The sequence below is a fragment of the Specibacter sp. BI4 genome (assembly GCF_056680095.1).
Window position 1 is genome coordinate 113,247 of sequence record NZ_CM155265.1, and the last position, 920,197, is coordinate 1,033,443.

General features: G+C 63.7%; 819 protein-coding genes, 11 tRNA genes, 6 rRNA genes, 1 other RNA gene, 6 pseudogenes and 5 riboswitches (1 of these 848 running past the window's edge). Of the genes and pseudogenes, 425 read left to right on the top strand and 418 right to left on the bottom strand.

Going from position 1 to position 920,197, the window contains the following annotated elements; genetic code table 11:
- From AC1L6K_RS00630 to AC1L6K_RS00665, 8 genes are all read right to left on the bottom strand, one after another.
- On the bottom strand, positions 1-660 hold the 5' portion of the coding sequence (locus AC1L6K_RS00630) for an MFS transporter (RefSeq protein ID WP_480950826.1). 684 nt of this gene lie to the left of the window's left edge; only the first 660 of its 1,344 coding nucleotides appear in the window; it begins with the start codon at positions 658-660; its stop codon lies off the left edge, out of view.
- Positions 635-1,765, bottom strand: coding sequence for a 5-oxoprolinase subunit C family protein (locus tag AC1L6K_RS00635; RefSeq protein ID WP_480950827.1), 1,131 nt, complete (start codon positions 1,763-1,765; stop codon positions 635-637). Before AC1L6K_RS00635 ends, AC1L6K_RS00630 begins: the two co-directional genes overlap by 26 nt.
- The gene (locus AC1L6K_RS00640) at positions 1,762-2,478 is read right to left on the bottom strand and encodes a 5-oxoprolinase subunit B family protein (RefSeq protein ID WP_480950828.1); all 717 of its coding nucleotides are present in this window, start codon (positions 2,476-2,478) and stop codon (positions 1,762-1,764) included. Before AC1L6K_RS00640 ends, AC1L6K_RS00635 begins: the two co-directional genes overlap by 4 nt.
- A 1-nt stretch (position 2,479) precedes the next feature.
- Positions 2,480-3,268 (bottom strand): LamB/YcsF family protein, encoded by a 789-nt coding sequence (locus AC1L6K_RS00645; RefSeq protein ID WP_480950829.1) that lies wholly within the window; start codon positions 3,266-3,268, stop codon positions 2,480-2,482.
- Positions 3,269-3,456: 188 nt separating this feature from the next.
- Positions 3,457-4,272, bottom strand: a complete 816-nt coding sequence (locus AC1L6K_RS00650; RefSeq protein WP_480950830.1) for an ABC transporter permease — start codon at positions 4,270-4,272, stop codon at positions 3,457-3,459.
- Positions 4,273-4,274: 2 nt separating this feature from the next.
- Positions 4,275-5,198, bottom strand: a complete 924-nt coding sequence (locus AC1L6K_RS00655; RefSeq protein WP_480950831.1) for an ABC transporter permease — start codon at positions 5,196-5,198, stop codon at positions 4,275-4,277.
- Complete coding sequence (locus AC1L6K_RS00660; RefSeq protein ID WP_480950832.1) at positions 5,195-6,313, bottom strand: ABC transporter ATP-binding protein; 1,119 nt, start codon at positions 6,311-6,313, stop codon at positions 5,195-5,197. The genes AC1L6K_RS00655 and AC1L6K_RS00660 overlap by 4 nt, the downstream gene beginning before the upstream one ends.
- Positions 6,314-6,361: 48 nt before the next feature.
- Positions 6,362-7,441, bottom strand: a complete 1,080-nt coding sequence (locus AC1L6K_RS00665) for an ABC transporter substrate-binding protein (RefSeq protein WP_480950833.1) — start codon at positions 7,439-7,441, stop codon at positions 6,362-6,364.
- A 306-nt stretch (positions 7,442-7,747) separates the two neighbouring features.
- On the opposite strand from AC1L6K_RS00665, the gene nac reads away from it, so the two are divergent.
- Positions 7,748-8,662 carry a nitrogen assimilation transcriptional regulator NAC gene (nac, locus tag AC1L6K_RS00670; RefSeq protein WP_480950834.1) on the top strand — a complete coding sequence of 305 codons (915 nt, stop codon included), beginning with the start codon at positions 7,748-7,750 and terminating at the stop codon, positions 8,660-8,662.
- Between the two features lie 103 nt (positions 8,663-8,765).
- Here nac and AC1L6K_RS00675 read toward each other — a convergent pair whose 3' ends face one another.
- Positions 8,766-9,443 carry a 4-carboxy-4-hydroxy-2-oxoadipate aldolase/oxaloacetate decarboxylase gene (locus AC1L6K_RS00675; protein ID WP_480950835.1) on the bottom strand — a complete coding sequence of 226 codons (678 nt, stop codon included), beginning with the start codon at positions 9,441-9,443 and terminating at the stop codon, positions 8,766-8,768.
- Between the two features lie 31 nt (positions 9,444-9,474).
- A complete protein-coding gene (locus AC1L6K_RS00680; RefSeq protein ID WP_480950836.1) occupies positions 9,475-10,683 on the bottom strand; it encodes an aspartate transaminase in 1,209 nt (402 codons plus the stop codon).
- A gap of 241 nt (positions 10,684-10,924) precedes the next feature.
- On the opposite strand from AC1L6K_RS00680, the gene AC1L6K_RS00685 reads away from it, so the two are divergent.
- The 3 genes from AC1L6K_RS00685 to AC1L6K_RS00695 all read left to right on the top strand — a co-directional run bounded on the left by AC1L6K_RS00685 (position 10,925) and on the right by AC1L6K_RS00695 (position 12,562).
- Complete coding sequence (locus tag AC1L6K_RS00685; RefSeq protein WP_480950837.1) at positions 10,925-11,506, top strand: hypothetical protein; 582 nt, start codon at positions 10,925-10,927, stop codon at positions 11,504-11,506.
- 13 nt (positions 11,507-11,519) lie between these two features.
- Positions 11,520-11,903, top strand: coding sequence for an RNA-binding S4 domain-containing protein (locus AC1L6K_RS00690; protein ID WP_480950838.1), 384 nt, complete (start codon positions 11,520-11,522; stop codon positions 11,901-11,903).
- A gap of 200 nt (positions 11,904-12,103) precedes the next feature.
- Positions 12,104-12,562, top strand: a complete 459-nt coding sequence (locus tag AC1L6K_RS00695) for a UPF0158 family protein (RefSeq protein WP_480950839.1) — start codon at positions 12,104-12,106, stop codon at positions 12,560-12,562.
- 136 nt (positions 12,563-12,698) lie between these two features.
- Here the strand turns inward: AC1L6K_RS00695 and AC1L6K_RS00700 are convergent, their stop codons facing one another.
- The 6 genes from AC1L6K_RS00700 to AC1L6K_RS00725 form a co-directional block, all read right to left on the bottom strand.
- Positions 12,699-14,372: a ribonuclease J gene (locus AC1L6K_RS00700; protein WP_480950840.1), complete on the bottom strand. Its 1,674-nt coding sequence runs from the start codon at positions 14,370-14,372 to the stop codon at positions 12,699-12,701.
- Positions 14,373-14,620: 248 nt separating this feature from the next.
- Positions 14,621-15,670, bottom strand: coding sequence for an LLM class flavin-dependent oxidoreductase (locus AC1L6K_RS00705; RefSeq protein WP_480950841.1), 1,050 nt, complete (start codon positions 15,668-15,670; stop codon positions 14,621-14,623).
- A gap of 99 nt (positions 15,671-15,769) precedes the next feature.
- The gene (locus tag AC1L6K_RS00710; RefSeq protein WP_480950842.1) at positions 15,770-15,913 is read right to left on the bottom strand and encodes a hypothetical protein; all 144 of its coding nucleotides are present in this window, start codon (positions 15,911-15,913) and stop codon (positions 15,770-15,772) included.
- 213 nt (positions 15,914-16,126) lie between these two features.
- Positions 16,127-17,872, bottom strand: a complete 1,746-nt coding sequence (locus tag AC1L6K_RS00715; protein WP_480950843.1) for an ABC transporter ATP-binding protein — start codon at positions 17,870-17,872, stop codon at positions 16,127-16,129.
- Complete coding sequence (locus tag AC1L6K_RS00720) at positions 17,872-19,710, bottom strand: ABC transporter ATP-binding protein (RefSeq protein WP_480950844.1); 1,839 nt, start codon at positions 19,708-19,710, stop codon at positions 17,872-17,874. Before AC1L6K_RS00720 ends, AC1L6K_RS00715 begins: the two co-directional genes overlap by 1 nt.
- A 473-nt stretch (positions 19,711-20,183) precedes the next feature.
- On the bottom strand, positions 20,184-21,191 hold the full coding sequence (locus AC1L6K_RS00725; protein WP_480950845.1) for a 1-aminocyclopropane-1-carboxylate deaminase: 1,008 nt from the start codon (positions 21,189-21,191) through the stop codon (positions 20,184-20,186).
- 175 nt (positions 21,192-21,366) lie between these two features.
- Here AC1L6K_RS00725 and AC1L6K_RS00730 point away from each other — a divergent pair, with 175 nt between their 5' ends.
- Positions 21,367-22,008 carry a GntR family transcriptional regulator gene (locus AC1L6K_RS00730; RefSeq protein ID WP_480950846.1) on the top strand — a complete coding sequence of 214 codons (642 nt, stop codon included), beginning with the start codon at positions 21,367-21,369 and terminating at the stop codon, positions 22,006-22,008.
- A 100-nt stretch (positions 22,009-22,108) separates the two neighbouring features.
- On the opposite strand, the gene AC1L6K_RS00735 is transcribed toward AC1L6K_RS00730, so the two are convergent.
- The 5 genes from AC1L6K_RS00735 to AC1L6K_RS00755 all read right to left on the bottom strand — a co-directional run bounded on the left by AC1L6K_RS00735 (position 22,109) and on the right by AC1L6K_RS00755 (position 27,263).
- Positions 22,109-23,248, bottom strand: coding sequence for a Gfo/Idh/MocA family protein (locus AC1L6K_RS00735; RefSeq protein ID WP_480950847.1), 1,140 nt, complete (start codon positions 23,246-23,248; stop codon positions 22,109-22,111).
- Positions 23,245-24,033: a ThuA domain-containing protein gene (locus AC1L6K_RS00740; protein WP_480950848.1), complete on the bottom strand. Its 789-nt coding sequence runs from the start codon at positions 24,031-24,033 to the stop codon at positions 23,245-23,247. The genes AC1L6K_RS00735 and AC1L6K_RS00740 overlap by 4 nt, the downstream gene beginning before the upstream one ends.
- A gap of 105 nt (positions 24,034-24,138) precedes the next feature.
- Positions 24,139-24,999, bottom strand: coding sequence for a carbohydrate ABC transporter permease (locus tag AC1L6K_RS00745; RefSeq protein WP_480950849.1), 861 nt, complete (start codon positions 24,997-24,999; stop codon positions 24,139-24,141).
- Positions 25,000-25,008: 9 nt separating this feature from the next.
- The gene (locus tag AC1L6K_RS00750) at positions 25,009-25,974 is read right to left on the bottom strand and encodes a carbohydrate ABC transporter permease (RefSeq protein ID WP_480950850.1); all 966 of its coding nucleotides are present in this window, start codon (positions 25,972-25,974) and stop codon (positions 25,009-25,011) included.
- Between the two features lie 62 nt (positions 25,975-26,036).
- Positions 26,037-27,263 (bottom strand): sugar ABC transporter substrate-binding protein, encoded by a 1,227-nt coding sequence (locus AC1L6K_RS00755; RefSeq protein ID WP_480950851.1) that lies wholly within the window; start codon positions 27,261-27,263, stop codon positions 26,037-26,039.
- A 297-nt stretch (positions 27,264-27,560) separates the two neighbouring features.
- On the opposite strand from AC1L6K_RS00755, the gene AC1L6K_RS00760 reads away from it, so the two are divergent.
- Positions 27,561-28,577: a LacI family DNA-binding transcriptional regulator gene (locus tag AC1L6K_RS00760; protein ID WP_480952663.1), complete on the top strand. Its 1,017-nt coding sequence runs from the start codon at positions 27,561-27,563 to the stop codon at positions 28,575-28,577.
- Positions 28,578-28,586: 9 nt separating this feature from the next.
- Here the strand turns inward: AC1L6K_RS00760 and AC1L6K_RS00765 are convergent, their stop codons facing one another.
- Positions 28,587-29,105: a MarR family winged helix-turn-helix transcriptional regulator gene (locus tag AC1L6K_RS00765; protein ID WP_480950852.1), complete on the bottom strand. Its 519-nt coding sequence runs from the start codon at positions 29,103-29,105 to the stop codon at positions 28,587-28,589.
- Positions 29,106-29,230: 125 nt separating this feature from the next.
- Here AC1L6K_RS00765 and AC1L6K_RS00770 point away from each other — a divergent pair, with 125 nt between their 5' ends.
- Together AC1L6K_RS00770 and AC1L6K_RS00775 are read left to right on the top strand one after the other, a co-directional pair.
- Positions 29,231-29,401, top strand: a complete 171-nt coding sequence (locus AC1L6K_RS00770) for a hypothetical protein (RefSeq protein WP_480950853.1) — start codon at positions 29,231-29,233, stop codon at positions 29,399-29,401.
- Positions 29,398-30,063 (top strand): NADPH-dependent F420 reductase, encoded by a 666-nt coding sequence (locus AC1L6K_RS00775; protein WP_480950854.1) that lies wholly within the window; start codon positions 29,398-29,400, stop codon positions 30,061-30,063. Before AC1L6K_RS00770 ends, AC1L6K_RS00775 begins: the two co-directional genes overlap by 4 nt.
- Positions 30,064-30,086: 23 nt before the next feature.
- Here the strand turns inward: AC1L6K_RS00775 and AC1L6K_RS00780 are convergent, their stop codons facing one another.
- Complete coding sequence (locus AC1L6K_RS00780) at positions 30,087-30,626, bottom strand: OsmC family protein (protein WP_480950855.1); 540 nt, start codon at positions 30,624-30,626, stop codon at positions 30,087-30,089.
- Between the two features lie 35 nt (positions 30,627-30,661).
- A riboswitch (SAM riboswitch) is annotated at positions 30,662-30,777 on the bottom strand.
- Between the two features lie 133 nt (positions 30,778-30,910).
- Here AC1L6K_RS00780 and AC1L6K_RS00785 point away from each other — a divergent pair.
- Positions 30,911-32,548 (top strand): ABC-F family ATP-binding cassette domain-containing protein, encoded by a 1,638-nt coding sequence (locus tag AC1L6K_RS00785; protein ID WP_480950856.1) that lies wholly within the window; start codon positions 30,911-30,913, stop codon positions 32,546-32,548.
- A gap of 116 nt (positions 32,549-32,664) precedes the next feature.
- On the opposite strand, the gene AC1L6K_RS00790 is transcribed toward AC1L6K_RS00785, so the two are convergent.
- On the bottom strand, positions 32,665-33,453 hold the full coding sequence (locus AC1L6K_RS00790; RefSeq protein ID WP_480950857.1) for an SDR family NAD(P)-dependent oxidoreductase: 789 nt from the start codon (positions 33,451-33,453) through the stop codon (positions 32,665-32,667).
- 332 nt (positions 33,454-33,785) lie between these two features.
- Here AC1L6K_RS00790 and AC1L6K_RS00795 point away from each other — a divergent pair, with 332 nt between their 5' ends.
- Positions 33,786-34,364, top strand: coding sequence for a hypothetical protein (locus AC1L6K_RS00795; protein ID WP_480952664.1), 579 nt, complete (start codon positions 33,786-33,788; stop codon positions 34,362-34,364).
- A complete protein-coding gene (locus AC1L6K_RS00800; protein ID WP_480950858.1) occupies positions 34,361-35,947 on the top strand; it encodes a GMC family oxidoreductase in 1,587 nt (528 codons plus the stop codon). The genes AC1L6K_RS00795 and AC1L6K_RS00800 overlap by 4 nt, the downstream gene beginning before the upstream one ends.
- A 48-nt stretch (positions 35,948-35,995) precedes the next feature.
- Here AC1L6K_RS00800 and AC1L6K_RS00805 read toward each other — a convergent pair whose 3' ends face one another.
- Positions 35,996-36,784, bottom strand: a complete 789-nt coding sequence (locus AC1L6K_RS00805) for an IclR family transcriptional regulator (protein WP_480950859.1) — start codon at positions 36,782-36,784, stop codon at positions 35,996-35,998.
- A gap of 158 nt (positions 36,785-36,942) precedes the next feature.
- Positions 36,943-37,263, bottom strand: coding sequence for a putative quinol monooxygenase (locus AC1L6K_RS00810; RefSeq protein WP_480952665.1), 321 nt, complete (start codon positions 37,261-37,263; stop codon positions 36,943-36,945).
- 757 nt (positions 37,264-38,020) lie between these two features.
- On the opposite strand from AC1L6K_RS00810, the gene AC1L6K_RS00815 reads away from it, so the two are divergent.
- Complete coding sequence (locus AC1L6K_RS00815) at positions 38,021-39,421, top strand: NAD(P)-binding domain-containing protein (RefSeq protein ID WP_480950860.1); 1,401 nt, start codon at positions 38,021-38,023, stop codon at positions 39,419-39,421.
- A 230-nt stretch (positions 39,422-39,651) separates the two neighbouring features.
- The gene (locus AC1L6K_RS00820; RefSeq protein WP_480950861.1) at positions 39,652-40,113 is read left to right on the top strand and encodes a hypothetical protein; all 462 of its coding nucleotides are present in this window, start codon (positions 39,652-39,654) and stop codon (positions 40,111-40,113) included.
- A gap of 84 nt (positions 40,114-40,197) precedes the next feature.
- Here the strand turns inward: AC1L6K_RS00820 and ccsB are convergent, their stop codons facing one another.
- The 5 genes from ccsB to AC1L6K_RS00845 form a co-directional block, all read right to left on the bottom strand.
- A complete protein-coding gene (ccsB, locus tag AC1L6K_RS00825; RefSeq protein WP_480950862.1) occupies positions 40,198-41,298 on the bottom strand; it encodes a c-type cytochrome biogenesis protein CcsB in 1,101 nt (366 codons plus the stop codon).
- Entirely contained in the window at positions 41,298-42,917 is a 1,620-nt protein-coding gene (gene resB, locus AC1L6K_RS00830) for a cytochrome c biogenesis protein ResB (RefSeq protein WP_480952666.1), read from the bottom strand. Before resB ends, ccsB begins: the two co-directional genes overlap by 1 nt.
- 103 nt (positions 42,918-43,020) lie before the next feature.
- Positions 43,021-43,776, bottom strand: coding sequence for a cytochrome c biogenesis CcdA family protein (locus AC1L6K_RS00835; RefSeq protein WP_480950863.1), 756 nt, complete (start codon positions 43,774-43,776; stop codon positions 43,021-43,023).
- A 16-nt stretch (positions 43,777-43,792) separates the two neighbouring features.
- A complete protein-coding gene (locus AC1L6K_RS00840) occupies positions 43,793-44,380 on the bottom strand; it encodes a TlpA family protein disulfide reductase (RefSeq protein ID WP_480950864.1) in 588 nt (195 codons plus the stop codon).
- A gap of 120 nt (positions 44,381-44,500) precedes the next feature.
- Positions 44,501-45,163, bottom strand: coding sequence for a histidine phosphatase family protein (locus AC1L6K_RS00845; RefSeq protein ID WP_480950865.1), 663 nt, complete (start codon positions 45,161-45,163; stop codon positions 44,501-44,503).
- Positions 45,164-45,327: 164 nt separating this feature from the next.
- Between AC1L6K_RS00845 and AC1L6K_RS00850 the strand changes: the two genes are divergently transcribed.
- From AC1L6K_RS00850 to AC1L6K_RS00860, 3 genes are all read left to right on the top strand, one after another.
- On the top strand, positions 45,328-45,885 hold the full coding sequence (locus tag AC1L6K_RS00850) for a YceI family protein (protein WP_480950866.1): 558 nt from the start codon (positions 45,328-45,330) through the stop codon (positions 45,883-45,885).
- A gap of 131 nt (positions 45,886-46,016) precedes the next feature.
- On the top strand, positions 46,017-46,730 hold the full coding sequence (locus tag AC1L6K_RS00855) for a hypothetical protein (RefSeq protein ID WP_480950867.1): 714 nt from the start codon (positions 46,017-46,019) through the stop codon (positions 46,728-46,730).
- Positions 46,731-46,947: 217 nt separating this feature from the next.
- Positions 46,948-47,658, top strand: coding sequence for a hypothetical protein (locus tag AC1L6K_RS00860; protein WP_480950868.1), 711 nt, complete (start codon positions 46,948-46,950; stop codon positions 47,656-47,658).
- A gap of 42 nt (positions 47,659-47,700) precedes the next feature.
- On the opposite strand, the gene AC1L6K_RS00865 is transcribed toward AC1L6K_RS00860, so the two are convergent.
- Positions 47,701-48,444: a redox-sensing transcriptional repressor Rex gene (locus AC1L6K_RS00865; RefSeq protein WP_480950869.1), complete on the bottom strand. Its 744-nt coding sequence runs from the start codon at positions 48,442-48,444 to the stop codon at positions 47,701-47,703.
- Between the two features lie 197 nt (positions 48,445-48,641).
- Positions 48,642-48,995, bottom strand: a complete 354-nt coding sequence (locus AC1L6K_RS00870; protein WP_480950870.1) for a glutaredoxin family protein — start codon at positions 48,993-48,995, stop codon at positions 48,642-48,644.
- Between the two features lie 184 nt (positions 48,996-49,179).
- Here AC1L6K_RS00870 and AC1L6K_RS00875 point away from each other — a divergent pair, with 184 nt between their 5' ends.
- Complete coding sequence (locus AC1L6K_RS00875; RefSeq protein ID WP_480950871.1) at positions 49,180-49,992, top strand: HAD family hydrolase; 813 nt, start codon at positions 49,180-49,182, stop codon at positions 49,990-49,992.
- A 115-nt stretch (positions 49,993-50,107) separates the two neighbouring features.
- Here AC1L6K_RS00875 and AC1L6K_RS00880 read toward each other — a convergent pair whose 3' ends face one another.
- The 29 genes and pseudogenes from AC1L6K_RS00880 to AC1L6K_RS01020 all read right to left on the bottom strand — a co-directional run bounded on the left by AC1L6K_RS00880 (position 50,108) and on the right by AC1L6K_RS01020 (position 87,027).
- Positions 50,108-50,206: a 30S ribosomal protein bS22 gene (locus tag AC1L6K_RS00880; RefSeq protein WP_074712200.1), complete on the bottom strand. Its 99-nt coding sequence runs from the start codon at positions 50,204-50,206 to the stop codon at positions 50,108-50,110.
- 114 nt (positions 50,207-50,320) lie between these two features.
- Positions 50,321-50,557: a helix-turn-helix domain-containing protein gene (locus tag AC1L6K_RS00885; protein WP_480950872.1), complete on the bottom strand. Its 237-nt coding sequence runs from the start codon at positions 50,555-50,557 to the stop codon at positions 50,321-50,323.
- Positions 50,558-50,753: 196 nt separating this feature from the next.
- Entirely contained in the window at positions 50,754-51,884 is a 1,131-nt protein-coding gene (locus tag AC1L6K_RS00890) for a 3-deoxy-7-phosphoheptulonate synthase (RefSeq protein WP_480950873.1), read from the bottom strand.
- Positions 51,885-52,085: 201 nt separating this feature from the next.
- The gene (locus AC1L6K_RS00895) at positions 52,086-53,096 is read right to left on the bottom strand and encodes an acetylxylan esterase (protein ID WP_480950874.1); all 1,011 of its coding nucleotides are present in this window, start codon (positions 53,094-53,096) and stop codon (positions 52,086-52,088) included.
- 327 nt (positions 53,097-53,423) lie between these two features.
- A complete protein-coding gene (locus AC1L6K_RS00900) occupies positions 53,424-54,683 on the bottom strand; it encodes an NAD(P)/FAD-dependent oxidoreductase (protein ID WP_480950875.1) in 1,260 nt (419 codons plus the stop codon).
- Positions 54,684-54,784: 101 nt separating this feature from the next.
- On the bottom strand, positions 54,785-56,197 hold the full coding sequence (locus tag AC1L6K_RS00905; RefSeq protein WP_480950876.1) for an amino acid permease: 1,413 nt from the start codon (positions 56,195-56,197) through the stop codon (positions 54,785-54,787).
- Positions 56,198-56,489: 292 nt separating this feature from the next.
- Positions 56,490-58,001, bottom strand: a complete 1,512-nt coding sequence (locus AC1L6K_RS00910) for a rhamnulokinase (RefSeq protein ID WP_480950877.1) — start codon at positions 57,999-58,001, stop codon at positions 56,490-56,492.
- The gene (locus tag AC1L6K_RS00915; protein WP_480950878.1) at positions 57,998-60,097 is read right to left on the bottom strand and encodes a bifunctional aldolase/short-chain dehydrogenase; all 2,100 of its coding nucleotides are present in this window, start codon (positions 60,095-60,097) and stop codon (positions 57,998-58,000) included. The genes AC1L6K_RS00910 and AC1L6K_RS00915 overlap by 4 nt, the downstream gene beginning before the upstream one ends.
- A gap of 2 nt (positions 60,098-60,099) precedes the next feature.
- A complete protein-coding gene (rhaI, locus tag AC1L6K_RS00920; RefSeq protein ID WP_480950879.1) occupies positions 60,100-61,266 on the bottom strand; it encodes an L-rhamnose isomerase in 1,167 nt (388 codons plus the stop codon).
- An 87-nt stretch (positions 61,267-61,353) separates the two neighbouring features.
- On the bottom strand, positions 61,354-61,959 hold the full coding sequence (locus tag AC1L6K_RS00925) for a histidine phosphatase family protein (protein ID WP_480950880.1): 606 nt from the start codon (positions 61,957-61,959) through the stop codon (positions 61,354-61,356).
- Between the two features lie 53 nt (positions 61,960-62,012).
- Entirely contained in the window at positions 62,013-62,891 is an 879-nt protein-coding gene (locus AC1L6K_RS00930) for a sugar phosphate isomerase/epimerase family protein (protein ID WP_480950881.1), read from the bottom strand.
- Positions 62,892-62,942: 51 nt separating this feature from the next.
- Positions 62,943-64,367 (bottom strand): FGGY-family carbohydrate kinase, encoded by a 1,425-nt coding sequence (locus AC1L6K_RS00935; protein ID WP_480950882.1) that lies wholly within the window; start codon positions 64,365-64,367, stop codon positions 62,943-62,945.
- A gap of 3 nt (positions 64,368-64,370) precedes the next feature.
- Positions 64,371-65,147: a class II aldolase/adducin family protein gene (locus AC1L6K_RS00940; RefSeq protein WP_480950883.1), complete on the bottom strand. Its 777-nt coding sequence runs from the start codon at positions 65,145-65,147 to the stop codon at positions 64,371-64,373.
- Positions 65,144-66,220 carry an ABC transporter permease gene (locus AC1L6K_RS00945; protein ID WP_480950884.1) on the bottom strand — a complete coding sequence of 359 codons (1,077 nt, stop codon included), beginning with the start codon at positions 66,218-66,220 and terminating at the stop codon, positions 65,144-65,146. Before AC1L6K_RS00945 ends, AC1L6K_RS00940 begins: the two co-directional genes overlap by 4 nt.
- Entirely contained in the window at positions 66,217-67,251 is a 1,035-nt protein-coding gene (locus tag AC1L6K_RS00950; protein ID WP_480950885.1) for an ABC transporter permease, read from the bottom strand. Before AC1L6K_RS00950 ends, AC1L6K_RS00945 begins: the two co-directional genes overlap by 4 nt.
- Positions 67,252-68,799: a sugar ABC transporter ATP-binding protein gene (locus AC1L6K_RS00955; RefSeq protein WP_480950886.1), complete on the bottom strand. Its 1,548-nt coding sequence runs from the start codon at positions 68,797-68,799 to the stop codon at positions 67,252-67,254.
- Between the two features lie 136 nt (positions 68,800-68,935).
- Positions 68,936-69,970 (bottom strand): autoinducer 2 ABC transporter substrate-binding protein, encoded by a 1,035-nt coding sequence (locus tag AC1L6K_RS00960; RefSeq protein ID WP_480950887.1) that lies wholly within the window; start codon positions 69,968-69,970, stop codon positions 68,936-68,938.
- 44 nt (positions 69,971-70,014) lie between these two features.
- On the bottom strand, positions 70,015-71,517 hold the full coding sequence (locus AC1L6K_RS00965; RefSeq protein ID WP_480950888.1) for a rhamnulokinase: 1,503 nt from the start codon (positions 71,515-71,517) through the stop codon (positions 70,015-70,017).
- Complete coding sequence (locus AC1L6K_RS00970) at positions 71,514-72,332, bottom strand: DeoR/GlpR family DNA-binding transcription regulator (RefSeq protein WP_480950889.1); 819 nt, start codon at positions 72,330-72,332, stop codon at positions 71,514-71,516. The genes AC1L6K_RS00965 and AC1L6K_RS00970 overlap by 4 nt, the downstream gene beginning before the upstream one ends.
- Before the next feature lie 256 nt (positions 72,333-72,588).
- A complete protein-coding gene (gene gdhA, locus AC1L6K_RS00975; RefSeq protein WP_480950890.1) occupies positions 72,589-73,929 on the bottom strand; it encodes an NADP-specific glutamate dehydrogenase in 1,341 nt (446 codons plus the stop codon).
- 163 nt (positions 73,930-74,092) lie between these two features.
- Positions 74,093-74,953: an ArsR/SmtB family transcription factor gene (locus tag AC1L6K_RS00980; protein ID WP_480950891.1), complete on the bottom strand. Its 861-nt coding sequence runs from the start codon at positions 74,951-74,953 to the stop codon at positions 74,093-74,095.
- A 109-nt stretch (positions 74,954-75,062) separates the two neighbouring features.
- Positions 75,063-76,139 carry a GDSL-type esterase/lipase family protein gene (locus AC1L6K_RS00985; RefSeq protein ID WP_480950892.1) on the bottom strand — a complete coding sequence of 359 codons (1,077 nt, stop codon included), beginning with the start codon at positions 76,137-76,139 and terminating at the stop codon, positions 75,063-75,065.
- 28 nt (positions 76,140-76,167) lie between these two features.
- Positions 76,168-78,690: a DUF7937 domain-containing protein gene (locus AC1L6K_RS00990; RefSeq protein ID WP_480950893.1), complete on the bottom strand. Its 2,523-nt coding sequence runs from the start codon at positions 78,688-78,690 to the stop codon at positions 76,168-76,170.
- 33 nt (positions 78,691-78,723) lie between these two features.
- The gene (locus AC1L6K_RS00995; protein WP_480950894.1) at positions 78,724-80,748 is read right to left on the bottom strand and encodes a hypothetical protein; all 2,025 of its coding nucleotides are present in this window, start codon (positions 80,746-80,748) and stop codon (positions 78,724-78,726) included.
- An 80-nt stretch (positions 80,749-80,828) separates the two neighbouring features.
- Entirely contained in the window at positions 80,829-81,959 is a 1,131-nt protein-coding gene (locus AC1L6K_RS01000) for an ABC transporter permease (protein ID WP_480952667.1), read from the bottom strand.
- Positions 81,945-82,511: pseudogene (locus AC1L6K_RS01005) on the bottom strand (ABC transporter ATP-binding protein); the annotation flags it as partial. The pseudogene AC1L6K_RS01005 and the gene AC1L6K_RS01000, both read right to left, overlap by 15 nt.
- Positions 82,512-82,589: 78 nt before the next feature.
- Positions 82,590-83,225 (bottom strand): annotated as a pseudogene (locus AC1L6K_RS01010) (FHA domain-containing protein); the annotation flags it as partial.
- The gene (locus AC1L6K_RS01015) at positions 83,222-85,270 is read right to left on the bottom strand and encodes a protein kinase domain-containing protein (protein ID WP_480950895.1); all 2,049 of its coding nucleotides are present in this window, start codon (positions 85,268-85,270) and stop codon (positions 83,222-83,224) included. The pseudogene AC1L6K_RS01010 and the gene AC1L6K_RS01015, both read right to left, overlap by 4 nt.
- 608 nt (positions 85,271-85,878) lie before the next feature.
- Positions 85,879-87,027, bottom strand: a complete 1,149-nt coding sequence (locus AC1L6K_RS01020; RefSeq protein ID WP_480952668.1) for an acetoin utilization protein AcuC — start codon at positions 87,025-87,027, stop codon at positions 85,879-85,881.
- 175 nt (positions 87,028-87,202) lie between these two features.
- Here AC1L6K_RS01020 and AC1L6K_RS01025 point away from each other — a divergent pair, with 175 nt between their 5' ends.
- The 5 genes from AC1L6K_RS01025 (at position 87,203) to AC1L6K_RS01045 (ending at position 91,029) form a co-directional block, all read left to right on the top strand.
- Positions 87,203-88,579 (top strand): TrkH family potassium uptake protein, encoded by a 1,377-nt coding sequence (locus tag AC1L6K_RS01025; protein WP_480952669.1) that lies wholly within the window; start codon positions 87,203-87,205, stop codon positions 88,577-88,579.
- A 40-nt stretch (positions 88,580-88,619) separates the two neighbouring features.
- Positions 88,620-89,258, top strand: a complete 639-nt coding sequence (locus AC1L6K_RS01030) for a potassium channel family protein (protein ID WP_480952670.1) — start codon at positions 88,620-88,622, stop codon at positions 89,256-89,258.
- Between the two features lie 62 nt (positions 89,259-89,320).
- Positions 89,321-89,818, top strand: a complete 498-nt coding sequence (locus AC1L6K_RS01035; RefSeq protein WP_480950896.1) for a methylated-DNA--[protein]-cysteine S-methyltransferase — start codon at positions 89,321-89,323, stop codon at positions 89,816-89,818.
- The gene (locus AC1L6K_RS01040; protein WP_480950897.1) at positions 89,819-90,385 is read left to right on the top strand and encodes an RNA polymerase sigma factor; all 567 of its coding nucleotides are present in this window, start codon (positions 89,819-89,821) and stop codon (positions 90,383-90,385) included.
- A complete protein-coding gene (locus AC1L6K_RS01045) occupies positions 90,385-91,029 on the top strand; it encodes a methylated-DNA--[protein]-cysteine S-methyltransferase (protein WP_480950898.1) in 645 nt (214 codons plus the stop codon). Before AC1L6K_RS01040 ends, AC1L6K_RS01045 begins: the two co-directional genes overlap by 1 nt.
- 62 nt (positions 91,030-91,091) lie before the next feature.
- Here AC1L6K_RS01045 and AC1L6K_RS01050 read toward each other — a convergent pair whose 3' ends face one another.
- Positions 91,092-91,697: a TetR/AcrR family transcriptional regulator C-terminal ligand-binding domain-containing protein gene (locus AC1L6K_RS01050; RefSeq protein WP_480950899.1), complete on the bottom strand. Its 606-nt coding sequence runs from the start codon at positions 91,695-91,697 to the stop codon at positions 91,092-91,094.
- Positions 91,698-91,781: 84 nt separating this feature from the next.
- Between AC1L6K_RS01050 and AC1L6K_RS01055 the strand changes: the two genes are divergently transcribed.
- Complete coding sequence (locus tag AC1L6K_RS01055) at positions 91,782-92,522, top strand: SDR family oxidoreductase (RefSeq protein WP_480950900.1); 741 nt, start codon at positions 91,782-91,784, stop codon at positions 92,520-92,522.
- Between the two features lie 125 nt (positions 92,523-92,647).
- Here AC1L6K_RS01055 and proC read toward each other — a convergent pair whose 3' ends face one another.
- The 7 genes from proC to AC1L6K_RS01090 form a co-directional block, all read right to left on the bottom strand.
- Complete coding sequence (proC, locus tag AC1L6K_RS01060; protein WP_480950901.1) at positions 92,648-93,484, bottom strand: pyrroline-5-carboxylate reductase; 837 nt, start codon at positions 93,482-93,484, stop codon at positions 92,648-92,650.
- 395 nt (positions 93,485-93,879) lie between these two features.
- Positions 93,880-94,725, bottom strand: a complete 846-nt coding sequence (locus tag AC1L6K_RS01065; RefSeq protein ID WP_480950902.1) for a sugar phosphate isomerase/epimerase family protein — start codon at positions 94,723-94,725, stop codon at positions 93,880-93,882.
- A 6-nt stretch (positions 94,726-94,731) separates the two neighbouring features.
- Entirely contained in the window at positions 94,732-95,718 is a 987-nt protein-coding gene (locus AC1L6K_RS01070; protein ID WP_480950903.1) for a Ppx/GppA phosphatase family protein, read from the bottom strand.
- 171 nt (positions 95,719-95,889) lie between these two features.
- A complete protein-coding gene (locus AC1L6K_RS01075) occupies positions 95,890-99,297 on the bottom strand; it encodes a family 20 glycosylhydrolase (protein WP_480950904.1) in 3,408 nt (1,135 codons plus the stop codon).
- 303 nt (positions 99,298-99,600) lie between these two features.
- A complete protein-coding gene (topA, locus tag AC1L6K_RS01080; RefSeq protein ID WP_480950905.1) occupies positions 99,601-102,381 on the bottom strand; it encodes a type I DNA topoisomerase in 2,781 nt (926 codons plus the stop codon).
- Between the two features lie 137 nt (positions 102,382-102,518).
- On the bottom strand, positions 102,519-103,268 hold the full coding sequence (locus AC1L6K_RS01085) for an MgtC/SapB family protein (RefSeq protein WP_480950906.1): 750 nt from the start codon (positions 103,266-103,268) through the stop codon (positions 102,519-102,521).
- A gap of 143 nt (positions 103,269-103,411) precedes the next feature.
- Positions 103,412-105,040 (bottom strand): DUF7059 domain-containing protein, encoded by a 1,629-nt coding sequence (locus tag AC1L6K_RS01090; protein WP_480950907.1) that lies wholly within the window; start codon positions 105,038-105,040, stop codon positions 103,412-103,414.
- A gap of 185 nt (positions 105,041-105,225) precedes the next feature.
- Between AC1L6K_RS01090 and srmL the strand changes: the two genes are divergently transcribed.
- Positions 105,226-106,344: a PheS-related mystery ligase SrmL gene (gene srmL / locus AC1L6K_RS01095; RefSeq protein ID WP_480950908.1), complete on the top strand. Its 1,119-nt coding sequence runs from the start codon at positions 105,226-105,228 to the stop codon at positions 106,342-106,344.
- A 155-nt stretch (positions 106,345-106,499) separates the two neighbouring features.
- On the opposite strand, the gene trhO is transcribed toward srmL, so the two are convergent.
- Positions 106,500-107,393, bottom strand: coding sequence for an oxygen-dependent tRNA uridine(34) hydroxylase TrhO (trhO, locus tag AC1L6K_RS01100; RefSeq protein ID WP_480950909.1), 894 nt, complete (start codon positions 107,391-107,393; stop codon positions 106,500-106,502).
- A gap of 75 nt (positions 107,394-107,468) precedes the next feature.
- Between trhO and AC1L6K_RS01105 the strand changes: the two genes are divergently transcribed.
- The gene (locus tag AC1L6K_RS01105) at positions 107,469-108,182 is read left to right on the top strand and encodes a GNAT family N-acetyltransferase (protein WP_480950910.1); all 714 of its coding nucleotides are present in this window, start codon (positions 107,469-107,471) and stop codon (positions 108,180-108,182) included.
- A 24-nt stretch (positions 108,183-108,206) separates the two neighbouring features.
- A complete protein-coding gene (locus tag AC1L6K_RS01110) occupies positions 108,207-110,537 on the top strand; it encodes a DEAD/DEAH box helicase (protein ID WP_480950911.1) in 2,331 nt (776 codons plus the stop codon).
- Between the two features lie 79 nt (positions 110,538-110,616).
- Here AC1L6K_RS01110 and AC1L6K_RS01115 read toward each other — a convergent pair whose 3' ends face one another.
- The 7 genes from AC1L6K_RS01115 to ssd all read right to left on the bottom strand — a co-directional run bounded on the left by AC1L6K_RS01115 (position 110,617) and on the right by ssd (position 116,417).
- Positions 110,617-110,991 carry an Rv3654c family TadE-like protein gene (locus AC1L6K_RS01115; RefSeq protein WP_480950912.1) on the bottom strand — a complete coding sequence of 125 codons (375 nt, stop codon included), beginning with the start codon at positions 110,989-110,991 and terminating at the stop codon, positions 110,617-110,619.
- Complete coding sequence (locus tag AC1L6K_RS01120; protein WP_480950913.1) at positions 110,978-111,595, bottom strand: TadE family type IV pilus minor pilin; 618 nt, start codon at positions 111,593-111,595, stop codon at positions 110,978-110,980. Before AC1L6K_RS01120 ends, AC1L6K_RS01115 begins: the two co-directional genes overlap by 14 nt.
- Before the next feature lie 28 nt (positions 111,596-111,623).
- On the bottom strand, positions 111,624-111,944 hold the full coding sequence (locus AC1L6K_RS01125) for a DUF4244 domain-containing protein (protein ID WP_480950914.1): 321 nt from the start codon (positions 111,942-111,944) through the stop codon (positions 111,624-111,626).
- A gap of 333 nt (positions 111,945-112,277) precedes the next feature.
- Positions 112,278-112,901 (bottom strand): type II secretion system F family protein, encoded by a 624-nt coding sequence (locus AC1L6K_RS01130; protein WP_480950915.1) that lies wholly within the window; start codon positions 112,899-112,901, stop codon positions 112,278-112,280.
- Positions 112,902-112,903: 2 nt separating this feature from the next.
- Positions 112,904-113,794 carry a type II secretion system F family protein gene (locus tag AC1L6K_RS01135; RefSeq protein WP_480950916.1) on the bottom strand — a complete coding sequence of 297 codons (891 nt, stop codon included), beginning with the start codon at positions 113,792-113,794 and terminating at the stop codon, positions 112,904-112,906.
- The gene (locus AC1L6K_RS01140) at positions 113,791-115,194 is read right to left on the bottom strand and encodes a TadA family conjugal transfer-associated ATPase (protein ID WP_480950917.1); all 1,404 of its coding nucleotides are present in this window, start codon (positions 115,192-115,194) and stop codon (positions 113,791-113,793) included. Before AC1L6K_RS01140 ends, AC1L6K_RS01135 begins: the two co-directional genes overlap by 4 nt.
- Complete coding sequence (gene ssd, locus AC1L6K_RS01145; protein WP_480950918.1) at positions 115,191-116,417, bottom strand: septum site-determining protein Ssd; 1,227 nt, start codon at positions 116,415-116,417, stop codon at positions 115,191-115,193. Before ssd ends, AC1L6K_RS01140 begins: the two co-directional genes overlap by 4 nt.
- 120 nt (positions 116,418-116,537) lie before the next feature.
- Here ssd and AC1L6K_RS01150 point away from each other — a divergent pair, with 120 nt between their 5' ends.
- Positions 116,538-118,268, top strand: a complete 1,731-nt coding sequence (locus AC1L6K_RS01150; protein ID WP_480950919.1) for a bifunctional 3'-5' exonuclease/DNA polymerase — start codon at positions 116,538-116,540, stop codon at positions 118,266-118,268.
- Positions 118,269-118,345: 77 nt separating this feature from the next.
- Here AC1L6K_RS01150 and AC1L6K_RS01155 read toward each other — a convergent pair whose 3' ends face one another.
- Genes AC1L6K_RS01155 through AC1L6K_RS01165 form a run of 3 tightly spaced genes read right to left on the bottom strand, consistent with a single transcriptional unit; the run spans position 118,346 to position 121,397 of the window.
- Positions 118,346-119,041: an NUDIX hydrolase gene (locus tag AC1L6K_RS01155; RefSeq protein ID WP_480950920.1), complete on the bottom strand. Its 696-nt coding sequence runs from the start codon at positions 119,039-119,041 to the stop codon at positions 118,346-118,348.
- Positions 119,038-119,856, bottom strand: a complete 819-nt coding sequence (gene nth, locus AC1L6K_RS01160) for an endonuclease III (RefSeq protein ID WP_480950921.1) — start codon at positions 119,854-119,856, stop codon at positions 119,038-119,040. The genes AC1L6K_RS01155 and nth overlap by 4 nt, the downstream gene beginning before the upstream one ends.
- A gap of 11 nt (positions 119,857-119,867) precedes the next feature.
- Positions 119,868-121,397, bottom strand: a complete 1,530-nt coding sequence (locus AC1L6K_RS01165) for a hypothetical protein (RefSeq protein WP_480950922.1) — start codon at positions 121,395-121,397, stop codon at positions 119,868-119,870.
- A 345-nt stretch (positions 121,398-121,742) separates the two neighbouring features.
- On the opposite strand from AC1L6K_RS01165, the gene acs reads away from it, so the two are divergent.
- Positions 121,743-123,719, top strand: coding sequence for an acetate--CoA ligase (gene acs / locus AC1L6K_RS01170; protein ID WP_480950923.1), 1,977 nt, complete (start codon positions 121,743-121,745; stop codon positions 123,717-123,719).
- A gap of 127 nt (positions 123,720-123,846) precedes the next feature.
- On the opposite strand, the gene AC1L6K_RS01175 is transcribed toward acs, so the two are convergent.
- From AC1L6K_RS01175 to AC1L6K_RS01190, 4 genes are read right to left on the bottom strand one after another with little or no spacing between them, the layout of a single operon-like run.
- Positions 123,847-125,241, bottom strand: a complete 1,395-nt coding sequence (locus AC1L6K_RS01175; RefSeq protein ID WP_480950924.1) for a GntP family permease — start codon at positions 125,239-125,241, stop codon at positions 123,847-123,849.
- A 24-nt stretch (positions 125,242-125,265) separates the two neighbouring features.
- Complete coding sequence (locus AC1L6K_RS01180; RefSeq protein WP_480950925.1) at positions 125,266-125,901, bottom strand: bifunctional 4-hydroxy-2-oxoglutarate aldolase/2-dehydro-3-deoxy-phosphogluconate aldolase; 636 nt, start codon at positions 125,899-125,901, stop codon at positions 125,266-125,268.
- Complete coding sequence (locus tag AC1L6K_RS01185; protein ID WP_480950926.1) at positions 125,898-127,583, bottom strand: N-acyl-D-amino-acid deacylase family protein; 1,686 nt, start codon at positions 127,581-127,583, stop codon at positions 125,898-125,900. Before AC1L6K_RS01185 ends, AC1L6K_RS01180 begins: the two co-directional genes overlap by 4 nt.
- Positions 127,584-127,586: 3 nt before the next feature.
- Positions 127,587-129,017: a type III PLP-dependent enzyme domain-containing protein gene (locus AC1L6K_RS01190; RefSeq protein ID WP_480950927.1), complete on the bottom strand. Its 1,431-nt coding sequence runs from the start codon at positions 129,015-129,017 to the stop codon at positions 127,587-127,589.
- 217 nt (positions 129,018-129,234) lie between these two features.
- Here AC1L6K_RS01190 and AC1L6K_RS01195 point away from each other — a divergent pair, with 217 nt between their 5' ends.
- The 3 genes from AC1L6K_RS01195 to AC1L6K_RS01205 are packed head-to-tail and all read left to right on the top strand — an operon-like array spanning position 129,235 to position 131,431.
- Entirely contained in the window at positions 129,235-130,272 is a 1,038-nt protein-coding gene (locus AC1L6K_RS01195) for a sugar kinase (RefSeq protein ID WP_480950928.1), read from the top strand.
- Positions 130,269-131,030 carry an IclR family transcriptional regulator gene (locus AC1L6K_RS01200; RefSeq protein ID WP_480950929.1) on the top strand — a complete coding sequence of 254 codons (762 nt, stop codon included), beginning with the start codon at positions 130,269-130,271 and terminating at the stop codon, positions 131,028-131,030. Before AC1L6K_RS01195 ends, AC1L6K_RS01200 begins: the two co-directional genes overlap by 4 nt.
- Entirely contained in the window at positions 131,027-131,431 is a 405-nt protein-coding gene (locus AC1L6K_RS01205) for a RidA family protein (protein ID WP_480950930.1), read from the top strand. The genes AC1L6K_RS01200 and AC1L6K_RS01205 overlap by 4 nt, the downstream gene beginning before the upstream one ends.
- A 142-nt stretch (positions 131,432-131,573) precedes the next feature.
- On the opposite strand, the gene AC1L6K_RS01210 is transcribed toward AC1L6K_RS01205, so the two are convergent.
- The 3 genes from AC1L6K_RS01210 to AC1L6K_RS01220 form a co-directional block, all read right to left on the bottom strand.
- The gene (locus AC1L6K_RS01210; RefSeq protein ID WP_480950931.1) at positions 131,574-131,972 is read right to left on the bottom strand and encodes a rhodanese-like domain-containing protein; all 399 of its coding nucleotides are present in this window, start codon (positions 131,970-131,972) and stop codon (positions 131,574-131,576) included.
- Between the two features lie 62 nt (positions 131,973-132,034).
- Entirely contained in the window at positions 132,035-133,054 is a 1,020-nt protein-coding gene (locus AC1L6K_RS01215; RefSeq protein ID WP_480950932.1) for a LacI family DNA-binding transcriptional regulator, read from the bottom strand.
- A 14-nt stretch (positions 133,055-133,068) separates the two neighbouring features.
- Entirely contained in the window at positions 133,069-134,271 is a 1,203-nt protein-coding gene (locus AC1L6K_RS01220) for a Gfo/Idh/MocA family protein (RefSeq protein ID WP_480950933.1), read from the bottom strand.
- Between the two features lie 192 nt (positions 134,272-134,463).
- Between AC1L6K_RS01220 and AC1L6K_RS01225 the strand changes: the two genes are divergently transcribed.
- The 4 genes from AC1L6K_RS01225 to aroQ all read left to right on the top strand — a co-directional run bounded on the left by AC1L6K_RS01225 (position 134,464) and on the right by aroQ (position 138,308).
- Positions 134,464-135,399 (top strand): carbohydrate ABC transporter permease, encoded by a 936-nt coding sequence (locus AC1L6K_RS01225; RefSeq protein ID WP_480950934.1) that lies wholly within the window; start codon positions 134,464-134,466, stop codon positions 135,397-135,399.
- Positions 135,400-135,410: 11 nt separating this feature from the next.
- Complete coding sequence (locus AC1L6K_RS01230) at positions 135,411-136,379, top strand: carbohydrate ABC transporter permease (protein ID WP_480950935.1); 969 nt, start codon at positions 135,411-135,413, stop codon at positions 136,377-136,379.
- Between the two features lie 64 nt (positions 136,380-136,443).
- A complete protein-coding gene (locus AC1L6K_RS01235; RefSeq protein WP_480950936.1) occupies positions 136,444-137,781 on the top strand; it encodes an ABC transporter substrate-binding protein in 1,338 nt (445 codons plus the stop codon).
- A 68-nt stretch (positions 137,782-137,849) separates the two neighbouring features.
- Complete coding sequence (gene aroQ, locus AC1L6K_RS01240) at positions 137,850-138,308, top strand: type II 3-dehydroquinate dehydratase (RefSeq protein ID WP_480950937.1); 459 nt, start codon at positions 137,850-137,852, stop codon at positions 138,306-138,308.
- Between the two features lie 9 nt (positions 138,309-138,317).
- On the opposite strand, the gene AC1L6K_RS01245 is transcribed toward aroQ, so the two are convergent.
- A complete protein-coding gene (locus AC1L6K_RS01245; RefSeq protein ID WP_480950938.1) occupies positions 138,318-139,538 on the bottom strand; it encodes a MarP family serine protease in 1,221 nt (406 codons plus the stop codon).
- A 199-nt stretch (positions 139,539-139,737) separates the two neighbouring features.
- Between AC1L6K_RS01245 and AC1L6K_RS01250 the strand changes: the two genes are divergently transcribed.
- Positions 139,738-140,415: a Crp/Fnr family transcriptional regulator gene (locus AC1L6K_RS01250; protein ID WP_038465875.1), complete on the top strand. Its 678-nt coding sequence runs from the start codon at positions 139,738-139,740 to the stop codon at positions 140,413-140,415.
- Positions 140,416-140,614: 199 nt separating this feature from the next.
- Here AC1L6K_RS01250 and AC1L6K_RS01255 read toward each other — a convergent pair whose 3' ends face one another.
- From AC1L6K_RS01255 to sp36, 3 genes are read right to left on the bottom strand one after another with little or no spacing between them, the layout of a single operon-like run.
- Positions 140,615-141,559 carry an NUDIX hydrolase gene (locus AC1L6K_RS01255; protein WP_480950939.1) on the bottom strand — a complete coding sequence of 315 codons (945 nt, stop codon included), beginning with the start codon at positions 141,557-141,559 and terminating at the stop codon, positions 140,615-140,617.
- Positions 141,543-142,028, bottom strand: coding sequence for a RidA family protein (locus tag AC1L6K_RS01260; protein ID WP_480950940.1), 486 nt, complete (start codon positions 142,026-142,028; stop codon positions 141,543-141,545). Before AC1L6K_RS01260 ends, AC1L6K_RS01255 begins: the two co-directional genes overlap by 17 nt.
- A gap of 2 nt (positions 142,029-142,030) precedes the next feature.
- Positions 142,031-142,186, bottom strand: coding sequence for a Sp36 family protein (gene sp36, locus AC1L6K_RS01265; protein ID WP_480950941.1), 156 nt, complete (start codon positions 142,184-142,186; stop codon positions 142,031-142,033).
- Here sp36 and AC1L6K_RS01270 point away from each other — a divergent pair.
- The 6 genes from AC1L6K_RS01270 (at position 142,185) to AC1L6K_RS01295 (ending at position 149,589) form a co-directional block, all read left to right on the top strand.
- The gene (locus AC1L6K_RS01270; RefSeq protein ID WP_480950942.1) at positions 142,185-144,449 is read left to right on the top strand and encodes a transglycosylase domain-containing protein; all 2,265 of its coding nucleotides are present in this window, start codon (positions 142,185-142,187) and stop codon (positions 144,447-144,449) included. The two genes, sp36 and AC1L6K_RS01270, sit on opposite strands and share 2 nt — an antisense overlap.
- A 12-nt stretch (positions 144,450-144,461) precedes the next feature.
- On the top strand, positions 144,462-145,412 hold the full coding sequence (locus AC1L6K_RS01275; RefSeq protein WP_480950943.1) for a metallophosphoesterase: 951 nt from the start codon (positions 144,462-144,464) through the stop codon (positions 145,410-145,412).
- Between the two features lie 217 nt (positions 145,413-145,629).
- Positions 145,630-145,703 (top strand) — tRNA-Pro (locus AC1L6K_RS01280).
- 126 nt (positions 145,704-145,829) lie between these two features.
- Positions 145,830-146,192, top strand: a complete 363-nt coding sequence (locus AC1L6K_RS01285; RefSeq protein ID WP_480950944.1) for a zinc ribbon domain-containing protein YjdM — start codon at positions 145,830-145,832, stop codon at positions 146,190-146,192.
- A gap of 33 nt (positions 146,193-146,225) precedes the next feature.
- Positions 146,226-148,226, top strand: a complete 2,001-nt coding sequence (locus tag AC1L6K_RS01290; protein ID WP_480950945.1) for a DUF6541 family protein — start codon at positions 146,226-146,228, stop codon at positions 148,224-148,226.
- A gap of 121 nt (positions 148,227-148,347) precedes the next feature.
- Positions 148,348-149,589: a helix-turn-helix domain-containing protein gene (locus tag AC1L6K_RS01295; RefSeq protein ID WP_480950946.1), complete on the top strand. Its 1,242-nt coding sequence runs from the start codon at positions 148,348-148,350 to the stop codon at positions 149,587-149,589.
- A gap of 91 nt (positions 149,590-149,680) precedes the next feature.
- Here the strand turns inward: AC1L6K_RS01295 and AC1L6K_RS01300 are convergent, their stop codons facing one another.
- Together AC1L6K_RS01300 and purD are read right to left on the bottom strand one after the other, a co-directional pair.
- Complete coding sequence (locus AC1L6K_RS01300) at positions 149,681-150,613, bottom strand: phosphoribosylaminoimidazolesuccinocarboxamide synthase (protein WP_480950947.1); 933 nt, start codon at positions 150,611-150,613, stop codon at positions 149,681-149,683.
- Positions 150,614-150,628: 15 nt separating this feature from the next.
- On the bottom strand, positions 150,629-151,921 hold the full coding sequence (gene purD, locus AC1L6K_RS01305) for a phosphoribosylamine--glycine ligase (protein WP_480950948.1): 1,293 nt from the start codon (positions 151,919-151,921) through the stop codon (positions 150,629-150,631).
- 496 nt (positions 151,922-152,417) lie between these two features.
- On the opposite strand from purD, the gene AC1L6K_RS01310 reads away from it, so the two are divergent.
- The 7 genes from AC1L6K_RS01310 to purM all read left to right on the top strand — a co-directional run bounded on the left by AC1L6K_RS01310 (position 152,418) and on the right by purM (position 159,914).
- Positions 152,418-154,598 (top strand): LPXTG cell wall anchor domain-containing protein, encoded by a 2,181-nt coding sequence (locus tag AC1L6K_RS01310; protein ID WP_480950949.1) that lies wholly within the window; start codon positions 152,418-152,420, stop codon positions 154,596-154,598.
- A gap of 138 nt (positions 154,599-154,736) precedes the next feature.
- The gene (locus AC1L6K_RS01315) at positions 154,737-155,249 is read left to right on the top strand and encodes a hypothetical protein (RefSeq protein ID WP_480950950.1); all 513 of its coding nucleotides are present in this window, start codon (positions 154,737-154,739) and stop codon (positions 155,247-155,249) included.
- A gap of 34 nt (positions 155,250-155,283) precedes the next feature.
- Positions 155,284-156,288 (top strand): asparaginase, encoded by a 1,005-nt coding sequence (locus tag AC1L6K_RS01320; RefSeq protein WP_480950951.1) that lies wholly within the window; start codon positions 155,284-155,286, stop codon positions 156,286-156,288.
- Between the two features lie 69 nt (positions 156,289-156,357).
- Positions 156,358-156,711 (top strand): sterol carrier family protein, encoded by a 354-nt coding sequence (locus tag AC1L6K_RS01325; RefSeq protein ID WP_480950952.1) that lies wholly within the window; start codon positions 156,358-156,360, stop codon positions 156,709-156,711.
- 65 nt (positions 156,712-156,776) lie between these two features.
- A complete protein-coding gene (locus AC1L6K_RS01330) occupies positions 156,777-157,100 on the top strand; it encodes a hypothetical protein (RefSeq protein WP_480950953.1) in 324 nt (107 codons plus the stop codon).
- 77 nt (positions 157,101-157,177) lie between these two features.
- Entirely contained in the window at positions 157,178-158,743 is a 1,566-nt protein-coding gene (purF, locus tag AC1L6K_RS01335; protein ID WP_480950954.1) for an amidophosphoribosyltransferase, read from the top strand.
- 22 nt (positions 158,744-158,765) lie between these two features.
- Entirely contained in the window at positions 158,766-159,914 is a 1,149-nt protein-coding gene (purM, locus tag AC1L6K_RS01340; protein ID WP_480950955.1) for a phosphoribosylformylglycinamidine cyclo-ligase, read from the top strand.
- 263 nt (positions 159,915-160,177) lie between these two features.
- Here purM and AC1L6K_RS01345 read toward each other — a convergent pair whose 3' ends face one another.
- The gene (locus AC1L6K_RS01345; RefSeq protein WP_480950956.1) at positions 160,178-160,408 is read right to left on the bottom strand and encodes a DUF3073 domain-containing protein; all 231 of its coding nucleotides are present in this window, start codon (positions 160,406-160,408) and stop codon (positions 160,178-160,180) included.
- A 325-nt stretch (positions 160,409-160,733) separates the two neighbouring features.
- On the opposite strand from AC1L6K_RS01345, the gene AC1L6K_RS01350 reads away from it, so the two are divergent.
- Positions 160,734-162,896, top strand: a complete 2,163-nt coding sequence (locus AC1L6K_RS01350; protein WP_480950957.1) for a DNA polymerase III subunit gamma/tau domain-containing protein — start codon at positions 160,734-160,736, stop codon at positions 162,894-162,896.
- 96 nt (positions 162,897-162,992) lie between these two features.
- On the opposite strand, the gene clpB is transcribed toward AC1L6K_RS01350, so the two are convergent.
- Together clpB and AC1L6K_RS01360 are read right to left on the bottom strand one after the other, a co-directional pair.
- Positions 162,993-165,608: an ATP-dependent chaperone ClpB gene (clpB, locus tag AC1L6K_RS01355; protein WP_480950958.1), complete on the bottom strand. Its 2,616-nt coding sequence runs from the start codon at positions 165,606-165,608 to the stop codon at positions 162,993-162,995.
- A gap of 195 nt (positions 165,609-165,803) precedes the next feature.
- The gene (locus AC1L6K_RS01360; RefSeq protein WP_480950959.1) at positions 165,804-166,865 is read right to left on the bottom strand and encodes a 2,3-butanediol dehydrogenase; all 1,062 of its coding nucleotides are present in this window, start codon (positions 166,863-166,865) and stop codon (positions 165,804-165,806) included.
- A gap of 255 nt (positions 166,866-167,120) precedes the next feature.
- Between AC1L6K_RS01360 and AC1L6K_RS01365 the strand changes: the two genes are divergently transcribed.
- The 3 genes from AC1L6K_RS01365 to AC1L6K_RS01375 all read left to right on the top strand — a co-directional run bounded on the left by AC1L6K_RS01365 (position 167,121) and on the right by AC1L6K_RS01375 (position 168,613).
- Positions 167,121-167,900, top strand: coding sequence for a MerR family transcriptional regulator (locus AC1L6K_RS01365; RefSeq protein ID WP_480950960.1), 780 nt, complete (start codon positions 167,121-167,123; stop codon positions 167,898-167,900).
- A gap of 102 nt (positions 167,901-168,002) precedes the next feature.
- Complete coding sequence (locus AC1L6K_RS01370; protein WP_480950961.1) at positions 168,003-168,413, top strand: hypothetical protein; 411 nt, start codon at positions 168,003-168,005, stop codon at positions 168,411-168,413.
- Positions 168,410-168,613, top strand: coding sequence for a helix-turn-helix transcriptional regulator (locus AC1L6K_RS01375; protein ID WP_480950962.1), 204 nt, complete (start codon positions 168,410-168,412; stop codon positions 168,611-168,613). The genes AC1L6K_RS01370 and AC1L6K_RS01375 overlap by 4 nt, the downstream gene beginning before the upstream one ends.
- Before the next feature lie 235 nt (positions 168,614-168,848).
- Here the strand turns inward: AC1L6K_RS01375 and AC1L6K_RS01380 are convergent, their stop codons facing one another.
- From AC1L6K_RS01380 to AC1L6K_RS01390, 3 genes are all read right to left on the bottom strand, one after another.
- Entirely contained in the window at positions 168,849-169,892 is a 1,044-nt protein-coding gene (locus tag AC1L6K_RS01380) for a hemolysin family protein (RefSeq protein WP_480950963.1), read from the bottom strand.
- The gene (locus tag AC1L6K_RS01385; RefSeq protein ID WP_480950964.1) at positions 169,885-171,246 is read right to left on the bottom strand and encodes a hemolysin family protein; all 1,362 of its coding nucleotides are present in this window, start codon (positions 171,244-171,246) and stop codon (positions 169,885-169,887) included. The genes AC1L6K_RS01380 and AC1L6K_RS01385 overlap by 8 nt, the downstream gene beginning before the upstream one ends.
- A 184-nt stretch (positions 171,247-171,430) precedes the next feature.
- Positions 171,431-172,120 carry a ubiquinone/menaquinone biosynthesis methyltransferase gene (locus AC1L6K_RS01390; protein ID WP_480950965.1) on the bottom strand — a complete coding sequence of 230 codons (690 nt, stop codon included), beginning with the start codon at positions 172,118-172,120 and terminating at the stop codon, positions 171,431-171,433.
- 128 nt (positions 172,121-172,248) lie between these two features.
- Here AC1L6K_RS01390 and AC1L6K_RS01395 point away from each other — a divergent pair, with 128 nt between their 5' ends.
- Positions 172,249-173,121, top strand: coding sequence for a DUF4031 domain-containing protein (locus AC1L6K_RS01395; RefSeq protein ID WP_480950966.1), 873 nt, complete (start codon positions 172,249-172,251; stop codon positions 173,119-173,121).
- 62 nt (positions 173,122-173,183) lie between these two features.
- Here the strand turns inward: AC1L6K_RS01395 and AC1L6K_RS01400 are convergent, their stop codons facing one another.
- The gene (locus AC1L6K_RS01400; protein WP_480950967.1) at positions 173,184-173,561 is read right to left on the bottom strand and encodes a RidA family protein; all 378 of its coding nucleotides are present in this window, start codon (positions 173,559-173,561) and stop codon (positions 173,184-173,186) included.
- A gap of 185 nt (positions 173,562-173,746) precedes the next feature.
- On the opposite strand from AC1L6K_RS01400, the gene AC1L6K_RS01405 reads away from it, so the two are divergent.
- From AC1L6K_RS01405 to AC1L6K_RS01415, 3 genes are all read left to right on the top strand, one after another.
- Positions 173,747-174,136, top strand: a complete 390-nt coding sequence (locus tag AC1L6K_RS01405; RefSeq protein WP_480950968.1) for a VOC family protein — start codon at positions 173,747-173,749, stop codon at positions 174,134-174,136.
- Positions 174,137-174,355: 219 nt separating this feature from the next.
- Positions 174,356-174,805, top strand: coding sequence for an ASCH domain-containing protein (locus tag AC1L6K_RS01410; RefSeq protein WP_480950969.1), 450 nt, complete (start codon positions 174,356-174,358; stop codon positions 174,803-174,805).
- A gap of 374 nt (positions 174,806-175,179) precedes the next feature.
- On the top strand, positions 175,180-175,839 hold the full coding sequence (locus AC1L6K_RS01415) for a pentapeptide repeat-containing protein (RefSeq protein WP_480950970.1): 660 nt from the start codon (positions 175,180-175,182) through the stop codon (positions 175,837-175,839).
- A 71-nt stretch (positions 175,840-175,910) separates the two neighbouring features.
- On the opposite strand, the gene AC1L6K_RS01420 is transcribed toward AC1L6K_RS01415, so the two are convergent.
- On the bottom strand, positions 175,911-176,384 hold the full coding sequence (locus tag AC1L6K_RS01420; protein ID WP_480950971.1) for a hypothetical protein: 474 nt from the start codon (positions 176,382-176,384) through the stop codon (positions 175,911-175,913).
- 146 nt (positions 176,385-176,530) lie between these two features.
- Here AC1L6K_RS01420 and AC1L6K_RS01425 point away from each other — a divergent pair, with 146 nt between their 5' ends.
- From AC1L6K_RS01425 to AC1L6K_RS01435, 3 genes are all read left to right on the top strand, one after another.
- Complete coding sequence (locus AC1L6K_RS01425) at positions 176,531-177,730, top strand: sensor histidine kinase (protein WP_480950972.1); 1,200 nt, start codon at positions 176,531-176,533, stop codon at positions 177,728-177,730.
- Positions 177,700-178,353, top strand: a complete 654-nt coding sequence (locus tag AC1L6K_RS01430; RefSeq protein ID WP_480950973.1) for a response regulator transcription factor — start codon at positions 177,700-177,702, stop codon at positions 178,351-178,353. The genes AC1L6K_RS01425 and AC1L6K_RS01430 overlap by 31 nt, the downstream gene beginning before the upstream one ends.
- A gap of 105 nt (positions 178,354-178,458) precedes the next feature.
- The gene (locus AC1L6K_RS01435; protein WP_480950974.1) at positions 178,459-180,087 is read left to right on the top strand and encodes a sialidase family protein; all 1,629 of its coding nucleotides are present in this window, start codon (positions 178,459-178,461) and stop codon (positions 180,085-180,087) included.
- A 164-nt stretch (positions 180,088-180,251) separates the two neighbouring features.
- On the opposite strand, the gene AC1L6K_RS01440 is transcribed toward AC1L6K_RS01435, so the two are convergent.
- Complete coding sequence (locus tag AC1L6K_RS01440) at positions 180,252-180,764, bottom strand: PspA/IM30 family protein (RefSeq protein WP_480950975.1); 513 nt, start codon at positions 180,762-180,764, stop codon at positions 180,252-180,254.
- A 9-nt stretch (positions 180,765-180,773) separates the two neighbouring features.
- Positions 180,774-181,349: a hypothetical protein gene (locus AC1L6K_RS01445; protein WP_480950976.1), complete on the bottom strand. Its 576-nt coding sequence runs from the start codon at positions 181,347-181,349 to the stop codon at positions 180,774-180,776.
- Positions 181,350-181,514: 165 nt separating this feature from the next.
- Here AC1L6K_RS01445 and AC1L6K_RS01450 point away from each other — a divergent pair, with 165 nt between their 5' ends.
- From AC1L6K_RS01450 to AC1L6K_RS01465, 4 genes are all read left to right on the top strand, one after another.
- Positions 181,515-181,916: a YccF domain-containing protein gene (locus tag AC1L6K_RS01450; protein WP_480950977.1), complete on the top strand. Its 402-nt coding sequence runs from the start codon at positions 181,515-181,517 to the stop codon at positions 181,914-181,916.
- A gap of 87 nt (positions 181,917-182,003) precedes the next feature.
- Positions 182,004-182,237, top strand: coding sequence for a hypothetical protein (locus tag AC1L6K_RS01455; protein ID WP_480950978.1), 234 nt, complete (start codon positions 182,004-182,006; stop codon positions 182,235-182,237).
- Positions 182,237-182,827, top strand: coding sequence for a HutD/Ves family protein (locus AC1L6K_RS01460; protein ID WP_480950979.1), 591 nt, complete (start codon positions 182,237-182,239; stop codon positions 182,825-182,827). Before AC1L6K_RS01455 ends, AC1L6K_RS01460 begins: the two co-directional genes overlap by 1 nt.
- 6 nt (positions 182,828-182,833) lie before the next feature.
- A complete protein-coding gene (locus AC1L6K_RS01465; protein WP_480950980.1) occupies positions 182,834-183,670 on the top strand; it encodes a PhzF family phenazine biosynthesis protein in 837 nt (278 codons plus the stop codon).
- A gap of 250 nt (positions 183,671-183,920) precedes the next feature.
- Here AC1L6K_RS01465 and AC1L6K_RS01470 read toward each other — a convergent pair whose 3' ends face one another.
- Complete coding sequence (locus AC1L6K_RS01470) at positions 183,921-185,594, bottom strand: DEAD/DEAH box helicase (protein ID WP_480950981.1); 1,674 nt, start codon at positions 185,592-185,594, stop codon at positions 183,921-183,923.
- Positions 185,595-186,016: 422 nt separating this feature from the next.
- Here AC1L6K_RS01470 and trmB point away from each other — a divergent pair, with 422 nt between their 5' ends.
- The 7 genes from trmB (at position 186,017) to AC1L6K_RS01505 (ending at position 199,071) form a co-directional block, all read left to right on the top strand.
- Positions 186,017-186,961: a tRNA (guanosine(46)-N7)-methyltransferase TrmB gene (gene trmB, locus AC1L6K_RS01475; protein WP_480950982.1), complete on the top strand. Its 945-nt coding sequence runs from the start codon at positions 186,017-186,019 to the stop codon at positions 186,959-186,961.
- A 333-nt stretch (positions 186,962-187,294) separates the two neighbouring features.
- Positions 187,295-191,008 (top strand): nitrate reductase subunit alpha, encoded by a 3,714-nt coding sequence (locus AC1L6K_RS01480; RefSeq protein WP_480950983.1) that lies wholly within the window; start codon positions 187,295-187,297, stop codon positions 191,006-191,008.
- Positions 191,008-192,723, top strand: coding sequence for a nitrate reductase subunit beta (gene narH / locus AC1L6K_RS01485; RefSeq protein WP_480950984.1), 1,716 nt, complete (start codon positions 191,008-191,010; stop codon positions 192,721-192,723). Before AC1L6K_RS01480 ends, narH begins: the two co-directional genes overlap by 1 nt.
- Positions 192,720-193,340 carry a nitrate reductase molybdenum cofactor assembly chaperone gene (gene narJ / locus AC1L6K_RS01490; protein ID WP_480950985.1) on the top strand — a complete coding sequence of 207 codons (621 nt, stop codon included), beginning with the start codon at positions 192,720-192,722 and terminating at the stop codon, positions 193,338-193,340. The genes narH and narJ overlap by 4 nt, the downstream gene beginning before the upstream one ends.
- A gap of 3 nt (positions 193,341-193,343) precedes the next feature.
- Positions 193,344-194,090: a respiratory nitrate reductase subunit gamma gene (gene narI / locus AC1L6K_RS01495; RefSeq protein WP_480950986.1), complete on the top strand. Its 747-nt coding sequence runs from the start codon at positions 193,344-193,346 to the stop codon at positions 194,088-194,090.
- A gap of 71 nt (positions 194,091-194,161) precedes the next feature.
- Positions 194,162-195,397 (top strand): nitrate/nitrite transporter, encoded by a 1,236-nt coding sequence (locus AC1L6K_RS01500; protein WP_480950987.1) that lies wholly within the window; start codon positions 194,162-194,164, stop codon positions 195,395-195,397.
- A 191-nt stretch (positions 195,398-195,588) separates the two neighbouring features.
- Complete coding sequence (locus AC1L6K_RS01505) at positions 195,589-199,071, top strand: DEAD/DEAH box helicase (RefSeq protein ID WP_480950988.1); 3,483 nt, start codon at positions 195,589-195,591, stop codon at positions 199,069-199,071.
- Positions 199,072-199,175: 104 nt separating this feature from the next.
- On the opposite strand, the gene AC1L6K_RS01510 is transcribed toward AC1L6K_RS01505, so the two are convergent.
- The 4 genes from AC1L6K_RS01510 to dnaK form a co-directional block, all read right to left on the bottom strand.
- A complete protein-coding gene (locus AC1L6K_RS01510) occupies positions 199,176-199,616 on the bottom strand; it encodes a heat shock protein transcriptional repressor HspR (RefSeq protein WP_480950989.1) in 441 nt (146 codons plus the stop codon).
- An 87-nt stretch (positions 199,617-199,703) separates the two neighbouring features.
- Entirely contained in the window at positions 199,704-200,690 is a 987-nt protein-coding gene (locus tag AC1L6K_RS01515; protein WP_480950990.1) for a DnaJ C-terminal domain-containing protein, read from the bottom strand.
- Between the two features lie 102 nt (positions 200,691-200,792).
- A complete protein-coding gene (locus tag AC1L6K_RS01520) occupies positions 200,793-201,350 on the bottom strand; it encodes a nucleotide exchange factor GrpE (RefSeq protein ID WP_480950991.1) in 558 nt (185 codons plus the stop codon).
- A 2-nt stretch (positions 201,351-201,352) separates the two neighbouring features.
- Positions 201,353-203,227 (bottom strand): molecular chaperone DnaK, encoded by a 1,875-nt coding sequence (gene dnaK, locus AC1L6K_RS01525; protein ID WP_480950992.1) that lies wholly within the window; start codon positions 203,225-203,227, stop codon positions 201,353-201,355.
- 309 nt (positions 203,228-203,536) lie between these two features.
- On the opposite strand from dnaK, the gene AC1L6K_RS01530 reads away from it, so the two are divergent.
- From AC1L6K_RS01530 to pabB, 6 genes are all read left to right on the top strand, one after another.
- Complete coding sequence (locus tag AC1L6K_RS01530; RefSeq protein WP_480950993.1) at positions 203,537-204,394, top strand: methyltransferase domain-containing protein; 858 nt, start codon at positions 203,537-203,539, stop codon at positions 204,392-204,394.
- Positions 204,395-204,442: 48 nt separating this feature from the next.
- Positions 204,443-205,063 carry a LysE family transporter gene (locus AC1L6K_RS01535; RefSeq protein ID WP_480950994.1) on the top strand — a complete coding sequence of 207 codons (621 nt, stop codon included), beginning with the start codon at positions 204,443-204,445 and terminating at the stop codon, positions 205,061-205,063.
- Between the two features lie 126 nt (positions 205,064-205,189).
- Positions 205,190-205,654: a hypothetical protein gene (locus AC1L6K_RS01540; protein ID WP_480950995.1), complete on the top strand. Its 465-nt coding sequence runs from the start codon at positions 205,190-205,192 to the stop codon at positions 205,652-205,654.
- Positions 205,655-205,744: 90 nt separating this feature from the next.
- Entirely contained in the window at positions 205,745-206,110 is a 366-nt protein-coding gene (locus AC1L6K_RS01545; RefSeq protein WP_480950996.1) for a hypothetical protein, read from the top strand.
- 84 nt (positions 206,111-206,194) lie between these two features.
- Positions 206,195-206,698, top strand: coding sequence for a low molecular weight protein-tyrosine-phosphatase (locus AC1L6K_RS01550; protein ID WP_480950997.1), 504 nt, complete (start codon positions 206,195-206,197; stop codon positions 206,696-206,698).
- Positions 206,699-206,752: 54 nt separating this feature from the next.
- A complete protein-coding gene (pabB, locus tag AC1L6K_RS01555; RefSeq protein ID WP_480950998.1) occupies positions 206,753-208,918 on the top strand; it encodes an aminodeoxychorismate synthase component I in 2,166 nt (721 codons plus the stop codon).
- A 116-nt stretch (positions 208,919-209,034) separates the two neighbouring features.
- On the opposite strand, the gene cls is transcribed toward pabB, so the two are convergent.
- Positions 209,035-210,513: a cardiolipin synthase gene (cls, locus tag AC1L6K_RS01560; protein ID WP_480950999.1), complete on the bottom strand. Its 1,479-nt coding sequence runs from the start codon at positions 210,511-210,513 to the stop codon at positions 209,035-209,037.
- Between the two features lie 190 nt (positions 210,514-210,703).
- Positions 210,704-211,219: a hypothetical protein gene (locus tag AC1L6K_RS01565; protein ID WP_480951000.1), complete on the bottom strand. Its 516-nt coding sequence runs from the start codon at positions 211,217-211,219 to the stop codon at positions 210,704-210,706.
- A 445-nt stretch (positions 211,220-211,664) separates the two neighbouring features.
- Between AC1L6K_RS01565 and AC1L6K_RS01570 the strand changes: the two genes are divergently transcribed.
- The 6 genes from AC1L6K_RS01570 to AC1L6K_RS01595 all read left to right on the top strand — a co-directional run bounded on the left by AC1L6K_RS01570 (position 211,665) and on the right by AC1L6K_RS01595 (position 216,300).
- Positions 211,665-212,207 carry a transposase gene (locus AC1L6K_RS01570; protein ID WP_480951001.1) on the top strand — a complete coding sequence of 181 codons (543 nt, stop codon included), beginning with the start codon at positions 211,665-211,667 and terminating at the stop codon, positions 212,205-212,207.
- Positions 212,208-212,941: 734 nt separating this feature from the next.
- Positions 212,942-213,412 carry a hypothetical protein gene (locus AC1L6K_RS01575; protein WP_480951002.1) on the top strand — a complete coding sequence of 157 codons (471 nt, stop codon included), beginning with the start codon at positions 212,942-212,944 and terminating at the stop codon, positions 213,410-213,412.
- Positions 213,413-213,989: 577 nt separating this feature from the next.
- The gene (locus AC1L6K_RS01580; protein ID WP_480951003.1) at positions 213,990-214,340 is read left to right on the top strand and encodes a hypothetical protein; all 351 of its coding nucleotides are present in this window, start codon (positions 213,990-213,992) and stop codon (positions 214,338-214,340) included.
- Between the two features lie 55 nt (positions 214,341-214,395).
- A complete protein-coding gene (locus tag AC1L6K_RS01585; protein WP_480951004.1) occupies positions 214,396-214,668 on the top strand; it encodes a hypothetical protein in 273 nt (90 codons plus the stop codon).
- Positions 214,669-214,728: 60 nt separating this feature from the next.
- Positions 214,729-215,340, top strand: a complete 612-nt coding sequence (locus AC1L6K_RS01590; RefSeq protein ID WP_480951005.1) for an HdeD family acid-resistance protein — start codon at positions 214,729-214,731, stop codon at positions 215,338-215,340.
- 9 nt (positions 215,341-215,349) lie between these two features.
- Positions 215,350-216,300: an aminodeoxychorismate lyase gene (locus tag AC1L6K_RS01595; protein ID WP_480951006.1), complete on the top strand. Its 951-nt coding sequence runs from the start codon at positions 215,350-215,352 to the stop codon at positions 216,298-216,300.
- On the opposite strand, the gene AC1L6K_RS01600 is transcribed toward AC1L6K_RS01595, so the two are convergent.
- The 3 genes from AC1L6K_RS01600 to AC1L6K_RS01610 form a co-directional block, all read right to left on the bottom strand.
- Positions 216,263-216,913, bottom strand: a complete 651-nt coding sequence (locus AC1L6K_RS01600; RefSeq protein ID WP_480951007.1) for a Pr6Pr family membrane protein — start codon at positions 216,911-216,913, stop codon at positions 216,263-216,265. The two genes, AC1L6K_RS01595 and AC1L6K_RS01600, sit on opposite strands and share 38 nt — an antisense overlap.
- Before the next feature lie 95 nt (positions 216,914-217,008).
- A complete protein-coding gene (locus AC1L6K_RS01605) occupies positions 217,009-218,295 on the bottom strand; it encodes an alpha/beta hydrolase (protein ID WP_480951008.1) in 1,287 nt (428 codons plus the stop codon).
- Positions 218,296-218,377: 82 nt separating this feature from the next.
- Positions 218,378-220,891: a bifunctional lysylphosphatidylglycerol flippase/synthetase MprF gene (locus tag AC1L6K_RS01610; protein WP_480951009.1), complete on the bottom strand. Its 2,514-nt coding sequence runs from the start codon at positions 220,889-220,891 to the stop codon at positions 218,378-218,380.
- 251 nt (positions 220,892-221,142) lie between these two features.
- Between AC1L6K_RS01610 and AC1L6K_RS01615 the strand changes: the two genes are divergently transcribed.
- From AC1L6K_RS01615 to AC1L6K_RS01630, 4 genes are all read left to right on the top strand, one after another.
- The gene (locus tag AC1L6K_RS01615; protein ID WP_480951010.1) at positions 221,143-222,564 is read left to right on the top strand and encodes an alanine--tRNA ligase-related protein; all 1,422 of its coding nucleotides are present in this window, start codon (positions 221,143-221,145) and stop codon (positions 222,562-222,564) included.
- A gap of 137 nt (positions 222,565-222,701) precedes the next feature.
- Positions 222,702-222,822, top strand: a riboswitch (SAM riboswitch).
- A 104-nt stretch (positions 222,823-222,926) separates the two neighbouring features.
- Positions 222,927-223,187, top strand: a complete 261-nt coding sequence (locus AC1L6K_RS01620; RefSeq protein ID WP_480951011.1) for a DUF1737 domain-containing protein — start codon at positions 222,927-222,929, stop codon at positions 223,185-223,187.
- Entirely contained in the window at positions 223,184-223,576 is a 393-nt protein-coding gene (locus AC1L6K_RS01625) for a rhodanese-like domain-containing protein (RefSeq protein WP_480951012.1), read from the top strand. The genes AC1L6K_RS01620 and AC1L6K_RS01625 overlap by 4 nt, the downstream gene beginning before the upstream one ends.
- Before the next feature lie 108 nt (positions 223,577-223,684).
- Positions 223,685-224,896 (top strand): O-succinylhomoserine sulfhydrylase, encoded by a 1,212-nt coding sequence (locus AC1L6K_RS01630; protein WP_480951013.1) that lies wholly within the window; start codon positions 223,685-223,687, stop codon positions 224,894-224,896.
- Here the strand turns inward: AC1L6K_RS01630 and AC1L6K_RS01635 are convergent.
- Both AC1L6K_RS01635 and AC1L6K_RS01640 read right to left on the bottom strand, forming a co-directional pair.
- Positions 224,889-225,344: a hypothetical protein gene (locus tag AC1L6K_RS01635; RefSeq protein ID WP_480951014.1), complete on the bottom strand. Its 456-nt coding sequence runs from the start codon at positions 225,342-225,344 to the stop codon at positions 224,889-224,891. The genes AC1L6K_RS01630 and AC1L6K_RS01635 overlap by 8 nt on opposite strands.
- Before the next feature lie 132 nt (positions 225,345-225,476).
- Complete coding sequence (locus AC1L6K_RS01640) at positions 225,477-227,009, bottom strand: UDP-N-acetylglucosamine 1-carboxyvinyltransferase (RefSeq protein WP_480951015.1); 1,533 nt, start codon at positions 227,007-227,009, stop codon at positions 225,477-225,479.
- A 248-nt stretch (positions 227,010-227,257) separates the two neighbouring features.
- Between AC1L6K_RS01640 and AC1L6K_RS01645 the strand changes: the two genes are divergently transcribed.
- Positions 227,258-228,301: a LacI family DNA-binding transcriptional regulator gene (locus AC1L6K_RS01645; protein WP_480951016.1), complete on the top strand. Its 1,044-nt coding sequence runs from the start codon at positions 227,258-227,260 to the stop codon at positions 228,299-228,301.
- A gap of 109 nt (positions 228,302-228,410) precedes the next feature.
- Here AC1L6K_RS01645 and AC1L6K_RS01650 read toward each other — a convergent pair whose 3' ends face one another.
- The 9 genes from AC1L6K_RS01650 to AC1L6K_RS01690 all read right to left on the bottom strand — a co-directional run bounded on the left by AC1L6K_RS01650 (position 228,411) and on the right by AC1L6K_RS01690 (position 238,594).
- A complete protein-coding gene (locus AC1L6K_RS01650) occupies positions 228,411-229,364 on the bottom strand; it encodes an L-lactate dehydrogenase (protein ID WP_480951017.1) in 954 nt (317 codons plus the stop codon).
- Positions 229,365-229,487: 123 nt separating this feature from the next.
- Positions 229,488-230,753, bottom strand: coding sequence for a glycoside hydrolase family 32 protein (locus AC1L6K_RS01655; RefSeq protein ID WP_480951018.1), 1,266 nt, complete (start codon positions 230,751-230,753; stop codon positions 229,488-229,490).
- A gap of 77 nt (positions 230,754-230,830) precedes the next feature.
- Positions 230,831-231,718: a carbohydrate ABC transporter permease gene (locus tag AC1L6K_RS01660; RefSeq protein WP_480951019.1), complete on the bottom strand. Its 888-nt coding sequence runs from the start codon at positions 231,716-231,718 to the stop codon at positions 230,831-230,833.
- 10 nt (positions 231,719-231,728) lie between these two features.
- Positions 231,729-232,679: a carbohydrate ABC transporter permease gene (locus AC1L6K_RS01665; RefSeq protein WP_480951020.1), complete on the bottom strand. Its 951-nt coding sequence runs from the start codon at positions 232,677-232,679 to the stop codon at positions 231,729-231,731.
- On the bottom strand, positions 232,679-234,073 hold the full coding sequence (locus tag AC1L6K_RS01670) for an extracellular solute-binding protein (protein ID WP_480951021.1): 1,395 nt from the start codon (positions 234,071-234,073) through the stop codon (positions 232,679-232,681). Before AC1L6K_RS01670 ends, AC1L6K_RS01665 begins: the two co-directional genes overlap by 1 nt.
- A gap of 190 nt (positions 234,074-234,263) precedes the next feature.
- Entirely contained in the window at positions 234,264-235,061 is a 798-nt protein-coding gene (locus tag AC1L6K_RS01675) for an energy-coupling factor transporter transmembrane component T family protein (protein WP_480951022.1), read from the bottom strand.
- Positions 235,058-236,677: an ABC transporter ATP-binding protein gene (locus AC1L6K_RS01680; RefSeq protein ID WP_480951023.1), complete on the bottom strand. Its 1,620-nt coding sequence runs from the start codon at positions 236,675-236,677 to the stop codon at positions 235,058-235,060. Before AC1L6K_RS01680 ends, AC1L6K_RS01675 begins: the two co-directional genes overlap by 4 nt.
- 2 nt (positions 236,678-236,679) lie before the next feature.
- Positions 236,680-237,324 carry an ECF transporter S component gene (locus AC1L6K_RS01685; protein ID WP_480951024.1) on the bottom strand — a complete coding sequence of 215 codons (645 nt, stop codon included), beginning with the start codon at positions 237,322-237,324 and terminating at the stop codon, positions 236,680-236,682.
- A gap of 46 nt (positions 237,325-237,370) precedes the next feature.
- Positions 237,371-237,488: riboswitch (TPP riboswitch) on the bottom strand.
- A 122-nt stretch (positions 237,489-237,610) separates the two neighbouring features.
- On the bottom strand, positions 237,611-238,594 hold the full coding sequence (locus tag AC1L6K_RS01690) for a plastocyanin/azurin family copper-binding protein (protein WP_480951025.1): 984 nt from the start codon (positions 238,592-238,594) through the stop codon (positions 237,611-237,613).
- Positions 238,595-239,027: 433 nt separating this feature from the next.
- Between AC1L6K_RS01690 and AC1L6K_RS01695 the strand changes: the two genes are divergently transcribed.
- Entirely contained in the window at positions 239,028-239,288 is a 261-nt protein-coding gene (locus AC1L6K_RS01695; RefSeq protein ID WP_480951026.1) for a DUF4235 domain-containing protein, read from the top strand.
- An 86-nt stretch (positions 239,289-239,374) separates the two neighbouring features.
- On the opposite strand, the gene mnhG is transcribed toward AC1L6K_RS01695, so the two are convergent.
- The 6 genes from mnhG to AC1L6K_RS01725 are packed head-to-tail and all read right to left on the bottom strand — an operon-like array spanning position 239,375 to position 245,789.
- Complete coding sequence (gene mnhG / locus AC1L6K_RS01700) at positions 239,375-239,737, bottom strand: monovalent cation/H(+) antiporter subunit G (protein ID WP_480951027.1); 363 nt, start codon at positions 239,735-239,737, stop codon at positions 239,375-239,377.
- Positions 239,734-240,000 carry an MrpF/PhaF family protein gene (locus AC1L6K_RS01705; protein ID WP_480951028.1) on the bottom strand — a complete coding sequence of 89 codons (267 nt, stop codon included), beginning with the start codon at positions 239,998-240,000 and terminating at the stop codon, positions 239,734-239,736. Before AC1L6K_RS01705 ends, mnhG begins: the two co-directional genes overlap by 4 nt.
- Positions 240,001-240,005: 5 nt before the next feature.
- Positions 240,006-240,653: a Na+/H+ antiporter subunit E gene (locus tag AC1L6K_RS01710; RefSeq protein WP_480951029.1), complete on the bottom strand. Its 648-nt coding sequence runs from the start codon at positions 240,651-240,653 to the stop codon at positions 240,006-240,008.
- On the bottom strand, positions 240,650-242,278 hold the full coding sequence (locus AC1L6K_RS01715; protein WP_480951030.1) for a Na+/H+ antiporter subunit D: 1,629 nt from the start codon (positions 242,276-242,278) through the stop codon (positions 240,650-240,652). Before AC1L6K_RS01715 ends, AC1L6K_RS01710 begins: the two co-directional genes overlap by 4 nt.
- Entirely contained in the window at positions 242,275-242,817 is a 543-nt protein-coding gene (locus AC1L6K_RS01720) for a Na(+)/H(+) antiporter subunit C (RefSeq protein ID WP_480951031.1), read from the bottom strand. Before AC1L6K_RS01720 ends, AC1L6K_RS01715 begins: the two co-directional genes overlap by 4 nt.
- Positions 242,814-245,789 (bottom strand): Na+/H+ antiporter subunit A, encoded by a 2,976-nt coding sequence (locus AC1L6K_RS01725; RefSeq protein WP_480951032.1) that lies wholly within the window; start codon positions 245,787-245,789, stop codon positions 242,814-242,816. The genes AC1L6K_RS01720 and AC1L6K_RS01725 overlap by 4 nt, the downstream gene beginning before the upstream one ends.
- Positions 245,790-245,999: 210 nt before the next feature.
- Between AC1L6K_RS01725 and AC1L6K_RS01730 the strand changes: the two genes are divergently transcribed.
- Positions 246,000-247,325, top strand: a complete 1,326-nt coding sequence (locus AC1L6K_RS01730) for an MFS transporter (RefSeq protein ID WP_480951033.1) — start codon at positions 246,000-246,002, stop codon at positions 247,323-247,325.
- Between the two features lie 77 nt (positions 247,326-247,402).
- On the opposite strand, the gene dcd is transcribed toward AC1L6K_RS01730, so the two are convergent.
- On the bottom strand, positions 247,403-247,978 hold the full coding sequence (dcd, locus tag AC1L6K_RS01735; RefSeq protein ID WP_480951034.1) for a dCTP deaminase: 576 nt from the start codon (positions 247,976-247,978) through the stop codon (positions 247,403-247,405).
- 156 nt (positions 247,979-248,134) lie between these two features.
- Between dcd and AC1L6K_RS01740 the strand changes: the two genes are divergently transcribed.
- From AC1L6K_RS01740 to AC1L6K_RS01755, 4 genes are all read left to right on the top strand, one after another.
- A complete protein-coding gene (locus AC1L6K_RS01740; protein WP_480951035.1) occupies positions 248,135-248,620 on the top strand; it encodes a cation:proton antiporter regulatory subunit in 486 nt (161 codons plus the stop codon).
- Positions 248,621-248,627: 7 nt separating this feature from the next.
- Positions 248,628-249,806: a cation:proton antiporter gene (locus AC1L6K_RS01745; RefSeq protein WP_480951036.1), complete on the top strand. Its 1,179-nt coding sequence runs from the start codon at positions 248,628-248,630 to the stop codon at positions 249,804-249,806.
- Positions 249,807-249,982: 176 nt separating this feature from the next.
- Positions 249,983-250,333: an SHOCT domain-containing protein gene (locus AC1L6K_RS01750; RefSeq protein WP_480951037.1), complete on the top strand. Its 351-nt coding sequence runs from the start codon at positions 249,983-249,985 to the stop codon at positions 250,331-250,333.
- Positions 250,334-250,498: 165 nt separating this feature from the next.
- Positions 250,499-250,569: transfer RNA gene (locus AC1L6K_RS01755), tRNA-Gly, on the top strand.
- A 101-nt stretch (positions 250,570-250,670) separates the two neighbouring features.
- Here AC1L6K_RS01755 and AC1L6K_RS01760 read toward each other — a convergent pair.
- Positions 250,671-252,566, bottom strand: a complete 1,896-nt coding sequence (locus AC1L6K_RS01760; protein WP_480951038.1) for a L,D-transpeptidase family protein — start codon at positions 252,564-252,566, stop codon at positions 250,671-250,673.
- Positions 252,567-253,160: 594 nt separating this feature from the next.
- Here AC1L6K_RS01760 and AC1L6K_RS01765 point away from each other — a divergent pair.
- From AC1L6K_RS01765 to AC1L6K_RS01780, 4 genes are all read left to right on the top strand, one after another.
- Positions 253,161-253,469 carry a hypothetical protein gene (locus AC1L6K_RS01765; RefSeq protein WP_480951039.1) on the top strand — a complete coding sequence of 103 codons (309 nt, stop codon included), beginning with the start codon at positions 253,161-253,163 and terminating at the stop codon, positions 253,467-253,469.
- 183 nt (positions 253,470-253,652) lie between these two features.
- A complete protein-coding gene (locus AC1L6K_RS01770; protein ID WP_480951040.1) occupies positions 253,653-253,787 on the top strand; it encodes a hypothetical protein in 135 nt (44 codons plus the stop codon).
- A complete protein-coding gene (locus AC1L6K_RS01775) occupies positions 253,784-254,947 on the top strand; it encodes a N(5)-(carboxyethyl)ornithine synthase (RefSeq protein ID WP_480951041.1) in 1,164 nt (387 codons plus the stop codon). The genes AC1L6K_RS01770 and AC1L6K_RS01775 overlap by 4 nt, the downstream gene beginning before the upstream one ends.
- A gap of 96 nt (positions 254,948-255,043) precedes the next feature.
- On the top strand, positions 255,044-255,472 hold the full coding sequence (locus tag AC1L6K_RS01780) for a very short patch repair endonuclease (protein WP_480951042.1): 429 nt from the start codon (positions 255,044-255,046) through the stop codon (positions 255,470-255,472).
- 1 nt (position 255,473) lies between these two features.
- Here the strand turns inward: AC1L6K_RS01780 and AC1L6K_RS01785 are convergent, their stop codons facing one another.
- On the bottom strand, positions 255,474-256,784 hold the full coding sequence (locus AC1L6K_RS01785) for an MFS transporter (RefSeq protein ID WP_480952671.1): 1,311 nt from the start codon (positions 256,782-256,784) through the stop codon (positions 255,474-255,476).
- 166 nt (positions 256,785-256,950) lie between these two features.
- Here AC1L6K_RS01785 and AC1L6K_RS01790 point away from each other — a divergent pair, with 166 nt between their 5' ends.
- Together AC1L6K_RS01790 and panD are read left to right on the top strand one after the other, a co-directional pair.
- Positions 256,951-257,811: a LysR substrate-binding domain-containing protein gene (locus AC1L6K_RS01790; RefSeq protein WP_480952672.1), complete on the top strand. Its 861-nt coding sequence runs from the start codon at positions 256,951-256,953 to the stop codon at positions 257,809-257,811.
- Positions 257,812-257,898: 87 nt separating this feature from the next.
- Positions 257,899-258,315 (top strand): aspartate 1-decarboxylase, encoded by a 417-nt coding sequence (panD, locus tag AC1L6K_RS01795; RefSeq protein WP_480951043.1) that lies wholly within the window; start codon positions 257,899-257,901, stop codon positions 258,313-258,315.
- A gap of 124 nt (positions 258,316-258,439) precedes the next feature.
- On the opposite strand, the gene phnF is transcribed toward panD, so the two are convergent.
- Complete coding sequence (gene phnF, locus AC1L6K_RS01800) at positions 258,440-259,189, bottom strand: phosphonate metabolism transcriptional regulator PhnF (RefSeq protein ID WP_480951044.1); 750 nt, start codon at positions 259,187-259,189, stop codon at positions 258,440-258,442.
- A 154-nt stretch (positions 259,190-259,343) separates the two neighbouring features.
- On the opposite strand from phnF, the gene phnG reads away from it, so the two are divergent.
- The 15 genes from phnG (at position 259,344) to AC1L6K_RS01875 (ending at position 274,087) form a co-directional block, all read left to right on the top strand.
- Complete coding sequence (gene phnG, locus AC1L6K_RS01805; protein WP_480951045.1) at positions 259,344-259,829, top strand: phosphonate C-P lyase system protein PhnG; 486 nt, start codon at positions 259,344-259,346, stop codon at positions 259,827-259,829.
- Entirely contained in the window at positions 259,826-260,464 is a 639-nt protein-coding gene (gene phnH, locus AC1L6K_RS01810; RefSeq protein WP_480951046.1) for a phosphonate C-P lyase system protein PhnH, read from the top strand. Before phnG ends, phnH begins: the two co-directional genes overlap by 4 nt.
- On the top strand, positions 260,464-261,585 hold the full coding sequence (locus AC1L6K_RS01815; protein ID WP_480951047.1) for a carbon-phosphorus lyase complex subunit: 1,122 nt from the start codon (positions 260,464-260,466) through the stop codon (positions 261,583-261,585). Before phnH ends, AC1L6K_RS01815 begins: the two co-directional genes overlap by 1 nt.
- On the top strand, positions 261,582-262,454 hold the full coding sequence (locus tag AC1L6K_RS01820) for an alpha-D-ribose 1-methylphosphonate 5-phosphate C-P-lyase PhnJ (RefSeq protein ID WP_480951048.1): 873 nt from the start codon (positions 261,582-261,584) through the stop codon (positions 262,452-262,454). The genes AC1L6K_RS01815 and AC1L6K_RS01820 overlap by 4 nt, the downstream gene beginning before the upstream one ends.
- Complete coding sequence (gene phnK / locus AC1L6K_RS01825) at positions 262,451-263,263, top strand: phosphonate C-P lyase system protein PhnK (RefSeq protein ID WP_480951049.1); 813 nt, start codon at positions 262,451-262,453, stop codon at positions 263,261-263,263. Before AC1L6K_RS01820 ends, phnK begins: the two co-directional genes overlap by 4 nt.
- A 5-nt stretch (positions 263,264-263,268) precedes the next feature.
- Positions 263,269-264,012 (top strand): phosphonate C-P lyase system protein PhnL, encoded by a 744-nt coding sequence (gene phnL / locus AC1L6K_RS01830; RefSeq protein WP_480951050.1) that lies wholly within the window; start codon positions 263,269-263,271, stop codon positions 264,010-264,012.
- A complete protein-coding gene (locus AC1L6K_RS01835) occupies positions 264,009-264,686 on the top strand; it encodes a DUF1045 domain-containing protein (protein WP_480951051.1) in 678 nt (225 codons plus the stop codon). Before phnL ends, AC1L6K_RS01835 begins: the two co-directional genes overlap by 4 nt.
- Entirely contained in the window at positions 264,686-265,864 is a 1,179-nt protein-coding gene (locus AC1L6K_RS01840; protein ID WP_480951052.1) for an alpha-D-ribose 1-methylphosphonate 5-triphosphate diphosphatase, read from the top strand. The genes AC1L6K_RS01835 and AC1L6K_RS01840 overlap by 1 nt, the downstream gene beginning before the upstream one ends.
- Entirely contained in the window at positions 265,861-266,421 is a 561-nt protein-coding gene (gene phnN / locus AC1L6K_RS01845; RefSeq protein ID WP_480951053.1) for a phosphonate metabolism protein/1,5-bisphosphokinase (PRPP-forming) PhnN, read from the top strand. The genes AC1L6K_RS01840 and phnN overlap by 4 nt, the downstream gene beginning before the upstream one ends.
- A 155-nt stretch (positions 266,422-266,576) precedes the next feature.
- Positions 266,577-267,515, top strand: a complete 939-nt coding sequence (locus tag AC1L6K_RS01850; protein WP_480951054.1) for a phosphate/phosphite/phosphonate ABC transporter substrate-binding protein — start codon at positions 266,577-266,579, stop codon at positions 267,513-267,515.
- 83 nt (positions 267,516-267,598) lie between these two features.
- Entirely contained in the window at positions 267,599-268,402 is an 804-nt protein-coding gene (locus AC1L6K_RS01855) for a phosphonate ABC transporter ATP-binding protein (RefSeq protein WP_480951055.1), read from the top strand.
- The gene (phnE, locus tag AC1L6K_RS01860) at positions 268,403-270,130 is read left to right on the top strand and encodes a phosphonate ABC transporter, permease protein PhnE (RefSeq protein WP_480951056.1); all 1,728 of its coding nucleotides are present in this window, start codon (positions 268,403-268,405) and stop codon (positions 270,128-270,130) included. It abuts the gene before it with no gap.
- Between the two features lie 202 nt (positions 270,131-270,332).
- Positions 270,333-271,259 carry an AEC family transporter gene (locus AC1L6K_RS01865; RefSeq protein WP_480951057.1) on the top strand — a complete coding sequence of 309 codons (927 nt, stop codon included), beginning with the start codon at positions 270,333-270,335 and terminating at the stop codon, positions 271,257-271,259.
- 91 nt (positions 271,260-271,350) lie between these two features.
- Positions 271,351-272,943: a helicase HerA-like domain-containing protein gene (locus AC1L6K_RS01870; protein WP_480951058.1), complete on the top strand. Its 1,593-nt coding sequence runs from the start codon at positions 271,351-271,353 to the stop codon at positions 272,941-272,943.
- A gap of 94 nt (positions 272,944-273,037) precedes the next feature.
- The gene (locus AC1L6K_RS01875; RefSeq protein WP_480951059.1) at positions 273,038-274,087 is read left to right on the top strand and encodes a hypothetical protein; all 1,050 of its coding nucleotides are present in this window, start codon (positions 273,038-273,040) and stop codon (positions 274,085-274,087) included.
- Positions 274,088-274,154: 67 nt separating this feature from the next.
- Here AC1L6K_RS01875 and AC1L6K_RS01880 read toward each other — a convergent pair whose 3' ends face one another.
- The 6 genes from AC1L6K_RS01880 to rpmB form a co-directional block, all read right to left on the bottom strand.
- Entirely contained in the window at positions 274,155-276,065 is a 1,911-nt protein-coding gene (locus tag AC1L6K_RS01880) for an NHL domain-containing thioredoxin family protein (protein ID WP_480952673.1), read from the bottom strand.
- Positions 276,066-276,121: 56 nt separating this feature from the next.
- Positions 276,122-278,464, bottom strand: a complete 2,343-nt coding sequence (locus tag AC1L6K_RS01885) for a bifunctional copper resistance protein CopD/cytochrome c oxidase assembly protein (protein ID WP_480951060.1) — start codon at positions 278,462-278,464, stop codon at positions 276,122-276,124.
- Between the two features lie 166 nt (positions 278,465-278,630).
- On the bottom strand, positions 278,631-278,912 hold the full coding sequence (locus AC1L6K_RS01890) for an HU family DNA-binding protein (protein ID WP_038465691.1): 282 nt from the start codon (positions 278,910-278,912) through the stop codon (positions 278,631-278,633).
- A gap of 483 nt (positions 278,913-279,395) precedes the next feature.
- On the bottom strand, positions 279,396-279,701 hold the full coding sequence (gene rpsN / locus AC1L6K_RS01895; RefSeq protein ID WP_038465689.1) for a 30S ribosomal protein S14: 306 nt from the start codon (positions 279,699-279,701) through the stop codon (positions 279,396-279,398).
- A 4-nt stretch (positions 279,702-279,705) separates the two neighbouring features.
- Complete coding sequence (gene rpmG / locus AC1L6K_RS01900) at positions 279,706-279,873, bottom strand: 50S ribosomal protein L33 (RefSeq protein WP_038465687.1); 168 nt, start codon at positions 279,871-279,873, stop codon at positions 279,706-279,708.
- Positions 279,873-280,109: a 50S ribosomal protein L28 gene (rpmB, locus tag AC1L6K_RS01905; RefSeq protein WP_444531459.1), complete on the bottom strand. Its 237-nt coding sequence runs from the start codon at positions 280,107-280,109 to the stop codon at positions 279,873-279,875. Before rpmB ends, rpmG begins: the two co-directional genes overlap by 1 nt.
- Before the next feature lie 415 nt (positions 280,110-280,524).
- Here rpmB and AC1L6K_RS01910 point away from each other — a divergent pair, with 415 nt between their 5' ends.
- On the top strand, positions 280,525-281,241 hold the full coding sequence (locus tag AC1L6K_RS01910) for an NADPH-dependent F420 reductase (protein WP_480951061.1): 717 nt from the start codon (positions 280,525-280,527) through the stop codon (positions 281,239-281,241).
- A gap of 50 nt (positions 281,242-281,291) precedes the next feature.
- Here the strand turns inward: AC1L6K_RS01910 and AC1L6K_RS01915 are convergent, their stop codons facing one another.
- Together AC1L6K_RS01915 and AC1L6K_RS01920 are read right to left on the bottom strand one after the other, a co-directional pair.
- Entirely contained in the window at positions 281,292-282,068 is a 777-nt protein-coding gene (locus AC1L6K_RS01915) for an SGNH/GDSL hydrolase family protein (protein WP_480951062.1), read from the bottom strand.
- 132 nt (positions 282,069-282,200) lie between these two features.
- Complete coding sequence (locus AC1L6K_RS01920; protein WP_480951063.1) at positions 282,201-284,114, bottom strand: ABC transporter ATP-binding protein; 1,914 nt, start codon at positions 284,112-284,114, stop codon at positions 282,201-282,203.
- 102 nt (positions 284,115-284,216) lie between these two features.
- Between AC1L6K_RS01920 and AC1L6K_RS01925 the strand changes: the two genes are divergently transcribed.
- Complete coding sequence (locus AC1L6K_RS01925; protein WP_480951064.1) at positions 284,217-284,693, top strand: MarR family winged helix-turn-helix transcriptional regulator; 477 nt, start codon at positions 284,217-284,219, stop codon at positions 284,691-284,693.
- A gap of 158 nt (positions 284,694-284,851) precedes the next feature.
- Here AC1L6K_RS01925 and AC1L6K_RS01930 read toward each other — a convergent pair whose 3' ends face one another.
- The 7 genes from AC1L6K_RS01930 to AC1L6K_RS01960 all read right to left on the bottom strand — a co-directional run bounded on the left by AC1L6K_RS01930 (position 284,852) and on the right by AC1L6K_RS01960 (position 291,301).
- Positions 284,852-285,265, bottom strand: a complete 414-nt coding sequence (locus tag AC1L6K_RS01930) for a VOC family protein (RefSeq protein WP_480951065.1) — start codon at positions 285,263-285,265, stop codon at positions 284,852-284,854.
- 85 nt (positions 285,266-285,350) lie between these two features.
- Positions 285,351-286,355, bottom strand: a complete 1,005-nt coding sequence (locus AC1L6K_RS01935; RefSeq protein ID WP_480951066.1) for a siderophore-interacting protein — start codon at positions 286,353-286,355, stop codon at positions 285,351-285,353.
- A complete protein-coding gene (locus tag AC1L6K_RS01940; RefSeq protein ID WP_480951067.1) occupies positions 286,352-287,287 on the bottom strand; it encodes an ABC transporter ATP-binding protein in 936 nt (311 codons plus the stop codon). Before AC1L6K_RS01940 ends, AC1L6K_RS01935 begins: the two co-directional genes overlap by 4 nt.
- A 1-nt stretch (position 287,288) precedes the next feature.
- On the bottom strand, positions 287,289-288,395 hold the full coding sequence (locus AC1L6K_RS01945) for a FecCD family ABC transporter permease (protein ID WP_480951068.1): 1,107 nt from the start codon (positions 288,393-288,395) through the stop codon (positions 287,289-287,291).
- Positions 288,392-289,501, bottom strand: coding sequence for a FecCD family ABC transporter permease (locus tag AC1L6K_RS01950; protein WP_480952674.1), 1,110 nt, complete (start codon positions 289,499-289,501; stop codon positions 288,392-288,394). Before AC1L6K_RS01950 ends, AC1L6K_RS01945 begins: the two co-directional genes overlap by 4 nt.
- A gap of 65 nt (positions 289,502-289,566) precedes the next feature.
- Positions 289,567-290,622: an ABC transporter substrate-binding protein gene (locus AC1L6K_RS01955; protein ID WP_480951069.1), complete on the bottom strand. Its 1,056-nt coding sequence runs from the start codon at positions 290,620-290,622 to the stop codon at positions 289,567-289,569.
- Between the two features lie 187 nt (positions 290,623-290,809).
- Positions 290,810-291,301 (bottom strand): MarR family winged helix-turn-helix transcriptional regulator, encoded by a 492-nt coding sequence (locus tag AC1L6K_RS01960; RefSeq protein WP_480951070.1) that lies wholly within the window; start codon positions 291,299-291,301, stop codon positions 290,810-290,812.
- A 139-nt stretch (positions 291,302-291,440) separates the two neighbouring features.
- On the opposite strand from AC1L6K_RS01960, the gene AC1L6K_RS01965 reads away from it, so the two are divergent.
- Entirely contained in the window at positions 291,441-292,091 is a 651-nt protein-coding gene (locus AC1L6K_RS01965; RefSeq protein ID WP_480951071.1) for an NADPH-dependent F420 reductase, read from the top strand.
- Positions 292,092-292,265: 174 nt separating this feature from the next.
- Here AC1L6K_RS01965 and AC1L6K_RS01970 read toward each other — a convergent pair whose 3' ends face one another.
- Positions 292,266-292,709, bottom strand: a complete 444-nt coding sequence (locus tag AC1L6K_RS01970) for a Fic/DOC family protein (RefSeq protein WP_480951072.1) — start codon at positions 292,707-292,709, stop codon at positions 292,266-292,268.
- A 208-nt stretch (positions 292,710-292,917) separates the two neighbouring features.
- Positions 292,918-293,922, bottom strand: coding sequence for a glutathione S-transferase family protein (locus AC1L6K_RS01975; RefSeq protein WP_480951073.1), 1,005 nt, complete (start codon positions 293,920-293,922; stop codon positions 292,918-292,920).
- Between the two features lie 309 nt (positions 293,923-294,231).
- Here AC1L6K_RS01975 and AC1L6K_RS01980 point away from each other — a divergent pair, with 309 nt between their 5' ends.
- Genes AC1L6K_RS01980 through AC1L6K_RS02000 form a run of 5 tightly spaced genes read left to right on the top strand, consistent with a single transcriptional unit; the run spans position 294,232 to position 299,265 of the window.
- Positions 294,232-295,371 (top strand): ABC transporter ATP-binding protein, encoded by a 1,140-nt coding sequence (locus tag AC1L6K_RS01980; RefSeq protein WP_480952675.1) that lies wholly within the window; start codon positions 294,232-294,234, stop codon positions 295,369-295,371.
- Complete coding sequence (locus AC1L6K_RS01985) at positions 295,371-296,069, top strand: ABC transporter permease (protein WP_480951074.1); 699 nt, start codon at positions 295,371-295,373, stop codon at positions 296,067-296,069. The genes AC1L6K_RS01980 and AC1L6K_RS01985 overlap by 1 nt, the downstream gene beginning before the upstream one ends.
- Positions 296,066-296,827, top strand: coding sequence for an ABC transporter permease (locus AC1L6K_RS01990; protein WP_480951075.1), 762 nt, complete (start codon positions 296,066-296,068; stop codon positions 296,825-296,827). The genes AC1L6K_RS01985 and AC1L6K_RS01990 overlap by 4 nt, the downstream gene beginning before the upstream one ends.
- A 32-nt stretch (positions 296,828-296,859) precedes the next feature.
- Positions 296,860-297,807: an ABC transporter substrate-binding protein gene (locus AC1L6K_RS01995; protein WP_480951076.1), complete on the top strand. Its 948-nt coding sequence runs from the start codon at positions 296,860-296,862 to the stop codon at positions 297,805-297,807.
- Between the two features lie 9 nt (positions 297,808-297,816).
- The gene (locus AC1L6K_RS02000) at positions 297,817-299,265 is read left to right on the top strand and encodes a dihydrolipoyl dehydrogenase family protein (protein ID WP_480951077.1); all 1,449 of its coding nucleotides are present in this window, start codon (positions 297,817-297,819) and stop codon (positions 299,263-299,265) included.
- 174 nt (positions 299,266-299,439) lie between these two features.
- On the opposite strand, the gene AC1L6K_RS02005 is transcribed toward AC1L6K_RS02000, so the two are convergent.
- The 4 genes from AC1L6K_RS02005 to AC1L6K_RS02020 all read right to left on the bottom strand — a co-directional run bounded on the left by AC1L6K_RS02005 (position 299,440) and on the right by AC1L6K_RS02020 (position 304,550).
- The gene (locus AC1L6K_RS02005; RefSeq protein ID WP_480951078.1) at positions 299,440-300,075 is read right to left on the bottom strand and encodes a TetR/AcrR family transcriptional regulator; all 636 of its coding nucleotides are present in this window, start codon (positions 300,073-300,075) and stop codon (positions 299,440-299,442) included.
- Between the two features lie 4 nt (positions 300,076-300,079).
- Positions 300,080-301,264 carry an FAD-binding domain gene (locus tag AC1L6K_RS02010; protein WP_480951079.1) on the bottom strand — a complete coding sequence of 395 codons (1,185 nt, stop codon included), beginning with the start codon at positions 301,262-301,264 and terminating at the stop codon, positions 300,080-300,082.
- A gap of 341 nt (positions 301,265-301,605) precedes the next feature.
- Entirely contained in the window at positions 301,606-302,898 is a 1,293-nt protein-coding gene (locus AC1L6K_RS02015) for a CAP domain-containing protein (RefSeq protein ID WP_480951080.1), read from the bottom strand.
- Positions 302,899-303,413: 515 nt separating this feature from the next.
- A complete protein-coding gene (locus tag AC1L6K_RS02020) occupies positions 303,414-304,550 on the bottom strand; it encodes a serine hydrolase domain-containing protein (protein WP_480951081.1) in 1,137 nt (378 codons plus the stop codon).
- 121 nt (positions 304,551-304,671) lie between these two features.
- Here AC1L6K_RS02020 and AC1L6K_RS02025 point away from each other — a divergent pair, with 121 nt between their 5' ends.
- Both AC1L6K_RS02025 and AC1L6K_RS02030 read left to right on the top strand, forming a co-directional pair.
- Positions 304,672-307,869: an alpha-mannosidase gene (locus AC1L6K_RS02025; RefSeq protein ID WP_480951082.1), complete on the top strand. Its 3,198-nt coding sequence runs from the start codon at positions 304,672-304,674 to the stop codon at positions 307,867-307,869.
- Between the two features lie 121 nt (positions 307,870-307,990).
- Complete coding sequence (locus tag AC1L6K_RS02030) at positions 307,991-309,934, top strand: acyl-CoA dehydrogenase family protein (protein ID WP_480951083.1); 1,944 nt, start codon at positions 307,991-307,993, stop codon at positions 309,932-309,934.
- Between the two features lie 64 nt (positions 309,935-309,998).
- Here AC1L6K_RS02030 and AC1L6K_RS02035 read toward each other — a convergent pair whose 3' ends face one another.
- From AC1L6K_RS02035 to AC1L6K_RS02055, 5 genes are all read right to left on the bottom strand, one after another.
- Positions 309,999-310,424, bottom strand: a complete 426-nt coding sequence (locus tag AC1L6K_RS02035) for a universal stress protein (RefSeq protein WP_480951084.1) — start codon at positions 310,422-310,424, stop codon at positions 309,999-310,001.
- Positions 310,425-310,546: 122 nt separating this feature from the next.
- On the bottom strand, positions 310,547-313,414 hold the full coding sequence (locus AC1L6K_RS02040; RefSeq protein ID WP_480951085.1) for an FAD-binding and (Fe-S)-binding domain-containing protein: 2,868 nt from the start codon (positions 313,412-313,414) through the stop codon (positions 310,547-310,549).
- Positions 313,415-313,634: 220 nt separating this feature from the next.
- Positions 313,635-314,144: an acyl-CoA thioesterase gene (locus AC1L6K_RS02045; RefSeq protein ID WP_480951086.1), complete on the bottom strand. Its 510-nt coding sequence runs from the start codon at positions 314,142-314,144 to the stop codon at positions 313,635-313,637.
- On the bottom strand, positions 314,141-314,761 hold the full coding sequence (locus AC1L6K_RS02050) for a GntR family transcriptional regulator (protein WP_480951087.1): 621 nt from the start codon (positions 314,759-314,761) through the stop codon (positions 314,141-314,143). The genes AC1L6K_RS02045 and AC1L6K_RS02050 overlap by 4 nt, the downstream gene beginning before the upstream one ends.
- Positions 314,762-314,846: 85 nt before the next feature.
- Positions 314,847-315,467, bottom strand: coding sequence for a GNAT family N-acetyltransferase (locus tag AC1L6K_RS02055; protein ID WP_480951088.1), 621 nt, complete (start codon positions 315,465-315,467; stop codon positions 314,847-314,849).
- A gap of 182 nt (positions 315,468-315,649) precedes the next feature.
- On the opposite strand from AC1L6K_RS02055, the gene AC1L6K_RS02060 reads away from it, so the two are divergent.
- Positions 315,650-316,120 (top strand): hypothetical protein, encoded by a 471-nt coding sequence (locus tag AC1L6K_RS02060; protein ID WP_480951089.1) that lies wholly within the window; start codon positions 315,650-315,652, stop codon positions 316,118-316,120.
- A gap of 29 nt (positions 316,121-316,149) precedes the next feature.
- Here the strand turns inward: AC1L6K_RS02060 and AC1L6K_RS02065 are convergent, their stop codons facing one another.
- Positions 316,150-316,692 carry an acyl-CoA thioesterase gene (locus AC1L6K_RS02065; protein ID WP_480951090.1) on the bottom strand — a complete coding sequence of 181 codons (543 nt, stop codon included), beginning with the start codon at positions 316,690-316,692 and terminating at the stop codon, positions 316,150-316,152.
- A 44-nt stretch (positions 316,693-316,736) separates the two neighbouring features.
- Positions 316,737-317,237, bottom strand: coding sequence for a DUF456 domain-containing protein (locus AC1L6K_RS02070; RefSeq protein ID WP_480951091.1), 501 nt, complete (start codon positions 317,235-317,237; stop codon positions 316,737-316,739).
- Between the two features lie 236 nt (positions 317,238-317,473).
- On the opposite strand from AC1L6K_RS02070, the gene AC1L6K_RS02075 reads away from it, so the two are divergent.
- The gene (locus AC1L6K_RS02075; RefSeq protein ID WP_480951092.1) at positions 317,474-318,898 is read left to right on the top strand and encodes a DUF2079 domain-containing protein; all 1,425 of its coding nucleotides are present in this window, start codon (positions 317,474-317,476) and stop codon (positions 318,896-318,898) included.
- A 91-nt stretch (positions 318,899-318,989) separates the two neighbouring features.
- On the opposite strand, the gene AC1L6K_RS02080 is transcribed toward AC1L6K_RS02075, so the two are convergent.
- The 3 genes from AC1L6K_RS02080 to AC1L6K_RS02090 form a co-directional block, all read right to left on the bottom strand.
- On the bottom strand, positions 318,990-319,691 hold the full coding sequence (locus tag AC1L6K_RS02080; RefSeq protein ID WP_480951093.1) for a biliverdin-producing heme oxygenase: 702 nt from the start codon (positions 319,689-319,691) through the stop codon (positions 318,990-318,992).
- Between the two features lie 108 nt (positions 319,692-319,799).
- Positions 319,800-321,074 (bottom strand): MFS transporter, encoded by a 1,275-nt coding sequence (locus tag AC1L6K_RS02085; RefSeq protein ID WP_480951094.1) that lies wholly within the window; start codon positions 321,072-321,074, stop codon positions 319,800-319,802.
- Between the two features lie 54 nt (positions 321,075-321,128).
- Positions 321,129-322,181, bottom strand: coding sequence for a Gfo/Idh/MocA family protein (locus AC1L6K_RS02090; protein WP_480951095.1), 1,053 nt, complete (start codon positions 322,179-322,181; stop codon positions 321,129-321,131).
- A 34-nt stretch (positions 322,182-322,215) separates the two neighbouring features.
- Here AC1L6K_RS02090 and AC1L6K_RS02095 point away from each other — a divergent pair, with 34 nt between their 5' ends.
- The 4 genes from AC1L6K_RS02095 to AC1L6K_RS02110 all read left to right on the top strand — a co-directional run bounded on the left by AC1L6K_RS02095 (position 322,216) and on the right by AC1L6K_RS02110 (position 325,734).
- Positions 322,216-322,602, top strand: a complete 387-nt coding sequence (locus AC1L6K_RS02095; RefSeq protein ID WP_480951096.1) for a helix-turn-helix domain-containing protein — start codon at positions 322,216-322,218, stop codon at positions 322,600-322,602.
- 139 nt (positions 322,603-322,741) lie between these two features.
- Positions 322,742-323,545, top strand: a complete 804-nt coding sequence (locus AC1L6K_RS02100) for an alpha/beta fold hydrolase (protein ID WP_480951097.1) — start codon at positions 322,742-322,744, stop codon at positions 323,543-323,545.
- Positions 323,546-323,704: 159 nt separating this feature from the next.
- Positions 323,705-324,340, top strand: a complete 636-nt coding sequence (locus AC1L6K_RS02105) for a GerMN domain-containing protein (RefSeq protein WP_480951098.1) — start codon at positions 323,705-323,707, stop codon at positions 324,338-324,340.
- Positions 324,341-324,399: 59 nt separating this feature from the next.
- Complete coding sequence (locus tag AC1L6K_RS02110) at positions 324,400-325,734, top strand: aminotransferase-like domain-containing protein (RefSeq protein ID WP_480951099.1); 1,335 nt, start codon at positions 324,400-324,402, stop codon at positions 325,732-325,734.
- Positions 325,735-325,857: 123 nt separating this feature from the next.
- On the opposite strand, the gene AC1L6K_RS02115 is transcribed toward AC1L6K_RS02110, so the two are convergent.
- The 4 genes from AC1L6K_RS02115 to AC1L6K_RS02130 all read right to left on the bottom strand — a co-directional run bounded on the left by AC1L6K_RS02115 (position 325,858) and on the right by AC1L6K_RS02130 (position 330,818).
- Positions 325,858-327,273, bottom strand: coding sequence for a dihydrolipoamide acetyltransferase family protein (locus AC1L6K_RS02115; protein WP_480951100.1), 1,416 nt, complete (start codon positions 327,271-327,273; stop codon positions 325,858-325,860).
- 12 nt (positions 327,274-327,285) lie between these two features.
- Complete coding sequence (locus tag AC1L6K_RS02120; RefSeq protein ID WP_480951101.1) at positions 327,286-328,260, bottom strand: alpha-ketoacid dehydrogenase subunit beta; 975 nt, start codon at positions 328,258-328,260, stop codon at positions 327,286-327,288.
- A complete protein-coding gene (pdhA, locus tag AC1L6K_RS02125) occupies positions 328,257-329,531 on the bottom strand; it encodes a pyruvate dehydrogenase (acetyl-transferring) E1 component subunit alpha (RefSeq protein WP_480951102.1) in 1,275 nt (424 codons plus the stop codon). The genes AC1L6K_RS02120 and pdhA overlap by 4 nt, the downstream gene beginning before the upstream one ends.
- 165 nt (positions 329,532-329,696) lie before the next feature.
- A complete protein-coding gene (locus AC1L6K_RS02130; protein WP_480951103.1) occupies positions 329,697-330,818 on the bottom strand; it encodes a histidinol-phosphate transaminase in 1,122 nt (373 codons plus the stop codon).
- A 66-nt stretch (positions 330,819-330,884) separates the two neighbouring features.
- Between AC1L6K_RS02130 and AC1L6K_RS02135 the strand changes: the two genes are divergently transcribed.
- A complete protein-coding gene (locus AC1L6K_RS02135) occupies positions 330,885-331,313 on the top strand; it encodes a phage holin family protein (protein WP_480951104.1) in 429 nt (142 codons plus the stop codon).
- Between the two features lie 29 nt (positions 331,314-331,342).
- On the opposite strand, the gene AC1L6K_RS02140 is transcribed toward AC1L6K_RS02135, so the two are convergent.
- Positions 331,343-332,935: a hypothetical protein gene (locus AC1L6K_RS02140; protein WP_480951105.1), complete on the bottom strand. Its 1,593-nt coding sequence runs from the start codon at positions 332,933-332,935 to the stop codon at positions 331,343-331,345.
- A 92-nt stretch (positions 332,936-333,027) separates the two neighbouring features.
- Positions 333,028-333,423 carry a hypothetical protein gene (locus AC1L6K_RS02145; protein WP_480951106.1) on the bottom strand — a complete coding sequence of 132 codons (396 nt, stop codon included), beginning with the start codon at positions 333,421-333,423 and terminating at the stop codon, positions 333,028-333,030.
- A gap of 138 nt (positions 333,424-333,561) precedes the next feature.
- Here AC1L6K_RS02145 and purB point away from each other — a divergent pair, with 138 nt between their 5' ends.
- Complete coding sequence (purB, locus tag AC1L6K_RS02150) at positions 333,562-335,004, top strand: adenylosuccinate lyase (RefSeq protein WP_480951107.1); 1,443 nt, start codon at positions 333,562-333,564, stop codon at positions 335,002-335,004.
- Positions 335,005-335,123: 119 nt separating this feature from the next.
- Here purB and AC1L6K_RS02155 read toward each other — a convergent pair whose 3' ends face one another.
- Positions 335,124-335,579 (bottom strand): hypothetical protein, encoded by a 456-nt coding sequence (locus AC1L6K_RS02155; protein WP_480951108.1) that lies wholly within the window; start codon positions 335,577-335,579, stop codon positions 335,124-335,126.
- 238 nt (positions 335,580-335,817) lie between these two features.
- Here AC1L6K_RS02155 and AC1L6K_RS02160 point away from each other — a divergent pair, with 238 nt between their 5' ends.
- Entirely contained in the window at positions 335,818-336,240 is a 423-nt protein-coding gene (locus AC1L6K_RS02160; protein WP_480951109.1) for an acyl-CoA thioesterase, read from the top strand.
- A 33-nt stretch (positions 336,241-336,273) separates the two neighbouring features.
- Here the strand turns inward: AC1L6K_RS02160 and AC1L6K_RS02165 are convergent, their stop codons facing one another.
- Positions 336,274-337,476, bottom strand: a complete 1,203-nt coding sequence (locus AC1L6K_RS02165) for an aminotransferase class I/II-fold pyridoxal phosphate-dependent enzyme (protein WP_480951110.1) — start codon at positions 337,474-337,476, stop codon at positions 336,274-336,276.
- 112 nt (positions 337,477-337,588) lie between these two features.
- Between AC1L6K_RS02165 and AC1L6K_RS02170 the strand changes: the two genes are divergently transcribed.
- Complete coding sequence (locus AC1L6K_RS02170) at positions 337,589-338,245, top strand: peptidyl-tRNA hydrolase (protein ID WP_480951111.1); 657 nt, start codon at positions 337,589-337,591, stop codon at positions 338,243-338,245.
- Between the two features lie 733 nt (positions 338,246-338,978).
- On the opposite strand, the gene rlmN is transcribed toward AC1L6K_RS02170, so the two are convergent.
- Positions 338,979-340,247, bottom strand: coding sequence for a dual-specificity RNA methyltransferase RlmN (gene rlmN, locus AC1L6K_RS02175; RefSeq protein WP_480951112.1), 1,269 nt, complete (start codon positions 340,245-340,247; stop codon positions 338,979-338,981).
- 199 nt (positions 340,248-340,446) lie between these two features.
- Between rlmN and AC1L6K_RS02180 the strand changes: the two genes are divergently transcribed.
- Complete coding sequence (locus AC1L6K_RS02180) at positions 340,447-341,457, top strand: YdcF family protein (RefSeq protein ID WP_480951113.1); 1,011 nt, start codon at positions 340,447-340,449, stop codon at positions 341,455-341,457.
- 70 nt (positions 341,458-341,527) lie between these two features.
- On the opposite strand, the gene AC1L6K_RS02185 is transcribed toward AC1L6K_RS02180, so the two are convergent.
- Positions 341,528-341,719 carry a hypothetical protein gene (locus AC1L6K_RS02185; protein ID WP_480951114.1) on the bottom strand — a complete coding sequence of 64 codons (192 nt, stop codon included), beginning with the start codon at positions 341,717-341,719 and terminating at the stop codon, positions 341,528-341,530.
- Positions 341,720-341,834: 115 nt separating this feature from the next.
- On the opposite strand from AC1L6K_RS02185, the gene AC1L6K_RS02190 reads away from it, so the two are divergent.
- The gene (locus tag AC1L6K_RS02190) at positions 341,835-342,527 is read left to right on the top strand and encodes a GntR family transcriptional regulator (RefSeq protein ID WP_480951115.1); all 693 of its coding nucleotides are present in this window, start codon (positions 341,835-341,837) and stop codon (positions 342,525-342,527) included.
- Positions 342,528-342,585: 58 nt separating this feature from the next.
- Complete coding sequence (locus AC1L6K_RS02195) at positions 342,586-343,797, top strand: MFS transporter (protein WP_480951116.1); 1,212 nt, start codon at positions 342,586-342,588, stop codon at positions 343,795-343,797.
- Positions 343,798-343,834: 37 nt separating this feature from the next.
- Here AC1L6K_RS02195 and AC1L6K_RS02200 read toward each other — a convergent pair whose 3' ends face one another.
- Together AC1L6K_RS02200 and AC1L6K_RS02205 are read right to left on the bottom strand one after the other, a co-directional pair.
- Positions 343,835-344,221: a DUF1304 domain-containing protein gene (locus AC1L6K_RS02200; RefSeq protein ID WP_480951117.1), complete on the bottom strand. Its 387-nt coding sequence runs from the start codon at positions 344,219-344,221 to the stop codon at positions 343,835-343,837.
- 24 nt (positions 344,222-344,245) lie between these two features.
- Entirely contained in the window at positions 344,246-345,994 is a 1,749-nt protein-coding gene (locus AC1L6K_RS02205; RefSeq protein WP_480951118.1) for a pyruvate dehydrogenase, read from the bottom strand.
- Between the two features lie 217 nt (positions 345,995-346,211).
- Between AC1L6K_RS02205 and AC1L6K_RS02210 the strand changes: the two genes are divergently transcribed.
- The gene (locus AC1L6K_RS02210) at positions 346,212-347,708 is read left to right on the top strand and encodes a mannitol dehydrogenase family protein (RefSeq protein ID WP_480951119.1); all 1,497 of its coding nucleotides are present in this window, start codon (positions 346,212-346,214) and stop codon (positions 347,706-347,708) included.
- Between the two features lie 35 nt (positions 347,709-347,743).
- On the opposite strand, the gene xylB is transcribed toward AC1L6K_RS02210, so the two are convergent.
- Together xylB and AC1L6K_RS02220 are read right to left on the bottom strand one after the other, a co-directional pair.
- On the bottom strand, positions 347,744-349,210 hold the full coding sequence (xylB, locus tag AC1L6K_RS02215) for a xylulokinase (RefSeq protein WP_480951120.1): 1,467 nt from the start codon (positions 349,208-349,210) through the stop codon (positions 347,744-347,746).
- Positions 349,207-350,160 carry a sugar-binding transcriptional regulator gene (locus AC1L6K_RS02220; RefSeq protein ID WP_480951121.1) on the bottom strand — a complete coding sequence of 318 codons (954 nt, stop codon included), beginning with the start codon at positions 350,158-350,160 and terminating at the stop codon, positions 349,207-349,209. Before AC1L6K_RS02220 ends, xylB begins: the two co-directional genes overlap by 4 nt.
- A gap of 126 nt (positions 350,161-350,286) precedes the next feature.
- Between AC1L6K_RS02220 and AC1L6K_RS02225 the strand changes: the two genes are divergently transcribed.
- From AC1L6K_RS02225 to AC1L6K_RS02240, 4 genes are all read left to right on the top strand, one after another.
- Positions 350,287-351,675 carry an ABC transporter substrate-binding protein gene (locus tag AC1L6K_RS02225; protein WP_480951122.1) on the top strand — a complete coding sequence of 463 codons (1,389 nt, stop codon included), beginning with the start codon at positions 350,287-350,289 and terminating at the stop codon, positions 351,673-351,675.
- 71 nt (positions 351,676-351,746) lie between these two features.
- Positions 351,747-352,622, top strand: coding sequence for a carbohydrate ABC transporter permease (locus AC1L6K_RS02230; protein WP_480952676.1), 876 nt, complete (start codon positions 351,747-351,749; stop codon positions 352,620-352,622).
- Between the two features lie 3 nt (positions 352,623-352,625).
- Positions 352,626-353,513 carry a carbohydrate ABC transporter permease gene (locus tag AC1L6K_RS02235; protein WP_480951123.1) on the top strand — a complete coding sequence of 296 codons (888 nt, stop codon included), beginning with the start codon at positions 352,626-352,628 and terminating at the stop codon, positions 353,511-353,513.
- 4 nt (positions 353,514-353,517) lie between these two features.
- Complete coding sequence (locus tag AC1L6K_RS02240; RefSeq protein WP_480951124.1) at positions 353,518-354,567, top strand: NAD(P)-dependent alcohol dehydrogenase; 1,050 nt, start codon at positions 353,518-353,520, stop codon at positions 354,565-354,567.
- A 27-nt stretch (positions 354,568-354,594) separates the two neighbouring features.
- Here AC1L6K_RS02240 and AC1L6K_RS02245 read toward each other — a convergent pair whose 3' ends face one another.
- The 5 genes from AC1L6K_RS02245 to AC1L6K_RS02265 are packed head-to-tail and all read right to left on the bottom strand — an operon-like array spanning position 354,595 to position 357,512.
- Positions 354,595-355,014: a hypothetical protein gene (locus AC1L6K_RS02245; RefSeq protein ID WP_480951125.1), complete on the bottom strand. Its 420-nt coding sequence runs from the start codon at positions 355,012-355,014 to the stop codon at positions 354,595-354,597.
- Complete coding sequence (locus tag AC1L6K_RS02250; RefSeq protein WP_480951126.1) at positions 355,011-355,358, bottom strand: DUF6204 family protein; 348 nt, start codon at positions 355,356-355,358, stop codon at positions 355,011-355,013. The genes AC1L6K_RS02245 and AC1L6K_RS02250 overlap by 4 nt, the downstream gene beginning before the upstream one ends.
- Positions 355,351-356,031: a TetR/AcrR family transcriptional regulator gene (locus AC1L6K_RS02255; RefSeq protein WP_480951127.1), complete on the bottom strand. Its 681-nt coding sequence runs from the start codon at positions 356,029-356,031 to the stop codon at positions 355,351-355,353. The genes AC1L6K_RS02250 and AC1L6K_RS02255 overlap by 8 nt, the downstream gene beginning before the upstream one ends.
- A gap of 55 nt (positions 356,032-356,086) precedes the next feature.
- Positions 356,087-356,359, bottom strand: coding sequence for a MoaD/ThiS family protein (locus AC1L6K_RS02260; protein ID WP_480951128.1), 273 nt, complete (start codon positions 356,357-356,359; stop codon positions 356,087-356,089).
- Positions 356,360-356,387: 28 nt separating this feature from the next.
- The gene (locus AC1L6K_RS02265; protein ID WP_480951129.1) at positions 356,388-357,512 is read right to left on the bottom strand and encodes a WD40/YVTN/BNR-like repeat-containing protein; all 1,125 of its coding nucleotides are present in this window, start codon (positions 357,510-357,512) and stop codon (positions 356,388-356,390) included.
- A 318-nt stretch (positions 357,513-357,830) separates the two neighbouring features.
- Here AC1L6K_RS02265 and AC1L6K_RS02270 point away from each other — a divergent pair, with 318 nt between their 5' ends.
- From AC1L6K_RS02270 to AC1L6K_RS02280, 3 genes are read left to right on the top strand one after another with little or no spacing between them, the layout of a single operon-like run.
- Positions 357,831-358,145, top strand: a complete 315-nt coding sequence (locus AC1L6K_RS02270; protein ID WP_480951130.1) for a metal-sensitive transcriptional regulator — start codon at positions 357,831-357,833, stop codon at positions 358,143-358,145.
- Between the two features lie 4 nt (positions 358,146-358,149).
- Entirely contained in the window at positions 358,150-358,377 is a 228-nt protein-coding gene (locus tag AC1L6K_RS02275; protein WP_480951131.1) for a heavy-metal-associated domain-containing protein, read from the top strand.
- 39 nt (positions 358,378-358,416) lie between these two features.
- Positions 358,417-360,792, top strand: coding sequence for a heavy metal translocating P-type ATPase (locus AC1L6K_RS02280; protein ID WP_480951132.1), 2,376 nt, complete (start codon positions 358,417-358,419; stop codon positions 360,790-360,792).
- Here the strand turns inward: AC1L6K_RS02280 and AC1L6K_RS02285 are convergent.
- Positions 360,766-361,836, bottom strand: coding sequence for an EamA family transporter (locus AC1L6K_RS02285; RefSeq protein WP_480951133.1), 1,071 nt, complete (start codon positions 361,834-361,836; stop codon positions 360,766-360,768). The two genes, AC1L6K_RS02280 and AC1L6K_RS02285, sit on opposite strands and share 27 nt — an antisense overlap.
- A 72-nt stretch (positions 361,837-361,908) precedes the next feature.
- Between AC1L6K_RS02285 and AC1L6K_RS02290 the strand changes: the two genes are divergently transcribed.
- The gene (locus AC1L6K_RS02290; RefSeq protein ID WP_480951134.1) at positions 361,909-362,490 is read left to right on the top strand and encodes a CGNR zinc finger domain-containing protein; all 582 of its coding nucleotides are present in this window, start codon (positions 361,909-361,911) and stop codon (positions 362,488-362,490) included.
- 169 nt (positions 362,491-362,659) lie between these two features.
- Here the strand turns inward: AC1L6K_RS02290 and AC1L6K_RS02295 are convergent, their stop codons facing one another.
- The 5 genes from AC1L6K_RS02295 to AC1L6K_RS02315 all read right to left on the bottom strand — a co-directional run bounded on the left by AC1L6K_RS02295 (position 362,660) and on the right by AC1L6K_RS02315 (position 367,832).
- Entirely contained in the window at positions 362,660-363,451 is a 792-nt protein-coding gene (locus AC1L6K_RS02295; protein ID WP_444532287.1) for a carbohydrate ABC transporter permease, read from the bottom strand.
- A gap of 101 nt (positions 363,452-363,552) precedes the next feature.
- Positions 363,553-364,548 carry a carbohydrate ABC transporter permease gene (locus tag AC1L6K_RS02300; RefSeq protein ID WP_480951135.1) on the bottom strand — a complete coding sequence of 332 codons (996 nt, stop codon included), beginning with the start codon at positions 364,546-364,548 and terminating at the stop codon, positions 363,553-363,555.
- Positions 364,545-365,963: an N-acetylglucosamine/diacetylchitobiose ABC transporter substrate-binding protein gene (gene ngcE / locus AC1L6K_RS02305; RefSeq protein WP_480951136.1), complete on the bottom strand. Its 1,419-nt coding sequence runs from the start codon at positions 365,961-365,963 to the stop codon at positions 364,545-364,547. The genes AC1L6K_RS02300 and ngcE overlap by 4 nt, the downstream gene beginning before the upstream one ends.
- Positions 365,964-366,103: 140 nt before the next feature.
- Entirely contained in the window at positions 366,104-366,877 is a 774-nt protein-coding gene (locus AC1L6K_RS02310) for a sugar isomerase domain-containing protein (protein WP_480951137.1), read from the bottom strand.
- A complete protein-coding gene (locus tag AC1L6K_RS02315) occupies positions 366,861-367,832 on the bottom strand; it encodes a MurR/RpiR family transcriptional regulator (protein WP_480951138.1) in 972 nt (323 codons plus the stop codon). The genes AC1L6K_RS02310 and AC1L6K_RS02315 overlap by 17 nt, the downstream gene beginning before the upstream one ends.
- Positions 367,833-367,924: 92 nt before the next feature.
- Here AC1L6K_RS02315 and AC1L6K_RS02320 point away from each other — a divergent pair, with 92 nt between their 5' ends.
- Complete coding sequence (locus AC1L6K_RS02320; protein WP_480951139.1) at positions 367,925-369,034, top strand: N-acetylglucosamine kinase; 1,110 nt, start codon at positions 367,925-367,927, stop codon at positions 369,032-369,034.
- Positions 369,035-369,125: 91 nt separating this feature from the next.
- Here the strand turns inward: AC1L6K_RS02320 and AC1L6K_RS02325 are convergent, their stop codons facing one another.
- From AC1L6K_RS02325 to dnaB, 4 genes are all read right to left on the bottom strand, one after another.
- On the bottom strand, positions 369,126-369,488 hold the full coding sequence (locus tag AC1L6K_RS02325) for a hypothetical protein (RefSeq protein WP_480951140.1): 363 nt from the start codon (positions 369,486-369,488) through the stop codon (positions 369,126-369,128).
- Positions 369,489-369,562: 74 nt separating this feature from the next.
- Positions 369,563-370,171 carry a hypothetical protein gene (locus AC1L6K_RS02330; protein ID WP_480951141.1) on the bottom strand — a complete coding sequence of 203 codons (609 nt, stop codon included), beginning with the start codon at positions 370,169-370,171 and terminating at the stop codon, positions 369,563-369,565.
- Positions 370,172-370,180: 9 nt separating this feature from the next.
- Positions 370,181-371,554, bottom strand: coding sequence for an MATE family efflux transporter (locus tag AC1L6K_RS02335; RefSeq protein WP_480951142.1), 1,374 nt, complete (start codon positions 371,552-371,554; stop codon positions 370,181-370,183).
- Between the two features lie 41 nt (positions 371,555-371,595).
- On the bottom strand, positions 371,596-372,975 hold the full coding sequence (gene dnaB / locus AC1L6K_RS02340; RefSeq protein WP_444532274.1) for a replicative DNA helicase: 1,380 nt from the start codon (positions 372,973-372,975) through the stop codon (positions 371,596-371,598).
- A 562-nt stretch (positions 372,976-373,537) separates the two neighbouring features.
- Here dnaB and AC1L6K_RS02345 point away from each other — a divergent pair.
- Positions 373,538-374,014 carry a DUF1801 domain-containing protein gene (locus AC1L6K_RS02345; protein ID WP_480951143.1) on the top strand — a complete coding sequence of 159 codons (477 nt, stop codon included), beginning with the start codon at positions 373,538-373,540 and terminating at the stop codon, positions 374,012-374,014.
- Positions 374,015-374,071: 57 nt separating this feature from the next.
- Here the strand turns inward: AC1L6K_RS02345 and rplI are convergent, their stop codons facing one another.
- From rplI to rpsF, 4 genes are all read right to left on the bottom strand, one after another.
- Entirely contained in the window at positions 374,072-374,521 is a 450-nt protein-coding gene (gene rplI / locus AC1L6K_RS02350) for a 50S ribosomal protein L9 (protein WP_480951144.1), read from the bottom strand.
- 15 nt (positions 374,522-374,536) lie between these two features.
- Positions 374,537-374,776 carry a 30S ribosomal protein S18 gene (gene rpsR / locus AC1L6K_RS02355; RefSeq protein WP_003800144.1) on the bottom strand — a complete coding sequence of 80 codons (240 nt, stop codon included), beginning with the start codon at positions 374,774-374,776 and terminating at the stop codon, positions 374,537-374,539.
- 94 nt (positions 374,777-374,870) lie between these two features.
- On the bottom strand, positions 374,871-375,482 hold the full coding sequence (locus AC1L6K_RS02360) for a single-stranded DNA-binding protein (RefSeq protein ID WP_480951145.1): 612 nt from the start codon (positions 375,480-375,482) through the stop codon (positions 374,871-374,873).
- 62 nt (positions 375,483-375,544) lie between these two features.
- Positions 375,545-375,850: a 30S ribosomal protein S6 gene (rpsF, locus tag AC1L6K_RS02365; RefSeq protein WP_459321999.1), complete on the bottom strand. Its 306-nt coding sequence runs from the start codon at positions 375,848-375,850 to the stop codon at positions 375,545-375,547.
- Between the two features lie 574 nt (positions 375,851-376,424).
- Here rpsF and AC1L6K_RS02370 point away from each other — a divergent pair.
- From AC1L6K_RS02370 to AC1L6K_RS02380, 3 genes are read left to right on the top strand one after another with little or no spacing between them, the layout of a single operon-like run.
- A complete protein-coding gene (locus AC1L6K_RS02370; RefSeq protein WP_480951146.1) occupies positions 376,425-377,882 on the top strand; it encodes a DUF3375 domain-containing protein in 1,458 nt (485 codons plus the stop codon).
- Positions 377,879-378,607 (top strand): DUF4194 domain-containing protein, encoded by a 729-nt coding sequence (locus tag AC1L6K_RS02375; RefSeq protein ID WP_480951147.1) that lies wholly within the window; start codon positions 377,879-377,881, stop codon positions 378,605-378,607. Before AC1L6K_RS02370 ends, AC1L6K_RS02375 begins: the two co-directional genes overlap by 4 nt.
- Positions 378,604-381,897, top strand: a complete 3,294-nt coding sequence (locus tag AC1L6K_RS02380; protein ID WP_480951148.1) for an ATP-binding protein — start codon at positions 378,604-378,606, stop codon at positions 381,895-381,897. Before AC1L6K_RS02375 ends, AC1L6K_RS02380 begins: the two co-directional genes overlap by 4 nt.
- Before the next feature lie 248 nt (positions 381,898-382,145).
- On the opposite strand, the gene rrf (AC1L6K_RS02385) is transcribed toward AC1L6K_RS02380, so the two are convergent.
- The 8 genes from rrf (AC1L6K_RS02385) to AC1L6K_RS02420 form a co-directional block, all read right to left on the bottom strand.
- Positions 382,146-382,262, bottom strand: a 5S ribosomal RNA gene (rrf, locus tag AC1L6K_RS02385).
- Positions 382,263-382,494: 232 nt separating this feature from the next.
- Positions 382,495-385,667: ribosomal RNA gene (locus AC1L6K_RS02390) — 23S ribosomal RNA — on the bottom strand.
- Positions 385,668-386,222: 555 nt separating this feature from the next.
- Positions 386,223-387,760: ribosomal RNA gene (locus AC1L6K_RS02395) — 16S ribosomal RNA — on the bottom strand.
- Together the 16S, 23S and 5S rRNA genes form the textbook arrangement of a ribosomal RNA operon.
- A 2,470-nt stretch (positions 387,761-390,230) precedes the next feature.
- A 5S ribosomal RNA gene (gene rrf, locus AC1L6K_RS02400) occupies positions 390,231-390,347 on the bottom strand.
- Between the two features lie 232 nt (positions 390,348-390,579).
- Positions 390,580-393,752: ribosomal RNA gene (locus AC1L6K_RS02405) — 23S ribosomal RNA — on the bottom strand.
- Positions 393,753-394,307: 555 nt separating this feature from the next.
- Positions 394,308-395,845, bottom strand: a 16S ribosomal RNA gene (locus tag AC1L6K_RS02410).
- 477 nt (positions 395,846-396,322) lie between these two features.
- On the bottom strand, positions 396,323-396,697 hold the full coding sequence (locus AC1L6K_RS02415; protein ID WP_480951149.1) for a phage holin family protein: 375 nt from the start codon (positions 396,695-396,697) through the stop codon (positions 396,323-396,325).
- A 1,051-nt stretch (positions 396,698-397,748) separates the two neighbouring features.
- Positions 397,749-397,831: transfer RNA gene (locus tag AC1L6K_RS02420), tRNA-Leu, on the bottom strand.
- Positions 397,832-398,231: 400 nt separating this feature from the next.
- Between AC1L6K_RS02420 and AC1L6K_RS02425 the strand changes: the two genes are divergently transcribed.
- The 7 genes from AC1L6K_RS02425 to pknB are packed head-to-tail and all read left to right on the top strand — an operon-like array spanning position 398,232 to position 407,983.
- A complete protein-coding gene (locus AC1L6K_RS02425) occupies positions 398,232-399,059 on the top strand; it encodes an FhaA domain-containing protein (protein ID WP_480951150.1) in 828 nt (275 codons plus the stop codon).
- On the top strand, positions 399,056-399,541 hold the full coding sequence (locus AC1L6K_RS02430; protein WP_480951151.1) for an FHA domain-containing protein FhaB/FipA: 486 nt from the start codon (positions 399,056-399,058) through the stop codon (positions 399,539-399,541). The genes AC1L6K_RS02425 and AC1L6K_RS02430 overlap by 4 nt, the downstream gene beginning before the upstream one ends.
- A 2-nt stretch (positions 399,542-399,543) precedes the next feature.
- On the top strand, positions 399,544-401,316 hold the full coding sequence (locus tag AC1L6K_RS02435; protein WP_480952677.1) for a PP2C family protein-serine/threonine phosphatase: 1,773 nt from the start codon (positions 399,544-399,546) through the stop codon (positions 401,314-401,316).
- Positions 401,313-402,707, top strand: coding sequence for an FtsW/RodA/SpoVE family cell cycle protein (locus tag AC1L6K_RS02440; RefSeq protein ID WP_480951152.1), 1,395 nt, complete (start codon positions 401,313-401,315; stop codon positions 402,705-402,707). The genes AC1L6K_RS02435 and AC1L6K_RS02440 overlap by 4 nt, the downstream gene beginning before the upstream one ends.
- Complete coding sequence (locus AC1L6K_RS02445) at positions 402,704-404,158, top strand: penicillin-binding transpeptidase domain-containing protein (RefSeq protein ID WP_480951153.1); 1,455 nt, start codon at positions 402,704-402,706, stop codon at positions 404,156-404,158. Before AC1L6K_RS02440 ends, AC1L6K_RS02445 begins: the two co-directional genes overlap by 4 nt.
- Positions 404,155-405,978 carry a protein kinase domain-containing protein gene (locus AC1L6K_RS02450; RefSeq protein ID WP_480951154.1) on the top strand — a complete coding sequence of 608 codons (1,824 nt, stop codon included), beginning with the start codon at positions 404,155-404,157 and terminating at the stop codon, positions 405,976-405,978. Before AC1L6K_RS02445 ends, AC1L6K_RS02450 begins: the two co-directional genes overlap by 4 nt.
- A 52-nt stretch (positions 405,979-406,030) precedes the next feature.
- Positions 406,031-407,983, top strand: a complete 1,953-nt coding sequence (gene pknB, locus AC1L6K_RS02455; RefSeq protein ID WP_480951155.1) for a Stk1 family PASTA domain-containing Ser/Thr kinase — start codon at positions 406,031-406,033, stop codon at positions 407,981-407,983.
- 39 nt (positions 407,984-408,022) lie between these two features.
- On the opposite strand, the gene AC1L6K_RS02460 is transcribed toward pknB, so the two are convergent.
- Positions 408,023-408,661: an anthranilate synthase component II gene (locus AC1L6K_RS02460; protein WP_480951156.1), complete on the bottom strand. Its 639-nt coding sequence runs from the start codon at positions 408,659-408,661 to the stop codon at positions 408,023-408,025.
- Between the two features lie 168 nt (positions 408,662-408,829).
- Positions 408,830-409,609, bottom strand: a complete 780-nt coding sequence (locus AC1L6K_RS02465) for a class E sortase (RefSeq protein WP_480952678.1) — start codon at positions 409,607-409,609, stop codon at positions 408,830-408,832.
- 261 nt (positions 409,610-409,870) lie between these two features.
- Between AC1L6K_RS02465 and AC1L6K_RS02470 the strand changes: the two genes are divergently transcribed.
- Positions 409,871-410,125: a cell division protein CrgA gene (locus tag AC1L6K_RS02470; protein WP_480951157.1), complete on the top strand. Its 255-nt coding sequence runs from the start codon at positions 409,871-409,873 to the stop codon at positions 410,123-410,125.
- Here AC1L6K_RS02470 and AC1L6K_RS02475 read toward each other — a convergent pair.
- From AC1L6K_RS02475 to AC1L6K_RS02485, 3 genes are all read right to left on the bottom strand, one after another.
- Positions 410,122-410,418 carry a hypothetical protein gene (locus AC1L6K_RS02475; RefSeq protein WP_480951158.1) on the bottom strand — a complete coding sequence of 99 codons (297 nt, stop codon included), beginning with the start codon at positions 410,416-410,418 and terminating at the stop codon, positions 410,122-410,124. The genes AC1L6K_RS02470 and AC1L6K_RS02475 overlap by 4 nt on opposite strands.
- Positions 410,419-410,718: 300 nt before the next feature.
- Positions 410,719-413,376, bottom strand: a complete 2,658-nt coding sequence (locus AC1L6K_RS02480; protein ID WP_480951159.1) for a LuxR C-terminal-related transcriptional regulator — start codon at positions 413,374-413,376, stop codon at positions 410,719-410,721.
- Positions 413,377-414,026: 650 nt separating this feature from the next.
- Complete coding sequence (locus tag AC1L6K_RS02485; protein ID WP_480951160.1) at positions 414,027-414,395, bottom strand: GNAT family N-acetyltransferase; 369 nt, start codon at positions 414,393-414,395, stop codon at positions 414,027-414,029.
- Between the two features lie 545 nt (positions 414,396-414,940).
- Here AC1L6K_RS02485 and AC1L6K_RS02490 point away from each other — a divergent pair.
- Positions 414,941-415,492, top strand: coding sequence for a flavin reductase family protein (locus tag AC1L6K_RS02490; protein ID WP_480951161.1), 552 nt, complete (start codon positions 414,941-414,943; stop codon positions 415,490-415,492).
- A gap of 63 nt (positions 415,493-415,555) precedes the next feature.
- Here AC1L6K_RS02490 and AC1L6K_RS02495 read toward each other — a convergent pair whose 3' ends face one another.
- Both AC1L6K_RS02495 and AC1L6K_RS02500 read right to left on the bottom strand, forming a co-directional pair.
- Positions 415,556-416,224 (bottom strand): rhomboid family intramembrane serine protease, encoded by a 669-nt coding sequence (locus AC1L6K_RS02495; RefSeq protein ID WP_480951162.1) that lies wholly within the window; start codon positions 416,222-416,224, stop codon positions 415,556-415,558.
- A 277-nt stretch (positions 416,225-416,501) separates the two neighbouring features.
- A complete protein-coding gene (locus AC1L6K_RS02500; RefSeq protein WP_444532767.1) occupies positions 416,502-417,044 on the bottom strand; it encodes a peptidylprolyl isomerase in 543 nt (180 codons plus the stop codon).
- A 109-nt stretch (positions 417,045-417,153) separates the two neighbouring features.
- Here AC1L6K_RS02500 and AC1L6K_RS02505 point away from each other — a divergent pair, with 109 nt between their 5' ends.
- Positions 417,154-418,185, top strand: coding sequence for a hypothetical protein (locus AC1L6K_RS02505; RefSeq protein ID WP_480951163.1), 1,032 nt, complete (start codon positions 417,154-417,156; stop codon positions 418,183-418,185).
- Between the two features lie 88 nt (positions 418,186-418,273).
- Here the strand turns inward: AC1L6K_RS02505 and AC1L6K_RS02510 are convergent, their stop codons facing one another.
- The 12 genes from AC1L6K_RS02510 to dnaA form a co-directional block, all read right to left on the bottom strand.
- Positions 418,274-419,155, bottom strand: a complete 882-nt coding sequence (locus AC1L6K_RS02510; RefSeq protein WP_480951164.1) for a DMT family transporter — start codon at positions 419,153-419,155, stop codon at positions 418,274-418,276.
- Between the two features lie 142 nt (positions 419,156-419,297).
- Positions 419,298-419,373, bottom strand: a tRNA-Ala gene (locus AC1L6K_RS02515).
- Between the two features lie 40 nt (positions 419,374-419,413).
- Positions 419,414-419,551, bottom strand: a complete 138-nt coding sequence (locus tag AC1L6K_RS02520; protein ID WP_480951165.1) for a DLW-39 family protein — start codon at positions 419,549-419,551, stop codon at positions 419,414-419,416.
- An 18-nt stretch (positions 419,552-419,569) separates the two neighbouring features.
- Positions 419,570-419,643 (bottom strand) — tRNA-Ile (locus AC1L6K_RS02525).
- A gap of 130 nt (positions 419,644-419,773) precedes the next feature.
- Positions 419,774-420,316 carry a DUF3566 domain-containing protein gene (locus tag AC1L6K_RS02530; protein ID WP_480951166.1) on the bottom strand — a complete coding sequence of 181 codons (543 nt, stop codon included), beginning with the start codon at positions 420,314-420,316 and terminating at the stop codon, positions 419,774-419,776.
- Positions 420,313-422,967: a DNA gyrase subunit A gene (gyrA, locus tag AC1L6K_RS02535; protein ID WP_480951167.1), complete on the bottom strand. Its 2,655-nt coding sequence runs from the start codon at positions 422,965-422,967 to the stop codon at positions 420,313-420,315. Before gyrA ends, AC1L6K_RS02530 begins: the two co-directional genes overlap by 4 nt.
- A gap of 70 nt (positions 422,968-423,037) precedes the next feature.
- Positions 423,038-425,137 carry a DNA topoisomerase (ATP-hydrolyzing) subunit B gene (gene gyrB / locus AC1L6K_RS02540; protein WP_480951168.1) on the bottom strand — a complete coding sequence of 700 codons (2,100 nt, stop codon included), beginning with the start codon at positions 425,135-425,137 and terminating at the stop codon, positions 423,038-423,040.
- A 327-nt stretch (positions 425,138-425,464) separates the two neighbouring features.
- On the bottom strand, positions 425,465-426,055 hold the full coding sequence (locus AC1L6K_RS02545; RefSeq protein WP_480951169.1) for a DciA family protein: 591 nt from the start codon (positions 426,053-426,055) through the stop codon (positions 425,465-425,467).
- Positions 426,048-427,295 (bottom strand): DNA replication/repair protein RecF, encoded by a 1,248-nt coding sequence (recF, locus tag AC1L6K_RS02550; RefSeq protein ID WP_480951170.1) that lies wholly within the window; start codon positions 427,293-427,295, stop codon positions 426,048-426,050. Before recF ends, AC1L6K_RS02545 begins: the two co-directional genes overlap by 8 nt.
- 21 nt (positions 427,296-427,316) lie before the next feature.
- Positions 427,317-428,204 carry a phosphogluconate dehydrogenase (NAD(+)-dependent, decarboxylating) gene (gnd, locus tag AC1L6K_RS02555; RefSeq protein WP_480951171.1) on the bottom strand — a complete coding sequence of 296 codons (888 nt, stop codon included), beginning with the start codon at positions 428,202-428,204 and terminating at the stop codon, positions 427,317-427,319.
- Between the two features lie 77 nt (positions 428,205-428,281).
- Positions 428,282-429,406 (bottom strand): DNA polymerase III subunit beta, encoded by a 1,125-nt coding sequence (dnaN, locus tag AC1L6K_RS02560; RefSeq protein ID WP_480951172.1) that lies wholly within the window; start codon positions 429,404-429,406, stop codon positions 428,282-428,284.
- 462 nt (positions 429,407-429,868) lie between these two features.
- The gene (gene dnaA / locus AC1L6K_RS02565; RefSeq protein ID WP_480951173.1) at positions 429,869-431,323 is read right to left on the bottom strand and encodes a chromosomal replication initiator protein DnaA; all 1,455 of its coding nucleotides are present in this window, start codon (positions 431,321-431,323) and stop codon (positions 429,869-429,871) included.
- Between the two features lie 562 nt (positions 431,324-431,885).
- Between dnaA and rpmH the strand changes: the two genes are divergently transcribed.
- The 8 genes from rpmH (at position 431,886) to AC1L6K_RS02605 (ending at position 437,365) form a co-directional block, all read left to right on the top strand.
- Positions 431,886-432,023, top strand: coding sequence for a 50S ribosomal protein L34 (gene rpmH / locus AC1L6K_RS02570; RefSeq protein ID WP_044569795.1), 138 nt, complete (start codon positions 431,886-431,888; stop codon positions 432,021-432,023).
- Positions 432,024-432,078: 55 nt separating this feature from the next.
- Positions 432,079-432,504 carry a ribonuclease P protein component gene (gene rnpA / locus AC1L6K_RS02575; RefSeq protein WP_480951174.1) on the top strand — a complete coding sequence of 142 codons (426 nt, stop codon included), beginning with the start codon at positions 432,079-432,081 and terminating at the stop codon, positions 432,502-432,504.
- Entirely contained in the window at positions 432,501-432,896 is a 396-nt protein-coding gene (yidD, locus tag AC1L6K_RS02580) for a membrane protein insertion efficiency factor YidD (protein ID WP_480951175.1), read from the top strand. Before rnpA ends, yidD begins: the two co-directional genes overlap by 4 nt.
- 18 nt (positions 432,897-432,914) lie before the next feature.
- Positions 432,915-433,883: a membrane protein insertase YidC gene (gene yidC / locus AC1L6K_RS02585; RefSeq protein WP_480951176.1), complete on the top strand. Its 969-nt coding sequence runs from the start codon at positions 432,915-432,917 to the stop codon at positions 433,881-433,883.
- The gene (locus AC1L6K_RS02590) at positions 433,883-434,410 is read left to right on the top strand and encodes a Jag family protein (protein WP_480951177.1); all 528 of its coding nucleotides are present in this window, start codon (positions 433,883-433,885) and stop codon (positions 434,408-434,410) included. Before yidC ends, AC1L6K_RS02590 begins: the two co-directional genes overlap by 1 nt.
- A gap of 84 nt (positions 434,411-434,494) precedes the next feature.
- Positions 434,495-435,133, top strand: a complete 639-nt coding sequence (rsmG, locus tag AC1L6K_RS02595) for a 16S rRNA (guanine(527)-N(7))-methyltransferase RsmG (protein ID WP_480951178.1) — start codon at positions 434,495-434,497, stop codon at positions 435,131-435,133.
- Between the two features lie 116 nt (positions 435,134-435,249).
- Entirely contained in the window at positions 435,250-436,263 is a 1,014-nt protein-coding gene (locus AC1L6K_RS02600) for a ParA family protein (protein WP_480952679.1), read from the top strand.
- 88 nt (positions 436,264-436,351) lie between these two features.
- A complete protein-coding gene (locus tag AC1L6K_RS02605; protein WP_480951179.1) occupies positions 436,352-437,365 on the top strand; it encodes a ParB/RepB/Spo0J family partition protein in 1,014 nt (337 codons plus the stop codon).
- A gap of 3,500 nt (positions 437,366-440,865) precedes the next feature.
- Here the strand turns inward: AC1L6K_RS02605 and AC1L6K_RS02610 are convergent.
- The 7 genes from AC1L6K_RS02610 to AC1L6K_RS02640 all read right to left on the bottom strand — a co-directional run bounded on the left by AC1L6K_RS02610 (position 440,866) and on the right by AC1L6K_RS02640 (position 450,823).
- A complete protein-coding gene (locus AC1L6K_RS02610; protein WP_480951180.1) occupies positions 440,866-441,003 on the bottom strand; it encodes a hypothetical protein in 138 nt (45 codons plus the stop codon).
- A gap of 1,096 nt (positions 441,004-442,099) precedes the next feature.
- Positions 442,100-444,208 carry an HNH endonuclease signature motif containing protein gene (locus AC1L6K_RS02615; protein ID WP_480951181.1) on the bottom strand — a complete coding sequence of 703 codons (2,109 nt, stop codon included), beginning with the start codon at positions 444,206-444,208 and terminating at the stop codon, positions 442,100-442,102.
- 1,076 nt (positions 444,209-445,284) lie between these two features.
- Positions 445,285-445,611 (bottom strand): thioredoxin, encoded by a 327-nt coding sequence (gene trxA / locus AC1L6K_RS02620; protein WP_480951182.1) that lies wholly within the window; start codon positions 445,609-445,611, stop codon positions 445,285-445,287.
- Positions 445,612-445,627: 16 nt separating this feature from the next.
- Positions 445,628-446,608 (bottom strand): thioredoxin-disulfide reductase, encoded by a 981-nt coding sequence (trxB, locus tag AC1L6K_RS02625; protein WP_480951183.1) that lies wholly within the window; start codon positions 446,606-446,608, stop codon positions 445,628-445,630.
- 100 nt (positions 446,609-446,708) lie between these two features.
- Positions 446,709-448,115 carry an ABC transporter substrate-binding protein gene (locus tag AC1L6K_RS02630; protein WP_480951184.1) on the bottom strand — a complete coding sequence of 469 codons (1,407 nt, stop codon included), beginning with the start codon at positions 448,113-448,115 and terminating at the stop codon, positions 446,709-446,711.
- A 133-nt stretch (positions 448,116-448,248) separates the two neighbouring features.
- A complete protein-coding gene (gene murJ / locus AC1L6K_RS02635) occupies positions 448,249-450,189 on the bottom strand; it encodes a murein biosynthesis integral membrane protein MurJ (protein ID WP_480951185.1) in 1,941 nt (646 codons plus the stop codon).
- A 94-nt stretch (positions 450,190-450,283) separates the two neighbouring features.
- Positions 450,284-450,823, bottom strand: coding sequence for an NUDIX hydrolase (locus AC1L6K_RS02640; RefSeq protein WP_480951186.1), 540 nt, complete (start codon positions 450,821-450,823; stop codon positions 450,284-450,286).
- 127 nt (positions 450,824-450,950) lie between these two features.
- Here AC1L6K_RS02640 and AC1L6K_RS02645 point away from each other — a divergent pair, with 127 nt between their 5' ends.
- From AC1L6K_RS02645 to AC1L6K_RS02660, 4 genes are all read left to right on the top strand, one after another.
- Positions 450,951-452,441, top strand: a complete 1,491-nt coding sequence (locus tag AC1L6K_RS02645; RefSeq protein WP_480951187.1) for a CCA tRNA nucleotidyltransferase — start codon at positions 450,951-450,953, stop codon at positions 452,439-452,441.
- A gap of 40 nt (positions 452,442-452,481) precedes the next feature.
- Positions 452,482-453,111, top strand: coding sequence for a histidine phosphatase family protein (locus AC1L6K_RS02650; protein WP_480951188.1), 630 nt, complete (start codon positions 452,482-452,484; stop codon positions 453,109-453,111).
- A 109-nt stretch (positions 453,112-453,220) separates the two neighbouring features.
- Positions 453,221-454,702 carry a glycosyltransferase 87 family protein gene (locus AC1L6K_RS02655; protein WP_480951189.1) on the top strand — a complete coding sequence of 494 codons (1,482 nt, stop codon included), beginning with the start codon at positions 453,221-453,223 and terminating at the stop codon, positions 454,700-454,702.
- Positions 454,695-456,152: a phytoene desaturase family protein gene (locus AC1L6K_RS02660; protein WP_480952680.1), complete on the top strand. Its 1,458-nt coding sequence runs from the start codon at positions 454,695-454,697 to the stop codon at positions 456,150-456,152. Before AC1L6K_RS02655 ends, AC1L6K_RS02660 begins: the two co-directional genes overlap by 8 nt.
- Positions 456,153-456,312: 160 nt before the next feature.
- Here the strand turns inward: AC1L6K_RS02660 and AC1L6K_RS02665 are convergent, their stop codons facing one another.
- The 3 genes from AC1L6K_RS02665 to AC1L6K_RS02675 all read right to left on the bottom strand — a co-directional run bounded on the left by AC1L6K_RS02665 (position 456,313) and on the right by AC1L6K_RS02675 (position 458,682).
- Entirely contained in the window at positions 456,313-456,696 is a 384-nt protein-coding gene (locus AC1L6K_RS02665; RefSeq protein ID WP_480951190.1) for an META domain-containing protein, read from the bottom strand.
- Between the two features lie 91 nt (positions 456,697-456,787).
- On the bottom strand, positions 456,788-457,492 hold the full coding sequence (locus tag AC1L6K_RS02670) for an ABC transporter ATP-binding protein (RefSeq protein ID WP_480951191.1): 705 nt from the start codon (positions 457,490-457,492) through the stop codon (positions 456,788-456,790).
- A gap of 53 nt (positions 457,493-457,545) precedes the next feature.
- Positions 457,546-458,682, bottom strand: coding sequence for an ABC transporter permease (locus AC1L6K_RS02675; protein WP_480951192.1), 1,137 nt, complete (start codon positions 458,680-458,682; stop codon positions 457,546-457,548).
- 189 nt (positions 458,683-458,871) lie between these two features.
- Here AC1L6K_RS02675 and AC1L6K_RS02680 point away from each other — a divergent pair, with 189 nt between their 5' ends.
- The 4 genes from AC1L6K_RS02680 (at position 458,872) to AC1L6K_RS02695 (ending at position 463,785) form a co-directional block, all read left to right on the top strand.
- Positions 458,872-460,170, top strand: a complete 1,299-nt coding sequence (locus AC1L6K_RS02680; protein ID WP_480951193.1) for a sensor histidine kinase — start codon at positions 458,872-458,874, stop codon at positions 460,168-460,170.
- Positions 460,167-460,817: a response regulator gene (locus AC1L6K_RS02685; protein WP_480951194.1), complete on the top strand. Its 651-nt coding sequence runs from the start codon at positions 460,167-460,169 to the stop codon at positions 460,815-460,817. Before AC1L6K_RS02680 ends, AC1L6K_RS02685 begins: the two co-directional genes overlap by 4 nt.
- Before the next feature lie 310 nt (positions 460,818-461,127).
- Complete coding sequence (locus AC1L6K_RS02690) at positions 461,128-462,450, top strand: C40 family peptidase (RefSeq protein ID WP_480951195.1); 1,323 nt, start codon at positions 461,128-461,130, stop codon at positions 462,448-462,450.
- A 507-nt stretch (positions 462,451-462,957) separates the two neighbouring features.
- Complete coding sequence (locus AC1L6K_RS02695) at positions 462,958-463,785, top strand: OmpL47-type beta-barrel domain-containing protein (RefSeq protein ID WP_480951196.1); 828 nt, start codon at positions 462,958-462,960, stop codon at positions 463,783-463,785.
- Positions 463,786-463,893: 108 nt separating this feature from the next.
- Here AC1L6K_RS02695 and AC1L6K_RS02700 read toward each other — a convergent pair whose 3' ends face one another.
- The 6 genes from AC1L6K_RS02700 to AC1L6K_RS02725 form a co-directional block, all read right to left on the bottom strand.
- Complete coding sequence (locus AC1L6K_RS02700) at positions 463,894-464,643, bottom strand: response regulator transcription factor (RefSeq protein ID WP_480951197.1); 750 nt, start codon at positions 464,641-464,643, stop codon at positions 463,894-463,896.
- Entirely contained in the window at positions 464,636-465,946 is a 1,311-nt protein-coding gene (locus AC1L6K_RS02705) for a sensor histidine kinase (RefSeq protein WP_480951198.1), read from the bottom strand. Before AC1L6K_RS02705 ends, AC1L6K_RS02700 begins: the two co-directional genes overlap by 8 nt.
- 92 nt (positions 465,947-466,038) lie before the next feature.
- On the bottom strand, positions 466,039-467,262 hold the full coding sequence (locus AC1L6K_RS02710; protein ID WP_480951199.1) for an ABC transporter permease: 1,224 nt from the start codon (positions 467,260-467,262) through the stop codon (positions 466,039-466,041).
- Positions 467,259-468,140: an ABC transporter ATP-binding protein gene (locus tag AC1L6K_RS02715; RefSeq protein WP_480951200.1), complete on the bottom strand. Its 882-nt coding sequence runs from the start codon at positions 468,138-468,140 to the stop codon at positions 467,259-467,261. Before AC1L6K_RS02715 ends, AC1L6K_RS02710 begins: the two co-directional genes overlap by 4 nt.
- Positions 468,141-468,276: 136 nt before the next feature.
- The gene (locus AC1L6K_RS02720) at positions 468,277-468,981 is read right to left on the bottom strand and encodes a response regulator (protein WP_480951201.1); all 705 of its coding nucleotides are present in this window, start codon (positions 468,979-468,981) and stop codon (positions 468,277-468,279) included.
- Positions 468,978-470,426, bottom strand: coding sequence for a sensor histidine kinase (locus tag AC1L6K_RS02725; protein WP_480951202.1), 1,449 nt, complete (start codon positions 470,424-470,426; stop codon positions 468,978-468,980). The genes AC1L6K_RS02720 and AC1L6K_RS02725 overlap by 4 nt, the downstream gene beginning before the upstream one ends.
- A gap of 116 nt (positions 470,427-470,542) precedes the next feature.
- On the opposite strand from AC1L6K_RS02725, the gene AC1L6K_RS02730 reads away from it, so the two are divergent.
- Together AC1L6K_RS02730 and AC1L6K_RS02735 are read left to right on the top strand one after the other, a co-directional pair.
- Positions 470,543-472,225 carry an ABC-F family ATP-binding cassette domain-containing protein gene (locus tag AC1L6K_RS02730; RefSeq protein ID WP_480951203.1) on the top strand — a complete coding sequence of 561 codons (1,683 nt, stop codon included), beginning with the start codon at positions 470,543-470,545 and terminating at the stop codon, positions 472,223-472,225.
- 97 nt (positions 472,226-472,322) lie between these two features.
- Complete coding sequence (locus AC1L6K_RS02735) at positions 472,323-473,522, top strand: MFS transporter (RefSeq protein WP_480951204.1); 1,200 nt, start codon at positions 472,323-472,325, stop codon at positions 473,520-473,522.
- Between the two features lie 42 nt (positions 473,523-473,564).
- Here the strand turns inward: AC1L6K_RS02735 and AC1L6K_RS02740 are convergent, their stop codons facing one another.
- Positions 473,565-475,148, bottom strand: a complete 1,584-nt coding sequence (locus AC1L6K_RS02740; protein WP_480951205.1) for a fatty acyl-CoA synthetase — start codon at positions 475,146-475,148, stop codon at positions 473,565-473,567.
- 222 nt (positions 475,149-475,370) lie between these two features.
- Complete coding sequence (locus AC1L6K_RS02745; protein ID WP_480951206.1) at positions 475,371-476,036, bottom strand: phosphatase PAP2 family protein; 666 nt, start codon at positions 476,034-476,036, stop codon at positions 475,371-475,373.
- Positions 476,037-476,261: 225 nt separating this feature from the next.
- Here AC1L6K_RS02745 and AC1L6K_RS02750 point away from each other — a divergent pair, with 225 nt between their 5' ends.
- The 6 genes from AC1L6K_RS02750 to AC1L6K_RS02775 all read left to right on the top strand — a co-directional run bounded on the left by AC1L6K_RS02750 (position 476,262) and on the right by AC1L6K_RS02775 (position 482,966).
- Positions 476,262-477,233, top strand: coding sequence for an ABC transporter ATP-binding protein (locus tag AC1L6K_RS02750; protein ID WP_480951207.1), 972 nt, complete (start codon positions 476,262-476,264; stop codon positions 477,231-477,233).
- 2 nt (positions 477,234-477,235) lie between these two features.
- Positions 477,236-478,141, top strand: coding sequence for an ABC-2 transporter permease (locus tag AC1L6K_RS02755; RefSeq protein ID WP_480951208.1), 906 nt, complete (start codon positions 477,236-477,238; stop codon positions 478,139-478,141).
- Positions 478,142-478,183: 42 nt separating this feature from the next.
- Positions 478,184-479,467, top strand: a complete 1,284-nt coding sequence (locus AC1L6K_RS02760) for a sensor histidine kinase (protein WP_480951209.1) — start codon at positions 478,184-478,186, stop codon at positions 479,465-479,467.
- 11 nt (positions 479,468-479,478) lie between these two features.
- Positions 479,479-480,192: a response regulator gene (locus AC1L6K_RS02765; protein WP_480951210.1), complete on the top strand. Its 714-nt coding sequence runs from the start codon at positions 479,479-479,481 to the stop codon at positions 480,190-480,192.
- Positions 480,193-480,283: 91 nt separating this feature from the next.
- Positions 480,284-481,591: a M18 family aminopeptidase gene (locus tag AC1L6K_RS02770; RefSeq protein ID WP_480951211.1), complete on the top strand. Its 1,308-nt coding sequence runs from the start codon at positions 480,284-480,286 to the stop codon at positions 481,589-481,591.
- Between the two features lie 124 nt (positions 481,592-481,715).
- Positions 481,716-482,966, top strand: a complete 1,251-nt coding sequence (locus AC1L6K_RS02775) for a low temperature requirement protein A (RefSeq protein ID WP_480951212.1) — start codon at positions 481,716-481,718, stop codon at positions 482,964-482,966.
- Here AC1L6K_RS02775 and AC1L6K_RS02780 read toward each other — a convergent pair.
- The gene (locus AC1L6K_RS02780; RefSeq protein ID WP_480951213.1) at positions 482,963-483,613 is read right to left on the bottom strand and encodes a DUF1345 domain-containing protein; all 651 of its coding nucleotides are present in this window, start codon (positions 483,611-483,613) and stop codon (positions 482,963-482,965) included. The two genes, AC1L6K_RS02775 and AC1L6K_RS02780, sit on opposite strands and share 4 nt — an antisense overlap.
- Positions 483,614-483,620: 7 nt before the next feature.
- Positions 483,621-487,391: a TM0106 family RecB-like putative nuclease gene (locus tag AC1L6K_RS02785; RefSeq protein WP_480951214.1), complete on the bottom strand. Its 3,771-nt coding sequence runs from the start codon at positions 487,389-487,391 to the stop codon at positions 483,621-483,623.
- A gap of 161 nt (positions 487,392-487,552) precedes the next feature.
- Between AC1L6K_RS02785 and AC1L6K_RS02790 the strand changes: the two genes are divergently transcribed.
- Positions 487,553-489,079 (top strand): TIGR01777 family oxidoreductase, encoded by a 1,527-nt coding sequence (locus tag AC1L6K_RS02790; protein WP_480951215.1) that lies wholly within the window; start codon positions 487,553-487,555, stop codon positions 489,077-489,079.
- Positions 489,080-489,105: 26 nt separating this feature from the next.
- Here the strand turns inward: AC1L6K_RS02790 and AC1L6K_RS02795 are convergent, their stop codons facing one another.
- From AC1L6K_RS02795 to AC1L6K_RS02805, 3 genes are all read right to left on the bottom strand, one after another.
- Positions 489,106-489,810 carry a hypothetical protein gene (locus AC1L6K_RS02795; protein WP_480951216.1) on the bottom strand — a complete coding sequence of 235 codons (705 nt, stop codon included), beginning with the start codon at positions 489,808-489,810 and terminating at the stop codon, positions 489,106-489,108.
- 67 nt (positions 489,811-489,877) lie between these two features.
- The gene (locus AC1L6K_RS02800) at positions 489,878-491,209 is read right to left on the bottom strand and encodes an MFS transporter (protein WP_480951217.1); all 1,332 of its coding nucleotides are present in this window, start codon (positions 491,207-491,209) and stop codon (positions 489,878-489,880) included.
- Between the two features lie 60 nt (positions 491,210-491,269).
- Positions 491,270-492,157 (bottom strand): LysR family transcriptional regulator ArgP, encoded by an 888-nt coding sequence (locus AC1L6K_RS02805; RefSeq protein WP_480951218.1) that lies wholly within the window; start codon positions 492,155-492,157, stop codon positions 491,270-491,272.
- Between the two features lie 64 nt (positions 492,158-492,221).
- Between AC1L6K_RS02805 and AC1L6K_RS02810 the strand changes: the two are divergent.
- A pseudogene (locus tag AC1L6K_RS02810) lies at positions 492,222-492,848 on the top strand (LysE/ArgO family amino acid transporter).
- A gap of 18 nt (positions 492,849-492,866) precedes the next feature.
- Here the strand turns inward: AC1L6K_RS02810 and AC1L6K_RS02815 are convergent.
- From AC1L6K_RS02815 to AC1L6K_RS02880, 14 genes are all read right to left on the bottom strand, one after another.
- The gene (locus AC1L6K_RS02815; RefSeq protein WP_480951219.1) at positions 492,867-493,274 is read right to left on the bottom strand and encodes a hypothetical protein; all 408 of its coding nucleotides are present in this window, start codon (positions 493,272-493,274) and stop codon (positions 492,867-492,869) included.
- 120 nt (positions 493,275-493,394) lie between these two features.
- On the bottom strand, positions 493,395-494,528 hold the full coding sequence (locus tag AC1L6K_RS02820) for a GmrSD restriction endonuclease domain-containing protein (RefSeq protein WP_480951220.1): 1,134 nt from the start codon (positions 494,526-494,528) through the stop codon (positions 493,395-493,397).
- Positions 494,529-494,854: 326 nt separating this feature from the next.
- Complete coding sequence (locus AC1L6K_RS02825) at positions 494,855-495,676, bottom strand: HAD family hydrolase (RefSeq protein WP_480951221.1); 822 nt, start codon at positions 495,674-495,676, stop codon at positions 494,855-494,857.
- Positions 495,673-496,842 carry a cysteine protease StiP family protein gene (locus AC1L6K_RS02830; RefSeq protein ID WP_480951222.1) on the bottom strand — a complete coding sequence of 390 codons (1,170 nt, stop codon included), beginning with the start codon at positions 496,840-496,842 and terminating at the stop codon, positions 495,673-495,675. The genes AC1L6K_RS02825 and AC1L6K_RS02830 overlap by 4 nt, the downstream gene beginning before the upstream one ends.
- Complete coding sequence (locus AC1L6K_RS02835) at positions 496,839-498,437, bottom strand: phosphoribosyltransferase domain-containing protein (RefSeq protein ID WP_480951223.1); 1,599 nt, start codon at positions 498,435-498,437, stop codon at positions 496,839-496,841. The genes AC1L6K_RS02830 and AC1L6K_RS02835 overlap by 4 nt, the downstream gene beginning before the upstream one ends.
- Positions 498,434-499,660, bottom strand: coding sequence for an HpcH/HpaI aldolase/citrate lyase family protein (locus AC1L6K_RS02840; RefSeq protein ID WP_480951224.1), 1,227 nt, complete (start codon positions 499,658-499,660; stop codon positions 498,434-498,436). The genes AC1L6K_RS02835 and AC1L6K_RS02840 overlap by 4 nt, the downstream gene beginning before the upstream one ends.
- A 54-nt stretch (positions 499,661-499,714) precedes the next feature.
- Entirely contained in the window at positions 499,715-500,758 is a 1,044-nt protein-coding gene (locus tag AC1L6K_RS02845; protein ID WP_480951225.1) for a hypothetical protein, read from the bottom strand.
- A gap of 9 nt (positions 500,759-500,767) precedes the next feature.
- Complete coding sequence (locus AC1L6K_RS02850) at positions 500,768-501,319, bottom strand: TerD family protein (RefSeq protein ID WP_480951226.1); 552 nt, start codon at positions 501,317-501,319, stop codon at positions 500,768-500,770.
- On the bottom strand, positions 501,307-501,864 hold the full coding sequence (locus tag AC1L6K_RS02855) for a hypothetical protein (RefSeq protein WP_480951227.1): 558 nt from the start codon (positions 501,862-501,864) through the stop codon (positions 501,307-501,309). Before AC1L6K_RS02855 ends, AC1L6K_RS02850 begins: the two co-directional genes overlap by 13 nt.
- Positions 501,865-501,899: 35 nt before the next feature.
- Positions 501,900-503,093, bottom strand: coding sequence for a toxic anion resistance protein (locus tag AC1L6K_RS02860; RefSeq protein WP_480951228.1), 1,194 nt, complete (start codon positions 503,091-503,093; stop codon positions 501,900-501,902).
- A 125-nt stretch (positions 503,094-503,218) separates the two neighbouring features.
- Entirely contained in the window at positions 503,219-503,800 is a 582-nt protein-coding gene (locus AC1L6K_RS02865; RefSeq protein ID WP_480951229.1) for a TerD family protein, read from the bottom strand.
- A 100-nt stretch (positions 503,801-503,900) separates the two neighbouring features.
- Positions 503,901-504,482, bottom strand: coding sequence for a TerD family protein (locus AC1L6K_RS02870; RefSeq protein WP_480951230.1), 582 nt, complete (start codon positions 504,480-504,482; stop codon positions 503,901-503,903).
- 81 nt (positions 504,483-504,563) lie between these two features.
- The gene (locus tag AC1L6K_RS02875) at positions 504,564-505,157 is read right to left on the bottom strand and encodes a TerD family protein (protein WP_480951231.1); all 594 of its coding nucleotides are present in this window, start codon (positions 505,155-505,157) and stop codon (positions 504,564-504,566) included.
- Between the two features lie 48 nt (positions 505,158-505,205).
- Positions 505,206-506,324, bottom strand: a complete 1,119-nt coding sequence (locus AC1L6K_RS02880; protein ID WP_480951232.1) for a DUF475 domain-containing protein — start codon at positions 506,322-506,324, stop codon at positions 505,206-505,208.
- 483 nt (positions 506,325-506,807) lie between these two features.
- Here AC1L6K_RS02880 and AC1L6K_RS02885 point away from each other — a divergent pair, with 483 nt between their 5' ends.
- Positions 506,808-507,842: an adenosine deaminase gene (locus AC1L6K_RS02885; RefSeq protein ID WP_480951233.1), complete on the top strand. Its 1,035-nt coding sequence runs from the start codon at positions 506,808-506,810 to the stop codon at positions 507,840-507,842.
- 64 nt (positions 507,843-507,906) lie between these two features.
- On the opposite strand, the gene AC1L6K_RS02890 is transcribed toward AC1L6K_RS02885, so the two are convergent.
- A complete protein-coding gene (locus tag AC1L6K_RS02890; RefSeq protein ID WP_480951234.1) occupies positions 507,907-508,647 on the bottom strand; it encodes a LysE family translocator in 741 nt (246 codons plus the stop codon).
- A gap of 105 nt (positions 508,648-508,752) precedes the next feature.
- On the opposite strand from AC1L6K_RS02890, the gene AC1L6K_RS02895 reads away from it, so the two are divergent.
- The 4 genes from AC1L6K_RS02895 to fdhA all read left to right on the top strand — a co-directional run bounded on the left by AC1L6K_RS02895 (position 508,753) and on the right by fdhA (position 511,393).
- Positions 508,753-509,208 (top strand): Lrp/AsnC family transcriptional regulator, encoded by a 456-nt coding sequence (locus tag AC1L6K_RS02895; RefSeq protein ID WP_480951235.1) that lies wholly within the window; start codon positions 508,753-508,755, stop codon positions 509,206-509,208.
- Between the two features lie 37 nt (positions 509,209-509,245).
- On the top strand, positions 509,246-509,374 hold the full coding sequence (locus AC1L6K_RS02900; RefSeq protein WP_480951236.1) for a hypothetical protein: 129 nt from the start codon (positions 509,246-509,248) through the stop codon (positions 509,372-509,374).
- A gap of 63 nt (positions 509,375-509,437) precedes the next feature.
- A complete protein-coding gene (locus tag AC1L6K_RS02905; RefSeq protein ID WP_480951237.1) occupies positions 509,438-509,956 on the top strand; it encodes a mycothiol transferase in 519 nt (172 codons plus the stop codon).
- 225 nt (positions 509,957-510,181) lie between these two features.
- Positions 510,182-511,393, top strand: a complete 1,212-nt coding sequence (gene fdhA, locus AC1L6K_RS02910; protein ID WP_480951238.1) for a formaldehyde dehydrogenase, glutathione-independent — start codon at positions 510,182-510,184, stop codon at positions 511,391-511,393.
- 93 nt (positions 511,394-511,486) lie between these two features.
- Here the strand turns inward: fdhA and AC1L6K_RS02915 are convergent, their stop codons facing one another.
- From AC1L6K_RS02915 to AC1L6K_RS02925, 3 genes are all read right to left on the bottom strand, one after another.
- A complete protein-coding gene (locus AC1L6K_RS02915) occupies positions 511,487-513,013 on the bottom strand; it encodes a stealth conserved region 3 domain-containing protein (RefSeq protein ID WP_480952681.1) in 1,527 nt (508 codons plus the stop codon).
- Positions 513,014-513,138: 125 nt separating this feature from the next.
- The gene (locus tag AC1L6K_RS02920; RefSeq protein WP_480951239.1) at positions 513,139-514,551 is read right to left on the bottom strand and encodes an FAD-binding oxidoreductase; all 1,413 of its coding nucleotides are present in this window, start codon (positions 514,549-514,551) and stop codon (positions 513,139-513,141) included.
- Between the two features lie 152 nt (positions 514,552-514,703).
- The gene (locus AC1L6K_RS02925; protein WP_480951240.1) at positions 514,704-515,126 is read right to left on the bottom strand and encodes a hypothetical protein; all 423 of its coding nucleotides are present in this window, start codon (positions 515,124-515,126) and stop codon (positions 514,704-514,706) included.
- A 349-nt stretch (positions 515,127-515,475) separates the two neighbouring features.
- On the opposite strand from AC1L6K_RS02925, the gene AC1L6K_RS02930 reads away from it, so the two are divergent.
- The 3 genes from AC1L6K_RS02930 to AC1L6K_RS02940 all read left to right on the top strand — a co-directional run bounded on the left by AC1L6K_RS02930 (position 515,476) and on the right by AC1L6K_RS02940 (position 518,266).
- The gene (locus AC1L6K_RS02930; protein WP_480951241.1) at positions 515,476-516,351 is read left to right on the top strand and encodes an ABC transporter permease; all 876 of its coding nucleotides are present in this window, start codon (positions 515,476-515,478) and stop codon (positions 516,349-516,351) included.
- Between the two features lie 67 nt (positions 516,352-516,418).
- A complete protein-coding gene (locus AC1L6K_RS02935; protein WP_480951242.1) occupies positions 516,419-517,444 on the top strand; it encodes an ABC transporter substrate-binding protein in 1,026 nt (341 codons plus the stop codon).
- Positions 517,445-517,453: 9 nt separating this feature from the next.
- Positions 517,454-518,266 carry an ABC transporter ATP-binding protein gene (locus AC1L6K_RS02940; RefSeq protein WP_480951243.1) on the top strand — a complete coding sequence of 271 codons (813 nt, stop codon included), beginning with the start codon at positions 517,454-517,456 and terminating at the stop codon, positions 518,264-518,266.
- Between the two features lie 12 nt (positions 518,267-518,278).
- Here AC1L6K_RS02940 and AC1L6K_RS02945 read toward each other — a convergent pair whose 3' ends face one another.
- Positions 518,279-518,992: a TetR/AcrR family transcriptional regulator gene (locus AC1L6K_RS02945; protein WP_480951244.1), complete on the bottom strand. Its 714-nt coding sequence runs from the start codon at positions 518,990-518,992 to the stop codon at positions 518,279-518,281.
- A gap of 147 nt (positions 518,993-519,139) precedes the next feature.
- Between AC1L6K_RS02945 and AC1L6K_RS02950 the strand changes: the two genes are divergently transcribed.
- The 3 genes from AC1L6K_RS02950 to AC1L6K_RS02960 are packed head-to-tail and all read left to right on the top strand — an operon-like array spanning position 519,140 to position 523,015.
- Positions 519,140-520,522: a flavin monoamine oxidase family protein gene (locus AC1L6K_RS02950; protein ID WP_480952682.1), complete on the top strand. Its 1,383-nt coding sequence runs from the start codon at positions 519,140-519,142 to the stop codon at positions 520,520-520,522.
- 50 nt (positions 520,523-520,572) lie between these two features.
- On the top strand, positions 520,573-521,511 hold the full coding sequence (locus AC1L6K_RS02955; protein WP_480951245.1) for a universal stress protein: 939 nt from the start codon (positions 520,573-520,575) through the stop codon (positions 521,509-521,511).
- Positions 521,498-523,015, top strand: coding sequence for an APC family permease (locus tag AC1L6K_RS02960; RefSeq protein ID WP_480951246.1), 1,518 nt, complete (start codon positions 521,498-521,500; stop codon positions 523,013-523,015). Before AC1L6K_RS02955 ends, AC1L6K_RS02960 begins: the two co-directional genes overlap by 14 nt.
- Positions 523,016-523,159: 144 nt before the next feature.
- On the opposite strand, the gene AC1L6K_RS02965 is transcribed toward AC1L6K_RS02960, so the two are convergent.
- Positions 523,160-523,549, bottom strand: coding sequence for a DUF5997 family protein (locus AC1L6K_RS02965; RefSeq protein ID WP_480951247.1), 390 nt, complete (start codon positions 523,547-523,549; stop codon positions 523,160-523,162).
- A gap of 63 nt (positions 523,550-523,612) precedes the next feature.
- On the opposite strand from AC1L6K_RS02965, the gene AC1L6K_RS02970 reads away from it, so the two are divergent.
- Entirely contained in the window at positions 523,613-524,431 is an 819-nt protein-coding gene (locus AC1L6K_RS02970; RefSeq protein ID WP_480951248.1) for a substrate-binding domain-containing protein, read from the top strand.
- A 112-nt stretch (positions 524,432-524,543) separates the two neighbouring features.
- Here the strand turns inward: AC1L6K_RS02970 and AC1L6K_RS02975 are convergent, their stop codons facing one another.
- Positions 524,544-524,810, bottom strand: a complete 267-nt coding sequence (locus AC1L6K_RS02975) for a hypothetical protein (RefSeq protein WP_480949953.1) — start codon at positions 524,808-524,810, stop codon at positions 524,544-524,546.
- Between the two features lie 294 nt (positions 524,811-525,104).
- Between AC1L6K_RS02975 and AC1L6K_RS02980 the strand changes: the two genes are divergently transcribed.
- The 8 genes from AC1L6K_RS02980 to AC1L6K_RS03015 all read left to right on the top strand — a co-directional run bounded on the left by AC1L6K_RS02980 (position 525,105) and on the right by AC1L6K_RS03015 (position 533,708).
- Positions 525,105-526,109: a proline racemase family protein gene (locus AC1L6K_RS02980; protein WP_480951249.1), complete on the top strand. Its 1,005-nt coding sequence runs from the start codon at positions 525,105-525,107 to the stop codon at positions 526,107-526,109.
- 183 nt (positions 526,110-526,292) lie between these two features.
- Positions 526,293-527,510 (top strand): sensor histidine kinase, encoded by a 1,218-nt coding sequence (locus tag AC1L6K_RS02985; protein ID WP_480951250.1) that lies wholly within the window; start codon positions 526,293-526,295, stop codon positions 527,508-527,510.
- A 432-nt stretch (positions 527,511-527,942) separates the two neighbouring features.
- Positions 527,943-528,611 (top strand): response regulator, encoded by a 669-nt coding sequence (locus tag AC1L6K_RS02990; RefSeq protein ID WP_480951251.1) that lies wholly within the window; start codon positions 527,943-527,945, stop codon positions 528,609-528,611.
- 155 nt (positions 528,612-528,766) lie between these two features.
- Positions 528,767-528,973, top strand: coding sequence for a hypothetical protein (locus AC1L6K_RS02995; protein WP_480951252.1), 207 nt, complete (start codon positions 528,767-528,769; stop codon positions 528,971-528,973).
- A gap of 350 nt (positions 528,974-529,323) precedes the next feature.
- The gene (locus AC1L6K_RS03000) at positions 529,324-530,490 is read left to right on the top strand and encodes an NAD(P)/FAD-dependent oxidoreductase (RefSeq protein ID WP_480951253.1); all 1,167 of its coding nucleotides are present in this window, start codon (positions 529,324-529,326) and stop codon (positions 530,488-530,490) included.
- Positions 530,483-530,743, top strand: coding sequence for a (2Fe-2S)-binding protein (locus AC1L6K_RS03005; protein ID WP_480951254.1), 261 nt, complete (start codon positions 530,483-530,485; stop codon positions 530,741-530,743). The genes AC1L6K_RS03000 and AC1L6K_RS03005 overlap by 8 nt, the downstream gene beginning before the upstream one ends.
- Positions 530,740-532,239 carry an FAD/NAD(P)-dependent oxidoreductase gene (locus AC1L6K_RS03010; protein WP_480951255.1) on the top strand — a complete coding sequence of 500 codons (1,500 nt, stop codon included), beginning with the start codon at positions 530,740-530,742 and terminating at the stop codon, positions 532,237-532,239. The genes AC1L6K_RS03005 and AC1L6K_RS03010 overlap by 4 nt, the downstream gene beginning before the upstream one ends.
- On the top strand, positions 532,236-533,708 hold the full coding sequence (locus AC1L6K_RS03015) for an aldehyde dehydrogenase (NADP(+)) (protein WP_480951256.1): 1,473 nt from the start codon (positions 532,236-532,238) through the stop codon (positions 533,706-533,708). Before AC1L6K_RS03010 ends, AC1L6K_RS03015 begins: the two co-directional genes overlap by 4 nt.
- Positions 533,709-533,711: 3 nt before the next feature.
- Here the strand turns inward: AC1L6K_RS03015 and AC1L6K_RS03020 are convergent, their stop codons facing one another.
- From AC1L6K_RS03020 to AC1L6K_RS03035, 4 genes are all read right to left on the bottom strand, one after another.
- Positions 533,712-534,716, bottom strand: a complete 1,005-nt coding sequence (locus AC1L6K_RS03020; RefSeq protein ID WP_480951257.1) for an NADPH:quinone reductase — start codon at positions 534,714-534,716, stop codon at positions 533,712-533,714.
- Between the two features lie 102 nt (positions 534,717-534,818).
- A complete protein-coding gene (locus tag AC1L6K_RS03025) occupies positions 534,819-535,928 on the bottom strand; it encodes a GTP pyrophosphokinase (RefSeq protein WP_480951258.1) in 1,110 nt (369 codons plus the stop codon).
- A 111-nt stretch (positions 535,929-536,039) separates the two neighbouring features.
- Positions 536,040-537,059 carry a LacI family DNA-binding transcriptional regulator gene (locus AC1L6K_RS03030; protein WP_480951259.1) on the bottom strand — a complete coding sequence of 340 codons (1,020 nt, stop codon included), beginning with the start codon at positions 537,057-537,059 and terminating at the stop codon, positions 536,040-536,042.
- Positions 537,060-537,162: 103 nt separating this feature from the next.
- Positions 537,163-540,060 carry a discoidin domain-containing protein gene (locus tag AC1L6K_RS03035; RefSeq protein ID WP_480951260.1) on the bottom strand — a complete coding sequence of 966 codons (2,898 nt, stop codon included), beginning with the start codon at positions 540,058-540,060 and terminating at the stop codon, positions 537,163-537,165.
- Positions 540,061-540,386: 326 nt separating this feature from the next.
- Between AC1L6K_RS03035 and AC1L6K_RS03040 the strand changes: the two genes are divergently transcribed.
- The 17 genes from AC1L6K_RS03040 to AC1L6K_RS03120 all read left to right on the top strand — a co-directional run bounded on the left by AC1L6K_RS03040 (position 540,387) and on the right by AC1L6K_RS03120 (position 556,572).
- The gene (locus AC1L6K_RS03040; protein ID WP_480951261.1) at positions 540,387-541,325 is read left to right on the top strand and encodes a carbohydrate kinase family protein; all 939 of its coding nucleotides are present in this window, start codon (positions 540,387-540,389) and stop codon (positions 541,323-541,325) included.
- A 52-nt stretch (positions 541,326-541,377) separates the two neighbouring features.
- The gene (locus AC1L6K_RS03045; protein WP_480951262.1) at positions 541,378-541,908 is read left to right on the top strand and encodes a YbhB/YbcL family Raf kinase inhibitor-like protein; all 531 of its coding nucleotides are present in this window, start codon (positions 541,378-541,380) and stop codon (positions 541,906-541,908) included.
- Positions 541,909-541,951: 43 nt separating this feature from the next.
- Positions 541,952-542,761 carry an HAD family hydrolase gene (locus tag AC1L6K_RS03050; protein WP_480951263.1) on the top strand — a complete coding sequence of 270 codons (810 nt, stop codon included), beginning with the start codon at positions 541,952-541,954 and terminating at the stop codon, positions 542,759-542,761.
- 18 nt (positions 542,762-542,779) lie between these two features.
- Positions 542,780-543,562 carry a glycerophosphodiester phosphodiesterase family protein gene (locus AC1L6K_RS03055; protein ID WP_480951264.1) on the top strand — a complete coding sequence of 261 codons (783 nt, stop codon included), beginning with the start codon at positions 542,780-542,782 and terminating at the stop codon, positions 543,560-543,562.
- A gap of 39 nt (positions 543,563-543,601) precedes the next feature.
- A complete protein-coding gene (locus AC1L6K_RS03060; RefSeq protein WP_480951265.1) occupies positions 543,602-544,717 on the top strand; it encodes a glycerate kinase in 1,116 nt (371 codons plus the stop codon).
- 463 nt (positions 544,718-545,180) lie between these two features.
- The gene (locus tag AC1L6K_RS03065; RefSeq protein ID WP_480951266.1) at positions 545,181-546,347 is read left to right on the top strand and encodes a branched-chain amino acid ABC transporter substrate-binding protein; all 1,167 of its coding nucleotides are present in this window, start codon (positions 545,181-545,183) and stop codon (positions 546,345-546,347) included.
- Between the two features lie 99 nt (positions 546,348-546,446).
- A complete protein-coding gene (locus AC1L6K_RS03070; RefSeq protein WP_480951267.1) occupies positions 546,447-547,340 on the top strand; it encodes a branched-chain amino acid ABC transporter permease in 894 nt (297 codons plus the stop codon).
- Entirely contained in the window at positions 547,341-548,459 is a 1,119-nt protein-coding gene (locus AC1L6K_RS03075) for a branched-chain amino acid ABC transporter permease (RefSeq protein WP_480951268.1), read from the top strand.
- Positions 548,456-549,241: an ABC transporter ATP-binding protein gene (locus AC1L6K_RS03080; RefSeq protein WP_480951269.1), complete on the top strand. Its 786-nt coding sequence runs from the start codon at positions 548,456-548,458 to the stop codon at positions 549,239-549,241. The genes AC1L6K_RS03075 and AC1L6K_RS03080 overlap by 4 nt, the downstream gene beginning before the upstream one ends.
- Positions 549,241-549,951: an ABC transporter ATP-binding protein gene (locus AC1L6K_RS03085; RefSeq protein ID WP_480951270.1), complete on the top strand. Its 711-nt coding sequence runs from the start codon at positions 549,241-549,243 to the stop codon at positions 549,949-549,951. Before AC1L6K_RS03080 ends, AC1L6K_RS03085 begins: the two co-directional genes overlap by 1 nt.
- Complete coding sequence (locus AC1L6K_RS03090; RefSeq protein WP_480951271.1) at positions 549,941-551,002, top strand: proline racemase family protein; 1,062 nt, start codon at positions 549,941-549,943, stop codon at positions 551,000-551,002. The genes AC1L6K_RS03085 and AC1L6K_RS03090 overlap by 11 nt, the downstream gene beginning before the upstream one ends.
- 185 nt (positions 551,003-551,187) lie before the next feature.
- Complete coding sequence (locus AC1L6K_RS03095) at positions 551,188-552,093, top strand: dihydrodipicolinate synthase family protein (protein ID WP_480951272.1); 906 nt, start codon at positions 551,188-551,190, stop codon at positions 552,091-552,093.
- A gap of 35 nt (positions 552,094-552,128) precedes the next feature.
- Positions 552,129-553,130, top strand: coding sequence for a proline racemase family protein (locus AC1L6K_RS03100; protein ID WP_480951273.1), 1,002 nt, complete (start codon positions 552,129-552,131; stop codon positions 553,128-553,130).
- Positions 553,127-554,416 (top strand): aconitase X, encoded by a 1,290-nt coding sequence (locus AC1L6K_RS03105; protein ID WP_480951274.1) that lies wholly within the window; start codon positions 553,127-553,129, stop codon positions 554,414-554,416. The genes AC1L6K_RS03100 and AC1L6K_RS03105 overlap by 4 nt, the downstream gene beginning before the upstream one ends.
- Positions 554,397-554,894 carry an aconitase X swivel domain-containing protein gene (locus tag AC1L6K_RS03110; RefSeq protein WP_480951275.1) on the top strand — a complete coding sequence of 166 codons (498 nt, stop codon included), beginning with the start codon at positions 554,397-554,399 and terminating at the stop codon, positions 554,892-554,894. The genes AC1L6K_RS03105 and AC1L6K_RS03110 overlap by 20 nt, the downstream gene beginning before the upstream one ends.
- Complete coding sequence (locus tag AC1L6K_RS03115; RefSeq protein ID WP_480951276.1) at positions 554,891-555,844, top strand: ornithine cyclodeaminase family protein; 954 nt, start codon at positions 554,891-554,893, stop codon at positions 555,842-555,844. The genes AC1L6K_RS03110 and AC1L6K_RS03115 overlap by 4 nt, the downstream gene beginning before the upstream one ends.
- Positions 555,845-555,903: 59 nt before the next feature.
- Positions 555,904-556,572, top strand: a complete 669-nt coding sequence (locus tag AC1L6K_RS03120) for a GntR family transcriptional regulator (RefSeq protein WP_480951277.1) — start codon at positions 555,904-555,906, stop codon at positions 556,570-556,572.
- 38 nt (positions 556,573-556,610) lie between these two features.
- Here AC1L6K_RS03120 and AC1L6K_RS03125 read toward each other — a convergent pair whose 3' ends face one another.
- Positions 556,611-557,930, bottom strand: coding sequence for a uracil-xanthine permease family protein (locus AC1L6K_RS03125; RefSeq protein WP_480951278.1), 1,320 nt, complete (start codon positions 557,928-557,930; stop codon positions 556,611-556,613).
- A 68-nt stretch (positions 557,931-557,998) separates the two neighbouring features.
- On the bottom strand, positions 557,999-558,310 hold the full coding sequence (locus AC1L6K_RS03130; RefSeq protein WP_480951279.1) for an ArsR/SmtB family transcription factor: 312 nt from the start codon (positions 558,308-558,310) through the stop codon (positions 557,999-558,001).
- A 53-nt stretch (positions 558,311-558,363) separates the two neighbouring features.
- Here AC1L6K_RS03130 and AC1L6K_RS03135 point away from each other — a divergent pair, with 53 nt between their 5' ends.
- Positions 558,364-559,287 carry a cation diffusion facilitator family transporter gene (locus AC1L6K_RS03135; RefSeq protein WP_480951280.1) on the top strand — a complete coding sequence of 308 codons (924 nt, stop codon included), beginning with the start codon at positions 558,364-558,366 and terminating at the stop codon, positions 559,285-559,287.
- A 56-nt stretch (positions 559,288-559,343) separates the two neighbouring features.
- On the opposite strand, the gene pgm is transcribed toward AC1L6K_RS03135, so the two are convergent.
- Positions 559,344-560,987, bottom strand: a complete 1,644-nt coding sequence (gene pgm / locus AC1L6K_RS03140) for a phosphoglucomutase (alpha-D-glucose-1,6-bisphosphate-dependent) (protein ID WP_480951281.1) — start codon at positions 560,985-560,987, stop codon at positions 559,344-559,346.
- 167 nt (positions 560,988-561,154) lie between these two features.
- On the opposite strand from pgm, the gene AC1L6K_RS03145 reads away from it, so the two are divergent.
- Positions 561,155-561,742: a DUF4190 domain-containing protein gene (locus tag AC1L6K_RS03145; protein WP_480951282.1), complete on the top strand. Its 588-nt coding sequence runs from the start codon at positions 561,155-561,157 to the stop codon at positions 561,740-561,742.
- 91 nt (positions 561,743-561,833) lie between these two features.
- Here AC1L6K_RS03145 and AC1L6K_RS03150 read toward each other — a convergent pair whose 3' ends face one another.
- Positions 561,834-563,312 (bottom strand): peptide MFS transporter, encoded by a 1,479-nt coding sequence (locus AC1L6K_RS03150; RefSeq protein ID WP_480951283.1) that lies wholly within the window; start codon positions 563,310-563,312, stop codon positions 561,834-561,836.
- A 101-nt stretch (positions 563,313-563,413) separates the two neighbouring features.
- On the opposite strand from AC1L6K_RS03150, the gene AC1L6K_RS03155 reads away from it, so the two are divergent.
- The 3 genes from AC1L6K_RS03155 (at position 563,414) to AC1L6K_RS03165 (ending at position 565,083) form a co-directional block, all read left to right on the top strand.
- Positions 563,414-563,740, top strand: a complete 327-nt coding sequence (locus AC1L6K_RS03155; RefSeq protein WP_480951284.1) for a rhodanese-like domain-containing protein — start codon at positions 563,414-563,416, stop codon at positions 563,738-563,740.
- A gap of 51 nt (positions 563,741-563,791) precedes the next feature.
- On the top strand, positions 563,792-564,733 hold the full coding sequence (gene pheA, locus AC1L6K_RS03160; protein ID WP_480951285.1) for a prephenate dehydratase: 942 nt from the start codon (positions 563,792-563,794) through the stop codon (positions 564,731-564,733).
- Between the two features lie 176 nt (positions 564,734-564,909).
- Entirely contained in the window at positions 564,910-565,083 is a 174-nt protein-coding gene (locus AC1L6K_RS03165) for a hypothetical protein (RefSeq protein WP_480951286.1), read from the top strand.
- A gap of 12 nt (positions 565,084-565,095) precedes the next feature.
- On the opposite strand, the gene AC1L6K_RS03170 is transcribed toward AC1L6K_RS03165, so the two are convergent.
- Complete coding sequence (locus tag AC1L6K_RS03170) at positions 565,096-566,163, bottom strand: diacylglycerol/lipid kinase family protein (RefSeq protein ID WP_480951287.1); 1,068 nt, start codon at positions 566,161-566,163, stop codon at positions 565,096-565,098.
- A 51-nt stretch (positions 566,164-566,214) separates the two neighbouring features.
- On the opposite strand from AC1L6K_RS03170, the gene serS reads away from it, so the two are divergent.
- Both serS and AC1L6K_RS03180 read left to right on the top strand, forming a co-directional pair.
- Positions 566,215-567,492 (top strand): serine--tRNA ligase, encoded by a 1,278-nt coding sequence (serS, locus tag AC1L6K_RS03175; RefSeq protein WP_480951288.1) that lies wholly within the window; start codon positions 566,215-566,217, stop codon positions 567,490-567,492.
- A 140-nt stretch (positions 567,493-567,632) separates the two neighbouring features.
- Positions 567,633-568,478 (top strand): HAD family hydrolase, encoded by an 846-nt coding sequence (locus AC1L6K_RS03180; RefSeq protein WP_480951289.1) that lies wholly within the window; start codon positions 567,633-567,635, stop codon positions 568,476-568,478.
- A 140-nt stretch (positions 568,479-568,618) separates the two neighbouring features.
- Here AC1L6K_RS03180 and AC1L6K_RS03185 read toward each other — a convergent pair whose 3' ends face one another.
- The 3 genes from AC1L6K_RS03185 to AC1L6K_RS03195 all read right to left on the bottom strand — a co-directional run bounded on the left by AC1L6K_RS03185 (position 568,619) and on the right by AC1L6K_RS03195 (position 570,601).
- Positions 568,619-569,311: a hypothetical protein gene (locus AC1L6K_RS03185; protein WP_480951290.1), complete on the bottom strand. Its 693-nt coding sequence runs from the start codon at positions 569,309-569,311 to the stop codon at positions 568,619-568,621.
- A complete protein-coding gene (locus tag AC1L6K_RS03190) occupies positions 569,283-569,909 on the bottom strand; it encodes a hypothetical protein (protein ID WP_480951291.1) in 627 nt (208 codons plus the stop codon). The genes AC1L6K_RS03185 and AC1L6K_RS03190 overlap by 29 nt, the downstream gene beginning before the upstream one ends.
- Before the next feature lie 200 nt (positions 569,910-570,109).
- The gene (locus AC1L6K_RS03195; RefSeq protein WP_480951292.1) at positions 570,110-570,601 is read right to left on the bottom strand and encodes an inorganic diphosphatase; all 492 of its coding nucleotides are present in this window, start codon (positions 570,599-570,601) and stop codon (positions 570,110-570,112) included.
- A gap of 183 nt (positions 570,602-570,784) precedes the next feature.
- Between AC1L6K_RS03195 and AC1L6K_RS03200 the strand changes: the two genes are divergently transcribed.
- On the top strand, positions 570,785-572,257 hold the full coding sequence (locus tag AC1L6K_RS03200; protein ID WP_480951293.1) for a D-alanyl-D-alanine carboxypeptidase/D-alanyl-D-alanine-endopeptidase: 1,473 nt from the start codon (positions 570,785-570,787) through the stop codon (positions 572,255-572,257).
- Between the two features lie 21 nt (positions 572,258-572,278).
- Here AC1L6K_RS03200 and AC1L6K_RS03205 read toward each other — a convergent pair whose 3' ends face one another.
- From AC1L6K_RS03205 to AC1L6K_RS03240, 8 genes are all read right to left on the bottom strand, one after another.
- Positions 572,279-573,727 carry a CotH kinase family protein gene (locus AC1L6K_RS03205; protein WP_480951294.1) on the bottom strand — a complete coding sequence of 483 codons (1,449 nt, stop codon included), beginning with the start codon at positions 573,725-573,727 and terminating at the stop codon, positions 572,279-572,281.
- A 55-nt stretch (positions 573,728-573,782) separates the two neighbouring features.
- Positions 573,783-575,399 (bottom strand): carbohydrate-binding domain-containing protein, encoded by a 1,617-nt coding sequence (locus AC1L6K_RS03210; RefSeq protein ID WP_480951295.1) that lies wholly within the window; start codon positions 575,397-575,399, stop codon positions 573,783-573,785.
- Between the two features lie 10 nt (positions 575,400-575,409).
- The gene (locus tag AC1L6K_RS03215; protein ID WP_480951296.1) at positions 575,410-576,195 is read right to left on the bottom strand and encodes a polyphosphate polymerase domain-containing protein; all 786 of its coding nucleotides are present in this window, start codon (positions 576,193-576,195) and stop codon (positions 575,410-575,412) included.
- Positions 576,195-576,827, bottom strand: coding sequence for a DUF4956 domain-containing protein (locus AC1L6K_RS03220; RefSeq protein ID WP_480951297.1), 633 nt, complete (start codon positions 576,825-576,827; stop codon positions 576,195-576,197). The genes AC1L6K_RS03215 and AC1L6K_RS03220 overlap by 1 nt, the downstream gene beginning before the upstream one ends.
- Before the next feature lie 38 nt (positions 576,828-576,865).
- Positions 576,866-577,975 (bottom strand): GtrA family protein, encoded by a 1,110-nt coding sequence (locus AC1L6K_RS03225; protein ID WP_480951298.1) that lies wholly within the window; start codon positions 577,973-577,975, stop codon positions 576,866-576,868.
- A gap of 6 nt (positions 577,976-577,981) precedes the next feature.
- Positions 577,982-579,037, bottom strand: coding sequence for a phosphodiester glycosidase family protein (locus tag AC1L6K_RS03230; protein WP_480951299.1), 1,056 nt, complete (start codon positions 579,035-579,037; stop codon positions 577,982-577,984).
- A gap of 65 nt (positions 579,038-579,102) precedes the next feature.
- Entirely contained in the window at positions 579,103-580,632 is a 1,530-nt protein-coding gene (locus tag AC1L6K_RS03235) for a sensor histidine kinase (RefSeq protein WP_480951300.1), read from the bottom strand.
- On the bottom strand, positions 580,629-581,375 hold the full coding sequence (locus tag AC1L6K_RS03240) for a response regulator transcription factor (RefSeq protein ID WP_480951301.1): 747 nt from the start codon (positions 581,373-581,375) through the stop codon (positions 580,629-580,631). Before AC1L6K_RS03240 ends, AC1L6K_RS03235 begins: the two co-directional genes overlap by 4 nt.
- 205 nt (positions 581,376-581,580) lie before the next feature.
- On the opposite strand from AC1L6K_RS03240, the gene AC1L6K_RS03245 reads away from it, so the two are divergent.
- The 13 genes from AC1L6K_RS03245 (at position 581,581) to panC (ending at position 594,122) form a co-directional block, all read left to right on the top strand.
- The gene (locus tag AC1L6K_RS03245; RefSeq protein WP_480951302.1) at positions 581,581-582,777 is read left to right on the top strand and encodes a zinc-dependent metalloprotease; all 1,197 of its coding nucleotides are present in this window, start codon (positions 581,581-581,583) and stop codon (positions 582,775-582,777) included.
- Positions 582,778-583,968, top strand: a complete 1,191-nt coding sequence (gene tilS, locus AC1L6K_RS03250) for a tRNA lysidine(34) synthetase TilS (RefSeq protein WP_480951303.1) — start codon at positions 582,778-582,780, stop codon at positions 583,966-583,968. It begins immediately after the preceding gene.
- A gap of 53 nt (positions 583,969-584,021) precedes the next feature.
- Positions 584,022-584,573: a hypoxanthine phosphoribosyltransferase gene (gene hpt, locus AC1L6K_RS03255; RefSeq protein ID WP_480951304.1), complete on the top strand. Its 552-nt coding sequence runs from the start codon at positions 584,022-584,024 to the stop codon at positions 584,571-584,573.
- 262 nt (positions 584,574-584,835) lie between these two features.
- Positions 584,836-586,911 (top strand): ATP-dependent zinc metalloprotease FtsH, encoded by a 2,076-nt coding sequence (gene ftsH / locus AC1L6K_RS03260; protein ID WP_480951305.1) that lies wholly within the window; start codon positions 584,836-584,838, stop codon positions 586,909-586,911.
- Positions 586,912-586,988: 77 nt separating this feature from the next.
- On the top strand, positions 586,989-587,570 hold the full coding sequence (gene folE / locus AC1L6K_RS03265) for a GTP cyclohydrolase I FolE (protein WP_480952683.1): 582 nt from the start codon (positions 586,989-586,991) through the stop codon (positions 587,568-587,570).
- Positions 587,571-587,581: 11 nt separating this feature from the next.
- Positions 587,582-588,574, top strand: a complete 993-nt coding sequence (gene folP / locus AC1L6K_RS03270) for a dihydropteroate synthase (RefSeq protein ID WP_480951306.1) — start codon at positions 587,582-587,584, stop codon at positions 588,572-588,574.
- Positions 588,571-589,017, top strand: coding sequence for a dihydroneopterin aldolase (gene folB / locus AC1L6K_RS03275; protein ID WP_480951307.1), 447 nt, complete (start codon positions 588,571-588,573; stop codon positions 589,015-589,017). The genes folP and folB overlap by 4 nt, the downstream gene beginning before the upstream one ends.
- Entirely contained in the window at positions 589,014-589,538 is a 525-nt protein-coding gene (gene folK / locus AC1L6K_RS03280; RefSeq protein WP_480951308.1) for a 2-amino-4-hydroxy-6-hydroxymethyldihydropteridine diphosphokinase, read from the top strand. Before folB ends, folK begins: the two co-directional genes overlap by 4 nt.
- Before the next feature lie 94 nt (positions 589,539-589,632).
- The gene (locus tag AC1L6K_RS03285) at positions 589,633-590,148 is read left to right on the top strand and encodes a DUF3180 domain-containing protein (RefSeq protein WP_480951309.1); all 516 of its coding nucleotides are present in this window, start codon (positions 589,633-589,635) and stop codon (positions 590,146-590,148) included.
- Positions 590,141-590,662, top strand: coding sequence for a PH domain-containing protein (locus AC1L6K_RS03290; RefSeq protein ID WP_480951310.1), 522 nt, complete (start codon positions 590,141-590,143; stop codon positions 590,660-590,662). Before AC1L6K_RS03285 ends, AC1L6K_RS03290 begins: the two co-directional genes overlap by 8 nt.
- Positions 590,659-592,176 carry a PH domain-containing protein gene (locus AC1L6K_RS03295; RefSeq protein ID WP_480951311.1) on the top strand — a complete coding sequence of 506 codons (1,518 nt, stop codon included), beginning with the start codon at positions 590,659-590,661 and terminating at the stop codon, positions 592,174-592,176. The genes AC1L6K_RS03290 and AC1L6K_RS03295 overlap by 4 nt, the downstream gene beginning before the upstream one ends.
- Positions 592,166-593,086 carry a Rossmann-like and DUF2520 domain-containing protein gene (locus AC1L6K_RS03300; protein WP_480951312.1) on the top strand — a complete coding sequence of 307 codons (921 nt, stop codon included), beginning with the start codon at positions 592,166-592,168 and terminating at the stop codon, positions 593,084-593,086. The genes AC1L6K_RS03295 and AC1L6K_RS03300 overlap by 11 nt, the downstream gene beginning before the upstream one ends.
- A gap of 85 nt (positions 593,087-593,171) precedes the next feature.
- Positions 593,172-594,122, top strand: coding sequence for a pantoate--beta-alanine ligase (gene panC / locus AC1L6K_RS03305; RefSeq protein WP_480951313.1), 951 nt, complete (start codon positions 593,172-593,174; stop codon positions 594,120-594,122).
- Between the two features lie 154 nt (positions 594,123-594,276).
- On the opposite strand, the gene AC1L6K_RS03310 is transcribed toward panC, so the two are convergent.
- The 3 genes from AC1L6K_RS03310 to uriH are packed head-to-tail and all read right to left on the bottom strand — an operon-like array spanning position 594,277 to position 597,640.
- Positions 594,277-595,218, bottom strand: coding sequence for a ribokinase (locus AC1L6K_RS03310; protein ID WP_480951314.1), 942 nt, complete (start codon positions 595,216-595,218; stop codon positions 594,277-594,279).
- Positions 595,215-596,651, bottom strand: coding sequence for a uridine transporter UriT (gene uriT / locus AC1L6K_RS03315; protein WP_480951315.1), 1,437 nt, complete (start codon positions 596,649-596,651; stop codon positions 595,215-595,217). Before uriT ends, AC1L6K_RS03310 begins: the two co-directional genes overlap by 4 nt.
- Positions 596,648-597,640 carry a uridine-preferring nucleoside hydrolase UriH gene (uriH, locus tag AC1L6K_RS03320; RefSeq protein WP_480952684.1) on the bottom strand — a complete coding sequence of 331 codons (993 nt, stop codon included), beginning with the start codon at positions 597,638-597,640 and terminating at the stop codon, positions 596,648-596,650. Before uriH ends, uriT begins: the two co-directional genes overlap by 4 nt.
- Positions 597,641-597,874: 234 nt before the next feature.
- Between uriH and AC1L6K_RS03325 the strand changes: the two genes are divergently transcribed.
- The gene (locus AC1L6K_RS03325) at positions 597,875-598,921 is read left to right on the top strand and encodes a LacI family DNA-binding transcriptional regulator (RefSeq protein WP_480951316.1); all 1,047 of its coding nucleotides are present in this window, start codon (positions 597,875-597,877) and stop codon (positions 598,919-598,921) included.
- A 123-nt stretch (positions 598,922-599,044) separates the two neighbouring features.
- Positions 599,045-600,493, top strand: coding sequence for a lysine--tRNA ligase (lysS, locus tag AC1L6K_RS03330; RefSeq protein ID WP_480952685.1), 1,449 nt, complete (start codon positions 599,045-599,047; stop codon positions 600,491-600,493).
- A 43-nt stretch (positions 600,494-600,536) separates the two neighbouring features.
- On the opposite strand, the gene AC1L6K_RS03335 is transcribed toward lysS, so the two are convergent.
- A complete protein-coding gene (locus tag AC1L6K_RS03335) occupies positions 600,537-600,701 on the bottom strand; it encodes a hypothetical protein (protein ID WP_480951317.1) in 165 nt (54 codons plus the stop codon).
- 51 nt (positions 600,702-600,752) lie between these two features.
- Between AC1L6K_RS03335 and AC1L6K_RS03340 the strand changes: the two genes are divergently transcribed.
- The 7 genes from AC1L6K_RS03340 (at position 600,753) to dhaM (ending at position 607,731) form a co-directional block, all read left to right on the top strand.
- Positions 600,753-601,085: a histone-like nucleoid-structuring protein Lsr2 gene (locus tag AC1L6K_RS03340; RefSeq protein WP_480951318.1), complete on the top strand. Its 333-nt coding sequence runs from the start codon at positions 600,753-600,755 to the stop codon at positions 601,083-601,085.
- A 238-nt stretch (positions 601,086-601,323) separates the two neighbouring features.
- Positions 601,324-603,816 (top strand): ATP-dependent Clp protease ATP-binding subunit, encoded by a 2,493-nt coding sequence (locus tag AC1L6K_RS03345; RefSeq protein WP_480951319.1) that lies wholly within the window; start codon positions 601,324-601,326, stop codon positions 603,814-603,816.
- A gap of 182 nt (positions 603,817-603,998) precedes the next feature.
- Complete coding sequence (locus AC1L6K_RS03350; protein ID WP_480951320.1) at positions 603,999-604,733, top strand: TMEM175 family protein; 735 nt, start codon at positions 603,999-604,001, stop codon at positions 604,731-604,733.
- A gap of 9 nt (positions 604,734-604,742) precedes the next feature.
- Positions 604,743-605,291, top strand: a complete 549-nt coding sequence (locus AC1L6K_RS03355; protein ID WP_480951321.1) for an amino-acid N-acetyltransferase — start codon at positions 604,743-604,745, stop codon at positions 605,289-605,291.
- A gap of 65 nt (positions 605,292-605,356) precedes the next feature.
- The gene (gene dhaK, locus AC1L6K_RS03360; RefSeq protein ID WP_480951322.1) at positions 605,357-606,358 is read left to right on the top strand and encodes a dihydroxyacetone kinase subunit DhaK; all 1,002 of its coding nucleotides are present in this window, start codon (positions 605,357-605,359) and stop codon (positions 606,356-606,358) included.
- Entirely contained in the window at positions 606,359-607,006 is a 648-nt protein-coding gene (dhaL, locus tag AC1L6K_RS03365) for a dihydroxyacetone kinase subunit DhaL (protein WP_480951323.1), read from the top strand.
- Complete coding sequence (dhaM, locus tag AC1L6K_RS03370) at positions 607,003-607,731, top strand: dihydroxyacetone kinase phosphoryl donor subunit DhaM (RefSeq protein ID WP_480951324.1); 729 nt, start codon at positions 607,003-607,005, stop codon at positions 607,729-607,731. Before dhaL ends, dhaM begins: the two co-directional genes overlap by 4 nt.
- Positions 607,732-607,770: 39 nt before the next feature.
- On the opposite strand, the gene AC1L6K_RS03375 is transcribed toward dhaM, so the two are convergent.
- A complete protein-coding gene (locus tag AC1L6K_RS03375; RefSeq protein WP_480951325.1) occupies positions 607,771-608,718 on the bottom strand; it encodes an HhH-GPD family protein in 948 nt (315 codons plus the stop codon).
- 89 nt (positions 608,719-608,807) lie between these two features.
- A pseudogene (locus tag AC1L6K_RS03380) lies at positions 608,808-608,987 on the bottom strand (helix-turn-helix domain-containing protein); the annotation flags it as partial.
- Positions 608,988-609,534: 547 nt separating this feature from the next.
- On the opposite strand from AC1L6K_RS03380, the gene AC1L6K_RS03385 reads away from it, so the two are divergent.
- Complete coding sequence (locus AC1L6K_RS03385; protein WP_480951326.1) at positions 609,535-610,197, top strand: hypothetical protein; 663 nt, start codon at positions 609,535-609,537, stop codon at positions 610,195-610,197.
- A 31-nt stretch (positions 610,198-610,228) separates the two neighbouring features.
- On the opposite strand, the gene disA is transcribed toward AC1L6K_RS03385, so the two are convergent.
- The 5 genes from disA to AC1L6K_RS03410 form a co-directional block, all read right to left on the bottom strand.
- On the bottom strand, positions 610,229-611,299 hold the full coding sequence (gene disA, locus AC1L6K_RS03390) for a DNA integrity scanning diadenylate cyclase DisA (protein WP_480951327.1): 1,071 nt from the start codon (positions 611,297-611,299) through the stop codon (positions 610,229-610,231).
- Positions 611,300-611,481: 182 nt separating this feature from the next.
- Positions 611,482-612,903 carry a DNA repair protein RadA gene (gene radA / locus AC1L6K_RS03395; protein ID WP_480951328.1) on the bottom strand — a complete coding sequence of 474 codons (1,422 nt, stop codon included), beginning with the start codon at positions 612,901-612,903 and terminating at the stop codon, positions 611,482-611,484.
- 88 nt (positions 612,904-612,991) lie between these two features.
- A complete protein-coding gene (locus tag AC1L6K_RS03400; protein WP_480951329.1) occupies positions 612,992-614,110 on the bottom strand; it encodes an FUSC family protein in 1,119 nt (372 codons plus the stop codon).
- A gap of 64 nt (positions 614,111-614,174) precedes the next feature.
- Entirely contained in the window at positions 614,175-614,663 is a 489-nt protein-coding gene (locus AC1L6K_RS03405; protein ID WP_480951330.1) for a MarR family winged helix-turn-helix transcriptional regulator, read from the bottom strand.
- A gap of 1 nt (position 614,664) precedes the next feature.
- Positions 614,665-616,362: an MDR family MFS transporter gene (locus AC1L6K_RS03410; RefSeq protein ID WP_480952686.1), complete on the bottom strand. Its 1,698-nt coding sequence runs from the start codon at positions 616,360-616,362 to the stop codon at positions 614,665-614,667.
- Between the two features lie 347 nt (positions 616,363-616,709).
- Here AC1L6K_RS03410 and pstS point away from each other — a divergent pair, with 347 nt between their 5' ends.
- The 4 genes from pstS to pstB are packed head-to-tail and all read left to right on the top strand — an operon-like array spanning position 616,710 to position 620,708.
- Positions 616,710-617,828 carry a phosphate ABC transporter substrate-binding protein PstS gene (pstS, locus tag AC1L6K_RS03415; RefSeq protein ID WP_480951331.1) on the top strand — a complete coding sequence of 373 codons (1,119 nt, stop codon included), beginning with the start codon at positions 616,710-616,712 and terminating at the stop codon, positions 617,826-617,828.
- A 21-nt stretch (positions 617,829-617,849) separates the two neighbouring features.
- Positions 617,850-618,797, top strand: coding sequence for a phosphate ABC transporter permease subunit PstC (gene pstC / locus AC1L6K_RS03420; protein WP_480951332.1), 948 nt, complete (start codon positions 617,850-617,852; stop codon positions 618,795-618,797).
- Positions 618,797-619,903, top strand: coding sequence for a phosphate ABC transporter permease PstA (gene pstA, locus AC1L6K_RS03425; protein ID WP_480951333.1), 1,107 nt, complete (start codon positions 618,797-618,799; stop codon positions 619,901-619,903). The genes pstC and pstA overlap by 1 nt, the downstream gene beginning before the upstream one ends.
- Before the next feature lie 25 nt (positions 619,904-619,928).
- On the top strand, positions 619,929-620,708 hold the full coding sequence (gene pstB, locus AC1L6K_RS03430) for a phosphate ABC transporter ATP-binding protein PstB (RefSeq protein WP_480951334.1): 780 nt from the start codon (positions 619,929-619,931) through the stop codon (positions 620,706-620,708).
- Positions 620,709-620,944: 236 nt separating this feature from the next.
- Here the strand turns inward: pstB and AC1L6K_RS03435 are convergent, their stop codons facing one another.
- The 3 genes from AC1L6K_RS03435 to AC1L6K_RS03445 form a co-directional block, all read right to left on the bottom strand.
- On the bottom strand, positions 620,945-621,955 hold the full coding sequence (locus AC1L6K_RS03435) for an inorganic phosphate transporter (protein ID WP_480951335.1): 1,011 nt from the start codon (positions 621,953-621,955) through the stop codon (positions 620,945-620,947).
- 3 nt (positions 621,956-621,958) lie between these two features.
- Positions 621,959-622,576 (bottom strand): DUF47 domain-containing protein, encoded by a 618-nt coding sequence (locus tag AC1L6K_RS03440; RefSeq protein WP_480951336.1) that lies wholly within the window; start codon positions 622,574-622,576, stop codon positions 621,959-621,961.
- Between the two features lie 194 nt (positions 622,577-622,770).
- Positions 622,771-623,418 (bottom strand): hypothetical protein, encoded by a 648-nt coding sequence (locus tag AC1L6K_RS03445; RefSeq protein ID WP_480951337.1) that lies wholly within the window; start codon positions 623,416-623,418, stop codon positions 622,771-622,773.
- A gap of 213 nt (positions 623,419-623,631) precedes the next feature.
- Between AC1L6K_RS03445 and AC1L6K_RS03450 the strand changes: the two genes are divergently transcribed.
- Positions 623,632-623,704: transfer RNA gene (locus AC1L6K_RS03450), tRNA-Lys, on the top strand.
- Between the two features lie 478 nt (positions 623,705-624,182).
- On the opposite strand, the gene AC1L6K_RS03455 is transcribed toward AC1L6K_RS03450, so the two are convergent.
- Positions 624,183-624,833 carry a cysteine hydrolase family protein gene (locus AC1L6K_RS03455; protein ID WP_480951338.1) on the bottom strand — a complete coding sequence of 217 codons (651 nt, stop codon included), beginning with the start codon at positions 624,831-624,833 and terminating at the stop codon, positions 624,183-624,185.
- A gap of 101 nt (positions 624,834-624,934) precedes the next feature.
- On the opposite strand from AC1L6K_RS03455, the gene AC1L6K_RS03460 reads away from it, so the two are divergent.
- From AC1L6K_RS03460 to AC1L6K_RS03475, 4 genes are read left to right on the top strand one after another with little or no spacing between them, the layout of a single operon-like run.
- Positions 624,935-625,768: a hydroxymethylpyrimidine/phosphomethylpyrimidine kinase gene (locus AC1L6K_RS03460; protein ID WP_480951339.1), complete on the top strand. Its 834-nt coding sequence runs from the start codon at positions 624,935-624,937 to the stop codon at positions 625,766-625,768.
- Between the two features lie 54 nt (positions 625,769-625,822).
- Positions 625,823-626,158, top strand: a complete 336-nt coding sequence (locus AC1L6K_RS03465) for a GNAT family N-acetyltransferase (protein WP_480951340.1) — start codon at positions 625,823-625,825, stop codon at positions 626,156-626,158.
- A complete protein-coding gene (locus AC1L6K_RS03470; protein WP_480951341.1) occupies positions 626,159-626,920 on the top strand; it encodes an SDR family NAD(P)-dependent oxidoreductase in 762 nt (253 codons plus the stop codon). It begins immediately after the preceding gene.
- A gap of 58 nt (positions 626,921-626,978) precedes the next feature.
- A complete protein-coding gene (locus AC1L6K_RS03475; RefSeq protein WP_480951342.1) occupies positions 626,979-627,377 on the top strand; it encodes a hypothetical protein in 399 nt (132 codons plus the stop codon).
- A 535-nt stretch (positions 627,378-627,912) separates the two neighbouring features.
- Here AC1L6K_RS03475 and AC1L6K_RS03480 read toward each other — a convergent pair.
- From AC1L6K_RS03480 to AC1L6K_RS03510, 7 genes are all read right to left on the bottom strand, one after another.
- The gene (locus tag AC1L6K_RS03480; RefSeq protein ID WP_480951343.1) at positions 627,913-629,517 is read right to left on the bottom strand and encodes an MFS transporter; all 1,605 of its coding nucleotides are present in this window, start codon (positions 629,515-629,517) and stop codon (positions 627,913-627,915) included.
- 181 nt (positions 629,518-629,698) lie between these two features.
- The gene (locus AC1L6K_RS03485) at positions 629,699-629,974 is read right to left on the bottom strand and encodes an HPr family phosphocarrier protein (protein ID WP_480951344.1); all 276 of its coding nucleotides are present in this window, start codon (positions 629,972-629,974) and stop codon (positions 629,699-629,701) included.
- A gap of 65 nt (positions 629,975-630,039) precedes the next feature.
- Positions 630,040-631,758 carry a phosphoenolpyruvate--protein phosphotransferase gene (locus AC1L6K_RS03490; protein ID WP_480951345.1) on the bottom strand — a complete coding sequence of 573 codons (1,719 nt, stop codon included), beginning with the start codon at positions 631,756-631,758 and terminating at the stop codon, positions 630,040-630,042.
- A gap of 30 nt (positions 631,759-631,788) precedes the next feature.
- On the bottom strand, positions 631,789-633,906 hold the full coding sequence (locus AC1L6K_RS03495) for a PTS fructose transporter subunit IIABC (protein WP_480951346.1): 2,118 nt from the start codon (positions 633,904-633,906) through the stop codon (positions 631,789-631,791).
- A gap of 1 nt (position 633,907) precedes the next feature.
- Complete coding sequence (locus AC1L6K_RS03500; protein ID WP_480951347.1) at positions 633,908-634,870, bottom strand: 1-phosphofructokinase family hexose kinase; 963 nt, start codon at positions 634,868-634,870, stop codon at positions 633,908-633,910.
- A complete protein-coding gene (locus AC1L6K_RS03505) occupies positions 634,867-635,655 on the bottom strand; it encodes a DeoR/GlpR family DNA-binding transcription regulator (protein ID WP_480951348.1) in 789 nt (262 codons plus the stop codon). Before AC1L6K_RS03505 ends, AC1L6K_RS03500 begins: the two co-directional genes overlap by 4 nt.
- A 310-nt stretch (positions 635,656-635,965) precedes the next feature.
- Positions 635,966-638,038 carry a PhoX family protein gene (locus AC1L6K_RS03510; RefSeq protein ID WP_480951349.1) on the bottom strand — a complete coding sequence of 691 codons (2,073 nt, stop codon included), beginning with the start codon at positions 638,036-638,038 and terminating at the stop codon, positions 635,966-635,968.
- A gap of 151 nt (positions 638,039-638,189) precedes the next feature.
- On the opposite strand from AC1L6K_RS03510, the gene AC1L6K_RS03515 reads away from it, so the two are divergent.
- The 3 genes from AC1L6K_RS03515 (at position 638,190) to AC1L6K_RS03525 (ending at position 640,595) form a co-directional block, all read left to right on the top strand.
- Positions 638,190-638,831 (top strand): alpha/beta hydrolase, encoded by a 642-nt coding sequence (locus AC1L6K_RS03515; protein WP_480951350.1) that lies wholly within the window; start codon positions 638,190-638,192, stop codon positions 638,829-638,831.
- A 205-nt stretch (positions 638,832-639,036) separates the two neighbouring features.
- On the top strand, positions 639,037-639,486 hold the full coding sequence (locus AC1L6K_RS03520; protein WP_480951351.1) for a DUF2871 domain-containing protein: 450 nt from the start codon (positions 639,037-639,039) through the stop codon (positions 639,484-639,486).
- 182 nt (positions 639,487-639,668) lie between these two features.
- On the top strand, positions 639,669-640,595 hold the full coding sequence (locus AC1L6K_RS03525) for a hypothetical protein (RefSeq protein ID WP_480951352.1): 927 nt from the start codon (positions 639,669-639,671) through the stop codon (positions 640,593-640,595).
- A gap of 281 nt (positions 640,596-640,876) precedes the next feature.
- Here AC1L6K_RS03525 and AC1L6K_RS03530 read toward each other — a convergent pair whose 3' ends face one another.
- On the bottom strand, positions 640,877-642,166 hold the full coding sequence (locus AC1L6K_RS03530; RefSeq protein ID WP_480951353.1) for a DUF445 domain-containing protein: 1,290 nt from the start codon (positions 642,164-642,166) through the stop codon (positions 640,877-640,879).
- A gap of 22 nt (positions 642,167-642,188) precedes the next feature.
- Here AC1L6K_RS03530 and AC1L6K_RS03535 point away from each other — a divergent pair, with 22 nt between their 5' ends.
- The 4 genes from AC1L6K_RS03535 to AC1L6K_RS03550 all read left to right on the top strand — a co-directional run bounded on the left by AC1L6K_RS03535 (position 642,189) and on the right by AC1L6K_RS03550 (position 646,106).
- Positions 642,189-643,058 carry a glycerophosphodiester phosphodiesterase gene (locus AC1L6K_RS03535; RefSeq protein WP_480951354.1) on the top strand — a complete coding sequence of 290 codons (870 nt, stop codon included), beginning with the start codon at positions 642,189-642,191 and terminating at the stop codon, positions 643,056-643,058.
- Between the two features lie 14 nt (positions 643,059-643,072).
- Positions 643,073-644,938 carry a glycoside hydrolase family 15 protein gene (locus tag AC1L6K_RS03540; protein ID WP_480951355.1) on the top strand — a complete coding sequence of 622 codons (1,866 nt, stop codon included), beginning with the start codon at positions 643,073-643,075 and terminating at the stop codon, positions 644,936-644,938.
- Between the two features lie 68 nt (positions 644,939-645,006).
- Complete coding sequence (locus AC1L6K_RS03545) at positions 645,007-645,798, top strand: AzlC family ABC transporter permease (RefSeq protein WP_480951356.1); 792 nt, start codon at positions 645,007-645,009, stop codon at positions 645,796-645,798.
- A complete protein-coding gene (locus tag AC1L6K_RS03550; RefSeq protein WP_480951357.1) occupies positions 645,795-646,106 on the top strand; it encodes an AzlD domain-containing protein in 312 nt (103 codons plus the stop codon). Before AC1L6K_RS03545 ends, AC1L6K_RS03550 begins: the two co-directional genes overlap by 4 nt.
- Here AC1L6K_RS03550 and AC1L6K_RS03555 read toward each other — a convergent pair.
- Entirely contained in the window at positions 646,083-646,790 is a 708-nt protein-coding gene (locus AC1L6K_RS03555) for a DUF5684 domain-containing protein (RefSeq protein ID WP_480951358.1), read from the bottom strand. The genes AC1L6K_RS03550 and AC1L6K_RS03555 overlap by 24 nt on opposite strands.
- A 112-nt stretch (positions 646,791-646,902) precedes the next feature.
- Between AC1L6K_RS03555 and AC1L6K_RS03560 the strand changes: the two genes are divergently transcribed.
- From AC1L6K_RS03560 to AC1L6K_RS03580, 5 genes are all read left to right on the top strand, one after another.
- The gene (locus AC1L6K_RS03560; RefSeq protein ID WP_480951359.1) at positions 646,903-647,235 is read left to right on the top strand and encodes a thiamine-binding protein; all 333 of its coding nucleotides are present in this window, start codon (positions 646,903-646,905) and stop codon (positions 647,233-647,235) included.
- A gap of 72 nt (positions 647,236-647,307) precedes the next feature.
- The gene (locus tag AC1L6K_RS03565; protein WP_480951360.1) at positions 647,308-648,612 is read left to right on the top strand and encodes a glycosyltransferase; all 1,305 of its coding nucleotides are present in this window, start codon (positions 647,308-647,310) and stop codon (positions 648,610-648,612) included.
- 54 nt (positions 648,613-648,666) lie between these two features.
- Positions 648,667-649,335, top strand: a complete 669-nt coding sequence (locus tag AC1L6K_RS03570) for an O-methyltransferase (RefSeq protein ID WP_480951361.1) — start codon at positions 648,667-648,669, stop codon at positions 649,333-649,335.
- 34 nt (positions 649,336-649,369) lie between these two features.
- Entirely contained in the window at positions 649,370-649,897 is a 528-nt protein-coding gene (locus AC1L6K_RS03575; RefSeq protein WP_480951362.1) for an N-acetyltransferase family protein, read from the top strand.
- Positions 649,898-649,943: 46 nt separating this feature from the next.
- Positions 649,944-650,813, top strand: coding sequence for a spermidine synthase (locus tag AC1L6K_RS03580; protein ID WP_480951363.1), 870 nt, complete (start codon positions 649,944-649,946; stop codon positions 650,811-650,813).
- A 3-nt stretch (positions 650,814-650,816) separates the two neighbouring features.
- Here AC1L6K_RS03580 and AC1L6K_RS03585 read toward each other — a convergent pair whose 3' ends face one another.
- Positions 650,817-652,259, bottom strand: coding sequence for an amino acid permease (locus tag AC1L6K_RS03585; RefSeq protein ID WP_480951364.1), 1,443 nt, complete (start codon positions 652,257-652,259; stop codon positions 650,817-650,819).
- Positions 652,260-652,451: 192 nt separating this feature from the next.
- On the opposite strand from AC1L6K_RS03585, the gene AC1L6K_RS03590 reads away from it, so the two are divergent.
- Together AC1L6K_RS03590 and hutH are read left to right on the top strand one after the other, a co-directional pair.
- A complete protein-coding gene (locus AC1L6K_RS03590) occupies positions 652,452-653,297 on the top strand; it encodes an IclR family transcriptional regulator (protein WP_480951365.1) in 846 nt (281 codons plus the stop codon).
- A gap of 207 nt (positions 653,298-653,504) precedes the next feature.
- A complete protein-coding gene (hutH, locus tag AC1L6K_RS03595; protein ID WP_480951366.1) occupies positions 653,505-655,076 on the top strand; it encodes a histidine ammonia-lyase in 1,572 nt (523 codons plus the stop codon).
- A 192-nt stretch (positions 655,077-655,268) separates the two neighbouring features.
- Here hutH and AC1L6K_RS03600 read toward each other — a convergent pair whose 3' ends face one another.
- The gene (locus tag AC1L6K_RS03600; protein WP_480951367.1) at positions 655,269-655,580 is read right to left on the bottom strand and encodes an ArsR/SmtB family transcription factor; all 312 of its coding nucleotides are present in this window, start codon (positions 655,578-655,580) and stop codon (positions 655,269-655,271) included.
- A 104-nt stretch (positions 655,581-655,684) separates the two neighbouring features.
- Here AC1L6K_RS03600 and AC1L6K_RS03605 point away from each other — a divergent pair, with 104 nt between their 5' ends.
- The 4 genes from AC1L6K_RS03605 to AC1L6K_RS03620 all read left to right on the top strand — a co-directional run bounded on the left by AC1L6K_RS03605 (position 655,685) and on the right by AC1L6K_RS03620 (position 661,376).
- Positions 655,685-656,776, top strand: a complete 1,092-nt coding sequence (locus AC1L6K_RS03605; protein ID WP_480951368.1) for an NADH:flavin oxidoreductase/NADH oxidase — start codon at positions 655,685-655,687, stop codon at positions 656,774-656,776.
- A gap of 51 nt (positions 656,777-656,827) precedes the next feature.
- The gene (locus AC1L6K_RS03610) at positions 656,828-657,496 is read left to right on the top strand and encodes an SDR family oxidoreductase (protein ID WP_480951369.1); all 669 of its coding nucleotides are present in this window, start codon (positions 656,828-656,830) and stop codon (positions 657,494-657,496) included.
- Between the two features lie 119 nt (positions 657,497-657,615).
- Entirely contained in the window at positions 657,616-659,346 is a 1,731-nt protein-coding gene (locus AC1L6K_RS03615; RefSeq protein ID WP_480951370.1) for an ABC transporter ATP-binding protein, read from the top strand.
- The gene (locus tag AC1L6K_RS03620; RefSeq protein ID WP_480951371.1) at positions 659,346-661,376 is read left to right on the top strand and encodes an ABC transporter ATP-binding protein; all 2,031 of its coding nucleotides are present in this window, start codon (positions 659,346-659,348) and stop codon (positions 661,374-661,376) included. Before AC1L6K_RS03615 ends, AC1L6K_RS03620 begins: the two co-directional genes overlap by 1 nt.
- 123 nt (positions 661,377-661,499) lie before the next feature.
- Here AC1L6K_RS03620 and hutG read toward each other — a convergent pair whose 3' ends face one another.
- Positions 661,500-662,453 carry a formimidoylglutamase gene (hutG, locus tag AC1L6K_RS03625; protein WP_480952687.1) on the bottom strand — a complete coding sequence of 318 codons (954 nt, stop codon included), beginning with the start codon at positions 662,451-662,453 and terminating at the stop codon, positions 661,500-661,502.
- 416 nt (positions 662,454-662,869) lie between these two features.
- On the opposite strand from hutG, the gene AC1L6K_RS03630 reads away from it, so the two are divergent.
- From AC1L6K_RS03630 to AC1L6K_RS03640, 3 genes are read left to right on the top strand one after another with little or no spacing between them, the layout of a single operon-like run.
- Positions 662,870-663,775 (top strand): ABC transporter substrate-binding protein, encoded by a 906-nt coding sequence (locus tag AC1L6K_RS03630; protein WP_480951372.1) that lies wholly within the window; start codon positions 662,870-662,872, stop codon positions 663,773-663,775.
- Between the two features lie 3 nt (positions 663,776-663,778).
- Positions 663,779-664,771: an amino acid ABC transporter permease gene (locus AC1L6K_RS03635; RefSeq protein WP_480951373.1), complete on the top strand. Its 993-nt coding sequence runs from the start codon at positions 663,779-663,781 to the stop codon at positions 664,769-664,771.
- On the top strand, positions 664,768-665,535 hold the full coding sequence (locus AC1L6K_RS03640) for an amino acid ABC transporter ATP-binding protein (protein WP_480951374.1): 768 nt from the start codon (positions 664,768-664,770) through the stop codon (positions 665,533-665,535). The genes AC1L6K_RS03635 and AC1L6K_RS03640 overlap by 4 nt, the downstream gene beginning before the upstream one ends.
- A 136-nt stretch (positions 665,536-665,671) precedes the next feature.
- Here the strand turns inward: AC1L6K_RS03640 and AC1L6K_RS03645 are convergent, their stop codons facing one another.
- Complete coding sequence (locus AC1L6K_RS03645) at positions 665,672-667,126, bottom strand: NCS2 family permease (RefSeq protein WP_480951375.1); 1,455 nt, start codon at positions 667,124-667,126, stop codon at positions 665,672-665,674.
- A 320-nt stretch (positions 667,127-667,446) separates the two neighbouring features.
- Here AC1L6K_RS03645 and AC1L6K_RS03650 point away from each other — a divergent pair, with 320 nt between their 5' ends.
- The gene (locus AC1L6K_RS03650; RefSeq protein WP_480952688.1) at positions 667,447-667,974 is read left to right on the top strand and encodes a copper resistance CopC family protein; all 528 of its coding nucleotides are present in this window, start codon (positions 667,447-667,449) and stop codon (positions 667,972-667,974) included.
- Positions 667,975-668,055: 81 nt separating this feature from the next.
- On the opposite strand, the gene AC1L6K_RS03655 is transcribed toward AC1L6K_RS03650, so the two are convergent.
- The 3 genes from AC1L6K_RS03655 to AC1L6K_RS03665 form a co-directional block, all read right to left on the bottom strand.
- Positions 668,056-668,679 carry an FAD-binding protein gene (locus AC1L6K_RS03655; RefSeq protein ID WP_480951376.1) on the bottom strand — a complete coding sequence of 208 codons (624 nt, stop codon included), beginning with the start codon at positions 668,677-668,679 and terminating at the stop codon, positions 668,056-668,058.
- 74 nt (positions 668,680-668,753) lie between these two features.
- Positions 668,754-670,073 (bottom strand): D-arabinono-1,4-lactone oxidase, encoded by a 1,320-nt coding sequence (locus tag AC1L6K_RS03660; RefSeq protein WP_480951377.1) that lies wholly within the window; start codon positions 670,071-670,073, stop codon positions 668,754-668,756.
- On the bottom strand, positions 670,070-671,368 hold the full coding sequence (locus AC1L6K_RS03665; protein WP_480951378.1) for a type III PLP-dependent enzyme domain-containing protein: 1,299 nt from the start codon (positions 671,366-671,368) through the stop codon (positions 670,070-670,072). Before AC1L6K_RS03665 ends, AC1L6K_RS03660 begins: the two co-directional genes overlap by 4 nt.
- 210 nt (positions 671,369-671,578) lie before the next feature.
- On the opposite strand from AC1L6K_RS03665, the gene AC1L6K_RS03670 reads away from it, so the two are divergent.
- On the top strand, positions 671,579-672,583 hold the full coding sequence (locus AC1L6K_RS03670) for a universal stress protein (protein ID WP_480951379.1): 1,005 nt from the start codon (positions 671,579-671,581) through the stop codon (positions 672,581-672,583).
- Between the two features lie 126 nt (positions 672,584-672,709).
- Here AC1L6K_RS03670 and AC1L6K_RS03675 read toward each other — a convergent pair whose 3' ends face one another.
- Both AC1L6K_RS03675 and AC1L6K_RS03680 read right to left on the bottom strand, forming a co-directional pair.
- Positions 672,710-674,203, bottom strand: coding sequence for a C40 family peptidase (locus AC1L6K_RS03675; RefSeq protein WP_480951380.1), 1,494 nt, complete (start codon positions 674,201-674,203; stop codon positions 672,710-672,712).
- A gap of 164 nt (positions 674,204-674,367) precedes the next feature.
- Entirely contained in the window at positions 674,368-674,775 is a 408-nt protein-coding gene (locus AC1L6K_RS03680; protein WP_480951381.1) for a metallopeptidase family protein, read from the bottom strand.
- Between the two features lie 217 nt (positions 674,776-674,992).
- Between AC1L6K_RS03680 and AC1L6K_RS03685 the strand changes: the two genes are divergently transcribed.
- The 3 genes from AC1L6K_RS03685 (at position 674,993) to AC1L6K_RS03695 (ending at position 675,400) form a co-directional block, all read left to right on the top strand.
- A tRNA-Glu gene (locus AC1L6K_RS03685) sits at positions 674,993-675,065 on the top strand.
- 119 nt (positions 675,066-675,184) lie between these two features.
- Positions 675,185-675,258, top strand: a tRNA-Asp gene (locus AC1L6K_RS03690).
- Between the two features lie 66 nt (positions 675,259-675,324).
- Positions 675,325-675,400: transfer RNA gene (locus tag AC1L6K_RS03695), tRNA-Phe, on the top strand.
- An 81-nt stretch (positions 675,401-675,481) separates the two neighbouring features.
- Here the strand turns inward: AC1L6K_RS03695 and AC1L6K_RS03700 are convergent.
- Entirely contained in the window at positions 675,482-676,159 is a 678-nt protein-coding gene (locus tag AC1L6K_RS03700) for an alpha/beta fold hydrolase (protein WP_480951382.1), read from the bottom strand.
- 177 nt (positions 676,160-676,336) lie between these two features.
- On the opposite strand from AC1L6K_RS03700, the pseudogene AC1L6K_RS03705 reads away from it, so the two are divergent.
- The 11 genes and pseudogenes from AC1L6K_RS03705 to AC1L6K_RS03755 all read left to right on the top strand — a co-directional run.
- A pseudogene (locus AC1L6K_RS03705) lies at positions 676,337-676,732 on the top strand (Asp23/Gls24 family envelope stress response protein); the annotation flags it as partial.
- 155 nt (positions 676,733-676,887) lie between these two features.
- Complete coding sequence (locus AC1L6K_RS03710) at positions 676,888-677,079, top strand: hypothetical protein (protein WP_480951383.1); 192 nt, start codon at positions 676,888-676,890, stop codon at positions 677,077-677,079.
- A complete protein-coding gene (locus AC1L6K_RS03715) occupies positions 677,076-677,558 on the top strand; it encodes a hypothetical protein (RefSeq protein WP_480951384.1) in 483 nt (160 codons plus the stop codon). The genes AC1L6K_RS03710 and AC1L6K_RS03715 overlap by 4 nt, the downstream gene beginning before the upstream one ends.
- On the top strand, positions 677,555-678,130 hold the full coding sequence (locus tag AC1L6K_RS03720; RefSeq protein ID WP_480951385.1) for a hypothetical protein: 576 nt from the start codon (positions 677,555-677,557) through the stop codon (positions 678,128-678,130). Before AC1L6K_RS03715 ends, AC1L6K_RS03720 begins: the two co-directional genes overlap by 4 nt.
- The gene (locus AC1L6K_RS03725; protein WP_480951386.1) at positions 678,127-678,747 is read left to right on the top strand and encodes a hypothetical protein; all 621 of its coding nucleotides are present in this window, start codon (positions 678,127-678,129) and stop codon (positions 678,745-678,747) included. The genes AC1L6K_RS03720 and AC1L6K_RS03725 overlap by 4 nt, the downstream gene beginning before the upstream one ends.
- 66 nt (positions 678,748-678,813) lie before the next feature.
- The gene (locus AC1L6K_RS03730) at positions 678,814-679,110 is read left to right on the top strand and encodes a hypothetical protein (RefSeq protein WP_480951387.1); all 297 of its coding nucleotides are present in this window, start codon (positions 678,814-678,816) and stop codon (positions 679,108-679,110) included.
- Positions 679,111-679,472: 362 nt separating this feature from the next.
- Positions 679,473-680,771 carry an ABC transporter substrate-binding protein gene (locus AC1L6K_RS03735; RefSeq protein ID WP_480951388.1) on the top strand — a complete coding sequence of 433 codons (1,299 nt, stop codon included), beginning with the start codon at positions 679,473-679,475 and terminating at the stop codon, positions 680,769-680,771.
- 177 nt (positions 680,772-680,948) lie between these two features.
- On the top strand, positions 680,949-681,980 hold the full coding sequence (locus AC1L6K_RS03740) for a carbohydrate ABC transporter permease (RefSeq protein ID WP_480951389.1): 1,032 nt from the start codon (positions 680,949-680,951) through the stop codon (positions 681,978-681,980).
- Positions 681,977-682,867: a carbohydrate ABC transporter permease gene (locus tag AC1L6K_RS03745; protein WP_480951390.1), complete on the top strand. Its 891-nt coding sequence runs from the start codon at positions 681,977-681,979 to the stop codon at positions 682,865-682,867. Before AC1L6K_RS03740 ends, AC1L6K_RS03745 begins: the two co-directional genes overlap by 4 nt.
- Before the next feature lie 3 nt (positions 682,868-682,870).
- On the top strand, positions 682,871-683,140 hold the full coding sequence (locus AC1L6K_RS03750; RefSeq protein ID WP_480951391.1) for a hypothetical protein: 270 nt from the start codon (positions 682,871-682,873) through the stop codon (positions 683,138-683,140).
- A 141-nt stretch (positions 683,141-683,281) separates the two neighbouring features.
- A complete protein-coding gene (locus tag AC1L6K_RS03755) occupies positions 683,282-684,292 on the top strand; it encodes a LacI family DNA-binding transcriptional regulator (protein WP_480951392.1) in 1,011 nt (336 codons plus the stop codon).
- A 79-nt stretch (positions 684,293-684,371) separates the two neighbouring features.
- Here the strand turns inward: AC1L6K_RS03755 and AC1L6K_RS03760 are convergent, their stop codons facing one another.
- Both AC1L6K_RS03760 and AC1L6K_RS03765 read right to left on the bottom strand, forming a co-directional pair.
- The gene (locus AC1L6K_RS03760) at positions 684,372-685,214 is read right to left on the bottom strand and encodes a DUF8083 family protein (RefSeq protein WP_480951393.1); all 843 of its coding nucleotides are present in this window, start codon (positions 685,212-685,214) and stop codon (positions 684,372-684,374) included.
- A 3-nt stretch (positions 685,215-685,217) separates the two neighbouring features.
- Positions 685,218-686,021: an exodeoxyribonuclease III gene (locus AC1L6K_RS03765; protein ID WP_480951394.1), complete on the bottom strand. Its 804-nt coding sequence runs from the start codon at positions 686,019-686,021 to the stop codon at positions 685,218-685,220.
- 670 nt (positions 686,022-686,691) lie between these two features.
- Here AC1L6K_RS03765 and AC1L6K_RS03770 point away from each other — a divergent pair.
- The 3 genes from AC1L6K_RS03770 to AC1L6K_RS03780 all read left to right on the top strand — a co-directional run bounded on the left by AC1L6K_RS03770 (position 686,692) and on the right by AC1L6K_RS03780 (position 689,724).
- Entirely contained in the window at positions 686,692-687,903 is a 1,212-nt protein-coding gene (locus AC1L6K_RS03770; protein WP_480952689.1) for a quaternary amine ABC transporter ATP-binding protein, read from the top strand.
- Positions 687,903-688,757, top strand: coding sequence for an ABC transporter permease (locus AC1L6K_RS03775; RefSeq protein WP_480951395.1), 855 nt, complete (start codon positions 687,903-687,905; stop codon positions 688,755-688,757). The genes AC1L6K_RS03770 and AC1L6K_RS03775 overlap by 1 nt, the downstream gene beginning before the upstream one ends.
- A 76-nt stretch (positions 688,758-688,833) precedes the next feature.
- Positions 688,834-689,724: a glycine betaine ABC transporter substrate-binding protein gene (locus AC1L6K_RS03780; protein ID WP_480951396.1), complete on the top strand. Its 891-nt coding sequence runs from the start codon at positions 688,834-688,836 to the stop codon at positions 689,722-689,724.
- A 142-nt stretch (positions 689,725-689,866) separates the two neighbouring features.
- Here AC1L6K_RS03780 and AC1L6K_RS03785 read toward each other — a convergent pair whose 3' ends face one another.
- Both AC1L6K_RS03785 and nadE read right to left on the bottom strand, forming a co-directional pair.
- Complete coding sequence (locus AC1L6K_RS03785) at positions 689,867-691,618, bottom strand: AMP-binding protein (protein WP_480951397.1); 1,752 nt, start codon at positions 691,616-691,618, stop codon at positions 689,867-689,869.
- 72 nt (positions 691,619-691,690) lie between these two features.
- A complete protein-coding gene (gene nadE, locus AC1L6K_RS03790; RefSeq protein ID WP_480951398.1) occupies positions 691,691-692,512 on the bottom strand; it encodes an ammonia-dependent NAD(+) synthetase in 822 nt (273 codons plus the stop codon).
- 62 nt (positions 692,513-692,574) lie between these two features.
- On the opposite strand from nadE, the gene pyrE reads away from it, so the two are divergent.
- On the top strand, positions 692,575-693,141 hold the full coding sequence (pyrE, locus tag AC1L6K_RS03795; RefSeq protein ID WP_480951399.1) for an orotate phosphoribosyltransferase: 567 nt from the start codon (positions 692,575-692,577) through the stop codon (positions 693,139-693,141).
- An 87-nt stretch (positions 693,142-693,228) separates the two neighbouring features.
- Here the strand turns inward: pyrE and AC1L6K_RS03800 are convergent, their stop codons facing one another.
- Positions 693,229-693,477, bottom strand: a complete 249-nt coding sequence (locus AC1L6K_RS03800; protein ID WP_480951400.1) for an SCO4226 family nickel-binding protein — start codon at positions 693,475-693,477, stop codon at positions 693,229-693,231.
- A 130-nt stretch (positions 693,478-693,607) separates the two neighbouring features.
- On the opposite strand from AC1L6K_RS03800, the gene AC1L6K_RS03805 reads away from it, so the two are divergent.
- Positions 693,608-694,234 (top strand): thymidine kinase, encoded by a 627-nt coding sequence (locus AC1L6K_RS03805; protein ID WP_480951401.1) that lies wholly within the window; start codon positions 693,608-693,610, stop codon positions 694,232-694,234.
- Between the two features lie 22 nt (positions 694,235-694,256).
- Here the strand turns inward: AC1L6K_RS03805 and AC1L6K_RS03810 are convergent, their stop codons facing one another.
- Positions 694,257-694,943 carry a GNAT family N-acetyltransferase gene (locus tag AC1L6K_RS03810; RefSeq protein ID WP_480951402.1) on the bottom strand — a complete coding sequence of 229 codons (687 nt, stop codon included), beginning with the start codon at positions 694,941-694,943 and terminating at the stop codon, positions 694,257-694,259.
- Positions 694,944-694,947: 4 nt separating this feature from the next.
- On the opposite strand from AC1L6K_RS03810, the gene AC1L6K_RS03815 reads away from it, so the two are divergent.
- Positions 694,948-695,922: a hypothetical protein gene (locus AC1L6K_RS03815; protein ID WP_480951403.1), complete on the top strand. Its 975-nt coding sequence runs from the start codon at positions 694,948-694,950 to the stop codon at positions 695,920-695,922.
- A 72-nt stretch (positions 695,923-695,994) separates the two neighbouring features.
- Here the strand turns inward: AC1L6K_RS03815 and AC1L6K_RS03820 are convergent, their stop codons facing one another.
- Positions 695,995-696,789: an HAD-IIA family hydrolase gene (locus tag AC1L6K_RS03820; protein WP_480951404.1), complete on the bottom strand. Its 795-nt coding sequence runs from the start codon at positions 696,787-696,789 to the stop codon at positions 695,995-695,997.
- 170 nt (positions 696,790-696,959) lie between these two features.
- Here AC1L6K_RS03820 and AC1L6K_RS03825 point away from each other — a divergent pair, with 170 nt between their 5' ends.
- The 3 genes from AC1L6K_RS03825 to AC1L6K_RS03835 all read left to right on the top strand — a co-directional run bounded on the left by AC1L6K_RS03825 (position 696,960) and on the right by AC1L6K_RS03835 (position 699,178).
- Positions 696,960-697,577, top strand: a complete 618-nt coding sequence (locus tag AC1L6K_RS03825; protein ID WP_480952690.1) for a TrmH family RNA methyltransferase — start codon at positions 696,960-696,962, stop codon at positions 697,575-697,577.
- Positions 697,578-697,729: 152 nt separating this feature from the next.
- Positions 697,730-698,752 carry a class II fructose-bisphosphate aldolase gene (fbaA, locus tag AC1L6K_RS03830; protein ID WP_480951405.1) on the top strand — a complete coding sequence of 341 codons (1,023 nt, stop codon included), beginning with the start codon at positions 697,730-697,732 and terminating at the stop codon, positions 698,750-698,752.
- Positions 698,753-699,178, top strand: coding sequence for a DUF3151 domain-containing protein (locus AC1L6K_RS03835; RefSeq protein WP_480951406.1), 426 nt, complete (start codon positions 698,753-698,755; stop codon positions 699,176-699,178).
- Between the two features lie 113 nt (positions 699,179-699,291).
- On the opposite strand, the gene AC1L6K_RS03840 is transcribed toward AC1L6K_RS03835, so the two are convergent.
- A complete protein-coding gene (locus AC1L6K_RS03840) occupies positions 699,292-700,113 on the bottom strand; it encodes a DUF2249 domain-containing protein (protein WP_480951407.1) in 822 nt (273 codons plus the stop codon).
- Positions 700,114-700,277: 164 nt separating this feature from the next.
- Between AC1L6K_RS03840 and AC1L6K_RS03845 the strand changes: the two genes are divergently transcribed.
- From AC1L6K_RS03845 to AC1L6K_RS03855, 3 genes are all read left to right on the top strand, one after another.
- Positions 700,278-700,964, top strand: coding sequence for a helix-turn-helix domain-containing protein (locus AC1L6K_RS03845; protein ID WP_480952691.1), 687 nt, complete (start codon positions 700,278-700,280; stop codon positions 700,962-700,964).
- A 122-nt stretch (positions 700,965-701,086) separates the two neighbouring features.
- Entirely contained in the window at positions 701,087-702,145 is a 1,059-nt protein-coding gene (locus AC1L6K_RS03850; protein ID WP_480951408.1) for a hypothetical protein, read from the top strand.
- Complete coding sequence (locus AC1L6K_RS03855) at positions 702,142-704,898, top strand: multicopper oxidase domain-containing protein (RefSeq protein ID WP_480951409.1); 2,757 nt, start codon at positions 702,142-702,144, stop codon at positions 704,896-704,898. The genes AC1L6K_RS03850 and AC1L6K_RS03855 overlap by 4 nt, the downstream gene beginning before the upstream one ends.
- Before the next feature lie 47 nt (positions 704,899-704,945).
- Here AC1L6K_RS03855 and AC1L6K_RS03860 read toward each other — a convergent pair whose 3' ends face one another.
- Positions 704,946-705,746: an SDR family oxidoreductase gene (locus AC1L6K_RS03860; RefSeq protein ID WP_480951410.1), complete on the bottom strand. Its 801-nt coding sequence runs from the start codon at positions 705,744-705,746 to the stop codon at positions 704,946-704,948.
- Complete coding sequence (locus AC1L6K_RS03865) at positions 705,743-706,300, bottom strand: MarR family winged helix-turn-helix transcriptional regulator (RefSeq protein WP_480951411.1); 558 nt, start codon at positions 706,298-706,300, stop codon at positions 705,743-705,745. Before AC1L6K_RS03865 ends, AC1L6K_RS03860 begins: the two co-directional genes overlap by 4 nt.
- Before the next feature lie 344 nt (positions 706,301-706,644).
- On the opposite strand from AC1L6K_RS03865, the gene AC1L6K_RS03870 reads away from it, so the two are divergent.
- From AC1L6K_RS03870 to AC1L6K_RS03880, 3 genes are all read left to right on the top strand, one after another.
- On the top strand, positions 706,645-707,937 hold the full coding sequence (locus AC1L6K_RS03870) for an adenylosuccinate synthase (RefSeq protein ID WP_480951412.1): 1,293 nt from the start codon (positions 706,645-706,647) through the stop codon (positions 707,935-707,937).
- Positions 707,938-708,328: 391 nt separating this feature from the next.
- On the top strand, positions 708,329-709,135 hold the full coding sequence (locus AC1L6K_RS03875; RefSeq protein ID WP_480951413.1) for a carbon-nitrogen hydrolase family protein: 807 nt from the start codon (positions 708,329-708,331) through the stop codon (positions 709,133-709,135).
- Positions 709,136-709,203: 68 nt separating this feature from the next.
- Positions 709,204-709,716 (top strand): SUKH-4 family immunity protein, encoded by a 513-nt coding sequence (locus AC1L6K_RS03880; protein WP_480951414.1) that lies wholly within the window; start codon positions 709,204-709,206, stop codon positions 709,714-709,716.
- A 74-nt stretch (positions 709,717-709,790) separates the two neighbouring features.
- Here the strand turns inward: AC1L6K_RS03880 and AC1L6K_RS03885 are convergent, their stop codons facing one another.
- The 7 genes from AC1L6K_RS03885 to AC1L6K_RS03915 form a co-directional block, all read right to left on the bottom strand.
- Positions 709,791-710,285, bottom strand: coding sequence for a CoA-binding protein (locus tag AC1L6K_RS03885; protein ID WP_480951415.1), 495 nt, complete (start codon positions 710,283-710,285; stop codon positions 709,791-709,793).
- On the bottom strand, positions 710,282-711,631 hold the full coding sequence (locus AC1L6K_RS03890) for an O-acetylhomoserine aminocarboxypropyltransferase/cysteine synthase family protein (protein WP_480951416.1): 1,350 nt from the start codon (positions 711,629-711,631) through the stop codon (positions 710,282-710,284). The genes AC1L6K_RS03885 and AC1L6K_RS03890 overlap by 4 nt, the downstream gene beginning before the upstream one ends.
- A complete protein-coding gene (gene sfnG, locus AC1L6K_RS03895) occupies positions 711,631-712,809 on the bottom strand; it encodes a dimethylsulfone monooxygenase SfnG (RefSeq protein ID WP_480951417.1) in 1,179 nt (392 codons plus the stop codon). The genes AC1L6K_RS03890 and sfnG overlap by 1 nt, the downstream gene beginning before the upstream one ends.
- A gap of 137 nt (positions 712,810-712,946) precedes the next feature.
- Positions 712,947-714,965 carry an acetate--CoA ligase gene (locus tag AC1L6K_RS03900; protein ID WP_480951418.1) on the bottom strand — a complete coding sequence of 673 codons (2,019 nt, stop codon included), beginning with the start codon at positions 714,963-714,965 and terminating at the stop codon, positions 712,947-712,949.
- The gene (locus tag AC1L6K_RS03905) at positions 714,962-715,768 is read right to left on the bottom strand and encodes an ABC transporter permease (RefSeq protein WP_480951419.1); all 807 of its coding nucleotides are present in this window, start codon (positions 715,766-715,768) and stop codon (positions 714,962-714,964) included. The genes AC1L6K_RS03900 and AC1L6K_RS03905 overlap by 4 nt, the downstream gene beginning before the upstream one ends.
- Positions 715,768-716,805, bottom strand: a complete 1,038-nt coding sequence (locus AC1L6K_RS03910) for an aliphatic sulfonate ABC transporter substrate-binding protein (RefSeq protein ID WP_480951420.1) — start codon at positions 716,803-716,805, stop codon at positions 715,768-715,770. Before AC1L6K_RS03910 ends, AC1L6K_RS03905 begins: the two co-directional genes overlap by 1 nt.
- A 56-nt stretch (positions 716,806-716,861) precedes the next feature.
- Entirely contained in the window at positions 716,862-717,692 is an 831-nt protein-coding gene (locus AC1L6K_RS03915) for an ABC transporter ATP-binding protein (protein WP_480951421.1), read from the bottom strand.
- Positions 717,693-717,698: 6 nt separating this feature from the next.
- Positions 717,699-717,810, bottom strand: a riboswitch (SAM riboswitch).
- 113 nt (positions 717,811-717,923) lie between these two features.
- Between AC1L6K_RS03915 and AC1L6K_RS03920 the strand changes: the two genes are divergently transcribed.
- Positions 717,924-718,340, top strand: coding sequence for a CoA-binding protein (locus AC1L6K_RS03920; RefSeq protein ID WP_480951422.1), 417 nt, complete (start codon positions 717,924-717,926; stop codon positions 718,338-718,340).
- A gap of 62 nt (positions 718,341-718,402) precedes the next feature.
- On the opposite strand, the gene AC1L6K_RS03925 is transcribed toward AC1L6K_RS03920, so the two are convergent.
- Positions 718,403-719,608, bottom strand: a complete 1,206-nt coding sequence (locus tag AC1L6K_RS03925) for a cobalamin-independent methionine synthase II family protein (RefSeq protein ID WP_480951423.1) — start codon at positions 719,606-719,608, stop codon at positions 718,403-718,405.
- 11 nt (positions 719,609-719,619) lie between these two features.
- A riboswitch (SAM riboswitch) is annotated at positions 719,620-719,734 on the bottom strand.
- A 219-nt stretch (positions 719,735-719,953) separates the two neighbouring features.
- Between AC1L6K_RS03925 and AC1L6K_RS03930 the strand changes: the two genes are divergently transcribed.
- From AC1L6K_RS03930 to AC1L6K_RS03945, 4 genes are read left to right on the top strand one after another with little or no spacing between them, the layout of a single operon-like run.
- The gene (locus tag AC1L6K_RS03930; RefSeq protein WP_480951424.1) at positions 719,954-720,880 is read left to right on the top strand and encodes a polysaccharide deacetylase family protein; all 927 of its coding nucleotides are present in this window, start codon (positions 719,954-719,956) and stop codon (positions 720,878-720,880) included.
- A 59-nt stretch (positions 720,881-720,939) separates the two neighbouring features.
- Entirely contained in the window at positions 720,940-721,575 is a 636-nt protein-coding gene (locus AC1L6K_RS03935) for a dihydrofolate reductase family protein (protein WP_480951425.1), read from the top strand.
- A complete protein-coding gene (locus AC1L6K_RS03940; RefSeq protein WP_480951426.1) occupies positions 721,572-721,976 on the top strand; it encodes an MmcQ/YjbR family DNA-binding protein in 405 nt (134 codons plus the stop codon). Before AC1L6K_RS03935 ends, AC1L6K_RS03940 begins: the two co-directional genes overlap by 4 nt.
- Positions 721,960-722,538, top strand: coding sequence for a DUF1990 family protein (locus tag AC1L6K_RS03945; RefSeq protein WP_480951427.1), 579 nt, complete (start codon positions 721,960-721,962; stop codon positions 722,536-722,538). Before AC1L6K_RS03940 ends, AC1L6K_RS03945 begins: the two co-directional genes overlap by 17 nt.
- 106 nt (positions 722,539-722,644) lie before the next feature.
- Here AC1L6K_RS03945 and purL read toward each other — a convergent pair whose 3' ends face one another.
- From purL to purS, 3 genes are read right to left on the bottom strand one after another with little or no spacing between them, the layout of a single operon-like run.
- Positions 722,645-724,954 carry a phosphoribosylformylglycinamidine synthase subunit PurL gene (purL, locus tag AC1L6K_RS03950; protein WP_480952692.1) on the bottom strand — a complete coding sequence of 770 codons (2,310 nt, stop codon included), beginning with the start codon at positions 724,952-724,954 and terminating at the stop codon, positions 722,645-722,647.
- Positions 724,955-724,963: 9 nt separating this feature from the next.
- The gene (gene purQ / locus AC1L6K_RS03955) at positions 724,964-725,716 is read right to left on the bottom strand and encodes a phosphoribosylformylglycinamidine synthase subunit PurQ (protein ID WP_480951428.1); all 753 of its coding nucleotides are present in this window, start codon (positions 725,714-725,716) and stop codon (positions 724,964-724,966) included.
- A gap of 2 nt (positions 725,717-725,718) precedes the next feature.
- The gene (purS, locus tag AC1L6K_RS03960; protein ID WP_444531570.1) at positions 725,719-725,970 is read right to left on the bottom strand and encodes a phosphoribosylformylglycinamidine synthase subunit PurS; all 252 of its coding nucleotides are present in this window, start codon (positions 725,968-725,970) and stop codon (positions 725,719-725,721) included.
- A gap of 347 nt (positions 725,971-726,317) precedes the next feature.
- On the opposite strand from purS, the gene AC1L6K_RS03965 reads away from it, so the two are divergent.
- Positions 726,318-728,975 (top strand): exo-alpha-sialidase, encoded by a 2,658-nt coding sequence (locus AC1L6K_RS03965; RefSeq protein ID WP_480951429.1) that lies wholly within the window; start codon positions 726,318-726,320, stop codon positions 728,973-728,975.
- Between the two features lie 110 nt (positions 728,976-729,085).
- Positions 729,086-730,069, top strand: coding sequence for a GDSL-type esterase/lipase family protein (locus tag AC1L6K_RS03970; RefSeq protein WP_480951430.1), 984 nt, complete (start codon positions 729,086-729,088; stop codon positions 730,067-730,069).
- Here the strand turns inward: AC1L6K_RS03970 and AC1L6K_RS03975 are convergent.
- The gene (locus AC1L6K_RS03975) at positions 730,066-730,983 is read right to left on the bottom strand and encodes a 3-methyladenine DNA glycosylase (RefSeq protein ID WP_480951431.1); all 918 of its coding nucleotides are present in this window, start codon (positions 730,981-730,983) and stop codon (positions 730,066-730,068) included. The genes AC1L6K_RS03970 and AC1L6K_RS03975 overlap by 4 nt on opposite strands.
- Before the next feature lie 4 nt (positions 730,984-730,987).
- On the bottom strand, positions 730,988-731,500 hold the full coding sequence (locus tag AC1L6K_RS03980) for a MarR family winged helix-turn-helix transcriptional regulator (RefSeq protein ID WP_480951432.1): 513 nt from the start codon (positions 731,498-731,500) through the stop codon (positions 730,988-730,990).
- 117 nt (positions 731,501-731,617) lie between these two features.
- Here AC1L6K_RS03980 and AC1L6K_RS03985 point away from each other — a divergent pair, with 117 nt between their 5' ends.
- Both AC1L6K_RS03985 and AC1L6K_RS03990 read left to right on the top strand, forming a co-directional pair.
- On the top strand, positions 731,618-731,842 hold the full coding sequence (locus AC1L6K_RS03985) for a hypothetical protein (RefSeq protein ID WP_480951433.1): 225 nt from the start codon (positions 731,618-731,620) through the stop codon (positions 731,840-731,842).
- A gap of 120 nt (positions 731,843-731,962) precedes the next feature.
- Positions 731,963-732,187 carry a hypothetical protein gene (locus AC1L6K_RS03990; protein WP_480952693.1) on the top strand — a complete coding sequence of 75 codons (225 nt, stop codon included), beginning with the start codon at positions 731,963-731,965 and terminating at the stop codon, positions 732,185-732,187.
- A 123-nt stretch (positions 732,188-732,310) separates the two neighbouring features.
- On the opposite strand, the gene AC1L6K_RS03995 is transcribed toward AC1L6K_RS03990, so the two are convergent.
- Positions 732,311-733,597 carry an aspartate kinase gene (locus tag AC1L6K_RS03995; protein WP_480951434.1) on the bottom strand — a complete coding sequence of 429 codons (1,287 nt, stop codon included), beginning with the start codon at positions 733,595-733,597 and terminating at the stop codon, positions 732,311-732,313.
- 299 nt (positions 733,598-733,896) lie between these two features.
- On the opposite strand from AC1L6K_RS03995, the gene AC1L6K_RS04000 reads away from it, so the two are divergent.
- Both AC1L6K_RS04000 and AC1L6K_RS04005 read left to right on the top strand, forming a co-directional pair.
- The gene (locus AC1L6K_RS04000; protein ID WP_480951435.1) at positions 733,897-734,862 is read left to right on the top strand and encodes an ABC transporter ATP-binding protein; all 966 of its coding nucleotides are present in this window, start codon (positions 733,897-733,899) and stop codon (positions 734,860-734,862) included.
- Positions 734,859-736,073 carry an ABC transporter permease gene (locus AC1L6K_RS04005; protein WP_480951436.1) on the top strand — a complete coding sequence of 405 codons (1,215 nt, stop codon included), beginning with the start codon at positions 734,859-734,861 and terminating at the stop codon, positions 736,071-736,073. Before AC1L6K_RS04000 ends, AC1L6K_RS04005 begins: the two co-directional genes overlap by 4 nt.
- Here the strand turns inward: AC1L6K_RS04005 and AC1L6K_RS04010 are convergent.
- A complete protein-coding gene (locus AC1L6K_RS04010) occupies positions 736,070-736,960 on the bottom strand; it encodes an alpha/beta fold hydrolase (RefSeq protein WP_480951437.1) in 891 nt (296 codons plus the stop codon). The genes AC1L6K_RS04005 and AC1L6K_RS04010 overlap by 4 nt on opposite strands.
- Before the next feature lie 75 nt (positions 736,961-737,035).
- Between AC1L6K_RS04010 and AC1L6K_RS04015 the strand changes: the two genes are divergently transcribed.
- A complete protein-coding gene (locus AC1L6K_RS04015) occupies positions 737,036-737,569 on the top strand; it encodes a TetR/AcrR family transcriptional regulator (protein ID WP_480951438.1) in 534 nt (177 codons plus the stop codon).
- 110 nt (positions 737,570-737,679) lie between these two features.
- On the opposite strand, the gene ilvD is transcribed toward AC1L6K_RS04015, so the two are convergent.
- Positions 737,680-739,575, bottom strand: coding sequence for a dihydroxy-acid dehydratase (ilvD, locus tag AC1L6K_RS04020; RefSeq protein ID WP_480951439.1), 1,896 nt, complete (start codon positions 739,573-739,575; stop codon positions 737,680-737,682).
- 99 nt (positions 739,576-739,674) lie between these two features.
- On the opposite strand from ilvD, the gene AC1L6K_RS04025 reads away from it, so the two are divergent.
- Entirely contained in the window at positions 739,675-740,547 is an 873-nt protein-coding gene (locus tag AC1L6K_RS04025) for a helix-turn-helix transcriptional regulator (protein ID WP_480951440.1), read from the top strand.
- Positions 740,548-740,585: 38 nt separating this feature from the next.
- Here AC1L6K_RS04025 and recR read toward each other — a convergent pair whose 3' ends face one another.
- The 3 genes from recR to ffs all read right to left on the bottom strand — a co-directional run bounded on the left by recR (position 740,586) and on the right by ffs (position 744,867).
- Positions 740,586-741,185, bottom strand: coding sequence for a recombination mediator RecR (recR, locus tag AC1L6K_RS04030; protein ID WP_480951441.1), 600 nt, complete (start codon positions 741,183-741,185; stop codon positions 740,586-740,588).
- A gap of 81 nt (positions 741,186-741,266) precedes the next feature.
- Positions 741,267-744,689 (bottom strand): DNA polymerase III subunit gamma and tau, encoded by a 3,423-nt coding sequence (locus AC1L6K_RS04035; protein ID WP_480951442.1) that lies wholly within the window; start codon positions 744,687-744,689, stop codon positions 741,267-741,269.
- 82 nt (positions 744,690-744,771) lie between these two features.
- Positions 744,772-744,867, bottom strand: an RNA gene (ffs, locus tag AC1L6K_RS04040) — signal recognition particle sRNA small type.
- Positions 744,868-745,078: 211 nt separating this feature from the next.
- Here ffs and AC1L6K_RS04045 point away from each other — a divergent pair.
- The 3 genes from AC1L6K_RS04045 (at position 745,079) to AC1L6K_RS04055 (ending at position 746,297) form a co-directional block, all read left to right on the top strand.
- On the top strand, positions 745,079-745,255 hold the full coding sequence (locus AC1L6K_RS04045) for a hypothetical protein (protein WP_480951443.1): 177 nt from the start codon (positions 745,079-745,081) through the stop codon (positions 745,253-745,255).
- A 380-nt stretch (positions 745,256-745,635) separates the two neighbouring features.
- Positions 745,636-745,723: transfer RNA gene (locus AC1L6K_RS04050), tRNA-Ser, on the top strand.
- Positions 745,724-745,817: 94 nt separating this feature from the next.
- Positions 745,818-746,297 carry a glutathione peroxidase gene (locus AC1L6K_RS04055; protein ID WP_480951444.1) on the top strand — a complete coding sequence of 160 codons (480 nt, stop codon included), beginning with the start codon at positions 745,818-745,820 and terminating at the stop codon, positions 746,295-746,297.
- Between the two features lie 111 nt (positions 746,298-746,408).
- Here the strand turns inward: AC1L6K_RS04055 and AC1L6K_RS04060 are convergent, their stop codons facing one another.
- Positions 746,409-747,323 carry a Cof-type HAD-IIB family hydrolase gene (locus tag AC1L6K_RS04060; RefSeq protein ID WP_480951445.1) on the bottom strand — a complete coding sequence of 305 codons (915 nt, stop codon included), beginning with the start codon at positions 747,321-747,323 and terminating at the stop codon, positions 746,409-746,411.
- 130 nt (positions 747,324-747,453) lie between these two features.
- On the opposite strand from AC1L6K_RS04060, the gene AC1L6K_RS04065 reads away from it, so the two are divergent.
- Both AC1L6K_RS04065 and AC1L6K_RS04070 read left to right on the top strand, forming a co-directional pair.
- Positions 747,454-747,753 (top strand): type II toxin-antitoxin system VapB family antitoxin, encoded by a 300-nt coding sequence (locus AC1L6K_RS04065; RefSeq protein WP_480951446.1) that lies wholly within the window; start codon positions 747,454-747,456, stop codon positions 747,751-747,753.
- Positions 747,746-748,636, top strand: coding sequence for a LytR C-terminal domain-containing protein (locus AC1L6K_RS04070; protein ID WP_480951447.1), 891 nt, complete (start codon positions 747,746-747,748; stop codon positions 748,634-748,636). Before AC1L6K_RS04065 ends, AC1L6K_RS04070 begins: the two co-directional genes overlap by 8 nt.
- A gap of 81 nt (positions 748,637-748,717) precedes the next feature.
- Here AC1L6K_RS04070 and AC1L6K_RS04075 read toward each other — a convergent pair whose 3' ends face one another.
- The 3 genes from AC1L6K_RS04075 to AC1L6K_RS04085 are packed head-to-tail and all read right to left on the bottom strand — an operon-like array spanning position 748,718 to position 750,868.
- Complete coding sequence (locus tag AC1L6K_RS04075; protein WP_480951448.1) at positions 748,718-749,344, bottom strand: TetR/AcrR family transcriptional regulator; 627 nt, start codon at positions 749,342-749,344, stop codon at positions 748,718-748,720.
- Between the two features lie 58 nt (positions 749,345-749,402).
- Positions 749,403-750,665 carry a type II toxin-antitoxin system HipA family toxin gene (locus AC1L6K_RS04080; protein ID WP_480951449.1) on the bottom strand — a complete coding sequence of 421 codons (1,263 nt, stop codon included), beginning with the start codon at positions 750,663-750,665 and terminating at the stop codon, positions 749,403-749,405.
- Positions 750,662-750,868 carry a helix-turn-helix domain-containing protein gene (locus AC1L6K_RS04085; protein ID WP_480951450.1) on the bottom strand — a complete coding sequence of 69 codons (207 nt, stop codon included), beginning with the start codon at positions 750,866-750,868 and terminating at the stop codon, positions 750,662-750,664. The genes AC1L6K_RS04080 and AC1L6K_RS04085 overlap by 4 nt, the downstream gene beginning before the upstream one ends.
- A 317-nt stretch (positions 750,869-751,185) precedes the next feature.
- On the opposite strand from AC1L6K_RS04085, the gene AC1L6K_RS04090 reads away from it, so the two are divergent.
- Together AC1L6K_RS04090 and AC1L6K_RS04095 are read left to right on the top strand one after the other, a co-directional pair.
- Positions 751,186-752,487, top strand: coding sequence for an MFS transporter (locus AC1L6K_RS04090; protein ID WP_480951451.1), 1,302 nt, complete (start codon positions 751,186-751,188; stop codon positions 752,485-752,487).
- 6 nt (positions 752,488-752,493) lie between these two features.
- Positions 752,494-753,483 carry a 2-hydroxyacid dehydrogenase gene (locus AC1L6K_RS04095; protein WP_480951452.1) on the top strand — a complete coding sequence of 330 codons (990 nt, stop codon included), beginning with the start codon at positions 752,494-752,496 and terminating at the stop codon, positions 753,481-753,483.
- 73 nt (positions 753,484-753,556) lie between these two features.
- On the opposite strand, the gene AC1L6K_RS04100 is transcribed toward AC1L6K_RS04095, so the two are convergent.
- The 5 genes from AC1L6K_RS04100 to AC1L6K_RS04120 form a co-directional block, all read right to left on the bottom strand.
- A complete protein-coding gene (locus AC1L6K_RS04100) occupies positions 753,557-755,002 on the bottom strand; it encodes a DUF5129 domain-containing protein (RefSeq protein WP_480951453.1) in 1,446 nt (481 codons plus the stop codon).
- A 107-nt stretch (positions 755,003-755,109) separates the two neighbouring features.
- Positions 755,110-756,327 carry a Wadjet anti-phage system protein JetD domain-containing protein gene (locus AC1L6K_RS04105; RefSeq protein WP_480951454.1) on the bottom strand — a complete coding sequence of 406 codons (1,218 nt, stop codon included), beginning with the start codon at positions 756,325-756,327 and terminating at the stop codon, positions 755,110-755,112.
- The gene (locus AC1L6K_RS04110) at positions 756,317-759,697 is read right to left on the bottom strand and encodes an ATP-binding protein (RefSeq protein WP_480951455.1); all 3,381 of its coding nucleotides are present in this window, start codon (positions 759,695-759,697) and stop codon (positions 756,317-756,319) included. The genes AC1L6K_RS04105 and AC1L6K_RS04110 overlap by 11 nt, the downstream gene beginning before the upstream one ends.
- On the bottom strand, positions 759,694-760,380 hold the full coding sequence (locus AC1L6K_RS04115; protein WP_480951456.1) for a DUF4194 domain-containing protein: 687 nt from the start codon (positions 760,378-760,380) through the stop codon (positions 759,694-759,696). Before AC1L6K_RS04115 ends, AC1L6K_RS04110 begins: the two co-directional genes overlap by 4 nt.
- Positions 760,377-761,819 (bottom strand): DUF3375 domain-containing protein, encoded by a 1,443-nt coding sequence (locus tag AC1L6K_RS04120; protein ID WP_480951457.1) that lies wholly within the window; start codon positions 761,817-761,819, stop codon positions 760,377-760,379. Before AC1L6K_RS04120 ends, AC1L6K_RS04115 begins: the two co-directional genes overlap by 4 nt.
- Positions 761,820-762,340: 521 nt before the next feature.
- On the opposite strand from AC1L6K_RS04120, the gene AC1L6K_RS04125 reads away from it, so the two are divergent.
- Positions 762,341-763,585 (top strand): acyl-CoA dehydrogenase family protein, encoded by a 1,245-nt coding sequence (locus AC1L6K_RS04125; protein WP_480951458.1) that lies wholly within the window; start codon positions 762,341-762,343, stop codon positions 763,583-763,585.
- 467 nt (positions 763,586-764,052) lie between these two features.
- On the opposite strand, the gene AC1L6K_RS04130 is transcribed toward AC1L6K_RS04125, so the two are convergent.
- Positions 764,053-764,544 carry a cupin domain-containing protein gene (locus AC1L6K_RS04130; protein ID WP_480951459.1) on the bottom strand — a complete coding sequence of 164 codons (492 nt, stop codon included), beginning with the start codon at positions 764,542-764,544 and terminating at the stop codon, positions 764,053-764,055.
- Between the two features lie 67 nt (positions 764,545-764,611).
- Between AC1L6K_RS04130 and AC1L6K_RS04135 the strand changes: the two genes are divergently transcribed.
- The gene (locus tag AC1L6K_RS04135) at positions 764,612-765,229 is read left to right on the top strand and encodes a TetR/AcrR family transcriptional regulator (RefSeq protein ID WP_480951460.1); all 618 of its coding nucleotides are present in this window, start codon (positions 764,612-764,614) and stop codon (positions 765,227-765,229) included.
- A 58-nt stretch (positions 765,230-765,287) separates the two neighbouring features.
- On the opposite strand, the pseudogene AC1L6K_RS04140 reads toward AC1L6K_RS04135, so the two are convergent.
- Positions 765,288-765,680: pseudogene (locus AC1L6K_RS04140) on the bottom strand (SDR family NAD(P)-dependent oxidoreductase); the annotation flags it as partial.
- A gap of 105 nt (positions 765,681-765,785) precedes the next feature.
- On the opposite strand from AC1L6K_RS04140, the gene AC1L6K_RS04145 reads away from it, so the two are divergent.
- The 3 genes from AC1L6K_RS04145 to AC1L6K_RS04155 all read left to right on the top strand — a co-directional run bounded on the left by AC1L6K_RS04145 (position 765,786) and on the right by AC1L6K_RS04155 (position 768,392).
- Positions 765,786-766,328: a hypothetical protein gene (locus tag AC1L6K_RS04145; RefSeq protein WP_480951461.1), complete on the top strand. Its 543-nt coding sequence runs from the start codon at positions 765,786-765,788 to the stop codon at positions 766,326-766,328.
- Between the two features lie 700 nt (positions 766,329-767,028).
- Positions 767,029-767,499 carry a hypothetical protein gene (locus AC1L6K_RS04150; protein WP_480951462.1) on the top strand — a complete coding sequence of 157 codons (471 nt, stop codon included), beginning with the start codon at positions 767,029-767,031 and terminating at the stop codon, positions 767,497-767,499.
- 107 nt (positions 767,500-767,606) lie between these two features.
- Positions 767,607-768,392, top strand: a complete 786-nt coding sequence (locus AC1L6K_RS04155; protein ID WP_480951463.1) for a TM2 domain-containing protein — start codon at positions 767,607-767,609, stop codon at positions 768,390-768,392.
- Between the two features lie 100 nt (positions 768,393-768,492).
- Here AC1L6K_RS04155 and AC1L6K_RS04160 read toward each other — a convergent pair whose 3' ends face one another.
- Positions 768,493-768,918: a PLDc N-terminal domain-containing protein gene (locus AC1L6K_RS04160; RefSeq protein WP_480951464.1), complete on the bottom strand. Its 426-nt coding sequence runs from the start codon at positions 768,916-768,918 to the stop codon at positions 768,493-768,495.
- 84 nt (positions 768,919-769,002) lie between these two features.
- On the opposite strand from AC1L6K_RS04160, the gene AC1L6K_RS04165 reads away from it, so the two are divergent.
- A complete protein-coding gene (locus AC1L6K_RS04165) occupies positions 769,003-769,344 on the top strand; it encodes a DUF4229 domain-containing protein (protein WP_480951465.1) in 342 nt (113 codons plus the stop codon).
- 1 nt (position 769,345) lies between these two features.
- On the opposite strand, the gene AC1L6K_RS04170 is transcribed toward AC1L6K_RS04165, so the two are convergent.
- The 5 genes from AC1L6K_RS04170 to AC1L6K_RS04190 all read right to left on the bottom strand — a co-directional run bounded on the left by AC1L6K_RS04170 (position 769,346) and on the right by AC1L6K_RS04190 (position 773,447).
- Complete coding sequence (locus AC1L6K_RS04170) at positions 769,346-770,224, bottom strand: 1,4-dihydroxy-2-naphthoate polyprenyltransferase (protein ID WP_480951466.1); 879 nt, start codon at positions 770,222-770,224, stop codon at positions 769,346-769,348.
- A gap of 116 nt (positions 770,225-770,340) precedes the next feature.
- Positions 770,341-771,483 carry an AMP-binding protein gene (locus AC1L6K_RS04175; RefSeq protein WP_480951467.1) on the bottom strand — a complete coding sequence of 381 codons (1,143 nt, stop codon included), beginning with the start codon at positions 771,481-771,483 and terminating at the stop codon, positions 770,341-770,343.
- Between the two features lie 20 nt (positions 771,484-771,503).
- Entirely contained in the window at positions 771,504-772,460 is a 957-nt protein-coding gene (locus AC1L6K_RS04180; protein WP_480951468.1) for a 1,4-dihydroxy-2-naphthoyl-CoA synthase, read from the bottom strand.
- Between the two features lie 61 nt (positions 772,461-772,521).
- A complete protein-coding gene (locus AC1L6K_RS04185; RefSeq protein WP_480951469.1) occupies positions 772,522-772,956 on the bottom strand; it encodes a VOC family protein in 435 nt (144 codons plus the stop codon).
- Between the two features lie 56 nt (positions 772,957-773,012).
- Positions 773,013-773,447: a DoxX family protein gene (locus AC1L6K_RS04190; RefSeq protein ID WP_480951470.1), complete on the bottom strand. Its 435-nt coding sequence runs from the start codon at positions 773,445-773,447 to the stop codon at positions 773,013-773,015.
- Positions 773,448-773,875: 428 nt separating this feature from the next.
- Here AC1L6K_RS04190 and AC1L6K_RS04195 point away from each other — a divergent pair, with 428 nt between their 5' ends.
- The 7 genes from AC1L6K_RS04195 to AC1L6K_RS04225 all read left to right on the top strand — a co-directional run bounded on the left by AC1L6K_RS04195 (position 773,876) and on the right by AC1L6K_RS04225 (position 781,941).
- The gene (locus AC1L6K_RS04195) at positions 773,876-774,328 is read left to right on the top strand and encodes a DUF6357 family protein (protein WP_480951471.1); all 453 of its coding nucleotides are present in this window, start codon (positions 773,876-773,878) and stop codon (positions 774,326-774,328) included.
- A 9-nt stretch (positions 774,329-774,337) separates the two neighbouring features.
- The gene (locus AC1L6K_RS04200) at positions 774,338-774,946 is read left to right on the top strand and encodes a GNAT family N-acetyltransferase (protein ID WP_480951472.1); all 609 of its coding nucleotides are present in this window, start codon (positions 774,338-774,340) and stop codon (positions 774,944-774,946) included.
- Position 774,947: 1 nt separating this feature from the next.
- A complete protein-coding gene (locus AC1L6K_RS04205) occupies positions 774,948-775,646 on the top strand; it encodes a tyrosine-protein phosphatase (protein ID WP_480951473.1) in 699 nt (232 codons plus the stop codon).
- A gap of 122 nt (positions 775,647-775,768) precedes the next feature.
- Complete coding sequence (locus AC1L6K_RS04210; protein WP_480951474.1) at positions 775,769-776,236, top strand: hypothetical protein; 468 nt, start codon at positions 775,769-775,771, stop codon at positions 776,234-776,236.
- A 105-nt stretch (positions 776,237-776,341) separates the two neighbouring features.
- On the top strand, positions 776,342-778,744 hold the full coding sequence (gene secA2, locus AC1L6K_RS04215) for an accessory Sec system translocase SecA2 (protein WP_480951475.1): 2,403 nt from the start codon (positions 776,342-776,344) through the stop codon (positions 778,742-778,744).
- Positions 778,745-778,813: 69 nt separating this feature from the next.
- Positions 778,814-779,377, top strand: a complete 564-nt coding sequence (locus AC1L6K_RS04220) for a dihydrofolate reductase family protein (protein ID WP_480951476.1) — start codon at positions 778,814-778,816, stop codon at positions 779,375-779,377.
- Positions 779,378-779,487: 110 nt separating this feature from the next.
- A complete protein-coding gene (locus AC1L6K_RS04225; RefSeq protein ID WP_480951477.1) occupies positions 779,488-781,941 on the top strand; it encodes a glycosyl hydrolase family 95 catalytic domain-containing protein in 2,454 nt (817 codons plus the stop codon).
- Here AC1L6K_RS04225 and AC1L6K_RS04230 read toward each other — a convergent pair.
- Genes AC1L6K_RS04230 through AC1L6K_RS04240 form a run of 3 tightly spaced genes read right to left on the bottom strand, consistent with a single transcriptional unit; the run spans position 781,938 to position 787,725 of the window.
- Positions 781,938-783,461, bottom strand: coding sequence for a glycoside hydrolase family 43 protein (locus tag AC1L6K_RS04230; RefSeq protein ID WP_480951478.1), 1,524 nt, complete (start codon positions 783,459-783,461; stop codon positions 781,938-781,940). The two genes, AC1L6K_RS04225 and AC1L6K_RS04230, sit on opposite strands and share 4 nt — an antisense overlap.
- Positions 783,458-785,698 (bottom strand): alpha-xylosidase, encoded by a 2,241-nt coding sequence (gene yicI, locus AC1L6K_RS04235; protein WP_480951479.1) that lies wholly within the window; start codon positions 785,696-785,698, stop codon positions 783,458-783,460. Before yicI (AC1L6K_RS04235) ends, AC1L6K_RS04230 begins: the two co-directional genes overlap by 4 nt.
- A complete protein-coding gene (locus tag AC1L6K_RS04240) occupies positions 785,695-787,725 on the bottom strand; it encodes a beta-galactosidase (protein ID WP_480951480.1) in 2,031 nt (676 codons plus the stop codon). The genes yicI (AC1L6K_RS04235) and AC1L6K_RS04240 overlap by 4 nt, the downstream gene beginning before the upstream one ends.
- Before the next feature lie 162 nt (positions 787,726-787,887).
- Between AC1L6K_RS04240 and AC1L6K_RS04245 the strand changes: the two genes are divergently transcribed.
- On the top strand, positions 787,888-788,901 hold the full coding sequence (locus AC1L6K_RS04245; RefSeq protein ID WP_480951481.1) for a LacI family DNA-binding transcriptional regulator: 1,014 nt from the start codon (positions 787,888-787,890) through the stop codon (positions 788,899-788,901).
- On the opposite strand, the gene AC1L6K_RS04250 is transcribed toward AC1L6K_RS04245, so the two are convergent.
- From AC1L6K_RS04250 to AC1L6K_RS04260, 3 genes are read right to left on the bottom strand one after another with little or no spacing between them, the layout of a single operon-like run.
- Complete coding sequence (locus tag AC1L6K_RS04250; protein ID WP_480951482.1) at positions 788,898-789,842, bottom strand: carbohydrate ABC transporter permease; 945 nt, start codon at positions 789,840-789,842, stop codon at positions 788,898-788,900. The genes AC1L6K_RS04245 and AC1L6K_RS04250 overlap by 4 nt on opposite strands.
- Entirely contained in the window at positions 789,839-790,894 is a 1,056-nt protein-coding gene (locus AC1L6K_RS04255; protein WP_480951483.1) for an ABC transporter permease, read from the bottom strand. The genes AC1L6K_RS04250 and AC1L6K_RS04255 overlap by 4 nt, the downstream gene beginning before the upstream one ends.
- The gene (locus AC1L6K_RS04260; RefSeq protein ID WP_480951484.1) at positions 790,891-792,564 is read right to left on the bottom strand and encodes a type 2 periplasmic-binding domain-containing protein; all 1,674 of its coding nucleotides are present in this window, start codon (positions 792,562-792,564) and stop codon (positions 790,891-790,893) included. The genes AC1L6K_RS04255 and AC1L6K_RS04260 overlap by 4 nt, the downstream gene beginning before the upstream one ends.
- A gap of 276 nt (positions 792,565-792,840) precedes the next feature.
- Between AC1L6K_RS04260 and AC1L6K_RS04265 the strand changes: the two genes are divergently transcribed.
- Positions 792,841-793,722 (top strand): glycoside hydrolase family 3 N-terminal domain-containing protein, encoded by an 882-nt coding sequence (locus AC1L6K_RS04265; RefSeq protein ID WP_480951485.1) that lies wholly within the window; start codon positions 792,841-792,843, stop codon positions 793,720-793,722.
- Positions 793,723-793,738: 16 nt separating this feature from the next.
- Positions 793,739-795,760: a glycoside hydrolase family 3 C-terminal domain-containing protein gene (locus tag AC1L6K_RS04270; RefSeq protein ID WP_480952694.1), complete on the top strand. Its 2,022-nt coding sequence runs from the start codon at positions 793,739-793,741 to the stop codon at positions 795,758-795,760.
- Here the strand turns inward: AC1L6K_RS04270 and AC1L6K_RS04275 are convergent.
- Both AC1L6K_RS04275 and AC1L6K_RS04280 read right to left on the bottom strand, forming a co-directional pair.
- Positions 795,757-796,707 (bottom strand): hypothetical protein, encoded by a 951-nt coding sequence (locus tag AC1L6K_RS04275; RefSeq protein WP_480951486.1) that lies wholly within the window; start codon positions 796,705-796,707, stop codon positions 795,757-795,759. The genes AC1L6K_RS04270 and AC1L6K_RS04275 overlap by 4 nt on opposite strands.
- A gap of 145 nt (positions 796,708-796,852) precedes the next feature.
- Complete coding sequence (locus AC1L6K_RS04280; RefSeq protein WP_480951487.1) at positions 796,853-797,611, bottom strand: M50 family metallopeptidase; 759 nt, start codon at positions 797,609-797,611, stop codon at positions 796,853-796,855.
- A gap of 235 nt (positions 797,612-797,846) precedes the next feature.
- Between AC1L6K_RS04280 and AC1L6K_RS04285 the strand changes: the two genes are divergently transcribed.
- From AC1L6K_RS04285 to AC1L6K_RS04295, 3 genes are read left to right on the top strand one after another with little or no spacing between them, the layout of a single operon-like run.
- Complete coding sequence (locus AC1L6K_RS04285; protein ID WP_480951488.1) at positions 797,847-799,529, top strand: ATP-binding cassette domain-containing protein; 1,683 nt, start codon at positions 797,847-797,849, stop codon at positions 799,527-799,529.
- A gap of 40 nt (positions 799,530-799,569) precedes the next feature.
- Complete coding sequence (locus AC1L6K_RS04290) at positions 799,570-799,857, top strand: hypothetical protein (protein WP_480951489.1); 288 nt, start codon at positions 799,570-799,572, stop codon at positions 799,855-799,857.
- A complete protein-coding gene (locus tag AC1L6K_RS04295; RefSeq protein ID WP_480951490.1) occupies positions 799,857-800,504 on the top strand; it encodes a GDSL-type esterase/lipase family protein in 648 nt (215 codons plus the stop codon). The genes AC1L6K_RS04290 and AC1L6K_RS04295 overlap by 1 nt, the downstream gene beginning before the upstream one ends.
- 10 nt (positions 800,505-800,514) lie before the next feature.
- On the opposite strand, the gene AC1L6K_RS04300 is transcribed toward AC1L6K_RS04295, so the two are convergent.
- Together AC1L6K_RS04300 and AC1L6K_RS04305 are read right to left on the bottom strand one after the other, a co-directional pair.
- Positions 800,515-801,426, bottom strand: a complete 912-nt coding sequence (locus AC1L6K_RS04300; protein WP_480951491.1) for a serine protein kinase RIO — start codon at positions 801,424-801,426, stop codon at positions 800,515-800,517.
- A 170-nt stretch (positions 801,427-801,596) separates the two neighbouring features.
- Positions 801,597-802,322, bottom strand: coding sequence for a hypothetical protein (locus AC1L6K_RS04305; protein ID WP_480951492.1), 726 nt, complete (start codon positions 802,320-802,322; stop codon positions 801,597-801,599).
- A gap of 122 nt (positions 802,323-802,444) precedes the next feature.
- Here AC1L6K_RS04305 and pta point away from each other — a divergent pair, with 122 nt between their 5' ends.
- Genes pta through AC1L6K_RS04320 form a run of 3 tightly spaced genes read left to right on the top strand, consistent with a single transcriptional unit; the run spans position 802,445 to position 806,268 of the window.
- Positions 802,445-804,553: a phosphate acetyltransferase gene (gene pta, locus AC1L6K_RS04310; protein WP_480952695.1), complete on the top strand. Its 2,109-nt coding sequence runs from the start codon at positions 802,445-802,447 to the stop codon at positions 804,551-804,553.
- A complete protein-coding gene (locus tag AC1L6K_RS04315; RefSeq protein WP_480951493.1) occupies positions 804,553-805,695 on the top strand; it encodes an acetate/propionate family kinase in 1,143 nt (380 codons plus the stop codon). The genes pta and AC1L6K_RS04315 overlap by 1 nt, the downstream gene beginning before the upstream one ends.
- Before the next feature lie 9 nt (positions 805,696-805,704).
- Entirely contained in the window at positions 805,705-806,268 is a 564-nt protein-coding gene (locus AC1L6K_RS04320; RefSeq protein WP_480951494.1) for a GNAT family N-acetyltransferase, read from the top strand.
- A 22-nt stretch (positions 806,269-806,290) separates the two neighbouring features.
- On the opposite strand, the gene AC1L6K_RS04325 is transcribed toward AC1L6K_RS04320, so the two are convergent.
- Positions 806,291-808,498 (bottom strand): S9 family peptidase, encoded by a 2,208-nt coding sequence (locus AC1L6K_RS04325; RefSeq protein ID WP_480951495.1) that lies wholly within the window; start codon positions 808,496-808,498, stop codon positions 806,291-806,293.
- Positions 808,499-808,739: 241 nt separating this feature from the next.
- Between AC1L6K_RS04325 and AC1L6K_RS04330 the strand changes: the two genes are divergently transcribed.
- The 3 genes from AC1L6K_RS04330 (at position 808,740) to paaZ (ending at position 812,711) form a co-directional block, all read left to right on the top strand.
- The gene (locus tag AC1L6K_RS04330; RefSeq protein WP_480951496.1) at positions 808,740-809,561 is read left to right on the top strand and encodes an enoyl-CoA hydratase/isomerase family protein; all 822 of its coding nucleotides are present in this window, start codon (positions 808,740-808,742) and stop codon (positions 809,559-809,561) included.
- Positions 809,558-810,469 (top strand): 3-hydroxyacyl-CoA dehydrogenase family protein, encoded by a 912-nt coding sequence (locus tag AC1L6K_RS04335; RefSeq protein WP_480951497.1) that lies wholly within the window; start codon positions 809,558-809,560, stop codon positions 810,467-810,469. The genes AC1L6K_RS04330 and AC1L6K_RS04335 overlap by 4 nt, the downstream gene beginning before the upstream one ends.
- 67 nt (positions 810,470-810,536) lie before the next feature.
- On the top strand, positions 810,537-812,711 hold the full coding sequence (gene paaZ, locus AC1L6K_RS04340; protein WP_480951498.1) for a phenylacetic acid degradation bifunctional protein PaaZ: 2,175 nt from the start codon (positions 810,537-810,539) through the stop codon (positions 812,709-812,711).
- Here paaZ and AC1L6K_RS04345 read toward each other — a convergent pair.
- The 3 genes from AC1L6K_RS04345 to paaI all read right to left on the bottom strand — a co-directional run bounded on the left by AC1L6K_RS04345 (position 812,702) and on the right by paaI (position 815,964).
- Positions 812,702-814,750 (bottom strand): HNH endonuclease signature motif containing protein, encoded by a 2,049-nt coding sequence (locus tag AC1L6K_RS04345; protein WP_480951499.1) that lies wholly within the window; start codon positions 814,748-814,750, stop codon positions 812,702-812,704. The two genes, paaZ and AC1L6K_RS04345, sit on opposite strands and share 10 nt — an antisense overlap.
- A gap of 137 nt (positions 814,751-814,887) precedes the next feature.
- On the bottom strand, positions 814,888-815,502 hold the full coding sequence (locus AC1L6K_RS04350) for a TetR/AcrR family transcriptional regulator (protein WP_480951500.1): 615 nt from the start codon (positions 815,500-815,502) through the stop codon (positions 814,888-814,890).
- 24 nt (positions 815,503-815,526) lie between these two features.
- On the bottom strand, positions 815,527-815,964 hold the full coding sequence (paaI, locus tag AC1L6K_RS04355; RefSeq protein ID WP_480951501.1) for a hydroxyphenylacetyl-CoA thioesterase PaaI: 438 nt from the start codon (positions 815,962-815,964) through the stop codon (positions 815,527-815,529).
- A gap of 232 nt (positions 815,965-816,196) precedes the next feature.
- On the opposite strand from paaI, the gene AC1L6K_RS04360 reads away from it, so the two are divergent.
- From AC1L6K_RS04360 to AC1L6K_RS04390, 7 genes are all read left to right on the top strand, one after another.
- On the top strand, positions 816,197-816,718 hold the full coding sequence (locus tag AC1L6K_RS04360) for a hypothetical protein (protein ID WP_480951502.1): 522 nt from the start codon (positions 816,197-816,199) through the stop codon (positions 816,716-816,718).
- A gap of 73 nt (positions 816,719-816,791) precedes the next feature.
- On the top strand, positions 816,792-817,859 hold the full coding sequence (gene paaA, locus AC1L6K_RS04365; RefSeq protein ID WP_480951503.1) for a 1,2-phenylacetyl-CoA epoxidase subunit PaaA: 1,068 nt from the start codon (positions 816,792-816,794) through the stop codon (positions 817,857-817,859).
- Between the two features lie 2 nt (positions 817,860-817,861).
- Positions 817,862-818,200 (top strand): 1,2-phenylacetyl-CoA epoxidase subunit PaaB, encoded by a 339-nt coding sequence (gene paaB, locus AC1L6K_RS04370; protein ID WP_480951504.1) that lies wholly within the window; start codon positions 817,862-817,864, stop codon positions 818,198-818,200.
- 107 nt (positions 818,201-818,307) lie between these two features.
- Positions 818,308-819,168 carry a 1,2-phenylacetyl-CoA epoxidase subunit PaaC gene (gene paaC, locus AC1L6K_RS04375; RefSeq protein WP_480952696.1) on the top strand — a complete coding sequence of 287 codons (861 nt, stop codon included), beginning with the start codon at positions 818,308-818,310 and terminating at the stop codon, positions 819,166-819,168.
- A 5-nt stretch (positions 819,169-819,173) separates the two neighbouring features.
- The gene (gene paaD, locus AC1L6K_RS04380) at positions 819,174-819,725 is read left to right on the top strand and encodes a 1,2-phenylacetyl-CoA epoxidase subunit PaaD (RefSeq protein WP_480951505.1); all 552 of its coding nucleotides are present in this window, start codon (positions 819,174-819,176) and stop codon (positions 819,723-819,725) included.
- Positions 819,725-820,948 (top strand): 1,2-phenylacetyl-CoA epoxidase subunit PaaE, encoded by a 1,224-nt coding sequence (gene paaE, locus AC1L6K_RS04385; RefSeq protein WP_480951506.1) that lies wholly within the window; start codon positions 819,725-819,727, stop codon positions 820,946-820,948. Before paaD ends, paaE begins: the two co-directional genes overlap by 1 nt.
- Positions 820,949-820,957: 9 nt before the next feature.
- Positions 820,958-821,755 carry an enoyl-CoA hydratase/isomerase family protein gene (locus AC1L6K_RS04390; protein ID WP_480951507.1) on the top strand — a complete coding sequence of 266 codons (798 nt, stop codon included), beginning with the start codon at positions 820,958-820,960 and terminating at the stop codon, positions 821,753-821,755.
- Between the two features lie 118 nt (positions 821,756-821,873).
- On the opposite strand, the gene AC1L6K_RS04395 is transcribed toward AC1L6K_RS04390, so the two are convergent.
- Both AC1L6K_RS04395 and AC1L6K_RS04400 read right to left on the bottom strand, forming a co-directional pair.
- Positions 821,874-822,707: an SDR family oxidoreductase gene (locus AC1L6K_RS04395; protein WP_480951508.1), complete on the bottom strand. Its 834-nt coding sequence runs from the start codon at positions 822,705-822,707 to the stop codon at positions 821,874-821,876.
- On the bottom strand, positions 822,704-824,422 hold the full coding sequence (locus AC1L6K_RS04400) for an FAD-binding oxidoreductase (RefSeq protein ID WP_480951509.1): 1,719 nt from the start codon (positions 824,420-824,422) through the stop codon (positions 822,704-822,706). The genes AC1L6K_RS04395 and AC1L6K_RS04400 overlap by 4 nt, the downstream gene beginning before the upstream one ends.
- A 17-nt stretch (positions 824,423-824,439) precedes the next feature.
- Here AC1L6K_RS04400 and AC1L6K_RS04405 point away from each other — a divergent pair, with 17 nt between their 5' ends.
- The 3 genes from AC1L6K_RS04405 to AC1L6K_RS04415 are packed head-to-tail and all read left to right on the top strand — an operon-like array spanning position 824,440 to position 827,554.
- On the top strand, positions 824,440-825,057 hold the full coding sequence (locus AC1L6K_RS04405; protein ID WP_480951510.1) for a TetR/AcrR family transcriptional regulator: 618 nt from the start codon (positions 824,440-824,442) through the stop codon (positions 825,055-825,057).
- Positions 825,054-826,655, top strand: coding sequence for a glycerol-3-phosphate dehydrogenase/oxidase (locus tag AC1L6K_RS04410; RefSeq protein ID WP_480951511.1), 1,602 nt, complete (start codon positions 825,054-825,056; stop codon positions 826,653-826,655). Before AC1L6K_RS04405 ends, AC1L6K_RS04410 begins: the two co-directional genes overlap by 4 nt.
- A complete protein-coding gene (locus tag AC1L6K_RS04415) occupies positions 826,652-827,554 on the top strand; it encodes a diacylglycerol/lipid kinase family protein (protein ID WP_480951512.1) in 903 nt (300 codons plus the stop codon). Before AC1L6K_RS04410 ends, AC1L6K_RS04415 begins: the two co-directional genes overlap by 4 nt.
- Here AC1L6K_RS04415 and AC1L6K_RS04420 read toward each other — a convergent pair.
- Both AC1L6K_RS04420 and AC1L6K_RS04425 read right to left on the bottom strand, forming a co-directional pair.
- Positions 827,551-828,171, bottom strand: a complete 621-nt coding sequence (locus AC1L6K_RS04420) for a hypothetical protein (RefSeq protein ID WP_480951513.1) — start codon at positions 828,169-828,171, stop codon at positions 827,551-827,553. The genes AC1L6K_RS04415 and AC1L6K_RS04420 overlap by 4 nt on opposite strands.
- 43 nt (positions 828,172-828,214) lie before the next feature.
- Complete coding sequence (locus tag AC1L6K_RS04425; RefSeq protein ID WP_480951514.1) at positions 828,215-829,003, bottom strand: isocitrate lyase/PEP mutase family protein; 789 nt, start codon at positions 829,001-829,003, stop codon at positions 828,215-828,217.
- Positions 829,004-829,080: 77 nt separating this feature from the next.
- Between AC1L6K_RS04425 and AC1L6K_RS04430 the strand changes: the two genes are divergently transcribed.
- A complete protein-coding gene (locus AC1L6K_RS04430; protein ID WP_480951515.1) occupies positions 829,081-830,277 on the top strand; it encodes an MFS transporter in 1,197 nt (398 codons plus the stop codon).
- A gap of 55 nt (positions 830,278-830,332) precedes the next feature.
- Positions 830,333-831,520 (top strand): serine hydrolase domain-containing protein, encoded by a 1,188-nt coding sequence (locus tag AC1L6K_RS04435; protein ID WP_480951516.1) that lies wholly within the window; start codon positions 830,333-830,335, stop codon positions 831,518-831,520.
- Here the strand turns inward: AC1L6K_RS04435 and AC1L6K_RS04440 are convergent.
- Entirely contained in the window at positions 831,517-832,422 is a 906-nt protein-coding gene (locus tag AC1L6K_RS04440; protein WP_480951517.1) for a phosphatase PAP2 family protein, read from the bottom strand. The two genes, AC1L6K_RS04435 and AC1L6K_RS04440, sit on opposite strands and share 4 nt — an antisense overlap.
- Positions 832,423-832,496: 74 nt before the next feature.
- Here AC1L6K_RS04440 and AC1L6K_RS04445 point away from each other — a divergent pair, with 74 nt between their 5' ends.
- Together AC1L6K_RS04445 and menD are read left to right on the top strand one after the other, a co-directional pair.
- Positions 832,497-833,471 carry an o-succinylbenzoate synthase gene (locus AC1L6K_RS04445; RefSeq protein WP_480951518.1) on the top strand — a complete coding sequence of 325 codons (975 nt, stop codon included), beginning with the start codon at positions 832,497-832,499 and terminating at the stop codon, positions 833,469-833,471.
- Between the two features lie 71 nt (positions 833,472-833,542).
- On the top strand, positions 833,543-835,282 hold the full coding sequence (gene menD / locus AC1L6K_RS04450; RefSeq protein ID WP_480952697.1) for a 2-succinyl-5-enolpyruvyl-6-hydroxy-3-cyclohexene-1-carboxylic-acid synthase: 1,740 nt from the start codon (positions 833,543-833,545) through the stop codon (positions 835,280-835,282).
- 115 nt (positions 835,283-835,397) lie between these two features.
- Here menD and AC1L6K_RS04455 read toward each other — a convergent pair whose 3' ends face one another.
- The 4 genes from AC1L6K_RS04455 to AC1L6K_RS04470 all read right to left on the bottom strand — a co-directional run bounded on the left by AC1L6K_RS04455 (position 835,398) and on the right by AC1L6K_RS04470 (position 839,635).
- Positions 835,398-836,201 carry an amino acid ABC transporter ATP-binding protein gene (locus AC1L6K_RS04455; RefSeq protein ID WP_480951519.1) on the bottom strand — a complete coding sequence of 268 codons (804 nt, stop codon included), beginning with the start codon at positions 836,199-836,201 and terminating at the stop codon, positions 835,398-835,400.
- Positions 836,198-837,121, bottom strand: coding sequence for an amino acid ABC transporter permease (locus AC1L6K_RS04460; RefSeq protein ID WP_480951520.1), 924 nt, complete (start codon positions 837,119-837,121; stop codon positions 836,198-836,200). The genes AC1L6K_RS04455 and AC1L6K_RS04460 overlap by 4 nt, the downstream gene beginning before the upstream one ends.
- 51 nt (positions 837,122-837,172) lie before the next feature.
- Complete coding sequence (locus AC1L6K_RS04465; protein WP_480951521.1) at positions 837,173-838,108, bottom strand: ABC transporter substrate-binding protein; 936 nt, start codon at positions 838,106-838,108, stop codon at positions 837,173-837,175.
- Positions 838,109-838,288: 180 nt separating this feature from the next.
- Positions 838,289-839,635, bottom strand: coding sequence for an isochorismate synthase (locus tag AC1L6K_RS04470; RefSeq protein ID WP_480951522.1), 1,347 nt, complete (start codon positions 839,633-839,635; stop codon positions 838,289-838,291).
- 114 nt (positions 839,636-839,749) lie between these two features.
- Here AC1L6K_RS04470 and AC1L6K_RS04475 point away from each other — a divergent pair, with 114 nt between their 5' ends.
- Genes AC1L6K_RS04475 through AC1L6K_RS04485 form a run of 3 tightly spaced genes read left to right on the top strand, consistent with a single transcriptional unit; the run spans position 839,750 to position 842,932 of the window.
- The gene (locus tag AC1L6K_RS04475) at positions 839,750-840,478 is read left to right on the top strand and encodes a demethylmenaquinone methyltransferase (RefSeq protein WP_480951523.1); all 729 of its coding nucleotides are present in this window, start codon (positions 839,750-839,752) and stop codon (positions 840,476-840,478) included.
- A 16-nt stretch (positions 840,479-840,494) separates the two neighbouring features.
- The gene (locus tag AC1L6K_RS04480) at positions 840,495-841,832 is read left to right on the top strand and encodes a geranylgeranyl reductase family protein (protein WP_480951524.1); all 1,338 of its coding nucleotides are present in this window, start codon (positions 840,495-840,497) and stop codon (positions 841,830-841,832) included.
- Positions 841,829-842,932: a polyprenyl synthetase family protein gene (locus AC1L6K_RS04485; protein WP_480951525.1), complete on the top strand. Its 1,104-nt coding sequence runs from the start codon at positions 841,829-841,831 to the stop codon at positions 842,930-842,932. The genes AC1L6K_RS04480 and AC1L6K_RS04485 overlap by 4 nt, the downstream gene beginning before the upstream one ends.
- 129 nt (positions 842,933-843,061) lie before the next feature.
- Here the strand turns inward: AC1L6K_RS04485 and AC1L6K_RS04490 are convergent, their stop codons facing one another.
- The 4 genes from AC1L6K_RS04490 to AC1L6K_RS04505 all read right to left on the bottom strand — a co-directional run bounded on the left by AC1L6K_RS04490 (position 843,062) and on the right by AC1L6K_RS04505 (position 846,186).
- Positions 843,062-844,054, bottom strand: coding sequence for an endonuclease domain-containing protein (locus AC1L6K_RS04490; protein WP_480951526.1), 993 nt, complete (start codon positions 844,052-844,054; stop codon positions 843,062-843,064).
- Between the two features lie 331 nt (positions 844,055-844,385).
- Positions 844,386-845,009, bottom strand: coding sequence for a hypothetical protein (locus tag AC1L6K_RS04495; RefSeq protein ID WP_480951527.1), 624 nt, complete (start codon positions 845,007-845,009; stop codon positions 844,386-844,388).
- 62 nt (positions 845,010-845,071) lie between these two features.
- On the bottom strand, positions 845,072-845,491 hold the full coding sequence (locus AC1L6K_RS04500; RefSeq protein WP_480951528.1) for a hypothetical protein: 420 nt from the start codon (positions 845,489-845,491) through the stop codon (positions 845,072-845,074).
- Positions 845,492-845,541: 50 nt separating this feature from the next.
- Positions 845,542-846,186 (bottom strand): trimeric intracellular cation channel family protein, encoded by a 645-nt coding sequence (locus AC1L6K_RS04505; RefSeq protein WP_480951529.1) that lies wholly within the window; start codon positions 846,184-846,186, stop codon positions 845,542-845,544.
- A 116-nt stretch (positions 846,187-846,302) separates the two neighbouring features.
- Here AC1L6K_RS04505 and AC1L6K_RS04510 point away from each other — a divergent pair, with 116 nt between their 5' ends.
- From AC1L6K_RS04510 to AC1L6K_RS04575, 14 genes are all read left to right on the top strand, one after another.
- Complete coding sequence (locus AC1L6K_RS04510; RefSeq protein WP_480951530.1) at positions 846,303-847,244, top strand: ABC transporter ATP-binding protein; 942 nt, start codon at positions 846,303-846,305, stop codon at positions 847,242-847,244.
- Between the two features lies 1 nt (position 847,245).
- Positions 847,246-848,466 (top strand): ABC transporter permease, encoded by a 1,221-nt coding sequence (locus AC1L6K_RS04515; RefSeq protein ID WP_480951531.1) that lies wholly within the window; start codon positions 847,246-847,248, stop codon positions 848,464-848,466.
- 6 nt (positions 848,467-848,472) lie between these two features.
- Positions 848,473-849,933: an MFS transporter gene (locus AC1L6K_RS04520; protein WP_480951532.1), complete on the top strand. Its 1,461-nt coding sequence runs from the start codon at positions 848,473-848,475 to the stop codon at positions 849,931-849,933.
- Between the two features lie 75 nt (positions 849,934-850,008).
- The gene (locus AC1L6K_RS04525) at positions 850,009-850,704 is read left to right on the top strand and encodes a sirohydrochlorin chelatase (protein ID WP_480951533.1); all 696 of its coding nucleotides are present in this window, start codon (positions 850,009-850,011) and stop codon (positions 850,702-850,704) included.
- A gap of 221 nt (positions 850,705-850,925) precedes the next feature.
- Positions 850,926-851,861, top strand: coding sequence for a thioredoxin domain-containing protein (locus tag AC1L6K_RS04530; RefSeq protein WP_480951534.1), 936 nt, complete (start codon positions 850,926-850,928; stop codon positions 851,859-851,861).
- Between the two features lie 177 nt (positions 851,862-852,038).
- On the top strand, positions 852,039-853,802 hold the full coding sequence (locus tag AC1L6K_RS04535) for a nitrite/sulfite reductase (RefSeq protein WP_480951535.1): 1,764 nt from the start codon (positions 852,039-852,041) through the stop codon (positions 853,800-853,802).
- The gene (locus AC1L6K_RS04540; protein ID WP_480951536.1) at positions 853,799-854,515 is read left to right on the top strand and encodes a phosphoadenylyl-sulfate reductase; all 717 of its coding nucleotides are present in this window, start codon (positions 853,799-853,801) and stop codon (positions 854,513-854,515) included. The genes AC1L6K_RS04535 and AC1L6K_RS04540 overlap by 4 nt, the downstream gene beginning before the upstream one ends.
- Positions 854,512-855,462, top strand: a complete 951-nt coding sequence (gene cysD / locus AC1L6K_RS04545; RefSeq protein ID WP_480951537.1) for a sulfate adenylyltransferase subunit CysD — start codon at positions 854,512-854,514, stop codon at positions 855,460-855,462. Before AC1L6K_RS04540 ends, cysD begins: the two co-directional genes overlap by 4 nt.
- Positions 855,462-856,859, top strand: coding sequence for a sulfate adenylyltransferase subunit 1 (locus AC1L6K_RS04550; protein ID WP_480951538.1), 1,398 nt, complete (start codon positions 855,462-855,464; stop codon positions 856,857-856,859). Before cysD ends, AC1L6K_RS04550 begins: the two co-directional genes overlap by 1 nt.
- Positions 856,860-857,036: 177 nt before the next feature.
- Positions 857,037-857,492: a VOC family protein gene (locus tag AC1L6K_RS04555; RefSeq protein ID WP_480951539.1), complete on the top strand. Its 456-nt coding sequence runs from the start codon at positions 857,037-857,039 to the stop codon at positions 857,490-857,492.
- 217 nt (positions 857,493-857,709) lie between these two features.
- A complete protein-coding gene (locus AC1L6K_RS04560) occupies positions 857,710-857,931 on the top strand; it encodes a hypothetical protein (RefSeq protein ID WP_480951540.1) in 222 nt (73 codons plus the stop codon).
- 177 nt (positions 857,932-858,108) lie between these two features.
- On the top strand, positions 858,109-858,762 hold the full coding sequence (gene pnuC / locus AC1L6K_RS04565; protein WP_480951541.1) for a nicotinamide riboside transporter PnuC: 654 nt from the start codon (positions 858,109-858,111) through the stop codon (positions 858,760-858,762).
- Between the two features lie 2 nt (positions 858,763-858,764).
- A complete protein-coding gene (locus tag AC1L6K_RS04570) occupies positions 858,765-859,883 on the top strand; it encodes an AAA family ATPase (protein WP_480951542.1) in 1,119 nt (372 codons plus the stop codon).
- Positions 859,880-860,671 (top strand): NUDIX hydrolase, encoded by a 792-nt coding sequence (locus AC1L6K_RS04575; RefSeq protein WP_480951543.1) that lies wholly within the window; start codon positions 859,880-859,882, stop codon positions 860,669-860,671. The genes AC1L6K_RS04570 and AC1L6K_RS04575 overlap by 4 nt, the downstream gene beginning before the upstream one ends.
- A 61-nt stretch (positions 860,672-860,732) precedes the next feature.
- Here AC1L6K_RS04575 and AC1L6K_RS04580 read toward each other — a convergent pair whose 3' ends face one another.
- Entirely contained in the window at positions 860,733-861,605 is an 873-nt protein-coding gene (locus tag AC1L6K_RS04580; protein ID WP_480951544.1) for an alpha/beta hydrolase, read from the bottom strand.
- A gap of 205 nt (positions 861,606-861,810) precedes the next feature.
- Between AC1L6K_RS04580 and AC1L6K_RS04585 the strand changes: the two genes are divergently transcribed.
- From AC1L6K_RS04585 to AC1L6K_RS04615, 7 genes are all read left to right on the top strand, one after another.
- A complete protein-coding gene (locus AC1L6K_RS04585) occupies positions 861,811-862,809 on the top strand; it encodes a LacI family DNA-binding transcriptional regulator (protein WP_480951545.1) in 999 nt (332 codons plus the stop codon).
- Positions 862,810-863,052: 243 nt separating this feature from the next.
- Positions 863,053-864,354 carry an ABC transporter substrate-binding protein gene (locus AC1L6K_RS04590; RefSeq protein ID WP_480951546.1) on the top strand — a complete coding sequence of 434 codons (1,302 nt, stop codon included), beginning with the start codon at positions 863,053-863,055 and terminating at the stop codon, positions 864,352-864,354.
- A 121-nt stretch (positions 864,355-864,475) separates the two neighbouring features.
- Entirely contained in the window at positions 864,476-865,444 is a 969-nt protein-coding gene (locus tag AC1L6K_RS04595; protein ID WP_480951547.1) for a carbohydrate ABC transporter permease, read from the top strand.
- Positions 865,441-866,310 (top strand): carbohydrate ABC transporter permease, encoded by an 870-nt coding sequence (locus tag AC1L6K_RS04600; protein ID WP_480951548.1) that lies wholly within the window; start codon positions 865,441-865,443, stop codon positions 866,308-866,310. The genes AC1L6K_RS04595 and AC1L6K_RS04600 overlap by 4 nt, the downstream gene beginning before the upstream one ends.
- A gap of 109 nt (positions 866,311-866,419) precedes the next feature.
- A complete protein-coding gene (locus AC1L6K_RS04605) occupies positions 866,420-868,534 on the top strand; it encodes a beta-galactosidase (protein WP_480951549.1) in 2,115 nt (704 codons plus the stop codon).
- Positions 868,531-870,867: an alpha-xylosidase gene (gene yicI, locus AC1L6K_RS04610; RefSeq protein ID WP_480951550.1), complete on the top strand. Its 2,337-nt coding sequence runs from the start codon at positions 868,531-868,533 to the stop codon at positions 870,865-870,867. The genes AC1L6K_RS04605 and yicI (AC1L6K_RS04610) overlap by 4 nt, the downstream gene beginning before the upstream one ends.
- Before the next feature lie 317 nt (positions 870,868-871,184).
- The gene (locus AC1L6K_RS04615) at positions 871,185-872,201 is read left to right on the top strand and encodes a GTP pyrophosphokinase (RefSeq protein WP_480951551.1); all 1,017 of its coding nucleotides are present in this window, start codon (positions 871,185-871,187) and stop codon (positions 872,199-872,201) included.
- Positions 872,202-872,230: 29 nt separating this feature from the next.
- Here the strand turns inward: AC1L6K_RS04615 and AC1L6K_RS04620 are convergent, their stop codons facing one another.
- A complete protein-coding gene (locus tag AC1L6K_RS04620; RefSeq protein ID WP_480951552.1) occupies positions 872,231-872,743 on the bottom strand; it encodes a VOC family protein in 513 nt (170 codons plus the stop codon).
- Between the two features lie 72 nt (positions 872,744-872,815).
- On the opposite strand from AC1L6K_RS04620, the gene AC1L6K_RS04625 reads away from it, so the two are divergent.
- The 5 genes from AC1L6K_RS04625 (at position 872,816) to AC1L6K_RS04645 (ending at position 877,878) form a co-directional block, all read left to right on the top strand.
- The gene (locus AC1L6K_RS04625) at positions 872,816-873,634 is read left to right on the top strand and encodes a helix-turn-helix domain-containing protein (protein ID WP_480951553.1); all 819 of its coding nucleotides are present in this window, start codon (positions 872,816-872,818) and stop codon (positions 873,632-873,634) included.
- A 63-nt stretch (positions 873,635-873,697) separates the two neighbouring features.
- The gene (locus tag AC1L6K_RS04630; RefSeq protein WP_480951554.1) at positions 873,698-874,882 is read left to right on the top strand and encodes an ABC transporter substrate-binding protein; all 1,185 of its coding nucleotides are present in this window, start codon (positions 873,698-873,700) and stop codon (positions 874,880-874,882) included.
- Positions 874,883-875,007: 125 nt separating this feature from the next.
- Positions 875,008-876,195, top strand: coding sequence for an ABC transporter substrate-binding protein (locus AC1L6K_RS04635; RefSeq protein WP_480951555.1), 1,188 nt, complete (start codon positions 875,008-875,010; stop codon positions 876,193-876,195).
- Positions 876,192-876,989 (top strand): ABC transporter ATP-binding protein, encoded by a 798-nt coding sequence (locus tag AC1L6K_RS04640; protein ID WP_480951556.1) that lies wholly within the window; start codon positions 876,192-876,194, stop codon positions 876,987-876,989. The genes AC1L6K_RS04635 and AC1L6K_RS04640 overlap by 4 nt, the downstream gene beginning before the upstream one ends.
- The gene (locus AC1L6K_RS04645) at positions 876,982-877,878 is read left to right on the top strand and encodes an ABC transporter permease (protein WP_480951557.1); all 897 of its coding nucleotides are present in this window, start codon (positions 876,982-876,984) and stop codon (positions 877,876-877,878) included. The genes AC1L6K_RS04640 and AC1L6K_RS04645 overlap by 8 nt, the downstream gene beginning before the upstream one ends.
- Positions 877,879-877,969: 91 nt before the next feature.
- On the opposite strand, the gene AC1L6K_RS04650 is transcribed toward AC1L6K_RS04645, so the two are convergent.
- A complete protein-coding gene (locus AC1L6K_RS04650; RefSeq protein WP_480951558.1) occupies positions 877,970-878,317 on the bottom strand; it encodes a hypothetical protein in 348 nt (115 codons plus the stop codon).
- Between the two features lie 213 nt (positions 878,318-878,530).
- Between AC1L6K_RS04650 and cobA the strand changes: the two genes are divergently transcribed.
- Entirely contained in the window at positions 878,531-879,811 is a 1,281-nt protein-coding gene (gene cobA / locus AC1L6K_RS04655) for a uroporphyrinogen-III C-methyltransferase (RefSeq protein WP_480951559.1), read from the top strand.
- A gap of 34 nt (positions 879,812-879,845) precedes the next feature.
- A complete protein-coding gene (locus tag AC1L6K_RS04660; protein WP_480951560.1) occupies positions 879,846-881,315 on the top strand; it encodes an FAD-dependent oxidoreductase in 1,470 nt (489 codons plus the stop codon).
- Positions 881,316-881,363: 48 nt separating this feature from the next.
- Here the strand turns inward: AC1L6K_RS04660 and AC1L6K_RS04665 are convergent, their stop codons facing one another.
- Positions 881,364-882,170: an isocitrate lyase/PEP mutase family protein gene (locus tag AC1L6K_RS04665; protein WP_480951561.1), complete on the bottom strand. Its 807-nt coding sequence runs from the start codon at positions 882,168-882,170 to the stop codon at positions 881,364-881,366.
- A gap of 139 nt (positions 882,171-882,309) precedes the next feature.
- Positions 882,310-883,758 carry a PucR family transcriptional regulator gene (locus AC1L6K_RS04670; RefSeq protein ID WP_480951562.1) on the bottom strand — a complete coding sequence of 483 codons (1,449 nt, stop codon included), beginning with the start codon at positions 883,756-883,758 and terminating at the stop codon, positions 882,310-882,312.
- 142 nt (positions 883,759-883,900) lie between these two features.
- Between AC1L6K_RS04670 and AC1L6K_RS04675 the strand changes: the two genes are divergently transcribed.
- Both AC1L6K_RS04675 and gabT read left to right on the top strand, forming a co-directional pair.
- Positions 883,901-885,331 (top strand): gamma-aminobutyraldehyde dehydrogenase, encoded by a 1,431-nt coding sequence (locus AC1L6K_RS04675; protein WP_480951563.1) that lies wholly within the window; start codon positions 883,901-883,903, stop codon positions 885,329-885,331.
- Between the two features lie 78 nt (positions 885,332-885,409).
- Positions 885,410-886,774: a 4-aminobutyrate--2-oxoglutarate transaminase gene (gabT, locus tag AC1L6K_RS04680; protein ID WP_480951564.1), complete on the top strand. Its 1,365-nt coding sequence runs from the start codon at positions 885,410-885,412 to the stop codon at positions 886,772-886,774.
- Between the two features lie 70 nt (positions 886,775-886,844).
- On the opposite strand, the gene AC1L6K_RS04685 is transcribed toward gabT, so the two are convergent.
- Positions 886,845-888,143 carry a D-alanyl-D-alanine carboxypeptidase family protein gene (locus AC1L6K_RS04685; RefSeq protein ID WP_480951565.1) on the bottom strand — a complete coding sequence of 433 codons (1,299 nt, stop codon included), beginning with the start codon at positions 888,141-888,143 and terminating at the stop codon, positions 886,845-886,847.
- A gap of 230 nt (positions 888,144-888,373) precedes the next feature.
- Here AC1L6K_RS04685 and AC1L6K_RS04690 point away from each other — a divergent pair, with 230 nt between their 5' ends.
- Complete coding sequence (locus tag AC1L6K_RS04690) at positions 888,374-889,471, top strand: hypothetical protein (protein ID WP_480951566.1); 1,098 nt, start codon at positions 888,374-888,376, stop codon at positions 889,469-889,471.
- 143 nt (positions 889,472-889,614) lie between these two features.
- Positions 889,615-890,436: a universal stress protein gene (locus tag AC1L6K_RS04695; protein WP_480951567.1), complete on the top strand. Its 822-nt coding sequence runs from the start codon at positions 889,615-889,617 to the stop codon at positions 890,434-890,436.
- A gap of 21 nt (positions 890,437-890,457) precedes the next feature.
- Here the strand turns inward: AC1L6K_RS04695 and AC1L6K_RS04700 are convergent, their stop codons facing one another.
- Together AC1L6K_RS04700 and rarD are read right to left on the bottom strand one after the other, a co-directional pair.
- Positions 890,458-891,852 carry a dihydrolipoyl dehydrogenase family protein gene (locus tag AC1L6K_RS04700; RefSeq protein WP_480951568.1) on the bottom strand — a complete coding sequence of 465 codons (1,395 nt, stop codon included), beginning with the start codon at positions 891,850-891,852 and terminating at the stop codon, positions 890,458-890,460.
- A gap of 29 nt (positions 891,853-891,881) precedes the next feature.
- Entirely contained in the window at positions 891,882-892,859 is a 978-nt protein-coding gene (gene rarD, locus AC1L6K_RS04705; RefSeq protein WP_480951569.1) for an EamA family transporter RarD, read from the bottom strand.
- Between the two features lie 313 nt (positions 892,860-893,172).
- Here rarD and AC1L6K_RS04710 point away from each other — a divergent pair, with 313 nt between their 5' ends.
- The 5 genes from AC1L6K_RS04710 (at position 893,173) to AC1L6K_RS04730 (ending at position 901,428) form a co-directional block, all read left to right on the top strand.
- On the top strand, positions 893,173-894,588 hold the full coding sequence (locus tag AC1L6K_RS04710; protein ID WP_480951570.1) for an FAD-dependent oxidoreductase: 1,416 nt from the start codon (positions 893,173-893,175) through the stop codon (positions 894,586-894,588).
- 252 nt (positions 894,589-894,840) lie between these two features.
- The gene (locus AC1L6K_RS04715) at positions 894,841-896,760 is read left to right on the top strand and encodes a DUF7927 domain-containing protein (protein WP_480951571.1); all 1,920 of its coding nucleotides are present in this window, start codon (positions 894,841-894,843) and stop codon (positions 896,758-896,760) included.
- Positions 896,761-896,975: 215 nt separating this feature from the next.
- Positions 896,976-898,904: a sigma-70 family RNA polymerase sigma factor gene (locus AC1L6K_RS04720; protein WP_480951572.1), complete on the top strand. Its 1,929-nt coding sequence runs from the start codon at positions 896,976-896,978 to the stop codon at positions 898,902-898,904.
- A gap of 131 nt (positions 898,905-899,035) precedes the next feature.
- Complete coding sequence (locus AC1L6K_RS04725; protein ID WP_480951573.1) at positions 899,036-900,541, top strand: amino acid permease; 1,506 nt, start codon at positions 899,036-899,038, stop codon at positions 900,539-900,541.
- A 38-nt stretch (positions 900,542-900,579) separates the two neighbouring features.
- On the top strand, positions 900,580-901,428 hold the full coding sequence (locus AC1L6K_RS04730; protein WP_480951574.1) for an oxygenase MpaB family protein: 849 nt from the start codon (positions 900,580-900,582) through the stop codon (positions 901,426-901,428).
- Positions 901,429-901,472: 44 nt separating this feature from the next.
- Here AC1L6K_RS04730 and AC1L6K_RS04735 read toward each other — a convergent pair whose 3' ends face one another.
- The gene (locus tag AC1L6K_RS04735) at positions 901,473-902,108 is read right to left on the bottom strand and encodes a DUF2461 domain-containing protein (protein ID WP_480951575.1); all 636 of its coding nucleotides are present in this window, start codon (positions 902,106-902,108) and stop codon (positions 901,473-901,475) included.
- Between the two features lie 150 nt (positions 902,109-902,258).
- Here AC1L6K_RS04735 and AC1L6K_RS04740 point away from each other — a divergent pair, with 150 nt between their 5' ends.
- Both AC1L6K_RS04740 and AC1L6K_RS04745 read left to right on the top strand, forming a co-directional pair.
- On the top strand, positions 902,259-902,681 hold the full coding sequence (locus tag AC1L6K_RS04740) for a Fur family transcriptional regulator (protein ID WP_480951576.1): 423 nt from the start codon (positions 902,259-902,261) through the stop codon (positions 902,679-902,681).
- 65 nt (positions 902,682-902,746) lie between these two features.
- Positions 902,747-904,243, top strand: coding sequence for a catalase (locus AC1L6K_RS04745; RefSeq protein WP_480951577.1), 1,497 nt, complete (start codon positions 902,747-902,749; stop codon positions 904,241-904,243).
- A gap of 103 nt (positions 904,244-904,346) precedes the next feature.
- On the opposite strand, the gene AC1L6K_RS04750 is transcribed toward AC1L6K_RS04745, so the two are convergent.
- Entirely contained in the window at positions 904,347-904,733 is a 387-nt protein-coding gene (locus AC1L6K_RS04750) for an ankyrin repeat domain-containing protein (RefSeq protein WP_480951578.1), read from the bottom strand.
- On the bottom strand, positions 904,730-905,551 hold the full coding sequence (locus AC1L6K_RS04755) for a hypothetical protein (protein WP_480951579.1): 822 nt from the start codon (positions 905,549-905,551) through the stop codon (positions 904,730-904,732). Before AC1L6K_RS04755 ends, AC1L6K_RS04750 begins: the two co-directional genes overlap by 4 nt.
- A gap of 132 nt (positions 905,552-905,683) precedes the next feature.
- On the opposite strand from AC1L6K_RS04755, the gene AC1L6K_RS04760 reads away from it, so the two are divergent.
- Genes AC1L6K_RS04760 through AC1L6K_RS04770 form a run of 3 tightly spaced genes read left to right on the top strand, consistent with a single transcriptional unit; the run spans position 905,684 to position 908,476 of the window.
- Entirely contained in the window at positions 905,684-906,400 is a 717-nt protein-coding gene (locus AC1L6K_RS04760) for a histidine phosphatase family protein (RefSeq protein ID WP_480951580.1), read from the top strand.
- Positions 906,342-907,742: a sensor histidine kinase gene (locus AC1L6K_RS04765; protein ID WP_480951581.1), complete on the top strand. Its 1,401-nt coding sequence runs from the start codon at positions 906,342-906,344 to the stop codon at positions 907,740-907,742. Before AC1L6K_RS04760 ends, AC1L6K_RS04765 begins: the two co-directional genes overlap by 59 nt.
- Complete coding sequence (locus AC1L6K_RS04770) at positions 907,739-908,476, top strand: response regulator (protein ID WP_480951582.1); 738 nt, start codon at positions 907,739-907,741, stop codon at positions 908,474-908,476. Before AC1L6K_RS04765 ends, AC1L6K_RS04770 begins: the two co-directional genes overlap by 4 nt.
- A gap of 63 nt (positions 908,477-908,539) precedes the next feature.
- Here AC1L6K_RS04770 and AC1L6K_RS04775 read toward each other — a convergent pair whose 3' ends face one another.
- The 3 genes from AC1L6K_RS04775 to AC1L6K_RS04785 form a co-directional block, all read right to left on the bottom strand.
- Entirely contained in the window at positions 908,540-909,316 is a 777-nt protein-coding gene (locus tag AC1L6K_RS04775) for a VOC family protein (protein ID WP_480951583.1), read from the bottom strand.
- Positions 909,317-909,515: 199 nt separating this feature from the next.
- Positions 909,516-910,004, bottom strand: a complete 489-nt coding sequence (locus AC1L6K_RS04780) for a YajQ family cyclic di-GMP-binding protein (protein ID WP_444532897.1) — start codon at positions 910,002-910,004, stop codon at positions 909,516-909,518.
- Between the two features lie 99 nt (positions 910,005-910,103).
- Positions 910,104-911,297, bottom strand: a complete 1,194-nt coding sequence (locus AC1L6K_RS04785; RefSeq protein WP_480951584.1) for an AI-2E family transporter — start codon at positions 911,295-911,297, stop codon at positions 910,104-910,106.
- 265 nt (positions 911,298-911,562) lie between these two features.
- On the opposite strand from AC1L6K_RS04785, the gene AC1L6K_RS04790 reads away from it, so the two are divergent.
- The 3 genes from AC1L6K_RS04790 (at position 911,563) to AC1L6K_RS04800 (ending at position 913,065) form a co-directional block, all read left to right on the top strand.
- A complete protein-coding gene (locus AC1L6K_RS04790; protein ID WP_480951585.1) occupies positions 911,563-911,928 on the top strand; it encodes a hypothetical protein in 366 nt (121 codons plus the stop codon).
- A 187-nt stretch (positions 911,929-912,115) separates the two neighbouring features.
- Positions 912,116-912,200: transfer RNA gene (locus AC1L6K_RS04795), tRNA-Tyr, on the top strand.
- Between the two features lie 142 nt (positions 912,201-912,342).
- Positions 912,343-913,065, top strand: coding sequence for a hypothetical protein (locus AC1L6K_RS04800; protein ID WP_480951586.1), 723 nt, complete (start codon positions 912,343-912,345; stop codon positions 913,063-913,065).
- Positions 913,066-913,181: 116 nt separating this feature from the next.
- On the opposite strand, the gene AC1L6K_RS04805 is transcribed toward AC1L6K_RS04800, so the two are convergent.
- Positions 913,182-913,424: a hypothetical protein gene (locus tag AC1L6K_RS04805; protein ID WP_480951587.1), complete on the bottom strand. Its 243-nt coding sequence runs from the start codon at positions 913,422-913,424 to the stop codon at positions 913,182-913,184.
- Positions 913,425-913,620: 196 nt separating this feature from the next.
- Between AC1L6K_RS04805 and AC1L6K_RS04810 the strand changes: the two genes are divergently transcribed.
- Complete coding sequence (locus AC1L6K_RS04810; RefSeq protein WP_480951588.1) at positions 913,621-914,028, top strand: thioredoxin family protein; 408 nt, start codon at positions 913,621-913,623, stop codon at positions 914,026-914,028.
- A gap of 126 nt (positions 914,029-914,154) precedes the next feature.
- Here the strand turns inward: AC1L6K_RS04810 and AC1L6K_RS04815 are convergent, their stop codons facing one another.
- From AC1L6K_RS04815 to AC1L6K_RS04840, 6 genes are all read right to left on the bottom strand, one after another.
- Entirely contained in the window at positions 914,155-914,433 is a 279-nt protein-coding gene (locus AC1L6K_RS04815; protein ID WP_480951589.1) for a putative quinol monooxygenase, read from the bottom strand.
- 187 nt (positions 914,434-914,620) lie between these two features.
- The gene (locus AC1L6K_RS04820) at positions 914,621-915,364 is read right to left on the bottom strand and encodes a GolD/DthD family dehydrogenase (protein WP_480951590.1); all 744 of its coding nucleotides are present in this window, start codon (positions 915,362-915,364) and stop codon (positions 914,621-914,623) included.
- Entirely contained in the window at positions 915,361-915,825 is a 465-nt protein-coding gene (locus tag AC1L6K_RS04825) for a ribose-5-phosphate isomerase (protein WP_480951591.1), read from the bottom strand. The genes AC1L6K_RS04820 and AC1L6K_RS04825 overlap by 4 nt, the downstream gene beginning before the upstream one ends.
- A 27-nt stretch (positions 915,826-915,852) precedes the next feature.
- The gene (locus AC1L6K_RS04830; RefSeq protein ID WP_480951592.1) at positions 915,853-917,577 is read right to left on the bottom strand and encodes a dihydroxyacetone kinase family protein; all 1,725 of its coding nucleotides are present in this window, start codon (positions 917,575-917,577) and stop codon (positions 915,853-915,855) included.
- A gap of 34 nt (positions 917,578-917,611) precedes the next feature.
- On the bottom strand, positions 917,612-918,916 hold the full coding sequence (locus AC1L6K_RS04835; RefSeq protein ID WP_480951593.1) for an MFS transporter: 1,305 nt from the start codon (positions 918,914-918,916) through the stop codon (positions 917,612-917,614).
- A gap of 59 nt (positions 918,917-918,975) precedes the next feature.
- Positions 918,976-920,103, bottom strand: coding sequence for a zinc-binding dehydrogenase (locus tag AC1L6K_RS04840; protein ID WP_480951594.1), 1,128 nt, complete (start codon positions 920,101-920,103; stop codon positions 918,976-918,978).
- Between the last annotated feature and the right edge of the window lie 94 nt (positions 920,104-920,197).

Here is a 920,197-nt window from a genome sequence, read left to right on the forward strand (position 1 = left end):
GATGTACCAGCCGATGATGCCCATGGGGATGGCGGCCAGGAACGGGATGCGCCAGGCAAACGCGCCAAACCCGCCTCCGTTGATGGCGGCCTCGGTGAGCCACGGTGACATGGAATAGGCCACGAGGGTGCCAGTGAGGAGGGCGGCAAAGGAGGCGATCTGGGCATATGAAGTGATGATGCCGCGTTTGCCCTCGGGTGCGTGTTCGGCCAGGAATGTCATGGCACCGGCCGATTCGCCGCCGACCGAGAAGCCCTGAAGCAGGCGCAGGGTGACCAGCAGAACGGGTGCCGCGACGCCGATGGCGGCGTAGCCCGGCAGCATGCCGATGCCGGCAGTGGCCACACTGATCAAAAGTATGACGAAGACCAGGAGGCGCTGGCGCCCGATCCGGTCGCCAAGGTAGCCACAGACGACCGCGCCCAGCGGGCGGACCAGGAAGGAAATGGCATAGCCGGCAAACACAAACAACAAGGCGTCGTCAGGGTTGCCCGGCGCGAGGAAGACTAGGGCCAATGTTCCGGCCATGAAGGCGAAGATGCCGTTGTCGTAAAGCTCGACAAAAATACCTACGCACCCGGCGGTGACGACCTTGCGGGTTTGCGCCGCGTTGAGCGGTGCTTGGTGCATGCTCTCAGCACGCATTGTTGTGGTTGACATCTACATTCCTCATTGAATTCATGGACGGGCCGGGGCTTGGGTGCTGCCTTGCACAGGCAGCTTGGTTGCCCCTTGAAATACCTGGGCTTGCCTCGGTGGTTCCGCTTTCGTCGCTTCCGTTCTCGTTGCTTCCGCCGCCCAGGCCGAGCAGGCCAAAGACTGTTCTCACCCGGGTCCGCAGCTTGTCCAGCTCCCGGATGGCGGAACGGTAGTTGGCGCTCGCTTCGGCAACTGTGGTGTGGCGAAAGGTGACGACTTGTCCCGGCCGCACCTGGGCCAGGGCATCGAGCGAAAGGCTTGTTACAACTGCCATCACGGGGTATCCCGCGGTCACTCCTCGTCCGCGGTGCAGCACCAGCAGTTCATCCCGGGACGGGACCTCGACGGCGCCCACGGGCACGCCGCGTGAGAGAACTTCGGAGCTCAGCTGCCGCTCCGGAAGGTCTCCGCGGAGCCGGAGCCCGATGTGGTTGCTGCGGTCTCCGACGGTGTAGGAACCGTTGAACAATTTCCGGGCTGTTTCACCAAACTCCTCGATGTCGGGGCCGTCTGTCACATCGATGACCGGGTGGGCGCTGATGCCGGGCTTGGGCAGTCCGAGCCGGAACAGCGGCAGGTCATAGTAGGGCTGGCGAATGGGGGGTACGGTCCGTCGCGTGGTCAGGGCATCCCCTTCCAGGAGCCTGTGGCCGAACCCAACCACGGTGTCGGGTGCGCAACTGCCCAAGAGCGTGGGCGTTTCGACGGAGCCGTGGACTGCAAGGTACGCACGCAGGCCACCTGTCACGGTGCGGACGGAGATCGTTTCCCCCGCCAGCACCGAGACCGGCTCCCACTGCGGGCATTCCCTGCCGCCCACGGTCAGCGTCGCGGACGCGCCGGTAACGGATATGAGGACGTCCGTGGTGCTGCGCAGGCGAACATCCAATGCGGTGACTTCCAGCAGCGGCGCACTGTCCTGGTTGCCAACCAGAATGTTCGCTGCCCGTGCGGAAAACTGGTCAAGGGCGCCGTTGACGGGCAATCCGTAGCGCGGGCCGCGGACACGGCCAAGGTCGGTGACAACGCAGTGGCCTGCTTGTTGGACCAGAAGTGTCCCGGTCATTGTGAGGCCTCCAGCGGTTGGCCGTCGTAGCGTGCGAAGTCCTCAGGTGAAATCCGGTAAAAGCGCAGGACATCCCCGGGCAGGTATGGCACAAGCGGGTCCCTCGATGCATCCAGGAGCGTCAGCGGTGTCTGCCCAATGACGCACCACCCGCCCGGAGCAGAAGCTGGCGCGATGACGGCCTGCCGGCCGGCCACCGAAACCGCTCCTGCCGGTACTGAGATGCGCGGATCCTTCAGGCGCGGAACCGGCACGGGAAAGTCGGGGCCGTCCATCATGGGGGAGCCGGCGGGCGCGCCCAGGCACCTGATTACATAGGATTTGGCGGTGTGAAGCCGGATGACTTCCTCAACGTCCAGGCCTTCGTGGTCGGCCACACGCGCCAGGTCCGGGCCGAACTCCCCGCCGTAGACCACGGGAACTTCAAAGTGCTGCGGGGCCTGGGCAGTGGCGCCCACGAAGTCGATCTGCCGCATGGCCAGCAGCACGATGGCGCGGACCTGGCGTGCCGAGGTGAGGTAGGCGTCGAACTCCACGAGCACTGAATCATAGGTGGGCACTGCCCCGTGGATGCCGTCCATGCCTGACGAGTCGAGCCAGCCGGCCAGGGCATGGACTGTCTGCCAGTCACGTTCCCGGTCGCCGGTGGCGGCGACGACGCGCAGTGCCGCGTCACCGGCCTCGTGCACCTCGATGGTGGTGGATGCGCCCATGTCAGGCCACCGTGCGCTTGTTCTCGAGGACCTCGCGGAGCGGCGCAATGCGCACGCCGGCGTTCGTCAGTTGGGTGCGAATAAGCCGGGCAAGGTCCACGGCGCCCGGGTTGTCTCCGTGCAGCAGCACAGTGTCTGCGGTGATCGGGAGGTCTGTCCCGTCTACGGCACGGATGAGCCCTTCACAGACCATTCGAATGGTCCGGTTCACGATTGTCTTGGCGTCGTGGATGACTGCACCCGGCTGGCTGCGCGGCACAAGCGTGCCGTCCGGCATGTAGGCGCGGTCGATGATGCCGACAATTCCGATGGGCAGGCCCCGTTCTGAACCGGCTGTGGCGAGTTCCCCGTCCTGCGCCACCAGGATGAGATCCGGCCGAACACGGGCGGCGGCATCAGCCACCGCTGCAGCGTAGTCCGCCCTGGTGGCCACGAGGTTGCCCAGGCGGCCGTGGGGTGCAATGTGGGAGACTTCGGTCCCGTGGTAGGCGGCGAAGCCGTTCAGGGCGCCGAGCTGGTAGAGGACATCGTTGCGGACTTCGTCAGCGGTCAGGTCCATGGCGCGGCGTCCGAACCCCCTGAGGTCGGGGAAGCTTGGGTGTGCCCCGATACTGACTCCGCGGCGGACGCATTCGGCAACCGTGGCGTCCATGATGTCGGGGTCTCCCGCATGAAATCCGCAGGCGATGTTGGCGCTGGAGACGATGTCGAGCAGCGCCTTGTCGTCCCCCATGGACCAGGCACCAAATCCTTCGCCGAGATCTGCGACAAGATCAATTGTGGGACCCATTGCTGCCTTCCTAAATTCTTTGTTGCGTTCCATGCCGGGATCCGTTTCCCGGCTTTATTCCACTGAGTCTGTCACCGAGAGGTGGCTCACACAAAGACCTAAAAACTGTCATGAGACAGCTTCGGCTTATGACCCACGGCACGGAAATGGCGGGTGCGGGCTTGCCTGCCCGCATCCGCCAGGGCCTTCTAGTTGAGCGCCTTGCGGAGTCCCATGACGCGTTCCACCACGACAACGACTGCCAGGGAGATCAGGATGAGGATGACGGAGAGTGCCGCCACGGCCGCGTCAGCCGAATTTTCCACGTACCGAAGGACCTGGACGGGAAGTGTTGGGAGCCCTGACTCGGCGACAAAGAGCGAGATCACTGCTTCGTCAAAGGAGACAATGAAGGCGATGACGCCGCCGGCAATCACACCGGGGCGGATGATCGGCAGGGTGACCCTGCGAAACACCGTCCAAGGGCCGGCGCCAAGGATTCGTGCCGCATCCTCGCATGAGGTGTCGGCGGTGGCCAGGCTCATGATGGTGGTCCGGATGACAAAGGGGATGGTGATGGCCACGTGTCCAATGATGATCCCGGTGTAGGTGTTGTTCAGGTTCAACGGGCCAAACAGCAGCACCATGCCCAGTGCCAGAACGATGCTGGGCGTCAGCAGCGGCGAGAGAAAGAACGCCTCCATCGCCGCCTTCGACTTGAACTCAAACCGTTGCAGGGCCAGCGCCGCGGGAACACCGATGGCCAGGACAACGACGGTGACCAGCACTGCCACAATGAGGCTGACCTTCATGCCCTCCACGAAAATGGTTTCCGACGGAAGCGCCTGGTACCACTTGAGCGTGAAGCCCTCTGGCGGGAATGACAGGTACTGGTTGGAGGCGAAGGACACCACGAAGACGATGATCAGCGGCGCCAGCAGGAAGAGGTAGAGCAGAAAGACAATGATGTTGAAAATCGGCTTCGCGGGATTGAACCGCGGCTTGAAAAGGCGTGCCTCACTCAAGGTCAGCCTCCGATCTTTTGGACGATGCGCTGGTAAATGGCAATGATGGTGCCAAACAGGACCAGCAGGATGACGGACAGTGCCGCAGCAAACGGCCAGTTCAGCAGGCCTGTGGTTTGGTCATAGATTTCCGTGGCCAGCACCTGCACGCTGCCACCACCCAGCAGGCGTGGGGTGATGAAGGTGCTGATGGACATGACAAATACCAGCAGGAATGCGGTGAAAACACCTGGCAGGCTCAGTGGCAGGGTGACTCGCGTGAACACCTTGAACTTGCTGGCGCCCAGCGATCCGGCCGCTTCCTCCAGCTGTGGGCTGAGGCGCCCGAATCCGGAGATCATGGCCAGTATCGCGTAGGGCATGAAGATCTCGACCAGCCCGATGGTCACGCCTGTCATGTTGTTGGTCAGTTTCAGCGGGGCACCAATGAGACCCATGGATTCCAGCGACGTGTTGACGAGGCCGTTTGTGCCCAAAATGACCATCCAGCCGTAAGTCCGCACAACTGCGGATGTCAGGAGCGGTGCGATGGCAATGGCCAGCAGCAGCCCCTTGTACTTGCTCGTGCTGCGCACAAGGAACAGTGCGATCGGGTAGGACACGATCAGGCAAAGCACACCGACTGTCAGCCCCATCTTGAAGGTGTCGAGGGTGACCCGCCAGTAATAGGGATCGGTGAGGGGCTTGATATAGGTATCGAATGTGAATGTGTCAATGATGACGCCGTCCGGCGCCCCCTCATTGAATGACATTCTGACCATGTAGAGCAGCGGAAAGACGAAGCTGACCAGCAGCCCGAGAATCCCCGGAATCAGCAAGGCAAGGTAGGTGCGCCTGCGCCGCTTGTTCGCAGCTGCTTCCAGAACACCTGATTCCAGGCCCTTGCGGATTCCCGGGACAGGATTCTCTGTCTCGATCATTGTCATGCCGCAACCTCTTTCACAGGCGCCGGGAGGATGTACGCGTGCTCAGGGTCCCAGGACAAGTACGCGGTGTCACCGGTACGCGGCAGGCTGCCGCTGGTGGTGTGCAGCTGTGATTGCAGGATTTCGTCGCCAACCCGCACGGCAATGGTCAGGGTGTCCCCCGTGTAGCTGACCTGTTCAACGGTTCCCTTGAGTTCCTGGGCCGAAGTGGACGGCTGCTGGGAGGCCTTGAGCCGGTGCGGACGGATGAGTATGGGGAGGCTGCTGCCCGTCAGTCCGGGGGCGCCCACGGCGCCGAATTGACCCAGCCCCGGCACCTCAATTTTGTAGTTCCGCTCCCCTGCCGCGGAAGCCCCTCCCACGTCCTCACCGACTGTGATGCTGAGGAAATTTGCCTGGCCAATGAAGTTGGCAACAAAGTGTGTGCGCGGGCGTTCGTAGACGTCGATGGGTGAGCCGAACTGCTCGATGAGGCCGCCGTTCATGACGGCGATGCGGTCAGCCATGTCCAGGGCTTCGTCCTGGTCGTGCGTCACGAAAAGGGTTGTGGCCCGGGTGCGCTGCTGGATGGACCTGATTTCCGTGCGCATGGTGTCGCGCAGCTTGGCGTCCAGGTTGGACAGTGGTTCATCGAGCAAAAGCAGGGTGGGTTCGACGACGAGCGCGCGGGCAAGTGCGATGCGCTGCTGTTGGCCGCCGGAGAGCGCCTTGGTTGCCCGCTTGCCAAGGTGGCCCAGCTGGACCATGTCCAACGCCTCGGCGACACGCACCTTTTGTTCGGCCTTGGGAACCTGGCGCATTTGCAGTCCGAAGGCCACGTTCTGCTCAACATTCATGTGAGGGAAGAGCGCATAGGACTGGAAGACCATCCCCATGCCGCGCTTGTTGACGGGCTCCTGGGTGATTTCACGGCCGTCGACCATGATGGACCCGGCGGTGGGGTCCATCAGGCCGGCAACCATGCGCAGCGTTGTTGTCTTGCCACAGCCGGACGGACCCAAAAGTGCCACCAGGTGCCCTTCCTCCACTTCCATGTTGAGGCGGTCGACGGCAGGAGCCAGGCCTGCAGCGTATTTCTTCGTTAGGTCAACGATCGACAGTTTTGATTCAGTCATGGCTTGGGTTCTCCTGGAACGGTAAGTGGAAAGGGCACCTGGGTGCGGTTACTTGATGATCTGGCGCTTCCAGGTGTCAGTCCACTTGTCTCGTGCGGATGACAGGAAGTCCACGTCAAGCGGGACGATGTTCAATGAACCGTCGGTGGGAACAACCCGGGCCTTGACGTCGTCAGGCAGCTGCGCGTTTGTGACAGACGGCGCGTAGAAGAGCCTCTCGGCGAACGCCGCCTGTGCTTCCGCTGACAGTGCGTAGTCGATGAACGTCTTGGCTGCTTCGGAGTGCGGGGCGTCCTTGACCAGGTTGATGGTGTTGATCTGGTAGACGCTGCCTTCCTTGGGGAACGTCACACCCATCTTCTTGTTGCTCTGGTCGCTGTAGAACTGGCCTCGCGCGTTCTGCCCCAGGCCGAGCACCGTTTGGCCGGTGATGATGCTTTGGTATTCGTCGGGGTTGGGGGCGAACGTCTGGACGGCAGGCGCCAGTCCCTTCAAGCGGGCCACCGCCTTGTCGATGCTCTTCGTGTAGTCCTCGCCCTCCATCTTGGAAGTGATGGCGGTCAACGAAAGACCCAACAGTGACGGCGGCGCATTCACATTGATCTTGCCTGCATAGGCGGGATCCCACAGCACATTCCAGCTCTCAGGGGGCGTTGGGAACGTGGCGGCGTCGTAGACCAGGCCAATGGCATCGAGCATTACGACCGGGCCGAATCCGTCCTTGCTCTGGAACTCATCCGCGACGTTGGCCAGGTTCGGGACTCCCGCTGTGTCGATTTTCTCAAACAGTCCCTGCTTGTTGCCTGAGGTGGAGACGGAATTGTCCATGATCGCAACGTCGGTGGATGGCTTGCCCTTTTGGCCTTGAAGCGCACTGAGCATCTCGGCGGACGAACGCTTGGATGCGTAGGTGATCTTGATATCGGGGTATTTGGCCTTGAAAGGCTCGATGACGGCAGCGTTGTATTGGTCCTGCCATACGCCCGAGTACGCAATGAGGCTCACTTCGCCCGAGGTCGGGCTGTCGCCGCCGGCGGCATTGCCCGGTCCGCTGCATGAGGCCAGTGCAAGCGCCATTGCTGAGACCGTCATGACAGCAGCAATCTTGCCCTTAATGGATTTCTTCATTTGCCGATTCCTTCTATTTGGCAAGGCTCAGGCCTTGCAGTGGACTATTCAAGTAACCAGGTCTTAGCAATTTTTGCTGACCGGCCGGGCGGCACTTCCATGTGCAACTGCGGGGTGAATCCTGGAGTGAAAAAGTTTTCCTCCCGATCGCCGCAGGATAGAATCAGCGTGGCGTCGGAACTGCTTTCTCAGATCAACCTATTATGCGAGATCTGAATCACACAAAGACCTATTGTGTATCCCTCCATACGTTTCAGATATGACCCCTGGCCCGATGCCCAGGCGCCATCAGGAAAGAAGACCACCGTGGACACACGCAGGCTTGCATATTTCGTGAAGATTGTTGATTCCGGCAGCATCACCAAGGCCGCGGCAGCCCTGCACGTGGCCCAGCCGGCGCTCAGCCAGCAAGTCTCTGCCCTGGAGAAGGACCTCAAGCAGCGGCTCCTGATCAGGAGCAAGCAAGGTGTCTCCCCAACAGCCGCCGGCCACACCTTGTACCGGCATGCCCAAACCATTTTGCGCCTCGTGGAGCAAGCCCGTTTGGACGTTTCCGCTTCAGGAGCCGCACCATCCGGGCGCGTTTCCATTGCCATCGCGCCCTACAGCATGGCGTCGACACTGACACCCCGGATCATGAGTGAGGTCAGCCGGAGATATCCCGACATTGTGCTGCATCTGACGGAAATATATGGCGGTGTGCTCAGTGACGCCATCCGCAACGGCCGCCTGGACATGGCCCTTATTTACGAGCCCGGGCCCATCCGGGGAGTCCAATTCACTACCCTGAGCATCGAAGAACTTTATCTTGTGGTGAATTCCAAGCGCGTGTCCGCAGCCGTTGCCGAAAGTGGTGTGACAACGCTGGAGGAGGCATCCAGTTTTGGCATGATCCTGCCGGAACAGAACCATACCCTGCGGCAAATGGTCGAGGAAGGTTTCAAAAGCAAGGACCTTGAACTGCAGTTGGTGGGTGAAGTGGAGTCGTCCCCCACCCTTCGGCAGCTTCTTCGTGCCGACTTGGGCGCCACCATCCTGCCCCGTTCGGCGGCCGAATCCTTGTTTGACGACGAGGATTTTGCCTTCCTGCGCATCACTGACCCCGCAATGTCATGCAAGATTGCGCTGTGCACCCCGGACCACGAACCGTTGTCAGAGGCTGCGTCCGCTGTGTTGAGAATTCTTAATGAGATGTTTTACGAAATGCTCAGTGAACAATAAACAGTAATAACGCAATTAGTCCATCCACATTTATATATGGGATAAAGGCTATCTTTTACTGTGCGGGCCGCTCCTCAAAATGGAATGCAATTCGAGCCGCCTGCTATGCGTCTTCGACGAGCAGTCCCTTGGACTTGAGTACCTCCGTGAGGTTGCACAGTTCAATGGTTGTGCCACCTGCCAGGTACTTGCCCATGAGTTCGCGCTCATTGTCGTCGCGTTGCTGGGAAAGGCGGATCACATCTTCGATTTCTTCCCTGCGAATGACGACCACGCCGTCGGCGTCGCCCTTGAGGATGTCGCCGGGGTTGATGATCTCGTCGCCGAAGACCACCGGGTGGTTGATGGGCCCGATCGTCTCCTTGACGGTTCCCTTGATGCAGACGTTTGCCGAGAAAACAGGCAGGCCAAGTTCAATGAGGTCCTGGGTGTCACGGACCCCGGAATCAGTCACCATCGCAGCCAATCCCTTGGCTTTCATGGCGGTGCCCAGCACGTCACCGAACGTTCCGGCTTCACCATATTCGCCGGCCGACACCAGGACGACATCTCCGGCTTCGGCATAGTGGATGGCCACCTGAAGCATGAGGTTGTCCCTGGGTGCGCAGCGCACGGTCACGGCTGGACCACAGAAAGACATGTTCCGGTCGATCGGCTTGATCTTGGAATTGAGTGCGCCCTTGCGCCCCTGCGCCTCGTGAATCGTGGCGGATGAGAACTTGGCCAGCCTGGCAACCGCGTCGGCAGTGGGGCGCTCGAATTTGGTTCTGACATGAATCATGGCAATGCTCCTTGGGTGTTTGGCGTGGCAACTAGCTAAGTGCCAGGACGGACTTTTCGATGGCGGCGAGTGCCTCGTTGATGACTTCCACGCTTGTCGCGTAGGAAATCCTGAAGTAGGGGCCGACTCCATAGGCGGATCCCTGAATGACAGCAACGGAGGCACTGTCAAGCAGGTACATGGTGAAATCCTCATCGCTGCTGATGACCGCACCGTCGGGAGTTGCCTTGCCAATGACGCCGGCACAGTTGACGTAGGCGTAAAACGCGCCGTCCGGCGTCCTGCAGGCCAAACCTTCGATGGCGTTGAGCCCGGCCACGGTTATGTCGCGCCGGGAGCGGTACACGGCCCGGCTTTCCACAACGAAGGACTGGTCGCCGGTCAGGGCTTCGGCGGCAGCCGCCTGGCTGACGGAGGAAGGGCAGGAGGAGATCTGTGACTGTAGCTTGTTGATGGCGGCAATCACGGGCTTGGGCCCAACCGCATATCCCAGTCGCCAGCCGGTCATGGCGTAGGACTTGGATACACCATTGACCATGAGGACGCGCCCGTCCAGTTCAGGGGCGACCTTGAGCAGGCAGGCCGGGCGTTCAGGGCCAAAGTAGATTTCATCGTAGATTTCGTCCGTCAGGACATGAACCTTGGGGAAATCAGCCAGAACCCGGGCCAATCCGCGCAATTCCACTGCCGTATAGACGGCCCCGGTGGGGTTGGACGGCGTGTTCAGGATCAACCATTTGCTCCGGTCGGTCAGCACAGCGGCCAGCGACTCGGGTGTCAGCTTGAAGCCGGTGTCTTCGCCGCACTCCACAATGACGGGCGTTCCCTCGTTGGCCAGCACCATGTCAGGGTAGGACACCCAGTATGGGGCTGGTATGACCACTTCGTCGCCTTCCCCCAGTGAGGCCATGAAGGCCGTGAAGATGACCTGCTTGGCGCCGCCGCCGATGGTGATCCGGTCCGCCGAGTAGCGGACGCCCGTCCGGGACTCCATGGAGTGGATGATTGCCGCCTGCAGTGCAGGGGTTCCTGCAACTGCGGTGTACTTGGTCTCACCGTTGCTGACCGCAGCGATGGCTGCTTCCTTGATGTTCGCAGGAGTGTCGAAGTCGGGCTCGCCGACTGTCAGGTCAAGAATTCTCCGCCCCTCTGCCTTGAGCTCGCGGACACGGCCGGCGGCTGCAACACTGGGCGAAGATTTAATGCGGGTCACCCGCGATGCGGGCTGAAATTCGGTCATTGGAGTTCCAAGCACTAGGTCCTGATGGGAGTGTCGCTTCCTTTGAGCCTAGGTACTTTGGGGGCCTGTGACCAAGACCTAAACCGCGTGGAACTATAAGCGGATCTTATGGCCTGCGTCACGAAACCGTCGTGCTTGTTTGCATATGGCGGCACGCATTTTCGGTATGTCCCCACCCTCCATTTCCTGAAGTAGCCTCCTAGTGAAGCACCATCACCCGAAACTGAAATGAGCAATCGAGTTGTCCCGCAGCCAGGATGTCCACCGTCGACCAGGTTACTCATCACCCGCCACGACGCCGGGATCTCCCGCTGAAGGCTATCGCTACCGCGGCAATTCCGGTCCGGATCCGCACACCTCCCAGCTTGATCAACTCAGGAGCACGTTCCAGCGGCAACGCCAGCTTCTTGCCTTCACATCGAGCACAATCCGTGGAACCACGGCCCTGCTAAACCGACACTTGGCGATGGTGCTGGAAGACGGCCTGGCCGTGGGTGATTTGGCAGAAGCCGCCCAACTTTCGCGCAAGGATGTCCGGCAGGTCAGACTGGTATTCAATGATGTTCACCCTTCGGGCACTCCGAATCAGGTTCATTTGGCCGCTATCGGCATCTTGGGGCTGGAGCTGGCAGCACTGAAACATTCCAAAAACACCGTCGAAGCTGATCAACTGCTTCTGCTTGCCAAAACACGCAATCAACGCCTCTTGGATGACTTCGAGCTCGCACTCCTGACCGGGCTGCGACACAAAAATATTCGCAAGATGACATGGGGGATGGGAGCGTCCGGCTCCGGGGCACATCGGGCTCCCGGGCAGCGCTAGACTCAATTGAACTATGAGCATTCCCAAGACCGCACCGGCGTCGGTGCGCATTGACGCGTGGCTGTGGTCCATCCGGGCCTATAAAACCCGGTCCATGGCCACGGCTGCCTGCCGTGCGGGCCACGTGAAACTCAACGATGCCAATGCCAAGGCCGCCCACACAGTGGTCCCGGGCGACACCATCCGCGTGCGCCAGCCCGGCTATGACAGGATTCTGGAAGTCCGCCGGCTCATCAACAAACGCGTTGGTGCCGAAGCGGCCTCACACTGTTTCACCGACCACACTCCCCCGCGCCCCGTCCTGCCCGCGCTTGGCCTTCCTCAGCGTGACCGCGGCACCGGCCGGCCCACCAAAAAGGACCGCCGCGACATGGACAAGCTGCGCGGCGAAGACTGACAGCTCCGTTGGGGGTGCTTCAGGGCGTAAACAGCCTCAGGGCGCACCGGCCGCGACCTTCACGGCCAAAGCTCGGGTTCTGCAGCGGGCGGATGGCCGCAACGCGTCTCCCTAAACCCTTGAACTCAGCCGGTCCACGGGGAACCATGGTGTTTGTGGGGATTGCATAATTTCAAACACCCGTTGCGGAGGGCCGAACCGTGTTGCATCTGAAAAACTTTGATCTTGAAGATCTGGCCATGGCGCTGGAAAACCATTTCATGGATTACGAGACGTTCTTCTGGGTGGATCCGGCCACCGGCAAGATTGAACTGTGGAGTGAAGAAGTTGCGGATGAGGCAGATACCGAAGGCTGGGACGTGGACGACCGCGGCGGCATCCGCATCGATCCGATTGAAGCCAACGAGGGCTACCGGGACATGGAACGATTCATTTCCGGCGTTCAGAACGCCCGCCACAGGGACCGGCTCACACTGTCAATTGACCGCAACAAGCCCTTCCGCCACTTTAAGGACGCAATCCACCAACTGCCGGAAGAACTCACCCAGTGGCACGAATTTCACGACGCCGCCATGAAAGTCCGGGCCATCGAGTGGTTGCGGGACAACGAGCTGATCAGCTGGGACGAAGCCGAGACCGCCCTGGCCACGAGCCCCTGACCCGGATGCGCACACCAAGGCCGGCGCCCGGCCATGCCCGCGCCCAAGGCAACAACACCGTTAAAGCCAAGTGCCGCCGTCGTACTTGAAAAGTACGACGGCGGCAGCGTCTCGACCAGCGAAACCAGTGGGAGGCTTACGCCTCGACGATGATGACGGTGTAGACCGGCTTGCGGCGCAGCGCCCGGTCGGACCAGCGCAGCAGCGCCTCGGCGATCGCCTTTTCGGCAACCGGGCCCGTCTTCTCGCCGCGGAGCGCGGAGACTGTCTTCTCCACAATTCCGTTGGCCTTCTCCAGGTCCTTCGGCGTGAGGTTGAAGCCCACGGGGAAGAATTCCGGATCTTCCTCGATCTTTCCGGTGTCCGGATTGACGATCAGCAACAGCGTGACGGCGCCATCGGCACCCAGGCGGAGGCGGTCCTCCAAGGACTCCTCCGTCGCCGCGCCGGCAACCATGTTCTCGACGTACACGTACGCGGCGGGAACGCTGCCGGCGATCTTGGCCACGCCGTCCTTGAGGTCGAGCACGGTGCCGTCCTCAACGATGAACGCGTTCTTCGGGTCCACGCCGGTGCGGACAGCCAGCCCCGCGTTGGCCTTCAGGTGGCGGTATTCACCGTGCACAGGCATGACGTTCTTGGGACGGACCAGGTTGTAGCAGTACACAAGCTCGCCGGCGCTGGCGTGTCCGGAGACGTGAACCTTCGCGTTGCCCTTGTGGATGACGTTGGCGCCCTGCTTGGTGAGGTCGTTGATGAGCCGGTAGATCGATGACTCGTTGCCGGGCACCAGTGAGCTGGCCAACAGGACGGTGTCGCCCTCGGTCAGGTTGATCTGGTGGTCGCCGTTGGCCATGCGGGCCAGGGCGGCCATCGGCTCACCCTGTGAACCGGTGCAAATGAGGACGGCCTTGTTGGGGGCCATCTTCTCCAGTTCCTTGGCGTCAACGAGCATGCCGCGCGGGATCTTCAGGTAGCCCAGTTCGCGTGCCGTGGTCATGTTGCGGACCATGGAGCGGCCAACGAAGGCGATCTTGCGGTTGTACTTTTGCGCCGAGTCGATGATCTGCTGGATGCGGTGGACGTGGCTGGCGAAGCTGGACACCACAACACGGCGCGGGGCCGTGCGCATGACCTGGTCGATGGCCGGGATCAGGTCGGCTTCAGCCGCCAGGAAGCCGGGCACTTCGGCGTTGGTGGAGTCGGGCATGAACAGGTCCACGCCTTCCTCGCCCAGACGGGCAAAGCCGGCCAGGTCGGTGATGCGCTTGTCCAGCGGGAACTGGTCCATCTTGAAGTCACCGGTTTCCAGCACCAGGCCGGCAGGCGTGCGGATGGCAACGGCCAGACCGTCCGGGATGGAGTGGTTGACTGCCAGGAATTCGACGTCGAACGGGCCGAACTTGCGGCGGTCGCCTTCCTTGACCTGGATCATCTTGCCCTTGATCCGGTGCTCGTCGAGCTTGGTCTTCAGGAAGGCCAGGGTCAGCTTGGCGGAGATGACGGGGATGTCGCCGCGGTGCTTGAGCAGGTACGGGACACCACCGATGTGGTCCTCGTGGCCGTGGGTCAGCACCAGGCCGACAACGTCCTGCCAGCGGTTCTTCAAATAGGAGAAATCAGGCAGGATCAAGTCAACGCCGGGGTGGTGCTCCTCAGGGAACAACACGCCACAGTCGACAATGAGCAGCTTGCCTGCATATTCGAAGACGGTCATGTTGCGGCCGATTTCCCCCAAACCTCCGAGGGCGACGATGCGCATGGCACCATCGGCGAGGGCGGGCGGGCTTTGGCGAACAGTTCTTCTCATGGATTCCAGACTTTATTGTGTTGTGGGCGTCAGGCTGGCGATGTTGCGCCGCCGTTTGTTGCGATTCTTTCGGCCAGGGACTGACCGGTATCGCTAAAAAATTAGGGGGTTGCTTAGCTGATTTTACCACCGCCGCGGTGCTGGAATTCCCGCACCCGCCGGAGGGTGCGAATGCCGCGTCAGGGGAGGTGCCGCCGTCGTGCCATAAAGTACGACGGCGGCACCTCGCTTCGCTGGACCCGGGCACCTTAATTGGTGGCCGGCTCCCAGCCGATCGCGGGGGCGATGTGTTCGGCAATGTTGGCCAGCATCTTCGTGTTGTAGGCAACGCCGAGCTGGTTGGGCACCGTGAGCATGACCGTGTCGGCGGCTTGGACTGCGGCATCGGCGGCGAGGTCGCGGGCAATGTCGGCGGGGTCGCCCATGTAGCTCTTGCCGAAGCGGGAGAGCAGTCCGTCAATCATGCCGACCTGGTCCTTGCCGTCCGCTTGGGCACGGAGCCCGAAGTACATGTTGTCCACGTCGTCAACCACGGGGATGACGCTGCGGCTGACCGAAACGCGGGGCGCAAAGTCGTGGCCGGCCTTCGCCCACGCGTCACGGAAAAGCTGGATTTGCTCGGCCTGCAGCTGGTCGAAGGGCACGCCGGTGTCTTCGGTGAGCAGGGTTGAGCTCATCAGGTTCATGCCCTGCCGCGCGGCCCATACGGCCGTGGCGCGCGATCCTGCTCCCCACCAAATGCGCTGCGCCAACCCTGGTGACTGCGGCTCAATGCGCAACAGCCGGTCTCCGCCCATGGACGCATGGCCGCCGGGCTCGGCCACGCCGGCACCTGAAATGGCGTGCCGGAAGGAGGCCGTGTGGCGCCGGGCCATGTCGGCGTCCGTCTCGCCATCGAGCGGGTGATGGCCGAAGTCGGCAGCACCGTTGGCGGCGGGTTCGGGTGAACCACGGCTCACGCCGAGCTGGAGGCGTCCGTCGCTGATCAAGTCGGTGGCCGCAGCCTGCTCGGCCATGTACAGCGGGTTTTCATAACGCATGTCGATCACGCCGGTGCCGATTTCAATCCGGCTCGTGCGGGCAGCAATGGCGGCCATCAGGGGGAATGGGGCTGCCTGTTGCCGGGCAAAGTGGTGGACACGGAAAAATGCCCCGTCGATGCCCAGTTCCTCGGCGGCAACGGACAAGTCGACAGCCTGGTGGAGGGCCTCGGCAGCCGAATTCGTTTGGGATCCGCGGCCCGTTCCGTAGTGGCCAAAGGAGAGGAATCCGATGCGCTTCTTGATATTTGTTTCCATGGTTGGCACAACGTCAAGCACCTGCCGACTATTCCATGCGTACGCATATAGTCGGCCGGCGGTCTGCCGCCGACAGCCGACTGTCGGCGGGACTGGCTGCTACCGCTTCTTGGTGATGTGGGCGACTGGATCCGCAGATTCATCGGCCGCGCCGCGCGCCTTCTTTTCCGCGCGCTTGGCCTTGATGGCGTGCCCCTTGTCGACCTTCTTGTGTTCGTGGTGGTGCGGCTGCTTGTCAGGCATGGTGAACTCCCTGTGCATCCAAGTCGTTACGCACCGGGCCGGACGGTCCAACGCGCCCCCTCCTTGAACGTTACGCCTGTTTGCACACCGCCGAAAGGGCCCCGGACAGGCCCGCAACAGAGCGGGCGTCGGGAAAAACACCCCCACAAGTGAGCGAGCGTTCGTCGAAACTGCCCCATAAGTGAGCGAGCGTCGAGGAGGGTCGGCGGCGGGTCAGGCGTCCTGGCGCCAGGAGTTCCACAGCGCGGCGTACGCGCCGTCCTGGGCCAGCAGCTCGTCGTGCGAGCCAAGCTCCGAGATCCGGCCCTTTTCCACCACGGCCACCCGGTCGGCGTCGTGCGCTGTGTGCAGCCGGTGCGCAATCGCCACCACTGTCCGTCCCTCAAGGACGGCGCTGAGCGAAAACTCCAGGTCGCGGGCGGCCTGCGGGTCAATCAGCGACGTTGCCTCGTCCAGCACCAGCGTGTGCGGGTCGGCCAGCACCAGCCGGGCCAGCGCGAGCTCCTGCGCCTGCGCCGGTGTCAGCGTGTGCGAACCCGAACCAACCTCGGTGGCCAGGCCCTTGGGGAGGGCACGCACCCAGGCCAGGGAGCCGACGTCGGACAGGGCCTTTTCAATTTCGGCGTCGCTCGCGTCCGCCTTGCCCAGGCGGACGTTGTCGGCCAGGGTGCCCACAAACACGTGGTGTTCCTGCGTGACCAGGGCAACCTCGCCGCGCAGCTCGTCCAGCGGACGGTCAACCAGCGGCACCCCGCCCACTGTGACGGAGCCGGAGGTGGGGCCGTGGATGCCTGCCAGCAGGCGGCCCAGGGTGGACTTGCCGGCGCCCGAGGGACCCACCATGGCCAGCCGCTCCCCCGGCCGGAGGGTGAGGTCGATGCCGTGCAGCACGTTGTGGCCGGGGCGGTAGGCGTAGCGGGCCTTGTCGACGACGAGTTCGTCGTCCGCGGGGATGGCGTCCGTGGCCGTGCGGTCCGCCTTGACGTCGCGGATGCCCACAATGCGGGCCAGCGAGGAGGCGCCCACCTGAATCTCATCGATCCACATGATCAGCGTGTCCACGGGGTCGATGAGCTGCATGGCATACAGCGCAACCGTGGCGACCATGCCGGTGGTGACCAGGTCCTGGGACGAAAGCCAGCCGCCCCACAGCAGCACCGCGGCGACCGGGAGCCAGAAGGAAAATTCGGCCACCGGGAACAGCACTGTGCGCAGGCCCAGCGTGTACTTCTCGCGTTCAAAGCAGTTGCGCAGGGCGGCGTCGATCCGGTCGCGGCGGTGCTGTCCCAGGCTCAGCGCGTCAACCGTGCGGGCACCCTCGATGGTCTCGGTGATTGATCCGTTGAGCCCGGCGTAGCTTTCCCGCTCGGCCAGGTAGCCGGGGGTGGCGCGCCTGAGGTACCAGCGGGTGACGGGCACCAGCAGGGGCACGCCGACCAGCAGCGCCACGGCCACCAGCGGACTGGTGAGCAAGGCGGCGGCCGCAGTCAGCGCAATGGTCGCCACCGAAACCAGCACCTGCGGCACACCAAAGCGGACAGTGTGCGAGACGGAGTCAACGTCATTGGTGGTGCGGGACACCAGGTCGCCGGTGCCGGCCTTTTCCACCGTGGACAGCGGCAGGGACGTGACCTGTTCCATGAATTCTTCGCGGAGCTGGGCAAACACCTTCTCGCCGAGCACCATGCCCTTGCGCCGGGCCCACCGGGCCAGCACCGTCTGGACAATCACGAATCCGGCCAGGCCCAGGGCCACCGCGGCAACAAAGCCGGTGGTGGTGCCAACGCTGATGGCATCCACGAGCCGGCCCAGCAGGAACGGCCCGGCCAGCCCGGCAATGGCCGACACCACGTACAGTCCCACCACACCGGCCAGCGGCCTGCTGTGCATGCGCATCAGCCGCAGCCCCTCGGCCTTGACCTCGGCGGCATCCGCCACGGGCAGCTTCGTCCCAGCCATTAGTTTCCCCCTCCGGGTGTGCTGTTGTTGTCCAAAAGTTCGACGTCGTCCAGTGCATTGGCGCCGGCCGTTGCCTCCGCTGCGGTTGCGTTGGGCGGGGTGGCGTGGCCGTCCATGCCTTCGCCGCGGATCACCACCTTGCGGTAGCCCGGGACGGTGTCCAGCAGGTGCCGGTGTGTGCCCTGCGCCAGCAGCTGCCCGTCCTGCAGGAACGCCACGGTGTCCATGGCACCCAACAGCAGCGGGCTCGCTGTCACCACCACGGTGGTTTGCCCCGGCGTCCCGCGGGTGCGGCGCAGGGCTGTGGCGATGCGGGCTTCGGTGTGGGCGTCAACGGCGCTTGTCGGTTCAATCAGCACCAGCACCTCGGCCTCGGTCAGCACGGCCCGGGCCAGCGTCAGACGTTGGCGCTGGCCGCCGGAAAAGCTGCGGCCCTTCTCCGTCACTTCGTCGTCCAGTCCGTATTCCAGGCCGTCAAACACGTCGTCGGCGCTGGCCACGTCGATGGCCGCCATGATTTCCGCGTCGGTGTGGTTCCCGGCGGGGTCCAGTTCCTGCCGCAGCGTCCCCGTGAACAGCTGGGGTTCGGCGTCGGAGACAACAATGCGAGAGCGCACCTCGCGCAGCGGCATCATGTGCAGCGCTTCGCTTCCCCAGCGCACCTCCGCCTCGCGCAGCACGGCGTCCTCAAAGCGCCCCAGCCTGCGGGCCAGGTCTGCCGATTTCGCGGGGTCGTCCGAGACGATGGCGCTCAGCCCGCCCGGGGCAACCAGCACGCCTGAAACCGAGTCAAGCAAGGCGCTCGGTGCGGCCGGGGCTGGGACTGTTGTCTCGGCGTCGTGCACTGCGGAAGGGGTGGCCAAAACATCGATGATGCGCTTGGCCCCGACCTGGGCGCGGATGAGGCGGGAGACGGCGTCGGCGGCTGTCCGGATGGGCGAGACGAGGAAGACCGCATACCCGTAAAGTGCCACGAGCTGGCCGGCCTCGATTTGTCCGGACACGGCCTGCAGCGCACCGATCCAGGTGAACGCCACGCTGAACACGCCGACGACGAAGACCTGTGCGGCATCCAGGTCGGCCAGTGAATACGCGACCTTGTTGCCGGCCAGCTGCGTTTCCCGTGAGCGTTCCCGGTAGCGCTCAACGAAGATGTGCTCGCCGCCGATGCCGCGCAGCACACGCAGCCCGGCCACGGTGTCGGCACCCAGGGCGCTCATTTGCCCGGCAGCCTCGCGCTGCGCTTTTTGGCGCCGCTGCAACGGGCGGATGACAAACAACATCGCGGCACCGCACAGCGGCACACCGATCAGCACCACCAGGCCCAGCTCCCACGAGGACTGGAACACCAGGAACGAGACAAGCAGGTAGCCCACCACGGATCCGGCCAGGCGGGCGGCCACATCAAAGATCTCACCGATGCGCATCGCATCGGAAGCACAGGTGGAGACGACCTCGCCGGTGGAAAACTTTTGTGGAAGTGCATCCCCGCTGCGCGTCACCTTGTGCCCGACGACCTGCGCGGAACGGAAGGCTGCCTGCATCCAGTTGCTCACGGCGGCGCGGTGGCGCAGCGTGGCCGAAACTGACTGGACGACGGTCAACCCGACCAGCAAACCCACCCAAGAGGTGAGCCGGGCAAAGTTGCCGGGCAGGATGCCCTGGTCGATTGCCTGTCCCAGGACGTACGGGGTCAGTGCCTGGCACACGGTCCAGATCGATCCGTACATGATGCCCAGCAGCAGCGTGCCGCGTTGGGCACCGGCCAGCCACAGCAGGTACCGTCCGGGCGAACGGAGGTCCGGCTTCTTGGCGGGTTTGTAAGGAAACGAGCGCACTACGGCCTCCTAACAAATGGTGGATTGGCAGGCGTAACAGGCGCGATCCGGCAATCCGCCTGCAAGGCGGAGCGATCGGCGCGGGGCGGGGGCTGCGTTATCTATCTCACAAGTAGTTACACTAACGCACACAACGGCGTATTTCCACCATGAAACCGCATTGCCTGTCAGTGCTCGGCCAGGATCACCGAACAGGGACAATCAGGGGAGACCGTTGGCTGCACAGCATCAACACAATATGGTTGGCATCGTCGAATTTCACCGGCAGAAACGCAGCCAGCGCCGGCAGATCTTGACACTGTAGTTCCTGGGCTGGCTCGCCACCACATGAACGTTCCTGCAGCTCTGGTGGGTTTTTCGTAAACGCTCGCGCAGCTCTGGCGGGCGGGGCGCCGCCGGCGGGTGTCCGGCGTCGTACCTTGACACGACAGGACCGGATTTCGGCGGGCCCGGCCACGGCTGCCCGGATGGGATCAGCGGAAGAGCCCGCTGTAGGCGTTGAGGGCCAACTGTCCGCCGAGGTGCGCGTAGAGGACGTTGCTGGTGGCCGGAATGTCCCGGGATTTCACCAGATCGATGAGCCCGGCCATGGATTTTCCTTCGTAGACGGGGTCGATGATCATGCCCTCGAGTGAGCCCGTGAGGTGGATGGCGTCCAGCGTGGACTTGACAGGGATGCCGTAGCGGTCGCCGGCCCAGCCTTCGAGGACGGTGATTTCATCGTTGCGGAGCTCGCGGCCCAGGCCGATGAGTTCGGCGGTGTGGCGGGCGATCCGGGCGACCTGCGCGCGTGTTTTCTCGATCGTGGCCGAAGCGTCGATGCCGATCACGCGGCGCGGGCGCTCCTGGCCCGCGAACCCTGCGACCATGCCTGCGTGGGTGGAGCCTGTGACGGTGCAGACCACGATGGTGTCAAAGAAGATGCCGAGTTGCTGCTCCTGCTTTTCAACTTCGTAGGCCCAGTTGGCGAAGCCGAGGCCGCCGAGGTGGTGCTCGGAGGCGCCGGCAGGGATGGGATAAGGCTTGCCGCCGGCGTCCTCGACCTCCTTGATGGCCTGTTCCCAGCTGCTGCGGATGCCGATGTCGAAGCCGGCTGCGTCGAGGCTGACGTCGGCACCCATGATGCGGGAGAGCTGGATGTTGCCGACGCGGTCACTGAGCGGGTCCGGCCAGTCGACCCAGTTTTCCTGCACGAGGCGGGCCTTCATGCCCAGCTTGGCGGCGACGGCGGCAACCTGGCGGGTGTGGTTGGACTGGTACCCGCCGATGGACACGAGCGTGTCCGCGCCCTGGGCGATGGCGTCCGGGACGATGTATTCAAGTTTGCGGGTCTTGTTGCCGCCAAAGGCCAGACCGGAGTTTACGTCCTCTCGCTTGGCCCAGATGGTGGCGCCGCCGAGGTGCTGGGTCAAGCGGGGAAGGTCATGGATCGGACTGGGGCCAAAAGTAAGGGGGTAGCGTTCAAAATCTGAGAGTGCCATGACGTCCTTGTCTCGTTGGGACCTTGTATGGGTGCCGAACAGCAACTATTGATATGCAATATATTGGATACGACAATGGGCGGAGTGTCAAGGGGGCGACCGGTCCAGGCCCGGTGGACGCGGCCCGTGGCACCTCTGGACGCTTCAGCGGGCACGGCGATATATCCTATGTTGCATGCCGACTCCCCTGCCGCACGGAATCCACAAACGCTCGCTGTTGCGCAATGACGTGTACGAATCCATTCGCGACGCCATCGTTGACGGCACCTTCGCCCCCGGCGAGCGCCTGCGCGATCCCGAGCTTGAAGCGTGGCTCGGCGTGAGCCGGACGCCGATCCGCGAGGCGCTGCTGCGGCTTGAGCGGGCGGGGCTGATTGAGGCCCGGCCCGGCCGGGCAACCATCGTGGCACCGCTGGACCCCGCATCCACCGTGAGCGCGCAGCAGGTTGTCGCGGCCATGCACGAACTGGCAGCCCGGTTGGGCGTGCCGCTGCTGGCCGATGAAGACCTGGCCGCGATGACCGTGGCCAATACCCGTTTCGCTGCTGCCATCAAGAGGAACGACGCCGATGCCGCCTTGGCCGCCGACGACCAGTTCCACGACATCCTGGTGGGTGCCTGCGGCAATGAGATGGTGCCCGTCATGCTGGAACAGGCGATGCCCGTGCTGCGGAGGGTTGAGCGGCAGCGTTTCAGTTCGCACGCCGCACAGCATTCGGTGACTGCCCATGCGGAGATTATCCGGCTGGCCGCTGTGGGTGACGCTGACGGCGCGGCGCTTGCCACCCGGGAAAATTGGCTGTCACTGGGCGGCTGAAGCGCCGGACGGCTCTCAATGAGTGCACGCACCGCCAATAAAACGGGTGGGGCGCAGCACGGTTCCGCGTTGCACCCCACCCTGTGAACATGCAGCGGCACTACACGTGCACGCCCCCGCCCGTTCGGGACAGCCCGGCCTGCGGCGAGCCCCATCCGGTGAGTGCAGCCTTCACCGCCGGGTTCCTCTCTGCCTCCAAGGCCTGTGCGTAGGCAGCGGTGATGACATCGTCAATGCGCACCCGCTGCCCGGTGTCGGCGGACTGCACAGCCGCCTCCACCATGGCCAGCGAGTGGATGTTGGAATGGATTTCCCCGTCGGGCTCCACGCCGCTGCGCACCGCTGCAACAAACTCTGCCAGCGATCCGGCGATTTGTTCCGGGCGACCGTCGGAGGCAGGAACCTCCAGCGCCGCCCCGTCGGGTCCCTCCGCTGTCGGGGCATGTTCCCCGTCCCACAGTGCTGTTCCGTGTTCGCCGTTCACGCGCCATTGCCCGTTCCAGGACGTTTCCTTGCCATCGGCGCACCAGGAGCCTGAGTACACATAGCGGAGGCCGCCGGCGAACTCAAAGATGGCGGTAGCAGCGGCGTCGGCCTGGTACCAGCTCCAGGCCGGGTTGAACTCTTCGCAGTACACGCTGACCGGTTCCTGCCCGGTGAGGTGCCGGACGGCGTCGAACGGGTGGATGGCCATGTCCACGAGCAGCACATGGTCCATCTCCTCTCGGAAACCGCCAAAGTGCGGGGCCTTGAAGAATTCCGTGGTGATGACACCAATCCCACCCAGCCCACCGGTGACCGCCTTGAGCTGGGCCAGGGAGTTGAAGTAGCGGCGCGACTGGCTGATCATCAACAGCTGGCCGCTGGCCTCGGCGCTGGCTGCCAGGGACAGCGACTGGGCAACAGTTGGCGCGGCGGGCTTCTCGCACAGCACCGGCAGGCCGGCAAACATGGCCTCGACGTTGACGGGGTGGTGCGCCACGGGCACTGTCACATTGACGACGGCGTGGGCACCGGTTGCGGTGGCAACGTCGCTGACGCTGGTCCCCACGACCACGCCCGTGAGCCCCTTGTCGGCGAGTGCTTGATGGGCGGTGTCCGTGTTCAGGTCAACCAGGCCGACCAGTTCCACGTCCGGGTTGGCGGCAATCGTGTCCAGCCAGGCCTTGCCCATGCCGCCGGCACCGACCTGGACCAGGCGGAGCGGGCCGGGCGCATCAACGGTGGCGAAAGCGCTCAATTGGACATCGCCCCCTGGTATCCGCGGCCGTTGTGGAAGTCTTCGGTTTCATAGCGCAGCAGCACGGGCTCGGCACGTTCCGGGCGGAGGGTTCTTGCCCACTGGACTCCGTTGGCGATGACCTTGCGGATCTCTTGCTGGTGGTAGACCGGGAAGTCCTGGTCGCCGGGGCTGAAGAAGAAGATCTTGCCAAATCCGCGACGCCAGGTCATGCCGCTGCGGAACACTTCGCCGCCGGTGAAGGTGGACAGGAAGATCAGCTCATCCGGGGCCGGGACGTCGAAGAATTCGCCGTACATTTCCTGCGCCGGGATGATGAACGGGTGTGGCACGCCCTGGGCAATGGGGTGGGTGGGGTCAACCGTCCACACGATTTCCCGGTCTTGTTCCGAGCGCCAGCGCAGGGTGCAGGAGGTGCCCATGAGCTTGCCGAAGATCTTGGACCAGTGCCCGGAGTGCAACACCAGCAGGCCCATTCCCGCCAGGACGTGCCTGTGCACGCGCTCAACAACCTCATCGGAAACGTCTGCGTGCGCAGCGTGCCCCCACCAGACCAGGACGTCGGTGGCGGCGAGGACCTCCTCGGTCAACCCGTGTTCGGGATCGTCAAGGGTCGCGGTGCTGACTTGGACGTCGGAGCCCAGATTCTCTTCGATGCCTTCCCTGATGGTGTTGTGCATGCCGTTCGGGTAGAGGTCCCTGACTTTTTGTTCAACTTGTTCGTGCCGGTTTTCTCCCCACACAACAACTTTGATGGGGGTTTTGGGGCTGGTGAGTCCAGACATTTTTTCGCTTTCTTTACATGGTGGTGCAGGGAATGTGGGTCCGGAATTTTGGGTTCCGGATGATGGAATTCGCCTCTGGCGGGCCGGCGGGCTGGAGGTGCGTCGCTACTTCACGGCCCCGCCTGTCGCGCCGGCGGCGATGTACTTTTGTGCCACCACCAGGAGGACGATGGCCGGCAGCGAGGACAACACGGCGGTGGCCATCACGGCGCTCCAGTTTGAGACCTGGGTGCCGAGGTACTGGTAGATGCCCAGCGTCACGGGACGAATTTCATCGGTCGTGGTCAGGGTCAGGGCGAACAGGAAATCACTCCATGCGAACAGGAAGGCGAACAGGCCCGCGGTGATGAGCGCATTCCTGGAGATCGGCAGTGCGATCGAGACAAATGCCCTGAGCTGGTTGGCGCCATCCACCCTGGCAGCCTCGATGATCGAAGCCGGAATGCTCATCATCGACGCCCGCATGATCAAGATGGCGAAGGGGATGGCATGGGTGGCATCGGCCATGACCAGCCCGGGGATGGAGTTCAACAGTCCCAGGTCGTTGTAGGCGGCATACAAGGCGTTGGCAATGACAACGCCGGGAATCATCTGGGCGATGAGGATGGCCAGGAGCGCCCAGCTGATCCACCGGAACTTGAACTGGGCCAATGCGTAGGCAGCCGGTGCCGCGATGACCAGTGTGACGGCCACCGTTCCCAGCGAAATGATCAAGCTGGTGAGCAGATTGCGGCCCTGGTCGGCGATTGCCTTTTCATAGCCGGCAAAGCTCGGGTTCCACGGGAAGAAGTCCGCCGACAAGGTGTTGCCCGACGGTTGCAGGGACGCGTTGACCATCCAGTAGATGGGGAACAACATGAAGGCCAGGAACAAGATGCCCAGAAGAGTGGAGGTTCGGGTTCGGATGGCGCGCCGCCGGAGGGCTGTCATACGGACGGCCGGACGCTTGAGCTGTGCTGTGGTCATGGGGCCCTCCTACTCATCGACGGCGCGGCGATTTGCCCGCAGGTAGATGACGGCGAAAATCAGGGAAATGAGGATCAGGATGTTGGAGAATGCGGCGCCCACACCGAATTCGAAATTGACGAAGGATTCCTGATAGGAACGCACGGCAATGGTTTGGGTTGCGTTGGCGGGTCCGCCGTTGGTCAGACCGAGGATGATGTCCAAGACCTTGCTCGTGTAGACAACGCCAAGGATCAGCACCACGCTGACCACAGGCCGCAGGTTTGGCCAGGTGATGTGGCGGAAGGCTTTCCACCCAGTCGCACCATCGAGGGCCCCCGCTTCATAGAGTTCGACCGGAATATCCTGGAGTCCGCCATAAAGCAGCGTGACGTTGAAGGGGATGCCAACCCAGATGTTGACCAGGATGACGGCGATCAGTGCCACGTCCGGACTGGTCAGCCAAGGAATGGCGGGGATCCCAAAAGTGCCCAGGAATTGGTTCAAAATTCCGGAGTCCTGGTCGAGAATGGACCGCCAGGTTGCACTGGCAACAATCAAGGGCAGCAGCCACGGCAGCAACAGCATGGCGCGCAGGAAGCCGCTCAGCGGGAAACGGCGGTTGAAAAAGCAGGCCAGGGCGAGGCCAATGACGAACTGCCCGGCGATGGAGGCAATCGTAAACAGGGCCGTGTTGAGCAGGGCCGGGCCAAACAGGTTGGAATTGATGACTGTCAGGTAGTTCTCGATCCCCACCCAGGGGGCCTCGCCGGTGAAGAAGGTTTTCGTCGTGTAGTCCTGCAGGCTCATCATGACGTTCTTGACGACCGGGTACCCGAAGTACAGGAGCATGTAGACCCCGGCGGGAATGACAAAGAGCAGCTTGGCAAAACTTTCATTGGCGAAGAAGCGGTTTCGCGGTTTGCGCCCGGGCGTCTTCGCCCGCGCACCGGCTTGAGCAGCCCGTGCCGGAGAGTCTGTTGAAAGGGAAGTCATGGGGGCCTTTCCGCCGGCTCCGCCGCAAGAGCGGCGGAGCCGGCAACGATATGGTGTGGGCGTCAGCCCTTGGCAGCCTGGGCGAAGGCTTCGTCCACAGTGGCCTTGCCCGTCAATGCGAGCTGGATGGCCGTGTAAATCTCGGTTGCAGCCTTGGGCCATTCGGCGCCCAGCTCACCCGTGCGGGACCGGGCATTGGCGATCTGCTCGGTGAAGGCCTCCATGTCGGGCATCTTCTCCACGTACTCCTGCGCCAGCTCAGGCTTCGTCGGCACCGTGTAGCGGTCCGTGCTCAGGGACAGCTGGGTGTCATCGGCGGTGAAGCAGCTGATGAATTCCGCAGCCTTGGCTTGCTTGGCCGAGTCGCCGGTCTGCGGGATGGTCCACACCTCGCCGCCCAGGGGTGCGATCGGTGTCTGGCCGGCCTTGTTCACGGGCACCTGCACCGAACCCCATTCCAAGGAGGTTTCGGCGTTAAGGGCGGGGATCTGCCACGGCCCATTGATCATCATGGCTGCCTTGCCCGACATGAACTGGTCCTTGACGTCACCCTGGCCCCAGTTGATGACGCTCTGGGAAGCAGCCCCGCTGTCGACGAGGTCTTTCCACAGCTGCAGGGCTTCCTTGTTTTCCGTGGAATCCAACGCTGTCTCGCTGCCGCCGTTGGTCCACATGAACGGCAGGAACTGCCAGGCGCCCTCATACGTGGCAATGGCGGAGAAGGCGACCCCGAACTGGCTGTCGTGGGTCAGCGCCGCGGCCGTTGCCTTGAGTTCGTCCCAGGTTGTGGGCGGCGTCAGCCCGGCGTCGGCCAGGATTTTCTTGTTGTAGAAGAGTCCCAGGGTGTTGGCTGTGGGTGCCAGCCCGTAGACCTCCCCCTCGAACGTTCCGGCGTCGAGCATGCCCTGCGCGAAACCGGAGGTGTCCACGCTGAAGTCGCTGAGCGGGGCCAGGCCGCCGGTGGAGGCAATCTCCTGCAGGTCGGGATTGTCCAGCATCAAGATGTCGGGCAGGGTCTTTGAGGAGGATTTCTGCAACACCTTTTGAATCAGGTCCTTGCCGGGCACCACTTCACGGGTGATGGTGACACCGATCTCACTTGCACACTTGTCAATGGCCGTCTGGATCAGGGCCTTGTCCGGATCATTGTTGTAGTAGTCCATGAGGGTCAGGGTGGACGCGTCGCCGGAGGCGCTGTTGCCCCCGCCTCCGCAGGCTGTCAGGACGAAGGGTGCGATGGCTGCGATGGCCAAGATCTTGGTCATGCGGGTCTTTGCTGGAATCTTCACGGTAGCTCCTTTGCTCGTTGTGGTAATGCAGTGGTCGAAGCGCTTCGATCGGGCCCGGCGGCGCTGGCTACTGAATGCCCAAGGGACTGTGCCGCCGGCTGCCCCGTGACGTCCCGGACAAACGAACAGTAAAGCGCTTTACTTGCGGCTGTGACATTGATCATGCCCGCGCCGGGGCCATCTTGTCAAGGGAAAAATAAAGCGCTTTACTTTATGTCGTACGTGACGCAGGATATGACTAATGTTGGGTGAGGCAGCTTTGTTCAGGAGCAAACAGGGAGGAGCACCGTGGCAACCATGCAGGACGTGGCCAATTTGGCCAAGGTGTCGTTGGCGACAGTTTCTTTCACCATCAACAATTCAAAGCCGGTCTCACCCAAGACCCGCACCAAGGTGGAACAGGCGATGAAGGACCTCGGGTATCGCCGAAACGCCGTCGGCAGCGCCCTGGCCAGGGGCCGTACGCACGTGCTGGCGCTCTTGTACCCAGCCCTGCAGCACCGTTTTTCACCCACGTCGGTGCGATTTTTCACCAGTGCCGCGGACCAGGCAAGGCTGCGCGGCTATAACCTGGTGCTGTGGCCGATGAGCAACGACGCCGAGGCCGTCACGGAGCTGACGTCGTCGGGCCTGGTGGACGGCGTGGTGCTCATGGAGGTCCAGCTTGATGACCCCCGAGTGGCCGAGCTGTCCGGAAGCAACATCCCCTTCGCCCTGATCGGCCGAACCCGGGACACCACAGGAATTCCCTTTGTGGACGTTGACTTTGAATCCGCCGTGGAAAACGCCATCGACCGCCTGACCGCACTGGGCCACACGGACCTGGTGCTGGTCGACGGCGGGGTCGGCAACCAAATGCTCGGCGGGTACGGGCCGGTGGCCAGGACCCGCAAGGCGTTTGGCGAAGTCACGGCCCAGCGCGGGCTGTCCGGAGCCATCATGAGCGGGCTGCAGTCGTCGGCAGGAGGTCGCGCACTGGCAACGGAGCTCGCCGCCAACCACCCGAACGCCACGGGCGTTTTAATGATGAATGAACATGCCGGCCCGGGCTTTGTCGCAGGGCTCCAGCAAGCCGGCTACCGCCTGCCACAGGACATTTCCGTGCTGGCCCTGGCCTCGACGCTGGACACGGCCAGCATGTCTGAACCGGAAATGGCGGTCCTTATTTCCCCCGCCGATGAGCTTGGCCGGCTGGGTGTGAACGCGCTGATTGACCAGATCGACAAGAAGGACAACCCGCTGCCGCAACTGCTGATCGGGTGCACTTATTCTGCGGGCGCCACCATGGGCAAGGCGCGCGGCAGGAAGGCCTGAACAGGGCCGCTACTTCCGGGCGATGCCCAGCATTTCCTCCACGGCCTCACAGGCCCCAAGGTCGTGCCCGGAAACTACCGGCGCGTCGCACGCCACGCGGCGCAGCAGCGAGCGGAAAACCTCACGTTCCTCGGTGCCGAGCGCACCAAGGACGGAGCTCTCGGCTTCGATGACACCCTGCTGCAATTTTTCCAGCTCCGCGCGGCCGGTGTCCGTGGCAACAACAATGCGGGCCCTCCGGTCGGCGGGATTGAGCTGCCGTTCCACCATGCCGGCCTTGACGAAGTCATCGATCAAGTAGGTCATGACGGTCCTGTCGATGCCCAGGTGCTGGGCCAGCGCCAACTGGTTGGGCTGCTCCCCCCGCACCACCGCCACAAGAACCTGGTAGCCCCGCGGGCCATGCGGGAACTCACCCATGGCCGCCGTCGAGGCGTTTTGATAGTTGCGCACCAGGACGCCCAGCGTCCAGCCAAAGTCATCGCGGGAGTCAATGGCGGGGGTTTCCGTTGCGGTGCTGTTGCTCATGACATCCATCATAACCGACCGACACGCTTTACAACAGATCATATTTGAGTAAGATGATCTGTGTAACCACATATATTTATGATGTGGCGGTTGCGTCATGCGAACTTGAGGAGCATCGATGGAACTTGGCGCTTATGGTTTTGGCGTCGTACAGGTGGAACCCGCAACGGGCACCCGCGTCGGTGCCGCAAAGAGGCGTCCTGAAATCCATTGAACTTTTCGGCACCGAGGTCAAGCCTCTGATCGACGCCGAACTTAAAACGAGCACCACCAACACCAAGGAGTCCGCAGCATGACTACACAAACCATTGGCATTCTCGGGGCAGGGAAGGTCGGCACGGGTGTTGCCCGGCAGGCGTTGAAGGCCGGGTACCGTGTGCTGATCGCGGCTTCCGGGGACCCAAAGGACATTTCCCTGATCGTGTCCGTCATGGCCCCCGGGGCCACCGCCGTCACGGCCGGGGAGGCCATGGCCCAGGCCGACCTGGTGGTCCTGTCCGTCCCGCTGCACAAGTTCCGCACCCTGGATCCGGCCGCGCTGGCCGGCAAGCACGTGCTGGACACCATGAACTTCTGGCACGACACCAACGGTGACATGCCCGAGCTGGCGGATGCGCCGTCGAGCTCCGAAATGGTCTTGGCGCACATCCCGGGAGCCCACTTGGCGAAGTCACTAAACCATATCGGCTACCACGAGCTGGAGCTCGACGCGCGGGCGGCCGGCACGGCGGGCAGGCGCGCACTGGCGGTTGCCACGGACCACGAGGCAACCCGTGCCTTGGTCCTGGAGTTCATTGAACGGCTGGGTTTTGACGCCGTCGACGCCGGAGCACTCGCCAACGGGACAGCCTTCGAACCGGGGACGCCCATCTTCACCGGCGCCTACGGCACGGCCGATTTGGCGGCGGAGTTGGCCGCGCACCTGGCCGGCCTCGGCGAGCTCACCGCGGCGCGCTGATCCGCCCCTGAACCGGGGCGGACTCAGACCTTGGTGATCACCGTGCTGAACGGGGTGGAGTTGCTGAACAGGTCCTGCACGGGGCAGTGCGCCTCCACCGTGCGGGCGAGTTCGACATAGCGTTCCTGCGTTTCCGGGCCCGTGATGTTGACCGCCAGCCGGATGTCGCTGAATCCCGGGCGGACGGTTTCGTCTATGCCGAACAGTCCGCGCACGTCAAGGTCGCCCTCGGCATGGATCGTGATGTCGTCGATCTTGATGCCCAGCTGCTCGGCGTACAGCCGGTACACCACCACCTGGCAGGAGATGACCGCGGCCAGCGCGTACTCGACCGGGCTGGCAGCCGTGTCGTCACCGGCCAGTGCGGCGGGCTCGTCCACGGTGAACTGGTGCTTGCCGGCGCTGATGCGCGTGGCCACCGAGCCCACGCCAACGCCTGCCACCTTGTAGGTAAGCTTCGCGTTGTCCGCGTCGGCGCCGATCCGCTGGGCCCAGGCCGCTCCGGCCTCGCCGAGGCGCGCGGAACGCTGGGCGGCGTCGTCAATAAGTGCTGTTTCAGTCATGATGTTCCTTCGCGTAAAGACGGGCGCCGTGCACCCCGCCATACTTACGCCACGGCAGGCGCCGGGCGTCGAATCCTCACCTGGGGCACCCCACTATGGTGTGGAGGGTTGCCGATCGAGCAGCCAGGGCCTTCGCTCGAAACTCTTGATTCTGTCCACCAGCCTGCCGGGCCCCGGCGCCTGCCTCAAGATATTCGTCACATGCGGCAACAATCCCGGCACGACGGCGGCCTACCCCTTCCCTGCCGTCAGGCGGACACACCGAAGCAACTTAAGATGGAGGCATGAGCGCAATACTTGTCGCAAAGGACCTCTCCGGAGGCCACGCACACCGCACCTTGTTCACCGACCTCTCCTTCACAGTCGCACCGGGCGACGTGATCGGCGTGGTCGGAGCCAACGGCGCCGGCAAGTCAACACTTTTGAGCATCCTGGCCGGGGCAGCCACACCGCAGGGCGGCAGCGTCAGCACCGCACCCCAGGACGCCTTCGTAGGATGGCTGCCGCAGGAGCATGAGCGGATCGACGGCGAGTCCATCGCCGCGTACATCGGCCGGCGCACCGGCTGCACACAGGCCACCGGGGACATGGAACGCTCGGCCGAGGCGCTGGGCTCCGGCAACTCCGCCGACGACGACAAGTACGCCGCAGCCCTTGACCACTGGCTGGCATGCGGCGCCGCCGACCTCGACGAACGCATCCCGGCAACGCTCGCCGATCTGGGCCTGGAATTGAGCCCCGACGCCCCCATGACGGGGCTGTCCGGCGGGCAGGCCGCCCGGGTGGCGTTGGCCGCGCTCCTGCTGAGCCGGTTCGACGTCGTTCTTCTGGACGAGCCCACCAACGATCTCGACCTGGCAGGACTGGCCCGGCTGGAGGAATTCGTGAAGGGGCTGCGCGGCGGCGTCGTCCTGGTCTCGCATGACCGCGAGTTCCTGGCCCGCACCATCACCTCCGTGGTGGAGCTGGACCTGGCGCAGAACAAGGTGGCCGTGTACGACGGCGGCTACGACTCCTTCCTCGAGGAGCGCGCCATCGCCAAGCGCCACGCCCGAGAGGCCTACGACGAGTTTGCCGACAAGAAGGCCGACCTGGTGGGACGCGCCCGGACGCAGCGTGAATGGAGTTCGCAGGGTGTGCGCAACGCCATGAAGAAGGCCCCCGACAACGACAAGCTCCGCCGCAAGGCCAGCTCTGAATCCTCCGAAAAGCAGGCCCAAAAGGTGCGCCAGATGGAGTCCCGCATCGCACGGCTCGATGAGGTTGAAGAACCCCGCAAGGAATGGGCGCTGCAGTTCAGCATCGGCGCAGCCCCGCGCTCCAGCACAGTGGTCTCCACCCTGAATGCGGCGGTGGTGCGGCAGGGCGGCTTTACACTGGGGCCGGTCTCGCTGCAGGTCAACGCCGGCGAGCGCATCGGCATCACGGGCCCGAACGGCGCCGGCAAGTCCACCCTCTTGCGCCTATTGCTGGGCCGCACCGACCCGGGCGACGGCGTGGCCTCCCTGGGCGCCAACGTCGCCATCGGCGAGATCGACCAGGCGCGCAGCCAGTTCCCGGAGGGCACGCCCCTGGGCGACGCCTTCGAGTCCCTGGTACCGGAGCTGAACCAGGGCGAGGTCCGCACCCTGCTGGCCAAATTCGGCCTGAAGGCGGACCAGGTGACGAGCCCCGTGGGCGCCCTCTCCCCCGGCGAACGCACCCGCGCATCACTGGCGCTGCTGCAGGCCCGCGGGGTGAATGTACTGGTGCTCGATGAACCAACGAACCACCTTGACCTGCCGGCGATTGAGCAGCTTGAGGAAGCGCTCGAGAACTACGAGGGAACGCTGCTGCTGGTCACCCACGACCGCCGGCTGCTGGAAAACATACGACTCGACACCCGCTGGTCAGTGCAGGACGGCCAGGTGGCGGAGCTGTAAGCGACGCTCCGGATGCTGCCCGGCGATGATTGGCAGGGCCGGTTGTCAGGGTGCGATGAAGCCGGCGTCCGTGGCGGCCGGCGTTGCCACGGACACCACGGACGCGTCTTTTCCGATCAGGAGAAGTTGATGCCCCCGTCGATGAGGACCGTCTGGCCGGTCATGTGGTCTGAATCCGGGCCGGACAGGAATGACACCAGCTTGGCGACGTCCTCCGGCTCCGAGACCCGGCCGGCAAGGATGTTGTCCACCTGTGCCTGCAGGGCGCTGCCGCGGGGGGTGCCGTCCCGCTCGGTGAGCTTTTCGTCGATGAGGTCCCACATGGCTGTGCCCACAACGCCAGGCGCGTAGGCGTTGACAGTGATGTTGTGCTTGGCAAACTCCATGGCCGCAGCCTGGGTCAGTCCGCGGACCGCCCACTTGGTCGCCGAGTAGGACGCCAGCACCGGGAACGGCCTGAAGGCCACGATGGATGCTGCGGCAATGATCTTCCCGCCCGTGCCCTGTGCGATGAATCGGCGGGCAGCCGACTGGTACGAGTAGTAGACGCCCTTGATGTTCACATCGATCATCCGGTCCAGGGCGTCGGGCTTGACGTCGAGGATCTCGTCGACCTGGGCGATGCCGGCGTTGGCGATGAACACCGTCAAGTCGCCCAGGGCGTCCGTCCCCTCCTGGATCATCCGCTCGATGTCTTCTGGATTGGAGACGTCACCGGTGACGCCTACCGCACGACGGCCGCGCAGCTCGACGGCGGCAACCACCGCATCGATGTTCTCTTGGGCGCCGGGGACGTCGGCGACGATGATGTCCTGGCCGTCGTCGGCCAGCCGTTCGGCGATGGCCCTGCCGATGCCCCGTCCGGCTCCGGTGATCAAGGCGACGCGTGAAGTGGATGCTTCCATGGTGCTTCCTCCTGATGGTGGCCGCTCGGGCTGGGCGGCGGCGGGGGATCAAGTAGCCCGATTCAACCAGCCTGTGCCTCGAATCACACTCTGGACAGTCCCCTTATCGCAGAGTGATAAAGGGGCAAATACTGCACGCCCCCGCCCCACCGCCGATCCAACCGGCGGACAATGGCACTGGCATTCTCACCAGTTGATAACAGCCGTTGGCCGTAGCGTGATGTGTGACACACACTGTAGGTAAGGCTTCTCCGCCGGAGATGGCAGCGCCCGCCAGTGCTGCCCCGGCGGGCCTTGACCTGGCCTGACCCCAAACAACCGAGGTGACAACGATGGTGTTTCCCGCAAAATACTCGGAACTCAACGCCCTGGAACTCTCCGGCGAGGCGCGCAGAATCCTGACCCGGATCATCCGGGTCTCTTTCCCGCACCCGCAGTTCCCGGACGGCCCCTACGAACGGATGACCGAGAAGATCATCGAGGCTTCCGAGGAATCACGCTGGTTCCGGATGGCCCTCATCCAGGGCTTGGCGACCCTGGACACGCTCACGGACGAGCACTTCCTGGATCTGCCCGAAGACCGGGCCATCACAGCGCTCAAGCGCATCGCCGACCTGGAGTTCTTTGCCTTCATTCGTCGGACGGTGGTGCTCAACCTCTATGACGACCCGGAGGTCCACGCTGCGCTGGGGTACGAGGGCGAGTCGTTCTCGAAGGGCGGCTACGTCAACCGCGGGTTCAACGACCTGGCCTGGTTGCCCGATCCGCGGATCGAGGAATGTGCCGAGCCCGTTCCCGAGATCGGCCCATTGGCGTACCAGGTGGCAAGCTGCACCCCCGCAGGAGGCTTTGAGCCCGTCGGGAATCTGTTCAAGGACACCGGAATTATCGAGGAAGGCCGCACACGATGAGCACCGAAGAAATCTCAGCACGCTTTGGGTACGACGACGATTCCGTGGTGGTGATCGTCGGCTCCGGTGCCGGTGGAGGCACCCTGGCCCACGAGTTGGTCAGCAAGGGAACCAAGGTAGTCCTGCTCGAGGCGGGGCCGGACCTGAAGAACGAGGACTACCACCAGGACGAGTGGGCGGCCTTCAACCAGATGGCGTGGCTGGACCCGCGCACCACGTCGGGGTCATGGCGCATCGCCCGTGATTTCCCGAATCTGCCGGCGTGGATCGTCAAGGCCGTCGGCGGCACCACCACCCACTGGTCCGGGGCCACTCCGCGGTTCAAGGCCCACGAATTCAAGGCCCGCACCACCTACGGGCGCATCGATGGAGCCAATCTGCTGGACTGGCCGATCACCTTGGCCGACCTCGAACCGTACTACGACCGCGCCGAGCAGAAAATGGGCAGCACCCACCGACACGGCCGCCCGCCGCTGCCGGCCAACAACAACTACAAGGTCCTGGCCAATGGGGCCAAGCGCCTGGGCTACCGGCATTTCTCCACCGGCCCCTACGCCACGAACGCCGAACCTTATGACGGCAGGCCGGCCTCGATCCAAGACGGGTTCAACTTCCAGGGCGACAAGAACAAGTCCAAGTGGTCCACGCTGGTTTCGGAGATCCCCAAATCGCTGCGCACGGGGCTGCTGGACCTGCGTCCCGACTCCCACGCCGTGCAGGTCACCCACACCCCCGAGGGGCGTGCCGATGGCGTCGTCTACATCGACGCCGACGGGAACGTCCAACGCCAGAAGGCACGCATCGTGGCGGTCGCGGGCAACTCCATCGAGACGCCGCGCCTGCTGATGCTCTCCTCCTCTCCGCTGTTCCCCGACGGGCTGGCCAACTCCTCGGGGCAATTGGGACGGAACTACATGCGCCACACGACCGGCTCGGTGTACGCGAAGTTCGACCAGCCGGTGAACATGTACCGGGGCGAGACGATGGCCGGAATGATCGCCGACGAAGCACGCCACGACGTCGAGCGCGGGTTCTCCGGGGGCTACTACCTCGAGATGATCTCGCTCGGACCGGCGTTTCTGGCCAGTTTCGTGGAACCGGGAGCCTGGGGCCCGGACTTCACCGCGTTGCTGGACAACTACGTCAATACGGCCGGGCTGTGGATCACCGGCGAGGACATGCCGCAGGAGTCGAACCGGATCACGTTGAACACCACTGTGACCGACCGGCTCGGGCTGCCGGTGCCCAATGTGCACTTCGATGACCACCCGAACGACGTCAACATGCGCAACCACGGCTACCAGCAGGCGTCACTGCTGTACGAGGCAGTCGGGGCGACGTCGGTCCACCGCACCCCGCCGTACCCCTCCACCCACAACTTGGGCACGGCGCGGATGAGCGAGCGGCCCGAGGACGGGGTCGTGAACGCGTTTGGGCAGGCACACGATGTGCCCAACCTGTTCATCTCCGATGGTTCGCAGTTCACCACCAGTGCCGCGGCAAACCCGACGCTGACGATCGTCGCCCTGGCGATCCGCCAGGCCGAATATATCGCGGACCAGATGGCAACCTCGGCACTCTAAACCGGGGCTGCTGCCAAACGACCGGCCGGCACCCCGCTGCCCGGGCGGCTAGCGCCCAAGCAGCGGGGTGCCGCGCAGCGCACGGCTGACACGGGAAGCCACATCGCGCAGCAGCACGGAGACCTCCGCGGAGCGTGCGTGAAAGTCGGATGGATCCATGGACACGGCCACCGACCCGACGGTCTGCCCCGCGGCCGTGGTCACCGGGGCCGCCATGCAGGAGGCGCCACGGATGAACTCCTCCCGTTCGACGGCGATGCCTGAGGTGCGCACCCCCTCGAGCTCGGCGTCGAAAAGTACCGGATCCGTGATCGTGGCTGCCGTCATGCTGGGCATCCCGTGGCGCTGCAGGTAGGCCCGGCAGCGGTCGGCGTCCATGGCTGCCAGCAGCACCTTGCCGAACGCAGTGGCGTGCGCGGCGTCATTGAACCCGAAGCCCATGGGGGTGATCCTTGGCCGAGTCGGGGAATCCACCACATGCGCAACGACGATGTCCTCGCCGCGGTGGACAGCATAGTAGGCGGCAGCGTCGGCACGCACATGCAGTTCACGCACCAGCCGCGCCACCGACGGTGGCGTGCCGACCTGCCGACGCAGTGACGCGTCCAAGGCGTGGAGCTTATAGCCCAGCCCAAACCGGCTCTCGTCCTTGAGATGGACCAGATGCTCGGAGGCGACAAGAGTTTTCAGCAGGCGGTAAACGGTGGGCAGCGGCATCTGCAGCCCGGCTGCGATCTCCTTGGCCGACATTCCCCGGTGGTGGGAGGCAACAACATCCAGCAGTGCGAAGGCCTTTTGGACCGAGGCCAGGCCGGTCAGTACGTCGTTTTGTCCCATGCATCCATCTTGTCCCCGGCGCATGGGATTACCAACTTAAGACGACGGGCGTCCACGCCAGGGGGCCGCGCCGGCAAGCGGGCATGCGCGGGCAGGCGCGGGCAGGCACCGACGGCTGGCGATGCACGGGACCGGAATCCCCGGCCCCGTGGTGGTCGTCAGCTGATTTCCAGTTCCCCCATGCGGTCCCAGGCGTCGCCGTCGATCTGACGGCTGACGATCCGGGGAGTGTCGACCAGCCCGGGGGCCATGTCCAGCATGGCCTGCTTGAAGTGGCCGCTGTTCACATGGTCACCCGCGGCGTCGTCCTGGAACGCTTCGACGAGGACGTACTCGTGCGGATTGTCCAGGCTGCGCGACCAGTCAAACCACAGGTTCCCGGGCTCGGCACGGGTGGCCTCGGTGTACGAACGGGTTAGGTCGGGCCAACGGTCCGACCATTCGGGCTTGACGTTGAACTTCACGACGATGAATATCACGATGTGTTCCTTCCTGTGGCGGTACGCCTCGCCGTCCCCGACGAGGCGTGCTGTCAGGTCAGTCTTGCGGGTACCCGGGCCGCCAGCCAACAGGTGTTCTCGGTGGGCGAGAATGCCGGCAGGCGCCCGGGCGCCGGGCGCCGAGCCTTCCGGGTCGGGCCCCGGGGCGTTGACCTGCATGCCAACGCCCGCGACGCCTCGCATTTCCTGTTTGTCTCGCAGGCGGTCGTCGCTGCCGCTTGCTTCCCGGGGGTCGTTGTTGCCTTTCGCCCCCGGTGCACCGGGGGCGAAAGGCAACAACGACCCCCGGGCCCGCGCACACCGTCCAGACCGGGTGCGAATGGCAATAACTACCCCCACGCTTGATGTTCCAGACACCCTGCACCGCCACAAATCGGCAACACATTAGCAGAACTAACCAATTATTTGATTTTGACTTACGTTCACTAAAATGTTGCACTGGTTAACAGGTTTGCTGCCCCTTTTGGATCTGCGGCAAACCGCTTGACGAATCCTGGTGCGCTCTTGCACCACACCCCGGTCCCGGACCGCGCCACTGGCGCATAAGTTCCGCAGGACCACGGGCGGCCATCCGCCTCCTTGCCGCAGTCATATCTGCCGCCGCGCATTTTGCGCCCTGACGCTCCGCCACGGGCGCACCCTTATACGGTGCCCCTGACGACCAATTGCCGCTGAGTGTGGATTCGAAGCGTCGCTTGTCAAAGACACAGTAGATCCAAATGACGAGGAGAGCAGCATGACATTGCGAGTCGGAATCATTGGCGCGGGACCCAGCGGCATGGCACAGTTGCGGGCCTTCGAATCAGCCCGCCAGAACGGTGCCGAAATCCCCGACATCATGTGTTTTGAAAAGCAAAACGACTGGGGCGGCCAATGGAACAGCAGCTGGCGCACAGGCCTGGACGAAAACGGCGAGCCCGTGCACTCCAGCATGTACCGGCACCTGTGGTCCAACGGACCCAAGGAGTGCCTGGAATTCTCCGACTACTCCTTTGATGAGCACTTTGGCCGCGCCATTTCATCCTTCCCGCCGCGCGAAGTCCTCTTTGACTACATCAAGGGCCGCGTGGAAAAGTCCGACGTTCGCAAGTACGTCAGATTCAACACCGTGGCTCGCCACACCGCCTACAACGAAGAGACCCAGGAATTCACACTCACCGTCGAGGACCTGGCCACCGGCACCACGACCGAGCACGTCTTTGACAAGCTGGTTGTTTCCACGGGCCACTTCTCCTTCCCCTCAGTCCCTGAATTCAAGGGCATCAACAGCTTCCCCGGCGAAGTCCTGCACGCGCACGACTTCCGCGGCGCGGAGCGCTTCAGCGGCAAGAACCTGCTCATGATCGGCAGCAGCTACTCCGCCGAAGACATTGGCATGCAGGCCCACAAGATGGGCGCCGAGTCCATCACCTTCAGCTACCGCTCGGGCCCCATGGGCTTCGACTGGCCCGAGAACACTGTCGAGCGCCCACTCGTCAGCCATTTTGAGGGCAGCACGGCGCACTTCAGCGACGGCACCCAGGGCGAGTTTGACGCCGTCGTGCTCTGCACCGGCTACCAGCACAAGTACCCGTTCCTGCCCGGCGACCTGAGCCTGAAGTCCAAGAACGTGCTGTACCCGGCAAAGCTGTACAAGGGTGTCGTGTGGCAGCAGAACACCAACCTGTTCTACCTTGGCGCGCAGGACCAGTACTACACGTTCAACATGTTTGACGCCCAGGCCTGGTATGTCCGCGACGTCATGACCGGCGCGATCGAGCTGCCCACACTGGCCGAGCGCGACGCTGACATCCAGCTGTGGCTCGAGCGCCAGGCGGCCCTGCCGGATCACAACGCCGAGGCTGATTTCCAGTCGGACTACCTGCGCGAGCTCATCGCCGCCACCGACTACCCGCCCTTCGACCTGGACGCCGTTTCGCAACTGTTCAAGGACTGGATGCACCACAAGGAAACCGACATCCTCGGCTACCGCGACATGGTCCACCGCTCGGTCGTCACCGGCACCATGGCCACCAGGCACCACACCCGCTGGCTCAACGCCATGGACGATTCGCTGGGCCGCTACCTCAACGGCCCGTCGCAGGACGTTGACACCGGCACGCTCGCCACCTTCACGGGGGAGCTCAGCTCCAAATAGCCTTTTTGGCCGGGCCGCCCGCGTGGGCGCCGGGATGACCTGAAAGTTCGACGGCGTGGGCCGGGGCAGCTGCCCCGGCCCATCTTGCGTTGTGGCCGGGGATTGTGGCCGTGCGTTGTGGCCGGCCAGGCCTGCGGGACCGGCTTCGAGTCGTGCGAACAGGGGCATTGACAAGTCGCCGAATTGGGCGCATTCTAAAAACATAAGTACTGTTTTTAGATGGAGGAGTCATGGCAACGCATTCAATCCCCGCCCCGTCCACTGCTTGGGGCACCCACGCCTTGGCACACGCCAAGGCCGAGCCCGCCTACGCGGCGTTCCTGCTGCTGTGGGTTGGCTTCATCGCGATCCCGCTGATCATGGGCCTGGACAAGTTTTTTAACGTCCTGACCAATTGGGAAAACTACCTGGCCCCGTGGATCGAGAACATCTCACCGTTCAACGCGCACGGGACCATGCTGGCCATTGGCATCGTCGAGATCATCGCCGCCGTTGCCATGATTCTGCGGCCGCGCTACGCCGCCTTCGTGGTGGCGCTCTGGCTGGCAGGGATCATCGTCAACCTGCTCACCTACTCCGGCTTCTACGACGTCGCCCTGCGCGGCTTTGGCCTGATGGTGGCCGCCATCGCCCTAGCCCTGCTCGCCCGGACGTACACCAAGCCCGGCTTTCGCAAGGCCGGCATGAAGTAGGGACTTGGGCGGGCCTGTTTGCAGACAACAACGCCCCGGGATGCGGTTGGCATCCCGGGGCGTTGCAGCAGTCTCAACAGCGGGTCAGCTGCCAACACCCGCATAGGAGTGCAGGCCTGAGAAATACATGTTCACGATGGTGAAATTGAAGACCACGCAGAGGTAGCCAACAATGGAGAGCCAGGCAGCACGCGTGCCCGTCCATCCCTTCGTGGCCCGGGCGTGCAGGTAGCCGGCGTAAACCACCCAAATGACGAACGTCCAGACTTCTTTCGTGTCCCAGCCCCAGAAGCGGCCCCACGCCTTTTCGGCCCAGATGGAGCCGAACATCAAGGTCAGCGTCCAGCCAACGAAGGCAATGCCGTTGATGCGGTAGGACAGGTTTTCAAGGCTCAGCGCGTTGGGCACAAGACGCATCACAGGCGCCTTGTCCTTCTTGCCGGTGGCAATGGCGGCTTCGCGGCGCGACTGGAACAGCTGCAGCACTGACATCGCAAACGTCAGCGTGAAGAACGCAGAAGACAACACGGCGATGGACACGTGAATGACCAGCCAGTAGCTCTGTAGTGCGGGCACCAGGTGGCCCACCGGAGTCCAGAACGCCACAGAAGCCGCCACCACCATGAGCAGCACCAGGCCGATCACAAAGGTGCCAAGGAAGCGCAGGTCGCGGCGGGTCAGCACGAGCAGGAACACAATGGCAACGGCAAAACTGCCGGTGGTGCAGAACTCATACATGTTGCCCCACGGCACGCGACCTGCCGCCAGACCGCGGAAGAGCACGGCAAAACCCTGGACGACGGCGGCCACAACGGTCAGCGCCACAGCCACCCTGGCCACGACGCGCCGTTCCTTGCCGTACCGCATGGAGTCCCCGGCTGTCACGCCGTCGGACCCCGCATGGGTTTTGCTGGTGGGACGGACGCCGCGGTCCTGCGGACCCGCCCCGAGGCCTTGGCCCGCGGTGCCGCGGGCGCCCGCTCCGGCCAGTGCGGCTTCCTTGTTTTCGGCGGCCTCGCCGGACAGGTGGCCTGCGGCGGCCTCGCTTGCCAGACCCTTTTTGATCATCTGGTTGAAAGTCACCAGGTCCCAGGCATAGGCACAAAATGCCACCGCATACGCCAATCCGGCAACCAGCATGAGCTGCTCGCTAAGCTGGGCAAAGCCTTCATTGATATCTGGCATTACTGGTCCTTACTTGCCGCGGCCACGCTTTGCGCGGAGTTGTCTGTTGTCGATTGTGCCTGCTCACCATTTTGCCCCGTGGAATCAAGGGGCACCAGCCATTTGGCATGCAGGGCCTTGTTGATGGCAGCGTATTCGGCCGCCAGGCGGTGGTCTTCACCGCGGGCGAGCAGGCCAAATTCCACCATGGTGCGACCGTCCGGGTGGTTGCCCGTCCGGACCCAGACACGGCGGCGGCTCATGAACAAGGAGGCCATGAGCCCGGCCAGGGCCAAGAGTGCAAAAACAAGGACATAGACCTGGCCCGGGTCATGCCTGATGTCCAGTGCGGCAAAGCGCTTGATGCCGTCGAAGCTGATGCTGCCGTTGCCTTCCGGCAGTGTGTAGCTCTGGCCCGGTACGAGCGTAATGCCGCCGGCGTCAACATTGCGGGAGTTGATCTCGGTGAGTTTCGAGGTGTCGAGGGTGTAAACATTGCGCGGCACGCCGCTGTCCAGGCCAAGGTCGCCCGTGTAGGCGTTCAGGTTCAGCTGCGGGTTGAACGGATCGGGGTCCGAACCAAAAGCCACACCCTTTTCATCGACGAGTGCCGTGGGCAGGAAGAAGCCCACGAACCCTAGCTGTTCGGGCTTTGCGTCGGGAACCTTGATCACCATCAAGGAGGTGTAGGCGCCGTCGGTGGGGATGGTGATGACAGGGCCCTGGAAGGCGACCTTGCCCTCGCCGTCCTTGATGGTGACGACGGGGGCGTAACCGTTGCCGACCAGGTACACGTTGGTTCCACCGACAGCCACCGGCTCGTTGACCTTGAGCGTCTTGGTTTCAGCTTCGGCGCCGGGCTTGTCCTTGACGCCCAACGTGGCGTTGAAGTCCAGCGGCTGTCCGTAGTGCGCCTCCGTGGAGCGGTCATATTTGACCACCAGCCGGTCAAGCTGCACCGAGTAGGGGCTCAGCCTGTCCTCGCCGAAGTTGGCTCCGGGGGTGAACGTGTCATACCCGGTCAGGGTGTTGACAAAGGTGTCGCCTTCCACCAGCACACGCTGCCCGCTGTAGCCAAAGAGGCCGCTGAAGGCGATGGCCACCAGGACGCCGATCATGGCCGTGTGGAAGATCAGGTTGCCCACTTCCTTCAGGAAGCCAACCTCGGCACCTACCGAGGGCCTGTCGGTGTCGAGGTCACGCACATCCACACGGTAGCGGCGGGCCTTCAAGACCTCCGCGGCATCCTTGACGGCCGTCGCGGCGTCGATGCCGCTGTCGGCAGGGATTTCCACGGTCCCGTATTCCGCCAGCCGGGAGAGCCGTTTGGGCGTGCGCGGCGGCGCCGAGCGCATGGCCTTCCAGTGGATCTTCGCACGCGGCAGCACACAGCCGACCAGGGATGTGAACAACAGCAGGTAGATGGCGGCGAACCACGGGGAGGAGTACACGTCGAAGAGCTTGAACCAGTCCATGATGGGACCGGAAACCGGATTGTCTGTCAGGTATTGGGTCACTTCAGCCGGGGACGACGGCCGCTGCGGGAACAGGGAGCCGGGCACCGCCGCCACGGCAAGCATCAGCAGCAGGAACAAGGCCGTGCGCATGCTTGTCAGCTGCCGCCAGGCCCAGCGCAGCATGCCGAGGAAACCGAGCCGCGGCAGGGCCACCTCGCCGCCAGCTTCCTTCGGCGCCTTGCTCTTGGGTTCTTTCACCACTGCCTCTTCACCACTGTTTCTTTCATTAGATTGGCAATCTCACTTCATCGGCAAACCAAAATTGCAGTTCGTTGATCCAGGTGCCCCACAGCCCCGAAACCATCAACAGGCCCAGGACTATCAACATGCCGCCGCCAAAGTACTGCAGTCCGCGGCGGTGCCTGCGGAAGAATGCCAGGGCACCCAGCCCGCGGCGCACACCCAGGGCAATCAGTAGGAACGGCAGTCCCAGCCCCAAACAGTAAATAAACGTCAGGAACGCACCCTTGGCGGCCGTGCTTCCGTCGAAGTACGACAAAGCCAACACCGCGCTGAGCGTGGGACCGATGCACGGCGCCCAGCCCAGTCCAAAGGTTACGCCCAAAATGGGCGCTCCCCACAGTCCGGCCGGCGGCTTCGCATGAATCTTGGCTTCGCCCTGGAACCAGCTCATCCCGCCCAGGAACACCACGCCCATGAGAATCACGACGGCGCCCAGCACCTGGGTGACCCAGGCGGCGTCGGGGCCCATCAGCCACGCACCCAGCTGGCCGAAAATGGCGCCAATGAGCACAAAAACAACTGAAAAGCCCAGCACGAACAAGCCAATCCCGACGAGCATCCGCCCGCGGCGCTGGTTTTCCAGGTCGGCCCCTGTCAACCCGCTCACATAACCCAGATATCCGGGAACGAGAGGCAGCACACAGGGCGACAGGAAGGAAACCAGTCCGGCCAGCAGGGCAACGGGCATGGCCAGCCAAATGGAACCGCTGTTGATGACTTCGGCAAAGGGATTGTTCATGGTGGTGGGGAGGCCGCTAGTTTTCCGCCAGCGCGGTGGAGATCAAGGCTTTCAAGGTGCCCTTCTCGGCCACGCCAAGAATGCGCGCCGAGACGCGGCCCTTCTTGTCCAGCACCAGCGTGGTCGGGACGGAGCTGGGCGGCACAAACTTGGTCAGCGCCAGCAGCACGCCGCCGTCCTTGTCCATCATGCTCGGGTAGCTGAGCTTGAAATTACGCTCGAAGGCCTCCGCCGTGGCCTTTTCATCACGGATGTTCACACCAATGAACTCCACGCCCTGGGGCTTGAAGTCGGTGTGGAGCGCCTGCAGGTCAGGGGCCTCAACCCGGCAGGGAGCGCAGGCCGCGTACCAAAAGTTCAGCACCGTGACCTGGCCGGGGAAGTCGGCCGCGTCAACCTTTTCGCCGTCAAAAAGTGTGCCGGTGAAGGCGACGGGCTCCTTGCGCTCGGAGGCGCCGTATTCAGTCACGGAGCCGTCGCCGGCAATGTAGTTCTTGTTGTCGCCGGCATTGGCCTGCTTGGCCAGGGGGTCTTCGCTGGTGCAGGCGGCCAAGGCCACAGTCAGGGCTGCGCCGCCAGCGGCCAAAAGCGATCTACGGCTCATCGAGGAAGTCACGGCGCAAGTCTTTCGTTGATTGGGAAGCCACGGCGCAGGCGCAGAAATGGCATTATGTTCTACGCTACGTCGAAAAGCTGATTGTCAGCTGTGTGTGAAGCCCGGGGACTAGGCGCCCGGGGTGGTCGCCGCACCGGGAAGCAGCACGGCGGCGGGTTCGCTGTACACGACGTCCACAACGTCGTCGCCGTCGAACGTCAATGAGGTCAGCGAGGCCAGGGTGCACTCCCGGTTTCGGGGGTCGTGCCACAGCCGCTTGCCCTCGGCACTGCGCCGCGTGGACCAGATGGGCAGCTGGTGGCTGACCATGATGGCCTGGGCCCCGTCGCCGCCAATCTCGAAGGCACGACGGCGGGCATCCCGCGCCGCTTCAAGCATGCGTTCGGCCTGGGCTTCGTATGCTTCGCCCCAGGAGGGCCGGAACGGATTCACGAAGTGGGGCCAGTGCTTGGGTTTGCGCAACTCGGCCTTGCTCATGACGAGGCCCTCGAAGTGGTTCTCCGCCTCGATGATGCGCGGGTCGGTCACGATTTCAAGGCCGAGCGCCTCGGCCGTGGGCTGCGCCGTTTCCTGGGCCCGGGTGAGAGGTGAGGCGACAAGGTAAACCGGTGCGCCGCCGTCGTTCTTCAGGGCGGCAAAGTGCTCGGCAACCATCACCGCCATGTCGCGGCCGCGCTCGGAGAGGTGAAATTCGGGGAGCCGGCCGTAGAGCACGCCATCGGGGTTGAAGACCTCGCCGTGGCGCAGAAGATGAACAGTTACTCGGGACATGTTTCCCAGTTTCTCAAAGTTAGTTGGTTAGGGGTTAATCCGTGGCGGGTAAAGTTTTTTTGGAACACGGGAATAATAGATACAAACGCATGCTTATGCCATGTGAAGGATCACCACAACGGCGACCCCGCTTTTGTGTACAGAACAAAATCAAGGAGCTCCACATGCCAGTAACAAACGTTGAATCCTCAGGCCTCTCACAGGGCATCTGGAACCTGGACATCTCACACTCAGAGGTTGGCTTCGTTGTCCGCCACGCAGGCATCTCCAAGGTCCGCGGAAAGTTCGCCCTCCTCGAAGGCGCCTTGACTCTTGGCGAAACCCTGGCCGATTCCTCCATCACCGCCACCATCCAGGCCGCCAGCTTCAACTCAGGCGACGAAGGCCGCGACGGCCACGTCAAGGGCGCCGACTTCCTTGACGTCGAAACGTACCCCACCCTGACGTTCGTTTCCACCGCAGTGTCAGGCGACGCTGAGGACTTCGAACTGACAGGTGAGCTGACCATCCGCGGCATCGCCAAGACCGTCACCTTCAAGGGCGAGTTCAACGGCGTCGCAGTTGACCCGTTCGGCGCCACCCGCGCAGGATTCGAAGCCAAGACCGTCATCAGCCGCAAGGAATTCGGCCTGACTTGGAACGCAGCCCTGGAAGCCGGCGGCGTGCTCGTTTCCGACAAGGTCACCATCACCCTCGATGTGGCTTTCGTCAAGGCAGCATAGCGTTTCCCCCAACGCATTGATCATTCATCACTGAAGGGTTTCAATGCCGGTCCGCACACTGTGCGGACCGGCATTTTGCTGCCATTTTGCACACCTATACAACCGTTCTTCCCAAGACTAGGGTTCTTCCTATGAGCACACCGAATGAGTTCCCAGGTCCCGAGCAGCCCGGCTCGCAGCCATCGCCTCCCGGTTATGGTTCCCAGCCCGATCCTAATGCTCCCCCAATCCACGGCGCCGGCAATCAAGGCGGCGCCGCACAACCGCCTCCCGGCTACCAACAGCCCGGCTACCAACAGCCCGGCGGACAGGCTCCAGGCGGGCAGCAGTACCAGCAGCCCGGCTATCAGCAGCCCGGCGGGCCGCAATCCGGCGGCTCCAATTTTGAGCTGCCCAAGGACATGCCCCGGTCGGTGCAGGATGTCATGCCGGTCGGCGGCTTCTCCGGAATGTTCAAAATGGACGGCCTGCCCCAGCTGCTGAAGATCTCGTACATCATCTGGCTGGTGACAGCGGCGATCTGGCTCTTCTTCACATTTTTCGCCTTCATCGGTTCCCTCTTCCTCTTAAGCTCGCCATACTTCCGCGGCTCAGGTGTCCGGGGTCTTGTGGTCTCCATCATTTCCCTGGTGTTGATCGCTGCGATCGTTGTTTGCGCCATGAAGCTCAAGGAAGGCATGCAGTGGGCCCGGTTGGCGCTGTCGGCCATAGCCCTGATCAGCATCGTGCTGCTCATAACCAGCAATGGCGGCAGCGGCTTGTTGAGCGTTGTGGCCGCCGTGTTGATGTGGCTGCCGGAATCCACCAACTGGCTCAATTCCCGAAAGAGGGGCGTCAGCCAGTAGCTTCAGTTCACAGTTTTGACGCTGTGCCGCTCTCAAGCAGTGGGGCAGGTGGTTGTGCCGGGAGAGGTCGCGTAGGGTTTGTATTAAACCCTGCCGCGGCCTTTTTCCATTTCTGTCCGACGGCCGGCGCACCCGCTTGGCCAGCGCCACCGGCCAAGCACCCGGCAACACTGAACTCGGCCAAGCCAAACTCGGCCACATTGAAAGAGCAGCTGTCATGACCACCCCCGGTGAAGAACCCCAAGAGCACCCCACCACCCGCCCGGGCAGCTACGGCGAGATCGCCCCAGGCGTGCCACGCTATGGGCAGTACGCGCCCGCTGGCTGGGAACCGCCCCAGGACGTGAAGGATGCGCAGAAGGGCAACACGCCGCCGTCTGCCTTGCCGCCGGCTCCGTCGTATCCCGGCTTCCAGGGCCGGCAGCCCGGCCTGCCTGCCGATCCCGGAGCTCCTTTGGCACCGCCCAACAGGGTGGTGCTGGCCACCAGGCTGATCATGGCAGCCGGAGTCCTGCAGCTTATTGCCCTCATTATCTGGGCGTTCGCCATGACAACTCCTGCCGGTCAGGAACTGCTGCGCTCGACAGTCGGGCAGGCAATGGCCACCAATCCGGAAGCTGCTGCCGCCGTCACCGAACAACAACTGTTCACCACGGTGGCGGCGATGATGGCAGTCATTCAAGCCGTCTGCGTCGCCGGATACTTTTGGATTGCCGCCAAGCTGCGCCGCGGGAGGAACTGGGCCCGGATCACTGCCCTTGTCCTTGCCATCATCTCGATTGCGCTGGTGCCGGAAGGCGGATCGTATTCGTTTTATTCCGGCGCCCGCATAGTTTTGGGGCTGGTTGCCGTGTTCATGTTGTTCAGGTCCCCCGCCAAGGAGTTCTTCCTGGCGCACAAGGCACGACGCGGGGCCCTGAAGCGCTGAGCTGCAGGCCTTGATGCTGGGCCAAGCTCCCCCGGCCTCCGGCTAGGCTCCGGGCCCGTCCTGCTCCAGGCTGCCCGGTTCCAGGCCGTCCTGCTCCAGGCTGTCCGGTTCCAGCCGGGGCTCCTGCAGGCGTTGAGCGTGATAGGCCAATATTTGCAGTTCAGTGGCCATGTCCACCTTGCGCAGGTTTACATGCTCCGGCACTGTCAGGGCCACTGGGGCGAAGCTCAGTATGCTGCGGACGCCTGCCGCCACCACCCTGTCACAAACAGCCTGGGCCACGGATGCGGGCAGGGCCAGGACAACCATGTTGACCCGGGCGGACTTGACCACGTTTTCCAGGTTTGCGGCGTCACTGACGCGCAGCCAGCCAATTTCGTTGCCGATAATCATCTGGTCGGAGTCAAGCAGGGCCACGACGTCAAAGCCCCGTGATTCAAATCCGGCGTATCGGGCCAGTGCCCGGCCCAGGTTTCCGGCACCAACAATGGCTACACGCCATTCGTTGGTCAGCCCGAGTGCCTGGGCAATTTTGCGGCTCAAGTTCGCCACGTCATACCCAACGCCGCGGGTCCCGTAAGAGCCAAGGTAGGAGAGGTCTTTACGGACATTTGCCGAGCCAACTCCAGCCGATTCGGCAAGCGCCTCGGATGACACGCTCTCGGCACCCTCGGCCAGCAGGGCGTTGAGCGTGCGAAGGTACAGTGTCAGGCGGGAGACCGTTGCAGGCGGCAGTCTCCGCGCCGGCTCCGCCGTCGGCTCATCCGGGGTCTGCGCTGAGGTCAAGGCTTCACTCCAAATTCTCAAACTGTGGCCGCGCCCAGATGCTGAACATGTGTCAGCCAGGTCCGCAGCGGCCTGCAACCACTGTATGACGTGGCCCGTCCATAGCCAAAAGCAGGAACCCGTGTTTGTCCTGCCGCCGCCTGCCCGGGCACGGGTATGGCAGCGGGGTGCGACGCCTTACGCGCTGTCGGCCTCCGCTATCCGGCCAGAGCACGGCTGAGAATGCTGCGCAGGCGGTTCGGATCGATATGCCAAAAGTCCCGCTGGACGCCGTCAACAAGCACGACAGGCACTTCCTCACCGAAGCGTGCTGTCAGCTCGGGGTCGCCATCAATGGACACCTCGGCCCAGGGCACGCCCAGTTCCCCTGCCACTTCGACGACGACGGCCCGTGCGTCGTCGCACAGGTGGCAGCCGGCCCTGGTGACGAGCTCCAGCAGCGGCTCGCGGGCCACCGCTTTGGGCCCGTCGGCGCCGCTGACAGGGCTTGGGGCAGTGGCGGCAGGTGCGGTGGTGGTGCGCTTGGCCGGGTCGTTGGCAGCAGGTTCCATGACTACAACGGTACCGAGTGTCAGCGCCAGGTGACGCATGCCCAGGTGTCGCGTCGGCGGCAGAGGCGCTCGGGGCTTCGAACCGGCGAGGCCACCGCACGGCAAATGAAAGTTTCACCACAGTTAACCGCTGCGGCAGGTGGCGGAACGGGCAGGCAGTGGCTGGATTGACTAGACTCGTCCCATGCCCGACGTGACTACCAACAGTGCCGAGGCCGCCTCGACCACTGAGCAGTACCAGGGTGAGGCTGCCTTCTTCGATGTGGACAACACGTTGATGAAGGGTGCCAGCTTGTTCCATGTGGCCCGGAAAATGTATCAAAAGCACGCTTTTACGCTGCAGGATGTTGCGGGCTTCGCGTGGAAGCAAACCAAGTTCATCATGCGCGGCGAGAACATGAACGATGTGCACTCGGTCCAGGACTCGGCACAAAAAATTGCCGCCGGGATCAGCGCGGATTTTGTCCGCGATCTTGGCGAAGAAGTCTACGACGAGATGATTGAGTCCAAGATCTGGCCCGGCACCAAGGCGCTGACACAGGAGCACCTTAAATCCGGCCGCCAGGTGTGGCTGGTGACGGCAACCCCGGTGGAAGTGGCAGGGGTCATTGCCGCCCGCCTCAACCTCACAGGCGCCCTGGGCACCGTTGCCGAGATTGAAGACGGCGTCTACACCGGCCGGTTGGTGGGCGAGATCCTGCACGGGGCGGCCAAGGGCCGTGCAGTTCGCGAGCTGGCCGACAGGGAAGGCCTGGATCTTTCACGCAGCTGGGCCTACAGCGATTCCTACAACGACATCCCGCTGCTGACAACTGTGGGCAATCCGGTGGCCATCAACCCGGACGCCAAGTTGCGCAAGCATGCACGGGAAAACAATTGGCCCATCTACGATTTCCGTTCGGGGCGCCGCGCCGCCACCCTGGGCCTGAAAGCCGCCACGGGTGCCGGCGTGGTCTATGGGCTGTGGAAGGGCATCGCCATGGTGCGGAAGCGCTAACCAGCCACAGCGCCGGCGGGCGGGGCACCCGCGGCACGACCCGCCGTCGTGCCTGGGCATAAAAAAACACCCGCACACCTCTACGGTGAACGGGTATTTTTGCGAAGAAAAAGCTTTACTTCTTGTTGCGACGCTGGTGACGCGTCTTGCGAAGCTGCTTACGGTGCTTCTTCTTGGACATCCGCTTGCGGCGCTTCTTAACTACTGAACCCATGAAAGTTCCTCACAAACTGCATAGAACAACCTCGGATGAGGCCGTAAACGATTAGGTTGACCGATCGCAGGAATCGGTCAAAGCCGAAAATGGATCTTTCCTAGGGTACCGCCTTTACCCTGTATGCGCCGAACTGGAGGGTCCATGCGTCTCTGTGCCATCCACCACGGCAGAGCGCAGGTAGCTTTCGACGGCGTTGGCAGGCACCCGATATGACCGGCCAAAACGCACGGCGGGCAGCTCTCCGGCATGAACCATGCGGTAGACGGTCATTTTGGACACGCGCATGAGCTCGGCCACTTCCTGAACCGTCAAGAAGTTCACATCGGAGAAATTTTGCTCCTGCGTCATCGCTGTCCTCGGTATCCATTTTTCATTAGAAAAGATCCAGGTGCGGGCTTACGGCACCTTCTGCTCGTACGCCAACTCTAGGTGCAGATGGTGCTTATGTGAAAGTTGTTTCTTCACAACCCGGTTTCCGGGCGCCGATTCATGGACTCATGCGCGCCACTGGTGCCCACTTCTGCGCGTGGCGAAACGCTGCGGGCTATGCGGTGCGGCGGGCGCGGGAGCTGCGGGCGAGGTTGGCCAGGACATCGGCCGTCACGTCCCAATCCATGCAGGCGTCCGTGACGGACTGCCCGTACGTCAGGCTGGCGTCGCCGGCGGCAACCTTTTCGACGTCGAGGTTCTGCGCGCCGCCCACGAGGAAGCTCTCCAGCATGACGCCTGCGATGGTGTGCGCCGAAGCATCTCCGGCTTCCAGCTGGGCACCGATTTCCAGGGCAACCTCGGCCTGGCGGTGGTGGCTCTTGCCCGAGTTGGCGTGGCTGGCATCCACGATCAACCGGGGGTTGACGGATGCGGCGGCGGCCTTTTCGGACGCCTCCGCCACATCTGCGGCCTTGTAGTTCGGGCCCCTGCGGCCGCCGCGCAGGATCATGTGGGTGTCCTGGTTGCCGGAGGTGCTCACGAGCGAGGCGCGGCCGTCGCCGTCGATCCCGAGGAACGACTGCGGGGCGCTGGCAGCGTTGCACGCATCGAGTGCAACCTGCAGCTCACCGTCGGTGCCGTTCTTGAAGCCGATCGGCATGGACAGGCCCGAGCTGAGCTGGCGGTGGATCTGGCTCTCGGTGGTGCGGGCCCCGATGGCGCCCCAGGTGATCAGGTCGGCCGTGTACTGCGGGCTGATCGGCTCCAGGAATTCGGTGCCGGTGGGCAGGCCGAGCTCCGCAACCTGGAGCAGGAATTCACGCGCCATTTCCAGGCCCTTGGCCACGTCGTGGCTGCCGTCCAGGTTGGGATCGTTGATCAGGCCCTTCCAGCCCACCGTGGTGCGCGGCTTTTCGAAGTACGCGCGCATCACGATCAGCAGGTCCTCTTCATGGGCCTTGGCGGTTTCGGCCAGCCGGCGGGCGTATTCCAGCCCGGCCTTGGGATCATGAATGGAGCACGGGCCCACCACCACGAGGAGCCTGTCGTCGAGGCCGTCCATGATGGCGCGGACCTGGTCACGGCCGCGTTCGACGACGTTGCTTGTGTGTGCGTCCAGCGGCAGCTTTGCGGACAGCTGGGCAGGAGTCGGCAGCTCGGTGAACTGGCTGACGCGCAGGTTGGTTGTGGACTGCGGCCTTGCGGGTGCTGCGCCGGGGGTTTCGGTGGCTGCTGTGAGACTCATGGGAAAAATTCCTTTGCTGGTGGCTGGCAGCGAGCCTCCTCTTCGGAGCCCGCCGGAAAATGGCGAAGGACAGAGAATGAATTCTCTGTCCTGTTGGCTCTGAAGGTGGTTGGATGCGTGTCAGTTAGACGCGGGCCCCTCCAGAGCCAACGAAAAATACGCATACCAACGGTTTGTCATGCCCAAACCATACTCCCGAAATTATCCGGCCAGCAAATCGGCCACGTAATGAAGTTGCCGGAGCCAGTGGTGCTCCTGGCCGCCCTCGTGGTTGTTGAAACGGTAGAATTCCATGTCTTTTGCGGGCTGCAAGGAGGCTGCCGCCCCGTAGTTGTTGAAGGACGCGTACACGGTTGAGGCCGGGCAGACATCGTCCATTCCGGCCGACGAGTACAGCGCGGGGGCCGTGCAGCGGCTGGCGAAGTGCACGCCGTCGTAATAGTTGAGCACCGCCAGCATGGCGTCGTAGCCGCCCCTGTGGCGCTTGAGAAACGCCGAGATTTCCGGGTATGGCCCGCGCACCGCGAGGTCAATGGCGCGGGGGAAGTCCTGCAGGAAGGGCACGTCGGGCAGGACGCCGACGACGCCGTTGAGCCTGCCCGCGGCGATCCCGGCCGCAGCGATGGCCAATCCGCCGCCCTGGCTGATGCCCGCGAGAATGACCTTGTTTTCGTCGATTTCCGCGTGGGATTGGACCGCTTCAATGGCTCGGAAGGCGTCGACGTAGACGCGGCGGTAGTAGTAGCCGTCCCGGGAGTCGATGCCGCGGGTCATGAGCCCGGGGTAGGCGACGTCTCCGGCCGACGGGTGCGGATCCGGGGTGTCGCCGAGGATCCCGCCAAAACCCTGGCCGCGGGTGTCCATGATGAAGTGCGCGTAGCCTGCCTGCGCCCAGGATGTGTCCTGCTGGACCAGTCCGCGGCCCCCTGAGTAGCCGATGTACTGGACCACGGCGGGCAGTTTTTCGCCTTTTGGGCGATTTGCGGGGAGGTGCAGCCAGCCCTTGATCGGGGCGCCGCCGAAACCGTTGAAGGCCACGTCAAAGCTGTCGATGACTGTGAGCAGGTTTTCGACCGGGGTGAAGCTTGGTGCAAGGGGATGTTCGCGGGCCTCGGTGATTGTGGCATCCCAGAAGCTGTCAAAATCGGCAGGCTCGGCGGCGGCTGATGAATAGGCGCGGAGCTGGTCAACGGGCAGGTCGAAAAGCGGCATGGTCAGTTTCCGTTTCAGTCAGGCCCGGCACCCGGGCACACAATCCTTAGGGACATCCTACGTCCCACTTGTGGTTTTGTGGCGTCGCGGACCGATCGGCCAGGTATTTAACGGCCAGCGTCGGAGCACTGTGGCTCAGCCGTGGCCGCGGTTCGCAGGGGCGGGCCCCGCGCCGAGGAACGAGGCTGGGAAGTCGCTGGATGGGCCCACAAGCCCCCGGGCCCCAATGTCCAGAATCGCCCAGCGGCTGGACATTGGGAGGGACTGGGTGGGCCCACGACGGCGAGGGCCCCGCGCCGAGGAACGAGGCGTGGGAGCCGCCGGGGACTAACGCAGCGGGTTGAAGTGGCGCATGCTGGCCGGCGGGGTGCCGCCCGTCAGTTCCGCGGCAACCATCTTGCCTGTCAGCGGGCCCAGCGCAATCCCCCACATGCCGTGGCCGCCTGCAACGTGGACGCGCGGGGAACGGGTGGCGCCGACCAGCGGGAAGCCGTCGGTGGTGCAGGGCCTCGACCCCACCCATTCCTCCGCACGATCCTCCCAGTTGATGCCCGTGAACATGGGCGAGGCTGCATCCACAATGGCCTTGATGCGGCGCGGGTCCAGCGGGGCATCGGCGTTGCGGAACTCCATCATGCCGGCCACCCTGAGCCTGTCCCCCAGCGGCGTGCAGGCAACGCGTTGCGCCGGGAAGTAGATGGGGTGGCTGGGCATGGCTTCGGGGACGACCGTGAAGCTGTAGCCGCGGCCGGCCTGGACCACCCGCTTGACACCGAACTTGCGCGCCAGCGTCCCCAGCCAGGCACCCGTGGCGAGGACGACGGCGTCGGCCTTGATCAGGCGGCCCTCCGATCCGATCACGTCCACGCCGCTGCCAGTGTCACGCACGTCGAACACGGTAAACGCGGTGGTCAGGGTGGCGCCGCGGGCAACCACGGCATCCGCCAGCGATCGCATGAACGCCGGCGGGTTGATGAACTTTTGGTTGCGGATCTCCAGTCCGGCAACGACGCCAGTGCCCAGCGTGGGCTCGAGCGCACGGATTTCCTCCCCGGACATGAGGTTGAAGTCGACCTGGCCGCCGGTTTCCCGAATGACGTGGAACTCCTTGACCAGGGCGTCGCGGTCCTTGAGCGAAGCGAATCCCGTCAGGAAGGGGTCTGCCGGGCTGGCGATTTCGGCAAGCGGCGGTGTCCCTGCGGCGATTTCGTCGAAGGCGTCGATGCCGGTGTGGCCTATTTCCGCAAAAATGGCCATGGCCGCCCGCCACTTGCCGGGGGTGCAGTTCCGGGCAAAGCCCAGCAGGAACTTCAGCAGGGCCGGATCGGTGGAAGCCGGGATGTACAACGGGGAGGCCGGGTCCAGCATGGCCTTGAGCCCGTACGTCAACACCGAAGGCTCACTCAACGGAAGCGTCAGGGCCGGGGTGAGCCAGCCGGCGTTGCCCCACGATGAGCCCGAAGCCACCTCGCCACGGTCAACCACCGTGACCTTGATTCCCTGTTCCTGTAAATACCAGGCGGTGGACAAGCCAATGATTCCCGCACCAACAACAACCACATGTTCAGGCGCCTTTGCACTGACCACGATTCACACTCCTCGCACGTTGGCCGGCCGCTTTTCGCACCAGCTCCAGCCCCAGCGTATCCATGATTGCTGGAGCCGCGAAAAGCGCGCCCTGTCTTTCCCTACGGGCGGGCGTCAACGTCATCAATGAGCTCGTCCCCAAGCTCGACGGCGGCAGCCTGGTTGGCGTCTTTGTTGCGGTATCGGACGACGCCGATCGCCACGACCACGGCCGCCAACCCCACCGACAACAGCAACGCTTCCCGGGTCTGGGGCACAATCACCATGCCGATGATCAAGGCCGCGATTGCGATAATGGAGAGCCAGGTCAGGTACGGGAAGAGCCACATTTTCAACTCGAGTTCTTTCGCCGCGGCGCCCATCCGGCGTCGCAAAATCAACTGCGAAAGGGCAATCACGAGCCACACGAACAAGGCGATGGCTCCCGAGGTGTTGACCATGAACAAGAACACTGTGTCCGGGGCCAAGTAGTTCAGGCCCACTGTCACGAAGCCCACCACGGTGGATGCGAGAACGGCGCTGACGGGGACACCGCGTTTGGAGATCTTCCGCCAGGACTTGGGCGCGTCTCCCCGGGTGGACAGGGAGAAAAGCATGCGGCTGGCTGTGTACAGTCCGGAGTTCAGGCAGGAAAGCACGGAGGTCAGGACAACAACGTCCATGATGGTGCCGGCACCGGGAATACCAAACAGCTCAATAACCGCCACGTAGGGGCTCTTGGCCACCGAGGCATCGTTCCACGGCAGCAACGTCACGACGATTGCAACGGAGCCAATGTAGAAAATCAAGATTCTCCACACCGTGGACTTCACTGCCTTCTTCACCGCATCCACGGGGTTCTCGGACTCGCCGGCGGCAATTGTGGCGATCTCAGCACCAAAGAAGGAAAACACAACCACCAAGACACCCGCCAGGACGGCACCTGGACCGCTCGGGAAGAAGCCACCGTTGCCGGTGAGGTTTGAAAGTCCCGGCGCGTCAACCCCGGGCAAGAACCCGAGGATAGCAACGACACCCAACAGGAGGAAAACAATGATGGCGGCCACCTTGACGGAGGCGAACCAAAATTCAAATTCACCGTAGGACTTCACGGAGGCCACGTTGGTCAGCGTCAGCAACACCATCAGGATCAGCGCCCATTGCCACTGCTCAACTTCCGGCAGCCACCGGTGCATAATGGCTGCTCCGGCCGTGGCCTCAACACCAAGCACGATGATCCAGAACCAGGCATACAGCCAGCCAATGCTAAATCCGGCCCACCGTCCCAGTGCCTTGTCCGCGTAGGTGGAAAAGGACCCGGTTTCAGGATGCGCCGCTGCCATTTCGCCCAGCATCCGCATCACCAGGATGACCACGACGCCGGCCGCCGCGTACGCAACCAAAATCCCGGGACCGGCCTGCTGAATGGCGGCACCCGAACCCACAAAGAGTCCGGCGCCGATGACTCCGGCAATGGCAATCATGGACAGGTGGCGGGGTTTGAGGGTCTTCGATAATTGCTGTTCAGCTTGCATGGGAAAACTTCCTCTTGAGGCACCCTTGCACAGCAAAGCTGCCGCAGGCTTCCGTGATGCGTCTCACGGGGACGATTCAGCCTAGGACGGAGTTAGCTTGCCTGCGTTGTCCATAGTGCCAAAATTCGTCTTCGAAATCTGGTCAAATGCACACAAATTGGACTCCGCCGCTCGAATTGTTGCCCGCTGGGCAACTATTAGGGCTGTTTCAGAAACTTCCCGCCAGGGATCGACTTGAAGGCCGGCAGCTCCGGCACCACGATTCATCGACGGCGCCCCGGGGCGTGGGGCGCTAGAGCCCGGGTTGGGTCAGCGGCTGGTAAGAGACGCTGGAGCTGCTGGCGCCCACCACCGCACGCAGTTCCCCCAATGATTGTGGCGCCTCCCCAGCCGCCCGCGCCTGGACCAGGACGTTCCCGAGCGCCGTGGCCTCCACCGGTCCGGCCACCACGGGCAGTCCCGTGGCGTTGGCGGTGAGCTGGCACAACAGCTCGTTTTGGGATCCGCCGCCCACGACGTGGACCACATCCACCTTTTGTCCGGAGAGCTCCTGTGCCTGCGAGACCGTGCGCGCGTAGGCCGCGGCAAGGCTGTCCAAAATGCAGCGCACGACGGTGGCCTGCCCGCTTCCCAGCGTCCCTCCCCTTGCATTGGCGGCGGCCCGGATGCGTTCGGGCATGTTTCCGGGGGCAATGAAGTCCTCGGAATCCACGTCGATGAGCGGTCCTCCGGTTGATTCGGCGGCCGCGGCAGCCAGCAGCCCGGGGAGGGACATCGCAACCGGGAGTGCACCGGATGCAGAGGACCCGGCGTTGCGCCCTTCCTGTTCCCACGTGCGGATCGATTCGCTGAGCAGCCACAGGCCGCCGACATTGCGCAGGTAGCGGGTGGTGCCGTCCACGCCGCGCTCATTGGTGAAGTTCGCCAGTCGGCTGGCTTCCGTCAGGACCGGGGCTTCCAGCTCCAGACCAACCAGTGACCAGGTGCCGGAGGAAATGTAGGCAAAGTTGGGGCCCGCGGCCGGGACGGCTGCCACCGCGGATGCGGTGTCGTGCGAGCCGACGGCCACCACCTGGGTGGCTGGGGGAAGCCCTGTTTGCGCGGCAACCTCCGGCAGCAGCGTGCCGATGCTTTCCCCTGGCTCAATGAGCGGCGGGAAGAGCCCGGCCGGCAGGTCCAGGGCGGCGAGGAATTCGGTGGCCCACTCCCCCGCCACGGCGTCGTACAGGCCAGTGGTGGAGGCATTCGTGGACTCGGTGCGGCGGTTGCCCGTGAGCTTGAAGGCGATGAGGTCGGGGATCAGCAGTGCCTGCTGCCCGGCAAGGTCCCTTCCGGCAGCCTGCTCGGCGGCCAGCTGGAAGATCGTGTTGAACGGGAGGTGCTGCAGGCCCGTGGTTTCATACAGCCGGGCCGGGCCCACCACGCCATGGACGCGGTCCACCTGTGCGGCGCCGCGGGCGTCCCGGTAGCTGAACGGCTGCCCAATTAGTGCACCGGCAGCGTCGAGAAGCCCGTAGTCCACGGCCCACGTGTCGATGCCGATGCTGGCGATCGCACCGCCAACGGTGGCCGCATGCGTTGCGGCCGCCGCCAGCCCGGCCATGACCTCGGTGAAGAGTGCATCGAAGTCCCAATGCAACTCACCTTGCTGTTCCACCACACCGTTGGGGAAGCGGTGTACCACATCCAGGCGCACCGCTTCCCCGCCAGCATCCAGGCCCCCGACGATGACGCGTCCGGAGGACGCGCCAATGTCGACGGCGGCAAACAATGCCGCACCATGTACGGCAGGAGCAGACGTCATCGCAGGAAGGCTGCGGCCACGCCGGCGTCGACGGGGATGTGCAGCCCGGTGGTGTGCGACAGCTCGGCGCTGGTGAGAACGGCGGCGGCGTTGGCCACGTTTTCCGGCAGCACCTCGCGCTTGAGCAGGGTGCGCTGTGCGTAGTATTCGCCCAATTTATCTTCGTCGACACCATAGACGGCGGCCCGCTTGGCGCCCCAGCCGCCGGCGAAGATGCCGGAGCCGCGGACCACGCCGTCGGGATTGATGCCGTTCACACGGACACCGTATTGGCCCAGTTCGGCTGCGAGCAGGCGCACCTGGTGGGCCTGGTCCGCCTTCGTGGCCGAATAGCCGATGTTGTTGGGTCCGGCGAACACGGAGTTCTTCGAGGAAATGTAAACGATGTCCCCGCCCATGTCCTGCTCAATGAGCACCTTCGCGGCGGCCTTGGACACAAGGAACGAGCCCTTGGCCATGACGTCGTGCTGCAGGTCCCAGTCCTTTTCGGTGGTTTCCAGCAGCGGCTTGGAGATCGACAGCCCGGCGTTGTTGACCACCAAATCCAGCCCGCCAAACGCCAGCACGGCAACATCCACGGCGGCACGCACAGCGGCTTCGTCAGTGACGTCGGCCCGGATGCCAATGGCCACGTCAGGCCCGCCAAGTTCCAGTGCCACTGCCTCGGCGGCTTCAAGGTTCAAATCGGCGATCACAATGCAGGCACCTTCAGCGGCCAGCCTGGTGGCGATGGCCTTGCCAATGCCCGACGCCGCACCCGTCACCAAGGCGATGCGGGTGGCGTGCGACTTGGGCTTGGGCAAGCGGGCCAACTTGGCTTCTTCCAGCGCCCAGTATTCGATGCGGAACTTCTCCGCCTCGTCGATCGGAGCGTACGTGGACAGTGACTCGGCTCCGCGCATGACGTTGATGGCGTTGAGGTAAAACTCGCCGGCAACCCGTGCGGTCTGCTTGTTCGCCCCGTAGGAGAACATGCCCACGCCCGGCACCAGAACGATGGCCGGATCGGCGCCGCGCATGGCGGGCGAATCGGCCACGGCGTTGCGCTCGTAGTAGGAGGCGTAGGCTGTGCGGTACTCGGTGTGGAGTTCCTTCAGGCGTGCGATGGAATCCTCCACCGAGGCGTCCGCCGGCAGGTCCAGAATGAGCGGCTTGACCTTGGTGCGCAGGAAGTGATCCGGGCAGCTGGTGCCCAGGGCTCCCAGCCGCGCATGCTCGGCCGAAGCAAGGAAGTCCAACACGGCGGCATCGTCGTTGAAGTGGCCAACGGCGGCCTTGTCCGTCGAGGCGAGTCCGCGGATTGTGGGGGCCAGTGCAGCTGCCTTGGCGCGGCGTTCAGCCTCGGACAGTGCGCCGTAGCCGGGCAGTGCCGCACCGAACGGGTCCTTGCGGCCATTGGCAAGGATGTACGCCTCTGCGGTTTCGATGATCCACAACGAGTTCGCTTCCGCCTCTTCGCTGGTGGCGCCCCAGGCGGTGATGCCGTGGCCGCCCAGGATGGTGCCGATCACGTCAGGGTTGTTGTCCTTGATCGCGGCAATGTCCAGGCCGAGCTGGAAGCCGGGGCGGTGCCACGGCACCCAGGCAACCTTGTTGCCGAAGATCGCCGCGGTCAGTTCCTCGCCGTCCGCCGCCGTGGCGATGGCGATGCCGGAGTCCGGGTGCAGGTGGTCAACGTGGGCGGCGTCAACCAGTCCGTGCATGGCAGTGTCGATCGACGGTGCCGCGCCGCCCTTGCCGTGCAGGCAGTAGTCGAAGGCGGCGACCATTTCATCTTCGCGTTCAACGCCCGGGTAGGTGTTGACCAGGGCGCGCATGCGGTCCAGACGCAGCACGGCCAGGCCTGATTCCTTAAGCGTGCCGAGGTCTCCGCCGGAACCCTTTACCCACATCAACTCCACCGGCCCACCCGTCACGGGATCCGTTACGGTGCCCTTGGCGGAAGTGTTGCCGCCGGCGTAGTTTGTGTTGCGCTTGTCAGCACCTAAACGGTTGGAACGGGCGATCAAATCTGCCACAGTGTCGGTGCCGTTTTGCGCATTGGCGCGCGCCGCCGTCGTGCTTGTTGTGTCAGCCCTGTTGCTCTTGTCGCTCATGGTTATGCTCCCCATCCGGCCTGGGTGCCACCCACGCGCTCGGAATTGATTTTCTTTTGGTAGCCGCTGACGGCAAAGGCGGCCAGCGGGTCCGCGGGCAGGCCGCGGGATTCGCGCCATTCGGCGAGGACCGGGCGGACGTCGGTGTAGAAGGCGCTGGAGTAGATGTCGTTCGCGCCGAGGACGTCGCCGGCGTTCTGCGCTTCGGTGAGGGCTGCACGGTCCACGAGGAGCGCACGGGCCGTCATTTCCTGTACGTTCAGCACGGAGCGGATCTGACCGGGAATCTTTTCCTCGAGGTTGTGGCACTGGTCAAGCATGAAGGCCACGCCGGAATCGGCACCGAGGCCGTCGCCGCGGATGACCTCGTACATGATGCGGAAGAGCTGGTACGGGTCAGCCGCACCGACAATCAGGTCATCATCCGCGTAGAAGCGCGAGTTGAAGTCGAAGGAACCCAACTTGCCCAACCGAAGCAGCTGCGCCACGATGAACTCAATGTTGGTGCCCGGCGCGTGGTGGCCGGTGTCGAGGCAGACAAGCGCCTTCTCGCCGAGGGCGACGGTCTGGGCGTATGAGGTGCCCCAGTCAGGGACATCCATGTGATAAAAAGCTGGCTCGAAGAACTTGTATTCCAATACCATTCGTTGCTTGTCGCCGAGGCGGGCGTAGATCTCCTGGAGCGACTCGGCGAGGCGGTCCTGGCGGCCGCGAATATCCCCCTGGCCGGGGTAGTTGGTGCCGTCGGCGAGCCAGATCTTCAGGTCCCGGGAACCGGTGGCGTCCATGACGTCGATGCACTCAAAGTGATGGTCGATGGCCTGCCGGCGGACAGCCGCGTCCACGTGCGTCAGGGAACCGAACTTGTAGATGTCGTCCTGGAAGGTGTTTGAGTTGACAGTGCCCAGACCAACACCGTGGTCGGCGGCGTAGGCGTTGAGGGCGTCGTAGTCGTCGACCTTGTCCCACGGGATATGAAGCGCAACGAGGTGTGCCAGACCCGTGAGTTTGTGCACCTGCGCCGCATCGGCGATCTTCTCCTCAACGGTGCGGGGGGTCCCCGGCGTGCCGAAAACCTTGAAGCGCGTACCGGAGTTGCCGTAAGCCCACGAGGGGACCTCGATGGCCAGCTCTTCGAGCCGGCCCAGCATCGTTGCCATGTCAGTCATGTGTACATTCCTTCTCAGTTGTGGCCGGCGGCTGCCAGCCGGTTTTCCCGGCTAAAGACTTCTTCCAGTGCAGCGGACCTGCCTGGGTCATTCCGACGGCGAATTGAACTTCGCCAGCGCCCACTCCCTGCCGTCAAAACGGACTTCCGTGATAGCAGCATTGATCACCTCAGGGAAGATCGTCCTGTACCTGTCCAAGGGGATGCCCATCATGTGGCACAGCAGCAGCCTCATCAGCGTGGTGTGCATGACAACCAGGACTGCGCCGTCCGGACGGGCTCCGGCGATTTCCTCCAACGCCCCCAGGGCGCGGGCAACAGCGGAGCTCCCGGATTCCCCTCCCGGCAGCGGCGACGTTCCCGGGTTGGCCATGAACGCCGCCAGTTCCTGGGGGAACGCATGTGCCATTTCGGAACGAGTGAGCCCTTCCGCACGGCCAAAATCAACTTCACGCAATCGTGCGTCGACCACCAGCTCAATCCCCAGGCCCGCCACGGCGGGCTGCGCCGTGGCAATGGCGCGGGACAGGTCCGAGCTGTACACCGCCTCGGGCTTGTTCTTTGTCGCCCACCGGCCCAGCCGTTCCGACTGCTCGGTGCCGAGCGGAGTCATCGACACATCAGTGCTCCCTGCGTAGCGGTTCTCGGCATGCCAAAGCGTTTCCCCATGGCGGGCCAAATAGAAAACTGTCATTTACCTGCGCCTCCTTGCTGGCAACGAGTTATTCGGGCACGGTGGCTGGAAGACTAGCTGCCTGCCCCGGCCCTGGCATCGTTGAGGCCCTGGCGCATGAATTCAAGTGCTGTGGTGGCGAGCTCCACGTTGTCCACCCACAGGTTTCGCCATATGGCCAGTGAGTTGGACAAGGACTCATGCACCACCTTGGAGGAGAAAGACTCAAAGGTGATGACGCCGTCGTATTTGACTTCAGCGAGCGCACCGAAGAACTCCACCCAATTGATGCTCCCCGTCCCCAAGGCCCCCCGATGGGATTCACCGACGTGGACGTAACCAAGTTTCCCGGCAGACGCCGCCAGCCGGATCGCCTCCGCAAATGACCGTTCCTCAATGTTCATATGGTACGAATCAAGGTGTGCATAGACGTTGTGCCGGCCAATGGAGTCAATGAAGTCCAACGTCTGCCCGGTGGTGTTGACTACATTGGTCTCATAACGGTTGGCAAACTCAATGCCGAGGCTGATCCCGGATTCGGCTGCCTTGTCGGCGAGCCAGGCCATGGTCTCGCGGGAATTCTCCAGTCCTCGTTCCGTTGCCGGCGCATCGTATTTTCCCAGCTTTGAATAAATGACGCCGCAGAGCATCGTGCCGCCGGTGCCTCGAACAATGTTCAAGGCGTCCGACAACAATGCTCGTCCTTTGCGCACAGCGTCAGGGTCTTCGCTGGAAACATCCGTGTCCGCTCCAAGTCCCAGTGAAACGGCTGACTGCATGCCGTATTCCTCCAGCACCCGGCGGGTCATGTCTATGTCAATGTCGGCCGGGTCGATGGCGGCAATTTCCACCAGTCCGAAGCCTGCATTGGCTGAGCTCTCAATGGCGTGTCTAGCAGCGCTTTCAGTCCAGTTCCCTGACCAGACAAGCGAATGACAACCAAAAGTGTTCATTATTCTCCAAACTTCATATACGGACGGAACTATTGTTCAACGCTGGGCTGTTCAATCGCTGTCGAGCAGATATCCACGATTTCTGAGCTCCGCCAGGAATCGTTGGTAGTTTTCTTCCAGGGCAGCCGTTTGTCGACTGTCAGGGTCAAAGGTCGCCTCGATCGACACGAGTCGGGTGCTGATCTGTGTCAACGTCTCCGCTGTGACAGCGGAAGCGGCGATCATGGCGGCACCGAATGCACTGTTGTGGGTTTGCGGCCGGTGGATTGGCCGGCCCAACGTTGTTGCCCTGATCGTGTTCCATACACTGCTTGAACTGCCTCCACCGGTGGCGAGGAATCGCTTGGGGACCACACCCATTTTTTCGAGGCGCTCCACGCCGAGCCGTTCGGCGAACGCAACACCCTCCATGGCGGCTCGGTAGTTGTCTGCTTCGCTGCCATCGCCTCCGGTGGCAAAGAACTTCGCCGTTGCCGATTTGAACGGAAACCTTTCGCCCAGCCCCGTCAGCGGATAACAGACACCGGATGCAGGACCGTGGCGTTGTGCCATTTGGTTCCCGGCAAGAATCGCCTCCGGCGAGGTGCCAAACCGGTTGCCCAGTGCCCCGGCTCCGACGTTGGATGCGCCCCCGGGCCAGTAGCTCCCGTTAGGCCCCCTGTGAGAGTAGACAACAAAATCTACCGAACAAACATTTTGTGCCGCCACCGACTTCAGCACGAGTGTCGTGCCAAGGACGCCAACAATATCGCCCTCATGCACTGCGCCCGCACCGATTTGGGCGGTGCAGCCGTCAGTCATGCCCGCAATGATGCCAACCCCGGCCGGCAGGCCCAAAGGCTGCCCAACACTGTCGGACACCGCACCTATGACGGATCCCGGATGCGCCAGCATGCCCATCTTTTCCACCGGCAGCGACAACCGTGCCAGCAGGCCAAGGTCCCAGTTTCCGTTTTCCACATCGATGGCCGACTTCAGCGCATGGGAGGTGTCACTGGCCAGGAGAGCCCCGGCCAGTGCGGCGTGGACTACATCGGGGGTGTGCACATACTTTTCGGCGGGGGCGTTGCGCTCCAGCCACAATGCGCGGGCCAGTGCGGCATAGGGGCCCGTGGGCGACTGGGCGGAAATCTCGCGGTTCTCGTCGGCTGCGCGCTGGTCGTCGTACATCAAGGCGTCTCCGGAGGGGACTCCTTGGCTGTTGCACGGAACAATCGTTCCGGAGGTTCCGGTGGTGCACAGTGCCCGGATATTCCGGCTCTGCGCCCCCAATGCCGCTGTCACGGACTTGATCAGCCCAAATACCACCTGGGCGTAATCGGCTTGTTGCCCCCTGCCCGCAGAGGCTGCACGCACTGGGAGTGCCAGCGGGGCATCGCTTTGGGCAAATATCTGGCCCGTGTCCACGCCAACGGCCAGGACACGGGCATTGGCCGTGGCCAGGTCAATGCCCAGGACAATGGACTCGGAACGCATTTTCTAGTCCACCCGGCCAGCAAGATGGCCACGGCGTTCAACCACGTCTTCCCGGGCGAAGAAGCTGGCCACGGAATCGTCCGGAATATGCTGGACTCCACCTGCCGCATAGGCTCCCAGCCGAACTCTGGCACTCTTGACGGCCATGGCCGAAATTCCCTCCACGGCGTCGGCAGTCTCTGCGAGCGCAACTATTCCGTGGTTTCCCAGGGTGATCAGGCTGGGAAGTTCCCGCCCGCTTTGCGCATGCTTGCGCAAGACCTCATGGAACAATCTGCCCAGGGCCATTCCCGGCTGGGCGTATGGCACGTAGAGAGGTTGTCCGATAACGACAGCTTCATCTGAATATGCGGCATGGTCATAGGCGGTTTCAGCATGGATGCTTGCCATCAGCGCCACAACATCGGTGGGGTGTGAATGCCCGATGAAGCGCACGGGGGAAATCGCTTGCACTGCCACATGAATCAGGGTCTCGATGGAGGCCCTGCGGCGCTTGCCTGCATGTTCACCGGCGTCCAGGACCGTGGACAGGTCCCTCTGGGTGGATTCCGGGTCCAGCATCAACTGCAACAGCGGCTGAACTTCAACCGACACAAAGTCCTCGGCTGTGGCATGCTGCATGTTGGAGCCCGAGGTTTTAACCACCAACCTGCCATCCGCCATTAGTTCAGAGGTGTTTCCCTCCGCCAGAATGGCCAAATCCCGGTTTGGTTCCCCCAACGCACGAGTGAGGTCCACGAGGTCGGCCGACACCAGGGCCGGGTCCCATAAAACACTCATTTTGTTCCTCCGTATTTTCTTGAAGTGAGCCCATTCAACAAGGCTGCCAGGATCAGGATCGTGCCCAGCGCGGCCAGCTGCACCTGGGACCCCAGGTTGCCTGTAAAGATCAGCAGCAGCCCAGCATTGAGCCAGACGATCAACAGTGTCGCAACAACAATTCCCGAGATGCGGCCAATGCCGCCCGTGATTGCAACCCCACCGAGCACTGCGATGGTGATGGCAGGCAGTGCCATGCCGTTGCCGGACACTCCGGCGTCGGGGCGGGCGGAAGCAAATTGGGCCACTGTGACAACAGCAACCAATCCTGAAATGACGCCTGCGATCACGTACGCACCCATTCGGCTTTGTCTGACATCGATGCCCGACCACCGGGCTGCGACGTCATTGGTTCCAATGGCGAATTGCCGGCGCCCAAACGTTGTCCTGTTTAGGAGGAACCAGGCCACCAAAGCCACGGGGATGAGGTAGGTAAAAACCCCCAACGGGATATTGGGCAGATCATGCCCAATCAAGGGGATCTCCACGGATTGTGCGCTGGAGTAGAAGTCCTGAATAGGCGGCGTGCTGATGGGTCGCTGGTTGTTGACAACAAGCGCCAAAGACTTGAAGGCATAAAACGTGGCCAGTGTGGCAATCAAGGCGGGAAAGCCAAGATAGGCAACCAGAAAGCCGTTGATGGCACCGCACAAGGCACCAAACAGAACCGCGGCAATCATTGCCACCCACAAGGGCCAGCCCCAGACTCCGTAGGCCAGGCCGAAGATCATCCCTGTCAGGGATACGATTGCGCCCACTGACAGGTCAATTCCGCCGCGTCCGCTCAAGATCACAAAGAGTTCGGCAATACCCAACAGGACAAGCGGCACGGCGTTGATCAGCGCTGCCGCCATATAGTCGGAATCGTAACTGCCGTTGAGCGTCCCGGCGGCGTCGAGCGTGAACATGGTGCCGACGGCAATAACCAGCAGCACGGCCAGGAGCAGTGTTCGCTGCGTGGCAACTATCCTGATTGTTCTGCTGAGTGCAGTCTCACGCTGCACAGCATTGGGGGACATGGTTGAGACGCTCATGACTTCCTCCGTGCCCGTTGCCGAACCAAGTCAGTGCCGACGGCAATGATGATGAAAATTCCGACGAAAAGATTGGCCAGCTGTGTGGGCCAACCAAGCTGTGTGACGCCGGAGGTGACTGTTTGCACCAAAATGGCGCCCAGAACCGTGCCCACTACCGAGCCGCGGCCTCCCATGATTGAAGTGCCGCCGATTACGACGGCTGCAATGACGGCCAGCTCACTCCCGGTCCCCACACTTTGGTCGAGTGTGGAGGTTCCCAGGGACATGGTGAAGCAGGCCGCAACACCAACCAGCAGGCCGGTAATGACGTAGGTGAGGATGGTGCGCCGCTGCACCCGGACCCCGGCCAGACGTGCGGCGCTTGAATCACCGCCAATGGCGAACAGGTGGCGCCCGCCTGAAGTGTGCCGCAAATACCACCATGCAGCCAGAGCCACAATTGCTGTGATCAAGAAAGAATGGGGGACCCCCATTGTTCGCCCGGCCTCTCCGCGGCCAAAAAATTCAAACGTGGACGGGATCCCGTTGACGGTCTGCGAGCCAAAGATCCGCAGCCCGAGGAACTGAAACAAGTTGGCTGTGCCGAACGTGATGATGATTGGGTGGACCCGGCCAATGGAGATCAGGAATCCGTTGACGCAGCCAAGCAGCCCGCCGATGATCATGGAGATCACCAGCGCCGGTATCAGGGGCATTCCGGTTGCCACCAGCATTTTTGAGGTGACGACTGCACAGACCATAAGCATGGCCGCAACCGAAATATCGATGCCACCTGTGATGATGACAAACGTCATGCCCACGCCAACCAGCGCGATGGGTGCCACGGAAGCCAGCAGGGGTTGAATGGACCCGGGAGTCAGGAATGACTTTGTCGTCATGCCCAAAACGACCCAAAGGACGATGAGCACCGCCACCAGGACCAGTTCCTGTCCTGTTATGGGCAGAGGCAGTATTCGGGCCGCTTTTCTGCCCTGTCTTTCTGCGAGCTGCCCGCGCCGCGGGCTTGGCAGCTTGATGCTGGCGTTCATTTACTTTTCTCCCTCCTGGGTGGGGTCCGTGGTCTGGCCCGCTGCAGCAGACAAGAGGTCAACTTGGGATGCGCCTGGCCCGAACTCAACCGTTGTGGTCCCACCACGGACCACTATGGTCCTGTCCGCCAACCGCAAAACCTCGGCCAGGTCTGAGGTGACAACCAGGACCGCGGTGCCTTGTTCGGCCAGGGCAATAATGATGCGATGGATTTCTTCCTTGGCACCCACGTCAACGCCTTGTGTCGGTTCTGAAAGAACCAGGACCTCCGGACGGTTTACAAGCAGCCTGGCCAAGACCACTTTTTGTGCGTTTCCGCCGGACATCGACGCGATGGGCATGGCTTCATTGGGCGTCTTCACCGCCAGCCGTTTGATCAGGTCCAGGGCGGTGGTCTTTTCAGCCTTCCGGTCCATAAGGACCCCGGCTTTTGTGAAGTGTCCCAAGTTGCCCGCAGAAATATTGAAGGCAATTGATTGAAAAGCGAACATGCCCTGCACCTTGCGGTTGGCTGGCAGCAAGGCGATGCCCAGCTTCTGGGCATCGGAGGGTGTTTTGGGCTTGATCTGCCGTCCGTCGAGGTAAATCTCACCTGCGCTCGGGGTCTCAATGCCGTAAAGCGTTGAGGCGATGTCGGCCGATCCTGACCCGACCAGTCCGTACAATCCCACTATTTCACCGGTTCTGATCGACAAGTTGACGTCGCTGAACTTGCTTCCGTGCGCCAGGCCCCTGACCTTTAGTTTGGGTTCGCCGACGGGGATTACCCGTTCGCTGCGACTGTCATTGAGGATCCCTCCCACCATCAGCTCTGCCATTTGGCGCACTGAATAGTCGCCGATGACCCCGGACTGGATAGTTGCACCGTCACGCATGACTGTCACTTCATCGGCGATATGGGCCAGTTCGTCAAGGCGATGGGAAATGTAGATGATGCTTACACCCTCGGCAGCGAGGCGTCTGATGACAGTGAAAAGGACTTCGATTTCCGAGTCGGTCAAGATGGCGGACGGTTCATCAAGAATGAGAATCTTGGCCTCGTTGACCAGCGCCTTGGCAATGGACACTTGTTGCTGTTCGGCAATGGAAAGTTCGGCAATGGGCGTTGAAGCGTAGGCAAGCGGCAGTTGAAGCAGCGTCAAGAGCTCTTCAACGCGCTTCATCTGCGCAGCCCAGAAGATTCTCCCGGCCTTCTTCATTTCCCTGCCCATGAAGATGTTTTCAGCAACTGTCAGCTCCGGAAAGAGCTGCGGTTCCTGGTAGACAGTCTGGATACCCAGATCGATCGCCGCGTTGGTTGATTCGACGGCGACCACTTCGCCGTCGAACTCGACAGTTCCGGCGTCGGCGGACTCGGCGCCGGAAAGAATCTTGATCAGTGTCGATTTGCCGGCACCATTTTCACCGATGATTGCATGTACGGTGCCGGGCCTGATCGACAAGTCGGCGTTCTTGATGGCACGAATCGCGCCATAGCTCTTTACTATGCCGGTCATTTTCAGGCGCAGCGGCCGGTCGTCACCGGATAAATTCTTCTGAGTGTCCACAGTGTCATTCCTCTAAGAAGTACCGTCTGCCGGGGTTCACGCCCCGGCAGACGGTCGGATGCAACGTCTGGCTGGTTCCACGCGCCTCGGGCACCCCCTGCTGGCTTGCTTGCCAACCGTGGGCAGGTTGCGGGGACTAGTAGTCGTAGTTGTCCACATTCGTCGGGGTGATCTTCAGCGCCGGGCCCAGGAGCAGTGTCTTGGTTGCCTCGTCATAGGTGACTGCATCAAGTCCGGGGCCAACCTTGTTCGTGGCTGCGAACGGCTTGCCTTCAGCCAGCTGGACACCGGCCCAAGCAGTCAGGTAACCCAATGCCTTGACATCCCACAGGATTGACGCCGATGAAGAGCCCTCCTTCAGGTAAGGTGCCATCGACATGGGGGTGCCGAGCCCGACGGTGAAAACTTTGCCGATCTTTCCCGCGTCCTTGACTGCTTGGGCGACACCAGGGGCTGATGAGGTGCACTCACCAACGAGGCCCGTCAGGTCTGGGTTGGCATTCATCAAATCGGTGGCCATTGACGTTGCCTTCGCCTGGTCTTCACCCGCATAAACAACCGACACGAGCTCTGCCTTGGGGTACTTCTTGGCCGCGTAAGCCTTCTGCACGGCAATCCACGCATTAAGGTTTTCAGCGGTTTCACCACAAGAGACAATCGCGTACTTTCCAGCACCGCCCATGGGCTCCATGATTGCGTCCGTCAATGCTTCGCCGATGCCCTCCGCCGATGCCTGGTTGACGAACACCTGCCTCACTGAATTGGGCGCATCAGTGTCTGAGGTGCCAACCTTGATGCCGGCTGTCTCCGCTTCCTTCAGCAGCGGCGCCATCGAATCGGGGTCGTTGGGTGCAACAATCAACGAGTCCACTTTTTGTTGGATGAATGAACGGGCGATGTCCGCCTGGGCAGCAGCATCCGCCGTGGTGGGGCCCTGGTACAGCCATTCAACATTGCCCATGTCGGCAGCGGCGGCCTTGCCACCTGCGTTCATGGCTTCGAAGTACGGAATGCCGGCGAGCTTGGGAACGAATGCCACCTTGATCTTGGCGCTGGCAGAGTCGCCGGAGCCGGGAGCCGCGGCATCGTTTTTGCTGGTGCACCCACTCATGGCCAACATGCCTGCGAGCGCCAATGCTGCCATCGTCGTGAGCTTGGATTTCTTGTACACGTGTTTCTCCTTATTGTTGTTCGACTGCGTTGTCGGCTTGGTGTTTAGCTTGTGGGAATGCCCCTGCGTGCCATGTCGCGGTGCACGAGATTGGTGAAGTTCCCTGCTGCATCCGCCCAGCGGGCGTCGCCTCGGGGTTCATAGATCTTCTCCACCACACTGTTTTTCACTGCTGCACGAATATCTTCGAGTCCAGAAAGTTCGCCTAGGGCGACCAGTTGTGTTCCTGCATTGCCCAAGGCTGTGGCTTCCGTGGATCCGCATCGAACCGTCAGCCCTGTTGCATCAGCAGTGGCTTGCTGGAGCACTGTGTTGTTGACCCCGCCGCCAACAACATGGATCGCGCTCAACGAGATGCCTGTGGCTGTCTCAATTTCCATGAGACTGTGGCGGTAGCTCAGTGCCAGGGAATCGATGATGCACCGTGTCATCGCGGGTATGCCCACAGGCACTGCAATGCCGTTTCTGCGGCAATAGTCGCGAATTCTATTGGGAGTGTCTCCGGGCGCCAGGAATTCCACGGCGTTGGGGTTGATCACCGAGGCCAGCGCTGGTTCGTGCATCGCTGACTCCACCAGATCCGCGTAGTCCACTGAATGTCCTTCGGAAATCCACTGCCGCCTGCAGCACTGGATCAGCCAAAGTCCCATCACATTGTTGAGGAGTCGGATATCGCCTTCATAACCTCCTTCGTTGGTCAGGTTTGCCCGCCTCGTCGCATCGGTGATCAACGGTGTGGCACGCACGACGCCGACAAGGGACCAGGTGCCCGAGGAAATGAACGCGTCGTCTGTGTTCTGGAACGGAATAGCCACGACTGCGCTGGCCGTGTCATGTCCCGGTGGCAGGATGACGCGTGTGCCCGACAATCCCAAGGTCCGGTACTGTGCACGCAACGGCCCTACATCCGTGCCAGCAGCCACCACTTCAGGAAGCATCTGGCTTGGAATTCCCAGCTCGTCCAAGAAGTCCCACGCCCACTGCCGCTTCTCCATGTCGAAAAGGCCCGATGTTGATGCGGCACTGAACTCAGTGACGGTGCTGCCGCTGAGCAGATGATGGAAAACATCCGGCATCATGAGCAGCCTGGAAGCTGCTTGCAGACGCTGGGGGTGGTTCTCGGCGTCGTCCATGAGGGAAAACACCGAATTGATCTCGTTGAGTTGGGTGCCTGTCGCCGAGTACATGCGCTGCGCACCAACCGTTTTCAGCGCTTTGGCAAACTGCACCACGTTCCGCTGGTCCCGATAGCAGCTGGGGTCCTGGATCAGGGTGCCGCCCTCATCGAGAAGTCCATAGTCCAAACCCCATGCATCGGCGCCCACTGAACGCACCTCTTGGTTGGCGGCCCCTACCAGCATCAGGCCCCGCAACACCTCGGCACTGAGGCGTTGGAAGTCCCAGCGCAGAATACCTGCAACGGAGCGGGGGAAATTGGTGAACCTGTGGGCCACATCCAAGGCCAATGTTTTCCCGTCAAAGGCGACGGACGCCACCCTGCCGCTCTCAGCACCCAGATCGACGGCGGCGACCACCGTGGCCTTCAAAGCGGGCTCCCGTCGGCGCTCGGCGAACGCCAGCCTTCCTGCTGTGATGCCAGATTGACCTCAACACCGTGGGACTGCCAACCAGCCACGAAGCTTGCGGACGCTCTATCGTCGGTGTAGAGCGCTGTGACCGAGTTGACTGGAGCGAAGGAATGCAGGCCGAGCTGACCAATTTTTGTTGAGCTGAACAGTCCGTACACCTTGTCGCATGCGGAGGCCAGATAGCGTTTTGCTTCTGCTTCCTCCGACGACAGTTCCAGCAGACCAAGTTCCGGGGACAAACTTTTGACCCCAAAGAAGCCCTTCCCAATCCGACCTCGGCCCTCCAGGACGTCGGCAAACTGCCCAACCATGGACCCCGACGAGCGACGCAGCGCACCGCCTGGCATGAGCACCATGGCATTGGACTGCTCCATGAACAACGTGGCGGTTCGCATGCCGTTAGTGATGACAACAAGGTTGCGGCGGTTGAGAATTTGCTGGGCCAGAAAATAGCATGTCGTTGATGAATCGAATGCGAGGGTGTCACCGTCGCGGACCAGCGGGGCCGCGGCGAGTGCCAAGGCAACCTTGGTTTCTCGCTCCAGCCGCAAGCGCAGGCTGAACGCGCCTTCATCCACGCTGTCCAGGGCAACCGCGCCGCCACGAATGCGACGAACGAGGGAGCGCCGGGCAAGGGCGTCGAGATCTTTGCGGATTGTCACGTCAGAAACGCCGTGGCGTGCAGCCAAATCCTTGATCGTCACCTGGCCGGTGGCGGCAAGGGACACGAGAATGTCATGTTCCCGGGCAGCTTCTCCCGCGTTCTTCGTCATGTCGCCCCCGCCCACTCAGGATATGTGATTTACCTCACCCAGTGGACTCATGCTGGCAGCTTGGTTGCTTAAATGCAATGAACATGAACTGAACGGAAGCGATTCACTTTCATTTCGTTGTTAAATGAGTTGTTAACATTCCGCCGTGGAACCCAAAACCGCTCCCTAAACAAAAACCGGCCCGCAACAGCGGCCGAAAACGCCGTGAAATCACGTGTTTTCGACCCCTGTTGCGGGCCGGCTAAAGGGGTGGAGCCTAGATCAGGCCCTGGGCCAGCATGGCATCGGCGACCTTGACGAAGCCGGCGATGTTGGCGCCCACCACGTAGTTGCCCGGTGAGCCGTAGGTGTCGGCAGTTTCGGCACAGCGGTCGTGGATGCCGATCATGATCTGGTGCAGGCGCTCCTCGGTGTGCTCAAAGGTCCAGGCGTCGCGGCTGGCGTTCTGCTGCATTTCCAGTGCCGAGGTGGCCACGCCGCCGGCGTTGGCCGCCTTGCCCGGCGCAAACAGGATGCCTGCTTCCTGGAACACGGCGATGGCGCCGCTGGTGGAAGGCATGTTGGCGCCCTCAGCAACGGCCACGAGGCCGTTCTTCACCATGCGGGTTGCCGCCTCGGTGTTGACTTCATTCTGCGTCGCGCACGGCAGGGCCACTGCGGCGTTGACGTCCCACACCGAACCGCCATCGACATAGCTGACTGAGGCGCCGCGGCGGACGGCGTATTCCTTCAGGCGGCCTCGTTCTTTTTCCTTGATCTGGCGCAGCAACGGCACGTCAATGCCGTTCTCGTCCACGATGTAGCCGGAGGAATCGGAGCAGGCCACAACCTTGGCGCCAAGCTGCTGGGCCTTGGCGATGGCGAAGGTGGCTACGTTGCCGGAGCCGGAAATCACCACGCGCTGTCCATCGAGGGACTGGCCACGGGTCTTGAGCATTTCCTGGGTGAACATGACTGTGCCATAGCCTGTGGCTTCGGGGCGTACGAGTGAGCCGCCCCAGCCGATGCCCTTGCCGGTGAGAACGCCCGACTCGTAGCGGTTGGTGATGCGCTTGTACTGGCCGAACAGGTAGCCGATCTCGCGGCCGCCAACACCAATGTCACCTGCGGGGACGTCAGTGTATTCGCCGATGTGGCGGTAGAGCTCGGTCATGAAGCTCTGGCAGAAACGCATGACCTCGGCGTCGGACTTGCCGCGGGGGTCAAAGTCAGAGCCGCCCTTGCCGCCACCGATGGGCATGCCTGTCAGCGCGTTCTTGAAGATCTGCTCGAAGCCAAGGAACTTCACAATGCCCAGGTAGACCGACGGGTGGAATCGCAGTCCGCCCTTGTACGGGCCAAGCGCGGAGTTGAACTCAACGCGGAAACCGCGGTTGATCTGCACGCGGCCGGCATCGTCCATCCACGGCACGCGGAAGATGATCTGGCGTTCCGGCTCACACAGCCGCTGCAGCACGGCGGCGTCAACAAATTCTGGATGTTTATCCAGAACCGGGCCGAGACTTTCAAAAACTTCCAACACTGCCTGGTGAAATTCTTTTTCCCCGGGATTACGGGCTAAAACTTGCTCCCGGATGGCTTCAAGCCTGGTATCCAATGAGTCTCCTGAAAGGGTTGAGGCGCCGTAGCATGGCGCATAAATATGCTCACTCGCAATTTTCCAGTCGACCCTCTACTTAGACTAATTTTTCTCACGGATCGATATGACATGCACGGTCTTGCATATTATCGGTGAGCAACCACGTTCCGGGCGGAGATTCTCAGTCTTTTCGACGCCTGAATGCGGGCAGGGCCGGAAGATTCGCCAATAAATCGGCAGCCTTGTTGGCGGCCCGTCCCACGCTGCGGCTGATTTGCCCCTGCACGCCGCCGTCGCCTTCATGCGACTGCACAACCGCTGTCGCCTGCCTCGAGACGGCCAACGAAGGAACAGCCGCGGTCGCAGGAGCGCCACGGGACTTGTCGGGCATTGCAGCGGCGCCATTGCCTGCCGCTCGTGTAGCGGCTGCTCGTGTTGCAGTTGCTCTCGCAGCTGCGGCCCGTGCCGCCACTTCGGCGGAGGCGCGGGAAGCCTGGTGGTTCGCGGCGCTGGGGCCGGCTTCCTGATTTTCTGCCCGCCGGCCCGGCACTTCCTTGGCCACAGCCGCTTCCTTGGCCACTGCGGCGGCAGGCACAACCGTGGCCGGCGTCGAGGCGGCAGGCCCGCCCGCAACGGAAGCCGCAATGGGTGCAGCGGCGGGTACAGAAGCGACAACAGCCACCTGGCCGGGCGTACCGGCGCCAGCCGCGTGCCGTCCAGGCTGCGGGGCAGCTGCAGAAACCGGGGCTGGCGCAGCAACCGCGGCCGACGCCGCAGCGGTACCGGCACCGAGGGACTCCAGCCATGTGGAAACGAGCGCGAGCGGCTCGGTGTTGATGCCGTAAAAACGTTTCTGGCCCTGGGCTCGCATGGTCACCACTCCGGCCTCGCGCAGGACGCGCAGGTGCTTGGACACCGTTGGCTGCGAAACACCAAGTTCATCCACCAGCTGCCCCACGGCCTTGCTCTCCTGGGCCAATGCTTCCAAGATGTCCCGACGGGTGCTTTCGGCAATTACCGCAAAGACTTTTTCTGCAACCATTCCACTACCCTAACGACATATGCCCGTATCAGCATCTTGAAAGTTCCTCAGTACGCTGGACGGGGAGAGCTGGACAGCCCCCAAACACGGACAGGCCGTCCGGTGCGTACTATGGCCCTGCACGGTGTTCCGCCAAGGCCTTGGTCAACGATGCATACCCGACGACGGTCGGGTGCAGCAGTTCTTGCGCCCGGGACTGGTTGCCGGCAGCCTCCAGCAAACCTGTCGTGCCGACGGAGTGCACCCACGGATCCGGCGAGCACACGCCGTGTCCGTCCAGCGCCGCCGCGGTTCCGGCAATGAAGGTGAGCCGTTCCTGCTCGGGGATTTTGTCATTGACCCGCTCAACGGCCTGCTGGATCTGGACATTGAGCGCGGCGACGACGGCTCCCCCAAAAACCCTCTCGGACTCGGTGATGCGTCCGCAATCTCCGGTGCCGTTGAGCAGGTTGGGGTAGGCGGGGATCCAAATTTGTCCGGAGACCGCTCCGCGCACATCCCGATACAGCACCTCAAGTGCTGCACCCAGGGACGCAATTCTGTCTTGGGTGCCCGCTGCCAGCTCTTCATCAAGTGAGCAGTCCGGCTGATCCAGCACACACCGGTCCAATAAATGCGGGAACCCAATGTCGTTTGCACCCACAATGACCACGGCGACGTCAGGATCGGCGGCGCGCAATTGTGCCAGTTGTGCATCCGGTGGAATTCGGGTCCAATCGCTCTCCGCCGGGGCGTCATGGAAATCCGCAATCTTTGACCTGGAGCATGCAGCGTTCACCACGTTTGCCGGCCCGAACAAGGACGAACCCAGCCCTTTGGCGCTGCGATGGCAGCGGTCCTCCGGACGGTCGGTTCCGGCGAGATAGCTGCGCCCGCCCTCCCCCGATGCAATGGAGTCCCCGGCCAACGCCAACACGGCCCCCTCGTCCAGGCCCCAGGCTGCCAACGCCGCCGCGTCAGGATTTTGAACCCCGGCATCCGGGCTGCCGTCCGACCCGGCGTCCACACCTGGTTTCGAGGGCGCGGGGAGGCATCCGCTGGCACTGCTGCACTCAATGGCGGCAGCGGCGTCATCGAACGTGTCCACGGAAGCCGCGGACCCGCCCAGCCCGGTCCTGCCGGCCACACGCACGTCGCCGGCAGCAGCTAAAACGAAGATTGCGCACAGCAGGAACACACCTGCCATGCGCAATCTCATCACCGTTATCGCTGCGTCATCGCTGGCGCAATGCCTCGGCGACGCCGGGACCGTTGATGCCCGCCAGCCATTCAAGCAGCTGCGGGTACGCCGAGGGGTTCCCAGCGATGGCCGCGTGCACCTGCGGATAGGCGGCGGCGAGTTCATGCAGCCGTGCCGGTGCTGTGGCGGGATCTGCCGCCTCCGCCGCGAGCGGATCGGCTGCAGCCAACGGTTCAGCCGGAGAATTTGCCGGTGTCTCCACCGGTGACTCCACGGCCGGCAGTGACCGGTTCACGACGATCGTCTCACCAGCCGGCACCTCATCGGCGACGTGCGCCTGGTCCTGGGCGGCTGTCGGCTGCAATGCCAGCCAGTCCCTGAGTCCCTGATACGTTGACGGGTTTGCCGTCAACGCTGCATGGGTCTCCGGGTGCTGGACGGCCAGTTCCTGCAGGCGGATGGGGGCCGTGGCCGGGTTGGCAGCCTCGGCCAGCAACGCCTCGACACCGGCGTCAGGGTCCCGGCGCACAACATTTGTCAGCGCACTGTCCTCGGCTGCGACAGCAGCGTTGGTCTCCCCCGCCGCAGGTTCGGCGGTCAACGGATCAACCGCTGCAGGTTCGACGGCGGACGTCGGGGTTCCCTGCGTTGCCAGCCAATCGCTCAAGCCCGGGTAAACCGACGGGTTGGCAGCAATGGCGGCATGCGTGGTGGGATGCGACACGGCCAGCTCGTACAGCCGTGCCGGGGCGGTCGCCGGGTTCGACGCTTCCGCCAACGCCTGCTCGGCCGTCACCGGCTCAGCTGCGGGCGCTGCCGCCTGCGCAGCCAGTGCCGGGGCGACAGTTGACGACGTATCGGCTGCCTGAACCCCCGGCACCTGCGGTGCCTGGAACACAGCCGGGTTGTACGGCGCACCGGGAGCCTGCTGGCCTGAGGCCTGCTGCAGCGGAGCCGCCTGAGCCGGGTGCACGCCGTCGAAACTAAATCCGGTGTTGGCGGTGCCGGTGGCAGCCAGCGTGCCAAAGTGCTCGCGCATGGCCTTCGGTGACCACAGAATGACGGCGATGGCGATGGGCAGCACGAACGCCAGAATGACGGCCGGGCCCATGAGCCACCAGCCCACGGTATTGGCGCCAACAATGACGAGCACGAGGAACAGGATAAACAACAGTCCCGCGTAGGCGGTGGCCAGCTGCTGCCCCTGGCGTGTGCCGTTCTTCAGCGCAGCGCCAGCCACGAAGTATCCGGCAACTGACACAGCTGCAAAGATCAGCGACAGCACCCAAACAACGGGCGTCTCCCGGGAATAGAAGGACACGTCAGAGCCTGCAGTGAGCACGCGAATCAAGTTCACCACGGCGACCAGTGCCACGGCTGCGGAACCGGCCAATGCCAGCAGCAGCGACGTTTTGGACACGGACTGCCACTTCTGCAATGAAGGTTGTTCAACGACGAGCCTGCCCAATGACGGAGCCGCGGCCACCGCACCAAACGCCATCCAGAACACGACGGTGAACCCGCTGCTCGCGCCATGGAAACTGGCCACAACACGTGATGATTCCGCCATCGCGATGAAGCCCAGCAGCAGGCCGGCGGCACCAATCCCGATGCCCACAAGCCGCCACGTTTGGCTCTTCTGGGCGACCTTCAACGCAACGATAACGAGCAGAGCAGGCGTAAGGAGTCCAAGAATGATCCCAGATACCGGGTACAAGGGGCTGAGGTAGGAGGATCCCAATCCGCCAGCCTCAGAAGCAGCGTTGGCGAAGTTGACCAGGTACCTGACAGTTTGAATCAACGTCGTCAGGGAAGCGATTCCGGCCAGTGCCAGCAGCGCAAGGAGCCAGCGCCTGTCGCGGGCGGTGTCCAGCTGGGTTTCACCGAGTTCCGACTGCCTCGGGGTCGCTGCAAGCAGCGCACCGGCCAGTCCGAAAGCCACCGCGGAACCCAGGGCCCGCGGGCTCACGAGTTCCAGCACCAGGTACACCACAACAACAATGAAGTACGGGGCGTTCGCCAGCAACCGCACGTCCTGCATCTTCTTGTAGTTCCAGCTTGGGCCAAAAGCGCCCGACCGCCACACATAGGTCAACCCCAGGGACAGCATGCTGAGAATCGTTACGAGCAGCACCTCGATGCGGCTGGCGGCAAGGGTGGAAACGTCCATGGAACTGGCGAACGAGGCACGCCAGGGCAGGAACAGCGAGATGATCAGCAGTGTCAGCGCGATCGCATCCATGACGTAGTCACGCGCAGTGATCGCTGCGAACGGGCTCTTGCCCCGAACGCCAGGGGCCTGTCCGGCCACACCCGGCATCTGGGCCGGGGGCTGCTGGGCAGGGAACTGCTGGCCGGGGTACGGCTGTCCCTGTTGCGGGGCGCCGGCCGGGTACCCCTGCTGGGGTGCCTGGGCTGGGGCCTGGACGGGGGCCTGGCCCGGGTAGGGGTTTTGGGCCGGGTACGGGTTGGGGGCGGGGAAATTCTGGGCGGGTGCCCCCGGCACTCCCCCAGTGTTGCCAATTGGGCCGGGCTGTTCCGGTGTAGGGTGCGTCATTTAATAGCTCCTAATGTGCGACCGTTTGGTCACTTACTGATTCAAGAATTCCAGGTCAAACCAAGCAATTGAACCGCCATGGTCTAACGGTTTCGCCACGTTGCTGTCTGACTGCTTGCCCACTTCGACAGTCAAGGTCACTGACTCAGAGTCGGCAGGAAGGTTGATGATGTGCTCGACGCCTTCCCCCACCGGGATGACTTGTTGTTTTCCATCCACCACAACTACATAGTCGGTGAATGAATTGCTTTTCACACCCGACATGACCAATTTCTGTGTGGTGCCCTTCGGAACGACCAGCTCGAGGGTTTCCTTGCCGTCATTGTTCGATGACAACGATCCCTCATACCGCCCCTCGTAGCCATCAATCTTCGGTGGCGCCACATAGCTTGAGGCTTCCACGGGTGCGGAGAACTTGACCTTGTTGCCTTCGGTCTCAAATTTTTCCTGCCACTCGTTGCCTGCCTGCAGCACCACCGTGTAGCTGCCCGGTTCCAAATCGAAATAGCGATCGTCCGAGACGGTCTTCGAGTCCATCTCGGTCGTCAAGTCTGATTTGTAAACTGTTGTTGAGATGTCGGCCTTGCCACCGTCAAGAGTGACATTCTGTGCCTTGTCCACAACCAAGGTGCGCACCGCATAACCTGCCGAATTGAACGCAATATCCTCGGTCTTGCCCAACGCCAGCTCACCGCTTGGCGCATCGGCCCGTTCCACCCGCAGCAAGGCGAGGGCTTGTTCCTTCGTTATGGAGTTCATCCAGGAAATCGCCATGTCGGTGGCTGTGTCGAGCAAGCTGACCTTCCATTTGCCGTCCTCCTTGACGGTTGTCAGGCCGAACTTCCCGTCAACGGTGAACATGGACATCGGGTTGGCGCTCGGGTTTCCGTAGTCCGCCGAATATCCTGAGCCGTTGAGGCATATTTTCTCCTCTGATGGATCAGAAATGCAGGTGTCCGTCAGGGAACCTTCGTCACCGTCAACGTTGAGGGACAGATTCTGCACGAACGCCAGCGCCCGGTTGCCGTCCTGCGGGCCGTTGGTAAAACTGGACTCTCCCAGCTTCACATCTTCGAAGTCATCCGGGTCAATATCCATGGACTCCCACAAATTTGCATACAGATAAATTGCCGCTGCTTCGTCCTTGACCAGTGACGGTGCCACCTTGATTGGATCCGCGGTCTTGAGCGCCGAGAAAGTGTTGCCAACAGCGGTGCTGGCCGCCTCATCGGGCGAGTTGCTCCCCGCCGGGAACTTGTCAGGAAGCTGGCCCCTGGCGACAGGTCCGTCTTCCTCCCCGGCCCATGTGTTTCCATATTCCAGCGCGCTGAGCATCGGGCTCAGGTACCAACGCCCATCCGTCTTGGCCGATATCAACGTCAGGCCTTTCGGGCCAAGATCAGCGACGTCGAATTCGTTTTCAATGACCTCGTCCTGGTCGGCGGCGTCCAGGGCAGCACGCAGCGCACCCTTGGTTTCTTCCGGACGAATCACCGTGCGCACTTCGCCGGAGGAGAAACGCACCTGCGCAAATTCCTCGGAAATCTTCGTTACTACAGGGGTGGCATCCGACACTGTGATCTCAACGCCGTCCAACACAAATTCCCCGGCATCCGTGGCTTCGGATGCCTCAGGCGAGATTTTCTTCAGCGCCTCGGCAATGCCGAATTCCTTGAATTTGTCGGTCACAGCGGATTGCAACCGCACCACGGCATCGCGTTCGTGCGGGGAAATGTTGGTGATGAGCCCGACAATGTCCTTGTTGTTGACCGATTCAATCAACTTTTCCCCGGCTGCCTCAGGCGATTTCTCGCCTCCGCGCATGATGTCCCTGACAATGAACAGCCCCACCAGTCCAATCACCACTATCAGGATGATTGCCGAAGCAATGATGACAAGCTTCTTTGAGGGCCGCCATCCCTTGGCAGCAACCGGTGCAGGGGCCCCTCCCTGGAACCCCTGGCCCGCGCCAAATGCCGGCCCCTGCGAAGGTGGCGGTGGCGGCGGAACCTCGGGCCCGCCGCTGGCCGGTTGATAACTGGTGCCTTGCTCTGACATAGGAATTCCCCCAAATTTTCATTAACTAAACATGCAACTCACAGAGACCGGCTGACAGCAGACAACCGTGTTTGAAACCTTTATTCCGTATTGGCCGGCAATTTCACCAGCCGAATCCACGCCGCAGCCAGGTAAATAACCCCCAATAATACAAGCACACCGGCAGCAATGCCTGCCTGCTGGAACGAATGCGTCCAGAACCAGTCGTCCTCGGACGACGGAACCAGCGCCTTCAAATCGATTGACTGGGCGCCCAAGGCAAACCCCCAACGGGTGGGCGACAACCAGGAAATTTGTTCAAGCCCCAGACGGCCCGTGACGGGGATCAGTCCGCCCGACAGGACCAGCTGGGCCATGGCCGTGACAACCAGCAGCGGCATGACCTGGTCTGCGGAACGCACCCAGGCCGACATTGCCAGCCCAAGAAAGGAACAGACGCAGGCTGTCAGGGCAATGGCGACAAAGACCTCAGTTCCCGGCAGCCCCGGCAAAAGCTGGTTGTCGGGGGCCGGCTTGCCCCAGAGGACAATAACCGTCATGACCAGGGACTGCGCCAGGCAAATGCCGGTGAAGACCAGGGCCTTGGCGAACAAGTATGGTGCCGGCCGCAGGCCAACGGCCTTTTCCCGCCGGAAGATCTCCCGTTCGGTCACCAGGTCCTTGGCCGAAAGTGCCATGCCCATGAACGCTGCGCCAAAGACCAGCACGACCAACAGCTGGCTTGGCTCACCCAGATCTGTCTGGTCCGGCACGCCAAAGCCCTTGGTGCCTGGCACGACCAGGGCAAGAACACCCAAGACCAGCGGGAGCAGGCTGAGGAAGGCGAAATAGCCTTTGTCAGCCCACAGGAGGCTCAGCTGCCGGGCCATGATGGCCCTGAACTGGCGACCGCTGGAGCTTGCACCCACGGACGGAACACGGCTCGGATCGGCCGCCGGACCGCCAGCTGGATCCGGGCCTCCCTCCGCGCCTGGTCGCGATGCCGGACCCGCCCTTCTTGGCAGCCGCGGCACATTGTCACGGAACTTGGCGTACAGCTGCTCAGGAAACTCGGAAGCTTGCTTGAACACACCAGCCCAGTTCGGGGCCTGAAAATACCCCAAGATGGCGTCAGGGGCACCCAAATAGGCCGGGAGACCGCCCTTGGCCAGCAGCACCACCCTGTCGCAAACATCCAGGTTCGCCACATTGTGCGTGACAACAACCACCACCCGCCCGGCATTGGCCAGCAGCCGCAGCGTGTCCATGACCTGTTTGTCCATGGCCGGATCCAATCCGGAGGTGGGTTCGTCCAAAATCAACAATGCCGGTTCCGTCAGCAGTTCCATGGCCACGGAGGCACGCTTGCGCTGCCCACCGGACAGCCTGCCGACTTTCGTGTCTGCCTGCTCGAGCAAATCAAGCTGGCCCAGCACCCTGTTGACCTGCTCCCGGCGTTCGGCACTGCTGGTGTCGGCAGGCAGCCGCAGCCGTGCCGCGTACTCCAGGGCCGCCCGGATTGACAGCGTTTTGTGCAGGATGTCGTCTTGGGGCACAAAACCAATCCTTGTGCGCAAGGCGGCATAGTTTTTCACGATGTCCTGGTGGTCAAACCGAACCGACCCCGAAGACGGGCGTTTGGCGCCTGTCAGCACACCCATAAGCGTTGACTTGCCCGCGCCTGAGGGGCCGATGACGGCCAACAGCTGCCCGTGCCCCGCTTCAAACTCAATGTCGCGCAGCAGGTGCTTGGGTTTGCGACCGTCGCGCACGGTGAACCCCACGGATTCCAGCCGCAGGCCCTCTTCATCCTTGACCTGTTTGAGGTCGATCAAGCCCCCCGCAAGGGATATCTCAAAGTCCGAGTTGCCAACTGTGATCCTGTCGCCAATCGAGACAGGCACCCTGCCCTGCAGCCGCACACCGTTGGCAAAGGTCCCGTTCAGGCTGCCCCGGTCCTCGATGGACAGACTGCCCTCCGACCAGTGCAGCGTTGCATGGTTCCTGGACGCCAGCACATCCCTGACGACCACGTCGTTTTCAACACCGCGGCCCAGACTGAGGCTGAACACCTGCGGCGGCTGGGGTGCCTGTGGCGTGGGCGGAAGGGGCTGAACGGGCCGGAGGGGCCGGGTCTGCGGCCGCTGTGAACTGTCGACGGCGGATGGCAGCAGGGTTGCCCCGGGTTCCGGAAGGTGCGGCGACAGCGAAAGTCCGGGGGCGCCGTCGTCCGGGTTGCCCAAATGCACCTGGGTGCCGGCATCAATTCGTAGCCGCGGCACCCTGCGCCCTGCTGACCAGAGACCTCCGGCGCTGTTTTCGTCCTGAATCCACCAACCGCCGTCGTACTGCAGGGACGCGTGGGTGCGCGAGACCTTGGGGTCGGCGACCAAAATCTGCGCGTCGGCGCCGCGGCCGATGAGCACGCGCTGCCCCGGTTGCAGCGTCCATGACCGCAACCCCACGGTCACCTCCAGGGTGGACCCGGCAGCCGTCACGGCGCGGCGCTCTCCACCGGTGCCTTGCCGGGGCGGCCGAGGAGTTTGGCCTCACCCAGGGCAAGGTTGGTCCCTGAGGACGATTCCTCGTTGCAGCTGGTTGCCTGCCACTGAATCTTCATGCGGAGCGCATCGGTCATGTCGGCGGTGATGGTGAAGGGCTTGCCGTAGGTGACGGACTGGGTGGAGACACTGCGTCCGTCGGCAAACACCTCGAGCAGGACCACGGCGCTGCTGTCCGCCGAGTCGTCGGCGATGCCGGCCGTGGCGGAGAAGGACGCGTATTTGCGGCCCAGGTTGTATTCAACAGACTCGGCTGAAGCGTAGCCGCACACCTGGACCTCCATGCTGTGGGCATAGGTTTCGCCGGAAATTTTGGATGCCCCATAATTGCCCGAGTTCCCGGAAACCGGTGACTGGTCTTCCAGGTACGCGATGACTTCCGAGCGGGCAACCGTCAACTCCACGTCGCTGCCCAGCAGCTGTCCCGCCTCGGGGTATTGGGACAGAACGGTGCCGTCGGCGACGGAGGTGTCGTATTTGTCCAGGAGCGCCACCGTGATGGGATCGCCGGGCACTTCGTCCAGGGACTGCTGTGCCTGCGCCAGGGTCTTGCCCACATAGTCAGGCGTGTACAGGCTGTCATAGGGGCCCGTTGGCCAGGAACCGTCGGTGGGCATGGACTCATGGCTCGGGGTGGGCTCATCGCTCGGAGTGGGCTCCTGCGTGGGCTCCTCCGAAGGTGTGGACGATGCCTGCTGCGTCTGCGTGGGCAGCCCTCCGGCCTCGGCATTGATGTCGTCACCCTTTTTACCCATCATGTTCAGGACGGTGAGGGATCCTCCGGCAAGCAAAATGACTGCAAGGACTGAGACGAGTGCTATCCACAGCCCCTTGCGTGACTTTTTCGGGCGCTGGGATGCCGTGCCGGCCGGCGCTGCTGAATGCCCGGCGCCCTGCTGCGCCGGCTCGTGGGGAGCCGCCAGCGTTGGGGATGCCGCGGGCGGGAGGGAAACGCTCTGTGCCGTCCCGTGCGAGTTTCCGCTGTTCTGCAGGGAGGATTGCTGCATTGACGTCGCTGCGTCGGGCAGGCTGCTGCCGTCGGGCAGATTCCCCCCGTTGGGCAGTCCCACGGGGAAACCCACGGCCTGGGTGGCCTGTGTTTCAAGGCTTGGCGCCGGGGCAGGCGGTGTCGTCAACCTCGGGGCCGGCGGGTAGGACTTCAACGAGGGGGCCAGGGCGTCCAAAATGGTGGCCACCTGGCGGGCGTTGGGGGGACGTTGGGCGGGATTCTTGGCAAGCAGCCAGCTGATCAGGTCCCACAGTTCGTCCGGAACCGCGGCCGGACGGCCTGGATTGGCGGCGCTGTGCCTGCGCAGCACGGCCATGACCGAACCGCCGGCGAATGGGGTGACGCCACAGGCCATCTCGTACAGGACAATTCCCAGCGCATACAGGTCCGACGCCGCCGTGATGGCGCCGCCTTCACTTGCCTCGGGGGCAATGTACTGCGGCGTTCCCACCAGCATGGTGCTGCGGGCCCGCTCCGTGTCCACAAGGGACGAAACACCAAAGTCGGTGACCTTGGGCACAAGGCCGCCGTTGTCCTTGGAAATTAAGACGTTTTCAGGCTTGATGTCCCTGTGCACGATGCCGGCGTCGTGAATGAGCGCCAACCCGTTGGCAATGCCTGCACCGATCTGGCAGATCATGGCCGGGGCGAGTGCCCCGAAGCGTTTCAGGTGGGCGCGCAGGTCCTGCCCTGACACCAGCTCCATGGCGATGGCAAGGGTGTGGCCCTCTACGACAAGGTCGACAACCCGCACCAGGTTGGGTCCGCTGACGGAAAGCAGGATGCTGCGTTCCTGGACGAAACGGGCAACAATCTGCGGGTCACTGGCCATGTCCGGATGCAGGACCTTGAAGGCCAGTTCATGCCCGACGTCGTCATGGCCGCGGAAAACTTCGCCCATGGCTCCGCGCCCAATGCTGTCCTGGAGGACATACTTGCTACCCAATTGCCGGCCCAAAAGGAACTCCCCCACGGTGGATTCATTGCGACGCCAGACAGGGGCGAAAGATCAGTCCCCGGTGCTGTGCCAACAGAAAAATAAGAAGCGAACACTGTGTGGATGTTCGCGGTGCTGAATACTCCAGCTTCCTTATCATAAGGGCATAGGAGACCCCGGCAGCGCTCCGAAGCCATTTTGACGCCGCTGCGCGCAACATTTACACCATTTGGAGGATAAATTCTCTCTTTGACGGCTTTCGGGGTGGGTTCACTGCAGCGGCTTCAGATCCTCGCTCAGTTGAGGGGCTGTTTTGGTGAACCGTCGCTCGGATACGGGCCGCCGTTTCCGATTCCTTTCGCAGGGATACGGGAAACTCGTGCCGGAGGGTGTCTGCTGCGCCGAGAATGACCCTGAGTCGTATCGTGTGGCGTCCCGTTTCGCCGAAATGACCCAGAACCGCGAAATAGGTGGATGTTGTGGGTCGTTTCGCGAGCTTGACCCATTCTCGACGCAGCAGCCTCAGAATCATGCGGCTTTGGCCCCTTCTCGGCCCGTATTTCCATCCCGCGAGAACTGGGTGGGCCCACGCTTGCCAGGTTCCCGAAAATCGCGCCAGCGATTTCCGGGCAGGAAGCTGGGGCCTAATCGAACCAGGGGTCGAGCCCATACAGCGGGAAAACAGCCTTTCGGGTTGCCATGACGGTCCTGTCCACTGCGTCCGACGGGTTGTACCCGACTTCCCAGGAGCGCCACCAGGTGTCGGCATCCTCGCCCATGAGCAGCGGCGCCACCATGCCGTACTTCTCCGCCACATAGGTCCGCCACGATTCGGGCACGGCGGTGCGCAGCGGAACCGGCCGTCCGGCCACGATCGCCATCAGGTGGCTCCACACCCGCGGCACCACGCTGACAATGTTGTAGCCGCCCCCGCCGGTGGCAATCCAGCGCCCGCCGCACACCTTGTCGGCGAGCGCGGCAATGCTCAGGGCCGCCTCCCGCTGCCCGTCCACCGAGGTGTTCAGGTGCGTCAGCTCGTCTTCGCGGTGCGAATCACAGCCGTGCTGACTGACGATGACCTCGGGCTCGAAGGCTTCAACCAATTGGGGCACGACGGCGTGAAAGGCCCTGAGCCAACCGGCATCCGAGGTGTTGGCCGGCAGGGCAACGTTCACCGCGGTGCCCACCGCCTGCGGTCCGCCCAGGTCGTTGGCGAATCCCGTGCCGGGGAACAGCGTCACCCCTGATTCGTGCAGGGAGATGGTCAGGACCCGGGGATCGTCCCAAAAGATTCGTTCGGTGCCGTCGCCGTGGTGCGCATCAATGTCAATGTAGGCAATCTTCGTGACCCCCGAGTCAAGCAGTTTCATGATTGACAGGGCCACGTCGTTATAGATGCAAAAGCCGCTGGCCTTGTCCGCGAAGGCGTGGTGCATGCCGCCGCCAAAGTTCACCGCCCGCGGCACTGCTCCGCTGATCAAGGCATTGGCGGCCACCAGCGAGCCCCCGGCCAGCCTGGCGCTGGCTTCATGAATGCCGGCAAAGGCGGGATCGTCTTCGGTGCCCAGCCCGTGGGCCTGGTCTGTCAGTGTCGGGTCGTTCCCGACCCGGCACACCGCGGCGATGTAGTCGCGGGTGTGCACCTTGGCAAGTTCGTCGTCGGACGCCACATAGGACTCCACAACATCCACTTGGGGCAGGTCAAAAATTCCCAGCTCCCGGGCCAGCGTCGCTGTGAGGTCAAGGCGCTTGGGCGACATGGGATGATTTGGGCCGAAATTGTACGCGGACATGGCCGCATCGCAGACTATGCTTGTCGGGACGGCCGCTGGCCCTGCGCTGGCAAAGGATGACATCCATCACAGGCTACCGAAGTTCGGCCACAATTGCCGTATCCGCGGCTTGTCAACACTTCACGGCAGGAGGGGCAGCGCAGCGGTGAGTTCCAATTCGACACTTTCCCAGTGGCTGCCGCGATGGCCGTTAAGAGTCGTGGTAAGCGTCCGCGATTTTGTCGACAGGGTCGCCAACAGTTCACCGGCCAGGTTGGCCTTGATTGTCTTTGCGCTTGTCATTTTCGCATTCACCTTGACCCTGTGCCTGCCCGTGGCCTCCCGTGACGGCCAGCCCACAGCCTTCCACGACGCCCTCTTCACGGCCGTCTCCGCCGTCTGCGTCACCGGCCTGACAACCGTCTCGACTGCCCTGCACTGGTCATTTTTCGGCCAGCTTGTCATTTTGATTGGTATTTTTGTTGGCGGCTTGGGCATCCTGACGTTGGCTTCGCTGATGTCGTTGATGGTCAGCAAGCGGTTGGGTGTGCGTGGAAAACTCATCGCCCAGGAGGCCATGAACGCCGGGCGGCTGGGCGAGGTCGGCACCCTGCTGCGCATCGTCATCAGCACCTCGGTGGCCATTGAATTGGTGATTGCACTGGCACTGGCCCCCCGCTTCCTGATCCTGGGTGAATCCCTCCCCCAGGCGATCTGGCATGCAGCCTTTTACTCCATTTCCTCCTTTAACAATGCAGGCTTCACACCCCATTCCGACGGCGTCGTCCCCTACGAGGCCGATCTGTGGATCCTGGTCCCGCTGATGATTGGCGGGTTCATTGGCAGCCTCGGCTTCCCGGTGCTCATGGTGCTGCTGGCCGTAGGTTTCCGCTTCAAGAAGTGGACCCTGCACGCCAAGCTCACCATCCAGGTCTCCCTGTTGCTGCTCGTTACCGGCACCATCCTGTGGGGTGCCATGGAGTGGACGAACCCCGACACCATTGGACCCATGAGTGTCGGGGACAAGGTCACCCACTCTGTTTTTGCCTCCATCATGACCCGGTCCCTGGGTTTCAACCTGGTCGACATGAACGCGATGAACACCTCCACGATGCTGCTCACGGACGCACTGATGTTTGTGGGCGGCGGCTCCGCGTCCACGGCAGGCGGCATCAAGGTCACGACGCTTGCGGTCATGTTCCTGGCCATCGTGGCCGAGGCCCGCGGCGACAACGACGTGAAGATCTACGGCCGCACCATCCCGCAAGGCACCATGCGGGTGGCCATCTCCGTGATCATGATGGGCGCCACCTTCGTCATGATCGCGTCCGGCCTGCTGCTGGCGATCTCCGGGGAAAGCCTGGACCGGGTGCTCTTTGAAACCATCTCCGCCTTCGCCACAGTCGGGTTGAGCACGGGGCTCAGCGCCGAGCTCCCGCCGTCGGGCGTCTATGTCCTGTGCGCCATGATGTTCTTTGGCCGCGTCGGTTCCATCACGCTGGCAGCCGCCCTGGCCCTGCGCCAGCGCCGCCAACTGTTCCACTATCCGGAAGAAAGGCCCATCATTGGCTGACAAAATAGACTCCAGCAACCGCCCGCCGCACAATTCCCCGGTGTTGGTCGTTGGGCTGGGCCGTTTCGGCGCCGCCACGGCGCACCAGCTGGTCAAGCAGGGCCGGGAGGTGCTCGCGATCGAGCGCGACCCCGCCCTGGTGCAGAAGTGGGCCGGCGTGCTCACCCACGTGGTCGAGGCCGACGCCACCAACATTGACGCGCTGCGCCAGCTCGGGGCACAGGACTTCAGCTCCGCCGTCGTGGGTGTGGGCACGTCCATCGAATCCAGCGTGCTCATCACAGTGAACCTCGTGGATTTGGGCATCGCGCACCTGTGGGTCAAGGCGATCACGCAGTCGCACGGCAAGATCCTGACCCGCATTGGTGCCAACCACGTCATCTACCCGGAGGCCGACGCCGGTGTCCGTGCCGCGCACCTGGTGGGCGGGCGCATGCTGGACTTCATCGAGTTCGACGACGATTTCGCGATCGTGAAAATGTACCCGCCGAAGGAAACCCAGGGCTTCACCTTGGAGGAATCCAAGGTCCGCTCCAAGTACGGTGTCACAGTGGTCGGGGTGAAATCGCCGGGCGAGGACTTCACCTACGCGCAGCCGCACACGCGCGTTTCCAGCCGCGACATGCTCATCGTCTCCGGCTACGTTGACCTGCTCGAACGGTTCGCCTCGCGCCCCTGATCTCACGTTTTTGGGTTGGGCCGCGTCTACAGGGCAGGAGGTGTTTTTTGATGGTTCAACACATGGTTTTTGATTCTCCCATCGGCCCGCTGACGGCGGTGGAGCACGACGCCGGACTGGCGGCCGTGTACATGACGGTGCACAAGCGCCGCCCGGCCTTGGAGACGTTGGGTGAGCGGGTGGCTGCGTCTTCGTCGCCGGTGCTGGCTGCGACGGCGGAGCAGCTGGGCGAGTATTTTACGCGTGAACGGCGGGAGTTTTCCATGCCCCTGGCACCCGTTGGGAGTGAATTTCAGCAGCGGGTCTGGGCTGCCCTGCGGGAGATCCCTTACGGGGAGCTGCGCAGCTACGGCGAGCTGGCCGCAATGCTTGGTGATCCGTCCATGGCACAGGCTGTGGGATCGGCGAACGGCCGCAACCCCATCAGCATCATCGTGCCCTGCCACCGGGTGGTGGGCTCCGACGGTTCGCTGGTTGGCTATGCAGGCGGGCTGGAACGCAAGCAGTTCCTGCTGGAGCTGGAAAACCCGTCGTGGACGCACACCGAGGCGCTGTTTTAGTTGGGAGCCCTTGCCGGGTCGTCTCCGGGCGCCACGCTGCCACCCTTTGAGGTGCTCGTAACGCGGCACGGCGCCGCGGTGCTGCGGGTGTGCCGGGCACTGGTTGGCCCCGACGACGCCGACGATATCTGGCAGGAAACTTTTCTGGCAGCCCTCCGCGTCTACCCCACCACCGTGAATGTCCGGAACAGGGAGGCCTGGCTCGTCACGATCGCCCGCAACAAGGCCGTTGACCACCACCGCAAGGCCAAACGGTTGCCCGCTCCCGTCGACAGCGCGCTTCCTGCTGCCGGTGAGGGGCCCGGCGGTGACTTCCGGCGGAGCGGAGGGGACGTCGTCGTCCGTTCCGTGGAAGCTGGTGAGGAAGCAGATCTGGTGTGGTCAGCTTTGGCCGCGTTGCCACCCAAGCAGCGGGAAGCAGTGGTTTTCCACCATTTAGCCGGCCTTGCCTATGCCGAGGTGGCGCAATTGTTGGGCAATTCCGAGGCCGCGGCGAGGCGGGCCGCAGCGGATGGGATGAAGTCGTTGAGAGTGTTTTTGGGCCAGGAACGAGAGGAACATTTGTGATGGATGCGCAATCAAAACTGCCCGAAGCTGCCGCATTGGCGGTTCTGCCCGCCGAACTGGCCGCCGTCGAGGAGGGCGAATCGGCGACTCTGGCTCGTCTTGGCGGCTTGTTCAAGGACTCGGCGGTGCTGGTCGGATTGGCGGATGTCGCCTACCGGATCATCGACTCCCCCGTGGGCCCGTTGCTATTGGCAGGAACGGAGCGAGGCCTGGTTCGTGTGGCATTTGCGCGGGAGGGGCATGAAACGGTGCTGGCTTCCCTCGCCGCGATGGTCAGCCCCCGCGTTTTGCTGCTGCCGGCACGGTTGGATTCGGCGGCGCGGGAACTCGATGAGTACTTTGCCGGTCGGCGGACGGTGTTTGACCTTGCGCTGGACTTCCGTCTGGCCACCGGTTTCCGACGCGAGGTGCTGGCTCATTTGCCTGACATTGGGTACGGCCGCACGGCCAGCTACGCCGCCGTGGCCGCCCTGACCTCCAGCCCGCGGGCTGTGCGTGCGGTGGGGACCGCCTGTGCACGCAACCCGCTGCCGCTGGTGGTGCCCTGCCACCGGGTGATCCGCTCCGATGGCAGCCAGGGCGCGTATTTGGGCGGCGTAGAGGCAAAATCACTGCTCTTGGCTCTGGAATCTGCTGCCGCGTAGAGCCGCCTCTCAAGGCTTAGGCAGCGACTCCGGGCTTGAGGAGGATTGGCCCGGCGTGGCATTCAGTCGTCTCGCGGGGCCGCACCATGCAGGGCATGATCGACCAGCTTCTCCACGATCGATTTGTCCAGCGGAACACGCAGGACAAGGAGGCGGTGATAGCACGCACCCCAGAGCTGGTCGACGATGATGTCGAGGTCGGCGTCGGCGCGAAGCTGCCCGGCTTCGCGCGCCGCGAGCAGACGGGTGCGGGCAAGTGCGCGGCGAGGGAGGGCGTAGCTTTGCGCCCAGGCCTGTGCGAGGTCGGGATCCAGCTGCGCGGCACCAATGAGTTCCGACACCGGTTTCCCCGCTCCTCCCACTGTCATGAGTTCGACGAACGACGCCAGCTGCGTCACTAAATCGGTGCGGAGGTCCCCGGTGTCCGCAAAATCCAACAAGGGTTCACTGCGCGCGAAGTACGCCTCGGCTGCCAGTGCCCCGGGCGACGGCCACCACCGGTAGAGCGTCACCTTGCTGGATCCGGCCTCATTCGCGACCCTGTCGAAGGTCACCGCCTGGATGCCGTCCTGCAACAGGAGTCGCCCGGCAGCGTCGAGCACACCGCGCCGCACTTCCTCGGCGGGACGGCGTCCGCGGCCCCGGCGTTCGACGGTGGATTCAGACATCACACTCACCTTATGGACATTTTGTACATTTCTACCTAAAATCCTAAATGTACTACTTGTACACATCCTAGTGGAGGCCGGGCCATGAACAGCACCAAATATCGTCGCGTGGCGATCGTTACAGGAGGATCCGGTGGCATTGGACGCGCCGTGGCGTCCCGACTGGCAGCGGATGGCATGGCCGTCGTCGTTCATTATTCGGGTAACAGGCAGCGGGCTGAGGAGACCGCGAATGAAATCACCGCCGCGGGCGGCCTGGCCATTGTGGCCGGAGGAGACGTCGCAGACGAGACCGCCATGACCGAGCTCTTCAACCTTGCAGCGGAGCAATTCGGCGGGGTGGATGTACTCGTGCACACGGCCGGCATCATGCCACTTGCACCGATCGCCGAGCTGGATCTCAACACCTTCGACGCCGTCCAGCGCACGAACGTCCGCGGGACCGTCGTCGTTGACCAACTCGCTGCCCGCCGAATCCGCGACGGAGGGGCGATCATCAACTTCTCGACCTCCATCACCCGCCTCCAGTATCCCGGCTACGGTGCGTACGCCGCCTCGAAGGGCGCAGTCGAGGCCATCACTCTGATCCTTGCGAGGGAGATGCGCGGTCGCGACGTGACAGTGAACGCCGTCGCCCCGGGCCCCACGTCCACGCCGTTGTTCCTTGAGGGAAAGTCCGAGCAGCAGATCAACCAGATCGCCTCCGGCAACCCCATGCAGCGCCTCGGAGTGCCCGACGACATCGCCGAAGCCGTGGCGTTCCTGGCGGGCCCCGGGCGATGGATCAACGGTCAAGTAGTTCATGTCAACGGCGCTGCAGCCTAAGGACGCCGGGATCATGACCGCCCCTGGCAGGAACCGTTCACGGGGCAGGAGCAAGACACTGACACAGCCGGTGCGAACCCCTGTTGAGATGCAGGCAACGCAACAGGGGCTCTGGGGCCATGGCGTTATATGGCGGAGAGTTCTTCCGTGATTTGCGCAGCCCTGGCAGCAGCGGCCTGCGCCCCGGCTTTGATGAGGCCGGGCAGCCCGTCCCTGTCGAAGCTGGCAATGGCTTGTTCGGTGGTGCCCTTGGGGCTGGTGACAGCGCGACGGAGCTCGGTCGCATTGGCACCCGGCTCGGCCAGCATAATGCCGGCGCCGGCCACGGTTTCGCGAGCGAGCACCTGGGCGACCTCGGGCGAAAGCCCGAAGTCTTCAGCGGCTGCGGCCATCGCTTCGGCCAGATAAAACGCATAGGCCGGTCCGGAGCCGCTGATGGCTGACACGGCGTTTTGCTGGTCCTCCGGGACATCCAGGACCACGCCCGAGCCGTCGAAGATCTCGTGGGCGGCCGCCAAGTGGTGCTCGTCGACGGCGGAACCTGCAGAAAGGGCAACCACGCCGCGGCCCACCTTCAGCGGCGTGTTGGGCATGGAGCGCACAACCGGCTGTCCCGGACGCAGTGCGGCCTCCATCTGGGCCAGGGAAACAGCAGCGGCAACGCTGATGACCACGGCACGGGAGTCCAGCGCGTCGGCAACTTCGCGGCACATCGCAGCGATGCCAACGGGCTTGACAGCCAAAATCACCACGCTGGCACCCTCAACTGCCTCGACGTTGGCCGCAGCCTCTTCATTGGAGGCCATGGCGGTGACGCCATGGCGGGCGGCCAATTCGGTGGCCCGCTCGGGCCGGCGGACAGTCACGACCACTGACTGCGGCGAGACCCCGGCAGCCAACATGCCACCCAAAATGGCTTCACCCATGGAACCACAGCCAAGAAACACAATTTTTTTCATCATCTGTCCATCTTTCTTCGCTGCGCCACGACATGCAACCGCGCACCGATTTAACCACCGGCAATCCGGCACCCATGGCCGAAAGAAAAGTGCTTCAGGGCAAACGCACAGCTTGCGCCCGGGCTACTCTCAACCGCGGGCCATAGTATTTTAAATACCTCATAAGGGTGCGAGTGATGATCGGACTGGCCTTGTCCTGAAGGCCGGTCAAATCGCCGGAGAACTCGCCAGTGATTCCCCCCATCCACTGGTGACATGTCTCCGGCGATTTCGCATTTAAAGGTCAACGCGGGCTCCACTGGAGGCCAAAGTTGTCATGTGCGTGGGCGAATCACAACAACGGCCCCGGCACCCCGCAAAGCGGAGCCGGCAACCCCCGTGGCGGCTGCGGAACGCAGCTACGGGACGTTCTGGCCAAGGTGCTCGCGGGCAAACTCCAACGTTTCGGCCAGCCATTCCTCGCGCTGGCCGGCACCCTTGGCCTTGCGGGTGGAAATTTCGGCGACCACCACGCCGTCGAACCCGTTGCCGGCGATGTGCTGGAGCACCTCGACACACTCCTGCGTGCCGTGGCCCGGAATCAAATGCTGATCCTTCGTCGACGGTGAGATGCCATCCGTGAGGTGGATGTGCCGCAAGCGCTCACCAAGCGCCTTCACGGCGTCAAGGCTGGAGGCCCCGGCGGACGCCGCATGGGAGAAATCCCAGGTGACGTCGCTGTAGTCCTGCGGAACAGGGTCCCAGTGCGGCAGGTAGGCCAGCGCCTCGCGCCCGCGCAGCCGCCACGGGTACATGTTTTCAACGGCGATGCGCACCCCAAACGCGTCCGCGATGTCGCGCACGCCGTGGGCAAACGTTTCGGCGTAGTCGTTTTGCCAGCGGAACGGCGGATGGACCACCACGACGTCGGCGCCAACGTCCACGGCCATCTGGGCTGAACGCTGGACCTTGTTCCAGGCGCTGCCCCACACCTGCTGGGTGAGCAGGAGCGTGGGGGCATGAATGGCGACGATGGGCTGGTCGTAGCGCTCCGCCAGGCGGTTCAGCGCCGAGGAGTCCTGGCTGTCTCCGTTGTGCGTCACCAGCACCTCGACGCCGTCGTAGCCAAGGTCCGCAGCGACGGCAAAGCCGTCATGGACCGACAGCGGATACACGGAGGCGGTGGACAGGGCAACGGGAATGGGCTGCCGCGCGGCAGGCTCGGCGCCCTGGCCGTCGGCGGAATTCGTGGGTGCGTGCGTCATCTGCGTCTACCTCGTTTCAGAATTGATCAGCTTGGCAACATGGGCCGGCGGGTCCAGCGGACCGTCAAAGACCAGCTGGTCAAGGCGGCGCAGGATCAGCCCTTCCCGCAATGCCCAGGGGCTGATTTGCATGCTCGTCACATTGAACAACTCCATCGCCGTCTGGGCCACGAGCGCGCCGGCCAGCACCTGCGGGGCGCGGGCGGCGGAGACACCCGGCAGGTGCAGCCTGTCCGCCCACGACATTGCCGACAGCCGCTGTGACCACAGGCCCAAATCGCTGAGGTGCAGCTCCCTGCGCACATAGGGTCCCATAGACGACGGCGCAGCGCCCGTGATGCGCGCCAGCGCCCGGAAGGTTTTGGATGAGCCGGTGACGATGTTGGGCACCCCGAGCGCCTGGGTGGCGGCAATGGGCTCCCTGAGGGATTCCTTGATGTGCTTGCGCAGCCTTTTCACGCTCTTGGCCGTGGGCGGGTCCTCGGACAGCCACTCCCTGGTCAGGCGGCCGGCGCCCAACTGCACCGAATGGGCAAGATCGGGTAGTTCGTTGCTGCCCTGGGAGATTTCAAAGGAGCCGCCGCCGATGTCCAGGTTCAAGATGGTGCCGGCACCCCAGCCGTGCCAGCGCCGCACCGCAAAGAACGTCATGGCCGACTCTTCCTCGCCGGTGAGTTCGGTCAGGCGGATGGTGGTTTCATGCTGCACGCGGTCCAGCACGGCGGCACCGTTGGTTGATTCCCGGATGGCGGAGGTGCAAAACGCCAGCAGGTCCTTGGCCTTGTGCTTGGCCGCGAATTCCCACGCCTCAAGGATGAACTCGATCAGTTCGTGCTGGCCGGCATCGCTGATGTTGCCCTCGGCGTCAAGGTGCTTCACCAGGCTCAGCGGCCGTTTGTGGGAGGCGAAGGGCACGGGGTTGGCCCCCGGGTGTGCGTCAACCAGGAGCAAGTGGACTGTATTGGACCCGATATCGAGTACGCCTAATCTCATAGGCCCATTATTGTCCCTCCGGGCCCATTCCACGTGAATGGGCCACGGGTGTCACCCATGCAAACGGGCCCGGCGGCGCACCAACAGTATCGTTGCTGCACCGCCGGGCCTGCCTTGTTCGCGCTTCTGCGCTGCGATCAATGTTTCACTTGAACGCAGCCGACGGGGTGCTTATTTATGCAACCCTGTGCGGCGCCGAGTTCCGAGGACCACGGCTGCACCAAGCAGCACCATGAGCAGCGCGCCTCCCCAGAGTGCCATGGTGGTGGCACCCGTACGGGCCAGCTCGTCGCTGTTGTCCCCTGTGACATTGTTGGCTGCCTTGTTGCTTGCTCCGCTGCTGGGCAGCACGGTGAAGCTGACCTCCACAGCGCGCTTTGAGGTTTCTCCACTGAGCGTCACTGTGTGCTTGCCCGGCGCAAAGTTGGCCGGCACGTTCCAGTTGAAGGAAACATTGCCGTCGGCGTCCGCAACTGCCAACCCCAGGTCGACAGGATCGCTGTGGACCGTTCCGCGCACGTTTTCACCGGGCAGAAATCCTGAACCGGTGAACGTCGTGGCCTGTCCCTGGCGGACATCCTTGGCCACGATCGATGGGCCGGACGCCGCCGGGGCCGACGCCGCAGGCGTAGTGGTTGTTGCCGGCGACGTGGTTGCCGGCGTCGCCGATCGGGACGTCACGGTTGTCGGCTCCACAGTCGGCTCCGGCGTGGGTTCAACCGTGGGCTCCACAGTGGGGTCAACAGTGGGGACGGTCGTGGGTGTCGTGGGCTCCGTCGTCGGCGTCGGCTCAATGGACACCTCGGCAGCATCAACTGTGAACTCTGCGAGTGTCGTCCACGGCTGGCCTGCCTGCTCTGAAAGCGCCTTCACCGTCAGGAACTGACCTGCCGACGCGGCCTCCAGAACCACTGTCTGCCATGCGCTGCTGTTGGCCAATTCACCCTCGGCAATCTTGGCGCCGAGCTCATCCTTGCTGTTGCTGAGGTACAGCTCGTAGCCCAGGATGCGCCCGTTGACGGCACCGGAGGAGCCGCCCTGGCGCGGCAGCAGGTTGATGGCGCAGACGCTCATTTCCCTGCCCAGGTCAACCTGGATGGTGTGGGGCATGGGGACATTCGAAGGTGTCCACGGAGTGCCCCAGAACGTGTTTGGATCGCCGTCAATCGCGTTGGCCCCCGGCGTGATCTCGCCTTGGGAATTGTTGAAGCTGTCCACGGCTGCGGCAACCGGGCGCACCGGGTCCGCCGAACAGGTCAGCAATCCCGTGGCACTTGAGTCGCTGACAAGCGATTCCGAACCTGTTGTGTAGGCGGTGGCCGCAGAGACAGTAAATTCCCCATAGCTGGCGCCACCGTCCGGAGTCACAGTGAACGCTGCCGTCTTGGTGGCTCCCGCCGCCACACTGCCCAGGGCGAGGGAGGCCGGTTCGACCGTCCAGCCGGCCGGGACTGCGGGAGTCACCACAGTGTCGTTCATGTCGGCGGCGGTGCGATTGTCGACAGTGACAGTGACGGCGCCCGGCATTCCGGCCACCGCACGGGCAGGTGCCAGCAGGCTGGTGGAGACCTCGCCGGCCAAGGTGAAGACACCGGCGGCCAGCACGTCGGGGGCCTGCTGGGTCAACGCACCTGAGGCGTTCACGCTCAACGGCAGTTGGGTGATGGCATTGCGGATGGTGAATCCGCCGTCGACCTCCAAAATCTCCCACTTCTGCAAATTCTTGACCCGGCTGTCGGTGGTGGCGCAATCAGACAACGACGGCTCCAGATCCTGCTGCAGCGGGGCCTGCAGCCACAGCACGCCCCCGGCCATCGCGAGGCACTGTCCGTCGTCAGTGCTGATCTTGTAGTAGTTGTCATCGGTGGCTGCAAACTGCCAGGCATCTCCTGCGGCAGTGGACAGGGTCACTGCAGTTCCGCTGGCATTGACGGATTTGCCGTCTGTGCCAATGGAGTAGCCGCCATCACCGACGGGCGTGCGAACATAGGAGTTGTACCCCGGAACCCGTCCCAGAATGCTGCTCAAGTTGCTGAATTTAGCGTAGTCGGCGGTCGGCTTGGGCCCGCCCCACGTGGCTTGGGCCAGGAATCGCATGCTGCTGGCGATCTGTTCCTCGACCTGCGCTTCGGTGGCCAGGGGCGTGTCGTCGGGCCAGGCAGACAGCTTGGCTCCAAGCACTTTGCCCTTTCCGGGCACGTCAGTCACGACAGCCCCGCCATCCATTGTCATGGGCGTCCAGCCGGAGTTCCACAAATTGGTGAGGTTCCTGTTGTAGGCGCCCGGCCGGCTGAAGTAAAACGTCTGGCTGGCATTTTGCACGTCATGGCCTGCCTCCAGTACTGTCTGGGCTGCCAGTGAGGAACCCTTGTACCAGTACTCCACGACGATGTCGCTGGCCAGCTGCACTGTGCTGGACGAGGGGATCCCGTCATTCCAAATGCGCAGCTGCCTGCCGGTGGACTTCACATAGTCATTGACCTTGTTCATGAACCAGATGAACACATCGCCCGGGCCTGAACCAGCCGGGAAGATCTCGGGATTGGCGGCCACAAAGGCCGCGAACTGCGAGTAGTTGCTGTAGGTGTCGCCGATCATGTACTCGTCGCCGCCCATGTGCCAATATGGCTGGTCCGGGAATGCCGCGCCATATTCGTCGATGAGCGTGGTGATCATCTCGAAGGCTTCGGGCTTGGTGATGTCGAGCTGGTTTTCCTTTTTGACGCCGGCATTGTTCACCAATTGCAGGTCCGGGTAGTCGTACAGCCACGGCCGCATGTGTCCTGGGGAGTTCACCTCGAGCACCAGCTCAATGTGGTATTTCTTGGCCCAGGCAGTAATTTGGGCGGCCTCGGCCTTGGTGTAGTACGCCCAGAAGTTGGCCTTGGGATAGGCGTCCGATTTCACCTTGGTTTCCAGCCACAGCTGGTTCATCTTGTTGTACGCCATGTCCTTCATGGTGCGCTCCAGCGACTCCATGGAGATGGTCAGCTGGCAGGCACACAAGCCCACACCGCGTTCCACGTATTTCGGGACATCAATGGAGGCGCCCCTGTTCACCCGATTGCCCTGGGTCATCAGCTGCAGGATTGTCTGCGTCCCGTAAAAAGCGCCGGTGTCCGTGGCGCCCGTGACCTTGATGGTGTCACCAACGACGAGCTCATAGCCTTCCTCGCCCAGTTCGGCGCTGCGGGCAGGGTCCAGATCGACTTCAAGGTCCCCCGCAATGGCGCCGGCGGCAGCCGTCGCCACGGCGCGCTCAAGGACGGCCGAAAGCTGTGCGGCCAGATCACCAGTCAACGCGGTGTCGGCACCAATCACCTTGGCACCGTCACCCAGTGCGAACTCACCTGCGCCGGCGGCCCATGTGGACAGGCCGGGGATTGTCTGAGGAGCACCGTCTGGGGTAACCGGAACTGCCCCTGAAGGCGCGGCGGCGGCCAGAACGGCCGGCACAAGAGCCGGTGCAACCGCGGCGCTGGCACCTGGCAGCACGATGGCGGTGGAGGCCAGTGTCAGTGCGGCTGCTGTCAGGGCGGCAACGACCGCATTTCGGCCCGTGCGATGGCGAATTTTCATATCTCCCCATGGAAGCTTGATTGGTCAGATGGACTCGGGCACCCAGGTCTTGCAGCGGAGGAACAAGCGACGTGACACACAACACAGGCGACGAGCTACGTGAGCCATGTTACGGGTACCATCGAAGTAAATCCATATGTTACCGATCTCATTCTTGCCGGTTCAATCATTTCCAAACATTATCAACCAGAAAGCGGGATGCGTCCGGACACACAAAAGCCCCGTCGGAAACGGGGCTTTTGTGTTGCGCAGCGCAGCCACCGGCGAGCCGCACCCGGTGGGTGGGCCGGTGGCCGCAGCCGGTTACTTTTTGGCAGGGGCCTTCTTCTTGGCAGGAGCCTTGGCGGGAGCCTTCTTCTTGGCAGGCGCCTTGGCCGTCCGCTTCACGGGGCCGCGTTCGCGCTTGTCGGCAAGAAGCTCGACGGCGGTCTCGCGGGTCAGCTCTTCAACCTCGGTTCCGCGCGGAACGGTGATGTTGGTGATGCCGTCGGTGATGTACGGGCCGAAGCGGCCTTCCTTCACCACAATGTTCTTACCCGAGACGGGGTCTTCACCAAATTCAGCCAGCGGGGGCACTGCCGCACGGGCACCGCGCTGCTTGGGCTGGGAGTAGATCTCCAGCGCCTGCTCAGGGGTGATGGTGAAGATTTCCTCTTCGGTGCCGATGGAGCGCGAGTCCGAGCCCTTCTTCAGGTACGGGCCAAAGCGGCCGTTCTGGACAGTGATCTCATTGCCTTCGGCGTCGGCCCCAAGGACCCTGGGCAGGCTCATGATGGCCAGCGCCTCATCCAGGGTGACGGTGTCAACGGTCATGGTCTTGAACAGGGACCCGGTGCGCGGCTTGGCCTTGACAGGCTTCTTGGCCGGCTTCGGTTTGCCGTTCTTGTAATACTCGATCGGCTGGTTGGCGATCTCCTCCGCCGTCATCTCGGGGATGACCTCGGTGACGTAGGGGCCGTAGCGGCCGTTCTTGGAGACAACCGTGTGCCCCGACACCGGGTCAACACCCAGAACACGCTCCTCCGGAGCGGCCGTGTCCATCAGCTCCTGCGCCTTTTCGGGCGTGAGCTCGTCGGGGGCCAGGTCCTCGGGCACGTTGGCACGGGCGGCCTCAATGATCTCGCCGGTCTTGGCATCCAGGGTGGGGACGGTGCTCTCCAGGTACGGGCCAAACTTGCCCACCCGCAGCACCAGGGTGTCGGTGATGGGCATGGAGTTGATCTCCCGCGCATCGATCTCGCCGAGGTTGTTCACAATGGCCTGCAGGCCCTTGTTGTCCTCGCCGCCGAAGTAGAAGTGCTTGAGCCAGTCAGCGCCCAGCTCCTGGCCGTTGGCGATCCTGTCCAAGCCGGTTTCCATGCCGGCCGTGAATTCGTAGTCCACGTAGTCGGTGAAGTGCAGCTCCAGCAGGCGCACCACCGAGAACGCGATCCAGCTCGGCACCAGCGCGGAACCCTGCTTGCGGACGTAGCCGCGGTCCATGATGGTCGACAGCGTGGACGCGTAGGTGGACGGGCGGCCAATGTCGCGCTCTTCCATTTCCTTGGTCAGCGATGCTTCCGTGAAACGCGGCGGCGGGGAGGTGTCGTGGCCGTTGGCCTGAACTTCCGACGCCGTCAGGGCATCCTTTTCCTTGACGTTGGGCAGGCGGCGGTCCGAATCGTCCGAGTCGTTGCGGGACTCGTCGCGACCTTCCTCATACGCGGCCAGGAAGCCGCGGAAGGTGATGACAGTACCCGAAGCCGAGAACTCGGCATCCTGGCCATCTGCAGCGCCACCGGCAGCCGTGGCACCCAGCTTGATGGTCGCCGTCGAACCCTTGGCGTCAGCCATCTGGGAGGCAACCGTGCGCTTCCAGATCAGCTCGTACAGCTTGAATTCGTCACCGCGCAGGGCGCTCGCCACCTGGGCGGGGGTGCGGAAGGAGTCACCGGCGGGGCGGATGGCCTCGTGCGCCTCCTGCGCGTTTGCGCTCTTGTTCGTGTAGACACGCTTGGCGGCGGGCACAAATTCGGGGCCGTACAGCTCCGAGGCTTGTCGCCGCGCTGCATTCACTGCTTCATCACTCAGCGAGGATGAATCGGTACGCATATAGGTGATGTAACCGTTTTCGTACAGGCGCTGGGCGGTCGACATGGTCGACTTGGAGGAGAAGCGCAGCTTGCGCCCTGCCTCCTGCTGCAGGGTCGACGTCGTAAACGGCGGGGCGGGGCGGCGGGTGTAGGGCTTGTGTTCGACCGAGCGCACGGAAAAGCGCACGTCCTGCAGGGCCGAGGCGAGGGCCTTGGCGGCAACCTCGTCGAGGTGGGCGACATTCCTGCCTGTCAGCTCACCCTTGTCGTTAAAGTCACGTCCGGAGGCAACCCGGCGGCCGTCAAGTGCCGCCAATTTGGCGTTGAACGGCTCCTGGCCATCCACGGGGCTGAATGTGCCCGCCAGGTCCCAGTAATTGGCCGAGCGGAACGCCATGCGGTCGCGCTCGCGCTCAACCACCATGCGGGTCACAACGGACTGCACCCGGCCGGCAGAGAGCTTCGGCGCGACCTTGCGCCACAACACGGGGGAAAGTTCGTACCCATACAACCGGTCGACGACGCGACGGGTTTCCTGGGCATCCACCAGGTCGGTGTCCAGTTCGCGCAGGTTCCCCAAGGCGCGCTGCAGCGACTCCTTGGTGATTTCAGCAAAGGTCATGCGGTAGACGGGAACCTTGGGTTTGAGCACCTCAAGCAGGTGCCAGGCGATGGCTTCGCCCTCACGATCCCCATCTGTTGCGAGGTAGAGTTCGTCGGCGTCCTTGAGCTGTGCCTTGAGCTCTGCCACCTTCTTCTTCTTGTCAGAGGAGATGACGTAGTACGGCTTGAAGTTGTTCTCAAGGTCGACGGCAAACTTGCCAATCGAGGACTTCTTCAGCTCCGCGGGCAGCTCGGAAGGCTGCGGCAGGTCGCGGATGTGCCCGATCGAGGCTTCGACGACGAAACCCTCGCCCAGGTACTTGGCGATGGTCTTGCTTTTGGCAGGGGACTCTACGATTACGAGCTTTTTGCCGGTCTTTGGCTTGCTGGCTGCTGCCTTGCTGGGCACGGTACTCCTACGGGGAATGAAAGGTGGACGAACGGCGTCCCCAAGAGCCTAGTTCACCATATTTTTACCGCGAACGCGTATTGCTTGGGAAACCGGGGTCAAAAAACTGTGTCCCGGCGGGGGCCCGAATGGGCTGGTTATTCGTTTTCATCGTCAAAGGAAATGGCCTTGATGGTGGGCAGCGACGACAACGCCTCAAGCAGCCCGTGGCGGGAACCAAGCCCCTCAATTTCAAGTTCAACTTCAACCAAATTTGGGTTCCCGGCATCAGCTTCATCGTTGGCCAGCCGGCCCATGACACCGCCGCTTCCGTGGTCGAGGGACCTTGTGGTGAACCCCAGAATTTGAAACCCCAGGCCGGTGCACACCTGCAGAATCTCCCGCAGCGACCCGGTTCCGTCCACATAGCTCACCTGCAGCACGTGATAGCGCCGCCCGGACAGCCGCAGCCGGTTGATCACTTTCGCGTAGACCACCACCACCAGAAAATACGCGCCCGTGGCAAAGGCGGCAGGCAGCAGCAGCCCGGCACCGGCCGCCGAGCCCACCGCCGCAGTAAGCCAGATGGACGAGGCTGTTGTCAGCCCGCGCACCTTGTTCCTGCGCACAAACACGAGCCCGGCACCGATGAAACCGATCCCCGACACAATCTGCGCCGCCACCCTGGATGGGTCCAACCTCACAAGGCTGGTTTCCACGACATCGGAAAAACCGTACTTGCTGACAATGACAAACAAGGCGGCGCCGAGCCCCACCAGGGCGTGCGTGCGCATGCCGGCGGACTTGTTGCTCGTCTGGCGCTCCAGCCCAATCAGCGTCGGAAGCACGACGGCGGCCAGCAGGCACAGCAGCAGCGCCCACCAGGGCGCGTTGGGACTAAGTACCATGGTGCCTCCCGGGCCATCATTGCCGACTGCCTGCCCACCCCACGCTACTCCCCGCCCTTTTCCCAACCCTCGCGCAGCAATGGGGCTATTTTCCCAAACCCTCGCGCAGCACGAAGGGAGGAATGGCGGGGAACGCCGTCACATCAATCGCTGGGAAGCAGGAATCCGTCGCGCACAAGGTTGCGGACCTCGCCGGTGAGTGCGTCCGCAAATTCCGGATCGTCACGTTCCAGAAGCACGGCCAGGGCGCCGATGATCTGCCCGGCGGTGAGGTCGCCGTCGCACGCCGAGACGAAGCCGGCCAGCTCGGTGCTCATTAAATTGGTCCGCCGCAGGCCAGCGCCCTGGCGGAGCAGGATCACGCCCGGGTGTTCGGCACCGGGTTGTTGGTGGCGCTCTTCGGTCACGTCGTCCGCGACAAGCAGGTAGGCGTCCTGGATTCCGTCGTGTTCCGCGAGCCACTGCTGGCGGTCCAAGGCATTGGCCAGGTGCGGGCCAACAGGCTGCTCAATGGGGTAGAGGATTTCCTCAAAACGCGGTGCACCGGCCTGCTCGTCCGCGGCGGGGCGGCGCAGCAGGATGTAGCCGAAGCCGATTCCCACCACGTTGCGTGCGGCAAAATCGAGCAGGTAGTCCTCGTAGGCCTCTGCATACGTCGCTGAATCGCGACCCTGCGAAGCATCTTGCAGCCAGGTTTCGGCATAGCCGCCGGGAGACACCTGCTCGCGCTGGATGAGCCAGGCGTCGGTGCCCGGTGCCAGCCACTGCGAGGGGCGGGCATGCCACTGGGCCTGGGTGCCGCCGTCGTCCGCGGGGCTCGGGGAAATCTCCCAGTTGCCAAGCATCTGCGCCGTGCCGCCCGGGGTGAGGATGGTGGGCAGTTCGCGGACGAGCGTCTCAACAATGGCATCTCCGGCCATGCCGCCGTCGCGGTAGGTGAACTGGTCCGTGCTTTGCTCGCCGCGGTGGCGCGGGGTGATGACGAAGGGCGGGTTGGAGACGACAAGGTCGAAGCGCTCCCCGGCGACGGGTTCCAACAGGCTGCCCAGGCGCAGGGACACGCGGGCCCGGGGGTTGCCTGCGTCGAAATCTGCATCGCCCAGTCCCAGCGCCGGCGCGTTCAGGACCAGGTTGAAACGGGTGAAGGCGAGCGCCCGCTCCGAAATGTCGGTGGCCACAACAGTGTTGGCGTGGTGCAGCAGGTGGAACAGCTGGATGCCGCAGCCGGTGCCCAGATCCAGCGCCCGTCCCACGTCGCGGCGAATGGTGCCCTGGGCCAGTGTCAGCGAGGCCTGGCCGATGCCCAGGACGTGGTCCCTGCGGAGCACGCCAGGACGCTGGTGGGCGCCGAGGTCACTGGCCACCCACAAATTCGTGTCCGTCCCGCCTTCCACGCTGGCGGGCCAGCCGTAGGGACGCAGGTCGACGGCGGCGCGCACCTGTGCCGGGTCATGGTCGGGTTCCAGCAGACCCAGGGAAAACAGCGTCTCCAGGTCAAGGCTGGGCAGCGCCGCCGCCACCTCTGCACGGGTGGGCGTTTGCGCCAATAGCCACAGCTTGACCGCCACTGCCAACGGTTCGTTGTTGTGCCGCAGCACCAACGCGGCCGGCACCGTCTGGTCCCGGGCCAGCGCCTGGTTGGCGTCGTCGCCCAGGAGCTCCGCCACGCCGTCGACCGTGTAATTGATGGCGGTGAGGTCGGCGGCCAGGGCGGCAAGGAGGGCCAAGTTGTCGCTGCGCGGGGCGTCGGGAACGGTGGCGAAATCAGTCATTGGAACAGTTTATCGAGTCCTGGCGGTCCCGACGGGCGTAGCATGGGGGCATGCAAACTGTTCAGCGATTTACCTGCCCTCGGCCGTCCTTGGCCGCATGGGCTGCTTCGCTGACGCGCTGAGTCCATCCGGCAGCGACTGAGGGGTTCCCACCCACCGCCTCCGGATATCCAAAGGATTCACCCATGCATGCTTACCTTTCCCCTGCCGAACTGCACTCGGCCCTGTCCATTGCCAACCTGAGCGAGCCCGCTTCCGGCCACGCCATGTCGGCCATGCTCGCCTCGGTCACTGACGCCCTGGCCGCGCTCTGGGGCGTGCCCGTTGCCGAACACCGGCCCAGCCCCCTGGTCTCGGTGCGCGACAACTACGACCGACTCGGCTTCAGCCCCCACGACGTCACCCGCGATTCACGCTATTCCCGCCACGTCAGCCCCACCGTCATGCTCCGCAGCCACACGTCGGCGGGCATGCCGGCGGTGCTGGATTCGCTGCTGCCCGAACTGGGCCGGTCCGACACCCTGCAGGTGCTGCCCGGGCTCGTGTACCGGCGCGATGCCGTGGACCGCACCCACGTGGGCACGCCGCACCAGGTGGACTTGTGGCGGCTGCGCTCGCGCGGGCTCCTCGGCGTGCCCGATCTGACTGACATGCTTGGCACCGTGGTTGAGGCTATCCTGCCGGGTGCGCGCTGGCGTGCCGTGCCCAGCGCCCACCCGTATACGACGGCCGGCGTCCAGCTGGACGTCCAGGTCCGCGGGGAGTGGCTGGAGCTGGCCGAAGCCGGGCTGGTTGCCGCCTCGGTGTTGCGGGCCTCCGGTCTCGATCCCCGGCGCTGGGGCGGGCTGGCGCTGGGCATGGGCCTGGACCGGGCGCTGATGCTGCGCAAGGGCATCGACGACATCCGGCTGCTGCGCTCCGCCGATCCCCGGGTAGCCGCACAGATGGCTGACCTGTCGCCCTACAGCCCGGTTTCGGCCATGCCTCCTGTGCGCCGGGATTTGTCCCTAGTGTGCTCGGACGACGTCGATGCCGAGGTTTTGGGGGATGCGGCACGTTCGGCCTTGGGTGTGGAGGCGGACGTGCTGGCCGGGCTGCAGCTGCTGGCAGTGACACCTGCTGCCGCACTGCCGGCAGGTGCCGTTTCGCGGCTTGGCCTTGTGCCGGGCCAAGCCAATGTGCTGCTGCGGCTGACGCTGCAGTCGCTGGAGCGCACGCTCACCTCGGCCGAAGCCAACGCACTGCGCAACCGCGTCTATCTGGCGTTGCATGACGGGCCAACATTGGAACTGATCCCGGTTTAGCCCGCCTGCCCTGCCACGGCGGCGGGTTCGCCGGGCACCCGCCGCGGGTGTCCGGCGTCGTGCTGGGGGCGAGGCACGAGTTCCGGGAGGGCGTGGATGGGGCCACGCGCCCGAGGGCCCCGGGGCGAGGCACGAGTTCCGGGAGGGCGTGGGGATTAGTCGGTGCAGCCCTGCGGGCATTGGAGGGTTTCCGGGGCGCTGGCGCACTCGGTGCAGTAGAGGTTCAGGTTCCGGCAGCTGGGGTTGGAGCAGTTTTCAAATTTGTTGCTGGGGGTGTTGCAGCGGATGCAGTGGCCGATTTCCTTCGCATCGTCGCTGAACTCCATGTGCATGCGCTTGTCGAATACGTACAGCGAGCCTTCCCAGAGGCCCTTGTCCTTGAAGGTTTCGCCGTAGCGGACGATCCCGCCGTCCATCTGGTAGACCTCCTTGAAGCCGCGGTTGACCATGAGTGAGCTCAGGACCTCGCAACGGATGCCGCCGGTGCAGTAGGTGACGACGGGCTTGTCCTTGAGGTCGTCGTATTTGCCGGAGTCCAGTTCTTTGATGAAGTCTTGGGTGGTGTCGACGTCGGGCACAATGGCGTTCTTGAACCTGCCGATCTGCGCTTCAAAGGCGTTGCGGCCGTCAAAGAACACCACTTCCTCGCCGCCGGCTTCCTTGGCTGCCACGAGTTCGTGAAGTTCTTCCGGTTGGAGGTGGGTGCCGCCGCCCACCACCCCATTTTCATCGACCTGCAGTTCTCCGGGGGCGCCGAAGCTGACGATTTCCTCGCGGGCCTTCACGCTCAGGCGGGGGAAGTCATCGGCGGCGCCGTCGGACCATTTGATGTCCATGTTTTTGAAACCCGGGTATTCACGCGTCGTCTTCAAATACTGTTTGAGGTCCTTGATGTCACCGCCAACCGTGGCGTTGATGCCATCCTTGGAGATGATGATGCGCCCCTTCAGGCTCAACTTCTCGCACAGGGCACGCTGCCACAGCTTGATCGCTTCCGGATCACTCAGGGGGGTAAAACCGTAAAAGAGCACAATCTTGTTCATCGACACGTATTAAAGCCTACTTTGTGCGACCAAATGGCGGCGTAAATAGCCGGTCCCGCCGTCCGGGCATAGGCTGGAGACATGATGGTAGCTTCCACTGAGCTGACAGATCATGCAGCAGCATGGTTTACCGGCTGGAGTGCGCTGCGAAGCTATCAAAGCCGCAGCGGGCCGGGGTACTGGGCCGCCTTGCGCCTGGACCGCAGCGGAGACTGGGAATACTTCACCTGCGACCCTGCACCAGCTGCGTTTACCGCCCTGGCGGCCGAAGTGACGACGTCCGCACGTCGGGCCCTGTGCGTCATCGGACCCAATGTGCACGACTACGTGAAATTGGCACACCGGTGCGGCATGGGAATGATCTCAACGTCTGAACGCCTCATGGTGTGCGACATGGACAACCAGGACAACCAGGATCCGTTTCTCGGTGATCCCGAGCTGGCGCTGGTCGTCAAGGACATTGGTGGCAAGCGCAGCGCCTCTGCGTGCCAAGCCCGATTTTCAGTAGCCATCGTGCGTGGCGAAACAGTCATGGCCAGCGGCACAGTGGGCATCTACGGTGACTACGCAATCTTTGACGGGCTCAAGACCCGGCCCGCACACCGCCGTCGCGGCTTCGGAATGCTGATGATGAAAACTCTCACCGCACGGGCCCTGGACTACCCTGTCACCACTGGATTGCTGGTGGCCAGCGCCAGCGGACAAAGCCTGTACAGCAAACTTGGCTGGGCCAGCCTGAGCCCCGTCACGATCCTGGTGCCCAAGGAACGGCTGGCTGAGATGGCCAGGCTGTGACGGCCGCGGTGGCACAATGATGGGATGCCCACCAATAATTCGTTGATCTCGCTGCTCGGCGGAGGACCGAACCCTGCACAATTGCAGCACGTCCGCAGAATTCCTGCCCGGCAGGCAGTCAACGAGCCGTGGCCGGACTGGGTCCATCCCGACCTTGTCAGCGCGTATTCCTTCCTTGGCGTCACCGAACCGTGGCGCCACCAGGTGGCAGGCGCCAACGCCGCCCATGACGGCCAACACACAGTGATCGCCACCGGCACTGCGTCCGGAAAATCCCTGGCCTATCAGCTGCCCGCCATTGACGCCGTCCACAGGGCCGCACTGCGGGTGGCTGAAAATCCCGGCCTGCTCGAGTCCGACGGCGCCGTTGCCCTGTACCTCTCGCCCACCAAGGCGCTCGCGGCAGACCAGCTGGCTGCACTGAACTCACTGAAGCTGCCCACGCTCCGCGCCGCCACCTACGACGGCGACACTGCCCCGGCCGACAGGCGCTGGATTCGCGACCACAGCAATTTCATCCTGTGCAACCCCGACATGCTGCACTTCGGCGTGCTGCCCAACCACACGTGGTGGGCCCGCTTCTTCAAACGCCTGAAATACGTTGTCATCGACGAAGCCCACAGCTACCGCGGCGTTTTCGGCTCGAATGTGGCTGTGCTCCTGCGTCGGCTCCGCCGTATTTGCGCCCACTACGGATCAAATCCCGTATTTATCGGGGCCTCCGCCACCTCGGCTGATCCCGGCACGTCCTTCGCCCGGCTCATCGGTGCGGCCGTCACAACCATCACCGAGGACTGCTCCCCCCACGGCGCAACCACAGTGGCATTGTGGGAGCCGGAGCTCACGGATTTCAAGGGTGAGAACGGGGCCAAGTCGCGGCGAACCGCCATTTCTGAAACCTCCGACCTGCTGGCCAACCTGGTGTCGTCACATGTGCGCACCATTGCCTTCATCAAGTCCCGGCGCGGTGCCGAAACCATTGCCAGCGTGACCAAACGGCTCCTGGACGACGTCGACCCCAGCCTGCCGCCGCGCGTGGCCGCCTACCGCTCGGGATATCTGCCCGAGGAACGGCGGGAGTTGGAGAAGGCCCTGCGTGCCGGTGACCTGCTGGGTGTTTCCAGCACTTCCGCCCTGGAGCTGGGCATCGACATCTCCGGACTGGATGCTGTGCTGGTTGCCGGCTGGCCGGGCACCAGGGCGTCCTTTTTCCAGCAAATCGGCCGGGCCGGCCGGGCAGGCCAAGACGCCTTGGCTGCCTTTGTTGCCAGTGACGACCCCTTGGACACTTTCCTGGTCCACCACCCCGAAGCCATTTTTGACCGGGCCGTCGAGGCCACAGTCTTCGATCCCGCGAACCCCTACGTGCTGGGCCCGCATCTGTGCGCGGCTGCCGCAGAACTGCCCATCACCCAGCAGGACTTGGCCCTGTTCGACGCCAGCACGCCGGCCCTGCTTGACCAATTGGTGGCCCAGGGCTATCTGCGCAAACGCCCGGCCGGCTGGTTCTGGACACATCCGCAAAGCGCGGCAGCCATGGTGAACCTGCGTGAGGACGGCGGCGGACCCATCAACATCATTGAGGCTGATACCGGAGCCCTGCTGGGAACCATGGGCTCACCACAATCCCACTACCAGGCCCACACCGGCGCCGTGTACGTTCACCAGGGCACAAATTATGTGGTGCTTGAGCTCAACGAAGCAGACCACTGCGCGCTGGTCCGCCGGGGCACCCCCGATTTTTACACCACTGCCCGTGACGTCACCCAGATCGAGGTGCTGGAATCGACTAAGCACGAGTTGTGGGGTCCTGTCGAGATGCATTTTGGTGCTGTCCAGGTGCAAACCCAGGTTGTGTCCTTCCAACGCAAGGCCCTCATTTCCAACGAGGTGCTGGGCGAGGAACCGCTGGAGCTGGAGGCCCGGGACCTGTTCACCAAGGCTGTCTGGTTCACCATGGACAACGCAACGCTGCTGGCCGGCGGATTGGTCGAACCACAATTTCCGGGCGCCCTGCACGCCGCCGAACACGCCGCCATCGGCCTGCTCCCCCTGGTTGCCTCCAGTGACAGGTGGGACGTTGGCGGGGTGTCCACTGCCATTCACGCGGATACCGGTCAGCCGACAATTTTTGTCTACGACGGCCATCCCGGCGGGGCTGGATTTGCCGAGCGGGGCTTCGACATGGCCCGGGTGTGGCTCAAGGCCACCATGGACGCCATCGAGGCCTGTGAATGCCAGTCGGGGTGCCCCTCCTGTGTCCAGTCGCCCAAATGCGGCAACAAGAACAATCCCCTGGACAAAGCCGGTGCGGTCTTGCTGCTTAAAATCCTGCTCAACAACGCGCCTGCGTGATTTCGCTGTTCAATTTTCAAGGTGCACACGCGGGGCCCGGCATTGGAACGGCCCGTGATGAATGGCAGGTGGCATGCCGTCAGGATGGTGGGCCGGGACCGACGGAGTCCGGTGGCGGGCCCGCCCTTGCCTTGCCTGATGCCGGCCACGGCACCATGACACCGGCCGCGCCCTGCACCTGAACCTGCACTGACAGGTCGCCTGCCAACGTGCACGCGAGCAGTACTGCCCCGTGTCGCGCTGCCACGTCGGCGGCAATCCCGCAGGGTTCCCCAGGCACAAGCCCCCTGTAGGCATCCGCCGCCGCAAGCGCCGCCAGATCCGCGGCGGTGGCCGCCTTGGCTGCTGCGACTGCCGCTTGGCCAAGTCCGAGCACCAGTGCCAAGAGCAACAGCATGGCAAGTGCAAGCCCAGCGGCCAAAACCGTTCCGGAGCCTTCCTCATCCCCGGCCATCAAGGGTCCTGTTCTGGGCGGCGGTGTTTGCGCACAAACCAGTGCCCAGCTGGCAGCCCGGATCAGCCACCCACCGCCACAGTGCCGGCTTGTGGACTGCTTTGCCTTGGTTCAAGGGCAGAATTTCCGGCTCCCGCTGGACTACTCCCGCGTGGTTCCGTGCTTCAACTTTGGCGCTGGCGTGTGCAGTCTGCGTCCAGGGAACCAGGCCCGACAGAACCCCGCCGACCCTGCCCTCGACGGTGACAGTGGCATAGCCTCCGGCATTTCCCACTGCAGCAACCGCCTGCACGCCCGACACCCGGGCAACAATCTCTTGGACCTGCGCTGTCGAGTCGCCACGGGCCAGGGCGCGTGCTCCGGCCCTGGCGCCTTCTTCCAAGCGCAGCTGGAGGAGACCGGCGGAGGCACTGAGCAGGAGAATGGCCAGCAGCACGGTAATCGCTGGGAGAACCACAGCCAATTCGGCGGTCACCGACCCCCGCGGGGCTGTTGCGCCGCACCGTCCGGCGGCCCCGCCCCGTCGGCGGGCATGGGCCGGGGACGGTGTTTGGCCCGGGAGAGGGATTCGAGCCGTGGCCCGGTCCTGGCTTTCCAATTGCATGCCGGCCCCTTCTTTGTTGCCTGTGCGGCTAGAAACTCAGTGCCGTGCGAATGATGTTCAGGAGGAATCCCCGCACTTCATCGCTCTTGAGGATCACGACAAGAAGCCCGGCAAACCCCACGGCGGCCAGCGTTGCGATGGCGTATTCCGCAGTCGCCATCCCCGCATCCAAGCCTGACTTTGCCCACCGTGTCCCCTGCCCCGGAGCCCCCGCCGGGCGTGGGCCGGCTGAGCGGTTCACCACGGGCGTGTTCGTGCTTGCCCCAGGAAAGATCTCCCGGATGTTTTCGGCGCCAAGAGCGCCTTCCGTCCCGGGAACGAGCCCTCTGACGACGTCGTTGCTGTCCATTTCCACTCCTCATATCAAGTGCTGATTCTCGGTTTCAGGCCATGCGTCTTGCCGAAGCGACTGGTCAAAAAGCTGTTTGACGTCCGCTGGCACCGGCGCTGCCCCAGTTCGAATTCCGGGGCCGGTTCCTGCTGTGAGAACTGCCCGGTTCAAGCTGTTGCTGCAACTCTTCTCCCCGGAACGATCCCGCGAAAGGCCACTTTGGCGATTGGTGGACTGCCCGGGGGCCAGCAGTGCCTGTGGATGAATGAACGTGCCTGCGACGTCCCCCACAGCTGTCCACACGTTGACAGGCGTGGCATATGTCCCCCGCCCACAGAAGACCCAGCCACCTCAGAAAGCGGGGATCATGGCCATCACCACGGGCACGACTCCCAAAGCTATGAAGGCCGGCAGCGAGCATAGCCCGAGCGGGAGGACAAGCTTCACGCCCAGTGCTGCTGCGCGCTTCTCCGCAGTGCGGGCGGCACACGTGCGGCATTGTTTCGCCTCGGCGTAAAGCAAGGGGGCCGCGGACGCACCGGTCAGGGCACCAAAGCTCAGGGCGTCATGGATTTGGGTGAGCTCGCCGCGGGCCAGATTCCCCTCCCACGAGTTGTGCCATGATGCCCCGATCTCCAGGCCCGCGACCACCCGCAGCAGGCTCCCGCGCAGGCCCGGCTCCGACACCTCAGCCACCACCCGCAATGCGTTTTGGACCGTCAGCCCGGAGTCCAGCGCACTGCCCAGCAATTCCAGCAGGAGCGGCACCGAAGCCACTCCTCCGGGCACCACGGGCGCTGCGCTGCCGCGACCGACCGCGAGGCCGTGCATTCCCGGGCCATCGTCAATGCCGGCATTTTTGGAATTCTGATTCATGGCTCGGAAGGGCATCCCCCGGCCCGTGCCGCCAGGGGACGCACCCCACAGGCACAGGACTGCCAGTGCGGCCAGCACCAGGACCACGGCTGCACCCACGGCTAACGCCTCCGTCCGGGCAGGGCTTGCACGGGACGTGCGGCGGCGGAGATCATTTTTGCCGACCAAGTCCTGCCCGCGACAGCAAACCCCACACCAGCAGCCAGGACTGTCCACCCCACCGGGCTGCCAAACAACGCCGCCAACGGGTCCACACCCATCAGCATGCCCAGCCCCAGCCCGACGAAAGGCAGCCAGCTCAACAGCCGCACGGTGGCCCGAGGTCCTGCGAGCGCAGTTGTCCGCAAGGCGGCAGCGTCATAATCGGCCTCGAGTGCGGCGGCCAATCGGTCCAGGACGGCAGCGACGGGAGCCCCGCTGGCCTCGCACACCTCAAAACATGCAGCCACCTCCAGCCACGTCCTGTGCTGCTGACCTGTCAGGGTTCCGCTGCCCGGGCGGCGCCAGCCACCGTGGCCGGCGGATTCGCGGCAGGCACTGCGTATTGCAGCCGCGGTTGGCAGCCCCATGGCACTGGCTCGTTGGACCTCCAGCACCAGCAAAAGTGTGGCATCCGGCTCCGGAGCTGATTGCCCGGCCTGTCCCGTGCCCGCCAACTGTTGCCGCGGGGCGCCTGCTGCCCGGGCCGAATTTCCGGCTCCGAATCCGGATCGGCCCCTGGCTCCGGCCGCGCCTTGGGCACGGAGTTGTTCCGCGGCCAGCACCTGCGCCATGGCGCCCCAAAGAATTGCTCCGGTGCGTCCTGCCGCCAGCAGGGATGCCAGTTGGCGGACAAGCCGCGGAAGCGACTCTTGCGGCGGGTGGCGATTTCGGGCAAAGGCGCCGCGGTCGTTTCTTGCGGGCCCCCGTGGAGGTGTCCGCCATGGCAATCTGCGGCCGGCGAAGAGCAAGCACGCTGTGCTTGACAGGACCAGCACCAAAAGGGCGTTCATGGCTGTTTGACTGTCGTGGGGACAGCGTTGTCACGACACGGCGGATCGTCCAGAAGTTCCTCCAGACCCAGCCTCGCCGCGAGCGGCGGCCAGCCTGGACCTTGGACCAGTCCGGCCATCAGTCCGGCAGGCCGGTTGGCGGGCTTCCCGGCGGACTTGCCGGCACCCGGGCCGGCAACTGGGCCGGAGTGCCTTCCCCCACGGTCGGCGGCGTCCCGCCGTCGGCCTTCCCGTGCGCCGGTCTCCTGCCCAGCACCATCCACACAGGCCGCCAGCGACAGGGCAGGGACAACCTCCAGCCTGCCGTTGCGCAATTCCACCACGGCAATCTCGGCCACCATGCGGCGTCCCTTGGCCCTGGTCAAATGAATGACGACGTCAAGGGCGCTGGCCCCTTGCAGGAACACCGCTTCAGGTGTCATCGCGGCGAGGGCTCCCAGGGCGGCAAGCCGGGCGGGCACATCACGGGCGCTGTTGGCGTGGATGGTCCCGCCTCCCCCGCTGTGCCCGGTGTTCATCGCCATCAACAGTTCGCGGACCTCCCTGCCGCGGCACTCGCCCACAATGAGCCGGCCGGGATTCATGCGCAGGGCCTGGCGCACCAGTTCCGCCAAGTCCACGGCCCCAGCGCCTTCAGCGTTTTCGTGACGGGCCTCCAGCGTCACCACGTGGGGGTGTTCCGGCTCCAATTCGGCAGCATCCTCGATGAGGACCAGCCTGTCCCGCGCAGGGCAAAGCCCCAGGAGCGTCGACAACAGGGTGGTCTTTCCGGCACCCGTTGCCCCGCTGATGAGAAAGTTCAGCCGGTGCCCAACCACGGCAACCAGCACCTTTGCGAACAGGGGCTCGATGCTTCCCGCGGCAACCATTTGGGCCAGGGTCAGCACTGTGCGGCGTTTGATGCGGATGGACAGGAGGGTTCCTGCGGCGGAGATGGGCGGCAGGACCGCGTGAATGCGGTATCCGGAGGCAATCTTCACATCAACGCACGGGCTGCCTTCATCGAGCCTGCGCCCACCGCTGGCAACGAGCCGCACGGCGAGCGCACGCAGCTCGCCCTCGCCGGAAAACCCCACCGACACCCGTTCCGGCCCGGCCCCGCGGTCCTGCCATACCGAGTCCGGGGCGTTGACAAAGATGTCAGTCACGTCGGGATCCTTCACCAATCCCTGCAGCGGGCCCAGCCCGTTGAGTTCGGCTGCAATCCGTTCCATGGCCACCAGGGATCCGGCCGCACCGAGCAGCCTGCCGCTTTCCCTGACGGCTGCAGCCACTTGAAGGTCCGTCACCGGACCTGACTGGGCCAGGACGCTGCGTCTGACAACGTCCAACAGTTGCGCGTCCACGGCGCCGTCCCACGGCCCCCGGGCTCGGTCCTCCGACGGCTTCTGCGCAGTCACTGTTTGGTCATCCCCGGAGTCCGGGCCCTGCTTGGCGTGTCCCCTGCCATCCAGACCAGGACGTTGGCAACAAGGGTCCGCACCGGCCGACGCCGCAACAGTTCCGGCAGTCGTTGGGATTCCAGCGCCTCCGCCACTCCGCGCAGCCTGGGCAGCCGGCCAACCAGTGGCAGCCCCACCGCGGCAGCCACCATCGTGGCATCGAGCCCCTCCCCGAGTGGTCCGCGCACGACTGCCGCCACTGGCATGGGCGGCAGCACATCCAGCATTTGCAGGGCTGCGGCGGCAGCCCTGGCCCGTGCCGGAACGACCACCACCAAGCCGTTGCACTGCCGGGCCAGCGAATTGAAGGCATCGGGAGTCCTGCCCAAATCAACCACAACCAGCCCATAGGCTCCCCGGGCGGCACGCATGACCTCCCCCTCGGCGGTTTGGACCCCGCCCGGGGCCGCAACGGGGCCACTCCCAACAGGCATCGCACCGAGGGAAGAGTCCGCGACAGCACTGCCCGCCGCCTGGACTCGAGCTGGTCTTTGGACGCTGTCCCACGACAGCAGCGTCAACCCGGCAAGCTGCGGAAGCGAGGCGGCCAAGTGCTCTGGGTTGATGGCCCCGGAAGCCCGCAGGAGCTCCGGCCAACGCAAGCCCGGGGTGTCTTCCGCCGACAACGCAGCGCACAGGCCGCCACCCCAGGGGTCCCCGTCAACCAGCAACGTCCGGGTGCCCCGCCGCGCAGCCTCGGCTGCCACCAGCACCGCAAGCGTCGAGGCACCAGCCCCGCCGCAGCCGCCCACAATGCCGACCACCCCGGCCCCCGAGGCAGGATTCCGCAGGCAACTCAAATAATTCGCCAGCCAGGGCGCGGAATCCGGCAGGATGGCGACCCGGTCGGCACCCATCAGCTCCGCCTGCTGCCACATCTGCGCCGAATCCCGGACAAATCCAACAACCGCCGTGGGGCCGCGCCAACCCGCAAGTCCCGCCGCCACCCCCGCGTCGGCCAAGAGCGCGGAATCAACCAACACCGCTGCCACATCGTCCCACCGGCCGGCAACGTTCTCGAAGCCTTCCCCGACGATCAGCTCGACGGCGGCGGCAGCACTGACCCGCCCCACAGCGCCTTGCAGTTCAACGGAAGCGGACAACAGCAAAACTGTGGTGTCCCGGCGGGGAAGCCAAGCCTCCGGCTCCGGGCCCCGGGGCAGGTCATTGCGGCGTCTCATGATGCAACTGTGCGCTCCTGCCCTACCGGATTGCATGCGCCCGGGCCAATAAGTGGAGAAGCTGGCGGGCAGGGGCGGCTGTGGAGGAATTAATCCCACCACCAGTGGAGAATGGAAGCCATGTACGCATTGCTGGCCATGAGTCCCGAAGCTTCCACCGCCGTGGTCCAGCTCAGGCACGACGACGGCACCCCCGCCGCTGCTGTCCAGACGGTGCCGCTCGCCGGGCTGGGTTCAGCAGTGCGCGCCCTGGATGAGGCGCACCACCCCCGCTGGGTGTGGGACCGGGCGGCGAATTGGTACCCGCAACTGCTCGCGGCAGACGTGCGGGTTGAACGGTGCCACGACCTGGCCCTGTGCCAAAACATTTTGCTGCTATCGGAATTTGCCGCCGGCACCGGGTACCACCAGCAATTCACCCCGCTGCCACCGGAAATCGATGCGCTCCGGCAAGGCTCGTCGGCCACAGGGACGCACTCGGGCCAGGACAGCCTGTTCGACGCCCCTGCAGCAAACACAGGCGCCCCCGTATGGGATCTCGCTTCCGTGGCAAGGGAACTGGGCGCCCAAAAAACAGCTGTTAATTCCTCCACACACCCACACCGGCTCACGCTTTTGCTCAGTGCAGAATCTGCCGGCGCCTTGGTCGCCGCAGAGATGCAGCATGAAGGCATCCCCTGGCGGGAGGACCTGCACAGGAGGCTGCTCAATGACTTGCTGGGTCCCGAACCAACCAACCACACCCGCCCGGAAAAATTGGAGGCCCTGGCCGCGCAGCTGCGCACCGCCCTCTCCGCTCCCGCACTCAATCCAGACTCCCCCCAGGACTTGATCCGGGCCCTGCACCGGGCGGGGATCGATGTGAAATCCACGCGAAGCTGGGAGCTGATGGAGTTCACGGACCCCGCCATTGAGCCCCTGCTCGCCTATCGGAAGCTCAGCCGGCTTTACACCACCAACGGCTGGAACTGGCTCCAACAGTGGGTCCGTGACGGCCGTTTTCATTCCGAGTATGTTGTTGGGGGCGTCGTGTCAGGCCGGTGGGCCTCGCGCGGAGGCGGGGCCATGCAGATCCCGGCACAAATTCGGGGCGCCGCCGTTGCCGACCCCGGATACACATTCGTCGTCGCCGACGCGGCGCAATTGGAACCGCGGGTACTGGCCGCACTGGCACAGGACACCGCCATGGCCGCCGCCGGCCAAGACTCCGCCGGCCAAAACAAGGACCTCTACGCCGGCATCGCAGCCCAAGGCTTTGGTGGCGACCGCAGCATGGCCAAGGTTGCCCTGCTCGGCGCCATCTACGGTGCCACCACGGGAGAGTCGGGCCGGCTTGTCCCACAGCTGGCCCGCATGTACCCCCGCGCACTGGACTTCGTGGAACAAGCAGCCCGCGCGGGTGAACGCGGCGAAAGGGTCAGCACGTATTTGGGCCGCAGCACCCCGCCCACCACACAGGAATGGTACGACGGGCAACGCAGTTCCACGGCCCAGGAGCAGCGCAGGGCCGAGTCGGCTGCCCGCTCACGCGGCCGGTTCACCCGCAACTTTGTGGTGCAGGGAACGGCTGCCGAATGGGCCTGCTGCTGGATGGCTGACTTGCGACGGCGGCTGCGGGCCCTGCCTGCCGCGTCGCCTGGCGTCGGGGGAACCCCCGCGCAGCGAACACCGCAATTGGTGGCTTTCCTGCACGACGAGGTGGTGGTGCATTGCCCGCTCGGGCTGGTCGAGGAGGTCACCCAAATTCTCCACGAATCGTCCCAGGCCGCGACCGAGCTGATCTTTGGAAAGATTCCGCTGGAATTTCCGGTCAATGTGGTTGTTGAGCAGTGCTATGCGGACGCTAAATAAGGCGCAGAAGTAAGGCGCAGCGGCCAGCCTTTATTCAGTCCGCGGGCTGCTGCGGCCATTCGCTGCAGGGGCGGCGGCTAGATCGGGGCCGGGATTTCCCGTTGTTCATCCCAGGGCACGGCCCAGCCGAGTTCCTGAAAAACATGGTTCAGGATGTCGGCCGTGAATCCCCACACCACGACCTCGTTGACAACGAACGCCGGTCCGCGATAGGTGTACCCGTCACGGGCCAGGACGGCCGTGTAGCGGTTGTCCGGGTCGAGCAGGTCCCGCACAGGAACCCTGAACACCTGGGCGGATTCGCCATAGTCGACGACGTCGACGGGCGTTTGCCGGGCCCACCAGCCAACCACGGGAGTGACCATGAAATTGCTGACCGTCAGGGGCACCTCAGGCAGCATCCCCAGGACTTCAACGCCCAGGGGGTCCAGCCCGGTTTCTTCCTCGGCCTCGCGCAAGGCGGCGGCCGTCACGGAAGCGTCGCCGGGGTCCACGCCCCCGCCGGGGAAGGCAACCTGTCCCGGGTGGTTGTTCAAGGTCGCGGCGCGTTCGATCAGCAACACGTCCAAGTCTGCGGAGGCCAGCGGTTTTGCTGACGCCGCGGGGATGCTGTCCAGGGCGCCAAAGAGCATCAGCACCGCAGCCTTGCGGAACGTCGCGGCGTCCTTGGGCGCCTGCCTCAGCGCCGGCCGGCCCAATCCCGCAGTGTCGGGACCCGCCGTCGTCCCTGCCGTCTTCCCGGCCAGCACCGCCAAATCCGAATAAGCACTCACCGGAGCGCTTCCGCGGGTGGGGATCCAGTGGTGCGCGCGGCGAGCTGGGATTCCTGCCGGTACTGCGCGGCGTTGTCCACATCGGCCAGCATGCGCGCCAACAGCTCTTCCTGCCCGGGTGCCAACTCGTACTTGAGCAGCTTCGCGGCCTTCACGGGATCCACCTCGCCATCCCCGTAGGCCGGGCACAGGTGGGCGATGGGGCAGGCCCCGCACGCCGGTTTCCGTGCGTGGCAGATGCGCCGCCCGTGGAACACGACCCGGTGCGAGACCATGGTCCAGTCCTTGGCTTCAAACAAGGCAGCCACGTCGGCCTCTATCCGGACCGGGTCAGTGGACTCGGTCCAGCCGAAACGGCGGGCAAGCCTGATGAAATGCGTGTCCACGGTGATGCCCGGCACCCCAAAAGCGTTGCCCAGCACCACGTTCGCGGTCTTGCGCCCGACTCCCGGGAGCGTGACGAGATCGGCAAGGGCACCCGGCACGACGCCGTCGTACTCGTCAACCAGCCTGGTGGCCAGGGCGAGCAGGTTCGCGGCCTTGGCCCGGAAAAAACCCGTTGACTTGATCAATTCTTCCAGTTCGACGCTCGCCGCCTGGGCCATTGCCAGCGGGGTTGGGAAGCGGGCAAAGAGCGCTGGGGTCACCGCATTGACACGGATGTCGGTGGTCTGCGCCGAGAGCACCGTGGCCACCAGCAGCTCGAATGGGTTCCGAAAATCCAGCTCCGCATGCGCATACGGGTACAGCTGCGCCAACTCGCGGTTGATCTTCCGGGCCCGGCGCTTGAGCCCCAGCGCCGATTCCGGTGCCACAGCGGCCGTCGTTACTGGCTGTCCGAGGCGCGCTCGATCCCCACCAGGTCGAGCAGCACACCCGTCTTGCCGTGGCTGTCTTGGACGAGGAAGCTGTTTCCGCGGTCTTCCAGGGCCAAAATCCACGCGCCCGGTGTCAGCTTGAAAATGAATTGGCGGGTCTTTTCGTCAATCACGTTCTGCGGACGGTCGACGGCGAACCAGAACGGTTCGGCAATGACGCGGACGGCACCGGCCTTCGGGTTCACCGTGGCGGCAATGCTTTCCTTGGCCGGGCTCGCTGCAGTGTCGCGTGCAGCCTCGTCCTTCGCTGCACTGTTCGTTGCGGCACGGTTCGTTGCTGCGGCAGCCGTGGCGGCACTGTCGCCTGCAGGCTGGGCCACCTGCGGGTTCAGCGTGGTTGCGGCGGCATCATCGGACGATCCGGATACGCTATGGTCCCTCGAGGCCGGAGTGGCCGAGGCGGCAAGCGATGAAGCTGCTGCGTCCGTTCCCGTCGGCTTTGATTCCTCAGCCTGCGCGGCGGACTGGGCGGCTGCCGGTGCTGCGCGACGTGAGGTCCCGGCTTCGGTGGGTGCATCCGCGGCGGCTGCGGACCGGCTTGAAGCGGACTGGCCTGAGGCGGACTGGGTGGCGGCTGCCCTCGTGGCGGTACCGCCGGTAGCCGCAGCGGCACCGGAATCTGCTCCGGAAACACCACTTGCGGCGGCCTGCGCTGGGGGGGCCTGGCTTGTTCGAGCCTGAACCGAACCAGCCTGTCCCGAACCAGCATGTCCCGAACCAGCATGGGCGGCGGGGTTGGCGCTGTTGGCCGGCGTGAAAATCTGGCCGGCGGAGGTGTGCCCGGCTGGAGTCTGTCCAGCGGAGCGGGCGCCTGCCTGGGCGTCGGCGCCAGCCTTCACAGGAACGTCCTGTCCCAGGGAGCCCTGCCCGGCCTGCGCGGCACCGGCCTGCGCAGCGTTGACCGGTGCAGCGCCAGTGTGCACGGTGCCAGCGGGTTTGGGTGCGGCGGGCCGCTTGGCTGCGGGTGCGGCGTCGCGTGCTGCCACATGGGCAGGCACTTCAGCCCTGCCGGCAAAGTCGGACGCCAGGAAGGGCACCCACGGGGCGCAGACGGTGGCAACGAGCAACAACAGCGACCCGATCAAGCCCACCAGGAAGGCGATCCGGAAGTTGGTGACGGTGCTGGTGAAAAAGAAGAACGCGGCGAAAGCAGCCACGACGGAGGCAAACTGGTCAATCGAGAGCGATCCGATGCGAACCTTGGACGCGGGGTTCAGCCGGCGGGCAAGAAACAACCCGCCAACAACCAGCGGCAGGACAACGCCAACGCCAATGTAGAACAGTCCGCTGGTATTCCATAGGTTGACGCTGCCGGCAAGTGTCACAATGATCGGAATCACCGAGGCGATGAAAATAATCGCAACCGATCCCAGGACAACCAGGTCCCGAATGGTCAGCGGTCCAACTGCGGCATTGCTGACAGTTGGACCCTCAGGGCTTGCGGCTGCCTGTGTAGAAGGCATGTTTTGCTCTGTCATGGTCTTACTCCTCAACGTGACGATTGCTTCCCACACTAGTTACCGCAGCGTGGCAACACTAGCGAGCCACAGCTTAATAGGGCCAAAAATACCGCGATGGGGAGAACTGCCCATCGGTCCCGCGGCGGCTGCCGTGCACTTGGGCGCAGATATGACCCCGCTGATCCCACAGGCCTGTGACGGCAGACACGTTTACCTGTGGGAAGCGCTACAGTTAAAGCTGGACCAAAACGTTGCCCTCAGCTACCATTCCGCGCCCCGCCGCCCTTCCGCATTGTGAAGCGCCGGCACCGTCCGGTTGGGATTCCGCGGGGCAGCAGCAACGAAGGAACGAAGGGATTTTAGATGTCTGAGGTTACAACCGCAGCAGCAGGCCAGTCCGGAGACGCGCTGGAGAACCTGCTCACGGAAAACCGCCAGTTCGAGCCAAGCGTGGAATTTGCCACCAATGCGGTCATCCATGGCGACGAATACGCAAAAGCCAACGCCGACCGCCCCGCGTTCTGGGGCGAAAAGGCCCGCGAACTCCTGACCTGGTCCAAGCCCTTCACGAAAACCCTGGACTGGACCAACCCGCCGTTCGCCACCTGGTTTGAGGACGGCGAAATCAACGCCGCGTACAACGCCCTTGACCGCCATGTGGAGGCCGGCAACGGCGACCGCGTCGCCATCTTCTTTGAGGGAGAGCCCGGGGACACCCGCACCTACACCTACGCGCAGCTCACCGAAGAGGTCAAGAAGGCCGCGAACGCCTTCGAAACCCTGGGCCTGGTCAAGGGCGACCGCGTGGCCGTGTACCTGCCCATGATTCCCGAAGCCGTCATCACCCTGCTCGCCTGCGCCCGCATTGGCGCCATCCATTCCGTCGTCTTCGGCGGCTTCTCCGCGGACGCCCTGCGCAGCCGTGTCGACGACGCCGAGGCCAAGCTCGTCATCACCGCAGACGGCACCTTCCGCCGCGGCAAGCCCAGCGCCCTGAAGCCGGCCGTTGACGAAGCGCTCACGGCGCCGGGGCACTCGGTCCAGCACGTCGTCGTCGTCAAGCGCAACGGCCAGGACGTCGACTGGGTTGAGGGCCGGGATGTCTGGTGGGATGACACCGTTGGCACCGCCTCCACCGAGCACACCGCCGTCGGGCATGCCGCCGAGCACCCGCTGTTCATCCTCTACACCTCGGGCACCACGGGCAAGCCCAAGGGCATCCTGCACACCACCGGCGGCTACCTGACCCAGACCGCCTACACGCACCGCGCCGTGTTTGACCTGCACCCGGAGACAGACGTTTTCTGGTGCACGGCCGACGTCGGATGGGTCACCGGCCACTCCTACGTCACCTACGCCCCGCTCGTCAATGGCGCCACCCAGGTCATGTACGAGGGCACCCCCGACTCCCCGCACCAGGGCCGCTTCTGGGAAATCGTGGAAAAGTACAAGGTCTCGATCCTGTACACGGCACCCACGGCCATCCGCACGTTCATGAAGTGGGGCGAGGACATCCCCGCCAAGTACGATCTCTCCTCCATCCGCCTGCTCGGTTCGGTGGGCGAACCCATCAACCCCGAGGCGTGGATGTGGTACCGCCGCGTCATTGGCGGAAACAACGCCCCAATCGTCGACACCTGGTGGCAGACGGAAACCGGCGCCATCATGATTGCCCCGCTGCCCGGCGTGACAGCGGCCAAGCCCGGCTCCGCCCAGGTCCCCATGCCCGGCATCGCCGTTGATGTGGTCGACGAACTCGGCAAATCGGTGCCGCACGGACACGGCGGCTACCTTGTCATCCGCGAGCCGTGGCCCGCCATGCTGCGCGGCATCTGGGGCGACAACGAACGCTACAAGGACACGTACTGGGCGCGCTTCGACGACATGTACTTTGCCGGCGACGGCGCCAAGTGGGACGAGGACGGCGACGTCTGGCTCCTGGGCCGCGTCGATGACGTCATGAACGTTTCGGGCCACCGCCTCTCCACGACGGAGATTGAGTCCGCGCTTGTCAGCCACCCCTCGGTTGCCGAGGCCGCCGTGGTCGGTGCCGCCGACGACACCACGGGCCAGGCAGTGGTGGCGTTTGTGATCCTGCGCGGTTCCGCCGTGGAGGATGCCGACATTGTCACCACGCTGCGCAACCACGTGGGCAAGGAGATCGGCCCGATCGCCAAGCCCAAGACCATCCTGGTGGTTCCGGAACTGCCCAAGACCCGCTCCGGGAAGATCATGCGCCGCCTGCTCAAGGACGTGGCCGAGGGCCGCACAGTGGGCGACTCCTCAACGCTGGCCGACAACACCGTCATGAACCAGATCGCGGAGTCCCTCCGCGGCTAGCACCCCTCCCTTCCCATCCAACTACCCCGCAGATGTGGTTGCTGAATCAATCGTTTTCAATTGATTTCACAACCACTTCTGCGGGGTAGTTGCTTAAAGTCCGACGGCGGGCCGGGGTACAGGCTGGTTAGACGAACTGCCAGATGAGCGCGGCCATGCCGAAGCCGACCACTGACAGTACGGTTTCCAGGACTGTCCAGGTCTTCAGGGTGTCCTTGACGGACATGTTGAAGTACTTGGAGATGATCCAGAAGCCGCCGTCGTTGACGTGGCTGGCGATGACGGAACCGGAGGCGATGGCCATGACGATCAGTGCCAACTGCGGCTGCGAGTAGTCCAGGGCAAGAACGGTCGGCGCCAAGATTCCACCCGTGGTCACAATGGCCACAGTGGCCGAGCCCTGGGCAATGCGCATGCCGGCCGAGATGACGAAGGCCGAGAGCAGCAGTGGCAGGCCGGCCGTGGAGAGTGAATCAGCCACGGCCTGGCCAACACCGGTTGCACCGAGAACGGCGCCAAAGAACGCGCCGGCACCTACCACCAGAAGGATCATGCCAACCGGCCGCAGCGACGCGGAGGTTAGATCGGCCAATTCGTCCCGGCTCATGCCGCGGCGGGTACCCAGAAGCCACATGGCCAGCAGCACAGCCACTGTCAGGGCAATGGCCGGGTTGCCGAAGAACTGCAAGGTGGTGCGCAGTCCGCCGTCGGGCAACGCAATGTTTCCGAAGGTGCCACCCAGAATCAAGATCATCGGCGCACCGATGGCCAGCAACACCGTGCCCAGGGCGGGATCGCCGAGCGACTTGGCCTTATCTGATTCCTCGACGATGCTGTCCTCGGGAACGTTCACCATCACGCGCTTGCCGATCCAGGTGCCCCAGAGAATGCCGGAGGCGAACCATGCCGGGATGCCGCAGGCCAGGCCCATGATGATGATCCATCCCAATTCCACGTGGAACAGCCCGGCGGCGGCCACGGGGCCGGGGTGCGGGGGCAGGAAGGCGTGCGTCACGGAGAGGCCGGCCAGCAGCGGCAGGGCATACAGTACGAGCGACTTCCCGCCCTTGATTGCGGCCACGTACACCAGCGGTGCCAACACGAAGATGCCGATGTCGAAGAATACCGGGATACCCAGCACGAAGCCGGTGACGCCCATGGCCAGGGGCGTGCCCTTTTCGCCAAAGATCTTCACCAGGCGGCTCATGAGCACCTCGGCGCCGCCTGAACGTTCCAGGATGGCACCGAGGACGGTTCCGAGGCCGATGATGACCGTAATGTGGCCAAGGATGCCGGCGAAGCCCTTTTCGATGATGGCGTCGCTGCTCTTGGTGGCCGAGCCAACCAGTTCGGGCACCGACACTCCACCGGCCAGTGCCACGAGGACACCGACGACCAACAGGGCAATAAAGGGTTCCAGCTTGACCTTGATAATCAAGACCAGCAGGACGGCGATGCCCACGCCGGCCAGGAGCAAAAGCCCGGCCGTGTCGTGATGGAGCCAGTTAATGATATCTGTCATAAGGGGACTTTCGAGAGAAGAGAATTAGCGAAGAATGCTGGTAAATGCTGCGGCGCGTGCGGTGATGTCGGCCCATGTACCTGCGGCCACAACTGCCGGCGGCACCACAGCGGTGCCGCAAGCCACGGCGATCGCACCGGCGGCCAGGTAGTCATTGGCATTGCTCGCGTCAATGCCGCCGGAGGGGAGCAGCTTCACTCCCGGGTAGGGGCCCTGCAGGTCCTTGAGGTAACCCGGGCCCAGTGCACGGGCCGGGAAAATCTTGACGACGGCGGAGCCCAGGTCCAGGGCCACGGCCACCTCGCTGGGGGTCAGCGCGCCCAAGGAGAAGGGAATGCCGGCGTCGGCGGCCACCTTGGCAACGTCCGGGCGGATGCCCGGGGTGACCAGGAACTGCGCGCCGGAGTCGATGGCCGCCCTGGCCTGCTCTGCGGTGAGGACGGTCCCCACACCGATGATGGCACCGTGCTCGGCTGCCGTTTCGGCGGCCCGGGCAACGTGCTTGAGCAGGTTCGGGGTGGTGTACGTCAATTCCACACCGGTGATGCCCCCGGCAACGAGGGCGCGGCAGAGCTCGGCGGCGTCCGCAATCTCGGGGGCGCGGACAACCGCGATGGTGCGGTCCGTTTCGAGCCTGGCAATGAATTCGGTGTTGTTCATGGGGTGGGTCGGGTTCCTTCCGGTGTGCGGCGCAGCGCCCGTCCGGCAAGGGCGCCCGTGGGCGCCCCGGCAGAGATGGCGGCGGTGCCGTTGACAAAAACATGGTGGATGCCTGAGGCGGCCTGCCGGGGATTTTGAAAAGTGGCGGTGGCAGCAACAGTGACCGGGTCAAAAACTACCAGATCGGCGGCGTAGCCGGCACGGACCAGCCCCCGCTCGTGCAGTTTCAGCCGGGCGGCCGGGCGGCCTGTCAGGTGGTGGATGGTTTCCTCCAGGGTGAGCAGCCCAAGTTCGCGGCTGTAGTGGCCCAGGAAGCGCGGGAATGTCCCCCATGCGCGGGGGTGCGGCTTGGCGCCGACAAGGATGCCGTCGCTTCCACCACAGTGCGTGCGGTGGACCATGATCGCCTGGACGTTTTCCTCATGGCCCACGTGCTGGAGGATGCCGGTGCCCATTTTGTCGCGCAGCAGGATGTCCACAAACGTGTCGAACGGGTCTGCGCCGGAGGATTCGGCAATCTGCGCCACTGTCCTCCCCACATAGCTGTCGAGTTCCGGGTTTTGAACGCCGGAAATTTCCAGCGTCTCCCATTCGGCAACCACGCCGTGACAGCCGTCGGAGCCGTAGATCTCCACGTTTTCGCGGATCTGGGCCAGGGTGTGGGGGTCGCGCAGCCGGGCCATGGCGTCGGCGCTGCCTCCAGCCGAAGCCCAGCTGGGCAGGATGGCGGACAGTGTGGTGGCCCCGGGGAGGTACGGGTACGTGTCAAGGGTGATGTCAACGCCGTCGTCCAGGGCCCTGTCAATGAGCCCCAGCAGCTCCGGCGCCCTGCCCTTGTTGGGTGCGAAATTCATGGTGGCGTGCGAGAGGTGCAGCGCGCATCCGGTCTTGCGGCTCAGCTCGATCATCTCGTCGTAGGCTTCCAGCGCACCCTTCCCGTAGGAGCGGTGGTGCGGGGCGTAGAAGCCGCCGTATTCGGCGACGGTGGCGCACAGCTGCGCCAATTCCTCCGTGCTGGCGTACATGCCGGGCGTATAGGTCAGGCCGGAGGACATGCCCACAGCACCTTCCGCCATGGCCTGGCGGATCTCGGCCTGCTGCGCGGCAATGTCGGCGGCGTCGGCCTCGCCTTCGCCAAAGCCCATGACCATGGCCCGGACGGTCCCCTGCGGCACCAGGTAGGCGGCGTTCGTGGCGATTCCCGCATCGAGGCGGTCGAGGTACTGCCCCACAGTGCGCCAGTTGAAGTCAAAGTCGGCCGGGTTGTCATTCCAGCCGGCAATTTTTTGTCGCACCCCGGCCAGTGTCACATCGTCAATCGGCGCGTAGGAGAGCCCGTCCTGGCCCAACAGCTCCGTGGTGACGCCTTGGCTGAGCTTGGCGTAGTGGTCCGGGCGCACAAAAAGCTGCAGGTCCGAATGCGCATGCATGTCAATGAACCCGGGGCTGAGCACCAGCCCGGTCGCGTCGATGAACGTGGCTCCCGGACGGGGTGCGAGCGTCCCTGCCGGGACCATGCGCTCAATCTTTCCGTTTCCAAGGACGACGTCGGCCGCGAACCCGGGTGCCCCGGTCCCGTCCACAACGGTTGCGTTGGAGATGATGGTTGCGGGGGCAGTGCCGGTGTGATCCTGCAAGGCTGCGCCCTCTTCCGGCAGGGCTGCGTGTTGTCCCTCGGCCATGGGCTAGAAGAACGTGTGGATGAGATCCACGACGCGGTTGTCGGACTGGGTGTCAGCCAGCACGGGAATCAGCGTCCACTTGTCGAAGGCCGTGCAGGGGTGGGACAGGCCCAGCCGCACGACGTCACCGATGTTGGCTGTCGTGGTGTCCGGGTTGAAGCGCAGGAAGCTGTGCTGGTCATTGACGGCGGTGATGGTTGCACCGGCCAACTCCGCCATGGGACCTCCCAGGGCCGGGCCGATCAGCTGTGGTTCCGGCAGGCCCTCGTCGACAGGGACGTCGCGCTTTCCAGCATCAAGGATGGCCAGCCCGGGTTCGGGTTGGGACACCACACGGGCCCACGCGTGCATGGCCGAGGTGAAAGGCTGCGTGCCTGAGCGTGAGAACGGGGAGATTCCGCGGTAGAAGCCGTCGTCATGGACCAGGTAGGCGCCGCTGCGAATGACAACATCCACGCGCCGGCCACCGGTGTCGGGGGCGTCCGGGCTGGCAATGCATTCGGCGAGCACGTCAACGACGTCATCAAAATAGGCGCTGCCGCCGGCGGTGACAATGATGTCGGCATCCGGGGCGTAAAGATCCTCCGCGAGCAATTGCCGGTGGGTGTCGCGCACGGTTTCAAGATAGCCGCGGACGGCGGCAATGCCGTCGGGATCGGCTGTGTGTGCCAGGGCTCCCTCGTAGCCGCCCACGCCGACAAGCCGCAGTGCAGGGGATGCCGCGACGGCGCGGGCCACTTCCATGGCCCCGGCCGTGCTGCGGGCTCCCGTGCGGCCGCCTGTGCCGCCCAGCTCCACGATGACATTCAACACCGGCGTTTCCGAAGCCGTCCCGGCGGGCGTGGACAACGTTTTGCTGAGCAGCTCCACGGTCTGGACGGAATCAACCCAACTGGCAACCTGGAAGTCCGGTCCCTGCACGGAGGCCAGCCACTGGATGGCCTGCGGGTCGCTGAGGGTGTTGGCCACCATGACCCTGCGGACTCCGAACGCATGGGCCACGCGCAGCTGCGAGGCGTTGGCAAGTGTGATGCCCCAGGCGCCGCGGTCCAGTTGTTCGCGCCACAGCTGCGGGGCCATGGTTGTCTTGCCGTGCGGGGCAATCAGCACGCGCTTGTCGGCGCACCACTGTGTCATTCGGCCAAGGTTGCCGCGCATGGCCGCCGCGTCAAGGGTCAGCAGGGGCGTTTGGAAGTCGGCGAGCGTGGCACCGCCGCGGACGAAATCCGCGGCGCTCCGGCCGTGGGCCGCCGCCGGGATGGCCTTGTGCCGCCATCCCAGTTCAACGCCTGCCAGTGCATCGACGCGGCCGGCGTCCATGCCGGCCTTCGCAGGGAGGCCGGCTGCATTCGAGTCGGCATGGCCGGCATTTCCTCCGCCGCCTTTGTTGCCGCGCTGTTGTTCCGCGCCACTCTGTGCTGCCAAGCCCGCCATACTTTTCTCCTTATTTGGATCAACCGTCCGACCCGTTGCGCATATTGCAACGCCAGTTGCAAACTCACCAGAGTCATGTCTAACATGGTCAGGATTAGTCAGTCAAGACGGAAATGCGATCCCCGCCACGTCACCATGGGGCACACCCCACAGTGAGGCACCAACTCTAAAGCGGGCGCCAAGCAGCGAGAAATGAGAGAGGAAGGCCTGGGGCTACATGCTTTCAGTTGTATGCATCGGGGAGACGATGGCCATGCTGACGCCAACGCGCAACGTGGCCTTGTCCGAGGCCACGGAGCTCTTCTATGGCGTCGGGGGCGCCGAATCCAACGTCGCCATGGGCATGGCCGCCATGGGCGTTGAAGCGCACTGGGTTGGCAGGGTGGGCCACGACGGCTTCGGCCGACGCATCCTCAATGACCTTGCCTCGCATGCCGTCGGCACCACCGGTGTTGAGGTGGACCCCGCACGGCCCACCGGCCTGTACGTGAAGGTCCCCGCCACACTGAACAGCGGAACCGATGAAAGCTCCGTGCTGTACTACCGCCAGGGGTCCGCGGCATCGGCCATGTCCCCCGCCCTTTTGGCGAACCCCGACGTAGACAGCCTGCTCGACAACGCGGCGCTCATCCACCTCAGCGGCATCACCGCTGCCCTGTCGGACGACTGCCGGGACATGCTTCGGGCAGTACTTTCGGCACCGCGCGGAAACCACACCATTTCCTTTGACGTCAACTGGCGCGAGGCGCTGTGGACTGGCCAGGACAGGGCCGTGCTGGCGCACCTGGCCAACCAGGCCGACGTCGTTCTTGTTGGCGCCGATGAGGCGGAATTGGCCTTTGGCACCTCGAGCGAGGCGGAACTGCGGGCGCTCCTGCCGGACCCGGCCGTGCTGGTCATCAAAAAAGCCGACACGTCGGCCATTGCGCTGGAACGCGACGGTTCCAGGGTCGAGGTCCCGGCACTGGCTGTCGATGTCCTCGAGCCGGTGGGTGCGGGGGACGCCTTTGCCGCCGGCTACCTCAGCGGGCGGCTGTTTGGCCTGGACCAGCGGTCCTCACTGCGCCGCGGGCACCTCAGTGCTGCGTGCACATTGACGGTGCCAGGGGACCGCGGCCCCCTGCCGGCGCCTGAGGTGCTGGACGCGATTTTGGCCTGCACCTCAGCAGAGTGGGCTTCAACCAGGGTCTCCCCCAGCCGCATCGAGTCCCCCGCCATTGACGGCGGCGTGCAACTTACGGAAAGTGCGCCATGAGCCAGAGTTTGGTTCGTGCGCTGCGGCTGCTTGGCGAACTGGCCGCCCAACCGGCCACGCTGGACGAGCTGGCCGCGACCCAGGACGTGCACAAGACCACCGTCATGCGGCTGCTGCACTCCATGGAGGCAGAGCATTTTTTGGTCCGCAACAACGCAGGACAGTTCATGTTGGGCCGCAAGTTGTTTGAGCTCTCCTCGAGGGCACTGGAACAGCGCGACATTCGGCAGGTGGCACGGCCGCACCTGGCCAGGCTCAATGACGCCACGGGCCACACGGTCCATTTGGCTGAACTCGAGGGACCCGAAGTGGTGTACATCGACAAGTTCGAATCCCACCATCCGGTGCGCATGTATTCCCGGATCGGGCTGACGGCGGCGCTGCATTCGGCGGCCGTGGCGAAGGTAATCCTTGCCGACATGCCCAAGTCCCGGCAGCAGCAGATTGCAGCCGGCCTCGATTACGTGAAAATGACGGAGAACACCCTCACCTCACCCGAGGAGCTGCTGGCCGAACTGGCGGAGGTCAGCGAACAGGGCTGGGCGCACGACAAATCCGAGCACGAGTCATTTGTGCACTGCATTGCCGCACCCATCCGCGACGCCTCCGGGCACGTGGTGGCGGCGGCATCGTTCTCGGTGCCCGTCGTGCTGCTGAGCTATGAAGATTTATTGAAATTGTTGCCAGTACTAATAACCGGAACCCAGGCCATCTCGAAGGACTTGGGCTGGGTTCCCAATGAAAGGAACACTCAGTGAGTGAGAAAACAATCGTATTGACCGAAAATGCACCGGCTCCGGCCCATGTCTTCTCCCAGGGCGTCAAGAAGGGCGGCCTGTTCCAGGTCTCCGGCCAGGGCCCCATGGATCCCACAGCCAATGAGTACATCGGCGCCGGCGATGTCCGCGCCCAGACCCGCCGCACGCTCGAGAACGTCAAGGCCATCCTGGAAGCCGGCGGCTCCAGCGTTGAGGACGTCATCATGTTCCGCGTCTACCTGACCACCCGCGAGGACTTCCCCGCCATGAACGAGGTGTACGGCGACTTCATCAAGGAAAACGTCCCCAGCGGCGCCCTCCCCTCCCGCACCACGGTGTTCGTTGAGCTGCCGCACGAGGTCATGCTCGTGGAGATCGACGCCCTGGCCGTCACCGCATAAGCCCCACTCCTTCCAACTGACCCGCAGTAGTGGTCGAAAAAACGCGATTTCGCGGTGTTTTTCGACCACTACTGCGGGTCAGTTGGACTTTAAGGACGACGGCGGCGGGCGGCCTGCGCTTGACCCCTGGTCAGGCTGTCCCCTAGCCAGCCGTGACCAGCGGATCCGGGCCCGGGCGGGTGACGCCGTCGGAGGTTTCCACGGGGAGGCCGTTGCGGGCCCAGTACTCGATGCCGCCGATCATTTCCTTGACCGGGTAGCCCAGTTCCGCGAACGCCAGCGCCGCAAAAGTGCTGCCGTTGCAGCCCGGACCCCAGCAGTACACCACGACCGGGGTTCCTGCCGGAATCAGCACGTGCGCCTGGGCCGGAATTAGTGCGGTGGGCAGGTGCAGGGCGCCGGGCACGTGGCCATGTTCCCACGAGGCGTGCCGCCTGGTGTCAACGAGGACAAATGAACCGTCGGCCATCCCTGCGTGGACATCCATGACGTCGATCTCAAACTGCAGCTTGCTGCGAAAATAACCGGTGGCTGCGCTCATGATCCAAGTTTAGATTGCCAGTCGGCAAAAGCGTTCGCCCAGTACCTGCACCACGGATTCGTTCAGGGGCAGCCGCAGGAGCGCCGCAGAACCAGTTCCGAGGGAAATACCACATGCCGCGGCTCGGCCGTTTTAGCCTGGCCAACCAGCGCTTGCACGGCGGCCTGCGCCATGGCCCGCACCGGCTGTTGCATCGACGACAAGGGCGGCCAGCAATATTCGGCGTCCATCGAGCCGTCGAAGGACACCATCGCCATGCCATCGGGCACGGACACTCCGGCTTCATTGAGCGCACGCAGAATGCCTATGGCCTGCATGTCGGAACTGGCAAAAACGGCCGTTGGGCGAGCTGCGGAAGCCAGCAGCCGCTTCCCCGCCGCGTACCCACCCGGCCGGGTGAACGAGCTGCGGACGATGGGCCCTTCCTGAAGCCCGGCCCGCTCGAGCGCATCCAACCAGCCGCGCTCCCGGTCGTCCAGCTCCCCGGCCACATTGTCCCCCATCGCCAAGGCAATGCTTGTGTGGCCGTGGCCGATGAGATGCTCCACGGCAACCCTGGCCCCAAGCCGCAGGTCCGTGCCAACCGTAACGAAGGAAGCCGCCGCCCGGCTCGTGGCCAGGAGCACCGCGGGAATCCCTGCTTCTTGCAGGTCCTTCAGATCCGGTTCAAACATGTTGCTGGCCAAGATCACCCCGTCAGCCTGACGGGCCGCCAAATTGCGGATGTGGGTGCGTTCCTTGCCCATGTCCCCAGCTGAATTGGTCATCAACACCGCATAGCCCATCGCGCTGGCTTCTTCCTCCACCGCATGTGCCAACTCGGTGAAGAACGGGTTGTTGGTGTCCGGCACTATCAAGCCCAGCATGCTGCTCGAACCCAGTTTCAGGGCCCGGGCAGCAGCGTTGGGGCGATACCCAAGGATCATGATGGCCTCGCGCACCCGCTTCTCCGTGGTGGGCGATACGTTTTTTGGCCCGCCATTGACCACGTAACTGACGACGGCGGTGCTCACCCCGGCGTAACGGGCAACGTCCTTGCGGGTCACCGGAGTTCTCAGGATCTTCGCCGGGGCATCATTCATAGTGCCAATGCTAACTAGATTTGCGTTGGCGCATCGCCAAAGTCGGCAATGGGCAGCCGTTCCCCGCCGCGCAGGGCCGACTGGTGGGCAATGATTCCAGGGAGCGTGAAACGGGCCGCAACCCAGGCGTTGACAGGCGGCAGCGTCCCGGTGCTGGCGGCAGTCACGAAGTCATCCACAAGGAAGTGGTGGCTTCCCTCGTGCCCGTTCGGCGCCCCGGCGAATTCAGCCGGCAGCCTGGCCACGTCGTGGACGCTGGCATGGCCTGACATGAAGGCGGCGCGAAGTGCCGGTGCAACGTGCGCCAGCGAGGCGTCGTCGTCGTCCATGGTGGCGTGTGTGGCAAGTTCGCCGGAGATGTCCGTGACGGCCTCCTTGTCCTGCCAAACACTGACTTCCGCGAGCTGCTCCATGCTCGCGTCGGTGCCAAAATAGCGGAATCGGGATTCGCGGATGTGCGAGGGGTATCCGACGCGGCGCATCTCGTTGATCCGCATGGCCCCTCCATCGTTGAGTTCAAAGAGGGCTGTCGCATTGGAAAAATCGTTGTTGAATTGGCTAACGTCCTTGTCAAAGACGCCGTCCCCGCGCTGGTCCTTGACACCAATGCAGCTAACGCTCACGGCGTGCCCGTCGATAGCCCCCAGCACACCCCCCACGGAGTGCGTTGGATAAAGCATGGGCGGATAGCTGGCAGTGCTCTTCCACTGCTCCCCGCCGCTGTATTGGTACGCCTCATAGAAGCCCAGGTCCATGTCATGGACGTAGTCTCCCTCGGCGTAAAAAACGCGGCCAAACGCCCCTGCAGCCTGCCGGCCCCGCGCGTACACGGTGGCCGGATTGTAATAACTGGTCTCACCCATCATGTAGGTCAGTCCAGTGTCCCTGACAGCTTCAATGATTGCGGCAATTTCCTCTTCGGTGACGGCCATGGGCACGGCGGAGTACACGTGCTTTCCTGCCCTCAATGCCTTCAGGACCAGCGGTCCGTGCGTCCAGCGCTGGGTAAAAATGGCCACTGCATCCACGTCTGAAGCCAGCATGGCGTCAAAATCCGCCACCGTCCCGCCCAAGGACAAGCGCTCATTTAGTTCTGTTGCACGTTCGGGCAGAACGTCAGTGACGGTGATATTCGCAACGCCTGGGTGCAGGGAAAAAAGTTTGGCGAACTGGCCGGCAAACTGCCCGGCGCCGACGATGCCAAGGGTGATCGACATGAGCGACCTTTCGGATGGGTTGAGTTACATGCTCTGGCAGTCTTGCATTGAAATCTACTCGAGTCAACGATGAATATGTCGGTAAAAAATCATATTTCCAAATGGTTTGAAAATCTCTTGCAGGCCTCAATTTACTCGTGTAGATTCTCACCCAGACTGTTAGCTGCATCACAAACAGAAAGGGGGTCGCTGATGACCGCCACTAAAAATGTGGTCGGGATCCGCGCCACCAGTGCCGTCGCGCGAACACCCAAAAGAAGGAAACCGACCGATCTAAAAACCGCACTGATCTTCATTGCCCCGGCCTTGGTGGGCCTGATTGGGTTTTACCTGGTCCCCACGATTCGAGGCCTGTACCTGAGCTTCACCGAGTATGGGCTGTTCGGCGATCCGGTCTGGATTGGGCTGGCGAACTACACCAAACTTTTTCAGGACAAGTTGTTCTGGAATGCCATGGCGGTAACAGGAGAATACGTGGTGCTCAACATCGTGTTTCAAACTGTTATTGCCTTGGGGCTGGCGCTCCTGATGTACCACGTGGCGAAGTCAACCCTCGTTCGCGGGATCATCCTTCTCCCCTACCTGATCGCCAACGTCGTCGTCGCGCTGCTGTGGTTTTGGATGCTCGACTACCAGATCGGGATCGTCAATCAGGTTATCGAATGGATGGGGCTGCCACGGGTCGCCTTCTTTGGCAATGAAACCTGGGCCATTCCCACTATTGCTTTCGTCAATGTTTGGCGGCATATGGGATATACGGCGCTGCTGCTATTCGCAGGCCTGCAGGCAATCCCCCGCCATGTGTATGAGGTGGCGGCGTTGGATGGCGCAGGGCCCTGGAAGACGTTCTGGAAAATCACAATGCCCCTGCTTCGCCCGATCCTCGTCCTGGTCCTCGTCGTGACAGTTATTGGTTCATTCCAGATTTTCGACACTGTTGCCGTGACCACCGGCGGCGGGCCCGTCAATGCTTCACGGGTAATCCAGATGTACATCTTCGACAAGGCCTTCACGGAGCAGGACTTTGGCTACGCGTCCGCCCTCGCCACGGTGCTGTTCGTGGTCATCGGCATAGTGGCGTTCCTGCAGATGAAATTCCTGCGCGGCAATGAATCCGAGCTGGACTAGGGAGAACCCACATGACAACACAAAAAACCGCAGTCCAACCCACCCGCCGGCTCATACGGGACAGCCCGACACAGCGGTCGGAGCCAACCCGCCGGCGGCGGCAACGTCCCTTGAACTGGGGCAGAATCAGTGCCTGGGCGGTCTTGGCACTGGCCATCCTTGTCACCATCGTTCCCTTTTTGTGGATGATCCGCACGGCAGTCTCGAGCAACCATTCCTTGGCAGCCAATTCCGCCAGCTTCTTGCCGGCAGACTTTAGCTGGGGCGCGTTCAAGCGCGTTCTGGGCATGCAAAGTGCCGAGGAGGCGCTGGCTGAAGGCGGCTCCGGCGCCGCCATCAATTTCTGGCTCTATCTTCGCAACTCCTTCATCGTTTCGACCATGATCACCGTCTGCCAAGTGTTTTTCAGTGCCCTGGCTGCCTACGCCTTTGCCCGTTTGCAGTGGCCCGGCCGGAACAAGGTCTTCACCTTGTTTTTGGCCACACTGCTGGTGCCGCCGATCTTTACGGCCCTGCCCAACTTCCTGATGATCAAAAACATGGGGATGCTCAACACCTTCCTCGGCATCGCACTACCCACCATGCTGATGACGCCCTTTGCCATCTTCTTCCTGCGGCAATTCTTCATGGGAATGTCGAAGGAGATGGAAGAAGCAGCCAAGCTCGATGGCGCCAATCACGCCCGGATCTTCTTTCAAATCATCATGCCCAACGCCGTCGGCCCAATAGCCACCTTGTCGTTGCTGACCTTTATCGCCGCCTGGAACGACTACTTCTGGCCGCTTCTCGTCGCGCAGGAGGAAAACGTGCGGGTGCTGACGGTGGGACTGAGCGTCTTTAAGTCGCAGTCCCCACAGGGGGCACCGGACTGGAGCGGGCTGATGGCCGCCACCTTGATCGCGGCGCTGCCAATCCTCATTTTGTTCATTGCCTTCGGCAAGAAAGTCGTCAATTCCATCGGTTTCTCTGGGATCAAGTAAGTTCCCGGCCGTTGAGCCACACGTCAGCACTGCCCAATCCATGTATCCCGTTGAAAGGTTCCCCATGAAGAAAACTCTTGGCGCCACCGCCGCCGCTGCCGCCATTGCCCTGACCCTCACGGCCTGCGGAGGTGGTTCCTCCGCAGCCCCGGATGGTGAAATCAGCTACTGGCTCTGGGATGCCAACCAGCTCCCGGCCTACCAGCAGTGTGCCAACGATTTTCACGCGGCCAATCCCGATCTGACAATCAAAATCACCCAGCGAGGTTGGGACGACTATTGGTCCACGCTCACCAACTCATTTGTCGCGGGCACGGCTCCTGACGTCTTTACGGACCACCTGACAAAGTTCCCGGATTTTGTGGCCAAAAAACAGCTGCTTCCACTCGACGACGCAGTAGCGGCAGGGAATATTGACACCGATCAGTACATTGACGGCCTCGCGGATCTTTGGGTCGGCCAAGACGACAAGCGTTACGGTCTGCCCAAGGACTGGGACACCGTGGCGCTGTTCTACAACGAAGCAATGGTCAAGGATGCCGGCTTCACTGCGGAACAAATGGCCGGTCTCGACTGGAACCCCCAGGACGGCGGGACGTATGAACAGGCAATCGCACACCTGACAGTCGACAAGAACGGAAAGCGGGGCGATGAGGCTGGTTTCGACAAGAACAAGGTGGAAGTTTATGGGCTGGGCTTGAACGCAAGTGGTTCCGCGCAGGGACAGACGGAATGGAGCTACCTGACGGGCACCACCGGGTGGACCCACACAGACAAGAATCCCTGGGGAACCCATTACAACTTCGACGACGCCAAGTTCCAGGAATCCATTGATTGGTGGGCGTCGCTGGTCGAAAAGGGATTCATGCCGAAGCTGGAAACGACAGTTGGCGCCGCCATGCCTGACACCTTCGGGGCAGGCAAGTCAGCCCTGAACGCCAACGGAGACTGGACGATCGGACAGTACACCGGCCTTGACGGCGTTGAGGTCGGCATTGCCCCGACACCGATCGGTGCAAACGGCACACGCGCCAGCATGTTCAACGGTTTGGCTGATTCCATCACAGCTGGAACCAAGAATCCCGAAGGCGCAACCAAGTGGGTTCAGTACCTGGCGTCCAGCGCCTGCCAGGACGTGGTCGCCGAAAAAGCAGTCGTGTTCCCGGCTATCAAAACTTCCTCGGAAATCGCGGAAAAGGCCTTCCTCGACGGAGGTGTTGACGTCAGCGCTTTCACCCAGCACATCAAGGACGACACCACCTTCTTGTTCCCGATCTCCGACAACGCCGCCAAGGTCGAGGCCATTATGGCGCCTGCCATGGACGCCGTCGTTTCCGGAAAGGCACCGGCCAGTTCCTTGACGGATGCCAACGAGCAGATCAACGAATTGTTCGTGAAATAACAGGCACAACGCCTCCGGCCCGCATGCGTTGCTGCGGGCCGGAGGCGTTCGTGGGGCATTATTAAGACATGACCTCTTCGACTGCACCGCACCGCGGCGACCTGCTGATCCTCAATGGCCCCAACCTGAACCTGCTGGGCACCCGCGAACCCGGGATTTACGGCTCAGCCACCCTGGCCGACGTCGAACAGCTCACCGAAGCGGCTGCCAAGGCCGCCGGGTTCACTGCCACCTGCCTGCAGTCCAACCACGAGGGCGCCCTGGTTGACGCCATCCATGCGGCGCGCGGCACTGCGGTGGGGATCATCATCAATGCCGGCGCCTACACGCACACCTCGGTGGCGCTCCGGGACGCCATCGCCGCCGTCGAACTTCCCACGGTGGAGGTGCACATCTCCAATGTCCACCAACGCGAAGAATTCCGCCACCACTCTTACCTTTCGGCTGTGTGCCAAACGGTCATTGTGGGTGCCGGGGTCCACGGCTACGAGCTGGCCGTAAGCGCACTGGACAATTCCCTGGTCTAAATGCGACGGTCAGCCCACCTTGCAGGAACCCGATTCCACCGCGCTGCTGAGCATGGGCGCCGCAGAGATGACGGGTCCGGCTTCCTCCATGGTCAGGGCAAAGCCGACGTTGTCGGTGGAGGTGGCTTTCGCGAAGACAACCCCAATGACGCGTCCGGCCTCGTCCAGCAGGGGCCCGCCAGAGTTGCCCGACTGCACGTTCCCTGCCAGCTGGTAGACATCCAGCGCCGATTTGGCACCCCCTGTGATGTCCGGGACCAGCATGGGCCCGGCGGACAGCACTGTTGCCGGCCGCACCTGCAAGGGGCCACCCAGGGGATAGCCGGCAAACGCGGCAGCGGTGTTCCCGGGGACGGTCGGCGCAGTAGGCAGCGGAGTCGCCGCCAAGGAATCGACGGCGAGAATGGCCAGGTCCTGGACCGGGTCGAAGTACACCACGCGGGCGGGCAGTGCACCCTGCTGCTGGGTCTGGACCACCGGCATGGACACGCCGGCAACGACGTGTGCGTTGGTCAAAACCCGGCCGGGTGAAACCACGAAACCGGTGCCTGTCTGGTTTTGGCCGCATTGGAACGCGGTGCCTGAAATCTTCATGACCGACTGTGCTGCACCATTCCAAGCGGCCGTGTTCGTGTCGGCGTTGGGTGCGGCAACTTCCACATTGGCGTCAGAGGGGTTCAGCAGTGCCGGCATGCCCTCTTCCAGCACCAGGGAACGGATCTGGGCGACGGCAGCCTTGACGGGGTCGGGGGTCCAGGAGTCGATCCGTGAAATGACCTGCGAACCGCTGAGCTGCTTGGAAACTGCCGGGATGCCCAGGTTCGAGACGCCAAAGGCCAGCATGGAGATGACAAGGGCGCCCACAACAACATTCAGCGCCCCGCCCAAGAGCCGGTTCACGGCACGGATGGGTTCAGACTTAACCCGCCGCCCCACTGCCCTGCCCAGGCGCATGCCCACGGCATGGCCAACGGCAATCAACAGGATCGTGGCACCAATGACCATGGCCGTCCGCCAGCCAGGGCTTGGGGCGAACTGGCTCACGAAGGGCACCGCGAAAAAGGCGGCCACCGCTCCGGCCACAAACCCGGCGAGCCCGCCCAGCCCCACCACCAGCCCGGCATTCAAGCCGTAGATCAGTTGCCACAAAAGCCAAATGATCAGCACCGCATCCAGCCACGAGAAACCAAACACCGTTGCGCACAGCCTCTCCCGGGCCAGGGCCCTCAACTCGATTCCCGGACACAGCCATGCCCGGCTCCACATGTTACCGGGGCAAGCCGTGTAATACCTGAACTTATAGGGCGCCAGACTGCCAATATGCTGACAACGAACGCGCGGAATGCCAAATTGGTCACAAAAGCGGAAAAGTTCTGAAACAATCAGTAACAGGTCATAACTGGTTAGCTACATACTGCAAGGAGTTTTCATGGACATCGAGGTACTACGCCGGGCACCACTATTTGCCACGCTCGACGACGAGGCATTCCGCCTTTTGACCGACGAGCTGGCCGAGGTGGACCTTTCCCGCGGCGCTTCAGTTTTCCGTGAGGGTGACCAGGGCGATCAGCTGTACTTCATCGTCTCCGGCAAGGTCAAGCTGGGGCGCACGTCGTCCGACGGCCGCGAATCACTGGTTGCCATCCTCGGCCCGGGCGAGCTGTTCGGTGAAATGGCGCTCTTTGACCCGGCGCCGCGCAGCACCACTGCCACGGCAGTTTCCGAAACCCGCCTGGCCGGGCTGAAGAACGAATCCCTCAACGCCTTGCTTCGCAACCGCCCCGAGGTGTCCATGCAGCTGCTGCAGGCGCTCGCCCGGCGCCTGCGCCGCACCAACGACAACCTGTCGGATCTGGTCTTCTCGGATGTCCCAGGCCGCGTGGCCAAGGCCATCCTGGACCTGGCCGACCGTTTCGGCCGCCCGGCAACCGACGGCATCCTCGTAGCCCACGAGCTCACGCAGGAAGAACTGGCCCAGCTGGTCGGCGCGTCCCGCGAGACAGTCAACAAGGCCCTGGCCGAGTTCGTCCAGCGCGGCTGGCTCCGCCTCGAGGCCCGCGCCGTCGTGATCCTGGACGTCAACCGGCTGCGCCAGCGTTCACGCTAGCAACCACTGGGGCGCAGGCCCCCGCTCCCCCATTTGCTGTCCCGATACATCGTGAGCACGATGTATCGGGAACCTGGCGGGTGTGGATACAGCCCAAAAAGGGCCCGGTCACCATTTGGTGGCCGGGCCCTTTTTCACGCTTTTGCCCGGGCGCGGGCCCAAAGCAAGCCGTCAGGCAGGCCGTGGAACCACGGGGCGGCTACCGTTCCCGGCAGGGACCGCCCTCTGAGACCGGAGCCGTCAGCACTTCAAGGCTGAAGTGTTCCTGCGCATCAGCCACGAGCTTGGGCTGGTATTCGTTGATGGGCCGTTTGTGGTTCAAATAGGCAATGCAGCCCTTGGCCGCGGCAATCTTTTCCAAAATGATCTCCACACCCGGCACAACCAGTTCGCCCAACGTCAGGCCGACGGTGGTTGGCTGCCCAATTTCATCACCCAGGGCAGTGCTGGCACGGTCGGCCAGAATGTCGGCGGCGCTGGCCCACCGGCCCCAGACGCCCTTGCTTGTCAGGCGCGCCGGTTCCTGGTTGATGGGCCTGGCTGCCGCAAAGTAGCGCGTATCAAAGCGCCTGTGCGCAAAATCCGGGCTCGTCCAATGGCTCAGCGGCTTGAGCAGGTCAGTGCGCAGGGCCAGCCCGTAACGTTCAAGCAGCGCGGCGAAGGTCGATTCCTGGGTGGCAATGGACTCGCGCGCCCGCATCCATTCGGTCCCGGAGATGTTTTCCACCAGCGAGGATGCGTCCGGTCCGGCGAGCAAAACGCCCGTCTCTTCAAAGAGTTCGCGGATGGCCGCCACGACGTGGCGCTTGGCCAGGCTGCTGTCGTTCGTGCCGAGGGCCTTGGCCCACGCCATGGGCGAGGGTCCCACCCAGTCGGTGACGTCGTCGTCCGCGGCTTCAACGGTGCCGCCCGGAAACGCGACAATGCCCAGCGGGGACCCGCCCGGCCGATATGTCAAAAACGTCTGCAAGCCGGTGGGGCTGTCCTTCAACAACACCACCGACGACGCCTGCCGGGGCTTGCTGGGTGTGCGTGCGCCAAACTCCACCCACGCCTGCGCGGCCTCCCGCTGGTCGTCGTTCAGCGGGAAACACCGCTTGCCCGCGGGCCGGAAGCCCGCGGGATCGCTACTGGAATTCGGCAATCAGCTCAACCTCAACAGGGGAATCCAAGGGCAAAACGGAAACCCCGACGGCGGAACGTGCGTGCACGCCGGCCTCACCAAATACTTCGCCCAGGAGCTCGGATGCGCCGTTGATGACGCCCGGCTGGCCGGTGAAGGACGGATCGGAGGCCACAAAGCCCACAACCTTGACGATGCGGGTGACGCGGTCGAGGTCACCAATGACGCTTTTAAGGGCTGCAATGGCGTTGATCGCGGAGGTTGCGGCCATGGACTTTGCGTCCTCAGCTGAAACCTCGGCCCCGACCTTCCCTGTACCTGTGAGTTTGCCTTCAATAAAAGGCAGCTGGCCCGAGGTGTAAACGTAGTTTCCTGTGATCACTGCCGGTACATAAGCAGCCACCGGCGGGGTCACGGGCGGCAGGCTTAAGCCCAGCTCGGCCAGGCGGGCTTCAATGCGTGGGGTTCCTTGAGTTGGCGCGGCGCTCATGGTTAGGCCTTCTCCCGTTTCAGGTAGGCAACGAGCCCTTTTCCGTCTGGCCCGGGAACCACCTGCACCAGCTCCCAACCGTCATCACCCCATTGGTCGAGGATCTGCTTCGTCGCGTGGATAATAAGTGGAATTGTGGAGTACTCCCATTTGCTCATGCTTCAAAGCGTAGCCCCTGACGCTAAACTGGGAAAATGGCTGCAAAAAAAACACCCCATTTTCGATACCGCCACAACCCTGGGCAAAATAGTCGCCTTCCTGGGCGTCAGCAGCATTTGTGGCGTCCTTGTGGCAGGTCTGATGGTCCCGGCAGTGGCCCTTGCCGGCGGCACGGCGTCGTCCTCCATCGACTTCTTTGACGACCTGCCGGATGAGATGTCCATCGGCGAACCTGCCCAGTCATCAAGGATGCTGGCCTCGGACGGCTCCGTGCTCGCCACCTTCTACGATCAGAACCGCACGGAAGTGCCGTTGGATAACATCTCCGACTATATGCAGGACGCGATCATCGCCGTTGAAGATGCGCGTTACTACGAACACGGCGGCATTGACGCCCGCGGACTGATGCGCGCCGCGACCTCGATGGCGAAGGGCGGAGCGCGCCAGGGCGCCTCAACCATCACCCAGCAGTATGTGAACAACGTCATTATCCAGACGTTTGCTGCCAACGGCGAGCTGGATAAAGTCAAGCAGGGCGCCGACAAGGGAGTGGGCGACAAGGTGCGCGAGATCAAGCTCGCCATCGCCGTTGACAAAAAATACTCCAAGGACGAGATCCTGCAGGGCTACTTGAACTGGGTGTTTTTTGCCAACAACAACTACGGCATCGAATCAGCCTCCAACTTTTACTTCGGCGCGCATGCCAACGACCTGAACCTGCCCCAGGCCGCACTGCTGGCGGGAGTGGTCAACAGGCCCAGCTACTACGACCCTGTTGCCAATCCGGAAAATGCCCTCTCGCGCCGGAACATGGTGCTGGACAACATGCTGGACCAGGGCAAGATCGACAAGAAGCAACATGCTGACGCAGTAGCCGCCGACATCGGTTTGAACATCCAGAGCAACCAATTGGGCTGCACCACAGCCGTCCGTGCCGAGTATTTCTGCGAGTATGTCTCAAATCTTTTCGTCAACGATCCTGCCTACGGCAAGACCAAGGAAGACCGCCAAAAACTGCTGCTCCAGGGCGGGCTGACAATCACCACCACGCTGGATGCGGGCCTGCAGGACGCAGCTCAGGCCCAGCTGGCGAACTTCACACCGATGGACAACAACCCCGACAAGGTCGGCCAGTCGCTGGTCACTGTCCAACCAGGCACCGGACAGATCCTGTCCATGGCCCAGAACACGAAGATGGCGGCGCCTGAAGGCCAGTGGCGGACTGATTACAACTTCAACGTTGACGGCGTCGACGCCAACGGCAACCCGCTTGGCGGTTCGGCAGGCTTCGATGTGGGTTCAACCATCAAGCCCTTCACCTTTGCCGAATGGCTCAACTCGGGGCACCGGATCAATGACACCGTGAACGCAGCGGTGCGCCGCTATCCGGCCTCCCATCAATGGACCAACTCGTGTGGCGTCACCGGCGGCATCTACGACTCTTCAAATCCAGAGGCCACAGCTGACCTGCAGAACGCCGGGGACACCAACTACAGGTCGGTAACGGCCCGGGAAGGCCTGTACAACTCCTTGAATACGGCCACCTTCGCCACCGCCGCCCAGCTGGACATGTGCAACATCCAAAAAATGATGACGGCTACCGGCATCCACCTGGGCAAGGACCCCAACCTTCCCTACAGCGTTGACTATGTCAGCAGCCTGCTTGGCAGCGGCGAGGTTGCACCCCTGACCATGGCCTCGTCATTTGCAACCTTCGCCTCCGGCGGAGTCCACTGCGACCCCATCGCGCTGGTCTCCATCACGAATGCGAAGGGCGACAAATTCCCGGTTCCGGGCGCCAACTGCAACCAAACTGTCAAACCTGAAGTGGCTGCCGGTGTGAACAGTGTCCTGCAGGAAGTCCTGGAGCGCGGTTCCGGCTACCAGGTTGGCCTGCAATACCCGGCGGCCGCCAAGACCGGTACAACCAATGATTCCCAGCACACCTGGACCATCGGTTACACCCGCGGACTGGCCACGGCATCATGGTTGGGCAGCCCGGAAGACAAGAACGAGTCCAACAACGGCAAGCTGATCGCCAACCAGCGCATCGACTACGTCGACGGCGCCACGTACGCCGGCAAGGCCTGGCAGGGATACATGAACCAGATTGCCGGGTTCTTTGATGTGGGCGGCTTTGACGCCCCGCCGGCCAGCATGGTCAACCCGCCTGTGGTGATCCCGCCCAAGCCGGCGGACAACAAAGACAACAACAAAGATAAAGAAAAAGACAACAACAAAGATAAAGACAAGAAAGACTAGAGCGCAGCTCTGATGACACGAACACGCACAGCCCCGTCCCGCCTCTCCTCGCTGAGTGCGGCGGCGGGGCTTGCCGTCGCTGCCGGTGCGGGCGCCGTGGCCTACGGCGCCTTGATTGAACGGCACTGGTTCGACCTCCGGGACGAGTCGCTGGCCATTCTCCCGCCCGGCTCGGAGCCGTTTACCGTGTTGCACCTGTCAGACATCCATTTATCCCCGGGCCAACACAAAAAGACCCGTTGGCTGCGGGGGCTGGCAGCACTAAAGCCGGATCTTGTGGTCAACACCGGCGACAACCTCAGCCATCCAAAGGCCATTGCCCCGCTGCTGGACGCTTTGGGCCCGCTCATGGCCTTTCCCGGCGTCTTTGTACCAGGTTCCAACGATTACTTCGCGCCCAGTTTCAAGAACCCCTTCTCCTACTTTTCGGGTCCGTCCAAGCTTGCCTCCGGAGGCAGGCACCATCCCATTCCGCTGGACACCGACGCACTCCATACGGGTTTCGGCCTGGGGGGCTGGGTCAATCTGACCAACCGTGCCCAATCGCTCCCGATGAAGGGCATCCGCTTTGATTTCAGCGGCGTTGACGACCCGCACCTGAACCGGGAACGCTACGCCGGCTGGCCGCGGGGTGCCGCCGGCCAAGACAGCGCCCCGCATGTGAAGATCGCCGTCGCGCATGCCCCCTACCAGCGCGTCCTTGACCATTTCACCGGCGACGGCGCGGACCTGATCCTCGCCGGGCACACCCACGGCGGCCAGGTCTGCCTGCCCGGCTACGGTGCACTTGTCAGCAATTGCGACCTGCCCACCTGGCGCGCCAAGGGCCTGCATGACTGGGATGCCAAGGGACGCACGACGCCGGTCAACGTCTCAGCCGGCATCGGCACCGCACGCACTGCCCCGTTCCGCTTCGCCTGCCGGCCTGAAGCTGTGGTGTTGACGTTGACTGCCCGGAGCTAGCTGGCTGGCCGAAACTGAGGCTGTCGGCCCCCAGGGGCGGCAGACCAGACGGCAGGGTTTGGCGCCCGGACACTCCTTGCGTTCGCGGCTCAAAAGCGTCGGAAGTGGACCGGGGACTGGTCGGCCAAAGTCCACGATTTCGTGATCACGGCCCCCGTCCGCTATTCTTTAGAGGTTGCTTTTCCAGACCTTCACTGGTCGAGGGAGAGTGGCGGATCGGGGTGTGGCGCAGCTTGGTAGCGCGCGTCGTTCGGGACGACGAGGCCGCAGGTTCAAATCCTGTCACCCCGACAATTAAAAGAGCAGCGGCATCCACTGGATGTCGCTGCTTTTTTCATCCCGCCACAACGGTGGCACGGCTCCCCCAGCACCCCGCTTTTGGGTTTCCCGACGGGCGATTCGGCTAGGATGGGGCGCATGAGCAATACACTTTCCCCGTGCCCCGTCTGCGCCTGTGAGTACACCTACGAGATGGGTGAACTCTTGGTCTGCCCTGAATGCGCGCACGAATGGTCGCCCGCTGAATCTGCCGCTGAAGCGGCCGATGCTGCGGAGCAGGAGCTTGTTGTGAAGGATGCCGTGGGCAATATCCTGGCCGACGGCGACACCGTCAGCATTGTGAAGACGATGAAGATCAAGGGCAGTCCCCAGGATCTCAAGATTGGCACCAAGGTTCGCAACATCCGTCTCGTTGAGCCTGTCAACGGACACGACATTGACGCCAAGGTCGACGGCTTTGGTTCAATGAAGCTCAAGTCCAGTGTGGTCAAAAAGGTCTGATCCGGCCCAACTATCTAAGACAGGGATGTTTGGGTGAGTTCATGGTTTGAAGCGCTGCCGGCGTTCGCTGCGGCGTTGCTGATACTTGCCGTGCCCGGCGCAGCCGTACTGGCGGCGCTGCGGGTGCGCGGGTTGATGGCCTTTTGCCTGGCCCCTGCAGTGTCGGTCTCGATCGTGGCCGTCAGTGCCGTGGTTGCGCCGCTGATTCATTTGCCCTGGCACATTCCCGTGGTGCTCCTTGGCACCGCCATTGCCACTGCGGCAGCCTGGGCGGCGCGGCGCTTCATCCCTGCACTGGCGGCGGGATCGCCCACGGCCGGCCAAAAAGCCGGCACAGGCGTTGGTCCGGCCGCCATCGGCGTTTTCCTGGCCCTGGCAATGACGACGGCGTTGCTCACCATGGTTGCCGTCAACCCAGAACAGTTCACCCAGGGTTACGACTCGGTGTTCCATCTGAACGCCACCGCATTTGCCGTGGAAGAATCAAACGCTTCATCCTTCGCCATCTCCGGATTCATCCTGCCCACTGTCAAGGCAGTCTTCTACCCGGGCGCATGGCATGGGCTGGCCAGCCTGTTGGCCGTTGTCACCGGCATCAGCATCCCCGCTGCCACGAACATCATGTGGCTTGCCGTGGCCGGCACGGTGTGGCCGCTCAGCTGCGTGTTCCTGACCCGTGTGCTCTTTGGCGACAGGCGCCTGTTGCTCGTCTGTGCAGGGGTCCTGGCCGCAGCGTTCCCGGCCTTTCCGTGGCTCCTGCTGCAGTACGGTTCCGCCTACCCCAACGCGCTGTCCAACGCCCTTGTGCCGGTGGGGATCGGATTGGTGCTGCTGATTCTGCGCCCAGCCGCCCACACCGGACTGGAACCGGCCCAAGCCCTGACGCTCGTGGTGCTTTTCCTGCCGGGGGCCGTCACCGCACAGCCCAACGGCGTATTCAGCATCCTGCTGGTGCTGACACCGCTGCTCGGCTACTTGCTGTACGCGTGGCTGCGTACCGGGTTCCGCCGCAGCCGCCGCCACGGCTGGAACCGCGTCGTCCTGCTGGCGCTCCTGACGGCAGCCGTCTCGGCCGCTTTGTTCGCCCTTCCACAAATCCGGAGCTTGTTTACTTACACCAGTCCGGCGTTCCTGCCCTTCCCGTTGGCACTGATCCTTAATTTCACCCACGCACCCGCACCCGTCTGGTTCCCGGCAGTGGCCCTGACGGCCCTCGTCGTCATGGGTGTGCGTGCGGGTTTCCGGCTCCCGGCCCTTCGCTGGCTGCCGGCAGCCCTGATCCTGATGGCCTTCACCTATCCCTTTGCGGCGGGCACCAACTTTGCGCTGGCCAACATCGCCATGGCCCCGTGGTGGGACAACCCCGAACGCATTGCCGCCTTGATGCCGCTGCTGGCAGTGCCGCTGGCGGCCCTTGGACTGGTGCGATTCCTTGACTGGCTCGGCAACAAGTTCCCCACAGCCTTTTTCGGCCCGGTACTGTCGCGGCGCAAAGGCAAGATGGCAACGGCGGCGGGGCTCGCCGTCGTGCTTGCCTTCTCAAACCCGGGCCTGTGGCAGATGAAGGACCAGGTGGGCATCATGTACAACGTGCCCGAGAAACCCGACGGACTGGCGCAGGTTGACGCCCAGGAGCTGGCATTGATCCACCGGCTGGGAAATTACACCACCGAAGACGACGTGATCGCCAACAATCCGTACAACGGCTCCGCCCTGGCCATGGCGTTGGCGGGACGGACAATGCTGTTCCCGTACAGCTCGCAGGGCGACCTGAGCCCGGACCTGTATATGCTCCGTTTTTGGCTCAACCGCGTCGGCAGCGACCAGGAGGTGTGCGAGGCGGCAAAGCGGCAGGGCGTGACGCACCTGCTCGACTTTGGCACCGATTACATTCCGGCCTTCAACGACCCGCGATCGCTTTATCCGGGCGTCACGCTGGCGCCCGATTCGGATGCCTTCACACTTGTCGCCAGTGAGGGCCATGCCAAGCTGTACAAACTCACGGTGTGCGGCGGAGTTCCTGTCCGGGAATGACCTGAAAAAAATTAGACGGGCTGTCTTTGACAACTTCTGTTAGATTTTATGCAGGGGCGTGTTTTATCGGTGCCCGGTGTTTGGTCATAAGTTCGGGGACAGGCAAACGAGGAGCGGCACAGTGGGCAGCAGTTTTGGTGAACGGCTCAAACATGAGCGATTGTCCCGGAACCTGTCCCAGGGCGAACTCGGCGGTGTGCTGTATTCGGCCAGCTACATTTCAATGCTTGAAAACGCCCGCCGCGAACCCACCGCTGACATCATCCGGCAGCTGTCCCGGCAACTCCAGCTGGCCCCGTCCTCGATTGCCGAATGGGCGCAGACCGCCTCCCCCGAAGAAACCGAATATTTGCGGCTTTCCCTGTGTGCACGCCAGGGTTGGGACACCCGCGACTATGCCGGGGCCGCCAACTATGCCCGAACAGCCGCAGATCTTGCCCGCGCCAGCAAAGATCTGGTGACGTGGTGGGACATGACTTTCCTGGCCGCCAATTCGCTGTTGCGCCACGGCGAAAACAAGGCCGCCTCGGAGGTCCTGCGGTTGCTGCTGGAGCACCCACTTACCGCCGAAAGCGATGCCCTGTCCCTGCGTGCCCATCAGGTCATGGCGGCCGCAATGCTCGCCCAAGGCTCCCTGCAGGAGGCCATCAACCACGCAACCCAGGCAGTTGAAATTGGTTCCGGCGACAGCGACGAAGAGTTTGGCGCCTACCTGATGGCTTTGCAGACCCTCGTTGGCGCCCTGGCCGAGGCCGGACGCCTGGACGAAGCATGGACGCACACACAGGCCCTGGCCGAGGCCGTCACCGACGAAACGCCTCCGCAGATGGCCGGGGAAATTCACTGGGTCATTGGCAATGTCGCGTTTATTCGCCAAGACATTCCCGCGGGGCTTGAACACCACGGGAAGGCCGGTCGGCTGCTCTCCCCGTCGGAGGATCTTTCGCGCTGGGCCCAATTCAACAAGGCAACGGCCTGGGTGCGGCTCATGGCGGGAGTGGTGGAGCCCGACACCCTGCAGGCCATTGAACGCAGCGAGCTGGCGCACTCGGTGGTCGGTGCCACGACGGCTGAAACCTTGGAAGTGTCGTTGTTGCGTGCCCGCTGGAACTATCTCATCGGGGATCTTCCGGTGGCGCTGGAGCTGCTGGGCAACATTGAGGCGCAGAAGGCTGAACTCCCTCCACACATTGCCGGGGACACGGCATTACTGCTGGGCAGCGCCCTGCAGGCCTCGGACCGCCTGAAAGAGGCGTTTGACTCGTACCGGCAGGCACAGAAACGGTTCGTGCAGGCCGGTGCCCTGGACCGCGCCGCCGTTGCCGGGGACCACATGGCTGGCATCGACGCGCACGGCGCCTGAAACACCCAGTAATTAAACGCGGGGGCCGTTGTGCTCTTTCGCCCGTGGCCGGCCACGGGCGAAAGAGCACAACGGCCCCCAGCAACAGCTTTTAGACGAACGTGGCGCCCGTCAGCCGCTCAAATGCCTCAACATAGCGGGCACGGGTGCGCTCCACGACGTCCGCCGGAAGTGCAGGCGGTGGCGTGTCGGAGGCCTTGTCCCAGCCCGAGTCCGGGCTGGCCAGCCAGTCGCGCACGTACTGCTTGTCAAAGCTGGGCTGCGCCTTCCCCGGGGCCCACAGCTCCGCATCCCAGAAACGCGACGAATCCGGGGTCAGCACCTCGTCGCCAAGGGTGATGATGCCCGTGGCGGGATCGGTGCCGAACTCCACCTTCGTGTCGGCCAGGATGATGCCGCGCCCGCGGGCGATTTCCTCGGCGCGGGAGTAAATCTCCAACGTCAGCTTGCGCAGGGCTTCGGCCGGGGCTGCCCCGACGGTGTCCACCATGGCTTCGAAGGTGATGTTTTCATCGTGCTCGCCCAACTCGGCCTTGGCCGACGGCGTGAAGATGGCGTCCGCCAACCGGGATCCGTCGCTTAATCCGGCCGGCAGAGGCAGCCCGCAAACAGTTTGTGAGGCACGGTATTCAATCAGTCCGGAACCGGTGAGGTAACCGCGGGAAATGCACTCAATGGGGAACATTTCTAGCTTCTTGCACACCATGGCACGGCCGGCCACCTCGGCAGGCACACCGTCCTCCACGGTGGTTGCCACCAGGTGGTTTGGCACGTTGAGCTGCTCAAACCACCACAGGCTCAGTCCTGTCAGGATGCGTCCCTTGTCGGGGATCTCCGTGGCCAGGATGTGGTCGAAGGCGCTGATGCGGTCGCTGGCAACAACCAGCACCACATCCTCGCGGCCCGCGAACGGGCCTGAATCTGCTGCACTCACGGCGCTGGGAACGTACAGGTCGCGAACCTTGCCCGAGTAAATGTGCGTCCAGCCCGAAAGGGACGGGGCTGCGGGGATTGCTGAATTCATGATGCGGCCTTGTCCTTATGCCTGTGCGGCGGTGTCCGCCACGGTGATTTCGCCGCGGGCAGCCTTCGCCGCAATGTCCTTGCGGAATTGGCCGCCCTCGAGTGAGATTTGTTCGATGCCGGCGTAAGCCCGCTCGCGTGCGTCTTCCAGGTCAAGGCCCAGTCCGACGACGGCGAGCACCCGCCCGCCGGCGCTGACAGTGTTTCCGTCGGCACCGGTGGCGGTTCCCGCATGCAGGACCTGCACGCCGTCTAGCCTGCCTGCCTTCTTCAGCCCGCGAATCTTGTCGCCGGTGCGCGGTGCCTCGGGGTAATTTTCGCTGGCAAGCACGACGGCGACGGCTGTCTCGGGTGCCCAGCGCAGCTCATCGATGTCGTCAAGTTGGCCCTTGGCTGCCGCCATGAGGACGCCGCCGAGAGGGGTCTTCAAGCGGGCCAGGACGGCCTGGGTCTCCGGGTCGCCGAAGCGGGCGTTGAATTCAATGACGCGGGTGCCGCGGCTCGTCAGGGCCAGGCCGCAATACAGGACGCCGGTAAAAGGGGTGCCGCGGTGCGCCATGGCGTCAATGGTCGGCTGCGCGACGCGGTCGATGACTTCCTGGACCAGGCCGGCGGGAGCCCATTCGAGCGGCGAGTACGCGCCCATGCCACCGGTGTTGGGGCCTTCGTCGCCGTCGAAAATGCGCTTGAAGTCCTGGGCCGGAGCCAAGGGAACAACGTTGCGGCCGTCGGCAAGAACGAAGAGGGAAACCTCGGGGCCGTCGAGGAATTCCTCAATAACGACAGTGCCACCCACATCGAAGCAGGACTGGGCGTGGGCCAGGGCTTCGGCGCGGTCGTTTGTGACAACGACGCCCTTGCCTGCTGCCAGTCCGTCGTCCTTGACGACGTACGGAGCACCAAAGGTGTCGAGCGCGTCGGCGGCTTCGGCGGCGTTGACTGCCACCTTGGCCATGGCCGTGGGAACCTGCGCCTCAGCCATCACAGCCTTGGCGAACGCCTTTGACGCTTCAAGCTGCGCGGCTTCCTTGCTGGGGCCAAACACCGCAATGCCGGCCGCACGCACTGCGTCGGCCACCCCTGCGGCGAGCGGGGCCTCTGGCCCGACAACCACCAGGTCGGACTCCAGCTTCAGTGCCAGCGCTGCAACGGCGGCGGGGTCGCTGGCGTTGAGCTGATGCGTTGGCACAATGGCGGCGATCCCGGCATTGCCTGGGGCTGCGTGGACCTCGCTGACGTTGGGGTCGCTGAGCAACGAGCGGACAATGGCATGTTCGCGGCCTCCGGGGCCAATGACTAAAACCTTCACGTTCCTAGGGTACTTGGCTTCGGCGCCGCGGCCGCAAGATGACGTCCCACCCACCAACGCTACATCCCTACCCCAGGCACGACGGCGATTGGCAGCTTCGCGGAGGAGACGGCCTGCTGCGGGTGGAGGTGTTCACCTTGGATTTACCTGCATGCCATCTGGGTGCATGCTGGGCGACACGTTCCGTAAATAGGCTGGGCTCGAAACTCACCTGGCTCCGCAGCGTCCCCGGCTCACCTAAGAATTGAAAAAGGGATGCATAAATGTTGAACAACGTCAATGGGGAGTCCTGACATCCGTGTGGTTTAGGGGCTGCAGTGCCAAACGTGACGCAGGATTCAAATAAATCTTGCAACAACTTATTCCACTTGATAGCTTTACTGTCGGATAACTTATTTCTACACCCGTACCAGATACGGCACGTTACCGCCCACATCAGGCTCGACGTCTCGATTCCATCACGGAACACCTTTCATCCTTCAGGGGGATTAACTACATGCAAGCATCCAAACGCGCCTTTTTTAAGCGCGGAGGTGCGGCCTGCGCCGCAGCTGCGGTTCTGATCGGCAGCACCATGACTGCCGGCGCAGCCCAGGCAGCACCTTCGACCGCACTGGCACCCGTCTCGATTACAGCAGAAGTTCAGCTCCCGGCTGCGACTGATGTTGAATCTCTGTTCGATGCCTACGTGGCGGAATATGGCGTCCAGAAGCTTGAGGCGGTCACGGTTGACGCCGCGGGCAACTTCACGATCCGCACGGGCGAGCCGGCTAGTGCCGCCCCCGCCACTGCCGCTCCCGCGACCACCAGCGCCAAGGGCCCTGCCGTTGCCACGGTTCCCGTCAAGCCCAAGCTGACGGACGACGAGTTCAAGGCCGCCGTCGGCGTCGATGTCACGATTGACCGTGAAAACGTCAAAGGCCCCGCAGAGTCATTCGCCACTGACGTCACCAACGGCCAGGGCTACATGTTCGCTGTCCCCGAAGGCACGGGCACCTGCTCGATCGGCTGGAATGGCTTTAACAAGGCTGGCGAGCCTGCCGTCATCACAGCCGGCCACTGCGCCGCCGACGGCGCCGCAACCACAACCGAGTTGACTGACTCAACCACCGAAGCAGCAGTGGGCGGCCCCGGCTTCGAACCCACTGAACCTCTGGGAACCTTTGGCTTCTCGCAGTTTGGCGGTCAGGGCAACTCCCCCGTAACAAACCCGAACTCCCCCAATCCGGGAAACATCGGCACCGACGTTGCTGTCATTGACGGCATCAACCCCGATCTGAACCAGCTGGCCAAGGTCACCGACTGGACCACTCCCGCCGACCCCAAGGCCTCGGGCCCGAAGGTGACAGGCGTCTCTAACGCCATCGCCGGCGCCAATATTTGCAAGTCGGGCCGCACCACTGGCTGGACCTGTGGAACTGTCGAAGAAGCCACAGCAATCTTCCTCGTTGGCGGCACCAACATCGAAACCGACCCGAACGACGTGCGCGCAGTCCGCGGCTTCTCCTCTTCGAACCTCGATTCCGCACCGGGTGACTCCGGTGGAGCCATCATTTCCGGTACGACGGCAGTTGGCATGATCAGCGCCGGTGGTTCAGGACGTGTTTACGGCGTCTCCCTCACCGACGCGTTGGCACACACTGACGGCTACACGGTGAAGATCGCATTGAACGCCCCCAAGGTGACCACCACCACTCCGGTGTTCCGTTCCAGCGATGTCACCGGCACCGTTGCAGGCGCACCCGCCGGCACCACCGTCACCGTCACCATCGACGGCAAGACCACCACAACCACCGTTGACGCGGACGGCAACTGGACGGTGAAGGCACCGAACAAGTTCGGCACCTTCGAGGTCACCGCCCAGGCCAAGAGCGGCTTCAACACCTCTGCAACCTCAAAGGGCTCCATCGAGGTCATCAAGCAGACCTTGGACGCACCTGTGTTCGCCTCACCCGCACAGGACGGCACTGAAGCCGCTCCCGTCACAGTCATCAAGGGTTCCGGCAAGGCCGGCGCAACCGTTACGCTGACAGGCGACGTTGAAGGCACAGTCGTTGTTGGCGAGGACCGCATCTGGTCCTTCAAGGTGACCCCCGGCCTGGAAGTTGGCGCGTACAGCGTCACGGCCAAGCAGACGCTGACGGACTGGAACGACTCTAAGACGGCCACAAACAAGTTCACAGTGGTTCCGGCAGCTCCTGCCATCACCTCACCCACCAACGGCCAGGAGTTCGCTTCCGACCAGGGTCCCGATACAATCTCGGGCACCAACGTTGAAGGCGCAACTGTGGCAGTGGACGTCAATGGCGTCAAGCTTGACGCTGTAGTTGTTGGCGGCACGTGGAGCGTTTCATTGGGCGCCAAGCTGGCGACCGGCGAATACGAAGTCACCGCAGTGCAGACTGTCAACGGCATCGAGTCACCGGCAGGCACGTTCACATTCACGGTGCTGGCTGCCCCCGCACCGGCCCCCACAACGGCACCGGCACCTGCTCCCACCACGGAGCCGGCCCCCACCACCGAGCCGTCACCGGTAGCAACACCGGCACCGTCTGACGACGAACTGGCCAACACCGGCGCGTCCAGCACGGTCATGCTGCTCGGTGCAGCAGGTGGCGTGCTCTTGATTGGTGGCATTGCATTCTTGCTCTTCCGCCGCCGCAACTCAGTGAACTAACAGCTGAAAGCAGTAAACTCTGACAAGAGTGCAGTAACAACATAAGGAGTGGGTCCCGTTCAATGCGAATGGGGCCCACTGCTTTATACAGGCCACACCATCTCAGCTAGCACGGGAGGCACAATGACCAGTAGGAAAATGGCAGCAGTCGTACTTGCAGCCACAATGACAGGAACCCTCGGCATGAGTGCATGCGCCCCGCAGGACGGTCCCAAAACAGCCCCGTCCGCCCAATCCACCAGCGCCGACGAAGCCAGCGCGCTGCTGATGCTCAACGACTCCTTGCGCACCAAGCTTGGCGACGCGTACGCCGATTCCTGGATCGAGGACAACCAGCTGCACGTGGCTGTCACCACTGACGCGGCCGCGGCCATCGTGGCCGAGGCCGGCGCCGTCGCAACACTTGTCACCATTGACGCCGCACAACTTGAAGCCGCACTGCAGGCAGTGTCGGCATGGCAGGCGAACCTCCCCGACGGGCAGGGTGCCGCGATCCACAAGATCGTCCCCGACGGCCGCAGTGGAACCATGACCATCTATGTCGCGCCCGACAAGCTCGACGCCATCGCCAAGGCCGCCGACACCGACAAGCCTGCCGGCGACGTTCCCCTGGTCATCAAGGAATCCACCGGCCTTGCCACAGCGTTGTAACAGTTTGCGCTGTTGCACTCGATAAGATGGCAGCATGATCCATACTTTCAGGGCGCACGACGCCGTTGAGCTCGCCGTCCTGGAACGCAGCGGATTCGTTGAGTCGGTACACGTCGGGTCCGCCGTCGTGGTGGCCGGGGACGGCTCGGTTGTCACGGCACTGGGCGATCCCGGCGCCGCCATCTATCCACGCTCCGCCACGAAGCCGTTCCAGGCTCTTGCCGCCATGCAGGCAGGGGTCCCGTTGCGCGGCGTCCAGGTCGCCATCGCGGCCGGCAGCCACACCGGGTCCCTTGACCACATGGACGCCGTGTCTGGGATGCTCAAGGCCGCGGGCCTGAACGAAAGCCACCTGGGCTGCCCCGCGGCCTGGCCCTCCGACGCCACGGCGCGTGCCTGGCTGGTCCGCACCGAGCGCGACAAGTCCAGGCTGGCCATGAGCTGCTCGGGCAAGCACGCAGCCTTTTTGTGGGCCTGTGTCGAAAACGGCTGGGACCTGTCCGGCTACTTGGAACCCAACCACCCCATGCAGCGGGCCGTGCGCACCGTGCTGGAGGAATACACCGGTGAATCGGTGTTCCACACCGGCGTTGACGGCTGCGGGGCGCCGGTCATGGCGGTTACGCTCACCGGCCTGGCCCGCGCCTTCTCGACCCTGGCTAAAGCACCATCGGACAAAAACGCCAACGCCCGTGCGGCCACCATTGCCACCTCCATGCTCGACTACCCCTGGGCGGTTGAGGGCCACGGCAAGCCAAACACCGTCGTCATGGACGAATTGGGCATCCTGGCCAAGATGGGCGCCGAGGGCGTGCTGGCCATGGCGGCCCCCACCGGCGCAAGCGTTGCCGTAAAGGTCCTCGACGGCAATGGCCGGGCCGCGACACTCGTAGGCCTGACGCTGCTGGCGGCCACCGGCGCCATTGACATTCCCACCGCGGCCAACGTGCTCTCAAGGGTGGTGCCCCCAGTCATGGGTGGAAACGCCCCGGCCGGGAGCCTGCGCCTGGGCCAAGCCGTCATCGCCCTCCTGGACTGACGCCCGTCCCGCCCAAGCCGGCCAGCCATCCAGCACCACCAACCCACACGTAACTCAGGAGGAGCGCGCATGGTTGCCCGACGCCGCATCGACATCGCCGAGGGCCGGGCCGCCCTGGCCGCATGGCGCACCGGGGAGGCCTCCCGTCCCGTCACCGCCATGGCTGTCCGCTACACACTGGAGGAGCTGGCCGCCCGCGCCCCGGGCAACTCGGTCGAGGTGCGTGTGCCGCCCTTCGGTGTCACCCAGTGCATCGCCGGGCCCCGGCACACCCGCGGCACACCTCCCAACGTGGTGGAGTGCGACGCCGGGACCTGGCTGGCGCTGGTGACCGGCGGGACCGGCTGGGGTGACGCCGTCGAACGCGGCCTTGTGGCGGCCTCGGGATTGCGCGCGGACCTGTCGGCCGAACTGCCCTTTTAGCGAACCGCCCCGGGCCCGGCCCCGTACCCGGCTTTGCTCCCAGCCGGGACGGGTACCCTAGAAGCATGACTTCCCAGCCTGAAACCACTTCCGGAGAGCCCCGCAAACTCAAGGTGCGCCGCGCCCCGAAGTATGTCCCGTTCCTGATCGCAGGCGCCCTGGTGGGTGTTGTGACGGCGGCAATTTTTACGTTTGCGCTCCCGCCAAGCGAGGACTTTGAAACCTCCAGCGTGTTTGGCTTGTTTGCCGTGCTGATGGTGCTGCCCGGTGCAGGACTGGGCGCCATCGTCGCGCTTGCCCTGGACCTGCAGGGCCGGCGCCGGGCAAAAACCTTGATCGTGGAGTCGCTGCCGGACGACAACAGCAACGCCGAAGCGGAAACCGCCTGACAGCCCCAGCCGTCATCACGAGGACCGGGCCCGTCACACCGGTCACAGCCACCCCCATTACATGAGATAATTTTCAAGTGGCACGCGGAGACGGAAAATTATCCCATGATCTTTTACCCGGCGAAAAGGGACCTCAGGACGCTTGTGGCGTGCTGGGCATCTGGGCACCCGGTGAAGAGGTTGCAAAACTAACCTATTACGGACTGTATTCATTGCAGCACCGTGGACAGGAATCGGCTGGCATCGCAACAAGCGATGGCAAGCGGATCAGTGTGTACAAGGACATGGGGCTCGTATCCCAGGTCTTTGACGAACCCACACTGAACACGCTGACCGGACACATGGCTGTTGGCCATTGCCGGTATTCCACCACCGGTTCCGCCAACTGGGCCAACGCCCAGCCCACCCTGGGCGCAACCGACGCCGGCACTGTTGCACTGGCGCACAACGGCAACCTGACCAACTCTGCTGAACTGCACGAAATGGTCATTGCCAAATACGGCGCCCCCACGTCAGGGGAGATGGCCCAGGGCAACACCACCGACACGGCCCTTGTCACCACCTTGCTGCGCGGCGAGGCAGGCAGCTCGCTGGAAGAAACAGCCATGGAGCTGCTGCCCAAGATCCATGGCGCGTTCAGCTTTGTGTTCATGGACGAGCACACCCTGTACGCCGCCCGTGACCCGCACGGCGTCCGCCCGCTGGTACTGGGCCGCCTTGAAAACGGCTGGGTTGTGGCCTCCGAAGGCGCCGCCCTGAACACCATCGGCGCCAGCTTGATCCGCGAAATTGAGCCCGGCGAATTCATCGCCATCGATGAAGACGGCGTGCGCACCCAACGCTTTGCCCCGGCCACCCCTGCCGGCTGCGTCTTCGAGTACGTTTACCTGGCCCGTCCGGATGCAACCATTGCCGGCCGTTCGGTGTACGAGTCCCGTGTCGAAATGGGACGCCAACTGGCCCGCGAAAACCACGCCGACGCCGACCTTGTCATTCCGGTTCCTGAATCCGGCACCCCTGCAGCCATTGGCTACGCCGAACAGTCGGGCATCCCCTTTGCCCACGGCTTCGTCAAAAACGCCTATGTTGGGCGCACCTTCATCCAACCCAGCGACACCTTGCGCAAGCTTGGCATCAAGCTCAAGCTCAGCGCGTTGGAATCAGTGATCCGCGGCAAGCGCATCGTGGTGGTGGATGATTCAATCGTCCGCGGCAACACCCAGCGTGCCGTGGTGCGCATGCTCAAGGAAGCAGGCGCCAAGGAAGTTCACGTGAAGATCTCTTCACCGCCGGTTCGCTGGCCATGCTTCTACGGCATCGACTTCGCCTCACGGGCAGAACTTATCGCCAACGGTGCTGCCGTTGGTGAGATCGCCAAGTCCATTGGCGCCGATTCCCTGGAGTACATTTCCGAGGACGGCATGATCGAGGCCACCTTGCAGCCGCGCGAACGCCTGTGCACTGCCTGCTTCACGGGCACCTACCCGATTGAACTTCCCAGCAGCGACCGTTTGGGCAAGAACCTGCTTGAACGCACCACTGCCGGCAACGCCACCCCCTCCACCGGTTGCGATCCGGGCCCTGATTCGGAACTGGAATCTGTCCTGACCGAGCAAGACCGCACCGCCTCCAACGGTTCTTAAGCCTTCGCAGAAAAGAGACGCCATGACCAACGCCTCCCATGATTCGGCCGCCGCGGCAATCACCTACGCAAGTGCAGGTGTCGACACCGAAGCGGGCGACCTCGCCGTGGAACTGATGAAGGAAGCCGTCAAGGCCACGCACGGTCCGTCCGTTGTGGGCGGATTCGGCGGATTCGCCGGCCTGTACGACGTCTCCAAGCTGCTCACGTACAAGAGGCCTCTTCTGGCGACGTCCACTGACGGCGTGGGCACCAAGGTCGCCATCGCCCAGGCCATGGACATCCACGACACCATCGGATTCGACCTGGTGGGCATGGTTGTCGATGACATTGTGGTGGTTGGCGCCGAGCCGCTGTTCATGACTGACTACATCGCCACCGGCAAGGTTGTCCCGCAGCGCGTGGCCGACATTGTCCGTGGCATCGCCAGTGCATGCAAGGTTGCCGGAACCGCCCTGGTGGGTGGCGAAACCGCTGAGCATCCGGGGCTTCTGGCTCCTGATGAGTACGACGTCGCAGGTGCTTGCACGGGTGTCGTCGAGGCTGACTTGTTGCTGGGTCCGGAACGAGTGCGCGAGGGCGATGTCATCATCGGCATGGCCTCCTCGGGCCTGCACTCCAACGGCTACTCGCTGGTCCGCCGCGTCATCAACCACGCCGGTTGGGCTTTGGACCGCCAGGTTTCCGAATTGGGCCGCACCCTGGGCGAGGAGCTCCTGGAGCCCACCCGCGTGTACGCTGCCGACTGTCTGGACCTGACCCGCTACCTTCCTGTTACGCAGGAGAAGGCCGTACACGGTTTCAGCCACATTACCGGCGGCGGTTTGGCTGCCAACCTTGCACGCGTGCTGCCGCAGGGCTTGATTGGCACGGTTGACCGCTCCACATGGAGCCTGCCGGCCATCTTCAACCTGGTTTCCCAGTTGGGCAATGTGCCGTTGGCCGACCTGGAGCGAACGCTGAACCTTGGTGTGGGCATGGTGGCGGTGGTTTCCGCCGACGCCGCGGACGCCGCCGTTGAGCGCTTGAACTCCCGCGGCCTGCCGTCCTGGGTCATGGGAACGGTGACGGCCGAGTCCTCCGATTCGGACAAGACCGGTCCTGACTACACCCAGGGAGCCAAGGGTGTTGACGGCGGCGCTGTCCGCCTGGTTGGGAACTTCGCCTCCTAGCCTTACTTTCGCAACGCACGACGGCGGCCCCCACCAATTGGCGGGGGCCGCCGTCGTGTGTTAACCAGGGAAACAAAAAGGGACGGCGTTCGCGCAATGGGCGGGCGTTAGACCACCGGCCCTTTACGCAATCGCCATCCCTTTTGCAGGAATCTGTCGGGAGCATTGGGGCGCAATCAGGGAACAACAAAATCCCCGCACGTCGCCTCAGCTGTTTCGCTGTGCGTCGTGCAGGGTCTGTTGCGTTTGGTGCCTAAGTGTCCCTAGCCAATGCGGCGGGAGTCCACGTCGTCGTCGTCCTCTAACTGATCCGCATACTTGTCCTCGTATGCCGAATAATCGGGCTCTGCAGGGATCTCACTGTGCTGGCTCGGGGCTCGCCGAGTAGTCGCACCGAGCTCTTTTTGCAGAGCAGAGTAATCAGTGTTCGGGGAGTAGTACTTAATGTCCCGAGCCTGCTTGGTTGCCTTCGCCTTTTGACGGCCGCGCCCCATGGCGTGACCCCCTTTTTACACTTGGACCGGAGGTGGTCGCTCGGGCTAAGAGCGAGGCTCCGGAATATTCGGTCAATTTGTCGTATACCTAGATTACATTAGTTCTGCCGCGTCAGGATCCCACCATGGGGCGTTCTGCCCATAGCCGAACGTCCCGCTTGAACCGCCTCGAACACTTTATTCGGTAGAGTCACGTATAAGCAGGGCGTTTATTCCTCGAGGGGCGGCGTGCCAAGGCATCCGCGAAGTGTCCGCAAACACTTCCCCCTCACCAGCCGCACAATTTCCTGCGCAAAGCAAAGCGCAGCACGGAAGGTCAGTCCCCATGAACGAGAGCAGCAACGCCAACGATCAGGGCGCGCAGCAAAGCCCTCCGCCGGAGCCCGCGGAGCACCCGAAGCAGCAGCCCGAACTCGCAGAGCAGACGCCGGCAGCCGAGGATGCAGCGACAGCCTCGGAGACACCGGAGCAGCCACCGATCAATCCGGAGCCTGTGCTGTCGGGTTCAGACTACGAATTTGCCGAACCCCAGCTGGGTGCTGCGGAAATCAGCGAGGAGGTCGCTGAAAGCGTTGACCTTCAAGCTGCTGCTGCCGAAGCCGCCCGGGTGGAGCACAAAGCGGAACTGGTTGCCCGGAATGTCTCCTCGCCCCTCGGCAATGACCTTCCCGCGCCAACGTTCGACACCCCCGAAGCGCCTATCGACTGGGACACCGCCACCACTGTCCTGCGCACCGACTTCTCCAAGCCGCCTGTCGCCAACAATCCCTGGACCCAACAGGCGTCGGCCGAGTCTGCTGTGCCTGCGGAGCCTGCTGGTTCCACACCAGCCGAGCCCGCCGTGTCTGGCGAGCCTGCTGAGCCCGCCGTGTCTGCAGATTCCGCACCCGAGGTGCCTGCCGTATCTGCGGATCCCGCACCTGCCAAGGATCCAGCACCTGCCAAGCATGGCGAGCATGCTGGTTCCACACCCGCGGAGCCGGTCGCACCGCTAACGCAGATCCCGGCCATGCCGCCTGCCCCGCCGGCCCCCACGTTCGAAGCGCCAGGGCAGGGCGAGCAGCCAACTCCGGACATTAGCCACCAGCCCGAGGTTCCGGCACAGGATCCGGACAACGGCGAAGCCGCAACGGCCACGCCTGCGGCTTCGGCCCCAGCTGACGCAGCACCAGAATCCTCACCTGGTGAAGCAGCGCCGCACTTTGGCCCCGGCATAGCCGACGACCATGGCTGGCGCCGCCCGGAGACGCAATGGACACAGTCGGCCACTCCTTGGAAGCCCAAAGCCGGCGCATGGCAGTCCCCAGCCCAGATGGCGCGTGGCGAAGAGGATGCCGCCGCCGCCGCTGCCCTCGCCGGCACCCAGGACCCCAACACCTCCGGCTCGCCTCAGGCGGAGCCCACGGATAGCGCTGCCGGTCACGACCTCCCCGCACCAAATGGGGACCCCAACGCTGCAATAGATCCCTCTGGAGCGACACTTCCCTACGGACAGCAGCAGAACCAGCCGCCTTACGGCGCACCGACCCCGTTCGGCCAGCCCGCCAGCCAGCCGCCATACGGAGCCCCTTCCCCATTTGGCCAGCAGAATGCGTCAGGTGCACAGCCACCGTACGGTGCTGCTGCACAACAGCAGGGAACTCCTCCTCAGGGCGGCACACAGTACTCCAGCGCAGCAGGCGTTCCCCCAGCCCCGCGGGGACCCCAAAACCCCGGATATCCTGGCGGCCCACAGGGACCAGGTTTCCCGGGCGGGCCCCAAGGCCCCGGCGGATTCCAGGGAGGTCCCCAGGGTCCGCAGGGACCAGGTTTCCCGGGCGGCCCACAGGGGCCGCAGGGCCCCGGCGGTCCCGGAGGTCTGTCGGGCAACGGCAACGGCAAGAAGAAACTCTTCATCATCCTCGGCGTTGCTGTGCTTGGTTTGGCCCTGATTATTTTCTTCGTGTGGCTGCTCATTGGTTTCATCATGGGGAACATCAACAGCGCCAGCCCCACCACTGCCCCCGCGACGCAGTCCCAGGAGCAGCACAGCCCGAAGGCGGAGCCGAGCACCAACGCCACGAAGGGTGCCACCCCCACCAGCAAGGCAACACCCAGCGATGAGTCCGTGGACCCCGACGCCGGCTTGATCCTGCCTGCGCTGTCCCCCTTGGAATGGCTCGAAGGCGACTGCCTGCGTGATTTCAAGGATGCGTCCACACCGGCTGACGTAGTGCTGTGCAGCAGCCCGCACAACGCACAGCTGGCGGGCACTTACATGTACTCGGGCTCCGACGATTTCCCGGGCGCGGAGGCACTCAAGGCCAAGGCCGCTGAAGTTTGCGAGGGCGTTGAGCTGACGTCCGAGGCATCAAAAATCGATACCCTGAAGCAGACCAAGGCCTACCCGTCGGAATCCACGTGGAATGACAAGGACGACCGCCGCGTCGACTGCATGGTCCATGACACCCGTGACGGCAACAACTTGAAAATCTCACTTACCAAGTAATCCAGCCAGACAACAAAGCGACCCGTGAGATAGGGCGACTTGAGAATTCCAAGTCACCCTATCTCACGGGTCGCCGTCATTTTAGGGGCCTGTAGGCTACTTCCGCGTGACGGTCAGCCCGGCACCGGCTGCGGAGTCCATGTCGAGCTCATCAAAGTCAGCGGACGTGTCCACCAGGACGGTGTCGCCGTCGGTGATGGCACCGGCCAGGATTTCCTTGGCCAGCCGGTCCCCGATCTGGCGCTGCACCAGCCGTCGAAGCGGCCGGGCCCCATAGGCCGGGTCGTAGCCGGTCAGCGCCAGCCACGCCTTCGCAGCGTCGGTCACTTCAAGACTCAGGCGCCGCTCGTACAGTCGGGCACCCAGCGACTGCACCTGCAGGTCGACAATGCGCGAAAGCTCTTCCACATTCAGCGCGTCAAACATGACGATCTCGTCAAGGCGGTTCAGGAACTCCGGCTTGAACGAGGCCTCCACGATGGCCATGACGGCCTTGTGCTTCTCGTCGTCGGACAATGTCTGGTCCACCAGGAACTGGGAGCCCAGGTTGCTGGTCAGCACGATGATGACATTGCGGAAGTCCACGGTGCGGCCCTGCCCGTCGGTGAGCCGGCCGTCGTCGAACACCTGCAAAAGGATGTCGAAGACTTCCGGGTGGGCCTTCTCCACCTCATCCAACAACACCACCGAATATGGCCGACGGCGGACGGCTTCAGTGAGCTGCCCGCCCTCGTCGTAACCCACATAGCCCGGAGGGGCACCAACAAGGCGTGAAACCGAATGCTTCTCGGAGTACTCGCTCATGTCGATGCGGATCATGGCGCGTTCGTCGTCAAAGAGGAAGTCGGCAAGCGCCTTGGCCAGCTCCGTCTTGCCCACACCTGTCGGCCCCAGGAACAGGAACGATCCCGTGGGACGGTCCGGGTCGCTGATGCCGGCCCGGGCGCGGCGGACGGCGTCGGACACCGCTGTGACGGCGGCCGCCTGGCCGATCAGCCGTGAACCCAAAAACTGCTCCATCTGCAGCAGCTTCTGACTTTCACCCTGCAGCATGCGGCCGGCAGGGATGCCCGTCCAGGCGGAGATGACCTCGGCAATGTCGTCGGCTGTAACTTCCTCGGCCACCATCAGCTCGGGCTTGTCGATCGATTCCTCTTCGGCGGCGGCAGCCTCCAGCTCATGCTGCAGCGCAGGGATTTCCCCGTACAGGATCCGTGAGGCCTGCTCAAGGTCGCCGTCGCGCTGGGCCTTGTCCGCAATGGAACGCAGCTCATCGAGCTTCGCCTTCAAATCACCCAGACGGTTCAGCCCGGCCTTCTCGGCCTCCCACCGCGCGTTCAGCCCGGAGAGCTCCTCTTTTTTGTCGGCCATGTCGGCGCGCAGGGCTTCCAGACGCTCAATTGACGCCGGGTCGGTTTCGCCGCTAAGCGCCAGCTCCTCCATGGTCAGGCGGTCGACGGCGCGGCGCAGCTGGTCGATCTCCTCCGGCGCGGAGTCAATCTCCATGCGCAGGCGCGATGCGGCCTCATCCATCAGGTCAATGGCCTTGTCCGGCAGCTGCCGGCCGCTGATGTAGCGGTTGGACAGTGTGGCAGCGGCAACCAGTGCGGAGTCCGCAATGGCGACCTTGTGGTGCGCCTCGTAGCGTTCCTTCAGCCCGCGCAGGATCCCGATCGTGTCATCCACGCTGGGCTCGCCCACAAACACCTGCTGGAAACGCCGCTCAAGGGCGGCGTCCTTTTCAATGTTTTCGCGGTATTCATCCAGCGTGGTGGCCCCGATGAGGCGCAGTTCGCCGCGGGCCAGCATGGGCTTGAGCATATTGCCGGCATCCATGGAGCCTTCGGATGCACCGGCTCCCACCACCGTGTGAATCTCATCAATGAACGTGACGATCTGCCCGTCCGAGGCCTTGATCTCCTCCAGCACGGCCTTGAGGCGCTCCTCAAATTCCCCGCGGTACTTGGCCCCGGCCACCATGGCGGACAGGTCCAGGCTGATGAGCGTCTTGCCCCGCAGCGATTCGGGCACGTCACCGGCCACCATGCGCTGGGCCAGGCCCTCGACGACGGCGGTCTTGCCCACGCCGGGTTCACCGATGAGCACCGGGTTGTTCTTGGTGCGCCGGCTGAGCACCTGGATGACGCGGCGGATCTCTGAGTCACGGCCGATCACCGGATCAAGCTTGCCGGTGCGGGCAATGGCCGTCATGTCAACGCCGAATTTTTCCAGGGCCTCGAAGGTGTTCTCGGGATCGGGTGTGGTGACCTTCCCGTCCCCGCGCACTGACGGCAGCGCAGCGTCGAGCGCGGCCCGGGTGGCACCGGCCTGGCGGAGGGCACTTCCCGTTGCTCCGGCGTCGTCCGCCAGGCCCAAGAGCAGGTGTTCGGTGGAGACGTAGCTGTCACCCATGCGCTCGGCGGCCTGCTGCGCGGACTGCACCACAAGCAGGGTGTTGCGGCTGAGCTGGGCCTGGGCCACGGAGGTGCCGGACGACGACGGGAGGTTGCGAATGGCCGCACTGGCACCGACACTGACCTCATCCGGGTCGACCCCGGCGGCCTTCAGCAGGGCGACGGCCACGCCCTGTCGCTGGTCCATGAGCGCCTTGAGCAGGTGGGCAGGCTCGACCGTGGGGTTGCCGGCGGTGGAGGCGTTCATGGCGGCGGCGGAAAGAGCCTCCTGGCTCTTTGTGGTGAATTTGGCGTCCAAGAGGGGTCCTTTCGTTGGGTGGTGGCTCACTGCTCCTAAAGTTGAGTCTACTACGCTCAACTTTACTTTGGCGGATGTTATCCCACTGACTTATCCGTGAGTGAAAACCAGGACCATCCGGTGTCCGAAACACGAAGAGGCGCCCGGCACCTGGCGCCCGGCATCCGGGTGCCTCTCGACGGGGCCTCGTGATGCCTAACCTCGCGGATTCACGATGATTTTGACGTGCTCTTCATTGTTGTTGATCAACTGTTCAAACCCTTCGGAGACCAGGCTGTCCAGGCCGATCCGCCCGGTGATGAACCGCGCAAGCTCCACCTTGCCGCTTTGCACCAGCGCAATGGTGTCAGGGTGGTCATTGGCGTACCCAATGGTGCCGCGCAGGTCCACCTCCTTCAGCACCAGCTTCGGCATGTCCACGGCAGGCTTGTGGCCCCAGATGGAAACATTGACGATCACCGCGCCAGGGCGGACAGCATCCAGCAGCATGTCCAGCACGACGGGCACAGATGAGCATTCGAAGCCGAGGTCCGCACCCTTGCCATTTGTCAGCTCGCGGACCCGACTGGCAACATCGCCGTCACGGGGGTCAAACACCGCATCTGCAACACCGGTTTCCAGCGCCTTCGCCTTGCGTGCCTCGGAAAGTTCGGAGACGTAGACCGTTAATCCTTTGGCCTTCAGCACGGCCGCGGTCAGCAGTCCGATGGGCCCTGCCCCGCCAACAATGGCAACTTGGCCGGCCTTGGCACCAGAACGCACATAGGCGTGATGCGCCACGGAGAGCGGTTCAATCAGCGCGGCCTCGTCCAACGGAATGTCACCAATAGGGTGGACCCAGCGGCGCTCCACTACGATCTTCTCGGACAGTCCGCCACCACGGCCACCCAATCCGATGAAGTTCATGTCCTTGGACAGCTGGTAGGGCGCACCTGCACTGGTGTCGACATCTTCGCCGATGATGTAGGGCTCCACCACCACATTCTCGCCGACCGTCAGATCAGTGACACCCTCGCCCAGCGCCGTGATGGTTCCGGAGAATTCATGGCCCATCGTGACGGGAGCCGACTCTCCGGAGATCGGGTGCGGGTGGCCCGCTGGCGGAATGAAGATCGGGCCCTCCAAGAACTCATGCAGGTCAGTGCCGCAAATCCCGCACCAGGCAACGTCTATGGCCACGGTTCCCGGCTTCAGCTCCGGCTCGGCAATGTCCTCGATGCGGATGTCATTGCGATCGTAGTAACGTGCTGCCTTCATGATTGCTCCTCAAGATTTTCAATATTGAAGAATCGGCCAAACCACACTCCGTCGTGCTGTGCAGAACTACCCGGTCTCCCGAAATTGCTGACATTCCCCATACTCTCGCAGATGTCAGCCAACGGCACGCATGTCTTGCTGGTTTGCGCCACAAGGGAAGAACCTGCCGTTCCTGTGCAGCCATTGGCTCGGCAATCTCCTGTGACCGGAACACACGTTGACATTGACTTTGCGTCAACCTTTAGAGTTGCATGCATGAGCATCGAAGAAGCCCCCGCGGACTGGTCAATCCAGCAAATCGCAGCCTTGGCAGGAACCACCAGCCGGACACTGCGGCACTACGACACCATTGGGCTGCTGGCGCCGAGCCGCATTGCGAGCAACGGCTACAGGCACTACAACCAAACTGCCTTGGTGCGGCTGCAGCGGATCCTGCTGCTGCGTGAACTGGGGCTGGGGCTGCCGGCCATTGCGTCAGTTTTGACGCAGGAGGACTCGGCGACGTCGGCGCTGCGCACCCATGTTGCGTGGCTGCGGGGCGAACAGGAAAGGCTGTCGCGGCTCATCGCGTCGGTTGAAAAGACCATTGCAGCAGAGGCTGCGGGAGAGGAAATCATGGCAAAGGACATGTTGGACGGATTTGACCAGACTCAGCACAAAGAAGAGGTGGAGCAGCGCTGGGGCAAGGAGGCGTATGCGCAGAGTGACGCGTGGTGGCGCAACCTTGGGCCCGTCGGACAAGCGGACTGGAGGGCCAGCGTTGCCGCACTGAACAACGACTGGATTGCCCTGTCGTCCGGCGGGGACAAACCTTCCTCGCCCGCCGCGCAGGAGCTGGCGCGGCGCCACGTTGGATGGCTTACTTCGATGCCAGGGACTCCGGCCGCCGCACCCGGCGGAGGCGTGCGCGGATACGTACTGGGCCTGGCCGAAATGTATGTTGCGGACGAGCGCTTTGCCGCTAACTACGGCGGCCCGGACGGAGCTGCGTTTGTCCGGGATGCACTGGGCGTTTATGCGGAGCGGGAATTGTAGTCACTGCAGCCCGTCACCAAAATAGTAAAGCAACCTTGACATCACCGTGTGTGAAATGTCAAGGTTGCTTTACATATATCGTCGAAGTATCGGAGCTGGGGCATGAAGAAACAATTCATCAGTGTCGTCGTCATCGCACTTGCGGTGCTGGCCATCCTGACGGCCTGGGCAGTCGCCGCCGGACCGCCCCATGACGTGCTGCCGCGCATCCTCTCATCCTTCGTTGTTTTTGCGACAGGCATGACTGTCATGTTCTTCAAGAAGCGCCATCAGGCGCGGACATTGGAACAGGCCGAAGGCAGTTTTGAGAAGGAAATGTCGACTCAGGCCCAGTCTGTCGCCTATATCGACACGCTGGTGATCCTCGTGGCCACCCTTGCAGTGGTGGCGATCTTTGCAGATTCAGCTTTCGCCTCACTAGCTATGCTGGTCGCCATCATTTTGGCCATCACGGCCTTCTGGTTCCGCTACCACCGGGCCAAGCGCAACTTTTTTGCGGAAGCGCAGTCTTGAAGAACCAAATAGCCGATTCCCGCAAGGCAGCCGGCTGGTCGCAGGAGCATCTCGCGTCAATGCTTGGCGTATCCCGACAGACGGTGATTGCTCTTGAGCGTGAAAAGTACAATCCCAGCCTCCCGTTGGCATTTCGTCTGGCCCGGGTGTTCAGTGTCAGCATTGAGGAACTGTTCAGCTACGAAGAGCCCGAAGGGTAGTGGCCCCCATTGAGGCAAGACCGTGTCCGGCCTCAGGACCTTGCGGCCGGGTGCAGGAGTGGTGCGTGGCCTCGATTTTGACAATCGAGGATGACTAAAACAGCTGCCCTTTCTGTTCGTCGCGGCAGCTAAGCGCCGTCTGACCGGGCCGCCACATTGCAGAACGGGTGCACTTCCTGATGAAGCGCACCCGTATGTATGTGGTCATGCTGGCTTGGACTGTTTCAGGTGGCCACTAAGATGCGCTTGTGCTGTCCTGCACCTCGCCGACGAGCTCTTCGATGATGTCTTCCAAAAAGAGCACCCCGGTGGCCGTCCCCTGATCATCCAAAACGCGGGCCACGTGGGCGCCCGTGCGGCGCATGGCAGCCAGCGCATCTTCAAGTTCACTGCCTCTGAATGCGGCAGCCAGCTTACGGATTCGCTTGACCGGAACGGGTTCACGAAACTGTTGGTCCTGGGTCAGGTCCATGACGTCCTTCAAGTGAAGGTAGCCGGTCGGCTCGTTGTCCTGGTTGGTCAGGATGTAGCGCGAATAGCCATGATCTGCGACGGCACGCTGAATATCAGCCGGTGAGGAATCCTGCGGAAGCAGGACCATTTCGCTGAGGGGGACTTCGACGTCGGCAACTGTCTTCGACGTGAACTCAAAGGCCTTGGTCAAGGTGCCGCTGGCATCTGCCAGAACTCCGTCACGGGTGGACAATTCCACAATGTTGGCCACTTCGTCCAAAGTGTAGGCGCTGGTGGCCTCGTCCTTCGGCTCCACCTTGAAGAGGCGAAGAACGCCATTGGCAATGCCGTTCAAGGTCCATATGACCGGCTTGACGATACGGGCCACCATGACCAGCGGCGGCGCCAGGATCAGCGCTGCCCGCGTGGGGACGGAGAAAGAGATGTTCTTGGGGACCATCTCACCAATGACCACATGCAGGAACGTCACCACCAGCAGCGCAAAAATGAAGGCAATAATGCCAATTGCTTCTGCTGAGAGGGAGGTCAGGCCCAGCGGGATTTCCAGAAGGTGATGGATTGCCGGTTCTGACACGTTGAGGATCACCAGGGAGCAAACGGTGATCCCCAGCTGGCTGGTCGCCAGCATCAAGGTGGCGTGCTCCATGGCCCACAAGGTGGTTTTGGCTGCCTTGGAGCCGGCCTCGGCCTTCGGCTCGATCTGTGAACGGCGGGCCGAAATGACAGCAAACTCGGCTCCCACAAAGAAGGCGTTGACGATCAACAGAACGAAGAGCCAGATGATTCCGGGGAGATATTCACTCATGGTTTGGCTCCTGGGTCAGGCCGTCAATTATCTGCTCGTGGCGGCTCTTGGCTGGTTCTGCTGCATCCGAGGCCGTGAACTTTAGCCGTTCGACATGGGTGCCAAGGACGTGTTCGACCCTGAGGGTTCCGTCTTCAAGTGCGACTTCGTCGCCGAGTTCCGGGATTCTGTCGAGCTGGTCCGCGATGAAACCTGCCAGTGTGTCGTATTCTTCACCGTCCGGGACCTTGATTCCGGTGCGGTCGAAGAGCTCATCCGGGCGCAGTGAGGCATCAAAGGTCATGGAGCGCTCGGTGCGGACAACTCCAACGCGCGCCCGGTCATGCTCATCTTCAAGTTCGCCGACAATTTCCTCCACGAGATCCTCAAGGGTGAGCATTCCGGCGGTTCCACCATGTTCATCCGAGACAATGGCGACCTGCAGGCCCTGCTGGCGAAGGAGCCCCAATAGTGGGGCGACGCCCATGGATTCCGGAATCATCAGTGGCTCAACCATCAGGGACGCAGCAAGAACCTGCTGACGTTGGTGCAGGGGGACCGCAAACGCTTGCTTGACGTGCAGCACGCCCAAGACGTGGTCACTATCCCGGCCAATCACGGGAAAGCGCGAGTATCCGGTGACGGTGGCAATCTTGACAATCTCTTCTGCACTGTCAGTGGAGTTGACGGAGGCCATGCGGACCCGGGGGGTCATGACATCCACGGCGCTGTGGTCGGCGAAGCGAAGGGTTCTGTGCAGCAGCACGGCATGGTTCAAATCAAGCATGCCTTCCAGTGCCGAGCGCCTGACCAGCGAGCTGAGCTCTTCTGCGCTGCGGGCACCGGAGAGCTCCTCCTTGGGTTCGATTCCGAGGGAGCGGATGATCTTGTTGGCTGTGTTGTTGAACAGCAATATCACTGGCTTGAAGACGGCAGTAAAAAGTGCCTGGAAGGGGATGACGACTTTGGCGGTGGCCAGGGGCAGCGCAAGAGCAAAGTTCTTGGGGACCAGCTCGCCAATGATCATGGAGAAGACCGTGGCGATAAAGATGCCGATCACGGTGCCAACTCCAGGCACCAGCGTCTCACTGAGGCCAAGAGAAATCAGCGGTTCGCGCAACAGGGAACTGATGGCAGGCTCGAAGGTGTAGCCGGTGAGCAAGGTGGTCAGAGTGATGCCAAGTTGCGCACTGGACAGGTGCGTCGAGGTGATCTTCAGGGCCTTGATCGTGGGGCCGAGGCGCTTTTCCCCGCGTTCGGCGCGGGATTCAAGGTCGTGCCGATCCAGATTGACGAGCGCAAATTCGGAGGCAACGAACAATCCGGTGCCTACTGTGAGGATCAGGCCGATGCCGATCATGATCCATTCATACATTGGGGCGCCCCTCTCTCACGTTGACCGGCGTACCGGTTTGTTGAGTGAGGGGCCTGGACATGTGGGAAGGGGGGTCATCCATAGTGCAAGTCACCATATATGAACTGGATGGGAGTCACCTGAATACTGTCCTGTCATCGCCGGTGCAACGAACGACTGGCGACGACATCAGCGAATGACGGCATTAGGCCGGTTTCCTGGCAGTCCAGATCATGTTCGTGCCCAAGAACCTTGATTGCACCCGGACGTCCTCGAAGCCGGCCTGCTCGAACCTGCTGCGCAGCGCTTCAGGGGTCAGGAATCCGAGCGTCGAATCGACCAGGTACTGATAAGCCGGGCGGTCACGGCCAATGACTGTTCCCAGCGTGGGGATGACCACACGCATCCCCACCCGAATAAACGGGGCAAGAATGCCGCTGGGAGGCGACGATTCAAGGGCGGCAACCACACCGCCCGGCTTCAGGACACGGAATTGTTCGTTCAAAACCCTGTCCAGATCGCTGACGTTCCGGAGCAGGTAACCGTGAGTGACGGTGTCGAACGCGTTGTCCTCGAAGGGCAGCTCATGGGCATCGGCAAACTGCCAGTCGATGCCTGCGTTGCCCTCGACCCGGCGGGCAACATCCAGCATGGATTCGGAGAAGTCTGCGCCGATGACGGCGCCGGAGGGGCGTTGTTCGCGGATGGCCCTGGCGATGACGCCGGTCCCTGTGGCCAGGTCCAGGTAGTGGTGCCCGGGACGGGCGGTGGCCAGCGTGGCGACTTCCCGGCACCAGCGCTGGTGCGAACCCAGCGTCATCAGGCCGTTCATGACGTCATAGCGGCGTGCGATGCCATTGAAAGTTGCCTGGACTGATGAGTCTTCGTTTCGCATTGCCGCTGGCCTTCACTTGAGTTGCTGGACTGCTGAGTTGCTGGACTGCAAAGAGTCTATGCGGCGCACCACCCCCGTCATATTCGCGGAGGCTGCGGGGCCTTGCCGCCGCAGCCTAAACTGGGGCCATGATCTTCATCGATCCACCCTACTGGCCGGCGCACGGGACGGTGTTCTCCCACCTGATCTCCGACGTCTCCGTTGCGGAGCTGCACGCCTTCGCCGCGGCCAACGGCGTCACGGAACGCGCTTTTGACCTGGACCACTACGACGTTCCCGAGCGGCTCTACCCGGAACTGGTGTCGGCTGGCGCCGCGCCTGTTTCCGGAAAGGAGCTGGCGCGCACGCTGATGGCGTCAGGCCTGCGCATCAAGGCCAAGTACCGGGTCAAGTCGGTCTCCACAGTCTTGGAGCTGCGCTGGAATGCGCTCATGCCGGGGCAGCCGGGGCTGGGCGCCGAGCTGCTGGGGCGATGGGCCGAACCCCACCGCCACTACCATTCCACCACCCACCTGCTGGCAGTTCTGGAGGCGCTTGACGCCTTGACCGGGCGCAGCACGCCCCGCGAAGTGGCGCTGGCAGCCTGGTTTCACGACGCCGTTTACAACGGCACCGCAGCCGATGAAGTAGACTCCGCTGTTTTGGCACAAGAGTGCTTAAAAGGGATATCGCCGGCGGAGGAAACCGCGGAAGTTTGCCGACTTGTCCGCCTGACGGCCACCCACTCCCCCGCCGCCGGGGACTCTGCCGGACATCTCCTGTGCGACGCGGACCTCGCCATCCTCGGCGGCGAGCCGGACGCCTACTCTCGTTACACGGAAGGGGTCCGGCGGGACTATGCCCACGTGTCGGAGGATGATTTTGCCAAGGGGAGGGCCGCCGTCGTGCGTCAATTGCTGGCACTGGAGCCGCTGTTTCATACAGCAAGGGGCAAGAATTTGTGGGCAGCCCGGGCACAGGAAAACCTCAGCCGGGAATTGGCGGCTATCTTTACTCGGTAGATCGGGCGAGCCAATCATTTGGCGTTGAGCGTCCCGCATGAGGAGCGCCGCACGGATGCCTGCTACAGCCCGACGACGGTGTCGATCTGAACCTTTGCGCCCAATGGAAGCGCCGCGACCTGGACCGTGGTGCGCACCGGAAACGGTTTGCGCAAGTGCCTGGCATAGACCGCGTTGATCACGTCAAAATGTGTGTAGTCGGTCAGGTAGATCGTGGTGCGCAGGACATTCGAAAGGCTCAAGTTGAGGTCACCCAACAGCGTTTCAAGGTTATTCATCATCGCCTCGCACTGTTCCGACACATCGTTCGAGACAAGCGAACCGTCATCGGTTCGCTGACCAATGATTCCGGCGGTGTAGCCAGTATCCCCATGTCGCACGAAGTGCGAGAAAGGTGCTGCGGACTGGTGGAGAAGTGGGCTGAAGTGGTGTTCAGGCATGGATGGTGCTCTCGACTTTCGTTGGGAGGAAGCGACCGGCACGACAGCTGCAACGCTACATTCAATTTTGAGGACGCCAGCGAAACTCCGTCTGAATAAGCGGCATCTCGACGGCCCTTAACCTGTCTGAGCACTTCATCTTGCTGGTTGTAGAGTCGGAGCAAATCGAGAAGCTCGGAGGAATCATGAGATTGCATCACGTGCAGGTTTCAATGCCTAAAGGTGGAGAAGACCAGGCTCGTTTGTTCTACGGAGACGCGCTGGGGCTCACCGAGGTCGAGAAGCCCCCATCGCTTGCCGGGCGGGGTGGTTGTTGGTTCCGCGCGTTCGAGGGCACCTCCGTCGTGGCGGAAATCCACTTGGGCGTCGAATCCGGGTTTAGCCCAGCCCAAAAGGCACACCCCGGACTCGTGGTGGCCTCTACGGTGGAACTGGAGGATTTAGCGGCCAGAATTCAATCGGCTGGCTTCGATCTGTCATGGGAGGAACGGCACACCTTTGAAGGGTACGAGCGCTTCCATTGTCGAGACCCCTTCAGCAACCGGGTTGAAGTACTCACACCTATCGAGCCTTGACGGCATTACAAGCCCCTTTGATCGTGCTGCCGAGACACGTGGCGTGGGCAGTACTCCGCCCCAACCAGCGGCCAATTAGAAGCAATGACCGGGCAGTGTGCCCGGTTCCACCCACAACGCGCACCCAGGGCCGGTCTTCACACTTCTTGCAGCCAACCCCCGACAAATAGCACGGTTGAACTAAATAAGGAGCGTCGAGACGCGCAGTAGGCTTTGGACATGACCAACAACGACCTCAGAATCGCACCGGAATTCGCACGCCTCCCAGTCGGTGAATTCGCCTTCCCCGGGCCGCTGCGGGACCAGCTGGTCGCAGCAATCCTGGACGGCTCCAAGACCTCCACCACGGCCACCCTCATTGAGTTTGAGGTGGAACAGGAGGCGCTGCCCCGCGTTGGTGAACGGGAAGTGGTGGTGGACTCCGCGGGCCGCGGCGTAGCCGTCACCGAAATGACCGAGGTTCGCATGGCCAGGCTGGCGGACGTCGATCTGCAGCATGCCGTCGACGAGGGCGAGGGCTTCACCACCGTGGCCCAGTGGAGGGCCGGCCATGAGGACTTTTGGCATTCCCCTGACATGAGGGCGGCCATGAAGGACCCGGAATTCACGGTGGATGACACCACGATGCTGGTGCTCCAACGCTTCAAGGTCATCGCCCGGTTGCCATAGCCAGTCGGCCACATTTCCCTTGGGCTGGCGCCATGGAGACGACGGGAACTGTCCGTTTTTGGCTCGATGAAGAAGGCTGGGGCGTCGTTGACTCGGACGAGACTCCGGGCGGCTGCTGGGCCCATTTCGCGAACGTAGCGGTGCAAGGTTTCGTTCGTTGGCGCCCGGACAGGGAGTAAACCTCGAGTGGGAATCCGCCGCACAGGACGGCTATGACTTTCGGGCAACCCGCGCATGGCCGGCCGGAACGGATCCTGCTCCCGCAGCACCCCCAACAGAAGGCGGGGATGCCTACCATTCTGGGTTGACCATCCGCTTCGATCCCTGAGGATTATCAGACCCACGCACCAGCCGCGGCCGGATACCCTTGGGGCATGGCTTCGAAGAATACATCGCGCGCACCCCGACTCACTCCCCTTGACCTGCATGATCTCGTGGAGAACGACGATGCGTTTTATGGCCCCGGCGACACTTATGACGGCCAGCGTTTTGACCGGCCCGCCTTTGACGAAGCGAACCTGACCTCCACGGACTTCCTGGAGTGCGAGCTCAACGGCCCAACACTCAACGACGCTGAATTGCGCGGCGTGCGCTTCCGCGGCACTGCCATCAACGACAGCTTCGCCCCGATCATGAAGGGCGCCCGGACCAGCTGGCGGGACACGGAAATCACCTCACCGCGGTGGGGATCGGCCGAACTCTACGACAGCAGCTGGCAGTCGGTGCGGATCGACGGCGGGAAGATCGACTTCCTGAACCTGCGCGCCGCCAAGATCATCGACCTGCAAATCAGCGATTGCATCATCGGCGAACTGGACCTGGGCGGCGCCAACGTCACCCGCTTGGCCTTGAGGAATTGCCGGATCGGCACCCTCGACCTGCAGCAGGCGACCCTGAAGGACGTTGATCTCCGGACAACAGACTTCCGCACGCTCAACGGCGTTGGTTCCATGGCCGGCGTCGTGATTGACGACTACCAGCTGGGACTGTTGGCACCCTTCCTGGCCGCGCACCTGGGCATCACGGTCGCCTGAGCGGCTGCGGCTGGGGCTGCCGGCGGGCACCGCAGCCGGGCTCCGCCGTCGGACATGCCACCCGGCAGAACCTAGCGCATCAGCGAGACGCCCAGCGAAGCCGCCACGCCAAACGCGGTGCCCCAGACGATGATGGAAATGACCTGCCACAGGATCACGGCATTCTTCGGCGCCCCAAAGGACACCATGGCGGCGGAGGTGATCTGGCTCGGCAGGATGGCCTGGCCGCCAAGGCTCACACCCGCAACACCGTATTTGTCGAACGCCTTGCGCAGTTTCGCGCGGCGCGGCGAGAGCTCCGTTGGCGCCTTCCCGGCGGACACCTTGGCCCGCACCCCGTGGGCGCTGAGGACGAAGATCAGCATCGAGACAATGTTGCCCACCACCGCCACCCCAATGGCCACCGCCGGATGCAGGCCGCCAATCACGCCCACCGCCGCGCCGAAGTACGACTCGACGAACGGCACGGCCGCAATGAGCATGACGCCCAGCCACTGCAGCATCGGGGGCAGGGAGGTGATGAAGGACTGCAGTGATTCAATCATGGTGACTACTTTCAAAAGGCGGAAGAACTTGATGATTCAATCCTTCCGCGAGCGCCCCCGCACGCACAGTGTGCTGTTGTCACCGCTTCCCATGCACTTCTGCACAGCAGATCCATGACAAATGTCATTGGCCTAAACTGAAGCCCATGCCCACCCCCGAAATCCCGCAACCGCCCGCAGCCCTCGGCCGCAGCGTGCGCACCACCTGGACCTACACGCTGGGTTCCATCGTGTTCATCCTGGTGGTCCTGGACGCCATGCTGCTCGCCATGGCGGCTGAATCCTTCACGGCCACGCACGACGTCGTTGCCGGGCTTCTCATTGTCACCTTCCTTGCCGCCGTGGCCACCCAGGTGCGCTACGCGTGGTTCCTGCGGGCGGGGCTGGGCGGCGGGCTTCCCGCTGTGGGGTGGACGGCGGCGCTTCTGGCCCCGGCCGCCGTTGCCTGGGTGCTGGGCCTGTTCACGCAGGCCGATGCCATGCTGTGGGTCCTTCCGCTGTGGCTCGCGGCCTCCCTGCTCGCCTGCCTGCTGCCCCTGCGGCCGCGCATCGGGGTTCTGGGTGCGGGGCTGGCCGCGGCGCTGCTGCATCCTTTTCTCCATTCCCTGGTCAACGGCGCCGTCTATGGTTTCCCGGACAATCCAGGCGTTCGCATGCTGCTCGTCTACGCGGCTGGCATGCCACTCATCCTCCTCAGCAGCCTGTGGTGGTGGCGGGTCGTGGTCGAACTGGACCGGCACCGGCTCATGGCGGGGGAACTCGCCGTCGCACAGGAAAGGCTGCGTTTCGCCGCGGACCTGCACGACATCCAGGGCCACCACCTGCAGGTCATCGCGCTGAAATCCGAGCTCGCGGAGCGGCTGCTGTCCATCGACGTCGAGGCCGCGCGCGCCAACATCCACGAGACCCGGCTCATTGCCAAGCAGGCCCTTGAGGAAACCCGCACGCTGGTGTCGGGCTACCGGGAAACGTCCCTGGAAAATGAACTGGAGAATGCCCGCGAAGTCCTCACGGCTTCCGGAGCCACCTGCGAGCTGCGGCTGTCTGCCGCCCCGGCATTCCCCGCCGCACAGACGGCCCTGGCCATGACGGTGCGGGAGGCAACCACCAACATTCTGCGGCACAGCGAGGCCACAACGGCGGCCATCACGCTGGCTGATTCCCGCGGCGGCATGTCCCTCACCATCAGCAACAACGGAGCCTCCTCCCCTACACCGGGCACAGGCACCGGTCTGCTCGGGCTGCGGGAACGGCTCGAAGCCCTGGGCGGCACACTTGAAACTTCCCTGGACACCGGCCGCTTTGAATTGCAGGCATGGGTCCCCAACAAAGGAAACCTCTCTTGAATGACCTGCCTGGAACCGGCCGCATTCGGCTGCTGATTGCCGACGACGAACACCTCATCCGGGGTGCCCTGGAGGCACTGCTCGGGCTGGAATCCGACATTGATGTGGTGGCGAGCGCCGACAACGGCGTCACCGCGGTCGAACTCGCCGTGGCCACCCAACCCGACATCTGCCTGCTGGACCTGGAGATGCCGGAGGCCGATGGCCTCGAGGCTGCGGCCCGAATCCTTGCCACCGTCAATACCCGCGTCATCATTGTCACCCGCCATGCCCGCCCCGGGGTTCTGCGGCGGGCGCTGGCCACGAAGGTGTCCGGGTTCGTTCCGAAATCCACCCCGGCACAGGATCTGGCCCACGTGATTCGTGACGTGGCAGCAGGCAAGCGCTATATCGATCCCGACATTGCTGCTGCCGCCCTGACAGCCGAACGCTCCCCCTTGACAGACAGGGAGCTTGAAACGCTGCGGGTCAGCCGTTCCACCACCAGCGTGGCGCAAATTGCGCAGCAGCTGCACCTGGCCCCAGGCACCGTGCGCAACTACCTGTCCTCCGCCATGATGAAGCTGAACGCCGTCTCCCGGCACGAAGCCGCCGACAAGGCGTGGCAGCAGGGCTGGATCTAGGGGCAGATGGCTACTTTTTGCCGGCCCGCGAGGGCGCCCGCCTGACGGCGCGCCAACATGTCGGGCACCCAATAAACAGTGAGGAAACGCGGCTAAGCTCGTCATGTGAACAAACGTCCTACCTCCCCGGAAATTGTCCTTGCCCGCCGCGGCGTCGCGGGGCACCGCCAGTACCGCATCCCCGCGTTGGCAGTCTCCACGCGCGGCACCATCCTGGCAGCGTACGACGGCCGGCCCAACCTGGATGACCTCCCCAATCCGATCGACCTGCTGCTCCGCCGCAGCACGGACAGCGGCGCCACGTGGGGCCCGCAGCAAACCGTTCGCACCGGCACCGGCCTTGACGGCTATGGCGACCCCAGCCTGCTCATCGACACCGAAACTCACCGCATCTTCATGTTCCACGCGGCCGGCACACACGCCGGATTCTTCGAGGCTGCCGCGGGCCTGGAGGACCAGGATGCCATCCAGCACGCGGACCTCAGTTACTCCGACGACGACGGAGAAAGCTGGCAGCACCGCCGGCTCACCCCGATGCTCAAGACTGACGGAGTGACGGGTCTCTTTGCCGCCGCCGGGGCAGGCATCCAGATCCACGCCGGCCCGTTCACGGGACGCCTCGTCCAGCAGTTTGTGCTGCTGCACTCGGGTGAAATCAAGGCCGCCAGCGCGTACAGCGACGACCACGGCGAATCCTGGACGCTGGGCGAATTCATCGCCGGCGCCAACGAAAACAAGGTGGTGTGCCTTGCCGACGGCAGCCTCCTGATGCACTCGCGCGCCACCCCGTTTCGGCTCACAGCCATCTCCACCGACGGCGGCCAAAGCTACACACCCGCGCAGCCGCACCCCGAGCTGCCCGACCCCAGCGACAACGGCTCCGTGGCCCGCTTCGACGGCCTGCCCAATGTCACCGGGCTTGCGTCCCCGGACACCGACAACTGGCTCATCGCCACCCACAACCACGATCCGCTCCTGCGCCGCAACACCCTCCTGAAGCTCACGCAGGACAACGGCAAAACCTGGCCGTTCGCCGTCGTGCTTTGCGGTGGAAGTTCGCAGTATTCCACCGCCGCCCGCCTTCCCGACGGGCGGATCGGCATGCTCTATGAGCGCCAGGGCTACCAGGAAATTGTGTTTACTTTGGTGGACCCGCAGGAGTTGCTGGCCTCCCCCGCGGCTTCCCTGACGCACGACGCCGGAACCTCCCTTGCCGGCGGCGTTGCCCTGTGCGTGGTGTTGCGTTCCGTCACGCCCGGGCGGCCCGCTGTTTGGCAAAGTGTTGGTGAGAGTTTCGTGCTCACCCAGACCGACGGCGACTGGGATCCTGCGGCGTGGAAGGAAGTCGGGCAGGGCTATTCCGAGGATTCCCCGCAGGTGCTTTCCAACCGGCAGTCGCAGGATTTGAACTACGGTGCGGTGGTGCCCGGGTACGAGGCCGGGGACGTGCTGGCGTTCGCCGGGCGGGTGGAGAACTCCGGCGAAACCACGGCACCTGTGGTCGCCGTGTCTTGCGGCGGGTTTTCGACAGATGAGGCCATTCTGGGTCCCGAGCCGTTGGGCTCAGGAGAGGTCCGCGCCTTCAACACCAGCTACACGGTGACGGACGCCGATGTCACTGCGGGCACCAAGACCGTGGCGTTTACGCTGAGCGTTGCATCTGCTGGCGCCACATGTGATGCCAGGCGGTCGTTCACCATTGACATTGCCTCGGGAGATATTTCGGAGTCCTGACGCTGCCCGCCCCGCCCCCAATCCCAACCCTCGCTCACATCCGGGGCTCCTCGGCAACTGTCTCTCACCGAACGCGGGAACGTTCACGAAGAGAACCACTACAGCGAGCGAGCGTTCGCAAAAAGTGCCCCGCCCCATATGTGAGCGAGCGTCGGTGGTGGCGGTTATGCGCCGGGGCCGTGGTTGTCGTTGAACTCCTCAAGGGCCTTGGCGATGGCGTGGTCGGCGCCCGCCGCCGCATGGGCTGCCTTGAGGGTTTCCGCTGTGACATTGAAGCCGCTGACACGGGCCTGCAGCTGGGTCAGCGCGGCGATGAGCATGGCCTCTTGTTCGACGAGGGCATCGCGCTGGGACACCAGGTCCGCCAATTGCCCGCCCATGATCAGGTGCCTGCCCAATGCTGTTTGGGCGGCCGCCGGCTCGCCAGCTGCCTGCGACTTTTCCGCCTGCCGCGCCAATGCGTCCATGGCCTGCTGGAGATCGGCCGCCTGCAGGTCCAGCCGCTGCCGGCTCACCGAAACATCGGCAACGCCGCGGCGCATCTTTTGCACAGCGGACCGCTGCTTCAGCTGCGCCTCGGCAACGGTGAGCTGGCTTCGGGAGGAGGCCTCGTCGTCGTACTTCCCGGGTGAAGTTTTGGGACGAAAGAAGGCAGCAAGCCTGAGAAAGATCCTCATTGGCACCGCCTAGTCCGTGCCGAGATCCGTGTACGTCTTGGACCAGTTCTTGAGCATTGCGGCCTCGATTTCAAGCGTCCGGGTGAGGTCCTTCAGCTCGACATCTCCCTTGGGTGCGGCGGCGCTGGCCAGGGCGTTGCGGACGCCCTTGGCGGTCTGCGTGATTTGTTCAACCTGCACGCCGAGGGTCTTCGCGTAGAGGGATTGGACGGCGGGGTCGGGCTCATGCTGGGCAACCACCAGCTGGTGCTCCATGACGGTTCCTGTCTGCTGCAGCGTGTTGAAAATGGACTCAAGGTTGCCGGTGTACTGCCCGGTGGACTGGGCGACGCCCAAAGACCGCCGCGTGGCGTCAAGGGATTCGGACAGGGCCACGCGCTGCTTGAGAATCTCCGCGACGGGGCCGGTGCTGGACTCGGCCCGGACCTTCAGGGCGCTGCGCTTGGCGGAGTCGATCTTGGGCTTGGATATTTTCACCAAGCCAAGCACGCCCCGGGAAACCAGCACACCAACGGTGATGGCGACGCCCAGAACAATGGCAATGATCACCAACATGAGAATCAAAAAGACTGTGCCGAAGTCCATGGAATCGCGGGTTTCCTTGCAGTTTTGGAAGTGGAGTCGTTGCAGATCAGCGTAGCACCGGCGGGTGAAAGGAGTCTGGGTGCACAAGCGCCTTGGCAGGCAGTTCAGGGTTAATTCAGGGCCATCCCGGAGTCCGTTGCGTGTCCGGCAGGGCACAATGGGGTGATGAAGACTATCTTGAACATCATTTGGCTGGTGTTTGGCGGATTTTGGCTGGCGCTGAGCTACTTTTTGGCCGGCATTGTGTGCTGCATCCTGGTCATCACCATTCCGTGGGGCATCGCCTCATTCCGTATTGCCGGCTATGCGCTGTGGCCCTTTGGCAGGACGGTTGTCGACAAGCCCGGCGGCACGGGCATTGCCAGCACCCTGGGCAACGTCATCTGGATCCTGGTGGCGGGGATCTGGATTGTGATCAGCCATGTGGCCACCGCTGTCGCCATGGCCGTCACCATCATCGGCATCCCCCTTGCCATTGCCAACTTGAAGATGATCCCCATCTCCCTGATGCCGCTCGGCAAGGAGATCGTGCCCACCAACCGGCCTTTTGTGGGCAGCTACAAATAATTCTGCGCAGTTGAAGGGCACACACCCCACGCGTTTCGGGCCCTGACGCCGCAACGCGCACCGGGCAATGCCGCGTAAGCTTGTGCCATGCGCAATAAGACCGACTGGCTGGACATCATTGTCAACTTCGCCAGTTTCGCCGCCATGATCCTGGTGCTCACCTTTGCCAGGGTCAACCTGCCCCTGAAGATCGTGCTGGCCTTTGCCGTGTCCCTGGCCATCACGGGAGGCTGGTCTTACTACAAACGCAAGCTCCGCCGTCGCCCCTCAGACCCCAAACGACTGCATGTTTACAGCGTGAAGAATGAGGACGAAAAATAATGCAGATCATCCGCTACCCCTCACTCAAGGCGGCGCCCTGGGCCAACGGCGGCGGGGTCACCCGGCAAATTGCTGCCGGCCCGGACCCCAAGAACTGGGACTGGCGCGTGAGCCTGGCCGAGGTGGCCAAGGCCGGCCCCTTCTCGCCCCTGCCCGGCATCGACAGGATCATCACCATCATCGAGGGCGACCTCATTGCCCTGACCGTGGACGGCGCGGAGCAGGCCCTTGAAAAGTACCGCCCGTTCCGCTTTTCCGGCGATTCCGAAACGTCGGCAGCCCTGCCCACCGGCGCGCTCAAGGACCTGAACCTGATGACCCGGCGCGGCAAGTTCAAGGGCTACGCCACCATCATCGAGCTGTCCAAAAAGCGTCCGCACCCCGTTTTTGCCGACCAGTTCGCTGTCCTGCTGCAGGGCTCGGCCACCGTTTCCCCCGCAACCATTCCAGCGGACGACGGCGGCACCTCCTCGCCCGCGCCGGGCGCCGAGGCGTTGGGCAAGTTTGACACCGTGGTTGGCTCCGAGGATGCACCCGAGATTGCCGGCCGCGGTTTCCTCGCCGTGCTGAGCATCGACCCGGCGGCCTGAGTCCCCGTGAAGAGGCGCCGCTACAGCGAAGTCGACGTCTTCGCAGAAACCGCCTACCGCGGCAATGCCTTGGCCGTTGTCCACGGCGCCGACGATGTGGGTTCTGCGGACATGCAGCAGTTCGCGAACTGGACCAACCTTGCTGAAACGACGTTTCTGCTGGCCCCCACCAACCCCAAGGCTGACTACCAGGTCAGGATCTTCACCGCGAGCGAAGAACTGCCCTTTGCCGGCCATCCCACGCTTGGCTCAGCCAAGGCGTGGTTGGACGCCGGCGGGACGGTCGGGCCGGATGGCGTGATCGTGCAGGAATGCGGGGCCGGGCTTGTTCCGGTCCGGGTTGCCAACGGCCGCTTGGCGTTTGAAGCACCACCCCTGACCCGCTACGAGCCCGTCGCCGAGGCTGAGCTGCAACGCATCGCCGATGTTTTGAACATTCCCAGGGACCAGATCCTGGACGCTTCCTGGCTGGTCAACGGCCCCAGGTGGATCGGCATCCGGCTGGAGTCGGCGGAACAAGTTTTGGCGCTGCGCCCGGATCCCGGGAAGTTGGCTGACCTTGAGATTGGCGTGGTTGGCCCCTGCAGCCCGGGCTCGGAGACCCAGTTCGAGGTGCGTGCCTTCTTTGGCGGGGACGCAGTGTGGGAAGACCCCGTGACCGGCAGTCTCAACGCAGGCCTTGCCCGCTGGATGGCCGACGCAGGCATCGCCCCGCCCACCTATGTGGCCTCCCAGGGAACCGTCCTGGGCAGGGAGGGCCGGGTGCACATCAGCGTAGAAGGGGAAGCGATCTGGGTTGGCGGACACGTCGCCCTCTGCGTTGAGGGACAGGTCCTGCTGTAGCCCGGACTCCGGCATCCCGCACTGCCACCACATGCGGGTCCCCGCGCACCCAGGTGCGCGAAAGAATCCATGCAAGGTTCCTGAAATTCAACCGCCGTCGTACCTGGCGAGATTAAACAGAAATGACCCGCAGCAACAGCACATTGTGGCTGTTTGCTGCGGGTCAGATCAGTTCAGGAAATGGGCCCACAACTCCGAGGGGCCCTGGATCCGGCTCGCTTGCGAGTCGGATCCAGGGAGGAGTTGGGGACTAGCGGCCCCGGCGTTGGTTGGAGGCCGGTGCCGATGCGCGGCGGGGTCCGCCGGAGCGGGTTGAGCCGCCGCCGTTGGCGTTGTAGCTGCCGCCGGAGGTGCCGCCGGTGTTTGAGGACCAGGCAACGTTGGAGCTGCTGCGTGCGCCGGCACCCTCGCGGGCACCTTCGCGTGAGCCACCCTGGGGTGCGCGGCGTCCGCGGGCAACGTCACCGTCGCGGGCCGGACGGCCCTCGCCGGAACGTGCCGGACGGCCGGAGCCGCCCTGGCGTGCATCCTGGCCGTCGCGACGCTCCGGACGGTTGCCCGCCGAACCTTCGCGAGAGCCGCCCTCGGAGGCGACGCGGCCACGCCCGCCGCGACCGCCACGGCCACCGGCTGTGGGGGCTGCGCCGGAACGGACGGAACGCTTGCGCTGGGCGTTGGCACCGTTGGAGGTGCCGCCGCCCTGGGCCGGCTGCTTGGCTGCAAGCAGCGCGGCGCGGGTGCGCGGGTCAATCTTGTCGGCCACATCGCCCACCAACGAGGCGATGACAGGTGAGCTGGTGGTAACGCGCTCAAAGTTCACGTCGACACCGGCTGCGCGCATGAGCTTCTTGACGTCGCTCTGCTGCTCCGGGAGCGTCAAGGTGACAACGACGCCGTCGGATCCTGCGCGGGCCGTACGGCCTGAACGGTGCAGGTATGCCTTGTGCTCTGTGGGCGGGTCAACGTGGATGACCAGTTCGATGTCATCAACGTGCACGCCGCGGGCGGCAACGTCGGTGGCAACCAGGACGCGCACGCCACCGGTGGAGAACTCGGCCAGGTTCCGGTCACGGGCGTTCTGTGACAGGTTTCCGTGAAGGTCGACGGCGGGGATGCCGGCGTCGGTCAGGGTCTTGGCCAACTTGCGGGCGTGGTGCTTGGTGCGCATGAACAGGATGCGGCGGCCTGCACCGGATGCCAGCTCAACAATGACCTGCTTCTTGACCGTCTGGTCGCCAACAACAAGGACGTGGTGTTCCATGGTGGAGACGGCGGCCTTGGCCTCGTCCACCGAGTGGGTGAGCTGGTTGGAGAGGTAGCGCTGGACAATCTTGTCCACACCATTGTCCAACGTTGCCGAGAACAGCATGCGCTGGCCCTGCGTGGGGGTGGTGTCCAGCAGGCGCTTGACGACGGGCAGGAAGCCGAGGTCGGCCATGTGGTCGGCCTCATCAAGAACCGTGATCTCAACGTTTTCCAGCGACACAATGCGCTGCTTCATGAGGTCTTCGAGGCGGCCCGGGCAGGCGATGACAATGTCGACGCCGGCGCGGAGGGCCTTTTCCTGGCGGGCCTGTGAAACGCCGCCGTAAATGACTGTGGTGTTCAAGCCCATGGCCTTGGCGAGCGGCTCGATGGTGTTGTTCAGCTGGGTTGCCAGCTCGCGGGTCGGTGCAAGAACCAAGCCCATGGGGCGGCCGGGCTTGCGGAAGTACGGGGCTTCGCGCTCGGCCAGGCGGGCCACGAGGGGAATGGCGAAGGCAATGGTCTTGCCTGATCCCGTGCGGCCGCGGCCCAGCACGTCACGTCCTGCGAGTGTGTCGGGAAGGGTCTTGACCTGGATGGGGAATGCTTCGTCAATGCCCTGGGCAGAGAGTGAAGCAACAATTTCCTTGGGCGCACCAAGGGCAGCAAAAGTCGTCATGTAAAGAGGGAATCTTTCGTAAGGCGGTTCAACGTCCCACGAACAGTTTTGACCGCGGGTTCGCCGATTCAATGCCAGAGCGTGTCAACCGCGAGCTGCTTTAAAGCAAAATCAATGCGGGACAAGTTGCATGCGTTCATCGACGCAGAATGCGCTAGATGCGCATTAAGTATTCCCATTCTAACAGTGGCACGACGCCGAATGCTCACCTTAGTGCCGCATCTCACCATTTGGGGCGGTCGCGGCGCGCTCCCAGACCACGTGTCCGCGCCTTAGCCGCGAACCAGCTGTTGGGCAACAGCTGGTTCGCGGCTAAGGCGCGGTTGCGTGGGAGGTTCGCCGCCGCCAGGACGGTTCCGGGCCGGTGGAGTGCCCCAGGGCAGTTCCGGGTTCCGGCGAGAACCCCGGTACGCTTAACCCCGATGAGTGAAACCCCAGCTTCAAGCCCCGAATCCCCCGCGACGCCAGCCGACGCATCCGCATTTGTGGACGCCGGCGTGCCAGGCACGCAGCGCGCACCCCGCACAGGCGATGGCTCCGCCCGTCCCGTCACGCCGGGAACCCAGGCTGCCGAGGGCACCTACCGCAGGCAGACAGTGTCATTCGTGCGCCGCGGCACCCGTCTGCAGGGAAAGCGCCAGAAGGCCTGGGACGATCACTCCGCCTACCTGGCCGTGGACATCCCCCGCCATATCGCCGACACGTCCGTCCACCCGGAGTACTCCTTTGACGCGGAAGAGGAGTTCGGCCGCACGGCCCCGCTCATCGTCGAAATCGGCTCCGGCCTGGGCGATGCCATTGTGCACGCGGCCAAGGAGAACCCGGACAAGGACTTCCTCGCCGTCGAGGTTTACACGCCCGGCCTGGCCCAGACCATCCAGAAGCTCGTCGCCAACAAGATCAGCAACGTCCGCGTGGTCCAGGCGAATGCACCTGAGGTACTGAGGACCATGCTGCCGGACGGTTCGGTGAGCGAAGTCTGGGTATTCTTCCCGGACCCCTGGCACAAGACCAAGCACAACAAGCGGCGCATGGTGAACGACAACTTCGCCCCGCTCGTCGCCCGCGTGCTCGCCCCCGGCGGCACCTGGCGCCTGGCCACCGACTGGTCCGCCTATGCCGAGCAGATGCTCGAAGTTGGCAAGGCGGCGGCGGAGTTCACCAACGTGCACGACGGCGAGCGCACCGGTTCCGAAGGCCCGCTCACCCAGGCGCGGCTCAGCGGCGTGGACTGCGAACAAAGCGACGAGCCGGACGAGGTGGGTGGCTGGGCTCCCCGCTTTGACGGACGCATCCTGACCAGTTTTGAGAACAAGGCGCACAAGGCAGGGCGCGTCATCTTCGACCTGGCCTTCCGCCGCAACTAATCCACCGCCCTCGCCGCACCGGGGCCGCTCCTGCCCCGGTGACATGGGATGTACGCACCACCACCGGGGCGCCGCGCGTCCCCCCGGGACCACTTGCGCATGACCCACGGGAACTTGCCCCCGCGCAATGCGGGAGCCGCCGTCATGCGCCGGCCACAGCCCACACGCCAGGCACATCTTGGGCCCGCGGCCCGTCATATGGAAACACTGCCATGACACAAACGTCGGCACAAAACACGAAATGCGCATATTCCGGACAAGAAATAGCCCAGCTGTCTGTTGACTATTCCAAACGCCCTAGTAATGCGTCGGCCCCCACCCTAGGGTGAGGGCATGACTGCTGAAACGATTGTTGCCGGGGTCGATGGTCCAGCGTCGGACGCGATGTTGAAGTTGGGCCGCTTCTTCACCAAGTGGGATGAGAGCGCAGACTCACGGGCCGTGTTCCGGGAGGGCGGACGTGCGGGCGACATCTTTTACCGCGACAGGTGGAGCCACGACAAGGTGGTCCGCTCCACCCACGGGGTCAACTGCACGGGCTCATGTTCGTGGAAGGTGTACGTCAAGGACGGCATCATCACCTGGGAGTCGCAGCAGACCGACTATCCAAGTGTGGGCCCGGACAGCCCCGAGTATGAACCCCGCGGCTGCCCCCGGGGCGCGGCGTTCTCCTGGTATACCTATTCCCCCACCCGCGTCAGGTTTCCCTACGCCCGCGGCGTGCTCGTGGAAATGTACCGAGAAGCGAAACAACGCCTGAAGGACCCTGTCCTGGCCTTCGCCGAAGTGGCCGGCGACCCCGAGAAACGCAAAAGGTACCAAAACGCCCGCGGCAAGGGCGGCCTGGTCCGCACATCCTGGGCCGAAGCCCTGGAAATCGCCGCCGCCGCGCATGTCAGCACCATCAAGACCTACGGCCCCGACCGCTGCTCGGGCTTCTCCCCGATCCCGGCGATGTCCATGGTCAGCCACGCCATCGGCACCCGCTTTGTGCAGCTCATTGGCGGCGTCATGACGTCGTTCTACGACTGGTACGCCGACCTCCCCGTGGCCAGCCCGCAGGTTTTTGGCGACCAGACGGACGTCCCGGAATCCGGCGACTGGTGGGATGCCACCTACCTCATGATGTGGGGCTCCAACGTCCCCGTCACCCGCACCCCCGACGCGCACTGGATGACGGAGGTCCGGTACCGCGGCACAAAGGTCATCGCCATCAGCCCGGACTACGCCGACAACACGAAGTTCGCCGACGAATGGCTCCCCGCTGCGGCCGGCACCGACGCCGCCCTCGCCATGGGCATGGGCCACGTGACGCTGAAGGAATTCTTTGTCGACAGGAAGGTGCCCTTCTTCCAGGGCTACGTCCGCCAGTTCACCGACCTCCCCTTCCTGGTCCGGCTCGAGAAGAACGACGACGGCACGTACTGTCCCGGAAAATTCCTCACCGCCGCGTTCGTCCCCGGCCAGGACAACCAGGAAGACGCCGCATTCAAGACCCTGCTCTTTGACAAGGCCACCGGCCGTGCCATCGTCCCCAACGGCACCATGGGGCACAGGTACTCCAAGACCGGCGAGGGCAAGTGGAACCTCGACCTCGAAGGGATCGACCCGGCGCTGAGCCTGGACGAAGTCACCGGCGAGTCGGTGGAAATCCTGCTCCCCTGCTTCGAGGACCCCGAGGGTGCCGGCACCATCATGCACCGCGGCGTGCCCGCAACAATGGTTGACGGCCACCTTGTCACCACCGTGTACGACCTGATGCTGGCCCAGTACGGGGTGGGCCGCGACGGCCTGCCAGGCGATTGGGCCAAGGACTACAACGACGTCTCCATCCCCTACACCCCGGCTTGGCAGGAGGAGATCACCTCCGTCCCGGCCGTGGCCTGCATCCGGGTGGCCCGCGAGTTTGCCCGCAACGCGGAGCAGTCCAAGGGCCGTTCCATGATCATCATGGGCGCCGGCATCTGCCAGTGGTTCCACGGCGACACCACCTACCGGGCCATCCTGGCGCTTGTCATGCTGACCGGCTGCATGGGCCGCAACGGCGGCGGCTGGGCGCACTATGTGGGCCAGGAAAAGTGCCGCCCCATCACCGGCTGGGTGTCCCTGGCCAACGGCCTTGACTGGTCGCGCCCGCCCCGGACCATGATCGGCACCGGCTACTGGTACATGCACACGGACCAGTGGCGGCAGGACGGCTACTCGGCGGATGCGCTCAAGTCGCCGCTGTCCACGGGCAACCTCGACGGCATGCACACCGCCGATGCCCTGGCCCAGTCCGTGCGCCTGGGCTGGATGCCGTTCTACCCGCAGTTCGATTCCAACCCACTGGATCTGGCCGATGCGGCCATCGCCGCGGTGGCCGCCGGTGAGGCGCCCGATGAGAAGACGTGGGTGGCACAGTCGCTCATGAACAGGAGCATCAATCCGGCCATCGAGGACATCGACGCCCCGGAAAACTGGCCGCGCACCCTGGTTTTGTGGCGTTCCAACTTGTTTGGGTCCTCCGCGAAGGGCAACGAGTACTTCCTGCGGAACCTTCTTGGCACCCACAACAACGTGATGGGACAGGACAGCGAGTCCTCGCTCAAACCGCAGGATGTGAAATGGCATGAGGAAGGTCCGGAAGGGAAACTCGATTTCCTGATGTCCGCCGACTTCCGCATGACCAGCACCACCCTGCTCTCCGACGTCGTGTTCCCGGCGGCAACCTGGTACGAGAAGCACGATCTCTCCTCCACCGACATGCACCCCTTTGTGCACGCCTTCACCCCGGCCATCGACCCGCCGTGGGAGACCAAGACAGACTTTGAACTGTTCCACCTGCTGGCGGAGGAGCTGTCGCGCCAGTCGGTGACGCACCTTGGCACGCGGAAGGACCTTGTCAGCGTCCCGCTCATCCACGACACCGTCGGCCAGATCGCCCAGCCCGGCGGCGTGGTCCGCGACTGGCGCAAGGACGGGATCGACGGCGTCCCCGGCCAAAACATGCCGAACTTCACCATTGTGGAGCGCGACTACACGGCCATCGCCAACAAGCTCACCGCCGTCGGACCGCTCGCGGACAAACTCGGATTCACCGTCAAGGACGTCAACTACAAGCTTGACAAGGCCCTGGGGCACCTGGCCAAGGCCAACGGCGTCATGATGGGCGGCGCAGCGCACGGGCGCCCCGCCATCGACACCGACGCAAAGATGGCGGAGGCAATCCTGACCTTCTCGGGCACCACCAACGGCCAGCTGGCCGTGCACGGGTTCAAGGAACTGGAGAAGCGCACCGGCATGAAGCTGGTGGACCTGGCCGAGGGCAGCGAAGAGAAGCACATCTCCTTCGCCATGACCCAGGCCGGGCCGGTGCCTGTCATCACCTCACCGGAATGGTCGGGCTCGGAGACGGGCGGGCGCCGCTACGCCCCGTTCACGCAAAACATCGAGCGGCTCAAGCCCTTCCACACGCTGACCGGGCGCATGCACTTTTTCCTTGACCACGACTGGATGATCGACATTGGCGAGGCGCTGCCGATCTACCGGCCGCCCCTTGACATGCACAGGCTGTTTGGTGAGCCAAAGCTGGGACCCACCGGCGAGCAGGAAATTGTGGTGCGTTACCTGACACCGCACTCGAAGTGGTCCATCCACTCCGAATACCAGGACAACCTGCTCATGCTCTCACTTTCCCGCGGCGGGCCCACTGTGTGGATGAGCCCGCAGGATGCCGGCTCCATCCAGGTGAAGGACAACGAATGGGTTGAGTGTGTGAACACCAACGGCGTATTTGTGGGCCGGGCCGTTGTCAGCCACCGCATGCCCGAGGGTGTGGCCTACATTTACCACGCGCAGGAACGCACCATCGACGTGCCCAAGTCCGAGGCCACCGGCCGGCGCGGCGGCATCCACAACTCTGTCACCAGGCTGCTGGTCAAACCCAGCCACTTGATTGGCGGGTATGCGCAGCAAACGTACGCGTTCAACTACCTTGGCCCCACGGGAAACCAGCGGGACAACGTTTCCACCATCCGCCGTCGTTCCCAGGAGGTGCAGTACTAATGCGTGTTATGGCTCAAATGGGCATGGTCATGAATCTGGACAAGTGCATTGGCTGCCACACGTGCTCGGTCACGTGCAAGCAGGCCTGGACCAACCGTGCGGGGGTGGAGTACGTCTGGTTCAACAACGTCGAAACCCGTCCCGGGCAGGGTTACCCGCGCCGCTACGAGGACCAGGAAAAGTGGAAGGGCGGCTGGGAGCTGAACAAGCGCGGCCGCCTGAAACTCAAGGCCGGCGGGCGCGTGAAGAAGCTGTTCGGGCTTTTCGCCAGCCCCCTCCAACCGGAGCTGAAGGACTATTACGAGCCCTGGACCTACGACTACAAGACCCTGATCGACGCCCCGTTGGGCGATGACTTTCCGGTGGCCCGGCCCAAATCCCTGATCACCGGCAAGGACACGAAGATCACGTGGAGCGCCAACTGGGACGACGACCTCGGCGGCACCTCCGAGATGGGCCACCTTGACCCGATCGTGGAGAAGGTGCGCCGCGAGTCCGAGGACAAGATCAAGTTTGAGTTTGAACAGACGTTCATGTTTTACCTGCCGCGCATCTGCGAGCACTGCCTGAACCCGTCCTGCATGGCGTCCTGCCCCTCCGGCGCCATCTACAAACGCGTCGAAGACGGCATCGTGCTCGTTGACCAGGACCAGTGCCGCGGCTGGCGCCAGTGCATGACCGGCTGCCCGTACAAGAAGATTTATTTCAACCACAAGACCGGCAAGGCCGAGAAGTGCACCTTCTGCTACCCGCGCATCGAGGTCGGCCTGCCCACCGTGTGCTCTGAAACCTGTGTGGGCCGGCTGCGGTACCTTGGGCTTTTCCTGTACGACGCCGATGCCGTCACCGCCGCTGCCTCGGTCACGGATCCGAAGGAGCTGTACCAGGCGCAGATGGACGTGCTGCTGGATCCCAACGACCCGGCCGTGATGAAGGCGGCCCGTGAACAGGGCATCGCCGAGGACTGGATCGAGGCGGCCCAAAAGTCGCCCGTGTACGCCCTGACAAAGGTGTACAAGCTGGCTCTGCCGCTGCACCCGGAATACCGGACCATGCCCATGGTCTGGTACATCCCGCCGCTGTCCCCGGTCGTTGACCTGCTGCGGGAGCAGGGGCATGACGCCGAGGATTCGGACGTGCTCTTCGGCGCCATTGACGCCCTGCGCATCCCTGTTGAATACCTGGCCGAACTGTTCACCGCCGGGGACACGGAACTTGTCACAGGGGTGCTGCGCAAGCTGGCCGCCATGCGCTCCTACATGCGCGGCATCTCACTGGGCAACGACCCGGATGATTCCATTCCCGCCTCCGTGGGCATGGACGGGGAAACCATGTATGAGATGTACCGGCTCATGGCCATCGCCAAGTACGAGGAACGCTATGTGATTCCCAAGGCGCACGCCGAGCAGGCGCATGACCTTGAGGAGATGGGCTGTTCCCTGGATTTCGACGGCGGGCCCGGCATGGGTGCCATGGGCGACTCCCCATTCGGCGAGGCCAGCGGCCGGCCCACCCCGGTGGCCGTCGAGACCTTCAATGCCCTGCGGGACAGGCAGACCTCCGATTCGGTGGCGGGCGAGGACACCCTGCGCGGCCGGGTGAACCTGCTGAACTGGGACGGCAACGGCGCACCGGCCGGAATGTTCCCGCAGCGGCACCCCACCGAACCGCCGGTTGATGCGCCCGCGGACGCCATGGAAGGCGGCAGCCAGTGAGCAAGCAGGACCGGATCACCTATCTGGCGGCAGCCTGGTGCCTGTCCTACCCGGACGAGCAACTCGTGGCCCGCGTGCCCTTGATGCGGGCCGCGCTCGGTGAGTTTCCGGGTGCCAGCCGGCCGTTCGACGTCGTGCTTTCCGCGCTGGAAACCACCGCCCTGATGGCCCTGCAAACCCGCTACGTCCAGGAGTTCGACCTGGGCAAGCGGCACGCGCTGCACCTGTCCTACTGGACCGACGGCGATACACGCCGCCGCGGGGAGGTGCTGGGTGCGTTCAAGAAGGTGTACCGCGGTTCGGACACGCTGGTCGACACGCGGGGCGAACTGCCGGACTACCTGCCCATGGTGCTGGAGTTCGCGGCCACCGTCAACCTGGCCGCGGGCAAGGATCTCCTGCAGCAGTACCGGCCCAGCCTGGAACTGATCAAGTTTGGCCTGCAGCGGGACAAGCTGGCGCATACAGACGTTGTGCAGGCCGTCTGCAACACGCTGCCGGGAGCGTCCCCGGCGGATGAACAAGCCGTCATGCGGATGGCAGGCTACGGCCCGCCCACCGAATCCGTGGGCCTTGACCCGTACGACCCGCGACTGCTGCCCATGAAAGGGGCATGAGCGATGGACATCTTTCTGTGGGGTGTGCTGCCGTACGTCATGGTTGTGATCCTTGTCGGCGGCTCCATCTGGCGCTACAAATACGACCAGTTCGGCTGGACGACCCGCTCCTCCCAGCTCTACGAATCCAGGCTGCTGCGGATTGGCTCCCCCGTCTTCCACTTTGGCCTGCTCGCTGTCATAGGCGGGCATTTCTTCGGCCTGGTCATCCCCAAGGCGTGGACCGAAGCTGTGGGCATGACCGAGAGCATCTACCACTTCAACGCGCTTTTTGTCGGCACCATCGCCGGTGTTGGCACCCTGGGCGGGATTGTCCTGTTGATCTACCGCCGCCGCAAGACCGGGCCGGTCTTCATGGCCACCACCAAAAACGACAAGCTCATGTATGTGGTGCTGGTGGCGGCCCTTTTGTTTGGTTTGTGGACCACCCTGGCCAGCGTGTTCTGGCCCGACCACGACGTGACCTACCGCGACACCGTCTCCCCGTGGTTCCGCTCGCTGTTCATCTTCCAGCCGGACGTGGCCGCCATGGCTGCCGCGCCAACATCGTTCCACATCCACACGCTGGTGGGCATGCTGCTGTTCATCGTCTGGCCGTTCACCCGTCTGGTGCACGCCTTCACAGCACCCCTGCATTACTTGTTCCGCCCCTACATCGTGTACCGCTCACGGGACAAGGGTGCCAGCGTTGCCAGCCGCCACGGCTGGTCGGACGTTGGCACCCACGACCGCGACACCCGGCACCGTTAAGCCTCACCACGAAGGTTCATTGTTCCTCTTTTCTTTGTTCGTCCGCTAGATAAGACCTCCCAGGAGCAACCATGTCAACTGCACCAGTCAAGGCAAAGTCCCCTCCAATCCCAGGGCAGGTCCGCAATCTGGTTCTGGCCACCGCTGCCTCGGTCGTTGGCTTCTGGGCGTGGAACATCATCGCCACCTTGAGCACCCACTACGCAAAAAACATGGAGCTCTCGGCAGGCACCATGGGCATCCTGGTGGCCATGCCCATCTTTGTGGGGTCCCTGGGCCGCATAGTTGTGGGCACCATGACGGACAGGTTCGGCGGGCGCGCCCTGTTTACCTTTGTCCTCGTGGCCACCATTCCCACAGTGCTGCTGGTTGCGCTGGGAGGGGCACTGAACTCCTTTGCGCTGGTGCTGGCGGCCGGTTTCCTGTTGGGGGTTGCCGGCACGGTGTTTGCCGTTGGCATTCCCTTTGTCAGCGCCTGGTATCCGCCGTCCCGCCGGGGTTTCGCCACGGGCGTGTTTGGTGCGGGCATGGGCGGCACCGCCCTGGCCGCGTTCCTGAACCCGCGCCTGGTGAAGTCGATCGGGTATGTGTCGACGCACCTGTTGATTGCCTGCATCCTGGCCGTCATGGCCATCCTGGTGTGGGTGTTCATGAAGAATGCGCCCGACTGGAAACCCAATACGGCCCCCGTCATGCCCAAGCTCATCGACGCCTCCAAGCTGGCGGTAACGTGGAAGATGTGCTTCCTGTACGCCGTGGTGTTTGGCGGCTTCGTCTCCTTCGCCACCTATCTGCCCACGTATCTGCGGGATGTGTACGAATTTGATCCGAGCGCCGCCGGTGCCCGGACAGCGGGTTTTGCCTTGGCCGCCGTGATCGCCCGCCCCATTGGCGGGGTGTTGGCGGACAAGATCGGTTCCAAGCCGGTGGTTCTTGTGTCGCTGGCAGGGGTGGCCGTGTTGGGCTTCCTTGTCACCCTCGAGCCGACAGCCGACGTCCAGGCCGGGCCCATCTTCATCGCCCTGGCCGCGGCGCTCGGCTTTGGCACCGGCGGGGTTTTTGCCTGGGTGAGCACCCTCGCCCCTGACGGCAAGGTCGGCACCATCGCCGGCATCGTCAGCGCCGCGGGCGGACTCGGCGGCTACTTCCCGCCATTGATCATGGGCATGACCTACAACCCTTCGGCGGAGAATTACAAGTACGCGATTGGGCTCTCCCTGTTGGTGGTCACGGCCATCGTGGCCCTGCTGTTTACCCTGTTCTTTGTGAAGACCCCCGCCAAGGAGGCCTCCCCGGCCGCCAGTTAGCTCGCCGACGTATTTTGCCGGGTGACTATTCACCCTTTCGACGGCAGCGGGTGGGGCGGGAGGCGGCGTCGGCTGCCGCCCCAAAGGGCGTCCTCCCGCCTTGGGGTAATCATGCGCAGCAATACTGCGTAAGATTGATAGATGTGGTCCGCAATCTTGGGCCACCCCCAACCGACAGGTGGAACAGTTCCGTGACGCACTCCTCCGCCGATTCCCGTCTGCTGACCCGAATCGCCGAGTTCACCGAGGATTCCATTGCCGCCGGACGTGCCTATGCCGATCAGGACCGGGTCAGCGACATAGTCCTGGAGCCTGCCACCGGCCTGCTCTCAGGCAAGGTGCAGGGCACCCAGGAATACCGGGCAACGGCGAAACTCGTCCGCGAGCACGACGGCGTCGTTGCCTGCCGGGTGGGCATCTGCAACTGCCCCGTCCGGCAAAACTGCAAGCACGTCGTGGCCTTGATCGCCGCAGCCGAAGACGAGCAGTCCTTCACGGACTTCTTCGTCCCCGACGAGTCGCCGCGGGAACCAACATTCCTGGAAACACTGCTGGCCAAGGCCAAGGACGGTAAATCCGCGGCCGCTGCCCCCGCCAACAACATCGATGAACCTCCGGTTGATTCCTGGGAAGCCGCACTGTCGGCCCTGCTTCCGCCCGCCACTGCTGCACCCAGCCCGGACACCCCGGCCCTGGGCCTGCAGTTTGAGCTGCATGTGCCGCCGCCCCGCTTTTCCTACCGCGGCCGCGGCAGCACCGTACCCTCCGAACCAGTTCTCAACGTCCGCCCTGTTGTCATGGGCACGCGCGGCAAGTGGGTGAAGACAGGCGTCAGCTGGGCAACCCTGGGCTACCTTGCCTATGGCGGGGCACACGACCGCACCCAGTTGGAGTGGCTCAGTGAATTCCTGTCCTCGCACAGCCCGCGGCAGTACAACCACGGGAATGCCGGCGCCTGGCTGTCGCTGAACGATTTCGCCGGGCGCAACCTCTGGCAGCTGCTGTCGGGCGCGCACAAGAACGGCGTCGCCTTGATCCAGTCGGGCAGCGGCGACCCTGTCCGGGTTGCCGACCAGCACGCCGCCCTGCAGCTGGACGTGACCCGGGCCGAATCAGGGGGCCTGGATGTGGGTCCGTTGATCGAGCTGGAGGGCGTCCCGGTCGAGGCCGAGATCGTCGGGCGGCTCGGTTCCCCCGTCAGCGGGCTGTTCTTCAGCAGCAATGCCGAGGCGGCCGCGAACTCGGGCAATGGCACCCAGGGTCGCAACGCCGTCGTCCGCGGCAGCATCACCCTGGCACCCCTGCCCGCCGACTCGTCAACCCAGATGCTTGATTTTGCGCTGCGGAAGGAGACTGTCCATGTGCCTGAGCGGGCGCAGGAGAAGTTCCTCACCCAGTTTTATCCGCAGCTGAAGCAGGCAGCCGCCGTGGTTTCAGCCGACAAGTCGGTGGAACTGCCCGCCTACGTGGAGCCAACGTTGTCACTGTTGGCTGCCTACGGCACGGACCATTCGGTGCGGCTGCACTGGGAGTGGCATTACCCTGTGGGCAGCCGTGTGACGTCGCTGCCGCTGTGGCCGGAACTGGGCGAGCACGCTGTTCGCGACACCGGTGCTGAGGCCCGGCTGATCGCCAGTGTCGGGCAGCCGTGGGAAGACATCACCACCATGGGCGTCGCGGCCAACCATTCCTGGGGGGATCCCTCCCTGGCCGGGTCCGCGTTGCTGAACGATCTGGACACCCTCACCTTCACCGAGACCGTGCTGCCCCGGCTGCAGGCGTTGCCGGGCGTTGACGTGGAGACCTCGGGCGACATTGCCAGCTACCGCGAGGTGACCGAAGCGCCCATCGTCACAATTTCCACCAAGGCCACCGACGAGCGCGACTGGTTTGACCTGGGCATCGTGATCACCTTGGAGGGGCAGTACGTCTCCTTCGCCGCCGTGTTCTCCGCCCTGGCCGCCGGGAACACGCGGATGCTGCTGCCCAGCGGCGCCTACTTCTCCCTGGACCGGCCCGAACTGCACCAGCTGCGTGCCTTGATTGATGAAGCCCGCAGCCTCAATGACGACAAGGATGGCGAGCTGCGGATCAGCCGCTTCCAGGCCGGGCTGTGGGACGAGCTGGCCCAGCTTGGCATCGTTGATGACCAGGCCCTGGCCTGGCGCAAGACTGTCACAGGCCTGCTCGACGGCGGACCGCCCGTCGCACTGCCCGCCCCCGCCGGCCTGGACGCGACACTGCGTCCCTACCAGCTGGACGGCTTTAACTGGCTGCACTTCCTGTACACGTCCGGGCTCGGCGGCGTGCTTGCCGACGACATGGGCTTGGGCAAGACGGTCCAGACCCTGGCCTTGATGTGCCAGGTCAAGGCTGATGCTGCCTCCGGGCGTGGCACCGATGCGGGCGTCGGGGCCGGTGCAGGAGACGGCAACCAGCCCTTCCTCGTGGTCGCCCCCACCTCCGTGGTGGGAAACTGGGCCAGTGAAAGCATCAGGTTCGCGCCGGGGCTGAAGGTCGTCACCGTTTCCGAGACGTTCGCCAAGAGCGGCATGAATTCGGCGGACTTCTTTGCCGGGGCTGACATTGTCATCACCTCCTACGCCTTGTTCCGCATTGATTTTGCCGAATACGGGATGCAGCCCTTTGCCGGACTGATTTTGGATGAGGCCCAGTTCGTCAAGAACCACCAGTCGAAGGCCTACCAGTGTGCCCGCAAGCTGAAGTCACCGTTCAAGTTGGCCGTGACGGGTACGCCCATGGAAAACAACCTCATGGAGCTGTGGGCCCTGCTCTCGATTGTGGCGCCCGGGCTTTTCCCCAGCCCGAAGCGATTTGCCGAGTTTTATCAGCGGCCCATTGAAAAGAATGCCGACGCCGAGCTGCTGGGCAAGCTGCGTTCCCGGGTGAAGCCGCTCATGCTGCGGCGCACGAAGGAACAGGTCATTGCTGACCTGCCTGCCAAGCAGGAACAAATTCTGGAAGTGGAGTTGAATCCGCGGCACCAAAAGATTTACCAGACGCACCTGCAGCGTGAGCGGGCCAAGATCCTCGGGCTGCTTGAAAACGTCAACAAGAACCGGTTCACCATTTTCCAGTCCCTGACGCTGCTGCGCCAGCTCAGCCTTGACGTCTCACTGGTGGATGAGAGCCAGGCAGGTGTCCGCTCCTCGAAACTGGACGTCTTGTTCGAACAGCTCGAGGACGTCATCAAGGAAGGCCACAGGGCCTTGATCTTCAGCCAGTTCACGGGCTTCCTGGGCAAGGTCCGTGAGCGTCTCATCGCCGAGGGCACCGAATTCACCTACCTTGACGGGGGCACCCGCAACAGGGCCGCCGTCGTGGATGAGTTCAAGACCGGAACGGCACCGTTGTTCCTGATCAGCCTCAAGGCCGGTGGTTTTGGCTTGAACCTGACGGAGGCCGACTACGTGTTCATCCTTGACCCGTGGTGGAATCCCGCCTCCGAGGCGCAGGCCGTGGACCGTACACACCGCATCGGGCAAAAGAAGAACGTCATGGTGTACCGGCTGGTTGCCAAGGACACCATCGAGGAAAAGGTCATGGCTCTCAAGGCCAAGAAGTCCCAGCTGTTCTCGGACGTGATGAGCGGGGATTCGTTGTCCGGCGGCGCCTTGACGGCGACAGACCTGGCCGGCCTCTTCCGCGACTGACACCCCGTCACCCCCTCCCCTATAAGCGAGTTTGCACTTGTTGGACTGATTTCACCGATTTTCGGTGGCCAACAAGTGCAAACTCGACTTGGACGGAGGAAGGATTAGGGCCGCGGACGCCAGACGACCACTGCCTGGCTGCGCGGGCGCGGACGCTGGCCGCGCGCCAGGGCCACGATGTCCCCGCCCGTGAGCCCGCCGGCAAACACGCGGCTGTTGGCACGGGGCGGGCGCGAGGCCATCTCCGCCGAGACAGCCTCAAGCGCGTCTGTCAGTTCCACAACCTTGGAGCGCAGCGCCTCCACCTGGTTTTGCAGTTCCATGATGCGCCGGATCCCCTCAAGGGAAACACCCTCCTGGGACAGTCGCTGCACTTCCCGCAGCATCTCCACGTCGTGCTGGGAGTAGCGGCGGGACCGGCCAGGGGCACGGCGGGGCTTGACGATGCCCAACCTGTCGTATTGGCGCAGGGTTTGCGGGTGCATCTCAGCCAACTCGGCCGCCACGGAAATCACAAAGATGGGCGAATACGGGTCAACGATCATTGCAATTTCCTTTCTCCCCACCCGCTCTCCCTAACCTCGTACCTCGGCCAGGGAACCCTGCGGGCGTGGGCCCAACGTGAATAGTACTTACAGCCTGGCTTTCGCCGCCAGTGTTGCACGGGGATCGTCGTCGGCTGTGGCAGCTGCAAAGGCACGCACGGCATCCTCTGCTTCCTTGTTGAGCTTCTGCGGAACCGCCACGTCGATCGTGACGAGGAGGTCGCCGTCGCCCTTCTTGGACTTCACGCCCGCACCCTTGACACGCAAGGTCCGGCCGGATGGTGTGCCGGCGGGGACACGGACACGGACGGTGTCCCCGGTGAGGGTTGGGACGCTGATGTCGGCGCCCAGTGCTGCCTCGTGGAATGCCACGGGCACATGGACGCGGATGTTGTCGCCGTCCCGGGCAAAGAAGTCGTGGGGCTTGACCTTGACGGTGACCATCAAGTCGCCGGGACCGGCAGCACCTGACTGGCCCTTGCCCTTGACCCGGACCTTCTGGCCGTCCTTGATGCCGGCAGGGATGCGGACATCAATCACCTCGCCATTCGGCTCGCGCAGGCCAATCTTGGTTCCGTTGATGGACCCGGCGAAGGAGATGCTGGTTGCGGCCGTGCGGTCCGCGCCCTTGGTGGGTGTGGGCTGGAAGCCGCCAAAGCCTCCTCCTCCCCCGCCACCGCCAAAGAGGTCGGCGAATTCCGGTGGCAGGCCTGAGCCGCCAAAGCCCGGGTTGCCGCGGGGTGCGCCGCGGCCGCCGCCGAAGAGGTCGCCGAAGACGTCCTCAAAACCGCCGCCGCCACCGTTGTGGCCGCTGCCGCCGGCACTGAAGCGGGCGCCACCGCCCATGGCACGAATCGCGTCGTATTGTTCGCGATCTTCCTTGCTGGAGAGCACTGAATACGCTTCGGAGACGTCCTTGAAGGTCTTTTCCGCCTGCGCGTCACCGGAGTTTGTATCCGGGTGGTACTTGCGGGCCAGCTTTCGGTAGGCCTTTTTGATTTCGGCTTCGGAAGCATCCTTGGATACTCCAAGAATCTTGTAGAAGTCTTTTTCTGCCCAGTCCTGACTTGCCAAGACGTCTCCTTTCTAAAGTTGGTGGGAAATGCTTCTGCTGGCCGGGCCTGTCAACACCCGGAGGTGTCGACAAGCCCGGCCAGCGGAAGTGGTGCTGTGTTGCTACTCCGGCACGGCCACGATTACTTGTGCGGCGCGCAGGATGCGATCTCCGGACTTGTAACCGCTGCGCAGCACCTGACTGACGGTGTCAATCTCAATGTCTGCGCCCGGCTGCTGGATGAGCGCCTCGTGGACGGTTGGATCAAACGCAACGCCGGTGGCGTCAATCTTTTCCAAACCATACGTTGTCAACACAGTTTCCAACTTTGCGGCGATGGCCGCAAACGGGCCATCCACCAAGTCGCCGTGTGCACGTGCCGCCTCGATGTCGTCCATGACGGGCAGAACCGAGTTGAGCACGCCAATGACGGCCATCTGGCCGGCAACTGCCCGGTCCCGCTCAACACGCTTGCGGTAATTGACATACTCGGCCTGCAAGCGAAGAAGGTCGTTCTTCAGCTCGGCGGCGTCGTCTGCCACTGCTCCCTGCGCCACGGAGTCCTCGGCCGGAACCTCAACACCGTTGAGGATCTCTTCGGCCTGAGACAGGGCGTCGGGTGCTTCGCCTTCTGGGATTCCGTCGGCCGGAACCTCTTCGGGGTTTGTGGACTCAGACATGCTTACTTCTTCTCGTCTGCGTCTTCGTCGATGATTTCGGCATCAACGATGTCTTCCTCGGCGCCGGCTTCGGCGGACTCGGCACCCTCCGTGGGAGCTCCGGCGTCGGCCGTTGCACCCTCAGCCTGGGCTGCGGCGTAGATGGCCTCACCCAGGGTGGACTGCGAAGCCTGCAGCTTCTCAAATGCGGCCTTCACGGCTGCATCGTCGTCGCCGGCAAGGGCGGTCTTGAGCGCGGTGACGTCTTCCTTGACGGGGTTCTTGACCTCGTCGGAAAGCTTGTCATCGTTGTCGGCCAGAACCTTGTCCACCGAGTAGTGCAGCTGCTCTGCGGAGTTGCGCAGATCTGCTGCCTCGCGGCGTTCCTTGTCCTCGGCTGCGTGCTCTTCGGCTTCGCGAACCATGCGCTCAATGTCATCCTTGGACAGCGAGGAGCCGCCCGTGATGGTCATTGACTGCTCAACACCGGTGCCCTTGTCCTTGGCGGACACGTGCACGATGCCGTTGGCGTCGATGTCGAAGGTGACCTCAACCTGCGGGACGCCGCGCGGTGCCGGAGCAATGCCGGTCAGCTCGAACGTGCCCAGCGGCTTGTTGTCGCGGGTGAACTGACGCTCGCCCTGGAAGACCTGGATGGCCACTGACGGCTGGTTGTCATCAGCTGTCGTGAAGGTCTCGGAACGCTTGGTCGGGATGGCCGTGTTGCGCTCGATCAGGTTGGTCATCACACCGCCCTTGGTTTCGATGCCCAGGGACAGCGGGGTGACGTCGATGAGCAGCACGTCCTTGCGCTCACCCTTCAGGACACCGGCCTGCAGTGCGGCACCAACGGCCACAACCTCATCCGGGTTGACGCCCTTGTTGGGCTCCTTGCCGCCGGCCAATTCCTTGACCAGTTCGACGACGGCGGGCATGCGGGTGGAGCCACCAACCAAAACGATGTGGTCGATGTCGGAAACCTTGATGCCGGCTTCCTTGATGACGTCGTTGAACGGCTTCTTGGTGCGCTCGAGCAGGTCCTTGGTCAGGTCCTGGAGCTTGGCGCGGGTCAGCTGCTCGTCCAGGTGGACCGGGCCGTCAGCGGTTACGGAAAGGTACTGCAGGGAGATGTTGGTGCTGGAAGCCGAGGAGAGTTCCTTCTTGGCCTGCTCGGCAGCTTCCTTCAGGCGCTGCAGGGCGATCTTGTCCTTGGACAGGTCGATGCCCTTGACCTTGAGCTGGTTCAGCAGGAAGTCAACGATGCGCTGGTCCCAGTCGTCGCCGCCGAGGCGGTTGTCACCGTAGGTGGCGCGCACCTGGATGGTGGAGAAGTCGTCTTCGTCCTTGCCAACTTCAAGCAGGGAAACGTCGAACGTTCCGCCACCGAGGTCGAATACGAGGATGAGTTCGTCTTCCTTGCCCTTGTCCAGGCCGTAGGCCAAGGCGGCAGCCGTGGGCTCGTTGACAATGCGCAGCACGTTCAGGCCCGCGATTTCGCCGGCCTCCTTCGTGGCCTGGCGCTCGGCGTCGTTGAAGTAGGCCGGGACGGTGATGACAGCGTCGGTGACCTTCTCGCCCAGGTAGGCTTCGGCGTCGTTCTTGAGCTTCATCAAGGTGCGGGCGGAGATTTCCTGCGCCGTGTACTTCTTGTCGTCGATCGCGACGTTCCAGTCGGTGCCCATGTGGCGCTTGACGGAGGCGATGGTGCGGTCAATGTTGTTGACGGCCTGGCGCTTGGCGATTTCGCCGACCAGAACTTCGCCGCTCTTGGAGAAAGCAACAATCGACGGGGTGGTGCGGCCGCCTTCAGCGTTGGCGATGACGGTGGGCTCGCCACCTTCGAGGACGGATACAACAGAGTTGGTGGTTCCGAGGTCAATACCTACGGCACGTGACATAAGTGGTTCCTTTCATGGGCCGCTGCGTGAACAAGTCCGTCGCCAGGGTGGCACCGGGTCGCCCAACCAGCGGTATTGAGCGTTCTGCACTCAACTTTACTCAGACTCGCATTCATGTCAAATGAAGTTGAGCGTAGTCGGCTCAACTTTCACTTTAGGCGAACAAGCACGACGCCGGATGGCCAGCTTTGTGCCCCGAGCCACCTTGGCTCGGTGCGCCGGTTTACGATCGCAACATGCGCTGGCATCGGCTGCCCGCCATGCGGGACACTCTGGCATGGGCGGGCTGCCGGGCGTACGCTCCCATTTATGAGCGAGCAATCCAGCCCCAGCCAGCAGCACGACCCACACCCGGCAGGCAAACCCCAGGGCGATGTGTACACGCACGGCCACCATGAGAGCGTGCTGCGCTCGCACGCGTCGCGGACGGCGAAAAACTCTGCCGCCTACTTGATTCCGCATCTCACCCACGGGCTGCGTGTGCTGGATGTCGGTTCCGGACCCGGCACCATCACAGCGGATTTTGCCCGGCTGGTGGCGCCCGGGGAAGTCATTGGGCTGGACAGGGCACCGGAGGTCGTGGCGGGCGCCACTGCTTTGGCCAGTGAAGCGCATCTGAGCAACCTCAGCTTTGACACCGGCGACATCTACAACCTCGATTTCCCCGCTGACAGCTTTGATGTGGTGCATGCCCACCAGGTCCTGCAACACCTGACAGATCCTGTTGCCGCCCTGAAGGAAATGCGGCGGGTGGCAAAACCGGGCGGTTTGGTGGCCGCGCGGGACGCGGACTTTCATGCCATGTCCTGGTATCCGCAATTGCCCGAGCTGGACGAGTGGATGGCCCTGTACCAGCAGGTGGCCCGCCACAACCAGGCCGAACCGGACGCCGGGCGGCGGCTGCTGCACTGGGCACAGGCTGCCGGATTTTCCGAGGTGAGTGCGTCGAGCGCCAACTGGCTGTACGCAACGGAGGATCAGCGTGCATGGCTCGCCGGGGTCTGGGCCGAGAGGACAGTGGGCTCGGCGTTTGCCGAACAAGCCGTTTCCTATGGCTTCGCCGATGCGGCCGCCTTGACACGCATCGCGGCCGGATGGCGGACGTGGGGCGCCAGCACCGACGGGTGGTTCCTCATGCCAAACGGTGAAATCATGGCCAGGGCCTAAGCGGCGGGAGGGCATTTTGTCGCTGTAAAGTCGCTGTAAACTTGGCGGGTGCAGTTCTCCCTTTGGCTGGCCCTTGCGGGCGCCGGCGCCATGATCAGCCTGACCCCGGGCGCAGGCGCCATCAACACCATGTCCAACGCGCTGACCGCAGGTTTCCGCCGCTCCTTCTGGGGCATTCTGGGCCAGCAGCTGGCGTTGGTGGTGCACGTGGTCATTGTTGCCGCCGGCGTGGGCATCATCGTCTCCAGCTCCCCGTTCCTGTTCCTGCTGATCCGTTACGTGGGTGCCGCCTACCTGGTGTACCTGGGCATCCGGAAGCTGCTGGCCAAAGCTGGGACGGACGACGACGGGGACGCACCCGCCGCTGTTGAGCACGGCTTTTCGATGTTCCGCCGCGGGCTGTGGGTCAACCTCCTGAACCCCAAGGCCATCGTGTTCTTCCTGGCGTTCATGCCCCAATTCATCCGGCCGGCTGATCCGCTCCTGCCCCAGTACGTGGTCCTGACTGCCACCGTGGTGGTCATTGACATCATCGTCATGTGGTTCATCTTTGCCGCCGGCGCCAAACAGCTCAAACACCTGACAAGCAGCGAGCGCGGGCAGCTGATCCTGAACCGCATTTTCGGCATCATGTTCATCGCCGTGGGCGTGCTGCTGGCATTGGTTTAACCCCGACTGCCGCTTTTGCCTGCCAAATGGACGGCTGTTCCTCCACAGGCGGGTCAACAGGCCGTTGACTGCACATTTCAGCGGACGGTGCTAACAATCCCCCCGCGCTGTCCGTAGCGTGTGAGCATGATTCTTCAAGCAGGTTTTGACCTCACACAACTGGCACAGCCACTCATCCGGCGGCATGGCAAAAACAGGAACAGACTCGTGCTCATTCAAGCGACCCGGGACCTCGAACTGGTCGGAGTCGGCATCCTGACCAAGCATTTCAGTGGCACCTTGGCACCTCACCTGGAGAAGATCCTGGACTGCCTCTACCCGGAATACACAAAGTTCTTTGCCATTGCGCACCCCGGCTCTCAGGCCCCTGGCGGCGTCCCGGACATGGACTTGATGGATGAGTCAGATGTCCTCCGAGATCGCGCAGCAACCAAGGGCTTTCATCTGATTGGCCATGTCCTCTTCTTTGACGACAGCTGGCAGTCAATGGGCGGAAACCACTACTTTGAACAGTACCGTCATGATTCCATCGGGCTGCCGTCCACCATGGACCACTGGAACCGGGCTGTCGATAGTGGCGGTGACACTTGAACGCCATCGAACACTGGCCCTCCTGACAGTTCGGTGGGCTGTTCCCCTTGCGGGTCCGCCGTGGACCGCCCGGGAATTTATACTTCTTCCATGAGCAATCAATGGTTCCAGCAGCCTCACCCGGACCGGGACGCCCCGATCCGATACCCGGCAACCCGGTTGCGCCCGGAGGATCTCCCCAAGGAGCCCTTCAGCTACATGGGTTCACAAAGGAGCATCCGAAGCCCGCTGGGGCAGGTCGTCTTCGCCTCATTCATATTTCTAATGGCAGCGTTCCTGTTTGTCATGGTCCTGATGGACAGCGCACGGACCGGCCAGCCTGGCCTGGCGGTTCTGGCCGTTGTCCTGCTGCTTGTGTTCGGCGGGCTGGGCACCGCAGCCCTGATCATTGGCGTCAAGCGCATGCGCTGGCAGCGCGAGTACATTCGAATCGCGGGCCAGCGCCCGTGGGGCTGAGCTGCGCACACGGCGGCGCACGGGCATTGCATGCCGGGCCGGACACCATCCGGCGGCCCCCGCTCCCGCCGATAGACTGACTAAATGAACACTTCATACCGGATCATTACCGTTTGCACCGGCAATATCTGCCGCTCCCCCATGGCTGAATTCATGGTGGCAGCCGCCGCCGACGGTGCCGGCATGGACGTGGAAGTTGATTCCGCAGGAACGTCGGCGTGGGAGGTGGGCAATCCGTTGGACCCCCGCGCCGCAACCACGCTCAAGCACCACGGCATTGCCGCTGCAAACCACGCGGCGCGCACGTTCGATCCAGCCTGGTTTGCCGAACGGGACCTCATCCTGGCCCTGGACACCGACCACTATGACGCCCTCCAGGCGCTGGCGCCCACCCCGGAAGCCGCCGGCAAGGTCCGGATGCTGCGTTCCTTTGACCCGGCAGTGGCCAACGCAAGCCGGGACGAGCAAGGCATTTACGACCCCTGGTTCGGCGACGCCAAGGACTTCCAGGTCAGCTGGGAGTTGATTTCCGCGGCCATTCCCGGCATCCTGGCGCACGCCGCTGAACACGGTCACGCACGTGGCTGATCCCCAGCCGCTCGGCTGCGGACCCCACAGCGGGGCCCCCGGAATTGTGGGCCCATGCAACGCCCTGTGATCATCGCCGTCGACGGCCGATCCGGTGCCGGAAAGACCACCGTCGCCGTGGAGTTGGCGGCCCTGCTGCGACGCCACCGCCCCGTGTCGCTCTTTCACCTCGAGGACATCTACCCCGGCTGGGACGGCCTGGCCGGTGGCGTGGAGCGCTACATCAACTCGGTCCTGGAACCCCTCAGCGAAGGCCTGCCCGCCACGTGGACCGCCTGGGACTGGGATGCCAGGAACGACGGCGACTCCCGGACCACCGCCGTTGCCCCGGTCGTGATCGTGGAGGGCGTGGGGTCCACCCATGGACGGGCCGCCGGGTTTGTGGATGCCGTAATTTGGGTCGACGCCCCCACCCAGTCCCGCAAGCAACGCGCCTTGGCACGGGACGGCGAAACGTACGCGCCATATTGGGATATTTGGGCAGCACAGGAAGAACACCTCCTGGCCGGGGAGGCCTCCGCCGAGCATGCAGACATTCTGGTGGACGGCACGCATGGTGTTGCCAACGCGCCGGAGCGTGTCCTTGACGCCCTCACCCAGCTGCCCGCACTGGAACACGTGCTCGGACCGGAGCTGGCCAGGCGCCGCGGATTGGAATTTTCCGTCGTCCGCCTTGACGGGCTGCCGCCGGCCGCCGCACTCTTCGACGCCCTCCATGGTGCTGCGGTCAATGCCGTGTGGCTCGACAGTTCGATCACCGAAACCGCCACCGGGACCTCGAATGCTGCCACCGATTCAGCTGTAGGAAAGCTGCAGGGTGCCCGGGCCAGGTTCTCCATCATGGCCGACAATTCAGGCTGTTTTGGGCAGGTGGCCCGCCACCGCAACGGCATCACCTCGGTGACCGCCGGCCAGGTCACCACCCGCATCCGGGGCCCGTTCTTCCGCTGGCTTGATTCCGTGTGGGGGCGCAAGGCAGTGCGGGCGCCCGAGCATTACCCCGGCGATTTCACACTGGGTTGGCTGGGTTATCTGGGCTACGAGCTCAAGTCCGAAACCGGCGGCGCAGCAATGGCAGCCGCTTCCCCTGCCCGGGGACCCGGGGCTGTCCCGGGCGGAGTCCTGCCGGCCGTGCCCGACGCGGCACTGCTCTTTGCCGGCCGCGCAGTGGTCCTGGACCACCGGGAGAACTGCCTTTTCGTGCTGACGCTGGCGGGCACCCAGCATCCATCGTCCGGCCCGGAAGCTGCCGAATTTCTCACGGCGGTCCGCACAGCGCATGCCGCCGCCGAAGCCGGGCGGGGCACCCCGCCCGGCCATCCGGCGTCGGACCTCACCGGCAGCATTCCCAAGGGAAAGCCAACACCTCTGTTCATGGCGCGGGACGGCGAGCGACGGTACAAGGCGATGATCGCGGCTGCGCAGGCCCAGATCCACGACGGCAACTCCTACGAGATTTGCCTGACGACCCAGCTGGAAGCGCACACGCCGCACAGGATGGACCCCTGGACCACATACCAGGCGCTGCGCCGGCGCAGCCCCGCGCCGTTTGCCGCGTTCCTGCGCCTCGGTGAGTTGAGTGTTTGCAGCACGTCGCCCGAACGTTTCCTGCGCATTGACTCGGAGGGATGGATGCGGGCCGAGCCGATCAAGGGCACCCGACGCCGCGATTCCGACCCCGCCGTGGACGCCGCACTGAAGACGGATTTGGCCACGTCGTTGAAGGACCGGGCCGAAAATGTGATGATCGTGGACCTGTTGCGCAACGACCTGTCGCGCTTTGCCCTGCCGCACACCTTGACCGTCCCGCGGCTGTGCGCCATTGAAAGCTACGCCACGGTGCACCAGCTTGTCAGCACCATTGAGGCGCAGCTGGCGCCGGGCAGTTCGCGCGCGCAGGCCGTGGCGGCGGCCTTCCCTGCCGGGTCCATGACAGGCGCCCCCAAGATCAGCACCATGGCGATTCTCGACGCCCTCGAGGCCGGCCCCCGCGGGATCTACTCGGGCGCCATCGGCTACTTTTCCCTCAATGCCGCCCTGGATCTGTCGGTCGTGATCCGCACGCTGGTCCTGCAGGACATGCACGACGGCGGCACGCACCTTGCGCTGGGGGTCGGCGGCGCCATCACGGCGGACTCCGAGGACGAGGCGGAATGGCAGGAGATCCAGGCCAAGGCTTACGGGGTCCTGTCCACGCTGGGCGCTGAATTCCCGGACTGAGCCGCGGAGGCGGCCGGTGGTGCCCGGAGCGGGGATGGATTTTCGAAGGGAGGAACGACCGAAGGAAATCTTACTGCCCGCGAGGGAACCACGGGCCGTCGGCCTGCGGGGCAGTTTTACTGCAGTGTCGCAGTCAGGCGGGCCACGTTGTCGACGTAGCGGGCCAGGACCGGCCGGTTGACCCAGTCTTCCAGCTTCAGTTCGCGGGAGATGGACCGGTAGTGGTCTTCGACGGCGTGCATCTGCAGGACCACGTCACGGTCGATCATCATGACAGTCACTTCAAGGTTCAGGGAGAAGCTGCGCATGTCCATGTTGGATGAGCCAATAATGGCAACTTCGGTGTCCACAGTGAAGTGCTTGGCGTGCAGCACCATGGGCTTGGGGTAAAGGTAGATCCGCACCCCGGCCTTCATCAGCGCTTCGTAGTAGGACCGCTGGGCGTGGTGGACGAGGAACTGGTCACCCTTCTCGGAAACGAACAGCTCCACAACCACCCCACGCTGGGCGGCGGTGGTGATGGCGTAGAGCAGGGAGTCGTCGGGGACGAAATAGGGGCTGGAGATGGTGATGCATTCCTCCGCCGAGTACAGCAGCGTGTTGAACAGGCGCAGGTTGTTCTCGGTGACAAACCCGGGCCCGCTGGGCACCACCTGGCACAGCGAACCGCCCGAAAACGAATCCCAGTGGTAAGTGGCCAGCTGCGACTCAAGTGACTCTTCGGTTTCTGATGACCAGTCGGTGGCGAACATGACGTTCAAGGTGCCGACGATGGGACCTTCAAGACGAGTCATCAGTTCAACCCATTGGCGGCCAATTTTGTGGTTCGCCTTTTTGCGGTAGGACGGTTCGATAATGTTTTGCGAGCCCGTGAAGCCAATCCGCCCGTCGACCACGAGAATTTTTCGGTGGTTACGCAGGTCCGGCCTGCGCCACTGGCCCTTCACGGGCAGCAGCGGCAGCATGCGCCGCCACTGGATCTGGCTTGCCTTGAGCCGGCGGATCATGCCACGGTAGCCGGGCACCCGCAAGGAGCCAATGTGGTCAAAGAGCACCCGCACCCGCACACCGCGTTCGGCCGCAGCTTCCAGTTCCCTGAACAGCCTGTCGGTGCTTTCGTCCGAACTCATGATGTAAAACTCGGCGTTGACATAGTCCTTGGCCCGGCTGACTTCGTCGGCCATGGCGTCCAAGGACTCCTGGTAGCCCTCGATGAGCTGGACTGAATTGCCACCCAGAGCGGGGAAGAAGCCCAGATTTTGGTTTAGTTCCATCGCCGACTTCACCCAGGCAGGGCCCTCATAAGCGTCCACCAGTGAAGCGATGCCTTTGGTGCCCTCGACAATGCGCTGGTTGACAGCGTCCTGGTTCTCCCGCCGCCGCCGGGAGAGCCGAAAATTACCGAACATGAGAAACAAGACCAGACCGACGTAGGGAAGGAAGAAAATGCACAGCAGCCAAGCCATGGCGGTGGTGGGGCGGCGGTTTCCGGGGATGATGCCGAGCACGGCAATGCGGATGCCCAGGTCCACCAGCATTATGAGCACGGAAACCCATGAATCGGAGGTTGGCAGGCTGAACGCCGTCCAGATCATGCAGGTCTCCTTATGTCAGTATCCACGCAGCAACGGTATCAATGCCGTGTCAGCCGCAATGCCCTGGCAGCGTCATGGCCGCCGGCGTCGCAGCATTCGTCCACCTATTTCCCAGCGCGGGTGACAACATCCTAACCGCACTTGGTGCAGGAGCAGTTGTTCCATTGCCCGACGAGACATGCAGAAGCGATTAGGTCCCGTCGACCCCAAACGCGGAGAGGTGGAAATTGACTCCTGAGGGGACTTCGACCTGGATAAAGTCTGGAACCGTGCCCGGTTTGGATGAGTCATGCGGAGCAGTCGTGTAACTGTTTATCATGGGCCCTCCGCAGGAACCGCCGGAGGTTTCGGCGAGGTTGGGGTCAGTGTTGTTTCCGAGCGTGACCTTGTAGCTGGATTCGCTGTCGCAGATTAACACCACCATCACGGCTTCTTGCGCCTCAGCATTCGAAAGTACGAATTTGTCCGTCTGACTTCCCTTTTCGTTGAGTAGCAACTTGCCCATTTGGGAGGGAGCAGCTGCAAGTTCGGGATACTGCCTCCAAAAGTCGACGACGCTCGTTAGCGGTGAAAAGGGAGAATCGCGGCTCGTCGCGGGGGCTGATGTCGCAAGCGAACTGGACGAGCTGGGTGCCGTGTCGCTCGAAATTTCCTTGGCCGGAGTGCTGCAACCAGCGAGAGCCAATGCCGCCACTAATAAAATCACGGACGGGACCTTGTGATTCACCATCAGATAGCCCCCTGCCGCAGGTCACCGGTCGTCACATTGATGGACAAATTTCCTTCTTTCCTTCGGGATGCGCCGCCCACAGCGGAATGAGAAAATTTCCGCGGGCCTTCGAATAGCTTTTTGTCAACGAGCCGGCTGGCTTGGAGTGTCGATCGGTGACGTGAGATCGGACCGTTCGTTTCCTGCTCACGCCACCGACAGGTACTCCGTAGAGTTCCTGCAGAGCGAACAACTGTTGCTGCCGCACTTCTAACAAGCGTGTACAGGAATTGGTCCGCACACCAACTTTTGGTGCAAAATCTATCCATACGAACAGTCACGTCCCATCCCTTTGGACAGTCCCGTCAGCCGGCCTGGAACGGTTCAGCTTCAACTTGTACGGAGGTAAAACTCTTTGGAGACTTCCAGTCGAGTCAAGGTCTTGCGCCAAGTTCATTGCCGGGCACAGTCCAGGCCCAGCCCAGGCCCCGATTATCGACTCTCCTCATGGCCGGCGGGGATGCCGGTCATCGTTCGTAAGGAGATTCCGCACGTGGGTGCCCAGATGCTGATCACTGACATCGACGGGCAACGGTACACAGCGATCGCACCGAACCAGGAACATGGCCAGCTCGCTGATCTGGACGTCAGCCACCGGCTCATGGCACGCTGTGAAGTCCGGATCCGCAACGCAAAAGACAGCGGTTTCGCGAACCTGCCCTTCAAGTCCTTCACCGCCAAGAAGTTGTGGTGCCATGTCCTCATGATGGCCACCGAGGTCATGGCCTGGACCCAGATGATCGGGTTCAAAGATACGAAAGCCAGATGCTGGGAACCAAAGAAGCTCCGGGGCAGGCTCTTTGAAATCGGCGGGAAACTCGCCAAGCGCGCCCGCCAAACAGCCCTGCACCTGGCCTCCACTGCACCAGAGATACAACTGCTGCTTCAACGAGTGAAACGGATCGCGGTGCTAAACCCGCCATAAAAGGGTGCCAGCCGACCGTCCGCACTCACCCAGAGAAGCAAAAACCCAACACCATCGTGACCGGTGTGGAACCAGTCACCGACAACCGCCCCACCGGTCAGCGGTCGGAATGTCACATCCAAGTGCCACAATAAGAACCATCAGGCAGCCGGTCAGCCCTGGTCCAGCGATATCCCCGCGTCATGAAAGTCAGAGGCGTGGTGCCCTCGGATAAGATGCGGAAACTTCGCGCGATTAGTTGATTATTCGGATGATAATCGGCGCTGCATGGATTGCACGGCGCAGTGGCAATAAGTGCATCGAAGACTTGAGCTCGCTCAGATAGGTTCTCCTCGTCAATACCGACAGTGGTCCTTTTAGGTGGCGGTTCTGGAGCAAGTGGTGCCGCTATTAGATCGGCGGCACGATTCCCGCGCCGGTTCATGATGACATGGCGGGAACGTCCCGATGACAGGAGAGTGCCGCGTCAGCATCTGTGGGAACCGGAGGGACGATGCTCCGCCTGTCGTCCGACGCTACCCGTGGTCTACGTCGCTGTCGCGCGGGCCGTAATTGCTGGCCGCTGCGGAGTCATCAATATATTTCGAACAGACTCTTCTCCTATTGATGGAGGATGATTTCACATATGAAATAATAAAACAAGGCAAAATAGTAAGTATTTACTTGACCTCTCCAATTGACCTAGCTAAGGTTGATTTGTGGGGAAAATAACGAGAACCCAAAAGAACATCCAATTGATTACTGCTTCTATTCTATTAGCAACCGGGCTAACGGCCTGCACATCTGAAGCAGGCCCCAATGACACCGGTACTTCCGCGTCGTCAAATTCTTCTGCGAGTGCTGAAGATTCCGCTGTGGCTGAAACTTTGTTCAAATACCAATCCAAACACCTGAGCTCGAATTCATCCTCAATAATAATTGCGCAGAAAACTGGGACTGAATCAGTAGTGGTGCCACTTGATGCAAAGTCAGGAAAGCCAATTGAGGTGTCGGTGACATTCAATTGCTTTGGAACGGGTTCTGTTAATATTAAAACGTCAGGTGGTGCCGATGAATTTACTGATGGCAATTGCGTTCCTGAAGAGAATTTAATGCCTGCCCTATATGATGTGAAGTTCAAAACGGCACTGGACCCAGCATCTAGCAACATCAATATTGTCACTAGCGGACAAGTGACATATTTTGTTACGGTCTCGAAGAAGTAGGGAGTATACGGATGAAAAGAATATTCAGCACAACAGCAGCGGTAGTTCTTATTGCTGCTGGAAGCTTTGCGCTACCTGCGGGCGCTCAGGCGGATGACGCGCCAAACGGTGATATTTCGACGCAGAGTCTATGCGATGGTGGCGCCACTTCGGATGTGCGCCAAGGGGGTATAACGCGAGCTTACGTTCCGGGGTCACTACACTTGGGCGGATCCCCAGGTCAGTCTGTCAAAATTACTGCCGGCCAGAGTTCCACCGCCACTGCGACAATCGGAGGTTCTGTAGCCGTCAACTTGGGACATGCGATTGCGTCGGTCAAGGCTGAGGTGAACGCTTCTGCTTCGGAGGCCAATACAGTCAGCGCTTCTTACGAAGTCTCAGGAGTGATCCCAGACCAAGGTGGCTACATTGAGTTGGGATCGGACGGATATTCCGTGGACTACAATCAAGATTTTGAAAACCACAATTGCGTCGCCTCCACACTCCATGGGAATGCCCTAGTGCCCACCAACAATGCATACGGATACGCCAGCTGGACGGGCTTCGTTTAACCGGCTGCGGGACCATCCTGACGGAAATGCTGAAGGCCTCGGGCCTGGCCACTGGGTTGGCCGAGGTTTATGGAATGGTCGCCTCGGATCCCACGATCAGCCGCTTGTTCAAGGTCCTGGCCACCGCGCAACCGTCCAAAGTGTTGGTAGCGATCAACAAGGCCCGAGCCGCAGCCGGGGCGCACGTGTGGGAACGGGTAGGTGAAGACTCGCCCATGCACTGCGCCAGCAGGAAGAACCCCTTAGTCATCGACCTCGACTTCCACCCGCTGTGTTCCTACCTTGACCACGGAATCTTCGGCACCGGCGAGCCTTTGGCCACCCTGTTGCGGCCCGGCGACGCCGGTTCGAACACGGTCGCCGACCACATCCAGTAAAGTCAAGGACTCCATCAAGCAGTTGCCGAAAGGGTGGCTGTCCGGGCAGAAGATCATGATCCGCACCGAGTCTGCCGGTGGCACGCATGGCTTCCTGGACTGGCTCACCGAAAAGCGCCGAGACTTCTCCTACTCCGTCAGATTTACTATCAGCGAGGCTGTTGCCAAGGCGCTGCCGCTGATCCCCAAGAAGGCGTTGAACCGGGCCTACGACAGCGACGTCACACGCCACTCCCAGACACAGCCGACGGCTACACTGGGCCGTGCATCAACGACAGCAAATCGGCAAATAGCCTGCGACGTCCAGCCAAGCTTTGGCGTCGGATGATTCACTTTTTCACCAGCCCCTCATTGATTTCCACTTCCAACTGCAGAAGGAAAACTCGCCATGAGCAGCACCGGCAGCCCCCGCGCAACGATCGACGTTTTTGCCTTGGACCCGCACAAGCTCACCAGACAGGCCGTCAAGGGCCTGCGCATCGCGTTCGCGGCCAGCGGCGCCGTCGCCGTGGTTCTCGGCCTTGTTCTTCTTCTCTGGCCCACCAAGACCCTTGCCGTTGTGGCGGTATTCCTGGGTATCAATTTCCTCATCGCCGGCGGGGTGAAGGTTGCGGTGGGCATTTTCAGCCACAGCCTCTCGACCGGGATGCGCATCCTGGACGTCCTGTTGGGCCTGCTGGTCATGGTGGCGGGCATCATTGCGCTGCGGAACTCCGTCGCGACCGGCGAGGCGCTGCTGATCTTCACCGTCATCATGATCGGCATTGGATGGATTTTCGAGGGCATCATCGCCATGGCTGAAGCCGGCAGGGGCCCAACCCGTGTCTGGGCCGTCGTGTTCGGCGCCATCAGCGTCATTGCGGGCATCATGGTGCTGGTGGTCCCCGTGTGGACGGCCCAGTGGCTGCTGCTTATGACGGCCATCATGCTCATCGTGCTGGGCATTGTCGGCCTGGTCCGGGCATTCACTTTTGGCAAGCAGATGGTGCCGGCCAGCTAAACTCCAAGCATGACAGTTTTGGTATTTCTGGACCCCGCCCACCCCGCAGGCCGCCTGGCCGACGCCGCCGCCCCCACCATTTTGGCCACGGACCAGGGCGTCACGCGGGGGGACGGGATCTTTGAATCCCTGCTCGCCGTCAACGGCGTCCCACGCAAAATCCAGGCGCACCTTGACCGCTTGTCCGTCTCCGCCCACACGATGGACCTGGCGATTCCCGCCGCAGACGTTTGGCATGCCGCGATTACGACGGCGCTCACGGCCTACGCTCCCGCCCCGCCCCAGGATTCCGGCCCGGCGGGCGCCCCCACCGCGGGAACAACAGCTTCGGCTGCGGACAACCAAGCCGTTGTAAAGCTGATAGCCACGCGCGGCCCCGAAGGCGCCAACACCCCCACAGCATGGGTGCAGGTCTCACCTGTTTCACCGGCATTGGCCAAACAGCGGGCCAAGGGTCTTGCCGTGATCCTGTTGGAGCGCGGCTACGACAGCGACCTTGCCGCCCGCGCGCCGTGGCTCCTGATGGGCGCCAAAACCCTCTCCTATGCCGTCAACATGGCAGCCCTGCGCCACGCACACGATCAGGGCGCCGACGACGTGATCTTCACCAGCGGCGACCAGCTCGTCTTGGAGGGGCCGACGTCGTCGGTGCTTTTGGCGCACATCTCCGACGATTCCGGCGTGCCGGTCAAGCGGCTCATCACCCCCCACCTGGACACGGGCATCCTGCCCGGCACCACCCAGGGTGCGTTGTTTGCCGCGGCCAAGGCGGCCGGCTGGGAGTTGGGCTATGGCCCCGTCACACCCGCGGATTTGCTGGATGCCGACGCTGTGTGGCTGATTTCCAGCCTGCGGCTGCTGGCCCCGGTGAACACGATCGACGGTCAGGAAGTCGGCACGGCTGCCGTCCGCGCCGAGCTGACTAGCGAGCTCGCTGCCCTGCTGGCACAGACGCTTTAGCGGCCCGGCGGCCCAGCTTGTTGCCCAACACCATCATCAGCGCCGTCATCGCCACGAATCCCACGGCGATGATGAGGCAGGTCAGCAACACCGCACCGTAACCGCCGTTGGACGGGTTCAGGAACGGGTAGGCGTACCAGTTGATGGCCGCCCCGCGAATCAGCGAATAGGCCAGATACGCGAGGGGGAAGGCCACGGCAACGCCCAGACGCTTCAACCCAATGGTGTGCCGGGGCGGGAAGATGAGCCAGTCGGCCACGATGGCCACGGGCATCACGTAGTGCAGCCAGGTGTTGATCCAGGGCAGCAGCGCACCCAGGTCCACGTCGCGCAGCAGTGCGTTGAAAACGATGCCCACCAAGGCCATGCACACCACCGAGATGCAGCGCAGCAGCGCCCAACCCGGGCCAAGGTCCTTCCCGCGCCAAGTCAGCACCGACTCGATGACGAGCACGACGGCGGCGAAAATGTTGGAGAGGTTCGTAAAGTAGCTGAAGAAGTTCAGCACGCTGAAGCCGTGGCCAATGTGGATGCCGAGCTGGATGCTGACGGCGATGAGCGCCACCGCCCCAAAGCCGAAGCGGACGGCGGCAAAGGTGCGTCGAAGGGTCATGGATTCATACTGCCACGGCCTGCCGGGCAACATGCGACTGCTGCCAATTGTGAACTCCGGCGCCATGCCTTGGGGTTTGTTGCCCCATGGGCATGTCAGCGGCTCAACCCAAGCCGCGGATACAGGATCTCAAAACCCTTTTCCAGTCCCCCGTTCAGCGCGGCGATGCCATGTCCGCCATTGGGCACCTCATAGTAGCTGACGTCCATTCCGGCCGCCTTGGCCGCCGCGGAGACTTTTTTGGCCGCTGCCACGTAAACCGAATCGTCGGACCCGGCCGTAAAGATCGCGGTGAGGTCGCTGTAATGGCGCTTGGCCATAATGTTTATCGGCATTTGTGCATCGTAGGCAGCCTGGTCGCCGTTGAAAACCGTGGCCAAGTTGTCGCCAGGAGTCTCTGCACCGGGATATTCCTCACCGGAGATGTCCAGAATATTGCCAAAGACATCGGGGTGCTTTGCCCCCAGTGAAATGGCGCACTGGCCGCCATTTGAATAACCTGCAATGGTCCAAAATTTGGGATGCTGCATGACTCCAAGTTTTTGCCTCACGAAACCCACCACGTCATCCATGATGTAACTTTCAACATTGCCGTACACCTTGCTGTCCAGGCAGAGAGTGTCGATTTGGTCAGGACCAATTTGATCGGCAACCACCACAATGGGTGCCAGCCCGTCATGTTCGGCAGCGTATTTGTCCAAGACGGCGCCGATGTATTGAGGTTCAGGGTTGCCCGGCTGGCCCATCAGCATGATGACAATGGGCAGTGTCGGCGGATTTGCGGTCCTTGCCGCCGGTGGCAGGTAAATCCCCGCCGGCCGGGCGTTGAATCCGGACTTTGTGTTGGGAATTTCCTGGATCCCCTGCTGCCCTGTTGCCGGCATGCCGGCCGGCGCCTTCCAGCGCTGCCACAGCGGCACACTTTCATCCGTCTTTTTGTCTTTGTCGTTGTCCGGCAGCACCACGTCGTCTCCGGTGGAAATGCCCAGCACCGCAGCAATGGTCTGGTTCAAGCCAATTTCGGCGTTGATGCCGATGCCGGCTGCCAGCAGGAAGACGGGGACGGATACCGCAGCAATCCATTTGCGCCAGCGCGGGGTCTGCCAAAAGTTCACCACCGCCAGCCCCACGGCCGCACAGGCGGCCACGAACCATAATTTCATGCTGGTCGTGATGGGAATGTCCACCAGCTGCAGGATGTCAATGGCGAGCCAGGCGACCACCAGGCCAAGCACCGCCCCCGCAGCAACACCGGCCAAGGCCTTCATGGTCCATTTCGCCGAGGGTCTCAGGAACAAGATGACAAAGAGAATGCAGGCCACCGCGGCTGCTGAGTAAACCACGGCATCGGTGCTGATGTCGGCGGTTAATATCGCATTCATGGTGTTTGGCTCCTTTCAGTGCGGTCCGTCCCCGCGCAGCCCCTGGTGATTGTTCCCTGGAGGGACCATCACCGGCGGGCAGCTACTTGGCCGGTTCCTTGATGGCCATCTGGCGTAAAAATTCTGCGCTTTGGCGGGCGGACAGTCCCGGCAGGTACGCTGCTGTGATGGCCAGGCCAATGGCGGGCAGGGCGAGCGGGTCCTGGTAGTACATGTAGAGGGTGCGGTGTTCCGGCTGGAACCGGGATTTGAAGGCCGCCAGTGATTTGAAGCCGTACATGGGCTCCAGGACATTGCCCAACATGCCCAGGATCTTCTCGATGACGGACTGCTCGCCGTCGGTGCCGCTGCCGCCGGTGTTGGCCAGCGGTGAGCCCGACAACGAGATCATGGGAACCTCCTTCTTGAAGTGGTTTGCGGCGGACGCTATGAGGAACTCCATGACGCCCTTGAAACCGTCGGTGCGCCGCCTCATGAAGTCCAAGGTCCAACCGGTGATTTCCTGGTCGGTGAACACAGGCAGCCAGCTGGTCACCCCATGGACCAGGCCGTCGTCGTCAACGGCAACGCAGCACAGCACCTGGTCATCCTTGAGTTCGTCGAGTCCACCCAGCGTGAATCCCATCTCCGGCAGGGATTTGTCTGACACCCATTCCTCGGAAATCTCCGCCAACTGGGCGCGCACGCCCGGCGGCATGGCCGAGTAGGCGTACCAGTAGTCCTTGATGCCCAGCTTGGCGGCCCGGTTCAGGGCGGTGCGGACGTTTTGCCATTCCTTGCCCTTGAACGTCATGGCCTCGATGTTCAACAGCGTCTCCTCAGCAACTTCCAGCCGCTCAAAGTGCAGGCCGTCCAATGCACTGCCAACCTCGGCGGGTGCTGAGTAAAAGCAGGGGATCAGGCCATTCTGCACGCAGTGCACCACGAAGTCCCGTGCGGCCGGTGCCTGCCCGTCCGCGGCACCAAAGGGGCCGGCTACGGTCAGGGCCACACCATTGTTGACCTGGTAGGCGACGGCGTTTTTCCCGTCCGCGCTGTACCAATACAGGTTGTTTTCCCACAGTGCCATCCAGGACAGCGATCCGCCGCCGAGTTGCAGGAGTTCGCGGATCCCTGCCCGGCTGTCCACGCCGCCCTCAATGCCGGCGCTTTGCTGGCGCAGGTTCCGGAATGCCAGGACACCAAAAACGAGCCAAATGACAGCGCCGCCAAAACCGTAGGTAAGAACTGTCATGAATCCCTGCGGGAGCACCACCACAAAGGGCAGGGGGAAGGGGATGAGGATGTGCGTGAACTGCCGGAGCAGGTCCAGCAGGCCCAGCCGCCCCAAATTCCCCTCAATAAACCACATGGCCGCAAACACGAGAACCACGGCAATGGCTGTTCCCACGGTGGCCCACAACAACTTCCTGGCGGTGCCCGTGACAGGGGCCACGGGGAACTTTCCGCGCTGCAGGACCAGCAACAGCGCAATGCCGGCGGGCACCACGGCGGCAGGCAGAATGTAGATGGCCAGAAAACCAGTGTCCGCATCGTCGGGATGAAATTCGGCCACCGCCAGGAACTGCACAAACGCCTCCAGGACCACCAGCGCCACAATCGCATTGATCACCACGGCCGTCCACATTGCCAACCGCCGTCCGCGGCGCAGCCCTTCGGAGCAAAGGAGCAACAGCAGCAGCGGAATAACGGACAGTACGACGGCGCCTGCGCTGCTGACGCCAACAAGCGACTGCAGGTTCATGCACGCAGCGTCCGCGTCACACAATTCACTGAGCTCGTCAGCATCCGGGCTCCCCTGCAGCATCAGGAGGGCCACCGTTGACAGGGGGCCCACCGAAAATTTGGCGGTAATCTGGGCCAGAAGCGGGCCCACGGCAAACACCCCGACGACTGTGGCCAGCAGGAAACGGGACTCCCGCAGGGATGGCCGGGTGAACAACCTGCCGGTGTGCACCCGCCGGCCCGTACCCAGCAGCCGCCCCGCCACGATGCCAAACAAGGCACCAAACAGCAGTTGCAGCGTCTCTGCGGTGCCCACGAAAAGTACGAACATCAACGAGAACGCCACCAGCCAGGTCCGAATGCGGTGGCGCCACAAGTTGTTCAGGGAAGCAGTGGCAGCCCCGAGCGCTGCCGCAGCGCCGCCAAAAGCGCCGAGGACATAGTTTCCACCGATGAAGCCAAGCCACGCGTCGTTGCCCGCGGTCCCCAGCACCACCAGGCCCGCAAGCGCCAGCGAGCTGACCACATGCCCCAACAGGAACATCAACACCGCCCGCCACGTGCCGATCGTCCGTTCGGCAATGCCAACGCCGATGGCGATGACAACGAAAAGCACGATCAGTCCCGGCCACGAACCAGCGAAGAAGGCACTCACCAGCAGTGTCCACCAGGTTGCCATCACGTCGTCCAGATTGATGCCGATCGCAGCCAGCACATCCTCGGACATGCCCCCGGTCAACGCACCCGTGGCTGCCGTTGCCACGACAACCAGCAACAGGAGCGCAGCCGTTGCCGGCGACTTCCGCAAAAACAAGACGGCTCCGGATAATTTCGACTTGGATTTGCTGGCAACAGCTGGTTCGCTGATCATCTCTTGTCCCTTGTCTCGTCGCCGGGATTTTGTGGATCCGTGGACTAATCCAATAAAAGCACAACGCCTGCCCCATAAACAGACCTGGACCGACGTTCCCCAAACACTGGCCACAGCCGGATCAACGTGGAAACATGGCATACACTCCCCTGAGCCGGCACGCCGCGTGCGGGAACACGGCGAAGACCGGCAGCGGATACCGCCCCACAATTCGTCGGGCCCTGCTTGCTGGAACCAGCGAAAGGAACCCAATGGCTGCCACCGCACCGTTGACAACCTCGGACATTCGTCGCCTCTTTCTGGAGCACCAGGCCGGATCCGGCCATGCGGTGCTGGAACGGGCCGAGCTGGTTCCCCGCAACGATCCCACCACGCTTTTCACAGGCAGCGGGATGCAGCCGTTGCTGCCGTATCTTTTGGGCGCCGACCATCCCTCGGGAAACAGGCTCGCGGACAGCCAGACCTGCCTGCGGTCCCAGGACATGGAGGAAGTTGGCGACAACCGGCACACCACATTCTTTGAAATGCTGGGCAATTGGAGTTTGGGGGCCTACTTCAAGGAAGAGCAGATCCCGGCGTTGTGGCACTTCCTGACCGTGGTGGTGGGACTGGACCCGGACCGCATCTTTGTCAGCGTGTTTGGCGGGGACCCGGACCGGGACATACCGCGCGACAACGAAAGCGCTGACATTTGGGAACGGCTCTTCCTCGCGGCCGGCGTCAGTGCCGACCGGGTGGACTTGGGTACGGAGGAACACGGCAACGCCGTGGGAAACCAGGGCGCACGCATTGCCTTTTATGGCGACAAAAACTGGTGGTCCCGTGGCGGATCCCCGGATGGAACGCCAATCGGTGATCCCTGCGGCCCGGACACGGAGGTGTTCTACTTTTTCCCCGATGTGAAGCATGACACCGCCTACGGCGCCTGTTCACACCAAAACTCCGATGGCGGACAGTTCCTGGAAATCGGCAACTCGGTGTTCATGGAATACCAGCACAAGAAGGAAGGATTCGTCAGACTGGCGCGGCACCAGGTTGACTTTGGCGGCGGGCTGGAAAGGATTGCCGCCGCGGCGATCGACAGTCCCGATGTCTTCAGGACCAGCCTGCTGTGGCCCCTGGTGGCGCGGCTGGAAGAACTGACGGGCACCTCCTACGAAGCACACCAGACAGAGTTGCGCATCATTGCCGACCATGCCCGCGGTGCAGTTTTCCTGGCCAATGACGGTGTGCGCCCAAGCAACAAGCTGCAGGGCTATGTCATGCGGCGCTTGCTGCGGCGGGCCATGCGGTTCGCCCACGGGCTGGGTGTGGAAAAGAACTTCCTGGGCGCTCTCGTGCCCGTGGTGGTGTCCATGTACGGGGATGCCTACCCCGAACTGGCCGACCGGCAGCAGGAGATCGAAACAGTCCTCAGCAAAGAGGAGCGCTCCTTCCGCCGCACCCTGGCCAAGGGGCTGCGGGAACTGCGGCACTTTTCCGCCGAGGGGCAGCTGGGCGGCCACGCCTTCTTTACCTTGTCGGACACCTACGGATTCCCGGTTGAACTCAGCCATGAAGAAGCCGTTTCCCAGGCCCTGGATGTGTCGCCGGTCTGGCGGGAGGAGTTTGACCTTCTCCTGTCCCAACAACGCGAACGCTCGCAAAAGACCGACACACTGGGGGTCAAATAGTTGAGTCGCGCGCCGGGGAGCTGATGGCCGGGCCCACGTCGGCAGGTGCTCAAGGGGCCTTGCTTCCGCGTCATCTTCCGCCACATTGGAGCCCGGATTTTCCCCGCCTCCATGTTTCCTGTGTTAGTTTGCAGAGGAGTAATGAGCGCCAGCGCCAAGCCCTGACTTGCTGGCCGGCAACCCTCTTTCCGGCGGGGTGCCTCAGGTGAATACTCGGCAAACCCAGCTTCCCACGGCTGATGTTTGCAAGCGTGAACCCCCTGCGGCACTTAAAGCAGGTTCTCCGGCATTGAGAACCGGGCTTTGCAGCACCGCCACCAGCTCCCGCTTGCAGTCTCGGCCACCTGCACTGAGGAGACACCATGTCCGCGGACGCATCCCCCTTGGCCTATCGGCTCATCACCGGCCCCGACGACCGCTCGTTCTGTGAGCGCATTTCTGCAGCCCTGGCGGAGGGTTATGTTTTGCATGGCGGGCCCGCTGTCACATTCAACGGCAGCAGCGTCACCTGCGCCCAGGCGGTCATCCTCCCGCAGGCTGTTGCCACAAGCGACGCCGCGGTGGCCACGGCCGCGGATGATCTCGATGCCCAGCTCGAGTTCGACGGCGAGGGCATCGCATGAGCTACGCAGGCGACCTGGCCCCCGCAGCGGCGTGGGACCACGTGGCGGCCGGGGCAGTCCTGCTTGATGTGCGCACCGAGGGTGAATGGGCGCACATCGGCGTCCCCGACATCTCCTCGCTGAACACTGAGCCCGTCTTCATTCAGTGGAATCTGGCCAACGGCACAAACAACCTGCGGTTCCTGGCCGAGCTGCAGGCCGTTGTGCCCGCCGACAAGGAGCTTGTGGTGCTGTGCCGTTCCGGGGCGCGCTCCATTGCCGCGGCCGAGGCCGCAACAGCAGCCGGCTACACGGCCTACAACGTCCTTGAAGGCTTCGAAGGCATACCCGACGGCTATGGCGACAGGGTCGTCAACGGGTGGAAAAACCGCAAACTGCCCTGGCACTGACCCAGCCACAAACATGGGCGGGCGAACAGCCGGACGCTTGGGCCGCCGTCGTACTTCACACGCGTGCCAGGCACACGAGACCATCAGCGAAAGCCAAGGGAACAGCAATTGAGCAACTTTAACGAGCACGCAGCCGTCTGGGCCGAAGACACCCAGGCCGTGCGCGGCGGACTTGACCGCACCCATTTCCAGGAAACTTCCGAAGCCCTCTTTTTGAACTCCGGCTTTGTGTATGACTCCGCCGAAGCCGCCGAGCAGGCATTCACGGGCGAGGTGGACCGCTTTGTCTATTCGCGCTACGGAAACCCGTCGGTCGCCACCTTCCAGGAACGGCTGCGGCTGCTGGAGGGCAAGGAGGCGTGCTTTGCGACGGCGTCTGGCATGTCCGCCGTGTTCACCGCGCTGGGTGCCTTGCTGGCTGCCGGGGACAGGGTGGTTGCCTCGCGCTCCTTGTTTGGTTCCTGCTTTGTCATCCTGAACGAACTGCTGCCCCGCTGGGGTGTTGAGACGGTGTTTGTTGACGGACCCGACCTGGCGCAATGGCGCGAGGCCCTGAGAGTGCCCACCACGGCAGTGTTTTTTGAGTCCCCGTCGAACCCGATGCAGGAAATCATTGACGTGCAGGCTGTGTGCGACCTCGCCCACGCCGCAGGTGCACAGGTGGTGGCGGACAACGTGTTCGCGACACCGCTGCTGCAGCGCTGCGGTGACTTTGGTGCCGACATTGTTGTGTACTCGGGCACCAAGCACATTGACGGGCAGGGCCGGGTGTTGGGCGGTGCCATCCTGGGCACGAAGGAGTTCATCGAGGGCCCCGTCAAGAATCTGATGCGCCATACAGGGCCCGCGTTGTCGGCGTTCAACGCCTGGGTGCTGACCAAGGGGCTGGAAACCATGAACCTGCGCGTGACGCATTCGTGCAACAGCGCACTGGCCCTGGGCGAGTTCCTGGAAGCCCAGCCGCAGGTCAGCCGCGTGCTGTACCCGCTTCTGCCCTCGCACCCGCAGCATGAGCTGGCGAAAAAGCAGATGAAAGCAGGCGGCACGGTGTTGACCTTTGAACTGGCGGAACCTGCCGGCGGGACCACCAAGGACGCGGCGTTTTCATTGTTGAATGCCCTCCAAATCATCGACATTTCAAACAACCTCGGCGACACCAAGTCGCTCATCACGCACCCGGCCACCACGACACACCGCGCCATGGGCCCGGATGCACGTGCCGCGATTGGGCTCTCCGACGGTTTCCTGCGCCTCTCAGTGGGCCTGGAGGATGTGGACGATTTGAAGACGGACCTGGGCAGGGCCCTGGCCGCTATTTAGTGAGCTTGCGCACCCATGCGGTGAAGCTGGCCACGTCGGAGCCGGACATGACGGCGGCTGGCGGCTCGCTCACGGGGACAACCATCAGTGCCAGCGCGTCAGCGGGGAATGCTGCCATCCATGTGCCAGCCTCGGAGGGCTTTCCGGCAGTTGCCGCCGCATCAACCCCTGCCGCGTTGCACAGGAAGAGACTCGAGTGGGCCCCCATCGGGTCGACGACATCGACCCGTTCATTGAGCAGCTCAAGAATTTCCGCGTGCAGCATGGTCACGGCGTGGGCGCCGGTCGTCAGCTGCACGCAGTGCATCAGCTTGGCGCCCTTGCGTCCGCGCGGCAGGTCCACATCGGTGGCCGTCAGCCCCGCCCCCTGCCACGGGATGCCGCCGTCCCGCGGGATGGTGGCGGGCGGAAGTGGGGCCGCGGTATCGCGTTTTGTCCAAGGAAACATGCTGCCGAGCCTACGCGGAATGTGCCCGCCGCGAAAAAGGACGGCGTTTGCGCAATCGGCGGGCGTCCGCGAACCCGCTTTAACCGCGAACGCCGTCCCTTTTCAATGGGGACGGCGCGGATGCGGGAACAGTCAGTCCTGGAAGTACTCGATCTCGGCGCCGATCGTGTTCAGGCGCTCGGCCAGATCTTCGTAGCCGCGCTCGATGACGTAGATGTTGCGCAGTTCGCTGGTGCCCTTGGCGGCGAGCATGGCCAGCAGGATGCAGGCAGCCGGGCGCAGCGCGGGTGGGCAGCCGATCTCGGCGGCACGCCAGGCTGTGGGGCCCTTGATGTCGATGCGGTGCGGATCCAGCAGCCGAACGCCGGCGCCGAGGCGGTTCAGCTCCGTCAGGTAGATGGCGCGGCCCTCATACACCCAGTCGTGGATGAGCGTGGTGCCCTCGGAGCAGGAAGCAATGACGGCGAAGAACGGCAGGTTGTCGATGTTCAGGCCCGGGAACGGCATGGGGTGGATCTTGTCCGGGGCGGCCTTCAACTCGGAGGGCAAGGTGGTGATGTCCACGAGCCGGGTCTGGCCGTTGCGGGCCATGTACTCGGCGGACTTGAGGTAGCGGAAGCCCATCTGCTCCAGCACCTTCAACTCAATTTCCATGAACTCGATGGGCACGCGCTTGACAGTCACCTTGGACCTGGTCACGATGCCGGCGGTGATCAGGGACATGGCCTCGATGGGGTCTTCGGAGGGCGCGTATTCAATGTCAACGTCGATGCGGGCCTTGCCGGTGATGGTCAGCGTCGTGGAGCCCACGCCCTCCACACGGATACCCAATCCCTGGAGGTAGAAGCACAGGTCCTGCACCATGTAGTTGGGGCTGGCGTTGCGGATGACGGTTGTGCTTTCGCGGTGCGCAGCGGCCATGATGGCGTTCTCGGTGACGGTGTCGCCGCGTTCCGTCAGCACAAAGGTCCTGTCCACGGTGTCGCTCAAGGGTGCCTGCACCTGGTAAAAACCGTCGTGGGCATTCACTGTGAGGCCAAACTCGCGCAGGGCCTGCATGTGCGGCTCCACGGTGCGCGTGCCAAGGTCGCAGCCGCCGGCGTAGGGGATGCGGTAGGGGTTTTCCTCGTCAAGGAGGGGGCCGAGCAGCATGATGACACTGCGGGTGCGCTTGGCTGCGGCAATGTCCATGGCGGCCAGGTCAAGCACCGCCGGGCGGCGGATCAAGAGGTCGGATTCGTCAAGCCAGGTGCACTCGACGCCGATGGACGTCAGCAGCTCCACGATGCGGTTGACTTCTTCAATGCGGGCCAGCCGGCGCAAGATGGTGGTTCCGCGGTTCAGCAGGCTCGCACAGAGCAGCGCGACGCCTGCGTTTTTGCTGGTGTTGACCTCAACGCTGCCGGAAAGTTCGCGGCCGCCGTGCACCCGCAGGTGCGTGACGGCGTTCTTGGCCGCAGCGCCCACGCTGAAGAGGTTGGCTTCGAGCAGCGCTTCCATCCGCTGGATCATCTTCAGGCTCAGGTTTTGTTTGCCTTGTTCCATCCGGGCGACTGCGCTTTGGCTTGTTCCCAAATGGGTGGCCAATTCGCCCTGGGTCCAGCCTTTTTCATTGCGTGCATCTCGCACCAATACGCCAACGGTTTCTGCAGCAACTTGAGTCATAAGACTTTTATATCACAGGATGCATATTTCCTGGCACTTATGTGACCGTTTCGGCAATTCCATAATAAATATCTAAATATTAGCCGTTTCATGCAATAAATTCGATGGGCTAAATACTTGCCGGCCACTGCTCACTCTAGGGTATCGCGCCCGGGCGGCCCCGCGGGCAACCACGCCGCAGTTCTCGGTCCGAAACCCGGGCCCGTGGTTCAGGCGATAAGCTGGCCTCACACGATTTAGGAGGCCCCATGGCACGCAAGTCCACTTCCCAGGACGTTGCCGACCGCGCGGGCGTCTCCCGCAGTGCGGTGAGCTTTGTCCTGAACGGCCGCGCCGATGGCAACATTGCCAAGGACAAGCAGCTGCTCATCCTGGCGGCAGCCAAGGACCTTAATTACACGCCCAATGCCGTGGCCCGGTCGCTGCAAGCCCAGCGCACCCAGACCATTGGCGTCGTCACAGACTCCATCGCCGGCGGGCCCTTTGCCGGAAAACTCCTGCAGGGCGCCAACAGTGCCGCTTTTCATGCCGGCTACCTGTTGCTGGTGATTGACACCCAGGGTGAAGATGTCCGTGAGGACACTGCCTTCAAAACCCTGCTCAACCGGCAGGTGGATGCCTTGGTCTTTGCCACCATGAGCCTGCGCGCCCATCATCCCCACTCCACCATGCGCGGCGTGCCCGCGGTGCTGGCCAACAGTTTTGACCCGGCCGGGACCCTGCGGTCGATCATTCCCGACGAGGTTGCCGGAGGACGCGCGGCCACCCAAGTCCTGCTCGACGCCGGGCACACCTCCATTGCCTACCTGTCCGGCACGAGTGAGCTGGTTGCTACCGAACGCCGCACCCAGGGCTTTGACGCCGCCATCGCCGCGGCCGGGCTGCCCGCTGTCGCCGCAGTGGAAACGGGCTGGGAGATCAATGACGGCTTTGCCGCCGCCATGCACCTCTTGACGGACGACGGCGGACACTCGCCCAAGCGCGACCGTCCCACCGGGGTTGTGTGCGCCAACGACCGGGTGGCGTTGGGCGTCATGCTCGCCTGCGGCCAGCTTGGCCTGCGGGTTCCCCAGGACCTGAGCATTGTGGGCTATGACGACGACGAGCCCCTCGCCAGAACGACTGTGCCGGGGCTGACCACTGTGGCACTGCCCCACCGCGAAATGGGCAAGAAGGCCGTTGAGCTGCTGCTGGCGGACCTGCGCCGCGGGGCAACGGATGGGCCCGGCGGAACCATCTCCATCCCCTGCCCCGTGGTGATGCGCGGCTCGGTGGCGGCACCGGCGCAGTAGCCGCCGTGGTGGGGCCCCGCAGCGAGCTTGCGAGCTGTGGGAGGGTGTGGTGGGGCCACGCGCCCGAGGGCCCCGCAGCGAGCTTGCGAGCTGTGGGAGGGCGTGGGGACTAGGTGAACATGGCGATGGAGGCGGCCAGGGTCTCCGCCGAGTGCTGCAACTGCGCATCCTCGCGGTCATCCATGGGCGTGTCGACGACGCGCTGCACTCCACCCGCCCCGACGATTGAGGGAACGCTGAGGGCCACGCCGTCAATGCCATGGTAACCGCGCAGCACGCTGGAAACGGGCAGGATGCTCCGTTCATCCGCCAGTACCGCCTCCACAATGCGGGCACCCGAGAGTCCGATCGCGTAGTTGGTGGCCCCCTTGCCGGCGATGACCTTGTAGGCGGCATGGACCACGTCACGGGTGAGTGTCTCAAGCCGTTCCCGGGGAAACAGCAGGGCTCCCGAGGAATCGGTCCAGTCATGAAGCGGGGTCTGCCCGATCGTCGCGGCGGACCACAGCGGGAACTCCGTGTCGCCGTGCTCGCCGACGATCAGCGCGTGCACGCTTTGCGGGGCAACTCCGGCAGCCTCCGCCACGAGCCAGCGCAGCCGGGAGGAGTCCAGCACGGTTCCGGAGCTGAAGATGCGCCCCGGAGGGAGGTCCGTGATGCGCTCGGCCACGGCCGTGAGGACGTCGCACGGATTTGTCACGAGGATGAACACCGCGTTGGGAGCCAGGGCTACGAGCTGCGGCAGCATTCTTTCCAGGATGCCCACGTTGACGCCGGCCAGTTCAAGCCGGGTCTGGCCCGGTTCCTGTTTGGCCCCTGCCGTGATGACGACGACGTCGGAGCCCGTCACGAGCTCGATGTCGCTGCCGCCCGTAATGCGTGCGGATCCAACGAACGGCGTGCCGTGGGCCAGATCGAGGACCTCCGCCTCCACCTTGGCCGTGGCGATGTCATACAGGACAACCTCGCGGGCGGAACCGCGAATCAAGGCGGCGTAGGCAAGAGAGGTGCCGACGCTGCCGGCGCCGACAATGGTGAGCTTGGTGCTGCGGGCGGTTGTCATGTTCCCAGTATCCCCGCCTGCCGCCCAGGTCCGGGCTGCTGCACGGATTGTTTGCCGTTGTGTCACAGCACGCCAGCAGCACGGCCGCCAAAACGGCGGCCGCGCTGCTGGAATGCAGTTCAGCTAGAGGGCCAGGGCGTGTACCGTGGCCGTCCCGCGAACCTCAAAGTGGGAGGTCGCCGTGGGGTAAGCCCGCACAGTCGTGGCCGTGGCACCGTCGGCAAAGACCTCCACGAGCGAACCGTCCACGAGGATGCGCCCGGCCGCGACGGCCGCAACGACCTTCTCGACGCCGCCATCGACAAGGACGAGTTCCACCGCGCCGTCAGCCACCACGTCAAAGGCCCTGGTGGGCACAGGCACGGTGAACGCTGCTGCACCGGAGGAGATGACAGCGGCACGCAGGGTGTCCACCTCGGCCACGGGCTTGGAGCGCAGCTGCCCGTCGCGGAAGGACAGGACCCGCGCGTATGTGAGCACGCCGGCCCAGCCCGAGGCGAGGATGTCGGCGTCGTTCCTTGACTTTTCCCAGCTCCAGCCCCACACCAGGGTCCGCGGCTCGGCGCCGGTCCCGGCAACAACCTGGGGGGCGTAGAAGTCGGGACCGTCATCGATCAGGCCGCCGCCGGTGGGCAGGAATTTCAGTCCGGCGCCGCCTTCGCTGAGCTCGCCTGTCAGGTAGGTGACGCGGTCCATTGAGTGGTCGTCGCGGTTCCAGAGCGAGAGCATGAGCACCCACTGGCCGTCGACCTCGAACAGCTGCGGGCATTCCCAAATCTGGGCCGGCGCCCAGTCCTGCGCGACACCCGAGCCGCCTGTAATGAGCGGGCCGAGGTACTCCCAATTGGTCATGGTGTGGCAGCGGTAGAGCAGGATGGCGGGGGTGCCGTCCTTGTAGCCGGCGCCCTGGATGGCGTACTGGCCGCCGTTGAACGTGAACAGGAAGGGGTCCCGGACGTCGCCGATGCTGGGCTCATCCGGCATGCCCGCAATGCCTTGTTCGGCCTGGTTCCAGTCGATGAGCGTGCGGTCGGAGGTGGCTGTCAACACCAGCGAATCGTGCTCGGTTTCGGCGATGCCCGTGTAGTAGGCGGTGGGCACGTCCCCGTCCAGGGCGATGATGCCGGACCAGGCGCCGACGGCGTCCGGGCCGCCCTTGCGCGGGAACAGGGCGATGGGCTGCTGCGTCCAGCGAACCAGGTCCGTGGACGTGGCGTGGCCCCAGTGCACGTTGCCGTGGACGGGCGCGTCCGGGTTGTACTGGAAAAACAGGTGGTGGACGCCGTCAACGAAGATGGCGCCGTTGGGGTCGTTGATCCAGCCCTGGTCCGGGCGTCCGTGCAGTGCGGGAAACGCGGGGTCCGGGAACGCGGGGACGAGGGTGCTCACAGGTAATGCTCCTTGGTGGTCTTGCTGATGGTCTTGGTGGTGGGGCTGGGACGGTGCAGGCGGTGCAAAGGCGGGGCTCATTTGTTGACGCCCGCTGTGAGGCCCTCGCGCAGGTAGCGCTGGCCAAACAGGAACACCACGAGTGCCGGAATCATGGACAACACCACGCCTGCCAGGACGGTGGCCACGGATCCGGTGCCCATGTTGCCTTGGAGCGAGACCAGGCCCAGCGGCATGGTGAAGTTTTCCTCGCTGATGGTCATGATGAGCGGCCGGAAGAACTCGTTCCAGTGGAAGTTGAAGGCAAGGATGCCGACAACGGCCAGTCCCGGCCACGCCAGCGGCATGTAAACGGAACGGAAGGTGCGCAAGGGGGATGCGCCGTCGATCGCGGCCGCCTCCGCTAGCTCACCGGGCAGCCCGATGAAGAACTGGCGCATCAAGAAGGTGCCGAACGCCGTCGGAATGGCCGGGAGGATCAGGGCCAGCAGGGTGTCCGAGAGGCCCATGCCGCGGATCAGCATGAAGACGGGGACAATTGTCACCTGCATGGGGACCATCATGGTGGCCAGGACCACGCTGAACAGCACGCCCTTGCCCCTGAAGTCGATGCGGGCAAAGACATAGCCGGCGAGGGCTGCGGTGAACATCTGGCCGACGGCGATGATGCCAGTGACAAGTACCGAGTTCCAGATCAACAGCCACATGTTCACCTGCTTGAACACGTCTGTGTAGGAGCCGAAGCTCAGTCCGCCGGAGAACATGGAGCCGCCGGCGCCGAGCGATTCGGTGGGTGGTCGCAGGGACGTCATGATGGTCCACACCACGGGGCCCAGCGTCAGGAACGTTGCGACGATGAGGATGGCTGCACGGCCGGCGGTGCGCCCGGTTACGCGAACCTTCTTGCGGGGCGCGGGGGTGCGGCCCGGTGCGGAACTGCTTTCTTTGACAGAAATGGTAGTCATGGCACGGCTCCTAGTTGTAGTGCACGAAGCGTCGTGAGAGGCGGAATTGGATGGCCGTGACCAACATGATCAGCAACGTCAGCACAATGCCAATGGCAAAGGCGCGGCCAAAATCGAGCTGTTTGAAGGCTGTTTCATAGATGACCATGACGGCTGTGCGGGTGGAGTCTCCGGGACCGCCGCGGGTGATGACGTACGGCTGGTCAAAAATTTGCAGCGCCGAGATGATCGCCATGACACTGGCCACCAGCAGGGTGGGGCTGAGCAGGGGCAGCGTGATATTTTTGAACTGCTTCCACCCCGTGGCCCCGTCAATCGAGGAGGCCTCGTACATTTCGGTGGGAATGGAGCTGAGTCCGCCAATGATGAGCAGGAATGTGAAGCCAAAGTTCTGCCAGACGTAAACCAGGATGATGACCACCATGGCCCCGCCCTGCGACGTCAGCCACGGGACCGCGGGAATGCCCACCAGTCCAATGATCTGGTTGACCAGGCCAAAGTTCTGGTTGAACAGGTAGCTCATGATGATGGACACGCTTGAGGCGGACAACACCAGGGGCAGGAAGAACGTGGAGCGGAAGAAGGTGCGCAGCCAGCTTGGCATCTTCGATTGGATGAGCACGGCGAGACCGATCGAGACGCTCAACTGCAGGGTCACCGCGACGGCCACAAAGCCCACGGTGTTCAGGAACGCCCTGCGGATGGTGGGGTCGGCGCCAATGGAGACAAAATTGTCCACGCCCACAAATTCCGGGGCACTGATGATGTCCCAACGGAAGAACGCCAGCGTCAGCGAGGCAACGATCGGAACCAGGGTAAAGACGGCGATGCCGATGATGGTCGGGGCCAGGAAGAGTGCGGCGAGCCGTTTGGCCCCCTTGTCCCGTCCCAGATTCCTGGCGACAGGGGTGCCGGGCACCTGATGGGCAGCGGTGCGGGCTGCCTTGACTGTGGTGGACATTAGACCCTCCTCATGGCCAGCTCGAGGTCACGCTGGAGCGTGGACATGGCCGGTCGGATGTTGGCTGCGGAACCGGTCACGGCACCCAGGACGTTCTTGATCAAGGCACTTTCAACCGCTGCCTGTTGCGGCGGGGCGGGGATGGGCCCGGAGCTGGGGAACTTGTCCAGCGTGTCGTAAAAGACTTGCCAGTGGGCCGGCCCCTTGCCCGAGTACAGCGCCTCGTTCACCATGGAGCGGCGGGTGGGCGTGGTGTTGGGGTTGGGGATGGCCAGTTCCATGGCCTCCTTGGTCGCGCAAAACTTGATCCATTCCCAGGCCTCGTCCTTGCGGGTGGAGGTCTTCATGATCGCGTAGCCGGCTGCACCAAACTGGTGCCGCTGGGTCCGCCACTTGGGGAAGAACTGCACGTCAAAGTCGTTTTCTCCCATGCCTGCCTCATGCAGGCCCTCGACCCAATAGCCGCCGGCGGGGGTGGTGCCAATGAGACCGGAGGCGAACTGTGCCACCAGCTCGTTGCCGCCGCCCTGGGCCGGGCTGGTGCCCAAGCCCTCGGAGACCAGGGTGCGGAGAAACTCAAAGCTCTCGGCCACCCGGGGATCCTCGGCGTTGGGCTCAAGCCACTGGTAACCGCCGGAGCGCATGCCGCGGGTGGGGTCGTTGGCGTAGAAGGAGTCCCAGAGCCAGCCGCCGCCCGTGCTGCGGGTTTCCTTCAGGAAGCTCGTGTCATTGGCATACAGCCACGGCACCACACCGCCAAAGAGCCGGTTGGTCCAGTAGTACGGCACAAATTGCTTGCCGCCGGTCTTCTTCATCGCCGTGAGCGAATTGTAGAAGTCGTCGTGCGTCCAGTTGTCCGCAGGACGGGCCAAACCTGCCTTGTGGAAGGCGCCGGTGTTCATGTACATGTTGGCGCTGTTGAAATCCAGCGGGAGCTGGAACAGGCTGCCCTGGTACATGAACGCCTCAACCAGCGACGGGTGGACATCGTCAAAGTAGTCCTGCACTTCCGTGCGGTCCCGCTTGACGAAGGCATCCAGTGGTTCGGCAAGGCGCTCGGCAAACAGCTGTGCGCCTTCCGTGGCCACCAACACCACATCGGGTGAGGTGCCGGCCGCGACCATGGTGAGGATCTTCGCGAAGAAGTCACCCCAGTCGGCACCCTGAATGGCCTGGATCCGCACCTTGATGTTCGGATGGGCCGCGGAGAATGCCTTCACCAGGCTGACCCGGCTGGCGGCGTCCTGGGCATTGCCAAGAATGGCAACATTGAGCGACTGCGATCCCCGCCCGGGGATGTCCGCTCCTGTCAGTCTGGGCCAGCTTGCCCCGACGGCACCGACGGCGCCCACGCCGAGCAATCCCATCATGGCCCGTCTTGTTACGTCACTCATGTTGCCTCCTCGCAACTACCTAACTCGTGTTAGGAAGCATGACAGACGAACCTAACACGTGTCAAGCATGAGTCAGATCACATATTTCGCCGTCATGAAAACATGCCCGGAAACACCACGACCCGCCCCAACGCACCTTGCGTGCGCCGGGGCGGGTTGCTGCCGAGCGGGTTGCCGGCCAACCATGAATCTAGCCAAATACCGGGTTCCAGGTGCCAAGCACGACGGCGGCACCCACCGCCGCTGCCGTGACCGCCAGTCCCCCGGCCACCACCCATGCATCGCGCCCCGTGAAGGTGGACTCCCGAGCCCACGTGCGCGGGCCCGCACCAAACCCCTTGGCCTCCATGGTGACGGCCAGCCGCGATGCCCGCCGCACAGCCTGCACCAGCAGTGCCATGGCCTGGCCCAGTTGGGACTTCACCCCGCGGAACAGCCCGGGTTCCCCGCCCACGCCACGGGCCCGGCGCGCCATGCCCAGGGTCTGCCATTCAGCCACGAGCAGGCCGACCAGCCGCATGGCAGCCAGCGCCCCCAACACAAAGCGGTGCGGCAGCCGCAGTTTTTGTGCCAACGCATCCGCCAGGTCTGTGGGGTCAGTTGAGGCAAGCACAAGGATGCCGGGCAGGGCGATGGCAAGGCCGCGCAAGGCAATGGCCACGCCGGCTTCCAGCGAATCCGTAGTGAACGTGACGGGTCCCAGCGACAGCAGCAGCTCACCGGTCTTGGGCGCCAAAAGCGCCGTCCCGTAACCGCCCACCACCGCAGCCAGCAAGATCGGCCAACCCCGCATCAACAGCATGCGTACGCTTAGGCCGGCCAGCGGCAGGAGCGCGCACTCAAGCACAAGCGCCACGGTTGCCGACACCCAGTCGACGCTGATCAGCAGCGCGATCGTGATGGCCATGCCGGCACCCAGCTTGGCCAGCGGGTTGGCGCCGGCCAGCCAGGCCCGCGAGCGCGGCGTAGCGATGATGTCGACGCTCATCGGCGCACCCCCTCCGCCGCTGCGCCCGGCTGCCTGCCCGGAACGGTGGCTGCGGGACCGGGAATGGCGGGGCCGGCAACTGCGGCGCTGTGGAGGATCCGTTCAGGGGCGGGTTCGCCAAGGACCAGCCGGTCCCCGCCCAGCACGGCACTGAACGCGGCGTCGTGGGTCACTGAGACCACTGCCGTGCCGGCATCCAGCAGCTCCGTCAGCAAGGAGGCCAGCTCCGCCCAGGTGTTTGCATCCTGGCCAAACGTGGGTTCGTCCAGCACCAGCACCTGCGGACTTGCCGCAAGCACCGTCGCCACCGACAGCCGCCGCTTCTCCCCGCCTGACAGCGTAAACGGATTCGCCCCCGCCAGGTGTTCCAGCCGCAGCCGGACCAGCAGCTCATCAACCGCTTCGGCGCCCCGGCCCAGCAGCTTGGGCGCAAACATCAGCTCGTCCCGGACACTGGCGGCAATGAATTGGTGTTCCGGTTCCTGGAAGACCGTGCCGATCCGGTTAATCAGTTCACGCCCCCGCCATTTCAGTGGTGCCGGTCCGGCCCCGCGCGACAACGCCGCCGTGGCAGCCAGTTCCCCGCCCGCGGGCCGCAGCAAGCCGCCCAGGGTCAGTGCCAGCGTTGATTTTCCCGAGCCGTTGGGCCCGGTGACACTCAGTGCTTGCCCTGCCTTGACCTGCACGGAAGGAACGACGGCGGCAGGAACCGCGGGGTGCCTGCGCCGCCCTTTCGTGCGGGAGACAGCGAGATCCGTTGCCTCAAGCAGCAGGCCGGTTCCGGCGTCGTCCATTGGCTGGCGTGGGACTGCGTTGCTGCGCGGGCGGACGTGGGGGACATGTCCGGGGACCCAAATTCCGGCGCCGGCCAACAGTTCGCGGCTTTGCGCCAGCACCCTGGCGGGCGGGCCGTCGAAGAGCACCCCGCCCGGCTCGCCAAGGCTGTCCGGGGCCAGCACCACGATTCTGTCCACCACGTCGAGCCACACGGAAACCCTGTGTTCGACAACCACCAGGGTGGCTCCGCTTTCGTCGAGACTGTGGCGCACGGCGTCGCGGACCTCCACAACCCCGGCGGGATCCAAGTTGGCGGTGGGCTCGTCCAGCAGCAGCAGGCCGGGGCGCATGGCCAGCATGCCGGCCAGGCCCAGCCGCTGCTTTTGTCCGCCGGAGAGGGCGGAGCTGGGGTGGTCCAGGGGCAGTGCGAGGCCCACGGATTCGAGGGCGGCGTGCACCCTGCGCCAGATTTCATCGCGCGGGACGGCCAGGTTTTCGGCGCCGAAGGCAACGTCGTCGCCTACGCGTGAGAGCACCACCTGGGCGTCCGGGTCCTGCTGCATGAGGCCGGCCCGGCCACGGGATTCCGCCACGGGCCGGCCGTCAATGCGGAGCTCGCCGATTTCGTTGGCGTCCTCGTCGTCGCCGAGCACGCCGGCGAGCGCGTGCAGGAGCGTGGACTTGCCCGCGCCGGAGGGGCCCAGCAGCAGCACCCGCTCCCCCGGGGCGATCTCCAGGTCCAGGCCCTGCACCGCACGGTCATGGCGGCCCGAATGCTGCCAGCCCCAGCCCCTGGCGGAGATCCGCGCCGGGGCACCCCGTGGCTGTGTTGACGCCAAGGCTAGACCGCCCTCTCGGTGGCGGCTCCCCGCGAGGGCAGATTCGCCAGCGCTCCCGTGCGGGCCAGTGCGCGGACGGCCAACCAGGGCACCAAGCCGGCAATGACGGCACCGGAGATCATGGCCAGGACAACGTAGACGGTTTTCCATTCAATGGCCCAGGCCACGTTGTACACCACGCTGTCGTTCAGGCCCATGGCCAGCCCGGCCAGCGCACCGGCCAGCAGCGACACGGGCAGCGTGAACTTGCGGTAGCGGAAGAGTGCAAAGCCCAACTCCGCACCGAGCCCCTGCACGAGGCCCGAGAGCAGCACGGTGAAACCAAAGTGGGTACCGAGCAGGCCCTCGACGCTGGCCGCGATCAGTTCGCAGTACAGTGCAGCGCCGGGCTTGCGGATCACCAGCCCGCCCAGCACGCCGGCGATCAGCCAACCCCCGCCGTAGAGTGCACCGATGGGCGGGAAGGCGACGGTGAAGGCGCTGACCAGGCCGTAGCCGGCGGACCACAGCCAGAAGATGACACCCACGGCCACACCGAGAACCGACACCACAACGATGTCGACCACCCGCCACGTGCTTTTCCGTGCCACCGGGTTGTTTGGCGTGTTTTTTTGCGCGGCGTTTTCGCCCGCGAATGACTTGCTCATGATTCCTCCTTTGCAGGAGGGGCGGATGCGTCGGTATTTCCGCGCAGCCGAAGAGAACTCGACTCCCTTCGCCGGTACTAGCCGGAGCAGGTTCGAGGGTCTGCGGCGAACCGCACTCTCAGCGCCGATACCCAAGCCGGGTGGACGCTCCCCTGTCGTGTTTGAATTGCGGCTTCAGTTTACCCCCGCCACGTTCCCGGGGCCAATGTTCGTGACGCACGACGGCGGGAGGCCCCCTGGGTGGGCCTCCCGCCCTCGTGCTTGGCTGGGTTGGGTTGGGGTGGTGCTACTTCACCACCACCTTGCCCACCATTCCCATGTAGTCATGCAGGGCGCAGATGTAGCTGAACGTCCCTGCCTTGTTGAACGTCACGGTGAACGTGGATCCGGGAATCATGATCCCCGAATTCAGGTTCCCGCCGGCGAACTTCGCCGGATTACCCGACGGCGGGCCGAAGTTGGCCGGCTCGGTGCCGAATGTGACGGTGTGCGGGGCTGCCATGCCGTTGTTGATGAACGTGACCTTTTGACCCACGTGCACACGAACGGTGGGCTGGATAAACCGCATGACCATGGTCATGCCGTCGTCGGTGCCGACGTAGACATGGTGCGAGTCAGCCAGCGCCTCTGCTGCGTGCCACAGCGCACGCCCGTCCTTCAGGATGCTGTGTGCCTCCTTCTTCGCCTGCTTGTTGTAGTCGTTCTGCGTGTACGGGTACGGTGTGCCGGCGGCCGCCACATGCACGGTTCCCTTCATCATGGCGCCGTGGACCAGGCAGTAGTAGGTGAAGTTGCCTGCGGCGGGGAACTTCAGGCTGTAGCCCGTGACGGCCGGGAGGCCGCTGTCGGTAACGTTGCTCAGGATGCCCGAGTTGTAGTAGGACGCGCCGTCATAGGAGCTGCCGCCAACGGGAAACAGCTGTGCAGGGTCGCCCGGGTTGAATTCCATCAACGGCACCCCCGGTGGCAACAAGGTGACGGTGTGAGGCTCTGCCGAGTTCGCCAGCCAACTGACGGTGTCCCCCGCGTTGACATAGACGTTGGCGGGGAGAAATGCCATGCTCTGGATGGCCTGGTTCGGGGACTCATTGCCAGCCAAAACCGTCCAGGTTTGCGGGCCGTGATGGCCGTGCCAGCCTCCGCCGGAGTTGGCAACTGCCGGTCCTGAAAGGGCCAGCGGCATCAGCAGCGCCAAAATTGCTGCAACGAGCATCGGAACCCTGCGTGATGAAATGCGCTGCAGGCGATGATTTTCTAAACGACGCCTCATGGGTCGTTCCCTTCTCGAAAGGTGCGGCCGCCTGGTCAGGCATCCGCACGAGATGGGTCCCTCCCCTCAAAAGGGGCCAGCTCTGCCACCCTGCCATGACAGGGTGGCCGGTTGCACGCCGGACCACCTGAGCTCCAGGTCCGGGGCGCCACGTTCCACCATTTTGTGGACGGCGACTGCAAACTACGGCATGTTCACAGCTGCCACAGATGCAAAGGACCGCAAACAAGCGCGCACTTTCCATGGTCCACCCATGCATCCGGCTTGTCGAGGGGACGACGCGAGTGAATTAAAGTGCTCGCGAAATGGGGTGCGTGCCTCATGATGGGTGTGTTTCCACGGTTGCCCCACCCTCCGGCAGCCGGTGCAAGGCGTTAGGCTGGCAGTAGGGTTATTCCCGCAATTGTCCGGCCACAGAATTCAGGAGTACTTCATGAACATCGTCTTCAAACTGCTCGGAACAGGGATAAGCCTCGGGGCTGGTTTTGCGGCCAGCAAGCTCGTGGACACTGCCTGGGAGAAAAGCACCGGCAACAAGCCGCCGAAGGATGGTGCGGATCTGGAGAACAGTCTCCGTTCCGCACTGACTTTTGCGCTGGTCTCCTCTGTCGTGGCGGCCATCATCCAGACGTTGGCCCAGCGCACCACACAGAAGGCCATTGCCCGCTTCAACAAGCACCCCGAAGAGGTCTGAGCCCGCACGAAAAAGGCGCCATCCGCCGTCGTGAATGACGGCGAATGGCGCCTTTTTTGCGCTCCCATGCCCACGGGCGGGCCGGGCTAGCTCTTGGTGTCGTCTTCGATGACGGCGGCCACGACCTGGTCCAGTTCGTCCACGCTGAGCAGTTCCGGGCGGCGGTGCTTGGTGCGGTACCCGGCCCTGCCCACCATGTGTGCAGAAACTGGAACGGTCAGCAGCTGGAACAGCCAGGCAATCAGCAAAATGGGCACCAGAGACCAGACACGCAGCTGCAGCCCCATGGCCGTGAGCATCAGCAGCAGGCCCAACACCTGCGGTTTCGTGGCTGCGTGCATGCGGCTCATGAGGTCTGGAAAGCGCAGCAGCCCAATGGCCGCTGCGAGGCTCATCGAGGCACCCAGCAACAGGCAGATGGCCGCCAAAACGTCCAGGAAGGCATTCATACGTCCTCCTTCTTATGCGCGACGAAGCGGGCCACCGTGACTGAGCCGATGAAGCCAATCACCGTCAGGACCACCAGCAGCGCCAAATTGTCGGCGTGTTTGTTCACGGCCATTTCCGTGGCCAAGGCCGCACCAAAGATGGCCAGCAAAACATCGGCCGCGATCACGCGGTCAAGCAGCGACGGGCCCTTGGCAATCCGATAAATGGTCCCCGCTGAAGCGAGCGTGAGCAGCCCGACAACAATAATGACAACAGTATTCATGGCTGTTACAGCACCTCCCCGGTGGTTGGAGTGCCGGCGGACCCGGCGCGGCTGGCACGGCCAGCGCCGGTTGACGCGTGGGTCACCATGGGCGCACCCTCGTGTTCGGATTTCACTGCCGCCAGCTCGGCCCGGGTCCCCATGACGCGGATCAACCTGGCCTCAAAGCCTTGGATGTCCGCGCGGACCTTTTCCACACTCGCCGTGGTGGGCGCGTTCATGGCATGCACATAAAGGGTTGCCGATCCCCTGTCCACCTCAACCACCAGCGAGCCGGGAATCAGGGAAAGCACATGGCCAACCGCCGTCATCATGAAGTCCGACGGGCTGCGCAACGGCACCGCCAAGACCGCATTGCGGATGTTCGGCCCTTTCGCAATGGACCAGTACAACACCTGGAAACTGGCAATGGTGACTTGTTTGATGAACCAGAACATGAACGTCACGGCGCGCAAAACGTTGAACCGTCCGCTGAGTTCAATGGGCGGAAGGTAAAACGCATGCGAGACCGCCAGGGAGATCAACGCACCAAAAAGCAGGTTGCCGGGGCTGAAATCCTGCCAGAGGGCGCCCCAGACGAGCACCAGCCAAACAAGCAGTGGCAGTTTTTGCCGAAAAGTTGCCCTGCGTTTCGTCCGTGGTGTCTGGCTCATCGGTTTGCCGCCCCAACGCCGAGAACGGCCTCAATGTACGGAACGCGGTCCAACATGCTGGTTGCCGCCTCCTGGCTCAGGTCCATGAGCGGGCCCGCAAACACCGTCATGGCCACACCGAGCACCACCAGTCCCATGGTTGAATAAACCATCATCTTGGGCAGGATCGGGATCTCGTTGTCACCTGAAAAACGCCCCTCCACCGCGTCCACATGCTTGCTTGTGCGCAGGGCTCGCATGCTCGGCTCGCCGGAGGCATCGGGGGCGGTGGCGAGCAGCACGGGTTCTGGATCTTCGGCGTCGACGGTGCTGCGCCAAAACGCGCGGTTCCAGACCCTGGCCATCACCAACAGTGTGAGCAGGCTTGCCGCCACACCGCCGACGACGAGGGTGTACGCCAGCGGCGAACCGTCGGCAACGCCTGCCTGCAACAGTCCCAGCTTGCCCAGGAACCCGGAGAACGGCGGGATGCCGGCGAGATTCATGGCAGGGATGAAATACAGCACGGCCAGGATGGGTGAAAGTTTTGCCAGTCCGCCGAGGCGGCTGATGGAAGAGGTCCCGCCGCGGCGCTCAATCAGTCCGGTCACCATGAACAGGCTTGTTTGGATGGTGATGTGGTGGATGACGTAAAAAATTGTGGCGGCCAGTCCAATCACCGATGAAAGCCCGACGCCGAAGATCATGTACCCGATATGGCTCACCAAGGTGAAGGAGAGCATGCGCTTGATGTCGGTCTGGGCCACGGCCCCAAGGATTCCCACCATCATGGTGAGCAGGGCCACGATGAGCAGCACGGAGTTGAAGTCGTCCGAGGGGAACAGCAGCGTCTCCGTGCGGATGATGGCGTAGACACCCACCTTGGTCAGCAACCCGGCAAAAACCGCGGTCACCGGCGCCGGCGCCGTGGGGTAGGAGTCGGGGAGCCAGAAGGACAGCGGGAAGACTGCCGCCTTGATGCCAAAGGCCACGAGCAGGAGCACATGCAAAAGCTGTTGGGTGCCGGAATCCAGTTCCCCGAGCTTCACTGCCAAGTCGGCCAGGGTGACAGTTCCGGTGGCGCCGTAGACCATGGCGATGGCCACGAGGAACAGCATGGACGACACCACGCTGACAACCACATACGTGATGCCCGCGCGCACCCGTGAGCCCGTGCCGCCAAGGGTCATCAGCACATAACTGGCGGTGAGCAGGATTTCGAAGCCCACATACAGGTTGAAGAGGTCCCCCGCCAGGAAGGCGTTGGAGACACCCGCCATCAGGATCAGGTAGGTGGGGTGGAAGACGGAAACCGGGCCGTCCTCTTCACCGTCGGCAGCACCCTGGCCTGATGCATAGGCAAGAACTGCCAGGCTCACGGCGGAGGAGATCACCAGCAGCAGGGCCGCAAATTGATCGGCAACCATGACAATGCCGAAGGGAGGCGCCCAGCCGCCCAACTGCACGGCGATGGGTCCGGTGGTCCAGACACTGGCCAGGAGCCATACCTCAAGCAGCAGTGTGATGCTGATGGTGCCCAGGCTGACGCGGCGCTGGGCACGCGGGTGCTTGATCAAGACAAAAGCCAAGGCGGCACCAAGGAAAGGCAGTACTACCGCGAGCGGAGCCATGCTGGCAACGTTCATTCCTTGTCCTTCCCAGGCGTCACAGGGTGCACTTTTTCTTCGGGTCCTGCCGCCGCTGGGGCCGGCACGACTTTTTTGGGTCCAATCCCCGGCACGGTTTCACGCTTCTCCGGTGACTGGTTGTTCTCGTGGAAGTCGGAGACTTCAATGGCAATCTCTGAATCTTCCTCGTCGTCGTACACGGCCTGCTTGGCAACGCGGATATCTTCCCTGTCCACCTGGATATGGTCTGCCCGGCTCAGCAGCCAGGAGCGGTAGATCAAGCTGAGCATGAACGCCGTCACCGCGAAGGAGATCACGATGGACGTCAGGATGAAGGCCTGCGGCAGCGGATCATTGAATTCCCCGGGCGGAATGTCCTTGTTGAAGATCGGCGCCAGACCTGCATAGCCGCCGGTTGTCAGCAAGAGCAGGTTCGTGGCGTTGGTCAGCAGCATCAAGCCCAGCAGGACCCGGGTCAGGCTGCGTTCAAGCAGGAGATAAATTCCAACCGCATACAGCACACCCATGACGAGCAGCAGGGTGAGGTTCACGCTCATCGCACGGACTCCATCGGCTCGTCGTCCTCGAACAATTCAATGCCTGTCATCCCGACCTCTTCGTGCCTGTCGATCTCTGAACCCAGGCTGCGCAGCACATCAATGACCAAACCAACCACCACAAGGTAGACGCCGATGTCAAAGAGTGTGGACGTCACGAATTTCACGTGCCCGAAGATGGGCAGCTCGAAGGCGATGATTGCGCTTTGGAAGACCTCGCCGCCAACGAACAACGGCATGAGACCAGTCAGGGTGGCCATCGCGAGCCCCAGGCCCAACATGGTGCCTGCCGAAATCCGGGTGGCCTCGGCCAGTTCAAAACGGCCCCCGGCCAGGTAGCGGATGGTCAGGGCCAAACCTGCCACCAGTCCCCCGGCAAAACCACCGCCCGTGCCGTTGTGGCCTGCGAGCAGGAGATAGATGGAAATGATGATGATGCTGTGGAAGACCAGCCGTGTCACCACCTCAATAATGATGGAGCGCCGCTCCGGGGCCAGTGTGCGCCCGGCCACCAGCCAGGGGTTGCTGGCCGAGGCGGTAAACCTCTTGGCAACCTGGAGTGTTGGCTGGAAGCCGTTCCGCTGCAGTTTGCCAATGCTGCCGGTTGCCACCGTCTCGGCGCGTGGCAGCCGCCGGCCGTGTCCGCGGACAAAGATCAAGCTGGCGACACCGGTGGCAGCCATCGCCAGAACCGATATTTCGCCAAAGGTGTCCCAGGCGCGGATGTCCACCAGCGTCACGTTGACAACATTGAGGCCGCCACCACCTTCGTATGCCATTTTTGGCATACTTAGGCTGACGGGGTCGTGGATCCGCGAGCCCATTGCCAGGATGGCGACCACCACCATGATGACGCCGAAGGCGATGGCAATGATCAGCCGCACGGCGCGGTGACTGCCTGCTTTCCGTTCCAGCAGGCTTGCCGGCAGAGAGCGCATGGCCAATACGAAGGCCACCAGGACAATGGTTTCGACCAGCATCTGGGTCAGGGCAAGGTCCGGGGCCCCCTGCAACGCAAAGATCAAGGCAATGCCGTATCCGGTGACGGAGACCATGAGCACGGCCATGAAGCGCTTGCTGGCCCTGGCCGCAGCAATCGCACCGATGACAATGCCGGCGCCGGCAACCATTTGGAAGGGCGAGCCCCGGTCCACCAGGTAGATGGCTTCGGTCCAGTTTTGATCCGTCAGGAACAAAACTGTCAGCACGGACGCAATGGCCGTGGTCAAAATAACCGCAAGATAAAAGAACAGGGAACCTCGCTGTGTGCGGCCGGTGACCCAAATGGCCACGACGTCCAGCACTACGATGGACTGCCTGTAAGCGCGTTCAAAGTCCATGACGGCCGGAACCTTGGCCTGCAAAGCCTCCAGTTTTGCTCGCAGCAGGAACAGGCAAACACCGGCAGCAACCACGATGGCGCTGAGCCCCAGCGCGGGCGTGAAACCATGCCACAGCAGCAAATGCATGCCGTCGGGGTCGTTGGCGGGGAACTGCGCGCTGTACGGCTGCACCCACGTGTCGACAATGTGCGGGAACAACCCGTATGCCAGCGTCAGTGCGCTCAGCAGTGCCGGGGCCGCCAGGAACGGCCAGCCAATCGGCTTAAACACCGTGGACATGCCCTTGGACTTGGTGGCGAAACCGCCCCACATGAACCGGGCACTGTAGGCAAAGGTCAGGATCGATCCAATGACCATGCCCGTCAGGACTGTCCACCCAACAATGGGGCCGGCAGGGCCGTAAATGGCTGAGGCGATGAAGGCCTGGAAAATGCCCTCCTTGGCGACGAACCCGGCCATTGGCGGCAGCCCGGCCATGGATGCAGCACCAATCAAGGCAACAATTCCCAATTTTGGGGCGGACCTGAAGACGCCCGAAAGTTCCCGGATGTCACGGGTGCCGCTTTGGTGGTCAATAATGCCCACCACCAGGAACAACGACGCCTTGAACAACCCGTGGGCAAGCACCATGGCCATGCCCGCCATGGCAGCTTCCCGGCTGCCCAAACCAACCACCAGGGTGATAAAGCCGAGCTGGCTAACTGTGCCGTAGGCGAGGATGAGCTTGAGGTCGACTTGGCGCAATGCCCGCCAACCGCCAAGCAGCATGGTGCCCAAGCCCAGGACAACAATCATGGCCTGCCAGTATTCGGTGTCGGAAAACCCTGGCGCCAGGCGGGCTATCAGGTAGATGCCGGCCTTCACCATGGCCGCAGCATGCAGGTAGGCGCTGACGGGGGTGGGTGCGGCCATGGCGCCGGGGAGCCAGAAATGGAAGGGCAGCAATGCCGACTTCGTGACGGCACCAACGAGCATCAAGGCGATGCCAATGTCCAGCACCATCCGCGGCCCGCCCGCAGCCGCCATGAGCTCCGGGGCCTTCGCCAGCACCCCGGAAATGCTGTAGGTGCCGGCACTCTCGCCCACCATGATCAAGCCCACCAGCATGGCGAGGCCGCCAAAGGTGGTGACGATCAACGCCTGCAGGGCTGCGCGCCTGGCGGCGATGCGGGTGCGGGCATACCCGATCAAGAGGTAGGAAAGGACTGTCGTCAATTCCCAGAAAACAAACAAAAGAATCAGGTTGTCGGCCGTCACCAGACCAAACATGGCCCCGGCGAACGCCAGCAGCTGGGCACCAAAGCCGCCCAGTCCGGCGTCGTTCGTCTTGAAATACCGGGCGCAGTACGCCAGCACCAGCGCCCCGACGCCAAGCACCAGCAGGCACAACAGCCAGGACAGCTGATCCATGCGGAAGGAAAGATTCAGGTCCAGGACCGGCACCCAGGGGATGTCCAGTGCCGGGCTGGGAAGTGTGTCCGAATACACGTTCTGGTATTGCGCCACCAGCCAAATGAAGCTGATTCCGGGGACTGCGGCGAGAACATAAAACGCCGACCGGCCCCATCGGGAAAACAAAATAGGCGCGATGATGGCAACAATGAAGTGCGCACAAAGGACAAACAACACTAAAGACTCCACATGTTTCGGGCTTAAAATGAGCGAATCACGGGGGAAAAGTCGGTTCCCGACCCTTCCACCCTATCAACCCGGAGCAGCCGTAAATGTCCTTCAAGGGCGTTGAAAGGGCATTGAAGTTGTCACCCCGCCACGCCACCGCCACGTAAAATTCACCCGGCTTGGGCCTTTGGGACAGTTGCTGCCGCTAGCATGTGCCCTATGACTGAGTACCCACCAGCGGCCGCCTCCCCACCCGCCGCCGCGACCGAATCGCACGGGACAACGTGGCAAATTGTTGCGTGGTCGTTATGGGATTGGGGCGGTGCGGCGTTCAACGCCGTCATGACCACGTTCATCTTCACGGCGCTGTACCTGACGGGCGACAAGTTTGGTGGAGCCGACGTGGCCACGGCAACGCTCGCCTTTGCCATGTCCATCTCAGGTTTTGCCATCGCGCTGCTGGCCCCCGTGGCCGGCCAGCGGACCGACCACAGCGGACGGCGAAAGCTGTGGCTGGGTGTCAACACGCTCGTGGTCGTGGTGCTGACGGCCGCCTGCTTCTTTGTCCAGCCGCACGAGTCGTACCTGCTCTTTGGCTGCATGCTGATCGCCGCCGGGCACGTCTTCTTTGAGATCGCCGGCGTGAACTACAACGCCATGCTGCTGCAGATCTCCACCAAAAGGACCATTGGCAAGATCAGCGGCTTCGGCTGGGCCGCCGGCTACCTGGGCGGCATCGTGGCCCTGGTCATTGTTTACTTCGCACTGATCAAACCCGATGTTGGCGTCTTCGGCATTACGAGCGCCGACGGCATGACCTACCGGGTCGTGGCCCTTTTCTCCGCGCTGTGGATCCTGGTGTTTTCCATTCCGGTGTTGTTTGCCATCCCCGAAACCAAGCCCGATCCGGATATGCCCAAAGTGGGGTTCTTCCAGTCCTACAAGGAGCTGTGGTGGACGATTGTCCTGCTGTGGAAGGCCGATCGGCACACCGTGTACTTCCTGATTTCCAGCGCCATCTTCCGCGACGGCCTCGCCGCGATCTTCACTTTTGGCGCCGTGCTGGCTGTCGGTTCCTTCGGCTTCAAGACGGGCGATGTGCTCATCTTCGCCATTGCCGGGAATGTTGTGGCCGCCGTCGGGGCACTCTCGGCCGGCTTCTTTGACGACAAGTTTGGCCCCAAGGCCGTCATCGTCACATCCCTGCTTGGCCTGCTGATCTCCGGCGGCGCCCTGCTGTTCCTGGACGGCAAGAACGCGTTCTGGGTCTTTGGGCTGATCCTGTGCTTGTTCGTGGGCCCCGCCCAGTCATCGGCCCGGACGTTCATGGGACGGCTGGCGCCCGAGGGACAGGAAGGGGAATTGTTCGGCCTCTACGCCACCACCGGCCGCGCCGTTTCGTTCCTGGCCCCACAGCTCTTTGGCTACTCGATCCTGATCTTTGGCGCCCAGCGGTGGGGGATCATCGGCATCTTGGCGGTCCTGCTGGTGGGACTGCTGCTGCTTTTGCCTGTCAAGGCTCCGCCGCACGGCGTCAACGCCTAGCCACCCCAAAACGCACTGCGACCCGTGGGATATGGCGCCATATCCCACGGGTCGCGCAGAGGCCCAAAGTTTGGGAGCTAGATCTTCGTCCGGTGGAAATTCTGGAAGGACCGTGACGCCGTCGGACCGCGCTGGCCCTGGTAGCGGTTCTGGTACGGTCCGGTGCCGTAGGGGTTTTCGGCCGGGGAGGACAACTGGAAGAAGCACAGCTGGCCGATCTTCATGCCGGGCCACAGTTTGATCGGCAGCGTCGCCACATTGGAAAGCTCCAAGGTGATGTGGCCGGAGAAGCCCGGGTCGATGAACCCTGCCGTCGAGTGCGTGAGCAGGCCCAGCCGGCCCAGGGACGACTTGCCCTCAAGGCGTGCGGCGACGTCGTCGGGCAGTGTGACGGTTTCATAGGTTGAACTCAGCGCAAATTCGCCCGGGTGCAGGATGAATGGCTCGTTGGGATCGACCTCGACCATGCGGGTCAGGTCGGGCTGTTCCTCGGCCGGGTCGATGTGGGCGTAGCGGTGGTTGTCGAAAAGCCGGAAAAACCTGTCGATGCGCACATCCACACTGGAGGGCTGCACCATGGCAGGGTCATAGGGGTCCAAGACAATGCGCTTGGCGTCAATTTCGGCACGTATGTCGCGGTCAGAGATCAGCACCCTCTAAAAATAGCGCACTTGCCTGCACAAGCTCTGCAGCCCGGTCTGCGTGTGCGGTCCCGGCCCGGAACTTTCGGGCGGATTGGGGATTATTTTTGCCTCTCCCGGCGTTGTGTACAGGAGCAGCTTGTACATTGCACAGCTAAAGTAGGAACCATGAACATTGAAGAGACCGCTCTTCCAGGCATTGGTGTGCGCAGGGAACTGCGCCTTGCCACCGGAAGGCGCGTTGGTGTTGTGACCCACCGTGACGGCCACACCGAGTTGATCCTGTCGCGGGTCGATGACCCGGATGCGTGTGCCGCGTCCATTCCGCTTAGTGCCGAAGAGGCCGCAGCCCTGGGAACATTGCTGGGTTCGGCCCAGCTGATTGCCCAGCTCAGCGCGGAGCAGGAAGAAGTTTCCGGCGTCACCACCCACCAAATCATGATCCGCAAGGGCTCCGCCTATGCCGGGCGCACCCTGGGCGACACCCAGATGCGCACCCTTACGGGCGCCTCAATTGTGGCATTGCTGCGCGACGGCGATGTGATTGGTTCGCCGCGTCCCGACGAAATCCTGCTCACCGGCGACATGGTTGTCATCGTGGGCACTGACGATGGGCTGGCGGAAGCCGCACTCATTTTGCAGTCACGATTGTAGCCACGTAGTGGATCCAACGACCCTCTCGCTCATCCAGCTCGGCATCGTCTTTTTCGGGCTCGGTTTTTTGGGTCGTTTGGCTGGACGAATTGGCATGTCCCCGGTGCCGCTTTACCTGTTGGGCGGCCTGGCCTTCGGCCAGGGCGGCCTTGTCAACCTTGGCGGCATCGACGGTTTCGCGCACATAGCCAGCGAAATTGGTGTCATCCTGCTCCTGCTGATGCTGGGTTTGGAATATACGGCCAAGGAGCTTGTCACCGGCTTGAAGCAGTCCTGGATGGCAGGGCTGCTCGACCTGGTGCTCAACATGCTCCCCGGTGTGGCCGTGGCCTTGATCCTGGGCTGGGGTCCCGTCGGCGCACTCGTCATGGCGGGCATCACCTACAGTTCCTCGTCAGGCATCATTGCCAAGGTCCTTGCCGATCTTGGCCGGCTGGGCAACCGTGAAACACCCGTCATTTTGGCCATCCTGGTGATTGAGGACCTGGCCATGGCAGCGTACCTGCCCATCCTCACAGCCGTTTTGGCCGGGGTGTCGTTCCTTGGCGGGTTGACCGCCGTCGGAATTTCCCTGGCCGTGATCACCCTGGTGTTGCTGGGTGCGCTGCGCTACGGGCACATGGTCTCCAACGTTTTGGACAGCCCCGACAGGGAGTCGTTCCTGCTCAAACTGCTCGGCGCCGCACTGCTGGTGGCAGGGGTCGCCTCGGCACTTCAGGTCTCTGCGGCCGTCGGTGCGTTCCTGCTGGGCATCGCCATTTCGGGCGGCACGGCGGAGAACGCCACGCGCGTCCTGGAACCCCTGCGCGACCTTTTCGCCGCCATGTTCTTCGTGCTTTTCGGCCTCAACACCGATCCCCGCAGCATCCCGCCCGTGCTCGGCGTGGCCCTCCTGCTTGCCCTTGTCACCACGATCACCAAGGTGGCAACCGGGTGGTGGGCGGCCAGACAACAGGGCATTGGGGTGCCCGGGCGTGCCCGCGCCGGTGCCGCCTTGATTGCCCGCGGCGAATTCTCCATCGTCATCGCCGGGCTGGCGGTGGCCTCCGGGGCAGTCCCGGGCGAGCTGGCAGCCCTGGCCACCACATATGTTCTCATCATGGCCGTCAGCGGCCCCGTCGCCGCACGTTATGTGGAACCGCTGGTGCGCCTGCTGCAGGGGAAGAAAGCAGAACCTGCCATCTAGCCGGGGCATGGGGGTGCGCCGCCAACATCCTGGATGTCGCCATTGCAGAAGTACGACGGCGTCACGAACGTTTGCGGTGCGGCTTGTGTTTTGCGCATTGGGCTTTGCGGTGCCACCGTAAGATTGAATTACCCGCGGTCCGGTCGCCTGGACGGCACTTATTCAAGGAGATCACCATGGCTTTTGGCAGACGCAATCGACGTACCTCGCTCTTAGGAACTGCTGCCCGCACCGCTGTCATTGCGGGCACGGCTACGGCTGCCAGCAATGCTGTCAATGCCAAGTCCGCGAACCAGCAGGCCGCGGCACAACAGGCCGCTGAGCAACAGATGCTGGCCCAGCAGGCGCAGATGCTTCCCGTTCCCGAGGCCGCCCCGGTCGCCGCCGCACCCGTGGCAGCCGCTCCGGTAGCCGCTGCTCCGACCGGGGACTTGCTCAGCAATCTCGAGCGCCTTGCCGCCCTGCATGCATCCGGCGCCCTCAATGACGCCGAGTTCGCCGCAGTAAAAGCCTCCATTATTGGCTGACCTGCTGCGCACTGTTTCATTCTGTCCGGTTTTCGGGGTCCTGCCGCCGCCGCGGGGCCGTGCAATGGGGTGCGGGCCGTTGCGTGTCGGTGGTCATAAGCACCCATGCGCACCGGCTAGAATCGATATCGGAACATTGCAGCGGCTCGCTGCAGGCGTTCCGATGCGGGCGTAGCTCAATGGTAGAGCGCTAGCTTCCCAAGCTCGATACGCGGGTTCGATTCCCGTCGCCCGCTCGCATGTGATGTCTCGAGACATCGTTCCCACGTCAAGTGGGACATAAAAACACCCCGGTCTTCCGACCGGGGTGTTTTTATTTATTTGGCCTGGGAACTAGCTATCTGAAAATGGCCGACTTGACGCCCATGATCACCCTGTCGCCGGGTACTGACTTCCTGACGTAGTCAACCACCGCCCAGTTGTCCAGAGAGATGCACCCTGCCGTGGGAACCTTGTTCTGGTGCAGGAAGATGGCAAACCCCGCGTCCTGGACAATGTTCGGACGGTTGTAGTCGATGACAACGCCCTGCTCGTAGTCGTGGGCCGCTCGCGTTGCGAAGTACCACATGTTCTCGTCCCACCCCACCCAGGAATCGGACTCAAAGTACTTGTTGTAGGTGGAGGTGTACGGATTGCCACCCCAGCGGGAACGCGGGTTCAAGGTGCGGTAGGGAAGCGCCGTGCCGGGATTGCTCAGGCCGAATGCTTCGGATACCGTGAACGAGCCCGAGGGCGAGAACAGGTTGCGGGTGGGACCGGAGGCCTCTCCCGGACCCTTGAATCCTGCAGCCCCGACGTACCCGTCAGTTCGCCACTCCGTTACGTATGTTCCTGCGACGTTCTTGCAATACGTGTTGGTGGCGTATGACTGCCGATACGTCTCGGTAAACGTCAACAGCACGTGCTTGGAACCACCGGCCCCGTAGCGGGACTTGCCGTTGTTAAGATTCTGGCATTCTGACATGTGGTAATAACCCTGGGCGCCCCAACCCCAGCCAACATGGCCGCCCACGAAGGTCTGTACACACTGTCCGCCGGAGCATGTCTCATCCGATATGGGGTAGCCAAGGAAACTGCGCGGACCGCCCTTTGCCGTGTAGCTGGCACTGATGCCGCCGGCAGTCTTGTAGGCACGGGGGTGGCCGTAACTGGCCCAAAGCCGGCCACCCTGGAATACCTGGTAGCAGCCGCCGTTGGGTTGGCCGCAGACCTGCTGCGCCAAGGGGTAGCCGAGACTTCCGCTGATCCCTCCGCGGCGCGCATAGCCATCGGAAAGCTTCCCCTTGTGGATCGAGCTGGTGCCCGATGCCGGGGACCAGTACGCGGTTCCACCTTTATAGTTCTGGTAACAGCCTGATCCCCTCTGCCAACAAATTTCTTCACTGGTTGGATACAGCAGGAATCCATTGGCAGTGCCTGTCCGGCCGTAGTGGGATCGAATGGCACCTGTCAGAACTCCATGGGCCCCCGTGGAAGGACTCCACAAAATTAGTCCGTTCTGAAAGTTTTGGTAGCAACCATTTTGAACCAGCCCACACGTTTCCGTGCCGGTGGGGTATCCGTAGCGGCCGCCCAAGGCGCCATTGGTGTTGTAGCGGCTGAGAATTCCACCGTGCGAGACGTGCGAACCGGACTTGGCGGACCAGAAGATGGTGCCCTTCCTGAAAACTTGGTAACAACCACCGTCCCGCGCCCCGCAAACCTCTGCACCGACAGGTGCGCCCATGGCCTTGATGCCACCCTTGGAAACCCATTTACTGCCGACTGCACCGTTGACCTTCACCGAGAATTTTGTGGTGAAGATCCATTTGCTGTTTGAGAATTTCTGGTACGTTCCGTCGGCCGAGGAGATGTTGTCGGAAATCGCATACCCGAATCCGGCGGAGGACGTCTTGCCCCCGGCATACCAGAGCTGCCCAATGGCACTGGACTTGATGATGTGGTGAACCCCGTATTTCGACGAGCTAAAAATGAACCCGCCGGTGAATTCCTGATAAGAGTAGACGGAATTGGAAACCTGCTTGGCCCGTGGTGCACCAAGCACCCCGTTGGCGCCACCCAGTGAGTTCCACCGGGTCTTGAAAACGCCAGTCACTGCAATCGCTGCGGACGCTGTCGCGTTTTTGGTTTCCGGAGCCACGAGGGGCTTCGGGGCCGCCGGTTTGGAAGCAGCAGGTGCAGCGGGAACAGTGGGAACAGTGGGCTCCGCAGTCACGACAGGTGCCGTTGTCACCGGAGCAGCTGACGGGACCGGAATTGCCGACTCAGATACCACCGGCGCCGGAACAGGTGCAGCGGGCTCAGCAGACTCACCCGGCGCAGCTGTCTCCGGGTGAGTCGGCTGGGAAGTGGCCGGCGCCGCTGGCGAAGTAGTGGCTGGCGACGTAGCCCCTGGCGAAGTAGCCGTTGGAGAACCAGTTGGCTCCGCTGCAACGACAGGCGCAGTTGTTGCAGCGCTGATTTCAGGAGGTGCGTTCTGCACCGGCCCCTCCGAAACCTCGCCTGGCGTTTCAACACCGGGAACCGTTTCAACGACAGGAGTCGGTTCAGCGGCAACGGAAGGCGGAGCAGTAAAGAACACCCCGAGCAAAGTCACCATGAGTGCGCTGGCAAAGATTTGTTTCTTCATGAACTCAATCCCTCGACCGAAGCGACTGGCTCGCATACTGCGCCAGCATCGTTTGCCACTGCAAAGTCCGGGGCGGAAACGTGCTGAACGCTGTCCGCCTGAACTTCCTGGGTAAGCAGCGAATGGCCCTTGACTGCAGTTCCAACGGTGACGGCTATTGCCACCGTGTAGGTTTTCAGGCTTGCGCTGGAATTTTTGATGTCTCCTTCAAAGGACCAGGAGCCGTCACTGTCCTTCGTGCATTTGACGTCCACCAAGTCCTCGTTTGCACCAGCGTTGCTGGGACTGGCCGGTGGTGGCGCAACCTCCGTTGGTGCACCAGTGCCCGATGTGCCAGGCGCATCTGAGGCTGACGCCGGCGGGCTCTCCCCCGCCGTTTTTCCCGGGTCGTCGCCTGCCGAGGTGCACCCCGACAAAGCCAGCACAACCAGCACAGGCACTAATATCCAGTTTGCTTTCACGCACTCCCCCAACAGTCAAATTGCATCGGCAATATTCACGAAGTGAGCGACATCGTACCAGTTTCAAGGCTCCCAAAACGGGCTGGAGGTGAACCATTTTATTCCGAATTGAACGGAATTCCGGGCCGGAATCAGGGGCCTGCCGTGTGACCCAGTCGTTCCGACGGCAAGGTCATTGAGTGTAGGGTCAGGCTACGGGGCCACTTTGGCCCCACCTTAGGGAGCTGACATGGGCGACAAATCACCACGGCAAACCGCATCGAAGAAGTCAAGCAAGTCCATCAAGGAAAAGCGCGCCGACAAACGCGCCGGCGATACCGCAGCAACCATTGCGGACAAACCCGCGCCCGCAAAGAAGAAATGAGTGCCGCAAGGACCGGGCTGCGACTCGGCGTTTTGGGCCAATCCAGCAAGCCCGATGAGCGGCGTGCACCCATCCACCCGGAGCATTTTTCCCGGATAGAGCCTGAGATCCTCGCCCGGATGGTGGTTGAGGAAGGGTACGGCACCCGCTTTGGGATGTCCGACGACGTGCTGGCCACCTTGGTGGGCTCGGTCGCCTCCCGCGAGGACGTCATTGCGGAGTCGGACGTGCTGCTTTTGCCCAAGCCGCAGGCCTCGGATCTGGCTGACATGAAGGACGGGCAAGTCCTGTGGGGATGGCCGCACTGCGTCCAGGACCGTGCCATCACCCAGCTGGCCATCGACAAGAAGCTGACGTTGATCGCCTTTGAGGTCATGAACCATTGGGCCCCCGACGGCGGGTTTGGGCTGCACGTATTCCACAAGAACAACGAACTCGCCGGCTACTCCTCGGTAATGCACTCGCTGGCACTCACGGGTTCAACAGGCGACTACGGACGCCGCATGAGTGCCGTCGTCATTGGCTTTGGCGCCACTGCCCGCGGTGCCGTGACGGCATTGAAGGCATTGGGCATCTACGACGTGCAGGTATTGACCAGCCGCAGTGTGGCAGCCGTCGCCGCACCGATCCATTCGGTCGAAATGGTGCAGTTTGATTTTGCACCTGAAGCACCGTACGCCGGTTTTGTCATGGTTGAGAATGGGGACGTGCCGTTGGGTGAGTTCCTGGCGCAGGCTGACATCGTCGTGAACTGCACCCTGCAGGATCCCAATGCGCCCATGACGTACCTGACCGAATCGGATCTCGACGCGTTCCGCCCCGGCAGCCTGATTGTTGATGTCTCCTGCGACGAGGGCATGGGCTTCAGCTGGGCCCGCAGCACAACGTTCGTCGACCCCATGTTCACGGTGGGGAACCACATCAATTACTACGCTGTCGACCACAGCCCCAGCTACCTGTGGAATTCCGCCACCTGGGAAATCAGCGAGGCACTGATGCCGTTCATCGAACCGGTGCTGGCAGGCCCAGACACCTGGGCCGAATATGACACCATCCAGCGCGCCGTTGAAATATCCGACGGCGTCATCGTCAACCCGGCCATCCTGGAGTTCCAGCGGCGTCAGGAAAGCTACCCGCACCTGCCGCTCGATGTTGCTTAAGCGCCGGACCGCCTAAGCTGCCCAGCCGGCCCCGCCACTCGTGGCGGAGTCGGCTGGGGTTGCCCCCTGCACAGTGTCCGCGCGTAGCATGGGCGCATGGTTGATTCACTGACCAAGGCCCAACGCCACCGCGTCATGTCACGCATCCGCAGCAAGGATACAAAGCCGGAAATGCTAGTCCGCCGGCTGCTGTTTGCCGAGGGCTACAGGTACCGGCTGCAGGCATCGGACCTGCCCGGCACGCCTGACCTGGTCTTCCGCGGCCGGCGCCAGGCCATTTTTGTCAACGGCTGTTTCTGGCATTCACACAGCTGCCCCAACGGCACACACAAACCCGCCACGAATGCCGACTTTTGGGATGCCAAGCGAACGAGGACTGTTGAACGGGACGGCCAGGCGCTGGCCGGTTTGGCCGCCCTGGGATGGACCGCGTTCACGGTCTGGGAATGTGAACTGCGGGACCTTGGCGCCGTGGCGGAGGAACTTCACAATTTTCTGGGCCCGCCGGGCAGCGGCAGACTGTAGTTTAACCGGCCTTCGACACGATGAACACGGGCTTGCTGAGGCTGCGCAGATTCAGGCGCAGTGTCAGCTGGCCGCGCCGGGCCAGGGTCAGGCCAAACACCGCGGCCGCCAGCACCGGCATGCCGCCGGCAACCAGCATGGCCCACTGCACGCCCCAGTTTTCGGCCAACCAGCCCATGAGCGGACCGCCCAGCGCCTGGCCGCCGATGAGGACCATGATGTACAAACTCATGACGCGTCCGCGGATCAACACGTTCGTCGACATTTGCACCAGCTGGTTGGCGCTCGTGAGGAACAGCAGTGAGGCGAATCCGGCCACCACCATGACGGCACCAAAGGTGACCATGTTGGGCGCCCTCGAGGCAATGAGCAGCACAACGCCATAGGAACCGGCGGCCGCCATGACCCCGCGCAGCCGCAAGGTGGCAATGCGGGTGGAGGCAATCGCACCGCACAGGGCGCCGAGCGCAACGAGAGTGTTCAGCAGGCCGTAGCCTCCGGCACCGACGTCGAACACGTTGTTGGCATAGGCGGCCATCAACACGGCCAGGCTCAGGCCGAACACGGCGAAAACGGCCGCCATGGCTGCGGGCCAGTAAATGGTTGGCTTGCCCAAGGCGTAGCGGACGCCTTCCATGAGCTGGCCCTTGGCGCGTTTGACCGGCGGCATCCGCACCAGCTCGCCGCTACGGATCAACAGCAGCGAAAGCACAGTGACAATGCAGGCCAGGGCGTTGGTGGCGAACGCCCAGCCGCCGCCAACGGCCATGATCAGCACGCCGCTGACCGCCGGGCCGATCATGCCGCCCATTTGGAAAATGGAGGAGTTCAGGCTGATGGCATTGCGCAGCTGTGCCGGGCCCACAAGTTCGTTGACGAAAACCTGGCGTGCGGGCTGGTCGGCCACTACAACCAGGCCGAGGACGAAGGCGATGACGTAAATGTGCCAGACCTGAAGATGTCCCGTCAGCGCCAGGACGGCCATGATGGCAGCCAGCACACCGGCCGCGCCCTGGCTGATCATCAGGATCAAGCGCTTGGAATATCTGTCGGCAATAATTCCGCCCAGCGGCATGAGGACCAGGGAGGGGATGAACTGCATAAACACTGTAATTCCGACGGCGGTCACGGAACCTGAGAGCTCAAGCACCATCCAGTCCTGCGCCACCCGCTGCATCCACACCGCAATGACGGCAAGGAGGTTGGCCGAGGCAAAGATGCGGTAGTTGCGGATTTTCAGTGAGGAAAAGGTTTGACTCCACGGAGGGCGTGTTGTCACTAGATTGATGGGGGCGGTCAGGGCAGCATTCATCGGTGCTGGTGGGGGCGTCAACGCTTTGGTCCTGGGACTCGAAGGGTGGATGTGCTTACCTTTTCAAGCCTAGGCTGCACCGATATATGCCGAAAGGGTATGGTGCCTATAAGTACTATTGAGGTTTGCAATGGTTCAGAGGAGCTCAGCCGTGTCGGATGCACCCATTTTTGACCCCGTTCAACTCAAGAGCTTCGTGGCACTTGCTGCAACCCGCAATTTCACCCGGGCCGCCGAGCGCCTTGGCATCAGCCAGCCCACAGTCAGCCAACATGTGCGCAAGCTGGAACAGGCAGCCGGCCGGGTCCTTGTCACCCGCGACACCCGCGACGTGCGCCTGACCGACAATGGTGATGCGATGGCAGGTTTCGCCCGGACCATTCTGGCTGCCAACGACGTGGCCACCCGATACTTTTCCGGTGCCGCCATGCGGGGCCGGCTGCGTTTTGGCACAGCCGACGACCTTGCCATCACGGGACTGCCCCGAATTTTGCGTGAATTTCGTCAGCTGTACCCGCAAATCAACCTGGAGCTGACAGTCAGCCAGAGCGACCAGCTGCACCGCCGGTTGAAAGCCGGGGCCCTGGACCTCGTGTTTGTGAAATGGGTGTCTGGCACGCAGGAGGGTGAAGTCGTCAAGCAGGACACCTTTGCGTGGGTGGGCATGGAGGAGACGGTGCTGGAATCGGGAGCGCCGGTTCCGGTGATTGTTTACCCGGCACCGAGCCTGAGCCGCCAACTTGCCCTGGATGCCTTGGAGGATGCCGGCCGCACATGGCGGGTCACCTGCACGACCAAGCAAATCAGCGGGGTCCTGGCGGCTTTGCGGGCGGGCATCGGGATTGCCGTCATGCCGACGTCGCTGGTTCCGGAAGACCTGAAGATCATCACGAAACGCTTTGACCTGCCGCCAGTGGGGGACGTGGACTTCACATTGATCCGCAACCCGCTGGCGAACACCGAGGTTGTCGACGCACTCACCCGGGCCATCATGGGCCGCAAGCTCACGCCCCTGAGCAGGAGGTAGCGGGAGGCGGAAGTGCCACGCATTTAGTGCCAGAAGCAAGGCAGCTCACAGTTCGTGGCTGCCGGCGAGCGGTAGACTTATGGGGTTATGATCCGAACAATGTTTAAATCCAAGATTCACCGCGCAACAGTCACCCATGCCGATCTGCACTACGTTGGCTCGGTGACAGTGGACGCGGATCTGCTGGACGCCGCCGATATTTTGCCCGGTGAGCTTGTCTCGATTGTGGACATCACCAACGGCGCCCGGCTGGAAACCTACACGATTGCCGGCGAGCGCGACTCGGGCGTCATCGGCATCAATGGCGCGGCAGCACACCTGGTGGGTGTTGGCGACCTTGTTATTTTAATGACCTACGCCCAAATGACGACGGCCGAGGCTCTCGACTTTGTGCCCGCAGTGGTTCATGTAGACGCACAGAACAAGATCGTGCACCTGGGCACCGACCCGGCCGAGGCCGTCACCGAGGGCTTGTTGCGCCCGGCCCTGGCCCAAGGCCGCTAGCACCTCGCAGGCTTCACCAACGCGATTTGCGCGCCAGCACGCCGTAAACAACCGCGATAACCAGCGATGACCGCCCTGGAGCGTCCTCGTGAACGCTGCTTGTGGAGCAGCTGCGCCCATGTGCTCAGTCCGCGCGGGGGTGCTCGATGTCCAGGCGCACCCGCTGCGCAGGGAAGCGCGTTACGACGCGCTGCAGCGGGGTGCCGTCGGGAAGGGTGTCGAGCGCCGCGGCCACTAGTACGATCGCGCCGGGCCCGAGTGAAAGCACTGCCGCCTCCGAGGCCGTGGCGTGCCGGGCGCTAATGACCGTCGACGCGCGCACGTAGTCGTTGATGCCGCTTTCACGCAGCGCCGCCGTCACCGATCCTGTGCGCCGAAAGGCCGCCGCGATGTGCGGCAGCCGCTCGGCATCAAACCAGTGCGTACTCAAGGAGACCTGCTGCGCGCCCGTCGATCGAGTGCTCTCGATCCGGACCGCCCTGCCATTGTGAAGCTTGAGCCGCCGCTCGATGTCGGCCGGCGCATCCTCAATCGAGCTCTCCAGCACGCGGCCCGGCCCCGACGGGCTGCCCTCGTCGGCGAGGCTGCGTGTCAGACGCGTGCGCAAGCCGATCCGGTGCAAGTGCACAGCCTCACCGGTCACGAAAGTGCCGCTGCCGCGTCGGGCCTCGACCAGCCCATCCTCCGCCAAGGCCGAGATGGCCTGGCGTGCAGTATGCCTGTTCACGCTGAAGCGCTCGGCGAGTGCATTCTCGCTTGGCAGGCGGTCACCTGTCTGCAGCCGGCCGTCTCCGATTTCGACGCGCAGTTCCTCGGCGATCAGCAGCCAAGCCGTGTATCCGCTGCTCGATCGTGCGGGTGTTTGCTCGGTCACGGGTGTCCTCCTGGGCGGTTTACCGAAAGTTCATCCAGTAGTGGCCTTCGCGTCGCTCGGCAGGCCTTGTCCCTTGATCTTACGGCCCTACTATTAAGTTGTCTAGATAAATAGACAACTTTGAGAGGGAGCCAGGCGTGGAGGAATTTGCATCGTGAAAGCACATGGAAATAGCGCGGACGAGCGCACAGCCGATGAGGTCCACCGGGCTGCGCGAGTGCTCGCGGGTGCCTCGCATGCCGAGCTCGAGGTGCTGTGGGACGCGTGGGACGAGCCGCCAAAGATCACCTACCTGCGCGGCCCGGAAGCCGGCTTGGTGATGGTGCAGGGTCGCATAGGCGGCACCGGTGACCGCTTTAATCTCGGTGAGGCGACAGTGACCCGGGCGTCCGTGATGCTTCGCGGCGCCGGAGTCGACGAAGCGAGTGGGACCTCGTATGTGCTGGGCAGCCACCCTGAACATGCCGGACTCGCCGCCGTGTTCGATGCTCTCCTGTCCGTGCCAGGGCAGCGCGAGCGCGTCCTCACCGGCGTGATCGAACCGCTCGAGCGCCGCCAGGCCGAGCGGGACGCCGCGGCCAATGCCGACGCGCGCAGCACAGTGGTTGACTTCTTCACCGTCGCAAGGGAGCACGAATGAGCATGCTGACAGCCCAGAACCACACCCCCGGATTCACGAACCCCGTACGGGACGCGCAGCAGGTCTTCCGGGCCGTCCTCGAAGCGCTGGCGCGCCCCACCTCACCGCAGCGCATCGACGTCGGCATTCACCCCCCGGCGCCACTGGGACCGACGGCCGGCGCTGTCATCTTGGCGCTGTGCGACGAGCAAACGCCGATCTGGCTCGACCAAACGCTGCGCTCCGCCCCTGCAGTCGGCGCCTGGATTGCCTTTCACACCGGCGCACGACTTGTCGACCGAGCCGGCGACGCATCGTACGTGATTGCGTCGTCGCCGTCCGCGGCACCGCGCCTGGCCGAGCTCGTGCACGGCACAGACGAGGAACCGCACCTGTCCGCGACACTCGTCATCGACGCCTGCGGTGCACGCGGTGCCGGACCCCTCGCAGCGACCGGTCCCGGCATCCAATGCGCCACCGACTGGGACGGCGCGGGCCTGCCCAGCGGGTTCCTCCCGCAGTGGCAGGAGAACCGTGCGCTCTTCCCCCGTGGCGTGGACATCATCCTCGCTGCCGAAACCACTGTGCGGGGCTTGCCGCGCACCACCGCGCTGATCGGCGCGGACAAGCACACCAACGAGAAGAGGGGCGCCTAATGTACGTTGCAGTCAAGGGAGGCGAGAAGGCGATCGCCAACGCGCACGCGCTGCTCGCCAAGCGCGGGCGCGGCGAGGCCGACGCCCAGCGCATCGACTACGCGCAGATGCGCGACCAGATGGGCGTGCTTGTCTCGCGTGTCATGGCCGAGGGCTCTTTGTATGACCCAGACCTGGCCGCCAAGGCGCTGCTGCAGGCACAGGGCGATGTACTCGAAGCGGTCACGCTGCTGCGTTCGTACCGCACGACGCTGCCACGGTTCGGCATCACGGTCGCGGTTGACACTGCCGGCTTGCCCTCCGAGCGCCGCGTGTCGGCAACTTTCAAGGACATCCCCGGGGGTCAGCAGCTCGGCGCGACATTTGACTACACGCACCGCCTGCTCGCCGACGAGCTCGACACCCCGGACGTGCCTGCACCGGACGTGCCGGTCGATGAGCCGATGCCGCGCGTGACTGATCTGCTCGGCGTCGACGCACTCATCGAGCTCGCCCGGCCCGCCGAGGGATGGACGGATCCGGATCCGGGAGACCTGACTCGCGAGCCGACGGTCTTTCCGATGAGCCGGGCTGAGCGCCTGCAGGCTCTCAGCCGTGGCGACGAGGGCTTCCTGCTGTCGCTGGGCTACTCCACACAGCGCGGCTTTGGCAACAACCATCCGTTCGTGGGTGAGGTGCGTGTCGGCGAGGTTGAAATCGAGTTCGACGCACCCGAGATCGGGTTCGCCGTGCCGATCGGGCGGATCGAGGTAACCGAATGCCAGATGGTCAACCAGTTCGTCGGCAGTGCCGATCAGGCGCCGCAGTTCACCCGCGGCTACGGTCTCGCCTTTGGCCGGGCAGAGCGCAAAGCGATGTCAATGTCGCTCGTGGACCGTGCGCTGCGTCGTGAGGAGTTCGACGAGCGGGTTGTGTCGCCGGCGCAGGACGAAGAGTTCGTGATCGCGCACTCCGACAACGTGCAGGCCACCGGCTTCGTCGAGCACCTGAAGCTCCCCCACTATGTGGACTTTCAGGCTGAGCTTGTGCTGATCCGCAGCCTGCGCCGCGAGTTCCAGGCACGCCAGGGCGCCGCGGCACCCACACCCGAAAACAGCGCCCCGATTGAGGAGAACGCATGAGCACCCCACGCATCGTCTACAACGAGGGCTACCTCGACGAACAGACCAAGCGGGTCGTCCGCCGTGCGCTGCTCAAGGGCGTCGCCATCCCCGGCTTCCAGGTGCCGTTCGCGTCCCGTGAAGTGCCGATGCCCCGCGGCTGGGGTACCGGCGGCGTGCAGGTCACCGCGTCAATAATAGGCCCGTCCGACACCTTGAAGGTGATCGACCAAGGCGCCGACGACACCACTAACGCGGTGTCGATCCGGGCTTTCTTCGAGAAGGTCGCGGGTGCCGACAGCACCACGCGCACGGATCAGGCGACGATCATCCAGACCAGGCACAGGATTCCCGAGACGGCGCTCGGCGAGAACCAGATCATGGTGTACCAGGTGCCGATCCCGGAACCGCTGCGCTTCCTGGAACCGCGTGAGACCGAGACACGGCGCCTGCACGCGCTCGAAGAGTACGGCCTGATGTACGTCAAACTCTACGAAGACATTGCGAAATACGGCCACATCGCCAAGACCTACGACTACCCGGTGCTCGTGAACGGCCGATACGTCATGGCGCCCTCGCCCATCCCGAGCTTCGACAACCCAAAGATGCACCAGAGCCCCGCCCTTCAGCTGTTCGGCGCCGGCCGCGAGAAGCGCATCTACGCCGTCCCGCCCTATACCGACGTCGAAAGTCTGGGGTTCGAGGACTTCCCGTTCGAACCGCAACGTTTTGAGCAGCCCTGCGAGATCTGCGGATCCGCCGGCGTTTACCTCGACGAAGTCATCATCGACAACGCAGGCGGCGCAATGTTCGTCTGCTCAGACACCGACCACTGCGAACACACCGCCACGGCGAACGAGCGCATCCAAACGACTGAGGTGAACGCATGAACGACGAGACGCCCCTGCTGAGCGTGACCAACGCGGGACACCGCTATGGCGAGAGATTCGGATGCCGCGACGTGAGTTTCGACCTGTGGCCCGGCGAAGTGCTCGCGGTCGTCGGCGAGTCCGGCTCCGGCAAGTCCACCCTGCTCGGCATGCTGTCCCAGCGACTCACCCTCGACGAGGGATCCATCCGCTACCGGACCACCTCTGAGAACGGCGCCGGCGGAGAAGACGGTGCGGCAGACAACCTGCTGGACCTGTCGACCTTGAGCGAGCGAGAAGTGCGCCGGCTGTGGCGCACCGACTGGGGCTTTGTGCACCAGAACGCCGCCGACGGGCTGCGCATGCACGTCAGTGCCGGCGGCAACGTAGGCGAACCGCTCATGGCGAACGGATGGCGCCACTACGGCTCGATCAGGGCCGAAGCCGAGGAGTGGCTGCGCCGTGTGGAAATCCCCGCCGAGCGTATCGACGAGACCCCCGCGACGTTCTCCGGCGGAATGCGCCAACGGGTGCAGGTTGCACGCAACCTCGTATTCGGTCCGCGCCTGGTCTTCATGGACGAGCCAACCAGCGGCCTGGACGTGTCCGTCCAGGCCCGCCTGCTCGACCTCATCCGCTCGCTCGTCGCCGAGCTCGGCCTCGCGGTCGTGATCGTCACCCACGACCTCGCCGTCGCGCGCCTCATCTCACACCGCACGCTGGTGATGAAGGACGGCGCCGTCATCGAGTCGGGCCTTACGGATCGGGTGCTCGACGATCCGCAGGCCGCATACACCCAATTGCTCGTCTCCTCGATTCTCCAGGGCTGATCTCCATGACTTACAACTCAAGCAACGACATGCCCGCGAACACCGTGCTGTCCGTCCAGAATGTCGACAAGACGTTCACCCTGCACCTGCAGGAATCCCAACGGCTGCCCATACTGCGCGGCCTGACCTTCGACGTGCCGCGCGGTGCCTGCGTGGTGCTTGGCGGCGAGTCGGGCGCAGGCAAAAGCACCGTGATGAAGATGATCTACGGCAGCTACGGTGCAGACTCGGGCCGCATCATGCTCAGCCACCAGAACTCACTCATGGATCTCGCCACGGCCCAGCCGCGACAGGTCCTCGCGGCCCGGCGCGAGACCCTGGGGTACGTCAGTCAGTTCCTGCGTGCGGTGCCCCGTGTGCCCGCGATCGACGTCGTCGCCGAACCGCTCATTGAGCGCGGCACCGTCCGGGAGACGGCGCGTGAGCGCGCCGGCGAGCTGCTCGGGCGCCTGAGCATCCCCGAGCGGCTGTGGAAGCTGCCGCCCGCGACCTTCTCGGGCGGCGAGCAGCAGCGCGTCAACATCGCGCGCGGTTTCATCATCGAGCGGCCGCTCCTGCTGCTCGATGAGCCGACAGCCTCACTCGACGCACGAAACCGCGGTGTCGTCATCGAGCTGATCCGCGAAAGCCTCGGCCGCGGTGCCGGGATGCTCGCGATCTTCCACGACGCCGATGTCCGCGAGGCCGTCGCCGACGTGACTGTCGACGTGCAGTCGTTCACGGCGGCCCGCCAGGAGGTCGCCGCGTGAGGCGATACGCGGTTTACGCCGTCCCCGGAGCCGACGAGAGCGACGTGGCCGAGGCTGTCAGGCTGCGTGGTGTGGTCGAGGAATGGTACGTTCGCGACGAGATCCAGGACCTCACGACAGATGCCCGCCGTTACGGCTTCCACGCCACGCTCAGGGCGCCGATGCGGCTCGCTCCTGGACGCACCGAAGCGGAGCTGTGCGCAGCGGCCGACGCCTTCGCTGCCGGGCGGTCGCCGGTCGTGATTTCCTGCCCACGCCCTGCGGCATTGGACGGTTTCCGTGCGTTGCTGCCCGGCGGGGATCAGGACGGATTGGATGCCCTTGCTGCCGCCGCGCTGCGGGCGTTTGAGGATTTCCGTGCCCCGCTCAATGACGCCGACGTCCGCCGCCGCCGTCCCGAGCGGCTCACGCACTCCCAGCGCGAGCTCTTGGAGCGCTGGGGCTATCCGTACGTGCTCGAGGAGTTCCGCTTCCACTTCACCCTCACCGACCCGGTGCCCGTGGAGCGCACCGCCGAGGTCGACGCCGCGCTCGAGGAGCACTTCACCGACGTGGCCGGCGTCGACGTGCCGCTGACAGCGATTGTCATCAGCGTCGAATCCGTTCCTGGCGGTCCCTTCGAAATTCTCTCCGTCCATCCTTTCGCCAATCTCTCCACCCTGGAGGCCAGCTGATGTCCCTCATCCTGAACAACGCCAAGATCGTCCTCGAGAACGAAGTCATGCACGGATCCGTACGCATGGAAAACGGTGCGATTGCCGAGATCTCCGCCGACCCGCACCTTTCCGTCGACGGCGTGCCCGGCGAAGACATGGGAGCGGATTACCTGCTGCCCGGCCTCGTTGAACTGCACACCGACCAGGTCGAGTCGCACTACCAGCCGCGTCCCAAGCGCTTCTGGGATCCGATCCCCGCCGTCATCGCGCACGACGCACAGATGGCAGCCTCGGGCGTGACCACCGTGTTCGATGCGATGCGCATCGGCAGCGGGCCCGGAGAGAACCGAATTAGCAGCAATGCCAGCACGCTGGTGAACGCGGTGATTCACGCCGCCGAGTCGGGCATACTGCGTGCCGACCACTACGTGCACCTGCGGTGTGAGGTCGCGACGCCGGACGTCGTCGAGGTGTTCGACGAGGTGGGCGGGCACGAGCGGGTGCGGATGGTCTCGCTCATGGACCACACACCCGGGCAACGCCAGTACGCCGACGTCGAATCGTTCCGTACCTACATGGTGGGCAAGCACAGCATGACCAACGTGCAGTTCGAGCAGCACGTTGGTGAACTGCACGTCCTCTCGGCGCAGTACTCCGACAAAAACCGCCGCCGAATGGCCGAGCGCACCCGCGAGCGTGGCATCACGACCGCCGCACACGACGACGCGACCCAGGCGCATGTCAACGAGTCGGCAGCGGCGGGTGTGTCGATCTCGGAATTCCCGACGACGATCGTGGCCGCCCGGGCGGCCCGCGCCGCCGGGCAGCTCGTTGTCATGGGTGCCCCGAACATCGTTCGCGGCGGCTCACACTCGGGCAACGTTGCCGCCGCCGAGCTGCTCCGGCATGGACTGCTCGACATTTTGTCAAGCGACTACGTCCCAGCCAGTCCACTCCAGGCGGTCTTCCTGCTTTTCGGCCGGGGCGACATTACGCTGCCGCAGGGTGCCGCACTTGTCAGCGCCAACCCGGCGCGCGCTGCCGGTCTCGAGGACCGCGGCGTCATCGCCCCGGGCAAACGGGCCGACGTCCTTCGCGTGCAAGCATACGAGGGGGCGCCGGCGGAGCAGCACCCGCTTGACTCACCCATGCCGATCGTGCGCGGTGTGTGGCGTGAGGGAAGGCGTGTCGCGTGAGCGGCGCCTTTGTCGCTGTCGTCGGGCCGAGCGGTTCGGGCAAGGATTCGATCATCGAGCACACCCGCGCCGCGGTGGCAGGCCACGGCGGAATCGATTTCCCGCGGCGCCTGATCACCCGGCCGGCGGGCGCCGGGGAGGATCACCATCCGGTGAGCCAGGGCGAGTTCGACACTGCCGAGCGGCTGGGTGAGCTCGCGCTGACGTGGCGGGCGCACGGCCTCGCGTACGGCATCCCCGCCCACGTGTTCAACGTCGTCGAGGCGGGGGGCGTGGTCGTGGCGAACGTCTCGCGCGGAGTGCTGGAGCAGTTGCCCAGCCAGTTCACGGACGTGCGGGTCGTGCGCATCACGGTGCCCGACAGTGTGCGCCTGGCGCGCATCGTTGCCCGCGGTCGCGAGGACGCGGATGCGGCTGCAGCGCGTGTGGCGCGCCGGGATCCCGCGCCGGATCATCCCGTCGACCTCGAGATCGTCAACGACGGCACGCTCGAGGAGGCAGCCAATCACCTCTTCACGTTCCTGACACGCGTCCTGGCTGCCACACCGGCACGCTGACTCCGCGCCCAACATTCACTGGCTGTTCCCTGCAAAGTCATCGTCCGGTGTAGCTACCCATCCCCCACTGTTCACCGGACAAAGCGACAGTTGACTCACTACTACCACCCCACCACCGACGTTCGTCGGGCCGTCTCCACGAAAGGCAATTTTCGATGAATTTTCGCACTCGAGCCAGCGGGCTCCTCACAGCTGTCACCCTCCTCGCCGCACTCACCGGCTGTGCCACCGCCTCCAACGCGGACAACGCGGCCGAAGCACCCGAAAAACTCGTCTTCGCACAGATCCCCAGCGAGTCGGCCCAGGGCATCGCCGAGGACAACAAGGCGATCATCAAGGCGATCGAGGACAAAACCGGCCTTGAGGTCGAGATGCAGCAGGTCACCGATTACGCGGCGGTCATCGAGGGCCTGCGCGCCGGCCAGATCGACCTTGCGGGCATGGGCCCGTTCTCCTACATGGTTGCCAAAGACGGTGGCGCGGGCGTCGAGGCGCTCGGCGCCCTCGTCGACACACCGGAGGAACAACCCGGCTACCAGTCGTACGGCATCGTCCCCGCAGACAGCGACATCACCGGCCTCGAGGGCTTCAAGGGCAAGAACGTCTGCTTCGTCGACCCGACCTCGACCTCGGGCTTCCTGTACCCGAGTGCAGGACTGCTCGAGCTCGGCATCGACCCCGAAACTGACGTCAAACCGACCTTCGCCGGCGGCCACGACGCCTCCGCACTGTCCGTCGCCGACGGCACCTGCGAGGCCGGCTTCGCCTACGACACCATGGTCACCAAGGAGCTCATCGACTCGGGGAGCATGAAGGAGGGCGACGTCAAGGTCGTTTGGAAGTCGGAGGTAATCGCCGGCAGCCCCTACGTCGCCAGCGACAAGCTGCCCGCCGACCTCATCAGCCAGCTCAAGGGAATCTTCGCGGACGACCTGAACATGCCGGCCTTGATTAAATCCGGCGTGTGCTCATCGGAGGCCGACTGCGGGCTTCCCGAAGGGAGCACATACGGCTTCATCCCGGTCGAGGACTCACTCTACGACGGCGTGCGCGCCGTGTGCGAGGTCACCAAGGCCGCTGCCTGCAAGATCTGACCCCGGCGGTGTGGATCGGGCCCAGCTCGATCCACACCGCATTGCAAGTCCACCCAGCAACCGAAAAGGAACGAGAATCACCGATGACCAGCGCCGCGAACAAGACGATCCCCGACCTCGGAGCCATCCGATTTGAGAACGTGACCAAGACGTTCGGAACCATCACTGCGCTCGACAACGTGAGTGTGGCGTTCGCGGCGAACAAGATCAACGTGCTGCTCGGCCTGTCCGGCTCGGGCAAGTCCACGATGCTGCGCCACATCAACGGCCTGCACAAGCCCTCGAAAGGGGACGTCTGGACGCTCGGCACCCCGGTGCACTCAGCAGGGCCAGCCACGCTGCGCGGACTCCGCAACGACGTCGGCATGATCTTCCAGCAATTCCACCTCGTCGAGTCGATGTCGGTGCTCGAGAACGTGTGCACCGGCAAGCTCGGCTCGCTGCGCGGGCCGCGGTTTGGGCTGTGGAGCTACCCTCGCGCCGTGCGCGAGGCCGCAATGGAGCAACTTGCCCGCGTCGGCCTCGCCGACAAGGCCTTTCAGCGCGCCGGCACGCTGTCCGGCGGTCAGCAGCAACGTGCCGCAATCGCGCGCGCCCTCATTCAGCGCCCCACCGTGCTGCTCGCAGACGAGCCTGTCGCCTCACTCGACCCGCTGTCCTCGGCCGGCGTGATCGAACTCCTGGCCCAGATCAGCCGCGAGGAGAACCTCACAGTCATCTGCAGCCTCCACCAAGTGCCCATCGCACTCGACTTCGCCGACCGCATCGTAGGCTTGAACGCCGGCCGCGTGGTACTTGACCGGCCCGCGGCAGGCATGACCTTCGACGACGTCGACGGCATCTACGCACCCGTCCCGGCGGACCATCGCTTGAAGATGGCCGTCTAGATGGCCGTCGTCGTGGAAAAGCCCGCACCCCGCTCCGCGAACGCCGGAATCCAGCTGCCCCCACGCCCCCGCCCCGACTTGAACCGCATCGCGGCCTGGAGTGCCCTGGCCGTGGTGCTCGGTGCAGCGATCTGGTCGGTTGGAGCGCTCGAGATCAATGTTTCGTCGATGGTCCGCAGCATCGACAATGCCGGGCGCTTCGTCCAGCGCATGTTCCCGCTCGACTTCCCGCCGTTGGGCGAGCTCTTGGTGATGACCGGACAGACGCTTGCGATTGTTGTCGTCGCCACCGTCCTCGCGGTGGTGCTGAGCCTGCCCGTCGCGATCTTCGCCGCGGCGAACACGACCAGCGGCCCCGTGATGCGCGGTCTTTCCCGCACGGTCATCGTGTTGTGCCGCGCAGTTCCCGACCTCATCTTCGCGATTGTGCTGTTCCGCATCTTTGGTCTGGGTGCGCTGCCGGGGATCCTGGCCTTGGGCCTGCACTCGATCGGCATGATCGGCAAGCTCTATGCCGACGCGATCGAGCAGCTTGACGGAGGGCCGGCTGAGGCCGTGCGCTCCGCAGGTGGCGGCCGATTGCAGTGGATCACGAGCACGGTGATCCCGCAGGTCATGCCGCAGCTGATCGCGACGGCCCTGCACCGCTTCGACATCAACCTGCGCTCATCGGTGCTGCTCGGCTACGTCGGCGTCGGCGGCATCGGCCTCGAACTGGCCAACGCCCTGCGCACCATGCAATACCAGCGGGGCATGGCACTGGCGTTGATCATCCTGCTCCTGTGCATCGGGCTCGAGATGCTCTCCGGCGCGATCCGCGCCAGCCTGCTCGGCCGGGTGCCGACGGGCCGTCGCGGCCTGATGGGATTCATCGACCGAATCGCTGCGGGCTGGGTCACCGCGCCCCTGGCCAGCCGCGAGCTGCAGCGCACACGCGACGGCCGGGTGCGGATTGTGCCGCAATGGGACAGCGAACGCATCCGCCGGTTTGTGGGCGTCGCGCTCACGATCGCTGTCATCGCGCTGGCAACCATGTACGCCGACCTGGACTTCTCAACCCTGGTCGAAGACCTGCTTGCGCTGCCGCAAGTACTGGGGACGTTCCTGCCGCCATCGCCGCAGGATCTGCTCGACACGCTTCTCGAGGCGATGCTCGTGACGATCCAAATCGGACTTGCAGCTACGCTGCTGGGCCTGGTGCTCGCCGTGCCGATCGGCATCTTCGCTGCCCGCAACGTTGCACCGAGCAGCTCCGTCGCGAATCTTTTCCGCACAATCATCGTCATCATCCGCGGCCTGCCCGAGCTGATCCTTGCGATCGTGTTCATCGTCATCACCGGCCTGGGACCGGTACCGGGCACGCTGGCTCTTGCGATCGGGTCCGTGGGCCTGCTGGGCAAGCTCATCGCCGACTCGCTCGAGGAGACAGATGTCCGGGTGCAGGATGCGGTCCGGGCAAGCGGGGCAACCTCAAGCCAGGTCTTTTTTTCCGCCACCCTGCGCCAGGCGGCGCCGCAGTTCATCGCACATGTTCTCTACCAGCTCGACGTCAACATCCGCTCGGCAACACTGCTCGGCATCGTCGGTGCGGGCGGCATCGGCTTCTATCTGCTCAACGCCAGCCGAGTCCAAGAGTTCGGCGTCGTCTCGTTCATCATCCTGATGGTGCTCGTCGTGGTGCTGGCCGTCGAAGCGGTCGCCGTATGGACTCGGCGGGCCCTCAGGTAAACAACGAACCAACGGGACAACACCGACCCCATGCATGCCTTGGAGGTAGTCATTGCCGGCTCCGGCCGAGGTACCGGCATGACGGGCCGATGGAACCTTGGTCAGATGAACGTCATGGCGGCGGACTCCATTGCCGGAAAACCGTGTTTTCTGTTTAGGCTGATGGAGTGCCAACAATGAATACCCCGACCACAGGACCGCCATGCTAGCTGTCGTCGAGGGCTTTTCCGTCGTCTGGCTCGTGATCCTGGTCGGCTGGTTTGTCGGCCGAAAAAAAGTGCTCGGCGACAACGCGCCGTTGGTGCTGAGCCGGCTGTCCTTCTTTGTGGCCAGCCCGGCACTGCTCGTGGAAACACTTGCCCGGGCGGACTTGCAGACGGTTTTTTCCGCGCCTCTTTTGGTGGCCGCGGCGAGCGCCGTCTTCACCGGCGGCGTATTCCTGCTGATCATCAAGTTCTGGCTGAAGCGGACATTGGCCGAATCTCTGCTGTCCGCCATGTCCTCATCAACCGCCAATGCGGCAAATCTCGGCATCCCCATTGCCGCCTACGTCCTGGGCGACGCGGCCTTGATTGCTCCCGTACTGGTCTTTCAGCTGGCCTTTTACACCCCCTTCTATCTGTTGCTGCTGGACAGTCTCACCAGCGGCCGCCGCGCAACGCCGGGGCGGGTCTTGCTGCAAATCGCCAGCAACCCCATGATCCTTGGCACGGCTGTGGGCCTGGTCCTGGCGGCAACCGGATGGGATCTGCCAAACCTCGTGGCCGAACCGTTGCACCTCATTGCCGGCGCAGCCATTCCCGCGATTTTGATCGCGTTCGGCATGTCACTGGGCACCACCAAGCCCCTGTCGGCGGCCGACGGGCGGCGCAGCGACATTCTGCTGGCCACCGGATTCAAGCTGGTCCTGCATCCGATCGTGGCATTCCTGCTGGGGCACTTTGTCCTCGGCATGAGCGGGGCGGGACTGTTCGCCGTCGTGGTTGCCGCCGCCCTGCCCACGGCCCAAAACGTGTATGTCACGGCGCAGCGCTACCAAGTGGGCGTCACCGTCGCCAAGGACACCGTGCTGGCCACCACCATCCTGGCCATCCCCGCGATGTTCGTCGTGGCGTTCCTGTTGGGCTGACGAGCGGCACGAACTTTAGAGGCCTGCTGGATTGCCGACAGCCGCGGCGCAGTTGCCGCGCTCAGAATGTGAGGCACGGTACGCTGTCGTTATGGCTACCAAGACCCCAGCAGAGTTGATTACCGAACTTCAGGCCGGCTACACGTTCAGCGGTTCCTCCATCGCCCTCGGCGCAGCAATAGTGGACGGTGAGGTCCGCCCTGAGGCGCAGGTCTCCCTCCCGCTCGCCATGATGAACAGGCACGGACTGGTGGCCGGAGCCACCGGAACCGGAAAGACTGTCACGCTGCACATGATGGCAGAACAGCTTTCCACCGCCGGCGTCCCGGTCTTCATGGCCGACATCAAGGGCGACCTCACCGGTTTGTCCACCGCGGCCGAGGGCAGCGACAAACTCACGGCCCGCACCCAGGCACTGGGGCAGCAATGGGAGTCGAAGGCCTTCCCCGTGGAATTCCTGGCCCTGGGCGGCAGCGGCAACGGCGTCCCCGTGCGCGCCACCATCACCTCCTTTGGCCCCATCCTGCTGGCCCGCGTCCTGGACCTGAACGAAACCCAGGAATCCAGCCTCCAATTGGTCTTCCACTATGCGGACACCAAGGGCCTTGAACTGTTTGACCTGAAGGACCTGCGCGCAGTCATCCAATTCCTGTCTTCCGATGAAGGCAAGGACGACCTCAAGGAACTCGGCGGGCTCTCCAAGGCCACGGCCGGCGTCATCCTGCGTAACTTGATCACCCTTGATGCCCAGGGCATGAGCGAATTTTTCGGCATGCCAGAGTTCGACACCGCCGAGCTGCTCCGCACGGCCCCCGACGGCCGCGGCGTCATTACCTGCCTGGAACTGCCCAGCATCCAGGACAAACCGCTGCTGTTCTCCACGTTCCTGATGTGGCTCCTGGCGGACTTGTTCCGTGATCTGCCCGAAGTGGGCGACGTCGACAAGCCCAAGCTCGTGTTCTTCTTCGACGAGGCCCACCTTCTGTTCAACGGCGCCAGCAAGGCGTTCCTGAACGCCATCACCCAGACGGTGCGGCTCATCCGCTCCAAGGGCGTCGGCATCTTCTTTGTCACCCAGACCCCCAAAGACGTCCCGGCCGACGTCCTGGCCCAATTGGCCAACCGCGTCCAGCACGCCCTGCGCGCGTTCACCCCGGATGACGCCAAGGCACTCAAGGCCACAGTCTCCACATTCCCCACCAGCGGCTATGACCTCGAGGAAGTCCTCACGAGCGCCGGCATCGGCGAGGCAGTCGTCACCGTCATGGATGAAAATGGTGCACCCACCCCCGTGGCCCTGACCCGCCTGCGCGCCCCCGGATCCGTCATGGGGCCCAGCACTGACGCCAGCGTCAAGGCCGTCGTCGCTGCCTCCACGCTGCTGCCCACCTATGGGACAGCCGTCGACCCCGTTTCCGCCTACGAGAAATTGCAGACGCCTGCCGCCACCGCGGCGGCGCCCGGCACGGGCGCGGCTGCCGAATCACCGCAGCCGCCACCTCCACCGGCCGCCATTCCAGCTCCCAAGAACGACGGCGGCGGGGCGGGCTCTGACGTCATGGGCGCCCTGGGCGGGGCGCTGGGTGGCGGACTGAAAAGCATGGTCCGTTCCATGGGCAGCTCCCTTGGCCGGAACTTGATGCGGGACATCTTTGGGACGGCGCCTCGAAAACGCCGGCGCTAGTCCCCACGCCCTCCCCGCATGAAGCCGCTGGCGCGTCTTCATGCGGGGCCCCTCGGGAGTGCGGGCCCGAATCTCAATGGGAAGCGGTGATGCAATGAACACCGGCACGGCACCCTTGATTCAAGCCCCTGCGCCCGAACCCGGTACAGTTGACGGCGTGAAGAACGGGACCCAGCTCATCAAAATAGCAGCCACCTGGCTGCTCATATTAATGCTTGCAGTGGCCGCTTCAATCGTCACCATTGCGGTTGTCAACACCAAGGATTTTGGTCCGGAGAAGGCTGTGGACAACTATCTGTCCGCACTCAGGGAGGGCGACGGCGCCAAGGCATTGGGCCTTCTGCAGGGCAAGGTGCCCGCGGCCAACGCCGCGGCCCTTGACGGGGAAGCGCTTGCGAAGTCCCAGGAAGATCTCAAGGACGTCACCGTCGGTGAGGCCGTGCCCGGTCCTGACGACCAGAAAATAGTCACCGTCAGCTACACCGTCGACAAAAAGCCGCTGACCACCGAATTCAAGCTGGTCCCCGGCCCCAAGCACTGGCTGTTTTTTGACAGCTGGGTCATGGTGCCCAGCACCCTGCCAACGATCAACGCCTCGGTCGTCAACGCCAATCAAGCCATCATCAACGGTGCCGACGCCAACATGCCCGACGGCAAGAACAGCTTCGCCGTGTTCTACCCCGGCAGCTATAAACTTGAATATCGGTCACCGCTGTTTGCTGCTCCCGCGGTGACACGCACTGTCGCCGGTCCGGGCGAGGCCGTCCCCGCCGTGGGCCTTGCCACCGGCCCCACCAGCAAGCTTTTGTCCCAGGTCGACGCCGCCGTTCACAAGTACCTCGACGAGTGCGCCAAGCAGGCGGTGCTGATGCCCACCGGCTGCCCCATGAGTGCCGGCACCAACAACCGGGTGCTCTCACCCGTGGCGTGGTCAATCGCTGAATACCCGGCCATCACCATCACGCCCTTTGGCGGGCAGTGGACCATGGCGCCATTGAACGTCAAGGCCACGGTTCAGTACCAGGAGCAGGACCTCTTCACGGGGATGGTGTCCGAATTCAAGGAAGCAGAGGACTTTGGCTTTACGGCCAAGCTGGCAATCGACGGAACCAGCGTTTCAGTCACCCCTGTTGTCACCTACTAGGACCCGTCAGCCGGGATCCCGCTGCCGTTCAGGCGTGCACGGCCCCGCCGCGCACGCCTGAACTGCATTAGACCCCGCGCAGGTCCAATGCCAGCTCTGCGGCACCGTCGGAGCTCATCAGCACCGGGATGCCCCAGTCCTGCTGGTACAGGTGGCAGGCAGCATGGTCGGGGATCTCCCCGCTGGCATCTTCCGGACCGTCGCACGCCGCGGCACGGGCAGTCAGGTGCAGCACGCCTTCGGGCACGTCGGCGGACAGCACCAAGGTGCGCTGGAGGCCGATGGATGTTCCCCCGCCGCTGATCAAAAGCTCCGGCGGTGTGGAGGAAACCTTCAGCTGTGTGGGGTCGCCCCACCGGTCATCCAGCTTCTGCCCCGTCGGGGCGGAGAAATTGACTGTCAGGGCCAGTTCACCGGGCGCAATCGGCGTCTTGGGACGCTGTGTCTGGGTTGCGCCCTCATCCACCTGCAGGGCGTTCTTGGGCAGCGGCAGCCGGATGAGCTGGTGCTTGTTCGCCTCAACCACAATCAGCAGCGGCACCTCGCCCGATTCATCCAGCAAAACATCACTGGGCTCGGCCAGCCCGCGTGCCAGCGTGCTCACAGTCTTGGTCGCCGGGTCGTAGCGGCGGACGGCACCATTGTAGGTGTCCGCCAGGGCCACCGAGCCGTCGGGCAGCACAGCCACGCCCAAAGGGTGTTGCAGGCGCGCCTGGGCAGCCTCGCCGTCCCGGAAGCCGAAGTCGAACAGGCCCTCGCCGATGGCCGTCTCAACCAGCACGCCGCCGTCGTCGTCGAAGCTCAGCACGCGCAGGGCCGACGTCTCGGAATCGGCGACCCAGATGTTTCCCTTGGCATCCTCGGTGAGGCCCGAGGGCTGGGCAAACCACGCCTGCTCCCCCGACCCGTCCAGCATGCCCTCCAGACCGTTGCCGGCCACAATCGTGACAGCGCCGCTGGCCGGGTCAAAGCCAAAGATCTGGTGCGTCCCGGCCATGGCAATGACAACTGCTTTCAGCGTTGACGAGTAGGCGACATCCCACGGCGAGGACAGAGCCACCTCAAGCGGCTCGGTGCCGAGGTCGGTCCCGGAGGCGGTGGCGCCGTCGTCATTCACCCGGGCCGGGCCCGCAGCCAGCAGGCGCTGGACCCCGTTGCCGGCCAGGGTGCGCACCTCGCCGGTTGCCAGCGTGATGCCGCGCAGGCGGTGGTTCACCGAGTCAGCCACGACGACGTCGTACCCGGCTGCCGCTGCCAGCTCCGCCGGGAGCAGTGCCAGCCCCTGGGGTTCGTTGAACTCCGCTTCGCCGGCCGGACCGTCAAGGAAGCCCTTGGCACCCGAACCGATGGTGCGGACCACGGTGGTCAGGTCCGGGCCGGTCTCGACAAGGCGGTGGTGGCCGGTGTCGGACACAAGGAAGTTGCCGTCCGCCAGCGGCAGGACCTTGCCGGGGAAGCGCAGGTCGCGGGAGACCGGCTCGGGGGCCACGTACGGGCCGTCGCCGCTGTGCAGCGTGCCCTTGGCCTCGTGCTCGGCAATCAGTTCGGGGATAAACGAGGCCAGGCCGGCCGCGTGGCCCTCACCCGAGAGATGGGCGACGATGTAACCCTCCGGGTCAACAACGACCAGGGTGGGCCAGGCCCGGGCGGAGTACGCCTGCCAGGTCACGAGTTCAGGATCGTCGAGCACCGGGTGCTGGATGTCGTAGCGCTCCACGGCGGAGGCCAGGGCCACCGGATCCGCCTCGTGTTCAAACTTCGGTGAATGCACGCCCACGGTGACAAGGACATCCTTGTACTGCGCTTCCAGGGGCCGGAGTTCGTCGAGCACGTGCAGGCAGTTGATGCAGCAGAAGGTCCAGAAATCCAGGATGACAATCTTGCCGCGCAACTTTTCGAGGTTCAGCTCGGCGCCGCCGGTGTTCAGCCAGCCGCGGCCTTCAAGCTCCGAGGCCCGCACCCGGACCGGGGCGGCGATGGCCGAGGCGGGGGCTGCCGTGTCGGCTGCCGTGCTGGTTTTCGTTGAGGAATCCACTAGTTCGTTTCTCCTTGCTTGCCGGCCGGGTTCCCCGGCTCACTGGTCATGGTTGTTTCGTTGCCTGCGTTGGGCACCGTGTCGGTGCCGGGAACAGCCGGGGCATGAGTGCCGCCGTCGTGCTTGTCAGCGGACTCGCGAGTGGGCCCGTCATGGGGATTGCCAGGGTTCCTGTGCTGGTTCAGGTGCGGCAGGGCAGGACCGCGGGTGGACGCGGCCATGGTGGCGTCGCGTGCTGCAAGTTGGGCAAACATGTCATTGTAAGCGCCCAGCTCGGCGTCCTTATTCCTGTCGGCGGCACGATCCTTGCGCCGTGTTTCCCGCGCGTCGGACTTGGACCACATGTAGGCGACGCCCAGCGCGATCAGCAAGGTGGGGAATTCCCCCACTCCCCAGGCGATGCCGCCGGCCGTTTGCTGGTCAACCAGCGCCGAGTCACCCCATGGCCGGCCCATGTTGCCAAAGTATTCGCCCGAGAGCAGCGCCGTGGCCATCATCAAGGACACACCAAAGAATGCGTGGAAGGCCATGGTGGCGAGCAGGAGCACCAGCCGCAGCGGATAGGGGGCGCGGTAGGGCAGCGGGTCGGCACCGATCATGCTCTGCACGAAGATGTAGCCGGTGAGCGAGAAGTGCACAATCATCAGCTCGTGGCCGACGTGGTAGGTCATGGCGAGGTTGAACGCCGGCGAGTAGTAGAACAAGATCAAGCTGCCGGAGAAGTTCGCCGCGGCAAACAAGGGATGCGTGATGAGCTTGGAGAACTTCGAGTGCACGAGCACCAGAATCCATTCGCGGATGCCGCGGGAGCCGTCCCTGCGCGGCGTGAGCGCCTGCAGTGCCAGGGAGATGGGCGAGCCCAGGGCAAGGAACAACGGGGCCACGACCATCAACGCCATGTGTTCAACCATGTGCGCACTGAAAAGCACTGCCCCGTACACGGAGGGGCCGCCGGAGGTGATGTAGACCAGGGACAGCAGGCCGGCAAACCAGGAGACGCTGCGCAGCACCGACCACTTGTCGCCACGCTTGTGCAGCTTCACGATGCCCACGACGTAGGCGGTCCCGGCCAGCACGGCGAAGGCCACCCACAGCCAGTCCATACGCCACTCCGAGAACCAGCGGGAAAATTCAAGTTCCGGCGGCAGCGGGTAGCCGGTGAGGATCTGGGCAGGAGTGAGTGCCTCTTGCGAGAGTTCGCGTGACTGGGGCGGGGCCGAGCGGCCAAGTCCCACGGCGATGCCGCTGACAACGCCCATGATCAACAGCTCGACAAAAATCAGCTGCCACAACAGGCGGCGGGTGTTTGCGGAGCCGCCCTTCTTCGTCCCGCCCTGCAGGCGGGGGATGACCCATTCCCGGTGCATCCAGCCAATGACGCCCAGAACAACCGTGGCAGCGAATTTGGCCAGGATCAGCTGGCCGTAGGACGAGTAAAGGAGATCGTGCCAATTTGTGATGCGGATGGCTGCATTGATGACGCCCGAACCTGCAACCCCGGCGAAGGCAAAGATGGCCAGGGCCGAGAAGCGCTTCAGTGTCTGGGCGGTGATGTTGCCGAGAACGCCAGAAACCACCACGAGGACCACAATGCCGCCAACCCACAGCGAGGCGCCCACAACGTGCAGGAACAAGGAGTTCACCGCGCCCTTGTGGTCGGCGCTGGAGGCCGAGTGGCCGATCAAGGCCTGCGGGATGAACGAGATCATCGCCAGCACAAGCGGCACAGCCAGGGCACTGATGTTGCGCAGGCCGATCACCATCGTGGTGACAACTGCGGCAATGATGGTGATCATCAGCCACGCCTGGCCGACGGGCAGCTCAGTCATGAAGAAGACCAGCATGTTCGTGTAGTCGCTGGTGCCTGAAAGCGCCAGGCCGGAAATGCTTGAGTATGTCAGGACCAGCACCGCGATGGCCGACACGGTCCAGACCCCGCCGGCAACCATGGCCAATGTCATTGCACGGGTAAAGGCGGGGTGTTCCGGGACGGGCGCGCGCCGGCCGGAATCTTCCTTCTGCCTGCCAGTGCGCGGGCGGTGCGCCTTGAGATCCTTCGGCAGGATCACCACGGCAAACACGAGGGACCCGATCACCGCTGACAGGGCCAAATTGTGGATGGTGGTGGCCAGCGGCAGTCCCCAGCGGGTAAACGCACCGGGGTCGGCAAGCTCTGCCACAGCCGTGGCGCCTGTCCACAGCAGCGATGCCACGACGGCGGCCATGGCGGCCGCCAGTCCCAGCCACCACCAGCGGCTGCGAATGCCGTCGGCAAAGGTGCCCCCATCGGACGTGGGCGCAGGGTGGACTGAGGCTGCTGGGGAAGATTCTACGGGTGGCACCCCTCCATTGTCCTGCACCCGGTGAACATAGGGCGAATCAGGCAGCTCACAGGAAAGAGACGGGCACGGCGGGTGGGCTCGCAGCAGCCTTAAAAATTGACCGAAACTTAAAAAGTGGAGGCGGCCAGCTGATGCCGACCGCCTCCACTTTGGTTCTGTAAGGAAATTACTTCTTGACAGCAGCCTTCAGCTTGGAACCAGCGGAGAGCTTCACGCTGTGGCCTGCTGCGATCTGGATGGTCTCGCCCGTCTGCGGGTTGCGGCCGGTGCGAGCTGCACGGTCGGTGCGCTCGATGGAGAGCCAGCCCGGGATGGTGATCTTTTCGCCGGCTGCAACGGAGCTCTCAAATACCGAGAAGAGTGCATCCAGTACGCCATTTACTGCTGTCTGGCTGGTCTCAGCCTTTGCTGCAACTTCAGCAACCAGTTCGCTACGATTCTTAGCCATGTTTGTCCTCCTGGACGTCAGTAAATCCAATTCCACGCGGTTGCGTGTCAACCACTGCTAGCGAACTTACCAGTTATTCCGCGGGATTCCGGTAAATTTAGGCATTTCCCGGCGTTTTCAGGGTCATTTTCCCCGGATTTTAGGCATATTTCGCTCTCAGCCAACTCATCGACGGCCATTTTTGCTCATTCCGGGGCATGTTCTCCCGGATTACCGGCACATACGGGCCGGGGAGCTGACCGGTCTGGCCGGGATTTCCTGGGGTGGCGAGGCGTCACGGTTGCCCGCTGGCCGGACCCGCCGACAGGGCTCTGGGAGGTCGGGGCCAGGCGTGCACCAGGGTTCCCCTCTCGCCCCTCGCTTGGACTCCCCCGTTCTCGGCGCCGCCCAGGACCTCGGGCGGACGGGTCAACCCGCGGCGGAAGCAAAAGGGCAGCAAAAAGGGCGGCGACCCGAAGGTCACCGCCCTTTTTCAGCGGGATATTACCAGCTGGACTTCTTGATGCCGGGCAGTTCGCCAGCGTGCGCCATCTTGCGGAAGCGTACACGGGAGATACCGAACTTCTGGAGCGTTCCACGCGGACGGCCATCGATGGCGTCGCGGTTGCGAACGCGTACCGGTGAGGCGTTGCGAGGAAGCTTCTGCAGGCCCAGGCGGGCCGCTTCGCGCTCTTCGTCGGTGGAGGCCGGGTTAACGAGGGCCTTCTTCAGGGCGAGACGCTTCTCGGCGTAACGCTCTACGATGACCTTGCGCTGCTCGTTCTTCGCGATCATGGACTTCTTAGCCATAGTCTTAGCGCTCCTCTCGGAATTCGACGTGCTGACGGATCTTGGGATCGTACTTTTTCAGAACCAAACGGTCCGGAGTGTTACGACGGTTCTTGCGGGTCACATAAGTGAACCCGGTTCCCGCCGTGCTCTTCAGCTTGATGATCGGACGTACGTCCCTGTCTTTCGCCATTAGAGCTTCACCCCACGTGCCAGAATCTGAGTAACAACGGCGTCAATACCGCGCACGTCGATGACCTTGATGCCCCTGGCAGAAACCTGCAGGGTTACGTTGCGGCGCAGGGACGGAACCCAGTAGCGCTTCTTCTGAATATTCGGATCGAACCGACGCTTGTTGCGGCGGTGCGAGTGCGAAATGCTATGCCCAAAGCCCGGCTCGGCTCCGGTCACCTGGCAATGTGCTGCCATGATCACTCCTAATAAATATGTGGATACGGTTCACTGGTGCAAACCGTGCGCTGAGGCAGCGTCCGCCCTTGGACAGCATGATTCCCACACAACATTTTCATGATGATGAGGAAAGTGCCCGTCCGGCGAATACCCGAATGCACGCAACTTGAGCCCCTAACTACCGGCCCGCGGGAGGATAATCACCGCAAACCGGAGCAATTGCACACGCTCCGCGCCACCTAGCGCCTACCCAGTCTAGATGCAATCGGGGCGATTGTGCTAATTGGCTTACCACACCTGCCGCAGGAAGCGAACGGACGCCGCCCTAGAAGAAACAGGAATAATTTTGCCGGGGCCTGCGCTCAAGCCGGTGAAGTTCTATTCAGTGCCCAATCGGAACCCAGAGTGCGGGACGTGCTCGAAAGGAAGAACCATGCAGACATTGGGAATCATTGGAAGCGGCAATATTGGATCGGCAGTCGCCCGGCTCGCCGTTGCCTCGGGTATGAACGTCATCCTGGCGAACTCTCGCGGCCCAGAATCTCTAGGCGGGCTCATTGAAGAGCTCGGGCCACTTGCCATGGCTGGCACCGTTGAAGAAGCTGCCAACGACGCAGACGCGATCGTTCTCTCCGTTCCCCTGCTCGCGGTCAAGGAGCTTCCTGCCGGCCTATTGCTGAACAAACTTGTTCTAGATACCAGCAATTACTACCCGTACCGCGACGGTCGCATCACAGAACTCGATTCCGAGATCATGACGACGAGCGAACTGGTGCATGAATGGCTCACTGGCGACCGTTACGTCAAAGCATTTAGCAATATTCTCGCCCACCACATCCCTCTTCTTTCACGAAGCAATGGAGCCACCGATCGCTCCGCTCTTCCCATCGCATCCGATGACGTCGATGCTAAGCGTGAGGCGGCGGCAATCATGGACCGGCTCGGATTCAATACGCTCGACGCCGGAACTCTCACTAACACGTGGAAATTCGAGCCCGAGTCCGCCGGTTATACGCGCATTTACCTCGCCGACCTGAGCACACCCGATGACCAGCTGCTTTCCTCCGAAGCAGGCCCAACATCAACCGCTCAGCTCCACGTGGCACTGGCGTCTGCCACTCGGGTGAAAGTCGCAGACCGCCTCTTCTAAATGTCCCCGTCGCCGCCGACTGGTACTTGTTGCCGGGTTGCCGGGCCAACTTATGGCGTGCGAGGCGAGCGCAGGGCCGGCCAGCGTGCGGAGAGGTTGTCGCCGGAGGAGACCCCGCGCAGGCGGCGGCTGACCCAGGGGCCCACGTATTCCCTGGTCCAGGCGGCATTGTCCTTGAGTGTCTCCGTGGTGGTGCGCATCAGGATGGGCGGCAGTTCCGGCATGGGGATGCGGACGGTTTCACCAAGCTGCTCGAGCACGCGGTTGGCCATGTTGATGTGGCCGGGGGTGGACATGTGCATGCGGTCGATGCCCCACAGGCGCCAGTCGTCGTATTCGCGGAAGCGCCAGTAGTCGACCAGCTCGGCGCCGTGGGTCTCGGCGACCTCGCGGACGAGTTCGTTGTAGACGGCGGTGCGGCCGCGGATGCTGGCGAAGACCTTGGAGGAGCTGGCGTCGTAGCCGGTGAAGACCAGGACGCGTGCGCCGGTGGCCGCCAGTTTGGCGATGCCGTCCGAGTAGTTGGCGATCATGGCATCGATGTCGACCTTCGGGCGCAGGATGTCGTTGATGCCGGAGTAGATGGTGACAAGCGTGGGGTTCAGTGCCACGGCCGTGTCGATCTGCTCGGACAGGATCTGGTTCATCTTCTTGCCGCGGATGGCGAGGTTGGCGTATCCGATGGTTTCCCCGGGATGGGCCAGGGCAAGCTGCTCGGCCGTCCTGTCAGCCCAGCCACGGACCTGGTTGGGAAGCGTGGGGTCCGTGTCGCCGAGGCCTTCGGTGAATGAATCACCCAATGCCACGTATCGTGCTGAAAATGCCATGCCTGCTCCTTGCCGCCTGCAGTGCCCGGCCGCAGGGGTTTTGCGCACTTGACGTCTGCACTGTTGGCACACTGCGCGGGCCGGAGTTGATTATGCCAAGTCTATGTGTGGCTGGCGGGCGCTGCAGCGCGGCTATGACACCAGTTCCAGTTCCTCGCCGGCCCGTTCGGCTTCGCCCGCTGCGATAAGTGCGGCATAGGCTCCCCCGGCGTCCTTCAAGGTCAACGGGGTCCCCACCTCGGCAAATTCTCCCGCCGCGAGCACGGCCAGCTGGTCCGCGTCTTCGACCGTGGAAAGCCGGTGCGCGATGGTCAGCGTGGTGCGGCCCGCCGCAAGGTGGTCCAGGGCCAGCTGGACGGCGGCTTCGGTGGTGTTGTCCAGCGCCGAGGTGGCCTCATCCAATACCAGGACGCGGGGGTTGCGCAGGATGGTCCGGGCAATGGCCAGCCGCTGCTGCTCACCGCCGGAGAAACGGTGCCCGCGGGCGCCCACCAGGGTATCCAGGCCCTCTGGCAATCCGGCCACAAGGTCTGCGATTTGTGCAGAAGCCAAGGCCTTCCAGAGAGTTGCATCGTCGGCGTCCGGGGCAGCCAGCTGCAGGTTCTCACGGATGGAGGCGTGGACCAGGTAGCTTTCCTGCGACACCACACCCACAATGCGGGCGAGCACGTCCGGGGCAATGTCGCGCACGTCGACGCCGTCAATCGTGACGCGGCCGGAGGTGACGTCGTGCAGCCGGGGCAGCAGGGCCCCGAGAGTGGACTTGCCGGAACCGGTGGGGCCGACCACGGCGGTCGTGGTGCCGGCGGGCAGCGCAAGGTCGATGCCGCGCAAAACGTCGGTCCCGCCGTCGTACGCGAAACGGACGTTTTCAAGGCGAACCTCGCCGCGCACCGTGGACGGATCCAGCGGAACCGGGTTTTCCGGGGCGGTGATTTCGGGGACCATGTCCAGGTATTCAAAGATGCGGCTGAACAGCGCCATGGCCGTGACCCACTGGACGCCGAGGTTCAGCAGGCCCATGATGGGGCGGAAGACGGTGGCCTGCAGTGCGGTGAACGCCACGATGGTACCGATGGTCATGGTGCTTCCGGGCAGGCCGCCGGCGAAGTAGATCAGCGCGGGGATGGCCGAGAAGATGATGCTCATGGTGGCCATGCGCCAGCGGCCGGCCAGCTGCGAGCGCAGTTCCAGGCCGATGAGCCGTTCGGAGCTTTCGGTGTAGCGGGTGGCGTCGCGGCCGGTGGTGCCGAGGGTTTTGGCCAGGCGCACGCCGGAGATGCTCAGACCCTCCTCCACATATGTGTTCATGGTGGCGAGTTCGGCCTGCCTGGTGGAGGTGATGTCGCGGCGGAGCAGGGCCACGCGGCGGGAGAACCACACGGCCGGAGGGATCACAATCAGCGACAGCAGCGACAGTTGCGGGGAGAGCACAATCATGGCGGCGGCGGTGGCTACAACAGTGGTCAGGTTTGAGGCAACGCCCGTGGCGGTTGAGGTGATGACCGACTGCATGCCGGAGATGTCGTTGTTCAGGCGCGACTGCACCTCGCCGCTGCGGGTCCTGGTGAAGAACGCGAGCGACTGCTTCTGCAGGTGCGTGAACAGCCGGGTGCGCAGCGTGTGCATGATTTTCTGGCCCATGGCCGTGGTCATCCATGTCTGGACCACGCCAATGACAGCGGTTGCGGCGGCCACGGCGATCATGGCGCCGGCCAGCCACGCAAGCATTTTCAGGTCATTGTTCGGCAGGGCCGTGTCGATGATGCTGCGGACCAGGAACGGCTGCGCCAGGCCAACAATGCTGGAGACGCTGATCAGAAGCACGACGACGGCGATGGTCGCCTTGTGCGGCGCGAACAGGGCCGCGATCCGCTTCAGGCTGACGGGGTGGCGCTTGATCTGATTCTTGTCGGCCGGATCGACTCGGCCGGGGCGGCCGCCTTTTAAGTTCGCACTGGAGTTCAAGTTTGCGGGGCCGGTGTCTTCACGGCCGTTTTGGCTTGTGCTGGATTTTTGCTTTTGTTTGAGGATGTTCTCCGTCATATGCGCCACCTCCAAATGGTGTGCGGGGTGCGGGACTCGCACCAACTATTAGAGAGGTTACCTCACTATGTGGTTGGCAGTCAAGTTTAGTATGCTGTTTACATGTCTTCCACCGACAACGCACCCGACCTCGGCGAGCTGTTTCACGCCGCCTTCCGGGGCCTGCGCCGCACCTGGGCCGAGCAGCTGGCACCCTGGGACTTGACCCCACACCAGTGGCGGGCGCTCATGACACTGATGCGGGGACGTCGGGCTTCCGGCAGCGGCGAGCCCGGCACTGGCCGCACTGATTGCGATGTGTCCGGCGACGTCCGGCTGAAGGATCTGGCCGAGCGGCTGCGCATTGCGCCCCGCTCAGCCACCGAGGTGGTGGACCAGCTTGAGACCAAGGGGCTCGTCCGCCGCGACCCCGACCCCACGGACCGGCGGGCCACCCTGATTGTGGGCACCGCGGCGGGACAAAAGCTCTTCGCCGACGTCCAGGCGGAGCGCCGCGACAAGTCAAGCGAGTACTTTGCCCGTCTCGATGCGCAGGACCGCGCCGATTTGGCCCGAATTTTGGGACAACTGCGGGACTGAGCGCCGCATTTGCCCCGCCTCATCCACGAAAACGCGTCTGGGCCGCGAGTCAGCTGTTGCGCAACAGCTGACTCACGGCCCAGACGCTTTTTCGCGTGAAATGGAGGTTCGGCCTCGCGGCCCAGGCGCTTTTTCGCGTGTGCGGCGGGCTGAAGTGACTACGCCGGCGGCGTCCCGGCGATATTGACCAGCCACGGCACACCGAACTTGTCGGTCAACATGCCAAAAGTGTCACCCCACGGCGCCTTGGCCAGCTGCTCGGCAATGGTTGCGCCGTCGGCCAGCTTGTCCCACCAGCCGCGCAACACGGCTTCGTCGTCACCGGAAAGCGAAACACTGGAGTTGGCCGTGAGTGCCATGGACGCGGGCAGGTCGGCACCCATGAGCACCACGTCGTTGTCGCCGGTCAGCATGCCGTGCATGATCTTGTCTTTCTCGACGGGATCCTGGGATGCCTGGAATTCGCCGAAGGTGCTCAGCTCCAGCTTGCCGCCAAAGACGCCGTGGTAAAACTCCATGGCATCGCGGGCGTTGTCACGGAAGTTCAGATATGGGTTGAGTCGGGTGGCCATCTTGCTGCTCCTTGATAGGCAGAACTAGTCGGTGAGTGAAATTATCCCCCGATTCGGTGTCCGTGTCAGCAGTTGGCGGCGGACTTTATGAAAGCGCCTGGCCCTTCCGCCAGTAACCCATGAACGCCACCGCGTTCCTGTCCATGCCAACGTCGCGGACCAGGTACCGGCGCAGCCCGCGGATTGCAGCGGCCTCCCCGGCGATCCACGCATACAGGCCGTGGCCGGTGGCGGCAGCGGGCGTTTCCCACAGGACGGTGGCATCCACGTCCACGTCCTCCGGCTCCTCGCCCACCGCGCACGCCGCGGGCACCACCAGGGAGCGGACCTGCCGGGACATCACCTCGCCGTGCGGGTTGTCCCCGCGCGCCAGCCACTGAACTTCCACGTTGGCCGGTGTTGCAATGTCAAGGAAGTCGCCGGCGGAGGGCACCTCAAGGACGGCATGGCCGCTGACGTGTGCGGGCAGCGTTTCAAGAATGGCGGCGATGGCAGGAACGGCCGTCTCGTCGCCCACGAGCAGGACGCGTCCGGACTCGCCGGGGGCAAATTCAATGCCCAGGCAGTCACCCCACCGCGCGCACGGACCCACCAGAAGCAGGGTGTCCCCAGGCTGCGCAGCGGCTGCCCAATTGGCCGCCGGCCCGGATCCACCGTCCAGGTGCAGGACGAAGTCAATGTCCAGCTCGGCCGGCACCGCTGGGGCTGAACCCGTGGCGGGGACCTCCGGACGCAGGGCACGGACGGTGTAGGTGCGCATCACACCGCGCACCGGTTCGTCCACGGCAAGCCAGCTTTGGTACCAGTCGTCCTGCAGCGAGCCGCGGATGTTGCTCAGCTCCGGCAGCGCATGGCCGGGCGAGGGGATCATGACCTTGACGCGCAGGTCCAGCGTCTCGCCGGCGGCGTTGGAGCCAAACAGGGCAAGGTCCGCACCCGTCAAGGTGATGCGGCGGAAATGTTCACTCAACTGCGTCACGGCACTGACCCGCAGGTCGAAGGAACGCATGGGCTTGATGGGATCCGCCTCGTCGGCTCCACTCCCGATTGCTGTCGAGACTGGTGAAACATCCAGGATTGCCGAACTCATGCCTGTACTCCTTCTGCCGCGGGAACGAGCCCGGGCCCAACGTTTGAGGGCGCAACATCTGAGAACCCAACTTCAGACAAGCGGGATGCCGCCGCATCGGCCAACAGGGCGGCACGGCGGCCGATCGGGACAACCATGGGCGTGCCCACGACAGGGTCCGGGACCACCACCGACTCCAGCCCAAACACGTCCTGAACCAGATCCGCCGTCAGCACCGTCGCCGGAGGGCCCTGGGCGACGATGGCCCCGGACTTCATGGCGATCAGGTGGTCGGCGTAGCGCGCAGCCAAATTCAAGTCGTGCAACACAATCGCGACAGTAATTCCGCGGCGCGCATTGAGCTCGGACACCACATCCAAAACCTCCACCTGATGGGCCAAATCCAGGTAGGTGGTGGGTTCATCCAGGAGCAGGACCTCGGTTTCCTGCGCCAGCGCCATGGCAATCCAAACACGCTGCCGCTGCCCGCCGGACAGTTCGTCAATGCTGCGCCCGGCCAGCTCGGCCGTGCCCGTGACGTTCAGCGCGGCGGCGACGGCGTCGTCGTCGTCAGGGGTCCACTGCCGGAACCAGCCCTGGTGCGGACTGCGGCCGCGCCCCACGAGATCGGCCACGCTGATGCCGTCCGGCGCCGTGGGGGTTTGCGGCAGGATGCCCAGTTCACGGGCCAATTCGCGGGTGGGGACCTTGTGGATGTCGGTCCCGTTCAGATGCACGACGCCGGCACCTGGCTTGAGCAGCCTGGCCAACCCGCGCAGCAGCGTGGACTTCCCGCAGGCGTTGGCCCCGACAATGATGGTCACCTTGCCCGCAGGCAGTTCGACGTCGAGATTCTCCACGATGGACCGTTCCCCGTAGGCCAGGGACAGTCCGCGGGCGGACAGCGTGGCGGCACGCTTGCGGTCAGTGGGTTGGGATGCAGTTTTGGCCATCTCAGCCTCCTTGGTTGGCGCGGTTGGATGAGATCAGCAGCCAGAGCAGGAAGGGTGCGCCCAGCGCTCCCGTGACCACCCCGACCGGAAGCGAGGTTCCGGGAATGGCGTTGACTGCCCCGAAATTTGCGGCGAGCACGATGGCCGCGCCCACCAGGGCTGACAGCGGCAGGCTGGCGGCTCCGCCGTTGAGGCGTTTGGCAATGGGCCCCGACAGGAACGCCACGAAGGCGATGGGCCCGGCGGCCGCCGTGGGCAGGGCGGCCAGGAGCACGCCCATGACTGTCAGCAGCACCCGGGCGCGCGGCACGTTGAAGCCGAGTCCGGCCGCGGTGTCGTCGCCCAGCGACAGGCCGCGCAGGTTCCGCGAGCCGACGGCGGCGACCGGCACCAGCACAAGCAGCGCCGCGGCCAGGATGGCGACCCGTTCCCAGTTGGCCGAGTTCAGCGAGCCCGTCAGCCACACCATGATTTCCTGGGCGCTGGTCGTGTCGGCCCGGGACAGCAGGAACGTGACGGCGGCCTGCATGAAGGCGGCCGCGCCAATGCCGATGAGGATCAGCCCGGTGCCGCCGCGTCCGCGTGCCAGTGTGGTGATCAGCAGCGCCACGACCAACGCCCCAACGATCGCGGCCACGGAGATTCCTGCGCCGCGAACACCGAACAGCACGATGGCGGCAACGGCAGCGGCGCTGGCGCCGTAGCTGATGCCGATGATGTCGGGGCTGGCGAGCGGATTGCGCAGCATTGTCTGGAAGATGGCGCCCGCCGTGCCGAAGGAGGCGCCGGCCAACAGGCCCAGAAGCGCCTGCGGCAGCTTGTTTTCCATGACGATGAAGCTCGCGCCGGGAATGCTCTTCCCGCCCAGCATGGCAACGAAGTCGGGGATCGTGACGGTGTAGCTGCCCAGCAGGATGTTCACCGCCAGCAATCCCAGCACCAGCAGGCCCAGGGATCCGGCGAGCACGGCACGACGGCGGCGCGGGGCCCTGCGCTGTTCGCGCACCCAGGCGCCGCTTGCCAGGCCGCTGCCGACTCCGGAACGTGCACCCGCTCCGGGTGGCGTTCCCGTTCCGGGGCGTGCGCCGGACTTTTCCACAACGCTCACAGTTCTGCCTGCTTTCCGCGCCGCACCACGGCAATGAAGACAGGGGCGCCCATCATGGCCGCCAAAATGCCGGCCGGCACCTCGCCGGGGAGCAGGATCACGCGTCCGACAACGTCGGCCAGCAGCAAAACCGCCGGGGCCGCCAGAAGTGACAACGGCAGCAGCCAGCGGTAGTCGGGGCCCACGAGGCCGCGCAGCAGGTGCGGGACCACCAGCCCGATAAAGGCGATGGGCCCGGCCAGTGCCGTGGCCGAGCCACACAGCAGCACGATGCCCAGGGCGGAGATTGCCCGTCCCAGTCCGGGGCGCTGGCCCAGGCCGCGGGCCATGTCGTCGCCGAGGGCAAGGGTGTTCAGGAGCCGCCCGGTGCACAGCAGAATGATGGCGCCCAGAAGCACAAACGGCAGCACCGAAAGGACGGAGTCCCACGATTTCCCGGCGAGCGCACCCACCTGCCAGCTGCGGAACAACTCCAGGGAATCCTGGCTGGTGACCAGCATGGCGCTCATGAGCGATCCCATCCCGGCGGCCATCGCCGCCCCTGCCAGGGCAAGCTTCACGGGGGTTGCCCCGGTGCGGCCCAGGCTGGCCACCGCATAAACCACGACGGCGGCAACTGCACTGCCGCCGAAGGCAAACCACAGGTAGCTGGAGACGCCTGCCGCGCCGAAGAAGAAGATGCCGGCCACCACGGCCAGTGCGGCTCCGGCGTTGATCCCCAGGATGCCGGGATCCGCAAGGGGGTTGCGCGCAACGCCCTGCATGGAGGTTCCGGCCAGGCCCAGCGACAGGCCAACAACCAGGCCGGCGACGGTGCGCACCAGGCGCGAGGACACCACCGCGTGCTCGCCGTTGGCGGGGTCAAAGTTGAACACGGCGTCCACCACCGCGGGCAGGGGTATGCTGCGGGCGCCGACGGCCAGCGACAACAGCGAGACGAGGACCAGGGCGGCAGCCAGCACCGCCAGCCACACGAGGCGGCGGCGGTTGCTGAAAGTCCGCGCCCCGGGCTCGACACCCTTGCCCCCGGGTGCGGCCCCGGGCGCAGCAGGGGAACCCGGCGTGCGGGCTCCCCGGGTGACCCCGGCGGCAGCGGGGGAAGGCAGCGAAGCCGTTTCCGGCGTCGAACCTTCCCTCGCAACAGCTGGTGCACTTGTCACTGGCGGCTTCCTTAAGCCTTGTCCGCTGCGGCGCCGAGCAGGGGCAGGAACTTGTCCAGCGTCCACGGCAGGCTCAGCGGGGAGGAGGCGGAGACGGACAGCGTGAGGGTGTTGTCGGAGTCGGTGACAAAGGCGCCCTTTTTGACGGCGGGGATCTGGCCCAGCAGGGGGTCCTTCACGATCGCATCCTTGGCCTTATCGTCGGCCACCCAGCTGACAAACACCTGGGCATCGAGTTCGTTGGCCTTCTCGGCGGACCAGGGCAGGAAGAAGGCATCGACGCCCTTTTCCGCCGCAACGATGACCGGCGCCAGTTCCATCCCGATGCTGCTCAGGAACTTGGGCCGGTTGTCACCGGAGGTGAAGACGCTGACGGGTTCGGCGGCGCCGGGTTCCAGATTGCCGTAAATGAAGGTCTTGCCCTTGATCGACGGGTACTTTGCGGCCTGGTCCTTGATGGTCTTTTCGGTGGCGGCGACGAGGTCCTTGGCCGCTGCGGACCTACCCAGTGCCGCGCCGATCATGGTGGTGGAATCCTGCCATGAGGTGCCGTAGGCGGTCTTCGGGAAGGCGATGACGGGGGCGATCTTGCTGAGCTTGTCGTAGTCCTCCTGCGTCAGGCCCGAGTAGGCGGCGAGGATGATGTCCGGGGTGGACTTGGCGATTTCGGTGAAGTTCACGCCGTCGGCTTCCGAGTACAGCGCGGGCGCCTTCCCTGTGCCGATGGCGGCGCCGGCCTTTTCCAGGGCGGCATCCTTCCAGGGTGTGGAGCCTTGTTCGTTGCCGCCCCATTCATTCTTGGGCATGCCCACCGGGACAACGCCCAGGGCGAGGGCCACGTCGTCGTTGACCCAGGAAACGGTGGCCACACGCTGCGGGGCCGACTTGATGACGGTTTCACCGTAAATGTGCTTGACCGTGACGGGGAAGGTGTCAGTTGAGGCCTGCGTGCCTTCTGGGCTGGAATCCCCCACGGCACCGGTAGAGCAGCCTGCCAGGCCGACTCCCAAGGCTGCAACAGATGCAAAAAGGCCCAGCTTCAGGCCCTGACGACGTGAAAATTCCAATGCATGTCCTAACGATGATTCCACCACAAGGCTTGCCCCACTTAGGCAAGCCTTAGCTACGTTACGGCATTAAATCGGATTAAGAAACATTTTGCTGCCCTATTCCACATATGGGCAATCTCACATTGATCGAGGGGGCGCGGTCGGGGCGCAGTTGGAGGCGGGCGCGCCAGACCAGGCTTCGCCCCTAGGGTGCGGGCGTGCGCAGCGTCCAGTGCGACTCATCCAGGCCCCGCATGAGCTTGCGCCCGATGCGCACCAGGTCGGCAACGTCGCGCGTGTCCAGCCGGTCAAAGACGACGGTCCGGACGGATTCCACATGCAAGGGCGCCAACTCGCGAACGAGCTCCAGCCCGACGGGAGTGATGGTGACTTGGGTGACGCGGGCGTCCTCCACGTACACCGACCGCTCCACATAGCCGCGACCCTGCAGCTTCCGCACCACGTGCGACAGCCTGGACAGCGATGCGCTAGTCCGGGCGGCCAGCTCACTCATGGGCAGGGTCGCCGACTCGGCCTCCGAGAGCATGGCCAGGACATTGTATTCAAAGAGGGACAACTTGGCGGCCTGCTGGAGTGGGGTCTCAAGTGCCCCGGGCAGCAAAGTCACGGTGGACAGCAAGGCCAGCCACGCGGCACGTTCTTCGGCGCTCAACCAGCGCGGATCCATCTCAGTCATGGCGCCATCTTTCCATGATTCCGGCGCTTCCAAGCAGCGCCCCTCACTTTTACTTGACACTTCAATCAATGGAGCCTAAGCTTTAGTTGTAGCTTCAAGTAAATCACTTCCAGCCAGCTCCAAGGAAAGAAGGACCATCATGAACACCATCACGATCATCGGGACCGGAAACATGGCCCGCGGCATTGCCGCACGCGCCCTCGCCGCTGGAAGGAACGTGGAACTCCTCAACCGCGACGCCGGCAAGTCGGCCGCAGTCGCCGCAGAGCTGGGCAGCAACGCCACTTCCGGCACACTTTCTTCCGGCACCGTCGGCCAGGCCCCGGCCGGCGACATTGTGGTTCTCGCCCTGCCGTTCGACGCCGCCAAGGAAGTTGTCACCTCCTACGGTGCAGCACTGGCCGGCAAGACCGTCGTCGACATCACGAACCCCGTGAACTTTGAAACCTTCGACTCCCTGGTGGTTGCTCCCGGAACCTCCGCCGCCGAGGAAATCGCTGCGCTGACACCCGGAAATGTGGTCAAGGCCTTCAACACCAACTTTGCCGGCACCCTGGTGGCGGGCAATACCGACGGCCAGGTCTTGGACGGTTTCATCGCCGGTGACAACGCTGAAGCGACGGCAGCCGTAGCTTCTCTCATGGCCGACGGCGGCATGCGTCCCCTCGTCGTGGGTGCACTGAAGCGTTCACGCGAGCTGGAGGGTTTCCAGTTCCTGATCATGACCCTGCAGGCCAACCCGGCCTTTGAAACCTTCAACTGGAACACCGGCCTGAAGATCACCGGCTAATCGCCAAACTCCTCATAGCAAATAAGCGTGATCTGTCAACTTCAGGATGACAGATCACGCTTTTTGTTAAATCCACTTTGGCTGCGTTGCACGTGGCTCAGGCAGCTTTCCTCATGCGTCATGCTTGGGGGCTATCTCGACGTATAGGCAATATCGCGTGTTGGTAGGCGCGTACTACGCGCGGTCGACAGTTATCGCCAGGAAGACAGGCACCAGCGACGCGGGCTGCGGCGGGTACGCGAAGAGATCCGTCCCCGACCACTTCGATGCCTCATTCCACTCATCCGGGCCCACCCAGCTGTAGTCGAACGAGTAATCCGAAAGCTCTGAAACTTGAGCCATGAACACCTTTGAGGTTCGGCCGTTGACCTCCCGAAACGGGTGTGCCTGATTGAGGTAGGCGAACACTTTTGCTGCACGTGCCGCAAATTCCTTGCGGCCAAGATCTGCCCACGGAGCCGAGGTGACAAGCTCCCGCACGTCACCCGGATAGCGGTCATTTTCCCCACCTTTGACGTCCGCAAAACCGCGGGGCTTGCCCTTGAAAATATATACCGCGCGGTACCCACCGGCCCAGTCATAAAGGTCTTGAAACAAATGCCGGTGGATGGCCCGCACATGTGTGGCGTCGTAGGTGCGTGGCAGCGCTATACGTCTCCGGGTAGAAGCATGACGCCCACAACTCGCTCTCGGACGCCATCAGCGCTCGGCTGCCGCTGCACGGCGTCGAGTTGCTCAAACAAGTCCGGCCAGCGGCCCTCGATATCAAATTCAGCGACCATGACGGCCCCCTCCCCATAGCCACTGGCCATTCTGGCGAGTGGCGTTACGCGTCCACCGGCCGGGTCGGGGCAGTTCCGTTCCCAAACGGGCGACCACCCAATGACTCCCGGCCGTGCGCCGTCGTCCATCCGGAAGTGTCGGGGCCGAGCGGGACAATCTGGGTCGGGTTCAAATCGGTGTGGACAATGTAGTAGTGGTCCTTGATCTGCTGGAAGTTCACTGTGTCGCCGAAGCCGGGGGTCTGGAAGAGGTCGCGCGCGTAGGCCCAGAGGACCGGCATTTCGATGAGCTTGTTGCGGTTGCATTTGAAGTGCCCGTGGTAGACGGCGTCGAAGCGGACCAGGGTGGTGAAGAGGCGGACGTCGGCCTCGGTGATGGAATCGCCCATGAGGTATCGCTGGCCTGCGAGGCGTTCCTCGAGCCAGTCGAGCGCGATAAACAGGCGCTCATAGGCCGCGTTGTACGACTCCTGCGAACCGGCAAAGCCGCAGCGGTAGACGCCGTTGTTAACCTCGGTGAAGATGCGCTTGTTGACCACTGCCATTTCTTCGCGCAGCGCTTCCGGGTACAAATCCGGGGCGCCGTCGCGGTGGAATTCGGTCCACTCGGTCGAGAAGTCCAGCGTGATCTGTGGGAAATTGTTGGTAACCACTGCGCCACTGGGCACGTCAACAATGGCCGGGACGGTGATGCCGCGCGGGTAATCGGGGGTGCGTTTGAAGAACGCCTCCTGCAGGCGCTCGATGCCCAGAACCGGGTCCCGCCCATCCGGATCCAGGTCGAAGGTCCAGGAGCGGGAGTCGTGCGTGGGTCCGGTGACGCCGATCGAAATTGCGTCCTCCAATCCCAGCAGGCGCCGGACAATCGTGGAGCGGTGCGCCCACGGGCATGCCCGCGCTACGACCAGGCGGTAGCGCCCGGCCTCCACAGGGTAACCGTCCTCGCCGCTGCGGGTGATCCGCGTTTCAATGTAATTGGTGTCCCGTGTGTACTCGGCGCCGGTGACGTAGGCGCCCTTGGTGCTGAATTCCAAATTCTGAGTGTCCATGGGGTCAGCCTAGCGCCGGAGCCTGAGCGGTGCCTGGAACGTGTGCCCCGGCCCGCCACCTCCAATCCCACGCACGACGGCGGCACGCACCGTCCGCCGTCGTGCGCGCTAAGCGAAACCCGGCCAATGCGGCGGACGGGACTTTACGCAGCAAATGCTCCCTGCCTATGATCAACAGGCACCAGGTGATCGATCCGCAAGAACGCCACCCACAGTGAGGACCAATCGATGGCGGCCCAAGAAGCCACCGCCGCAGCACAGGGCAAGACCACGTCAGCACAGGAAACCATCGGGCAGTCTGGCAACGCGATGGTTGAATTCCGGGGCGTCAGCAAGGTCTACCAAAGCGGGCAACCGGCTGTAGGCGACCTCAACCTCAGCGTTGAGAGCGGCAAGATCACGGTGTTCGTGGGGCCGTCGGGCTGCGGCAAAACCACATCGCTGCGCATGATCAACCGCATGGTGGAGCCCACCTCCGGCACCATCACCGTTGGCGGGCGCGACGTCGCCAGCCTCCCCGCCCACGAGCTGCGCCGCTCCATGGGCTATGTCATGCAACAGGCCGGGCTGCTCCCCCACCGGACCGTCATCGACAACGTTTCAACCGTGCTGCGCCTGAACAAGGTCCCGCGGGCGCAGGCCCGAAAACGCTCCCTGGAGCTGTTGGAGACCGTGGGTCTGCCCGCCTCCATGGCCAGCCGCTACCCCAACCAGCTCTCCGGCGGGCAGCAGCAGCGAGTCGGCGTCGCCCGGGCACTGGCCGCGGATCCGCCGGTTTTGCTCATGGACGAGCCGTTCTCCGCCGTGGACCCAGTGGTCCGGGCCGAGCTCCAGCATGAATTGCTGCGGTTGCAGCGCGAGCTGGCCAAAACCATCATCTTCGTCACCCATGACATTGACGAGGCCACCGTTCTCGGTGACCGGGTCGCCGTCTTTGCCAGCGGCGGCCGCGTGGCCCAGTACGCGCCTCCCGAGGAACTTCTGCGCGCACCCGTGGACGACTTTGTGGCCAATTTTGTCGGCCGGGACAGGGGTTTTCGGCGGCTGTCGTTCAGCACCGGCGAGTCCGTGCCGATCCACCCGGCTGCGTCGGTGGTTTGGGACGGAACCGCGGCGCCGGCCCAGCCTGCGCGCTCCAAGGCTGCGCACTCCAAGACGGACGACGACGGTGTTCCCGCCACCACTCGCTGGGTCCTGGCCGTTGACGCCGAGAACCATCCGCAGGGCTGGCTTTCCCCGGGCACGAACCCGGGCACCCATCCGGACCAGCTGATCCCCGGCGGTTCCCTGTTCCACGCCGGCGACCCCCTGCGCAACGCCCTCGATGCGGCATTGTCTTCCCCTTCCGGACTCGGCGTCGCCGTCGACGCCGACGGCAGGGTCACCGGCCTGGTCAAGGCCTCCGAGGTGCTGGCTGTCGTTGACGCCGCCCGGGAGAGCCGTTCCTGATGGACTGGTTCCTGGCCAACCTGCCACAGGTCCTGAACCTCACCGGCTACCACCTGGTCCAGGCCGTGGTGCCCCTGGTGTTGAGCGTGATAATCGCCATCCCGCTGGCACAGCTTGCCCGGGTCAACAAGGTGGCAAGCGGCATCATCCTGTCGGCGGGTTCGCTGCTGTTCACGGTCCCGTCGCTGGCCTTGTTTGTCATCCTGCCCAGCATCCTCGGCACCAAAATCCTCGACTTCGCCAATATCATTGTGGCGTTGACCATCTACGCCGTGGCCCTCCTGGTCCGCTCCACCCTCGACGCGTTGAACTCGGTCGACGACACCATTCGCGAATCGGCCACAGCCATGGGCTACAGGCCGTTCCAGCGCTTCCTCAGCGTTGACCTGCCGCTGTCCATTCCCGTGCTGTTTGCCGGGCTGCGCGTGATCTCGGTCAGCAACATCTCCCTCGTCACTGTCGGCTCGCTGCTGGGGATTCCCAGCCTGGGCTTCTTCTTCACTGACGGGCTGCAGCGGAACTTCCCCACCGAAATCATCGTGGGAATCCTGGGCACCTTGGTGCTGGCGCTGCTGATGGACGTCGTGCTGGTGCTGCTGCAAAAGCTGCTCACGCCCTGGTTGCGCAGCACACCGTCAGCCCCAATCACCCCAGCCCCTGCCCCATCAGCAGCAGGCACGACGGCGGTGCAGGCATGAGCTTTCCCGCCGGCACCGCGCCACTGACCACATACACGGCCACCGACCCCTTCGGCCAGGGCTGGCAGTGGCTGTCCGACCCGGTCAACTGGCAGGGGGCCACGGGCGTGCCGGTCCGCATCGTCGAGCACCTCGGCTACACGGGCCTGACACTGTTGATCTCCGTTGCCATCGCCGTCCCGATCGGACTTTATGTGGGGCACACCGGCCGGGGACGCGGCGTCGTGGTTGCCCTTGCGGGCATGCTGCGGGCCCTGCCGACACTGGGCATCATGACCTTGTTTGCCTTGATTGCCACCTCGTCCCTGTCCCTGATGCCGGCCATCTGGTCCCTGGTGCTGCTGGCGGTGCCACCCATTTTGACCGGCACCTACGCCGGCATTGCCGCCGTCGACAGTGAAATTGTCGATGCTGCACGCGGCATGGGCATGACCGAACGGCAGATTTTGTTTGGCGTTGAGGTGCCCAACGGCTTGGCGGTCATGCTGGGGGGATTCCGCTCGGCCGTGCTGCAGGTAGTCTCGACCGTGGCCGTTGTGGCGTTCATCAGCCTCGGCGGGCTGGGCCGTTACATTATTGACGGCCTCGCGGTGCAGGATTACGGTCAAGTACTAGGCGGGGCCGTCGTTATCGCCGCCGTGGCCATAGCTATTGACGGTTTGTTGGCGCTGCTGCAACGCGCGGTGGTGTCGCCGGGCCTGAGAAAGACCGGGACCGTTCCAGAACAGCTGGTCCCGGCCAGTTCAAAGCACAATTGAAAATGCCAAGCCGGTACAACAGGAGACTAATCATGAGCATCAAATCCGTGCCCACCCGCCGCGCATTCCTCGGAGCGGCCGCAGGCCTGTCAGTGGCCTTTGCCCTGACTGCCTGCGGCGGCGGCAATCCGTTGGGCAAGGACGGCGCCGGGGAGACCGGCGGCTCCGGCAGCGCGGTGGTGGTTGGCTCGGCCAACTTCCCCGAAAACGCCATCCTTGCCGAGATTTACGCCGGCGCCTTGAATGCGGCAGGCGTTACCGCCAGCACGCGGCTGAACATCGGCGCCCGCGAGGTGTACATGAAGGCGCTCGAGGACGGTTCGATCGATGTGGTGCCCGAATACACCGGCAACCTGCTGGGCTATCTTGACGCCGCCAACACGGTGGTTGACGGCCCCGGCATCATAAAGGCGCTCCCCGCCAAGATGCCGGCAGGCCTGAGCATCTTGGACGCCGCCGCCGCCGAGGACAAGGACGCCATCGTCGTGACGGCGGAAACTGCCGCCAAGTACAAGCTGAAGTCCGTTGCCGACCTGACTCCCGTGTGCAGCGAACTCACGCTCGCGGCGCCGTCGGAATTCCAGACCCGCCCCTACGGACTGCCCGGTTTGGACAAGCTCTACAACTGCGTGCCCAAGGAGTTCAAGGCCTTCAGCGCCAGCAGCGAGGCGTTGAACTTGAAGGCGCTGCTGAACAACGAGGTCCAAATCGCCGATATTTTCACCACCTCCCCTGAAATCACGGCCAACAAGCTTGTTGTCCTGGAAGACCCCAAGGGCATGATCGGCGCCCAGCAGGTGCTGCCCGTGATCAAGACCGACAAGGTCAGCGACGCCGGACAGACGGCCCTGAACAATGTCTCGAAGCAGCTCACCACCGACGACCTGATCGCCTTGCGCACCCAGGTTGAGGGCGAGCAAAAGATGGATCCCAAAGTTGCCGCAACCCAGTGGCTCAAGGACAAAGGCATCACCAAGTAAGGAGCTTTTATGGCCGCCGCGGTAAAGCCGGATGCAGTTGATGTTGTAGTGCTTGGCATGGGGCCCGGCGGCGAGTCGGTGGCCGGGGAACTGGCCGCGGCCGGCCTGTCAGTGGTGGGCGTGGAGTCCCGGCTGGTGGGCGGAGAGTGCCCCTACTATGGCTGCATTCCGTCCAAAATGATGATCCGGGCAGGGAACGTGGTGGCCGAGGCGCTGCGGGTTCCGGGCCTGGCCGGCAGCGCCTCGGCGACCCCCGATTTTTCCGTGGTGGCCGGGCGCATCCGTGCCGAGGCAACCGACGACTGGGACGATGCTGTCGCCGCCAAGCGTTTCACCGACAAGGGCGGCCGCCTGGTTCGCGGCTCGGGGAGGCTCACGGGCCCCCGCGAGGTCACCGTTTCCATGCCCGACGGCGGTGAGCACACCTTCCACGCCCGCCGCGCAGTGGTGCTCAACCCGGGCACCAACCCTGCCGTTCCCGACGTGCCGGGGCTGGCGGGCACACCGTTCTGGACCAACAGGGAGGCCGTGCAGTCCGAGACTGCGCCCAAGTCGCTGGTCATTTGGGGTGGCGGGCCCATCGCCGTCGAGCTGGCACAGGCGTTCACCCGCTTCGGCACGAAGGTGACAATGGTGCTGCGCGGGTCCCGGCTGCTGTCGCGGGAAGAACCCGAAGCCGGCAAGTTGCTGGCCGAGGTGTTCCGCAACGAGGGCATCAAGATCCTGCGCAACAAGGACGTCACGGCTGTCAGGCACAGCGGCGGAAAGTTCACGCTGGAACTGGCCGGGGGCGCAGGGGAAATCTCCCGCCTCACTGCCAGCCAGCTGCTCGTGGCCACGGGGCGCACCCCGTCACTGGCTGCCGTTGACTTGGCGGCTGCGGACATCGCATGGGGCGACAAGGCTGCACCGGCCGTTGACCCGCACATGCAGCTGGCCGACGGCCTGTACTTGATCGGCGATGCCGCAGGGGCCGGGGCATTCACCCACATGTCCATGTATCAGGGCAACATCGTGGCCGGGCACATTCTCGCCCAGAAAGTTGGCACGGGGAAGTCGAAGCAGCCGGACAGGGGCACGGCGCAGTCCCATGCAGTGCCGCACGTGACGTTCACAGATCCCGAAATTGGCGTCGTCGGCTTCACCCAGAAGCAGGCCGTGGACGCAGGGCTGTCCATCAGGGTGGGTTTCACCGCGCTGCATGACTCCACGCGGGGGTGGATTCACAAGTCCGGCAACGAGGGTTTCATCAAGCTCATTGAAGACAGCAAAACAGGCGTTCTGGTGGGCGCCACCTCGATGGGTCCCACCGGCGGGGAGGTGTTGTCGGCGCTCGCCCTGGCGGTGCACGCACGCATTCCGGTGTCCACGCTGAAAACCATGATCTACGCGTACCCCACGTTCCACCGGGCCATTCCGGAGGCCCTCGCCGCGCTGAAGAAGCCCTCCCGCCATTGAGGGTGACGACGGCGGCCGGCACCCGTGTATCCGGGTCCCGGGCTGTGCGCTGCTAGTCGGCTGCCCACACCATCGAAGTTGGATCAATAACTCGAATCCAACCAGACATGGGCCAGCTGCAAGCACGCCGCGCAGGCCCGTCGGAGGGCCCCGTTCGGACAGTTCTCGGTGCCATTAATGGATCGCTGCTTCAGGTCCCCCGACTGCCCCTCGGATCAAGCTGATAAGGGTGCCGATCAGCCCGGGCAATGTGCCATCGTCCGGCTGCTGGATCATGAGCCAGACATCGATCGCCTCACCCATGCCCAATACGACAGCGATCAGCAGGGAGGATGGCAGGTCATCGCGCACCGCTCCCAATCGCTGGCCTGTCACAAGCGCCTGCTCGATCCAGGGCAGCGACGCTTGCTCCAGCTCACCCTGTGTCCGCTGAAATGCCGGATTCTTCACCGCGGTGGCCCAGTCCCGCAGAAGTGCGGCCAACTGCGGAGAACGCGCAAGCGCGGTCACCAGCCGAAGGTAGTAATCCTCCAGCGTCCGCCAGAACTCGTCAGCGTCACCGCTATTCAATTCGGGCAGCGGGCCGACGAGCGCAAACAATCCTGCCAGTTCGGTCCGCGTGATGTGGGAGTAGAGATCAGCCTTGTCCTCGAAGTAGTAGTACATCGACCCTTTGGAGATGCCGGCCGCATCGATCACCCGATTGAGCGAGGCTTCGTGGAATCCGTGCGCAGCGAACTCGTCCAGAGCCACCCGCAGGATCGTCTGCTGCAGGTGGGATGGCAGTTTCGCGAATCGTGGTCGCACCATGCTTTCAGCGCACCGGCTGGGGGTCTGGGAACGGTGGGAGCTCAACGGCATCGTGAAAGCTCCTGCCCATCACGATGTCCGCCACCTTGGGCAGTCCCATCATCTTCATCACCATGTTCCTTGCGAAGAGCTGGAGCCGATTCTTGGGCGCGAACGCCAAACCCAAACCCTCGGCGGCATCCTGCTTGGAGTGTAGCAACGGAGCGAGCCGCTCCTCGTAGCGCGCGAACGCAACCCGATGGTCACCGACCTGCGCAAGTTCTGCCGCCAGAGTGTAGGCCTCCACCATTGCCAAGGCCGAGCCCTGGCCAGCCAGAAACGAGGGACACGCCGCTGCATCGCCCACCAACGCAACGCGCCCCATCGTCCAGGACGGCATCCGGATCTGGCTCACGGAGTCGAAATAGAAGTTCTTCGCCTCAGCCATCAGGTCGAGCATGACGGGCACTTCCCAACCCTTGTTGCTGAGCTTCGCCCGAAGCAGAGTCTCCTGCGCGGGCCGATCGGTCGGAACGCCCCCGTCATGCCGCAGGCTGAAGAGGAACAGCGTGGTGTTGTCGCGAAGCGAAAGCCGGATTGCCTGGAAGCCGACGTCAGCGTACATCAACGCGACAAGTTCGTTGCGCTCCGGATACCGTTCCGACTCGAACGCGGCCACCACCATGCCCAGATACTTCTCGAAATGCTCATCTGGACCGAACGCAAGCCTCCGCACACGAGAATGAAGGCCATCGGCACCAACGACTAGATCGAAATCCCGGGTAGTGCCGCTGTCAAACGTAACCCGAACCCGGTTCCTGTCATCCTCGAGTGCGACAACCGTGTCACCAAGGATCAGCTCAACCCCGCCGGCGATCGCCTCGTAGATCACGGCCGAGAGATCGGATCGGGCAAGACTCAAGTACCGCTTCGCCGACTCCATGATGGCTTCGGGCTTGAACGAGGCCACCCGGCGGCCGTCGCGATTAACCGCCCTCGCTTCGGTCATAACGTATCCACGTCGTCGAAGTTCGGGCACAATGCCCATCTTTTCCGCCACGTCGAACCCGGCACCCCAGAAGTCGACGAGGTAACCGCCGCTGCGCAATTCACCGGCATGCTCCACGATCGTGACGTCGTTTCCAGACTTGTGAAGCCAATACGCCAGGGTCGGACCTGCAATTCCTGCGCCAACGACTAACACCTTCATCACATCGCCTCCGCGAATTAGACCACTAGTCTAAACCGGTGTTCCATGGATCGGATAGGTCTGGATTGTGGGCAGAATTGTCAGCGGCACGGCCGTCAGCCCGGGTGGTTGCCGCCGCAAATGTCCGGGCCCCGGCCTAATCGCGACGAGAGCTGCCCATTTTGCGCAGCCCCCCCCGCTCACCCGCCCACACATGGGTCGTTCACAGGGCAATATTTCAGCCGGTCGTGAAGGTGCCGTCGACGCCGCATTTTCGTTCCAGACGGATCCCCTTTGTCCGGCCCGAGAAAATGCCTTGCGAACGGGATGCGGATTCTATTGTTCCGACTTGGGACAGGACGTCAGCTGCCCAGCCGGAGCACTGTCCAGCCGCCCGTGCCGATTTGTGAGCGGGTTCCGAACCTGTCCTTGAGGATTGCATAGTGCAGCAGGTTTCCGGCACCGTCACGGGACAGGACGCCCCATGCGTTGGTTCCGAGGTGGTTCGCAATCCCGGACAGGTGGGTCATGCCGTTCCAGCCGGTGCCAATGACTTTGCGTGGTTCGCTCATGAAACCGCCAGTCCCAGTGCCCCGGTAAAGCAACAGTTGCCCGGCTGAATTGCGGGCCGCAAGATCAGTCCGGCCGTCGCCGTCGAAATCCACGGCCACAATGGTCAGCGGGCCCCAGCCGGTGCCGATCCGGGTGCTGGCCAGCCACCCTTTCCCATTGGCGGAGGGGTAGTGGAAAAGCTCGCCGGTTGCGCGGTGCTTTGCCACAATGCCGGGATATTTATCGCCGCTGCGCCATTTGGTGGCGATCATGTCGTAGGGGCCCCACCCCGTGCCGATGCGCACCGTCGCAGCAAGTGTGCCGTTTGCCTGCCCGTAGCTGGCAGTGAGCCGACCGTCATTCCACTTGGCAATGATGTCCTGGCGGCCGTCAGCATTGAAGTCCACAACGTTCAGCTGTTGCACGCCGCCCCAACCGGCAGAGATGAATCGACGCTGCCACAGATCCCCACCCTTGGCGGAACCATAAACGAAGAGGTTTCCTGCCGGGTCGACGGCGGCCACATCACCATTGTTGGCCACGGGCACCGGGGCAGGTTTAGGTTGCACGGCACGCGATGCCGCATATCCGGCCAAATTGGCCACCACAACGCTCATGCCGCTCCAGCCAGCTTTTGTGGTTTTGACCTGCCCGATGCCGATGTCCGTGGCCCGCTTGTCCAGCAACGCGGCCCGGTGGGCGGGTGAACCCATCCACCAGTCAACAATTTGCTGGGGCGTGGTGTTGATGCCGATGATCTCCGAGTACATGTCCGCGCCCGATGGCAAGATTGAACGCCCGGCATCGGCCCTGTGGATCTTGTTCATGTCCAGGGTGCCGTTGTTGATTCGCGTATTCACGGTGGCCGTCCACTGTTGGGACCCGGTGGCAATGGTCGTGTTCCACACCAGAGGCCCGGCGCCGTTGGCGGCCCGCTGGCGGTTCGCCAGGGAAAGGACCTGGATCAGGAAGGTATTGCCCGGGGCAGGGGCGGCAAGGGCTTTCCCCACAGGAAGCGGCGCCGTCGGGCTGACAGTTGCAGGAGGCGACGGCGCTGCAGGCACCGGAGGTGCGGTGGCCGGTTTCGTGGCAGGAGCAGGCACCGTCGGGATTGGAGGCGCCGACGTGGCAGGAGCCGGAACCGTCGGAACTGGAGCCGACGTGGCAGGAGCAGGCACCGTCGGAACGGGAGCCGACGTGGCAGGAGCAGGCACCGTCGGAACGGCAGGCGACGTGGTGGCGGGCGCAGTTGTCTCGGTAGGAGGCGACGTGGCAGGAGCAGAGGGCACTGCGGTAGCCATTGTGGCGGGGGCAGACTCCACCGGATTGGCAGTGCCAGGGCTGGCGGGGGCCGCCAGAACCGGGCCTGCCCCTGAGACCAGAAGGACAGCGGTAAGGGTCAGCGCCGCGAAGCGCCCAGAAATTCTTCGCATATTTTGTGCTCCGCCTTTTTGCCGGTCCCCCCACGGGTCCGGGCAGCCCTCTCATCATAGCCACCAGCAGTGCCGGACGGCGTCTTAACAGGTCTGTGCTTTAATAACGCCCACTGTCGATTTGAGACATGGGCGCTGACGTCCAGACTGGAATTGCAGGGCACGGCCCCAATCCCTGCGGTGCGTCAGGCCGTCAGAATAGCCTTGCGTACGGCGGCGCTGAGCTGCATGCCTCGGCCGGCCGTGCCGCCTTCCTCATTCCATGCCGGGACGTAGCCAAAGCCGACCCCGTACAGGGGGTCCGCAAATCCCAAAGCGGCGTTGGCGCCGTCGTGCCCGAAAGCCTGTGCGCTGCCGAAGTCCATGCGCGGGTTGGCCTTCATGAAGGTGACGGCAAATGAGCTGATCTCACAGAACACCCGGTCCAGGCCCCAGACTTGTTCCTGGCTCATGAGCGCAATGGTTTCCGGGGTCAGGAACGGCGGCAGGCCGTCAATTCCGGTGAGGGCGCCAGCATACACGCGGGCCAGCCCGTCGGCCGAGCCCACGCCGGCGCCGCTGCAGCTGCCGGCGGCCCGGACGCTGCGAATGTTCGGCAGGTCCAGCAAATTGCCTGCCTGGACGTTTCCGGCCACCCCGGCAATGGAGTGCGGGTCGAAGAATGCCGGTGCAGGCTCCTCGTCGAACAGGACGGGGCGGAAGCGCGGCTCCTCGGATTCGGGCAGTCCCAGGAACATGTCCGCCGCGTACGGGACCCGAATGCGGCGGTTGTAGACGTCCTGCAACCGCTCGCCGGTGATGCGGCGGCACAGCTCCTCCAGGAAAATGCCCATGGTGAGCGCGTGGTAGCCGAACGTTCCGCTGTCCGGGCGCCACATCGGAGCCATCGCGGCCAGCCGGGCGGCCACTGCTGGGAGGTCGCTGTAGTCCTCCATGGCAAAACCGCCCTGCACACCCACCAATCCGGCCTGGTGGGACAGCAGCTGGCGGACAGTCACGGCACCCTTGCCGCCTTGGGCGAACTCGGGCCAGTACCTGGCAACTGTCGCATCAAGGTCGACCAATCCGTCCTGCACCAACAGGCTGAAGGCGAGCGCGGACACGCCCTTGGAGCAGGAAAACACGCCCGTCAGTGAATCTGCGGCGGAGTCCGGCCCGCCCGCCAGGCCAACCACCCGGGTGCCTCCAAGGTAAACCGCCAGCTGCGCGCTGTAGCGGGGGTCGGCGTCGAGCATGGAATCAAAGAGCTCCCGGACCCCGGCGAACTGTTCGGTGGCAAAGCCCTGGGATGCGCCGTCGGCTGGCAGCTGTGTGGATGTCATGGAACCACTCTAGGGAATGCCGGCCGGCACAGAAACCGGCAGCCCTCCCCGCCTGGTGCGAGCAGCCCACTAGACTGGAAATTCAGCCTCCCTGCCACCCGTTTCCGGAAGGTTACTGCACATGCATGACAAACACGGCCTGATCGAAAACCGGCTCAAGCGAGTCCTGGTCGAGCGGATCATCCCGGCCATCCACACGCCGCTGGCCCCCCTGGAACTGACGGCGTGGCATGTTGACGGCGGTCAGGGGGAGCCGGTTCCGCCCTCGGTTGCCCTGCCCTTGTCGGGGGCGGACGGCGGCACCCCCCAGGAAACGGGCGACGACGGCGCGCACGCAGGCGGGCCGTCCACCGGCGGCGTCGATTACCAGCCCTTCTCGGTGGGCCAGCCCTGGGGACCGGCGTGGGGCACCAGCTGGATTCACCTTACGGGCACTGTGCCGCCCGAGGCGCGCGGCCACAAGGTTGAACTCGTGGTGGACCTGGGCTTCAGCCAGTCGTGGCCGGGTTTCCAGGCCGAGGGGCTCGTGTACCGGCCGGACGGCCGCACCGTCAAGGCGCTGAACCCGTTCAACACCTGGGTGCCCGTGGCCGGCAACACTAAGGACGGCACCGCGGCAGGCGGGGAGACCGTCGACCTCTACGTTGAGGCTGCCGCCAACCCCTTCGTGTTCACCGACAACCCGTTCATCCCCACCCAACTGGGCGAGAAGTCCACCGCCGGGGATGCACCGCGCTACACGATGGCCCGGGCCGACATCAACGTTTTCAACGTGGAAGTGTGGGAACTGGTGCAGGACCTCGAAGTGCTGGACCAGCTCCAGGCGGAGCTTGACCTGGGCAACCCGCGCCGCTGGGACATCCTGTATGCGCTGGAACGCGCGCTCGACGCCGTGTCCCTCACGGACATACCCGGCACGGCCGCCGAGGCGCGTGCGCAACTGGCCGAGGTGCTGGCGCACCCTGCCAACGCCAGCGCCCACCAAATCACGGCGATTGGGCACGCACACATCGACTCAGCCTGGCTGTGGCCCGTGCGCGAGACGGTGCGCAAGGTGGCCCGGACAACGTCGAATGTGGTGAATCTGCTGGCGGAAAACCCCGAGTTCCAGTTCGCCATGTCGTCCGCCCAGCAGTACGAATGGCTCAAGGAGCACCGTCCGGAGGTGTTCGCCAAGGTCAAGGCAGCCGTGGCGGAGGGGCGGCTCATCCCGGTGGGCGGCATGTGGGTGGAGTCCGACACGAACATGGTCGGTTCGGAGGCGATGGCGCGCCAGTTCACGTTCGGCCAGCGCTTCTTCCGCGAAAACTTCGGCGTCGAATGCCAGGAGGTCTGGCTCCCGGATTCCTTTGGCTATTCCGCCGCGCTGCCGCAGATAGTGAAGCAGGCCGGCGCCAAGTGGTTCCTGACGCAGAAGATCTCCTGGAACACCGTCAACAAGTTCCCCCACCACACCTTTAATTGGGAGGGGATCGACGGCACCCGCGTGTTCACCCACTTCCCGCCGGTCGACACGTACAACTCCCAGCTTTCGGGGCAGGAGCTGGCGCACGCCGTGAACAACTTCCGCGACAAGGGCGCAGCCAAGAATTCGCTGGTGCCCTTTGGCTGGGGCGACGGCGGAGGCGGACCCACGCGTGAAATGCTGGCCCGGGCGAAGCGCACCCGAGATCTTGAAGGCTCGCCGCGGGTCACGATCCAGAGTCCGGCCGAGTTCTTCACCGCGGCCGAGGCCGAGTATCCCAACGCCCCCGTGTGGAAGGGCGAGCTGTATCTTGAGCTGCACCGCGGAACGTACACCTCGCAGGCACTGACGAAGCAGGGGAACCGCCGCAGCGAACACCTGCTGCGCGAGGCAGAGCTGTGGAGCGCCACGGCCGCCGCGCGTGGCCTGTTGGACTACCCGTATGAGGAGCTCGACCGGATCTGGAAACTGGTGCTGCTCAACCAGTTCCACGACATCCTGCCCGGATCCTCGATCGCTTGGGTGCACCGCGAGGCCGCCGAACAGTATGCCAAGATTGCCGAAGACCTTTATGACATCATCAGCCCGGCGCTGCTCGCGCTGGCACCGTGGGTCGAACCGCTCGATCCCGAATCGGAGCAGGACTTCGCGAACGCGACACTCTTCAATGCCTCCCCCTACCCGCGCCGCGGCATCGCCCCGCTGAGTGCGGGTGTCCCGGAGCCCGCCACGACGCAGGTGACGGTTGAGCGGGACGGGGTCGACAGCGGAGAAATAGTCGTCCACAACGGACTCATCAGCGTCCGCTTCGGCACGGACGGCGTCATCAGCTCCATTCTGGACGTGGCCGCAAACCGGGAACTCGTCCCGGACGGGCAGGGCGCCAACCTGCTGCAACTGCACACCGACTTCCCGAACATGTGGGACGCGTGGGACATTGACGAATTTTACAAAAACACGGTGACGGACCTGCGCGAACTGGACTCGATGGAGGTCACGATGCTGGGCGACCAGCCCGAGATCACCATCAAGCGCAGTTTCCGGAAGTCGCACATCACCCAACGGGTCCGGATTTCCGCGGATTCGAAGGTCATCACCGTCTACAACGACGTCGATTGGCATGAGCAGGAGACGCTGCTGAAGGCCGCCTTCCCGCTCGACGTGCACGCCGATCATGCCCGCTTTGAGACGCAGTACGGGCACATCCAGCGCGCCACGCATGAAAACACCTCCTGGGACAACGCCCGTTTTGAGGTGTGCGCGCACCGCTGGGTGCATGTGGGCGAGCCCGGTTTCGGCGCCGCCGTCATCAACGATTCCACCTACGGCCACGATGTTTCCCGCCACCCCGGCACCAACGGCTCAAGCTTCACCACGGTGCGGCTGTCGCTGCTGCGCGGGCCGCGCTTCCCCGATCCGGAGACGGACCAGGGCCGGCATTCCTTCAGCTACGGGCTCGTGGTGGGTGCCGACGTGCAGGACGCTGTGGCCGCCGGCTACGCGATGAACCTGCCATGGCGCGGTGTGCCTGCCGATGGGGCCGCCGTCGAACCGTTGGTCAGCACCAATTCACAGGCTGCGCTGATTGAGGCCGTGAAGCTGGCGGACGACCGCAGCGGCGACGTCATCGTGCGCCTGTACGAGCCGCTCGGTGCCCGGGCTCAGGTGACGCTGACGGCGTCGTTCCCCGTGGCTTCCGTGGTGGAAAACAATCTCCTCGAGCAGCCGTACGACGCCGGATCCCTCACCGTGGGTGCCGCGGGCGGTGCCGGGACCGCCGGCACCCACGCCATCCAACTCTCGCTGCGCCCCTTCCAAATTCTGACCCTGCGGTTTCGGAAAGGCACGCAATAAACCACGGCCGGCAGCTTGCCCTAGCCGCCGTGCGTACTGCGGAGTAGGCTCGCATCAATCGAGCTATGCACCGGATCCGCAAGCCGGCAGTGACCGCTCCGCCGGCGGAAATGAGGAAGCCATGTCCCCAACCATCGGCGCGCCCGTCACTGCCGAAGACGCCAGAACCGCTGCCGAAGCTGCCAGGGAAACGGCCTGGGTGCGCCCAAGCTTCGCCAAGGGCCTGTATCTGGGCAATTTTGACGTTGGCCTGATCCATCCACACCCGCAATCCTCCGCAGGGGACACCGAACGGGGCGAGGCATTCCTGGACAAGGTGGAGGCGTATGCCAGGACGCTGGACGGCCCCCGGATCGAACGGGAGGCTAAGATCCCCGACGAGTATTTGGCCGGACTGGCCGAGCTTGGCGTGTTCGGCATGAAGATCCCCGTTGAATACGGCGGGCTTGGCCTGAACCTGAGCTACTACGGCAGGGCGCTGGCCATCCTCGGCAGCGTCCACCCGTCCTTTGGCGCCCTCGTTTCAGCCCACCAGTCGATTGGTGTGCCGGAACCGGTGAAGATATTTGGCACAGCCGAGCAAAAACAAAAGTATCTCCCCCGCTGTGCCGCAGGTGCCGTCACGGCGTTCCTCCTGACGGAACCGGACGTGGGTTCAGATCCTGCCCGCATGGGTTGCCTGGCGGTGCCCTCCGAGGACGGCTCGGAATACCTTTTGGACGGCGTGAAGCTGTGGACCACCAACGGCGTCATTGCCGAACTGGTGGTGGTCATGGCGCTGGTGCCCTCCCGCGGACCCGACGCGGCCGGCCGCAAGACCGGCGGCATCACAGCCTTTGTGCTGGAGGCCGACTCACCCGGCATCACGGTTGAACACCGCAATGAGTTCATGGGGCTGCGCGGCATTGAAAACGGCGTGACGCGCTTCCACCAGGTGCGCGTCCCGGCCGAAAACCGTTTGGGGCGTGAAGGCCAGGGACTGAAGATCGCACTGACAACGCTGAACACCGGGCGGCTCTCCATGCCGGCCATGGCGGTCGGAGCCGCAAAGTGGTCGCTGAAGATCGCCCGTGAATGGTCCGCCGCCCGCACGCAATGGGGCCTGCCCGTGGGCCAGCACGAGGCCGTGGGCAAGAAGCTGGCATTCATGGCCGCCACCACCTTCGCCCTGGAAGCGGTGTTTGAGCTGTCAGCCGCACTGGCCGACGCCGGCATGAAGGACGTGCGCATCGAGGCCGCCCTGGCCAAATTGTGGTCCTCGGAGTTTTCCTACAAATGCGCCGACGAGCTCGTCCAGGTCCGCGGCGGCCGCGGCTATGAAACCGCAGCTTCCCTTGCCGCCCGCGGTGAGCGCGCCGTTCCTGCCGAACAACTCCTGCGGGATCTGCGCATCAACAGGATCTTCGAGGGTTCCACCGAGATCATGCACCTGCTCATTGCCCGCGAAGCTGTGGATGCGCACCTGGCGGCTGCCGGCGAGCTGGCGTCCACCACGGCAACCTTGGCGGACAAGGGCAAGGCAGCCATGGGCGCCAGCGGCTTTTACGCCAAGTGGCTCCCGCAGCTTGTTGTCGGCAAGGGCCTGGACCCGCGGTCGTACAGCGACTTTGGCCCGCTCGCCAAGCATCTGCGGTTTGTGGAGCGTGAGTCCCGGAAGCTGGCCCGGCAGACGTTTTATGCCATGGGCAGGTGGCAGGGAAAGCTTGAATACAAGCAGGCGTTTTTGGGCCGGATAGTGGACATCGGCGCCGAACTTTTCGCCATTTCAGCCTGCTGCGCCCGGGTGGAAATGCTCCGGCTCAAGGACCCGGACCAGGGCCGCTCGGCCCTGAAGCTGGCGGATGCCTTTGCCTGGCAGTCGCGGCTCCGCGTCGAGGTATTGTTCAGCGAGCTCTGGCACAACACCGACGACGCGGACAAGTCCCTGGCCGAGGAACTGCTCGCCGGAAACTTCAGCTGGCTGGAGGAGGGCGTGCTTGACCCCTCGGAAGGCACCGGCCCCTGGATCGCCGATGCCGCCCCGGGCCCGTCCAGCCACGAAAATCAGCACCGGAAATACCGCTGACGGCCCGCCAAGCGCAGAAAACCCCCGCAGCAATGGCTGCGGGGGTTTTCTGCGAAGGTGAGTTTTAGCCGTCGGTCTTGACGATGTAAACATCGCACGGGGCGTTGTGCGACACGGCGTTGGCAACCGAGCCCAACACGCGCTTGAGTCCCTGCATGCGGACGTTGCCCACAACGATCAGCTCGGCCTTGAGCTTGGCCGCCTCGTCGAGCAGGACGTCGGCGGGCTTGCCCAGAGCCGAGGAGTACTCGGTCTTGACGCCGCTGACCTTCAGCTCTTCCGCAACACGCTGCGCAACACGCTCTGCCTCATCGGCCGTGGACAGGAACCACTCGTCATTGCCGATGGCAACCTTTTCGGTCTTGTCCTCGCCAAACGCCGTCACGACGCGCAGGGTGCGGCCCGTTGCCTTGGCCAGTTCGGCTGCAACACGGGCAGCCTTCATGGACGTTGTGTTGCCGTCTACGCCGACAATGATGATTCCAGCCATTTGTTTCATCCTTTGGTTGCTTCGAAACACCGGCGCATTTAGGCACCAGCACCACTCTTGTCCCCCACTTTAGCCACAAAATCCGCCATTTTGGCCTAAACGTGCGCGAACTTACGTTACTGTTACGCCGGCAGCGTGACGTCGGCCAAAATTTCCAGCACGTGGCGGTAATCCTCCCCCGTGGCCCGTGTCATGCCCAACTCGCACGTCCTGTTGCAGGATGCATGCGCGACGGCGCCCATCGCCACCACATCGGCAGCCTGTGCCGCCGTGGCCGAGGCAGTGAGCTCCGGATGCAGCATGCCGCGGTCGCCGGCAAAGCCGCAGCAACCCCAATTGTCGGGCACCTGCACCAAGTCCGCCGCCGCTTCGGCCAGCTGCACCAGCGCAGGATTCAGCCCCAGGCGCACGGATGAACAGGTCGGATGCAGCGCCAGGGAGTCCAGCCGGGTCCACCCGCCGCCCAGCAGCGGCAGCAGGCGGTCGGCTGTGAACGCGACGGCATCCACCACCCGCAGCGGCTTCTGCCCGGGCGCCAACTCCTCATTTTCAATCGTGTGCAGCAGCCCCTCGGTGCAGCTGGACGCGTCGCAAATGATCTCCAGCTCCCCATCCCGCGTGGCCGCCCGCAACACGGCAAGCGTCCGCGCGTGCATCTCCGCCAGCCCGGCAGCCATCCCCTTGGACGACCACGGCGTCCCGCAACACGCACTGTCGATGCCCTCCGGCACCAGCAGCTCCACCCCGGCCGCAGCACACAGCTGCTCGAAACTGGCCTGCACGCCCGCCGACCCCGCCTCGGCCGGGCCAAACATGACGTTCACGCAGGCGGGGAAATACACGGCTGCCGGGTCCCCGGCGGGTGCCGGCCGCCGTCGCGCCTTTCCTCCCGCGGGAAGCTCTGACGAATACAGCGGCAAGGTGTCAGCCCCGAGCACCTTGCGGCCCAGCTTGTTGGCGGGTTGCACGACGGCGGACGGCACCTTCGCGGCCGCGCCCAGTGCCAGCCCGGCCCCCTTCGTGACGGCGCCCCAGTGCTTGGCAGCCGTGCCCCAGACCCCGTTTTCCACGGCACCGCCAGCCTCGGCGCGCAGCCGCTTGACCATGGTGCCGGTGTTGATGTCGACGGGACAGGCAGTTTGGCACATGCCGTCAACGGCACAGGTGTCCACGCCGGCGTAGTCATAATCGGCGGCGAGGGCGTCGGCAAGCGCCGTGTCCCCGGCCTGGCGGGCGGCCTCCATGTCCCGCAATGTCACAATGCGCTGGCGCGGGGTCAGCGTCAGGTTCTTGCTGGGGCACACGGGTTCGCAGTAGCCGCAGGAAACGCAGCGGTCCACCTCGGGGTCGACGGCCGGCGGAGCGGCCTTTATGTGGCGCAGGTGTGCCACAGGATCGTCGTCGAGGAGCACGCCGGGGTTCAGCATGCCGCGGGGGTCGCAGAGTGTCTTGATCCGGCGCATGACCTCGTACAGTTCGTCGCCGTATTGGCGGCGCACGAACGGCGCCATGACGCGGCCGGTGCCGTGTTCGGCCTTGAGTGATCCACCCTCGCCGAGCACCACGTCCACCATGTCCTCGGTGAAGGCGGCGTAGCGGTCAAGCTCATCGGTACTTTCGAACTTGTCGGTGAGCATGAAGTGGATGTTGCCGTCCTTGGCGTGTCCAAAGATCACGGAGTTCTCGTATTTGTACTTCTCAAACAACGTCCCCAGCGCCAGGCAGGTGCGGCCCAGGACGGGCACCGGCACCACAACGTCCTCCAGCAACGCCGTGGTTCCTTGGGGACGGGCGCCGGCCACCGACGTGTACAGCCCCTTGCGCAGGTGCCACAGCTCGGCGCGGACCTTCGCGTCGGAGCTGAACGCCGCCGGCCCGTCGAGCCCCAGGGTGCCGGCGAGCGCCACGGCCGTGGCGTTGAGTCCGGCAAGTTCCTCCGGGTTGCCGCATTGGTATTCCACGAGCAGGGCCGCGTGCTGGTCCACGTTCAGGTCCCGGACGACTCCGGGCACCTGGACCAGCCCCTGGCCCACCTTCAGCGACAGCGAGTCCATGAGTTCGACAGTGGCCGCGCCACTGTCCACAAGTGCCGGCAGGGCGGTGTTGGCTGCCTCGAGATTCTTGAAGACGAGCAGGCCGGACGTGGCGTGGGCCAGCCGAGGCACGGTTTTGAAGACGGCCTCGGCCACAAAGCCCAAGGTGCCCTCGCTGCCCACGACAAGGTGCGCCAGGATGTCGACGGGGTCGGTAAAGTCCAGGAGCGAGTTCAGTCCGTAGCCCATGGTGTTTTTCATGGCGAACTGGCGTTCAATGCTGGCGCGGGATGCTGGATTGCTGCGCACCCGTTCGGCAAGTTCACCCAGGCCCTTGTGGAGTTCGGGCTCCAGCGAGCGCAGGCGTGCCGGGGCGTCGGGGGCGCCCGTGTCGATGACGGTGCCGCTGGGCAGCACGAGGGTCAGTGATTCAAGGGTCCGGTAGGCGTTGTCGATGGTGCCGCAGGCCATGCCCGAGGAGTTGTTGGCGACCACGCCCCCGATGGTGCAGGCGGCCTCGCTGGCCGGGTCGGGCCCGAATTTGCGCCCGTACCGCAGCAGCCGGGCATTGAGGTCCCGCACGGTAACGCCCGGCTGCACGCGGACCCGGGCGCCGTCGTCGAGCACGTCGATGGCCCGGAAATTCTTGCGCACATCCACCAGCAGGCCACCGCTGACGGCCTGGCCGCTCAGGCTTGTGCCGCCCGACCGCAGCGTCAGCGGCAGCCCGCGGGCGGCACTGACCACCATCAACTTGGCCACCTCGGCAGCATTCGCCGGGACGGCCACGGCTTGCGGAACCAGGAAAAAGTGGGAGGCGTCGTGCGCATTGGCGTGCCGGTCAAGGGCCCGCGTGCGGGTCTGTTCCGGCGTCCCCATGGCGGCCGCGACCTCCCGCAGCAGCTCTCCGTTCAACGCTGCCGCGTTCCCGTCAATTGCATCTGTCTGCACCGACATTGCTGCCCCTTTGATCATTCGCACGTAAACGTTCATGCAATTGCAATGACTCCAGTTCACCGCATCAAGTGCGCTGCAACAAGTTGCGGGCATCACATTCCACGCCTCGGGCCACTTCGGCGTCCGTCAGGTCCGGCACCCTTGGCGCACACAGCCGTACTTGGACGTGCTTTGCTGGGCACCGCCGGACTTGCCGAAGGATCCACGAGCTGCAGAGGGGTCAAGCCTTGAAGTTGGCCGGTCCCCGCAACGGTTCCAATTGGGCCTTCTTCTCCGCCGAAAGCCGCACCAAGGTGCCGCTGGGTTCGTGAAAAAACGCCAGCACCGTTTCAGCGATCACGCATTTGATCTCCGTGACCGGATCGAAAATGCCGTAGGCGACTGTAAAGCTGGCCCCCTTCACCGCACTGACCCACACGTGAACTGTCGCAGCAATGTTGCGGTAGTTCAGCGGGGCCAGGTACTTGACCCTGTGCTCGACCACCAGCGCCTGCACATCCGCGTCAAGTTCGGAGAAGATTGGCAGCGCCACATCGATTCCGGGCAGCCCCGTTCCGGCCGGCGGCCCAAAGGCGTGAACCCTGGCCTCCTCGAGAATCCGCAGGACCTCCACATTGTTGATGTGCCCATAGGCGTCCATGTCTCCCCAACGCATGGGAACCTGAAGCGTGAGCCGCCAGCCGTCGTCGCGCTTCTCCTGCACAGTCTTTTCCTGCGGGCAATTCATCATAATCCTGCTCTTTCCGCCGGCATTGCCGCCAGCACCTGGGTTTGCGCCGCATCCAGATAATGTCCAAGTTCCGCTGCGGCGAGAGCACCCTGCCCTTCGTTCCACAACGAAAATATTTGCGCATTCTGTGTGCTGAAGGGCGAATGAAATGACGGTTCGTCGGCCATTGCGTGAAAAACCAGCCGCATCTCCGCCTGAATGTGCCCCATCAGCGCGTCAAGACGTGAGCTTTGGGCCAGCGCCACCACCAGGGCGTGAAACTTTTGGTTGGCCGCAGCCATCCCGGCAACTTCACGGCGGTCGCGTGCCGCGAGCCCCTGCCGCACGGCCTCCGCGAGCGCCTGCCCCTCCCCCGGGCGGCGGACCTGGAGAAGCGCGGCAGGTTCCAGCACCCGCCGAATCCTGTACATCTCCTGCACATCGGCGGACGACGGTTTTGCCACGAACACACCGCGGTTGGGAATGCGCGTGATGATGCGTTCGGCACCAAGGGCCGCGAACGCCTCGCGCAGCGTGTTCCGTGACACGCCCATGGCTTCGCCCAACGACTGCTCCGACAGTTTGGCCCCCGGACGCAGCTCGCCAGCCATAATGGCAGTCCGCAATTTCTGCGCCACGGCGCTTCCCGTGTGGGCGTGGGTGCCATTGGCAGCATTTTCCCCAACGCCCGACGGCGGACCTGGCCGCTGCCCCTGCCCCGGCTCAGACACGGTCACTGTCACTGTCACTGGCCAGCCATTCGCGCTTCAGGATGGCGTAGTGGCGCAGGGTGATCCATTCACCTTTGCACCAATCGGCTTCCACGAAGGTCGCCTCCAGGCGCATGCCCAGACGGGCCATCAGGGCGGCCGACTTTTCGTTCCTGTCATCGCAGATCCCCTCGACCCTGTGCCAGCCAAAGTGGGTGAAGGCAATGTCCAAGGCGGCGGTGCAGGCGGCGAAGGCAACGCCCCGGCCCTGGACGGCGGGGCTGAAAACAAAACCTATCTCGCCGCGCTGCCAATTGCGGGCATCCCACTTCAACAGCACTTCCCCCACGGCCTCTCGCGAGGATCCATGCTCAACAGCCAGATCCAGCCACTGGCCGGGGGTGCTGAATTCCCGTTGCGACACCATCGCTGCGACAGTCAATTCCGTGTCGGCCATCGCGTGCGGCTGGTGCGGGAGGTAGCGCGCAATCTCTGCCAGCGACCTGTACTCGTTCACGGCAGGGACGTCCGCCAGCGTTACGGGGCGCAAACGCACTGCCGCAGTGCGGGTTTCGGCATGGAACGGGTAGTCAGGTTGGGTGGGGATGGGAATCCTGGAAGTGTCGGAAGACATGTTCAGATCCTAGTGCGAATTCCACAGGCCGCCCCCGGCAACCGGCATTCGGCTGGTTTCGCCCAGCAATTTCGGCGGTTGCACAGGGGCATCCCGAGGCCGCGCCGGAGTCCTTCCGCCTCTCTCAGGAGGCGCGGAAGTTCTCGCGGGAAACAGTCAGGGTCGTTCGATAACATGGCTCCATGCCTGCCGCTCCAACAACCCGCCGCCGCGTGGAACTTGTCCTGGTCCCCCTCGTTGCTGCTTTCTGCATGGCCTTCATCATTGGCGCCATAGTCCTGGACCGTGATCGTGGCCAATGCCCCTCTCCCAACTGGAACAACAACCTCACGCTGTCGTTGGCTGGCAGCGTACTCAGCAGCGCCGACGCTGCGGCGGTCACGGCCTGCGCGGGAGCGGACTGCACTCCGACAGGACCAGTTTTTGCCAAGAGCGCTGCAGGAAATACCCGGGTCCTGACCCACCAAGACGATGGATCCTGGCTGTTGACGTTGGGGGCGCAACCGCCCAGTGCCGTCAGCTTCCGGGTGTACGACCGCAACGGCAATATCTTGGCAGCACAGTCCACGGCATTGAATTGGACGCGGGTCTCAGGCAACGAACGCTGCGGCGGCCGCATGGCTGGCATGAACGTAGTGCTCGACGTCCCCTAAGGCCGCCACTTTTACTGCCTGCTGCCGAATCACCACAGATGCGGGGCTGCCTTGCGGGTGCTGGGCAGCGCATTGTTTTCGCGCCAGTCATGCACCCACAGGGGCAGCTCCAGGCCCCGCGGCGGCAGGCCAAATTCCGCAAGCACTTCCGACATTGGCACCGGGCCGCCCTTTGAGACGAAGCGCATGCACACTGTGGATTGGGCGTATATCTCCCCGCCTGTGACCATTCGCTGTTCAAAATAAAAGCTGCGTTCATCCGTGCCGATGATCCGGGTCTCCACCGTATAGCCCTGCCAGAGCTGCAGTGACTTTCTAAAGGCAATGGTTTCAGCGCTGACCACAGGCTTCCACCGCCGCCGCAGCATTCTTTGCCAGGCGCCGCCGCGCATCATCAAGTCGATGCGTCCCAGGTCCATCAGGGAGAAATACATCCCGTTGTTCAGATGGAAGGCGATGTCGATGTCACTTGGCCAGACCCGCATGGGAACGCTTGACTGGCTCCACAGGCTGGCGGGGGGCCTGCGCCACGAACGAAATATATGGAACAGGGAACGCAGTAAGAGGTGCATGACTACATGTTACCCGTGAGTAACATGCGCCGTGCGGAGTGACGCTAGCGGTTTATGAAGTGGATCAAAACTCCGGCCGCCCACGTTCCTGCAGCCAATGACGCAAAGCCGAACTCTGCCAGGATCCCCAGTCCCGTTGCTTTCAACGCGGCCACCGAAGACGAAATGGCCGGACGTATTTCCTTTTGCCTGGCAAATTCCGACAAGAACAAGCCCAAGGCAAAACCAACCAGCAGCCCCACGACGGGGATTACAAAGAAGCCAACGACACCCAGCACCAGGCCAATCACGACCGACCGGCCCGGTATCGACCGCCGCTTCATCGCCCGTCCCGTCAGGACAGCACTCGAGGCCATACCCGCTGCAACAAAAACCAACCCGATGCCAAAGACAATCCAGCCCAGCGGAGAGCCCAGCACCAGGGCCCACACAAGCAGGCTGATGGCAATCAATATGCTGCCCGGCAGCACGGGAATAATGATCCCGGCGGCGCCCACCACCATAGCCAGTCCGCAAACTATGGTCCAAATAATCTGTGCGTCCATGCTGCAATGGTGCCATTGTTTTCCCGCCGTGGTTTGCTTTTGCAGGAACGACGGCGGTTCTTGCGTTCCGGGGCGGTCGGCCTGGTTGGGCGCGTGCCCTGGCCTGGTTGGGCGCGTGCCCTGGCCTGGTTGGGCGCGTGCCCTGGCCTGGTTGGGCGCGTGCCCGATGAGCTGCCCGCGCCGGAATCGGATCACAATGCCCGACGTGCCACGTCCCGCGGCCTAGACTTTCCCTTGTGACCACACTGCAAAAAGATACTCCGCAAACCGGGGCCGGCCTGGGCCCCGTCAGCCCGCGGCGGCTGGCCGATATCAAGCATGCGGCCACAACCCCCCTGCTTCTGGCCAGCGTGGTGGGAGCCGTGGCCTTCAGCGTTTATGCGCTTTTCTCCTGGCTGCAGTGGCGGAGCTTTGCCATCCGCTCTTGGGATCTGGGCATCTTCACCCAGCTGGCCAAGGATTATGCCAATTTTCAGCCACCCATCGTGAGTATCAAAGGTGACGGTTACAACCTGCTTGGCGACCATTTCCACCCCATTCTGGTTCTGCTCGCACCCTTTTACCGCTTGTTTCCCAGCGCCTACACCCTGCTGGTCGTGCAGAATTTGCTGCTGGCCATCTCAGTGGTGGTCGCTTGCCATGTGGCAGTCAAGCGGCTTGGAAAGATCACCGGCGTTTGTGTCGGGCTTGCCTACGCCCTGAGCTGGGGACTGCAGTCGGCAGTCGATTCACAGTTCCACGAAGTTGCCTTTGCGGTGCCCATGCTGGCCTTTTCATTGGCGGCCCTGTTGGAGGAGCGGTGGCGTTCGGCATGGATTTGGGCGTCCCTGCTTGTCTTTGTCAAGGAGGACCTGGGCCTGACGGTCTTCGTCATCGGCCTGGTCCTGGCCCTGCGCTCCCGGTCTGCAGCAGGACTGTGGTTGTCGGCATGGGGTGTTGCCTGGTTTTTGCTGACCACCAAGGTCATCCTGCCGTCGATGAATCCCGGTGACCAGTGGGCCTACCAAAGCCAGCTGAACATCAGCGGACTGCTCAACGACCCGGGCTCGCTTTTCCACCCCGACAAGGTCGCCACGGTGCTGTTTCTGGTGGCCATCACGGCCGGGCTCGCCCTCTTCTCGCCCCTGACGCTGATCGTCCTGCCCACCCTGGCGTGGCGCTTCCTGTCGGACCTGCCTGTGTACTGGGGACAGGAATGGCAGTACAGCGCAGTGCTCATGCCTGTCGTCTTCTGCGCCGCCATTGATGCGCTCTCCCAACGAAGGGTGCTCAACTCCCGCCGCCTCAGGCTGCTCCTGGGAACGGGCATGCTGCTGATCTCACTTGTGCTGACGAGCCAGTATGCCTTTGGGAAGCTGTCCGACCCCGACAGGAATTTCCCGCTCACCACAGTCCAATCCTCGGAGAACGCCCTGGCTGCGGTGCCCGACGGCGTGACAGTTGAGACCGACATCTCGCTGATGAGCTACCTGACCGATCGCACCGAGGTGTATTGGATCGGCAACCAAAATCCCGCGCCCGACTACGTGCTGATCGACGTCTCGGCCCGCCCCGGTGTGTCAGCCACGGCGGCCGCCACCGAGGCCGAGCAGCGCTTTCAGGGCACTCGCTTCGTCACAGTTTTCGCCGACGCCCGCTATCAGGTGGCTCGACGGCAGTAGCCATGCCGGGCACCCAACCATGGACGACGGCGGCACCTGGCTCCCACCGTCGTCCATGGGCTTGCAGGTGGTTGGCTTGCGCCGCTGTTCGCTAGGCCGCCAGGGCACCTGCGCGGGCGGCAGCCAGGTCGACAAAGACTGCGCGGTTGAGCTCAAAGGACTCGGCAGCGAACCCAAGGATCGCGTCCTTCTGTGCACGGCTGAAGTCAGTGCCGTCCAGGAGTTCACGGTAGGCATCCTTGTACGGCTTGGGCTTGGCGATCTCTTTGAATGCGTAGAAATTCAGGCCTTCATCGGCCACGTCGTAGTGGCGTTGGACCATCCGGGAGATGATCAGCCCACCCGAGAGGTCGCCCATGTAGCGCACATAATGGTGGGCCAGCAGGAACTCGATGGAATCGCGCCCCAACGTCGCCAGGGCGTCCGCATAGGCGACAGTGGCCGGCACGATCACTATGCTTCCGTCGGCCAGTTGCGTTTCCCAATCCGCACCGTGGTGGTGGGCCATGTCAGCCTCCAAGGCAGACACGCGTGCCAGCTTGGGATCGATGAAGGCACCCAACTGGGCGTGGTCGGCATGGGCCGCAAGGGCGGTTTCCAGCGCACGGTAGATAACCAGGCTCTGGTCCAGCAGGCTCACGAGTGCCGCAGCGTCCAAGGCGCCAGCCATCAGAGCAGCCACGAAACTGGATTCTTCGGCAGCGGCGTGGGCTGCCGCGGTGTGGGATTTAAGCTCCTGCGACAGCGCGGCGGGCGACTCAGGCAAAACGGATTCAACTGCGTGTGCTGGCATGACTCACTCCATGATTAGGTAAAGGTAACCTTAGCTAATCAAGGTTGGTGACACTGTGTCAAGGGCTTGTTGACAGGGTGTCACTGATTTTCATGTCCACTTGCCGCCCTAATCCACGCTCTTGATCTTCACCACAAAGACGGCCCCCAGCAGGCCGATGACTGCCGCAACCACATAGAGCGTCACGTAGCCGCCGAAAATGGCGACGAGCGGCCAGGCGATGATTGGCGCAATGACCTGTGGCAGTGAGTTCGCCACGTTGATCACGCCCATGTCCTTGCCCCGGCTCACCGCTGACGGCAGCACTTGGGTCAGCAGGGCAAAGTCCACCGCCAGATAAACGCCGTAACCTATGCCCAGGACGGCGGACCCCAGGAGCGCGCCGGTCCAGGTCGGGAAGAATGCCAGAATCAGTGCTGCCAAGGCGATGATGGCCGACGACGCAATGACAAATGGCTTGCGCTTGCCCACCCTGTCGGTCCATCGTCCGCCAATCACAGCGGTGATCAAGGTCAGGACGGCGTAGACGCCGGTGAGGATCAAGACCCCGAATTCCGGGTTTTCAAAACCCACCGCGTCGGTCAGGAAGAACAGCAGGTACAAGGTCACCAGGTGGTTTCCGACATTGACAAGGAACCTGGTGATCCACGCCCACGCAAAGTCGGGATAAAGTCGCGGGGAGATCCAAAAACCCTTGACAAAATTTGGCCAGGTAAAGGGCGGTTTGTCTTTTGCGCTGAGCACCGGGTCGTTGGCCAGGAACAGGTACGGCACCATGCCGGCCACCAGCGCCACGGCGCAGATGATGAACCCGAGCGAATAATTCCCTGCCACGACGGCAGCAATGGCAGCGCCCACAAGGATCCCGGCCACCGTTCCCATCGAGGCCAGCCCGCCTATGGTGCCGCGTTGCCGCACGGGAACCTGGTCGGGGATGGCAGCCGTGGTGGCGGCAAGTGCGCCGTTGGCCCCCAGTTGCACAAGGCACCACAGCAAGGCCATGGCGGCAACAGTTGGAGCACCCGCCAGCCCGATCAGGCCGATGGTTCCCAGCAGCGCGCCAATGAACACCCACGGCACCCTGCGGCCAAACCGCGACGTTGTCCTGTCGCTGAAGGTGCCAAAAAGCGGGTTGGCAACGAGGGAGACCGCGGCGCCGGCCCCCGTGACCAACGCCAGGATGCCTTCCTTGTCAGCCTCGCTGAAGTCGGCGGCCTGCTGTCCCAGTAAAACCTGGATGGGCCCAAAGAATGCGGCGTTGATGCCGACATTGACCACGACGATTGAGGTCGTCCACCGATGGCGCACGTTGACTGTTGGCTCAGCCAAGGCCAAACCGCCAGGTTGTTGTTGAAGGAACTCCTCGGAGTCTTTTTGGGTCACAGTGGCGTCAGCCTTCCCCGCTAGTTACCTGGCCACACTATTCTCCGCCCCAGCTTACGCGTCGGCGCGGGCTGCTTCGCGGCTATGCCGGACTTGCTCAATGATGCGCAGTGCGGCCACCGAATCCGCCGGGTCAACCGGCACGGGGGCGCCTTCAAGCACTGCCGCGGCCAGCAGTTCATAGAATTGGGTGAAATTGCCGCGCAGGGTGGGTACCGGCACCGTGTCCCCGTCGCGGCCAACCGACCCCCAGCCCTCGGCGGGGTCAACCCCGTAGGCAGGGTCACCGGGCAGGATGCCGGCCTGGATCTGGCTTTCCTGGACGTCGGCAGTTTGCTTCACATACGCCGCCTCCGACCCCAGGACACGCAGCCGGGGACCCTTCTGTGCGACGCTGAGATTCATCCACAGGTGCGAAATCACACCGCTGACATGCTCAAGTGCCACGAATACGTCGTCGTCGGCCAATTCGACGGGGCGCCTTGCCGCAAGTTCGCCATAGACACCTGCCACCGGCCCAAACAGCTGCAACGCTTGATCTATGAGGTGCGTGCCAAGATCGAAAAGCAATCCGCCCCCGTCAGCCACAGTGGCTTGGGCCTTCCATTCCTTCGTGATAGCCGGCTGCCAGCGCTCAAGCCGGGACTCAAATCTGCGCACTTCACCGAGCGCGCCTTCGGCCAGCAGTTTCTGCAGGGTCAAATACTCCCCGTCCCAACGCCTGTTTTGGTAAGTGGTGAGAATTTGCCCGCGCTCCCCGGCCAGGGCAATCAAGGCATCCCCCTCGGCGCTTGTCAGCGCAAAAGGTTTATCTACAACAACTGCGCACCCGGCTTCAATCGCCATGGTGGCCAGGGGAACATGCGTTGCGGGCGGCGTCCCCACCACGACCAGGTCGATGTTTTCATGGCTTCCGGCCCGGGCCCACTCCTGCCGGGTGAGCACCGCGGCGTCCGGGTGGGCGGCCCTTGCCGCGGCTTGGCGCTCCGGATCCGAGGTCACAATCACGTCCAGGCTGAACTGCTCCAGCGAAGCCATCGACGGTGCATGAAAAACACTGCCCGCCAGGCCGAAACCCAAGAGTGCGGTACGGATTTTTGGTGTCATGGAACTTACCTTAGCCCGGGCTACCATTTGTTCCATGACATTACATGCCCCGAGAGTCAGCACCCCCCTGGAACCCGCCGAACAAGCAGTCCTGGCCCGCACACTCACAGGCGGCGACGATGTGACGGTGTTTGTGGATGGGACGGCACACCGCCTGGGCAGCAGCGCCCGGGAGGCTGTGCTGGACCTGCTGCACCGGCTCTCCCGCGGGGACGCAGTCAGCGTGGCCAGCGTGGCCGATTTGCTCACCACATCCCAGGCAGCCGAGTTGGCGGGAATCTCCCACACCTTCCTGCGCAACCTCACGGACAGGGGCGAGGTCGCCGTCGAATACCGCGGCTCCCACAGGCGCATTCGACGCCAGGACATCATGTCCTGGCTGGCGTCCCAAAAGGACCCCACCCAAACCACTGGCGAATAGGCCGGCCCACCCGTTGGATGTGCACCGCGTGCCAGTGCCTGTCATGTCCTGCAGCAGGCCGGGACAAGGCCATGGACACGCGGAGCGCGCGGAGGTAGCGTCTTTTTGTATCCAGGCGTGAACCGGGCAAGGAGCAATCATGAGCAGCTATGTGACGTCAACCGACGGAACCCGCATTGCCTACGACTCCCAAGGCGCGGGTCCGCCGGTCATTCTTGTTGCCGGAGCCATGCAATTCCGGGCCTTTGACCCCACAACGTCGGAGATGGGCGCACTGCTGGCCGCGGAGGGCTTTACCGTCATCAACTTTGACAGGCGTGGCCGAGGTGAAAGTGCAGCAGCGCCGTCGTTCACGCTGGCAGACACGGTCGAAGATCTGCGTGCACTCATTGACATGGCGGGTGCCCCGGTTGCCCTGGTGGGGAACTCGTCCGGCGGTGCCATCAGCCTGGCGGCCGCCGCTGCGGGTCTCGATGTCTCGGAATTGGTGCTCTTTGAGGTGCCGCTGCGGGAAGAGTTGGGCAGTGACGGGGCCGAATTTGCGGCGGGCCTGCGCGAAAAAATTGCCAACGGAACCCCTGCTGAGGTCATTGAATACTTTATGAAGGACATGCCGGCGGAGTGGCTGGACGGAGCACGCCACGGTCCGGGCTGGCCGGTCATGACGGCCATGGGGCCGTCGCTGGACGCGGATGCCGAGTCTCTTGCATGGACCCAGTCAGCTCCTCGAGCCAAACTCTTTTCCGGCATCGGGGCACGCACCCTGGCCTTGGTTGGGGAGCAGACATTGCCGATCATGCCGCCAGCCGCCGAATCCATCGCCGCCAACGTCCCCCGGGGCTCGCATGCAACCATCCCCGCGGCCAACCACAGTTGGGAGCCCGCTGTCCTGGCGGAGCGCACAGCCCTGTTCCTGAAGGAAGCGAACGCCACGGCAAGTTAAACACGCGGGCCTTGATGCCCGCCGTGACCTGCCTGCGACGAGGTTGCGATTGCACCCGCATTGACCACAGGCCCTTTCTGCGTGCCCAGTTCCCCCGTAGCGTTATGTCATGGAACATTTCGGTTCCCACATGCACTGCGGGAGGTAGCCATGCCCAGCATGAGCAGGTCTTCAATCCTGGCCCTGGTGGCCGGTGCGGCCTTGATTCTGGGCGGGGCCGGCTGCGCGGCACGCGCACCCGCCGGCGCACAGCCGGGCCCGACCGTGCCCGCGGCCTCCGCCGCCAGCACCCCGACGGGTGGTGGGCCCACGGCGGCGAGCCCGGTTCCGGCGTCGACCACGGCTGAACTCCCGGCAACGACCGTCGACAGCGGACCAACGGTGCTGCCCACCAGTGCTTCGGTGACCACGTTCTACATTGCCGAGGGCGACGGCGGCATATCGGGCCCGTCCTTTGGCTGCGGCGACAGCGCCGTGGCCGTGACGAGTCCCGCCATCAGCTTCACCGACCCCGTCGAGGCCGCATTTCGGACCCTGCTGGAAAACAAGGTCTTGGAAGTTGGCCAGTCTGGATTGCGGAATGCGCTGTGGCAGTCGGATCTCAGTGTGAAGTCAGTCGACAGGTCCGGGCCAACCCTCACTGTGAACCTTGAGGGCACCCTGAGGCTGGCCGGCGAGTGCGACATTCCGCGGGCGCAGATCCAACTTGTGCTCACAGGCCAGCAGGCTGCAGGCGTCCCGGTTGAAATTATGGTCAACGGAGAACTGCTGGCTGACGCCCTGAGCCTGAAATGAAACACACTCTGGAAAAACTTTTGATGCCTATTTAGCAACAGTGGTTATATCCTGAGGAGGTGAACACTCCAGACCCAGGCGCCAATGCAGCCGCCGACATACTGTCCGAAGAAGCCGTCGACGCCCTGGCCAGGGCCCAAAGCAGCGCCGCACCCACTGCCGGCGGCACAACCGGCGCCGCCGGCCACAGGCATGACGCCCTGTTGTCGGCACGCGCCGCCAACATCAAGCAGTCCGCGGTGCGTGACGTGTTTGAAATTTCAATGCAGCCGGGCCTCGTGTCACTCGCCGGCGGCAACCCCTACCTGCAGTCCCTGCCGCTGGAACGCCTGGCCACCACTGCCGCCACGATCATTGCGGATCACGGCCTGGAGGCGCTGCAATATGGCGGCGGCCAGGGCACCCTGGAACTGCGCACCCAAATTTGTGCCGTCATGGCCGCGGAAGGCATCCTTGACGCGGATCCCGACAACGTCGTGATCACAGCAGGCTCCCAGTCCGCCCAGGATGTTGCCGCCAAGGTCTTTTGCGATCCCGGCGACGTGATCCTGCTCGAGGACCCCACCTACGTTGGTGCCCTGAACACCTTTGAGGCCTACGAGGTCGACGTCAGGCCGGTCGCCGGCGACGAACACGGCATCATCCCCTCACAGCTGCGCAGCACCATCGCCGGCCTGCAGGCCGAGGGCAAGCGGATCAAGTTGTTGTACACGATCCCGAATTTCAACAACCCGTCCGGCGTGATGCTGGCTCCGGAGCGTCGGCAGGAAATTGTCGACATATGCCGTGAAGCGAATATTTTGGTCCTGGAAGACAACCCTTACGGGCTGTTGAAGTTCGACGGCGTCCTGCCGGAGCCATTGCGCGCATCCAACCCGGAGGACGTGCTGTACCTGGGCTCATTTTCCAAGATCTTTGCCCCGGGCCTGCGCCTTGGCTGGGCCCTGGTGCCGGCACACTTGAAGCAGCGCTACTACCTGGCCAGCGAAGCCGTGACGCTGTGCCCGCCCACGTTCAACCAGCTGCTCGTCAGCGACTACCTGCGCAATTACGACTGGCAGGGGCAGATCAGCACCTACCGTGCGCTGTATGCGGAGCGCTGCGCGGCACTGCTGGGGGCTCTCGAGGAGTACATGCCTGCCGGCGTCACCTGGACCCGGCCGGAAGGCGGCTTCTTTGTGTGGCTCACCCTGCCCGAGGGCATCGACACCTATCCGCTGCTGTACACGGGAATCGACGCCGGCGTGGTTTTTGTCCCGGGCGCCGCGTTTTCCGCCGCCGAAGGTCCCAGCAACAAGCTGCGCCTGGCCTTCAGCGCCGTCCCCCCTGCGGAGCTCCGCGAAGGCGTCAAACGCCTGGCCCCGGTTTTGGCCAAGGCGGTCGCCGAGGCGTAAGCCCGGGCCATCGCGCCGGCCCGCCCACCCCTCACTAAGCAACTAGCCCGCAGTTGTGGTTGCTGAATCAATCAAAAATGATTGATTCAGCAACCACAACTGCGGGCTACTTGGAAAGGGCTGTCAGTCGAGCAGCAGTGCGGGCTCCTCCATGATCGCCGCCACGTCGGCCATGAAGCGGGCCGACAGGTCGCCGTCGACCACGCGGTGGTCAAAGGAGCCGCCCAGGGTCGTGATCCAGCGTGGAATGACCTCGCCATCCAACACCCAGGGCTTTTGCTTGATCGTGCCAAAGGCGACGATCGCCACCTCACCCGGGTTGATGATGGGCGTCCCGGTGTCGATGCCCAGCGCGCCGATGTTCGTCACCGTCAGCGAACCGCCCTGCATGTCAGCCGGCTGGGTCTTGCCCGCCCGCGCCGTCGTGGCCAAGGAATTCAACGCAATGGCCAGCTCCTTCAACGACAGCTCCTGCGCGTCCTTGATGTTCGGCACCATGAGCCCGCGCGGGGTGGCGGCGGCAATCCCCAAATTCATGAAGTGCTTGATGATGATCTCATCGCCCGTCCAGGTCGCATTGACCGACGGGTTGCGGGCGGCCGCCCAAATGACGGCCTTGGCCAGGATCAGCAGGGGCGAGACCTTGATGCCCTCAAAGTCGCGCGACACCTTCAACCGCTTCACAAATTCCATCGTGCGCGATGCGTCAACGTCGACGAAAATGCTCACATGCGGAGCCGAGAACGCACTCTCCACCATGGCCTTCGCCGTTGCCTTGCGCACGCCCTTGACCTTGATGCGCTCAATGCGTGGATCATCGGCGAGCCCGGTTCCGGTGGCCGGCGACCAGAACGTGCCCGCGCCGTCGTGCTCGGCCGTGCGCTGGTCCTGGTAGCTCAGCAGGTCCTTCTTGGTCACCTCGCCGCGCAGGCCGGTCGCGGACACCTCCCTCAGGTCAATGCCGAGGTCCTTTGCGGCCTTGCGGACAGGAGGTTTGGCCAGCACGCGGTTCGCCTTGGCCACCATGCGTCCGGCCGTGGCTGCCGCCTTGGCGATCATGTTCGACGCCGAATCCTGGGCAACTGCCTTCCCGGCGGAGGGTGCCGCAACAGCGGGCGCGGCCGGTGCCGGCTGTGCGGCGGGGGCCGCCACAGGGGCCGGGGCGGGTGCTGCAGCAACCCGTGGACGGCGCTTGACGGCGTCGGCCTTGGGACCGGAGCCCACCAACGGCTTCATCACCTCGGCCGCTGCTTCCTCGGGAGCTGCGGGTGCTGCAGGGGCAGCCGGGGCAGAAACCTCGGAGCCAATGGCAATGATGGGTGTGCCCACCTCCACCGTGTCGCCCTCGGCCACCATCAGTTGGGCCACCATCCCCGCGTAGGGCGAGGGCAACTCAACGATGGACTTGGCGGTTTCAATCTCCACAATGACGTCGTTGATGGCAACAATGTCGCCAAGCTTGACCTTCCAGGAGACTATTTCAGCCTCGGTCAGGCCTTCGCCGACGTCGGGCAGATTGAATAGGTTCAGGGTCGACATGGTGCGGCCTTCCTAGTATGCGAAGGCGCGGTCCAACGCCTCCAGCATGCGGTCAATGTCCGGGAGGTAGTGCTCTTCGACGCGGGCCACCGGGTAGGGCATGTGGAAGCCGCCCACGCGGATGGCGGGTGCCTCGAGTGAGTAAAAGCAGCGTTCGCTGATGCGGGCGGCTATTTCGCCGCCGATGCCGCCAAAGGTGGGCGCTTCGTGGGCCACGACCAGCCGTCCGGTCTTGTTCACGGACGCTTCCACGGTGTCAAAGTCGATCGGCGAGATGGAACGCAGGTCGATAACCTCAACACTGTGGCCGTCCTCGGCTGCGGCGTTGGCCGCAGCCAGTGCCACGGGAACGAGCGGGCCGTAGGCCACAAGGGTCGCGTCGGCGCCTTCACGCACCACATGGGCCTTGAACGGATCGCCGGGAGAGTTCTCGGTGTCAACCTCGCCCTTGAGCCAGTAGCGGCGCTTGGGTTCAAAGAAGATCACCGGGTCCTTGCACTGAACGGCCTGCTGGATCATCCAGTAGGCGTCGTTGGCGTTGGAGGGGGTGATGATGCGCAGCCCCGGGGTGTGGGCGAACAGCGCTTCAGGTGATTCGGAGTGGTGCTCGATGGAGCCAATGCCGCCCCCGTAGGGGATGCGGATGACGACCGGGGCACTGAGCTGGCCGTCGGTGCGGGTGTGGATTTTTGCCAGCTGCGTCGTGATCTGGTTGAAGGCAGGGAACACAAAGCCGTCGAACTGGATCTCACAAATGGGCCGGTGTCCGCGCAGGGCCATGCCGATCGCGGTGCCGATGATGCCCGATTCAGCCAGCGGAGTGTCCATTACCCGGTGGGCACCAAATTCCTTCTTCAGGCCTTCGGTGACGCGGTATACCCCGCCAAGGGAACCGATGTCCTCGCCCATGAGGAAGCTTTTGGGGTCGCCTGCCAAGGTGGCCCGCAGGCCCTCGGTGATGGCCTTCGCCATTGTCATCGTGCTCATGCGGCACCGCCCTGCGTCTCGGAATTCTGCGTTCCGGCATCGGTAAAGGACGCCTCGTATTTTTCGAACCAGGCAAGCTCTTCGGCCACCAGCGGGTGGGCCTCGGCGTAAACGGTGGCAAATTTTTGGCGGATGTCCGCACCGCCCATCGCCAGCGTCGCCTTCCGGACGTGGGCAGCGAGCTCGTCGCCGTCGTTCTTCACCTGTTCAAAGAACGCGTCGTCGGCCAGGTTCACGGCCCGCAGGTGCTTTTCCAGGCGCTGCAGGGGATCCTTTGCCTTCCAGGCTTCCTCTTCCGCGTTCAGGCGGTACTTGGTGGGGTCGTCGGCAGTTGTGTGGGCGCCCACCCGGTAGGTGGAGGCCTCGATCAGCACGGGACCATGGCCGTTGCGGGCATGCTCGAGCGCCCACTGGGTCACCGCATAGACGGCCAGGACGTCGTTGCCGTCGACCCGGATGCCGGGAATGCCGTAGCCGCCGGCGCGGTTGACAAGCGGAATCCGGGACTGGACCTCGAAGGGAACCGAGATGGCCCAGTTGTTGTTTTGGCAAAAGAACACCACAGGCGCGTCGTAGGAGGCGGCGAAAACCATCGACTCGTGGACGTCTCCCTCGCTGCTGGCCCCGTCACCAAAATAGGCCACGACGGCGGCCGGCTCGGTTGCGGGATCGGCCGCAACGTCGCGGGAGATGCCCATGGCGTAGCCGACAGCGTGCAGTGTCTGCGCGGCGAGCACCAGGGTGTAGAGGTGGAAATTCGTCTCGCGGGGATCCCAGCCGCCATTGGAAATGCCGCGGAAGAGCTTGAGCAGATCGGCCAGGTCCAGTCCGCGCGTCAACGCCACACCGTGTTCGCGGTAGGTGGGGAACGCGTAGTCAGCCTTGTTCATGGCACGGCCGGAACCAATTTGGGCGGCCTCCTGGCCAACGACGGGGACCCAGAGGGCAAGTTCACCCTGGCGCTGCAGGGCTGTTGCCTCGGTGTCAAAGCGGCGGACAATGGCCATGTCGCGGTAAAAACCGCGCAGGGCATCAGCACCCAGCGCCTGGATGTAAGGGCTGAACGTGGCGTCGTGGTGGGTCGTCCCGTGCTCGTCGAGGAGCTGGACGGCCTCGTTCGGTCCCACCGCCGTGGTCCGCAAAACCCCGACGGATTCCCCTGCCTGCGGGCGCGCTGGTGCTTCCGCACCGGGGCTGGCCGGGCCGGCTGAAGCGGCGGCGCTTGCCCCTGCAACGGATGAACCACTGGCAGCGTGTTGGGTGACGCCCATGCTGTCTCCTCGTCTGCCGGACTCCAGTGGCGGCAAGCGCCCCGTCCCGACTCGTTGCTGTCGATATATGCCATCACGGGAATGCATTCCCTGTGGTGCATATATATACGTTTTCGATTTACAACTGTATCGGTACAGGGTGGCAAACCACGCCTTTGTTAACCGCTAGGAACGCCGCGGCGGTTTTGTATAGGACGCACAGATCTCAAGGAAGCGGCTGTTGGCCGCCGCCTCGCCGATGGTGACGCGGACACCCTCGTCGCCAAAGGCCCGCAGGGACAGGGCATGGCGCTGGGCCAACGCCGCAAACTCTTGGCTGTCGGCACCAAGCGCCAGCCAGAGGAAGTTCCCCTGGGCATCCGGAACTTCCCACCCCAACTCGTCCAGTCCGGCCAGGACGCGTGTGCGCTCATCCACGAGGCTTTGTACCCTTTCCACAACCTGCCCATAATGTTCCAGCGAGGTGACGGCGGCTTGTTCGGCGATGCCCGAGACGGCAAACGGTGTTGCCGCGGCCCGGAGGTACCGGGTGATCTCCGGCTGGGAAAGTGAATAACCAACACGCAGGCCGGCGAGGCCGTGCGCCTTGGAGAATGTCCGCAGCACCATCACGTTGGGGTGCTTGCGGTACAGGTCAACCCCGTTGACTGCGTTGCCGGCCCGGACAAACTCCTGGTAGGCCTCATCGATGACAATGACCACATTCGAGGGGACGGAATTGATGAAATCCTCGGTCTCCTGCGAGCGCAGCGCGGGTCCTGTGGGGTTGTTTGGCGTGCACAGCAAAATAACCTTGGTGCGCCCGGTGACTGCTGCTGCCATGGCGGCAAGGTCGTGGCCGCCGTCGGCACGGACGGGCACTTGGACGCTCCTGGCGCCTGCAAGTCCCACGCAGATCGGGTATGCCTCAAAGGACCGCCAGGCGTAAATCACTTCATCTTGGCCGCCGTCGTCGTTTTGGCCTGAGAATGCGGCCAGGATCTGGTTCAGCGCGCCCAGGCTTCCCGCCCCGGTGACGATGTCGTCGGCGGGGACGTCGAGGAAGATGGAGAGCGCCGTGCGCAAGAGCGTGCAGCTGGTGTCCGGGTAGCGGTGCACCTCAATCTCGCCGTGCAGCATGTCAAGCACGGCGGGCACCGGACCCAGCGGATTTTCGTTGGAGGACAGCTTGAAACTCTCAAGTCCGGGCACAGCTTCCGGCGGCTTGCCTGCAGCGTATTTGGGCAGGCGGCCCACAACGGGGCGCGGCTGAACGCCGGATGGCACGGTGCTGTTTGTCTCAGTCATGCATCAAGCTTAAGCCAGCACACGCGGCACCGGTTCCCGGGAGATGGAATGTGAAACTATGGCTACATGCTAAGAATCGTTATTCAAGTTGTGGTCAATGCCGTTGCGCTATGGGTGGCCAGCTGGGTCCTGCCCGGGATGTACATTGCGTCAACCTCAATTGTCGGCACCGACGTGGCCGGCTCGGCAGGCACTGCCAACGTCATCAACACGGTTTTGGCGTACCTGTTCGTCGGCCTGGTTTTTGGTGTGGTCAACGCCCTGGTCAAACCCATCGTGAAGCTGCTCTCGCTTCCTGTGACGATTTTGACCCTTGGCCTGTTCACCATCGTCATCAATGCCGCCATGTTGTGGCTGACGGCCTGGGTGAGCACCTTCACGCCGGTGCAGTTCACCATCGACGATTTCTTCTGGACGGCAATCCTGGCCGCCTTGATCATCAGCGTCGTCTCCATGATTGCCGGCAATCTGGGCAAGTCGTCCTCACGCCGCTGAGGCACTGAGGCGCTAACGGACTGGCACGTTCACCGGATGCCGAGCCGGTAGCGGTCCGGGCCCGGGCCCTGGTTCTGGCCGCGGGGCTGCGTCCCTGTGAGGCCGGGCTTGCGTTTGGGTTTGGAGGCGTTGTTCACGTCGCGCCCTTGAAAAACCCATTTGCTCCCGCCAACGACAGCCCCCGCCACGCCGACCCCCAGGAAATTTCTCAGGGTATCCCGTGACGCAGCCACGGCAGGGTCGTCACTTTGGTCAAGCACCACCGCATCCTTGACGTAGTTGTCCATCGAGTGGGCATCACCCAAAAACTCGCCCAGGCCGCCGCCTCCGGCCACGGCTGGTCGGTGGGAGGTGACTGTCACCCAATTCCTTGACGGTGCCGGCGGGCCATAGTCCGCCGCGGTGACAATGTCATTCTCATTTTGCAGATCCAGCACCGCGATCCCGTCGCCCACCCCGGAATTCTTCGCCGGGGATCCCGCAATGACGATCATCTTCACATTCACATCAGCCAAAAAGGCCGGGTCGGCCGCAGCGGCAGCTGCGTGGATGCCGCCCCCGCTGTGCCCGGTCAGCAGCACGTCCTCACCGGGCAGGGCGCCCGAACTCGCAAGCGCAGCCTTGATCAGCTGCTGGACCAGCACCTCTTGTTGCTTGAATTCTTCCCGCCGGGCCGCCGTCAGCCCCTCCAGGTTGCCTTCCATGTCAAAAGGGTTCGAACTGTCGACGGTGGACCAGTCTTCGGTCCCCGGCAGGTGAACCACCCACGCGTTCGTCCCGTCCGGCCGCTCGACCCGCACCACACCGATGGAACCGGGCGGGTACTTATAGGCCTCGTTGCTGCCATCGAGCATGCCCCGGATGCTGGCTTCCACCCTCCAAGGTTCACCGCCGGGGGACGTCGCATGGCCAGGCGGGTAATACTTGGCATTGGCCGGATCCCATTCCTGGGCCGGAACCTGCCGCACGGTGAGGTGCCCGGACATGGACAGCTCCGTTGCGTCGAGAAATTTTCGCAGGAGGAACGCCGGCCGCACACCAGCCGTGTCTGCATCTTTTCTACCCGCGGCGGAAAGCAGGTACATCATGGCAGTCCCCGGCCCCAGGGCGCCTGCGGCGTAAGCGCCGCCCTGCCGCAGCACTTGTTCAACAGCGTCCCGCAGCCCGTCACGTTTGGCCGTTTTCAGCATTTCAATGATGTCTGCGCCAAATTTCGCCGGAGCCAGCGGTCCCCATGACCACGCGCCCAGACCCTCCCCCAGCATCGTCGCCCTGTCGGCATTGGCCAGGATGTTGGCGTTGCGCGCCTCGGTCTCGGCATAGTTGGCCCCGGCCTGAGCAGCGTTGCTGGCCAGCCTCGTGACGCCTCCCTGCAGGCCCATGCACTGCCACAAGGCGGCCCGCATGGCCTCCAAGCCGGCGATCGGGTAGACGGCCGCACCTCTTGCGGCCTCACCCAGCCACACCCATTCCGACCGCAGCCGGTCTGTCAAGGGATCCATGAGCCGGGCGATCCTGTGCAGCACGACGGCCGCCTCGGTAATTTCAGCCACGGTGCAGCTGATGGAACCAGCACCGCCCGCGGACGTAAACGTGGTCCCGCCCCTCGAGTCATCCACCATGCCGGCCCTCCTGCTTCCTCGTCCCTGACAAACAATTCCGAACCCCGGCCACAGCCCCAACCCCGGCCACAATCCCGCACCCATTCCCGCGCCTAGAAATTGGGCCACCCCCTGCCCGCCCCGATGGTGCCGCCCCAGGCGGGGGCGAATCCCGGGTTCATCGCCCGGTCCGGGCCGGCAGCTGCGCCGGAGTCGGCAGCAACACGCAGGTACGCCGCGTAGCTGCCGAGCTCAGCCACGGCAGTCTCCACCCGCCTCCCGGCCGCCGCGAATTCTGCATCGCTGTCGGCCAGCGACGTGCGGAACGCAGCGGCTGCGGCCGAGTTCCAGTCGACACTGTCCAGTCCGCACAATTGCAAGCGCAGGGCCTCAAGATCCCGGGACACACCCGACAACCGTTCGGCCACCACCAACACCGATTCGGCCGACGGTCCTGCCGTGGCAGCCGTCCCGGGCAAATCTGCGGCAAACCCTCCTGGGCAGCTCATGGAACCCTCCTCAACCCTGCAATATGGCCAGCCTAGAAAGCCCCGCACCAGGGCACCACACCCTGTCGGCAGAATGTGGATGTCCCACCCTTCAGCCCCGGCTGTGGAGGAATTGGCGGTTCATGAAAGAATTGGCCCATGTCTGATTCCGCAAACGCCACAGCCCGCATCCCTTCCGGCCGCCTGTCATTGGCCGCCTCCTCCGAGCGCATCGCGCTGGGCCCGCTGGACGGCCGCTACTCCGGCGCGGTCGCCCCGCTCGTCGACTACCTCTCCGAGGCAGCCCTGAACCGTGACCGCGTAGCTGTTGAAGTTGAGTGGTTTATCCACCTGACAAGCAACAACGTGCTGCCGGGCACCGAGCCGCTGACTGCCGAACAGCAGGCAGGCCTGCGCGCCATCGTCACCGAATTCGATGCCGCCTCCGTCCAGGAGCTGGCCGACATTGAAAAGGTCACCGTCCACGACGTCAAGGCTGTGGAGTACTTCATCGGCAACCACCTGGCCGGCCTGGGCCTGGAGCGCCTGAAGCCGCTGGTCCACTTCGGCTGCACCAGCGAAGACATCAACAACCTCTCCTACGCCGTCGGCGTCAAGGGCGCCGTCGAGGACGTCTGGCTGCCCGCAGCCCGTGCCCTCGTTGCCAAGATCGCAGAGATGGCCGAGGAAAACCGTGCCGTGCCCATGCTCTCCCGCACGCACGGCCAGCCGGCCACCCCCACCACGCTGGGCAAGGAGCTCGCCGTCACGGCGCATCGCCTGACCCGCCAGCTGGACCGCATTGCCAAGACCGAATTCCTCGGCAAGATCAACGGCGCCACCGGCACCTACGCGGCACACTACGCGTCCGTCCCCGCAGTAGACTGGCAGGACGTTGCCAAGAGCTTTGTGGAAACCCTGGGCCTGGTCTGGAACCCGCTGACCACCCAGATCGAATCCCACGACTGGCAGGCCGAGCTCTACGCCGACATGGCCCGCTTCAACCGCATCCTGCACAACCTGTGCACCGATGTGTGGAGCTACATCTCCATCGGCTACTTCACCCAGGTCCCGGTTCCGGGCGCCACGGGATCGTCCACGATGCCGCACAAGGTCAACCCGATCCGTTTTGAAAATGCGGAGGCGAACCTTGAGCTCTCCAACGCCCTGCTGGACACCTTGGGCGCCACCCTGGTGACAAGCCGCTGGCAGCGCGACCTCACAGACTCCTCCAGCCAGCGCAACATCGGCGTCGCTTTCGGCCACTCCCTGCTGGCCATCGGCAACGTTCTGGGCGGCCTGGGCCGGCTGGACACCGCCGAGGCTGTTCTGGCCAACGACCTCGACCACAACTGGGAAGTCCTCGCCGAGGCCATCCAGATGGTCATGCGCGCCGAGGCCATCGCAGGTGTCGACGGCATGGAAGACCCCTACGAGCGCCTCAAGGACCTGACCCGCGGCCACCGCGTGGACGCAGAGCGCATGCAGGAGTTCGTTTCCGGCCTGCGCCTGTCCGACGGCGCGCAGGCCCGCCTGCTGGCCCTCACCCCGGGCAAGTACGTCGGCATTGCCGAGTCCCTGGTGGACCACCTGCAGAAGTAGCTTTCAGGCACGGCCCACAACCGCGGCCAGCGGATGTGGCTGAAGAACGACGGCGGCACCCGGCTTGCGCTTCATGCGCAGCCTGGGTGCCGCCGTCGTTTTGGCAACACCCCAGCGCACTAGTGTCGGTCCAACCAGGCCTCCAACATCTCACGCGCCACATCCTGCCGCCAGCGCCAGAGCTTGCAGGGCTGGGTCGATCCCAGCCGCACTTCCAGGCAGTCCGGCACCGCATGCGGGATGCCGCAATCCGGGCAGCACGCCGCATCCCACAGGGCGTCATTGACCACCACGCCGTCCTGCAGCAGCTGGCAGTCGCCGAAGACGCCCATCCGCACCATTCGCGTCCCAAGATTGGTGGCCCGCGGCGCATTGTGCCTCTGATAGGTGGCTGTCATGGCAAATCCGGCGGGTTCCAACAGCACCATGGCCCGCATTAAAAAGCAGATCAGGCACTCATTCTTATTCGGCACCATGAGCGTGGTGGCCAGTTCCCGAAAAACTCGGTCCACGTTTCCATCAGGCGCCCCGGCCCTGCCGCCTGCAACACCCTCGCCGCCGCTGTAGTGATCCATGGTTTTCCTTTCCACGAATCCAATCTCCCAGTTCGGCCGGCTGCGCAAAAGGGGCACCCGGCATTTTGTGGACAACCACTGGTCCCGTCGTGCCTCTGGAGGAACGAACGCCCGCGCACCGCCTTTGCCCACGGGCTGCGGCGCCCAGCTGCGGCGCCCGGGTTGTGGCGCAAAACATGGTGTGTCCCCCCGTACAAAGCGACCCCGCGGAGAGGCCCTGACAGGTAGATTGACGCGTATGAGCAACGGCGATATCACCTTTCACACCCGCAAATGGGTCCGCCCCGAGGACCTCAATGCCAACGGCACCCTCTTTGGCGGCAGCCTGCTGCGCTGGATTGACGAGGAAGCGGCAATCTACGCGATCGTCCAGCTCGGCAACGGCATGGCCGTGACAAAATACATGTCTGAAATCAACTTCGTTTCATCAGCCGTCCTGGGCGACCTCATCGAGATGGGCCTGACAGCAACACACTTTGGCCGGACGTCCCTGACCATGCGCGCGGAAGTTCGCAACATGTTCACACGGGAATCCATCCTCACCATTGAAAAGGTCGTGTTCGTCAATCTGGGGCCGGACAACAAGCCCGCACCGCACGGCTTTGATTCCATCACCTACGACCGCGACCGGGTGCCCACCACCCATCTGAAACAGGCCTGACAACAGCCCGGCACCCGCGGCTTCGTCACATGCCTAAGCCGCCTGGAACCGTTCGATCCGGGCCAATGCCTCGCGGACGGCGTCGTACCCTGCGGCAAAGCTCAGGCGGACTGTGGTGCGGCCGCCGATTCCGTCAAAGTCTGCGCCCGGCACCAGGGCGACGGCCTCGCGCTCAAGCAGCGCGGCGCAGTACTCCCGGGAATCCGTGAAGCCTGCAAGCGCCGGCCCAAGGTTGGCGTAGAAATAAAAGGCCCCGTCAGCGGGTGCGGCATCCACCCAGCCCAGCCCGGGCACCTTCCCCAGGACGTAGTCGCGGGTGCGGGAAAACTCCGCCACAGCCCCTTCGGCCTCGGCATACGATGGGTCGCTGAACGCCTCCAGGGCCGCCATTTGGGCCGGCGCCGGCGGGCACAGCGCCACATTGCCGGCCAGCGCGTCCACAGCCTGGACCAGGTCGTCGGGCACAATCGCCCAGCCAAGGCGCCAGCCGGTCATCCCCCAATATTTGGAGAAACTGGAAATCACGACGCCGGACCGGTCCAGTTCCCAGGCGCAGACCCCCTGGGGATCGGGTGCGCCCAGGGCGGGATAGGTGATGCCGTGGTAAATTTCGTCACTGACCAGCCGCACCCCGTTGTCACCGCACCAGTTGGTCAGCGCGGCCAGTTCGGCCCGCGACACCATGGTGCCCGTGGGGTTTGCGGGAGAGGCAAGGACCAGCCCGGCCAGCGGCCCGTTCTCGGCCACCGCGGCGGCGAGAAGCTCGGGGGTGGGCTGGAAACGGGTGTCGGCTCCGGCGTCGAGCTCGATGACGTCAATGCCCAGGGCCTTCAGGATGTTTTTGTACGCCGGGTAACCGGGACGGGCCAGCGCCACCTTGTCGCCGGGGTTGAAGGCGGCAAGGAAAACCAGCATGAAGGCGCCGGACGAGCCGGTGGTGACGGCGACGTTCCGGGCCGGGACGTCGATCCCGTACCAGCGCTGGTAGTGCCCGGCGATGGCCTGGCGCAGTTCGGAAATGCCAAGCGTCGGCGTGTACGTCAGGGCCGTTCCCGAGGCGTGCAGTGCGGCGGCCCGGGCGGAAACTGCGCTGGGTGCACCGCCGCTGGGTTCGCCGGCACACAGCGAAATCACGTCGCGGCCGGCGGCCCGGAGCTCGGCCACCCGCTGCAGGATGTCCATGACGGCAAAGGGCTGTACGTTTGCGCGGCCGGCAACGGTGAGGGGTTTGCGCACGGGGGCTCCTGGCAATGGCTTGGCACACGGCTTTGGCTGCCACCGCGTGCCGCTGATACGGACCAGCCTCCAGCTTGTCACACGCAGCGGGCGATACCCATACGCTTAAGGGGTGAGTGAATACACCGAACGCAGCGCGCAGGAACTGGTCCAGCCCATCATTTTGTTTGTGGACAGGGAGGAGCCGGCCAGCGAACAGCACGGCATCGCCGCAGCGGCGCTGGCCTCGGTGCAGGCGTTCCTGCGGGATCCGGAAAATCCCGACTGGCAGCAGTGGGCCGCCGGCGCCTTCGCCAAGTCGGTGCGCCGCGCGGACGCCAAGATGTTCACCAAGGTCCTCGCCGCTTTTCCCGACCATGTGCTTGCCACAGCGGGCGAGGCGAGCGCCGTTGGCCTGCCACCCATGCCGGCCGCCGAGCTGCCCAAGCTGTTGGCCAAATTGCAGGTTTCCGGCACGCAGCTGCCTCCCGGAGAGCCGCTGCCGCCCGCCCTGTTGAGCATTGTGCTCAACGCGTCCCTGGAGATGTCCACCGGGAAGGCCGCAGCCCAGGCCGCGCACGCGTTGTTCGCGTGGGTGCTGGACGCCAAGCCCGCGGCGGTGGAGGCGTGGGCCGCCGATGGTTTCCCCGTGGGCATTCTGGAGCTGCCTGCCAAGGAGTTCCGCAAGGGCGCCCGCAAATCGTCCGGTCCTGTCATCCAGGACGCCGGCCGCACCGAAATCGAGCCCGGGTCCACCACGGCGTACGTGGCTGTGGCGAAGGGCAAATAAGAGGCTGTCGCCCCTCGCCCCGGCCGGTTGTCATCTCCACGGCGGGCCCGGGTGGGGAACAACCCGCGACCACATTCGGCACGGCCTCATGATCTTCCTGCCCACCCCAAGGCAACCGCGCACCTCGGCCAATGCCCGAGGCGGAACGTAGACGCCGTCATCGGTGCGAATCTGGAAAATGCAGGGTTCAAAAATGACCGTAACGACCTCGCAGTCACAATGCGCTCCCTGCCATGGCATCCGGGCAGCTAGAGAGACATCCCGTTGCCTGTTCAAGCACCAGCACTGTGCCAGGGCCAAGGTGCCACCGCAACCAGAAACAACCGTGCGGCGAATAAAACAAGCCAGGCACTCCGCGGGTTGTGGCACCAAAATCTCGGTCAGCCCCTTGGACGTGGTCATTGCGTGCGCTGTAACTGCCATGATCGATCCCTCCCTCGGAGTTCGAGCATGGCCCATGTCCCTGCCGCGCACCATGGGCATGCAACAATCTGTGCACAAGTCCACCCGCACCCCCGGCTGTGGATGAATCGCCCGCATTCAAGGTGTTCCCCACATGGCAGCAATTTCCGCGCCAACACCCGGCAGATTACGGGGCTGGTCCAGGGCCGGCAGGCACCCGGCACTGCCCGGCGAGCCACCGCTTAACGCAAGGAACGACGCCGGAACCCAGGTTCCGGCGTCGTTCCTCATGCTCAAGCGTTACTCGCCAGGGCGTTGCTCCCGGCAGGCGTTACTCGGCGGCGGCGAGTTGCCCGCAGGCGCCGTCGATTTCCTTGCCGCGGGTGTCGCGCAGCGTGGTGGGGATGCCGTTGTCTATCAACGTGTCGATGAACTCCTGCATGACCGCTGGTTCGGAGGACGTCCAGATGGAGCCGGGGGTCGGGTTCAGCGGGATCGGGTTCACGTGGACCCAGCCGCGGCCGCGCTGATTCAGCTTCTTCGCGAGCAGTTCGGCGCGCCAGGGGTGGTCGTTCATGTCCTTGATCAGCGCGTACTCGATGGAGACGCGGCGGCCGGTGACCTTGTAGTAGTTGTAGGCGGCGTCGAGGGCGTCGTCCACCTTCCACTTGTCGTTGACCGGGATCAGCTCATCGCGCAGCTCGTCATCCGGGGCGTGCAGGGACAAGGCGAAGGTGATGGCAAGACCCTCTTCGGCCAGCTTGTTGATGCCCGGGACCAGGCCAACAGTGGAGATCGTGATGCCGCGGGCTGACATGCCCAGGCCCTCGGGCGCCTCGGCCACCATCCGGTGCACGGCGTTCATGACGCGCTTGTAGTTCGCCAGCGGTTCACCCATGCCCATGAAGACGATGTTGGTGACGCGTTCGGCGTCGTGCCCGCCGTCGCGGCGCAGGTTGCCCAGCCCACCCTCGGCAATGACCCGGTTGGCCTGCACAATCTGGTCCAGGATCTCAGCCGTGGACATGTTGCGGGTCAGCCCGGCCTGGCCGGTGGCGCAGAACGGGCAGTTCATGCCGCAGCCGCACTGGCTCGACACGCACAACGTGACACGGCCCGGGTACCGCATGAGCACCGACTCCACGAGCGAGCCGTCAAAGAGGCGCCACAGGAACTTCACGGTGTCACCGTTGTCGGTGGAGAGGCGCTTGACCTCTGTCAGCAGTTTCGGGAACATGGTCTCGGTGATCTCGGCGCGGCGGTCCTTGGGAAGGTCGCTCATCAGCTCGGGATCGGTGGTGTAGTGCTGGAAATAATGCACCGAGAGCTGCTTGGCGCGGAAGGCCGGCAGCCCCATTTCCTTGAACTTCGCTTCGCGTTCGGGCAGCGTCATGTCCGCCAGGTGCGTCGGCGGCTGGGACACGCGCGGGGACTTGAACTGCAGCAGCGGCCGGCCGGCCGGGTCCTTGGCCTGCTTCCAACCCTCGGTCGCAGGCATGACCTGGGCAGGGCGGCGGGCGGATCGCGTCATCGGGGCGGTCGCGGCAGGCTCTGCTGGGGCTGCGAGCGCGGGGCTGGGGGTGCTTTTGGGGGAGGTCATCCTTTCCATTGTCTCGCACTTGCCCCAAACTGTCCCGTGTTGGCCGCCAAGATCACATTTCCCCTGTAGTTGGCCCCCTGCGGTCAGCAAGGAGTACCAGGCCCGACGGCGGCCCGGCAGCCCGTTTTCCGCTGCGCCGGCGGGGGAGGCTGCCCGGGGCGGCGTGCCCCACCCGCTCGGGAGCATTTAGGCTGAATGCATGACCTCCTTGTTTCTGGCTGCCATTTTGGGCGCCGTGTACGCATACCTGCGCCGCAAGGACGCCCGCATGCTCCGAAACGGAATTGTGCTGGTGGCGGCAGTTTGGTTTGCCGTGGTGGGCCTTGCCGGGCTCTTGAGCCAGTGGTTCCCGTGGACCCAGTGGATTGCCCTGGGGCTCGTGGTGCTGACGCCGTTGGCTGTCATTGTGCTGGCCGGATTCTTGATCAGCAATGGCGCAACCATGATGCGCCATGAGGGCCGCAGTGTTGGCAACCTGCTTTCCCTTCTGGCCGGCCTGGCCTTGTTGGCGCTGCCGGCGCTGGCCGCACTGCTGGTGCTGACGCTCAATCCGCTTGCGATTGGCTTGGCCGCCCTGCTGTTCTTTTTGTGCAGTTATTTCGGTGTGGTGTTTGTGGTGTTCCTGGCCTACGCGGTCGCCTACGGGCGGATGAAGCCCAGCCCCAATCCCGCGGCAGTGGTGATCCTGGGTTCCCAGATCATCGATGGGAAGGTTCCGCCGCTGTTGCGCTCCCGCCTGGACAAGGGCCTGGAGGTGTACCGTGCAGCGCCCGCCGGCTCGGCTCCGCTGCTCATCCCGTCCGGCGGCCAGGGCGCGGACGAGTCGCGCCCCGAGGGCGCAGCCATGGCCGACTACCTGGTCTCCGCCGGCGCACCGGCGCACCACGTCGTTGCCGAAGACAAAGCCGTCAACACGGCCCAAAACCTGCAATTCTCCCAGGCCCTGGCCCGCGAACACGGCAGCAACGGAGCCATGGTGGTGGTCACGAACAATTACCACGTGCTTCGCGCGGCCCTGCTGTCGCGCGGGCTGGGCATCAACGCCGAAGTCGTCGGCTCCCCCACCGCCCGTTACTTCCTGCCCAGCGCCTTCCTGCGGGAGTTCGCGGCCGTCCTGGTTGAGCACAAGCGGCTCCACGTCCTGATGTGCCTGCCCTTTGTGGCGCTGACAGTCCTTTTGACGGTGGCCATACTCGGCGCATCCCAATAGCACGGGGCATCCGATACCGGATGTCCTGCCGGGTGGCAGGGGCGTGCCGCTGTCGGGCCGTGACTGCGTTTCAGTCAACAAACTCCGACTGCGTCACGATGAAATCCCATTGGCGCTGCGTCAACGTCCCGTCCGTCATGGCGCCGCCGGCAGCTTCCACCGCCGCCACAACGTCCGCAGGCACAACGGCAGCGCCGGTATTTTCACGCAGCCACTGCTTGGCCCGCAACTCCAGTGCAAGCCACCACACATGAATTTCCATATTGGCCACCCCCTTGGATGTTCTTCAACGCTATGCCTGTTGCGGCGCCCCAACAATGGTTAAAGTCACGGAATCTTTTGCATTTATCAATGTATTTATCAGCTAGGTTGTGGACATGGCAACAACCTCACCCATCAACCGGCACTGGTCCTGGCACCCGGAACCGCTGCAGTCAAAAACAGCTGTGGAACGCGTCTATGGCAGCGTCAGCACTGACATCGTCGGCGGCTTCCTGGCTGGCGGAACACTTATTACCGAGGGTGGGATTGCCGAGCAGTTAAACGTCAGCCGCACACCTGTCCGGGAGGCGTTTCTCCTCATGGAATCACAGGGGCTGCTGCGCCTCCTGCCCAAAAAGGGTGCCGTGGTGACCACGCCCAATCCGCGGGAAAACGCACATCTGCTGCAGGTGCGCGTCATGCTCGAATCCCGCGCAGTGGAATTGCAGACGGCCTGCCAGGCAGGGCAACCGGACGGGACTGCCTGGAGTGCGGCCATAGCCGCCGATCTTGCCGCGTTGATAGCCGTGCAGCGTGACGCCGCGCAAAGGGCCGACCTGCCGGCCTTCGCCCGTGCAGACCACCAGTTCCATGCCCGTGTAGTCGCGGGATCCGGCAATCCGATCATTGATGACTTCCATGCCCAGCTGGGTCCCCGGCTGGCCCGTCTTACATCTCTGGCAGTGAGCGCAAATACCGCTGGGCTGCAGCGTTTTTTGGACGATCACGCCCAGCTGGCCACGGCCCTGGCCACTTGCGACCACCGCGGCTACGAGGCCCTGCTCCAGCGCCACATCAGTGCAGCGTAGCTTCCTTTCCGGAACGCAAAACAACGAACAAAAGCAACCCCCAAGGACAGTGATTTTCATGCGCGCCGCCCGCGCAGCATTCTGGCTTCGTGCCGCCCCCGCAGTTTTCGTCATGGCGTGGGGAGGCAACCACTTCACCCCGCTCCTGAGCCTGTACCGCGACGATGGGCATTATTCAGAAGTGAGCGTGGATTTGTTTCTGGCCACCTACGTCCTGGGTTTGGTCCCGGGATTGCTGGTCTCGGGCCCCGTGTCCGACCGGTACGGGCGCAAGCCGCTGACAGTCATCGGCGTCGTCCTCGGCATCGCCGCCAGCCTCATGCTGGCCGTGAGCTTCCGCAGCGAGGTGCTCATGTGCGCCGGGCGCATGCTGGCGGGTGCCGGCGTCGGAATTGGCATGGCCGTGGGCACCAGCTGGCTCAAGGAACTGTCCATGGCGCCCTTCGACAAGACGGCGGATTCCACTGCCGGGGCCCGCAGGCCCTCCTTGATCCTGACGCTGGGCTTCGGGATTGGCGCTGGCGCGTCCGGAGTTCTTGCCCAGTGGGGGCCGTGGCCCACAGCCACCCCCTATGCCCTGCATGTCATCCTGAGCCTGGCCGCCCTGGCCGCCCTGCTGAAGGCACCCGAGACGGTGGCGCCGGAGATCCGGCAACCCGGCCAGCGGGTCACGTCCCTGTGGGAGGACCTTCGCGTCCCGCTGGATGGCCACCACAGGTTCCGGCGGGTCATATTGCCTGCCGCACCGTGGATATTTGCCACAGCCGGGGTCGCCTACGCCGTGATCCCGATGCTGGAAGGCGAGCGGCTTGGCAGCATGCAGCTTGGTTATGCCATGCTGCTCACAGTCCTCACCTTGGGCACCGGTGCCCTCATTCAGCCGTTCACCGCGCGCATCAACAAGGCAACCGGCGGCCGGGCACTTTTGGTGGGCATGTCGACCATGATTGCCGGCCTCGCCATCGCCGCTGTCAACGCCCACTACCTCTCAATGGTGGCAGGCGCCGTGGCCGCGGTGCTGCTGGGCGCTTCCTATGGCATTGCACTTGTCTCGGGCCTCGTGGAAATCCAACACATCGCCACCGTCCGGGACCTGGCGGGGCTGACAGGTGTTTTCTACAGCCTTAGCTACCTTGGCTTTCTGCTGCCCGTGGCGCTGGCCGGGTTGGCGCGACTCGCCAGCTACACGGTGCTGCTGGGCACCGTGGCCGCGATCTGCCTTGCCAGTCTTGCGTTGGTTGCCAAGGGCCTGCGAGCCACGGCGGCGTAGGGGCCCAACGCAAGCCCCGCCGTCGTGCATGGACTGCCTAGAACACCAGCCAGGCCACCGTCAGGATCGTGGCGATGAGCGGGAAGGTGAGCTGCACCAGCGCCGCCTTGGCCTTGGACGGCGAGGAAATCAGCAGCACCAGCGCGGCGGCGGCCATGGAGCCCACCCCGGCCAGAATCAAGGCAGCACCCACACCGTGATGGCCGGACGCTGTGGCAATGATGCCGATCGCAGCCACAATGGCCAGGAACAAGTTGTAGAAGCCCTGGTTGAAGGCAAGTTCCTTCGTGGCGTTGGCTTCCTCCACTGAGGTGCCGAACGTCTTGCGGGTGGCCGGCTCCGTCCAACGCAGGGATTCGAGCATGAAGATGTAGCCGTGAAACAGTGCGGCCAAGGCAGCAAAGATGAGCGCAGCGACAAGCATGTGACTCCTTCAAGAGTGGGCTTGTTAGCCGCGGGGAATGTTGCGCAGGTTGGAGCGGGCCATACTGACGGCCTCACCGGCGCCCTTGTTCAGAACGATCTTGGACATGGCGGTGGCAAAGCCAATCACCTGTCCACCCTTGATCTTGGGCGGAATGGAAAGGGCGTTGGGGTCGGTGATCAGTTCCACCAGTGCGGGGCCATTGTGGGCAAAGGCTGCCCGGTAGGCCTCGGCGATGTGCGCCGGGTCGGAGACGCGCACGGAATGGAAGCCCAGGGCGGCCGCAACACCGGCATAGTTGACGTCGGGGACATCCACCCCAAAGTCCTGCAACCCGTCGACCAGCATTTCCAGTTTTACCATGCCCAGTGTGGAGTTGTTGAACACGACCACCTTGACGGGCAGCCGCTGGGCTGCGGCCGTGATCAGTTCACCGAGCAGCATCGACAGCCCGCCGTCGCCGGATACGGAAATGACCTGCCTGCCGGGGTAGGCGGCCTGCGCTCCGATCGCCTGCGGCAGGGCGTTGGCCATCGAGCCGTGGAGGTAGGAGCCAATCAGGCGCCGGGTGCCCAGCGGGTTGATGTAGCGGGCGGTCCAGACGTTGCACATCCCGGTGTCGGCGGTGAAGATCGCATCGTCGGCGGCAATTTCATCCAGCAGCGAGGCCGCATATTCGGGATGGATGGGCACCAGCTTGTCAGCCTTGCGGGTGTAGGCGCCGACTGCCTTGTTCATGAGCTTGTCGTGCTTTTTCAGCATTTGGTCCAGGAACTTTGAGTTTTTCTTGGCCGCCACGAGCGGGATGAGCGCCTGCAGGGTTGGGAGCACGTCCCCGTGCACGGCGATGTCAACGTCGGTGCGCCGGCCCAAATGTTCGGGGGCCCTGTCAATCTGGGCGGTGCGGGTGTCGGGCAGGAACTGGTCGTATGGGAAGTCCGTGCCGAGCAGGATCAACAGATCCGCGCCCGCAATGCCTTCCGCGGCGGCCCCGTAACCCAGCAGGCCCGTCATCCCAATGTCATGGGGGTTGTCGTACTGGATGAAGTCCTTGCCGCGCAGGCTGTGCCCAATCGGGGCCTTGAGCAGTTCGGCAAAGGCAATGACTTCGTCATGGGCGCCCTGCACGCCGGCGCCGGCAAAGATGGCCACCTTGTCGGCCTGGTTGATGGCCTCGGCCAGCTCCGCAACGCTCTCCGGTGCCGGAACGAGGCTGGCCGGGTGCACTGTGCGCTGCATGGGCGACGGCGCTGTGGCGGGAAGGCTGGCGATGTCACCCGGCAGCGTCACGACCGCCACCCCGCGCAGGCCCACTGCGTGCGCGATGGCGTTGTTCATCACCCTTGGGGCCTGGTCGGAGGTGCTGATCAGCTCGGAATACACGGAGCATTCGCCAAAGAGCCGGTCGGGGTGGGTTTCCTGAAAGAATCCGCTGCCAATCTGCACGCTCGGCAGATGGGACGCGATGGCAAGCACCGGCGCTCCCGTGCGGTTGGCGTCATACAACCCGTTCATCAGGTGCAGGTTTCCCGGACCGCAGGAGCCCGCGCATACGGCCAGCTCACCTGTCAGCTGCGCCTCGGCACCGGCCGCAAAAGCAGCCGCTTCCTCGTGGCGGACATGGATCCAGTCAATGCCGCCGTTGGCTGAGCCGCCGGTTTTCCGCACCGCGTCCACCAACGGGTTCAGGCTGTCGCCCACAATCCCATAAATGCGCCGCACACCGGCGGACTGCAGTTGTTCAATGAGCTGGGTGGCAAGTTCCTTAGCCATGTCGGGCCTTTCTGCAGAGGGTTGTCCTTCTCGCGGATACTGGCCAATATAGCCCCTCTTCCCGGCGGCGCCACGGGCCACCGCCAAAACAGCCTGCTGCGGGACCAAAACCACCGGACCCAACTGGGTGCCACAAAACATTCCCGCTCATTTGAGTTTTAGTTTTACGCTCATTTGATACAGTGGGATGAAGATCACGTCGCCAAAGGAGCGCAACATGCCGCAACTCAATGCAGAATCCCTGGAACACCTGCCGAAATCCGTCGCAGTTCCCGGCTATGACCGCAGCACAGTGAAAACGGGAATCGTGCACTTTGGCGTTGGCGGTTTCCACCGCGCCCACCAGGCCATGTACCTGGACCGGCTCATGAACGCCGGAAAGGCACTTGACTGGGGCATCTGCGGCGTTGGTGTGCTGCCACACGACGAGCAGATGGCCCAGGTCATGGCAGACCAGGACTGCCTGTACACCATGCTCCTGAAGCACCCCGACGGCCGGCGCGAGGCCCGCGTCATCGGCTCGATCACCGAATACCTGTTCGCCCCGGCAGATCCGGAAGCCGTCATCGAGAAGATGGCGGCCCCGGCAACGCGCATCGTCTCACTCACCGTGACCGAGGGCGGCTACAACTTCCACCACGTCACAGGCGAATTTGATGCAGAAAACCCGGACGTCGTGCACGATCTGGCACCCAACGCGGCCCCGCGCACCACCTTCGGCCTCGTCGCGGAAGCGCTGGCCCGCCGTCGTGCCCGCGGCATTGCACCGTTCACTGTCATGTCCTGCGACAACATCCAGGGCAACGGCGACGTGGCAAAGAAGATGTTCACGGCCTTCGCCGAGCTGCGGGACCCGGAACTGGCCGCCTGGATGCGCGAGAACGTGCTGTTCCCGAATTCCATGGTGGACAGGATCACCCCCGTCACCACGGATGCGGACCGCAGTGCCATCGCCAAGGAATTTGGCGTCGTGGACCAATGGCCCGTGGTGTGCGAGCCTTTCGAGCAGTGGGTGCTCGAGGACCACTTCACCCAGGGCCGCCCGCCTTATGAGGACGCCGGCGTGCAGGTGGTTGACGACGTCGAGCCCTATGAACTCATGAAGCTGCGCCTGCTCAACGCCAGCCACCAGGCCCTGTGCTACTTTGGCACCCTGGCCGGCTACACCTACGCGCACGAGGTCGCCCAGGACCCGTTGTTCGTGCAGTTCCTGCTTGACTACATGGACCTCGAGGGCACGCCCGCACTCTCCCCGCTGCCCGGCGTCGACCTCCCGCTGTACAAGCGCACCCTTATCGAGCGCTTCGCCAACGAGCACGTCCGCGACACCCTGGCCCGCCTCTGCGCGGAGAGTTCGGACCGGATTCCCAAGTGGCTCATCCCGGTCGTCTGGATCAACCTCAAGAACGGCAATGCCGGGAACGACGGCGGGATCGCCCGTTCCGCCGGCATCGTCGCCTCATGGGCGCGGTATGCCGAGGGGACGGACGAAACTGGCGCTCCGATCACCGTCGTTGACCGGCTGAAGGAGCCGCTCATGGCCGCCGCCGCGCAGCAACACGGGGACAAGCTGGCATTCCTGCGCAACCGCGACGTCTTTGGCGACCTCGTGGACAACGAACGCTTCACCGGGGCGTACCTGCGCACGCTTGACACCCTGCACGAGAAGGGCGCCCGGGCGGCCGTCGAGGAGCTCGTGGCCCTGGGCAGGTAACCCGCCCGTCCACCGCAGACCGCCCCCGCCGGCAGCTACCGCCCGTAGACAGCCTTTCGGGCGGCGACGTACCGCCCGCGCACCAGGGCGCCCCATGCGCCGTCGGGCGTGAAGGACTCCTCGATCTGCCGGCCCCACACGGGCAGCTTCCCGGTGGCTGCCCAGGCTGCCTGCCGGGCGGCACCCAGGGCCACATATTCGCGGGGTTCGGGGACGTCAACGGGCACGCCAAACACCGTGGCCGCCGCCTCCCGCAGCGCCCGTGACTTGGCTCCGCCGCCAATGAGCAGCACCCGCTCCACGGGAACACCAAAGGTCGCCAGCGAGTCCAGCGCGTCGGCCAGCGAGTTCAACACCGCCAGCACCGAGGCTCGCGCCATGTTTTCCGGCGTCATGTTGGCGCGGGTCAGGCCCACCATGGACCCCGTGGCATCGGGCAGGTTCGGCGTGCGTTCGCCGTCGAGGTAGGGCAGCAGCGTCAACCCGCCGGCATCGGGGGCGGCCGCGAGCGCCAGCCGGTCAAATTCGGCCAGGTCCACGTTGAGCATGGCGGCGCCTGCCACCATTACGCGGGCAGCATTGATCGTCGCCTGCAGCGGCAGGTGCCTGCCGGTGGCGTCGGCAAACCCGGCAAGCTGCCCCGAAATGTCGTGCACCGGCTCCTCGGAGACGGTAAAAACGGTGCCTGAGGTGCCGATCGAGACGACAATTTCCCCGGGCTCAAGCTCGAGACCCAGAGCCGCACCCGCATTGTCCCCCATCCCGGCGCCGACGACGGCGGCATGCGGGCCCCAGCGCGGGAGCAGCAGCCCGGCGCTTTCGTTGGGCGCGAGAACCCGTGGCAGGGAGGGCACGGCGCCGAAGAACTGTTCCAGCAGTTCGGCCCGGTATTTGTTGGCAACCGGGTCGAAGTAAGCGGTGCCGGAGGCGTCGCTGCGGTCAGTGGACCACGATCCCGAAAGCTGCAGGTTGAGCCAGTCATGGGGCAGGCCCACGGTGTCCAGCCGGGCGGCCGCATCCGGCTGCGAACGTGCCAGCCAGGCGAGTTTTGTCAGTGTGAAGGAGGCGACGGGGAGTAAGTTGACGGCGTCAACCCATGCCTCGGCACCCAGCTCGGCAACCATGCGGCCGGCATCTTCCGCGCTGCGCACATCGTTCCACAGCAGGGCGTCGTGGACGGGTTCGTTGTCCCCGTCAACTCCCACCATCCCGTGCTGCTGGGCGGCAACGGCAACACCGGCAACCCGTTCCCCCAGCGCCGCAATGCCCGCGGCGCTCCAGGCTGCCTCCAGCGCGGACGTCCAAAGATGCGGGTCGATGGACGCGCCGTCCGGATGGGACGCGGCCCCGGTGGCCACCTGTGCCCCGGTGGCCAGGTCAACGGCCACAACCTTGCACGACTGGGTGGAGGAATCAACCCCCACGACCAGCCGGCCCGTGGAGGGCTCCGTTGGAATCTCGCCTGCCATGGTCACGGCATCGGCGCCCACCGCGGCGCTCACGCAGACACCCCGTGGCCGGCGGCGAATTCCTGCAGTGCCAGGGCCAGGGACTCATCAACAACAAGGGTGTGGACAATCCCCGCGGCAATGCAGGCCCGCACGGCCTCGGCACGTACGGCGCCCTGGGCCACGGCGATCACCTTGGGGGTGCGCTGCAGCTGTTCAACCGTGACGGACAGAATCCGGGCATCAAGCTCCGAAGCCACGGCCGTTCCGTCCCCGGCCAGCAACCGGCCGGAACATTCGGCGACGGCACCCTTGTCGACACCGTCCCGGCGCACCGCGTTGTCCACGCGGTCCCACACCGTCGACAGGTTCGGGGCCCAGGCGCCGATGGCCACAACGGCCAGGTCCAGCGAGTCCGCCTTGCGCATCGCGTCGGCGATCTCCGGCTGGCGGCGCAGCCCTGTGGCCGTGGCTGCACTGTCAACCACCAGGGGTGCCCACATGGGCCAGGTCCGTCCGCCACCCACGCGCCCCAGGCGTTGGATGAGGTCCAGCGGGCTGCCCCCGCCCGGAACCGGAAGCGCCCCTGCCAGCTGGACGATATTGCACTTGGGCAGTTCCGGCACATGCCGCGCAGCCAGGTCCAAGGTCCGGGACCAGGAGATGCCAACCGTCATGCCTGTGCGAGCCTCGCGCATCAGCTCGCCCGCCACGGCATGGGCCTGCAGGTCCCGCTGCTGGAAGTCGTCGCCAACAGTTGCCACGACCACGATCCGCCGAATCCCCAGCTCTGCCGACAGGGCTGCCGTGTCGATTGCCGCGGGCCTTCCCGGAGTGCGGATTTCGATGTGGACAATCCCCCGGGCACGGGCCTCATCCAGGAAGCGCGCCACCTGGAACCGCGAAATTCCGTACTCGGTGGAGATTTCAACCTTCGACTGGTTGTCGATGTAATAGGCCCGCCCGATGCGGGCCAGCAGCTCCTCATGGGCTATTTCCGGCACTGTGCGCCTCCCTAAACAGAAACATTTGAGCGTTTGCTCTTGCTCAAATGAGTATATATGACTAGAGTCACTTAACAAACGAGCAAGATCATCGTCTCATATGAGCAACGAGATTGAGAGTGACCAATGAAGTTCCCCCCATTCCGCGCCCCGAAAGCGCCCCGACGCCGCACGGGCACCCGGGCAGCCAAATTGTTGGCCGTTGCCGCCGCCGCCACGCTTGCCCTGGGCGGCTGTGCCCCCGCAGGATCCGCGCAGGACACCATCGTGGTGGCCATCGTGGCCAACCCGCAGATGAAGGACGCCATTTCCCTGCAGGACGACTTCAAGGCCAAACACCCCAACATCAACGTCAAGTTCGTGACCCTGCCGGAGAATGAGGCCCGTGCCAAAATCACCGCGTCCGTGGCCACCGGCGGCGGTGAGTTCGACGTCGTCATGATCTCCAACTATGAAACCGAAATGTGGGCCAAGAACGGCTGGATCGAGAACCTCCAGCCCCTTGCCGACGCCACGGAGGGCTACGACACCGAGGACTTCATCCCCACCATCAAGGACGCGCTGAGCTACGAGGACGACATGTACTCGGTGCCGTTCTACGGCGAGTCCTCCTTCCTGGTCTACCGCGAGGACTTGTTCAAGGAGGCCGGCATCACCATGCCGGAGAACCCCACGTGGGACGAGATCGGCGCCATTGCCCGCAAGCTCAACAAGCCGGATGAGGATTTTGCCGGCATCTGCCTGCGCGGCCTGGCCGGCTGGGGCGAGGTCATGGCGCCGCTGGACACCGTCATCAACACCTACGGCGGCCAGTGGTTCGACACCGACTGGAACGCCAAGCTGGATTCCCCCGAGGTCAACGCCGCCGTCACCGATTATGTGGACCTGTTGCACGACGCCGGCCAGCCCGGCGCCGCGACAAGCGGCTACGGTGACTGCATCACCCGCTACAGCCAGGGCAAGGCGGCCATGTGGTACGACGCCACTGCCATGGTCTCCAGTATCGAGGACCCCGCGTCCTCACTGGTTGCCGGCAAATCGAAGTACGCCCCGGCGCCGGTGGAGAAGACGGAATCGGCAGGCTGGATGTACAGCTGGTCGCTGGCCATCCCCACCACCACCGAGCACAAGGACGCCGCCTGGGACTTCGTCTCCTGGATGACGAACAAGGACTACATCAAGCTGGTCGGCAACCAGATCGGCTGGGAACGCGTCCCTCCCGGCAGCCGCCAGTCCACCTATGCGATTCCCGAGTACGCCGCCGTCGCCAAGGCCTATGCCAAGCCCACCCTTGACGCGATGTACAACGCCAAGCAGGACACCAGCATGGTCAACCCCGTACCCTACCCCGGCCTGCAATTTGTGGCCATCCCCGAATTCCAGGACCTGGGCACCCGGGTCAGCCAGCAGATTTCCGCCGCCATTGCCGGACAAAAATCCGTTGACGAAGCCCTGAAACAGGCCCAGCAGTACGCAGAACCCGTTGCCAAGTCATACCAAGAAGGAGGCAAGTAATGGCTACCACGCTGGTTGACAAGCACAACCTCAAACAACACCACCGCAAATCCACCAAGGACAGCACAGGCATGTCCAAGGCAGAAGGCTGGCGCCGCCGCGGCCCGCTGCTCCCGGCCCTGATCTTCACGATCATCATCACGCAGCTGCCGTTCCTTGTCACCATCTGGTACTCGCTGCGCAACTGGAACCTGCTGCGCCCCGACGGCAACGAGTTCAACGGCCTGCAAAACTATGTGGACATCTTCATGGACTCCACGTTCCGCAGCTCCGCCCTGAACAGCATCGTCATCACCCTCGGCTGCGTGTTCCTCGCAATGCTCCTGGGCATCATCTTCGCCCTCCTGCTGGACCGCAAGTTCCGCGGCCAGGGCATTGTGCGCACCATGCTCATAACACCGTTCCTCATCATGCCCGTAGCCGGCGCCACCCTGTGGAGCATCTCGATGCTGAACCCGAGCTTCGGCCTGCTGAACTGGGTGATCTCACTCGTGGGCATCCCGCCGGTTGACTGGACGTCCCAGCACCCGATCGTCTCGATCCTCATGGCGCTCGTATGGCAGTGGACCCCGTTCACCATGCTGCTGGTGCTGGCCGGACTCCAATCCCAGCCCAAGGACGTCCTGGAAGCCGCGCAGATCGACGGCGCAGGCTGGACCAAGACGTTCATCTGGGTCACGCTCCCCCAGCTCCGCCGCTACATTGAGCTGGGCGTCCTGCTGGGCACCATCTACGTCGTCAACACCTTTGACCAGATCTACCTCATGACCGCCGGCGGACCGGGCACCGCCAGCGCCAACCTGCCGTTCTACATCTACCAGCGGGCCTTCTTGGGCTTCGACATCGGGCAGGCGGCCGCGATGGGCGTTGTGGTTGTCATCGCCACGATCATCATCGCCACCTTCGCCCTCCGCCTGATCTTCCGCAGCTTTGACGCAAAGGACTAAGCCGTGACCAACACCCTCACCACCCCCACCTCCATTTCCCCGGCACCGAAATCGGCTGAGCGGAAGTCCCGTGAAGCACGACGGCGTTTCGCCGGTTCCAGCATCACCACAGTTACGTGGGTGCTTGCGTTTGTCTTCTTCGCCCCGGTGATCTGGCTGGTCATGACGGCCTTCAAGCCCGAATCGGCCGCGGCGTCAAACCCTCCGGTGTTCCTCTTCGTGCCCACCTTCGAGCAGTTTGAGGCGGTGCTGAGCAACGGCGCGGGCGCCTACTTCCTGAATTCGCTGATCGCCACGGGTGTCTCCACCATCCTTGTGGTCCTGCTGGCGGTGCCGGCCGCCTATGCCGTGAGCATCCGGCCGGTGAAGAAAACTTCGGATGTGCTGTTCTTCTTCATCTCCACCAAGATGCTTCCCGTCGTGGCTGTCATCATGCCCATCTACGTAATCGCCGGGCAGCTCAAGGTGCTGGACAACATTGGCACGCTCGTGATCCTGTACACGGCCATGAACCTGCCGATTGCCGTGTGGATGATGCGTTCCTTCTTCCAGGAAGTGCCGGCCGAGGTCCTTGAGGCTGCGGCCATGGACGGGGCCGGGCTGATCAAGACCCTGCGCACCATCTTGATCCCCATGGTCACCCCCGGGCTGGCGGCCACGGCCCTGATCTGCGTGATCTTTGCCTGGAACGAGTTCTTCTTCGCCCTGAACCTCACAGCCGCCAATGCGGCCACGGTGCCGGTGTTCCTGGTTTCCCAAATGACCAGCGAGGGCTTGTTCCTGGCCAAGCTGTCGGCCGCCTCGGTGCTGGCCTCGCTGCCCGTCGTCATTGCCGGCTGGGTCGCACAAAAGCAGCTCGTCCGCGGCCTGTCGATGGGTGCGGTGAAGTAGAAGCGTGGCGCCACACAACACTGAACCAGCCGCCCCCGCATCCCCGCTCCCGGAATCAATGACGGCCTCGGTCCTTGTTCGGCAGGGCGAGCTGCGCACCGAACAGCGCCCTGTACCCACACCTGGTCCCGGCGAGGTGCTGGTGCGCATCACCTCGGTGGGGGTGTGCGGATCTGACACCCACTACTTCACTGAGGGCCGGATCGGCAGCTTCGTTGTCGATTCCCCGCTGGTGTTGGGCCACGAGCCCGCCGGCGTCATCGTTTCGCTCGGGACGGGGGTCACAGACCGAACAGTGGGTCAGCGTGTCTCCCTAGAGCCTGGGATTCCGGACCCGCTGTCGAAGCAGTCGCTGGCTGGCTGCTACAACCTGGACCCGGGCGTGCGGTTCTTTGCCACGCCTCCCATCGACGGGGTGTTTTCCGAGTATGCAGTGCATCCGGCGGCTTTTTGCCACCCTGTTCCAGACTCTGTTTCGGACGATGCCGCTGCACTGCTGGAGCCGCTCAGCGTGGCGCTTGCCGCAAGGGCGGCCGGACGGGTCCAGCTTGGTGACAAGGTGCTGGTCGCCGGAGCCGGCCCCATCGGGCTGCTGATCTCGAAGGTCGCCCAGCTGGCCGGGGCGATCGTCACCCTGACGGACGTGCGTGCCGAACGCCTCGAAATTGCGGAAACATACGGTGCAGCGCATACTTTTACGGCCGCCGGACAGCCTCCCGTGGAGCCGGAGTTTGACGTGTTCATCGATGCCAGCGGCGCCGAAAGGGCCATCCTGGGCGGGCTGGCCCGGCTGGCACCGCGCGGACGCTGCGTCCTGGTGGGCATGGGCGCGGACACCATCGCCCTGCCCGTGCCGCTGATTCAGGGCCGTGAGCTTATGATCACGGGAACATTCCGCTACGCGAATACGTGGCCAACGGCCATCGCATTGGCGGCCTCCGGGAAGGTGGATCTCGATGGGCTTGTCACCTCAGCGCACGGCCTTGACGACGTCGAGGCGGCGCTCACGGCCGGCACCAACCCCGGCGCGCTGAAGGCAGTGGTTCATCCCTAACCTTCGCGGCAGCTGAAAGTGGGGGCGCTATTCCTCGCGGCGGGCCGGGACCGTCTTCAGCAACAGGGTTGAGAGCGTTTCCCGTTCAGCCCCGCTGAAACGGGACGCGCAGTACTTTTCCGTGGCGTCAGCGCAAATGTCCCGACCCTCCGCCTCGATCCCGCGCCCGCTCTCCGTCAAAATGAAGGCGGCCGGTCCGACGCGTTCGATCCAGCCGAGCTTCTCCAGTGGCCGCAGGCGGCGCAGCGCTGCGGAGCCTGGCACGGACAGCGCACCGGCCGCGCTGCGGATTGAGGTGCCGGCCAATCCGCCTACCGCCACGGCGGCAAGCATCCGCAGCTCGTCGGTCCCGAGGCCAATCCGGGCCAGCGCACGGTCCAGCACCAATGCGGCAGCTGCGGCCGCGTCGACCAGGTCAAGCAAGGCCGCCGGGCCGGCGGCGCTCATGACGTTTCCGCCGGTTGCCGCGTTTTGGCGTTTCCCATGCCGATCAGGGCGACTTTCAGTATTCTGCCTTCGAGTCCCCGTGCCAGCAGCGCGCCGGCAGTCAGCTCTTCGGCCACCATGGCGACCTCGACTTCGGCATCGGCGGGGCTGGGCTCGTCGGAGCTCAGCTCGTACCTGAACTGGAAGTTCACCAGTTCAGGCTCGTACAGGAACACGCCCTCGGGCGTGAACCGTGCCGAAAACATTCCGTGGTCGTGCTGCTGCGCCAGAAGCTCGGCGGGCTGCCCGCCGTCGAGCATCCCAAATCTGCCGCGCACCGTCACCCTGAACAGTCGTTCAGTCATTGCCGGCCCTTCGGGTCGCTTGCACAAAAGTGCTCGCAATCTCGCCTGCCAGCCACTCCCACCCGGGCCGTGCGGCCTCGGACTGTGGAGTCTCAAATTGTGCAGTCCCGGACTGTGCGGTGCTGCGGGTGAACCCCAGGGAGTGGGCGTCGAGGGCGCTGCGGAGCGTCAACGCCATCATCTCCGGGTCAAAGGCGCGCATCTGCCCCGCAGCCTGCCCGGCGGCAAAAAGCCCGACAATCCCGGCCAGGCTTTCCCCGGCGCGGGCCTCGTAGCTGCCTCTTTGCTGCTGGCTTTGCTCGCGCACTATGGCGATCAAGGCCTGCGCCCGCTCCGGTCGTTCCGCGCAGAATTGCACATAGCACCGGATGTATCCCTCCAGCCGGGCCAGGCTGTCGGCGCCGGATGTGAGGATGGCGTCCAGCTGTGGTGCTATGGACGCGATGACGGCAGCCGAGACCGCGTCCAGCAGTTCGTCCTTGCCGTTAAAGTTGCTGTGGAACGCGCCGCGGCTGTAGCCGGCATGTTCGGCAATGAGCTGGAGGGAAACTGCCGCCACGCCATGGCGGGCATAGAGCTCAATGGCCGAGCCGATCAGCCGTTCCCTGGTCTCGTCACGACTCTCAGCCCGTGTGCGGCGCGACCGAGGTTCGGTGTATTGGAGGTTCTTCACATCCTAAACACACCACGCAGTATTTCAATACGGGATGGCATGCCCAGCGCCCAGGTCAGCCGCCGGCCACGGATTGGATCACCATGAGTTCACGGCCCGCGGCCACCCGGGTCTTCAAGCCGTCCAGGCGCCGCAGCTCGTCGCCGTCGAGGTAGATGTTGACGTACCTGCGCAGCGCCCCGGTTTCATCGCGCAGCCGTCGGTCAAAGATGGGAAACTCGGCCTTGATGGCGTCCAGCAGCTCGGCGACACTTGCCCCCTCCCCCACGTCAAGGCGCAATTCCGCACTGCCACCAACCAGTGGCTGCAGCAATCTCGGCACTAGCATTGTCACTTCCCCGGCCATGACCGCCCCGCTACAGGTCGACGGTGGCGGCACGGACGCACAAAACGTCCGGCAGGTGGGTGAGGACTTCGCTGAAATGCGCGCCCTCGTCGGCGCTCGCATAGACGGTGCCGCCTCGGGTGCCAAAGAACAGTCCCACCGGCTCCGCGGTGTCAACGCCCGCGGCATCCCTGAGCACCACGTTGAATTCGGGCTGCGCCAGGCCGGCGGCCAGGCTTGTCCATGACTCCCCGCCGTCGTCAGTTCGATGCACGGCTAGTTGCCCGTCCGGCGGGATGCGCTCGGAATCAGCCTTGATGGGGATGACCCAGGCGGTCCCTGAGCGGCGCGGGTGGGTAAGGACGGTGAAGCCAAAGTCCGCAGGCAGGCCCCGGGCAATGTAGTCCCAGCTGTCGCCGTTGTCGCCGCTGCGGTACACGCCGCCGTGGTTTTGCGCGAACAGCACCTCGGGATGATTGGCGTCGCGGGCAACCTTGTGGACGCACTGGCCGAACTCCGGTGTTTCCTCCGGCAGAAAGGTTGCGCCAATCCCCTTGTTCCGGGGCTCCCACGACGCGCCCGCATCCGTGCTGCGGTACACGCCGCCGGTGCTCATGGCCACATGGATGGTGTTGGGGTCGGCGGGGCTGGGCAGGACGGTGTGCGCCGCAGCGCCACCATACCCGGCACCCCATTCGGAGCGGTGCGGGTGGTCCCACAGCCCCCTGTTCAGTTCAAAATGTTCGCCGCCATCCACTGACTTCCAGACCGAGATCGGTTCGCAGCCGGCCCACACGACGCCCGGCTGTCCGGCAGAATCGGGCTGGATCTGCCACACCCGCTCCAGGGCGGTTTCGGTGTCGGACGGGAAGACGATGGCCCCGTTCTCGGGTTCGTGCCAGGTGGCGCCCAGGTCGTCGGAGTGCGTCACCGTGGGCCCCCAGTGCTCGCTGCGCAGGCCCACGAGGATGCGGGTGGCTCCGCCGCGGGTGTCGATGCCAATGCTGGGAATCTCCTGCATCAGGAAATGCGGCCCGGTGAAGGTGTAATTCACCCGGTCCGGGCTCGTGCCCAGCCACAGCCCTTTCTTGGTGCCCACGGCCAGCAGGTGGGTTGTTCCGGAGCGTGCAGTGTCCTGGGCTTCGCTGTTTTCCATGGGTTAAAGTCGACCACCGGAACCACAGCCCGGCAAGGGTTACCCACTGGTAACTTGAGCTGCCGGGCTGCGGCGGACTGACGCACACCGCCGGAGCGGGACATTTCCGCAGCCGTCCTCACGAGAACGGGGCGAATCCGCGAAACGCCCCCAAAGATACGCCTTTCTCGCGGGTCCGCCCCATCCTCGGGGACTACGGCGCCTGCAAGCGGCGGATTGCCCCCGTTCTCGGCACGCCACGCTCCGCCCGGATACCCCCAGGGGGTACTTGACCAATACCCTATGGGGGTATACCTTGGGGGTATGGACACAGCGGACATGGACACTGAAGAGCACACCCACGGCTATACCGACGAAAAACAGGCTTATCTCAGGCGCCTCAAACGCGCCGAGGGCCAGGTGCGCGGCATCGCCCGGATGGTCGAGGAGGACAAGTACTGCATCGACATCCTCACCCAGATGGCAGCCGTCAACAAGGCCCTGCATGCTGTCAGCATCGGCCTGCTGGAAGACCACATAGCCCACTGTGTCGTCAATGCCGCCAATGAATCCCAGGCCACCGGCAACCCGGAGATCGTCTCCGAAAAGGTCTCCGAGGCCACTGCCGCCATATCCCGCCTACTCAGGAGCTGATCACATGAGCAACACCACCACCATCAACGTTTCAGGCATGACCTGCGACCACTGCGTCAACTCCGTCACCGAGGAATTGTCAGGGCTCAAGGGCGTGGAGAACGTCACCATTGACCTCCGTGCCGGCGGCATCTCCGAGGTCACAGTCACCTCCACTTTGACCCTCGACCCCGCGGAGATCGGTGAGGCCGTCGCCGAGGCCGGCTACCTCGTCGTCGCCAACGACGCCTGACCCGCTAACATTTAGGCAACCCACAGACTAAGGAGCGCCATGAGCGCCTCAGACATTTTGTCCCAAACCGCCACACCCGGCCCCCGCATGGTCGAGATCGACATCGAGGGCATGACCTGTGCCTCGTGCGTCAGCCGGGTTGAGCGCAAGTTGGGCAAACTCGAAGGCGTCAGCGCTTCCGTGAACCTCCCGCTGGAATCAGCCCAGGTCACGGTCCCCGCCGGCATGTCAGACCAGCAAATCCTCGACACCGTCAAGGCCACCGGCTACAAGGCCCGGCTGAAGAACCCTCCCATTTCCGCTGTGAAGCACGACGCCGGACACCCCCTTCCGCGCGGATCCCACCCGGGTGCCGCGCAGGACGGCGGCTCCGCGCCCGGAGGCCATGTGAACGGCAGCCATGCCGGCCACGAGGAAGACCATGGTTCCCATGAGGACCACATGGCCCATGGCGGCACGGCGTCCATGCTGCGTCCGCGCCTGATCCTGGCGGCCATCCTGACCATCCCGGTCTTCCTTATTTCCATGTTCCCGGCTTTGCAGTTCCCGCAGTGGGGCTGGGTTGCCGGCATCCTGACGCTGCCCGTGGTGACATGGGCGGCCTGGCCGTTCCACCGTGCCGCCGCCATCAATGCCCGCCATTTCGCCTCCACCATGGACACCCTGGTCTCCATCGGCGTCAGCGCAGCGTTCCTGTTCTCCGCCGTGGAACTCGGGCTGGACCCGATGATGACCGAACACGGCAACGCCATGGCCGGCCATGCCCCGCTGTACTTTGAGGTCTCGGCCGTCGTCATCACCTTCCTGCTCCTGGGCCGTTACCTGGAGGCACGGGCCAAGGCGAAGGCCGGCGACGCACTCAAGGCGCTGCTCAGCCTGGGCGCCAAGGAGGCAACCGTCCTGCGCAACGGCGTCGAAGTCAAAATTCCGGCCGCCGACCTGGCTGTGGATGAAATCTTCGTGGTCCGCCCCGGCGAGAAGATCGCCACCGACGGCGTCATCACCGACGGCACTTCCTCCATCGACACCTCACTTATCACGGGTGAATCCCTGCCCGTCGACGTCTCGGTAGATGACACCGTCACCGGCGCCACCATCAACACCTCCGGCCGCCTTCTCGTCAAGGCCACCCGCGTCGGCAGCGAAACCACTCTCGCCCAAATGGGCAAGCTGGTCAGCGCCGCCCAGGCAGCCAAGGCCCCCATCGCCCGGCTCGCGGACCGGATCAGCGCCGTTTTTGTACCGATCGTGCTTGTCTTCGCTGTCATCACCTTTGTACTGTGGCTGCTGTTCAGCGGCGACATCCAGGCCGCCTTCACGGCCGCCGTCGCTGTCCTGATCATTGCCTGCCCCTGTGCGCTGGGCCTGGCCACACCGGTTGGCCTGCTGACCGGCACCGGCCGCGCCGCCCAGCTCGGCATCCTGATCAAGGGCCCGCAGGTCCTCGAGGACACCCGCACGGTGGACACCATCCTGCTCGACAAGACCGGCACAGTCACCGAGGGCCGCCTCTCAGTGGTCGACGTCGTTCCCCTCACCCGGGTGCCTGCCGCCGAACTGCTGCGCCTGGCAGGGGCCGTCGAATCACACAGCGAACACCCCATCGCCCACGCCATCACGGGCCACGCCCGCGAACAGGCAGGCGAAAATGGCACCCTGCCCGAACTGTCCGACTTCATGTCCGCACCCGGCGGCGGCGTCCGTGCCGTCATCGAGGGCCGCACCGTGCTGGCCGGACGGGCAGGCTGGCTGGAAGAAAACGGCGTCGAGCTGTCACAGGCAGCCACGGCTGCACTGCTGGAACAGCAGCAGCGCGGCACCACGGCCATCTGGGTTGCGGTGGACGGTGGCGCTGCGGGGCTGATCGCCCTCAAGGACACCATCAAGGCCGGGTCCAGGGAGGCCATCGCCACGCTGAAGAAGCTGGGACTGCGCCCCATCCTGCTGACCGGCGACAACGCGGCAGTGGCCTCACAGGTTGCTGCCGCCGTCGGAATTGCCGCCGAGGATGTCTACGCCGATGTCCTGCCGGAGGGCAAGGTCGAGGCGGTCAAGAAGCTGCAGGCTGACGGCGCCACGGTCGCCATGGCCGGCGACGGAGTGAACGACGCCGCCGCCCTGGCGCAGGCCGACCTCGGCATTGCCATGGGCTCCGGCACGGATGTGGCCATCGCGGCTGCCGACCTGACCGTCATGGGCAGCGACCTGGGCCAGGTCGCCACGGCCATCGCGCTGTCCCGCAAGACGCTGGGCACCATCAAGACGAACCTGTTCTGGGCCTTCTTCTACAACGCCATCGGCATCCCGGTCGCCGCGCTGGGCCTGCTGAACCCGATGATCGCCGGGGCCGCCATGGCCGCCAGCTCGGTGCTGGTGGTGGCAAACTCGCTACGGCTGCGCCGCTTCGGCCGGTAGCGATTCTGCCGGCATCCCGCCAAGCCCGGCGGCTGGCCCGGCGCCAGGCCCAGCGTCAAGGTCGACTGCGCTGGATTGCCCCCGCCGGGGCGATCCGCGCAGCTCGTCCAGCCGCACCAGGACCACTCCGGCCATGATCGCCAGGCCGCCCAGCAGCTGGATGGCCCGGGGCAGCTCGCCAAGCAGGATCCACGCCCAAATCACCGCGAACAGCACCTCGAACAAGGCCACAAAGGACGCCACCTTCGAGCCCAGTCCGCGCGTTGCGATGATGCCCATGATGTAGGCGAGAACTGTTGTGACCAACACCAGACCGAGCACCGGCACCAGCCAGTGCACCTCGGTCCCGGCAAACACGGGGTTGTTGAAGGTGAACGCCATGGGCAAAATGCCCACCGCGCCCAGCCCCAGGATCATGGCCGCACCCACCGCCATGCCGCCGCCGGCCATCAGGATGGGCGGGACGTCGTCAGCGGTGCGGGCCGACATCACAAAGAACACGGCCGAGCACACAGCCGCGGCCAGCCCCCACAGAACGCCCTCAACGCTCACCTCTTGGCCGCCGGCCAGATCCAGCACCAGCACCAGGCCGGCCATGGCACTGACGGCGCCAACAATCGTCAGCAACCGCGGCCGGTGCCGGGTGATGATCCACGCCCACCCCACCAACAGCACGGGCGAGAGATATTCCAACAGCAGGGCAACGCCCACCGACAGGTGCTGCACCGCATTGAAGTAGAACAGCTGGCACAGCGCAATCGGCACCACGCCGTAAATCGCAATCCGCCCCAGCGACCCCTTGACCTTGGCCCAGCGCCTCACCAGGGTGATCACCACCGGAATGAAAAGTACGACGGCGGCACCACCTATGCGGGCCGCGACAGCTGCGCCCGGAGACCAGCCAACATCGAAAAGCGACTTGGCGAAGGGTCCCGACAAGGCAAAGGCCGCCGCTGAAATCAAGGCCAGCACAAGCGCCGGGGACGCCAGGGCGGTGCGTGGCCCTGGGGCGGACACGCGGAAGGAGAATGTTGAAGTGGTCACGGATGGTCCAAATGTCAGGAGTGATCGGCGTTATACTAATGACATTACGCTCGCACATTGTCAGGAGTCAACATGGTCTTTAGTCATGACACGGAGGTGGCTCTTCTGTCAGCGGTGAATTTGATCAACACAGCCCCCATCACCGTCAACGGGGACGGCACCGTCACCGGCCCGGACACGATGAAAACCGTGGCCGAACTCGATGCGTTTGTGCAGGCGGAGCAGTTTTCCGGATCGCGCGAACACTCCGCAGCGGAGGTTGAGGCTGTTCGTGACATGCGCACCGAACTGCGCACCATCTTTACCTCCGATGAATTCACCGCGGCAGGCATGGTCAACGCCCTACTTGCGCGCGCCCAGGCCTTGCCGCAGATTGTCAGGCACGACCAGTGGGACTGGCACCTGCACGCAACAGCCCCGGCCGCCCCGCTGGCCGAGCGCATGGGGGTTGAAGCCGCCATGGCCCTGGTGGACGTTATTCGAGGCAAGGAACTGGACCGGCTGAAGGTGTGTGCAGCCCCCGACTGCTGCGCCGTCGTGATCGACCTGTCCAAGAACCGGTCGCGCAGGTATTGCGACACCGGAAACTGCGGCAACCGGGCCCACGTGGCCGCGTACCGGCGTCGTAAATCGGGGCAGTTCCCGCAGCAGTGAGCCAGTCGCTGGGCCGATCCCTGTGAACCGCCGAACGTGCCCTGACGGACAGCTGGTCACAGCACGGGGTGGCCACGGTTGAGCCCACTTCCCGGCCGGAAGCAAACCGCAAGGGGCCCGCATCATGAAGTGATGCGGGCCCCTTGGGCATTTCGACGGGGGTGGGAAACTACTTCATGGTTCCTGCGGACACCGAACCCTGCAGCTGGCGCTGGAACAGGACGTACATGATCAGCACGGGGACAATGACAATGATGGCGGCCGCGAACAGTGCACCGAAGTCCACAGCGTAGCCCATCTGACCTGCATACCTCGCGATACCCTGCGAGAGCACATAGTTCTCTTGCTTGGTGTTGATGGCCACGGGAATCAAGTACTGGTTCCACAGGCCAAGGAAATTGAAGATGGCAACGGAGGCCATGCCAGGCTTGGCCATGGGGAGCATGACCTGGAAGAAGGTGCGCCATTCTCCGGCACCGTCAATCTGCGCGGCTTCGGCAATCTCGTTCGGGAGTGCCTTGAAGAAGGAGAACAGGAAGAACACTGTGAAGGGCAGCGCGAACGCCACATACACAATGATCAGGCCGGGGAGCGTGTTCAGCAGGCCCAGGTTCTTCAGGATGAAAAACAACGGCACGATGGCCAGGAAAACCGGGAAAGTCAGGCCGGCAAGCATCAGGTAATATATGGCCCGCGAACCGGGGAACACGTAGCGGGCCAAAACATAGGCGCACATGGCGCCCAGAACCATCACAATGACCAGGGCAAACCCCACCACGATGACTGTGTTGAAGAAGTACTGGCCAATGCCGGCGGTGTTCCAGGCGTTGATGTAGTTCTCGAATTTCCAGTCGGCGGGAAGCGCGAACGGAGAGGCGAAAATTTCAGAAGTCGTCTTGAACGACGACAGCAGGGTCCAGCCGAGGGGAATGAGCACCAGCAGTGCCCAGAGTGCGAGCATCGTGTGCGAGACACCGGCTACAACCTTGTCACCCTTGGTGTCCTGCCCCTTGCGCTCAACATGGTCGTTGAGTGCCGTGGTTTTCGAAAGTTGGATTGACATTATTCAGACACATCCTTGCTGCCGCCGGTCATCCTGTTGACCAGGAATACGAGGGCAGAGAAGAGCAGGGTGATGACAGCCAGCACCACTCCCATTGCACACGCCAGACCAAACTGGCTCTTGCCAAAGGCCGTGGAGAACAGTTTCTGGGACATGACGAGCGTGGAGTTTTCCGGACCGCCCGTGGAGTTCAACACTGACATGTAGACGAAAGCGTCCAAGGCCAGGATCCCCATGTAGACATAGGCCGTCTGGATGTTGTCGCGGATGAGCGGGATGGTGATGTTGACAGCGGTGCGGAAACGTCCCGCACCGTCAATGCGGGCAGCCTCAAACGTCTCGGCCGGGATGCCCTTGATGGCCGCAATGAATAAAATCATGTAGAAGCCAACAAAGCCCCACACAATAACGAACATCGAGGCGATCATGGCCGTGCGTGAGTCGCCCAACCACGGGTAATCCTTGAAGCCGTTCAGGCCGATGCCCGTCAGGATGCCGTTGAGCAGGCCGTTGCTTGGGTTGAAAATCTGCTGCCAAATGATGCCGATGACAACGGCGGGGATGACGTAGGGGAAGAAGGAGATGACACGGTAGAAACCGGATCCCTTGAGTCCCTTGATCTGCCCGCGGCTGCTGCCGCCAATCGTGACCAGCGTGGCCAGGACAAGCGACAAAATCACAGTGATGACCGGCAGGAAAACGGCCAAGGTGACGCTGTTGCGCACCGAAATCATGAAGATGTCGTCGTTGAAGAGCTTGACGTAGTTGTCGAAGCCAATGAACGGCATGTTGTTGTCGAAGCCGCCCCAGCTGGTCATTGAGTAGTACACCGCCTGTACGAAGGGCGAGATCACAAAGACCAGATAGATCACCAACGGCAGCCCCAAAAAGACTGCCATAAAGCTGACCTTGTCGAATGTCAGTTTTTTCCGGCGCCGCCGGGCGGTGGCGACAACGCCACCGCCCGATCGAACGTCATGTGTTGCTTGAGTCACTTCACTTCAATCTTCGTAACTGTATCGTCTTTCGCAACCTTGTCGGTGATCTCCTGCAGGGCCTTGGTCAGGCCTGCAGTATCGAGCTTGCCGTCGAGGAATGAGTTCCACGGCACCAGCTGGTCGGGGTTCATCCCGTAGGTGTCCACAAAGTTCCACGTGAAGATGTTCTTGCCTGCCTTCTCCAACATGCCGGTCTGGGAGACCAGCGCTGTGGAGCCGAAGCCGTCGGCAGGAACGGTGCCCTTGACGACAGTGGGCGCCAGCTTTTCCTTGGCGAAGTTGGTGGCAGCGTCCTTGGAGAGCATGATGCGCAGCAATTCCTTGCCTGCAGCCGCATTTGCGCCCTTGGTCGGGACGACGAAAGGCTCGCCGCCTGCGGAGCGCACGCCCTGCTGGTCGATCTTCGGGCTGGCGGAAACAACCGGGATCGGGGCGCCCGTCATTTCAAAGCCGGCCTTGGTCTGGTCCTTCATCTCGTTTTCAATCCAGGAACCCGACGGGTACAGGAGTGCCTCCTGGCCGTTGGACCACTGGGCCTGCGCGGCCGTGAAGACGGTGCCGGAGCCGCCGGGCTTGATGTAGCCGGCCTTGACGATCTTTTCCATGGCGGTGAAGACACTCTGGACGGCAGGCAGTGACCAGCAGTCGGGCTTCAGGTTCTCAAGGCTGAGGCGGACCTCATCGCCGCCTTCCTTGATGGCCGACTCGATGGCCATGGTCTGGTAGTACGTTGCGGCTTCCTTGCCCCAGACAAACAGGTACTTGCCCTTTTCCTTGGCCTTGGTGCCGAGATCGTAGGCTTCGTCCCAGGTGGTGGGAACTGTCCAGCCGTTTTCCTTGAACAGGCTGGCGGAGTACCACCAGGCGTATACGGTGAGCACGTAGTTGATGGCCGCAAGCTTGCCGTCAAAGGTGCCCGGTGACAGCACCCCGGCGAAGAGCGTGTCAGCGATCTTGGTGCCTTCGAGGTTGTTCGCATCGACGATTGACTGGAGGTCCTCGAGCTGGTCAAGGATGGTGCTGAAGCCAATGGACTTGGCGCCCGAGTTGTCAATCAAGTCAGGAGGGGTGCCACCCGCAAAGCGCGGCTGCAGTTCCTGGGCGATGTCGGTGGAGGGGTTGATGCTGACTTCAACGTCGGGGAAGTTCTTGGCAAAGATCTTGCCGGCAAATTCGACGTAGTCGATGCCATACCCGCCCTTGAAGATGACAGCGTCAAGCTTGCCCGATGAGGCAACCCCGAAAGGGTTCTTCTGGGGGTCCACTTCTCCGCCCGGGGCGGCCGAGCTCGACGGGGAGTCGCCGCCGCCTGCACACGATGCCAAGGCTCCGCCCAGGGGCAAAAGCACGGCGGTGGCAAGGGCTCCGCGGAGGAATCCACGACGTTGCAGAGGCTTGTTTTGAATGTTCATTCTGTGTACTGCCTTCCATTGATGGTACGAGCGCTAAATCGGTACGGCGTTGTACTTGTTAGTACAGTTACTGCATTTCACTGCAATTCCTTCGGTCGACTTCATGCGATGCAGCTGACTTCAACCACGTGCCGTTGGAATCATGCCTCACGCCTGAGCCGGCCAACATACTGGCCCACCAGTGCGGTATTGTGTTCGTCCCCGCCCGGGATATTTGCTGAAATATAGATGGGCGGCTTCTTCCCCGCACGGATCAGGCACTGGGTCGTCTCGATGGTGAGCAGCTGCGCAATGTATGCGGCCGTGATCGAGGAGACGGCACCAACACCTCCTCCGCCGGAAACTTCGAGGGTCGTGTCGCCATAAGGCGCCCTGTTATCGATAACAATATCGGCAATCTCACTGAGCCGCAGCCCACTGGGATGTTTTGCTTCGACAGCGTTGGTGTGTTCGATGCTGGTGACGGCGATGACCTTGTGGCCGCGTTCCTTGGCAGCCAGGGCCAATCCCACGATCGAGCCGTTCACACCGGAGTTTGAGGCAATAATGAAGATGTCGCGCGGATCGATCAGGGAGAGGTTGAACAGCTCCTCGGCAACCCCCGTGTCACGCTCCAATACGGAACCTTCCAGCGAGTCCAGCTCCGCCACGCCCCGGACGCCATGGAGGACCAGGTCGCGCAAGGCGATTTTACTGGTGGGAATCAGCCCCCCGGCACGGCCGGCAATCTCCATGGCAAAAGCCTCGGAATGGCCTGTGCCGAACGCCTGGATGACGCCGCCGTTGGCGAGCGTGTCCGCCATTGCGGTGGCGGCGTCGCTGACGCCCCCGGCAACAGCCCATGCCGTGATGGCCTCAAGCCTGCTGGAGACTTCAAGTCCAAAGGCAGTTAAGGTGTCAGGAATGATCTTCACCCTTTCCAATTTTTCGCTGCCCGCGGTGTGTCCCAACTTCAAGGCGGGCAGCCCTGGTGGGGCGCCTGTGCGGGGACACGGCCATGGCTGACGCTGCGAGTTTTGAGGTGGTCTGCGCGAAATTCACTTGGGCCACAAGCAAATACAGCACATCAATGACGAGCAATTGCACGTGCTTGGCGGAGAGGTCGTCCGGCTGCAGGAACTGCTCGTGGACCGACGTGATGATGGATTCATCAGCGCTCTCAGCCAAAGGCGAACCCGGGTTGTTGCTCAGGGCCACCGTCAGTGCGCCGGCCTCACCGGCTTCCCGCAACATTTGCAGTGTCTCGTCGGTGCGGCCAGTATTTGAAATGCCGATTGCCACGGTGTTGGAGTCCTGGATGGCTGCACTTGTCAGGCCGGCGTGGACCTCTGACCAGTGGTGGGCGTTGATGCCAATCCGATACAGGCGCGACTGCAGCTCCTCGGCCATGACCGCGCTGCCGCCGATGCCGTAGATGTCCACATGGGTGCTCATGGCGATGCGGCGGGCGATCTTGTTCATTAGGGACAGGTCCATGACGGCCGCAGTTTCCTCCAGTGAACGCGTATGGGCGTTGACGAGGGTGCTGAGCACATCCCGCGGGGAATCGTCGGGGCCAAAGGCGCGCCCGATGTCGGCCTTCCAGGACTCGCGGGCGTCGCTGCGGCCCAGCTCGGAGGCGATGCTGACCCGGAAGGGGACATAGCCGGCGTAGCCAAGCAGGCGGCAAAAGCGTGTCACAGTGGCCGGAGAGGTTTTGGTTTGTTCCGCCAGTTCCATGATGGAGAGTTCCAGAGGCGCCTGCGGATGCTCCAGAAGGTAAGTGCCGATTTTCGCCATGGCCGCCGGCATGTCAGGTAGCTTGGCCTGAATGCGGTTCACGACGCCGGCAGCTGTCACCGCTGCGAGAGGGGACGCGAAGGGCGACATTTGAAAATCCATTTCGTAGAAGTGGGTACATAATGAAAACTATTATCGTCCCGCATGTAAGTCAAGTCACACCTAGACACAGAATGATAACGATGCCCAATTTTCTTGCCATTGACGCCGGCGGCACCTCCACCAGGGCCGTATTTCTCAATTCCTCGGGGCTTTGTCTCGGGTACGGGACAGCGGGGGGAGGAAACCCGGTTTCCCGGGGATTTGAGCCGGCACTGGATGCCCTGGCGCAGGCCTCGGCCACAGCCCTCGCTGACACCCCGGCACCCTTCTCGGAGGTGCTGCTGGCGATGGCCGGCGCATCCCTTGAACTGCCGACACAATTGTTCCGGGACCGGTTCGCCACACTCGGTCTGACCGGAAATGTGATGATTGAATCTGATTTATTGGCAGCCTTTTACTCTGGAACCCATCATGACGATGGTTGCGCACTGATAGCGGGCACCGGTGCCGTCGGTGCCCGCATTGCAGGCGGCCGATTGGCAGCAGTTGCCGATGGGACCGGCTGGCTGCTGGGAGACGCGGGTGCGGGCTTCTGGCTGGGCAGGGAAGTGGCCCGCGCCGTCGCATCCGCCCTTGACGGCCGCGGCCGGGCAACTGCCCTGACCGGCCTCGTCCTGGCCGAGCTGGACATCACCCTCGATCCCGGCGCCCGCACCCAGGGCCGGCTCCGCGCCCAGCAGCAGCTGATTCTCAAGGTCTATGAGCGCAGCGCCATTGAGCTTTCACGCTTTGCCCCGCTGGTGTTTGCCGTGCCTGACGACGCCGTTGCCCGAGACATTATGGAGCGTGCGGCCCAGGCCCTTGCCGGCACCCTGCTGGCCGTCAGTGGGTTTGCCGCTGATGGGGAGGCAGCTGATGAGCCGGGGCCGCCATCGCCGGAAGTCCCGGCCTCCGCCGGGGAAACTCTTCCGGGCGCGCAGCCGGCACGGGCCGGATCGGGCCGAATGGCGGATCAGCCGCTGGTTTTTGGTGGCAGTGTGCTGACCAAGGGCGGGACTGTGGCGGCGGCGGTGGTCGGCCTGTTGGCAGCTGTAACTGCCGGAACTTCAGGAACAGCGGAGCCGATCACGCCCGTGTTGGTTGAGGACGGCGTGGTGGGTGCTGCCGTACTGGTGCTCAAGCGCAATGGCATTGAGGTGGATGCGTCCGTTTTTGCCCGGATCCAGGACAGCTTGTCGGCACTGCGGTGACTGCCACGCGGCCGTCAGGGCCACGCCTCGGTGAGCGGCACGGCAGCACATCGGGTCCGTGCCCGAGGCGGCCGAAGGGCCTGCCGCGGGCTTAGTTCGCGGCGGACTTACCGTCGTCGTCAGTTTCTTTGCCGGCCCCCGCGGCACCATTGGCGGCGTCATTTTTTGCCTGGCCCAAACGGTCGGAGGACTTGCGGTTCACCCCTGAACCTTCGCTCAGGTAGGGGTCATTTTCCTTGTGGCCCATGACCAGCAGGGACGCGACAAGCAGGGTTGCAACGAAAGCGATGCCGAAGGCAATGGCACCCAGGTCCCAGCGAAGCCCATGGTCAGTTCCGCCAGCTGACACCACCAAGGTGACAAGGCCGGCAACTGCCCCCAGTGCGAACGAGAAGCTGAGGGGAAACTTGATGGAATTCCGTGAATTCGGGTTCTGCGGCTCTAGACTGCCCACAATTGGTCCTTTGGCTTGTTTGGTGTCTCAGGCACCACGCGATTCTACGCACAGTAGAACATACTGTGCCTAGTTTACTGGGCTTTTGCCCTGCCGCCGTCATGGCGCAGTGTGAGAGCTGACAACGTCCACAATGCGCCTGTCATCAAGGCCCCGCCGCCGGCGACACCCATCAACGCATGCGGCCCGGCCGCGGCGAAGAAGGGCAGCAAAAGCCCCGTGCCCAGACCCAGGACGCCGGAGACCATCCAGTCGCTGCGAAGTGATGATTTCGCTCCGGCACTTCCGGCAGGCTTGTGAAGTGCCGCGAAAAGCTCCGCGACGCCCATGACGGCAAGGGCTGCACCGCCCAGCCAGGCGGCCACAACCGCGCTGACCGAGACGGCCACCACCACGCCGCTAACGGCCAGCAGGGCGGAGGCGCCCAGCACCACCAGCCGCCGCGTGTCGGCGAGAGGAAGCGCAACGGTGCGCAAAACCAAGTACTGGGCTGCGGCCACCGCAAGCAGGTACGCGGCAAAGAGGACGCAGAGGCCGAGGGCGCCGGGCGCTCCCCAGAAGACTGTAATGAGACCAAAAGCCAGTGTGGCCAGGGCCCGCAACAGCAAAGGCTGCCATAGCGGGGTGGTGCCGTCCGCGGCAGGGTTGGCGTTGGTCGGCTGGGGAAGGGCAGTTTCACTCACCCTTCAAGTCTAGCCGCGGCCGGCAGGCACACCGACCTGCATCCACCGGCCGGTGCGCGCACGCAAGCCCAGCGTCAGTCCGCGGGCCCCCATGTAGCCCACACTGAATGCCGCCCAGACCCAGAACATCCCGGGCACGGTGTCGCCAAACTGCAGCTGGGCCACCCAGAAGAGCAATGGCAGGTAGATCACAAGGTTGCCGAGGCCGACCAGGGCCAGGTAGCGGGCGTCCCCTGCGCCGATGAGAACGCCGTCGAGCACGAAGACGTACCCGGCCAGCGGCTGCCCAACGGCCATGACGAGCAGGGCCGCGGTCAGCGCCGCATGGACGCCCGCATCCGTGGTGAAGATCCACCCTACGGCTCCGGACACCGCCCACAGCCCCAGCCCGGTGAGCACGCCAAAACCAAGACCCCAACGCGTCATGGTCCGGGTCAGGACCCGAACCTGGGGTATGTTGCCGGCCCCCAGCTCCTTGCCGATCAGGGCCTGGGCGGCGATGGCAAGCGCGTCAAGGGCGAAGGCCAGGAAGCTGAAGAGTGTCATCGCGAGCTGGTGGGCGGCCAGGTTCGTGGGGCCCTGCGCCGTCACCACGACCACTGTGACCAGGATGGCGGCGCGCAGCGACAAGGTGCGCAGCATCAGCCAGCTGCCCACCCGCGAGACCGCCCGCACGCCCGCCCAGTCGGGGCGGAGCCCCACATTGTGGCGGCGGGCCGCCCTGCCCACGATGACAAGGTAGACAGCTGCCATGCCCCACTGGGCGATGACTGTGCCAAGGGCGGCGCCGCCAACAGACATCCCCAGTCCGTAGACAAAGAAAAAGTTCATGACGATGTTCACGCCAAACCCGGCTGCGGCAACCAGCAACGGCGTCTTTGTGTCCTGCAGGCCGCGCAGCACACCCATCGCGGCCATGACCAGGAGCATGGCGGGAATTCCCGCCAGGCTGATCATGAAGTACTCGTGGGCGTACCCAAATACGTCGCCCCTGGCACCCATGGCGTTCAGCAGACCGCCGCCGGCAAACATGCCTGTAACGCCAAGCACGAGGCCAAGCAGTGCCGCCAGCCACAGGCCGTCCCGTCCAACCGCCAGGGCGTCAGCATGCCTGCCGGCTCCCAACAACCGTGCAACAGCAGGGGTGGTGGAATATGCCAGGAACACCATGAGCCCCACAACTGTCTGGAGCACTGTCGCCGCCAAACCCACCCCAGCCAGCTGCGGAACGCCCAGGTGTCCCACGATGGCCGAGTCGGCCAGGAGGAACAGCGGCTCGGCAATGAGGGCGCCAAAGGCGGGGATGGCCAGTCCCCGGATCGCCCTTGCCGTTGAGCGGCGGTCGGGCGCGGAGGCGCCCTGCGGCGTCACTGGCTCAGCCATCGCTCAACAATCTCTGTCCCCGGGAGTGCCCCATCCGCCGGCTAGTAGCCCTGGCCGCTGTCGCTGGCCATGTTGGCAAAGCGTGAGTAGTGGCCTTGGAAGCCGAGCACGATCGTCTTGGTGGGACCGTTACGGTGCTTGGCCACGATCACGTCCGCCTCGCCTGCGCGGGCGGATTCCTTGTCGTAAATGTCTTCACGGTGCAGGAGGATCACCATGTCGGCGTCCTGCTCGATCGATCCCGATTCACGCAGGTCCGAAACCATGGGCTTCTTGTCGGTTCGCTGCTCGGAGCCACGGTTCAGCTGTGACAGTGCGACCACCGGAACCTGCAGTTCCTTGGCCAGCAGCTTCAGGGCACGGGAGAATTCGGAAACTTCCTGCTGGCGGGATTCAACACGCTTGCCCGAGGACATCAGCTGGAGGTAGTCAAGGACAACCAGCTTCAAGTCGTGCTGCTGTTTCAGGCGGCGGCACTTGGCTCGAATTTCCATCAGTGACATGTTGGGGGAATCATCGATGAAGAGCGGGGCCTCGTTCATCCTGCCCATCGTCGTTGCGATCTTTGACCACTGGTCGTCCTTGACTGTTCCCTTGCGCAGGTCCTGGAGGCTGATGGTGGCCTCGGCCGACAGAAGGCGCATGGCGATTTCGTTTCGGCCCATTTCCAGGGAGAACACCACTGTGGCCATATTGTGGTCAATCGCTGCCGAACGCGCCCAGTCAAGGGCAAACGTCGACTTGCCAACGGCCGGCCTGGCCGCAATCACGATCATCTGTCCCGGGTGCAAACCGTTGGTCAGTTCATCAAATTCATAGAAACCGGTGGGCACGCCAGTCATGCCCTGGCCTTTGTGCCCCGATGCCTCAATTTCATCTACGGTGGCTTCCATGACGTCCTTCAGAAGCACGTAGTCCTCTGTGGTGCGACGCTCCGCCACGGCAAAGATCTCGGCCTGGGCGGCGTTGACGACTTCTTCAACTTCGCCGTCCTGCGAGTAGCCCATTTGAACAATTTTGGTTCCAGCCGTGACCAACCGGCGCAGCACGGCACGCTCGGCAACGATCTCAGCGTAGAACCCGGCGTTGGCAGCCGTGGGCACTGATTGGATCAGTTGGTGCAGGTATGCGGCGCCGCCGACTTTTGTGATCTCGCCGCGCTTGGTCAGCTCGTCGGCCACTGTCACGGCATCGGCCGGCTCGCCTCGTCCGTAGAGGTCGAGGGTGGCCTCGTAGATGCTTTCGTGGGAGGGGCGGTAGAAGTCGCTGCCGCGCAGGACTTCAACAACATCCGCGATGGCGTCCTTGGAGAGCATCATGCCGCCCAGGACGCTTTGTTCAGCGACGAGGTCCTGTGGCGGTGTCCTGGCGAAATCCGGTTCGCGGGAGGAAGACCCTGATTCTTTGGTTGGAGCCGACATGATGTTTGATGCCCTCTTTCTGCCCTGCTGGCCGGGCCTGCACCACCTCTCGGTGATGTGTTTCCTGGTGCTGCCACTCCTTACCAGCTGGTGCCGACAAAGGTGTCGATGCGGAGAGCTCAGTTGCAACGTTAGACGCTGAAAGGGCATCCACCAACCCCGTTGTCCACCATGCCTGTGGACAACCGGTGCATTAACTGCCCCTGCTTGTGCACAGGATGTGGGCAAGCGTGTGGATAAGTCGCAGCTGAGTCCACAAACAGGACCCTGACCTGCATAAACACTGTCCACCGCCTGTGGAGGAAAATATTTATGCCCACAAAGCCGAGACCAAAGAGACAGCTTGACGCTGGGGCTACTCAGGAGTAGTGGGCCTGATATCCACAGATATATGTCTCGCTGTGGATATCCCGCCGGGCCCGCGCCGGCGGACCCGCGCGCCTCCATACGCGCCCCGACATGTACAAATTTGTGCAAATGCGTCAAGCTGGGCACAGGCATGAGCCCCACCCGTTACTTGGTTTGCGGGTGCCACGCTGCTGGAAACGACAGGAGACAAACCATGGGCGCTGCCCCTGCCCCGCCGAAGGAGTCCCGGACGGCCAACAAGACAGTCCCCAGGACTGTGGATCCGATGGCCTTCATCAACACTGTGGACACCACCGCAAGGCGTCGCGCCGACGCGCTCGTGCTGGTGGATATGATGCAGGAAATCACAGGTGCACCGCCGCGCATGTGGGGACCCACCATCATCGGCTTTGGCGAGTACCACTACAAGTACGCGTCGGGGCGTGAAGGTGACGCGGCCGCCGTCGGATTTTCACCACGGAAAGCCAAGCTTGTCATTTACGGACTGACATATCCGCCGGCCGCGGCACCCCTGCTGGAGAAGTTGGGCAAGTTCACCTCAAGTGCGGCCTGCGTGTACATCAACAAGCTGGCCGACGTCGACCTGGCAGTGCTTCGCGAACTGATCGCCATGACCTACCGGCACACCACCACCGGGAACATCCAGTCGCTGCAGTCCCAGCGCCATTAAACAAAGCGCCCGGCCCCCATGACGGGGACCGGGCGCCTTGAAGCGGTGCAGCGGGTGTTAGCCAGCTACAACGTTCAAGGTGATGACAGCTGAAACGTCGTCGTGGAGACGGAGCGTTGCAGTGTGCTTGCCGGTGCTCTTGATGTGAGCGGGCAGTTCAACCTTGCGCTTGTCAATGGTTCCCAGACCTGCATCGGCAACAGCCTTTGCAACGTCGGCAGCCTTGACGGTGCCGAACAGGCGGCCGGAGTCGCCTGCCTTGACCTTGAGCACAACGGGGTGTGCCTGCAGGGCAGTTGCCTGCTCCTGGGCAGCCTCGATGGAAGCGTGTGCGTGAGCAACACGTGCAGCCTTGATGGTCTCCACCTGCTTCTCACCGCCCTTGCTCCAGGTCAGGGCGAAGCCGCGGGGCAGAAGGAAGTTACGTGCGTAACCGTTCTTCACCTCAACGATGTCGCCGGCGGCACCGAGGCCGCTTACTTCGTGGGTCAAAATGAGCTTTGCCATGTTTATTTATCTCCCTTAACCGCGGCCAGCGCCGGAGTAGGGCAGCAGTGCAACTTCGCGGGCATTCTTGATTGCCTGGGCGATCTTGCGCTGCTCCTGGACGGTGACACCCGTGACGCGACGCGCACGGATCTTTCCGCGATCAGAGATGAACTTGCGCAGCAATGCTACGTCCTTGTAGTCGATGACGGTGATGTCAGCGGCCTTCAAGGGATTGGACTTTGGTTTGGGCTTACGGAGTTCAGCCTTAGCCATCGTGGAGCTCCTTAGTATTCGTGGAGCCCGTGGATATTAATCCGCGGGATGGAGTGCGTACGGCGGTTGCCGCACATTTCTTGTAAAACGTTTATTAGAAGGGAGGCTCGGAGTTATCCGCGCCTGCGCCCCAGCCACCGGAAGAACTGCCGCCGGGCGTTGCCCAGGGGTCAGCTGCCGGTGCGGATTGCTGCTGCTGGCCGCCATTGCCGCCGAAGTTTCCTCCGCCGGAATTGCCGCCACCAAAGCCGCCTTGTCCCCCGCCGGCGTTGCCGCCGCCGAAGTTTCCGCCCTGGCCGCCATTGCCGCCACCGAAGTTGCCCCCACCCTGACCGCCGGAGCGTTGGGTGCGGTTGACCTTGGCGTTGGCATAGCGCAGCGAGGGGCCGATCTCGTCGACCTCAAGCTCCATGACGGTGCGCTTTTCGCCTTCTTTGGTGTCGTAGGTCCGCGACTTCAGCCGGCCCGAAACGATAACCCGCATACCCTTTGTCAGGGATTCGGCAACGTTTTCGGCCGCTTCCCGCCAGATCGACGCGCGGAGGAACAGCGTTTCGCCGTCCTTCCACTCGTTTGACTGGCGGTCCAAGGTCCGCGGAGTCGACGCAACGGTGAAGTTCGCTACTGCTGAACCGCTCGGGGTAAACCGAAGTTCCGGGTCACCGGTGAGATTACCAATGACCGTGATAGTCGTATCGCCTGCCATCTGCTCCTGCTTCCTGCTTGGTGTTTTCCTACAAAGAAAAAGCTATAAAGGGTTGACCGAAATTACTCGGCAACAACCTTCTGCTCTTCCGGACGTGTGATCTTGGTGCGCAGGATGGTCTCGTTGATACCAAGCAAGCGGTCAAGTTCCTGAGCGGTAGCAGGCTCAGCGGTGAAGTTCACCACGGCGTAGATACCTTCAGACTTCTTCTGGATGTCATAAGCCAGGCGACGACGGCCCCAGATGTCAACCTTTTCGATGGTTCCACCATCGGTGGTGATGACATTCAGGAACTTCTGAAGCGACGGCTCAACGGTACGCTCATCAACATCGGGGTCGATGATTACCATCAGTTCGTAAGGACGCATATGTGAACCCACCTCCTTTGGTCTAGGCGGTTACGGCATTTCCGTAACAGGAGGTTCATTTGCAGTGCCTGACTGGCGCCCCTTCCACTCGGTGAGTGGTCCCGGTGCCAGCACAGACTTGTCTATCTTACCGTAAGCACGACGCCGGGCGCTCACCCCTGTGCGTAACTCTCGCCACACGCCGTGGCACGGGAGCTGCGAGCGGTCCCGGTGGCGGCTGCCGATGGGCCGGGGAGTACGAGAAGGCGCATCGCCTCCAATCCCCTGCCGGTCTCAATTTTCCGCACCTGCCAGCCATCCACCGCAAGCTCGTAGGCGACCTCCAGCTGCCCAAAAACGCCGGCCGGGCACTTCGACGGGCAGTTCGTTGGAACCAATTGGATCTGCACGCCGTCAGGAAGGCCTGGTTCCTCACGAATCCACGCGGCTCGCACCCTCTCCGCAGCCTCCTCCCACCGGCAATAGGATCCCGCGGCTGAGGAAAGTGCTGCCGGGCCGGGCGCGGTCCCGTCGCACAGCCGACATGGCTTAAAATGGAATGAACCCCGATCCCCCTTTGCCGAAAGGCCCTGCCATGCGCTCCACTGACAACGCCGTCGCGCAATGGCACGCGCAAAAACAATTGCGGCTCAGCCCGGCTTGGAAGCTGCTGCAAGGCGCCCCGTGGACCGTGGCGTTCCTGCGCTCGTCCTTCACGACAAGCAGGCAGCGGGTGCCGCTGGAGACGTTCCACGCCGACCTGGCCGACTTCATGAAGGAACTGCGCGGGGAGAACCTGAGCCTCAACGAGGCGTGGCAGGCATCGAACTACGCCGATTCCTGGGTGCGCAGCCAATTCCTGTCCCGGCCGATGGTCGATGGCAAGTTCCTCTACGAACCCACCGCAGCAACCGCCCGGGTGCTGGCCTTCATGGACACACTGACGGGCAGCCGCACCAACTTGAACAGTTCACGGCTGAGCACCCTGCTGAACAGCATTGAAACCTTGTCGCTGCAAAGCGACCCCAATCCGGAATCCCGCATTGCCGCCCTCGAGGCTGAAATCGCCGAGCGGGAAAACGAGATAGCCGCCCTGAAAAGTGGCGCCAATCCGGCCGTGCTCTCCGACGACTCCGCTGTTGCCGCCACCCGCAGCGTGCTCGACCTGGCCGCCAGCCTGCCCGCGGACTTCAAGCGCATGCGCGACGGCGTCGAGGTCATGCTGCACTCCATCCGCCAGGAAATCATGGAATCCTCCGTGACGAAGGGGGTCGCCGTAGGCCAGATTCTGGCCGGTGACAAGGCGCTTCGTGGCACCATCGAGGGCGAGACGTTCCAGGGATTCACCGAGTTTCTCAACGACCCCGTCCAGCAGGCCCGTTTCCGGCAGTCAGTCAACGAGGTGCTGGAGCGGGACTTTACCGGCCAGCTCAGCTCGGAGGAGCGCGGAAACCTGGCCTCCCTGCTGCGCGAGATGCGCCGCCAAGCCGCGGATGTCCACACCATTTACGGGCGCCTCTCCGAGAGCCTGCACGCCTATGTCCAGTCGGCGGAATTCAAGGAATCCGTGCTGCTGCGCAAGGCCATCCACGCCGCCGAACAAGCCGTGGCGGCGGCGCCGCTGGGTTCGCGCACAGGTGTTGTTGAACCCCTGTTGTATTCCCCCGACTTTGAGACCCTTGCCGGGCTCGGCATCTTCAACCCGGAAGACCACGTGCCACCACCCAAGCTGGCAGCACCGCCGGAACTGAGCGACGCGGACATCCACCGCACCCCCGCGACACCGGCGGCCGACATGCCAAGGCTGCATGCCGCCGTCGACCATGTCAGGCAAACCCGCAACGGCGCCGCCCCCTTGGGTGAGGTGTACGCGTCGCTGCCTGCCGAACTCCACCACCTCAACACCATTCGCGGTTTGATTCTTGCTGCCCGGGTGTCAGGGAACAGCCTTGACCCGGACCGCACCGAAACACTGACTTTCACCCAGATCGACGGCACCACGCGCTCGGCCCGTGTCCCGTTGTTCACCTTCATTAAGGACTCCTCGTCATGAGCACAAGTTCCCACCCAACCCCGGAGTTGCGCACCGGCACCGGCAACTCAGGCAGTACCGAACGGGCCCTGTTCGACGGCGACACCGGTTCCTTCCCGCTCGAGTTGCGCCAGGCCCTGGTCCGCCTGCTCCGCGGGCCGTACGTTGACGGCACAGCGGATCCCGCACTGTGGACAACCATCCTGACCCACGGGGTGTCGCTGCAGCAGTACCTCAGCGAGATCTTCCTGCTGCTCACGGTGGACTCCGAACGGAAAATCGCACTGCTGACCCCGGCCGGTGTCGAAGCTGTGCACACGCAGCCAATCGTTGCCCGCAAACCCCTGCGCCGCGAGGAGACGCTGCTGGCGCTGCGCCTGCGCGTCCTGCTGGACCGGCACGCCGGATCCGGCACGGATGTGGGCATCTCCCGCGCCGGGGCCAGGGAGATACTGGCCGAACACCGCCGGCCCGGCACAGTTGATGACAAGCGCCTTGATGAACAAACTGACGCGGCCCTGGCCAGGCTGCTGAACCTGAAGCTGATCCTGCCGACGGAGCTCGCCCATGAATATCGTGTGAGCAACGCGCTGGCGCTGGCACTTCCCTTTGACTCGATTGAGCAAATTCCCGCCTACCTCGCAGCCCTGGACGCGGCAGCCGGCAGCGAGCCACTGGATCTGGACCCGGTTGAGGACAGCCTGCCTGAAGGCAACGACGACGCGACGCAGGAGATTTTTCAGTGAGCATTGCAACCACCCTGCCCTTCGGCGAGGAACTCAACCCCGGCCAATTCCGTCTCAGCCAGATCCAGATCATCAACTGGGGCACCTTTCACGGCCGCCACAGCATGTATGTGGACCGGGCGGGCACGCTGCTCACCGGCCATCCGGGTGTCGGCAAGTCCACCCTCTTTGACGGCATCCAGCACATTTTCTATGCCGCCCCGCGCTTGAATGAATCCGCCCACGAAGCGTCCAACCGAAAAGACCGCCGGACCACCTTCAGCTACATGCGCGGCCGCAAGATCAAGACGGACGACGGCGTGGTGTACCAACGCCCCAGCGCCACCTGGTCGGCCACCGCCCTCGTCTTCGAGGACGGCTTGGGCAGGCACGTCACCATTGCGGCGCTCTTTGACCTTCCCGCCAACGGGCTCGAAGGCCAGGTGGGCAAGCACTATGTCATCCACGACAAACCACTGGACACCGACGCACTGGAAGGCCATGGAAGCCGGCGTTTTTCGCCGTCGTCGCTGCATGCGGCGCTGCCCGGGGCAGAGACTTTCGATGTCCACAAGACGTTTGCCGAACGCTTCCGGCGCAAGTTGGGCATCCACAATGACAAGGCCTTCAGCCTGCTGCGCACCCTGCAAAACGGCAAGGGGCTGGACAAGGGAGTCAACCGCTTCTTCCGCTACGAGGTGCTCGACAAGCCGTCGACCCTAACGGCAGCCGCCGCGGCCGTGGAGGACTTCAACCACCTCAGCGGCATCTACCGCCAGCTCGAGGACGCCCGCGGGCAGCGGGATGCGCTGGCGCCGGTGCCTGAGCTGCATGAAAAACTGCGTGAGCTGACACAATCACACCAACGCACAGTTGAGTTAAAAAACGTTCAGCTGCCGTTGCTGCGCCATCAGTTCCAGGCCGAGCTGCTGGCCGTCAGGGAGGCCGCCCTCAGTACCGCCAGGACGCAGAAACAGTCCGAAATCGAGGAGGCGACCCAGGCCAAGGACGTTCTTGCCGAATCTGCGGCAGCGCTTTCAGAGCAGCATGCCAACCATGGCGGACGTGCCATCGAGGGCCTGGAGAAAGACATCCGCACCGGAAAGCGGGAACTGCTCGAACGCCAACGCCTTGAAGCGACTGTGCGTGAAGATCTTGCCGGCGCCGGGCTCGTGCATGACTGGAGCGCCCAGGGACTTCACGCCGCCCGCTCAAGTGCCGCATCCGGCGTCGAACGGCAGCTGGCGGAAACTGAAGCCGCACGGACCCGTGAATACCAGGCGGTGGCAGCCAGCGTCAACGTCAAGGCGCAGGAAAAGGCGCTTCGGGCCGAGATTGAGTCGTACCAACGCCGCGGCTCCAACATCGATTCCCGCAGCGCTGCGGCCCGTCGCGCCATTTGTGCGGCAACCGGGCTGAGCCCGGAGGACATGCCGTTTGCCGGCGAGCTCGTGGACATTGGCAGCGGACACAGCGCCTGGCGGCCTGCGGCGGAAAAGGTGCTGCGCTCGCTCGCCACCACGCTGCTCGTCCGGGGCGCCGACATCGAGGCCGTCACCAGCGCCATTGATGGGCTCGACGGACTGGGCAAGCTGCGGTGGATCAACCTGGGCATGCCGGCGCGACCGGCCAAGGCTGGCAAGGACCATCTGGTCAGCAAGCTGGACTTCCACGATTCCGACGCCGGCAGCTGGCTCCGCGATAAGGTCGCCGGCGACTTTGCCTTCACCTGTGTGGAGGACGAAGCGGCCCTGCACGACCATGGCAAGGCACTGTCGCGTGCTGGCACTGTCAAGCTCAGTGCGGCGGTGTTTGAGCGCGACACCCGCATCATTAATCCCGCCGATTACCTGCTCGGCTTCAACAATGTTGCCAAGATTGCACAGTTGGAGGAGCAGGCGGAGGCGTTGGCGGCCCAACAGGTGGAGGCTGCCGCTGCGGCGACGCAGAGCAGCCTTGCCAAGGAGCAGTCTGCACGCCGACTCGGAGCCTTGAAGCGAATCGCTGCGGATGACAGGTCATTCGAGCAACTGGATTCTGCAGTCCTGGCTGGACGTCTGGAATCGCTGCACGCCACGTTGGAGCAGACCATCGCAGGCAGTGCCACCCTGGCCCAGCTGCGTGATTCACTGGCTGCAGCCAAGGCCGGGCTCGAGGCTGCCGTGGGCCGGGTGGCTGTGCTGCACCATGACCTTGCCGGGATTGAAAAGGATCTTGACAATGTTCGAGCGGTCCTAGCCGGAAATGCGCAGGGCACACAAGCACAGGATTGGGCGCAGGAGGCATTTGCCCCTTACCTGTTGGACGGCGAACCCACGTCCTTGGACGAGCTGGAGGTGCTATTGAGCCGCGTTGCCATGGATCTGGGTGAACGCATTGCCACCATCAAGGAGCGCCGCTTCCGGGCGGAGGGCGCCCTGAGCGAGATCTTCAAGTCCTTCGCCCGCCAGTTTGGGCCCACCATGAGCACAAGCCATGGCACAAGCGCCGACGCGGTTGCACACTATGAAGAGCTGTACGCGCGCATCGTTGCCGATGGCCTGCCGCAGCGCCAAGGCGAATTCAAGGAGTACTTCAACAACCGCTCCTATGAGCGTTTTTCCGATCTCCTGCAACTGCTCGAAGAAGAACGCCGATCCATCGAGGAGCGCATCCTTCCGCTGAACCAAATCTTGGCGGATGTACCTTTTGAGAAGGGCAGCCGGCTGCGGCTGGAAGTGAAAACCACCGTTCCCGATGAGGCCAGGGCGTTTCGGCTCGAGCTCAAGGATGCCTTGGGCAACGCCTACACGAAGGCCACCGAGGAAACGATGGCCGCCAGCTACCTGCAGCTGGAGCGACTGGTCAATGCCCTGCAGGATCCTGCACTGGCGCATTGGGCCGATACCGTCCTTGACGTGCGCCAGCATGTCACGATCAGCTGCAACGAACATCGCCCCAATGGTGAGGTGGAGGTGGGTCTGGAGCCGGGCACGCTGTCAGGCGGTGAGGGGCAGCGGTTCACCTCATTCATCATGGGTGCGGCACTGGCCTACCAGCTTGGCATCGACACCCAGGGCTACAGCACCTACGGCACTGTCATGATTGACGAGGCCTTCATCCAGGCCAACTCCGAATACGCCGGTGCCGGCATCAACGCGCTGCAGGAGTTTGGCTTCCAGCTGCTGCTGGCGGCCCCGGAGGACAAAGTCGACCTGTCCCGGCATCTGGGCTCGGTTACCGACATCATCAAGCATCCGCAGGCCAACGTGTCGGGATTTGTCTCCACGGGCCAGTCGCCGGCTACAGCAACGGACATCATCCTTCGATAGCCGGCTGGCCCCGGCCGGGATACCCTGCCGGGGCCGGCGGGCGCCCAAGGGCACCAGGTAGCACAGCGTGCGACGGCGGTGCTTGCCCGGGCCGTGTCTGGCCGCCTGGTGTGGGCGGCCGAGGTGTGTTGGTGCCGGCACTGTGTGTGGTGTCGGCTGTTGTGGTGCGGTCTGTTGGTTTGTTGGGTTGTTAAATGCAGGGAGGCCCCGCACCTGGTGGTGTGGGGCCTCGACCTGTTTTATGTGTTGTCCGGCGGTGTCCTACTCTCCCACATCCTCACGAATGCAGTACCATCGGCGCTGTGGGTCTTAGCTTCCGGGTTCGGAATGGGACCGGGCGTTTCCCCCACGCTATGACCACCGTAACTCGTTCCCCAGACCAGTCAGCGTGTTGCTGGTGGTTGGGTGGCTTGTTGGGTGTTCTTGTTTGGAACAACAGTATTTTATTATACAAGACATTTTCTACCAGGTGTTACCATTTGTGGTGGTAAAGATGGTGGTGGTGTCTTGCTTTTTTTGTTTCCGTGCAACATACCGGGTGGGTTTGTTGGTTGGGAACCACATAGTGAACGCGAGCATTAATTTTATAAAGTGTGTGTGGTGTAAGTTATCGGCCTATTAGTACCGGTCAGCTTCACGAGTCTTTAGTCCTCGCTTCCACGTCCGGCCTATCAACCCAGTGGTCTAGCTGGGGGCCTCTCACACATAACTGTGTATGGAAATCTCATCTTGAAGCGGGCTTCCCGCTTAGATGCTTTCAGCGGTTATCCCATCCGAACGTAGCTAATCAGCGATGCACTTGGCAGTACAACTGACACACCAGAGGTTCGTCCGTCCCGGTCCTCTCGTACTAAGGACAGCCCTTCTCAAATTTCCTGCGCGCGCAGCGGATAGGGACCGAACTGTCTCACGACGTTCTAAACCCAGCTCGCGTACCGCTTTAATGGGCGAACAGCCCAACCCTTGGGACCTACTCCAGCCCCAGGATGCGACGAGCCGACATCGAGGTGCCAAACCATGCCGTCGATATGGACTCTTGGGCAAGATCAGCCTGTTATCCCCGAGGTACCTTTTATCCGTTGAGCGACGGCCATTCCACAATGTGCCGCCGGATCACTAGTCCCGACTTTCGTCCCTGCTCGAGGTGTCCCTCTCACAGTCAAGCTCCCTTGTGCACTTACACTCGAAACCTGATTGCCAACCAGGCTGAGGGAACCTTTGGGCGCCTCCGTTACTTTTTAGGAGGCAACCGCCCCAGTTAAACTACCCATCAGGCACTGTCCCTGACCCGGATTACGGGCCGAAGTTAGATGTCCAAAGTGACCAGAGTGGTATTTCAACGATGACTCCACCGCAACTAGCGTTGCAGTTTCACAGTCTCCCACCTATCCTACACAAGCCACTCCGAACACCAATACCAAACTATAGTAAAGGTCTCGGGGTCTTTCCGTCCTGCTGCGCGTAACGAGCATCTTTACTCGTACTGCAATTTCGCCGAGTTTATGGTTGAGACAGCGGGGAAGTCGTTACTCCATTCGTGCAGGTCGGAACTTACCCGACAAGGAATTTCGCTACCTTAGGATGGTTATAGTTACCACCGCCGTTTACTGGGGCTTAAATTCTCAGCTTCGCCAACAAGTTGGCTAACCGGTCCTCTTAACCTTCCAGCACCGGGCAGGAGTCAGTCCGTATACATCGTCTTGCGACTTCGCACGGACCTGTGTTTTTAGTAAACAGTCGCTTCCCCCTGGTCTCTGCGGCCCACACCCGCTCATGAAGAGTAAATCTTCTTCACGGGGCAGGCCCCCCTTCTCCCGAAGTTACGGGGGCATTTTGCCGAGTTCCTTAACCATAATTCTCTCGATCGCCTTAGTATTCTCTACCTGATCACCTGTGTCGGTTTGGGGTACGGGCAGTTAGAACCTCACGTCGATGCTTTTCTAGGCAGCATAGGATCACCAAATTCCCCCGTACGGGGGTCCCATCAGATCTCAGAATCGTCATCAAAGACAACACAACGGATTTGCCTATCGTGTTTCCTACGTCCTTAGACCGGGACTACCATCGCCCGGCTTGGCTACCTTCCTGCGTCACACCTGTTAATACGCTTACCTCCCCGGTTCAGGTCCCACGCTCCCCACACACCCTGACCCCGAAGGGTACGCAGTGGTGGTTTGGGTGGTTAGTATCACCGGTTCAATATTGGCGGTTCTTCACCGGTACGGGAATATCAACCCGTTGTCCATCGACTACGCCTGTCGGCCTCGCCTTAGGTCCCGACTTACCCAGGGCAGATTAGCTTGACCCTGGAACCCTTGATCATTCGGCGGACGGGTTTCTCACCCGTCTTTCGCTACTCATGCCTGCATTCTCACTCGTGTAGGCTCCACCGCTAGTTCACACTGCGACTTCAATGCCCACACGACGCTCCCCTACCACTCCAAACCCCTGAACCAAGAAACAAGTCCTTGGTTTGGGTAGTGTTTGAAATCCACAACTTCGGCGGTGTACTTGAGCCCCGCTACATTGTCGGCGCGGGATCACTTGACCAGTGAGCTATTACGCACTCTTTTAAGGATGGCTGCTTCTAAGCCAACCTCCTGGTTGTCTAAGCAATCCCACATCCTTTCCCACTTAGCACACGCTTAGGGGCCTTAGTTGGTGGTCTGGGCTGTTTCCCTCTCGACTATGAAGCTTATCCCCCACAGTCTCACTGCTACGCTCTGACTTACCGGCATTCGGAGTTTGGCTGACGTCAGTAACCTTGTAGGGCCCATTAGCCATCCAGTAGCTCTACCTCCAGTAAGAAACACGCAACGCTGCACCTAAATGCATTTCGGGGAGAACCAGCTATCACGAAGTTTGATTGGCCTTTCACCCCTACCCACAGCTCATCCCCTCCATTTTCAACTGAAGTGGGTTCGGTCCTCCACGCGCTCTTACACACGCTTCAACCTGGCCATGGGTAGATCACTTCGCTTCGGGTCTAGATCACGCCACTAAACTCGCCCTATTCAGACTCGCTTTCGCTACGGCTTCCCCACACGGGTTAACCTCGCGACGTAACACTAACTCGCAGGCTCATTCTTCAAAAGGCACGCCATCACCACAACAACCACCCCACGAAGGGGCGCGGTGGCTCTGACGGATTGTAAGCACACGGTTTCAGGTACTATTTCACTCCCCTCCCGGGGTACTTTTCACCTTTCCCTCACGGTACTTGTCCGCTATCGGTCATTAGGTAGTATTTAGGCTTATCAGGTGGTCCTGACAGATTCACACGGGATTTCTCGGGCCCCGTGCTACTTGGGATACTCACCAGGGAGTGCACTGCATTTCAGTTACGGGACTCTCACCCTCTACGGTCGGCCATTCAAAACCGTTCACCTATACATGCACCATTCCCCTCACTGGTCCGGCAGAACCAATACGGTAAATCCCACAACCCCGCACCATGCAACGCCCGCCGGCTATCACACATGACACGGTTTAGCCTGTTCCGCGTTCGCTCGCCACTACTAACGGAATCACTGTTGTTTTCTCTTCCTGTGGGTACTGAGATGTTTCACTTCCCCACGTTCCCTCCACACACCCTATATATTCAGATGCGGGTCACCACCTCACCTTACGGCGGGTAGCGGGGTTCCCCCATTCGGACACCCTCGGATCAAAGTTTGGTTATCAACTCCCCGAGGCTTATCGCAGATTCCTACGTCCTTCTTCGGCTCCTAATGCCAAGGCATCCACCGTGCGCCCTTAAAAACTTGACCACACACATGCAGTCAACAACGCTATAAAACATTATCGAGAGAACCATGAAAACCAACACCACCAACACCCACCAAAAAGCAGGAATCAACAGCATCAGATCCAGGTTCAATTATCTCAAAGAAATTGCTTCTTTATAAAGATGCTCGCGTTCACTATGTAGTTCTCAAACAACAACCCCACCACACACCTACACCCAGACACGTTCAACACACAAACAAATTGTGTCTCACACCGTGACCGGTTCGGTTATGTGCGGGAAACCAGGCACAACACCACCACCAAACAAATGGTGGTCGTTGTTGCTCCAGGACCCAACAGTGTGCCAAACGCATAACAACCCACACACCCAACAACCCGTACGGCTCGTTCCCCACACCCACAAAGTCGGTGTTGTACTAAAACCAGGTCGCCAGATGCCGATCATCGGCTGTTTTATTGATATTCCACCCTTGAGCAACCCACCCAGGAACATGCGTCCTGGCAATGGGTCTTTACTCCTCACACCACCAACCAGCAACTATGCAGTCACCGTTGTGGTGTTTGGTGCTCCTTAGAAAGGAGGTGATCCAGCCGCACCTTCCGGTACGGCTACCTTGTTACGACTTAGTCCCAATCGCCAGTCCCACCTTCGACAGCTCCCTCCCCACAAGGGGGTTAGGCCACCGGCTTCGGGTGTTACCAACTTTCGTGACTTGACGGGCGGTGTGTACAAGGCCCGGGAACGTATTCACCGCAGCGTTGCTGATCTGCGATTACTAGCGACTCCGACTTCATGGGGTCGAGTTGCAGACCCCAATCCGAACTGAGACCGGCTTTTTGGGATTAGCTCCACCTCACAGTATCGCAACCCATTGTACCGGCCATTGTAGCATGCGTGAAGCCCAAGACATAAGGGGCATGATGATTTGACGTCGTCCTCACCTTCCTCCGAGTTGACCCCGGCAGTCTCCTATGAGTCCCCACCATCACGTGCTGGCAACATAGAACGAGGGTTGCGCTCGTTGCGGGACTTAACCCAACATCTCACGACACGAGCTGACGACAACCATGCACCACCTGTAAACCGACCGCAAGCGGGGCACCTGTTTCCAGGTGTTTCCAGTTCATGTCAAGCCTTGGTAAGGTTCTTCGCGTTGCATCGAATTAATCCGCATGCTCCGCCGCTTGTGCGGGCCCCCGTCAATTCCTTTGAGTTTTAGCCTTGCGGCCGTACTCCCCAGGCGGGGCACTTAATGCGTTAGCTACGGCGCGGAAAACGTGGAATGTCCCCCACACCTAGTGCCCAACGTTTACGGCATGGACTACCAGGGTATCTAATCCTGTTCGCTCCCCATGCTTTCGCTCCTCAGCGTCAGTTAATGCCCAGAGACCTGCCTTCGCCATCGGTGTTCCTCCTGATATCTGCGCATTTCACCGCTACACCAGGAATTCCAGTCTCCCCTACATCACTCTAGTCTGCCCGTACCCACCGCAGATCCGGGGTTGAGCCCCGGACTTTCACGGCAGACGCGACAAACCGCCTACGAGCTCTTTACGCCCAATAATTCCGGATAACGCTTGCGCCCTACGTATTACCGCGGCTGCTGGCACGTAGTTAGCCGGCGCTTCTTCTGCAAGTACCCTCAACCAGACAACGTCTGGCCTTGTTCCCTACTGAAAGAGGTTTACAACCCGAAGGCCGTCATCCCTCACGCGGCGTCGCTGCATCAGGCTTTCGCCCATTGTGCAATATTCCCCACTGCTGCCTCCCGTAGGAGTCTGGGCCGTGTCTCAGTCCCAGTGTGGCCGGTCACCCTCTCAGGCCGGCTACCCGTCGTCGCCTTGGTGAGCCATTACCTCACCAACAAGCTGATAGGCCGCGAGTCCATCCAAAACCAATAAATCTTTCAACCAAACACCATGCGATGTAAAGTCAATATCCAGTATTAGACCCCGTTTCCAAGGCTTATCCCAGAGTTAAGGGCAGGTTACTCACGTGTTACTCACCCGTTCGCCACTAATCCCCGACGCAAGCGCCAGTTCATCGTTCGACTTGCATGTGTTAAGCACGCCGCCAGCGTTCATCCTGAGCCAGGATCAAACTCTCCGTTAATAACTAAACAGACACACACAATCACACCGGAAAAAGGTAAATGAAAGCATGCACTAAATTCGAAACCAGCTAAACGATCATGCATCACCACAGGGGCGGCAACACACAACCAAATAACCAATTCAATATAAATAAATTGGTATCAATAAAACTTGGCACACTATTGAGTTCTCAAACAACAACCACACCCAGCCAACACACCCAAACAAACCTTCTTGTCCACGATGATCAGTGCCGAGGCAACTTTTCAAGCTTACCCACAAAGCCCCAACAATGCAAATCCCTCAACCAGCGAACCACACCATCAAAACACGCCAAAACAACCGGCAAAACCGGCCACATAAACTCAGGATTTTCGTCCCCCCACCACGTGGGGCAACTCGAAAAACAATACACACCTTTCCGCGGCATATCCAATTGAAACAGTGTGACCCTGGGCACCCATTTGAAATGGCCGAGCAAGCCCCGGTGTATATCTCTCCACAATCCCGGGAACACAGGGATCCTAGTCATTTCCCCAAGCTGTCCGGACCCCCGCAACGACGTCCGCAATGCAGTTGCGGGCATTGCCAGCCCAGATAGTGTGCTGCACACCGCAGTCGTGCCCAGGCGGAACCCACACGACTCCGTGACGTGACCACCGCAAACTTCCTCCTGCCTCAGGCTCGACCGGGCTCTCGGCCGTCCCAGACACCGAAACTACTTCATTAGCCCGCAACGTAGTCCAACGGCGGCAAGCACAAAGCCCCAAGAACTCGACGGTGCTGGAGTCTCCCTTTGCGGACAACCCGCCGACCGGTGCCAGCTCTACGCGTTGCAAGTCGTCGGGTGCAGCTTTAAATATCCAAATTCACGGCCCAAAGCGATAGACGCAGAGCTGAAAGAATCATGACGACTGTTCGCCCTCGCTGTTGCAACCAACCAGTCCAGACTGCATACGGCATTCGCGCCGTGCCCCCGGAAGGTGACAGGGGAAGCTCTACACTTCCCCCGTCTGCGTGCCTATGAAAGTGCAACTGGGTGGACAACAAGATCCACAGGGTCCAGGGACCGCCAGTGAGCACCAATCACTTATCGCCGGCGCCAAGGACTCACTCGCGCTCCTCAATCCCGACCGTAGAGTGTCCGCAAGCCCTCTTTGAACTCACGAACTACATCGCCAGTCGGGGATGTGCCGCCAACAGGAGCAACGACGCGCACTGACCCTGAATTGCGGTCTACGTCCACTTCAACAACGGCAAGGCTGGTGGCATCTCGGGTCACTTACCGGCAAACCTTCACGGCGAAGGGTTACGTTCACCAGCATCCTAGTGGCAGCCGACATACGAAACACGGACACGCTTCTTTCATCATCGCCACTGGACCGTTACGGTACCTCGTTGCCAGCAATGAGGATCGTAATCCCCGGCATGCATTGCATCTTACAATCGGCCGTGAAGCTGCCTTTCGCGTATAACGCATCCCTGCCGTCAGCCCCGAGCACCAGGAATAACAGGGTCAAAGGGAACTGAAGCGAATCGCCGCGTCAAACGGCCATGGACTCGTCGCCGACCGCCGGCCTGTGCGGAACCGGTGTATCAGCCGCAATCCCAAACTGACCATTCGTGACGATGTTGAGGTGAACGTATCACTCAGAGGCTCTGACCACCTGCGCCAACGAGCCCGAAGCGCCTCGCTCAGTGCTGCTGACTTTCATGACGTTCAAAGCGGTTCCAGCAAACCCATCGACGCTGGGTGCGGCAGGGGCTCACAGGCCCGGTAATCAAACAGCAGCGGTGCAGTCCCGCAATACCAGCTCCGGTGGTGAGGTGTTTTTCGCTTCCCCGCTATATGGGTCTCCGGCAGTCATGAATTCGTGCGGCCTGTTGCTTCCCCCGGTGTGTCGTGATCTACGCCGGTGCTGCGGTCACGAGGCAGCAGGCACCAAGCCCTGATCCCCACAGCCGCGTTGTGTTCATGGTGGTGCGGTCGGAGATCATCCGGTGCCACTCTTCCCACATGCTATGTACCTGAAGGGCCCAGGCTGCACCACCGGCCACGTGGGTTCGACGGCGGCGTATGAGAACACGCGACATTGTGCTTGTCTGAGATTCTGCGTTTAAGGCGCCCGGGAAGGCGTCTCTGCAGCGGCGGTATCGAGTATCTGGCCGATTCCAAGCACATGTTCCTTGGCGGCGCGGCGGATTTTGGCGCGGTTGGAGCAGTCTTCCCGGGATGGTGCCGGCGTGTATGTCCCTGTCGCGGAGGAATTCCCGACCCGGCTTGTGGTGCGCAACAGTACGGCCATTCCGGTCCCGGAGTAAGCGGGTTTAAACAATGATGGCCGCCCGTGTGGGCGGCCGTGGTGTGCTGGTGCCGGCACTGTGTGTGGTGCCGGCTGTGTGTGGTGCGGTCTGTTGGTTTGTTGGGTTGTTAAATGCAGGGAGGCCCCGCACCTGGTGGTGTGGGGCCTCGACCTGTTTTATGTGTTGTCCGGCGGTGTCCTACTCTCCCACATCCTCACGAATGCAGTACCATCGGCGCTGTGGGTCTTAGCTTCCGGGTTCGGAATGGGACCGGGCGTTTCCCCCACGCTATGACCACCGTAACTCGTTCCCCGCACCAGTCAGCGTGTTGCTGGTGGTTGGGTGGCTTGTTGGGTGTTCTTGTTTGGAACAACAGTATTTTATTATACAAGACATTTTCTACCAGGTGTTACCATTTGTGGTGGTAAAGATGGTGGTGGTGTCTTGCTTTTTTTGTTTCCGTGCAACATACCGGGTGGGTTTGTTGGTTGGGAACCACATAGTGAACGCGAGCATTAATTTTATAAAGTGTGTGTGGTGTAAGTTATCGGCCTATTAGTACCGGTCAGCTTCACGAGTCTTTAGTCCTCGCTTCCACGTCCGGCCTATCAACCCAGTGGTCTAGCTGGGGGCCTCTCACACATAACTGTGTATGGAAATCTCATCTTGAAGCGGGCTTCCCGCTTAGATGCTTTCAGCGGTTATCCCATCCGAACGTAGCTAATCAGCGATGCACTTGGCAGTACAACTGACACACCAGAGGTTCGTCCGTCCCGGTCCTCTCGTACTAAGGACAGCCCTTCTCAAATTTCCTGCGCGCGCAGCGGATAGGGACCGAACTGTCTCACGACGTTCTAAACCCAGCTCGCGTACCGCTTTAATGGGCGAACAGCCCAACCCTTGGGACCTACTCCAGCCCCAGGATGCGACGAGCCGACATCGAGGTGCCAAACCATGCCGTCGATATGGACTCTTGGGCAAGATCAGCCTGTTATCCCCGAGGTACCTTTTATCCGTTGAGCGACGGCCATTCCACAATGTGCCGCCGGATCACTAGTCCCGACTTTCGTCCCTGCTCGAGGTGTCCCTCTCACAGTCAAGCTCCCTTGTGCACTTACACTCGAAACCTGATTGCCAACCAGGCTGAGGGAACCTTTGGGCGCCTCCGTTACTTTTTAGGAGGCAACCGCCCCAGTTAAACTACCCATCAGGCACTGTCCCTGACCCGGATTACGGGCCGAAGTTAGATGTCCAAAGTGACCAGAGTGGTATTTCAACGATGACTCCACCGCAACTAGCGTTGCAGTTTCACAGTCTCCCACCTATCCTACACAAGCCACTCCGAACACCAATACCAAACTATAGTAAAGGTCTCGGGGTCTTTCCGTCCTGCTGCGCGTAACGAGCATCTTTACTCGTACTGCAATTTCGCCGAGTTTATGGTTGAGACAGCGGGGAAGTCGTTACTCCATTCGTGCAGGTCGGAACTTACCCGACAAGGAATTTCGCTACCTTAGGATGGTTATAGTTACCACCGCCGTTTACTGGGGCTTAAATTCTCAGCTTCGCCAACAAGTTGGCTAACCGGTCCTCTTAACCTTCCAGCACCGGGCAGGAGTCAGTCCGTATACATCGTCTTGCGACTTCGCACGGACCTGTGTTTTTAGTAAACAGTCGCTTCCCCCTGGTCTCTGCGGCCCACACCCGCTCATGAAGAGTAAATCTTCTTCACGGGGCAGGCCCCCCTTCTCCCGAAGTTACGGGGGCATTTTGCCGAGTTCCTTAACCATAATTCTCTCGATCGCCTTAGTATTCTCTACCTGATCACCTGTGTCGGTTTGGGGTACGGGCAGTTAGAACCTCACGTCGATGCTTTTCTAGGCAGCATAGGATCACCAAATTCCCCCGTACGGGGGTCCCATCAGATCTCAGAATCGTCATCAAAGACAACACAACGGATTTGCCTATCGTGTTTCCTACGTCCTTAGACCGGGACTACCATCGCCCGGCTTGGCTACCTTCCTGCGTCACACCTGTTAATACGCTTACCTCCCCGGTTCAGGTCCCACGCTCCCCACACACCCTGACCCCGAAGGGTACGCAGTGGTGGTTTGGGTGGTTAGTATCACCGGTTCAATATTGGCGGTTCTTCACCGGTACGGGAATATCAACCCGTTGTCCATCGACTACGCCTGTCGGCCTCGCCTTAGGTCCCGACTTACCCAGGGCAGATTAGCTTGACCCTGGAACCCTTGATCATTCGGCGGACGGGTTTCTCACCCGTCTTTCGCTACTCATGCCTGCATTCTCACTCGTGTAGGCTCCACCGCTAGTTCACACTGCGACTTCAATGCCCACACGACGCTCCCCTACCACTCCAAACCCCTGAACCAAGAAACAAGTCCTTGGTTTGGGTAGTGTTTGAAATCCACAACTTCGGCGGTGTACTTGAGCCCCGCTACATTGTCGGCGCGGGATCACTTGACCAGTGAGCTATTACGCACTCTTTTAAGGATGGCTGCTTCTAAGCCAACCTCCTGGTTGTCTAAGCAATCCCACATCCTTTCCCACTTAGCACACGCTTAGGGGCCTTAGTTGGTGGTCTGGGCTGTTTCCCTCTCGACTATGAAGCTTATCCCCCACAGTCTCACTGCTACGCTCTGACTTACCGGCATTCGGAGTTTGGCTGACGTCAGTAACCTTGTAGGGCCCATTAGCCATCCAGTAGCTCTACCTCCAGTAAGAAACACGCAACGCTGCACCTAAATGCATTTCGGGGAGAACCAGCTATCACGAAGTTTGATTGGCCTTTCACCCCTACCCACAGCTCATCCCCTCCATTTTCAACTGAAGTGGGTTCGGTCCTCCACGCGCTCTTACACACGCTTCAACCTGGCCATGGGTAGATCACTTCGCTTCGGGTCTAGATCACGCCACTAAACTCGCCCTATTCAGACTCGCTTTCGCTACGGCTTCCCCACACGGGTTAACCTCGCGACGTAACACTAACTCGCAGGCTCATTCTTCAAAAGGCACGCCATCACCACAACAACCACCCCACGAAGGGGCGCGGTGGCTCTGACGGATTGTAAGCACACGGTTTCAGGTACTATTTCACTCCCCTCCCGGGGTACTTTTCACCTTTCCCTCACGGTACTTGTCCGCTATCGGTCATTAGGTAGTATTTAGGCTTATCAGGTGGTCCTGACAGATTCACACGGGATTTCTCGGGCCCCGTGCTACTTGGGATACTCACCAGGGAGTGCACTGCATTTCAGTTACGGGACTCTCACCCTCTACGGTCGGCCATTCAAAACCGTTCACCTATACATGCACCATTCCCCTCACTGGTCCGGCAGAACCAATACGGTAAATCCCACAACCCCGCACCATGCAACGCCCGCCGGCTATCACACATGACACGGTTTAGCCTGTTCCGCGTTCGCTCGCCACTACTAACGGAATCACTGTTGTTTTCTCTTCCTGTGGGTACTGAGATGTTTCACTTCCCCACGTTCCCTCCACACACCCTATATATTCAGATGCGGGTCACCACCTCACCTTACGGCGGGTAGCGGGGTTCCCCCATTCGGACACCCTCGGATCAAAGTTTGGTTATCAACTCCCCGAGGCTTATCGCAGATTCCTACGTCCTTCTTCGGCTCCTAATGCCAAGGCATCCACCGTGCGCCCTTAAAAACTTGACCACACACATGCAGTCAACAACGCTATAAAACATTATCGAGAGAACCATGAAAACCAACACCACCAACACCCACCAAAAAGCAGGAATCAACAGCATCAGATCCAGGTTCAATTATCTCAAAGAAATTGCTTCTTTATAAAGATGCTCGCGTTCACTATGTAGTTCTCAAACAACAACCCCACCACACACCTACACCCAGACACGTTCAACACACAAACAAATTGTGTCTCACACCGTGACCGGTTCGGTTATGTGCGGGAAACCAGGCACAACACCACCACCAAACAAATGGTGGTCGTTGTTGCTCCAGGACCCAACAGTGTGCCAAACGCATAACAACCCACACACCCAACAACCCGTACGGCTCGTTCCCCACACCCACAAAGTCGGTGTTGTACTAAAACCAGGTCGCCAGATGCCGATCATCGGCTGTTTTATTGATATTCCACCCTTGAGCAACCCACCCAGGAACATGCGTCCTGGCAATGGGTCTTTACTCCTCACACCACCAACAAACAACTATGCAGTCACCGTTGTGGTGTTTGGTGCTCCTTAGAAAGGAGGTGATCCAGCCGCACCTTCCGGTACGGCTACCTTGTTACGACTTAGTCCCAATCGCCAGTCCCACCTTCGACAGCTCCCTCCCCACAAGGGGGTTAGGCCACCGGCTTCGGGTGTTACCAACTTTCGTGACTTGACGGGCGGTGTGTACAAGGCCCGGGAACGTATTCACCGCAGCGTTGCTGATCTGCGATTACTAGCGACTCCGACTTCATGGGGTCGAGTTGCAGACCCCAATCCGAACTGAGACCGGCTTTTTGGGATTAGCTCCACCTCACAGTATCGCAACCCATTGTACCGGCCATTGTAGCATGCGTGAAGCCCAAGACATAAGGGGCATGATGATTTGACGTCGTCCTCACCTTCCTCCGAGTTGACCCCGGCAGTCTCCTATGAGTCCCCACCATCACGTGCTGGCAACATAGAACGAGGGTTGCGCTCGTTGCGGGACTTAACCCAACATCTCACGACACGAGCTGACGACAACCATGCACCACCTGTAAACCGACCGCAAGCGGGGCACCTGTTTCCAGGTGTTTCCAGTTCATGTCAAGCCTTGGTAAGGTTCTTCGCGTTGCATCGAATTAATCCGCATGCTCCGCCGCTTGTGCGGGCCCCCGTCAATTCCTTTGAGTTTTAGCCTTGCGGCCGTACTCCCCAGGCGGGGCACTTAATGCGTTAGCTACGGCGCGGAAAACGTGGAATGTCCCCCACACCTAGTGCCCAACGTTTACGGCATGGACTACCAGGGTATCTAATCCTGTTCGCTCCCCATGCTTTCGCTCCTCAGCGTCAGTTAATGCCCAGAGACCTGCCTTCGCCATCGGTGTTCCTCCTGATATCTGCGCATTTCACCGCTACACCAGGAATTCCAGTCTCCCCTACATCACTCTAGTCTGCCCGTACCCACCGCAGATCCGGGGTTGAGCCCCGGACTTTCACGGCAGACGCGACAAACCGCCTACGAGCTCTTTACGCCCAATAATTCCGGATAACGCTTGCGCCCTACGTATTACCGCGGCTGCTGGCACGTAGTTAGCCGGCGCTTCTTCTGCAAGTACCCTCAACCAGACAACGTCTGGCCTTGTTCCCTACTGAAAGAGGTTTACAACCCGAAGGCCGTCATCCCTCACGCGGCGTCGCTGCATCAGGCTTTCGCCCATTGTGCAATATTCCCCACTGCTGCCTCCCGTAGGAGTCTGGGCCGTGTCTCAGTCCCAGTGTGGCCGGTCACCCTCTCAGGCCGGCTACCCGTCGTCGCCTTGGTGAGCCATTACCTCACCAACAAGCTGATAGGCCGCGAGTCCATCCAAAACCAATAAATCTTTCAACCAAACACCATGCGATGTAAAGTCAATATCCAGTATTAGACCCCGTTTCCAAGGCTTATCCCAGAGTTAAGGGCAGGTTACTCACGTGTTACTCACCCGTTCGCCACTAATCCCCGACGCAAGCGCCAGTTCATCGTTCGACTTGCATGTGTTAAGCACGCCGCCAGCGTTCATCCTGAGCCAGGATCAAACTCTCCGTTAATAACTAAACAGACACACACAATCACACCGGAAAAAGGTAAATGAAAGCATGCACTAAATTCGAAACCAGCTAAACGATCATGCATCACCACAGGGGCGGCAACACACAACCAAATAACCAATTCAATATAAATAAATTGGTATCAATAAAACTTGGCACACTATTGAGTTCTCAAACAACAACCACACCCAGCCAACACACCCAAACAAACCTTCTTGTCCACGATGATCAGTGCCGAGGCAACTTTTCAAGCTTACCCACAAAGCCCCAACAATGCAAATCCCTCAACCAGCGAACCACACCATCAAAACACGCCAAAACAACCGGCAAAACCGGCCACATAAACTCAGGATTTTCGTCCCCCCACCACGTGGGGCAACTCGAAAAACAATACACACCTTTCCCCGAACACGCAAATCCACGGCACCCACACCCACACCACCGGCCACACCACGAACCCATGTCCGGCAGGCGCTGCTATTTTGCCGTTGACTTGAGCAGGTACTTGGGCACCAGTACGGCGCAGAGTCCGGTAACGGCCCAAATTATGAGTGCGGCAAATATCCAGGTGAGGAAGCCGTGAATCCTAATCCCTCCAAAGGGCAGGCTCGCAATGATCAGTGCCAGCCAAGTGGAAACAAGCGACGCGGCGCCGGCTAGCGCTGGCACGTACTTGCTGGCCAACTTGGCGACGAACCCTTCTAAAAGAGATTGGGCGATTGTAAAGACAACAATCGCGGTCAGGAATCCCCCGAAGCCCAGATCGAAACGCGGCAGGAATAGTGCTGCGAGCAGAATCGCCACTGCTGAACTGCCAAGTTGGACACCGATGCCAATCATTAGTTTCTTCATGCCCCGATCCTATGCGGCACTCAAGGGCAAAGACACTGCAACATCTCGTTGGCAGGGAATTCGGCGCCGACGGGCTCGATGGCGAGTGTCAACCGGCGGCCGTTGCCCAGGGCAGTGGGGCGAGTGCCGGGGTGCGAACATTCTTGGCAAAAAGCTTCGTGTCTCAACACTGAGTATATAAGGAGTGATTTCATACGGAGCCGGGCAAATCGCCTTGGGCGTCCTGGGCAACAGCAGCGGCGGTCGTTTCGATGTCGGCTGGGCTGGGGGAGTCGATATAAGTTGGTTTTAGCCCAGGGTTGATCTAGCACGGATGACCGTCAACTCTGCCTGACCACGAATTCCACCATCACCGGCTCAATGCCGGGCCTGTCCCAATGTTGTCTTGCCATGCCCCGTTTCGGAGACGCCGCCATGGCATGGCCACGCACCGCTGGTGAAGGAGGCAACTGGGCTGCGCTCGAGATCTTGGTCCGCATTGGTGCCACAGCGGCTGTCGAGACTGGCCGCTGCCGCTGAGCCAAACTTCGCACGGTGCTGGAGGCCGGCAGTGATGCCCTCTATATATAGGTCGGGCTGGTCGACAAACAGGGGCAGTTCGACAGTTTCTGGCGTGGATCGTATGGAGACAGTCAGTTACTGTGCCACTTCGTGGTTGGTCAGGACGGATCCAGCCGAAGGGTGGACAGTGCTCCGTCAACTGAATGCCGCCACGCTCGTCTCGAGTTCCCGCCACCTCGTCCGGGCCTGAACCTATTCCCGACCTTATATAGGGGAGTCCGTCCATGAAACCGGGCCACACAAACGCACTGCATCGCCCATTGACGTCGAGCTCGCCGCCCAGACCGTCCAGCTACAGAGACTTGGCCAAGAGTTCAGCGAACAGCCTGGTCACGCGCTCCCATCTGTCCGAGAGACGCGCGTTCACGAGGTTTGCCATGCAGCGGGGTCCATTGACGTCTCGTGGGCCCGGTCAACGGCGGCCGAACGCATGGGCAAACAAAAGATCCCCGGCGGAACCATGGGTTCCACCGGGGATCTTTCAAAAACGTGCGCGAGGGGGGATTTGAACCCCCACGCCCTTTCGGACACTGGCACCTGAAGCCAGCGCGTCTGCCGTTCCGCCACTCGCGCGTTTTTTTCGTTTCAATGCTTCACTAGCCTGTCGAAGTAATTTTCAACATTCAGTGGAACAGCGAGATCAAGCATATAGGACACTTTGCCGTTTTACCTAAACGAGCTCCTCAACACATCCCCAAACCCCTCTGCGAGGCATCCTGAAAGCCGGAAAATGCGCCAGATCATGCGGATCTCGGCTGCAACGCAGGGGCGCATGCCTTCCCCTACCCAGGTAGGAAATTTGCCACATCCGACCCAACTAATAGGTATATTCAAAGACTCCGGCAGTAGTATCGACTCTGAACATGGTTGTCCGCGGCGCGGCCAGCTGAGAGTCAGCGCCCTCCAAGGGGTGGCTGCCACAATAGTTTCCGTTGCAGCATTGCTGCAACGACACCAAAGGAGAGGAGAGCACATGGGATTGTTTGACAACGTTGAAAAAGGCATTGAAAAGGCAGTTCGCGGCGCATTCTCCCTCGGCTCCAAAACACTTCAGCCTGTGGAGATGGCCAACGCGCTCCGCAGGGAACTCGACGACAAGGCCATGACCTTGGACGCCGGGCGAACATTGGCCCCCAACGTTTTCAACTTGCAATTGGGCGATGCAGACTTTGAGCGCGCCCGTACATGGGGCGTCACCCTCGCAGAAGAATTGTGCGACGTGGTCATCAACCACTCCCGCAGCCAGGGCTATGTTTTGCAGGGACCCGTTCGTGTTGCCTTCAATCACCACGAAGAGCTGCGACCAGGACAATTTGAAGTCGTTTCGTCCACCGAGAAGGAATCCGGCGCCCCTGCCCAAGATGCTTCGGCACAGGCCCCCTCGCGGCCGCCGGCCAAACCCAGCAAGGGTCCCGGCACCCAAGCACCACCGGCACAGCCTGCGCCGGTCTACAAACGCCAGCCCGCGCCGTCGCCCGCCAAGACCGGAACTAAACAGGGCCAGCCGGTGCTCGACATTGACGGACAACGCTATTCACTGAACGCTTCCTCCATTATCTTGGGCCGTTCCTCGGAAGCTGACATTTTGATTGACGACACAGGCGTTTCACGAAAGCACCTGGAAATTCGCACCCAAAACGGTAGCAGCGCGGCCGTTGACCTTGGTTCCACGAATGGCAGCTACGTGGACGGCCATCGGGTTCAGGGCTCCACCGAGCTGCGCGACGGATCGGCTATCACCATGGGACGCACACAGATCACATTCCGCATATTGCCGGTACGAAGCGGTGGCAGGCGATGAATGATCTGAGCCTTGTAGTCACAATTTTGCGCTTCGGCTTCCTGGTCCTGATGTGGATCATGGTGTTCAGCGTCGTGGCCGCCATGCGCCGCGACCTTGTCATTGGCCACAAGGCCAAAGTGGGTGCCCCCACAGCCCGACAGGCGCGAAAGCACCCGGAATTGGTTGAAGAGGCGCCGCCCGCAAAGGTGCAGGCACGCCAACTCGTTGTGACCGAAGGCCCACTGGCAGGAACCACTTTGGAACTTGCCGGCACGCCCATCCTGCTTGGACGGGCCCAGGAAGCGAATCTGGTGCTTGAGGACGACTATGCCTCCGGCCGCCATGCCCGTCTCTTCCCGCAAGGCACCCGCTGGTTTATTGAAGATTTGGGCTCCACCAACGGAACGTTCCTGGGGGGCAACGCTTTGACGCGCGCCCTGCCTGTGGAACTGGGGGTTCCTGTGCGGATCGGCAAAACGGTCATCGAATTGAGGCCGTGAGCATGGCCGAATACCCGCTGACCCTGAGTTATGCCGCCAGATCGCATGTGGGCATGGTCAGGGCAAAAAATGATGACTCCGCCTACGCCGGCCAGTATTTGGCCGTTGTTGCAGATGGCATGGGTGGCCACGCAGGCGGGGACGTTGCCAGTGCCTCCACTGTCCTTGACCTGGTCCATTTGGACCACAACCACCACAATGACGACGCCGGGGCCCACCTCGCCGACGAGATCCAGAGCGCCAACTCCCTGCTCTCCGAACTCGTCCACTTCAATCCTAAATTAGCCGGCATGGGCACCACGGTTACTGCCCTGCTGCTCTCCGGCAACCGTCTGGCCTTCGCGCACATTGGCGATTCACGCGCCTACCGGCTCAAGGATGGCGTCTTCGAGCAGATGAGCAACGACCACACTTTCGTCCAGCGGATGATCGATGAGGGCCGCATGACCGAGGCAGAAGCTGAGGTCCACCCGCACAAGAATGTTTTGATGCGCGTGCTGGGCGACGTTGATGCCTCGCCCGAACTGGACTTGAAGTATTTCGATGCCGTTCCCGGTGAGCGCTGGCTGCTGTGCTCCGACGGATTGAACTTTGTCCGGCACGAAATGATCGAAGAGGTCGTCCGGCATACAAAGTCCCTCGCCAAGGCCGCCGACACCCTCATCGACTTGACGTTGGCAGCGGGCTCTCCCGACAACGTCACCGTCCTGCTCTTCGACATCGTCGAAGCCATCCCCGACGAAACCCCGACAGCGTCCCTCGACGCCATTAGAGCTGCCGCCCCCGTCTCGAACGAGCCTGATCTGCCGCCGTTGCACCCCGCTGTTGAAGCGCACGAGACCGCGGACCGCGACGGTGATGCACCTGCCTCTGAAGCCACGGACAGCGACACCAGTGCTCCTGTCCGCGATGCCACCACCGATTTACCCAAGCCCGACGACGGAGCGATGGTTGCCCCTGCCCCCGCCACCACCGGCGGTGCGCACCCAGTTGACGATGGCGAAGCAGACGATGCTCCGGTTGACGGTGATGACTCCGAAGCGCTTGACGCGCATATTCGGGAGTCTGTGATCCGCCAAGAGCTTGCCTCGCGTCAACACGAGTTGGTTGGTGCGGCCTTGACAGCCAATGCCGAGGGGAAGATCCCGCTTCTGGCAAGGCAACCCGCTACAAAGCGCGCCGCAACCGTCTTGACCCACAAAACCAGCCCCGAGTCCACAATTGTGGAAGACACCGATCTGTCCCTGCCTCGACTGCGCCAACGCCCATGGGTGCTGGCAATTGTGGGTGCCCTGACGGCCATCGTGATCGTGGTGGGCTGCTGGGCGGCTTACGCCTGGACCCAGACACAATATTTCGTGGGTGCCTCGCAGGGAAATGTGACCATTTTCCAAGGTGTTTCACAGTCCTTGGGTCCGATTTCCCTGTCCCATGTCTACCGGGAAACCGATGTTGTTGTTGAATCCCTGCCTGACTACTCACAACAACTAGTGGCAAAGACCGTGCCGGCCTCCACTCTCAGCCATGCTGAACAAATCATCAGCGATCTGCAGCTGGGCACTGGAACCAGCTTGCCGCCATGCGATCTTGTGCCCAAGCCCAGCAACAAGCCTTCAACCACCGGCTCACCAACAAGCACTCCCACCGCACCTGCGCCTGCAACAGCCAGTGCGTCGCCGAAGCCAAGCCCCGTGCCAAGCAGCACTGCTTCCGGGACGGCAGGCCCGGCGACACCGGCGGCAGAACCAACCTGCATTCCCGGAGGTGGAAAATGAGCCAACTGCTGACAGTGGCAAAGCCCCGACGCAACACCGAGCTGCTCCTGCTGGTGTTGGCCCTCGGCATGTCCGCCATGGCAACCGCGCTGGTGAACTTGAACCTGGGTCGCACGTTTGACAACGATTTTTTCACCCAGATGGGCATTTTGGCCGTCCTCGCCATCGGTTTCCACGTAGTTCTGCGCTTCAAGGCAAAATATGCCGATCCGGTCATATTACCGGTTGTCGTGGCGCTCAACGGCCTTGGCTTGGCAGTCATCCACCGCCTGGACATCACCTTCGACGACACCGCTGCGTCGCGCCAATGGATGTGGACTTCTCTGGCCGTGGTGTGCGCCATTGCCGTGATCTGGTTCCTGCGGGACCACAGGATCCTGCGCCGCTACACCTACATTTCACTTCTGGTCTCAGTCATCCTGTTGATCCTGCCCCTGCTGCCGTTCATCGGTGCCGGCAGCGTCAATGGCGCCACGGTCTGGATTTCCGTCGGCCCCTTCTCTTTCCAGCCCGGTGAAATCGCTAAAATCACCCTGGCAATATTCTTTGCCGGATATCTTTCGTCCAACCGGGACTTGATCCTGCTGGCTGGCAAGAAAATCGGCCGGCTGCAGCTGCCCCGTGCCCGGGACTTGGCGCCCATGATCGTTGCCTGGCTGGCCAGTGTGGGCGTGCTGGTGTTCCAGCGCGACCTCGGTTCATCCATCCTGTTCTTTGGCTTGTTCATGGTCATGATCTATGTGGCCACGAGCCGTGTCAGCTGGATCATCATTGGCGTGGGTCTCATCGCCGTTGGCGGAGTGGCCGCCTACCAGATATTCCCGCATGTGGCCCGGCGCATTGACGTGTGGGTCAACGCCTTTGACCCGGCCTACATTGGGGCCGACTTCGGCAGTTTCCAAGTCGTGGAAGGGTTGTTTGGCCTGGCAAATGGTGGCCTGATCGGCACCGGCCTTGGCCAGGGGTCACCCGAAGAACTGCCGGTGGCCAACAGCGACATGATCATTGCCGTCATCGGCGAAGAGCTCGGCTTAATTGGACTCTTTGCGGTCCTGTGCCTGTATGCCCTTCTGGTTGCCCGCGGTTTCCGCGCGGCACTGGGAACAAGGGATGCCTTCGGAAAACTTCTCGCAGTGGGACTGGCATTTGCGGTTGCCCTGCAGTGTTTCATCATCATCGGCGGGGTCACCCGCCTCATCCCCCTGACAGGCCTCACAACCCCGTTCCTGGCCGCCGGCGGTTCGTCCCTGTTGGCCAACTGGATCATTGTTGCCTTGATCCTCAAAATTTCCGATGCCGCCCGACGCCCCATTGACGTGTCCGCAGCGACCACCCCCAGCGATACCAAGCCCCACATCGACAAGCAACAAAAGGAGGTGCCAGCTCCATGAACCAGGCCATCCGCAATTCCTGGATAGTGGCGATCGCTTTGTTTGCGCTGCTATTCGGTTCCATCTCCTACGTGCAGTTCTTCGCCGTGGACTCACTCAACGCCAACCCCAACAACCAGCGACAGTTGGTGAAGAGCTTCTGCAGCGATCGCGGGCCAATTCTTGTTGATGGCCAGGCCATCGCCGAGTCTGTTTCCACCAACACCGACTGCAAGTTCCAGCGCCAATACAACGACCCGTTGCTCTACGCCGGCCTGACTGGATTCTTCAGCAAGTTCTCCGGACAGCACGGTGTCGAATCCGTTATGCGCGACGAACTCACTGGAAACTCGGATGATGCCTTGTTCGACCGCATTGCCCAGACTTTCACCGGCGCGCAGCCGCAGGGCCGGTCGGTTGAACTGACCATCGACTCAAAGATTCAGCAGCTGGCCTACGACATGATCCCGGATGATGTGGGCGGCTCCATAGTCGTAATGAATCCCAAAACCGGCGCGATCATTGCCATGGTCTCCAAGCCCTCCTATGACACCAACTTGATGGCCACCCACGACAGGGCGGCCTTCGAGGCATCCATGGCAGAACTCGTCGCCATCCCCGGAATCAACCTGTTCGGCTCGTCAGCCTACAAGCAGCTGTACGCGCCCGGGTCAGTCTTCAAGATCGTTGACACGGCCGCAGCCCTTGAATCCGGCAAATATACCAAAGACAGCATCCTTCCCAACCCGGCCGCGATGACCTTCCCGGGCATCGATTACACCCTGCCCAACTATGCCAACGGCCAGTGCTACACGCAGGACAAGGCATCATTTGCCTTTGCCCTCGAGAACTCCTGCAACACGCCCTTTGCCAGCATTGCGCTGGATCTGGGACAGGACGCCATCACCGCCCAGGCGGAGAAATTCGGCTTCAATGACAAGTCGCTGACGTTCCCCGATTCAGTCGTCGACAGCCGATTCCCCGGCAGCAAGGGTGAACTGGATGCCCCGGCGTTGGCGCAAAGTGCCATCGGCCAGCGCGATGTTTTGGCGTCACCTCTGCAAATCGCCATGATGACCGCCGCCATTGCCAATGGCGGCAAGCAGATGGCACCCAATCTGGTGAAAACCATCCGCACCCCGGATCTCAAGACAGTATCCAGCCTCACCCCCGAGGTCCTGCGCCAGTCGACAACGCCTGAAATCGCAGCACAAATTACCGAATGGATGGTCAGTGTGGTTGACAACGGCATCGCCTCGGCAGCAGCCGTGCCTGGTGTTCAGGTGGCAGGCAAAACAGGAACCGCCGAACTCGGGGATGGATTGAACAACTCCGTGTTTACCGGCTTTGCACCGGCGAACGACCCGGAGGTGGTGGTCAGCATCGTCATGCCAAATGTGGATGTTGCCACCGGAGCAGAATTGACAAGTCCCAATGCAAGCAAACTCTTCAAGGCGGTGTTGAACAAGTGAGGCCTATTTCTGGTATCACCTTAGGCGGCAGGTTCCAACTCACATCACGCATTGCCATCGGCGGCATGGGCGAGGTATGGAGGGCACAGGATCTGGTCCTGGGCCGGATTGTTGCCATCAAGATCCTCAAGGACGAATACACAGGGGATCCTGGTTTCCGGGCGCGGTTCAGGGCCGAGGCCAAGCACACCGCCTTACTCAACCACGAAGGCATTGCCAACGTCTTTGACTACGGCGAAGAGGATGGCTCAGCGTATTTGGTCATGGAACTGGTCCCCGGTGAGCCACTTTCAGCCTTGATCGAACGCGAGCATGTACTTTCCGCCGACTGGACGCTGTCCATGATCGCCCAGACCGCGCGCGCCTTGGCCGTGGCGCACGCCCAAGGCCTCGTGCACCGTGACGTCAAGCCTGGAAATTTGCTCATCATGCCCGGTGGCAAGGTGAAGATCACGGACTTCGGCATTGCCCGCCTTGCCGACCAGGTGCCGCTGACCCAAACAGGACAGGTCATGGGCACGGCCCAGTACCTGGCTCCGGAACAGGCAACAGGGCAGATCGCCACCGGGGCAAGCGACATATATTCCCTTGGCATTATTGGTTATGAGTGCATCACCGGGCACCGCCCGTTCTCCGGTGAATCCCAAATTGCGATTGCCCTGGCACAGGTCAACGATGCCCCGCCGCCGCTGCCTGACACACTGCCGACGCCCGTGCGCGCCTTGTTGATGTCGATGCTGGCCAAGGAACCAGGCAGCCGGCCCGCAAACGCATTGAAGCTGGCCGAGGCTGCCGAGGCCATTCGCGTCGGCAACGTCAAGGCCGCCCACGCGGCCGTCCCGGGCATGCTGCTCTTTGAGGCAACCACCGGCCCCATTACGGCACCTGTCGACATCAGTGCCACGGCCGCCACCTCCGTGGTCGGCGATGTTGCCGAGCCGTCAACCACGGCCCTTCCCACCGTCATGGATGACGTCCAGCCGGCCGCCGCGCAGCCAACCCGGTCTGAAATGCTCGGGGCCGAGCGGGCATGGCAAGCTGAGAGCGACGAACACGAGCTTGCACCCGAAGACGACGGGACGCCTCCTGACGCGCCTGCCAAGAAGGGCCGCAGCCCTTGGACCTGGCCGATGGTGGGCCTGCTGATCCTGCTGCTCTTCGCCGTGGGTGCCTTATTGATGCAAGGCCTGGGCCTCTTTGGCGGGACACCCTCGCCCACCGAGTCCAACAGTCCCAGCATTACTGCCCCGCCCACGACGACTTCAACGGCCCCCACACCGACCGAGACCCCGGAACCGACGACCGAAGCACCGGTGGAGATTACCCTGAATCGCGACAGCCTTCGTGGACAAACATATGAAATTGTGGCCGCGGAAATAACAGCCAAGGGTTTGGTGCCCAACCGCGTAGACGAATTCGACGCCACGGCGCCGGAGGGGATCGTCACGGATGTTACTCCTGTTGCAGGCCTCCATGTCGGGGACAGTGTCAACGTCACCGTTTCAAAGGGCGCCGAGACAACAGCTGTTCCGTCCTCCGTCGGCCAGGAAGGCAATGCTTACGACCAGGCACTTGTCGCCGCAGGCTTCATCCCCAACCGGGTCGAGGAGCCCTCGTCCTCGGTGGCCAAGGGCCTCGTCATTCGCACCGACCCCACCGCGGGAACCCAGGTTGAGACAGGGTCCACAGTGGCCTATTACGTCTCCACCGGTCCCGAGCCAACTCCGGAGCCAACTCCCGAGCCGAGCGAGTCTGCAGCTGCCGAAGGCGCGCCGACCCCGGCTGCACCGGCTATTCCGGAAAAACCAAAGGCCCCGTAGTTGCAAATTCCCGCCCCACATTCCCACCCATTGAAAGGACAAACAGGTTCCCATGAGTGTTCCACGCGTCCTTAACGACAGGTATGAGATTGGGGAACTCCTGGGCCGCGGCGGCATGGCCGACGTCTACAAGGCCCAGGACATCCGCCTTGGCCGTTCCGTGGCCATCAAGCTGCTGCGTGCCGACGTGGCCCGCGATTCGCACCTGCAGGCCCGCTTCCGACGTGAAGCCCAGGCCGTGGCGGGGTTGAACCATCCGTCAATAGTTGCCGTCTACGACACCGGCGAGCATGTCACGAAGGAGCAGCTCCGCGACAGTGCGCATCTGCCGTACATCGTCATGGAATACGTCCACGGCAAGACGTTGCGGGACTTGATTCGCAGCAAGGACATCAGCGTCGAGCAGGCCATCGAATACACCACGGGCATACTCTCGGCACTCGATTACAGCCACCGCTCCGGCATAGTGCATCGCGACATCAAGCCGGCGAACGTCATGGTCACCGAGGACGAGCACGGTGTCCTGGGACAGGTCAAGGTCATGGATTTTGGCATTGCCCGGTCCATGTCGGATTCGGCGGCAACCATGACCCAGACGCAGACAGTCATGGGCACCGCGCAATATCTCTCACCCGAGCAGGCCCGCGGCGAGAGTGTGGACGCCCGCAGCGACCTCTACTCCGCCGCCTGCCTGTTGTACGAAATGCTGGCCGGACGGCCACCCTTCACCGGCGATTCCCCCGTCTCCGTGGCATACCAGCATGTGCGTGAGCTGCCTCCCGAACCCAGCACCTTCAACCCGGAACTTACACCCGCCCTTGACGCGCTCTTGCTGCGCGCCCTGCAAAAGGACAGGCAACACCGCTTCCAGGATGCGGCCTCCTTCCGCCGTGCCCTTCGTGCCGCCAGCAGCGGTGTCATGCCCACTCCCGGCCCCGGCGTCTCCCGCACTCCGAGCCCTGAGACTGTAGTAGTTCCGGCCACCCCGACGGCTGCGGCTGTCACAGGGGACGTTGGTCCTGGCGAGACTGGCCCTGGGCAGATTGGCACCCCGGACGACGGCGGCCCCTCCACCCGCGCCATGGCGAAAGTCATGGCTGGGGGAGCCCTGACCACGGATGACGCCGTGTTCGTAGAGGCCGCCGATGTGCCGCGTGCCCAAAAACGGCGACGCAGGGCCTGGATGGTCACCTTGTTTGTGCTCGTGGCCATTATTCTTGGCGGTGGTGCCGTGCTCGGCTACAACTTGATCAATGCCAAGCCCGCCGCCGTCCAGCAAATCACTATTCCGGCCCTGGCCGGTGAGAACAGGGACAGTGCCGAGCTCCGGCTCACAACTTTGGGAATGGTCCCGCACCCCACTGTCGAATTTTCCGAGTCAGTACCTGCCGGCGAGGTAATCCGCACGACGCCGAAGGCGGGAGCGTTTGTTGACCCCGGCTCGACCATTGAATTATTTGTGTCAAAAGGTCGGTCAGAGCTGACGATTCCCAAGGAGCTGGCTGGCAAGACAGAGTCAGAGGTGCGGTTTGACCTCGGGGGCCTGGACTTGAAATTCAACTCCAACGTCATGGTCAACGACGGGTCGATCCCAGCGGGCTCCGTTGTTACAACAGACCCGGCACCCGGTGAGACAGTACCTGTGGGCTCCGAAATCACCCTGAAGATCTCCACCGGCCAGGTCTTGATGCCGTCCTTGTTCGACTTGACCAAGGAGCCCGATGCGGTCAAGGCAACTGTTGAGACTGCCTTGAAGGCTGTGTCACCAAATTTGAGCGTGACGTTTGAGGAAGCTGAGAATGCGGTTGTCACCCCGGGCATGGTGACAAATCAGTCGATTGCCGCCGGGACGGCTGTCGAACAGCGGACAACTGTTGTGGTGACCTTGGCCAAGGCGCCTCCCGAGCCTGTGAAACCAACACCCAGCGCCACGCCGACTCCCACCCTCAAGCCCCCTGTCATTCCGACAAAGAAGCCCGCGTCGCCGGCGCCGGGCAAGGAGTGACACTGTCGATCTACCGCGTGGTGGGCGGCGGCGTGCCTGTCAGCCGTTGATGAGCGGGCTCAACGTTGCAGCCCGGCCGGCCGCGCCCACCAGTCCAAGGGACTCAAGCCAGTTGCCCAACATGGCGTAGCCGCCCTCGGTCAGCACAGACTCCGGATGGAACTGAACCCCGCACAACGGTGCGCTCTTGTGCGCCAAACCCATGATGGCGCCGTCGGCCGTCACAGCAGTAACGTCCAGTATCTCGGGGACGCTCGCCGGCACCACAGACAGTGAATGGTAGCGGGTGGCCGTGATGGGGCTTGGCAGTCGCGCAAACACGCTGGTTCCGTGGTGCAGCACCTCGCTGGTCTTGCCGTGCATGAGCTGCTCGGCATGCGTGACAACGCCGCCGTAGGCCTCTGCCAGCGCCTGATGCCCCAGACAGACGCCAAGCATCGGCTTGGCATGCTCCCCGCACCATTTGATCAATTCGATGCACACGCCGGCCTCCGCAGGCGTGCCGGGACCGGGGGACACCAAAACTCCGTCACGGGCAGTGGCGAGCTCCACGGCTTCAGCCAGGTTGACGTCGTCATTGCGCACAACTGTGGTTTCTGCACCGAGTTGCTGCAGATAGCCAACCAGCGTGTAAACAAAACTGTCGTAGTTGTCTATGACAAGTATCCGAATCGACATCTCAGGCTCCTCGGCCAATTGTGGAATCTGTCAGGGGATTGAACTGGGAGAGCCACGGGAAGACGAACTGCATCAACACAAGCACTGCCGCCGCAACAAACAACAAAGTGGTGAGAATGCGGAACCACAGTGGCCCTGGCAGGTGACTAAAAATCCAGCCGTACATGGTCAGCCTTTCTGGTTTGCTGCAACTTGGTCGGCGATGGCCATTGGCGGGCCGGCACTGGCCGGCTGCCATGATTCCAGGACCGAGTAGGCAATGATGCGTTCCTCGGAACCAAACCGTGGATTGCAGCTGGTCATGGTCAGGAAACCTTCCGTGGGAGTGGCATCCGCCTGGGTGGGCACGGGCAACAGGACATCGCCGTCATTGGGCAGCACGATCTCGTTGTTGCGGAAAACGTAGGTGTAGTACCCGTCCTTGGTTTGGACGTAGACCTTGTCGCCGGGAACCAGGGTGTGGATGGCATCCAATACGGCGCCGTGCGTTTGCCTGTGGCCGGCAATGGCAAAGTTTCCGATGCCACCGGGCATTGTTGAACTGTCGTAGCGGCCCAGTCCCAGGGTATCCAGCTGCGCCGGAGCCACGCCCTCTACGAGTGGGCGGCTGTATGTTGCACCAAAACGGGGAACATACACAACGCCGAACACCGTGTTTGGCGTTTCCGGGGCGTCCATGACCACGGGCGGGCCAAAGTCGGTGGGAACATCAGGATTCTGGGGAGTCACCGGACCCTGGAAGTCCTGGGCAAATTGCGAAACCGCTGCCTGCTGTGCCGTATTGGCTTCAATATTTGTCCACCACAGCTCCCACACCACAAACAACAGCAGGATGACCCCACAGGTTATGAGAAATTCGCCCAGGACCTGGATCAAGGTCCGAAAGAAACCCTGTTTGGGCCGTTGCTCACGGCGGCGTCGAGCGGCACGCCTGCTCTGGTTGTGCACCTTCGCGTTGTCGGAGATCAGCTCGTCCACACCCACAGCTGTTTCGGCATGGCTTGGCGATTGAACCACGCGGGTCTCCTGACTGAAGTTGAGCGGCAATGTCGTGCAATCCGCGGCTGCTCTAAAGACAGCTAGAATTACGTCAACAATACCGGCTGTTCACCACCCAGGAACAATTCACCCAGCCTCATCAGGGATAATGAACGGGCCGTCCACACAACGAAGTCGTCGTTTGCACGATCACAATGTCAAGGAGCTCCTGTGCCAGAGTCAAAATCGCGTCGCCGCCCCACAAAAGGTCCGGCCGAAACGCCTGCCAGCAAAACACAGCAGCCCAACGCCGTTTGGTTTCTTCCGGTCATGGTGACCTTGATGCTCCTGGGACTGGTTTGGATCATCACCTACTACATCTCTGACGGCAAGTTCCCGATCCCCAACATCCATAACTGGAATATTGGCATTGGCTTTGCCATCGCCTTGGCAGGATTCATGATGACTACCCGCTGGCGCAGCTAGTCCTCACCTTTTTCTTCAGCTATTTTCCGGTCTTCGCCCGCTTCACTTTGCACGTAGCGGCCCTTGGGACCTTCTGCAGTCCGGCCTGCCACATCACCGGCAGTGCCGTAGTCGGCCTCAACGAATCTGCCGGTGTCGGCATTCTCAACGGCATCCTCGGTGCCCGCGTCCCCGTAGTCGCCTTCAACGTAGCGACCCTCCGGGTCTCCGGTCATGTGTCCTTGTTCTGATCCCGATTTGCCGTACTGGCCCTGAATGTAGCGGCCGCGGTTGGCTTCATCTTGTGTGGACATCGTGCTGCCCTGCTTTCTAGGGCCCCACAACCGCTCAGCTGGTTGGCTGGCATGGGTGATGCCCTTCCTTTCATTCTAGGCCGCTTGCAGGCTTCTGGACAGGTCGCCCCACGGCCCGATGGCATGTTGGCGTCCGACACAGCATCGTCCCTGTTGGGGGCTGCCACGGCAGCTTGCTCCCAGGAACATCAAGCCTTCATCGAGCCAGTCCAGGCTGTGGAACTGGAATGCCTGCGTTCCGAGTGGCCCAGGGGCGTTCACTCGTGGTGGTGCAAGCATCGCTGGCCACATGCTGCCCTGTCATGGGTAGTAAGCGCCCTGTTCCTCTTTTCGAACTTCCCGGGGCATCATGGCGGCCAATTGATCCCGGGATTGGATATCCAGCTTGATGAACGTCCTGTAGAGGTGGCCCTCAATGGTGCGCAGTGAAACATTCAACCGTGACGCAATGGAACTGTTGGATTCGCCTTGGGCCACGAGCAGGGCAATTTGGTGTTCACGCCGGGTCATCTTCGGCTGGTCAATGGCCTGGAATACCGGTGACACGAGCCCAGGCATTTGTTCACGCATGGCCACGACCTTGCTTGCTGACTGGCGGCTCTTATGCACTTTTCCGTTGTCATTGAACTTCTTCAGTGCATGCGTGGCAAGCTCTACGGCAACAAGCTCAAAGCCGTAGTCCATGGCAGTTGCGCTGGCATGGTCAAGACTTGCGGCATCCTGGGAGCGCATCGCCTTGGACCATTCAACAAAGAACTCCCGGCTGCTGGACTCCAATAGTTCCGCAACCTCGGCCAACCTGACAATCGCGGCTGCGTCACCAACGCGCACCATCAGGGACAGGACTGTCAGCTCAATGCCAAGGTAGCCCTGCCCCTGGCAGTCCCGCCGCAAGCTTCGCAGCCGGGCCAAACCCAATTCCGACTGCCCGGTCATGAACTGGGCGGCAGCGGCGTAGGCCGCGCCCTCCAATTCATAGAACTTGCCGCTGCGGCGGCTTACCGATGACAGCTGCGTCAGGCTGTCCTGTGACCCCGGCAGGTCACCGCGCATAACCAGGCAGTAGGCCTGCAGGCCCAGGGCTGTGGGCAGAACCGACCAGGGATCGTAGTCATTGAGAGCACCCGCAGCAGACTCCAATGCCGTCAATGCTTCTTCGATATGGCCCCGCCGAACCTGCATCATGGCCGCGGCCAAGTCCCGCAACCCTCCGGAGTACAGCATGAGGTCAGGATTGATGAATGTTGCCGGCTCCAGGGCCGCGCGCACATGCGCCCAGGCGCCGTCGTAAATGAGTGCCGCGACAGATCGGGTGTAGGCCAAAATTGCAATGTCCGGACGCGGGAACCCATCGGGGCTTTCCAGTGCTGCAATGACTTCCATGGCCAGCGCAACCGCCGCGCTCATTTTTCCGGTGGCGCTGAGCACCTCAACATACAGTGACTTTATGAGGACCTGGTCAGCAACATTGCCAGTCAGTGGATGTTTTAAAAGTGCTTTGATGCCCTCTACGGCGCTCTCCACGTTGCCCAGGGAAACAGCATTGATGGCGTACACGATCAACACATCAACCTCTGCCCTCGTGGAGGCATCGTTGAGGACAGCCGGGCCAAACCGGCTTTCATACCGGGCGGCTGCCTCTTCGAAGTGGGTCTGGTAATCCACTTCGGCCAAGTGGGTCAATTGCACGGCGCGCAGTGCCCTGGCGGCAACCTGCGGGAGTGCTGCCAAATCAAGCGCATGCAGGGCAAGGCTTCGTGCCTCGTCCACAGAATTTTGGTTCAGCAGGGCAATCGAACGCTCAGCCAGCAAAGCTGCCTCGTGGACTTCACCCACACCGCTGCCGCTGAATTGCAAAGCCTCGCGCGGACGCATCAGTTGGTTTGCCCACACTGTCGCTTCCAAGATGCGATCTTCATCGACGGGCAGTCCGCAGTCCAGTGCCCACCGGGTGAAATTGATGATTGTTTCAGGGTCGGAGTGATCCACGGTGGGCAGGAGTTTCGAGACTTCAGCCAGGAACCGCCTGCTGCGCCCGATAGGAACCATTGTCCGGATTGCAGCCGCCATGGCAGGGCGGGAAAGGCGCATGGTCAACGCCGGGCCGGGAACGATTTCAACAAGTTCCCGCTGTTGAATCTCGTCAATTATCTCCGGACTGGCCAAATCAAGCATGACGTCCAGCGGCAGTGAGCCTGCAAGCGCGAGAATTTCAACGATCCGGCGGGTTTCATCCGTCTGGTGGTCCAGATCCATCTGCAGGAATTCCCAGGACTCAGCTCCCAGCCGGCCGGCTGGATGATCGAGGATCCACACATTGTTGAGCTTGCGAAGGGAACCCTCCTCCTGTGCGCCGGCCACCAACCCATGGAGCACCAGCGGGTTCCCTGCCGAGCGGCTGGCCAGGTAGCTGGCGGCAGAAAGGGCCACCTTTCCACCCAGAATCTCCTCAAGAAATTCTTGTATGTCTTCGGATTGCAGCGGCGCCAATTCGAAACGCGCCAGGTGCCCGTCTCGCCACAGTTCGCGCAAGTAGGTGTTGTGGCTGCCGGGCTGGTCCACCAAGATCAATTTCGCTTCTGAGGACATGACCACCTGCATGATGATGGACGCACTTTGACTGTCCAGATATTCAGCGTTGTCCACCATCAGGAACACGCCGTGTGAACTCGTTGCGGCCGTGTGGATTTGATCCAGCAAACCGTTGAGCACCTCGTAGTGGTCATTGCTGCGGACCAGATTCACGCCTACTCGTGCGTTGACGGCGCCAAAGGGAATTGCTGCCAGTGCCTTGCTTGCGGACAGCCTGATCGTGACGGCCTCCGGGCCCAGCGCGGCTCGGATTTGACCCAGCATCCAAGTCTTTCCGGCACCGCGGGAGCCGACAATAAGCACCCCCCGCGAGGAGCTGCCAGTCAGCTTCCTAACAATATCCCCAACATTTGCCCGGCGGGCCACGCATCCTCATTTCATTGAGCACCGGCCCAGCCTGCCCGGCTTACGCACCAACCGCAGCGCCCGGCCAGCCACACGCTGCGTTGACTCAGTCAGCTAAAACTATCTTCAGTGTATGGATGCAACGGGGTTGTGTCGATGGAACGGACGAATTAGGGGAGAATCAGCTGCTCGCCAGGCACAGCTCCCACGCCAACGCTCACGACGTCGAACAGTCGAACAGTTGTTGGCCGGCAGTGCTGAGGTCGCCGGCAGATATGCAGTTGGTCCCGGTGGCAGTCCGCACGGCTGACCCCCTTCACGGCGCGCATGGTTGGGCCCGAGCGGTGTTCCAACGTGTGCTCCGCAGGCCACTTGGAGATCCCTTGACCTGGGTGGCAGATGCAAAGCGCCCGGCTCACCATTAGGAGGATCCACACCGAAAACGTCACGAACGGCGCCCCTCTGAAAGCGCTGGGAACTGTCAACCACCGGTGTTGCGACCAGCCGTGACATTCAAGCGCCAATATGCGACCGGTGGCGCGCAGAATTCCATCCTGCAAAACTGTAGGATCCCAAACTCGCTTTCATCAGTGGAGCGCCCTGACCTGCGGCTATGCCCGGCCTGTGGACACTGAGATTCCCAGTTTCAGGTCACTTTCCTCGGATTCGAACTAGACCAAGGAACACGCCAGAGTCAGCATGGGCAAACCACCGAGCGAACGATCCTCTCTGAGGCCTGCTTGCGTCATCCCAACTGACTCGTTCAAGCGGATCGCCCTGGTGTTTCCTTCTCGCACCTGCAACTCGAACCGTGTGTAACCACTCTCTTCGGCCTTTAGTAAAGCATCGGACAAAAGGGCACGGCCACCGCCTCGACCTGATGAGTACAGTTCCAAGGCGAGCATCTCCAAACGTGCTACCCGTTCCCCACGATCGACGGTTAGGGCAAAGCCATTCACATCACGGCCAAGTACAGCAAATCGAACGACTTGCTGTGCGAACTTCTCACGGGCACGAACCCCGACCACCAAAGAATCCACTTGTCCATTCCTCGCAGCCAAAGCATCCAGCCAGCTACCCAATGCAACATCGCACGAACTCTTTTGACCCTGAACAAGGGCCCTGACAATGCGGCGACAGGTGACACGACGCTGAGAACGGTGACATCCAAAACGAGAACCTGAAAAGCGCACCACGGCACCGCAATATATGTTATTGTCCCCAAGGTTCTCCACACTGTGGATAACTTTTTCCCACAACCCACAGACTTGTCCACCGGGGTTGATAACTTATTCGAACTGTCCACAACCCATCTTCGAAGCCGTAGTTGTCCCGAGTTGTTCACAAAGTTATCCACAGGAGTGGATAACTTTGGGTCCATTTTCGCTGAACCACGGCAAGAAGACCGTCAGAAAGTAATCCACAGCTGTGGAATTACATGTGTGTAACTTATACCCAGTGTGCATAACCTTGGGGACAACCCCTTGTACGACTACTTTTCACATACTAGAACTACAGCTCTGTAAGTTATACCCACATGTGGACAGTGCTGTGGACAACTGTGAATACGTGCGACGATGAGGTCATGGAACTAGCTGACACCCTTGATATACGCAGGGTTTTCCCACAGGGTCCGACACAGGACCAGATCGACGAATTTCGCCGGCTCGGGGCCGAACAGGCCAGCGGAGTGGCCATCATTAGCACGAGAATTCGCAACCGCGACTACGCAGCCACCGTCAGTGCCTACTTGTCAGTGTCCTACGACCCTCCGACATTGCTGGTCAGCCTCTATTCAGAATCCAGGATTGCGCTGGCCGTGGCGGAGTCGGGATCCTGGGCGTTGTCGCTTCTAACAGCTGACCAGAAGCCCCAGGCAAATTGGCTCGCCAGTCCTGGAACGCCAGTGGAGGGGCTTCTCAATCAGATAGATTTTAGGCGCGGGCCACTCACAGGCAATGCAGTAATTGCAGGGGCACTGGCTTTTTTTGAAGTCCAAACCACTGCCATCCACGAGGCAGCAACGCATCTGCTGGTGGTGGGGTCGGTGGTTTCCATGGGTGAGGACGCACCCTGGAAAAAAGACCTCTCACCGCTGCTCCACTACGGCGGCGACTATCGCCAGCTCAAGCCGTAGTCTCTGCGCCCTATGTGTGGCCCCGCCAGTTGGCAGTTAGCGGTTAGCCAGACATGGATGAAGCTAAAAGGGGAAGGTTGAGACCTTGTACAGCGTCAGGCCAACCAGGAGCACCGCGACTGCCGCAATTCCACCCCACTGGACCAGGTTGCGGTTCTTGGCCGGCGCGTAGGCAATGGCTGCCGTGCAGAGGGCGCCGGCGATCAGGCCACCAAGATGTGCCTGCCACGCAATGTTCGGGATCACGAACCCAATGGCAGCGTTGATGGCCAACAGCACCAGAATTTGCCGCAAGTCCCCGCCACGTTTCTTCTGCACCACAAACAGTGCGCCAAACAAGCCGAAGACCGCTCCAGAGGCACCAACGACAACGGTGTCGATGGGCGAGAGCAGCAGGACCCCCACGGACCCGGCAAATGCGCTGACAAGATAAACAGCGAGGAAGCGAACTCGACCAAAGGCAGATTCGAGCGCATTGCCCAAGATCCACAGCGCATACATGTTGAAGGCAATGTGCATGAGGTTTGGTGAATGCAGAAACGCGGAGGTGAGCATGCGCCACGGTTGCGTCTCCGTCAGGAACGGAGCGTAGGCAAAGTTTTGAAAGATGAAGTCCTTGGGGATCGCCCAATCCAGCGCGAAGGCCACAACACAAATTGCCATCATCGTGATTGTGACAACGGGACGGCCGGCACGGGCAACGCCGCCAAACAAGGTGCGCCGGGAAGGCACCGACTTTGTCGCCTCACGGACGCAGTCCACACACTGTATTCCCACAGCCGCGCTGCGCTGGCAATCCGGGCACGTTGGCCTGCCACACCGCTGACAGCTCACGTAGGAGACACGGTCGGGGTGGCGCGGGCAGACAGGGGCTCCTGTGGAGGATCCCTGGACCGGGAATGCAGAACTCATGGAGTGGGTCCTAAAGGGAAGAATATAAGGAAGGCTTTGGCCGCCGGGTCCAATCGGAACCAGCGGCCAAAGCCCTGAAAACTAAAAGAAGTGTTGGTTAGAGCTGCTCAACGGTGACGGAGTTGATGACAACATCTTCACGCGGCTTGTCGCCTGCACCGGTTGCCACGCCCTCGATGGAGTCCACAACGGTGCGTGACGCCTCATCGGCGACCTCACCGAAGATTGTGTGCTTGCCCTGCAGCCAGCTGGTGTTCACCGTGGTGATGAAGAACTGTGAACCGTTCGTGCCGCGGCCGCCCTGGATGCCGGCGTTGGCCATGGCGAACTTGTAGGGGTCGTTGAAGTTCAGGTCGGGGTTGATCTCGTCGTCAAACTGGAAGCCGGGGCCGCCAATTCCACGGCCCAGCGGGTCGCCGGCCTGGATCATGAAGTCTTTGATGATGCGGTGGAAAATGGTGCCGTTGTACAGCGGGGCGTTGGTTTTTTCACCGGTGGCCGGGTGTGTCCATTCAATGGATCCGGTCGCCAGGCCAACAAAGTTGGCCACTGTCTTGGGGGCGTGGTTACCAAAGAGGTTTACCACGATGTCGCCAAGGCTGGTGCTGATAGTTGCTTTTGCAGTTGGAATAGCAGTCATGGCGATATTCTGCCATGCCAAGGTGGGAAACTTCTGACAAGAACACCCATTCCGCGCCGGGCGAACTGGCAATGATAGCAAGAGCGCGGTCGGGGACGTAGGCTAAAACATGAAACTGCTGACATATGGAGGAAACGTGAAGAAGGTTGACCGCTTAACCCAAGGTTTGGAAGACTCACTCAATACCGGTGTGGACAACGCAAAGGACTGGGCTGCTCCCCATGTGGAAAGCGCCAAGGACTGGACCGCCCCCCGTGTGGAGGCAGCGCTTGGCTGGGCTGTTCCGCGCATTGAAAGGGGCATCGAGCATGCCTCGCCCCTCGTTCAGGACAGCCTTCGCAAGGCTGCCCAGTACACGGCCGACGGCGTTGCTGCCGTGACGCCGAGGTTGCAGGAAGGGCTTGAGAAGTTGGCACCAAGAATTTCAGATGCCGTTGATGAGGCGACACCCCACATCCAGGAAGCCTTGGGCAAAGCCGGCCCGGCGATTACCTCCGCGAAGGACAAGGTCGTCGGCGGCTACATCCCGCTGGTTTCCGGCAAGCTCGGGGACGCCGCCCACGCCGTCGAAGTTGCACTGGAAAAATCCAGGGTGTCACATCAGGTGGAGATTGCGGCCGCGAAGCTGACAGGCAACAAGAAGGCCTTGGCCAAGGCTGAAAAGGCTGCGTCCGAGGCCGCCAAGAAATTTGCCGCCGAGCTGAAAAAGGCTGCCAAGAAGGACAAGAAGTCCGGCAAGGGTTGGATTGTGGTTGGTATTGTGGTGGCGGCAACTGCTGCCGGTGTCGCCGTCTGGAAGGCGTCCAAGCCCGTGGCCGACCCTTGGAAGACGCCAGCCCCCACGCCCCAGGCTCCGGTTTCGGTCCCTGCACCGGTTCCCGCGGACGGCGGCGCACCCAAGACCGCTGAGAAGGAAGCCGACGCTGTGGCCGAGAAGGCGAAGGAAACCGCGGCTGCTGTTTCCGAAAGGGTTTCACAGGCTGTGCCGAAGCCCGCTTCAAAGCACGTTTCTGAGGCCAAGGAGGATCTCTCCAGTGCCGCTGACGACGCCAAGGAGGCCGTGAAGGATGCCAAGGACGCTGTTGTCCACGCTGTGAACGATGCGGCACCCAAGCCGAAGCCGACAGAACCCAGGAAGTAACCGCAGCGCTGGGCAACCAGCTGCCGCAATGTGCACCACATGTTGAAGTGGGGCCGGGATCATTCAGTGATCCCGGCCCCACTTTCGTTTAAGTACCGTTCCCACGCAGTTTGACGCCGCTGCGTCCTTGGCGGAGAACAACAATGGCCAGGCCCGCAAGGATCAGTGCCAGTCCTGCATAGGTCCCACCCGGCAATATTTGGCCGAGAAAGTATCCGGCCAGCAGCGCGGCGCCCGGAATTTCAACCAAAATCATCATTGACACCACGAGCGGGGAAATGGTGGCCAGGAGGTGGTTGAAGATGGTGTGCCCGAACAACTGTGCGACCACAGTCACGGCCACAATGCCCCACCACGCTTCGGGAGGAATGTTGACCAGCGGCTGGCCGAAGGCGAAACACAGCGCCAGCAGAATCACCGAACAGAGGCAGTAGCAAAGGCTTGAGTAGACACTTGTTGACAGGCTCTTGCGCGCCTTGGAACCGGCAAGGGTGTAAACGGCTGCCAGAACTCCACCGGCCACCGCGAGAAGGTCTCCCAGCAGGGACTCGGGAGAGATTCCCATGTCGAACCCGGTAATCACCTCAACGCCGGCCAGCGCCGTCCCCAAGCCCAGCAGGACGGGCGTGGAGGGCCTGGCGCCCCGCACCCACTGGAACAATGCTATCCACGCTGCCTGCAGGCAGACGAGGGCCGTGGCCGCCGCCACGCTCGTCAGCTTCACCGACGTCACAAAGCACGCGAAATGCAGGGCCAGGGCGGTTGCGGCGATGGCCGTGTATTTCGCTTCCCGGCGGGTCAACGAGACAAATGGGCGTGGATTCCGCACGAGCGAGGGAATCCCCAGCGCAACCGCACCGAAAACGTTGCGCCACAGCGCGATCGTCAGGGCCGGCGCCATCGTTGCAGCCATGATTGGCCCCGAAGCTGAAACACCCAGGATGCCCACGACGGCCAGAAGAATTATCACGGTCCAAGCGTAGGACACCACGGGCAGCGGCCGGCACGGTGGCCGGCAGCCCGGCCCGGCCGCTACCCCCCCCACAGCCGTGGGCGGGTGCGCGGGGAAAACAAAAAAACGATCCTGGTCCGGAGACCAGGATCGTTCTTCATGGTGGAGGCACGGGGACTCGAACCCCGAACCCCCTGCTTGCAAAGCAGGTGCGCTACCAATTGCGCCATGCCCCCATGAGGCTGATTCAGTATATATGAAACAAAACCAAAAGATTCAATTTACTGAATCAGTTGCCCTGCTCCACGTTGTCTTCACAACTTTGGATTTCCGCCACTTCTTGTTCAAGAATATTGCACCAGCAAAAGCCGCGGCCAAAATTAGCAACTTCTTCACTGCGCACCATCCTTCCACGAGAACCGGCAGGTTCCGTGGGCGTACCTGGACTTGAACCAGGGACCTCTTCGTTATCAGCGAAGCGCTCTAACCGCCTGAGCTATACGCCCTCATTGACCCTCAGCGGGCCGAGATAAAACTTTACCCCACACATTCCCAAAGTCCCAAATCGGCGGGTCCACGGGGTGCCCGGACCCGCCGATTCAAGGAATTTGTGGAGCATTTCAGCTTTTTTTGCTCTTAGTCGTCAGTCAAGGTGACGCCAATGCCGCCCACAAGCGTGGCGGAGATGTTGTACAGCCAGGCCGAGAGCACCGAAAGCGTCGTCAGGAGCACGACGTTCACGACTGCGACGATGGTTGAGAATGACGCCACTTGCCCCAGGGAGGCAATGCTCAGAACATCAAAGGGCGTGCCGCCTTCCTGGCCTTGGATGTCGTTGACAAAGGCGTTGATCGTGTCGAACAAGCCAATGGTGTCCAACACCGTCCACAACACAATGGATGCGACGACTGTGATGATCCCCAATGCCACGGACAGCAGGAACGCCATTTTCAGAACTGACCAGGGGTCCACCTTGCTCACCAGCAGGCGGGCACGGCGTGCCTTGGCCTTCGGGGCGGGCTTGACCAGCGTGGGCGGCGCCTTCGGCTTGGGTGCCGGGCGCTTGGCAGCAGAACCTCCGGCTGCCGACGGAGCACCGGCTGGGCGCTGCGTTGGGCGGGCCGGGGCACCTACCCTTGGTGCGGAACCAGGCCGCGGGATCGGGTTATTGGTGCTCAATCGGTACCTCCAGTTGTTCCGTCATTACCATTTAACGGTACTTCATCATTCTGTTGGGTTCCTTCGACCGCGCCGTCTGCGGCTGTCACGGCTGTCTCGGATGCCTCTTCTTCGAGTGATTCGTCATCTTCCACCAGTCCTCGCTCACTGTTGCGCGCAATGCCGATGATGCGGTCATTCTTGTCCGGCTTGGCAAAAATGACACCCATGGTGTCGCGCCCCTTGGCGGGCACCTCGGAAACATCCGAACGGACGACCTTGCCGCCACTCATGACGACCAGGACCTCATCATCCTCTTGAACTATCAGTGCACCAATGAGGTCACCACGGTCCTCAACAAGCTTGGCAACCTTGATGCCCAATCCGCCTCGGCCCTGCAGGCGGTACTCGCCAACGGCCGTGCGTTTCGCGTACCCTCCCTCTGTGACAATGAACACATACGATTCATCGGTCACAACAGCTGCCGACAACAACTCATCAAAGTCGCGGAACTTCATTCCTGTCACACCTGAGGTGGCGCGTCCCATGGGACGAAGTGCCTCGTTGGTGGCTGTGAACCGGATTGACTGGCCCTTGCGGGAAACCAGCAGCAGGTCATCAGTGTCGGAAACCAGCTGGGCCGAGACAAGCTCGTCACCGTCGCGCAGGTTGATGGCGATGACCCCTGCTGAACGGTTGGTGTCGTAGTCCTCAAGTGAGGTCTTCTTCACCAAGCCGTTCTTGGTGGCCAGGACCAGGTACGGAGACTGTTGGTAGTCCTTCAATTCCATGACCTGGGCGATTTTCTCGTCCGGTTGGAACGCCATCAGGTTCGCCACGTGCTGGCCCTTGGCGTCGCGGCCGGCCTCGACAAGCTCATAGGCCTTGGCCCTGTACACGCGGCCGAGGTTGGTGAAGAACAACAGCCAGTGGTGGGTGGTGGTCACGAAGAAGTGCTCGACGACGTCGTCCCCGCGAAGCTGTGCACCCTTGACGCCCTTTCCACCACGGTGTTGGGTGCGGTAGTTGTCGCTGCGGGTTCGCTTGACGTAGCCCCCGCGGGTGATGGTGACAACCATTTCCTCTTCAGGGATCAGGTCTTCCATGCTCATGTTGGGGTCGTATCCCATCATGATCTCCGTGCGGCGGTCATCGCCGTACCTGGCTGTGATGTCGGCCAGTTCGTCGCTGACGATGCCGCGTTGAATTTCAGGATCAGACAGGATCCTGTTGAATTCGGTGATCATGGATTCCAGCACGTTGAAACGATCAGTGATCTTCTGGTGTTCCAGGGCCGCCAGGCGGCGCAGCTGCATGTCCAGGATCGCCTTGGCTTGGATCTCGTCGATGTCCAGCAACTGAATCAAGCCGTCGCGGGCTTCCTCGGTTGTGGAGGAGCGTCGGATCAAGGCAATCACTTCGTCGAGGGCATTCAGGGCCTTCAACAGCCCACGCAGGATGTGAGCCTCTTCCTCCGCCTTGCGCAGGCGGAAGCGGGTGCGCCGAACGATGACATCCATCTGGTGGGTGACCCAGTGGCGGATGAAGGCATCCAACGGAAGCGTGCGGGGCACGCCGTCAACAATGGCCAGCATGTTGGCGCTGAAGTTTTCCTGCAACTGGGTGTGCTTGTACAGGTTGTTGAGTACAACCTTTGCCACCGCGTCACGCTTGAGGACAATAACCAAGCGCTGGCCCGTGCGGCCAGAGGTTTCATCGCGCATGTCGGCGATGCCGGAAATCTTTCCATCCTTGACCAGATCAGCAATCTTGATGGCGAGGTTGTCAGGGTTGGCCTGGAACGGCAGCTCGGTGACCACCAGGCAGGTGCGTCCCTGGATTTCCTCAACATTGACCACAGCGCGCATGGTGATGGACCCGCGGCCGGTGCGGTAGGCGTCTTCAATGCCCTTGCGGCCCAAAATCTGTGCCCCAGTGGGGAAGTCGGGGCCCTTGATCCGCTCAATCAGTGCTTCCAGGAGCTCTTCCCGGCCAACTGTGGGGTTTGCCAGGTACCACTGGACGCCCTCGGCAACTTCGCGCAGGTTGTGCGGTGGAATGTTGGTGGCCATGCCTACGGCAATACCTGAGGAGCCATTGACCAAAAGGTTCGGAAACCTTGCAGGCAGAATCTTCGGCTCTTGGTTCTTGCCGTCATAGTTGTCCTGGAAATCGACGGTTTCCTCGTCGATGTCGCGGACCATTTCCATGGCCAGCGGTGCCATCTTGGTCTCGGTGTAACGAGGTGCAGCGGCGCCATCGTTTCCGGGAGAACCGAAGTTGCCCTGTCCCAGTGCCAAGGGGTAACGCATCGTCCAGTCCTGGATCAAGCGCACCAAGGCGTCGTAAATGGAACTGTCGCCGTGGGGGTGGTACTGGCCCATGACCTCCCCGACAACGCGGGCACACTTGTTAAACGAACGCTCCGGGCGGTATCCGCCGTCAAACATGGCGTACAGTACGCGTCGGTGCACGGGCTTGAGCCCATCCCGAACGTCCGGGAGGGCGCGGCCCACGATGACGGCCATGGCGTAGTCCAGGTATGAGCGCTTCATCTCCTCCTGGAGATCAATTTGCTCTACCTTGTCGTGCAATACATTTCCTTCAAGAACGTCGTTGGCCGTGGTGTCCACGGTCTGTTCTGAAGGATCCTGAGGTGTTTCGTCGCTCATAATCTTGTATATTCCATTCGCAATATATGTCTGGCTTGCTCTATAACTAGTGGGCCATGCTTAGCCCCTGCTAGATGTCGAGGAACCTGACATCCTTGGCGTTTTGCTGAATAAAGTTACGTCGTGATTCAACGTCTTCACCCATGAGGGTGGAGAAAACCTGGTCAACCTCGGCTGCATCGTCCATCGTGACCTGAAGCAGGGTGCGATGTTCAGGATCCATGGTGGTGTCCCACAGCTCCGTGTAGTCCATTTCACCCAAACCCTTGTAACGCTGGATTCCGTTGTCCTTCGGGATGCGGCGTCCGGAAGCCGCGCCGGCAGCCAGGGCCGCGTCGCGTTCCTTGTCACTGAACACGTAGTCGTGCGGTGCATTGGACCACTTGATCCTGTACAGCGGCGGCTGGGCCAGGTACACATATCCGTTTTCAATCAAGGGACGCATGTAACGGAACAGCAGCGTGAGCAGCAAGGTGGTGATGTGCTGGCCGTCGACGTCGGCATCCGCCATCAAGACAATCTTGTGGTAGCGGGCCTTGTCGACGTCAAAGTCTTCACCAATGCCTGCACCGAACGCGGTGATCATGGCCTGGACTTCGGCATTTCCCAACGCACGATCGAGGCGGGCACGTTCCACGTTGAGGATCTTTCCTCGCAGCGGCAGGATTGCCTGCGTGGTTGGGTTCCTTCCGCGCACGGCCGAACCACCTGCGGAGTCACCCTCCACGATGTAAATTTCTGACAGCGCCGGATCCTTGGACTGGCAATCCTTGAGCTTGCCCGGCATGCCACCGGATTCCAGCAGGCCCTTCCTGCGCGTGTTTTCGCGGGCCTTGCGGGCAGCCAGCCGGGCCATGGAGGCCTGGATTGACTTGCGAATCACGTCGCGGGCCGGGCCCGGGTTGCGCTCAAGCCAGTCACCGAGTCCGTCGGTCACAACCCGCTGAACGAAGCCCTTGACCTCGGAGTTGCCCAACTTGGTCTTGGTCTGGCCTTCAAACTGAGGTTCGGAAAGCTTTACCGAGATGACAGCGGTGAGGCCCTCACGGATATCGTCACCGGTGAGGTTGTCGTCCTTTTCCTTGATGATGTTTTTTTCACGCGCGTAGCGGTTCATCAAGGAGGTCATGGCCGCACGGAAACCCTCTTCGTGGGTTCCGCCCTCATGGGTGTTGATGGTGTTGGCATAGGTGTGGACGCTCTCCGAGAAGGAAGTGGTCCACTGCATGGCAATTTCCACTGCCATGCTGCGTGAGGAATCCTCGGTTTCAAAGGCAATGACGTCCTCATGGACGGTCTCGTACTTCTTGGAGGTGTTCAGGTGCTTGACGTAGTCGAGCAGGCCGTCCATGTACTGGTAAACGACCTCGCGCTTTCCGGTCGTAACATCCTTGCCCTCGGGAATGGCGTCCAGGTCCGGGTCCTCGTCGGGCTCTGCCAACACGGTCCGCTCGTCCGTGAGCGTAATCTTCAGGCCCTTGTTCAGAAACGCCATCTGCTGGAACCGGGCACGCAGGGTTTCGAAGTCGAAGTCGACGGAATCAAAAATGGTGGCGTCGGGATAGAACGTCTGGGTGGTTCCGGTCTCGGTGGATGTCTCGCCCTTGACCAGGGTGCCTTGGGGCTTTCCGCCGTCGGCGAAGTTCATGCGCCAGACAAAGCCGTTGCGGCGAATTTCCGTTTCAACCTTGCTGGAAAGCGCGTTGACAACGGAAATGCCAACACCATGGAGACCACCCGACACTGCGTAGCCGCCGCCACCGAATTTTCCGCCGGCGTGCAGGATGGTCATGACTACTTCGACAGTGGGTTTTCCCTCTGTGGGGTGGATGGCCACTGGAATGCCGCGGCCGTTGTCCACAACCCGCACGCCGCCCTCGGCGGTCAGGGTGATTTCTATGTGGTCGCAGTAGCCGGCCAACGCCTCATCGACGGAGTTGTCCACCACTTCGTAAACCAAATGGTGCAACCCGCGCGGGCCGGTGGAGCCAATGTACATGCCAGGGCGTTTGCGGACGGCCTCCAGGCCCTCCAAAACGGTGATGTCACTGGCATCGTAGTGACCGTTGTCCTTGGCTGGCGCAGCGGGTGTTGCGGTAGTTGGCGCCGCGCTTGGCTCCGTGCTTTCCGGCTCTGGAATTGCGGCACTATCCGGATTATTCGTCGTCACAGGCGCGTTCGTCCCCTTTTGTTGTTCAGCTCGATTGCCAACGCTGGGACGGGCACGCGACTGTCACTCGTCTGTGCGTCGATTCCTCTTGGAAGGCAGATAAATACCGCTCTCAACTTAACCTAAAACCTGCCACAGCGCCGCGGAGAGACGGTTATTGTGTAATTCTACCTTGCGGCCGGTCCATGTGGGTGCCCACCGTGCCCTGAAACGCGAGAAAAGGTACTCAGGACGCAATTGTTATTCCTTCTTTAAGGAGAAGTACGCCCCACGGGGTTTGAATGCTCCTACAGCGCACCGGCCAGTTTTGACCTAAACCGCCCAAGGCTATCCATAAGTGTCCCGCGGGCCGCGTCCCTTGACATTCCGGAAACCCTTGCGCCAACTTGGTGCCGCCGGTCCCAGCACCATAATCCTGGTCACCACGCCGAGGCCCAGATCCGTATCGAATTTGGCCAGAAGCGACGAGGACAGCAGCCTCAACTGGGTTGCCCAGCTGGTCGAATCACATCTGACGTGCAGGGTTGTGGCGTCAAAACTTTCAGGCTGGCAATGCGCAGCAATTTCCGGCCCAACCAAGGTGTCCCAATGTGCCATGACCGAGCCAACGGCAAGCGGAGAGCTCCACCCGCGGTCGGACACCAGCCGGCTCACAACATTCCCCAACCCCAGGGGGTCCCTGCCACCACCATATTTTGCGTCAAGAAATGGCTTGCGTTTGCTCTTGGGAACTGCCTTTTCACCCAACCGACTCCGCGGAATCCTGAGTTCTCCGCGACTCTTGGCAATCCTGCGCATCCGGTTCAGCGCCGCCTGGGCGGCATCGATTTCAGTGACATGGTCCTTGGCAGCCGCCTGGGCGCGGCGCTTCTGGCTGGTTGGGTCGTCGTTTGAGAAGCCGGGAGGCTGCTCACTCATTGGGAAGCACTCCACCAGGAATCACTTGGACGGTGGAACCCGACAACTCATCTGGAATGTCCGCGCCCACTGCCGCTGTCACCAGGACCTGCTCCGCGGACGCAACCATCAAGGCAAGCTTTCGGCGGCGTTGGGCATCCAATTCAGCGAAAACATCGTCAAGGATCAAGATTGGCTGGTTCCCGGACACATGCTTGTCCTCGTCAAGGACGTGAAAGGAGGCAAGTCTGAGCGCCAAGGCAATGGACCATGATTCACCGTGGGAGGCATATCCCCTGGCAGGTGCCTGGCCTAACAGCAATTCCAGTTCGTCCCGGTGCGGACCAACCAGGGACATGCCGCGTTCCAGCTCCCGGGTTCTGGAACGAATCAGCTCCGCACGGTATTTTTCGACCAGTTCTTCCACCCTGCACAGTGACAGGTCAACACCGTCCTTGTCGCCGGAAGCAGCCCCGCCTTCCGGACCGCCAAAGGTGTCGGGGGAGGCGCCGTCGTACGGGCCGGCCTGCCCGGGCTGAACTGCCTCGTCCAGGCTGCTGCGGTACTGGGCGCGCAGAACTTTGGACCCATCGGTGAGCTGGGCGTACGCCTCGGCCATGTGGGGACGCAGCCGGTTGAGCAGGTCAAGCCTTGCCGCGAGCAGATTTGCCGCAACCACCGCCAGATGCTGGTCCCACACGTCAAGGGTCGACAGCTGCACCTCTGACACACCGGAGCGGGAAAAATGTTGGGACCGGGCCGACTTCAACAGGGCGTTGCGTTGCTTGAGAACCCTGTCATAGTCGCTGCGGGTGCCGGCATGCTTGGGAAGCAGGACAACCAACAAATCATCCAGGAATCGGCGGCGGTTGCCGGGGTCCCCCTTGACCAGGGCCAGATCCTCGGGAGCAAACAGGACGGTGCGGCAAAGCCCCAAAATGTCGCGGGACCGGACGGGGTTGGCTCGGTTGATGCGGGCACGGTTGGCCCGGGAGGCATTGATTTCCATCTCAACCATGACTTTTTGCTCGCCCCGGACCAGTTGGGCCCGAATGAGGGCCCGTTCGGTTCCAAAGCGCAGCAATGGCACATCCTGGCTTACCCGGTGGGAGGCCAGTGTGGACAGATACCCAATGGCCTCGACGAGGTTGGTTTTGCCCAGGCCGTTGGAGCCGACAAGCACAGTGACACCGGGGGTTAGCGTCAGGTCAACCTGGGCGTAGCTGCGGAAATCAGTCAGGGAAAGGTGTTCAAGATACATGGAGCTGAGATTTATCCACCGTTAGGAACCCGCAGGTTTTGTGGCATGGCCACCAAATTGGTGGCGCAGCGCGGAGACCATTTTCATTGCGGGGGAGTTATCCTCGCGGGAGGAGAACCTGGCAAATAGTGCTGCCGTGATGGCCGGTGCCGGGACAGCATTGGCAATCGCCTCTTCCACCGTCCACCGACCCTCACCGGAATCTTCCACGTAATCGTCGATGGACTCCAACCCCGGGTCTTCGTCCAGTGCCTTGACCATGAGGTCCAGCAGCCAGGAACGAACAACCGTTCCCTTTTGCCACGCGCGGAAAGTGCCCGGCAAATCCTGGATGATCTCTTTCTTGGCCAGGAGCTCATAGCCCTCGGCGTAGGCCTGCATCAAACCGTATTCGATGCCGTTGTGAACCATTTTGGCGTAGTGGCCTGCACCAACGTCGCCCACGTGGACGAAGCTGTCGGCCCGGTCGCCTTCGGGACGGAGTGCGTCCAAAACAGGCAATGCACGTTCGATGTCCTTGGTTGCACCGCCGGCCATGAGACCGTACCCGTTTTCCAGGCCCCAGACACCACCGGAGACACCAACATCCATGAACCCGATGTTCTTCACTGCCAACATTTCACCATGTTTTTGGTCCTCGGTGAACCGCGAGTTTCCACCATCAACCAGCAAGTCACCGGGTTCAAGAAGTTCAGACAATTCCTTGATTACCGAGTTTGTGATGTCACCTGAGGGAACCATCACCCAGATAAGCCGCGGTGCGGGCACCTCGGTCACCAGTTCAGCCAGCGAAGCTACGTCGGTTACCTCCGGGTTCTGGTCGAACCCTGTCACCTCAATCTGGGCGCCACGCAGGCGGGCCCTCATGTTGAAGCCCATTTTTCCAAGTCCGACGAGTCCAATATGCACGGTTGCTGCTCTTTTCCATGGGTTGGTTGCTGAAGCTGGGTGGCGGTGGGTCTGGAGGTGACTGGCCCTGAGGGGCGTTACTGGTTCGGGAGCCTCACAGGCATGACCAGGTAGCGGTATTCGTCGCGGCGTTCACCGTCAATATCGTCCTGGGCGCTGAGCATGGCCGGCTTTGGTGCCGAGGTAAAGGAGAACCTGACATATTTGCTGTCAAAAGCGTTCAAGCCTTCGCTGAGGTAGTGGGGGTTGAAGGCCACTGTGATCTCGTCGCCAACCAGGGTTGCTTCAAGGTTTTCGGAAGCCTGGGCATCCTCACCAGTACCTGCGTCCAACGTCAACTGGCCATCCGTGAAAATCAAACGTACAGGCGTGTTGCGTTCCGCAACGAGGGACACACGGCGAACAGCTTCTGCCAGGGCATGGGTTTCAACTGTTGCGTGGATAGGTGTGGTGTCGGGAAACAATGACCGAATTTTTGGGTAGTCGCCGTCAACAAGCAAAGAAGTTGTGCGGCGTCCGCCGCTCTCAAAACCAATGAGCTCGCTGTTGTCCGAGAGTGCGATGTTGATGTTGCCCGAGCTTCCCAATGTTTTGGCAACTTCGCTAAGGGTTTTGGCCTTGACCAGGGCACCTGTGGAAATGTTCGGCGTCGTCGGGTTCCAGCGGATTTCACGCAGGGCAAGCCGATACCTGTCGGTGGCCAGCAAAGTGATGAGGTCGCCTTCGATTTCCATTTTCACTCCGGTGAGAATGGGAAGGGTGTCGTCCTTGCTGGAGGCGATGATGACCTGTGAAACTGCCTGGGCAAAGGCATCTCCGTCAACAGTTCCACTGATTTCGGGGAGTGCCGGCAGCTCGGGGTAATCGTTGACGGGCATGGTTGCCAGATGGAAGCGGCTGCTGCGGCAAGTCAAGGTGACCTTGCTGCCGTCCGTTTCAACTTCAACCGGTGCTGCGGGAAGGCTGCGGCAAATATCAGCCAACAACCGCCCGGAAACCAGAATGGTGCCCTCTTCGGAAATGTCAGCGGGGATCTGCAAGCGGGCTGAGATCTCGTAGTCAAAACTGGACAGGCTCAAAGTGCCGGCTTCCGCCTTCAGCAAAAGACCCGAAAGCACTGGAACTGGAGGACGTGGTGACAAAGATCGTGCGGCCCAGCTGACTGCTTCGGTCAGAACATCCCGTTCGACTCGGAACTTCACGGAAGGGTGCCGCCTTTCATGGTGCGAAAAAGTGTCGTTATGCATTCTTGGTGCCGGTCCGGAATGGACCAACGAGCCAGAAAAGGAATTACATGCTTGGAGACAGCTTAGCCCCTAGACCAGCCCAGTTGGGCATTGGTCGTTGGATCGTCCGGTGAGCTGGATGGGGGAAGGGTAGATGTTGTTTGAAACGAATAATTCTTGTAGTTAGTAGTGTTAATAAGTCCTGTGGATACTGTGGATAACCGCCTCCTGGCATGCGGTTTGGCCGAAGTTGCCTGTGCACAGCTTGTGAGGCTCCACCGCTTGAGGTTGTGGGGCGCGGTGGAGAACTTTTTTGACGGATTTAATGATCCACAGCTGACATGGGGGTTATCCGCAGGGGGAAGCACTTGTACACCAAGTTATCCACAGGGCCATCCACAGCCCTGTATTCAAGAAAAAATTCGCTCGCTGCGCGGGCTATCCCTCGCGTTGCTGCTGTTTGATCTTGTTGGTCAGCTCCGTGACCTGGTTGTAGATGGCGCGGCGTTCAGCCATCAATTCGCGGATCTTCCTGTCTGCGTGCATCACAGTTGTATGGTCCCGGCCACCAAATTCCTGCCCAATTTTTGGCAGAGACATGTCGGTAAGCTCACGGCACAGGTACATTGCTATCTGCCTGGCAGTCACGAGCGACCGGGTCCGGGACTTGCTGCACAGCTCCTCCAAGGAAATATTGAAGTAGGCAGCGGTTTGCCCCAGGATGGCTGTCGAAGTGACTTCCTGTGCGCCGTCGTCGGTAATGAGGTCTTTGAGTACCAACTCGGCCAAGCCAACATCCACGGGCTGGCGGTTCAAGCTGGCAAACGCTGTGACACGAATCAACGCACCTTCAAGCTCACGGATGTTGGTGGAGATCTTCGAGGCTATGTATTCCAGGGCATCGTCGGGCGCGGAAAGCCCCTCGCCAATGGCCTTCTTGCGCAAAATAGCGATGCGGGTTTCCAGTTCGGGAGGCTGAACATCTGTCAACAAGCCCCACTCGAAACGTGAACGCATCCGTTCTTCAAATCCCTGCAAGCGCTTGGGCGGCAGGTCTGAGGTGATTACGACCTGCTTGTTGTGGTTGTGCAGGGCGTTGAAAGTGTGGAAGAACTCTTCCTGGGTTGCATCCTTGTTGGCCAGGAACTGGATGTCATCGATCAGCAGGATGTCGACATTGCGGTAAAGCTGCTTGAAACTTGCGCCTTCGTCGTCACGAATGGAGTTGATGAAGTCATTGGTGAACTCTTCGGAGTTGACGTATCGCACCCGGATGCCCGTATACAGGCGGCGGGCATAGTGGCCGATGGCGTGGAGCAAGTGAGTCTTACCCAATCCAGAGTCACCGTAGATGAACAACGGGTTGTATGCCTTTGCAGGGGCTTCAGCCACCGCCACCGCTGCCGCATGGGCGAAACGGTTGGAGGAGCCAATCACAAAGGAGTCAAAAACATATTTGGGGTTGAGCCGGCCAAACTCCTGTGAGGTGCTGGGCAGGGTGGGCGCAGGCTTGGATGCCTGCTCCGACCGTTCGGAGTGCTCATTATGGGACGAGAGGTCCTTGCGCTCGGTACGGGCTACAGCCGGAACAGGAACTGGTTCTTCCTCCTTGACGGGAGGGACCAGGTCGGCGTTGACACTAAAGGCACAGCTGATTTCTTCAGAAAAGACTTGGCCCAGAGCTTCATTCAGAGCTGTACTGAGCTGATTCTGCAGGACTTCACGGGTCAATTCGTTGGGAACGGCCACAAGCAAGGTGTTGCCGATGAGCCCTTGGGGCTGTGTAAGGACTACAAAACCTCGCTGCCGCGGAGAGACCCGGTCATCACGTTCCAGAATCCGGATAACCCGCCGCCAGGAACTTCCAACGTCATTGATGTCCTCAGTGCTCATTGACTGTTCCGTCCTTACTTCCGGGGGGTGCACCGGAATGCTTGTATTTACGTCCATACCTCATGTGACTTCTACTACACATCCAAGGAGTGTGATGTGAATATGCAGGAAGTCCTCGAAACGAGGTAATCCACAGAGTTATGCACATACGTGGATAACTTGTTCAGGGCCCAGCCTAGAGGATGAAAACGCCAGAAGATAGCGAGAGAAACCGCTTGTGGATAAATATCACAGAGCGGTGCGGATATGGGCTTCATCCACAGCCGTTGCCCACGCGGTTGTGCACAGCTGTGGACGGAGTTCGACCGGTGCCGGCTGGTGCCTGGTGAGTGCATGGATGCTCGAAACAGACTTCGGAACGTACCGTGCAGCCAATCCACGGTTTGACTGCACGCCCTTCCGTGACCTAACGTTGTGAAGTCCCATGTGTCTGCTTTGCGCTCTTGCGCGTGCAACTTGTAAAAGAGAAGCGAAAGCGGGCATCCATATACTTAGCGTCGACCCCTTTCTTACCTGTTAGCTACGGGCAAGGCGCATCTTTGATTGTCTTGGAGTAACTACCGTGAGCAAGCGGACTTTTCAGCCGAACAACCGCCGTCGTGCCAAGAAGCACGGCTTCCGCCTTCGTATGCGCACCCGCGCCGGCCGTGCCATTTTGGCCGCCCGTCGCACCAAGGGTCGCGTAGAGCTGTCGGCCTAAACAATAACTGCTTGACGATTCGTCGGGCCTTAGTGAAGTTGCGGTTGATCGCAGGGTGCTAGCCACCAAGAATAGAATGCGGACTTCCGCCAACTTCTCACATACTGTACGTTCCGGCGTCCGAAATGGACGCCGGAACTTAGTGTTATATATGGTGTCCACTTCTCCGGATGCACCCAGCCAAGTTGGGTTCATCGTGGCGAAGACTGTTGGGAACGCTGTGACCCGCAATCTCGTTAAAAGGAGACTGAGGGAAATTGTTGTTGAAACAACACGACAGCATCCCTTTGGAGTCAATGTAGTGGTGCGGGCCCTGCCCGTCTCTGCAACTGCCTCCTTCAGTGAGCTAGTCACGGACTATCGCAAGGCATTTTCCACTGCTTCTTCCCGGCTCCATGGGAAGATGGAAATCGGCTTGCCATTGGCACCAGCACCTGCAGTAGACAAGGTTCACGTGTCTAAAGGAGAAGATGTTTTGTGATCCGATCACAAACGCAAGATCGTGCACGAGGGTGGTTCGCCGCCGTCGTGCTTTTCTTGTGGCATCTTCCCCGCAACATTCTTATTATTATTCTGAAACTGTACCGGCGCGTCGTCTCACCCATTTATGGGCAGGTGTGCCGGTTTTTTCCGTCATGTTCGGCCTATGCCCTGGAAGCCGTGACCGTTCACGGTGCCATCAAAGGCAGCTGGTTCGCTGCCCGACGAGTAGTCCGTTGCCACCCTTGGAGCGCAGGCGGCTTGGATCCGGTGCCTTCGCCGGTCAATGTTGATTGGGATGACCCTGACACGGTGCCCCTCATTGTCCAGCTGAACCACCCGGATGTATTTCTGGCCAAGCAACAGGAAAGACTAAGTCGCAAAGCGGCTTGAGGAGATTAGAAAAGAAATATGGGCTTCTTCGATACAATTCTGTTCCCCTTCAAGTGGGTCGTCTCATGGATTATGGTGGCCTTCCATGATGGCCTGACATTCCTGGGGATGGACGGTGCTTCAGGTGTCACATGGACACTGGCCATCATCGGCCTGGTGCTCGTGATCCGTGCCGCATTGATTCCTGTTTTTGTAAAGCAGATCAAGGCCCAGCGCGGCATGCAGGCACTGCAGCCGGACATGAAGAAGCTGCAGGCCAAATACAAGGGCAAGACCGACCAGTTGTCACGCCAGGCCATGGGCCAGGAACAAATGGCGCTGTACAAGGAGCACGGTACCAACCCGTTCTCTGCATGCCTGCCCATGTTGATCCAGATGCCGTTCTTCTTCTCCCTGTTTCAGGTGCTTTCCGGCGTGGCCAAGGCCAACGCTGAAAGCAAGGGCATTGGCGCACTGACCCACGCGGAGGTGGTGCAGTTCGACGAGGCCACCATCTTTGGCGCCCGCCTTTCCGACGCACTGCTGCCTTCCTTCCAGGGCGGCAATCTGACGTTCGCCATTGCGGCACTCTCGATCGTCATGATCCTTGCCATGATCGCCTCGCAGTTCATTACGCAGAAGCAGATCATGTCCAAGAACATGTCTGAAGAAGCCATGCAGGGCCCCTTCATGAAGCAGCAGAAGATGATGCTTTATGTGCTGCCGCTCGTCTTCGGCATCGGTGGCGTGAACTTCCCCATCGGTGTCCTGATCTACTGGACCACCACCAACCTGTGGACCATGGGTCAGCAGTTCTTTGTGATCCGCCGCATGCCCACCCCCGGCTCGCCTGCGTACAAGGAATATCAGAAGCGTCGCGAGGCCAAGGGCCTGCCGCTGCTGGGTGCCTCAAAGAAGAAGGTTGAGGCGGAAGAAGTGATCGAGGAGATTCCTGAGCCCAAGGGCCAGCGGAACCAGCCACAACGCAAAAACAGGAAGAAGAAATAATGCCTGAAGAAACGCAGCTTGTCCCTGAGGAAGAAGCAGTTCCTGCCGGCACCGGTGCCAGCAGGGTGGAAGAAGAAGGCGACATTGCCGCCGACTACCTCGAAGAACTTCTGGACATTGCCGATATCGATGGTGATATTGACATTGAGGTGCGCAATGGCAGGACTTATATTTCCATCGTTGCCGATGAGGAAGGGGGATCCCTGCAGAACCTCGTCGGTCAGGATGGTGAGGTTCTGGATGCCCTTCAGGAACTGACGCGACTCAGTGTGCTCTCATCGACAGACAACCGTTCACGCCTGGTCCTGGACATTTCCGGATACCGGGACCGCAGGAATGTTGAATTGGCCAAGATAGCCAATGACGCCGCCGAGCAGATCAAGTCGGGTAGCGAATCCGTCGCACTCGACCCCATGGGTGCCTACGAACGTAAAATCGTTCACGACACCATTGCAGAATTGGGTTTGGAATCCGAATCTGAGGGCGAAGGCGCCAAGCGCCACATAGTGGTGACGGCTGCGCCATAAGGCGCGCTGTATTGAAAGAATCAAAACGGTCCCGGCCGCTGCCTGAGGTGAGCGGCCGGGACCTCTGTTTAGAGGACACAAATAGTGGTGGAACTAACTGCACAAGAGGCCGTTGCTGCGGACCGTATTTTTGGCGATCGCCTTGATCTGGCCAAACGCTACGTGGAGCACCTGGCAACATCTGGAATTGAACGCGGTTTGATTGGTCCGCGGGAAGTTCCCCGCTTGTGGAGCCGACACGTTTTGAACTGCGCTGTTGTTGCAGAACTGATTGATGAGGGTGCGAAGGTTGCTGATGTGGGAAGCGGAGCCGGACTCCCTGGACTGTGTTTAGCCATTGCCCGCCCCGATCTTTACCTGACCCTCATTGAACCGTTGGAACGACGGGTTATTTGGCTTGAAGAGGTCGTGATGGACCTTGGTCTTCCGAATGTGGAGATTGTGCGTGCACGGGCCGAGGCAGCGATCGGAAAAGTTGAGTGCACGGTCGTGACTGCCCGTGCCGTGTCAGCTCTCAATACTCTGGCTCCATTGACAATTCCACTCCTGGGCGGCGAAGGGGAGCTCTTGGCCATCAAGGGACGCAGCGCTGAAGAGGAAGTTGCCAAGGCTGCGAAAACACTCAAGAAGCTGGGTGGAGTTCTGACCGAGGTTCTGGTGGCCGGCCAAGACATTTTGGAAGAACCCACGACAGTGGTTCGTGTGAAGGTGAAACGGCGGTGATCCCCACTGCTGTTGGTCGGAAACGATAGGCTAGAGGTTGGCAACCATCGCCACAGGAAAGTGAGAGTGTCAGCGTGACCAGTAGCGAAGCAGCTTCGCAACGGATCCCTCCGTTTATGACTTTGGGGTCGGCACGTTCCAATATCTCCGAACAACCTAAAATGGTTGATCGCTCCAATCGGGGCGCCCCCCGCGATGTTTCACGTGAAACAAAGAAGAATGCGGCCGGCCCCTTGGATGACGATTTTGATGACAGTAGTCCGATTGCAAGTCAGCTTGTTAGTGAAACGAAGCGGCGCGAGAGATTACTGGGACGCCCGTTGCCGCGCCCGGGCTATACAAGAATTTTGACGGTAGCCAACCAAAAGGGTGGCGTTGGTAAGACAACGACCACTGTCAACGTGGCGGCAGCACTGGCATCAGCCGGTCTGCACGTTCTGGTTATTGACATTGACCCGCAGGGCAATGCCTCCACGGCACTGGGAGTTCCCCACCACGCCGAGGTGGACAGTATTTATGACGTGCTCATCAACGATGTTCCCATGGCGGAAGTCGTGGCTGACTGCCCCGACATTGCCAATTTGTCGTGTGCACCAGCGACTATTCACCTGGCCGGTGCGGAAATTGAGCTTGTATCTCTTGTTGCGAGAGAGCAAAGACTTCGCCGCGCCATCGATGAATATGTGAAGTTCCGTGAGCTAAACAACCAGGAGCGGCTCGATTTCATATTCATCGACTGCCCACCGAGCCTTGGCCTGTTGACGGTCAATGCTTTCTGCGCGGCCAACGAGGTAATGATCCCCATTCAGTGTGAGTACTACGCGCTGGAAGGTCTCAGCCAACTGCTGAAGAATATTGGGATGATTCAAAAACACCTGAATTCCGATCTGGTGGTATCAACCATTTTGCTCACCATGTATGACGGACGCACCAACCTGGCCGCACACGTGGCAGCTGATGTTCGCGAGCATTTTCCGGAACAGGTCCTGCAGGCAATGATTCCGAGATCAGTAAGAATTTCCGAGGCGCCGAGCTATCAGCAGACGGTTATGACTTACGATCCTTCGTCCACCGGCGCTCTGTCGTATCTTGAGGCGGCTTCCGAGCTCGCGGAACGTTCGACGGCCTGACTTTCAGTATGGCGATAGACTTTGCAATTCACAATGAAGTTCATGAGAACCCTTAATATTCTGGGTTCGTTCAACGGAGGATGTCTCAATGACTGACAAGCGCAGGGGTCTTGGTCGTGGTTTGGGTGCGTTGATCCCCAATTCTTCTGGGGATGAAACGGGAATCCGGCAGCCCACACGTCCCGTGGATCTCTTTTTCCCGGAACCAAAGGGACGCAAGACGGCTACTAACACCCCCCGCGCAGCGAAACCTGCAGCCGTTGTCGCACCCGTTGAACTCGTAGAAGTTCCCGGGGCAACGTTCATGGAGCTGCCCGTTGGAGATATTCACCCGAACAGGAAACAGCCACGCACAGTCTTTGATGAAGACGACATGGCTGAACTTGTACATTCCGTGCGAGAAATCGGTGTTCTTCAGCCGATCGTTGTACGGAAGTCCAGTGAAACAGGTGATCAGCCATATGAACTCGTCATGGGTGAGCGGCGCTGGCGTGCCAGCCAGGCGGCGGGACTTGAAACTATTCCTGTCATTGTCCGTGAAACGACTGACGACAATCTGCTGCGCGATGCCCTTCTTGAGAACCTGCATCGCAGCCAGCTGAATCCATTGGAAGAAGCTGCAGCGTACCAGCAGCTGCTGGAGGACTTCGGCACCACCCACGAGCAATTGGCAGATCGGATTGGTCGTTCACGTCCGCAGGTGTCCAACACACTTAGGTTGCTAAAGCTGCCTCCTGTGGTTCAGCGGAGAGTTGCTGCAGGTGTCTTGTCGGCTGGCCACGCACGCGCGCTGTTGGCTCTGCCAGATTCGCCTGCCATGGAGCAACTGGCCCAGAAGATTGTGGCAGAGGGGATGTCGGTGAGGGCCACCGAAGAGGCCGTACAGCTTTACCATTCTCCTTTGGGTGGCGACAGGCCGTCTGCCAAGGCTCCGAGCCCGCGTCATGAACGCCTGGACTTTCTGGCAAGTTCGCTGGCGGACCGACTCGACACCAACGTTAAGATTTCCCTGGGTGCCAAAAAAGGGAAGGTCAGCATTGAATTTGCATCGGTCGAGGATCTGAACCGCATCATGGACGTTTTGAGCCCCGGCAGTAGATAGACATTGATCGCCGCTTGGTGATCCTGAAAAGGCAGTGTTTCACGTGAAACACTGCCTCTTCACTTTAAAGTGGATTCTCCAGGATTGATTCTAAGAGCCAGTTCTTCATGGTCACTATTCCGGACCGGGCGCCGGTGGCTTCAAAAATAGACTCTCCGATGTAGTTTCTGATTGTTCGTGTTTCTTTCTACTTTTTCACCTGAGATGATGAGCCGCTAATAGTTGAACGTGATGGACATTAAATGCCGAAGCTACCGAGGCCTCATGAATCGCCCTCTTGTCGCCTGAGACTACCGTGTCCTTGGAGCAAGTCCGAGGCGCCAACGAGGCGCCGCGAAAGTAGGGGACATGCTCAGTGGTCAGCACTTCACCTGGACGTTGTCGAAACTGGGGACACCGTTTCACGTGAAACAACCCGGATATGTGCGGCGTTCCAATGTCCTACTCACGCAAACGCAGCACTCATGTGCAGGGCGACTGTACTGCGTCAAGGAGGGCGCGACACTCGATGCCAGCACATATGGGGCCGATTGGGTTGTCCATGGGGGTATCGATGTTTCACGTGGAACATGAGAATGCCGCAGAACTCGAGGGCTCATCATTCCCTATGGGGATGGCAGGTCCAGAAGCAGCTTTCTGCGAGTTGGGTACCGCGCATGCCGGGGGCCTCTTGGGGGAGCGCCCGCGTGCGAACGAACTGAGAGCCGATCGTCCCCGAGGGGCGTGACTGAATGAGGCTTCTTCAATCTCCTATGTCCGTCTCTGGAATGACTCGCGAGGGATCAGCCAACTATGAATCTTGACGCGTAGAGAAGGCATCTAGGCGCCGACGGTCAACTCAGTGTCCTGGCTGGAAGGCTGCGGGGCTGCCATTCGGGGCTTGGCACCTCACGTGAGCCCACCCAAGTGTTGCGCTGCATTGGGTCGCGAATCACCCTGAGGCCAGCGCGACGGCCTATGCGCCCTTCTAACGGCCTGAAAGGCCTGGAATGGAACCGGGTCCTATAGTCGTCATCGGAGGCTGTGTGGCAGGCGTGAAGGCTAAAGAGCGGGTATCAGGAGACGGTGAGCTGTATCCAGTCAATGCTTGAAGAGGCTCGACAGGAACTTCAGAGGAGAGCAAAGGTACCGGCTGCAGTACCACCCAACCCAATGGACGCCGTACCTGTTCGCGTCTAGTGGTCACGGTTGGCTCCCTTCAACGATTCCAGCGCTTGTTGGAAGCGGTTGTTTGATGGAACTAGTGCAACAAATTCAAAGGGGCGTCGCCACACATTGCTCCCTTCGAGGAGGCATGAACTTGTGATCAAGACCATCGGAGCAGCAATGGTTCGGAGTTCACGTCATTAGACCTCGGACCATCAATGGCGGACTGAAACGACCTGGGTATTGCCAATTGGCTCTGCGGCAGCGAATCCAGAGCCTGTCTGCGAACCAGAAGCTGACTGGATGTGTGTTTAGACAACATGAGGTGAGGGCGGTTGAGGTTCCTGCCCAGCCGCCGTTGGTGTGGGCAGGGACCCGCTGTGTCACAGCGTCCGAGGGTTGCCAGTGAACAGTGTCTTAGTTATCTGCCTCCACGAGAGTTGCATTGGAGATGCTACACAAGAGTTCTAGGAGGTCCGGTCATGCCCAACAATGCGCTTCTTGGAATCGATATTCACGCGGTCAGCGATGCTGGCTGCAAGCTGGGAGAGGATACCGGGGAGCAGGTTCCGATAGAGATGAACTCGGATCGGCGGCCCTATTGGACTGAATCCGCCGCTTCGAGCCACCGGTGCCGGCGGCTTACGATCGCGGCCCGTGCTTTCACGTCCTGGCCAGGTTCCTGCGCCGGGGTCTGCATTGACTGTCTGGTTGCGAGACTCGCTATCGGGGCGGCACTAAATTGGCGCAGGCCCATCAGGGGCGGTTACACCGGCAGGATTTTGGTTCACCGGCACGCTAGCTCACCTACGAAGCGCTTTTTTGAACTGGCCGAACTGCTGGCCGCCCACGTGTTGCGCATTGTCAAAGCAGGTCGTCCAGGTCGCCAGGGACTGTGGCTACACACCGGTGATCGAGGGATTGAAGTGGCTCCGCGGCAACGGAATCACGACTGGGTGTGGGTCGCAGTGTAGATCGGGGACTGCACCAGGTTCAGCGGGACCACCAGCGGCCCCTACCTTGGGCTTGTACCCAGCGAGCAATCCTCTAGCCAACCCGGCACCAAGGCCCGCTCACGAAAGCAGGCTGCAAGTCCGCCCACAAACTCCTCATCGAGGCTGTGTGGCTGCACCAGCGCCCCTACGCCAGACCCGGGTCCGATTGTGCGGCAACCAGATCTGGTCGCCACAGGGCCCGGATCCGGGCCCTGGAAGGCAACCACCGGCTCCACCACAAGTTGGAAGTCTTTGATGCCCGCAACAAACACTCCTTCATGGACAACACCGCGGTCGCCAGGGAGCTCGCCGGCTGGTGCCGATCAATGGCCTCACCCCTCCAACAGGGGGACCATGCTCCAGGAGCCCGCATGAGCGCGGCCTAACAAACGTGCCTTCCAGACCGTGGCGAACGTGAAGTGGCAGCACCTTGGGGTCAACTGGAGAGTCCATTGTGGGCAAGCGGTGCTTGCTATTGGCTCCCAATCCTAGAACTCGGAACGCTGCAGCCAAACAAGCGTCATGAGGAGCAGCTCTGAACCGAAGACGGCAGCTCCTCCCAACTGATAATGTCTCAGCACGGTGCATATGGGGCTTCGGGAGTACAGCAACTGGGCGTTGGCGGAGGAAGAACGGGCTACCCCGGGGGGTTTTGGATTTGTCAGCGAAAGGTGGATCTCATGTATGTGCAGCACACAGAGGGAGTTCTGGCTGGCTGCTGGGGGATGAAGGACTGGCAACATCCAAAGTCACCGATGGGCAGGCTGGCGAAAACTCCAGCATCCTGCACGCTGTCTGTGGCCACGAGAGCAGTCTTGCAAAGCCGAGTCCTCCTGCTTGTCATTCAAATTGCAGATGTCCAGGTCTGGATGAAGTCAGGTCCAGTTGTTGTCCAACTTGGGGGCAGGGGCTGAGGGTTCTCTGGGCTGGACAAGCTGGGACTTGATCTCGTCGGTTAGAACAAGGGCTTCAGCTCAAGCTGAATATGGCCAGAGACCTGGAAGGTGTTTCACGTGAAACAAGTAGGGAAATCATAAGGCTATTGGCGCCGGGATGCTGCTACTTGGCCGCGCCTGAAACTGGTGTTCACGTAAGTGCCACTGCTGTGCCGTGGACAGAATACCGGCCGCTAACCGTTACTCTCACGCGGTAACCCCTTCAAGGCTCACCGCATCTCTTCCTTGAGCCGCAACCTCAGGCGCCTGACGCGAATTTTATGCACCCTTGATCGTCCACAAACTGAGCGCAATCCCAATCTTTGGGAGGTGTCCGTTCAAGCTCGCGCGCTGATTGCGGCTATCGGCCCGCAGGCCCCGCAGGGGACTGCTTTCGTTGTACGGGCGGCATGAAAGCTGAAGGTCATTCCACAGGCTGCATATCGGGCAGCGGGTCCCTGCCGGTGTGGGCGCGTCCATGCACCGACTCGATGCCCTGCCCGAGGTCTGGTGTCGCAGTGACACCCGCTCGTCCGACGCCCGCAGCCGAGAGAGTGTGCATGGGTTTGCCAATCAGATGATCCGTCGGCCGAGTCGTGGTGACGACGTCACGGCCAGCCGCTATACGAGTATCCAACAGGCTTTTGATTGTCTATGAGGACCGGCGTCGACGGACGGTGGTCATAGAGACACTTTGCAGCCGCGCCAGCTGGGGAACGCGGCCCTACAAGACGTACCGGCCCTTGTAGGCGGTAGCCGTCTACGGGTACTGAATATCTGCTCACATGGGAGTCACTAATATTACGAGTGGAGACCACCCCGCGAAACGCGAATGTTCTCCGTGGGAGCCATCAGCGGCATTGTCGGGTGCCACTTCGCCGCTGGGGTGGTGGGCACGGCGACGTGATTCGTTCTGATCTGGATCGGCTGCTCCTGCATGCTGCCGTTCGCTGTGAAGCATGGGAAGTGTGTGGCGGATAGCATCCTGCCGGCGATAGAAGCGCCTTTTGTCTTGGGACCCTACCGAGAAGCGTGTCCACAGGCGGCTCGCACCCAGGGACGCCGCTGCGGTCCCGCCCTGTCGGTGTTTGCACGCGGTATTCACAGATGGATCGGCGCCGTTCAGGAATGGATGGACTTGTAAGCGGCCGGTGGCTCCCGCCCAGGGAGGTGCTGGCCCCCGACGGCAATAATGGGTGGTCCCCAAAGCGCCGAGTACTCAGTACCGCGTCTTCAATTATTGGATTCAACAGCAGGCCTGCTCTCTGACTGTGGTTTTCTGCCGCACACCCGACATTGGCGCCCACGAGTGGCAGAAAACCGTGGATGTTGAATTGTATAGGGATGTGGTGTTCCGCGATTCGTTCATTCTGACGTGGATCTCCGCAATCTTGACCCGTCGACAGTCCGCAGGTCACAGAGCGCTTGAACCAAGAGCGACAGGAGAGACCGGGTGTAATGAAGTGATCCCTTTGCGCCGCGTGGGCCGGTAGTCGTATGGCTGCCGCATTTGAAGGTCTTCGACAACACACCAGATTCCGCAGGCAGCTGGGTTGATCTGGTAACGGCGCGGGTGCTGATCGACGGTCTTGTGAAGTGATAATTGCAGGGCCTTAGGTTTCACGTGAAACCTAAGAAATCATCATCGATTGCATTGGCTACGCTGTGTCTGGGTTGCTGGTGAGGTAGTCGTTGATGGTTTCTTCGTCGAGGGCGGCTTGTTCTTCGTCGGTGGCGAAGATTCCCGGTGGCGGTTCCGGCAGGGCTTGGGCGTAGGGGTTGTAGTCCTGGTCGGAGCCTGGGATGTCGGCCTCGTCCAGGAACTCAAAGTCCAGGAAGTCCAGAGGATCCTGGGGGTCCTGGGGGTTCTGAGGGTCTTGTAGCTCGGCGGCATTGTCGGGGCCGGCGGTGGGTTGGGGCTCGGGGTGGTCGTGGAGGTCTTGCGTCCCGAGGTTCTTTTTGATGTGTTGCATCAACCATTCCGGGTAGACCGGTGGTTGCGTGTCACCGATCTTCGGCGGGTAGTACCGCCCCGTCGGTGACGTCCACCCGACACCCCCGTTGACCATGACCGGTGTCCAGCCGCGCAGGCGCACCGCTTCGCGTTCCGGGCTTTGATCTGTCCGGCACTCACCGGTACGGGTCCTGTCGTCCTTGAAATGCTTCAGGACGTGGTGGCGATGACACAACGTCTGAAGGTTGTCGTAAATGGACCGGCCACCGTGTTCGAACTTCTTGATGTGGTCGACCTCGCAGTTCGTGGCCTTCACCAAACACCCCGGAAACTGGCAGTACTCATCCCTGATCTGCAGCATCGTACGCATCGCTTGACCAATCCGATACCGCTCCGGGGCCACATCAAGGGGCTCATTACTGATCGGATCAACCAACACCCGCAACAACGACGGGGCCCCTGCCGCCAAGTGCCGGGCGACTTCCATGCTGATCGGACCCGACCCCTCCAACCACGCAGGCTCATTCGTCGCCCCCAACAACGACAACACAGGAATCAACACCACCGGGGTGACCTGCGGCATCGGCGGCCACACCGGCCCCACCGGACTGTTGCCGGTACTGCTGCTGCTGGTGTTGCTCGCAGTTGTCCCCTCACCACCGGTACTGGAGCCCATGCCCGCACCGCTACCGCTACCGGTGCTGGTGTTGTGTGTGCTGGCGTTGGTGGGGGCTGGGGTGAGGGTCGGCGGTATCGCTGTCGGGTCCCAGTCGGGACCGTTACGGATATCGGGGTCCTTGAAGCCGGGATCTGCATAGTCCGGGTCGTCAAAGACAGGTATCAGCCCGGCAGGGATCTGCACAGCACCAAGATCCGGGTCCGGGCCAGGGTCCAGGGGCATCCCGCCGGCTGCCGAGTACGGGTCTGTGGGGGCGAACCACGGCCCCTGGCCATCACCAGGCACCACCACGACAGTGCCCGCAGCGGTTGCAGCGCCGCCAGTGGCGGTATTTGCACCGCGGGTGGCAGTAGCACCGTTCGCAGTGCCGGTAGCGCCCTCAGTAGCACTGGTGCCGGTGTCGGTGTCTGTGTTGGTTTGTGCGGGGGCGTGGATCTGGTTTTCGGCCATGGTCTGGTGCAGTAGCAGGGATGCGGCGATATCGGCGCGGAGCTGGGTCAGGGTGCGGTCTTCGTGGGGGCCCTGGGCTGCTTGGGCGGTTTGGGTGCATTGATCCCAGATACCCTCAATGGTCGGGGCCGGTGCGTACAGGCTCAGCCATGACATCCCGTCCCGTGAATGCCTTATCCCCAGGCGCCGCTGACCATATTCACGCCGGGTCCGCGGGGTGATCGTTTCCGGGTAAAACCGTTCACGCCGGCGCCGGGCCTTCTCCCTGAAGCTCGGCACAGTGCAATCGACGGCCTTGCCCAGCAAGAACTGCTCAAACCCATCAATCGTTTCCTGTGGTGATCCGGTCTCTCGCAGCAAGCTGCTTTCCTCCGCGATGATCACCGCGTAGTCCCAACCCAACTCGCCACTGCTCAAGCACGCCATCGTGGCCGGTAAATACTTCACGAGCGTGCCCGCGTGCAGGATCAATTCCCCCGCGACACTCTCGGACACCGAGAGGATCCCCGCCAGATCGGCCCGCATCGACATCTGCGCCAGATCGCCCTGCCACGCATCAACACCAAGAATCCCACCCTCGAGCACCGCCGTGGACTCAAGACGGGCAATCAACACCGCCGCCAGGGCTGCGCACTGATTCTGATGCTTGTGCAACGCCGCGATCGCGTCCGTGCAACCATCCATCAACGCCCGCACACCCTCCAAACGCGACCCCACACCACCAGCAGAACCAGCAGATCCAGCAGAGTCAGAAGAGCTATCAGTGTGGTGGCCAGCACCGGCGGACCCGGCAGTGTCAGGAACCTCGGCAGTGCCGGCAGAGGGGCCACCAGCAGTGCGATCGCGGCGGCTACCACGGCGGGGCTCGGGAAGCGGCAAATCAGGCAACCCGGCCATGGCAGCAATGTCAGAGGCAAGAGGTTCAATAGTAGGAAGAGCAAGCCCGGCAATCAGGTCCGCCACACTCACTGTGGTGGATGAACCATCCCGGCCGACCGGGAAATTCTCTGAACTGCCCATACCACTATTATAGCCTTTATGTCTGGGAAGCAACACGGTTATCCACAACTTCCCAAATATATTTCTGAGGCCGCCACCACGGGCGTTTGGACGCCAGCGGACTCGCTCCAGCCTCCCCGCGACACACCTGCGCGACACACCTCCGCGACACAACAATCCGCCCCATCGCCCATGAAGAAGCCCCCGTAGCTGTTGAGAATTTTCAACAGATACGGGGGCATTCACATTAGGCGAGTCAGTCCTAGCACGGCCGACTGCTACCAGCGGTGGGCCACATTAATGACAATGCGGGTGGTCGCCCCGGGCCCATTGGGCCTCATGAATTCGGGTTCGTTCTCGCTGCGGCGATGGTCGTCGTATGCCGGCTCAGATGCGTCAGATCCATCTCGCAGGAATCGTAAGTGGGTTTAGCAGCCGACGTCTGACATCCGAGGGAATCACCCTGAATGGGAACAAGCGCTGGTAACCGTTCTTCATCGTCACCTGGGACTCGGCAGCTTGCATGATGGGACAATTCGATGTGCTCCGGCACTTGATTCATCTCCCCAAGTTAGTTTCACGTGAAACAGTCTGAGGGTGCGAATCAGTCGCCTAGGGCCACCCAGAGTCCGACTTTCCGGAAATTCAGTGCAGCCGTTTTGAACCTTAGGATCAATCTGGGAGAAGCTGAGATATGGCAGCTTAAATGGGTGTGGCCCGGACAAAGTCCGGGCCACACCCATTAAAGTCGCCTGCAGATGCTACTTCAGGAAATCTGCAAATTCCTTTTCCAAGTACTGCTTCGGACGGGCTCCGATGACGGTGGTCTTAACTTCGCCGCCCTGGAACAGGTAGACCGCCGGGATGGAAGTAATTCCGTACTTGGCGGCGATGGCCGGGTTGGCATCCACGTCCACCTTCACGACGTCAATCTTGTCCGAGTACTCAACTGACATCTCGTCCAGGATGGGACCGATTTTGCGACACGGTCCGCACCATTCGGCCCAGAAATCCACGATGACAGGCTTCTCTGAATTCAGTACCGCGTCGGCAAACGTTGCGTCTGTTGCGCTTTTAGCATTGCTCATGGTGAACTACTTTCTCTTAGGAGTCCTGATCGGCCAGGAAGTGCTCCACATCCAGTGCGGCAACACATCCCGAGCCGGCGGCCGTGATGGCCTGTCGGTAAGTGGGGTCAACTACATCGCCGGCAGCAAAAACACCGGGCAAGTTTGTCTTGGAGGACCGGCCCTCAACCGAAATCGTGCCTGCCTCGGTCAATTCAAGCGCGCCCTTGACCAGGTCAACACGGGGATCGTTGCCTATGGCAACGAATACGCCGGTGACTGTGAGTTCGCTCTTTTCGCCCGTGACCAGGTTGTTCAAGCGGATGCCGCTGACCTTGGCGTCGCCGTCGATGCCAACGACCTCAGAGTTCCACACGAACTTGATCTTCGGGTGGTTCAAGGCGCGGTCCGCCATGATCTTGGAGGCGCGCAAGGTATCGCGGCGGTGCACAACCGTCACCGAGTCCGCGAACTTCGTCAGGAAGATCGCTTCCTCCATGGCGGAGTCGCCACCACCAATGACGGCAATGTTGTGGCCCTTGAAGAAGAAGCCGTCGCAGGTGGCGCAGGAGCTCACACCATGGCCCACAAGGCGCTTTTCACCTTCGACACCCAATTCGCGGTATGCCGACCCGGTGGAGATGATGACAGAGCGGGCCTTGAATTCCTGTCCGTCTGCCAGGGTCACGGTCTTGACCGCACCTTCAAGCTCAACGGAAGTGACGTCGTCGTACATCACTTCAGTACCAAACTTTTCAGCCTGCTGGCCGAGGTTCTCCATCAGGTCCGGGCCCATGATCCCCTCGGGGAACCCGGGGAAGTTTTCCACCTCTGTGGTGTTCATCAGCTCGCCACCTGCTGTCACCGAGCCAGCGATCATCAGCGGTTTGAGATCCGCGCGGGCGGTGTAAATCGCTGCGGTGTAGCCTGCCGGGCCTGAACCTACGATAATGACGTCACGGACATCGCTTGCGGGGGTGGCTTGCGTGCTCACGGGTGGGTGTTCCTCTTCCTTCATTGACTGCGCCGCAACAGGGCGGCGCAATTGAACCTTCGCTATCCATAACCGGCGCGGGGACGCGGTTATTCCGCCACTCGGGTGTGGGGAATGGCTGTGGTTACTTGACGCTGATTTCGGTAATCTTCAATCCGTAGGGGTACGTCACGAAGGGCTGCAGTTTGGGCAGCTGCGTGAAGCTGATGATGACGTATTTGGCCTTGATTCCCGGGGCTGCCGTGAACGTAAAGTCGGGGGCGCTGAACGAGCCGCTGCCAATCTTCGTTGCGCCGTCAAGCTCTGGCTTGCTGTTGGTCAGAATGTCGAACTGGCCGCCCGTGCCGGCAAGCTGGTTGATGGTCACGGAACCAATTGTTGATTCCTCAGCCAGCTCAACCACGAGGTTAACGCTGTCGGTCATGCCGGCAAAGTCATCGCCGGAGAACTCGACGGTGGGCCAGTAGGTGGCCTTGTTGCCGTCGATCGCCTCCTTGAGGCGTGGGACGTAACGCTCACCGTAGTTCGGCACGCCGGGGGCGTATGCCGTGATGTCGGTGAGTCCTGTGACTACGGGTGCGACTGGTTTTGGCTCGGCAGGAGCACCGGAACTCTGCGGCGGGCTTTCGCCCGGGGTTGCCGCCGCAGTGGTGGTGCCGGCCTGGTTGTTCGAACCATTGAACAACGTGCCGATGTGCTGGAACGCAAAGATAAGAGCACCAATGAGCAGAACAGCGACGATGGCGCCGGTCAGCCAGCGTCCACTGGTGCGTGGGGCATTGCCGTCGTCTTCTTCTTCAAGGGCGTCGACCTCGGCGTAACCGCCGCCGGCATCGCGCAATTCCGCCGGGAAGGTTCCCGGACGGCGGGATTCGGCAAGGTCTTCCTGGTGTTCTTCGTTGATGAAACCGTAGTCGTCCTCGTCCCACAACGTCACCTTGGCGGCGGCGGGGGTTTGCTTGGCGGCAGGTGGAGGCACGACGACGGCCGCCGGTTTGACTGCCGGGGCCACGGCTGCCGCGGGAGGGGGTGTGGGCACCGACGCAGAGTCGTGGCGGGTCTCCTCCTGGCTCACCTTGGGCACCGACTTCGCGGGAGTCAGGGGAGAGTTGTCCTCATAGACGTAGGCGCCGCCGGCAGGTGCTGCGTCGCGCTGCTGGCCGAAGATTTCGGTGCCGAGAGTGTCCGTGAAGAACGGCTCCTGATAAACCTCTTCAGCAGGGTCGGTGGGGACCACGAGGTCAAGCAGGTCCGCTGAGGAGGTCCGCGCCGCAATGAGGTAGGTGGCCTTGTCCTGAACACCGAGATCCAAGATGGAGACATTGGAAACCCGTGCGCCGGTGGCAACTTCGCGGGCACTTTGAGTCAGATGCTGGGAATTCTCAACGGCTGATACGAGGATGCTGACAGGCCGGTTCAAGACCTGGTCCAAGCCATCCAAAATGACATCGTTCTCGGCGGAAGCCAAGATGCGGCCGGTTACCTTGTAGCGGCCGCCAAGGATGGAGCCCACATCGATAGGTTGTGGCACCAATTCCTCCTCTTACATGCATGGTGGCTTGTACCCGTGACGGACACTAAGCCATATCTAACTAATTCTATCGGAAAACACTGCAAGTTCCATGGTTGCGTCCCTGAACGGCCCGCGCCATATTCAAATCGGCCTACCTCGACGGAATGCGGCTGCGAACTTTCGCCAGCAGGGGGTTAATCAAGGCATCCACTTCGTCCACGCGCAGGCGCTTCAGGATCACGATATAAACCAGCGCCATCACAGTTCCAACCACAGCCAGCGTGACGGCCGAGGCTGGAATCGAGGACCACATGAAGCCTGTGCTGGCGGAGCTGCCAAACAGCCGCAACAGCAGCTCGCCGGCAATGCCCGCCACCAGGGCCGCGGCCAGGAATCGCATGTGGGCGCGCAGGATGAGGCCGCCGCCGTAGTTGCCGAGCCTGGCCCGCAGGAACAAGTGGCTGATGATGGGGCCCAAGATATTGTTGAGGGTGTAGCTGGCAGCCAGCCCGTAAATGATGAACTCTTCCGGCAGCAACGCGGCCGACAAGGCTGTACTCATGCCAACACCCACCAGAATGCACTGGATGATGAAGGGTGTCTTGGCGTTCTCCTGTGCATAGAACACCCTGTTGAGGATGAAGTTGATGCTGTAGAACGGTGCACCAATCGCCAGGATGGACAGGATGATGGCAATTTGGCGGCTGCCTGTTTCTTGGCCGCCACTGAACAACATGCCAAAGGGACCCGAAAGCACCACCAGTGCCACGCCGGCGAACACTGTGGCCATGCCCGTGGTGCGCAGCGCCCCGGCGAGGGAGGCGCGCAGCCCTGACATGTCCTTGTTGGCAGCGGCATGTGCCATGGCCGTAAACATCACAGTGGCAATGGAGAGGGCGATGATTGAGTGCGGCATGATGTACAGCTCGGTGGCACGGTTGAGTGCATAAAGGCCCGGAATGGTGGATCCGGGCTCCGGCACACCGTCGCCGCCGGCCGGAATCGTGGCCACACGCATAATGATGATGAAGCTCAGGTTGCCAATGATCATGGTGCCCATGGTCCACAGGGCAACCTTCGCAGTGGCACCCAAGCCTGTGCCCTTCAATCCAAAGCGGGGGCGCAGGCCCAGTCCCAGGCGGTGCACGGGAATCAGCAGCACGGCCGACTGCACCACAATGCCCAGCGTGGCCGTGCCTGCCAGCATCCACGTCTGTGCCGCGGTCCAGTTTTCCACCGAGTGGGGGTTGGTGGCGGTGCCGCCCGCCACGGCGATGAACACCAACAGGCCGGCGATGGCCACAACGTTGTTGACCACCGGCGCCCACGCATACGCCTTGAAGGAGTTGTGCGCATTGAGCACCTGGCCCAGCAGCGAGAACAGCCCGTAAAAGAAGATCTGCGGCAGCAGGAACAAGCCAAAGGTGATGGCCAGCTCCAGCTGCATGCCCGTAAAGGAGGTGGACAACCCCATGATGGGTGCCGCCAACAGCATGACGAGCGCTGTCAGCACCAGCAGGCCAATGACGCCGAGGGTCAGCAGGCGCGAGATGAACTCGGAACCCTTGTCCGGCTGCTTGCTGGCCTTGGCGATCTGCGGGATCAGTACAGCATTGAACACACCGCCGGCAATCATCAAAAAGATCAGGTTGGGGAGGCTGTTTGCGCCTTCAAAGATATTGCCTACCGTGGTGCCGGCAATCGCGATGCCCAGCACGATGCCCTTGACGAAGCCAAGGATGCGGGAGGCCAGGGTGCCAATGGCCATGGAGGCACTGGACCGCACGGCGCTGGCTTGTGCGGTCCGGGAGCCTGCAGGGTCGGGCCTCCTGGCACGGGACGCTGCGGCGCGGGACTTTTTAGCGGACGACGGCGCATGGCGGCCGCCGCTGTTTGTCCCGCCGGTGCCGGCAGTCACGCCGTCGTTGGTCACCACAGGCTGCGCCCGGGTTTGCGGGGAGGCCTGCATGGCTCCCTGCGGAGAAGCCTGCACCGCAGCCATCATGGAAGTGTCCATGCTGATTTGAGGAGCAGCCGACCGTGGCGCGGTGTTGGGTTTCGGCGGGATGCGGAGCCGTTCATCGTTAGACATTGTTCCCATCATCTCACTGCATGCTCAAAGAGTGCTGGCAGCAACGGCCGCCGCAACGCAGGTTCCGTGGGAGTCCTGCCGCCAGTGGCGGCGGTTAGAAATATTCCGGCAGCAATTCGCGGGCGAGGTCGGTGATGCGACGTTCGTTGGGAAACGAGAGCTTCTTGGCCAATTCGGCCAACGGCACCCACGCAACATCCACAGCCTCGTGGTCCGGGTCATTTTCAATGGTGAGAAAGCCGCCCGTGGCACGCAACAGGAAGTGGTGGACCGTCTTGTGCACCCTGTGCCCGCTGACGGTGAACCAGTAATCTATGCTGCCCAAGGTGGCGAGGATTTCCCCGGCGATGCCGGTCTCCTCCTCGATCTCACGCACGGCCGCCTCAGCGTGTGTTTCAACACCTTCGGGATGGCCCTTCGGCAGGCACCACTCAAGCCGGCCACCGCGGTTGATGCGGGCGATGATCGCAACTCGGGGGACGCCGTCGTGCAGCTCAACCACGACACCGCCGGCAGAGACTTCCTCAACAGTGGGCAGCTGGCTGGGCGTGCTGGGTGCAGCGGGCACAACCTGGGGACCCATTGCCGACGGCAACGGGGTCCTCTTGGGCGCGCGCGGCACGGGGTGAACCATGGAGTCCACTCTAGCTATCTTTGGCAACGGATGATGACAGGCCGGAGGGGTGGTTTCGCACGGTCCATTGAAGACGGCGCAGCGGGGCAAGCGCGCGCCCGGAAAAGTCTGGCATCCTTAAGGAACCATGGATTTAGTGCCCGATACCTCAAAATTTGACCCAGTTGTTCTGGAGCTGGGACGGCTCTTTGCCGACGCCGGTTACGAACTTTCCCTTGTTGGCGGCCCCGTCCGCGACCTGTTCCTGGGGCGGATTTCCCCGGATCTGGACTTCACCACCAACGCCAACCCGGACGAAATTCTGGCTGTGGCCAAAAAGTGGGCGGATTCGCACTGGGAGATGGGCCGGGACTTTGGCACCATCGGGTTCCGAAAGCGCAACCGCAACAAGGAGGTGCTGCTCATTGAGATCACCACCTATCGTGCGGAGGCGTACGACCCTGACTCGCGCAAGCCGGTCGTGGCGTTTGGGCGATCACTGGTGGACGACCTGCAGCGCCGGGATTTCAGTGTCAATGCCATGGCCCTGAGGCTGCCGGAGATGGAACTCATTGACCCCTTCGGCGGCGCCAAGGACCTTGCCGCAGGCTTGTTGCGCACACCCGGCGCGGCCGAGGACTCGTTCTCGGACGACCCGCTGCGCATGATGCGCGCCGCCCGCTTTGTCTCACAGCTGGGCTTTTCGCTGCACCCCGAGGTCCTGGCCGCGATGACGGGCATGGCCGGGCGGATCAGCATCATTTCCGCAGAGCGAGTCCGTGACGAGCTGGTCAAACTCATCTGCGGCGCGCACCCAAGGGCAGGCGTCGACATTTTGGTTGAGACGGGACTGGCCGCCCTGGTGCTGCCTGAAGTGCCCGCGCTCAAGCTGGAAACGGATGAACACCACCGCCACAAGGACGTCTACCAGCACTCCCTGCAGGTACTGGAACAGGCGGCCTCGCTGGAGAGCGGGCCGGACGGGGCTGTGCCCGGCCCCGATTTTGTGCTGCGGTTTGCGGCATTGATGCACGACGTCGGCAAGCCCAAGACCCGCCGTTTTGAGCCGGGCGGGGCTGTCAGCTTCCGGCACCACGACCTGGCCGGTGCGAAACTGACGGCAAAGCGCATGAAGGCCCTGCGCTTTGACAATGATTCAATCAAGGCCGTCTCCCGGCTGGTGGAGCTGCACATGCGCTTTTACGGCTACGGCGAGGCCGGCTGGTCCGATTCCGCCGTGCGCCGTTACGTGACGGATGCCGGCCCCCTCCTTGAGCGGCTGCACCGGCTGACCCGCTCCGACGTCACGACCCGCAACCAACGCAAGGCCGAGCGGCTGGCCTTTGCCTACGACGACCTTGAACAGCGCATCGCCGTCCTGGCCGAGCAGGAGGAACTCGATTCCATCCGCCCGGACCTTGACGGCGGTGCCATCATGGCCCTGTTGGGCATCAAGCCCGGCCGTGTTGTGGGGCGCGCCTACAGCTTCCTGCTTGAACTGCGCATGGAGCATGGGCCGCTGGGCCCGGAAAAAGCTGAAGCGGAACTGCGCAGGTGGTGGGCCGGGCAGCCTGAATCACAGCCCGTCCCGGAGGGTTCCGAACCAGATGTTGCCAAATCAGAAGTTGCCAAAGACTAATTAACACCCGTTGCACGATCGGCGAATGGAACGAAGAACCATGACACAGCATCCAGCAGACACCATCCCCGCCGCAGCCGCCCCCCTCCCGGGCGGCCCCAAGCTGTGGCTGTTGCGCCACGGTGAGACTGAATGGTCCCGCAGCGGGCAGTACACGGGCCTGACCGACATGCCGTTGACCGAGGTGGGGCAAACCCAGGCCCGCTCCGCGCAGGCTGCCCTGTCCGGCGTCGACTTTGACCTGGTCCTCACCTCGCCGCTGCAACGCGCGCAGCTGACAGCCACCCTGGCCGGTTTCCCCGAGGCGGTCGTCGAGCCAAACGCCGTCGAATGGGATTACGGCGATTACGAAGGCATCAACAGCGCAGTTGTCCGCGCAGAAAACCCGGGCTACCTGATCTGGGACAACGGCGTGCCCAACGGCGAGGCCCTGGACCAGGTGGCCGCGCGTGCCGACCAGATCGTCCTGCGTGCGCGAGCTGTCAAGCGCGACGACGGCGCACCGGCCAATGTGCTGCTGGTGGCACACGGGCACTTCCTGCGGATCCTGGCTGCCCGCTGGCTCGGGCTGCCAGGCGGCGAGGGCCGCCACTTTGTTTTGGGCACGGCCAAGGTGTGCACGCTGGGCTGGGACAAGAAAACACCTGCCGTGGAACAGTGGGGCCTGTAACACCGGCCTGAGCTGCCACTGCCCGCGCATGCCGCATCCGGCATGCGCGCCGCGGCACCCGGGGTGACGCAATCGGGCGGCGGGGCCGTGACCCGGTAGGCTCATATTCATGCACGATTCACAGGCTCCGGGGAGGTCGCCTCGGCACCCCATGGTGGTGCCCTCACGCAGCGACTCACTGTTGCGGACCATGACCGAAGTGGTGGGCGGACCGCTGGGAAAGCGGACGGCTCCGGGGACCACGAAGCCCGGTTTTTTCACGGTGGAACGGGTACTGGTCCTGATGGCAGGCGCGGCTGCCCTCATCGCTGTGCTGACGAAATCCCATTGCCGCACCGCTGGATGGACCACGCCCGACCAGTATTCAACTGTGTGCTGGTCCATTTTCCCCAACTCGTTTGTGGACGACAGACTTGGCACCCTGTTCCCGTTCTTCAGCCAAGGCTCACCGTTTGAGCAGCCCCTCCTGGCCGGGTGGATCGCCGGCAGCACCGCCTGGCTGACAGGCCCGTCGGGTGACGGCGCCGTGCGCCAGCTGGCGTTCTTTGACGTCAACGCCGCCTTGATTGCCGTTGTTTGGATAGTCACCGTCATTATTGTGGCCCGCACGGCAGTGCGCCGCAGCTGGGACGCGGCGATTGTGGCTGCCAGCCCGGTGTTGATGCTGACGGCCTATGTCAGTTGGGATTTCTGGGCCGCCGCCCTGGTGAGCCTGGCCATCTACCTTTTTGCCCGGCGTCGGACGCTTGGGGCCGGTGCCGTCCTTGGTGTCGCCGCCATGGCAGCGCCCTACCCGATTATTGTTTTGGTGGCGTTCCTGGCCCTTGGCATCCGGGCCCGGCGCGTGACCAGGATGCTGGAAATGGCCGCCGCAGCCTTGGTCGCCTGGCTGCTGGTGCTGGCTCCCGTCATGGCCGGCAATCCGCCGGCATTCCCCGATTACCTGGGCAAATTGATTGCCGGCAAGCCATCGGAGTCCTCCCTTTACGGCGGCTGGAACCTCATCGCCGAGCGCATGGGCTGGCCGGTGTTGGACGTGGGCATAAGCAACGCTTTAGCTGCCATCCTGCTGGCGGCGCTGGTGTTGGGTGTAGCGGCGCTGGCCCTGTTTGCCCCGCGCCGTCCCCGAGTTGGCCAGCTGGTCTTTGTCGCTGTTGCCGGCTTCACCGTTGTGAACAAAGGTGCCGAACCGTGGCATGCCGTCTGGCTGTTGCCGCTGCTGGCGCTGGCCCTGCCACGGTGGCGCCCCGTGCTGCTGTGGCAGGCAGCCGTCGTTGCCCATTTCATTGCCTTCATGCTCTTTCGCGCCAAGGACCTGGGTGGCATCAGCAACCAGCATGCGATCGACACGCCCTATTTCATAATGGCTGCCATGGTGGCAGTGGCTGCCACCTGCGCGCTCATCGGGCTGACAATCCGCGACATGTTCGTTCCCGGACACGACGTGGTGCGCCGCGGCGGCACCGACGATCCGCAAGGCGGGGTGCTGCTTGGGCCGCCCACCGACCCGGCCGTGGCCCTCATTGATGAAGACCGCGATGCTTCTGACGCCACGCATGCCGCCATGGCCGGGGCCGCCCAGCATGGTTGATGTCGCGGTGGTGGGCTCGGGCCCCAACGGGCTGGCTGCGGCCGTCACGATGGCGCGGGCCGGGCTGTCGGTGCAGCTGTTTGAGGCCGCCGATTCCATTGGCGGCGGCACGCGGACCAAGGAGCTGACGCTTCCGGGCTTCCGGCACGACGTCTGCGCGGCCGTGCACCCCATGGCCCTGGCATCACCGTTTTTCAAGGCTTTTGAACTGAGTCGCAGGATCGAACTGATCGTGCCGGAGATTTCCTATGGCCACCCGCTCGACGGCGGCCGGGCAGGAATTGCCTATCGCAGCCTTGACAGGACGGTGGAGGGGCTGGGCGCCGACGGCCGCGCCTGGCGGACGTTGATGGAACCCCTGCTGCGCCGGCTCGACGGTGTCCTTGATTTCACGCAAGGAAGCCTTGTCCGGATGCCCAGGGACCCGCTGGCGGCATTCGAGTATGGCGTGCGCACCCTGTTGCAGGGGACGCCCGCATGGAACCTGGGCTTCAAGAAAGACGTTGCCCCGGCGATGCTCACAGGCGTGGGCGCGCACGCAATCGGGCGCTTGCCGTCGTTGGCAACCTCTGGAGCCGGAATGCTGTTGGGTGTGTTGGCCCACGCCCAAGGCTGGCCGGTCCCGCGCGGAGGCTCCCAGGCCATCGCCCAGGCCATGGCCGACGACCTGCTCGCGCACGGCGGACGGATCCACGTCTCGGAGCGCATCGACAGCGTGGCCGAGCTGAAGGCCGCAACGGGTGCCACGGCCGTCATTTGCGACACGACGCCCCGGGCCCTGGCCGCCATGGCCCGGAAAGAATTACCGATGCGGTATATACGCAGATTGGAATCATTCAGGTATGGCGCCGGTGTTTGCAAGGTTGATTTTGCGTTGTCAGGGCCTGTGCCGTGGACGGCGCCCGAGCTGCGCCAGGCACCAACCCTGCATTTGGGCGGGTCGCGGGAGGCCATTGCCTTTGCCGAAAATGAGGTGTTGGCAGGCCGCCACCCTGAAAACCCCTATGTGCTTGCCGTCCAGGCCGGCGTGGTTGACGGGAGCCGCGCCCCGGGGGGCCGGCACACCTTGTGGGCGTACACCCACGTTCCGGCCGGCTCCACCCGCGACTGCACGGAGGCCATCATCCGTTCCGTGGAAAGGGACGCACCGGGTTTCAGGGACCTCATCCTGTCGACGAACACGCAAACTGCCCAGGATGTGGGTGCGTACAACGCAAACTACATTGGCGGGGACATCAGCTCGGGCGCGGTGACACTGTTGCAACTGCTCAGGCGTCCCGTCATCTCGCCCGATCCCTGGCGAACCCCTGTTCCCGGACTCTATCTGGGTTCCGCGTCAACGCCGCCGGGGCCTGCCGTGCATGGCATGGGAGGCTGGCTCGCTGCGAAGTCGGCACTGAAGAACACTTTCGGCCTGGCCGACCCCGACCTTGGCCTGGGCACCAAGTAGCGCGCAGCGGGACCTGGTGGGCGGGAAAACAATAGCCGCCCCGCCCCGATGAAAGGGGCCGGGCAGCTTTTGTGCTGCAGATCTGGTACTGGAGTTCTTGCCCAGCAGCCTTTGACCGGCAGGGACGTTCCTGCTGCGAGACAGCAGCGGAGGGACCCTGTTAGTTGCGGCGGTCCAGGGTGCCAAGTGTGGCGCCGGTGGCGTCCTTGATAGTGAGCACGTCGCCGTCGAGGGAACCGCTGGCGGCCTTGGACAGCCAGATGTCCATGCCCTTGCACGCCATTTGGGTGCCGCCGAGCTGCGGGAAGGTGAGTTCGCCGTCGACCATCATCCACTGTCCGGAAAGACGGTTGCAGCCGTCGCTTCCCGTCAGGAACCCAGCCTTGTTCGCGTCCTGTTCCTGGCCAAGGGCCAGTTCCAGGTAGGGCTCCTTGTCGGTGTTGTAGCCGTCGCCCCACGTGCCGACGGGGCCTGTTGCGGCACCGCAGGACGAGATGGTCAAAGCAAGGAGAAGGCTGCCGGCAAGGGCTGCAAGGCGTTTCATTATGGGGGTGGCTCCGATCGCGCTGGTCTAAACGTGCGTTTCCCTTATGTTATTGCATGGCTGCGCATTCCCGGGCTTCGGGACGTGGCGCCTAATGTGCGCCTGCGCCTGCCGTGGCCGGGACGGGGGCGGTGAGGGCGCCGTCGCGCATGGAGGCAACAGCATCGGTGAGCGGCACGAACTCGGTGTCGTGGGTGACCATGACGGTGGCCACGTTGAACTCGTCGCTGACCTTGCGCAGCAGCCTGACGATGGAATCGCTGCGGGCGTGGTCGAGGGCGGCGGTGGGCTCATCAACCAGCAGCACCTTGGGCTCGGCCATCAGGGCTCGGGCAATGTTGACGCGCTGGCGCTGTCCGCCGGAGAGCTGGTGCGGGCGCTTTGCGGCACAATCGGCAAGGCCCACAAGGTCGAGGAGCTCGGCGGCCCGGACCCCGGCTGCGCGCAGTGCCTTCCCTCGAAGGTGGTCCGTGATGATGAGCTGCTCGGCGGCCGTCAGCGATGCCAGCAGGTTGGGCTGCTGGAAGATGATGCCCACCTTGTCCCGGCGCAGGGCCGCCAATTCCTTTTCGGAAAGTGCCGTGGCATCGATCCCGTCGATCATGACCAAGCCGGACGTCGGCTTGATCAACGTGGCGGCCACGGCCAGCAAGCTGGATTTTCCCGAGCCGGACGGGCCCACCAGGGAAATGAACTGACCGGGGTGGACCGAGAGGTTCACGGCATCCAGGGCCGTCATGATGCCATCACCATCAGGGTATTGCAGAGTCACGTTGATCAGATTCAGTGCAGTCATCGGAAATGTCCTTAGTAAAAGAGGAGGGAAAGAGTGTGTGGAGCAGGCGGGGACTAGTTGCCGCCGAGGGCAATCATGGCGTCAACACGGGTGACCTTGCGGACGGCAAGGGCTGCGCCGGCCAAACCAAGGGCCACGATGCCGACCACGGGGAGCAGTGTTGTTGCCGGGGTGAGCAGGAACGGGGCGGCCTGAGATGCAAGGAGTCCGCCGGCCACGCCCACAAGCCCGCCGATTCCGGCGCCGGCCAGCAGGACCAGCGCCGCCTGCGTCAAAGCATCGCGCAGGAGGTAGCTGCCCGAGGCGCCCATGGCCTTCAGGACGGCAATGTCGCGGGTGCGCTGGACAGTCCAGACGGTCAGGAAGGCAACGATGACAAGGGCTGAAATTCCGTAAAGGAACGCCTGCATCATCAGCAGGGAACCGTTTTCGCTCTTGTACCCGCCCAAGCCCTCGAACGATCCGTTGCGGGTGGTGCTGGCGGTGCCGGCCGCGGCGTTGGCAGCGTCGGTGTCCACGGTGGCGCCCGGTTCGAAGGTCACGGCGAGAACAGTTGCAAGCTGCGCCGGGTCGCTGAGGTGGGCAACCTTCTTCCACGTGGGCAGGGTGGTCCAAACAACCGAGCTGTGTGAGTACCACTGGTCGGGAACGACGCCGCCAACAGTCAGTTCAGTGCCCGCAATGGTCACGGCGTCACCGGTGGCAAGGGAAAGTTCCTTGGCCACGCTTTCGCCAATGACAACCGTTGAATCACTGATGTCCGACGGCGCGATCCCGGCGTCCGCGCCCTGCCCGCCACCAGCTTGGCCGCCAACACCAAACACGGCGACATTGGCAATGCCCTTGCTGTCCCCGGCACCCTGGAAGCGGCTTTGACTGATGCCCAGCGGCACCGCCGATTGCACGCCCGGTTGTCCGGCCCAGTCGTCGAGTTGTTCCTGCGTGACCTGGCTTTCCGTGAAGGAAACCTTCGCCTCGTTCTCGGCCGGCGCCCCGAACACCATCTGGCTGACCTTGTCACCTGAACCGGAGCCCGCACCCAGTTGGGCAACGGCGGAGGTGGATTGATTGCCCAGCCCGGCGGTGAGGCCTGACAGCAGAACAAGCAGCAGGCTGATCAGGGCCACAACGGCGCCCATCAGGGCGAACCGTCCCTTGGCAAAGCGGATGTCTCGGATCGCGAGGAACATAAACAGCTTCTTTCATGTGCCGGAAGAACTGGCTTCTTTCCGGGTGGATTTGCAAGTACTTCAACTGTCCCGTGGAACGCCTTCCGTGCCATCGCAGGGTTGGTTGATCCTGACCCTTCGAAACGGTTGACCGGACACTCAACCATTTGGTTGATCCGCCCGGGATGGCACGGGGCCTAAGCTGGTGACATGTCTGCCGTGGATGCTCCGCCTGTCACCAGTGGCACGATCCTGCGCTTTCTGCGCGTCACCCTGCACGTGGGCTTTGCGGTGTTGCTGGCAGTGGGCGTCATCCGGCTCCTCATGGACCAGTCGGAACTGCCGGGACGCTACTGGTTCCTTGCGTTGTCGGTGCTGCTCGCGACGACGTATCTGGTGGGTACCGTGGCCGAGAAACGGTTTTCCGCCGGCGACATGCACCGGAACCCGAGACGATTTGCTGTGCTCTGGCTCGCGTTGATCACCGCCATGTGGGCGGTCCTGATGCTTGGCTCGGTGGAATTCTCCTGGCTGGTTTTCCCCTTGTTCTTCCTCCACCTGCACCTTTTGCCGCGCTGGGCAGGACTTGCCACGGCTGTGCTCATGACGGCCGGGGTCATTCTTGCGCAGTGGGGTTCAGCGGGCTCCAGCTTTCCGCCGCTGCCGGTGATAGTGGGGCCTGTCTTCGGTGCGGCGTTCGCCGTGGCCACGTCGAAGGCCTATCGGCTGCTGTACCAAGAGGGCGAATACCAGCGGCTGGCGGCCGACGAACTCCGCCGCACCCGGGCCGAACTTGCCGCCACGCAGCACGAATCGGGGGTCCTGGCGGAGCGTGCCCGGCTGGCCCGGGAAATCCACGACACCCTCGCCCAGGGGTTTTCCTCCATTATTCTGGTCTCCCGCGCAGCGTTGCGCAGCCTGGATTCCGGCGACCTGGAATCCACCACCGAAAGCCTGACAATGGTTGAGGCCACCGCCGCCGAGAACTTGGCCGAGGCGCGTAACTTTGTGCGCGGACTCTCCTCGCCGGCACTCACCGAGACCTCACTGGTGGAGAGCCTGTCCCGGCTGTGCAGCAAGACTCAGCGCGAGGCCGCCGCCCGCGGCGGCTCGCTGCAGTGCAGCTTCCGGCTGGATGGCGAGCCCGCCAAACTGCCGCAACCCTACAAGGTGACCCTGCTGCGTGCCGCCCAGGCGAGCCTCGCCAATGTCTGGCTGCACGCGAAAGCCAAGTCCGCCGTCGTCAGTTTGGCGTTTCTGGGCAGCGAGGTGACCCTTGACGTGTTCGACGACGGTCGCGGCTTTGAGCCGGAAAAGCTTGCGGACACTGTGGCCGGGCGGGCGGACGGGAGCGGCTTTGGGCTGCGCTCGTTGCACGAACGTGTGGTGGCGCAGCGGGGGACGATGACAATTGAGTCGGCTCCCGGGGAGGGTACCGTGGTGGCCGTCCGGCTGCCGCTGGATGGGGGCCGCATCGGCTCCGATGCAGGACAGGGGGAGAACGCGTGAGTGAGATTCGGATTTTGTTGGTGGATGACCACCCGGTGGTGCGTGCGGGGCTGCGGGCCATGCTCACCGAATTTGAGGGGTTCACCGTGGTGGCTGAGGCGCCGGAGGGCGGCGCCGCCATCAGGGAGGTTGAACGCCTGCAAACGTTGGGCGAACCGGTGGACGTGGTGCTCATGGACCTGCAAATGGGCGACGGGATGGATGGTGTGAGCGCGACCAAGGCCATCAAGGCGCTGCCAGCTGCCCCTCCGGTGCTGATCCTGACCACGTACGACACCGATGCGGATATCTTGGCCGCAGTTGAGGCCGGGGCCAGCGGCTACATGCTCAAGGATGCCCCTCCCGAGCAGATCCGAGGCGCAGTGCAGTCGGCTGCCGCCGGGCAGACGGCGCTTGCACCGGAAGTCGCCGCACGGCTCATGGGCCGGATCCGCAACCCCGCCCCGGTGTTGTCCGCACGGGAAGTGGAACTCGTTGAACTGCTGGCGACCGGAATGACCAACAAGGCCATCGCCAGGCAGCTGTTCATCTCCGAGGCAACCGTGAAAACACACCTTGTGCACATTTATGACAAGTTGGGCGTGGACAACCGGACGGCAGCCATTTCCGTTGCGGTGTCGCGTCGGATCATACGCAGCGCCGGGTAGCCGGGCCCGGCTGTGGGCCACCCTCACCCGGGGCGGATCCCGGGCTGGAAAACTGCCGAAAAATAGCTGCGTAAAAAGGGGTGCGCCGACGCCGCACATGCCCTAGGCTGTCACCTAAATGGCATTCGTTTGGATTAAATCGTGCCAGGGTGCACTTCTGAAGTGTCGAGTTTCTTAGTGGGAATTTCTTAGTGGCAAGAACTCTACGTTTCTGCAAGGCGGCGTAGGTGCATCACTACCGCGTGCAGGGAAGCAGGGGGACTACCGAATGACGTTCTCGCAACGCAGGTCGCGGCCGTACCAATTGAGCATGGCGGTTGTTTGCACCCTCTTGGCTTCCGGCGGGTTTGTGGCTGCCGGCTACGTCGGCACGTCTTCGGCGGACGCGGCCGCTGCCGCCAGTGCCCAGGCAACCATTCAGGCCACTCCCGGGACCGCCAACTCCAGCTCCAGCGATGCCGCCGCCGTTGGATTCGATTCTTTCGCTGCTCAGGGGATCGGCGTGAAACTGTCCTTCGCCGACACATTGATTCAGGCCAAGAAGCCTGCCGCCAAGAAGATTTTTGACCTGACCGACCCCAATGGCAACACCCCCCACCAGGCCCAGGGCGTCAATGCCATGCGTGGCGGCGTGCCGGAAATCTCCGCAGAGCTGATCTCCCAGGTGCGCAAGGACATCCTGACGGCGGCCTACCAGGGCCTCGGCCATCCCTACGTTTGGGGCGGCACCAGCTTTGCAAACGGCTGGGACTGCTCTGGTTTCGTTCAGTGGGCCTATGCCCAGGCCGGAGTTGCCCTGCCGCGCACCGAACAGTGGCTGCCCATGGTTCAAACCAACAATCCCCAACCTGGCGACATCGTCGTGCAAAACCCCGACGGGCCCAACCACTGGTCGCACATTGGCATCTACATTGGCAATGGCAGGATGATCAGCGCCTTGAACCCGTCCGTGGGTACGATCTTGCATGCGCCGGGCGCCGTCAGCAGTTCCTCGAGCTACTTCACGATGCCCGCCTTCGCCTCGGACGATGAAAGGGCAAGGTCCGACGCAGGCAAGGCCAAGGAAGAAGCCGACAAGGGCCAATACACTCCGGAACCCTCCGAGAGCTCAGCCCCCGGAGTGGACCCATCGACGGAGCCGGGCTCACCGCCGGCCACAACAAAGCCGGGCACCACCGCGCCTGGGACAACGGCGCCGACGAAGCCTGCACCGACAACAACGCCACCTGCAGTCACAACGCCGCCGGTCACAACAGCACCAACGACACCCGCAGCGACAACCCCGCCGGCCACGCCGGCACCGACTAAGCCGGCACCGACGGCACCTGCAGCCACAACCCCGCCAGCGACAACGCCGCCGGCCGCGCCGGCACCTGCAGCCACAACCCCGCCAGCCACAAAGTCGCCAGCGACGACGCCGCCGGCCACGAAGGCACCTGCAGCCACAACGTCGCCGGCGACTACTGCACCTCCGGCGACCGTGACCCCCACGGCGTCGGAAACAACGACGGCCCCCGCGAAGAGCTCTCCCTCCAGCGTCGTGCCCGAGTCACCGGCCACCACCAGTGCAGATGCAGACAGCTCGCTGACGGCAGTTCCCCAGCCCAGCCGCAACGGGGTTCCGACACCCTAGCTCCAGAAGAGTCCCACCGGCCAGCGTCACGGCCCCGATCCACGTCACACCCACGACGGCGGACGGGGCCTTTTCGTGCCTGCATACCACCAGCACGACCGCGCACCAGGGACTGAGCATTTGTGACCCCCAAAGAGCCCCAACGAGACATGGTTAGGTCCACAAATGCACCGTCCCAAACGAAATGGTCCTGACGGAACTGGTGGCAGTGTGCACCCGACCATCACTGTCACAAACGTATGAGATCGGTAACATATCCCGAAAAGCTTGACCTGCATCACACTCTTGAGTGATCGTTAGTGAATGTTTGGATGATGAATTAATCACAAACCATCGTAATGGCTTGAAGGTGAGTTCGAATGCCCCTGCTCCACGAGAAGAATCCGGCACCTCCGCCGGCGAATCCTCCAGATCGGCGCCGGCCCGTGGTCAAGCTACACCGGGCCGGTCACCCTTCCCGAAGGCGTCAACACCGTCAAGTACCGCTCCAGCGATGCAGCAGGGAACATGGAGGAGGACCAGTCAACTGCCAACTTCAAGGTCGACACGCAGGTGCCGGTGCTCACTGGCGCGGTGGATGCCGATGCCCGCACCATCACCCTGGACGCCAGCGATTCCGGCTCAGGCATTGCCACAGTGGAGTACTCCACTGACGGCGGCAGCACCTGGCTGGCTTACACGGAGGCCGTCAAGGAAGCGGACGACGGCGTGTCCGTCGCCTACCGTGCCGCCGACAATGCAGGCCTGGTGGCAGCGTCAACTGTTGATGCCGTGGTGGCGCCGGTCGAGACACCGGAACCGGCTGCCCCGTCAGTGTCCGGACCGACCACTGCGGTTGCCGGTGCGGAGATCGCCGTGACGGCCAAGAACCTGGTGGCGGGTGCATCCTATGAACTGTGGATCCACTCGGATCCGGCCAAGCTGGCAACAGTGAAGGCTGCCGACGATGGTTCAGCGACTCTGACGGCGGTGATTCCGGCAGCATTCGCGGCCGGGGCACACGAGCTGACACTGGAGCAGGACGGCGCCGTCCTGGCCCGTACGGCAATTGTGATCACGGCTGCAACGGTTGACCCGCCGGTTACCGAAACGCCGGATCCCGAGCCGACAGCGCCCGAACCAACAGTGCCTGCACCAACGGCAGCACCAACGACGGTGTCCCCGGCGGCGACAGTCCCCGATGGCGGCAGCAACGGCAACGGCAGCGGCAACAGCGACAGCGGTGGCGGCTTGGCCAGCACCGGCGCCCAGGTCATGCTGTCGGCAGGCATCGCCCTGCTGCTGGTGCTGGGAGGTGCCGCTGCGCTGGTGGTCATCCGCCGTCGTCGTGCCTGACTGGAATGCTGCGCACAGGCTGAATGGTTGGGGCCCTGAAGGGTAGGAAGGCACCATGATGGGCACATCCGGAGCGCGCGGACGTGCCCATCATGGTGCCGCCGGCGGTCAGCTGCCGCGCTGCAGGAAGCTCACCACGGCGAGGACGCGGCGGTGGTCGTCGGCGCTTTGCTGCAGCCCAAGCTTTATGAAAATGGCGCTGATGTGCTTTTCCACTGCGCCGCCACTGACGACAAGCGCCTTGGCGATGCCGGCATTGGTCAGTCCTTGTGCCATCAATTCAAGGACCTGCGATTCGCGCGGACTGAGGGTGTTGAGGGGGTCGGCGGCGCCGCGGTTGGCGAACAAGGCGCCGATGACCTCGGGATCGATGACGGTGGCACCGGCCGCGATGCGCGCAATGGCGTCGCTGAAGTCCTCGAACCGGGCCACCCGGTCCTTGAGCAGGTATCCCAGCCCGGCGCCGGCTGACGCACTGGCGAGCAGCTCCCCGGCGTAGCTCGTCTCCACATATTGCGAGAGCACCAGAACGGCAACCGAGGGGAACCTGGTCCGGACCTCGATGGCGGCCTTGAGGCCCTCGTCCCGGTGCGAGGGTGGCATCCGCACATCGGTGATCAGCAGGTCGGGGGCGTGCTCCTCAACCGCCTTGAGAAGTTCGACGCCGTCGCCCACCGCGGCGCAGACCTCGGCACCCGTCTCTTCAAGCAGCCGGACAAGGCCTTCACGGAGCAGGACGGAATCTTCAGCCAGGACAACACGCATGGTTCCACAGTAGCCGCCGGGGACTTCAGCCAGGCAGCCTTCAGCCACGCGGTGCTCAGTCAGGCAGGGCCCGGCAAGGCAGCTTTCAGCCATGCAGCGGGATGCTGGCCCGGAGATTGGTGGGGCCGCCGTCGGGGCTGATGATTTCCAGGGAGCCATCGACGCCGGAGAGCCTGTCCACAAGGCCGGCCAGGCCGTGGCCCTTGCCCACATGGGCGCCGCCACCGCCGTCGTCAGTCACTTCGATGAGCAACTCGCTCGGATTGGCGTTCACGCTGATGGCGGCCTGATTGGCCCCGGAGTGCTTGGAGACGTTGGCCAAGGCCTCGGACACCACAAAATAGGCGGCATTTTCGGCACTTTCGGCCAGCCGGGTGCCCTGTTGGAGATTTCCGGAGACGGCCACGGGGACTGCGGACTTGCCAGCCAGCGACTCCATGGCCGTGCGCAGGCCCCTGTCGGCCAGCAGGGGCGGGGCAATGCCACGGGACAGCTGGCTCAGTTCCGCCAGGGCCTCGCGGCTCTGCTCCAGGGCGCCGTCCATCAATTCCCGGGCCGCTTCCGGATCGGTGGCCATGCGGCGCCCGGCCGCCTCGACATCCATCTGCAGCCGGATGAGCCGCTGCTGGGGGCCGTCGTGCAGGTCGCGCTCGATCTTGCGCAGCGTGCTGGCCTCCTCCGACACCACTTGGGCACGGCTGGCGGCCAGCTCGTGGCTGCGGGCGCGCAGGGCGGCGGTTTCGTTGGTGAGGAGGACCCGGGCGGCGGCGGCGTCGGCAACGGCGAGGAGGTGGATGATGAAGGGCAGTGCAAGGAGGAAGACGATGGCGAGCACCACTTCCAGGGCAACCTGGGCGTCACCGGGGCCCATGTTGAGCTGGGCGTCGAGGCCCAAAATGGATGCCAGGTCTGTTTCGTCCTCGGGCAGGTAGATGCGCCAAAACCATTTGGTGAGGCCGCCGGCCATGACACCCAGCCAGACAATGCTGAGACAAAAGGTGAAGGTGCGCAGCGGAAAGGAGACCAGGAAGCCGTGGATGAAGTCCTTCCACAGCTGCGGGTCGGCAAGGTTTTTAAACATGCCGCCAATGGAAAATGCGTGCCGGCCCCGGTAGTGAACGGGCGGGATCTCCCCGGCCCACCGTCGCAGGGCGCTCCTGTTGATGTTGGCAAACCAGCGGGCCGTGGCCAGGCAGGCCACAAGGATGGGCAGACCGATCCAGATGACGATCGTGGACAGGCCCAGCGAGAACAACGCCACCAAGACGACGAACGAGGCCAGGGAAAGGAAGAAGCCGGGCAGGATGTACGCCAGGTCGGTGCCGATCTGGCGCCACGTGGCGGGGCGCAGGATCAGCCAGGACTTGGGTGCCGCGGTGGCAGTTGAGTTATTCATGTTTCAATCCTTGCCGGGGCCGGGTGCTGAAACCATCATGCCAGCCCGTCAATCCAGGGTGGGGTTTCCCCCACCCTCTCCATGCTGACGGTTCAGTCCTCGAGCTTCAGCGCCTTCCGCCAGGAAAGCGCGCCGCCGGTCGCCATGATTGCCCGGCGATAAATGCGTTCTCCCAGCAGCACCATGGCCCACGCCGCGGCAACTGCAATGGCGAGCGACACGACGGGTTCCCACATCGGAACATCGCTGTTGAGCAGCCGGATGGGCATGGCCACAGAGGAGATGACAGGAATGTACGAAGCAGCCAGCAGCCAGCTGCCCTTGGCATAGATTCCGACGAACAGGACCGCAACGAGCACGCCGATGACGGGACCGGTGGACTGCTGCAGGTCCTCCACCCGCGAGGCCATCGCGCCAAGCGCGGCCCAGATGGCGGCCAGGAACAGGAAGCCCGCCAGGAAGAATGCCAGGAACCAGCCGGAGGTTGCGATGAGCATGGCCAGGAAGGGGACCTCCGTTGGCATCAGCGTCAGGGCAAGCAGGCCGATGCCGACGAAAAGGCTGAGCTGGCCCATGGCGAGGATCACGTTGCCCAGAATCTTCCCGGTCAGGAGCTGGCGAATGGGGATGGCAGTGGCCAGGATTTCCACGACGCGGTTTTGTTTCTCCTCCACCACTGAGTTGGCGATCGGCATGCCGAAGATCATGGCCGACATGTAGAAGAGGAAGGAAAAGATGAACGCCATGGCTTGGGCCATTGAATTGCGTTCGTGGCTGCCCACAAGCAGTACCTGGGTGATGGTGGAACCTGCCGTCAGGGACCCCACATCGACGCCAAGCTGCCCGGCATTTTGGGCCAGCGCCCGGCTGCCGGCCGCTTCCGAGAGAAGCTTTTCCACGGAGCCCGGCACTTCCTTGAGCCCCGTGAGGCTGTAACCGTCGGCGGCGGGGACCAGGACCAGGTCAATATCGCCGGCGCGCAATGCCGCCAGTGCCTGGTCGTCGGTGCCAAAGACCTCCGGCGCCAGTTCGATGCCCTGTGACTTCTCCACGGCCAGTTCATTTGCTGCTGCAACGAGCGCCGCAGCATTGCCGCCGTTGGCAAATCCGACGGTCGCGTCGGTTGTCTTGTTGGCCATGAAGCCGGAGACCACCACCGAGCCGACGATCAAGACCAAGGTGACCAGCGTGGAGATAATGAAGGATTTGTCGCGAACCTTCACAGTGACTTCCCGCAACGTCACGATCAGCCAGGGGGCCGTGGAGGTGGCAGCGGTGCCCGTCGCCGGGGGTTTGGTTTGCAGCGTGGTGCTCATTGGATGACCTCACGGTAGATGGCGGCCAGGGAGGGACGTTGCGGGGCGAACTCAGTCACGTCGCCGCGTTCCAGCGCCCTGCGCAGGACGCTTTGGGCAACGGCATTGTCCGGGAACTCAACCACTGCACGCGGGCCCGAAACGTCAATGACGCGCACGTTCGGCTGCTCGCGCAGCCATCCCGCGTCCGGCGGTGTCACCAGCACATGCCGTGCGCCTGCACGCCTGCGGAGGTCATCGGCGCTGCCGGAGGCAACAATCGTGCCATTGGCGAGCACCACAAGGTTGTCGCAAAGTTGGTCGATCAGGTCCAGCTGGTGGCTGGAAAACAGGATTGGAACACCGGTGGCAGCGCGTTCCGCAAGTAGGGACGTCATGGAATCCACTGCCAGCGGGTCGAGCCCGGAAAAGGGCTCATCGAGAATCAACGCGGCAGGGTGGTGCATGAGCGATGCAGCCACCTGGACACGCTGCTGGTTACCCAGCGAGAGCGACTCAAGCTTGTCTTTTATCCGGTCAGCAATGCCGAACCGCTCCAGCAGTTCCAATGCCTCACGGCGGGCATCACTGCGGCTCATGCCGTGCAACTGGCCCAGGTATTGCAGCTGATCCAAGACGGGCTGTTTGGGGTACAGCCCGCGTTCTTCAGGCATGTAGCCAAAGCGTGCCCGGTCCGGACCGGTAATTGGACTCCCGTTGAAAAGGACCGCACCGGCATGGGATTTAAGCACCCCCATGATGATGCGCATCGTAGTGGTCTTGCCCGCGCCGTTGGCCCCGACAAAACCGGTCATGCCATTGGCAGGGACAGTGAACGACACGTCGTCAAGGACGGTTCGGTCACCAAAGTGGCGGGTCAGGTTCTGTACTTCCAGCAACTGTCACGAATCCTTGGATTGCAGTGTGCCCCATGCAGGCGCAGGGGGTTGTCTTGCCCTCCAATATATTCGGCAGCACGGGGTCGTCGGATCGGCCATAATAATGAAGTTTCGCCCGATGGGATGCCGGCCAGCCTCAGGCCTCCTCCAAAGGGATGAGGCGGGCGCGGTAGGCAAACACCACGGCCTGGACCCGGCTGCGCAGTCCGGCCTTGGCGAGGATGCTGGACAGGTGCGTTTTGACGGTTGTTTCCGAGACGGAAAGGCTTGCTGCGATCTCCGCATTGGACAGCCCGCCAGCCAGTTGCACGAGGACTTCAAGCTCACGGCCGGTCAGCGCATCAAGGGCACGCTGTTCGCGTTCCCCGATCTGCAGGCGGGCCGCCACCGCAACAGCCGGGGACGGTTCAGCCAACGACGACGCCGTACCCCGGCGGATGATGCGCAGGGTCACTTCGGGAGAGAGCAGCGCCTGCCCGCCGGCAATTGCATGGACTGCCTGCATCAGCACCTCGGGTTCGGTGTTTTTTAGCAGGAATCCGCTGGCGCCGGCATCGAGGGCCGCAAAGAGGTAGTCGTCGCGGTCAAAGGTGGTCAGGACGATGACCTTGGCCATGCCTTCCGAGGTGATCTGTGCTGTCGCGCTCACGCCGTCGAGCAAAGGCATCTGTATGTCCATCAGCACAACGTCAGGGTTCAGCTTCCTTGACGCTGTGACTGCCTCCGCGCCGTTGGCTGCCGTTCCCACAACTTCCAGCGAGTTGTCGGTGCCCAGAATGAGTGCCAGGGAGGAACGGATCAACGCCTGGTCGTCGCAGATCAGAACCCGGATCCTGCTCACGCGCCCGACTCCGACGCGCCGGGGTCCGGTTGGCCGGCTTCACCTGTGCGGCTCCCCGCCGCCGCGGGCAGCGGATCAAGGCTGAGCCCCGGCGTGGCGGTTGGGATGCGGAGGCGGGCGCGGGTGCGCCAGCCGGTGGGCGTGCGGGGGCCGATGTCCACCAGCCCCTGGTGCAGCTCGGCCCGTTCCCGGATTCCCCGGAGCCCGAATCCGCTGCCATGGGTTCCTTGGCGCGCAGCTCCGTTGTCCGTCACCTCCACTTCCACCCAGTCGCCGTGTTCGCTGCGGCCGCTGCGGAGCGAAAGGACGGCGTTGCGGGCAGTGGAATGTTGGCGGACGTTGGCCAGGGATTCCGCTGCGATTCGATACATCGCCAGGCTCAGGCCTGCCCCAAGGGAGTCGATAAACCCCGGCAGGTGCTCCACCACAATCAACTCGACGGCGACACCCGTCTGCCGTGATTGCTCCAACAGGGCCGGAATTTCCCGCAGGGACGGCTCCGGAGCCCGCACTGAATCTCCCTCGTGGGGGCCGGAGCCGTGCCCGTCCTCATGGCGCAGCACACGCAGGAGTGACCGGGTTTCACCCACGGCCTGCCGGGCAGAGCCCTCAATGCCATGCAGAAGTTCCGCCGTCCGTGCCGGATCCCTCGGCTGGACAAGGCGGGCTGCCGCGGCCTGCACCCCGACTGCGGAAATATGGTGGGCCACCACGTCGTGAAGTTCACGGGCAATGCGCAGCCGCTCGTCAATGACGGCCCGCCGTGCCAGCTCGTCGGACTGTTCCTGGAGCTGACGCGACTGGGCGACCACCAGATCGTGCTGCCATGCGCTGCGCCACGACATGAGGCCCAGGAAAGTGGCACCGCCGAAGTAGAAGAGGTTCACCAGAAAGCTGTAGCTGGCGAAGGCAAGCAGGGGATCTATGGCACCCGACGTTTCCATCGGTGCGGGCAGGTCCAGCTCGGTCCCATAGATGTAGGAGGCGTTGGTGATGGTAATGACGAGCCAGAGGAACATGGCAACGATGACACCGCACAGCGCCATGCCCAGGGCGCGCCTGTCCCTGGCCCACGTGACGGCGGAGTACAGTCCCACAAAGTAGGCGATCTGCGGGGCCAGCTGAACTGCGACCTGCGGAACCCCAATGCCGAAGCCCATGAAGCAGGCCGACAGCATCAGCATCGAAGCGATGGGGAACCGCCGCCGAAAGGCCAGGGGCGCCGTCATGGCTGCAATGGCCAGATAACTTATCAGGCGGTCCGGTGCGCCTTCGGACGGGCCAAAGCTCAGAACCATTTCCATGCCAAGAATGGCGGCGGCCATGATCGCCAGGGCTGCCCAGATGTCGCGGACAAGCAGTGCCGCCGGGGGCTGCGCGCGCTCCCATTCCGGGGGAGGGAAGGTGCCTGGCAGAAATCTTTCGCGCAGGGCCAGTAGTTTCATCGTGCATTCCTTACGGTGCCGGACGGGGACACATCCAATGGAAAACCTATCCCATCGCCGCCTGGCACAGCCGGCCTCGGGTCAACCATTCCCGGCAGAGATGGGAGAATTGCAGCGTGGGACATATTGACGTTGCAAACATTGACTACTTTCTCTCCGACGGCCGGCAGCTGCTGAACGGGGTGAACTTTCGCGTCTCCGATGGCACCAAGACGGCGTTGATCGGCCCCAACGGCACGGGCAAGACCACGCTGCTGCGCATCATCTGCCAGGACATCAAGGCGGATGAGGGTGCTGTCTCGCGCCCAGGCACCATGGGGGTGATGCGCCAGTTCGTGGGCCAGGTCCGGGACGAAAGCACCGTCCGCGACCTGTTGCTCTCTGTAGCCTCGGCCAACATCGCCGCCGCCGGGAAGGCCGTGGACGCGGCCGAGCTGGCCATGGTGGAGCGCGACGACGAACCCAGCCAAATGGCCTACGCCCAGGCCATCGCCGACTGGGGTGATGTTGGCGGCTACGAAATGGAAACCACCTGGGACGAAGTCACCATGGCGGCCATGGGCATGGACTTTTACACGGCCCAGTACCGCAAGGCCGCCTCGCTCAGCGGCGGCGAGCAGAAACGCCTGGTCCTTGAGGCACTGTTCTCCGGCCCCGACGAGCTGCTGCTGCTCGATGAGCCGGACAACTACCTCGACGTTCCCGGCAAGCGGTGGCTCGAGGCGAAGATGGCCGAATCCTCCAAGTCGGTGTTGTTCGTCAGCCACGACCGCGAGCTGCTGGCCAATGCCGCGAACCGGATCGTCACGCTCGAGCCCGGCATCAACGGAGCCTCAAGCTGGACCCACGGCGGCGGCTTTGAGTCGTACATCAAGGCACGCGAGGACCGCAACGCCCGCTTCGAAGAGTTGCGCAAGCGGTGGGACGAGGAGCATGTCAAGCTCAAGGAACTCGTCATCATGTACAAGACCAAGGCCGCGTTCCGTTCCGACATGGCGAACCGCTACCAGGCCGCGCAGAGCAGGCTGGCGCAGTTTTTGGAAAAGGGCCCGCCCGAGGCGCTGCCCATTGAGCAAAATGTGAAGATGCGGCTCAAGGGCGGGCGCACGGCCAAGCGCGCCGTCGTCGCCACGAAGCTGGAACTGACGGGCCTCATGAAGCCGTTCTCCACCGAAATATGGTTTGGCGACAGGGTCGGTGTCCTTGGCTCCAACGGTTCAGGCAAGTCGCACTTCCTGCGCCTGCTTGCGGCAGGAGGCTCGGACCCGGACAAAGAGCATGAGCCCGTGTCCGACGTCGAGATTGCCCATGTGCCCCACGAAGGTTCCGTGAAACTTGGCGCCCGCATCCGCCCGGGGTTCTTTGCCCAGACACATGCCCGGCCCGACCTATTGACCCGCACCCTGCTGGACATCCTGCACCGCGGCGATGAACACCGGTCGGGGCTTGGCCGGGAGGCCGCCGCGGGAGCCCTTGACCGCTATGGCCTGGCCTCGAGTTCCGAGCAGAAGTACGATTCCCTCTCGGGCGGGCAGCAGGCCCGCTTCCAGATCCTCCTGCTTGAGCTGTCCGGCGCCACGTTGCTGCTGCTTGACGAGCCCACCGACAACCTCGACCTGCATTCGGCCGAGGCCCTGGAAAAGGCCATCGATTCCTTCGAAGGCACAGTCCTGGCAGTCACCCACGACCGCTGGTTCGCCCGTTCCTTCGACAGGTTCCTCGTGTTTGGTTCCGACGGCAAGGTCTACGAATCCGACGAGCCCGTGTGGGATGAAAAGCGGGTGGAGCGGGCGCGGTAGGGAGCTGGGCGGCATGCCTTGCAGAGGCGCCCCGGCACGGCACTAGAGTTGAAGCAATGCGCCTTCCTGCCCCCCTTGTGTAAAGAGTGAATTCACCATGAACCAGCAGACCGTCCGCCGCGCGGCCATTGCCACCTTTGCAGTCTTTGCCATCAACGGCTTCGTCTTTGCCAGTTGGGCCGCACGCATCCCGGCCGTCACCCGCATTCTTGAGCTCTCCGCCGGGGACATGGGCCTGCTGCTGTTGACCATCGCCGCCGGATCGGTCATTGCGCTGCCACTGGCCGGAACTGTTGTGGGCCGGTTGGGCACGGCAAACACGATCCGGGTTGGCGGGTTCACCGCATCCTTTGGCGGGCTGGTCATTGCCATCGCACTGGCGCAGCATGCCGTCCCGCTCACCGCCGTCGGGCTGTTCTTCTTTGGGATCGGCATTGGTCTGTGGGACGTGGCCCAAAACATTGAGGGCGCGGACGTCGAGCGGCACCTGCGGCGGACAGTCATGCCCCAGTTCCACGCCGGTTTTAGCGGGGGTGCGCTCGTCGGTGCCCTCGTCGGGGCGGGACTTTCCGCACTGGATGTCAGCATGCCGATGCACCTGCTTGCCATTGTCATCGCCGTCTGCGCGGCCATGGTGTTTGTGCCAAAATACTTCCTGCCGGAGACGGAGTTGAGCGGCAGCAAGCAAACACAGGCCACCACAACACTGAAGGGCCGCAGCGCCTGGACGGAAAAACGCACCCTGCTGGTCGGCCTGGTGGTCCTCGGGGCGGCCCTGACCGAGGGATCCGCCAATGACTGGATCGCCAAGGCCAGTGTTGACGGCCTCGGCACCTCCGAAGCCGGCGGGGCCATCATGTTCGCCGTGTTCGTGGCAGCCATGACATTGTTCAGGTTCTTCGGCGGAACGTTCATCGACAAATTTGGTCGGGTGCCTGTTCTCTACGGCAGCCTCGGTTCGGCACTTGTGGGACTGGTGTTGTTTGTGGTGGCACCGAACATGCTGCTGGCCGGTGTTGGCGCCGTGCTGTGGGGGGCCGGCGCAGCCATGGGCTTCCCCATGGGCATGTCGGCAGCGGCCGACGACCCGGCACGGGCCGCCGCCCGCGTCTCCGTGGTGTCAACGATCGGCTATGTGGCCTTCCTTGCCGGCCCGCCCCTGCTTGGATTCCTCGGGGACCACGTCACCATCCGCTGGGCGCTGCTGGCCATTGCCATTGCCATCGTGGCCTCGATCCTGACCGCCCCGGCGGCCAGGCCGCTGCCTGAATCAGAGCATCAGCGCGTCTCACCCTGACCCGCCGGAGCTGTAGCCAATCGGGCCGCCGCGGCTTGCGGCCTAGCGTGGTTGGGCGACGTTCGCGTGCTCGTCGCGCAGCTGGCGCTTGATGATTTTCCCGCTGGGGTTCTTGGGCAGCGAATCGGCGATCATAACGTGCCTGGGTGCCTTGTAGCCGGCCAGGATGGCGCGGGTGTGCTGGATGACCTGTTCCTCGGTGAGGACAGCACCGGGCTTGGGCACGACAACCGCGGCAACTGCCTCGACCCAGCGCGGATCGCTCACACCAAAGACAGCAACCTCGGCGACGCCATCGAGCCTGTAGATGGCTTCCTCAACTTCCCGGCTGGCCACGTTCTCCCCACCGGTTTTTATCATGTCTTTTTTGCGGTCGACGACGGTGAGCCTGCCCCCAGCGTCGAGGCAGCCGAGGTCGCCGGAATGGAACCAGCCGTTGCGGAAGGCTTCGGCGGTCTTTTCCTCGTCCCGGTAGTAGCCAAGCGTCGCATGCGGGCTGCGGTGCACGATCTCCCCAACCGTGCCGGCAGGCACTGGCTGGTCGGCGTCGTCGACGATGGCTGTCTCCACGTTCAGTGTGGCCCGGCCTGCTGAACCGGCATGGGAGAGTTGCTCGTCGGGGCCGAGGATGGTGGCCACCGGCGACATCTCGGTCTGGCCGTAGAAGTTCCACAACCGCACGTTTGGGAGCCGCCGCTGCATCTCCTTGAGAATTTCAACGGGCATGGGCGAGGCGCCGTAGTATCCCTTGCGCAGCGACGACAAGTCAGTGGTGTCAAACTCGGGGGCGCGCAGCAACGAGATCCACACTGTGGGCGGCGCGAAGAATTTCGTGACGTGCTCCCGCTCCATGGTGCGCAGGATCAAGGAGGGACTTGCACCGGGCAACAGGATGCTGCTGGCGCCCAGATAAATGTCAGGGCCAAGGAAGCAGTCCAGCTGGGCGCAGTGGTACAGCGGCAGGGCGTGCAGGTCCACATCGTCCGCGTCCATGCCGCCGTCGAGGGCGGCGCTGACGTACTCCCACAGCAGTGAACGGCTCGATAACAGCACACCCTTGGGCCGGGACTCGGTGCCGGAGGTGTACATCAGGCGCAGCGGGTCGTCGTCCGCGACCGCCACCTCGGGTGGCAGCCCCGGCACATGGAACCAGCCGGCCACATCGTCCCATCCGGCCGGTACGGCAGTGCCGGTGCGGACTATGCAGGCGCGGATGGTGACGGCAGTCGAGGCTGCGGATTCCACTGCCTGGTCCATCACCGGCACCAGGGCAGCCTCCACCACGACGGCGGTTGCCCCGCTGTGGTCCAGGATGTAGGCGATCTCGTCGGCGCCCAGCATGAAGTTGACGGGGACCAGGACGATGCCCAGCCGGGCTGTCGTGAAGGACAGGACCGCGAACTCCCAGCAGTTGTGTGAGAGCAGGGCCAGCCGGTCGCCCTTGGCCATCCCCGCTCGGGCCAGTGCCGCGGAGGCCCTGTCGATCAGGGCATCAAATTCGGCGAAGCTGAGCCGGGTGTCTCCGTCGGCGATGGCAAGTTTTTCCGGAAAGCGTCGCGCGGTGCGTCGCGGCAGATCACCCAGGGACTGCTGCCGGACCTGCTGGACGAGCATGTTGGAATCCATGATTATCTCCCTTGATAATGGCATCCCGGTTACTGGATCGCCGCCCCACTGCTGGCCGGCACGATTGCCGCCTCAGCCGATGGGCCGTGCCAAGTCCAAAGATAGCACCCGGGCCGGCGCCCATCCGGGGAGCGGTGCGGGCAGCTCGGCCGGCGCCCATCCGGGGAGCGGTGCGGGCAGCTCGGCCGGGCCAAGGACTCTCGCGACTGCGCCGCCCCGGGGTTAGAAGACGGAAGTATTCCGTTGCAGGCATCGATCCCTGACCGCCGCCCACAGCAGGAGCGTGAGGCCGGCCCCCAACAACGCCCCGGCAACCGTGTCGGAAAACCAGTGGGCGCCCAGATAGGTGCGGCTGTACATCATGGCCACACTGAGGATGGCCCCGCTGATCCACATCCACAGTCTTCCAAGCACGACGGCGGTCACCACCATCGCTGCCACCGTCCCGCTGACATGCCCCGACGGGTATGAACCGGAATCCACGGACACCAGGCGGTCGTCCGGCCGAGGGCGGCCCACCAGGAATTTGATCAGGTGGGTGGCGCCCAGAGTGCCGAGGTTCGCGCCTGCCGTAAACAAAGCCAGCCGGCGGCGGCGGTGCAACAGCACCAAGAACAAAAGCACGCAGTAGATGACCATGCCAGTGTTCCCGGCAAAGTTCAGCACGCCGTTCGCATAAGTCAGCCACGGCGTCCGCGAGGCCAGCATGAACTGGTTCCAGCCGGCGTCGAACGCTCCGAAAGGGGAGTTGTTATCCGTGGCCCACACCATCAGGGCGCCCGCCGCGACGAGAGCCAGCGCAGACAGGGAAATCCACAGCAGGCGGGTGCGCGGCCAGTCCAGCGGCAGCAGCGGCCCAGTCTTCGGGGCGGGTGGTCGCGGGGGCATCCAGCAAGTCTAGGCTGCTGCCGAAAGATCTGCCGAAAGATCCGGCGAAACAGGCTCCGGTCCACTGTGGGCGCGGCCGCCCTGCCATCATCCATTCGGACTACCCTGAGCAAACCCTGAATCATCCCTGAGATAGAGGTAATTCGCTGGATCGTTGCGTACCGTGGTTATAGATTCGCAAACAGGGCTGGAATGGCCCGTCAGACCATCCAAAGGGGTGTCCACATGATTGAGGCAGTAAACCTGGCCAAGCACTACGGTGCCAAGACCGCCGTCGGCGGTGTCACGTTCACCGTCAAGCCGGGCATGGTGACAGGCTTCCTGGGCCCCAACGGTGCAGGCAAGTCAACGACCATGCGCATGGTCGTCGGGCTGGACAAGCCATCGGCCGGCACAGTGACAGTCAACGGCAAGCGGTACGCCGAGCACCGCGACCCGCTGCACCAGGTCGGTGCCCTCCTGGATGCCAAGGCGGTGCACACCTCCCGCAGCGCCTACAACCACCTGCTGGCCATGGCCGCAACCCACAACATCCCCACCAAGCGCGTCAACGAGGTCATCGACATGACCGGCCTGGCCGCCGTCGCCAAGAAGAAGGCCGGCGGTTTCTCCCTCGGCATGGGCCAGCGGCTGGGCATTGCCTCGGCGCTGCTGGGCGATCCGCAGACGCTGATCCTGGATGAGCCTGTCAACGGGCTGGACCCCGAGGGCGTGCTCTGGGTGCGCAACCTGGCCAAGCACCTCGCGGCCCAGGGCAAGACTGTTTTCCTGTCTTCACACCTGATGAGTGAAATGGCGCAGACCGCCGATCACTTGATCGTGATTGGCCGCGGACAGATCATTGCCGACGCCCCCATCGCCGAGATCCTTGCCGGCGCACAGCAGGCAAAGGTGCGGGTCCGCACCCCGGACGTCACCCGGTTGAGCCAGCTGCTGGGCAGCCAGGGCGTCAAGGTTGAGTGCAACGAGAACGAAACCCTCGAGGTTTCCGGACTCGACGCACGCCAGATCGCCACCATTGCCCTGGAAAACCGGGTGCTGGTGTACGAGCTGACGCCGCTGACATCTTCCCTGGAAGAGGCGTACTTCAACCTCACCAAGGATGCAGTGGAATACCACTCGCAAGACTTCAACGACACCAATACTGGCCCTGGCACTGGTTCCGAGCCGGTTCCCGCCGCTGTGAAGGGACTCTAAAGATGAGCACGACGACAATTTCCGCTCCTCACCGCTCGGTGGGCGGCTCACTGACGTTCGCCGGCGTTTTACGCAGCGAATGGATCAAGTTCCGCTCACTGCGTTCCACCCAAATGCTGCTTGGCTTCACCTTCCTTGCCATGGTGGGTGTTGGTGTATTTGCGGCCTGGATGCGCGGGTTCATCATTGACAACATCATGCAATTTGGGGCACAGGGCACGGCCCCCGGCGCTGACCCGGCTGCACAAAAGATGACCGTAGACCAGGCCATGGAGATGGCCAGCACCCAGGGCATCAACATTTACGGCACACCCATCGCCGGGATCCAGTTGGGCATCCTCATCCTGGGCGCCTTGGCCGTCTTGCTGATCTCCTCGGAGTTTGGCACCGGCATGATCCGCTCCACCATGACGGCCGTACCCAAGCGCCTGCCTGCCTTCTTTGCCAAGGCCATTGTTCTCGTGGTGGTGTCCTACGTGCTGACCCTGGTCGCAGCCATGGTGACCTTCCTGGTTTCGATCCCGATCCTCGGCGCCTACGGCATTGACCTGTCCCTGACCATGGACGGCGTGCTCTACAGCATTCTCATGGGCGGCGTCTATGTTGCCGGCGTTTCCTTGGCGGGCCTGTCTCTGGGCACGTTGTTGCGCAGCTCCGCCGGCGGCATCATCGTGCTGGTTGTGTTGTTCTTCCTGTTGGAGATCGGCACCCAATTGCTGGGCCTGGTGCCCGGTGAGTTCTGGAAGTACCTGGGCCAGTACACGCCCAGCGTGGCCGGCGGGCGCATGCTCGAAATCGGCGACAAGGCAGCCTTCCTCTCCCCGTTCTGGGGCGGCATTGTCTTCCTGGGCTGGATCGTAGTCCTGATGGTCCCGGCCGTCGTTTCCCTCAAGACCCGTGACGTGTAAGGACTGCTGACGATTCCCTTCAGGGGTTTCAAGCCAACACCTATGCGCACACAAGACCAGGCGGGGGACGCGGAACGAACGGCCGCGTACCCCGCCGACTTACCCTCCGCTGAGCGGCGGGCCGATGAATTTGCGGCCCGCCGCCGTGGCGTTGTCAGAAGGTACTTTCACGACCACCCCCGCATCATGGATGTGGTGGTGGTTTTGGCGTATCTGGTGGCTGGTTCAGGCATCTTCCTCAGCGGCGACTTCAGGGACAACCTGGGGGCCCACACGGTTCTTGTCCTGGCCTCGGCCACGGTGCTCATGTTCCGCAGGGGCAACCCATTGACGGTGCTGGCCATCCTGTCGGTATTTGAAATACTCAACGTAGCCGTGATGCCAAATGCCAGCAACGTGGGTGCCAGCCTTTGGTTTGCCCTGTACGCCGTCGCGGTGCGCTACCGCGCTGTCATCAGCTTTGCCCTGGCCGTTGTGGCCGCCGTGCCCCTGACCCTCTACATGTTGTTCCTCTACCAATACCCGGCGTCCTTCATGGTCGAGGGCGGCCCAAGCGCAGAGGTCAACAGCATCATTTCATCGATCGTCATGTTGTTTGCCAACATCATCGCTGTTGGCATCGGGGCCTCGGTGCGGCGCAGCCGAGCCCATGAGGATGAACTGCGCCAGTGGGCTGTACGGAACTCCCAACTGGCATCGGTCGCCGAGCGCAACAGGATCGCCCGCGAAATGCATGACGTGGTGGCCCATTCGCTCACCGTGATGGTGGCGCTGTCCGACGGGGCCGCCGTCGTCGTCAAGCGTGACCCCGCCCAGGCGGGGGAGGTGCTCGGCCAGCTGTCCCAGACCGGCCGCACGGCACTGGCCGACATGCGGAGGGTGTTGGGCGTCTTGCGCGAGGATGCCGGCGGCAACAGGTCGCCGCAGCCGGACCACACCGACATGGGAGCATTGATCGAGGGGTTCCGGCAGGCCGGGCTGCCCATCACGTTCACCCAATCCGGGCCGCCCACCCCCGAGGACCAGGCGCTGGCACTGACTGTCTACAGGATTGTGCAGGAATCACTGACCAATGTGCTCCGCTACGGGACCGCCGTGTCCCGGGTCCGGGTGACTGTGGACAACGACTTGGACCGCGGGGAGCTTTCGGTGCACATTGCCGATGATGGGCGCGGCACCATGAACACCTCGGTCGGAACAGGCCGCGGCATTGTGGGCATGCGCGAACGGGCAGGTATTTTTGCCGGAACTGTCGACGCCGGACCGGCGCCGCACGGCGGCTGGACAGTAAAGGCGCTGCTGCATCCCGCAGAGGGGCCGGAATGAAGGAGAAGGCAATGCAGGAAACACTCGTGGACGGTGCGGCGGGGGTCGCCGAACCAATCAAGGTGCTGCTGGTCGACGACCAGCCGTTGCTGCGAATGGGGTTCCGGCTGATCCTTGAAGGCGAAGAGGACCTGCATGTTGTGGGTGAAGCGTCCAATGGCATTGAGGCGCTGGCCGCCGTCGAAGCCCTGCAGCCCGACGTTGTTCTCATGGATGTGCGCATGCCCCTCATGGACGGCATTGAAGCCACCGGCAGGATCAGTGCGTCCCCCTCGGATGCCAGCATCATCATCCTGACCACCTTCGACATGGACGAGTACGCCTTTGCCGGCCTGCAAGCCGGGGCCAGCGCGTTCCTGCTCAAGGACGTGGCGCCGTCGGAGCTCGTGCAGGCCGTGCGGCTGGTTGCCAGCGGAGACGCTGTGGTGGCACCACGGCTGACCCAGCGGCTGCTTGAGAATTTTGTCCGCAGCCGCCCGGTCCGCCCTGTCATTCAGCCCGACCCGCTGCTGGAGGAACTCACGCCGCGGGAACTTGATGTGGCGCAATGCATCGCCCAGGGGCTTTCCAACGCCGAGATCGCCCACAAGCTCTTCCTGTCCGAGGCCACTGTGAAGACCCACGTGCGTCGCATCCTGACAAAGCTGCACCTGCGGGACAGGGTTCAGGTGGTTGTCTACGCCTACGAAACAGGCATGGTCATCCCCAGCAATCCGGATTACTAGACGATTCTGAACGCCGCCTTGCGACAATGTTTGGTCTGCCTGGTGCCACGACAGGCATCTGCCGTGGCAGCCTTCATGATTGAATCGAAGCATGACTTCTGTTGAGCACATTCTGGACCTTCGCGACTTCATCGAGGCGTCGCCGTCGAGCTTTCATGCGGCCCGCGAATCGGGGCGGCGGCTGGCAGCGGCCGGTTTCACCGAGCTGGCGGAGTCGGCTCCATGGCCCGTGCACGGCAAGTTTTTTGTGATCCGCGACGGCGCCATCATTGCCTGGATGGTGCCGGAGAATGCTGCAGGCACCACGGGGTTCAACATTTTGGGTGCACACACCGATTCGCCGTCGTTCAAGCTCAAACCGAAACCGACCACCGGACGCTTTGGTTGGCTGCAGGCCGGTGTGGAGGTTTACGGCGGGCCGCTGATCAATTCCTGGCTTGACCGGGAGCTGCAGTTCGCGGGCCGCCTGGTTGACTTGGACGGCACGGAGACGCTGGTGGCCACGGGTCCGCTGCTGCGGTTCCCGCAACTGGCCATTCACCTTGACCGCAGCAGCAATGACGGGCTGAAGCTGGACAAGCAGCAGCACATGAACCCGATTTGGGGCCAGGGAAACCCCGCCGGCGAGGACCTGCTCGGACTGCTGGCGGACCGGGCGGGTGTGGACGCCACGACGATTGGCGGCTACGACATCGTCGTGGCCGACACCCAGCCCGGCCAGGTGTTTGGGGCCAACAATGAATTCTTCGCCGCCGGGCGCATGGACAACCTGACCTCGGTGCACGCCGGCCTGCTCGCGTTGATCGCTGCAGCGGAGGCGGCGGATGCTGCAGGAACAGCGGAGTCCGGCGGCAGGGTTGCTGTGATTCCAGTCCTGGCGGCCTTCGACCATGAGGAAATTGGTTCAAATTCCCGCTCGGGGGCCTGCGGGCCCATTCTGGAGGATGTCCTGACCCGGGTGTCGGACGGCCTGGGCGCCTCGGTGAGTGAACGCCGTCGGGCCTTCGCCAACTCCCTGTGCATCTCGGCAGACGCCGGGCACGCGGTCCATCCCAACTATGCCGAACGGCACGACCCGGCGAACCTGCCTGTCCTCAACGGCGGCCCGCTGCTGAAGATCAACGCCAACCAGCGCTACGCCACCGACGGCGTGGGCGCTGCCATCTGGGCGAAGCTCTGCGCCGCGGCGGGTGCCCCGTACCAGGAATTTGTGTCCAACAACAACGTCCCCTGCGGGTCCACGATCGGCCCGCTGACCGCCACGCGCCTGGGCATCAGGACACTTGACGTGGGCACGCCGCTGCTGTCAATGCACTCGGCCCGGGAGCTGTGCGGCGTTGCCGATCCGTACTATTTGGCGCAGATCACGAAGACGTTCTTTGGCGGGACGCCCGCCTAGCCGGCAGCGGCAGGGAGGCGCCGCTGCCGCCCTTCGCACAGGACGCTGCCCTCCTTGGATGGGCCGGGGCGTAGTATTTTGCTCGGAATGCCAGCCCTGATCCGAGCGAAGGAAAGAGCGCCACGTGTCCAAGAGCCGCATTAGCCATGCCTTTTCCAGAATGGGCGGCAGGGATCCGCAGGAGAAGGGGCGCGTCTCTACGCCCTTGGAACTGTTCTTCGACCTGACCTTTGCCATTTCCTTCGGCGTTGCGGCGGCACAATTCGCCGCAGCCATGGCGGACGGCCACGTCGGTGCCGGCCTGCTGGGCTTTGCGTTCGCCATGTTTGCGGTGGTGTGGGCCTGGATCAACTTCAGCTGGTTTGCCAGCGCCTACGACACTGACGATTGGATCTTCCGGCTTGTCACCATGGTGCAGATGGTGGGTGTGCTCATCCTCGTCATGGGGCTGGAGCCGATGTTTTCTTCCATCGTGGCCGGGGATCATGTGGACAACCGGGTCTTGGTCATGGGTTACGTGGTCATGCGGTTGGCCCTTGTGTTCCAGTGGTTGCGGGCTGCCAAGCAAGACCCGCTGCGCCGTGACACGTGCCTTCGCTACGCGAAATACCTGACGCTCGCACAGCTCGGCTGGGTCGCCGTGATCATCGCTGAGACCAGTGTGCCGGTGATGTTCTTGATGGCGGCACCGCTGTTCATTCTGGAAATGAGCACCCCTTCGATTGCCGAACGCAAGGCCAATACCCCGTGGCATGCCCACCACATCGCCGAGAGATACAGTTTGCTGGCCATCATCGCACTGGGCGAATGCCTGCTGGGGACGGTTGAAGCGCTGCGCGCCGTGGTGGCCGTGAGCGGGTGGACCCTGGACACGGCGGTTGTCGGCCTGGCGGGGACGGGGCTGGCGTTTGCCATGTGGTGGTTGTATTTCATCCTGCCGTCCGGGCAGGCCCTGCATGGCCGGCGGAACCGCTCCTTTGTCTTTGGCTACGCGCACATGCTCATTTTCGCGTCGATCGCCGCAACGGGGGCCGGCCTGCACGTCATGGCCTATTACCTTGAGGGCCACACAGTGATTGGTGAAGGTGCAGTGGTTGCGGCCGTTGCCGTGCCGGTGGCCATTTTTGCCCTGACGTTGATGGTGCTGTACGCCGTCATGGTGGAGGTTGAGCCGCTCCATTTCTGGCTGGGCGGCCTCCTGCTGGTCCTGTCGGCGGGTGCTGTTGCACTGGCGGCAGCGGGGGCTCCCGTGGCGGTTTGCCTCGTGCTGGTCGTCGCGGCCCCGGCAGTCACGATCGTCGTTGACGAAAACGTCGGGCACCGGCGCCGGCAGGCCGCAATGCAGCGGTTGGCGGCCGGGAGCGCACAGGACTAGGCGGCCAGGCTGACCACGAGGTTGATGGTGGTGGCCAGAATGCCGGTGCCAAACACAAAGGCCAGCAGGCTGTGCCGCAGCACCGCCGACCGCATGGCCCGGGTCGTGATGTTGGTGTCAGAAACCTGGTAGGTCATGCCCACGCTGAAGGCCATGTACGCAATGTCGGTGTACTGCGGCGGTTCCGCCTGGTTGAAGCTGATGCCGCCGGGCTCACCGGCATAGTAAATTTCGGTGTAGCGCAGCGTGAACAAGGTATGCACCATGAGCCAGGACATGGCCGTGCAACTCATGGCCAGCAGCGCCAGCAGGAACCGGCCCGTGCCGTGAACCTCCGTGCTGCCCACCACAACAAGGACGACGGCGGCCAGGGAACCCAGCGCTGCCAGCAAAATCAGCACGTCGGAGATTCGCCGCCCGGGGTCTTCCTCCACCGCGTAGGCGGCTGTGCGCCCGGCATCCATGGGCGTGATCTGCAGCCACACGGAGGCGTTGTAGATCAGCGCTGCCACCGCCCAGCCGACGGCGGGGGCATACACCCAGGCCCCCAGCAGGCCTGTCAGGACGGTGGCCAGGACGCCGCACAGGCCCATGACGAGCATGCGCCGCCGCCGGTGCCGTGCCCGGGACGAGATCACAGTGTTCATGGTGTGATCATGCCACGGGGCCGGGTCGTTGTCCTGCGGCACACAGGCCGATGAAGGCCCCCAGCTCGGCCATGCCTTCGGGCCGTCCGGGCATGAAGTTGCTCAACCCCGGGGAGCGGATGATGACGGCCCGCCACTGGCCGCGCGACACGGCCACGTTGATGCGGTTCCGGTTCAGCAGGAACTCCATGCCGCGCGGCGCAGCCGCAGGGTCCGCGCAGGCCATGGTCACGAGGACGACGGGTGCTTCCTGGCCCTGAAACTTGTCCACCGTGCCCACCCTGACGCCGGACAATCCGGCGCCGTCCAGCGTTTCGCGCACCAGGTGGACCTGGGCGTTGTAGGCGGCGACCACGAGGATGTCGCCCTGGTCCAGCGGACGCGGCTTCTGCTCTGCTGCGGGCGTCCACATCAGCCCGAGGTGCGCCTTGGCCTGGGCCACCACTTCGGCGGCCTCCTCGGGTGAGGACTGCTTGTTGTCCTTTTCGCTCGCCGGGTCCTGGCTGATGTACACGGTTTCCACGCCGGGTGCCCTGCCCTCGAGGTGGCGCTGGGTGGCCGCCAGGGCGGATGAAAGTTTGCCGTCGTAGCTCAGGCGCGACACCGCGGCGCACAATTCCGGGTGCATGCGCCAGGAGTCGGCCAAAAAGTAGCCCAGCTCTTCGGGCAGCGTGGCATGGCCCTCCGACAGCCAGCCCAGCGCCGATTCATCCACGGGTGCCGGGTGCGAGCCCTGCGTGACCTGCGGCAGCTGCTGCGGATCGCCCAGCAGCAGTAGGTTCCTTGCAGCCCGGGACACGGCGAGGGTGTTGGCCAGCGAATACTGCCCCGCCTCGTCAATGACGAGCAGGTCCAGGGACCCCGCCGGGATGTTTGCCCCTGTCATGGTCCACGCCGTGCCGCCAATCAACGCGCCGCCGCCACTGTTCAGGAGCTTGGCGAACTGCTTGTCATCGGTGACTTTCCAGGGCACCTCATGGGGCACATTCAGCTTTTTCCCCACACGGTCGGGGTCCACACCGGCCTTCCCGATCGCGGCACGCAGCATGTTCTCCACCACGGCGTGCGACTGTCCCACCACACCGATCTTCCAGCTGTGGTCCTTGATCAAGCGGGCGATGACGTGCGAGCCCACGTGCGTCTTGCCGGTGCCGGGCGGGCCCTGGACGGCGAGATAGGAATTGTCCAGGTGCAGCACCGCTTCGGTGATGGCGCCGACGTAGTCATGTTCCTGAAGGCCGTGGCCGTCCCCATGCACGACGGCGGAGGGCAGGGTCCCGCCGTTGGCCAGCCTGGGCGCTGCCTTGCGCAGGATGTCAAGGCCCGGGTGTTTGGGCAGCCGGGGAAGGCTGCCGCCCACCGTGCCGGCAAGTTCCGACAACGCCGCCCGGATGCTTGCCGTGGGGACTGGCCTGTCGGGGGCCAGCGCGATGGGCAGCTGGCCATAGGGCGGCACCTTGGTGGTGGACTTCTCGGTTACCAGCAAGGTGGTCAGTTCCGGGGTTGCCGGGTCCGACACATCCTCGAGCACGGTGACGTTGAACAGCCCGCCGCGCGCGGCCGGATCCTTGCCCGATTCGGCGGGGTCCTCCTCCATGCCCTCGGGCAGCGGGGCGTCGTACATGCCAAACCACGAGGTGCCCGGACGGAAATCCGATCCCTCCGTGGCGGTTCCGGTGACCGTGAGTGTGCGGGATTCGGTCCGGGCCCGGGGCTTGTCTGCTGGTTTCGCCCAGTCCTCTTCCACCTCAACATCCTCGACGCGGAGCATGTTGCGTTCCTCGGCCCAGGCTTCCGGGCCCTTCTCCAGGCGGTCAAAGTGGCCCCACCAGAACTGCTTGTCTTCGCGCCGGTGGTAGCTGGCTGCCGCCGACACCATGTTGATCGCGTTCTCGTCGGCAGTGAGCTGGTGGCCCTTCTGCCCGCGCAGCTCGGCGATGAACTCATCCAGGCGGAGCTCCTCGGGACTCGGCTCGTACGTGTCCTTCTTCTCCTCGGTGATGTTGAGCTTGCCGCTGCCGGCCGTCCAGCTTTCCACCTCGGTGGCGGCGCCTATCTTGAACAGCCAGTCCCGCAGACGCAGCGTGGAGACGCAGTCGTACTCGTTGTAGTCGGAGATGGACGCTAGGGTCTTCTCCGCCTCAGAAGCCATGGCGGCGTCCCCGGCCTGTCCGCCGCTCCCCTGTCGGCTGCTGCCGAGTCCGGCGTCGCGCTGCGCACAATACTCGGCATAAGCGACTACAGAGGCACCGGCATCCTTCACCTCACCCGAGCGCAGGTTGCTGCCCATGTAAAATGGCTCGAGTTTCTTGATGGAGTAGGACGATTCAGAGATCCGCACCGACTGGCGCACCGTGTCCAGCAAATCCACGAGCAGGCCCGTGCGCAGCCAGTCGTCCACAATGTCCTCAGCCTTGCCGTCTCCATGCATCACGGAGAGGTTCCGCAGGGCCGACTTTTCGTACGGAGCGTAGTGGTAGACATGCATGTCCGGCCATATTTCGCGGCGGGCCTGAACATAGTCGAGAAAGTTGAGGAACGCTGCACGTTCTTCGTCACGGGAATGTGCCCAAAACGGTATGAACACCAACTTGTCATCCGCCGTCGCGGCCGGGCCGGGAGCTGCGCCAGCTGCGGTGTCCTGAAGTGGCGCCTCGATGGAGCCGAACAAGTACTCAATGCCCCACTTTTCCGTGACCGGGTCCTGCCAGAGCGGGTCTCCCTCAAAGTCGAAGAAGATGTCGCCGTCACTGGGAGCGGGGAGCTTGCTGATGGTCGGCAGCACCTTGAAAGCAATCTCATGCGCGTCGGGGCCCTTGCCGGCAATGGCTGTCCCGTTGACGGTCTCCAGACCCAGCTGCATGCGGGCCTGTTCGCGCAGGCGCACCAGGGGTCCGGCGGCAGCAGACGCCGGCAGGACCGCCAATTCCTGCACGGTGTTGATGCCCTGGGCCATGAGCTTGCGGCGCTGGGATCCCGTCATGCCGTTGACCAGCAGCAGGTCCTGGTGCTCAGCCACCTGCTGGGAGCAGTAGTCGCAGCGTCCGCAATATCCGATGCCGTCCTGCAGCCACGCAACGGGCAGCGGCTGCGCACGGTGGGCGGCCGTCAGCGCCAGGAACCGCTCCCTGTGCTCACGGAACACGGGCAGCAAATCAGCCATGGGGTGGTCGCTGTGCTTGCGGTCGCCCAACACCAGCGTCGCCACGGGGGCCACCGGGATCCCGTACTTCTCCAGCTGGTCCCCATAGGCGGCCAGCTGCAGCAGCGCACTCACCCGGGCATGCCTGGCCAGCTTGGTGTCGTGCACGGCGTACGAACCGTCGGGCTGCTTCATGAGGAAATCGGCGAAGCCCACCATCGAACCGTCAAAGAACGTGGCCTGGAAAACCACCTCGGCACCGCTCCGGAGCGCCTCCAGGGTTTCCTCCCGCTTTGCTTCGAGATCGGCCCATGTCGGGGCGGCGCGCCTGCCATCCGGGCCCGTGGTGCGCTCAACAACCTTCACGCCCTTGCCTGCGGCCGGATCCCAGTCGCCAAATTCGTCCCTGTATTCGCCGAGGACCTTCTCCTCGAAGGCGTCGCCCAACGTGGCGGCCCGCCGCAGCATCTCGTCCTCGGGGAAGCCGGGTTTCTCGTTCCGGCCCAGCTTTTCGTCCAGAATCCGCAGCGTCCGATACTGGCATTCGCTGGCCGTCACCAGGTCCGACGCCGAGAAAATCAGCGGTGCACCACCTGTCCCGGTCGTGGAATGTCCGGGGGAGTCAAGCAAAAACATGTCAGCGCCTTCCGTGCAGCGTGGATGCAGCACCTTGAATCTAGCAAGCGGCACCGACATTGCGCGCGCCGGGGACCGCGTGAACGGACCGAGGTGGCAGTTCACGGGGGAAAACACCGCGATGGGGCAGGATGGAAGCACGACGCATCCAGGAGGCCGCCATGAGCACGTTCCGTTACGAAACCGTTCTTCCCCATTTCCGCGCCGGCGTGTTTACGTGGTTTACCCGGCCCGGGGCCCTGGTGCGCCTCACGCCGTCGTTCTTTGGGACCATCCTGGCCGAGCCCAGCGACGGCATCAACCCGGGCTCGACGGCGGCCATGGGCGTGGGTGCCCCCGGCGGGGCGGGCATGTGGCTGGGGTCGGCCGCCGGCAGTGTGCGCGGACTGCTGCCGGCAGCCTTCGCCGGGAAGAAGTGGACGCGCCCGGAAATTCGGTGGGATGCGCTGCACACCGAATTGCTGCCGGGGTCGAGCTTCACCGATGTCATGGACAAGGGCCCGCTCGCCTCGTGGACCCACAAGCACAGCTTCACGGACGCCACCCCTGACGGCGCGGCCGCTGCCACGGGGCTGGGCGGTACCGTCATGGTTGACGAGGTGCACTACGAGCTGCCCGCGCTGGCCCGCGGTGACTGGGCACAGAGGAAAATGGACGCCGAGCTGGGGCGCATGTTTGCGTTCAGGGAGAGGCAACTGCTGGCCGATCTGGACTTTCATGCCGCACACCCGGGCCCGCCGCTGACGATTGCCGTCACGGGGGCCTCGGGGCTTGTGGGCCGCCAGCTGTGCGCGCTTCTGGGTGGCGGCGGGCATACCGTCCTGAAGCTGGTCCGCCGTGCGCCGCAGACTGCCGGCGAGATCTTTTGGGATCCGGATGCCGGGGTGCTGGACCCGGACGCCCTGGCGCCGGCCCAGGTGGTGATCCACCTGGCCGGGCATCCCATCGGAGGGCGGTTCACCGAAGCCGTCAAGGATGCCATCTACGTGAGCCGGGTGCGCGGAACCCGGCTGCTGGCGCAGACACTGGCCAAGCTGGCGTCCGACGGCGTGGAGCGCACCCTGGTGTCCGGCTCCGCCGTCGGCTACTACGGGGCGGCTCCCCATGCCGGCACCGGTGGCAGTGCCCGCGCGGCAGCCCCCAGGCCGTTGGTGGAAGAGGACCCGGCCGGCACCGACTTTCTGGCCGGCGTGTGCCGGGACTGGGAAGCAGCCTGCGCCCCGGCTGCGGACGCCGGCGTGCGGGCCGTGAACGTGCGCACGGGGATTGTGCTCTCTGCCGCCGGGGGCGTGCTGCAGCGGCTGCTTCCCCTGTACCTGGCCGGTGCAGGCGGGCCGCTGGGGAGCGGGCAGTGGCAGAGCTGGGTGGGCATCGACGACATCGCCGGGATCTTCGCCCACGCCGCACTGTCCGCGCAGGTTGAGGGGCCCGTGAACGCCGTGGCCCCGCAACCGGTCAAGGCCGAAGAATTTGCCCGCATCCTGGGTGCCGTGCTCAACCGGCCCGCCAAGTTCAAGGTGCCGGAATTGGGGCCGCGGCTGTTGCTGGGCGAGCAGGGAGCTGCGGAATTGGCCCTTGCAGACCAGAGGGTCTCGGCACAAAAGCTGCTGGGCGGCGGATACAGTTTCAGGCACAACGACCTGGAAACCGCCCTGCGGCACATCCTGGGCGAACAGCGCCGTTCCTGAACTTCCGTTTCCAGGACCGGCGGCGGTCAGCGCCCGGCGGGTCCTGCCGGCCGGGCGTTTCCTGCCGGTCCGGCGGGTCCTTCAGGCCGGGCGCGGCGTTTCACATTTGCCCACCAAACGCCGCCGCCAATCGTGAGGCCGGCGCCAAGCAGCAGTCCGCCGACGCCGATGAACACGGCTGCAATGGTGGAGAAAATGCCGGTAAAGAAGGAGCCGAACTCCGAACCTTCCTTTACGATGACATCCACCGGGCCGGAACCGTCGGTGCTTGGGCCGGAAAAGCTGGCTCCCGGCGTGACGGAGATGGTGTAGCTGCCGCTCTTGGCGGCCGCGAACGATGCCAAGGTGGTGGCCTTGAAGGATCCCGTCGTCGTGCTGCCGGACACCTCGGTGTGCCGGACGTATACGGATTCACCATCGGGGTCCCTCACGTCGACGTCGTCAAGGGCCAGCTCAAATGCGCCAGCGGAGGCTGCCTGCACCTCCCAGAGGTCGTAGCTCATGGCGCCGGGTGAGTTGAGCTCGAACTCCTCGGACACCTCGAAACCGGCGATGGCACCCTTTCCGGGGTGCCCGTCCTCAGTGACCACGTTCAGCGGCAGGCTGGCGATGAACATGGTGACAGCGAAGACCATGGCAACCACTCCGATCAACAGGACCACGATCCCGCTGAACGTCATGATTTTTGGGCCACGCGTGGAGGGACGGGGTGGGGCAGGCGGCATGTTCATGAGCCGAGGCTACCATCCGCACCCCAAGGGGCAGGTCGGCTTGGGACTCCTGCCTGCTCCAGCTTGCTCAGCCCAGGGTGTCGGTGACGTTCTCGGCAGGGGCGGGGTCCGGCGTCGTGCTTCCCAGGGCACGCAGGCCCAGAACAACCATGGGAACCAGGACTGCCAGGGCCACCATGTTGACCCAGAAGAAGCCGCCCGCGGCGAGGACGGGGCCGGCCAGGGCGGCCATGCCGGCGGCGCCAAAGTTCATCATCATGTCGTTGGCGCCCTGGAGCGGGACGCGGAGCTCGTCGGGAGCTGACTGGTTGAGCAGGGACGAACCGCCGATCAGGCAGGCCGACCAGCCCAGGCCCAGCATGGTCAGCGCCAGCGACATCATGAGGGGATCGCTGCTGTCCGAGAACACGGCGCCGAGGGTGATGGCGGCCAGGAAGATGCCGCAGCCGATCAGCACCACGGACAGGGCGCCGAGCTTGTCGACCAGGATGCCAAACACCGGGCTTGCCGCGTACATGCCCAGGATGTGCAGGCTGATCACGATGCCAATGATCTCCAGGGAATGCCCGTGGGCGTTCATGGCAACAGGCGTCATGACCATGACGCCGACCATTATCGCGTGGCCGCCCGTGACGGCCACCAGGGCTGCCAGGGCGCGCGGGTTGTGGCTGGCCAGGCGCAGCGCCCGCCAGGCGCCGTGCTGCCTGGCGGGTTTGACGGGAGCCGCGGGAGTCGCGCCGCCTTGCCCGCCTTGCCCGCCGGGTGCCTGGCCGGCGTCCGGCGGCGGTGCAGGAAGGAGCGGTGCAGGCGCCGGGGGTGCGAGGAAAAACACCGAGATGACAAGTGCTGCCGTGACAAAGGCGACGAGCGAGAACACGAACGGCCCTGACAGGGGAACCAGTCCGAGCTGGATGCCGAACAAGCGGCCGGGCTCGGACAGGTTGGGCCCCGCGACCGAGCCCACTGTGGTGGCCCAAATGACGATTGCCATGGACCGCCCGGCCTTTTCCGGCGGGGCGCCGTCAACGGCCGCATATCGTGCCTGCAGACCGGCCGCCGTGGCTGAACCAAAGAACAACATGCCGGCAGCCATGAGCCAGAACTGGCCGAGGCTTGCGGCGAGCAGCACCAGTGCGGCGCCCACGGCGCCGAGGACAAAGCCTGTGCTCAGGGCCCACCGGCGGCCTGCGCGGACCGCAAGGTTGGCCAGCGGCACCGCAACCAGCCCCGCACCCAAGGCGGACGCAGTCTGCACAAAGCCGGATGCCGCCGTCGTGCCCGCCAATTGGGCAGCCAGGATGCCGCCCACGGCAACTCCGGACGCGACACCGACCCCGGAAAGCAGTTGGCCGGCGACAAGCACCGCCTGGTTGCGGTGCTGGCGGGACATGGTGTGCATGGCAGGATCCTTGGGTGGCGGGATATGGGGATTTTGGGTCGGCACTGACGGTTTCGGCGGCTAGGCCAGCGCCGCGGCAGCCGCCCGGGTCACGGCGGTTGTCAGCAGGTCCAGGGACGTTGACTGGATTTTCCACCGCTGCCAGAAAAGCGGAATGCTGGAAACATGGCCGGGAACCAGCTCCACCAGCTGCCCTGATGCCAGGCCGGGCCGGCAATGTGATTCCGGCAGAAGACCCCAGCCGAGCCCCATGGCCACGGCCTGGGCAAATTGCAGGGTGTCCGGGATGTAGTGCTGGGCGCCGTCCAGCGGTGCGCCGGTGACGGCGGTGAAGAAGTTGTCTTGGAGGGTGTCGCTGCGGTCAAACTGGACTGTCGGGGCGGCAGCAAAGTCCTCGGCCGAGAACCCGCGGGGAAACCAGCGCTGGATGAACGCTGCCGAGGCGCACGGCCTGTAGTTCATGGCTCCCAGCGGAACCACGGAACAGCCCTGAATGGGATCCGCGGCCGCGGTGACAGCCGCCATGACACCGCCGGACCGCAGCAGGTCCACCGAGTGCTGCTCATCCTCGCGGACCAGCTCGATCGTCAAATGCTGCGCCACAGGCAGCAGGGCAAGCGCATCCATGAACCAGGTGCCCAGGGAATCGGCGTTGACCACAACGGCGAGGGTGTTGTGGACTGCGCCTTCCATCCCCAACTCGGCCGCAGCATCCGCTTCCAGCTGACGCAGTTGACGTGCCAGCCTGTGGACAACCATGCCGGCCGCCGTGGCGGTTATGGGGGTGGTCCGCTGCAGGAGAATTTGTCCGGCAGCCTGTTCCATGGCCTTGATGCGCTGTGAAACGGCCGAGGCCGTGACGTGCAGCTGCCGTGCGGCGGCATCAAAGGTGCCGCACTCCAAGACGGACAGGAAGGTGCGCAACTGTTCGGTCTGGAATGACATCATTAGTTTTCCTTATGCAACCACAAAATAATTAGCTGTACTGTCTTTGTTGATTCTAGTAGTTTCAATGCTTGTGACACCACTGGATATTTTTGCGACAGCAGCCACAGGCCTCGGCGCCGGGCTGGCCCTCATCATCGCCATCGGCGCCCAAAATGCCTTTGTGCTCCGCCAAGGCATCCGCGGTGAGCACGTGGGCCTGGTGGTTCTGGTCTGCTCGCTCAGCGACATTGTATTGATCGGGGCGGGCATCTTCGGCATCGGCGCAGTCATCACGGCAGTGCCTGCCGTGGTGGTGGTGATCAGGCTGGCCGGTGCCGCCTTTCTGATTGCCTACGCGGTGCTGGCTGCACGGCGGGCGGTCCGACCGGAAACGCTGACTGTCGGCAAACAGCAGGGCGCGCTGAGTCGGAAGGCAGTGCTGGTCGCGGCGATGACACTGACGTAGCTGAACCCCCACGTGTATCTTGACACCGTGCTGCTCCTGGGCACCTTGGCCAACCAGCACGGCGACCTTCGCTGGTGGTTTGGGGCCGGGGCCGTGCTGGGCAGCGTGCTCTGGTTCAGTGCCCTGGGGCTGGGCGCCCGCTTCCTGCGTCCGGTGTTCGCCAAGCCCGGCGCGTGGCGTGTGCTGGACGGGCTGATTGCCGCTGTCATGCTGTTCCTCGGCGTGAAAATGGCTTTTGGAAGCTGACCCCGGCACAGCGGGGCGCTAGATGAAATCCATCTCCACCTGCAGGAACGACTCGGCGGACGCGATGGCACCGGCGAAGGCTTCCTCCTCCGTCGGAGATTTATTGGGTGTGCGGGTGTACCACTCGTGGGTGGTCATGTGGACCCTGAGGACCCCGCCGGCTGCGGGGGCGTAGAACAAGCCGAATCGCTGGACGGGCCACTCCGCTGACGTCTCGATCCCCACCAGCAGCGCCGCGTTCAGGGCCGGGTTGAACCATTGGGCGATGGGCCGGCGCCTGTCCTCAAAGAACAGTCCCGCGGCATAGCGGCTCGCTGCCGTTGCCCCCATTTCCAGCCGCAGCCGTTCGCGCCACAACGACAAGATCTCCGTGTCGTGGCGCTGCCACACTGCTGGGACCAGCGGATGCTCACTGCCAAGGCTCACAGTTCAATTTTAGCCATTACACCGGCACTTGCCAGTGGCTGTCGTTAATTCTGTGTGGGACGCCCGCAGCCATGATGGGCCATTGCTGCGGGCGCACGAAACATCGAGGGCGGAATGGGCTTATTCGCAGCCGACGCCGTCACCGTCGCCATCGAACTTGGACTGAAAACCGGGCTGGCCGACGAGGATCGGTGCCGCGCCGGCGGCCCGGACGGCGGAACAGTTCTGGTAGTAGGCTGCGGGTGCGGGTGCCTCGACCAGCGGGGCCGGGGGAGCTGCCGGAGGGGCCGCTTCAATCGGTGCTTCGACAGGTGCTTCAACCGGCGCATCGACCGGCGCATCGACCGGTGCTTCAATTGGTGCCGGCGGCGGCAGCACCACGGGCTCCGCCGGGGGAGGCGTCTGGTTGGTTGGCACCTCAACATCGACGCAGCTGTCCAGAATCCCCGCCATGGCGTCGTGCTCAGCCTGCGTCACCCACAGGCCGTAGGTTGCCTTGACCGAGATCTGCCTGGCCACATAGTCGCAGCGGTAGCCCTTGTTGGGCGGCAGCCAGGTGGCAGCATCACCGGCACCCTTGCTCTGGTTGCTGGGACCGTCAACGGCCAGCAGGTTCAACGGGTCGTTGGCGAAGGCCGTGCGCTGGGCCACCGAGAGCTGTTGGGCGCCCTTCTGCCAGGCGTCGTTGAGCGCAACCACATGGTCGATCTGCACCGCGCTGCTCGTCGCCGATCCGCGCACAAAGTCAATGGTCGTTGCCGTGTAGGGATCGGCCAAAACACCTGTCAGCACCAGGCAGTCGCGGGTGCCCGGCTTGAAGACCTTGGCCGTCAGGTCCCTGCCCAGCATGTCGTTGCGGGTGTCGCAGCCGTTCCTGTCAACGTCTGCCCAGGCCTGCCCGAATTCGGCGCGATCGTAGCCCGTCTTCGGCGCCCGGCCCTTGACCGCCAGCGTAGCCAGCACTTCCAGGGCCTTGGCGGCGAAGGGCGGTTGGACGTTGGAGGCCAGGTCGGCTTCCCCTGCGTCGGGAACGACGGTGTCGTCCAGCGACGTTGCGTCCTCCGCGGACGGGGTGGGGCTTGCCGCGGGGCCGGCTGTCTGGCTTTGGGTGGCGTTGGCGGTGGCGCTCGGTGCGGCAGTGCCCGAAGGCGGAGCGGCACCGCACGCGGTGGTCACGAAGAGGACGGAGGCAAGCACGGAGCCCATGATGAAATCGGTGGCACCAAAGGAACGGAACGGACGGGCTGCAGGCAAGACGGAGTTCTCCCCGGGATCAAGGTGGACGGTGTCCCTTCAGCCTACCGGGGGGCACTGACAAAGGCAGGCAAGCGGTTGCCCGTGGGTTGACCCTGTCCTGAGCTCCGGTGCGTTACTGACAACTGTGCCGGTGCCGAGTGCGTAATGGTCATTCGCCACCGTTACGGACAACTATCCCGGCCCAGGGGGCTGTTGTGGTGATTCGCGCACGGCCGACCATCATCGAATCACCACAACAGCCCCCTGCCTGAAACGGGTGGCGCAAGGGTGGCAAGCGGGCGTCCCATCCCGATGGCGGGCGGCTGAATTCCAGTGTGCCCGGGTCACGCCCCGGCGGGGGTCACCTCGGCCAGGATGCGCCGCAGGATTTCCTCGCCCGCCAGGACACCCCGCACCGAGGTGAGGCGCAGGTGGGAAGCCTGGTATCCGGCGTCGTGCAATTCACCGTGGAGGGGGCGGAAGGCGATGTCGGCGTCCTCCAGCATCCCCTGGTCGAGCAGCGAATCCCCGGCGGCGATGACGGTGCCGGCCTCGGTGCGGCGGGCCACCTCGGCGAGGGTGTCAGTCTTGTTGATCGGCAGGGGCACGCAGTACAGCTTCCGGCCCTGCACCGACACGCTCCAGCCGGCGTCCGCGCACAACTGGGTCAGCTCGGCCAGGAACGAATCGGGCATGAGCTCGCGGTCGATGATGGCGTAGACAAAGAGGTCCTCGGCCCGGCGCAGGCGCAGGATCCACGGGGAAAAGACGGGATTGGCCAGGTGGTCCTCGATGGTTTCCAGGGGTGCGCAGTCGGCTTCCATCCGGGCCGAGAGCCGCTCGTGCCACGCAGCATCCTGCACGCCGTGGTGCAGCAGGACCCCGCCGTTGGAGGTGACGGCGTACTCGGGCACGGGGCCGGGCAGCTGCACCCGCTCATATTGTGCCTGCGTGCGGGTGGTGACGGGGACGAAGGTGGCGGCCGACTTCACCGCGACCAGCAGCTCCTGGGCCGTGCGGGTCATGTAGGACAGCGGGGCGCCGTCGTACACCTCGGCAACAACCATTGCCGGGGCGTCCTTGTCGGCACCGGTGAGCCAGAGGGCGTTTTTGGAGTAAATGAGTGTTCGGTCAAGGTCGCAGGCGACCAATGCGGCGGAGCTCATGCGTTGTGCACCGCCTTGCCGTCTGCGCCGACGGCGCTTTTGTCGAATGCCGGGTGGATCAGTCCCACACAGCTGTATGGCAGCCCGGGCACCTCCTCGACGGGAACCCCGCGCTGTTCGGCCAGCAGCAGCACATGGGCGACGTCGTCGCGTGCGGCTGGATTGACCAGCACACGCCAGGGCACGCGGCGCAGCAGCACCCTGGTGGTTTCGCCCACGCCGGGCTTGACGAGGTTGACGTTGTTGATCCCGTATTCGGTGCTGATCCGCTCAACCGCCTCCCAGCCCACCCAGGTGGGTGCCGGGGCTTCGGCCCGGTGTTGGGCCAATTGCCGTGTTACTGCGGGGCGCACCGTCCCGAAGTGGTGTGAAATGGCGGCCAGGAAGTCATTTGAAACATCGCTGGGGGCAAGCTCGGAGTAAAATTTCGCTCCGTGGTAGTCGTGCTGGCCAATGTGGTCCACATTGAACACGGTGCGCGAGACCAGGCCCGACACGGTGGAGTTCAGGCAGGCCGAGGGGATCAGGTAGTCCTCGCGGGTGCCAAACATCGACACGCAGTGCCCGGGATCGGCCAACACGGCAAGATCGGCCGGGAAGCGCACACCGGAGCTGGCGGCAAAGTCGTCAAGGGCGGCGGTGAGTTCGCGCGAGATGGCACCCTTGCCCGTCCAGCCGTCGACGAAAAGTATCCGCGCCGGGTCGTAATTCTCAGCCAGGTACCGCAGCGCGGTCTGGTCCAGCCCCACACCGCGCACAATGCTCATGGTGAAGTGCGGCAGGTCCAGACCGTGGATTTCCAGGGCCCAGCGGCGCATCAAGATGCCGATGGGCGTGCCGGCGCGCGCCAGGGACACAAGCACCGGCTCGTTGTCCCGGGCCGCCAGGGCCAGCTCGGTCACGACGCCGACGGCGGTGGCAACCCGCTCGCCGGCACGTTCAACCGCCTGCTCGTACAGGGCCTGGTACTCGGGACTGGGCGAGTACTCCACCGGCAGCGATTCCGCGTAGTTTGCCGCCCCGGACTGGATGGCGTGCTCACGGTCGACGGTCGGGGCCTCCAGCTCAAGATGGCTCAAATCCTTCAGCAGCCAGGTGACATCGTCCGCCGGATAGGAACCAAAATTCGGCCCGGTCAAGGGGGTGGGAAGGGGAAGCTGGCTCATGGGGCTACCTTGTTTGGGGTGTTCACGGGCGGATTGGCGGCTGGCGTGCCGGGTGTGGCGGACGGGGTGTCTGCCGGCAGAAGCACGACGACGACGTCATCGGCTGCCGCTGTCATGGCAACGGCCAGCGACTCGAGTCCGCCACCTGCCTCGCCTTGCAGCGTCCGGCCGTCCCGTGGGGAAGCCTGGCCAGGGGCAACGTCGTTGCGGTCGGTGCCGGGTTCGGGGAACACCACAATGGTGCCCGGGCGCCTGCCCGCACCGGTGAGGTTATAGGCAAAACGGATGCCGGGGCCGTCGTTCGTCAGGTCGTGGCTGGCGAAGGACAGGGCGCCGGCAATGGCGTAGTCGGCCCTGTCGACGGGGACGATCGGGGATCTTGTCGTGGTGGAAAAACGCACGTCGGCAGCCGGGAGCAGCCCGGCCAGCGCCTTCGCGGCCGCCAGCGGCAGGAACATGTTTTCCTCGCACCCGACAACCACGATCGGGCCCTGGCATTCCCGCACTGCCAGCAGTGTGGCCACGTGTCCGGCGATGGCCGCAATGTCAGCAGGTGCCGGCGGGGCAGTGTTGCCAAAGCGGTCGCTGCGCACAGGGGTGACCTCCCCGGCGGCGAGGTCAAGCACGGCGAGCCGGCCGGCGGGTGCAGTCCCGGCCGGGCTGGCTGTAGCGGAAGGTGCGGCCGCCGCGGTCGGGAGCCCTTGAATCAACGCGCCGGCACGATCGAGAATGTCATCGCCGAGTCCGATCCAGCCTGTTCCCAGGGCCGTCACGGCAATCCGGGCACCCAACTCGACGCCCAGGGCATCAAAGCGGGCGCGGTCGGCGGGACTGCGCAGGTCAATCAACGCAGCCACAACGTAGGTGGAGTGCGGGACCAGGGCGTGCAACTCCCGGATCGTGTTGATGACTGTTGAGCCCGTGCTGAGTTCGTCATCAACCAGGACCACGGGCCCGTCCCCGTCCAGCCAGTGCGGATCGGTGGGCACCATGGCGTGCGAGGTGGCGTGCGAGTGCCCTTCCTCGAAGCCGGCGACAGGCTGCACCCCGGGGGTGGCATGCCGGGTGGAATGAATGTAATAGGCGCCCAGAGCATTGGCGACCAGCCGCCCCAGTCCCGTGGCGGTTTCGGCGTAGCCAATCACGACGGCGTCCGGAACCAGCGTTTGCAGTCCCGCCACCTGCCCGGCAAGCGCTGTGAGGGCTGGCAGCCGTGCGCCGGGTGCGCTCCGCAGGACTGTCGTCAGTTGGGCTGCGGCGGCGGCAATGTCCCCCGCAGCGGACAGCGGGGGGAGGGACCCGGCGTCGGGCCCCAGCAGGGAAAGTTCGCTGGCAACACAGGCGCCGAGCAGTTCCCCGGCGGCCATGACAAGGGCCGGCTCGGTGGGCACATGCTTGGCCAGGACCTGGGAGACGAGCAGGTGGGCGCGCTTGGGGTTCCGGCGCAGGGCCAAACCCACCAGGTCCTGCACGGCCACCGCACTGGCGGGGTCGCTGTGGATGGACACATCCAATTGTTCGGCGACGAATCCGCCGCTCCACACCGGCAACGCCGGGGGGGTTGGTGAACTGGCGGTTGCTGCTGCGGTGTTCATGCCATGCTCGCTTCCAGGAGGTCGACGAAGGTGACATTGGCGGCGGCCACGCCAAAGGCGTCGGCGCGCAGGAGGGTGCGCCGGGCCCACGCCTGATGCGGTTTCATCTCGTTCATTTTGTTGCCGTAGGGGGAGGCCGCGGCGCCGCCGTTTTCATTGCCGGCGATGGCCAGCGCATCAATGTATTCCTCGTGGCTGACAACACTCATGGCATGCACCAGGGCAACGTGCGTGGGGTGGATGACTGTCTTTCCGAGCAGGCCGTTGGCAAGGTCGAGCTCGATCTCACGGATCAAGGTGTCAAGATTGGCTGTCATGAGGCGCTGGCGCAGCTGCTGCTCCTGCGGACCGGCAAAGGGGGTGGCGCGCAATTGCGGGCGCAGCACCCGTTCGGTGTTGGAGTAGTGTTCCCAGACGGGGCCGGAAATGACAAAACCGTCCTCGGGCCGGCCCAGGACGTTCACGATGTCCCCGATCACGCCTGCCACAACATTGACGTCGTAAATGGTCAGGTCGCGGGAGCGGCGCAGGCCAAAGGCGCTCGACATGTCAGTGGCACCGATCCGCACCGACAAGATGTCCTCGCGGTTGGCCGAGAGCAGTGCTTGGATGTTTGTCAGCGCCGCGGCACGGCTCTGCAAATGAATCACGGCCGGCGATTCCAGGATGGGCATGATGCGCAGCCGGTGTCGGGGCGTGCCGCCGCCTACGGCCGTGGCGCCATCCAGGCCGCCACTTTCCGCCGTGGCGCCGTCCAGGCCCAGCTCGGCCTGAATGACATGCAGGGTCTGCAGGAAGGCTGCACCAACGCCGGATTCGTTGTCGAACTTGGGGATCACGAAACCTGTCAGCACGCCCGTCGCGGCCCCCGCCCGCCGGGCCACCGACAGCATCTGCTCCGGAGTTCTGACGCGGACAAACAGCAGCGGCAGGCCGTCTTCGCGGTCAGCCAGGATCGACAGTGTGGAAATGACATTGTCCTCGGCGCGCGCCACGTCGCTGTCGGGAACTGAATCCTCCAGGCACAACACCATGGAAACGCAGCCAAGGTCGCGCTGGCGCAGCACGTCCTTGACCAGGTCCGAACGGTTTGCCGGGGTGTACAAGGTGCCGCCCAGGGCAACAGCCTGCAATTCGGGGGCGCTTTGTGCCGTCAGCTCCATGGGCAGCCGGTGAAAAAGCGCGGTGGCCTGGGTCGCGCCCAGGGAACGGAAGTGTCGCATTGGCCCTTTCAATCTACGGTTGGAAGCGAAAACATGCCCCACCGGGAATATGGGCTACCGCCCGTAAGCTGAGGCGGGCGCCCTGTGGGTCATGGAAAAATCAAATTCCCGCCAGATCTGCACGTCGGGCCAGTCGCTCGGGACGGGTTCGGCGCGCAGCTCCAGGACGTTGCCTATCCTGTGCACCAGCAGGACCATTTGAGTCCCGTCGGCGGCGGGCGGCAGTGCCACGGTTTCACCGGAGAACAGCCGGACACCCATGGCAGCACCGCTGCGGTTGATGAAGATTGCGCGGCGAAGTTCGCGCACATGACGCAACGTTATCAAGGCATCCCGGCCCTGGTAACCCACCAGTTCACGGTTTCCGCCCGTCATCACGGGGGTTCCCGCCTTGTGGCCGTCAACTGTTTGCCCGCCTGTCACCCGATGTACACTTTCCCACGCCGCGGCCGTGCTGCCGCCGATGAGCATGGTGCCAACGGACGACTCGAGCGCCGACAACCGCAACACCCTGTCAACCAGGTTCAGCTCGTAGATGTCGGTGATGCCCGGGGCGGCAAACAGCAGTTCGACCTCGTGGTCCTCCCGCCGTGCCTTCTCGCGTTGCGCGTCAAGCTTCTGTGCCCGCGCGCTGGTGGACGACGACGGGGTGCCGCCACCCAGCACGAGGCCGCCCTGGCGCTGGCCTCCGGGTTGCGCACCAGACTGTGCACGGCCGGGGGTGTGGGCCAGGTTGAGGGACGGGGCGCTTGCTGGGGCGGGAGACTGCCGCCGCGGGGCGGACGCTGTCTGCCCGCCGGCTGCCGCGGCAGGCCGAAGCGTCAGGGAGGGGCCTGGCCCGGATGTGTTGCGCGGGGCCGCCTGTGGTGTTCCCGCCCGTGGTGTTGCTGCCGGGGCGTCCGTGCGGGGCCGGCCAAGGTTCAGCCCTGACTGCAGCTGCCCTGACGACGGTTGCGTCGTCTGCGGCTGCCCTGCCGGACGTGATCCGCCCGCGGGCTGGCCAGCCTGTGTCCCAGCCGGGGCGGCCGGAGCCTGCCCGGGTTTGATGCGGCGGCGCAGAAAGGCAATGTCTGTGCGGGGAGTCGAAGAATCGTTCACGTGATGGCCCTACAGACTGATTCCATAGTCCTTGGCCACGCCGGCCAAGCCCGTGCTGTAGCCCTGGCCCAGTGCCCGGAACTTCCAGTCCGTGCGGTGCCTGTACAGTTCGCCAAAGATCATGGCCGTCACGGACTCAAGCTTCACGGCCGACAGTTCGAAGCGCACCAATTCGCCGCCTTCGGCCGTGGCAACCCGGATGTGCGCGCTGCGCACGGCCGCAAACGTGCTCTGGCCGCGGAATTCGGGGTCAACGTAGGCGAGGAAAATGATCTTGGAAACGTCGTCCGGAACTAGGTTCAGCTGAACGTCAATTTGTTCCTGGTCGCCGTCGCCTATGAAGGTGACTGACGAATCGGCGCTGACGAGCTGGTTGAAAAACACCAGGTGATCGTTGGACACCGCCCGCCCGTCGGCATCGCACATCAACGCAAAGGGAACCAGCTCGGCCTGCGGCCCGTGGCTGGGGATGGTGTCCCAGCCCATGCCCACCACAACGTGGTCAAGACCGGGATTTTCAGCTGTCAGGGCGGCATTCGCCCCCGCCACTAGTGCTGCCAAGATTGGCCCTCCAAACGCAATGGGTCTCTTTCCGAAACTGGTTGATGAAGTTGCAGGGCAGCATCCTGGGCGGAGAACTTGTCCGCCAGGAAGCGCCCGTGCGTGGAGAGTTCCTCGACGGCGCCGATGCGAATCTGGTTGAGCAGGTCCGCAAGGGTTTGTTCGAGGGTGGCCAGCTGCTCGGCAAACAAGAACGTGGCAGCGGACTCTTCCTCGTGGTGTGCCGGCGGCAGTCCCAAATATGCCTGCAGGGGCGTGGGCACATAGCTGCAGATCATTGCGTTGAGCAATACCCGCTGCTCCGTGGAGCAGCCCCTGATGCTGATGTCGGTGACGGCTTCGCGCATGAGGTCGCCCAAATGGCGCAGCTGTGACATCAGCAACGGGGGCAGCCTGCTTCCTGACCTGCGCACGGCAGCACGCAAACTGTCCACAGCGGCACCCATCTGGGAAATTTCCTCTGCCACGGGGTCAACTACGGGGCGGTCGGGCACCTGCGGTGCAGCACCGCCGCCAAACCTGCCCCCCACAAAACGGCCAATCATCGCCCTACCCTTGTCTCGTCGTCGTCAGATCCAGCCTACTCGCGTTCGGACTGGCGTGAACGCTCAAGGTACGGCTTGGCCTTGGCCAGTCCGTCCTCAAGGGCGTGCACGGTGCCTGCCATGTTCTGGGCGGCCGAGGCGCGGAAGGTGTCGATCGCGTCCATGGTTTCAAAGACGTTGTCGAACGCCTTCTGCAGCGTGTCCACGCTCACACCGGAGCTGGAGGCCTGCTGGTGGATGCGGACTGTCTGGTCCTTGAGCATCTCCGAGGTCTTCAGGATCATGTTGTTCGTTGTGGTGTTGATGGCGTCGATCTGGTCCAGCACCATCTTTTGGTTGGCCAGCGCCTGGGCGACAATCACGGCCGTGCGCAGGGCCGAAATGGTGGTGGTGCGCGCCCTGTCAACACCCTTGATCAGTTCCAGGTTGTTTTTGCGAATCAAGTCCATGGCCAGGTAGCCCTGCACCGAGACGGCAAGCTGGGTCAGGATGTCTTGGTGGCGCTGGCGGATGGGGAACAAGACGTCGGCTTCAAGCTTTTGGGCCTGCTCCACCTGGCCCGACGCGCGCGTGGCGTCGATCTTTTCCACACAGGCGGCATCCAGGGCCTTGGCAAACACTGCATATTCACTCAAGCCCTGCATGGTTTCCCACAGCTTGACCTTTTCGCCTGCCAGTGACGCGTTGTCCTTGAGGAGTTCGTCCTGGCCGGCCATGAGCGACTTGATGATGGCGTCGATCTGCACCTGCGCGGATTCGTACTTCTGGAAGTACTTCGCCAGCTTGTTGCCGCCCGGCAGGAAGCCAAGAATCTTGCGGCCAACACCGAGGTCGGCGTTGTTGGGGGTAAGGTCCTCCACGGTGCTGCGCAGGTCGTTCAACGTGCCGGCTACCTGGGCCTGGGCGCCGTTGCCGCTCCTCTTGGCCCCTGAAACGGATGTTGTGGAACGCTCAAGCATGCGGCTGGAGGCGTCCGAGGACGTTGTCATTTCAGATCCGGCCAGCTTGGAAATGCCGTCAACCTTGGAGGTGAATTCCGGGCTGCGGGCATCGAAGGTGGCGATCTCGGCGATGTAGTCCTTCGCCTGGCGGTTGATCTCTGCCTGGCGCTCTGCGGGCACAGGAACCATGCCGGGGGCTTCCTCCGCCGCGACAATGCCGGGGGCGTCGGGGGCCTTCAGGACGAGGGCAGTTTCGGATTCGGTGGGAGGTGTCAAAGGTGAAGTCATGATGAGATCCAATTTTCCAGTAGCAAGGTTTGCTGGTGCTTATTTATGGGTGAAGCCCGCCATCACGCCCGGAAGGCTGTGGCGGCGAACTTCACTAACTGAATAACTGATGCGTGCACCAGTTGCTAGCCCATCGGCACGCCGAAGTCGGAAACAATGCCGGCCAGTCCTGAGGCGTAGCCCTGGCCCACTGCCTTGAACTTCCATTCGGCGCCATTGCGGTAAATCTCGGCGAACAACATGGAGGTTTCGGGGGCTGCGTCCTCGCTGAGGTCAAAGCGCACAATTTCCTGTTCGGTGCCCTGGTTCAAGACGCGGCAGTAGGCGCCGCGGACCTGGCCAAAGTTCTGGCCGCGCACATCCGCCTGGTCGATGGAGACAACGATGACAACGCGCTCAACATCTGCGGCGACCTTGGTGAGGTCGATCAGGATCTGCTCGTCGTCGCCTGCGCCATCGCCCGAGCGGTTGTCGCCGAGATGCGTGACAGATCCGTCCTTGGCGGCCGGCTGGTTGTAGAAAATGAAGTCATCGCCGGAACGGACCTTGCCGGTGGCCGCGACAAGGAGCGCCGAAGCATCCAGGTCGAATGCCTCACCCGTTGTGGTTCGGGGGTCCCAGCCCAAGCCAACCAGCGCTTGCTGCAGGCCCGGGTCGGTCTTGGTCAAAGAAAGGTTGTTGCCTTTTGCAAGCGTGAGCCCAGCCATGAAATCGTGTCCTTAAACATTGTTGGAATTTGATGGGTGCCAAAAATCCGGGAAAACCGGGAGCGGGTGCGCGGCGTGGGCCGCACACCCGCGGTTGTTGCTAGTCCAGAACAATTCCGAAATCGGTCGCAATGCCGTGCAGGCCGCTGGCGTAGCCCTGGCCAACCGCCCGGAACTTCCACTCGGCGCCGTTTCGGTAGATCTCCGCGAAGACCATTGTCGTCTCGGATGCTGCATCCTCAGACAGGTCGTAGCGGACAATCTCCTGCTCATTGCTCTGGTTGACCACGCGGCAGTACGCGTCACGTACCTGGCCAAAGTTTTGGTGGCGCGCGTCGGCCTGGTCGATGGAAACGACAATGACTACACGCTCAACGTCCGGGGAGACGGTGGCGAGGTTGATCAAGATCTGCTCGTCGTCACCGTCGCCTTCACCTGTGCGGTTGTCACCCTGGTGGACGACTGAACCGTCCTTGGACTCCAGCTGGTTGTAGAAAATGAAGTCGTCGTTGTTGCGGACCTTGCCGCTGCTGGTGACCAACAGGGCCGAAGCGTCCAAGTCGAACTGCTCACCGCTGGTGGTGCGCGGGTCCCAACCCAAACCAACCATGGCCATTTGCAGACCGGGGTCTGCCTTGGTCAGGGAAAGGTTGCTGCCCTTGGATAGTGTCAAAGATGCCATGAAAACTGAACTCCTTTAATTGCGAAGATTAATTGCGAACACGCGCCAATGTGTGAAACACAAGATACTTTTGGCGAAACCCTACAGGGCGCTGGCTGCCGGCTGGATCAAGTCCATGGCGGTGCGCCCGTTGGCGCGGTCGCCGATGGCAGTGAAGTTCCATCCTGTTCCGTCGCGGGACACCTTGGCCATGATCATGGCCGTGTGGGTGCCGGAATCGGTGAGCTGGAAACGGGCAACCTCGGGCGAACCAGGGGTTGAGTCGTCAACCAGGCGGCAGAACGCGTTTTCGACACTGTCGAAGGTCTGGCGGCTGTAGCTGCTGATGACAAATACGATCTGGGCAACAGCCGGGGACACCTGGGACAGGTCAACCAGGATGGTCTCGTCGTCGCCCTCGCCCTCGCCTGTGAGGTTGTCGCCCGTGTGCTTCGTTGAACCGTCCTTGCTTTGGAGCTGGTTGAAGAACACGGTGTCCACGGCCTTGCCGCTGCCGTCAAAGAAAATGGCCGAGGCGTCCAAGTCAACGTCGGCAGCCTTCTTCAGGCCGCCAAACATTCCGCGCTTGGTTGGGGCTGCAGAGTCCCAGCCCAAGCCCATCCGCACCCGGGTGAGGGAAGCGCCGTCGTTCTTCTTCAGTGAAAGGGCCTGGCCCTTTTGCAAACTAAGTCCCATAGCGTTTTGCTCCTTGAAATAGGGTGTGGAAAATCGTGGTGTGTTGCGCTAGCTGGACAGCTGGTTCACCTTCGGCTGTTCCGCTGCAGCGGCGCGTTTGTTTCGAACAATGGAGGACAGGAAGGCGGCGCCGATGAAGACCACGCCAATGACGCCGGTGACGACCTCGTTGACCTCGAGGCTGATGGTCAGCAGCAAGATGATGGCGAGGGCGCCGATGGCCCAGTGCGCACCGTGGTCAAGGTATTCGAAGTCGTCCAGGGTGCCTTCGCGGACAAGGAAGACGGTGAGCGAGCGGACGAAGATGGCGCCGATCAGCCCGAGGCCCAGGGCGATGATGATGGGGTCCGAGGTAATGGCGAAAGCGCCGATGACACCGTCGAAGGAGAAGGAGGCGTCAATGACCTCGAGGTACAGGAACAGCATGAATGCTGCCTTGCCAACAGCCTTGCCAACGCCCCTGTTGTTCTTCTTGGCAATCGCAGCGGCCTGGGCATCGATGTCATCGGCGTCGGTGTCCCCATCACCGTCGACGTCGAACATTTCACCCAAGCCGTTCACGAGCATGTACGTGACCATGCCCAGAATGCCCGCGATGAGCACGTCAACTTCCTTGCCCGGGCGGACCATGAGGGCGGAGGCGACAAGGATCATCAAGGCGATGGCCATGGACGCCCCGTGCAGGCGGCCAATGAACGCCAACGGCTTTTCCAGCCACTTGATCCAATGCAGTTCACGTTCTTCAAACATGAAGTCCAGGAACAGCATCAGCAAGAAGACGCCACCAAAGGCGGCGATTTGCGGGTGTGCGTCATGCAATAGGTACGCGTAGCTGCCGGGGGTGTGGATGTCGCCCTTTTCCAGGGCGAGCTGAATGGCTTCCACGGGGTTGAGGTTGGCTGTGACGCCCACAATCAACAGCGGGAACGCGACGCGCATGCCCACAACAGCAATCAAGATGCCGACGGTCAAGAAAATTTTCTGCCAGAATTCGCTCATCTTTTCCAGGATGCGAGCGTTCACCACGGCATTGTCAAAGCTGAGGCTGATTTCCAGGACACCCAGGATCGCACAGAGAATCAGTGCCTCAAGACCACCGTAAAAGAAGGCGACAACCAGTGCCACCGAGGTGATCCCGAACGACCAACCAAAAGTTTTCATGAACACGTGCTGACAAGCTCCTCAAGAACTCCCTGAGTTGGATGCACAGGGATTTGCGGTCGTTGTGGGTGGCTTCACGCGGTCCGACGGCACTCGCGTGGATCCTTCAAAGTCAATTATCTCCATTCACGCTATATATTCCTAATGGTTGAATCATCAAAAAAGTTCCATTTTGTTCCCCTGCGTGGTCATCTCCACACTGCCACAGGCCACTGACAACGTGCCGGGAATGCGCCATAAGCGCAGTTTTTACTGCCGGCCCAGATTTAGGCTTGCGATTTCGATGGGCATGACGGGTCTTTCAAGCCCATCAGGCCGGCTTCGTCGTGGCCGATTCGGGGCGACCGCCACTTGCACCTGCCGCCAGCGCTACCCAGCCAGCCGTCGTCGCTGCTTGCAGAAATTGTGGACCCGAAGCTCCTTGCCAAGCGGTTCAAGGCATAGCCGCGCCGCCCCCAGCGGCGGTGGCGTCGCCCGTAGACTGGTCCAATGACGCACCCATCTGACGCCACCATCGCCCCTGCCGCCCTAGTGGCGCTGCCCAAGGCCGAGCTGCACCTGCACATTGAGGGCACTCTCGAGGCGGAACTGATCCTGGAGCTGGCCGCCCGGAACGGCATCACGCTGCCGTTCCCCACGCTGGAGACCTTGAGCGCGCAGTACGAATTCACCGACCTGCAATCGTTCCTGAACCTGTACTACGCCAACATGGCCGTCTTGATCACCGAAGCGGATTTTGCCGACATGACCCGCGCCTACCTGCGCCGGGCGCAGGAATCCGGTGTCCGGCACGCCGAGATCATGTTTGACCCGCAGGCCCACCTGGTGCGCGGCGTTGAACTGTCGACGGCGGTCAACGGCATTGCCTCCGCCCTGGCTTCCAGCGAAGCCGACTTTGGCATCACCACGGCGTTGATTGCTGCGTTCCTGCGCGACGAACCGGAAGACGCGGCGCTGGAGGTTTTGGAAGCGCTGCTGGCCATGGCGGCGCCCATCATCGGCATCGGCCTGGATTCCGCCGAGGTGGGCAATCCGCCGTCGAAGTTCATCCGCCTCTATCAGCGGGCGGCCGCGGCAGGGCTGCGGCTGGTGGCCCATGCCGGCGAGGAAGGTCCCCCCAGTTATGTCGAAGACGCACTAAACCTGCTTGGTGTAGAGCGCATCGACCACGGAATCAGGGCCGTGGAAGACAAATATCTGGTCCAGCGGCTGGTTGCGGAACAGGTGCCGCTCACTGTTTGCCCGCTGTCCAACGTGCGGCTGCGCGCGGTCGACACCCTCGCGGCCCATCCGCTGCCGCAGATGATCACGGCAGGCCTGAACGTGTGCATCAACTCTGATGACCCGGCGTATTTTGGCGGCCATGTGGGAGCCAACTTTGTCGCACTCGTGGCTGAATTCGGGTGGGATGGGGCCACAGTGGAAAAGCTGGCCCGAAACTCCATCCGCTCCTCTTTTGCCGCCGATGGCCGCAAGGACGAATTGCTGGCAGCACTTGATGAGTGGAGTGCTGCGCAGGGCTGATGCCGAGGCCGGCCCGGAGGCGGGCCCACAGCGGCGGACCGACGTGCCGTCGGGCCCGCAGGCGTTATCCGCGTGCGATCAAGTGCCCGGCGGCCTCGGTCACCGGCCCAATTTGCCCCACGAGAAGCACCGTGCCCAAGGCGCACATGATGATGCCGCTGGAAAGGGTCACTCCGCGGGCCGCTGCCGGCCGGGAACGGAGCAACTTGCGGGAACCGGCAGCCACCAACGTGTAGATGACCGCCGTCGAAGCGACAAACGACAAGCCAAGAATGACAGATTGCAGCGGCACCGGGAATGCGGCGTCGGCTGTGATGAACTGCGGGGTGAGTGCCACGAAGAGCAGCAGTCCCTTGGGATTTATGCTGCTGGTGCCGAACCCCTGCAGGAATGCAGCCCAGGACGAGCCCGACGGACCGGTTCCGGACGCACTGCTGTCGTGGGTTGCGGCGGCTTCCAGGGTGGGTCCGGCAACGGCGTCCGGGGCCAGTTCACCGTTGGGGCCAACCGTCACGAACCCGGCGCCGCGCCATGACCGAGTGGTCCTGTAGCCGAGCCACAAAAGGTAGATGGCGCCAGCCACCGTCAGCCAGAGCAACAAGCTCGGCAAGGCGGCCATGAGGGCAGCAATCCCTGCCGCCAGCAAAATGGTGAGGAGCACATAGCCGGCGCACAATCCGGCAACGGCCGGGACAAAGCTGCGCCTGCCAAGCCCCGCCGCAATGGCGAAGGCCCAGTCCGGCCCGGGCGTGCAAGTCAGTGTGACGGCAACGATGAGGAAGCCGATGAGTGCCTGCGGTTCCATGAAACTCCTGTCTGGATGGTGATCTACGGCAAGCTTAGGAAATTTCAAGACAAAAGTGCTTGCTTTTTTCGCGCGAATTCTCATTCCTCGCGATAGAATATGTCTGTGATTGATGCCATTGACAAAGAAATTTTGCGCGCACTCCAGGGTGACGGCCGCATGAGTGCCACCGCGCTTGCCGCGGAGGTGGGGCTGACGGTTGCTCCGTGCCACCGGCGGCTGAAGGATTTGGAGACATCCGGGGTCATTAGCGGCTACCGGGCGATAGTTGAACCGCATGCCGTGGGCCTGGGTTTTGAGGCCTTGGTGTTTGTGTCGCTGGCCCAGGTGGACCGCGCCACAATCGACGATTTTGAGGCGCAGGTGTCCGGCAACCGCCACATCACCTCGGCCCAGCGCCTGTTCGGCGATCCGGACTACATTCTCAAGATCCTGGTCAAGGACCTGGATGACTACCAAAAGTTCTACGACACCGAGCTGACGAGCCTGCCCGGGGTGCTGCGGCTGCGCTCCACCCTGGTCATGAAGAACCTCAAGCCCAAGGCGGGCCTGCCGCTGTAGCTTCGCCTCCCGCGCCGTTTCCGAGACCGGCACCATCATGCTCGACGGCAGCGACGCCCAAGGCCGGCGGATCATCTCCCAGGCACCCGACAGGAACGTCTGCTTGCTGCACGACACCGACGCCGAAGGCGTCCATGGCCCACGCACCCCGACGTCATCATCCTGAGCTAAAAACCGGCTGCCCGGCGGGGGTTCCCAAACCTGCGGTTGCGGTGGCAGCATGGCGGGCATGGAAACTTCGGAATTGCTGGAAGACGCATTTGGCCGGATTGGTCCGATTGTTTCGGCCGTCCTTGACGGACTTGAACCGGACAAGGCGAACTGGCGCCCTGGCGGAACCGGCAATTCCATCACCTGGCTCGTGTGGCACCTGAGCCGCGGCCAGGACGAACAAATCGCCGACGTCGCGGGCCTGGAATCGGTATGGACCAGCGGCAGCTACGCGGGGCGGTTCGGCTTCGCCTTGGATCCGGACGATACCGGCTATGGACATTCCCCGGCGCAGGTTGACGCCGTGCGGGTTGAATCCTTGGAGCTGCTGCGCGAATACCACGAGGCCGTCCTCGCCCAAAGCCTCGGGTACGTCCGCGGCCTCGACGTGCAAGCACTGGATCGGATCGTGGACAAACGCTGGGACCCGCCCGTCACCCTCGGCGTGCGCCTGGTCAGCATCGTGGACGACTGCGTGCAACACGGCGGGCAGGCCGCCTACGTCAAGGGCCTGGGCAGGGAGCAGCAGCACGGCTAGGTGCGGTTTTCCGGCGCGCTTGCGGCGGTCGGAAGTGCCCGGCGGCAGGCCCCCTTACATATTCCTCCGGCGAGACCTAGACTGGCGGTGACCCCACTTTCCGCCTTCTGCCAGGTGCTTGTTCGTGTGCTTGGAGTTGCCTAAAAATAGCGGCCGGGGTTGATTTCTCGTTGCACTGGAAGGTGTCAAGGGATGCCTTCTGAACTAACTTGGAAGGAAGCAACCATGTCAGGAAACAAAGCCGTTGCCTACAAGGCCCCCGGCGTAGTTGAGGTCATCGACATCGACTACCCCACGTTTGAACTCAAGGACGGGCCCGGCGTCAACCCGGCCAATGTGGGACGCAAGGTGCCCCACGGCGTCATCCTCAAGACTGTCGCGACCAACATCTGCGGCTCCGACCAGCACATGGTGCGAGGGCGCACCACGGCCCCGTCGGACCTGGTCCTGGGCCACGAGATCACCGGGGAAGTGGTTGAAGCGGGCCCGGATGTGGAATTCATCAAGGTGGGGGACATCTGCTCCGTCCCCTTCAACATCTCGTGCGGACGCTGCCGCAACTGCAAGGAGCGCAAGACCGGCATCTGCCTGAACGTGAACCCCGACCGGCCAGGAAGCGCCTACGGCTACGTTGACATGGGCGGCTGGGTTGGCGGCCAGGCCGAGTACGTGCTGGTGCCGTATGCGGACTGGAACCTGCTGAAGTTCCCCGACAGGGACCAGGCACTGGAAAAGATCATGGACCTGACCATGCTCTCGGACATCTTCCCCACCGGCTTCCACGGCGCGGTCACTGCCGGAGTAGGCGTGGGCTCCACCGTCTACATTGCGGGGGCCGGGCCGGTTGGCCTCGCCGCGGCGACCAGCGCGCATTTGCTGGGTGCCGCCGTCGTGATTGTCGGTGACATGAACGAGGGCCGCCTCGCACAGGCACGGTCCTTTGGTTGCGAGACCGTGGACTTGACCAAGGGCGGACCGGGGGAACAGATCGAGCAGCTGCTTGGCGTTCCCGAGGTCGATTGCGCCGTGGACGCCGTCGGCTTTGAGGCAAAGGGGCACGGCTCCGGAGCAGCTGAGGCCCCGGCGACGGTGCTCAACGACCTCATGGACATCACCGCCGCCGGCGGAGCCATGGGCATCCCCGGCCTGTATGTGACGGGCGACCCGGGCGGCATCGATGCCGCCGCGCAAAAGGGTGCGCTCTCGCTGAGCCTTGGCACCGGCTGGGCGAAGTCACTGTCCTTCACCACGGGCCAGTGCCCCGTCATGAAGTACAACCACGGCCTGATGATGGCCATCCTGCACGACAAGGTGTCCATCGCCAAGAACGTCAACGCACAGGCCATTTCCCTCACCGATGCGCCGCGCGGCTACGCCGAGTTCGACGCCGGTGCCGCCACGAAGTACGTCCTGAACCCCAACGGCTACCTGAACTAGGCGGTCGCGGACTGCGGGGGTGGTTGTTGCCATTCGATGCCGGTGCACCGGTGGCGGACGGCCACAACCACCCCCGCATACCCGCAAGTGCGGCTATTTTTCCCAGGGAGCCTTGAAGGGGAAATACTTTTCCAGAAAATCAACGACTTGTTCGCGGCGTTGCGTGGGTGTTGCGTCTCCGGAACTGCCGTCGTTGAGGCACAAGAAGTCGTTGTTTCGTTGGGCCAGGACCCGGTCAAGGGAGGCCAGTCCTGCCGTGCTGGCGGTGTCCACATAAACGCCCCGGGCGTCCTTGTGCATCACGGCCCGGCCCGTCAGGAGCGCGAAGTAGTGGTAGAGGGAGTTCGTCACTGAAATATTGTCCGCGGCCCGGAAGGTGCTGGCTGCGGTGGCGGCAAATTCCGTTTCAAATTCCCGTTCCAGTTCGGCCAGAACCGACCTGCGCAACGGTGCTGCGCTGTGTTCGAGGTGATGCGTTGTAAACGCGCCAAAACGCTCCCACAACAGCTGGCGGTTCACCCTGGCGGAATTCTCAAAACCGCTGCGGACCACCTCGCTTTCGCCCAGCCCAATACGGTTGGGCGAGAGCATGAAACGGGTGATCCCCCCGGCCGTGAAGAACAATTCAGGTGACAGCGGCCGACCGAAAAACATGTCGTCGTTGGAATACAGAAAATGCTCCGACAACCCGGCAATGTGGTGCAGCTGCGATTCCACCGCCATGGAGTTGTGGGTTGGCAGAACGGACGGATCGGCAAAGTGCTCATGACTGCGGACCAGGCTGACCTTCGGATGGCCGTCCAGCCACCCGGGAGCCGGCGAGTCGGTGGCAATGTAAATGTGCCTGATCCACGGGGCAAACATATGCACCGAACGCAAGGCGTATTTAAGTTCGTCCACCTGCCGATACCTTGATTCGTGGCCGTCGCCTTCGCCCAGGAGCGCGCCGGCTTCAAGCTCGCGCCGGGCCGACTGGTAGCCGGCAGAGCTGCCGTCGACCCAGGAAAAGACCATGTCAATCTCGAAGCGGATGTCAAAGACATGGTCGATGAACATGTTCTCAATTGTTGGCCAGCGCTGCCCGTGAAGATCCACTGTGCTGTTCGCGGCATCCCGGCGGTCAATGCTGCGCCGGGTGAGCGAGTTTTCCAACGGCAGGTCAATATGGGTGCCGGTGAAGGTCCACAGCTCGATCTGTACACCCCAGGCTGCGCCATAGTGCAGCCCGCCCTTCGGTTCAATGCGGGGGCGGAAGAGCCGGATGATCCTGGTCAGGCTGGAGGCGGCCAATGATCCATCGGCAATCAGGACAGTGGACTTTTTCGTGTCGACGCTGCGGGCGTGGAACGGCTCATTGGCGAAAGCTTCGACCAGGGCCCGCTCAAGCTGCCCGCGCAGGGAGCTGTCGATGGCCAGCACGGGGCGTTCATCATTGCCGCGCACCAGCAGATACGCAATGGAGCATGCATCCAAAACGTGCCGCACAGCCAGAAGGTCGGCCACCATCGCCTCCCGGGGTGTCAGGGCGGCGCTGCTGGTTGAGCCGTTGACGAGTGCCAGCCGTCCGCGGTGCAGCACGACGTCGTCCCGGGCAAGAATGGCTGTCGCACGCGGCGTCAGGGGTTGTGCGTTTCTGGTGGAGCGGGCCCGGTGGGCTGTGCCGGAGTCGGCGTCGTGCAGGGTGGACAAGGCTGACTCCCGGGAGTTGATAGGGGCGTGCCGGCAAGGCCGGCACACCCCCGAGTTTACCGCGCCGGCACCTGCCCCAGCCTGAACAGGTGTTCCGGGTCAAACTGTCCTGCCAGTGCTGCGAGCCTGTCCAGCACCGGGGCCGTGTAGCTTGCGGCAAATCCGGCACTGCCCGTGCCAGCCGAGAAGTTGGGCAAGGTGCCGCCATATGCCCACGGCGACATGTGTTTCTGCAGCCCGGCCGAATGCCCGCCAATCCCCGGCAGCTCCGGCGGTGCGGCCACCCCCACGGTGTACAGCAAGAACCCGGCCTCCCGGTGGCACACGGCGCTGGGCACATCCGGTTCCCGTCCCAGCACGCCGCCAAGCTGCCGGATTTCAACCATCAGCTGCGGCGATGAGCTGTCAGGTCCAGCCGCCTCGAGCAGGGCGTCGGCCGCTGCTGTGCTGAAATCTGTCAGGAGTGCTGATCCTTCGGCGGCCGGGAGGGCATCTTCGGGGTCGGAATGCACCCGGCCGATCATCGACAACGGCATGAGTCCCACGGCATCCATGAGCGGCACCCCTGCCGAGCGCATCGGCGAAAGCCAGCTGGCGCCGTCGTCCGCGTTTCCCGTGAAAACGTAGCGGACGGCGACGGTGAACTTTCCTGCCAGCGGTTCGGGCACGCCGGGCATCGGCGGGAGCTTCATGAGTGCAATCGAGGTGGTGGCGGCGATCGGCAGGGTGGGACACCACTGGGCCCAGGTGCGCAGGACGTTTTCCACATCCGCGGTGCCAAAGTACAGTGCCCCGGCGTAGATGCGGGGCAGCGGCAGCAGCCCGAATTCCAGCGCGGTGATGATGCCCAGCGCACCCTTGCCGCCGCGCAGGCCCCAGAACAGATCGGGTTCGGAGTCGGCTGTGACGTGGCGCAGCACGCCGTCGCCGGTCACCACGTCAAGGGCGACCACCCTGTCGGAGGCGGCGCCGAACGTTCGTGCCATGGGACCGATCCCGCCGCCGCTGGTGTAGCCGGCCACGCTGACGCCGGGTGAGGAGCCGCACAGCGGGGCCAGGCCCGGGCCGTCGCAGGCGGCGAGGACCGCGTTCCACACGGTGCCGGCGCCGGTGCGTGCCGTGCCGCCGCCGTTTCCGGATTCCTCGACGACGCACTCATCGAGGGCGCGGGTGTGGATGAGCAGCGCCCCGGCCATGTCGGTGGCAATGCCGTGGCCCGTGGCCTGGACGGTCACGGGCATGGCGTTGGCGGCGGCGAAATTCACTGCTGCCACGACGTCGTGGGCGTTCGCCGCCGCCACAACGGCGGCAGGAGTTGTGGTCACCGCCGTGTTCCATGGGGTGGCCAGCTCGGTGTACTTGGGTTCCCCGGGTTCATGCAGGGAGCCGGACAGCGCACGGCGCAACGAGGCAAGGCCCGGTTGCGGGCCTTGCCTATGGTGCGGGGCGGGCTTGCTTGTTGCTTCCATGGTGGCCTCCGGGTTGCTTGCTGCACAGGGCAAGGACCCCCAGAAGGCCTTGGCTCAAGCCTGCCACCGCGGCACGGATCTGACTAGGGCCCAGCCAGCCGATAGTTCGCTGCTGCCTGTTCGCAGTCGTGCGTTCGACGGCGTGGCAGGACTCAGTTTGTCCGTGTCTGGCGCTTGCGATGGAACAGCAGTGCCACGGCAATGCCCGCCAACCAGACATCCTTGGCCATGGCAGTTCCCGCATGTGTCGGGCGGACGCTGTCGGGCTCGGTCATGCCCGGCGTCTTGAGGTAGGTGGCCAGCATTCCTGAAGAAAATGCGCCGAGGGCCAGGCCCGCCAACCGGCTGGGGATGAACGGGGTCAGGATCAGTGAGCCCAGTGCAATCTCGGAAAAGCTCAAACCGCTGCCGAACTGTTCAGGCGTCAGCTTCGCGACCTGGGGGATGACCCGTTGTGCAGACGACTGCAGTCCCGCAGCTTGTTCCTCGGTCAGGCTGAGTTTGCCAATCCCGGCGTTGAGTATGAAGGCTCCGGAAACAAGTCGAAGTGCTGTGTTGCTGATGCTGAATCCCATGGTGGTCTCCTGACCGTGTGTGAATGCGAACCGTCGCGGCGCTCGTGGTTTCAGCCTAGGGTTGTCGGCCCCGTGTGGCTAGTGGCACCTCGCGGAGGGCAGGCATGCGGGCCGGGCCCGGGCCCATCAGTCGAGGGTCGTCCTGGGGTCATGCTTTCCACGTGTTTTCCGTGCACGTGCTGTGAGGCGGCCGCGCCGGCGCCCGAGATGCCGCGGCCTCAAGCTGCGGGATTGACATCTGTGACGTTCCGCACATAAGGTCTCTCGTATTGGGACAGCGCTTTCCCGGCTGTAGTTCCGGGCAGCGAGGGCGTCAGGAGTCCTCACGATGAAGTAAGGGTTTTAAGCAATGGAACTTGCGAGCGAGGTAGCGAAGCCGCCAGTGGATGACGCCGGCAGGCCGACACCCACGGCACCACGCCTGAGGAAACAATCCAGGGCTTTCGGATGGCTGATTGAACTGTGGCGGCCAGCAGTATTCGTCGCCATCTTGTTTGTCGCCTGGTGGGTTGTCACTGAAAACGGTTGGGTTGCGCCGTACATTCTGCCCAGCCCGGGGGACACGTGGGACGCATTGGCGAACAACGCAGCGTTCCTGGGCGCCCACACCTGGGTCACCACCGTGGAAACTGTCATTGGTTTCGCCATCGCCGTGGTGGTCGGTGAATTCGTGGCAGTCATGATGATTTATTCCAAAACTGTTGAAAAGACAGCGTATCCGCTGATCCTTTTCGCCCAGGTGATCCCCAAGATCGCCGTGGCACCCTTGTTTGTGGTGTGGCTGGGGTTCGGCATGGAACCCAAAATTGTGGTTGCCGTGCTGATGGCATTCTTCCCCATTGTCGTTTCGGGCATGGCCGGATTGAAATCCGTTGATCCGGAAATTTTGGAGCTGACCTCCACCATGGGTGCAAGCTCCATCAAAACCTTCCTGAAGGTGCGGCTGCCGGCGTCATTGCCGCAGCTCTTCTCCGGCCTGAAGATTGCCGCCACCCTTGCCGTCACCGGTGCCGTGGTCGGTGAGTTTGTGGGAGCCAACGAAGGCTTGGGTTATGTGATCCTCCAAGCCAACGGAAACATCGACACAGCAATGCTCTTCGCCGCATTGATCATCATGTCCCTCATGGGCGTGCTGCTCTTCGCCCTCATCCAAATTGCCGAGTGGTTCCTGATCCCGTGGCACTCGTCGCGGCGCATCACGGGCTCCGCCGCAACCGCAGGCTGACCATCCGCACAACAAACCACCAGTAGTTCAAAGTTGCACTACCCAACGCCACCATCGGGAGAAAATCATGAATGTTTCACGTCGGTCAGTACTGACCACCTCACTGGCTGCCGCGGCGGCACTGGGTCTCGCCGCCTGCGGTGGCAAGGATGCCGCCAAAACAGCGCCGGGCGCCGGGGGCACCACCGCGGCGACACTGATGCTCAACTGGTACCCCTACGGTGAGCACGCTGCCCTGTATTACGGGGTGGAGAAGGGCATCTTCAAGAAGCACGGCATTGACCTGACCATCAAGGCCGGCCAGGGATCCACCAAGACTGTTCAAGCAGCAGGCCAGGATCAGGTCGACTTTGGCTGGGCCGACACCCCCGCGCTGCTGGCCAATATTGACAAGGGCGTGAAGGTCAAGAGCATTGGCGTATTCCTGCAGACGACGCCATCCGCGGTGCAGGTCTTCACCGAATCCGGCATAAAGGTGCCCGCCGATTTGAAGGGCAAGACCATTGCCGTGTCCGCCGGCGACGCCCCCACCACCACATTTCCGATCTTCCTGAAGGCAGCAGGGCTGGAAGAGGGCGACGTCAAGCAGCAAAACCTTGATGCGGCAGGCAAAATGGCGGCCCTGTTGTCCGACAAGGTTGACGGCCTGATCGGCTTTGCCCATGACCAGGGCCCCACGATTGCAGCCAAGAGCGGCAAGGAAATGACGTACCTGCGCTACTCCGATGCCGGCGTGAACTTCTTCTCCAACGGCCTGGTTGCCTCTGACGGTTTCCTGGAGAAAAACCCGGACCTGGCCACAGCCATGGTTGCGGCTGTCTCCGAATCCTTCGAAGAGGCAATCAAGAACCCCGAAGAGGCTGCCAAGGCGATGGACGGCAAGGATCCGCAGATCCCCGCCCAGGAGGTCGTCACCGAGCAGTGGAACCAAACCATCAAGCTGCTCTCGACCTCGAACACCGAGGGCAGGAAGCCGGGCGTCAACGCCGATGAGGACTGGGCCGCCACCATCAAGACCCTGGCCGACGCCGGATTGCTTGACTCCGCTGGTGAGACCAGCAAGTACTTCAACGCAGCATTCGCACCTAAGTAGGGACCCGACATGACAGTACTGTCACCGGAGAAATCCAAGACTCACTTGGAACCCGTGGTTGAAATCGAACACCTCAACGTCACCTTCTCATCCAAGCGGGGGCACAGCGTGGTGGCGGTGGGCGATGCCTCATTGACCATTGGGCAAGGCGAATTTGTTTCCATCGCCGGACCTTCCGGTTGCGGAAAATCGACGCTCCTCAAGGTCGTTGCAGGCCTGACCCGTGCAACGCGCGGCTCGGTTAAGCTGCGCGGATCCGAGGTGACGGGCCCGCGGCAGGACATCGGGTATGTGTTCCAGCGCGCCGCCCTGCTTGAATGGCGCAACGTGCGGGCAAACATCCTGCTGCAGGCGGAAATGCGGGGCATGGACCGCAACAAGGCCAACCGGCGGGCGGACGAGCTGATCGCCATGACGGGGCTGACAGGCTTTGAAAAGTCACTGCCGCATGAGCTTTCGGGCGGCATGCAGCAGCGTGTTTCCCTGTGCCGGGCGCTGCTGCACGAACCGGATGTGCTGCTCATGGATGAACCGTTTGGGGCCCTCGACGCCCTGACCCGCGAGAAGATGAACATCGAGCTGCACCGCATCTGGCGGGAGACCGGCACAACTGTCATCTTGGTGACGCACTCGGTTTCCGAGGCCATTTACCTGGCCAACAGGGTGGTCGTCATGAGCCCGCGGCCCGGCCGGATCCAGGAGATCATCGACGTGCCGTTCGGCAAGGACAGGGACTTCGGTGAAACGCTGGCGCTGCCCGCGTTTGCCGAGATCTCAAGCCGTGTCCGGGACCTCCTGGGGGCAACGCACGCGGAAGACTAGCGGCGGCCGGCCTCAGTCCCGCGGCCCGAGGGTGGCAGCGAGGCCCGAGATCATCGCCGTCAGGCCCAGGCTGAAGGCGGCGTTGGCGTCATTGCGCGGCTCGGGCCCCGCTGCAGGCGCAGCGCCGGTCCCTGCGGCGGCCCGGCCCCGGCGGGCGACAGCGTGGCTGAAATTCGGGGCCTCGGGTGTGCGTGAGCCGGCGTCGAAAATGTCGGCCGGGGCATTCACGTCGTAGGCGGAGCCGTAGATAAACGACTCGAGGGCCACCACTGCATCAATGATGGACTCCGGGGGCCAGCCGGCGGCCAGGAAGCCGTTGGTGACTGCCTCGTACATGGTGACGGTTTCAGGCGCATTGGTCACGGGCAGCAGCGCAATGACGGGAATCAGCGGCAGGTGCGAGGCGAAAACGTCGCGATAGGAGTGCGCCCAGATGCCCACCGCGATGTCCCACGGTTCAACGGCAAAGGCCGATACATCCACCCGGCCCATCAGGTGCTCCTCGACCAGCAACAGCACATCCTGTTTGGAGCGCACATGGTTGTACAGGGCGGACGGGGCCACGTTCAATGACTTGGCCAGCGCCGCCATCGTCAGCCCCTTGTAGCCGTCCTGGCTGACAAGCTTCAGCGCCGCCTTGGTGATCCGGGCGGAACTGAGCAATGCCTGCGGCGGGCGGCCTGCCCGGCGTCGCACTTGTCTGGGCACTTCTGCAGTTGACGCCAATGCGCTCTCCTTACTCCGGCCCCGGCGGGCGCAAATTTATTCGCCCACCTCTTTACGCTAGGTGGTGATATCAGTTACAGTCTATTCTAAATGAACGACATTCATTTAGTGAAGCCCGTCACCGACGGGTTCACGGGAGAGGCAAACATGACATCCGCAGGAAACCCCACGATCGAACGCGACGTGGTCATCATCGGCGCCGGCCCGTCAGGCCTGACGGCGGCACGCGAACTGAAAAAAGCCGGCCTGAGCGTGGCCGTCGTCGAGGCCCGCGACCGTGTTGGCGGGCGCACCTGGTCCAACACGATCGACGGCGCCTGGCTGGAAATTGGCGGCCAGTGGGTGTCGCCGGACCAGACGGCGCTCATCGGCCTGCTCGGGGAGCTCGGCCTGAACACCTATTCCCGCTACCGGGACGGGGAGAGCGTTTACATCGCCCCGGATGGCACCCGCACCCGCTACACCGGTGAAATGTTCCCCGTCGACGCGGACACCGAGGCCGAGATGAACAAACTCATCGACACCCTTGACGCGCTCGCCGCCGCCATGGACCCCGCCAAGCCGTGGGAGCATCCGGCGGCCCGCGAGCTCGACATCATTTCCTTCCACCACTGGCTGCGCGAACAGTCCTCCAACGAGGAGGCCTGCAGCAACATCGGCCTGTTCATCGCCGGCGGCATGCTGACCAAGCCCGCCCACGCCTTCTCCGCGCTGCAAGCAGTCCTCATGGCCTCCTCGGCCGGCTCCTTCACCAACCTCGTCGACGACAACTTCATCCTCGACAAGCGCGTTGTTGGCGGCATGCAGGGAGTCTCCCTCGCCATCGCAGAAGAGCTGGGCGGCGACGTCATCCTGAACTCCCCGGCCCGCACCATCCGCTGGGAAGAGACCGACGGCGGCTACCTTGCCACCGTAATTGCCGACGGCGCAACCATCACCGCCAAGCGCGTGGTCATGGCAGTCCCGCCTAACCTGTACACCCGGGTGTCCTTCGACCCGCCGCTGCCGCGCCGCCAGCACCAGATGCACCAACACCAGTCGCTGGGCTTCGTCATCAAGGTCCATGCCGTTTACGACACCCCGTTCTGGCGTGCTGACGGCCTCTCCGGAACGGGATTCAGCGCCGCCTCGCTGGTGCAGGAAGTGTATGACAACACCAACCACGAGGACCCCCGCGGCACCCTGGTCGGCTTTGTCTCCGACGAGAAGGCGGACTACGCTTTCTCGCTCTCCCCGGAGCAGCGACGAAAGGAAATCACCGCTTCGCTCGCCGAATTCCTGGGCGACGCCGCCGCCGAACCGGTGGTCTACTACGAATCCGACTGGGGCTCGGAGGAGTGGACCCGCGGCGCCTACGCCGCCAGCTACGACCTGGGTGGCCTGCACCGATACTCGGCCGACCAGCTGACACCTGTGGGACCCATCCACTGGTCCTGCTCCGACCTGGCCGCCGAAGGCTACCAGCACGTTGACGGTGCGGTCCGCATGGGCCAGTTCACCGCAGCCAAGCTGATTGCCGAACTGGCGTAACAAGCTCGACCGGCAGTTCCCCCGACAATGACGTCCTGAGGAGGACACTTATGCGGTACATAGTTGGATATTCCGCCAACGCCCGTGGCGGCGACGCCGTCAACCTGGCAGTGGCACTGGCCCGCAGGCAGGGCGCCACCCTGGACCTGGTCATGGTGATGCCCCAGGATTCGCCCTACAACGGGGTTTATCCTCCCGTGGCAGGCTTCGGCGACATCCTGGCCAAGCAGGTGTCGGAATGGCTCGACGAGGGTCTGGCACTTGTTCCCGACGACGTACAGGCCCAGGCACACATCCGCTGCGGCGAATCCGAAGCCGAAGCACTCATCGCCGCCGCTGCGGAACTCGGCGCCGTGCTGCTCGTCATTGGGGCCAGCAGCACCGGCTTGTTCAAGCGCTTCTCGATCGGCTCGGTTGCCGGTTCGCTGCTGCACGCCTCCACGGTTCCCGTGGTCCTGGCCCCGTCGGGGTACAGCCGCACCAAGCCCATCACGCGGCTCACCTGCGCACTGGGCACCCGGTCCGGCGCCGAGGATGTGCTGCACACCGGCATCGCCATGGCCAGGCGCCGCGAACTGCCGCTGCGGCTCGTCTCGCTTGTGGCGCTGGGTGCCGGTGATTCAAACGCGACCATTGAGGACGCCGAAACCCACCTGCGCGCCGTTGCCGAAGCCGGCCGGGGCGTGGAGCCGGACGACCTCGACAAGCTCCAGGTCGACGTCGTGGTTGGGCACGGACGCACCATCGAGGACGCCGTGGACGCCCTCGACTGGAAAAAGGGTGAGCTCCTGCTTATCGGGTCCAGCCGCCTGGCCCAGAACAAGTCCATCTTCCTGGGCGCCACAGCCAACCGCATCCTGCGCGCCCTGCCGGTGCCGATGATCGTGGTGCCGCGCAATTACATCCCGCCGGCGGAAGAGCTTTTCCACACCACAGCACTCCCCACTGTTACGCCCGAAACCACGGAGGCACCTCATGAGCACACCTAAAACTGTTGAGCGCGGCCTGAGTGAAAAGGGCTTGAAAGCCGGATCCGTGGGGCTGATTGGCGCCGTCGTCATCGGTATTTCCTGCATCGCGCCGGCCTACACGCTGACAGCAGCCCTGGGCCCCACGGTGTCCGAGGTGGGCGTGCACCTGCCCGCGATCTTCCTTGTCGGCTTCATCCCCATGCTGCTGGTGGCGTTGGGGTACCGCGAGCTGAACAATGCCATGCCCGACGCCGGAACCTCCTTCACATGGGCCACTCGCGCCTTTGGTCCGTGGATGGGTTGGATGGGAGGGTGGGGGCTGATTGCGGCAACCATCATTGTGCTCTCCAACCTTGCAGCGGTGGCCGTCGACTTTTTTTACTTGATGTTGGCGCAGATCTTCAGCAATCCCGGACTGGCGGACTTGACCCGCAACCTGCCGCTGAACCTGGCCACCACCATGGTGTTTATTGCCGGGGCCTGCTGGATTTCCTACCGTGGCATGGAAACCACCAAGTCGTTCCAGTACATCCTGGTGGCCTTCCAGCTGCTGGTACTGGGCTGGTTCGCCATTGCGGCCTTTGCCCATGTTGCCAACGGCACGGCCTTTGATGCCACCGCCATCCAGGCCGACTGGTTCAACCCCTTCGCGGTGGAATCGTTCTCCCAGTTCGCGGCAGGCGTGTCGCTGTCCATCTTCATCTTCTGGGGCTGGGACGTCACCTTGACGATGAACGAGGAGACCAAAAACCCGAAGAAGACACCCGGCCGGGCCGCCACTGTCACCATCGTTGTCATTGTGCTGATCTACATGACTGTTTCGCTGGCCACCTTGTCCTTTGCCGGCATCGGCACCACGGGCCTGGGCGCCGGAAACCCGGAAAACCAGGCCAGCATCTTTGCGGTCCTGGCCGGTCCCGTCATGGGGCCGTTCGCTATCCTGATGTCGCTCGCCATCCTGAGTTCGTCGGCGGCGTCGCTGCAGTCAACGTTTGTTTCGCCGGCCAGGACGCTGCTGTCCATGGGCCACTACCGGGCCCTGCCCAAGAGTTTCGGCAAGATCAGCCCCACGCACAAGTCACCGGGCTACGCCACGGTTGCGGCCGCCATTGCCGCAGCGGGTTTCTACATCATCACCAGGACCCTGTCCGAGAACGCCCTGTGGGACACCATCACCGCCCTCGGCATGATGATCTGCTTCTACTACGGCATCACGGCGCTGGCCTGTGTCTGGTACTTCCGGGCGGAGGCATTCCACGGGGCCAAGAACTTCTTCTTCAAGTTCCTGGCACCGCTGGTCGGCGGCGTCATCCTGCTGGTCATGTTCTGCAAGACAGCCTACGACTCCATGGACCCCAGCTACGGCTCGGGATCCAACATTGGCGGGCTGGGCCTGGTGTTCATCCTCGGTGCCGGCGTCATTGCGCTCGGCGCCGTGTTGATGTTCTTCATGTACCGCAAGCACCCGGAGTTCTTCAAGGGCGAGGTCCTCAGCCGGACCAGCCAGCCCTACAACCCCTGACCGGGTCTTGGACGCCCCCGGGCCGATCCGCGGCCACGATGAAAATGCCGCCGCTCCCGCAAGTTGCCGCAGGTGTAGCGGCGGCATCTTGCGGGAGCGGCGGCATTTTTCGCCCGCCAGTGAAGGGGCAGCCGGGAGCCGGCCCTAGCTCTTTGGGCGGCGTGCCGCTTCGCGCTCTTTCGCCAACTTGGCCTCGGCGCGGGCCTTGGCGTGGACTGCGCGCTCCTCAACGAGCCACACGGGCGGGGCCTGCAGCAGCGCCGTGATGTCCGCCGTCGTCATCGCATCGGTGATGTTCGAACGGTTCAGCCCGCCAATCGAGATGTTCAGCTTCTGTGCAATCACGGGGCGCGGGTGGGGTCCGCTGCGGCGCAACTCTTCGAGCCAGGCCGGAGGATTCTCCTGCAAAACCTTGAATTCCTCCCGGCTGATCGCATTCTCTTGGAATTCTGCGGGGGCTGCGGGCAGGTGGATGCCCAGCTTCTTGGCCGCGGTGGCGGATTTCATGGCTTGGGGTGACGGTTCAATGCTCATACAACCAAGGGTACCGGTGGCCGTGCGGTAGTTTAGGGGAAAACGGTGCGTTAGGGTAAACAAGTGTCTGAATCCCGCGAACTTACAGTGACCTTTGTCCCGGGTGTGACTCCCGGAAAGTGGATCCACCGCTGGCAGGAGCGCATGCCCGGCGTGCCCCTGGTGTCCACGCCGGTTCCCGAAACACGCCAGCTCGATGCCGTGCGCGCGGGTGAAGTCGACATGGCGTTCGTCCGCCTGCCCGTCGACAAGACCGGGCTCCACGTGATTCCGCTCTACAGTGAGCTTTCGGTGGTGGTGGCGCCCAAGGACCACCCCATCGCGGCCTTCGATGAGCTTGACGTGGCTGATCTCGCCGACGAGTACCTGCTCGCCGACCCGGATGATTTCCCGGAGTGGCGCGATATTTCCTCCGAGATTGCGGCCGGCACCCGCAAGCCGCTGCCGCCCATGGGTTCCATCGAAGAGGCGCTCGACCTGGTCGAGGCCGGACTCGGAATTTTGATCCTGCCCATGTCCGTCGGCAGGCATTACAGCCGCAAAACGCTGCGCTCGCGGCTGCTGCACGGTGTCGCGGAGACCAGCATCGGGCTGGCCTGGGTGGACACGGTCCAGCCGCTGCCGGCCGAGGATGAAGCCGTCATCCAGGAATTCATCGGCGTGGTTCGCGGCCGCAGCGCCCAGAGCTCCCGCCAGCCGTCAGTTCAGGCGAAGCAGGATGCGGCCCCCAAAAAAGGTGCCAAGGTTGCTAAAAGTTCGACGGCGGCACGCACCGGTGCGGGCAAGGGCAAGTCAGGCGGCGCGAAAGCAGGCGGCGGAAACCTGCGCGGCGGCGGGCGTCCCGGCGGCAAGGCCCGGGCGCAAAAGCGCGGCCGGCACTGACCGTCCCGCCAACAAACACAAGTGGCCCGCAGTTGTGGTTGTAGATCAACTTTAATCGGTTGATTTTACAGCCATAACTGCGGGCCACTTTGCACCCCGGAGGGTGTGGGAACTACTTGGAAGCGGCTTCCTGCTGTTGCTTCTGCTTGTTCACAATCACCTTGACGTCGCCGAGGTCGCTGATGACGCGGGCAAGCGACTTCTTGGACGTCGGCCACTGCGTGCCCTTGAAGCGGGTGGCATCGGGACCTTCCCAGCGAACCGACTGGGCCTTGCCATCCAAGGTCGTCATGACCTGGGTGATCTGGTCAATGGCAGTGCCGAGCTTTGTGACCAAATCGGCCATGTCCTGGGGATCGTTACCGAGCATACCGGCCATGATGCACATCCTTAGCTAGAAATTTGCGGTCTTGCCGCATCTGTATTCACTGCGTCCGGGAAGATCCGGCCGAGCGATTACCTAAAATCTATCCCGGCACTGCCAGCCCCGTCGATGGGGTGGGCTACCCATGCAGTTGTACCCATGCGGACGGCCATGCCCACGCCGCTCCGCCCCGGAACGCGCCCCATTCCGGCGTCGATCATTGACAGGGCAAATGCACCGTGCCATATTGACGGCAATGGGCCGGGTCCCGCCCAAGCGAGAGCTTGTCAGCTCAAAGGAGAGACGACTGTGAAAGCGGCACTGTGGGAAATCGAAACCTTTGACTATCACACGGCGGGTGAGCCGTTCAGGATAGTGCCGGCCCTGCCCTTCCTTATTGAAGGGGACACGGCGCTTGAACGGCGCCAGCATGCCATGACGGGGGATGCAGACAAAATCCGGAAACTGTTGGTCAACGAGCCGCGCGGGCACGCCGACATGTATGGCGGGTTTGTGGTGCCGCCCAATGATTCCGGCGCCCATTTGGGGGCGTTGTTTTGGCACCGCGAAGGATTCTCCACCGTCTGCGGCCACGGCACCATGGCCCTGGGAACTTGGGCCGTCCGCAGCGGGCTTGTCCGTGCGCCGGAGGACGGCGAAACCGACGTTGTGATTGACATTCCTTCGGGCCGCGTCACAGCCCGGGTGACGATGGACGGGGGCAGGATCAGGGGGGTCGCCTTCCACAACGTGCCCTCCTACGTGGTGGCGCGGGACATTGAGGTCAAGACGGCCAACTTTGGCCGCCTGCGCGTTGACCTGGCCTGGAGCGGGGCACTGTACGCCTCGATTCCCGCGGCTGCAGCGGGACTTGAGGTCACGCCGTCGAACTTGGCAAAGGTGGTCGCAGCCGGGCACCAGGTGGCTGCGGGGCTGGTGGACCACCCGGCGGACACCCGGCTGGAGGGCATTTTCGGGACAATCTTCCACGAGCCCATGGAGCATTCGGGCCCGGGACTGTCCCAGCGCAATGTGAGTGTTTTCGCCGACGGCCAGGTGGACAGGTCCCCCAGTGGTTCGGGCAGTGCCGCACGCGTGGCACTGCTCAGCGATTCGGGGGAGCTGGCCGAAGGGGAGGCGCTCGAACACTATTCAATTATTGATTCTCGCTTTTCGGCCCGCGTGGTTGACACGGTCGGCGGGCCGGACGGCGGCCTGGTGGTGGAGGTCAGCGGCCGCGCATTCCCGGTGGGTGAAGGAAAATTCACGCTTGACGCCGACGACGATCTGGGACTGGGATTCGTCCTGCGGTGAGTTGTTCCGGGGGTGAACAGCGCCCGGGGTGCGTTTTTGTGGGGAAGGTGTGGATCGTGCAACACGAAGAAAACTGGGACGATTGGTCAATGAACACTTTCAGCTGTCCCATGCCGGTAATTCACGTTCCGGAATGCAGTGGCGCGGGTGCTGTGGCTCCGTGGCGGTCCTGAGATGCGCGCGGTGAAGAGCGGTGTCAAGCGAAAATTCAACATTGCAGGAGTGCTGAAGGTCGGCAGCTCGCCACTGCCGCTGTGGGTGTCTTTTCTCCTGGCGGTTGTAGTCACGGTGTCGGCGGTTGACGACGTCCGCTTGTTCTTTGTGACCGGTCAGGGTGGGAATTCCCCGTGGTGGGTGCTCGCCGGCACATTGTCGTATTGGGCGGTGTGGATGAGCCTGGCCTTCCGTCCGCAGCTGACGGCCATCGTCTTCGCGGTAATGCTGGCAGCCATGTTCCCGAGCACGCAGCCGGCAGGGGCGCTGCTGTTGGCTTTTGGGGCCCTGGCCGTTGCCGCGTTCCGTGTTTCAACCCGCAGTCTGGCCGCAATAGTTGTTTGTTTTCTTGCCTGGCAGATTGCATGGGTGCTGGGGGTCTCGTCGGTGGGCGCAGCAGGTTTGTGGGGCTATGTCCCCGTTACCCTGCTGCTCATCACCCCCGGCTTGGCACTCAAGCTGTTGCGGGAAAGTGCCATCCGGGCCGAACGCGACCAAAGGGCAGCCGAGGAAACGGCTGCCGCGGCCGCCCTTGAACAACGCACCGAGCTGGCCAGGGAATTGCATGACGTTGTCACCCACGGACTGACGATGATTGCGGTGCAGGCAAATCTGGGCACGATCTCAAAGGACGGAGCTGAGCAGAGCCGGGCGTTGACGGAGATTGGGGTGATGTCCCGGAGCTCGCTCGACGACCTCCGCCGGCTGCTGCAGACAATACGGACCGACGAGGTGCCGGTGGCGGGCCCGTACGGGGCGGAACCCAGGGTCTCGACCAGCCCGGCCTGCATAGACCTGGCGCAAAGTGTCGCGGACACGCAGAAACGGCTCAACGGGCTTGGCATTCCCACCCGCCTCACCACGTCCGGGGATCTGGACCGCACGCCCAATGGGCTGCGCTCCACGGTGCTGCGGGTACTGCAGGAAAGCGCCACCAACGCCGTCAAGCATTCGGGCGGCGGCAGCGAATGCGACATCTCCATGAACGTGCAGGAGAGTGGCATTGAGTTGATCATTCGCAATCGCATGACCCCCGGAGAGCCGCACCTGCCAGTGTCGGGCACGGGCCTTGCCGGACTGCGGGAACGGGCCTCCCGACTCGGCGGAACCCTGGACGCCGGACCGGTGGACGGGTGGTGGAGCGTGCACACAGTCCTGCCGTTCGCCGGCCGCCAGACACTCCGCTAGGTGTGGCGGGCAGAAGCCCCATTTGCAAAAATTGGCCGTTTGGCCAATTTTTGCCATTTAAGGCCCAATTTCCTCGTCCGTTTGGACAGTCTTTTCGCTGTCGCATTGAATGCGAAGCCCCTCCTCCGTAGCTTCGAAAGAACGCGGGATGAACTACGGTGCTCAGCTGAACACACACTGCGCACACCCGTCCAAGCGAAGGAGAAAGCCATGAACGAACTGCACTTGCTTGGAACCGGCCGCCCAGGTCCCCACGGCGGAGCAAAGTCCCCTGGCATCTGGCCTAACGGCTCTTTTCCCACGCCACCGACACGCTGAGAGCCGCAGGGCCGGCTGGCAAAGCCCGGGCAGCCACCGGGCCGGCGCCAGCGACCCTGTTTTCACAGCGCGGCAGGTGCCGCCGGGATGAGCCGGGGTACGTAGACTGTCACCATGAGTGTGAACGTGGCAGCAACCGAATCGATTGATGTGGTCATCGTCGACGATGAAAAATTCGTCAGGGGTGCGCTGCGGACATATCTCTCCCAGGCCACCGACGTGGCAGTCGTGGCAGAGGGCGAAAATGGCGAGGAAGCTGTCCGGCTTGCCCACGAACATCAGCCCGATGTGATGCTCATTGACATACAAATGCCCGTCATGGACGGAATAGCGGCGATTCGCCGCATCGTGGCGGAACTGCCGGAAATCCGGATACTTGTTGTCACCGGCCATATTTCGGACATTTACCTGAAAGCCGCCCTGATTGCCGGAGCCAGCGGATACGTAGTCAAGGATGCCGAGCCGGATCGGATAGTGGCAGCTGTCAGGGAAGTCCACGCCGGGGACTGTCCGATCGACCCGGGCGTCACCCACCTCCTCGTTGCCGACGTGCGCAAGAGCCTGCCGGGCAAGCGGCAGCAATCCCAAATCGAACTTTCGGACAGGGAAGGCGCCGTGCTGAAGCTGCTGTGCGACGGCCGGAGCAACGGCGAGATCGCGGCAGAGCTACACCTCTCAGAGTCCACCGTCAAATACCATTTGGTGCGCCTGGGGCGGAAGTTTTCCACCCGGGACCGCCTGCAACTTGTCATCACAGCACTTCGCACGGGAGTGGTTACCTAGGCCGCCGCCGGGTCAAATTCCAACGCAAGGACAGGCATGTCCAAAAGTATAGGGGCGGAATCCGGTCTTGGCTGTATCCATGCGGCCCGGGCCGCCCTATGCTGGGGAACAGCCATCCAGTGGCGATCCATAACATTAATTTGAAAGGTTCCGTCATGAAAACCCCCTTTGCATCCATAGGTGCTGCCACAGTTCTCGCCGCCGCCCTGATTATGGCGCCCGGCCTGTCGCCCGCCCAAGCCAGTACCACAACGGCCAAGGCCACCAGCAGCGCCACTAGTTCATTTAAGCCAGGCAGCGTGGCGACCACCTACGGCATCTGGTACATCCCCTGCGACCTATTCGGCTTTCGCATGTGCTGAGCCGGCATTGATCGACGGCTGGGGTATCAATCCCCAGGCGCCGGTCTTGTGGCGGCACACCGAGGAGCTGCCCAGTCATAAGCCATGCAATTGCGGCCACCCGCCTGAACTGCCCGGAATTTCCGGACAGTTCAGGCGGGTGGCGCTGTTTGGGGCGCCCGCCCGTGGCAAGCGCCCCGTCTCGCTGATTTCCGAGTTCCGGGCGCGTGCCAGGTTGCTGCGTTTGGCTCCATTGGCCACGTCCGCGGTGAGTGGGCGCAACACCAACCAGGCCGGGGCGCCGGGAAAGGCATCTGAAATATGGTGCGGGGGCCCTGTTTTTCGACAGTGACATGTGACATGCTACTGCTATGAACTTTCCCCGATCCGCTGACGTTGTGGTGATTGGCGCCGGTGCTGTGGGTGCCGCTTGTGCTTACTTTGCCGCACAGGCCGGTCTCCGGGTGGCGGTTGTGGACCGTGGAGTTCTGGCAGGAGGAACGTCCAGCGCCTGTGAAGGAAATATCCTTGTCTCGGACAAAGAGGCCGGCCCGGAGCTGACCCTGGCCCAGTACTCCCAAGGTCTGTGGCGCGGGGAGTTGGCCGAGTTTGGGAGCCTTTGGGAATTTGAATCCAAGGGCGGCGTTGTGGTTTCCGCGCGGGAAGGCACCCAGAACAATCTCGCGCGGCTGGCCGAACGGCAACGCGCGGCCGGCATCGAAGTCGACCTCCTTGATGGCCCGTCCCTGCTGGAGATGGAACCCCATCTAAACCCCGCAATGGCAGGGGGCGCCTTTTATCCACAAGACGCACAGGTCCAGCCCATGCTGGTGGCGGCACATCTGCTGCGGCTGGCCAGGGGCATGGGTGGCATGGTCCACACGGAAACCCGCGTGACAGGATTTACCCGCGCGGGAGAAACCGTGACCGGAGTGGAAACATCCCGCGGCACCATCTCCGCCCCCGCCGTGGTGAATGCGGCAGGAACCTGGGGTGGCGCCATCGCCGCGCTGGCCGATGTGGCAGTACCTGTCAATCCGCGCAAAGGCTACGTGATGGTCACCGAGCCGCTGCCTGTCATGGTCCATCACAAGGTGTATGCGGCGGAGTATGTGGACAATGTGGCCAGTTCCGACGCCGGCTTGCAAACCTCGCCCGTGGTTGAGGGCACCGACGGCGGCAGCATCTTGATCGGATCCAGCCGGGAAAGGGTGGGTTTCGACAAGAGTGTGGACCCTCGCGTGCTCGCCCAGATGGCAGGGAAGGCGATAGCGCTGTTCCCTTTTCTCAACAATGTAAAGATACTGCGCAGCTACTTCGGCTTCCGCCCCTACTGCCCGGACCACCTGCCTGTCATTGGCCCCGACCCCCGGGCTCCCGGGCTCTTCCATGCCTGTGGACATGAGGGTGCAGGCATCGGGCTGGCCGTGGGCACGGGCGCGCTGATCGCCCAATCAATCACTGGGACGACAGCCTTGGACCTGGCACCTTTTGCGCCGGAACGTTTTGAGAGCCTTAAGAGGGACGCCCATGTCTAAGCTTCAAATGTCCTTGGATGGCCAGCCGTTGGCCGCCCGCCCCGGCCAGACTGTGGGAGCCGCGCTGACCGAGGCCGGCGTTATCGCGTGGCGCACCACCCGCAATGGCGGCCTCCCACGCGGCCTGTTTTGCGGCATTGGGGTCTGCTTTGACTGCCTGATAACGGCCGACGGCGAAGCCAACCAGCGTGCCTGCCTCACCGAAGCGCATGAGGGCATGGTGCTGGAGACGGATGGCGGGGGAGTGGCATGAGTTTTAGTGTTGCGGTGGTTGGTGCCGGCCCGGCCGGCTTGGCGGCAGCGGTCCATGCGGCAGACCAGGGACTTTCGGTGGTGCTGGTGGATGCCGGCAGCCAACCCGGCGGGCAATTCTGGCGCCACCCGGACGAGGCTGCCGCCGCCGCGGCCGGGACCTCGGATGAGGAAGGCGCCGGTCACCATGACTGGAAGACGTTCATGAATTTGCGGTCCCGCCTGTATGCGCATGAGGTGAGCGGAACCGTGGCGTACTGGCGCAATACCCAGGTGTGGCTCATCGAGCACGATTCCTCCGGCACCTCCCTGCGGCTGACGCCAAGCAACACTCCGGGTGGGGCAGCCCCCGATCAATTGAGGGCACAACATCTCATCCTGTGCCCCGGAGGGTACGACCGGCAGCTCCCCATCCCGGGGTGGGACCTGCCAGGGGTCATGGCGGCCGGTGGCGTCCAGGCACTCTTGAAGGGAAACCGGACGGCGATGGGAACCGTTGCCGTCGTTGCCGGAACGGGACCGTTCCTGCTCCCCGTGGCCACAGGACTTGCGGAAGCCGGGGTGAAAGTCGCCGCGGTCTGTGAAGCGAACAGCCCCACAGGGTGGTTGCGCAATGCGCGCGGCGCCATTCGGGCCCCGGAAAAACTGCCCGAAGGTGTCGAGTATGCTGCCTCATTGGCACGGCACCGCATTCCCTACAGGATCCGCACCGCCGTGACCGAAATTCACGGCAGGGATCGGGTGGAGGCCGTCACCCTGAGCAAATTGGCCGCCGACGGTTCCGTGCTCGCCGGGACCCAACGGAAGGTTTCCTGTGATCTGGTGGCCTTGGGCTGGGGTTTCACGGCCCAGCTTGAACTTGTCCTGGCCGCTGGCGTCGACACAACTGTTGATGTTGACGGTTCGCTGATTGCCGTCGTTGACGAGCGGTTGAACACCTCCGCCGCCGGCGTCAGCGTTGCTGGTGAGGCCACCGGCGTGGGCGGCGCCGACATGGCTGTGGTGGAAGGTGAGCTGTCGGCCCTCTGCACCGTAGTCGCGACGGGGCGCCAGGGCCCGGCTGTTGCAGAACTGCGCCGTCGCATCGAGGCCCTCCAGCGAACCAGGGCCCGCCTGCGGGCCTTCGCCGTGGCCATGCACAAGGCCAACCCCGTGCCCGGGCGCTGGCATGGCTGGCTCACCGCAGAAACCCTGGTGTGCCGTTGCGAGGAAGTGACTTACGGATCACTGTGCAACGCCCACAATGAGTTGGGCGCCCAGGATGCCCGCAGCCTGAAGTCCTTCGCACGCCCCGGCATGGGGAGGTGCCAAGGCCGCGTATGCGGGTTTGCCACCGCATCGATTGCGGCAAACCTTACCGGGCGGGCCGTATCCGCCGAAGACCTGCGTGCCATGGCAAAACGAACCATTGCCGCACCCGTGACGTTGGGCCAGCTGGCCGCACTTACCTTTGATGAACCTGCAACCTGTTCCCCCAATGAAGGACCGCACCCATGACTGAGAACCCCGGCACCGATCTGAACCACACCACAGCAGCTGAACTCGAGGGCATTTTGGCAGGTGCAGAGGAGGCCGCCACGATCTGGGCGCGAAGCCCCGCATCAGAGCGGGCGGCCGCCTTGGTTGCCATTGCCGATGCACTTGATGCCAACGCGGAGAACCTGATCCCCGTGGCGCAGGAGGAAACCAACCTGCCGTCCGGGAGGCTCACCGGGGAGTTGAAGCGCACCACGTTCCAGCTGCGGCTCTTTGCCGAGATGCTCACCGACGGCGGCTATCTGGACGCCCGCATTGACCACGCCGACGGCGACTGGCCCATGGGTGCCCGGCCGGACATCCGCCGCGTCCTGGAACCGCTGGGCCCGGTGGTCGTGTTTGCCGCGAGCAACTTCCCGTTCGCGTTCAGCGTCATGGGCGGCGACAGCTGCTCCGCGCTCGCCGCCGGCTGCCCCGTGGTGCTCAAGGTCCACTCCGGGCACCCACGGTTGTCGGCCGCCGTCGGACGGGTTGCCGCTGCTGCCCTGCACGACGCCGGCGCCCCGGACGGGTTGCTGCAGCTGGTCTACGGCACGCAGGCGGGCCGCGACGCACTCCTGGACCCGCGCATCAAGGCCGGGGCGTTCACGGGTTCCATCGCCGGTGGGCGGGCGCTCTTTGACCTGGTGAATTCCCGTCCCGACCCCATCCCGTTCTACGGTGAACTGGGCAGCGTGAATCCCGTCTTTGTCACCCGGGCCGCCGCCACCGCCCGGGGCGCGGAGATTGCCTCGGAATTTGTGGCGTCGTACACGATGGGTGCCGGGCAGTTCTGCACCAAGCCGGGCATCCTTCTGGTCCCGGAGGACTCCGGGATGCTCGCCGCACTTGCCACCGCGGCCCGTCCGGGGCCGGCCAAGCTGCTCAATGACAGGATCCAGTCCGGCTACACGGAGTCCCTGCAGGAACTGTTGGGGCACGACGACGTTGCCCCCTTGGGCGGCACGGCCGACACCCTGGCGTTCCCGCCCGCACCGGCATTGACAGCCACCACGGCCGCAGCGCTGCTCGCCGATCCCCGGGGGCTGATCACCGAATGCTTCGGGCCGGCGGCACTGGTGGCGAGCTACCGGGATGAGGAGGAGCTGCTGGCGGTCGCCGGTGTGCTGGACGGGCAACTGACAGCCACAGTCCAGGGTGAGGAGTCCGACGTCGTCGCCCCGGAGCTGGTGCGCCTACTGGCAGGGAAGGCCGGGCGGGTGCTGTGGAACCAGTGGCCCACAGGCGTTTCCGTGACCTACGCGCAGCAGCACGGCGGACCCTACCCGGCCACCACCGCGCCGACGTCAACGTCAGTGGGCACGGCCGGCATCGCCAGGTTCCTGCGCCCGGTGGCCTACCAGGGCGTGCCCGCCCACCTGCTGCCCGCCGCCCTCCGCGATGACAATCCCTTGGGTGTCCCGCAGCGGATCAACGGAGTGTTCAACTAGGAGTCACGGGACGAGGACAAGCTTGCCGTGGACGGTGCCGGATTCCAGTGAGGCATGTGCGGCCGCAGCGTCGCGCAACGGCAGCTTCGTGACGGTCCGGGCATGCAGGCTGCCGTCCGCCAGCAGCTCGTTCACTGCCTTTGCGGCTGTTGCCAGTTCCCCGACGGGGGCGTTGCTGATGGCAAAACCGCGGATGCTCCCGTCCCGGGTGTAGAGCTTTCCCAGCGGAACTAAATTGCTGGCCGCCAGGCCGGACATGGCGATGATACGCCCGCGCGGCGCCAACAGGTCCACGGCAAGTTCCAACTGGTGCCGCCCGGACGTTTCCAGGTGGAGGTCCAGTCCGCGCCCGCCGGAGACCTCGTCGACGGCGGCGCGCAGCTCATCGGCAAACGACGGTGAACGATAGTCCAGCGCAGCGGAAGCGCCCATGCCAAGGACGTGCCCGGCGTCGTCCTTGGCAGAGGAGGTGATGACCTTGGCGCCGGCGCGGACTGCCTGCACCACGGCGGCCGATCCCACACCCCCGGCGGCCCCGCCCACAAACACGGTTTCGCCCGGCTGGAGCCGGCCGTGCCGGTGCAGGGCCAAGTGCGCGCTGGCTCCGGCGTGGAGCACGGCCACCGCGGCAACGGGCCCGACGCCGGCTGGCAGGCGGTACAGCCGCTCCGCGGGGACCAGCGAGAATTCGGCACCCGCGCCGTGCCGTCCGTCAAATCCCATCGAGTTGGACCAGACGGCGTCGCCGGGCGTGAAACCCTCCCGAACCCCGGGCCCCACTTGCTCAACGGTGCCCACCAGATCCCGGCCGACCACCTGGGGGAAATTCAGCGCCGTGGCATACTTCCCGTTGCGCACAAAGTTGTCGACGTGGTTAACGGCGGAGGCGGCAACCCGCACCAGCACAGTGTTCGGCTGGACCTCGGGCACAGGGAGCCCGCCGTAGCGGATCACTTCGGGACCGCCCGTCCTGCTGAACCAGGCAGCCTGCATCAATTCAGGGTCCATATCTGGAGTGTAGACCCGGAACCCGGCGAACGGGTCGGCTGGGCCGGAACCCCAAGGGCAGGCCATCGGGAAATGGATGTGCAGGCGGACAAGCCCGCGCGGCTAGAATCCCTGCGCCTTGCGGTACCGCTTCATCTGCTGGTGCCGGCGGATCAAGCTGTCGCGGCGCGGGGTCTGCTCCGATGATGGTTCTTCGGCGGTCAGGTCAATGTGGCTTTCACCAAATTGCCATAGCAGCAGGTCGTCGAGCAGCCTGTCGGGACCGGGGGAGTACCTGTGGTCCAGTGCCTTGCGGACGTTGGAGATGATCTCGGGCTGCAGAAGTGCTGCCAGATCCACGGTCTTGCGCAGACCGTGGGCCGCCACGAGTTCGGCCGCCCAGCCCCAGTCATCATCGGCTTTCCTGTCAACGTGTGGCAGCAGCGTCTGCCACACCGCCTTTATCCGGTTGGGAGTCAGCGAGATGTTGCCTTCTCCGTCGCCCTCGGTGTCCCAGTAGCTGGTGACGGTTTCGTACCTGTCGTGGAGCTCGGAAAACGCCGACTCGACTGTCTCAAGCATGGCCGCCGTGGCAGTGAACTGCCTGTCAAAGTAAGGGCTCCAAGCGCGGGGGTCCTGGGATTTGAAGCGGATGTCATGCTCAATCTCGCTCCAGGCGTGGGCAAAAATGGTGCGGATCTGGCATTCAAAGAAATAGCTGCCGTTGGGTTTGATCTCGGCGTCAAACAGTTCCTGATAGGCGCGGACAACATCGTTTTGGATGGTGCGCAGGATCAGGTGTCTGCTCGAATACCCGTAGGTGCCGGATTCAATGGAGCCAATGTCCTTCTCCGTATCGCCGCGGCAGTCAAAAATGCTTCGTTTGCGCTTGATCAAGTTGGCGGCCAGGGCGTTTTCGCCGGGCAGCGTGGTGATGACCCGCACGCCGACCATGTCCGTGAGGTTCCGCAGTGGTTCGGGGAACTGGAGCGTGGGAGCCGCGTCCGGTTCGGTCACCATCCGGGAGGCCTTCTCCCGGAATGATTCAACCGACTTGGTGCGGCTCGTGACAAAAAGGGGTTTGTCTTCCGCCTCGGACAGGACCTCGCGGACAAGCGACTTCATTTCTGCCGTGACTTTTTCCAATGTCGGCAGTGTCCGTTCAAAGTCAGCCACCGAGGCGCTGACGGCAGGCCGCAGCGATTCATCGAGTCGTTCCCAGTTACTACTCATGCCTTGAGCCTAAACGTCCGGGCGGCGCCCACGCGAGCAGCACCGCCGACTGAGCCGCAAATACTCGGTAAAATTTGCGGCCCGGCGCCTCGGCGAGAGGCTCCGACGCCATCAGCGCGCCGGCGGCGCGCTGCTGCTGTTGCGCTCGATCAGTTCCGGCACCATGGCAAACGGCGGAAAGGGATGCTGCGAATTCTGCAGCCTGTGCAGCAGCCGCCGGACAGCCAATGCGCCGATCGCCTTGAACGGCTGGGCGACGGTGGTCAGCGACGGTGAGCTGTATTCCGCCAGTGCAATGTTGTCCACGCTGACAATTGAAATGTCCTCGGGAATCCGTTTGCCGCTCTCATGCAGGGCCCGGATGACACCGAACGCCATCTCGTCGGACGAAACAAAAATAGCTGTCAGGTCCGGAATGCGGGCGGCAATGAGCCCATTTTTGTATCCGGACTCCGGCGTCCAGTCGCCCTGCAGTTCGGGCGGCACGGATTTGCCCGCCCTCTCCAGGGTTGTCCGCCAGCCCTCACTGCGGTCGAGGGCCTCAATCCAGTTTTGCGGGCCCGCCAGGTGCCACACGGTTTCGTGCCCCAACCCCAGCAGGTGCGTGGTGGCCAGCTCGGCCACGAGAGCCTGGTCGATGACAAGCAGTTCGCTTGACTCGGTCCGTGAGCCATCCAAGGTGACGATGGGCGTGGTGTTGCCGATCCTGGACACCACGGGACTTGCATCAATCATGGGGACGGCCAGGATGATGCCGTCGGCGCCGCGGTCGACCAGGCCCTGCACGGCTGCTTCAATGACGTGGTCGTCCATGGAGGAGATGGGCGAGGTGATGACCGAATGGTCCAATTCGGCGGCTGCGAGTTCAATGCTGGCGACCACAATCGACCGGGCATAGGAGTCGCTGTTGAACATGACGAGGCCGATAATTTGGGTGCGGCCCGTCGACAGGCTGCGGGCCGCGTAGTTGCGGTGGTAGCCCAGTTGCGAAATGGCGGCCTGGACGCGTTCCCTCGTGGCGGGCTTCACGCTGTGGTGGCCGTTGAGGACCCGGGACACCGTCTGGGGTGAAACGCCGGCAACTTCGGCGACGCCGCGAATGCCAGGGCGGCTGGATTCCGTAGTGCTCACTGAATACCTGCCGAATCAAAGGTGGTGGGGGACGTGCGGGTCTGGATTCTTCGGGGCAACCGAACCGTGCACCTCAACCTGTCCATGGTGCGCGGCAATGCCCCTAAAAAATACTGTAACCACAACTGTGGCGGTTGGGGAATTGCCCCAACCGCCGCAGTGCTGTGTCCCGCCGATTCGGCGGAACGGCGTGCCTAGCCTTGGTAGCGCCCGCTCCTGCCGGACCACTGCCGGTCGGATCGCTGCTCGCAGGTGCCGTGGTGCCCGGACCAGCCGGAACGCCAGTGGCGGCCGGCGGTGTGGCGGCCGGGGCAGTGGTCTCGGTGGGATCAGGAGTGGGTGTCGGTGAAGCCCCGGGCACAGCCAGGTCCAGGACCACATAGCCGGCGAAGGATTCCGCACCGCTGCCGGCAACGCCGTCGCTGCTGGCCCGGTAGTCAACGGTTGTCGGCTGGACCCCAGCCACCGTGAACGGTGCCGCATACGCTTTCCAAGCCCCGTCGCCGATCCGGTATTCGACCGCGGACTGGCCGGCAGCGGCGCCGGTGGCTGACAGCGTCACTGTTGGTTCGACGTCGAACTTTCCATCAGCATTGGGCTCTCGGTCAAGGGAACCTGCCACCCCAAGTGCATCCACCGCAGTGTTGCGGACCTCAACCTCGTAGGCAGGGAGGTAGATGCCCATGTTTGCCGACTGAATCTCAACCTTGACGTGGCGGGCATTGACAGGGTCGAAGGCAACGACATCCGTGCGCTTGTCCCCGGGCATGCCTGTCTTCGTGGTAACGACAGCCCACGTCGTGCCGTCCTCGGACGTGGAGACGGTGTAGTCCTTGGCGGAGGCGCCTTCCCAGGCGACTGTCACCTCGTTGATCGGCTGGATTTTGCCCAGGTCCCCGGCAATCCAGCGCACGCCGTCGTAGTTGGCGGACCAGCGCGTGGCGAGGTTGCCGTCAAAGGCCTGGCTGGCGGGCAGGCTTGCCGCGTCATTGCCCGAGGCCGTGGCCACGGCGCCCACTGCAACGTTGGTGATCCCTGCAACGCCGAGGCTCCAGGCGCCCACGCTGGTTGACTCCCCGGCGGGAACGAGTCCGGCCAGGCGCACAAAGCGGGCCTCGGTGGTGGGGAAGCGGACCTCGTCGGCACCGGCGCCTGTCACCTCATGGCTGGCGGTGCGGTCCCAAAACAAGCCGTCCCTGGACGTTTCAACGGCGTAGCCGGTAGGCGCGTTGGCCGCCCATTCGGCGGTCACCGCGCCAACCGTCTGGACCGAGCCCAGGTCAACGGTCAGGGAAGATGGCGTGGCATCGGCTGACTCCCAGCGGGAGTTTTGTACCCCGTCGGTGAGGTTCGACGCCGGATTGCCGTCCTTGGCCGACGAGGCCGCCACGGGTTTGCCGGAGGCCAGGTCAGCCGCCCCGGCAGCGGGCGTGGTGTCCTTGACGGTGCCCAGCGACGGGCCCATGCCGATCTTGTCCAGTGCGTTGTTGAAGTCGGCGTAGTCAACCGTGGGGGTCGTGGCTGTCCAGGTCTTTTGGGCCACAACCGGGAAGGAGCGCTCGATCAAGCCGTGCACGTCCTGCTCCGAGTAGTCGTTGTCGACCAGGTCATTCCAGACGGCAAACATGGCGCCCATGATCTGGTTGGGCTGGACTGTCTCGCCGCCGGCTGTGTTGGGCAGCCAGTCGTTGTACAGCCACTGGTTGTTCAAGCCGCCGCCGTGGTAATAATCGGCGAAGGGGACAACATACAAGGTGCCGTCGTTGGTGTTGATGAATTTCATTTCATCGCTGGCCGCAGCATTCAGGCCGTACCAGCCGTTGTTCCAGGAGTTGATGATGACATCTTTGTCGTAACCCTCAACGCCGGATGCACCGGTGCCCTGGCTCATGTTGGTGAAGCTGCCCCAGGCGCCCGGCTGTTTTCCGGCGTCGCGGATGTGCTTGGCCATGTCGTTGTAGAACTGGCGGTACTGGAGCTTGTCGCCCGGGTACTCATCGGCACCAAAGTTGACCTTGGGGCCCTGGAACCAGGGCATGAACTCGTCGAGGATGCCCTTGACGGCTTCCGTGGTCTCGGGGTTGCTGAGGTCGAGGTGGTCGGACTTGCCGTTGTTCAGGCCAATGTCAGGGCGCCACTTGATGATGGCGGCGGAGTGGGCGGGAACATCAATTTCGGGGATGATCTGAACGCCGCGGCTGGCGGCCGCGGCCTCGAAGCCGTCCCAGTCGGCACGGTCGTAGGAGCCGTCTGTCGAGGCCAGGCCGGCATATTTCGGGTTGTCGGACTTCAGCCGGAAGCCCATGTAGGACTCGCGCCAGTCGCCGGAGTCCACGAATATTTGGTTGTCATTGAGGTGGATCTGGAAGCGGTTGAGCTTGTAGTAGCTCATCATCTTGATGTAGTCATCGATGAAGCCGGCTGTGAACACGCGGCGGCCGACGTCCAGGATGAAGCCGCGGGCCTCGTAGTCGGGCCAGTCAACAGCTGCTCCGACGGGCAGCTTGTTGCGCCCGTCGGACTGGGTCATGATCTGCAGGATGCTGCGCGTGCCGTAGTAGGCGCCCGTCTCGGTGGGGGCGGTGACCCGCACTCCTGCCTCGGTGACATCGAGCTTGTAGCCTTCTGCGTCGTAGCGCTCGCCGCCGGTGGCGTAATTGTCGGCAACGTCAAGGACCAGGGAGATGTCGCCGGGTTGGCTTGCGCCGGTGGCAACCGCGAGCTCCAGGCCCGTCATTTCGGCCAAATCATCGGCAAACTCCTCGCCTACCTGGCTTAGTTCGTTGGGGACGACAATGCGGCTGGCGGGGGTGATCTCCAGCTTGCCGGAGCCTCCTGTCCATTCATGGAGCGACGGGACCACAACGGGTGCCGCGTTGGCTGCGGACTCCTCAGGTGCGGCGGCTGCCGGCGTCACGGTTGCCGGTGTCACGGCGGCGATGCCGGCCAGGGGCAGGCTCAGTGCGGCCACCACCGCAATCTTGCGCAATGTGCTGTTCATAAAGGTGAAACCTCTCGACTGCTGCTAGTTGTGACGTTGTTCGAGGAGCCAGCGGCCGGTGCGTGACAAGCGGTGACGAAGCTCGCCCTCCGTATTGTTATGGAACCCATCGAAGCTAGTCCATGGTCGCCAGGCGCTCAACAGTTACCTGAATATTGGCACCTGACATGGAATGTTATCGGTCACTTTTTGAAGTATACGAGACGCGTGTCACATTTGACCAGAGTCTTTACGGATATGACTCGGGGTGCGCCGGGCGGGCCTGGGCCGCGCCCCGGACCGGCCGTGCATTTCAAGAGCGCCACAAGGGGCAATAGGCTGGTGCCATGTTGACAGTTATTGGTGAAGCCCTGGTTGATGAAGTGGTGCGTGCAGGCAGGGATCCGGTCCCGCACGTGGGTGGCAGTCCCATGAACGTGGCCGTCGGGCTGGCCCGGTTGGGGCACCCGGTGCAGTTTCTGGGCAGGTTTGGCAAGGACCCCTATGGGGACATGGTGGCCGGGCACCTGCAAGCCAATGCCGTCATGGTCCCCTTGTCCCCTGACTCGCAGCCCACCTCAGTGGCCCGGGCAGTGCTGGATGCTGACGGTGCCGCAACGTATGAGTTCTCCCTTGACTGGTCGCTGCCGGACCTCGGCGCAGCCGGGGACAAACCGAATTTCATGTTGGCCGCAACAACGCTGCTCCACACCGGTTCCATCGCCACCATGCTGGCACCGGGTGCCGAGCAGGTCCTGGCCGCTGTCATTGATGCCCACCCCCGCGCCACGATCGCCTTCGATCCCAACTGCCGCCCGAGCATCATCACCGACGTTGACTACGCGCGGGAGCAGGCGGAGAAGTTCGTCCGCCTGGCCGATGTTGTCAAGGCCTCCGACGAGGACCTTGAATGGCTTTACCCCGGCATTGACCCCAAGGAATCGGCCCGCAAGTGGCTCGCCATCGGCGGTGCTGAAGGTCCCGCCGTCGTTGTTCTGACACAGGGCGGTGCCGGGCCGTGGGCTGTGTGCGCCGCCGGTGAGGCTGCCTGTGCCGTGCCGCCGGTCCAGGTCGTGGACACTGTGGGGGCCGGCGACTCCTTCATGGCTGCGCTCCTGTCGGCCCTTGTGGACAGGGAATTGGACGGGGCCCAGCGCCGCCCCCAACTGCGAGCCATGGGCACCGCAATCCTGGCCGAAGTCCTTGACTATGCCGCCAGGGCGGCCGCCATCACGGTTTCCCGGGCGGGGGCCAATCCCCCCAACAGGGCTGAATTGCAGCAGTGACCGCTGCCGGACCATCCGAAGCCCCTCTGACGGCAATCTGAAAGGCAGCCCCATGTTTGATTACGAACCCTATTCGTTCCTGACCCCTGTCCCGGAATTCGAGCTGGCCAGCGATTCGTTTACCGACGGGGCCGTGTTTGCGCCCGCCCAGGTCAACGCCGGCGCCCATCCGGGTGGGCTTGACCTGTCGCCGCAGCTGTCGTGGCGCGGCTTCCCGGCCGGGACGCAAAGTTTTGCCGTGACAATGTTTGACCCCGATGCGCCCACGGCCAGCGGTTATTGGCATTGGGCCGTGGCCGGGCTCCCGGTGTCCGTGACGTCCCTGGCCGAGGGGGCCGGGACCCCCGGTTCCCCGGCGCTGCCTGACGGGGCGCTTTCCCTGAAGAACGACGCCGGGATCCCCGGTTACATGGGCTCGGCACCTCCGGCCGGGCACGGGACGCACCGCTACATGGTTGTTGTCCATGCTGTTGACGTTCCGTCCCTGGGCCTGCCTGCCGACACCACCGCTGCAACCCTGGGCTTCAACCTGCATTTTCACACCCTGGCGCGTGCCCGGTTGACTGGATTGTTTGAGGTTTAGCAGGGCTTAGCGGGGTTTCGCGGGAAGTTGGATAGCCTTGGGTATGCGTTTAATTGCCAGTGACATTGACGGAACCATTCTGGGCCACGACGGATTGGTCAGCACCCGCACCGTGGACGCCTTCCAGGCTGCCGCGGAAGCGGGCATTGACATTGTGTTCGTGACAGGACGCCCGCCGCGCTGGCTTGAACCGATCCGCGAACAAATCGGCCACACCGGCACCGTCATCTGCTCCAACGGGGCTGTCACCTACGACCTCGCCACCGACAAGGTGCTGCAGTCCCATCTGGTCAGCTGGGACACGGTCGAGCAGGTCCGGACCATTGTTTCAGGCCTGGCCGCTGAGCCATACTTTGCCCTGGAATCCCTTGCCGGCCTGCACATCGAGGAAGGTTTCTACGGCACCCGCGCCCCGGCTGGCCGCACCGGCTTGGTCCCCGAGGTGCTGACTCCCGACATGGCAAACAGCGGGATCATTAAAATGCTGGCGGTCCTGCACACCGGCAGTGCCGACGAATTCCTGGAACTCGTCACCGCCGATGTCGGCCCGCTGCTTGCCGTCACACACTCGGCCCCGGACCTGGCCCTGCTCGAAATGGGCCCGCTGGGCGTCAACAAGGCCGTCACCCTCGCCCAATATGCCGCCGCCCGCGGGATCGACGCGGCCGATGTCGTCGCGTTCGGTGACATGCCCAACGACGTGGAAATGCTCGGTTGGGCCGGCGCCGGATACGCCATGGCGAGCGGCCACCCCCAAGCGCTCGCAGCCGCTGCCCTGCAGGCCCCCCGTTTTGAGGACGACGGCGTTGCCCAGGTCATCGAGTCGCGCCTGGCCGCGCTGCGCCTGGCCTGAGTGACGACGGCGCAGACGATGCCAAGGATCAGAATCACCAAGCCGTACCTGGAGTCGGCGCAGCCGCTGGCCATTGCCCACAGGGGCTTTTCCCGCGACGGCCTGGAAAATTCCCTGACGGCGTTCAAGGCAGCCCTGGAACTGGGCTACCAGTACGTTGAAACCGACCTCAACACCACCTCTGACGGGGTCCCGCTGGTCATCCACGACTCAACACTTGAGCGCACCACCGACCAGGCCGGCACGATCGCGGAACTGCCTTATTCGGTGGCGGGCAGGGCGCGGATTGGTGGCAGGGAGCCGGTTGCCACGCTTGAAGAATTCCTTGCGGCGCTGCCCAACGTGCGGTTCAACATTGATGTGAAGGATGCCGGGTCCGTGGGGCCGCTCGTTGACGCAATCGAAACCCATGGCCTGCACGACCGGGTTTGTGTTGCGTCGTTCTCGGACCGGCGCCGCCGCCAGGTGCTTGCGCGGCTGAGCCGTCCGGTGGCAAGTTCGCCGGGCAAATTGCTCCTGGTGGCCTACTTCCTGCTGTCACCGTGGCTGCCCGGGCAGTTCATCAACTGGTTGATGCGCGATGCGGATGTGCTGCAAATTCCCAGGCAGTACAGGGGCCACGAGTTGGTGACCCCGGGAACGGTGGGCCGGGCGCACCGGATGGGCCTGAAAATCCATGTGTGGACCATTGACGACCCCGCACAAATGCACGAACTCTTTGACCTGGGCGTTGACGGCATCATGACGGACAGGGCCGACCTGCTCGCCGACGTCATGCGCCGGCGGGGTTATTGGACGTAATCATTCAGCCGTGTCGGTGACCGGTGGCAGGATGGGTGCATGCGTATCCTCATTGCCCCCGACAAGTTCAAGGGGACCCTCACCGGCCCGGAAGCGGCCGCGGCCATGGCCGAAGGCGCCCTGCGGGTTTACCCGGATGCCGTGGTCACGGCCCTGCCCATTGCCGACGGCGGCGAAGGCACGGTTGAAGCAGCTGTCGCGGCAGGATTTTCGGAGCGGCTGAACGCGGTGGTTGGCCCCATCCTGAAGCCAGTGGGTGCTGTGTGGGGGTTCCGGGAGGACAGCAAGGTGGCCGTCATTGAGACCGCGCAGGCCAGCGGCTACCTGCTCAGCGAACCCACAGTGGAAAATTCCCTGCGCGCCCACTCCTACGGTTCGGGCCAGCTTGTTGCCGCTGCGCTGGAGGCCGGGGCGACGGAAATCATTATCGGCTTGGGCGGTTCAGCCATGACCGACGCCGGAACCGGCGCCCTGCGCGCGCTGGGACTGAAGCTGCTCGATGCCCACGGGAACCTTGTGCCACTGGGCGGCGGCTCCCTGGTGGACGTCGTGGCCGTGGACGCCTCCGGGCTTGATCCGCGGCTGGCCGGCGTGACGGTGCGGATGGCCGTGGATGTGGACAACCCGCTGTACGGATTCAACGGCGCCGCGCACGTGTTCGGGCCGCAAAAGGGTGCCGACGCCGACGCCGTCGAACTGCTCGATGCGGGGTTGCGGAATCTGGCGTCCGTGGTCAGGGAATCGACCGGCATCGACATTGACATCCCCGGGGCAGGTGCCGCCGGCGGCTTCCCCTCCATGTTTGTGGCCTATGCCAATGCCTCGGTGGAGCGTGGCTTTGACCTGGTCGCGGCCTTGATCGACCTCGAGACCGCCCTTGACGACGCCGATCTTGTCATCACGGGTGAAGGGTCCCTGGATGTCCAGTCACTGTCGGGCAAGGGCCCCCTCGGAGTGGCGGACGCTGCCCACGCCAGGGGACTTCCCGTCGTCGTGGTTGCCGGCAGGATCACTGTGACGGCCGCACAGCTGGCCGAACACGGGGTGGTGGCCGCCGTCAGCGCCACAGATGTGGCCGGTTCCCCGGAGGCGGCCCTCGCGGAAGCCGCCCGGTACACCACCAGGGCCACGTCCGAGGCGCTCAACGGCATCTAGCCCGCCGCGGCTCACATCTCCTTCGCGAATCCCCAGACATGGGCCCCACATGGCTGATTTGAGGGCCATATGTGGGGCCCCGCGGAGTGGCGGCACCGAATTGAACCCGTTCCGCGTGATCGCGAATTCCAAATAGCAGCTGATGCGGTCCTCCGCCGCCCAACAACTTTGAAACTGCAGCTGATGTAGTGAATCGTGCGGATTCACTGCATCAGCTGCAGTTTCGATTCCGGGTGGGCAGCCGAAACAGCATCAGCTGCTGTTTCAACATCAGGGCGCGGACACCCAGGGCTCAAGTGTGCGGCATCAATTGCATCTCGGTTCGGTAAAACTGTTGACATCAAAACGCGTAACATGTCATATTTTACTCACTAGCGAAGTGTGATGTACCCGACAGCAGGCAGGCATGCGGGGAATTTCCGCGTGGTTTGCTTCACGTTGTCCGTCAAAGGAGATGTAGACAATGAAGCTTCGAATTCCCAAAACCGTCACCATGGCCGCAGTGGCCGCAACCATTCTTGCCACGACAGCGTGTGGCGGCATCCTCGGCGGCGGAGACGAGAAGTCCGGCGACGCCGGCCCCATCAAGATTGCGGCAGTCATCCCGCTGTCAGGTTCCAGCGCGCCCACCGGCGTGTTCATGAAGAACGGCATGCAGATGGCCGTCGATGAGATCAACGCCAAGGGAGGCGTGCTGGGCCGCCAGCTGCAGTTTGATCCCGAAGACGAAGCCTGCGATCCCACCCAGGCAGCAGCCGCAGCCAACAAGGCAGTCTCCAACGGTGCCGTGGTGTCCGTGGGCGGCTACTGCTCCGGCGCCACCCTGCCCACCCTGCCAATCTTTGAAAAAGCCAACATCCCCATGATCATCCCGGCCGCCAACTCCCAGGACCTGGTCAACCAGAAACTGCCCAACGTGTTCCTGATCAACGGCACGGGCGTCCAGCAGGCGGCCGCTGCGGTGAAGTTCATGGTCAAGGACGGCGTGAAGACGGTGGCCCTGGTCGATGACAACACCAGCTACTCCAAGGACATCGCCACCCAGACCAAGAAGGACCTGGAAGCCGACGGCAACGTCAAGGTGGCCCTGGCCACCTCCGTCACAGCCGGTGAAAGCGACTACTCCTCCGTGGTCCACGACATCACGGGCGCCAACCCCGACATGGTGTACTGGACCGGCTACTACCAAGAAGGCGGGTTGATCATCAACCAGCTCAAGGCAGCCGGATACACGGGCAAGATCATGGTGGCCGACGGCAGCGTTGACGCCTCACTGATCAAGATTGCCGGCGGCGCCAATGCTGACGGCGTCTACGCCACTATGACCCAAACCCCCGACACCATCAAGGGTGCAGAAACGTGGATTGCCGACTACACGAAGAAGTTCGGCAGCGCGCCCGGACCGTACTCAACACAGTCCTATGACGCAGTCCGTGTTGCCGCCGAAGCCATCACCAAGGCCGGCAGCACCGACGGCGACAAGATCATTGCTGCCCTGCAGGCCATCGACGGATTCCAGCTGTTCTCCGGGCCCCTGAAATTCACCGCGGAACACACTCTCACCAACGGTGGCTTCCAGATCCTGGTCGTCAAGGACGGCAAGTTTGTCCTCCAGGACGACCTGGGCTGACCATCCACAACCGGCGGGCCGTGTCTGCGCACCGCGCAAGTCCGCCCGCCGGTTGGCGTTCCATTTCGCGTTTGGCTTATACGTCAAGGCAGGACAAACATGACTCAGCTAATTTGGAACGGCCTCTTTGTGGGCTCGTTCTACGCACTTATCGCACTGGGCTATTCAATGGTCTACGGCATCATCAAACTTTTAAACTTCGCCCACGGTGACATTTACATGCTGGGCGCCTTCATCGGCTTTGCCACACTGAGCTCCTTGGGCATCATCCCGGCCTCCATGTCCATCACAGCGCTGCTGCTGGTGCTGCTGCTGACCATGATCATCACCGGCGGCATCGGCGTGGGCATTGAACGCCTCGCCTACCGGCCGCTGCGAAGTTCGCCGCGCCTGGCAGTGCTGATCACCGCGGTGGGAGCCTCCTTCACCCTGGAATACGGTGTCAGCGCCATTGCCGGCCCCAACCCGCGGGTGTTCCCCGTCCGCCTCCAGGGCCAGACTTTCGACGTCCTGGGCGCCCGCATCTCCGCACCCCAAATCGTGCTCATGTTCGTGGCCGTCATCCTCATGCTCAGCCTGAACTCCTACATCCAGCGGACGTCCATGGGACGCGCCATGCGGGCCATCGCCCTGGACCCCAAGGGTTCGCTGCTCATGGGCATCAATGTCAACAAGGTCATCACATGGACGTTCTTCATCGGTTCGGCGCTCGCCGGCGCTGCCGGCGTCATGGCTGGTGCATATTACGGCAAGATCGACTTCCTCATGGGCTTCATCATCGGCCTGAAGGCGTTCACCGCCGCCGTCATTGGCGGCATCGGCAACATCAAGGGCGCCATGCTCGGAGGTCTGCTGCTGGGCCTGCTCGAGGCCTTCGGTTCCCAGTGGCTGGGCGGGCAGTGGCGCGACGTGTTCACCTTCGCCGTGCTGATTGCCTTCCTGACCCTGAAACCCACCGGCCTGCTGGGCGAACGTGTGACGGAGCGTGTCTAAATGAGCGAGAACGTCGACACCTCCACCGCCCCGCGCCGGATCGGCAAACCCGCCAGCCGCGTCTCACGCCTGTTTGAAAGCAAACAGCTGGGCTGGGCGGCCTTCGCCCTGGCCGTCATCTTCCCGTTCCTGATTGCCAACAACTACGCCATGAACATCGCCACCACGGCCGTGATCTTCGTGCTGCTGGCCTCGGGGCTGAACATTGTGGTGGGCTACTGCGGCCTGCTGGACCTGGGCTACATCGCCTTCATGGCGGTGGGGGCCTACACGGCCGGCATTATTTCCAAGTCCTTTGAAATGCCCATCCTGTTCACCATCCCGGCCGTCGTTCTCATGTGCATCCTGGCCGGGCTCATCATCGGCGGCCCCACGCTCCGGCTGCGCAGCGACTACCTGGCCATCGTGACACTCGGCTTCGGTGAGATCATCCGCCTGACGGCCAACAACCTCACAATCACCGGCGGCCCCTCCGGCATCTACGGGATCCCCGGCGTGGAACTGTTCGGCGTGGACCTCTCCAACCCGGTGCCGTTCTACTACTTCTGCGTCGTGGTGGTGGGCCTGCTGGTGCTGGGCTCGGCCCGGCTGGGCAAGTCAAGGCTGGGCCGGGCCTGGCGCTTTGTCCGCGAGGACGAGGACGCCGCCGAGGCCATGGGCATCCACACGTACAAGGTCAAGCTGGCCGCCTACATTTTCGGCGCCATCTGGGGCGGCATTGGCGGCATGCTGTTTGCTTCGCACCTCTCCGCCATTTCCCCGCAGTCCTTCGTGTTCCTGCAGTCTGCGCTGGTCCTGATGGCCGTGGTGCTCGGCGGCATGGGCAACACCCGCGGCGTGGTGGTCGGTGCCGTGGTCATCTCGCTGCTGCCCGAATTCCTGCGCGACATGGGCAACCTGCGCTACGTGATCTTCGGCGTCGTGCTGGTGGCAGTCATGGTCCTGCGCCCCCAAGGCTTCTGGCCTGCCAGGGCCTATGAGCCCGAGAAGGACGACGGCGGGACCGGACCGGGTGCCCGCGGCGGCAAACATTCGGGCAGGAAGAACACGGCACCCGCCGGTTCAGCGCCCGCCGCTCCCGCGAACACGGCCGGTCATGAGACAGGAGAAGGCGCATGAGCCCGCTGCTTGAGGTGAAGGGCCTGCAAATCGCCTTTGGCGGTGTCAAGGCCGTCAACGGGCTCAGTTTCTCGGCTGATGCCGGGGAGATTGTCTCCGTCATCGGCCCCAACGGCGCCGGAAAAACCAGCGCGTTCAACTGCATCACCGGCTTCTACAAGCCCGTCAGCGGGACCGTCACTGTGGATGGGCAGGACGTTACCGGCAAGCGCCCGGCAGTGATTGCCGCTACGGGGGTGACGCGCACCTTCCAAAACCTGCGCCTGTTCCCCGACCTGACGGTTTTGGACAACGTCAGGGGCGGCATGCACCTGTACGGCGGCCAGAACTTCCTGGACTCCCTGTTCCACACGCCCAGATACCGCAAAAGCGAGGAGTACTACACATCCGAGGCCCACCGCTGGCTGGACTTCGTGGGTTACAAGGGAGGCCGCGGCATCCCCGTGAGGAACCTGGCGTACGGCCAGCAGCGGCAGGTGGAAATGGCCCGAGCCATGGCCCGCAAGGCCAAGCTCGTGCTCCTGGACGAGCCCGGTGCCGGGCTGAACCACTCGGAGAAACGGGACCTGCTGGCACTGTGCCGAAAGATCCGGGACGAGGGCGCCGCCGTCGTGCTCATTGAACATGACATGGGGGTGGTCATGGAGGTCAGCGAACGCGTGGTGGTCATGAACTTTGGCAAGGAAATTGCCGACGGCACACCCGCGGAAGTGAAGAAGAATCCCGCCGTGATCGAGGCGTATCTGGGCAAGGAAGACGAACCGGAAGAGGGCGGGTCCTGATGTCCATGCTGGAATTTGAGAACGTGGAAGTTTTTTACGGCAAGATCCAGGCCCTGCGCGGGATGAACATCCGGGTGGAGGAAGGCGAGATCGTCTCCCTGCTGGGGAACAACGGTGCGGGGAAGACCACAACGCTGTCCACGGCGTCGGCCATCGTGAAGTCGCACGCGGGCAAGATCAGCTTTGCCGGCACCGACATCACGAAGGCGAAGCCGTGGGAGGTGGTGGGATCCGGGCTCATCCACGTCCCCGAGGGGCGGCGGATCTTTTCCACGCTGAGCGTCACCGAAAACCTGCAGCTGGGCGGCTACCTCGTCAAGGACAGGGGCACCGTGGCCAAGCGGATGAAGGACGTTTTTGAGATGCTGCCGCTGCTGGCCGAACGCCGCAACCAGCAGGGCGGCACGCTGTCGGGCGGCGAGCAGCAGATGCTGGCCATCGGGCGGGCGCTCATCGCCGGGCCGAGGATGCTGATGCTGGATGAACCGTCCATGGGGTTGGCACCGCTGATCGTGGCCCAGGTGATGGAAGTCATCAAGGACGTCAACGCCAACGGCACCACTGTATTGCTCGTGGAGCAGAATGCGCGGGCGGCCCTGAAGATCACCAGCCGCGGCTACGTCATTGAAAGCGGGGCCACCACCATGACCGGAACGGGGCCGGAACTGCTGGCCGATTCACGCATTGTCGAGGCCTACCTTGGCGCTTGAGCAGAATCTGGTCAGCCAGGACCCTGCGCAGGCCGATTTGGTGCAGGCCGCCACCTGGCGGGTCGCCACGGTCGATTACCACACGGCGGGGGAGCCGTTCCGCATAGTCCCGGAGCTCCCCTTCGAGATTCCCGGGGCCACGGTCCTGGACCGGCGCGAAAGTGCGCAGGCCGGCCCCGCCAATGCGCTGCGGCAGCTGCTGGTCAACGAGCCGCGCGGCCATGCCGACATGTACGGCGGCTTCATTGTCCCGCCCAATGATTCCGGCGCCCACCTGGGCGTCCTGTTCTGGCACAAGGACGGATTTTCCACCGCCTGCGGCCACGGCACCATCGCCCTGGGCGCCTGGGCCGTGGAAAGCGGCCTGGTGCCTGCCCCGGACGACGGCGACACGGACGTTGTCATCGACGTCCCCTCAGGGCGCGTCACGGCCCGGGTGACGATGGCGGCCGGCCAGGTGGATGCCGTCACCTTCCTCAACGTCCCCTCGGCCGTCATGGCCCGGTCCATCACCGTGGAAACGGAAGGCTTTGGCCGGCTCGAGGTGGATGTGCTCTGGGGCGGGGCGCTGTACGCCTCACTGCCCGCACGGGCGGCGGGGCTGGAGGTCACGCCGTCGAGCCTGAACCGGCTGATCGAGGCGGGGCGGGCAATCAAGGCCGCGCTGTCCGGAAGTCCGGCCGCCAGGCACCCCGGCGAGCCGCGCCTTGACGGCATTTACGGCACCATCTTCCACGAGCCGGCAGCTGGCGGCGGCGGAAGCCTCGCCCAACGCAACGTCACCATTTTTGCCGACGGGCAGGTTGACCGCTCGCCCTGCGGCTCCGGCACGGCGGCCCGGGTGGCTTCGCTGGATGACTCCGGCGAACTCGCCCACGGGGCGTTGCTGGACCACTTTTCCATCGTCGATTCACACTTTTCAGCGCACGTGGTCGCGAGGGAAGCCTCCGGGGTGGTTGTCGGCGTCCGCGGCACCGCACACCAGGTGGCGCAATGCACGTTCACCCTTGACCCGAGGGACAAGCTGGGATTGGGCTTCGTTCTGCGCTGAGGCACGCCAGGCTCCGGAGGTGAGTGAGGGACCAGGGGCGTGAAAATGGTCCACTAAAACCCTAGTGGAATGTGACATTGTACTGTTAGGCTGACCCTGTAATCCATTGTTGGCGGCGCTGCAAACCCTCCCGGGGCAGCTCAGCCAAGAACAAATGGCGACTGACCACCTGCAAGGAGAATTTCATGACAACCCGCACCCAGCCCTGGCAGGGCATCCACGTTGCCACGGCACTTCCCTTCAATGACGACCTCAGCGTCGACTACGCCGCGTTTGGCGAGCACGTCGCCTGGCTCGCCGCCAATGGATGCGACGGCGTCTGCCCCAACGGATCCCTGGGCGAGTACCAGACGCTGACCGACGAGGAGCGGGCCAAGGTTGTCGAAACCGCAGTTGCCGCATCCCCGGAGGGCTTCACCGTCATGCCTGGTGTCGCCGCCTATGGCGCCGCGGAGTCCCGGCGCTGGGCCGAGCAGGCCCGCGACGCCGGGGCGGCCTCCGTGCTGGCCCTGCCGCCGAACACGTTCCGGGCCGACGATGACACCGTCATGGCCCATTACCGGGAAGTGGCCATGGCGGGGCTGCCGATCGTCGCCTACAACAACCCGCTCGACACCAAGGTTGACCTGACCCCGCCCCTGCTGGCCCGCCTGCACGGCGAGGGCTTGATTGTGGCGGTGAAGGAATTCACCGGTGACGTGCGCCGCGCCTACGAAATTGCCGAGCTGGCACCCGGGCTTGACCTGCTGGTGGGCTCCGACGACGTGCTGCTGGAAATGGGCCTCGCCGGCGCCGTCGGCTGGATCGCCGGCTACCCCAACGCCATCCCGCAAAGCACTGTGAACCTGTACAACCTCGTCACGAGCGGCAACATTGAGGACATTGCGACGGCGCTGCCCATCTATCGTGACCTGCACGCCCTGCTGCGCTGGGACTCCAAGACCGAATTTGTGCAGTCCATCAAGCTGTCCATGGACATCGTGGATCGCAAGGGCGGTGCCTGCCGCCAACCACGCCTGCCGCTCTCCCCGGAACTGACGGCACGCATCACCGCCGACACCGAAGCCGTCCTGGCCAAGGGCTACAAGTAACCACCCACCCCAACCCAGCACGGAGGAAGCCGCCAATGCGCTCCAAAAGGGTGTTTCACGCCGTCGACTCCCACACCGAGGGGATGCCCACCCGGGTCATCACCGGCGGTGTGGGCACCATCCCCGGCGCCACCATGGCAGAACGCCGCCAGTGGTTCATGGAGAACAGCGACGACATCCGGACCCTGCTCATGTTTGAACCCCGCGGGCACGCCTCCATGAGCGGCGCCATCCTGCAGCCGCCCACCCGGGCGGACGCCGACTACGGGGTGCTGTTCATCGAGGTCTCGGGGCTGCTGCCCATGTGCGGGCACGGCGCCATCGGCGTGGCCACCGTGCTGGTGGAAACCGGCATGGTCCCGGTCCAGGAGCCTGTCACCACCATCCGGTTGGACACCCCGGCCGGGCTGGTCGTGGCGGAGGTGCACGTGAAAAACGGGGCGGCGGCGTCGGTCACCATCACCAACGTCCCATCCTTCTCGCTGGCCCTGGACCAGTCGGTGGACGTGCCCGGGCATGGAGCAGTCCGGTACGACATGGCGTTCGGCGGAAACTTTTATGCCGTCGTCGACCTTGAGGAACTCAAGCTGCCGTTTGAGCGGGGCGCCAAGGACCAGCTGCTGGCCGCGGGGCTGGCCGTCATGGCCGCCATCAACGAGCACAACCCGCCCGTGCACCCGGAACGTGCGGACATCCACGGCTGCCACCACGTCTACCTCAAGGCGCCCGGCTCCACCGCGGCCCATTCCCGCCACGCCATGGCCATCCACCCGGGCTGGTTCGACCGCTCGCCCTGCGGCACCGGCACCAGCGCGCGCATGGCCCAGCTGCACGCCCGCGGCGAACTGGCACTGGACACCGACTTCATCAACGAGTCCTTCATCGGCACCAAGTTCACCGGCCGGGTCATCGGGGAAACCACCGTGGGCGGGCTGCCCGCCGTCATCCCCACCATCACGGGGCGCGCCTGGGTGACGGGGATGGGCCAGTACCTGCTGGACCCGGACGATCCCTTCCCGGCAGGGTTCCTGCTGTGAGCGGGCCCGGCGTGAGCGGCGCGAAGCTGGTCCTCACCCCTGAGGAAACTGCCATGCTCGATGGCGGCCGCGGCCCGGGAACTGCCATGGCCATGCGCATCGTGGTGGCCGTGGCGGGCGTGCTGGGCGCCGACAGGCTCATGCCCGTCACGAACGCGCACATCGACAGCTGCCTCTACCACGGCCGGGCCGGGCTGGACTTTGCCCAAAAGCTGGCGGACCTCGGTGCGAAGGTCGCCGTCCCCACCACGCTGAACACCAGCTCCCTTGACCTGCTGCACCCCGGCCTCGTCCGCCTGCCGCCCAGCGAGGCGGTGCCGGCGCGCGCCCTCATGGACGCCTACCGGACCCTCGGCGCCCGCGCCACGTGGACGTGCGCGCCCTACCAGTCCACCGAACGACCCGCCTTTGGCGAAAACATCGCCTGGGCCGAATCCAATGCCATCGTCTTTGCCAACTCCGTCCTCGGCGCCCGCACCGAACGCTACGGCGACTTCCTGGACATCTGTGCCGCCGTCACCGGCCGCGTGCCCCACGCCGGACTGCACCTGGGCGAACACCGGCTGCCCGCCGTCGAGCTTGACTGCTCGCAACTGTCCGCCGCAATGCTGGGGCACGAGGCCGTGTGGGCCGCCCTGGGCGGGGTGGTGGGGCGCCTGGCGGGGGAGCGGATCCCGCTGCTGACAGGCATCGACCCGCAGGCTGCGGATGAGGACAAGCTCAAGGCCTTCGGCGCCACGGCGGCCTCCTCCGGCGGCGTGGCCCTGTTCCACATCGCCGGCGTGACCCCCGAGGCGCTCGCCGCCGGCTGGGGCGCGGACGGGGCCCTCAAAACGGAAGCCATTACGCCCGCCATGGTGCGTGCCATGCGCGATGAACTGACGACGGCGGATCCCGCCGCGCCGCTGGATGCCATCGCCCTGGGCACACCGCACTTTTCGACGACCGAATTCAGCCAGCTTGCGGGTCTGCTCCACGGAAAGGCATCCTTCAGCCCGGGCTGCACCGTGTGGATCAACACCTCCCGCGAGGTCCTCGCGCAGGCCCGCGAGGCCGGGCATGCCCAGGCCGCCGAGGACCGCGGCGCCCGGATCGTGGTGGACACCTGCACCTACATCACCCCCATCCTGGCCCCGGAGGAACATGCCGTCATGACACCCTCGGGCAAGTGGGCCTGGTACGCGCCCATGAACCTTGGCGTGGACATCATCTTCGGCACGACGGCCGAATGCGTCGACTCCGCCATCGCGGGAAAGGTGGTCCGCCATGACGGGCAATGGACCTGAAACATCCTTCACCGGGACCACCCTGTGTGCCGGTGCCGGCTCCGGCATGCTGCTGGCACTGGACGAACCGCTCTCCTTCTGGGGCGGCACCGACAGGAACACCGGCGAAATCATCGACACCCACCACCCGCAGCGCGGCATGCTGCTGGGCGGCACGGTCCTGCTGATGGCTGCCTCGCGCGGTTCCAGTTCGTCGTCGTCGGTCCTGGCCGAACAGCTCCGGGCAGGTGTGGGGCCGGCCGCCATCGTGCTCACGGCACGGGACGCCATTGTCTGCCTTGGCGTGCTGGCTGCGGCGGAACTCTACGGGTGCCAAACCCCGGTGGTGCTGCTGACGCAGGCCGACGCCGATACACTGGGCCGCAGCGCAGGCCCGGCCCACGTGTCGGTGACGGCCGCGCCGGACGGGAGCGCCGCCGTCGTACTGTCCCTGAAACCCCAGGGCTTGCCCGAACCCCAAACATTAGGACAACCATGACACTGCCCTACCTTGACGCTGCACAGCTGCAGGAACTGCTCAAGCCCGTGATTGCCGTGGCCGCCCTCGAGGGGGCGCTGCGCGGCGGCCTGGATCCGGAGCTCGATTCGCCCCGCCTGTTTGCGCCGCTGGATGCCGGGGAATTCCTGCTCATGCCTGCCCAGTCGGCCAAGTATGCCGGGATCAAGGTGGCCACCGTGGCGCCCGGAAACCCCGTCCAGGGGCACCCGAAAATCCAGGGCACCTACCTGCTGCTGGACAAGGCAACCCTGGCACCGTTGGCCGCCATGGACGGGGCCGAGCTGACGCTCATCCGCACGCCCGCCGTCACCGTCATGGCCGTCAAGGCACTGCTGGCACTGCGCGGCGCGTCCTCCGCGGGCACCGTTGTGGTGCTCGGGACCTCGCTGCAGGCGGACCGGCACATTGAGGCGCTCGCGGCGGTGTGCGGGATTGAGTCGCTGGTGGTCGCGGGGCGCCGCCGCGAGGGTGCCCAGGCGTTGGCGGACAAGTGGGCCGCGACGGGGATGCCCGCACGGGCCGGCGGCCCGGATGACATTGCCGGCGCCGACACCATCATCTGTGCCACCTCCTCGCAGGTGCCTGTCTTTGACGGGGCGCTTCCCGGCGATTCCGCCGTCGTGGCGGCCATTGGATCCCACGGCCTGGACGCCCGGGAGATCGACCCCGTCCTGGCCCGCCGGGCGGACGTGGTGGTTGAGGGCAGGGCCTCGGCGCTGCGCGAGGCGGGGGACTTGATTCCGGCACGGTCCGCCGCGGAATGGGAGCAGCGGGGGCTGGCCACGCTGTCGGACCTGGTGTCCGGACGGTTTGCCCCTGCAGCCGGGCGGCCGTTGCTGTACACGGGTGTTGGCATGTCGTGGGAGGACATCGTGGTGGCCGGGCGCGCCTTTGAAGCTTGGAACGATTTGGGGATTCCCGTGCACTAAAATGTCATATTACAGTGGGGGATTTTCCCGGTTCCGGGGCCCGTGAGGAATGGAGAGTCATGAACACGCAAACACCATCGCACCTGACCATGGTCAAGAAAAACGTGAGTCTGCGTGAAACCGTGACCCTGGCACTGCGGGCCGCCGTCATTTCCGGCGAGATGAAGCCCGGAGAGGTGTATTCCGCCCCCGTCCTCGGCAAGCGCTTCGGTGTCTCGCCCACCCCCGTCCGCGAGGCCATGCTCGACCTGGCCAAGGAGGGGCTCGTGACATCGCTGCCGAACAAGGGCTTCCGCGTCACCGAAGTCTCCGACGAGGACCTGGATGAAATCACTGCCCTGCGCCTGCTCATCGAACCGCCCATCGTCCATCAGGTCACGCCCCTGATTGACGACGCCGGACTGGCCCGCCTGCGCGTGATGGCGAACGCCATCGTGGGCTTCGCCGTCTCCGGCGACCTGATCCAGTACACGGAAGCCGACCGGGCGTTCCATATTGCGATCCTTGAGTACAGCGGCAACAAGCGCCTGATTGCCCTGATTTCAGAGCTGCGCTCCCATACCCGGCTGTTGGGGCTGGCGCCCCTGGCCGCTGCGGGCAAGCTGCGCGACGCGGCGCTGGAACACGTGGCGCTGGTGGACCTGATCGCCGCCGGCAAGGCTGCGGAGGCGCAGGAACTGATGACGATGCACATAGGCCATGTCCGCACCGACTGGGCCAAGCACTAGCCGCACGATCCCATGCCTTGCCCTGGCGGCAGGGGAGCTTAAGACTTCCTGAGGGAGATTCCGGCGGGCTGATCGTCGGGGTCCAGGGGATTGGCGGCCGTGCCGCGCCACTTCGCCAGGGCGCTCATGCCGTGGTAGATGATCAGTGCGGCCGCGGTGCCCAGCGCAATGCCTTCAAAGCTGAGGGTTCCGACGTTCCAGGTGAAGTTGGCGATGCCGATGATCAGCGCGACGGCGGCCGTGGTCAGGTTGATGTTATTGGAGAAGCTGACCTTGTTCTGCACCCAGATGCGCACACCGAGCACGCCGATCATGCCGTAGAGCAGGGTTGCCGCGCCGCCGAGGACGCCGACGGGGACGGTGGCGATGAGCTCGCCGAACTTCGGGGAGAAGCTCAGGACCAGGGCCGCGATGCCGGCCACATAGTAGGCGGCGGTGGAGTACACCTTGGTGGCGGCCATGACGCCAATGTTTTCCGCGTAGGTGGTGGTGCCGGAGCCGCCGCCGAAGCCTGCCAGGGTGGTGGCGACGCCGTCGGCGATGATGGCGCGGCCGGCGTAAGGATCAAGGTCCTCGCCGGTCATGAGCGCCACCGACTTCACATGGCCAATGTTCTCGGCGACCAGCACCAGGACAACCGGGATGAACAAACCCAGCACGGCAAAGTGGAACGTGGGGGTCTGGAAGTGCGGCAGGCCGATCCATGCTGCCGAATCGATCTTGGAGAAGTCCACCTCATTGCGCAGCACGGCCACGAAATAGCCAACCACAACGCCGACCAGGATGGCCAGGCGGCCCAGGATGCCGCGGAACAGCACGCTCACAAGGATGATCACGAGCAGTGTCACGAGCGCCGTGATGGGCGCCTTTTCAAAGTTGGCGCGTGCGGACGGGGCAAGGTTCAGGCCGATCAACGCCACGATGGTGCCGGTCACCGGGGCCGGCATGAGCCGGTTGATCCACGAGGCGCCAAACTTCTGCACAACCAGGCCCAAAACAGCGAGCGTCACGCCGGCAACGACCACGCCGCCGAGCGCCCCGGCAACGCCGAACTGCTGCTGTGAGGCCATGATGGGGGCGATGAAGGCAAAGCTGGAACCCAGGTAGCTGGGCACGCGTCCGCGGGTCAGGACCAGGAAGAACAAGGTGCCGATGCCGGAGAAGAACAGTGTTGTTGCCGGCGGCATGCCCGTGATCAGGGGGACCAGGAACGTGGCGCCGAACATGGCCACCACGTGCTGCAGGCCGATGCCGATGGTCCGGGGCCAGCTCAACCGCTCGTCGGGGGTGACAACCTCCCCTGGTGCGATGGTCTTGCCGTCGCCGTGAACTTTCCATTTAGTGCCCAGCAAACTCATCCGCTTCTCCGATTTCCGCCCTCACACGTGCGCGAGGCCCGCGGATAAGAATATCGGAGTGCATGCGGTCATGGGTGCGGCACGTGCCCTTCGGCGGTCAGAAGCACGACGCCGAGCAGGTCGTTGAGGGCGTGTGCCAGGTCCGGATGGGCCAGCTCATACCGGGAGCGGCGGCCCTCCGGGATGGCAACGGCCAGCCCGCACTCCCGCAGGCAGGAGAGGTGGTTGGAGATGCTCTGCCGTGAAACGCCCAGATTGACGGCAAGATCCGCGGGATACTGCGGTTCCCTGGCCAGGCCCATGAGAATCTCAGCCCTGGTGGGGTCGGAAAGCGCATAGCCGAAGCGGGCCAGAACTGCTGCGTTGCTAATGGGCTTCATTCTCAATATCATACAGCATTTGATGAATTCAGCGTTCGATGTACTATTGAACCATGTCTGGTCACAATCACTCCCACGCGGGCGCCCCCGGCGACAGCCACCAGGGCCGCATTGCCGTTGCGCTGGGAATCACGCTGGTGGTGTTTGCCTTCCAGGTCATCGGCTCCATCCTGACCGGCTCGCTGGCGCTGCTCTTTGACTCGGCCCACGTCCTCACCGACGCCGGGGGGCTGGCCATGGCGCTGCTGGCCGCGCGCCTGATGACCCGCCCGGCAACCAGCAAACGCACCTGGGGATTTGCCCGTGCGGAGGTGCTTGCCGCCACGGCGCAAGCCGCGGTGCTTCTCGCCGTCGGGCTCATTGTTTTGGTTGAAGGCGTGCAAAGGCTTTTCAGGCCCACCGACATCGCCTCCGATGAGATGATCGTTTTCGGGGCCATCGGCCTGCTCGGCAACATCGTGTCCATGTTTGTGCTGATGGGCGGGCGCAGCAAGAACTTCAACATGCGCGCCGCGTTCCTGGAGGTCGTGAACGACGCGCTCGGCTCCGTGGCCGTGATCGTGGCCGCGATCGTGATTTCAACAACCGGCTGGATGCAGGCCGACGCAGTGGTGGCCATGCTCATTGGCGCCTTGATCCTGCCGCGCACCGTGAAGCTGTTGCTGGAGACCATCAGCGTCCTGCTTGAGTCGACGCCGTCGGGCCTTGACCTGGACGAAGTCCGCAGCCACATCCTGGGCATCGATCACGTGCGCAGCGTCCATGACCTGCACGCAAGCCAGATCGCCACGGGCCTGCCCATCCTGTCGGCCCACGTGGTGGTTGACGACGAATGCTTCCACGACGGTCACGCCCCGCAAATGCTCGACGCGCTCCAGACCTGCGTCGCGGGCCACTTCAAGGTCAGCATCGAGCACTCAACGTTCCAGCTCGAGCCGGCAGGCCACTCCGACCACGAAATCGGCGCCCACCACTAGTTGCCGGATCGGCATTTTTCGGGGGACTATCCGACTCCTCGGCCGGAACTGTGGCGCTAGGAGATGACGCCGTCCACGAGCGCCTTCGCCTCGGCCTGGACCAGGGCCAGGTGCTCGTCGCCCTTGAACGACTCGGCGTAGATCTTGTACACGTCCTCGGTGCCGGAGGGGCGTGCCGCGAACCAGGCATTTTCGGTGGTGACCTTCAGACCGCCGATGGCTGCCCCGTTGCCGGGTGCCTCCGTCAGCTTGGCGGTGATGGTTTCACCGGCCAGCGAGGTGGCGGTGACGTCGGCCGCGGACAGCTTGCCGAGTGCCGCTTTTTGCTCGCGGGTTGCAGCCGCGTCAATGCGGGCGTACGACGGCGCCCCAAAGCGGTCTGTCAGGTCACTGTAGTGCGCGGACGGTGACTTGCCGGTGACGGCCGTGATTTCAGAGGCGAGCAGGGCCAACAGGATGCCGTCCTTGTCGGTGGTCCAGACGGATCCGTCCTTCTTCACGAAGGAGGCGCCTGCCGATTCCTCGCCACCGAACACGCCTTCGCCGGAGAGCAGTCCCGGTACGAACCACTTGAAGCCGACGGGGACCTCGACGAGCTGGCGGCCAAGATCGGCTGCCACCCTGTCAATGATGGACGAGGACACCAGCGTCTTGCCCACACCGGCGGTGGCGGGCCACTGCGAACGGTGCGTGTACAGGTACTGGATGGCGACGGCCAGGTAATGGTTGGGGTTCATCAGCCCGGCGTCGGGGGTGACGATGCCGTGGCGGTCGGCGTCGGCGTCGTTCCCCGTGGCAATGTCATAGGGCGCGCCGGCCTTGAGCTTGTTGATCAGCGAGGCCATCGCCGACGGTGAGGAGCAGTCCATGCGGATCTTCTCATCCCAGTCCAGCGTCATGAACGCCCACTGCGGATCAACAGTGGGGTTGACCACCGTCAGGTCCAGGTGGTGCCGTTCGCCGATCTCGCCCCAATAGTCAACGGAGGCCCCGCCCATCGGGTCGGCGCCGATGCGCACGCCGGCGGCGCGGATGGCGTCCAGGTCCAGGACCGAGGGAAGGTCGTCAACGTAGCCGGAGAGGAAATCAAACTTGCCCGTGGTGGAGGCGGCCATGGCCTCTTTCAGCTGCACCCGGTGCACGCCGCGCAGGCCGTCTTCCAGAAGTTCATTGGCACGGTTCGCGATCCAGCCGGTGGCGTCGGAATCGGCCGGGCCGCCGTGCGGGGGGTTGTACTTGAAACCGCCGTCGCCGGGCGGGTTGTGGGATGGAGTCACCACAATGCCGTCCGCCAATGCATCGGTGCGGCCCTTGTTGTGGCTGAGAATGGCGTGCGAAACAGCCGGGGTCGGTGTGTAGCCATGGCGGGCATCGATCAGTACTTCCACGCCGTTGCCGGCCAACACTTCGAGGGCCGTGTTTTGCGCCGGTTCGCTCAAGGCGTGCGTGTCCTTGCCCATGAACAGCGGGCCCGTGATGCCCTGTCCTGCCCGGTACTCAACAATGGCCTGTGTGATGGCTGCAATGTGGCCTTCGTTGAAGGAGGACTTTAGTGAGGAACCTCTGTGCCCCGAGGTACCAAAGGCGACACGCTGCGCCGGATCGCTGAGATCCGGGGTCAGGTCGTAGTACGCATCCAACAACGTGGACAGGTCAACAAGGTCTTGGGGAAGGGCAACAGTGCCCGCGCGGCTAGCCATGCTCACAGCATGCCAGAGCGGGAGCACATTTGGCACCCGCTGACCATACTGTGAACTATATTTCGGGCGACTTCTCCGTCGGGCTGCGAATGCTGCACTACGATGGGAGGCAACTTTACCTCGTACGTTTCCCGCACTTCGGGAACAATTTCCAGCAGGAGCCAGCAGTGTCGAATCAACCGGACCAGCCACAGCCCTATACGGGACAGCCCGACGATTACACGCCCCCGGGTTACAACGCCCCACCTGTGCCGCCGTATCAGGAAGCCCAGTACCAGGCGCCCCAGTACCAGGCACCCCAATACCAGGCGCCCCAGTACCAGGCACCCCAATACCCAACACCGCAGTACCCGGCCCCGGCGTCGCAGGGCACGTACAACGGCCAGAACCAGCAGTTCCAGGCTCCGCCGGCTTCCGCGTACGGCCAGCAGTACCCGAACCCGCAGGGTCCGCAGTACGCCGCACCAACCTACTACCAGGGCGGCCCGGGCTACTTGGAGGTCAACAGCGGCCCGCGCGGACTGAGCCTGACCAGCATGATCATTGGCCTGGCATCGCTGGTGGTGGGTTTTGGATTCTTCCTGATCCCACAGATCGTGGGAGTCATCCTGGGCCACCTGGGCTTGCGCCGGGAGAACCCGCAGGGTCGCGCCTTCGCCATCACCGGCCTGATCACCAACTATCTGGCGCTGCTCATTTTTGGCGGGCTCTACGCCTTCATGTTCATTGGCATCATGGGATCCGGCTCCTACTAACGCCTTAACCCAAGCGGCACCCACACAACGCCAAAGCGAAGGGTGGGTGCCGCCGTCGTGCCTGAAGAAAGCGCTGCAGCACGGGAGGGTGCTACATGACGCCGGCCATCAGCTTCTTGATGGGCTTCTTGACCGCGAACAGCAGCACACCGAACACCATCGAGACCAGGCCGATGACAAGGAAGTACGGGGTCTCATTGGCGGGGTCGTACCACTGGGCCAGGACGCCCGACATGGCCGTGCCAAGCGACACGGACAGGAAGAACAACGCCACCATCTGGGTTTGGAATGCGGCGGGTGCCAGCTTCGTGGCCAGCGACAGGCCCACGGGGGAGAGCATGAGCTCCGCAACCGTGAACAGCAGCAGGATGAAGACAATGGCCATCATGGGCACTGAGGCCATGCCGGCGAACGGGATGAAGGACAGGTACGCCAGGCCCATCACAACAAGCGCCACCGAGAATTTCACGGGTGTGCCGGGCTGGCGCGGGCCCCACTTGGTCCAGACAGCCGCAAACACGCCGGCCAGGACGATGATGAACACCGGGTTGATGGAGGTCACCCAGCTGGCCGGGATCTCCCAGCCGAGGATGCTGCGGTCAAGGCGCTTGTCGGAGTACAGGGCGATGACTGTGAACTGCTGCTGGAACAGTGACCAGAACACGGCGCTGGCAAGGAACAGCGGCATGAATGAATACACGCGGCTGCGCTCGGCACCGGTCACTGTCTTGTTCGCAAGGATCACGGCAAAGTAGGCGATCGTGGCCAGAATGACGACGGCGACGATGACCCACTTGAGGTTCTCGGCCGTGATGAGCTTCAGGGCGACGGCTGCAATGATGAGCACGACGGCGGCACCGGCCAGGGCGCCGACCTTGCCGTACTGCGACTTGGGCAGCGGGTTGGCGATGCGGTGGGCGGACTCGGGCAGGTTCTTGCGTGTCAGACCGTACTGGAGCAAGCCGAAGCCCATGCCGACGGCCGCGGCGGCGAAACCGATGTGGAAGCCCCACGTGACCTGCAGCCAGCCAGTGGCCAACGGGCCGATGAGCCCGCCAATGTTGATGCCCATGTAGAAAATGGAGAAGCCGGCGTCGCGCCGGTCATCGTCCTTGGCGTACAGGGTGCCCACCAGGGACGTGGCGTTGGCCTTCAACCCGCCGGAGCCCACGCCGATGAGGATCAGCCCTGCGGTGAGGCCTGCCGCGCCGGGCAGCAAGGCCAGTGACAGGTGGCCCGCCATGATCATGATGGCACTGTAGAACAAGACCTTTTCCGAGCCCATCAGGCGGTCGGCAACCCAGGCGCCAAGAATGGTCGACAGGTAAACACCGCCGCCGTAGGCACCGACGATGCCCAGGGCGGTGCCCTCGTCAATGCCGAGACCGCCCCGGGTGACCGAGTAGTACATGTAGTACGCAAGGATCCCCTGCATGCCGTAGAAAGAGAACCGCTCCCACAGCTCAACGCTGAAGAGGTTCAGCAGCATCTTTGGCTGTCCGAAGAAGGATGTGTCGCGGGTGACTGGTGGTGCCTTGGCCGAATCGGCGGGGCTGTTTTGTGAACTCACAACACCAATTTTTGCACTACTGTCACAGATCGTCACATTCGGGTCCTGCGAACGGGGCTACCCTTAACGAGTATTGATCTTTAGCGCCAAGGAGAAAACACATGTCAGACATCATGAACGTCACCGTTTCCGAACTGGACGGGGATGCGGTGATCCTGGATGTCCGTGAAGACTATGAATGGGAAGCCGGGCATGTTGACGGCGCCATTCACATTCCCCTGGAGCAGCTTCCGGCACGCCTGGAAGAGCTTGACCCCGACGTTGACTTGAATGTCATCTGCCGGACCGGCGGGCGTTCCTTCCGGGCCACCACCTGGCTGAATCAAAACGGTTACAGCGCCTTCAACGTCGTTGGCGGCATGGGTGCCTGGTTTGAAGCCGAAAAGCCCATGGTTTCCACCACCACGGAAGCCCCCCGCGTCCTCTGACTCAGCGTGCCCTGATTCATTGTTCGCTTCAACATTTCAGACAGGTCCCCGATGATTTCCGTGCCCAATGATGCCGCCCTGCCCCTGACATTCCTTGGGCCGGAGGGGACTTTTACGGAGGCTGCCCTGCTGCAGGTTCCGGGTGCCGTGGACATGGCACGGGTTCCCTCGACGAACGCCGCCGCCGCCCTGGCCAAGGTGCGTGCCGGGGAAGCGTTTGCCGCGATGCTGCCCATCGAGAACTCCATTGAGGGCGGCGTGCCGGCAACCCTGGACGCCATTTCCAACGGCATGGAGCTGCGCATCCTCCATGAAGTGGTGGTGCCGGTGAGCTTTGTGCTCGTGGCCCCCGCCGGCGTCGGGCTGGCAGACATCACGGCCGTGGGCACCCACCCGCACGCCTGGGCACAAACACGCGACTGGTTTGGCGGACACCTGCCCCTGGCCAGCCATGTGCCGGCAAATTCGACGGCGGCTGCCGCCCACGCGCTGCTGACCGGCACCGACGCGTTCCAGGCTGCCGTGTGTGCCCCCCTGGTTGCCGAGCAAACCGGGCTGACCATTCTGGCCGCAGGCATCGAGGACAATCTCGGTGCCGTCACCCGGTTTGTGCTGGTGGGCCGGCCCGGCTCCCTGCCCGAACAGACGGGCGCCGACAAGACGACCCTGGCCATTCCGCTGCCCGAGGACCACCCCGGGGCGCTGATGGCCATTTTGGAGCAGTTTGCCAGCCGCGGCGTGAACCTGAGCCGCATTGAATCCCGGCCCACGGGACAGTTCCTGGGCCACTACATTTTTAGTGTCGATGTGGACGGTCACATCCGCGACGCCCGCGTGGCCGATGCCCTGCGGGGCCTGCACCGGGTCAGCCCCGACATGCGCTTCCTGGGGTCGTACCCGCGGGCTGACAAGCAGCCTCCGCTGATCCGCCCGTACAACTCGGATGCGGCGTTCGGCGACGCTTCAGCGTGGGTGGGCTCGCTGCTGGGATAGCTTCCCGACGGGCACGAATTCCATGGCCCACTTGTAATGTCATGGCCCCTTTGTGGGGCCTGGCCGCGGCGCGCCGCTTTCGCTGCGGGACGGGCAAGCCTATGCTTGGCGTATCTGAACGACAGCAGTTTTGGGTACCGAAACATTGGTCCCAACAGGGAAGAGGCGAATCAACCATGGATGCGCATGCAGTCAAGGGCAACAGCGGGGACGGCACCATCGTCAACCCCGGCCATTCCGGCGGCCGGGACACCTCGGTCGGGGACGAGGGCGACGACGCCAACGAACTGCGCTTTGACGAAGAGGAACGCCTCATCCGCGAACAGTCACAGCGCCCGGAAACGGACTGACCCGACGCAGCGTTATGCCGGGTTGTTTGGTGCGGCAACCCGCACCAACACCGCTTTGGGCTCCACACTGACCTTGACGGACGTGGCTGGTCCCGACGGGTCGCCGTCGATCTGTGTTTCCACCGGCATGACGGTGCGGATCGTCAGGTTCTGCGAACGGTAAAAGTCAATGACCGGCAAGTGGTTCTTGTGCTGGAACACGACCTTGCCCGCCATCGCCAGCCAGCCCAGGGCGCTGCGGGGGCTGACCACCACAATGTCGAGGACGCCGTCGTCAATCAAGGCGTTGGGCACAAAGTCGATGCCACCCGGGAGCAGTCCGCAGTTGGCAAACATGACCGAACGGACCTTGCGCTGCTGTGCCGGCTCGTCATCGAGTGCGATGCTCACCTTCTTGCGCGGCCCGGCCATGTGGCGCAGCCCCGCCTCGCTGTAGGCCAGCCAGCCGACATGCTGTTTCAGCTTGGAATTGGTGTCATTCATGACATCGGCATCCATGCCCAGCCCGGCAATGACCATGAAGGAATGCCTGGAAACAGAGCCGGTGACCTCGTTCTCGATCTCCATCAACCCGGCATCGATGTGGCGCTGGTGCCCAAACAAGGCAACCTGCACGCTGCCCGCAATGTCAGTGACATCCAAATGCAGATTGCGGGCCAGCAGGTTTCCGGTGCCCAGCGGGACAATGGCCAGGGGCACCTCGGTGTGGCGCAGGGTCTGGGCCACGGCGCGCACGGTTCCGTCGCCACCGCCCACAATGACGACGTCGGCCTTGGCCTCCAGCGCGGCCCCGGCCATGGCGAAGCCCGGGTCCTCGGCGGTGGTCTCCAGGAAAATGGGGGTGGGCCAGTCGGCCTTGGACACGGACCGGGTGATCAACGCCTTGGCGTCGCTGACCCCATTTTTGGTGGGGTTGAAGATGAACACCACCTGCTGCTTTGCCAGATGAATCTTGTGCGGGGAATCGCCCACGGCGCTGCGCGTGTGCTTCTGTGCGAGCTTGCGCACCCCCAGCCAGCTAATGGCAATAACGAGCACAAGGATGACCACAATAATGGCGAAAAGGAGTTCAGTTGGCATGATTCACCAACCATATCCCGTGAAGTTGCATTGATTCGATAGGCTTAGGGCGTGATCGATGTACGAGACCTCTGCGAAAATCCCGAAATTTACCGAGCCAGCCAGCGTGCGCGCGGTGCCGAACCGTCTGTGGTGGACGCCATCATCGCCGCCGACAGCTCCCGGAAGTCGGCGATCAGCTCTTTTGAGGCATTGCGGGCCGAACAAAATGCCTTCGGCAAGAAGGTGGCCAAGGCCAAGGGCGAGGAAAAGCAGGCCCTCCTCGCCGAGGTCAAGGAACTGTCTGCCGCTGTCAAGGCAGCCGGAGCCGCCTCCGACGCGGCCAGCGCCGAGCAGGATGTCCTGGTGCGCAGCCTTCCCAACCTTGTCGCCGACGGAGTCCCCGAGGGCGGCGAAGACGACTTTGTGGTGCTCAAGACGGTCGGCACACCCCGCGAATTCCCCGATTTCAAGCCCAAGGACCACCTTGAAATCGGCGAACTTATTGGCGCCATCGACATGGAACGCGGCGCCAAGGTCTCCGGATCGCGCTTCTACTTCCTCAAGGGAGTCGGCGCCCGCCTGGAAATGGCGTTGTTGCAGCTAGCCATGGACCAGGCCATCGAAGCCGGCTTCACACCCATGATCACCCCAACGCTCGTGCTGCCCGAAACCATGGCCGGCACCGGCTTTGACGTGGAGCACGACGCCGAGATCTACCGTCTCGCCGACGACGACCTGTACCTTGTGGGCACCTCCGAGGTGGCCCTGGCCGGGTACCACGGCAACGAGATCATCAAGGTGGACGAGCCAGTCCGCTACGCCGGCTGGTCCTCCTGCTACCGCCGCGAGGCAGGCTCGCACGGCAAGGACACGCGCGGCATCATCCGCGTGCACCAATTCAACAAGGTGGAAATGTTTGTCTACACCACTGTTGAAAAGGCCGCCGAGGAGCACCAGCGCCTGCTGGCCTGGGAAGAGGAAATGCTGGCCAAGGTTGAGCTGCCCTACCGTGTCATCGACACCGCGGCCGGCGACCTGGGCATGTCCGCGTCCCGCAAGTTCGACTGCGAGGCGTGGGTCCCCACCCAGGACGCCTACCGCGAACTGACGTCCACCTCCAACTGCACCACGTTCCAGGCCCGCCGCCTGAACATCCGCGAACGCCAGGTTGCCGAAGACGGCGGCAAGGGCAGCACCCGCGCCGTGGCCACGCTCAACGGCACGCTGGCCACCACGCGCTGGATCGTGGCCATCCTCGAACACCACCAGAACGCCGATGGTTCGGTGAATGTCCCTGTCGCCCTGCGCAAGTACATGGGCGGCCTGGAAGTGTTCCCGGTCCTGTAATTTCCAGGCCGCCTGCGGCCAGGATGAACGCCGGGGTTAATACTCACACTGTGCAAACAGCTGTGGGTATTAACCCGGCGTTCACGGCTTTAACAGCCAAAATATGTGCCATTGTCAGGCCACTCTGTTTCACTGGAGATATGACAATGACAGTTAATAATGTAATCTCCGGCATCGATGACCGGACCAATGAAACAACCAAGTACCTTGTTGCCCTTGACGTGGACGGCACACTTGTCGACCACGACGGCATCATGACAGACGACGTCCGTGACGCGGCGAAGGCCGTCATTGACGCGGGCCACCACGTCATCATCGCCACCGGACGCTCGCTCGGCGCGCTGCTTCCCATCGCGGAGATGCTCGGCCTGCGCAGCGGCTACGGAGTGTGCTCCAACGGTGGTGTGACCATCCGCCTTGACCCCGAACTGGCCGACGGATACGAGATCATCGAACGTGTGACGTTTGATCCGGCCCCGGCACTGAACGCCTTGCGCGAGGGCGTTCCAGGGGCCCGCTTCGCCCTTGAAGACCACGAAGGCAACTTCCTGTCGACTGAACGCTTCCAGGACGACAGTTTTGGCATCGAGGCCCGCGGCGTCGACTTCCAGCACCTGCTGCAGGCGAAGGCCGTACGGGTGGTCGTCAACAGTGCCGAGGCAACCACCCAGGAGTTCGCCGACGCCATTGCCGCAGCGGGCCTGCACGGAGTCACCTACGCCATCGGCTGGAGCGCCTGGCTCGACATTGCCGCCGAAGGCATCACCAAGGCGTCGGCACTCGAGGTGGTGCGCGCCTCGCTGGACGTGGACTGCACCCTGACGGTGGCCGTGGGCGACGGCTCCAATGACGTTGAAATGCTGCGCTGGGCAGCCCGCGGCGTAGCCATGGGACAGGCAGGGGACGATGTGAAGGCGGCCGCCAATGAGGTGACGGCATCCGTGTACGACGACGGTGTTGTCGCCGTCCTGCGCAGCCTGGTCTAGTCCCCACCCGCTCCCCAATTCCAGGTCGCTGGCGACCCGCCATTGGGGCCCCTCGCGGGCGTGGGCCCAGGACACCCGCTCCCCAATTCCAGGTCGCTGGCGACCCGCCATTGGGGCCCCTCGCGGGCGTGGGCCCAGAGTCAGTCCAACGTCGTTTTCGTGGTCAGCACGAAGGGAGGCAGGGCCTGGCCTGCGACATGTGCGGCGCCGGGGACCCGGGCATTCAGCATGGCGTGCTCGATGGCGTGGACGAGCATGGCGGGGTCGCCGGCGGATTCAAAGGTCCAAAAACCATCGACAGGCGGGCTGTCGGCAGCAGTGATGCGGTTGGGCTCGTGGCTGCCCTGGAAGACCACAGCCCAGCGGCCGCGCAGGCCGAGCCGTGTAAGCTCCTTGGCCGCCAGCAGGGTCGTTGGGCTGGAGCCGTCTTGGGTTGTCACGGCCCGGATGGAGGCAGGGTTGACCCGGTGCCACGGAAAAACGAGGACGCCCGTCATCTGCGCGTAGGAGGTCACGATCCCGCCGTCGAACACCAGAAGCTTGCGGAAGGCGTAGGCAAAGGTGAGGGCCCACAGCACCAGCCCCGTCAGGACGGAAACAATAATGAACTGGGGTATGTCCGCGAAACGGTCCGGCGTGCGGGTGGAGCGGGGGCCACCGATGAACTCGCCGATGACGCCGTAGATGAATCCGACGGCCAGGCAGGGCAGGAGCCAGCTCCACCGGACCCGCCGGGTTGAGGCGATGTACACAAGATTGCCCAGTCCGGGCCCAAGCCGCTTTTCAGCCCGGCGGACCATCCAGTTACGGCCGTCCACCGGGTCCTTTTCCATAGAGGTTGGGGAGGTTTGCGCGGGAGCGGGCATCGGCCTCAGCCTCGGCCCGAACGGCGGCTTCCTCACGGGCGATCAGTGCGGCGTCCATCACGGGGGGATGCCCCAGGGCAATGCCGGAGTCAAGGTCGAACGGAATGTAGTTGGCGTCGGGGACGTCGACGCCCTCCCAAAAGTCGATAATGTAAATAACAATGAAGATCGGCACGAACGACCAGATGATGGCCCGCCAGCCGCCAATCCACGGTCCTGAGATGGTGCCGTCCTTGACCCGCAAGCTGCGCATGCGCGCGGCACGGTCACCGAGCAGGCCCCACTTGCCCCAGATCATCCCGTATATGTACAGGGCCGGAAACCAGGACAAGGCGATCAAGACTATGAAGAAGTTGTCCCCGGGGGCAAGGCCCTGCAGGGCTGCACTGTTCTCCATGGCCACCTGCACCACGACCAGAAGCAGCGAGAACACCAAGAATGCCGCAAGGAACACAATGCCGTCCAGGACGCGGCCCCAAAACTGGCGGGCCCCGGTGGGCCGCACATAGTACTGCCCGGTCACGGTGAACTGCCACACCGGGCCGCCCGTGAGGGAGTCCAGCATCCGGGTCGGGCCTTTGAAATTGGAGTTCTTGGACATGCCTGCCTCAGGTGGAATTTATCGGACGTGGCAAGTCTAGGCTGACCCGCACAACGCCGCGATGGGCAGAACTGCCCCGCGCCCCTTCCCCAGGGGGAAAACAAAGGCGGCGCTCCCCGGGAAAGGGGGGCGCCGCCGTCGTGCTTAAGGCCTGGGTGTGTGAATCAGTGGCCTTCGGTTGCTTCGAAGCGCTTGATGGAGGCTTCCAATTCCGCCTCGGCGGCGGCGCGGTCGGCCCAGCCCTCGGCCTTGACCCACTTGCCGGGCTCCAGGTCCTTGTAACGGGTGAAGAAGTGCTCGATCTCCTTGACCAGGAATTCGTCCACGTCGGAGAGTTCCTGGATATGGTCAAAACGCTTGTCGTCAACGACACACAGCACCTTGGCGTCGCCGCCGCCGTCGTCGGTCATGTTGAACACGGCGATGGGGCGGGCGTCAACAACCACTCCGGGGTGCAGGTCAAAGTCCTGCAGCATGACGAGGGCGTCCAGCGGGTCGCCGTCTTCACCCAGCGTGTTGTCGAAGAAGCCGTAATGGGTGGGGTACGCCATGGAGGTGAACAGCACGCGGTCCAGGCGGACACGGCCTGTCTTGTGGTCAATTTCGTACTTGACGCGTGATCCGCGGGGGATCTCGATGGTGACGTCGTGCTTCATCGTTATGCTCCTCAATCATGGGGTGCGCGGCCGGACGCGGCCTTGCGCAGGAATTCCGTCTAGTATGAGGATATAGGCGCTTTCCTTGCGCTAAAAACCCGTCCGGAACTTCCGGGCATGATATTGCCCAAATCCTGCCCCCTTTACGGTGCCGGGACCAGTCGCGAAGGAACTGCCTGCCCTATGGGACGCACGTCTAAAGTATTGACGAGCGGTTTGCTGATTTGCGCATTGGCCGCCGTGAGTGTTCCGGCCGGCCTGCAGCTGGTCCCCGTCTTCCTGCCGCAGGATCCGGCCGCCGTGGCCGTCCTGCCCGCAGCCCAGGCGGCTCCCGCCTCCCTCGCTGAAGTCTCCGGCGTGGCCCCCCTGGATGCCACGGCGCCCCTGCCCGATGTGGACAAGCTGTCCGCCGGTTTGGGGAAGGCGTTGATGTTCGACGGCGAGGGCACGTTCAGCATGTACGTCACCGACGCCCTGACAGGCGAGGAACTGTTTTCCCAGGATGGCGAGGCGGCAAGGACCCCTGCCTCCAACCTGAAACTGCTCACCGCGGGCGCCGCGCTCAGGACCCTCGGCACCGACACCCGGTTCAGCACCCGGGCGGTGGCCGGCTCCAGCCCCAATGAGATTGTGCTGCTGGCAGGCGGTGACTCCCTGCTCACCTCCGGTGCCGGCGCGGAAGGCTCCGCCATGGGGCACGCCGGCCTTGCCACCCTGGCGGAGCAGACCGCCAAGGCGCTGGCCGGCGCCGGGGTCAAGGGACCGGCGACCCTGACCATTGACGACTCCTTGTTCACAGGACCCGCGCTGAACCCGAAATGGGCCGACGGTGATGTGGATGCCGGTGAAATTGCCCCGATCTTCCCAATGGCACTGTACGCAGGGCGTTTTTCCCCTGGGGTTTTGACCGGTCCGCGGCCACAGGATTCGTCCGTTGCCGTGGCGGAGGCGTTTGCGCAGGCGCTTGAGGATGCCGGGGTCGCCACTACGGGAGCCATCACCCGGGGCAAGGCTCCCGCCGCCACCGGCGATGCCGCGAGCCAGACCGGGCCGGCGCAGTCCGGATCTGTGACGTCAGGAGCCGTGCTGCCAGGCGCCGTGCTGGGTTCCGTGGAATCAGCCACCGTCGCCGAGCAGACCCAATACATGCTGTCCGAGTCGGACAACTACGTGGCGGAGGTTCTTGGCCGCATGGTCGCCGTGAAGCTGGGCAAGGCCGCAAGCAACACCGGCGCCGTGGCCGCCGTCCGCCAGGTGGCCGGCGGGCTGGGCATGCCCATGGACACCATTGCCACAACCGACAATTCCGGCCTGGCCGCGGGGAACCTGATCAGTGCCCAGCAGCTGGTGGAGATGCTGTCCCTGATGCTGGCAGACCCGGCATCAGACATTGGCCAGGCACTTCCCGGGCTTCCCGTCGCCGGCCTCACAGGGTCCCTGGAACACCGATTCGTGACGGCTCCGGCACTTGACGGTGCCGGACTGGTGCGTGCCAAGACGGGTTCCCTGAACCTTGTCACGTCCTTGTCCGGCTACGTCGTCAACTCCCAGGGACGCCTGCTGGTCTTTTCCGTCCTGGGCAACGGACTCACCGGCGGCGCCATTTCGGCCCGCCCGGTCCTCGACGCGGCCGCGGGCGTCGTGGCGTCGAGCTAGCGCTTGCGACGTTGCCGCACGTCATCCGGCCAGGGCCTTTTCCAGGGCCTCGCCGCGTTGGGTGATGAAGGTTCCCAGCGTCTTTGACTTCTCCGCAATCTCCGTCTCGGTCAAGCCGTCGCTGGCAGGTATCGACTCGGTGATGGAGGTCAGCAATGATTGTGCGGTTCCCTCGGCAAACACCTGGGTGTAGAGCTCCTGGTAGGCGGAGTCGTAGAGCTTCTTGAACGTGTCCGAGGCAAGGAAGCGGGTCTTGAGCGTGTTACCGCCCATCATTCTGCCCCCGGCACCTTCCTTGCCGCCGCCGGGCATTCCGGCTCCGCCCTTGCTGCCGCCACCCATGGACGCCGATTCGTCCGGACTGGCTGTGGCATTGCCGCTCAGGGCCAGGTTGAGGTCCCAGGAGATGACCGAGATCTTCTTCGTGGTCAGGTCGTAGCTGAGGTAGTAGTTTTGGCCGGGCCCGGCCATGTCGTCGGAGTTGGTCAGCAGGTTCTGTGTGGCTGTGTACTTGGCAAAGGAGTCCACGTCCACCCAGTTGGCCAGTTCGGAGTCAAAGGTGGCGTCGTCGGCCTCGTCCAACCATTTGAGGAAGTCAACGATGGGGGTGGCGTCCTGGGTGTCTGTTTTGTTGAGCTGCTTGAATTGGTCCTCATACACCGAGAGGTCGTCACCCTGGTAGCTGAAGCTTGATTCCGCGTCGGCCTTGAAGACGACGCTGTCGCCATCGTCGATGCTTTCCCCATAGGCCTCATCGGGATTCTCCAGCAACAGGCGCGTCTCGGTTGCCGAGCCATTCACCGAATATGTTGTGTAGGCGTAGCGCTGGGTGGACTGGCCAGTGGCTGCTGTCACCGAAAGCGCCAGCGCCTCGTTGATGACGGGGGTGCCCGGCCGGACGGCCAATTCGGTCAGGCCCTCATAGTCTGTGCCGTCAACGTACTTGTCGAAGCGGATCAGCAATGGCAGGGACGCCGGATCGTCCGCGGAGATGTCAGCAGAATCGCCCATGCCGCCGGGTGCGCCGCCCCCCATATTTGCCATATCCGTGGGCATGTCGGTGGGCATGTCTGTTGGCATGGTGCCGTCGGCTGCGCCGCCCGGGCCCATGCCGCCACCTGTGCCGCCAAGGTTTCGCAGTGTGGAGTTGCCCTTGAGCCTGACTCCGACGTTTTTGATCAGGGTTCCATCGATGGTGATGTCGGCGCTGATCCAGGCCTTGTCGGAATCGCTTTTGTAGGCCGCGATCATGGCGTCGTAGTCGGTTTCATCCCAGGTGAGACTGACCTCGTGGGAGGCATTGGCGTCGAACAGTTCGACGGCTCCGTTGACGGAGGTTCCTGCCGTGGCCGTGACAGCACCATCACCGGAGACGGAACAGCCGGACAGGGCCAGTGCGAGGACGGCCGCCGTCGCGGAGAGGGCCTTGGCCTTCTTGCGAATTTTTCTGAGGAACGGTGCTTTTGTCATGATGGTTGGTCCTTGGGTTGCGTTGGAAATGCTTCTAGTGGGACGGCCGCGGGGTTTAGCGCATGCCGGGGCCGCCGCCTGCGGTGTATTCGCCCGCCACAGCCGTTGTCGCTTCCGTGGCGCCGGTGGGGGAACCCGTGCCGAGACCAGCCTCGACATCTGCGGTGCCGCCGGTGAGGACGGTGTAGTTCTCACCGGCCTTTAGGTCGGCGCTAGAGAACACGATCGAGGCCGTTTGCTTTGCGGTCACAAACGTTGCCACGACGGCTCCTGTTGAGTCGGTGATCTGAACTGCTGTGCCGGCGGCAACGGGGGAATCGAAACTGATCTGGAGGCCGGACTGGGTTGAGGTTTCACCGGGGGTGACAACCATGCCGGCGCTGCCTGCCGCTGCGAGGGCGCCGCCGGTGATGCTCAGCTCGCCGTTGACGTCCAGGGCGCCATTCCCATCGGAGGAGGGCCCGTTGACAACGACGGTGCCGCCGCTGATGGTGGCGTTGCCATTGGAATCCAGACCGTCGCCCTCCGCGTTGACAGTCACCGTGCCGCCGGAGATGTCAAGGGAGAAATCGCCCACGGTGCCCATGCCGCCTTCTCCCATGCCGCCTTGCGGGGCGCCTTGGCCGGCCCCTGCGGCGGTATTGGCGGCAGTGTCGGAGGTCGTGGTGGACCCGCCGGCGGCATTGAGGCCGTCGTCGTTGGAGGTGACGCTGACGGTGCCGCCCGAGATGGCGATGTGTGCGGCCTCGAGGCCTTCTTCGGATTTGGACACGGTGGCTGTGCCGTCGCTGATGGTCAGCGTCGTGGCTGCCTTGATGCCGTCATCGCCGGCCGCCACATTCAGCGTTCCACCGGCCACCAGCAGCCAGCCGCGGTTGGTTTCGGTGTCATTCGTGGATTTGACCCCATCTCCACCGGCGGCCACCGAATAGCTGCCGTCGAGCAGAACCGTGTAGTCCTTGCCCTTGATGCCATCATCTGCCGCCGTGACGGTGACATTTCCGGCGGCAAGCACCAGCCCGTCCTTGGTGGAAATGCCATCCTGGTAGTTGCCGCTGACGGCCAGCTTGCCCGTGCCGGCAAGGGTGAGGTCTGCCAAGGAGTAGACGGCGGCGTTGGCGGCATCGGTTCCCGTGTTCGTGTAGCTGGAGGCATCACTGAGGGTATTGCTTGTGCCGTCCGCAAGGAACAGCAGCACCTCGTTGGCGCCTTGAATATCAACGGCCGCTCCGGTGGAGCTGGTCACGGTGGCATTGTCCAAGATAATGCGGACTACATCCTCTTCTCCGGCAGCAACCACCAGCCCGCCATCGCCCAGCGTTCCGGAAACCCGGTAGGTTCCGCCGGCGGCGATGGTTACAGTGTTGCCATCAACGGAAACGGCATCTGCGTTGGTGCCCGAAGCTGCGCTGGAACCGTCGGCCAGGGTCACAGTGGTTTCCTTGGCGGCATCCCACGACAGGTCGTCGGCATCGAAGTGGGTTGACTCGGCGACGCTGCTGGCCAGCTCGGCCGTCGTTCCGCCGGTGACCACGCTGGTGGCCGATGACGTGGCAGCGGAGGTGGGATCCGCCGTCGAACCTGATGACTGGGCTGAACAGCCAGCCAGGGCCAGGGCCAGGGCGAGTGCCGCCACTGAGGTGGCGCGTTGTGCCCGGGAGAAGAAGCTCATGGTGTGTTCCTTACTGGTTTGGGGGTTGCGGCATGTTGTGTCGCAAGGTGCGGTGCCAGCGGTTGGCGGGCAGGTGTGGCATGAGGGTGGCCATGCCGGTGGCGAACTTTGAGATCCGGGAGGGGCGGATGCCGTTCCTCCACAGGTGTTTGTCGAGCTGGCCGGGGGCGGAGCCGGATTTCGTCTCCACCACCAGTTGATCCGTCATGATCAGCGGGTTCTGCCCGGGCAGTGACCAGGCAACGTTCACATCGATCGTGGCCCGGCTGTTGGAGGCCGGCAGGTAGAGGGTGATCCGCCCGTAGACGGTTTCCAGGACGGGGGACAGTTTGACAGGCAGTGCCTGGCCCGTTCCCACGAGTGTTTCGGCGATGTAGGCCGCACCTTCATCCGTAATGGTGGAGCGGTCGGCAATGTCGTAGGGAATGCGTTCCTTGACGGTGGCGCTGCGCGAGCCCTCCGTTTTGACCTCAAGGAAGCTGACGCCGCTGTCGAGGTAGCTGCGGGTCCGGATCTTGTAGCGTCGGCGCCGGCCATGGGCGGCCAGGTGGTAGCTGTCCAGCCCCGGGGTGTCGAAGTACACGGAATCGTAGGGGAAGATCTGTAAGCCGTTGGTGTCCAGGACCCGCATCTGCGCGTCAAAGGTGTTGAAAATCTGCGTGAATTTGTCCACCGGGACCAGATACTTCCGGTCGATGCGGGTCTGCAATGCCGCCGTGGTGTTCAGGTCCTCAAGGTTGATGGTGGGCAGCGTGTCCAGCCGGGGGTTCAGGGTGCTCTGGTAGCTCAGTTCCACTAGGCACCGACCTGGTCAAAGCGTCGGCCTTCTGGTGAAGGCAGCTGTTCCTGGAGCGGGCCGCACGGTGCCGATTCCTGTTTGCGGTGGACGCCAACCTCGAAACGGACATCCACGTCGGTCTTGTCGTTGACCAGGTCAAGGCACTGGACAATGACAGTGTGGACGGTGCCGCCAAGGACCTCTTCCAGCCGGGCCTTCAGCGCCGCGGGATCGGCGATGGCTTGATCCAGGATGACGCTTTGCTGGCGGTACTTCGGGAGAACGCGGGGGTTGTCGCCAATGAACATGACAGCAAGGATCAGCGCCATCAGCGACAGCGAGAGCCACAGCGGCTCAACGCCGAGTCCGGCAATCAGGCCCAGGGCCAGCGAGGAGAAGTAATACGCCACCTCGTGCTGGGACAGTTCCGTGGAGCGCAGGCGGATGATCGAGAGGACACCGAACAGGCCAAGGCCAAGTCCGACGCCGGCGGCCGAGCTTGAGAGGGCCGTTGCCACGGCCAGGACGCCAACGTTGATGCCGAGGTAGGAGACCACCAGGTCGCGTCGCCGGTGCCGGCGCAGGTACATGCCAAACGTCATCACCATAATTGCCACAAGATCGGCGGCCACGAATATCCAAGCGTTCATAATTGTCTCCAAATTCAAGGTTCAAAGGGGTTCCATAACTAGATTTCCGCGTGAAGCTGTGCTGAATCTGTGCTGGTGGGCAGCTGGGCTTGTGAATACATATTTGTTGCCGATTTCGTTTCTTTTGCGGTGGCCCGCTCGCGGAAAAGGAACCGTTTTTGCACGGCGAAGCTGAGCAGGAACAGCACCATATCGGTCATGACCTTGGCCGGAAATACCGGCAGTCCGGCCTCCGTGAAACTAAGCAGCAGGCCATAGTTGGCGGCGAGCAGGAACACAACCAGGGCAAAGTAGCGCCCGGCTGTTCGTTTGAGCGGGGCCGCTCGCCCTTCGGGGAAAACGAGCCGCCGGTTGACGGCGAAATTGGCGGCTGAACTGATGGCCCGCGCTCCCACCACGGCCATCCACAGGGATCCTGTGGCAGACATGATGACAAGAAAAGCCACCGTGTCCACCAGGAACCCCATGAGTGATGACATGGAGAATTTCAGCAGCGGTGCATAGATCCGCAGGGAGTCACGGAGGGGGCGGAAATGTGATGACTCATTCCCGGAAATGTAAATGGTGGCGATGCCGACGCTTTCCAGGGTGTAACCCTGTGAACGGGCCTCCAGCAACACATTGAGTTCATACTCGTAGCGGTCGCCGCGCACGGACAGCAGCCAGGGAAGCAGCCGGGCCGGGTAGCCCCGCAGGCCGGTTTGGGTGTCATGCAGCCATGTGCCGGTTGCCAAGGCAAAGAAGAACCGCGTGGCAGAGTTGCCGAAGCTGCTGCGCAGCGGAACCTGGCCGCTGAAGTGCCGCTCACCCAAAACAATGGCGTTGTTGGGCGCAACGGCCGCGGCGACGCGGAGAATGTCCGTTACACAATGCTGGCCGTCGCTGTCGGCACACACCACGTCGTGACCGGGCAGGTTGGCGGCGATGTAGCTGAAACCTGTTTTAAGTGCCTGCCCCTTGCCATGGTTGTTGGGATAGCCAATGACAGTGGCGCCCAACGCCAACACCTGCGCAAAGATTGCTTCGAAGCGTGGGCCGCTACCGTCGTTGACAACAACAATCCTTGCCCTGGTGCCGGAATTATTCAGTGCGTGGATCAGCTCGGGGAGCTTTTCATCCGGTTCGAACGACGGGATCAAGATAATCATGGCTGCCTACCTCGCCAGGTAGAGGATGTCGGAGGTGCCACGTTCCTGGTTCCTGCCCAGCGGCTTGTTCACGAGCGAGCCGTTGAAGTACATGGTTGAGGATCCGCCGCCGTCAATGTTGTAGGCCGCGGTGGCTCCCAGATCCAGCATGATCTGTGCCAATTCGGGCATGGTGACGCCGGTGCTGTACCCGGTGGAGCGGCCATCCACCACCACGAAAACAAGTTGATTGGGAGCAATGACGCCGACGGCCGTCCTCGGTTGAAGTCCCTGGATGGAGTGATTGCCAAAATTGGTGTCAACTTCGATGCTGTCTATGCCGTCCTTGACGGCGCCGTTCTCAATGAGTGAGGGACCGAAGGAGAGCGTGTTCCACACGCCGTTGGCCACGAGGGTTGCGGCGTCGGTGCTCGTCTCGTCGTACACCTCAACCGTGCCATCGCGGTAAAAAGCAAGGCCTTCCCTTGCGCCGGCGTCGCGGTAGGAAACACCGTTGCGAATCACGATTCCGGTATCGCGAAAGCCGTAATAATCGCCATTGATGGCGAAGATGGCATCCTTGTCCGCGGCAATGGCGGAGGTGGTTTCGGTAATGTTTTCCCCGAAACTGTTCTGCGCGAATGCTGACTTCAGGGCCGTGGCGTCGCTCAGGTCGATCTTCGCCGTGAAGTAGTTCAGGGTTGCATCGCCGCTGCCGTTGGTGACCTGCTCGATGGCGAGAGTTGCGTTTGGGGAGGTGAAGCCGTTCTTACCAACGACGGCGGCAGCATTGGATCCGCTTGTCCCGGCGGCGCTCGCCGTGCTGCCCGATTGCGACGAGGCTGCGCCGGCCTCGTATGCGTCGACGTCGTTGATTTCAACGTGTTCCACGACGAACCGGTCAAGGGCCCAGGCTGTGGCCCCGCCGGCGGAGAGAAGCAGTCCGAGGGCCCCGCCCAGGACAACGCGGCGGGTTGGGGTTTTCTTGGCGCCGGTATCCACGGGCGCCTGGCCAGTGGACGTTTGCGCTGTGGATATTTGGTCTGTGGATATTTGCTCTGGGGGAGGGGAAGGAGTGTTCATGCTTCTTTTTTACGCAGGCACCCTGTGCCGTTTGCGTCCGCTACCTTGTGCTGAAGCTGTGAGCCTTAGCTGGTGTGCTCCCGGACCGGCAGCTGGAGCGTAAAGCACGTCCGGCCGGGGACGCTGGTGACGGTGATGGTGCCTTGATTCGCCTGTGCCAGGGCGTCGACGATGGCCAGTCCCAGCCCCGAGCTGTTGCTTTCATGGCTTCGGGCGCGTGCGGCATCGGCCCGGCTGAAGCGGGTGAATATTTGTGCCAGGAAGTCCTGGTCGATGCCTTCGCCGTTGTCTTCGATGGTCAGCGCCGCCTGCCCCTTCGCGACCGCCAGGCCCACCCGGATGTGGGTGCCGGCCGCCGTGTGCTTGGCGGCATTGGAGAGCAGGTTGATGATGATTTGCCGCAGTTCCGATTCCACGGCAAACACCAGCACCGGTTCCTCCGGGAGCGACAGTGCCCAGCTGTGGTCCCGCGCGGCAACCTTGCTGTCCTGGGTGGTTTCCATCAGCAGGTCGGTCAGGTCAACCGATTCCGGTTCTCCCCGCTGGCCCTCATCGAGCCGGGCCAGAAGCAGCAGGTCTTCCACCAGTGCCGACATGCGCCGGGATTCACTGTCCACCCGCCGCAGGGCGGCGGATCCGGACGGGGTCAGCTGCTCGCTTAACAGGACCAGCTCCGTGTAGCCGCGGATGGATGTCAGGGGAGTGCGAAGTTCATGGCTGGCATCGGCAACGAACTGGCGCACCTTCACCTCGCCGGCATGGCGGGCCGCAAAGGAGCGGGTGAGGTGGTCGAGCATGTTGTTGAAGGCCACACCCACATCACCAATTTCGGTGCCGGGCGCCGCAGCGAGGGGCGGGATGCGCACGTTGATGGCGGCTTCCCCCGAGTCCAGCGGCAGGGAGGCAACTGTCGTTGCCACGGCGGAGAGCTCGTCCAGGGGGCGCAGGGAGCGCCTGATGATGATGGTGCCCACCAAGCCGATCAAGGCCAGGCCGGCTGTTGAAACGACCACCGTTGTCCACGCCAGCGAGTTCAAGGTTGAGTCCCGCTCCGCGGTCGGGAATCCCACCACGAGTTTTCCTCCCGTCGGCATGAACGTCGAGGATGCGGAGAGCCGGTAGCTGCCGCTGGAGAGGGCCATCTCGGTGGCCTGCCCGGTAGGGGCCAGATGCTGGATCTGTTGCAGATCCGCCGAAGTCAGGGCGATGGCGGAACCGTCCGCCTGCACGACCGACGAGTCGATGACGGTCGGTTGCGAGGCGGAGTGGGAGAAGAGCGCCAGCAGCGTGCCCGGCCGCTGGCCCCGGGTGTCCAGTGGATTGGGCTGTCCGGTGGGGAGCAGGGACGCTTCGCTGGGCGCCAGGGCACCTTTCGGCCGGTCTTTGGGGCCCGCGGAGCGTTCCGCCGATTCGTGCAGGCTGCTGTCGATTTGGGCCGTGAGGTAATTGTTCATGGCTAGGTGGCTCACGACGCCAATCGTGGCGCAGATGGCGGCCAGCAAGGCCAGGACGGCGACAATCAGCTTGGTCCGCAGCCTGTGGGTGCGTTGTCTCCGCGCCCCGGGTTGCGTCCCGGTGCGGCTGGGGGCAGTCACTGATTGGCCGGCTTGAGCACGTAACCCACGCCCCGGACGGTGTGAATCATGGGGGCGCGTCCGGCGTCGATCTTTTTGCGCAGGTAGGAGATGTAAAGCTCCACGATGTTGGCTTGTCCGCCAAAATCGTAGTGCCACACCTGGTCCAGGATCTGGGGTTTGCTGACCACACGCCGGGCGTTTTCCATGAGGTAGCGCAACAGCTCCCATTGCGTGGCCGTCAGGTCGATGTCCGTGCCGCCGCGGGTGACCTCGCGGGTGTCAAAGTTCAGCACGAGATCCCCGACAACAACCTCCGTATTGTCCGATGACGCGATCCCGGAGCGTTGCACCAGGCGGTGCAGGCGCAGCATCAGCTCCTCCATGCTGAAGGGCTTCGTCACGTAGTCGTCGCCGCCAGCCGCCAGGCCGGCAATCCTGTCGTGGACGGCGTCGCGTGCCGTCAGAAACAACGCCGGTATTTCAGGAGCAAACTCCCGGATTTTCTGCAGCGCCTCGATGCCGTCCATCTCCGGCATCATGACATCGAGCACCAGTACGTCGGGGCGGAAGGTGCGGGCGGTGCGCACAGCATCGGCCCCATTGCCGGCCGTGGCAACATCCCAGCCGGCCATGCGCAGGCCCATGCTGATCAGCTCCGTCAGGCTGGTCTCGTCATCAACGACCAGGGCACGGATGGGGCTGCCGTCGGGATGCGCCAATTGCGGAAGCTCTGTGAAGGTATTCCGCGGCGTTTCAGTCATCGGTCCATGTCTCTCGTGCTGGCATGCCCGGGGAGGGCCTGCAGATGGTGTTTCCCACAGTAGTTGCCTGCAGGCTGATTGCGGTTGACGTTTCAAGCGCTGCCTCCAAGTGTGGCTGATGAGCCTAAGCCGCTTCTTGTCCCTTCCTGTGTCCGGGCTGTGAACCGCCAGCACGCTGTCAGGGATTTGTGGTCTGATGGTATCCATGACTCCGCAGCGCAGCTCCGCAACGAAACCGCCCACATCCCACGGCATGGTCAACTGGGATCTTGCCGCCAGGACGGCAGCCAACTTGGCCCCTGCAGGCCCGGCACTGACAGGGTCCGAAATCTCCGAGGCAGTGGAGAAGCTGCGCGCCGCGGCCGAAAAATCGGTCCCGTACGTCCATGAAATCAGCAGGCTTGAGGCCGCCAGGGACCTGCACGACTCCGAGGTGTTGGTGGTCGACAGGGCCTCCTGGGCCAAAGCCAACACACAAAGCTTCGCCGTCATGATGGACCCGGTGCTGCGGGCAGTGGCCGCCAAGCAAAGCCAGCAGGCGCAGGGAAGCCAGCCGGCGCAGGGGGCAGGGGCCGACCACCAGTCTTCCGGGGGCGCCGGAACGGCCTTGAGTGCCACTGTCACGGGCGCCCAGCTGGGCGGGGCGTTGGCGTTCCTTTCCAGCAAGGTCCTTGGCCAGTACGACCCCTTCGCCGCCATGGCACCGACGGCACCCGAGCGGGCGCAGGCCTCGGGCGGGCGCCTGCTACTTGTCGCACCCAACATCATCACAGTCGAGCGTGACCTGAAAGTTGACCCCGCCGATTTCCGGCTTTGGGTGTGCCTGCATGAGCAGACGCACCGGGTGCAGTTTGCGGCGGCGCCGTGGCTGCGACACCACATGCTCGGTGAGATCGAGAAGCTGGGCGCCCTGTTGGTGGGGGATTCGGAAAACTTTGGTGAACGCCTCCTGCAGTCCGCCAAGCAGCTCGGCAGGCCCGGCGCACGCAGCAAGGATTCGGCGCTGCAGGATCCCAGCCGCGGCGGCGTCCTGGACCTGCTGCAAAACCCCGACCAGAAGGCGGCGCTGTCGCACCTGACGGCAGTCATGAGCCTGCTCGAGGGGCACGCCAATGTCGTCATGGACGGTGTCGACCAAAGCATTGTGCCCACTGTCCGCACCATCCGGCAACGGTTCAACAGCCGCGGCAAGGACCGCGGGGCCATGGAAAAGTTCTTCCGGAACCTTCTTGGCCTGGACGCCAAAATGCGCCAGTACCGCGACGGCGCCAAGTTTGTTCGGGACGCGGTCGCCGTGGTTGGCATGGACGGCTTCAACAATGTGTGGACCCGGGCGGAAAATCTGCCCACGGAACCCGAGATTCACAACGCCGTGCTCTGGGTTGAACGGATGGGACTGTAGATGGATCCGTTGACCGGCACGGCCCGCCGAGGGCCGCGCGGGCGCCTCGACCCGACGGTCGGAAAAGCCCGGGCCATGGTGGGCGGACTCTTGGGCTTGAAAACCACAGGCAGGAACCTGCCTGTGGACAACCCGCCCCTGGTCCTGGTTGGCTGCAGCGGCGGGCCCGACTCGCTGGCCCTGGCGGCCGTGTGCGCCTTTTTCGCCAGGCGCGGGGAGGTTCGTGTCGGCGCCGTCGTCGTTGACCACCAGATGCAGGCCGGCAGCGATGATGTCGCCCGGTCCACCGCCGACCAGCTGCGCACCCTGGGCCTGGATCCGGTCGTGGTCAGGACAGTTGACCTGGCGCACGACGGCACCGGCCCGGAGGCAGCAGCCCGGGCGGCACGCTTTGCGGCACTTGAAGCGGCGGCACAGGAAATGGGTGCCCGGCACGTCTTGCTTGGACACACCCTCGATGACCAGGCGGAGTCGGTGCTGCTGGGACTCGCACGCGGGTCCGGGACACGCTCCCTGGCCGGCATGCGCGAACGCCGCGGCATGTATCTGCGCCCTTTCCTGGGGCTGCGCCGGGATGAGACGTTGGCCATATGCGACGCATTGGAACTCACGCCGTGGCATGACCCGGCCAACCAGGACCCGGCATATCTGCGGGTCAGGGTCCGCAACGTTGTCATCCCCCATCTCAACGCCGAACTTGGACCGGGCATCGCCGAATCGCTGGCCCGCTCCGCCAATATTCTGGGCCATGACGCCGACTTCCTCGATGAGCTGGCGGGGGTTGAATACGAGAAATTGGCGATCCGTGGCGGGGGCGGCCAACCGGCGGCAGACGCAGCCGGCAGTGTCGGAACCGTGGCCGAAAACCGGGTGGGAGACGGCCCTGGGAACGCTGCCGACGGCGCAGGCGACGATGCCGGCTGTGCCGAGATCCTCCTGTCGGAGGACGCACTGAGGGGATTGGCTCCGGCCCTGAAGATGAGAGTGTTGGCGCTGGCCGTCGTCGAACTTGGGGGAACCCAGCCAAGCCTTGAGCGGCTGGCTGCGGCAGAAAAACTGTTGGACCGAAAGGGCTCCGCGGGACCCGTGCAGTTGGCGGGAAAAGTCAGTGTGTTCAGGATTTCGCGCAACCAGGGTGTTCCCCACGACGGCCCCGGCTATGGGAAGCTAGTTCTTAGACGCAGCACATAGGCGCCCCACAGTACTAAAACCAGTACCAAAACCTTCACAATCAGGAGTCATTGGTGGATTCACAAGACGTCCATGCCGATCTTAAGCACGTTCTTTATACCAAGGAACAAATCCAAACACGCGTCGCCGAACTGGCCGCAGAGATTGATGCCGACTACCAGGACCGCGATGTCCTTCTTGTCGGCGTACTCAAGGGCGCCGTCATGGTGATGGCGGATCTTTCCCGCGCCCTGCACAGTCACGTCACCATGGACTGGATGGCGGTGTCCTCCTACGGCTCCGGCACCCAGTCCTCCGGTGTGGTTCGGATCCTGAAGGACCTCGAAACCGACCTGATGGGCAAGCACGTGCTGATCGTCGAGGACATCATCGACTCCGGCCTGACCTTGTCATGGCTGCGTGCCAACCTCATGTCGCGCGGGCCCGCTTCGGTTGAAATCTGCACCCTGCTGCGCAAGCCCAAGGCTGCCAAGGTCGAGATCGACGTCAAGTACGTCGGCTACGAGATCCCGAACGAATTCGTTGTTGGCTACGGCCTGGACTTCGCCGAAAAGTACCGCAACTTGGACTTCATCGGCACCCTGGCACCGCATATTTACGAGTAAAAACCGCCGCATGCGCCTGTCTCCCCGTGCGGGATGCGGGCGCATCGTGGCTTAACGGGGCAGCGCCGGACGGTGCTGCCCCGTCATTTAATGGCAAAATCCTGGCCAAACGGGCAATTCGTTATGCCCACAGGGAACTAAAGGCAGTTGCTGTACGTGTAGCAAGGCGAACGGTGTAAAGCTAATAGCCGGGGACGTGTCGGTGCGTCTTGTAAAAGTATGAATTGGTTGAGCGGGAGGGACGAGGCCTGGCCTCGAACACATGAAAGTCAAAAAACTCTTCAAAGGTCCATTTGTCTGGATCATTGTGGTGGTTGTGCTCATCGGGGCCGGCCTCTTCACATTGACTGGCAGCGGGACCAGCCGCATTGGAACGTCTGAAGCCCTGGACCTGCTCAAAAGCGACAAGGTTGTTTCGGCCAAGGTGTTTGGTTCCGAGGGCCGTGTGGACATGATCCTGAAGGACGACTACACAACTGTTGAAGACCGCAAGGCCGGCAAGAACGTGCAGTTCTACTACGGCGGCTACCGGGCAACGACAATGGTTGACGCCATTGACAATGCGAACCTGAAAACGTTCGATGACCAGCCGGCGTCGAACAACTTCTGGTCAAGCATGCTCTCGCTGCTGATTCCCTTCGTTTTGATCGGCTTGATCTTCTGGTTCCTGTTCTCCCGCATGCAGGGCGGCGGCAACAAGGTCATGCAATTTGGCAAGTCAAAGGCCAAGCTGATGACCAAGGACCATCCGCAGGTGACATTCAACGATGTTGCCGGCGCGGATGAGGCGGTGGAGGAGCTCCATGAAATCAAGGACTTCCTGCAAAACCCCGACAAGTTCACTGCCGTTGGCGCGAAGATCCCCAAGGGTGTGCTGCTCTACGGTCCTCCCGGAACCGGAAAGACCCTGCTGGCCCGCGCGGTTGCCGGTGAGGCGGGCGTGCCGTTCTACTCCATCTCCGGCTCTGACTTCGTGGAAATGTTCGTCGGCGTGGGTGCCTCCCGTGTCCGCGACCTCTTCGAGCAGGCCAAGGCAAACTCCCCGGCCATTATCTTTGTTGACGAGATCGACGCCGTCGGCCGTCACCGTGGTGCCGGCATCGGCGGCGGCAACGACGAACGCGAGCAGACACTCAACCAGCTGCTCGTGGAAATGGACGGCTTTGACGTCAAGACGAATGTCATCTTGATTGCCGCCACCAACCGTCCCGACGTGCTCGACCCGGCACTGCTGCGCCCCGGCCGTTTTGACCGCCAGATTCCCGTCGAGGCTCCCGACCGCCTCGGCCGTGAGCAGATCCTGCGGGTGCATTCCAAGGGCAAGCCCATGGCCCCCGGCGTTGACCTCAACGCCGTTGCCAAGAAGACGCCCGGCTACACGGGTGCCGACCTTGCCAATGTGCTCAACGAGGCCGCACTGCTGACTGCACGCTCCAATGCGCAGCTCATCGATGACCGCGCCCTGGACGAATCGATCGACCGTGTCATGGCGGGGCCGCAGAAGCGCACCCGCGTCATGAAGGAACTTGAACGCAAGATCACCGCCTACCACGAAGGCGGGCACGCACTTGTGGCCGCGGCCATGCACAATACGGCCCCGGTCACCAAGATCACCATCCTGCCCCGTGGCCGCGCCCTTGGCTACACGATGGTGGTTCCCGAGGACGACAAGTACTCGATCACCCGCAACGAGCTGCTGGACCAGATGGCCTACGCCATGGGTGGCCGCGTCGCTGAGGAAATCGTGTTCCACGACCCGTCCACGGGAGCGTCAAATGACATTGAAAAGGCCACCGCAACTGCCCGGGCCATGGTCACCCAGTACGGCATGAGCGAGCTCATCGGAGCCGTCAAGCTTGGTGCCGCAGCCGGGGAGCCGTTTGTTGGCGGCGGTGGCGGGCACGAGCGCGACTACTCCGAATCGGTTGCTGCGCTGGTTGATGGGGAAGTGCGCAAGCTCATCGACCAGGCTCATGACGACGCCTATGCGGCGGTGATCGCCAACCGGGACATCCTGGACCGGCTCGCCCTGGAACTGTTGGAGCGCGAGACCTTGAACCAGGCAGAGATTGCTGAAATCTTCACGGATCTCCGCAAGCCTGCCGAGCGCAAGGTGTGGCTGTCCAAGGACTCCCGCCCCGTCTCCGACCTGCCCCCCGTCATTACCGACAAGGAGCGCCGCGAGGCACGGGAAGCGGACCAGCCCATGCCTGAGGCTGTTTCACCCCAGGACCAGCTCGCCAACGCCCGCCTTGACGGCGAGATCGATGCCCCGGGCAACCGTCCCGGCATCGAACTGGGCAAGGGCGAGACCCCGCAGCTGCCGGGACAGCCGTAATCGGCGATAGAATCACATCCGTGACTGACTACGACGACGAACTTGAGTTGGAGCAGGGCGGCGCCGATGGTGCCGCCCTGGCTGGTGACGAACGCAGGGTGGACTTGCCGCGCATTGCAGCGGCAGTCCGGGAGATCCTGCTGGCCATTGGGGAAGACCCCGAACGCAGCGGGCTCGTTGACACGCCCAAACGTGTCGCCAAGGCCTACCGCGAAATGTTTTCCGGCCTGCACCAGGACCCGGCCGACGTTTTGGGCACCACCTTTGACATCGCCCATGAAGAAATGGTGCTGGTCAAGGACATCCCGTTCTATTCAACCTGTGAACACCACCTGGTGCCGTTCCACGGCAGCGCCCACGTGGGCTACATCCCGTCGTCGGACGGCAGGGTCACGGGCCTTAGCAAGCTCGCGCGCCTGGTCGACATTTTTGCCAAACGTCCCCAGGTCCAGGAACGCCTCACCACCCAAATTGCTGACGCTTTGATCGAACATCTCAAACCTCGCGGCGCCATTGTCGTCATCGAGTGTGAACACATGTGCATGTCCATGCGTGGCGTGCGTAAGCCAGGGGCCAAGACAGTCACCAGTGCTGTCCGCGGTCTGCTTCACGAGCCCGCAACCCGGGCCGAAGCCATGAGCCTGATTCTCGGAAGGTAACTAGACACACCATGGATTCCCTCGCAGCGGCACCCGGTACGGGTCCTGCCACCTCACCCCTGCCCGTCCTTCGGGCACGGCGCTCAATGGCAACATTTGCCACCCTGCCCAAGGACCGCACAGTGGTCATGGGAATCTTGAATTGCACCCCCGATTCCTTCAGTGACGGTGGCGAATACAACTCCACCGAGACGGCCATTGCGCACGGCCTGCGCATGTTTTACGGTGGCGCGGACATTATCGATGTGGGCGGGGAGTCAACCCGCCCGGGCTCGTCAGAGGTTGATGAGCTCGAGGAACAGCACCGCATCCTGCCGGTCATTACGGCGCTGGCCAAGGCCGGGGCGCTGATCAGTGTTGACACGCGCCACGCAACGACGGCCGCACTGGCACTGGATGCCGGCGCGGGCCTGATCAATGACGTCTCCGGCGCCAACGTGCACGATGACATGATCGCGTTGATCGCCGAACGCCAGATCCCGTACGTTTTGATGCACAGCCGCGGCAATTCGCGCTCGATGGATTCGCTGACGCAGTACACGGACGTCGTTGAGGACGTGGTGCGCGAGCTCGGCGAGGTGCGCGAAAAATTCTATGCCGCGGGTGTCGCTCCGGAGAACTTGATTCTTGATCCGGGAATCGGCTTCTCGAAGAACGCCGAGCAGAACTGGGAATTGCTGGCCAATCTCCACCGCGTCGCCGACATGGGCAACAAGGTCCTGGTGGGCACCTCCCGCAAGCGCTTCCTTGGTTCGCTGCTGACGACCGCAGGAAAGGCCGCCGCACCCAAGGAGCGCGACGACGCCACCTCGGCAACCACCGCCCTTGCCGGCGCCCAAGGCATTTGGGGGGTTCGCGTGCACGACGTCGGGGCGAGCCTTGACGCTGCCAAGGTCGCAGCCAGGTTGCTGCTCGGCAACAACAAGCGCACTGCCCGGCTGGCAGCCGCCCGCGAAGGGGAGCTCGCCGCCCAGGAATCCCCCGCCGTCCAGGAAGTACAGTGACACGTTTGGACATCATCAAGCTGACAAGCGTCACCGCGATCGGCTACCACGGTGTGTTCGAGCATGAAAAACGTGACGGCCAGCCATTCATCACCGACGCGGTGCTGCACCTGGACGTGTCGGCGGCGGCGGCCACGGATGATTTGAATCAAACCGCAAACTACGGGGCAGTGGCTGAGACCATCGTGGCCATGGTCACCGGTGAGGCGTTCGACCTGATCGAGACGCTGAGCCTTCGCATGGTTGAAAAAATTCTTGCCGACTTTCCCGTGGTCCAGGCCGTCGAGGTGACTGTCCACAAGCCGAAGGCCCCCATTCAGGTCCCCTTTGGCGATGTCAGCATCACAGTCTTCAGATCCCGCGGAGAACTCCGCGGCAGCACAGCCGGCACATCCGAGGACTGCACAGCCGAGACCAGCACCGTTCCGGCCGGCCGGCCGTGACGCCCGCCCGCCCGCTGACCCGGGCCATCCTGGCGCTGGGAAGCAACCTTGGTGAGCGCGAAGGCACACTGCAGAGCGCCGTCGCCGATTTGGTTGACCGCCCCGAAGTGCGGCTGCAAAATGTTTCGCCCGTTGTGACCACCAAGGCCGTGGGCGGTCCCGAGGGACAGCCGGATTTTCTGAACATGGTCATCGCGATCGACACCACGCTTTCCGCCGTCGAGCTGTTGGTGCACTGCCAGTCGGTGGAGCTGGCCCACCACAGGACCCGGGAGGTTCGCTGGGGGGCCCGCACACTCGACGTTGACATCATCACCTATGGTGAGGAAACGAGTGCGGACCCGGTTCTGACCCTGCCCCACCCGCGTGCGGCAGGCCGGGCTTTTGTGCTTTATCCGTGGTCCCTCATGGAACCCAACGCCACACTGGCCGGGTCTCCGGTGGCGGACTTGGCGGCCGCCGCACCTGACATGGCGGGCATCGGCCTTGACCAGGACGGGTCCCCGGGCCAGGAGTCTTAAGCGGCGCCCGGGAACGACTGCCGGCAGAAGCTCCAAAACGGCAAAAACCCAGTACGGTTGAATATGTAGTCCAACGCGAATCGGTGAGGCAACAATGAGAAGCACAATGCGGACCATCAGGCCTGCATGGCTGGTGGCCGTGACAATCGTCCTGGCCGCCATCGGGTGGGTGGCCACCGAGCTGACCTCCCGCGCGAGCCTGGCCCTGCCGGTATTGCCGCTGAGCTCCTTGATAACCATGGCCCTGATAGCCATCGTCTGCCTGATCCTTGGCCTCAAGGTCCGCCGCTGGCGGGACGGAAACCGCGACAAGGTTCTTGACCCGCTCCTGGCGGCCCGCACTGTCGTGCTGGCCCAGGCCTGCGCATATGCAGGTGCCGTGCTCTTTGGCTGGCACACGGGCATTTTGCTCGACCAGCTGCCCACCATCGCCCTCCGCGCCGACCTAGCCGTGGTTTGGCAGATGGTGGCCCTGATGGTCGGCGCCCTCGTCATGGTCGCCGTCGGTGTCATGGTGGAACGCTTTTGCAAGGTCCCGCCCGAGGACAGCGAGCCGCCGTCGACACCACGACCCAAGCGTGAAAGCCATGGAGAGGAAGAATTTGCCTAGGCAAAACAGCAGCTCCATCGACCCCGACGACGTCACCTTCCTGCGGGTCTCAGAAAAGCTCATCAAAGCCCGATTCATTTCCAGTGGCATCGGCACCTTGATCTTCCTGGCCGTGACCGCGGTCCCGTTGGTGCTCATGCGCACCGGCGTGTGGGGCGGCTACCCTGCCTGGCTGGCCTGGGCAGCGCCGGCTGTCGTGGTCATCATTGCGTTGTGGGAAATGATCTTGATCCCCCGGCAGGTGCGGGCCATCGGCTATGCCGAACGCAACGAGGACCTGTTGATCCGCGGGGGCATCATGTTCCGCCGCGTCATGGTCGTCCCCTACGGGCGGATGCAATACGTCGACGTCACCATGGGCCCGCTCGAACGCATGCTCGGACTCAGCACCATCCACCTGCACACGGCGTCGCCCGGGACCAACGCGTTGATCAACGGGCTGCCGGCAGCCGAGGCCGGCCGCCTCCGCGAACAGCTCTCTGCCCGCGGTGAGGCAAAATTGGCCGGCCTGTGAGCGAGAAACTTCAAGAGGACGGGCCATCCTTCCGCACCGACAGCGACGACTCGTGGCACCGCGTGCACCCCATCTCCCCGCTCGTTCGCGGCTGGGTGGCCGTTGCCGCCGTGATCTTTGTGTTTGGCAGGAACTCGCTTGAGTCGCTGTTCACGGGGCGCTTCAGCGGCGACGGCGGATCGCAGGGCGGCGGGGCACCAGCCGTGGTCATTGCCGCGGTGGTGGGTGCCGCCGTCGTTATTTTCGGTGTCTCCTTTTTCCTGTCCTGGCGCTTCACCCGCTACCAGGTCACCAACGACCACGTGCACATCAATTCGGGCGTGGTCTTCCGCCAGCAGCGCAGGGCCCGCATCGACAGGGTCCAGGCCATCGACGTGGTCCAGCCGCTGGTGGCACGGGCGTTTGGGCTCGCGGAACTGAAATTTGAGGTGGCCGACGGCGGGAAGTCGGCGATGAAGCTTTCCTTTCTCAAGCTCTCCGAGGCCAAGCGGCTGCGGGCGGCCATTCTTGCCCGGGCGGCTGGAGCGGCGGTTGATCCGGATGCACCGGAGGATGTCCAGGAGGCGCCGGAAACGCCTGTGCTGGCCCTGAAACCAGGCCGGATCATCGGGGCGGCGATCTTCAGCAGCACCACAATTGTCGCCCTGGTCGTCGTGGCGGCGGCCGTGGTGGCAGTTGTGTGGAGCGGACGGCCCGGCATCCTGGTTGCCGTCGTGCCGATCTTCATCGGCATCGTCGCCGCCTACTGGAAAACCATCACCACCGATTTTAATTTCAGGGTGGCCGTTTCCCCGGATGGGGTGCGGCTGCATTACGGCATGCTGGAAACCCGTTCCCAGACCATCCCGCCGGGCCGGGTCCAGGCCGTTGGCATCAGCCAGAGCCCGGTGTGGCGGCCGTTTGGCTGGTACCGGGTGCATGTGAACGTGGCAGGCTATGGCTCCGACCTTGGTGACAACGGCTCCCGGACAGTGCTGCTGCCTGCCGGGACCCTTGACGAGGTCATGGCCGTGCTGGGCCTGGTGTTCCCGGACCCGGGCGTGGAGAACCCCTTCGACGTGTTTGCCGCGGGATTGCGCGGAACGGGCGACGCCGAAGGATTTGTCCACTCCCCGCGCACTGCCCGCTGGATAGACCCAATTACCTGGCGGCACAATGCCTTCAGGGCCACGGACACTGCCCTGCTTTGCCGCCATGGCCGGATCTTCCGCCAACTCCAGGTCGTGCCCCACGAACGCACCCAGTCGCTGGGGCTGCGCCAGGGCCCGCTCATGGCCGCACTTGACCTGGTCAACTTTGAACTGCATTCAACAGCCGGGCCCATCCGCCCGCTGGTGCGCCACATGTCGGCGGCCAACGGGCTCCGGCTATTCAACGAACAAGCCGTCCGCGCCGCCACGGCGCGGCGCATCCACCGAAGTGAAAAATGGCTCGAGGCGGCGCGGATGCCGGCGCCGGTGCCTGAAAATACAGAAGGGCAACCCAACTTGAAGGAGCAGGAACGTGGCGATTAAGCCGGGCCGCCTGGGCATCGGAATCATTGGTGCCGGCAAGGTCGGTGCCGTTTTGGGTGCCGCCCTGCGCGCCGCCGGGCACGCCGTCGTCGGGGTTTCAGCGGTGTCCGAGGCCTCCAGGGAGCGGGCCGAGCTGCTGCTGCCGGGGGTGCCGGTGCTCGAAGTGGCCGACATTGTGGAGCGGGCGGAACTGGTGCTCCTTGCTGTTCCGGATGACATCCTGCCGGAGCTGGTGGGCGGGCTTGGCGCCATGGGGGCGTGGCAGGTGGGGCAGTTGGTTGCCCACACGTCAGGGCGGTTTGGCACAGGTGTTTTGGCCCCGGTCAAAGCTGCCGGCGGGATTCCCCTCGCGCTGCACCCGGCAATGACGTTCACCGGCATGAGCCTTGACCTGGCCCGGCTCTCCGACTGCAATTTTGGCATCACCGCCGAACCGGCCATGCTGCCGATTGCCCAGGCCCTTGTGGTGGAAATGGGTGCCGAACCGGTGGTGATTGCGGAGGCTGACCGCGTGCTGTATCACGCGGCCCTGGCCCATTCGGCAAACCACCTGGTCACGCTCGTGGCCCAGGCAACCCAAATTTTAAGCGACATCGGCGTGGAAGCGCCGAACCAGGTGCTTGGTCCGCTGCTACGGGCGGCCCTGGAAAACGCGCTGACCTCGGGGGACTCGGCCTTGACCGGCCCGGTTGCCCGCGGCGACGTCGGAACGGTGGCGGCGCATTCGGCCGCATTGCGTGAGTACGCCCTGGACACAGGCGCCAGCGACGTCCTCGACGCCTACCTGGCCATGTCCGGCGCGACGGCGACCCGGGCGGCCAGGCGCCGGCTGCTCTCCGCCGAGGCGTATCTTGGCGTTCAGGCGGCACTGGCCAACGACGACGGCGGCCCCGGCACGACCATCTCCTAGGATTTTTTGGGCTGTGCAACGGCTGCCGCGGACTTGCGCCGCGCAGCTGCTGCCGCCATTGCACGAAGTGAAGAGAGTGAAGGACATGAGCATTTCATTGGTGACAACCATCGCCGAGCTGAAGACGCAGACGGCGATGCTGTTGCAGGACAGGGCCCGGGATGGGGCTAAAAGTGGTGGCCGGGGCTCGGGCATTCGTGCCGGAACACTGGGGCTTGTGCCCACCATGGGTGCCCTGCACCGCGGGCACGGCGAACTGGCCCGGACGGCTGTGGCAGAGAACTCGGTGGTGGTGGCGAGCGTGTTCGTCAACCCGCTGCAGTTCGGCGACGCCGGGGACCTGGAGCGCTACCCCCGCTCCACAGAAGCCGACCTGGCCTTGCTGGCGGCGGCCGGCGTTGACTTCATGTTTGCCCCGTCGGCGGCGGAAATGTACCCCGACGGTGAGCCGATGGTGCGGGTCACGGCGGGAAAAATGGGTGAGCTGCACGAGGGCACCTCGCGTCCCGGACACTTTGACGGCGCGTTGACGGTGGTGTCCAAGCTCCTGCACGTGGGCCTGCCCCATGAAGGATTGGCCGCCCCGGACACTGCCGGGCGCCCGGCCTACAGGGCCTATTTTGGCCAGAAGGACGCCCAGCAGCTGACCTTGGTGCGACAAATGGTGGCGGACCTGAACTTCCCGGCGGACATTGTGGCAGTGCCCACCGTCCGGGACGACGATGGTCTTGCGCTATCCAGCCGGAACCGTTTCCTGTCCGGACAGGAGCGGGACTCCGCCCTGGTCCTTTCACGGGCGCTGGGTCTCCTGCAGCGTCGCGCCGACGCCCACGAACCCCTTGACCTCAGCTCCGTCGAGGAGCTGGTGCGCAGCGCGCCGGGCGTGGCACTGGATTACTTGGAGGTCGTCGATCCGCTAACCCTTGCCGTGCGGGCCGAGAACTGCCAGGACACGCCGTTCACTGGCGAAGCCCTGGCCCTCATCGCAGCCACGGTGGGGCCCGTGCGCCTCATCGACAACATGCCCCTGGGCTGACCCGCCGCTTAAACATCTGACCCCCGCTTAAGCAACTAGCCCGCAGAAGTGGTCGCTGAATCAACTTAAATTAGTTGATTCAGCAACCACTTCTGCGGGCCAGTTTGAGGGTGGAGTTTGGGGGAGGGGAGGGTGAGGGTGGGGGAAGGCTGGGTTAGCGGGCGGAAACCACTGCCGCCACCTCGCCCGTTGTCGGGTACGCGGCCTGCGTGCCCTTCTTCGTCGCCGCCAGGGCCGCCGCCACCGAAGCATAGCGGGCAGCGGCCACGAGCGTGTCCCCATCCGCCAGGCGTGCGGCAACCGCCCCGGTGAAGGCATCGCCGGCACCCGTGGTGTCGACGGCAACAACAGTTGTCGGAGCAATGCGGACAACGGGTTCGGCCGTGTTGGCCGAGTCCAGCACAACAGACCCGGCAGCCCCCAGGGTCACCAGGACCTTGGGCAGCCCGCGCCCGGAAAACGCTGCCACGGCACCGTGCCAGTCGGCGACCGGGGCGTCTGCGGCAGGCATGGCAAAGCCGTCAAGGAATTGCGAGGCCTCATGGGCATTGACAAGCAGCACGTCCGTGAGCCGCGCCAGCTCCCCGGTAACAGGGGCGTAGGGGGACAGGTTCAGCAGAACTGTTGCTCCGGCGTCGTGCCCGGACTGGGCTGCAGCCTGGACAGTGTCCAGGGAAACCTCCAGGCACAGGCAGACGACGGCGGCACCGGCAAACGCCGACGCCGGCATGTCGGCAGGGGACACGGTTCCGTTGGCCCCGGCGGAGATGATGATGGTGTTCTCGCCGCTGCCGTCCACGGAGATGACCGCAACCCCCGTCGGCTCGGCGGCGCGCCGGACACGGCTGACGTCAACGCCGGCACCCTCGGTGGAGGCCACCAGCATGTCGCCGTTGGCGTCGCGTCCGACGGCACCAAGCAGTGTGACATTGCCGCCCAGTTTGGCGGCGGACACGGCCTGGTTCGCGCTCTTGCCGCCGGGATTCACGGCAAAACCGTTGCCGTGCAGGGTTTCTCCGGGGGAGGGCAGCCGGTCGCAATAAATGGTGAGGTCGGCATTGAGCGAGCCGGCCACAACAATCTTGGCTGTGCTCATGGGGCAACCTCCGCATCGACGGGCTGGGGCACAAGCAGGGAGGCGGCGAAGGCTGCCGCCGTGATGGCCAGGGCAACCACGACCACCGTCAGGTACGAGCCATGGCCGCCCAGCGGGGCCGTGGCCACCAGGATGGCCGGCAGGACCAGGAAGCTGAGCCCGGCACCGAGGTTGAAGGCGCCGGCGTTCATGCCGGGCAGGAAACCGGCGTTGCCTTCGGGGGACAGGACCACGCCCAGGCCGTTGAGCATGATGTTCACGGTGCCGGCGTACATGATGCCCAGCAGGACGGTGCCGGCGATCATCCAACCCAGGCTGTGGAGCCCGAGGAAGCCGATGATGGCCAGAGCCGCAATGCTCCCGAGCAGGCCGACCCGCAGCATCTTCGTGTATCCATGGACCGGGGCGAGACGTCCGGTGATGGGCCCGAACAGCCAGCCAAGCAGTGCGTAGGGCGTCAGGATCAACAGGCTCATCTGGGTGGCGCCGATCCCAAATCCGGGATCCGCCGCCTGCACAAATGCCGGCACTATCCCGTTGATCACGGCAAAGATGCCTGTCATGGTCAGGGTGGTTGTCAGCAGCGGGGCCCAGGTGGCGCGCTGGCGCAGGTGCACCGTCTCCACCATGGGGTGCTTGGACCGCTTTTCCACTGCCCAGAACGCCATGAAAGCAACGACGGCGAGCACGGTCAGTGCCAGCGCGGTCACCAGCGGGGCCGTGGCCATGCCGCCCACCAGTTTGGTGGCTTCATTCAGGGCAGTCAGCAGGGCACCAACGGCCACGACAATGAAGAACACGCCCAGCCAGTCCATTCTGGTGCCTTCGCCGGGCTTGCTTTCAGTGGCAAGGACGGCGATCAGGACGGTGGCGAGGGCTGCGATGACGACCATGAGCCAGAAGATGCTGCGGAAACCAAAGTGTTCGGCAAAATACCCGCCGACGAAGGAGTCAATGCCGGCGATGCCGCCATTGACGGCGGTGATCAGGCCCATGAGGGCGCCGTACTTCTTGGGGTTCTTCACGGCGGAGCGCAGCATGATCAGGCACAGCGGAACGGTGGGCCCGCTGACGCCCTGGATGATGCGGCCGACAAACAGCCAGGTGATGTCCGGGGCCATGGCGGAGATGATGGAGCCGATGCCCATCATGACCATCATGCCGATGAGGACCTTCTTGCGGCCGATGATGTCGCTCAGGCGCGGCAGGAACAGCGAGAACACTGCTGCCGCCGTGAAGAACCAGGTCTGGGACAGGCCGATCGAGGCCTGGTCTGTTTGCAGTTCCTCGCCCATGGTGACAAGGGCGGGGCTGAGCATGGAGGCGTTGAGCTGGAAGGCCACGCAGGCCGTCAGCAGCGCGACCATGAGGGCTGTGACGTTGCCGGGCTTGGTGAGCACCCCGGACTTTGCCAGTGGCGGTGCCTGGCTCACAGGTCAACCTCGCCGATGCGTACGAGGGCGTCGGTGACGAGGTTCCAGAACTTTTCGTGGTCAAGTGCCACTGCCACCGACGTCTTGCAGCCGGCCGGAGCCGGGGCGCGAAAGTCGGCCACTGTCATCCCGAGGGTCAGTGTGCCCGTCAGCTCGATGTCGACGGGGACCCTTTGGGTGGTCATGACCGTGGGGTCAATGACGTAGGCGACGGCGCACGGGTCGTGGACCGGCGGGTAGTCGAAGCCCTGGGCATCCTTGTACGTCTTGGTGAAGAACTCCATCAGTTCCATGACGAACTTGGCCGGCTTGGTGCCGACGGCGTCGATGGCTGCCACGACGTCGGGGGTGGCCAGCGCCTGGTGCGTGAGGTCAAGCCCGACCATGACAACCTCCCAGCCCGCGTTGAACACGATGTGGGCGGCCTCGGGGTCGATGATGATGTTGAATTCGGCCACCGGGCTCCAGTTGCCCACGTGGAAGCCGCCGCCCATGAGGACAACTTCCTTCACGCGCTCAACGATGCGCGGCTCCTTGCGGGCTGCCATGGCAATGTTGGTCAGGCCCGCTGTGGGGACAAGGGTCACGGTGCCCGGCTCATGCGCCATGATGGTCTCAATGATGAGGTCGACGGCGTGGCGCGGGTCGAGCTCGATGGTCGACTCGGGCTGGGCGGGCCCGTCCATGCCGCTGGCGCCGTGGATGTCGGGTGCGGTCTCAATGCTTCGCACCAGGGGCCTGTCGCAGCCGGCGGCGAACGGCACACCCGTGATGCCGGCGATGGTTCCGACGGTCAGGGCATTGCGGGTCACTTTTTCCAAGGTTTGGTTTCCCACCACGGTTGTCACCGCAAGCAGTTCAATGTTCGGGTTGCCGTGGGCCAGCAGCAGGGCGACTGCGTCGTCATGGCCGGGGTCGCAGTCAAGGATGATCTTGCGGGGACCGGCGGCTGCGATGTGCCGGGTTGCTGCGTTCGGTGCTGCCGGGATCGGTGCCGTCTCGCTCTGAGCCGTCTCGTTCGGGGCAGGGTGTCGTTCCGTGTTCACTTTTACTCCACGTCGTTGGGGCGGTTCCGGAGGGCCGGGACCATGCGCAAGGACCAGTCTGGCACTGGCATCCATGGTACGTCAAGCGCTTAACGTGATTCGCGTCAAGCGCTTGACGTGCTGCGGTGGAAGCAACACTTGCGACAATGGGCCGGCGGCACGGATACGATCTATTCCATGCAGCCGCCAACAATGCCCCAGCCCGGCCGGTCCGCGGCCATCCGAGTCACGGCGGCCATGGTCGCCGCCCGGGCCGGTGTCTCAGCCGCAACCGTCTCCCTCGTGACCAGCGGGAAAACTGCCGGCAGGGTGTCGACGGAGAACATCGCCAGGGTTGAGGCGGCCATCGCGGACCTTGGCTATGTGGTCAACGGGCTGGGCAGTTCCCTGGCCAAGGGGCACAGCAACATTGTGTTCCTGGTGGCCCCGGACGTCTCCAACCCGTTCTATGCAAAGGTCATCGCCGGCGTCAGGGAGGGCATCGGGAGCGAGTTTCAACTGCTGCTCTCGGTCACCGAGGCAGGACAGACACCAGAGGCGGAAGACGTGCGAAGGCTGCTCGCCCTGCGGCCGGCCGGGCTCCTTGTCGACGCGCCCAGCGCGCGCTTCCTGACGGAGCTCAGGGCAACGGATCCCATGGTGCTCCTCGATGCCGCCGGGATCGAAGGCGCAGTTCCGGCAGTGAATTTTGACGTGGCCCAGGGCGCCCGCATGCTGGCTGCGCACCTGGCCGAACAGGGGCACAGCAAGGTTTGCTACCTCGACAGCTCGACAGGCACCGAGACGTTCAGGGTCCGCCGCGAAGCGTTTTGCCAGAAGGCCGGACAGCTCGGCATTGACGTTGTGGCCACCGGTGCCACAACCATCGACGTCGGTGCCGCGGCGCAGGCTTTCATCAACGCCTGGCCGGACTGGTCGGGGAAAGGGGTGACCGCCGTCGTGTGTGCCACTGACACCCACGCGTACGGGGTGCTGCAGGAAGCCCGCGTGGCCGGCGTGGCCGTGCCGGAAACCCTTGCCGTGACCGGCTTTGACGACCTGCCGTATTCGGAAACCTCCAACCCGGGACTGACGACAGTGCACCTGCCCGCGACCGAGATGGGGCGCCTGGCTGGACAGCAATTGTTGCAGCTCATGGCAGGCGAAGGGGCGACAGCCCCCCAATTGACGCTCGATGCCACTTTGGTGGTCCGCGGCTCCACGTCGGCGGCCTTCGGAGGGTGATTGGCCGCCAACCCGGCCCATAAACCGCGGCACGGAGGGTTCACCCAGATTCACCAACTAAGCTGTTAACTCGTGAGCGCAGAAAATAACCCCACCCCTGAATCCAGTGAAGCCTCGGAGCAGATGCTCGTCCGCATGGACAAGCGTGCCAAATTGCTTGAACGAGGCGGCCAGGCCTACCCGGTTGGGGTGGCACGGACCCATTCGCTGGAAGAAATTCGGGCCAAGCACCCTGATCTGGAACCCGACACCGCCACGGGCGAGATTGTTGGCGTTACCGGCCGTGTTGTCTATGTGCGCAACAAGGGAAAACTGTGCTTTGCCACTGTCCAGTCCGGAGCAGGTGCGCGGCTGCAGATCATGCTGTCCCTTGCCAACGTGGGCGAGGAAGCCCTCGCGGACTGGAAGTCCCTGGTGGACCTGGGTGACCACGTGTTCTTCAAGGGCGAGGTCATCAGCTCGCGCACCGGCGAACTGTCCATCATGGCCAGCGAATGGACCATGGCCTCGAAGGCATTGCGCCCGCTGCCCGTGCTGCATGCGGAGTTGTCCGAGGAAATGCGGGTCCGCCAGCGCTACGTTGACTTGATTGTCCGTGACACTGCCCGTGAACAGGTCAAGACGCGCTCGGCCATTGTCAAGGCAATCCGGGACACGCTCCACGGTGAAGAATACATCGAGCTGGAAACGCCCATCCTGCAGCTCATCCACGGCGGGGCATCCGCCCGCCCCTTCCACACGCACCTGAACGCCTTTGACCAGCCCATGACGCTGCGCATCGCCATCGAGCTGTACCTCAAGCGTGCCGTCGTTGGAGGCATGGACAAGGTCTTTGAAGTGGGCCGGATCTTCCGCAACGAAGGTGTTGATTCAACGCACAGCCCGGAATTCACCATGCTTGAAGCTTATGAAGCATATGGCGATCAATTCACGATGGCCAAAACCATGCAGCGCATTATTCTTGCCGCCGCCGACGCCACGGGTTCACGCGTCATTGAAACAGCCCGCGGCCAGATTAACCTCGACGGCGAATGGGCCTGGCTTCCCGTATACAAGGGGCTTTCAGACGCCGTCGGCGTTGAAATAACCCCGGCCACAACCGCCCAGGAATTGCGTGATATCGCGGCCCGGCATGAGATTGGAATTGATCAGGCCTGGGACGCGGAGAAGCTGGTCACCGAACTGTTTGGTGAAATAGTTGAACCTACACTTATTCAGCCGACATTTGTTTGCGATTATCCGCCGTCGGCCCAGCCGTTGGCGCGACCGCATCGCGAAAAGCCCGACTTGATTGAAGCCTGGGACCTTGTTATCGACGGACGGGAAACCGGTACCGCATTTTCCGAACTCATCGATCCCGTCATTCAACGTGACCGACTCACCCAGCAGTCGCTCGCGGCCGCGGCAGGCGATCCTGAAGCAATGCAATTGGATGAAGACTTCCTGCGTGCCCTGGAATACGGCGCCCCGCCCATGGGCGGTCTCGGCTTGGGCGTTGACCGGCTGGTCATGCTATTCACGGGTGTCGGCATTCGCGAAGCCATTCTCTTCCCTTTGATGAAACCCGAGTAGGAGCGGCAAGGTTATGGAATATATCGCGGTTATCCTGCCTTCTTTAGGCGTAGGAGCCCTTTTCTACTTCGCCATGAAGGCAATATTCAATGCCGACAGGCATGAACGTGATGCGTTGGCGCAGGCCGAACGTGAGGCCGATGCCGACGCGGAACGCGGTCAGTAAAACCATTTCACCGATGCCCTTTGACGTGAATGAATTTTCCAACCATAATTGTTATGAAGTATTCATCAAATCTATGTGAGGCGATTACTCCCCATGGCACAGAAAATTCACATCACGCTCGTTGACGATATTGACCACAGCACTGCGGATGAAAATGTCACCTTCGGTTTGGATGGGATCAATTATGAGATTGACCTGTCTGCGGAGAATGCAAAGTCATTGCGCGACGCATTGGCGACCTATGTAGCAGCGGGACGCCGCGTCGGCGGACGGGCTGTCCGGGGCCGCGGTCCGGCAGCCGCAACAAAGGCAGGCAGCGATGTTGCGCAGATTCGCGCCTGGGCCCGTGACAACGGGTACACAGTGCACGAGCGCGGCCGCATTCAGGCCGAGATTCGCGACGCGTACCACGCAGCACAGGGCTAGTCCCCAGCCCCTCCCACCACCCGCCGGCCCAATAAATCGCTGACGAACGGGCTTTTTGGAGCGAACGCAACCCCGCAACGACGGCGGGATCACCTTGAACGGTGGTCCCGCCGTCGGACTTTAAGCAGGCAAACTTCCGCCCGGATGCAAACTTGCTATTTCCCCTGTGGCGAACACGCCCCCATAATGGCCGGGCACTGCGTAGCATCAAAGTACGCAGTAAGAGGAGTGTGGCGAAATGTTTGAGCGATTTACTGATCGAGCCCGACGTGTTGTTGTGCTGGCCCAAGAAGAGGCCCGCATGCTCAACCACAATTACATTGGCACTGAGCACATTCTGCTCGGCCTCATCCACGAGGGTGAAGGTGTTGCCGCCAAGGCCCTGGAGTCCTTGAACATTTCCCTTGACGGTGTCCGGGAACAGGTCCAGGAAATTATTGGACAGGGACAGCAGGCCCCCAGCGGTCACATCCCGTTCACACCGCGCGCCAAGAAGGTTCTTGAACTTTCACTGCGTGAGGCGCTACAACTGGGCCACAACTACATTGGCACCGAGCACATCCTGCTGGGGCTGATCCGTGAAGGCGAAGGCGTTGCCGCCCAGGTGCTGGTGAAGCTTGGTGCCGATCTGGGCCGTGTGCGCCAGCAGGTCATCCAGCTGCTCTCCGGCTACCAGGGCAAAGAGCCTGTGGCCAGTGGCGGCGGGCAGCCCGAAGGCCAGCCCGCCGGCTCTGTGGTGCTGGACCAGTTTGGCCGGAACCTGACCCAGGCTGCGCGTGAAAACAAGCTGGACCCTGTCATTGGGCGCGAGCATGAGATGGAACGCGTCATGCAGATCCTCTCCCGCCGCACCAAGAACAACCCTGTTCTTATCGGTGAGCCCGGCGTGGGCAAGACCGCGGTGGTTGAGGGGTTGGCCCAGGCCATCGTGCGCGGAGACGTGCCCGAAACCATCAAGGACAAGCAGCTCTACACCCTTGACCTCGGCTCCCTGGTGGCCGGTTCCCGGTACCGTGGTGACTTTGAGGAACGCCTGAAGAAGGTTCTCAAGGAAATCCGCACCCGCGGGGACATCATCTTGTTCATCGATGAGATCCACACGCTTGTGGGTGCCGGTGCCGCCGAGGGCGCCATCGACGCTGCCTCGATCCTGAAGCCAATGCTGGCCCGGGGCGAGCTGCAGACCATCGGTGCCACCACGCTGGACGAGTACCGCAAGCACATTGAGAAGGATGCTGCGCTTGAGCGCCGTTTCCAGCCCATCCAGGTGCCCGAGCCCACCGTTCCGCTGACCATTGAGATCCTCAAGGGCCTGCGCGACCGTTACGAAGCCCACCACCGCGTGTCCATCACCGACGGTGCCCTGACAGCTGCGGCAACGCTGGCTGACAGGTACATCTCGGACCGCTTCCTCCCGGACAAGGCCATCGACCTGATCGATGAGGCTGGCGCACGTTTGCGCATCCGCCGCATGACCGCCCCGCCGGAGCTCAAGGCAATGGACGGCGAAATTGCGGAAGTGAAGAAGCGCAAGGAAGACGCCATTGACGCCCAGGACTTCGAGGGTGCGGCTGCGCTGCGCGATGACGAGCAGAAGCTCATCACCGCCCGTGCAGACAAGGAACGCCTGTGGAAGTCCGGCGGACTGGATGAGATTTCCGAGGTCGACGAGGAACTGATCGCGGAAGTCCTTGCCAACTCCACCGGCATCCCGGTCTTCAAGCTGACTGAGGCCGAGTCCACGCGTCTGCTGAAGATGGAAGACGAAATTCACAAGCGCGTGATTGGCCAGAATGAGGCCATCAAGTCCATTTCGCAGGCCATCCGCCGCACGCGCTCGGGGTTGAAGGATCCCAAGCGTCCCGGTGGCTCGTTCATCTTCGCCGGCCCCACGGGTGTTGGCAAGACCGAACTGGCCAAGGCCCTCGCCGAGTTCTTGTTCGGCGACGAAGACGCGCTCATCACGCTGGACATGTCCGAATACTCGGAGAAGCACACAGTCTCCCGACTCTTCGGTGCCCCTCCCGGCTATGTTGGCTACGAAGAAGGTGGCCAGCTGACCGAGAAGGTCCGCCGTCGTCCGTTCTCCGTGGTGCTCTTCGATGAGGTTGAAAAGGCGCACGCCGACCTGTTCAACTCCTTGTTGCAGATCCTTGAAGACGGCCGCCTGACCGACAGCCAGGGCCGTGTTGTTGACTTCAAGAACACCATCATCATCATGACGACCAACTTGGGAACGCGCGACATCTCCAAGTCGATCGCCACCGGCTTCCAGTCGGGTTCGGACACGCAGACCGGCTACAACCGGATGCGGGCCCGGGTCACGGAAGAGCTCAAGCAGCACTTCCGCCCCGAGTTCCTGAACCGTGTTGATGACGTGGTCGTGTTCCCGCAGCTGACACAGGAAGAGATCATCGAGATCGTCGACCTGATGATTGCCCGCTTGGAGGGCCGCCTGGCTGACAAGGGCATGGGCATTGAGCTCACGCCCGCAGCCAAGGTCCTGCTCGCCACCAAGGGTTACGATCCCGCCATGGGCGCCCGGCCGCTGCGCCGCACGATCCAGCGCGAGATCGAGGACCACCTGTCCGAGAAGATCTTGTTCGGCGAACTCAAGGACGGCGACATCGTCACCGTTGGAGTTGAGGGCGAGGGGGACGACGCCAAGTTCACATTTGTGGGCACGGCCAAGCCGACCATCCCGGAAGCAATCACAGCCTCGGCATCATGAAGCAACGCTGTACTGAAGTAATGCACTAACGCACGGCGAAGGGCGCACAACCTGAAAGGGTTGGGCGCCCTTCGCATTTGTAGCGGGTGCTGTGTTTGTGGTGCCGCGGGCCGCGGGCCATGGAGCCCTGAATTCCGGCCCGGGGCTGGCGGGGCGGCCGTTCGCCCCGTAGCTTGGAAACTGTGAACAAGTTCGCGGGAAAAGGCAGGACTTCGGACGCGCGCGGGGTGCTGGCACACGCCCGCCGCCTGGATCGGGGCAAAGACACGGAACGGACAATGTTCTTCAGCGATGCCGTATTTGCCATCGCCATGACGTTGCTGGCCCTTGACCTGAAGCTGCCGGACCTGCCGGCAGACATCACCCGCGACGGATTCAACGAGATGCTGCTTGACAGGATCCCGTCACTTGCGGCATTCATCCTGAGCTTTGTCCTTGTGGGACGCGCCTGGCTGTCGCACCACCGCAGGTTCAATGGCATCAACGCCTATGACGGGAAACTGCAGGTGGGCAATCTGTGGATGCTCTTCTTCGTGGTGTTCCTGCCGGTGCCAACGTCGATGTTGTTCCAGGGCGGGCCCACAACAACCTGGCCGCCCGTCCTGTACGCGCTCACAGTTGCCGGACTGGTCCTGACCGGAAGCTGGACCTGGCGGCACGCCTACAACGCCGGATTGATGCACGAATGGGTGGACGGTCCGCTGTATCGCCTGATTCTGCACGGCGCCGATCCGGTATGGGTGGTGTTTGTGCTCTCGATTCCCGTGGCATTCGTGGATCCGGTGTGGGCCATGTATGCGTGGATACTGCTTTGGCCGGTGTCGGTGGTGCACGGCAGATTGCAGCTGGCGAAATTTGCCAAGGCCGAGGAGGGCGTGTTGCCCGCCGGTTCCGGAAACGCAGAGCGGGCGTCATAGACTGAAACGGTGACTGCCGATACCGCCCCCACCATTGTCCTCAGGCCCGCCCGCACCTCCGACGTCCACGCGATCAAGGACCTGGTTGCGCCACTGGCCGAAAAGCGGATCTTGATCACCAAGGAATCCGTCACCTACTTTGAGGCCATCCAGGAATTCCTCATCGCCGAGATCGACGGGCGAACCGTTGGCTGCGGGGCGCTGCACGTCATGTGGGAGGACCTGGCTGAGATCCGGACACTGGCCACCAGCGATGAGTGGCGCAGCAAAGGGGTGGGCCGTGCGCTCTTGGAGAAACTGCTCGAGAACGCGCAGGTGCTGGGAGTCGACCGCGTGTTCTGCCTGACCTTTGAAGTGGACTTCTTCGTGCGCAACGGCTTCACGGTGATGGCCGACCAGAGCGCCGTCGACCCTGCCGTCTACTCGGAACTGCTGCGGTCCGCCGATGAGGGCATTGCCGAGTTCCTTGACCTGGCCCGGGTCAAGCCAAACACCCTGGGCAACACGCGCATGATCCGGACCCTGCCCGCCCTACCAGTGGGGAACTCTCCCGGGTAGTGTTCAGAGGGGGACCGCAATGAGGCGCCCACAAATAAACGTTGTGTGATTCGGAGGGTTTCGCCATGAAAAAGCTCATCAATGATCCCAAAACAGTTGTCGATGAATCTGTCGAGGGGTTCGGCCAGGCACATGCCGGCCATGTAAAAGTAAACTCCGACCCGCTGTACGTCACGCGCAAGGATGCGCCGCGCGAAGGCAAGGTTGGCTTGATTTCCGGAGGCGGCAGCGGCCACGAACCACTGCACGCCGGCTATGTGGGGTTCGGCATGCTCGACGCGGCCGTCCCCGGCGCCATGTTCACCTCGCCCACGCCTGACCAGATCATTCCTGCGACCCTCGCCGCGAACGCTGGTGCCGGCGTCGTGCATATCGTGAAAAATTACACAGGTGACGTCCTCAACTTTGAGACGGCAGCCGAAATGGTGGAGGCCGAAGGCGTTTCCGTGCGCACCGTCCTGGTGAACGACGACGTCGCCGTGGAAGATTCGCTGTACACCGCCGGCCGGCGCGGCGTGGCGGGCACCGTCCTGGTGGAGAAGATTGCCGGGGCCGCCGCCGAGCGCGGCGACGACCTGGCCGGTGTTGCCGACATTGGCAACAGGGTCAACGACAACGTCCGCAGCATGGGTGTGGCCCTCTCCGCCTGCACCGTCCCCCACGCCGGCGTGCCCAGCTTTGAACTGGCCGACAACGAGATCGAGATCGGGATTGGCATCCACGGCGAACCGGGCCGCCACAAGATCCCCATGGAGAATGCCGACGGGATCACCGAGCGCCTGCTGGAGCCGATCCTGAGCGACCTCAAGACGAGCCCGGGGGATAAGGTGCTGCTGTTTGTCAATGGCATGGGCGGCACCCCTGCCAGCGAGCTGTACATTGTGTACCGGCACGCGGCCAAGGTCCTTGAGGCAGCCGGCCTGGTGGTGGAGCGCTCCCTCGTGGGCAACTACATTACGGCGCTGGAGATGCAGGGCTGCTCCATTTCGGTGCTGCGCCTTGACGATGAATTGACCGAGCTGTGGGACGCTCCCGTGAACACGCCGGCTTTGCGATGGGGGATGTAAATGCCAAACACAACACTTGATGCTGCCTGGGCCGCCGACTGGCTGCGCCGAAGTGCAGCGGTGGTGGCCGAAAACCGGGTTGCGCTGAGCGAACTGGACCGTGCCATAGGCGACGGCGACCACGGCGAAAACCTGGACCGCGGTTTCAGCGCCATCCTTGAAAAGCTCGACGCCGAACCGCCCGCCACCCCGGGTGCAGCCTTCAAGCTTGCCGCCATGACGTTGATGTCAAAGGTGGGCGGGGCGGCCGGACCGCTCTATGGGACCGCTTTCCTGCGCGCGGCCACGGCGGCCGGGGATGCCGACGAACTTGATGCGGCCACACTTGCAACAGCACTGGCGGCAGCCCGCGACGGCGTGGTGGCCCGCGGGAAGGCAGCCGTGGGTGAGAAAACCATGATTGACGCCTGGACTCCCGCCGTTGACGCTGCGGCGTCGGCGTCTGCGTCCGGAGCCGCCCCGGCGGAAGTGCTGGCTGCCGCGGCGACGGCCGCCGAGGCCGGTGCCGTCGCCACGGACCCCCTCATCGCGCGAAAGGGCCGCGCAAGCTACCTGGGGGAGCGGGCCATCGGCCATCGCGACCCGGGCGCCGCCTCCTCAGCCCTCATCCTGCGCGCAGCCGCACAAGCCGCCGGGGCGGACGCATGAGCGTCGGCCTGGTCATCGTCTCGCACAGCGCCCAGCTCGCCGCGGGCGTCGTGGAACTTGCCGCACAAATGGCACCCACAGTTGTCCTGGTTCCTGCCGGTGGCATGGACGACGGCGGCATCGGGACTTCCCTGGAAAAGGTCATGACGGCGCTGGGGCTGGCAGATACCGGCGACGGGGCCGTGGTTCTCACCGACCTCGGCTCGGCAGTCATGACTGCCGAATCGGCGCTGGAATTCCTGGGCAGCCCCGAGAACGTGCTGCTCGCCGACGCCCCCTTGGTGGAAGGCGCCGTGGCGGCGGCCGTAGCGGCCCAGTCGGGTGCCTCCCTTGACGTTGTGTGCAAGGCCGCCGAGACGGCGTTGCACCCGGGCGCAGCCGGCGGCGGGGCCCCGGCAGGTGCGCAGGCAGCGGCAGCCACGGTGTCCGCCGTCGAACCCGGTGTTGAAACCGGCGGCGGGGGCGAAGATTCCGTGCAGGCGGTCGTCACCTTGATCAACCCCATGGGCCTGCATGCCCGGCCGGCCGCCGTTCTGGCCCGGGAGCTGGGCGCCATGGACGTTGAGATTGAGATCAATGGCGTGGACGGGCAGTCGGTCATGATGTTGATGACCCTCGGGGCGGCCCAGGGCGCCGAGCTGAACGTGTCGGCGACGGGCCCGGAGGCGCAACGGGCCGTGGACCTGGTCCGCACCGAGGTCGAGGCGGGCTTCGGGGAACTCTGAGCCCTGCCGCTGGCCGAGCTTGTACGGGCCCGGTCACCGCTATCCGGGCAGCTGATAACCCGCTTTTGAAATCTGGGCCAGGCCGTCGGCCACCAGGCCGGCAAGGGCGCGCTCGAGCTGCGGAGCGTGCGTGTTGAGGGCGTGCAGCTTCCCCAGTTCCTTCGACACCTCCGTGTGCAAAGCGGCGGCTTCAGCATCCCACAGCAGGTCCGCGTGGACGGGGGAGCTGGCCGCGCGCAGGACCGCCATGACGGCGCCGCGAACCTGCCTGTCGGTGCCCGCCCAAGGCTGCCCCTTGGGAATGTAGCTTGGTTCGGGCTGGCCAGCGGCTATCCAGGCGCACTTGTCCAGGACCGGGCAGTCGTTGCACTTCGGGCTGCGGGCGGTGCAAATCAGCGCACCCAGTTCCATGACTGCGGCGTTCCATTGCACCGACCCGTCGCGGTCTTCGGGCAGCAGCCCGGCAGCCAGGGTCATTTCGGCCGCCGTCAGTGCCGGTGCAGGCAGGGCCTGGCCGATGACAAGCCGGGCATGGACGCGGCGGATGTTGGTGTCGACAACAGTGGTGCGCCGGCCAAAGGCAAACGCGGCAACGGCCGCGGCCGTATACGTACCCACTCCGGGGAGCTCCAACAGCTCGTCATAGTTGTCCGGCACAGCCCCGCCATGCTTTTCAACGATTTCCGCCGCGGCCGAGTGCAGGCGCAGTGCCCGGCGCGGATAGCCAAGCCTGCCCCACGCACGCAGCACGTCGGCGGCCGGCGCGGCCGCAAAAGCCGCCGGTGTTGGCCAGCGCTCCAGCCATTCCTCCCACACTGGCTGAACGCGCACCACGGGAGTCTGTTGGAGCATGATCTCGCTGACAAGGACGCCCCATGCCGAGCAGCCGCCGCGCCACGGCAGGTCCCGCGCCTCGCGCTGGAACCACTCGGTGACGCGTGCGTGCAGGACGCTGTGGGGCACGTTGGGCAAAGCTGGGCGGGGCATGGGTTTCCTTTGGCAGTGGGCTGCTGGTCGGCTGGGCGGAGCGAAGGGCGGGGACGCTTCGGAGTTTGGAATGCGGCGTAACTCGCGGGTCAGCCGGCCGCCTGCCCCGCGGGCGGCCGTGGAACCGTGGATTGGCTCTTGAGCAAGTCTGCCGGATGGACACCCAGCCCGTCGGCGAGTCTGGCGATGGCGTCCAGCGTGGGGTTGCGGCATCCGCGTTCGAGTCCGCTGATGTACGAGCGGTCCATGCCCACACGGCGGGCAAAGACCTCCTGGGTCTTCCAGCTGCTGCCCGTGACAGTCTACCCACACACGATCCACACTCCTTGCCGGGCGCATGCCGTTCCGGTTTTTCCTGCTTAATGGCCCTGCCGCCAGATGGCAGGATGGACTTGGCTGGACCGCTGGGGCCCTTCTCAACCGCCACACCTCCGACTCGTTCCGGCCACGACAATTGTCACTCACGAACGAACAGGAATGGCCAACATGAAAAAGCGGCACCTTCGCTCCATGCTCACGGTCGCAGCCACCCTGGCCGGCTGCCAGGGGTCTGCCCCGGAGCCGGGAACGACCGTCCCGGCCCCAACAGGCGGGGTGCCGGGTGACGCGTCGAGCAGTGATGGGCCGGGCCCCTCTGGTGTGTTTGGGACCGCATCTGGAACAGCCAGCCCGGAACCATGATGTTGCGCCAGTAGCGGGCAGCCGTGCCGCGTCCGCCGTGCCGGGCACCTTCCGGCCGGCGCTGACGTGCATCACACAGTGACTGCGGCGGCGTGGTTTGCCGTGGCCGGCCCAAGCCTTGGCTAAGCTTGGGGCGTGGGCACTACAGGGAATTCCGGAGCGGGCAGGACGCCCTCCTCCGTGCCTGCCCCCAAGCCACGCGTTTCGGCAAAGGTGTACCGCCGGCGCCGGTTGGTGGCTGCAATTTTGGTCCTGCTTGTCATCGGCGGACTTGTGGCCGGCGGATTCTTCGTTGGAGGGCTCTTTGGCGGCGGTGGTGCCAACAACGACGCCGGGACCGGGCCGGGCGCCAACGGCAGCACCGCGAAAGCCAAGTCGGCGGCGAAAGCCGGCACGCCGCCGTCGGCCGTGTGCGATGAAGCAGGCATCAAGGTGGCGGCAGCCGTCGACAAGCCCGCCTACGGGCCGGAAGAGTCGCCCGTCCTGACCCTGCGCGTGACCAACGCCGGCAAGGCACCCTGCGACATCAACGTGGGCACCAGCCAAATGCAGTATCAAATCACCAGCGGCGATGACATCATCTTCAACTCCAAGAACTGCCAGCTGGACCCCACAGACCTGGTGAAGAACCTGGCGCCGGGGGCCTCCGAGTCCGCAAACCTTGTCTGGAAGGTCAACCGCAACGCCCCCGAATGCGCCAAAGTAGAGAGCCAGCCCGGACGAGGCGGGGCAACATACGCGTTTGTGGCAACCCTCGGCAAATGGTCAAGTGACAAGGTCACCTTCACGCTGCAGTGATTCCCGCGGCGCCGCCGCCTTGGGCCGCGGTTTAAAGGAAGCGGTCCAGCAGGCTGGCCTCGGCGATGCGGGACAAGCCCTCACGGACATTGCGTGCACGCAGCTCCCCAATGCCGTCAACCATCATCAGCTCGTCAATGGTGGCCGCCATCAAATTCTGCAGGCCGCCAAAGTGGTCGACGAGGCGTCCGGCAACTGCGCGGGGCACCGCCTTCAGGCCCGACACCAAACGGTAGCCGCGGGGCTGGATGATGGCGTCGAGGGAATCGTTGCCGCTGGTCAGGCCCACGACGCCCGCAATGAGGCCCAGATCAATCAGGTCAGCCTGGTCGATCTCCTGCAGGGCTGCCACGGCGCCTTCAACATCGGTTGAGCCGGGGTTTGTGTAGTCGCGGATGACCATGTCGGCACCCGAACCGCGGGTGGTTGACAGCTCTTCCAGTTGCAGGGAGAGCAGTCGTCCGTCAACACCGAGTTCAAGGACGTACTGGGCGATTTCCTCTGAAATCCTGCGCACCATTTCATGGCGTTGCAAGGTGACGGCCACGTCCCGGACGGTGACCATTGCCTCGATCTCCAGCGCCGAGAGCGAGCTTGTCACCTGGTCGAGGCGGGCACGGTAGCGTTCCAGGGGGGCCAGGGCCTGGTTGGCGCGGGCCAGGACTTTCTCTGAACCTTCCAGGACGTAGCGCAGGCCGTCAACGTAGAGGGCAATGATCTGCATTGACTGGCTGACCGAAACCACCGGCACCCCGGTCTGGATGGCGACGCGTTCGGCCGTGCGGTGGCGGGTGCCCGACTCCTGGGTTTCAATGCTGGGGTCCGGCACCAGCTGGACGGCTGCGCGCAGGATTTTGGTGACGTCCCGGTCGCACACGATGGCGCCGTCCATTTTCGCCAGTTCACGCAAGCTTGTGGCGGCAAAATCTATGCCAATTTCAAAACCGCCGGAGCACAGGCTCTCAATGGTCCTGTCTGAACCGAGCACAATCAGTGCCCCCGTGCGCCCGCGAAGAATGCGTTCCAGCCCGTCACGCAGCTGGGTTCCCGGCGCGACACGGGCGAGAGTGGCCTTCAGGGCCTCTTCGGGACTGCGAAGCATGGAGGATCCTTCTTTTCAAGCACGGGAATCCGCGCGAGTACCAATGCCCATAATAGTGGGAAATCCGCGGATCCATGGGCTGGCTTGGCCAATTGGACAGGGCGGCTTTGTCCAATTGGCCAATTAGGCCCGATACCGGCCACTACTGGCCGGTATCTTGGGACCGCGGAACCCTTGGCAGCTCAGCTGCGGTGGGGCTCAGGGGTGCCGTGGAGGATGAGTTCGGTGGCTTCGGCGATGTGTTCAATCTCCTTTACGGTGAAATCGGGCGGGATCGCGCCGGGGCCTGCCGCGCTGCGCGGGACAAGCGCGTAGGAGTAGCCGAGGCGGCTGGCCTCGTGAATGCGCTGGTTGATGCCGGGCACGGGACGGACCTCACCGGCCAGCCCCACCTCGCCAAACGCAACCATTTTGCTGTGGACAGGATTGTTGGTCTTGGCTGAAACAATGGCCATGGCCACCGCCAGGTCCATGGCCGGCTCGCTCAACCTGGCCCCGCCGACGGTGGCCACATAGCTGTCGTCGGCATCCAGGCGCAGCCCGGCCCGCTGCTGCAGCACGGCAAGCAGCATGCCAATGCGCGTGGAATCCAGGCCGCTCACAGTCCGCCGGGGCTGGGAACCCAACGCCGGGGTCAGCAGGGCCTGAACCTCGGCAAGCAGGGGCCGGCGCCCTTCCATGGTCACGGTGATGCAGGTTCCGGACACCGCCTGGTTCGTCCTGGAGGTGAACAGCCCGCTGGGATCGGCCAGGCCCTCAATGCCGTCGTCGGTTAGGTCAAAGCAGCCGACCTCGTCCGTTTGGCCATACCTGTTCTTTACCGCACGCAGCAGGCGCAGGCGGGAGTGGCGTTCGCCGTCGAACTGACAGACGACGTCGACCAGGTGCTCAAGGAGGCGGGGCCCGGCAATGGAACCGTCCTTGGTCACATGCCCGACCAGCAGGGTTGTCATGTTCAGGCGCTTGGCCGCAGCAATGAGCGACGCCGCGACCTCCCGCACCTGTGACACCCCGCCGGCGCTGCCGTCAATCATGGCGCTGCTGAAGGTCTGCACCGAGTCGACAATCAGCAGGGCCGGCTGCACCGCCTCAACCTGGCCAAGGGCCGTGCCGAGGTCTGTTTCGGCGCCGAGGTACAGGGTTTCGGCAACGGCGCCAATGCGTTCCGCGCGCAGCTTCACCTGGGCGGCGGATTCCTCGCCCGTCAGGTACAGCACTTTTTTCGGTTCCCGCCCATGGTCGTTGCGGGCAAATTTTGCGGCCACGTCCAGCAGCAGCGTGGATTTTCCGACGCCGGGTTCTCCCGCCAGCAGGATTACGGCGCCGGGGACCATGCCGCCGCCCAAAACGCGGTCGAGCTCGGGCACGCCGGTGAGATTGTGGGCGGCCTGGGAGGCGTCCACCTCGGAGATCAGCTGGGCGGGGTTCACCACCGTTGTGGCAGCCGTTGTCCTGACGACAACTGTCCCGATTTCATCCAGGGTGCCCCACGCCTGGCATTCGCCACAGCGTCCCACCCATTTGACGGCGGTCCAGCCGCATTCGGTGCAGCGGAAGTTTTGCCCGGCGTTCGCCTTTGCGGTCTTTGCGGTCTTTGTTGCCATGGTTCAACCCTATCGCCGGGCACCGACACTGGCGTCTGCCGCACCGCTGGCCGCCGGGCCGTGTTTACATCTCCCGCCGGTGCAGCAACTAGAGTTTCGGCAGCAGCGCCCTGGCCTCGGAGGGGTCCATCTTGGCTGTCTCCAAAAGGTCCACCATGAGTGTGCGGAACAGCAGCACGACGGCCTCACCCTCCATGCGCGTGATCTCCAATGCGCCCGGGTGCAGCCGGATGGCAATGTCGGCCAGGGAATCCCGGGCATGGCTCAGTGAGGGCCGGGACGTTGTGTCGGACAAGGCGGCGGCCAGCTCATCCACCGCCCCCGCCGTCCCGCTCAGGGCCTCGGCAAGGTGCACGGTGCCGGAGTCCGAAAGTGCCGCATTGTTGATCACACTTGCCAGCCGCCGGGCCAGGACGCGGCTTGAACGCATGGCGTAGTCCACATGGACCATCAGCTTCGTCAGGCCCTCAACTTCCTGCAGGTGCCGCCTGTACACCGGGGACAGCCTGGCAATTTCAACCGAGGCGCGCAAACCTTGGCGCATGGAGTCGATCCGCGGCTGCTGGCTGCGGGCGCGGACAAGGGCGTGCCAGGCGGTCGTTGAATCGTTGTATGACAAGGCGGAGGCACATTCACGCAGCACCAAGGACAGTTCGCCCAGGACTTCCTTGAGGTCATCCTTGGGTTCGCGGCGGGGATCCCTGGGCACCAGGAATGTTGCTGCCAGGGCAAAACAACCGCCCACGATGGCGTCCAGGCTGCGGGTGAAGGGGCCGCCGTCGGGAATTGGCAGCAACACGACCAGAAGGGACTGCAGGGCCAGCTGGGTGGTGAAAATAATGCCGCTGTCGAGGAACCGTGCCAGCAGGATCGACAGGAAAAGCACCAGGGCGGCCTGCCAAATGCCGGAGCCAAGCCAGTGCAGCAGCATGTCGCCTACGGCAATGCCGATGGTGCAGCCAAGCCCCACTTCAAGCACGCGGCGCAAGCGTGGATCCCGTGTAAACCCCAGCGCGATAATGGCGCTCGTCGCGGCAAACAACGGACCCTGGTGGCCCAGGACAATTTCGGAGAAGTAATAGGCGGCCACCGCGCAGACGGCCATCATCAGGGCCTGGAGCACCGAATTCCAGCTGCGGCGCAAACCCAATCGGGCGCGCCGCTTCAGGAAAATGACTGTTTTGGCGGGCCTGTCGAGCTCTGGCATGGGCACCAGTCTATGCCAGAGCCGGACAGGGAACTGCAGGACTGCAGGGGCATCAGGTGGTGCCTCAGTCCAGGCTGCCGTTCAAGCGGCCAAGAAGGTCTGCGAAACGGCGGACCTCCTCGGCATCCCACGTTGCCAGCCGGTTGTGCAGCAGGCGGTGGGCGTCCGACAGTGAAGCGTCGTACCGTGCATGCGTGTCGGCTGTCATGTCCACCAACATGGCCCTGCCGTCGCTGGGGTCCGCGATGCGGTTGACCAGGCCGAGCTCCTCGAGCTGCTTGATGGTGCGGCTCATGACGGCCTTGTCTGCGGCCATCTCCTGCGCGAGCGCCACCTGCTGGGCCGGGCCCGACCTGGCCAGGATGGTGAGCACCTTGTAGCCCATCGGCTGCAGTTCCGGATGGATGGCTGCGGCCCGCTTCCTGATGCTGTTGCGGGCCTTGACGACCATGATGCCGAACTGCTTTTCGACGTCGGCAATGGCGCCGGACAGGTCCTGGCCGGTTGCAGGTTCGGGCGGGGGCAGCTCAAGGGGGTCGTTGGCGCGGCTCATGTCAGTTCCGCACCCCGGCGTCTTCGGGCTCAAGCCCACCGGCGGTGTCGAGGGCGGAAGTCGCGGCCGGACCGGGAGTGACAGCCACGAGGGCCTCGCTGACGTCAACGAGATTCTGCTCGGCTGCCAGTTCCCGGTTCAGGCCGGCACTGGCTGCGGCATCGCTCTTCTCGCGCTCGTCGCGGGTCTGGCTGCTCAGCTCCAGGTTGGGCATGAAGGCCACGGCCAGGATGGTGAGGATGCTCAGGGGCGCCGCGACCATGAAGACGAAGGCCACGGAGTCACCGTAACTGGATTCGATGATGGTGCGCACCGAATCCGGCAGCCCGTGGACAGAGGGGATGCTGCCGCTGGCGAGGGCCGCACCAATGTCCTTGCCCTTCTCGCCAAGTCCGGCGATGGCGGCCTGCAGTTCGGCTGACTTGCCGGACATCAGTTCCACCACCTTGGTGCCCATGAGGGCGCCCAGGACCGAGACGCCGATCGTTCCGCCGAGGGAACGGAAGAATGCGATGCCGGAGCTTGCCACGCCGATCTCGGCCGGGGTCACGGCGTTTTGAACTATCAGCACCAGGTTCTGCATGACCATGCCCAAGCCAGCACCGAGCAGGAACATGTAGACGGAGACCAGCACGAAGTTGGTGTCGTAGTGGATGGTGCCAAGAAGGTACAGGCCCACCAATTGGAGCACCGAGCCGATGACCATGATGGCTTTCCACTTGCCGTACTTGGAGATCATTGCCCCGGCAACCGTGGAGATGATCAGCAGTCCTGCCATCATCGGGATGGTCATCAGCCCCGACTGGGTGGCGTTGGCGCCGCGGGCCAGCTGCATGTACTGGGCCAGGAAGACGGAGGTGCCGAACATCGACACACCGACGGAGATGGACGCGACCACTGAGAGCGTGAACGTGCGGTTCCTGAACATGGTCAGGGGAATGATCGGTTCGGCAGCCTTGAGCTCCACGATGACGAAGGCAACCAGGGCCACGACGGCGCCGCCGACCATCAGCAGGGTGGCTGTGCTGGCCCAGTCGAACTGGCTCCCGGCCAGGGACACCCAGATCAAGAGCAGCGAGACACCGGAAGAAAGCAGTGCAATGCCGGCGTAGTCAATGGAGACCTTGCGCTTGGGCTGAACCGGGAGATGGAGGGTCTTTTGAATCAAGATGATGGCGACGGCAGCAAAGGGCAGGGCCACGAAGAAGTTCCAGCGCCAGTTGATGGCGTCGGTGATAAAGCCGCCAATCAATGGTCCGCCGACGGTGCCCAGGGCCATGACGGCGCCGAACAAGCCCATGTACTTGCCGCGCTCACGCGGGGAAATGATGTCGGCCATGACGATCTGGGTCAGTGCCGTCAAACCGCCGGCACCCAGCCCCTGGAAGACGCGCATGGTGATGAGCATCGACGTGTCCTGCGAGAAGCCGGCGATGGCCGAGGCGATCACAAACACCAGCAGGGACAGCTGCAACAGCAGTTTGCGGTCGGACAGGTCGGCCAGCTTGCCCCAGATGGGGGTTGAAATCGTGGTGGCCAGCAGGGTGGCAGTGACGACCCAGGTGTAGGCCGTCTGGCTGCCGTGCAAATCCGAGAGGATGACAGGAAGCGAGGTGGAGACAACGGTTCCGGCGAGGATTGAGACGAACATGCCCATGAGCAGGCCTGTCAGTGACTGCATCACCTGGCGGTGGGTCATGCCCGATTCGGACAGCCCGGGGGCGGTCTTTGCGGTTGTGGGTGTGCGGGACAAAATGGCTCCAAAAAGTGACAGATTATTAGTTGATGTATGTCAACTATATATATGTGCCTGCTGCGGGGCAAGCAATATTCCTGTGAGCTGCCTCAAGTTTCCGTGCCACTCGCGTCTTGGGAAGGCGCATGGTGCCGCAAAAGCGGCTGGTTTGTGACCGGCGTCGCGCTTGAATTCAAAGAATCCCCGCAGCGTTAACCTTCCGTTCACCTAGTGCGGGGTGTCGCTTCATCTGCTGCTCCTACGCTCAAGGAGTACGAAATCCAAAGACACCCATCGAAGAGGTAAAAAGCGTGAAGGCACTTCACATTGGCCGCGTGGCAGCAGTTCTCACTGTCGGCGCATTGGCACTGACAGCTTGCGGCACCGACGCAGTCGTGGACGCCGGCAACGGCGCATCAAATTCGGCAAACGCCGGCCCCTCCGCCACCGGCACGCTGACCGGAACGGGCGCAAGCTCCATCTCCGCAGCCATGGAGGCCTGGAAGGCCGGCTTTGAGTCCGGCAACCCCGAAGCCAAGATCCAGTACTCCCCTGAAGGCTCGGGCGCAGGACGCAAGGCCCTCATCGCAGGCGCCGTGCAGTTTGCCGGCTCGGATGCCTACCTGAAGGACGAAGAGCTCGTCTCCGCCCAGGAAAAGTGCGGCCCCGACGGCGCCATCAACGTCCCCTGGTACATCTCACCGATCGCCGTCGCGTTCAATGTTGAGGGTGTCAAGGCACTCAAGCTCGACGCCGACACCATCGCGAAGATCTTCCGCGGCGACATCACGAACTGGAACGACGAAGCCATCAAGGCTGCCAACCCGGATGCAACCCTGCCGGACCTGGCCATCACGCCCGTGCACCGCTCGGACAACTCGGGCACCACCGAGAACTTCACCGACTACCTCGCGGCAGCAGCCGAGACGGTTTGGACGGATGAGAAGTCAGGTGACTGGCCCGCCGCACTGCCGGGCGAAAACGCCAAGGGCACCTCAGGGGTCGTCAAGACTGTCACCGAGACCGCCGGCGCCATCACCTACGCCGATGACTCGGCCGTGACCGACGCATTGGGCAAGGCTGAACTGAAGGTTGGCGACTCCTTCGTGCCCGTCACCGCAGAGGCAGCCGCCAAGGCAGTCGACGCAGCCACCGTAGTTGAAGGCCGCTCGGCCAACGACCTCTCCCTGAAGCTGGACCGCAAGACCACGGTTGCCGGGGCCTACCCCGCAATCCTGGTTTCCTACGGCGTGTTCTGCGCCAGCTACCCGGACGCAGCCACTGCGGACCTGGTCAAGGCATTTGGCGGCTTTGTCCTCAGCGATGAAGGTCAGAAGCAGTCAGCGGACGCCGCCAAGAGCGCACCGTTGTCCGCCGAACTGGCGACCAAGGCCAAGGCCTCGATCGACTCCATCAGCGTCGCCAAGTAATCATCAGTAGAAAGCACTAGATTGTCCACCACAAAGCTCAAACCCAAAGCAGGAGTTGGGCAAGCCGGGACAGGCCGCATCGGAGACAAGGTTTTCTCCGGTGCGGCTTTGGCCGCCGGTGCCCTGATTGTTGCTGTGCTGCTTGCCGTGGCCCTGTTCCTCGTTGTTCAGGCCATGCCGACCTTTGGCGCGCCGTCATCCGAGATCACCGGGGGCGAGGGGTTCTTCGCCTACATCTTCCCGATTGTCATTGGCACGCTGATCGCAGCCACGATCGCCCTGCTCATCGCCACGCCCATTGGCGTGGCAGTGGCCTTGTTCATCTCCCACTATGCCCCCCGCGGCCTCGCCCGGGGACTGGGCTATGTGGTGGACCTCCTGGCAGCCATCCCGTCAGTCATTTACGGCGCCTGGGGTGCCAGCTTCCTGGCGTCCTCGCTGAAGGGACCTTACGCCTGGCTGGCCGAGAACGCCGGCTGGATCCCGATCTTCGGCGGTCCCGCGTCGGGCACTGGCAAGACCATTTTGACTGCGGGCATTGTGCTGGCAGTCATGGTGCTGCCCATCATTGCTTCACTCACCCGGGAGATTTTCCTGCAGGCACCCATGCTGCACCAGGAAGCGGCGTTGGCGTTGGGTGCCACCCGCTGGGAAATGATCCGCATGGCTGTTCTTCCCTTTGCCCGTGGCGGCATCATCAGCGCCGTCATGCTGGGACTGGGTCGGGCGCTTGGTGAGACCATGGCCGTGGCACTGGTCCTTTCCTCCGGACCGTTGATCGCGTCCCTGATCCGTTCCGGCAACCAAACGATTGCCGCCGAGATCGCCCTGAACTTCCCCGAAGCCTTTGGCCTGCGCATGCACGAACTCATCGCGGCCGGCCTCGTGCTCTTCCTCATCACCCTGGTGGTCAACATGGTTGCCCGATGGATCATCAACCGCCACAAAGAATTCTCGGGAGCCAACTGATGGCCACGCTCATGACCGAACGCAAGCGCTCCGCGCTGACCCGCGGCCACCTCCCGCGCTACACCCCCTATGTGATCGCCGTCAGTGCCATCGTTGTGGCCGCCGCGCTCATGGCCCTCATCGGCTTCCACGTCTTTGGCTGGGCAGTGCTTTCCGCCGTCTTGTTTGCCGCCGGAAACGTCACCAGCGCAGCCCTGGTTGAAGGCCGCCGCAAGGCCACCGACAAAATGATGACCTCGCTGGTTGTCGGCGCCTTCCTCGTGGCACTGCTCCCGCTCGTCTCAGTCATTTGGACGGTGCTCGCCAACGGCATTCCCGGCCTGCTGACGCCCGGTTTCCTGAGCACCTCGATGAACGGGGTGACAGGTGCCGTTGACAATGCATCGGTAAAGGACGGCACCCCCGTCCTTGGCGGTGTCTACCACGCACTCGTGGGCTCCATGGTGATCACCCTGTGGGCCACCATCATCTCGGTGCCGGTAGGCCTGCTCACTGCCATCTACCTGGTGGAATACAGTGGCGGAAACCGTTTCTCGAAGGTCATCACCTTCCTGGTCGATGTCATGACCGGCATCCCCTCGATCGTCGCGGGCCTGTTCGCCGCAGCCTTCTTTGCCATGATCCTGGGTCCGGGGACAAAGACCGGGTTCGTCGCCGCCGTCGCCCTTTCAGTGCTCATGATCCCGGTGGTGGTCCGCTCCAGCGAGGAAATGCTCAAGATCGTGCCCAACGAGCTGCGTGAGGCCGCCTACGCCCTGGGTGTGCGCAAGTGGCGCACCATCCTCAAGGTGGTCATTCCGACGGCGATCTCGGGCATTGCTTCGGGTGTCACCCTGGCCATCGCCCGGGTCATCGGCGAAACCGCCCCGCTGCTTGTCACGGCAGGTTTTGCCTCCACGATCAACATGAACGTTTTCTCCGGGTGGATGTCCTCCCTGCCGACGTTCATCTACACGCAGATCATGACGCCGACCTCGCCGTCGAACCCCGACCCGTCCACGCAGCGTGCCTGGGCTGCGGCGCTGCTGTTGATCATCCTTGTCATGCTCCTGAACCTCGGTGCCCGCCTGGTGGCCCGCCTCTTTGCGCCGAAAACCGGCCGCTAAATTATTTGTGAATGGAATTTTAGTTATGTCCAAGCGTATTGATGTCAGCGATTTGAATGTGTACTACGGTGATTTCCGTGCCGTGGAGGACGTCAGCATCACGCTCGACGCCAAGTCCGTGACAGCCTTCATCGGCCCCTCGGGATGTGGCAAGTCCACCTTCCTGCGCACCTTGAACCGCATGCACGAAGTCATCCCCGGCGCCCGCGTCGAGGGCAAGGTCCTGCTGGACGGCGACAACCTGTACGCCGACGGCGTCGACCCGGTCACGGTGCGCAGCCAAATCGGCATGGTGTTCCAGCGGCCCAACCCGTTCCCCACCATGAGCATCCGCGACAACGTGCTGGCGGGCGTGAAACTGAACAGCCGCCGCATGCCCAAGTCCGACGCCGAGGCGCTCGTGGAGAAGTCACTCCGCAGTGCCAACCTGTGGAATGAGGTCAAGGACCGCCTCGAAAAGCCCGGCTCCGGGCTGTCCGGCGGCCAGCAGCAGCGCCTGTGCATCGCCCGGGCCATCGCGGTGTCCCCGGACGTGATCTTGATGGACGAGCCGTGTTCCGCCCTCGATCCGATCTCCACGCTCGCCATTGAGGACCTCATCAACGAGCTCAAGGACGAATACACGGTGGTGATCGTGACCCACAACATGCAGCAGGCTGCCCGTGTGTCCGACAAGACCGCCTTCTTCAACATCGCAGGCACAGGCAAGCCCGGCAAGCTGATCGAGTTTGCCGAAACGGCCACCATCTTTAACAACCCGGCAGAGAAGTCCACCGAGGATTACGTCTCCGGCCGCTTCGGGTAATCCCCGCTCGCACTGCTCGCACTGTGCGGCGGGTCCCTCGCGGGCCTGTCAGAGTACGACGGCGACACCCACCTCCGCGGTGGGTGTCGCCGTCGTTCGTTGTGCAGCCATGCCCTGAGACCGGGACAGGGCGGGCCACCGAAGCCGCTGCTGATTTAAGGCAGGAAGACCAAATTCAGGCTGCCCGCGGCGTCGACGCTGAGCATCCGCCGACCGTCACCGGCTCAAGGGGACGCCTAGCTCAACGGTGAGAGCGCCAGGACGAACAACGCACCCAGCGCCATGCAGGCAATGGGGGTGGCGATCCAGGCGCCGGCAATCTTGGCCAGTATCCGGCCGTTCGTCACTGCGAAGCGCTGGTTCGCCCCGGCACCTGCGATGGCGGCCGTGACGGTGTGGGTTGTGGACAGCGGCATGTGCAGGCCGATCGCGCCAACAAACAGCAGGCCCGCGGCCACCAGCTGGGCCACGAAGCCGCGCATGGGATCGATCCGGACCAGCCGGTGTCCCAAGGTGTAGGAGATCCGCCAGCCGCCAAACAAGGTCCCGAGGGTGAGCAGCCCGGCGGTAAAGATCGGCACCCACAGGGGTATTTCCCCGGCCCCGATGCTACCGGCGGCTATCAGCGCCAACAGGACGACCGCCGTCGTGCGCTGGCCGTCTTGGAGGCCGTGCCCAAATGCCACGGTGGCACCCGCCACCGACTGCAGCTGCCGGGCGCGCTTGTTCACCAGGTTTGGTGCAGAGTTCCGGGCAGCCCAGGACGTGGGGTAGACCGCCGCGAAACCAAGCACGAAGGCAACGACGGGGGAGACCAGCAGCGGCAGGAGCACCAGCGCGAGCATGGTGTGGTTGATGCCTGCAAGCGGCGGGTGCCCGATGATGGTCGAACCGAGGGAGGCGCCGACCAGGGCGCTGATCAAGGCGTGCGTGGACGAGGATGGGAAGCCGCGCCACCAAAGGTACACGCCCCACAGGCTCGCCCCAATCAGCGCTGCCAGCAGCAGGATCAGCCCGTTCCGCCCCGGTGGGACGGTGAACAACTTCTGCGCAAAGACTGTCGCCAGCGCCACGCTGGCCAACGCGCCAAAACAGTTGAACAGGCCCGCCAGCAGGAGGGCGGCGGTAGGCGTCAGGGCGCGGGTTCGCACTGAAAGCGCGACGGCGGACGAGGCATCGCGGAAGCCGTTGACGAACGCGAATATCGCCGCAGTGACGATCACGGCACTGAGCAGGGCGGTGACCAACAGTCAGGATTCCTTGACGATGATGCTGCCGACCTGCGTGGCAACTGTCCGCATTTGGCGGCTGGCTGCCGCGAATTGGTCGGCCAGCATCCGGTACTTCGTGAAGGTGGTGGCGCTGTGGGCCGCCAGCAATTCGGCAACGACGGCGCGGTGGGTGTGGTCGGCCCGCTTCGCCAGGCGCAGGACCTCCAACCAGTAGTCCTCCAAGCTGTCAAGGTCGTTCAGCGTCTTCATGGCGGCGACGGTCAGCTCGGCTTGGCGGGACAGGATTTCCAGCTGGTCGCTGACCCGCGCCGGGATGCGGTCAAGGGTGTACAGCTCAATGATTTCCCCGGCACCCGTGAGGATCTCGTTGGTTTCGTTCAGCAGCCGGCCCAGGATGTACAGGTCCTCACGCGGCAGCGGGTTGATGAAGCTGGTCCGCATGGTCGTCAGGAGTGTGGCAAAACTTGCCGTGGATGCGGCTTCGTGTTGGCGCAGTGTTTCGGCCAGGGAAGCAAAGTCGGCCCGTACTGCGCCGAGCAGCTCGGCCAGGGTGTGTGTTCCTGCGAGGGCATGTTCGGCCATGCCGGCCAGTGCCTGAAGCCCGGCAGTCTCCTGGGGGAAAAGTCGAAGCTTCACTTTAGAGGCCTTTTTGTTGGCGGATCGAACGGGCTATCCAGTTAGATTCACGGCATAAAAGTGGTGCCGAACCGGGAGCGCCTCTCGGCACTGGGCCGCTCAAAGCGGCTATAAAATGGAGCCCGGGGGTTCCACGGTTCGACACCGCTTTCAGTCTCTTACGTCTTGGGCCGGCTGTCAACTGGGGCCTGTGGTTAGTCGAGTTCACCCTTGCGCCACGACTTGGCAGCGCCCTCGAGATCTTCCGCTGTTCGCACCAATTGGTGGGCCTTTTTCGTCAGTGTGGCCGAATGCTCGGGGTGAGCGACTTCACGCTCAACAGCAATGGTTGCCTGGCCCAACGCAATGACCCGGCAAAACGCCGCTGAACGTTCAAGCGCAACATCAAAATCGCCGTCGAACGCGCCGGAGAGAATGGCATTGGCCATGACGGTAATTTCCTCCGCTCCCGGAGGCTCAGCCACACCGGCGACGGCGTTGGAGACCTGGGCCTTTTGCTGGCCCGCACGGAAGAAGACACTGATGCCCGCGGGGTCCTGCAGCGTTGCGGCACGCAAGGCGTAGAGGCGCCACAGCGCGCCGGGCAGGGAACGGGCAGGGCTTGCCGCCCACATCTCGGCAATGGCCTCAAGGCCCTGCTTGTCCGCAAGTTTCACGAGCCGCTTGGTGATCTCGGGGTCGTTGCTCGCCCGGCCGCTGTGCACAAGTGCGCGGGCGGCGAGGTGGGCGGCCTCCGAGACGCGTGCGGGGTCGGTGCCACCTGCAAACGGCTCAAAGTCGGCCGGTGCAAAGGGCACTGGCTTGTGCGGTCGGGGAGCGTTGCTGACTGGTCGATCGTTCATGACACGACACTACCCCCGCTGTCCGGCACGGTCGAGAGACGCGGCCCGGGCAGTTTCGGGTCTTGGGCCGGTATTTGGCCGGTTGCGACACCCGCGGGAGGGCAGTGGCCGGAATCCGGGCCGAAATTGCGTTCTGGTGTGTACCGTGCGGTAGTCTGATATGCGTCAACTTTTGCAGGGATGAATTCATCATTGTGCGGTTGGCATTAGGTCGGGCCTTTAGCTCAGTTGGTAGAGCATCGGACTTTTAATCCGTGGGTCGCGGGTTCGAGCCCCGCAGGGCCCACCGACGTTGCAGGAAATGCCGTCGTTTGCAGGATTGCCATGGTGCACACCATGGAAATTCCGGCAGGCGGCGGCTTTTTTTGTCCCTTGAGACCCCTTCTGGCCGCTAACCCCCTTCGTGGGTGGTTCAGCCGGGCACCCGCCATCCCGGCTGTCAGTTTTCGAGCCGCTTTCGTCCGGAATGTATGCGGCAGGGACCCGGAACGTGCCGCCGTGGCCCTACGGACGTTGCTTGGAATGCCAGATCATTCGATCCAAGCGGCTCCGCCGGGGTGGAGACCGAAATACCCGCCGAGAAGGGGCCAAACCCGCACAGTTCCGAGGCTGTTTCGTCGAGAATGACTCAAGCCCGCGAGAACGGCGTATCTTTGACGCATTCTCGCGACCGAGGGTCATTCTCGGCGCAGCGCACACCCTCCGGCTCGAATTTCCCTTGCCGCACTGGCCGGCCCTTGAGCCTGACAACGGGCGCGGGAAAATTAGTACCCCCGCGAGGAGTCTTCCAGCGACCCTGGGGAGTCCGTCCCTGACGAGTCCAACGCCGCAATGAACTCTGCCGACGTGGTGGGCGTGGAGAACATTGGATAGTCGAACTTCACCGCGGACTCGCCCTCCTCAACGCTGGTGGCAGCCACTGCATCGGTCAGGGTCACCACGTTGTAGCCGCGCTCGTAGGCCGTGCGCATGGTGGATTCAACGCAGCAGTTGGTCAGGAATCCCGCCAATGCCACCGTCTTGATGCCCTTGGCCCGCAGAATGAAGTCGAGGTTGGTGCTGCCGAACGCGTCCAGGCCGCGCTTGCCCTCGATGACAATGTCAGAGCCCTCAGGGGCAAAGCTGTCCATGATTTCAGCGCCCCAAGCGCCCTTCACGAATGCTGTGGCATCAACAACACCCTTGAGAATTCCATAGGGGTGCTTGGAGATCTCGTTGTATCCGGGGGCGAAGCTGATGGGGGAGTGGATGACAGTCGCCCCGGCTGCACGGGCCGCGGCCAGGACCTTCCCGGCGTTGTCCAAGGTGCCGTTGGCTTCCATGGAGTCCTTGACTGCGTCGTGCAAGACACCGCCTTTGGAGGTGAAATCGTTTTGAAACTCAATGAAAACTACGGCTGTGGATTCGGTGTCCATGGCAAGCTCCTGAAGTTGAGGCGGAAAATCTCGCGCCAAGGCTGAATCTACAGCCGTAACACGACCATTGGAAGACCCGTCCAAGGTGGCAAGATAGTTCCATGACAACAAACGCTCCCGCACTTGCACTGACCATCGCCGGATCCGAAGCGACCGGCGGTGCCGGTGCCCAAGCCGATCTCAAAACGTTCCAGGAGCTGGGCGTTTTCGGCATTGTTAATCTCACCTGCATCGTCTCCTTTGATCCCAAGGACAACTGGAACCACCGCTTTGTGCCGGTGGACCAGCAAGTCATTGCCGACCAGCTGGAAGCCACGACTGCGGCCTATGGCCCCGCCTCCGGCGCACCAACGGTCCTGGAGACCGTGAAGATCGGCATGATGGGCAGCCCCGCCACCATCAACACGGTGGAAACCGCGCTCAAGGCCGCCGCCTTCAAGAATGTGGTGCTTGACCCGGTCCTGATCTGCAAGGGCCAGGAGCCCGGCCACGCCCTGGACACCGACCAGGCGCTGAAGGCCCAGATCCTGCCGCTGGCCACGTTCGTCACGCCCAACCACTTTGAGGCCGAGTCCCTCTCCGGCCTTAAAATCAACAACGTTGAGGACCTGAAGGCGGCCGCCCGCAAGATCCACGAGATCAGCGGCGCCGCAGTGCTCGCCAAGGGCGGGGTGCGGCTGGAAGGCGCAGACGCCGTCGACGTTTTCTTTGACGGCGAGACGTTGGAGGTGCTCTCCGCACCAAAGGTTGGCGAGGTGGCGGTTTCCGGGGCAGGCTGCTCCCTGGCGGCTGCAGTCACGGCCGAGCTGGCCAAGGGGGCCTCACCGTTGGAGGCCGCCCGCACGGCCAAGGCATTCGTCACCGCGGGCATCAAGAACCGGGTCACGTCCGGTGCGCCGTTCACAGCTTTGTGGCAGGGCGGCGCCGTCGCGTAAAGGTGTGGCTGGAAGGCTGTTGCCAGCACCTGCTCAGTGTGCCAAGCTCACTTTATGAGTGTGAATGCAGCCCAGGCTTCCGACCCCTTCGACGCCACAGTGCGGATGACCCGCAACGATGCCCGGCACCGGTACGAACTTTTCGCGGCCGACGAATTGGCCGTTGTCATCACGTTCAAGGACCTGCCGGGGCACACCGACCTCCTCCACACGATTGCCCAGCCTGGCTTCGACGGCCGCGGCCTGGCCAAAGTGCTTGTCCGCTATGCGCTCGATGACGTGGTGGCCTCGGGCAAGCGGATCATCCCGCACTGCCCGTATGCCGCCCGGTTCATCGAAAAGCATCCGGAGCTGTACACGCAGTACACCGACGTCCCCGGGGAGGCCTAGATGGAACGCTCCACAGCGCTCATCACGGGAGCCACATCCGGTCTGGGGGCCGAGTTCGCCCAGCAGCTGGGCCGGTCCCAGCACGACCTGGTGCTGGTGGCCAGGGACACCGCGCGGCTGGAGGCCAAGGCCGTGCGGCTGCGGACAGACTTTGGCGTGCAGGTTGAGGTGCTGCCGGCGGACTTGATAACTGACGACGGCGTTGCTTCCGTCAGCGCCAGACTGGCGGACCCTGCCCGGCCGGTCTCCGTGCTGGTCAACAATGCAGGCTTCAGCCTGGTCAACGCCTTTGAGAAGAACACTGCGGCGGACGAGGCTGCGCACCTGCGCATCCTGGCCCAAACCCCGATGGAACTCATGCATGCAGTCCTGCCCGGAATGCTGGCACGCGGCAACGGGCGGATCATCAACATTTCAAGCGTTTCTGCGTTCATACCCAGGGGCAGTTACGGCGCAGCCAAGGCGTGGCTGACAAGTTTCAGCCGCTTCGCCAACCTGCGGTACGGACCCAAGGGCGTGCAGGTGACGGCCGTGTGTCCGGGATTTGTGCACACCGAGTTCCACGAGCGCATGGGCGCCAACATGGGCCGGGTGAAATCCTGGATGTGGCTCCACGCCGACCGGGTGGTGCGCGAGGGGCTGGCCGACAATGCAGCAGGCAAGGCCGTCTCCATCCCGTCGCGGCGCTATGCCACGCTCATGGGGCTGGCCAGGCTCGTCCCGGACAGGCTCGCGGCTGCGGCAGGCAATCGCGGCCGGTAGTCCCCACTTGCCGGCCCACCACTTGCCGGCCCGGAAATCGCTGGGCAGCATCGTGGCCGTGTGGGAACCGCCGCACCGCTTCGCCAACCGGATGGATGGCGAGGACGGCTTCTTCAACCAGCTGGAGGCTGGCAGCGTTTGCCGACACCAAGGGCCACCGGCAACCTCGTCTCCCGAGACCTTCGAAGCTGTCAGGCATGCCTTGGGAATCCACGCGTCTGGCGCTGGCGGACACGTTAATGCCACCGTTGCGGGGCTTGGGACAGTTGCCGCCGTCGTGGACTACCTCGATGAGAACTTCGTGGCCTTCGGACAAGAGCGGCGCGGACGGAATGTGCTCCAAGCCGGCGCGAATGTACACGAAACGTCGCTATGGCTGGCCATTGCGACGTTTGGTGTGCTCTCGCGTCGTCGCAAGAGCCTCCTCGGACCAGTTTCAGCGGCGAACTGTCCGTAGCCGACCATGCTCTCTTGTGGATCTGTCGAGATCAGACTCCGACACTGTCGATAATCACAACCCACATTCACATCGGAAGCTTCTGGAGGGCGGTGTAGCCCTCCTCTTCCCCGATATTGGTGCCCGCTTGTCCGAAACTGGGCTCCGGAGCACCAGAGAATAGTTAGGTCATGGAACCAATCCACAGAACATGCACTGACTGGGCAGAATGCAACCCTCGAACCCGCAACCCAAGAAACTCCCGCTAGCGGCTTGACGCCGATGCCAGCGTCTCCTCGATGGGGTGTTTGTCTGTTTGGGCAGCGAGGTCGGCGATGGATACTCCGGACAGGGAGACGCGCCATGCGCGTTCCACCTCCGTCATTACTCCGGCGATGCCGCACAGCTTGCGAGCGTGGGCCCACCACTTGCGGGCACGGGTATCGCTGGCGCGATTTTCGTGAACTGGCGTCCAACGCAAAGCAACCCGCAGCTGCTGCTGCGGGTTGCTTTTTGAAACCGGGGCGGGATGCCCGTTGCGTTCACACGGGGGGCTTCAATTCCCGTTTTCGGGGCGGCCCACGGTGACCGGGATGCCCGTGCCCGGGGTCGGCGGCTCGTAGGTCTCATCAAAGGGCAGGTAGTCCATGTCCAGCAGCGGGTTGTCATCCTGTGTGGCCACCAGCTCCCGGGCTTCCTCGTCCGTTGCCACGCTCGGCATGGAGCCGGGCAGCGGCTTCTGGGAAGATTCCCGCAGGAAGTAGATGGCAACTGCACCAATCGCGGACGTCAGCATCAGATAGTAGGCGGGCATCATGTCATTGTCCGTGAGCTCGATCAGGCCCTGGATGATGAACGGTGCGGTGCCGCCAAAAATTGCCACGGCAAAGTTGTAGGCGATTCCCATGCCGCCGTAACGGCTGGACGTCGGGAACAATGCCGGCAGTGCCGAGGCCAGGTTTGACACGTAGAACGTGACGGGGAAGGCGATCAACGCCAGTCCCAGCAGCGTGGTCCAGACGGGACCAACGCCAATCAGGGCGAAAGCGGGGACGGCCAGCACCACTGTGCTGATCGCGCCAACCCACAGCACGGGACGGCGGCCGATTCTATCGGAGAGGCGTCCGGTCAGCGGTATGCACAGGGCCATGGCGACCAGGATGGGGATGGTCAGCAAGGTTCCGTGCACCGGGTCGTAACCCTTGGAGTCCGTCAAGTACGTCGGCATGTAGGACGTCAGGGCATAGCCCACGGTGTTGGCTGCTGCCACGAGGACCATGGCCAGCACGATCTGGCGCCAGTAGACCTGGACCAGTCGGACCGGGCCATTTGAGGTGTTTTCGTCGCCGGCCGCAGCAGACTTCGAGTTTTCCTCGTTGGCGTCCAGGGTCGCCTGGAATTGGGGGGACTCTTCGATCTTCATGCGGAAGTACACGGCAATGAGACCCAGGGGGCCCGCGATCAGGAACGGCAGGCGCCAGCCCCACTGTTCCATGGCGTCCTGGCCAAGGGTCAGCTGGAGCACGGAGACCAGCGCGGCACCGATGGCGAAGCCCATGTAGCTGCCGAGGTCCAGGATGCTGGCGAAGAAGCCGCGCCGGCTGTCGGGCGCATATTCGCTGACGAAGGTGGTGGCACCTGCGTATTCACCGCCGGTGGAGAACCCCTGGACAAGTTTCAGCAGGACCAGAAGCACGGCGGCCCAGATGCCGATTTGGGCGTATCCGGGCAGAAGCCCGACGGCGAACGTCGAGGCGGCCATGACGATCAATGTGGTGGCGAGCACCTTCTGGCGTCCCACTTTGTCGCCGAGCCAGCCAAAGACCACTCCACCGAGGGGGCGGGCCAGGAAGGTTGCGGCAAAGGTGCCCAGCAGGAACAGTGTTTGCACTGAGGGATCGGAATCCGGCAGGAACACCGGACCCATGGTGCCGATCAAGTATCCGAAGACACCGACGTCGTACCATTCCATGGTGTTTCCAACAACGGTGCCGCCGAGGGCCTTTTTGAGCATCGGCCCATTGACAACATTTACGTCGTCGACCCCCAGGCGGCGCTTCTTAAGTTTGAGTACGCGGGGTTTCTTGAGCCGCGTGTGCGGTCGGTCTCCGGTGTCCTTAACACCTGAATCCGGTTGAGTCATGCTTCGGTCTTTGGGCATTTGTTCATCCCCTTAAGGAGGTCATTTGCTTGCGACTTACTGCTGCATCGCTACGGGCAGACCTTAAATTCTAGCAGATGGGACATTTTGTACCCTCGGAGTGCACTCTGTCAAACAGCAAAAAACCCCGCCATCACACCCGAAAATGGACGCGACACGGGGTATTGCGGGAGTGCGTGGATCAGGCGTCGTGGTTGGTTTCCAGGATGCGTGCAAGTGCCTCCAGCGCGTCGGCTGCGGCGTCATTTTCGGTGCGCAGCACAACGGCCTCGCCGTACTCCACGCCGAGGCTCATCAGGGCCAGCATGCTGTCGGCATCCACAGCCTCTTCGATGGGGTCGCCCACGCGGGCAATTGTCACTTCCGCGTCCAACTCGCCGGCGGCTTCGGCAAAGATCGAGGCGGGGCGGGCGTGCAGTCCGACGGTGCTGGCAATGATGGCTGTGCGTTCAATCATGGGGTGCTCCTAAGAGTTGTGTGGTCGCTGTGTTGTAATCGTTGGCCGGTGCGGCCGGAAGGTGTTTAGAGGCCCAGTTCGGACAAGGCAGGGAGCCCTGCACGGACAAGGTCGCGTGCTTCGGCGGCCGACGAGGCGGCAACCGCCCTGTAGGCCAGCTGGCGCGCCTGCGGCAGGGTGACAGTGCGCAGGACTGCGCTGACGGCCGGAAGTGCCCGTGGAGTCATCGACAGCGACGTCACGCCCAGCCCTGCAAGCACGACGGCGAGGGCGGGATCCGCTGCCGACTCCCCGCACACGCCCACCGGCTTGGGCTGTGAGTCCTCCACAGCCAGCGAGGCCGAATGTTTGGCTTGGGAAACGGCGCCTTCAACAGTTGCCTGGATCAAGGCCAGTACGGCGGGCTGCCACGGGTCGTTCAGTGCCGCCAGCGGGCCCAGCTGCCTGTCGGCAGCCATGGTGTACTGCGTGAGGTCGTTGGTGCCCAGGCTGGCAAATTCCACGTGGTCCAGCAGGTGCCGGGCGGTGAGTGCCGCCGAGGGGACCTCCACCATGACTCCTGGTGTGGGCAGGCCGGCCGTCTGGCACATGGCTGCGAAATCGGCGGCCTCTGCGGGCGTTGAAATCATGGGTGCCATGACCCACACCATCGCCTGGGACTGCGCGGCGGCGTCGGCAATGGCTGCGAGCTGGCGGGCAAGCACTCCCGGGGTGGTGGTGTCTGTGCGGTAGCCGCGGACTCCGAGGGCCGGGTTCGGTTCGGTGGCATCCGTCAGGAAGGGCAGCGGCTTGTCTGCTCCGGCATCGAGGGTCCGGACAACAACTTTCCGGCCGGGAAATGCGTCAAAGACTCCCTTGTAGGCGGCAACCTGGTCGTCGTGGCTTGGTTCGGTGGTGTTGCCGAGGAAGCAGAATTCGGTGCGCAGCAGGCCAACGCCCTGGGCGTTGGCCGCGGCGGCTTCGAGGGCGTCCTTGGTTCCGCCAACGTTGGCCAGCAGAGGCAGCAGCGTGCCGTCGGCAAGCTGTCCGCTGCCGTCGAAGACGCTCAGCAGTGAGGCTTGTTGCAGCCAGAGGGCCACCGCTTCGCGTTCTGATTCGCCAGGCTCGGTGCTGATCACGCCTGTGGAGCCGTCAACGAAAACCTGCCCGCCGTCGACCAATCCGGACACACCCGCGGCGGCCACAACTGCCGGCAGGCCCAGGGCCCGGGCAATGATGGCCGTGTGCGACTGGGGCCCGCCGCCGGCGGTGACCAGGGCAATGACCTTCTCGGGATCCAGCGTGGCCGTGTCGGCCGGGGCCAGGTCCTCCGCCACCAGAATGAACGGTTCAGCAGAGTCGGGGATTTCCGGGGCGGGCACGCCGCGCAAAACGGCAATGATGCGCGACTTTACGTCAAGGACGTCGTGGGAGCGCTCAGCCATCATGCCGCCAAGGTTCGTCAGCATCTGGGCAACTGACTCGCCCGCCTCCCAGATGGCCCGTTCGGCGGATGTCCCGGTGTTGACGAGCTTGACGGCCGCCTTGATCAGCATCGGGTCGGTGGCCATCAGGGCCGTTGCCTCCAAGACCTCCTTGCCGGCGCCGTCCGCACGGGCGGCACGCTCGAGCAGCTGGGCCTTGACTGTTGCCCCGGCGTTCTTGATGATTGCAGCGGCAGTCTCGGGCGTCGTCGAACTTTCCAACTTTTCACCAGCGGGCGGTTCGGCCAGGGCGGGCGGCATGTGCCGGACCGGGCCAATGACACGGCCCCGGAAGACGCCGACTCCAACAAAGTTTTGCACGGGTGCTCCTTCGAAAATCATGACCAGAACCTAGGCGCCCTGGTGTGCGGGCTGCGCTGCTGCAAGGGTATCAACGGGCTTGCGGACGGCCCAGCGTTTCAGCGCAACTACTGTAAATGCGGCGATTACGGTGCCCACGGCAATGGAAACTGCGAACATGCCGATGTTGCCGATGGCGAAGAAGACGAAGAATCCGCCGTGGGGTGCCTGTGATGTCACGTGGAAGGCCATGGTCATGGCTCCTGTCACGGCACCGCCGAGCATGGAGGCCGGGATGACGCGCAGGGGGTCGGCCGCGGCGAACGGGATGGCGCCTTCGGTGATGAACGACGCGCCCAGAAACCATGCTGCCTTGCCGTTTTCACGCTCGGCCAGGGAGAAACGCTTTTTGTCGATGGCGGTGGCCAGGGCCATCGCCAGTGGCGGGACCATGCCGGCAGCCATGACGGTGGCCATGATTTCCCACGGCGCCTGGGCGGCAATGCTGCCCGCGCCGAGGCCGGCGACGGCAAACGCGTACGCCACCTTGTTGACGGGGCCGCCCAGGTCAAAGCACATCATGAGGCCCAAAATGATTCCGAGCACGATGGCGGATGCCCCCGACATTCCTGTCAGCCAGTTGTTCAGCCACACAGTGAGCGCCGCGATGGGTGCGCCCAGGAACAGGAGCATGATGCCGGAGGCGATGATGGAGCCCAACAGTGGGATGATCACGACGGGCATCAGGCCGCGCAGCACGCGGGGCACCTTCCAGCTGCCGATCCAGTAGGCGGCGAGGCCGGCCAGGATGCCGCCCACCAGGCCACCGAGGAACCCGGCGTCCATGAAGACGGCGATGGCGCCGGCTGTGAAGCCGGGTGCGAGGCCGGGCCTGTCGGCGATGCCGAAGGCAATGTAGCCGGCCAGTGCAGGGACCAGGAAGCTCATGGACAGGTTGCCGATGGTGAACGCCACGGCGCCCAGGTAGGCGCCGAGCGGGCCCAACGCCTGCGACGGGTAGTCCGTGGGCAGGTTGGCCAGGCTGTTGGACGTGAGGATCTTGTCCGCAAAGTCGGGAATCAGGAAACCGCCCAGCAGGAAGCCCAAGGCGATCAGCAAACCGCCACCGGCAACGAAGGGGATCATGTAGCTGACGCCTGTCAGCAGCACCTTCTTGATCTTGGCGCCCAGGCTTTCATTGGAGGCCTCGGCCCTCTGGTCGGCAGCCTCCTCTGCGCCGAAGTGCGGCACGCGGTGTGCGTTCGGGTTGTCCGAGGCTGCGACGGCCTCCTGGACCATCTTGGCGGGTTCGTCAATGCCCCGCTTTACGGGTGAGCTGACGAGGGGCTTGCCGGCAAAGCGTTCCTTGCCGCGCACGTCCACGTCGACGGCAAAAATGACTGCATCCGCGGCGGCAATGACTGCCGGATCCAGCGGCGTCACGGCGCCGGATCCCTGCGTCTCAACCTGCAGGTCAACACCGGCCTCCTGTGCCGCGGCGACGAGCGAATCGGCGGCCATGTACGTGTGGGCGATCCCCGTGGGGCACGCCGTCACGGCAACGATCCGCTTCTTGCGCGGTGATGCCGTACCGGCTTCGCCTCCGTTGGGGGCCCCGCCCGCTTCGCCGGCGCCCGAAGCCGCTCCCGGGCCCCCAACGGAGGCTGCGCCGGTTCCGGTTGAGCCGGGAGTGGCTGTTGCCGTGGCTGGCTTGGGCTTGTCCGCAAGCGCGTCATCCACCAGGGTGACGATGTCGGCAGGGGTTGCTGCCGCGCGCAGGGCCGCCGTGAAGTCCTTCTTGATGAGGGAGCGGGCCAGCTTGGAGAGCAGCTTCAGGTGGGCGTTGTCGGCGCCGGCCGGTGCGGCAATGAAGAAGACGATGTCGGCCGGGCCGTCCTTGGCGCCGAAGTCGACAGCAGGGTTCAGCCGGGCCATGGCCAGTGTGGGTTCCAGGACTGCTTCGGAGCGGCAGTGCGGGATGGCGATGCCGCCGGGAACACCCGTGGCAGTTTTTTGTTCGCGGGCCAGCGCATCGGCGAACAAGCCTTCAACTTCGGAGGCTCGGCCGGTTTTTGCAATGAGTTCGGCCAAATTGCGGATGACGGAGGTGGTGTCCGTGCCAAGGTTGGCATCCAGGAGCACCAGGTCGGTGGTGATGAGAGTGGTCATGTCAGATCTCTTCGACTGAGGCCAGAGCCGTCACGGTGACGGCGGCGGGGGTGGTTTGTGCGAGGGACGGAACCATGGTTCCGGGGAGGGAAGCTGCGGCCGCCCCATGGGCCACTGCTTGCTGCAGGCACGCTTCGGGGGCATCCCCGCGAAGTGTTCCCAACAGATATCCGGACAGGGCGGAATCGCCCGCGCCGACTGTGCTTTTTGCTTCGATGGCAGGGCCGCGCCCGTGCCAGCTGCCACTTTCCGTCACCAGGACGGCACCCTTGGAGCCGAGCGTGGCAAGAACGGCGCCAACGCCCCGCCGGATGAGTGACATTGATGTGCCCGCAGCCAAGGAGGGATCTGCCTCAATGGCCACGCCGTCAGCGATCCCTGTCAGCTCGGCAAGTTCTTCGCCGTTGGGCTTGAGCAGGTCCGGTGCCGAGCGCAGGCATTCACGCAGCGGCGCACCGGAAGAATCAACAGCAATTTTTGGGGCGTCCGCGCCGTAGGCGGCTCGGACGGCATCGATCACGACGGCGTAAAAATCGTTGGGTGCCCCCGGCGGAAGCGAGCCGGCCAGGACAAGCCAGGATGCGCCATCGGACTTTTCAACCGTCAGCTCAAGCAAGGCCGCAAGTTGCGCCTGCGTGAGCACGGGACCCGGTTCGTTGACCTTGGTGGTGGTTCCGTCGGGCTCGGTGATGGCAACATTGCTGCGCAGTGCCGCGCCGATCGGGAGGGTCAGGTGTGGGATGTGCTCCGCGGACAGGGCCCGGACGACGGGGTCATCAGCGTCGCCGGGCAGCAGGGCCAGCGAGTGGATTCCGGAGGCGGACAGGGCCCGGACGATGTTGACGCCCTTGCCGCCCGGGTGCTGGGAGGCGGCGGTGGCACGCTGGACTTCGCCGCGTTCCAAGGCTGCCGACAGCTCGATGGTGCGGTCCAGGCTCGGGTTGGGGGTCAGGGTGAGAATCATGCGATCACAATTTCCACACCCGCAGCGGCCAGGGCTGCCGCAAGTTCGGTGGATGGTTCGGCGGTGGTGATCAAGGTGTCGATCTCCTCAAGGGTTGCAAAGCGGACGAGTGTTTCGGCGCCGAGTTTGGAGGCGTCAGCCAGGACGACGACCTGCCGGGCCGCCCGGACCATGGCGGTCTTGGTTGCCGCCTCAACGGGGTCGGGGGTGCTCAGGCCAAAGTCGGCGTGGATGCCGTTGGTGCCAATGAAGGCCATGTCGGGGCGCAATGCACTGAGCTGTTCGGTGGCGCGGGCGCCCACGACTGCGCTGGTCAAACCCCTGACGCGTCCGCCGACAATGTCCAACAGCAGGTGCTTGTTGGTGCTCAGCGATGCGGCCGTGGGGAGTGAGTTGGTGATGACAAGCAGTTCATCGCCGGCGTTGGCAGGTGCCCATTCGGCCAGGCGTTCCGCCAGTGCGGCAGTGGTGGTTCCCGAATCCAGCAGGATCGAGGCCGTCGGGGCATTGGGCACGAGTGCCAAGGCGGCCGTGGCTATGCGCTGCTTTTCACCCAGCCGCTGGCTCTGGCGTTCGGTCAGGCTCAGCTCGGAGCGGGTGAGCCCATCGGGACCGACGGCGCCGCCGTGGACCCGGCGCAGCTGACCGGAGTCCTCCAGGGCTGCGAGGTCGCGGCGGACCGTTTCCTGGGTGATGGAAAACAGTCCGGCCAGTTCATTGACGCCCACCCGCCCCTGGGTGCCGACGAGTTCGGCGATTCTTTGGTGCCGTTCCTCCGCGAACATGCCGGTTCCTTCCGCAGCGTCCCTGGTGCGTGACGGGTGTCACAAGATCTTGAATAAGACGACTCTATCTGCGTTTATCTTTGTTTGTCAATCCAATTCCCACATAAACAAAGAATTGCGCGGCGGGCATCCAGCGACCCGGGGAGCCGAAAGAGCGGGGGCGGCGCCCGGGGGGCGGTTCGACGCAGACGCGAAAACCCGCGGCGACGATGGCTTGAGGCCACCGTCACCGCGGGTTGCGGACATGCACTTCCCTGCCATCGGATGAAAATTGCGCTGGTGTGCGCAACTCCCGGACGATGGCCGTTGTTTAGTTGCCCTTGCCTGCGCCCTCCGGGAAGATCTGGACAATAGACGGGCGCGGCGCGCGCACCTGGCCGGGTGCCGGCGTCGATCCTTCAGCCACGTAGTCGGGGAAGAGTGAATTGAGTTGCGTGTACGAGCCGTCCTCGCCCGGGTGCTGCACGGCCACATAAACCATGGACTCGTCGTCGTGGACGACCGGCCCGCAGGTCTCGGCGTCGCGTGGCATGGAGGCGAACTGCTGGACATTGCCGCGGTTGGCGCCTTCCAGCCCAACCTTGAACAGGCCGTCGTTGTAACCAATGACCGACGGCGCCCCGTCGGTGGAGATCCACAGGTTGCCCTGGCTGTCGAAGGCCAGGTTGTCGGGGCAGGAGATGGGGCTGACCTTGTCCGCCGGGAAGCCGCTGAAGTACGTTTCCGTGTTCTTGGCCGGGTCGCCACAGAGCATCAACAGGTTCCAGTTGAACGTGGTCGCGGTTGAATCGTCATTGTCTTCGGTGATCTCCACGACGTGGCCGTCACGGTTCTCGGTGCGGGGGTTGGCCTCGTCGGCAACAGCCTGTCCGGGGAGTCCGCGCTTGGTGTTGTTGGTGCAGGCCACGTACACCTTGCCGGTCTGCAGGTTGGGCTCCACATCCTCGCAGCGGTCCATCTTGGTGGCGCCTGCCTTGTCAGCAGCCAGGCGGGTGTGGACAAGGACTTCCTGGACGCTCATGCCGGCAATGGCGCTCTTGCCGTTGAGGACGAGCGGCAGCCAGCTTCCGGCACCGTCAAACGCGCCGTCGGAGGGAACAGTTCCGGATCCGTCGATCTCCGCGGCCGAGTTGCCGGTGAACTGTGCAACATAAAGGTCGCCCTCGGTCAGCAGGGTCATGTTGTGGGCCTTGTTGTTCTTCTTGTACTTGTTCTTGGAAACAAACTTGTACAGGTAGTCAAAGCGCTCATCATCCCCGGAGTAGGCGACCACCTTGCCGTTGCCGGCGATGATGACATTGGCGCCCTCATGCTTGAAACGGCCAAGGCTGGTGTGCTTTTTCGGGGTGGAGTTCGGGTTTTCCGGGTCAATCTCCACGATGTAGCCGAAGCGGTTGGGTTCGTTGCGGTAGTCCTCGCCGCGGGCGTCAAAACGCGGGTCATCGAGTTCCCAGCCCATGCCTGTGGCGCTGTCGCCCAGGCCGTAGCGGCGGTCCTCGGCGCTGGTGCCGTTGGTGCGGAAGAAGCCGTTGAAGTTTTCCTCGCCGGAAAGGATGGTGCCCCACGGCGTGGTGCCGCCGGCGCAGTTGCCCAGCGTGCCGAGCACAAGGGTGCCGGAGGGATCTGCCGCAGTCTTCATGAAGTCTGTGCCCGCCAGCGGACCCGTGAGCTCAAACTCCGTGTCAACGGTGATCCGGCGGTTCAGCTCGCCGCCGCGGATGTAGCTCCACGGCTGCCCCTTCTTCTTGCGGTCCAGCTCCACCACTGTCATGCCGACGGCGTTGCGGTAGATATTGCGGCGTTCTGCTTCCTCTGCGGCTGAGGCTGCGGCGGCGGGGAACATGATCTGCGGGTTGACGTATTCGTGATTACAGACCAACAGGCCCTTCTTGCCGTTGGGCTGGCGCAGGATTTCCGTATAGTCGTTGTTGTAGCCGAACTGGCCGGCCTGTGCGGCAGCTGTCTGCCGGGAGAAGTCAAAATCGGGGGCGTCCTTGAAGATTGGATCGCCCCAGCGGATGATGGGGGACCAGCTGAAGCCCTCCGGCACGTTGAAGGCGTCCACTGCTGCGTCCACGGGCTGGATCGGGGCAAAGCCGAACTTGCTGCCCTGGCCGTTGTTGCCGACACCGTTTTGGCCGTTATTGCCCTTGCCCTGGTTGCCCTGCACCATGACGGCGGCGCTCAGGGCGCCGGCCAGGCCGATGCCCAGCGCCGAGCGGCGGGAAAATTCCGTGGAGGCGATGTCCCGGAAGTAGCTGTTGGTGGAGGTGTTGCACACGGCCTTGGAGCATGCGTTGTCGCATTTGAGGCTGCAGGTGACGGCGCTGCGCTTGCCGCGGGTGTGGCCGAGCATGGGCAGGAGTTTCTTCAAATCGTTCATGGCAAACCTTCCATCGATGAGTGCGTTGGGCACCACAGTCGCAGTTCGGGAAGACGAATGGGAGTGGATTGGTTGAACTGCAGGTGAACTCAGCACCAACCGTGTGGTTCGGCACCCGGAGCACATGCCTGCCCGTGGGTAGTCTTGCCCCATGGATACCGTTGTGTGGTCCCGGCCGGAGGGCGAACGCCCGGGCACTCCGTTGTTGTTGCTGCTCCACGGCTACGGATCGGATGAAAGCCGCATGGCTGCGCTGTTCAAGGACTTGCCCAAGGGGTTCACCTGTGCTGCCCCGAGGGGGCCCAGGGACATCTCGGGCGACTACGGCTGGTTCCTGCTTGACTACTTCCTGGCCAACGACTTCGCCGAGGTCGTGGGTTCGGCCACCACCGTCCTCAGCTGGCTTGACACTGTCATGGCGGAATACAAGTTCAGCTCGGTGTCGGTGCTGGGCTACTCGCAGGGCATGGCCATGGGCACCACACTGCTGCGGCTCCGTCCCCAGGCGTTCACAGCCGCCGTCGGACTGTCAGGCTTTGCATTGCAGAACGAACTGCTCGCAGCCATGGAACCGCTGGCGCACCGGGTCCCGTTTTTCTGGGCCCGCGACCCCGCGGATCTTGTCATCAACCCGGAGGCCACCGCGTTCACGGCGGAGTGGCTTGCCGCCAACACCGACCTCTCCGAGGCACGCTACGCAGGCATGGGCCACAACACCCGCGCCGACGAGCTCGCCGACGTGTCGTCGTTCCTGACCGGACACGTGCCGGGATCCTTCGTGCCCCGCGGTTAAGTTGGCCCGGCTCACCAGAAACTACCGGCACGGCAATGAGCGCACGGCCTAAAACCACCTGCGCAACGCTTCGTCCGGCCGCTGACTTACGCCGTCCGGCCGGATGGCGTCCCAAAGTCAACCAAACGGTTGATGGCCCGGGCCCACGCCCATCCTAGGCTGGAATCAAAGGCCCGCACCGGGGCCCTGCAGCGAAGGAAACCTCATGAAGAAGCTCTTTTATTCAGCATTCGGCTACATGGTCATCGGCGTTCTGTCCGGCTTGTTTTACCGCGAGTTCTCCAAGGGCAGGGATTTCACCGGATTCACCCAGCTCTCAGTGGTCCACACGCACCTGCTCACGCTCGGCTTCATGGTCCTGCTGATCGTTCTGATCCTGGAAAAACTGTTCACGCTGAGCAAATCCCGGCTGTTCAACTGGTTCTTCTGGACCTACAACGCCGGCCTGGCCCTCACCGCAGCCATCATGGTCGTCCACGGGATGATGCAGGTCAACGGCATCACCGACATTTCCGCCGCCATTCCCGGAATCGCCGGCCTGGGCCACATTCTGTTGAGCGCCGGCATGGTCTTCCTCTTCCTCGCCCTGCGCACCCGCCTCTTTGGCCCCGCCGTGAAGCACGACGCCGAGACTTCAGCAGCGCTCGCGGGCTGACCTGCCACCGGGGCTGGGACGGGGCCCGGGGTTGGCCAGGTGGTTCCGCCACCGTCAACGCGGACCCGCTCCGCTGCCGTGTGCTCCCTCTGTGTTCTCCCGCTGTGTTCTCCTACAGTGAAAGCCGGGCTCCTGTCAGGGCTGGCGGTTACCCTTGAGGCATAGACAGCGGAGGAGAATTGATGGCACGCAAAGATCTCAACCACGTGGGGATGACGCCCGCACCCGGCTTCGCGAAGTCGGCAGGCAGGACCAACCCTGCCGTGGAAATGGCAGCAGGGGCGGCCTTCGACAAACAAGGCAAGCCAACTCCCGCAGTGCACAACATGCTGCTCAGGGCCGTCGAGGTCCAGCGTCCGCTGGTGCTGGCGAACCTGCGGAGGCTGCGCAAGCGCCACCCGCACGCGACGGCCTTCGAACTGAGCCAGCGTTTGGAGCGCGACTTCCTTAACGGTGTGAGCGGCGGCGGGGCCGCGATTGGCGCCACGGCCATCATCCCGGGCGTGGGCACCGTGGCGGCGCTGTCCATTTCCGCGGCCGCCACGGTGGTCTTCCTGGAAGCGACGGCACTTTACGCCCAGTCCATTGCAGAGCTGCACGGCGTCCGGCTGCAGGACCCGGAAAGCGCCCAGTTGACAGTCATGGCGATCATTTTGGGTGAAGAGGGCCAAGCCATGTTGGCGGGCCTGACAGGGCACGCGCTGGGGACAGGTAAAACCCCCATGCAGGCGTGGGGCAAGACCGTCAGCAAGAGCCTCCCGCTGACGACCATCAAGGGCCTGGTGGCACCCATGCAAAAAATGTTCCTGAGGAAGATGGCCGTCAAGGGCAGTGCCTCGGTGGTGGGCAAGGCCCTGCCGTTTGGCATCGGCGCAGCCGTCGGCGGCGTGGGCAACTACATGATGGGCAAGGCAGTCGTCACCTCGGCCAACAGGGCATTCGGCCCCGCCCCCATGATGATTCCGCAGGAGCTGCTGGCCGAGCTGGAAGCAACAGCCAGGCCCCCGAAAGCCGTAAAACCCCCGAAAGCCGCGAAGCAGCCCAAGGCATTGAAGGGGCCCAAACCCCCGCGAGGTCGAAGATGGGGCGAGCCCAAACAGCAGCCCTAAACAGCAGTCCCAAGACAGCAGCCCTGCACGTCACCGTGCAGGGCTGCTGTCTTCCCTGCCCGGACTCTGACGGGAAGGGAGAAGGACAGTGACGAGAAAGTGCCCTGCAACGTCGAAAACACCAATTGGTTTTGGTCCGGCAGCCGGCAGGACCATCTTTCGGGCACGCTCCACGCTCACGCTGCGCCAACTGGCCACGTCCGAACGCGAATTCATGCAGCTTGGCCTAAAAAATCGCCAGAGCGTGGATCTTTCCCTGAGCTGAGCTGCTGGAGGCGGAACTAGCCGAACACGAGTGTCGCGACCGTGAAAATCACCAAGCCGGCGAGGGAACCAACCACCGTGCCGTTGATGCGAATGAACTGCAGGTCCTTGCCCACCTGCAGCTCAATCTTCTGGCTTGTCTCCTCGGCGTCCCAGTGTTCGACCGTGTCTGTGATCAAGGAAGTGATCTCGTGTTTGTACGTGCCCACGAGGTAGGCGGCGGCGTCTGAAATCCACTTGTTGGCCTTGGCCGCCAGTTCGGTGTCCTCCACAAGGCGGGTGCCGAAGTCCCTCACGGCCGCCGTGAATTTCAGCCGCAGCTCGGAGTTGGGATCCTCAACTGCCTCTGTCACGGCCGACTTGATGGTTTCCCAGGTGCGCCCCGCCAATTCGCGGACCTCCGGATCGCCCAGCACCTGCGCCTTGATGGCTTCGGCCTTCGCGATCATGGCCGGATCATGCTGGAGCTCCTGCGCGAGGTCCTTCAGGTAGTTGTCCAACTGCAGGCGGACCTCGTGGTGTGGATCGTCCTGCACTGCGCGGGCAAACTTGTAAATCTCGGTGTAGATCTTGTCTCCCACCAGGCCGTCAACGAATTGCGGCACCCAGCTGGGGGACCGGTCCGAGACCAGGCCGCTGATGGTTGTGTGGTTGGCGCGGATCCAGGTTGTTGAGCGGTCAACCAACAGATCCACCAGGGCGTGGTGGTGGCCTTCGGCGAAGATCCGCTCGGCGAGTTTTCCGATGGGCGGGCCCCACGGCGGCTCGAGCACATGCTTGCGAACCATTGACTCAATGACGTCCTTGACGTCGTCGTCGTTGAGCACAGCCATCGCACCCCGCAAGGCAGCGGCACCCTCGGTCGCGACGCGCTCGGCACTTCCCGGCTTGGCCAGCCATGTTCCGACCTTTTGCGCAATTTTCGTGGTGGAAAGCTTCTGGGCGACAACCGTTTCGGAGAGGAAGTTGGTTTCCACAAACTCCGCCAGGGACGCGCCGATCTCATCCTTGCGGTTGGGGATGATGGCTGTGTGCGGAATCTTGATCCCCATGGGGTGCTTGAACAAGGCCGTGACGGCAAACCAGTCGGCCAGTGCACCGACCATGCCGCCCTCGGCAGCCGCCCGGACGTACGACAGCCAGGGGAATTGGTGTTCGAGGGCAAAAGCGAAGCAGAAAACAACTGCCATGAACACCAGCAGCCCCAGCGCAATGTTCTTCATGCGCCTCAGGCCCGCGGCCTTTTCAATGTCGGGGTGCTGTGCTGGTCGTGTGCCGGTCGGGCCAAGCTGTTGTGTCTGCGCCATGAAGTAAGCGTAGCGTGGTGCCATGACCGTTCAGATCTACGCCCACCGCGGGTCAAGCGAGGCGTTTGCCGAACACACCCGCGCCGCTTATTTGCAGGCACTTGCCGACGGCGCCGACGGCGTCGAATGCGACCTCCACCTCACCTCGGACGGCGAACTGGTGCTGCTGCACGACGACGACGTGGACAGGACTTCCAGCGGCACCGGGCCGGTGGCGGAGCGGACGCTGGCGGAACTGCGCCAACTGGATTTCAGTTCCTGGCACGGCGCGGCAATCCCGCCCGGCTACGGCACCACCGCCACGCAATTGCTGACGCTTCCGGAGCTGCTGGCTATTCTTGGCGCGGCGGGCAGGCCTGTCGGATTGGCCATTGAATTCAAATATGGTGCCGTTTTCAACGAGGAACTCGTTGAGGCCACCCTTGAAACGTTGCGCCGGCACGGCTGGTCCGCGGGGGACTCCACCGCCGGCAACGCCCTGGTTTCCTTCATGAGCTTCCACCCCGATGCCGTGAAATATTTGGCGGAGCGGGTGCCTGCCGCACAGCTCTGCCAGCTTTTGGAGGAAGTTGAAGTGGAGGACGTGCGGGAGACGCTGGAGGTGGGCCCCATTGCCGGCAACACGGTTGCGTTCCTGATGCGCCGCGCGATGGCCGAAGGCGAGCAGCTGCTGGACGACGGCGTGGCAAGCCTTGCCGGGCCCGGCGTCGAGTATCTGCGGGCGAACCCTGAAAACGTCGCGAGATGGGTTGGCAACGGTCGGGTGCTGCGGGTTTGGACCGTTGACACGGCCACTGAACTGCAGACGTGCCTGGCTGCCGGGGTGACGCAGGTGACGACCAACAAGCCCCGGGCGATCCAATCATTCCTTGCCGCTGAGCGGGCCGTGTAGCGGCTCGTGGCACCATGTGGTTGCATGGAACCATGGCATCGCGAATTGAAGATTATGCACTCCTTTCAGATCTGCACACAGGCGCCCTGATCGGCCGGGATGGAAGCATCGACTGGCTGTGTTTCCCGCGCTTTGATTCACCTGCGGTGTTCACCGCGCTGCTGGGAACGGCCGACCATGGCCGTTGGCTGATGGCACCCACGCACGCCCAGTCGGCTGTTGCACACCGGTCCTATCGGGGCCGTTCCTTTGTCCTTGAAGCGTTGTGGGAAACCCCCGAAGGATCCGCGCGCATCACCGATTTCATGCCCGTGGGGGACCGCCGGGCCTCCATTGTGCGCCGCATTGACGGTTTGGACGGCAGTGTTGAATTTGGTCAGGAAATCACTGTCCGCCCGGGGTATGGCAAGGTGCTGCCGTGGGTTCGCCGGGTGAGGGAGACCGACGGCACGGAGGCCATCGTGGCCGTTGCCGGGCCGGACGCACTGGTGCTGCGCGGGGACAAGCTGCCCCACGCCGTCGGACATCAGCACAGCGGCTCCTTCACTGTCCGGGCAGGGGAGCGGGTGGAACAGGAATTGACCTGGTTTCCCTCGCACCGGCCGGTACCTGCTGCCATCGACATTGAACTGGCGCTGGAGCAAACGTGCGCCTACTGGGAATCCTGGGCCGCACGGTACAACCAGGACGGCAAGTATGCGGATCTGGTGGAGCGTTCCCTGCTGGTGCTGCGTGCGCTGACGCATGAAGACACCGGAGGCATTGTGGCCGCCCCCACCACGTCCCTGCCGGAAGATTTTGGTGGTGCACGGAACTGGGACTACAGGTTCTGCTGGTTGCGGGACGCCGCCCTGACACTTGAGGCAATGCTCACCCACGGGTATGCCGATGAGGCCTTGAAATGGCGCGACTGGCTGTTGCGGGCGGTGGCCGGAGATCCCGAGGACCTGCAGATCATGTACGGGCTGTCAGGCGAGCGGGACCTGGCGGAGGCCGAGCTGACCCATCTGCCAGGCTACGAGGGTGCGCTGCCGGTGCGCATCGGCAACGGGGCGGTGGGCCAATACCAGGCCGATGTTGTGGGTGAGGTCCTGGTGGCCCTTGAAAAGCTGCGGCTTGCAGGCGGCCATGAAGACCATTTCTCCTGGCCGTTGCAACAGGCAATGCTCGGCTTCATCGAAAAGCATTTGGCGGCGAAGGACCACGGCATCTGGGAAATGCGCGGGGACCTGCTGCACTTCACCCATTCGCGCGTCATGATGTGGGCGGCCTTCGACTGTGCCGTTCGGGCGGTGCGCAACCATGGGTTGGCAGGACCGGTTGAACGGTGGGAAGACATTAGGGAACAGCTGCACGCTGAAATCATGGAACATGGCTTCAACAAGGAGCTGAACACCTTCACGCAGACCTACGGCGGGACGGCCACCGATGCGTCGCTGCTTGTCATCCCGCAGGTGGGCTTTGTGCCGTACGGTTCCCCGGAAATGCTGGGCACAGTGGACGCGCTGGAGAGGGAACTGGTGGATGAGCACGGGCTGATCCTGCGCTACCAGACGGCGACGGGCCTTGACGGGCTGGCGCCGGGGGAGCACCCCTTCCTTGCCTGCTCGTTCTGGCTCGTTGAACAGTACGCACACACGGGACGGCGGGCCGACGCCGTCGCCCTGATGGACACCTTGGTGGGGCTTGCCAACGATGTGGGACTGCTCAGTGAGGAGTACGACATGGAGCAGGGCAGGATGGCGGGCAACTTCCCCCAGGCCTTCTCGCACTTGGCCCTGGTCCGTGCCGCGGACGCCCTGCACGGGACCGAGAACCTCAGCCTGTCCGACGAACCCATCGATACCAACACCATGCCCATCGTTATTCTGCAGAGTTGACGGGTCCTGCTGCCCCGGGGATTGCCAACCCGAGGGTCTGCCGTGAAGCCACATGAAAACACGGGGAAATGAAACTTAAGGATTCGCCGGCCGCCAAAATCGGCGCCTCGATCGCCATCGCCACCGGCCTGTACGGGGTGTCCTTTGGTGCGCTCTCAGTGGCCTCCGGCCTGACGTTTTGGCAGACGATGGTGCTGAGCCTGCTGCTGTTCAGCGGAGGGTCGCAATTTGCGTTCATCGGCGTGGTTGCCGCGGGCGGCACCGGGGTGGCCGCCATGAGTGCCTCCGCGCTGCTGGGCATCCGCAACGGTGTTTACGGCATGCAGTTGAACGCCCTGCTGCGCCCCACGGGATGGCGTCGTTTTGTCGCGGCCCACGTCACCATCGACGAGTCGACGGCAACAGCCACCGGCCAAACGGATCCGGACGAACAAAAGCGTGGTTTCTGGGTGGCCGGCGTCGGGATCTTTGTGCTGTGGAACATCATGACGGCCGTCGGTGCCGTGATCGGCGACGCCGCGGGCGATCCCAAGCAATGGGGGCTCGACGGGGCGGCCGTGGCGGCATTCCTGGGGTTGCTGTGGCCGCGGATCAAGGACTTCCAGCCCGCGGCGATCGCCGCCGTCTGCGCCGTGGTGACCCTGCTGGCGGTGCCGTTTGTGCCGCCGGGGGTGCCCATCCTCGTCGCCGCGGTGGTGGCCGGGTTGATCGGCTGGTTCCGCCGCGGCCACACCCCCGACCATGCGCCCGGACATGTGGGCGACGGAATGGAACCCGACATAGATCCGTACCGGAATGATGCAGCCGGTGCAGATGCAACCACTGCAGATACAGCCGGTGCAGCGGGGGAGAGCGCATGAGCATGTGGGCATGGCTGCTGGTCGCGGCCGTGATTGGATACGCAACAAAGCTGCTGGGCTACCTGGTGCCGGCGAAGGTCTTGGCCAACCCGCGGATGTCACGCGTGGCTGGCACCCTGACCATCGGACTTCTGGCGTCGCTGACCATTGTCAATGCGGCGGCAAGTGGCACGTCAGTGGTGCTTGATGCACGAATGGGTGCCTTGGTGGCGGCCGCGATTGCGCTCTGGTTCAAGGCACCTTTTCTGGTGGTGGTCCTTGCCGGCGCCGCGGCCGCCGCCGGTTTACGGCTGCTGGGCTGGCCCTGAGCCGTACTGTGCGTTGGGATCCTGCTGGCCGTACTGTGGCTGCTGACCTTGTTGCGGCTGGCCGTAGCTTTGCTGCTGCTGGCCCGGGTACTGCTGGCCATACTGTGCGTTCGGGTCCTGACCGTATTGTTGCTGACCGTATTGCTGCTGGGCATACGGCTGGCCGTATTGCTGGCCGTTCATCTGGCCGTACATCTTCTGCTCAGGAGAGACATAGGCCGGGCCCAGGTATTTGGCCTGGCCGTAGGAGAGCATGGAAGCAAACACGATGGGGACGAATATCAGGCCAACCGTGTAGGCAGTGTCCTTGCCGAACGACTTGGCAACGTCATTGATGGTGATGATCGCCCAGTAGATTCCGGCATAAGGAATGAATTGCAGCCAAAAGCTTGACTCGGGACGGCCCGCAATCTTCACCATGATCCAGGTGTTGTAGAAAGGCACAAAAGCGGCCCACTTCGGGTAGCCTGCCTTGCCAAAAAGACCTGCCCAGGCGAAGCCGCTGGCCAGCCAAATAACCACGAACATGAGTGCGTAGAGGCCCATGATGACGGCAAACATACCCATGGCGGCGGCAGGGTCCATGGTGCTGTCGCTGTAGTAGGGGTCCCCATAGTACGGGTCGTCGTAGCTGTCGAGAGGAAGCCCCAAAGGGCGGGACAGGGCAAGGAGGGATGAAAGCATGGGTCAACGATATCTGCACCCATGGGCAGAACCCAATGGGGTGAACTACCCATAATGGAAGAATCACCACGGCTGGGCCAACACGCAGTCGACAAAATTAGAGGAGACCATCATGATCGTGGCATTTTCAGTGGCACCCAGCGGCACACCCACGGACGCACCCGCCGGAACAGGCGACGACGCGTCCGTTCACACAGCTGTGGCTGCAGCAGTCAAGGTTGTCCGCGAGTCGGGGCTGCCCAACAACACAAGTTCCATGTTCACCGAAATTGAGGGCGACTGGGACGAGGTCATGGACGTGGTGAAGCGCGCAACGGAGGCTGTCGCCCGATACGGCTCACGCGTTTCGCTGGTTTTAAAAGCCGACATCCGTCCCGGCCACACCGGCGAACTCAGCGGCAAGGTGGCCAGGCTGGAAGGCGCACTCGACACGCTGGGTGAGTGACCGGCGTCGAACTTTAGGGGTGCTCTGACTGCTGCTGTCAGGGCACAAACACGGCGCTGGCAGGCCGGACAAATGGCGCGTAGCATCACAGGCATGGACGGCTTTGAGCCGCAGGGCAGCACTCCGGGAGGCGGGCACAGCCAAACTCCCGGCAACTATTTGTTCGCGCTGACCGACGGTGGCGGCACGGTTCCCCCTGAACTGGGTGTTGCCCGGCGGCTGGTGGATCGTGGACACCACGTCACGGTGCTCGCCGATGAATCAATGGCAGAACAGTCCCGGCGCACGGGAGCCGCCTTTTTACCGTGGACGGGGCAGCCCGCGGGGGAATTGCGCGACTGGGGCAGGCAATCGCCGCTGAGGCTTGCCCGCAACACTGTCCAGCACATGATCACGGGACCGGGGCCGAGCCAGGCGCGGGACGTGGCGCACGCGATAGACGGGACCAGGCCGGAACTGGTGCTGGCCTCGTTCTTCGCCCTCGGGGCCATGATTGCCGCGGAGGGCAAGGGTGTTCCGTTCGATGTGCTGCTGCCCAACATCTACCCGCTGCCGGTGCAGGGCAGGCCGCCGGGCGGTGCCGGGCTGGCGCCGATGGGCGGTCGGTTGGGGCGGTTGCGGGACCGCATGGCACAGGCAGGCGTCAACTGGATGTTCGACAGGTATGCGCTGGCGCCCGCGAATGCGTTGCGCGCCGAGTACGGGCTCGGCCCCGTCGCGACCATCTGGGAGCAGTTCCAGCATGCGAAGCTGCAGCTGATTCTCTCCTCTGAAGCGTTTGACTTTCCCGCGGAGCTGCCGGCAAACGCCCGTTATGTTGGGCCGGTCCTTGACGATCCGGACTGGGCGGCCGACGCGTCCTGGACGGAACCCGGGGGTGAGGACCCGCTCGTGCTGGTCGCCATGTCCTCCACCTTCCAAAACCAGGTGGAGTGCCTGCAGCGCATCGCGGACGCGCTCGGTACCCTCCCGGTGCGGGGTGTCGTCACCACGGGCCCGGCAGTTCGGGTCGATCAACTCAGGGTTCCGGCCAATGTTTCGGTGGTGGCCTCCGCACCGCACAGCGAGGTCATGCGACGGGCCGCCCTTGTCATCACCCACGGCGGCCATGGCACAGTGGTCAAGGCACTCGCTGCCGGGCTGCCACTTGTCATCTTCCACCATGGCCGCGACCAGGCGGACAACGCCGTTCGGGTGACGGCCCGCGGAGCCGGAATCGCGGTGTCGCGCCGTGCGACCGCCGCCAAAATCGCCCTGGCCATCACCACCGTCCTGGGCTCGCCCGCCTACACGCTGGCCGCTCAGGAACTGGGCCGTGCCGTCTCGCATGACGCCGCCACCAGCACCGCGCTGCTTCTGGACGCACTGGAAAATTGAGCACTGTCGGCTTGTGCACTGTCGCAGCCAGCGAAACCGACCTACGCTGGGATCATGGTTGAGCATCAGCGCAAACCCGGGTGGGCCGAGGTCGAGGAATTTTTGTCCGCCACGCTCGTGCAGGGCGGGCCGGGCATGGATGCCGTGCTTGACAGCATTGACGCCGCCGGGATGCCGCGGATCGAGGTCGCTCCCACGGCGGGCAAGCTGCTCATGCTGCTGGTGCGGATCCAGGGCGCACGGCGGATACTGGAAATTGGCACCCTGGCCGGCTTCAGCACCATCTGGCTGGCCCAGGGAATGTCCGACGGCGGCCACGTCACCACCTGCGAGTTCCTGCCCGAACACGCGGCCCTGGCCAGGCGCAATGTCGACGCGGCAGGCGTTGGATCCATGGTCGACATTCGTGTGGGGGCTGCGCTGGACACGCTGCCCGCGCTGGTTGGCGGGGAACCGTACGACTTTGTCTTCATCGACGCCGACAAGTCCAACAACGTCGAATACCTGAAATGGGCGCTGCGGCTGACCCGGCCGGGCAGTGTCATCATCATGGACAACGTGATTTGGGAGGGCACCATCCTGGACCCGGGCGACGACCCCGACGCCGGCGCCATCCGGGCGGCGCTGGAGTTCATGGGTGCCAGTCCGGCGCTGGACGCCACCGCCATCCAGACCGCCGGGTCGAAGGGCTGGGACGGCTTCGCGATCGCCGTCGTGCGCTGAAGGGCTGTCGCGGGCACTGGACTACGCTGGCGGAATGAACATTTCCCTGCGTCCCGCCACGCCTGAAGACGCCGAAGCGGTGATGCGCCTGCACCTGCGCTGTCACGAGGAGGCGTATGGCAGGCACCTGCCACCGGAGTTCTTTGAGATGCGCCGCAAGACGCTTCCTGCGCGGGTGGAGAGTTTCCGCGGCAACGTTCTGGCCGGACGCATTCCCATACTGGCATACGACGGCGATGGGCTGCTCGGTGTGGCAGGCGCCGGTCCCGCGCGGGACAACGATGCGCCGACGGCCCTGGAACTGCACTGGATTTACACACTGGCCCGCGTTCACGGCAGCGGGGCCGGGCAGCTGCTGCTCGACGCGGCCATCGGTGCGGATGCGGCCTTCCTTTGGGTCCTGGAAGACAACCCGCGCGCTCAGGCCTTTTATGCCAAGAATGGTTTTGTTGCGGACGGGGCCCGGAAGCTGATGCCGCCAGAGTGGCACAAGCTGCCCGAGGTCCGGATGGTCCGGGCCGCGGTTGGGCCGGAGGTTCCCTCGGCTACGCTGGCAGGGTGAACATTTTGCCGTGCACCTTCGTCCGTCAACCTGCTGAGCTGTCCTGATGGGCCGCAAGCGTGTGCCCAAAAAAGGTGCTGTTGACGTTGCTGTATCGATGGGCGGCACCAAGGGGCCCGTGGCCGGTTCTTTCGAAACAGACACCGGCACGGCAGTGCTGTTCCCCGACGGCGGCGGCTCCGAGGGCTGGCTGCTCATCCTCAACGGGGTGCAGAGCTCCCACGTCCACCTGGACGATCCCCTGCGCCTGGACTTTGAGTACATGCGTTGGATCGTGGCGCTGGTGGAAGACCGCTGGGCGCCCGCAGAGAAGTTGCGCACACTGAGCCTTGGCGGCGCCGCCTGCTCCATGCCGCGCTACCTTGTGGCCGCCTACCCGAACTCCCGCAACGTGGTGGTGGAGATCGACGGCAAGCTCGCCGACTATGTCCGCGACTGGTTTGACCTGCCCCGTGCACCCCTGCTGAAAATCCGTGTGGGCGAGGCCCGCGAGGTCACCGAATCGCTGAGCGAGGCCAGCCGGGACCTCATCATCCGCGACGTCTTTGCCGGGTCCGAGACCCCGTTTGCGCTGACCACTGCCGAGTTCACGGCTGCCGCCAAGAAGGTGCTTGTCCCCGGCGGCGTCTACGTTGTGAACTGCGGCGATTCCGCTGCCCTGACTACCGCGCGGCGTGAGGCGGCCACGATTGCCGCTGCGTTTGAACACACCGTCATCATTGCCGACCCGCCCATGCTCAAGGGGCGGCGTTCCGGCAACATCATCATCGCCGGCAGCGACTCGCCCCTGGGCGACGGTGCCGGCCTGCCGCGGGTCCTGCTTGGCGGGGCCATGCCCGCCCAGCTCTGGGACGATGCCAAGGTCCGCCACTTCGGCCGCACTGCCCTGGTGCTTAGCGACGCCGCACCGGAGTAGCGGCTATTTGCTGACGATTGCTTCCGGCACCTGGTTGGCCCCGGCGGCAGGCGGGGTTTCATCGACAAGGTCGGGCCGCCGCCGTCCGTCACCACGGACCCACAGCCGAAACGCAACAGTCAGCAGCACCAGCCACGCGGCGCCGACGTACAGGGCCACGCGGGTGTCCGGGTAGACGCCCAGCAGCACGATGATGCCCAGCATGAACACGCCGGTCAGGATCGAGGCGAGCGGCCAGAACGGGACAGGGAACGCCGACGGCGCGAGACCGTTGCGGGCGATCTCGCGCTTCATGGCCACGTGCGAGGCGAGGATCATGATCCACACCCACACGGTCGCGAACGTGGCGATGGAGGCGATGAGCAGGAACACGTCCTCGGGGATTGTGGCGTTCAGGACCACACCCACCAGCAGCACCCCTGTCATGAGCATGACAGTCATCCACGGCACGCCGCGCCGGGAGACGCGGCCAAAGACGGCCGGCGCGTGGCCCTGCTGGGACAGGCCGAACAGCACGCGGCCGGCACCGAAAATGTCGGAGTTGATCGCCGAAAGCGCCGCCGTGATGACGACCGCGTTCAGGATGTGCGCGGCCAGCGGGATGCCGAGCGAATCAAAAATCTGCACGAACGGACTGGTCTCGCCGGTGATTTCGTTCCACGGGACCAGGCTCATGAGCACACCAAGCGTCAGTACGTAGAACAGCAGGATGCGCAGCGGGACGGTGTTGACGGCTGCCGGGATGGACTTGCCGGGGTTCTCGGCCTCCCCGGCTGTCACGCCGATGGTTTCGATGCCGCCGAAGGCAAACATGACAACGGCGAACGCGGCCAGCAGCCCCACCCAGCCGTTCGGCATGAATCCGTCGTTGTTGACGAGGTTGCCCAGGCCGGAGGCGGCTTGTGCACCTTCCATCTGGAAGCCGAACACGATGATGGCGGCGCCGCCGGCGATCATGGCGATGATTGCTGAAACCTTGACGAGCGTGAACCAGAATTCCAGTTCGCCAAACACCTTCACGCTGAGCAGGTTGACGGCGGCCAGGAAGAAAATGATGGCCAGCACCCAGATCCAGCGGGGCACGTCCTGGAACCAAAAGCCCATGTAGATGCTGAAGGCGGTGACGTCGGCGATGGCAACGATGGCCATTTCAAAGACATATGTCCAGCCGGTAATGAATCCGGCGAGCGGGCCGAGGTAGCGGCTGGCATACTGGCCAAAGGAGCCTGAGACGGGGTGGCGCACGGCCAATTCGCCCAAGGCGCGCATGACCATGAACACGGCCGCGCCGGCGATGATGTATGCCAGCAGAACTGCGGGGCCGGCCTTCTGGATGGCGCTCGAGGAGCCGTAGAACAAGCCGGTTCCGATGGCAGAGCCCAACGCCATGAAGCGGATGTGACGGGCGTTCAAGCCACGGGTCAGGACAGGTCGCTTGGAGTTCATGCGTGAGCTTTCTAACACTGCGTGCCGGGTGGGCTGCGCCACAGGTGGCGCATGTTGGGTGGCGGGGATCACTCTTGTGGGTGCTTTTGGGCCGTTTTGGTGGTGCTGCACCTGCAGAATCCGGTATTTCAGACTGGAATATTCTATAGTGTGGGCACAGTGATTGCGATGCCGGAACTATCCTGAGGTGCCATGACAAATCCCGAACGGACTTCTGCCGCCGTTGCGCCTGCCGCAGTTGCGCCTGCCCGGCCGTCCAAGGTGCCGTCCAAGGTGCCGGCTGCGGAAAACACCTTGCGCATTCTGAAGTTGCTCTCGTCAAAGCGGGGGCCGCTGGCGGCGTCGACCATTGCCACGACACTGGACCTTCCACGCTCCAGCGTCTACCACCTGCTGGGCGTCATGGAGCAAAGCGGCTTTGTCATGCACCTGCACGAAGAACAGCGATACGGACTCGGCGTCGCAGCCTTTGAGCTCAGCAGCGCCTACTCACGGCAGGAGCCACTGTCCCGCCTGGGCCGGCCATTGCTGGCCGCGCTGGTGGACAAGGTGGGTGAAAGCGCCCACTTGGCCGTCATGCACGGCCGCGATGTCCTCTACATTGTCGAAGAGCGCGCCAAGAACCGCCCCTCCCTCGTGACCGACGTCGGGGTGCGGCTGCCCAGCCACCTCACGGCCAGCGGCCGCGCAATCCTGGCCGCCCTGCCCAAGTCCCAGGTCAGGGCGCTGTACCCCAATGCCGCGGCATTCAGTTCGCTGGTGGAGGTGCCAAACCCGATTTCCAAGTACTCGACACTGTCCGCGCACCTCGACCAGGTCCGGATCCGCGGCTACTCCACAGAGCACGGTGAGGTCACTGACGGATTTGGTTCCGTCGCCGCGGCCGTCACCGACCACCTCGGGTGGCCCGTTGCCGCCGTGGCTGTGACATTTTTGGAAGAAAAGGTGCCGGTTGAGAAGTGGCCGGATCTGGCCCGGCGCGTTGAGAAAGTGGCCAAGGACCTGTCTGTGCGGATTTACGGCCGCCGCGAAGGATAATTCGAGCCTGCCGGCTCGTGAGGTATGGCGCTTTGGGCTGCTCAGCACCGCCTTAGCTCACGGCTCGGCGCAAACTATGGACGCAAGTCAGTTCACCCATGCCGTCATGTCTGGAATCCCGGACAGTGTGCCGTGCGTGGTGCTGAATTCGGCGCGGTTAAGCGGGATAGTGGGAACCAAGAGCACCGCAACAAAAAGGATTCCACCATGACCGCCGCCGTACTGTCCCAAGAAGTAACCCTCTCTTCCTCAGGCGTCACGCCCGACGATGTCATCGCCGTCGCCCGCCACAATGCCAAGGTGGCGATCAGCGCCGAGGCGCTGGCCGGCGTCGAACGGGTCAGGGAACATATTGAAAAGCTGGCGCACTCCGAGACTCCCGCCTACGGCATCTCCACCGGATTTGGCGCCCTGGCCAACCGGCACATCCCGGCGGACATGCGCACCCAGCTGCAAAAGTCGCTCATCCGCAGCCACTCCGCCGGCATGGGCCCGGCCGTGGAACGCGAGGTCGTGCGGGCGCTGATGTTCCTGCGCGCCAAGACGCTTGCAAGCGGCCGGACCGGCGTGCGCCCCGTCGTGGTCCAGACCATGGTGGACGTGCTCAACGCCGGCATCACGCCAGTGGTCCGTGAATTCGGCTCGCTGGGCTGCTCCGGCGACCTCGCACCCCTCTCCCACTGCGCACTGGTACTCATGGGCGAGGGTGAGGCGGCCGGGCCGGACGGTGTCGTGAAACCCGTCCCCGAACTCCTCGCCGAGGCCGGCATCACGCCCATTGAACTCGCGGAAAAAGAAGGCCTGGCCCTGGTCAATGGCACCGACGGCATGCTCGGCATGCTGCTCATGGCCATCGCGGACCTGAAAATGCTGCTCACGACTGCGGACATCACCGCCGCGCTCAGCGTCGAGGGCCTGCTGGGCACCGACCAGGTGTTCGTGCCCGAACTGCACATGGAACTGCGTCCGCATCCCGGCCAGGCTGCCAGCGCCGACAACATGCTGCGCGTGCTCGCCAATTCGCCCATCGTGGCCTCGCACCGGGTGGGCGATTCCCGCGTGCAGGACGCCTATTCGCTGCGCTGTGCCCCGCAGGTTGCCGGCGCGGCCCGCGACACCGTGGACCACGCGCTCATGGTTGCCACCCGCGAGCTTGCTGCCGCGATCGACAACCCCGTGGTGCTGCCCGACGGCCGCGTCTCCTCCAACGGCAACTTCCACGGCGCCCCGGTGGCCTACGTGCTGGACTTCCTCGCGATCGTCTCCGCGGACGTCGCCTCCATCGCCGAGCGCCGCACCGACAGGATGCTTGACCCCGCCCGTTCGCACGGTTTGCCCGCCTTCCTGGCCGGAGATCCCGGTGTGGACTCGGGCCTGATGATCGCCCAGTACACGCAGGCAGGCCTCGTCTCGGATTCCAAGCGCCTGGCCGTGCCCGCCTCCGTGGACTCCATCCCCAGCTCCGCCATGCAGGAGGACCATGTGTCCATGGGTTGGCACGCCGCCCGCAAGCTGCGTCGCTCGGTTGAAAATCTGCGCCGCGTCCTGGCCATTGAACTGGTCACCGCAAGCCGTGCCATCGACATGCGCACTGCCATGTCCGACGGCGCACTGGTCCCCGGGCCGGCCGGCGCCGCTGTGATTGAGGTGCTTCGGGCGACGGTCCAAGGTCCGGGCTCGGACAGGTTCCTCTCGCCCGAGCTCGAGGAAGCAGACCGCCTCGTGGGCACCGGCGCCATCCGTGCGGCAGCCGAGCAGGCGACAGGACCGCTTCACTAGTCCCCACGCCCTCCCACCGCTCGTACCTCGCGGCGGGGCCCTCGGGCGTGTGGGCCCACCACGCCCTCCCACCGCTCGTACCTCGCGGCGGGGCCCTCGGGCGTGTGGGCCCACCACGCCCTCCCACCGCTCGCAAGCTCGCGGCGGGGCCCTCGGGCGTGTGGGCCCACCACGCCCTCCCCAAGCGGTCCCTCAGGCTGCCGCGAGGACGGCGTCGAGCAGCCCGGGGAACCGCACTTTCAAGTCGGCGGTGCGGAGGCTGTTGAGAATCTTCGTCCCTTGATACTGCTGGGAGATCACGCCAGCCTCGCGCAGCACCCGGAAATGGTGTGTGGAGGTGGACTTGCTTACAGGCAGTTCGAACGCGATGCACGCCTGGTCGTCGTGGCCGCTGGCCAGTTGCGCCACGATCGTGCGCCTAACCGGATCGGCCAGGGCGGACAGGACGGTGTCCAGATTCATCTGCGCGGGAGTGGGATGCTCAAGGCTGCGTGCAGGACCCATGGTGTGTTGCGCTCCTTTGCGAGGCGTTTGCTTGTACGAGTTTCATCATACTACGATGGGCCTCGTACTAAGAATATGATGTGCCAACTTTGGGAGATCCCCGCATGACTGAGCTGTTCGAGCCCCTGACCGTCCGTGGAACCACCATCCCGAACCGCGTCTGGATGTCCCCGATGTGCACCTATTCGGCACTCTCCGAAGGCCCGGACGTGGCAGCGCCAAACGATTTCCACCTGGCCCACTACGCCGCCCGCGCCGCTGGCGGAGTTGGACTTGCCATGGTGGAAGCCACCGGCGTGGTGCCCGAAGGGCGCATCTCCCCCTACGACCTCGGACTCTGGGACGATTCCCAGATCCCGGCCCACCGCAGGCTGGCCAACGCCATCGCGAATGCTGGCGCGGTGCCCGGGATCCAGCTGGCCCACGCCGGGCGCAAGGCCTCGATGGAGCGCCCGTGGCTTGGCGGCGGCCCCATCGCGGCGGATGCAGGCGGCTGGCCCGTCCTCGGACCCAGCGCGATTGCCTTCCCGGGGTATCCGGAACCTGCAGCCATGACAGTGGCGGACATCGAGAACGTGGTTGCGGCCTGGGCGAACGCGGCCCGGCGCGCGCAGGAGGCCGGCTACGAAGTGGTTGAAATCCATGCAGCCCATGGCTACCTGCTGCACTCCTTCCTGTCGCCACTGAGCAACAACCGCACGGACAACTATGGCGGCAGCCTGGAAAACCGGGCCCGCATCGTCCTTGAGGTGCTCGACGCCGTACGCAGCGTTTGGCCCGAGGACAAGCCTGTGTTCCTGCGGATCTCCACCACAGACTGGGTGGCTGAGGACGCCGAAGACGGCAGGGAGGCGTGGGAGCTGGAGGATTCAATCGTGCTTTCGCGCTTGGCGCGTGAGCATGGCGCAGACTTGATCGACGCCTCCTCGGGAGCCTTGGTTCCGGCCAAGATTCCGCACCGGGAGGATTACCAAACCCGGAACGCCGCAGAGTTGAGGGCCGCAAGCGGAACGCTGGTGGCCGCCGTCGGACGCATTGGTGATCCCGCAGTTGCCCGGGAACTGCTGGCCAACGGCTCCGCCGACGCCGTGTTCATCGGCCGGGCCCTGTTGCGGGACGCCTCGTGGGCGAACAACGCCGCGTCCGCCCTGGGGGCCAGGGGCCGCTTCATTCCGCAATACGACTACGCAGTCTAAACCGCAGTCCAAGCTGCGGGAATCCACATTCTTACAACGGAAAGGCACAAGATGCGAGTATTTCAGATTGGCGCGGCCGGCGGGGTCGGTGCACGGCTGGCCGGCATCCTGCACGCACGAGGAGACGAATCCAGCGGCATGCACCGCAACCCGGCACAGGCTGACGTGGTCCTGGCCACCGGAGCCACCCCGGTGCTGGGCGACCTCATCGCGGACAGCGTGGGTGAGTTGGCGGAGAAGATGCGCGGGCACGACGCCGTGGTCTTTTCCGCCGGGGCCCACGGCACGGGCATGGACCAGACAACGCTGATCGATGGCAAGGGTTTGGAGAAGTCAGCAGACGCTGCAGTTCTTGCAGGCGTTTCACGGTTCATCCTTGTCTCGGCCTTTCCCGAATCGGAACGGGACGCGGGCCTGGGCGCCGGGTACGAACACTACATGCGCGTCAAGAAGCAGGCCGACGTGTATTTGGCCCACACGGACCTCGACTGGCTCATCGTCCGGCCCGGAATGCTCAGCAATGATCCCGGGGACGGGTTTGTCGCCGCGGGCCCGGCCATTGAGTACGGGGTGGTCCGGCGGGACAATGTGGCGGCATTCCTTGGCGCCGTGCTCCAGGAGCCGCAGCTGAACCGGGCCATCGTGGAGCTCACCGACGGCGACGTGCCGGTGCGGGAGGCAGCGTCGGGGCTGGTCCGGGAGGGTCGAAAACACCTCTGATGCCGGGGCGGCGACAGGACCATTTGGGAACTGTTTTTCGCTGTTGCCAGACCGGGGCGGGGCGTGCATAATGTTCGAAGATAACTAAACTTCAAACATCTATTCGAATCGGACCCCCCGTGAAACTTTTCCGGCTGGCCATCAGCCATGCGCGGCCCTATTGGGCGTGGGTTGTTGCCGTCCTGGTCCTGCAGCTCATTTCCACCCTTGCAGCCCTGTACCTGCCCAGCCTCAACGCCCAGATCATCGACCAGGGCGTAGCCAAGGGTGACACCGACTTCATCTGGGCAACGGGCGTCACCATGATAATCGTCTGCTTCGTGCAGGTTGCCGCCGCGATTGGCGGCATCTACTTTGGCGCCCGCACGGCCATGGCCATCGGACGCGACCTGCGCCGCGAGGTGTATTACCGGGTCAACGCCCTGGGCGCCCTGGACGTCAGCCGCTTTGGCACGGCCACGCTGATCACCCGCAACACCAACGACGTCCAGCAGGTGCAGATGCTGGTGCTGATGGCGCTGAACTTCATGGTGTCAACCCCGATCATGTGCATCGGCGGGATCGTGATGGCCCTGCGCGAAGACGCCGGGCTGTCCTGGCTGCTGTGGGTTTCGGTGCCCCTGCTGTTCATTGTGGTGGGCTTCCTGGTGGTGCGGCTGCTGCCGCTGTTCCGGGAAATGCAGGACCGGATCGACACCGTCAACGGGGTGCTGCGCGAACAAATTGTCGGCATCAGGGTCATTCGAGCGTTTGTTCGAGAGAACTACGAAGCTGAACGCTACCGCGACGCCAACCTGAAGCTGACCCGCGTATCGGTGCGGGTCGGCAACCTGTTTGTGCTCATGTTCCCGGTGATCATGATGATCCTGCATCTGGCCACGGCCGCCGTGCTGTGGTTTGGCGGCCAGCGCGTGGATGCCGGGCAGATGCAGATTGGCTCCCTGACGGCGTTCCTGCAGTACCTGCTGCAGATCCTCGTGGCCGTGATGATGGGCGTCTTCATGGTCATGATGATTCCCCGCGCGGCCATCTCGGCCGAACGCCTCGATGACGTGCTGACAGCAGAACCCAGCCTCGTCGTTCCGCAGGGCACCGCATCACCCGAGAGCCACGCCGTCGAATTTTCAGCGGTTTCCTTTGGCTACCCCGGCGCCGAACGCCCGGTCTTGAACAACGTGAGCTTCACCGCCCGCCAAGGACAGACGACGGCGATCGTCGGCTCAACCGGTTCGGGCAAGTCCACCCTGCTGAACCTGATCCCGCGGCTTTTCGACCCGCAGGACGGCACGGTGCGCATTGGCGGCGTGGATGTCAGTGAGCTCAGCCGGCCGCAAATGGCGAAACTGGTGGGCTTGGTCCCGCAGAAACCGTACCTGTTCTCGGGGACCGTGGCCTCCAACCTGAAATTTGGCCGCCCCGAGGCCGACGACGACGAGCTGTGGGAGGCGCTGCGCGTCGCCCAGGCAAAGGATTTTGTGGGGGAGAAGCCCAAGCAGCTCGACACCCCCATCGCCCAGGGCGGCACCAACGTTTCAGGCGGGCAGCGGCAACGGCTGTGCATCGCCCGGGCGCTGGCCTCGCGTCCGCGGATCTTCCTGTTCGACGATTCCTTCTCGGCCCTTGACTTGGCCACCGACAAGCGGCTGCGTGAATCCCTGCATGCGGCCACCACGGGTGCAACAGTGATCATCGTGGCCCAGCGCATCTCAACCATCAGGGAGGCGGACCACATCATTGTGCTGGACAACGGCGAAATCGTGGGCTCCGGCACGCATGATGAATTGCTGGAAGACAACGACACGTACCGCGAAATTGTTGAATCGCAGCTGAGCATTGAGGGAGTCGCCTGATGGCGGGCAAGAGCAAGGCCACGAAGTCCTCCCAGCAGGCGCCGGAGATCGACACCATTGACGAGGAACTCGTCCCCGAGTACAAGCCCTCCGAGGCTGACGGGGACATGTTTGGCGGGGCGCCCGCAAAGAAGGCCGAACATTTCTGGCCCTCGGTGAAACGACTCGTAGGCCTGGTGCGCCCCGAGCGTGTCATGTTCTCGGTCGTGATCGCCCTGGTGGCCGCCTCCGTGGTCCTGACAGTCATTGCGCCCAAGATCCTCGGTGCTGCCATGGACGTCATCTTCAACGGCGTGATTGGTTCGCAGCTGCCGGCCGGCGTGCCGCTGGAGACGGTCGTGGCAGGACTGCGCTCCGAGGGCAACACGCAGTTCGCCGACATGCTGGCAAAGACGGACGTGGTCCCCGGCGCAGGCATCGACTTTGCTGAACTGAGCCGGCTCATTGTCATTGTGCTGGCCCTGTACATGGTTGCGTCCACACTCATGTGGCTGCAGGGCTACCTGTTGAACGCGCTTGTCATGCGGGTGGTGTTCCGCCTCCGTGAGGACATTGAGCGCAAGCTCAACCGCCTGCCGCTGGGCTACTTCGACACCCGGCAGCGCGGCGACTTGATGTCCCGGGTGACGAACGACGTCGACAATATCCAGGCCGCCCTGCAACAGGCCTTCTCACAATTGGTGCAATCCGCCCTGACGGTCATTGGCATTGGCGTGATGATGTTCATCGTCTCCTGGCAGCTGGCCTTGATCGCCCTCATCGCACTGCCGCTGTCGGCAGTGATTGCCGGCGTGATTGGCACGCGCTCGCAGAAACTCTTTGCCGCGCAGTGGAAGCACACCGGATCCCTCAACGGACACATCGAAGAGACGTTCTCGGGCCTTGAACTGGTCCGCGCCTACGGCCGTGACGAGGAGATGCTGGCCGAGTTCGACGAGCGCAACGAACACCTGTTCAAGGCCGCCTTCGGTGCACAGTTTGTCTCGGGCATGATCATGCCGGCCATGCAGTTCGTCTCCTACCTCTCCTACGTGCTGGTCGCCGTCGTCGGTGGCGTGCGCGTGGCAACCGGCGGGATGACCCTGGGCGACGCCACGGCGTTCATCCAGTATTCGCGCGAGTTCTCCCAACCCATTGGTGAGATGGCGGGCATTGCCAACATGATCCAGTCCGGCGTGGCATCGGCCGAGCGGACCTTTGAAATCCTCGACGCCGACGAGCAGGAAGCCGAAGAGGACTCGGAGCTGCTGCCCGAGCGGACCGACGGCCACGTGCGCTTTGAAGACGTGGCGTTTAGCTACGATCCGGAAACACCGCTCATCACCGACGTTTCCTTCACGGTGGAACCGGGACAGACAGTTGCCATTGTCGGTCCAACGGGCGCCGGCAAGACCACGCTCGTGAACCTTGTCATGCGCTTTTACGAGGTCACCGGCGGGCGGATCCTGCTCGACGGCGTCGACACCCGCGCGCTGTCCCGCGAACAGGTCAGGTCCCAGGTGGGCATGGTGCTCCAGGACGCCTGGTTGTTTGAGGGCACCATCCGCGAGAACATCCGCTACGGGCGCCTCGATGCCACCGACGAGGAGATCGTTGCGGCGGCCGAGGCCACCATGGTTGACAGGTTCGTCCGGCAGCTGCCCGACGGCTACGACACGGTGATCGACGCCGACGGCGGCACGGTCTCGGCCGGTGAGCGGCAGCTGCTCACCATCGCCCGCGCCTTCATTGCCCAGCCGTCGCTGTTGATCCTGGACGAAGCCACGTCCTCGGTGGACACCCGCACGGAGCTGCTGGTCCAGCACGCCATGGCGGCACTGCGCACGGACAGGACCTCGTTTGTCATTGCGCACAGGCTCTCCACCATCCGCGACGCCCACGCCATCCTGGTCATGGAGGACGGCGACATTGTCGAACACGGCACACACGAGGAGCTTCTCACCCGCCGCGGCGCCTACTACCGGCTCTACATGACCCAGTTCCAGGGCGGCCACGACCTGGATGACGAGGTCGCCGCCGAGGTCCATTAGCCGCCCCCTCGCATCTGCCCCGGCGAAGCCCCCACCATCTGCCCCGCAGAAGTGGTTGCTGAATCAACCGTAAATGGCTGATTCGGCAACCACTTCTGCGGCTCAGTTCGTTAAGGGCCGGGGTTAGCGCAGCAGGGTGTCGATCAGGCGGGCTGCGACCTTGGCCGTGCGGTTGTCGATGTCGAAGGCCGGGTTCAGCTCCGCGACGTCAAAGTGGAACAGCTTCCCGCTCGCGGCCACCTGGCGGCACACGGCGGCGATCACCGACAGCGAAACCCCGTAGGCTGCCGGGGCGCTGACCCCGGGAGCCGTAGCAGCCGGCAGCACGTCGAGGTCAATGGTCAGGTACACAATGTCCACGGTCTCCAGAAATGAGTCCACAAACCCGTGCGTGCGCTCCGCTGAACAATCCTCGTCCAGCAAATACTTCACGTCCAGGCCATGGGCGGTGTCAAAGAGTGCGCGCGTGTTGTTCGGCTCACTGATGCCGACGACGGCGTAATTGAGTTCCCGGCCCGCGGCCGCCTCGGCGCGGGCCATCTGCAGGAACGGCGTGCCTGAGCTGGGTGCCGGGGCGTCGCGCAGGTCAAAGTGGGCGTCCAGGTTCAGCACGCCGAGCCGGGCGCCGTTGGCAACGGCCGCGGTGCCGGCCACGCCAAGGTAGCTGGCAAAAGCGGTTTCGTGGCCGCCGCCGAGGACAAAGGTGAGCTGTCCGGCGTCGAGCATTGTGGTCAGGGCGGCACCTGCGCGGGCCTGGCCGGCCTCGAGGGCGTCGGCGGAAACCACAATGTCACCGGCGTCGGTGACGGCCCGGGACCCGTGGAAGGCCAGCGTGCCAAGGGCCGTGCGGATGGCGGCGGGGCCGGTTGCGGCGCCCGTCCGGCCGTGATTGCGCAGCACCCCGGCGTCGGAGCAAAAGCCGATGAGGGCGGCGGGGCCGGGCAGCGACGCGTCCAGCGACGGTGCGGCGGGGCTGCCCACGGCCTGCCACCAACGGCGGAGGGAGGGGTCGTCGCCGTCGTCCCTGCCGGCCCAGGCAGAGGGGGGAGCGTCCATGGCGAGCTGGGTAAAGTCCATGCTTCCAGACAACAACACGACGCCGCCGAATGCCAGCCGGATGCGCCATTGGCCGTCTGGCATGGCAGACACCCAACTGCAAACTCGATTCGGGAGGGGGAGGAATCCAGTCGGGCCTCACACCGCGGTTCCCCTGATTACTGGAATTAATTGTGATCCACGGGCTGCCGTCGCCGTTCCGCAGGGAGTGGCAGGGAGGAACATTGACGCGGCGGGGCGTACGGCCGGCCGGGCGTACCTGTATGTTTAGGTCATCGGGGCGCCCGGTGTGAGTCAGGCAACAGTCTCAGGGCCAAGGCGCCGCAAGCTCGATGACCGTTGTGGTCGTTTCAGTTATCGCCATCCAACCAAGTTGTGCCAGTTCGCTGACTCCGATGTGGATCCAGTGACTCACAATAACAACTTAAGGATTCCCCATGCGCCCCATTTACGCATTACCCGCCGCAGTTGCGGTTCTCGCCCTGATGCTGACGGGCTGCGTTGACAACAGCGAGCCCACCCCCGGTGGCGGCAGCTCATCGTCAGCGGCGGACAGCGTGACAATCAAGAAGAACGATGCCATCGCCGCGGAGCTGCCGGAGAAGATCAAGAGCGCCGGAGTCCTCAATGTGGGGATGGCCAACAACTACCCGCCCAACGAATTCAAGGACGCCAACGGGAAGCCTGCAGGGTGGTCGGTGGATTTGACCAATGCCCTGGGCCAGGTATTGGGCCTGAAGGTCAATTTCGACATTGGCACGTTCGACAACATCCTGCCGTCGATCAACGGCGGCAAGGATGACATGGGCATGTCGTCCTTCACGGACACCCTCGAGCGCGAAAAGCAGGTCGACTTCATCAACTACTACTCGGCCGGCATCCAGTGGGCGTCCCAAGTGGGAAAGACGGTTGACCCCAACAACGCCTGCGGCCTCAAGGTGGCGGTGCAGGCCACAACCTACGAGGACACGCACGAGGTCCCCGCGAAGTCCAAGGCCTGCACGGATGCCGGGAAGCCCGCCATCGAGATCTTCAAATATGATGCGCAGGATCAGGCAACCAACGCCCTGATTGTGGGACAGGTTGACGCCATGAGCGCCGACTCGCCGGTCACCCTGTACGCGATCTCGAAGACGGAGAAGAAACTTCAGACTGCCGGCGACGCCTTCGAGGTGGCACCTTACGGCATTCCCGTCGCCAAGGACTCGGCCTTCACACCGGTCCTGCAGAAGGCCCTGCAATCCCTCATCGATGACGGTTCCTACACCAAGATCCTTGAGAAGTGGGGCGTGGAAAGCGGCGGCGTGGAGACGGCCGCCATCAATGTGGCTGCGAAGGGTTAACCCGTGACGAATCCCCAGGGGCATGGCGGTACATCAGCGGAGAGTGAACCGCTGGCCGCCGAACAGGAGGGGGAGGCCATCAAGGCTGTCCCGCTGCGCCACCCGTGGCGTGTCCTGATCGCGGTCCTCCTGGTCTTGATGCTGGCTGTTTTTGTCATCGATGCAGCCCAACGCGAAGACTTCGGCTGGGCCAATGTTGGCAAATACATTTTCGACAAAAGAATCAGCCAGGCTGCACTGGTCACGCTGCAGCTGACGATTTATGCCATGGTCATCGCCATCGTCCTGGGCCTGTTGCTGGCCATCATGAGGCTCTCACCGAACCCTGTGGTCAAAAGCGTCGCATGGCTGTACATCTGGATCTTTCGCGGGACGCCCGTCTATGTCCAGCTGGTGTTTTGGGGAATCGTTGCACTGATCTATCCGGTTCTCACCGTCGGCGTGCCGTTCATGACACCGTGGGTCTCCTTTGAGAACGATATCTTCACCAACCTTTTCGTCACAGCTGTCATTGGCCTCGCGCTCAACGAGGCCGCCTACATGTCCGAAATTGTCCGCGCGGGCCTGCTTTCCGTCGATGAGGGCCAGGAGGAAGCATCGCGGGCGCTGGCGATGTCGTGGGGCCAGACGATGCGTTTTGTCGTCGTTCCGCAGGCGATGCGCATCATCATCCCACCCACCGGCAACGAGGTCATCTCGATGCTCAAGACCACATCCCTCGTCGCGGCCATCCCGCTGAGCATCGACCTGTACGGAGTGTCGCGCGGCATCTCAGCCGTGACGTTTACGCCGGTGCCGCTGCTGATTGTGGCATCGATGTGGTACCTGCTGTTCACGTCGATACTCATGGTCGGCCAGCACTTCATTGAAAAGCGGTTTGCCCGCGGTTCCGGTCAGCGGAAGGCGGAAAAGTCGGCCCATCCGCGCGGGCCGCTGCCAGCTGCGGCGGACATCACGAACATTCGTGTGGAGAACAAAACGGAGGGCAAGCAATGAGCGGCACACCCATGGTGCACGCGGACCGCGTGTCCAAGAGTTTCGGCTCAAACAAGGTGCTCAGAAGCATCAGCCTGACAGTCGAGCCCGGTGAGGTGCTGTGCCTTGTGGGGCCCAGCGGTTCGGGCAAGTCGACGTTTCTGCGCTGCATCAACCACCTGGAACGTGTGGACGCGGGCCGGCTTTCCGTTGACGGGCAGCTGGTTGGATACCGCCAGAAGGGTGAAAAGCTCTATGAGCTCAGGCCCAAGGAAGCGTCCTTCCAACGGCGCGAAATCGGCATGGTCTTCCAGCGCTTCAACCTCTTTCCGCACCTGACTGCGTTGGAGAACATCATTCAGGCGCCCATGAGGGTAAAGGGAATACCGAAAGCGAAGGCGACCAAGCGTGCCATCGAGCTGATGGAACGGGTGGGCCTCAGCGACAAGGCCAGCCATTACCCGGCCCACTTGTCCGGCGGCCAGCAGCAGCGGGTGGCCATCGCCCGTGCCTTGGCGATGGATCCCAAACTGATGCTCTTTGACGAGCCCACCAGTGCACTCGACCCCGAACTCGTGGGGGAGGTGCTGGACGTCATGAAGGAACTGGCCAGCACCGGCATGACCATGATCGTGGTGACGCACGAGATGGGCTTCGCACGGGAAGTGGCCGATTCGCTGGTCTTCATGGACGGAGGCGTCGTGGTGGAATCAGGCAACCCGCGGGAGGTGCTTGCCAACCCGCAGCATGAACGGACCAGGGCGTTCCTTTCCAAGGTGCTCTGATCCTTCCTGGCAGCATACGGAGTCTGGCATGGGGCCCCTTAACTAAATCGAGTTTGCAGCTGTTGGACCGAAGTCCCGAAAAATCGGGTAAATCGGTCCACCAACTGCAAACTCGATGAAAAAGAGTGCGTGGGGGTTATCCGACGCCGAACAGCGCTTCCACGGTGCCGATGCCGAAGAACAGCAGGAACGCTGCCGCCACGGCCCACATCAAGGGGTGGATTTCCTTGGCGCGGCCCTGGAACAGGCGGATCAGCACGAAGGCGATGAAACCGGCGCCCAGACCGTTGGCGATGGAGTAGGTGAACGGCATGAGGGTGAACGTCAGGAACGCCGGGATGCCGATGCCCCAGTCGGACCAGTCGATCTTGCCGACCTGGGAGACCATCATGAAGCCAACCACGACGAGCGCGGGCGCCACGGCTTCGAAGGGGACCAGCTTGATCAGCGGGGTGGCGAACATGGCCAGCAGCAGGAGCAGGCCGGTCACGACGGAAGCCAGGCCGGTGCGGGCGCCCTCGCCGATGCCGGCGCCGGACTCCACGTAGATCTGGTTGGAGGAGGCTGACGCGCCACCGCCGGCGATCGCGCCGAAGGCGTCAACCAGCAGAACCTTGTCGACGTCGGGGATGTTGCCGTCCTTGTCCATGGTGCCGGCCTCTGAAGCCAGCCCGACCATGGTGCCCATGGCGTCAAAGAAGATGCTCAGCAGGATCACAAATGCCAGCAGGATTGCAGCCAGTGCGCCCAGCTTGCTGAAGGCACCAAAGATGTTTACCTCACCGATCAGGGACAGATCGGGCCATGACCAGGCGGAAAGCTGCGGGGAAACCAGCGACCAGCCCTGCGGATTGTTCGTGGTGCCATCGAAGGACGGGCCGATGTGCAACGTCATTTCCAGGATGTTCGCCAGAAGGGTTGAGACCAGGATACCGATCAAGATGGCGCCCTTGACCTTGCGGACCACCAGGCCGATCGTCAGGACCAGACCAATAACAAACACCAGGGTGGGCCAGCCCATGAGCTTGCCGTCGAAGCCGAGGCCCACGGGAACAGTGGTTCCGGCAACATCCGGGATGCGGCGCACAAAGCCGGCGTTGACCAGGCCGATGAGGGCGATGAACATGCCGATGCCCACCACGATGGCGGTTTTCAGCCCCTCCGGGACGGCCTTGAACACTGCCGTACGGAAGCCGGTCAGCACCAGAATGAACATCGTGACGCCGGAGAGCACCACCAGACCCATGACATCAGGCCACGTCAGTCCCGGGTTGGTGGCGACGGTGACCGCGATGAAGGCATTGACTCCCAAGCCGGCGGCCATGGCGAAGGGGTGCTTCGCCCAAGCGCCCATCAGGATGGTCAGGATGCCGGCCACGAATGCGGTGACGGCGGCAACGCGTTCCAGCCCGAGCGCCTCGCCGGAGGAGTCCGCGCCGCCCAGGATCAGCGGGTTCAGCACCACGATGTAGCTCATCGCGAAGAACGTGGCGAAGCCGCCGCGAATCTCCCGGGAGTAGTTTGAGCCACGCTCGGTGATCATGAAGTACTTGTCGACCGCTGACAGCCTGACGTCCGTTTTGGTAGCCATAAAGAGCCCTCCGGGCAAAGTGAAATGTAAATTGGTTATTCGAGCAAATACTAGCCGGTATTGGAGTGGGACAGTTGGGCGGGCAAGTCAGCCTTTCCTCTTTGGTTCAAGTACGACGGCGGGACCCCGCCACGTCCTCGGCACGTCACCAAACGCCGCCGTTCTCCGGGAATTCCCATGATTCTGGGATATCGTGAGGTGGCTTCCCTCCATCGACCAAAGGAATTCCCGCTGTGAAGAGTCCCGCAAGTTCTCGACCCGGTGAGACGAACACGACACCGGCAAAGCTCGTGCGACGTGCTTTGGCAGGGTTATTGGCTGTGCTGCTTTTGCTGCTTGGATCATCCACGGCGGCCTTGGCACATGACTCGCTCACGGGCACTTCGCCGGCGGATGGTGCAACCGTGGAGAGTGTTCCGGAGACGATTGAAATCAGTATGAGCAACACCCCGGCGGTGATTGGCTCGCAGGTTTTGGTCGTTGACGAGGCGGGCACCAACTGGGCTGCCGGTGATGTGGGTGTTTTGGACAAGGTGGCCACCCAGGGGGTTCGTCCCGGTGCACCGGCCGGAAAATACACCGTGAAATGGCGTCTGGTGTCCTCCGACTCCCACCCGATTGAGGGCGAGTTCAACTTCACGGCAACAGCCGCTGCGACCGGCACGGCAGGCGCGGGCGTGGGTGCCGGCCCCGTGGCCTCGGTTCAGCCCCAGCCGGAGGCCGCCCAGGAACCGGTCCAGGACGAAAGCGCCGTGCCGTGGAGCGTGCTTGGCTTGGCTGCCGTGCTGCTGGGACTGGTGGTCGCGCTGGTGGTGGTGGCCCGCCGTCGTCTGGGCCGCGAAGACTAGGCACGCAGCCGGAGTGCGGCCGCCGGCACCCCGTACGAGGGCCGGTGCCTGTCATCCCTGCGCCTGCCAGCCCAGCGGCTGTTAGGCCGGCGCTGGCACTAAATCCGTTTCGCGGGCCGCAATGCGGGCGGAGATCGACTTGCCCGCACGCTTGGCCTGATGCAATATTTCCTGCGTGGTGGGCACGGCAAGATCGCCCACCCCCACCAGGTACAGGCCCAGGGCATGCATGCCGGAGCGTACATCGGTGGCGGTCGTGACGCCGACACTGTTCAGCACGCGGCGCAACTGGCTCAATGCGCCGCGGGTGAACACAACGCTGTGTGCGCTCAGGGTCCCTGTCGCCGTGTGCACACGCCACTGGCGGTGCGGTGAAACACTGTGGCGTGCCCGGGTCAGCTCCAGGGCCTGGGTTTCCGGGCGGATGTCAAGACTGTGGCGTCGGGCGTAGTGCTCAAGCAGCCGCACAATTTCGCTGCGCTCACTGAGGGCGTCCAGGCTGATCCCGCCAGTGGTGGGCTGCAGCGGTGTGGACTGCTTCAAGGGGCAGAAGCTGTCCACAACTATTGCCTCGATGCCCTGCCTGTTGAGCTCGGCAGCCACTGCCAGCGCGGAGAAGCCTGAACCAATCACAATGGTGGTGGTCTTCTCTGGTGCTGAAGACGGGACTGCCGGGGGTGTGGCAGTCAAAGTCGCAGCAATCATGGCAAATGCCTCCACGAACGGTAGGAGAACTGGCGGGTGCACATTCGCGGGCGCGGCTGTGCTTTCACGAAGTATCAGGGCAGTACCCGGTCCAGGTAGGAGTTATTGAACACCCTTATGGGATCGAGAACATCTCGAACCTTACAGAACTTTTCAAGGTCTGGGTAGAGCTGCATAAACTCCTTCGAATGGAGAAAGTGCCACTTGCCCCAATGCGGACGCCCGGCGTGGGAGCGGAAGATTTCCTCGGCTGCCCTGAAGTACTCAAGGTGCCCGGATTTGATGTGCTGGTGGATGGCTATGTAACCGCTTTGGCGGTTGCTTGCGGTGGACAGGGCAATGTCATCGGCGCCCGTACTGCGGACCTCCACGGGGAATGAAATCTGCAGCCCGCGGCGTTTGATCATCGCATTGAGTTCCCGCAGTGCCTCGGGGATGCGCTCCAGCGGCAGCGCATATTCCATCTCCCTGAAGCGCACTGTCCGCCGGGTGGCAAACACCTTGTGGGAGGCGTCGCCGAACTCCCTGTTGCCGGTCAATTTGGCAGCCAGCCTGTTGACGCCGGGAATCATTGCGGGCACCTTGCCCGTGACATTGCACAGGGCAGAAAACAGGGCGTTTGAAACGAGGACGGCGTCCACCAGGTGAGAGGTTTTCGACAGCGGGGCCACGCCCGGAGGGAGCGCGCCCAGCGGGTGGCGGGTGTTGGTTTTGGTCAGTGCGACGTCGGTGTGCGGAAACCAGTAAAACTCAAAGTGGTCGCGGCTGGCATTGCGTTCGGCCAGGGTCGCCAGGACGTCCGCCAGCGGTTCGGGGCGCTCGACGGCGTGCAGCATGAACGCGTCAACGCATTGCAGGGTGACGGCGGTGATGATGCCCAAGGCGCCGAGTCCCACCCGTGCGACAGCGAACACGTCGGCATTCTCCGTGGCTGAGCACTGCAGCACCTCTCCGGTTCCGGTCACCAGGGTCAAGGCCCGCACCTGGGTGGCGATGCCGCCAAATTTCAGCCCGGTGCCGTGTGTTCCGGTGGAGATCGCCCCGGCGATTGACTGCGCGTCGATATCGCCGAGGTTCTCCATTGCCAGCCCATACGGTTGCAGCAGGGCAGGAATCTCATGCAGGCGGGTGCCACCGGCCAAGGTTGCCAGTTTGGCGTCGCGGTCCACAGCCAGGAGGCCGCTGAGGCCGTCAAGGCGCAGCTGGACTCCGTCGGTCAGGGCAATGCCAGTGAAACTGTGGCCGGCCCCCACCGCCTTGAGTGTGCTGCCGGTGGCTGCAGCGGCCGCCACCAGGGTCGAGACGTCAGCGACGGTGCTCGGCCGCGCCACGGTGCGGGGACGGCAACGCTGGTCCCCGGCCCAATTGCTCCACTCACCCTGCAAGCCGCTCATACAAACGCCTTCCCTTCCCCGCGATAGGTGGGCGCCCTGCCCGCCCTCCGGCCGCCGTCGAGCATCTCCAGGGCGTCCACATGTTCACAGATCTCGCCTGACTTGGCATGCCTGAACCAGACCTTGTCGCCAATGCGCAGCTGTGCGGCAGCCAAACCGCGCAGGGGTGTCTGGACCTCGCCGGCGCCCTCGGTGCCGATCGTGGACAGCCCGGCCGGGTGCACCGGCACCGGGGACCTGTCCGGGCCGGCGGGCCCCGAGGCAATCCATCCGCCGCCAAGCACCGTGACAACGTCGGGTGCGGGCCGCCTGACAACCGGCACAGCAAAGCCCACTGCCGGGGCCGGGGTGAAGCGTGAATAGCCGTCAAACAAGGTGGGACCGAACAAGCCTGAACCGGCTGCCAGTTCGGTCACCGAAGCATCGGCGGTGGTGAGTTCAAGGCTGCCGGTCCCGCCGCCGTTGACGAATTCCAGGTCGACGATGTTGCGCACAGCGGCCACGACGTTGGCACGGCGGTGGGTGATTTCTGCCATGGAGGAACGCTGCATCCCCTGAAGGAGGGCGGACTTTGCCGCGTCCGCAACCTTGTTTGCGGTGTGCGGGGAGTCCTGGAGCCCCGCAATCTGCGCTTCGTAGGCCATGATGCCAACCAAGGTGAACAGTGGTTCCGAACCATGCCTGTAACGCTCGATCGCCAGGGCCACGGCAATGGCGTCAGCGCCGGTGCGCACGGGCGAGCGGTACACGCCGATGTGGCCCAGGGCCCGGCCGCGCACCGACGGCCGCCACGCCGCATCAAGATCCAGGCAGAGCCGGATGGGCGCGGCCGGCGCCAGCTCCGCCAGCGTTGCCGCCATCCACTGCAGCTGTTCCTCGGAATCAACCATCAAGGTGACACGGGCGCAGGCGACAGGGTCGGCGGCCAGGGCCCGCAGCGCAGGCCCGTCAGCAGTTGGATAGGCAACCACAATGTCGGTAAACGCATTGGAGGGATCACTTGCAAGCCACAGGGCTTCAGGCAGGGTGAAACCCAGGATGCCGGCAAATCCGGGGTGGTCCAGCACGGCACGCAGCACGTCCTTGCTGCGGATCGACTTGCTGGCCACGCGGATGGGCTTTCCTGCGGCGCGGCGCAGCAGTGAGCCGGCGTTGAAGGAAAGCGCCTCAATGTCCAATACGGCCACGGGTGCGGCGAGTTCCGCACACGCGGCATCGGCAGCGGCCCAGATGCCGGCCGGGGCCTGTCCGCCCAGGCGTCCGCGGGCGAGGAATGGTTCAAGCAGCTCCAACATTGCAACCTACTTTTCAACGGGGTTTCCGGTCCCAACTCTGCCATAAGCCGGGCGATCTTGGGCAAGGTGCCGGTGCGCGACTTCCGGGCCGCGCCGTGGCGCAACTTGACGTGCCAAGCCGAACCCGCAATAGTCGCAAGTACAGGCCGCGAAGGGGAGGCGCCAAGGCGTTTCTGCACCCTCAGGCACACGAGCACCAGGAGGCGCAGCATGAGCAGCCCAGAGGAAACCCCGCAAGGCGCAATGCCCGAAAAAGTCCCCAGCCCCACTGGAATCGTGGTTGGCATCGACGGCTCGGAACAAGGCAACTGCGCCTTGATTTGGGCTGCGAGGGAAGCCAAGGCGCGCAAGATTCCGCTGCATTTGGTGACAGCGTACACAGTGCCCATTTTTGCCGCTTCGGGACTTGACGGCGGCTATGCCACGGTGGATGACGACGTCATCCGCCAGGGTGCCGAGGCCATCCTTCGCGAGGCGGCCGGCAGGGTTGCCCACCTGGACATCGAGATCGACGCGCGGGTTGAAAACGGCGACGCTGCCGGAGTGCTGCTGGAGCTCAGCGAAACCGCGGAACTGCTGGTTTTTGGTTCGCGTGGTCGCGGCGGCTTCATCGGCAGGCTTCTGGGCAGCGTCAGCACGGCACTGCCGGCACACGCCAAATGCCCCACTGTGACGGTGCCCCTGAGTTGTGCACCGCGCCTCGGGGACGGCCCCGAGGCCAAGGCCGCCGAATCCAAGATTGAAAAAGTCGTCACGGCCGGTGTGGACGGCTCGGACCAGGCCCGCTACGCCGTCCTGCTGGCCGCCGAGCAGGCAGAACGCTCGGGCTGCACCCTGCGGATTATTTGCGCCGTCCAGCCGTACACCGGATCCCTTGCCTGGATGCCGGCCCCCGTGGACCGTGAGGCATTGTTTTCCGAAATTCAGATCCAACTCGACGCCGGCGAAAAGTGGCTGCGCAGCCATTTCCCCAAGCTTCCGATCGAGGTCAGGCTTCTTGAAGGTTCGGCAGTTGACGCGCTGGTGTCGGCCTCGGAGACCTCCGAGCTGGTGGTCATGGGCACCCGCGGGCGCGGCGGCTTCGCGGGCATGATGCTCGGCTCAACCACGGACGGGGTGCGGCACCACGCCAAGGGTCCGATCATGGTGGTGCGGGACCGGGAAGACTCCCGCCAGGGCGACCGTTCCGCCTTTGGGCCGCTCCTGCAGGCCTGAGCGCCGAACATCATATAGAACGGCTGAGGCGCCGGTGTTCCATGGATTCCATGGTGCACCGGCGCCTCAGCCGTCGGCCCTCAACTGCTTTTACAGCCTCCGGCTCTTTCTGCCGGCTGAGCCCGGCTAGTACCTGGCCGCGTAGGGGTACAGGCTCATGCCGGACATATACGACAGCGGAGTGACCCCCAGGGGTTGCTGCTCATTCAACGCCTGGACCACCTCGTTGTTGCCGATGTAGATGGCAATGTGGCCGAACCGGCCGGTACCGTCGTCGTCGAAGACCAGCAGGTCCCCGTACCGCATCTCTGACAGGGGCACACGCGTCGGGGCCGCCCAGAACTGGTCGGTGCCCTGGCGTGGCACCGAAATGCCTGCAGCGGCAAACGCCTGCTGCACGAGCCCGGAGCAATCAAAGGCATTGGGACCGTTGCCGCCCCACTGGTAGGGGCTGCCAATCTTGGACATGGCGTAGTCAACCATGACCTGGATGTAGGATCCGGCTGGCGGAGCCACCGGCGGCGTTGTCGGTGCGGGTGCAGGCGCGGGTGCAGGCGCGGGTGCAGGAACTTCGGGTGCCGGCGCTGGCGCGGGAGCCTTGGGAGCGGGGGCTGGCGCCGGAACGGGGGCTTCGGGAACTGGAGCAGGAGCGGGTGCCGGGGCCGGAGCCTCGGGAGCTGGTGCCGGCGGGTTCGACGCGACCGGCCGGATCACCGGTTCCGGCTCTTCGGCCGGGGCCCTAACAGGTTCAGGGGCGTTGGCCGAGGCCTCGATTTGTTCCTTCAGGGCCGCTTCCTGTGCCTGCCTGGCCAGCTCATCTACTCGGGCGCCTTCCAAAGTGACGGAGGTGTTGTGCAGGGTTGCCAACCGTTGCAGCAGGACATCGCGCTGGGCCTGGTTTTCAGCCACGACGGCGGACTGTGCGTCGGCCGCTGACTGGGCCTTTGCGCGTGAGGCTTCTGCAGCGGCGATGGCTGCATTGGCTGCATTGCGGGACTCCACGGCGAGGGCATCCAATGCTGCGGAGGTCGCGGCAGACGCCTTGGCAGCGTCGAAAGTTTGTGCCCGGTTGGTGCTCAACGCCATGAGCGTCGTTGCCTGGTACATGGCGTCGTCGGCGTCGGAGCTGGTCAGGAAGCCTTGGACGCTGAGGTCGAGTCCGCCATTTTTATACAGACTGCCGGCCAGCTGCCCCAGCTGGCCCTGGGCCTCCTTGCTGGCGCCGGCAGCCTGATCAGACTTGGCCTTGGCGGTCTGTGCCTCAGCTTCCCGCTGTTCCAGCGTCACCAAGGCGTCGGTGTAGGAGCTGTTGGCGCCCATGGCGACAACGGTTGAGGCCTGCAACCTGTCGTTGGCGGAACTGATGATCGCATCGAGCTGTGTTGAAGCGGCTGCGGTGGCGGCCTCGGACTGCTTGGCCTTGGCGATGTCATCCTGGCTGGGAATGGCGGGACTGAACGGGTGCAGCGAGAACTGTTGCAGCGCCGTCGTGCTTAACGAGGCGGCGCCTAAAGGGGTGGATTGTGCCGGGGCCGCAAGGGCGGGGGAGAGGAATGCCGTTGAGGTCAGGACGGCACAGGCCAGTGCCGTTGTGCCGCGAACCAAATAACGCGTAGTCATCCATGTGCCTTACTGCAGATCGGTAGGTAAATGGCGCGTTGTTGCGGGGCGCGGGGCCGGGCAAGTACTCGCGTGCGCATTTACACAGCTGATCAGACCCTACGGCCCCGGGGAAGGCTTGGCAACACGGGTAACACCAGCAACTTGAATCACATTGGTGTCATTCATCCCCAGCCGAGTTCGTGCAGCCGCTCGTCGCTGATGCCGAAGTGGTGGGCGATCTCATGGACCACCGTCACGGTGATTTCATGGATGACTTCGTCGCGGCTGTGGCAGATTCCCAGGATGGGCCGGCGGTAGATGGTGATGCGGTCGGGCAGGGATCCTGATTCCCACCACGAGTCACGTTCGGTCAGCGGCGTGCCTTCATACAGTCCCAGCAGCACGGTGTCCGGGTCCTCGCCGGGGGCCGGGACGTAGTCGTCGGACGTGAAGATTGCCACATTGTCCATCTGTGCATGGATGTTTTCCGGGATTCTGGCGATGGCGGCCTGCACGGCGGCATCAAATTCATCCTCGTCCATGGTGAACGGGCCAAAGGACGGGATGCCGGCAAGGGGGTTTTCATGCATGCCCCCAGCCTAGTGAGGTGGCGTTGAAATGACCGGTTCGGGGCGGTTTCTAGGCAGTTTTGGGAGTTTGGCCGGTGCCTCGTCAGTCAATTTGGGGTGGCCCGGAGGAAGGTGGGGGATCGCCGTTTTGTGTTCTGGGGAAATAGGCCCTATAGTTTTTGGAGTCCACTTCAAACCGAAGCGCTGGAAACAACGCGGCGGTCTGAAGGATGACTAGGCCCCCATCGTCTAGCGGCCTAGGACACCGCCCTTTCACGGCGGCGGCACGGGTTCGAATCCCGTTGGGGGTACGTTGCGAGTGAATGGTAAACCGGCCAATAAAATGCTGGTACGCTATAACTCGTGAAAATCACGCGAAAGCGTTGGTTGAAACAAAATGCAGTAATGAATAAGTGCAGTAAATAAGTATGGCCCTGTAGCGCAGTTGGTTAGCGCGCCGCCCTGTCACGGCGGAGGTCGCGGGTTCGAGTCCCGTCAGGGTCGCTTTGGTTTTCTTGATCAGTTTGATGGTTCAAGGAGATCTGGTGACGAGGATTTTCAGATCACCAAGGCTCTGTAGCTCAGTTGGTAGAGCGTTCGACTGAAAATCGAAAGGTCACCGGATCGACGCCGGTCGGAGCCACCAGTAAGACCCCGAGCAATCGGGGTCTTTCTCATTTTCCGGGCAATCCGCAGTCCATCAGGTTGGCGCAGCGGGCGGGCGACGTCACCTGTTTTCAGTTCCGGGCGTTCCCAGCCACGAACTCAACAGCCCATTAAAATCAGCCGCCGCGGCCAGCGGAATTTCGTGGGCAACGCCCGCCACGCTTTCAAAGCGGGCGTTGGGCAGTTCCGTGGCCAAGCGTTGCAAATTTGCGATAGTTGTTTTTTGTTCCTTCGCTCCGGCCAACAAAAGGACCGGGCGGGTGGAACGGGCAAATGCAGCCGGGACCCGAAACGAAAAATTTGCGTGCATTAAATTCCGCAGCGACTCCCTGTCCATTGCGTGCGAAAGCTCAAAGTACGCCTCAAAATCATGTTCGCCCACATATAACTGCTTCGCTTGTGCGCGGGCAAATCTCCGCAGCCGTGCCAGCGGGGCCGCTGCTGCTGAGAGGGCGGCGGCAAGCTCCATTGCCACCTGTCCGCCGACAGAAAAGCCGATGACCCGCACATCGCCTTGCAGGGCGTCGAGACTGACCTGCTCCGCGATGGAGCGGGCAGCGTCGGCGTGGGTTGTGTACTGTCCTGATCCAGTGGGGCTGTGGCCGGGCAAGACGGGGGTATGGATGTGAAAACGCCCTTCAAGGAATTCCTTTTGGGCCCGCCACATCCAGGGCCCCACTCCGCCACCGTGAACAAAAATCAGATGGCCTTCGGTTGCCTGCGCCGGTGATTTGTTCATGCGACCATCCTCGCAGCAGGCGATTCCGGATGTGGGCCGCAGGCAATCACCGGCACGAAGTTCCGGGCCATATTCGGCCCGGCGCAACGTTTATAAGTGACCACGGACTGTACCGGCGTTGCCCCGCAAGTTTGCGGTGCATAGGCTTACCGTAAGAGAAACAGAAAGGGCGCGTTCATGGACCCGCACAACCAAGCTTCACCGGCTCCGGCCACCACTGGCCCGGACGACACCCAGGGCCGCACAGTCATAGCTGAGACAGCGGTGGCCAAAGTTGTTGGTGTTGCCGTCCGCGGTGTTCCTGGCGTCCATGCACTTGGCTCCGGTGCTTCACGGTCCATTGGTGCCATCCGTGAAGTCGTCGGGGCCACCGACCTTACCCAGGGTGTGCGGGTGGAAGTCGGTGAGTCCCAGGTGGCCGTGGATATCGTCTTGTTGGCAGAATACGGCTACCCGCTGCAAACACTTGCCAACACCGTGCGCCGTGCCGTCTACGCTGCTGTCGAAGAATTGGTGGGACGCAATGTCATCGAGGTGAACATTGAAATCACGGATGTTTTCATCCCAGGTCCGGACACTGAAAAGCCCGTGGCGCGTCCCCGACTGGCTGACCGTCTGGGCGCAGGAGCCCGAGCAACAGCCGCCGAGCAGGCACGCGTCGATTCAGCACCGTCAGCAACGCCGCTGGTCGGCAGCAGCAACAATCCAATGGAAGCCGGGGAACAGCAGTGAATCTTAGTGTGGTGTGCGCAGCATTTGGCGCGTTTTTGGCATTCATGGCCTTTGCCTTTGGCTTCTGGGGCTTTGTTGTTGCAGCAGTCTTCATTGCGGTCGGTGCCTTTGTGGGGCGTGCCGCGGGTGGAAAGCTTGACTGGCGCGGTGTTCTCGATGCCTTGACTGGACGGCGCTCCTCATCGTGAGCGGTGCCCCGGCACATGACCCTGCCGCGCCCGAACCCACGACGCCCGGAACTGCCACGACCGGAACAACACTGGACAAGGCGGCCCCGAACAGTGAACGCCGGGAAGCAGGGCTCCTGGTGAAGTCGACTGAGTTTGCCGGACACAACCGCATCAGCGCCCAGGCACTGACCTCCGTGGCCAAGGTGGCCGCGGCAGAGGTGCTTGCCGTGGCTCCGGCGCAAGTGCGGGTGGGGTGGTCTGACGACGCGGGCGCACTTGCCCTTTCCGTCTCATCGGCCATGGGTGTGCCTTCACTCAACGAGGTGCGCCGGCACCCCGACCGGGTGGCGCTCAGCGGCGGCAGCATCCTGGCCCGCGCGACGGCTGCCAAGTCGCTCATCCTGGCACAGGTTGAGCAGCTGACGGGGTCGCGCCTGAGCCGGGTTGATGTACGGATTTCCGGCCTGTTGACGCGCGACGGTGGGCGCGTCCTGTGAGCGCGTTTACGCAGCGGGTGCTGCGCCGGGAAACCCACTCGCCGCGTTCGGGCATGGTCGTGGTCGCGGCAGTCGTGGTCGCGGCAGGGGCCCTCTACTGCATGTTGGAGATGATGTTGGCCGCGCTGGGCCAGCCCACGTGGCTGGTTGACCCGATCTGGGCGGCCCGGTGGATTGCCGAGCTGCCGGGGTCCAACCCGCCTCTATTGCTGGGCACCGCAGGTGTGCTGATTGCGCTTGTGGGCTTGGTTCTCCTGAGCCATGGGGTTTTGCCGGGGCGCCGGGCACGGCACGTGATTGTCGACCCAAACGTGGCCATTGTTGTCGATGACGAGGTCATTGCCTCTGCACTTGCCAAGAGCGCCCGCATGGCGGCAGGAGTGACCAGGGAACAAGTCGTCGTTGTGGTTTCTGCCCGGCTCGTCCAGGTGAACATCCGCCCCACCTCCGGAATCATGCTCTCGGAGTCCGGCATCAAGTCAGCCGTGGAGGCCCAACTGGCGGCCATGGCACTTGACCCCGCCCCGGTCGTCACCGTGAAGCTTGCCGACAGCGGGGTGATCGGGGTATGAATGGCACACCGCGCGGGTTTAACAGATTCCTGCTGACCCTCCTGGGCCTGCTCCTCATCGGTGCCGGAGCCGGTCTGGCCATTATCTCAGCTGCCCCCGCCGCCGCCCGGTGGTGGCAAAACTACGCCGGCGGGCAGGTGGCCTGGCTGGACTCCTTGGAGGCGCGCACCCGCTTGCAGATGACCTCGCAGAGTTGGGTCTGGCTGGTCGGCGCCGCGTTCTTTCTGGTGGTGGTGATCGTGATGATTTCCTGGATCGCCAACCAGGGCAAGGGTCGGGCCGGGACCTTGCTTGACTATCAAGGAAACGCGGACGACGACGGAGCCGCCGGAGCGGTCAAGCTCAGTTGCGCTGTGGCCGAGCAGGCATTGAAAAGCGCGTTGCTGGAGCGCACCGACTTGTATGGTGTCTCCGTGACGAGTTATGACTTCCGCAAGGAGACGGCCGTCAAGGTTCGGGTGCTCCCGAGGCCAGGTGTTGCACCGCATGAAGTGGCCGCCGACATCGTGGAAATGGTGGCTGTCCTGAACGAACTGCTGGGCATCGAGGTCCCTGTTCTCCTCAGTATTGGTGCCGGAGCCAGGTCACGGTTCACGAAAGCGGAAAGAGTCCGCTAGTCTCGTTTCATCACCCCCTTGGATGTACTTCTTCAGGGGCCCGCATCGACGCAACATGGAGGCATCATGACCGAGAACAACGCCGGCAACCCGGCAGGAGAATCCGCAGAAGCTGCCAGCAACGCAGGAGCGGAAACAGTGGACAAGGCCAAGGACTTTGCCACGGATGCTGTGGGGAACGTCAAGGATTTTGCCGGCGATGCGGCTGAAAAGGCCAAGGACTTCGCGGGCGACGCTGGTGAGAACATCAAGGAATTTGCCGAAGGTGCTGGTGAGAACATCAAGGACTTTGCCGGCGACGCCGCAGAGCACGCCAAGGGATTCGGCGCCAAAATCGCCGGCCTCTTCAAGCACGACAAGTAAGCACTCCGGAAGGATCCAGACTTCCGAAACGATCCGCAAAAGGCGGTGGCAGCCACGAGGCAGCCACCGCCTTTTTGCGCGCCTGCCGAGGGGCGGCGTCTGATGCGGCACCGGAGCCGGCCCGGCCCAAGCCCCGCCCCGGCGCGGGCTCGCCGTCGTGCTCCGGCAGTAAACAGGGCCCGCACCCGGCCCGGCAAGGGCTGAAAAACTGTCATCCGGGCCGTCGTGAAACAAACGGGTAACGAAATGATGTAAGCGCTTGCGCATTGGCGGCGAACCTAACTAGTGTGAGCTAGACCACTCAATGGCGCGCCTTGGAACTACGTGCCGAAACCCGAAATTTTCACTTGAGGAGAATGAGCATGGGAACCAAGATTTCAAGGATGTACATGCCGCTGGCGGCTGCCGCAGCACTCACCCTGGCCCTTTCCGCGTGTGGCGGCGGGACAGGCGGTGGTGGGGGAACCGGCGGCGGCGGAGGGGGAGCAGCCTCGGAGAACCTCGACGGCCGCGGTCCCATTACGTATGTGCAGGGCAAGGACAACTCCGACGTCGTCCGCCCGTTGATTGAGAAGTGGAACACGGCGCACCCGGACGAAAAGGTCACCTTCAAGGAACAATCGGATAACGCCGACCAGCAGCACGATGACCTCGTGAAAAACTTTCAAGCGAAGAACGCCGACTACGATGTCGCCAGCGTCGACGTCATCTGGACGGCTGAGTTTGCCGCCAAGGGCTGGCTGCAGCCCTTGAAGGACACCATGAAGGTATCCACGGAAGGCATGCTCCCGGCAACAGTGAAAACCGGTACGTACAAGGATGTGCTGTACACGCTCCCGCAAACCTCCGACGGTGGAATGCTGTACTACCGCAAGGACCTGGTCCCCAATCCGCCCAAGACCTGGGAGGAAATGATGGGCATGTGCTCCATCGCCAAGGAAAAGGGCATTGACTGCTATGCCGGACAGTTCGCGCAGTATGAGGGCCTGACGGTGAACGTTTCCGAGGCCATCAACAGTGAGGGCGGCCAAATCGTCGACAAGGACGGCAAGGCCACGGTGAACTCGCCGGAAGCCAAGGCCGGGCTGGAGAACCTGGTGACGGCCTACAAGAACGGAGACATCCCCAAACAGGGGCTGACTTATCAGGAAGAGCAGGGGCGCCAGTCATTTGAGGCCGGCAAACTGTTGTTCCTGCGCAACTGGCCTTATGTGTACAACCTGGCAAAGACCGACGGCTCCTCCACAGTGAAGGACACCTTCGGGGTTGCCCCGCTGCCTGGCAAGGACGGACCCGGCGCATCGACCCTTGGCGGTCACAACATGGGTGTGAGCGTGTATTCCAAGAACAAGGCCACGGCCAAGGATTTCCTGGAATTCCTGACGACCGAGGAAACGCAAAAGTTCTACGCCACCCAGGGTTCCCTGGCGCCGGTGCTGGCTTCCCTGTACGACGACGCTGACCTCATTGCCAAGCTGCCGTACCTGCCAGTGTTGAAGACCTCGATTGAGAACGCCGTTCCCCGTCCCGTGACGCCGTTCTACCCGGCGGTCACCCAGGCCATTCAGCAGAACAGTTTCGCTGCGCTGCAGGGCAGCAAGACAGTCGACCAGGCCTTGACCGACATGGAAGCGGCCATCGGCACTGCGGGAGCCAAATAACCAACCCCGGATCCGGTCCGGCCCCTATTGACGGGGCCGGACCGGCCGGGCCCAGCACGCTGTCGGCGGTTCGCCAGCGCGGACGGTGTGCGCCATGCCATTTGCAGGTTGGCAGGCGCCCCGCAACCACCCAGCTGGCGGTGGTGTACACGAACGAACGTGGTGAAAGGAGCAGGCATGTCGACACATGTGGACCCGGAGGTCCGGCGCAAGGGAGCGCGGGGCGGGCCGGGCAGCAACAAGGAAGTGGGTGCTGACCGCAAGGAAAAGACCCAGGGCCGGCTGGCAACACTGCTGATAATTCCAACGATGATCGTCCTGGCGGTTGTGATCCTGTACCCGGTTATCAATGCAATCATCATGTCGCTGGAACAGGATGAGGGACTGGACCCGGTCACGGGGACCTTCGTGGCAGGTGGTTTTGCCGGATTCGCAAACTACATCCACTGGTTGTTCCAGCAGTGCCAGGCCCCGAGCGGGGAGGCAGTCAGCTGCCCGCCGGGCACACTGGGGGCGCAGTTTTGGTCCGCCACCGGCGTGACATTCTTCTTTACAGTGGTGACGGTGTTCTTTGAAACCCTTCTGGGGTTCTGGATGGCCTTGATCATGGCCCGCACGTTCCGGGGCCGCAGTGTGCTGCGTGCCGCGGTGTTGGTGCCGTGGGCCATCCCCACAGCCGTAACAGCAAAGCTGTGGTTCTTCATTTTTGCCTTTGACGGCATCGCCAACACCTTGTTCAACACCTCGATCCTGTGGACGGGCAGCGAGGGACCGGCACGGACTGCCATCATCATTGCCGACGTCTGGAAAACCACTCCGTTCATGGCACTGCTGATCCTGGCCGGCCTGCAGATGATCCCGTCCGACATCTATGAGGCGGCCAAGGTTGACGGTGCATCCGCGTGGCAGCGGTTCCGGTTGATCACACTGCCACTGGTCAAACCGGCATTGATGGTCGCCATCTTGTTCCGCGTCCTTGACGCACTGCGCATGTACGACCTGCCGGCGATCATGACAGGAGGCGCCAATGGCACCACCACGCTCTCGATCCTGGTGGTCAACCAAATCCGGATCGGGTTCAATTCGGCAGCGGCCCTGTCGACCATCACGTTCCTGATCATCTTCATTGTGGCATTCATCTTCGTAAGGTTCCTGGGTGCCAACGCCGTTGAATCCGCCAGTGGTGGAGCAAAGGGGAAGCTGAAATGAGCACCGCAACGCAATCCGTGAGCGCCCACACGGCGGCCGCCAAGGGCGTTGCCCGCAAGCGCCAGCGCTGGGCCAGTTCCCGCACCTACATCAGTGCCGCCATCATTGTCATCTGGTGCCTGCTGCCATTTTATTGGATGGTTGTCACGGCCTTTCGCGACGTTGGCTACACCTTCGATCCGACACCCTTTTTCACCCACGTCACGTGGGACAACTTCGCAACAGCGTTCTCGTCCGAGATGGGCAACCACCTGGACAAGGCGCTGCTGAACTCGCTCTTCATCTCCGGTGTCACCACGGTTGTTGCCTTGCTGTTTGGCGTGTTTGCGGCGTACGCCCTGGCCCGGCTGCATTTCCGCGGGAAGTTCCTTGTTTTGGGCGTTGTCCTGGGCGCATCCATGTTCCCGGGCGTCGCCATCGTGACACCGCTGTTCCAGCTGTTCACGAACATCAACTGGATGGGCACTTACCAGGCGTTGATCATTCCCAACATTTCCTTTGTGCTTCCGCTGACGGTGTACACACTCACGTCCTTCTTCCGGGAAATGCCATGGGAGCTGGAGGAGGCGGCCCGCATTGACGGGTGCACCGCAGGGCAGGCATTCCGCAAGGTCATCATGCCCTTGGCTGCGCCGGCGGTATTCACGACAGCCATCCTGGCATTCATCGCAGCATGGAACGAGTATCTGATCGCCAGCATCCTTTCCAACGACGCCACGCAAACGGTCACTGTGGCGATTGCCAGCTTCGCCGGCGCCCAGCCGCACCAGGAGCCTTACACGGCCGTCATGGCGGCGGGCACGGTGGTGACCATTCCGCTGGTGATCTTGGTGTTGATCTTCCAGCGCAAGATCGTCGCCGGACTCACGGCTGGGGCGGTGAAGTAGGCCATGGAACGCACCACGGGCAGGCAGCCCAAGAAACCCGACGGCCTGCACATCCCGACGACCAGGCAAAAAAGTGGTGAAGACTTTGACATCATCATCGGATTTCTCGGCTTTTGGGCGGTGTTGCTCTTTGGCGTGACTGTCTGGCTGGAGGTCACGGGGCAGCCGGCACTGATATGGGCGCTGGGATTGCTTGTCGTTTGCCTGGGCCTGTGGGGCATGATCCGGCTGCGCAGGAAACTCCCCAACAGGCGCGGCCGACGGCCCCAGTAGGCGCTCCCGCAACTGGATTGACATGCCTGGCCCACTGACTGGCTTTGACCTTGGCTGTCCAGCGGTGACAGTCCAGGCAGGGGCGGAGACACGCATGGTGGCAGGGACCTGCAACACGGGCGACGAGTGCAAGGAGGCGGCATGGGTGTCAGCATTGACGACGTTGCGGCACGTGCAGGAGTCTCAACTGCCACTGTCTCACGTGCGCTCCGGGGCCTGCCGCGTGTCAGCCCGGCCACCCGTGAACGTGTACTGGCTGTGGCGCAGGAACTGGGCTATGTGCCCTCGCCGTCGGCAACCAGATTGGCGACGGGACGAACAAAAACAGTGGGTGTGCTCGTGCCGTTCATTGACCGTTGGTATTTTGCGCATGCACTGGAAGGAATTGACCAGGAACTGCGTGAGCAGGGCTACAACCTGATGCTTTTCAGCCTCGGGGGCTACCAGCATGGGCAACGGCGCCGCTTTTCGGAGCCCATGGTGCGAAAACATGTTGACGCACTGGTGGTGCTGTGCCTGGGGCTGTCCGCCGCCGAACTTGAGGAACTGAAGCATGCGCATATTCCCTTAATTGCCCTCGGCGGGCCGGTCGTTGGCTGCCGCGGTGTGCACATCGACGACACCGCCGCGGCCACCGAAGCCACCCAGCACCTGATCGACCTGGGCCATCGCGCCATCGGGCAGTTGCGCGGAGGAAGCAGGGACGAAAAGAACTTTGTCGTTCCGGTGCTCCGATCACGGGCCTTTGAAGCCACCATGCACAGGGCCGGACTGGAGGTGCGGTCCGAATGGAACGTTTCCGGGAACTTCACCGTTCATGAGGGCGTGGCGGCCGCGGCCCGGTTGTTTGACAGGCCCGGCGAGCGGCCCACGGCCGTTTTCTGCGGCTCGGACGAGATGGCGCTGGGACTCATGTTTGAGGCGCGCCGGCGCGGCATCCGCATCCCGGCGGACCTCTCAGTGGTGGGGATCGACGACCACGACTTTTCCGGCCCCGCAGGTCTGTCCACGATCGCACAGAAACCTGTCGACCATGGCCGTGCGGCGGCGCAAATGTTGTTGGCGGAGCTGAATGGCAAAACCGGTGCCAGCCAGGAAAGGATCATGCCGTTTACCCTTGTGCAGCGGGAGACCACCGCGCCCCCGCGCTGACAAATAGGGAGGACGTGGGTGGGCCCACGCGTCCGGGGTTCCCTGGCCGAGCGAAGCGAGGTTAGGGAGGACGTGGGGACTAGCTTGCCCGGCCGAGCTGCCGGATGGGCATCCAGCGGTTGGCCAGCCTGCGGTAGGCGGCTGCTGCGCCGGTGAAATCTCCGTCCGCCAGGCACTGGAGTCCCATGTGCACGTCGGCGGGGGAATCGTCGGGGTGGACCCTGTTGGCGACCGGGCCGTAATCGAGTTCCACGACTCCGCCGTCGGCAAAGCCCCCCAACCAGCGGCCGAGGTCCTCGAGCTCGGAAAACAAGTCAAGGTCGGGTGCCATCTGGGCGAGCATCAGCAGCATCCGTTCGGCCCGGCCCACAGCAATCGACAGCGGCACCTGGATCCGGACCGTCAGGATCCTGCCGTTGGACTCAACCACCTCCATGCGGTCGTTGGCATACACCAGCGTGAACCAGCTGAAGGGGATGCCCCACGTCGACGACCGTGTTTGCAACGCCATTTCCAGCTGTGGGCTGGCAGTGGCGCGGGCCAGGTCGAGTGCCCACTCCTCCTGGGGAAGCACCAGGGTGGCCAGTTGTTCGAGGTTTCCGGAGAGCAGTTCGGCCGTACCGGCAACGGATCTGGCAACCACCTGGTTGGGTGCGTACAGCAGCGGCTCGCCCTCTCCCATGGTGAGCGTGCGCACCCTGTCCCCGGCCGTCGTCGGGAGTGGATTGGGGCGGGCACGGCTCACCCTGGACAGCGAATCGGCAAGCTCGGTGGCGTCAACGCTGACGGCATTCTGCTCGGGCTTTACCCGGCTCTGAAGGTAGGTGAACTCGGCCTCGGTGTAAGCCTCGCGGGGCAGGTAGACGCGCAGGCTTGAGACGAAGGGGAGCTGCACCCCGCCCAAGTACAGCGCGCCCGGCATGGCTCAGCCCAGTTCCACAATGACAGGGGCGTGGTCCGAGGCACCCTTGCCCTTGCGTTCCTCGCGGTCGATTTCAGCAGCGGCCACCCTGGCAGCGAGGGCGGGGGAGGCCAATACGAAGTCGATGCGCATGCCTTCCTTTTTGGGAAAGCGCAGCTGCGTGTAGTCCCAGTAGGTGTAGACCCCCGGACCCGGATGCAGGGGGCGGACGACGTCGACATAGCCTGCCGCTTCAAACGCGGCAAACGCTGCGCGCTCGGGTGCGCTGACGTGAGTCAGGCCCTGGGTGCGGAAAAAGTCGATGTCCCAGACGTCGTCGTCCTGCGGGGCGATGTTCCAATCACCTGTGAGGGCAATCTGGGCGTTGGGGTCCGCCTCCAGCCACCCGGTGGCCTGATTCTTAAGCTCGTCGAGCCACTGGAGCTTGTAGGGCATGTGCTCATCGTCGAGGGCACGGCCGTTGGGGACGTACAGGCTCCAGATGCGCACACCGTTGCAGGTGGCGGCGATGGCGCGGGCCTCCTGGACGGGGTCCTTGCCGGCCTTGCCGAAGGGCGGCTGTCCCGAGAAGGTGCGCTCCACGTCCTCGAGGCCGACACGGGAGGCGATGGCCACGCCGTTCCATTGGCTGAAGCCGAAGTGGGCCACCTCGTAACCGTTGTTTTCAAAGAGTTCCCAGGGGAAGTTCTCGTCCTTGCATTTGGTTTCTTGGATGGCGAGCACGTCGGCATCGGTCCGGCGCAGCCAGTCCTCCACGCGGTCGGCACGGGCACGCAGCGAGTTCACATTCCAGGTAGCAATCTTCACGTATCCAAGCTATCAACTTAACTCGTCCGGGGCTCGTGGCCATCCCCTCAGACCCCTTGAGACTGTGGGCAGGGACACTGCCGGGGCGGCCCGCCACCACGTATCAGGCTGGTTTGGTTACGAAATGGTAACTCTTGTCCGGCCCTGTGCGCGCCCGCTAATCGAGACATTGCTTTCCTTTGGGGCCCGGAAACGTCCAAATTGCGCTGGTAGTGAACATGGGTTTGTTAGGGTGGGGAGTGAACCAGTAGACCGACAAGCCTGCGGGCAGCTGCCAAAGCACTTCTGCGACGATGACGAATCATCGTCGCATTTGCATGCGGCAGCCAGACACAGGCCGTCGAACTGGCGGTAGGGATAGCTTCCCGTGCCCTGCCCTGAGGGCAGGACCGTCTTTCCTTGTTGCCCCGGCCGGGGCATGCAGGGAAGCGAAGAGTTTGACGCGTAACAAACGCCTGCAGCACGAGATCACTAATTGCAGCGTTCATGAAGCCACTGCAAAATGTGGGTTCAGAACCGCTGTGTAGATGGGTACTACGTGTACGAATCCAAACAAAACGACGCGAATCAGAACGACGCGCCGGACCTGGCCAAAAAAACGGCCGGCGACGACATCGCGCTGAGTGTCAAGAATGTTTATAAAGTCTTCGGCAAGCGCCCCGCCGAAGTTATCAGGCGCCTCAAGGGCGGCAAGAAACGCGACGAATTGACCGCGCTGGGGACGGCTGCTGTCATTGACGCGTCGTTTGACGTTAGAAAAGGCGAAATCTTTGTTGTCATGGGCCTGTCCGGGTCCGGCAAGTCCACGCTGATCCGCACGCTCAACGGTCTGTGGGCGCCCACCGAGGGGTCCGTCGTCATCGGCGGCACGGACATTTCAAAGATCAGCGACAAGGAATTGCGCCGCGTGCGCCAGCAGAAGATCTCCATGGTCTTTCAGCACTTCGCACTCATGCCGCACCGCACGGTGCTTGAAAACGCCGCCTACGCACTTGAAGTGCAGGGTGTGGCCAAGGCCGAACGTCTGGCCCGCGCCGATAAGATTCTGTCCCTGGTGGGACTTGAAGGCTGGGGCGCGAAGTTCCCCGGCGAGCTTTCCGGCGGCATGCAGCAGCGCGTTGGCCTGGCCCGTGCCCTGAGTGCCGAGACGGACATCCTGCTCATGGACGAAGCGTTCTCAGCCCTCGACCCGCTGATCCGCCGTGAAATGCAGGAACAGCTGGTGCTTCTGCAGTCAGAGCTGGACAAAACCATTGTCTTCATCACCCACGACCTCAACGAGGCCATGTTCCTGGGCGACCGGATCGCGGTCATGCGCGACGGGGAGATCGTGCAGATCGGCACCCCGGATGAGATTCTCACCAACCCGGCCAACGACTACGTTGCACAGTTTGTGCAGGACGTTGACAGGACCCGCGTGCTCACGGCAGGTGGAGTGATGGAACCCGCGCTTGCCGTTGTGAACCTCTCCGGAGGCCCCCGCAACGCCCTGCGCACCATGCGCGACCTGCAGGTGTCCGCCGCATTTGTGGTGGACCGCCGCCGCAACTACCTGGGCACCGTGCGCGACCGTGACGTCATGACGCAGGTTGAAGCGCACAGCTCCGACTTGAACGCCGTGGTCCGAAACGGCATCGAACCGGTCAGCCCGGACACCGCCTTGAATGACCTGTTTGGCCGCGCAGTGGAGAGCCCCATCCCGCTTCCCGTGGTTGACGACGCCGGACGGCTGGTGGGTGCGCTGCCGCGAGTGACGCTGCTGGCTGCGCTGGGCAACGTGCCTTCAACGACCGGGGAATTCCCTGTGGTTGATGCCGCCGTTGCACCCATCCCCGAACAAGATGTCACCGCCGCGTTGGCGAAGACCGAAGGAGACGCATAGTGGAATCGAATTTTAGGATCCCCCTGGGCGAGTGGGTTGAAGTTGGACTCGACTGGCTGACCAGCACCTTCGACGGCGTCTTCGACATCATTCGCAGTATTTTTGTTGGTGCCTACGACGGGCTTGACTGGCTGCTGACAACACCTCCCTTCTGGGTCATTATCGTGGTGTTTGCCGCGATTGCCTGGTGGGCGAGCGGCTGGAAACTGGGTGTGGGCACGGCAATCAGCTTCACGATCATCGTTGGCGTGAACCAATGGGAAAACGCCATGGATACGCTGGCGCTGGTGGCCATTGCCACCGTCGTGGCCGTGGTGATCAGCATTCCGCTGGGAATTTGGGCGGCAAGTTCCAATCGGGCTTCGGGGATCATCAAACCCATTTTGGACTTCATGCAGACCATGCCCGCCATGGTGTACCTGATCCCGGCCCTGGTCATGTTCCGGGTGGGCGTGGTGCCGGGCATCATCGCCACGATCATCTTCGCCATGGCCCCTGGCGTCCGCTTCACCGAACTGGGCATCCGCGGAGTGGACAAGGAAGTGGTTGAGGCCGGGCATGCCTTTGGGTCAAGCCCCGGACGAATCCTGCGCCAAATCCAGCTCCCGCTGGCCCGGCCCACCATCATGGCCGGCATCAACCAGGTCATTATGCTGTCGCTGTCCATGGTGGTCATTGCCGGCATGGTCGGCGCCGGAGGTCTCGGCGGGGACATTGTCGCCGCCTTGAACCGCATCGACGCCGGGCTCGGCTTCGAAGCGGGCATCGCCGTGGTGATCGTCGCGATCTTCCTTGACCGGGTGACGGCCAGCTTTGGCTCCAACAGCAGCCGGAAGCCCAGCAAGAGCGCCTAAGACCAACTGAATAAAAAGATTTGCAAACCAATCGCGGCAGCCATGAATTCTGGGCTGCCAATGAAAGGAATGAACAATGAACAAGAAATTTATGGGTGTTGTTGCCATGGCGGCAACACTGGCACTGGGCCTGACCGCCTGCGGTTCCGGAAGTGAATCAGCAACGGTGGAGAACGGCGACAAGCAGGACCTGAAGGTTGTCGTGTTCAACGGCTGGGATGAGGGCGTAGCCGCATCCGAGCTGTGGAAGGCGATCCTCACCGAGAAGGGCTACAACGTCGAACTGGAAAACGCCGACGCGGCACCCGTCTACTCGGGTCTTTCCGCCGGCGACTACGACGTTGTGCTGGATACCTGGCTCCCCGTCACACACAAGTCCTACATCGAGGAGTACGGTGACAAGCTCGTCGACCTGGGCGCTTGGTACGACGATGCGAAGCTGACAATCGCCGTCAACGAGGACGCACCCATCGACTCGCTGGATGAGCTGGCTGCCAACGCCGACAAGTTCGGCAACAAGCTCATTGGCATTGAGCCCGGCGCCGGCCTGACGGAAGCCACCACCAACGAGGTCATCCCCGGCTACGGGCTGGACAAGATGGAATACATCACGTCATCCACCCCGGCCATGCTCTCCGAGCTGAAGACGGCAACGTCCAAGGGCGAGAACATCGCTGTCACCCTGTGGCGCCCGCACTGGGCCTACGACGCCTTCCCCGTGAAGGACTTGAAGGATCCCAAGGGCACGCTGGGCGCGACTGAAGGCATCCACAGCTTCTCACGTGTGGACTTCGACAAGGACTACCCCAAGCTCAACGGCTGGCTGAAGGACTTCAAGATGGACTCCAAAACGTTGTCCTCGCTGGAGAACGTCATGTTCAACGGCGAAAAGACGGACGACTACACCGAAGTTGTGAAGAAGTGGATGGGCGAAAACCAGGAATACGTGGACTCCCTCACCGCGTAATTCCCCGCTACGTCGGCAGCCGGTCCCCTCACGGGCAGTAAGATTTCCTCGGCCGCGGGCGGCCTTCCGAAATCCATCCCCGCTCCGGGGCCCGGCTACCGCCTCCCGACGCTCCCTCAGTTCACTGAGGGAGCGTTTTGGGTTAATTCGAGGGGAAGTCGGAGTCCTTGTATTCCTTGTTGGTCATGGTTGTTGCCGTGGCGGAGCCGGCGCCGTGGCGTGTTTCTTCGTTGGCGCGCAGCTCCACGCGGCGGATCTTTCCGGAAATGGTTTTGGGCAGCTCCGCAAACTCCAGCCGGCGAATCCGCTTGTATGCTGGCAGGTGCTCGCGGCAGTAGGCAAAGATTTCCCTGGCCGTGTCGTCGTTTGGCTGGTATTCGGCCGTCAATACAATGTAGGCCTTCGGCACGCTCAGGCGCAGCTCGTCAGGTGATGGCACCACGGCGGCCTCGGCCACGGCAGCGTGTTCCAGCAGCACGCTCTCCAATTCAAAGGGTGAGAGCCTGTAGTCGGAGGACTTGAAGACGTCGTCGCTGCGGCCAACATAGGTCAGGACCCCGTTCCCGTCCCGGCTGGCCACGTCCCCGGTGTGGTAATAACCGCCGCGGAAGGCCTCGGCTGTTTTCTCCGGGTCGCCAAAGTAACCCCTGGTGAGCCCCACGGGGGCGGGGTTCAAACGCAGGCAAAGCTCGCCGTCGTCCGCTTCCTCTCCCGTGAACAGGTCCACAAGGACCACGTCATAGCCCGGCAGCGGGCGGCCCATGGACCCGATTTTTACCGGCTGGCCGGGCGTGTTTGCCACCTGTACGGTGGTCTCCGTCTGGCCGAAACCGTCGCGGATGACCTGTCCCCAGGCACGCTCGACCTGGCCGATGACCTCGGCATTGAGCGGCTCGCCGGCCGACACAACCTTGGTGGGCGGATGCTTCAGAAGTGTGAGGTCGGCTTGGATGAGCATGCGCCAAACGGTGGGCGGGGCGCAGAAGCTTGTGACGTGTTCGGCGTCCATCTGGCCCATGAGGGCCGCGGCGTCGAAGCGCGCGTAGTTGAAAATAAACACGCAGGCCTCGGCGATCCATGGCGTGAAGACGTTGGACCAGGCGTGTTTGGCCCACCCCGGAGAGGCGACGTTCAGGTGCACGTCGCCGGGCTCCAGCCCGATCCAGAACATGGTGGAAAGGTGGCCCACCGGGTAGGACGTGTGCGTGTGTTCCACCAGCTTGGCCTTGGACGTGGTGCCGGAGGTGAAGTAGAGCAGCATGGTGTCATCGGCCAGGGTGGGGGCGTCCGGCGCGAAATCCTCGCGCTCCGCCTCCGATTCCGCGTAGTTGAGCACCGGGCGTCCGGCCGCCGTATGGGCGGCGCTGTTTGCGGCGCTGCTGCCTTCCAGTCCGATGCCTACCAGGGTGTAGTCGCCGGGGACGTCGGCGAACTTCACGGCATCCTCTGCCCGGGCACCCACCCACCGGGCCTTGCCACGCTCGACCCGGTCGCGCAGGTCGGCAGGGCCCATCATGGTGGTGGTCGGGATCATGACGACGCCGAGCTTGATGCAGGCCAGCATCAGCTCCCACAATTCCACCTGGTTGCCCAGCATGATGATCATGTGGTCGCCGCGCTGGATTCCCTGGCCGCGAAGCCAGTTGGCCACCTGGTTGGAGCGTTTTGAGAGGTCCTTGAAGCTGCGCCGGGTGGACGTGCCGTCCTGTTCCACAATCACCAGCGCCGGCTTGTTGGCCGTGGCCGGGTCCTCGGCGATTTTGTCGGTCCAGTCGAGTGCAAAGTTGAACTCGGTGAAGCGCGGCCAAACAAATTCGCGCTGGGCTCGGGCGTTGTCCAGGCGCATGTCAAGCAATTGGTTGCGGGCTGCGCGGAATTCCTCAGTGACGTTCATGGTGTCCACCTCTCGGCGTCGTTGCCGGTGTTTGAATAATTCCGAATATACCCCGGAGCCGCGGTGGTGCTGCTAGTTCCACCAGTCGTCGAGCAGTGAGACAGGGGTGGTGCGCTTGTGCCGGCTCTGCAGGAAGCGGCGTTCGATGGCCTGGGCAGCTGCCTCGCTGACGTCGCGGCCCTCAAGATAGTCGTCGATTTCGTCATAGCTGATGCCGAGTTCGTCTTCATCGGTGCGGCCGGGGACACCGTCGAGCAGGTCTGCGGTGGGCGCCTTGTTCCAAAGCTGCTCGGAGGCGCCGAGGTGTTTGAGCAACGCCCTGTTCTGGCGCTTGTTCAAGGTGAACAGCGGCAGAATGTCTGCGCCGCCGTCGCCGAATTTAGTGAAGAAGCCTGTGACAGATTCAGCGGCGTGATCGGTGCCAATGACCAGCAGGCCGTCGTGCCCGGCGAGGGCATACTGGGCGATCATGCGTGAGCGGGCCTTGATGTTGCCCTTGTTGAAGTCGGTGACGTCCTCGGTGGCCGTCCTGGCAAACTCTGACTCAAAACCGTCCACGGCCGGGGCGATGTTGAACGTCCGTTCAGTTTTGGCGTTGATGAATTCGAGGGCCTTCTGGGCGTCGTCCTCGTCGTGCTGGACGCCGTAGGGCAGGCGGACGGCAATGAAGTTCGCGTCCAGGCCCTCTTCCGCGAGTTCTTCCACGGCCAGCTGGGCCAGCCGCCCGGCCAAGGTCGAATCCAAACCGCCGCTGATGCCCAACACATAGCCTTTGGTGCCTGTGGCCTTCAGGTAATCCTTCAGGAATTGGACCCGCCGTGCGATTTCCGCGGCCGGTTCAATCGTGGGTTGGACACCAAGTTCTGCAATGATCCGTGCTTGTAGTTCGCGCATGTGACCAGCGTATCCCGTCCATGTTTCGGCGGTGTTGCTTGCTCGCAATTACAATGAAACCCATGACCTCGACTCTCGCCGCTGACCGCGCCCGCCTGCTGGAACTCATCAAGGAACTCGCCGTTGTGCGCGGGAAGGTGATCCTGTCCTCCGGCAAGGAGGCCGACTACTACATCGACCTGCGACGCATCACCCTCCACCACGAAGCTTCCCGCCTGGCCGGCCGGGTCATGCTGGCCATGCTGGACGACGCCGGAATCGAGTTTGAGACTGCCGGCGGCTTGACCATGGGTGCTGACCCCGTCGGAACGGCACTGATGCACGCAGCTGTCGACGCCGGCCGTCCGATCGACGCTTTCGTCGTTCGCAAGGCGCAAAAGTCCTATGGCATGGGACGCCAGGTTGAGGGGCCGGGCGTTGACGGACGCAAGGTTGTTGTCCTCGAGGACACCTCCACCACCGGCGGATCGGCTCTGGCCGCCGTCGAAGGCGTACGCAAGGCAGGCGGCAACATTCAGGCCGTGGCCGTCATCGTTGACCGCGACACCGGTGCGAAGGAACGCATCGAAGCCGAAGCCAACATCCCGTACCTGTTCATCTTCGGCAAGGATGAACTCGGGCTCGAGTAGTCCCCACGCCCTCCCAAACCTCGCAAGCTCGGCATGGGGCCCTCGGTCGCGGGGCCCCACCCGCGTTCTCGCACCGCTTTTGTCGGGCTAGACCACGAGCGTGATGTTGTGGATCTCGTCGGCCGCGTGTCCTGTACGTTCGTGAACGCGCAGCACCGCCTCCGCCGACGGGCCCTCGGAGAGGCAGAAGACCTTCCCAGTCTCGGGATCGGCCCACGCGCTCTTGAAGATCACGTTCTCCTCCCCTTGCGCTTCGAGGTCGGCCACGTGGGCTGCCTTGAGGTCGTCGGCGGTGATGCCCTTCATATGATTGTGGACATCCATGAACTCAGGCATGAAACACTTCCTTTAATCTGAATTGCTCGGTGCTGTTGCTGATTGCCCAATTCTAATTTCGCAGCCCGCGGCAGACCAGCAGTACCGATCCGTAACATGGTTGTTTGATCCAGCACTTGAAAGGAATGTTTTGTCGAAGCTGTATTTTCGTCACGGCGCCATGAACTCGGGCAAGTCGACGGGTTTGTTGCAGGCTGCGTTCAATTATGAGGAACGCGGCCAGCGGGTTCTGCTGGCGAAGCCCGGTGTGGACACCAAGGGTGAGAACGCCATTGTTTCGCGCTTGGGCGTCAGTCGGGAAGTAGATTTTGTCATCCCTCCCGGCGCCGATGCCCGGGCGTTGTTTGCCACGCAGGTTGTTGGTGACGACCCCGATGCGCTGCTCCAACACGTGGAATTGGCGCCTGTCGCCTGCCTGCTCGTGGACGAGGCGCAGTTCCTGGATCCCGCCCAGGTTGATGATTTGTTCCGGATCGCGGTGCTGGACGGGGTGCCCGTGCTGGCCTACGGGCTCCGAACCGACTTCCGCACCCGCGCGTTCCCCGGGGCCGCACGGCTGCTGGAAATCGCGCATTCGCTGGAGGAGCTAAAGACTATTTGCCGGTGCGGCCGGAAGGCCATGTTCAACACCCGCCGCGTTGGCGGGGAGATCGTGTTCGACGGCGAACAAGTCGCCATCGAAGGGTCCGAGGTCTGGTACGAATCGCTCTGCGGCACATGCTATCTGGAGGAATCCGGCGGTCAGCTGGGCGCTTGAGCATGCATCCGAGGGCGTGAGGTCAGGGTTTCGGTTCCAGAATGAGCTGGAAGAGGACATGGTCCTGCCACTGCCCAGCTATTTTCAGGTACTTGGGCGCGAGCCCGTAACGGATGAAACCGTTGTTCGCCAGAACCTTTTGCGACCGTATGTTGTGCGCGAGTGTTTCCGCCTGGAGCCGGTGGAGACCAAGTTGGGTCATCGCGTATTCGGCGGCTTCCGCAACGGCTGCTGAGGCAAGTCCGGCGCCGGTCTCGTGCTCACTCACCCAATACCCGAGGCTGGCTGACTGGAATGCCCCGTGGACAATCCCGTTGATGTTCAAGCGCCCGGCAATTGAACCGGCCCGGTTGAGAATCACCAGTGGCACCATGCCGCCGTTCTCGCAGGCCTCCAGTGCCATACGGGCGAGATCTGTTTGCTTGGCCACACTGAAAAATTCGTCGTCGCGCACCGGATCCCACTGACGCAGGAACTCGCGATTCTTAACGAGGAGCTCCCTCAGCTCTTCGACATCCGCCGGTTGCAGCAATCTGGTGGTGGTACCCGTGGCGCACTTCCTTTTCTCGTTGGTGGGTTCACCAGCATAACCGGGCGGGCGGCTGCGCAGATCCCTGCCGGGGGAGTAGTACCCATCGCAGTATCTTGTGGAGTCAATTAATATCGAGGGAAAGCGTTGCTTGTCGTGGCTGCGCGGAAGAGGGAGCATTCACATGTCCATGCAACCACCGGTGCCGGGTCTGCCCGAACAAAATCCCGACCCCAATGCGGGCCAGCCCCAACAGCCCCAGTACCCGGGCCAGGCTCCGTACGAGCAGCCCCAGTACCCGGGCCAGGCTCCGTACGGCCAGCCCCAACAGTGGGACCAGGCCCAGTATGGACAGCCCCAACAGCCCCAGTATGGGCAGGCCCAGCAGCCCCAGCCCCCGTTCAACCAACCCCCATACCCAAGCCAATCCGAGTTCGGACACGCGCAGCCAGCGGCAAACCCATATGCCCAGCCGTATTATGGCGTGCCCGGAGGCATGCCACCGGCTCCCAAAAAGAAGTCAGTGCTGCCCTGGATTCTTGCCGGCAGTGGAGCCCTGTTCCTGGCAGTGATACTCGTGGTGGGGTTCTTGGTTGCAGGCTTGGTTGGGGGCGGGAGCCAGGCGGGCATGGTCGACTCCACCACGGTGGCTGCTTCCTTCCAGTACCCGGAGGGATGGATTGAAAACGGCCAGAACGTCACAGTCATCAAGGACGACGGCAGCCAGCCTGAGGAGCGCTTCAACGCCATCAACCAGGAGAAAGAGGCCACGGCCCTTTTGACGTACGAGGCTGGTGCCAGGCCGGACGGCGAGGTTACGGAGGAGAAAATTCACGCCGCCATCGACCAAGGTTTTCAAGCGCAATTGGACGCCACGCAGGAAGATCTGGTCTATTTCCGCTCCAGTTCGGGATTCGGCTGCCTGCAGGACTTCGACTATACCGAGGAGCCAGCCCTGGTGGAACGGGACGGCATGTACGGATACAGCTATGGCTACACCTGCATGAGCTACAAAGGCATGATCGAGGGCCAGTATTTTGTTGCCTACGATGCCTCAGGGGTCTCGCACAGGATGACGGTGGAAGCCTTGCAAGCGGAGTGGGACAGCAACAAGGCAACCTTGACCGCGATCATCCCGTCGCTCACACCTGCGGCTTAAACGGCTCCGGCCTGGATGTCTGCCGTTGGGTGATTGTCCCGGGACTCAATCCCGGGACAACCACCCAGCTGGTTAAAGGTGGTCCAGAAGATCGGCCACGGAATTCATGGCCTGATCCGGGCGGAACGGGTACGCGTCAATGTCTTCGGGCTGGGTGATGCCGGTGAACACCAGGACGGTGTGCAGTCCGGCTTCCATGCCGGCGATGATGTCGGTGTCCATGCGGTCGCCGATCATCGCAGTGGTTTCCGAATGCGCCTGGATCCGGTTCATGGCCGAGCGGAACATCATCGGGTTCGGCTTGCCCACAATGTAGGGTTCCCGGCCGGTGGCCTTGGTGATCAACGCGGCAATGGCGCCTGTGGCAGGCAGCGGGCCTTCGGCAGACGGTCCGGTGGCATCGGGATTGGTGGCAATGAACCGGGCCCCGCCGGCAATCAGGCGGATGGCCTTGGTGATGGCCTCAAAGGAGTAGGTTCGGGTTTCGCCCAGCACCACATAGTCGGGCTTCTGGTCGGTGAGGATGAAGCCCGCCTCGTGCAGCGCCGTCGTCAATCCAGCCTCGCCAATGACGTAGGCGCGCCCGTGCGGCATCTGGGATTTGAGGAACTGTGCGGTGGCCAAAGCCGAGGTCCACAGGTTTTCCTCCGGCACTTCCAGCCCGGAAGCCTTCAGCCGGGCGGCAAGGTCGCGCGGGGTGTAGATGGAGTTGTTGGTCAGCACCAGGAATCGTCTGGATGTGTCCACCCACCGCTGGATCAAGTCCGCGGCGCCGGGGACGGCCTTGTTTTCGTGGACCAGAACGCCGTCCATGTCGGTGAGCCAGCATTCGATGTCTGCGGGCGTGCGTGAGTGCGCATTGCTCATGGTTCCTCCTGATGGGACATAAGGTGTTGAACCCCAGTGTGCCAGATGGGCCTACAAGTCAGGGAACGTTGCGGAGTCCGAACGGCTAAAGTTAACCGGTGAGCAATTCCAACAACCCCTCCCTCGCGCCGGACACGAACACCCCCGCCGAGACGCCCGAATACCCCGAACTGCACCATGAAGTGGGAGTTGGCCCGTGGGAGGGTGAGCTGCCGGCAGGGGACCATTGGGATCCCGAGCTGCTGGCCAACGGTGACCGCCGCAACGTCCTTGACGAGTACCGGTACTGGAGCATGGACGCCATTGTTGCCGAACTGGACACCCGACGCCACGACTTCCACGTCGCCATTGAAAACTGGCAGCATGACATGAATATCGGCACCGTGGTGCGTACCGCCAACGCCTTCCTGGCCAAGGAAGTTCACATCATCGGACGACGGCGGTGGAACAAGCGGGGAGCCATGGTCACCGACCGCTACCAGCACGTCCGCCACCACCCCACTGTTGAGGATTTTGTCACCTGGGCGGAGGGTGAAGGGTTGGCGATTATCGGCATCGATATTTTCCCGGACTCGGAAAAGCTGGAAACCTACGAACTTCCCCGCAACTGTGTGTTCGTGTTTGGCCAGGAAGGCCCCGGGCTCAGCGGCGAGGTGCATGCGGCGGCACAAACCACACTGTCCATCGAGCAGTTCGGCTCCACCCGCTCCATCAACGCGGCCTCGGCCGCCGGCATCGCCATGCACGCCTGGATCCGCCGGCACGTGTTCAGCCAGCACGTCTCGTAGCGGGGCCGGCGTCGTGCATGGAAAACGTCCAAAGGCCGGGCGGTAACTTCATCTTCTGCGAGACTTTGGGCGCACTCGCTAGGATGGAACTAGCCATGCGGGGCTGACTTGTCGTCAGCCCCTTTGTACCGTTCAGCCCAGAGGAGCTTTCAATGCCCATTGCAACACCGGACAAGTATGCCGAAATGATCGACCGCGCCAAGGCTGGCGGATTCGCCTACCCCGCGGTCAACGTGACATCCTCACAGACACTTAACGCAACGCTCCAGGGCTTTGCCGATGCCGGAACCGACGGCATCATCCAGGTTTCCACCGGTGGCGGCGCTTACTGGTCCGGCGCAGGCGTCAAGGACATGGTTGCCGGTTCCTTGGGCTTCGCGGCGTTCGCCCGCGAAGTGGCCAAGAACTACCCCATCAATGTGGCCCTGCACACCGACCACTGCCCCAAGGACAAGCTGGACGGCTTTGTGCTGCCCCTGCTGGCCGCCTCCGAGGCCGAGGTCAAGGCCGGCCGCGACCCGATCTTCAACTCGCACATGTGGGACGGCTCCGCCGAAACCCTCGAGGAAAACCTGCGCATCGGCCGCGAGCTGCTGGCCCGCACGCACGCGGCAAAGATGATCCTTGAAGTTGAGATCGGTGCTGTTGGCGGCGAGGAAGACGGCGTCGAGAACGCCATCAACGACAAGCTGTACTCCACCATCGAAGACGGACTGGCCACTGTTGCAGCGCTCGGCTCCGGCGAGAACGGCCGCTACATCACCGCGCTGACCTTCGGCAACGTGCACGGCGTGTACAAGGCCGGCAACGTCAAGCTGCGCCCGGAAATCCTGAAGGAAATCCAGGCTGCCGTTGGTGCCAAGATCGGCAAGGAAAACCCGTTTGACCTGGTCTTCCATGGCGGCTCCGGCTCCTCCAACCAGGAAATTGCCGACGCTGTCTCCTTCGGTGTCATCAAGATGAACATCGACACCGACACCCAGTACGCCTACACGCGTCCCGTGGTTGACCACATGTTCTCCAATTACTCCGGCGTCCTGAAGGTTGACGGCGAAGTTGGCAACAAGAAGCTTTACGATCCCCGTGTCTGGGGCGCCTCGGCCGAAAAGGGCCTGTCAGCACGTGTTGTTGAGGCTGCCTCGCAGCTTGGCTCCGCCGGCAAGACGTTCAAGTAAATGTCTGACGATTTCCGTAAGAACCTCCTCGGCCCGGAGCCAACGCTGCTCCCGGCCGAGGTGGATGTCCAGGCGCGGTTGGACGCAGGGGACGAGGCAGTTGATTTGGCTGCCGCGAACCCGACGTCCTCGCTCCTGTGGGCCATTCTGGCTGACGAGGCGTATGCGGAGGGCCGGACCATCGAGTCTTACGCCTACGCCCGCACCGGCTACCACCGCGGACTGGATTCGCTGCGCCGCAACGGCTGGCGCGGCACCGGTCCGGTCCCGTTCGAGCATGAGGGCAACCGCGGATTCCTGCGTGCGCTCTACGCGCTGGGACGTGCCGCAGGTGCCATCGGTGAGGCCGACGAGGCTGCACGGATTGCCACGTTCCTGAACGACTCCGACCCGTTGGCCACAGCTGCGATCGAAGCCGCGCTCTAGGGTTTTCTGCAAAAAGGACGGCGTTTGCGGCTAAAGCCGGTGGTAGACCACCAGCCTTTACCGCAAACGCCGTCCTTTTTGCTGCGCCCAGCCGCCCGACGCCCAGGTGGGTGTCAGCTGCGGACCATGCTCAGCCTCCACAGCTCCGGGCCGTCCTCAACGTAGGACACGGCGAACTTGCCGGGGGAGCGCTGGTCCAGCTGGGCCAGCAGCGGCAGCGGGTTGTGGTTGGCGATCAGCAGGATCCCCTTGCCGGTGTTCAGTCCCTCCAGTGCGCCGAAGATGGTGGCGTGGCGGATCGCGTGCGGGATGACCCGGGAGTCCAGTTCCGAGAGGCCGGGCTCGTCGTGCCCGCCGCAGGCACAGCCGCCCGACGCCGGAATCTGCCCTTCCGCCGCTGCGTCGACTGATGCTGCGTCGACTGATGCTGCGCCGTCTGATGCGGGGGTGCCGGTTGCCGTGGCACGGGCAGGCAGGATCTCCGCGAGGGAGACGGCTGCGTTCTGAGCCAGTGCGGGCAGGACCAGCTCGGTGGCCTGTTCCACGAATGCTGCGGCAGCTTCCTGGAGCCGGCCGTCGGCGTGGACCATCTGGACGGGGGATTCCTGGATTTCAAGGGACTTTGTCGTTGCTGCCAGGCGGGTGCTGTGTGCGGCGGCCATTCCGGCAATGAGGTTGAGGGCCCCGGAGGTGCCGGGGGCGCCGGGGAACGCCCCGGCGAGTGCGGCGGCAAGCGGTAGGAGTTCCTGTTCCGCAAAATTGACCAGTGCGCCCTGGTCCGCTTCTGCGAGTTCCCCGCCGGTGGGATTGCCGGCGGCAGCCAGCAGATTCTGGCTCAAGGTGCCCAACGTCCCGGCGGCTTCCGCCAGGCGGGTGCGGGCATCCTCCAAGGCTGCGGCCTCAAGGGAGGAGGATGCGAGAACAAGATTATTCACGGTTGTAGCCTTTCGTTGCTGGTCGTCGTCGGGGGGAGTGGAGATTATGCGATTATATTACTACACTTAATTCCGTGGAAAATAATCGTCGTGCAACACTGCCAAGCGGCCCCAGACCCGGCGGCACAAAACCGGTGGCGCCCATTTCCAGGGCGCGCGCTGCGGTGCTGGCCAGGTTGCGGCAAAACGAGGCCACTTTGAGCGTTGAGCAGCTGAGCGCTGAGACCGGCCAGCACGCCAACACCGTGCGTGAGCACCTGGAAGCGCTTGTCGGTGACGGCTACGCCACCAAGACCGCGGCGGCCAGGGAAGGCAGGGGCCGGCCGGCCTGGCTGTATGCAGCAACAGCCGCTCCGGCGGGACCCGTGGGATACGCTGCGCTGGCGGCTGCGCTGGCCCAGCATCTGGCCCTCCACAGCGACAACCCCGCCGCCGAAGGTGAAGCTGCCGGCCGGGCCTGGGCGCGTGCCATGCCGGAAGCCGGCCCAGCCAGTAATGCAGCCGGCAAAACCGGCAGCAATGCCGGCAGCGGGACCGGCGGCAGGTCCGCCCGGAAGCACGTGGTCGCGGCGCTTGAACAAGCAGGATTTGGTGTCCAGGGAAATCGCGATGCCACCGAGCTGACATTGACAATCTGTCCCATCGTCGAAGCTGCCCGGGACAACCCCGACGTGGTGTGCGCCGTGCACCTGGGCCTGGCGAAGGAGCTCCTCGCCGGCAGCGGGCTGCCCGAGCGCCAGGTGTCGCTGTTGCCGTTTGCCGGTCCCGGCTGGTGCACCCTGCATCTGCCAGAGGGCACAGCCGCGGCAGCCGCCGCCCCAGGAACCCCAGGAACCCCCGGAACTCCGTGACAACCCCCATCCCGGCGGGCAGGAATTCAAACCTCACACGAACCGCAAAGCCACGAACCGAAAAACCCCGAAACCCAGGGCCCGGGCGCAACGGCGGTGTCCTGCGCAAACCGGCCTTCCGGATGGTATTCCTGTTGCCCGCAGGGGCGGCCCTGCTGATTGGCCTGAACGCGGGCCTGCAGCTCCTTGGGGCGGACGCACCCCTGAAGGTCGACCGCTTCCCCCAGGTCCACGGCATGCTGCTCGTCCTCAGCTTCGTGGGAACCGTCATCGCCCTCGAACGCTCGGTGGCCCTGAACAAGGCGCTGGGCTACGCCTCCCCGGCACTTTTGGGCGTTGCCGGTCTCCTGTTGATTTCGCCGCTGGACCTCTGGATCGGCAAGACCGTCCTGCTGGCCGGAACCATTGCCATGACCCTCGTCTACATCCCCCTGTGGCGGCGCCAGTATGACAACGTCGTGCTCATTCAGATCCTGGGTGCCGTGGCTGCAATCGCCGCCGCCGGATTGTGGCTGCGGGTGTCGTCCATTCCGGTCGTGCTGCCGTTTCTCGTCACCTTTGTGGTGCTGACAATTGCCGGGGAGCGGCTGGAATTGGCCCGCATCGGGATCGGCAGCCCCAAGGCTGAGCCGCTTTTGCTGGCGGCGGGCTTTGTGCTGCTCGGCGCCACGGCAGCCACCCTGCTGTGGCCCGCCGCCGGCTACCCGCTGTACGGGGTGGCCTTGCTGGCGTTGGTCGGCTGGCTCCTCGGGTACGACGCCGCCCGCAAGACGATCCGTTCCACGGGCCTGCCGCGCTACATTGCCGCCTGCCTCCTGGCCGGTTATGGCTGGTTGGCGATTGCCGGCGTCGTGCTGGCCCTGCATGACGGGCCGCTGACGGGCGCCTCCTACGACGTCGCCGTCCACGCGGTGTTCTTGGGCTTCACGATCTCCATGATCATGGCCCACGCCCCGGTGATCCTGCCCGCAGTGCTGCGCAAGCCGCTGCCGTACACCTCTGGATTTTGGCTGCCGGCAGCGCTCCTGCATGTCTCCCTTGTTGTCCGTTTGGTGCTGGGCGACGGCGCGGGGCTCCATGGCGCGTGGGTTGCCGGGGGCGTGCTGAACGTCTTTTCCATCCTGCTGTTCGCCGCCCTGGCGATCTGGCAGGCCACCCATGCACAGAAGGCGGCAGCGTGAACATCGGCTCCGCACCCACGAGTGGAATGCCAGTTCCTCCGAGCGGAAAATCGCCCATGAACCGGGCCGGCTGGCATCTGCGGGCCAACGCGCCGGCGGTGTTTTGGCTCGTGGCGCTCGTGGTTGTGGTGTTGATGCACCGCAACATCCCCGTTTCCGGCTGGCTCATGGTGCACCTGCTACTGCTGGGTGCGGCCACAAACTCGATCCTCGTCTGGAGCTGGCACTTCGCCCAGGCGCTGCTGCGCGGGCCGACGCCAAACAACCGGGCCATGGTGGCCAGGCTCATTGCACTCAACCTGGCCGTTGCGGCGGTGGTGGTCTCGATGGTGCTCGATGTTTGGGTGCTGACGCTCGTGGGCAGCATCGGCGTCGGACTGGTTGTGGCCCTGCACGCCGTGGCACTGGGGCTGCGCGCCCGGAAGGCGCTGCCGTCGCGTTTTGGGCCCACCGTTTGGTACTACGTGGCCGCCTGCCTGCTGCTGCCTGTGGGTGCCGGCGTCGGCGCCGCGCTCGCAGCCAACCCCGCCGGCGGGCTGCATGTGCGCCTGCTGCTTGTCCACATGGGCGTGAACGTGCTCGGCTTTGTCGGCCTGGCCGTGCTGGGCACGTTGATGACGCTGCTGCCAACCATGCTGCGCACCAGGGTGGCCGACGGCGCCGAGGCAGTCGCGCGCCATGGCGCGGTTCCGCTGTTGGCGGGTGTGCTGCTCACAGCCGCCGGGGCGGGGGCCGGGGTGATGTTCCTGTGCACCGTGGGGCTGCTCATTTACCTGGGCGGCGTGTTCTACATTTGCGTGCCGCTTGCCAAGGTTGTGCGGGCCAAGGCGCCAACGACTTTCGCGCCGTTGTCGGCCGTCGCCGCGCTGCTATGGCTGGCCGTCGGGCTTGCCTGGCTGCTGCTGTTGACGCTCACCGCCGACGGCTGGGACGGGCTGCACCGTGGGATCGAGGCCGTGGTTCCTGTGCTGGCAGCCGGATTTGTGGCGCAGGTGCTGGGCGCGGCCCTGACGTATTTGGTGCCTGTGGTTTTGGGTGGCGGCCCGGCCGCCGTCAAGCACAGGGTGGCGGTGCTGGACAAGGCCGGCTGGTTCCGGGTGGTGCTGACCAACGCGGGACTGCTGGTTTCGCTCCTGCCGGTGCCGAGCCTGGTGCGGGTGGGGACCTCATTCCTGGTGCTGGCCGGCCTGGCCTGGTTCCTGCCGCTGCTGGGCGGGGCACTGTTCAGCAAGGCTCCGGTGAAGTCCGACGGCGGCCAAGCCGCTCCCAGCACAGGGGCCGCTCCACCAACTTCAGCCCGCGCAGCTGCCGCAGCTGCCGGGACTGCCGACCCTGAAACGGCGGCGTTTGACCCGGCCCCGCGCAAACGGGCGGGCATGGCAGCCGCCGGGCTTGCCGTCGTCGTGCTTGTCATTGTGGGCGGGATTGTTGCCGATCCGCAGTCACTGCCCGGCCTCTCCGGGGTTGCCGCGCCGTCCGCCGCCACAGCCACGGGCCAGACCACAACAGTGGACATGACCATGAAGAACATGCGCTTTCACCCGGACACGGTGCAGGTGCCAGCGGGAAACAAGCTCGTGATCAACCTGGTCAACGAGGACAACATGGTGCACGATCTCGTCACCGCGTTGGGAACCGATTCCGGGCGGCTGTATCCGGGGGACCGTGCGGTGGTTGATGTGGGCGTGGTCGGCACCGCCGTCGAGGCCTGGTGCAGCGTGGCCGGACACAGGCAGCAGGGCATGGTGCTCAGCATTGTGGTGACCGGCGTGCCTGTCCCGGCACCGGCTGGTTCAGCGCCGGACACGGAGCCAACCACCGGCATGCCGGGAATGGACCACGGCACCGGGACAGACGCGGGCCCGCCGGCAGTCTTTGACTTCATGAAGGAGCCGGCCGCGGGCTTCACCGCCCACGACGCCGCCCTGCCCGCCCTGCCGCCTGCCGAGGGTGCGACGGTGCACGAACTGACCATGAAGGTCACCGAGGAGGAACGCGAGGTGGCGCCCGGGGTCACGCAAAAGCTGTGGCTGTTCAACGGCACCGCGCCCGGGCCCACCCTGCGCGGCAAGATCGGGGACAAATTCAAGATCACGCTCGTCAACGACGGCTCGCTCGGGCACTCGATCGACTTCCACGCCGGGGCGCTCGCGCCGGACCAACCCATGCGGACCATCAACCCGGGGGAGTCGCTGAGCTACACGTTCACGGCCACGCGTGCCGGGATCTGGATGTACCACTGCAGCACCATGCCCATGAGCCAGCACATTGCCAACGGCATGTTCGGCGCCGTCGTCATTGACCCGCCGGGGCTGAAACCCGTGGACAAGGAGTACCTCCTGGTCCAGTCCGAGATCTACGCCGGCGGCCAGGGCGGTGTGGCCGACCTGGCCAAGATCCAGGCCGGGAAGCCGGACGCCGTGGTGTTCAACGGCTACGCCAACCAGTACAGGTTCAGCCCGCTGTCCGCCAAGGTGGGCGAGCGGGTGCGGATTTGGGTGCTCGACGCCGGACCCAACCGGGCGTCGTCGTTCCATGTCATCGGCGGCCAGTTCGACACCACGTGGAGCGAGGGCCGGTACCTTTTGGACGGCTCCGATCCCGCGGCGGGCGCGCAGGTGCTGCCGCTGGCCCCGGCGCAGGGCGGTTTTGTGGAGCTTTCCTTCCCGGAGGCCGGCAACTACCCGTTTGTCTCGCACAGCATGGTCGACGCCGAACGCGGTGCCGCCGGGGTGTTCCAGGTGGTGAAGTAGCCCCTCCCGAAACGCGAGGGTGAATGCAGGGGAGAGGCAGGGGCCGGTTAAGACCAGATATTGTCCCCGCGCAGGCTGGCGTCGGCACCGCCATCGGTGTAGATGACCTGGCCCGTGGTGTGCGTGTTTTCTTCGCTGGTCAACCACGCGAGCAACCGGGCAATGACGACGGCATCCGAGTGGCCGTTCAGGGGCATCGGCACGTTGGCATCCACCATGGCGCGGCCTTCCGGGGTTGCCAGCAGCTTTTCCGTCATGGGCGAAACAACTGTCCCGGGAGCCACGGCGTTCAGCGGAATGCCGGCGCCGGCGAAGCGCGGTGCAATGGCTTCGCGGCGGACCCAGCGGCTCAGTGCGCGCTTGCTTGACGGGTAGTTGAGGTAGCCGGTCCGGGGTCCCTGGGCGGCCAGGGCGGTGCCGATCTTAACTGTCAGGGCCTCGTCGCCTGCCAGCATGGCGTCAACTTGTTCGGCCGAGTTGGCCTGCAGCGACGCCATGGAACTGACGACGGCGGCACGCGGGCTGGCGCTCCTGGCGAGGGCGGGGGCCAGGTGGTCCAGGAATTCGGTGACGCCAAAGAAATTAACACTTGCCGTCAGTGGAATGGGTGCCGAGATGCCTGCGCAGGCGATGACGGCGTCAATGCTGCCGTTGGTCGCGGCCAGGGCTGCATCGGCCGCGGCGCTGCGCCCCTGGCGGGTGCTGAGGTCGGCTTCAACCTCGGCGCCCTTCAGGTCAACACCAATCACCGTGGCACCGCGTTCGCGCAACAGTTCGGCGGTGGCCAGGCCGATGCCTGAACCGGCTCCGGTGATGACATAGCTGCGGCTGGTGGCATTGGCGCTCATTGTTGTGCTCCTTGTGCGGGCCCGGGCAGGGTCTGTCCCGGCAGTGGTTGGGCGTTTCTCAGTTGGGCGGAAAGGGCTGTGGTGGACTGCTCCAATTTGCCAAGCAGCCGCACCAGGTCGTGCCGATCCGTGTCGGCCCAGCCGGTCAGCAGCTCGTCGACCAGGGAATCGCCGGCCCGGACGAAGGTGTTGGCGACCGCCGCACCGGTCTGGGTGAGCGTTGTCAGGTTGGCGCGGGCGTCGTCGGGGTCGGGAATGCGTTCGACAATGCCGGCGGCTGTGAGACGGGCCAGGATCTTGCTGACGTTGGACGGGCCAGTGACCATTTGCTGCGCGAGCCTCGAGGGTCGCAGGGGACCGCCGCCGGCCAGCAGCGTGATGACCTTGATGGCGCCGGGATCCAGCTGGAGCCCTTCGCGGGCAACGACAGCAGTGAGGAAGTCGGGTGCGCTCCATTCGCCAACGATGCGGATGAGGGAGGTCATCAGTGCGTTGTTGTAGGGCTTGACCGGCATGGAGCCAGTCGTGGATTCGGGGCTGTTCGGCGCAGTCATAGCGGGCCTCCTGGGGTGGCGGAACTTAAGTCTCGCATTTAGTGTCCTTAGGACAACATATCATCGATTTTCGCCCGGATCATGAAATCGAACGGCCGATTGCCCGCCCGATGACCCTTTTGGTCCCCGGGCCGCGCCCGGAAGCGGCCCTTAATGTGCACCGCCGTGGGCATTCCGGTAAACTCGGGGGGTAAGACCCCCCTTGATCGTTTGCCAGCCGGCCTCAACTGCCGGTGTTGGACAGTGGTTCCCAAGGGGTATTTTCGTGCCTGGACGCTGCGCGGCGGAACCTCCGCCGAACTTTGCAGCGCCCGGGTCAACTTATGAGCAAGGGGGAGGGTCCCATGCCAGCAATCGTAATCGTCGGCGCCCAGTGGGGTGACGAAGGTAAAGGCAAGGCCACAGATCTTCTAGGTGGTTTGGTCGACTATGTTGTGAAGCCCAATGGTGGCAACAACGCAGGGCACACAGTCGTTGTCGGCGGTGAGAAGTATGAGCTCAAGCTCCTTCCCGCCGGTATTCTGAGCCCCAATGCAACACCTATCATCGGCAATGGCTGCGTCGTTAACCTTGAGGCGTTGTTTGAAGAAATTGAGGGCCTGGAAGCCCGCGGCGCGGACACGTCCAAGCTGCGCATTTCCGCCAACGCCCACCTGGTCGCACCGTACCACCAGGTGCTGGACAAGGTCACCGAGCGTTTTCTGGGCAGCCGCGCCATCGGCACCACCGGCCGCGGCATCGGCCCGGCCTACATGGACAAGGTGGCCCGCCTGGGCATCCGCGTCCAGGACCTCTTTGACGAGTCCATCCTGCGCCAAAAGGTGGAGGGTTCACTTAAGCAGAAGAACCAGCTGCTGGTGAAGGTGTACAACCGCCGAGACGTTGAAGTTGAAGAGGTTGTGGAGTACTTCCTCGCCTTTGCCGAGCGGGTGCGCCCCATGGTCATTGATGCAACCTATGTGTTGAATGAGGCTTTGGACCGCGGCGAAGTGGTGCTCATGGAAGGCGGCCAGGCCACGTTCCTTGACGTTGACCACGGCACCTACCCGTTCGTCACCTCCTCCAACCCCACAGCGGGAGGCGCCTCGGTCGGTTCCGGCATCGGGCCCACCCGAATCACCCGCGCCGTGGGCATCATCAAGGCCTACACCACGCGTGTCGGCGCCGGCCCGTTCCCCACGGAACTGTTCGACGAGATGGGCATCTACCTGCAGAAGACAGGCGGGGAATTTGGCGTCAACACCGGCCGTCCGCGCCGCTGCGGCTGGTACGACGCCCTCCTGGCCCGCCACGCATCGCGCGTCAACGGCTTCACGGACTACTTCGTCACGAAGCTTGACGTGCTCACCGGCATCGAATCGATCCCCGTCTGTGTCGCCTATGACGTCGATGGCGTGCGCCATGACGAAATGCCCATGACGCAGACCGAATTCCACCACGCCAAGCCCATTTTCGAGTACTTCCCGGGCTGGACCGAGGACATCACCACGGCCCGCACCATGGAGGACCTGCCCGAGAATGCGCGCAACTACATCCTTGCGCTCGAGGCCATGTCAGGCACCCGGATCTCCGCCATCGGCGTTGGCCCGGACCGCGACCAGACGATCGTCCGGCACGACCTCATCGGCGAGAAGTAACCCGCGCTGACCACAGCGTTTGGAAGGGACGACGGCGGAACTTCGGTTCCGGCGTCGTCCTTCCCTTTTCCCGGGGTGCTTCAGGCGCCGTCCCCCAGCGCAAGCCGCACCGCGGCCTCGGCATGCAGCCACGTGGTGGGGGAAAACAGGCAGGGGGCCGGCGTGCTGTCAGCCAGGTGCACGAGCGGAATCTGGACGGCTGCCTCGATGGTGCCGGTCCCGTGTCAGCTCGTTGACCAACCGGTCATACAAGGCAGAACTTTCCCAGCTCATGCCCCCCGGCAGCCCAATGGTCTTCATCGGTGCATCTTACTGCGCAGCTCCGTGGTGCGGTCCCGGCCGGGGCGGCTAGGCTGGTTGCACAGGAAATCCACCGGAAGGACCCATGGCCATGAAAGTCAGTGTTGGACAATTCAATCCAGGCGCGGATGTAACAGAGAACCTGGCCACCATGCGCAGACTGTCAGCAACTGCGGTGCAGGCAGGCAGCAAGCTGATCCTGTTCCCCGAGGAGGCAATGTTCTCCGTGGGCCGGATTGCGGGCGATTTTGCCGCGGCAGTTGATGCGCACTGGACCACGTTTGTGCAGGGCCTGTCCATGATCGCCGCCGACCTGGGGATTGCCGTCATTGCCGGCGGCTATGAATCCAGCGGCGAAAACCGTCCGTACAACACAGTGGTTGCAGTGGGCGATGACGGCGAAATTTTGGGCACGTACCGGAAACTCCACCTCTACGACGCCTTCTCCTACCAGGAATCCACCCGGATCAAGCCCAGCGACAGGGGCATTACCACTGTGGAAATCGGCGGTTTGAAGGTGGGCATCATGACCTGCTACGACATTCGCTTCCCCGAACTGGCCCGCTCCCTGGCCCTCTCGGGCGCTGACTTGATTTGCGTGTCGGCGGCCTGGTTCAAGGGCGAGCACAAGGTCGACCACTGGGAAACCCTGCTCAAGGCCCGTGCCATTGAAAACACCTGCTGGGTGGCTGCCGCCGGAACTTCCAGCAAGCATTGCATCGGGCATTCGGCCATTCTTGACCCCATGGGCATCCCGGCCAGCTTCCTCAATGACGAAGACGAAGGCGTGGCCACGGCCGATGTGACCCATCGGCGCATTGAAGAAGTACGGGAATTCCTTCCAGTACTTCTCAACCGGCGTTTTGAAAACAGCTCAGTAGTGATCCCGTCTGGCTGAAACTCGGCGTTGACGTGGTTACCCGCTGTGATTAGTGTCGAGACTATAGGCAGGGGCTGGAGGAAACCATGAACGACACCAGGATTTGGTCAGTATTGGAGCCGATGCATCCCGTGGCGCTTGAGGATGTGCCACTGGATGGGGAATGGCTCAAGCCGCCGTTTGGTGACGATGCGGCAGGCCGTGCCATCGTGTGCAACGACGGGGATTTTCAGTTCGTGGTCGTCAACCGCAAAAGCGGGGCCGTGCTGTACGTCTGCGAGGACGAGGAAACCCTCATCGCTTCCTCCCTGGAGTCCCTGCCGGCCATCGTCGCAGCGTGGGGGTCCATTGACAGGGATACGGTGGGCCCCGAGGACGACGAGGATTTTTCGGCCGTCAAGAAGTCGTTCCACGAACAGCTGGCGGCACTGGACCCCGCCGCAGCCGCAGACAACGAGTTCTGGGCCCTCTACACCGGCGAGCTGACAAGCGACGACTATGTGGACATCGAGGACGAACCGGAAGACGAAGAGGAACCGGAAACAGACTCCGGGGACAACGACCGGCCCGGCATGGACGGCTCCTTCGTGACAGCCTGACAAGCCGACAGCCTGACAAGCCGACAGCCTGATCAGCCGCCGACGTGAGCATCCGCCGGGCCGGCGGGAAGGGGTTAGGCGAGCAGCTGGCGCTTGGAGGAGATGACGCCGGTGTTGAAGCCGGCCAGGTTCAGGCCACCGTGGAAGCGGGCGTGCTCAATCTTGACGCAGCGATCCATGACCACATCCAGGCCCGCGGCTTCGGCCTCGGCCGCAACCCCTTCGTGCCAGGCACCCAGCTGCAGCCAGATCGTCTTGGCCCCGACGGCAAGGGTCTCCGCCAACACGGAGGGGAGGTCGTCGTGGCGGCGGAAGACATCCACCAGGTCAGGGACTTCCGGCAGGTCGGCAAGCGACTTGTACACTGGCTGGCCAAGAATTTCTGTTGCCACCGGGTTCACAAAATACACCCGGTAGCGGCCTGAGGACAGCAGGTACGTGGCCACGAAGTAGCTGGCGCGGGACGGCTTGTCCGAGGCCCCCACAATGGCGATGGATTGGGTTTTACGCAGGATTGCCAGGCGTTCCGGGGCTGTTGGGCCCACCCAGGTGCGTTCAATGGTGCTCATGCTGTTGCTCCGATGGTGCAGGACGGGGCGTCTTCCGCAGAATCTCCTGCGGGCTCCCCTGCTGATTGGGCTGCCGTGAGCGCCTGGTCCAGGTCCCACAGGATGTCCGCGATGTCTTCCAGTCCCACCGAAATGCGGATCAAGTCCTCGGGTACGCCGGCCGCCTCAAGCTGTTCAGCCGAGAGCTGCTGGTGTGTGGTGGATCCCGGGTGCAGGACAAGGGTGCGCGAGTCGCCAATGTTGGCAAGGTGGCTGGCCAGCTGCAGGGCATCAATAAACGCCTTGCCGGCATCCCGGCCGCCGCGGACACCGAAGGCAAACACGGAGCCAACACCCTTGGGCAGGTACGCTCGGCCGCGCTCGTAATGCGGGTGGCTCGGCAGGCCGGCGAACTTGACCCAGGAGACGCGCTCGTCATGCTCGAGCCATTCGGCCACAGCCGCGGCGTTGCGCAGGTGCTCGTCCATGCGCTGGGGCAGGGTCTCAACGCCCTGGAGCAGCTGGAACGCGGACTGTGCCGACAGCGACGGGCCAATGTCACGCAGTTGTTCAGAGCGCAGCTTGGTCAGGAAACCGTACTCGCCAAAGTTCCCCCACCAGGACACATCGCCGTAGGAGGCGACGGGTTCGGTCATGGACGGGAAATTGCCGTTGCCCCAGTTGAACCGCCCGGATTCGACGACGACCCCGCCCAGGGTGGTGCCGTGCCCGCCAAGGAACTTTGTGGCGGAGTGGATGACAATGTCGGCACCGAACTCGATGGGCCGGATCAGGTAGGGGGTGCTCAAGGTTGCATCGACCACGAGGGGGACTCCGGCGTCGTGCGCCACGGCCGCCAGCCCCTCAAGATCGGCAATGTCGCCGGAGGGGTTGGCCACGATTTCCGTGTACACAGCCTTCGTGTTTTCCTTGATCGCGGCGGCAAAGTCGGCCGGATCGTTCGAGTCGATGAACGTCGTGTCCACACCGAAGCGACGCAGCGTCACGTCCAGCTGGGTGATGGTGCCGCCGTACAGCTTCGAGGACGCCACGATGTGGTCGCCCGCCCCGGCCAAGGCTGCGAAGGTGATGAACTCGGCAGCCATGCCCGACGACGTCGCAACAGCCCCGATGCCGCCCTCCAGTGAGGCGATGCGCTCCTCAAAGGCGGCCACCGTCGGGTTGCCGATGCGGGAGTAGATGTTGCCGTACTTTTGCAGGGCGAACAGGTTCGCGGCGTCGTCGGTGTCCTTGAACACGAACGAGGTTGTCTGGTAGATGGGCACGGCCCGGGCGCCGTGGACGGCGTCGGGGGTGCCGCCGGCGTGCAGGGCGCGGGTGCGGAAGCCAAACTGGTGCTCGGCCATCAGGCGGAGGCCTTCTCGAAGTTGGTTTCGGGCAGCGAGGAAGTGTCCAGTTCGGTGCCGTGCTTGCGGGCCAGATCGGCCTCCAACTCGCGCACGATCGGCATGACGTCCTTGCCGAACGCGGCCACTTCTTCCTGGAAGTGCAGGTAGCAGGTCAGCAGCAGGTTCACGCCGGCCTTCTTGTATTCCACAACGCGCTCGGCGATCTGTTCGGGCGTTCCGATCAACCCGGTCTTGAAGCCGTCGTTGTACTGGACCATGTCCTCGTAGGAGGCGTCGGCCCACATGCCCTTGCCGTCCTTCGTGGACGCGCCGGCCTCCTTGACGGACGCGGCGAAGCCTTCGACGGCGGGACGGTGCGCCTTTTCGACGATTTCCCGCAGCGTGTCCTTGGCTTCCTTCTCGGAATCACGGGCAATGACAAAGCCGTTGAGCCCGAAACGCGGCGTGCGGCCAACGGTGGCGGCCGCGGCCAGGACGCCGTTGACGTTGTCCGCGTAGCCCTCAAGGGTGCGGCCGTTGGAGAAGTACCAGTCGGCCACGCGGCCGGCCGTGGCCTGGGCCGCGGTGGAGTTCCCGCCGAAGAAGATCTCCGGGTGGGGGCGGCCGGGCACGTCAATGGGGGCCGGCTGCAGGGTGAAGTTGTTGATGTCGTAGTACTTGCCGGACTGGGAGAAGTCCTTCTCGGTCCAGAGCCCGCGCAGGATCTTGATGAATTCCTCGGTGCGCACGTAGCGTTCGTCATGTTCCAGCCAGTCAAGGCCAAAGTTGGTGAACTCGTCCTTGAGCCAGCCGGAGACAATGTTCACTGCGGCGCGGCCGTTGGAGAGGTGGTCGGCGGTGATCATGAACTTTGCCAGCACACCGGGATGCCACATGCCGGGGTGGACGGCGGCAATGACCTTCAACCGTTCGGTGGCGCCCAGCAGTGCCAGCGAGAAGCTGGTGGCCTCGTGCTGCTGGTCGGCGCCGTAGCTGGCTGCGTAGCGGGCCTGCGTCAGGGCGTATTCAAAGCCGGAGTTTTCCGCGATGCGCGCCAATTTTTTGTTGTAGTCAAAGTCCCAGCCGGTGCGCTGCTCGATCGTGGAGACGACCAGGCCACCGGAGACGTTCGGCACCCAATAGGCAAACTTCAACGGTGTGGCGAGTGCTTCGGGTGATGCGGCAATGCTGGACATGGCGAGCTCCTTCGTTGTGCGGCGTCAAGGGGCCGGGCCTCTTAACCACACGGGATGTATCCGACCATTCTTGCAAGCAATGGCCAATCCGCCAAAGAATGTTTAGCCGTATTGCGTTATTCTGCGTGCAGCCCGAACTATCCGCGGATGCCGGCTTCCGCGATCCGTGCGGACCTCGCCGCGCAGATCTGCTCGATGGCGGGGATGCAGGGCTCATTCTGCAGACTCGTGGTGTCGCCCAGCACGGCACCTTCAAACAGTTGCGCCAACAGCCTGCGCATGATCTTCCCCGACCGGGTTTTGGGCACGTCCGGAACAAACACAATGTCGCGCGGCTTGGCGATGGGGCCGATTTGTGCAGCCACATGGGCCCGCAGTTCCGCGGCGGCGGACTCCTGCTCCGGCGTGAACTGTGCCGGCGTCACAGCCCCGGCACCGTCCACTGCTGTCAGCGAGAGGTCATGGGGCACCACAAACGCCGTGGCCGCATGCCCGGTCTTGGCATCGAAGGTGGGGCACACGCCGGCCTCCACGACGCCCGGGTGGGACACCAGTGCCGATTCGATTTCAATCGTGGAGAGCCGGTGCCCGGAAATGTTGATGACATCATCGGTCCGGCCCAGGATCCAAATGTCCCCGTCCTCGTCGAAGCGGGCGCCGTCGCCGGCCAGGAACCAGCCCTGCGCGGCATATTTTTCCCAGTAGGAGCTGAAGTAGCGTTCCGGGTTGCCCCAGACGGTGCGGGCCATGGCCGGGCCGGTGCTGGTGAGCACAATGTTGCCCTGCACCCCGGCCGGGACGGTTCTGCCGCCGTCGTCCACCACATCCACGGCGACACCTGGCAGTGCGCGGGTGCCGCAGCCCGGCTTGAAGGCCGCATCGTCCTGCCGCGGGGAGAGGATGGTGGCGCCAGTCTCCGACTGCCACCACGTGTCAACCATGGGGATGCCGCGCGAAGGATCGCCGGGGACCAGCGAATCGCGTCCCACCTGGCTGCGCAGCCAACGCCACGCCTCCGGGTTGACGGCCTCGCCCACGGTTCCGGCCAGCCGGATGGAGGAAAGGTCATGATGGGCCGGCACGCCGTCGGGGAACCAGCCCATGAGGGAACGAACCAGGGTGGGGGCCGTGTAGTAGCTGGTGACCTTGTAGCGTTCGATGATGTCAAAGTGCCGGCCGGGGTGCGGGGCGTTGGGCACGCCCTCGTAGATCACCTGGGTGACGCCGTTGGACAGCGGCCCGTAGATCTCGTAGGTGTGTGCAGTGACCCAGGCCAGGTCAGCCGTGCACCAGTGCACATCGCTGTCGCGCAGGGCCGGGTCGGGGTTGCTGAACAGGAACTCGTGGCTCCAGGAAGCCTGGGTCAGGTAGCCGCCGGTGGTGTGGACCAGGCCCTTGGGCTGGCCGGTGGTGCCGGAGGTGTACATGATGAACAGCGGGGTCTCGGCGTCGAACGCCTGAGCCTTGTGCACGCGGGGTGCGGTTTCGACGGCGTCATGCCACCAGACATCCCGGCCCGGGGTCCACGGCACGGTGTCCAGCGCATCGGCAGGGGTGGTGCGATTGATGACGAGCACATGCTCGATGGCGTTGCGCCCGCCCACAGCCAAGTCCGCGTGGCCCTTGACCGGGACGACGGTGCCGCGGCGGTACTGGCCGTCGGTGGTGACGAGCAGTTTGGCGCCGGTGTCCTCGACCCGGAATTTCAGGGCTTCGGCGGAGAAGCCACCAAACACGAGCGAGTGCACGGCCCCGATCCTGGCGCAGGCGAGCGTGATGACAATCGTTTCCACCAGCACCGGCAGGTAGATGACCACGCGGTCGCCGGGGCCGATGCCCAGAGCTTCCAGCGCGTGGGCGGCCTGGCTGACCAGTTCGGTCAGTTCGAGATAGCTGATGCTCCGGCGGTCGCCGGGCTCGCCCTCAAAGTGCAGCGCGACCTTGCCGCCGTTGCCTGCGGCCACATGCCTGTCCGTGCAGTTGACTGCGGCGTTGAGTTTGCCGCCCTCGAACCAGCGGATCTCCGGTCCGCGCCTGGCTGCCGGGTCTGCCGGTGTTGAGGTGTGGACGGTGTGCCAGGGTTGGGCCCAGTCGAGCCGGCCGGCCGCGGCCGCCCAAAAATCGAGGCGGTTCGTTTCGCTTGTTTCCGTTGTCATGACCATTTGCGCACAGCCCATTTCTCCGCCAGGCCCAGCAGGGCGTCGGTGGCCTTGCCGAGAACTGCCAGCAGCACGATGGCCAGGAGCAGTCTGTCGGTGCGGCCGTTGTTTTGTGAATCCGTCAACAGGAAGCCCAGCCCCATGGAGGAGGCGATCAGTTCGGCAGCAACCAGGAACAGCCAGGCCTGGGCCAGGGCCAGGCGCAGCCCGGAGAAGATGGCCGGGACGACTGCCGGCAATTGCACTGTGGTCAACAGCTTGATGCCCTTCAGGCCAAAGGCGCGGGCGGCCTCCACAAGGTTTTTGTCCACGTGGCGCAGGGCCAGGGACACAGTGGTGAACACCGGGAAAAACGCCCCAATCACAATCAAGGTGACCTTTGAGTCCTCGCCGATTTTCATCCACAGGATCAGCAGCGGCACCCATGCCAGTGACGGGACGGCCCGCAAGGCGCCGATCGTGGGGCCCAGCAACACCTCGGCGGCCTTGGAGAGCCCAACCAGGGCGCCAAGTGAAATACCCAGGGCGGCGCCGGCAACAAATCCGATGAGCACCCGCTGCGTGGAGATCGCCACATGGCCGAACAGTTCGTTGCGCCCGATGAGCTCGGTCCCGGCCTCAAGCACGGCCCGGGGTGCCGGCAGCTGGACGGGTGAGAAGAGTCCGGCGGCCGTGCTCAGCTGCCAGGCCAGCAATATCAGGGCCGGCAGCAGCAGGCCCAGACCCAGCCGGGCCCAGCCGTTGGCCAGGTTCCGGCCAGACCAGTTGCGGCGCGCGGTCGTCGTGGTGGTGGCTGTCATCAGGATTCCTTGATCGAATCGGGATTTGCCTTCACGGCCAGGGAATCATCCAGGAGGGTTTCCAGGGCGGTGTCGACCTCAGCCTGTGTCTTGACGTCGCCGAGCTCCACAAAGGTGGGCCCGATCTTTGCCAGCACGGCGCGCTGCTTGTCCCCGGGAATCCCGGACACGTCGAGGTTGCTGCGCTCGAGAATGACGGTTTTGGCCACTGCCGGCTTGAGTCCTGCGGCGTCGGCGAGGATTTGTGCCGTTTCTTCGGGGTTGGCCGCAGCCCAGACGCGGGCCTTTTCGTAGGCGTCGACAACTGTCTGCGCCAGTTCGGGCTTTTCCTTCAGGAACGACTCGGTGGCGTTGAGGAAACCGTAGGTGTTGAAATCCAGATTCCGGTAGAAGAGTGTGGCGCCTTCTTGTTCGGCTGTGGCCATGATGGGATCCAAACCGGACCAGGCGTCGACGGAACCGTTCGCCAGGGCTGCGCGGCCGTCGGCATGCTGGAGGTTCTCCACTGTCACGTCCTTGGTGCTCAGGCCGGCCTCTTCCAGTGCCTGGACCAGGAAGAAGTACGGATCGGTGCCCTTGGTTGCGGCCACCGACTTGCCCTTGAGATCGGCAACCGAGGTGATGGCGGAGCCCTTGGCGGTAACCAGTGCCGCCCATTCGGGCTGGGAGTAGAGAGAGATGGTCTTGATGGGTGAGCCGTTGGCGCGGGCCAGCAGCGCCGCGGAACCCGCGGTGGAACCGACATCGACGGCTCCGGCGCGCAGGGCCTCGTTGGCCTTGTTTGAACCTGCCGACTGCAGCCACTTCACCGTGACGCCCTTGTCCGCCAAGGTCGCCTCCAGCCAGCCCTTTTCCTTGATGACGAGGCTCAGCGGGTTGTAGGTGGCAAAGTCGAGGGTCAGCGTGCCGGATCCGCCGCTGTTGCCGGCGGCGTCGAAGGCTGCGTTTTCACCGGCGCAGCCGGCCAGGGCGAGCGTGGAGACGGCGGCTGCGACGCTCAGGAAGGAGCGGCGGTTGACAGAGCGTGAAACAGGCATGATGGTCCTAAAAATGGTTGCGGTGGTGAAAGTGCGGGAGCGCTGGAATGGGGAGGTTAGTGGCCGTCGACGCCGAGGCTGGCCAACAGCGAACTGCGCAGCCCGGCCAGCTCCGTTGACGCCCGGTTGCGGGGTCGCGGGCCGGGCACGTCCACCGTGCGCACAATGGTCGACCCGGCGCGGCCGCTCCCGTCGGAGCCGAGCAGGATGATGCGGTCGGCAAGCTGCAGCGCCTCGTCAACGTCGTGGGTGACCAGCAGGACAGTTGCCGGCTCGGCGGCGTGCACGTCCAGCAGCAGATCCTGCATCGTAATCCGGGTCAGGGCGTCCAAGGCGCCGAAGGGCTCATCCAGCAGCAAAACGCCTGGATTGCGGGCGAGGGCACGGGCCAGGGACGCCCGTTGTGCCATGCCGCCGGAGACCTCCCGCGGCCTGTGCCCGGCGAAATCTGACAGGCCCACCAGTTTGAGCAGGTTTTGCACCGTTTGGCGGCTGCGGGTGGCGTCGGCGCTGGTGGGCACACCAATCGCCACGTTCCCGGCGATCGACTTCCATGGCAGCAGGCGGGGCTCCTGGAATGCCACGGCACAGCGCGAATCGATGCCGGACACGGCCGTTCCGTCGATGGAGACGGTGCCGGCGCTCGGGGCATCGAGCCCGGCGACGGCACGCAGAAGGGTGGATTTCCCACAGCCGGAGGGTCCGAGCAAGGCGACGATTTCTCCGGCTCGCACGTCAAAGGAGACATTGCGGAGCACTGTGTGGGTGCCGGCCCCGGAGCCAAAGGAACGGCCCAGGTCCTGAAAGGACACCGGCATGGCGGCCGTGCCCTGCGGATCGGAGACTGCCGGGGAGGCTGGTGCGGGTGGCGAAAGCAAAGCAGACATGGGAACACTCCATCGGTGCTGGCGGTAGCACCCTGCCGGTATCAACACCCGGGAAGGGTGCCGACCAGGGTTGCTGCGGCGTCGTTGAGCCAGATCTCTCAGCCGCTCGGGATGGTCACCTTTAGACTAGGTCCCCGCACCGGACCGGCAGAAATTGGATGGCCTGCCGCGGTTCGCGGAGCGTAACAATTCAATTGGCCGAGCGCTGCAGGGACGGCATAAGCTCAGATCATGGCACATGCAAACGACCCCGCAACCATTCGCCGCCTGCTGACGACGCCGGGCCGCTGGGCTGTGGTTGGATTGTCCAGCAACCCCCGCCGCGCCGCCGTCGGCGTCTCCTTGTTTCTGCAGCGGCACCTGGGCCAGGAGATCATCCCTGTCAGCTTGAAGGGCGACGACGTCCACGGCGCCAAGGGTTATAAAACACTGGCCGAGATCCCGGGAAGCATTGATGTTGTTGACTGTTTCGTGAATTCCACGAAGGTGGGCGCCGTGGTTGACCAGGCAATTGCCGTGGGCGCCCGGGCCGTCTGGCTGCAGCTGGGCGTCATTGACGAGGCGGCGGCACAGCGGGCAGCGGACGCCGGCCTGGATGTCGTCATGGACACCTGCCCCAAAATTGAGGCTGCGGCACTGGGCCTTTAGCCGCCCCACCCTGGCGGCAATGGTGGGCCACAACCCAGCACTGCCGCCATTGCGGAGCCGGACTATTTCCAGAGACGCTTGCTGGCCAGGCGGGCGCCGTCCCCAAGGGCCGACAGCTTGGCTGCGGCAATCTGTGGATGGACGCGGCCGCCCAGGCCGCAATCCGTGGAGGCGATGATGCTTTCACGCCCCACGACTGAGGCAAAGCGTTCAATCCGGTCGGCCACCAGCTCCGGGTGTTCAACCACGTTCGTTGCGTGCGAGACGATGCCGGGCACAATTGACTTGCCCTCGGGCAGCTTGGTGTCCTGCCAGACTTTCCACTCATGTTCGTGGCGGGCGTTGGCAGCCTCGAAGGAATACGACCCAGCATTGATCTGGAGCATGGTGCCAACCAGCTCGGGGAACGGCAGGTCGGTGGTGTGCGGGCCGTGCCAGGAACCCCAGCACAGGTGGAAACGGATCTGGTCCTCCGGCAGCCCGCGCAGTGCGTAGTTCAACGCCTCAACCCTGATCTGGGTGAACTTGAGGTAGTCCTCAACCGACGGGGCCGGGGTGATCTGGTCCCAGTTCTCCGCGATCGAGGGGTCATCGATCTGAAGTGTCAGACCGGCATTGATGACGGCAGTGTATTCCTCCCGCAGCACGTCGGCACAGGCGTAGATGAATTCTTCCTCCGTCGCATAAAATTCGTTGGAAATGCGGGAGGCGCTGCCGGGGGACAGGGCTGCCACGAATCCTTCCGCGACGTTTGCCCGGGACATTCCGGTGGTGAGATTCTTGATGTCGGAGGCGACGGCGTCGTGCCCGGTGTAGACCAGCGGGCCGGTGCATTTCGGGAACAGTTTTGCGCCGGCGGAGAAGATGCCGGAGGCGGGGTCGTTGTAGGCCTCGGCAAAAATGGCACGGTCTCGGCGGTGCACAAAGCCCGTCAGTGCAACGTTGCCGGGCGTCGACTCGACGGCGTCAACAGCCCATTTCTGGTCCGCATCCAGCTCCAGTCCGCCCATGCGGGCAAAGGAGTAGGACCACCAGGCGCCGTAATCGACGGCGGTGGACATGGCATGACCGAATTCGCCGTCGTTGACGATGTCAATTCCGGTGGCTTGTTGGCGTGCCACCACGTCAACGACGGACTCCTCCAGCAGCAACTCAAATTCCGCCGTGGCACCATCGGCTTCCTTCACCTCATTGGCGGCGAGCAGGGCAGGGGTGCGGGGCAGCGAACCCGCATGGCTGGTGCGGATGTGGGTGGTATTTAAAGACACGATTGGTTTCCTTTCCATCGTTTCTGGCGGTAGCACCGTACCTTGGCCCGCCGCATCAATTCGGCGGGCATTGGATGGTTGCTGCGGCGTCAACAAGCCAGGTCTCTCGGCCGCTCTGGATGGGATGTGTGTCAGCCTAGCGCCCGGAAACGCCCGGCAAAAAATTGTCTGCCGGATGTGACGCCCGGGGTCCGGCCGGCAGTTCCCGTCGGCAAATCGCCGAGGGGACTGGCGCCATCCCTGCGGCTCGGGATTATGCTCGGACCATGGCGCAAATCACAGGGCCGCGCGTCTCCGGGCACCCTCGGCCGGTGGCCCCCCACACTGAACGCCCGGAAGGAAGACATGCCGCAGCACCTTGACCGTTCCCGCCACCGGCAGCGCTGGATGGGGTTGTTCATCGTCGCATTGGCCGTTGCGCTGGTGGTCGGCGGCCTCTGGTGGGTCGCCGCAACGGCCGGCCCGGCCGGGGATGCAGCCGCGGCGGCTGCCACCACCGGGACTGCGGGCAGCAGCGCGACGGCGGCCCCGTCAGCCCCGGCGACCACGGCGAAAACTGGTGCGGCGGACCCGACGGAAGCTCCGGCGTCGGACACTGCCCCAATCACGCCGGCGGTCGATCCGGTGACGGGGCGGGTCAGCACCCTCGACGGGATCGTACCGGACTATGTGCTGCCACCCATCGAAAATGGTCTGGCCCCGGTGCTGACAAAGGTGCCCACCGAGCAAATGGTGGTGTTCCTGACCATCGACGACGGCGCCGTGAGGCGGGACTCGGACCTGGCGCTGCTGGAGGAGAGCGGCATCAAGGCGTCACTGTTCCTGACACACGCCTTCATTGCAGGCGATCCGCAGCATTACCAGAAATATGTGGCGGCCGGGCACTTGATCGAGAATCACACCATGACCCATGATTTGGGCTTCATCAAGTTGAGCTACGAGCAGCAAAAAGCCGAGATCTGTGCGATGGCCGATTACGAGGAACAGCAGTACGGACGCCGGCCCGTGTTCTTCCGGCCACCCGGCGGGCCCTACACGCAGGCCACCCGACAGGCTGTGGCGGAGTGCGGCATGAAGGCAGTCATCGACTGGGAAGCCAAGGCCAACGCCGGTGGCATGGACTACCAGATCGGGGCCGGGCTGCGGCCGGGGGACATTGTCCTGATGCACTTCCGGCCGGAGTTCCCGGACGATCTGGGCGCTTTTCTGCGGGCGCAAAAGGCTGCCGGGCTCAAGGTTGTGCTGCTTGAGGACTACCTGGCCACCACATAGCGGGGCGGCCCTGGTTCCGGCACGTGCCGCCGGGCTGTTCACCGGGTAGCGTTGATGCCATGACGCGCATTGTTTACTACACGGCGGCAACCCTGAACGGCTTTCTGGCGGACCGGAACCACTCGCTGGACTGGCTTTTTGCCGTTGACGACACTGACGGGCCGGACATCGCGGGGTTCATGGACACCATGGGCGTCTTCGTGGAGGGTTCCTCCACCTACGAATGGATCCTCAAGGCGGAGAACCTGCTGGCTGAGCCCGCCAAATGGCAGCAGTACTACGGAAGCAAGCCCACCTACGTTTTCACCTCCCGGACGCTGCCAGTGCCTGAAGGGGCGGATGTGCGCTTCGTCAACGGCCCGGTCGCCGATGTGCTGGAAGAGATCAAGGACGCTTCGGGCGACCTTGACGTGTGGGTGGTCGGCGGCGGCGACCTGGCCGGGCAGTTCCTGGATCTTGGCGCACTGGATGAACTCGTCGTCACGATCGCCCCGGCTGCACTGGTTGGCGGGGCGCCGCTGCTGCCGCGCAATGTGGGGGCCGACAGACTCAAGCTGAGCGCCGCCAGCAAACATGGAGAGTTCGCGATGCTGAGCTACGCAGTGCTCAGCGCCGCGGCGACCGGGCCGGAAACGTCCGGTTCGGAAACGTCCGGGCCGGCACCGTCCGGCGAAGAAGGGCGGATGCTGCCGTGAGCCTCAGTGCAGAGTCCTTGCGAGCTGCCGCGCTGGCCCTGGCCGGCGCCTACGAAGACTTCCCCTTCGGGCCCGAGACCAGCGTGTTCAAGGTCAAGGCAACCAGCGGCGGCGAACAACGCACCGGCAAGGTGTTTGCCCTGGGCGACCTCAACGGGCCGGAGCTGTCCATCAGCTTGAAATGCGATCCGCTGTTGGCTGCGCAGTTGCGCACCGCCAACCCAGGCATCATCCCCGGCTACCACCTGAACAAGCGGCACTGGAACACCGTGGACTGCACGGCGGTGGACGCGGACATGGTGCTGGACATGCTGGAGGATTCCTACGACCTTGTGGTGGACGGCCTGCCCAAGAAACAACAAACCGCCTTGAAATGGAGTGCACGTGTTGCCAAAAGCTGACCGTCGCCGTCTTGACTATCCCTGCCTTGGCCTGACCCGGCTGATGGCGCAAAAACCCGCCGACGCCGCAGCATGGCCCAAGGGATTTGACCACGTGGACAAGTCCATCCTCGTGGGGCAGGGCGCCGAGGCCTTTGCAGCCCTGGCCGAAGGCATCATGACCTGGCAAATTCAGCGGCGTGCGGGCCTGCAGGTCACGGCACCGCCCCGGGCCGTTGTTGGTGCCCGGGTTGTCAGTGGTTTTGGGGTGGGCCGCCTTCGACTGCCGGTGCCGTGCGAAGTGGTGTGGACGTTGGAGCCCCAAACACTGACAGGCCCCGACGGGGCTGACGCAACCATGGCGGGCTTTGGCTACGGCACCCTGCCAGGACACCCGGCACTGGGTGAGGAGGCATTCATTGCAATGCAGACGTCCGACGGCGGCGTCCACTTCAGGCTGTTGGCGTTCAGCAAGCCCGCCGGATTCATCTACACGCTTGGCTCCCCGGTCACCAAGCTCACCCAGGCCGGCGTCACCCGTTCCTACCAGCAGGCAGCCCGCACGCTGGCGGGCGGCTTTTAGCCGGGACACCCGGCGCATGGCGTCCCGGCGCCCGGACAGCAAGGAACCCCGGCCATCTCAAGGGAGAGTTGGCCGGGGTTCCTTTTGCCGGTGCTAGTTTTCGGTGCTAGCCGAAGTACTTCGGCAGGGTGCCCTCATGTGCTTCGCGAAGCTCATCCAGCGGTGCGGTGAACAACCCCTGGATGTCCAGGGCATCGCCGGCTGCGTCAACAACGCCGATGCGGGAGACCGGGAAGCGGCGTGCCGTGCACATGTCGTTGAAACGGACCTCTTCGCTGCGCGGAACGGCCACAATGGCGCGTCCCTGAGTCTCGGAGAACAGCAAGGTGAAGGTGTCAACACCGTCACGGGCGGCAACTTCATCCAAGGCCACCCGGGCGCCGGTGTTGAAGCGCAGTGCCGACTCAACCAGGGCTGCCGCGAGGCCGCCTTCGGAGAGGTCATGGGCGGAATCGATCATGCCGTCGCGTGAGGCATTGATCAGGATCGCACCCAATTCACGCTCCCGCTCCAGGTTCACTGCCGGCGGCAGCCCGCCCAGGTGTCCGCGCAGGTTGGCCCACTCGGAACCATCCAGGTCGGCGGCGGTGTTGCCCAACAGATAAATGGCCTGGCCGTCTTCCTGCCAGCCCGACGGCGTGCGGCGGGCGACGTCGTCGAACTTGCCCAAAACCGCCACGACGGGGGTCGGGTGGATGGGGGTGGAGCCCGTCTGGTTGTACAGCGAAACGTTGCCGCCGGTGACGGGGATGCCCAGCACCATGCAGGCATCGGACAGGCCGCGGATGGCTTCGGCCAGCTGCCACATGACGGCCGGATCCTCGGGGGAACCGAAGTTCAGGCAGTCGCTGACGGCCATGGGGATGGCGCCGGAGGTGGCGACGTTGCGGTAGGCCTCGGCCAGGGCCAGCTGGGCGCCGTGGTACGGGTCGAGGAAGGTGTAGCGGCCGTTGGCGTCGGTGGCCAGGGCAACGCCCAAGCCGGTTTCCTCATCCACACGAACGACACCGGAATCATCCGGGAACGCCATGGCGGTGTTGCCGCCGACATAACGGTCGTACTGGTTGGTGATCCAGTCCTTTGAGCACATGTTCGGGGAGGCGATGAGCTCCAGCACGGCGGCCTTGAGCTCGTCAGCGGTTGACGGGCGTCCGCCATCCTGGACGGAACCGGTGAAGGTGTCCGCCTGCAGCGCATCCTGCCACTCGGGGCGGGCGTACGGGCGGTCATAGACCGGGCCGTCGTGCGCAACGGTGCGGGGATCGACGTCGACAATAACTGCGCCGTCCCACTTGATGACCAGGCGGCCGGTGCCCGTAACTTCGCCGAGCCAGGAGTACTCCACGGCCCACTTGTCCATGACGGCTTCAAACGCGGCCACGTTCTCCGGCGTAACAACTGCCATCATGCGTTCCTGGGATTCCGACATGAGGATTTCGCCCGGGGTCAGGGACGGATCGCGCAGCAGGACGGAGGTCAGCTCAACTTCCATGCCGCCGTCGCCGTTGGAGGCCAGCTCGCTGGTGGCACAGGAAATACCTGCGGCCCCGAGGTCCTGGATGCCTTCAACCAGGGAACCCTTGAACAGTTCCAGGCAGCACTCGATGAGCACCTTTTCGGCGAAGGGGTCGCCCACCTGGACGGCGGGGCGCTTGGACGGCTTGGTGTCGTCGAAGGACTCGGAGGACAGGATGGAGGCCCCGCCAATGCCGTCGCCGCCGGTGCGGGCACCGAACAAGACAACCTTGTTGCCCTTGCCGGAAGCGTTGGCCAGGCGGATGTCTTCGTGGCGCATGACGCCGACGGCGAGTGCGTTGACCAGCGGGTTGCCCTGGTACACGGAGTCAAACACCATTTCGCCGCCGATGTTCGGCAGGCCCAGCGAGTTGCCGTAGCCGCCGATGCCGGCCACCGCACCGTGCATGACACGGGCGGTGTCGGGGTGGTCGATGGCGCCAAAGCGCAGCGGATCCATCACGGCCACCGGGCGTGCGCCCATGGAGATGATGTCGCGGACAATGCCGCCGATGCCGGTTGCGGCACCCTGGTAGGGCTCCACCATGGACGGCGAGTTGTGGGACTCGATCTTGAACGTCACGGCCCAGCCGTCGCCCAAGTTGGTGACGCCGGCGTTTTCGCCGATGCCCACCAGCATGTCCTTCTTCATTTCCTCGGTGACCTTGTCGCCAAACTGGCGCAGGTGGTTCTTGGAGGACTTGTAGGAGCAGTGCTCGCTCCACATCACCGAGTACATGGCCAGCTCGGCGGCAGTGGGGCGCCGCCCCAAGACCTTCACGACGTCGTCGAACTCGTTTTGCTTCAGGCCCAGCTCGGCCCAGGGCAGCTCAACCCCGGGGGTGGCCGCGGCGTTCTCGACGGTGTCGATGTTGAACTTCTTCGCGGACTCTGTTGACATCTCGCTCATTTATTTGTCTCCCAGAAGTGTGTTCAAGACTGAGGTGAAGAATCCCAGCCCGTCGGTGCCCGTATGGCCGGGGCCGTAGCCGGTCTCCACTGCGTGCTCGGGGTGCGGCATGAGGCCCACCACGTTGCCGGCGGCGTTGGAGATGCCGGCGATGTCGCGGCGCGAACCGTTCGGGTTCCTGCCGACATAGCGGAAGGCCACGCGCCCCTCGGCCTCAAGGGCATCAAGGGTCTTTTCGTCCGCGATGTACTGGCCATCCTGGTTCTTCAGCGGAACAGTAATGTCCTGTCCGGCGGCGTAAGCGTTGGTCCAGGCGGTGTTGGCGTTTTCAACACGCAGCACCTGGTCGCGGCACAGGAACTTCAGGTGGTCGTTCTTGATCATCGAACCGGGCAACAGGTGCGCCTCGGTCAGGATCTGGAAGCCGTTGCAAATTCCCAGCACAGGCAGCTTCGCATCCGAGTTTGCCGCGTCAACGATCTTGGACATCAGCGGAGCGAAACGTGAGATGGCGCCGGCGCGCAGGTAGTCGCCGTAGGAGAAGCCGCCGGGGATGATGACAGCGTCAACATCGGCCAGGACGGTGTCCGCATGCCAAAGATCGACGGCGGTGGCACCGGAGAAGCGGACGGCGCGGCTTGCGTCGCGGTCATCGAGGGTGCCGGGGAAGGTGACGACGCCGATGCGGGCTCCCGCCAGGCGGGAATCAACGGGAACCAGCGTGGTTCCGCCAATCAAGGGGGTTTCATTCATGGCTAGTCCGCCACAACTTCAATGTTGACCACGTCTTCGATGACCGGGTTGGACAGCATGGTTTCAGCTGCTTCACGTGCCTGGGCCAGGATCTCCTCGGTCACCTCGCCATCCACCGTCAGTTCAAAGCGCTTGCCCTGGCGGACAGCTGAGAATGCGGTGAAACCCAGACGGGGGAGTGCGCCAACAATGGCCTTCCCCTGCGGGTCCAGAATTTCGGGCTTGAGCATGACGTCGACAACGATCCGAGGCATCGAAGGAACTCCTGGTGAGTAAGAGGGGTTGCCGCGGAGGTGCCGTCTTACGCAGTCCTATGGGCCGAAGGTGATTCCGGCTTGAAAATCGAAAAGAAAAGCGCTCCGCGAGCTTGCCATCCCATTCTACGCAGTGAATCCAAACTCGGGTATTTGCGTGGTGCAGGTCTCAGCCGGGCGGGCTTGAGCCGTATCGGGAAGTCATGGTTCGCGCAAAGTCGTTTTGTGACGGGCAACACGCTACGGTTGTGGGACATTCCATGTCTGATGAATCACATTCAACCATGGAACGTCTTGTCAATTGGGGACAGCCACCCGGCCAATGACGGCCGCCTTGAAAGGACCAAATGAAATCCACCGACTTCCCGCGCCGATGGAAACACGCACGGACGGCAGCCGCCGCCGGTGCCTTGACCGCAGGCATGCTGGCCAGCATGATCGCACCCGCAATGGCCGATGCCCAGAACGCCCCGGCAGCCCCCAGTTACGTCGAGCAGGTGCTTGCCAAGAACGGGGACAACGCCATCGACCCCGTGCTGGGAGCCAATTACCGCATCCCCGCCCTGGCCCATCTCGGAGACGGCATCGTGTTGGCTTCCTATGACGGACGCCCTTTCGGCGGCGATTCGCCCCAGCCGAACTCGATCGTTCAGCGTCGCAGTACGGACAACGGCAAGACCTGGAGCGCGCCGACGTATGTTGCACGCGGACAAATGCCGGCCGAGGGCAAGCCGGTCTACGGCTTCAGTGACCCCAGTTTCGTCGTCGACGAGGTGACGGGGGACGTCTTCAATTTCTTTGTCTATTCCAAGGATGTCAGCTTCCAGGCCGGCGGCTTCGGCAACGACGACGCCGCCCGCAACATCACCAGTTCCGCCGTCGCCGTGTCGAAGGACCACGGGTTGACCTGGTCGATGGACCCGGCGCACATGCCGGTCCTGCCCCCGGCCGAGTATCCCGCCGGCTCAGAATTTGCCGGCTACGACGGTCCGCTCATCACCGATGTGGTCAAGCCCGTCGGTGACTCCTCCAACGTTGGCGGCGTCCAGGGCGTTTTTGCCTCCTCGGGCGAAGGCATCCAGCTCAAGTACGGCGAGCACAGGGGCCGCCTCGTCCAGCAGTTCACGGGCAAGGTCAAACAACCCAACGGCACCATCGCCTACCAGGCCTACAGCGTCTACTCCGATGACCACGGCAAGACCTGGCAGCGCGGTGAGTTCACCGGCACGGGCATGGATGAAAACAAGACCGTCGAGCTCTCCAACGGCGACGTCATGATGAATTCCCGTGCCAGCAGCGGCGGCCAGGGCGGCCGGAAGGTGGCCATCTCCAAGGATGGCGGACACAGCTACGGGCCCGTCACTGTCGACACCCGCCTGAGCGACCCTGTCAACAACGCCTCCATCGCCCGCATGCACCCGCAGGCTGCCGAGGGCTCAGACGAGGCCAAGATGCTGTTGTTCTCCAATGCCAACAGCACCTCGGGCCGCCAGAACGGCACCATCCGATACTCCTGCAATGACGGCGCCACATGGAGCTCCGGCAAGCAATTCAAGGCCGGCGCCATGAGCTACTCCACCGTCACCGCACTCGGCGACGGCACCTTCGGGGTGTTCTACGAAGGTGACAACAACACCATGACGTTTGGCAAGTTCAACGCCGAATGGCTGGACATCCAATGCGGTGTCGAGCTCACCGCCAAAGCCTTGACAGGCGCCAATGGGACGACGGTCGACGCCGAACTGACCATGGTAAATGGCGGCCAGACCGCAATCACCGGAGCCAAGGCGTCCTTTGCCAAGCAAAACGCCTGGAGCTTTGGTGCAGCGGAATTTGCCGATGTGCCCGCCGGCTCATCGGCCACTGTCACGGTGCCCGTGACCATCCCCGCCAGCGCCACGGCCGGCCAGTTCAACATCACCGCGAAGGTCAACTACGGCACGAGCGAGTTCAGCGCCGTAGTTCCCGTAACCGTCACCGGAGGCGCCGCACCGACGCTCGGCCTGAACGTCGTCGGCTCGCGCACGGACCAGGGCCGCGACCTCTCCGCCACTCCCTACTCGGTGGGTGAGAAGCTCCCGTACCAGTTCGCCGTGACCAGCCTCAGCAACGTCACCTCGAATGTGGTGCCGGCATCGGGCAACTTCGATCCGTTCCTCCCCCCGGCAGGTGGCAACTGCCGCTGGAACAACCTGTCCACGTGGGCCAACTACGCCTGTGGCACACCCCGCCACGAGGTCACGGCCGATGAACTGGCCAACGGCTTCTTCGTTCCGGAAAGCACCTGGACCGTCAGCGCTTCCGGACTGGAAACCAAAACCTTCCCCATCACCGGTGACGAAGTTGACCTGCTCGTGCGCAATCCCGGACTGACGGCAACGGCGGCCTCGGTGTGGAACGATCTTGACGGCAACGGACTGGCCAGTGCCGGGGACACAGTGACCACCACGGCCACCGCCACCAATGCCGGCAACGTCACCTTGACAGGTGTTGCCGGCCTCGGCACCGAGCGCGGCACCTTGGCCGTCGGCGAATCAGCCAGCTTCACCGAAACTCGTGAACTGACGACGGCGGAGCTTACTTCGGGTGCCGTTGCGGAACGTTCCGTGGCGCTCGCCGCCGCCAACGGCGCGAAGGACGCGTCCGCCGTCGTTCCGGTTGGGTTGCTGGCCTTGCCGATCGAGCAGGAGGCTCCGGCCTTCGAGCCGTCGGTGGAGCGGGCACAGCTGAATGGGCAGGCCCCCGTTGACCTGGGCCTGAAGGCTGGCAAGTACAGTGCCGGCGACACCGTCACCGTGACGAACCTTCCGGCGAATGAGTGGGCGTATATGCACCTGAACCAGCACGGCGCCCGCATAGGCTGGTTCCTGGCCAACGCGGAGGGAACCGTGACATTCACCGTTCCGGAAGGCACCAAGAGCGGCAAGGACACCCTCGTGGTTTCCGACGGGAGCGGGGAGCTGTTCTCCTTCGGTACATTCCATGTAACGCCGGCCGCGAAGTAACACCCAACATCTCCCACCTCGTCCTTGGGGGAGGTGTGGGATGACGCCTCTTCGGGCCCCTGCCGGAATCCACCGGCAGGGGCCCGAGCCATTTTCGATAGGATTGCCCCATGGTTTCAGCTGCTGCCCAGTGGTCCGGAATGTTCACAATTACGCATGATGGGGATGGCTCACAGCAGTTACATCGGCTGGATGCGACCGGCTACCTGCCGCCCTACACTGACGGTCTCGCCAACCGCGCAGCCATGGCCGCCGGCGTCCGTGCCGCCTGGCGTACGGATGGCGGCACCCTCACGGTTGCCGGCCACGGCGCCGACGAATGTGCGCCCTACGACGTCCTCGTCAACGGCGAGCTCACCCACCGGCTGCCGGCCGCCGGCGCCCACCGCCACGTCGTTGAGCTGGCAGGGCTGGCGCCCAACTCACTCGTCCAACTGTGGCTGCCTCACTTTGGCGACTTCACCCTGCACCAGGCAGCGTTCGACGGCGCAACCGTCACCACCGCGGCGGAAACCGGCCCGCGTTGGGTCACCTACGGCAGTTCCATTACGCACTGCCAGCAGGCCGATGGTCCCACCCAAACCTGGCCTGCCTTGGTTGCGGCCCGCAACGGCTGGCAGCTGACCAACCTGGGTTTGGCGGGGGAGTGCCAACTGGACCCGGTCGCCGCGGACACGATCGCGCAAACCCCCGCCGACATCGTTTCCCTGTGCGTGGGCATCAACAGCTACAACGCCGCAGTGTTCTCGGAACGCAGCTACGGTCCTGCCCTGCAGGGCTTCATCAAGACCGTCCGGGCGTCGCATCCGGACGTCCCGATCGTCGTCATCACGCCGGTGTTGTCCCTGCCGCGCGAAGGGAAGGCCAACGAAGTGGGCTGGACCCTTGCCGACTATCGTCGCGCCACCGCCCGGGTCGTGGCCACTATGCAGGAGCAGGGGGACAACAAGCTCCATGTCATTGACGGCGCCGCGGTGCTGACTGGGCAGGAAGCCCTTGACCGGCTGCCCGACACCCTGCACCCGGACACGGCCGGCTACGCGCTCATGGCGGAGCGCTTGGCACCCCAACTTGCGGCGGTGCTCGGAAGCTAGCCGACGGGCAGTGCGTCCACGGCTATGCGCAGCCGCTCCCGCAATACCGCCGACTCGGCGCTGAAGGCCCGCTGGTGCGCCACGTATTCGGACTTGCCGGCCACCGTCTCGATCGGAATGGGCGGGTAGCCCCAAGCGGCGAGATCGTACGGGGACGCCTGCATGTCCATGGCCCGGATCCGCCACGACAGTTCAAAGCAGTCCATGACGAGTTCGCTGGGCAGGGCGGGCGAAAGCTTGTACGCCCATTTGTAGAGGTCCATATTGGCGTGCAGGCAGCCTGGTTGCTCCAGATCGCGCTGGTTCTCCCGCGTGGGGCGCAACTCATTGAGCCCGGAGGCCTGCGGTGTGTAAAAGCGGTAGGCGTCAAAATGTGTGCAGCGGATGCGGTTCTCCTCCACCGTCCGGTCCGTGCCGGCCGATCCCAGACGCAGCTCGAGGTATTCATGCCGCACTTCATTGGCCTCCTGCTGGTACACCATGGCCCATTCGTGCAGTCCGAAACAGCCAAATTGCGCGGGGCGTGCTGCCGTGCGGCCCAGAATAATTCGGGCAAAATCGATGGCCTCCTGGCGATGGACTGCAAACCCTTCCAGATCAAGCACGACGCCGGGACCTTGGTGGGGCGCCCCGCCAGACTTGAGTTCGTCGTCGTTCGCAGCCCGGTAAAACTTCCAGCCCAAGCGCTCCGCTGCCCCCGCCCCCGTCAGGACGACGCCCGGCCCCGGGTGCCAGCGGGCAAGCTGGCCGGGCTTCTGCGTGTAGTAAGTGAAGAGGAAATCCTCCACGGGATGCTTTTGGCCGGTTGACCGGCGCGCCAGGTATGGAGCCGCGTACCGGTCAACACGGATTTTGTGCTCTTGGGCGCGCGACTGCCAGGCATCCTCAGTGAGGGGGAGTGGGGCGGACGTCATACGTTCAATCATCCGTCATCACGGCGGTGTCGTGAGTTCGTGTGCCAGCCATCGCATTGTCGGGCACAGCGCCGTCGTCCGCGTGTGTTGCCGCGTCAATGAGCGCCATCATGCTCCGATGCAGGGCCATGGCGCCGTCGCGGTCCAAGCCCAGCCGGGCCATCATGGTGCCGGGCACCGCAAGTGCCTGCTGACGGAGGGCCGCACCGGCAGGGGTGAGGTCCACGGCCAGGGCGCGCTCATCGGCGTCGTCCTTGGTGCGGGTGAGGTAGCCGAGGGTCTCCAGGCGCTTGAGGAGCGGGGAGAGCGTGGCCGATTCCAGCAGGAGGGCGCCGCCAATGTCCTTCACGCGGCGCGGGGCGCGCTCCCACAGGGCCAGCATCACCAGGTACTGCGGGTGGGTCAGCTGCAGGGCCGCGAGCACCGGCTTGTAGGCGGAAATGACGCTGCGGGAGGCGACGCTGAGACCAAAACTCAGCTGGCGCTCAAGCAACAGGTCATTCTCAGCGGTGTTCACTCACACTCTCCATCGTTTAGTTAGTGCACTAACGAACAGGCTACTATGAATGGAACTGACACCCTCAATCGGCTCGAAATGCAGCTTCGGGCCCCTGCTCCGCTAAGGAAAGCCACCATGCCGAAGACGCGTCTTGTCCACAAATTGATGCGCTTCACCGGTCACCTGCGGTACGTTCTGGGGCCGGCCAGCAGCAGCCCCCTCGATCACGAGATGACGCCGGAAAACAAGGCGCTGCTGGCCGCCCAGCAGGCCGCCTCCGGGCAATTTGTCACTGCGACCCGGGCTGACGGCAGCACGTACCTCGTCCCCCGGGACCCGAACGACCAGTCCCTGCGGTAGGAATGCTCCCCGCGGGTCGCGGCGGGCGGGCGGTCCTGCCAGCGCCTTTGCGCGGCTTCAGGCGTAAACTTAAGGGATCCTGAACGCAGCGGTTTTCGAGGTGGAGAGGGGGTGTTGATGATGACGAACAGTGATAAGTTCGTGCAGAAATTCATGCACGCCACCGAGAAGTTTCAAAAGGTTTTCGGCCCCGCGGACCAAGGTGACATGGATTCCCCTGTGGTGCATCGCCACGATGAATTTGAAGACAGCAGTGATGAACAGCTCTCCCACTTTGCCGAGGAGACGGATTCAGAAGGCCACCACTATGCAGTCCGCAAGGACGAAGCTGTCGAGGAGCACTAGCCGGTTCCAGGGGTGGGCGGGTATTTTTTGCAGCAGTGGAATGACGATAAAAAAGGTGGGTGCCGGATTGATGTCCGGCACCCACCTTTTTTGCGGGCCTTGCGGGCCTTGCGGCCCGAGGGGTCAGCGGCCAGTGCCGCCGTAAACGGTTGCCTCATCTTCGCCGTCCAGGCCGAAGGCCTGGTGCACCGCGCGCACTGCCACGTCGAGCAGGTCGGCGCGGGTCACGACGGAGATGCGGATCTCGGAGGTGGAGATCAAGTCGATGTTCACGCCGGCGTCGGACAGGGCCTTGAAGAAGCTGTAGGAGACGCCCGGGTTGGAGCGCATGCCCGCGCCGATGAGGGAGAGTTTGCCGATCTTGTCGTCGTAGATCAGGTCCTCGAAGCCCACGTCTTCCTGCCGGGCGCGCAGTGCGGCCAGCGCGTCCTCACCCTCCACCATGGGCAGTGTGAAGGAGATGTCGGTCTTGCCGGAACCGCGGGTGGAGATGTTCTGCACGATCATGTCGATGTTGGTGTGTGCTCCGGCAATGATGCCGAAGATCATCGCGGCCTTGCCGGGGATGTCCGGCACGCCAACCACTGTGACTTTGCCTTCTGACCGGTCGTGGGCCACGCCGGAGATGATTGGCTGCTCCAAGGCAACTCCCTCTGAGATCTTGATTTTGTCGTTGGGGCTGGGCAGGACCCAGGTTCCTTCGTTGTCGGTGAAAGATGAGCGCACATGGATCGGCAGGCCAAAGCGCCTGGCGTATTCCACGCAGCGAAGGTGCAGGATCTTGGCGCCGGAGGCTGCCATTTCCAGCATCTCCTCGCTGGAGATCTTGTTGATTTTCTGCGCGCTGGACACCACGCGGGGGTCGGCGGTGTAAATGCCGTCAACGTCGGTGTAAATTTCGCAGACGTCGGCGTTCAAGGCCGCGGCGAGGGCGACGGCAGTGGTGTCGGAGCCGCCGCGTCCCATGGTGGTGATCTCATGGGTGGTGCGGCTCATGCCCTGGAAGCCGGCGACGATGGCCACCTTGCCCTTGTCCAAGGCGGTGCGGACGCGGTGCGGGTCTACATCGATGATGCGGGCCTTGCCGTGGATGCCGTCGGTGATCATGCCTGCCTGGCTGCCGGTGAAGGACTGCGCCACCCCGCCCTGGGAGCTGATGGCCATGGCCAGCAGGGCCATCGAAATTCGCTCGCCGGCTGTCATGAGCATGTCCAGTTCGCGAGCCGGGGGATGTTCGGAAACCTGCGCGGAGAGATCCAGCAGTTCATCGGTCGTGTCGCCCATGGCTGAAACGACGACAACCACTTCGTGGCCCGCCTCCTGGGTGCTGACAACCCTGCGGGCCACGCGCAGAATGCCCGCCGCGTCGGACACGGAGGAACCGCCGTACTTTTGAACAATCAGGCTCATGGGTGCACACTCATTGACTTACCTAACGCAACACTTGAAAGTAGGAAACTTGCTGCCGCTCGCGCCGGGCCGCGCCGTGCGCTGGGCCAATGCGGCATCATCAACGCGGAAGGCAGGTGCCCCAAGTTTAGCGCGGTGCTGCGTGAACATGGAATTGAAGTGTCCACATGCTGGTCCATGACGCCGCGGTTTCCTGCGGATAACAATTCTAATGTCCGACGGCGGGATGATGCCTTGGGTGCCCGCAACCCCTTAGGCTGTTGCCAAGACCGCGATTTGCGGCCCACAGGGAGGTTATGATGACCGAGCTCCAGCCACCGCCGCCCGGACCGTCCGCCCCTGAAGGCTTCCCCGGGCTCAGTGCCACCGGGCTGTCCCGCAGCTTTGGTGCGGTGCACGCCGTCGTGCAGATGGACGTGCAGGCGCCGGCCGGGCAGGTGACGGCCTTGATCGGACCCAACGGTGCGGGCAAGACCACGCTGCTGCTCATGCTGGCGTCGCTGCTGGCCCCGGACACCGGAAGCATCAGCGTCATGGGCATCGACCCGGTCAGGGATCCCGCCGCGGCGCGGGCCAGGATTGGCTGGATGCCGGACACGCTGGGCGTGTGGGAGTCGCTGACGGCGCGCGAGATTCTGACCACCATGGGCAAGTTTTACCACCTCCCAAGGGCGCAGATCCCGGCCCGCGTGGAGGAACTGCTGGAGCTGGTGAATCTTTCTTCGCTGGCCGACCAGAAGGCACGGGTGCTTTCGCGCGGGCAGCAGCAACGGCTGAGTCTGGCCCGCGCGTTGATCCACGATCCGCAGGTCCTCCTGCTCGATGAGCCCGCCTCCGGGCTGGACCCGGGATCGCGCATTGCACTGCGCATCATTCTGCGGCGGCTGGCAGCGGAGGGGAAGGTCGTTGTGGTTTCCTCCCATGTGCTCGCGGAGCTTGACGAAATTGCCGACGGTGCAGTGTTCGTGAACCAGGGACGTTCGGTGCTGGCCCAATCCGTGGAGCAGGCCACCGGGCAGGGACGCAAGTATTCCATCGCAGCGCTTGACCCGGCTGCCCTGGCCTCGGCGCTGACAACACTGGGGGTGTACTTCGAACCGGGCACGGGCCGGCGCCCGTCGGCGAGCGTCAGTGTGGAACGGGAAGAGCAGGCGGCGGCGCTGTTGCGGGACTTGGTGGCGGCCGGCGTGGCCGTGTGTTCCTTTGCCCCGGCCACCGGCGCCTTGGAAGAGACGTACCTGAGCATGAAGGTGGAGCAGTCATGACAACGATGCAGAACGGGCCCGCCCCGCAGCCAGCCCACGGCTCCCCTTCGCCGGGCTCTTCCCGGATAAACGGCTATGCCACAGGAGTGGTGGCGGTGGTGGGAATGGAGTTGCGGCAGCGGCTGCGTTCGCGCGGCTGGTACGTCATGCTGGTCATCTGGTTTGGGCTGATTTGGCTGGTGACGGCCCTGACGTGGATCAGCTGGAAGGCGCAGTCCGGTTACAGCATTGACCCCGGGTTTGGCAGGGTTGGTCCGGGCCCGTTGATCTTTGAAGCCGTTATGGCGTTTGTGCTGCTGTTCGGGCTGCTCGTTGCACCTGCATTCTCGGCCAATGCCATCAGCGGCGACCGGGCTGCCGGAACCCTGGCCATCATGCAGGTGACCCTGCTGCGGCCCGGGCAACTCCTGTGGGGGAAGTTTCTGGCGTCATGGATTGCCGCACTGGCCTTCCTGGTGGTGAGCGTGCCGTTCCTGATTTTCGGCATCGCCCAAGGCGGCCTCGGCGTCGGCTACATCTTCATTGCCCTGCTCATGCTCGCCATTGAACTCGGCGTGGTGTGTGCCCTCGGCGTGGGCATTTCTGCCTTGGCCAACCGGCCGCTGTTCTCCATTGTGGTCACGTATTTGACAGTGGCTGCCCTGGTCTTTGGCACGCTCATTGCCTTCGGGTTGGGCATGCGGCTGAGCAACGGCACCGTGGCGGCAAACCAGGTGCACTACAAGGGCGCGGAGATGCAGCAGGGGGAGCCGGACACCGGTGGGGAGTCCAGCGACCAGGACATGTACCCTGCGCCGCCACAGCCCAGGGGCATCACGGATGAAAATGCCGAGTACGCCTGCTTTGGCCCCCTGGAGGATCATGGCGCCCCGCGGACTGACAGGATTGCGTGGATGCTCGCGATGAATCCCTTCGTGGTGGTGGCCGACGCCATTCCCTACCCCGACCGCACCGTCCAGGACGGCCACTACCATCCAGCGGGGCTGTTTGAGACTGTCAGCCAGGGCGCCCGCTACGCCCAGGCCGGGCCCGACGTGACATACCAATGTGCCGGCGGCAAGATCGCCCCTGCGTCCATTGAGCAGGGGATGCCGCTGTGGCCATTGGGCCTGGGGCTGCAGTTGCTGGTTGCGGCGGGCATTCTGGCTCTCGGCTGGCGTGCCCTGCGCACCCCGGCCGGGAAATTGCCCAAGGGAACGCGTGTGGCCTAGCGTTGTGACAGGAACGCCAACGTGCGCACGACCACGGCTTCCGGGACATCGTCAGCCAGAAAATGGGAGGCGTCCGGCAGGAACTCCACTGTGAGGTCGTCGGCATGGTGTTCGTATCCGCCCAGCATGGCCGGTTTTAGTGCCGGGTCTTCCGACCCGATCAGCATCAGTGTTGGCGTGCTGAGTCCAATCTTGCGGAAGCGCCCCGCGAATATGTCAATAAACGTGGGAATGTTGCAGTGGCGGTAGAGGGCGCTCGCTGCCCGTGCGCGAGCCGGCTCGCGCAGGCTGGACAGAAAGTACTCCAGGTCTGCAGATGTGAAGCTGCCTTCGCTGTGGCTGAAATGGGCGAAGAGAAACCGTGGGAACCTCTGGCGCCGGGAGCCTAGCAGGGCGGGGCCCAGAATCGGTGTGGCAATGACGGGCTCAATCCACGCGGCTTTCAGGACCCCTAGCAAGGCAAATGATGGTTTCAGGAAGGGGTGCGGTATTGACAGTGCCACGAACCGGTTGACCCTCTCGGGATGCTCGAGGCACAACCGGAAGCCAATGATCGCACCGTAGTCATGCGCCAGGATGTGAACTCGGTCCAGCCCCAAGGAATCCATCAGGCCCAGCGTGTCCGCAAGCAACTGGTCTGAGGTGTATCCGCCGGCAGGTGCGTCAGTGGCGCCTGCACCACGAAAATCCGGGCAGATCACCTTGTAGTGGCTGGCCAGCGGGGTTATGACATCACGCCATTCCCACCAGTTCTGCGGGAATCCATGCAACAGCAGCAGCGGCTCACCACGGCCGCACTGCGCCATGTGAACCCGCAGGCCGGATACCTCCATGAAGCTGTGCTCAACCCCGGGGACAACCTGCTCGGGGAATGCCATGGTGTCCATGGGGAAATAATACTACGTCTGTAGTGTCGTGACACTATGTTTGTAGTGGAAAGTTTCTCCAACTACAGTGATTTCATGCCATCTACAAAGACCCGTGCACTGTCTGCGGCACTGGAATTGCTGGGCTCCGGGGGAGTCCGGGCCGTGACTCACGCCCGGGTGGACGCCAGGGCCGGCCTGCCCAAGGGCTCCACGTCCAACTTCTTCCGCACCAGGGCAGCATTGCTAACTGGCGCGGTTGATTGGCTGGCAGAGCAGGAGCTTGCTGGCATTGATCAGTTCCTTCAACCCGACACCATTGCCGAGCTCATAGACGGGCTGTGTGCTGTCTACGAATTTGCCAGCGATCAAAACAGGAACTTCACGGCAGCCAGGCTGGCACTGTTCGTGGAAGCCGGCCACAACCCTGACGTTCGGCGGGCGGTGGGCCGCGGACGTGCACGGTACGAAGAGCTGACCGTCGGGGCCCTCGTGCACTTGGACGTGCCGCAGCACGACGTGGTGGCAGCGGTGCTGATGTCTTGCTTGGAGGGGCTGCTGTTGCATCGGATTGCCCGGGGGGACACCACCGACCCGCGCCCGCTGCTGGAGTTGATCCTCAAGGCCTAACGTGGCTCCTTGGACAGCCGCAGGCAATCTGCCCAAGGGATCGCCGTCGGACATTCCATGTGGCAGTTGTTGCATTGGTCCAACAACTGCCACACAGATGTGAGGGGTGGTTAGGAGACGGGCACTTCAGCTCGCGGCGCCTTCATCAGGACCACGTCTTCCGGGACCTGGCGGATGGCACCCTTGTCGGCGCTCGTGGCCATGGCGGCGTAGGCCTTCAAGGCGGCGGAGACCTCGCGTTCGCGGCCCACAGGCTGGTAGCCGGTGGTCGATTCGAGCAGGTCGCGGCGCTCGTCCAGCTCCACCGGGTCCACCAGGAGTTCCATGGAGCGGTTGGGGATGTCGATGCGGATGAGGTCACCGTTTTGGACAAGCGCGATGGTGCCGCCGGCCGCAGCCTCGGGGGAGACGTGGCCGATCGAGAGCCCGGAGGTGCCGCCGGAGAAGCGGCCGTCGGTGATCAGCGCGCAGACCTTGCCCAGTTTCAGGCCCTTCAGGAAGGACGTGGGGTAGAGCATTTCCTGCATGCCGGGGCCGCCGCGGGGGCCTTCGTAGCGGATGACCACAACGTCGCCTGCCTTGACCACCTTGGAGAGGATCTTCTCAACGGCTTCGTCCTGGGATTCGCAGACCACGGCCGGACCTTCGAACGTCCAGATAGACTCGTCCACGCCGGCGGTCTTGACCACGGCGCCGTCGATGGCGATGTTGCCGCGCAGCACCGCCAGGCCGCCGTCCTTGGAGAAAGCGTGCTCCACGTCGCGCAGGCAGCCCTCGGCGCCGTCGGTGTCGAGCGAGGTCCACTCGGCCGACTGCGAGAACGCGGTGGAGGAGCGCTGGCCGCCGGGTGCTGCGGTCCAGAGGGCCTGGGCCGCCTCGGTGGCCTTGCCGCCGCGGATGTCCCAGTCGTCGAGCCAGCCGGTGAGGTCCTTCGAGTGGACCGAGTTGACGTTGGTGTGCAGCAGCCCGCCGCGGTTCAGCTCGCCCATCAGTGCAGGGATGCCGCCGGCACGGTGCACATCCTCCATGTAAAATGTTTTATCGCCGGCCACGTTCGGGGCGACCTTGGCCAGGCACGGCACCTGGCGGGACTTCGCGTCAATGTCGTCGAGATCGTACTTCAGGCCGGCTTCCTGCGCCGCGGCGAGCAGGTGCAGGATCGTGTTGGTGGAGCCGCCCATGGCGATGTCCAGGGCCATGGCGTTGTCGAACGCCTCGAAGCTGGCAATGTTGCGCGGCAACACCGATTCGTCGTCGTCCTCGTAGTAGCGCTTGGCGATCTCGACAGCGGTGGCGCCGGCACGCTCGTACAGCTCCTTGCGTGCGGTGTGCGTGGCGAGCAGCGAGCCGTTGCCCGGCAGGGACAGGCCGATTGCTTCGGTCAGGCAGTTCATCGAGTTGGCGGTGAACATGCCGGAGCAGGAGCCGCAGGTGGGGCACGCGTTGGCCTCGATGAGGTCGATGTCCTCGTCGGAGATGGAGGAATCCACGGCGTCGGAGATGGCGTTGACCAAGTCCAGTGTGCGGATGGAACCGTCGGTCATGGTGACCCGGCCGGCTTCCATGGGGCCGCCGGAGACGAACACGGTGGGGATGTTCAGGCGCAGCGCGGCCATGAGCATGCCGGGGGTGATCTTGTCGCAGTTGGAGATGCATACGAGCACGTCGGCACAGTGCGCGTTGACCATGTACTCCACGGAGTCGGCGATCAGGTCGCGGGAGGGCAGTGAGTAGAGCATGCCGCCGTGGCCCATGGCGATGCCGTCGTCCACAGCAATGGTGTTGAATTCGCGGGCGATGGCGCCGGCTTCGTGGATGGCGTCGGAGACGATCCGGCCCACAGGTGCGAGGTGGGTGTGGCCCGGGACGAACTCGGTGAACGAGTTGGCGACGGCGACGATCGGCTTGCCGATGTCGGACTTGGCAACACCCGAGGCCATCATGAGGGCGCGGGCGCCGGCCATGTTGCGGCCGTGGGTGACTGTGCGTGAACGTAATGGAGGCATGGGGACAAGTTAACCAGCAAGCGGGGTGCTTAAGCAGGATTAGGGGTGCGTCGTGGAGACGGCGTCAATACTAGTAGTGGCAGTGCTAGATTTGATGGAATGAATGAAGAACGACGGCGTGAGCTGGGCCAGTTTCTCCGTGACCGCCGGGCAGGACTGCTTCGTGCGGAACTTGGACTGTCTCCCATAGGCCGCAGCCGCATCATGGGCCTGCGCCGGGAAGAGGTCGCCGCCTTCTCCGCCGTCAGTGTCACCTGGTACACGTGGCTGGAGCAGGGCAGGGACATCAACGCCTCCCGGCAGGTGCTGGAATCCATCGGCAGGGTGCTGCGGCTCAGCGCCGCCGAGCAGGCTTATGTGCTGGCCTTGGGCGGCCACGGCGCGGTGCCGTCCGGTGGCACGGCCACCATGGAGGATGTGCCGCCGCACCTGCAGGCGCTCATGGATGCGGTGGACTTTCCGGCCTTTGCCGTGGCTCCGGACTGGGGGATTGCCGGCTGGAACAGCCCCTACCGGGCACTGTATTCACGCATCGCCGAGATTGTTCCGGCAGAACGGAACCTGCTCAGGCTTGTCTTCACCGACCCGCAGCTGCACCAAATGCTGCCCGACTGGGAGCTGACCTCACGGCACTTCGTGGCCGAATTCCGTTCCGAGGCCGGACCCCGGCTCGGCTCGGCAGCGCACACGGAACTCGTCGACAGCCTGTCTGCGGCGAGCCCTGAATTTGCCGGCATCTGGGCCGAACGCGGTGTGCTGGGATTCGCCTCCCGGCAGCGCGTATTCATTCACCGGGAGGTGGGCGAGCTGACGTTTGAGCAGCACCGGCTGGTGCCCTCGGACGTCCCCGAACTGCACTTTGTCATGTACGTTCCCACCGCGGGGACCCCCACCAAGGAGCGCCTCGCCCAACTCATTGCCAGCGCCGGGCAAGGCAGCAGCGAAAGCCGGGCATCCGGCGTCGCACTTTAGCGCAGCCGTACTAAAACGGTTGTGCTAAAACGGCCTGTTTAGGTGAGCGCGTTGCGGCGGCCCTCGAAGGCACGGCCAAGCGTCACTTCATCGGCGTACTCCAAGTCGCCGCCCACCGGCAGCCCGGAGGCCAGCCTGGTGACTGTGATGCCGAGGGTTTTCAACATGCGCGAGAGGTAGGTTGCGGTCGCTTCGCCCTCGAGGTTGGGGTCGGTGGCAATGATGATTTCCTGGATCTGGGCGTCATTGAGGCGGGTGAGCAGTTCGCGGATGCGCAACTGGTCGGGGCCGATGCCGGCGATCGGATTGATGGAGCCGCCCAGCACGTGGTAGCGGCCGCGGAAGGCCCGTGTGCGCTCCACTGCCATCACGTCCTTGGACTCCTCCACAACGCAGATGACTGTGGGGTCGCGGCGCTGGTCGCGGCAAATGTTACACAGTTCCGCCTCCGTGACGTTGAAGCACGCAGTACAGAACTTCACACGCTCCTTGACCGTGACGATGGCCTTGACCAGGCGCTGCATGTCCTCGGCGTCGGCCTCCAAGATGTGGAAAGCAAGCCGCTGGGCCGATTTTGGCCCGATTCCGGGCAGGCGCCCCAGCTCATCGATGAGCTCTTGAACTGCTCCCTCGTACACAATGCCTCTTGTCTATTGGTTCAAATCGTCCAGTGGTTCAATTCCACTGTTGGGTAATGGTGGTGGCTGCGCCGCAGGGACTCAGTGTGACGGGTTCAGCGGGCGCTCTTCGATCAATACCCCGCCCAGAATACGCTCCACAGCCGCCTGGCCCACAACACCGGATTCCTCGATGGTCACGTCGTCGGGGCTGGGGACGTCCTCGACATAGGGCGTCTGCGCGGCGAGTGCTGGCGTCTGCGTGCGTGCGGCCTGGGCCTCGGAGCTGTTGGCGAGGCGCTGGTACATGCTCAGCTTGGCTGCGACGGGTGTGGCGCTGCTGCCTGCCATGTCCGACGCCGGTGCCTCCTGCCGCTGTGCGGCATCGGGCGCCTCGGTCACCTGATCTGACTGGGCCCCTGGTGCTGACTGTGACATCGGTGCAGTGACAGTGGCGACCGTCGGGTAGGTGCTGGAAGCTCCCAATGGTGCTCCGGCCACGGGCGCGGCCGCATTGAACGAACCATTTTCCGCCGTCGTGGTTTCTGTTGCACCTGATTCCACTGCATGCGATTCCGCTGGATCTGAATCCGCTTGGGCCGGTGCTGTTTCTGCGCCGGCATTGGTTGCACTGGTTGCTGCTGCCGGGGCGCTGCCCTGAGCGTCCTGGGCCCATTCCGGGGCGTTGGCCATGGATCCCCAGCCCGGGTCGGCAACATCCTTCCGGCTTGTCTGGCCCAGGGAGACGCCCCAGTCCTGGGGTGCAGGCTGGTCCGGTTGTTGACCTGACTGCTGGGCGATCTGCTCGGCCAGCAGGGCGCTGCGCCGGGGTGCTTCCTGTTCCACAGGGGCAGCGCTGACTGGTTCAGCCACCGGCACGTCCCAGCCCGTGGTCCACGCAGAAATGGGTGAAACCCTCGGCGGTGAATAAGCCGGTGGGGGCGCCTGTTCGCTGCTGGTTTGTGGCGTCGCCGACGGTTCAGAGGGGGTGTCCCTGGCTGCCGGCCGGGCTTCGGCGGCTGGCTGTGGAGCGGCAGAATCGAAGTGGTCGGCCGCAGCGTAATCGTCGGGTGGATAGGAGTCCGGGTGCGGCTCATCCCAGGGATCGCTTGGCTCGACGGGGCCGTCCCAAGGAGCTTGGATGGTGGCAGGACTCTGCCCGCTGGCAGGCTCCGAGACCACAGCGGAGGCCTTCGCCTCGCCGGGAACCACGGCAGCGGGCGCGACGGGAGCAGCCGGCTCGGCCGCAGCGGGCTTGGTGTCGGCAGGTCTGGTGGCGGCCGGAGCGGCGAAGGAACCCGTAGCCGGAACTGGAGGATGGGCCGGAGGCTGATTCGGAGGCTGATTCGGAGTGTGGGCCGGGTTTTGTTGGCCCGGCCGGGACGCTGCGCTTGCCGGTTGGGGCGCAGTGTCGCCACCCCCTTCACGTTGCCGTGAAGGGCTACCTGTTTGAACTTTTGGGTTTGGCTCAGCGCTCGCTCTCGGAGCGGGGGCTTCGCCGTCGGCAGGCAGGATTTGCACTGTCATGCCCAGTACCTGGTTGATGGCCTGTTGCAAATTTTCCAGGTGGCCGTTGTTGCTGAACGTTTCGATGAGACCGGTAGAAGGCAGTCCCACACGAAGTTCCCGGCCGTCAAATACTTGGGGCACCACGTTCTGATTCACCATGGCCCACGACGCCATGCGGATGTTTCGCAGCGCACCCAGGATTTCCGGCCATGCCCGGCGAATCACCTCAATGCCCGTTGTGCCGCTGGATGCTCCACCGGCGGGTTCGCCTTGAGCCGAGGGAGCGGGCCGGACGTCTTGCTCGGGACGCTGTGTCGGAACCTGCTGCTGGCCCGACTGCGGTGCGTTGGATTGCGGTGAGTTTGCCTGTGTTGCACCGGTTTGCTGGTCGCCCCACTTCTGGGCGGCAGGGGCGGCGTCGCCGGAGGGGGTGGGGAGGTCGTCCCAGGTGCGTGCAGCCGGCGCTGCAGCTGGCTCACGTTGCTGGGGCTGTTGTTGAACCTCCGGCTGCCGGGGCTGTTCAGCGGCCGGTGCCTGGTGGGTGGCAGCAGCTGATTCCTGAACCGATTCCTGGGCTGAGTCCTGAGCTGAATCCTGCGTGGGGGCAGCAGCAGGGGCATGGCGTGCCGCCACTTCAGCACCCGCGGCTTCCTTTGCACGGGCCAATTGCGCCCGTACGGCAGCCAGTCCGCCGCCGGAGGTTTCAGCAGCAGAGTCGGCGGGTGCCGTCGTCGAACTTTGGGCGGCAACCCCTTGTGCAGGAGCCCGGTCAAGGGCGTGTTCGGGGACGCCGGCCTGCACGGCTCCGGCGGGCGGCATGCCTGCCGGGGCAGCCGACTGTGATCCGGAGTAATTGAGGCGGCGTTCGAGCTGGTCAAGCCGGGTGGCCATGCCTCGGACCGAGGAGTCTGCGCCAGGCAGCAGGAGGCGGGCGCCCAGCAATTCCAGGTGCAGGCGGGGCGAGGTGGCACCCGTCATTTCATTGAACGCCGCATTGGTGACGTCCGCGGCCCGGGACAGCTCGGCGGCACCCAGCTGGGCGGCCTGCGTCTGCATGCGGGCGATCAGCTCATCCGGAGTGCCGCGCAAAATCGCATGGGCGCTTTCGGGCATGGCTTGGACGATGATGAGGTCTCGGAAACGCTCGAGGAGGTCTTCCACGAAACGGCGGGGATCGTGGCCGGTCTGGACGACCCTGTCCACCGACTTGAACACGGTGGCCGAGTCGCTGGCGGCCAACGCCTCAACGACGTCGTCCAACAGTGACGAGTGGGTATAACCGAGCAGGTCAATCGCAAGGTCGTAATCCAGGCCCGAGGCATCGGCTCCTGCCATCAGCTGGTCAAGAACTGAGAGGGAGTCGCGGACGGAACCGCCGCCGGCGCGGACCACCAGGGACAGGACCCCGGGGGCAACTGCGACATTTTCCTGCTCGCACAGTTGTGCCAAATAAGCCATGAGCGGCTCAGGCGGCACCAGCCGGAACGGGTAGTGGTGCGTGCGGGAGCGGATCGTGCCAATGACCTTGTCAGGTTCGGTGGTGGCAAAGATGAACTTGATGTGCTCCGGCGGCTCTTCGACGATCTTCAGCAGGGCGTTGAAGCCGGCGGACGTGACCATGTGGGCCTCGTCAATGATGAAGATTTTGTAGCGGTCCCGGATCGGGGCGAAGGTGGCGCGTTCGCGCAGGTCGCGGGCATCATCAACGCCACCGTGGCTGGCCGCGTCAATCTCAATGACATCCAGGGAACCGGCTCCGCCGCGGGCCAGCTCGATGCAGCTGTCGCACTCACCGCACGGGTGTGAAGTGGGGCCTTTGGCACAGTTCAGGCAGCGGGCGAGGATGCGGGCCGAGGTGGTCTTTCCACAGCCGCGCGGGCCTGAAAAGAGGTAGGCGTGGTTGACGCGGTTCTTTTCCAGGGCAGCCATCAACGGCGCGGTGACGTGTTCCTGGCCGATCACGGTGGCAAAGGAATCGGGACGGTACCGGCGATACAGGGCTGTTGGTGCGCTCACAGTTGAAACCCTATCTAATCTGCCTGACAAAATGCCTGTCGGTGCCGCAGACTGGGCAAATCTGGGGATAAGTTTTGGGAAAAGTAAAGACCCCCCATGCACCCGCCAGAGCCCGCTTACCCTTGCTACCTTCCGGTCCTGGGGGAGTTCACAGGGTGACGCCACATGAGGGGCCGAAAAACAGCTTACCCGACTGTTGCGGTGCGGGCGAATCCGTCGGCACCACCGGGGACCATTTCAATTCCTTGCCGGCGGTGGTAGCTTCGCCTCATGGGGCATCAATGCCATTGCTAAGCCGGTCCCGCAGCGTTTCGGCCCCAGCGTTGCTCGGGCCGCCATGGGAGCGAACAGACATGCTTAGTTTCGGGTTCTTTGAATGGATATTTTGGGTGCTGGCCTTCGGCACTGGGATTTTGGCCCTGGTGCGCATTGAAGTGTTTTCAACCAACACCACCCAGCGCACCCACAAGCATTCGGGCCAGCAGTTCTTTCTGTGGATCATGACCGTAACCTTTGCTCTTGCGGGATTTGTTACTGCTGCGCTGGCAATGCGGGCGGGGCACTGATTTTCCCGCTCGATTGGTGATAGCTGGCCAGGGGAAATGTGATGTTTGTTGTTAAGCCGACACGTCGTCATCAATGCCGCGCGAATGTGACAATCTTGTAAAGTTGGGCAGGCGTTGCGGGAGCAGCTGAGCACTGCTGCCTGCAATGCGCGGGCGCTTGGTGCGTTCGATCCTTTCGTGCGGTCTGCCTTCCGCTTGGCCGCCTGGGGAAAATTGAGGGCGGTACGGCTTGAACGGGGCTGTAGTGCCCTTATTTTCTGCTCGGAACCGCATGGCTGTGCAGCGTTTTTGGGCGTCTCATTGGGCGGGTCATTGTTCGATTCGTGACTTGGGCACCTTGTCAGGTACTCTTGAACCTGCCGTGTTTTGCACAGCAAGCTGGAGGATTCGCCTAGCGGCCTATGGCGCACGCCTGGAACGCGTGTTGGGTTAACGCCCTCGGGGGTTCAAATCCCCCATCCTCCGCCAATAAAAGGCCCGGAATCATTGAGATTCCGGGCCTTTTGTCGTTTAATCTTGGTTGCGGGGGCCCGCATAAATATTGGCACGTTAGACTCGGCCTGTGACTACGCAAACTTTGAATACCATTGCCCTTACGCTCAACGACGGCACCGAGACAACCCTGCCTGAACTGGCGAACAAGGCAGTCCTGCTCGTCAACGTGGCTTCCAAATGCGGATTTACCCCGCAATACGATTCCCTTGAAGCCCTCCATGAAAAATACCAGGGCCAGGGACTGACAGTTGTAGGTGTCCCGTGCAACCAATTTGGCGCACAGGAGCCGGGAACCGCGGAGGAAATCGTCGAGTTTTGCCGCAAGAACTTCGGTGTAACCTTCCCCCTCGCCGCCAAGACTGAGGTGAATGGTGAAGCTGCCCACCCGCTTTATGCTGCGTTGACAAACGACGGCGCAGAGCCCATCCAGTGGAACTTTGAGAAGTTTCTGATCACGCGCGACGGCGCAGTGCTGGGACGTTTCGCCTCCGCTGTTGCGCCTGACTCACCCGAGCTCATTGCGGCAGTGGAAGCAGCGCTGCTCTAACAACACCGCCGCGGCGGCGATCTTCACCCCACAGAAAACGCTCCCTCTCATTGAGGGAGCGTTTCGGGATTAACCCCCATTGCTGCGCGAGCGTTGGGAAAAATCAAGCCACTACTGTGCGAGCGTCGGGACTGGCGGGCTGGCGGGAAGGCGGTCCAGCCAGAACTGCAGGAACGCCGCCCCGGCAAAGTCGTTGACGACGTCGTCGCCCAGTTGGAGGTCCGCCGCGGTTTTGACGGGGTACGGCTTTTCCGGGATGCCCTCGGCAGGTCGCACGTCGATATGCTTGACCTCGTGTGCGTGGTGGTGCAGCCAGTCGGCCATGGCGTAGTCGGTGCGCGAATCGCCCACCGTGCGCCACGCCCGCGGAACAATGCCCTGCGCCGCCAGCAGTTCCACCGCCCGGCTGGCGCCAAGGTCCTTGCCCAGGCGCACCGACTCGATGTCAGTGGAGATGATCGAAGGGTCAACACGGTAGTCAACACGTCCTGTGGACGCCGGGGCCCGATGCTCAAGGCGCACGGCACCCAAGTCGTGGGTGGCCAGCAAAGCCAGCGCATCGGCGTCGAACTTTTCCTGCTGGGCCAGGTAGTTGCTGCTCTCAACCTCGATGAGCTGTTCCACGGAGACCATGGCCCGCTTGGTTTCATCGAAGAACATGTGCTCGGCGTACGAACGGGCAACGAGTTCACGAATGGCGTCACCATAGGCTGCCGGCATGACCAGGCTTTCGTCCACGTGGACGGGGCCGGGCCCGTCGGGGGTGAACGTGAACCAGACGGCGCCCTTCTCGCAGATGGCATGGACGACGGTGTCGGCAGGCAGCCCGGCCTCGAGCATCGGCACCATCAGCTGCTCGGCGATGAAGGTGTCGGAGCGGCCGGTGTTGAACACAATGGGGATGCCCCTGCGGACCAGCTCGATCAGGTTGGCGATGATCTCCGGCGACACGCGGCGGGACACCGGACTGGCCAACGGACCGTCAACGTCAAGGAGCAGGGCAAGCGGAGGTTGCATGAGTGTCATGAACCCATGATCCCAGCACTGCCTCCGGAGGGCCATTTGGGGCTGCATTTCGGTAACCATTTGGCAACACACCCTGCGGCTCGAAGGCGTTGCAGTTCCTTTAGTGCCATGGAGTCCCTAGTCTGAAGAGGTGATATTCAAAGCTGTTGGCGACAAACGCCCCTACCCGGACCACGGATACATCACGCCCAAGGACTGGGCCAGTGTCGCACCGCGCCAGGTCAGGCTGGCAGATCTTGTCACCACCAAGGCGCAACTGGATCTCGAGGCGCTCCTGGCTGAGGATTCCACGTTCTTTGGCGACTTGTTCCCCCACGTCGTGCAATGGCGCGACACCCTTTATTTGGAGGATGGGCTGCACAGGGCCGTCCGCACCGCCCTGCACCAGCGCACCGTCCTCCACGCCCGAGTTCTGGTGATAGATGACTAGGCCGCCTGCGGGGCCGCCTTCGGGCGATCCCGCGGAGCAGCAGCGGCACAGCGCCGTGCCGGAAAAGCCCGAGTTTCAGCCGGGCGGTTCCGGGCCGGGTGCGGCCGCCCCGGACAATGACGTGCTGCTGACCACCCGGCAGCGGCGCAAGGCTGCGCGAGACGAGCGCAGGCAGGCCCGCGACGCGGCTTATGAGCTGCGGCAGCAGCGCAAAAAAATCAAGGACGGCACGTCGTGGCGCGGCCACCACATAGTCAACTCCGAGGGGTTGGCCGAAGCGTTCCCGGACCCCGAAACCCCGGAGCTGCCCTCCAGCACCGTGCGCCGCCGCATCACCCACGGCGTCACCTTGGTGCTGCTGCTCGCCCTGGTGGTGGCCGCCGTCGTGCTGGCAGGCATGGTGCAGCGGGGGGAGCTTGAGCTGAAGCTTGGCGCCGGCAGACCCGCGCCGACGCCCGAGTCGTGCCCTGGGGAAAAACTTGACTACCCCGCCAACAAGACAGTCACGGTGAATATTTACAACGGCGGCAGCCTCGAAGGAAAGGCCGGGGAAGTGGCTGAGGAGCTGAAGCAGCGCGGTTACCCGGTCAAGGAAATCGACAACAAATCCACCGACTATGGGGCACCGGCAGTGGTTGTTTCCGGCCCGGCCGGACACGCTGCGGCGTTCAACATGCAGCGCAACTTCCCCAGCACCGAATATGTCCAGGACGACCGCACCGACGGCACGGTGGACGTCATCCTGACCAGCCGCTTCAACGGCCTTGTCGCACCGCCCAAGGTGGATCAAACCCCGGGCGTGCTGTCCTGCCCGCGGTTGAGCCCGCCGCCCAGCGAACCCGCGGGCACAAAGGCTGCGGCCACGCGACCAGCCGCGCCCTGAGCTGGTTCCAAAGCCGCTTAATGCGGGATTTCGCGTTTGGTTGCGCGGGAGTGGGCGAGTGGGCCCCAGACCGCCTTGGAACTACTCGAGGGTGACCGGGCGGCCCTGCGCATCAAAGGCGGCACCCACGCCTGCCTGGATGAACCTCACCGCGGCCGCAATGTTTTCTTCGTCCGGGGTGTCCGTCTTGCGCCGTGAGGCGCTTGCCGTCAACGAGCCGTGGATCAGCTGCACCAGACCCTCAACGTCGGCCTCCGGCAGGAAATGCTGGTCCATGCCTGTGCGCAGAATGTCCATCAGCAAGTTGTTGAGCTCGCCCACATGGACGCCCAATTTGGCAAACGACTCACTTGAGAGCACCGAGCGCATGGCCGGGCCGGGCGGGAGGTGCCGGCGGGTGAGGTCTTCAAGCTGCGCCCGCACGTACACGCTCAGGCGGTCGACAGGGTTCTCCAGGCCCTCCAGGCTGGCCTTGAGCTCGGTGACAAACTTGCCGGTTTCATCCAGTGCGTAGGCCACAAGGAGCTGCTCGAGGTCGGCGAAATAGTTGTAGACGGCGGTTCTGCCCACGCCGGCTGTCCTGGCGACGTCGGTCATGGTCAGCCCGGGCAGGCCATGGGTGAACAGAAGTTCGCCAAAGGCGTTGAGGATTTTGCGCTGCGTCTGCTCTCGCTGCGCCGCGTTCGTAGGGGCGGCTATTCGTGGCATAGAGACATTTTAGCGTCATTTCGTCAGTAAAAGTATTTGGGCAGTTTTGCCCCGTGGTTCACCGTTGGATCGCGGCGCGCCGGATCCCCAGGACCCGCACGACGGCGGCACTGACGTCACGTTCGAACGGCAGTTCCGCCGTGGTCATCGTTGAGGCCGCAAGCGCCTTGTCGATGCACTTTGCCACCAGTCGTTCGGGGATGCGCAGGGTGCGGCCAAAGCGCAGCCAGTCGTTGCGGTTCAGCCCCGTGCGGCTGCCGGCACTGCCGCCCACGGGCAGGGCCATGCCCGGGTCGCGCGACGGGTCGCCGTCGGTGAGCTCGGTGAGGATGCCGCCGGGCACGCCCGCGGCGAAGCCCTGCTCGATCTCTGCTGCCAGCGTGCACTGCAGGTCGTACGCAGGCGCCACGAGCCATTCGCCAGTGGCTTGCTGGACCACCGAAATGTTCTTGGCGTGCAGGTTTCCATTGCCGGTCAGCCAGGCAAAGAGGAACTGCAGGAAAATGTTCCGTGCCGCCAGGCCCTGGGCGGCGCACATGCCCACGGCCGCGACTGCCAGGGCTTCGCTGGGCACCGAGTACTTTCGGCTTGGCCCCAAACCCAGCAGCTGGGCGCAGTCCTCCACCGCCAGTGCGCCGCCGGGGGACCTGTCGAAACGTGAGACCAACAGCGCGGCCTGGCCGGCGCCGTCGAACACCAGGCGGGCGTCCGCGACAGGGATGGAAAGCGCCTTGGCCTTCTTTAGCAGCATGAACTCCGTTTCCACCTGGCGGGCATGGCTGCCGTCGTTGAATTTCAGGATGTAGGCGCGGGTGGGGTCCTTGTCGTGGCGGTAGGAGGCCGTGACCTTGTCCTGCAGCCCGGCCAGTGCCGAAAGGTCCACTGGCCCGGGAACGGCGGCAAAGCCGGCAAAGCTGACGTCACTCATGGTCTTGGTGACGGTCAGCAGCGGCGGGATGCTTTCCGGCTTCGCGCCGGCAGGAACGATCTGGACATCGCCCACGGGATTCCCGCCGGCAGCCAGGAGCAGCGAGAACTCATCCGAGATGGTGGTTTTTACCGCCCATCGCAGCTTGGCCAGGCGTTCGCCCTCGGGCAGTAGCCCGGCGAAGAAGGCAGGCACGTTGCCGTGGCCGAACGTGACCGGAACATCAAGTGCCGGCAGGGTGGAGGCGATTGCGGGTCCGCCGTCAACCAGGTAACCGGGCAGATAGGAAAAAACCACGCCCATGCTCGGGTGCCGGGTCAGGGTTGCCGCCGCCCGGCCCTTTTTGTAGATCACTGCCTGGGTGACGGATTTGGCGTACTCAAGGTTTTTCATGAGCCGGCGACGTTCAGGCTCAGGCTCATGCCCAGCGCCGAGGCCACGGCAGTGAGGATGTCCAGGCGCACGGTCTCCCGGCCGTTCTCGAGATCGCTCAGCACACGCGTGGAAACGTCGGCCAGGTCGGCTGTTTCACTTTGTGTCAGCTGCAGGGTCTTGCGACGGGCCCGAAGTGCGGCACCCAAAGCGGCAACATCCATGGCGGTTCTGCCTTTCCCTGCCACTTTCATCCAAGTGTCCCGGATGCGGCAGGCGTGAGTGGAGAGGGGCCGTTGGAGTCTGCCCCCGATCCCACCATACTAGCCCCCACCACGGCATTTTCTGCATGATCATGCCGAAAATTGGGCCCGGGGTGGCGGTGTGGGCTGCACGGCGGTTCCCTCAGCCACGAACCAGCGTCCGGGCCGCGAACCAGCTGTTGGCCAGCAGCTGGTTCGCGGCCCGGACGCTGGTTCGTGGCAGGGGCGCAGGATTCACTGCGGTCTTCGCGGGTGCGGCAATTGGCTAGGGTTGAGCGGTGACAAACTTTTTGGTGAAAAGACCGTGGACAGGCCGTATCGGCGCACTGCTGGGCATCATGGTGATGGCACTGAGCCTGCGCACGGCGGTGTCGGTGGTGCCGCCGCTTCTGGGAGAGCTCTCCGGCGAACTGGGGTTCGACGCCGGCACAACAGGCCTGCTGGCCATGATGCCGCCGCTGATGTTTGCGGTCTTCGGCCTGCTCACCCCTGCCCTGATCCGCCGGGTCGGCCTCGAAAAGGCGCTGGTCGCCGCCGTTGTGCTGGCCGTGGTGGGGCAGCTGGGCCGGGTCGCGATCGACCAGGTCTGGCCGTTCCTGGGCCTGACAGCGGTTGTCATGGCCGGCTATGGCATCGGCAATGTGGTGCTGCCGCCGCTGGTGAAGAAGTATTTCCCGGACCGCGTGGGCCTGGTGACAGCCGGCTACGTGACACTGCTGTCGGTGGGCACTGCGATCAGTCCGCAGTTGGCTGTGCCGATCTCCGGGGCCACCAACTGGCGGGTGTCCATCGGGCTTTGGGCGTCGGTCAGTTTGCTGGTGCTGCTGCCGTGGATCATGCAATTCCTGCGGGACCGCAGGGAGAAGCGCGACGCCGTGAGCCCGGCTGGGCAGGCCGCCCACCTCACCGTGGGGCAGGCGGGCGGGCCCGGCAATGTGCCCGTGTCCAGGCTGCGGCCGTGGCGCTCGCCGGTGGCCTGGGGGCTGGTCATCTTCCTGGCCGGAAACTCGGCCCAAACGTATGTGTACTTCACCTGGCTGCCGCCGTACCTTTCAGGCCAGGGGCTCGACGCCGCCACAGCGGGAACTGCGCTGGCCTACTTTGCCATCCTCGCTGTGCCGATGAGCCTGCTGGTGCCGTTGTGGGTGCCGCGCATGAAGAACCCCATCGTGGCCATCAGCCTTTTCGCGCTGTTTTGGGCCGCAGGGCACCTGGGCCTGTATCTGTCGCCGTTGGCCGGAACGTGGCTGTGGGTCACCTTCTCCGGCCTCGGCCAGGGCACCTTCGTCACGGCCCTGCTCATGGTGAACCTGCGCTCGCGGACAACCCACGGCTCGTCCGTGCTGTCCGGATTCAGCCAGGGCCTCGGGTACGCCGGGGCAGGCATCGCCCCGCTGTTCTTTGGCACCATCCACGACGCCACCGGCTCCTGGACTGCGTCCTTCGTCATGCTGGGCGCCTGCCTTGTGGTGATGATGGTTGGCGCCACCATGATCAATGCAAAACGGTATATTGAGGATTCAGCCGATGAACCGATTGCACCCGCACCCGCGGAACATGCAGTCGACCTCAAGGAGTAAACAGGCATGACACTTCGTTTTCTGGTCACTGCAGCCATCCCCGAACCGGGGATGACGTTGTTGCACGACGCCGGTGAGGTCACCATGCTGGCCGACGCCCCGGCCGCCGGGTTGCGGGCGCTGTGCGCCAGCGGCGACTACGACGTGCTGCTCTCGGGCCTGGGCGACACCATTGATGCCGGGCTGCTTGAATCAGCCAAGGTGCGCGGGGTTTCAAACTATGCGGTGGGCTTCAACAACATTGACGTAGACGCCGCGAGCAGACACGGAATTCTGGTGGGAAACACCCCGGGAGTCCTCACGGACGCCACCGCAGACATTGCCATGCTGCTCATCCTGGGCACGGCCCGACGGGTTGTGGAGGCTGACGCGTTTGTCCGTTCCGGCCAGTTTGCCGGCTGGAACCCGGACTTGCTGGTGGGCAGCGATGTATCCGGCCAGGTGCTGGGGCTGGCCGGCTTCGGCAGGATCGCCCGGGCCACGGCGCGCCGGGCCCTGGCCTTCGGGATGGAGGTTGTCTTCTCACCGCGGCCTCCTGCGGAGCGGACTGTTTCCGATGCCGAGCTGGGGGAGTTTGCCGGCAAGGTGACGCAGCTGCCATGGGGTGAGGTGGTGGCACGGGCCGACTTCCTGTCGATTCATGTGCCCATGAACGCGGAGACACGCCACCTTATCGACGCCCCGGTGCTGGCGGCCATGAAGCCTTCCGCCTTTCTGGTCAACACTGCCCGCGGGCCCGTGGTTGACGAGGCAGCCCTCGTTGCAGCCTTGCGCGACGGCGTGGTTGCCGGTGCCGGGCTCGATGTCTATGAGGACGAACCGAACCTGGCGCCGGGGCTGGCCGAGCTGCCCAACACCGTGCTGCTGCCCCACATTGGCAGCGCCACCGTGCCGGTGCGCGCCAAAATGGGTGTGCTGGCCGCCCGCAACGCGATTGCGATGGCCAAGGGCGAGATGCCTGAGTTCGCCGTGAACCCGGAAGCATTCAAGGCCTGACGCTCCCGCAGGGTGGGTGGGGCACGCCGGCCGGACCCGCCGTCGCACCGGAAAATCGCACCGGAAAGCCGTGCTAGAAACTGGAGGAGCTGCCTGAGCCGGAGAAGCTGCCGCCGCTGGAACCATAGCCGGTGCTGCTGCCGCCCGAACTGGCACTGCTGCGCGCCGTGTCGACCTTGCTGATGCCGCTGACATAGCCAACGTTGAAGGCATGCACCGGGTAGAAGGTGTTCCACGCGAAAACTGAGCCCAAAATGGTGCTTTGGCGGCCGTGGACTTCACTCCGGCGGCTGCTTTCCATGGCCTTCTCCATGGCGGAACGTTCGGTCTTGTTTTTGGTGTATTGGCCGATCATGGCCTCCGAATGCTGCTGCAGCAGCGCGCTCAGTTCCTGGCTTCTGTCCCGCAACTGGTCCATGGCCGCATCCGGGGTGATGGCTCCGGAGTGGAAATCGGCGGCCAGCTGCTGGAGTCCCTGGCTGCTTTGGGTGTGCAGCGATGACAGGGCGGCGGTGGAGGCCAGCCCCTGGGCTTCCGGCTCGGCGAGCAGCGTTGGGAGCTGTTCCAGATCCTCGTGCAGGGGGCGTGCCTGCCTGTCCCAGGCGCTTTCCCAGCCGGCAAACCTGTTCAGCAGGGTGTTCGTGTCCGCGATGACGTCGTCCAGCCCGTCGAGTTCCTCGGCCAGGTCTGCATAGCGGGCCACCACCTTGACGTTGGCACCCTTGGAGAGCTCCTTCTTGGTGAAGGCATGGCACTGCTGGTTCAATGTGCTGGCTTCATGGTAACGAGTGCTGAAATTGCGGTACTTCTCCAGGACGAGCGTGCCGTAGGACGATGAATCAGGAATGGTTTTTGCGTTGAGCTCCGTGACATCCAGGGCCAGGCTCACGCTGGAATAACCGGCATCCCCGCGCTGGAGGTGTTCGGCGGCCTTTTTTCTGTTGCCGGCACGGACGACAGCCGTTGTGCCGATCCCCAAGAGTGCGAGAACGCCCACGATGCTGGTGGTGATGATGAAACCCGCCGAGAGGTACCAGGGCTGGTTGATCAGGGACGCGCCCTTTTTAATCCCGGCGATGGTGCCGTCGGTCCATTGCGCTTCACGGAAGAGCTCCTTCGTGGCGTCCTGGATGGCATCCTGCTTATCCAACGACACCTTGCGGTCTTCGCCCATGTAGGTGCCCACTTTTCTGGCGATGGGGTCCACGGCAAAGATGAACAGGCCGTCGGCCCATTTCTGCTTGTCGGTGCTGAGCCACTCGGGATGTTCGCTGCGGGCCAGCTCCAGTACGTCGGCGTTGAGCCGATCGCCGCCAACTTCGCCCTCGATGGTCACGATGGCAAGCTTCGTTGGCTCGCGGAAATTGATGCCCGCCACGGCTTCCAGAAGTTGCGGCTGGTACAACACCCCGGCCGTGTCTTCGACGACGATGTCCGTTGCCGGTGCCGCCATGGCTGCCGGCGCCGAGCCCAGGACTGCCATCAGCGCCAGAACCAAAATACCCAGGATCTTCTTCATGTTCCCCATTTTCTGTCCAACGATTGACCTTGACTCTACCGAATGGGGATATCTGCGGACAGGGTAGCAGCGGGCGGGCAGCCAATGAGTCAGGGAAGTCAGGGAAGTCAGGGAAGCAGGGGGAGCCGGGCCAGCACCCAGGCCCAGCGCAGCAGTTCCTGCTCCAGACGCAGCAATGGTGCGAAGGTCCCTGCCTGGAGGGCCGCATAGACGGCGCTTTCCCCGGCACCCAGGTGCGTCAGCACAGCATGGGTGGGCGTATCCTCGCGGCCCCAAAAGTCCCGGTGCGCAAGCAGTGTCTCCTCATCCATCAAGATGCTCCGAACATGCGGATGGTGCGAACGCAGCTGGTCTAGGATATGGAAGCCGTGGGTGTCGATGTCACCCCAATACAGCACCTCCACGTCCTTTAGCCAGGCTGCCTCGCGGATGCCCTCGAAACCGTAGCCGCCGCCAAACACGGCCAGGGTCCGGGGCGCCTGCGGCAAGGCCAGGAAATTGACAAGATTTTCGGTGGTGATGATCCTGTCCACGTCGACCTCCAGGCCGGCGAACGCGGCAGCCGTCACCTCCACGTCCTCCATGCCGCGAGCCGGGGCCTGTGCCGGGTCCAGGAAACGCAGCCGCACCCTGTCCGGGGCGGCCACAAATCCATGCCTGCGCGCATAGTTCCGGCCCAGAAGCGGCCGCTCAGGTGCCAACACCGCCAGCATCCCGTCGATGAGCCTGCGGTGGTTTTCCACGAACTTGGTGTGCACGCCCGGCAGCGACAACTGGCGCAGGTAGATTCCGGGGCTGGGGTTTGCGGCGAGCCAAACAGCCACCCGGGCAGCCGTCAAGGCATCCTCCCCGTACTTGAGCAGCTCAAGCGGACGCAGCATGGCCCAGGCCGCCAGCCCGGCATCAATCAGGGTCAGCCGGCCGGACAGTTCGGTGAACTTCGCTGCCTCGCGGCCCAACCCCAAAAACAGGATCTCATCCCCGGCCGAGGAAAACACGGCCGCGGCCGGCAGTTTGTTGGCACCGATGGTGCTTGTCCCCACGGACACATGCTCCAGCGAACAACCTCGCGGGGCCGGCTCCCAGGCCCGGGCCCAGGCTGCGGCCAGTGCGTAATCCGTCCGCAGCTGCGTGGCACTCGGGTGCTTCAACGTCCGACGCCGGGGATGCAGTCCCGTGGGCAGCGCCGCCTCGCGCAGCAGCTCGCCGCTGTTCCAGGACCGCAGTGAGGCGGCACGGACGTCGGCGGGCGTGGACCAGTTGGGTGCATTGGCGCCCTTGGTCCGGCCCGCCTCGGACGTGGGTCCCGCCATCTTAGCGGCCACGCTTCTCCCGTTCGGCACGGTATTCATGGATGCTCATGTTGCGCAGCTGTGAATCTGCGCCGGTCTCATTCGCCACGAACCCCACATTGGCCACGAATGGCTCGATGACGTGGATCTTTTGCAGCGGCGTGACAATGAGCAGCTGGAGTTTCAGCCGCTTGAACAGCTCAAGGCCGTACTTGGCCGATTCGTCCGAGCCGCGCCCAAACGCCTCATCAATGACCACGAAACGGAAGGAACGCTGGTTTCCCGGGCCCGCCGCGATCCCGAATTGGAACGCCAGCGCCGCGGCGAGAATGGTGTAGGCCAGCTTTTCTTTTTGCCCGCCCGACTTGCCGCCGGAATCGGTGAAGTGTTCGTGCTCCTCGCCGGTCTCCGTCCATTTTTCGGACGCAGAGAACGTGAACCAGTTGCGCACGTCGGTGACTTTGGCTGTCCACCGCTCGTCCAGGCTGGTGCGCCCCTCGCGGCCGCGGAAACGCTCCACGAGTGCCTCCACCTGCAGGAACTTCTGTTCAGAATACTGTTCCTGCGCGCCAATGCTGCCTTCGGAACAGGCCCGCAGGTCCACTCCGAATTCACGGACTTCGGGGTCCGAGGTGGCCTGCGGTTCCAGCTGGATGTGCCGGCCGGTGTTGTATTCAATCCGGGCCAGGGACTCGTTGATTTCGCCGATGCGGGAGACGATGTCCTGCTTGCGGTCGTCCAGAAAAGCGTTGAAGGCCACGATCTCATGGATGGTGTTTTGCGTCAGGGATTCCTTGAAGCGTTCGGCGAACCGGGGGAGATCGTTGTCCACCAGCTGCGCCAGGATCTTGTTGAACTCGCTGGCAGATTCAAGCGACGCATCCAGGTCGGTGGTTTCAGCAGGGTACTTGTTGCGGAATTCAGCCATGAACTTGATGGTGGCCTCCGACGCGCGGATCACCTGCTTGTTGAGCGCGTCAATGGTGCCGGTGAGCCGGTCACGGACCTTGCTCTCAATCCTCGTGGTGGTCTTGTAGGTCAGCGCAGCGGACTCAAGTGCCGCCTCGGTGAGTTTGCCCAGCTGGGCCAGCAGTCCGGCGTCGGACGTCAAGGCGGTCTCCGCGAGGGAATCGCGGCAGTCCGCAATCTGCTCGGTGATGTCCTGGATGGCCTTCTTGTTGGCGCCGATCCGCTCCATGAGGGTTCGCAGGCGGACGTTGGCCGCCTCCACCCTATCCGCCGTTTCCGCCTCGCGGCGGGTGAGCTCACGCAGGATGTCACTGGAGGATTCCAGCGCGGCCTTCTCCTCCTTCAACCTCCCCATGGCTCGTGCGGTGCTTTGCCAGTTCAGCCCGGCAAAACTCGCGACGGCGGAAATCTTGCCGATGAACTGCTGCTGGCGCCCCAGGCTTCCCAGCTGTTGGTCGACGCGGCCCAGCCCGTCCGCGGCCGCACGGGCCTGGCCCTCCGCCTGCTCCAGGGCGGAGCGCAGGCGGGCAATCTTGTCGTGGTTGTCCCAGCCGAGCACGTAGGTTGAACGGTCGGTAAGTGCCTTGCGGTCATCTTTTTCGTGGCGCCCGCCGCCGCTTTTGAGCTGGCCGTTGATGGTCAGCGCCTTGGGGTAGCGGCGGAAATCCTCCATGGTTTCGCAGCATTGGTGGTCAAAGCGGCGGCCCAGCTCATCGAGCAGGAATTCGCGCATGGGCGTGCCGGGCTTGATGCCGATCTTGGAGGCGAGGGTGCCTGCAGAGGCGGTGCGCGGGGCCAGGTTGTCGGAAACCTTCAGGTAGACCAGGCGGGTGCGCAGGTTGTTGGCGTCAACCCAGTCGCTGACGGCCGCATAGTGTGCACCCGCGACCAACAATGACAGTGCAAAACCGTGCAGGGTGCGCTCGGCTGCGCCTTCCCAGGCGGCCTCGGCGTCGCGTACCTTTAGCAGCTCACCGGCGAAGGGGAGCTCCGATTCGGAGATGCCCGTTCCTGTGCACAGTCGTTGGCGCAGGGCGATCAACTCGCGGGGGAGCAGGTTTTGTCGGCTCAGCAGGCTCTTGAGCTCGTCTTTCAAATCGCCCGCCTGTTCAGAAGCCTCGGAACGCTGGCGGTCCAATGACGTGCGCTGGTCCTGCAGTTCGGCGTTGGCCTCGATGAGGTGTTTCTCCACCCCGGGCAGGGCGGCCGCGTTGGCATCAAAGACCACTTGGTTCTCGGGCTCAAACAGGCCAAGCACCGTGGCAGCCTCGGAATACGTGGCATATCGTTCGCGCTGGTCGCGGGACTCGATGGACATGCGGGCCAACTCGGCCTCGATGGCGGCGATCCGGCCCCCTCCGCTGTTGCGGATGTCATCGCGCAGATCTGCCAGCTCCCGGGTGAACGCGCCCAGTTCGGCGGTCAGGGAGGTCTGTTGCTCCTGGACCTTGGTGCCGGCCCGTTCAAGTTCCAGCAGGTGGGCCTCGCTGAGCTCCAGCTTCCGGGATGTGAACCACGGTGATAGCTGCTCGCGCTGCTGGTGGGAATTATCGTAATCGACGGTCAGTGCAGCGTGGCGGGCGGCGTTGTCCTGCACCGGCTCCAGCATGCGGATCTGGTCCTTGGCCCGCAGCACGGCGTTGTGGGCCTTTTTGAGGTCGTCAAAGTGGTGGAGCAGGTTCTTGATGCGGGTTTCAACGTCGTCCTCTTCCAGCATGTTGGTGCGTACGAAGTGGGTGATGTTCTCCACCTGCTTCATGGACACCGTGCGGTGGAACAGATCCATGGCCTGTGCCGAGCCGATGCCAAAGTGGCGCTTGAACGCGGCACCGTACTTTTCAAACACCTCAAAGAGCTGCACGCCCTCGCCCCGCAGGCGCCGCTTCAGCTTTGCAATGTCGGCACCAAAATCGGAGAAGTCGCCCTTGATCGACTGCTCGCCCTCCGCGATCGAATAAAAACGGGTGGGCTGGCCGGCTTCCTGGGTGGCCCACAGCGTGATGGCCAGGGTGACGGTCTTGTCCAGGGTGGCGTTGTGGAACACGCCGAGCACCACCGAATACGTGCCGGGACCGCGCAGCGCCACCGGGCGGGAGGCGTCGCCAATGCCGCTGCGGGCGCTCTTGTGGAACCCCCGAACGTACGACATCAGGCTGCGTTCCTTCTTTTGCGCACCCGCCGCCTTGTTGTACTCGATCCGGTTGGCCGGCAGCAGGAGCGTGGTGATGGCGTCCACCACCGTAGATTTGCCGGAGCCGATGTCGCCGGTGAGCAGGCTGTTCTCGCCGTCGAGCCGAAACGTGCGCACGTCCTTGTTGAACGTGCCCCAGTTGAGCAGCTCCAGGCGGTGCAGGCGAAAGCCCGGGCGGGTGCCGACGTCGTCGGCGGTGAGATCGTCCAGGTTGAAGAGGCCTGGCTGGGCTTGCGTGCTCAAGCTGATGCCGCCTTTGATGTGGAGGGTCCGGCTTTTCCTGATGAACGTCCGACGGCGGATTTCCCGCCTTCCAGCTCGGCCCGGTAGTCCGCGAGCCGGGCATCGAATTCCTCGAGCCATTGCGCGTCGACGTAGGCCTTGAGGATGCGGGCCACCTCGTAGCTGCCGTCCTGGCCGCGGAGCTTGCGCAGGAAGCCGAGCTCAGTGGCCTTCTTGATGTTGGTGGCCAGCTGGTCCAGGATGCGGGCCTCGTTGCTGGATTCGGGCAGGAACACGGAGACCATGTCGCCGATTTGGGCCGGGGTCATGATGAGCCGGGTTTCGCTGTTTTGCTGGTCAAATTCGGCCAGGCGGGCGCGCAGCAGGGCCAGCAGCAGGCTGACGTGGAAGGTCAGCTGGCGGCGGGGAATGAGGCGGGGCAGCTCCGGGTCGGCGTCGGGGCTGGAACGCAGGAACGCGTAGCCCTCGCTGTCGTCAAGTACGAGCTCCAGGCCGAGCACGCTCACGTAGTCGCGGGTTTGTGCGGAGAGTTCCATGAGGCGCTGCCACAGCTTTTCGTCGGCATCTCGGTAAACGACGCCCTTGAGCAGCTTGGTGATGACCAGGGGCAGGCCGTCGGGAGTCCGCGCCACTGATTCCGGGGTGTCGAGTGTTTCCTGAAGATAGTCCGGGGTGGTGCTCATGAGGGCCTCACAAAAATGATCTTTTCAACGGTGGCTTCGCGGAGGCTGCCGTCGGGGAGCGTCCAGGAAAGGGTTTGGGCCGAGTCCGCATCGATGGTTGCCGACGTGGATTCGGTGGCGAGCTGGAAGTAGCTGACAATTTCTGCCAGCCCCTGGCTAAGCGGGAAGGCGTCGGTGACGTCCGCGAGCGTGGCTTGTTCGGCGTCGGCCAGAACGGAGTCAATGTTGGATTCCAGGCGCTGGGTGTCCACGAAGAACTGGTCGAAGAGCGCGTGGGCGTCCACATCGAGGTCTTCGGCGACATGGACGGCGTCGTCGATGGCAACCTGCCGGCTGGGCTCGTACAGCGGGCGTTCAAAGGGGAGGGCAACGGGCACGTCGTGTCCGGAAAGTTCACCAAACATGCCGGCGGGCGGTGCGGCGCGGACCGCCACGGCGCTGGATTCAATATTGCGGATCAACGCCATGATGCGCTTGTTTTCCAGGAACACCTTGTCATCGAGCAGGCGCCGGATCTGGGCTGAAAGCTGGCGCACCGTGGATTGGGTCTGTTCTACGGCAGGCAGCCAGTCCTTTTGCATGGACGTGATCTGCTGGAGGCCGTCCTGCGTGGCGAGTGCCTCGATTTGGGTGGCACGTTCCAATAGCTCGTGCAGTTCCGAGCGCAGCTGCGGGGACATGAGGTAATCCCAAAATCCTTGGAATGTGCGCCCCTGCAGGGAGCCGCTGATGTCCTGCTGGGAGGAGAAAATGGATTCAAGCAGGTCGCCCTGGCCGCCCTCCCACATCGAGATCTGCTCTCGGAGGTTCCTGTCCAGCCTGCGAAAGTTCGTCTCCACTTCACGGAAGTCGGAGAGCAGGTCCTTGGCCTGGGTGGTCAGCTGATGGAAGTGGTCCACGGCTTCCGGGGCTGTCATGACAGGGACTTCGCCGGAACGGATCAGTTCCATTTGTGCATCGATGTCATCGCGCTGGCGCTGCAGCTCCGCCAGCCGGGCCTCGGGGTCCGTCTCGGAGCCGTGGACGAGGGTCTTGAGCAGGTTGAAGATGCTGGACAGCCTGGACTGGGTGGGCACAAAATCTCGCCCGCGCAAGGATTCGACCCAGCGGATGACGTCCTCGGTGGAGGCGGTGAGGTCGTAAACGGGCTCGTCCCGGTTGTCTGCGTAAAATTTTCGCAGCCAGGCCTTGTCTGGTTCGGCCCAGTCGTCCAGGTATTCTCCGGCCGACCTCGGGAACCTGTCCTCGCCCAGGGAATCCCGCAGGGTGAACAACACATCGTCCAAAACATCGATGAGGTCCTGGCGGCCAAGGTTGCGCTGGTTGGGGTCGGTGAACGCCGTCATGAAAAACGTCAGGGCCAGGGGTGCGTTTTGGGCGCGGAGCAGCGACCAGCCCGCGTGGTTCTCACGCAGGGAGTTGATCGAAAAGTAGTCCATGAGGCGCTCCATTGTGCTGCTTTGGCTGCTGTTTCAATCGTAGACGCAGGGGGCGACAAAGTAGCATCGCTGCCCGACTTCTGCGGGGCCGCCATCGGCGTCTGCAGGGGCCGACTCCCAACTATTCTGGGAGTCGGGAGGTGGGCGCACGATGTTCCTCCAACAGCCGACATTAATTCAGGACAGTGCCACCATCGCCCGCGTGGGCTCAACACCGCCGTCGATGATCTTCTAATCTCGCCTAGCTGCAATTTTTAGCAGCCAGCACTTCGCAACGGTGGCCTTGGTCCACTGAAAGTGGGAGAGGAATGATTCTGACCGCATGTGTAATAGGGAGACTTTCGCAGCAAAGTATCGTGGTCATTGTGCTTGCCGCAGCTTTAAATGCGACACAGTGTTGCGCCTGATGTCCTGGTGTTTCGCACTGTTTCACCACATGAATACTGCCTTTCCGAACGACCAACTGCCGTGGTGTAGTGATCCTATTACAGCGACATTTGATCAACGCGAAGGGAAATAACATGACAATCACGGAGTCAGTGACAACAGGTCTCACCGGTCGATGGAGGGACGCAGCCACACCCCGGGACACCGCCGAATGGATCAAACGGGCCCAAGAGGTTGCAGACATCCTCGTCGTAGACGCCGTTGAACGCGATCGCGCCAACGCGACTCCGCACGCAGAGGTGCGTCTGCTCAAGGAGTCGGGCCTCGTCACCCTGCTGGGCCCGCGCGAGCACGGCGGGGCGGGCGAGAGCTGGGAAACCGCTTACAAGGTCATCCGAGCCGTCTCCCGCGGCGACGGGTCGATCGGCCAGGTCCTTGGCTATCACTACCTCTGGGCTTGGGCCGCGCGCCTCGTCGCGACCGATGCGCAGATCTCCGCGGTGGAGGAGCTCTACACGAGCAACAACTTTCTTTTCGGCGGGGCCGTCAACCCTCGTGACTCGGATCTGATTATCCGCGAGGATGGTGATGAGCTGGTCTTTTCCGGCCACAAGTCGTTCTCGACCGGCGGGCAGATCTCGGACCTGACTGTCCTTGAAGGAGTCCTCGAAGGCACTGAAACCCATATCTTCGCGATCGTCCCGACCGCTCAGCCCGGCATCGTTTTCGGCAACGACTGGGACAGCCTTGGCCAGCGCCTTACGGAGTCCGGATCGGTCGACATCCACGACGTGCGTGTCGACTGGGCCTCGGCCGCCGGTTTCGTTGACAGGGTCTTCCAACCGCTCACCTACAACACTCTCAACGTGCCTGCGATCCAGCTCGTCTTCGCGAATTTCTACCTGGGTATCGCGCAGGGTGCGCTCGAGACCGCCTCGGCATACACGCGCACCAAGACCCGGCCTTGGCCGTACGGCGGAGATAACAAGGCGCACTCGAGCGAGGAGTGGTACCTCCTCAATGGCTATGGCGACCTGCAGTCCAAGCTTTGGGCTGACGAAGCGCTGCTCGACAAGGTGGGTGCAGAGATCAGCGCGGTGCTGCATGCGCCACGCGAAGAACTGACGGAGCGTCGCCGCGGGGAGATTGCCGTACAGGTCGCTGCCGGCAAGCTCCGGATTGTCGATGACGGACTCGAAATCGCGACGAAGGTGTTCGAATTGACCGGCGCCCGGGCCTCCGCGAGTTCGGTTGGGCTCGACATCTTCTGGCGCAACCTGCGTACGCACAGCCTGCACGACCCCATCGCCTACAAGAAACGCGAGGTTGGCGAATTTGTGTTGCTGAACCAGATCCCTGAGCCCACCTGGTACACCTGACCTGTAGGGACAGGAGCACCTTCAACCATGGGTCCCGGCCGTGCGTTAGCACCGAGGCCGGGGCCCACTCGCCGTTCGTTGTGTTCGTGGGCTGGCGCGGAGATCGTTGCGACCAATGTAGCGGCCGGTGGAGGAATTTTGAACCGCCCGGATTTATATGGAGAGTGTTGATTCCTTAAAGGGATGAGCGTCATGGCAGCGCCCAGGAGATCGTTGGACTTGGGGGTCGCAATCTCGGCGACGGCCTGACGCAGGTTCTGTTCCGGCACCGTGGGATTGAACTTTTGCAAGGCAACAAGGCAAGAAGCAGACGACGCCGGATCAACAGTTCGTCCCGTTGCTCACGTTCCCCGGTGCCCGGACTATTGCGTCGCTGGGGCCGGCTCCCAGCCCAGTCCGCCAAGCAGGTCCATGCCGCTATCGGCTGGGACTTTGCTTGGTGCGCTTGGGCGCGGTCAGTCCGTGAATTAGCCAAACGGTGGCGGCCCGACAATCACGATGCCCCCGTTGAGTCTGCCCGATTCGGCGATGCGCTCGAAATCGACCGGGCCGGTGCCTGCTTCATCAGCGGCAAGGGGCTCGCTGGCGCCCAGGTAGAAGGCTTGGGCGTTTCCGGGTGTTTGGATGCACAGCAGCGTGGTCTTCTCGGTGAGTACTTTGAACGCGTGCGGTTGGCCGCGAAGCGCCATGACCAGGCCCCCTGCTCCGACGTGCTGTTCAGTGCCGGCCAAGTTGACGAGGATCTCGCCGGAGAGGATGTACAGGGCCTCATCCGTATCTGGATGGATGTGCATGGGCGTCACCTTGCCTCGCTCCATGGTGTCGGAGTAGATCAGCGAGGCGCCACCGGTCTCTTCAGCCGTGGCCAGCCAGGTGTGGACGCCCCCTCCGTAGAACCACCGCCGCTCGCCTTCCCCTGCTTGGCGGATGAATGATTTGCTTTGCTTCTTCGTGTCCATGGGACTCGCCTCTTTATTGGGTTCACGAACTTATGGGACTAAGGTCCTATAACAAGACTGAGGTATCATGAACCTTATGTCAACCCCTTACGTGGAACTTGGTCGCAGCGGTCAGAAGCGCCGGACCCTCAATGCCTTGGTCGGTGCTGCACGGGAAATGGTCGCGGCCGGCAAGACGCCGACCGTGGACGAGGCGGCCTTGGCGGCCGGGGTGGCCAGAAGTACGGCCTACCGCTACTTCCCGGGGCAGCGGGAGCTGTTGGCAGCTGCCCACCCGGAGACAGCCATGCATTCCATGCTGCCGGACAACCCGAGCGACGACCCGGCAGAACGGCTCGACGCCGTCGTTGTCAGATTCACGGACATGATCGTCGAAACGGAGGCGCAGCAGCGGATAATGCTCAGATTGTCGCTCGATCCCGCGTTGCCCGGAGATGACCTACCGCTGCGGCAGGGCAGGGCCATTCCGTGGATCACGGAGGCGCTCTCGCCGCTGGCCGGCAAAATGACTGAGGCCGAACTTCGCCGTCTGGTTCTGGCCATTCGCAGCGCGACGGGCATTGAATCCTTGGTCTGGTTGACGGACATTGGCGGCTTGTCACGCGCGGAAGCCGTTACATCCATGCGGTGGAGTGCCCAAGCGCTGCTGCGACAAGTCTTGGAAACAGGCCCGCCACGTTGGTGAAGGGCGGTGAGTTGCCCCGCGGAATCGTGCAGCACGCTGCTGCACGATTGCGGTTCCGTCACACATCGCCCAGTTCCGCTTCCAAAAAATTGATGCTCGACAGGATGGATTTGAACTCCTCCGGCAGTGAGACCGCTATCTGTGTTTTCCAATCGGCCACCCCTAGCGGGGCGCTATATCCGCGCAGGTGTTTGGGTGAATTCACCGCGGTGATTATCGCTTGGGTGGCCCGGGCAGGGTCGCCTGGCTGTGTGCCGTGGATCGTGTCGTTTTCATTGCGCCGCTTGCCCACCGTCCTGGCATAGTCCGGTTCGACCGCAAGTGCACGGATCCCCAGAGATTCCAGCTCGGCGCGGAGCGAGCCGGCGATGCCCTCAAGAGCCGCCTTGCTCGCCGAGTAATAACCGGAGCCCTGACTCACTTTGGCGCTGATCGAGCAGATGTTCACGGTGGTGCCGGCCCGGAACGATCTGGAATGTCAGACCCTCCTGCCAAACTACGGACATACAGCTCGAACCATCACCCAAACCAGGGTTCATCGTCATCAGGAGAAGTCATGACAGCCCCACCAATACCGCCGACGCAGCCGAACGGGCCTGCCACAACGGCATTCCACAGGCAGGACCCCAACGACGGGCAGGCCCCGGCGCCCCACTGGATGCAGCAAGGTCCGCCTGCCGCAACGGGCAAGAGCAAGAAACCGTTGTTCTTTGGTTTGGTGGGCCTGATTGTTGGGCTGGCAATCGGACTTCTGCTGGGCGCACTCGGCAGCGCGGTGGACGGTGCCACTAGCCAATCCAAAGCGATCCCGGATGCGGTTGAAGCATGTTCGGCCGCGGAGACCGTCGGTGTGGACGTCATGGATGAGGGCAAGAGCCTGAACTTGCAAACTACCGGCGAGGAATCAACCGGGACCAGCATGGCCACTGTCGTCTGTGTTCTGGGCGAGGTTGATGCCCCGGACAGTCTTTACTCCAAGATCGAATCGACCCGTGCGCTGGACGGCACCCAGACAAGCGAGTGGCCAGGATTCAGCGCCTCGTGGACTTACCACCCGGACAACGGCCTGAATCTCATTGTGGAAACCGCAGCCAAATAGCTGCCCTTGAAAACAGGAGTTGCGATGAGCGAACAAGTGCCGCCGAATGATGCTTCCCTCGGGGAAACATTTGATTGGGCCACCATGCCGGCAGTTCGATGGCGGATGTTGTTTCCGCTTCCACTGCCGCCGATTTCGAACCGCTCCCGGTCAGCGGCACAAGTGGACGCTGTCGACATCACGTGTTTTGAACCTGAAAGGGTTGTCTGCCCAGCAGGCCAAATTTTGACCCGCTGGCCGAATGGTCGGCCAGCTACCTTTGGGGGAAGTAATGAGCAAGCCTGAAGAATTCGAATCCACAGAAACGCGTGAGCCCGTGTCCGGCCAAACTGCCCCGGCTGGCAAGGCCGAAACGCCTGTTCCTGCCCTGGACCCGGCCAAGTTCGGCGGCGGAACCCGCTCGTCTGCCGGGGAACCCGAGCCCCCGCGGCCTCCGAGTGCAGGCGTCCCGCCGCCGTCTGCGGCTCCGCCGACTGCGACGGGCAAGGGGGTCAAGGAGAGAAAGTTAAAAAGGTCTGCACGAGTTGGTACCGCCGGAGCTGTAGGTGCCGGTGGAGCGGGCAAAACAGCGTCAGGTGGCCGCAAACCACACGTTGGCTTGGTGGTGGCAGCAGTTCTTTTTTGTGCGGCATTGGTTGGAGGAGGCTTCTGGAGTGGGAAGGCAACCACTGATCCGGAGGCCAGCGCAGAATATGTGGCATTGAACCAGTCAGCCCAAACAACAACGAAACAGCGGGACGCATATCTGGCCCAACGAGACGGCCTGCAGGAAGAGCTGGACCAGCAGGAAACCGACATGCAGGATCGTGAAACAGCTGTGACAACTGCTGAAACGGCACTCAAGACCAAGGAAGGCGACTCCGACAAGAAGATCGCCGAACGGGAAGTCGCGGTCAAAAAGCGCGAGGATGCTGTCACCGGCGCCGAGAAGACGCAGGCGGCCAATACAGTTTCCGACGGCACCTGGGTTGTTGGGGCGGATATTGAGCCCGGCACATACAAGGCGAAAAGCAGTGTCGGTTCCTCCTGCTATTGGGCAATCCTTACGAGCGGCACCAACGGTGACGACATCATTGCCAACGACCTCCCCGGCGGCGGCCTTCCGTCGGTGACCCTGACAGCGGGACAAGACTTCAAGTCTTCCCGCTGCGGTTCCTGGATCAAGCAGTAACACGGACGGTGGCAGGCCGTTCAGGACACGGCCTGCCACCCAGCACCAACAAACATCAACCCCAATCACCGGCACCGGCAGCTTTGCCGTGCCCGAAAGGAATCATCATGTCGCAATATATGAAAGCCCCAGCGCCGCAGCAGGCGCCCTACGTTCCCGTCAAGCAGGAGAGCTCCAAGTCGTTTTTGGTGACCTGGCTGTTGTCCTTGTTCCTTGGCTACTGGGGAGTCGACCGCTTCTATCTGGGCAAGGTGGGCACGGGCCTGCTGAAGCTGTTCACGCTGGGCGGGCTCGGCATCTGGGCCTTGATCGATTTGATCATCACGCTCGCCGGCAAGCAGACCGACAAGGCTGGAAACAAGCTGGCCGGCTACTCCAAGCACAAGGTCGTGTCCATCGTCGTCACCCTGGCCTTGATGCTGGGGGGAGGCATCAGCGGCAGCGTGGCTGGCTCTTCCACCGGCAACCCTGTCGTTGAATCGGGCATCGAAGCCCCGGCCGCCCCGGAAGCAAAGGCCCCCGCAGTCCCGGAACCGGCCGCGAAGGAAGCCGCGCCGGCAGCTGCCGAGGTGCCGGCCGCAGAGGCGAGCTGGGTTGAGGTCGTCGCCCTGGGCGGCACAGCAGACCAGGCCAGCCAAGTGTTCGCACTGTCAGGCAAGGAAACCCGCATGGTGTACGAGTTCATTGGCTCCGACCCTGACATGGCCATTGCCGCCATCTATCTGGAGAAGGAGGGCACGGACATCTCCGTTGACGGTGGCATCCCCGTGGTCATGGTCTCCAAACCGGAGAGCAACACCACGGCAGTGCACAAGAAGTCCGGCAGCTACTTCCTTGACGTCAAGGCCGCAAACCTTGACTCCTGGACTGTGCGGATCGAGGAAAAGCGCTAACGCCGCTGCAACGATTCCATCAGTTCACAGTTGTGGCCCCCTCAGATGCCTGAGGGGGCCACAACTGCGAACTCACGGCCAGGACGGCCGCGGCGAAAAGTTACTTCTTCGTTTCGTCGTTCGGGTGCTCTTCGCGAAGCTTGGCCTCACGGGCCTCCAGATCCGCCTTGAGCTTACGGAGCCTGTCGGCCTCAAGCTTCTGTGCCCTGTCGACCTGCAAATTGCGGAGGAAATCGGGGTCGTCATCAGGGGCAACCGAGCGGCCCGAATTGCCTTGGTAGGAAGATCCGCGCTGGCTGTCGGCCGGCCCGCCGGAACGTTGCGGGGATCCGGACGTTGCCGCAGCGTACTGCGGACGTCCGAACAGGAACCACAGGCCCACACCAATGACGTTCAACACCACAATGACAACGATCCAGGCAGGCTTCGGAATGCTCCGCACGTCGTTGGGTTCACTGCGGATGCAGTCAATGAGTCCGTAGACAAAAACAACAACAGCCAAGGCCACGGGAATTATATAGCGCATACTTCAGTCTACCGTTGACAGACAAATCCGGCCCCCTGCCAAGGTGCAGGGAAGACGCCCAGCTTCAGCGGCTAAACTTGGTCCGTGGCTTTCCTTAAATACTCCCTGATTCGTGGCGTGCTTTTCCTGGCGTTCTTCCTCATCGCCCACCTGGCGCTGAACTTCACCCCGCTCACTGCGGCCTTGATTGCGGCCCTGTGCGCTTTTTTGGTCAGCTTCCTGTTCCTGCGCAAGCAGCGAGACGGTGCCACCGCGGTGGTCGCCGAACGGTTCGCACCAAATGCCGAAACCTCGCAGTCGGCCGGCGCCGTGGAGGATGCCGACGCCGAAGACGCCCTCGTCGACGCGAACCCCGACGTGTGGGTTGACGCCGACCGCAAGCCGGGCGCCACCAAGCTGGACCTCGACAAGCCAGGCGAAGCCTAAGCTACAGCCAGGTCAGCACCATGGCCACCGCAAACAGGACGCTGAAGCCCAGGTTAAGCAGCCCCGTCTGCTTCAGGACGGGGATCAGGGACTTGCGCTTTTTTCCCTTGAGCATGAGCCAGCTGGGCAGCAGCATGAACGGGACCAGCAACAGCACCAGCAAAATCCACGGTTTCGCCGGCGCCAGGAACAGCATCAACACCAGCGACAGTGCCAGCATCACCACATAGCTCAGTCGCGCATTCCGATCGCCCAACCGGACGGCGAGGGTCCGCTTGCCCACTTCAGTGTCGGTTGGAATGTCGCGGACATTGTTGGCCATCAGAAGTGCGACGGCGATCAGTCCCGTTGAGATTGAACCCAACACTGCCGCCACACTCACCGAGCCGGCCTGGGTGAAGGTGGTGCCCAGGGTCGCCACCGGGCCAAAGAAGAAGAACACGAAAACGTCGCCCAGGCCCATGTAGCCATAGGGGTTCTTGCCTCCCGTGTACCCCCAGGCGGCCAGGACCGCGCCGGCGCCCACGAGCAGCAGCCACCAGGCCTGCGACAGGACCACCAGGGCCAGCCCGGCCACCATCGCCAAGCTAAATGCGGCAAACGCCGCCATCTTCACGTGCGACGGTTTTGCCACGCCGCTGCCCACCAAACGCAGCGGCCCAACCCTGACCTCGTCCGTGCCCCGGATGCCGTCGGAGTAATCGTTGGCGTAGTTGACGCCAATTTGCAGGAGCAGTGCCACCAGGGCGGCCAGAACGGCCCGGAGCCAGTGCAGCCCGTCCAGGTCGTAGGCCGCGGCGGTGCCGATAATTACTGGAGCCACTGCCATGGGCAGGGTCCTCAGACGAGCTCCGGAAATCCATTGCCCCACAGTGGCCACAGCGTTACTCCTATATGTGCAGTTGAATGAGATATGCATATCTGCATAAGACAAAACAGAAAAATAAGTGGGCCCGAGCATCGGGCCCACAGGGTTAATTGTGCCGTGTTGCGGGGCTAGTCCGCTTGAGCGGCGCTAACCAGGGTGGCCAAAATCGCCGTCCTGTCGGGTTTTCCGTTGGCCAGCAGCGGCAGCTCGGAGACGAACACCACAGTCTTTGGCACCTGCTGCGGCTCCATGACAGCGCCCGCGCCGGCCAGCAACTCGGCCAACGAGCACGATCCAACCACCATGGCAGCCACCTGCTGTCCCCAATCCTCGGAGGGAACAGGAACAACAAATGCCTCGCGAACGCCCTGAACCTTGTGCAGACCGTCGATGACGGCGCCGGCCGAAACCTTCAGGCCGCCGGTGATGATGACATCGTCTATTCGGCCCAGCACGCGCAGCCGTCCGTCACTGTCCAGCTCGCCCAGGTCGCCGGTTTCATACCACCGCACCAGTTCGCCGTCGTGCTCTTCAGTGAAGAAGGACGCGGCGGTGAGCTCGGCATTCCCAAGGTACCCGGCAGCCACAACGCCGCCGCCGAGCAGGACCCTGCCGTCGCGGATGGCGAGCTGCACGCCGTCGAGCGGGACGCCGTCGTACACGCAGCCGCCGCACGTTTCACTCATGCCGTAGGTGGTGACGACCGTCAGCCCGGCACCGCGCGCGGCCTCCAGCAGCACGGGGTTGATGGGCCCCCCGCCGAGCAGGATCGCGTTGAAGCGGCGCAGCACCGTCAGCGTTTCCGCGGTGGGGTTGGTCAGCAGGCGGGTGAGCTGGGTGGGCACCAGGGAGGTGAAGCGGGTGTTGTCGGCCAGCTCCAGCGCCGCCTCGGTGAACGCTTCGGGGGTGAATCCGCCGCTCAGGTCCATGGCCCAGGGGCGGGTGCCGGCGAACAGGCTGCGCACCAAAACCTGCAGCCCGGCCACGTAGTTCATGGGCAGTGCGAGCAGCCACTGGCCCTCGCCACGCAACGCCATGGCCGTGCCGACCGACGACGCGGCCAGTGCCTCCACGCTCAGCAGGGTGCTCTTGGGCGTGCCAGTGCTCCCGGAGGTAAGCACGACGGCGGCAATATCGGTGTCGCTGTCAGCCGGCAGTCCCAGCCCGGTTTGCGGGATGAGGGTGAAGCTGCCGTCCGGGGCAATTTGGACCGCGGGGCCTTCGCCGTGCAGTGCTTCGGAGAGGGCCTTGAGCAGGGGTTCAATAGTCATGGGTACCTATATATGGGGGATTAGAAGTAGTACGGGAAGGAGGACCAGTCGGGGTCGCGTTTTTCCAGGAACGCTTCCTTGCCCTCCACTGCTTCGTCGGTCATGTAGGCCAGGCGGGTTGCTTCGCCGGCAAAGACCTGCTGCCCGGCCAAGCCGTCGTCGGCCAGGTTGAACGCAAATTTGAGCATCCTGATGGCCTGCGGCGATTGGCGGGCAATGTCGGCGGCATATTCCAGGGCGACTTTTTCCAGGTCCTCGTGGGCCACAGCCTCGTTGACGGCACCCATGCGGACCATGTCGTCGGCTGAGTACTCGCGGGCCAGGAAGAAGACTGCCCGGGCCGCCTTTTGGCCGATCTGGCGGGCCAGCAGTGCCGAGCCGTAGCCGGCGTCGAAACTGCCCACGGTGGCGTCGGTTTGCTTGAACTTGCCGTGTTCGCGGGAGGCGATGGTGAGGTCGGAGACCACATGGAGGGAGTGCCCGCCGCCGGCTGCCCAGCCGTTGACGACGGCGATGACAACCTTGGGCATGGTGCGCATGAGGCGCTGGACCTCAAGGATGTGGAGGCGGCCGGCGCGGGCCGGGTCAATGGTTTCCTTCGTTTCGCCCTCTGCATACCTGTAGCCGTCACGGCCGCGGACGCGCTGGTCGCCGCCGGAGCAGAAGGAATGGCCGCCGTCCTTGGGGGAGGGGCCGTTGCCTGTCAAGAGAACCGTGGCCACGTCGGGCGTCATGCGGGCGTGGTCCATGGCCCGGTACAGCTCGTCGACTGTGCCTGGGCGGAACGCGTTGCGCACCTCGGGGCGGTTGAAGGCGATGCGCACCGTGGGAAGATCTTTGATGATCGTGCCGCCGGCGTCCCGCTCCACCTGGCGGTGGTAGGTCATGTCGGTGAAGTCGAAGCCGTCAACCACGCGCCAGCGGGTGGGGTCGAAGATGTCTGATACCTGGTCTGGAAGATTCTGCACGCTGCTCACCCTTGTGATTCTAGCTGGGCGGTTCCTGCTGGCGGGACAGCGCCCGACGGGCGTGTGGGTGTCAGCCGATGCAGAATTCGTTGCCTTCGGGATCGGCCATGGTGAACCAGGCATGCGGTCCCTGGCTCTCTTCCCACAGGAAGGTGGCGCCTCGGGCTTCCAGTTTTTCGCGGACGGCTGACTTATCGTCGCCGCCCAACCGCACGTCCCAGTGGATGCGGTTCTTGCCTGCCTTGGCGTCGTCGCTCGCCTGGAACAAAATTCTGGGCTGGTCCTGTGTGGCAGCAGCCCCGGGGACGATGGCCTGGCCGCCCGCCCACACCAGGACGCCGTTGTGGAGGAGGGTTTGGTCGTCGGTGGCGAAGCCCCTGGCCACCATGGAGCGGATGAAGTCCTCGTCGGAGGGCTCCGCCTCCCACCCCATGGTCTCCGCCCACCAATCGGCAAGAACGTGCGGATTGAGGCAGTCAACGACGATTTGCAGTGAATAGGCCATGGGAGAAGTCTGCCGCTGCCGGCGCTGGGCGTCCAGTGCCGGCGGCGGTTCAACGGTTAGGCCAGGACGCGCAGCTTGGAATTCGTGCGGCCAAACAGGAGGTGGTCCAGAGACAGCTTGCCCGGGCCGGCAAGAGCCACCGCGAGGGCTGACGTGCCCAGCAACAGCACGAGTTCAAAACCGCCGGCCTCGACGAAGATGCCTGCAGACGCGTGGACAAGGATGATGGCGCCGAGCATGTTCAAGGTCAGCAGCGCGGCGAAGGGGCGGGTGGCCAGGCCCAGAATCAAGGCGATGCCGCCCACCAATTCCAGGGTGGCAATGATGGGTGCCACCACATCGGCGGCGGGGACGCCCATCTGTGCGAAGGAGCCTTGGGTGCCGGCGATGGTGAATTCGTTGTACTTCTGCCAGCCGTGGGCGGCAAAGAGGAAGCCAACCACTATGCGAAGGACGGTGCGGGCGGCCGTGTTCAGGGCAAGGTTGTTCATGGGATTCTCAACGTTTCGTCGGGGGTATGGGTTGGTCTTCAGGGAGAAGGACCAAGCCTCAAATGCTTGAAGCTTCAATCAAAGTCTCGCAGATATTAGGTTGCTGAGTCAACTATTGGCGCAGTCGGCGGTCTCATGCTGCGGATTCTGGGTAGGTCCCCGCCCGCTTTCCGGCCGGCGCTGGTGCGTTATGTCGGTGATGCCCAAAGCCCGCAACCACGTGCCTGCGGGTAGGGTCGAAGATGTCAGGGACCTGCTCGGGAAGCTTGATTGCGCTGCCCGCTTTTGTGATTCCGGCGGCGGAAACGATTCGCAGCCTGTCGCGGTGGCCGCGCGGGCAAGGGACTGATGAATGCGGACCCCGGGTGAGTGCCGATGCTTCTCCCGGTCCCCATGGAGCAACGATTCGGAAGGGAAAGTGGAGGTTCATGGACGAGCTTGTCTTCTCTCGCGATTCCTCGTGGTTCCCCAGCGTGATTCGGCGGGATGGTGAGTTGCGGATCCACTTGGTTGGTGGAGCCGACGCCTTGCATGGCCCCAGGGTATTCACCTTTCCGATCGAAGAAGCGCATCTCGCCGTGATTCGCACGAGCCTGACACGCCACCTGTTGCTCTACTGTGCACTTAGTCCGCTGGCAGATGAAGCCGGGAGCGGAGGACCGCTAAATGAAAGCGCGGCCGTGGCGCTGCTGGACCCAATACTGCTCTCAGCCGATGACGAGGTTGATCGATTCTTCTGGGAAAACAAGTGGGACAGACGCCTGCTCGTTGCCCACGGGGCCAACATCCGCCTGCTCAAGCGCGTCCAGCTTGTCGCTGCACTTCGTCATGCGACGCCGAGCTCCGACTGGTCCAGGGTGCACAAGTACTTGGGACGATAAAGTTCTTCCATGGACTTGATTGCACCCGTCACCCTCCGCGGTAAATACGTAACCCTCGAGCCTTTGAGCTTGGACCACCACGACGGCCTGGTGGCGGCGGCCTCCGACGGCGAACTGTGGAACCTCTGGTACACCTCCGTGCCACGACCTGAAAGCATGCGCGCAGAGATGGAGCGTCGCCTGGCACAGCAGCATGCCGGCGTGATGCTGCCATTTACCACCCGCATCAATGACCCCGAAACCGGCGAGCCCGGCAGGATCGTCGGCATGACCACCTACTGCAACATCAATGCTGAACTACCCCGCCTGGAAATTGGGTACACCTGGAACGCGGCCAGTATTCAAGGCACCGGCACCAACCCGGACAGCAAGAGGCTTCTGCTTGCCCATGCCTTCGAGGTGCTGGACTGCGTGGCAGTTGAATTCAACACGCACTGGATGAATATTCAGTCACGCGAGGCGATCGCCCGGCTCGGCGCCAAGCAGGACGGCGTGCTCCGCTCCCATCGCCGCATGCCCGACGGTTCGCTGCGAGACACTGTTGTCTTTTCCATCCTGGCCGCCGAGTGGCCGCAGGTCCGCAACGGGCTCGACTTCCGCCTCGCCAAAAAGCGCTGACATGGATTCCTCCCAGCCGGCCGCCCCGCACTGGGAAGGTGCCGTCAACGCCAGGCTGCTTGCCGGCGACATCTACCGCATGGGCCGCAGCGAGTGGCTCACCGAGCACGGCTGGGACCAGGCGTACGCCGACGGTGTTCGCACTGTCATCGACTTGAGGAACCTCACGGAGCGCAAACGCAGGCCCAGCGACCCGGTGGTGGGCGAGGAGGCGATGGCAAGGTTCGTCGTCGTGCATGCACCGACGGAAGACCCCGAAGACCCGCGCTATGCAGGACTTTTTCACCCTTATATGAACCACCCGCGGTTGTATTCGGACATCATTGCGCTGTTTCCGGATCGGGTGGCCGGCGTGTTCAGGGAGTTGGCGGCAGCGCGGGGCAAGGTGGTGATTCATTGCTCTGCCGGGCGGGACCGGACAGGGTTGATTGCGACGTTGCTGCTGGCGCTGCTCGGGCAGGCCGGGAGGGCGGCGGCCGAGGACGAGCTGGCGGCACGCGGCATCAACGAGTGGCATTTGGTGGCGCCGGTGAAACACCCCCATGAGCGGCATTTGGGTGCGGCGGAATTGGCTGAGGTCGTGCAGGGCCGGGGCAGGGCCGTGGCGGAATTTGTGGGCGGCATGGATGTGCGGGCGTTCTTGCTGGCCAACGGTGTGGGCGCCGCGGAGATCGACGCCGTTATTGCCCGGAGCCGCTGAGCTGCAGTCTGGTGGCGTGCCCATCATCGTTGCGGTCGACTGGCGTCCGAAAATGTCGGAGCCCACTGTCAGACTGACAGCACTGGAAAAACAGCTGGGACGAAATACGGCAGGCGGATGGCATGACAGTGTGTGATGACTTGGATCCGACACCCATTTGCGTCCCACCGCGGGCATGGCTGGAGATCGATGTGCCGGATCTCCCGCCGGTCGACGAGTTCCAGGATCGGGCGTGGACCCGCGTCGAAACGTCGCGCGTGCTGCGGCTCTACGACGCGGGTTGCCCCATTTACGACCTTGAAGCGGATTCCGGCATCGAGCTCCGCCACGTTGTGATTCGACTGGTCCGCCTGATGTTTGGCGCCCGGGGCCGCCTCGACGACGAGAACACCGCACCCCGGTCGGGCGAGGCGTACTCGCGGGAGGACCTGCAGCTCATGCGCGGCATGTTCCTGCAGGGAAGTTCCCTGGATGTTATTGCGGAGGCGCTGGGGCGGACCCAGCTGGGTGCCGGCTGGAAGCTTTTGTCGCTGCAAATCCCCACGCTGTCAGCGGAGCTGCGCGAAGACTATGCGGCAGGCGGCCGCTAGCCGGAACGGGTCTTCCTGTGGGGCGGCTCGGATGGTCCCGTCGCACAGGGGCGTGCCGGCGGGCGGCAACAATTCCAACAACAATGGGATGATGACGCAATGCGCATGAACAACGAAGCATCAGGAAAGCAACGGGCCGCCAAGGGCAGGCCCTTGCTGGGCAACAAGTTCAAGAATTGGCTCATGAACACCCCGGGCGTCGTGGATACGGCAGCCCTGGGCCCTGTTGCCGGCCGGGCAGCCACCCAGGCTGCAGCGCTGCAGCAAACACACGCGGCGCCGGGGCAGGCGGCCGCAGCGGCGCAGCAAAAGCTGGCGATCCTTCGAGGGGCGTCCGCGGCCTGGAGCGATGCCGAGCTGGAAAGCTACCTGTCGTGTGCGGTGGTGCTGCTGGAGGAGGCGCTCGGGATGACCCTCTTCGACACACAGTTGCTGGCCGCAGCCAACATGCTGCGCGGAACTGTCGTTGAAATGGACACCGGCGAAGGCAAAACGCTTGTCGGGGCCGTCGTGGCCGGAGCCCAAGCGGTGCGCGGGCGCCGCGTCCATGTGCTCACCGTCAACGACTATCTCGCCCAGCGCGACGCGCACTGGATGCACCCCTTCTACGAACTTCTCGGCGTCAGGGCCGAAGCGGTGACCTCGGCGACGGAGCCACGGGACCGCAAGATCGCGTATCTGGCCGACGTCGTGTACGTCTCCGTCAACGAGCTTGGCTTCGACGTCCTACGGGACCGGAGCTGCACCGAACCCGACGCGGCTGTCCTCCAACCGGTTGACGCCTGTGTCGTGGATGAAATCGATTCGGTGCTGGTGGATGAAGCCACGGTGCCCCTGGTCCTGGCAGGGCGGGCACGCAGCGAACTGCAAGGTGTCGACGTCGCCAGTTTCGTCAAGGCCCTCCGGCCTGCGCTCGACTACACGGTTGAAGCCAACAAGCGCAACGTTTCCCTGACGGATGCCGGCTTGGCCCGGGTTGAAGCCAGGTGGCCCGACGTCGAACTTTATTCGACGGCAGGCACGCCGTTGTTTTCCTCCATCAACGTCGCCCTGCACGCCCAGGTCCTGCTGCAGCGCGACGTCGACTACATCGTGCGCGACGGCAAGGCCGAAATTGTGTCCGATTCGCGCGGGCGCGTGGCCCACCTGCAGCGCTGGCCGGACGGCCTGCAGGCCGCCGTGGAAACCAAGGAAGGCCTGCACCACACCGAGCAGGGCGAAGTCCTCGACCAGCTGCTGGTGCGCGACCTCATCAAGAGCTTCGGCAGCGTCACGGGCATGAGCGGCACCGCCGTGGCCGTGTCGGAATATTTGCGCACCCACTACGAGCTCGACGCGGGCCGCATTCCGCCCCACAAGCAGTGCATCCGCCAGGACCGGGCGGAGCAGGTCCATGCGACGGGGGCGCAGCGCGACGCCGCTGTCATCGCCGCTGCCGCCACGGCCCACGGCACGGGCCAGCCCGTCTTGATCGGCACCCATGACGTGGCCGCGTCGGAGCGGTTCGCCGCCCTGCTGGCCGACGCAGGCATTGGCTGCCAGGTCCTCAACGCCCGCAATGACAGCGTCGAGGCGGACATCATCGCGCAGGCCGGGCGCCGGGGAGCTGTCACCGTGTCGACCCAGATGGCAGGGCGGGGCACCGACATTTTGCTTGGCGGAAGTCCTGCCAACGCGGAAGCGCACAGCGACGTTGCCGCACTGGGCGGGCTGCTCGTCATCATCGTTGGCCGCTACTATTCGCCGCGGTTGGACGCACAGCTGCGCGGGCGGGCCGGGCGGCAGGGCGACCCCGGCGCCAGCATCATCTTTTCCAGCATGGAAGATCCGGCTGCCAACGGACAGGAAGCCCATGGCCTGGAGCTCAGCGAATCCGTGGACCAAGAAACGGACGACGCCGGACTCGTCACCCGGCCGGGCGTGTCCAGACTCCTTGACCGCGCCCAGCGCCTGGCCGAACAGGAACGGTTCACCACCCAACAAAACTCCTGGAAGTACAACGAACTGATCGCCTACCAGCGCGAGGTCGTGCTGGCCGAGCGCGGCCGGGCCCTCCACGACAAGGCGGCCGCGCTGGAGATCCTTGAAACCATCGACGCCGCGGGAACCGGCCGGCTGGAGGAGCTGCGCAGCATCCTGGACAGCGGGGAGCTGGCCCGGGTGTGCCGGGCCGTGTTGCTCTTTGAACTCGACGCACTGTGGAGCGACCACCTGGCCCTGCTCTCCGAGCAGCGTGCCGCCATCCACCTACGGGCGCTGGGCCGGCAGAATCCGCTGGATGAGTTCCGGCGCGAGACCATTCGCGCCTTTGAGGGCTTTCTCGACGACGCCCATGCCGCGGCATTGGAGACCGTGGAGGCGCTGGAAGTTGCTGACGGCCGCGTAGACCTGGCGGCTGCCGGGATCCGGCGCGGCTCCACCACGTGGACGTATGTTGTCGATGAAAACCCCTTCGGCAACCAATCGGATGCGATCGTGAAGTGGTTGTTGAAAAAGCTCGGCAAATAGCTGGCCGCCCCGGCAAAATGGGCGAATACTGGTGATCAGGCAGCCCACAATTTACAGGAGGCGACAGCCATGGCCAAGCTCATCTACGCAGCGCTCACCTCATTGGACGGCTACATTGAGGATCGGGAGGGCAAGTTCGACTGGGCCATGCCGGACGAAGAGGTCCACAGCTGCATCAACAACCTTGAACGCAGCATCGGCACCTACCTGTACGGACGCCGCATGTACGAGACCATGAAGGTGTGGGAAGAATTTTACGGCCAGCCCGACCACACCCATGTGGTGCGTGACTATGCCAACCTCTGGCACATGGCTGACAAGGTGGTGTTCTCCCGCACCCTTGACCACACCACCACCGCAAGGACGCGGATTGAGCGGGTCTTTGACCCGGACGACGTCCGGGAGATGAAAGCCGGGGCCGCCGAAAACTTGGCCGTGGGCGGGGCCGAACTGGCCGGGGAAGCGCTGCGTGCCGGGCTGGTGGATGAAATCCACCTCTTTGTCACGCCGGTGATTGTCGGCGGCGGGAAGTCGGCACTTCCCGAGACCACGCAAACCCGGCTGGAACTGCTGGGCGAGCGGCGCTTTGACAACGGCGTCGTCCAACTTCACTACCTTGTGCGGAACGGCTGAAAAACAACCCGGAACCGGCCGTCACAAACGCCTGGGCGGGATGCATTCTGGAAGCATGGACTCGGGGAAAACTCCCTGCCGCACCGCGGACCGCACACCAGAAAGCAGCCATGACCCAACCACGCCCGGCCGGTGCCCTTCTCACGGATCTGCGCCCGCCCCGCCAGGCGGCGGCTGCCCACACGCTGTGGTTCGACGCGCCCGCACAGGAATTTACGCAGGCCCTGCCGCTGGGCAACGGGAAACTCGGCGCCATGTGCTACGGAGGGACCCGGCAGTCGCGGATACAACTCAATGACGCCACGGCCTGGTCCGGTGCGCCCGGCAGCGAAGCGGCCAACGGGGCCGGCCGCGGCGACGGCCCGGATGTGATTGCCCGCGCACGGGAGGCCCTGGCCGCCGGAGAGCACGCCGCCGCGGAGTCAGAACTGGCCAAGCTGGCCACGGGCCACACGCAAAGTTACCTGCCCTTCGCCGAACTGGTGCTGGAGCTGGACTTCGGCGACCAGCCGGACGCGGGGACGGACGGCGACCAGCCGCATCCCGAACGGGCCCATTCCGAACCGGCGTTGCAGTATCGCCGCAGCCTGGACTTGCGCAGCGCCGTGCACGATCACAGCTACACCGTTGCCGGCCGGACCATCATCGGACAGGCCTACATCTCGGCCGCACACCAGGTGCTGGTGCTGGAACTTCAGGTGGCGGGCGGACCCCTGTCGAAGGTGGCCGCCTCGCTGGTGAGCCCCCTGCGGGTGGTGGAAACAACTGTGGGACCGGGCACGCTGGGCCTGGACCTGCAGCTGCCGAGCAATGTGGCGCCGTCGTACGCCAAACCTCCCACCGGCGTGCAATACGACCAGCCAGGCCGGGAATCGCTCCGCGGCGCCGTCGTGGCGCAGTGGCAGCATGACGGCACGGAGCTGGACGGCACCGGAAGCCTGGCTGCCGCCGGTGTCTCCCGGTTGCGCCTCGTGGTTTCCACCGGCACCAATTTTGCCGGACCGGGACAGGCTCCTGAGCCCGACCATGCCGTGGCCAGGCAGCGTGCCACCGAGTTTGTGCGGGCGGCCTCGGCACTGTCCTCGGACGAGCTTTTGGACGCCCACATTGCCGGGCACCGGGAACTTTACGACCGCGCGGAACTGGACCTCGGTGAGCCCGCGGGGGATCCGGCCCTGCCGCTGGACCGGCGCCTGCGCGAGAGCCCCGCCGATCCCGCGCTCGCCGCCCTGCTCTTCAACTACGGCCGCTACCTGCTGATCGGCAGTTCCCGCCCGGGGACCCTGCCCGGCAATCTGCAGGGCATCTGGAATGAAGAAATGCAGCCGCCGTGGAGTTCCAACTACACCATCAACATCAACGCCCAGATGAACTATTGGGCGGCCGAAGGCGCCAATCTCGCCGATTGCCACGAACCACTCTTTGACCTCCTTGACGCCCTGTCCGTGGCCGGTCGAAACACGGCCCGCACCGTCTACGGGCTCGACGGCTGGGTGGCCCACCACAACACCGACGCCTGGGCGTTCACCTCGCCGGTTGCCGGTGACACGTCGTGGTCGTTCTGGCCCATGGGCGGAGCCTGGCTGGCAACCCACCTCTGGGAACATGTGCGCCATGGCGCCGGCAGCGATTTCGCGGCCGAACGGGCCTGGCCGGTCATCAAGGGGGCCGCCGAATTCTGCCTCGGCTGGCTCGTCAGGCAGCCGGACGGCACGCTGGGCACCACCCCGTCGACGTCGCCGGAAAACCACTTCCGCACCGCCGCCGGTGTCATTGCGGCTGCAAGTCAAAGTTCGACGGCGGACATCGCCATCATCGGCAGGCTCTTCCGGGCGGCACTTGAGCTGGCTCCGGAGGGGGACCCCCTCGTGGCCCGGCTCCGGGATGCCCTGCGGAGGTTGCCGGAGATTCCCTTGGCGCCGGACGGCACCGTCCAGGAATGGGCCGAGCACTTTGACCAGCCCGAACCAGACCACCGCCATGTCTCACACCTGTACTTTGCCTACCCCGGCGAGACCGAACTTGACCCGCCCCTGGCTGATGCCGTGGCGCGAACCCTGGATGCCCGCGGTGACGATTCCACTGGTTGGTCGCTGGCCTGGAAACTGGCGCTGCGGGCCCGGCTCAGGGACACCGACGCGGTGGAGCGGCTGCTGGTGTTGATGTTCAGGACTGCCGGCGGGCAGCATGGCCCGCATGCCGGGGGCCTGTACCCGAACATGTTTGCCGCCCACCCGCCGTTTCAGATCGACGGCAACTTTGGCTTCGTCGCCGGAGTCCTCGAGTGCCTGGTGCAAAGCCATGCCGGCCGTATCGAGCTGCTGCCCGCGGTGCCGGGGGTGTGGCCGGCAGGGGCTGCCCGCGGACTTGTGGTGCGTCCCGGACTCGAACTGGATCTCGCCTGGGCCACGGAAGCCGGCGCACCGGTGCTCGTCTCGGCCCGCCTGCGGGCCCGTGCGGCCCACACCGCCGGTGAGGTGGGTGTCGGCTGGGAGGGGAGGTCCGCCGTCGTGCACGTCAGCGAAAAGGCGTGGACGGAGTTGAGTCCGGCGGATTTTTCCTAACTTAACCCGCTGTGGGGTTGGTAGCCCACCCGCAGCAGCCGGGCCTCACCGCGCAGCGTGTGCACTCCGATGGTGCGACCGGTAAAGCCACCAGCCACCTCGGTGGAGAGGTAGCGCCCGTCCAAACGGGCCAGTTCGCGTGTCCCGGCGGCATCGGTCAGTGAGAAGCGCAGGTCATCCGGCCCGTTGGACAGTGAATCCACGGCCTCGATGATCAGCTCGACGGTGGCCCCCGCCAGCTGCTGACCGTCCGCGACCGCATGGTGCAGGGCACCAATTTGTGCGTGCACCTCCGCGACCCGGTCCACGGTCCGGATCTCGTACCAGTGCTGCTCATCGATGCGGACCCGCAGGCCGGCCTCCGTTGGCAATTCCAGCACGGCAAGGAATCGCCACCGCAGGTCCTGGGCCCGGACAGACAGCAAGGCGGGAGCGTCATTGTGCGCCGCCGCGGGACGCAGCGAAACCCCGCCCGCAGGGTGCGCCGCAACAAAGTCTGCGAACCCTGCGCCCGGGGAGATCCAGCGCGGCTCGAGGGTGGCAGTGGTGAACGCGTCAACAAATCCGACTGTTCCGGGGACAGTGAATTTCTCAGGCAGAACGATGGGCCAGCCGTTGTCATCCCACTCGATCCCGGCCACGAAGGTCTCGCGGCCGTTGACGTGGAACAGCGGGGTGGTGCCGCGCGGGCGAACGCCGAGATAGACCATGGCCCACGATCCATCGGCACACTCGACGATGTCGGCATGGCCCGTGTTCTGCGTGGGGAAGGTGGTGCTGCGGCGGGAAAACAAGGGGTTGCCTGGAGCCGATTCGAAGGGACCAGCCGGCGACTTTGCGCGGGCAATGCTGATTGCGTGCCCACGTTCGGTGCCGCCTTCGGAGATGAGCAGATACCACCACCCACCCCTGCGAAACAGGTGTGGGCCTTCCGGATAGGCCAGCCCCGTGCCCTGCCAGAGCCGCCTCGGAGCCTCCAAGACAGCCCCGCGCCCGAGATCAACGCGGGCTTGCGCGATGCCGCGGGTCTCGGGGTCATTGGAGCAGAACGTCACGTAGCAGGTGCCGTCGTCGTCCCATGCCAGGTCCGGATCGATGCCGTTCAGTTCGGAGATCAGCACAGCCGGTGTCCACGGCCCCTCCGGGCTCGGAGCTGAGACCAGCAGCTGCCCGCGGGCGCCCGAGACATTTGTTGTGATCATCCAGAAACGTCCGTCATGATGGCGGATTGTGGGAGCGTAGATTCCTCCGTTGGACCCTGCGGCGCCAGCCGTGAACTGGTCATCGCGATCGAGGATGTTACCGATCTGTGTCCAGTTCACGAGGTCGGAACTGTGCCACAGCGGCACGCCCGGTGAATACTCAAATGATGAGTTGACGAGGTAGTAGTCCTCGCCAACACGGCAGACTGACGGGTCGGGGTGGAATCCCGGGATGATGGGGCACTTCGCTGCCGAGAGCATCTGCGGTGCAGCGCCGCCCCGGGCGATGGCGGCAGGCTGGTCGAGGTCGATGCTCATTTGACACCTGTCGTGGTTGTTTCGACGGTTGTTTCGGTGCCTGAGAAGCGTTCGACGGCGGTGACCTGGCTGCCGCTGCTGCCCACGGTTGCCACGCTCACGTCAAAGACGGCGCTTCCGCCGCCCGGCTTTGGGATGGACACGACCGACTGCTGGCCCTCAGCGGGGGCGAAGGCCGTGAACTCGACCTCCCTGGACCAGTCGTATTCGGGCCTGTCGCTGACGGTGCCCAGTGGGAGCACGGCACCCTGCCGGACGTAGGTGGCGGACTCGAATACGGAGAAGGTCTTGTTCTGCCAGCCCGGCCCGGTGATCTGCCCGCCGCTTTCCAGATGCGTCCACGTGCCCGCGGGCACGTAGAACTGGACCGCGCCGCTGGGATCCATGACGGGAGCCACCAAGAGATCAGGTCCCAGCATGTACTGCCGGTCCAGGCCTGCGCAGCCCGGGTCTTCCGGGAACTCCAGGAACATGGGGCGCATCATGGGGGTGCCGGCGGAGTAGGCCTCTTCGGCGCTGGCCAGCAGGTACGGCATGAGGCGCATCTTAAGCTCGGTGAAGTGCTTCAGGACCTCGCTTGATTCCTCATCCACGAGCCACGGCACCCGGTAGGAGTTGGATCCGTGCAGCCGCGAATGTGAGGACAGCAGGCCAAAGGCAATCCAGCGCTTGAAGACGTCGGGATCAGGGGTTCCCTCGAAACCGCCGATGTCGTGGCTCCAGAAACCAAAACCGGAGGACGCCAGGGACAGGCCCCCACGCAGCGATTCGGACATGGCAGCGAATGATGACTCGCAGTCCCCGCCCCAGTGGACGGGCAGTTTCTGCCCGCCGGCGGTGGCCGAGCGGGCGAACAGCACGGCCTCGCCCTGCCCCAGCTCCTTGGTCAGCAGGTCAAAGACGACCTGGTTGTACAGCTGCGCATAGTAGTTGTGCATGCGCTGGGGGCTGGAGCCGTCATGCCAGCGGACATTGGTGGGAATTCGCTCGCCAAAGTCAGTCTTGAAGGAATCCACACCCTGGCCCAGCAAGGACCGCAGCTTGTCCTGGTACCAGCGGGCGGCCTCCGGGTTGGTGAAGTCAACCAGCGCCATGCCCGCCTGCCACATGTCCCACTGCCAGAGGGATCCGTCCTCTTTTTTGACCAGGTAGCCCAGTTCCATGCCTTCCTTGAACAGGTGGGAGCGCTGGGCGATGTATGGGTTGATCCAGACGCAGACCTTCAGGCCGCGTTCGTGCAGGCGGGCCAGCATCCCCTCGGGGTCGGGGAAGGTGGCCGGGTCCCACACGAAGTCTGACCAGTGGAAGGCGCGCATCCAATGGCAGTCAAAGTGGAACACTGACAGCGGCAGGCCGCGCTGTTCCATGCCGTCGATGAACGACATGACTGTCTCTTCGTTGTAGTTGGTGGTGAACGAGGTGGACAGCCACAGTCCGTACGACCAGGCCGGGATCCGGGACGGGCGTCCGGTCAGTTCCGTGTAGCGGGCCAAAATGTCCTTGGGGGTTTCCCCGTGAATGACGAAATACTGCAGCTTCTGGCCCTCGACACTGAATTGAGTGCGTGAAACAACCTCCGAGCCCACCTCGAAGGAGACCTGTTCCGGATGGTTGACGAAGATCCCGTAGCCGCTGTTCGTCAGGTAAAACGGGACGTTCTTGTAGGCGAGCTCGCTGGAGGTGCCGCCGTCTTCATTCCAAATGTCAACCGACTGGCCGATCTTGACGAAGGCGCCAAAGCGCTCTCCCAAACCATACACATTGGTGCCCACGCCGAGCGTGAGCTGTTCGTGCACATAGTTTTTGCCGGCAGCATCGCTGATGGCGCCGATGCTGCGTGGGACGGAGCTGGTGAGCACGAGGCCGCCGGCCATGAAGTCAACGCCCCAGGCGCCGTCGGTCTTGATCCGTGCGCTCAACGCGCCGGAGGCGTAGACGGCCTGGCCGTCGGCGATGGAGATGGTGACGTCCGGGTTCGTGTCCGCCACCTCGAAGTGCGGGCCCGGGTCCAGGGCGCCCTGAAAATGTTCAATCGTCACGGAGATGACATCCGGCAGCGGGGACTCGAAGGTGATGGTCAGCTGCGGGCAGTTCAAGGCGTCGCCGCGGGAGTTGATCGGCTGGGTGGGGGCGAACACGGAGAGTTTGCTGCCCTCGGCGACAACGTCGGACACATCGCGGGGGTTCAGTGCCGTGATCCCCGGGCGGTGCATCCAGTATCCGTCGGTGAATTTCATGAATGGACTCGATTTCTCTTGTGTGACAGTACGTTGGCCCCGTGCGGGGGAAGTGTGACGGTGGTGGTGCCGGCGTCGCCGCGGGTGCCGGGCAGCTCAAATGAACGGGTGGCGGGACCATGGTTGAGCAGGAAAAGCTTGTCGCCGCGGTGGACGGCCTCGACGTCGTCGGGCAGCCCCTGCGGCACCGGAACCTCAATCCCGGCAGCACCAACGGCTGCCATGACAAGTGATTCCAGGGCCGGGCCTGGCAGGTCTGCGCCTGCGTACCAGGCTTCGCCGGCACCCCATGGATTTGCCGTCACGGCGGGCTTGCCCGCCAAACGGCCGCAACCAAAGTAAGCCAGGGTCCGGGTGTCGGCGCCATGGAGCTCCAGGTCCTCGGACCAGAGCGTCGCGTGGATGTCCAGCAGGTTCAGTTTGGCGTCCGGACTGGTGAAGGCGACGGGCACGGGGCCGGCCAGGGGCAGCCATTCTTCACCCGAGACACCCAAAACGTCCGACAGGATCCGGGGGAACCTGCCGGTGGCAAGTTTGGCTTCCGTGTCGGCCACGGCACTGAAGGGGCCCACCAGGATGTGTCCGCCGGTTGCCACGTAGCGTTTCAGGTCATTGGCCTGTTCCTGGGCCAGGATGAACAAATTGGGCAGCAGGACCAGGCCAAAACGGGTCAGGTCCGTGGCCGGGTGCACCACCTCCACGGCCAGGCCATGGCGCAGCAGCGGCCGGTAGTAGGCCATCAGCTGGTCCATGACCTTGAGCTTGTCGGAGGGCCGGGCGGCGGATTCGGCAGCCCACCAACTGGACCAGTCGAACAGGATCGCGATTCGGGCTTGGCTGGAGGTGCCGGCCAGATCGCCCAGCTGGGCCATTTCGGCACCCAGGGCGGCAGCCTCGCGAAAAACGCGGGTGTCCCGTCCGGCCAGCGGGACCACTGCCGAATGGAACCGTTCGGCACCGAACGCCGACTGCCGGAACTGGAAGAAGCACACACCGTCGGCTCCGCGGGCCACGGCGGAGAGCGCGTCGACCCGCAACGCCCCCGGCTCCTTGGCAACGTTGTGGGGGCGCCAGTTCACCGCGGAGGTGGCGGACTCCAGCAACAGCCAGGGGCTTCCCCCGGCCAGGCCGCGGCACAGGTCGTGGGTGAGCGCGCCCAGCTGCCATGACTGCTTGTCACCGGGATCGGTGTACCAGTCATTGGCCACGAAGTCTGTTTCCGCCGCCAACTTAAAGTAGTCCAGGCCCTGGAAGAATCCCATCATGTTGGTGGTGACAGGGTGCTCGCTGTCATGGTGCCTGATGATGTCCCGTTCGGCACGGTACAAGGACACCAGCTGGTCAGAGGTGAAGCGCTTGAAGTCCAATTCCTGGGCCGGATTGCCAATGTAGGGGGCGTTCCGGGGCGGCAGGATCTCCTCCCACGTTGAATACTGCTGCGACCAGAACGTGGTGCCCCAGGCCTCGTTGACCCGCTCCAGTGAGGTGTGCCGGTCCATGAGCCAGCGCCGAAAAGCGCACGCCGTCTCGTCGTCGTAACTGATTTGGCCCAGTTCGTTTCCCACATGCCACATGGCCACGGCCGGGTGGGTGGCATACCTTTCGGCCAGTTTTCCGGTGACGGCAGCGGCGGCCGCACGGTATTTCGGTGAGGACGGGTTGAACTGGTTGCGTGAGCCATACCAAAGTGTGTGGCCATGTGCATCAGTGGGCAGCGTTTGGGGATATTTTCTGCCCAGCCAGGGCGGGGGAGACGCAGTGGGGGTGGCCAGGCTGACCCGGATGCCGCCTGCATGCAACAAGGCCAACACTTCGTCCAGCCAGGCGAAGTTCCACTGGCCTTCGGACGGTTCCAGCTGCGCCCAGCTGAACACCCCCACGGTGACCAGATTGATGCCGGCCTCCTGCATGAGGGCAATGTCGGCCGGCCAGCTCTCCCGGGGCCACTGTTCAGGGTTGTAGTCGGCCCCGAAGAGCAGCCCGCCGCTCGGCATGGCCGGGGCCAATCCGAGTTGTTGCTTGTTCATGAAATTCCTTCTGCCATGGGTGGGTTGAATCGAAAGGCTGAAAGTTCTTTCGATGAAAATGGTGCGGTGATTATGGATAAGTGTTGTGTTGCGTGCTCATATAGACTCGAAGCGGTTCGCTGAAATGCCGGGCCGCGGAGTGACGGTTAGAAGGAGAGTGGCATGGCCACGATGAACGATGTCGCCCGGGCTGCCGGCGTGTCCACAAGCACTGTGTCTTATGTCCTCAGCGGCAAACGGACCATTTCCGCCGACACCCGGAACGAGGTGCTGGCGGCCATTGAAAAGCTCGGCTACAGCCCCCACGCGGGCGCCCGGGCACTGGCCTCGAACAGGTCCAACGTCTTGGGTCTCGTGGTGCCATTGCGGGCGGATGTCAACGTCAGCGTCGTGATGCAGTTTGTCGCCGCCGTGGTCACCACCGCACGCACCTTCGAGCAGGACGTGCTGCTCCTGACCCAGGACGACGTCGGCGGAATCGAGCGGGTGGTCTCCCAATCCGTTGTTGACGGGCTGGTCATGATGGACATTGAGGCGAAGGATCCACGCATCCCCCTGCTGGCGAAAATGGGCAAACCCGCCGTGTTGATCGGTGTGCCCGACGACGCCTACGGCATCAGTTGCGTTGACTTTGATTTCGCCGCCGCGTCCAGAATCTCCGTGCGCCACCTGCTGGATCTGGGCCACCGCCGGCTGGCCCTGATCGGATCCCCGCAGGCCGCCCTGGAACGCCACGCCACCTATGCCGACCGGGTGCGCAGCGGTTTCGAGGATGCCTGCCGCGCCGGGGGCGTCGAATTTGCCAGCCGTGCCTGCGAATCCACGGCGGGTGCCCTGGCCGAGGCACTGGAGGAGCTCGTGACGGGTCCCGAGGCCGCGACCGGGCTGGTGGTGCACAACGAGTTCCTGCTGCCGATCCTGCGGGACACCCTGGCGACCATGGGCTTGAAGATCCCCAGAGACCTGTCGGTGGTGGCCATCGCCCCCACCGACGTGGCGGTTTCGAGCACCGTGCCGTGGACAGCAGTGAGCATCCCCGCCCATGACATTGGCCGGGCCGCCGTCGAAATGGTCATGGAACGGCTGCACGCCGAGAAGCCCACCGAGGTGCGGCTGATTGTGCCGACCCTGGTGCAGCGGGCCACCACCGTGGCCGCGGACGGTGCTGTCCACTAGCCCTTCACCGCACCGATCATGACGCCCTTGGTGAAGTGCTTTTGCACGAACGGGTAGACGAACAGGATCGGCACCATCGCCACAACGATCACGGCCATTTGCAGGGCCAGCGACGCGGCGACACCCTGCCCCACGGCGATTTGTCCCGGCACTGACACGCCCTGCAGCACATAGGACCGCAGCACCACCTGAAGCGGATTCTTCGAACTGTCATTGATGTACAGGATGGCGTTGAAGAATGCGTTCCAATACCCCACGCCGTAGAACAGTGCGATGACGGCCGTGACGGCCTTGGACATCGGCATCACGATCTGGCCCAGAATGCGCCATTCGCTGGCCCCGTCGATCCGTGCACTGTCCAGGATTCCCTGGTCGATGCCCATGAAGAACCCGCGCAAAATGATGATGTTGAACACCGAGATGCAACTGGGCAGGATCAGGGCCGCATAGCTGTCGATCATGCCCAAACCGGACACGAGCAGGTACGAGGGGATCATGCCAGCGGCAAAGAACATGGTGATCAGCAGGACAAACAAGAGCGGGGTGTGGGCGAGCGTGCCGGGGCGGGACAGGCCGTAGGCGCACAGCACGGAAACCACCATGCTCAAAACGGTGCCGACCGCCGTAATGCCAACGCTGACCATGATGGCCCGGGTGACAACGCCTCCCGTAAAGATCTGCCGGTAGGCGTCCCAGCTGATTTCGCCGGGGACCAACACAAGGCCTCCGGCGTTGGTGATGACTGACTGGGGCGAAAGGCTTGTCAGCACGATCGTGTACAGCGGCAGCAGGACGGCCAGCACCACAATAACCAGCGTGGTCGACTTGGCAACTTTCGCCGTCCGGGTGGGTTCCTCCTCCCACGCTGCGCGGGCAGGTTCAGTGCTGCGCGGCCAACCGCGGCCGGCCGGTTTTTTGTGTGACTTTGAAATGGTGGTCATGACTTGGAATACACCCCTGCTTCGCCGAATAGGTGGGCAACTTTGTTGGCCCCGAGAATAAGCGCCAGCGACACGACGCCCTTGAGGAGCCCGGCTGCCGCGGCATAGCTCCAGTCACCGTTTTGGACACCCGTATAGTACACAAACGTGTCCAGGACTTCGGCTGCCCCGGCGCCGACGGCGTCACGCTGCAGGATCAGCTGCTCGAAGCCAACCGACAGGGAGTCGCCCAGGCGCAGGATCAGCAGCAGGATGATGACGGGGCGCAGCCCCGGCAAGGTGATGTGCCACATGCGGCTCCACCGGTTGGCACCGTCCACCGCTGCGGCCTCGTATTGGGAGGGATCAATGGCATTGAGCGCGGCAAGGAAGACGATCATGCCCCAGCCCGCGTCCTTCCAAATGGACTGGGACGTGATCAGGAACAGGAACGTGTCGGGGTTGGTCATAATGTCCAGGCCCTGCCAGCCATGGGCCAGCAGCTGCTGATTGAGCAGCCCCGCCCCGCCCAGAATCTGTTGGAACACGGCCACGACCAGGACCCAGGAAAAGAAGTGGGGCAGGTAGACGACAGCTTGAATGGCGGCGCGCAGTGACGGGCGAACGAGCGAGTTGAGCAGGATCGCCAGGCCGATGGGAATGGGAAAGAAAAAGAACAACTGGAAGGCCGTGATCACGAGGGTGTTCTTGACGGCCATCCAGAAGTTCCCGTCGCTGAGCACCCGGGAAAAGTTCTCCAAACCAACCCATGGGCTGTTGGCGATGCCAACGTAGGGTGAGTAGTCCTGAAAGGCAACGACGTTGCCCATGATGGGCACGTAGGCGAAGAGGGCCAGCAGCAGGACCGCAGGCATGGTCATGAAGATCATGGCCTTGTCGCGGCGGAACCTGGCCTTGAAGCCCAGCCCGGCCCGCACCCCCGGCGGCAGTGCGGACGTGCCGCGGGTGCGCCGGGACCGGGCGGAGCCGGTGGGTTTGCCTGGGGATGCGGTGTCCGGGACGGCGGCGGTGCCCGTCTTCACCAGGGTGGCCGTGGAACGCTGCCCGCTCACGCGCTCAGGAATCCCGTGTAGAACTCGCGGAGCTCATCGCCGCCGTCCTTCTTCCACGTGGCGATAGCACCGTCGAGCTCGCCGATCTTCTTGCGGCCGCGGGCAATGTCCATGGCCAGATCGTCAAAGGGCTTGCCCAGTGAGCCGAACTTGCTGGGTTCTTCGATCTGCAGTCCAAAGAACTCCGGTTCCTTGACGAACGGGGCCTGGCGGGCCTCCCACTCGCTGGCGGACTGCACGTAGCCCGGGTACTGGACCATGGAGTTGACGGGCGCGGAATTGACCAGAAAAGCGTAGGTGCTCGTCACCTCGGCGCGACCCTTGTCGTTTGTCTGCGGGACGTTCTTTGCATCCTGCTCGTAGTGGACGCCTTCCACGCCATAGTTGACGAGTCTGTGTTCCTCGGTGCCAAACGGTGCAGCAAGGTAATTGGCCACCGCGAGCATTTCCTCGATCTTGGTCTTGTCACTGTTCTTTTTGATGAAGCTGAAGATGCTGGCGGGGGAGCCCTTGAAGAGTGTGGGCTTGCCGCCATCCGGTGCGAAAAAATCCATGGGCTGCATGTCGAACGAGGGGTTTGTGGGCAAAACCCTGTCCAGTGCTTCGTGCCAGTACCCCAGGCCTCCACTGGTCATGACGGTGGCGCCGGATTCAAAGCGGGTGTTGGCCTGCTGGACGTTGCCGGCCACGGCGTCCGGGTGGACGGCGCCTGATGCAAACAACTTGGCGATCCATTCCAGGGCGGCACGGTATTCGTCCGTCTCCACCTTGTTCACGAGCGCACCGTCAACCAGCGACCACTTCGGGACAACGCCGTGCATCAGCTGCGCGCCGGTCCAGACGTCTTCCGAACCCCAGCGGTTTTTGCCCGGGTTTGTCAGTTCCTTGGCAAGGGAGAGGTACTCGTCGGCAGTCTTGGGTGCTTCCAGTCCCATCTCGGTCAAGATGTCCTTGCGGTACAAGAAGGCGTCCGTGATGAGGGTGGAGGGATAGGGCAGGCCGTAGAGGCCGCCGGCAAAGGAGCTGAACTTCCAGGCCGCGGTGGGGAGGTTGGCGAGGTTCGGATATTTCTTGATCTTGTCGCCAGCCAAGTACGGGGCCAGGTCTTCAAAGACACTGGTCGCGGCTTCACTGAAACGCGGCGGCAGGTTCCAGGAAGGGATGACCACCCAGTCGGGGACGTTCTTGGGCGAGGCGAGCACCGTCTGGATCTTGTCGCCGTAGCTGTTGCCATCGTTGACCTGAAAGTCGATGGTGGCGCCGAGCGCCTCGTTGACAGCCTGGTAGTAGCTGTTGTCAGCCAAGGCCGGCGGCACCGTCCACCAGGCAGGTGTCATGGCCTTGTATGATCCGCCCTTGCCCGGAACTTCCGTCACGGACTTGACCAGTTTGGCGGGGATGGTGGTGAAGCCGGGGGTGGAGCCGTTGACGCTGGCAATGTCGGGGGTGACCAGGTCGATGGGGATGTAGCTGGGGACGACCTTGGCCACCGTGTCGGCCAGGCCCGACGATGATGTCACCTGTGCCTTGCCGGCGCCGTTACCGCAGGCTGTCAGGACGGCCGCGGTGCTCAGGGCGACGGCGGAAATGCCGGCAAGCCCGAGAAATGACCTGCGGTTTAGGTTTCCGGGACCCTTGCCTGTGCCGGCCTGCTGTTCATGCTTTTTCATAATGTGCCACTCCTTTGTGAATGCGGATGCCATGAATTCGCAGCGGTGCCGCTGGCTGCGGTTGATTGGCCTTGGGGTCAAGCAAATGTGATGCCAAGCGAATCGAAAATTTTATCGATGGAAGTCGAAGCGCATCGATTGAATTGAGCGTAGGGCATAAACAGCCCATGACGCAAGAGTATTTTGTGTTGTAAGTCACCCGATTTTGGTGTAAGAATGGAGCCCAATCCTGCACGCAAGCGCTTAAACATCCGTGCCCATTTCAAAGGAACTGTTATGACCTTCCCTGTTGCCATGACTGCCACGGAGCCCGTGCCCGCGACGCCGGCGGGCAGCCCCGAAGAACTCTTGTGGCAGTTGGGCGCAGCTGAGAAGCTGGCCATGCTGCACCAGCATTCCCCTGCCGTCGAACGACTGGGCATCCCCGCGTTTGCGACAGGCACCGAGGGCGCCCACGGCGTGGCCTGGCTGGGCAAGGCAACAGTTTTCCCGCAACCGGTGGGCCTGGCCGCCACCTGGGATGAGGACCTGCTGCGCCGCGTGGGCGAGGCGGTGGGGGCCGAGGTCCGGACCAAACACGCGGCGGATCCGTCGGTCAGCCTCAATGTGTGGGCCCCGGTGGTCAACCCGCTCCGGCACCCGTTGTGGGGCCGGAACGAGGAGGGTTTCTCGGAAGACCCGGTGCAGACGGGCCGTCTGGCCTCGGCATTCTGCCAGGGCCTGCGCGGCAGCAATCCTGATGTTTGGCAGACCACACCAACCCTCAAACATTTTCTGGGCTACAACAATGAGGTGGACCGCAACGTCTCCTCCACGCAGCTGCGCGCCAGGGTGCTGCACGAATACGAGCTGCCCGCCTACAGCACGCCCATCGCCGATGGTGCGGTGGGCGCCGTCATGCTTTCCTACAACCGTTGTCAACGGCATGCCTGCCCATGTCTCGGACCTTGTGGCCGGGCATTTGCGCCAGTGGCCCGGAGGTGCCGGGCTGGCGATCGTCACGGATACCGGGGCGCCCACGAGTTTGTACACGGCCGAGAAGTACTTCCCGGACGCCCCTGCCGCCTATGCCGCCGCGCTGCTGGCCGGGGTGGACAACTTCACCGACGACGGCACAGACTCCGCACCCTCGATTTCCCACCTGGCGCAGGCGCTTGAGCGCGGGTTGATTTCCATGGACGACGTCGATGCGAGCGTCCTGCGGCTGCTGCGCCTGCGCGCCATAACCGGGGAGTTCCGGGGCGGCCCCGCGCCGCTCCCGTCGGTTGCCGAGGAGGCCCGCCAGGTCGAGGCGCACCGGCTGCTGGCCCGCGAGGCGGCGGAGAAATCAGTCGTCCTGCTGGCCAACAATGCTCCGGCCCCCTCATCCGGAAGTCCGACGCCGGGCCCCCTGCTGCCGCTGCCGGCCGCACCCGGGCGGCTGGCGGTGATTGGGGCGCTGGGAAGCCGTGTCCTCACTGACTGGTACAGCGGGACTCCCGAGTACTCCGTCAGCCTGGCCGAAGGCCTCGGCGAGCTGTATCCCGGGGTTGCCGCGGTTGGCGGGCACGACGTCGTCGCCCTGCGCAGCATCCGCACCGGACTTTATCTGGGCAGCGCAGGGGAGAAAGACGCACTGGCCGCAAGTTCCGCAGCGGCCGGCCCGGACGAGCTGTTTGAGCTGCAGGACTGGGGCGGCGGCGAAGCCACCCTGCGCTCGCGGACGAACGGGCTGCTGCTGGCGGCCGGGAATGACGGCTATTTGCACCCAAGCGCGAGCCGGGTTGGCGGCTGGATTGTGCAGGAGACCTTCCGCCTGCACCGTGGCAGCGACGGCGGTGTGCGGCTGCAGCATGTGGGCACCGGCAAATGGGTCCACCTTGAAACGCACACCGGAAGTGCCCTGCTGCTGGCCGGCGGCATTGACGTTGCCGACACCTTTGCGCTGCGGATCCAGGAGAACGGCTTGGAAGCGGCGGCGCGGGCGGCCGCCGAGGCTGCTGTCGCCGTCGTCGTTGTGGGCAACGATCCGCACCTGGGCGGGCGGGAAACACTCGACCGCAGCACACTGGAACTTTCCCAGCGCGACCAGGAGATGGTGCGGGTGGTGCGCGAGGCCAACCCCAACACCGTGTTGGTGATTATTTCCTCCTACCCGTACTCCCTGGGCGAGCTGGCCGGTGTGCCGGCGATCCTGTGGTGCTCCCATGCCGGACAAGAACTGGGGCACGGACTGGCCGCGGTGATGTCAGGGGCGGCCGAGCCGTACGGGCGGCTACCGCAAACGTGGTTTGCCCGGGACTCCGACCTGCCTGAAATTTTGGACTACGACATCATCACCGCGCGCGCCACGTACCAATATTCGACGGCGGAGCCGCTGTATCCAATGGGCCACGGTTTGGGCTATGCCCGCGTCGAATACAGCGAGCTGACGGTTTCAGACAACGGCGAAAGCGGCATTGAGGTGGCTGTCACCGTGCGCAACACCGGCTCCCGGGAGGCCGGGGAACTGGTCCAGATCTATGCGGCCGCACCCGGCCACCGCTTTGAGTTCCCGCGGAGGCTGCTGGCCGGGCACAGCAGGGTGCGGGTGCCGGCAGGGGAACGGCGCCGGGTCACGGTGACAGTGGCGCGCGAGCGGCTGGCCACTTTCAGCGTCACGGCGCTGCGCATGCTGACAGAACCCGGCGAGTACATTTTCCTGGCCGGCAGGTCTGCCGTGGACCTGCCCCTGGCGGCAAGCGTGGTCCTCACCGGCGCCGGCAGCCCCGACAGGCAGCCGGGCGGCGAAATCCGCGCCGAACATTTCGATGCCGCCCACGGACTTGAACTGGTGCCGGAAACCCACCTTTCCGGCACGGCCGCCGCCGTCATGGCCGGACATCCACGGGCGGTGGCGGAATACCGCAACTGGGCGACAGGCCGGACAGCCGACAGAGGCCAGACAGCCCCGACGGACCCGACGGCCCCGGCAGGCCAGGGGACGTTGAGCGTTGTCAGGAGCGACGGCGGCCGCGTCGCCTTCGAACGGGCGGGGGCCGCCGGGAGCTGGCTGCCGTGGGTGGCTTTGGACATTCCGGCAGGGAGCAGCGGCGAGATCAGCTTCGAACTGCCGGCCGCCCCTGATGAGCGGGCGGCCGACCTCCGCATGGTCATGACCGGCGCTGTTGCCGTCGCTTCATTCCGCCTGGGACAGGGTCGCCGCGAACGTCCTTAGAGCTTCCACTTGTTGATGCGGTAGGAGTTGGCAAGCAGTTCAAGCGTTCCCGGGTTCGCGTCCCAGTAGCTCTTGTGGCCGCTGATGCCCATCCGCTGCGGGGTCCCCCACGGGGTCACGGAGAAAAGATTCACCGCTTCAATGTCGTCTCCGGCGGCAGTCTTGCAGCTGAAACTCACCACAACGGCGAGACCGCGCCGAAACTCGCGGGTTTCAGGGGTGCTGGACTGGAAGTCCGAGGCACATTTGTGCCCCACCAACTGCTGGGGCAGCTCGGCGGCGGGAGTGCCGGCGAGCTTGTCCTGTGTGGCTTGGATGGCGGCCCTCACCTTGGCCGGATCGGTGCCGTACTTTCCCTCCTCAGACTCTGCGAAGAAGGCAAAGGCCATGGAAATTCCGTCGGCATCCTTCTCCTCGGTGCCCTGGGCGACCTGCTGCATCGCCTCACCGGTCTCCGTATCCGTGGTAATGCCAAACGTGCCGTCGTAGCCCCATGATTTGAGGTGCTGGAACGAGGACTCACCCGTGACGAACTTCCCGAACAGCGGATCGTCGTCTGCCGGGACGTTGCTGGGGCCGTCAAGTTCGTCCCAGCCCTTCGGCAGCGCCACCGCGCCCTCGGGCATCCCGTCGCCGGCAGCAGAATCGGGAGAAGAATCCGCAGGCGTCGGCTCCGTTTCTGGTTTAGTTTCAGCCGGCGTGGACGGAGCGCCCGACGCCGCCGGGCCGGTGCTCGCCGTGGGGGCGGGCCGCTCGTTGGCCGCGACCTTCGTCAATGCCGGGATGACCCAAACAAACAAGGCGATCACGGCAAGCACGACAACAAACGCAATGGATCCAAACACGATGGCCAGGGTCTTGCGGTTGGATGGGCCGGGCTGGGGAGCGGGCGCACCCGGAACCGGGGAGTTGTATGGGGGCTGCGGCGCCCCGTTGTAATTGCTCATGAAAGACCCTTTCCAGGTGGTTGCGCCGCCAGCGATCCCCGGAGTGCGAATCTGGTCCTGTCCAGGGACAGATGGTGGGCGTGCGCCAATACAAAGAGTAACGGAAACCCTGCATGCGCTGGGAAGGGACCCGCGCAGCCGGGGATCAGGGTGCCAGCAGGCCCCAGAGCAGCCAGGTGGACAGTGCGGCCGAGCCGGCAATCACGACGGCAAAACCGGCCAGCCAGATGAACGACGGCATCCCGGTGGACTGCGCCAGAATGTAGGCGTCGGAACTGGCCAGCTGGGTGCGACGGCGGGTGTGGACGGCGGCCACCTTGAAGAAATCGCGCACCGAACCGACACCCAGCGCGATGCCCAGGGCCAGGACCACATAGCTGACGGTCTGTGCATCGGCGAACATGACAAGGCATTGGGCAATGGCCGCACTGACCAGGGCCACACAGATGCCGGTAAAATTTCGGAGGAAAATCAGGGCGAGCAGCAGCACGAGCGCACCCACGGAGGCCGCGGCGCCGGCCCAGCCGGCGGACACCGACCAGACCAAGGCCAGGCCAACCACAGCGGGCGCCGGGTAGCCCCAAAATCCTGACCAGGTGGCACTGAAACCGCGCCGGCCGCTGCTGACCAGCTGGCCGGAATGGTCCAGCCCGATCTTGAGCCCGTGGATGAACCGGCCGGTCATGAGGGCGGCGAAGGCGTGGCCCAGTTCATGCACAAACGTCACATAGAGGCCGAACCAGCGCCACGTCACGCGCGGGATGCTCAGCAGCACGGCCGCCGCCACAATGCCCAGCAACAGGATTGTCGAAACGCTGGGGGCGTCGGTGCGGGTGAAGCCGTTGAGGACGGCGGCCCACCAATTGGCGGCAGTGGTGCCCAGTTCTTCGGCGGCATTAGTCATACCTAGCAGCGTAAACGATGAAGCTGTCCGGCAAATGACGCGCCGGCGCCGCGGCAACACCGCACCTTGACAACCCCGGCCAGTCCCGTGCGACACTTGATAAGTTCTGTCCCCTCCGTGAGGAAAATCCGTTGAAGACTTGGTTCGCTTTCGCCTAACCAGCGCTGAAGTGATGCACGCTGCGCCCCAAGAGGCTCGGCCCGCAGCTCCGGCGCCTTCATCGTCGAGGAGAACCATGCAGAACACCCACCCCATTTCGCTGTCCCACCTTGCCTTTTCCTGGCCCGACGGCACCCCTGCATTTGATGACTTCAGCACCGTCTTCGCCGCTGGCCGTACGGGCCTGGTAGGCCCCAACGGCACTGGCAAGACCGCCTTGCTGCGCTTGATTGCCGGGGAACTGGTGCCCAGCAGCGGGACCCTGGCGACGTCGTCGCCCGTGGCCTACCTGCCACAAAAGCTGACCCTGCGCACCGGACAAAGCGTCACTGAACTTCTGGGCCTGGCCGAAAAGCGCCGCGCCCTGGCCCAGGTCCTGGCCGGGCACGAGGAAAACATGGCAGGGAACCTTGAGCTCATCGGCGACGACTGGGACCTGGAGGAACGCGCCGTCGCACTTTTGGCCGGCTACGGGCTGCCGGCCGCCGGGCCGGAATTCCTGGACCGGACAGTGGGCACGCTGTCCGGCGGGGAGGCCATGATCGCCGCCCTGGCCGGGCTGGAGCTTGCCGCGAAGCCCATCACGCTGCTTGACGAACCCACTAACAACCTGGACCGCACCGCCCGGGAGCGGCTCCACCACGCCGTTGAAAGGTGGCGCGGCACGTTGGTGGTGGCCACGCACGACCGCGCCCTGCTGGAACGCGTCGACGCCATCGCCGAACTCCGGCCCGTTCGCAGCCGGGCGTGGACCGGGGAGCGGGTGCAGCTGGTCCGGCACGGCGGGAATTGGGACGCTTTCCAGGCCGAGGTGGAAGCGGAGCGCGACAGCGCCGAGCGCCTGGTCCGCGATGCCGGTGCCCGGCTTGCCGCGGAGAAGCGCCAGCGGATCGAGGCGGAGACAAAGATTGCCCGCCGCGCCAAGCAGGGCCGCAAGGCGGCTGAATCACTGCCCAAGATCCTTGCCAATGAACTGCGCAAGCGGGCCGAACAGTCGGCAGGGAAGATGCGCGGCACCATGGGCAGCCGGGAATCCGACGCTGCCACGGCGCTGGCCGACGCCAAGGACTCCCTGGTTGCCGAGTCCCGCATCCGGATAGACCTGCCGGAGACCGCCGTGCCGCAGGGCCGGACAGTGCTCGACGCACCGGCGTCGGCTGTGGCCTTGGGGATGATGCACGACGGCGGCACCCCGCTTGCGCCCGACACGCGCCTCACGCTCCGCGGACCCGAGCGGGTCATGCTGACCGGGCCCAACGGGGTGGGAAAGACGACCCTTCTGGACACGCTGGTGCAACAAGCCGCCGTGCCGGTTGGATACCTGCGGCAGCGAATTGGCTCCGGGGAGGAAGGCGATTCCTGGGCAGGCCTGGACGATTCGCTGACTGTCCTGGAGAACGTGCGTGCAGCAGCAACGTCGGCGGCACTCTCCGATGTTCGTGAGCAGCTGGCCCGTTTTCACTTCCGCGGTGGGCTCGCCAACCAGCCGGTCGGGGAGCTCTCGGGCGGGGAAAGGTTCAGGGTGGCCCTGGCCCGGATCCTGTTGGCGCGGCCTGCACCGCAGCTGCTGCTCCTGGACGAGCCCACCAACAACCTGGACCTCGTCTCCACCGAACAGCTGGTGTCGGCGCTCGCCGGATACAAGGGGGCCATGATCGTGTCGAGCCATGACGATGCCTTCCTTGCTGCGCTGGCACCGGAGCGGGCCTGGGAATTGCGGCGGCCGGTCGCAGAGGGTGAGGCGGCGGCGCAACTTTAGTGCCGCCGTCGTGCTGTCAAACAACGGATAGGCTGGCGGTGTGACTGAACTCCCGCAAGTGACACACCGTTTTGAACTGTCCCTCCGCAAGCCGTGGCTGGGGTGGTTTCCACGGCCGACGGTGGTGATCGACGGCACGGCCCAGCCAACCCAGTGGGGCACGCGCAATTGGAAGGTGGCCGGGGACGTTGAGGTCAGGATCTTTTTGTACAACCGGCTCTGGAAGTTTGGCGAGGCCGGCTTCAGCGTTGCGGAGGGCGAGCCGGTGAGCCTCGTCTACTCCGCACCCTGGCTGCCGTTCCTGCCCGGCAAGGTCCGGTCCGCCTGATGGACGACGCCGGGCTGCAGTTCTGCTTCATCGGTGACTCGTTCGTGGCCGGCATTGGGGACGAGACCGCGCTGGGCTGGACCGGGCGTCTGGCGGCGCGCGCCTCGGCCGCGGGGATCCCGGTGACCGCCTACAACCTGGGCATCCGGGGCAACACGTCCGCCGACATTCTGGCCAGGTGCCGGGGAGAGGTTGACGCGCGGCGTTCACCCAAGCGGCAAACGCTCGTCGTGCTGTCCATGGGTGTCAACGACACCACACCGGTGGACGGTCGCGCCCGCGTCCTCGTCCCGTTGGAGGATTCCCGCGCCAACCTTGAACGCATGCTGGAGATGTTCGCTGGTGATCCCATCCTGGTCGTCGGTCCGCCTGCCGTGTCCGACGATGCGCAGAATGAGCGAATTCGCGAGCTCACAGAGGCTTATCACCTGCTGTGCCGCGGCCGGGGGATTCCGTTTGCGCCGGTCTTCCACTCCCTGGAGATGGACCCCGTGTGGCGCCGGCAGGTGCTCGGGAGCGACGGCGCCCACCCGCGCTCCGAGGGCTACGAGACGCTGTATGAACTTGTGGCGCCGGTTTGGGACAGCTGGTTGGACGGCCAGGTTGGGTCCGGGGCCGTGGCCCCGGGCCCGACCAGCGCCAGGTGAGATCAGCCGGTCACCAGGCTGAGGCGAGCAGCCCGCCCAGAAGCTCACCGTCGTCGACCTCCAGGCCGCGGGACGTGAACCAGGCGCACATGTTCCTGCAGTCCCGGGCCAGCAGTTCCGCCCCCTGCAGGTTGCCGGCCAGGTCAACCAGCTGCGGCAGGTCGATGACGACCAGTCGGTCGCCGGCGGCCAACACGTTGTATGGCGAGAGGTCGCCGTGGGCGAAGCCCATCCGGGCGAAGGCCGTCATGGCGCCGACGAGCTGCTCCCAATAGCTTTCCAGCCGCTGCCGGTCCGGGTGGACCGACTGCAGCCGCGGGGCCGCTGCGCCGGGGTGTTCCGGGTCCTCGATGAACTCCATCATGATCTCGCTGCCGCAGATCTGCACCGGATAAGGCACGGGGATGCCATTTTCATGCGCCATGCGCAGATACGTCCATTCGGCGTTGGCCCAGCGGCCGGCCTCCACCTCGCGGCCGTAACTGCTGCCGTTCTTGAGGGCCCGGGCGTCACGGGAGCGCCGCACAGACCGCCCTTGGGTGTAGGCGGATGAGCGGTGGAACAGGCGCTGTTCGGCGGAGCGGTACCTTTTGGCGGCCATGAGGGCGCTGCGGGAGTCAGTGGCCCGCTCAACCAGGAAAACGTCCGCCTCCTTGCCGGTCTTCAGGACGCCGAGGTCGGTGTCAATGGCGGCGGCGTCCTCAATGACAAACGGGGGATGGGGCGACGGGCCGCGCATGAGCTTTTCAAGTTCGGGCCAGGTGGACCAGCGCTGGTTGTCGGCGAGGGCATCGTCAAGGACGTTCCAGTCCGCGGTGCGTTCCTGTGACCCGGCAAAGCCATTGCCGGACCTGGGGCTGCGGCGCTGGGCTGACTTGCGGGTGGTTTTTTCGAAGTGCTGTTGGTCAGCAGAATTCTTCATGGGTGAATCGACTCCTGTGGAGGGCAATGCGGATGTTTTGGGCGCGGAATGCTGCGAAAACAATCATTGGGTCCTCCTTCGGGTCGGTTCACTTCATGGCGGCAAGCTGCCTCTTGGCGGCAAGCCTTTTTATCTGATCACGGCTGTGCCGGTGCCGTCAACGGCGGGCGCTAGGGTCGGCGCGCGGCCGCTGCTTGCCCGGTGCCGGCGGGAAGCCCGGCCCAGCGGCCCCAACCGTAAATTGCAAGGGCGCCCTGGACCAGGTGGAGGAAGATCAAGACCGAGCCCTGGGCCGAGGCGGCAATGCCCCAAATGGCGAAAGCCGATGCGGCGACCACCAGGAACCACGCCCAGCGGGAACGGTGCGCAAGCCCCAGCAATCCAGCAGGCAGCAGCCCGAAGAAGAAACCTGACATCATCAACGCGCCCAGGGGGACCCTGGACAGCGTGAGGGGATCGGAAAAGTTCAGGTACAGCGAAATGACGGCAATCATTGATGCTGCCGCGCAGGCCAGGGCCACCACCAGGGGTGCCGCAATGTCAACGGCCCGGAACGGCTGCACCGTGATGTCACGCGTGAAGGGGGCGGAGAGCGGGAACTTGTGAAACGACAACAACCCGTAAAATGCGACGCCGATTGTCAAGAGCAGCGGCACGGCAATGCCGATGACGTACAAGAACAATGCCATCGGGGAGCTGATGCTGTTGCCGGGGAACTGGGCAATGTCGGCCAGCCCGGGCATGAGGAAGGCCCCGGCCGCCAGCCACCAGCCCAATTCATGGCGGCGGCCCAAAAACACCAGGGCCGCACACATCAACAGCACGCCGGCAATCCTCAGCGCGACAACCACCATGTCGAGACTTCCATCTACACGGCCAAATAAGAGATCGCCCATTCCATCCATCCCCCAACACTAGGCGGGAAGCAAGCTCCGCAGTGATTCCCGCCGCCATGTACTCCGAAAACCGCCGTACCGTGCTTGGATGAGGGAAGACGCGCGAAAGGCGAAAAATGACCATGACCCGTGGAATTTATGTCAGTGCCACCACGCCAGGTTCGGGAAAAACGTTGGTGTCCCTGGGGCTGGCCGATGCCCTGCACCGGCGCGCGGACAGGATTGGCTTCTTCCGCCCCATCACCTCCGCGGCCGATCCCGGGCAGGACCCCACCGTCGCGATGCTGCGCCGCATGTACCAGCTCGGCACCGACGTGTGCCGCGCAGGCATGACAAGCACCGAGGCACGCGCCCTCCTGGCAGCCGGCCGGCGCGAGGAAATTGATGCCCGTGCCGTGGAGATTTTCAGCGAGATCGCCAAGAATTGCGACGTGGTCATTGTGGAAGGCACCGAACTCACCGGTCAGGACGCAGCCGTTGAATTTGACCTCAACGCCCGCCTGGCCAACAACCTGGGCCTGCCCATGCTGGCGGTTGTCGGCGCCCGGGGACTGGATGCTGCGGAGGTTGCCGACGCCGTTGACGTGGCCCGCAAGGAGCTTGCCGCCGAGAAATGCACGCTGCTTGCCATGCTGGTCAATAGGGCCGACCGGGCGGACATGGACGCCATCAAGTCGGCGGTGCGCCCGGGCCTCAGCAGCAGGCCCGTCTATGTGATCCCCGAAATTGCCGAAATTTCCCGCCCCACAGTGGGAGAAGTGGCAGCCGCTCTGGGCCTGCGCCAGATGACCGGCAGCTCCGAGCTCGAACGCGACGTCCACGCCATCAAGGTCGCCGCCATGACAGTGGGCAACTTTCTGCACCTGCTCAATGGCAACGACCTGGTGATTGTCCCCGGCGACCGGGCCGACGTCATGGTCGCGACGTTGGCGTCTGCCATTTCGCCGGAGTTTCCCGTCCCCAGCGGCATGGTGCTCACCGGCGGCCTTGCCCCGGACCCGCACGTGCTCCCCTTTCTGGCGCACGCGCCGTTCCCAGTTTTTACGTCCGACGACGACACCTACAGCACCGCCCGGGCCGTCAGCGAGGTGCGCAGCGAGATCCATTCAGGGCAACGGCGCAAGGTGGCCGCCGCCCTGGGTGCCTGGGCGCGCAATGTTGACGAAGGGGAACTCCTTGGCAGGCTCTCCCTGCCGCGGCCGGAGACCATGACCCCGCTGCGGTTCCTGCATGAACTGATCGAGCGTGCCCGCAGCGAGCGCAAGCATATTGTCCTGCCCGAAGGCAGCGACGCCCGGGTGCTGGCTGCCGCTGAAATCCTGCACCGCCGCGACGTTTGCGACCTCACCATTTTGGGTTCGGTGCAGGCAGTTGAGGAGCAGGCCGCCTCGCAGGGCATCGAGCTGCGCGGAATCACCATTGTGGACCCCGCAAGTTCACCCCTGCGGGAGCCGTTCGCCGTTGAATACCAGCGGCTGCGCGCCCACAAGGGTGTCGACCTGGACCGTGCCCGGGAGATCATGGCAGACGGGTCCTACTTTGGCACCATGATGGTCCAGCTCGGCCACGTGGACGGCATGGTGTCGGGTGCCGCCCACACCACGGCAAATACGATCCGTCCTGCGCTGGAATTTGTGAAGACCCGTCCCAGGGTGCGCATCGTTTCCTCCGTGTTTTTGATGCTGCTGGCTGACAGGGTCCTGGTGTACGGCGACTGTGCCGTCAATCCCGAACCCAACGAGGAACAGCTGGCCGACATCGCGATTGCCTCGGCCGAAACGGCCGTACAGTTCGGGGTGGAGCCGCGCATCGCCATGCTGTCCTATTCCACCGGCGGTTCCGGCTCGGGTGAGGCTGTGGACAAGGTGCGCCGGGCAACCGAGCTGGCCCGAGCGGCGCGGCCGGACCTGGCCATTGAGGGGCCCATCCAGTACGACGCCGCGGTGGACGTTTCCATTGCGGCATCAAAATTGCCGGCTTCAGCTGTCGCCGGGCAGGCGACGGTGTTCATCTTCCCCGACCTGAACACCGGCAACAACACGTACAAGGCGGTGCAGCAATCCTCCGGAGCCGTCGCCGTCGGCCCTGTCCTGCAGGGCTTGAACAAGCCGATCAACGATCTGTCCCGCGGCTGCACTGTGGAAGACATCGTGAACACCGTGGCGATCACCGCCATCCAGGGCCAGGGCGCCGGCCCCGCCGCCGAACCCGCTGAAGCGAAGGATTCCTAATGCGCGTGCTCGTCATCAACTCCGGTTCTTCCTCACTGAAATACCAGGTGCGGGACACCGACACCAACGAGGTTGCTGCGACCGGCTTGATTGACCGCATCGGGGAGGGTGCCGGCGGGCCGACCGACCACGGGGAGGCCATGGACCAGGTGGCGGCCGTGCTGGCGGCCGAGCTGGCGCAGAGGCCCATTGACGCCGTCGGACACCGGGTGGTGCACGGCGGGGAACGCTTCAGCGAACCCGTGCTCGTCAACAATGAAATTACCCGCTCGATTGAGCGGCTCAACCCCCTCGCGCCGCTGCACAACCCGGCGAATGTGCTGGGCATCCGCGCCATCACCGCCAAGTGGCCGGACATGCCGCAGGTGGCCGTTTTTGACACGGCGTTCCACCGCACCCTGCCCGAACACGCCTGGCGGTATGCGGTCCCGGACAAGCTGTACCGGCAGTACGGGATCAGGCGCTACGGCTTCCACGGGACCTCGCACGAGTTCGTGACGGGTCGGGCCGCGGAATTGCTGGGCGTGCCGCTGGCCGGCTTCAATGCAGTGGTGGCGCATCTGGGCAACGGCGTCTCACTCACGGCCATCCAGGGCGGCGCCAGCATCGACACGTCCATGGGATTCACGCCGCTGGAGGGCCTTGTCATGGGCACCCGCAGCGGCGACATCGACCCCTCGATCCTGATCTTCCTGCAGCGCCAGGGCATGTCCGCCGACGAGATCGACACGATGCTGAACCGGGATTCCGGGCTCAAGGCGCTCTTCGGGGACAACGACATGCGCACCGTTGTCGACGCCGCCAACGCCGGGGACGCCCGCGCGAAGCTGGCCCTGGACATCGCCTCGTACCGGCTGGCGAAGTACATTGGCGGCTACCACGTGGCCGTTGGCGGGGCGCACGCACTCGTGTTCACGGCCGGCATTGGCGAGAATTCCGCCGACTTCCGCGAGCAGGTTGTTGCCCGGCTGGGTGCCCTTGGCGTGAAGCTCGACGGCGCGGCGAACCTCGAGCGGTCGGGTTCGGCCCGGGTGATCAGCGCCCCTGATTCACTCATTCCGGTGCTCGTGGTGCCCACCAACGAAGAACAGGCGATCGCGGAGGCGACGGCCGCCGTCGTGCTGGGGACGCAGCAGGGGTAGGCTCTACGCATGCTTGAGATTCCGTACCCGCTGGAGACCGAACGGCTGGTGCTGCGGCGTTTCACCGCCGACGACCTTGACGACTACCACGCATACGCCAGCCTGCCCGAGACCTCCCGCTATTTGTTGGGCGGGCCGCGGAGCTATGTGGAGTGCATGGGCCGGATTGCCGGGTTCATCGGCGATCCCTTTGAAAAGCCGGGCGACTGGGCTGCGTTTGCCATGCAGCGTCCCGGACAGCCCGGGCTCCTGGGAAACGTGGCGTTGAAGTGGAGTGACGGCGGGAAACCGGACGCCGGCACGGCCCCGGAACGTGTTGGGGAAATCGGCTGGTCGCTGGCTCCGGGCGCGCAGGGGCAGGGGCTGGCCACGGAGAGTGCGCGTGCCGTGCTTGACCTGGCCATGAATGAGCTGGGGTTCCGCCGCATGGAGGCCCGGCTGGATGCCCGCAACAACGCGTCGGCGGCTGTGTGCGAACGACTCGGCATGCAATTCGAGGGTGTGCTGCGCGACAACATGTACCTCAAGGGCGAATGGACGTCCGAGGCCGTATACGCCCTGGTCCGGAGCTGACCGCCAATGAGGTAACCGCCAATCAGCGCAGCTCGGTTGCCCCGATGGCGTCGGCCAGGAACGCGTAGTCCCAGGCGCGGGTCTTCCAGCCTTCGTACCTGCCGGACGCGCCGCCGTGGCCGCCGTCCATCTCAATCTTCATCACGATCGGCTCCGAGCCCGTGGACTTGGCGCGCAGTTCCTGGACCCACTTTGCCGGCTCCACGTACAGCACACGGGTGTCGTTGAAACTGGTGACGGCCGCGATCTTCGGGTAGGCAACAGCCCGCACGTTCTCGTACGGCGTGTACTCCTGCATGTACTTGTACACCTCCGGATCGGTGATCGGGTTGCCCCACTCCTCCCATTCCAGCGCCGAGAGTGGCAGTTCGGGGTCCAGGATCGTTGTCAGGGCGTCCACGAACGGCACCTGCGCCACCACGGCGGCGTACTTTTCCGGGGCCAGGTTTGCGACGGCGCCCATCAGCAGTCCGCCGGCCGAACCGCCCATGGCCGCAATGCGTGCAGGATCCACCCAGCCGGATTGCGCCAGCCAGTCGGTGGCCGCCACGAAGTCGCTGAACGTGTTCTTCTTGGTGAGCTTCTTCCCATCCTCGTACCAGTGCCGGCCCATCTCGCCGCCGCCGCGCACGTGCGCAATGACAAACACCACGCCGCGGTCAAGCAGCGACAGCCGCGGCACCCCAAAGCCGGGATCCATGCTGACCTCGTAGGACCCGTAGCCGTACACGACGCCGGCATTCGCACCGTCGCGGGGCAGGTCGGCCCGGCGCAGCACCGACAACGGCACCTGCGTGCCGTCGGCGGCCGTGGCCCATTCGCGTTCGGCAACGTAATCCTCGGAGCGGTAGCCGCCCAAGACGGGGGTTTCCTTGCGCAGCAACAGCTCGCCGGCGGCCGCCTCTCCGGCCGTGGGCAGGACGTAGTCGTACACGCGCGGGGGTGTGAAATCCGAGGAGTAGACCAACCGGATCACGGGGGACTCAAACTCGCTCCCGCCCATCGACGCCGTGTACAGCTCCTCGTCAAAGACAGGTTCGACGGCGGCACCCTGCCCCGCGGTTCCCAGGCGTTCCAGCGCCGTCACCTGGATGCGTTCGATGGTGTCCTTGCGCAGTGAAACGACCATGTGTGTGGCGGTCACCGTGGCGCCGTTGATGCGCACGGAATCGTCGTGCGGGACGACGGTTGCCCACTGCTGCCCCGCCACGGGCTTGCTGAACTCGGCGGCGTCAACGAGGGAAATCATGGAATTCACGGCGTCCCGGTCATGGGTCAGCAGGACCTTTTCGACTCCGTCCAGAAGGAAGGGCTCGGCGTCGTACAGGATCCCGGCGCTGCGCGGGATCAGCAGCTGCAGGCCATTTTCCGGGGCGGCGAAGTCCAGGAGTCGGCTTTCGCTGAACTCGGAACAGCCGATGCTGATCATCAGGTGGCGGCGGTCGGCGGACAGGCCGAAGCCTGTCCACATGGCGACGTCATCCTCCTGGTACAGGACCTCATCGCTGTCCACGGGCGTGCCCAAAACGTGGGTTTTCACCTGGTACGGGCGCCAGGAATCATCGGCCACCATGTAGAAAAGTGTGGTGCCGTCGGGGGAGAACGTCACGCCGTAGAAGGCGTTCTCAATGATGTCAGGCAGCAGCTCGCCCGTGCTCAAATCCTTGAAGCGGATGGTGAAAAGTTCGTCGCCGGCGTTGTCCACGGCGTAGGCGTACAGCTTGCCGTCGCGGGTGACTGCCGCGCCGCCCAGGGCGAAGAAGGGCTGCCCCTCCGCCTCAACATTGCCGTCCAGCAGGATTTCTTCACCCGGCACGTCCACGCCAGGCTCCACGAGCGGGGGAGTCCAGTCCGCCAACGTGCCATCGCTGCCGGCGGCCACCCGGCACTGGATGCCGTAGGCCTGGCCCTCAACCATGCGGCCGTAGTACCACCACCCGTCCTTGCGGCTGGGCACGGACAGGTCGGTCTCCTGCGTGCGGGACTTGATCTCGCTGAAGATGTCCTGGCGCAACTGCTCCTGGCCGGCCGTCACGGCATCGGTGTAGGCCTGTTCGGCGTTCAGGTGGGCCACGACCTCGGGGCTTTCCTTTTCGCGCAGCCACTCGTAGTTGTCCACGAAGGTGTCCCCGTGATGGGTCCGCTCCACGGGAACGATTTTGGCGACCGGCGGCGCCGGCAGGGCGGAATCGGTGGCGGACGGGGTGGCTGCAGCTTCGGGGAACGTCATGGATTCCACTGTATAGAGGACTGCAGGCCGCGGCGAAGGAGTATGCCAACAGCGGAGCGGCCCTGAAGTTCACGCCCGGCCCGAACAACTGCCGCGCGGCTCCGAAGGGCGCAGACGTCAAGGGGGTGTTGACCACGGACCCTTGCCGTGGAATATTTATAGAACGATCGGTCGGTAATGTTCGGGCCGGATCCGGCGGATGCAAGCAACCCCGCCCCAAGCACGTCCGAAGGGTGCCTTCATGGCCGCAGGAACACAGCAGGCATTCGCGGCCGACGGCGGGCACCGCCTTGATCCCGCTGCTTTCGCTACGCTCCTGCTCACCGAAGCGGGGGACCGGGTGGCCGTCCAGCTCAACCGGCCTGCCGTCCGGAATGCCATTGATGCGCAGATGGTGGCCGAGCTGCACGCCGTCTGCAGCCATCTGGAGGCGCATCCGAAGGTGCTGGTCCTCTCCGGCATCCCGGGTGATGAGGCCACCGGCGCCAAGGGGATGTTCGCCTCCGGTGCTGACATCGCCGAGCTGCGCGATCGACGCCGGGACGACGCGCTGGCCGGCATCAACTCGGGCTTGTTTGACCGCATTGCCAGGCTGCCCATGCCGGTCATCGCCGCCCTGGACGGGTATGCGCTCGGTGGTGGTGCCGAGCTGGCCTACGCCGCGGACTTTAGAATCGGCACCCGGGCCCTGCGCATGGGCCAGCCTGAAACCAGCCTTGGCATCATGGCTGCCGCAGGGGCAACGTGGCGGCTGAAGGAGCTGGTGGGTGAACCGGTGGCCAAGCAGATGCTGCTGGCCGGGCGGATACTGACGGGCGAGGGCGCCCTGGCCGTGGGGCTCATCACCGAGCTGGTGGAGCAGTCCGGCTTGATGGACGCCGCGCATGCGCTCGCAGACCGGATTTGCGCGCAGGACCCGCTGGCTTTGCAGGCGACGAAGCGGGTGTTTCACGCACCCCGCGAGGCGCACCCGGAGCTCGACAACCGGGAGCAGGCCGAGTTGTTTGAATCGCCCGCCAAATTTGAGCGCATGCAGGCATTTTTGGACAAGGGGAAGAAATGACCGGCACTGATTTCCGGCCGCTGCCTGCCTTGGTCGGTGTCTTGGGTGGGGGCCGCATGGGAGCAGGGATTGCCCATGCCTTCCTGATGGCCGGCTGCACAGTTGTGGTGGTGGAGCGCGATGTCGAGGCTGTTGCCAGTGCCCGTCAGCGTGTGGAGCGTGCCGTGGCTAAATCCGTTGCCAAATCCAGGGCCAAATCAGGGGGACGGGGGCTGGCCGGCGGCTCCGGCGACGGCCGCAACGTCGGCGGTGCCAGCATCATGGAACGGCTGAGTCTTTCCACCGATTACGCTCGCTTTTCCCCGTGCCGGCTGGTGGTGGAGGCCGTGCCGGAAATACAGGATTTGAAAATGTCAGCCCTGCGTGACGTGGAGAAGCGCCTGGGCCCGGACGCTGTGCTTGCCTCGAACACCTCCTCGCTGTCAGTCACCGGGCTGGCCTCTGGATTGGTCCGTCCGGAAAATTTCCTTGGCCTGCACTTCTTCAACCCGGTGCCGTCGTCAACCCTTGTCGAGGTGGTTGCCGGCAGGCAGACAGGGTCTGACTTGGTGGCCACGGCGCAGGGTTGGGTTGCAGCGCTCGGCAAGACCGCCGTCGTGGTCAATGACTCGCCCGGCTTTGCCTCATCCCGGCTGGGGGTGGCACTGGCATTGGAAGCCATGCGCATGCTGGAGGAGGGTGTGGCAAGTGCCCAGGACATCGACAACGCCATGGTGCTCGGCTACAGGCACGCCACCGGGCCGCTGCGCACCACTGACCTGGTGGGCTTGGACGTGCGACTCGAGATTGCCGACCATCTCGCCTCCACGCTGGGCGAACGGTTTGCGCCGCCGCAGCTCCTGCGCGACAAGGTGGCCCGCGGCGAACTGGGCCGCAAGACCGGCAAGGGATTTTTCGACTGGGGCTGACAGTCTGGAACCAGCCCGCACTGCCCGAACACACCACAGGAGCCCACCCGGAGAGGACGGTTAAGCGATGGCCACCGCAACGAAAACAGAGTTTGTTCCGAGCTACATCAAGGATGCCTGGTGGACCCCGGCCGACATGCCCGGTGCCCCAATGCCCGGTGCCCCGGAGCCAGATGACCCGGTGCAAGGCGTGGAGGTGCGCGATGCCAGCACCGGGGTGGCGCTCGCCCGGGTGTCGGCCGAGGGGCTGGACTTGGCCGCCGCCGTCGAGCATGGACGCACGGTGGGGCAGGCCGAACTCGGCAAGCTGACAATTCACGAGCGCGCCCTGAAGTTGCGCGACCTGGCCGTCTTCCTCAACGGCCGCCGCCAGGAATTGTACGCAGTCTCAGCACAAACCGGCGCCACGGCGATCGACTCCATGGTGGACATCGACGGGGGCATTGGGGTGTTGTTCACCTTCTCGTCGAAGGGGCGGCGTGAACTGCCGAACTCGAACGTCATTGTGGAGGGCCCGGTGGAGGTGCTGAGCAAGGACGGTTCGTTCCTCGGCGAGCACATCTACACTCCGATCCCGGGGGTGGCGGTGCAGATCAACGCGTTTAATTTCCCTGTCTGGGGCATGCTGGAAAAGTTTGCCCCGGCCTTCGTCGCGGGTGTGCCCACCATCGTCAAGCCGGCCACGCCCAGCGGCTACCTGGCGGAGGCGGCTGTGCGCGCCATGGTGGAATCCGGGATCCTGCCCAACGGCTCGCTGCAACTGCTTTCGGGGTCGGCCCGGGGCCTGGCGGACCTGCTGGACTACCGGGACATGGTCTCCTTCACGGGCTCCGCCAGCACCGCAAAAGTGTTGCGGAGCCACCCGAACATTGCTGACGGCGGCGTCCGCTTCACCGCGGAAACCGACTCGCTCAACGCCGCCATCCTTGGCCCCGACGCCGTCCCGGGCACACCGGAATTCGACGCGTTCATCAAATCCGTCGTCACGGAAATGACAGTCAAGGCCGGCCAAAAGTGCACCTCCATCCGCCGCGTGATCGTCCCCAACGAGGTGCGCGGCGCCGTCATCGACGCCATTGGTGCCCGCCTCAGTGAACGCGTGGTGGTGGGCGACCCCCGTGCAGAAGGTGTCACGATGGGCGCGCTCGCCTCATTGGAGCAGCTCGCGGACGTCCGCGCCGCGGTGGCGGAAATGCTTGCGGCAGGCGGCGAGCTGGCGTGGGGGACCCTGGACGCGCCCGCCGTGGCTCGCGCCGACGGCTCCGTTGCCTTCGTTGAACGCGGGGCCTTCATGTCTCCGGTGCTGCTGAATTGGGCCGATGCGGAGGCACCGGCCGTGCACACCGTCGAGGCCTTTGGTCCCGTGGCCGGAGTGCTTGGCTATGACACGCACGACAGCGGCGACGTCACCGAGGCGGTCAGGCTGGCGGCACTGGGGGCCGGCTCCCTCGTGGCCACAGTGTGCACAAACGACCCCGGCGTTGCCCGGCAACTGGTCACGGGAATTGCCGCCCACCACGGCCGGGTGCTGCTCCTGAACCGTGAAGACGCACGCACCTCCACCGGCCACGGCTCACCCGTGCCACACCTGGTGCACGGCGGTCCCGGGCGGGCCGGCGGCGGAGAGGAACTCGGTGGCATCCGCTCCATCCAACACCACATGCAGCGCACAGCCATCCAGGGTTCGCCCAACATGCTCACGGCCGTGACGGGAGTCTGGCATGCAGGCGCTGACAGGACGGCCGCCGGTGACCCGGAATTTGGGGCCGTGGCAGGCACCGTCCACCCGTTCCGGAAGTCGCTGGCCGAGCTGCGCCTCGGCGACGCTTTTGCCTCCGGGCTGCGGCGTGTCACGCTGGCGGACATCACCGCCTTTGCGGACTCCACAGGAGACACGTTTTACGCCCACACCGACGCCGCCGCCGCTGAAAGAAACCCCTTCTTCCCCGGCATCGTGGCCCACGGCTACCTGCTGGTTTCCTGGGCGGCCGGACTGTTTGTGGAGCCGGCCCCCGGCCCTGTGCTGGCCAACTACGGGCTTGAATCGCTGCGCTTCATCACCCCGGTGGCTGCCGGCGATTCCATCCGGGTCACGCTCACCGCCAAGAAGATCACCCCGCGCGTGACGGACGAATACGGGGAGGTGTGCTGGGATGCGATCCTGCACAACCAAAACGGCGAGATCGTGGCCAGCTACGACGTCCTGACCCTCGTCGAAAAGGAACACACGATCTACGCCTGACGCCGGTGGTAGCGGTTGCGGCGTTCCCTGCGCAGGATGTCTGCGCTGTAGGGCGGTGTGAACCAGGCGGTGCCGCCGTCGAGCCTGACGGCCCAGCCCCTGTCATGGAGGTAGTGGTGGTGCAGGCTGCAGCACAGCACCCCGTTGTCCACGGAGGTGGCGCCGCCGTCCTGCCAGGGAATGATGTGGTGCGCTTCTGCCCAAAATGGGGGAGACATGCAGTCCGGGAACGCGCAGCCCATGTCGCGGGCCAGAAGAATCTTGCGCTGGCCGAAGGTGAACAGGCGCTGGGTGCGGCCCACGTCGAGAATGCTGCCGTTGCTGTCACGCAACAGCGGCGTGACCTCGGAAGTGCACAGCTCCGTTTCAAACAAGGCCAAGGGGACGGGGCCGCTGTATGGGGCGGTGGCGACGCCGGTGCCGTCCTTCTTGTCCAGGTCCTCCTGTGTGACCGAGAGATACAGCTGGGATTTCAGTCCGCCATTGATGGGCAGCTGGCCGGTGCGCGCAGCGAGCTGGACGCAGCTGATCAGTCCGTCGAGGAGCCGTTGCCCGTGGGTGCGCCTGTCCTTCACTGCGGGATCGGTGCTGTCGGGGTCGATCGGGTCCAATCCGTCCAGCCCGCTGTCAGAACCCGGCTCGGGCACCCACACCCCGTTGACGAGACGCGGCCACGGCTGGGAGCCGGCAGTTTCGGGCGGAGCTGTGGCGCCGGAATCCGTGGCTCCGGAACCCAGGACAGCCTCTGGGGCAACTGGGGCAACTGAAGGAGCTGGAGGAGCTGGACGGGCCGGGGCAGCTGCGAACGGGCCGGGATCATCCGGGTTGGCCTTGGGCGACCCGGAAGTCCAGATGCCGCCTGGGGGTGAACTTGCCCAGCCGTTGCCCCCTGCCGAGGAATCAAGGGTGTCACGGAACCAGAACCACTTTTCACCTGCAAAGCGGGGTGGGATTGCGTGCGGTGGCGCCTCCGGCGGCCGCGGAGGAACGTCCTCTGGTGCCAAGGGCTTGCGCCACCCTGGTCCCGTCGTTGCGAGCGGCTGGCTGGGTGGTTTTCGCCAGGTGGATCCGTCATCGCCGGTGGACGGGGTCCACAGCGGCTGCTGCGGATGCTGGACTGGCTGGTCCTGTCCGGCGGTGGCCAGCATTTTCTCCAACAGATCCGTTTGCCCGGGCACGGGCTGCATCGATCCGTCTTGTGGGTCGTGGTCCGGCTGCTTGGGGCTGCTGGACCAGCCGATGCCGGCCATCAGGTGTTCATACTGGGGGATGGTCATGAACCCATCGATGTGGACCAGTCCCTTCCGCGGCCGCCGGAAAAAGATGCCCTGCTTGGCCACCAGGTCGGCCTCGGAGGGTTTTTGACCATCGGGGTCCAGCAACGACAGGGCGTGCCTGCCAAGGATGCGCAGAATGTCGGGCGGTTCATCCTCGGCTTGCCGGGCAAGCATCGCCTCGAGCCCCTGGGGCGTGCCCTCGGGGATTCGCCCTGCGTCGGCAAGCCGGGCGGCCTCATCGACAAATCCGGAAATGATGAGGGCTTGTTCGGCGGAAATGCGTCCGGTGAACAGGGCCGAACCAAGAATTGGTTGGCTTGGCGTCGGCGCCGCCTGTGCCAGCGGGTCGGTGCTGGTCAGGAAATGTTCGGCCAGCCGGATGCGGCGGGCAGCCTCGGCCCGGCTGAGCATCAGGGAGGAAGTCAGCAGTTCGGCAGGATTCCGGGCGCAGGCCTCTTCATACCGCCCGGCATGGACGCGGTCCGACAGTTCCCCTGCCGCCTGGACAAGCAAGCCTTGGAGGTGCCTGTTCAGATGTTCCAAATTCTGCGCCCAGGCCGCAGCCTCATCATCGCTCAGCGAGCCAAGATCCATTCCCAGGGGCGCCGAAACGAGGGGCTGTTCTTCCTGCGTGGCGTGTTCGGATGCGGCGGTCCGCACCAGGGCTTCGGCAAGGCCCAGCAGCTGGTGAATGTGTTCACCAGCAACGCTGCCGTGCTGTGCGGAGCCGGGATGTCCCGGCACCTGTGCCGTTGCTTCCATGTCTCAAATTTTACCCAAAGGGCCTGACATTCTACGACGAAAGAAGCGTTTTGTGGATAACTCTCGAATCTAGTCGAACTGTGGAGGAAAGTCCCGGCGAAATTGGTGCCGCCCGCTCACTGTCTCTACTGCTTCCGCTATCCCCGCAGGCCCTGAAAGGACATGGCGATGACGTCGTCGGCGAGCTTCTGGACGGACAGGCTACCGCCGGGCTTGTACCATTCCACGATCGAGTTGATGGTGCCGAACAGCAGCCGGGTAATGGTGCCGGGCGCGATGTCGGTGCGCAGTGAACCGTCTTGTTGTGCAGCCGAAACCAGTCCGGTGATGGTGCGGTCAAAGGCGCGGCGCCGGGCCAGGGCATCACGCTCCATCTCGGTGTTGCCGCGCAGCCGCAGCAGCAGGGTCACAAACGGCAGCTTTTCCACGAGCACCGCGATTGTCCCCCTGAGCACAAACTCAAGGCGGGAGTCGGGCGCCCCGGTACTGGCGCCGTCGAGCATTAAAATGCCTTCCAGACCGCCCAGGGCCTCCTCGAGGGCGAGTCGCAGCAGCTCTTCCTTGGACGGGACATGGTGGTAAATGGCGGACTTGGAGATGCCCAGGTGCCCGGCCAGGATCCCCATGGAGGCGGCCTCGTAACCGTGCTTGTTGAACACCTCGACGGCGATCCGCAGCACTGACTGCTGGTTGTAGCCGGGCCTGCCCCGCTTGGACGAGGTGGCGTGGGCTGCTGGGGCGGGGTTGGGCATGGTTCCTAGTTTCTCACGGCCGATTCACTTCACGTGCTTGTTGGGAACGGTCCGGCTGCGGCCCCGAAATTCAGCCACCACTGTTGAAATGCCGCCGTCACCGGCCGTGACCTGGACGTCGTACAGGCCGCTGCGGCCCTGCTGCTGGCGGCGGTTGGCGACGGCGGTGAGGCGTTGGCCAGTGTGGGTCGGCGCCAAAAAATTAACGTCGACGCCGGAGGCAACCGTCACGAAACCGGCGTCGCCCTGCGCGGGGTTGCAGGCCAGGGCAAATGCGGAATCCGCGAGGGCGAAGACCATTCCCCCGTGGGTGACGCCAAAGCCGTTCATCATTTCAGGGCGCAGGGTCATGGCAATGGTCGCGTGGCCGTCCCCGAGCCCCAGCACCTCAATGCCCAGCCATTCGGATGCGCTGTCCTTCGCCAGGAGATGGTGCTGTGGTGCGACCCCGTTGGATGTCATCTGCCGCTCCTCGCTTTTATTACCGAATGTTCATTAGGTAATACCCTTCGTCGCCGCCTGTCAACCCACCGGTCAACCCGCCGACTGCTTCTCAACGAGGCGGCCCATGGCGCCGGCGCAAGTGCCGGACTGTGAGGTCTTGCGGGGCTGGAGTCCACAAACAATACTGGAGGGGAACCGACGGGCGGGCCGGCATTGGTGGTCGGATCGCGTCCCTCCTGAGGAGCTTGGTATGAGCACTGGACACGATGCCGTGCACAACCCGCCAGCGCCGCAAACGCTTTTTGCCCGGCGCCTGAACCTGCTTTTGGATGCGGTGGCGGTGCAGCGGGGCCGCCCCGTGACGTTTCTCGAGGTGAAGCAGGCATTGGCCGAACGCGGGGTCCCCATGTCGCGGGCGCGCTGGTTCTATATGAAGGACGGCACCAGGGTTGTGGTCAAGAACAAGGACGTCCTGACTGCGATCTGCGAGATGTTCGACGTCGATCCGTTGTTTTTGATCGATCTGGACTCCATCCCATTCCCGTCGCCCCTTGAGGCCAGGCTTGACGCAGTCAAGGCACTGCGGGCGGCACGGCTGCTGGCCTTTGCCGAACGCATGCTGGCGGACGTGGCTCCGGAAACGCTGGTCGACATCACCGAATGCCTGAACCGCGGCATCCCTGCAACGGGGAGCGCCGGGGCGGCGTGGGGCGGCCAAATGCCCCAGATGCACTGGCCCAGGGAGCAAGGCGCGCTCCCTGAAGATCATTGACGGGGTTGTCGGCCACGCGATATCCTGAACGAACGGTCGGTAATTAATGCCGGCATCACTACGAGGAGTTGCCATGGCGCAGATCGTGCAGCCCGGGGGCCGTCCCGCACGAAGTGAAGGGCTGGCTGGCGCGCCCGCTGCAGGGCCGTCACGGGAAGACGGAGCCATTAACGAAGATGAAGCTGCCGTTGCAGGGCAGGCCAACTTCGACCGGATCATCGCCAAGGATTCCCGCGTGGAACCCAAGGATTGGATGCCGGAGAACTACCGCCACGCACTGGTGCGCCAAATCTCCCAGCACGCCCACTCTGAAATCATCGGCATGCAGCCCGAGGCCAACTGGATCACCCGCGCGCCAAGCCTCAAGCGCAAGGCCATCCTGATGGCCAAGGTCCAGGACGAGGCCGGACACGGGCTCTACCTGTACTCTGCCGCAGAGACGCTCGGCACCACGCGCGACGACATGATGGCCGCTCTGGTGGCCGGCAAGGCCCGCTACTCCTCCATTTTCAACTATCCGACCCTGACGTGGGCGGACATGGGTGCCATCGGCTGGATGGTGGACGGCGCCGCCATCTGCAATCAGGTGCCGCTGTGCCGGGCCTCGTACGGACCGTATGCGCGGGCCATGGTCCGGGTCTGCAAGGAGGAGTCGTTCCACCAGCGCCAGGGCTTTGAAATCTTGCTGGAGCTGGCCAATGGCACTCCGGAGCAAAAGGAAATGGCCCAGGATGCCGTCAACCGCTGGTACGCACCGTCGCTGATGATGTTTGGCCCGCCGGATGACGACTCACCCAATTCCAAGCAGTCAATGGCCTGGAACATCAAGCGCTTCAGCAATGACGAGCTTCGCTCCCGCTTTGTCGGGATGCTGGCCGAGCAGGCCAAGGTGCTGGGGCTGGCACTGCCCGATGACAGGGTCCGGTTCGACGAAGACACCGGAAAATGGGAGCACGGCCCGCTCGACTGGGCGGAGTTCAAGGAAGTCCTGGCCGGCCGGGGCCCCTGCAATGCGCAGCGCCTGGAACGCCGCCGGGCAGCCCATGAGGACGGTGCCTGGGTGCGCGAAGCTGCTGCCGCCTACGCCGCCAAACAGGAGGCCCGCACCCACCAGGCAGCCCAGTCAACGGAGGCTGCGTAGCCATGTGCCCTGCCGAAAATTCACCCGCAGAAGGCACGACGCCGGCACCCTCCCCGGGTGCCCCCGCCTGGCCCCTGTGGGAGGTCTTCGTCCGCTCAAACCGCGGATTGAGCCACGTCCACGCCGGTTCGCTGCACGCCCCCGACGCGGCGATGGCGCTGCGCAATGCCCGCGACCTGTACACCCGACGCAATGAGGGCGTGTCCATTTGGGTCGTCCCGTCGGGTGCCATTGCCTCCTCCGACCCTGATTCCAAGGGGTCCTTCTTTGAATCCCCCCAGGGCAAGGACTATCGGCACGCCACCTATTACACGAAGAGCGAAGGGGTGAAACACCTGTGATCCCCACCGGCTCCCAACCCTCGCAAGCTCACGTCGGGTCCCTCGCCGGCGTGGGCCCATCCACCGGCTCCCAACCCTCGCAAGCTCAGGCCGGGTCCCTCGCCGGCGTGGGCCCATCCACCCCTTATGCACTGGGCGACTCCTCGGCCTCAGCCACCCGCATCACCCCCGGCTTTGCGCTGCGCCCGGAGGACATTGCGCTCGCCGCTGCGCAGGGCACGGCGAAGCCCAGCGAGGACACTGCCGAGTATGCGCTGCGCCTGGGCGACGATGCGTTGATCCTCGCACAGCGGCTGGGACACTGGATTTCCCGCGCCCCGGAGCTTGAGGAAGACGTGGCGCTGGGCAATATCGCCCTTGACCAGCTGGGCCATGCCCGCTCCTTCCTCAGCTATGCAGGGGCCGCCTGGGGCAAGACGGAAGACGAGCTCGCCTACTTCCGCCGGGAAACCCAGTTCCGTTCCGTGCACCTCTTCGAGCAGCCCAACGGCGACTTTGCCGCAACCATTGCCAGGCAGTTCATCGCGGCCAGCTACCAATTCCCGCTCTATCGCGCGCTCAGCAACTCCACCGACCCCATGCTGGCCGCCATCGCGGCCAAGGCGGTCAAGGAGGTTGACTACCACCTGGACCACAGCACCCAGTGGGTCCTGCGGCTTGCCGGCGGCACCGCTGAATCCCGGCGCCGCATGGAGGCCGGAATCAAGGTGATGTGGCCTTTTGCCGGTGAGCTCTTTGAGGACGATCCGTTGACAGCGCGGCTGGGCGGGGCCGCCGTCGTGCCTTCATCCCTGGCGGCGGAGTTTGGCCGGACCACCGGGGCCGTCCTGGCCGAGGCGGAGCTGGACGTGTCGAGGCAGCCCATGGCCACCGGCGGCGGGCGTCGCGGGCAGCACTCCGAATACCTGGGGTTTGTGCTGGCCGAGATGCAGGTGCTGGCGCGAGAATTTCCGGGGGCGGGCTGGTGACGGCGATGGCAACGCGGGCGCACCTGACCCACCAGCAGGCCTGGGACGTGGCCGCGGCCGTGTGCGACCCCGAAATTCCCGTGCTCACCATCGCCGATCTGGGCATCCTGCGCAGCGTCGACGTGCGCAGTGTCGGGATGCACGACGGCGGCGGGCCGGGTGCCGTCGCCGGCAAGCCCGCCGTGCAGGTCACCATCACGCCAACCTATTCCGGCTGCCCTGCGATGGAGGCCATCCGGGACGACATCCTGGCCGCCTTTGCCCGGGCCGGCTGGCCCGACGTGGAGGTGGTGACGGTGCTGTCCCCGGCATGGACCACCGACTGGATGAGCGCCGCGGGCCGGGCCAAGCTGGAGGAATACGGGATTGCCGCACCCAGCGGCCAATCGCGCGCCGGCGGCCACAGCGGCCCGGTGCGGCTGGCGCTGCAGGTGAAATGTCCGCAATGCCGCTCGCTCAACACCAGGGAAATTACCCGCTTCGGTTCCACCTCCTGCAAGGCACTCTACGTGTGCCAGGAGTGCATGGAACCGTTCGACTACTTCAAGGTGCTCTGATGAGTGTCCCCGTTGACGCTGCGGCCAGGCGCCGGGCCTCCTTCCACGCACTCACTGTCAGCGCGGTCCGCCGCCTCACCGAAGACGCCATCGAGGTCAGTTTCGCGGTCCCGGCGGAGCTGGCAGGGCGCTACGACTATCTGCCCGGCCAGTATGTGGCCCTGCGTGTTCAGCGCCCGGACGCCGACGGGGTGGTCCGGGAGGTGCGCCGCAGCTACTCCATCTGCGCCGTGCCGACAGAATTTGCCGACGGCAGCTCGGAGCTTCGCGTGGCCATCAAGCGCGACATTGGCGGGGAGTTCTCCACCTGGGCCAACGCCGAACTGGCCGCGGGCGCCGTCATGGAGGTCATGAGCCCGATGGGGGCATTCATTTCCAGGCACGCCTCCGGCACCTCCCCAGCAGCCAGTTCCGGCCCGGACGTCGCCAATGTGCTCAACAGCATGAACCACCCGGAGGCGCTGGCCGGCCGTGCCGGAACATATGTTGCCATTGCTGCGGGCTCCGGCATTACGCCTGTCATGGCGCTCGCACGGTCGCTCCTGGCGGGCAACGCCGCGAGCTGCCTTGACCTTGTATACGCCAACAAGGCCACCATGGACGTCATGTTTCTGGAGGAATTGGCCGATCTGAAGGACAGGTATCCACAACGCTTCGCCCTGCACCATGTGCTCTCCCGCGAACAACGCATCGCGCCCCTGATGAGCGGGCGGCTCGACGCGGAGAAACTTGAGATCCTGCTGGACACCGCCATCCACGCCGACGACGTCGACGAATGGTTCCTCTGCGGCCCCTTTGACCTGGTCCAGCTTTGCCGGGACGTGCTGGCAGCCCGCGGCGTGCCGCGCGAACGGATCCGCTTTGAACTGTTCAGCACCGGCCGCCCCGACCGTCCCGAGGGCCAGTCCGGCCGGCCGGTCCCGGTGGATGAATCCGAGGAAACATACCAGATCACGTTCACCCTCGACGGGCTCACCGCTGACGTGCGCAGCCCGGTCCACGCCCGCGAATCCATCCTCAATGCCGCCCTGCGCGTACGGGCCGACGTCCCGTTCGCCTGCGCCGGCGGCGTGTGCGGCACCTGCCGGGCAAGGCTCGTGTCGGGCAAGGTAGAGATGGAGGAAAACTATGCGCTGGAGCCGGAGGAGCTTGAGCGCGGCTACGTCCTCACCTGCCAATCCCGGCCCACCACCCCCGCCGTCAGCGTTGACTACGATGTTTGAGGAGTTCCCGTGATTGAACTGAGCATTGCCGACGGCGTGGCCGAGATTGTCCTGAATGCCCCGCACAAACTCAATGCGCTCGACGGGGCAGCCCTCGCGGAACTGTCCAAGGCGTACGACGACGCCGCTGCCGCCGCGACCCTGGCTGCCGGCTCACCGGGAAGCGTCCGGGCGCTGCTGCTCCGGGGTGCCGGACGGGCGTTTTGTGCTGGCCGCGACATTGCCGGGGTGGAAGCCGCCGCCGACGATGTCAGCGGCTACCTTGACGGGCTCCTGACCCCGCTCCTGCAGAAGATGAGCACCTTCCCGGCGCCAACCTTCGCCGCTGCGCAGGGTGCCTGCCTGGGTGTGGGACTGGGCCTGCTGATCGCCACGGACGTGGTCTACGCGGCTGAAAACGCCAAGATCGGTTCCCCGTTCGGCAATCTCGGCGCCACGCTGGATTCGGGCGGGCACTGGCTGTTCACCGAAACTCTGGGCGCGCACCGCACCCTTGACCTCATTTACACCTCCGATTTGATCAGCGGCACGGAGGCAGTTGCCGCCGGGTTGTTCAGCCGGGCCATCCCGGGGGAGGGGCTGTTGGGCTTCACCCGTGCCGCGGCGGCCAAGGCGGCCACCGGGCCTACCCAGGCGTTCAACGCCAGCAAAACCCTCGTGGCAGCGATCCGGGAGCGGCGGCTGGGACTGTGGGACGCCGTCGTGCTTGAAAACAAGGCTCAGGCAGAACTGTCCAAAACAGCCGACTATGCGGAGGGTTTTGAGGCGTTCACGGCCAAGCGGAAACCGGGTTTCACGGGTCGTTAGCGGGGTTCGCCGGCAGCAAATCGATGGCCGTCCGCCCCGGTTGGCGAATATCTTCACCGTGTACAAAGGCCTCCACGAGGCGGGCGGCGATTGCCCCATCCTCGCAGCTTTTGGCCCCTTATTTCCGGCCCGTGAAGTGCTCCATGGACTTGTAGACGCCAAATACGCGCCCGGCCACGACGTCCCAGGCGGCGGTCGGCAGGACTCCGCGCAGGGCGGTGCTCAGTTTCACCGTCCACGGCATCATCAGCATGGGGGTGCCCTCCTTCATGGCCCGCCACACGCGCTCCGTCACGGCGGCCGGTTCCATGAGCGGGGTCATGAGCGGCCCTCGGGCCCCGTCAAACATGCCGGTCTTGATGTAGGACGGGCAGAACGTTGTCACCTTGATGTGGCCGTGGCCCGCCTGTTGCAGTTCCAGGCGCAAGGAGTCGCTCCACCCGATCACGGCCCACTTGGAGGACGAATAAACGCTCATGCGCGGGTTGGCGAGCAGCCCGGCCGCGGAGGCCACGTTGACGATCCTGGACGTTCTGCCGCCTTCGATCATGGCCGGCAGGAATTCGCGGGTGATGTGCATCAGGGCCAGCGTGTTGATGGCCATGGTTGCCGCAATGTCGCTGCGCTGGTCGTGCTCCCAAAAGTACTTGCCGCGCACAATGCCGGCGTTGTTGATGAGAATGTCGGGGGTGCCGACGTCGTTGCGCACCTTCTCCGCGGCTGCCTCGATGGCCTCCAGCTTGCTGACATCGACCACATAGCTGTGGATCTGCGAGCCCCTGCCGGCCAGTTCGGCGACCGCCGCCGCCAGCTGCTCCTCGTTGACATCCCACAGGACCACGTGGGCGGCGTGGTCGGCAACCGCCAGCTGCGCGTACATCCTGCCCATCCCCATGGCGGCTCCGGTGATCAGGACGGTTGCATTGGCAAGGGATTCGATGGTGCCGTTCATTGCTGCTCCTTGGGGCTGGGTGTGCTGGGTTGCGGGGCTGCGGCGTGCTGCGGGGAACCGGCGGGGATGAGCTTGCCGGGGTTCATGATGCCCTCGGGATCGAGCGCGTCCTTGATGCCGGCCAGCACCTTGATGCCGAGGCTCCCGATTTCTGCGCCCAGGTAGGGGGCATGGTCCATTCCCACGGCGTGGTGGTGGGTGATCGTGGCGCCGGCCGCAAGGATCGCCTGTGACGCGGCCGCCTTCACCCGGGCATTTTGCGCCAAGCCGTCCTCCTCCAGCCCGGACAGGAAGGTGAAGTAGAGCGAGGCGCCGTCGGAGTACACATGGGAGATGTGCGTCTGGACGAAGGCACCCGCGCCGTCGTGTCCCAGGGCGTCGAGGATGGCCTGCCGGACACTGCTGTAGGTTTCCTCAACCCGGCCCCAGGTCGCGGCGGTTTCAAGTGTTTCCACGTAGACGCCGCGGGTCAGCAACTCGTCGCGCAGGTACGGGCCGCTGAACCTCCCGTGTTCCCAGGCCTTCCCCGGCAGCGGCCCGAGCGGGATGCCTCCGGCCCGGCGCAGGATCCGTGCGCTGCGGCGCCTGCGCGCCCGGATCTGTCGGCTCTCGCCTTCCCAGACAAAGAGTGCCAGGGCCGGCGTCTTTTGGCCGCGGACCGAGAGGTAGCCCGAGAGCGCCCCGGTCTTCCACCCGCCGAGCTTAAAGGTTGACGCCGTCTCATCCGTGTCGCTCAACCTGCAGACGTGCGGCATGTCGCCGCGGGCGCCGTCGTGCCTGAGCTGGCGCATGGCGTCGGCCCCGGCCGCAAACGACGGGAAGGACCAGGCGCCGTAGACCTTGTCAGCGGGTGCCGGGGACACCTTCAGCGTGGCACTGGTGATGACGCCCAGGGTGCCCTCGCTGCCGACGACGACGTCGAGCAGCTTCGGCCCTGCGGCCGTGCCGGGTGCGGGGGAGCCGGCGGTGAACGGTCCCGCGGGCGTCTCGAGGCGGGCGCTCTTGACCATCTCGTCCGAGCGGCCGTAGCCGGTGGAGGACTGGCCGGAGGAGCGGGTCGCGACATAGCCGCCCAGCGTCGCCTCCTGGTGGCTCTGCGGAAAATGTCCCAGCGTGAAGCCGTGCGGGGCCAGTGCCGCCTCGATGGCAGGGCCCCTGATGCCGGCCTCAAACGTTGCCGTGCGGGACACCGGGTCAAGGCTCAACAGCCGGTCCATGCGCCGCATGTCAAGGGTGATGACGCCGTCGAACCGTCCGCGCAGGGGCTCCACGCCGCCCACCACCGACGTGCCGCCGCCAAACGTAACAACCGCCAGTTTTCGTTTCACGCACAGGGCCAGGATTTCGCCGACCTCTTCGCTGCTGCCGGGGAAGACGACGGCGTCCGGCGCGTCGAGCGCGTCGCCGCTGCGGCGCCGCAGGAGGTCCGGCGTGCTCTTGCCGCCGGCGTGCAGAATGCGCTCAGTTGCATCCGTTGAGACGTGCTCCGCCCCCGTGACGGCCCGGAGTTCGGCCAGCACCTCGTCCCCAACGCTGACCGGTCCGACCCGGACGTCGTACAGGTCAACGGGCGGGTGGCTGGGCGCAACAGTGGACAGCCGGAGCGTGCGGCGCAAATACTCGAGGGCGCCGGGTGCCAGGGGTTTGGCGCGTGCCGGGTCACCCCAGCCGTACCAAACCGAGCGGGGAATTTCTTCTGTGAGATGCGTCACCATGAGATACAGTGTGACACATGAGGTCACAACGTACCAGCGTGCAGGTTGATGGGAAGCTCCTCACCGCCATCCGGGACTCGGTGGTGCTCCACGGCGTCAGGCGCACCACGGCCAATGACATTGCCGAACGGGCAGGCATTTCCCGCATGACGTTTTATCGCCGCATGGGATCTGTGGAGAACGCCGTGCTGGCGGCCCTGACAGAGGAGTTCCGCAGCTACACCGGCGCTGTGCGGACGGGCGCGCCCGCCGGCTCCGGACGCGAGCAGCTGGTGCACTTCGCCGTGGAAAGCGTGCGGGTGTTTGCGACATCGGAGCTGCTGGCCTCGATCGCCGAGCGCGACCCGGAATTCCTGATCCCCTATGTCACTGACAGGTTCGGGGCGAGCCAGCAGCTCATTCTCGAGCAGCTGCAGGCACTGCTCGACACCGGTGCCGACGACGGCAGCATTGAGCCGGCGGCGGGCACCGCAGTCACGCTGCTGCTCGCGGTCCAGGGCGTTGCCCTGTCCTCGCGGGTGCTCCTGAAGATGGGCGCCTTCGACGGCGCGCTGGCGGAACTGGTGAAAATGCTGGAACGCTACCTCACACCCGCGGCAACCGGCGGCGTTGTTGAGGAGCCGAAAGGGACATGACCATGGACGCCACAGCCAACCAGGCCAACCCGAGCTGGATCAATGACGGAACGCGCCGGCGTTCGCTGGACCACGTGGCAGGCCACACCGTGGATGTGGCCGTGGTGGGCGGGGGCATCACCGGGGCGGGGGTGGCCCTGGATGCGGCGAGCCGGGGCCTGAGCGTTGCGCTTCTGGAGAGCAGCGACCTCGCCTCCGGAACCAGCGGCTACAGCTCCAAGCTCATCCACGGAGGGCTGCGGTACCTGGCAAAAATGGACTTCCCCGTCGCCTGGGAATCGGCAGTGGAGCGGCGCTGGCTGATGAGCCGGATCGCCCCGCACCTGGTCCACCCGCTCGCCTTTGTCATCCCTGACGCCCGCAGCGCACCCGTCTGGGAAGGTCTGGCGGCCGGGGCCGGCGTCGTCATTTACGACGTGTTGCGCAGGCTCTCCGGGCTGGGCAGCACGGTGCTGCCGCGCCCCCAGCTGCTCTCCCGCCACGCGGTGGGCGCCTTGGTGCCGGCGCTGGACGGGAAGGCGCTGCGCCGCGGCTATCTCTACTGGGACGGGCAGCTGGCCGACGACGCCCGGCTGGTTCTCGGCGTCGCCCGGACAGCCGCGGGCCTGGGTGCGCACATTTTGCGGGACGTGAAGGTTGCGGCATTGACCGCCGGGAGCGTCGACGCCGTTGACACCAGGACGGGTGCGCCGGTGCGCGTCCAGGCCCGCAGCGTGGTGAATGCCACGGGGGTGTGGAGCGCCGATTTCGAACCGCAGCTGAGCGTGAAACCCAGCCGCGGCACGCACCTGGTGGTCCGGGCGGAGCGGCTGGGCAATCCCCACGCAGCCCACACCGTCGCGGTGCCGGGTCACTTTGGGCGGTACGTTTTCGTCCTGCCCCAGCCCGGCGGCGTCGCCTACATCGGGCTCACCGACGAGGAAGACCACACGGCCGACGGGCACCATCCCCGGGTTCCGGAGCACGACGTCGACTTCCTCCTTGACATTGTCAACACCACCTTGGCCGTGCCGCTGGCTCGCGATGACGTTGTGGGCACCTTTGCCGGGCTGCGGCCGCTGGTGGAAGTTGCAAAGGGCCACGGCGCTGCGGACACCGGGGGCACGGCCGACATTTCCCGGCGGCACCTGGTCCGGGACGTCCCGGGTGCACCCATCACGGTGGTCGGCGGGAAAATGACCACCTACCGGCGCATGGCCCAGGACGCGGTTGACGCCGTCACTTCCCGGCTCGGCACCGGGGCGCCCTGCCGCACCAAGACGCTGCCGCTCGTGGGCGCCGGATCCGTGCAGCAGCTCGGCGCCGTTGCCGCCCCGGCACGGCTGGTGGCGAAATACGGCACCGAGGCTGCCGCCGTGCAGGCGCTCGGACGGCAGCTCCCGCACCTTGCTGAGCCCTTGTTTGACGGGACGGACATCACCGGCGCGGAACTGCTGTTCGCGGTGCAGGCGGAAGGGGCCGCCAGTGTGGAAGACCTGCTGGAACGGCGCACCCGGCTGGGGTTCGTACCCGCCGACGCGAGGAAGGCCCGGGGGCCGGCCGCGGAAATTCTGGCGCTCGCAGCATCGCTGGCCGCTGGTGAAGGAGCAGGCAGGTGAGCGTCGTGGCGGGCGGAAGCGCCCTGCTTCTGGTCAACCCGACGTCGGGCCGCGGGCGCGGCCTGCGGCTGCTTCCGCGGACGGCCCAGGCCTTGCGGGAGGCGGGTTTTTCCCTCGAAGTTTCGGTCACGGCCGGTTTGGCGGACGCCACGGCACAGGCGCGCGCGGCCGCACCGGGCAGCCTCGTGGCTGTCCTGGGCGGGGACGGTTTCCTTGGGGCCGCCGCCGCAGGGGCACGGGAGTCGGGCGCCGTCGTGCTTCCCCTGGCCGGGGGCAGGGGCAACGACACGGTGCGGCGGCTGGGGCTGGCACTTGACCCGGTCAAGGCGGTCCGAAGCCTCGACCGGCTGACGGTGCGCAGACTCGACCTGGGGATCGCCAACGGGCGGCCCTACCTGGGTGTGGCCAACGCCGGTTATGACGGCCTGGCCAACGAATACGGCAACAAGGCGCGCCTGAACCTGGGACCGTTCGTGTACCTGTATGGCGGGATCAAGGCCTTCCTGGAATGGAAGAACGTGACGTTGACAGTGGGTGTGGATGGCAGGGAGACAAGCTTCCCGGGCTGGCTTGTCGCCGTCGGCAATGTGGGCCAATACGGCGGAGGGCTGCGGATCTGCCCGCAGGCCAAGGCGGACGACGGCCTGCTCGACGTGGTCTCCCTGGGCCGGGCCACAATTCTCGGGGTGGCGGCCACATTTCTGCGCTCCTACCGGGGCGGCCACCTGCGGCAGTCGAACGTCAGCTTCACGCGGGGGAGCACTGTGGTGATCAGTGCCAGCAAGCCGTTGAACCTCTACGCCGACGGCGAGAAGGTGGCAGCGCTGCCGGCGGTGGTGGAAATCGTGCCCCGGGCAGTGAAGTTCCTGGTCCCTGCGGACTCCCCGGCGTTTTCCTAAACCGCTGCCTGTCCCGCGGGCTCTGCGGGCTCAGCCGGCGTGCCGGCGGCTTCTGCGGCGCGGCCGCGGGCAAGGAACGGCCACGCAACTGTCAGGGCGCCGAGAATGAAAAGGAGCAGCGCCTCGCCAGGGAATTCAAGGACGCGCAGGGCAACCGCGACGGCGAGGTAAGGCAGGGCCGCCCATTTCAGCGGCGTGTGCTTCAGCCGGCTTCCCCAGGCAAAAAGCATGATGGAAAAGTACAGGCTCAGTTCAAAGCGTGCCGACCACTCGACAAAGAAGAAGATGGCGCCCAGAATGACCATGACCCCAGCCGCCGAGACGGTCTGCCGGCGTGCCTCCATCCGGCTTGCGGAGGATTGGCTCGCAACAGTCCTGCGTGTAAGGGACAGCGGCAGCCAGAGCAGCACGGCACAGATGGCCGGAATCAGCGGTGCCAAAACGAACACGGGCGTGCTGATGGCGGCGGGGTTGCCGGAGCCCAGGAACAACAGCAGCCCCGAGAACAGTGCCCCGAGGCCTGCCACTGTGAAGATCAGCCCGTTGACCGCGGGCGCCTCCTGTGCCGCGATGGCAGATTGGTCGACAACAGGATGGGCAGCGGAGGAGGACGTCATGGGTCAATCGTCGCAGGTTAAGGCGGTACACCCGCACCGGGGATCAGTTCAAGGGCCGGGTGCCTTCCGGCAGGGCGCCGTTGTCCATCAGTGCGGTGGCGGCGTCGGCCAGGGCGGTGAGGGCGACGCGCTGCATCCACGGGCCGTAGGAGATCCTGGCGACGCCCAGCTCCTGCAGCTTGGCCGGCGTGAGTGAACCCGGCACGTTGATGACGCTCACCTTTCCATGCCCGATGCCGGCCACGAGTGCCTGCACTGTGGGTTCGTCGAGCTTGCCGGGGACAAAGACGCAGGAGGCGCCCACATCCAAAAAGGCCCGGCCCCGCTCGATGGCGGCCGCAAGCACCTCGGCGGGGTCCTTGTCCGCGCCGAGGAGGAACGCGTCGGTGCGGGCGTTCAAGACGAAGTCAATGCCCTCGGCAGCCCCGGCGTCTGCGGCCTGCTTCATGCGGGCCACGGCCTCGGGCAGCGGAATCATCTGGTCTTCGATGTTGGCGCCCACCACGCCGGCCGCAACGGCCCTGCGGACTGTTTCGCCCGGATTTCCATAGCCACGGTCCAGGTCCGCAGTGACGGGCAGCTCAGTGGCTGCAGCGATGCGGCCCACGGCCTCGAGCATGGTGGCCAGGGGGATATGTTCGCCGTCCTCGTAGCCGTGGGACGCGGCGATCGAGTGTCCGGCCGTTGCCAGGGCCCGGGTGCCGGGGAGGTCGGCAATGACCTTGGCGCTGACCACATCCCACACATTGGCCAGCTGCAGGACTTCCGGGGCTTGGTGGAGGCGGAGGAATTCGGTGGCCTTGGACGATGAGTTCACAGTTGTGGGGGTCATGGCCCCAGCGTAGCCCGGGCACCCGGATTCCGACACCCGGATTCCGGCTGAAGGTGCCCGGGTCTACAGTGGAGCCAGTGAGCAAAAACTCGAAACCCGGCGACTTTAGCCTGTGGTCCATTGCCATCCCGGCGTTTGGGCCGTCATTGTTGTTTGGCATCGGTGAAGGGGCGATTCTGCCCGTCATTCCACTGAGTGCCCGCGACATGGGTTCGTCCCTGGCCGGGGCGGCCCTGGTGGTGGCCCTGATCGGCATTGGTTCGCTGGTCAGCAACATTCCCGCCTCAATGATCACCGCCAAATTTGGTGAGCGGATCGGCATGGTCGGGGCGGCGGCCCTGAGCCTGACAGCCCTCATGCTGTGCGTTTTTGCCACCGAACTCTGGCTCTTTGCGGCAGGGATATTCCTCATTGGTGCGGCCTCGGCCGTGTTCAACCTGGCCCGCCAAAGTTATCTCACCGAGGCCGTTCCGCCGTTCCTGCGGGCACGCGCCATGTCGACGCTGGGCGGTGTCGGCAGGATCGGCTTGTTTGCCGGACCGTTCATTGGTGCACTGGTGATTCACCTGGTGGGGCTCGTCGGAGCCTACTGGGTGGCCGCCGCTGCCATGGCCGCCGCCGGGGCGCTGGCCCTTTGGCTGCCGGACCTTGTCAGCGACCATGGCACCAAGGTCTTGGGGCCTGCACCCACCCTGCGCTCCCTGATGGCCGCACACAAGAGTATTTTCCTTAGTGTGGGGATCGGGATCTTGTTTGTCAGCGCAGTGCGGTCCGCCAGGCAGGTCGTGGTGCCCCTGTGGGCCGACAACCTTGGCTTGAGCCCGGCCGCCACCTCGCTCATCTACGGAATGTCCGGGGCCATTGACATGTTGGTCTTTTATCCGGCCGGGAAGGTCATGGACAGGAAGGGGCGCACCTGGGTTGCCGTCCCGTCGATGGTGTTGATGGGCGTTTCCCTGCTGCTGATGCCGCTCACAACAGGGGCCGTGTCGCTGTTGCTGGTGGCCCTGCTGATCGGTTTTGGCAACGGCATCGGGTCCGGGCTGATCATGACCCTGGGCGCCGACTATGCACCGCGCCATGGGCGGGCCCAGTTTCTGGGCATGTGGCGCTTCATCTCGGACATTGGCGGTTCCGGCGGGCCCGCCATCCTTGCCGGCCTGACGGCGGTGGTGACCTTGTCCTTCGGCATCGCCGCCACCGGCCTGTTGGGGCTGGCGGCCGCTGCCGTGCTGGGACATTCGGTGCCCCGCCACAAACCGATCGAGCGCTGAGCGCAGCCGAAAGAAATTTGTTGACGTCCGGGGCGCGGCCGCGAATCATGGGATCATGAGCGCACAATTTGAACCGGTATGGCGTGCCCTCGAGGAAAAGACGGCCTCGGGCTGGGCGCCAGGACTGGTGGCCGGCATCAGGCACCGCGGGACCACTGAAATATTCGCCACAGGTGTGCGCACGCTGGGGCTGGACGCGCCGATGCGCGCGGACACACCATTTCGGATCGCCTCGCTGGGGAAGCTTGTCGCGGGGGCGCTGGCCGTGTCAATGATTGCCGACGGCAGCCTGGCACCGGATGACCCTGCCGATGTGTGGCTGCCCGAGCTTGCCTACCCCCGCGTGCTCACCAGCCCTGACGCCCCGCTGGAGAGCACCGTCCCGGCTGAGCATGAAATCACCGTCCGGCAGCTGCTGACCCTCACCCACGGCATGGGGGTCACCTTTGACGACACCCCGCTGGCACGGGCCATGGACGCCGCCGGCCTGCTTACCGGAGCCCGCCGGCACACCATGACGGCCGACGAGTACATGTCCCGCATCGGCGCACTGCCGCTTGCCCACCAGCCCGGCACCAGGTGGAGCTACCACGTGGGCAGCGACATCCTCTCCGTGCTGCTGGCCCGGACCGGCCAGGCCCCGCTGCACCAAATCCTGCGCGAACGCATCACAGGCCCCCTCGGCATGGACGCCACCGGCTTTTTCGGCGACCCCCGCGAACTGCCCACCGCCTATCAACCAACGACGGCGGGACTTGCCGTTTTTGATGAACCCGACGGACAATTTTCGCAGCAGCCGCCGTTTGAATCGTTCGGCGGAGGCCTGGTGTCCAGCGTTCCCGACTATCTGGCATTCCTGGCGGCCCTGGCCGACGACACCCTGCTCCCCGCCGAACTGCGCGCCGAAATGACGAAGGACCAGCTGACCGCCGACCAGAAGGCGGGCCTGGCCGGCATGGTGGAACCCGGCGCTTCCTGGGGCTGGCAGGTGTCCGTGGAAACGGCCCATCCGGAAACGGCCGAGCAGCAAACCGGGGCGAGGGAGCCGTGGAGTGCCCCCGGCCGCTACGGCTGGAGCGGCGGTTCCGGGACCACCGCCTATGTGGACCCGTCACGGGACCTGATTGCGGTGCTGTTCACCCAGCGCCTCCTGACAGGTCCCGACGAAGACTTTTCCTACTTTTGGAAACCCCTGGCCGCTGCACTCAAGGACGAGCCGCACCCGGGCGGGGCACAGGGCTAACGCCGGGAACGACTCCGGGAACGCTGTCGGACCGGCAGGGTCAACAACAGTGTGCCGGCCACCGTCAGCCCGTAACCGACAACGACAATCTGGCCGACCCCGAGCAAAAAATAGCTGGTGGTGCTGGTCCCGGAGACCGAGCGGAGGATCAAGGCCGCCGCCACGCCGGCAATCAGGGCGAACAGCGCGGCCAGTCCCGGCCACCAGCGCGAGGAGGCCCAGTGCTCGTCCGCGCCCAGCCACACATTCCAGTCCGGCCCCGTCCGCATGACAACGAGCGCGGCCAGGGCGGTCCAAAACGCCACAACAAAGAAGGCGGCCAGGACGTCGGAGGGCCGGTGCCACTGGTTGATCAGCGTGGAAATCCCGGCAACGACGGCGTAGCTGCCGCCAACAAACGCCGCGGCAGGGCGCCACCGCGGCGAAACGACAAGGAACACGGCGGCCGCGGCGCTGGCAGCCATCGTACTGTGGCCCGACGGCAGCGAATTCAATGCCAGCGTGTTGACGCCAAGGTCGGGACGGTCGGGCAGCCCGGCCTTGATCAGCTGCGTGGACAGGTTCGCGGCGGCCATGGCAACAATGGCAAAACCGGCCGCTTTCCACCGGCGGCGGGCGAGTGTGACGAACAAAATCACGAGCACGGCGATGACCACGGACGTGGCCGGAAGCAGGTCAAGCACCTGGGAAGCCTGTAAGCCAATGCGCCTGCCGGCTACGGCGGCCTCAACCAGTGCCGACTCGTCCATGTATTGGCCAGCGGTGGTTTTGATGAAAAACCTGAAGCTGGCAGCCATCCCGGCCAGGCTGATCAACGCCGCCAGCACAAACGGCCAGGCGGCAGGGCGCGCAGCAGCACGGCGGTGCGGGCCTGAGCGGTGGGCGGCGGCATGGTTATTCATCGCCTCTAGGTTCCCACAGATTCATGGGAGCTTGCTGACGCCGGGGCGGCCGGCCCTGGGGCTACAGTGAAGACATGTTTTCACTCCCGCCGCTGGACCAGCTTGTTGCCGCCGCCCATGTAGTTTCGCTGCCCATGCGGGTGAAATTCAGGGGGGTGGAAACCCGTGAGGTGATGGTGTTTGACGGTCCTGCCGGGTGGGGTGAGTTTGGTCCCTTTCTTGAGTACGACGACGAAGAGTCGGCCAGGTGGCTGGCGTCGGCTGTGGAGGCCGGCTGGCTGGGGCACCCCGAACCGGTGCGCAACTGGATTCCCGTCAACGCAACGCTTCCGGCGGTTTCCGCCGACCAGGTGCCCGAGGTGCTGTCCGCCTTTGACGGCCTGCACACAGTGAAGGTCAAGGTGGCCGAGGCCGGGCAGTCGCTGTCGGAGGATGCGGCCAGGGTGGGGGCCGTGCGGCACCTGCTGCCCGAGGCCAAGATCCGTGTTGATGCCAATGGCGGCTGGTCGGTGGGGCAGGCAGTGACAGCGCTGCGCATGCTGTCGGTTTTTGGGCTTGAATACGCCGAACAGCCAGTCGCCACGATTGCCGAGATGGCCGCTGTGCGCAGTGCCCTCAACGGCACGGTGTTGATTGCGGCGGACGAAAGCGTCCGCAAGGCAACCGACCCGCTGGCGGTGGCCCGGGCGGGGGCGGCAGACCTCATCGTCGTCAAGGCGGCGCCGCTGGGAGGCGTGCGGCGCGCCTTGGAGATTGTGGCTGAAGCGGGACTGCCAGCCGTGGTGAGCTCGGCACTCGACTCGTCGGTGGGGATCGGCACCGGCCTGGCGCTCGCCGCCGCCCTGCCGGAGCTGCCTTATGCCTGCGGACTGGGCACCGTGTCGTTGATGGCCGCGGACGTGGCCTCGCCCAGCCTGGTGGCTGCAGTTGGCGGCATGGCAGTGCGCGACGTCGTGGCCGACCCGGAACTGCTGGCCCGGTTTGCGGCCACCGCGGAACGGCGCGACTGGTGGCTGGAACGCCTGCGCCGCTGCCACGCCCTCTTGTAAGCGCCAGTGTCCCCCACTCACGGCCGTCAGCACTGGTGGCTAGAGTTGGGGCTGTGACTTTACTTAGCTCGATGGATGCCGCCCGTTTCGTTGTCGATGCCCTGGAACGGGCAGGGGTTGGCCAGGTTGTGGTGGCCCCGGGCTCCCGCAGCGCCCCCCTTGTCTATGCCCTGGCCGAAGCTGAAGCCGACGGCAGGCTCAAAATCCACGTCCGCACAGATGAGCGGGTGGCCGGGTTCACGGCCCTGGGCCTGGCCCTTGGCGCCCGTGCCGCCGTGGCGGTTGTGACGACGTCCGGAACCGCCGTCGGCAACCTCCTGCCGGCAGTGATGGAGGCCAACCACGCAGGAACTCCCTTGGTGGTGCTTTCCGCGGACCGGCCCGAGGAGTTGCGCGGCACGGGTGCAAACCAGTCGACGCAGCAGCTGGACCTCTTTGGCGACCACGTGCGTTTTGCCACGGATGTGCCGGCCGGAGTTGACCCCTCCAGTGCGGTCTCCACGGCGCTGAGTGCTGCCCGCGGCCGGCTGCAGGACATCCCCGCAGGACCGGTGCAGGTGAACCTGGCCTTCCGCGACCCGCTGACGCCTGCCCTTGACGGTTCCGAATGGGAACGGCTGCTCCCGGTTATCGACCCCCTTGCTGCCGCTCCCGCTGAGGGTGGTGCCGGACCGGCTGGCAGCATTGTGGCCGGAGCCGTTGCGGCGGGCCCGGAAGCCCTGCCGTCGACGAGCCACCGGACGGTCGTCGTTGCCGGGCACGGGGCCGGCCCGGAGGCTGAACACTTTGCCCGCATGCTGGGTTTGCCGCTGCTGGCGGAGCCGTCATCCAACGCCCGGTTCGGGCCCAACGCCATTGGCCCCTACCGGCTGCTGCTGGAACAGTTCGGGCCCGACAGCCCGCACCCGATCGAGCGGGTGGTGCTCTTTGGCCGGCCAACGCTGTCGCGGCAGATCAGCCGGCTGCTGGCCCGGACGGAGCTGGAACGGGCGTTGTTCCTGCCGCGGCCCGTTCCCTGGTTTGAGGCCGGGCGTCGCACCGAATTGGTTTTGACCCAATGGGACCAACTGCTCGGCTTCGCCGGGCACGGCCCCGACGGTTGGCTGCGGGCGTGGCAGGACGCAGCCGACAGGGCCGAAACCGCGCTCGATGCCGTCCTGGCCGCAACGGCAGCCGGCGCCGCAACGACCGCCGACGCCGGCGAGCTGACGGGACCGCAGGTGGCGCGCGCGATCTGGGCCAGGGCACAGCGGGACCCGGGCAGCAATCTCATGCTTGGCTCCTCCAACCCCGTCCGCGACGTTGAATTGGCGGGCCGGCCCACGGCTGAAAACAATGTCACGGTGTACGCCAACCGCGGCCTGGCCGGCATCGACGGCACCGTCGCCACGGCAGCCGGCGTGGCACTGGCCACGGGCCGGGCCACCCGGGTGCTGCTGGGAGACCTGACCTTCCTGCACGATGCCGGCGCCCTCAACATCGGCCCCACCGAGCAGATGCCCAGCTTGCAGGCCATCGTGCTCAACGATGCCGGCGGGGGCATCTTCTCAGTCCTGGAGCACGGAACCCTGGCGCAGGCACCCAACTACGCCTCCGCCGTCGAACGCTTCTTTGGCACACCACACACGGTGCAGCTGGGTGCCTTGGCGGAAGCCTACGGCTGGGGCCACACGCTGGTGCGCACCCCGGCCGAGCTCGACGCCGCGCTCGCCGCACCTGTCCAGGGATGCTGCATCGTGGAGGTCTCGGCGAGCCGCGGGGGCCTGCGGGAACTCCACGCCCGCATCGCGTCCGCACTGGGGCGCAACTGAGCGCCTCGGCGGGGAGCGGGACACACACAGCAATGCAGCCCGCAGCGGTGGCCGGACGCCGGTGGTGATTCGGCAATTCTCAACGACTGCTGCGGGCTGCTGGGGCCGCGTGGAATTAGAGGACGCGGCTGAGGAACTCCTTGGTCCGGTCATGCTGCGGGTTGGCGATGATGTCCCGCGGATTGCCGCTTTCCACGACCACGCCGGCATCCATGAAGGTCAGGGTGTCACCGACCTCGCGGGCAAAGCCAATCTCGTGGGTCACCACAATCATTGTCATGCCCGACTTGGCCAGGTTCTTCATGACCTCGAGGACATCGCCCACAAGCTCTGGATCCAGTGCCGATGTGGGCTCGTCAAAGAGCATCAGCTCCGGTTCCATGGCCAGTGCCCGGGCAATGGCAACACGCTGCTGCTGCCCGCCGGAAAGCTGTGCCGGGTAGAAGTTGGCGCGGTCCGACAAGCCCACCATTTCCAGCAGCTCATGGGCCTTCAGCCGGGCTGCCGCCTTGGACTGGCGTTTCACCTGGGTGGGCGCCTCGATCACGTTTTGCAGGGCAGTTTTGTGCGGGAACAAGTTGAAACGCTGGAACACCATTCCGATTTCCCGGCGCTGGCCCGCGATCGCCTTGGTGTTCAGGTCGTGCAGCTTGCCGTTGACCTCCTTGTAGCCAATCAGCTCGTCGTGGACGTAGATGCGCCCCGCACTGATGGTTTCCAGAAGGTTGATGCAGCGCAGGAGCGTGGATTTCCCCGAACCCGAGGGGCCGATGATCACCGACACCTCACCCGGCTGCACTGTCATGTTGATGCCCTGGAGCACGTGGTGGTCGCCAAAGAATTTATGGACGCCCTGAATCTCCACCAGCGGTTTTACGCCGGCGGGAGCCTGCTTTGTTGATGAGGTGGTGTCGGTCATGGTGTCCCGCCTTCAGTGGTTCCGTCGGTGCGGGGAGGGTTGGCATGGGCCGCAGCAGCTGCCGCGGTCGCCTTGACAGGAGCCTTCATGACGTTGTCAACACCCTTGCCAAAATGCCGCTCAACATAGTACTGGCCCACCATCAGCACCGAGGTGATCAACAGGTACCAGAACGCGGCAACCATGAGCAGGGGGATGGGCAGGAAGGTGCGGCTTGCCAGCGCGTTGGTCACAAATGTCAGGTCGAGGGTGAACGGGACGGCCAACACCAGCGAGGTGGTCTTGAGCATGCCGATCGTCTCGTTGCCCGTCGGCGGGATGATGACCCGCATGGCCTGGGGCAGGATGATCCGCCACATGACCTTTGACCTGCGCATGCCGAGCGCCTCGGCCGCTTCCATCTGCCCGTTGTCCACGGACTTCAGCCCTGCCCGGAAGATCTCGGCCAGGTAGGCCGATTCGTTCAGGCCCAGGCCGACGATCGCGGCAACTGTGGCATTGATGACTGTGGCCGTGTCCCAGGAGAACAATTCCGGCCCAAAAGGCACACCAACAATGATCTTGGGATACAAGGCTCCGACGGAACCCCAAAACAGGAGCTGCGTATAAATGGGTGTGCCACGGAAGAACCAGACCCAGACCCAGGACACATACCTGAACAATGGGTTGTCCGACTGGCGCATGAAGGCCAACAGGATCGCCAACACGATAGCGATGACCATGGCTGTAACTGTCAGGATGAGCGTCCAGCCCACACCCTGGATTACCAGGACGTCAAAGAGATACGTTCTAAAGGTTCCCCAGTAAAACTTCTCGTTCGTGGTCATCGACTGGATGACCAGGATGACCGCCAGAAGGATGACGGCGGCACCGACCCACCGCCACGGATGCCGGACGGGAACTGCGTCAATCAGTTCCACGTCGGCACCCGGGCGGGTGGAGGGCCGGCGTGACTTGATGCGGCTCAACGGCTAGCCCGCCGCCGGGTTCAGCACGGCTGCCTTCAAGGCGCCGTCCTGGTTGTTCCAGGTGGTGAGGATCTTGGTGTAGCTGCCGTCTTCGATGAGCTTGTTCATGACCTTTTCAACCACTCCGGCAAACTCGGTGTCGGACTTGGCGATGGCGATGCCCTGCTCGGCGGAGTCGTAGGCTTCGCCCAGGGTTTCCAACTGGCCGTTGGTCTTGGCCAAGGCGTTGTTGATGATGGGGGTGTCGGCACTCATGGCGTCAATGGTGCCGCCGACCAGACGCGTGGTGACGTCTGTCTGGTTTTTCAGCGACACGATCTCGATGGCCGGCTTGCCGTCGGCAACACACTTGGCGGAACGGTCCTTCACATCGGGATCTTCCTCGACGGTGCCGGTCTGCACACCAATCTTCTTCCCGCACAGGTCATCCATGCTGATGGCCTTGGGGTTGCCCTTCTGCACAGCCCACATGACGCCGGCGTTGAAGTAGCTGACAAAGTTCACTGCCTCCGAACGCTCGGGAGTGATGGTGAAGGATGAAAGGCCCAGGTCGTAGACGGTTCCCAGCTTGGGCAGGATCGAGGAGAAATCCGCTGTCTGGACCTCGGCCTTCTTGCCCAGGGTGGCCGCGATCGCCTTGGCGATGTCCACGTCGTAGCCGATGGGCGTCTGGCCGTCCTTGTCCAGGAACTCGGCCGGCTCGTAGGACGTGTCGGAGCCCACTGTGAGGGTGGCCTTGTCCTTCACGGAGGCGGGCAGCAACGCGATCAGGGCGTCGTCCTTGGCCACGGTGGTGGGATCAAACGCGGCAGGCTGCGATGCTCCTCCGCTGCCTTCCGTGCCGCCATCCTGAGATGCTGTTGTGCATCCTGTCAGTGCCAATGCTGCGACGGCCGCAATGGCGGCCATGCGTACTGTCAGCTTGGTTGAGATTTGCATTGTTGTCCCTTTGTTTCTTGAAGCACTGCGTACTTGGAGCACTGCATAGATGGAATATAGTCTAGCGCTGGGTGATTTGCATCACGGTGAACAATGTTTCACCATTGAACAACCTAAAGTCGCCGCATGCAAGGCGCACAGGACCGCCGGTGTCTGAAACTCCGGACACGGGAGGCTGGGTTATGGATGGTTGGGCAGACCCAGGGCCTGCAGCATGGGCCTGAATTTCGCCCACGTTTCGGCAAGCTCCGCCGCCGGATCGGACGCCTCCACAATGCCCGCGCCGGCGTACAGGCGCACGTTGCGGTCCCCTTCCAGCATGGCCCCGCGGAGGGCGATGCCCCACTCGCCGTTGCCCGCCCCGTCGAGCCAGCCGACAGGCCCGGCGTAGGGCCCCCGGTCCATCTTCTCCAGTTCCAAAATGAGCTGCCCGGCATCTTCACGCGGTGTCCCGCAGACCGCGGCCGTGGGGTGCAGGGCCTCAACCAAGGCCAGCGAGGTGGGCAGGTGGCCGTTGGAGCTGGCCAGCTCAGCCTTGACGTCGGAAGCCAGGTGCCAAACATTGGGGAGCTCCAAAATGAAGGGCTCGGCCGGGAATGAGAGGTCGGTGGCGAACGGTGCCAGCTGCCGGGTCAGGGACCGAACGGCAAAGTCATGCTCCTGCCGCTGCTTGGCGGAGCCGCCCAAAACGGTGTCGGCGAAGCCGGTGGAACCGGCGGGTTCGTCCTCGCGGTCAAGTGTCCCTGCCAGCACCCGTGCCTGCGCTGTGGAGCCGTCAACCTTGATCAAAATTTCGGGTGTCGCACCCACCAGGCCACGCACGCCGTAGGTCCAGCATTCGTCGTAAAGGCGCACCAATCGTTGCAGAATTGAAACCCTCTGCACGGGCTCTGCCAGCGTTGCCACGACATCCCGCGCCAAAACCACCTTTTCCAGCCCGCCGCGGGCGATGGCCTGCACTCCGGCGCGCACGGATTCCATCCATTCCGCTTCGGTGAGAGCCCCGGAACGCACGGTGCCCGCGGAGGCGGGGCCCGGCGTCGAACTTTCCGCTGAGGCAGACCCGGCGGCCGCTGCGCGCAGGAGCGCCACGGCAGACTCCGGGGTGGGAACCGTGCCGTCGAGGCTCAGCTGGGTGAGCCAGGCGGTTCCGTCAACAAAGCCGACCACGAGCTCGGGGACGATCAAGACAGAGTCGAACGCGCTCCTTTTTGAGAAGGAAAAGGAGCCGAAGGCCATGGCGCCGGTGCCCGGCATGCGCACGGAATCGTCGACGTGGGCGGGGGCCAGCAGCTCCTTCCACCACTGTTCGGCGTCGGAAAAACGGCCGGGGCCGGAGCCCGTGAAGGTGGCGATCTCGCCAAAGCCCAGCAGGCCCTCGCCGCGGCGCAGCCAGCACAGCGGGCCCTCGTCGGAAGCCGCGCCCAACAGGCCGGCGGGACCTGTCACGCCAAGGCCCGCCAGCGTGGCTGGATCCAGGGCCAGGGTGAGTGTGCGCAGCGAAGGGGTGCCCAAGGAAGCAGTCATGATGAGTCCAGATTACTCGCCCGGGCACCCAACGGAGGTGCAGCGGCGGTGTGATGGCCCACAAGCGGTGCAGGCCAATGCGCGAAGCTGGGCAAAGTTTGAGACACTAAGGGGGTGAACCGTGCATCCTTGGAGAAGCGTCCGGAAGAAATGGCCGCCATGTTTGACGACGTGGCGCCAAAATACGACATCGTCAACGATATTTTGTCCATGGGCCAGACGCGCCGGTGGCGCCGCATCGTGGTGGACGCCGTGGGCGCCGTGCCCGGCCAACGGGTATTGGACCTGGCCGCAGGCACGGGCACTTCCAGCGAACCGTTTGCCGACGCCGGCGTGTCGGTGGTTGCCTGCGACTTCTCGGTTGGCATGTTGAAGGTTGGCAAGCGCCGGCGCCCCGACATTGACTTCATCGCCGGGGATGCCACCAACCTGCCCTTCGCCGAGAACTCCTTTGACGCCGCCACCATTTCCTTTGGGCTGCGCAACGTCATGGACCCGAAGAAGGCGCTGCGCGAGATGCTGCGCGTGACCAAACCGGGCGGCAAGCTGGTCGTGGCCGAGTTCTCCCACCCCACCTTTGCCCCGTTCCGCACCGTCTACTCCGAATACTTGATGCGGGCGCTGCCGCCGATCGCCAAAAAGGTGGCCTCCAACCCGGACGCCTACGTTTACCTGGCAGAGTCCATCCGGGTGTGGCCCAACCAGGACAAGCTCTCGACCTGGCTGGCAGAAGCCGGTTGGGAAAGCGTCGCCTACAGGAATTTGTCCGGCGGCATCGTTGCGGTGCACCGGGCCGTCAAGCCCATGCAGGTGGCGGCCCCCGCCCCTGCCGCCACCAAATAAAGGAACCCCACCCACCGTGAAGGTACTGATCGTAGGTGCCGGCCCCGCCGGATCCACGGCCGCCTACCACCTGGCCACCGCCGGGATCGAGGTCACCGTGCTGGAAAAGACCCGCTTCCCGCGGGAAAAGGTCTGCGGCGACGGACTCACCCCGCGGGCCGTGCGTGAAATGCAGCTCATGGGCCTGCCGCACGACCCCGCCGAAGGCTGGCGCCGCAACAAGGGCCTGCGCCTGATCGCCGGCGGCCGCCAAATCGAGGTGCCTTGGCCGGAACTGAGCAACTTTCCCAGCTACGGCCTGATCCGCACCCGGCTGGGCTTCGACGAGTCGCTCGCCGCCCATGCCAGGGCTGCCGGCGCCGTGATCCTTGAGGGCCACTCCGTCACAACCGCCTTGACGGACGACGCCGGAACTGTCGTCGGTGCCAGGGCGTCGGTATTGGACGTGGCCGGGCGGAAGACGGGCGAAACCGCTGACTTCCATGCCGACGTCGTGCTTGCCGCCGACGGGAACTCCACCCGTACCGCCGTTTCTCTGGGGCATGAAAAGCGCGACGACAGGCCCATGGGCGTCGCCTACCGCACCTACTTCACCTCGCCCCGGCATGACGACGAGTGGATGGAAGGCTGGCTGGAACTGACGGCGTCCTCCCAGTCGGGACAGCCCGGCAAGACGCTGCCCGGCTACGGCTGGGTGTTCGGCGTCGGGGACGGCACGTCCAATGTTGGCCTGGGCATCCTGAATTCCTCCAAGGAATTCGGGAAGCTGGACTACCGCAAGGTGCTGCGCGACTGGACGGCGGCCATGCCGGCGGAGTGGGGCTTCACCCCGGAAAACCAGGTGGGACCGATCCGCGGCGCCGCACTGCCCATGGGCTTCAACAGGACGCCCCACTATTCCGACGGGCTGATGCTCCTCGGGGACTCCGGCGGGATGGTCAGTCCCTTCAACGGCGAGGGCATCTCCTACGCCATGGAATCTGCACGGTTCGCGGCGGAGTTCATTGTCAGGGCGGCAGGGACAAACTCGCGGCTGGCCGCCAACCACGCTCTGTCCGGCTACAGCGGCTTCGTCCGCGAACAGTGGGGAAGCCACTTCACGCTGGGCCGGGTCTTCGCGTCCCTGATCGGCAATCCCGGCATCATGAAACTGGCCCTGCGCACGGGCATGCCGGTGCCGGTGTTGATGCGTTTTGTGGTGCGGCTGATGGCCAACCTCACCGACGCGGACGAACGGGGTTTTGAGGATAGAGTGATTCATCTACTGGAAAAGCTGGTCCCCGCGACCAGCAATCAGGACAGCACCCGCACATCCAAGCAACAATCCCTACCAATAGTTAGTGTTAAGCAGTGACTACTTCCGCGAACCATAGCTGGACCCACGCCGGTCAAGGGCACCCTGAATCGTACGACCCCAACCCCAGCACCATGGCGATCGCCACCGGGCTGCAGCTGCCGTCCGGTTTTTCAGCCGTGGCCGAGGACCCGGATCTGGGCCCCTCGATCGCCATGGGTCTGGCCAGGGTGGAGAAAGTGCTGCGGGAAGCCATTGCCCATTCGGACCCGCTGGCCGACGCCACCAGCCGCCACCTGGTTGAAGCAGGCGGCAAACGCATCCGCCCGCTGCTGGTGCTCCTTGCCGCCCACCTGGGGGATCCGGGCCGGAAGGAAGTGGTGCAGGCCGCCGTCGTGGTTGAACTGACGCACCTTGCCACGCTCTACCACGACGACGTCATGGATTCCGCGCCCTACCGCCGCGGCGCCCCCACGGCCCACGAAGTTTGGGGCAACACTGTTGCAATCCTGACCGGGGACCTCATTTTTGCCCGCGCCTCCATCCTGGTGTCCGAGCTGGGTGCCAAGGCGCTGGGCATTCAAGCCCGCACCTTTGAGCGCCTGTGCCTTGGCCAGCTGCACGAAACGGTGGGTCCGCGCGAAGACGAAGACCCGATCGAGCATTACCTGTCTGTCATCGCCGACAAGACCGGCTCCCTGGTTGCCGCTTCGGGGCAGCTCGGGGCGATCTTTGCCGGGGTTGAGGAAGGGATTCAGCAGATTTTGCTGGAGTACGGCGAAAAAGTCGGGATGGCCTTCCAACTGGCCGACGACGTCATTGACGTGACGGGCTTGAAACAGGTCTCCGGCAAGTCCCCGGGCACCGACCTGCGCGAAGGCGTGCCGACCCTGCCGGTGCTGCTGCTGCGCAATGCCGCTTCCGGCGGAGATGCCGACGCCGCAGCTGTGCTTGAGCTTGTCGACGGCGACCTGGCCAGCGACGAAGCACTGGCCGCGGCCGTGACGGCCCTGCGCGAGCACCCTGTCACAGCTGAATCGTGGGCCGTGGCCCGTGAATGGTCGAAGGCAGCCATCGCCGCCCTGGTGCCGATGCCCGAGGGCATTGTGAAGACAGCACTGGCAAACTTCGCCGAGGCGGTCGTCTCCCGCGACGTGTAGGCCCCCGTTTGCGGCTCGTTGCGGCGGGGAGTCTCCGCGAGAGCGCAGGAAACGTCGCATTGAGCGTCCATGGGGACGTTTGGTGGACACTGACCGCGCGGTCAGTGTCGTGGGGGTGAAGCCGCCGGCCTAGCCGAAGTCCTTGCGCGTGTTGAGCGCTCCCAGAAGGGACTGGCCGGCCAGGTTGTCTGGATCCGGCCACCCGCCCCGCACAAGCATCCGTGCAATTTTTGTCACCACCATGAGCTCCCCGCATCGCATATCGTCCTTGTTGATCACGACCTGGTGCCACCCCAAGGACCCGGTGATGAAGTTCCGGTCGTGATCCTTGGATTGCTGCTGGGGCGAAAAGTGGTGCTCACCGTCGTATTCCGCACACGTCTTGTATTCGGGGCAGGCCAGATCAGGTTCCACGAGTGAGTTGCCGGCCGCGTCGGTGATCTTGACATTTGGCTCGAAATTCGGCAGCTGTGACCTGTGGATGATCAAGCGCAGCCGGGTTTCCGGAGGCGAATCGGCCCCGACCCTGACCAGCTCCATGGCAGCACGGAGCTTGCGCATTCCCCGGGCTCCTGCGTTTTGGGCAACGCGGGCATTCAAGGCGTCAATGTCAACGATGGCAGTCTGGACCCACCCGTTGTACCTTCGGTGGGAACAGACGAGCTGGTCGCCAATGACCACCAGCTCGTCAAGGGTGAGCAGCGGTGCGATGTCGAGCAGGGTCCGTGCGGCGGACGTTACCGGAACCCCTCCTGTGACAACAACATCGGACGCCGCGAGCTGCAAGCGGTGGCCCGTGACGTGCTTCCGCCGGGGCGGTGCGCTTCCCTTGGGCGTGGATAGGTCAAATGTATTGACGGCATTGAACCGGGATGGCAGATAAAAGCCATGGATCTTCGCCGCCGTGATGTGGCTGACCACGCTGCGTTCTGTCACCGCCGTGTATGGCCGGCACCTGTCAAGCAACCCGCAGTCAGCGTTTTGGGGGACCCTGATGCCCTGACTCGGGGTCCATAGGTCCTTGGCCCGGGTGCGCCGGACGGAGACGCGTGCTTGGCGGGCCTGCGCCAAGGTGAAGGGGCGTTGGGCAAGATGAAGTGGCAGCGGCGATGGTCTTCTCATACGTCCAGTAGGACGCAAATTGGGCCGCTGCAGGGATGGAACCGCGACAAACGGGCAGATCTGTGGACAACGGCGGCCTTGATCCCTGTAAAACACAAAAAATGGGCGGCCGCGGGCAATTCGACGTCGAAACCAGCCCGAGGGGGCGCCTGCAGCGACGCGAGAGCACACGAAACGTCGCTATGGCCGGCCTTAGCGACGTTTCGTGTGCTCTCGCGCCGGGTTGGAACAAATTCCGGCCGGGCCCCCTTGTCTCAAGGCAGCGTTCAGGTGTGTCAAGGCGCCAGGGACGCAGAGAGAGCTGCCGGCAGGTCGACGGAGAGGCTGATCCTCAATGAACGGCAGGATCGATCGGAACCTTCGGTCCGGCGCCCCAGCCCGGCAGGTTGAAGGGGCTGACACGCTCTTCGCTGTCGTTCCAGTGCGACGGGGCGTTCCGGCGTCGTGCTTCAGCCTCGGACGCTGTGGCCAGGCCGGCGTCGTCAACGCTGAGCAGCATGCCGCTGTGCTGGAGGTTGAAGAAGCGGATCACGATCCGGCGGCCGTTGACGTTCCACACACCGGCCGGGACCACCGGGTCGTGCCACGGATTGGCAGCTTCCCCGTAAAGGGTGGTGAGCTGGCTGCGGATGTCCTCAAAGCCCTGCCGAGTGGAGGGGTTGTCCGTTTCCATGGAGGAATACAGCTGCAGGCTGATGCCAAGGAAGCGGCCGCTGTAGGAGGTCCACGACGAAGACAGTTCACCTGTCAATCGTGTGCGCAGGGCATAGTGCGTGACGGTCGGGGCCGTGGCGGCGTCGTCCCAGCAGGCACCGGAGGTAAACCCCAGGCGCTCGAACCAGGCCTTGCGGTCAAAATCAGAGCGGGGCCACATGCCCTCGACCAGTTTTTCCACGAGGCCCGCAACCTCGGCCGGATTGGGAATCAATGCGTTTAACGGCTCATGTGCGTCCATGAACCCACGCTACCGCTACCGGAGGAATATTCCCATAGTCCGGCCGGTCCAGTTGCAGGAGGTCAGTCCTCGTCGCCGAACACCCAGTCGAGCATGTCGAACACAAACTCGCTGAAGGTGCCTTCTTCGTTGATCCATTCACCGGTGGCGTTGTTGCGGCGCCACACAATGGGATCCGGGACATCGGCCTGGTCGGCAAGCATGCCCCAGGTGTAGGCCTCGTCCTCGTCCTCAAGGAACAACAGGTAACCATCCTCGATTTCAAGTTCTTCGGGGTCCCAGAAGTAGTAGTAGGCCTCCATGAGTTCTTCGCAATTGCCCAGTGCGTGCAGGAATTCGCGCAGCGCCAACGGAACAGTGATCCGCAATTCGTCAAAGACCGCGTCAAGGTCTGCCAGGGCAATGCCGTCGGCTTCCTGCCACGTCCCCTCCAGATACATGGGGACCAGGGCGCGGAACTTCTCTAGGAACATGTCAGACATTCAAATCTCCGAAAATTGGCGTGCAAGGCGATGATGCGGTGCCTCCAATTCTAGCCGTGACGCGGCAGCCGCGGTGCCCAGCTCCGGGCCGCCAGCGGTGCATGCCAGCCATAGTGCAGGCTCAGCAGGCGCAGCAGGAAGACAACGACGGCGGCCAAGGTTCCGGTGGGGAGGTTCAGCCATCCCATGGACCAGAGCCCGGTGGCCAGGGTGGCGCCGACGAAGGCAGGAATTGCGTACAGGTCCTTGGGGTCAAAAAGCTTGGGCACCTCATTGGCCGAGATGTCGCGGAGCAAGCCGCCGCCGACAGCCGTGGTGACACCCAGCAGGATGGCGGCGACCGGGTTCATTCCCGCATCCAGTGCTTTCACGGAACCGGTGACGCAAAACAGGGCCAGCCCGCCGGCATCGAACATGAGCAGCAGCCGGGCGTTGCGTTGCACATTTTGCACGGTGAAATACACCAGCGCCGCCGCGGCCAGGGGAGGCAGCAGATACAGCTGGTTCTCGAACGCGGCCGGAGGTCCCTGGTCGAGGATCACGTCCCGCACGATGCCACCGCCAAGGCCCACCATGGAGCCCAGGAACACCGAGCCCACCAGATCGAAACCCTTGCGGGCCGCCAGCAAACTGCCGGAGACGGCGAAGAAGAAGACGCCCAAAAGGTCCAGGAGCAGCGGCAGGTCAATGGTCATGGATGGCAATCGTGGGTCGGCGGCCGGAAGGTGGGGTCAGCGCCAAGCCTAAGACCTGCACGGAAGGCGGGCAAAATGCCTGTCGCACGGAGGCTGTTTGTGACTACGCTGGCAAGATGACCGTCGCACAGCCGCTGATCCACATTCACGACTTCCACATGCACTTCGGAGCCAAGAAAGTCATTGAGGGGCTGTCCTTTGATGTTGCGCGCGGGGAAACCTTTGGTTTTCTGGGCAGCAACGGCAGTGGAAAGACGACGACGATCAGGGCCCTGCTGGGCATCTACCGGCCGACTGCGGGAACCCTTGAGATCAACGGGAAAGTGTTCGGCGACGACTTTGGTTCCCGGCTCGGCTACCTGCCTGAGGAGCGAGGGCTGTACAAAAAGGAATCGGTGCTGGATGTGATGACGTACTTTGGCCGGCTCAAGGGACTTTCGAAACAAGAGGCACAAAACTTTTCGCGGCAGTATCTGGACCGGGTCGACCTGGCCGACAAGGCTGATGTGCGCGTGGACAAGCTGTCGGGCGGGGAGCAGCAAAAGATCCAATTGGGCGTGACAATCATGAATGAGCCCGAGTTGTTGATCCTTGATGAGCCGACCAAGGGCTTTGACCCGGTGAACCGGCGGCTGCTGATGGACATTATCGAGGAACGCAAGGAAGCCGGCGCCACCGTCATGATGGTCACCCACCAGATGGAGGAGGTTGAGCGGCTCTGCGACCGCATCATCCTCCTCAAGGACGGCCGCTCCGAGGCGTACGGGACCATTGACGAGGTGCAAAACCAATTTGGCGGCAGGACCATCAGGCTGAAGCATTCCGGTGCCATTCCGGCATCGCCGCACTATGCAATCACCCTGCAGGAGACCAACTACGCCGAACTGTCACTGGCAGAGACCGTGGACGAATCCGAGGTGTTGAAGGACCTTGTCCTGGCCGGTGTCGTGGTGCGTGGTTTTACGGCAGCCAAGCGCAGCCTGGACGACATCTTCATCCAGGTCTACGGCGAGGCGGCCAAGGAAACTGCCGCCGCAGCTGCAGGGCGGGTGGGCTGACATGGCCCGGCACAATCTGGGCACGGTGGTGCAATTTGAGTTTGTCCGGACGGTGAAGAAACGCCGTTTTTGGATCGCCACGCTGGCGATTCCCGTGCTCCTGGGCATCGTTTTTGGCTTGGTCTTTGCCAGCAGTTCTTCCACGCAGTCCCGCACCGCGGCCCAGAAAAGCCAAACCCTTGAGTTCAGCTACACCGATGCCTCAGCCTTGATTGACCCGGCGATCGCCAAGTCCATGGGAGGTTCGGTGGAGAAGGAGCCGGGCACCGCCGTCGAACGGGTCAAGGAAGGCAGCCTGAACGCCTACTTCAGCTTCCCCGCCAGCCTGGCGAAAGACCCGGTCCTGGTGTTTGGCACCGACCACGGCATCTTCAAGAACGGCACGTACGACGCCGTGGCCAAGCAGCTCGTGGTGCTGTCCGCCCAGCAAAAGGTTGGTTCGGCGGAACTGACTGCGGCGGTCCAAGGCAATTTCAGCACCGAATCGCAGACGTTCAAGGCGGGCCAGGTGTCGGGGGGATTGGAAACCGTGGTGCCGCCGCTGCTGTTTTTGGTGTTGTTTTACGTGGTGATCATCCTGCTCGCCAACCAGATGCTGGCGTCGACGCTGGAGGAGAAGGAAAACCGGGTCACCGAGATGATCCTGACAACCCTGAACCCCACAACGCTGGTGGTCGGCAAGGTGATTTCACTGTTCCTGGTGGGTGCGCTGCAGGCCTTGGTGTTTGCCGCACCGATGGTGCTCGGCTATGTGTTCTTCCACGAGCAGCTGGCCATGCCCGACTTTGACCTTTCCAACCTGAAGTTCCAGTTCCTGCCGATGCTGGTGGGGGCGCTGCTGTTCACCGGCGGCTTCATCTTGTTCACGGGGGTGCTGGTGGGCATCGGCGCCGTCATGCCCACGGCCAAGGATGCCAGCGCGGTGTTTGCACCCGTGATGATCATGATGTTCATCCCGTTTTACATTGTGACGATGGTTGTCAGCGACCCGGGGTCGGTCATAGTGCAGATCTTCACGTTTTTCCCGTTCACGGCGCCCATCACGGCGATGCTGCGCAACGCTTTCGGCTCGCTCAGCGGTGTCTCGGCGGCAATCGTGATTGCCGAACTCTTTGTCTTTGGGGTCATTGCCCTGCGCGTGGCCGTGCACCTGTTCCGCTACGGATCCATCGAGTATTCCCGCAAGCTCTCACTGCGCACGGCGTTCGCCAAGAGGAACTGAGCCGCCATGGAACGCTTGCCGCGCCGTGTTCTGTGGGTGGCCATCCTGGCTTCCTTTGTCGCGTTTCTTGACGGCGCCATCGTCAATGTCGCCCTGCCCGCCATGACCCGGGACCTGGGCGGCGGCATCACGACGCAGCAGTGGGTTGTGGACGCGTACCTGCTGGCGCTTGGCTCGTTAATCTTGGTGGCTGGCTCGCTGTCCGACACTTTTGGCCGTGTGCGGATCCTGCGCGCCGGGCTGCTGATCTTTGGCCTTGCCTCACTGGCCTGCGCGCTGGCTCCGAGTGCGCCTTTTCTCATTGTGTCCCGGGCGGTGCAGGGTGCCGGAGCCGCGCTTTTGGTGCCCAGTTCGCTTGCCCTGATCACCTCCACATTCAGGGGTCCCGCGCAGGGGAAGGCGATCGGCTCCTGGACCGCCTGGACCGGCACGGCATTCCTGGCCGGCCCGCTGGTGGGCGGGCTGCTCGTGGACTACGCGAGCTGGCGGCTCATCTTCGCCATCAACGTCCTGCCCATCGCCGCCACGCTGCTTCTGCTGCGGGGGCTTGCGCTCCCAGGTCCTGTTGTGCGCGGTACGGTGGTGCCCGGTCCGGCGGTGACAGGTACGACGGCGACCGTGCCCGCCCCCGTGCCCGTCGCCCGGGTGCGCCCAGCCAAACGGGTCGATTCCCTCGGGGCGGTGCTGGCCGCCGTCGGACTTGCCGGAACTGTGTTTGCCTTGATCGAGCAGGACCGGCTGGGCTGGGCAAATCCGGCCGTGTTCCTGCCGTTTGCCGTGGGGCTTGCGTCGCTGGCGGCGTTCCTGTGGTGGGAGAAGCGTGCGCCGGCCCCCATGATGCCCCTTGGGCTGTTCCGGATCCGCAACTTTGGCATCGGCAACATCGCCACCACGTTTGTTTATGCGGGGCTGTCCCTCGGGCAGCTGATGCTGGTGTTGTTTCTGCAGGAAATCGCCGGATTCACGGCAGCCCAGGCCGGGCTTGCCTCCTTGCCGGTGGCCATCATCTCGCTTCTCCTGGCCGGGCCGTTCGGGGCGCTGGCGGGAAGATATGGGCCCCGGCTGTTCATGGCTGCCGGGCCCATGGTGGCAGGTGCGGGCTATTTGCTGATGGCGTCGGTGGCCGTTCCGTTCAATTTCTGGCTCCAGATCCTGCCCGGCCAGGTGGTGTTTGCCGTGGGGCTTTCGATCACGGTGGCGCCCTTGACGGCAGCCATCCTTGGCGCCGTGCCGGTGAATCAAAGCGGCATCGGCTCGGCCATCAACAATGCTGTTTCCCGGGTTGCCGGGCTGATAGCGGTGGCACTTGCCGGGGTCATGCTGGGCGGGGTCCTGGACTATGGCTCCTTCAAGCGCGTCATGGTCATTACGGCGGTGTTTTTTCTGCTGGGCGGCCTTGTCTCGGCCGTGGGAATCAGCAATGCGGCCGCCCACCGGCTGAGAGTGGCTGCGGGCGATGTCTCCTGACGCAACATGGCCTATGGCCAGCCCACCCGGTGCCGTAAATTGTCAAACCACGAGCTTCTTGAAAGGACACTGAACATGTCGCACGAAACTGTCATGATTGCCTGCGCCCACGGCACCAACAATGCCCGTGGTCGGGAACGCATCAACCAGCTCCGGGCTGACATTGCTGTGTTGCGCCCCGGCCTGGCGGTGTTGGAGGCCTATGTTGATGTCCAGTCGCCGGCGCTCCCGGATGTGGTTGCGGCGCTGGCTTCCGGTGTTCGGGCCGTGGTGGTCCCGCTCCTGCTGACTGTGGGCTTCCATGTACAGGTGGACATCGCCCAGGCCGTTGCGTCGCGGGCGGGCACGCAGGCAGCGGCCCCGCTGGGCCCCGACCCCCGTTTGGCCAAGCTGCTGGATGAGCGCCTGGGCGGGCTGCCGGCCGATTGGGGCATTGTGCTGGCAGCGGCGGGATCGTCCCGGCCGGAGGCGGCCGAACAGATTGAAGTTTTGGCCGCTGACTTGGCAGTGCGCCGACCGCAGCGGGTAGTGGCAGCTTATGGGGCCAGCGCGAAGCCCTCGGTGTCCGATGCGGTGGCACAGTTGCGGGCCGGGGGAGCTGCCGGGGTGGCGGTTGCCTCCTATCTGCTGGCGCCTGGCTATTTTCACGATGAACTTGCCAAGGCCGGCGCCGACGTGGTGGCCGAACCGCTGCTGCCCTCAACGTTGTTGGCCCAGCTGGCCCTGGAACACTTCGACCGGGCTGTTTCTGCCGCGGCGACAACCGGCTGAGACAATGGACGGGATCCATTCCCAAAGAAAGGCTTCCTGTGGGGGAGAACCCAGACCAAGGTCACGACAACGCCCAACCCGGGCCGCCCGCCTGGCAGGTACCCGCCGGGCAACCACAGTACGGGCCGCCCGCTGGGCCGCCCGCCGGGCAGCCACAGTACGGTCAGCCGTATCCCCAGGCACCTTACGGGCAGCAGAATCCTCCGCCCGGTGCTTACGGCATGCCTCCGGTCAAGCAGGAAACCACGAACACACTGGCCATCGTGTCCTTTGTGTCGGCTTTCCTTGTCAGCCTGGCGGCCATCATTACCGGGCACATTGCGCTGGGACAGATCAAGCGAACGGGGCAAAAAGGCCGCGGCCTGGCGCTGGCTGGTGTGATCATCGGTTACGTGGGGGCGGTGGCCACGGTGCTGGGCCTCATTGCTGTTGTCGTCGCGACAATCCTCGCCGGGGGAGCGGCGTCCGAATACGGGAACACCTCCGATAAGGAGCCGGTGGGTGTCCCAGCCAGCATGAATGCCTACGGCGGCATCGCTTTTGGAGTGGACGGGAAGGTTCTTGTGCCCGCCGTCCAGCAGGGGAATCAGGATGCGCCCACACCATCGCAGGATCCTGCGAACGTGGCCGACATCGGCATCAAGGCTTCGGCCAGCGGCGAACCCGCACAGGTCGTGGTTTACCTGGATTTCCTGTGCCCGCACTGTGCAGCCTTTGAGGCGGAGCACGGAGCGTCCTTGCAGACCCTCCGCGACCAAGGCAAGATCACCCTCGAGTACCGCCCGGTGGGATTCCTGGACAGGCAGTCCCTCGGCACCAAGTACTCCACCCGGTCTGCTGAAGCGGCAGCCTGCGTGGCCGAGGACTCTCCCGAAAGTTACCAGGGATTTGTGGATTCCCTCTTCGCCCAGCAGCCGGACATGAACAAAGACAGCCTGGACAACAAGGCCCTGGCACAGTTGGCCGCCGAGGCAGGAGCCGGCGACATCGAGGGCTGCCTGATAAACAGGGACTTCCAGCGGTTCGTGGGGAATTCGACCCGGCTGGCCACCGACTACGGGGTCACGGGAACGCCCACAGTGTTTGTGGACGGCCAACAGTGGAAAGCCGGCTCCTTTGCGGACTTCTCCGGGAAGATCCTGGACGCCAAAAAGTAAAGCCAACCCGGTGATGCCCCTGCGCACCGTGCGCACCCGGTCCGGCGTCGGCCTCCCCAAACGGAACCCGCAAGCACACCCGGGTGCACAATGGTGCGTGTGACGATTTGTTGCCCAAGGTGAAGCCGCGTTGCATTCGTGATTGGCGCGGCTGCAGTGCCAACCTACGCTCGTTTTATGACACAGACAGCTCTAGCCGGAGCGCAGGCCCCTGGCAGTGAACCCAACCCCGCCGAGGCACCCGCCAAGCGCGCCGTTCGGGCACGCCCGGCCGCCAAGCCGCACGGACAGTGGAAGGTTGACGGCACCGCGCCGTTGAACCCCAACGAGACGTGGAAGCAGGAAGACGGCGGTCTGAGCGTCCGCGAGCGGATCGAAACCATCTACGCCGACGGCGGCTTCGACAGCATCGAGAAGACCGATCTCCATGGCCGCTTCCGTTGGTGGGGGCTGTACACCCAGCGCAAGCAGGGGATCGACGGCGGCAAGACCGCAACGCTTGAGCCGCACGAGCTCGAGGACAAATACTTCATGCTCCGGGTGCGCATCGACGGCGGTGCGCTGACCACCGGGCAGCTGCGCGTCATCGGGGCGATCTCCACGGAGTTTGGCCGGGACACCGCCGACCTTACCGACCGCCAGAACGTGCAGCTGCACTGGGTGCGCGTCGAGGATGTGCCGGAAATTTGGAAGCGTCTCGAGGCCGTGGGCCTGTCCACCACGGAGGCCTGCGGCGATGTGCCGCGCGTCATTCTCGGCTCCCCGGTGGCCGGCATCGCCAAGGATGAGATCATCGATCCCACCCCGCTGATCCGTGAGCTGAGCGAACGCTTTATCGGCAACCCCGACTTTGCCAACCTGCCCCGCAAGTACAAGACCGCCATCACGGGCCACCCGTCGCAGGATGTCGTGCACGAGATCAACGACTTCGCCCTGGTTGGCGTGGTGCACCCCGAGCTGGGCGCCGGCTACGACCTCTGGGTGGGTGGCGGATTGTCCACTGCGCCCCGCCTGGCCGAGCGCCTGGGCGTCTTTGTGTCCCCCGAGGTTGCCGCCGAGGTGTGGCTCGGCGTCACGAGCATCTTCCGCGACTACGGCTACCGCCGCATGCGCACCAAGGCCCGGCTGAAGTTCCTGCTGGCCGATTGGGGACCGGCCAAGTTCCGCCAGATCCTGGAGGACGAGTACCTCGGGCACAAGCTGCCCGACGGCGAACCCGCCCCCAAGCCCACCTCGCCCGGCGACCACATCGGTGTGCACGAGCAAAAGGACGGCAAGTTCTTCATCGGCGTCACGCCCACTGTGGGCCGTGTTTCGGGAACCACGTTGACTTCATTGGCCGATGCCCTTGAGTCCCATGGTTCCTTCCGCCTGCGCACCACCCCGCATCAGAAGCTCGTCATCCTTGACGTGCCGGCCGAACAGGTTGAGCCGCTCATCACGGCGTTGGACGGCCTCGGCTTGTCCGCCCGCCCCTCACTGTTCCGCCGTTCCACGATCGCCTGCACCGGTATCGAGTACTGCAAGCTGGCGCTCGTGAACACGAAGGAAACCGCCGCAACGGCCATCACACAGCTGGAGAAGCGCCTCGCGGACCTGGTCGACACGGGCGTTCTGACACAGCCGATCGCGCTGAACATCAACGGCTGCCCCAACTCCTGTGCCCGGATCCAGACAGCGGACATTGGCCTCAAGGGCATGATGCTTCCCACGGACGACGGCGGCACCGCCCCCGGCTTTCAGGTTCACCTCGGTGGCGGGCTGGCTACCGACAACCGGGTTGAGGCCGGCCTGGGCCGCACCATCCGCGGCTTGAAGGTCACGGCTGCCGGGCTGCCCGACTATGTGGAGCGTGTGGTGCGCCAGTACGTTGGCGCCCGCCTTCCCGAGGAAACCTTTGCAGAATTTGCCCACCGCGTTGATGAGGAGCTGCTGAAATGACAACCGCAACCGCCCTCCGAACCCATGACGAACTGAAGGCGATTGCCGCCGCAGGCGCAGCGGAGCTGGACTGGAACGCGTCCGCCCAGGAGGTCATCGCCTGGGTGGCGCGGAACTTCGCCACCGGTGCTGCCGCCGTCGCCTGTTCCATGGCAGACGCCGTGCTGCCGGCACTCGTGGCCGACCAGCTGCCCGGCGTCGACGTGCTGTTCCTTGACACCGGCTACCACTTCCCGGAAACGTACGCCACACGGGACGAGGTGGCCGAGAACCTGCGCGTCAACATCGTCGATGTGCTGCCGCTGAACACCGTGGCGGAGCAGGATTCGCTGCTGGGCAAGGACCTTTTTGCCCGCGACCCCGCCCAGTGCTGCGCGCTGCGCAAGGTCGAGCCGCTGTCCCGTTCCCTGTCAGGGTACGAGCTGTGGTTCACAGGTGTGCGCCGCGACGAGGCCCCCACCCGCACCAACACGCCGCTGGTGGTGTGGGACGAAAAGAACGGGCTCGTCAAGGTCAACCCCGTCGCCGACTGGACGTACGAGGAGCTGATCAGCTACTCCGAGGACAACCTTTTGCCCGTGAATCCATTGCTAGGCCAGGGCTACCCGTCCATCGGCTGCGCACCCTGCACCAACAAAGTGGCCCCCGGCGCCGACCCCAGGTCCGGACGCTGGGCCGGAACCTCCAAGACAGAATGCGGGCTACACGTATGAGCACCCAAACCATCGACCAAGACCTGAGTCCGGACGCCGCAGCGGCTGCCCCGGCCGAGCTGAACTCCCTGGACCTGCTCGAATCCGAAGCCATCCACATCATCCGCGAAGTTGTGGCCGAGTTTGAGCGCCCCGCGCTGCTCTTCTCCGGCGGCAAGGACTCCGTGGTCATGCTGCACCTGGCCACGAAGGCCTTCTGGCCCGGCAAGGTGCCGTTCCCCGTGCTGCACGTGGACACCGGCCACAACTTCCCCGAGGTCATCGACTTCCGCGACCGCACGGTGGAGCGGTTGGGCCTGCGCCTCGAAGTGGGTTCGGTGCAGGACTTCATCGATTCCGGCGAGCTGGCGGAGCGCGCCGACGGCACCCGCAACCCGTTGCAAACGGCGCCGCTGCTGGATGCCATTGCCAAGAACAAGTTCGACGCCGTTTTCGGCGGCGGCCGCCGCGACGAGGACAAGGCCCGCGCCAAGGAGCGCATCCTGAGCCTCCGTGACGAGTTTGGCCAGTGGGATCCGCGCAACCAGCGCCCCGAGCTGTGGAACCTGTACAACGGACGCCACACGGTGGGCCAGCACGTGCGTGCGTTCCCCATCAGCAACTGGACCGAGCTGGACATCTGGCGCTACATTGCCCGCGAGAACATCGAGCTGCCGGGACTGTACTACGCCCATGACCGCGAAGTGTATGAGCGCGATGGCATGTGGCGCGCCGTGGGTCCGGTCTCGGAACCCCGTCCCGATGAGGACGTCGTCACCAAGCAGGTCCGCTACCGCACCGTGGGGGACATGTCGTGCACCGGCGCCGTGGCCTCCGATGCGACCACCGTCCATGACGTGGTCCGCGAAGTTGCCGCCTCCACCCTGACCGAACGTGGCGCCACCCGGGCCGATGACCGCATCTCCGAGGCAGCCATGGAAGACCGCAAGAAAGACGGCTACTTCTAATGAGCACTGTTACCACTTCCCTGGTCGAGCCTGTCGAAACACCGCTCGAGCAGTCAACGCTGTTCCGTTTCGCCACGGCCGGATCCGTCGACGACGGCAAGTCAACCCTGGTGGGCCGCTTGCTCCACGATTCCAAGGCCATCCTGGCTGACACGCTCGACGCCGTCACCCGCACCTCGGCGGACCGCGGCTTCGGCGGCGAGAACGGCAGCACCCAGAAGATCGACCTGGCGCTTCTGACCGACGGCCTGCGTGCCGAGCGCGAGCAGGGCATCACGATCGACGTCGCCTACCGCTATTTCGCCACGGACCGCCGCAGCTTCATCCTCGCGGACTGCCCCGGGCACATCCAGTACACCAAGAACACGGTGACGGGCGCGTCCACTGCGGATGCCGTCGTCGTCCTTATTGATGCCCGCAAGGGTGTCCTGGAGCAGACCCGCCGGCACCTGTCGGTACTGCGACTGCTGCGCGTGCCCAACGTGGTGGTGGCCGTGAACAAGATCGACCTGGTCGATTTCAGCGAGGACGTTTTCCGCACGATCGAGACCGATGTGAAGGCGGTTGCCGCCAGCATCGCCCTGAACGATGTTGTGGTCATCCCGGTGTCCGCGCTGGAGGGCGACAACGTGGTGGACCGCTCAGCCCACACCCCCTGGTACACGGGTCCCAGCCTGCTGGAGCTGCTGGAAACGCTGCCAACCACAGATGAACTGGAGCGCGGGCTGGAGCCGTTCCGCTTCCCGGTCCAGCTGGTGGTCCGGCCGCAGGGTGCGCTGGCTCCCGAGCTTGCCGCCGCGGACGACGCCGGAGCCTCCTTCCGCGATTACCGCGCCTATGCCGGCCAGGTCGCCTCGGGCGCCGTCTCGGTGGGGGATGAGATCACTGTGCTGCCGTCGGGCCGGAAGGCCTCCGTGGTGGGCATTGACTTTGCCGGCCGTTCGCTCGAGAAGGCGGTGGCGCCGCAGTCGGTGTCGCTGCGCCTGAGCGAGGAGATCGACATTGCCCGCGGCGATGTCATCGCGGCAACTGGCACCTTTGGCGAGGTCAGCCAGGACCTGTACGCGGAACTGTGCTGGCTGTCCGACAAGCCGCTGCGCGAAGGATCCAAGGTGCTGATCAAGCACGGCAGCAAGACCGTGCAGGGCGTGATCCGCGCGGTGTCCGGGAAGCTGGACCTTGAATCGTTTGCGTACCAGGCCGCGTCGGGGCTGGAGCTCAACGACATTGGCACTGCCCAGATCCGACTGGCCTCGGCGCTGCCGATTGAGACGTATGCGCGCCACCGCCGCACCGGCGCGTTCCTGGTGATCGACCCGCAGGACGGCAACACCCTTGCCGCGGGCCTGGTCAAGGACCATCCCGGCGACCACGAGGACGAGCGCTACAGCATCTAGCGGCACCTTCCAGAAAATGCCGCCGTTCGCGCATAATGCCGCCGTTATACCTACGGCATTATGCGGGAACGGCGGCATTTTTCGTCCAAAAGTCCATTGACACTGCCGCGGAGGTTCGGCAGCATGAAAGTATCCGGACATCCACCGGCTCTTTATGCTGTAACCAGGGAGAACGCCATGGCCACACAAGTATTCGTCAACCTTCCCACCAGGGACCTGGACCGCTCCAAGGCCTTCTTTGAGGGGATTGGGTGGCCCGTCCAGCCGAATTTCACCGATGAGAATGCCGCCTGCATCCTCGTCGACGAGAACATCTACCTGATGGTGCTCACTCCGGCGTTTTATGCGACGTTCACGGACAAGGCGATTGTTGATCCCAGCACGCACCTGCAGGTCCAGACGGCGCTGAGCCGGGAAAGCCGTAGCGACGTGGACGCGATGCTGGAGAAGGTGCTGGCCTCCGGCGGCAAGGAGCCCCGCCCCGCCCAGGACATGGGATTCATGTACTCCCGCGACTTCGAAGATCCCGACGGCAACCTGTTCAGCGCCCTGTGGATGGACCCCAAGGCGGCGGAGCAGGGCCCCGAGGCGTTCATGGCGGAGCAGCAGGACGACGGCCTGGGCCGCGCCTGAGAGATGTTAGGGGGCAGTATCCAATTGGTGCCGGCCCGCATGGCGATTCTTTTCTTCTGAACCATTGCCCCGGACCCCTCCCAGGGTGCCCAGATCGTTCGTGACCTACGGGGAACACGTCGCCATGGCTGGAAATTTCGGGGAATCACCATGGCCGGAGCGGCAGGGAGCGGCGGTAAAAATGTACTTGCCCGCGACGGCGTGATTGGCTGGCGATATGGCCATCCTCGAGTTCCTTGGAATTACCAAACAATCAACCGGATCACGCCGCCGCGTCACTGGAGTCGACATCGGCTCCATCATCATCGTGGTGGGGTGCGTGTCCCTTTTTAGCAGGGCCCGGACTGTATCGGTAGCAATCATCGCGGTTGGGGTGGTCGTCTTCATTGTCGGCGCGGCCGGGGTTCTCTTTGCCCGCAAAGAGACGCGCCAACATTAGGCAGCCGCGTTGAACTGAACACCGTTGGTGCCAACTTCCTTCAGGAGGTTGGCACCAACGGCATTTAAAGCCACCCGCACGGCCGGAGGCGGGCCCCGAGCCCAATTCTTCCGAGGGCAGCCATACCGTGATACTCTTATTATCAAGTAGATAATAACTCTGCAAGGGGGGGGCATCATGACCACGCTGATCGATTGGTTCAACGCCACAGCATTCACCCTGCTCAATAATCCCGTGAGCTGGGTTGAAGTCATTGGTTTCGTCACGGGCGCCGCCTGCGTGTGGGGCGTGGCCCGGCAGAAGATCTGGAACTGGGGTGTCGGCATCCTGAACAACATCGCCTTCGTGATCTTGTTCCTTGGAGCCGGACTTTACGGTGAAACACTCCTGCAGGTCATCTTCGCAGCGATTGCGGTCTACGGCTGGATCAAGTGGTCGCGCGGGGCCGCCGGAACCGCAGGCAGCAATGACCTGCCCATCCGCAACGCAACGCGCGTTGAGGCTGGGACTGGACTTGCCGCCGTCGTACTGGCAACGGGGTCCATCGCGTTCCTGCTGCACGCCGGCACCGATTCACAGGTGCCCATCCCGGATGCGTTCGTGCTGGCGGCGTCGCTCGTGGCCACGTACGCGCAGGCGAAGAAGATCTTCCGGCACTGGTATGTGTGGATTGTGATTGACTTGGTGTCGATTCCCCTCTACTTCAGCCGCGGCCTGGCACTGACGGCGATCCTCTACATTGGGTTCCTGGGCCTGTGCCTCTACGGCCTGGTGGGCTGGAACCGCCTCCGCAGCATCGACAACCGCGAACCCGCAATGGCAGGAGCCTGACCATGAATGCGAAACCACTGTTCACGAACGCGCTGGTCATTGGCAAGTTCTACCCGCCGCACGCCGGACACAAGCACTTGATTGAAACGGCCGCTGCCGGAGCCGCCCATGCCTACGTGTTGGTCCAGGGGAGCCGTTTCGAGTCGCTCACGGTGGCACAGCGTGCTGACTGGCTGGGTGAAGAGTTCGACGGCGGCAACGTCACTGTCATTCCTGTCCGCAACGACTGCCCGGAGGACTACGCCAGCGACGAGATCTGGACGGCGCAGCAGGAGAACATGCGCCTGGCACTGAAAGTCCGCGGCGTGACAAGCATTGACGCCGTTTACACTTCGGAGGGCTACGGCGACAGGCTGGCCGAGGCCTTTGGTGCCGTGCACGTCCCAGTCGACCCGCAGCGCCAAAAGCACCCTGTCAGCGGGACCATGTGCCGGGGCGACCTGGCCGGCCAATGGCCCCAAATACTCCCGGCGGCCCGACGCGGACTGGCCGTCCGCGTGATCGTGGTGGGTGCGGAATCGACCGGCACCACCACGCTCAGCGAGGCCCTTACCTCGCACTACCGCCAGCAGCTCCCCACTGTGCGGGATGTTCCGGAGCACGGCCGCTATTACACCTACGAAAAGCTCGAGGCGCTGCAGGCGCAACAGCCGGACGCCACTGTCGAGGACCTGGCCTGGACCGATGTCGACTTTGGTGTCATCGCCGCCCGCCAAACCGCCCTGGAACAAGCCGCCGCCGAGGCCGCCCCGCTGGTCATCGCCGACACCGACGCCCTGGCCACCACCCTGTGGGAGCGCTACTACCTGGGTGACGGCAGCTACGGTTCCTATGACGCACTGACCCACCTGCCGCGCCGCGACGTGTACCTGCTCACCGACCACAACGGCGTCGACTTCGAGGCCGACGGCTGGCGCGAGGGCGAGCACCGCCGCCCCGAAATGACCGAATGGTTCAAGGAAATGCTGACGGACGAGGGCCACTCGTGGATCCTGATCACCGGCAGCCGCGAACGCCGCATGGCCACCGCCACGGCCGTCATCGACGCCATGCTGGCGCAACAAGCAGCGTTCACCGCCCCGGCGTGGTCGGCCCCCACCGTGTTGGCGGCGGCAGCATGAACCCCTCCACGCACGACGCCGGGTCCCGGCACCCAGCCGCGGCGGGACCTGCCGCTGTGGTTCCCGACAGGGACGCCGAGTTCCTGGCCGGATACGATCCCACGGCCTTCCCGCCCGTCGCGCTGACGGTGGATCTGGCGGTGTTTGCCATGGCGAACAAGGTCCTGCATGTGGCTCTCGTTGAGCGCGGTGCCCAGCCGTTTCTTGGCCGGTGGGCGCTGCCCGGCGGATTCGTGGGACCGGATGAAAATGCGCTGGCGGCGGCACATCGGGAATTGGCGGAGGAGGCGGGGCTGGATCTTGGCCAGCACCGCGTGTTTGTGGAACAGCTGGCAACCTTCAGCGCCCCGGAGAGGGATCCGCGGATGCGGGTGGTTTCTGTGGCCCACCTTGTGCTGCTGGCCGGCAACGGCGAGACACTGCCAACGCTGGCTGCGGGCACTGACGCGGCCAAGGCGCGCTGGGTGCCCGTGCATGGGGTGGAGGCGGGCACCCTGGCCTTTGACCATGCGGACATGCTGTCCGCAGCCTTGGAGCGGCTGGCGGGAAAAATGGAATACACCACCCTGGCCACCCGGTTGGTGCCGGAAGAGTTTACGCTTTCGGCCCTCCGGGACGTCTACAGCGCCGTCTGGCGGGTGGACCTGCCGGCAGGAAACTTCACCCGCAAAATGCGCCCGTCCCTGACCCCGACGGGAGGGAAGGTGCAGTCGGTGGGGGCTCCGGCGTCGCTCTTCACTGTGGGCCGGGAATGGATTTCGCCACCCTGGAGCCGGCCACAGCCCTAAGGCATCGGCCTCCTTGAATGGCCGGCACCCTTGGGCGGCCCCGGATTGATGTGGATGTGGGCTAATTTGTTTCCGGGAGCCACCCTTGTTCGCCCAGCCAGGCTTGGCACAGCGTGCTCCATGCCTCCAGCGGGCCCAGCCCCTCGGCGAGCCCCTTGCCGTGATCGCCGCGCTCAAATACATGCAGGTCAAACGGCACATTGTTCAGCGCCAGGGAGTTGGCGTAGCGCAGGGAGTGGCTGACGGGAACGCCCCCGTCGTCGGCCGTGTGCCACAGGAACGTGGGCGGGGTGTTGGCGTCAACCAGATGCTCCGCGCTGAGCGCCCGGCGGGCCTCCAAGGTGTCGCCGCTGCCCAGGAGGTTGGCGACGGAGCCCTCATGCGGTTCGTGGACAAAGGAGATGACGGGATAGGCCAGGATGGACAGGTCAACCCTGGCCGGGGATTCGGGGGCGCAATCGCCGCCGGGCAGCAATGCCCCCGTGGACAGCAAAGCGGCCAGGTGCCCGCCCGCGGAGAACCCAATGACGCCGATGCGGCTGCGGTCAATGTCCGAACCCAGATCCAGGGCGCCTGTGCGCGCGGCAGAGAGTACATCCCGAACGCGACGCAACCCGCTTGGATGGCGGTGCGGGGCCACCGGATAGCGAACCACCAAGGCGTTCAAGCCAATCCGGGACAGCCAGTCCGCAATCACCGTGCCCTCATGCTCGGCATGCCTGCCATATCCGCCGCCGGGCAGGACCAGCACCAGCGGTGCCATGGCGGGTTGCCACGAAGCGCCCGAACCTTGCGGTGCTGTTGCCGGCCGAAAGGACAGGTCCCCGTCCCGGAGCGACGGCGGTGCGCCCGTGCCCCTGGTCGTGCTCGTGGACGTGCTTGCGACTTGGGATGCCTGGGCAGCTGCTGCCGGCGTGGGGGAGGGGCTGTTCATGCCCTCATGCTAACCATTTCCCCGGGACGCGATGGAACGTCTGGCATGTGAACGGCGTCACGTACAGTAATCTTGGACACAGGTTGCGCGAAGCGCTTCGATGATTTAGCGTGGCTGTAAACATTGCATTATCGAAGCGCTTAGACAATGCCAATATCCAGACCGTGCCGAAACTGTGGAGATCCCCATCGCTAATATCAAAGACGTGGCCAAGGTGGCCGGGGTCTCCATTAGCACCGTCTCCTACGCCCTGTCCGGCAAGCGGCCCATCGCCGATGCCACCAAGACGCGCATTGCCCAAGCCGTCACCGAGCTTGGCTACCGCCCGAACGCCGGTGCCCGCATGCTCGCCAGTTCCCGCACCAACATCTTTGCCTTGACGGCTCCGATGCATGCCGACACCCACCCGCCGGCCCTGATGGCCTTTGTGCTGTCAGTGGTCACTGCGGCCCGCAGCTTCGACTATGACGTGCTCCTGCTGACCGAGGGTGAGGCCATTGGTGGTCTGCGCCGGGTGGCATCCAGCTCCTTGATCGACGGAATCATCATGCTGGACGTGACGTTGGATGACGAGCGGGTGCCTGTCCTTCGTGAACTCGGCCTCCCCGCGGCGTTGATTGGTATTCCACGGGACGCCGAGGGACTGACGTGCGTGGACCTGGACTTTGAGCAGGCCGCACGACTTGCCGTTGACCGGCTCGTCACCCTGGGGCACACATTCATCGGCCTGATGGGCCACGCGCGGGACCTCTACGAACGCGGCTCCAACTATGCCCCGCGGTTTCGGGACGGATTCCTTGTTGCCGCCCGGGAGGCTGGCATCGATGCGGCATTCCACACCACGGATGCGAGCCGGACGGGCGTGGAGGAATCCTTCGACGGCCTGCGCGCGCAACTGCCCGACATGACAGCCGTTGTGCTGAACTGCAATGAAACCATCCATGGAATCCTGCTGGAGATGCTGCGCGAACGTGACATCCCGGTGCCGAAGCAACTGTCGATCGTCTCGGCGTGCTCCAGCTTCTCCACCGAACATTTCCTGCCTCCCCTGGACGTCATACCCCTGCCGTCACAGGAATCGGGCCATCGCGCGGTGGAACTGGTCATACAGCAGCTTGGGGGTTTTGCCGACCCCCACATCGAGCTGCTCGAGCCGGTGTATGACCGCAAGGGTTCCTCCGCTCCGCCGCCCTCTGGCCGCTAAGCTTCCGCCCAGCTTCCGACCCTCCCAGTCTTCCGACCGACAAATATTCGAACCGACAATTAGCATCCCTGCCGGCGCCAAACCCGCTTGCTCCGGATGGAAAGGAACCACTCCTCACCATCGAAACGCTTCGATTAGGCGAATCAAGTTCACCGTCCCCGACCACACCGTCCCCGAAGCGCGCTGCACTAAAACCCCGGAACCATGGCACCAGCGGGTGCCCGCCTACAAGGAAGTAGTGAAATGAAGAAAACAAAATTCATGACAGCGATCGCGGCCATCGGCGTCAGCGCAATGTTGCTCAGCGGATGCTCGGCAGGATCCACTGATGTCAGCGCAGACAGCGGACCGGTAACTCTTGATTTCTGGTCGTGGGCACCCAACACCCAAAAACTCGTTGACACGTGGAATGCGGCCAACCCGGACATCCAGGTCAAGTACACCGATGCCGGCGGCGGCAAGGACTCCTCGGCGAAGCTGCTGACAGCCAGCCGTGCCGGAAACGCCCCCGACATTGCAGCAGTTGAATACCCGACACTGCCGTCCTTGATCGTGGCCGACGTGCCGCTGGACATCACCGACCTGGTGTCAGACGTCAAGGACAAGTACGACGCGGGCACCCTGTCACAGACCACCTTTGACGGGCAGATCTACGGGTTGCCGCAGGACATCGGCCCCATGGCCTATTTCTACCGATCTGACCTGCTGGAGAAGTGGAACATCCCTGTTCCCACGACGTGGGCTGAATTCAAGACGGCCGCTGCCGCGGTCCGTGCAGCAGACCCCAAGGCATACCTGGCGTCCCTGCCGGCAGATCAGTGGGCTTTTTATGCAGGCGTCGCCAATCAGGCTGGTTCCAAGTGGTGGTCAGTCAGCGACAACACCTGGACTGTCGGAATCGCCGATGAGGCGTCATTGCAGGTAGCGGACTATTTCCAGGACCTCGTGGATGAAGACCTGATCTCCACCGATCCGATTCTCACACCCGAGTGGAACGCCAAGGTCAACAGCGGCACGATTCTTTCCTGGCCTGGCGGACTGTGGGCTCCGGGCGTGATTGAGGGCGTCGCAGCCGACACTGTCGGCAAGTGGTCAATGGCAGCATTCCCCCAGTGGACAACCGGTGACGCCTCCGTCGCCTACCAGGGCGGTTCGGCTGAAATCGTGACCAAGAATTCCAAGCATCCAGAGCAAGCTGCGGAGTTCATCAAGTGGCTCAATGCCAGCGATGAAGGTGCCAACTTGGTGCTGACTGTGCAAAATGCCTACCCGGCAGCAATCTCCGGGCAGGAAGCGGCAAAGTCCAGCAAGCCGCCGGCGCTCATGCCGCAGCAGGACGATTTTTATGACCTTGCCGCAACCATTTCATCGAATGCGATCCCTGTGACGTGGGGGCCCAACGTGAATGTTGCCGAGAGCGCCTTCTCCGATGAGTTGAACAAGGCAATCAAGGCAGGCACACCCTGGCGTGACGCGTTCAAGGCAGTGGAAAAGATCGTTGTGGCTGACATGGCCAAGTCAGGCTTCGAAATCAGCAACAAATAGCCAAGCAACACCCAATTCACCCGCGGCGCCAGCTGCATTGCGAGGGCCGGTGCGCCCTGCCCGGTTCCAGCGGAACACCCCGGACCGCCGGCCCTCGCCAAACCCAAAAAAGGAAGAATCGATGACTGTCACTTCGGACAGAAAGGTGGGACCACCCGCGCGGACGGACGCCGTCCCAACGCGCAAGCGGCCACGTTCTCGAACACTCTTCGCCCCCTACCTGTTTGTGGGGCCGGCCGTGGTGTTGTTTGTACTGTTCATGCTCGTTCCGATCATTTATGCGGCCTACCTCAGCTTCACGACGTACAAAATTACTGGCGGCGGCATTCTCGGCAAAAAAACCAAGGTCTTCGCCGGCTGGGACAACTACGTGGCCGTGCTCACTGATCCGGCCCTTGGCTCCGGATTCTGGCATCTTGCCCTCTACGCCGTGATTGCCGTTCCCGTCACCCTTGGCCTGGCCCTCCTGTTCGCATTGCTTCTGGACACCCCGGGGGTGCGTGCCACCAAGTTCGGCCAGACTGCCATCTTCATTCCGTATGCGGTACCGGGCGTCATCGCCGCTCTGCTCTGGGGCTTCATGTACCTGCCCTCCACCAGCCCCTTCTCCTACATCACCGAGGCACTGGGCTGGGGTGCCATCCCGTTTCTGGAGTCCTCGGGAATCTTCGGTTCCCTCGCGAACATCGCCATCTGGGGCGGAGTCGGCTTCAACATGATCATTATTTACACCTCACTAACAAGCATCCCCGCCGAGATTTATGAGGCCGCCAGGATCGACGGCGCCAACGAACGACAGATTGCGTTGCGGATCAAGATCCCCCTGGTCGTACCCGCACTGGTCCTCACAGGGATTTTCTCGGTGATTGGTGCCCTCCAGCTCTACGGTGAGCCAACAACATTGAAGCCGATGACGGATGTCATCAGCCAGACCTGGGTTCCGCTGATGACGATTTATCGCAACGCCTTCCTGACCGATGACCTCCCCGGCGCAGCGGCACTGTCAGTCGTGCTCGCACTCGGGACCGTCATCGTGTCCGGACTGGTGATGTGGCTCAGCAACCGCCGCAACAAGGGAGAAAAGTCATGACCGCAGTTGCCAATCGCGAGATGGCCAAACTTTCCGGCAAACGCGGGAAGACCTGGCCAACAGTTCTTTTGATGCTGGGTGCCCTGTACTGCCTGGTCCCCGTCCTCTGGGTATTTACCGCCATGTCCAAGTCGCCAAGCGAACTGTTCACCACCTTCTCGTTTGTCCCCGGCACCGGCCTGCTGGACAATTTGGCGGACTTGTTCAGCTACGGTGGCGGACAATTCGGGCTGTGGTCGGCAAACTCGTTCCTGTACGCCGGAGTGGGCGGACTGGTGTCAACCTTCGTCTCGACCATGGCTGGTTACGGGCTGGCAAAGTACGAATTCAAGGGCCGGACGGTAATCTTTTATGCCATCCTCGGCGGTGTGTTGATTCCGGGAATCACCTTGGCGATCCCGCAGTACCTGCTCCTGTCGCAGGTGGGCCTCGCCGGGGGAGTGATGTCCGTGCTCCTGCCGCTGATCATCAGCCCCTTTGGCATCTACCTCTCCCGCGTCTACGCCTCGGCAGCCGTGCCGCAGGACACCATCGAGGCTGCGCGCATCGACGGTGCCAGCGAGTGGCGGATCTTTACTAAAATTGGCATCCCGATGATGGTCCCAGGGATGGTCACTGTGTTCATGCTGCAGTTTGTGGGCATCTGGAACAACTTCCTGCTGCCATTCATCATGCTCAGTGACCAAAACAGTTATCCGCTGACAGTCGGCCTTTACACGCTGCTTTCCAAGGGGTCCGGAAGCCCGGCCCTGTATTCGGTGGCCATCACCGGTGCCGCCGTCTCCATCATTCCGTTGATCGCCCTGATGCTTTTCCTGCAGCGCTTCTGGCGCCTGGACCTGCTCTCCGGCGGAGTCAAGGGCTGAGGACCACAACCACAGCGCACCCTGCCAGGCACGCCCTGCCAAGTACGGCGGCGCCACGGCCTCCCGGGCGCAGACAGCACTTTTACACGAACCAGAAAGCGACCTTCCCATGACGGATTTCCTCTCCCGCTCCTCCGATGTGCCCGCTGGCACGACCTTCCCCTGGATTGCTGACGGCTTTGCCCTCGGCGGCGACTACAGCCCCGAACAATGGCCGGAGTCAGTCTGGACTCAGGATATTGCCTTGATGCTGGAGGCCGGGGTGAACTCTGTCAATGTTGGTGTCTTCTCCTGGGGGTTGTTGGAAATTTCCGACGGCGTCTTCGACTGGGGTTGGCTCGACAGGATCATGGAGCTGCTGGCCGAGGCCGGCATCGGTGTCAACCTGGCCACCCCCACGGCGGCACCGCCCATATGGCTCATGCAGGCACACCCCGAGATCGCCTGCGTCAATCAGCATGGGGTTCGAAATTCCCAGGGCGGACGGCTCAGCTGGCGCCCCAGCTCTGCCGTGTTCCGCCGCTACGCACTGCGCATGGTGGAGGCCGTCGCCACCCGCTACGGCAACCACCGCGCGCTAAAGCTGTGGCATGTCAGCAATGAGCTGGGCAATGAAAACGCTCACAGCTACGACGCCGAGACAGGGCAGGCCTGGCAGCTGTGGCTGGAGCGGAAGTTCGGCACCGTCGAGGCCCTCAACGACGCCTGGGGAACCGCGTTCTGGGGGCACCACTACACGTCCTTTGAGCAGTTGCAGCCGCCGCGCCACACGAGCACCAGCCACAACCCGGGGCTTTTGCTGGACTTTGAACGGTTCACCTCCGACGCGCTGCTGGGCCACCACCTGGCCGAGCGCGAGGTGCTCCGCCGGGTCACCCCGCACATCCCCGTCACCACGAACTTCATGGTGCAGAACCACCCGAACGGCCTTGACTACGCCGGCTGGGCCAACGAGGTGGACCTGGTCTCCAACGACCACTACACGTTGGGCCACGATCCGGAACGACACGGGGAGCTGGCGTTCTCGGCCGACCGGGTCCGGGGCATGTCCGGCGGCGACCCGTGGCTGCTTATTGAACACTCCACGTCCGCCGTCAACTGGCAGCCGCGCAACAGGGCCAAGTCGCCCGGGGAACTGATTCGCAACTCCATGGCGCACATTGCCCGTGGAGCAGACGGCGCCCTGTTCTTCCAGTGGCGCCAGTCGACAGCCGGCAGCGAGCAGTTCCACTCCGCAGTGGTCCCGCATGCCGGGGCGCGCAGCAAAATCTACCGGGAAGTGAAAACCCTGGGACAGACGCTGCGCAACATCCGCGAGGTGGCTGGCAGCCGGGTGCAGCCGTCCCAGGTGGCCATCCTGTTCGACTACGACGCCGCCATGGCGTTGAAGTCAGGGTCCAAGCCCAGTGTCGACGTGAACTCACTGGACGTACCCCTGACACTGCACAGAGAGCTGACGGCCCGCGGCATCCAGGTGGACATCATCCATCCGTCCGCGCCCCTCACCGGCTACAAGGCCGTCCTGGTTCCAACCCTGTTCCTGTTGACAGCTGACAACGCAGCGAAGCTGGACACTTTTGTCCGCTCCGGCGGACACCTGCTTGTTACGAGCTTCTCCGGCATCGTCAGCGAACACAACCGGGTGATCGAGGGCGGCTATCCCGGAGCGCTGCGGGACCTGCTGGGCGTGCGGGTGGAGGAGTTCTTCCCGCTGTTTGAGGCCGAAAAGGTGGGCCTTGACGGGGCGCTGACAAACGGGACGGCATGGTCCGGAGCCGTCTGGAGCGAACTGCTCGAGGTCACCGAACATGGTGCCGGCAGCGACGCGGAGGTTCTGGCCCGCTACACCTCCGGGGAATTGTCCGGACAGCCGGCGATCACGCTGCGCGCAGTCGGTGCGGGAACAGCCCAATACGTTTCCACCCACCTGGACCGGAACTCCACAGGAGCACTCCTGGCACAGCTCATTTCACGTGCGGCCATCACCCCGGTGGCTGTGGCAGACAGCGGTTTGGAACTGGTGCGCCGCGCAGCCGCGGCTTCTTCAGGCAGCGGGGCGGATGCCGCATCCGCCCCGACCTGGCTGTTTGCCATCAACCATTCAGCAGGGCCCCTTGCGCTCGCCGCGACAGGACTCGACCTCGTGTCGGGTGCCCGGTTCACCTCCGGCGATGCTGTTGCCGCCGGAGCCGTCGCCGTCATCCGAGAGGATCCCCCAGCTTGAAATTCACCGATGGTTTTTGGCAGGCACGCCCCGGCGTGACAGCCCTCTACGCCCACGAGGCGCACGACATCGTCCCGGACGGCGACACCCTGCGCGTCTATGCCCCCACCAAGGTCATTGAGACCCGCGGGGACACACTCAACCGGCCCATGCTCAGCGTGAGCCTTTCCTCGCCGCTCGACGGCGTGATCCGGGTTCGGATTGAACATCACAAGGGCCGCCGGTCCAGTGCCGGATTCGACCTGGTGGGTGCCACCGAGGGTGTTGGGGTTGCGGCCGCCCATGAGGCGGACGGGGTCCTGGAGTCCGGGACCCTCACGAGCGGCGGCCTCACCGCCCGCATCACCCCCGGGGCGCCGTGGAACCTCACCTTCGAATCCGAAGGCAGGGTCCTCACCTCCAGCGGCAGCAAGTCTGTGGGCTACATGAATCTGGCCCCGGACGCGCCAGTGGCCGCCGAGCCTGTTGGCGAAGTGGGTGTCACCACCTCGGGACTGGCCCCCGCCACCAGTTATGTTCATGAGCAGCTCAGTCTGGGCGTGGGCGAACTGGTCTACGGGCTGGGCGAACGCTTCGGCGCCCTCGTCAAGAATGGCCAGACCGTTGACATTTGGAACGCCGACGGCGGCACGGCCAGCGAACAGTCGTACAAAAACATCCCGTTCTACCTGACCAACCGCGGCTACGGCGTCCTGGTCAACCAGAGCGAACATGTCTCCTTTGAGGTGGCCTCCGAGTCCGTCAAACGAGTGCAGTTCTCCACAGCAGGCGAAGCCCTCGAATACTTTGTGTTTCAGGGCCCCACCCAGAAGGACGTGCTCGAACGCTACACGGCTCTCACCGGCAGGCCGGCCCGGATTCCGGCCTGGTCCTACGGCTTGTGGCTCTCCACCAGCTTCACCACGGACTACGACGAAGCCACCGTCAACAGCTTCATCGACGGCATGCGCGAACGGGAACTGCCCCTGTCCGTATTTCACTTTGACTGCTTCTGGATGCGCGAGTTCAACTGGACCGACTTCGAATGGGATGCCCGGGTCTTCCCCGATCCGGAAGGAATGCTGTCCCGCCTGCACGAAAAAGAGCTGCGGCTCAGCGCCTGGATCAACCCCTACATTGCCCAACGCTCCAAGTTGTTTGATGAGGCAGCCGACGCCGGATACCTCGTGTGCAGGGCCGATGGCAGCATCTGGCAATGGGACCAGTGGCAGGCAGGCATGGCCCTGATCGACTTCACCAACCCCGCCGGCACCGCCTGGTTTCAGGAGAAGCTCCGCGTGCTGCTGGCTCAGGGCATCGATGCGCTCAAGACCGACTTTGGTGAGCGCATCCCCACCGATGTTGTGTGGCATGACGGCTCGTCGCCGGAAGCCATGCACAACTGGTACACCCAGCTGTACAACCAGGCCGTTTTTGAGGTGTTGGAGGAACAAAGGGGGCAGGGCGATGCCGTCTTGTTTGCCCGTTCCGCGACCACTGGCGGGCAGCGCCTGCCGATTCATTGGGGAGGGGACAACTCGTCGTCGTTCGAGTCAATGGCCGAGACCCTGCGCGGCGGGTTGTCGCTGGCGTTCAGCGGCTTTGGCTTCTGGAGCCATGACATTGGCGGCTTTGAAGGCAAACCCGACCCGGAAGTCTTCAAACGGTGGGTTGCCTTTGGCATGCTCTCCAGCCATACACGCCTGCATGGCTCCTCCAGTTACAGGGTGCCGTGGGCCTTCGACGAGGAAGCCGTGGAGGTCACACGAAAATTCTCGCACCTGAAGCTGGAACTGATGCCGTACCTGTACGAGGTGGGGCTGGAAGCGCATGAGCGCGGGCTGCCGTTCATGCGCCCCATGCAACTGGAATTTCCCCACGACCATGCCTGTGACTACCTGGACCGCCAGTACATGATCGGCAGCGACCTGTTGGCCGCCCCCGTTTTTACGGCCAACGGCACCGTGGATTACTACCTGCCGGCAGGCAGCTGGACCAACTACTTCACGGGGGAAACCGTCCAGGGAGGTGGCTGGCGCAGTGAAACCCACAGCGTCATGAGCCTGCCCCTGTGGGTTCGCGGAGGCGCCGTGCTGGCAACAGGAAGCCGCACCGACCGCCCCGACTACGACTACCTGGACGGATTGCTCGTCACCGTCTATCCGGGTGCAAGCGAAAGCAGCACCACCACGCGTGTCACCAGTCCGACGACGGGGCGGGAAGCCCGCATCACGGTGGTCCGTGGCAGCACGACAACCGAAGTGTCAAGCGAGGGAGCCGACATTCGTGTCCGGATCGCGGGCGGCAGCGCCGTCACCGCCTCTGCTGGAAAGGCAGTTCTCAGCCATGTCTAATGCACGCGTTGCCCCAACCGTACCGTTCGTTTTGGTCGGGACTGCCGGTACCGCGGCTGGGGCCTGACGTCCCCGGGCTGCCGCTGATGATCACCGGGAACTGTGCATCGTTCGCCGACACTGTCAGCACCGGGACCACCGCATCGGGTGAGCGCACCGCCGTCGTCCATGACCCGCGGCGTCCTTGCAGCACGGAACGAAACACAGTTCCCGGCCGTTGGGCTGGACAAGCCCTGTGAAGATGGGAGAATTTGAAGAGAGGTCCGGTGCACAGTCCGGCCGGGAATGGCAAGGGGGACACCATCGAAAGTTGGGCCGTGAAAGACACGGGGATGGCAGTGGAAGACGAACGATTCCAGGAACGTGCGCTCGGAGATGCGGCGCAGGCCATTCGCAACACTATTGTGGACCGGCTTCACGACGACGGTCTCAACCACCACGACGTGCAATTCAGGGTCAAGTCGCCTGCCTCCGCGGCGGAGAAGCTCACTCGTCGCGACCATGACGGCTTGCTGAAGTATCCCGGCGGACTCGAACGGCTCGATGACTTGATCGGTGTCCGGGTGATTTTGTTCGTGGAGTCGGACATCGACGCTGTGGCCATCGCCCTGAGCAACCAGTTCACCTGCCTCGACGATGAAGACAAGACGGCCATGATGCGCAAGAATGGCGGCATTGGCTACGCCGGCCGGCACCTGACGCTGGAAGTGCCTGCGAACAACCCGCCCACCAACTGCAGGGATTATTCGGGCTACCGCTTTGAAGTTCAGATCCGCACAGTCCTCCAGCACGCCTGGGCCGAATTTGAGCATGACATCCGCTTCAAGGGATCCAGCGGCGACAATGCCGAGATCAGCCGCGCCTTCACCATGGCCTCCACCTTGATTGAACTCGCAGACCAGCAGTTCGTGAACATTGCCGACACACTCAAGCGGCTGCAGGCCGAGGGTGCCATCGTCCCGGTTCCTGAGACCCAAATGCTCGATGCAGGATCCCTTCAGACTGTCCTGAACCGGGCCTTCCCGCAGTATCGCAGCAGCAAGGAAAACCAGTACGACTGGATGGTTCACGTCCTCGCCGCGAACGGCATCGGCACCGTCAGTGCGGCCGAGGAATGGTTTAAGTCGATCGATGCGCGCAAGGTGGCCAAACTGATGGCCTACCGCTTCAACCCGGGCCAGGTCCGCATCGCCGACGATCTGCTGTTGCAGTCCTTTGGGGAGTCGTATGTGGATGCCACGAAGTCGGTGGGCAGCGACAGGAACCGCGAGTCAAAGCTGCTTTCACGCCTGCGCAGGCTCCGCGACGAGTTGGACGGCCCACTGGACAACTGAGCCGTGGACGGCCCGCCGCCGGCAGGGCGTCAGCCCTGGCTTGCGGCCCATTCCGCGACGCGTGCGCTGCTCTCCTGCTCGGAGAGGTCCTCAACACGGGTCATGACGGACCAGCGGACGCCAAAGGGGTCCCGGATGCTGGCAAATCGGTCGCCCGAAACGAAACCAGCCGCAGTCTCCCTGACGGTTGCCCCGGCTGCGACGGCACGGGCCAACACCGCGTCAACGTCGGAGCAGTAAAGGGCGATGGAGTAGCAGTCGTCGTCTCCCTCCGGTGCCGGGACCAGATGGTAGTCCGGGTTGGGCTCGCCCAACTGCAGGCGGCCCTGGCCAAAGTCCAGCTCGGCATGCACCACGACGCCGCCAAACTCCGTGACACCCACGGTGCGGGCCCCAAAAACGTCCTCGTAGAACGCAATCGCCCCCGCCGCGCCGACAATGGCAAGAAACGGGGTCAGGCTCGTGAACCCGTGCGGCACACCGCGGGTCGTGAACTCTCCGTCCGCGGCGGTGGCAGTATTTGTTTCTGCTGAATTATTCATGCAACAAACGATACGCAGACCCCATGCCGGATGCTTGTAGATTCGCGACAGCATCGTCCATAGACTTGCCCCGTGGTCAGTTCTTTCAAGGGAATCCTGTATCCGGCACGGCTGCCAACGTTTCACCGCATCCCCGCGCCCGAAGAGGTTTCACAACTGGTGTCCTGGTTTTGGATCCCCGAGTGGGACATTGCGCCTGGCCGGACCTCGCGCCAGCAGCTGCTTGCCTTCGCCGCGTGCAACCTGGTGGTCCAACAGGAGGCAGTGGAGCTGTCCGGCCCCGCAACCAGGGTCTCCCACCGGGACCTCACGGGACGGGGCTGGGCCGTGGGCGCACTCCTGCGTCCGGCGGCCGTGCCCGCATTCACCAACAACCCGGCGGAGCTGCGCGACACGCAACTGCTGCTTGAGCTGCCCGGGCTGCTGGCCCCCGTCGTCAGTGCCATGGGAGGGCGGGACCCGGAGCAGCGGCGTCAAAATGCGGTTGCGCTGTTTTCAACATGGCTGCTGGGCCGGATTCCTGAGGTCGGGCCGGAAGCGTTGTTGGCCAACGCCATGGCGGAGTTGATCGCCGGCAGCGCGGACGTGGTCCAGGTGGACGATGCGGCCCAACAGCTGGCGGTGTCCACAAGGACCCTGCAGCGGCTGGCGAAGAAGTACGTCGGCCTGAGCCCGTCAGCGCTCATACGACGGCGGCGCCTCCAGGAAGCTGCCGACCGTTCCCGCACGCATCCCGGCCTGGGCTTGGCCGAAGTGGCTGCCGAATTTGGTTACGCCGACCAGGCCCATCTGGCCAATGACTTTCAACGCTTTCTTGGCTTCACCCCGGGCAGCTACCGGCGGGCAGTGGGCGGCGGGGAGTGGGCGGCGGGGAATTGTGAAGCACCATGACCTGCCGTGACCCGGCGTTTCCGAACTGTTGATTCGGGCCTTGCCGATTTCTAGCCTTGGAAAATGACACAATTTCCTGCGCACGACACCCCGGATGAAACAGCACCGGGCAATCCCGCGCCACTGAAAACCAACCGCATCGTTGCAGGGCAAAAGACCCGCCGGAAGCTTCGCGGCCTGGAAGTCGTGGCCCTCGCCGCCCTGGTGGGCCTCATTGGGGCCGGCGCTGCCGTCGCCGCGGTGACCGCCGGCAACACCACCACCGAAAACACCGAACAACAAGCCGGCCCCGGACCCGCAACTGAACTTCGGCTGGGCTACTTCGCGAATGTCACGCACGCCCCGGCGTTGATTGGGGTCAACGACGGCGTCCTCGCGAAAAACCTCGGCGCCACCACCTTGAAAACCCAGGTGTTCAACGCGGGCCCGTCCGCCATCGAAGCCTTGAACGCCGGAGCCATCGACGCCGCCTATCTCGGCCCGAACCCTGCCATCAACTCCTTCGTGAAGAGTGGCGGGGAGTCCATCCGCATCATTGCCGGTGCCACCAGCGGCGGCGCACAACTTGTCGTGAAACCCGGCATAGCCTCGGCTGCGCAGCTGAAGGGCAAGGTGCTGGCCACACCGCAATTGGGCGGCACCCAGGATGTGGCGCTGCGGTCGTGGCTGGCCGGGCAGGGCCTTGAAACCACGCCAAGCGGCGGGGGCGACGTCACCATCAACCCCACCGACAACGCCAGCACCCTGAAACTCTTCGAGGCGGGAAAAATCGACGGGGCCTGGCTGCCCGAGCCGTGGGCCTCGCGCCTGGTGCTCGAAGCCGGTGCGGAAGTCCTGGTCAACGAGGCCGATCTTTGGGAGAACGGCGAGTTCGCCACAACCATCCTGGTCGTCAGCAAGCAGTTCCTGGCGCAGCATCCACAAACCGTTGATGCACTGCTGGCCGGCAACGCCGAGTCCATTGACTGGCTCAACTCCCATCCGGCGGACGCAGCCGCATCCGTCAATGCCGCGTTGAAAGCGCAGACGGGCAAGGAACTGCCCGGGGATGTCATTGCCCGGTCCCTGCAGGAGCTGAAGTTTTCCGCGGACCCGCTGGCCGCAACGTTCCCCAAATTGTTGCAGGACGGTGTCACAGCCGGTGTCGGCGAGAAGGCCAACCTGTCGGGCATCTTTGACCTGAGTCCGTTGAACCGAATCCTGGCGAAAAACGCAAAGAGCGCCGTCTCCGCAGGCGGACTGGACTGAAAAACACCCGGCGACGGGCTCTTCACGGCTGTCGCGGCCACGAGTTTGTGACGCTGCGTGAACCACCGTGACCTTGGGAGTCCCATGCATTGAACGGGCCCAACCACAGTCCCTACCGTTTAAGGATGACTACACGGGGAAGCCAATCCGGCACGAAGACGCCCGACGCGCCGCAGGGACCTCCCGCCCTGGCGCTGAGGCGCATCGTGGCCGGTGAGAGGCCACAGCACAAATGGCGCGGCCTGGAAATTATTGTTGTTTCGGCACTCGTCGCCCTCATCGGGGCGGGGGCGGCCGTCGCCAGCGTGAACGCCAAGGACGGCGAATCGGCCGCGCCTGCCATCGCCGCGGCGCCGGCCTCCGTCCTGAAGCTTGGGTACTTTGGCAACGTCACCCACGGCCCGGCGCTGGTTGGTGTTGAAAAGGGCATCATCGCCAAGGACCTCGGCGACACCACGCTGGAAACGCAGGTGTTCACCACCGGCCCGGCCACCGTGGAGGCACTCAACGCCGGGGCCATTGATGCGGCCTACCTTGGCCCCAACCCGGCACTGAATTCCTTTGTGCAAAGCGGCGGGGAATCCATCCGCATCATCGCCGGGGCTGCTTCCGGCGGTGCCCAGTTTGTGGTCCGCCCGGGCATCACCGGCGCCGAAGACCTCCGGGGGAAGACCATCGCCACCCCGCAACTGGGCGGCACCCAGGATGTGGCGCTGCGCAAATGGCTGGGCGACCGCGGACTCTCCACCGACACCTCCGGCGGCGGGGACGTCACCATCACCCCCACCACGAACGCCCAAACGCTGCGCTTGTTCCAGGACGGGAAGATCGACGGCGCCTGGGTCGCCGAGCCCTGGACCTCGCGGCTGGTGCTCCAGGCCGGAGCGAAAGTCCTCGTCAACGAGGCTGACCTCTGGGACAAGGGAGAGTTCAGCACCACCGTGCTGGCCGTGAACAAGACGTTCCTGGCGGAGCATCCGCAAACTGTGGAGGCGCTGCTGACAGGACACGTGGAATCGGTGCAGTGGCTTGACGGGCACCCGGATGAGGCCGGGACCGTCATCAATGCCGCGCTCAAGGTGGCCATTGGGCAGCCGCTGGAAGACGACGTGATTGCCAGGTCCCTGTCCGAACTGACATTTACCTCCGATCCGCTGTCCGCCACGTTTCCGACATTGCTCGACAACGGGGTCAGCGCCGGCGTTTCCAAACCGGCAGACCTCAACGGGCTCTTTGACCTGACATTGCTTAACAAGGTGCTAAAGGCTGCCGGCGGGAAACCCGTCACGGCAGCAGAATTGGGTGCGGAATGACAGGGCTGACAACTGCCGAAGCCACCACAGGATCCACGGGCGCAACGGGGGCGGACAGCGAAAGCCGGGCACCCGCCGTCGTCCTGGAAAACCTGGGCAAGCGCTTTGGCGCCGGTGCGCTGGTGCTCGACGGCGTGAATGCGACCGTCCGCCAGGGCGAGTTCGTGGCCCTGCTGGGGGCGTCGGGCTGTGGAAAATCGACACTGCTGAACATCATTTCAGGGCTGGACGTGCCCTCGGCAGGGGCCCTGGAGGTGCCGGCGGACGGGGCGGCATTCATGTTCCAGGATTCATCACTGTTCCCGTGGCTCAGTGCCCGCGGCAACGTGGAACTGGCATTGAAGCTGCGCGGTGTCGGGCGGGCCGAACGCAAGGTGCGGGCGGCGGAGCTGCTTGACCTGGTGAACCTGGGCCATTCGGTGGACAAGCGTCCGCACGAGCTCTCCGGGGGCATGCGCCAACGTGTGGCGCTGGCCAGGGCGCTGGCGCAGGACAGGCCGCTGCTGCTCATGGACGAGCCGTTCGCCGCGCTCGACGCCATCACCCGCGACCTGCTGCACAACGAACTTGAACGGATCTGGAAAGAGACCGGGCGGACCATTATTTTTGTCACCCACAATGTGCGCGAGGCTGTGCGGCTGGGGCAGCGGGTGCTGCTGCTTTCCTCCCGTCCGGGCACTGTGGTGGCCGAGTGGCAGGTCTCGGAAGAACACAGAACCAACGCAGGCGCGGCCGGAAAACTTACCGGCGACATCACCACCCGACTGCGCGAGGAGATCCGCCGACATGCCTGAAACAGTAACTTCACCCATGCTCAAGAGCGGAACCGCAGAGGAGATGCGCTCCCTGGAAGCGGGGCTGGACTCGCTGCAGTCCGAGGTTGTTGAACGCCGCGCCATCGACTGGTCGCGGGTCCTGCTGCCGCTGGCAGCCTTCGTGGTGCTGCTGCTGGCATGGCAGTTCTATGTTTCACTGGGGCTGCGCCGCCGCGACCTGGTGCCCGGCCCGCTGGATGTGCTTGGCACGCTGGGTGCCCTGTGGTCCGAGGGGACTGCCCAGGAAGCGGTTGGGACGTCGCTGCAGCGCGGCATCGTCGGCTTCACCATCAGCATTGCAGTTGCCACCCCGATCGGCCTGCTGCTGTCGCAGGTCCGGGTGTTGCGCCGCGCATTTGGCCCGTTGATATCGGGCCTGCAGGTGCTGCCGTCGGTGGCTTGGGTGCCGGCAGCCATCATCTGGTTCGGCCTGACAGATGCCACGGTGTACTTCGTCATGTTCATGGGTGCCATCCCTTCCATCATCAACGGGCTCATCGCGGGCGTGGACCAAATCCCGCCGCAATACCGCAGGGTGGGGCAGATCCTGGGCGCCTCCCGATGGGAGATGGCCGTGAACGTGGTGCTTCCGGCTGCCCTTCCAGGCTACGTTGGCGGGCTGAAGCAGGGCTGGGCGTTCTCGTGGCGCTCACTGATGGCTGCCGAAATTATCGCCATGGGCGGATCGCTCGGTTTCGGCCTGGGCTCGCTGCTGGAACAGGGCCGGCAGCTCTCGGACATGGGCATTGTGATGTCTGCGATCCTGGTCATCTTGTTCGTGGGCATCGCCGTTGAACTGCTGGTCTTTGCGCCCGTGGAAAAACGACTGCTGCGCGGACGCGGGCTGCTTGCCGGCAGCACCCGGTAATCCCTGCCCAACAGCTTAAAAAATGGGGTGCGGAAACGTCTTGTTTCCGCACCCCATGTTCCGGCTGGAGCCGGAACAAAAACGCAACTGGCTAGTAGTTGACCTGGCTGAGCGCGCCGGCCGTGCTGATCGCGATGCTGATCATGACGATCGTGATCACGATGGAAATGAGGCCAATGATGGTGCCAATCCAGCCGGTGACCTTGCCAACGGTTGCGGCTGTGTGCAGCTGCTCAGCCTTCTTTGCCTTGAAGATGGCGATCGGACCCAAAATGATGCCGACGAAGAACAAGGACAGAATGCCCAGGATCATCGACGTCTGTGCGTGCTGGGAGCCCTGCAGCTGCTCAACGGAGTTCTGGGTGTAGACCGGAGCCTGCTGGAACTGCGGTGCCGGCGGAAGCGGTGCCGGCGGCTGCTTGTATGGTTCTTGTGACATAGTGGTCCCCTTATTTGGTCACGGAAGTGATGAGCGTACCCAAGGAGCCTACCAACAGGCGGGATGGTCCCTGACCGCGCAGCGCGTTTGTGGCGGCCGCTGCGGTCGTCACCGTGGGAGGCGCCACCTTATTGTGTCCTCCCGTGACGCCGCGTGAACGGGTGTAACGCGCGTCTTGTCCACCCATATTGCACTTCCCTAGGGTTTTGTTTCATGGCAATTGTGGATCTGTACCCAACCTCGCTCCGGCTGCTCGGCCGTCCCGTCCTCGTCGTGGGCGGCGGCACCGTTGCATCACGACGCGCCAAGGCACTGCTCGACGCCGGAGCCCACGTCACGCTTGTTGCCCCGGCTCTCAGCGCCCCGGCCCGGGCAATGGCCGACGCCGGCCTGCTCACCTGGCACGCCCGCGGCTACAAAAGCGCCGACATGGCCGGTGCCTGGTACGCCGTGGCAGCCACCAACAACGCCGGCGTCGACGCCCTGGTGGCCGAGGACGCCGAGAACAACAGGACCTGGTGCGTCAACCATTCCGACGCGGAAGCGTCAGCGGCATGGACGCCGGCCGTTGCCACGGTTGAAGACATCAAGGTGGCCGTCAACGCCGGGGGAGACCCGCTCCGTGCCGTGGCCATCCGCAATGCCATCGCCGCGGCGTTGGAGAGCGGGGACCTGCCGCTGCGCCGGTACCGCGAAACGGCAAAAAAACAGGCCCATGCCGGTTCCGGACAGTGCGGTTCCGTTGCCCTCGTCGGCGGCGGACCCGGCGCGGAGGACCTCATCACTGTGCGCGGCCGCCGGCTCCTGGCCGAGGCCGACGTCGTCGTGGCTGACAGGCTGGGCCCGCGCGGCCTGCTGGAAACGCTCGGCGCGAACGTGCGGGTCATTGAGGTTGGCAAGACGCCGGGCCACCACCCCGTGCCGCAGACCGAGATCAATGCGATCCTGGTCCGCGAAGCGCTTGCCGGCAATAGGGTAGTGCGGCTCAAGGGCGGCGACCCCTATGTGCTGGGCCGCGGCGGCGAGGAAGCCATCGCCTGCCGCGAAAACGGTGTGGACGTGGAAGTTGTCCCCGGTGTCACAAGTGCTGTCAGCGTGCCCGCGGCGGCCGGCATCCCTGTCACACACCGCGGCCTGGCCAAGGCATTCACCATGATCAGCGGGCACGAGGAACTTGAAAACGTCCCGCACGGCAGCAACCACACGGTGGTCCTGCTCATGGGCGTCGGCACGCTGCACCTCTCCATGCCGATCCTTGAGGCCGCCGGCCGCGGGCCGGACTGCCCCGTGGCCATCATCGAAAACGGCTACGCCCAAAACCAGCGCGTCACCATCGGCACCCTGGGCACCATCACGGCCCTCGCCCGGGAAGGCAAGGTGCGCAACCCGGCCGTCGTCGTCGTCGGCGATGTGGTGCGTGTCAGCCCGCTGGCACCTCCGGAACTCGCCACTGCCCAGTACGGCACGCGGGAAACTATCAGAACCTTCTCTTAGACTTATCCATAAGCCCCTTTTGAAACGCATAGAAATGAGCACAGCCGTGTCATCACACACCTCAGCGACGACAGCAGCGCCCGGAACCGCGGAGCGCCCGCTGCGCATCGCCGTCATTGGCTCCGGCCCGGCCGGCGTCTACGCGGCGGACATGCTGACCAAAAGCGCCGACGTGCGTGACGGACTGGTCGTCAGCATCGACCTGTTTGACCGCTACCCCGCCCCGTACGGCCTGATCCGCTACGGTGTTGCGCCGGACCATCCCCGCATCAAGGGCATTGTGAACGCGCTCTACAAGGTGCTTGACCGCGGGGACATCCGCTTCTTCGGCAACGTGGACTACGGCACCGACCTGGCGCTCGAGGACCTGCAGAAGCATTACGACGCCGTCATCTTCGCCACCGGCGCCATCAAGGACGCCGACCTGAACATCCCCGGGATCGAGCTCGAGGGCTCCCACGGCGGCGCCGACTTCGTCTCCTGGTACGACGGCCACCCCGATGTTTCCCGCGAATGGCCGCTGACAGCCAAGGAAATTGCCGTCATCGGCAACGGCAATGTGGCGCTCGACGTTGCCCGTGTGCTGTCCAAGCACGCCGACGACCTGCTCGTCACCGAAATCCCCGACAACGTGTACGCCGGGCTGAAGGCGTCCCCCGTCACCGACGTGCACATCTTCGGCCGCCGCGGCCCCGCCCAGGTGAAGTTCACGCCCATGGAGCTGCGCGAACTTTCGCATTCAAAGGACGTCGACATCGTCCTGTACGAGGAGGACTTCGACTTCGACGAGGCCTCCGATGCCGCCGTCAAGGGCAACAACCAGGTCAAGACCATGGTCAACACGCTCACCAACTGGCTCGTTGAGCAGGATGACGACGCCGCAGACCCCACCACCGGCGCCTCGCGCCGCCTGCACCTGCACTTCCTGCATAGCCCGGTCGAGATTACGGGTGCGGACGGCAAGGTCTCCGGCATCAAGTTCGAGCGCACGGAACTGGACGGCACGGGCAATACGCGCGGCACCGGCGAGTTCATCGACTACCCGGTCCAGGCCGTGTACCGCTCCGTGGGCTACTTCGGCTCGGCCCTGCCGGACGTTGAGTTTGACCACCAGCGCGGCGTTGTCACGAACGACGGCGGCCGCGTGCTGGCAGCCGACGGCACCCACGTGCCGGGCGTCTATGCGACAGGCTGGATCAAGCGCGGACCGGTGGGCCTCATTGGCAGCACCAAGGGCGATGCACTCGAGACCATTACGCACCTGCTCGCCGACCGTGAAGAACTGCCGCTGGCTGCTGTGGCCGCCCCGGAGTCGATCGTCGAGCTGCTGGATTCGCGCGGCGTGGAGTTCACCACCTGGGAAGGCTGGCTGGAACTCGACTCCCACGAAAAGGCGCTGGGTGCTGCCGCTTCGGAGGGCGGCCCCGTGCAGCGCGAGCGCGTAAAGGTTGTTCCCCGCGAAGACATGGTAAGTGTCTCCCGCGGCGCGTCAGTGGTGGGCTGACAGCTCCCGAGCCGCCACGGTGGGCCTGCGCCGGGCGGGGCAAGGTGATTACTCCCCGAGAAGCCCATCGACATTGGGCAGCCGCTCGAATTCGGTGAACGTGCCCTTTTCGGCGATCTCCGTTGCCGCCCGCAGGAAACCAGCCCAGGCGGTGCGCGCGAGCGTGCCGCCCACACTGATGCGCCGCACTCCGAGTCGTGCTGCCTCCGCGACTGTCGTGAAGGGCGCATTGATCAGGAGGTTCACCGGCTTGGGCACCACTGCGGCGACGATGGCGCTGACATGGTCGGCTGAGTCGATGCAAGGTGCGTAGAGGCAGTCGGCGCCGGCGTCGGCATAGGCGCGGAGCCGCCGGATTGTTTCGTCGATGTCCGGACGGCCGCACACAAAACCTTCGGAGCGGGCAGTGAGCACGACGGCGGTTCCGCTTTCATCGATCGCCTGCCGCGCGGCGCGGATGCGCGCTACGGCCAGCTCGAATTCGAAGAGTGGATCGTCGTGGTCTCCCGAGGCGTCCTCGATGGACAGCCCCGCGATCCCGGTGGCCACGGCCCGGGTGACGTTTGCTGCGACAGCGGCAGGAGCAATGGCGTAGCCACCCTCGAAGTCCGCGTTCACCGGAATGTCGACGGCATCAACGACGGCGGCAAGGTGCGTGAGCACCTCGTCGATCGTGGCTTTTCTGTCGGGGCGGCCCATCGTCCAGGCGAATCCGGCACTGGTGGTTGCCAAGGCTGGAAAGCCCAGCTGTTCCAGGGCCCGCGCACTCCCGAGATCCCACGGATTCGGCATGACGAAGCACCCGTCGGAGTGCAAACGGCGGAACTCGGCGATCCGATCATGGGAAACAGTCATGCCGCACCTCTCCAACAGAAAGTCCTCAAAACACTACGCGCAGTGCAATGCCCCGGCAAGGGGGCAGCATGACTGGTGTCAGCCCATGTCCTGGCGGCCGGATGCCGAGCAGCCCGCAGCGCGTGCCCAGAACAAGGCATCAGGCCGGCGGGGACAACCTGCGCACTGCCAGGGCCAGCCACAATTGCACCCTGTCGGGCGTCAGCGCAGGGTCGTAGCCGGTGAGCTCTGCGATCTGGGTGAGCCGGTAGCGGACGGTGTTCCTGTGCAGGGCCAGGGTCTCGGCAACGGCGGCCACGGAACCATTGAGCCGCAGATAGGTTTCCAGGGTGTCGACCAGCTCGGCACCATGGGCCGCGTCGAAGTCAGTGAGCGGACCCAACGCTTCAGAAGCCATGTCGGCCATGGGCACGTCCTCACTGGCCAACAGCAGCGAAGTGAGGCTCAACCGCTCCGGAACATTCACCTCCATGCCGCGTGAAGCAGCCTCGCGGGCTTCAAAATAGCTCCAACGCAAGCCGTTGGCCTGCGAATATGCGCCACCAATTCCCACCGGGGCAGTGATGCCAATGTTGTGCATCTGGTGGCTCAGGGCCCTGCCCAGGACTGCCGGGTCACCTGCCTGGGTGGGGACCACAAGCAGCAGTTCATGCCGGCCTTCGGAACTGACGGTGGCGGCAACTGCGGTTTCCAGCCCAGCCGGCAGCGAAATTGTTGCAAGGGTGGGGAACTTGGTTTCTTCCGTGCTCACGATCAAGACAAAGTTCTTGGCTGCCGGGGAAATGCCCAAGTTCTCCAGCCGGGCTGCTGAATCGGCAGCTTCCAGGGTGCCCCTGACGATGTCGGCAATGACCTGCCCTGCTATTTGGCGTGCACTTTGCCGCCGTTGGACCAGATTGTTCAGTTCGATGCTGATGAGCCCGCGGGCATAGTCGACAATCCCGTCGTCGTGGAAGGGATTGCGCAGCCACAAGGTGCTGGCGTCGCGCTTTCCCGTCGACAGTGCAACTGCGAGCCAGGCGCCCTCGGCCGGGTTGGCGTCCACGGACGTTGCCGCAATTTCCCCGCCGTATTGGGTGACGACCACGTCCGCTGCCACCATTGACGACAGCTTCTTCAGCAACGCCGGCAGCCCGCCACCTGTCAGCAGTGCCCGGGCCAGCACCTGGTGTTCGCGCAACAGCCGTTCCAACTTGGTGTAATGATCAGAGGAACGGGCATCTGCAACCAGCTTGCCGATGGCAATGAACGGCGTGCTGTAGGGGACCTCAACCACCGGCACCGCCCAACGGTTCGCCTCTGCGATGAGTGCCGGCGGCACTGCCGCATGTTCAAAACCGATGCCAAAACCAATGCCGACGGCGCCAGCCCGCTTGATCTGCCGGACAAAGGAACGCTGGGCATCGGCGGTGCTCTGCCGGGCACCGGTGGTCAGGACCAGCTCGCCACCGCTGAGGAACGACTGCGGATTCTCAAGTTCTGTGACGGCAACCCAATCGATGGCTGCCGTCAGCGGTGTTCTGGTTGAACCCAGATTCTGCAGGTGCAGGGCCTGGGTGCCTAAAAGGTCTGCCAAGGAAAGTGCCATGCATCAACTATACAAACGCACTACGAAGAATAAGGGCAATGGTGCAGTTGGCTATTCGCTTGGGAGTCGTTCCGGGCTTAGGCTGTCGCATATGCGGTGCGTCGTCCGCACCGCCCACACCGAGCTAAAGAGGTTGAACACTGTGGTCCAAACCTTGCAGAACTTCATCAATGGAGAATTCGTCCCCGTCACCGGGCCCGACTCCCTGGACATCGTCAATCCCAGCAACGGCGAAATAGTTGCCAAGGCGCCCATCTCCAGCCAGGCCGATGTGGATGCCGCCATGGACGCGGCGGCAACTGCCTTCAAGACGTGGAAGCATGCCACCCCGGGGCAGCGCCAAAGTGTGCTGCTGAAGCTGGCGGATGCTGTTGAAGCCCGCAGCGACGAGCTCGTTGAGGCGCAGCACCGCAATACCGGCCAGGTAAGGCAGATGATCGCTGATGAGGAAGTCGCGGCAGGCGCGGACCAGCTGCGTTTCTTTGCCGGCGCTGCCCGCCTGCTGGAAGGCCGCTCCGCCGGTGAGTACATGGAGAATTTCACCTCCTATGTGCGTCGCGAACCCGTTGGTGTCATTGCCCAGGTAACTCCGTGGAACTACCCCTTCCTGATGCTCATCTGGAAGATTGGGCCGGCACTTGCAGCGGGCAACACAGTCGTGGTGAAACCCAGTGACACCACCCCTGAAAGCACGCTGGTCTTTGCCGACATTGCCAAGGACATTGTCCCTGCGGGCGTCCTGAACTTTGTGTTGGGCAACGGTGCCACGGGTGCGGCCATGGTTGAGCACAGGACTCCGGCCATGGTTTCCATCACCGGATCCGTCCGCGCAGGCATTGCTGTCGCCACGGGTGCCGCCAAGGGCCTGAAACGTGCCCACCTGGAACTCGGCGGCAAGGCCCCTGCCATAGTTTTTGCCGACGCCAACCTCGGGAAGACGGCGCAGGAAATTGCCGAGTACTCCTTCTTCAACGCCGGCCAGGACTGTACAGCCATCACCCGCGTGCTGGTGCAGGAATCCGCCCACGACGAGTTCGTCAGCGCGCTGGCCATCGCGGCAAAGGGCCTGGAAACAGGCAACGAGGACGATTCCAAGAACTACTTTGGCCCGCTCAACAACGTCAACCACTTCAACGCGGTGGTCAAGGTTGTTGAAAACATCCCCGAATACGCAACAGTTGTCACCGGCGGAAAGCGCGTGGGTGAGAAGGGCTTCTTCTTCGAACCCACAGTGGTCGACGGCGTGAAGCAGACTGACGACATTGTCCAGCAGGAAACCTTTGGCCCAGTCATCACCGTGCAGTCGTTCAAGACCGAGGAAGAGGCAGTCGAGCTGGCCAACGACGTCGAATACGCCCTGGCATCGAGTGTCTGGACGTCAAACCACGGCGTGGCCATGCGGGTCTCGCGCGATCTGGACTTTGGTGCCGTGTGGATCAACACCCACATCATGCTCACGGCCGAGATGCCCCACGGCGGGTTCAAGCAGTCGGGCTACGGCAAGGACCTGTCCATATACGGCGTCGAGGACTACACCCGGATCAAGCACGTCATGAGCAACCTGGACGCCTAGCACCACAACCTTTTTGCTCCGGCCGCCACGGCCGCGCCAAAAAACGGCTTGAATTTCACCACTTTGAAAGGAATGTCCATGTCAGATATTCAGTACCGCCTTGCCCAAAAGCGCCAGATTCTGGGGGCATTTCCCGGACCGAAGTCCACAGCCCTCGACGTCAGGCGCAAGGCCGTAGTCGCCGGCGGCGTCGCCTCCAGCGTGCCGGTCTATGTTGCCGACGCCGACGGCGGCATCCTCACGGACGTTGACGGCAACTCCTTCATCGACCTGGGTTCCGGCATCGCCGTCACCTCGGTCGGTGCATCGGATGCCAACGTTGTTGACGCCGTCCGCGAGCAGGTCGGCCATTTCACGCACACCTGTTTCATGGTCACCCCTTACGAAAGCTACGTTGCGGTCGCCGAGGAACTGAATGCGCTGACCCCCGGCACGCACGAGAAGCGCACTGTCCTGTTCAACTCCGGGGCCGAAGCTGTCGAGAACGCCGTGAAGGTTGCCCGCCTGGCCACCGGCCGCGACGCCATCGTTGCCTTCGACCACGCCTACCACGGCCGCACCAACCTGACCATGGCCCTGACAGCCAAGGCCATGCCGTACAAGACCAACTTTGGTCCGTTCGCACCCGAGATCTACCGGGTGCCGATGAGCTACCCGTACCGCGAAGAAGCCGACATCAAGGGCGAGGACGCAGCCCGCCGCGCCATCTCCATGATCGAGAAGCAGATCGGTTCGGACTCTGTCGCGGCCATCCTGATCGAGCCGATCCAGGGTGAGGGCGGCTTCATCGTCCCGGCCGACGGATTCCTGCCGACATTGGCCGCCTGGGCCAAGGAAAACGGCGTCGTCTTCATAGCCGACGAGGTGCAGTCCGGATTCTGCCGCACCGGCGAGTGGTTCGCCAGCCAGCACGAAGGTGTTGTCCCCGACATCATCACCATGGCCAAGGGCATCGGCGGCGGATTGCCGCTGAGCGCCATCACGGGCCGCGCAGACCTGATGGATGCAGTGCACCCCGGCGGCCTGGGCGGCACCTACGGAGGCAACCCCATCGCGTGTGCGGCAGCCCTGGCAGCCATCAAGACCATGAAGGAGCACGACCTCAACGGCCGCGCCACCAACATCGAGCGCATCGTCACCGACCGCTTCAAAGCACTCGTGAAAGAAATGGGCGAAGCCGGCATCATCGGTGAAATCCGCGGCCGCGGCGCCATGATGGCCATCGAACTGGTCAAGCCCGGCACGGGGCACACCACCAAGGAAGTCAACGCGGAGGCAGCCAAGGCGATCGCCGGCGCCTGCCTGCAGGCCGGGGTCATCATCCTGACCTGCGGCACCTACGGCAACGTCATCCGCTTGCTCCCGCCGCTGGTCATCGGCGACGAACTGCTCAACGACGGCCTGGACGTGCTCGTGGACGCCATCCGCGCAGCAGCAGCATAGCCGCTTCTGAGGTGCGACGGCGGCACCCCGGTTGGGCTTTGGCTCACCCGGGGTGCCGCTTTTGCTTTGGTCAATACGATGGCGCCGCGGCGAGGCCGAAGTACTGCTCCAGTGTTTGGAAGCCGCGATTGTGCATGTCGGTGGCCGTCCGGATGCCAATATAGCGCAGGTGCCAGGGCTCGTACGTGTAGCCGGTGGTCCAATCATTGCCCCACGTGTAGCGGATGATGAAGCCGTACCGCCAGGCGTGGTTCCTGACGAACTGACCGGCGGGCGTGTTTTCAAAGCACGCCTGCAGGGAGCAGGCCCCGTTCGGATTGCCTACGTCCATGACCAGGCCGGTTTGGTGTTCGCTGTACCCCGGACGTGCGGAGATGGTGTCTGCCACGGCCCGCCCGTACTGCGACACGTAGTAGTTATAAAGGCCGGCCTGCGTCTCGTAGGAGCGGAAGCCGCTGACGGTGGTGACAGGCACGCCCGCCGCGGATGCGCCGGAGACCAGCTGTGACATTTGCCGGGCTGCTTCGCTGCGCATGAGCTGGGAGCCGACCCAGGCCAGGTCAGGCGGCGTTTGATTGATGGGCCAATTGGGCCGGCGCTTGTTGACCACCACGCCGACGCTGGAGGAATAGGGGTTGACGCTGACACCGGCAATTGTTGGCCACGTGATGGTGCCGCCTTGGAAGTACTGGATGCAACTTAACGGCGCCCCGCCGCAACGCTCGTCACTGGAGGGATAGCCCAGCGGGCTGCGTTCGTAGCCCATCTGGACCCATTTTGCGCCGATGCCGCCGTGGACCGGGTAGGAACCCACGGATGGCTGCCAGTAGACGTAGCCGCCCTGGTATTTTTGCACGCAGCCTCCGTTGACGAGGGTGCAGTTTTCACCGCTGATGGGATAGCCGAGGGGGCCGCGCTCGGCGCCTGTCCGGTCCCATGTGGCCCCGATCCCGCCGGCGACCGGGTTGGCGCCGGCGCCGGGCTGCCAATAGATGCGGCCACCCTGAAAGGTCTGCACGCAGCCGCTGTTGACGAGGGTGCAGCTTTCGTCCGTTTTGGGAAAACCGAGGAAGCCGCGTTCCCAATTGAATGCTGCCCACCGCCCGGCGATGGCGCCAGTGGCGATGTGCGCCCCGGTGCCCGGGGACCAATAGATGCTGCCGTTGCGATAAGCGCGGTAGCAGCCCCCTTGCGGCAGCGAGCAGCGCAGCGGGGTGATGGCGTAGCCAAGGTGCGGGTTCGCCGCATGCTTCGCGGCGATGGAGCCATTGTCGGGCGTTGCCGCCGTGGCGGCGCCGGGCACCGCCAGGGCGGTTCCGGCCATGGCGAGAACAGCCATCACCGTAAGCGCCAATCGCTTCATTTTCATGGGTGGACCGCCCTGTCCGTTGCACGCTGATTTTTTGACCCTAGGCCGATTCCGATGGCAGGGCAAGAGGGAGGGACCGGATTCAATTGCCCGCAACCAGGAACGACGGCGGCGCCCCGGCCGGACTTGCGGCCCACCGGGGTGTGGCCCCAAGCCCGGCAAGAATGCGCGGCGCCGGTAGGTAAGCTGGGCAGCAGCATTCTCTATTACCTACGGCACATTGGGGTGGCATGGCTGCGAGACAGTTTGACGATCGTTATCCGGCGATGTTCCAGCCCGGAGGGGACGGGGCCGGCGTGCCGTCCGGGACTGTTGCCGAGACCAGCGCAGCGGCCGGGGTCCCACGGCGGGAATCACGGCTGTCCGCCCGGGAACCGGAAACCCTGGTGGTTCCCGAGGCCGAGCACGACCAAGAACACGAGGCCGAAGCTGAACACCCCGGCCCGGCACCGACGCCGGCACCCCAGCAATTCCCGGCGCCGGTGGCGGCTGATTCCGCCGAGTGGCCGGCCTGGCGCTGGCCGCTGCCCCTGGCCGCCGCCGTCGTGATGATTGCCGGGGGCCTGTTTTCCCTGACGGCGCAGTATTGGCTGCCGGCGGCCAACACTGTGGACTCGGCGGCATACCCCACATTCAACCTTCAGCCCTGGGGCCAAATCATTCCCCAGGCAGCACCCGCCCTGCTGGGCACCGGCATCGGCATCCTTGGCGCGCTGCTGTTCCTCGCTTCCCGCAGGCATGCGTCCGCAGAGCCGGTGCTCCGAGCCGTGTTCGGCTTGCTGGCGCTCGCCGTGGGTGTGGCCGGCTGGGTGTTTTTGTTTGCGACGGCCTTGTTTCCCGAGATCATGTACCAGGGGGAATCCGACTATGCGGAACGGACGCAGACGCCGTGGACGTATTTGGTGATGCCTGTGGGCACCTGGCTGCTTGCCCTGGCCTTGCTCATGCTGGCGGTGTTGTCCGTGGTGCCGAAGCGGGCCGGCTGGCCTGATGATGAAGTGCACTCGTCCGGCGCCCGTCCCTCGGCCAGGCGTGCGCTGTGGTTTGGGGCTGCCACGGCTGCAGCGGGACTGTGTGCCTTGTTCGCGCCCTACCTGTTCCCACTGGCAACGGGAATCGTCACCATCGAAGTCTCCTCGGGAGCAACCTTTGGTCAGGCGGGCTGGGCCGTCATGGCCCAGTTCCTTGTCCCGCCCCTGCTGCTCGCGGGACTCGTGGTCCTTGCCTGGGCAGTCCTGAGCCTCGCGCTCACGCCCCGCCGCGACGCGGGTGAACCGGGGACGGAACTGGACGGGTCCGGCGTCGTCAATGTGGATGGGGCAGCCTGAACCAAGGGACGGCGAATGACTGTCCGGGCGCCCTGACGTCCGGCCCTGTTCTGAAGGACCCGGCCGCTGTACAGTCAGTGCTACGAACGCCCCGCGGGACGCAGCGTTGTGCTGCGGCCAGGGGCCTGCCGAAGGGTTTGTTCATGAAATATGTAGTCGGATACCGGCCTGATGAGCGAGGCGCCGACGCCGTTGCCCTTGCCGGCGTCATCGCCAAAACCCAGGGTGCCGAGCTGCACCTCGTCCATGTGGTCCACAATGGGAAAACGGCTGCTGCCGGGGTTGAAAAGCAGGCCATGTCCCTGGTGCCAGACGGCGTCACTGCCACTTTTTCCACCCGGGTTGCCGACTCGTTTGTGCACGGGCTCAGTGCCGCGGCCACGGAAGACAATGCCGCGCTAGTAGTTGTCGGCGCCGCCAGCAACGGGCTGTTCAAGCGGTTCACAGTTGGCTCGGTGGCCAACGGCCTGCTGCACGCCTCGCCGGTTCCGGTGGCACTTGCCCCGCGCGGCTACAACCGCAGGGACCCGCTCACCCGGCTCACCGTCATGACCGGAATGCGGGAAGGCTGGCAGGCAGTGCTCGACGTCGGCACCACCGCCGCCGGGAGGCGCCACGTGCCGCTGCGGCTGGTTTCAGTGGTCGAGATCGACCAGCTGGAACAGTCGGACTTTGACCTTGCCAACGCGTTGAGTCCGGCCAAACAGCACGTGAACACTGTGCTGACCGAGGCGGCCGCCAAACTTCCCGACAACAAGGTCACCGTCACGCTTGCCCACGGCCGCAACATTGAAGAAGCCATCGACGGGATTGGCTGGAAGTCCGGCGAACTTGTCATTGTCGGTTCCAGCCGCCTGGCCGAGCACCGCAAGATCTTCCTCGGGTCCACTGCCAACAAGATCCTGCGGGCGCTGCCGGTGCCCATGGTCGTGGTGCCGCGCGACTTCCAGGCGCAAGGCATTTAAACGGGCGTCGGGGCGGCTGCGTCATTGCGCCAGGAAGGCGTCGCTGAACAACAGCTGCAGCCCTTCCGCCATCGTCGGGTGGGCGATGACAGCGTCCCGCAGCCGCTGGTACGGGAGCTTGCCGAGCATGGCCATCTGGACGACGGCGATCACCTCACTGGTTTCATGGCCCAACAATGACACGCCCAGAATCTGGTCGGTGCCCCGTTCCACAACAGCTTTCCAGGTGCCATCCAGCTGGCCAACGGTGCGTGCCCGGGGAATGGCGGAGACAGGCATGATTGCCACGCGGACGTCGTGTCCGGCTGCCCTGGCCGCTGCCTCGGACAAGCCGACGCGGCCCAGCTCGGGTGTGGTGAAAACGCAGTAGGGAATGAGCCGGTCCCTGGTGCTTTGCAGCGTCCCGTCCGGTCCCGCCGCCAGGTTGGCCTTCAGGATCCTGTAATCGTTCCAGGACGCGTGCGTGAATTGGGGTGTCCCGGCGACATCACCGGCCGCCCACACACCCTCGGCAGTGGTGCGCAGGAAGTCATCCACTGTGACCAGGCCCCTGTCTGTCAATTCGACGCCGGCAGCGTCAAGTCCCAGCCCCGCCGTGACAGCTTCGCGCCCCACGGCAACCAAAATCTCCGCAGCCGTGGCCTGTGTGCCGTCGGAGAGCGACACCGTGACGGTGCCATTGGCCCGGGACACCGATTCCGCCGCGACGCCCAACCGCACCGAGACGCCGTCGGCCTCCAGCGCGGCAGCAACAGCCGCAGACACCTCGGCGTCCTCTCGTGGGAGCAGCATGCCGGCGCGCTGCACCACTGTGACGGCGACGCCCATGATGGCGAGCATCGAGGCAAACTCGCAGCCGATGTAGCCGCCGCCCAGGATGACGATGCTGGGGGGAAGTTCGGCCAGGGCCAAAATGGTGGTGCTTGTCAGGGGCGCCGCCGCGCGCAGGCCGGGCAGCTCAGGGACAAGCGGCACCATCCCGGTGTTGACCACAACATTGGTGCCGGAGAGCGTGCGGAGGGTGCCGTCATCGGCCGTCACCTCAACCGTGCGCGGTGCGGTGAAGCGGGCCTGGCCAATCACCAGGTCCATGCCGGAGCCCAGGAACGACTTGCGCTGGCCGGCCACCATGGTGCCGACGACGTCCTCCTTTCGGGCGCGCAGCAGACCGATGTCAATGGCGGGGGAGCCGGGGACGGAAAGGCCAAATTCGGCGGCCCTGCGCGTTAGAGCCAGCAGCCGGGCGCTGTTGACGAGGGTCTTGGTGGGGATGCAGGCGACGTTGATGCAGGTGCCGCCGATCATGCCGCGTTCCACCATGGCCACCCGTCGGCCGGCTGCCGCCAGGTCCATGGCCAGGGACTTGCCCGCCTTGCCGCCGCCCACCACCAACAGGTCGAAAGTCTCGGTTTCCATGACTGTACCTTTCCTCGGGAGCGTTAAGGCTAAGCTACGGCATATTTTCGTATTCGGGATGTGCGGCGGTGGGCCAGGAGCATGTCGGCGATCAAGATGGCCAGGGCCACCCACACGATGGCGAAACCGATCCACCGTTCGTAGCTCATGTGTTCCCCAAGCAAGGTGATGGCCATGATGAACTGGATGAGCGGGGTCATGAACTGCAGCAGCCCGATCCCTGTCATGGACAGCCGGCTTGCGGACGCTCCAAAGAACAGCAGGGGGACGGCGGTGACGATGCCGGTTGAGGCAAGCAGCCAAAAGTGCCCGGCGCCCATCCCTGTCAGTGTTGCCTGGCCCATGGTTGTCACAATAACCATGGCGGCGATGGCGAGCGGGGTCAGCACTGCTGTTTCAACGCTGAGGCTGGTGATGGCGTCGACCTTGCCGCCGACCCGGTTTTTGACAAATCCATAGCTGCCGAAGCTGAACGCCAGCACCAAGGCAATCCACGGCAGCTTGCCGTAGCTGAAGGTCAGCACCACAACTGCTGCGAAGCCCACTCCGACTGCCGTCCACTGCAGCGGCCGGAGTTTTTCCTTCAGGACCAGGACACCGATCAGCACGGAAACCAGCGGGTTGATGAAGTAGCCGAGGGAGGCCTCAATGGCGTGGCCGGTGGTCACGGCAAAAACATAGGTCAGCCAATTGACGGCTATCAGCAGGCCGGCCACGCTCAAGGTGCCCATGATGCGCCGGTTCTTGACGGCAGTGGCAATTTTTCCCCAGCCGCGGCTGACTGTGATGATCAAGGCGCAGAAGACCACTGACCAGACCACGCGGTTGGCAACAATTTCAATGCTGTTGGCGGGGACCAGCCAGGTGAAGTAAATGGGCATCATGCCCCACAGCCCGTACGCGCCAACGCCGTACAGCGTTCCCGTCGCGCCCCGGGACCGCACGGGCCTGCCCGTCGTCAGCTGCTTGCGGGGGCCGGGTGATGTTTGGGGTTCGCTTCGTGTCACAACCCCATAACAACACTGATGGCCAAGATAATCCATCTCCACTTGGAAGCGACTGGACCGGTGGACAGGCCCGGCACGCCAGGCCGCTGCCCAATCGCGGCCAGCCGTTCCCGTTAAGCCGCGGATCCGCGGTAAAATCACCGACGGGGCATGGGCCCGTGAGTGGTTGGTCACTTTCATTCGCAGGCCCTTACGGACCTCGCATGTTGGCAATTAGACTACTTAAGTGGTGCTTAATTAGCGCCTCCCTGTGCAACAGTTGATGCAGAGTTGCTGTCAACGTTGCGATTCACGGTTCGGAAGGACTTCTTTCTTGGCTAACTTGAGCGCCACCCGCCCATTCCGCGTCGCCATCATTGGGTCCGGCCCGGCGGGCGTCTATGCGGCAGACATATTGACGAAGTCCCAGGAAGTGTCCGGCGGCGACGTTCAGGTCAGCATCGATATTTTTGAGTCCCAGCCGGCTCCCTACGGGCTGATCCGCTACGGTGTGGCGCCCGACCACCCCCGGATCAAGGGCATCATGAACGCCCTCCACAAGGTCCTGGACCGCGGGGACATCCGCTTCTTCGGAAATGTCACGTACGGCCGCGACCTGACGCTCTCCGACTTGCGCAGCTTTTACGACGCCGTCATTTTTGCCACGGGTGCCACCAGGGACGCCAACTTGGCCATCCCGGGAGTCGAGCTGGACGGCTCCTACGGCGGCGCGGACTTTGTCTCCTGGTACGACGGCCACCCCGATGTTTCCCGCGAGTGGCCGCTGCACGCCAAGGAAATCGCCGTCATCGGCAACGGCAACGTGGCCCTTGACGTGGCCCGGGTCCTGTCCAAGCACGCCGACGACATGCTCGTCACCGAAATCCCTGACAACGTCTACGCCGGGCTGAAGGAATCGCCCGTCACTGACGTGCATATTTTTGGCCGCCGGGGCCCGGCCCAGGTGAAGTTCACACCGTTGGAATTGCGGGAGCTCTCGCACTCCCGCGACGTGGACATTGTCCTCTACGACGAGGACTTCGACTTTGACGAAGCCTCCGACGCTGCCATCAAGAGCAACAACCAGGTCAAGATCATGGTCAACACGCTCACCAACTGGTTGGCGGAAGAGCACGACGAGAACCGGGTTCCGGCGTCGCGCCGCCTGCACCTGCACTTCCTGCACACGCCTGTTGAGATCACAGGCACCGATGGGCACGTCACTGGAATCAAGTTTGAGCGCAACGAACTGGATGGCACCGGCAACGTCCGCGGCACGGGCGAGTTCATCGACTACCCGGTCCAGGCCGTCTACCGGGCAGTCGGCTACTTTGGTTCTGAGCTGTCCGAGGTGGATTTTGACGCCCGCCGCGGTGTCATTCCGAACGACGGCGGACGCGTGCTCGGTGCCGACGGCGCCCAGGTGCCCGGCCTGTATGCGACGGGCTGGATCAAACGCGGGCCGGTTGGCCTGATCGGCAGCACCAAGGGCGACGCCCTCGAGACCATCGGCTGCCTCCTGGAAGACCGGCTTGGCCTTCCGCTTGCGCAGCATCCCGGTGAAGCTGAAATCGTGGAGTTGCTGGAATCCCGCGGCATTGACTTCACCACGTGGGAGGGCTGGAACAGGCTTGACGCCCATGAGAAGCACCTGGGCGCCTGCTACGTGCCGGCACCCGGGTTGGAGATCACCCGCGAGCGCGTGAAGGTTGTGGACCGCGAGCAGATGGTGAACATCTCCAAGAAATAGCAGCCGCCAGCCGCAGGATGGATTCTTGCGGCAGCTGACACACGTTGTGGCCCAAAACCGCCGGTTTGGGGCCACAACCATTTGGCGGACACCTCTTCCGGGAAGGAGGCCCGAAAAACCAGTGACTCTTTTTCGCGTCATGAACCACTGTGGCGGCGCTCCCTCTATGTGACTCAACCGGAAATGCGGTTGTCGTATGGGGAAAGTTGTTTGCTGCTCATGTTGAGAAAAAATCTTTGGCGGGGACGGAAAATGGCCGGGGCTGTTGCAGCCGTTGCCGTGGCTGGATCATTGGCCGCAAGTGCCTTGCCGGCGTTTGCCAGTCCGGAATTGCCCGCGCCGGCACCAGCCCTGGCGGGTGCAAGCGTCTCGCCCAACCCGGAACTGCCGCAGAAATGCGGGCTGAACCTGGCCATGGTCTTCGACATGTCCGCGTCGATGGGCAACTCCGACGTCGACACGGTCAAGGACGCCAGCACCGCAGCCGTTTCGGCGCTGCAAGGCACAGCGACCACGATGGGCGTCTACAGTTTCGCGACCTTTGCACAGCAGGAGCTGGCCGCCACCTCGCTGGCCTCCGCACAGGGAACCGGCAGCGTCACCAGCAGCATCAACGCCCTGGTCCGTCCCAGCGACACGCAAACCTGGCATGGGGGCACCAACTGGCAGCAGGGCCTGAACATCGTCCCTGCAAGCACCTACGACGGTGTTATCTTCTTCACCGACGGCGACCCAACTTTCTATGGGCCCGCACCACTGAATGAGCGCGAAAACGGGGTCAGCGGAAACGGTGGCACCGGCCAAGGAGGCAACGCCAACATCGCGGCCTCGCTAGAAGCTGCCATCCCCGAGGCCAACAGGCTCAAGGAGGCCGGAACACGCATCGTCAGTGTGGGCGTTCCGGGTACGAACGCGGACCGCCTGGCCAAGATCTCCGGACCGGTGGCCGGTTCCGACTACTTCACCACCAACTATGACGAGTTGGCCAACATCTTGAAGGGCATTGCCACTGCAGGCTGCTCCGGCACGCTGAACGTGAACAAGGCTGTTGAAGCCTTTGACTCCACGGAAACCACACCCGGCGAGGGGTGGGTCTTTGACGCCGCAGCCGAAGGGGACGAACCGGCAGTCCTGACCACCGGAGCCAACGGACAGGCCGGCATGACCCTGGACTTCCCCGCAAAGGAACCGGTCAAGGTCACCATCAAGGAACGCCAGCAGCCCGGCTACACGGTGGTGGCGAAGGACGGTTTCAACGCCGTCTGCACCCGTGACGGACAGCCGCTCGAGGTGACCAACACGGACGACACCGGAAACGTCGGCTTCGAGGTCACCGCGGAAGCCGGCACCATCACCTCCTGCACGGTGACAAACAAGGCCCCCGCTACGGCCTGGACCATGGAAAAGACCTCTGAAACCGAAGGAACCGTCAACCCAGGTGACACGATCAGCTACACGGTTGAAGCCACCAACACCGGGGAAGGAACCGTTGACGGCATCACTTTCCGTGATGACCTGTCCGATGTCCTGGACGATGCAGCGTTTGTCAGCGGATCGGCAATGCTCGTCGTGGACGGCGGCGCAGCCACGGCCGTCGATGACCCTGCCGGCACGCTTCTCGCCGCAGGCCCGTTCAGCCTTGCCAACAGTGCCACGGCAACCCTGAGCTATCAGGTCCGGGTCAATGATGACGCCTACGAGGCAACACTGACCAATGCGGTCACAGGCGCCGGTACAGTTCCCCCGGCCCAGTGCGTGGAAGCGAAACCGTGCACCACCACGGACATCGTGCCACCCAAGCCGACGCCGACCGAGACGCCGACGCCCATGGTGACTGAGACGCCCGCAGTGACCCCGACGCCCACGGTGACTGAGACGCCCACGGTGACCCCGACCCCAAACCCGACTGAGGCTCCCAAGGAAACGCCGGAACCCACTGCAACAGCTACGGAAACCAAGGTTCCCACCTCCATCGCCCCGGCGACCACAGAAGGGGCGGCCACGACCGCGCCGGTGGCAGGTCCGGCGTCGAACACGGCAACAGCCTCTGCTCCAAACAACGACTTGGCGGTCACTGGAGCCGGCAATTCACTGCCGCTGCTTATGGGTGGTCTGTTCCTGGCTGGCGGGGCCCTGATGCTGCTGGTCCGCCGCGTCCGCCGCACGCACTAGGCGCTGGCGCGCATCAGCCATCGCACCGCCGGGGGCTGCCCACTGGATAGCAGTGGGAGCCCCCGGACTGTTGTCTTTAAGGACGAAAAAGATTCTTCAAAATGTTATCTATTTTCGCGTCATGATTTGGCATTCTGCGCTCTCAGGCGGGCAATCGTGGCTGGGTAGACTGACGAAAGTTGTTTGAGCGGCGCTCAACGAAGGGACGGGGCAGCATGGCCGACAAGACCACCGATATGATTGACGGTGCCGGGGACGCACACACCAGCGACGAAGAGTTGATTGAAAAAGTGCGAGACGGCAATGCTGAGGCATATGCCGGCCTGTACGAGCGCCATGTGGACGCCGCTCGGGCAACCGCCAACAGCCACGCACGCAATTCCAGCGATGTGGCCGACCTGGTGGCCGAGGCCTTTGCCAACGTCCTGGCAGCAATCCAATCCGGAAACGGCCCCACGGTGTTTTTCCGCGCGTACCTGCTCACCACGCTGCGGCGGCTGGCAAGTGCCAAGCGTGCAGCCGATGGAAAACAAGTGGCCGTTGACGACCTTGAAACGGTCATGGAGGGGGAAGCCGGCGGCGACTCGGTCGTGGCAGCCTTTGAAAAGGACGTCGTGAGCCGGTCCTTCAGGGATTTGCCTGAACGGTGGCAGGCTGTGCTCTGGTACACCGAGGTCGATGACATGGCACCTGCCGAGATTTCGCCCATGCTTGGCATTACGCCCAATGCCGTGGCCGCCTTGGCGGTGCGGGCCCGTGAGGGGCTCAAGCAGGCCTATTTGCAAAACCACATTGCAGCCGTTGCGAGCAGTTGTGCCGAGTACTCCAAGAACCTGGGTGCCTACGCCCGTGACGGACTGACCCGGCGCCGCAAGGCAAAGGTTGCAGCGCACCTGCAGGGCTGCCTCCGCTGCAGCGAAATGCTGCTGCACATTGAGGACGTCGGATTTGGCATGCGCACCATCATCTTCCCGGCGGTCGCAGGCCTGGCCTTCGCCTGCGAAGAAATTGCCAAGGGTGCGACGTATGCTGCTGCCCCGCTGCTTGCAGAAGGCACCCCAGCCGTGGGTGCCGGCGGGGTCGGCGTTGGCGGCGCAGGCGCTGGATCCGCAAGTTTAGGTTCCGTGGGGTTGGCGTCTGCCGGTCTTGGTTCCGCAGGAATCGGTGCTTTCATGACGGCTTCTGCGGTAGGCGTTGTGCTGCTGGGGGCAGTGGTGGCTTCCGCGGTTGGGCCACCCCGCGTCGATGGGCATGGCAAAGACGCCGGCCCACTCCCGACGGGCACCACTGTCAGCGCCCCTGCCGCCGAAACGCAGCGCCCTCCGGCCGGGACTGGTTCACCAGATGTGGCCCGGGTGACGGCCAATACACCGTCCGCCGCCCCGCATGTCCCTGCCCAGATGCATATTTCCACAGTTCCGCCGGACCCGGACCACCTGCTGGTCACGACTGAGGGTACACAGCTGGGCCCGCCACCGGAAGCGTCGGCTCCCACCGCCACACCCGCTCCCGGGCCGGCGCCGTCGAAGCTGCCCGAAACGGCTGCCCCGCCGATGCCTTCCCAACCGGTCGCGGAGCCTTCGGCCCCGGTAACAACGCCAAAGCCTGATCCAACACCAACCCAGGCTCCAACGCAGACTCCAACGCAGGTCCCAACGTCTGCGCCAACGACTGCCCAAGTGCCGGCCCCTACACCCACATCAACGCAGGCTCCTACGTCTACGCCAACGCAAGCCCCAACGACTGCCCAAGTGCCGGCCCCAACGCCCACGTCAACCCCGGATACCGAGCCAACGTTCTCGGTAACCGGGAGCATGCGCTCCCAAACGGCCGTGGAAACCGTGCTTGAGCTGGAGATCTCCAGCACCGGGACCGATCTGGACAACCCGAGGGTCTCGTTCAACGTTCCGCGGCTCTGGATGGGAATGCCTGTGGTGGTGACCCCGCCGGCAGAATGGAGCTGCGTTGACTCGGCGACGATTCTCACGGCCGGCAGCACCTGCACGGTCACTCGATGGGCCGGGACGGCGGGCGCCTTCACGCTCCGTGTGCCCACGCCCAGCGTCCTGCAGGGATATCCGGTGGAAATCAGCATCTCGGCCAGGGACGCGGCGGTCTTCAACGGCTGGCTCTGGTTCAAGTAGTGCGGACCGTGGCGCAATATGACGCTTCAGAAGTCTCATATTTTGAGATGAAATCTTTGAAATTGATGAGATCTGCTAATGCCTCGCTAATGTGTAGGAGTTGAAAAATGTCCGACGATTAAGCGGTATTCATGAACTTGTTCCGAATTAAATCAATTGAACACTCCCTTGCTGACGCCGAAGCGCCCGGTCAGGGACTGAAGCGTTCCCTGAGTGCCTGGGATCTGATGATCATGGGCATCGCCGTCGCCGTTGGCGCAGGCATCTTCTCGGTGGGAGCCGATGCCGCCGCCAACCATGCGGGCCCGGCAGTTTCCGTCTCCTTTATCCTGGCCGCAGTCACCTGTGCCCTGGCCATCATGTGTTACGCGGAATTTGCCACAGCCATTCCCGTGGCCGGCAGTGCCTACGTGTTCACCTACGCCACGGTGGGCGAGCTCCTGGCCTGGATCATTGGCTGGAACCTGATCCTGGAACTGCTCATGGCCGCGTCGGTGATTGCCAAATACTGGGGCATTTACCTGAGCAACTTCTTCGAGGCGGTCAACCTCAACGTGCCGTCCAACATCGCCCTCGGGCCAGTGACCATGTACTGGGGGCCGCTGGTTGTGGTTTCCATCTTCACATTCGTCCTGGTCATGGGCACCAAGCTGGCGGCACGCATCAACAATGTCTTCACCTTGATCAAGATCAGCATCGTCCTCTTCGTGATCGTGGTTGGTTTCTTCTACGTCAAGATGGAGAACTACCAGCCCTTCGTCCCACCGTCCCAGCCGGCCCCGGCCACCAGCGCATCGTGGCAGGAGCAGCCCTTCCTGTCCATGCTGACCGGTGCCGAACCGTCCATGTACGGGTTTGCGGGCATTGTCTCCGGCGCGGCGCTGGTGTTCTTCGCGTTCATTGGCTTTGATGTCGTCGCCACCAGTGCTGAGGAAGTCAAAAACCCTGGCAAGACGCTGCCCCGAGGCATTTTTGCCGGGTTGGCGGTCACGGCAGTGTTGTACATTCTCGTAACCCTGGCCGTGACCGGCATGGTCTCGTATGAGGACCTCGCCAAGGTCGCGGATCCCTCCCTGTCGACGGCGTTTTCCCTGGTCGGTGCCGAATGGGCCGTGGTGGTCATTTCCCTCGGGTCACTCATTGGCCTGACCACCGTCATCATGGTGCTCCTGATGGGCCTGGCCCGGGTCATGATGGCCATGAGTCGTGACGGCCTGCTTCCGCGGGCGCTGAGCAAGACCTCCGTGAAGCACGCCACCCCGGCCCGCACGCAGATCCTCAGCGGCGTCCTCGTTGCCTTCCTGGCCGGCTTCACGCCCGTGGAAGTGCTCAGTGAAATGATCAACATCGGCACGCTCAGTGCCTTCGTGATGGTCAGCATTGGCATCCTGGTGCTGCGCCGCAAGCGGCCCGACCTCAAGCCCGCCTTCCGCGTGCCGTTTGGCCCCGTCATCCCGGTGCTCTCCGCCCTGCTGTGCATTTACCTGATGCTCAACCTGGCCACATTGACCTGGCTGTTCTTCGCGGTCTGGCTGGCCGTGGGGCTGGTGGTCTACTTCAGCTACGGGCATTGGAATTCCAGGCTGCGCCGCGACGAGGCTGCAATTCCGGAGCCCGTTCCGGCCACGCTGAAGTAAGGCTGCGCTGTCGCTCAGTCTGTGTCACGCTGGAAGGCATGAACAGCATGCTCCGGAAAGAACCCACGACCCAGAAATCCGGCAACACCGGGAACGGCCGGTCCGGCACGGGGCAGTGTTCAAAAACGTTCGCGGACATTGCCCCGGAATCGGTTCTGCTGGCCGGCGCCGGCCGGGCCATCTTGCTCCAGCTCGCCCACCCGGCCGTGGGTCATGGTGTGGCCCGGCATTCGAGTTTCGCCACGGATCCGCTCAAGCGCCTGCACGGCACCCTTAGTTACATATACGCACTGAGCAACGGCACGCCGAAGCAGCGGAAGTTCGTGCAGGCGCAGGTGCAGCGCGCACACCTGCCCGTGAAATCTGCGGGTTCTCCGGATGTACCCGCGTACGACGCCTCAGATGCGCAGCTGCAATTGTGGGTGGCCGCCACCTTGTACGAGTCGGCTTCCCAGGCGTACGACGCCGTATTCCCGACTCTTTCTGAGGCCGACGCGGAATCGGTGTACCGAAGCTACGCCGTGCTGGGCACGGCGCTGGGCATGCCGGCAGGACTCTGGCCCGCCACCCGCGCTGATTTTGCCGCCTACTGGGATCGGCAGCTGGAACAGCTCAGCGTGAACGGCACGGTTCGTGCCGTGGCGCAGGAACTGCTGGCGGCCGCGAATGCACCCCTCTGGGTCAAGTCCCTCATGCCGCTGGCCAGGTTCCTGACCGCAGGCATGCTGCCGCCGACCGTGCGGGACATGTACGGGTTCGTCTGGTCGCCGCGGAAGGAACGGACCTTGCAGGCGCTGTTTGGTGCGGTGTCGGTCCTGGTGAAGGTGCTTCCGCGAACGGTCCGCCACGCACCCATGCACTACTACCTCGGACGCATCCCGGCCTGACCGGCCGGTGGAGAAGCCTGCTAGGTGGTGCTCGGACGAGGGGCTCAGGGAGCGGCATGGCGAACGATCCAATCGACCAAGGGGCGCAACCGGTCCCAGAAATCGGACACCGCATCCACGGCGAATTCCGAATCCATCCAGTCTGGCACGCCCAGGTGTATTGAGGCGCTGAGCGTTTTGTATCTGAGCAGGGCACCCCGTGGATGGTCCCGCTCGAATCCGCGCGGCACCGTCTTGAGCAGCTGGCCCTCGAGGGTGAATCCGGCGGATTCCAGCGCATCCATGATGCCTGCAAGTGCGCCGCCGCTGACAGAGGCGTCCACGCCCGCCCGGTAGCGGGACAGCTGGGCCGGCGGGAAGGAGCGGCACCCGCCGCCAATCAGCAGTCCGCCAGCGTCAACTTGCAGGTAAAACCCCACCCCCTCGTGGTGCCCGGCGAACAGGCCCTGCGCAGTTTTGTACGGGCCGCCCCGGGATGCAAATCGCATGTCCCGGTACGGCCGGAAAATTCTGCCGGGGCCGAAGCTGGGTTCCAGCCCGCGCAGGAGCGCCGCAAGCGGTGCCAGCACGTCGGCGTCGTAGCTGTCCTTGTGCAGCAGCCACCACTGCCGGTTGTTGTTGCCCTCAAGCGCGGCATAAAACTCAATTGCTGCCGCGGGAATTCCGCCAAAAGTGTCCATGCGACGAGCCTATGGACGCGGCTGGAACGGCACTAGTGGCGCATGGCCATCTGTGCACGGGACCCCAACGGGCCTCCGCTGTGGAGGAATAAACACGCCCCCATCCGCAAATTATTGGACTCAGTCCAGAAAAGCTGACAGTATTGAGCCATGGTTGAAGAGCGGAAATTTGAGGAGATGTTGCGGGCAGTTTCACTGCGCGTGACCCGTCCTCGCGTTGCCGTTCTTGGTGCAGTCAGTGCGGCGCCGCATGCGGATGCCGACACCATTATTGGTGTCGTTCGCATGGAGTTGGGCAGTGTTTCCAAGCAGGCCGTCTACGACGTGCTGGCGGCGCTGGTTGAAACCGGCCTGGTGCGCCGCATTGAGCCTTCGGGCTCGCCTGCCCGCTTTGAAGCCCGGGTGGGTGACAACCACCACCACGTGGTGTGCCGCATTTGCGGGAACATCGCAGATGTGGACTGTGCCGTCGGTGAGGCGCCCTGTCTCCATGCCTCAAACAGCCACGGTTTTGCCATTGATGAGGCCGAGGTCATTTATTGGGGCACCTGTCCCGATTGCATGCCTGGCTGATTGCACGGCCGAAAGACTTATGAATTGTTTTAATGTCGAACACCACGAAGGAGCGATAAATAAAGATGACTATCGAAAACACCGCACCCCTGACAACCGCAGCAGGTGCGCCCGTTGCCAACAATCAGGACAGCCTCACGGCCGGACCCCGCGGCCCGATGCTGCTGCAGGATGCCTGGTTCCTTGAGAAGCTCGCCCACTTCAGCCGCGAGGTCATCCCCGAGCGCCGCATGCACGCCAAGGGCTCCGGCGCCTTCGGCACCTTCACCGTCACCAATGACATCACCAAGTACACGCGCGCCAACATCTTCTCCGAGGTTGGCAAGCAGACGGAAATGTTCGCCCGTTTCTCCACGGTTGCCGGTGAGCGCGGCGCAGCAGACGCAGAGCGCGACATCCGCGGCTTCTCCGTGAAGTTCTACACCGAAGAGGGCAACTGGGACCTGGTTGGCAACAACACCCCGGTGTTCTTCTTCCGTGACGGCTTGAAGTTCCCCGACTTGAACCGCGCCGTCAAGCGCGATCCCCGCACCAACCTGCGCAGCGCCGAGAACAACTGGGACTTCTGGACCAACCTCCCCGAATCCCTGCACCAGGTCACGATCGTCATGTCAGATCGCGGCATCCCTGACGGTTACCGCCACATGCACGGCTTCGGCTCGCACACCTTCTCCCTGATCAACGCCGAAGGCGAGCGTTTCTGGGTCAAGTTCCACCACGTCACCCAACAGGGCATCAAGAACCTGAGCGACGGGGAAGCCGGCGCCGTGGTTGCTGCCGACCGCGAGTCCAGCCAGCGCGATCTGTTCGATTCGATCGAGAACGGTGACTTCCCGAAGTGGAAGCTCAAGGTTCAGATCATGCCCGAGGCCGATGCTGAGACGTACAAGTACCACCCGTTCGACCTCACGAAGGTCTGGTCCAAGAAGGACTACCCGCTGATCGAGGTTGGCGAGTGGGAACTGAACCGCAACGCAGAGAACTACTTCGCCGACGTCGAGCAGGCAGCATTCTCACCCGCGAACGTGGTTCCCGGCATCAGTTTCTCCCCGGACCGCATGCTGCAGGCGCGCCTGTTCTCCTACGGTGACGCCCAGCGCTACCGCCTCGGTGTCAACCACCACCAGATTCCGGTGAATGCGGCCAAGAACTCCGTCAACACGTACCACCGCGACGGCCAGGGCCGCGTTGACGGCAACCAGGGACGCACCCCCGGCATCGAGCCGAACTCCTACGGCCGCTGGCAGGAACAGCCCGCCTACGCCGATCCGGCACAGGCCGTTGGCGCCGTTGCCGACCGTTTCAACTATCGTGAAGACGATGCCAACTACTTCGAGCAGCCCGGCATCCTGTTCCGCGAGAAGATGACTGACGAGCAGCGCCAGGTGCTCTTCGAGAACACCGCCCGTGCCATTGATGGAGCCTCCGAGGCCACCATCGAGCGCCACATCTACAACTGCACCCAGGCCGATCCGGCCTACGGCGCAGGAGTGCGTGCGGCCATTGACGCCCACCAGGCCGGCAAGATCTCGGCCCTGGACGCCGTCTCAGAATCCGTCTAGCAAACACGAACTGCCCGGAAGTAGCCGCCATGGCTGCTTCCGGGCAGTTCTTCGTTAACCCACGACGGCGGTCCGTGCCGCTGTCGGCCTGTGCCGGTGGAGCTCAGCCCAGCAGGTGCCCGCGGCCAAACATGTCGGCGGCAGCACGGGCGGAGGGGGTGCCGGCATCGAGGTCGGCACCGGCCGCCACGAGCAGGGCGCAGACAACGTCTTCGCCCTTGAACAAGGCGCCGGCAAGCGGGGCCTGGTCCCGGCCATTGCGGATGTCCACATTGGCGCCGCGGTCAATCAGCATTGACACGGTTGCGGGCTGGCCCTGGTAAGCGGCCAGCATCAGCAAGGTGTTGCCGTCGGGGTCCTGGACATCCACGGGGATCCCGTGGTCTAGGAACTCGGCCAGCTCCGCAGTTTTGCCCTCACGGGCATGATTCATGGCCAGGGCAATGGCCTGGGCGGTCTGGTCTTCATTCAGCGGGGAAGTGTTGGTCATTTCTCCACAGTAAACGATGGGCCGCGGCTTTTCCGCTGGCAATCGTCGGACGGGGACAGATCCAGCCCGCCGGCGGCCACAAAATCCGCCACCTGTTGGGGGTCGTCGCCATGTTGGCGGGCAAAGAGGTGGAGGATGGTCGGGGCCCGAGAGTTCCATTCGTCGTTGGCCCACACTGTTACGCCCTGAAATGGCGGGCTGGCCTGCGAGGGCATTTCCGCCATCAGGCCGGCCAGCGCCAGCAGCGCCTCCGGCCCGGCACCGTCAAGCAAGGCGGCAGGGAAACGGGGGACCGCAGTCCAATGCCCAGCACGGAAAGGTTCCCCCGGCCCCGGCCCCACCGGTGCAATGTGAAAAGGCCGCTCAGACCAGCCCTCCGGATCCCCTGGGCTGTCCTTGCCCGGTGCCGGATCGGCTTTCCAGGCCCGCAGGTCCCCATCCAGTGCGCCGGTGCCCACTGTGGCCACGCGCTTGTGGGCGGGCAGGCGGAGGGCGGATGCCGCCGTCGTGCTGTCCGGGAAGGCGAAGAAGACGTGCAGGGTGGGTGTGGAGGTTTCTGCCAGCGGTTCGCCGACGGCGTCGCCCACGGGCTGCCAATTCAGCGAGATGTAGAGCTGGGCGGCGGTGGCTCCGGCCACGGCGGTGAACGCACGGCGCAGGTGGGCGTAGCAGTGCAGCAGGTCGGCAGCGGAGTCGGGCCCAAAGGCAATGGCCGGATCGTTGAGCCGGAGCACAAAGTGGCCCTCGGTCAGTGGAAACGCCGGACGCCTGGCACTCCAAAACGTGGAGGAATACAGGTGCGTGCGAATCGGAGCCAAGGCAATCCCCTCCCAGCGGACGTGCGCAGCATGGATGCCCTGTCAGCATAGCTCAAGCGGTGGTTCGCACGGTTGGGACGGGCACCGCCGGGCGTACACCCAAGGTTCAGCCCAATAGGACAGAATGGAGTCATGCGACTGATTTTGATTAGGCACGGCCAGACACCCAACAACGTACGCAGCCTGCTGGACACCGCCATCCCGGGGCCGGGGCTGACGCCCTTGGGGGAGCGGCAGGCATCCGCGGTTCCCGCAGCTGTCGCGGGGCAGGGCATTGATGCGCTGTACATCTCCAATCTCACCCGCACGGCATTGACGGCGGCGCCGCTTGCCGCCGAACGGGGCCTCGAACCCGTGGTCCGGGACGGCCTGCGGGAGATCAGCGCCGGAAACCTGGAAATGAAGGGCGACCTGGCCTCCATCGAGGCGTACCTTGGCGCCGTGAAATCCTGGCTCAGCGGCGATCTGTCAGCACGCATGCCGGGAGCCGACACCGGCTTTGACGTGCTGGAACGTTTCGACGCCGTGGTGGCGGAAGCCGCCGCGCATGAAACCGTCGCGATGGTCAGCCACGGAGCCATGATCCGTTTTTGGGCGGGGCACCGGGGCATCAACATCGACTGGTCGGACCCCAAATACCACGACCTGTCCAACACCGGAATTGTCACCCTCGACGGCCAACCCACAGGCAGCACAGCACCCGGCGGCTGGGAGATCCAGTCCTGGCAGGGCGCCCCGGCTGGCGGCTTGAACGGCTTGGACGCCGACGGGCCCACGGCCGAACTTACGGTTGACCCCCTCACAGCGGCCGCCATCCGAGCCAACACCCTCGGGGCTGAACACCATTAAGAACCAGCAGCGCGGGGGTGCAGGGGAAGCCGCGGCTTCCCCTGCCGCAACCGTGCCCGGAACCGCAGTGCCCGGGGCCGTTGCCCCGGCGTTGGGGCACGCACCAACGCCCTTCACCACCGTCACTCTGTGGCGGATGAAGGGGATCAGCTGGGTGTGGCTCGGCACCGCTGTCGTGTGCATTGCACTCCTTGCCGTCGGCGCTCCGCTGAACATGAATTTGTATCAGATGGTCCTGCCCTACGCCCTGGGCATGTCCATCCTGCACTCCGCCTCGCTGGGCCTGACGGCTGCCCGCCCGGTGGCCGGTGTGCTTGTCTCGCTCGTGCCGATGGCAGTAATGCCGCTGGTGTCGGTTCCCGTGGGCGCAGCACCCATGCCCTTCAGCGTGGTGGCCATGATCACCCAGGTCCTGGTGATCTGCATTGCCGGGCTGCGCGTGCACTGGATGGTGCCGGCCGCCGCATGGCTGGCCAGCGTCGTCGTGGGTGTCGTCTCGAATTACCTGACCATGCCGGACGGCCTGACCGAAGGTGCCCAGAACAACGTTGTTATCTTCGCAGCCGTGTCCGGCGGGCTCATGGTCGCCGCCGTGGTGGCCCAGCAGTGGCAGCACATGCGGACAGAACTTGCCGCCGAACGCAGTGTCAGTGCCGAGGAGCAGTCACGGCGCCGGCTGGCCGAGGAACGCACCCGCATTGCCCGCGAACTCCACGACGTCGTGGCCCATGGCATGTCGGTTGTCGTGGTGCAGGCAACCACCGCCACTTACCGGCACCCCGGCCTCAGCGATGAACTGAAACAGGAATTTGATGACATTGCCGCCAACTCCCGCCGGGCCATGACAGAAATGCGCAGCATGCTCGGATCATTGCGCAATGCTGAGGCCGGCCGGCAACTGGGGCCCCAGCCCACACTTGCAGACCTTCCCCGGCTTTTTGCCTCGGCCCGGTCAGCGGGGGTCCACATCCCGGAACCTGAGCTGTCCTGCGTCGAAGGCCATGACATTGGCGAGGTCATTGCGCTCACCACCTACCGGATTGTGCAGGAGGCCCTGAGCAATGTCATCCGGCACGCGCCCGGGGCGACTGTCCGCGTGGCCTTTGCCGTGAAGGGCAGCAGCCTGGCCGTCTCGGTGATCAATTCCAGTTCGGCCGTGGGCGCTGTAATGGCGCAGCTGGACAAGGGCTCGCACGTGGGGCAGGGGTTGATTGGGATGCGGGAGCGTGCTGCGATTGTGGGCGGCTCGGTGGTGTGCGTGCCAACGGCCGACGGCGGATTCAGCGTACGGGCCAAGCTGCCCCTGAGCGCTGTCAACGGCAAGGGAGGTGCCCGGCCATGAGCATCAGAGTGCTGGTGGTGGACGACCAGGCCATGGTCCGTGAAGGGTTTGCCGCCCTGCTGGCCGCCCAGGAAGACATTGAAGTGGTGGGACAGGCGGAAAACGGCGCCCTTGCCGTGGAACTTGCCGCCCTCCACCACCCGGACGTTGTGCTGATGGATGTCCGCATGCCCGTCATGGATGGCCTTGAAGCGGCCAGGCTGATCCTCGCCAGCGCCCCTGCCTGCGACAGCGGCAATGCTGCCGGTGAAGATGCTGACGCAGACGCCGATGCCGATGCCGATGCCGACGACGCCGGCACCACCCATGTGTTGATGCTGACAACGTTCGACGTGGATGACTACGTTTATGACGCACTGCGCCTGGGCGCCAGCGGGTTCCTGCTCAAGGACGCCCTCGCCGATGAACTGGTGGCGGCCGTACGGATCGTGGCCTCGGGCGAGGCACTTCTGGCCCCCTCCATCACCAAAAGGCTGATCGAGCAATTCGCCGATTCGAGGGCACGGCCGGAACTTTCCCAGGACCGCCTTGGCGGCCTCACCGAGCGTGAACTTGAGGTGATGACGTTGATTGGCCGGGGATTTTCAAACCAGGAAATAGCCGACGAACTGTTCATTGCCCAGCAGACAGTGAAAACACACGTCAGCAAAATACTGGCCAAGCTGGGGCTGCGCGACAGGGTGCAGGCAGTGGTGCTGGCCTACGACACGGGGCTCGTGGAACCGGGCAGCTGACGGGGCACGGCGGCCAGCCGCCTTGCCCGACAGTCCCGTCAGCTGCCTCAAGAACCCGATTCTTTAGTGCGGCGGCTGGATCAGCTTGAACATGGCACCCGTGCAGTCGCTGAGCCCGGCAACCCGGCCATAAGGGGAATCCTCGGCGGCATTGATGACTGTGGCACCCAAGGTCAGGGCCAGCGCGACGGTGGCATCGACGTCGTCCGCCTGGAAGTACACCTGCCAGCTGGATGGCGCCTTGGCCGGCAGGAAAGTGGCGGCATCCATGATGCCTGCAAGCTCCTTGCCGCCGTCAACCAAGTTGGTGTAGCGGAACTCGGGTGTGTCGCTCATGACCGAGGCCTGCAGGCCGAAGACGTCCCGGTAGAAAGCAACGGCGGCCGCGTAGTCCTTGCTGTGCAGCTCGTGCCAGGCAGCGGCGCCGCTCGTCCCGTGGGCCTGAAAGCCTGTGTGGCCGCCAAATTCCCACAGGCCGATGGAGGCCCCGCCGGGATCCCCGATCATGGCCATTTTTCCCTGCTCGGGCACGTCCATGGGTTCCAGATACACGACGGCCCCGGCATCCTTGGCGGCGGCCACGGCCTCGTCGATGTTGTCCACGCGCAGATAGGTGGACCACATGTCAGGGTGGCCGGCCCCGTTCTCCGGGCTCTGCATGAGCCCGGCGACGCTCTTTCCGTCCTTGAACGCCGTGGTGTAGCCGCCATATGTTGCTTCGTCCCCGACCTCGTAGCTCCAACCAAACAAGGCGGTGTAAAACTCTCGGGACCTCGTCATGTCAGAGGTCAACAGATCGATCCAGCACGGCGCTCCGGCGGGGAAATTCTGGGGGGTCATGACAGCTCCAGACGTTGGTGGGGGTTGCGGACATTTGTGGGGGCAAGTGAAGACTATGCCCGGCGCTGGCCTGCAGGCAAGGGCAAAAAAGCGCCTACCGGCTGAATGTTCACTCCCAAAGTTCAGGGAATTCAGCGGCAGGCGCTTTTTTGCTTCAGGCGTGCCGCGAAAGTCGGGCCATACCTGGAAATGGCAGTGGTTAGCGCATGTTGACGAACTGCAGGTCGGCGTCCTCGAACTTGCGCAGCATGGCCATGACTTCCTGGAGGTCGTCGCGGCTCTTGGAGCTCACGCGCAGCTCGTCACCCTGAATGGTCGACTTGACGCCCTTGGGGCCTTCGTCGCGAATGAGCTTGTTGATTTTCTTCGCCACGTCCTGGGCGATGCCTTCGACGATTTCCGCTTCGAGGCGGTATTCCTTGCCGGAGGCGAACGGCTCGCCCGCATCCAGCGACTTCAGCGAGATCCCGCGCTTGATCAGCTTGGATTCAAAAACATCCATGACAGCCATGACGCGTTCCTCGGAGTTGGCCTTGAGCAGGATCTTTTCTCCGCTGAAGTCAATCTCGGCACCAATGTTCTTGAAGTCGTAGCGCTGGGCCACTTCCTTCTGGGTCTGGTGCAGGGCGTTGGCGACCTCTTGCTTGTCCACTTTGCTGACGACGTCGAACGTTGACTCACTAGCCATGATTCCTCCATGTGCTTGGAAATTTGAGCGGTTGATCTGCATACAAGCCTAGCGCCCGAGGGCCCCAAAACGAGCGAAGCGAGTTTTAGGGAGGGCCCGTTAATGTACGGATTGCGCCTTGACAGCCTCGGTGTCGCGGCCGGTCCAGATCTTGACGACGGACCAGCAGACGGCGGTCAGGGGCACGGAGAGCACGGCGCCGACAAGTCCGGCGAGGACGGTGCCGATGGTCAGCGCCAGCAAGATCACCAGCGCGTGCAGGTTCAGGGCCTGGGCCATGACGACGGGCTGGAGGAAGTTCCCCTCGAGCTGGTTCACCAGGATCACCACGCCCAGCACGATCAGGGCGACGATGGGGCCGTTGGCCACCAATGCGACCAGGGTGGCGAGGATGCCGGCGAACGTGGCACCAACCATCGGGATGAAGGAGGTGATGAAGACGATGGCCGCCAGCGGCAGTGCCAGCGGCACCTGCAGGATCCACAAGGCGATGCCGATGCCCGCGGCGTCGACGAACGCGATGGTGGCCGTGCCTCGGATGTAGCCGCCCAGGGTTTCCACGGTGCGTTTACCGCTGGCACGCCACTTCGGCTCGTGGCTGCGCGGTATCCAGGACAGGAAGAACGCCCAGATCCGGTCGCCGTCCTTGAGGAAGAAGAACAGGATGACCAGAAGCAGCACCAGCCCGGCGAAGAAGCTGCTGGCGGCGGACAGCCCGCTCAAGGCCCCGGCGCCGAACTGGCTGCTGGTGAGGAAGTCGGTCACGGTGGTCACGCCGTCGTCGATCTGTTGCTGGCTGATCTGGAACGGCATCTCCTGCACCATGCCCTGCAGCTGGTGAAAGCCCTCGACCGCCTGGTCCACCAGGCCGGACCACTCGGCCCGGACGGCGAAGACGATCCCCGTCCCGATGCTGCCGAGGATTACGAGCGAACCCAGAAATACTGTCCAGGCCGCGAGCATGGCTGACATGACCTTGCGCGCCAGCCGCACCAGCGGCCACAGGGCGCTGGAGAGGATCAGGGCGATCAGGAGCGGCAGCACGGCGAGGCTGACCTGGGACAGGCCGAAGACCGCGACCCCGACCAGTGCCAGGACCACCAGGACCTGGGCCGCCCGGGTCGCTGTGCGTCCCAACGGATTTGCCCAGAGCAGTGCCACCCGGTCGCCGGGGGCCACACGGGCATCAGCCGGCCCGAGGGCGTCGTCGTTTACGTGCCGGCCTCCGGCACTCGCCGGCACGGCCGGTGCGAGGTCGCGGGGGGCCCTTCGGCGGAAGGGACGGAAACTCATGGTGTGGCCTCTTTCGTCATGGTTCCAACTCTAGGGCAGGGATCGTGCGCGGGCCGGTTAGACCGCCCATGGACGAGTCGCGGGTTTGCGGGATCGCCCAGGCCTGGCGGGAATATTTGGCGGCACGGCCGGCTTGTTTCGGGCGAAGGACCCGCAATATGGCGCCGCATTCGGCTCACAGTTTTCTCGGAGGATTCCCGGGGCAACCACACATTTGCGATTGACAATATTGTGGGTATTGGAAACATCAGCAGTAGGAGGACCGATGACGACAGATGAAAGCGCCGCGCCGACACCTGCCACGGAGCTGAACACGTTCCGGAAGCAGGCTCCCGGAACGCTGCCGGCCGCCGGCACAAGGCACAAGGTCGGCAGGAAGAGCGTGGGAACTGCCATGGCCGCCGTCACCTTGGCCGCTGTGGCTGTGTTGGGTGGGCCGGGTTTGGTTGGTGGCACGGCATCCAGCCTTGACCCGGCGAGCATCATCGGTTCCCCGCCAAATTCCGTGTCCTCCCGGATCGCGGGAGTCCACGAGGACATGGCCCGTGCCGTGCAGCTGCAGCAAATCACCGCTGAACAAGCGGCCTTCCTGGAAAATCAGTTGGTCAAGAGGATTCAAAACGAGGCCTAGGCCGCCGTAGCGGGCCGACTGTCGCGGCAACTGTACTGTCGCACAGGCGGATTTCAGCTGTTTTTTGGCTGATTCCGGAGCCTGGGAGTTCTCGATTCGATTCTTGGGCAAATTCCTAGTATTGTTTTACTGCTTCCACTTGTTGGGGGCGAAAGCCCGGCCCGATGTTTTGGGTTTGGCTGGCCTTGGCAGATTACCCGAGTGGCCAAAGGGGGCTGACTGTAAATCAGCTGGCAACGCCTTCACTGGTTCGAATCCAGTATCTGCCACCAAGCATGAACGAAACCCGGAACCGAGCGAGAAATCGCCGGTTCCGGGTTTTTTCGTTGCCCAGCCGAGGCGGGGGAGCATCCCCGCAGCTGTTCTGTTCCCACACCGCCGGAAAACCGGGCCCGGGCGAACTACAGTTAAGGCATGGAATACGTCGTGCCCCTGCTCATTTTGTTGGTCGTTGTCATTGCCGTGGTTGTGGCGGCCCGCCTGATGGGACGACGAAATCGGGTTTCGCAGGAACCCGCACAGAATCACAGCACCGAAGCCGGCCCATCCCCTGGGACTGCCGCAGCGAACTCTGCCCAGGCAAACCCAAAAGGGGCCAAGGGGTCGCGCCGTGGGCGGGAGATTTCCAGGGAAAGCGCCGTGGAAGCCAGTGCAAGGCTCACTCCGGAAAGCCACCAGCGGGTTTATTCGTTGATTGCCCAGCACCAGGTGCTCAACGCCGTGCAGGCTTACCGGAAGGCGACGCGCATGGGACTGGGTGATTCCGCAGCGGCGGTGGCGGCGTTGGCGCAATTCCCCCAGCCGTCGCCGGAGGGTGCAAGTCCTGCGGTCCGGGAGGCGCCCCTGACTGTTGAAGACATCATGCAGGCCGCCCCCGAGGCCGGGAGTCCGGTCGCCGACGTCCAGCCAAAGCCGGCCGCCACCCCCGCCACCTACCGCTATCGGGCCATCGTGTCCCGCGGCGACGATGTCCGCGAGGTGGCCAGCACGCGCCTCAACGAGGACATCTTCCGCCACATCCGTGACTTGGCCCAGTCGGGGAATTACGACGGCGCTGCCCGCCTTTTGCGTGACCATGCGGACATTGGTGAGACTGACGCGCGGGAATTTGTGTCGATGATCGGGCCCGAGGACTGACGGATCCGCCTGCGGGGTCCGGACGCCACGGCCGGCCGCTGGAGTTCAAGCCGGGGCGGTCCTTAAACAGGAACGCCCGATCCGCGAACGGATCGGGCGATTTACCTGAAACAGGCTCAGCCGGCCTGCTTCCCACTTTCCAGTACAAAGCCGTCCTGATGGTGGATGAGCTGGCGACCCATGCCGGAGTCAAGCTGGATCCACAGGCACTGGCGGTTGTTGGACAGCGTCTCAACCCGGCCCGACAAGCGCCAGCCGCGCTCATTGACCAGGGCGACCGGCTCGTTCTTGGCCAGCACCGGCCAAACGTCGTGGTTGTCGGGGGTGATGAAGGGGCGGTGGTGAATCGGTCGTGTCATGGTTTCTCCTGGTGTGAAAGTCATCGCTGCTTCCTGTTCTCGTAGTCAATACCGCCAGCATGCGCGCCCAAGATGAATCCGCTGTGAACTGCGTGTGTCTTTCCACCCAAAACCCGGTGAAAGTGTCAAACGGGATGATTCAAGCGCTGAGCGAAACCGGTAGCCACGGTTCATGGGGTCACGTACCGTTGAGTCCATGGCTACTGTTGAAATCACCACCGAATCCTTCGGCACCACCATTGAATCCAACGACATTGTGATCGTTGATTTTTGGGCATCCTGGTGCCAGCCCTGCGTACGCTTTGCGCCCACCTATGAAGCTGCTTCGGAGAAGCACGACGGCGTCGTGTTCGGCAAGGTCGACACCGAAGCGCAGCAGCAGCTTGCGGCAGAAGCGAACATCACCTCCATCCCGACGCTCATGGCATTCCGGGAAAAAGTGCTCGTTTTCGCCCAGCCCGGTGCGCTTAATGGCACCCAGCTTGATTCGGTCATCGACGCCGTCAAGGCGCTGGACATGTCCGAGGTCCACGCGGCAGTTGCGGCCAAGCAGGCCGAGGTCCAAGACCCGGCCAAGCAGGCCGAGGACCCCGCCGCCGAATAGTCTTATGTGAATTTTTGCGTTGATCGGGCGGAGCTGCCGCCGTCACTTCACAGTTGTGGCCCCGGAATCCGTGATTCCGGGGCCACAACTGTGAAGTCACGCTTCGCATGGAACGGTGGGCGGGCTTTAGAGCCTGTCCAGCTTGACGGGCTCTGCCAGCAGGGCGCTCAACGACTCGTTGAGATCCTGCACGGCGATGCCCTTGCTGTGATTGTCCAGGTCTGCCTCGGACGCCCACTGCTCGGTCAGCACGATCTTCTCGTCCGATTCCTCGGTGATTTCGTATTGGATGCAGCCGGCTTCTTCAACCACCTGTTCAACGGCGATCTCGAGCGCGAGCTTCACACGGAAGAATTCGCCCTCATTGGGGAGGAAAGTGGCCTGTAGGTTGATGATCTCGCTCATGGAATCAGCCTAGGCGATGCGGCCGCACAGACGGGAACTGTTCCACTCTGTGACCGAAATCTTTGCGCGCACGGGCTGTCAAAGTGCAAGCTGCAACGGGAACACAATGCCGTTGCCCGCCCCAATGGGCAGGCAACGGCGTTCGGGGGCTCGTCAGACAGGAGGACGGCCGGTCAGGCCGCACCGCCTAGATGCTGGAGTAGCCGCCGTCGATCAAGATGTTTTCGCCGGTGATCATGCCGGCATTCTCACCGGCCAGGTAGGCGATCAGGGAGGCGACTTCCTCCGGTTGGGCAAACCGGCCCACCGGAATCTGTTGCTTCAGTGCCTCGCCTTTCTCGCCGGCCCAGGCCAGCTTTCCGAGCGGGGTCTCGACAACCGTGGGGGAGACGGCATTGACGGTGACCCCGGACGGCGCCCATTCCATGGACAGGACCTTGGTCATGCCGACAATTCCGGCCTTGCTGGCGCAGTAGGCCACATGCTCGTCCAGCCCGATCACGCTTGCCTGAGATGCGAGGTTGATGATGCGCCCATAACCTGCCGCGGTCATGAACTTGCCCGCAGCCTGCGCCATCTTGAAGCTGGCGCTGAGGTTGACGGCAAGCGTGGCTTCCCATTTCTGCTCGGACAGATCCAGCGCCTTGTCCAGAAGCGCGACGCCGGCGGAATTGACCAGGATGTCCACCTTGCCCGCTGCCGACACGACCTCGTCGATCGTCTCGGCGCCGGCACCGGAAGCGGTCAGGTCCTTGGCAATCCCGTGGTGCCCGGTTCCGGGGAGTTTGGCCATCTCTGCCTGAACGGCGTCATTGAGGTCGACGCCGAAGATCAGGGCGCCGCGGGCGGCAAAGTAGTGCGCCACGGAATTCCCAATGCCGCTGGCTGCGCCGGTGACGACAACGGTCCGGCCGGCAAAATCGTTGTTCACGCCTGCTCCTCGTATCCGCAAATGGCGTCCACCTTGTCCGCCGACGCACTGCTTTCGTCAAAGGTGTATTCCAGCCATTCGCGGGCGAGCCGGCGGGCCAGCTCCACGCCGATGACCCGCTGGCCCATGCACAGGACCTGGGCGTTGTTGCTGAGGACGGAGCGCTCCACGGAGAATGAATCATGTGCAGTTACTGCGCGGATTCCCTTAACCTTGTTGGCGGCGATGGCAACGCCCAGTCCGGTCCCGCAAAACAAGATTGCCCGGTCCGCGGTCCCGTCGGCCACCAGCCTTGCCGCATTGACGGCGATGTGGGGATAGGCCGTTGTGTCCTGGGCGTCAACACCCACATCAATGATTTCGGCGACGAGACCGTTCGTTGCGAGGTCTTTTTTGAGGATGTCCTTGTATTCAACTCCGGCTTCATCGCTGCCGATAACAATGCGTAATTTCTGCGTCATGGTTGGTTCCTTAGGTGGTGGGGGAAATTAGGACAGCCGAGAGGGCGCCTGCAGCTCGGCAAGCGCGCTGACCAACAGGGCCAGGGACGTTGCCCCGGCGTCCGGGGTGCCGATGGACTTGGCTGCCAGGGGGCGTGCCCGGCCAAGCTTGGGGCTCAGGGCGGCGGTTGCTGTTGCTTGTTCGGTGGCTATGGCGGCAGCGCCCTGCCAGGCGCCGGTGAAGTCCAGCCCGCCGGCCACATGGGCGGCCAGCGCCTGGTTGAAAGGCAGGAGTGCGTCAACGAGTGTCTTGTCGCCGATGGTGGCACGGCCCAGCTCCAGGATGGCATCGGCAAAGGCATGCGCCGCCGTCACGTAGTCAGCCGGTGCATAGCTGGAGCGGTCATTTTCCAGAGAAGTTCCTGCGGCCTCCAGAGCGGCGCCCCACAACACACCGGAGGTGCCACCGGCCTTCTCAGCCCAAGCCTGGCCCGCACGCTGCAGCACCCAGGCAGCTCCAGCACCGCTCTCGGCGGCGGCGGTTGCGGCCCGAAGCGCTGCATCGACGCCCTTGACCATGCCACGGCCGTGGTCGCCGTCGCCGGCCACGGCATCAATCTCGCCCAGCCGCTGTTCATGCTCATGGAGTGTGGTTGCCATGATTTCCAGGCCGGCCACCACCGATCCTGCAAGTTGTGCCGAAGCCGCTGAGAAGGCAGGGGCCGCAACGGCTTCCTGCTCCGCCTCGGCACCGTCCTGGCCAAAGCTCTCGAGGGCCGCGACGGGCGCCGCCTGCTTGCGGTAGGCGGGGGTGTAGGCGTCAGCCTTCCAAAACGTTTCCAATTCCGTGTCGAGCCACATGAGCGTCAGCGACGTGCCGCCCATGTCAAGGCTCGTCACCAGCTCGCCCACTTCAACATCCACCAGTTGCAGGCCGGCGTCGCGCAGGCGTTTGGAGACCGGGCCCCAGAGCAGAAAAAGCTCCTCGTACTTGGTGGTGCCCAGTCCGTTGAGGATCACGCCGACCCTGTTGCCAGCGGCAACGGGGGCTGATTCCAGCAACTTGTCGACCAGCATGCCCGCCAAGGCCGTTGCCGTCGGCATCACTTCGTCGCTGATGCCGGGTTCCCCGTGGATGCCCAGGCCCAGGCCGAGGTGTCCTTCCGGGACCTCAAAGAGCGGCTTGTCGGCGCCGGGCATGGTGCAGCCTGAGAAGGCGACGCCAAGCGTGCGGGTGGCTGCGTTGGCAGCACGGCCGGCTCGTTCCACGCCGTCCAGGTCGAGGCCGGCCGCGGCCGCGGCACCCATGACCTTGAAGACGGTGAAATCGCCGGCAATGCCGCGGCGCTTTTCCTCGTCGTCGGAGGAAGCGATGTCGTCGGTGACCACCACAATGCGGGTGTCAATGCCTTCCTTGCGAAGGCGCTCGGCCGCAATGCCGAAGTTCATGTTGTCACCGGCGTAGTTGCCGAAGCTGAGCACCACGCCCTGCCCCTGGTTGGCGGCCTTGGCCACCGAATACACCTGCGCTGCGGACGGGGAAGTGAAGATGTTCCCCACGACGGCGCCCGTGGCGAAGCCGGTGCCCACAAGCCCGGCGAATGCAGGATAGTGGCCCGAGCCGCCGCCAATGACCACAGCCACCTGCGGTCCGCCGCTGCGAAGTGCCACGGCGCCGCCGGCAACGCCGCGCAGGCGGTCCGCGTAGATGTCAAGGAAGCCCTCAAACTGGTCATCCGAAAAATCTGCTGGTGAATTGAATATCTTGGTCATTGATGCTCCAGGGTTTTTGTAATGAAGGGTGTGCTCAGAGTTTGTGGCCGCGGGCGGCGTCTTCCGGCACCTTGAGGAAGTGGGTCAGGACGAAGGCCACGCAGTAGAGGGCCACGAACGCCCAGACGACGCCGGTGTTCCCGCCCCACGGTTGCACCACTGCCACGACGGCGGCGCCCAGGAAGGCGGCACCTCCAGCTGCGGTGGTGTACATGGCCATGGCGGCACCTTGGTGGTTGGGGACCAGCGCAGGCATGATCGCACCCATCGGCACGAAGCCGGCCAACAGGATGCCGAAGATGACGCCTGCCAGCACCGACAGCCAGTAGCCCCAGTCGGAGCCGGGTGCCACCAGATGCGGTACGTACCACCAGGCGAGCAGGCCCAAGGCAGAACCTGCGATGCCGAACCAGCGGACGGTGCGCAGCCATCCCCACTTGTCGCCAATAGCTCCGAAGACGGCGTTGAAGGCGATGTTGGAGGCGTAGACAATGACCGTCATCATGAGCCACTGGGTTTGTGACCAGCCGAGCTGGCCGGCGATGACGGCGGGCAGGACGATGAACATGCCGAACTGCGGCGCGGTGTTGATCAAGCGGACAAGGAAGCCGGCCAAGACACGTGGTTCGCTGGCCAGGAGCCGGAGTCCGCCGGTGAGGACCTGGGCCGTGGATTCGTCGGCTGGAGCGCGGCGCTTGGAGCCGCTGGGCTCCTTTACCCCAAACCAGACAATGGCAAAGCCGATCGTCACCAGGGCAATCGAGGCCCACAGGGTTTTGGTTTCCCCAGCCGTCCCGCCGCCGAAGCCGGGGATGGCGAACACTGCGAAGAGTGACCCAAAGGTGGGCAGGCCGCCCGTGAACATCACATAGAACCAGCCGACGGCCGTGCCCTTGCGCTTGACGGGAACCACGTTGTTGACCCACACCAGGAAGGAGAAGGCGAACAAGGGGTAGCCCAGTCCTCGGATGAAGTAGGTGACGAAGATTGCCACTGCTGATCCTGTGCCCAGGCTCAGCAGGAACAGGACTTCAAAGACCACCCAGAGCACGAAACCCAGGGCCATGACCCTGCGCGGCCCCACCAGGTCCGACAAGGCACCTGAAAGGTAGGACGCAACCATGACGGCCACACCGTAGAGGGTGATGATGGTGGGAACCAACGCAGCTTGGCTGCCGAGGGCTTCTGCCATGTGCGGGGAGATGAAGTTGGATTCAACGCCGTTGCCGGTCATGAAGACCAAGACTGCGATGAACCCCCAACGCAGCGGTTGCGGGATGCCGATCCGGTCAAGCCAGGTGTCGGGTGCCTTTTCCGGCGTGCGGGTAAGTGAAGTCATGGTGTAAAACGCCTTTGTTTTGTGAGCGGATGGGCTCTGTTTTGCTGCTTTCGGGCAGGCTACTTCGCGGATCCGGGGAGGATGGAGACCTTCACGGAAGCGCCGGCGGTGTCGCCGACAAGGTCCAGTGCGTCCTGGAACTTGTCGAGGGGGAACTGGTCGGTGCAGATTTCGTCAAGGGGCAGGATGCCTGATTCGATCATCTTGATGGCGGCGGGCCAGCAGTGCGGGCCGAGGTGCGCGCCGCGGACATCGAGTTCCTTGTCGTCGCTGATGATGGACCAGTCGACGGTCACATCCGAGCCGAAGACCGAGTATTCAACATAGGTGCCGAGCTTGGCCAGCAGGTTCAGGCCCTGGCCAACAGCTGAGGGGTGGCCTGTTCCTTCGATGTAGACGTCGGCGCCGTAGCCATCTGTCAGCTCCTTGATGATCTGGACGGCATCCTCACGGCCAACGTTGATGACCATGTCGGCGCCGCACTTGGTGGCCAGGGTGAGCTTGTCGTCGGACATGTCCAGGGCGATGACCTTCAAGGGGTTCTTGGCTTTGGCGCCGGCAACCATGCCCAGGCCGATCGGGCCGCAGCCTGCGATGACGACGACGTCGTTGAACTTGATCTCTGCGCGTTCCACTGCGTGCAGTGAGCAGGAGAGCGGTTCGGCGAAGGCGGCGTGGGCCGGCGGCAGGTCGTGGGAGACCTTGTGGGTCAGTGCCTTTACAGGGATCAGTGCGTATTCTGCCATGGCGCCGTTGTAGTTGCGGAAGCCAAACATGTCGTGGGGGCCGCACATCCAGTACTGGCCGCGGATGCAGTAGCGGCATTCGCCACAGGGTACGATCTGCTCGCAGGCGATCCGGTCGCCGACTTCCAGGCCGTGGTGTGCAAGGCCCTTCTCGTCGCCGAGAACTACGGTGCCCACGAACTCGTGTCCGGGGGTGACGCCGGCCTGTGCCCAGGCGGGACGGTTCTCGTCGCCCCAGAACTTCGGTGCACCGTGGTAGCACTTGAGGTCGCTGGCACAGACACCAACAGCCTCCACCTTGATCAGCAGCTCGCCCGGGCCCGGGACGGGGACCGGGAGGGTTTCCATGACGTAATTTTCGGGTCCGTGGACAACAACTGCCTGCATGGTTGCGGGCACGGTGTCGGATGTGGGAACAGTTTCAGCAGCGGTGGTGGTCATTGTTTCCTCCAGTGGAAGTGTGATGCAGCTCAATGGTTCAAGTGTGGAGTCACCGTGAACAAATGTCAAGAACATAATTTCCGAGGTACGGATT

Bases quoted from the DNA above. Each gene is read 5' to 3' on its own strand.
- AC1L6K_RS02135 (WP_480951104.1), top strand. From the start codon at position 330,885: ATGCTAAGAATCGTTATTCAAGTTGTGGTCAATGCCGTTGCGCTATGG.
- AC1L6K_RS00715 (WP_480950843.1), bottom strand. From the start codon at position 17,872: ATGGCTGGGACGAAGCTGCCCGTGGCGGATGCCGCCGAGGTCAAGGCC.
- AC1L6K_RS03185 (WP_480951290.1), bottom strand. From the start codon at position 569,311: ATGGAAAAGGACCCGGTGGACGGCCGTAACTGGATGGTCCGCCGGGCT.
- AC1L6K_RS04455 (WP_480951519.1), bottom strand. From the start codon at position 836,201: ATGACCGACACCACCTCATCAACAAAGCAGGCTCCCGCCGGCGTAAAA.
- AC1L6K_RS04635 (WP_480951555.1), top strand. From the start codon at position 875,008: ATGACTACACGGGGAAGCCAATCCGGCACGAAGACGCCCGACGCGCCG.
- AC1L6K_RS01530 (WP_480950993.1), top strand. From the start codon at position 203,537: ATGAGCGAGCAATCCAGCCCCAGCCAGCAGCACGACCCACACCCGGCA.
- AC1L6K_RS04240 (WP_480951480.1), bottom strand. From the start codon at position 787,725: ATGAACAAGCAACAACTCGGATTGGCCCCGGCCATGCCGAGCGGCGGG.
- AC1L6K_RS01645 (WP_480951016.1), top strand. From the start codon at position 227,258: ATGGCACGCAAGTCCACTTCCCAGGACGTTGCCGACCGCGCGGGCGTC.
- AC1L6K_RS01595 (WP_480951006.1), top strand. From the start codon at position 215,350: ATGACAGTTTTGGTATTTCTGGACCCCGCCCACCCCGCAGGCCGCCTG.
- AC1L6K_RS03220 (WP_480951297.1), bottom strand. From the start codon at position 576,827: ATGAACGCTTGGATATTCGTGGCCGCCGATCTTGTGGCAATTATGGTG.
- AC1L6K_RS04530 (WP_480951534.1), top strand. From the start codon at position 850,926: ATGCCTCCGGTCAAGCAGGAAACCACGAACACACTGGCCATCGTGTCC.
- AC1L6K_RS00980 (WP_480950891.1), bottom strand. From the start codon at position 74,953: ATGGTTGCAGAAAAAGTCTTTGCGGTAATTGCCGAAAGCACCCGTCGG.
- AC1L6K_RS01045 (WP_480950898.1), top strand. From the start codon at position 90,385: ATGGATGCGCAATCAAAACTGCCCGAAGCTGCCGCATTGGCGGTTCTG.
- AC1L6K_RS01965 (WP_480951071.1), top strand. From the start codon at position 291,441: ATGAACACCATCACGATCATCGGGACCGGAAACATGGCCCGCGGCATT.
- AC1L6K_RS04590 (WP_480951546.1), top strand. From the start codon at position 863,053: ATGAAGAAAACAAAATTCATGACAGCGATCGCGGCCATCGGCGTCAGC.
- AC1L6K_RS04700 (WP_480951568.1), bottom strand. From the start codon at position 891,852: ATGGAAACCGAGACTTTCGACCTGTTGGTGGTGGGCGGCGGCAAGGCG.
- radA (WP_480951328.1), bottom strand. From the start codon at position 612,903: ATGGCAACAAAGACCGCAAAGACCGCAAAGGCGAACGCCGGGCAAAAC.
- AC1L6K_RS04605 (WP_480951549.1), top strand. From the start codon at position 866,420: ATGACGGATTTCCTCTCCCGCTCCTCCGATGTGCCCGCTGGCACGACC.
- cysD (WP_480951537.1), top strand. From the start codon at position 854,512: ATGAGCACCCAAACCATCGACCAAGACCTGAGTCCGGACGCCGCAGCG.
- AC1L6K_RS00840 (WP_480950864.1), bottom strand. From the start codon at position 44,380: ATGAGCCGTAGATCGCTTTTGGCCGCTGGCGGCGCAGCCCTGACTGTG.
- AC1L6K_RS03785 (WP_480951397.1), bottom strand. From the start codon at position 691,618: ATGAACGTCACTGAGGAATTCCGCGCAGCCCGCAACCAATTGCTTGAC.
- AC1L6K_RS04405 (WP_480951510.1), top strand. From the start codon at position 824,440: ATGAGGTCACAACGTACCAGCGTGCAGGTTGATGGGAAGCTCCTCACC.
- AC1L6K_RS01540 (WP_480950995.1), top strand. From the start codon at position 205,190: ATGATTCTTCAAGCAGGTTTTGACCTCACACAACTGGCACAGCCACTC.
- AC1L6K_RS01750 (WP_480951037.1), top strand. From the start codon at position 249,983: ATGGCTTTTGGCAGACGCAATCGACGTACCTCGCTCTTAGGAACTGCT.
- AC1L6K_RS02615 (WP_480951181.1), bottom strand. From the start codon at position 444,208: ATGGATGGTTGCACGGACGCGATCGCGGCGTTGCACAAGCATCAGAAT.
- AC1L6K_RS02890 (WP_480951234.1), bottom strand. From the start codon at position 508,647: ATGGAACCGCAGGCACTCATCGGCTTCCTCATCGTTGCCGTCACACTG.
- AC1L6K_RS04010 (WP_480951437.1), bottom strand. From the start codon at position 736,960: ATGGACACCATGGCATTCCCCGAGCAGGTTGTCCCCGGGGTTGAGCAC.
- AC1L6K_RS04120 (WP_480951457.1), bottom strand. From the start codon at position 761,819: ATGGACTACTTTTCGATCAACTCCCTGCGTGAGAACCACGCGGGCTGG.
- rplI (WP_480951144.1), bottom strand. From the start codon at position 374,521: ATGGCAAAGCTCATTTTGACCCACGAAGTAAGCGGCCTCGGTGCCGCC.
- AC1L6K_RS03810 (WP_480951402.1), bottom strand. From the start codon at position 694,943: ATGCTCCCTCTTCCGCGCAGCCACGACAAGCAACGCTTTCCCTCGATA.
- purM (WP_480950955.1), top strand. From the start codon at position 158,766: ATGACCAACGCCTCCCATGATTCGGCCGCCGCGGCAATCACCTACGCA.
- AC1L6K_RS00905 (WP_480950876.1), bottom strand. From the start codon at position 56,197: ATGCAAGCTGAACAGCAATTATCGAAGACCCTCAAACCCCGCCACCTG.
- AC1L6K_RS01450 (WP_480950977.1), top strand. From the start codon at position 181,515: ATGAAGACTATCTTGAACATCATTTGGCTGGTGTTTGGCGGATTTTGG.
- AC1L6K_RS01610 (WP_480951009.1), bottom strand. From the start codon at position 220,891: ATGATCAGCGAACCAGCTGTTGCCAGCAAATCCAAGTCGAAATTATCC.
- AC1L6K_RS03850 (WP_480951408.1), top strand. From the start codon at position 701,087: ATGGTATTCCTGTTGCCCGCAGGGGCGGCCCTGCTGATTGGCCTGAAC.
- AC1L6K_RS02670 (WP_480951191.1), bottom strand. From the start codon at position 457,492: ATGACTGCACTGAATCTGATCAACGTGACTCTGCAATACCCTGATGGT.
- AC1L6K_RS02025 (WP_480951082.1), top strand. From the start codon at position 304,672: ATGCATGACAAACACGGCCTGATCGAAAACCGGCTCAAGCGAGTCCTG.
- AC1L6K_RS03010 (WP_480951255.1), top strand. From the start codon at position 530,740: ATGAGTTTTAGTGTTGCGGTGGTTGGTGCCGGCCCGGCCGGCTTGGCG.
- AC1L6K_RS03630 (WP_480951372.1), top strand. From the start codon at position 662,870: ATGCGCCCCATTTACGCATTACCCGCCGCAGTTGCGGTTCTCGCCCTG.
- nadE (WP_480951398.1), bottom strand. From the start codon at position 692,512: ATGCGCGAACTACAAGCACGGATCATTGCAGAACTTGGTGTCCAACCC.
- AC1L6K_RS01705 (WP_480951028.1), bottom strand. From the start codon at position 240,000: ATGAATACTGTTGTCATTATTGTTGTCGGGCTGCTCACGCTCGCTTCA.
- AC1L6K_RS02950 (WP_480952682.1), top strand. From the start codon at position 519,140: ATGACATCCGCAGGAAACCCCACGATCGAACGCGACGTGGTCATCATC.
- AC1L6K_RS00710 (WP_480950842.1), bottom strand. From the start codon at position 15,913: ATGCCTGACAAGCAGCCGCACCACCACGAACACAAGAAGGTCGACAAG.
- AC1L6K_RS03760 (WP_480951393.1), bottom strand. From the start codon at position 685,214: ATGCCGGGCGCGCTGTACTTGGGCGGGGTGCAGCTCCCCTTCGTCTCA.
- AC1L6K_RS04320 (WP_480951494.1), top strand. From the start codon at position 805,705: ATGCTTGAGATTCCGTACCCGCTGGAGACCGAACGGCTGGTGCTGCGG.
- AC1L6K_RS02690 (WP_480951195.1), top strand. From the start codon at position 461,128: ATGGCGGTTGTTTGCACCCTCTTGGCTTCCGGCGGGTTTGTGGCTGCC.
- AC1L6K_RS01480 (WP_480950983.1), top strand. From the start codon at position 187,295: ATGACTGCTGAAACGATTGTTGCCGGGGTCGATGGTCCAGCGTCGGAC.
- AC1L6K_RS01385 (WP_480950964.1), bottom strand. From the start codon at position 171,246: ATGTATGAATGGATCATGATCGGCATCGGCCTGATCCTCACAGTAGGC.
- trxA (WP_480951182.1), bottom strand. From the start codon at position 445,611: ATGAGCAATGCTAAAAGCGCAACAGACGCAACGTTTGCCGACGCGGTA.
- AC1L6K_RS04810 (WP_480951588.1), top strand. From the start codon at position 913,621: ATGGCTACTGTTGAAATCACCACCGAATCCTTCGGCACCACCATTGAA.
- AC1L6K_RS01520 (WP_480950991.1), bottom strand. From the start codon at position 201,350: ATGTCTGAGTCCACAAACCCCGAAGAGGTTCCGGCCGACGGAATCCCA.
- AC1L6K_RS04095 (WP_480951452.1), top strand. From the start codon at position 752,494: ATGACACTTCGTTTTCTGGTCACTGCAGCCATCCCCGAACCGGGGATG.
- AC1L6K_RS03900 (WP_480951418.1), bottom strand. From the start codon at position 714,965: ATGACAACGGAAACAAGCGAAACGAACCGCCTCGATTTTTGGGCGGCC.
- AC1L6K_RS02245 (WP_480951125.1), bottom strand. From the start codon at position 355,014: ATGAGCGCCGCCGGCCCGGCGGCCTTGCTTGACCTGGTCGACGCGGCC.
- AC1L6K_RS00705 (WP_480950841.1), bottom strand. From the start codon at position 15,670: ATGGAAACAAATATCAAGAAGCGCATCGGATTCCTCTCCTTTGGCCAC.
- AC1L6K_RS04100 (WP_480951453.1), bottom strand. From the start codon at position 755,002: ATGAAGAAGATCCTGGGTATTTTGGTTCTGGCGCTGATGGCAGTCCTG.
- AC1L6K_RS03125 (WP_480951278.1), bottom strand. From the start codon at position 557,930: ATGAGTTTGCTGGGCACTAAATGGAAAGTTCACGGCGACGGCAAGACC.
- purS (WP_444531570.1), bottom strand. From the start codon at position 725,970: ATGCCTCGGATCGTTGTCGACGTCATGCTCAAGCCCGAAATTCTGGAC.
- AC1L6K_RS00645 (WP_480950829.1), bottom strand. From the start codon at position 3,268: ATGGGTCCCACAATTGATCTTGTCGCAGATCTCGGCGAAGGATTTGGT.
- rpmB (WP_444531459.1), bottom strand. From the start codon at position 280,109: ATGGCAGCACATTGCCAGGTGACCGGAGCCGAGCCGGGCTTTGGGCAT.
- lysS (WP_480952685.1), top strand. From the start codon at position 599,045: ATGCTCGTCCGCATGGACAAGCGTGCCAAATTGCTTGAACGAGGCGGC.
- acs (WP_480950923.1), top strand. From the start codon at position 121,743: ATGTCTGAGGTTACAACCGCAGCAGCAGGCCAGTCCGGAGACGCGCTG.
- AC1L6K_RS01325 (WP_480950952.1), top strand. From the start codon at position 156,358: ATGGTTGCCCGACGCCGCATCGACATCGCCGAGGGCCGGGCCGCCCTG.
- AC1L6K_RS03655 (WP_480951376.1), bottom strand. From the start codon at position 668,679: ATGATTGCTGCGACTTTGACTGCCACACCCCCGGCAGTCCCGTCTTCA.
- AC1L6K_RS04000 (WP_480951435.1), top strand. From the start codon at position 733,897: ATGACCGAGCTCCAGCCACCGCCGCCCGGACCGTCCGCCCCTGAAGGC.
- AC1L6K_RS03190 (WP_480951291.1), bottom strand. From the start codon at position 569,909: ATGCTGGACTCCCTCACGGGCGGCCCGGTGTGGCAGTTCACCGTGACC.
- AC1L6K_RS01235 (WP_480950936.1), top strand. From the start codon at position 136,444: ATGAAGAAAACTCTTGGCGCCACCGCCGCCGCTGCCGCCATTGCCCTG.
- AC1L6K_RS01420 (WP_480950971.1), bottom strand. From the start codon at position 176,384: ATGATTGAATCACTGCAGTCCTTCATCACCTCCCTGCCCCCGATGCTG.
- AC1L6K_RS02190 (WP_480951115.1), top strand. From the start codon at position 341,835: ATGGCAACAACCTCACCCATCAACCGGCACTGGTCCTGGCACCCGGAA.
- AC1L6K_RS00915 (WP_480950878.1), bottom strand. From the start codon at position 60,097: ATGAGCGACAAGAGCAACAGGGCTGACACAACAAGCACGACGGCGGCG.
- resB (WP_480952666.1), bottom strand. From the start codon at position 42,917: ATGCTGCGCTGGGCCTGGCGGCAGCTGACAAGCATGCGCACGGCCTTG.
- AC1L6K_RS01940 (WP_480951067.1), bottom strand. From the start codon at position 287,287: ATGGCCAAAACTGCATCCCAACCCACTGACCGCAAGCGTGCCGCCACG.
- AC1L6K_RS02760 (WP_480951209.1), top strand. From the start codon at position 478,184: ATGCGCACACAAGACCAGGCGGGGGACGCGGAACGAACGGCCGCGTAC.
- AC1L6K_RS04660 (WP_480951560.1), top strand. From the start codon at position 879,846: ATGAGCACAGCCGTGTCATCACACACCTCAGCGACGACAGCAGCGCCC.
- AC1L6K_RS00750 (WP_480950850.1), bottom strand. From the start codon at position 25,974: ATGACTTCCCTTTCAACAGACTCTCCGGCACGGGCTGCTCAAGCCGGT.
- aroQ (WP_480950937.1), top strand. From the start codon at position 137,850: ATGACCTCTTCGACTGCACCGCACCGCGGCGACCTGCTGATCCTCAAT.
- srmL (WP_480950908.1), top strand. From the start codon at position 105,226: ATGCATGCTTACCTTTCCCCTGCCGAACTGCACTCGGCCCTGTCCATT.
- AC1L6K_RS01270 (WP_480950942.1), top strand. From the start codon at position 142,185: ATGCTTCAAAGCGTAGCCCCTGACGCTAAACTGGGAAAATGGCTGCAA.
- AC1L6K_RS01850 (WP_480951054.1), top strand. From the start codon at position 266,577: ATGAATTTTCGCACTCGAGCCAGCGGGCTCCTCACAGCTGTCACCCTC.
- AC1L6K_RS00930 (WP_480950881.1), bottom strand. From the start codon at position 62,891: ATGAACACTTTTGGTTGTCATTCGCTTGTCTGGTCAGGGAACTGGACT.
- AC1L6K_RS01195 (WP_480950928.1), top strand. From the start codon at position 129,235: ATGCTTTCAGTTGTATGCATCGGGGAGACGATGGCCATGCTGACGCCA.
- ngcE (WP_480951136.1), bottom strand. From the start codon at position 365,963: ATGAACATTCAAAACAAGCCTCTGCAACGTCGTGGATTCCTCCGCGGA.
- AC1L6K_RS01320 (WP_480950951.1), top strand. From the start codon at position 155,284: ATGATCCATACTTTCAGGGCGCACGACGCCGTTGAGCTCGCCGTCCTG.
- dhaL (WP_480951323.1), top strand. From the start codon at position 606,359: ATGCCAAACACAACACTTGATGCTGCCTGGGCCGCCGACTGGCTGCGC.
- pabB (WP_480950998.1), top strand. From the start codon at position 206,753: ATGCAACGCCCTGTGATCATCGCCGTCGACGGCCGATCCGGTGCCGGA.
- cobA (WP_480951559.1), top strand. From the start codon at position 878,531: ATGGCAATTGTGGATCTGTACCCAACCTCGCTCCGGCTGCTCGGCCGT.
- AC1L6K_RS01585 (WP_480951004.1), top strand. From the start codon at position 214,396: ATGATCCGCACCGAGTCTGCCGGTGGCACGCATGGCTTCCTGGACTGG.
- AC1L6K_RS04265 (WP_480951485.1), top strand. From the start codon at position 792,841: ATGACCTTCCCTGTTGCCATGACTGCCACGGAGCCCGTGCCCGCGACG.
- phnK (WP_480951049.1), top strand. From the start codon at position 262,451: ATGAACGACGAGACGCCCCTGCTGAGCGTGACCAACGCGGGACACCGC.
- AC1L6K_RS02975 (WP_480949953.1), bottom strand. From the start codon at position 524,810: ATGGCCGGTATGCTCGGTAACGATCCCCAGGACATGGCCGATTTGGTC.
- AC1L6K_RS01125 (WP_480950914.1), bottom strand. From the start codon at position 111,944: ATGGACAGCAACGACGTCGTCAGAGGGCTCGTTCCCGGGACGGAAGGC.
- AC1L6K_RS02780 (WP_480951213.1), bottom strand. From the start codon at position 483,613: ATGAACACTGTGATCTCGTCCCGGGCACGGCACCGGCGGCGGCGCATG.
- AC1L6K_RS01085 (WP_480950906.1), bottom strand. From the start codon at position 103,268: ATGGTACTTAGTCCCAACGCGCCCTGGTGGGCGCTGCTGCTGTGCCTG.
- AC1L6K_RS02705 (WP_480951198.1), bottom strand. From the start codon at position 465,946: ATGAATAACTCAACTGCCACCGCGGCACCCAAGTCCTGGCTGATCCTG.
- AC1L6K_RS04410 (WP_480951511.1), top strand. From the start codon at position 825,054: ATGACCATGGACGCCACAGCCAACCAGGCCAACCCGAGCTGGATCAAT.
- AC1L6K_RS02875 (WP_480951231.1), bottom strand. From the start codon at position 505,157: ATGGGACTTAGTTTGCAAAAGGGCCAGGCCCTTTCACTGAAGAAGAAC.
- AC1L6K_RS04250 (WP_480951482.1), bottom strand. From the start codon at position 789,842: ATGACCACCATTTCAAAGTCACACAAAAAACCGGCCGGCCGCGGTTGG.
- AC1L6K_RS03745 (WP_480951390.1), top strand. From the start codon at position 681,977: ATGAGCACCGCAACGCAATCCGTGAGCGCCCACACGGCGGCCGCCAAG.
- narI (WP_480950986.1), top strand. From the start codon at position 193,344: ATGGACATCTTTCTGTGGGGTGTGCTGCCGTACGTCATGGTTGTGATC.
- AC1L6K_RS00850 (WP_480950866.1), top strand. From the start codon at position 45,328: ATGCCAGTAACAAACGTTGAATCCTCAGGCCTCTCACAGGGCATCTGG.
- AC1L6K_RS03480 (WP_480951343.1), bottom strand. From the start codon at position 629,517: ATGCCCAAAGACCGAAGCATGACTCAACCGGATTCAGGTGTTAAGGAC.
- AC1L6K_RS04645 (WP_480951557.1), top strand. From the start codon at position 876,982: ATGCCTGAAACAGTAACTTCACCCATGCTCAAGAGCGGAACCGCAGAG.
- AC1L6K_RS01430 (WP_480950973.1), top strand. From the start codon at position 177,700: ATGGGTCCCCAACAAAGGAAACCTCTCTTGAATGACCTGCCTGGAACC.
- dnaA (WP_480951173.1), bottom strand. From the start codon at position 431,323: ATGAGCACTGAGGACATCAATGACGTTGGAAGTTCCTGGCGGCGGGTT.
- ssd (WP_480950918.1), bottom strand. From the start codon at position 116,417: ATGAGACGCCGCAATGACCTGCCCCGGGGCCCGGAGCCGGAGGCTTGG.
- AC1L6K_RS02345 (WP_480951143.1), top strand. From the start codon at position 373,538: ATGGGCGCTGCCCCTGCCCCGCCGAAGGAGTCCCGGACGGCCAACAAG.
- AC1L6K_RS04840 (WP_480951594.1), bottom strand. From the start codon at position 920,103: ATGACCACCACCGCTGCTGAAACTGTTCCCACATCCGACACCGTGCCC.
- AC1L6K_RS01625 (WP_480951012.1), top strand. From the start codon at position 223,184: ATGAGCTACGCAGGCGACCTGGCCCCCGCAGCGGCGTGGGACCACGTG.
- recF (WP_480951170.1), bottom strand. From the start codon at position 427,295: ATGTATCTTGAACACCTTTCCCTGACTGATTTCCGCAGCTACGCCCAG.
- AC1L6K_RS01470 (WP_480950981.1), bottom strand. From the start codon at position 185,594: ATGACGACTTTTGCTGCCCTTGGTGCGCCCAAGGAAATTGTTGCTTCA.
- rpsR (WP_003800144.1), bottom strand. From the start codon at position 374,776: ATGGCTAAGGCTGAACTCCGTAAGCCCAAACCAAAGTCCAATCCCTTG.
- AC1L6K_RS03905 (WP_480951419.1), bottom strand. From the start codon at position 715,768: ATGACAGCCACCACCACGACGACCGCGCGCCGCAACTGGTCTGGCCGG.
- AC1L6K_RS00990 (WP_480950893.1), bottom strand. From the start codon at position 78,690: ATGACGCACCCTACACCGGAACAGCCCGGCCCAATTGGCAACACTGGG.
- AC1L6K_RS03865 (WP_480951411.1), bottom strand. From the start codon at position 706,300: ATGACTGCGCCGAACAGCCCCGAATCCACGACTGGCTCCATGCCGGTC.
- AC1L6K_RS03575 (WP_480951362.1), top strand. From the start codon at position 649,370: ATGAACATTTCCCTGCGTCCCGCCACGCCTGAAGACGCCGAAGCGGTG.
- AC1L6K_RS04160 (WP_480951464.1), bottom strand. From the start codon at position 768,918: ATGCGCTATATAATTCCCGTGGCCTTGGCTGTTGTTGTTTTTGTCTAC.
- paaE (WP_480951506.1), top strand. From the start codon at position 819,725: ATGAGTGTCCCCGTTGACGCTGCGGCCAGGCGCCGGGCCTCCTTCCAC.
- AC1L6K_RS01275 (WP_480950943.1), top strand. From the start codon at position 144,462: ATGACACGAACACGCACAGCCCCGTCCCGCCTCTCCTCGCTGAGTGCG.
- AC1L6K_RS03400 (WP_480951329.1), bottom strand. From the start codon at position 614,110: ATGCCAGAGCTCGACAGGCCCGCCAAAACAGTCATTTTCCTGAAGCGG.
- AC1L6K_RS04070 (WP_480951447.1), top strand. From the start codon at position 747,746: ATGACTAGGCCGCCTGCGGGGCCGCCTTCGGGCGATCCCGCGGAGCAG.
- AC1L6K_RS03870 (WP_480951412.1), top strand. From the start codon at position 706,645: ATGCCAGCAATCGTAATCGTCGGCGCCCAGTGGGGTGACGAAGGTAAA.
- AC1L6K_RS03465 (WP_480951340.1), top strand. From the start codon at position 625,823: ATGAGTGTGAATGCAGCCCAGGCTTCCGACCCCTTCGACGCCACAGTG.
- AC1L6K_RS02500 (WP_444532767.1), bottom strand. From the start codon at position 417,044: ATGACTGCTATTCCAACTGCAAAAGCAACTATCAGCACCAGCCTTGGC.
- AC1L6K_RS01590 (WP_480951005.1), top strand. From the start codon at position 214,729: ATGAGCAGCACCGGCAGCCCCCGCGCAACGATCGACGTTTTTGCCTTG.
- AC1L6K_RS03225 (WP_480951298.1), bottom strand. From the start codon at position 577,975: ATGATTATCTTGATCCCGTCGTTCGAACCGGATGAAAAGCTCCCCGAG.
- AC1L6K_RS01065 (WP_480950902.1), bottom strand. From the start codon at position 94,725: ATGACGCACGCACCCACGAATTCCGCCGACGGCCAGGGCGCCGAGCCT.
- AC1L6K_RS02545 (WP_480951169.1), bottom strand. From the start codon at position 426,055: ATGAGTGAGCAGCCTCCCGGCTTCTCAAACGACGACCCAACCAGCCAG.
- AC1L6K_RS04345 (WP_480951499.1), bottom strand. From the start codon at position 814,750: ATGGAAGCAACGGCACAGGTGCCGGGACATCCCGGCTCCGCACAGCAC.
- AC1L6K_RS01150 (WP_480950919.1), top strand. From the start codon at position 116,538: ATGTACGCATTGCTGGCCATGAGTCCCGAAGCTTCCACCGCCGTGGTC.
- sp36 (WP_480950941.1), bottom strand. From the start codon at position 142,186: ATGAGCAAATGGGAGTACTCCACAATTCCACTTATTATCCACGCGACG.
- AC1L6K_RS04830 (WP_480951592.1), bottom strand. From the start codon at position 917,577: ATGACCAAGATATTCAATTCACCAGCAGATTTTTCGGATGACCAGTTT.
- AC1L6K_RS04575 (WP_480951543.1), top strand. From the start codon at position 859,880: ATGAACCCCTCCACGCACGACGCCGGGTCCCGGCACCCAGCCGCGGCG.
- AC1L6K_RS03675 (WP_480951380.1), bottom strand. From the start codon at position 674,203: ATGACTACGCGTTATTTGGTTCGCGGCACAACGGCACTGGCCTGTGCC.
- dhaM (WP_480951324.1), top strand. From the start codon at position 607,003: ATGAGCGTCGGCCTGGTCATCGTCTCGCACAGCGCCCAGCTCGCCGCG.
- AC1L6K_RS00950 (WP_480950885.1), bottom strand. From the start codon at position 67,251: ATGAACGCCAGCATCAAGCTGCCAAGCCCGCGGCGCGGGCAGCTCGCA.
- AC1L6K_RS03065 (WP_480951266.1), top strand. From the start codon at position 545,181: ATGAAGCTTCGAATTCCCAAAACCGTCACCATGGCCGCAGTGGCCGCA.
- AC1L6K_RS04270 (WP_480952694.1), top strand. From the start codon at position 793,739: ATGGACGACGTCGATGCGAGCGTCCTGCGGCTGCTGCGCCTGCGCGCC.
- AC1L6K_RS04305 (WP_480951492.1), bottom strand. From the start codon at position 802,322: ATGGGCGATCTCTTATTTGGCCGTGTAGATGGAAGTCTCGACATGGTG.
- tilS (WP_480951303.1), top strand. From the start codon at position 582,778: ATGGATCCGTTGACCGGCACGGCCCGCCGAGGGCCGCGCGGGCGCCTC.
- AC1L6K_RS02005 (WP_480951078.1), bottom strand. From the start codon at position 300,075: ATGGTGCGACCACGATTCGCGAAACTGCCATCCCACCTGCAGCAGACG.
- AC1L6K_RS03995 (WP_480951434.1), bottom strand. From the start codon at position 733,597: ATGAGCCTGATTGTTCAAAAGTACGGCGGTTCCTCCGTGTCCGACGCG.
- AC1L6K_RS01135 (WP_480950916.1), bottom strand. From the start codon at position 113,794: ATGAACGCCCTTTTGGTGCTGGTCCTGTCAAGCACAGCGTGCTTGCTC.
- narH (WP_480950984.1), top strand. From the start codon at position 191,008: ATGCGTGTTATGGCTCAAATGGGCATGGTCATGAATCTGGACAAGTGC.
- AC1L6K_RS01185 (WP_480950926.1), bottom strand. From the start codon at position 127,583: ATGGCCGAGGGACAACACGCAGCCCTGCCGGAAGAGGGCGCAGCCTTG.
- AC1L6K_RS02840 (WP_480951224.1), bottom strand. From the start codon at position 499,660: ATGCGACACTTCCGTTCCCTGGGCGCGACCCAGGCCACCGCGCTTTTT.
- AC1L6K_RS03325 (WP_480951316.1), top strand. From the start codon at position 597,875: ATGCAGCCGCCAACAATGCCCCAGCCCGGCCGGTCCGCGGCCATCCGA.
- menD (WP_480952697.1), top strand. From the start codon at position 833,543: ATGGATGCCGCCCGTTTCGTTGTCGATGCCCTGGAACGGGCAGGGGTT.
- AC1L6K_RS01665 (WP_480951020.1), bottom strand. From the start codon at position 232,679: ATGTCCACCACAGTCAAGGCAGCCCGCACCGCTGCCCATCAGGTGCCC.
- AC1L6K_RS01920 (WP_480951063.1), bottom strand. From the start codon at position 284,114: ATGACGGAGAACATCCTCAAACAAAAGCAAAAATCCAGCACAAGCCAA.
- AC1L6K_RS01710 (WP_480951029.1), bottom strand. From the start codon at position 240,653: ATGAGCCAGACACCACGGACGAAACGCAGGGCAACTTTTCGGCAAAAA.
- AC1L6K_RS02800 (WP_480951217.1), bottom strand. From the start codon at position 491,209: ATGCACACCATGTCCCGCCAGCACCGCAACCAGGCGGTGCTTGTCGCC.
- AC1L6K_RS02745 (WP_480951206.1), bottom strand. From the start codon at position 476,036: ATGCCCCCGCGACCACCCGCCCCGAAGACTGGGCCGCTGCTGCCGCTG.
- AC1L6K_RS03645 (WP_480951375.1), bottom strand. From the start codon at position 667,126: ATGGCTACCAAAACGGACGTCAGGCTGTCAGCGGTCGACAAGTACTTC.
- ftsH (WP_480951305.1), top strand. From the start codon at position 584,836: ATGAAAGTCAAAAAACTCTTCAAAGGTCCATTTGTCTGGATCATTGTG.
- fbaA (WP_480951405.1), top strand. From the start codon at position 697,730: ATGCCCATTGCAACACCGGACAAGTATGCCGAAATGATCGACCGCGCC.
- AC1L6K_RS02650 (WP_480951188.1), top strand. From the start codon at position 452,482: ATGACACAGCATCCAGCAGACACCATCCCCGCCGCAGCCGCCCCCCTC.
- AC1L6K_RS00700 (WP_480950840.1), bottom strand. From the start codon at position 14,372: ATGAGAAGAACTGTTCGCCAAAGCCCGCCCGCCCTCGCCGATGGTGCC.
- AC1L6K_RS04185 (WP_480951469.1), bottom strand. From the start codon at position 772,956: ATGGCCTATTCACTGCAAATCGTCGTTGACTGCCTCAATCCGCACGTT.
- AC1L6K_RS00985 (WP_480950892.1), bottom strand. From the start codon at position 76,139: ATGGCAGGTGTGTTCCTGCTGTGCGCAATCTTCGTTTTAGCTGCTGCC.
- AC1L6K_RS04115 (WP_480951456.1), bottom strand. From the start codon at position 760,380: ATGAGCACCACCCCGGACTATCTTCAGGAAACACTCGACACCCCGGAA.
- AC1L6K_RS02885 (WP_480951233.1), top strand. From the start codon at position 506,808: ATGACGCACCCATCTGACGCCACCATCGCCCCTGCCGCCCTAGTGGCG.
- dnaK (WP_480950992.1), bottom strand. From the start codon at position 203,227: ATGTCACGTGCCGTAGGTATTGACCTCGGAACCACCAACTCTGTTGTA.
- AC1L6K_RS01175 (WP_480950924.1), bottom strand. From the start codon at position 125,241: ATGACAGATATCATTAACTGGCTCCATCACGACACGGCCGGGCTTTTG.
- AC1L6K_RS01840 (WP_480951052.1), top strand. From the start codon at position 264,686: ATGTCCCTCATCCTGAACAACGCCAAGATCGTCCTCGAGAACGAAGTC.
- AC1L6K_RS01310 (WP_480950949.1), top strand. From the start codon at position 152,418: ATGCAAGCATCCAAACGCGCCTTTTTTAAGCGCGGAGGTGCGGCCTGC.
- AC1L6K_RS01370 (WP_480950961.1), top strand. From the start codon at position 168,003: ATGAAGAAACAATTCATCAGTGTCGTCGTCATCGCACTTGCGGTGCTG.
- dnaB (WP_444532274.1), bottom strand. From the start codon at position 372,975: ATGTCGGCTCCAACCAAAGAATCAGGGTCTTCCTCCCGCGAACCGGAT.
- AC1L6K_RS01350 (WP_480950957.1), top strand. From the start codon at position 160,734: ATGAACGAGAGCAGCAACGCCAACGATCAGGGCGCGCAGCAAAGCCCT.
- AC1L6K_RS02460 (WP_480951156.1), bottom strand. From the start codon at position 408,661: ATGTCGATTCGGATACTTGTCATAGACAACTACGACAGTTTTGTTTAC.
- AC1L6K_RS04335 (WP_480951497.1), top strand. From the start codon at position 809,558: ATGACCGGCACTGATTTCCGGCCGCTGCCTGCCTTGGTCGGTGTCTTG.
- AC1L6K_RS01865 (WP_480951057.1), top strand. From the start codon at position 270,333: ATGCTAGCTGTCGTCGAGGGCTTTTCCGTCGTCTGGCTCGTGATCCTG.
- AC1L6K_RS02835 (WP_480951223.1), bottom strand. From the start codon at position 498,437: ATGAACACCGCAGCAGCAACCGCCAGTTCACCAACCCCCCCGGCGTTG.
- AC1L6K_RS03170 (WP_480951287.1), bottom strand. From the start codon at position 566,163: ATGCCAACTGAACTCCTTTTCGCCATTATTGTGGTCATCCTTGTGCTC.
- AC1L6K_RS04570 (WP_480951542.1), top strand. From the start codon at position 858,765: ATGAATGCGAAACCACTGTTCACGAACGCGCTGGTCATTGGCAAGTTC.
- AC1L6K_RS04425 (WP_480951514.1), bottom strand. From the start codon at position 829,003: ATGACCCCCACAACTGTGAACTCATCGTCCAAGGCCACCGAATTCCTC.
- yidC (WP_480951176.1), top strand. From the start codon at position 432,915: ATGGGCTTCTTCGATACAATTCTGTTCCCCTTCAAGTGGGTCGTCTCA.
- paaA (WP_480951503.1), top strand. From the start codon at position 816,792: ATGGCGCAGATCGTGCAGCCCGGGGGCCGTCCCGCACGAAGTGAAGGG.
- AC1L6K_RS02045 (WP_480951086.1), bottom strand. From the start codon at position 314,144: ATGATGAATTGCCCGCAGGAAAAGACTGTGCAGGAGAAGCGCGACGAC.
- AC1L6K_RS03195 (WP_480951292.1), bottom strand. From the start codon at position 570,601: ATGAAGCACGACGTCACCATCGAGATCCCCCGCGGATCACGCGTCAAG.
- AC1L6K_RS01165 (WP_480950922.1), bottom strand. From the start codon at position 121,397: ATGACAGAGCAAAACATGCCTTCTACACAGGCAGCCGCAAGCCCTGAG.
- AC1L6K_RS00925 (WP_480950880.1), bottom strand. From the start codon at position 61,959: ATGACAGTTTTCTATTTGGCCCGCCATGGGGAAACGCTTTGGCATGCC.
- AC1L6K_RS04805 (WP_480951587.1), bottom strand. From the start codon at position 913,424: ATGACACGACCGATTCACCACCGCCCCTTCATCACCCCCGACAACCAC.
- AC1L6K_RS03725 (WP_480951386.1), top strand. From the start codon at position 678,127: ATGAATGGCACACCGCGCGGGTTTAACAGATTCCTGCTGACCCTCCTG.
- AC1L6K_RS01110 (WP_480950911.1), top strand. From the start codon at position 108,207: ATGCCCACCAATAATTCGTTGATCTCGCTGCTCGGCGGAGGACCGAAC.
- pta (WP_480952695.1), top strand. From the start codon at position 802,445: ATGACCCGTGGAATTTATGTCAGTGCCACCACGCCAGGTTCGGGAAAA.
- AC1L6K_RS02785 (WP_480951214.1), bottom strand. From the start codon at position 487,391: ATGTTTTTGCTTGACTCCCCCGGACATTCCACGACCGGGACAGGTGGT.
- AC1L6K_RS04745 (WP_480951577.1), top strand. From the start codon at position 902,747: ATGACTATCGAAAACACCGCACCCCTGACAACCGCAGCAGGTGCGCCC.
- AC1L6K_RS01120 (WP_480950913.1), bottom strand. From the start codon at position 111,595: ATGCAATTGGAAAGCCAGGACCGGGCCACGGCTCGAATCCCTCTCCCG.
- AC1L6K_RS03005 (WP_480951254.1), top strand. From the start codon at position 530,483: ATGTCTAAGCTTCAAATGTCCTTGGATGGCCAGCCGTTGGCCGCCCGC.
- AC1L6K_RS01050 (WP_480950899.1), bottom strand. From the start codon at position 91,697: ATGTCTGAATCCACCGTCGAACGCCGGGGCCGCGGACGCCGTCCCGCC.
- AC1L6K_RS02000 (WP_480951077.1), top strand. From the start codon at position 297,817: ATGGCCGCCGCGGTAAAGCCGGATGCAGTTGATGTTGTAGTGCTTGGC.
- AC1L6K_RS01055 (WP_480950900.1), top strand. From the start codon at position 91,782: ATGAACAGCACCAAATATCGTCGCGTGGCGATCGTTACAGGAGGATCC.
- AC1L6K_RS03410 (WP_480952686.1), bottom strand. From the start codon at position 616,362: ATGACCCACCGCCAGGTGATGCAGTCACTGACAGGCCTGCTCATGGGC.
- AC1L6K_RS00665 (WP_480950833.1), bottom strand. From the start codon at position 7,441: ATGAAGAAATCCATTAAGGGCAAGATTGCTGCTGTCATGACGGTCTCA.
- AC1L6K_RS02940 (WP_480951243.1), top strand. From the start codon at position 517,454: ATGACAGTACTGTCACCGGAGAAATCCAAGACTCACTTGGAACCCGTG.
- hutH (WP_480951366.1), top strand. From the start codon at position 653,505: ATGACCGCCGCCGTACTGTCCCAAGAAGTAACCCTCTCTTCCTCAGGC.
- AC1L6K_RS01225 (WP_480950934.1), top strand. From the start codon at position 134,464: ATGACCGCCACTAAAAATGTGGTCGGGATCCGCGCCACCAGTGCCGTC.
- AC1L6K_RS02155 (WP_480951108.1), bottom strand. From the start codon at position 335,579: ATGGATCACTACAGCGGCGGCGAGGGTGTTGCAGGCGGCAGGGCCGGG.
- AC1L6K_RS01070 (WP_480950903.1), bottom strand. From the start codon at position 95,718: ATGAGATTAGGCGTACTCGATATCGGGTCCAATACAGTCCACTTGCTC.
- AC1L6K_RS03050 (WP_480951263.1), top strand. From the start codon at position 541,952: ATGCGTTTAATTGCCAGTGACATTGACGGAACCATTCTGGGCCACGAC.
- AC1L6K_RS00845 (WP_480950865.1), bottom strand. From the start codon at position 45,163: ATGTCCCGAGTAACTGTTCATCTTCTGCGCCACGGCGAGGTCTTCAAC.
- AC1L6K_RS01410 (WP_480950969.1), top strand. From the start codon at position 174,356: ATGACCAACAACGACCTCAGAATCGCACCGGAATTCGCACGCCTCCCA.
- AC1L6K_RS04245 (WP_480951481.1), top strand. From the start codon at position 787,888: ATGGCCACGATGAACGATGTCGCCCGGGCTGCCGGCGTGTCCACAAGC.
- AC1L6K_RS04435 (WP_480951516.1), top strand. From the start codon at position 830,333: ATGAGCGCACAATTTGAACCGGTATGGCGTGCCCTCGAGGAAAAGACG.
- AC1L6K_RS02825 (WP_480951221.1), bottom strand. From the start codon at position 495,676: ATGAGCTCCGCCGCATTGGTCGCCTGCGACCTTGACCGAACACTCATT.
- AC1L6K_RS04395 (WP_480951508.1), bottom strand. From the start codon at position 822,707: ATGAACGGCACCATCGAATCCCTTGCCAATGCAACCGTCCTGATCACC.
- AC1L6K_RS02425 (WP_480951150.1), top strand. From the start codon at position 398,232: ATGGGATTGTTTGACAACGTTGAAAAAGGCATTGAAAAGGCAGTTCGC.
- AC1L6K_RS02210 (WP_480951119.1), top strand. From the start codon at position 346,212: ATGCCGCAACTCAATGCAGAATCCCTGGAACACCTGCCGAAATCCGTC.
- AC1L6K_RS03755 (WP_480951392.1), top strand. From the start codon at position 683,282: ATGGGTGTCAGCATTGACGACGTTGCGGCACGTGCAGGAGTCTCAACT.
- ccsB (WP_480950862.1), bottom strand. From the start codon at position 41,298: ATGCCAGATATCAATGAAGGCTTTGCCCAGCTTAGCGAGCAGCTCATG.
- rlmN (WP_480951112.1), bottom strand. From the start codon at position 340,247: ATGACCTCCCCCAAAAGCACCCCCAGCCCCGCGCTCGCAGCCCCAGCA.
- AC1L6K_RS01975 (WP_480951073.1), bottom strand. From the start codon at position 293,922: ATGGACACTCAGAATTTGGAATTCAGCACCAAGGGCGCCTACGTCACC.
- secA2 (WP_480951475.1), top strand. From the start codon at position 776,342: ATGAACAACGAAGCATCAGGAAAGCAACGGGCCGCCAAGGGCAGGCCC.
- AC1L6K_RS04595 (WP_480951547.1), top strand. From the start codon at position 864,476: ATGACTGTCACTTCGGACAGAAAGGTGGGACCACCCGCGCGGACGGAC.
- AC1L6K_RS02280 (WP_480951132.1), top strand. From the start codon at position 358,417: ATGAGCGCCTCAGACATTTTGTCCCAAACCGCCACACCCGGCCCCCGC.
- AC1L6K_RS03205 (WP_480951294.1), bottom strand. From the start codon at position 573,727: ATGACAAAAGCACCGTTCCTCAGAAAAATTCGCAAGAAGGCCAAGGCC.
- AC1L6K_RS04220 (WP_480951476.1), top strand. From the start codon at position 778,814: ATGGCCAAGCTCATCTACGCAGCGCTCACCTCATTGGACGGCTACATT.
- AC1L6K_RS03520 (WP_480951351.1), top strand. From the start codon at position 639,037: ATGAAGAAGCTCTTTTATTCAGCATTCGGCTACATGGTCATCGGCGTT.
- AC1L6K_RS02695 (WP_480951196.1), top strand. From the start codon at position 462,958: ATGGAGGAGGACCAGTCAACTGCCAACTTCAAGGTCGACACGCAGGTG.
- AC1L6K_RS02200 (WP_480951117.1), bottom strand. From the start codon at position 344,221: ATGCTTGTCGCTGCGCTCATCTTTGCTGCCTTGGCCGCACTGTTTCAC.
- AC1L6K_RS03545 (WP_480951356.1), top strand. From the start codon at position 645,007: ATGAAACTTAAGGATTCGCCGGCCGCCAAAATCGGCGCCTCGATCGCC.
- AC1L6K_RS03375 (WP_480951325.1), bottom strand. From the start codon at position 608,718: ATGCCCCGCCCAGCTTTGCCCAACGTGCCCCACAGCGTCCTGCACGCA.
- ilvD (WP_480951439.1), bottom strand. From the start codon at position 739,575: ATGCCTCCATTACGTTCACGCACAGTCACCCACGGCCGCAACATGGCC.
- AC1L6K_RS00730 (WP_480950846.1), top strand. From the start codon at position 21,367: ATGCCGACTCCCCTGCCGCACGGAATCCACAAACGCTCGCTGTTGCGC.
- AC1L6K_RS04085 (WP_480951450.1), bottom strand. From the start codon at position 750,868: ATGGATGTTGCCGCTTTGGGTGCCGCACTTCGGGCCCGTCGCAAGACC.
- AC1L6K_RS02030 (WP_480951083.1), top strand. From the start codon at position 307,991: ATGTCCCCAACCATCGGCGCGCCCGTCACTGCCGAAGACGCCAGAACC.
- AC1L6K_RS02430 (WP_480951151.1), top strand. From the start codon at position 399,056: ATGAATGATCTGAGCCTTGTAGTCACAATTTTGCGCTTCGGCTTCCTG.
- fdhA (WP_480951238.1), top strand. From the start codon at position 510,182: ATGTCAGGAAACAAAGCCGTTGCCTACAAGGCCCCCGGCGTAGTTGAG.
- AC1L6K_RS03990 (WP_480952693.1), top strand. From the start codon at position 731,963: ATGACGAACAGTGATAAGTTCGTGCAGAAATTCATGCACGCCACCGAG.
- AC1L6K_RS02065 (WP_480951090.1), bottom strand. From the start codon at position 316,692: ATGCACCTCTTACTGCGTTCCCTGTTCCATATATTTCGTTCGTGGCGC.
- AC1L6K_RS04135 (WP_480951460.1), top strand. From the start codon at position 764,612: ATGAACCTTATGTCAACCCCTTACGTGGAACTTGGTCGCAGCGGTCAG.
- AC1L6K_RS00970 (WP_480950889.1), bottom strand. From the start codon at position 72,332: ATGACGAAGAACGCGGGAGAAGCTGCCCGGGAACATGACATTCTCGTG.
- AC1L6K_RS03505 (WP_480951348.1), bottom strand. From the start codon at position 635,655: ATGTTCGCGGAGGAACGGCACCAAAGAATCGCCGAACTCGTCGGCACC.
- AC1L6K_RS02830 (WP_480951222.1), bottom strand. From the start codon at position 496,842: ATGAGCCAGCTTCCCCTTCCCACCCCCTTGACCGGGCCGAATTTTGGT.
- AC1L6K_RS04275 (WP_480951486.1), bottom strand. From the start codon at position 796,707: ATGAGCAATTACAACGGGGCGCCGCAGCCCCCATACAACTCCCCGGTT.
- AC1L6K_RS03165 (WP_480951286.1), top strand. From the start codon at position 564,910: ATGGATGCGCATGCAGTCAAGGGCAACAGCGGGGACGGCACCATCGTC.
- AC1L6K_RS04200 (WP_480951472.1), top strand. From the start codon at position 774,338: ATGGACTTGATTGCACCCGTCACCCTCCGCGGTAAATACGTAACCCTC.
- AC1L6K_RS03345 (WP_480951319.1), top strand. From the start codon at position 601,324: ATGTTTGAGCGATTTACTGATCGAGCCCGACGTGTTGTTGTGCTGGCC.
- AC1L6K_RS02250 (WP_480951126.1), bottom strand. From the start codon at position 355,358: ATGACTGAACGACTGTTCAGGGTGACGGTGCGCGGCAGATTTGGGATG.
- AC1L6K_RS00995 (WP_480950894.1), bottom strand. From the start codon at position 80,748: ATGTCAGAGCAAGGCACCAGTTATCAACCGGCCAGCGGCGGGCCCGAG.
- AC1L6K_RS03580 (WP_480951363.1), top strand. From the start codon at position 649,944: ATGGGCCGCAAGCGTGTGCCCAAAAAAGGTGCTGTTGACGTTGCTGTA.
- AC1L6K_RS04540 (WP_480951536.1), top strand. From the start codon at position 853,799: ATGACAACCGCAACCGCCCTCCGAACCCATGACGAACTGAAGGCGATT.
- AC1L6K_RS03155 (WP_480951284.1), top strand. From the start codon at position 563,414: ATGTCAGACATCATGAACGTCACCGTTTCCGAACTGGACGGGGATGCG.
- AC1L6K_RS02475 (WP_480951158.1), bottom strand. From the start codon at position 410,418: ATGTCCACACAAGATGAAGCCAACCGCGGCCGCTACATTCAGGGCCAG.
- AC1L6K_RS03815 (WP_480951403.1), top strand. From the start codon at position 694,948: ATGTCCATGCAACCACCGGTGCCGGGTCTGCCCGAACAAAATCCCGAC.
- AC1L6K_RS00805 (WP_480950859.1), bottom strand. From the start codon at position 36,784: ATGGGACAAAACGACGTACTGACCGGCCTGGCCTCGGTCCAAAAGGCC.
- AC1L6K_RS03610 (WP_480951369.1), top strand. From the start codon at position 656,828: ATGCGAGTATTTCAGATTGGCGCGGCCGGCGGGGTCGGTGCACGGCTG.
- AC1L6K_RS02665 (WP_480951190.1), bottom strand. From the start codon at position 456,696: ATGAAACGCCTTGCAGCCCTTGCCGGCAGCCTTCTCCTTGCTTTGACC.
- AC1L6K_RS04490 (WP_480951526.1), bottom strand. From the start codon at position 844,054: ATGAGAAGACCATCGCCGCTGCCACTTCATCTTGCCCAACGCCCCTTC.
- AC1L6K_RS02195 (WP_480951116.1), top strand. From the start codon at position 342,586: ATGCGCGCCGCCCGCGCAGCATTCTGGCTTCGTGCCGCCCCCGCAGTT.
- AC1L6K_RS03910 (WP_480951420.1), bottom strand. From the start codon at position 716,805: ATGCCTGTTTCACGCTCTGTCAACCGCCGCTCCTTCCTGAGCGTCGCA.
- AC1L6K_RS03460 (WP_480951339.1), top strand. From the start codon at position 624,935: ATGACAACAAACGCTCCCGCACTTGCACTGACCATCGCCGGATCCGAA.
- AC1L6K_RS03075 (WP_480951268.1), top strand. From the start codon at position 547,341: ATGAGCGAGAACGTCGACACCTCCACCGCCCCGCGCCGGATCGGCAAA.
- AC1L6K_RS04230 (WP_480951478.1), bottom strand. From the start codon at position 783,461: ATGAGCATCGACCTCGACCAGCCTGCCGCCATCGCCCGGGGCGGCGCT.
- AC1L6K_RS04520 (WP_480951532.1), top strand. From the start codon at position 848,473: ATGGAACGCTTGCCGCGCCGTGTTCTGTGGGTGGCCATCCTGGCTTCC.
- paaD (WP_480951505.1), top strand. From the start codon at position 819,174: ATGGCAACGCGGGCGCACCTGACCCACCAGCAGGCCTGGGACGTGGCC.
- AC1L6K_RS01720 (WP_480951031.1), bottom strand. From the start codon at position 242,817: ATGAGCGTGAACCTCACCCTGCTGCTCGTCATGGGTGTGCTGTATGCG.
- AC1L6K_RS03180 (WP_480951289.1), top strand. From the start codon at position 567,633: ATGACAATGACAGTTAATAATGTAATCTCCGGCATCGATGACCGGACC.
- AC1L6K_RS03285 (WP_480951309.1), top strand. From the start codon at position 589,633: ATGAGAAGCACAATGCGGACCATCAGGCCTGCATGGCTGGTGGCCGTG.
- AC1L6K_RS04060 (WP_480951445.1), bottom strand. From the start codon at position 747,323: ATGACACTCATGCAACCTCCGCTTGCCCTGCTCCTTGACGTTGACGGT.
- AC1L6K_RS02105 (WP_480951098.1), top strand. From the start codon at position 323,705: ATGAGCAGGTCTTCAATCCTGGCCCTGGTGGCCGGTGCGGCCTTGATT.
- AC1L6K_RS03605 (WP_480951368.1), top strand. From the start codon at position 655,685: ATGACTGAGCTGTTCGAGCCCCTGACCGTCCGTGGAACCACCATCCCG.
- AC1L6K_RS03035 (WP_480951260.1), bottom strand. From the start codon at position 540,060: ATGAACAGCACATTGCGCAAGATTGCGGTGGTGGCCGCACTGAGCCTG.
- AC1L6K_RS04555 (WP_480951539.1), top strand. From the start codon at position 857,037: ATGGCCACACAAGTATTCGTCAACCTTCCCACCAGGGACCTGGACCGC.
- AC1L6K_RS03965 (WP_480951429.1), top strand. From the start codon at position 726,318: ATGAAATCCACCGACTTCCCGCGCCGATGGAAACACGCACGGACGGCA.
- AC1L6K_RS02505 (WP_480951163.1), top strand. From the start codon at position 417,154: ATGAAACTGCTGACATATGGAGGAAACGTGAAGAAGGTTGACCGCTTA.
- AC1L6K_RS00800 (WP_480950858.1), top strand. From the start codon at position 34,361: ATGAGCACCGAAGAAATCTCAGCACGCTTTGGGTACGACGACGATTCC.
- AC1L6K_RS01995 (WP_480951076.1), top strand. From the start codon at position 296,860: ATGAGCATCAAATCCGTGCCCACCCGCCGCGCATTCCTCGGAGCGGCC.
- mnhG (WP_480951027.1), bottom strand. From the start codon at position 239,737: ATGAATGCCTTCCTGGACGTTTTGGCGGCCATCTGCCTGTTGCTGGGT.
- AC1L6K_RS03530 (WP_480951353.1), bottom strand. From the start codon at position 642,166: ATGGCGCAGACACAACAGCTTGGCCCGACCGGCACACGACCAGCACAG.
- AC1L6K_RS02360 (WP_480951145.1), bottom strand. From the start codon at position 375,482: ATGGCAGGCGATACGACTATCACGGTCATTGGTAATCTCACCGGTGAC.
- AC1L6K_RS04295 (WP_480951490.1), top strand. From the start codon at position 799,857: ATGGACGACGCCGGGCTGCAGTTCTGCTTCATCGGTGACTCGTTCGTG.
- AC1L6K_RS02675 (WP_480951192.1), bottom strand. From the start codon at position 458,682: ATGTTCCTCGCGATCCGAGACATCCGCTTTGCCAAGGGACGGTTCGCC.
- AC1L6K_RS04600 (WP_480951548.1), top strand. From the start codon at position 865,441: ATGACCGCAGTTGCCAATCGCGAGATGGCCAAACTTTCCGGCAAACGC.
- AC1L6K_RS02755 (WP_480951208.1), top strand. From the start codon at position 477,236: ATGAGCACGACGACAATTTCCGCTCCTCACCGCTCGGTGGGCGGCTCA.
- AC1L6K_RS03665 (WP_480951378.1), bottom strand. From the start codon at position 671,368: ATGTTGGAGCTGCTTGAACCATTCCTCGCCCGCGGACGCCTGGGCGGA.
- AC1L6K_RS02225 (WP_480951122.1), top strand. From the start codon at position 350,287: ATGAAGTTCCCCCCATTCCGCGCCCCGAAAGCGCCCCGACGCCGCACG.
- AC1L6K_RS04790 (WP_480951585.1), top strand. From the start codon at position 911,563: ATGACGACAGATGAAAGCGCCGCGCCGACACCTGCCACGGAGCTGAAC.
- AC1L6K_RS03935 (WP_480951425.1), top strand. From the start codon at position 720,940: ATGACGCGCATTGTTTACTACACGGCGGCAACCCTGAACGGCTTTCTG.
- AC1L6K_RS02295 (WP_444532287.1), bottom strand. From the start codon at position 363,451: ATGCTCGCACTCTGGGCACTGCTGGTGCTCATTCCCCTCGGCTGGACC.
- AC1L6K_RS04690 (WP_480951566.1), top strand. From the start codon at position 888,374: ATGGCTGCGAGACAGTTTGACGATCGTTATCCGGCGATGTTCCAGCCC.
- AC1L6K_RS02335 (WP_480951142.1), bottom strand. From the start codon at position 371,554: ATGGCTGAGCCAGTGACGCCGCAGGGCGCCTCCGCGCCCGACCGCCGC.
- AC1L6K_RS01300 (WP_480950947.1), bottom strand. From the start codon at position 150,613: ATGAATTCAGCAATCCCCGCAGCCCCGTCCCTTTCGGGCTGGACGCAC.
- AC1L6K_RS00815 (WP_480950860.1), top strand. From the start codon at position 38,021: ATGACATTGCGAGTCGGAATCATTGGCGCGGGACCCAGCGGCATGGCA.
- AC1L6K_RS02290 (WP_480951134.1), top strand. From the start codon at position 361,909: ATGGTCTTTAGTCATGACACGGAGGTGGCTCTTCTGTCAGCGGTGAAT.
- AC1L6K_RS02230 (WP_480952676.1), top strand. From the start codon at position 351,747: ATGTCCAAGGCAGAAGGCTGGCGCCGCCGCGGCCCGCTGCTCCCGGCC.
- pnuC (WP_480951541.1), top strand. From the start codon at position 858,109: ATGACCACGCTGATCGATTGGTTCAACGCCACAGCATTCACCCTGCTC.
- AC1L6K_RS03640 (WP_480951374.1), top strand. From the start codon at position 664,768: ATGAGCGGCACACCCATGGTGCACGCGGACCGCGTGTCCAAGAGTTTC.
- AC1L6K_RS02130 (WP_480951103.1), bottom strand. From the start codon at position 330,818: ATGACTGAGACAAACAGCACCGTGCCATCCGGCGTTCAGCCGCGCCCC.
- gyrA (WP_480951167.1), bottom strand. From the start codon at position 422,967: ATGAGCGACGAAACACCTCAGGATCCTTCAGAACAGACCGTGGACACC.
- AC1L6K_RS02185 (WP_480951114.1), bottom strand. From the start codon at position 341,719: ATGGAAATTCATGTGTGGTGGCTTGCACTGGAGTTGCGGGCCAAGCAG.
- AC1L6K_RS02995 (WP_480951252.1), top strand. From the start codon at position 528,767: ATGAAAACCCCCTTTGCATCCATAGGTGCTGCCACAGTTCTCGCCGCC.
- AC1L6K_RS01935 (WP_480951066.1), bottom strand. From the start codon at position 286,355: ATGAGTTCGGCAATCCTGGATGTTTCACCAGTCTCGACAGCAATCGGG.
- AC1L6K_RS01445 (WP_480950976.1), bottom strand. From the start codon at position 181,349: ATGGACTTCGGCACAGTCTTTTTGATTCTCATGTTGGTGATCATTGCC.
- AC1L6K_RS02375 (WP_480951147.1), top strand. From the start codon at position 377,879: ATGAGCACAAGTTCCCACCCAACCCCGGAGTTGCGCACCGGCACCGGC.
- AC1L6K_RS01230 (WP_480950935.1), top strand. From the start codon at position 135,411: ATGACAACACAAAAAACCGCAGTCCAACCCACCCGCCGGCTCATACGG.
- AC1L6K_RS00660 (WP_480950832.1), bottom strand. From the start codon at position 6,313: ATGACTGAATCAAAACTGTCGATCGTTGACCTAACGAAGAAATACGCT.
- AC1L6K_RS04260 (WP_480951484.1), bottom strand. From the start codon at position 792,564: ATGAAAAAGCATGAACAGCAGGCCGGCACAGGCAAGGGTCCCGGAAAC.
- AC1L6K_RS00885 (WP_480950872.1), bottom strand. From the start codon at position 50,557: ATGACGCAGGAGCAAAATTTCTCCGATGTGAACTTCTTGACGGTTCAG.
- AC1L6K_RS02700 (WP_480951197.1), bottom strand. From the start codon at position 464,643: ATGGCTGAAAGCTGCCTTGCCGGGCCCTGCCTGACTGAGCACCGCGTG.
- AC1L6K_RS03800 (WP_480951400.1), bottom strand. From the start codon at position 693,477: ATGCCTGAGTTCATGGATGTCCACAATCATATGAAGGGCATCACCGCC.
- AC1L6K_RS02020 (WP_480951081.1), bottom strand. From the start codon at position 304,550: ATGACATCCACACAGCTGCCAGCCGACGGCGCATCCCAGGGCTTTGCC.
- disA (WP_480951327.1), bottom strand. From the start codon at position 611,299: ATGCTTCGCAGTCCCGAAGAGGCCCTGAAGGCCACTCTCGCCCGTGTC.
- AC1L6K_RS04730 (WP_480951574.1), top strand. From the start codon at position 900,580: ATGAACAGCATGCTCCGGAAAGAACCCACGACCCAGAAATCCGGCAAC.
- AC1L6K_RS01365 (WP_480950960.1), top strand. From the start codon at position 167,121: ATGAGCATCGAAGAAGCCCCCGCGGACTGGTCAATCCAGCAAATCGCA.
- panC (WP_480951313.1), top strand. From the start codon at position 593,172: ATGAGCATTTCATTGGTGACAACCATCGCCGAGCTGAAGACGCAGACG.
- AC1L6K_RS01600 (WP_480951007.1), bottom strand. From the start codon at position 216,913: ATGACCCTTCGACGCACCTTTGCCGCCGTCCGCTTCGGCTTTGGGGCG.
- AC1L6K_RS01190 (WP_480950927.1), bottom strand. From the start codon at position 129,017: ATGGCGGGCTTGGCAGCACAGAGTGGCGCGGAACAACAGCGCGGCAAC.
- AC1L6K_RS04505 (WP_480951529.1), bottom strand. From the start codon at position 846,186: ATGACCATTGACCTGCCGCTGCTCCTGGACCTTTTGGGCGTCTTCTTC.
- AC1L6K_RS00675 (WP_480950835.1), bottom strand. From the start codon at position 9,443: ATGATTCATGTCAGAACCAAATTCGAGCGCCCCACTGCCGACGCGGTT.
- AC1L6K_RS03245 (WP_480951302.1), top strand. From the start codon at position 581,581: ATGACTCCGCAGCGCAGCTCCGCAACGAAACCGCCCACATCCCACGGC.
- AC1L6K_RS04445 (WP_480951518.1), top strand. From the start codon at position 832,497: ATGTTTTCACTCCCGCCGCTGGACCAGCTTGTTGCCGCCGCCCATGTA.
- AC1L6K_RS04285 (WP_480951488.1), top strand. From the start codon at position 797,847: ATGCAGAACACCCACCCCATTTCGCTGTCCCACCTTGCCTTTTCCTGG.
- AC1L6K_RS04210 (WP_480951474.1), top strand. From the start codon at position 775,769: ATGACAGTGTGTGATGACTTGGATCCGACACCCATTTGCGTCCCACCG.
- AC1L6K_RS02905 (WP_480951237.1), top strand. From the start codon at position 509,438: ATGGAAACTTCGGAATTGCTGGAAGACGCATTTGGCCGGATTGGTCCG.
- AC1L6K_RS04125 (WP_480951458.1), top strand. From the start codon at position 762,341: ATGACAATCACGGAGTCAGTGACAACAGGTCTCACCGGTCGATGGAGG.
- AC1L6K_RS01260 (WP_480950940.1), bottom strand. From the start codon at position 142,028: ATGAGCGCCGCGCCAACTCAAGGAACCCCACGCATTGAAGCCCGCCTG.
- AC1L6K_RS02770 (WP_480951211.1), top strand. From the start codon at position 480,284: ATGACTTCTGTTGAGCACATTCTGGACCTTCGCGACTTCATCGAGGCG.
- AC1L6K_RS01020 (WP_480952668.1), bottom strand. From the start codon at position 87,027: ATGTCCGCGTACAATTTCGGCCCAAATCATCCCATGTCGCCCAAGCGC.
- purL (WP_480952692.1), bottom strand. From the start codon at position 724,954: ATGTCAACAGAGTCCGCGAAGAAGTTCAACATCGACACCGTCGAGAAC.
- AC1L6K_RS03750 (WP_480951391.1), top strand. From the start codon at position 682,871: ATGGAACGCACCACGGGCAGGCAGCCCAAGAAACCCGACGGCCTGCAC.
- pstB (WP_480951334.1), top strand. From the start codon at position 619,929: ATGTCCAAGCGTATTGATGTCAGCGATTTGAATGTGTACTACGGTGAT.
- trxB (WP_480951183.1), bottom strand. From the start codon at position 446,608: ATGAAGGAAGAGGAACACCCACCCGTGAGCACGCAAGCCACCCCCGCA.
- AC1L6K_RS03730 (WP_480951387.1), top strand. From the start codon at position 678,814: ATGACCGAGAACAACGCCGGCAACCCGGCAGGAGAATCCGCAGAAGCT.
- AC1L6K_RS04280 (WP_480951487.1), bottom strand. From the start codon at position 797,611: ATGACTAATGCCGCCGAAGAACTGGGCACCACTGCCGCCAATTGGTGG.
- sfnG (WP_480951417.1), bottom strand. From the start codon at position 712,809: ATGTCCAGCATTGCCGCATCACCCGAAGCACTCGCCACACCGTTGAAG.
- AC1L6K_RS01510 (WP_480950989.1), bottom strand. From the start codon at position 199,616: ATGATCGTTGACCCGTATTCGCCCATCTTTGTGATTTCCGTGGCGGCC.
- cls (WP_480950999.1), bottom strand. From the start codon at position 210,513: ATGATCTGGACGGCGTTCAGCCTGCCAACCTCCGATTCATGGGTTTCC.
- AC1L6K_RS03080 (WP_480951269.1), top strand. From the start codon at position 548,456: ATGAGCCCGCTGCTTGAGGTGAAGGGCCTGCAAATCGCCTTTGGCGGT.
- AC1L6K_RS00790 (WP_480950857.1), bottom strand. From the start codon at position 33,453: ATGGAAGCATCCACTTCACGCGTCGCCTTGATCACCGGAGCCGGACGG.
- AC1L6K_RS02660 (WP_480952680.1), top strand. From the start codon at position 454,695: ATGGTTGATGTCGCGGTGGTGGGCTCGGGCCCCAACGGGCTGGCTGCG.
- AC1L6K_RS02765 (WP_480951210.1), top strand. From the start codon at position 479,479: ATGCAGGAAACACTCGTGGACGGTGCGGCGGGGGTCGCCGAACCAATC.
- AC1L6K_RS02855 (WP_480951227.1), bottom strand. From the start codon at position 501,864: ATGATTGGCCGTTTTGTGGGGGGCAGGTTTGGCGGCGGTGCTGCACCG.
- AC1L6K_RS01915 (WP_480951062.1), bottom strand. From the start codon at position 282,068: ATGGCATTTTCAGCACGATACGTGGCATTGGGTGATTCATTCACCGAA.
- rpmG (WP_038465687.1), bottom strand. From the start codon at position 279,873: ATGGCGAAAGACAGGGACGTACGTCCGATCATCAAGCTGAAGAGCACG.
- AC1L6K_RS03085 (WP_480951270.1), top strand. From the start codon at position 549,241: ATGTCCATGCTGGAATTTGAGAACGTGGAAGTTTTTTACGGCAAGATC.
- AC1L6K_RS02965 (WP_480951247.1), bottom strand. From the start codon at position 523,549: ATGAGCATTGAACCGTCACCCCAAGCCATGAAATCCGCCACCGCGGCC.
- AC1L6K_RS02145 (WP_480951106.1), bottom strand. From the start codon at position 333,423: ATGAGCTGCCCAGGAGGGTTTGCCGCAGATTTGCCCGGGACGGCTGCC.
- AC1L6K_RS03100 (WP_480951273.1), top strand. From the start codon at position 552,129: ATGCGCTCCAAAAGGGTGTTTCACGCCGTCGACTCCCACACCGAGGGG.
- AC1L6K_RS00745 (WP_480950849.1), bottom strand. From the start codon at position 24,999: ATGACCACAGCACAGCTCAAGCGTCCGGCCGTCCGTATGACAGCCCTC.
- AC1L6K_RS02440 (WP_480951152.1), top strand. From the start codon at position 401,313: ATGAGCCAACTGCTGACAGTGGCAAAGCCCCGACGCAACACCGAGCTG.
- AC1L6K_RS04330 (WP_480951496.1), top strand. From the start codon at position 808,740: ATGGCCGCAGGAACACAGCAGGCATTCGCGGCCGACGGCGGGCACCGC.
- AC1L6K_RS04580 (WP_480951544.1), bottom strand. From the start codon at position 861,605: ATGAACAGCCCCTCCCCCACGCCGGCAGCAGCTGCCCAGGCATCCCAA.
- AC1L6K_RS04780 (WP_444532897.1), bottom strand. From the start codon at position 910,004: ATGGCTAGTGAGTCAACGTTCGACGTCGTCAGCAAAGTGGACAAGCAA.
- AC1L6K_RS00655 (WP_480950831.1), bottom strand. From the start codon at position 5,198: ATGACAATGATCGAGACAGAGAATCCTGTCCCGGGAATCCGCAAGGGC.
- AC1L6K_RS01985 (WP_480951074.1), top strand. From the start codon at position 295,371: ATGGACTGGTTCCTGGCCAACCTGCCACAGGTCCTGAACCTCACCGGC.
- AC1L6K_RS01855 (WP_480951055.1), top strand. From the start codon at position 267,599: ATGACCAGCGCCGCGAACAAGACGATCCCCGACCTCGGAGCCATCCGA.
- AC1L6K_RS01690 (WP_480951025.1), bottom strand. From the start codon at position 238,594: ATGAGGCGTCGTTTAGAAAATCATCGCCTGCAGCGCATTTCATCACGC.
- AC1L6K_RS04465 (WP_480951521.1), bottom strand. From the start codon at position 838,108: ATGCAAATCTCAACCAAGCTGACAGTACGCATGGCCGCCATTGCGGCC.
- AC1L6K_RS01250 (WP_038465875.1), top strand. From the start codon at position 139,738: ATGGACATCGAGGTACTACGCCGGGCACCACTATTTGCCACGCTCGAC.
- AC1L6K_RS01925 (WP_480951064.1), top strand. From the start codon at position 284,217: ATGTCTTCCACCGACAACGCACCCGACCTCGGCGAGCTGTTTCACGCC.
- AC1L6K_RS03570 (WP_480951361.1), top strand. From the start codon at position 648,667: ATGGTTGAGCATCAGCGCAAACCCGGGTGGGCCGAGGTCGAGGAATTT.
- AC1L6K_RS00820 (WP_480950861.1), top strand. From the start codon at position 39,652: ATGGCAACGCATTCAATCCCCGCCCCGTCCACTGCTTGGGGCACCCAC.
- AC1L6K_RS01400 (WP_480950967.1), bottom strand. From the start codon at position 173,561: ATGCCTGAACACCACTTCAGCCCACTTCTCCACCAGTCCGCAGCACCT.
- AC1L6K_RS03470 (WP_480951341.1), top strand. From the start codon at position 626,159: ATGGAACGCTCCACAGCGCTCATCACGGGAGCCACATCCGGTCTGGGG.
- AC1L6K_RS00775 (WP_480950854.1), top strand. From the start codon at position 29,398: ATGACTACACAAACCATTGGCATTCTCGGGGCAGGGAAGGTCGGCACG.
- AC1L6K_RS01395 (WP_480950966.1), top strand. From the start codon at position 172,249: ATGATCTTCATCGATCCACCCTACTGGCCGGCGCACGGGACGGTGTTC.
- AC1L6K_RS01330 (WP_480950953.1), top strand. From the start codon at position 156,777: ATGACTTCCCAGCCTGAAACCACTTCCGGAGAGCCCCGCAAACTCAAG.
- AC1L6K_RS02710 (WP_480951199.1), bottom strand. From the start codon at position 467,262: ATGAGCACCACGCTGCAAACCAAACCCCCGGCGACGGGCACCGCTGCC.
- AC1L6K_RS00640 (WP_480950828.1), bottom strand. From the start codon at position 2,478: ATGGGCGCATCCACCACCATCGAGGTGCACGAGGCCGGTGACGCGGCA.
- AC1L6K_RS02795 (WP_480951216.1), bottom strand. From the start codon at position 489,810: ATGAACATGCCGCCTGCCCCACCCCGTCCCTCCACGCGTGGCCCAAAA.
- AC1L6K_RS00680 (WP_480950836.1), bottom strand. From the start codon at position 10,683: ATGACCGAATTTCAGCCCGCATCGCGGGTGACCCGCATTAAATCTTCG.
- AC1L6K_RS02920 (WP_480951239.1), bottom strand. From the start codon at position 514,551: ATGGAAGCAACAAGCAAGCCCGCCCCGCACCATAGGCAAGGCCCGCAA.
- AC1L6K_RS03405 (WP_480951330.1), bottom strand. From the start codon at position 614,663: ATGAGCCGCGCCAACGACCCCCTTGAGCTGCCCCCGCCCGAACCTGCA.
- AC1L6K_RS02205 (WP_480951118.1), bottom strand. From the start codon at position 345,994: ATGGCTAAGGAACTTGCCACCCAGCTCATTGAACAACTGCAGTCCGCC.
- AC1L6K_RS03310 (WP_480951314.1), bottom strand. From the start codon at position 595,218: ATGAGCACAGCCAAGATTGTTGTGGCCGGCTCGCTCAATGCCGACCTC.
- AC1L6K_RS02680 (WP_480951193.1), top strand. From the start codon at position 458,872: ATGTCTGCCGTGGATGCTCCGCCTGTCACCAGTGGCACGATCCTGCGC.
- AC1L6K_RS01605 (WP_480951008.1), bottom strand. From the start codon at position 218,295: ATGAATGCGATATTAACCGCCGACATCAGCACCGATGCCGTGGTTTAC.
- AC1L6K_RS00780 (WP_480950855.1), bottom strand. From the start codon at position 30,626: ATGACTGAAACAGCACTTATTGACGACGCCGCCCAGCGTTCCGCGCGC.
- AC1L6K_RS03780 (WP_480951396.1), top strand. From the start codon at position 688,834: ATGAACAAGAAATTTATGGGTGTTGTTGCCATGGCGGCAACACTGGCA.
- AC1L6K_RS03540 (WP_480951355.1), top strand. From the start codon at position 643,073: ATGTGGTTGCATGGAACCATGGCATCGCGAATTGAAGATTATGCACTC.
- AC1L6K_RS00835 (WP_480950863.1), bottom strand. From the start codon at position 43,776: ATGAACAATCCCTTTGCCGAAGTCATCAACAGCGGTTCCATTTGGCTG.
- AC1L6K_RS00910 (WP_480950877.1), bottom strand. From the start codon at position 58,001: ATGACGTCTGCTCCTGCCGTACATGGTGCGGCATTGTTTGCCGCCGTC.
- AC1L6K_RS00860 (WP_480950868.1), top strand. From the start codon at position 46,948: ATGACCACCCCCGGTGAAGAACCCCAAGAGCACCCCACCACCCGCCCG.
- AC1L6K_RS01180 (WP_480950925.1), bottom strand. From the start codon at position 125,901: ATGAACAACACCGAATTCATTGCCAGGCTCGAAACGGACCGCACCATC.
- AC1L6K_RS02790 (WP_480951215.1), top strand. From the start codon at position 487,553: ATGAGCACGTTCCGTTACGAAACCGTTCTTCCCCATTTCCGCGCCGGC.
- AC1L6K_RS02860 (WP_480951228.1), bottom strand. From the start codon at position 503,093: ATGACTTCACCTTTGACACCTCCCACCGAATCCGAAACTGCCCTCGTC.
- murJ (WP_480951185.1), bottom strand. From the start codon at position 450,189: ATGTCTAACGATGAACGGCTCCGCATCCCGCCGAAACCCAACACCGCG.
- AC1L6K_RS02610 (WP_480951180.1), bottom strand. From the start codon at position 441,003: ATGCACACTCTCTCGGCTGCGGGCGTCGGACGAGCGGGTGTCACTGCG.
- AC1L6K_RS02655 (WP_480951189.1), top strand. From the start codon at position 453,221: ATGCACGATTCACAGGCTCCGGGGAGGTCGCCTCGGCACCCCATGGTG.
- AC1L6K_RS02900 (WP_480951236.1), top strand. From the start codon at position 509,246: ATGCTCGACGGCAGCGACGCCCAAGGCCGGCGGATCATCTCCCAGGCA.
- AC1L6K_RS04620 (WP_480951552.1), bottom strand. From the start codon at position 872,743: ATGAATAATTCAGCAGAAACAAATACTGCCACCGCCGCGGACGGAGAG.
- AC1L6K_RS04720 (WP_480951572.1), top strand. From the start codon at position 896,976: ATGGCCGACAAGACCACCGATATGATTGACGGTGCCGGGGACGCACAC.
- dhaK (WP_480951322.1), top strand. From the start codon at position 605,357: ATGAAAAAGCTCATCAATGATCCCAAAACAGTTGTCGATGAATCTGTC.
- AC1L6K_RS02115 (WP_480951100.1), bottom strand. From the start codon at position 327,273: ATGTCGACCCTGAACCTATTCAATCTGCCCGACGTCGGCGAAGGCCTG.
- AC1L6K_RS04665 (WP_480951561.1), bottom strand. From the start codon at position 882,170: ATGACTGTTTCCCATGATCGGATCGCCGAGTTCCGCCGTTTGCACTCC.
- AC1L6K_RS03095 (WP_480951272.1), top strand. From the start codon at position 551,188: ATGACAACCCGCACCCAGCCCTGGCAGGGCATCCACGTTGCCACGGCA.
- AC1L6K_RS02415 (WP_480951149.1), bottom strand. From the start codon at position 396,697: ATGAAGAAACTAATGATTGGCATCGGTGTCCAACTTGGCAGTTCAGCA.
- AC1L6K_RS02180 (WP_480951113.1), top strand. From the start codon at position 340,447: ATGACCTCCTTGTTTCTGGCTGCCATTTTGGGCGCCGTGTACGCATAC.
- hutG (WP_480952687.1), bottom strand. From the start codon at position 662,453: ATGGACTTTACCCAGCTCGCCATGGACGCTCCCCCCTCTGCCTGGGCC.
- AC1L6K_RS01695 (WP_480951026.1), top strand. From the start codon at position 239,028: ATGAACATCGTCTTCAAACTGCTCGGAACAGGGATAAGCCTCGGGGCT.
- paaZ (WP_480951498.1), top strand. From the start codon at position 810,537: ATGGCCACCGCAACGAAAACAGAGTTTGTTCCGAGCTACATCAAGGAT.
- AC1L6K_RS04360 (WP_480951502.1), top strand. From the start codon at position 816,197: ATGAGCACTGGACACGATGCCGTGCACAACCCGCCAGCGCCGCAAACG.
- AC1L6K_RS04300 (WP_480951491.1), bottom strand. From the start codon at position 801,426: ATGAAGAATTCTGCTGACCAACAGCACTTCGAAAAAACCACCCGCAAG.
- AC1L6K_RS04800 (WP_480951586.1), top strand. From the start codon at position 912,343: ATGGAATACGTCGTGCCCCTGCTCATTTTGTTGGTCGTTGTCATTGCC.
- AC1L6K_RS04025 (WP_480951440.1), top strand. From the start codon at position 739,675: ATGAATGAAGAACGACGGCGTGAGCTGGGCCAGTTTCTCCGTGACCGC.
- AC1L6K_RS01545 (WP_480950996.1), top strand. From the start codon at position 205,745: ATGAGCAATCAATGGTTCCAGCAGCCTCACCCGGACCGGGACGCCCCG.
- AC1L6K_RS03820 (WP_480951404.1), bottom strand. From the start codon at position 696,789: ATGAGCAATGCGCACTCACGCACGCCCGCAGACATCGAATGCTGGCTC.
- AC1L6K_RS03040 (WP_480951261.1), top strand. From the start codon at position 540,387: ATGTTGACAGTTATTGGTGAAGCCCTGGTTGATGAAGTGGTGCGTGCA.
- AC1L6K_RS01425 (WP_480950972.1), top strand. From the start codon at position 176,531: ATGCCCACCCCCGAAATCCCGCAACCGCCCGCAGCCCTCGGCCGCAGC.
- pdhA (WP_480951102.1), bottom strand. From the start codon at position 329,531: ATGGGCGTCACCCAACACGCTGCCAGTGGTTCATCCGTTGCAGGGGCA.
- AC1L6K_RS03130 (WP_480951279.1), bottom strand. From the start codon at position 558,310: ATGAAGCCCATTAGCAACGCAGCAGTTCTGGCCCGCTTCGGCTATGCG.
- AC1L6K_RS04670 (WP_480951562.1), bottom strand. From the start codon at position 883,758: ATGGCACTTTCCTTGGCAGACCTTTTAGGCACCCAGGCCCTGCACCTG.
- AC1L6K_RS01035 (WP_480950896.1), top strand. From the start codon at position 89,321: ATGGTTTTTGATTCTCCCATCGGCCCGCTGACGGCGGTGGAGCACGAC.
- purQ (WP_480951428.1), bottom strand. From the start codon at position 725,716: ATGAATGAAACCCCCTTGATTGGCGGAACCACGCTGGTTCCCGTTGAT.
- AC1L6K_RS04080 (WP_480951449.1), bottom strand. From the start codon at position 750,665: ATGAAAAACCTTGAGTACGCCAAATCCGTCACCCAGGCAGTGATCTAC.
- AC1L6K_RS00940 (WP_480950883.1), bottom strand. From the start codon at position 65,147: ATGAGTGTTTTATGGGACCCGGCCCTGGTGTCGGCCGACCTCGTGGAC.
- AC1L6K_RS03975 (WP_480951431.1), bottom strand. From the start codon at position 730,983: ATGACGTCCGCCCCACTCCCCCTCACTGAGGATGCCTGGCAGTCGCGC.
- AC1L6K_RS01210 (WP_480950931.1), bottom strand. From the start codon at position 131,972: ATGAGCGCAGCCACCGGTTATTTTCGCAGCAAGCTGCAGTTTGAGATC.
- AC1L6K_RS01550 (WP_480950997.1), top strand. From the start codon at position 206,195: ATGAACACTTCATACCGGATCATTACCGTTTGCACCGGCAATATCTGC.
- AC1L6K_RS01500 (WP_480950987.1), top strand. From the start codon at position 194,162: ATGTCAACTGCACCAGTCAAGGCAAAGTCCCCTCCAATCCCAGGGCAG.
- AC1L6K_RS04225 (WP_480951477.1), top strand. From the start codon at position 779,488: ATGACCCAACCACGCCCGGCCGGTGCCCTTCTCACGGATCTGCGCCCG.
- AC1L6K_RS01670 (WP_480951021.1), bottom strand. From the start codon at position 234,073: ATGAGTGACGTAACAAGACGGGCCATGATGGGATTGCTCGGCGTGGGC.
- AC1L6K_RS00765 (WP_480950852.1), bottom strand. From the start codon at position 29,105: ATGAGCAACAGCACCGCAACGGAAACCCCCGCCATTGACTCCCGCGAT.
- AC1L6K_RS00690 (WP_480950838.1), top strand. From the start codon at position 11,520: ATGAGCATTCCCAAGACCGCACCGGCGTCGGTGCGCATTGACGCGTGG.
- AC1L6K_RS04630 (WP_480951554.1), top strand. From the start codon at position 873,698: ATGACACAATTTCCTGCGCACGACACCCCGGATGAAACAGCACCGGGC.
- AC1L6K_RS00935 (WP_480950882.1), bottom strand. From the start codon at position 64,367: ATGCGTTCCGAGTCCATTGTCCTGGGCATTGACCTGGCCACGGCCAAT.
- AC1L6K_RS03535 (WP_480951354.1), top strand. From the start codon at position 642,189: ATGACCGTTCAGATCTACGCCCACCGCGGGTCAAGCGAGGCGTTTGCC.
- AC1L6K_RS00880 (WP_074712200.1), bottom strand. From the start codon at position 50,206: ATGGGTTCAGTAGTTAAGAAGCGCCGCAAGCGGATGTCCAAGAAGAAG.
- AC1L6K_RS03740 (WP_480951389.1), top strand. From the start codon at position 680,949: ATGTCGACACATGTGGACCCGGAGGTCCGGCGCAAGGGAGCGCGGGGC.
- AC1L6K_RS03565 (WP_480951360.1), top strand. From the start codon at position 647,308: ATGGCGCGTAGCATCACAGGCATGGACGGCTTTGAGCCGCAGGGCAGC.
- AC1L6K_RS02160 (WP_480951109.1), top strand. From the start codon at position 335,818: ATGAGCAACGGCGATATCACCTTTCACACCCGCAAATGGGTCCGCCCC.
- AC1L6K_RS04760 (WP_480951580.1), top strand. From the start codon at position 905,684: ATGCGACTGATTTTGATTAGGCACGGCCAGACACCCAACAACGTACGC.
- AC1L6K_RS01780 (WP_480951042.1), top strand. From the start codon at position 255,044: ATGGTTGATTCACTGACCAAGGCCCAACGCCACCGCGTCATGTCACGC.
- AC1L6K_RS02740 (WP_480951205.1), bottom strand. From the start codon at position 475,148: ATGGATTCCAACATGCTCGTCCAGCAGGTCCGGCAGCAGTCCCTGGGT.
- rpsN (WP_038465689.1), bottom strand. From the start codon at position 279,701: ATGGCTAAGAAGTCCATGATCGCGAAGAACGAGCAGCGCAAGGTCATC.
- AC1L6K_RS03110 (WP_480951275.1), top strand. From the start codon at position 554,397: ATGACGGGCAATGGACCTGAAACATCCTTCACCGGGACCACCCTGTGT.
- AC1L6K_RS03495 (WP_480951346.1), bottom strand. From the start codon at position 633,906: ATGACCACTCTCATCACCACCGACCTGGTGCTCCTGGATGCCAACCTT.
- AC1L6K_RS02275 (WP_480951131.1), top strand. From the start codon at position 358,150: ATGAGCAACACCACCACCATCAACGTTTCAGGCATGACCTGCGACCAC.
- AC1L6K_RS03515 (WP_480951350.1), top strand. From the start codon at position 638,190: ATGGATACCGTTGTGTGGTCCCGGCCGGAGGGCGAACGCCCGGGCACT.
- AC1L6K_RS04695 (WP_480951567.1), top strand. From the start codon at position 889,615: ATGAAATATGTAGTCGGATACCGGCCTGATGAGCGAGGCGCCGACGCC.
- AC1L6K_RS00870 (WP_480950870.1), bottom strand. From the start codon at position 48,995: ATGGAACCTGCTGCCAACGACCCGGCCAAGCGCACCACCACCGCACCT.
- AC1L6K_RS01650 (WP_480951017.1), bottom strand. From the start codon at position 229,364: ATGACAACCGCCCGCAGCACCAAGCTCACCATTGTCGGCGCCGGCAGC.
- AC1L6K_RS04190 (WP_480951470.1), bottom strand. From the start codon at position 773,447: ATGAACAACCTTGCCCTGAACACGGCCGCCCGCACCGTCCTTCGCATA.
- AC1L6K_RS01390 (WP_480950965.1), bottom strand. From the start codon at position 172,120: ATGCGAAACGAAGACTCATCAGTCCAGGCAACTTTCAATGGCATCGCA.
- AC1L6K_RS01215 (WP_480950932.1), bottom strand. From the start codon at position 133,054: ATGAATGATGCCCCGGCGAAGATCCTGAGAACTCCGGTGACCCGCAAG.
- AC1L6K_RS04735 (WP_480951575.1), bottom strand. From the start codon at position 902,108: ATGGACACTTTTGGCGGAATTCCCGCGGCAGCAATTGAGTTTTATGCC.
- AC1L6K_RS01820 (WP_480951048.1), top strand. From the start codon at position 261,582: ATGAGCACCCCACGCATCGTCTACAACGAGGGCTACCTCGACGAACAG.
- AC1L6K_RS03230 (WP_480951299.1), bottom strand. From the start codon at position 579,037: ATGAACACTCCTTCCCCTCCCCCAGAGCAAATATCCACAGACCAAATA.
- AC1L6K_RS01990 (WP_480951075.1), top strand. From the start codon at position 296,066: ATGAGCTTTCCCGCCGGCACCGCGCCACTGACCACATACACGGCCACC.
- AC1L6K_RS03620 (WP_480951371.1), top strand. From the start codon at position 659,346: ATGGCGGGCAAGAGCAAGGCCACGAAGTCCTCCCAGCAGGCGCCGGAG.
- AC1L6K_RS03485 (WP_480951344.1), bottom strand. From the start codon at position 629,974: ATGATTGAACGCACAGCCATCATTGCCAGCACCGTCGGACTGCACGCC.
- AC1L6K_RS03055 (WP_480951264.1), top strand. From the start codon at position 542,780: ATGCCAAGGATCAGAATCACCAAGCCGTACCTGGAGTCGGCGCAGCCG.
- AC1L6K_RS04495 (WP_480951527.1), bottom strand. From the start codon at position 845,009: ATGGACGCACATGAGCCGTTAAACGCATTGATTCCCAATCCGGCCGAG.
- AC1L6K_RS03560 (WP_480951359.1), top strand. From the start codon at position 646,903: ATGATCGTGGCATTTTCAGTGGCACCCAGCGGCACACCCACGGACGCA.
- AC1L6K_RS04470 (WP_480951522.1), bottom strand. From the start codon at position 839,635: ATGACTGCTTCCTTGGGCACCCCTTCGCTGCGCACACTCACCCTGGCC.
- AC1L6K_RS02040 (WP_480951085.1), bottom strand. From the start codon at position 313,414: ATGTCGGTGCAGACAGATGCAATTGACGGGAACGCGGCAGCGTTGAAC.
- AC1L6K_RS02035 (WP_480951084.1), bottom strand. From the start codon at position 310,424: ATGGCTGGAATCATCATTGTCGGCGTAGACGGCAACACAACGTCCATG.
- AC1L6K_RS03680 (WP_480951381.1), bottom strand. From the start codon at position 674,775: ATGCATGAAAACCCCCTTGCCGGCATCCCGTCCTTTGGCCCGTTCACC.
- AC1L6K_RS01875 (WP_480951059.1), top strand. From the start codon at position 273,038: ATGAACACCGGCACGGCACCCTTGATTCAAGCCCCTGCGCCCGAACCC.
- AC1L6K_RS00760 (WP_480952663.1), top strand. From the start codon at position 27,561: ATGCAGGACGTGGCCAATTTGGCCAAGGTGTCGTTGGCGACAGTTTCT.
- pyrE (WP_480951399.1), top strand. From the start codon at position 692,575: ATGACCTCGACTCTCGCCGCTGACCGCGCCCGCCTGCTGGAACTCATC.
- AC1L6K_RS00785 (WP_480950856.1), top strand. From the start codon at position 30,911: ATGAGCGCAATACTTGTCGCAAAGGACCTCTCCGGAGGCCACGCACAC.
- AC1L6K_RS02100 (WP_480951097.1), top strand. From the start codon at position 322,742: ATGAGCAGCTATGTGACGTCAACCGACGGAACCCGCATTGCCTACGAC.
- AC1L6K_RS03015 (WP_480951256.1), top strand. From the start codon at position 532,236: ATGACTGAGAACCCCGGCACCGATCTGAACCACACCACAGCAGCTGAA.
- AC1L6K_RS01960 (WP_480951070.1), bottom strand. From the start codon at position 291,301: ATGACTGAGATGGATCCGCGCTGGTTGAGCGCCGAAGAACGTGCCGCG.
- trmB (WP_480950982.1), top strand. From the start codon at position 186,017: ATGAGTGAAACCCCAGCTTCAAGCCCCGAATCCCCCGCGACGCCAGCC.
- AC1L6K_RS02270 (WP_480951130.1), top strand. From the start codon at position 357,831: ATGGACACTGAAGAGCACACCCACGGCTATACCGACGAAAAACAGGCT.
- AC1L6K_RS01765 (WP_480951039.1), top strand. From the start codon at position 253,161: ATGTCTCCTTCAAAGGACCAGGAGCCGTCACTGTCCTTCGTGCATTTG.
- AC1L6K_RS04515 (WP_480951531.1), top strand. From the start codon at position 847,246: ATGGCCCGGCACAATCTGGGCACGGTGGTGCAATTTGAGTTTGTCCGG.
- AC1L6K_RS04315 (WP_480951493.1), top strand. From the start codon at position 804,553: ATGCGCGTGCTCGTCATCAACTCCGGTTCTTCCTCACTGAAATACCAG.
- AC1L6K_RS04510 (WP_480951530.1), top strand. From the start codon at position 846,303: ATGACCGTCGCACAGCCGCTGATCCACATTCACGACTTCCACATGCAC.
- AC1L6K_RS03240 (WP_480951301.1), bottom strand. From the start codon at position 581,375: ATGACTGAAACGCCGCGGAATACCTTCACAGAGCTTCCGCAATTGGCG.
- AC1L6K_RS01285 (WP_480950944.1), top strand. From the start codon at position 145,830: ATGAGCAATACACTTTCCCCGTGCCCCGTCTGCGCCTGTGAGTACACC.
- AC1L6K_RS01815 (WP_480951047.1), top strand. From the start codon at position 260,464: ATGTACGTTGCAGTCAAGGGAGGCGAGAAGGCGATCGCCAACGCGCAC.
- AC1L6K_RS00795 (WP_480952664.1), top strand. From the start codon at position 33,786: ATGGTGTTTCCCGCAAAATACTCGGAACTCAACGCCCTGGAACTCTCC.
- AC1L6K_RS04725 (WP_480951573.1), top strand. From the start codon at position 899,036: ATGAACTTGTTCCGAATTAAATCAATTGAACACTCCCTTGCTGACGCC.
- AC1L6K_RS03550 (WP_480951357.1), top strand. From the start codon at position 645,795: ATGAGCATGTGGGCATGGCTGCTGGTCGCGGCCGTGATTGGATACGCA.
- AC1L6K_RS01345 (WP_480950956.1), bottom strand. From the start codon at position 160,408: ATGGGGCGCGGCCGTCAAAAGGCGAAGGCAACCAAGCAGGCTCGGGAC.
- AC1L6K_RS03455 (WP_480951338.1), bottom strand. From the start codon at position 624,833: ATGGACACCGAATCCACAGCCGTAGTTTTCATTGAGTTTCAAAACGAT.
- AC1L6K_RS01105 (WP_480950910.1), top strand. From the start codon at position 107,469: ATGATGGTAGCTTCCACTGAGCTGACAGATCATGCAGCAGCATGGTTT.
- AC1L6K_RS03500 (WP_480951347.1), bottom strand. From the start codon at position 634,870: ATGATTCTCACCCTGACCCCCAACCCGAGCCTGGACCGCACCATCGAG.
- AC1L6K_RS03120 (WP_480951277.1), top strand. From the start codon at position 555,904: ATGAACACGCAAACACCATCGCACCTGACCATGGTCAAGAAAAACGTG.
- AC1L6K_RS01620 (WP_480951011.1), top strand. From the start codon at position 222,927: ATGTCCGCGGACGCATCCCCCTTGGCCTATCGGCTCATCACCGGCCCC.
- AC1L6K_RS02955 (WP_480951245.1), top strand. From the start codon at position 520,573: ATGCGGTACATAGTTGGATATTCCGCCAACGCCCGTGGCGGCGACGCC.
- AC1L6K_RS02120 (WP_480951101.1), bottom strand. From the start codon at position 328,260: ATGAGCACGATGACAATGGCGAAGGCCATCACCGAGGGCCTGCGGGCC.
- phnE (WP_480951056.1), top strand. From the start codon at position 268,403: ATGGCCGTCGTCGTGGAAAAGCCCGCACCCCGCTCCGCGAACGCCGGA.
- AC1L6K_RS03735 (WP_480951388.1), top strand. From the start codon at position 679,473: ATGGGAACCAAGATTTCAAGGATGTACATGCCGCTGGCGGCTGCCGCA.
- AC1L6K_RS04715 (WP_480951571.1), top strand. From the start codon at position 894,841: ATGGCCGGGGCTGTTGCAGCCGTTGCCGTGGCTGGATCATTGGCCGCA.
- AC1L6K_RS02735 (WP_480951204.1), top strand. From the start codon at position 472,323: ATGAACCAGCAGACCGTCCGCCGCGCGGCCATTGCCACCTTTGCAGTC.
- AC1L6K_RS00855 (WP_480950867.1), top strand. From the start codon at position 46,017: ATGAGCACACCGAATGAGTTCCCAGGTCCCGAGCAGCCCGGCTCGCAG.
- proC (WP_480950901.1), bottom strand. From the start codon at position 93,484: ATGATGAAAAAAATTGTGTTTCTTGGCTGTGGTTCCATGGGTGAAGCC.
- AC1L6K_RS01580 (WP_480951003.1), top strand. From the start codon at position 213,990: ATGCTGAAGGCCTCGGGCCTGGCCACTGGGTTGGCCGAGGTTTATGGA.
- AC1L6K_RS01075 (WP_480950904.1), bottom strand. From the start codon at position 99,297: ATGAAAATTCGCCATCGCACGGGCCGAAATGCGGTCGTTGCCGCCCTG.
- AC1L6K_RS03600 (WP_480951367.1), bottom strand. From the start codon at position 655,580: ATGGGTCCTGCACGCAGCCTTGAGCATCCCACTCCCGCGCAGATGAAT.
- rhaI (WP_480950879.1), bottom strand. From the start codon at position 61,266: ATGACTGACATGGCAACGATGCTGGGCCGGCTCGAAGAGCTGGCCATC.
- AC1L6K_RS01380 (WP_480950963.1), bottom strand. From the start codon at position 169,892: ATGAGTGAATATCTCCCCGGAATCATCTGGCTCTTCGTTCTGTTGATC.
- AC1L6K_RS01455 (WP_480950978.1), top strand. From the start codon at position 182,004: ATGCGCAATAAGACCGACTGGCTGGACATCATTGTCAACTTCGCCAGT.
- AC1L6K_RS03700 (WP_480951382.1), bottom strand. From the start codon at position 676,159: ATGAACAAATCACCGGCGCAGGCAACCGAAGGCCATCTGATTTTTGTT.
- AC1L6K_RS02070 (WP_480951091.1), bottom strand. From the start codon at position 317,237: ATGGACGCACAGATTATTTGGACCATAGTTTGCGGACTGGCTATGGTG.
- AC1L6K_RS04015 (WP_480951438.1), top strand. From the start codon at position 737,036: ATGCCATCTACAAAGACCCGTGCACTGTCTGCGGCACTGGAATTGCTG.
- AC1L6K_RS03510 (WP_480951349.1), bottom strand. From the start codon at position 638,038: ATGAACGATTTGAAGAAACTCCTGCCCATGCTCGGCCACACCCGCGGC.
- AC1L6K_RS00740 (WP_480950848.1), bottom strand. From the start codon at position 24,033: ATGTCTGGACTCACCAGCCCCAAAACCCCCATCAAAGTTGTTGTGTGG.
- AC1L6K_RS02090 (WP_480951095.1), bottom strand. From the start codon at position 322,181: ATGACACCAAAAATCCGTACCGCACTCTTGGGTTTCGGCCTGGCGGGC.
- AC1L6K_RS01660 (WP_480951019.1), bottom strand. From the start codon at position 231,718: ATGACTACCATTTCTGTCAAAGAAAGCAGTTCCGCACCGGGCCGCACC.
- AC1L6K_RS04815 (WP_480951589.1), bottom strand. From the start codon at position 914,433: ATGAGCGAGATCATCAACCTACAGGCCACTTTCCTCCCCAATGAGGGC.
- AC1L6K_RS03920 (WP_480951422.1), top strand. From the start codon at position 717,924: ATGGCACATGCAAACGACCCCGCAACCATTCGCCGCCTGCTGACGACG.
- AC1L6K_RS03020 (WP_480951257.1), bottom strand. From the start codon at position 534,716: ATGGACCCTGAATTGATGCAGGCTGCCTGGTTCAGCAGGACGGGCGGT.
- AC1L6K_RS02080 (WP_480951093.1), bottom strand. From the start codon at position 319,691: ATGCCAGCACACGCAGTTGAATCCGTTTTGCCTGAGTCGCCCGCCGCG.
- AC1L6K_RS04075 (WP_480951448.1), bottom strand. From the start codon at position 749,344: ATGCCACGAATAGCCGCCCCTACGAACGCGGCGCAGCGAGAGCAGACG.
- AC1L6K_RS01360 (WP_480950959.1), bottom strand. From the start codon at position 166,865: ATGAAGGCAGCACGTTACTACGATCGCAATGACATCCGCATCGAGGAC.
- AC1L6K_RS04640 (WP_480951556.1), top strand. From the start codon at position 876,192: ATGACAGGGCTGACAACTGCCGAAGCCACCACAGGATCCACGGGCGCA.
- AC1L6K_RS02445 (WP_480951153.1), top strand. From the start codon at position 402,704: ATGAACCAGGCCATCCGCAATTCCTGGATAGTGGCGATCGCTTTGTTT.
- AC1L6K_RS02990 (WP_480951251.1), top strand. From the start codon at position 527,943: ATGAGTGTGAACGTGGCAGCAACCGAATCGATTGATGTGGTCATCGTC.
- AC1L6K_RS03045 (WP_480951262.1), top strand. From the start codon at position 541,378: ATGTTTGATTACGAACCCTATTCGTTCCTGACCCCTGTCCCGGAATTC.
- AC1L6K_RS01685 (WP_480951024.1), bottom strand. From the start codon at position 237,324: ATGAGCAAGTCATTCGCGGGCGAAAACGCCGCGCAAAAAAACACGCCA.
- AC1L6K_RS03835 (WP_480951406.1), top strand. From the start codon at position 698,753: ATGTCTGACGATTTCCGTAAGAACCTCCTCGGCCCGGAGCCAACGCTG.
- AC1L6K_RS03890 (WP_480951416.1), bottom strand. From the start codon at position 711,631: ATGGCCGAGCACCAGTTTGGCTTCCGCACCCGCGCCCTGCACGCCGGC.
- pgm (WP_480951281.1), bottom strand. From the start codon at position 560,987: ATGGCTAGCCGCGCGGGCACTGTTGCCCTTCCCCAAGACCTTGTTGAC.
- AC1L6K_RS02960 (WP_480951246.1), top strand. From the start codon at position 521,498: ATGAGCACACCTAAAACTGTTGAGCGCGGCCTGAGTGAAAAGGGCTTG.
- AC1L6K_RS01315 (WP_480950950.1), top strand. From the start codon at position 154,737: ATGGCAGCAGTCGTACTTGCAGCCACAATGACAGGAACCCTCGGCATG.
- gabT (WP_480951564.1), top strand. From the start codon at position 885,410: ATGTCAGATATTCAGTACCGCCTTGCCCAAAAGCGCCAGATTCTGGGG.
- AC1L6K_RS02600 (WP_480952679.1), top strand. From the start codon at position 435,250: ATGACTTTGGGGTCGGCACGTTCCAATATCTCCGAACAACCTAAAATG.
- AC1L6K_RS04400 (WP_480951509.1), bottom strand. From the start codon at position 824,422: ATGGTGACGCATCTCACAGAAGAAATTCCCCGCTCGGTTTGGTACGGC.
- AC1L6K_RS01090 (WP_480950907.1), bottom strand. From the start codon at position 105,040: ATGACTGATTTCGCCACCGTTCCCGACGCCCCGCGCAGCGACAACTTG.
- AC1L6K_RS02935 (WP_480951242.1), top strand. From the start codon at position 516,419: ATGAATGTTTCACGTCGGTCAGTACTGACCACCTCACTGGCTGCCGCG.
- AC1L6K_RS00635 (WP_480950827.1), bottom strand. From the start codon at position 1,765: ATGACCGGGACACTTCTGGTCCAACAAGCAGGCCACTGCGTTGTCACC.
- AC1L6K_RS01890 (WP_038465691.1), bottom strand. From the start codon at position 278,912: ATGGCTAAGAATCGTAGCGAACTGGTTGCTGAAGTTGCAGCAAAGGCT.
- AC1L6K_RS04155 (WP_480951463.1), top strand. From the start codon at position 767,607: ATGTCGCAATATATGAAAGCCCCAGCGCCGCAGCAGGCGCCCTACGTT.
- AC1L6K_RS02870 (WP_480951230.1), bottom strand. From the start codon at position 504,482: ATGGCATCTTTGACACTATCCAAGGGCAGCAACCTTTCCCTGACCAAG.
- AC1L6K_RS03970 (WP_480951430.1), top strand. From the start codon at position 729,086: ATGGTTTCAGCTGCTGCCCAGTGGTCCGGAATGTTCACAATTACGCAT.
- AC1L6K_RS04560 (WP_480951540.1), top strand. From the start codon at position 857,710: ATGGCCATCCTCGAGTTCCTTGGAATTACCAAACAATCAACCGGATCA.
- AC1L6K_RS02010 (WP_480951079.1), bottom strand. From the start codon at position 301,264: ATGAAGGTGTTAGTCGTTGGCGCAGGAATTGCAGGTCCGACCCTGGCG.
- AC1L6K_RS01415 (WP_480950970.1), top strand. From the start codon at position 175,180: ATGGCTTCGAAGAATACATCGCGCGCACCCCGACTCACTCCCCTTGAC.
- AC1L6K_RS01440 (WP_480950975.1), bottom strand. From the start codon at position 180,764: ATGAGGATCTTTCTCAGGCTTGCTGCCTTCTTTCGTCCCAAAACTTCA.
- AC1L6K_RS03025 (WP_480951258.1), bottom strand. From the start codon at position 535,928: ATGAGTAGTAACTGGGAACGACTCGATGAATCGCTGCGGCCTGCCGTC.
- AC1L6K_RS04325 (WP_480951495.1), bottom strand. From the start codon at position 808,498: ATGACGTTCCCCGAAGCTGCAGCCACCCCGTCCGCCACCGATTCCGCC.
- AC1L6K_RS02925 (WP_480951240.1), bottom strand. From the start codon at position 515,126: ATGGGATTCAGCATCAGCAACACAGCACTTCGACTTGTTTCCGGAGCC.
- AC1L6K_RS01460 (WP_480950979.1), top strand. From the start codon at position 182,237: ATGCAGATCATCCGCTACCCCTCACTCAAGGCGGCGCCCTGGGCCAAC.
- AC1L6K_RS01910 (WP_480951061.1), top strand. From the start codon at position 280,525: ATGCAGACATTGGGAATCATTGGAAGCGGCAATATTGGATCGGCAGTC.
- AC1L6K_RS02265 (WP_480951129.1), bottom strand. From the start codon at position 357,512: ATGGAAAACAGCGAAGCCCAGGACACTGCACGCTCCGGAACAACCCAC.
- AC1L6K_RS00895 (WP_480950874.1), bottom strand. From the start codon at position 53,096: ATGCCGCTTTTCGACCTGCCCGTTGACCAGCTCCGCGCCTATTCATCA.
- AC1L6K_RS04130 (WP_480951459.1), bottom strand. From the start codon at position 764,544: ATGGACACGAAGAAGCAAAGCAAATCATTCATCCGCCAAGCAGGGGAA.
- AC1L6K_RS04770 (WP_480951582.1), top strand. From the start codon at position 907,739: ATGAGCATCAGAGTGCTGGTGGTGGACGACCAGGCCATGGTCCGTGAA.
- AC1L6K_RS02605 (WP_480951179.1), top strand. From the start codon at position 436,352: ATGACTGACAAGCGCAGGGGTCTTGGTCGTGGTTTGGGTGCGTTGATC.
- AC1L6K_RS02320 (WP_480951139.1), top strand. From the start codon at position 367,925: ATGCCCAATTTTCTTGCCATTGACGCCGGCGGCACCTCCACCAGGGCC.
- AC1L6K_RS03930 (WP_480951424.1), top strand. From the start codon at position 719,954: ATGCCGCAGCACCTTGACCGTTCCCGCCACCGGCAGCGCTGGATGGGG.
- AC1L6K_RS03060 (WP_480951265.1), top strand. From the start codon at position 543,602: ATGCGTATCCTCATTGCCCCCGACAAGTTCAAGGGGACCCTCACCGGC.
- AC1L6K_RS03585 (WP_480951364.1), bottom strand. From the start codon at position 652,259: ATGAACTCCAAGCGACCTGTCCTGACCCGTGGCTTGAACGCCCGTCAC.
- AC1L6K_RS02865 (WP_480951229.1), bottom strand. From the start codon at position 503,800: ATGGCTGGGCTCACGCTTGCAAAAGGCAACAACCTTTCTTTGACCAAG.
- AC1L6K_RS04750 (WP_480951578.1), bottom strand. From the start codon at position 904,733: ATGACCAACACTTCCCCGCTGAATGAAGACCAGACCGCCCAGGCCATT.
- AC1L6K_RS03115 (WP_480951276.1), top strand. From the start codon at position 554,891: ATGACACTGCCCTACCTTGACGCTGCACAGCTGCAGGAACTGCTCAAG.
- AC1L6K_RS01640 (WP_480951015.1), bottom strand. From the start codon at position 227,009: ATGACTCAAGTTGCTGCAGAAACCGTTGGCGTATTGGTGCGAGATGCA.
- AC1L6K_RS01930 (WP_480951065.1), bottom strand. From the start codon at position 285,265: ATGGCCACCCGACTCAACCCATATCTGAACTTCCGTGACAACGCCCGC.
- AC1L6K_RS02590 (WP_480951177.1), top strand. From the start codon at position 433,883: ATGCCTGAAGAAACGCAGCTTGTCCCTGAGGAAGAAGCAGTTCCTGCC.
- AC1L6K_RS02490 (WP_480951161.1), top strand. From the start codon at position 414,941: ATGGAACTAGCTGACACCCTTGATATACGCAGGGTTTTCCCACAGGGT.
- AC1L6K_RS03340 (WP_480951318.1), top strand. From the start codon at position 600,753: ATGGCACAGAAAATTCACATCACGCTCGTTGACGATATTGACCACAGC.
- AC1L6K_RS04650 (WP_480951558.1), bottom strand. From the start codon at position 878,317: ATGTCACAAGAACCATACAAGCAGCCGCCGGCACCGCTTCCGCCGGCA.
- AC1L6K_RS04825 (WP_480951591.1), bottom strand. From the start codon at position 915,825: ATGACGCAGAAATTACGCATTGTTATCGGCAGCGATGAAGCCGGAGTT.
- AC1L6K_RS02140 (WP_480951105.1), bottom strand. From the start codon at position 332,935: ATGGTGGATGACTCGAGGGGCGGGACCACGTTTACGTCCGCGGGCGGT.
- AC1L6K_RS03135 (WP_480951280.1), top strand. From the start codon at position 558,364: ATGTCTGGTCACAATCACTCCCACGCGGGCGCCCCCGGCGACAGCCAC.
- AC1L6K_RS02055 (WP_480951088.1), bottom strand. From the start codon at position 315,467: ATGTCTTCCGACACTTCCAGGATTCCCATCCCCACCCAACCTGACTAC.
- AC1L6K_RS01675 (WP_480951022.1), bottom strand. From the start codon at position 235,061: ATGAGCGTCGACATCATCGCTACGCCGCGCTCGCGGGCCTGGCTGGCC.
- AC1L6K_RS00875 (WP_480950871.1), top strand. From the start codon at position 49,180: ATGCCCGACGTGACTACCAACAGTGCCGAGGCCGCCTCGACCACTGAG.
- AC1L6K_RS02370 (WP_480951146.1), top strand. From the start codon at position 376,425: ATGCGCTCCACTGACAACGCCGTCGCGCAATGGCACGCGCAAAAACAA.
- AC1L6K_RS02435 (WP_480952677.1), top strand. From the start codon at position 399,544: ATGGCCGAATACCCGCTGACCCTGAGTTATGCCGCCAGATCGCATGTG.
- AC1L6K_RS04350 (WP_480951500.1), bottom strand. From the start codon at position 815,502: ATGCCCAACCCCGCCCCAGCAGCCCACGCCACCTCGTCCAAGCGGGGC.
- AC1L6K_RS00890 (WP_480950873.1), bottom strand. From the start codon at position 51,884: ATGAGTCTCACAGCAGCCACCGAAACCCCCGGCGCAGCACCCGCAAGG.
- AC1L6K_RS03915 (WP_480951421.1), bottom strand. From the start codon at position 717,692: ATGTCTGCTTTGCTTTCGCCACCCGCACCAGCCTCCCCGGCAGTCTCC.
- AC1L6K_RS01115 (WP_480950912.1), bottom strand. From the start codon at position 110,991: ATGGCCGGGGATGAGGAAGGCTCCGGAACGGTTTTGGCCGCTGGGCTT.
- AC1L6K_RS04785 (WP_480951584.1), bottom strand. From the start codon at position 911,297: ATGAGTTTCCGTCCCTTCCGCCGAAGGGCCCCCCGCGACCTCGCACCG.
- AC1L6K_RS01775 (WP_480951041.1), top strand. From the start codon at position 253,784: ATGAGTGCCGCAAGGACCGGGCTGCGACTCGGCGTTTTGGGCCAATCC.
- AC1L6K_RS03555 (WP_480951358.1), bottom strand. From the start codon at position 646,790: ATGCTTTCATCCCTCCTTGCCCTGTCCCGCCCTTTGGGGCTTCCTCTC.
- AC1L6K_RS04775 (WP_480951583.1), bottom strand. From the start codon at position 909,316: ATGACCCCCCAGAATTTCCCCGCCGGAGCGCCGTGCTGGATCGATCTG.
- paaB (WP_480951504.1), top strand. From the start codon at position 817,862: ATGTGCCCTGCCGAAAATTCACCCGCAGAAGGCACGACGCCGGCACCC.
- AC1L6K_RS02640 (WP_480951186.1), bottom strand. From the start codon at position 450,823: ATGGTTCACCCCGTGCCGCGCGCGCCCAAGAGGACCCCGTTGCCGTCG.
- AC1L6K_RS03860 (WP_480951410.1), bottom strand. From the start codon at position 705,746: ATGAGCGCCAATGCCACCAGCCGCAGCTATGTCATCACCGGAGCCGGT.
- AC1L6K_RS04740 (WP_480951576.1), top strand. From the start codon at position 902,259: ATGGTTGAAGAGCGGAAATTTGAGGAGATGTTGCGGGCAGTTTCACTG.
- AC1L6K_RS03880 (WP_480951414.1), top strand. From the start codon at position 709,204: ATGAACGACACCAGGATTTGGTCAGTATTGGAGCCGATGCATCCCGTG.
- AC1L6K_RS02095 (WP_480951096.1), top strand. From the start codon at position 322,216: ATGACATTACATGCCCCGAGAGTCAGCACCCCCCTGGAACCCGCCGAA.
- AC1L6K_RS04685 (WP_480951565.1), bottom strand. From the start codon at position 888,143: ATGAAAATGAAGCGATTGGCGCTTACGGTGATGGCTGTTCTCGCCATG.
- AC1L6K_RS04550 (WP_480951538.1), top strand. From the start codon at position 855,462: ATGAGCACTGTTACCACTTCCCTGGTCGAGCCTGTCGAAACACCGCTC.
- AC1L6K_RS04420 (WP_480951513.1), bottom strand. From the start codon at position 828,171: ATGACGTCCTCCTCCGCTGCCCATCCTGTTGTCGACCAATCTGCCATC.
- AC1L6K_RS01220 (WP_480950933.1), bottom strand. From the start codon at position 134,271: ATGTCGATCACCCTTGGCATCGTCGGCGCCGGGCAGTTTGCCGGCCAG.
- AC1L6K_RS02930 (WP_480951241.1), top strand. From the start codon at position 515,476: ATGGAACTTGCGAGCGAGGTAGCGAAGCCGCCAGTGGATGACGCCGGC.
- rpsF (WP_459321999.1), bottom strand. From the start codon at position 375,850: ATGCGTCCTTACGAACTGATGGTAATCATCGACCCCGATGTTGATGAG.
- AC1L6K_RS02805 (WP_480951218.1), bottom strand. From the start codon at position 492,157: ATGATGTCATTCCAGACCGAACAGTTGCGCACCTTCCTGTCCGTCTTG.
- AC1L6K_RS02060 (WP_480951089.1), top strand. From the start codon at position 315,650: ATGCCTGCCGCTCCAACAACCCGCCGCCGCGTGGAACTTGTCCTGGTC.
- pstA (WP_480951333.1), top strand. From the start codon at position 618,797: ATGGCCACGCTCATGACCGAACGCAAGCGCTCCGCGCTGACCCGCGGC.
- purB (WP_480951107.1), top strand. From the start codon at position 333,562: ATGTCTGATTCCGCAAACGCCACAGCCCGCATCCCTTCCGGCCGCCTG.
- AC1L6K_RS02645 (WP_480951187.1), top strand. From the start codon at position 450,951: ATGGATTTAGTGCCCGATACCTCAAAATTTGACCCAGTTGTTCTGGAG.
- AC1L6K_RS01870 (WP_480951058.1), top strand. From the start codon at position 271,351: ATGGCTACCAAGACCCCAGCAGAGTTGATTACCGAACTTCAGGCCGGC.
- AC1L6K_RS01635 (WP_480951014.1), bottom strand. From the start codon at position 225,344: ATGTTTCCTTGGACAAAACGCGATACCGCGGCCCCACTTCCGCCCGCC.
- AC1L6K_RS01730 (WP_480951033.1), top strand. From the start codon at position 246,000: ATGACTGAGTACCCACCAGCGGCCGCCTCCCCACCCGCCGCCGCGACC.
- AC1L6K_RS02260 (WP_480951128.1), bottom strand. From the start codon at position 356,359: ATGCTAGTGCCGAGATTGCTGCAGCCACTGGTTGGTGGCAGTGCGGAA.
- AC1L6K_RS04440 (WP_480951517.1), bottom strand. From the start codon at position 832,422: ATGAATAACCATGCCGCCGCCCACCGCTCAGGCCCGCACCGCCGTGCT.
- AC1L6K_RS03885 (WP_480951415.1), bottom strand. From the start codon at position 710,285: ATGAGCACCATTGAACGCACCTGGGTGGGCCCAACAGCCCCGGAACGC.
- AC1L6K_RS03670 (WP_480951379.1), top strand. From the start codon at position 671,579: ATGAGCAGCCCAGAGGAAACCCCGCAAGGCGCAATGCCCGAAAAAGTC.
- AC1L6K_RS01980 (WP_480952675.1), top strand. From the start codon at position 294,232: ATGGTTGAATTCCGGGGCGTCAGCAAGGTCTACCAAAGCGGGCAACCG.
- phnL (WP_480951050.1), top strand. From the start codon at position 263,269: ATGACTTACAACTCAAGCAACGACATGCCCGCGAACACCGTGCTGTCC.
- AC1L6K_RS03210 (WP_480951295.1), bottom strand. From the start codon at position 575,399: ATGAGCTTCTTCTCCCGGGCACAACGCGCCACCTCAGTGGCGGCACTC.
- panD (WP_480951043.1), top strand. From the start codon at position 257,899: ATGATCCGAACAATGTTTAAATCCAAGATTCACCGCGCAACAGTCACC.
- AC1L6K_RS01740 (WP_480951035.1), top strand. From the start codon at position 248,135: ATGAACATTGAAGAGACCGCTCTTCCAGGCATTGGTGTGCGCAGGGAA.
- AC1L6K_RS01785 (WP_480952671.1), bottom strand. From the start codon at position 256,784: ATGAATGCTGCCCTGACCGCCCCCATCAATCTAGTGACAACACGCCCT.
- AC1L6K_RS04175 (WP_480951467.1), bottom strand. From the start codon at position 771,483: ATGACTATTGAACCCCTGCTCAAGGCCCTCTCCGAAGCACTGCACGGC.
- AC1L6K_RS01200 (WP_480950929.1), top strand. From the start codon at position 130,269: ATGAGCCAGAGTTTGGTTCGTGCGCTGCGGCTGCTTGGCGAACTGGCC.
- AC1L6K_RS02315 (WP_480951138.1), bottom strand. From the start codon at position 367,832: ATGTCGCCCTTCGCGTCCCCTCTCGCAGCGGTGACAGCTGCCGGCGTC.
- AC1L6K_RS04835 (WP_480951593.1), bottom strand. From the start codon at position 918,916: ATGACTTCACTTACCCGCACGCCGGAAAAGGCACCCGACACCTGGCTT.
- pheA (WP_480951285.1), top strand. From the start codon at position 563,792: ATGATTTCCGTGCCCAATGATGCCGCCCTGCCCCTGACATTCCTTGGG.
- AC1L6K_RS03525 (WP_480951352.1), top strand. From the start codon at position 639,669: ATGGCACGCAAAGATCTCAACCACGTGGGGATGACGCCCGCACCCGGC.
- AC1L6K_RS03070 (WP_480951267.1), top strand. From the start codon at position 546,447: ATGACTCAGCTAATTTGGAACGGCCTCTTTGTGGGCTCGTTCTACGCA.
- AC1L6K_RS01615 (WP_480951010.1), top strand. From the start codon at position 221,143: ATGGCTGCCACCGCACCGTTGACAACCTCGGACATTCGTCGCCTCTTT.
- AC1L6K_RS03985 (WP_480951433.1), top strand. From the start codon at position 731,618: ATGCCGAAGACGCGTCTTGTCCACAAATTGATGCGCTTCACCGGTCAC.
- AC1L6K_RS02750 (WP_480951207.1), top strand. From the start codon at position 476,262: ATGATTGAGGCAGTAAACCTGGCCAAGCACTACGGTGCCAAGACCGCC.
- AC1L6K_RS00725 (WP_480950845.1), bottom strand. From the start codon at position 21,191: ATGGCACTCTCAGATTTTGAACGCTACCCCCTTACTTTTGGCCCCAGT.
- AC1L6K_RS03660 (WP_480951377.1), bottom strand. From the start codon at position 670,073: ATGAGCGGCTTGCAGGGTGAGTGGAGCAATTGGGCCGGGGACCAGCGT.
- AC1L6K_RS04145 (WP_480951461.1), top strand. From the start codon at position 765,786: ATGACAGCCCCACCAATACCGCCGACGCAGCCGAACGGGCCTGCCACA.
- phnH (WP_480951046.1), top strand. From the start codon at position 259,826: ATGAGCATGCTGACAGCCCAGAACCACACCCCCGGATTCACGAACCCC.
- folP (WP_480951306.1), top strand. From the start codon at position 587,582: ATGGATTCCCTCGCAGCGGCACCCGGTACGGGTCCTGCCACCTCACCC.
- AC1L6K_RS01715 (WP_480951030.1), bottom strand. From the start codon at position 242,278: ATGAACGTTGCCAGCATGGCTCCGCTCGCGGTAGTACTGCCTTTCCTT.
- AC1L6K_RS03875 (WP_480951413.1), top strand. From the start codon at position 708,329: ATGAAAGTCAGTGTTGGACAATTCAATCCAGGCGCGGATGTAACAGAG.
- AC1L6K_RS01770 (WP_480951040.1), top strand. From the start codon at position 253,653: ATGGGCGACAAATCACCACGGCAAACCGCATCGAAGAAGTCAAGCAAG.
- AC1L6K_RS03000 (WP_480951253.1), top strand. From the start codon at position 529,324: ATGAACTTTCCCCGATCCGCTGACGTTGTGGTGATTGGCGCCGGTGCT.
- AC1L6K_RS04005 (WP_480951436.1), top strand. From the start codon at position 734,859: ATGACAACGATGCAGAACGGGCCCGCCCCGCAGCCAGCCCACGGCTCC.
- AC1L6K_RS04205 (WP_480951473.1), top strand. From the start codon at position 774,948: ATGGATTCCTCCCAGCCGGCCGCCCCGCACTGGGAAGGTGCCGTCAAC.
- AC1L6K_RS03445 (WP_480951337.1), bottom strand. From the start codon at position 623,418: ATGAACGATCGACCAGTCAGCAACGCTCCCCGACCGCACAAGCCAGTG.
- pknB (WP_480951155.1), top strand. From the start codon at position 406,031: ATGAGTGTTCCACGCGTCCTTAACGACAGGTATGAGATTGGGGAACTC.
- AC1L6K_RS03200 (WP_480951293.1), top strand. From the start codon at position 570,785: ATGGGACGCACGTCTAAAGTATTGACGAGCGGTTTGCTGATTTGCGCA.
- AC1L6K_RS00945 (WP_480950884.1), bottom strand. From the start codon at position 66,220: ATGAGCGTCTCAACCATGTCCCCCAATGCTGTGCAGCGTGAGACTGCA.
- AC1L6K_RS04525 (WP_480951533.1), top strand. From the start codon at position 850,009: ATGTCGCACGAAACTGTCATGATTGCCTGCGCCCACGGCACCAACAAT.
- AC1L6K_RS04195 (WP_480951471.1), top strand. From the start codon at position 773,876: ATGGACGAGCTTGTCTTCTCTCGCGATTCCTCGTGGTTCCCCAGCGTG.
- paaI (WP_480951501.1), bottom strand. From the start codon at position 815,964: ATGACATCCAACGGGGTCGCACCACAGCACCATCTCCTGGCGAAGGAC.
- AC1L6K_RS04500 (WP_480951528.1), bottom strand. From the start codon at position 845,491: ATGTCTGACATGTTCCTAGAGAAGTTCCGCGCCCTGGTCCCCATGTAT.
- AC1L6K_RS02725 (WP_480951202.1), bottom strand. From the start codon at position 470,426: ATGAAACTACTGGCCCTGCGCGAAAGATTTCTGCCAGGCACCTTCCCT.
- yicI (WP_480951479.1), bottom strand. From the start codon at position 785,698: ATGAAATTCACCGACGGATACTGGATGCACCGCCCGGGGATCACGGCA.
- AC1L6K_RS04535 (WP_480951535.1), top strand. From the start codon at position 852,039: ATGACACAGACAGCTCTAGCCGGAGCGCAGGCCCCTGGCAGTGAACCC.
- AC1L6K_RS03590 (WP_480951365.1), top strand. From the start codon at position 652,452: ATGACAAATCCCGAACGGACTTCTGCCGCCGTTGCGCCTGCCGCAGTT.
- AC1L6K_RS01405 (WP_480950968.1), top strand. From the start codon at position 173,747: ATGAGATTGCATCACGTGCAGGTTTCAATGCCTAAAGGTGGAGAAGAC.